The following is a 922,746-nucleotide window of genomic DNA, read 5'->3' as shown; positions in this document are numbered from 1 at the left end:
ACAAGGTAACATTGGAGCGGGAAGGTATGAGCTTTGAGGAAATCAAAGAAACAGCACAATTTAACCTGCGTGCCTTATCCTACAATATTAAAGAAGACCAGGTGGCGGGAAACCGTTTTTATTTTATTAATTCTAATGATGGATATGATGCAAGCAAGATCCTGAATGAGGCGCTTTTAGAAAAACTAGAGAGAGACGCAGAAGGGGATTTGGCTGTAGCAGTCCCTCACCAGGACGTTCTGATTGTGGCTGACATTCTAAATGAACAAGGATATGACGTTCTTGGACAGATGGCCTTTAAGTTTTTTGGAGAAGGCCGTGTACCTATTACAGCACTTCCTTTTCTTTATGAGAAAGGTCGGTTGGAGCCAATCTTCATCCTTGCCCGCAAGAAGCCTAAGGAGTAGGAAATAAGCTGTAAGTATGTGTTACAATATACCTTGGCTTAATAACTGAATATACGGCATAAAAAGGAGTTTTTGAAGATGAATATTTTTTACAATGGCACAGGAATAGGAGACGTGCTCCTTGTTTCACTAAAAGAAATCCCTAAGGAAGAACGTTTAGTTGAGCGTAAGGGAGATGTAGCACGTTTATTTGACAAAAGAAACGGTCAAACAGTGGGCTTTAATATATTTAACATTTCTAACATCAAATCCATTAATGGCACGGGAATGCTTCCTCTAACCGATGAATTGCTTGAAGCGATAAATAAAGCACTGGAACACAACGATTTTGAGGAAACAATAGAAGCTCCAAAGGAATCTAACTTTGTAGTAGGTTATGTGAAGGAAAAAAGTAAACACCCTGACGCTGATAAGTTAAGTGTCTGCCAGGTAGACGTTGGAGAAGAAACGCTTCAGATTGTGTGCGGAGCACCGAACATTGAAGAAGGCCAAAAGGTCCCTGTTGCAATGGTTGGAGCCTCTATGCCAACGGGGATGAACATTAAAGCTGCAAAGTTAAGAGGTGTGGAATCAACAGGAATGATCTGTTCTGCCAAAGAATTGGTCCTTCCGGATGCACCACGCGAGAAGGGGATTTTGGTACTGGATGATCGCTTTAAGGTCGGAGAGGATTTCCTAGAGCAGTATCACGGTTAAATGAAGGTACGACTTATGTATGAGTTTTCAAAAAAACCATTGGCAGGGGCTAGTGGTTTTTTTTGTCCTTCGTTAAAATAAGAGTACCTCTGTCACTGCTGGTGAGGGAAAAGGAATAAGTTAAAAAAGAATATGAATAACAATAACTATAGAAAAAAGAAACGGGTGATGAAAGACGTGCCTTTTAGCTTTCAAGAAATGATGAAAAAAATGCAGAAGTTTTTTTTCGGAGAAGAGGATAGTACATTTCCCTCTTCAAAGCAGGAACAAAAGCCCGAACGATCCTATGGAAGGGTTCATTCTGAAGGTGAAGTAGGAGCAAAAATGCTTCACCAGTATCCTGAAAAAGGGAATTTTCGTTTTCCATTGAACGTTGATGATACCCATCCGCCCCGGAATCGAAAGCCGGTTGCTCAAAAGACGAATAACGGTCCTTCCCCTATGAAGGACAGGAAAGTTTCAAATATTAAGGGAGCGGATGCCAACTCTACCAATACATTTCGCAGCCCTGCAGAAAAAGAGGTTTTTCAGAAAAGAAATATCAAAATGAAGAATGATGAAATTGGTGAAACGAAAAAAACGGAACAGGGACAAGGAAAAGAAGAAAATGACAGTGCCCAGCATAAATCGCTGTTTTCTGGAACAAACTTTGAGCCGCAAAGCATACCTTCACCGGTTTTTGGCTATGAAAAGGTTCCGCTCCATCAAGATTACTTAAAAAAGAGAACGGGGAAAATCTCCTATCAAACCTCTGAAAGAAGTATACCCTCCCCTTCCATTTTAAGTGAAAAAGAAGAAGGGTCTTTTTCTGAGAATAAAAAAGAGGAGACAGGAAGGGTATATAATTCTTCAGCTACTTCAATAGAAGAGGTCGCAGCCATCTCCGAATTGCTCAACAGAGCTCAAAGAAAGAAGCCAGAGCCTAGAAAGGTAGAAAGCTTTTATGTAGGGAACCTTGAGGAAGGAAGAATTGTCCGCCCCTCTGAAAGGGATTTTGAGGAGGGTCCAGAAGAAAGCTTTCACAAAGAGAGTTTCCAAGAACCAGAGAAGGAGAATGTAAGTCAAATACGTGCAAAAAAGGCAGAGGGGTTCAACGATTCTGCTTGGCAAGCGACCGAAGACCAAACAGGTCAAGAAGTTAACGAGGAGGAGATCCTGCAAGAGAGCGTGGAAAGCTCTTATTTTGATGAAGAAAATTCCATCTCTAAGGTAGAAGGAGAGGTTTCCAAACAAGAAGAGGAAAGAGAAAAAACACACACCGCTTTTGATCAAGCTTCCAGCTTACCTGAAGTGGAAACACCCTCTCTTCATAAAAGCGAACCGGTGATTGCCAAGAATGATACTTCCAATGAAGCTATGGAAAACGGACTGAGTAATTCAGGGAAAGAAACGGCTCCTCAAGCCGCCAGGAAAGAAGCAACAGAAGTTCGTTCTTTACAAAAGGGAGAAAAAACGAACCCGTCGAAAAGGAAGAATGAGACTGGGCAATCATCCGTTCCTTTCAACGTCCTTATGTATCCAAAAGACCGTATGAAATCAGAGAAAAAAAAGAACCTTCACTCCGGGGGAGGCAATAATAACTATACAAAGCCAAGTATACAATTGTTAAATATCCCGCCCAGAAAAGAGACGTCGGGTGAAAATGCTTTAGCTGAGCAGCGAGAACTTCTGGAAAGAACGCTTCATAACTTTAATGTTGATGCAAGAGTGGTAGATGTAACACAAGGACCTTCTGTAACGAGGTTTGAAGTACAGCCAGCTCCAGGAGTAAAGGTTAACAAAGTAACAAACCTGACAGACGACATAAAAATGGCAATGGCTGCAAAGGATCTCAGAATGGAGGCTCCAATACCAGGGAAGAATGCAATCGGTATAGAAGTGCCTAACCCGGAAAGCACCCCGGTGTTTCTCCGTGAAATATTAAGGCATGAATCTTTTATAAGAAATGAGTCTCCTTTAGCCGTTGCCTTGGGGCTGGATATTTCCGGGGCTCCGATCGTAGCTGATTTACAGAAGATGCCCCACGGGTTAATAGCTGGAGCAACTGGTTCTGGAAAGAGTGTGTGCATAAATTCCATATTATTAAGCCTTCTGTTCAAGGCTTCACCGGAAGAAGTAAAGCTTATGCTTATTGATCCAAAAATGGTTGAACTTGCTTCATATAGGGAAATCCCTCATTTAGTCACTCCTGTCATTAATGACGCGAAAGAAGCAACAGCAGGATTGAAATGGGCTGTTCAGGAAATGGACACTCGTTATGAGAAACTGGCTCACGAAGGTGTTAGAGATATAAAGAAATATAACGAAAAAGTTACGAAAAAAGGACGCCCTGAAGATAAAATGCCTTATATGGTCATTATCATCGATGAGCTTGCAGACTTAATGATGGTCTCGCCTCAGGATGTAGAGGATGCAGTTTGCCGAATTGCCCAAAAGGCAAGGGCGTGTGGCATGCACCTGCTTTTAGCTACTCAAAGACCTTCTGTGGATGTCATTACAGGCTTAATTAAGGCCAATATTCCAACCAGGGTTGCTTTCTCAGTTTCATCCCAGGTCGATTCAAGGACGATTCTGGATATGAGCGGGGCTGAAAGATTAATAGGAAAGGGGGATATGCTTTTCCACGCAAATGGAGCCTCCAAGCCGTTACGCGTCCAGGGAACCTTTGTATCAGATGAAGAAATTGACCTGGTAACAGAGCATGTACGCCGCCAGCAAAAACCGGCGTATTTCCTTAAAAGAGAAGAGCTTGTCAAAAAACATCAACGCCAGGAAGTAGAGGACGATTTATTTATAGATGCCTGTGAGTTTGTAACAGAGCAGGGCAGTGCCTCTTCCTCACTTCTGCAAAGGCAGTTTTCCATTGGATTTAACCGGGCGGCAAGGTTAATTGATATGATGGAAGCAAAAGGAATTATATCGGAAGCAATGGGTACAAAACCAAGGAGAGTGCTGCTTTCTATGGAGGATATCGAAGAGAAGGTTCTTCAGGAGGAAGCATAAAAAGGAAGAGAACTTGTCTTCTTCTCAAAGGTTCTATATGATAGATATTAACACAAAATAATCCTACTAACTGTTGCAGCATCTAATCAGTAATGTTCACGAACTGCTCTTTTGTGTAGATAGAAATGAACACCATTTGACGATACTTCCTAAAGGGGGCAATGTCATGGAGCAGATTCAGTTGAACGACCTTTTAGAATTCTTCTCCCCAGAATGGATATCCCTTCTGAGTGTTGAAGAGCGAGATGTACCAATAGTGTTACAAGATGGATTAGGGAATTTAGAAAAGAAGGACTTACTTGAAATTGTAGAAGCTGTCATTATGCAGCAAGGTGAGCGCACGGTACAAAATTAGCTTACAAGATTTTCTTTAAAGCCCGTGACATTATGTTGTTCACGGGCTTTTACCAATGAAATATGCAGACAAGGCTAAGGAGTAGGAACTTATGAAAGAAATTGGATTGAAGCTAGAGGGAAAAATCAAGCGTTTAACGAATAAAACGTTTAAATTTGATGAAAGAGTAGGAGAAGGCTGGTTTTCTGCTGTTTATTTTCTTAAAACACGTGAAATAGCGGAAAAATATAAGCCTGACAGTCAGGTTACAATGCAGTTCTTTCAAAAGCAGCATGCTGTATTGTGCGGTACCGATGAGGTAATAGCTTTAATAAAGACTTTTGCCAAAGACCCGGAAGATCTTGAAATTCGCTCACTTGAAGATGGAGACAAGATTAAGCCTTATGAGACAGTCCTGACGATTACAGGTGCTTATCAGAATTTTGGCTTTTTAGAAGGTATTATTGATGGAATTTTTGCCCGCCGGACCTCTGTTGCTACAAATGTTTATAATGTCGTGAAATCAGGGCGTAAATCCGGTATTCAGAAACCTATTATTTTCATGGGAGACAGAGATGATCATTTTACCCAGCAATCAGGTGACGGATACGCAGCTTATATTGGCGGATCAAAAGCACAAGCAACCCATGCGATGAATGAATGGTGGGGGAAGAAAGGCATGGGTACAATGCCACACGCATTAATTCAACTATTTAACGGAGACCTTGTTGAAGCTGCAAGAGCATATAAAGAAACGTATCCTGACGACGATTTAATTGCGCTGGTTGATTATAACAATGATGTGGTTACCGATTCCTTAAAAGTGGCCAGGGAATTTGGCTCGGAGTTAAAAGGAGTAAGAGTCGATACTTCTAATAATATGGTAGACCAGTATTTTTGCCGAAATCCCGAAGTAATGGGCTCCTTTGATCCTAGAGGAGTTAACCAGGAATTAATTTTTGCCCTCCGCCGTGCTTTGGACAATGAGGGTTATGATCATGTGAAGATTATGGCGAGCGGCGGCTTTACAGCTGAAAGGATTGCTTCCTATGAAGCGGCAGAAGTTCCAATTGATATTTACGGGGTAGGGAGCAGCCTGCTGAAGATAAATATAGGCTTCACTGGTGATAATGTAATACTAAATGGAAAACATGAGGCTAAAGCAGGAAGAGAACTGAGAGAAAACCCTAGACTGGAACTCATTGATTATTAAAGATGTTATTGGTGTGAAGGAGGTCTCGGAATATATGCAGCAGGATGTTTCAAATTTCAAAGCGTACCGGGACCAAAAACAAACAGAAGCTGATCAGGCCTTACATGAATTATATGAAAGCTATTTTTCCTGGCTCGAGAAAAATACGAATCTGCGAGAAAAAGTTCGTGCCAAACACATTTTTAAAGAAAAGACTGACATGCACCCTGATAAATTGAATGAGACGTCCTGGCTTCTTCAATTTGAACATTGGTTCGCATTTGATTATGTTACAGTCATAGGTTCCAGAATGTTCGATTTATTCGTCCGAAAAAACCAAGGATATATGACCAAAAAGATGTTGGAGCTATCCGGCCTTATTATGACTTCGGCGATCCAGCCTTTTCAAACGACTGTTCAAGAAAGAGAAAGAGGATTTGTAAAGGGAATAGACCCAGTAACAGGGGTCAAATTAACAGTCTATTCCTTGGACTACTGGCTTCCATTAGGCGATTTACAGGAGGGAGAGTACAGTCTTCTCAGGTATATTCGTTGTGGTTTCCGGGACACATTAATTGCTCCTCCTGTTCCTATTAAAAAAGACAAACAAGCTTTTGTGATTCAACAGATGAAAGAGCAGCACGGGTTACATGAGAGTCTCCAATGGCTTCGTTTCTTGAAAGAAGGTGGAGTTTCTTACCTCGCTTACATGAAAGGGTAATCCAATTCAAAGCAGAAAGTTGTGATTATCAATTTTGACCCGGCTTTTCATTCTTTGAAAGACCTCTCGGGCAGAGAGCCCTGAGGTCTTTTTATGCAAAAAATCACGTAGCGTAATTAAATGAATATAATTAGAAATATAAGGGTAAAGGAAGAGCAGTTTTGCATTAACTATGACTAAAGACAGGGGATATCCCTCATTTGTTAAGAGCTCAGTTTTTGCTATAATAGTAAAGGTTCACTTACATACAGGAGATATTTACTCAACAGCAGTGTACTTTCCTGTACTTTTAAAGAGCAGGATTGAAGATGGAGGTCCAGTATTATGACTAATTATCACTTTATAGGGATTAAAGGCTCCGGGATGAGCGCTTTAGCTCAAATCCTTTACGATATGAAAGAAAACGTACAGGGATCAGATGTGCCTAAACGCTTTTTTACGCAGGTTCCATTAGAAAACAAAGGGATACCAATTTATGAATTCAGCAGTGACAACATCAAGGAAGGCCAGACGTTAATTGCCTCTCCTGCTTATGGAAGTGATCATGAAGAGGTACAGAAAGCAGAGGAGTTAAACATTCCGGTACATCTTTATCCTACTTTTTTAGGTCAATTCATCAAGAATTTCACTTCTGTAGCTGTGACCGGATCTCACGGGAAAACGTCTACAACAGGTTTGCTTGCTCATGTATTAGAAGAGTATAAGCCAACATCCTATCTTATTGGTGATGGAACAGGCAAAGGTGAAGAGAACAGTAACTTTTTTGTATTTGAAGCATGTGAATATAGAAGGCACTTTCTTAATTATGAGCCGGATTACGCTATCATGACCAATATAGATTTTGATCACCCTGATTATTTTGAAGATGTGGATGACGTGGTAAGCGCTTTTCAGGAAATGGCACGCCAAGTGAACAAAGCGATTATCGCCTGTGGAGATGATGATCACCTGCAGGCTTTAAATGCAAATGTACCTATTGTGTTTTATGGTATTGAAGGAAAGCACGATTTTAATGCAGAGAACATCCGAACAGGTGAAGAAGGGACCACTTTTGATGTTCTTATCCGCGGAGACAGATTTGGCACCTTCACGATCCCTGGATTTGGCAATCATAATGTCTTAAACGCCTTGGCTGTTATTGCCTTGTGTCACTATGAAGAAGTCCCGGCCCAAGTACTCAAAGAAAGGCTTGCAACCTTTCCAGGAGTAAAACGGCGTTTTACAGAGAAGGAAGTAGGACATCAAATCTTAATAGATGATTATGCCCATCATCCGACAGAAATTAAAGCTACACTGGAAGCAGGCCAGCAAAAGTATCCAGAGAGAGAAGTAGTTGCAGTGTTCCAACCTCATACTTATACCAGGACCAGCAGGTTTTTGGATGAGTTTGCTGAAAGCTTAAAGGTTGCAGATTCTGTGTATTTGTGTGATATTTTCAGTTCTGCTCGGGAACAAAATGGGAAGCTCACCATTGAAGATTTGCAGGAAAAGATTCCTAACTCCAAGCTAATTACTGAAGAAACAATTGATCAGCTGAAACAGCATGAAGATGGAGTGGTCTTGTTTATGGGAGCTGGAGACATCCAAAAGTTTCAAAAGGCTTATGAAGAAGTTTTATAACGTCAAAGAAGGCAGGCTCAAAAATAATAGCCGGCCTTCTTTTTTGTTTGTTTTATGAACGATTAGATGGCCGTCAATAGAAGGCAGGATGCCATCAGCTTTATTCGCTCTTTCAAAGAGCAAGGTGAACGCGCGAGGAAATGCTTACAGATGAACTCTATTTCTTTTACAAAAGCTTTTCATTTCCCTTATTACCGGAAAAAAAGCTATCTTTTTAAGTTTTCTGGGTTTAGCTGCTCCAGTTCCGGAAGGACAAACCGTCCGTCTTTGCGAATGAGTTTGTCGTCGAAATAGATTTCCCCTCCTCCATAATCGCTTCGTTGAATGGCAACAATATCCCAGTGAATAGCCGAGTCGTTGCCATTTGGAGCTTCGTCGTAACATTGGCCAGGTGTAAAATGAAAGCTTCCATCAATCTTTTCGTCAAATAATATATCTTTCATCGGATGCTGGATATAGGGGTTAACTCCTATAGCAAACTCCCCGATATAGCGGGCCCCATCATCTGTGTTAAGGATTTCATTCAGGCGTGCAGTATCATTAGCACTGGCTTCTGTGATCTTTCCTTCCTTAAACGTAAAGCTGATATTTTCAAATGTTTTGCCTTGATAAGGAGAAGGAGTATTATAGGTGATGACACCGTTCACGGAATGTTTGACTGGTGCTGTAAAGACTTCTCCATCAGGAATATTAAATTCTCCAGCACATTTAATAGCAGGAATATCCTTAATAGAAAATGACAGGTTGGTTCCTGGGCCGGTAATTCTTACAGTGTCTGTTTTATTCATTAACGAGACAAGTGCATCCATTGCCTGGTCCATCTTCTGATAGTCAAGGTTACAGACATCAAAGTAGAAATCTTCAAATCCTTCTGTGCTCATGTTCGCAAGCTGCGCCATAGATGAAGTAGGGTAGCGAAGAACACACCATTTAGTTTGTGGCACTCGAATATGTCTATGTACTTTGGTTTGAATCGTTCTTCCCTGCAGAGACATCTTATCGGCCGGGATATCTGACAATTCGGCAATATTATCTCCAGCTCTAAGACCAATATAGGCATCCATCTTTTCCATCACTGCTGCTTCAAAATCGGCCATCAATTCATACTGCGCCTCTGTTCCTTCCATGAGCAGAGCGCGGTCTATTGTATAGTCCTTAAGCGTTACAAAAGGCTGCCCGCCAACCGAGTATGCTTCTTTTACAAGAGCTTTAACGAGGGGAGGCTGAAGACCGAAATTTTCAATGAGCAGCTTTTCTCCCTTTTGCAGACGAACGGAATGCTGAATAAGATTTTTAGCTAATTGCTGAATACGTGGGTCGTGCATAATTTTATCCCCCCTGAAATGGATCTTTCGTTACTAAGCAGACAAGATTATTTTACCAAATAACAAGAAAGTCGATACCTTTTAATACTGTAAAAAATAATTGTGACTTTTAACAGGATTTAGAATGTTATTGTAGAATTGATTTTTAACCTTCCTTTTGAGAAGCTGTATTTCTAGACAACTTGGGTTTTGAAAAGTAATAATTGTGGTAAATGTTTGAGTAGGAGGTGCTATCAGTCATGGAACTAGTTTACATAAGTGCTCTTATTGTTGCACTTGCCTTTGCAGCGCTTGTTGTGTATGTTATTAAAACACTTAAAGCAGCGAATAGTACCATTGATCGTGTAGCTAATACACTAGACAATTTTGAAAAACAGATCAAGGGGATTACAACTGAAACAGAACATCTGATGGAAAAAACAAATAAAATAGCTGATGATGTGCAGTATAAATCTGACTCATTAAATAGTTTATTTGTTTCTTTGAAGGATGTTGGAGATTCCTTGCAGACCATGAACCGTTCCTTCAAGGATGTTTCCAATACCGTTTCACAACAATCCCAGCAGCGTTCTGAGGAAGTAGCCAAGGTTGTACAATGGGGAAATGCAGCAATCGATTTATATGCAAAATGGAAGGATAAAAAAAGGCAGAAAGACTTAGAAAAACAGCTGAAAGAAACAAAACCAAGGGGGTAACTTATCATGGCAGAAATTAATACTAAGGATTTTCTTATTGGAACATTAATAGGTGGAATTGTAGGAGCTTCCGCGGCTTTGTTGACAGCTCCAAAGGCAGGCAAGGAATTGCGTACAGATCTAACAGATGGAGCGCAGTCTGCTAAAGAAAGAACAAGTAACTATGCAAATAACGCTTACCAAAAAGGAAATGAGTGGGCAAGCTATGCCAAAGAAAAATCAAACAATATTGCCCAAACAGTTACCGACCAGTCTAACCAGATTTACGGAAGAGTAAAAGAGGCTGCCGGAACGTTGAAAAAAGAAGCTGAAGATACACAAAAAACAGCTGAAGAACTTGCTCAAGATCTTGCAAACGACATGAAAGAATCCGGAGAAGAAATTGACCAAACAGTCCAAAGCGAAGTAAAAGATATTCAACAATCCATTGAAGAAGAAGCTGAGCAAAGCTTAAAGGGTACAGAAGAAAACAAAGAAGAACCTAACCGTTACTAACAGACAGGGAGAGACAAGCATGAGCTTAGTCAAGCTGAATGAGGTCGAAGAATTTGATAACGCCTTATCGAATGAGGAGAAGGTGCTTATCTTTAAGAATAGCGTTACGTGTTCTATAAGTGAGGCAGCATTTAAGGAATTAGAAGCGTTCACAAAAGACCATCCTGAGAGCCGTTTTTTTTATCTCAATGTTCAAGATGCACGCCCTTTATCTGACTATATAGCTGAAACCTTTGATGTGAAGCATGAATCTCCACAGGCCTTGATCATTCGAAGAAACAATGTAGTATGGCATGATTCTCATTGGAGAGTGACATCTCAAATGTTAGATCAAAAATGGGAAGAGGCATAAGAGTCATAAAAAAGCATTCCTTACTGAGTGACTACCTGTTCAGTGATGGAATGCTTTTTTTGATGCACCTAAGATAAGAATAAACGGTTCACTCTGGCTGATCATTGTATAGTGTTTTTTGTCGTTTGAGGAGCTACGTAATGGGATAAAATGCTTTATCGCTTAAAAGCGTTTAATTAATAAAGAAAAAAAGGATGACATGGTCCGCTTCATCGTTTATAATAATCCCTAACACCAAAAAGGCATACCGCAGAAAAAAAGGGAGTGGAGTAGAGAATGAGTAACGAACGATTGGACAATTTAAGGGAACAACTAGATGACGTTAACTTAAAATTACTTGATTTAATTAATGAAAGAGCAAAACTAGCACAAGAAATAGGGGAAGTGAAAAGCAGATCTGGACAGAAACGTTTTGACCCGGTTCGGGAAAGAAAGATGTTGGATCTTATTGCTGAAAATAATGAAGGACCTTTTGAGACTTCAACTCTTCAACATCTATTTAAACAAATATTTAAAGCAAGCCTTGAGCTTCAAGAAGATGACAACCAAAAAGCTCTGCTTGTTTCCAGGAAAAAGCATCCTGAAAATACAATTATAGACCTAAAAGGTGAAACATTAGGAAACGGGCAGCAGCGTTTAATCATGGGACCTTGTTCGGTTGAGAGCTATGATCAAGTATATGCTGTAGCAAAAGCAATGAAAGAGCAAGGGTTAACATTGCTGCGTGGGGGCGCGTTTAAACCTCGTACTTCTCCTTACGATTTCCAGGGGCTTGGAGAAGAAGGATACCAGATCCTGCGTCAGGTAGCAGATGAGCTTGATATGGTTGTTATTAGTGAGGTAGTCAGCCCAGCACACGTAGAAATGGCTGTAAAGTACGTAGATGTTATCCAAATTGGCGCAAGAAACATGCACAGCTTCGAGCTTTTAAAAGAAGTGGGTAATGTAAATAAACCGGTTCTCTTAAAAAGAGGTCTTTCTGCAACAATTGATGAATTCATTAAAGCAGCAGAATATATCATTGCCAATGGAAATGAACAAATTATCCTTTGTGAAAGAGGAATCCGCACATACGAAAAAGCAACAAGAAATACGTTAGATATTTCTGCAGTACCAATTCTTAAACAGGAAACTCACTTGCCTGTTGTGGTCGATGTAACTCACTCCACCGGACGCCGCGATTTGTTGCTTCCAACAGCAAAAGCAGCTCTGGCCATTGGGGCAGATGCGGTTATGGCTGAGGTTCATCCTGACCCTGCGGTTGCTCTTTCCGACTCCGCTCAGCAAATGGATATTCCAACCTTTGATAAGTTTGTCAAAGACCTTCGTGAACAAGGATTATATAAAGGATAAAGGTATGAAGGGCGTCCCAAAAGTCTGGCTTTTGGGGACGCCCTTTTTTTGATAAGGAACAGGTGACAGCAAGGGAAAGGGACAAGCATTCCTCTGCGTTAAGGAGGGAGCCTGACGTTTTCAGCTCACTTCATCACACTCCGTTACCTTCGTTTGAGGCAAACACCTCAAGACCTCAGAGAAAATGATAATATAACGAATGTCTCAAAAGAGAGACAGATTAAAACAGCAGAAAGTGATTTTTTGAAAAAAACTCTGTAAAAATAATAAAACTTACCGATATAACGGGGGAAGGAATTGCGGAACCTCCTTAAGTTATAATATGATAACACTACGTGAGTAAGTGCTTTTAAGGAAAAAAGAGGAGGATTTCTAGTGAATACAACCATTTATGATGTAGCACACGAAGCAGGAGTATCCATGGCCACGGTATCTAGAGTCGTAAATGGCAATCCCAATGTTAAACCTGCAACGAGAAAGAAAGTGTTAGATGCCATTGAGCGGCTTGGCTACCGGCCCAACGCGGTGGCACGTGGGCTTGCCAGTAAAAAAACAACAACAGTTGGCGTGATTATCCCAGACATCTCCAGTATCTTTTTTGCAGAACTGGCTAGAGGGATAGAAGATATCGCCACGATGTATAAGTATAATATTATTCTTTGTAACTCCGACCAAAATAAAGATAAAGAAATTCATCTCATTAATACTCTTCTGGAAAAACAAGTGGATGGTATCTTATTTATGGGTGGAGAAATTACTGATGAGCATGCGGAACAATTCAAACTGTCTCCTGTTCCAGTTGTTTTAGCTGCAACTCTTGATGAAAAAGGAGAAATCCCTTCTGTAAATATTGATTATCAGCAAGCGGCCTTTGATGCGGTAACTGCTTTAATTGAAAAGGGTCATCAAAGAGTCGGCATGGTGTCAGGATCTTTAGAAGATCCAGTCAACGGTTACCAGAAATTCAGCGGATACAGAAAAGCTCATGAAAACGCAGAAATTGAATTTGATGAAACATTAGTAGCTATCGGAGATTATTCTTATCACGCAGGAATGGATGCAGCAAAATCATTAAACAAGCAGGAAAACCCTCCTACCGCTGTATTTGCAGCAACGGATGAAATGGCATTAGGCGTTATCCACGGTTTTCAGGATGAGGGGATAAAAGTTCCTGAAGATGTAGAAGTAGTGGGCTTTGATAACACACGTTTAGCAACAATGGTTAGGCCAACGTTAACAACTGTAGTGCAGCCTATGTATGATATCGGTGCTGTTTCTATGAGACTCCTGACTAAATTCATGAATAAAGAAGAAGTAGACGACCAGATTGTGGTTCTTCCCCATCGTATCGAATATCGACAGTCTACAAAATAAGCATTCATGGAACACTTGTTGTAATTTACCCTTTAATCATTGTGTTCCAGACAGGGAGAAGTTTATGAAAAAACTTGATCTTTTAACCCCGATAGGGATACTTTTGGGGATTACAACAATTTTATTTGCCATATTTACAAATGCGGGAATCGGATCTGTAGTTTTTTTTATACAGTTAGCTGCTTTCCTGATTGTGATTGGTGGATTGTTCGCGGCTTTACTCATTAATTTTTCGATACAGGATATCAAGGCGCTGCCAAGAGTGATGAGAGAGGTATTCCGTCATGATCCTCAAAATCTTAGAGAATTAATAAATACATTTACACACCTGTCAACAGTTGCAAGAAGAGAGGGTCTCCTTGCTTTGGAAGCAAGCTCTGAAGACGTGGAGGACCCTTTTATCCGAAAGGGAGTTATGCTGTCTGTTGATGGACTTGAGCCCGAAGTAATAAAAGATATTATGACCGCCGAAATTATTGCTATGGAAGAGCGCCATAGAAAGGGAAGGCTTATATTTCTTAAAGCAGGGGAGTATGCCCCTGCCTGGGGTATGATCGGTACGCTGGTCGGTTTGGTGCTTATGCTTCAGCAGCTGGAAGACCCGGCAAGCCTGGGGCCAAATATGGCTCTTGCACTCATTACTACTTTATATGGAACAATCCTTGCTAATCTGGTTTTTTTGCCTATGGCAAGCAAGCTCGCCCAGAAATCAGAGGATGAAATTTTTGCCAAACAGATCGTTATTGAAGGAATCATCGGCATTCAATCAGGCCAAAATCCCAAAATACTTGAGGAAAAGCTTAGTGCCTTCGTTCACTATGATAAGAAAAAGGAAGAAACTGTGAATGAAGGGGAGGAACTTGTAAATGAGGCGTAGGAGACAAGAAGAAGAGGAAAAAGGGTCTCCCAGGTGGATGACTACTTTCTCGGATATGATTTTGCTAGTTCTTGTTTTCTTCGTGATGCTGTTCTCTATGTCGGTAGTAGATGCACAAAAATTCAGAAGCCTGGCGGAATCCTTCCAGCAAAATGATATACTCGATCATCAGTCATCTATCATTGATTTAAATGACCAGCTTGACGAGTCCTCAGCAACTGAAAGTGAAGAAAAAATCGAAGGCGTTGAAGACGAAGAAGCTGAAGGGTATAATTTGGAGTCTTTGTTAGAAGAGGTTGAACAATACTTAGGAGACAATGATTTAGATGAAGTGATTACCGCAAGGCAAGAGGAAAGAGGAGTGGTTCTTACTTTACAGGAAAGATTGTTGTTTGAAACAGGAGAAGCTGACATCATTGAAGATGCTGCACCTTTCCTAAAAAAAGTAGGTACGTTACTAACCTCTCTTCCTAACGAAGTGACTGTGGAAGGACATACGGACAACCGTCCGATTTCAACCTATCGTTACCCTTCAAATTGGGAATTATCCGGGGCGAGAGCAAGCAGCGTTATTCGTCATATTCTTCAAGAGAATGAATTGGATGATGAACGTTTTTTAGCGATCGGGTATGGAGACACAAGGCCGGTAGCACCAAACGATACGCCTGAGAATTTACAGGAAAACAGGCGGGTGGTTATCATTATCTCAGATCCCTCATATGAAGAGTAAAAGTCCTGGGAAAACTCCAGGATTTTTTTGTTAGGCTTTGTTACATGTTGTTGTAGAATTTCTTTAACAGACGCTCCCTTACATCAAAGGCACTCGGGTATGCCCTTAGCTTCCTCGGGAAAACAACCCTGTGTGATTTTAGGCATATAATGTTTTCGAAGTTGTCTCGCGCTTGATTACAATCAAATGACTTATAATCATCATTCTTGACCTTTAACAGAGCCTTTTATTCAAATAATTTTTGTTTATAATATGTAACATCACGTAATAAAGAGCAGGAGAGTGAAAAAATGAACTGGGGCATTATCGGAGCTATGGATGAAGAAGTAGCCGAGCTTAAAAAAGAAATGAATATAGAGGTAACCCGACAAATTGCTCATGTAATGTTTTACAAAGGAACCCTTAACGGAAGAGATATCGTATTATGCAAATCAGGTGTCGGAAAGGTGAATGGGGCGCTAACCGCTCAATTACTCATCGACCATTTCCAAGTAAACGTAATTGTCTTTACTGGAGTAGCTGGTGCTTTAGATCCAAAATTAAATATAGAGGATATAGTAATCTCATCATCCTGCCAGCAGCATGACCTGGATGCTACCGCCTTAGGATTCAGCCGGGGAGAAGTTCCAATGTTTTCAAGGGAATCGGTATTTAAAGCTGATGAAATGCTGATTAATCAAGCATTAGCTGCTGGAAAACATTTGTCAGACGTGGAGGTGTATACCGGCAAAATACTGAGCGGGGACCAGTTTATTGCGGACAAGAAGGAAGTTGAGGATCTATTTTTGACTTTTGACGGGAAATGCGTAGAAATGGAGGGAGCTGCAGTAGCTCATGCGGCTGTTGTAAATGAGGTGCCTTTCTTAATTATCAGATCCATGAGTGATAAAGCAGACGGAGAAGCTACGATGAATTTTGCTGAATTTACAAAGAGAGCGTCAGCTCGTGCAGTCAGCATTATTAAAGGGATGCTGTCTGAAAGGCAAGAGACGTAGCCCCCGAATGTTTTCAGGGCTACGTCCTGTATTCCTACTTTTTTTCATTTCGAATATGATAAAGAGCCTTCTCCAGGTTTTTATGGTTTTTTTCTGTGATTTCACTTTTTCGCGGGATAGGTGCGTACATATTCATAGGGTCTTCCCACTTGACCGGGAGGGGGACTGGAGACTTTTCCTTCCATTTTTGAATCCAGCTTTCAGGAAGAGATCCTTCAGCTGTATGAAGGGAATTAATCATTTCAAGCCAAATCATAGACCAGGCTCTGGGAACAACACGCCAAATATCGTAGCCACCGCCTCCAACAGCAATCCATCGTCCTTCACAGTATTCATGGGCCAGCTTATGAGCGATCCTTGGTATTTCCTTGAAAATACGAATAGTTGATGACAAGTGTGTCAAAGGGTCAAGGTAATGAGCATCTGCTCCGTTTTGGGTGAGAATGACATCAGGCTTAAAGAATTCAATGACTTCTCGAAAAGAGGTTTCATATACTTCAAGAAAGGATTCATCTTCTGTAAACGCATCCACGGGAACATTAATGGAAAATCCAAACCCTTGTCCTTGCCCTTTTTCGTTCACACTTCCCGTACCAGGAAAAAGGTATCTTCCTGTTTCATGGATGGAAAGAGTACATACATCTGATTCCTCATAAAACGCCCACTGAACTCCATCTCCGTGATGAGCATCTGTATCTACATAAAGAACTCTTGCCCCATATTTTTTACGCATATATTCAATTGCTATAGAGCTGTCATTATAAATACAAAATCCCGATGCTTTTCCCCTGAATCCGTGGTGGAGGCCTCCGCCGAGATTTAACGCATGTAAAGACTTACCTTCCATAACTAAGTCAACGGCAGTTAATGTGCCTCCCACAAGTAAAGCTGCTGCTTCATGCATATTTTTAAATATAGGGGTGTCGTCTGTTCCAATTCCGTAATTATTAGCTATTCCGAGACTGAGCTCACCTTTCCCTGCTGCTTTGACAGCATCCATGTAGCCTTTATCATGGATAAGACCAATTTCTTCATCTGTGGCCATTCTAGGGGGGACAATTTCGCTTTTCTGAATGGCACCAAGCTCTTTTAATAAATCAAATGTTAAATTTAAACGAACATGGTTAAAGGGATGGTCTTCGCTGAATTTATAAGTGAGCTGATCTTCTGAGTATACAAACAAAGCTTCGTGCATCATAAGCCAGGCTCCGGTTGGATAGGCCAGTATATTTCAAATCCTTTGGACTTAATAGCCTTGATAACCCCCCTTGGATCCATTGTCTGTACGCGTACAGTAATAATCTTATAGCTTACATCCTTGTGTGGGTATACAAGGACACTGGTGACATTTACGTTGTTTTCTCTTAAAATATTAGCAATTTCTGCAAGTTGGCCAGATATATTTGGAACCTTAACCTCTATTTGAGAGCTTGGCTGGTGAGCCCCTGTTAATTCAACCAAAGTATGCAGAATGTCAGTACCAGTAATAAGCCCTAAAAATTTATCGTCTTCTGCAATCGGGAGGCAATTGATCTGGTGTTCGTACAAAACCGATGCTACTTCTTCCACAAAATCAAGAGGATGAGCAGTAATAACCGGGTATTTCATAATAGTTGAGACTGGCTTCTGATAGTCTTCTAAATGTTCATTCGTATGGAATATAGAAGGACTGGCATCCCGAACATCTCGATCCGAAACAATCCCTGCAATCGTATTATCTTCTTCTAAAATTGGAATGTGGCGTATTCTATGCTTCTCAAGAAGAAGCATAGCCTCTTCAATTGTTGCATCTTTACCAAGAGTAACAGCATCTTTCTTCATAATTTCTTCTACCAACATAGTCATCACCTCTTTAAAGCGCTTTCAGATCCATAATAGGTTGAATAATTAATACATAAACCTGTTTGTAAACCGTACAGCATCAAACTCTTGAATGTCTTCGGTTTTAACTCTGCTCCCGATTCTGACCATCAGGCAGTTTGCAGGATGGGAGCTGATTTCCGGGTCATCGGTAGCCATCCATTCAAGTCCCCCGGCATTCATCATTTTTTCCATTACTTTTCGGTATTCCCAAACTGAGAGCCCACTGCCTTTTAAGTCCCAGTGCCAATAATATTCAGTTGTAATAACAATATAATCTTCCATTGCATCATCAAGCATGGACAGTTCAAGCAGGCCTGTGCCCAGCTTCGCTCCTCTGTAGCCATCAGCCACTTCTATGGCGCCTAATTCTAACAAATTATCCATTTTCGCATTCGACCAGCGTTCCATAGGATCTGGATAAACGAACGTCACATATCCTATGACTGTGTTTCCATCTACAGCTACATTAATCCGGCCTTCAGGAAGGTCAGCAATTCCAATCAGTGCTTTCTTTTGTTCTTCAGGCTTTCGAAAGGCTATTAACCCTTCGTGAAATTCGTATTCATTAAGTTTTTTTCCAGAAATCGGTCCTTCAAGTAAAATGGTTCGATCTTGGAAATTCACCTCATTTGAATAGTATCTTTTCTTATGGATCATGGAAGTACCACCTTTTATGATTGGTAAGATGTGAACTATCACAATTATACATGACTAGATTTTCTATGGTTACATTTTACCGAAATTCGGTTACAAGATACACAATTTTGACAAAATTCCACTTATCTTTGAATTTAAAATTGAAGAAAAATTCATAATATATTATACTACTTATGAAGAGAGAACTTCAAAAGAGAGGAAGATGGTATATGAACGTGCAAACGCTTCCACCAAAGGATGGAAAATTCAATCTTAAAAGTTACGAAGAAGCGGCTAAGAACTTTGATTGGTCAGAAGCAGAGAAAAATTTCTCCTGGAGCGATACAGGAAAGGTTAACTTGGCCCATGAAGCCATCGATCGCTATGCTGACTCTCCTGATAAAAAAGATCAGGTCGCTTTATACTATAGCGATGCTAATAGAGATGAAAAGTATACTTTCTCCGAAATGAAAGAAATGACAAATAAGGCTGCAAACATTTTTAAGGAAGCAGGTATCACAAAAGGTGATCGCTTGTTCATCTTTATGCCTCGTTCTCCGGAACTTTACTTTGCGGTCCTAGGTGCTATAAAGCTAGGGGCAATTGTCGGCCCATTGTTCGAAGCATTTATGGAAGGTGCTGTCCGGGACAGACTAGAAGACAGTGACGCCAAAGCGCTGGTTACTACTCCAGATTTGCTTGAACGTGTTCCAGTTGATGATCTTCCAAATTTAAATACAGTATTTATCCAAGGGGATAATGTAAAAGAAGAAGGTCCTTACTTAGATTATAGTGCTCGTCTTGACAAGGCAAGCGGCGAATTTGAAGTTGAATGGGTTGATCGTGAGGATGGACTAATCCTTCACTATACTTCCGGATCTACCGGTAAACCAAAAGGTGTACTTCATGTACACAATGCAATGCTTCAACATTACCAGACAGCTAAATGGGTTCTTGATCTTAAAGAAGACGACGTGTACTGGTGCACAGCGGATCCTGGCTGGGTAACAGGAACATCCTACGGTATTTTTGGACCTTGGCTCGTAGGTGCTACTAACGTCGTAAGAGGAGGCCGCTTTAGCCCGCAGGATTGGTATTCCACGTTAGAAAAATACAAGGTGACAGTCTGGTATAGTGCTCCTACAGCATTCCGTATGCTTATGAGTGCAGGTGATGAACTGATGAAAGAGTATGACTTATCTTCTCTTCGTCACATCTTAAGTGTAGGGGAGCCATTAAATCCGGAAGTAGTTCGCTGGGGTGAAAAAGTCTTTAACCTTCGGATTCATGATACATGGTGGATGACTGAAACTGGGGCTCAAATGATTTGCAACTATCCTAGCATGACAATTAAGCCTGGATCCATGGGCAAGCCTATTCCAGGTGTGAAGGCTGCAATCATTGATGACCAGGGGAATGAGTTGCCGCCAAACCGGATGGGGAACCTTGCAATTGAAAAAGGATGGCCATCCATGATGAGAACGATCTGGAATAATGAAGAGAAGTATAATAGTTACTTTGAGATTGATGGATGGTATGTCTCCGGGGATTCTGCTTACATGGATGAAGACGGATACTTTTGGTTCCAGGGTCGTATTGACGACGTCATAATGACAGCTGGAGAGCGAGTTGGTCCGTTTGAAGTAGAAAGTAAACTTGTGGAACATCCAGCAGTTGCTGAAGCAGGTGTTATTGGCAAGCCTGATCCTGTCCGGGGAGAAATTATTAAAGCATTTGTAGCATTAAGAGACGGCTATGAAGTTACAGAAGATTTAAAAGAAGAAATCCGTACCTTTGTGAAAAAAGGGTTAGCTGCTCATGCTGCGCCTAGGGAGATTGAATTCCGAGATAAGCTTCCTAAAACACGCAGTGGGAAGATCATGCGCCGCGTATTGAAAGCTTGGGAACTTGATTTACCAACAGGTGATTTATCTACAATGGAAGATTAATGGGAAAGCGGCTGGGAACAAAACTCAGCTAAATAGAAGGGCCTTCACCGTCGGTGAGGGCCCTTACTTATATTATAATTCTGTTGGTTGATTGTTAAAAATACACTCGCTTGCACCTATAGGTACAAGTGTGACATCCGTTCAGCTTCATTTCATTCGCATTCACGGTGTCTCGCGGGCAAGGATTTGGCTAACCACAGGCGAGATATACGGGAAGCGTAAGATAGACGTGGAGCTGAGCCGGTCTCCAAATTTCTGAAGGATAATTTGCATGTCCCCAGGAAGTCAATGAGAGGCAAGGAAAAAGTGAAAAACGACATAGGGGTGCTCCCTGATACCGTTGAACTTGAGAAAGTACACCCTCCAGTCGGGTAATCAAACAGTTTTGAATCCATAAATAAAGCTCCAATTATCAAAAGACGATAATGGAGCCTTATTCCCTTAGGTGAGACATGTTTGTCCTAGTCTCTTTTCTACAATATAGTTAGTTGTCTTCATCATCCGATTCTGAACCTTCTTCACTATTTTCCTGATCTTCAGCATTGGTATCCGCTTGATTTTCATCATTGTCAGTGTCTTCGTCATCTGACTCTTCTGCACCGTTATCAGCGGAATTGGAAGAAGCCTCTTCTCCATTCGTATCGGAGGATGAGGCTTCTTCTTCATTGTTGTTCGAGCTGGAGTCACTTGACTCTTCTGCACCGTTATCAGCGGAATTGGAAGAAGCCTCTTCTTCTCCATTCGTATCGGAGGATGAGGCTTCTTCTTCATTGTTGTTCGAGCTGGAGTCACTTGACTCTTCTGCACTGTTATCAGAGGAATCGGAAGAAGCCTCTTCTTCTCCATTCGTATCGGAGGATGAGGCTTCTTCTTCATTGTTGTTCGAGCTGGTGTCATCTGACTCTTCTGCACCGTTATCAGAGGAATCGGAAGAAGCCTCTTCTTCTTCATTCGTTTCGGATGGTGAGGGCTCTTCTTCATTGTTGTTCGAACTGGAGTCACTTGACTCTTCCGTACCGTTGCTATTTGTATCGGAGTCCTGATTCTCCTCGCTTGGTTCTGATGAGGAGCTTTCTTCATCACTGCTGTCAGAGCTGGTGTCACTGGCTTCACTTGTAGGATTTTCCGATGAGTTATCCTCCTGGCCGCTGTCAGCAGCGGCGGAGGAATCTTCTTCATTATTTGAAGAGTTGCTTGTGTCTTCTTCTCCTTCGTTTGTATTTGATTCTTCTTCATTGTTTTCCTCAGACTCTGAGGAGTCGCCTGTTTCGTCTGCTTCTTCGGTATTATTATCGTTTTCTTCTTCTGAAGAGTTATTCTCTTCATCATCATTATTGCCATTAGAGCCGTTATCTTCAGCGTCGTCCTCCTCTGAAGAGCCGCTGCTTCCTGATCCTTCTCCAACTGTAGTAGAAGAGGAAGAGGACTCTCTTCCCGCAGAATCTACAGCGGTGACATAATAAGCACTAGTACCAGAGCCTAAATTGTACGAGGTGTTTGTATTTCCTTTAGAAACCCCGACTGGTGAAAAAGATCCGCTATCTGAAGAGGCCTGATAGATGCGGTAGCCTACAATGTCGTTATCAGAATGCTGGGACCAGGTGAGCTCTCCGCCGTTGATAGAAATATTTGATACAGAGGAAGGAGTCCGTCCATTATCAGGCGCTTCCACGTCTGGAATGACGTTATCCCAGTTGTCAGGTAAATAATCACTAATATCCTCATCTTCATCAATATCAAAATATTCTTCTTTAACAGCAATGCCGTTGTCAGTAAACTCAGATGGCGTATCATCAAGGGCACGGTATGGAGTGCCATCAATCGTTACGTACTCTACTTCACTTAAACTGTCATCTTCTTCAGTCGGGAGAAATTCTTCATTAAATAAATCTTCTGTTACCAGGTCTGCTTCCTCACACAGATCGGAAGGCAGCATGCCTGATATCCCGCAAATCTCCTGACTTACCACACCATCTGGCTGTTCAAAAGTATCTTCTATTCCCAATGCTTCTGGATCACCTTCATAGGCAGCGTTCATGAAGTCTGCCCATATCCGTTGGGTTCTCCAGCTATAGCCTCTGCCGTTATGTCTTTCAGCAAGGGATTGGGGAATATCATAGCCCAGCCACACACCAAAGGTCACATTAGGGTTAAAGCCAACAAACCAGGCATCATGGATTTCATTTGTCGTTCCTGTTTTTCCAGCCCAGTCACCTTCAAAGTCTAACATGTCCGGAAGGGAAGTGGCTGTTCCTTCCTCTGTGCCCAGCACGTCTCGTAAAATGTCCAGCATAAGATAAGCAGTTTGGGCAGAAAACACTTCTCTAGGTTCCGGTTCATGCTCATATATAACTTCGCCGTCATGGGTTTCAATTCGGTCGATAATATACGAATCGTTATATTGTCCGTCGTTAGCAAATAAGCTGTAAGCAGCCGTGTTCTGCTCCACGGTCGCACCGTTGGTTAAACCACCGATAGCGCCTGACTCGTACGGATCATTCTCGTCTAGATTTGTAAATCCCATATTGATCAAGTCTTCCCGGGCATCTTCATGCTCTACACGTTGCAATGCTTTTACAGCAGGGATATTTTGAGAACGAACCAGTGATTCACGAACAGGGATAAATCCTTCGTATTCATCGCTGTTGAAGTTTGTGATCTCATCACCAGTACTATAGGTGCTGGGTACGTCAGGCACAATGGTTCCAGGCTGAAGTTCTCCCCGGTCCATAGCTGGTCCATATGCTAAAAGGGGCTTCATGGTGGAACCGTTTTGTCTAAACCCTTGGGTGGCATGATTCATGCTTTCTCTTGAGTGATCGCGCCCTCCGACAAAACTGATAATAGCGCCTGTACGATTATCGATCATTACAGCTCCGACTTCCTCTGGTTCCACTTCACCATCTTCTCCTTGCCTGTCCGGGCCAAACCATTCAACATTATCCACAGCTTCCTGCATGTTGTCATAAATATCCTTGTTTACAGTGGTATGCACTTGGTACCCGCCGTTAGCAAGTTTCACTCGAGCATCCTCATGGTAGGATAATATTGTTTCCTGTCGTTCTTCTTCGTCCATTCCTTCTAAATCCACGCCGTCTTCTTCAATCAATTGTTCTCTTATAATTTGGATAGCACGGCGCTGTGCTTCATTAGTTAAGTAAGGATATTCATCGAATGTTCTCGGGCGAGGGTCAGCCAGGCTTTCTTCAATGTCATATGCCTGTGCTTCCTCGTATTCCTCTTCTGTAATATAGCCGCTGGCTTTCATTCTGTTTAAGACTGTCTGCATGCGGTTAAGACCGGCATCAAAGCTGTCTTTCACTTCACCTGTTGATGTAAACGGGGTATATCCAAAAGGGTTTTGGGGCAGACCTGCTATAAAGGCTGCTTGTGGAATATTTAGTTCAGCAGCGTCTACACCGAAAATTCCTTCTGCAGCTGCTTGTACGCCCGCAATATTTTGTCCGTTAGAGTTTCGGCCGAAAGGCACGATGTTTAAGTATGCTTCAAGAATGTCTTCCTTTTCAAAGAATTCTTCCATTCTCATCGCCAGCATTATTTCTCTCGCCTTGCGGTCAAAGGAAACTTCATTGCTAAGCATTTGGTTTTTTACGATTTGCTGTGTTAACGTACTTCCTCCTGTTTGATTGGCTGCTCCTGTGATTTCCTGGAAAGTCGCTCGCATGATTGCTTTCGGTACGATACCATCATGTTCGAAAAAATATTCATCTTCTGTGGCGATTATAGCATTCACCAGATTATCAGATACTTCGTCAACTTCTATATCTCGCCTTTCCAAATCAGAACTAATTTCTCCTAAGTAAACCTCGTCGGCGAAATAAATTTCACTCGTTTCTTCATAGTCATAGAGCTCTTCTTCCATTTCGTCAAAGGAGCGAGCTGGCTCGTCTTCAACCAGGGAAACAAAATACCCGGCACCTGCTCCCCCAATAAAAAACGTTCCCATAAGTAAAAGGACAAAAAGAATTAAAATAAGATTCCAAACAACATAAGATGTTATATTCAGTCCTCTGACGATAGGAAGGTCTTTCCATTCATCGGTTTTTGCATTTAACCTCTCAAAAAAACTTTTCATTCTTGTATTCCCCCCAAAAAACATCAATCGTATTATAGCATAGACCATACATTCCTACATGAAGTGAAAGTAGGCTTTACAACCAGTTTGACAATCATTTAGAGATTTGGTACAAAAGGATTATCTACATAAAAATATTGAAGTGATGACAGATTGAAGTAGCATAGATTTCCCTGTTACAGAGAGCCGGCGACTGGTGAAAGCTGGTACATAAATCTTTTTGCGAAATACGTTCTTGAGCTTCCTCGCCCTTATTGACAGGGGAGAGGACGGGATTGTTCCCGATATCTAAACGAAGTGGAAAGCAGGAACTTTCAGCTTTCAAAAAGGGTGGTACCGCGGCCAACTCGTCCCTTGTCTTGGGACGAGTTTTTTGTATTATTCTTGGCTCTCTTAAAGGTGATGGCACTAACAGCACGCTGTCCGTCTTTCGAATAAGGCGTTTCTTAGGAAAGTAATCAGCAGCCTTATCCTCATAAACGGGAGTTTGTGCAGAAGTATCATATAAGGCTAACTGTGCATATGAAGAAGATATATGTACTACTTTGTAACTAAGTATCCTTCTATACTTATACCCGATAATATACCCGATAATCTTACTTTTTAAAGGAGAGAAGATGATGAACATTTTAGAGGAACTAGAATTCAGAGGTCTTGTAAACCAGGTAACGGACAGGGAGGGGCTTGAGTCTCTGCTTAAGAAAGAGCAAGTAACGCTCTACTGTGGGTTTGACCCGACAGGAGACAGTCTGCATATTGGACACTTGCTGACAATTATTACCCTGCGCCGCTTTCAGCTGGCAGGTCATAAACCGCTGGCTCTTGTTGGCGGGGCAACGGGCCTGATCGGAGATCCAAGTGGGAAAAACGCTGAAAGAACCCTAAATGAAGAGGAGATAGTTAAATCCTACAGCGACAGAATTAAAGGGCAGCTGGAAAAGTATTTAAGCTTTGATGGCGGAGATAAAGCAGAGCTTGTGAATAACTATGACTGGATCGGTGAAATGAACGTAGTTCAGTTCCTGCGTGATGTCGGTAAGCATTTTGGGCTTAATTATATGCTTGCAAAAGAATCAGTAGAGTCAAGAATTAAGACAGGTATTTCTTTTACGGAGTTCAGCTATCAAATACTACAATCATATGACTTCTACAGACTCTATGAGGAAAAAGGCTGTAAACTTCAGCTCGGAGGAAGTGATCAGTGGGGCAATATCACTGCAGGGCTTGAGTTGATCAGAAAGATGAAAGGCCAGGAAGAAGAGGAAAGAGCCGAAGCTTTCGGATTTACCATTCCCCTTGTAACCAAAGCTGATGGTACGAAATTCGGCAAGACTGAAGGGGGCGCCATCTGGCTTGATCCTGAAAAAACATCGCCTTACGAGTTTTATCAATTCTTAATTAACACTGATGATCGAGATGTATTGAAGTTCCTAAATTATTTTACGTTTCTTTCTGAGGAAGAATTGTCTGCTTTAGAAAAAGAAGCAGCAGAACGTCCTGAGGAGCGCGCTGCCCAAATTAGGCTAGCCGAAGAAGTCACACGCTTTGTCCACGGAGAGGAAGCATTACAGCAGGCTCAAAACATCAGTCAAGCATTATTTGGCGGAGGGGATTTAAAAACCTTAACAGCTAATGAAATCAAGCAAGGTTTTAAAGATGTTCCTACCTTTGTGGCAGAAGAAGAAGGGTACGGACTAATTGATCTTCTTGTGGAAGCAGGAATTTCTTCCTCGAAAAGACAAGCTAGAGAGGATATTAAAAACGGAGCCGTCTACATTAATGGTGACCGCTGCCAGGATATGCAAAAGACCATCAGTCAGGAAGACAAAATCGATGGAGCGTTTACAATTATTAGAAGAGGGAAGAAGAAATACTTCTTAATACAATATGCTTAAAAAAGAGGAGGCCGTTTCACCAGCTCCTTCATAAAGAAAAAAAGAGCCAGTAATCCTGAAGATACTGGCTTTTTCTATTTTTTTATTGAATTGAAAAGAAAAAACCTGCCGTAATGGCAGGTTTTTGATATTAACGAGAGTAGAACTCAACGATAAGAGCTTCAGTGATTTCAGCTGGAAGCTCAGAGCGCTCAGGGTAGCGGGAAAAGCTGCCTTCAAGCTTCTCTTCGTCAAAAGTAACAAAGTCAGGAACGAAGTTGTTAGCTTCTACTGCTTCTTTAATAGCAGAGTTGTTGCGAGATTTTTCACGAACACCGATAACTTGTCCTGGAGCAACACGGTAAGATGGGATATCTACACGTCCACCATCAACAGTGATATGACCATGGTTAACAAGCTGGCGCGCTGCACGACGAGTGCGGGCAAGTCCTAAACGGTACACAAGGTTGTCCAGACGGGACTCAAGAAGGATCATGAAGTTTTCACCATGAACACCTTTCATTTTGCCTGCAATATCAAATGTGCGACGGAATTGACGCTCATTTAAGCCGTACATAAAACGAAGCTTCTGCTTTTCTTGAAGCTGCTGGCCGTACTCAGAAAGTTTTTTCCGTTGAGTAGGTCCGTGCTCACCTGGTGCATATGGGCGTTTTTCTAATTCTTTTCCTGTGCCGCTTAAAGAAATTCCAAGACGGCGGGATTTTTTCCAAGATGGTCCTGTATAGCGTGCCATACAAAGACTCCCCCTTTATATTTTAAAGTTATGGAAAAAAGAACAACAATGATAATCTCCTGACATGCTCATTTTGTTTTCATGCACCTTCGCCTCGACAGCTAGAGGTTACCTGATACACCTCAACCCGTTTTCAGCCGCTGGGTTAAGAGGAACAAAATGATGAGGGTTAACACATCAAGTTTATCCAGGCTGTCTTTTTTTACACAAGGGAGATTATATAATGAATAAGAAGGAAAGTCAATCACCCTGGAAAACTATCTTTATAGAAGGCTGGAAGGTCGTTGTCTTCATTCTGACTACAGGTGACGGACCAGGACGTCCACAAACTCCTCTAGATAGAGTGTCTCTTCTTCTGTAAAACGGTTTTTTTCCGGGCTGTCGATATCTAAGACTCCAAGTAATTCTCCTTCTTTGAGCAGTGGAACAACAACTTCAGAACGTGAAGCAGCATCACAGGCGATATGCCCTGGAAAAGCATGCACGTCATCTACTCTAATAGTCTTTCGTTCAGCGGCAGCAGTTCCGCACACACCTTTTCCAAGTGGAATTCTTACACAGGCAGGAAGACCATGAAATGGGCCGAGTACAAGTTCTCCTTCTTTATAAAGGTAAAAGCCTGCCCAGTTCACCCGGTCCAGAAATTGATTTAATAAAGCGGAAGCATTTGCTAAATTAGCAGTCATGTCCCTTTCTCCGCTCAGGAGAGCATCAAGTTGTTTGTTTAAGGTGGTGTAGCTGTCTTTAAGAGAATCATTATATTGTACTGGTTTAAACATTTTTTTCACCTGCTTAATAGTTTTTTAATACCTTTCATTGAGAAATCTGACTAAAAGAAGGCAGAACTGTCGAGAAGTTTCAAAAGGAAATAAAAGTAAGAAACAGAATATATACTCTATGAAACTGAGCTGGAAAGGGAGGACCTTCCATGAGTAAAAAAGAAGGAATGACGAAAAGAAAAGTGATGGATGCAGCTACCTTTCTCTTTAACACCAAAGGATTTCACGGCACTTCTGTGAGGGCAATTGCTGAGAAAGCAAACATTAATGTTTCCTTAATTTCTTACTACTTTGGAGGAAAACAAGGTCTCCTTGAAAATTTAATGACCGATTACCTTGAAGGGTATTTGCACACCCTTGAAAAAGAAGCGGAAAGGCTTACTGAGCTAGGGGCCAGGCGAACATTGCTAAATATTATGGAAAGCTCTCTTGAATACATGCAGAAAAACCATCACCGTTCCCGCTTTGTTCTTCGGGAAATGACATTGGATTCCGTGCTGGTCAGAGAACTTATGAGCACCTATTTTATGAAAGAAAAGCACATGTACTCACTAGTGATTCAACATGGCATTAAGCAAGGGATCTTTGCCAGGGCTCCTTTAGACTGGACAGTAATGTATGTCAGGGGAATGGTGACAATGCCCTTTCTCCATCCCCAGTATATTAGAGAAGTATTTCATTTGCAGCCCCAGGAATCTTATTTCCTGAAAGTGTATATGAAAGAATTGTCTCACTGGGTCGATCATCATTTAATCCATGATATCGAAACTTCAGCAGCTTCCTTATAGAGCCCCTGATCAGAGCAGCTGGCTGCTGCCCTGCATCATTTCTTTTGCCTGGTGAGCATCCGATCCATAGATCAAGGGAATGTTTCGCTTCATTGCTTCATCAGCAACCCAGGAAGGGGGGTAAGGCTCCCTGCATAAAGGCTTTGCTGTCCCAGCCCCATTATAATCCAATTCATACCCCTGATCCTGGATCGCATTCAATATAGCAAGGATAGGTTCTTTAGGAGCTGTGTTGCCAGTAAACTTTTTCTGGAATTTGCGTACTAAAGTCATGTGTCCGATTCGGCCAGGCTTGTAAGCGCCAAGATCGCTGTATATCGACTTTAGTACGGTTTCGTAGTATTTATCAGCTACACCTTCTACGCTCTCAAATATAGTAGTTAATTCCTTAAAGGAATCAGGGCTGTAGTCAAGACATATGTATTCGTTTTTCTGTTTTTTTTTCAAAAAGTGCACGGAAAGAATAGCATCATCCAAACGAGGGCCGAATTCATTTAAAAAAGCCTTGACTTCACTCTCAAAACCCTCAATATAATCAACTTCCAGTCCTGTCTTGATAAGGATGTCAGATGTATATTTCATTTTTACTCTTTCGATCTCTTGGAAATAGGAATCCAGCTGACGGAATTCCATTGCACTGTCTTTCTCGGGAACAGGGTCTTCAAAGTTTAGAGGAAGGGGGGCATGCTCGGCAAAAGTGATGGTTTTCAGACCAGCTTTTATCGCTTCTTCTACATATTTCTCCAAGGGATCGAGTGTTCCATGGGGACAAAATGGTGTGTGAACATGGCCGTCACGATCAACAATCATAGCGTTTACCTCCCATTTTATTTCCCTATACAGGCGAAGGGAATTTTTTCGTTTGTTTACATGGAAATGACTTCAAAAATAATCTTATCATGTTATCATTATAATAAGTGTATTCTTCTATGATCTTTTATAAAGAACGTTTCTGTTCTGCACAAGTTTTTTATAGAAGAAGAAGGAATTTGACGTTTTATGTAGAAAAAAATCAACTTAATGAGTTTTGATAGGTAAAACTGCTTTACAGCAGCTCGGAATATAATAAGTGTTAAAAGTCAGTCAATCAAGAGATTGTACCTACCTTATTGGTGTGGGGAAACTGGAGTGAGGTCATATGATATATGTGGTTATCAGCATTGCTGTTATCTTTGCGGTAGTGATTATCAGCGGTTCGGTTTTACGGAAAAATATTTATAAAGAAGTAGACCGAATAGAACGCTGGAAATCAGACGTTACAAATCGTCCCGTTGCTGAAGAAATATCCAGGGTTAAGGGGTTAACGATTTCAGGAGAAACAGAAGAAAAGTTTGAATCCTGGCGAAAGGATTGGGATGATATCATTGATGTCCATCTTCCGGACATAGAGGAAGCTCTCTTTGATATTGAAGAATGGGCAAATAAGTATCGTTTCAAAAAATCAAAAGAGCTGATAAAGGCTGTAGAGGTGCAGCTTGAGGAAATTGAAAACCAGATTGATAATATAATGACAGATGTAAATGAACTAGTACATAGTGAAGAGAAGAACCGCTCAGACATAGGCGAGGTTAAGGAAAAATACCAGGATGTCAAAAAGTACATTTCTCTTCATTGGCGTTCGTTTGGCAAGGCAGGTAATCACTTTGAAAAGAAGTTAAAGGAAGTAGAAGAAGGCTTCTCCCAATTTGAAGAAGAGACATTGGATGGGAATTACCTTCAGGCCAGGACAGTCCTTACCACTGTGAAAGAAGAGCTTTCTTTAATGAAAGAACAATCGGAAGAAATTCCTTCGCTTTTAATCGAGATTGAATCGGATTTTCCAGCCGAGCTGAAGGATATTGAAGCTGGCATGGAGGATATGAGAGAAAAAGGATACCAGCTTGATAACTTTTCTTTTGAAAAGGACATCCAGGCATATCGCGAAGAACTTCCAAAGCTGGTCAAAGATGTAGAGAACTTAGAGCTTCAGAAAGTGAGAGACCGGCTGGAGGAGCTTCATCGCAATCTTGAGGGAATCTACACGTCCCTGGAGGAAGAAGTAGATGCAAGAGAGTATGTTGAATCCACGATCCTAAGCATTAAAAATGACGTGGAAAGACTTCAATACCAGCTGCAGGAGCTGGGCCATGAACGAGGAAAGGTAGAACTAAGCTACCGCATCCCTGAAGATGAGGTTAATCGTCAGCAAAAAGTAAAAAAAGAGTTTGAACAAGCTGATAAATCATGGCGTGTCTTTAAGGATTTATTCGAGAACAAAAAGCAGTCCTTTACATCCTTAAAGAATATGCTTAAAGACTTAAGCAGTGACCTCAGCCAAATTGATAAAATGATACGTGCGTCAAAAGAGACGCTATATACATTAAGAAAAGATGAGCTAAAAGCTCTTGATAATTTGAAGGAGCTTCGTAAACAAATGGTTCAGGAAAAGCTGGCTCTTCAAAAGAGCAGGCTTCCATACGTTCCAGGGTCTCTTGTCGATGAAATGGAAAAGGCAGATGAGATGTTGTCTCTTGCTTCTAAGCGTCTCCAGGATCTTCCGTTAGAAATGAATAAAGTATATGAGGAAGTAGAAAAAGCAAGCTTGCAGCTTCAAAAGACTTCAACTTATTTAAGAGAAACCATTGAGAAAGCAGAGCTCTCAGAGTCACTGATTCAATACGGTAATCGCTTCAGACGACAATCACCTGAAGTAGATGAAGCTTTAATGCATGCTGAACAGAAGTTTCGTCAAGGTGCTTATGAAGAAGCTGTAAACCTGGCATTGCCTGCGATAGAGAACAAAGAGCCGCAAGTGCTGGAAAAAGTTAAGGAACGAGCAAAGGAGAGGGCATAAAGCCTTCTCTTTTTTTTGTATTTCTTTCACGAAAAATAATAAGGGAAGAATACATACAGTGTTATTCGTAGTTTCTTGCGGTATACTAAATGTAACAATGGGGCTGCTTATGAAATATCTCCCTAAAGGATGCATGATGATTTGGCTCCTGATGGTGCAGCGCTTCTATAGGTGAAATGCTTACCTGGATAGAAGAACGGGAGTAACAGAAAAATGCTCTTCAGTTTGGAGAGGTCCGCTTTACCTGAAGTGAATCCAGGTTGATATAAAAATTATTTTCTATTTATGAAGTCAAATCATGTGAAGTATTATACTTATTTGAGCTGAAACAGGGGTAGTGCAATAAATCCCTGCTGAAAGAAACCTTGTAGAACGGTCCCTGTAGAGCGCAGAAGCGCTTTTTTTCTTTAAGACGGGAAAAAGACTTACCATCTCGAATATAAAGATGAATTATGCTATTATATATTGTTGCAAACTAGACCATGCATAACCTAAAAGGGGTTTTTACAATGATATATTTGGATAATAGTGCCACCACACCACCTTATCCAGAAGCAGTAAATACATTCACCCAAGTATCTCAGCAATTTTTTGGAAACCCTTCTTCTCTTCATTCGGTAGGGCTGGACACAGAGATGCTATTAACAAAGGCAAGAAGCTCGATCGCCAGGCTTCTTCATATTGCCCCTTCAGAATTAATCTTCACCTCAGGAGGAACTGAGGGGAACAATCTTGCTATTAAAGGAGCTGCATTGGAGCACCAAGGCAGAGGAAAACATGTAATTACTACAGAAATAGAACATCCCTCTGTGAAAGAAGCTTTTTTTCATTTGGAGAAGATTGGATTTGAAGTAACCTGGCTTCCGGTGAATAATGAGGGGCGGTTGGAGGTCGAAACTCTGGCTGAATCACTAAGAGAGGATACTATTCTTGTGTCTGTCATCCATGTGAATAATGAATTGGGGACAATTCAGCCAATTGAAGAAATCGGCACAGTTTTAAAGGATTGGCCCAAAGCGGTTTTTCATGTGGATCATGTACAGGGAATGACCAAAGTGCCTTTATCGTTTAAAGAGGCCCATATAGATTTATGTACTTTTTCAGCTCATAAGTTCCATGGGTTAAAAGGAACAGGAGCAATCTATATTCGAAGTGGCGTGAAACTGTCACCTCTTTTTCATGGGGGCAGTCAGGAGCTTGCTCATCGTCCGGGAACAGAAAATGTAGCTGGCATTGCTGCTATGGCGAAAGCATTAAGGCTCTCTCTGGAAAAAAAGGAAAAAGAGAGAGACAAAATGGAGCGGCTGAAAGAAAACTTGATAAATGCATTGGATAAAGTAGAAGGAGTATATGTTAATACTCCACGGAAAGGGAGTGCCCCTCATATTGTTAATTTTTCCATACCAGGGGTGAAGCCTGAGGTGCTTATCCAGGCACTGACCAAAAAAGACATACATGTTTCAACAAGGTCAGCTTGTTCTTCGCGATTACATGAACCGAGTGAGGTACTTCTTGCAGCAGGTAAGAGCAGAGCACGGGCAGAGAGTGCCATTAGAGTGAGCTTTTCTCTGGAAACGACAGAAGCGGAAATTGAAGCTTTGCTAGGGGAATTACATTCTCAAATACCAGAATTATTGAAAGTTATGGGAGCGAATAAAAAATGATTTATGATCACATTTTAGTGAGATATGGTGAACTGGCGTTAAAAGGAAAAAACAGAACTGCTTTTGAAAAGCAGCTGCAAAGAAATATTAAGCATGCTCTGACGGCTCATCCGACGAGCAAGATCAAACGTACTTTTGGCCGAATGTTAATAGAAATTCATGATGAAGATCCAAAGGAAATGCTCGAAAAGCTGAAGCATGTGTTCGGAATTTCTTCCTTCTCTTTAGCCATAAAAACTGAAAATGAGGAAGAAAAAATAAAAGAGGGGGCCCTTCAGGCCTTTTTAAACCACAGTCCCAAGGCTGCTACATTTAAAGTCAGTGCACGTCGTACGTATAAGCCTTTTCCGATCCCTTCCCAGCAGTTAAATCCTGTGGTAGGAGCTCATATTCTAAGAAATACAGAAGGGGTAACAGTGGATGTACACAACCCGGATGTTGAAATTACAGTTGAAGTAAGAGAACAAGGCACGTATATAAGCTGTGGAAGAATAGAAGGAGCGGGAGGACTTCCTGTTGGGACAAGCGGAAAGGTTATGCTAATGCTTTCCGGCGGGATAGACAGTCCGGTGGCCGGGTACATGGCCCTTAAACGAGGAGTGGACCTGGAAGCCGTTCATTTTCATAGTCCTCCTTACACAAATGAACGAGCCCGCAAGAAGGTGGAGGACCTTACACAGATCCTGACGAAATTTGGGGGGAAGATTAAGCTTCACATTGTCCCTTTCACAGACACGCAAAAAGCGATCCATCAACATATTCCTTCAAGCTATGCAATGACTGTGATGAGAAGGATGATGCTGAGAATTACTGCTCATATTGCTGAAAATAGAGGAGCAAAAGCGATCGTTAATGGAGAAAGCCTAGGACAGGTTGCCTCCCAGACTCTTGACAGCATGTATTCTATCAATGAAGTGACAAACCTTCCCATTCTACGTCCTCTTGTCACCATGGATAAGCAAGAAGTCATTCAAATTGCCCATCATATTGACACGTACGAGACATCGATACTGCCATACGAGGATTGCTGTACAATCTTTTTGCCTTCTGATTCTAAAACGAAGCCAAGCAGGGAAAAATCAAATCGTTTTGAAAACCGATTTGATTTTCAGCCTTTTATCGAAGAGGCTGTGCAGAAGGTAGAAACGGTTGAATTGGGCCCTGCTTCTGGCAAAAAAGAAAATATGATCGATGATTTATTATAAAACTCTCTAGTAAGAAAAAAGGGGACAAAAACGAGATACCCCTTTTGGTAATCTGAATGGTGTTACATTTCTCGTAATGATGGGATTCGTTCTCATCGTTGTCTGAAAAATCCTTTTCATTCATGAATTACCTATATTTTTACTACATGAACAAGGGGGTCCAGGTAAAGGCTAGTTGATGAGGAGGTGAGAAAGATGGCTAACAATAACTCATCAAATCGCTTGGTTGTACCTGGAGTCCAACAAGCTCTTGACGAAATGAAATATGAGATTGCTCAAGAATTCGGAGTGAACTTAGGAGCTGACACGACTTCCAGAGGCAACGGTTCTGTTGGCGGAGAAATTACAAAGCGTTTAGTTCAAATGTCCGAACAGCAATTTAGCAATGGGCAGCAGCAACAATAAAAATTGAATAATATGGCTATACGAGGAGAAGGCTTGGCCTTCTCCTTTTGTGAGTTTATGTATTTTCTAAGAAGAACAGCAACGCAGTATCCTTTTGAGTTGAAAAGCCTGCTTACTTTTGGGAAGATGAAGACTAGAAAACGAAGATACGGGGTGAGAAGAGCGGTGGGCACACTTTGGTATAACGGCAAGATTTATACAATGAATGATGAGAGTGAATCAGTAGAAGCCGTTGTTACACATAATGGACGAATTAAGGCTGTTGGTACTAAAAAGGAAATGAAAAATAAATGGAACGAAACGATCACCACATACGTAGATCTTAAAGGAGGCGTTGTATTCCCCGGGTTTGTCGACAGTCATTTACATATGATTGGTTATGGTGAGAGTATGCTTCGCCTGGATTTATCACAGTTGAAGTCTGCTGACGATATGAAAAAAGCTCTGCTTGAAAAAGCAAGGGAGTTAAAACGGGGGCAGTGGCTTTTAGGAGAGGGGTGGAATGAAAACAATTTTCCGGACAGAAAAATTTTTCACCGTCAAGAACTGGATGAAATTGCTCCTGACAATCCAGTAGTTCTTACAAGAGTATGCCGTCACGCAATCCTGGCGAATTCTAAGGCCCTTGAACTCGGCCAGGTTACTGCAGAGACAGAAAATCCTTCTGGAGGGGTTATTGTAAGAGATAATGACGGAGAGGCGACAGGTTATTTATTGGATGCAGCTCAGGAACTAGTAAGAGAAGCAGTACCAGAAGTAACCGATGAGTATTTAGAGGAAGCTTTAACGGCAGCATTGGATGATATGGTGAAAAAAGGACTTGTGGGCGGCCATACAGAGGATTTGAATTATTACGGAGGGTTTGCTCAAACATTTGATACCTTTACTAAGGTGATCGATGGCAAGAAAAGAAAATTCAGAGCCCATTTACTCGTGCATCATGAAGTGGTCGAAGATATGAAAAACAAAGGGTTTACATATGGAGAAGTAAATGAATATCTTTCCTTTGGCGGGATGAAAATCTTTGCCGATGGAGCTCTTGGCGGCAGAACTGCCTTGTTACGACAACCCTACAATGATGCCCCTGAAACTTCTGGTGTAGCCATGCATACGAGGGATGAATTAAAAGAGCTTGTTAAAAAAGCCCGATCTTTTGAAATGCCAGTTGCCATCCATACGATTGGGGATTTGGCATTGGAATATGCGATAGAAGCAGTGGAGGAGTATCCGGCTCCCCCACGTACAATGGACCGCTTTATTCACCTGCAGATTGCTCCATCAGACCTTAGGGAACGACTCAAAAGCCTTCCGGTTGCATTAGATATTCAGCCGAGGTTTGTCGCTTCTGATTTTCCTTGGGTCGAAGAGCGCCTTGGTACATGGAGGCTGCCATATTCTTTTGCATGGAAAACTCTTCTTAAGGAGGGATTAAACTGTGCTGGAGGATCGGATGCTCCCATTGAACCAGTGGATCCCCTGTTAGGAATACATGCAGCAGTCACCAGAAAAAGCCCGGGGGAAGACCATGAAGGTTATATGCCGGAGCAGAAACTGACTCCCTTCGAAGCAGTCAGCTTGTTTACAACAGGAAGCGCCAAAGCCATTGGAAAAGAAGAAACCTACGGAAAAATACTACCAGGTTATGCAGCGGATTTCACGGTATTAGATAAAGATATTCTTACTGCTCAACCTGATGAGATTTTGACTGCCAGTGTGCTTCAGACTGTTATAGATGAGACAATAGTATATCAAAAAGAGGAAGAGGAGGATTAAATATGAATGGGAAACGTTGGATAGCTTTGGGGATTGCCGCATTATTGTTACTAGTCTCTGTGTCCTTTCAATTTGTTTCAACAATAGCAACAGGTAACTTTGAAGGGATGTTTGAGGCAGGAGATGAGCCATGGGAAGAGCATATTGTAGAAGATGGCAGTGAGCTGGGAAGAATAGCTGTGATCGACCTTGAAGGCGTTATTCAAGATACAGGTACAGACCAAGGGTTGTTTTCTGGAGGGTATAACCATAGAGAATTTCTTTATATGCTTGAACGTGCCGGAGAAAACAATGATATTGAAGGGATAATAATTAATGTGAATACGCCTGGCGGAGGGGTCGTTGAAAGTGCAGAAATTCATGATCGCATCGTAGAAATCCAGGAAGAACAGGGGAAACCCGTGTATGTGACGATGGGCAACCAGGCTGCTTCTGGCGGCTATTACGTGGCTGCCCCGGCTGATCGAATCATAGCTCATCCTGCAACCATTACTGGTTCCATCGGGGTGATTATGCAAAATATAAATATAACAGAACTAGCTGATGATCTAGGAGTAGACTTTACAACGATCCAAAGCGGACCATACAAAGACATTATGTCAGCGACCAGGGAAATGACTGATGACGAAGAAGAAATTTTGCAAAGCATCATTGATGAATTTTACGATGATTTCGTTACAGTTATTGATAACGGCCGAGATAATCTGACAGAACAAGAGGTGCGAGAGTTAGGAGATGGCCGCATCTATTCCGGCACCCAGGCTCACGATGTAGGCTTAGTTGATGACTTAGGAACACTTGCGAATGCCATTGACATCATGAAAGAGGAATATGGTTTAGAAGGAAGCCAGGTTGTCCGTTTTGAGCCGACTTTTCGTTTTAACCAGTTTTTAGGAGTAACAGCCAGAAATTTAGTTGTCAGTGATATGGAGCTGCTTGGGATAAATAAACTTCTCACCGAACCTAATGCTCCTAGAGCCATGTATTTGTACACGGAATAGGAGGGGGAAGTGACTATGGATACTACGTATAACGGAGAGGAAACAAGAACTCCTGAACGAGAAGAAAGTCTAAGACAGGAGGCAGTCTTAGAGGAAAGCCAAAGATATGCAGGGTTTTGGATGAGATTTTGGGCTTACATTACAGATCTCATTATTGTATTTAGTATCAACGGACTTCTGCTTATACCATTTGCCTTTATTGAAGGAACTAACATGAACCTGTTTGGTTTTTTAACAGCCCAAGGAATTATTTCGAGTTTGTCAGCATATATATATTTTCTTTTGATGACAAAATACTTAGGGCAGACTCTTGGAAAGATGCTTTTTGGTTTGAGGGTTATAAAAAAAGACAATGGCGTTTTAAAATGGTCTGATGTCCTGTTTAGGGAAGTGGTCGGACGGTTTATTCACAGAAGCCTTGTTATTACTAATATTCTTTATATCGTGGTGGGCTTCACAAATGAAAAACAAGGAATTCATGATATGTTCTCCGATACACGGGTCATTCATGAAAGAAAGTAAGAGAGCGGCACAGCCGCTCTCTTTTTTACGTTCAATGAAAAAGTTACGCTGCCTGGTTAAGCAGTGGGGCAGCCATGTTATATGTCAACAAAGCATCTTTTGATGGAAATATAAAGTAAATGAAATAAAAGCTATTCGTTTTACAAAACCAAAGACAAATTGGCAAACAAGTTTAAAGAAAAAATTGGTTGTCAATAATGAAGAAAAAAAGGTGGATATTATGATATGGATGTGGTGGGCGTTAGGCATAATAATAGCACTGCTAATCTTGCTATTAATCACCCCAATTCGTCTTGATGTTACATATTGGCATAATGGGGACGATGACCAGCTCACGATAAAAATAACAGTGTGGAAGGTCATTTCCAAAACCATTGAAGTCCCTGTTATTGCCATAGACAAAGAATCCCCCTCCTTGGTTTTTAAAGAAGAGGTAAAAGGAGCGGGCGGGGACAAAGAATATATACGAAAAGAAACGCCAAATGAATTAGTGGAGCAAGTACGTGAGCTTAACCGATGGCTGCAGCAGATTGTCGGTCTGCATCGAATTGCCCGACGCTTTTTAAAACATGTAAAAGTTAAACGATTTAACTGGAGCAGCAGCCTTGGGGCTGGGGATGCCAGCACGACCGGATGGCTTTCCGGACTGATTTGGTCCATAAAAGGGTCAATGGCGGGTCTGTTGTCTTCATATCTTACGTTAAAATGTATTCCGGAGCTTAAAGTAGACCCCATTTTTCAGGGATGGGCTTCAAAAACTCATTTAGAGTGCATGGTAACTCTTCAATTAGGGCATGCTATTTTTGCGGGAATATTAGTTGTGCGTCACACAAAAGGAGAATTCAGTTCGCTTTTTGTAAAGCACAGGCGTTCGGAATCACATAAAAAGGAGGCATAACAGTGTCTGAACATCCAATTCAAGGTCTTATGAAAACAGCGATGGAAAATTTAAAAGGGATGGTAGACGTTAACACCATTGTTGGTGATCCCGTTGAAAGTCCTGACGGAAGTGTCATTGTCCCTGTTTCAAAAGTAGGTTTTGGTTTTGCTGCCGGAGGAAGCCAGTTTATTATGTCTGAGAAGAATGAAGAAGTAGAAATCCCTTTTGGAGGTGGTAGCGGGGGCGGAGTTTCCATTACTCCTATTGCTTTTCTCGTTGTTAACTCTACAGGGATAAAAATGATTCACCTGGATAATAGTACCCACCTTTATGAGAAGCTAATGGAGTTCGCTCCACAGGTGGTAGAAAAAATTCAGCAAATGGTAAACAGCGGTCAAAATCAAAGCGGCGGAATGACCCCGCCAACACAGTCTCAAAATAATCAAACCCCGCCTTTATAAGAAAAATGGCCTGTCCTTCATACAGGCCGTTTTTTTTATCTACGGCTTTCTTTGTTATATCTTGTGGTTGACTAAAGATGTTCGGTTACATCTTTAATAAAGATTTATCTAAAATGTGAAACGACCCTAAAATGGTAAATGCTTGAAAGAGGGGCGGCTGTCATTCTAAGATGGACAGGAAGATATTTCAGGGAGGAGATCATATGGCAAAAGTAACTTTTAAAGGCAACCCGATGACATTACTAGGAGAAGAAGTAAAAGAAGGGGACACCGCTCCGGACTTTACAGTATTAGCAAACGATCTGAGCAAGGTTTCGCTCATGGACACAAAAGGAAAGGTAAGACTGATTAGTGTTATCCCCTCTATTGATACAGGAGTATGTGCAGAACAGACTCGCCGATTTAACGAAGAAGCAGCCAATCTGGATAATGTAGAGGTACTCACTATCAGCTGTGACCTTCCTTTTGCACAGAGACGCTGGACGGCAGATAAGGATATCGAAAATGTCCAGACACTGTCCGATCATAAGGATCTTTCATTCGGAAAGGCTTATGGGGTTGTTATGGAAGAGTTAAGGTTGTTGGCTCGATCTATTTTTGTAATCGACAGCAACGATAAAGTAACCTATACGGAGTACGTTTCAGAAGGAACAGACCACCCTGATTATGAAGCTGTGTTAAATCATTTAAAAGAGCATACAAACGGGTAGGTACCCATAAGTTGTGCATAGGTGTTTCCTTTTTCAGGAAACACCTTGTTACTTTACTCAGGAGCTTATGGCGTCAATATCGCTTAGTGATGTTCCTCAGCCATGGCTATGGCCTTTGTTTCATGCACGGTTCCAAAAGGGTGCTCTGGAGGTGCATAGATAGTGTAAAGCTTTAGAGGTTGGTTCCCGGTATTGGTTAGATTGTGCCACATTCCAGCAGGTACCATGATAGCGTAGTCTGCAAAAGCTTCTTCTTCAAAATCCAATTGATCTTCGGTTTCTCCCATTTGAACGAGTCCTTGCCCCTCTTCTATGCGTAAAAATTGATCAACATCAGGGTGCACTTCCAATCCAATATCTTCACCAACATCGATGCTCATAAGAGTTACCTGCAAGTGCTCCCCTGTCCATATGGCTGTTCGAAAGTTATTGTTTTCTTCCACAGCTTCTTCAATATCAACGACGAACGGTTCCTTTCCATAGTCACTTATCCGCGTATCTGCCTGGTCTCTTAAAAAGCCAAGTTGAGCCGTTTGTGCTTGATTCTCGTATAAAACCCGGGCAAGAGTATTTTGAATAAATGGGTGAAGAGTAAGTAAACAACTCTTTTGATATGCATCTTCCCCCTTGACTTCTTTTTCATAAGCTTTTTGCAGTCCTTCTTGATAGTTGTTAAAAGAAGCCTTTTCAATTTGGTACGCAGGCTTCTTGCCAGTGATAGCGGTGTAAAGAGAGGTGAGTTCCCTTACGTGTCGTCTTTTGTTTTCTGCAGCTTGAAAAAGGTCATTCCTATTTTTTTGGTTTGGCGCTATCTGAGCTAAACGGCTGTAAAGATCAGTAGTAGAAGCTTCTCCTTTTATCCCAGCAAGCAAGGCTTCCAGTACTTGACGATTTGTTCCTTGGGGCTCTTGCCATTTAGAGCGTAAGGTATGTCTTGCATTTTCAACATAATAAGGGCTCTGATATACCATAGGCACATAATACATATTGGATCATCCTTTCACCGTTTATGAAAGTATCATATGCCTAATTCATAAGAACGTACTTCAATAAAACATGTCTGATGTAAAAACCTGCATGTTTCGTGTTTCCCTCTGCTGTAAGGGTCTCACGTCTCACTTCTAAAAGGTTTCTTTTCAAAGGAGGTTTTGCTATACTGTCGAAATGGATAAGTATCGGAGATTAGAGGAAAGGAAAGATGAAAATGGAACCGACTACGAAAGTTGAAAAGCTCTATGCTTTAATAGATGATATGGCGGTAACAATACAGGAGCACACTGATCGAACGTACTTGGAGTCGCTGGCGGAAGCAGGCGAAAATTTATTCCAGGGGAAAGTGGTACAAGAGATTCCAGAGAACCATAAAGATAAACTGGAAAAACAGCTTCAAGAAGAAACTCCCGAAGAAATCAAAAGAGAAGAAATCAGAAAAGCATTTCAGCTTGCAGTGATTAAAGGAATGAAAGAGGCAGTGCAGCCCCACCATGCCATGACGCCGGATGCTGTTGCGTTATTTATGGGATATCTTGTCCAAAAGTTGGTAAAGAAAAAGGAACATGTGACCCTTCTGGACCCGGCGCTTGGAACCGCCAACTTAACAACAGCAGTATTAAACCAGTTGAGCAAGGAAGCAGTAACGTATGGAGTGGAGGCAGATGAAACGCTGTTAAAACTGGCTTTTGTTATTTCCAACCTCCAGGAATATGAGGTGGAGCTATTTCATCAAGACAGCATCGAGCAGCTTTCGGTCCCTCCTGTAGATGTAATTGTTTCAGATCTTCCAGTAGGGTATTATCCTAAAGAGCATGTAGCTGAAAACTTTGAGCTTAAAGCAAAAAAGGGGCAATCCTATGTTCATCATTTAATGATTGAAAAAGCAGTGCAATCATTAAAAGAAAGCGGTTATATGGTCCTTCTTATTCCAAACTTTATGTTTGAAAGCGAAGAAGCTTCCGCGTTAAATGAATATATAAAGAAACATGCTATCACTTTGGGGCTGCTGCAGCTTCCAAGTTCCATGTTTAAATCAGAACAATTTGGAAAAAGTATCTGGATTTTACAAAAGAAAGGGAAAGAGGCTGTGCAGCCTCGCCAGGCCCTGCTTGCAGAGCTTCCGTCTTTTACGCGCCAGGATGCTTTACTGGATATGGTGCGCCAAATTGATAAGTGGTTCAGCGATGAATTAAACATTGACTAATAACTATGGGTCTTTCTTTATGAAGAAAGGCCTTTTATTTTTGTTCGCGCTTACTTGTCTGAATATCAAGAAAGGTATGAATATGGTTGATATAACAGGGGTTTTCTTGCATTTTATTTCGACAGGTGTTTACAATGATGAAAGGAAATTCTGGATAAAAGATTAGATAGTTGATATCTGGAGAAATTATTTCTATAAACTTTATCTTATTTAAAACATGCAGGGTGAAAAAAGGAGCGTCAATCTATGTCAAAAATCATGGCAATTAATGCAGGAAGTTCTTCCCTTAAATTTCAGCTTTTAAATATGCCTGAAGAAGAAGTACTAACAAAAGGCCTGGTAGAGAGAATAGGGCTGGACAATCCACAGCTGACAATCGAAGTGGAAGGGGAAAAGAAAAAAGAGACATTTTCTATTCCTGATCATGAAGCTGCTGTAAAGAAGCTGCTCGACAGCCTTACTGCTAATGGAATTATTCAATCTCTAGATGAGATTGATGGAATCGGCCACCGTGTCGTTCATGGGGGCGAAAAGTTTTCTGATTCTGTTCTAATTAATGAGGAAGTTCTTGCAGGCATTGAGGAAGTTTCCGAATTGGCTCCTCTTCATAATCCAGCTAATATTGTAGGCATTCGTGCTTTTAAAGAAGTCCTTCCGGAGGTCCCGGCAGTGGCAGTGTTTGATACAGCCTTCCATCAAACCATGGAAAAAGAAAAATACCTATACAGCATTCCTTATGATTATTATGAAAAATACGGAATCCGTAAATACGGATTCCACGGTACCTCACATAAATATGTAAGCGAAAGAGCAGCAGAGCTACTTGACAAGCCTGCTGAAGACTTGAAGCTTATTTCTTGCCATATCGGCAATGGAGCCAGCATTACAGCAATCGATGGAGGGAAGTCTGTGGATACATCCATGGGATTTACACCGTTAGCTGGTGTGACCATGGGGACGCGTTCCGGGAACATTGATCCAGCTTTAATTCCTTATCTTATGGAAAAGACAGGAAAAGAAGCAGGAGAGATCGTTAACATCTTAAACAAGGAAAGTGGGATGCTTGGTTTAAGTGGTTTTTCAAGTGACCTTCGTGATATTGAAGAAAAAGCAGGTAATGGTGATGAACAAGCACAGACAGCCTTAAACATTTTTACTACCCGCATTCATAAGTATATAGGCACCTACGCAGCGAGTATGAATGGCGTGGATGCAGTGATCTTTACAGCCGGCGTTGGAGAAAATAGTGATAAGGTCAGAGAAAAGGTACTAAAAGGATTTGAGTTTCTTGGCCTTTATTTTGATGAATCAAAGAACAATGTACGCGGCCAAGAGGCTTTCTTAACGACAGAGGAATCCCCGGTAAAAGCCCTTATTATTCCTACAAATGAAGAGGTTATGCTGGCGCGTGATACAGTTCGGCTGAGCAGCTGATTAAACAAAAGATCCTTGTGATACCACAAGGGTCTTTTCACGTATAATAAAGGTAGAGGGAAAGTGTATGTATGGTAAAGTTGAAGGGCTATGCTTTTTAAACTATACACATTGTGATATGAATAATATAGTGTGATCAGACAAAGGAGGGTAACCAGTGACCTTAACCAATTTAGAAGAAAAGCGCCTCTATGAAATAGAACGGTGGGAGGATGAATTCTTTTCACACGTGCCTACTGATTTTGAAGTTACATATCAAAGGCTTTACAGAGAAGGCTTTAAAAAGCTGCCAGAAAAGAGAAAACAAAAGTTACTTGATACCGTAGATAAATTTTTATTTTATGCTCAGTCTTTAACCTTGAATTCTCGTTTTCACCAAGAAGCAACAGAGCGAATTATTACTCAAGCAAGGATATTTAATGAAGAAGTTAAGGAAATTCAAGATATGAAGAGCTTAAAGCTTCATCAGCTGCATTTTATCCATTCGCAGCAGGCGGCGAAGCAGCGTCTCATTTCTTTAGGGCAAGGGGGACTGTCGGGGGCCGGAGGAGTACTGCTTATCGGTGCTGACCTTCCTGCTATGCTTATTATTAATTTACGGGCCGTGCAGCTTACCGCGTTAACTTTTGGCTACGACTTACGAAAACCTTATGAAATGATGCTTGCGATCAAAGTATTCCATGTAGCATCTTTGCCAAAAGGCATGCAAAAGAAAGCTTGGGAAGAGGTGTTACAGGAGTGGGAAGAAGAAGATCCAGATTATCCTTTCTTCTATGGTGGAAAAGAAGAAGTCATTAATCCTTCCTGGTTCCAGCAGCCGTTAAGGCAAGTCGGAAAAGCTGCTGTCATTACCTTAGCGAGGAAGAAGCTGATTCAAGGCATACCTGTTGCCGGTATGTTGATCGGTGCAACGGTAAATTATAATTTCTCGTGCCAGGTAACTGAAGTTGCAAAAAACTTCTACGAAAAACGCTATTTATATGAAAAAAGCCGTCTGTAGGCAAGAAGCTGCTTTTCTTTAGAAGGCAGAGGCTGAAGATAGAGGCTAGGACAAAATCCAGCTAATAAGAAAGGCTCTCACCATCGGGGTGAGAGCCTTTCTTATCTAAGAATTCTAATAAGTGCTTGTTCAAAAAAGAAAAGTGAAAAGCCTACAAGCGAGCTAGCGAGCTTTAATTTAACGTTATGTGCTGAGTTGTTCGATACCATATCCAAAGATCATTTATCAGTGAAGCCAATTCCGCGATTTCCAGATTCAGCCTGCAAGAGGTTTCAAAGTCTTCTTCCTTATCAAGCATTGCTTGTTTCTTATTAATGGTGTTCTCAATTTCTTGTATACGCTCAGGAATTTTCCCTCGTATTTCCTCCCACTTTTCCAGGATCACGTCCTGACAGGCTGGAGAATAATTCTCCCACTCAGTTTCTAATTGAGGAAGAGAAATGCCGAGTCTTTGATCATGAATAAATCGGTATTGCAACGGGAACCCTCCTAACTGTACACGTTTTTGCTATTTTATCATAAACAACCAAAAGCTTGGATAGAGCAAGGAACAACTTCAATAAAAAGAAATGAAATTCTCTGTAGACTTTTTTACCTGCCTGATTATATGATAAAGAAGGCTTGTGACATTGCAGCTGGCAAGGGCAGGGAGCAAGTTGAATTAACGGGATTTATATTTTTTAAATTTTTTTCTCGATACCTATTGCAAAAATATAAGTATGTGGTAAAGTATTGAATAAACATAAGTTGAATTGAAAAAACATGCATTAAAAACAAAGAGGAGCTTCCTCTTATTTCTTTGAAAATGAATGTATAAAAATAATTACTAAGGTATTTATATTCACGATATACACGGAGGGATTATTAATGAGTAAAAAGAAAGTAGTACTTGCATATTCCGGAGGATTAGATACATCAGTAGCGATCCGGTGGCTTACTGACCAAGGATGGGACGTAGTAGCGGTAGGACTTGACGTCGGTGAAGGAAAAGATTTGGATTTCGTAAAAGAAAAAGCGTTGAAGGTAGGCGCTATTCAGTCTTATACAATTGATGCAAAGAAAGAATACGCGGAAGACTTTGTTCTTCCTGCACTTCAAGCCCATGCATTATATGAGCAGAAGTATCCGCTTGTATCTGCTTTGTCCAGACCTCTCATTTCTAAAAAGCTTGTAGAAATTGCTGAACAGACAGGAGCCGATGCTGTGGCTCATGGATGTACTGGAAAAGGGAACGACCAGGTAAGGTTTGAAGTATCTATCCAGGCACTAAATCCAGACCTTGAAGTCCTTGCACCTGTAAGAGACTGGGGCTGGTCAAGAGATGAAGAAATCGAATACGCCAAACAAAACAATGTGCCTGTACCTGTGAATTTAGACAACCCATACTCTGTCGACCAGAACCTTTGGGGAAGAAGTAATGAGTGTGGAATTCTTGAAGACCCATGGGCAACGCCTCCAGAAGGAGCTTATGAGCTGACCAAGCCTCTAGAAGAGACTCCTGACGAAGCGGAAGTCATTGAAATTGAATTCCAGCAAGGGAAGCCTGTAGCCATTGATGGTAAAGCTTATCAGCTTGATGACCTTATCCTTTACTTGAATGATATAGCCGGCAAGCACGGCGTTGGCAGAATCGACCATGTAGAAAACAGAATGGTAGGGATTAAATCAAGAGAAGTATATGAGTGCCCGGGTGCTATGACGTTAATTAAAGCACACAAAGAACTAGAGGACCTTACTCTTGCTAAAGAAGTAGCACATTTTAAGCCGATGATTGAACAAAAGCTTACAGAGGTTATTTATAACGGCCTATGGTTCTCTCAGCTTACTCCAGCCCTTCAAGCATTCCTTGCTGAGACGCAAAAAAACGTCACTGGCGTAGTCAGAGTGAAATTGTTTAAAGGGCATGCAGTAGTAGAGGGCAGAAAGTCAGAATTCTCCCTGTACAACGAGAAGCTTGCAACCTATACCCCAGATGACGAGTTTGACCATAGTGCGGCAGTAGGGTTTATTTCCCTATGGGGTCTGCCTACCAAGGTTCAAAGCATGGTAAATAAAAAGGGTGTAAACGTATGACCAAGCTTTGGGGAGGACGTTTCACAAAGAGTGCAGAAGAGTGGGTGGATGCCTTTGGGGCATCCATCCCTTTTGATCAAAAGTTAGTGGAAGAAGACATCCAGGGAAGTCTTGCTCATGTAAAAATGCTGACAAAGTGTGAAATCCTTTCTGAAGAAGAAGGAGAAAAGATTCAACAAGGATTACATACGCTTTTAAAAAAAGCAAAAAATAATGAGCTTGAATATTCTGTGCAAAATGAGGATATACATTTAAACCTGGAAAAGCTGCTGATTGATGAAATAGGTTCCGTAGGAGGCAAGCTTCATACGGGAAGAAGCAGAAACGATCAGGTAGCTACAGATATTCACTTATATTTACGAAACCATACAAAAGAAATTATGGAACTTATAAAGCAGTTTCAAAAAGCCATTCTCGGCCAGGCTGAGGAGCACGTTGAGACGTTAATTCCAGGGTACACACATTTACAGCGTGCACAGCCTGTTTCTTTTGCTCATCATTTAATGGCATATTTCTGGATGCTGGAGCGTGATTATTCACGCCTTGAGGATGGCCTGAAAAGAATAAATGTGTCTCCTCTGGGGGCAGGTGCCCTTGCAGGTACCACTTTCCCCATTGACCGTGAATTTTCTGCGGAGATATTAGAGTTTGACGGCATTTATGAAAACAGCCTGGATGCTGTAAGTGATAGGGATTTTATTATTGAGTTTCTCGGTACGGGTTCAACGATTATGATGCATCTTTCCCGTTTGGCAGAAGAGTTTATTCTCTGGTCAACCCAGGAATTTCAGTTTATAGAGCTGGATGACACGTTTGCGACAGGAAGCAGTATTATGCCTCAAAAGAAAAACCCGGATATGGCTGAATTGATTCGAGGAAAAACCGGTCGGGTATATGGAAGCCTGTTTTCTTTATTAACTACGTTAAAAGGGCTGCCTTTAGCGTATAATAAAGACATGCAAGAGGATAAGGAAGGCGTATTTGATGCCGTTACTACACTTACTGGTTCACTGAAAATCTTTACTGGCATGGTTGAAACGATGACTGTCAATAAAGAGAAAATGATAAACGCCACTCATTCTGATTTTTCCAATGCAACTGAGCTGGCTGATTATCTTGCCGAAAAAGGAATGCCGTTTAGAGAAGCACATGAGGTTGTAGGGAAGCTTGTCCTTCAATGTATTCAACAAAACAAATATCTTCTGGATCTTTCCTTTGATGAATATAAGGATGCAAGTACGTTGTTTGAAGAAGACATTTACAACGTTCTTCAGCCCAAGACTGTTGTGGAGAGAAGAAACAGTGCTGGTGGAACGGGCTTTGAACAAGTCAAAAAAGCGATTGAATCAGGCAAAGAAAAAGTTAATCAAAAAGAACAATAAAAAACGGGTGTCCAAAAAGGACATCCGCTTTTTTACATCATGTACTTTATGAGTCTTTGCGTACAATAAGAACATCGCATTTTGCGTGGCGTGCGATCGCTTCTGATACACTGCCGATTAACATGCGCTCCACCGCATTTAATCCAGTTGCTCCAGTGATAATAAGATCTGCCTCCACTTTCTTTGCTACGTCTTTTGGGATTTTCACTTTAGGTGAACCAAAATCGATGATAGTGCTTACGGTTCCCACACCGGCAGCCTCAGCTTCTGTTTTATACTGATCCAACAGGTCTTTTCCATACATTTCTGCCCTGCTGACAACTGTGCGGTCGTATTGTTCAATGGTAGCAAAGGTACGTGTATCAATAATATGAGCGATCACTAATTCTGCCTTGTTTTCTTTTGCAAACAAATAAGAACGCTGTAAAGCCCTTTTGGCTTCTTTTGAACCATCCACGGCGACTAAAATTTTTTTGTATTGAGACATGTTACCTTCACCCCCTTTGTCATATACCCATTCTATTAATCTATTATAACATGTAAGGGGTTACATTTTGAACTGTCATAAAAAAACTGATAGTAGTTCATCTTATAAAACGAGGGAACCATCCTCAGAAGGGAGAGATGAAGAGTGGATAAACAACAAAAGCAGCAATTTCACTATGAGCATGAAGGGGAAGAACATGTCCATAATCAACTTTTGGACTATTACCATGTTGGCTCGGACACTTCTCAGCGTCTTGAGACCAATGAAGAAGGCCACTCTGCAAACATGAAAGCATAGAGTGGAAAAGCCCTCTGTCTTCAGAGGGCTTTCTTACTAGGGAAGAGTGAATATTTGAATTTAAAATTTAACTCATAGTATGATTTAAGAAAGAGAGAACAAGGAACGCTGGGTCGAAGGAGGAGCTTCCATGCGTCATGCAATTATCACTGCAGGCTCAAAAGGCTTGGGGAGAAAAGTCACGGAGACGTTTTTAAATAAAGGGTACGCTGTGACCGTGAGTTACCGAAGCGACATAAGGGCAGTGCAGGCCTTAAAAGAGCAATACCACGATAAGCTTGATCAAATACATATCGTTCAGGGCGATGTAACACAAAAAGAGGATTTAGCACGGATTGTAAGTGAAGGAGTAAACCGGTTTGGACGAATTGATGTGTTAGTGAATAATGCTGGACCTTATGTATTTGAACGGAAAAAGTTAATGGATTATAAGCCGGAAGAGTGGCATGAAATGGTAGACGGGAACCTGACTTCCATGTTTTATCTATTTCAGCATGTTGTTCCCCACATGCGCGAGCAGAAGTATGGAAGGATCATTACATATGGGTTTCAGGGGGCCGGCGACGCACCTGGATGGCTGTACCGTTCTGCTTATGCTGCGTCCAAAGTAGGTCTTGTTTCTCTAATGAAGTCAGTGGCGCTGGAAGAAGCCGAAAATGGCATCACCGTGAACATGGTTTGTCCAGGGGTAATTACTGAAGAGAATAAAGAGGCAAGTATTCAGGAGGCGAAAGGGAAAACCGATAACATAACGCCGGTAGGAAGGCCAGGAACCGGCGGAGACATTGCAAGGACGATAGCGTTCTTATGCGAGGAGGATTCGGATATGATCACAGGATCAGTAATAGAAGTAACAGGGGGGGTAGACGTTCTGCATAAATACAGGGGAAAAGCAGAGGAATAAGTATAAAATAAAAAAATATCGGCAAATTATGGATGAGGTGATTTCATGAGAAGCTTGCCGGTATTTTTTACAATGGCATTTCTGCTTTGTGGTATTTTTGCTCCATCAGTAGTCTATGCTGATGAATTAATGGAAAATTTCTCTTTTCGGGTAACTCTTGAGTCCGATGGAGACGTTTATCATTGGGAATTTGACAGCCCAGGAACATATGAATGGCATCATGGTGACAAAGTCCTTCATGGTGAGAAGGCGAAACCAAATGTAGAAAAAGTTTTTGCTTTGCTTGATTTATCAGAAGAAGCAGAGGCTGAAGAGTTAGCAGCCCGCCTTAAAAACGGTCCTTTTCCGGATTTAGAGCGTTTTGATATTCGGTGGAGAAACGGAGAAAGCCAGTTATACAGCTGGGTTTGGGAAAAGAATTAAAAAGAAAAGAGCCTTTATACCTGATATGATGTAAATAAATGAAAATACCTCTTTCCTCTAATGTTTGCAGTGAGGGAAGAGGTATTTTTTATTACTGTTGCAGGCTTTGATTTCTAAAAATTCATTGAAAAACAAATTTTTTGTCATATAATAATGTAAGATAAAACGCCAACGGCATAGTGGATGCAGCCGAGGGATTGGAGCACTGCTTATTTAGTAGTGAAACGCCTTCGTGTCAGCAGAAACGGGAGAAATTGTCCTGTTTAAAGGAGGCAAAGTGATGAGAATCGTTACATATTTAGATAAGCACCTGGAGGAACTGCTACTTGTCATATTTACAGGTATTATGGTAGGTGTTATTGCTCTCCAGGTGTTTATGCGTTATTTTTTAGGCAGTTCATTAGCATGGTCTGAAGAGCTGGCAAGGTACTGCTTTATCTGGCTAGTTTATATCGGGATAAGTTATGGAGTGAAAAAACAGAGACATATTAAAGTTGATGTCTTGCTTTTACTTTTAAAAGAAAGAGGCAAAATTTTATTACATATGGCAGCTAATCTATGTTTCTTATCATTTGCCGTGTTTGTAGTAATATATGGCTATAGAATAACGGAAAGCTTATTATTGTTTGGGCAAACATCACCTTCCTTGAACCTGCCTATGGGAGTGGTATACGCGGCTGCGCCAATTGGGATGAGCTTAACAGCTGTCAGGATCATTCAGCAAATGTATTTGCAGCTAAAGGCCCTTTTAGGAAAAGAAGAGTTTTACGTAAAAACAGAACTTGATGACGCTTTAGAAAGAGGAGATGTAGAACAACCCCTGCCTGAGAAATTTAAAGGAAGCAGAGGCTAAGAATGACCTCAAAGGAAGGGAGGAAATATATTGACTACTTTAGTTTTATTTGGAAGCTTTGCTTTCTTTTTGCTCCTTAGCGTTCCTATTGGGATCGCTTTAGGTCTTGCTTCGTTAATAGCGATTGTTTATTCAGGAACATTGCCAGTTGAGTTTTTAGTCCAAGGACTAATTACTTCGATAGATTCATTTCCGTTAATGGCTGTGCCTTTTTTTATACTAGCTGGCGAAATTATGGGGAAAGGAGGGGTGTCTGAAAGGTTATTTAATGTAGCCAATTCTCTTGTAGGAAACAAAACAGGAGGATTTGCTATTGCCACAATTATTACTTGTATGTTTTTTGCAGCAATTTCGGGTTCTGGACCCGCTACAGTAGCAGCTATAGGGGGAATTATGATTCCGGCTATGGTAAGGCAGGGATATGATAGAAAGTTCGCAACGGCTACCGTAGCTGCAGCTGGCTCACTTGGAGTCATTATTCCCCCGAGTATACCTATGGTTATATACGGGGTAACAGGAAGTACTTCAATCGGCAATTTATTTATTGCGGGGATTATCCCCGGTTTACTTGTAGGAGGAGCTCTTATTCTTTATGCTTACTTATATTCCAAAAAGATGGGATACAGGGGTCTTGAGAAAAAAACTTCAATAAAAGGAATAGGAAAAGCTATATGGGATGCTAAATGGGCTTTGTTAATTCCTGTTATTATTTTAGGAGGAATTTACGGGGGAGTTTTCACTCCTACTGAAGCAGCTGTTGTCGCTGTTATTTACGGGTTGTTTGCCGGGATCGTGCTTTACCGGGAACTTAAGCTTACAATGCTTCCTAAGGTATTTGCTGATGCGGCTTTAACTACGGCTACAGTCCTTATTATAGTCGGGACTGCGACTGCCTTTGGACGCCTGCTAACAGTGGAACAAATTCCTAATCAAGTAGCTGAAGGCATGATGTCAGTATCTCAAAACCCACTTATTATCATACTTATGATAACAGTACTCCTTCTTGTTGTAGGGTGCTTTATGGATACGCTCGCTGCTATTATCATACTTACCCCTATTTTACTTCCAATTGCCGTTAATTTAGGGTACGATCCTGTTCATTTCGGGATTATTATGATTGTTAACTTAGCAGTAGGATTTATTACTCCTCCCCTTGGGGTTAATTTATTTGTAGGGGCGGGGATATCCGGCCTTTCAATTGAATCACTGTCCAAGGCTGTAGTCCCTTACTTTGTCGCTATGATTTTAACTTTACTAATTATTATCTTTATTCCGGAACTTTCCACCTACTTGCCGCAATTTAGAAACTAGAATACAAGACAAGCTGAACTGCACCCAATTGTTATATGTAACGAACAATTGGGTGCATTGTTTTGCAAAACTAGTGACCGGGTTTGACAAAAGGAGAGGTTTAACCTTTGAAACGAAAAGGAACCTTTGAAATAGAGGGAAAATTATGTTAAGTAAGGAATAGGGATTTTTTCCACTATACTATGAAAGTAAGGGAGTGTTTCGAATGAAAGTTACTTATCATGGACATTCTGTTGTAGCTATTGAAACGAACGGAAAGAAAATCATAATTGATCCTTTTATTACAGGGAACGGCATGTGTGATTTAGAAGCGGAAAACGTAGAAGCAGATGTGATCCTGCTTACTCATGGACATAATGATCATGTAGGAGATACGGTAGAGTTAGCAAAAAAGAATGACGCACTCGTAGTAGCTCCTTTTGAATTGGCTACTTATTTAGGATGGCAAGGGGTAAACACTCATCCAATGCACATTGGCGGGGGCCACGATTTTGATTTCGGTCATGTTAAGCTTACACAAGCCTTCCATGGATCTGCTTACACAGAAGAAGAAAACCAGCGCATTGTATATACGGGCATGCCGGCAGGAATCCTATTTACAGCAGAAGGGAAAACAATCTACCATATGGGGGATACAGGGCTTTTCTCTGACATAAAATTAATTGCAGAACGCACAAATGTAGATTTGCTGTTTGTGCCTATTGGTGACAACTTCACCATGGGGCCGGAAGATGCCAAGACAGCTGTAGAATGGATCAGCCCTGAATACACCGTTCCTATGCACTATAACACTATGCCTGTGATTAAACAGGACCCCAAGAAATTCGTAGATTCTCTTGGAGACACGAAAGGGAAAGCATTAGAAGCTGGAGAATCTATCGAACTGTAGACTTTTCCCAAACAATACCCCTCTGCTTTTAAAGCAGAGGGGTATCTTTTTTTTGTATTTTTAAAGACACTTAATCAACCTGATATAAAACAACTTAAGGTTGGTTCTTCCGTGTCTTGATTTACAAGCCCCCCAACTTTATAATAAAAAGTAGTACAGTGACCGCATTTTAGTGAAACAGATCAGATAACTAACAAGGGGGGCTTCCAGTGGCAACCAAGCACGAACAAATTTTACAGCATATTACTGAACTTGGCGTGGGAGAGAAAATTTCAGTGCGCCAAATTGCAAAGTTTCTTAATGTAAGTGAAGGAACAGCTTACAGGGCGATTAAGGATGCAGAAAACCAAGGCCTGGTAACAACCATTGAGCGAGTGGGGACAATTAGGATAGAAAAGAAGCAGAAGGACAATATTGAAAAACTGACCTATGCTGAAGTTGTTAACATAGTGGACGGGCATGTACTTGGAGGAAGGAATGGACTGCACAAAACGTTAAATCGGTTTGTCATCGGCGCGATGAAGCTTGAGGCAATGATGAGGTACGTAGAAGCAGGAAACCTTTTAATTGTAGGGAATCGTTATCAAGTACATAAGCTTGCTCTAGAGGCAGGATCGGCTGTTCTCATTACAGGAGGGTTTGATACAAACGAAGATGTGATTGAACTGGCGGATGAGCTTGAACTGCCTGTCATTACAACGAGCTATGATACTTTTACTGTCGCTGCAATGATTAACCGGGCGATATATGACCAGTTGATTAAAAAGGAAATTGCAGTCGTTGATGACATTTTAATTCCTCTTCAAGATACCTACTTTATGACCACAGAGAATACAGTAGAAAAGTGGCATGAACTAAACGAGCGGACAGGCCACAGCCGCTATCCTGTCATAGATGAAGACATGAAAGTAAAGGGAATGGTTGCAGCCAAGGATGTACTGGGAGCTCAGTATCACATTCCTATCGAAAAAGTAATGACTAAATCGCCAATTACAGTAAATGAAAGAACATCAATTGCTTCTGTAGCTCATGTGATGGTTTGGGAAGGAATTGAACTGCTACCTGTTATTGATCATCACAGTAAGCTTCTTGGTGTCATCAGCAGACAAGACGTGTTAAAAGCTCTGCAGATGATTCAACGCCAGCCCCATGTTGGTGAAACGATTGAAGATACAATTACAAGCAGGTTTCATGATACAACTGCAGGCTCTGAATATGACTTCCAATGTGAAGTTTCTCCTCAAATGACCAATCACCTTGGCATGCTTTCATATGGTGTTATTACCACTCTCGTTACAGAAACAGGCAGCAGAGTTCTCCGGCAATACAAAAGAGGAGACCTGGTTGTAGAAAATATAACACTGTATTTCATTAAGCCTGTCCAGATAGAAAGTACCATTGAAACAAAAGGAAGAGTGCTTGAAGTAGGGAGAAAATACGGGAAAATGGACGTAGAGTTGTACCATGAAGGAAAGATTGTAGGGAAAGCTTTGTTAATGGCACAGCTTTTAGAAAGATAGAATAAAAAAAAAGCATGAGCCGGCGTCTTAGCTGCTGCTCATGCTTTAAAAACGTATCCTTATGCTTTCATTCGGGCTTCTTCTGCTTCTTGTTCGACAAAAGGAAGGTAGTGCTTATAGCCTTTGTATCCTAGTAAAACATTTGCTCCTCCAAGCAGGATGAATACGAGACCAATAATCAATTCGAGAGTGCTTCTTGGCGTTAAGGCAAGGTTTAAACCAAAAGCTGTGACAAACGTTCCTAAAGCCATCGTGGCTTTCATTTGCTGCCACCTTTTCTCGGCGGGAGCTTTCGTGCGGATAACTTTTGCTTTATAAAATATATACATAGCAACAGCTAGGACAATTATCACGACAAGTATTTGTGTCATAGGACCCCTCCTGGATGTTTTCTGCCTTTAATTTTACCTTCCCTGAATCAAAATGCCAAATGCTTTTTAAGAAAAGCCGACTTGGCAGCATGAAATTTGTGTGACAAGATATAGTAAGTAATCAGGGCGGTCATTGTTTGTAACGAATGAAAGTGAGGGGTATTGATGAAAAAAGAGATAATAGAAATGATCAACATGTATAACAAGATCATTATTCACCGCCACGAAAGCCCGGATCCTGATGCCCTTGGGTCACAGGGGGGGCTTGCCCGGCTGCTAAAAGACACCTTTCCAGAAAAAGAGGTTTATGTGACTGGAGAAGAAGAGCCTTCCTTAACCTTTCTCCTGAAGATGGATACTGTGGAAGAAAAAACATATCAGGGCTCCCTTGTCATTGTATGTGATACAGCAAATCAGGAAAGGATCAGTGATAAGCGATATAATCTGGGTGATAAAATCATTAAAATTGATCACCATCCGAATGATGAGCCATATGGCGACATCGTATGGGTGGATACTTCTGCAAGCTCAACCAGTGAAATGATTACCGAACTGTTCATGGAGGTTCAGGATGAATGGAACCTGACCGAGGAGTCAGCCCGTCTTCTTTATGCAGGGATTGTGGGAGACACGGGTCGTTTTCGCTTTCCTAACACGACAGCAAAGACCCTCCAGTATACAGCGGAGCTTATAAAAATTGATTTTGACAGAACTGAGCTATATACAAAGATGTATGAAAAGCCGGAAAATCTGGTTCGTTTTCAAGGAAGAGTGCTGCAGGATTTTGAAATGCGGAAAAGCGGATTAGGGATATCTTATTTACCTCAAAGTCTCCTGAAAGAATGTAAGGTGTCTTTAAATGAATCTTCGGCAGTGGTGAATTCATTTAGTGAAGTAGAAGGAATCAAGGCCTGGGTCTTTTTTGTAGAAAACGAAGATGGAAGTTATCGTGTGCGGCTTCGTTCAAAAGGGCCGGTCATCAATAAGGTCGCCGCCCAATTTGATGGGGGAGGGCATCCTATGGCTGCAGGGGCAAAGGCAAAGAATACAGCCGAAACAAAGGAAATTATCTCTCTTCTTGAAAAAGAGTGCCTGCAATACTCCTTTAAGTAGGAACCTCTGCTTCTCATCGCTGGTACTGTCAGTTTTTTGGGGGTGTTGTTAAGTGAGAGGACTCTTACAAAGGGTAAATATTTGGTCTTAAAGGCCCGAAAATGAAAGAATCCCGGCAGATAAGCCGGGATTGTATTATTCTTTTTTATTGCTCGGTATAAACCAGGACCCTAAATCTGTAATATCCTCGTACACATCAATTCCTTGTTTTTGAAGTTCTTTTCGTATCATGGCTGTAACTTCCTTCGATTCCGCAAAAGCAGAGTATCCTGCTTTAATCTTATCTACTTTCTGAAGCGCGAGTTCTTTTCGGTTCATGACCATTTCCTTACCAGTCATATCCAAACCAACACACCTCCTCTAAGTGAATGGTAGGTTCAAGGGAAGGCAACATTTGAAAAACAAGGGTGCCTCTTCTACATTATACTCTTTCCTCTATTATAACTAAAATATCAAGTTTTGTAGCCTGTTTTTATTATTTTTTAAAAGGATTGTGCTTAGCGGTTTTTGGGGAGGATTTTTAGATGAAGTTCTAATGTAGTGTACATATATATTTGCTCCACTTTTACATGGTACAAATGCTCACCTACTAAGAATTCTTTGTTTTCAATTGTCTTTATCATTAGTTCTTTATTTGTAACCACACTTTCTATGTCACTATTTTTTATGCCTTTCAGCTCATTTTCTATTTGCTGTCTTAGTTCATGGAGAGTGAGCTCGCTTAAACGGATTTTTTCTTCGTTTGTGAAATATACCAGGATTTCTTGAATGGTTAATTTCTTTTCGTTTTCTTCGTTCAATTTTTTTTCTTCACTTCTAAGCATTTCAATCGTTTCCTGTTGAGCTTCAATAGTAAGCTGCTGTTTTTTTAAATCTATAATCAATTTTTCATGAATTGCACCAAATTCATATAAAAAAAACCCCCATCCAAAGAGAGCGCCTATTACGAAACCGGCAAATAGACGCTGCCACCCAGGGTGTTTGTAATAGGGAGGAATTCTCATGGGCTTAAATGCTCCTGTGTAATCCACTGAATAAGAACTGTGCCAGTGTTAGCTCCTCCTAAGGCTGCAAGAATCATAAGAATTGTCCGGTACATATCATCATGTGTGCCGTAAAAGAGTCCTCTTTCTAATGAGGTAATGGCATCAAATGTACCGCCGATAGCCGCTACCAGAGCCCAGATTTTCAAGCTTGCGGCCAAGTCATGAATAGTTGATAAAGGAGGCTTTCCGATAAGGAACGCGCCAATCCCTCCAATAATAGCACCGCCTATAATGACGCCAAAGGCGACGAAGAAATCAATCACCAGAGTAGCAATAAAGTCACGGTTCAGCATTGCTATTGCTCCTTTCTGCTCCTCACAATTTATGGGGAAGGGGACAAGGGTCCTTTTACTAAATATAGTTGCCTGTTTAGAGGAATATGCTTGTTTTCAAAGAGGAAGCTCTTCATACTTATAGTAATAACCGAGAAAGAAAGGGCGGATTGATTTGGCTTTCGTCCATTTACATATTCATACAGAATACAGTTTATTAAAAAGTACGGCCAGGATAGATGAACTTGTACAAAGAGCCAAGAAACTGAATATGGGCGCTTTAGCGATCACAGATAAAAACGTCCTCCATGGAATTGTCCCTTTTTATAAAGCTTGTAAAAAGGAGGGAATTAAGCCTTTAGCAGGCATTGAACTGGACATTCAAATAGGCCGGGAAAATGCCTATCCACTGGTTTTTCTAGCAGAAAACAGAAGTGGATATCAAAACCTTTTGCAGCTGGCTACAACAGCTAATAAGCAAGGAACAGAACCATTTCTTACATTCGAAGAACTTCAAGGAAACCTGGAAGGAGTTATATGCCTGATTCCCTGGGGCGAAAGTGAACTGTTTTTTTCCATTCAGCAGAGGGAAAAAGAAAGGATTCTTTCCCTTGTAGACAAACTTAAAATCTTATTTTCTGAAGGTTACCTGTATATGGAATGGTCTCCTCAGGGAACAGAGAGAGAAAAACGAACCTGGGAAAAAGCAGCGGAAAGGTTTGAAATTCCACTGGCAGCTGGCGCTAACGTTCATGTCATTGACGAAGGTGAAAATGAAACCAGATCTGCTTTGGAAGCAATTAAAGAAGGAAAGAGTCTAAAAGAAGTTAAAGAGAATGAAGACCCTTCTCGAGGAAAGTTTTGTTCAGAAGAGGGAATCAGAAAAAGAGGAGCGCCGGAAAAAGCCCTGCAAAACACAGAAAACATTGCAAACCGATGCAGCTGGGAGCTTCCTCTTGGTGAGCTGAACATGCCAAGATTTCCTCTTCCACAAGGAAAAAGCCCAGAAGAAGAGCTGAAAAGGCTGTGTGAAGAGGGGGCTGTGAAGAGATACGGCAGCCTGAATGAAGAAATAAGAAAACGGCTTCAAAAGGAACTGGAAACGATTAACGAGATGGGGTTTGCCGATTACTTCCTCATTGTATGGGACTTTATCTCCTTTGCAAAAAAAAGGGGGATTCTTGTGGGCCCTGGGAGAGGATCGGCAGCAGGCTCTCTAGTAGCTTATGTATTATTCATCACAGAAATAGATCCATTGACATATAACCTGATCTTTGAACGTTTTTTAAATCCGGAGAGAATCTCACTTCCTGATATCGATATAGATTTTCCTGATTATCGCCGGGAAGAAGTTATTTCTTACGTGATTGAAAAATATGGAAAAAACCATGTGGCACAGATTGTGACGTTTGGGACATTTGGGGCTCGTGCTGCGATAAGAGATGTTGGTAAGGTTCTGGAGATTCCTCAAGGCTTAATAGATCGATTAGCCTCTATGATCCCGTCTGAAAGTACAAGCTTACCAAAAGCGGCTGAGGAAAGCCCTGAGCTGCTCGAGATATTGCGAAAGGATAAAGAGGCCGAGGCTGTTTTTGCTTTAGCTTCAAAAGTTGAGGGCCTGCCAAGGCATACATCTATTCATGCTGCTGGAATAGTGATGAGTCAGACACCGCTTTATGAGATTACAGCACTTTCAGAGGGGAAAAATGATACGTTAGTTACCCAATTTCCGATGAATGATCTCGAAGAGCTGGGACTTTTGAAGATGGATTTTCTCGGATTAAAAAACCTTACGCTTATAGAGAAAATCATTCTCTCTGTGAAACGAAGAACAGGCAATACAATCACCATAACTGAGATCCCATTAAACGATTCACTCACCTTTGAGCATTTAGCAAAGGGGGATACTACAGGAGTCTTTCAACTGGAGTCAGAAGGAATGAGGCAAGTGCTGAAAAACCTTCATCCAACTTCCATTGAGGATATAGTCGCTGTTAATGCACTTTACAGGCCTGGTCCGATGGAGAACATTCCTGTTTATATTGACGGCAAACACAGCAAAAGACCAATAACATACCCTCATGAAAAGCTGCGCTCTATTCTGGAACCAACATACGGAGTAATCATTTATCAGGAACAAATCATGAAAATAGCAGAAGAACTTGCAGGGTATACCTTAGCGGAAGCCGATCTTTTACGCAGGGCGGTGAGTAAGAAGGATAGAGAAATACTGGAAAAAGAACGTCTTCATTTCGTAGAGAGAGCAGCCAAACAAGGTGTTAGCAATGAGGCTGCTGAAAGAGTTTACAGCTTAATTGTTCGTTTTGCCGATTATGGCTTCAACCGGAGCCATGCAGTTGCATACAGTTTCATTGCATATCAGTTGGCTTATCTTAAAGCTCACTATCCGGCAGACTTTTATGCAGCACTCATTACTACGAATATAAATAACTCTCAAAAGGTAGGACTGTACCTAAGAGAAGCTAAGCACCATGGGCTGCAAATTACGCCTCCTTCAATCAACAAAAGCCAAGCGGGATTTTCGGCTGCTGGGGAAGAAATAGTGTTTGGCCTAATAGGAATTAAACATCTAGGGAAAAATGGAGTCAAAGCAATCCTTCAAGCAAGGACGAAGGGGAATTTTAAGAGCTTTATCGATTTTTTTATGAAGGTGGAAGCTGGCAGTATTGAACGCAGGGGGATAGAATCCTTGATTAAGGCTGGTGCATTCGATGAGCTGGGTAAGGATAGAGCTGTTTTACTGGCTTCTTTGGATGCAGCTATTGAATTTGCGGAATTTCAGCGGGATATTGGCAGTTTATTTGAACAGGGAGAAGCCGATTTTCGCTATATAGATCAGGAGCCCTTTACAGACATTGAAAAATATGAAGGGGAAAAAGAAGTGACAGGGTTTTACCTTAGTGGCCATCCCCTTTCCCAGTATCAGAAAGTAATTGCCCCGTTTCAGCCAGTGCCCCTTGCAGAGAACCTTGGTGGCGACAGGGGAACAAAAGCTTTGGCTGGGATTATCGAACAACTATCAACAATCCGCACTAAAACTGGGCAGAAAATGGCTTTTTTGAGTATGACTGATGGTGAAGGAGCCTGTGACGTTGTAGTCTTCCCAGACCTTTACCGCAAAGCAGGTTCATTGCTTACCCTTCAGTCCCCCATACTGGTGGTTGGGGTTCCTGACAAAAAAAGCCAGGGAAATAAACTTCTTGCAAACAGCATCTTTCACCTTGATGACCTTTTAAAAGATGCAAGCAAGAATTTATATTTAAAAATCAGTCCCGAGCAGGACAACCATCAAATCCTTCAGCAGGTAAAGAAGGTGATAAATTCTTACCCGGGACCTGTGCCTGTTCAACTGTTTTATGAAAAAGAAAAAAAAATGATCCAGCTGTCCGATGAAAACCGCGTGAATGCTACAGAGAGGTGCATTTCACAGCTACAGTTTATTTTATCTTCTGAACACGTTGTTTTAAAAGCAGAGTAAAAGGGTGAACAACTCCTTTAGTTTTGTTATAATAAGGACAGTTTTTCAAGTGGTCTGACCAATATGGATCAGAATGGGACGGATTGTCCCTTTTATACTTATGAATTGCTTAAACACATAAAAGGAGAGTGGAGAGTGTGTCTACGTTAAGAGAAGAAGCTTTACATCTTCATCGAGTAAATCAAGGAAAATTGGAATCGAAAGCCAAGGTGCCTGTACAAAATGCACGTGATTTAAGTTTGGCGTATTCCCCGGGAGTTGCTGAGCCATGCAAAGCAATCTTTGATGACCAGCAGAAAGTATTTGATTATACAATGAAAGGCAATATGGTTGCTGTAGTTTCTGATGGTACAGCTGTACTGGGTCTTGGAAATATTGGTGCTGAAGCATCCCTGCCTGTAATGGAAGGAAAAGCTGTTCTCTTTAAGTCCTTTGCAGGAGTGGACGCTTTCCCTATCTGCCTTGGTACCTCTGATGTCGATAAAATTGTAGAGACAGTAAAACTCCTTGAGCCGACATTTGGCGGTGTGAATTTAGAGGATATTGCAGCTCCAAATTGCTTTATTATTGAAGAAAGATTGAAAAAAGAGGCAAATATTCCTGTGTTCCACGATGACCAGCATGGAACAGCAATTGTGACTGCCGCTGGCTTAATTAACGCTTTGAAGGTAACTGGAAAATCATTATCAGAAATTCGTGTCGTTATCAATGGAGCTGGTTCAGCAGGTATTGCTATTATCAAGCTGCTGCAGCGTCTCGGAGTTCGTGATGTCATTTTATGTGACTCAAAGGGAGCCATTTTTGAAGGCCGCTCATACGGGATGAATGATGTGAAGTCTGAAATTGCTAAAGTTACAAATAAAGATAATGCAGAAGGATCACTAGAGGACGTTGTGAAAAACACTGATGTATTTATTGGTGTATCCGTAGCTGGGGCGTTAACCCAAGAAATGGTTAAATCCATGAACCAGGATCCGATCATCTTTGCCATGGCTAATCCGGACCCTGAAATTCTTCCGGACACTGCAAAAGAAGCAGGAGCAAGTGTTGTGGGTACTGGACGCTCCGACTTTCCTAACCAAGTGAACAATGTTCTTGCATTCCCAGGGATCTTCCGCGGAGCCTTGGATGTAAATGCAACCCACATCAACGAAGAAATGAAAAAAGCAGCTGTTTATGCCATTGCAGAACTTATTGATGAAAGAGACGTGACTCCTGATTACGTTATCCCTGCGCCATTTGATGGCAGAGTTGCCCCTGCAGTGGCTGCCGCTGTAGCAAAAGCAGCTATGGAAACAGGAGTGGCCAGAAAGAACGTGGATCCTGAAAAAGTAGCTGAGAAAACAAGAGAGCTTTCAATTATTGACAAAGAGCAATAAAACGAATTGATAATAAAGATGTTTTCCAGGTTGAAAAATTGAAATATGGCGGTGATGATGATTATGTCATCACAAGAAAAGGTATACATTGAAGTTATTAAGGAAATAAATCGAATGATTCATACGAATGGTTTAAAGAGCGGAGACAAACTTCCCTCTGAACGAGAAATGAGTGATCGGCTTCATGTCGGTCGCTCTTCTGTTCGTGAAGCCTTCCGATCACTCGAACTTCTCGACCTGATCGAAACTAGACGTGGAGAAGGGACGTTTATGAAAGAGGCCGGAGGAAAGCGCCTTGTAGAAATAATTGCTTCTTTTATTCTTAAGGATGAAAAAGCCCGCCGCGATCTTGCAGAAACAAGAAAAGTAGTAGAAGTCGAAGCGCTTCGTCTCGCCTGCTGCAGAGCAAGACAAGAGGAAATCGAAGAGCTTGAGGATTTGCTTGCTTCGTATGAGGGAAAAGTCAAGTGTGGCACTCTTCCTCTTGAGGAAGATTATCTTTTCCATAAAAAGATTGTTAAACTTTCAGGAAATCATTTAATGCACCAAATATGGATTCCCTTAGTAGAGTACACAAAAGCTGCGTTAAAAGAATCTTTATCCAGGCCTGGAAGACCCTTATACTCCTATGAAGAACATGTCCAGATTTACAAAGCGCTTAAATCCAGAGATGAGGATAAAGCGATTAAAGCACTAAGTGATCATTTAGAAAATAGTGCATTTTAGGCTCCAAGAATTTTTTATGGGTAAAACAACTCCTTTTTCTACCATTTCCCCTAAGCTGAGTACATAAAAACGGGCTGGGTGTGAACAGGGCGAAAAAAGGGAAGATCTGTCCCCTTTAGGGGAAAGAGTTGTTTTTTTTAAGCGATATGATAATCTATCTAATAACCTTTTTAATTGCTAAATAGAATGATGAGGAGTCATTACGTATAGATAAGGAGGTGTCTGTGTGCTAAAAGATTTTTTCTCTAAAAAAAGAAAGTATGCCACGGTTCCATCTGAACGAGAACAACCGAGGAAGATGAATGAAGGAGTTATGACAAAGTGCCCTGAATGCAAAACGATCGTGTATTCAAAAGAGTTAAAGAAAAATGACATGGTCTGTCAAAGTTGTGCACATCATTTTTCTATGACTGCTTACGAACGAATCGAGTGTATATGTGATGAAGGCACCTTTGTAGAATTAAACGGGTATTTGTCATCTGCCAATCCACTTTCTTTTCCTGACTATGAAGAGAAGCTTGAAAAAGATAAACAAAAAACAGAATTAAATGAAGCGGTCGTTACGGGAGAAGGGTTAATTCAGGGGTATCGCTGCATTATTAGTGTAATGGATTCAAGGTTTCGAATGGGAAGTATGGGCTCTGTGGTCGGTGAGAAAATTACACGTGCAATAGAACAGGCCATTGATAAGCGGCTTCCATTTATTATGTTTTCTGCTTCAGGAGGAGCTCGGATGCAGGAAGGTGTACTAAGCTTGATGCAAATGGCAAAAACGAGCTCTGCATTGAGAAGACTGTCAGAAGAAGGCCTTTTATATATTTCTGTATTTACTCACCCGACAACAGGCGGTGTTTCTGCCAGCTTTGCCTCCTTAGGAGATTATAACCTTTCAGAACCAAAGGCTTTAATTGGGTTTGCCGGAAGAAGAATTATCGAGCAGACCATTAGAGAGGAGCTTCCGCAAGACTTTCAAACTGCAGAGTTTTTATTAAAACACGGACAGCTCGATAAAGTGGTACCCAGGGGGGAAATGCGGGAAACTCTGGCAAAAATACTAGACCTGCATACGCCGGATACAGAGTAAGGAGGTGGAAGCATTGAATGGCAACTTGCCTTTTGAAAAACCAGTGGTTGAATTAAGAGAGAAAATCAAAGAGCTTAAATCCTTTACCGAAGAAAAAGATATCGATTTAAGCGGTGAAATTGAAACATTGGAAGCACGGCTTGTTCAGCTGGAAAAAGATGTCTATGGAAACCTGAAGCCGTGGGAACGGGTGCAAATTGCCCGTCACGGGGAAAGGCCTACAACTATGGAATACATAGAAGAGTTGTTCACGGACTTTCTTGAACTCCATGGAGACCGTCTTTATGGAGACGATGAAGCTATCGTTGGCGGAATTGCGAAGTACAAGGGCCGTCCTGTTACGGTAGTGGGTCATCAACGGGGAAAGGATACTAAAGAAAATATCCGCAGAAACTTTGGTATGCCCCACCCTGAAGGTTATCGAAAAGCGATACGGCTTATGAAGCAAGCAGAAAAATTTAACAGACCTATTATTTGTTTTATTGATACGAAAGGAGCCTTTCCCGGCAAAGCAGCAGAAGAGAGAGGCCAAAGTGAAGCAATTGCGCGCAATCTGTTTGAAATGGCTGGATTGACTGTTCCTGTCGTCTGTATTGTTATTGGAGAAGGGGGAAGTGGCGGAGCCCTTGCCCTAGGTGTAGGCAACCATATTCATATGCTGGAAAACTCCACATACTCTGTCATCTCACCGGAAGGTGCAGCTTCTATTTTGTGGAAAGACTCCTCCTACGCCCAAAAAGCAGCAGAAACAATGAGGATTACAGCACCGGATTTAAAAGAGTTAGGTATCCTGGAGGAAGTGATTTCTGAGATACAAGGTGGAGCGCACCAGGATTTAAAGAAACAGGCTGCCTTGATTGATGAGACTCTGTCTCGATCATTAGAAGAACTTTCATCTCTGAAACCTGAAGAACTTGTTTCTCAGCGCTATGAGAAATACAAAGCAATTGGACAGTTAGCTGATGACAACGTCATAATAGACAGTTAAATTTGGAAAGTGCTTACTCGTAGCAAGAGAAGCACTTTTTTCTTTGCATGAAAGGCTTTACAAATGATTAAATGTTATAGGGATGGATGAAAGTTGTTTTCATTTCCCTGATAAATGGGGAAAAATGGATAGGGTCAGCTTTTTTTTGTACAATAAAGAAAAGATAACCGAGGAGGTTAATAATGAAGCGTATTGGAGTACTTACCAGCGGTGGAGACTCTCCTGGAATGAATGCAGCGGTCAGAGCTGTTGTTCGTAAAGCAATCTTTAATAATGTAGAGGTATACGGAATTTATTATGGATATGCCGGTTTAATTTCAGGAGACATAAAAAAATTGGAAATTGGTGACGTAGGTGATATTATTCACCGAGGCGGCACTATGCTTTATACAGCTCGCTGTGAGGAGTTTAAAACAGAAGAGGGCAGAGAGAAAGCCGTCGCGCAATTGAAAGAATTAGGTATTGAAGGTTTGGTTGTGATTGGAGGAGACGGTTCTTTCAGAGGAGCTGAAAAATTATCTGAACTAGGGTTTCCTACCATAGGTGTGCCGGGAACTATTGATAATGACATCCCTGGTACTGATTTTACCATTGGCTTTGACACAGCTCTCAACACAGTAATCGATGCAATTGACAAAATCAGGGATACGGCAACTTCTCATGAGAGAACGTATGTAGTGGAAGTGATGGGTAGAGATGCGGGCGATCTTGCTTTATGGGCAGGGCTGGCCGATGGAGCGGAATCTATTATCATTCCTGAAGAGCCCTTTAATATGGACAAGATTGTTGAGCGCCTAAAAAGAGGACATGAACGCGGGAAAAAGCACAGTATTATAATCGTAGCAGAAGGCGTGGGCAGCGGGCCTGAATTTGGTAAAAAAATTCAGGACGCCACGAGCTTTGAGACCAGAGTTACGGTACTAGGCCATATACAGCGGGGCGGATCGCCTACCGGCTTTGACCGAGTACTGGCAAGCCGACTTGGCGGAAAGGCAGTTGAAATTCTATTAGAGGGTGCAGCAGGCCAGATGGTCGGTATTAAAAATAACAAGGAATATTACCAGTCTATCTCTGCAGCCTTATCGGAGAAGCGTGAACTAGACCTTGAACTGTACCGGCTTTCTCAGGAACTTTCAATTTAAGGATCACAGCAGGTAAGCGAATAAGTAATCGGGTATAGATAAAAGGAGGATAACATGAGAAAAACGAAAATTGTATGTACTATCGGTCCAGCCAGTGAACAGGTTGATACGCTGGTAAAGCTGATTGAAGCAGGCATGAATGTTGCACGCTTGAACTTTTCCCACGGCGATTTTGAGGAACACGGCGCGCGTATCAAAAATATTCGTGAAGCTTCAAAAAGAACAGGGAAAACCGTTGCTATTCTATTGGACACAAAAGGACCGGAAATCCGCACTCATACCATGGAAAACGGAGCTATTCATCTAGAAAAAGGGCAGGACCTTCTTGTTTCAACAGATGAGGTTATTGGAACACCTGAAAAGATTTCTGTTACTTATAAAGGGATTACAAATGATTTGGAAAAAGGAAAGAAAATTCTCCTTGATGATGGTTTAATTGAACTTGAGGTTCTGGAAGTCAGAGACACAGAAGTCCTTACAAGGGTGCTAAACAATGGGGAACTTAAAAATAAGAAAGGAGTTAATCTTCCTAATGTGAAGCTTAACTTGCCTGGAATAACAGAAAAGGATGCTGAGGATATCGTTTTTGGCATTGAACAAAAAGTAGACTTCATTGCAGCGTCTTTTGTCCGGAGAGCCGAAGACGTCCTTGAAATCCGTGAGCTTCTTGAACAAAGGAATGGAGAAGACATTCACATCATCCCAAAGATTGAAAACCAGGAAGGCATTGATAATATTAATGAAATTCTGGAGGTTTCTGACGGCCTGATGGTTGCCCGTGGAGACATGGGTGTAGAGATTCCGCCTGAAGAGGTTCCTCTTGTTCAAAAAAGCTTAATCAAGAAGTGTAATACGATTGCAAAACCGGTGATAACAGCCACACAAATGCTTGATTCTATGCAAAGAAACCCGCGGCCCACACGAGCAGAAGCAAGTGACGTAGCTAATGCTATTTTTGATGGCACGGATGCTATTATGCTGTCCGGGGAAACGGCGGCGGGAGATTACCCGGTGGAAGCCGTGCAGACGATGAGTGATATTGCTACACGAGCCGAATCTGCACTTGATTACAAAACAATTCTAGACAAGCGCACGAAAGAAAGCCGCACGTCTATTACGAACTCAATCAGTCAGTCTGTCTCTCATACAGCACTAAACCTAAATGCCTCCGCAATCCTTTCAGCTACAGAAAGCGGGCACACGGCAAGAATGGTTTCCAAGTATCGTCCTAAGTCCCGGATCATCGCTGTCACAAGCAATGAGCACGTGATGAGACGTCTTTCCCTTGTATGGGGAGTGATTCCAGTAATGGGGACTGAAGCAGCCAGCACTGATGAAATGCTTGATATTACCGTACAGGAAGCATTGAAATCTGGAAATGTGGATCACGGGGACCTTGTAGTGATTACGGCTGGAGTCCCTGTTGGTGAATCAGGTACAACAAATATTATGAAAGTACACGTTATTGGTGAAATTGCAGCTAAAGGACAAGGCATTGGAAGAAAAACAGCTGCAGGGAAAGTGATTGTGGCAAGAACTGCAGTAGAAGCGAACCAAAAAGCGACACCAGGCTGCATTCTTGTGACCTACAGCACTGATAAAGAGTTAATGCCTGCTTTTGAAAAAGCTGCAGCTGTGATTACAGAAGAAGGCGGCCTCACTTCTCATGCAGCAGTGGTGGGAATTAATCTGGGGATTCCGGTTGTAGTTGGAGTGGAAAATGCTCTTCAGCTTTTCGAGGATGGAGAAGAAGTAACGATAGATAGTGCACATGGAGATATTTATAGAGGGCACGCCAGTGTGCTCTAATACATGGGAGAAGGCAGATGCCTTCTCCTTTTTCCTGAGCTCTGTGAAAGGCGAATGGTTTATTTTTATAAGTCCTTTGATTGTAGATAAACGCTCGAGGCGCCTTGAAGAATACTATGAGTCGAAGATCACGCAGGCAGTTTTCCCTAGGAAGGCAATGCTCCGGGAATAGAAGACAACTGAATGCCGCATTTACTTCAGGTGTAAGGGAAGCGTTCTTTCGCAAAAGCCACCAACAATATGTAACAAAGCTAAAGAGAAACCCGGGTAAAACTTAGGAATAAGAAATGATAAAAGGTATACTTGGGTATAGGTAAGATCACTCTTCAAAGGGAAGAACAAGAAAGCGGGGAACAAACATGGGGAAAATATTAGTCTTGTTATTGATTATAGTGCCGGCCTTGGAAATCGGCGTACTGCTTCTTTCAGGAAATTACCTTGGCGTATGGCCTACAGTTCTTCTTGTTATTTTAACAGGCGTGCTTGGCGCATGGCTTGCCAAAAGAGAAGGCCTGCAAACCATTCGCACAGCACAGCTGCAAATGCAGCAGGGTGAGGTACCGAGCAATCTGATTTTGGACGGCCTCTGCATTCTTGTGGGCGGGGTGGTACTTCTTACGCCTGGGTTTATAACCGACGCCATCGGCTTTTTACTATTAATTCCTTTCACAAGAGGGTATTTTAAGGGTGTGTTCCAGAGAGTATTCTCAAAGCTTACCCAATCAGGAAACATCGTGTTCATACGCAGGAAATGAAGCGGTTCTTCCTGGCGCTACAAAAGTGAAGTGATTTATAAAGTGTGGTACGATAAATGAGAAAGTCTATGGGGAAGGATGTTACAACAACTTGATATCACAGGCAACAATATTCATGCTTATCCTGCTGGCCATAGGAGTAATCGGAAAGAACCAATCCCTTGTTGTGGCAATCCTGGTATTACTGGCACTGAAATGGACTGGTGCAGGAGACAAGGTGTTTCCTTTTATGCAGGCAAAAGGGATTAATATAGCAGTCACCATTTTAACAATAGCTGTCCTTGTTCCTATCGTAACCGGTGAAATCGGCTTTAAGCAGTTAGGTGATGCAATGAAGTCAGTTTATGCCTGGGTAGCCCTGGGAGCAGGAATTACAGTCGCTCTTATTGCAAAGGGAGGAGTAGATCTTCTTCAGAACGACCCTCATATTACTGCTGCGCTTGTGATTGGGACGATACTGGCAGTTGCTCTTTTCAACGGTGTAGCTGTAGGCCCTTTAATTGGTGCAGGAATAGCTTATTATGCAATGAAAGCGGTGGAGATTTTTTCAGGCGGAGGCGGCTGAAAAAAGGCAGAAGCAGGAGCGGGCAGAAACCAAAGTACTGGTATTCTCCCGCAATCGAAATTTATCTGAATAATTTAATTAGTTAAACTTTTTCGAGAGTTGAAGTTAATTCTCATGAATAAGTTCACAAAAGTTTAAAAAATGTTTATAATTGATACTGGGTGTAATGTTCTTCCTACATAGCCTATTGATTAAGCACGTTCAATTAGGCGGGGTGCATGAAGGAACGGCTTAGGGTCGAATTCTTCCTGAAACAGACTAAGCAGTCTAAACTCTTCGGTTACGTAGGTATGATAGGGTTTCCCCTTGCTGAACGTGAAAATGTAAGCATTTACGATTTTCAAACCTTTTGGAAATCGCAAACTTTTTCGGTGAAGGAGAGGTTGAAATGAGCACAACTCGTGGTCTTGAAGGCGTTGTTGCAACAACTTCCAGTGTTAGTTCAATTATCGATGATGTATTAACTTATCAAGGGTATGACATTGATGATTTAACTGATAATGCTAGCTTTGAGGAGGTTATTTACCTCCTTTGGAACGGTCGTCTGCCAAAGAAAGATGAATTGGAAGAGTTGACGAAAAATTTAGCAAGTGACATGGAAGTCCCTAAAGAAGTGTTTGACTATATGAAGTCTTACCCTATCGATAAGGTACACCCTATGGCAGCTCTTCGCACAGCTGTTTCACAGCTTGCTTTATACGACGAAGAAGCTGATGAAATGACTGAAGAGGCTAACCGTCGCAAAGCAATTCGCCTGCAAGCAAGAATTCCTGCAATCGTTACAGGCTTTGCCCGTATCAGAAATGGCAAGGAGCCTGTTTTGCCTAAAAAGGAACTCAGCTTTGCAGCAAACTTCTTATACATGCTTAATGGAGAAGAACCAGATGAAATTTCAGAAACTGCTTTTAACAAGGCGTTAGTCCTTCACGCTGATCATGAGCTTAATGCTTCTACTTTTACAGCTCGTGTGTGTGTAGCTACATTGTCAGATGTATACTCCGGTATTACTTCTGCCATCGGAGCCTTAAAAGGCCCGCTTCATGGGGGAGCAAATGAACGCGTCATGTCAACACTTATGGATATTGGAGAAGTTGACAATGTGGAACCATATATCCGTAAAGCTCTTGATAATAAAGAGAAGATTATGGGATTTGGACACCGGGTATACAAGAATGGGGACCCTAGAGCAAAGCATTTGCGCGACATGTCCAAAAAGCTCACAAGTATCACTGGAGAGTCAAAATGGTATGATATGTCTGTAAAGGTAGAAGAAATGGTAGTGGGTGAAAAAGGCTTACTTCCTAACGTTGATTTCTATTCTGCTTCCGTATATCACAGCCTGGGAATCGATCATGATTTGTTTACCCCTATCTTTGCAACGAGCCGTGTTTCTGGCTGGCTTGCCCATATTCTTGAGCAGTACAGCGATAATCGTTTAATTCGCCCAAGAGCTGAGTATGTCGGGCCTGACAAACAAGCGTACGTCCCTTTAAACGAACGCTAGTGTTTAAGAGAGAGTATTCTCTCTCTTACTACATATAGTAAGTAAGAATTTAAGACAGCTGGCTGCTAAACAAGTGATCAATCAGCTGAGCTCTTTTGTATCACCAAGAAATTAACAAGTTAACTATTAGCTAGGAGGAATGTAACAATGTCTAATGGAGAGAAGATTACCACAAATAATGGAGTTTTAAATGTACCTAATAACCCTGTGATCCCTTTTATTGAAGGTGATGGAATCGGCCCGGATATTTGGGCAGCTGCACAGAAAGTATTAGATGCGGCCGTTGAGAAAGCATATAATGGCGAGAAAAAAATTGAGTGGAAAGAAATCCTTGTAGGGGAAAAAGCCTACAACAACACAGGTGAGTGGCTTCCAGAGGAATCCCTGGACGCAATCCGTGAGTATCTGATTGCTATTAAAGGACCTTTAACAACTCCTATCGGAGGCGGGATTCGTTCTTTAAACGTAGCTCTTCGTCAAAAGCTTGACCTTTATACTTGCTTGCGCCCTGTACGCCACTTTACTAACGTTCCTTCTCCTGTTAAACGTCCAGAAGAGGTGGACATGGTAATTTTCCGTGAGAATACTGAGGATATTTATGCGGGGATTGAGTTTAAAGAAGGCACGGATGATGTGAAAAAAGTAGTTGATTTTCTAATTAACGAAATGGGCTCTAACAATATTCGTTTCCCAGAAACTTCTGGTATCGGAATTAAGCCTGTATCAAAAGAGGGTACAGAGCGAATCGTTCGTTCTGCTATTAACTATGCCCTTCAAGAAGGCCGCAAAAGCGTAACACTTGTTCATAAAGGAAACATCATGAAGTTTACAGAAGGCGCATTTAAGAACTGGGGCTACGAGCTTGCTGAGCGCGAGTTTGGGGATAAAGTATTCACATGGGCTCAGTACGATGAAATTGTAGAAAGAGAGGGAAAAGAAGCAGCTAATAACGCACAAGACGAAGCTGAAAAAGCTGGAAAGATTATCATTAAAGACTCTATTGCTGATATCTTCTTACAGCAAATCCTAACTCGTCCAAAGGACCATGATGTAGTGGCTACAATGAACTTAAACGGAGACTATATTTCTGATGCTTTGGCAGCACAGGTTGGCGGCATCGGTATCGCTCCTGGAGCAAACATTAACTACGATACCGGCCATGCGATTTTTGAAGCCACTCATGGAACTGCACCTAAATACGCCGGCCTTAACAAAGTAAATCCTTCTTCTGTTATTTTGTCTGGAGAATTATTGCTCCGTCATCTTGGTTGGACAGAAGCTGCTGAATTAATCTTAAGTGCAATGGATAAGACAATTGAAAGCAAAGTAGTTACCTATGACTTTGCACGCCTAATGGATGGTGCAAAAGAAGTTAAGACTTCTGAGTTCGGTGAAGAGCTAATTAAAAATATGTAATTCTTGGGGAGGTACTGCACATGGCAATTAAACGCAGAAAAGTATCTGTGATCGGCGGAGGTTTTACTGGTGCAACGACAGCCCTAATGGTTGCTCAGAAGGAATTAGGAGACGTAGTGCTTGTGGACATTCCTGATATGGAAGGACCAACAAAGGGGAAGGCACTTGATATGCTCGAATCTACTCCAGTTCAAGGAGTTGATTCCAACGTAGTCGGGACATCAAAATATGAAGACACTGCTGGATCTGATGTAGTTGTTATTACTGCAGGTATTGCAAGAAAACCTGGCATGAGCCGTGATGACCTTGTAAATACAAATGCAAAAATCATGAAGTCAGTGACAAAAGAAGTAGTAAAGTATTCCCCTGATTGTTATATCATAGTACTTACTAATCCTGCTGACGCTATGACGTATACTGTGTTTAAAGAGTCAGGTTTCCCTAAAAACCGCGTAATGGGACAATCCGGTGTACTGGATACTGCACGTTTCCGTACCTTTGTCGCTCAAGAACTGAATCTTTCTGTCGAAGATATCCAGGGATTTGTTCTAGGGGGCCATGGAGACGACATGGTACCATTAATTCGCTATTCAAGTGCAGGGGGAGTTCCTTTAACTAAGCTTCTCCCTCAAGATCGTATTGATGCGATTGTAGAACGCACTCGAAAAGGCGGCGGGGAAATCGTTCAGCTTTTAGGCAACGGAAGTGCCTATTATGCGCCAGCTGCCTCCTTGACTCAAATGGTTGAGGCCATTTTGAAAGACAAGAAACGTGTTCTTCCATCAATAGCTTACCTTGAAGGGGAGTATGGATATGAAGACTTGTATGTCGGAGTTCCTACCATTCTAGGTGGCGATGGTGTAGAAAAAATTATTGAGCTGGACCTTACTGAGGAAGAAGCAACAGAGCTTTCTAAGTCAGTAGAATCTGTAAAAAGCGTGATGACTGCATTACCAAAAGATTAATAAGCAAAGCTTGTCCGGGAAGTTTTCCGGGCAAGCTTTTTTTTCGTATTCAGTCAACTGTGTAAATGTCCTTAGCACATAGAAGGGAAGATAGGAGAGTATTGTTTATCTATAATAAGGATAGTAAGATAAAGAAAGAAAAGGGGATTATATTTCTTGCCGTTAAGATCATGTTCTGGTGACAGGGGTGCCAGAAACAGATGGAGGAGAATTACATATTATGGCTCAGCGGTTACTTGTAGTAGATGATGAAGAGTCGATTGTTACCTTGATTAAATTTAACCTTGAACAAGCAGGATACAAGGTAGACACAGCTATGGACGGTTCAGAGGCTTTTAGTAAGGCACAGAATCAAGAGTTTGACCTTATCGTACTTGATTTAATGATACCTGAAATGGACGGACTTGAAGTGTGCAGGCAAATTAGACAAGAGAAGATTAATACTCCCATCTTAATGGTGACAGCAAAAGATGAGGAATTCGATAAAGTACTAGGCCTGGAGCTTGGTGCTGATGATTACATGACCAAGCCGTTCAGTCCCCGGGAACTCGTAGCAAGGGTCAGAGCAATATTAAGAAGAGTTGAAAACAGAAGCAATAATAGTTCCTATGGAAACCAAGGATCCAAGGAAGAGATCAAAATTGGTCATTTGCTAATATACCCTGAAAATTATCAAGCCTTGGTTAATAAAGAGCCATTAGAATTAACACCTAAAGAATTTGAGCTGCTTCTTTATTTAGCTGTGAATAAAGAAAGGGTACTTACCCGGGATCAGCTGTTAAACGCTGTCTGGAACTATGAATTTGTTGGAGATACGAGAATTGTGGATGTGCATATCAGTCATCTTAGAGAAAAAATTGAACCTAATACAAAAAAGCCTGTGTATATTAAAACCGTGAGAGGTCTTGGATATAAATTAGAGGAGCCTTCTTCCTTATGAAAAAACTTAGAACAAGATTAATGATAGGCTTTCTCTCTGTCATTTTTCTTGTCCTTGTTATTCTAGGTTTCTTAGTGGGCGAAGTCGTAAAAAGCTCCTACCTGGACCAGCTTACAGATAGACTTGAGAGAGAAGCCGAGCTGGCAGCTCTAACGATTTCTGAACGAGGTGGTGATGAGTGGCAGTCCCTTGCTGTAGACATTAGCGAGAGCCTTGGGACTAGAGTCACCATATTGAACTCAGAAGGCACAGTCATTGGCGAATCAGAGAGAACACCGGTGGGAATGGAAAATCATTCAGGTCGCCCTGAAATCATGAATGCGGGAGAAAGCGGTACTCACCATGTTCGTTATAGTACGACTGTTGGGGCAGAACTTCTTTATTTTGCACTTCCTCTTGAATTAAATGGAGAGGTGGAGGGATATTTAAGACTTGGGCTGCCCGTAGAGCATGTAAATGAAATGAATCGTCAGATCTGGATTTTTATTGGACTTACATTTACTGTCGCTTTTTTCGTTATTCTATCCCTTAATTACCGGATTGCTAGCCAGCTTACGAAGCCTATCGGCCAAGTAACAAAGGTTGCAAATGAGTTAGCAAAAGGAAACTTTAACGCCAGAACGTATTCTGGGTCAAAGGATGAAGTCGGACAGCTTACGAGATCAATTAATGTTCTTGCTTATAACCTGGGTCAGATTACAAAAAGGTATCAGACGCAGCAGGAGCGTTTAGAGGCTTTAATTGATAATATGGGCAGCGGATTAATATTTATTAATGATCGTGGTGATATTACACTCATAAATCAGGCTTGTAAGGACATTTTTAATGAAAATACAGATGAATGGCAGGATGTTTTGTATTATGAAGTGATTCATGAAAAAGAGCTAATAAAATTCATTCAAAGTGTTCTCTTAACTGAGCAAAAAGACAGGCAGCAGGTAACCATTTCTGCTCCTTTGGAGATGAAATATTATGACGTTTACGGAGCACCGGTCATTGGTGCACGTAATAAACTGCGAGGGATTGTTCTGGTTCTTCATGACATCTCCGAGCTGAAAAAATTAGAACAAGTACGAAAAGATTTTGTTGCTAATGTTTCTCATGAATTAAGAACCCCTGTTACCTCTGTAAAGGGATTCGCTGAAACTCTCCTTGATGGTGCCATGGAAAACCCTGAGCTTAGGAAACAATTTCTTGATATTATTTGGAAAGAAAGTGACCGGCTGCAGGACTTGATAAGTGAGCTGCTGGAGCTGTCAAAGATTGAGCAGGAGCACTTCCAGCTGCATATACAGCAGGTAAATATTGCAGCCCTTACAAAGGAAGTGACAGATCTTCTTCTCCCTAAGGCCAAAGAGAAAGATATCACTGTAACTAGTAAGGGAGATGGAAAAGCTCTCATGAATGGAGACCCTGCTCGCTTAAAACAAATTTTAATAAATATTATTAATAATTCCATTGTTTACACCCCTGTTAAAGGCAACATTCTTGTGGAAGTAACGAGTGAAGACAAACAGATCAAGGTCTCAGTTACTGATACTGGCATAGGGATTAGTCAAGAACATATAAAACGAATTTTTGAACGCTTTTACAGAATAGAAAAAGCAAGAAGCCGAAATTCAGGAGGGACAGGACTGGGATTAGCCATTGTTAAACACCTGGTAGAGGCTCATCAAGGGAAAATTGAAGTAGATAGCACATTAGGTAAGGGGACCACATTTACTCTAACCTTTCCAAAAGAATTGATATAAAGTAAACTTTACCTACTCTTTACTTTCTCTTCATATCTCCTTAACAAATTAACGGTAGGATAATAATAGAACGGCTCATAATTCCCTTTATTGGACGAAAGCCCCCCTTGGCTTTCGTCCTAATTTGTGTCTGAATAGTACTTCATGTGTAAAAAAATCCACATTCAGTAAAAGGTTTTCATAATTTAGGAGAAAATTTGATAGAATCATAGGACCCTACTCTTCTTTGTTCTATAATAGAAAGGTATATCTTATTTATTAAAAAAAGAGATGAAATACATAAATAGGATACATAAGGTTGTAAGGAAAGACAGGGGGGAATGAAGTGGTAACCATTAAGCAGTTAATCCTAGGTTTTTTTGCACTGATTGGGGTTGTTATCTTAGCTTTATTTTTAATTACAGGCTGGTATACGGTTGATGAATCAGAACAAGCAGCATTAATTACCTTTGGAGCAGTGGAAGAAACAGTCTCCGAGCCAGGTCTGAACTTTAAGCTGCCTTGGCCGGTGCAAAGAGTAGAAATACTTCCTATTTCTACGAACAGCCTAAGGGTTGGGTATGTGGAAGAGGATGGAGAAGTGACCGAATACACAGATGAGGCAAAAATGATCACCGGGGATGAAAATATCCTATTTGCCGATTTAGTCGTGCAATGGAGAATAACGGATGTGGAGAGGTATTTATTTAACGTCGATGATCCTGAACGAATCTTACATAACGCTACCTCTGCATCTTTACGTGGGGTCATTGGAAGCTCACTAATCGATGATGTATTAACAGATCAACGGCCGGAAGTAGAAGGAAAAGTCTTTGATAATTTAACTGGACTTATTGATCGCTATGACATTGGGATCACCGTCCTCGATGTAAAGCTTCAGGACGTAGAGCTTCCAACTGAAGAGGTAAGACGTGCCTTTACTGAAGTGACAGATGCGAGAGAAGAACGGTTAACAAAGATTAATCAGGCTAATAGATACCGTAACCAGGAAATAAATGAAGCTGAAGGGGAACAGGATGCGATAATTTCCCGTGCTGAGGGACAGCGAGCAGAAAGAATAGAAAGAGCCAGAGGGGATGCTTCACGTTTTAACGCTCTCTACGAAGAATATCAAAATAACCCTGAAGTTACGAGGCAGAGACTTGTTTTAGAAACACTCGAAGATGTGCTTCCTGGCACAGATATTTTTATTCTGGACAGCAATCAGGACACAGTAAACTACTTGCCTCTTCGTCCTATGGAGCAACGTGAAGAGGAAGCTGTACTGGCTGATCAAGGAAGAAGCAACGATTCGGAGGAAGTGGAAGAGCCTGAGGAACCTGCAGAAGAACCTGCCGAAGAACCTGATGAGGAAGAAATACAGGAAAACGTAGAGGAAGAAGAAGCAGATTCAGTGGAAGATGACGAACAGGAGGAAGGAGGGAACAGCTGATGGCAGACAATAATATAGTGAACTTTAACGAAAAAAGAGGGCCTGAAAATTTAGGGACATGGATTAAGAAGGCTATTGTCCTTGTTGTTTTGCTTGCCCTTCTAATCATAGGAATTTCTAACCTGTTTATCGTGGAACAAGGGGAGTACAAAGTAGTCCGGCAGTTTGGAGAGGTTGTGAGAATTGAAGAGGAGCCGGGACTTAATGTGAAAATCCCATTTATCCAGACTGTTTCTTCTCTTCCAAAATATCAAATGAGCTACGATGTCAATCCTGCTGAAATAAACACAAGGGATAAAAAGAGAATGCTGGTTGATAATTATGCTGTATGGCGTGTAGAGGACCCACGGGCTATGATTGGAAACGCCAGAACCATAGAAAACGCAGAATCCATTATGTCTAATTTTATTTTTTCAGTCATAAGGGCAGAATTAGGGCAGATGGATTATGATGAAATAATAAATGAGGAAGAGTCGGGCCGGGGTGATTTTAACGAACGGGTGACAGAAAGAGTAAATGAGCTTCTAGCCCGTGATAATTATGGCATTATTATTACAGATGTAAGGATGAAGAGAACGGACCTTCCTGAAGACAACGAGCTGGCTATTCATCGGCGGATGATCTCTGAACGGGAGTCTACAGCACAGGAGTACCTTTCACAAGGGGATGCAGAGGCCAACCGTATACGTGCAAATACGGACCGGGAAGTCCAGGAGATAATCTCAACGGCAGAAGCGGATGCAAGTGAGATTATTGGTGAAGGTGAAGCAGAAGCAGCCAGAGTTTATAATGCGGCTTTTGGAAGGGACACGGAATTTTATGAACTATACCGTACTCTTGAAAGCTACCGTACGACAATTGAAGATGAAACGGTCATTACTTTGCCAGCTGATTCACCATATGCCCGAATACTGATGGGTTATATAGACTAAGTTAAAAAGCTCTCTTCCTATAACAGGCAGAGAGCTTTTTAAAACGACTGGCAAACGAAAAACAGAATGAGTTCCTGAGTCTGACCTGAGGGAACGGATATGATAAAATAACTCTACATGAGAAGTGGAACATTGTAACTTATACAGAGAGAGGAGCTTTCTCCATGAGTAAGCTTATTTTAATTGACGGCAACAGTATTGCCTACCGGGCTTTTTTTGCACTGCCCCTTTTAAATAATGAAAAAGGGGTATACACCAACGCGGTTTACGGGTTTACTACGATGCTGCTGAAAGTAATTGAAGAAGAAAAGCCGTCTCATATGCTTGTAGCATTTGACGCAGGCAAGACAACCTTTCGTCATAAGACTTATGAAAAATACAAATCAGGGCGCCAAAAAACTCCACCGGAGCTTTCTGAGCAGCTTCCTCTTATTAGGGAGGTACTGGATGCGTTCAACATATCAAGGTTTGAAATTGAGAACTATGAAGCTGACGACATTATCGGTACTCTGTCGAAGGAAGCAGAAGCACAAAATTGGGAAGTGAAAGTTTATTCAGGAGATAAAGATCTGCTTCAGCTCGTTAGTGAAAAGACGAAGGTCGCTTTAACCAGAAAAGGGATTACCAACGTAGAAACGTACGACATGAATGCCATAGAAGAGAAATATGGCTTCCATCCCGAGCAGATTATCGATATGAAGGGTCTTATGGGGGATAGTTCTGATAACATCCCTGGTGTTCCCGGGATAGGAGAAAAGACAGCCATTAAATTACTTAAACAATTCGGCACGATTGAAAAAGTACTTGACTCGATCAATGAAATTTCTGGGAAAAAAATGAAGGAGCGCCTTGAGGAAAATAAAGACCAGGCAATGATGAGCAAAGAGCTGGCTACCATTAATCGTGACTCACCTGTTGATGTGGACCTTTCCACAGTCACATTTGGCGAGTATGATTCAAAGAAGATCACAAGGATCTTTAAAGAACTTGAATTTTCAAGTCTCCTTGAAAGGTTTGATGCCGGAGAAACGGAAGTTCAAGAGGATTTAAAGGATGTTACCTACAGAAGCGTGGAGGAAGTAACAAAGGACATCCTGGTTTCTCCTTCAGCGTTAGTTGTTGAAGTGCCTCAGGAAAACTACCATCAGGCTGATATATGGGGCATAGCCCTGGTAAATGAAAAAGGACGGTATTTCATTCCTGCAAAGGTAGCCATGGAATCTGAAGTTTTCAGAGAGTGGGCAGCTGATGAGACCGCAGAGAAACTAATGTTTGATACGAAACGGGCAGTCGTAGCTCTTGGCTGGAAAGGTATTATTCTTGCCGGTGTCAATTTTGACATGTTAATTGCTTCCTATTTAATTGATCCTTCAACTTCCTCACATGAGCTTGCGGATATCGCTTCTAGATACAAGAAAAAAATTGTCGACCAGGATGATGCTGTTTACGGAAAAGGGGCAAAGCGGGCAGAACCAGAAGAAAATATTCTGGCAGAGCACCTAGTCCGTAAGGGTGAAACGATATTTACCTTAAAAGAAGAACTTGAGAAAGATCTGAAAGAAAACGAGCAGCATGAGCTTTTTTCAAATCTTGAATTACCTTTGTCGCTCATTCTTGGGAACATGGAAACGACAGGTGTACAAGTTGATGCAGAGCAGCTTGAAAAAATGGGGGCGGAATTAGATAAAACATTAAAAGAGCTTGAAAAAGAAATTCATGCTCTGGCGGGAACCGAGTTTAATATTAATTCACCGAAACAGCTCGGACCTATCCTTTTTGAAAAATTGAATCTTCCTCCTATCAAGAAAACAAAAACGGGGTATTCTACGTCAGCTGATGTTTTAGAGAAGCTTCAAGACAGTCATGAGATTATCCCTAAGCTTCTTCATTACCGTCAGGTTTCTAAATTGAAATCAACGTACGTAGATGGATTGTTAAAGGTTATTCATCCTGAGACAAACAAAATCCATACGACCTTTAATCAGGCAATTACCCAAACCGGACGACTAAGCTCAACAGAACCCAACCTGCAAAATATTCCAATTCGTTTAGAAGAAGGCAGAAAGATTCGCAGAGCTTTTGTCTCATCGGAAGACAATTGGGTCATACTTGCAGCTGACTATTCACAGATTGAACTGAGAGTTTTAGCTCATATGGCAGGTGATAAAGGGTTACTGGAAGCTTTTCAAAACAACATGGATGTGCATACAAAGACAGCGATGGATGTCTTTCACGTGGAAGAAGACGGGGTTACTGCTGACATGAGAAGAAGTGCCAAAGCGGTTAATTTTGGAATCGTCTATGGTATCAGCGATTATGGTTTATCTCAAAGCCTTGGTATAACTCGTAAAGAGGCTCAGGAATTCATAGATCGTTATTTAGAAAGCTATCCCAAAGTGAAGGAATACATGGAAAACAGTAAAGAAGAAGCAAGAGAAAAGGGTTTCGTCACTACTCTTATGCACCGCCGCCGCTATCTCCCTGATATTACAAGCCGCAATTTCAACCGCAGAAGCTTTGCCGAGCGGACGGCTATGAATACACCAATACAGGGAACGGCTGCTGATATTATTAAGAAAGCAATGGTGGACGTAAGTGAGCGAATGGAGCAGGAAAAGGTGAAAAGCCGCCTGCTTTTACAGGTGCACGATGAACTGATTTTTGAAGTGCCGCCTGAAGAACTTGAGGTCATGAAAGAGCTTGTTGCAGAAGAAATGGAACAAACTATTTCACTTGATGTGCCATTAAAGGCAGACGTTTCATACGGAGATACCTGGTATGATGCAAAATAAGGAGAGAGATACATGCCTGAACTTCCTGAGGTAGAAACAGTAAAAGAAACGCTCACCCAGCTTATCAAAGGGAAAGAAATCAAAGAGGTTACAATAACCTGGCCAAAAATTATAAAAAGACCCGATGATCAGGAAGCTTTTCGGACTCTTATTCATGGGCAAACAATTCATGAAATTACAAGACGAGGTAAGTTCTTAAAATTTCATCTGGACGATCTCGTTCTTGTTTCCCACCTTCGAATGGAAGGCCGCTACGAAATGTCTGATGGACAAGAAGCAGATAAACATACACATGTGCGCTTTTTATTTACCGATGGAACTGAGCTCAGATACAGGGATGTACGTAAATTCGGAACCATGCATCTTTTCGAAAAAGGGACGGAAGAGACCGCTCTTCCCCTTGCGCAGCTCGGTCCTGAACCTCTAACGCCGGAATTTACGCCTGAGGTATTGAAAAGAGCATTTGAAAAAACGACTCGAAATGTTAAAGCGGTCCTTCTTGATCAAAAAGCAGTAGCCGGACTTGGAAATATTTATGTGGATGAAGCCTTATTTAAAGCCGGAATCAGACCTAATGCCAAAGCAAGCACCTTACATCATGAGGAGTTAGTAAGACTTCATCAAACCATTGTGGAAACACTTCAGGAAGCTGTCGATAAGGGTGGAAGCTCCGTTCGCTCATATGTAAACAGCAAAGGTGACATGGGCATGTTTCAGCTTCATCTTTATGTATATGGGAGGCAAGGGGAAGAGTGCAGAAACTGTATGACTCCAATCGAAAAGCTGGTTGTAGCTGGCAGAGGCACTCATTTTTGCCCTGGATGCCAGCCAGAAAAATAAATGTTGAAAATAGGAAGGGACTTTTGTCTGCCGATGAACATCGGATAGGCTCCTGCCATATACTTATCGTAAAGTATGCGATGGAGAGAGGAGCTTATCTGTATGGCAGAAGTCCTTTCATTGTTGGTGCTTGCCTTCGCCGTAAGTTTAGACAGCTTTGGAGTAGGGTTAACCTATGGGTTGAGAAAAATGAAGCTTCCATTAAAGGCTCTCATTTTTATCGCCGGATGTTCAGCAGTATCAGTGCTTATAGCCTCAGGATTTGGCAGTATCATTCAGCGCTATGTATCATCAGGCTTTGCTGAATCTGTCGGAGGCATAATATTGATCTTGATTGGCCTCTGGGCAATTTATCAAGTACTTAAACCATCAGAAGGGAAAGAAGAGCAACAGAAGACAGGAAAAGACAAAGATGGGTTTTTCATAAATTTTGAAATTAAGTGGCTGGGACTTGTAATCAGCATACTTAAAAAGCCTACAGCTGCAGATGTGGATGGATCAGGGACTATCAGCCTCCGTGAAGCATTTTTATTAGGAATCGCTTTATCACTGGATGCGTTTGGAGCAGGGATTGGAGCCTCTTTAATTGGAATCAGCCCTATTTTTCTTGCTGGAACTGTAGCTTTTATGTGTGCCTTTTTTGTAACACTTGGTATGAAAGGCGGTTACAGGCTGTCCGGAGTAAACTGGGTGAAAAGCATGTCTTTTCTTCCCGGAGTGCTGTTGATTGTGCTTGGTGTATTAAACTTGTAACAGGACTTTCTTTCCATTGCGGCTAGAGAGTCTCCTTTACATAAATTGTACTAACCGTTCACAAAGAAAGGGGGGAGTTCATGTGATTATAGGATTAACAGGCGGAATTGCAAGCGGTAAAAGCTTTGTTGCTGGTTTGATGGAAGAATGGGGACTTCCGGTTGTCGATGCTGATAAAATAGCAAGGGAAGTAGCCGAGCCGGGAGAGCAGGCTTATGAACAAATTATAGAAGCCTTTGGCTCTAATATTTTAAACGTTGACGGAACTATCAATCGCAAATCCCTTGGTAAATTAATTTTTGAAGATGATAAACGCCGGGAGATTTTAAATCAAATTATGCATCCGGCCATCCGTTCTAAAATGATTGAAGAGAAAGAGAAACTCCAGGATAAAGGACATGAGCATATTGTATTTGACCTTCCGCTTCTAATTGAAAACCAGCTTCAATTCATGGTGGATAAAGTGCTCCTTGTATATGTGGAAGATGATATTCAGCTTGCACGTTTAATGGAGAGAGATCAATCAAGTGAAGAAGATGCGCTTAATCGAATACGGTCGCAAATGCCTTTAATTAAAAAAAGAGAATTTGCCGATAAAGTGATTGATAATGGCGGTTCAAGAGAAGATACTAAAAAACAGTTGAAGAATGTATTATGGAATTGGAAACTCCCTATAGCTGACTAGAAAAAAGCTTTAAATTCTAAGGTTATCCCTTGGTTTTTAAAGCTTTTTTTGTTTCTCGTACATCCTATAGAAAGAAAAGACTAAAAGAGGAGTTTCTTTACATATCTCGCTTCAGAAAAAATGGTCATCTTTATTGTACCGTTTTCATAAAAACTATAGTACGATGAAACCTCTTTGTGTTATACTAATTTTAACAAAAGGTTATTTAGTATATCACAAATAACAGAGGAGGCTTCCTTTATGACGGTTAAGGTAGCAGTAAATGGGTTTGGAAGAATTGGAAGAATGGTTTTTAGAAAAGCAATCCTTGATGACAAATTAGATATGGTGGCCATTAACGCAAGTTATCCTGCGGAAACATTAGCCCACCTTTTAAAATATGATACGATTCACGGCGTTTTTAATGCGGAGGTAATTGCGAAAGACGATAAATTATTTATAAACGGAAAAGAAATTGTACTTCTTCAAAAGCGTGATCCAAAAGAGCTTCCTTGGAAGGAGCTTGGTGTGGATATCGTTATTGAAGCAACCGGGAAGTTCAAGTCAAAAGAAACAGCTGGGCTTCATATTGAAGCAGGAGCAAAAAAAGTCATTATTACAGCCCCTGGAAAAAATGAAGATGTAACGATCGTAATGGGTGTAAACGAAGAAGACTATAACCCTGAAAAACATGATGTTGTGTCCAATGCATCCTGCACGACTAACTGCCTGGCACCTGTCGTAAAAGTACTGGAAAAACAATTTGGAATTGAAACAGGAATGATGACTACCGTACATTCTTATACAAATGACCAAAAGAACATTGATAATCCTCACAAGGATTTAAGAAGAGCAAGAGCCTGCGGCCAGTCAATCATCCCTACTTCTACAGGGGCTGCTAAAGCACTTTCTAAAGTCCTTCCTGAACTTGAAGGGAAAATGAATGGCATGGCTTTAAGAGTCCCGACTCCTAACGTCTCTCTTGTTGACTTAGTTGTCGACTTGAAAAAGAATGTAACAGTCGAAGAGGTAAACAAGGCATTTGAAACAGCTGCAAACGGTGAATTGAAAGGAATACTCGCTTTCAACAATGATCCTCTTGTTTCTGTTGATTATAATGGAAATGAAAACTCCTCCATTATCGATGGCCTGTCTACAATGGTAATGAATGACAAACAAGTAAAGGTGCTTGCATGGTATGACAATGAGTGGGGATATTCCTGCCGGGTTGTTGATCTAGTGAATCATGTAGCGAACGGAATTAATAAAACATCACCGGTTGGGGCATAAATATACAAAGAGCATCAGGAAGCCTGGTGCTCTTTTGCTGATTTTCTGCATAATCATCCATTATAAGAAAATGAAGTAAAACGTAAGAATAAGGAGAAATTTAAAGATAATATAAAAATATCATTACGTTATTGCAAAAATTGAGTAAAGGAAGTATACTAAATTTCGTGAACTTCGACTAAGCTGTATAAGGAACTGTTGTTACTGAAAGGGTTAGGGCCTCTGAGAACTAACTTTCCCCCGTAGTAACGATTTCCTCCATGCTTGAGTATGCATGAAGTATTTTTAAATGAGGGGGATGCCGCTTATGGATACAATGGGAAGACATGTCATTGCGGAACTTTGGGGTTGCAGTATTGAGAAATTAAACGACTTAAATTATATTGAACAGGTCTTTGTAGATGCAGCTTTACGGGCAGGTGCAGAAGTAAGAGAAGTGGCTTTTCATAAATTTGCTCCACACGGTGTGAGCGGGGTGGTAATTATTTCTGAATCCCATCTTACAATACACAGCTTTCCAGAACATGGGTATGCAAGCATTGATGTATACACATGTGGAGATCGCATCGATCCAAATGTGGCTTCCAATTATATTTCTGAAGCGCTCGGTGCAGAGACTCAAGAAGTAGTAGAAGTCCCAAGAGGAATGGGACCTGTACAAGTAAAGAAGCCAATCGCAAAAGTATTATAAATTAAAAGGGGTGCCTTCGTGGCACCCTTTTTCATATTTTTCCTTACATATGAAAAAGTTGTCTAACTGCAATAGAAAATGGTTGTGTTTGCTTCCTTTCCAAACCTCTTGTATGAATGATATGATAGTATGAAGAGAAATGGAGAAGAAGGTCACCTGGGTAGCACCCAGGGTCAAACTGGAGATGATGTTATGCTTTGTCCAGCATGCCATTCAAACGCAACCAGAGTGTTGGACTCAAGGCCAAGCAATGAAGGCCGTTCAATTCGCCGCCGAAGAGAATGTGAATCCTGCCACTACCGTTTTACGACTTTTGAAGTGGTTGAAGAACTTCCCTTGATCGTAGTCAAAAAAGGCGGGGAAAGAGAAGAGTTCAGCAGGGAAAAGATTCTTCGCGGGTTGATAAGAGCCTGTGAGAAGCGTCCGGTTGCGCTTGAAACATTGGAAGAAATAGTAAATGACGTAGAGAAACAATTACGAGGAGACGGAAAATCAGAAGTGATGAGTGAAGAAATTGGAGAGCTGGTTATGGAAAGACTGGCTTCAGTGGACGATGTCGCTTATGTAAGGTTTGCTTCTGTGTACCGTCAATTTAAAGATATTAATGTATTTATTAATGAACTTAAGGAATTAATTAACAAGGATGAAAAAAAAGAGTAAGACGACGGAGCTTAGGGCGCACCGCTTTAGCTCCTTTTTTTGTATGTCATACTTTTTCATAGATGCAATAATAAATTTATATAACAAGCTTTCAGTGAAAGGAATAAATAAGGGGGAGGAACATGAGCTGGCATTGGAAAGAGCTACTTCCTATCGACCGCTATTGTGTCCGAACAGATGAAAAGCCATGCGAAGGAGATCAAAAAGTATTAAGTCTTTTATATCAGCCTTTAATCGGTTCCATGGCAGTAAGTCTGTACATGACACTTGCGAGCAAACTGGAGAAAGATTCCTACTGGAGCGATGAGTCAAACCATCAAGAGCTGATGCTGGTAATGGGAGCCGCGTTAAACCAGATATTTGAGGAAAGGCGAAAACTGGAAGGGATAGGTTTGCTCCGAACCTATAAGCAAGCTGAAGAAGGTTCATCACTGTTTATCTATGAGCTGCAGGCTCCAATGTCTCCCAAGCAATTTTTTCAAAATGACGTGCTTAGTGTTTTCCTTTACAATAGATTAGGAAAAGAGAAGTACCGAAAGACGAGAGACCGTTTTATGTTAGATACGATAGATGAATCCTCGTGCACGGAAATTACGTCTTCTTTTAACGAAGTATTTGCATCCTTGCATCATTCAGAAATGGTATTGCAAAATCAGGAAGCACAAGAAATGATCATGGCAGAAGAAAAGGGAAAAGGCTTTGCTCAGCGCCCGTCAGGAAAGGATCCATTTCTGGATCAAAGCAGCTTTGACTTTGAGCTTCTTAAAGCAGACTTGCCGGCATTTATCAAGACAGAAGACATACTCAGTGAAGAAGCCAAAGATGCGATTGCCCGTCTGGCTTTTGTATATCGGCTTGGTCCCTTAGAGATGAGCAAGCTGATTCAACAGTCTCTTGTTGGCGGGGAAACGTTGGAAATTAGTGAACTAAGGAAGAAGGTTCAGGACTGGTATCGTTTTGAGTATGGTCCTGAGCCGCCTGCTTTAGCATATCGAACCCATCCTGCCAAACATCGAATAATGGAAGAAAAAGAGCCTGTAACAGAGGAAGAAAAGATGATTCACTTTTATGAATCGACTTCTCCGGTGATGCTCCTTGAAAGCATATCAGACGGGGCAAAGGTGCCCCTTGCTGATATTAAAATTGTAGAATCATTAATCCTGGAGTACCGCCTGCAGCCTGGTGTGGTAAATGTCCTTATTGATTATGTAATGAAAACAAACAATATGAAGCTTAACAAAACCTTAATCCAAAAGATAGCAGGTCACTGGTCGCGTAAGCAATTAAACACGGTGAAAGAGGCCATGAACCTGGCTAAGGAAGAAAACAAATCGAAAAAAGCGTTAGCTGAAAAAGCAAACACAAAGCAAGGTGCTGCCTCAGGAAACAGTCGTCCTTATCGTCCGCAAGTTCGTAAAGACAAACTGCCTAAATGGCTGACGGAGGAGCAAGAATCCAAGGAAAAGGTTTCGACAGATTCTGGTCGAAAAGAAATGGAAATCGAAAAGCAGCGTTTTGAAGAGATGATGAGAAAAAGGCATGAGAACCGTAAGAATAGAGGTGAATCATAATGAATTCCATCCGGTCAGCTCTTGAAAATATGATGAAGGATCAAAAATGGGAAAACCGGTATGATCGTCTTAAGCAGGATGTTTACCAATATTCCCGAGTCCAGGAGTTCTTACGAAAGAATGAGGAGATCCCGGAAAAAGAGCTTGAGAACAATATCGGAAAATTATATGAGTTTAAAAAAGAGTGGGAAAACTGTGATGCATGTCCTGGTCTTGACCATTGCCCAAACCTTCTAACTGGGTATCAGCCGGCACTTTTTACGGAAAGAGGGAAGCTGGAAATCAGATATAACTCTTGCCAGCTGAAGCAGCGGGAGGATGAACGTAAACGACTGCAAAAATTGATCAAAAGCCTGTATGTACCAAGAGACATTTTAGATGCTACCTTTGAACAAGTAGAACAGGATCATGACACCAGATTGACTGCTAGTAATGCAGCCCTGGCCTTTGCATTAAATGCTCAGCCTGGAGAAAACGGCAGAGGGTTATATTTATACGGAAAGTTTGGAGTAGGCAAAACCTATTTAATGGGAGCAGTAATGAATGAACTGGCTCAGCGGCATATTGCAAGCATGATTGTGTATGTGCCCGATTTCTTCAGGGAGATGAAGCAATCAGTTTCTGATGGGACAGTTCAGGAAAAGCTCGATGAAGTGAAAAGAGCTCCTGTTCTAATATTGGATGACATTGGCGCGGAAACCATGTCCGGCTGGGTGAGGGATGATATTTTAGGTGTGATATTACATTATCGAATGATGGAAAAGCTTCCAACCTTATTCACATCTAATTATGATTACGAAGAGCTTGAAGAGCATTTAGCCTATTCCCAAAAGGGCGGAATTGAACAGTTAAAGGCAAAGAGAATCATGGAAAGAATTAAACCGTTAACCACTCCAGTTTTTATTGAAGGAAAGAATCGAAGAGAATATAGCTGACATCCCACATTAATTTGAGCTTTCCAGAGGAAAATGGGAAGGAGCTGTTAAGATTTTTTTCTTAACAGCTCTTTTACATAGGCAGCGATGGGAAGACTAGCTGAAAACAGCCGTTGTTCCGGATAATGTTTTTATTTTCGAGACAGATTTGCTGTTTTCACCAGGGGAGCGGCAAGCATAGATGCTACCTTTGCTGAATTTAACTTACTGTTTATTGCTTTTTCAAATAAACGAGTGCCGGCAATTTTTGTTAGACGGTCGTATCCTTTGTTATCCAATTGTTCCCAGGCTCTTCTAAGAACTAAGGAACGATAGTAACTTTTTCGCAAAGGCTTTGTTAATTCCTCGTATTTCCCTTCGCCAATAATATCCTGGGCAGCATAGATCCCTGTCAGAATAGAAGAAAATTGTCCAAAACCGAGAAATGGCATAACGCTTCCAAAGCAATTTCCAGTAAGGAAGGTGTTTCCTATTCTGGGGTATTGGCATATCCCAAGCTTGTAATGATTCACCTCAAATCTGTCCTTCATCACTAGATCCTGTTTCAGATCCTTGGCTGCTTTATCGTGAAACCTTGATAGTAAAGCATGTGAATCATATGTGGTTGTTGATTTATATTCAGGGTACCCAAGTGCCATATGGGCTTCATCCCTGGAAAATGGAATAATATAGGCGTAGGAAAGTGGTGAAATGTTGTTATCCAGCCATATCATAGGAGTACCAGGATCAAAGTTTCCCGATATCATTCCACCAGTAAGGGTGACATTTATGTCATTTTGAAATTCAGAGATATCCATTGCATAATCAGCATCCCCTGTTGCTAAAATGACATGGGTATAACCTTGTACTAAATCTTTATAGGAGCAGGTTGAGTGAAAACGTACAGGGGTTTTTACTTGTTCTTCCAACTGCTTTTCTAAAGAGTAAGAAGTCCTTCCTCTTTTAATGGTGTGTCCAAAATGCCCGTGGATTTCAGCTTGCTTCTCCGGAGAAGTAATAATAATTTTATTAATATGTGATTCGGGTTTTATGTAAATATTATGACTTTCCGCTAAGTAAGTAATGCAATCGTTAACAGGAGTTAATAAATTTAAAAATATCTCACCGTTTACAAAACGATCTCCTGCTTCTCCTCTTTTTTCATAAATATCAAAAGGAATCCCATTTCTTTCGAGAATAATAGCACTGGTTAGTCCCGAGACTCCCGCCCCCATAATTGCGACTTTCATTAATGGCCTCCTTGTACTCTTGCTCTTTATTGCCCCCTTAGGCTTAACGATTTTCTTCTAGCTTATTCTTTATTATTTTCGTAAATTTGAATAACTACTTATACCTGATTAAAAGCAGGAAGTATTTCTATAAAACGGATTTAGTTTGTACATTAAGGGCTTATAGTTGAGTCTTCTCCTATTTATCTTAAAAGAGACAGAAAGGACGTTTATATGAAAATGTCTTGTTTTCTCTGTTAGGTAATCTTCACGTTTTTGTGATACGATTAACGTAATGTTCACATAACCATTACTACTATTGATCAGATTTCCATAGAAGGCTCCATACCCAGCCTTTTCCTTGCCGGGCTGGAGATACAATCAATGTAAGCAGTTGGGGGAATGAAAGATGAGTATAGATGCAATTTTAGAAAAAGCTGTAAACGGAGAGCGTTTGACTCAAGAAGATGCGGTTCGTTTATATGAGAGTGATGAAATTGAAAAAATGGGAGCAGCAGCTAATGAAGTGACGAAAAAGTGGCATCCCGAACCTATCACAACGTTTGTGATTGGGAGGAATGTCAATTACACCAATTTCTGTGATACGTACTGCCGTTTTTGCGCTTTTTATAGAGCACCCGGTTCCTCTGAAGGATACGTATTAAGCGATGAAGAAATTTTCCAAAAAATCCAGGAAACCCAGGACGTTAATGGAACTGAAATTTTAATGCAAGGCGGCACAAACCCGGACCTTCCATTTAGTTATTACACTGACCTTCTTCGTAATATTAAGAAACGTTTCCCAGGAATAACTATGCATTCTTTTTCTCCTGCGGAGATTTTTAAAATGGTTGAAGTTTCTGGTCTGACTCTTGAAGAGGTTTTAAGAGATCTTCATGAAGCAGGCCTGGATTCAGTCCCTGGCGGAGGCGCAGAGATTCTTACCGAAGAAACTCGCAAAAAGGTCAGCAGACTGAAGTGTACCCACGATCAGTGGCTTGAATGCATGAAAACCGTAAAGAAAGTTGGTATGCATGGGACAGCGACAATGGTAATAGGATTAGGGGAATCTAATGAAGAAAGAGCTCTTCATTTGCAAAGAATCCGTGATGCACAGGACGAAGCCGATTGTTTCCTGGCTTTCATTTCCTGGACATTCCAGCCAGATAATACAAATATGAAGGGTGAGAAAATCACTCCTGAAGGTTATTTAAAGAATGTAGCTATCTCTCGCCTGTTCCTTGATAATATTGCTAATTTCCAGTCCTCTTGGGTTACAATGGGGCCAGAAGTCGGAAAGAGATCTCTTGAATTCGGCTGTAATGATTTTGGAAGTACAATGATGGAGGAAAACGTTGTTTCAGCAGCTGGAACAACTCACAAAGTAAATACTAATGAAATCCTTCAGCTTATCAGAGAAGCAGGGAAAATCCCGGCTCAGCGTGATACAAAGTATAATACTCTTAAAGTCTTTGAAGGAGACCAGTCTGCTGAGAAAGATTTCATTATGCAAAACTAACGAAAAGAGGCTGGGACAAAACTGAGCTAAATAGAAGGGCCTTCACCGCGGGTGAGGGCCCTTACTTAGTTCTGTTGATTGTTCAAAAGTACACTCGCTTGCACCTAAAGGTACAAGTGCGACATCCGTTCAATCCTCATTTCATTCGCTTTCACGGTGTCTTCTATGCCGCAGGCAAGGCTTCAGCTAGCCGGGGTGAAACCCCCGGCGGATCTTCAACTCTTGCTTTTCCCGCAGGCGTCTCGTGATGTTTGAACAATCAACGTATATGTACACAAAAAAACGCCTATTCAGGCGCTAAGACTGTCGAGGGAGGAACCCACGCTTTTCTAAAGCGTGGGTTCCTAATGTTTTGGAGAGTCTTCCAGCCATTTTATTTGCTCTAAAAATACAAAAACACCCCTTAGCTGGCTGTGAGGTGGTTGGCGATCTTCTTTATATTCTGCGCTGTGGCTGTCATCAGCACCCGTTCCGATGCCCTTTCAAGCTGCGCAACCGGCAGTAGCGAAGCCCGTGGAGCTGTTTAGCGTCCGCGAAGCTTCGCTCAATCGTTCTTTTCTCTTTTTATAAATCGTCTTTCCTTCTTTGGAAAGTCTGTGTTCCCTGACTTTCTCTTTACTTTCTTCCCAAACATGCCGGGTAAGAACTTTTTTGTGATTCTGAGCGTTAGTACATTTAGTAAGTAAAGGACAGTTTACACATATTTTTGGATCAGAGTGATATTGACGATAGCCTTCACGGTTCCTGGTCGAATAAGTCAGGGTAATCCCATTTGGACATGTATAGGTATTGGATTCTTTATTGTATGTATATTTCCATTTTGGCATATATCTCTTCTTAGGCTTAAAGCGACGGTGAGCGATAACACCCATGGTGTTCCGTTCTTCTATTCCTTTGCATAACGGCATTGTCAATGGGCGGACGACCGTTGTCTTCACTGTAGTAGGGCTTGACTTTGTCATATATAAGGGACAGGGCTGTGAAAAAGCCTTTCTAAAACGAAGGGAGATTGAGTTCAAAAAAAACGGCATGTTCCTCAGCATGTCCCCATATGTATATAACAGGAACCAAGACTGTACATACGAGAGGATGACTGGAGCCTATGGGGGCAAGGAGGTATTAACATGTTTTCAATCATGTTTAATTGTAGAGAAGAGAGCAGTCACGTATACAATCTATTCGAAAAAGCAGTATCTGAGTTTGAGGAAAGAGGATTAAATATAGGAAGTGTAACAAAAAAGGAAAGCACTCTGTTTTGGTCCTATAATGGAACAAAAGAAGAATGGGAACATGGGATTCTTCCATATATTTCAGCTGTACTCACTAAGCATGTTGTAGATACAAAGGAGTCTGAATGGCTTCTTACAAACATTCAGGACGTCTTTTTATACAACGATGTGGAAGTAGCTGCCGAAATTTTGGAGATGGCTTTTTCCGTTCTGGACGGAAAAAAAGCCGAAATGCCGGTTTATTCCCATTTTTACCATAGAGAATGTTTTATTTATCAGCCTCTGCTGGAGGATTTGAGAAAAAATAAACAGCTGCAGTGGGAACCTTTCCTGACGTTTAGAATCGGGAAGTACTTTTCCTGTCTTCTACACGCCCTTGAATGTGCAATTGATGAGTATAAATGGGAACAAGAATATCAGACAATGGTTGAAAGTTTTCGGGATTTCGTTAATAGAACGGTCCCGGCCGTACCGGTGGTTCACCTGGTGTACGGTGAAAAGGTGAGATTTTTTGATGAAAACTATAATGAAATTACTACACAAATGAGGATGCGCTGTCTCGTTAAAGACTTGGTATTTGAGAAAGAACTTCTCCCGGAAGAAATGGTTATCAGTCCTCTTGTCAGCATGGCGCCGGAACTGCTGCATATTTATAGTAACTCGGACGAACACGGAGTCATTAAAACATTGCAGGCTGTATTTCAGGAAAGGGTAAAAGTATACCCTCTTCATTTCATGAGCAGTCTGAATTTAAAGCAAATTCAGTAAGGGACATGAATTTCACTTCAGAATTGTGCTTGATTTTATTTTTTAATCTCTCTATAATTACTACCATAATGAATGACGGGAAATGTAAGGAAGAGGACAAGAGAGGTAATGTACGGATGACAGAGAGGGAAGCCTGTGGCTGGAAGCTTCCTATCGCGGAATTGCTTCTTACCACCTCTGAACATCAGCAGGGAACAGACTGTCTTAGTAACTGCTGACGCCTGCCAGGCGTTATCTGGTCTTAAGCTGCTTATTTAATTAGAAAGCGGAAAAAAGGGTGGAACCACGGGCCACACTCGTCCCTTATGAGGGAGGAGTGTTTTTTTGTGTCTGAAAATCTTTCTTTTCCCTTTCAATTGTTGAGCAAATACCTAATTTCCCAGTCCGCGTATGTGAACGATTTAAGAGGAGTGAAGAGAATGTCTGAACAAGTGAAAATTACCTTTCCAGACGGTACTGTAAAAGAATTTGAACAGGGAGTAACAACAGAGGAAATTGCCTCTTCCATCAGCCCAGGTCTGAAAAAGCAGGCTGTAGCTGGTAAATTAAGCGGCCAGGAGATTGATTTACGTACCCCTATAAAAGAGGACGGGGAAATTGAAATCATTACTCTGAAGAACAAGGAAGGAATAGAAATTCTTCGTCACAGTACAGCTCACCTTATGGCTCAGGCTCTAAAGCGTTTATATAAAGATGTGAAGCTTGGTGTAGGACCAGTCATAGAAAATGGCTTTTACTATGATATTGATATGCCTGAAACCATTCACCCAGAGGATCTTCCCAAAATAGAAAAAGAGATGCAAAAAATCATTGATGAAAATCATGAAATTATACGTAAGGAAGTGTCCAGGGAAGAAGCAAAGGAAATGTACCGGGAACTCGGTGATGACCTGAAGCTTGAGCTGATTGATGCAATTCCTCAAGGAGAGACTGTGACGATTTATGAACAGGGTGAATTCTTTGATTTGTGCCGGGGTGTCCATGTGCCAAGTACCGGGAAACTAAAGAAATTTAAGCTGATGAATATATCTGGTGCCTATTGGCGCGGAGACAGCAACAATAAGATGCTGCAGCGTGTATATGGGACTGCTTTTCCAAAGCAGAATGAGCTTGATGAGTATTTGAAAATGATTGAAGAAGCAAAAGAAAGAGATCACCGTAAGCTTGGGAAAGAACTTGATATCTTTGCCGTCAGTCAAAAAGTAGGACAAGGTCTCCCTCTTTGGCTTCCAAAAGGAGCTACGGTCCGCAGAGTAATTGAACGCTACATCGTTGACTTGGAAGAGCGATTAGGCTACGAACATGTGTATACGCCTGTACTGGGAAGCGTAGAGCTTTACAAAACCTCAGGCCACTGGGATCACTATCAAGATGACATGTTTCCTACTATGGAGATGGATAACGAAGACTTAGTCCTGCGCCCAATGAATTGTCCTCACCATATGATGATTTATAAGAACCAGCTTCACAGTTACCGTAACCTTCCAGTCCGAATCGCCGAGCTTGGTACGATGCATCGCCATGAGATGTCAGGTGCTCTTGCCGGACTCCAGAGAGTCAGGGCCATGACATTGAATGATGCTCATATCTTCTGCCGGCCGGACCAGTTGAAAGATGAATTTGTACGGGTAGTTGAACTTGTCCAAAACGTATATAAAGACTTTGGTATTGAGGATTACTATTTCCGTCTTTCCTATCGCGATCCGGAAGATAAAGAAAAGTATGTGGATAATGATGAAATGTGGACAAAGTCCCAGGCTCTTCTTAAGGAAGCAATGGATGATATGAACGTGGAATACGTGGAAGCAGAAGGAGAAGCGGCATTTTATGGACCCAAGCTTGATGTGCAAGTGAAAACGGCTTTAGGGAAAGATGAAACGCTCTCTACCGTACAGTTAGATTTCCATCTGCCGAATCGTTTTGACTTAACATATATTGGTGAAGATGGCCAGGAACATCGTCCTGTTGTTATCCATCGCGGGGTAGTATCAACCATGGAACGTTTTGTTGCTTTCTTAATTGAAGAGTACAAAGGCGCATTTCCAACGTGGCTTGCTCCAGTGCAAGCAAAGGTGATTCCAGTATCTGCCCAGGTTCATATGGAATATGCCAAACAGGTAGAGGATAAGCTGCGTCAAGCCGGAGTGCGGGTAGAAGTGGATACAAGAGATGAAAAAATCGGTTATAAAATCCGTGAAGCTCAAATGAAGAAAGTGCCTTATATGCTTGTCCTCGGAGATAAAGAGATTGAGGCTGAAGGTGTTAATGTACGCAAATATGGTGAGCAAAAATCTGAGTCAGTTTCATTAAAACAGTTTATAGAAAAAATCACTACTGAGATTTCCGATCGTTCAAAAAAACAATAAAAATATACTTGATTTATGTGACAGATTAAGATAATATATTTTCTTGGGACATCATTCCCTATTGAACCCATTGAAATTAGAAATGAATTGACACCTTCAGTTCATTATGATAATGTTAGATGGTAATGAATAAATAAGGAACCAAAGCAAGCAGAAGCGCCCGCTTCTCACCTGATTGACGCACAAGGCTGTTGACAGGTATGGTGGTATTAATACTGCGTATTATACAGACATCATGTGGGCGCCCTATGTGCGCCTGCATTTTTTTTGCCTAAAGGGCTGATGTTCTGTAGAGAAAAGAAGGGTCATCCTTCTGACACAGCCAGCCATAAAAAAGAACGGTAAACCTGCTGATTGATAAGTGACGTCTAGACTGACATTCGCAATTTGGCGTTTGTGCTTATGAATGCTTTGATTCACAAATTCTTTGGAGGTGGCTCATTATTCGTAAAGATATGAAACTCAATGACGGAATTCGCGCTCGCGAAGTACGCCTCATTGATGCAAGTGGCGAACAACTTGGGGTAAAGTCCAAAAGTGAAGCTTTAGAAATGGCTCAAAATGCAAACCTTGACCTAGTTATGGTGGCTCCAAATGCTAAGCCTCCGGTATGCCGGATTATGGATTACGGCAAGTACCGCTATGAGCAGCAAAAGAAAGAAAAAGAGGCTCGGAAGAAGCAAACTGTTATTAACGTTAAGGAAGTGCGTTTAAGTCCTAACATTGAAAAGCATGACTTTGACACAAAGCTTCGAAATGCACGGAAGTTTTTGACCAAAGGAGATAAGGTGAAAGCAGCGATTCGTTTTCGCGGCAGAATGATCACCCACTCGGAGATCGGAAAAGAAGTTCTCGAGCGCTTGGCAAAAGAGTGTGAAGATGTGGCCACAGTAGAAACAAAGCCTAAGATGGAAGGCCGGAGCATGTTCTTGATTCTTGCTCCAAAGAATGAAAAGGATAAGAAAGATAACGAGTAATATAGAGCTGGTTTAACGTCTGCTACAGACATAAGCAGCAAGTGATTACATTTATTATCCAGGGCTCAACACAAAGATTTAAGGAGGATATTACGATGCCTAAAATGAAAACGCACAGCGGCGCAGCGAAGCGCTTTAGAAAAACAGGAAATGGAAAGTTAAAGCGCAGCCATGCTTTCACAAGCCATATGTTCCGTAATAAATCTGAAAAGCAAAAGCGTAACCTAAGCAAAACTGGTTATGTTGATGAAAGTGACCAAAAGCGTATCAAAGACTTAATGCCTTACAAGTAAAACTATAATAAATTGATTTAATAAAGGAGGGGTTTACGATGCCAAGAGTTAAAGGCGGATATGTCGCTCGTCGTCGTCGTAAGAAAGTATTAAAACTCGCAAAAGGATATCATGGTTCTAAACACCGTTTATTTAAGACTGCACAAGGACAAGTAATGAAGTCTTTGGAGTATGCTTACCGTGACCGTCGCCAAAAGAAACGTGACTTCCGTAAGCTTTGGATTACACGTATCAATGCGGCAGCTCGTACAAACGGTCTATCCTACAGCCGCTTAATGCATGGCCTTAAGCAAGCTGATATCAATATTAACCGTAAAATGCTTGCTGATATTGCTGTAAATGATGAGAAAGCTTTTGCAGAATTAGCTGATAAAGCAAAATCAAGCTTGAAGTAGTCTATCTTTCATAGCTTATTTTAAAAAGGCGCCCCGGTTTGGCGCCTTTTTGCTTTGGAAAAAAAGGTACTGCTTATCGGTATCTGCTTTCATAAGCAGAGAATGATTTTCTGAAAAAATTTCACAACTGTGAAAAATAACCATTCATTAGAAAGAATGAAGAGTATAATGGAATATATAGCAGGAAGTTATATCTTTATCATGAACGTAATTGCAGGATCGCTTTTTATAATAGATAAGCAAAGAGCTCGTAAAAAAGGAAGAAGGATTCCAGAGAAAACCTTGTTTCTGTGTGCTTTTTTAGGCGGGAGCCCGAGTATTTTATTGCTCATGCACGTTATTCGCCATAAAACCAGAAAGAAGAAGTTTTCAACAGGCATACCTGTTCTCCTGGTATTTCAGGTGTTAATAATAACAGCTGCAGTAGTTACCACAGTAGTTTAAGCATAGAATGTATAAAGGAGGGCAGCCAATGGAGAGCAACATAGAATCTATACTTTATTACATCGAAGTGAGCGGCTGGTTAGCTCCTGTTCTTTTTATTGTTTTTCATGTTATTAGACAGTTCTTTTTTATTCCGGTAGCAGTAGTATGCATCATTGGCGGAATGCTTTTCGGTACAATCTATGGAACGATTTATTCTGTTGTGGGACTCCTTGCTGTAAGTATCGCTTTTTATGGAGTAGTGTCCTTTTTTCCATTTATTAGGGAGAAGATAAGGTATTGGAAAGAAAAATGGCTCGGAGGGAAAGAGGAAATTACGATTCCGGAAATTATGCTGCTCAGAATGATGCCTTTCATTCATTTTCATTTACTTAATGCCTATGTTATGGAAATGACAGGAAGTTTCCGCGGGTATGTGAAGTTAGCGTTTTTTGCCAGCATCCCACCTGCTCTGGTTTATACTTCTTTTGGCCATGTGATGAGAGAAATGCCATGGTATGCAAGTCTTTTTATGACAGCTGTTCTTATTTCTTTATTTTTTATTTCACGAAACAAGCATTTATTTTATAAGGTGAAAGAGTTCCTGCCGAACCGTTCAGCCTCATAAAAAAACTTGCTGCTTCTCCTAAGCAGCAAGTTTTATTTTTCAGTTTTTCGAAGAAATTCTTTTACCGGACTTTTCCACTCCACAGAGGCATGGGGATATTCTGAAAGTATTTCTCGTTCAATAAACTCAAAGTCTTTACGATCCAGGCCTTTGAGCCTGTCGATATTTTTAGGCCACATGGAGACAGAAATGACTTCAAAAGCCTCTTCAGTGGTTCCTAGGAATTTTTCTCCCTCAAACATAACGCCTTTATAAGTGAGAGAAAAGTTTTTGCGGACATTTTGTTTGTCATCCAGAAAGTAAAAATCTCTTTTTTCATGGGCGAGTTCAAGCTTTCGCTTAGGATTGAAAATATATTTTATTAAAGCATAGATAAGAATGATAATCGCAATGATAATAATGGCACGAAAGAGCAAAGCCATATTGGTTTTCTCCTTCCTATAACATAATGAAGACTCAAGACAAAGCAGGCACAGTCCGTAAATTGGACAGGCAGCATGCCGAGCATTGTTTGTCCTTTTCCTTATTGTATACGAAAATAAAGTAAGATAGTTTCACTTTTGATTAAATTTGAAATTTCTTCACTGCTCATTTAAATCTTTGTGATAAAGGAGTGTACATAATGAATATTACCCGACTTTTTACTTTGCAAAAACAATTGGATGATCGAATACTTGAAGAGCATCGTTTGAAGAGAGAGGATCTTTTTTCTTCAAAAATTCTTGCTCTGGAAGTGGAGATTGGTGAATTGGCTAATGAAACAAGATGTTTTAAGTACTGGAGTCAAAAGCCGCCTTCTTCAAATAGTGTTATTTTAGAAGAATATGTCGATGGTCTTCATTTTATTTTATCCCTTGGTATTGATGGAGGATGGCAAAGAGATACTATAGAAGCAGGAGAGCCGGCTTCCACCTTGACAGAGAATTTTCATAAGGTGTTTGAAGCAATTTTTTCCTTAAGACAAGAACCGAAGAAAGAGTCCTTTGTGACCTTGCTGGTTGTATATCTCGGTTTAGGTAAGGCCCTTGGTTTTTCTCCAGAAGAAGTGAAAGAAGCCTATTTAGAAAAAAACCAAAAGAATCACGAAAGACAAGATGAAGGGTATTAATCGCAGATGGTAAATCTACGTAATACAGGAAAAATATTTGAGTCACTCACAAAATATCGTTATACTGAATGCAGGGTTTTCTAAGCGTGGACTTAGTAATGATCCGGCTGCTTTTTGCAGTTGAGATACATAAGGAGGTTTCTATATGACAAAGCTTGATGAAACTCTTGAAATGTTAAAAGAACTTACGGATGCAAACGGTATTCCTGGAAACGAGCGTGAGCCTAGGGAAGCAATGAAGAAATTCATTGAGCCGTACGCTGATGAAATAACAACTGATAATTTAGGAAGCTTGATTGCCAAAAAAGTTGGAAAAGCAGGCGGTCCGAAGATTATGGTAGCCGGCCACCTTGACGAAATTGGATTTATGGTAACGAGCATTGATGATAATGGTTTTGTGAAGTTTCAAACCGTCGGTGGCTGGTGGGAACAGGTGATGCTTGCTCAACGTGTTACCATCATGACTTCTAAAGGGAATATCTCTGGTGTCATAGGTTCAAAGCCTCCACACATCCTTCCGGCAGATCAGAGAAAGAAACCGGTTGATAAGAAGGACATGTTTATTGATATAGGAGCGACAAGCAAGGAAGAAGCTGAGGAATTTGGAGTGAAACCGGGAGACTCTGTTGTTCCGGTTTGCGATTTTACAGTGTTAAAAAATGAAAAAATGCTTATGGCTAAAGCATGGGATAATAGAATAGGGTGTGCAATTGCGATAGAAGTATTAAAGCAGCTGGAAGGCGAGTCTCATCCAAATGAAGTATATGGAGTAGGGACCGTTCAAGAAGAGGTAGGTCTTCGAGGAGCGCGGACCTCCGCTCATGCTATTAAACCAGACATTGGCTTTGGGGTTGATGTAGGCATTGCTGGCGATACACCAGGGGTAACAGAAAAAGATGCCCTTGCTAAAATGGGGAAGGGCCCCCAGGTGCTCGTTTATGATGCCTCTATGGTATCTCATAAAGGGGTTCGCGACTTTGTCACGGAAACGGCAGACGAACTAGGTATTCCTTATCAATTTGATGTCGTTGCAGCCGGAGGCACAGACTCGGGGGCGATTCATTTAACTGGAGACGGTGTCCCTTCTTTATCGATCACTGTGCCTACTCGATACATCCATACTCATGCCGGCATTTTGCATAGAGATGATTTTGAAAATGCTGTAAAACTCATCGTAGCCGTCATTAAAAAGCTGGATGCAGATAAAGTTAAAGAAATTACTTTTGGCTAAAAAGAAAGAGAACGCACCTGGATATTGAAGGGGGCGTTCTCTTTCTTTTGTGAAACAGTATGAAAAGCTTTACAGCACCATTGAGAAAGCTCCAAGTACTTCCTTACTGCTGCAGACCTTCACTGATCTGCTGAATGACTTGTTCTTTGTCATCCTCGCTTGCCTGGCGCCAATACACTTCAAAGAGCACTCCTAGACCTGGGAGCATTTTTTCTTCCCCGTTTTGAAGTGCATCAGAAATTGTAGCCTCAACTTCCTGTTCGCTGCTTCCAGAAACATTAGCTAAAATTGCTTGACGTAAATTAAAGGACATGTAAGCTTCCTCCCTTTTTTGATAATATTAGATATGTTACTTATTAAAGATAGCCATAGTATTCCTAAATAAAGGGTAAATATGTAATAGAAGAAAAAATTCACATAAGGAGCGGCTTGTTATGAAAAGGATTGAGTCAGCAAAAAATCCAAAGATTAAACACATAAAAAGACTTCATAAACGAAAACAGCGTGAAAAAGATAATCAATTTTTTATAGAGGGTCCCCACTTAGTGGAAGAAGCATTACATTATGAGGCCGCGGTTCAGGAAGTTTTTTTAGAGGAGGAATTTAGTGTTCCTTCCTCCTGGGATTTTAAAGATATACCAGTCACTTTTGTCCCGGAAGCTGTAATGAAAGAGATGAGTGCCACTGAAACGCCTCAAGGCGTAGCTGCGGTTTGCAATATGACGGCGGTCTCCAACTTAACGCTGGAGCAGGGGCGTTACCTTTTTATTGACGGCATTCAGGATCCTGGGAATCTAGGGACAATTATTCGCACAGCAGATGCAGCCGGGTTGACCGCTGTCATTTTGGGAGAGGGGACAGTAGATCTCTATAATGATAAAGTTCTTCGATCTACCCAGGGCTCCGTATTCCACCTTCCAATCGTAAGAGGAGACTTGGAAGACTGGGTAGAGAAATGCAAGAAAAAGAATATTCCGGTGTTTGGAACGGGAATTGAAATGGGGACTACTCACACAGCTATTGAACCTCAGGAAACTTTTGCCCTGCTTATTGGTAATGAAGGAAGCGGAGTTAGTGAATTCCTGCTGGCCAAATCCGATCAGAATTTATATATACCGATTCACGGAAAAGCCGAGTCTTTAAACGCTGCTGTAGCAGCGGGGATTTTACTGTATCACCTGAGGGGGTAGTATTGGCTTTCATTGAGGGGAGAATTATATTTTCAGTGGATTTTTAACATTTTTTGATTTTCGATAAAGGACGCACACTTCCCCCTATAGGGACATGTGCACATCCATTCAAGCTTCCCTACTTTCTTATTCAAGGTGTTTCCCTATGTCCTGGTCACTGTCTCACCTTCCTCGGGAAGAGGAAATCTTCGGCTCATGCTCTTCCCAAAGAATCAAATAAATCAACATTTGCCTGTTTTTTAGTATGGAGGAGAAAGAGAGAGGAGGTAAAATTTCCTATCTTTTGGGAAGGATTGGTTTTTAGTTTTAACTCCTTTTCACTCTGGGAAAGGCATTATTGAAACCATTCCAGAGGAGGCATGTAATCATGAATGTAAGAGAAGTTATGAGTGCCAATGTTGATGTATGCCAAGTGAATGATAATGTAGCTGATGTTGCAAAGAAAATGAAGGAACTGAATGTAGGTTCTATTCCGGTAGTGGACAATAATAAACTTGTAGGGACCATTACCGACCGGGATATCGTTATCCGTTATGTGGCAGAAGATGCACCTTCTTCTCAGGCTGGAGATATCATGAGTTCTGATCTGGTGACGGCTTCACCAGAAATGGATGTTAAAGAAGTAGCACAGCTAATGGAAGAACACAAGATCCGTCGCCTTCCTGTGAAAGAAAATGATGATATCGTGGGTATCATCACATTAGGTGACATAGCTGTTGATGAACAAACGAAAGAACAGGCAAAAGCAGCGCTTGATGATATTATGCAAGGGTCAAAGCGTGATCAATAATTAGATACGGAGTACCAGTGAATGCTGGTGCTCTTTTTTAATGGAATGATTGACCCCGTGGCGGCTGATCATTGAGCTGAGAGAAGTCCTGGATAATTGAATGAAAAGGAAAGCTTGCAATGAAGGCTAAACTTTTCTATAATTGAATCACAATTTAACACCCTAAAGACTGCGATGGAGAGTAGTAGGCAGGAATTTGTTCATACAGGGAGGAAATGTTATAAACTGGAAGCATTTCTATGAACAAGCTGTTGAATTCACTCCAGAGTCGGCGCCGGATGATGAGTTCCTTGAGCTTATTAAGGCAGCATCGGTTTTATACAAACCGTTATCAAAATGAAGCGAACCGTTTACATAAAATAAGCTGAAGCAAACGGTTAAAAAGGGTGGTACCGCGACCGAAACCTTCGTCCCTTTCCAGGGAGGGGGGTTTTTTTGTGGGAAATTATAGTATACGAAATGAGATAAAGGAGGCAAGCAGCCTTGATTGAGCGATTAGAAGAATTAGAAGAAGAAGCATTGCAACAGGTAGAAGAAGCTGCGAGTGTAAAAGAGCTAGAAGCCGTGCGAGTGAAGTATCTTGGGAAAAAAGGTCCTATTACAGAAGTGCTGCGGGGAATGGGAAAGCTCTCAGCAGAGGAACGTCCAAAGGTCGGCCAAAAGGCAAATGAAGTTCGAGAAGCTATACAGGCAAGACTGGAGGAGAGAACAAAAGGACTCGAAGAGAAAGCATTAGAGGAAAAGCTTTCATCAGAGAGCATAGATGTTACTCTTCCTGGGCGCCCGATAAAAAAAGGAGCTCGTCATCCTTTAACAGCAGTGGTTGAAGAGGTTGAGGACATTTTTATTGGCATGGGATTTAAAGTGACAGAGGGTCCGGAAGTAGAAACTGATTATTATAACTTTGAAAAGTTAAATCTCCCGAAAGATCACCCGGCTCGTGACATGCAGGACTCATTTTATATTACACCGGATTTGCTGCTGCGAACCCAAACTTCTCCGGTACAGGCAAGAACAATGGAAAAGCATGAGGGCAAAGGTCCTGTTAAGATCGTTTGCCCGGGTAAGGTCTACCGCCGAGATGATGATGATGCCACTCATTCTCACCAGTTTATGCAAATCGAAGGATTGTACGTCGATAAAGATGTAAAGATGAGTGACCTTAAAGGGGTATTAGAGACATTTGTAAAGAAGTATTTCGGTCCAGACCGCAGTATCAGGCTTCGCCCTAGTTTCTTTCCATTCACAGAACCATCTGTAGAAGTAGACGTCTCTTGCGGTTTGTGCCAGGGACAAGGATGCCGGGTTTGTAAGCATTCAGGATGGATTGAAGTGTTAGGAGCCGGAATGGTTCATCCACGAGTGTTAGAAATGAGTGGGTTTGATCCAGAGGAGTACAGTGGCTTTGCATTTGGAATGGGTGTAGAACGATTTGCTCTTCTTCGCTATGGAATTGATGACATCAGACATTTTTATACAAACGATTTACGGTTTTTAGAACAGTTCAAACGCTCATAAGGAGGAAATAGGCATGTTAGTCTCATATCGCTGGTTACAGGATTATATAGATCTATCTGATATGACTCCGTCTGAAGTCGCTGAAAAGCTGACAAGAGGCGGGGTAGAAGTAGATATTCTTCATGAATTAAACCAAGGAGTTGAAAACGTAGTTATAGGTAGTGTGACTTCTTGTGAACAACATCCAAATGCTGATAAACTAAATCTTTGTCAGGTTAAAATTGGGGAAGAAGTTTCTCAAATTGTGTGCGGGGCTCCTAACGTGGCTGCAGGACAAAAGGTGGCCGTTGCAAAACCAGGCGCTAAACTGCCTGGAGGAGTAAAAATAAAACGAACAAAGCTTAGAGGCGAATCATCAGAAGGAATGATCTGTTCCTTGCAGGAGCTTGGTGTAGAACCAAAATTAGTGGCAAAAGAGTTTGCTGACGGTATTTTTGTTTTTCCTCAGGAGGTCGAAGAGGGTGCTGATGCTCTTGAGGCATTGAGCCTGAATGATACTGTGCTGGAGCTTGATTTAACACCTAACCGTGCTGATTGTCTAAGCATGATCGGTGTAGCTTATGAGATGGCTGCCCTGTTAGACCGTCAAGTGAAATTGCCGGATACCACCCATCATGAAGATGAAGAGAAGACTTCAAACTTCGTGTCAGTTGAAGTGGAAAATGGTGAGGATAATCCATACTATGGTGCTAAAGTGATTAAGGATGTAACCATTTCCCCTTCTCCCCTTTGGCTTCAAAACCGTCTGGTTGCTGCTGGAATCAGACCGATTAATAATGTAGTGGACATTACTAACTTTGTGCTATTAGAATATGGTCAGCCCCTACACGCTTTTGATTATGACCGTTTTGGTTCTTCTGAGATTGTTGTACGCCGGGCCAAAGAAGGAGAGAAAATAACCACTCTTGATGAGGAAGAAAGAACATTATCGCCGGATCATTTAGTTATTACAAATGGCAAGGAAGCCACGGCTTTAGCTGGGGTGATGGGAGGAGCTTTTTCAGAGGTGACAAGTGAGACAAAGACTGTCCTTCTGGAAGCCGCGTACTTTAACCCATCTTTAGTTCGAAAAGCTTCAAGGGATCATAGTCTTCGGAGTGAATCGAGCAGCAGATTTGAAAAAGGAATTGACCTATTCCGGGTAGAGCAGGCAGCAGAAAGAGCAGCAAAGCTTATGGAAGACCTTGCAGGCGGCAAAGTCCTTGAAGGGACAGTAGAGAAAGATAGCCGTGACAAATCAAAGCCTGTGATTACTACTACAGTTACTCGTATAAACAGTCTTTTAGGAATGGAACTGTCTCAAAGTGATATGATTGATATTTTCAGACGCCTTCGCCTTGATGTTACCGAACAAGAGCATTCTCTTGAAGTCAGCATTCCATCAAGACGGCCTGATTTGAGAATTGAAGAGGATCTAGTGGAGGAAGTCGCACGTTTGTATGGTTATGACTATATCCCAACAACATTGCCGGCAGGAGCCACGACACCCGGTTCCCTTACCGACTATCAGGCAAAAAGAAGACAGATCCGCAGATATTTGGAAAGCAGCGGACTTCATGAAACGATTAATTATTCATTAACAAGTCCTGAAAAAGTGAACAGGTTTGCGACTGAAAAAACAGAGCATACTGTAAACGTTTCAATGCCTATGAGTGAAGAACGAAGTGTAATGAGAACAAGCCTCCTCCCTCATATAATAGATGCTATTCAGTATAATCATAATCGGCAGCTTCATAACGCTGCTATCTTTGAGGTAGGTTCTATTTTCCTGACTGATCAGAAACAGCTGGCAGAACAGCCTGAAGAAAAGGAGATGCTCGCTGGTGCAATTACTGGTCTGTGGGAAACTCATATGTGGCAGGGAGAGAAGAAGGAAGTTGACTTTTATGTTCTTAAAGGCATACTGGAAGGTATGTTCGAAGAACTGGGCCTGGAAAATGAAATATCATTCAAGCCGCTGAAACTGGAAGATATGCATCCAGGAAGAACAGCAGAAATACTGCTTGGTGGAGAGCATGCAGGTTTCATAGGGCAAGTTCATCCTTCACTCAAAAAACTGTACGATATAAAAGAAACGTACGTTTTCCAGGTAAATCTCCAATTTATTCTTTCTTTTAAAGGCGAAAACCTTCGTTATCAAACGCTTCCTCGCTATCCTTCGATAGGAAGAGATATCGCCCTGGTCCTTAATGAGGATATACCTGCTGGTGAAGTGAAAGCAGTTATTAGAAAAGCTGGAGGTTCTCTCCTGCGAAAGGTAAATCTTTTTGATTTGTATCAAGGCGAGCATATGGAAGAAGGAAAGAAATCTCTTGCCTTTTCACTGCTCTACCTTGATCCTGAACGGACATTGACTGATGAAGAAGTAACAAAGGTACATGAACATGTCCTTGAAGAATTAAAAAGTAACGTAGGCGCTGTGTTAAGAGCATAAGAATCATAAGTGAAAAAGCTTCCTCCTTTGATTGGAGGAAGCTTTTTTTATTGTTTCTGCAGTCATACTTGACGAAAGAAAGGATTTAAGAGATGGATGTCGAAAAAGAGTAAAAATGGAGTAATTTTGTCTTAGTGAACTTTTACCCTATGGTAAAATAATAGATAAGTGAAGATGATAATGATTTAACATGTACTAAGCAGGGAAATACATCTCTTAGCACGTGACGGAAAGGAGAATAATTTTCATCCTTTCTTTTATTCTGTTATGATAAAAGCTAGGGATTTTGGAGAGAATAGGGGGCTTATCGGTGTCTGAAGGAAATAAAAAACAAAGAACAACAGTTAGTATATATGGCCAGCAATATACCATTGTCGGCAAAGAATCATCAAGCCACGTAGTACGTGTTGCAGAATACGTGGATCATAAGATGAGAGAAATAAAGAACAGCAATCCCTACTTAGATACGACAAAGCTTGCGGTACTCACTTCCATAAATTTAGTTGATGAGCATTTAAAGCTCTTAGAGAAACTAAAAGAGTATGAAAATGAAGAGAATGAAAAGGATCGATAATTATGCTTAGTTTGTTAATTATATTATTTTTGTTTATGAGCTTTTTGATAGGTCTCCGGCGTGGATTCGTGCTGCAGCTGGTTCACCTTGTCAGTATATTTATTTCTTTCTTTGTTGCTTATATTTTTTATAGAGATGTTGCTGAATTCCTAAGACTGTGGCTTCCTTATCCGCACTTCTCTACTGATAACGGTACTGTAGCCATGTTGATCTCATCTTTTGACTTTGAATCAGTCTATTATGCAGGGATCTCTTTCGTTTTGCTTTTTTTTATCACCAAGATTCTTTTACAAATCATAGGCTCCATGCTTGATTTTGTCTCTCACATCCCTATTCTTCGCACCTTTAATCGCTGGCTTGGGGGCATTCTTGGTCTGTTGGAAACATACTTGATTATTTTTATTCTTTTAATTGCCGCAGCACTGCTGCCTGTTGATTTTATTCAGGAAAGTATCGCTAATTCTTCCATGGCCAGATTAATGGTTGAAAATACACCTGTACTGTCTGATTGGCTGCAAAATTTATGGTCTCAGGGTATATAGATAACAATGCTTCTCTCGCAGGTGAGAAGCTTTTTCATGTATTAAGATAGCAAGATGATGCATGATAGATCAAGATTATGAGAAGAGAAAAGGGGATCAGGATGAATAAAAAGGAAATGATTCAGCTTTTGGAAAAAATAGCTGTTTATATGGAAATCAAGGGTGAAAATCCATTTAAAGTATCCGCTTACCGGAAAGCTGCCGGAGCTCTTGAAAAAGATGAACGGACACTTGATGAAATTCACGATCCTTCTGAACTGTCCGGCATCGGCAAAGGGACGGCTTCTGTTATTGAAGAATTAAGAGAAACAGGCACCTCGGAGCTTTTAGAAGAGCTGAAAAAAGATATACCAGAAGGACTTCTTGCTTTGTTAAAGCTTCCAGGTCTTGGTGGGAAAAAGATTGGACGGCTTTATCAAGAACTTGGTGTGGTAGATGTGCAGACATTAAAAGCAGCGTGTGAGGAAGAAAAGGTGCAAAAGCTTTCCGGGTTTGGTGCGAAATCTGAGGAAAAAATACTGGCTACGATTGAAGAAATCGGCTCTAGACCGGAGAGGCTTCCTCTGGCATATATGATGGAAATCGCGGACTGGGTGGACGCAAGGCTGGAAGACCTAAAAGGCATAATTAGATATGAAAGAGCAGGGAGTCTTCGGCGTATAGAAGAAACTGTCAAGGATCTTGATTACATTATTGCAGTAGAAGATGCAGAAGAGGTAAGAAGACAGCTTGTAGCAATGGAGAGCGTAACCAATATTATTGCTGATGGGACCTCAAAGGTTTCTTTGGAAGTTTCATTTGATTTTACCGTAGGAATTGACTTTCGCTTAGTAAAGGATGAAGAATTTGCCACCACCCTTCATCATTTTACAGGATCAAAAGAACACAACGTTCTTATGAGGCAGCTCGCGAAAGCACAGGGAGAGAAAGTGAGTGAGTATGGAGTTGAATCTCTGGATTCGGGCAAAGTGAAAACCTTTGCTTCAGAAAAAGAATTTTATAAGCATTTTAACCTGCATTATATCCCTCCCGAAGCGAGAAGCGGCCTTCATGAAACAGAAATTTTTAAAGAACCAAAGGAATTACTTCAAATAAATGACATACGCGCTGACCTTCATATGCATACAACGTGGAGCGACGGTGGTTATTCTGTAAAGGAAATGGCTGAGGCAGCCCGTGAAAGAGGTTATGAATATATTGCGATTACCGATCACTCTAAATTTCTTCAGGTTGCTAATGGCCTGAATGAAGATCGATTGAAAAGGCAGCAAGAAGAAATTCAACGTGTTAACGAAGCGATGGATGATATCACGATTTTTTCTGGAATTGAAATGGATATTCGACCCGATGGTACTTTGGACTTTGAGGACGAGACATTAATGGAGCTTGATTTTGTCATTGCTTCCATTCATTCCTCTTTTTCTCAAAAAAGAGAAACGATTATGAAAAGGCTGGAAACTGCTTTAACAAATCCTTACGTAAATCTGATTGCTCATCCTACGGGAAGGTTGATCGGACGCCGTGAAGGTTATGATGTAGATGTAGAACAGTTAATTGAAAAAGCTGCCAAGACAGGAACAGCCTTAGAATTGAATGCGAATCCTCACAGGCTGGACTTGTCTGCTAAGTGGCTGAAATTGGCGGCTGAAAAGGGAGCTGTCATTTCTATCAATACGGATTCCCACCAAACCAGCACCTTTAAATTTATGGAGGTTGGAACAGGGTTTGCACGTAAGGCCATGCTGACAAAAGATCAAGTTCTGAACACCTGGTCAAAAGATGACTTTCTATCGTTTGTAAATAAAAAGCAAAACAACTCAGGAGAGAAGTAAAAGAATGACAAGTAAAGAAAACAAATGTGTGAAATGCTGGAAAAGGAGGAGGCTTTTTTGTTAGAAAGAGTGCTGCGTGTATTAGAATATGACAAAATGAAACAACAGCTTAAAGCCCATATTGCTTCTTCCCTTGGAAGAAAAAAAGCAGAGGAACTACAGCCTTTAACGGATCTTGAAACCGTGAAGAAAGAACAAAAGCGAACGTATGAAGGTACAAAAGTTCTTCGTTTAAAGGGACAGGCTCCTCTTGGAGGGATCCATGATATCCAGCCACAAATTAAGCGTGCAAGCATTGGTGGTATGCTCAACGCTGAAGAGTTACGGGATGTAGCAGATACTATCTATGGCGGCAGACGCTTGCGCACATTCATTCAAAACATGGTTGAAGAGGAAGTGTCTTTACCTTTATTAGATGAGTTAACAAGCGCCATCATTCCATTAACAGAGGTTGAAAAAAGCATTAAACAGTGTATTGATGAGCATTCTGAGGTTCTTGATTCTGCAAGTGATTCTTTGAGAAATATAAGACAAAATATCAGAAGTCATGAATCTTCGGTGCGATCAAAGCTGGATCAAATTATCCGGTCTTCCAGCAATCAAAAGAAACTATCTGACACGATAGTGACGATAAGAAATGACCGGTATGTGATTCCAGTAAAGCAAGAATACAGAGGGGCTTTTGGAGGAATCGTTCACGACCAGTCAGCATCTGGAGCTACATTATTTATCGAGCCTCAATCTGTGGTTTCAATCAATAATCTGCTAAGAGAAGCACGAGTGAAAGAAAGACAGGAAATTGAACGGATACTCATGGAGTTATCAGGATTAATAAATGAGCAGGGAGAGGAGCTGCTCAGCAATATTGAAGTGCTTGCTGAGCTTGATTTTCTTTTTGCGAAAGCATACTATGCAAAAGAAATTAAGGGCACGCAGCCTTCTTTAAATGAGGATGGACGCCTTGAATTTCTGAAAGCCCGTCATCCTCTTCTTTCCGAAGAGGAGGTCGTGCCTATTGATGTAGAGCTTGGAGGCTCATTTTCTTCCTTGATTATAACCGGTCCGAATACCGGAGGAAAGACAGTCACTTTGAAAACAGTAGGCCTGCTCTCTTTAATGGCTCAATCCGGCCTTTTCCTTCCGGTAGAAGAAGGGTCCGAAGCTTCGGTTTTTTCTCAGGTTTTTGCTGATATTGGAGATGAACAGTCCATTGAACAAAATTTAAGCACATTTTCTTCACATATGACTAATATCGTAAACATTTTAAAACATGTCGATCATAAAAGCCTGGTTCTATTTGATGAGATAGGGGCAGGAACTGATCCGACGGAAGGAGCTGCCCTGGCTGTTTCAATTCTGGACTATGTGTACAGTACTGGTGCTAAATTAGTAGCGACTACTCACTACAGTGAACTCAAGGGATATGCTTACAATCGAAAAGGCGTAATGAATGCAAGTGTGGAATTTAATGTTGAAACTTTAAGCCCAACGTATCGTCTCCTTATCGGTGTGCCGGGCCGAAGCAACGCTTTTGCGATTTCCCGGCGCCTCGGGCTGGATGAATCGATCATTGCAGCTGCAGAGAACGAAGTAACAGCTGATTCACGTCAAGTGGAGCAGATGATCACCTCACTTGATGAAAGACGAAAAGCTGCTGAAATGGAAAGAGAGGAAGCCGAGACTCATCGCAGGGAAGCAGAAAAGCTTCATGAAGAGCTTGAGCATAAGCTGGCAGAAGTGGAAGAGAAAAGGTCAGGCATTTTAAAGGAAGCTGAAGATAAAGCTGAAAAAGAAGTGAAAAAGGCACGAAAAGAAGCGGAAAGCATTATCAGTGATCTGCGGCGTTTACAAAAAGAAGGGCTGTCTGTTAAAGAACATGAACTTATCAGTGCAAAAAAACGAATGGATAAAGCAGCACCCGAACTTACCCCCAAAACAAAACAAATAAAAAAGCAAGCTATGAAAAAAGAAGCCCTTCACCCTGGAGATGAGGTAAAAGTATTGAGCTTCGGTCAAAAGGGGCAGATTATTAAGCAGGTAAACGAGACGGAGTTTCAGGTACAATTAGGAATTATGAAAATGAACGTAAAAAAAGAAGATATGGAGAAGGTTAAAGGAGAAACGGCTAAATCTCAGCCTAAGCCGATAGCTTCCGTGTCTTCTGCAGGACAAGCAGTAAAACCAGAACTTGATCTGCGTGGAGAACGCTTCGATGAAGCGATGAGAAAAGTAGAGAAGTATTTAGATGAAGCTGTTCTTGCCGGGTACAACCAGGTTCATATCATTCACGGAAAAGGAACGGGGGCTTTGCGTAAAGGCGTAAAGGACTTGTTAAAGAAACACCCGAGTGTGAGCGGAACTCGTGACGGAGGTATGAATGAGGGCGGGCTTGGTAATACAGTGGTAGATTTAAAATAATAGCCTTTACACTTATAGAGGGCTGGTGGCAGACGTGGAGGAGCTATTTGAAAATCCATTTATACAAACAGCAGGCCAATACAGTGTAGCGGTATTGGCATTGATCGTGTGCCTGACTATTTTCGAATTTTTAACTCCCTATAAAAATTGGGAAGAAATCAAAGCGGGAAACATGGCCGTAGCTCTCGCTACAGGAGGGAAGATATTTGGAGTAGCAAATATCTTCCACTTTTCTATCTTGCATAACGATTCTATATTGCTCATGTCAGTATGGGGAGCATTTGGGTTTGCTTTGCTTATGTTAGGATACTTGATATTTGAATTTTTAACTCCAATGTTTAAAGTGGATGAGGAAATAGAAAATGGAAATAAGGCAGTAGGATTTATCGCCTTTGTTTTGTCAACTGGGCTTTCTTTTGTTATCGGGGGAGGAATTAATTCGATGTAACGAAAGAGAGCTTGATTTAGGATGAGGAGGATCAGTTGTGGAAACACTATGGAAAGTCTTAATTGTTTGTTGTATCGGATTTATGTTGGCAGGGGTTATTTACTTAACATTTTTCGTATAATTTCGGAAAAACAGGGAGGAGAGTCCTCCTTTCATCTTATTATTTCGAATATTCATTATAATTTGTCAAAAAATTTAAAATAACCAGTTTAAAATTGTAAACGCTTCCATTAGAATGTAAGTATAAGGGAGGAGTTTTAAAAAGAAGGAGGACTTTAAAATAAAAGGAGATGGGGAAATGGTAAAGGAAAAATTATGGCTGGAAAGTTACCCGCAGGAGATACCTTCAACTCTAGAGTATGAAAATCGTTCTTTGCAATCATTTTTACAAGAAGCAGCACGTGAGAATCCTGAAAAACAAGCTTTTCATTTTATGGGTAAGGATATGACCTATAAAGAGGTCTACGGAGATGCTCTGAGATTTGCGAATCAACTGCGAAGCCTTGGAGTGAATAAGGGAGATCGTGTTGCCATTATGCTTGCCAACACTCCTCAGTCGGTTATTTGTTATTACGGAGCTTTATTAGCAGGGGCCGTGGTAGTACAAACAAATCCATTATACGTCGAACGGGAGATTGAGCACCAAATGATTGATTCTGGTGCAAAGGTTATGGTATGTCTTGATATTCTTTACCCCAGAGTAGAAAAGGTATGGAGAAAAACTTCTTTAGAATATGTTGTGGTAACTAGTATTAAGGATTACCTGCCTTTCCCTAAAAATGTAATTTATCCTTTCGTGCAGAAAAAGAACACCGGTATCAAGGTTAATATTTCGTATAACAGCAAAACACTCCATTTTCCGTCTCTTCTTTCAGCGGGGGAGGAGAAGGAACTTGATATACCGATTGACCCAAAAGAAGATCTTGCCTTATTACAATACACCGGCGGGACCACAGGACCGGCAAAAGGTGTGATGCTTACTCATTACAACCTGGTAGCAAATACGCTTCAATGCAGGGCATGGATGTACAAAATGAAAAAAGGAGAAGAACGGGTTCTGGCTGCATTACCATTTTTTCATGTGTACGGTATGACCGTTGTAATGAATTTATCTATCATGTATTTGACGAAAATGATTATCCTTCCTAAATTTGACCCGAAGCAAGTGTTAAAGGCGATTCAAAAACATAAGGTAAGTCTGTTCCCTGGAGCTCCTACTATGTATGTCGGTCTTATTAATGAACCTGACATCGAGAAGTATGACCTCTCTTCTATTGAAGCATGTCTCAGCGGTTCGGCGCCTCTTCCAGTGGAGGTTCAACAGCAGTTTGAGAAGCTGACTGGCGGAAAACTGGTCGAGGGATATGGATTAACAGAAACATCCCCTGTAGCTGTTTCCACCCCGATTTGGGGGAAAAGGAAAGCTGGAAGCATAGGGGTGCCATGGCCTGATACTGAGGTGGCCGTTCTTTCGGCAGAAACAGGTGAATCAGCTGAGCCAGGTGAAATAGGTGAACTTATGATCAGGGGACCGCAGGTAATGAAAGGTTATTACAACAAGCCTGAGGATACAGCTGCCTCTTTTAAGGAAGACTGGTTTTTAACAGGCGATATGGGTTACATGGATGAAGAAGGATACTTTTATATCGTAGATCGGAAAAAAGATATGATTATTGCTGGTGGTTTTAACATTTATCCAAGAGAGATAGAGGAAGTGCTGTACGAACATGAAGCCGTTCAGGAAGCAGCCGTAATCGGTGTGCCTGACACGTATAGAGGAGAAACCGTGAAAGCATTTATCGTACTAAAAAAAGGGAAAAACGTAACAGAAGAAGAACTTGAAAAGTTCTGCCGGGAAAATTTAGCTGCATTTAAAGTGCCTCGTTTATATGAATTTAAAGAAGAGCTTCCAAAGACAATGGTTGGAAAAATCCTTCGTCGGGCGCTTGTGGAAGAGGAAGAAAAAAAGCGTAAAGAAAATGAGGATTCATTAAAAAAAGGAAGCTAATGATATAAGCCGCCGTCCCATCGGCGGTTTATTTATTACAGATGGATAAGGTGCCAGGCACCAATCCGAGTCTGTAACAAGTTCAAGTGGGCATCTTGTGTCATTGGAAAGTAATATGACAATGAGAGCTGGTGCCAGGCATCATTATAAAAAAGTTGTAAAAAAGGATTTAAAAATGAACGACTATTCAGTACAATGAGGATAGAGGAGAAATACCTTTAGAGAGGAGAGGGTGAGGGAGGATCTTGAATGGTAAAAGAACTGCAGAGACAATGGGAAGCTAAATATCCGCCTGAAATTTCAACAAATATTGAATATCCAAAAAGAACTCTTCAATCCTTTTTAAAACAAACGGCAGAAGAGTATCCAAATCATAAAGCCCTGTATTTTTATGGGAAAGAGTGGACATATTTGGAGCTGTATGAAGAGTCTGTTACATTTGCCGGTCAACTTCAAGACCTGGGGGTAAAGAAAGGTGATCGGGTAGCCATCATGCTTCCTAACACTCCCCAGTCTGTCATTAGTTATTATGGAACATTGTTAGCAGGAGCAGTGGTAGTGCAGACTAATCCCCTTTACATGGAGCGGGAGCTCTTACATCAGATGACTGATTCAGGAGCTAAGGTTATGATCTGTCTGGATTTACTTTACCCCCGTGTGATGAAAGTTAAGGAAGAGACACAGCTTGAACATATTGTCGTAACAAAAATAAAAGACTGCCTGCCTTTCCCAAAAAATGTGGTATACCCACTAACGCAAAGAAAAAGTGCAAAGGTTAAAGTAGATATTTCCTACAATCATTTTATCCACTCTTTTTCATCCTTGCTGAAAAAAGGATCCTTTAAGGAAATCGAGGATGAGGTGGATCCAGTTGAAGATCTAGCCCTTCTACAATATACCGGAGGGACTACTGGTCTTGCGAAAGGTGTTATGCTATCGCACTATAACTTAGTAGCTAACACTACTCAATGTTTAAGCTGGATGTATCAAATGGAAAAAGGAAAGGAAAAAACATTAGCTGTTCTCCCTTTTTTCCATGTTTACGGTATGACAGTTTCCATGAACCTTTCGGTTATGAATGGATCACAAATGGTGATTCTCCCTAAGTTTGATCCAAAAGAGGTTCTACAAATGGTTCAGAAACATAAGATTACCACCTTCCCAGGTGCGCCAACGATGTATATCTCACTTTTAAATCACCCTGACCTGGAGAAATACGACTTATCGTCTATTAAGGCATGTATCAGCGGTTCTTCCCCGCTTCCCGTGGAAGTACAGCACCAATTTGAATCTGTCACGGGCGGCAAACTTGTAGAGGGATTTGGCTTAACTGAAAGTTCCCCGGTAACGCACTGTAATTTAATCTGGGGAGAGAGAAAAGAAGGAAGTATTGGCCTTCCGTGGCCCAATACGGACGCTGCGATCCTTTCACAGGAAAGTGAAGACTTCGGCGAGCCTGGAGAAATTGGGGAGTTAATTATAAGAGGACCGCAAGTAATGAAGGGATACTGGAACCGTCCAGAAGAAACAGCTGCCACTTTCTTTGACGAATGGCTGAAAACGGGAGACATGGGTTACATGGATGAAGAGGGCTTTTTCTACATTGTTGACCGGAAGAAGGATATGATTATTGCCAGTGGATTTAATATCTATCCTCGTGAGATTGAAGAGGTACTGTATGAGCATCATGCAGTGCAAGAAGCTGTAGTCATTGGAGTGCCTGACCCGTACCGCGGGGAAACGGTGAAAGCCTTTATCGTAACAAAGGAAGGAATGACTCTCACGGAAGGCGAACTTAACAAGTATTGCAGAGAGAATCTTGCTTCCTACAAAGTTCCAAAGATATATGAATTTCGAAGTGAGCTTCCTAAGACCATGGTGGGAAAGGTTCTACGCCGGGTACTAGTGGAAGAGGAAAAAGAGAAACGAGCACAGTCTAAAGAAAAGAGTCATCAGAAAACTTCCTGAAATCCTGGAATTAAGATTGACAGTTTATAAATGTTTTCATAAAATAAAAGAAAGATGAATGAACGGTCATTCATTACATCGTGAATTACATCGCAAAGAATGAATGGGAGAAAGGAAGACTAAGATGAGTAAACGAAAAGGACCGAAATACGAACAAATTATAGAAGCGGCCGTTCGTGTTATTGCAAAAAATGGCTACCACCACGCACAAGTATCAAAAATCGCCAAAGAGGCAGGTGTGGCAGACGGCACCATTTATCTCTACTTTAAAAATAAAGAAGACATCCTCATTTCACTTTTTGACGAAAAGATGGGTACGTTCGTCAGTAAAATCAGAGAGGAATTGTCAACAGTGGAGTCAGCTGCAGAAAAGCTGTCGGTCCTAATCAAGCTTCATTTTAAACAATTGGCCGCTGACAAGCATTTAGCTGTGGTTACCCAATTAGAATTAAGGCAGTCTCACAGCGATTTGCGTCAGCAGATTAATGAAATATTGAAGGATTACTTATCTTTAATGGAAGAAGTAATCATAGAAGGCAAGGAATCTGGAAGCTTTTCTTCTTCATTGAACGAAAAGCTATCAAGACAAATGGTCTTTGGAACATTAGATGAAGTGGTAACAAACTGGGTTATGAAAGAATGTAAATATGATCTGGAAGAATTAGCTGAACCTGTTTATTCTATGCTTTTAAATGGTTTTAAAACCAATGCTGAAAGCACAGTAGAAATGTAACAGCTAAAGAAACGAGGAGGGGGACAGCCTTTATTATGTCATATTTGTCTATAAAAAAGGAACATAAGATTGGGTATATTACCATAAATCGGCCCCCGGCTAATGCTCTAGCCAAAGCATTGCTGGAAGACTTTGAGAAAGCAATAGAAGAGCTTGAACAAGATTCAGAAGTAAAGGTTATTATTTTACACGGAGAAGGTAAATTCTTTGCAGCGGGAGCTGATATTAAAGAATTTACACAGGTGAATAATGAAGAAGAGTTCGCCCGGTTATCAAAAAACGGGCAGCTTTTATTCGAACGATTGGAAGCCCTTACAAAACCGGTGATCGCGGCGATCCATGGAGCTGCTCTGGGAGGGGGATTGGAGCTTGCCATGGCTTGCCACATAAGGATCGCAACCGAAGAAGCAAAGCTCGGGCTGCCAGAGCTTAACCTTGGAATCATTCCTGGCTTTGCCGGCACCCAGAGGCTGACCCATATAGCAGGCAGTGCAAAAGCAGCTGAAATGATGCTGAGCGGCGAGCCCATAACAGGGAGAGAAGCAAAAGCCGTAGGACTGGTAAATCAAGTATGTGCAGAAGGCGAGCATTTGGAAACGGCTGTAAAGCTTGCAGAAAAGATAGCTTCCAAGAGTGCCGTGAACATTCGCATGATTATGGAGCTTCTCTCTTACAGCAAAGGAGAGGACTTTAGAAAAGGAGTAGAAAGAGAAGCAGAGCTTTTTGGAGAATCGCATGGAACTCATGATAGTAAAGAAGGAATCACTGCTTTTCTTGAAAAAAGGAAACCTCAATTTAAAGACCACTAAGCAAATTTATTTTACTAGGGAGGGATAGTAATGAATATTTTTGTCATTATGAAGCGCACATTTGACACGGAAGAGAAAATTGTTATTAACAACGGGGTAATTGATGAAGAGGGAGCAGAGTTTATCATTAATCCCTATGACGAGTACGCTATAGAGGAAGCCATTGTTTTACGAGAAGCTCATGGCGGGGAAGTGACGGTCATAACTGTAGGGGATGAGGAAGCAGAAAAGGAGCTCCGTACCGCTCTGGCAATGGGAGCAGACAAAGCCGTTTTACTGGACATTGAGGATATTGATGGTGAAATTGATCATTTTAGTGTCTCAACTATGCTCACGGCATACTTAAAAGACCAGGAGTATGACATTATCCTGGGGGGAAATGTTGCCGTTGATGATGGAGCTGGACAGGTAGCACCTCGTGTGGCCGAAGGTCTTGGAATTAATCAAGTAACAACGATTACAAAGCTTACAGTCGATGGAGATAAAGCAACAATTGAAAGGGATGTAGAAGGGGACATCGAAATTGTAGAAACTGCTCTTCCTCTTCTGGTGACTTGCCAGCAAGGGTTGAATGAACCAAGGTATCCATCACTTCCAGGGATTATGAAAGCAAAGAAAAAGCCATTAGAGACCCTTGACCTGGATGATTTAGATCTTGAGGAAGAGGACGTAGAAGCAAAGACTAAAACGACTGATCGCTTTCTCCCTCCGGAAAAAGGAGAAGGGAAAATTCTTGAAGGCGATGTGAACGATCAGGTGAAGGAATTAATTGACCTATTGAAAAATGAAGCAAAAGTTGTCTAAGGAGGGATTTAGAATGGCTAAAAAAGTAATTGTTCTGGGAGAAACCCGTGATGGGGAAATTAGAAATGTAACCTTTGAAGCAATCGCAGCAGCTAAAAAGGTTGCTGATGGAGGAGAAGTAGTCGGTGTTCTCTTTGGAGAGAACGCGAGTGGCTTTGCGAATGAAATGATTCATTACGGGGCGGACCGTGTGCTGACTTCAGAGCATTCCGACTTAAAGCAGTACACCACTGACGCTTATCAGCAGGCAATTTTACAAGTGTGTGATCAAGAAAGCCCGGAGGGGATTATCTTTGGTCATACTTCTTCAGGGAAGGATCTTGCTCCCCGACTGGCAGCTAAACTTGGGTCAGGACTTGTATCCGATGCTGTGGACATAGAGATAGAGGGAGGCACAGCGGTTTTTACCCGTCCTATTTATTCAGGTAAGGCTTTTGAAAAGAAATCTATTGAGGATGGGCTCGTATTTGCTACCATTCGCCCCAACAATATCGCTTCTTTAGAGAAAGATGAGGCAAGAAGCGGAGAGGTGCAGTCTATTGACGTAGATATCAAGGACTTACGAACCATCATTAAAGAAGTAGTGAAGAAAACAGCCGGCGGTGTAGACTTATCTGAAGCGAAGGTTATTGTTGCCGGCGGCCGTGGAGTAAAAAGTGATGAAGGGTTTAAGCCGCTTTATGAACTTGCTGAAGTGTTAGGCGGGGCTGTAGGGGCATCCCGGGGTGCCTGCGATGCCGAGTATTGTGACTACGCTTTGCAAATTGGGCAGACAGGTAAAGTGGTAACCCCTGACCTTTACATTGCGGCAGGTCTTTCCGGGGCCATTCAGCATTTGGCGGGAATGTCCAATTCCAAGGTCATCGTTGCGATTAACAAAGATCCTGAAGCGCCTATATTTGAAGTAGCAGACTATGGAATAGTAGGCGACCTGTTTGAAGTAATTCCGCTTCTTACTGAAGAGTTTAAGAAAGTTACAGCGTAAGACAAAGAAGGGTGTCCCAAAAGCCTGCTTTTGGTGCTACCCTTCTTTTTGTTTCCTGTTCGGGGCACATAAAATGTCCAGTTTTATATTTTTATTTTCGGGTATTCTAACTAGTGCAAGTTATTCGCTTCTATCATTTGGCAATGCTATAATGCATATGTGTAACTAAAGTGTTGACCAAAGGAGGATTATAATGGCAATTGTAAACGTAACTGATCAAAACTTTGCGGAAGAAACATCTGCGGGTGTAGTTCTTGCAGATTTTTGGGCTCCGTGGTGCGGGCCTTGTAAAATGATTGCGCCTGTTTTAGAGGAACTTGATTCTGAAATGGGAGACAAAGTGAAGATTGCTAAGCTTGATGTAGACGAAAACCAGGAAACTGCTGGGAAATACGGGGTAATGAGTATCCCCACTCTCCTTGTATTCAAAGAGGGAGAAGTAGTCGAGCAAGTGGTTGGATTCCAGCCAAAAGAGCAATTGGAAGAACTGCTTAATAAACATCTGTAAGAAAAAACGAACTGGTGGCAGAAGACGTTTGCCGCCAGTTTTTTATGTAAATTAGTATGTTTATATTGCACTCTTCTCTTTTTAAAAGGCTTTGTTTAAGGATGATGCGGATTTTATAAGGCTTTTGATTGTAGATATAAACGCATAAACCGAAGATACAATTGACTGAATAGTATTACTTGCTGTTCCTCCTTTATAAGACAGCTTACATGCAGTATGATTAAGCCAGGAATAATAAATAGCCTCTCAAGAAAATACAAAGAGGTGGAAGCTATGAGTCAACTTAAAGAGAAGCTGGCAGTCTTGCCTGATCAGCCAGGCTGCTATTTAATGAAAAATAAAAACAACACTGTCATCTATGTAGGAAAAGCAAAGGTACTGAAGAATAGAGTTCGCTCCTATTTTACTGGTTCTCACGATGGAAAAACTCAAAGACTGGTTAGCGAAATCAGAGACTTCGAATATATTATCACTTCTTCAAACCTGGAAGCTCTCATACTAGAGATGAACTTAATAAAGAAATATGAACCAAAGTACAACGTCTTGTTAAAAGATGATAAATCGTATCCTTATTTAAAAATTACTAACGACACTCATCCTCGTTTACTTACAACAAGAAAAGTAAAAAAGGACGGCGGGAAATATTTTGGTCCCTATCCAAATGCTTTTGCAGCAAACGAAACAAAGAAGTTACTGGACCGTCTGTATCCCTTAAGAAAATGCAGGACGCTGCCAGACAGGGTGTGCCTCTATTATCACATAGGCCAGTGTCTTGCCCCATGTGAATTTCCGGTCAGTAAAGAGCAAAACAAGGAAATGGTTCAGGAAATTGTACGCTTTTTAAATAATGGCCATCAGGACGTAAAGGCTGAATTGCAGGAAAAAATGAATGTTGCTGCAGAGGAGCTGAACTTCGAACGCGCCAAAGAACTAAGAGACATGGTGCAGCACATCGATTCGGTTATGGAAAAACAAAAAATGATGATTAAAGACCAGACTGACAGAGATATCTTTGCTTATTCTTTTGACAAAGGCTGGATTTGTGTTCAGGTTTTCTTTGTGCGTCAGGGGAAATTGATTGAAAGGGATGTTTCGGTATTTCCTTATTATCAAGATGCAGAGGATGCATTTTTAACTTTTCTCGGACAATTCTATTTAAAGGCAGAGCACATTAAACCAAAGGAAATTTTTATTCCTGCCCATTTAGATCGAGAAATGGTTGAAAAGCTGCTTGAAGTGAAGGTATATCAGCCTAAGCGGGGAGAAAAGCTGGAATTGGTAAAGCTTGCCGAAAAGAATGCAGAAGCCGCTTTAAAAGAACGTTTTGCCCTTATAGAACGGGATGAAGAGAGAACAATTAAAGCGGTGGATAAGCTGGGGGAAGCTTTAGGAATAGATACTCCTCATCACATCGAAGCGTTTGATAACTCGAATATTCAAGGAGCCGATCCGGTTGCTGCCATGGTGACGTTTATAGATGGAAAGCCGAGTAAGAAAGATTACCGGAAATATAAAGTGCGAAGTGTAAAAGGTCCTGATGATTATGCCTCTATGAAAGAAGTAGTTCGAAGGAGATATCTGCGACTGTTGAAAGAGCAGTCTCCTCTGCCTGATCTCATTGTTATTGATGGAGGAAAAGGCCAGCTTTCAGCAGCTCAAAGTGTTTTAAAGGATGAACTTGACCTATTGACCCCTGTTGTTGGTCTGGCAAAAGATGAAAAGCATAAAACGGCCCAGCTGGTTATGGGAGACCCTCCTGAGTTTGTCACCCTTAAACGGGACAGCCCGGAGTTTTACCTCTTGCAGCGGGTGCAAGATGAGGTCCATCGCTTTGCTATAACCTTTCACAGACAGAAACGAGGCAAAACAATGTTTACCTCTGTTCTGGATGATGTTCCAGGGGTAGGGGAAAAGAGAAAACGAAGCTTGTTAAAGCATTTTGGTTCTGTAAAGAAAATGAAAGAGGCCTCTTTGGAGGATTTTCGCCATGCTTCTATCCCAGACAAAGTTGCAAAAGATATTATGCAGCGATTAAATGAAGAATAAGAGCAGCGGCCCCTTTTCAGGATCCGCTGCTCTTTTTTCTTGTTTTTCTTGTTTCTCTTCCGAAGTGATCCTTAGGATCCCAATGAACTTCAAAGAGTACTTTGGTTTTTTTATCAGTAATAAATGTTTCGGCAGGGCAGCTGGTTAACCGCTCTAACTGCTCAGCCAGAAAGCCCGCTTCCAGGTGGCGGTCAAACGAAGCTTTTTTTCCTCCAGCCAGGTGTGGAAGTTCTAGTTCTATAAGAATTTCGCTTTTCTTTTCTTTTAATATATGAACTTCTCCCCATCCGGCTTTTACGAAAAACTCTTTAATTTCATCAATGGATTCCAATGGGAAATTCCTTGCCAGGGCTTTCCCGCCCCAATATAGTATCTCGCTATGTTCTTTTCCTAAAAGCTCAGGAAGAAGAGTGTCGCGGATAAGCTCATATCCAAAGTTTGTATATGACTGATTCTCTTTTTCCATAAAAGGCCCCCACTTTCTCTATCTATATTATAGCGGGTTTTAGCTATTTTCTCTATAGAATCTCGGTAGGATAAATGGTATACTTAGGCCCGAAACTTGTCGGAGGTTGAACATAATGAAAACCGGTCTAGCAAAGTTCATGTCACCATTTCGCTTTATTATAATTGCATATATTATTACTATGTTTTTAATCAGCCTCCTTCTATGGATGCCGATTTCTCAGCAGCCAGGTGTTAACCTGACTTATTTTGAAGCGCTGTTCACCTCCATATCGGCTGTAAGTGTAACTGGATTGACAGTGGTAGATGTGTCTCAAACTTATAGCTACGTAGGTGTCTTTTTTTTGGCTGTGGCCATTCAGCTGGGCGGAATCGGCATTATGACCCTGGGGACCTTTGTCTGGCTGTTGTTTGGACAAAAGATTAATCTTTCAAGAAGATTATTAATTATGGTGGATCAGAACCAGTATCAATTTTCAGGCATGGTAAAGCTTATGCGTGGAATCTTGCTGACCGCCCTAGCCATCGAATTAATAGGGGCCTTAATCCTGGGTACGTATTACATCCAATATTTTGATTCTGTGGGACAGGCATATTATCAGGGGGCCTTTGCTGCATTGTCAGCGTTTACGAATGCTGGCTTTGATGTGACAGGGCAATCATTAATTCCATTTGCTGACGATTATTATGTTCAATTTATAGTCATATTGCTTATCTTTTCCGGAGCTATCGGATTTCCTGTTTTAATGGAGTTAAAAGAATACTTTTCCTCAAAAGACCGGCAATTTAAATTCAGCCTGTTTACAAAAGTGACTGTTACTACTTATTTTCTTGTCTTCATTATTGGCGTATTTGGTCTTTGGGCTTTTGAACGAAATTATTATTATGTAGGTATGGAGTGGCACCAGCAGCTGTTCTTTAACCTGTTTAATTCAGCAACAGCAAGAAGTGCAGGACTGGCCACAATGGATATATCTGAGTATACTCTCCCGACGCTTCTTTTTCTCTCCGCTTTGATGATTATAGGGGCGAGCCCTTCAAGTGTGGGCGGAGGTATCCGAACGACCACACTGGCCGTTATGTTTTTAACCATTCGAAGCTTTGCACTTGGAAAAAGTGATGTAAAAGTATTTGGCAGAGAGGTTCACCCAGAAGACAAGCAGAAAGCGTTTATTGTGTTATCCTTCTTTTTCGTTGGACTTGTATCGGCAGTAACCATGATCACAGCCCTGGAGAGAGAAAATCAAAATGTCGAGCTTATTGATGTTATTTTTGAAACCAGTTCTGCTTTTGGAACATGCGGACTGTCCACTGGGATAACAGCAGACTTGAGCATGCCGAGTCAAATTATCCTCCTGTTCCTTATGTTTGTCGGTAGAGTGGGGATTCTAGTATTTTTATTTTCTGTAAAGAAAAAAGATACAAAGACTCATTATAAATATCCAACTGAACGAATGATTATCGGATAAAAAGAGGAAATGGAAGGTAAACAGAGGGCTGTCACCCTCTGTTTTTCTATTAGTGGATAATCCATGCATAAGAGGAAGAAAAATAGGTATACGCTTTCTTGACGAGCATGGAAAGTGGGAGTACAATAAATTTGTCAGATTTATGGCGAAATTAGAGACATATATGCAAGTGAACAGGTCTCTAAAGTGGTTTTTAACTGTAGCTTTTTGTGCGTTAAAGTAGAAAAGAGAATCAGGTGAGCATCCGCTCATTCTATGATCCTCACAAAGGCTGAGAGTCTTTGGATGTAATTATTGATGTGGAAGGCAATTTGTCAGGAGAGCATACATAACCGCTTAATTGCAGTAACTGATTTGCATCGGCAAACTAACTGCTTTTTCTTTAGCTCCCCAGTTCGTTCTTCCATACTCAAACAGGGAGGTTGTTTCATAGAGAAAAGTATAGAGAGAATAGTAGGAGAAACGACAACAAAGGTTAAAAAAACATTTTGTGGGGGGACACAGGCATGGCAGGGAATCGTGAATTTTTCAATCGTCGACTGCATTCATTGCTAGGAGTTATTCCAGTTGGGATCTTTTTAATTCAACACTTAATTGTTAACCACTTTGCGGTGTATGGAGCAAGCTCATTTAACCAGGCTGCTCACTTTATGGAAGGGCTTCCCTTTAGATATGCACTTGAACTGTTAATCATCTTTATTCCACTTTTATATCATGCAATTTATGGACTGTACATAGCATTCCAGGGCAAGAGTAATACAAGGCGCTATGGGTATTTTCGTAACTGGATGTTTTTACTTCAAAGAATCACTGGAGTATTCCTTCTTATTTTCATTGCGTGGCACGTATGGGAAACGAGAATACAAGCCGCTCTGGGCGTGGAAGTGAATTATGATATGATGGCGGACATTTTAAGCAGCCCGTTTATGCTTGTATTCTATATAGCCGGTGTGGTAGCTGCAACGTTCCACTTTTCTAATGGGCTTTGGTCTTTCTTGGTATCATGGGGAATTACAATCACCCCTCGTTCCCAAAAAATTGCAACCTACGCAACAATCGGTGTTTTTGTCATTTTAACGTTCATCGGCGTGCGTGCAATCTTTGCATTTATCAACCCTGAATTAGCGAATATTTAAGGAGTGAGTGGACATGAGCAATGGAAAAATTATCGTAGTGGGTGGCGGTCTTGCTGGTCTTATGGCGACCATCAAAGCTGCAGAAGCAGGTGTCCAGGTAGACCTTTTATCCTTGGTTCCTGTTAAACGTTCTCACTCTGTATGTGCACAAGGCGGAATTAATGGTGCAGTAAATACAAAAGGGGAAGGGGATTCTCCTTGGGAACACTTTGATGATTCTGTTTACGGAGGAGACTTTCTTGCAAACCAGCCTCCGGTAAAAGCAATGACAGAAGCGGCACCTGGCATTATCCATCTTATGGATCGCATGGGTGTAATGTTTAACCGTACTCCGGAAGGTCTTCTGGATTTCCGCCGTTTCGGTGGAACACAGCATCACAGAACGGCATTTGCAGGGGCGACTACAGGTCAGCAGCTTCTTTATGCATTGGACGAGCAGGTCCGTCGTTATGAAGTAGCTGGCCTTGTGACAAAGTATGAGGGCTGGGAATTTCTTTCAGCCGTAATGGATGATGAAGGTGTTTGCCGAGGCGTTACTGGTCAGAACCTTCAAAGCATGGAAATTCAAAGCTTCCGCGGTGACGCTGTTATTATGGCAACGGGCGGACCAGGAATCATCTTTGGAAAATCAACGAACTCAATCATAAACACAGGGTATGCGGCTGCTGCTCTTTATAAGCAGGGCGTATACTATGCTAATGGAGAATTTATTCAAATTCATCCGACTGCTATACCGGGAGACGATAAGCTTCGTCTAATGAGTGAATCAGCACGTGGGGAAGGCGGACGAGTCTGGACCTATAAAGACGGTAAACCTTGGTACTTCCTGGAAGAGAAATATCCTGCATATGGTAACTTGGTACCTCGTGATATTGCCACTCGTGAAATTTTTAATGTCTGTGTAGAGCAAAAGCTTGGCATTAACGGGGAAAACATGGTTTATCTTGACCTCTCCCATAAAGATCCTAAAGAGCTTGATATCAAACTCGGTGGAATTATGGAAATTTATGAAAAGTTCATGGGAGATGATCCTCGTAAGGTTCCTATGAAAATATTCCCTGCGGTTCACTATTCAATGGGCGGCATGTGGATTGATTATGACCAAATGACAAATATCCCAGGATTGTTTGCTGCGGGTGAGTGTGATTATTCCCAGCATGGTGCGAACCGCTTAGGGGCTAATTCATTATTATCAGCGATTTATGGCGGAATGGTAGCCGGACCGAAAGCTGTGGAGTACATGAAAGGCCTTGAGAAATCAGCTGAAGATATGTCTTCTTCCATTTACGAGTCACAAGTGAAGAAAGAAGAAGAACTTCATGATAAAATAATGAATATGGATGGCGAAGAAAATGCCTACGTCCTTCATAAAGAACTTGGCGAATGGATGACTGACAATGTGACAGTGGTGCGTGAGAATGAAAATCTCCTAAAAACTGATGAAAAGATTCAGGAACTGCTTGAGCGTTGGGAAAACATTAATATGAGTGACACAGCAAAATGGAGTAACCAGGCTGCTACATTTACACGCCAGCTTCATGGGATGCTTCATCTTGCCAGAGTGATTACCCTTGGTGCTTATAACCGTAATGAATCACGTGGAGCTCACTATAAGCCTGAGTTCCCAGATCGGAACGATGAAGAATGGTTGAAAACAACTAAGGCTAAATATAACCCAGCGAAGGACGCTCCTGATTTCGAATATGAAGACGTCGATGTATCTCTTATTACACCGCGGAAGCGTGATTATTCAAAAGCAAAAGCGGGCAACAAACAAGGAGCTGGTAAATCATGAGTGAAGATAAAAAAATTCGCTTGATCGTCACCCGCCAAGAAGGACCGGATAAGGAACCATTTGAGGAAGAATTTGAAGTCACCCATCGCCCAAACATGAATGTGATTTCTGCATTGATGGAGATTCGCAGAAATCCTGTGAATAAAAACGGCAAAGCGACCAATCCAATAATCTGGGACATGAACTGCCTTGAAGAAGTATGCGGGGCATGTTCTATGGTGATAAATGGTAAGCCGCGTCAATCATGTACGGCCCTAGTGGATCAGCTTGAACAGCCAATTCGCTTGGAGCCTATGAAAACCTTCCCTGTAATCCGTGACTTAATGGTAGACAGAAGCCGGATGTTTGATTCTTTGAAAAAGGTGAAGGCATGGATTCCTATTGATGGAACATACGATTTAGGACCTGGGCCTCGAATGGCAGAAAACAAGCGCCAATGGGCTTATGAGCTTTCAAAATGTATGACGTGCGGAGTTTGTTTAGAAGCATGTCCGAATGTAAATGAGCGCTCTAACTTCATCGGACCAGCCCCACTTTCCCAAGTTCGTTTGTTTAATGCTCACCCAACAGGTGAGATGAATAGTGCTGAACGTTTAGAAACAATTATGGGAGATGGAGGACTAGGAAACTGCAGTAATTCTCAAAACTGTGTACAATCTTGTCCAAAGGGTATTCCTTTAACAACTTCCATTGCGGCTCTAAACCGTTCTTCAACAGTTCAGTCTTTCAAAAACTTCTTTGGCAGTGACAAGCAGTAATTCAGTAATTGTATAAATTATAAGAAGGCCTCTTTCATAGAGGCCTTGCTTAATTTATAGATTCATATACTTAAAGAGAAAGGGTTAACGAGATGGCCAAAACAATACCGTATATAAAAAATTTTAATGAGTGGGTGAATGATTTCTCATTCAGTACAGAAGTGAAAGTCCGTTTTTCGGAAACTGATGCTTTTGGGCACTTAAATAATACAAACGCATTTGTGTATTTTGAAGAAGCCAGAATTGATTTTTTTAAGCATTTAGGTTTAATGGATGAGTGGTTGAAAGAAGAAAGTTCCACTATTGTGGTTACTGCCGACCTCCAGTGCAATTACTTGAGACAGGTTTTCTTTGATGAGAAATTATCCGTGTATGTAAAAGTCAATTATATCGGAAACACATCACTTGATATACACTATCTTGCTGTGAACAACGAGGGCTCCTACTGTTTAACGGGACGAGGAGCGATAGTTCAAATTTCAAAATTCAGCGGTAAGCCGGTACCCTGGAATGAAGAAATGCTATCAGATCTAAATGAGAAGCAGGCAAGCCTCCAATAAGAAAAGGTTATATGTACCAGTTTATTTTTTATAATAAATGGTGGCTATGTTTGAGAACAGGTAACGGTTAAACAATTGATAACATAGGATATGGGTGACTAAGTTCTTTCTTCAATGATATGCACCTCTAAGAAACCAGGTTAGAGGAGACTGCAGTCTATGCCAGAAAGGGTGACATCATTGAAAGAAATGGAACGCGGCCCGCGCTCTCTTCTTACCAAGCGGGAGCGAGAAGTATTTGAACTTCTTGTTCAAGATAAAACAACAAAGGAAATCGCCGGCCAATTATATATTAGTGAGAAAACGGTCAGAAATCACATCTCAAATACGATGCAAAAACTGGGGGTAAAGGGGCGCTCCCAGGCCGTAATTGAATTAATCAGGCTTGGCGAGATTCAAATTTAATAAGTGCCGGCTGCTCTCTTTGAGGGGCCGGTGTTTTTTATTGGATAAAAAGCGGCCAATGGCCTTTTTCTGGTCAAAATATGTAATTTTACCTAAAGAGTGTTTAATACTTGTTTGGGTAAATGCACAATGCTATAATAACTTTGAAATAAGGGTTACTGCCTAAACTGAAAACGCAAACATGATTTACGTGTTACTGATACGATCAGGCATGAGTAAATAAGTGATTGACCATATAAAGAATCATTTTCACTTCTTTATAAGGTTGATTCATTTTACTCATGCCTTTTTTTATGCTTTCAGCTCATCTTTTAGGTTGAAAACCGCATGTTTGTGGTAACGTAAGTAAAGGACATTATAAATAACAGGAAGGCTTCCTTATTCCTTACTCACTAAAATAAAACAAATAGTAAAGGGGTTATTATCATGCAAGAGCAAACGTTTACAATTACTGATGAAACTGGAATTCATGCACGGCCGGCAACACAGCTTGTCAACAAAGCAGGTCAGTACTCTTCTGACATTACCTTGGAATACAACGGTAAATCTGTGAACTTAAAATCAATCATGGGCGTCATGTCTCTTGGAGTTGGCAAAGGAGCAGAAGTCACAGTGAAAGCAGAGGGCTCTGATGAAGAAGAAGCGCTTAACGGTGTGGCAGAAGTAATTAAAGAGGGGTTAGGAGAATAATGTCTTTAAACCTTACTGGTATTGCCGCCTCTAAAGGCATTGCAATTGCCAAAGCATTCTTATTGGAAACACCGGAGATGGATCTTTCAAAGAAGGAAGTAACAGATACGGATCAAGAGATTAAGCGTTTTAACAACTCCCTTGATAAAGCCAAAGAAGAACTCCAGCTCATTAAAGAGAAGACGTTAAAAGAAATGGGAGAAGACAAGGCTGAGATTTTTTCAGCTCATCTTCTTGTCTTGTCAGATCCGGAAATTATCGATGGAGTCACGAACAAAATTAAAGGCGACAACGTGAACGCTGAATTTGCGATGAAAGAAGTTTCTGACACGTTTGTTTCCTTGTTTGAAAACATGGATAACGAATATATGAAAGAACGGGCTGCCGATATCCGTGATGTATCTAAACGGGTTCTTCTTCACCTTTTAGGTGTAGAGAACACAAGTTTAGCTACAATTGATGAAGAAACAGTAGTTATCGCTGAAGATTTAACGCCTTCAGATACTGCCCAATTAAACTTAACATACATTCGCGGGTTTGCTACGGACATTGGCGGGCGTACGTCCCATTCTGCTATCATGGCTCGTTCCATGGAAATCCCTGCCGTGGTAGGAACAAAAAATGCTACAGAGACAGTGAAGAACGGAGATCTTGTTATTGTAGACGGCTTGGAAGGTGATGTGCTCATCAACCCGGAAGAAGAGGTAGTCAAACAATACCGGGAAAAGCTTGAAAAATTCAACGCTCAACGAAAAGAATGGGAAAAGCTTATCAATGAACCATCAGAAACAAAGGACGGCCATGAAGTAGAGCTGGCAGCCAACATTGGAACTCCAAATGACATGGAGGGTGTGCTAAGCAATGGAGCTCAAGGAATTGGATTGTACCGTACGGAGTTTTTGTATATGGGAAGAGACCAGCTTCCTACAGAAGAAGAGCAGTTTGAAGCGTATAAAACAGTAGTCGAAAAGATGGAAGGCAAACCGGTAGTCATCCGTACCCTTGATATTGGAGGAGACAAAGAGCTCCCATATCTTGACCTTCCAGAAGAAATGAACCCATTTTTAGGATTTAGAGCGATTCGACTATGTTTGGAACGGACAGATATTTTCCGTACACAGCTTCGTGCTCTTTTACGGGCAAGTTCTTATGGAAACTTGAAAATCATGTTTCCCATGGTAGCCACTCTAGAAGAAGTTAGGCAGGCTAAAATGATTTTAGCAGAAGAAAGAGAACAGCTGATTGAAGAAGCCATCGATGTTTCCGAGGATATTGAAGTAGGAATCATGGTAGAGATACCTTCCACAGCTGTGGCAGCAGAACTGTTTGCAAAAGAAGTTGACTTTTTCAGCATCGGCACTAATGATTTAATTCAGTATACACTTGCTGCTGACCGTATGAGTGAAAAAGTATCACATTTATATCAGCCTTACCATCCTGCCATTTTACGACTGGTGAAAAGTGTAATTGAAGCAGCTCACAAGGAAGGAAAATGGGCAGGAATGTGTGGAGAAATGGCTGGGGAAGAAACAGCCGTTCCCCTTTTATTAGGTCTAGGACTGGATGAATTTAGTATGAGTGCCACTTCTGTGCTTCCAGCCAGGTCACAAATAAGAAGCTTAACTAAAAAAGATGCAGAAAAGCTAGTAGAGGAAGCTTTAACGTTATCTACAGCTGATGAAGTGGCAGAGTTAGTAAAAGAAAAAGGGTTTATCTAGTTCAACCTTTCCTGTTTTAGGACATCCTGCCAGAGTACCATGCCGCCTGAAGTAAGCAGGCGGCATTTTTTATGGGTGAAATGACTTTTTTTTCGCCGCTGCATATAGTGAAAGTAAGACTCGGAGTTCACGTAATGTTCCTCTTAAAGGCTTGCAATTTCAAAAGAAAACAGAGAAAATAAAACCAGATTGTAAATCTCGGGAGGCTGTAGAATGGCGGACAAAACCCAAGTTGCAGATATAGAAAAATCCTTGCGAAGAGTATCGTATATTGTAAAGCAGCGCGGCAGGGAAATATTAGACCAGTTTCCTATTACTCCCCCTCAATTTGTAGCCTTACAATGGCTCCATGAAAGTGGGGATATGACCATAGGAGATTTATCTAACAAAATGTACCTTGCCTGCAGCACCACAACGGATTTGGTTGATCGAATGGAGAAGAATGAACTTGTTGAAAGAGTCAAAGATACAAAAGACCGTCGTGTTGTCAGGATTCATCTTCTTGAAAAAGGGGAAAGTATTATCCGGGAAGTCATACGAAAACGACAGGAGTATTTAGCAGATGTACTCATCCATTTCTCCGAAGAAGAAGTGAATTCACTAGAGAAGAACCTTTCGTCCCTTCACCAGGTGATGATAGATAATGACCAGCGAGGATGAAAAATTTTCCTTCTCGTAAGTGGTAAAATCATATAGAAATTGAGGGAATGTAAGTGGACCAACCAATTGGTGTAATTGATTCAGGGCTTGGTGGCTTAACTGTTGCAAAAGAGATAGCAAGACAGCTGCCTAAAGAAAAGATGATATATATCGGGGATACTGCTCGCTGTCCATACGGGCCTCGTCCTACTGAAGAAGTGCGTACATATACGTGGCAAATGATAGACCGGTTGATGGACAAGGATATAAAAATGCTTGTGATTGCCTGTAATACAGCCACAGCTGTGGTTCTTGAGGAAGTAAGACAGGAACTTCCTATTCCTGTGGTCGGCGTTGTTCAGCCTGGTGCCATTGCAGCACTAAAGCTGACTCAGACAGACCACGTGGCAGTGATAGGAACAAACGGTACGATAACGAGCCGGGCATATGAACGGGCACTTAAGACAATAAACGCACAAATAAAAATAGAAAGCTTGGCGTGCCCTCCGTTTGTTCCTCTTGTTGAGCAAGGAATGTGTGAAGGGGAAGAAGCTTTAACTATTGTAAAGCAAACATTGGCTCCGTTAAAAGGGAAATCATTTGATACTTTAATTCTGGGGTGCACCCATTATCCACTTCTTTACGATGTCATTCAACAAGCCGTCGGGGATGATATTATACTCATTTCTTCTGGAGATGAAACGGCCAGGGAAGTAAGTACTTTGCTTTATCACAATGGTCTTCAGTTTACAAGTGACCGTGAGCCTGAACATATTTTTTATACGACAGGGTCTTCTGAACAGTTTCGCACGATCGCGAACCGCTGGCTGGATGTAAAAATAGATAAGGTGAATCCCATTACTTTGGAAGCCATATCATAATACTAATAAGGGTTAAGAGGGTTTCCCAACAGTTTATCTTGTTGGCGAAACCCTCTTTTTACATATTACCAGTTCTTGGAATATGTTAAGAAAGTTCAAGCTTTTAGGGCGTAACATGTTCTCAGTCCCGCCTTTTTCATTCCCATCATCGTTTCTTTTGCTCACAGGCAGCAAAGCAGTTCGTTAGCCGGCATCTCTCTCCCCTTTTTGTGACAATACCTTTCAAGCTCTAGATGAAGGTTTTTTGCTATCAATACGGCCCCTGTATAAAATGCTTGGTCTATTTCAACCTGGTACTCGTATACATAAAAGTACAAACAGGTATGGGAGGGAATAGATCATGAAGAGAGCAATCATCAAAGGGGTGTCTGGAGCAGCTGTCCTTGGTCTGTTGTTAAGCGGGTGCGGCTTTGGGAATAATGAAGCTGGTCAAGAAATGGACTCCCCTCAAATTGATTATATAGATGAGGGGACTGATTTAGAAATGGAGGCAGGAAACGAGGTCGACGGCACCTCTGAAGAAGAGGGAGCAGAATCAGAAGAGGGATCAGCAGAAATAAGTGAGGAAACTGTTGATAGAGAAATATATTTGTTAGACGAAGATGGGATGGTTGTTCCCCAAACCTTGTCGCTGCCAAAAGAGGAGGGGGCGCTTAGACAGGCGTTAGAATACCTGGTTATTGATGGCCCTGTTACTCAAATGATTCCAAATGGCTTTCAAGCCGTACTGCCTCCCGGGACAGAGATAGATGTTCATTTAACAGAGGACGGAACAGCAGTGGCGGACTTTTCTCCAGAATTCGAAGAATACCCGGCAGATAAAGAATTATCAATCCTTCAATCCATTACATGGACATTGACACAATTTGAAAACGTAGAGGAAGTTCAAATTAGGATTAATGGCTACGATCAAGAAGTAATGCCTGTAAATGAAACGCCTATTGGAGATGGGTTAAGCCGGTCGAATGGGATCAATCTTGAAACAGGAAACGCAAGCGATCTCACCCAGAGTGAAAGTGTTTCAGTGTATTTCCTCTCTCAAAAGGGAGAGGAAGTATACTATGTCCCAGTCACTCGCAGGGTAGACCGGGAAAAAGACCAAATGGAGAGTGTTGTTGAAGAATTGTTGGAGGGACCAGAGCACGAGAGTTCTTTGTTATCGGACTTTAGAAATGGAGTAGAGTTAACAGAGGAACCGACTGTTGAAGGTGGCGTTGTCTCTCTTACTTTTAATGACCAGATTTTAAGCGAACTTGAAGGTACTGCGATTTCAAATCATGTGTTGAACACTCTGGCACTTTCCTTTACTGAACTGGAGGGTATCGAGGAAGTAGCAGTCAGTGTAGAGGGGACAGATGAAGTTCTGACTACTTCTGGTGAGGTTTTGGCCGAGCCTGTTTCCAGACCTGCCCAGGTCAATACAGGAGAATTTTAGAACTTCTAATCAAAGTCTGCTATAATCAATTAGGAATCAGGGAAGGTGGCTCTGCTTAAGCTGCCTTCTTTCATTTTCCTAAGCGGAAATTTCCTGTTTTTTCTTGCTGGAGATAGTGTAATACATATACATAAGGCGGTCAAAAGAAAGAGATACTTGAAGACGAGGAGGCAAACAAGATGACAAGGATAGACGGCAGAGAAACAAACCAGTTACGACCTGTAACAATAGATAATGACTTTTTAAAACACCCGGAAGGTTCCGTGCTTATAACGATTGGAGATACGAAAGTTATCTGTACAGCCAGTATTGAGGAACGGGTGCCTCCATTTATGAGAGGAGAAGGGAAAGGCTGGGTAACCGCTGAGTATTCCATGCTTCCAAGGGCTACGGAACAAAGAAACATACGAGAAGCAGCAAAAGGCAAGCTTACAGGAAGAACAATGGAAATCCAAAGGTTAATTGGGCGGGCTCTTCGTTCTGTAGTGGAACTTAGCAAGCTTGGAGAAAGAACGGTCTGGGTAGACTGTGATGTAATTCAGGCAGATGGCGGTACAAGAACGGCATCAATCACCGGAGCATTTGTTGCAATGGTCCTTGCACTGAAAGGTCACGTGGATAATGGCAAACTGAAAGAGCTTCCTGTAAAGGAATATTTAGCTGCTGTTTCTGTAGGAGTTGACCCTGAAAGAGGCGAGTTGCTAGACTTATGCTATGAAGAGGATTCCGCTGCGGACGTGGATATGAATATCGTAATGACCGGTAATGGTGAATTTGTAGAGCTTCAAGGTACAGGAGAGGAAGCTACATTCTCCAGAGCGCAGCTTAATCACCTGCTGGAGCTTGGTGAAAAAGGGATAAAGGAATTATTTCTTATCCAAAGAGAAGCAATTGGAGATGCTTCTGCGTTAATTAACACGAAAACAAAGAATGAGGAATCAACGGATGAAAAAGATCATTCTAGCTTCAAAAAATAAGGGAAAGATTAAAGAACTGGAAGAAATGCTTGAAGGGGAAAATATAAAAGTGACTTCATTGTTAGACGTGGAATTTGAAGATATACCCGAAACAGGAGAAACCTTTGCTGAAAATGCTAAGATCAAAGCAGAGGCTGCAGCACAAGCTTTTAATTCCCCTGCAGTGGCAGATGATTCCGGATTGGAAATAGATGCATTACAGGGCAGGCCTGGTGTCTATTCTGCAAGGTATGCAGGTGAAGAGAAAAGTGACGAAAAAAACATGGAAAAGGTTCTGCAGGAATTGAAATACGTTCCGGTTAATCAAAGAAGTGCCCGCTTTGTTAGTACCATTGCTGTAGCGGTGCCTGGCAAGGAGACTCTGGTTGTAGAAGGTATAGTTAACGGTGTAATCACTGAAAAAAAGCAAGGGGACAAAGGATTTGGATACGATCCAATCTTTTACGTGCCAGAGCTGGGCAAGACGATGGCAGAGCTGCCTCCTGAAGAGAAAAACAGAATCAGTCACCGGAAACGAGCGTTAGAAAAATTGCAAAAAAGATGGAAAGATATTCTTTAAAAAGTGAGGGTTATGTGTGAAGCTGCTAGTAATGAGTGACAGCCATGGGGTCAAAAAAGAAGTAACAGAGGTAAAGATGCGCCATCAGGAAGTGGAGCATGTGATTCATTGCGGTGATTCTGAATTGTCGACGGACGCTCCTGAACTTAAAGGAGTGCTGGCTGTAAAGGGGAATTGTGACATAGGGGATTTTCCTGAGGAACGAGTTGAACAATTAGGGGATCTGACGGTTCTTGTAGCTCACGGCCATTTATATAACATCAAAATGAGTCTTGCTTCTTTGACTTACCGGGCCGAAGAAGCAGGAGCAAACGTTGCTTTTTTTGGCCATTCGCATCAAGCAGGTGTACTTGAGGAGAATGGAGTCGTTTATGTAAATCCAGGCAGCCTGCTTTTGCCTCGCGGCTATCCTGTCCCTTCATATGCTATCGTAGAAGCTGAGAATAATAAGGTTTTATCGGTTTCTTTCTATGAGCAGGGAAGCGGAAAAGAAATAACGGAATTATCCAGAAAATTTTAGTTCAAAGGGAAAAGGAGATTTTTTTATTTTCTCCTTTATTTCCCCCTTGACTGTTAGCGGCTGATGAGTTATATTAATATATGTCGCCGATGAGTTCTTGCTTATTTTCATGTCCCAGTAGCTCAGCAGGATAGAGCAACGGCCTTCTAAGCCGTCGGTCGGGAGTTCGAATCTCTCCTGGGACGCCACTTATATTGCTTACATAATATTCTAGCCTTCCTTACACAACAAGGAAGGCTTTTTTAGTTTTGGCTCTAATAAAGGTGATTGTTAATTTTTAAAAGTCATTTGATTATAAATAAAAGCCCGCGACGCCTTCGGAAATAGCATTAGCGGAAGAAGAGGCTGGAAGCTGAAACAATGCCCGTGGCATAGAAGATACCGTGAATGCGAATGTCGTGAATTGTTAATGCTTTTGTATTTATACCTTTCGTGAAAGGGAAAACCAACAATAAAAGGTAACAAAGCCTTTATTTTTCATTTCATGCTTTACGTGCGACTTAGTAAGCATTTACCCCAGAGTCTGTATGGTCTCGTTTCATAAAACTATATTGATATTATATCCCTTCCCCTCCCTCTATGTTTTTCATGACCTTACAACCAGGAAAGTCTTTTTTCTTTTTACACAACATTCAATTAATGAATATAAAAAAATGAAGACATTGAACCCTTTAACAATAATACTGAAAGCGTTATCATAAGAAATTATATAATTTGAATCGTCGGATAATTTTTAAAAAGTGGTTGACCACTTCCCCTAATGGGCGTATTATAAACGTCAAACACATTTTGTAGTCAAGAGAAGAACAATTGCCCTCTGCAGGAGAACAAAAGGGCAATAATGATATAATTTGTGAACCTATTATTAGCTAGATTTTTTCGAATATTTAAGCAGACATCAGGGGTGATTAGAGTGGGTGAACAATGGATCTATTTAAACGGAGAGTTTGTAAAAAAGGAAGATGCTAAGATCTCTGTTTATGATCACGGCTTTCTTTATGGAGATGGAGTGTTTGAAGGGATACGCGTATATCATGGGAATGTCTACAAACTAGAAGAGCATTTAGAGCGTCTCTTCAATTCAGCTAAATCAATTATGCTGAATATTCCATACACAATGGATGAATTAACAGACATTATTGTTCAAACCCTCAAAAAAAATGCATTGCGGGATGCATATATACGCCTGGTGGTCTCTCGTGGAGTAGGAAACCTGGGGTTAGATCCAACTACCTGTGCAAAGCCGCAGCTGATTGTAATAGCTGAAGAGCTTGCCATATATCCTAAAGAATTATATGAAAGAGGGCTTGAAATCGTCACAGTGGCTACTCGGAGGAACCGACCGGATGTATTGAGCCCAAAAGTGAAATCTCTAAACTATTTAAATAATATATTAGTTAAGATAGAAGCCAGTCTGGCAGGAGTAAGTGAAGCATTAATGCTGAACAATGAAGGGTATGTAGCAGAAGGTTCCGCAGACAATGTCTTTATTTTGAGAAAAGGCGTATTGTTAACTCCTCCAGGATACATCGGGGCACTAGAAGGAATTACAAGAAACGCAATTGTGGACCTTGCTCTAGATATGGGCTACGAAGTAAAAGAAGAGCCATTTACCAGACATGATGTCTACACAGCCGATGAAGTATTTTTAACAGGGACAGCTGCTGAAGTCATTGCGGTTGTAAAAGTCGACGGCCGTGAAATTGGAGAGGGAAAACCTGGTCCAGAGACACAGCGTTTACTGAAAGCTTTCCGTCAAAAAGTCGTAGAAGACGGAGTCAAAGTTTACTCTAAAGAATCAGAAGTAGAAGTAGGATAGCAGAGAGAGATGCAGTGGGAGAGATAAAGATGCGAAGCGACATGATAAAAAAAGGGATTGACCGCGCTCCTCACCGGAGCCTGCTTAGAGCTACAGGGGTAACAGAAGAGGATATGGATAAGCCGTTTATCGGTGTTTGTAATTCTTATATAGATATCATTCCAGGACATATGCACTTAAATAAATTTGCTGAAGTGGCGAAGGAAGCAATCCGTGAAGCGGGAGCTATCCCATTTGAATTCAATACCATTGGAGTGGATGATGGAATAGCAATGGGGCACATAGGGATGAGATATTCTCTACCCAGCAGAGAGATTATCTGTGATGCAGCAGAAACAGTGATTAATGCCCATTGGTTTGACGGAGTGTTCTTTATTCCTAACTGTGACAAAATCACGCCGGGAATGCTTATGGCTTCAGTAAGAACCAATGTCCCTTCCGTTTTTGTCTCTGGTGGGCCAATGGAGGCCGGAAGAACAAAAGAAGGAAAATCCCTTTCTCTTGTTTCTGTCTTTGAAGGAGTTGGAGCTGTAGGGTCAGGCAAAATGACAAGGGAAGAGCTTCTCGAAATTGAGCAGTCTGCCTGTCCTACTTGCGGTTCTTGCTCAGGAATGTTCACAGCTAACTCTATGAACTCGTTAATGGAGATGCTAGGCTTGGCACTTCCTGGAAACGGAACACTGGTAGCCACATCTGAAGAAAGGCATCAGTTGATCAAGGATGCAGCTAAGCATTTGGTAGAGTTGATTAAAAAGGATATTCGTCCAAGAGATATCGTTACAAAAGAAACGATTGATGATGCGTTTGCTCTTGATATGGCAATGGGCGGGTCAACTAATACAGTACTTCATACTCTGGCCATCGCAAATGAAGCAGAAATCGACTATGATCTCCGACGAATTAACGAGGTCGCAGAGAGAGTCCCTTATTTAAGTAAAATTAGTCCTGCTTCTGATTATTCCATGGATGATGTCCATAAAGCAGGGGGAGTATCAGCGATTATTAAAGAGCTGGCACAAATTGATGGAGCTATACATCCTGACAGGATCACAATCACAGGAAAAAGCATTTACGAAAACGTAAAAGATGCAGAAATTCTGAATGATGACGTGATAAGGCGCAAAGGCAATGAATACAGCCCTGTGGGCGGTCTTTCCATCTTATACGGAAACCTTGCTCCTGATGGGGCAGTAATAAAGGTTGGAGCTGTTGATCCTTCTATTAAAAGGTTTGAAGGGGAAGCCATTGTTTTCGAATCCCAGGACGAAGCAATTGAAGGCATTAACAACGGGACCGTTAAAGAAGGGCACGTAGTGGTCATTCGCTATGAAGGACCTAAAGGCGGGCCGGGAATGCCAGAAATGCTTACACCGACTTCCTCTATAAGCGGACGGGGGCTAGGAACAAAGGTTGCTTTGTTAACCGATGGACGCTTTTCAGGAGCATCGCGGGGCATATCAATTGGTCATATTTCGCCGGAAGCTGCTGAAGGAGGACCCATTGCATTTATCGAAAGTGGGGACAAAATAACAATCGACCTTCCTAATCGAGGATTACATGTAGATCTATCAGACGAAGAACTTGCTGAGAGAATGGAAGGATGGTCGGAGCCGGAACCAAAAGTGAAAAAAGGGTATCTTGCCCGTTATTCTAAATTAGTTACTTCTGCTAACACTGGCGGAGTAATGAAGTACTAATTTCATAAAAAACACGCAGAAGAGGAAAAGTAGCTATTGAAAAAGGAACCAACAGAGAGCCGTGGATGCTGAGATACGGTGCTTCCTTCAATAGTGAACTCACCTCTGAGTGTCGGTATGAAAGGCGACAAGTAATACCGGCCGAGTAAGTGACATAAGTTCTCTTACTCGTTATCAAAAAGAGACGACGATGATTTCGTCGCCGCTGAGGCAGTGCAATATCTGTGTGCTGTGAAGAAGGGTGGTACCGTGGAAAGGAGACCTTTTCACCCCTTTAGTCGATTGTTTCGGCTTTTATAGGGGAGAGAAGGTTTTTTTCATGCCTTGATAAGCGCAGTTAGAAGTGAAAAATGCAGATAAATAGTCATACTTCCTGGAGTAGAATGTCAGAAAACCACATATAAGGAGGAGGCAATCATGAGTACGAAAGCAGAGGAGAAAAAAGAAATGCGAATGGAAGAAGAAAACCAAGAAATCACAGGGTCAAGTATGCTTATCCGTGCACTGGCTAAGGAAAATGTTGATGTAATTTTTGGGTATCCGGGAGGAGCAATTCTCCCAACATATGATGAAATTTACCGCACAGGCATTCGCCATATTTTGGCACGGCATGAGCAGGGCGCCATTCATGCAGCTGAAGGTTATGCCAGAGTGTCTGGGAAGCCTGGTGTATGTGTTGTTACCTCTGGGCCCGGGGCAACGAACGTAGTAACTGGCATCGCAGATGCAATGATTGATTCACTGCCTCTTGTTGTCATTACAGGACAGGTTGCAACTTCTGTTATCGGTACGGATGCTTTCCAAGAAGCTGATATGATCGGTGTTACCATGCCGATTACAAAGCACAACTACCAAGTGCGCAGTATTAAGGAACTGCCTCGTGTGATTAAGGAAGCCTTTCACATTGCGACTACGGGTAGACCTGGACCAGTCCTCATTGACTTGCCTAAGGATGTATCTGTAGATAGTGGTTTGTTTGACTATGATCAAAAGCTTGAGCTTCCAGGCTACCAGCCGACTGTGGTGCCGAATAAGATTCAAATCAAAAAGCTGACAGATGCTGTGACGGAAGCTAAGCGACCGGTTATTTTAACAGGAGCAGGCATCCTCCATGCCCATGCTTCTTCAGAGCTTTTCTCCTATGTTGACCAGCAGCAGATTCCAGTGGTCAGTACTCTGTTGGGATTGGGAGCCTTTCCTGGAGATCATGAACTCTTTCTAGGAATGGCGGGTATGCACGGAATGTATGCCGCAAACATGGCTCTTCATAAATGTGACCTTTTGATTAATGTGGGAGCTCGATTTGACGATCGTCTAACAGGCAGCCTGGCTCATTTTGCTCCAGAAGCGAAAGTGGCGCACATCGATATTGATCCCGCTGAAATCGGAAAAAATATCGATACCCAGATCCCTGTTGTTGGAGATGCGAAAAAGGCACTGGAAATGATGATTCAAGCTAATGGCAAGCCTTCTCAATGCGATGAGTGGAAGAAAGAGGTGAAATCCTGGTGTCAGGAATATCCTCTCTGGTACGAAAAAGAAGAGGGGATTATTAAGCCTCAGGAATTAATGGAATTGGTATATGAGGTTACTGAGGGAGAAGCCATTGTTACGACTGATGTGGGCCAGCATCAAATGTGGGCTGCGCAGTATTATAAATTCAATAAGCCAAACCGTTGGGTGACTTCCGGAGGTTTAGGCACTATGGGATTTGGCTTCCCATCAGCCATCGGCGCACAATTTGCTGAACCGGAGACTCCAGTGGTATCCGTGCTGGGGGATGCGGGCTTCCAGATGACAGCCCAGGAACTTTCTATCCTTCAGGAGCTTAACCTCCCTGTGAAGATAATCCTGGTTAACAATGCATCTCTTGGAATGGTCAGACAATGGCAGCAGCTCTTCTATGAAGAACGCTACTCAAATTCTCTGTTTCCAATCCAGCCTGACTTTGTCAAACTAGCAGAGGCTTACAGCATTAAAGCTCAGAAGGTTGATGATCCAAGTGAGGTAAAAGAGGTGCTTCGTGAAGCAATGGCATACGATGGTCCGATGCTGTTGGACTTCCGAGTGAAGAAGGATGAAAATGTCTATCCTATGATCGCCCCAGGAAAAGGGCATCACGAAATGGAGGGGATCAAACCATGAAAAGAACAATCATAGCTACTGTTAACAACACATCTGGTGTGTTAAACCGAATTACCGGGCTTTTTGCCAGAAGGCATTTTAACATAGAGAGTATCACTGTAGGAATCACTGAGAATCCATCTATTTCAAGGATGACATTTGTGGTAAATGTTGATGATCACCGGTCTCTTGACCAAGTGATCAAACAGCTTAATAAGCAGGTGGACGTACTAAAAGTCCGTGACATTTCCGACGAAGCAATTGTTGCAAGAGAGCTGGCATTAATTAAGGTGGTTGCTTCTCCCCAGCACCGGGGGGAACTAGCATCCCTTGCTGCTCCATTTAGAGCTTCAATTATTGATGTTGGCAGAGAAAGTGTCACGATTCAGGTGACAGGAGACCACCAAAAGGTGGAAGCTCTTATTGATTTGTTAAAGCCTTATGGAATTAAAGAGCTAGCAAGAACTGGGATTACCGCCTTCAAACGAGGCACTAAGAAAAGTGTTTTTGAGGGTTCAAGGTATTCTATCATCAATTAACTAAATTATATAAAAAAAGGGAGAGATTTATTATGGCAAAGGTATTTTACAATGGAGATATTAACGAGGCAGTATTACAAGACAAGACAGTTGCAGTAGTAGGATATGGTTCTCAGGGCCATGCTCATTCCCAAAACCTTCGCGAAAGTGGAGTAAACGTAGTCATCGGTCTTCGTCCAGGAAAATCATGGGATAAAGCAGAAGAAGATGGGTTTGAAGTACTTACCGTGCGTGAAGCTGCAGCCAAAGCTGATGTAATTATGGTGCTTCTTCCAGACGAATATCAGCCAACCACATACAAAAATGAAATCGAGCCAGAATTAACTGAAGGTAAGTCTCTTGTATTTGCACACGGATTCAATATTCACTTTAACCAGGTTGTTCCTCCGGAAAATGTTGACGTGTTTATGGTCGCTCCAAAAGGTCCGGGGCACATTGTAAGACGTACATTTGAAGATGGAGCTGGCGTGCCGGCACTTATTGCTGTATACCAGGATGCAACAGGAAATGCAAAAGACTTGGCTCTTGCTTATGCAAAGCAAATCGGCGGCGGAAGAGCTGGAATCCTTGAAACTACTTTCCAAGAGGAAACAGAAACAGATTTGTTTGGTGAGCAGGCAGTACTTTGCGGTGGTACTTCCGCATTAGTGAAAGCTGGTTTTGAAACTTTAGTAGAAGCAGGATATCAGCCTGAGGTTGCTTACTTTGAGTGCTTACATGAATTAAAACTAATTGTTGATCTTATGTACGAAGGCGGCCTTGAAGGAATGCGTTATTCCATTTCTGATACAGCACAATGGGGTGATTTCCAGGCAGGTCCACGTGTTGTTACAGAGGATACAAAAGATGCTATGCGCGGGATTCTTTCTGACATTCAAACCGGAAAATTTGCTAAAGGCTGGATCCTTGAAAACCAGGCTAACCGCCCAGAGTTTAATGCAACAAATGATAGAGAAAACAAGCACCTTATCGAAGAAGTGGGTCGTGAGCTGCGTGAAATGATGCCATTTGTTAAAGGACGATCTAAAGGAGTGGTAGGAAGTGCAAAAAATTAACGTCTTTGATACGACACTTCGCGATGGAGAACAGTCTCCGGGAGTTAATTTAAACTTTGAAGAAAAAATGGAAATTGCCAAGCAGTTAGAGCGGCTCGGTGTTGATATTATTGAGGCAGGATTTCCTGCCTCCTCCCAAGGAGATTTCAGGTCAGTAAAAGCGATAGCTGATCAGGTAAAAGGAAGCTCTGTAACGGGTTTATCTCGTTCTTTGAAAAAAGATATCGATGTGTCGTGGGAAGCGTTAAAAGGAGGGGCTGAACCAAGACTGCATGTATTTATAGCCACTTCGCCCATTCATATGACTCATAAACTGCAAATGACTCCTGACCAAGTCATCGAGCAGGCAGTAGAAGCTGTTACGTACGCTAAAAAGAGGTTTCCTCATGTACAGTGGTCAGCGGAAGATGCTTGCCGATCTGATTTAGACTTCCTTGTCAGAATTATAGAAAAAGTCATTGACGCAGGAGCGGAGGTTATTAATCTTCCTGATACTGTAGGATACATCACTCCAGAAGAAATAAAGAACATGTTCAGCTATATTAAGACTAATGTTCCTAATAGTGACAAAGCTAAGCTGTCAGCGCACTGTCATGATGATCTTGGAATGGCTGTTGCGAATTCACTTGCTGCGATTGAAGGCGGGGCTGAGCAAGTAGAGTGCACCATTAATGGGATAGGTGAACGTGCGGGCAATGCTTCCCTGGAAGAAATTGCAGTAGCATTGAAAATCAGAAATGATTTCTATCAGGCTACCACGGGGTTAACGCTACATGAAATCAAGAAAACCAGCAGCCTGGTAAGTAAATTAACTGGCATGGTAGTCCCTAATAATAAGGCTGTTGTGGGAGACAATGCGTTTGCTCACGAATCTGGCATTCATCAAGACGGCGTGTTGAAAGAGAAGACAACTTATGAAATTATCACTCCTGAGCTTGTCGGTGTAAACGCAAACCGAATGGTTCTTGGAAAGCTTTCCGGACGTCATGCCTTTAAAGAAAAAGTCAGGGACCTAGGCTACACAGCTTCTGATGAAGAGATAAACAAAGTCTTTAAATCCTTTAAAGAGCTGGCAGATAAGAAAAAGGAAGTCACTGATGAGGATATCTTCGCTCTTATGACTGATGAAAAGGTTGGAGCGGCTGTTAAGTATTTTGAGGTGGAAACCCTTCAGGTTAATTACGGGACGAACAATATACCAACGGCTACGATAACCATGAGAAATCCTAACCACGAAGTGATCCAGGAGGCTGCAACAGGTTCTGGTAGTGTAGAAGCTGTTTACAACACTCTAGAGCGGATTATCGGGCAAGAGGTTACCTTAACAGACTACCGGATTCAATCGATCAGCGGGGGCCGAGATGCGTTAGCTGAAGTGTTTGTAAAGGTTGAATTTCAAGGGATTGAGTCTACGGGAAGAGGCACAGCCCATGATGTGTTAGAAGCGTCAGCTAAAGCGTATATCAATGCGGTAAACCGGATTTTAAACCGTAAGAGCGGAGAAGAACAAAAAGCTGAAAAAGTTCAAATTTAACAGAGCCAAACCAATAAGGGGAGAATGTACATGAATAAACGTATTACTGTCCTTCCCGGGGATGGAATAGGCCCGGAAGTAGTAGAGGGAGCTATTAAAGTGCTTGATGAAGTGGCGGCTTTATATGGCCACAAATTTGATTATAATTACGAAAAAATTGGGGGAGTTGCTATAGATCAAGAAAATACTCCTCTCCCTGAACAGACAGTCAATGCATGTAAGGAAAGTGACGGAGTACTTTTGGGCGCTGTAGGGGGGCCGAAGTGGGATACTCTTCCAGGTGATATGCGTCCTGAAACAGGATTATTAGGCTTGAGAAAGGCCTTGAATCTTTTTGCAAACCTTCGTCCTGTTACTGGTCATGAAAGTCTAACTGATTCTTCTACGCTTCGTAAAGAAGTGGTAGATGGAGTAGATCTAATGATCGTGCGTGAACTTACAGGAGGACTTTATTTTGGAGATCCAAAAGAACGTCGTCAGGAAGACGGCGAGGAAGCAGCAGTAGATACTCTTTCTTATAAGCGTTCAGAGATTGAAAGAATTGTACGTCGTGCTTTTGACTTAGCCAAAGTAAGAAGAAAGAAAGTGACTTCTGTTGACAAAGCAAATGTCCTGGAAACGAGCAGGCTGTGGAGAGAAGTAGCTGAGGAAGTCAGCAAGGATTATCCGGAGATTGAAATTGAGCATATGCTTGTGGATAACGCAGCCATGCAGCTTATCAGAGATCCGAAGCAATTTGATGTTGTAGTAACAGAAAATATGTTCGGTGACATTTTAAGTGATGAAGCATCCATGCTGACCGGTTCTTTAGGAATGCTTCCATCGGCAAGCATTGGAAGCGGAGGTCCTGGCCTCTATGAACCAGTACATGGCTCAGCTCCTGATATCGCGGGAGAGAAAAAAGCTAATCCGTTAGCAACCATTGCTTCAACAGCAATGATGTTAAAGTATTCTTTTAATATGGTAGAAGAAGCAGAAGCTCTTGACGCTGCTCTAGCTGAAGTGCTGACTCAGGGACATCGTACCGGAGACATCGCAAAGCCGGAAGATAAAGTATTAAACACAGAAGAAATGACTGAAAAAGTAATTGATCTTCTGCGCAAGCAGGTCAAAGCAGCGCCAAGTTCATAATCAATGATAATTGGAAGGAAAGAGAGGGGAACATAATGGCACCAAAAACTATTATAGAAAAGATCTGGGACCGTCATACTGTCAAAGCGGAAGAGGGAAAGCCGGATCTTTTGTATATAGACTTACACTTGGTTCATGAGGTAACATCTCCCCAGGCTTTTGAAGGACTTCGTCTGGCTGAGAGAAAGGTTCGCCGTCCGGATTTAACATTTGCAACGATGGATCATAACGTTCCTACCACGGACCGGTTAAATATCACAGATGCGATTGCCAAAAAACAAATGGAAACTCTGTCAGCAAACTGTGAAGAATTCGGCATTGAAATTGCTGATTTAAATAGCCCGAATAATGGAATCGTTCACGTGATCGGGCCCGAACTGGGCCTGACGCATCCTGGTAAAACAATCGTTTGTGGTGATAGTCATACATCTACTCATGGAGCGTTTGGAGCTTTGGCATTTGGCATAGGCACAAGTGAAGTGGAGCACGTCCTGGCTACTCAAACGTTATGGCAGTCTAAACCAAAAACGATGGAAGTCCGGGTCAATGGCCGACTTGAAGATGGGGTTACTGCTAAAGATATTATTCTTGCCGTCATTGCTAAATTCGGTGTCGATTTCGGCACAGGACATGTCGTAGAGTATACCGGCGAAGCGATCAAAGGATTAACGATGGAAGAACGAATGACCATCTGTAACATGTCAATTGAAGCGGGTGCAAAAGCAGGATTAATCAGTCCGGACCAGGTAACTTTTGATTACTTGGAAGGCAGAGAGAAAGTGCCAAGTGGAGAAGAGTTTGAGAAGAAAGTAGCGGAATGGAAAGACCTTGCCACTGATGAAGGAGCTGCGTATGACGCAGTATTAGAAATCAACAGTGAGGAAATCGAGCCTATGGTTACATGGGGAACTAATCCTTCCCAGGGCATCGGAGTTAACGGACAAGTGCCGGATCCTGAGCAAGCCGAGGGTGTTGAAAAGAAAGCAATTCAGCAGTCTTTGGAATACATGGATTTAAAACCAGGCACTAAGGTAACGGATATCGAAATTCAGCATGTGTTCATTGGTTCCTGTACAAACTCTCGTCTCAGTGATTTAAGAGCAGCTGCAAAAGTAGCGAAGGGACGCAAGGTTGCAGATGGAGTCAGAGCTATCGTTGTACCGGGCTCCCAGAATGTTAAGAAAGCAGCTGAAGCTGAGGGCTTGGATCAAATTTTTACAGAAGCCGGGTTTGAATGGCGCGAGTCAGGATGCAGTATGTGTCTAAGCATGAACCCTGATTTTGTTCCTGAAGGAGAACGTTGTGCTTCTACCTCTAACAGAAATTTTGAGGGGCGCCAAGGAAAAGGAGCACGTACCCACTTAGTCAGCCCTGCAATGGCTGCCGGAGCAGCTGTTACTGGAAAGTTTGTTGATGTAAGAACGTTGGAAAATACACCAGTTTAATATATACAAAGAAGGTGGAAGCATGGAACCGATTATTGTTCATACTGGAAAACCGGCAGTACTAAACAGAGTAAATGTGGATACAGACCAGATTATCCCCAAGCAATTTTTAAAAAGAGTAGAGCGTACCGGTTTTGGTCAATACCTGTTTTTTGACTGGCGCTTTAATGCTGACGGCACAGACAATGAAGATTTTGAACTGAATAAGCCAGAAGCAAAAGGAGCAAGTATCCTGATTGCTGATCATAATTTTGGCTGCGGCTCCTCAAGAGAGCATGCACCATGGGCGCTGCAGGACTATGGATTTAAGGTTATTATTTCACCTAGTTTTGCAGACATTTTTTACAATAATTGCTTTAAAAATGGTATCCTTCCCATTCGTTTGCCTGAAGAGACAGTATATACTCTCATGGAAAACAGTAAGGCTGAGCAAAATGAAATAACTGTAGACCTGAAAAATCAAACGGTTAAAGATCAAAGCGGGTATGAAACTAGTTTTGAAGTTGACTCTTACTGGAAAGAAATGCTGTTAAAAGGCTGGGACGAAATCAGTCTAACTCTCCAATATGGTGAAGATATTTCAGCATATGAAGAAAAAGTTCAAGCATAACACTAAGAAAGAGGCATCCATAGCGGCTGCCTCTTTTCTCTGGTAACACACTTGTGCTTTTCACATACTGAACCATAATATAAAGACAAGTTATAGAAAAAAATCTAAATGTACACTATTGGTTTGTTTTTATATACATAAGTTGCTACACTAGCGATACAATGAGGAAATGCTGGCAGGAGGCCTATAGTATGGGACAGGAAAATGAAAAGGGAAAGATCATTCAATTTCCGGGGGCTGCTAACACGTTAGTTGAACGTGGGCTGGATCATTTAAAAAAGGGCAACCCAAAAGAAGGGGTTGAAATGTTTCAAGAAGCTTTGGCCCATGACCCCGATAATGAGCAAGCTTCGTATGGCCTTCTTTTAGCATACGCAGATGCTGGAGACTTAAAAGAAGGAAAACGTTTAGCAGAGACAATGCTCCAGGAGGCAAAGGGAGAATATTTTGAGGTGCTTCAAGTTTATATATCCATTTTAGCGCAACTGGGAGAATACAAAAAGGTAGTCAGCACTCTTGAAGCCGTCCAAAGTGAAACGAGATTTCCCGCTCATTTAGCTGAGCCGTTTTTTGAAATGATGGCTTTATCCAAATCTATGATAGAGGCTGATGAACAAAGTCAGACACTTGTAGAAGATGAAGAAGAACTGCAAATGAGCAGTGAGGCTGCAGATACAGCTTTACATTTATTAACAAGTGGCTCATTTGAGCAGCAGTGGCAAGCATTGTCTCTTTTAAAAGGAGAAAAGTCCTCCATAGAATTGAGAGACTTTGAGCAAGTAATGAAATCTGAGAAGACATTCCCTGTCATTAAGAGCTTCATATTACTTCTCTTAAAAGACCGGGGAGTATCAAAAGAAGTGACGGTAGTGAAAAAAGAAGTGGGAATAACTGTCGTTCCTGAAGAGCTGCCTTCCTTTGAGGAACTCGAACCCGTTCCTTCAATTTTTTCACTTTTAGATGAACACCTGGGTCAAAGTGATCCTTCATTATTTAATACAGCTCATCACCTTTTAAAGCAAATTTCCCTGCATTATTATCCTTTTTCACTAGAACCAAGGGAAGCAGGAGGCTGGGCGGCGGCTATTCACCATGAAGCTGCAACACATTTTGGGCAGGAGCCAGACGTTCAGGAGATCGCACGTTTATATGAAACGAATGAGAGTCGCTGTCAAAAGTTAAAAGAGGAGCTGCAACAGTTAAATACGGAAGAGTTTCTTACTTAGTAGTATTTCAATGAACCACAAACATATGAATATTTTACCTGTCCTTGCCACAGACCCATTTATCATTGAAATGAAAGGTTATTATGTTATAATGTAGTGGTTGTAAAAGAAGCGTATAGTTGAGAATCAACCTATGAAACTTGGAGGGAAAGTATAAATGAGTTCAAATTGGGAAAAGTTAGAAGGAAACCAGGGGATACTAACCGTTGATGTAGATGCGGCAAAAGTCGATGAAGCCCTGGACCAAGCGTTTAAAAAAGTACGTAAGCAAGTTAACGTACCTGGATTCCGTAAAGGAAAGGTTCCACGCGGGATCTTCGAACAAAGATTCGGTGTTGAATCTTTGTATCAGGATGCGTTGGATATTCTTCTTCCGCAAGCCTATTCAGAGGCTGTCGAAGAAACAGGAATTGAGCCTGTGGATCGCCCTGAAATTGATATCGATGAAATGGAAAAAGGAAAAAACCTTACATTCAAAGCAACGGTTACGGTAAAACCGGAAGTTGAATTGGGTGAATACAAAGGTCTTGAAGTCGAAGAATTTGATATTTCTGTGGCTGACGAAGATCTTGAAAATGAACTGAAACAGCTTCAGGAAAAGCATGCTGAACTTGTTGTTGTGGAAGATGGCGAGATTCAAGAAGGCGACACAGCTGTCTTTGATTTTGAAGGCTTTGTGGATGGTGAAGCGTTCGAAGGCGGACAAGCTGAAAACTATTCCCTGGAAATTGGTTCTGGTCAATTCATTCCTGGTTTTGAGGAGCAGCTTGTCGGACTTAAAGCAGGCGAAGAAAAAGATGTTGAGGTAAACTTCCCTGAAGAGTACCATTCTGAAGATCTTGCAGGCAAAGCAGCTACCTTTAAAGTGAAAATTCATGACATCAAGCGTAAAGAGCTGCCAGAACTTGATGATGAGTTTGCCAAAGACGTAAATGAAGAAGTTGAAAGTCTTGAAGAATTAAAACAAGATATTGAAAAACGTCTGAAGCATGATAAAGAGCATGCCAAAGAGCATCACGAACGTGATACGGTTGTAGAAAAAGCAGCAGAAAATGCGACAATTGATATTCCGGATGCAATGATCGACACGGAAACAGACCGTATGATGCAGGAGTTCAGCCAGCGTCTCCAGGCACAGGGAATGTCAATGGATATGTACTATCAGTTCTCTGGAACAGACGAAGAAGGCATGAAAGAGCAATTTAAGGAAGAAGCAGAAAAGCGTGTGAAAATGAACCTTACTCTTGAAGCAATCGCTGAAGCAGAGAACATTGAAGTATCTGATGAAGATGTGGATAAAGAGCTTGAAAAAATGGCTGAAACGTACCAGCGCTCAAAAGATGAGATTAAAAATCTTCTTGCTATGCAAGGCGGAGATGACGCGTTAAAAGGTGATCTTAAAGTGCAAAAAGCCATTGACCTCCTTGTAGAAAACAGCAAGGTTGTAGAAAAGAAAGAAGAAGCTGAGAGTGAAGAGGCGTAATTTAATAGATAAAAGCATTAACAAGGCACGGACTAACGTGCCTTGTTTCTTCTTCTAAAAAAACAGAGGCTGATAGTATAAATTCATAACATTTATACTTTTTGCACATAATATTTCTTTTTTTCCTGTATAAAAAGAGGAAATTGGCGGTTCTTATTGAATGTAAAGAAATATGAAGTTTATCTTACATGATAAAGGTATAATACATAGAAATGAGGCTAACACTTTCAATGGTTGGCTTAAAGCATGCAGGTTTACATATGAGTTCCCTTTTGGTTTAAAAAGGTTGAAAAGCAGGAAAAAGAGGAAAAAAGAACCCTTTAGGTATAATGTTTCTAATCAGCTTGTATGTGTGATACAATTCAGGAACATCATCTTCCAGCGTGCGGTCTTTCAGCCTACATGAAGTCTGTGAAGGGAAGATAACGAAATGAAGAATCTTTTTGACTTCGTAGCGTAAGGCTATAAAGAGAATAGATTGTCCCGCTTAGATAGAGAAAGGACTCTTTCTTCTTCTTAAATACTTGCACAGACCAAAGAATTTTCAATGCTTTTTCCTTGTACTAGAGATAGGATTCTCGTGTACAATATATAAGTAAGGGGTGACAAGAATGTTTAAATTCAATGAAGAAAAAGGACAGCTGAAATGTTCTTTTTGCGGAAAAACACAAGATCAGGTTCGGAAGCTAGTAGCAGGTCCTGGTGTATATATATGCGATGAGTGTATCGAGCTTTGCACGGAAATTGTAGAAGAAGAATTAGGCACTGAAGAGGAAGTGGAGTTTGAAGAAATTCCAAAACCATACGAAATAAACGAGATCCTGGATGATTACGTAATCGGGCAAGAAAGAGCTAAGAAATCTTTGTCTGTTGCGGTTTATAATCACTATAAGCGGGTAAATTCCGGGGCCAAAACATCGGAAGACGTTGAGCTTGCTAAGAGTAATATTTGTATGATTGGGCCTACCGGAAGCGGGAAAACCTTGCTAGCTCAAACGTTGGCAAGAATTTTAAATGTACCGTTTGCCATTGCTGACGCCACTTCTTTAACCGAAGCCGGTTATGTAGGGGAGGATGTTGAAAACATTCTTCTTAAGCTAATCCAGGCAGCTGACTATGACGTGGAAAAAGCGGAAAAAGGCATTATCTACATTGACGAAATAGACAAAGTAGCCAGAAAATCAGAAAATCCCTCTATTACTAGAGATGTTTCCGGTGAGGGTGTACAGCAGGCACTATTAAAGATTCTTGAAGGCACAACAGCAAGTGTTCCGCCTCAAGGGGGAAGAAAGCACCCTCATCAGGAATTTATTCAAATTGACACGAGTAATGTTCTCTTTATTTGTGGTGGAGCCTTTGACGGAATAGATCAGATCATTAAACAACGTCTTGGCAAGCAAGTGATTGGATTTGGATCAGAGTCTGAAAAAGCAGACCTTGAAAAAGACGAGTATTTGAGCAGAATACTTCCGGAAGACTTGCTTCGTTACGGTTTAATCCCAGAGTTCATCGGAAGGCTTCCAGTTATTTCAAGTCTTGAACAGCTTGATGAGGAAGCACTCGTTGAAATTCTTACCAAGCCAAAAAATGCGTTAGTTAAACAATATCAAAAGCTCCTTGAGCTTGATGAAGTAGAACTTGAATTCTCAGAGGAAGCTCTTAGAGAAATTGCACGTAAAGCAATTGAAAGGAAAACTGGAGCGCGTGGTCTACGATCTATTATTGAAGGCATCATGCTTGATGTCATGTATGATCTTCCTTCAAAAGAGGAAATTGCTACATGCACGATCACAGCGGAATGTGTCACGGGCGAAGGAACTCCAATCCTGAAAACAAAAGAAGGCGAAGAAGTAACGTTAAAGTCACCAAAGGAAAGTGCGTAATCACATAGGAATACCCCGGGCTTCCGGGGTGTTTTGTTTTTTTATTATCAATGTCCTTTTCTTAATACATACAGCAGATCCATTCCTTTTTATCATCTCTGGTATCCCTTTGAATGAATTGCAGGACCTCAAGCAATACTAACAGGGACTGAGACTAGATCATGAAGGAGGATCTGCCATGAATTTTACGGCTGTGGCTTTGTTGATCCAACTCGTTTTTGGAATCATCATCGGCCTGTATTTTTGGAACCTGCTAAAAAATCAAAGAACACAACGAGTCTCTATTGACAGAGAGTCTCGGAAAGAAATGGATCAACTACGTAAGCTAAGATCGGTAAAGCTAAGCGAACCTTTATCTGAAAAAGTCAGGCCAGGAAACTTTGATGAAATTATCGGACAGGAAGAAGGGGTTAGAGCTTTAAAAGCAGCCCTGTGCGGCCCTAACCCTCAGCATGTTATTGTGTATGGACCGCCAGGCGTGGGGAAAACAGCTGCAGCCAGAGTGGTGCTTGAAGAAGCAAAAAAAAATACGCACTCTCCTTTTTCAAAAGAAGCAGTGTTTGTAGAGGTGGACGGTACTACTGCACGCTTTGATGAAAGAGGTATTGCTGACCCGTTAATTGGTTCAGTACATGATCCTATTTACCAAGGAGCGGGAGCGATGGGACAGGCGGGAATTCCTCAGCCCAAGCAGGGAGCCGTGACGAAAGCCCATGGAGGAATGCTTTTTATTGATGAAATTGGCGAATTGCATTCCATCCAATTGAATAAACTGTTAAAAGTACTGGAAGATAGAAAGGTTTTTCTTGAAAGTGCTTATTATAATGAAGAAAATCAACAAATCCCCCGCCACATACATGATATTTTTCAAAATGGCCTTCCGGCTGACTTTCGCCTTGTGGGGGCAACGACGAGAAACCCGGAAGAAATCCCGCCGGCCATTCGCTCACGCTGTTTAGAAATCTTTTTTCGAGCTCTTCAGCCAGATGAAATGCAGGTCATTGCCAAAAAGGCTTCAGAGAAAATGGGAATTGACATTGAAGAGAAAGCCCTAGAACTTGTTGCTAAATATGCACAAAACGGCCGGGAAGCAGTCAATACAATCCAAATTGCCTCTGGCCTTGCTTCCGGAGATAACCGAAAGATTATAACAGCAAGTGACATAGAATGGGTTGTCCATTCCAGCAGACTAACCCCGAGACCTGAACGGAAAATTCATGAGCACCCTGCTGTGGGGTATGTAAATGGACTTGCGGTGTATGGTTCGGGTATGGGAATGCTGCTAGAGATTGAAGCAACGGCCAGAAAAGTAGAAGGTAAAGGAGATATTACTGTTACAGGGATTGCGGAGGAAGAGAATTCCGGGACACAAATCCGTTCCATCCGCAGAAAAAGCATGGCCAAAAGTTCTGTTGAAAATGTATTAACCGTATTGCGGTCGCTTCATGTTCCTGTGCAGGATTACGATATTCATATTAATTTTCCAGGAGGGACACCCGTTGATGGTCCGTCAGCAGGTGTGGCAATGGCAATTGCCATTTATTCTGCGATAAAAGGGTTAAAAGTGAAAAATACAATTGCAATGACTGGTGAAATCGGGATTATGGGATCCGTGAAGCCTGTTGGCGGCGTTGTGCCTAAGGTAGAAGCTGCCCTTAAAGCTGGTGCTGATACTGTGATTATTCCGAAAGAGAATGATCAAACTGTCCTGCACCGCCATGATAACCTCAATGTGATACCTGTCGCTAGCCTTAACGAAGTCATGAAGCTTGCACTAGTAGAAGAAGTGAGAGAGAAAAATGAAGAGGAAGCCGTAGTGCCGGCAACGGGATCTTTTTCTCCCATCGGCATATAGGACAGCTTTAAGGACAGGGCTCTAGATAGACAAAGGCAGATTCAGTAAGATAAAATTAATAAAGACCTTGTAAGCGGTAAATTAAAAATGCCCGCAATGCTGTTCTTTTTCATGGTAAGCGGGCTTTTTATACATAGGTACATGCCTATATTTCAGAAACTTTTAGCTGCCGGTTTTCAATATAATCAGGCATAACAATAAGAAAATAGAGAAATACGAGGCGAAGAAGAAAGCTTTTTCTCCTGTTGAAGAGCTTTTATCTCTTATAGCAGAACCTATTCTTTTTTTAACCCCAGACTAAATAAAGAGGGTATTTTCTGCTTACAAATTGTTAGGATATTTGGGGGTGCAGAAATTGAGTGAACAAAATAAAAGAATCATACCACTGCTTCCGCTTCGCGGCCTGCTTGTTTTTCCGACCATGGTCATGCATTTAGATGTAGGACGAGATAAGTCCGTTCAAGCGTTGGAGCAGGCAATGGTGGACGACAACGAAATCTTATTAACGACACAAACCGATCTTTCCATCGATGAACCGGATATAAAAGATATATACCATGTAGGGACTCTTGCGAAAGTCAAACAAATGCTAAAGCTTCCTAATGGAACAATCAGAGTGCTGGTGGAAGGTTTGCAGAGAGCGCAAATCGAGAGATTCCTTGATAATGAAGAATACTTTGAAGTTGAAATGAAAGTCCTCAATGTAACAGAAGAGGAGGATACAGAAGAGAAAGCTTTAATGCGGACGGTTCTTCAACAATTTGAGCAATACGTAAAGATGTCAAAGAAAGTCTCCAGTGAAACATTGGCTTCCGTACAGGATATCGGTGAGCCGGGACGGATGGCGGATATAGTGGCCTCCCATCTGCCTTTAAAGGTCTCGGAAAAGCAAGAGCTCCTTGAGACTGTGCCTGTATCTGATCGTCTGATGAAAATCATTGATATTTTAAACAGTGAAAAAGAAGTGCTGGGACTTGAAAAGAAAATCGGGCAAAGAGTTAAAAAGTCCATGGAAAAGACTCAAAAGGAATACTATTTAAGAGAACAAATGAAAGCCATCCAAAAAGAATTGGGTGATAAAGAAGGAAAAGGCGGGGAAGTAGAAGAGTTAAGGGAAAAGATCGAGGCTGCCGACATGCCTGAAAATGTAGAGGAAAAGGCACTGAGAGAGTTAGACAGATATGAGAAGATGCCTGGAACGTCAGCAGAAAGCTCTGTCATTCGTAACTACATCGACTGGCTACTTAATCTTCCATGGAAAAGTGAAACAACTGACAGACTTGATGTTAATCACGCCCAAAACATTCTTGATACTGACCACTATGGACTTGATAAAGTAAAAGAAAGAGTCCTTGAGTATCTGGCGGTCCAGCAACTGACAAAAGAACTGAAAGGTCCGATTCTTTGTCTTGCAGGTCCTCCAGGGGTTGGTAAGACCTCTCTTGCCAGGTCTATTGCACGTTCTTTAGAAAGAGAATTTGTCCGGATTTCACTTGGCGGGGTAAGGGATGAGGCAGAAATTCGCGGTCATCGTCGCACGTACGTGGGGGCTATGCCTGGGCGTATTATACAAGGAATGAAAAAAGCCGGAACGGTTAACCCTGTTTTTTTACTCGATGAGATTGATAAAATGGCCAATGATTTTCGGGGAGACCCTGCTTCTGCCATGCTTGAAGTGTTAGACCCGGAGCAAAATAATTCTTTTGCTGATCACTTTATTGAAGAGCCTTTTGACTTATCTAAAGTGATGTTTATTACCACCGCAAACAATGTGGGAACAATCCCTGAACCTCTGCTTGACCGGATGGAAATCATCACGATTGCGGGGTATACAGAGGTTGAAAAGCAAATGATTGCAAAAGAATACCTTCTGCCTAAACAAGTAAAGGAACATGGTTTGACCAAGGGCACGATTCAGGTTAAGGATGAAGCGTTATTAAAGGTTATTCGTTATTATACTCGTGAGGCTGGTGTCCGAAGCCTGGAAAGACAGCTTGCTACAGTATGCAGGAAAGCAGCTAAGATCATCGTGTCGGGAGAAAAGAAGAAAGTGGTTGTCACTGAGAATACAGTAGAAGAGATGCTTGGGAAGCCCCAATACCGATATGGAAAAGCGGAAGAGGAAGACCAGGTGGGTGCTGCCACAGGGCTGGCGTATACCTCTGCAGGAGGAAATACGTTATCGATTGAAGTGTCCCTTGCCAAAGGAAAAGGTGAATTGACGTTAACAGGGAAACTTGGGGATGTGATGAAGGAATCTGCCCAGGCTGCTTTCAGCTACATTCGCTCCAAATCCGATGAACTTCAGATTGACCCAGGTTTCCATGAAAATCTTGATATTCACATCCATGTTCCGGAAGGAGCAACTCCTAAAGATGGTCCGTCTGCAGGGATTACAATGGCTACCGCTTTAATTTCTGCCCTAACCGGCAAAAAGGTAAGAAAAGAAGTGGGCATGACCGGGGAAATTACATTACGCGGCAGAGTGCTTCCTATCGGGGGGTTAAAAGAAAAGGCGATGAGTGCACATCGGGCAGGCCTGAAGACAATTCTTTTACCAAAGGATAATGAAAAAGATTTGGAAGACATTCCAAAGAGTGTACGAGACGGTTTGGAATTTATATCGGTTTCACATCTAGACGAGGTATTAAAGTATGCGTTAGTGGGAGAGGGAAATGAGAGTAAAAGTAACAAAAGCTGAAATTATAACTAGTGCCGTCAAGCCTGAACAATACCCAAATACAGGGCTGCCGGAAATTGCTTTAGCAGGCCGATCAAATGTGGGTAAGTCATCTTTTATTAATAAAGTACTAAATAGAAAAAATCTTGCCAGGACATCTTCTACCCCAGGGAAAACAAGAACTCTTAATTTCTTTAATATAAATGACAGATTACTGTTCGTTGACGTTCCTGGTTATGGCTTTGCCAAAGTAGGGAAGGGTGAACGGGCTGCCTGGGGTAAGATGATTGAACTGTATATGCAGACCAGGGAAGAACTTAGAGGAGTAGTACTCCTTGTGGACATTCGTCATAAACCTACAGGCGATGATCAGCAAATGTATGACTATTTAAAGCATTTTGAAATACCGGTGCTTGTTGTGGCTACAAAGGCTGACAAAGTGCCAAAATCAAAAATCCAAAAACATGTTAAGCAAGTAAAAGAAACATTGGAAGTTGAACCAGAGGATAAAGTGATTTTGTTTTCTGCAGAAACTGCACAGGGAAAAGAAGAAGTATGGAAAGAGCTTTACAGGTTAATCGAAAAGTAAAAAGACAAGAAGCCAGATGGCTTCTTGTCTTTTGCATAGAGAAAGGGTTTGGAATACCTACTCTGCATTCGTAAAAGCAGGACCCCTCCCCACTCTGTTCTCGGAAGAAAGAAAAGGCAGCAAGACGCTATATCTTTAACAGTAACTCCGCTTTTAACGGGAATTTTATCTGCTTTTTGCTTTTTTATTATGGAAAAATATAAAGTACATGCCAAGTATCAGAAGGAGAAACGGCCAAAATGTTTGAAAGGCTCCTGCGAGCTCAGTACCTGCCAAACGAAAAAGCTCGTCAGCGAAAAAAGCGCCAGCACCAAGTAGAATAAAGACTGTACCAGCTGCCAGCCCTTCTTTTCTTGTTTTCATATATGTAAAAACAAAGGCCACACCAATTAATAGAGGGTACATTCCCCAATAGTCCGGCCACGCATCAATAAATGATAAAGCATGAAAATGAAGAGCAAGAAGAATGAGAACACTTCCTGGAAATATATTGTTGTCATTTGAAACCAGGCCTTGACATAAAAAAGCCAGCCCAATAATCAATAAAACGGTAGGCCATTGCATAAGCTGATTTGAAAAAGGCAATTGAAACTCATCCAGAATAAACAATAGTGCAGTTCCTATTAAAAGGACTCCAGGAAAGGTTCCTTTTTTGCTCATAAATGTCTCCTCCTGTCGTATTGTAATATTGAAGAGAGTAAGAAGAGTGTAGTAGTAGTAGATGAAAAATATAGCTCTTTGTATGTATGAATGAATAAAAACGTGCCTGCAGTACCTATGAAAATAAGGATGAAAAAGCAGAGCCGCACAGTTCATCTTCCTGTTTCTCATAGTAACATAAGCATTCAGCTTCTGTTCACAATTTATTTTTTTGTGTTCTGACTAGGACATGTTATAATTGTCGAAGAGTAAAAGAGCTGCTTAATTTGTTGGTAAATTGAATGTGGAGTTCTGTTCAGGCAGAACCTATATAAAGGGTAAGTTATAATGATGTGGATCAAAGGTATTTCACATCGTGCTATATTTTGTGGGGGTGGAACAACCAATGCATATCCTCGTTGCTGGATTAGATTACAAAACAACCCCTGTAGAGATACGTGAACAATTTTCTTTTCAGGAAAATGAGCTGCCGGAGGCTCTTCAAGCATTACGAGACATGAAGAGTGTGCTGGAGTGTACGATTGTTTCTACATGTAACCGAACTGAAATTTATACAGTAGTAGATCAGCTGCATACTGGACGTCATTTTACTAAGAAATTTATGTCTCAGTGGTTTGATCTTCCTGTGGAAGAGTTCGGTCCTTATGTAAACATTCGGGAAAACGATGCGGCTATTCAACATTTGTTCCGTGTAGTTACAGGATTGGACTCAATGATTCTTGGAGAAACCCAGATTCTCGGACAAGTGAAAGACAGCTTTTCAATGGCTCAGGAACAGCAGGCGACAGGCACGGTCTTTAATGAACTGTTTAAACAAGCAGTTACGTTTGCAAAAAGGGCGCACCGCGAAACAGAGATTAACGACAATCCGGTTTCTGTTAGTTATGCAGCTGTTGAGCTTGGAAAGAAAATTTTTGGTGATTTTCAAGGAAAGCAGGTTTTGATATTAGGTGCAGGGAAAATGAGTGAGCTGACAGCAAAGCATTTGCATGCAAATGGTGCTGAACAGGTTACCGTAGTGAACCGCACGTATGCAAAGGCTGCAGAATTAGCTGAAAAGTTTTTAGGACAAGCTGAAAGCATGGATAATCTGAAATCCTGTCTGGCGACAGCAGACATCTTAATTTCCTCTACTGGTGCAGAAGAATATGTAATTACTAAGCCCCTTCTTCAAAGCATCCAGAAGCAGAGAAAAGGGCGTCCGCTGTTTATGGTAGACATAGCTGTCCCCCGGGACCTTGATCCGGCCTTATCTCAGATTGACAGTGTCTTTCTTTATGATATTGATGACTTGCAGGACATTGTTCAGGCCAATCTTGCTGAACGAAAGAAGGAAGCCGCTAAGATTGAAGAAATGATTGAGGATGAAATAGGAATTTTCAAAGAATGGGTTCAAACCCTTGGAGTTGTTCCTATCATTTCAGCGCTTCGTACAAAAGCTCTAAGCATTCAGGCTGAAACAATGGAAAGCATTGAACGAAAGCTGCCTGAATTGTCTGAGCGGGATAAGAAGGTCCTTCGCAAACATACAAAGAGTATTATCAATCAAATGCTTCGTGATCCTATTACCAGAGTAAAAGAGCTGGCTGGCGAACCGGACGCTGAAGAATCTTTGGCCCTTTTTACAGAGATTTTTGCTCTTGAAAATGAAGTGGAAACGGCACGAGAAGCCGAGAAGGGTCAAGCCAAAGTTGAAGAGGCAGAAAAGAAATGGACAAAGAAAAAGAAACTGCTTCCATATACTTACGCGAAAGATGTAATCGTCCGCTCTTAGGAGAGGGGTTTTCTGCTAGTGGTTGCTACAGCAAATGTGATTTATGTTGTAACCATCGTATTATATAGTTTAAGTGTTCTCGGGTATTTTCTTGATTTTCTACAGAGCAACCGGAAGGTGAATAAAATCGCCTTCTGGTTGCTTTCTATCGTATGGATATTGCAAACACTGTTTTTTATTATTAGAGCTGTCCAATATGATCGTCTGCCTGTTATTACCCCTTTTGAGGGGCTGTTTTTTTATGCGTGGCTTCTTGTCACCCTGTCACTCATTATTAACTGGTCTTTTCGGGTGGATTTTCTAGTGTTTTTTACAAATGTAGTTGGTTTTATTATTATGTCCTTTAGTTTGTTTGCCCCAAGCGGGGACGTGCCAGACCAGTTAACAGACTTGTTAATATCTGAGCTTTTGGTTATTCATGTGTCCTTTATCCTTCTTTCCTATGCCGCTTTTACGCTGGCTTTTGTATTCTCGGTTTTGTATATGTTTCAGCATCAGCTTCTTAAGCAAAAACAGTGGGGAAAAAGGTTATTGAGAATGGAAAACCTGCCGAAAATGGAAAGACTCACATTTGTGATGACGACTTTTGGTTTTCCCTTTCTCCTTATTGGGTTAATTCTTGGTTTCGTTTGGGCATCCACGCAACTAAACACATTGCCTATTCTAGATGCCAAGGTATTAGGTTCTATCGCTATCTTAATCCTGTATGGGATCTATTTATACTTATGGGTGGTAAAGCACCAGAGAGGCTATTCAATGGCTTATCTTAATGTGGCAGGTTTTCTGGTTGTGTTAATCAATTATTTCTTGTTTGGGCAGTTAACAGAGTTTCACCTATGGGATGAATAGTACAGCACTCATCATTTTTCCAGTTATAAAAGCACCTTTCTATGTCCATCCTCTAGAAAAAGGGAAAGCAGGCCAGGTCATACTGCAGGCATAAAAGGTGTTTTTCTGTATGCCTGTTTAAAAAAATATTCTTATACTTTTTGATTGTATCTTGTCTATTCGTGTAGAATAGAAATCGAAACTTAGGAAAGCGGAGGCGTAGTATGCGAAAAATCGTTATTGGTTCTAGAAAAAGTAATCTTGCCTTAAAACAAACTGAATGGGTTATTAATGAATTAAAAAAATATAATCTTCCTTATGAATTTGAAATAAAAAAGATTGTTACCAAAGGAGATAAGATTTTAGATGTAACCTTATCTAAAGTTGGAGGGAAGGGTCTGTTTGTAAAAGAAATTGAACAGGCCATGAGAGACAAGGAAATAGATCTGGCCGTTCACAGTCTAAAAGATATGCCTGGGGAATTACAAGAAGAATTTACTATTGGAGCAATTACAAACCGCGTAGACCCTCGCGATGTACTTATATCAAACGACCACGTTCGTTTTGATGACTTAGAGCCTGGATCTATTGTCGGAACAAGCAGCCTGCGGAGATCAGCTCAAATTTTGGCAAGGCGCCCGGATTTAAAGGTGCAATGGATCCGTGGAAACATTGAAACACGTCTTCGAAAGCTGAGGGAAGAGAACTTCGATGCTATTATTCTAGCGGCAGCCGGTCTTGAGAGAATGGGCTGGGAAAATGAAATGATTACCGAATTTTTAGAGCCAGACGTTTGTCTTCCGGCTGTTGGCCAAGGTGCCTTAGGCATTGAATGCCGCAAAGATGATCAGGAGGTTATTGACCTTCTTCAACATATTCATGAGGAAGGTGTGGCTAAACGAGTACTGGCTGAACGAGCCTTCCTTCAAAGCGTTGAGGGCGGCTGTCAAGTGCCGATTGCGGGGTATGCTACCTTACATGAAAACGGGGAGATTTTGTTATCAGCCCTAGTTGGCGAGCCTGATGGTTCAGTTATTTTACAAGAAACAGAGACGGGAACCGATCCTGAAAAGCTAGGAAAAGCCGTAGCAGAAAAATTAAAGAAAAGAGGGGCAACTGACATTCTGGACCGTGTTAAAGCGGAGCTGGATCAGTCATGAAGCCAGGCTTCCTGGCCGGTAAAAAAGTACTGGTTACCAGGCAGCAGAGCCAAGCGGCAGTGTTTGTCAGAAGAATTGAGGAGCAAGGTGGAAAAGCCGAAGTCCTTCCTTTGATTCGGCTGGAAAGAGCAGAACGGTGGCAGGAATTGATTCAAGAGTTTCATGATCTGACCAAGTACAGCTGGATTATTCTTACGAGTGCAAACGCTGTTCATTTCTTTTTTGAAGCAGTTTCAGAAGCAGAAGCTGTACTTCCGGCACAGTGCCGTTTTGCAGTCGTAGGGGAAAAAACAAAGCAGGCACTTCGCAAGCATGGAAGTGAAGCCTCTTTTGTACCCTCAAAATTTATTGGAGAGGTATTGGCTGAAGAGTTGTCATCTTTTCTTGACGAGGATGACCGGGTACTGATTCCAAAAAGCAATAAAGCTAGAACAGTGGTTGCTGATACACTTAAGAAACAGGGAGTCTTTGTTCAAGAAGTTCCTCTTTATAGAAATGTTGCAGAAAGAGCTTCAGCTCCAGCTTTAAAAGAACTAATACAGGGTGGAGAGATTGACATTTTAACATTTGCCAGTCCAAGCGCGGTGCAGGCGTTCACAAATCTTTTAGAGGATGATGACTGGAAGCGGTGGGTGAAAGAGGTTCCAGTTGTTTGTATTGGCCCGGTGACAAAAGCTGAAGCAGAAAGAAAGGGTTTTTCATCCATCTATTCAGCTCAGCATTATACGGTTGATGGCATGATGGAGGCAATGAGAAAAATCAAGGGGGTAAAATAATGGAAACAAATTTTCATAGACACAGAAGATTAAGAAAAACAGCTGGACTACGGGCCATGGTTCGAGAAACTTTTTTACGCAAGGAAGATTTAATTTATCCAATCTTCGTTGTAGAAGGGGAAAAGGTAAAGAATGAGGTTCCTTCAATGCCTGGAGTGTACCAGCTTTCTCTTGATCTGTTAAATGTGGAAATGAATCAAGTGGAGGACCTTGATATTCCAGCTGTTATCGTATTTGGCGTTCCAGGAGAAAAGGATGACTGCGGTTCCGAGGCTTATGCAGAAAACGGCATCGTACAGCGGGCAGTGCGTCAAATTAAGGACAACAATCCCTCACTTACAGTGATTGCTGATACATGCTTATGTCAATTTACCGATCATGGTCACTGTGGTGTCATTGAAAACGGAGAGGTATTGAATGATCCTTCACTTGCCCTTCTGACGAAGACGGCAGTCTCACAGGCAAAAGCCGGCGCGGATATTATTGCCCCTTCAAATATGATGGATGGCTTTGTTGCTGCTATTAGAAAAGGTCTTGATGAAGCCGGATACATTGATGTTCCAATCATGTCCTACGCTGTTAAGTTTTCCTCAGCATTTTACGGTCCTTTCAGGGATGCAGCTCATAGTTCTCCCCAGTTTGGCGATCGTAATTCCTACCAGATGGACCCTCCTAACAGGCTTGAGGCTCTGAGAGAAGCGAATTCTGATGTAGAAGAGGGAGCAGATTTTTTAATCGTGAAACCGGCACTCTCTTATTTGGATATTATGCGTGAAGTAAAGGATTCAACTGGATACCCTGTAGTGGCTTATAATGTATCTGGGGAATATTCTATGATTAAAGGAGCAGCAATGAATGGCTGGATTAATGAAAGGGAAATTGTCCTTGAAAAGTTGACCAGTATGAAAAGAGCTGGTGCGGATTTAATCATAACTTATTTTGCAAAAGACGCTGCCAGATGGATAGACGAAGAAAAATAAAAAGAGAAGGTGGAAATAATCCGCCTTCTCTCTTTCTAATAAGACAAGGTAAGGAAATTTTGATACCCTATAAAGGAATGCTTAATGTAATCGAGAGATTGGAAATTATGAAATGAGGTGCTTGCATGAAATCTTTTGAAAAATCCAAGGCAGCATTTAACAAAGCCGAGCCTCTGATGCCAGGTGGAGTAAACAGCCCTGTTAGAGCATATAAAGGGGTAAAACATGACCCAGTTTACATGGAAAGAGGAGAAGGAGCCCGAATTTTTGATTTGGATGGTAATGAATACATTGACTATGTGTTATCATGGGGACCTCTCATTCTTGGACATGCTGACTCACATGTAGTAGAACAGCTGAAGGCGGTTACAGAAAAAGGAACGAGCTTTGGAGCAAGTCATGAAATGGAGATTAAACTTGCAGAGCTTGTAATTGAGCGAGTTCCTTCTATTGAAGTGGTTAGAATGGTAAACTCAGGCACAGAAGCAACAATGAGTGCATTACGTTTGGCGAGAGGGTACACAGGGAGAAATAAAATTGTGAAAATGGAAGGCTGTTACCACGGTCACGGGGATTCTCTATTGATCAAAGCAGGTTCAGGCGTTGCCACTCTAGGGCTGCCGGACAGTCCAGGTGTCCCTAGAGGAGTAGCAGAAAATACGTTGACCGTTCCATACAATGATATTGAAAGCCTAAAGCTGGCCTTTGAGAAGTTTGGTGACGACATTGCTGGAGTCATTCTAGAGCCGGTAGCAGGGAATATGGGAGTCGTTCCTCCTAAGCCGGGATTTTTGGAAGAGGTCAGGCAGCTGACAGAAGAAAAGGGAAGCCTTCTTATCTTTGATGAAGTGATGACAGGATTTAGAACCGGCTATCACTGTGCTCAAGGAGAGTTTGGAGTCACACCTGACCTTACCTGCTTAGGAAAAGTTATTGGAGGAGGGCTTCCGGTAGGTGCCTTTGGAGGAAAAAGAGAAATCATGGAACAAATTGCCCCAAGCGGTCCCATTTATCAGGCAGGGACCTTGTCAGGTAATCCCCTTGCTATGACTGCGGGATTTGAAACACTGAACCAGCTTACTGAGGAGAATTATGAAACATTTAATAAACTGGGCAAGCGTTTGGCAGAAGGATTATCTGAAGCCGCAGAGCGCCATGGAATCCCACATACTACAAATCATGCAGGTTCTATGGTAGGCTTCTTCTTCACAAACGAAGAAGTTGTGGACTTTGAGAGTGCCCGCACTTCAGATTTAGACTTGTTTGCAAAATATTTCAAAGAAATGATGCAGCAAGGGATCTCTCTTCCGCCATCTCAGTTTGAAGGGATGTTTTTATCTACAAAGCACACAGAAGAAGATATCGAAGCGACAATTAACGCAGCAGAAAAAGCCTTTGAGAAAATCAAATAAGAAAAAAACCCTCTGGCCAAGCCAGGGGGTTTTTTTAAGGCATCTGAGTACTTGTCCCAGAATAAGCACTTTACTTTCTTCTTGAAAAGGAGTGTTCACCTGGAAATAACTACCGACCTGATAAAACAAGAGAGAGGAATAGGGAAGAAACAAGGAGATTATTCATAAAAACTTCTCTGAGGTCATAGAGTGTAATTGTACACCCAGCCCTGAAACGGACAGCTAGAACTTAATAGAAGACTGTGTTGATTATGTGAAATAAAGGAGGACGTTATTGTGACTCATGAGCATGCCTCAACCCTTTCCTTTAATATTGAGGAGTCTGTTTGGCTGAATAAAGGCCAAAAAATCCAGGAAATTATCTCTCTGGGACTAGAACCAGACATTAGAATTGAGGAACATGAAGAAGAGGTAGTGATTAAGGGTGGCCTCCATTTAAAGGGAGAATACTATATTCAAGACAAAGAGGAAGATTCTTTACAAGAAGACCATCGGGCTAATTTACAAGTAGTAGAAGAAGCGACAGTAAATAAAAATGGAGAAGCAGAGATTGAACATTTCTTTCCCATTGACGTCACCATTCCTTTACATCGTATACAGAACTTAGATGATATTTTCGTACAGGTTGAAGGATTTGATTATGACCTTCCTGATCCTGGGTGTATTCAGCTAACAGCCGACATAACTATTTCTGGCATGAAAGAAGAGCATAAAAGCGGAAAACAGAAATCAAGCCGTCCCTACACTGAAAATTGGCCTGAGTCATTTCCTTCCTTTTTCACCGAAGCAAAAAAGGAAGCCGATCAGGCGAGGTATGAACAACAGGAAGATATAGAAGTAAAAGAAAGGGATAATATCTTCCCGTCAATGAAGGAAGGTAATGAAGAAACCCAAGAGAGGAATACGGAGCTTCCAGAAGCTGAAGAAAGTGAAAGTCAGGTAAGTGTCTATTATAAAAAGGATCCAGAAGAGATGGCAGCCTATAAAGAGGCTGGTGAACGGACTAGCAGCCTAGAAGAGAATCAAAGCCTGAAAGCAGTAGAGCCAGAAGAAAAAGCTGAGCAAACAGAGGAAACAGAAGAAGTAATAGAGAATGAAGAAACAATAGAAACAGAGGAAAATCCTGATGATCAGGTGCGGCATCAAGAGATAAAAGAGGAGGAGATGACTGAGCCTGTAGAGGAAAAAACCGTTCCTTTGAACAGGGAAGAAGAACAAACCGTGGTTTCTTTTGAGCCGAGATCAGAAGAACAGGAAAAAAGTGAGGAAGCTGAAGAACAAGAGACTGTGCCGGCTGTATCCTCTTCCTCTAAGGATGAAAACTCTTTATATTTAACAAAGGTACTCACGAAGGGAGAAGAGGAATTTTCCCGATTGAAAATGTGCATCATTCAGGAAAATGAATCGCTGGATACCATTGCGAAAAGATATGATCTTACAACTTCTCACCTCCTTAGAGTAAACAGGCTGGATAGTGAACATATAGAAGAAGGAGAAATTCTGTATATTCCTGTAACAGCCTCCCGAAAAAATGAATCCTGAAATTAAGCAGACCCTGCAGAGTTACGGGTTAAAGCCAAACAAGTGGGAAAGGATTGGAAACGTCTTTAAGGTTGAATGCTATCAGGGAACCTTTGCTTTGAAACAATCACAGTTTCCAGCTGATTCCCTGGATCGTTTTTTACAAACCATGCGTTACTTTGAGAGAGAGCAAATATACTCTGTTGTTCCTTTATATCCAAACCGCTACGGAGAATTTGCAGTACAAGGAAGTAAGGCCACGTATTACCTTATGCCCTGGGTGCTTGAAGATACGAGACACGCTGCCGGGAAAGAAGAACGTATACTTGAAACGCTGGGACTGATGCATCGATTTAGCGAAAGAATGGAAGAAAGTGCAGATGAGTACGTCACTTCCTTTGGGGAACAAGTGCAGCGAAAAAAGGAAAGGGAATTGTTAGAACTGGAGCGATATGCTGATGAAATAGAACGCAAACATTACTTCTCTCCTTTTGAGCTTGCGATCCTGACTCATTTTCCTTTTATCCATCAGCTTTACCAGGAATCACAAAAGCACTTTAACACCTGGCTTGAGATCAGCAGAGAAAAACAGCAAGTTCGGACTGTGAGGTGCCATGGATGTCCGTCAGTAGAACATGCAGTCATAGACAGCCAGGGAAACACGTATTTAATTAACTTTGAAAAAACAAGAGACGACAGTCCGGCATGGGATCTTGCATATTTTTTCAGGGACAGCTTTGAAAAGGGGTTATGGGACAACATAGATGCTTATCGTTGGATGACCATATATGAAAAACAGTTTCCTTTAGCTGAAGCGGACCGTTCCTTATTTTTAAGCCACCTGCTTTCTCCCTATTCATTGGTTTCTCCTATAAAAGAGTATCAAACAAAGAGGTCAAGGGCCTTAGAAAAAGAGTATGTCAGATTGGTGGAGCTTCACGTCCGGCTGTATAAACGCTTATATGGCTTTTCCTCTCATTTATACGAGCAGCATTATAAACAATCCCCTTCCTGAGCGGAAGGGGATTGTTTTCTAATAGGATGTGACCAACCGTGTATGATTAAGGTGTAAAAAGGAAATACAAGTAAAGAATAAGGAGAAATATCAAAAGGAAAACGTCTACTGTAGTGGGGAGAAATAACGTTCTGAGTAACTGAAAGCAAACCAAAGGCAAAAGGAGCTGTGCAAAAGCCTGCCGCAGCCGCTTCATCCATAAAGGCCAGCGAAACCGGCGCTTTTTTTTCTTGTGCGGGGGCTTATATGGAGGGGGACCGTAATAACCTGGATAATGTCCCATAAAATCAAGACTCCTTCAAAGTATTATTGTATAGTTTATGCACGTACGTTTGAATTGTTGCGGAGAAGTGAGCTGATAGAAACAAGTAACAAAAACACACGAATCATTGACGAAAAAAACAGTTTAAGAGTAAAATATAATATAATACTGTAGTGTTATACATACATTTATAATCATGCTATGAGAGGAAGAAGTACATTCCTATCCACCTTCAGAGAGAGGAACTCCAGGCTGTAAAGTTCCTTAGGCAGGAAGAATGGAAAGTCATCCTTGAGCAGCTTCTTTGAACAGAACAGTAGGAGAAGCCGGGAACATCCGTTATCTGTCCAGAGTGTACAGCATTGCTTTATACATATGTTGCTGTGAACAAAGGTGGCACCGCGAATGGCTCTCTTCGTCCTTTGATGAGGAGAGTCTTTTTTTATGATATTTTATAGTGATGGTACTCAAATTGATGTCATAACAGCAATCAGGAAGATGGATGACAAACGTCTCAACTGATGTTAATTAAGGAGTGAGAATGAATATGTCGAATAAAGAAGTTTCAATGCCTACAAAATATAATCCTCAGGAAACTGAAGCAAAATGGTATCCGTACTGGCTTGAAGGGAAGTTCTTTGAAGCAGAAAGAGATGAAAAGAAAGAACCTTACACGATAGTTATCCCTCCCCCAAACGTTACGGGCCGTTTACATTTAGGACACGCCTGGGATGCAACGCTGCAGGATATTATTGCCCGGTCAAAAAGGATGCAGGGCTACGATATGCTTTGGCTTCCAGGCATGGATCACGCCGGGATTGCAACACAGGCAAAGGTGGAAGGCAAGCTCAAAGAAGAAGGTAAAAGCCGTTATGATCTTGGAAGAGAAAAGTTCCTTGAAACTTCTTGGGAATGGAAAAAAGAATATGCAGACTTTATCCGTCAACAGTGGTCTAAAGTTGGTTTGTCGCTGGACTACTCACGTGAACGTTTTACCTTGGACGAAGGACTTTCCCAGGCAGTAAAAGAAGTATTTGTCCGACTCTATAACAAAGGATTAATTTACCGGGGAGAATATATTATTAACTGGGACCCATCGACCCAGACGGCTTTATCAGATATTGAAGTGGAGTATAAGGACCTGCAGGGTCACTTTTATCATATGAAGTATCCTTTGGCTGATGGTTCCGGCCGCCACATTGAAGTCGCGACAACTCGACCTGAAACGATGCTTGGAGATACTGCGGTGGCTGTTCATCCAGAGGATGAACGATATAAAGAGCTGATCGGAAAGAAAGTGACTCTCCCTATTGTAGGGAGAGAAATAGAAATTGTGGCTGATGATTATGTAGATATGGAATTTGGATCCGGAGCTGTGAAGATCACTCCTGCCCATGATCCTAATGATTTTGAAATTGGAAACCGCCATAACCTTGAGCGAGTGCTTGTGATGGATGAAGGCGGAAAAATGAATGATAATGCAGGGAAATACCAGGGAATGGATCGATTTGAATGTCGAAAGCAAATTGTAAAAGATCTTCAGGATGAAGGGATTCTGTTTGAAATTGAAGATCATGTACACTCCGTCGGACATTCAGAAAGAAGCGGGGCGGTAGTCGAGCCATATTTATCTACCCAGTGGTTTGTAAAAATGGAGCCTTTGGCAGACGCAGCACTTGACCTGCAGAAGAAAGAGGAAGAAAAAGTTCACTTTGTACCTGACCGTTTTGAAAAAACCTATCTAAGATGGATGGAAAATATCCGTGACTGGTGTATCTCCCGTCAGCTGTGGTGGGGACACAGAATTCCTGCCTGGTATCACAAGGAAACAGGTGAGTTACATGTAAGTACAGAGCCACCTGCTGACAGTGAGAATTGGGAGCAGGATGAAGACGTGCTTGATACATGGTTCAGTTCTGCACTATGGCCTTTTTCCACTATGGGATGGCCGGATGAAGAAGCAGAAGATTACAAACGCTACTATCCTACAGACGTCCTTGTTACTGGTTATGATATTATCTTCTTCTGGGTTTCACGGATGATCTTTCAAGGCCTTGAGTTTACTGGCAAGCGTCCGTTTAAGGACGTACTGATCCATGGCCTGGTGCGTGATGCGGAAGGCAGGAAAATGAGCAAATCTCTTGGTAACGGGGTAGACCCGATGGATGTCATTGATAAATACGGAGCAGATGCCCTGCGTTTCTTCCTGGCGACAAGCACCAGTCCAGGAAATGACCTTCGTTTTCACTGGGAGAAAGTAGAGTCTACTTGGAACTTTGGGAACAAGATATGGAATGCCTCTCGCTTTGCTCTCATGAACATGGAAGGGTTAAGCTATGAAAACATTGATATAAGCGGAGAAAAAGCAATCGCTGACCGCTGGATTCTCACTCGTCTGCAGGAAACCATCGATGATGTAACGCGCTTGATGGATACCTATGAATTTGGCGAAGTAGGACGTCTTCTTTACAACTTTATTTGGGACGATCTGTGCGACTGGTACATTGAAATGGCGAAGCTCCCGCTTTATGGGGAAGATGAAGAAGCGAAGAAAACCACACGATCTGTGCTGGCTTACGTCCTTGATCAGACCATGCGTCTTCTCCATCCGTTTATGCCGTTTATTACAGAGGAAATTTGGCAGCATCTTCCCCACCAAGGAAAGTCGATTACTGTGGCTTCCTGGCCGACATCTGAGCAAAATCTAAAGGATACAAGCGCAGTAAAGGATATGGAGCTGTTAAAAGAGATCATCCGTTCCGTACGTAACACGAGAGCAGAAATGAACGTTCCTCCAAGCAAAGAAATTGAAATTCAAATCCAGGCAGCTAATGAAGAGAGACTAAATCAGCTGGAAAGAGGCAAAGCCTATCTTGAAAAATTCTGTAACCCTGAAACGCTGACGATAGGAACAAACCTTACTCCACCTGACAAATCTCTTTCTCAGGTGTTGACTGGAGCAGAGTTATTTCTTCCGCTGGCAGGGCTTATCGATTTGGAAGAGGAAATTGCCCGTTTGGAAAAAGAAAAAGAAAAACTTAATAAAGAAGTAGAGCGGGTGCAAAAGAAGCTTTCGAATGAAGGATTTGTCAAAAAAGCTCCTCAGAAAGTCGTTGATGAAGAAAAAGCAAAAGAACAGGATTATTTGGAAAAACGAGAAAAGGTGATTGCAAGAATTGAGGAGCTGAAAGCGTAGGAGTTTGTATGACAGGGATGCCACCGCATATATTCCGCGGTGGCTCTTTGTTCATTTAAGAAAGGAGAAACAACAATGAATACATATGAGGAAGCGAAAGAATGGTTACATAGCCTTGTGCCTTTAGGAATCAAGCCAGGATTAGAAAGAGTAAACTATATGCTGGATGCCCTTGGAAATCCTGAGCGGAGTATTAAGTCTATTCAAGTGGGCGGGACAAATGGAAAAGGATCGACGGTTACTTTTTTAAGGTACATGATGAACGAAGCCGGCCTTGAAGTCGGGACTTTTACCTCTCCTTATATAACCCATTTCCGCGAAAGAATTTCAGTTAACGGACATTCAATATCCAAAGAAGATTTCCTTGAATATGCAGCGGCTGTGAAACCTTTGACAGAGCAGCTTGCTACTACACCTCTTGGAGCACCAACAGAGTTTGAAGTCCTGACAGTGATTGCTGCTCTTTACTTTGCAAAAAAGGCTTACCCAGATGTTGTGATTTGGGAAGTAGGCTTAGGAGGGAGATTCGACTCTACCACTGCTATGCACCCAATGGTTAGTGTGATCACAAATGTAGGTCACGATCACCAACATATTTTAGGAGAGACCATTCCGGAGATTGCAAAAGAAAAAGCAGGGATTGTGAAATCCGGCGTGCCTCTAGTTACGTGCGAAGAGAAGCCGGAAGCTCTTGCCATATTTAAAGAGACCGTGGAGCAAAATCGCACGAAAATGTATACATTAGGAAAAGAATTTTTTATAAACAATAATAATGAGGCTGAAACTGGCTCGAGCTTTTCTTTTTCTTCTATGTTCAAACATTACCCTGAGCTCCGTGTTGAAATGGAAGGGGAGCATCAAGTGAAAAACGCTGCTGCTGCTCTGATGGCGATTGGCTATTTAAAAATGTTTTATGCACTTCCCGTGGATGACGATCACATCAGTAACGGTCTGAAAAAGGCGAACTGGCCGGGAAGGTTTGAAATTATTCAGGAAAAGCCTTCAATCATCCTTGATGGAGCTCATAACAAAGAGGGAATGGAAAGTTTGGCCAAAGCGCTGAACAGACGTTACCCTGATAAAACTGTGCATATTATCTTTGCTATGACAAAAGAAAAGAACGCCTATGAACTCCTTTTGCCATTGTCATCTCTTCGGATAGGGTCTGCTTTTGCAGCACCGTTTGATTTTCCAAGGGCTGCTTCTCCAGCCGAAATAAAAAAGAAGTCTCCTTTTGAGATGCGGGAAGTGCCAAATTGGCAGACGGCTATGGAGGAAGCAAAGAAATCTGCATCCATGAATGATGTCATTGTCATTTGTGGGTCCTTATACTTCATTTCTGAAATAAAACAGTAAATAAGAAGCCGGATGTTTTAAAAAAACATCTGGCTTTTTTAATAAAAGTTCCTCAAGAATAAGTTATACACGTTAAAAAAGGTTTTTATGGTACAATAAATTGAACAACTTGGAAAAAACTTGATAAAATAATCCACTATATTGAAAGGTAGGTGTTGTGGTGGCCTGGATCTTAGGAGTCTATTTTTTTATGGCAGGTCTTACAATGGGTTCGTTTTTCAATGTTGCTGGTTTGCGAGTTCCCATTGGTACTTCGGTAGTTTCCCCTCGTTCTCATTGCCCTTCTTGTCACACCCCATTAACGTTCGTTGACTTAATTCCTTTCTTTTCCTACTTCTTTCTAAAAGGCAAGTGTCGCACATGCCGTAATTCCATTTCCCTCTTTTACCCGCTTATAGAGCTTTCCACCGGATTCTTGTTTTTATCTTCCTGGCTTGTATTTGGCTTTACATGGGAGCTTGCACTTTCGCTTGTTTTTCTTTCCATGTGCATGATTATCACTGTAAGTGACCTGGCATACATGATTATTCCTGATAAGGTACTCCTTACTGCTGGGGGCGTTCTTCTATTTTTCAGAATGAGCGTCGCTCCATTAGATCCATGGTGGGGTCCGTTTGCAGGAGCTTTCACAGGCTTTGTTCTCCTTTATGTTATCGCCCTGGTAAGCAATGGGGGAATCGGAGGTGGAGATATAAAGCTGTTTGCTGTTCTTGGCCTTATGTTTGGCTGGAAAGAAGTACTTCTCGTCTTTTTCTTATCCATATGTATAGGCAGTATGATAGGTGGGTTAGGAATGATAACAGGCCGGGTAGCAAAGGGGAAGCCTCTCCCTTTTGGCCCCTTTATCGTCTTAGGAGCTTTGATTTGTCTTTTCAGTGGTGAAAAGGTCATAAAGTGGTATACAGGCTTATACTTATAAATATGTGGTTAAGGTAAGGTAAATAAATTGTTGAAGATGTCAGAAAGAACAGACTAAAAAGTCCTGAACAAGGCGACAAATGTCTTGTTCTTTTTTGCAAGGCGTATGATAAGGTGAAATCAGTACAGAGGACAGGCTAATGAACAGACAGGCTACGTGGGAAGGGGTTTATGTTCATGAGTAAAGATAATAATAACCGTCTCTCCTTTAAGTTGTATGGTAAGGATGAAGAGAAAGAAAGAGAGTCCAAGCCACTTTCTTTTACGGAAAAAGAGGCTGGAAAGGAGAAGGAAGATGACGATTCGTCCCCGCAGCTGAAAGTCATTGACTTTGGAAAAAAGAAAAAGCAATGGAAAGAAAAGACAGCCCCCTTTTGGGATGATGGCAAGAGAGATTTGAGTCCAGGCCTCCCCTTTAATCGTAAAAAAAAGAAAAATGAACGACGTTTTCAGGATACTTTCAAAGGTTTGCCGTTAAAGATATCTATGATTATTGGCGGAGCAATGGTTATGGGATTATTGTTTGGCTTTATTGTCCTTCATTTATTAACTGGCAGCCCGGGAGGCGAAGCAAGCACATCTTCCTCCGCACTTCCTGCCTCAGCTGAACAGTCTTCTGCAGTTGCTGCTTCCTATAACAATGAGTTGAATCTTAACTTAGTACAAGCTGGAGCTTTTTCGACCCTTGAAAAAGGAGAAGAGATGAAAGCAGGGTTAGAACAGAAAGGGTTCCCAACATTATTAACCGACGACGGTGATTTATATTATTTGCTGGTAGGGATGATGCCTTCCCGGGAAAATGCTTCTGTAATGCAGTCTTATTATAATGAGCAGGGAAGTGAAGTATTCCTGAAAACCAGAAACATACCCGCTCCTGTTCTGGATTCATGGAGTGATGACGGTAAGCTTTGGTTTGAAAAGAGCCGCTCTTCACTGGAGAGCTTACTTGAACAATCAGGAAGCGCTATAAGCAGTTCCGCAAGTGTGGAGCTGTCGCAAGATGCAGCCGAAGCAGAGCAGTTATACGAGAAAGTGAAAGGAGAAATTCCCGAAGAAGGACAGGCTTTCTTTGAAAACTTAAAGATAGCTTTTGAAAAAGCTGAAAATGGCTCCTCTGCACAAGAGAGTCATCAGGAAGCAATGAAAACAGTACTTTCTTATGAGAAATTTATTGAAGGTGTAGAATAGAACAAACGTTTCTCGAAGGTTTCAGAATATTATTGAAAATATATGGGGCATTTGGTAAACTAGACCTGCACCTTGTACAATAGATACATTACGTATCTTATTGAAAAGGTGGTTGCCCCTTATGAATTCTCTTATTTTAGCCTCAGGATCCCCCCGGCGCAAAGAACTTCTTTCCACACTAGGTTTTTCCTTCACAGTCGTAAAAAGCAACATCCCCGAGGAAATAATTCCTGGTAATTCTCCTGCAAGTACGGTAGAACGCTTAGCTGTTCATAAAGCAAAGCATGTAGCAAAAGACTTCCCAGAGAGTGTAGTTATTGGTGCAGATACAGTTGTAGTATTCAATAATACGATTTTGGGCAAGCCAAAGAGTGAAAAAGAGGCCAGAACAATGTTAGCGGATTTATCTGATGCTACGCACCACGTTTATACCGGCGTATCGATAATTTCTCCTGAACAAACATTTTCCTTTCACCAGAAAACAGATGTGACTTTTTATCCTTTACATTCTGAAGAAATAGAAAGTTACGTGAAGACAAAAGATCCTTTTGATAAAGCAGGAAGTTATGGAATTCAAGGCATAGGCTCCTTTTTAGTGAAAGAAATACATGGTGATTACTTTAATGTTGTCGGGCTTCCTGTTGCTCGTTTAGTGAGAGAACTAAGAAAATATGACGTTTATCCCTATTTTAATAACTGAGGAATCGGTCTCTTCTCCCTGCAGAAGAGGGGAAGGGATCGGCCCTTACCATATTAAAGGAGGAAACAATTTGACAGATTCTTCATTTCTTATTAAGGATGTGCCATTACGTGAAAGACCAAGGGAAAAGATGGTAAAAGAAGGTCCAGACCGGCTCTCTACAAATGAATTGTTAGCCATCCTGCTCCGTACCGGTACCAAAAACGCATCGGTGATGCACGTTGCTCAGGAACTGCTTTATCAATTCGACAGTCTTCACCTTTTAAAGGAAGCCACCATAGAAGAGCTCACTAAAGTAAAAGGGATAGGTATTTCAAAGGCGGTGGAAATCAGAGCTGCTCTTGAGCTTGGCAAAAGAATCTATACATATCAGGCAGATGAACGCTACGTCATTCGGAGTCCGGAAGATGTGTCCAGATATGTAATGGAAGAAATGCGGTTTTTAACACAGGAACATTTCGTCGTTCTTTGTCTGAATACAAAAAATCAAGTTCTTCATCGACAAACTCTTTTTATAGGAAGTTTAAATTCAAGCATTGTCCATCCAAGAGAATTGTTTAAAGAAGCGTTAAAACGTTCAGCCGCTTCGGTAATATGCCTTCATAATCACCCCTCAGGAGACCCCACACCAAGTAAAGAGGATATTGAAGTGACCAAACGCTTAATTGAATGTGGACGAATCATAGGAATAGAAGTCCTTGATCATGTCATTATTGGGGACAGGCAATTTATCAGCTTGAAGGAAAAAGGCTGTATATAGTAAAGTACTCTACCCCTATCAGGAATAACCTCTCTAATTCCCACTTTTCTAGGTCTCAGTCCCTCCATTGATTTTCTATTACTCATACAAAATAATTAAATTTTCAAAACCAAACGTTTAGGCTATTTTTTTTTAATAAGATTAAGTATAATAAAGACTAGTTGTGAAATTCGGCTTATGTGAAGAGCATTTTCCCTTATATTTCACATCTTTTACTGAAGGCAGAGGCATTCAGAGGAGGATGGACCAAAGCAGCAGGGTCTTCGCTTACCAAAGCGAATGATAAGGAGATGCTCTCATTTTTGTGCCAAAAGATGGAAAGTTCCTGTATAAGATGAACACATGTTTTCTAAAAAGGGACAAACAAAAACTGTAACTAAAATGAATAAATAGAAAGTGAACAATGAAGGGAGATACATAGATGTTGGGTGGTTTTTCAAGAGATCTTGGTATAGATTTAGGTACCGCAAATACACTTGTGTACGTTAAGGGTAAAGGAGTCGTTGTCAGAGAGCCTTCGGTGGTTGCCATGCGTACCGATACTGGTACGATTGAAGCGGTGGGGAATGATGCTAAAAACATGATTGGCCGTACACCTGGAAATATAGTAGCGGTCCGGCCAATGAAAGACGGTGTGATTGCTGATTTTGATACAACTGCTACAATGATGAATTATTTTATTAATCAAGCTCAAAAAAACCGTTCCATGTTTACCCGTAAGCCCAATGTAATGGTCTGTGTGCCTTCAGGAATCACCGCTGTGGAAAAGAGAGCGGTTGAGGATGCGACGAAACAAGCCGGTGCCCGTGAGGCATTTACGATAGAAGAACCGTTTGCCGCTGCGATTGGTGCCGATTTACCTGTGTGGGAGCCAACCGGAAGCATGGTTGTCGACATTGGCGGCGGGACAACAGAAGTAGCTATTATCTCTTTGGGCGGTATCGTTACGAGCCAATCAATCAGAGTAGCTGGTGATGAGATGGATGATTCAATTATCAATCATGTGAAAAAAACGTACAACCTGATGATTGGAGAAAGAACGTCTGAAGCTCTTAAAATGGAAGTTGGGTCAGCAGGCTCACCTGAGGGAGTAGAGGATATGGAAATCAGGGGAAGAGATTTAGTGTCCGGTCTCCCTAAAACGATTTCCATTACAGCTGAAGAAATTTCAGGGGCACTCCAGGATACCGTGAGCACAATTGTGGAAAATGTAAAAAGTACGCTGGAACAGACTCCGCCGGAACTAGCAGCAGACATTATGGACCGGGGGATCGTTTTGACTGGCGGTGGGGCGCTGCTTCGGAATATGGATAAGGTGTTGAGTGAAGAAACAAACATGCCTGTCCATGTAGCAGAAAATCCTTTGGATTGTGTGGCAATTGGTACAGGAAAAGCACTTGAAAACTTGCATCTGTTTCATTCAAAAGCAGGCATTACTTCGCGATCTAACCGTAAGTTACAATAAAGTAGGTGTCCGTTTATGCCTCATTTCTTTTCAAATAAGCGCCTGATTATATTAATGGTTTCCATTATCATCCTGGTGGCATTGATCGGTTTTTCCCTCAGAGAAAGGGAAACAGTAACATGGCCTGAGCAGTTTGCCCGAGATTCCGTAGGCGTTGTACAATCAGTATTCAGCAGGCCCGCTCATTATGTAGCGGGCGTCTTTGAAAACGTGCAAGACTTACGTAATGTGTATGAAGAAAATCAATTGCTGAAATCCCGTCTTGATGAGTATGCAGCCACCTCAGCCGAGCTTCAAACTTTGAAGCAGGAAAATGAAACTTTAAAAAGCATGATAGATGCCGAAGAAAGTCTCTCTGATTACGTCATGCGTTCTGCCATGGTGATACATCGCTCACCTGACCAATGGACAGAGGTTATTGGAATTAACCGGGGTTCCCAGCATGGAATAGAAAGGAATATGGCTGTCATCACGCCTGAGGGGCTTGTTGGTAAGGTACAGAATGTCTCACAATTTACTTCAACAGTTCAACTATTATCTGATGATAGCCGAACAAACCGAGTTTCTGCTATGATTCACACAGATGAAGACCCGGTCTTTGCTTTTGTGGAAGGCTGGGATGAAGACAGGGAAGGTCTTCTACTCAGAAAGATTGAATCGGAAGCTGAAATAGAGCCGGGACAACTAGTCAGTACGTCGGGACTGGGAGGTATTTTTCCTCGCGGACTTGTTATTGGTGAGATTGTTGAAGTGGAACCGGATGAATATGGTCTTACTATGAACGCGGTTGTAGAGCCTGCAGCTAATTATCATAATATTGATTACGTAAGTGTCATAGAGCGAACAACCGATAATTTGGAAGATTCCATGCTGCAAGAATATTTAGAGGATGAAGCAGATGAATCGGAAGAAGCGATCGAAGAGCAAATGACAGAGGAGGGGGGAGAGTAATGAATCGGTATATTCTTCCTGCTCTCCTGGTTTTTTTATTTTTAATTGAAAGTACCTGGTTCCAAATTTTTTTTCCTCCTTCTTTAACTGAGGAGGCCATATTTGTTCCCAGGTTTGTATTAATAGTCATTGTGTTAATCTCGATTTTCCGCGGTCCTCTGATAGGTGTTTTATATGGCGTGGGAGCTGGAGTTTTTTATGATTTTGTATTTACAGATTTAATTGGAATATATATGTTTGGTTTGGGGCTTGTAGCCTATATATGTGCGTTTTCTTATACGTCGGTCAAGAGGAGCCTGCCTTTGCTTACTGGCGTTTTGTTGTTAGCAGTTATTATTTTTGAGATACTTACGTATGGACTGCATTCTGTAATTGGCCTGACAGCGATGGAGTGGGCTGTTTTTCTAAATACAAGACTGCTTCCATCTCTTTTATTAAATGGTGTGATCGGCATTCTTATGCTGTTTCCACTGCAGGCTTTTTTTGAAAAAATGGAAAAACAAGAGGAACTCAGGCAAAGATAGAAAAAAGTCGAAACATACGAGAAACACAGACTGCTATGCAGGAATATCACTTTTCTATGTGGAATGTATTACTGTTAACTGAAAAAACAACACAATGTATAGGTTTTGCCGCAATAAACTTGAGGGGATTGGGATTTTTCCCATAAGGTAAGTAAACTAATTATTCACTTTAGCTGAAAAGGAACTTATTGGGACCACCCCTGCTATACTAATGTGGAACACGTAACTTAGGTATAAATTAGAAATGGGCCTCTAAATAGGATAACAACTGTTCAAAAGATAAAGAGCAGCATTGTAAATGAAAACTCTCAAAGCAACTTGGATGTGCCCGTAGAGGTGAGGCAGATGAAAACAGGTTCAAAACGAAATTTAGTGACGATTAAAGGTACCAAGGATGGGCTGACAATCCTTTTAGATGACCAGTGCTCTTTTGAGGCACTCATGGAAGAACTTACAGAAAAAGTAGCAGATAAGCAGGCGTTTGGCAATGGACCTGAAGTTGAAGTGAAAGTAGACACAGGGTATCGCTATTTGCAGGAGGATCATCGAAACAAAATCCAGCAGATCATTGAAGGCACAGGAGTCATTAAGATCCAGGACATCATTTCCCAGGTGATTTCCACTGAAGAAGCTGAAAAAATGAAAGAAGAATCCTCGATAACATCCATTGCCCGGATCATTAGATCAGGACAGGTTCTTCGCATTCAAGGAGATGCTCTTTTGTTAGGGGATATTAACCCTGGGGGTACAGTCGAGGCTACAGGGAATGTGTTTGTTATGGGAACCTTAAAAGGAACAGTCCGTGCCGGAGTAGATGGGAATGAGGATACTGTTATATGTGCTTCAGTGATGGAACCTAATCAATTATCAATAGGTAACACCATTTATTATGCTCCTGACCGGTATGAGGATGAAAAAGATAATGAATATACAAATGAAGAACCGGTCTATGCATACATACATCGGGAAACAAAAGAAGTAGCTTTTGAAAAAACTCGACAGCTGGGTCAACTATACCCTCATGTGGCAAACGGAACATTCGAAGGGTTGTAGAACGTGAGATCGTATGAAGGTATAAATGTAAATTGTCATCTTACTTATCGAGGCAAAGACAGAAGAAACATTGATGAGAGAAGACAGCTGCTGTTACGTCAGTAAGGAGGAATTGCTGTGGGAGAGGCTATTGTTATTACATCGGGAAAAGGCGGAGTCGGTAAAACGACCACATCAGCGAACATTGGAACAGCCTTAGCATTGCAGGGGAAACATGTATGTTTAGTAGATACAGATATCGGCCTTAGAAATTTGGATGTCATTATGGGGTTGGAGAATCGAATTATATATGATTTGGTAGATGTGGCAGAAGGCCGTTGTAAAGTCCCGCAAGCTCTTATTAAAGATAAGAGGTTTGACTGCCTGCATTTACTGCCGGCTGCGCAGACAAGTGACAAATCAGCAGTGGATGCTGATCAAATGAAAAAAATAGTTGAAGAGCTTAAGCCGGATTATGATTATGTATTAATTGACTGTCCTGCTGGTATTGAACAAGGATACAAAAATGCGGTTGCCGGAGCGGATCGAGCGATTGTGGTGACAACACCGGATGTAGCTGCAGTAAGAGATGCAGACCGGATTATTGGTCTTTTAGAACAGGAAAAATCAATTGAGCCTCCTAAATTAGTTGTAAATCGTGTGAAGACTCACATGATGAAAGAGGAAGATCTTCTTGACGTCGATGATGTGGTTTCTATTCTTGCGATTGATCTATTAGGAATGGTAGTTGATGATGAAGAGGTGTTAAGAGCTGCTCAAAAAGGTGAGCCTATTGCTACCAATCCCAATACAAAAGCGGCTATGTGTTATAGAAATATAGCCCGGCGCATTTTAGGTGAATCTGTTCCTTTACTATCTATTGATGAGAAAAAGGGATTCATGGCAAAAGTGAAAAGTTTTTTTGGAATGAGAGCCTAGTGAACTTCCCGTCTGAAACTCTGTGTTTTGAGGATACAGTTTGTTCAGACGGGTTTATTGACAATAATTAATCAAAAATATTTGATTAATTATTGTCAATAAATTCAGGTTGTTGTATAGTATATATAGATCAAGAATATTTGATGAGGTGAAAATATGGAAAAAGCGGCTGCTTTTATGACGTCGGAGGAAACGTTTTCCCTTTATGAAAAAAAATTCAAAGCTCTTGCGGATCAAAAGCGTCTAATGATCATGCATGAATTAACCAGAAGTGGAGAAACGTGTGTGTGTGACTTGATGGACATTTTTGATATGTCTCAATCGAAGCTGTCATATCACTTGAAAGTATTAAAAGAAGCAGGGCTTATTCTGCAAGAAACAAAAGGAACGTGGAGCTATTACCGGCTCAACCAGCAGGAAGTAAATAAGCTATTATCTGAAGAGTTATGCTGTCTGTTTCGTTGATATTGAGAGTAAAAAGTGACGCCATGTCATTTTTTTACTCTATACATCAAAAAAAATTGATTTAACAGGAGGGCAAAAATGAACGTTCACATCGGTTTACATGTTACTAACCTGAAGAAATCCATTGATTTTTACACAGATCTTTTTGAAGAAAATCCTGTTAAGGTAAAAGAAAATTACGCTAAGTTTATGCCTGAAAATTTAGCTCTTAACTTCACTTTGAACCTTGTTAATGAAGTACATGGAAACCAAGTGGGTCACTTTGGAATTCAAGTGAAAAGCGGAGAAGTGCTCCTGAAACATAAAGAGCGTCTAGTTAAAGCAGGATCTCAGATTACAGAAGAAATGAACACAAACTGTTGTTATGCCCTGCAGGATAAATTTTGGATCAATGACCCGGATGGTAATGAGTGGGAGTTTTTTTATACAAAGAACAAGGATAGTCAAGCAGTCCAGGATGATGTTGATGGCTGCTGTGTATCTTAATAGAAAAATGATGCAGGAATGGGCTGTCACATTAGCTTTTTCAACTGAAATAATTTTTGAAGCAGAAACAAAGGTTATTAAAATTTTCTGAGAGTCCATATATTTTACCTGGCTTTTCTGAATGTGGTATATTTTTAGTAAGAACCTCATTATTCTCCCTCTATTACCTTACCTAAATATCTTTGATTTCCTTATTTTAAAGGCTCCGTTAAAGGCTAATGTTGATTTTTTGTAAGTCATATAAAAGCGCGAGAGACCTTCGGGGATAGCAGATGCAGATGAAGCCAGCGAACGTTATCCAAAAGAAGCTGAAGGGATGTCGCACTTGTTCCTTAGGTGCAAGTAAGCGTCTTTTACCAACAATTAACAACAAATTGTAACAAAGCCATTAAAAAAAGAGTATTGAACATGTTTTTCGGGAAAAGTATGAAATGGCGATAACTGGTCATACTGGATAAGAGATTTGTTAGGAAGTGCACTCTGAAGGGAGGGCCTGATATGATTAGTAAACATGAGTATTTAACACCTGAAGATATAGAAAAGCTTGAAAATCTCCAGGCTAAAGTTAAAGAGGTTAATGAAGTTGAAGATCTTAAACGTTATACGACGCAAATGACAATCATCTACGAAAAAGCACGTTTGCGAAACAGTCTGCCAAAAGACGCTCAAGAGAATTAAGTTATCACTCTGATTTCAGGGGTGATTTTTTTTATGCAAATTTCTATTAAACTATTGCAATTGATATGTTCTTTGACAGTGTTAATACATAATTGTCCTTCGTACAATTAAATGGGAAAGACTTCTCTTGCCGTTTCCATCTCTCCTCACTACTGGAATAAATCAAAAGGACAAGTCATAAACATGAAGCAAGAGAATCCCGCCAGGGGAGGGGCCGATAATGTCTAAGAAGCTTTCCAAGGTTAAAAGAGAAGCAGATGCAAAGCGAAGAGGAATAGAAGGAAGGATGAGAGACAGGGAAAGAGAAAAAGACAAAGACAAAGACGTAACTCCCACCAATTTTGGCTATTACCCCAGTCATGATGAAATGCCGCAGCATGAGCCGGAATTTTACTCATGGAGAGAGACTGAACAAAAGACAGAAGCACAGACCAAAAGCAGATATCTGTTTGTGATGCAGGGCCTTGCTGCATTATGCTTATTCCTGCTTATCGGTATATTATTCAAAACAAGTCATCCAGCATTTGAAGGTGCCAGAGAATATATAGAAGCTTCCTATCAAAATGAATTTCAATTTGCTGCTGTTTCAAGTTGGTATGAAGAAAGATTTGGGGAGCCTTTGGCACTTATGCCTAAGCCAGAGGACGAGCAACCAGCAGCAGAACCAGCAGATGCCTACCAGGCAGAATATGCTGTGCCTGCATCAGGAAAAGTAACAGAATCATTTACTGAAAATGGTAAAGGGATCATGCTTGAAACCATTGGTGCTGCTGATGTGGAAGCTGTGCGGGGAGGAATTGTCATTCATGCAGGCCCTCATGAAGAATGGGACTTAGCGGTAGCTGTGCAGCACTATGATGGTGGGGAATCATGGTATGGAATGCTGGAGGAAGTTGAAGTAAAGCTTTATGATCACATTCAAGCTGGTGAAAACATCGGGCAAGTGAATACTCAAGAAGGAAGTGAATCCGGAATATTTTACTTCGCGTTAAAAGAAGAGGATCAATACATTGATCCGAGCGAAGTGATTTCTTTTGATTAGCATTTTGCAAAAAATTCGAATCCATCCTCTATTTTGGGTAGTAATAGCAACCGGAATTGTGACAGGATACTTTTATGAAATTCTTATGTTATTTTTCATCGTTTTCGTTCATGAGCTGGGCCACGCGTTTATGGCCCATAAGTATAAGTGGCGTATTAAAAAAATAGAGCTTCTTCCCTTCGGGGGAGTTGCCGAAATAAATGAATATGGAAACAGGCCGCTGAAAGAGGAAATAGCCGTGACCATCGCCGGGCCAATTCAGCATGTGCTGCTGGCTGGCCTTTCCTTTATTATGCTGCTTACTCCATATTGGAATGCGGCAGACCATCAAACCTTTTTGTTTCATAATGGGGTTATTTTCTTCTTTAACCTTCTTCCTGTCTGGCCCCTTGATGGAGGTAAGCTCCTTTTTTTTGCCAGCACTGCTTTTATGCCTTATCGTAAAGCGCAAAAATATTTTCTTGTACTCTCCTTTTCTATTTTGGTATTTTTAACAATAGGTACAATTCTTTCATTCCCCTATCATTTACAATCATGGGTCATTTTGTTATTTCTATATATTTCTCATTATTTAGAACGGAAGCAGCAGCCGTATGGTTTTTTCAGGTTTTTATTAGAAAGAAACAGAATGTTTGTAAAGGGTGTTCTTCCATCAAGAACAGAAAAAGTTTCTCAACACACAAGACTGATTGATGCTGCTAAGATGATTCGAAAAAATGCACATACGATATTCCTGATCGAAGAAAACGGGGAAAAGGTATCGGAAGAAGAGCTTCTTTATGGTATTACCAGAGAAAATGTTGGCATGAAGTCTTTCAGTACCTTCCTTACCTCAGACAAAAGGTAATGGAAGGTTTTTGTTATGGGAAGGATATGTTGAGGAGCAGATCGTTTATAATAGAGAGGAAAGCCAGGGAATAAGCCGGCAGAAGAGTCGGCTTTTTATTGCATTTTATCATGTTTATCCGGGAAAAAAGAAAGGCAATGGAACAAACAGAGGTCTTATAATAAAGAAAAATCGGAATAGAGAGTCTCTTCGATTGGGGGCGCATACATTGAGAGAGGTTATTTTAAATACCATCACTTTAGAAAAAAGAGCTGCAATTAAAGAAAATGGACAAGTAGCAGAAATTCTAATTGAAAGACAACAAGAAGAGCGTTTAGTAGGAAATGTCTACAAAGGCAGGGTAGTGAATGTACTCCCTGGCATGCAGGCGGCCTTTGTGGATATAGGCCGCAGTAAAAACGGATTTCTATATCGTGATGAGGTCCTTGCATATCAGCAGCTTAATGAAGAAGAGGATACAAAGAGAAAGAGAAACATCTCCGAATTTGTCCATGAGGGACAAGAAATCATTGTCCAGGTAACGAAAGAGGAGTTTGGCACCAAAGGAGCCCGTTTGACAGGAGTGGTCTCACTTCCGGGGAAATACATTGTGTATATGCCCTCCGGCAACTATGTAGGGGTTTCTAAGAAGATGTCTGCTGAAGAAATAAGGGAAGAGTGGAGAAGACATGGACACGATATGAAAGAAGCAGAGGAAGGAATGATTATTCGTACAATCTGTGAAGGGTTAGCTATTGATGACGTGAAAGAAGACCTGGCGTATTTACGAAAAGACTGGGAAGAAATCTGTAATAGGGGCAGAGATGTTAAGCCCCCGGCTGTGCTTCATCAAGAAGGAGGCATAGTAGAAAGAATTATCAGAGACTTTCCCATTACCACTATCAGCCGTATTCTGGTTGACAATCCGGTGGACAGCCAGCACATCAAACATCTTCTTCGGCACGACCCAAAAGATACACACAAGGTAGAATTGTATAAAGGGACAGAGAATATATTTTCTGTGCACGGAGTAGAAAAGGAACTTGAAAGAGCTCTCCGGAGGCAGGTATGGTTAAAAAACGGCTCCTATCTCATGATTGACCAGACAGAGGCCTTGACCGTTATTGATGTCAATACAGGAAGGTTTACTGGAAGTGACAATCTGCAGGAAACCATTAAGAAAACAAACATTGAAGCGATTAAGGAAATAACAAAGCAGCTCCGTCTAAGAGATGTATCCGGGATTGTCATTATAGATTTTATTGATATGAAAAATGAGACAGACCAAGAGGAAGTTCTTCAGGCCTTTAAACATGCATTAAGAAAAGACCGAACGAAAACAAACGTAGCCGGGATGACCAAGCTTGGGCTCGTTGAGATGACGAGGAAAAAAGTTAGACAGAATTTAAATGATACTCTTTCAGATCCCTGCAGTGTGTGTGTTGGGAAAGGCACAGAACCTTCTGCTGAAGCACTGGCTGCAAGAACTGATCGTCTGATTCATGAATATCGTTTCATGGAAGAGGAAGCTATGCTGTTAGAAGTGCCGGCTAAGGTTCTTTCTTTTTTAAATGATAAAAACAGCCACTACTATGTCCATGAACTGGAGAAACGGTATGGTTTTAAAATTTACCTTTCAGAAGCTCTCCCTCATATTCATGAGGAAATTCATGTGAGGCTGCTGGCAAGCGAGGAGACGGTCAAGGAGCGGGCAAAAAAATTAAAACGCAGCAAGTAAGGCGTATGATGTGATATTGACATTGGAATCTTATTTGTGATATGATCTTTTTTGTTAGTCGTTTGGTAAGCACCCAAACTACAACCGCACAAATGAAGGTTTTTAAGCCCGTCCAGGCACCTGCATTGGCGAGTCTGAGTATAATAGGAGGTGCAGAAATGTACGCAATCATTGAAACTGGTGGTAAACAGATCAAAGTCGAAGAAGGCCAGGAAGTTTACATCGAAAAACTGGATGCTTCTGCAGGCGAAGAAGTAACTTTTGACAAAGTATTGGTTGTTGGCGGAGATGACATGAAAGTCGGCGCTCCATTTGTAGATGGTGCCAGTGTAACTGGAAAAGTTGACAAGCATGGCCGTCAAAAGAAAGTGATCGTATGGAAGTTCAAGAAAAGAAAGAACTACCGTCGTAAGATCGGTCACCGTCAGCCATATACTAAAGTTGTAATCAACAAAATTAATGCATAAGGGACAATCACATGATTGAAATAGTGGTTGAGCGGAATAGCAATCATACAATTCATTCGTTTTCCATGTCGGGACATGCGGAGTCAGGTCCTTATGGACAAGATATTGTCTGTGCAGGCGCTTCTGCAGTCTCCCTTGGAGCGGTGAATGGAATTTCCGCCTTATGCAATATTGAATTAGATGTGGATATGAGTGACAATGGGGGATATCTCCGCTGCACGGTTCCGTCTCATGTAAGCGGGCGTGTATTTGAGGATGTCCAGCTTCTATTAGAAGGAATGCTGGTGTCTCTTCACTCCATTGCCGAAGAATACGGCGATTACATGACTATTGCTGAAAATCAAGGAGGTGAATGACATGTTGAAAATGAATCTTCAGTTCTTCGCTCAGAAAAAAGGGGTAGGTAGTACAAAGAACGGTCGTGACTCTATCTCTAAGCGTCTTGGAACCAAGCGTGGAGACGGCCAATTTGTAACTGGCGGCTCTATCCTAGTTCGCCAAAGAGGAACGCGTATCTACCCAGGTACAAACGTTGGCATCGGCGGTGACGACACGTTGTTCTCAAAAGTAGACGGCGTTGTGAAGTTTGAGCGTCTTGGTAAAAAGCGCAAACAAGTAAGCGTATATCCAAAAGAAGCATAAGCAGAAAGAAACTCTCGGTCTAGTAATAGACCGGGAGTTTTTTTATAGAACTTTTTTGTTAAAGCGAGGGGAGAGAACAGTGCAAAGCAGAAGGCAGCGTGTTGAGACAAAAAGCAGCTGAAAAAGGTACAATGGAATCAGGGAGATTATGAAAAGAATAACTGGGAGGTAAGCAATGAAAATTACGGTTATTGGGTACTGGCATGGCTATCCGGGGGCCGGAGAAGCAACCTCTGGATATTTATTTGAAGAAGAAGGATACAAAATGCTGGTAGACTGTGGAAGTGGCGTTGTTTCATCTTTGCAACAGTATATTGACTTAAAAGACCTGGATAGTGTAGTTCTTTCTCATTACCATAATGACCATATCGCAGACATTGGAGTCCTGCATTATCACAGAGTTCTATCTTATTATGGAGAAGGGTTTGAGAAACCATTAACCATATATGGGCACCAGGAAGATTCACAAGGATTTTCTGCTCTCTCCTATAAAAATCTGGCTGCCGCTTTTCCATACACAGATCAGGCACCTTTAATGGCAGGCCCTTTTACAATTACTTTTGTGAAAACTTCTCATCCCGTAGCTTGTTACGGCATGCGCATTTCCACAGAAAAGGGTTCTGTATTTTACACAGCGGATACAGGATATATGCCCGCTCTTGCTTCCCATGCACAGCACTGTGACCTTATGATAGCTGAATGCAGCCTGTTTGCCGGACAAGACGGAACAGCAGCTGGCCACATGAACAGTCATGAAGCAGGAAAACTGGCAGATGCTGCGAAAGCAAAAGAACTTTTACTTACTCATCTTCCCCACTTTGGAAACCATAAGCAGCTGGTAAGTGAAGCGAAGGAATATTTTCAAGGCAATGTTGAAACTGCGCATGCTGGCTGGAAAAAAACAATCGAACAATAAACAAGGCAAGAAGCTTCCTGAATATACAGGGAGCTTTTTTTAGTGCACTGCTGAAGAGGAGGACTATTACGGGGATAATTTCTAACTATTAAACTGACAATGAGATAAATATAAAAAGTTTGAATTGTAAATTTCTTTTTAATAAATTAATAGATTTCTTTGCGCAATCTTTACAATTTCACAATATCTCCTTTACGAAGCTTCCCTATAATTGCAATTGTGAGCGATAGATACATAAATCGTGAGACAAAGAACATACCTATTGGGAGAAAAGGGAGGAAATTGACAGATGAACACTAAGAAATGGTTATCAGTTCTTTTACTAGCAGCAGCTATACCGGCTGTAGCAGCTTGTGGAGAAGGAGAAGAAGGGGGAACTTCTGAGGAGGCTGCCACGAGTGGGGCGGAAGAAACAGATGGTAATAACACAGAAGAAAATAATAACGAAGCTGGTGAAGAACTTAGCGGTACCGTTGCAATTGATGGATCTGGCACCGTATACCCCTTAATGGCTCGGATTGCTGAAGAGTTTATGATAAATGAACAGGAAGGTGTAAGTGTGGAAGTCAGCCGCGCAGGAACAAGCGCGGGCATGCAAAGGTTTGTGAACGGTGAAACCGACTTATCAAATGCTTCCCGTGAAATTAGAGAGGAAGAAATTGAGGAACTAGAAGCAAACGGTATTGAATCGAGAGAATACAAGGTAGCGTTAGATGGATTAACGATTGTTATCCATCCAGATAATGACTGGGCAAATGAAATGACAGAAGAAGAAATTAAAGAAATTTTTGTTACAGGAAATATCACTGAGAGTGATGAGATCATGTGGTCTGACATTCGCTCTGACTGGCCTGATGAACAGGTAAATTTCTATGGCCCGAATGAGAACCATGGAACCAACGAATTTTTTGTAGAAGAGATTATTGATGAGCAGGATCTTGTCCAGACAATCAACCTTCAACAAGAGTATTCTACCCTTGTCACTTTAATTTCCGAGGATGAGAACGCCATTGGCTTCTTCGGCTATGGGTATTATGCGAATAATACAGATGAGCTTGAAGCAGTTGCAATTGACTTTGGAGACGGCCCGGTAGAGCCTTCTTTGGATACAATCGAAGAAGATGGGGAGTACGGACCATTTACCCGGCCTGTTTTTACAAATCTAAGTATTAACTCTGCACAAGAAAAGCCAGAAGTAAAAGCATTCGCTGAATATGTATTTGAAGTAGCCGATGATTTGGCTGGTGACACTGGATTTGCTCCTCTTCCAGAGGAAGAGCTCAATGAACAGCTTGAAGATGTACAATCTATTCAATAAGGTTTCCTAAGGAAAAGCAGATGAGAAGCAGCTTTGCTTTTCATCTGTTTATAAATATTCTCAAAAGGTGACGGTTCGTTGTGAAAGGAGGCAGCTGCTTGTGCTAAAGACATCAAACGTGCAAGATATCATTAAAAATAAAAAACAGTCCAAAAATGCGTTAAGAATCGTTGAAAAAACGATTCCAGTATTATTATTTGCAGCTGCATTTGTATCGGTAATCACTACTGTAGGAATTGTTTTTACTCTTATAGGGGAAACAATCATGTTTTTTAGAGAGGTATCATTTTTCGAATTTTATTCAGGAACGGTATTGAGGCCCCTTAGCCCGGTTGATCCCCAATTTAGTATACTCCCTTTAATCATGGGGACGTTGATGACTACTCTAATAGCTGTCCTGGTGGCTGTGCCGATTGGCCTGACTACGGCTATTTATTTAAGCGAATATGCTTCGAAGAGAGCAAGAAAAGTGTTGAAGCCAATGATTGAAGTTTTAGCAGGAATACCAACAATTGTTTATGGTTTCTTTGCCTTTACATTCGTGACTCCAGTCTTAAGAGATGTCATTCCAGGACTATCAGCTACCAATGCGTTAAGCCCGGGCATCGTCATGGGAATAATGATCATCCCACTTGTGGCTTCTCTTTCTGAAGATGCTATGAATTCTGTGCCGAATTCCATGAGAGAAGGGGCAATGGCGTTAGGTGCCACCCAATTAGAAGTGACGTTTCGTGTTGTTATTCCTGCTGCAATTTCAGGCATTATTGCCTCCTTTGTCTTGGGCATTTCCAGAGCGATTGGCGAGACAATGATTGTTACGATTGCAAGCGGGAGTTCTAAAAATTTTACCTTTGATATCACCCAATCCATGCAGACAATGACGGCTTATATTGTAGAAGTTACCAGTGGAGATGCGGCAGCGGGTACTCCTATCTACTACAGTATTTATGCAGTGGCCATGACGTTATTCGTTTTTACTTTGACCATGAATATGCTTGCAAGATACATCAGCAAGAGATTCAGGGAGGTGTATTAAGCAATTGAGCATGAAGCAGCCAGAAATGAAACAAGAGGAATATATTGATCTTGACCTTGTAAACCGGAAAATGAACAAGCGTCTCATGTTGAATAAAGCAGTAAAGTACTTGTTCCTGGTTTCTACATTTATAGGGCTGGTCGTCCTGGCTATTCTGTTATATCGCGTAGCTATGGACAGCGCAGGCTGGATTGATTGGCAGTTTTTAACTGACAGACTTTCATCAAATCCGGAGATTGCCGGGATCAGAGGGGCTATTACAGGGACTTTATGGCTGATGCTTATAGTGGGACCTGTAACTATGATACTTGGCATAAGTACTGCCATTTATTTAGAAGAGTACGCCAAAAGGGGTCGTCTTCATTCTTTTATCCAAACCAACATTGCTAATTTAGCAGGTGTCCCCTCTATTGTTTTTGGTATTTTAGGACTTACTGTATTTGTAAGAATGTTTGGCTTTGGGGCTAGCGTCATAGCTGGTGCTTTAACGATGTCTCTCCTTGTTCTGCCAATTGTCGTAGTGTCCGCTCAGGAAGCCATTCGCTCTGTGCCAGGCTTTCTGCGTGAAGCGTCTTACGGGATGGGGGCAACAAAGTGGCAGACGATAAAGAATGTAGTACTTCCTGCTTCCATACCTGGGATTGCAACAGGAGTAATCCTTGCACTTTCCCGAGCTATAGGGGAGACAGCACCACTTGTCGTCCTGGGTATTCCTGCCTTGTTAATTCCTGTACCATCGGGACCAATGGACAACTTTACAGCTCTGCCAATGCAAATATATTACTGGACGATTGATGCTGTGCTGGTTCATGAATACGCGAACTTAGCTGCAGCTACGATCGTTGTCCTGCTTCTCGTTTTGTTTATATTAAATTCTCTGGCAATCCTCATTCGGGCAAAGTTTCAAAAGCGATATTAATTTTTAAGGAGACTGATTGATCATGGCTACAACCTTACGGAAAAACCGTGAAATTAAAATTGAGAATAAGCTAAATGAAGAGCCGGTGTCGAAGGATAACAAAGTGATATATGATACAAGAGGACTAAATTTATGGTACGGGGAGACTCAGGCATTAAAAAACATTGACCTGCCGATTCAGGAAAATCATGTAACAGCGATTATCGGTCCATCAGGATGCGGAAAATCTACGTATATTAAAACATTAAACAGAATGGTTGAACTTGTCCCTAGTGTGAGAACCACAGGTGAAATCCTTTACAGGGGCAAGAATATTTTTGAGCGCTCTTACCGGGTAGAAGAGCTTCGCACCCGTGTAGGAATGGTGTTTCAAAAGCCAAATCCATTCCCAAAATCTATTTTTGAAAACGTGGCTTACGGGCCGAAGGTGCATGGAATTAGAGATAAAAAAATTCTTAAGGATATTGTGGAGAAAAGCTTAAAAGGAGCGGCAATTTGGGAAGAAGTGAAGGATCGATTAAACGAAAATGCTTATGGATTATCAGGCGGCCAGCAGCAGAGGTTATGTATTGCAAGGTGCCTGGCTATTGAACCGGATGTTATTTTAATGGACGAACCAACATCAGCGTTGGATCCAAAATCTACTCTTAAAGTAGAAGAGCTTGTACAGGAGCTAAAGAAAAATTACTCCATTGTTATAGTCACCCATAATATGCAGCAGGCGGCTCGTATTTCTGATAAAACAGCCTTTTTCCTAAATGGAGAAGTGGTAGAGTTTGACCAGACAGACAGAGTGTTTTCCACTCCTCAAGATTTACGTACTGAAGATTATATTACAGGCCGTTTTGGATAAAAGAAAGTGAGGGGCAGAAATGGGTGTGAGAGAGCATTATATAAAAGAGCTGGAGAATTTACGGTCTACCATTTTAGAAATGGGTGAACTCGCAACTGACGCTTTTGAGCAAGTGATTTACGCCTTGCGTAATAATGACCAGATTATGACTGAATATGTGATATCCAGTGACTACATTATTAATAAAAAGGAAACATCGATTAATGAAACAGTTACTCTTATGATTGCAAAACAGCAGCCTGTAGCAAGCGACTTGCGATCGGTGATTGTCGCACTGAAAATTTCCAGTGACCTTGAACGAGTAGGGGACTTGGCAGTAGATATGGCCAAAGGAGGAAAGCGCCTAAAAAAAGGAGCTTTAACAGACGAAAGAATAGAGTTATGTGTCCTTGCAGAACAAGCGTGCGACATGCTTAAGAAAGCCTTGCGTGCATACAATGAAGGAAATGTTCTTGCAGCCCAAAGAATAGCACAGGAAGATGACTTAATTGATACGAAGTATGCTTTATTTATTCGAAATCTATTTCAGCTTGTCCCTAACACAGGAATAGTTGAGGAAGTCACACAGTTAGCATTTATTGGCCGGTACATTGAGAGAATTGCTGACTATGCAACAAATATTGCTGAGTGGATTGTTTATGAGGCAAACGGAAAGTATTTCGACCTTAATTAAAAAGAGACAGAAAAAAGTGGAAATCTTATAGTGTCTTTTGTGTCTCCTCTTTTATCTCTCTATTGTATGACGGTTTTGCAAACAAATGATAAAATTCGTCGTTAATAGTTTGTCTTCCTTCTAACTTGTATTATAATGAAGCAGGGTAATTACTTACACTTACATACATTACAGGAGGAAGAAACATGCTGGACATAATGCTCAATATCCACCGCTCGGTTTGGCTTTTACTTGTTATCGTTTTTGTGATTGCTTACATAAACCTAACAAAAGGCAAAGAAAAAGGGTATAAGATTCCTCATCATATCGCTCGTTTGTTTTATGTACTTATGATCGTTTCAGGTGTTTATTTATTAATTTCTTATGGCTTTCCGATTAACTATACTGTTAAATCGATCTTGGCTCTTTGGCTTATTTATTTAATGGAAGTAATCCTTGGCCGTACAAAAAGAGGAGAGCTTACCGGGAGTCAGCGTACGTACTACTGGGTGCAGTTTGCGATTGCTCTTATTCTCATAATCATGATAGGCTACAATGTCATTTTATAAAAACACAGCGGGATAGCCGCTGTGTTTTTTTGTTCTTATGAAATATTCTGTGCTACCTGAAATTTACTATTAGTATATATAAGGAAGTAAGTCAGCTAAATTTTAGAGGCGAGGAGAGCAGGAAGTGCAATTTCATTTCCTTGGTTTTACGGTAAATTTCCAGACCAGAGTGTACACAAAGAAAGAACAAGAAAAAGCGTTTCGCATGTCTGCTTTAGATAAGCGTTTCTATGAAGGGAGAGAGTTGGCTTATTTAAAGTATCTTAGAAACAAGGGAAGTGCCATTTAAGTGAAGCTGATACTCAAGAATCATCGGTGAGAGCTCTTTTTTGTTTTCAGTATTCTATTGTTTGTTTGTTCAAAGATACACTGGCATGCACCTAAAAGCACAAGTACACAACCGTTCAAGCTTCATTTCATTCGCATTCACGGTGTCTTCTATCCCGGAGACAAGGCTTCAACTAACCAGGAAAGATCAACCCGCTGGATCTCGGGGAGTGATTTCGTGATTTTTGAACAATCAACGACAACTCTACAGCAATTTTGGATCTAAAAATAAGGCTCCAATTATCGTCTTTTGATAATTGGAGCCTTATTTATTTTGATGAGACAGTTTTGTCCCAGACTCTTACTTATTAGCTCTAGGAATTAGGGTCAATAATTTGTGAACGGAATTGACCTTTAAGCTTTTCTTCGTAATATTGCTCTCTATCATCAACGGTCTGTGAGGATAGAGCAACATAAATGTGACTGGGAATATCGTGAAAGATATGGGTGACGTTGTTGTCAAACTTAACATATAAGGTATACGTTTTTTCATCATAGCTGACTGAGGTGATAGCGGCTCCTGCTACATGATCACTTCTATTTGTCATCTGTCAGCCTCCTCTTTAGTAGAATTTATCTTACCCTTTCCCTTTAGTCTCCGGGAAAAAACTTTATATTCCGGGCCATGAAAATATCGTATGTAAAAGGAAAGAGTGAAAAGAATTGTAATTTAGTCGATATGAAGAATAAGGAAAAATGATGAGCAGGTAAGTCTTCCTTTAATAATGGGTCGGTTCTATGCAAGGGAAATGTTGATTTTTTATAAGTAATTGATTGTAGATAAAAGCGCGAGACGCCTTATACCACGATCCAAAGATCCCGCATGATGGTTTTTCTAAGGAAGACGAAACTATGCCCGAGGCGTAAAAGACACCGGGAATGCAAATCTCTCACTTGTAACTTTGGGTGCAAGGAAGCATCTTTTACCGAAAAATCAACAACAAAATGTAACACTATGGTTTGGCAACAGATTCTACATAGCGAGCTTTTCCTCTTTTCTTTGAGGAAAAGACGTACTTTAGCTAATTGAGGTGGATCCTATGAATAACAATGAATACTTAGATGTATTTATAGAAGAAAGTCAGGAACATATTCAAGCGATCAATGATAACGTGCTTCGTTTGGAAAGTGATCCTGCTGACTTGTCAGTAGTTGGAGAAGTGTTCCGTTCAGCTCATACGTTAAAAGGTATGTCTGCCACGATGGGATATCAGGATTTAGCTCTGCTTACCCATTCAATGGAAAACGTTCTCGATCTTGTAAGAAACAATGAACTGGGTGTTACCTCTCAAGTTATTGATATCATTTTTGAGGCTGTAGATGCCTTGGAGGAAATGGTCATTGATATTTCCCAAGGAGGAGAGGGAAAGAAAGATATTCAGGATATTGCAGCGAATCTTGAACGTATCCAGCAGGGGAATCAGGCTCAAAACAGCAGTCCCTTACAGGAAATAGCAGCAGTCAAAGATCAGGAAATTCTTAAACAAACTGAACACTTCTATGATCAATTCGAAAGCACGGTACTAGTACAGTCATTAGAACAAAATTATAATGTCTTTGAAATCAAAGTAATGCTTGATAATCAAACCATGCTGAAGGCTGCCCGCGTTTTTATGGTTTTTGAGGTATTTGAAGGTGTTGGAGAAGTAGTGAAATCCAGCCCACCCGTTGAAAAATTAGAGAATGAAGATTTTGAAAACGAGTTTATTGTCACACTTCTTTCTCAGGAAGAGGGCGAAAAGATAAAAGCCCAGTTAGAAAGTATCTCAGAAGTAGAGGAAGTACATATTCACTCAGTAACAAAAGAAGAGATCACTAGGCAAAAGGACACCACAGTAAAAAGTAATGAAGAAAACAACAAGGAAAAAACTTCTCCATTTACGAATGAGGGGGAGAATAAAAAAATAGAGAAATCTGGCGGTGAGGTAAACAAAACAATCAGAGTGAACATTGAACGTTTGGATGTCCTCATGAATTTATTTGAGGAGCTGGTGATTGACCGTGGACGTTTGGAGCAGATTTCTTCTGAACTAAACAATCATGAGCTCAATGAGACGGTAGAACATATGTCAAGAATTTCAGGGGATTTGCAAGAAATCATTCTGACGATGAGAATGATGCCGGTTGAACAGGTATTTAACCGTTTCCCTCGAATGGTCCGCAGCTTGTCTAAAGAACTAGGGAAGCAATTAAAGCTTGAAGTCATCGGCGCAGAAACGGAGCTTGACCGGACGATCATTGATGAAATCGGTGATCCACTGGTTCATTTAATTCGAAATTCCATTGATCATGGCATTGAAAGCCCGGAAGTAAGAAGAGAAGCTGGAAAGCCGGAAGAAGGAAAAGTCATCTTAAAGGCTTACCACAGTGGAAATAATGTCTTTATTGAAATAGAGGATGATGGAGCAGGAATAAATAAGCAGAAAGTGCTTCAAAAAGCGTTGGAAAATGAAGTGGTTACGGAAGAAGAAGCAGGAAAGATGAGTGACCAGCAAGTCTACAATCTTTTATTTGCTTCAGGTTTTAGTACAGCGGATGAAGTAACGGACGTCTCCGGGCGTGGAGTTGGGTTAGATGTAGTGAGGAATACGTTTGAAACGTTAGGAGGGTCTGTAACTGTTGATTCTATAGAAGGAAAAGGATCCATTTTTTCCATTCAGCTTCCATTAACTCTTTCTATAATAGATGTCCTATTAGTAGAGGTCGGAGAGGAGAAATATGGTTTGCCCTTATCAGCTATAGTAGAAACGGCGATTATCAATAAAGAGGACATTTACAATTATCATGGCCAGAAGGTAATTGATTTTAGAGGGAAAATAGTTCCTTTGGTTTTTCTCTCGAGTATTTTTGATGTATCAAAAGAGAAGCTGGAGAACCAGATTCATTCCCTGGTAATTGTAAAAAAAGGGGAAAAACTGGCTGGCCTCATTGTTGACTCACTGGTCGGACAGCATGATGTGGTGCTAAAATCATTAGGAAATTACCTTTCAAATGTTTTTGCTATTTCTGGTGCGACAATTTTGGGAGACGGCCAAGTAGCACTGATTGTAGATACGAACGCACTCGTTAAATAAATTCCGTATAGGTAAGGATAATGTTAGTCTCTTCACTATGATGAATACCGATATGGCCTTCCCTGACGAGATTCTTGTAGGCTGGAATAATCCTGGGGAAGGCTTTCATCCTGCTGTTTTTCATAGACTTAAGCTGTATTCCTTCTCTTCCAGCCAGGGAAAGCCTATATTATAAACAATAACAGCCAGTAAGAGACCTAATTTAGGAAAGGCGGTACCATGTATGACTACGGAAACTGATAATGACCAATTAAAGATGATTATTTTTCAATTGGGTCAAGAAGAATACGCCATAAACGTTACTTACGTACAGTCCATCGAACGAATGCAAAATGTAACAAGAATTCCTGGGGTCCAGTCTTTTATTATAGGAGTCATGAATTTAAGAGGGGTGATTACACCTGTGATTGACCTTAGAAAACGGTTTGGGCTTGAAGAGAAACATGCTGATGAATCTACACGGATTTTAATGATTACCCTTGAGGAAATAGAAGCAGGATTAGTTGTAGACGGAGCGAATGATGTACTGGATATACCAGTCGATAGAATTGAGTCTCCGCCTGAAATTATAGGTGGAGTGAAAGAAGACTATCTAGAGGGGATTGTTAACTTGGATGGACGTTTCTTAACCCTCTTACATCTTGAAAAAGTATTAAGTGAATAATAGAATCAGCAATAAGAAGCAAGCTTTCATTAATGATTGCTTGCTTTTTTAGAGTTAACATAAGTATAAAATGCTCTGTTTGCTGTTTTATCTAATAACCGAACGATTATGAAACAACGTAAAGGAAGGGTAGAATGAAATATTATTTTATGGTTACTGCTTTACTTCTAATCTCTGGTTGTCAAACGACAGAACCACCATCAGATATAACTCAGGACAACCTTTTAGCTGTACACTATATTGATGTTGGCCAAGGAGATGCGACTTTATTCGAGGCACCTGAAGGGACAATATTAATTGATACCGGACGCCATGACAGAGAAGAAGTAGTACCATACTTACAGAAAGCAGGGATTGAAGAAATCGATCTTGTCATTGGTACTCATCCCCACGCTGATCATATCGGACAAATGGAAGAGGTGCTGGCGTCCTTTCCGGTGGATGAGGTCTGGATGTCAGGAGGGGAACATACAACAGCAACCTTTGAACGAACTTTGGACGCTATCATAGAGTCAGAGGCTAATTACCATGAACAAAGGAGAGGAGAAGAATATGTTATCGGAGATTTATCAGTGGATGTTCTTCACCCAGATGAACTGACAGGAGATTTAAACGAGGATTCAGTAAGCGTGCGTATTTCCTATGACAGCATTTCATTTATTGTCACAGGAGATGCTGAGGAGGAAGGAGAAGCAGCTATGGTTAAAGAAAGCAGGGAACAGCTGCATGCGGATATATTAAAGCTTGGCCACCATGGTTCAAGCACCTCTACGAATCCAGACTTTCTCTCGGCTGTTGCTCCAGAAGTAGCTCTGTATTCCGCAGGAAGAGCAAACGAATACGGTCATCCACATGATGAAGTTATTGAGAGAGTAGAGGAGGCAGGCATTCCTGTATTTGGAACACCAGAGCATGGAACAATCTTAGTTGTTACTGATGGTGAGGAATACTGGCTGGAAGCAGAACATGAAAATGAAGAGCTTCAAGAAGCACTGGAAGCCTCCTGAAAAACTCGCAATGAGTGTTTTCGGTTCTGTTAGTATAGTTGAATACGATAGGCAGGTTTAGGGTGCATCACTGCCTTCCAGCAGTTTCAGTACTTGAAGGAAGGGTATGAGACTCAGGAGAAATAATTATATAAATCCAATAACCCTGAGGCCCATAGTTTTGATTCTTACCTATGACCATGATTCTATTTATGTATAATATCCTCTCAGAAACATCTGTCACAGTTAAACTTGCAGAAAAAGAAATATCCTTTGCAACTAGTGCAAAGGATAAAAGGGGGACGCCTTGAAAGAGAGTACTTTCATGGACGCACCTTCATAATACCAAGGAAACGTTAAGCCATTATAAAGCGATAGTGGTGAAGATGTTAATATTACACCTCAATACACACGCAACTTATTACATTTCATAAAATCAAAGGAGCTAAAGGAAGCCCTTACAAAAGTCGAGCTTGATTATTTACTTTGTAATCTTTTATGTGCAGGCATTTTTTGTTCACCCTTGAATAGGTATTAATAAGGTCAACAAGAAAACTTACTATTCAGCAAATGATTGTTATTGGAGCATTTTTATTCCCTTATTGAGAAAGGTAGTGTATGATTTTTCTAAGCTGATAATCAATGAAACTATTCAATTGATTGAAGAACGATAAGGAGAGAAATAGATGCAAGCCATTGTTGCTGAAAAGGGGAACCAGGCTCAAAAGCTTGCAGCCCCGTTTAAACATAAAAAAAGAGGTCATTATATAGAAATTTCTCCTTGTGATACGTTTCCGCAAGGAGCCTTTTTGACTTGGTGTTCTGGTCATTTATTTGAAATGGTCGGACCTGACGAATTAAATCCTCAGTACAAAAAATGGAAGCTTGATACACTGCCCATTATTCCTGAAACATTTAAATACAAAGTGATAAAGGAAAAAGCAAAAAGGTACCAGGCTGTCAAAGAAGTTCTTCTCAACCCTAAGGTAAAAGAAATCATTGCTGCAGGCGACCCTGGGAGAGAAGGAGAACTTATCGTCGAGCTTGTGATCCGGCAAAGCGGAGTGAAAAAGCCGGTAAAGAGAGTATGGGCTCAGTCGCTGGAAAAAAAGGCAGTAAAAAGAGCGTTTGAGAACTTATTTGATATTGAAGAAACGCGTCCTCTTTATTTTGAAGCCCTGGCAAGAAGCCATGCAGACTGGCTTGTCGGGATGAATATGAGCAGAGCCTATACATTATTAATTCAACAAAATGGCGGAGGTCGTTCTGTCTATTCAGCCGGAAGGGTGCAGACACCGACGCTGGCCATGATTGTCAACCGAGAAAAAGAAATCCTGTCTTTTGAATCGAAGCCCTTTTATGAAGTGATTGGACAATTTCGTTTTGAAAATAAAGTTTTTGAAGGAAAATATCAGACAGAAGACAATGAGAGCAGACTGTTTCAAAAGGAGATCGCGGAAAAGATAAAAGAGGAGACGAGCGGGAAAGAAGCACGAATTGAAAAGGTAAAAAAGGAAACGAAAAAAGAGCCGCCTCCCCAGTTTTTTAAACTTTCTACACTTCAAGAAACAGCAAACAAGATATTTAAGTTTTCTGCGAAAAGAACTCTTGATCTGGCTCAATCATTATATGAAAAGTCCTTAATCTCTTACCCGAGGACGAACAGTGAATTTATTTCAGAAGAGGAAGCACGGTCCTTTCCTCAATTTCTTCAGCAAGTGAAACAGCTGGAACCATACAGAGACATAGCTTCAAACATCCAAAGGGATGTAATGAAGGACAGAAGATATGTAAACGCCAAAAAAGTCACCGATCATTATGCGATCATCCCTACTGAAAATGTTCCTTCTTTACATGAGCTGTCCGCAGACGAACGAAAGATATATGATTTAATCGTTAAGCGGGTAATTGCAGCTCATTATTATCCTGCAGAATTTTATCATACGCTTATTGTGACCCGAGTAGAAACTCACCTCTTTTACACGAAGGGCAAGCAGATGATAAAGGAAGGATGGAGAAGTACCCTTCAAAAAAGCCAGAAGAAGGATGAAAGAGATGTCTATCTGCCCGTTTTGCAGGAGAACGAAACCGGTCTTTGTGCAAGATCAGAAGTGAAAGAGGGCAAAACCACGCCTCCTAAACGGTACACGGAGGGAGAACTCATTTCATCCATGGCTAATGCCGGACGTAAAATTGAAGATCAGCAATTAAAGGCTGTATTAAAAGAAACAAGAGGGCTTGGAGAGGAAGCAACGAGAGCTGGTATTATTGAACGACTGAAGGCTCTTTCCTATATCAGACAAGAAAAACATAGAATTATCCCTACAGAAAAAGCTTTCATTCTTGTGGAAGCAGTGAATGGTACTGTGCTTGCTTCGGCAGAGCTCACAGCAAGGTGGGAACAGCGTTTAAGTGAAATAGGGCAGGGAAAGGCTGATGCGAAGGCTTTTATCGATAATGCCAAAAAACTATCTGATAAATTAGTGAAGGATGCAATTAATAACTCTTCTTCCTGGGATATTTCTGAATCCACAGAAGCCTTGGACAACAGGGAAAACAGTGTATCTCTTGGGCAGTGTCCTAAGTGCGGAGCTGGGGTCGTGGATAAAACAAAACTGTATGGCTGCAGTGCTTATAACAAAAATGGCTGTGACTTTATTGTAAGTAAAAGGCTCCTTGGAAAGAAAATCAGTGAAACAAATATTAAAAAATTATTAAGCAGCGGAAAAACAAATCTAATTAAAGGGTTTAAAGGGAAAAGCGAGTTTAACGCTTATCTCACTTGGAAGGAAAAATCTCAGGGGACGATCACTTTTCAGTTTGAGAAACAAAAAAGAAAACAGCATGTCAATTAAACATGGGATATAAAACAGTTGTTAAAAAGCCCTTTACCTCCCCTCAGGTAAAGGGCTTTTTTTCGACTTTTTCATTAACCCATATTTATCACGGTGCTTTTTTTAAAGAGGGCTTAGGAATCATCTCAAAAATTTGACCGGACTCAAAAACCTCTGCTATTTCTGCAAGCCAATCATAGTATTCAATTGCATATTCCACTTTTTTCAGGAGATGATCAGCTTCTTTTCTTATTTCCTCTTCCGGGCTTTCTTCCCGCAATGTAAGAAGTTCCTCTTTTGATTCATTTAATTCTTCAATGTTCATGTCGGATACATGCTTCCAGCGTTCTGCAAACATATCAGCAAAGCTTTGATACCAGTCATCCTTAAACTGGTACAAATCTTTGCGTTCGCCTTTTTTCAATACTTTTTTCACTGCTCTCATATCAAGCAGGTATCTTACTCCCGTAGACATGCTTGTTTTACTCATTTGCAGATCTTCTTTTAATTCATCTAAAGTTAAGGGCCTATTTGAAAAGTACAGCGAGCCGTAGATCCGGCCTGTTGACAAAGGAATACCGTTATAATTCATGCTTCTTGCTATCGATTCCACTGACCGTTCCTTGGACTGTAAAAGAAACTCTTCATTTAATTCTTTTGATTCCGGCATGTAGGACAACCCTTTCATTAATGGTAAGGCTTTAATCTAAATACGTTTTATGACTTTCTTTAATAGTAAGTACATTAACACTAAAAGTAAATTAAAGCTATTTCCAGCAATACTTAGGTATTTACATGTAAATGATAGAAAATATATGGGTGTATTGCGTACAGTATGTACTGTACAAAATTTACGCAAAAAAACTCACTATATGGAATTTGTTTCGTAATTTTGCAAAGAGTATAATTAGCTAGGTGTTCTATATTAGGAAAAAAGAACTAGACGATGTCGAAACGAGGTGTCAAGTTTGTCTAAGCCCAAAATCAAGGTAAATCAGTTGACAAAGATTTTTGGGAAGTCCCCTAAACAAGCAATGGAGCTGCTGAAACAGGGAAAAACCAAAGAGGAGATATTAAAGGAAACTGGAATGGGAGTAGGGGTTAACCAGGCTACATTTGAAGTCAAGAATGGTGAAATATTTGTCATCATGGGCTTGTCTGGAAGCGGAAAATCAACTTTGGTCAGAATGTTAAATCGATTAATAGATCCATCTTTTGGAGAAATCTACATTGACGATGATGAAATCGTGAAACTGAAGCCAGATAAGCTTAGAGAAGTACGACGGAAAAAAATGAGCATGGTGTTTCAAAACTTTGCATTATTTCCTCATAGAACTGTGCTCGATAACACAGAGTATGGGCTTGAGGTTCAAGGCGTCCCTAAAAGTGAACGAGAGAAAAAGGCTACAACATCACTGGAGCTAGTCGGGTTAAAAGGGTACGAACAAAGCTATCCATCTGAATTAAGTGGTGGAATGCAGCAAAGAGTAGGACTTGCCAGGGCCTTGGCTAATGATCCGGATATTTTGTTAATGGATGAAGCTTTTAGTGCTCTCGATCCCTTGATCCGAAAGGACATGCAAGATGAGCTTCTTGAATTACAGGAGTCAATGGAGAAAACAATCGTCTTTATTACTCATGATCTTGATGAAGCGTTAAGAATTGGAGATCGTATTGCGCTCATGAAAGATGGAGCAATTGTACAGATAGGGACTCCAGAAGAAATCATGATGAATCCGGCAAATGACTATGTTGAAAGATTTGTTGAAGACGTAGACCTTTCAAAGGTGCTGACGGCTTCACATGTCATGAAACGGCCCGAAACTATTCCAAAAGACCGTGGAGTCCGTGTTGCTTTGCAGATGATGAAGGACGCTGGCGTCTCAAGCTTGTATGTTACTGATAAAAAGAAACGATACGCCGGGGCCGTAACAGTGGATGATGCTGCAAATGCAGTGAAAAATAATCAATCTCTTGAAGACATTTTACTTACGGATCTTCCGGAAGTGGCGCCTGATACATTACTAAATGACATGTTTGACAAAATGGCCTCGTCTCCCCTGCCGGTTCCGGTAATTAATGAAGAAGGCAAGATTCTCGGAATTATTGTCAGGTCTAAAGTAATAGGAGCACTGTCAGGAAGTGATGAACATTTAAACGAAGTGAGGGGAGTTAAATGACCATACTAATGTACCAAATTCCCCTGGGAGCTTGGGTAGATCGATTCGTTGATTTTTTAACAGCTAACTTTGCTTTTATTTTTGATGGAGCAGCTATCCTTATAAACTGGATTGTAAGCGGTATTGCTTCCATACTTGCATTTGCTCCGGCTTTACTTCTGATTGCAATATTCACTGCGCTGGCGTGGTGGACAAGCAGGTGGCCGATAGGAATATTTACCGGACTTGGTCTTCTCTTGATTTACAACCTTGGATACTGGGACGGCACGATTCTAACGCTCTCCCTTGTGTTAACAGCAGTATTTATTTCAATTGTCATAGGTGTTCCTATCGGGATATGGAGTTCTCAAAATAATACTGTAAAAAACGTTTTAACTCCTATCCTGGATTTCATGCAGACGATGCCTGCTTTTGTATATTTAATTCCAGCTATCCTTTTCTTTGGTATTGGAATGGTTCCTGGAATTATAGCTTCTGTCGTTTTTGCGATGCCGCCAACAATCCGGCTCACAAACTTAGGAATCCGCCAGGTTCCTGATGAACTGGTGGAAGCTTCAAACGCATTTGGCTCAACCAGGTGGCAAAAGCTGAAAAAAGTCCAGCTTCCGCTTGCTACTCCGACGATAATGGCTGGTATTAATCAAAGTATTATGCTTGCTTTGTCCATGGTTGTCATCGCTTCATTGGTAGGTGCTCCTGGACTTGGGACTGATGTATACAGAGCGGTAACGCAAATTCAGGTGGGTACCGGGTTTGAGGCAGGATTGTCGATTGTCATTCTTGCAATCATGCTGGACAGAATATCTCAAAATCTTGGACGAAGAAATAGTAAAGAATAAACTCTTACCTGTATTTTATGAAACAGGTAATTGTAAATAAATCATTGACTAAGAAGAGGGGTTTTTACTTATGAAGAACAAACGCTTTTTAGCACTTGGAGGAGCTGTTAGTTTTGCTTTGGTTCTTGGTGCATGCGGAGATGGCGATGTCGTTGATGAGCTTGAAGAGGGTGCTCCAGAGGAAGAGACAGACGAAGCTGCTGAAGGTGGCGAAGAGAGAGGAACTCTTAACATTGGTTTAAATAACTGGGCAGAAAACGTGGCAGTATCTAATATGTGGAAAGTCATCCTTGAAGAACAAGGATATGATGTAGAGCTGACAATGCTTGAAAAAGCACCGGTATGGCAGGGGGTTGCTCAGGGCGACCTTGATATTGCTCCTGAAGTATGGCTTCCTATTACCGATGAGCCTCTTTATGAAGAATATGAGGATCAAATTGAACTTCGAGAAATATGGTATGAAGGAACAGGCCTTGGGCTAGTAGTACCTGAATATGTAGACATAGACAGCATTGAAGAACTAAATGACCACGCAGATGAAATGGATGGACGCATCATCGGTATTGACCCGGGAGCCAGCCTTATGCGTTTGTCCAATGAAGCTGTGGAAGAATATGATCTTGATTACGACCTGGTTGACAGTTCAGAACCAGCAATGATGACTGAATTAGACAGTGCCTACCAAAACGAAGAACCCATTGTGGTCACTCTTTGGAATCCTCATTGGGCCTTTGCGGATTATGATTTAAAGTATCTGGATGATCCAGAGAATGTTTATGGTGATCCAGATGATATCTATTATATGACAAGAACCGGGTTTGAGGATGACCATGCAGAGGTTGTAGAATGGTTTGATGCCTGGCATATGGATGATGACTCTTTAGGCGAACTTATGTCGGTAATTAACGATGCTGACGATGAGGAAGAAGGGGCAAGAGAGTGGATTGAAGACAATCGTGAACTGGTTGATGAATGGTTGGGAGAAGAATAAACAAAAATTGAAGTGAAAAGTCCTGCAGATCTTTTATCTGCAGGACTTTTTGAATTCCCGTTATATTAAGCTTTTTCTCAACTTTTCCTCAAACTTAATATTTACATATGCTTTCACAAAACGCTCTCTTTTCATTGTATCTTCCACACGAAGAAAAAGAGCTCTTTTTTGTCGTTCGCTTAGAGGAAGCGTATTCCAGCGAGTTAACGCTTCCGTTTCAAGATCTTCCTCAATTTGCCGTCGAAGGAGGAGGTCATGAATTCTCTCTTCTCTTTCTTCCTCTTTTGATTTAGCTTCTGGAAGTGCTTTTAACAATTCATCATAAGCTGATTGCAGTCTCTCCATTCTAGCTCTGGAAATCTTATCAGCCGTATTATGTATTTCCCGTAGCAGTTCTTGTTTAAGTGAGTGCAAGTCAATAGTCTGAGGAGAAGCAGGCTCGGCATCCGGTGGGAAAGGCCGGAGTTCAAAATGGTTGGGAAGTTCGTTAAAGATGCCTTCGAGAGACCATTTTTTGTCGCGTTGTTTTTTTATAAACACCCCTATTCTGACATCTAATTCCTCATAAATTTTTTCATTATCAGTTCTGTTAATGTAATGAATATTTCTTTCTTCGAGTTTTTTAAACCAGCCATCTACAGTGTTAACATGCTTGCCGATTTCCTTGGCAAAATCACTGATTTTCCAGTACTGATTCATCGCTTAATCACCTCTTTGTGGACAATATGTGGTACTAAAATCATACCCCGATAAAGAGGATAAGGCAAAGCTAATTTCAGGGAAGTAAATCTGAAATTCTTATGACCAATATATGGAATGCCCAGTGGGGCGAAACAATAACCTGCCCTTTTAGGACAAGGGTTTCATGTTTTCTGCCAATTTCACCATAAGCTGTTTCTGGACTTGTCTTTCACCATTTTTAGTTTGAAAGATGAAGTGAGGGGTATAGCCAAAGTAAGAATCGAAAAGCAGTAAGGAGGAAGATGAAATGCCAACTCAACCTGTAGGAGAAAAAAGAGACGACAATCAAACAACTGAATATGGCAGAAGAGATCCTAATCCAAAACCAAAATCAAAATCACAAGAAACCCAAAGCAAATCTGAGAACACAATGGGAAAAAAGGTAGCGAATAAATTAAAAAGTAAGGAATTTATTCAGGGTGCAGTTGTAGGAGGAATTGTTGGTACGGCTACTACAATGCTGACCTCTCCTAAGAGCGGTAAAGAAGTGCGCCAAGGCATCACTGATAATTATGAAAAGACAGCACAAAAAGGAAAAGAGGCGTATGAGCGTACAACTCAAAAAGGAAAAGATAAAGTGCAGGGTTTGAAAGATCAATCCACCCAGGGAGTGGAAAAGCTTAAAGGGAAAGTAGGCCAGGTACAGCAGGATGTTCAAAACTGGACTTCTCAAAAACAGGAAGCTATTGCTGATAATCTAAAAGACAAAGCATCCAGATTCTCTAAAAATGGTGCTTCTCAAGAAGAGGAGGAGCCAAACAACGAAGCTAGTGAAGAAGATACTTCCTATATGGATGAAGATACAGAAAATGAGAATCAAGAAGTTTACCATGAAGAAGGCGAAGAGATGGAAGAAGATTCTGGTGAAGAAAATGAGGAATCAGAAGAAGAGGAATCAGAAGAGGAATATGAGGAAGACGAGTACGAGGATGAAGATGAATACGATGAAGATGAGCTTGAAGACGATGACGATGACGATGAGGAAGATGAACAGCGATAAAGAGTTGTATATTCCCGGTGGAAGAAAGACATCAGTGAACTTACTTACGTGGGAATAACCATCCTTTATTATCGATTCATCTCTGTAATATCGGCACTGATAAGAAGGATGACTCCATCTGCCTTCTACACATGTACCGATAGGGCAAGAAAGGTGGTATTGACTCTTTTATGGCTGAAAATTCCAATCAAAATAAAAATAACAGTAATGGAAAACGTGCTGCCCTTGTAGCTGGAGGCATAGGGCTTGCTGGCGCCTCCTTATCACTTGTTAATAAAAAAGTGCGTAAAAAAGCGAAAAAAGCAAAAGAACACACCAAAGAAGAAATAAAGGATCAGGCCAAAGATACGGTTGACGACATGCCTAAGACAAAGAATGCAGCTGCAGCGACAGCTGTCGGCAAAAAGTTCTACAACCTTTTTGAAAAAGTAAGAAAGACCAAAGAGGAAGTCAAGGATGAGCTTCAGGATAAAGGCGAAGAAGCCAAAGAAAACCTTGAAGATGCGAAGGGGCAGCTGAAAGAAAAAGGTGAAGAGGCCAAAGAAAATCTCCAAGGAGCTAAAGATGAGATGCAGGGCAAAGGAAATGACTCACAAAATAAAGCAGGAGGCATCAAGGGTAAGTTAAAGGAACAAGGCGAAAACATGAAAGAAGAGCTGAAGGATAATGCCTTAACCAATCCTGATGACTCCAATGATGATGAGGGAATTAAAAAGCCCAGTGATATTAAAGGCCCGATGGATGTAAAAGGAGCCAACGATATTAAAGGGGCAACGGATATTAAAAAAGTAGATTAAGGAGTGAAAAATAATGGCTATTCAGAAAAGCACAGATACTTCAAGTCTAGCAGAAGTCATTGACAGAATTCTTGATAAGGGAGTTGTCATTGATCTTTATGCTCGTATTTCTCTAGTGGGTATTGAACTTATTACCATTGAAGCTCGCGTTGTTATTGCAAGTGTGGATACTTGGTTGCGCTATGCAGAAGCAGTTGGGCTATTAAGAGATGAAGTACAGGGAGAAATTGATGAAGAAGTCGGAGACGATGGGCGAGGAGCCAACCAGCTTAACTTTGCGTAGGAATAAATAACAATTCTGGCATATACGAATTTCGTATATGCCGGTTCTCTTTATAATTTAACAAGCTTTTCATAAGAAGCTTAGTCTCCAAAACAGAGGTGTAGATGAATGGCTAGTAAACTTGAAGAAGTAATTAATACTGTTAAAAGTTTTTTTCGTGAGAATGTTTACCCGGTTTATCGTATAACATCCATAGTCACTGAAGAGAAACATTGGGAAGTAGAACTGGAAGTCATAGAAGAAAAAGAATATATGAAAAAATACGGCAGGGATCAATTGATTGGAGTTTATCAAGCGCGTGTTAACGAGGACATGGAAATCGTAGCTTTTGAAAGGAAAAGCTTAAGACAGAGAACGGCAACACTAGAAGCGGAAGAGAGGGGGTAAAAGGGATGGCAGCAGAAAAAATAGACACCAAGGAAGAAAAAAACGAACAAGCTGAAGATAAAAGAAGCTCACAGCCGCAAAAGAAGAAAAAGGGGCAAGAAGAATTAACCTCCTCTTCAAAAGAGAAAGCATCTAGTAGTACGAAGAAAGAGAAATCGGATTCCGGCAAAAAAAATACAAGCAGCCGGAAAAAACCTACAGTGAGTGAAAGAAGAAAGATTGGTTCTCCTAAAGTAAACAAGCCGAAAACAGGAGAACGTAAAACCTATCCATCTGCAGAGGAACAAAAGAGAAAGCAAACAAAAAGCAAGAAGAAGACTGAGCAGAAAGACCAGCAGCAAGAGAAAGCAAGGGAGAATACCCAGCAAAAGAAAGAAGATAGCAAGAACATCAAACAAAACAATCAATCACAGGATAGTAATACTTCCAAACAAAGAGAGCATCACCGAAATGTAGACATGGCGAACTTTGTAGAAACTTCTAAAATCAAGGAAATTTCTAATCGGTCAAAGATGTATCTGGAAGCAGGATATCCTGTCCATTTTATCGGTCCAGCCGGTGTAGGGAAAACGTCTCTGGCACTTCATATTGCTCGTCAATACGACCAGCCTATCATGCTCTTGCAGGGAAATCATGAAATGTCCAACTCAGATCTCTTAGGAGGCATGACAGGATATACGAGCAGCAAAGTCATTGATAACTATGTCAGGGCTGTGTATAAAAAACAGGAAGAAGTTAATGAAAAATGGAGCAAAGGACGCTTGGTGGAAGCTGTCAAAAATGGTTACACCTTAGTCTATGATGAATTTACTCGTTCTCGTCCTGAAACAAATAATTTATTTTTATCTGTTTTGGAAGAAGGAATATTGCCGTTATATGGAACAAAGCAAAATGAAAGCTTTGTCCGTGTCCATCCGAATTTCAAAGTTATTTTTACGAGCAATCCAGAAGAGTATGCTGGAGTATATGAATCTCAGGATGCATTATTAGACCGTTTGATAACAATGGAGTTGGATGCTGGTCATAACAGCAATACAGAGCTTGACATTGTTAAAGAAAGAACAGATATATCGGATGATGAAGCAGAGCTGATTGTCAATCTAGTGAAGAAGATAAGGCAGCGTTGTGCTGAGGAAGATGAACAAGGACCAAGCTATAGAGCTTCAATTATGATCAGTGAAATAGCAGCGAAAAATGATATTTCCATTCGTTCATCGGATGAGGATTTCGTACGGCTATGTAAAGATGTACTGGGGGCTGTCGTATCCAAATGTTTCGAAGGCGACAGCATTGAAGAAGCAGAAGATATGGTAGAAGAGGAATTGAGAAAGGGCTAGGGGGAAGCAAAATGAGTACAGAGTCAGGAAAATATCTGTTTTGTATAATTCAGACAAACGAAGAGAAAACATTCGGAAAAGCAAAATTAGCTGGCGAACATCGAAAAGTCTATACCATTTCTCATAAGGGTGTATCCATGGTAGTTGCCGATGCCCCAGTAGAAATCTATGAACCATCACGTCAGAATGTGAAGGCACATCAGGAAATGGTAGCTTCTGTGATGGAGCAATTTACCGTGATCCCTATGAGCTTTGGAAATGTGTTAAAAGGTGAAGAAGATGTAAAGATTCTTTTAGAAAAACTTCTTCCTCAATGTGATGAGATTTTTCCACGTATAGACAATAAAATTGAAGTCGGACTTAAGTTAATCGGAAAGAAAGAGTGGATAGAAAAACAGGCTAAGGAACAGCCGGCTTTAAAGCATCTGGAGTCCAATGTGGCTCAGCGAAATAAGGATGCAGGCTATTATGAAAAAATTCGCCTAGGAGAAGCAGCACGTAATTTCATGGTAGCTTTGCAGGTGGAATTTGAAGAAGAAATATTTAATCCTCTTGCTAAAATTGCTGATGCCGCAAAGAGTAATGAAGCGATTAGTGAGCGAATGCTATTGAATGGAGCATTTCTTGTGGATAAAGAAAAAGAGGAAGAATTTGATAAAAAGGTAAATGAATTGTATGAGAAATGGAAAGAACAAATCGACTTTAAATATACTGGTCCTTGGCCTGCTTATAACTTTATTGATATTAAATTAAAAGCAGCGGAGGGTGTGTAATGATTCGTAAATTGTTCACTTGGCCTCTAGACACAGTTGTATGGGTTGGTGAAAAGGTGAAAGAAGAAGTGGACAAAGAATTATACGACGTAGAACACATCCAAAAAAAACTCGCTCACCTTCAAATGATGCTTGAGATGGAAGAAATTTCAGAAGAAGCCTATCAGGAGCAGGAAGAGGTTTTGCTGGCACGATACCGTATTGCCAAGAAAGCTGAACAGGAGAGACTAAGAGAAAGCCTGGAAGAATAGGGGGAGCATCATGCAAGTTGAAGCGGGCACTAGTAAGCTTATCTATTTATATGCATTTATCCCAACGGAGGAATATGAAGAAAATCCTTTACCCCATTTGAAAGGAATTGACCCACAGCATTCAATGGAGTGCATCGTGTTTGACCAGATTACTGCCATTACATGCCTGGTCAAACATGAAGATTTTTCTGAAGAAGTGTTGCAGAAAAAAGTAGAAAACATGGGGTGGCTGCAGGATAAAGCATTTCATCACCATGAAAAGATGAATGCTTTACATAACAGATATACTGTCATTCCTTTGAAGTTCGGGACGCTTTATGAAAATGAAGATCGAGTAAAAGAGGTTATGGACACTAACAAAGAAGGCATTATGGCTCAGTTTATTAAACTGAAAAATCAACAGGAATGGAACGTTAAAATCTACACAGACAAAAAAAAATTTATTGAGGAGGTTGAGGTTAGCAGTCCAGAAATAGAAAAAAAGAAACAAGAAATCAAAGATCTTCCCAGAGGAAAACAGTATTTTGAAAAAAAGAAAATGAGTCAATTTGTTGAAAATGAAGCTGACAAGGAGATTGACAGGTTTTGTGAGTGTTTTCATGAACAAATGACTTCATATAGCAAAGAAGAAGAGGTGAAAAAAAACTGGGAAAGAAACCTCACTGGACGAAAAGATGATATGTGCTGGAATGGAGCTTATTTAATACCCAAAGAAAAAGTAGAACAGACGCTTGCATTCATTAAAAAAATAAAAGATGACCATGAGAATTTCACTTTTGAAATCACCGGACCATGGCCCGCGTATCATTTTTCTAACTTTACGGAACGAGGTGAAACAAATGGCGGGTGAATCCTTACAGACAAAAGACGTTTCTCTTCTAGATGTATTAGATGCAGTTCTTGAAAAAGGAGTGGTGTTACGAGGTGATATAACCATCTCAATAGCAGGGGTAGACCTGGTCTATCTGGATTTAAGGATATTGCTTTCTTCAGTAGAAACTTTGATTCAGGCACGTGAGGAAGAGTTGAAAAGGACAATCAATGAAGAAAGAATAAATTTTACAGGTGAGTAAGGAGTGATTTATCATGGCAGACCAAGAGCTAGTTGAAAAACATAATCCGTCTGGACGAATTTCTCTGGATCCGGAAAAGGCAGAAGAAGGGTTGTCCCAGCTTGTTATGACCGTCATTGAACTCCTGCGCCAAGTAGTCGAACGTCAGGCAATGAGGCGCGTGGAAAATGGCAGCTTAACGGATGAAGAAATAGAAAAAGTAGGGGAAGCTCTAATGAATTTAGAGGAGAAGATGGAAGAATTAAAGGAAATCTTCAACTTAGATGATGATGATTTGAATATTGATCTTGGACCACTAGGCAATTTGATGTAATAAGCAAAATCTAATCATATGATGAAAAGGAGAGTGATCCCATGGATGAGATCAAACATCCAGCTCACCAATCAAGCAACCTCGTAGATGTGTTGGAAACGGTCCTGGACAAAGGGGTAGTCATTGCAGGGGACATTAAATTGAACTTAGCGGAGGTAGAGCTGATTACGATTAAAATTCGTCTTCTTGTAGCCTCTGTAGATAAAGCGAAAGAAATGGGTATTGACTGGTGGGAAAGTGATCCGCATTATTCCTCGAAAGCAATACGGATAGAGGAGGAGAATCAGCAGCTTCAAGAAAGAATTAAACAGCTGGAAGAACGTGTCGAAGGACAGCTGGAAGAACAGGAAAACAAAGGAGGCTGATTGATGAAAAAGAAGGATTTTTTTAAAGACCTGAAGCAGATAATCAGGGATTTAGAAAATCAGGATCAATCTATCGTGGGGAGGACAGAGGAAAAAAAGCTTGGACGGGGAAAGCGAGGCCCCACTTTGAGGTCTGAGTACGTGCTGAGAGCCAAAGTGGGGATCCAGGATGAGCAAAATAAAAGACAAGAAAGAGAGTGAGTTTGATTGACATCCTGCCCAGTTTTCCTTTTGTCATTCTTTTATCGTGCTATTGTTCCTTTTGGTGATAGGTCCATTTCCTCCATAATGCTTCCATTGGTCCCTGGCTTCTTTTTGAGAGCCATAGAGTGCTGAACACGACTTGTAAAAGATAAATTCCTATGGCTATTAAGATGCTTTCCACTATGTTCACAGAACCAAACAGACCAAAACCAAAGCCGTAAAAGATAAAAACAAGAATAACAGACTGCATAAGATAGTTTGTCAATGCCATACGCCCAACAGCAGCCAAGGGCACGAGCGCTTTGAGGCTCTTTATTCGTTGAATAAGAAGAACAAAGAAAGAGACGTAACAGAGCATAAGCAAAGGTCCGGCGATAATGTTTAGGCCGTCAGCCAAGCTTATGGCTAAGGAATATGGGATAGGAAAGAGATCAAACAATAAGAAGGTATAAATAGATGTAAGCAATACCCCGCTCCAGAAAGAATGAATGAAAAGGTTTCTCCATTTCTTTTGAAACTCCTCTGCTTTAGTAAACCACTCTTGTTTTCCGAAATATAAACCGATAAGAAAAATACCTAACACATTCGGAACGGTTAAGAATAGGTTAAGAAGAACGTAAAATACTTCTTCCTGAATACGAAAAGCGAGAATTTCCCCGTACGTGCCTTCAGAAAACACCTGGTAAGCAGCTGCAATGTTATTTTGTATGTCAGCCCCCATGGCGTTTCCTTTCATTGTCAGAGCAATGGACGACAGGATAAAAAGCAGGCTTAATACTATCCACGAAACCCCTAATAGTGCTATGCCCCATGTAAGAATTACCTTTGGAGTTTTATCAATAAACAGAAGGAGAAAAAAACCTGCCACAGCATAAGTATGTAAGATATCACCAGACCATATGAAGATCAGGTGAATGAGTCCAAGAATCAGCAAAAAAGTCATTCTTCGCTTAAAAAAGGAATTTCCGTCTAAACCCCTTTGAACAATTCTGGAATAAAAGAAATAAAAGCCTAAGCCAAATAAAAGAGAAAACATAGGATAAAATTTTCCATTTACAAAAAATTCAATAACAAAATGGCCTGTCTGCTCAAGAAAAGGTGCTTCACCTAAGGGCTCAGGTACAATAACACCCTGCTTTTGAAATAGAGGGGACTTGAAAAACAAAATATTTGCAAGCAATATGCCAAGAAGGGCAAAACCTCTGATGACGTCAATGGATACTACTCTTTCTTTGCTTCTGGAAGCCTCCAGGTTCATCATTTTCACTCCCTTGTTTAGAAATTCTTACCTTGTCATCGTACATGATTCTACCCAGTAAAGGAACTAAAAAAGAAGACTCCCTTGCCCCTTCCGTCTGAAAAGGATTTGTTAAAAGAGGTTAGCGCTATAAACAGAGATTGTTTGATTTGATCTGTGTAAGTGTTCCAACTCATTTTCATATCAGCAGAGAGGTCTTTTGTTATGGAACAAATAACTGTTCAGTATTGATAACTATGAAAGAAGTATAAAAGAATGCATCTACCTCAAACTAAGCAAAACGGAGGTGGTGCAATGATTAGGAAGATATGTGAACGATTAGCTGTTTTCCTTGTGTGTTTATTGTTTTCTTTAGGATTCGTCTCCTCATTGGCAGCTGCCCCACAGCCTGAGGATCCGGAGGACATTCCACAATTAGAGGGGGGGCCTGAATATGCAGAAAGAGATCCATCACCGGTGGACATTGGTATTTTACACCAGCAGTACCCTGAAACGGTGATTTACAGAGGGTCTCACGATGTAAGCCAGGTTGCTTTGACTTTTGATGACGGTCCGGACCCAAGATTTACACCAGAAATTCTTGATATCTTGCAAGAGTTTGACGTCCCAGCTACTTTTTTTGTCCTGGGTGCTAGAGCTGAACGTTACCCGGAAACGATTTTACGAATGGAAAATGAAGGTCATGTTATTGGCAACCATACCTTCTGGCATCCTAACCTTGTAGTGGAAGGAATAGGACGATTAGATTGGGAACTTCCCCAGGCAGAACAAGTCATAGAGGAAACTGTCGGTTATCGCCCTCTGTTATTTCGTGCACCTTATGGTAATCTTAACGAGGACATTGTGGAAAGACTTGCCGACTTTGGAAACGTTGCAGTCGGATGGACAGTCGATTCCCAAGATTGGCGTCAACTTTCCGGAGATGAAATAGCAGCAAACGTTTTGACCAATACACAGCCCGGGGACGTTATTTTAATGCATGACGGCGGGAATTGGGATCAGGATCTTACAGGAACGGTTGAATCCTTACGGACGATTATTCCAGAGCTTCAAGCACAAGGAATTGAATTTGTTACGATCCCTGAGATGTTTAATATACCAAGGGCAAAGTAAATCATTTCACCTTGTCTGTCTGATTAAGGACCGTTCTCAGACAGACATTTTTTGTGAATGAAACAGCTGTTATGGACCACGGTAAACCTCTTTTGATCAATAAATGAATAAAAATTGTGAACGACACTCGAGGAAGGTTGTATCTGCATATGCGTTTCGGATATGATAGGCTATGATAACCTAGTCATAGGAGGGAAATAAAATGAAAGCTTTACATACAGCACTGCCAGCCTTGATAGCATTTGGAGTATTGTCAGCATGTGGTCAAGGTCAAGAAGAGGCACAGGAGCAATCAGAACAGCCTGCAAGCGGCGAGGAACAAGTGGAAGCAATTGAAGTTGAAATTTTAACCGAGAAATCTCAAAAGCCAGGAGAAGAATTTGAGCTAAAAGCGCTTGTTACTCAGGGGGACGATAAAGTAAACGACGCAAATGAGGTTGTGTTTGAAGTTTGGAAAGAAGGCGAAAAAGAAGAAAGTGATATGGTGGAAGCTACTGACGTAAATGAGGGTATATATACTGCTCCTTACACCATTGAAGAAGTTGGTGAGTTTGTTATACAGCCGCATGTGACAGCCAGAGGGATGCATAGGATGCCGACTCAAACCATTTCGACAGGAGACGCTGAAGAGGAGCACTCCGCCCACGGGGATCACGAAGACGGAGATGACCACGACCATGACCACCATCATGAGCACGATTCTGATATCCTATCCGTTGATTTTGCTGCAAAAGAAGGGGAAGAAGACGGGGAATCCTTATCTTTAATCGCAGACATTGAAAAGGAAAATGAAACATTAACAGAAGCTGAAGTACAGTTTGAAATTTGGCAGCATGGAGACGAGGCTCATAGCTGGGTGAAAGCAGATGAAATAGATCCGGGCAGCTATCATGCAGATCATTTATTTGAAGAAGAAGGAGAGTATCATATCGTCATTCATATTGAGAATGAGGAGCTTCATGAGCACATATCAGAAAGTGTTGAAGTTAAATAATTTTTCACGGTGAAAAAGTCTGCCCATTCGGCGGGCTTTTTTTGGTAGAACCCCCCAAAACTTAAGGACAGACGAAATGAATTTAGAGAGTTATATAAAAAATTGATAAATTTTTATTTTAAAAGTTAATGTGAGCGGGAAGGGAGAGAATAAGCAACTTAGAAAGGGGAACATATTTATGAAAAAAACAGCTTTGCGTATGTTTGGAACCTTAAGCATGGGGTCTGTGTTAATCTTTGCGACGGCATGTAATGAGGGAGCAGGTTCGGATTTGGAGAACGAAGCAGAAGGAGAAGAAACCAGCGGAGAAGATGTTGAGGAAATAAACGGTGAAGAAGAAAGTGAAGATATTAATAACGATCAAGACATTGATAATGAAGAAGATGATGACAGCCAAGAAGAGGAAAACGGAGATATTGAATCGGATGGTAATAATGAAGAAGGAGACCGTTCAGAAATAGCTGAAGAGCCAGAGGAATTGAATGAGCAAGCTTCCGAGAATGTAATGACGGATAGTACAAAAAATGTAACCCGCCTTAATGAAGAAGACCCTGTCTCTTTTTCAATCATGGCATCTCAAACACTTTGGCCTGCTACACATTCTGAAAACCAGCCAGGAACAGTCATTCTTGCTCCAGAGGGGGAGTGGCAGGCAGCTTTGGCAAGCTTACACCTGGTGCATCACCCAAATAACGGGCCGATCTTACTTACAGAAAATGGTGAGCTGTCAGATGATGTTCTTGACGAAATAGAACGTCTTAACCCTCAGGGGAATGAAAATGGAACAGAAGTGCTTATTGTTGGTCAAGAAAGTGAAAACATTGAGGAGGAGTTAAACGATTATGAAGTAGACTCAATTAATGAAGAAAACAACCACGCAGCCTTTGCCAAGCAGGTTGATGATTATTTTGCCGAAATCACTGGTGAATACAGTGAGACTGTTTTGATCGGTTCTATGGAGGAAGAACATAAAGAACTGACCATTACAACCGGAAATTGGATTTCGCATATGGATGAGCCGCTCCTCTATGTAGAGGAAGGAGAGATTCCTTCAGAAACCGCTGAAGCGATAGAAGGAAGAGAAGATGTGAAAATGTACGTCCTTGGCTCGGAAGATGTGATTTCAGAGGAGATTGTGGAGGATTTAGAGGCAGCCGGTGAAGTGGAACGCATTGAGGGACAAGATCCGACAGAGCTTTCCATTGCTTTTGCTCAATACAGGGATGATGATAATGACTTTGGATGGGGAGCTGATGAGCCAGGTAAAAGTGTTTCCTTTGTATCAACGGAAACACCAAGCATAGCGATTGCAGCCGCTCCTTTTGGCCATCTAGGTAAACATGCTCCAATGGTTTGGCTTGAAGAGGGTGAACTGAACGAAGAGGTATATGAATATTTAGCTGAATTGAAACCATTGTATGAAGAAAATCCAATGGAAGGTCCTTATAGTCATGCGTACGTAATGGGAGACACTGAGACCATTTCTTTCGAACAGCAAGGCATCATTGATGAAAAGCTGGAGATAGCCCCAGAGAATGAAGAAGATGCTCATGGCGCTCACGGAACAGAGGATGAAGACGAACAAGGAGAAATCTCAGAAGATGAGGACACTGATTTAGATGAAAGTGAAAACGACAATGAAATTGGTGATGAAGAAGACAACAATGAAAACGAAATAGACAACGAAGAGAATGATGAGTAGGGACACCCTCTTTATCATGAATGACCAGTAAAATCCTTCTTTCCTTTGTTTTACTTGCATTGATTCACGTGGTTTAAGACATGTTAAGTATCGAAAGGGGGATTTCATCATGGCAGTGGATGTGCTTTGTGAAGTAAGCAACTGTACGTATTGGGATGAAGGTAATAAGTGTGCGGCAGACCGAATTTATGTAGTGAGCCACACGGGAAAGGAAGCTGGAGACCAACACGAAACAGATTGTAAAACCTTTCAACCTGAACAACATTAATAAAAAAGGGATGCTTTTTCAGCATCCCTTTTTGTAATTATATAGTCATAATTGAGGGAGGATACAGACTTCTTACCTCTATACGTAAAGGAGAAAATGGTGTATTATTTTTATCAGACTTTAGAAGAATTAAGGTGATGGCCTGGTGGCTGGATTAAATACAGAAACAAATGAAAAACAGTATGATATCAATATGCTTTTTGTTCTTTTCTTATTTGCAGTGGTCAGCTGCTTATATATTTTTTATGCTCAGCAGATGCCACAGTATAGTGACAATTTTGCTGTTCGGCAGCTGATTTTTTATTTTGTAGCTTTTGGTTTGGCAATTGCCGTGCTGCATTTTGACTTTGAATACTATGCGAACATCTCCTGGGTGCTGTACGGGATCGGCTTACTAATGCTGCTTGTATTAGAACTTGCTCCTCAATCGATTGCACCAACCATTGCGGGGGCTGTAAGGTGGTTCAGGGTTCCTGTTATAGGATCTTTCCAACCCTCAGAACTAGTGAAGATTTTTCTCATCATTACATTAAGCACTGTGATTTACAAACATAACCTCAATAAAACGGAAAATAGCCTGAAAGCTGATTTTTGGCTGTTGGCCAAAATGATCCTCATTATTATTCCTCCGGTGTTTTTACTTCAGCGCCAGCCTGACATGGGGATGGTAATGATGACGGCTGCTATCTTTGTTTCCTTAATTCTTGTTTCAGGAATTTCATATAAATTGGTGTCAGTCATCATTGGCGGGCCGATATTAATGATCATCGGCTTTATCGGTGCATTTTTTCGTTTTCCTCACTTAGTTGAACAGTACTTTTTTAGTAATATCTCTGACTATCAGGTGAGAAGGTTTTATGGATGGTTAAACCCTGCCGAGTTTTCAGATGAAGGATACCATACGATGCAGGCTATGACAGCCATAGGATCAGGAAGGCTGTACGGCAATCCCGAAGCAGATGTTTACATTCCCGAAGCTCACACGGATTTTATATTTGCAGTTATCGGAGGAGAACATGGCTTTCTTGGGGCAGCATTCGTTATTACGCTGTATTTTGTCCTATTGTACCAGATTATGATGACAGCTCTTCGCTGTCATAATAGCTTTGGGACCTATCTATGCGCTGGAATTATAGGAATGCTCGCTTTTCAAGTGTTCCAAAATGTAGGCATGAATCTCGGCCTTCTTCCTGTTACAGGCTTCACCCTGCCTTTATTAAGTTACGGAGGAAGCTCTCTTATGGCTACCATGTTCGCCATAGGAATTGTTTTAAGTGTAAGGTATCATTCAAAGACGTATTTCTTTGATAGTAACAAGCAATAGAAAAGCCCTGATTGGCGCTGGTGAGTTTAATTTAACCGGCTGCCAAAAAGGGCTTTTTTTAACCTGTTTTTTTTGAACTCTCCTGTGGTTCAATTGTCGACTGAGAGTGTAAGGATAGCTTACTGGTCATATTTTCAACAGCTTTGATTAAGGTGTCAAGTTTCTTTTCCATCCGGTACAGCAGATAAAAAGAAATGACCACGGCAAAGCTGTAATCACCTATTGCTGTAAACCAAGTCTCCATTTTCTGTGCCTTCCTTTCCCTGCAGAGTAAAAAATCAACCCCAAAACAATATTGTTTTGGGGCATAGAAAACCATGCAATTAGCTTGCAAAAATTGTGTCTACCGAACGACTCACAATGCGAGCGTCTCGTTTTGCCACGAGATTACCTCCACTTGATATGAATCCATTCCCTGCAATGACAGCATCCATGGCAGCACTGACTGTTTCTTCAGTCAAATTATCTAGGGGGTTATCGAGAGCGATCGTCACGATGTTTCCCAGCTCGTTTTCGAAACGTAATTCCAAGCGTTTTGTCATTTTGTTCTCCTCCTTCTTGTGTTAAAGGTTATTGGGCCAGATCATATTGATTTACACGGTAAGAACTGATAACCGTATATCCCTGCAGTGGTGCGAGGGTCTCTACAATACTGATAAGAACTTCGTTGGAAACGTCTGTTTTAATGTTATTAAAATGTTTGCTCATATACGTGGGCTTCCCTTCAAGGTCAGTGCCTGTTTCAAAAACGATGGTTAGACGTGAATCAAGAGTCAATTCGTTCATTTTCTCACCCCCTTTCACTATCTAAATAGCATCTATGACTGAAGAAGGAGGAAAAGAAATGTAAAAGATAAGTGTATGGTTTGGCAAAGTGAAAAGGAGGGAAATATCACTTGATATAAAAAGGAGTGTGGAGTAATGAGAGTTCTTATTGTTGGAGCAAATGGAAAAGTGGCCAGACATAGTCTCCGTCACTTTAAGGATTCCGATAAACACGAAGCTGTCGCGATGATTCGGAAGGAAGAACAGGCTTCAGAGCTCAAAGAGCTTGGCGCCGCAGAAACAGTGATAGCAGATTTGGAAGGAGATATTTCACATGCATTTAATGGGATAGATGCAGTGATATTTGCAGCCGGTTCCGGTCCTCATACAGGTGCAGATAAGACGGTGCTCATTGATTTATGGGGGGCAATTAAAACAATTGATGAAGCGAAGAAGCAAGGAGTCAATCGTTTTGTAATGATAAGTGCAATTAATGTAGATGATCCGGAGGAAGCCCCGGAAAAAATGCGTCACTACGTGGTAGCAAAAAAATTAGCAGATGATCACTTAAAAGCTAGCGGTTTGGACTATACGATTGTAAGACCTGGTCCTCTTACCAATGATGACCCGACAGGGCAGCTTTTAATAGAGGAGAAAATCGGACATCGAAACGGGGAAATCACTCGTGGGGACGTAGGTCATGTCGTTTTTGAAACGGTAGATAAGGAAAATACCCACCACAAAGTGTTTGAGATTCTAAATGGTGAAGCACTGCTGGAAGAAGCTATTCAGCATGTATAAGGTTTAATGAGATGGAGTCCCGGTCGTAATGATCGGGACTTTTTTTCGTGCATAAGAAAATGGTATTCTTCATGTATTCTTCATATTTAAAAAATACAATAATGATGGTAAGCAAAAAATAACCCAATTCTATGTTTTTTCTTTAAAATAGAGAAGAAAGGGGGAGAGACAGTTGCAAAAACAAGAATTCAACATTAAGGGGATGACTTGTGCCTCCTGTGTGAATAGAGTAGAGAAAGTTGTTTCGAGAATAGAAGGAGTTTCATCTGTACATGTTAATTTGGCAACCTCTAAAGCTATGGTAACAGCAGAGGAAGAAATAAATCAGGACGCTGTACAAAAAGCTGTGGAGAAAGCAGGCTTTGAAGCGGAACCAGCAGATAACATAGACAAACAGACAGAAAATCTTCAATTTAAGATAGAAGGAATGAGCTGTGCCTCCTGTGTGAACCGAATAGAAAAGATGATATCCAAAAAAGACGGAGTTCAGGCCGTCAGTGTAAACCTGGCTGCCGGGCAGGCACAAGTGGAAACATACAAAGGAGCAGTCCCGGCCGGTGAGATAGAAAAAAGCATAGAAAAAGCCGGGTTTTCTGCATCACTGGTCAATACAAAAGTACAAGAGAAAGAAGCGAAAAATGATCCTCAGGAAGAAGAGGCATCTCACCTTAAAAAGAGCTTTTTATGGAGTGCCGTTGTGACCACCATTGTACTAATTGGAAGTATTCCCCATATGATGCATGAGTGGGGAAACTGGGTCCCAGCCTGGCTCTCTTCCCCATTTTTATTGCTGATTTTAACAACATATGTGCAGCTGGGTCCTGGATGGCGTTTTTACCACAACAGCTATAAAGTGTTAAAGCATGGGTCAGCGGATATGAATGTATTGGTAGCGATGGGAACTACTTCTGCCTGGCTGTACAGCGGGGCAATGACCCTATTCCCGGATACACTGACCGCTGCAGGATTTCCGTATCAACTTTATTACGATGTAACAACAGTTATCACCACGTTAATTCTTTTAGGTCGTTATTTTGAGGCGAAAGCCAAGGGGAAAACATCTACAGCCATCAGGAAGCTTATGAATATGCAAGCCAAGACTGCGAGAATTGTAAGAGGAAATGAAGAAATGGAGGTGCCGGTGGAGGAGGTTCAGGTTGGTGATCTGATAAGTGTTCAGCCTGGTGAAAGAGTCCCTGTTGACGGATTTGTGACTCGGGGTGCTTCTTCAATAGATGAATCCATGTTAACTGGTGAATCCCTTCCTGTAGAGAAAAGAGAAGGGGATGAAGTTATTGGGGCTACAATTAATCAAACGGGCCACTTTACTTTTAAGGCGACGAAAATAGGAAAGGAAACAGCTCTTTCACAAATCATAAAGATGGTAAATGAGGCACAGGGATCAAAGGCTCCGATACAGAGGGTTGTTGACGTTGTATCTGCCTATTTTGTACCTGCGGTTGTACTCATTGCATTTCTCACGTTTGTCATATGGTTTTTTGCCGGGCCTGAGCCGACGTTTATTTTTGCTTTGACAACTTTTATTGCTGTCTTGATTATTGCTTGTCCTTGTGCCTTAGGGCTTGCAACTCCTACAGCCATTATGGTGGGCACTGAAAAAGGGGCTGACAATGGAATTTTGATTAAAGATGCGGAAAGCCTTGAACGTGTCCATAAGGTAGATGTTGTGGTGCTGGATAAGACAGGGACCATTACAGAAGGAAAGCCTAAGCTGACAGATGTTCTCCCGGCCAAAGGATTTGATGGAGATACATTATTAACACAGGCTGCCTCTGTTGAGAAAGGGTCAGAGCATCCGCTGGGAAAAGCGATTGTTGAAGGAGCAAAGGAAAAAAAACTTTCCCTGCAGGACCCTGATCATTTTCAGGCACTTGTTGGGCGCGGACTTGAAGCAAATTTAAATTCAAACAAGGTATTAGTTGGAAATGAGAAGCTGATGAAGGAACGAACCATAGATATTTCAGACTATAGCGAACAAGCTGCTGAGTTAGCTGAACAAGGGAAAACCCCTATGTACGTTGCAGTTAACGGGACGTTTGCAGGTCTGGTGGCTGTTGCTGATACTTTGAAAGAAAATGCAGCAAGCGCTGTCCGTTCTCTTCACCAAATGAATTTAGAAGTGGTCATGCTTACTGGCGATAATGAAAAAACGGCTAAAGCCATTGCCAAAGAGGCTGGGATTACACGTTTTATTGGGGAGGTTCTTCCAGAAGATAAAGCAGCTGAGATAAAGAAACTTCAAGGGGAAGGAAAAAAAGTGGCAATGGTTGGAGACGGCATTAATGATGCTCCAGCTTTGGCACAAGCCGATGTCGGCATAGCTATTGGCACAGGTACAGACGTGGCCATGGAAACTGCGAGTATCACGTTGATGCAGGGAAATATTGAAAAAGTGGCTACTTCTATTAAGCTGTCAAAAGCTACGATGAGAATGATCTGGCAAAACCTTGGGTGGGCTTTTGGGTATAATATTCTTTTGATTCCGGTAGCTGCGGGTTTATTGTACCCTCCTGCAGGAATTCTGTTAAATCCGATGCTTGCTGGTGCAGCCATGGCTTTCAGCTCTGTATCTGTGCTGTTAAATACTTTGAGGCTTCGAAGATTCAAAGCAGTGCCTTCCAGGTAAGATGAAGAAGGGCTTTAAGGCATGCCTCGCTTTCTATTGAGGCATGTTTCTATACAACTGAAACGTGACATTTATCTGAAGACAGTGTGTATGTATTGAAGTGCCTGTCCTATTCATGAGAAAATAGGAACCATCAACTTGGAATAGAAAAATTGGGGGATGAGTATGTCAAAGAAGCGTAGATTTATTATGCGCTCTTCTGTCCTTGGGGTATTGGCCATAACACTTGCCTACGTATTTTATACAAACTTTATACAAGAAGAACAAACTCTTGTTCAAGAAGGAGATGCTGCCCCGAATTTCTCCCTTTACAATATGGAAGGGGAACAGGTAGAGCTTGCAGATTATGAAGGACAGGGTGTGTTCTTAAACTTTTGGGGAACATTTTGTCCTCCTTGTGAAGACGAAATGCCATACATGGAAAACCAATATGAGGTGTATGAAGATCAAGGAGTTGAAATTTTAGCAGTAAATGTTGGAGAGTCTGACTTGGTGGTTGATCGTTTCGTCAGCCGGCATGCCTTAACATTTCCTATACTACTAGATGAAGATCAGGCTGTTCTTGACCATTATGGTGTAGGCCCCTTGCCTTCTACTTTTTTAATTGACGCAGAAGGGGAAGTAGTGGATATTATCACTGGTGGAATGACAGAAGAGCATGTAGCAGAATACATGGAAAGAATAGCTCCTTCCACATAAGACATCACAACTAGCTGTGCCACCCGGTTTTTAATGAAGCCGGGTGGCATTTTCAAAAGGGAGTGATCTTAGATAGGCAGGGACGAAAATATGGAAAGAGATATTACTTTTAAAGCAGTGTGGGCAGGTTTTTTTATCTTTATTTTCATTGGCTTTATGATCCTTATTTTTGGTATGGGAGATGAAAGATGGTTTTATCTCCTGTCTCTTTTTGGCGTGGAGAATATTTTTTTTGAGCTTATCGCAGGGATAGCCGGCGGAGGAATTTTTGCGGGCCTTACCTGGCTTGTCTATAAGTTCAGCCGGGCTTCCTTTCCAAAAAATGAACAAACAACCTTGATTCTGCAATTAATGAATAAAAGGTTCGGCATAGCTACCATCGCCTGGGGGGCAGGGGTTTCTGAGGAGTTTTTATTTCGAGGAGTTCTTCTTGGCTTACTTTGGATTCACTTTAATGAAATATGGGCACTTTTGATATCTTCTCTTGTTTTTATGGCTTTGCATATTCCCCAATACAAAGGTAGTTTGGTTATGCATACCATTGTTCTGATGATGGGATTATTTCTTGGCTGGCTTTTTATTCAGACAGGAACGTTATGGGCTCCGATTATGGCTCATGCTGTATATAACGGAGTAATCTCTTATGCAATTAAATATAGAATTCTACCTATAGAAAGTGAAAGATAGGGAAGGGGGAAGTGATTTGCAAGAGATCACATCGGCAGAAGAACTTGAGAACGTCCTTGATGATAACATGCAAAGAGCCTTTTTACTTTTAATCAAGGCGCCGCGGTGTACGGTCTGTGAAGCAGTTGAGCAGCAGCTGACCAGTTTCATGAACGCGTATTCCTCGGTAATAGTTAACAAAATTTCCTTGGAAAAGGTGCCTTCTGTATCCGGGAAATTTCTGGTTTTTGCAGCTCCTACTATTCTGATCTTTAAAGGTGGAAAAGAAGTATGGCGTGGCTCTAGGTTTATTTCTTATGATGAGATGGAAAGGGTTTTTCGTAACATGTAAAGAGGCTGGGATAAAAAACATTTGTTAATTCAGAAAAACGCTGTTATTTCCAAGGAAATAACAGCGTTTTTCATAGCAAACAGATATGTGTAGTTTGGTTTGACATCGGTGGGGAGACTGTTAAAGAAATTGAGTAATATCAAGAAGACTTCCGTTTTTTAGAGAAGGATCGTTTAAGAGGTTTTCCAGCGCTTCAGCTGCTTTCTCCGGAGGAAGCAGCTGGCCTTTTTCCTTGTAGGCGCGAAACTGTTCTACTTCCTTAAATTCTTCTTTTGTTCTTGACCGAATCGCTTCCTGCATGGAAGTGTCCACGATCCCTGGAGCGAAGGAATAGATTTGCACAGGGTTATTTCCTTGCTCTTCCTGTTCGAGGGCGGCTGTCTGCGTGTAAAGGTCTAAACCAGCCTTAGCGCTGCAATACGCTGTCCATCCATATATAGGCTGCTTTCCAGCGCCGGATGAAATATTTACAACTTTCTTGTTCGCTTCAAACTCCTTACTGTGCTTAATAAATTGTGATGTGAGTATCATTGGTGCTGTTAGATTTACTTGAATGTTTTTTGCTATGTCTGCTGGTTTTGTATCTTCAGCCGGAGAGACCGGATCAATCATGCCGGCGTTATTTATTAAAATAATTTCATTTGACTCCTCGGGGGAAATAACTTGAAAGACAGCTTCCATTACTTGCTCAGTCTGGGTAGTATCAGAAAGGTCAGCAGAAAAGAAGTCAACCGCTGCTCCTGTTCCTTTGGCTTCTTCTACAATAGCCGTACTCTTTGTTCTCGATATCAAAAATAAGTGATGACCAGGCTTTAGAAAACGGGAAGCGACAGCTTGTCCAATCCCTTTTGAAGCTCCTGTAATAATAATATGCTTCATTTTCGATTCCTCCTTTGAGGTAGTAGAGTGGTTTGTTGCCATGGTAGCAGATTTTGGCATCCTTTTTCCAAAAAAAGAAAGCTGTTCGTTTGACAGCTTTCTTTTATTCCTGCTCCTGGTGTTCTTTAAATGCTGCAATAGCCCTTCTTCTTTCTTCCTCTGGAATGTCATAGTAATAGATTCCATTTTCTGTTGTACTTTCACCACTTAGCTCAAATGTTTCCATATTACTTTCTGCCCCTTGGTATTGCTGATAAATACTTTGTATCTCATCAAAGGTCATATTTGTTTCGATATTATCTCCGAGGATATCCAACAGCTGATTCGCCTGGACAATAGATTGAAAAGAAGAAGCCCGTTCAGCTAATGCTTCGATAACCTGACGCTGTCTTTCGTTTCTCCCCAGGTCTCCTCTCGGATCTTCTCTCCTCATGCGCACATAGTGGAGTGCTCGTTCCCCATCTAGTTCAATAGTTCCTTCAGGATAATGGTAAGTATTCTCTCCTATTTCATCACCTTGATCGAATTCAAAGGGATTATCTACTTCAATCCCTCCCAAGGCGTCTACAAGTTCTCGAAATCCATTCATATTCGATTGGATCACGTAATCAAACTCATGTTCTAGAAACTCTTCGGTTGTTTCAACGACCAGAGGAGTTCCTTCGTAGGCATATGTGTGGTTAATTTTATCCGGCTGATTCCTCCCAGGAATGTCCACTCGTGTGTCTCTTGGAATATTGAACATAACAACTGATTCATCAGCCTGATTCACAGAAACAGGCATAATCACATCAGCTCTTCCTGGATCATCCGGTCTGTCTCCAATACCAATTAAAAGGAAGCTTACACTGTCAGCTTGTGTAAGGTCATTATCCACGTCTTCCTGTTCACTGGAAAAAGATTCACTTTCTTCGGGAGTACTCTGTTGTTCTGTTTCTGCGCTAAAGTTCTCATTCATCTGTTCCATGCTTTGTTCTGCTTGCTGATAAAGGTAGAAAGCATAACCTGCGGCTGCACCAAATATCAGTGTAATTGATAAAAGAAATATAAGAGTGATTTTTTTCCACATGTAATCTACCTTTCAAGAAAACCGTATGTTAAGTATTTGTGTGATAACTGTCACATGCCAAGAGTCCTTTTCTAAGTATGATAGAAGCAGGATCAATGGTACTCTTATCCCCTTTTTTACTTTTGATAAATCCTTAATTAGAGGGATAGAAGAAAACAAGACTTATCTTTTCGCAAGAAGCTCTTTTTGCAGGGCGGTTAATCTGCGCATCACTATAAGTAAACAAATACCTGATAGAACGAAAAGAACCTCTGAAACAATAAAGTTTTGGGTGTCGTTCAGAAGGAATTCAATCGTTTCTCCTTCTGTCCAGAAATTTACCGGATTTGATGCTAAGTAAGAAGATATGAACGTGATCCACCAGACAAAAATAATCAAAGTGTGTCCTTTATTTGGTTGATTATTGTTTTTTTGCTTCAGGTGGCTGGTATAAAGGTGGAACATAGATATGAGGGGGAGAACCAGGTTTACGAGTGGAATGAAATAAAAAGCAACTCCCCACCCAGGTGTATAAACTACTCCCTCAAGATCCATGATGCGGGCATTTTCATGCATCCGGTAAAGCCAGAATAAGTAAAAGACGATTGAAACCATAAATATGAGGGTGTTAGGCAGATGAATAAATAAACTGATCATCCCGAGTGTTTCCATGTCGCTGCTGCTAATCTGATCAAACGTTGTGCCAGGATCGTACGCATTAAAAATACCAGCTTCAATTAGACTTGCTGCAATAGATATGATGGAAAATACAATTGTCAAAACAATAAAAATAACAGAAACCTTTGCTCTTCGGCCAGGATCTTTTGAATGTTTGTTATGTAGGGCTTCTTGTTTCATATTGTCCTCCTTGCACTTTTTTCATAGCAGGAAAAATTCCTGCCATAGACCATACTACAATATTTTGGGTCGTTAGGTTAGAGAAAAAATATAATTGGCAGGGAGTGGAGGGGAGTGCGGGGAAGTAAGAAGAGTATAATAATGGAAAGTTGAGGAGGTACACGTGCAAAATATTAAAAACACAGTAATGGAAGTAGTGTTAGCTGTTCTTCCTATTACTTTTGTTGTCATTATCCTTCAGTTTTCACTTTTATGGATGCCTGCTGAAATATTTTTTCAATTTTTGGCAGGGGTTGTGATGGTAAGTGTTGGTCTTATTTTATTTCTTCTGGGAGTTCACGTAGGACTGCTTCCTGTAGGAGAAATGATAGGGGCCGCACTGCCTAAGACAAAAAAGATCAGTTTAATTATCTTTTTCGGTTTTTTATTAGGCTTTGTGGTTACCTTGGCAGAGCCTGATGTTAGGGTGCTGGCCTTACAAGTCGATTTGGTTTCCGGCGGAGAGGTCTCTCGAAGCCTTCTTATTTATTCTGTTGCAGCCGGAGTAGGGGTTTTTGTCGCTTTGGCAATGGCCAGAATTATATTAAATATAAAAATTACTTACCTCCTTGCAGCAGGATATGGCCTTGTCTTTTTACTGGCTGCTTTCACGCCTGCTCATTTTGTTCCGATTTCTTTTGACGCTGGGGGAGTTACCACCGGCCCAATGACTGTGCCGTTTATTTTAGCTTTAGGAATAGGGGTTGCTTCGGTTCTCCGGGGAAAATCGGCTTCCAGCGATGGTTTTGGACTTGTTGCCCTTGCATCTATCGGGCCGATTATTGCTGTTTTGCTATTAGGGGTGTTTGGTGGATGATTGAGAATTTATTTTATGGATTTTCCCATGTGTTAGTTGAGGTCTTTTTTGCATTAATCCCCCTTGTCGTATTTTTTGCTTTATTTCAGCTTATTTATCTGAAACTTCCTTTGAAAAGGCTTCTTAATATCGGTGTAGGTATTATTTTAACGTTCTTTGGGCTTGCTTTTTTCCTTCAGGGTGTTCATATAGGGTTTTTGCCGGCTGGGGAAGCCATGGGGGCAATTCTCGGCGAGCTGCCAAACAGGTGGATATTGATTCCAGTCGGGTTTGTACTGGGTTTTGTGGCTACCTTTGCTGAGCCTGCCGTACGAATTCTAAACCACGAAGTAGAAAAGGTATCAGGCGGGTACATTTCCCAAAGAGTGTTATTGTTTACTTTGTCAATTGGAGTAGGTATATCAATTGCCCTGTCCATGGTTAGAATTCTGGTTGGAATACCCTTGTGGTATTTTATTATTCCTGGCTACCTGGCTGCTCTGGTTATGATGAGGTTTTCCTCAAGAACTTTTACATCTGTCGCATTTGATTCTGGCGGGGTGGCCACTGGTCCAATGACAGTAACATTTATTCTCGCGATGGCCGTAGGAATCGCCGGGACAGTGGAAGGGAGAGATCCTTTGCTGGATGGATTTGGTATGATTGCGATGGTAGCCCTTGCTCCAATTTTAGCTGTTTTAACATTAGGCCTACTTTATGGACGTGAGGAGAAGAAAAATGAAGATGACATTAAATCTGAGGCATAAATTAGTCGTTTCGATTCTGAAAAAAGGTTATGCAAGAAAAGTAGTAAAGGCTGCCAAGGAAGCGGGAGCTGAGGGTGCGACCATATTATTTGCAAGAGGAACCGGTATCCATGAAAAGAATAATATTCTGGGCATTACTAATGAACCTGAGAAAGAGGTCGTCCTTATACTGATAGAAGACGAGAAGGAAGAAGAAACATTAAACAGGATTGTGCCTGCAGGAAAACTGGATCGCCCTGGATATGGAATTAGCTTTGTTCTTCCAACAAAGGGCATAGGCGGTATTGTCCATTTGATGGATAAGCTTCAGGATGGACAAAAGAATCCGGAAAGGGAGGGAGAGAGGATAGTGAATGAAGATACTGGAAAAGAGTATTTAGAAAGCTCTATTCATTACGATCTGATTGTCAGTATTGTTAATAAGGGGCAATCAGAAAAAGTAGTAGATGCTTCCTGGGAGGCAGGCGCAGAAGGCGGGACCATCTTAAACGGCAGGGGAACAGGTATTCATGAAAAAGCAAAGCTCTTTTCAATCCCAATCGAACCAGAAAAAGAAGTCATCTTAACACTGATCGACCGGAACAAGACTGAGCAGGTTCTTACGGCAATTACAGAAAAAGCAGAACTTGATAAACCGGGAAAGGGAATTGCCTTTGTCCTGGGAGTGGACAAGACCGTAGGTATTAATCACATTCTGAATAAGATGGTTAATGAAAAATTTAAATCAGATAAGAAGATGAAAGCAAAGAAAAACACTAAATAATACATCCTAAATAATCCCATCCTCTGACAAAGGTCGAAATAAGGTTTAAGGTTTTCTCTTCACAGGAAGAAGAAAAAGAGCAAGCCTTTTGGCAGACATGTTTTCAGGGGGAAGCAGCCATGGCTATTGATGCGATTATTACAGGACTGGTGTTTATCACGATTCACCTTTTAGCAAATAATATATTGCCTGTTGCCAGGGTCAGGCAGTTAAAGTGGCTTTCGTTTTCCGGAGGTGTTGCTTGCGCCTATGTATTTGTTTATATTCTGCCTGCTTTGCACGAGGAACAGCAGGATTTTGGCGCCCAGACCACTGAAGAATTTGTCATGGAGTCGGAGCTCTATTTCTTTGGTTTATTGGGCCTTTTAATGTTTTACGGCATGCAAAAAGCTGTGGATGCCCGTAATGAGAAGCAGGGTGAAAAAGGGAAGTCAGGTTCCTTTTTCTGGGTACAGGTCATATTCTTTTCTATCTATAATTTTATGATTGCCTATATCGTTATTGCCACTGAGGTGGAAGGCATTCAAGCTGTCTTCTATTCTACAGCGATTGGTCTTCATTTTATGGCCATCGCACATGATTTATGGCGAGAAGATAAGGAGCGTTATAATCGGACAGGGCGTTTTGTTCTGGCTGGAGGCATTATAGCAGGATGGATCATGGGTATGATGGTAACTCTTTCTTCTTTTGTTCTTTCTATCATCTTTGCTTTTGTATCTGGGGCAATTATATTAAACGTCCTGAAGAATGAGCTTCCATCGGAAAGAAACGCTCATTTTCCAACGTTTGCCCTTGGGGCTATGTCGTACACACTGTTTGTTATGGGAATTAAATTTTTCTTTGAATGGTAGATGTCACTGTTTTATTGGAGGGAGCTTCTCGTAATGAGAAGCTTCTTTATAATGTTTGTCTGGACGTGTTGAAGGTTAGTTAAGAAAGAGAACACTTGAAAAGGAGGCAGCGTAAGGTGGGTAAAAAGTCAGATGGGAATTTAACAGGCATGGTCTTCATTGTTTCTGCTGCAGTTGTGACCCTTATCACCTTGTGGGGATTTATTTGGCCTGAGCATATGGAGATGAACATGGCTTCCGCTTTGGAAGTAGTGATAGATACATTTGGATGGTTTTACGTAATGGCAACCGCTGTACTCGTTTTTTTCTGTTTTTATCTAGGGCTCGGCCCCTATCGTTATGTTAAGCTTGGAAAAAAAGACGATGAGCCTGAGTATTCTTACTATACATGGATCGGAATGTTATTTGCAGCTGGTATGGGTGTGGGTCTTGTGTTTTGGGGTGTGGCTGAACCAATGTCTCATTTTGTAAATCCTCCTGAAGGAGTGGAGCCGGGGACACAGCATGCTGCCGAGACGGGTCTTCTTTATGGGGTGTTTCATTGGGGGATTCACCCTTGGTCTATTTACGCAACAGTGGCACTGGCACTGGCTATTGCCAAGTTTAGAAAAAACCTCCCTGGCTTAATTAGTTCAGCCTTCTATCCTATTCTAGGGGAGAAAGTAAAAGGACCTATCGGAAAATGGATAGATATTATTGCGGTAGTAAGTACAGTAATAGGGATTGCTACCTCTCTTGGTCTGAGTACAATGCAGGTGGGAGGAGGCCTGTCTCAGGTTATAGGGCTGGAGAATGACAACTTTCTGCAAATGAGTATCATTGCCATCATTACCCTTGTGTTTTTAACATCTGTACTTACCGGCATCAATAAAGGAATGAAATACCTGAGTATAGGAAATCTCACCCTTGCCGGCATTTTAATGGTGACCGTAATTATTGTAGGTCCCACTCTATTTATTATGGAACATTTTACAATGACAGTCGGTTCGTATATAAGTAACTTTGTTTCTTTGTCCTTTTTTACCACCCCTTACACAGACAATGAGTGGGTAGGCGAATGGACTTTTTTCTATTGGGCTTGGCTTATTTCCTGGAGTCCTTTTGTTGGTACGTTTATAGCTAGAGTGTCAAAAGGAAGGACAGTTCAGGAATTCATATTCGGGGTATTATTAGTACCTACAGCAGTCTCTGCTCTGTGGTTTGTAGCTTTTGGAGGAACAGGACTTCACCTTGACATTACCATGGGTGCGGGTTTATCTCAGCTTATCAGTGAGGAGCCGGAAGCAGGACTGTTTATTGTCCTGGAAACATTGCCTCTAGGTTTTCTGTTAAGTGTTGCTGCATTGATATTAATTACAATCTTTTTTATTACCTCTGCAAATTCAGCAACCTATGTACTTGGTGTATTTTCTTCACGTGGAAATCTGGAACCGGCAAACACAATTCTTGTCGTGTGGGGATTATTGATTTCAGCGATCGCTGCAGCCTTACTGCTAAGTGGAGGCATTGAAGGGTTACAAGCAATTGCAATTACCATCGCTCTTCCCTTTACTGTGATTTTGTTAGTAATGGTTTTCGCTATCCATCGATCTTTGAAAGAGGGTTATCAACAAGAGCCTATTGGTGTGAAAAAGGAAGAAGAATAAGAACTTCTCTGTTTGTTCCCCGTTTTCTTTTCCTGGTCCTGGGGAAATAACACTACAGATTGCTTTCCTTGGAGGGACTAAAAGTGGAAAAAATGTACATTAATGGTAACTTTGTAGAAAGTGAAACCCATGAATATATTGATGTAGAAAATCCGGCCACTGAAGAAATTTTGGGAAGGGTTCCTAACGGAAACGAATATGATGTGGAAGAAGCTGTTAAGGCGGCGTCTCGGGCACAAAGAGAGTGGGGAAAACGCCCGGCAATAGAAAGGGGGAAGTACTTACTTTTTATTGCTGACAGGCTTGAAGAAAGAAAAGAGGAGTTTGCTCAGCTCCTCACTAAGGAACAAGGAAAAACACTGCCACTTGCCCGCGGTGAAATGGATATTACAATTGAATACTTCCGGTACATGGCCGGATGGGCTAGACGATACGAAGGTGATGTCATTAATAGTGACCGCCAAAATGAAAATATTATTTTGTTAAAGAAACCAATTGGAGTGGTTGCAGGAGTCGTACCGTGGAATTTCCCGATGTTTGTGTTGGCAAGAAAGGTTGCTCCTGCCTTGATAACCGGGTGTTCCATTATCATTAAGCCGAGTCAGCAAACCCCGTTAACCGCTGTTAAATTTTCAGAGGTTATTCATGAATCAGAGCTGCCTCCAGGGATCTTTCAATTAGTTACTGGAACCGGTTCCTCTGTTGGCACTCCTCTGGCTTCACACAAGAAAGTAAGCATGATTTCTTTAACAGGCAGTACTCCAGCTGGTTCAAAAGTAATGGAGGCTGCCGCGCGGAACGTAACAAAAGTTAATCTCGAGCTTGGGGGAAAAGCTCCAGCTATCGTCAGTAAGTATGCTGACCTGGATCTTGCTGCAGAAAAAATAATTGAATCACGCATTATTAACTCCGGACAAGTGTGCACGAATGCTGAGCGAGTTTATGTGCAGGAAGAAGTAGCAGATGAATTTATTGATAAAATTGTAACAAAAGCAAAGGAAATACGTTACGGGAATCCCCTGGTTAAGGAAGACATCGAAATGGGGCCGCTTGTAAGCAAGAATCAGCTGGATTCTGTTTCGGAAGCTGTGGAAAAAGCAAAAGCAGCCGGTGCTAAAGTGCTGGCAGGCGGACAGAGAGCAGACACAGAAAAGGGTTATTTCTTTGAACCAACGATATTAACCAATGTAGGCCAAGAAATGGATATCATGCAGGAAGAAATTTTTGGTCCGGTTCTTCCTATTACGACGTATCATTCTTTTTCAGAAGCTATCGTCATGGCAAATGATTCAGAATACGGCCTTTCATCTTCTATCTTTACAGAAAATTATCATGAAGTGATGCAGGGTGTTAATGAATTGGAATTTGGTGAAGTCTTTGTGAATCGGGAGAATTTTGAGGCGTTGCAAGGATTTCATGCTGGCTGGAGAAAATCAGGAATAGGCGGAGCTGATGGAAAACGTGGATTAGAAGAATTTCTTATTACTACCGTAGCGTATATGGAATACGAACGATAAGTAAATGATCAAGAAAAAGACATCTAGCGAAAGAGAATCTTTGCAAATTGCAGAAAATGCATTGACAGGTTTCTGAAATCAGCGTATATTCATGTTTGTGTTGGAAAAACGTAATATTTCTCGTTAGGTGAGGCTCCTGTACGGAGAGACGCTGCTGCCCAAAAATGTCCAAAGACGCCAATGGGTCAACAGGAACCATCGATATAAGGTGGTTTTTAATGCAGCTGGCATAGCCCTATGCCGTACAGTGCTAAAGCTCTACGAATGGGTAGCATGTTCTGTTTTGAGCATCTTTGTGCTGATTTAATAAGCGCTCTCCATTTGTGGAGGGCGCTTTTTTTACTCAGCAAAGAAGACGTTTCAGAAAAATTTTTAGGAGGTGAGGGAATTTTATGGACAGCAGTCCGGATTCCAGTTTTAGGTGCAGTGTAGTATATAAGGCTTTTAAGTCAGTGCGAGGATCGATTCCCTCATTTTGGATACTTTTAAAAACAAAGTAAATTAATGAATCAGGGACTCTATCCTCTTTTAAGAAGGAGGGAGAGCAATGGTTAAGTTAAATGATCATACTAGAGAAGAGTATATGAATAATATACTCGATATTTTGGAAAACAAAGCCATTGAGCAATTTAGAAATGCTTTTTTAGAGCTTCATCCAGCTGATCAGGTGGATCTTTTCAGCCGCCTGGATCAAGAAAAAAGAGCTCGTGTCTATGAATACCTAAGCCCCGAAGAATTTGCAGCTATCTTTGAAGGGCTGGAAGTAAATGATCAAAAAGAGATCGCTCTGGAGCTGGATAAAGAATATGCTGCAGAGATGTTTAATAACATGTACGCAGATGATGTAGCAGATTTTCTAGGTGAACTGCAGGAGGATAAAGTATCTGCTATATTAAAAGCAATGGATAAAGAGGATGCCCAGGATGTTAAAGAGCTTATGGCTTATGAGGAAGGTACAGCCGGGGCCATTATGACCAAAGAGTTTATCTCTATTAAGGCTACTGATACAGTGGCAGATGTGATCGAATTACTACGAAGAGAAGGACCCGATGCAGAAACGGTTTACTACTTATATGTAACTGACGAGTATAATAAATTGGCAGGTGTTGTTTCTCTTCGTGATCTGATTATTGCAGCAACGGATGAACCGATTATAAATATCATCAGTACGCGAGTGGTCTCAGTGCATGAGAACACTGATCAGGAAGAGGTGGCCAACCTTATCCAGAAATATGACTTCCTGGCAGCACCAGTGGTAACAAGTACAAATGAACTTGTGGGGATTGTAACTGTTGATGATGTTATTGATGTTATTGAAGAAGAAGCAACCGAAGATCTTGGGGAATTCTCTGCTTCAAGAGGGGCAACAGACGTAAATGTTACAGCTTTCGAAGCAGCTAAAAAGAGGTCACCCTGGATTATTCTGCTGATGTTTTTTGGTATGATAACTGCTGGAGTGATTGGCCAGTTTGAGGAAACATTAGAAGCAATTGTAATACTATCGGCTTTTATCCCGTTAATTATGGATTCAGCTGGTAATACGGGAACTCAATCACTAGCCGTTGTGGTCCGTGGTCTTGCGACAGGTTCTTTAGAGAAGAAGGGTCTTTTTAAAATCCTTCGAAGAGAGCTTGGCACTGGGATGATGATTGGTTTAGCATGTGCGATCGTACTCATGGGCTTGATCCCTATTTTATATGATGGCAACATCTTATTAGCCTTTATAGTCGGAACTTCTATTTTCCTTTCTTTAACCATATCTACAGTTATAGGGGCAACGGTTCCATTGATTATTAATAAATTAAAGCTTGATCCTGCTATCGCTTCTGGTCCTTTCATTACAACAGTAAATGATATACTTGGACTGCTGATTTACTTCAGCATAGCAACTTCTCTTCTTCAGTATTTATAAAAATATGGCTACGAATTGTGAAAAGCGTGAGCCGGAAATTCTTACGAGAATCTCCGGTTTTTTTCATTCCAAACATGCAAAAAAACTTAGATACTGGATAGATTTATTGGTTTTTGTGTAAAAATGGCTAATAGTTCAAAATCTTTATTTACAAAGGGTTTTTTTGTCAAGTAGAATGAGAGTAAGAGTAAAGGGGGCGATTCTTTTGTTCGTAAGGAATCAATTTTCAAACGAAGGCATGGAAAGTTGGAAAATTGCTGTTCAGGAAGCTGTCAATAACGTTGTGGCTGAGTCATTGCTTCTTGCTCCTGACCAACGCACGGAGATCCAGCTGTTAGACATCATGAAAAAGCATTGGAGAGATAAGGTTTCTCCTCTGTGGTTTACTAGTGATACCCTTTACTATTTATGGCTCATCCATGCTGCGAACCACCTCCTTCCTCGCATTGAAAATGAAGATGGTTACCTGGCCGGATATGTACAATATAAAGAGTTTCCGAGAGCTCTTTCTACGAAACATTTGACAGTGCCTCTTGTACGAGAGCAGCGGCTGCTGAAAGGGTATTTGTTTGAAAAAGAGGCCAAGGTTAAAATTCAGATTGCAGAGGCAGTTTCGGAAATGATGATACACAGCGAGTCTTCTTCTCCTAGTCATATTGCTATTTTTAGTATAGAAGCGGGAAAGTGGTCAATTTATAGAATGAATAAAAGAAAAGTATATTAAAAGCCTGCTCATTCGTTTAGAGAGCAGGCTTTTTATAGTTGCTTAGCAGACAATATAGAGTTAACCAGGTGGCGAGGAGAAAAATCTCCTGTCGTAAGAACGGATTTTGTCTTGCCTTTATGAAAAAGCAGGCGGGTAATCTCCTTGGAGGATAAACCTTGATAGTGGTAATAAAGTGTTTCTTCCTGCAGCCACTCCAAGAACTCTTTTTTCTTTTCCAATGCTTCTCTTCCTTTAGGTACAATGCCAGCGTGCCCGCAGAATACGTTGCCTACCTTTAATGCGAGGACTTTTTCAAGGGACGCAATCATATCAGGAACTGATTCTTCCTTCATTCCATATTTTAAATGAGTTCCCAGAAATAAATCACCGGTATAGAGATGAGTGGTGTCAGGATCATATAAAACATAATGGTCAAACGAATGTCCTGGTGTATAAATGACTTCAAATGTTTTTGAATCAATCTGTAAGTGTTTATCAGCTGCTTCTCCATCGAAGAAGCTGTGAGGATTTCCCCACATTGCTTTACGGTAAAAGGGAAGGTCAAAGCCCTTTTTCAACTCAGCTTTTGTCTGCTCACCCATGTAAACAGAAGCTCCAGTTGCTTCTGCCAGACTCTTTATATTGCCGGAATGGTCTTCATGATGATGGGTTAGGAAGATGCCGGAGGGCCTGACAGCCTGAGCAAGCTGAAAGGCTGCCTCAGACGCGCAGGGAGGCCCTGAATCCACCATTAAGCCGGGGGGAGCGTACAGGTAAAAGTGAAAAACTTGCCCGAACAACTCCACTCTGCCTTGTATATAGTAAATGTCTTTATATTTTTTTAAAGAGGTGGATACTTTTCTAAACATTCTAAAAGACCTTCTTCCAATAATAACTTTTCTTTAAGCTCTATAAATACAAGCGGTGGCAGGAAACATGACGCTCTCCAAAAAGATATGGGGCAACACACTTGGCAGTCAAAGCAGATTGTTGGAATGCAAAAGAACCTTTAAAAGGCAGTTAACATAAATAAAGATGATAGATAACCAGCTAAAAATAAAATAATGCTCCCGCCTATAGAGAAAAGTACATAGAAAGCTGCCTGCTTTTTCTTCTTCTTGTATAGAAGGGTTACTGTTTCGGTACTAAAGGTGGAAAAAGTGGTGAAAGCACCAAAAAAGCCCAACCCCAGGAAAAGGTACAATGAATCATCATAAGCTTCAAGGGGAATCGCCTGAAAATATAAACCAAAGAAAAAGCCGAGTCCCAGAGAACCCACAAGATTCACGATGAGCATAGCTACAGGGAAGGGAGGCTCGGGAAAACGACTCATAAGCCATACGCCCGCCAGATACCTTGCAACGGCTCCTAATCCACCGCCTGTTAACACCCAGAGAATATTCATCGTATGGTCACCTCACGGCTTTTTTGCTTCTTTCCTATTTTCAGACCAAGGAAGAAACCTGTAAATGCAAATGTCAAACCGCCGATAAGAGAAATAGATAGATAGACCAATGGCTGGACTACAGGGTGAATCCCCGCTAGAAAAAAGGTATCAGCAGCCAAAGTTGACATGGTAGTAAATCCGCCGCAAAACCCTGCTCCAAACCCTGCCTTTACCCATTCTTTGAGGGAGATATATGTAATAAGGCCGGCAAACAAACCAAGAAGAAAGCTTCCTAAAATATTTTCTATAATGGTTCCAATTGGGTATCCTAAGAAAAGTGTTTGAAAGTTAATGATATAACGAAAATACGTCCCTGCTGCCCCGCCAATAAATACAGCAGCAATGATTATCCATTTCATGGTTTTCCCCCTGCAGACACAAAATGTGGGTGACAATACCCTCATAAGAATATATATTACCATGGAAGCAGGCAGCATACAAAAGTGAGCGGTAGTGTGTGATGGGCTCAGATATACCAGGTACAGGATAAAAGCAATAAAAAAATAGTCTATTCTCAACAATAGACTATTTCAGCGTTTTCAAGAGAAGGCTCAGCTCCTCAGGATTTGTAAGCATATCCGCCAGGGTATATTTATCAAGAACACTTAAATAGGCGTGAAGGGCTTCCTTAAGTACTCCTTTAAGGCGGCATCTACCTGATAAAATGCAAGTATTCTTTTCAGCGTTAAAGCATTCAACTAAGTCCAGGTTATCTTCTGTTTGCCTGACAACCCATCCTAAGTTAATGTCCTCAGGATCTTTGGCAAGACGTATACCTCCATTTCTTCCTTTTATGGTAGTGATAAGACCAGTTTTAGCTAGTTCGTGGGCCACCTTTGTTAAATGGTGGTAGGAAATATTATAGCTATCAGAAATTTCCCGAATACTTGTTAATGAGGGACGGGGAACAGTAGCTAAATAAAGAAGAACTCTTAGCGAATAATCGGTATAGATTGTAAGTTGCATAACATCCCTTCCTTTGCGAAGAAAGCGGGATAAGGAAAGTGTATAATAACTCCTGTATCCTATAAAATCAGTGTAATACAGTGAAAATTTATTTACCAATACTAAGTATAATTATCTTACATAGTTTTTAACTGGAAAAACGTTCTTTTTCAGTTCTCTTTGCTCGGGTTTAGGGAAAGATAGAGAAGGGGAAAAGAAGTTTTAGTGAAAAAATAAATAATAGCCAGGTGTTGTAAAGGAGGGAACAGGACCGCCAGGACGGCCTTACATGTATGACGAAATTACTGAAAAAGCTTTTTTGGCTCATTCCTTTAGCAGTCATGGTGTACGGTATTTATAAGCCGCTGCCCAAAGGTCTTTCTTACCGGGGAAAGATTCATAATGATAGTGCTATCCGTTTTCATTATAATCTGCGTTATGATACTGAACAGCAAAGCCATTGGGAAACACCATTATATGACAAAGTATGTTCAATGATAGAAGAGGCTGAGGAATTTATCGTTTGTGATTTGTTTTTATTTAATGATTACTACAAAGAAAAATTAAAGTTCCCTCCTCTGGCTGATCAATTAACAGAGGAACTTATCCGAAAGAAACAAGATAAACCTCAGATGAGAATTTTATTTATCACTGATCCCGTAAACACTGTGTACGGATTTCATGAGTCTCCTCATATTGAAAGGTTAAAAGAGCATGGGGTAGAGGTAGTGATAACAAAGCTTGAACTTCTCCGGGATTCCAATCCGTTGTTTTCAGGATTTTGGAGAAGCTATATACGATGGCTTGGAGTGAGAGGTCAGGGATGGCTCCCCCATCCAGTGAGCTCAGTGCACCCTCAGCTGACGCTTCGCGCTTATTTGTATATGTTTAATATAAAAGCCAATCATCGAAAAGTAATCCTTACTGAAAAAGAGGGACTAATAACCTCTGCTAATCCTCATGATGCAAGTGCCTACCATGCAAATATTGGCTATTCTTTCAGAGGGAGAATGATTCAAGACATATTGGAATCTGAAAAAGCAGTCGTTGATTATTGCGGAGTTCATGAGCTTCCGGTATGGAAGCCAGGATCTTCTTCACCTGTAAAAGAAAGGGAATCCTCCGTCCAGGTCTTAACCGAGGGGCAAATATGGAAGGATACCTTGAAGATAATAGAGGATGCTCAGCCTGGTGATGAGCTTCTGATTGCAACTCTCTATTTATCAGAGAGAAAAATGATTAGACAGCTGGTTAATGCAGCAAGGCGCGGGGTAAAAATAAAGATAATCTTTGACCAGAACATGGAAGCTTTCGGTCAGTCTAAAATAGGACTCCCTAATGTGCCAGTAGCTGAAGAGCTTAAGAACAGAACTGCTGACAAAATCAAGATACGATGGTATGAAACAAAGGGAGAGCAGTTTCATCCTAAGATGCTTATTTTAAAACGGGGTGAACAAGCGATCATTATTGCAGGATCAGCAAACTTCACTCGAAGGAACCTGAAAAATTTAAATCTGGAGTCAAATGTTAAGATCCAAGGCAATGTCAGCAATGAGGCAATCAAGGATTCCATAGCGTTTTTTAATCGTCTCTGGGACAACGAAGATGGCTTGCACACCGCTGCTTATGAAACATACAAAAGCTCTTCCCGATTTTTAAAATTCATTTACCGTATCCAAAAGCTCCTGAAATTATCGACCTACTAATAAAGAGGCTGGCACAAAATCCAGCTAATAAGAAGGCCTTCGCCGTCGGTGAGGGCTTTTGCTATAGCCATCAACCCATTTCTGATCAACAAAAAGGTGCCAGCTATCGAAAACCGATAACTGACACCTTTTATTCCTTTTTAGAGACAGTTTTGTCCCAGCCCCTTTTCTTATTACTTTTCTTTATCTTCTGGATTGTTCTTTCTGTTTATTAATTTTTTTCCAGGTTTTTTCTTTTGCTCTGCTGGTGAAGACGATGTATCACGGTTGAAGTCCTCTATTTCTTCCTCAAGCTCCGTAAGAATTTCTTCTTTCAATCGTCTTCGTTCACGTTCTCGAGCCTGGTTCTTTTCTTTCTTTAGGTCCTGGATAAACATTTTCATCATAGAGACAACCATAACAAGCATGATTAATGAAAATGGCAGGGCAGCCACAATAGATGCGGTTTGGAGTCCCTCAAGGCCGCCGGAAAGAAGCAGGACCGCTGCTGTCCCGGCAATTAAGAAGCCCCATGCCAGCTTTACATACAAGGTAGGATTTAAGCTTCCCTGTGACGTCATGGCTCCCAGCGTATAGGAGGCTGAATCGGCAGATGTGATAAAGAAAATAACAATGAGGATAACCGCCAGCGCACTCATAATGCCGCCAAGGGGAAATTCAGCCAGAGTGGCAAAGAGAGCAAGCTCTACAGTATCCATGACAATCGCGGCAATGCCTGCATCATGAAAGATCTCCTGATATAGAGCCGAGCCGCCAAAGGCTGTAAACCAAACGACAGCCAGAAGAGATGGAACAATTAAGACGCCAGCTACAAATTCTCTGATTGTTCGTCCTCTTGAAATACGGGCGATGAACAGCCCCATGAATGGTGCCCAGGCAATATGCCAGGCCCAATAGAAAATTGTAAAGGATCCCAGCCACACACTGTCAGTAAAAGGTGTCAGCGTTAAACTCATAGGGACAAGGTTAGCAATATAGCCGCCAAGAGTAGTGGTAATATTTTCAAAAATATAAACGGTTGGCCCTACGGCAATCATAAACAGGAGCAGGATCGCTCCGATTGTCAGGTTGATAACGCTTAAGTAACGAATGCCCTTGTTTACGCCGGTTGCTGCTGAGAACATAAACAAAAAAGCTACGATCCCAATAATAATCATTTGGGTGATAACGTTGTTTGGGATGTTTGTTAAATAGGAGAGCCCTCCGCTGATTTGCATGGCACTAAGACCGAACGTGGTAGCAACTCCTGTAGAGGTTGCAAGAACAGCAAAGATATCGATGCCTTTTCCAAAGGCTCCGTAAGCTCTGTTTCCTACTAATGGGTAAAAGGCTGAACTGATAAGGGCCGGCTGGTCTTTTCGAAACTGCACGTAGCCTAAAGCTAGAGCAACAAGAGAGAAAATGGCCCATGGATGAAACGCCCAGTGGTAGACTCCGTATCGAAGCCCCAGTTGGGCTGCCTGTGCTTCGGTTTCTACGTCCTGGCCAAGAGGAGTATCTACATAATAAAGTACTGGTTCAGCAACCCCCCAAAAGATAAACCCCACGCCAATACCTGCTGAAAACAGCATTCCAAGCCACGTATAGAATTTATACTCGGGCCTGTCTTCTGGTTTACCGAGCCGCAGCTTTCCAAAAGGACTGACGGCTAAGAAAATAACAAAGGCCACAAAAAAAGCAGCAACAATCATATAAAACCAGCCAAAGGTTTCGATTGTAAAGTTAAGGGCGGCCGTGGCTGTTGCTTCTAAATGGGAAGGACTGATAAACCCCCAGGCAACAAATGCCGCCACTAAAATAGCCGACACTGTAAAGACGATGTCCGGCTTTTTTGTTTCATAAGTATACTTTTCTTCACTCATAATCTCCCTCCAATAATTAAGATGTAGGTAACAGGGCATTATTATTCAATGTACCCAGAGAGCTGAATGGGAAAAGGACAGATTGTTTGAAAAAGGGAAAGAAAAAGGGAATAGTACAGCCTCGTTTGATAAGTGTTACCACCGTTCACTTACTCTTTTATTATGGCTGTAGTATTCCCTATCTTAATTAAGTACAAACGGAACTTACGTAACTGCTTCAAAACGTTTTAAATCATTTTTGTGCCCAATTACAATTAAAATATCATCTTTATAGATTTTGTCATGAGCAAGCGGGGAAATATTAATATCTTTTCCTCTTCTAATTGCTAAAACAGTAACGCCATATTTGGCTCGGATATCTAAATCAATAAGCGAGCGGTTGTGTATAGAATTAGAAACGCCTATCTCCACAATGGCATATTCTTCAGATAGTTCGATAGAATCAATAACCTTATCAGAAATAAGGTGCTGGGCTATGCGGTTTCCCATGTCATGTTCGGGATGGATGATCTTATCAGCGCCTATTTTTTCTAATACTTTGTGGTGATTGTAGTTCTGGGCTTTGACCCACACTTGCTTTATATCCATATCCTTTAAGAGCAGGGTGCATAAAATGCTGGCTTGAAGGTTATCGCCGATGGCTACGATCACATGGTCAAAATTTCCCACACCTAAGCTTCGAAGTGATTTCTCATCAGTTCCATCTGCTACTGCGCTGTGGGTAGAATAATTAACCATCTCACTGACTTTGTCTTCAACCACATCGATTGCCAGTACATCATGCCCGAGCTTATATAATTCTCTGCAGACACTTACGCCAAAACGTCCTAATCCTATGACGGCAAATTGCTTTTTCACCATGTTCCCCTCTTTCTTAAAACATCCTCGCAGCACAGGTCCGGGACGGTGCGGCCCAGTCACATGCTTCTAGCTCTTACAGTCAAATAAATACTGCCACTAGATACGATAAGTGGAAAACAATGGTTTGTCAATTTAAGACTGGAGGGGATCCTTTTTCAGTAATGCTGTCATTCCTCAGGAAAGGTCAGCTATGAAGGACAGACTCTTGCTCTAATGGGGATTTTCCTTTGAAATAAGCATCCATCGAATGGCGTGCCTGCCTTTTTAAATTGGCGTTTAAGTAGCTGATTGATCCTTCGTAGCCACGGCAAGTGTACGTATAACGGGAAAACATTCCATCATTCTCTACAAAAAAAGCTTTCATTTTCCGCTGGTGCATAAATGATTTCACTTTTCGTGCATCCTCATGAAGGGAGCGAAGAGATTCATTAATCAAGAGATAATAAGGATCCTTCAGCTTAAAGGGACCTTTTTCAATTAATTGCAGATCCCTCTCAAGCACTTTTTTTACAAGAGGCAGGAGAATGCTATAGTGAAGCATAATATGTTCTTCCTCTTTCACGTGCATGACTCTCACTCCTTTTCCCATTATACGAACGTATGTTTGTTTATTATTATAGCGATGTGAAGATTTTTATACAAGAAAAAATTTAAGAGGGGAAAATATTGGAGGAAGAAAGGATAAGTAAGTAGGTCAAAAACCAGGTAAAAAAAGGCCCTCACTCTGTTTAGGTGAGAGCCATGTCATATACGAGATGATTTTGTTCCAATGCATCGTTTATCCAGGAAAGACAAAGTGAAACACAACAGAAAGCAAGGCTACAAAGAAGACAGAAATAAGGGAAAAGAGAAGAGTAGGCTTAAATACTTCCGCGTCTTTTCCTTTGAGCCCTGCTGTGCTCGTCCCCAGGATAACGTTTGCCGGTGAAATAGAGTTACCGATAGCCCCGCCGGCAGACTGAGCTGCAATGAGATGAGAAAGCCTGAGCTCATCCATTGTTTGGGAAACTGAGCCGTGAAGCGGTGAAAACAAGATATTGGACGAAGTATTGGAGGATGTCATAAACGATCCTATAACCCCAATTAAACTTGCTAAAGCAACATAAACAGCAGGAGGGGAGACTTCAGCAATACCTAAGGCGAGAACTGTTGTCTGCCCGGAGTTTTCAAGAACCTGAGTCATCGTTAAAAAGGCAGAAATGGCAAGTGATGCGCCGACAGCATTGTCCTTAAACCCGGTGAGAATATCTTTGCCTGCCTTGTTGTTATATTTTCCTGATTTTTTATACCAGAAGTAACCAAAAATGACGGAAATGAATAAGTACATTCCTGGATGAGTCAGAGGAGCGATCGGCGAATAGGCTTCTTCAGCTTCCTGTTCAAATCCATACCCTGTTTCAACAGCTGGGAAAGGAGGGCCGAATTCAAACTGATCAAGAAAATCATGGATAAACGGGATGCCAAGCATAAGAATGGAAAGCCCTGTTAAGACGTAGTAGGGCATAAAGGCTTTGTGCAGTCCCATGTCAGCTTTTGGCTCGTCGTCATCGGAATCACTTTCTTCGAGAATGTCAGATTCATCTTCGAGATCTGTTTTTTCCTTGTACTTGTCTCTTCTAGCCATTAGAAATAACACACCCAGGGCTACGGCAGCTGGAACAAAGTTGCTTAAAGTCGGGTTAATCTGAGTCAAGGCAACCTGGCCGCCGCCATGGATGGCAGAAATGATAATAACGACCCAGAAGCCTTCTTTTACACCTTTCCATTTCGCAAACAGCCAGCAGATCATAAAGCCGGCAATAATATTAGGAATCCATAATAGTATACCTGTGTATAAGAGTGTAAGACTTTGTTCCTGAAGCTCAATAACGTTAATGGTTGCAATCCACCCTACGGCTAACGTGCCAAACATATTGGCCCAGGCATGACCGATAAGTGGAATAACAACGGCTGTGACAGGTTTCACGCCTAAACCGATCAGAAGAGGCGCAACAACAGCAATCGGAGCTCCAAAGCCTGCTATTCCCTGAAGAAAAGAGGCAAACACCCAGCCAAAAGCGAGGATGAGAAACAAATAATTACGGCTATGTTCCTGGATTCCTTCTCGTATGGCAGTAAAGGCTCCTGCTTCTTTTGTCGTTTGATAAAGAAGAAGGGCAGGCCAGACGACAAGAAGAATAAAGAAAGCATCCCACAGCCCCTGACCGACACCTACAGCCACGTTATCGAGCGGGGCCTCGTATAATAGAAAGGCTGAAGCGGCAGCAACAGCCAGAGCAACCCCGCCGGCTAACTGTCCGGACCACTTCAGCACAACAAGCATGATTAAGAGAAGCACCAGGGGCAGTACAGCTACGCCCCAGTGCAGAAAATCTACCGGTAGTTCTTCCATGATGCAAACCTCCAATGTAAGATTAGAATATTACCAGGATAAAGCAATCCCGTCTCCTCTAGGATCAGCCCCGGCACTATAGACTCCGGTTTTCTCATCGATCACAATGCCTTGAGCATGTCCCATTTGCTGAGAAAAGCTCTCAGCTTTTTCAATTTCGTGGCCGCGGTTTGCAAGTTCCCCCGCTATCGAATCTGGTATTCTGCTTTCTAGCTTTAAAGAGGAGCTGTCCTCACCCCATGTGCGGCCGTAAAGCCACCGAGGTGCTTCGATAGCCTGTTGGATGTCATAACCAAACTCCACTACGCGGGTGAACAAAGCGGCCTGGGTCTGTGGCTGTCCTTCTCCTCCCATGGTTCCAAACAGCATAAAGGGCTTGCCTTCTTTAGTAGCCATCGCTGGTATAATAGTATGAAAGGTTCTTTTTTCAGGCTCTAATGCATTTGGATGCTCAGCATCAAGCTCAAAGAAGGAACCGCGGTTTTGTAAAAGAATCCCTGTATCTTCAGGAACGAATCCTGAACCAAACTCATGGTAAATACTTTGAATCAATGAGCAGGCATTTCCTTCGCTGTCAACAGCTGCCATGAATGTTGTATCCTTGCTTGTACTCACCTTTGGCATTTCCGGAAGCTTGTCTAATGGGTAAGCTTTTCTCCAATCAAGTTTTTCAAAGATTTTATCGGTATGCTCTTCAGAAAGCAGCTTTTTAACAGGAATTGACAAGAATTCAGGATCTGTTACCCATTCGTCTCGATAATGAAAAGACAGCTTGGCGGCTTCTGCCATGAGGTGATAATAGTCCGGAGTGTGATCCCCAATGGAGGGAAGGTCAAATTTCTTTAACACGTTTAACATCATTAATGTAGCCAGACCTTGAGTATTAGGGTGAAGCTCATGGATTTCATAAGAACCATACGACGTCGAGGCTGGTTTTTCCCAGGTAGACTCGTGATTGGAGAAATCCTCAAGTGTAAGGACTCCGCCTTCTTCTTGAAGACTTTGAACAATCTTTTCCGCGAGATCTCCCTGGTAGAAAACTTCTGCTCCTTTTTCCGCAATCAAAGCAAGCGATTGTGCAAGATCAGGCTGTTTGAAAACCGCTCCTTCAGCGACAGGCTTCCCGTCAGGAAGAAAGATGTCAGCTGTTTTGGGATGCTGACTCAGCACCTCCTGTTTATCAAAGATAAACTGAGCTACCTTAGAAGAGAGAGGAAACCCATTTTGGGCATAATGAATGGCATCAGTAAACAAATCCTTCCATTTTATTCGTCCATATTGCTGGTGAAGGTCTTCCCACGCCTTTACAGTACCAGGGACCGTATTAGAGGACAGAGGGCCTCGGTCGGGGATTTCGTCATAACCTTTTTCTTTGTAAAAACCAATAGCAGCCTTCCGGCCTGATCTGCCGCTGCCATTGATAGCTTGAATATTTGATTCTTTCCTGTCTGAAATGATGGAAAATAAATCTCCGCCTAGACCTGCCATATGAGGGAGGACTACACATAAGACTGCATTCATACTGATCGCAGCATCTACCGCATGTCCTCCTTGCTGAAGAATTGATTTTCCTGCCTGAGTGGCAAGATAATGGGGAGAGGTCACAGCTCCCTGTGTTCCTCGGACGGCAGGACGTCCCGTCTGGGTAAACTCGTGACGGCCTCCTTTTTTTACGTGGCTTTCCATAGTAAAAACCTCCTTCTGGCATAAATAATTGCTAAATATAGGAAATTGCTCCTATAGTGCTTTCTGCAGAGTGTATTTCCTTCCTATAAGAATTAAAAACATTGAAACGAAAAAAACTAGAAATTAAGAAAGGGAGAAATAAAATGAAAATAAAAGTTTTATGTTCAGGGTTTGAGCCTTTTGGAGGCTTGGAAGTCAATCCAACAGTGCAGCTGGTTAAAGAGCTGGAAGAACAGCAGCCGTGGGCCAATATAGAGTTTAAAAGCATACAGCTGCCTGTCATATATGAAACGTGCGCCCAATCACTGCTTGAGGCAATAGAGAAAGAAAAACCTGATATTATCATTTCCTGCGGGCTCGCTTATGGCAGAAGTGCTATCAGTCTTGAGAGGATAGGGATCAATATTCAAGACACAAAGGGAGAAGGTGAAAAAGGGGACAACACGGGAGAAAAGCCAGTGGACAAACCTATTCAAATGAACGGTCCGGACGGTTTATTTTCAACTCTCCCCCTTCGGAAGATGTTGGAGGCTCTTCAGCAAAACGGAATACCGGCTGAGATTTCAAATACAGCAGGTACATATATTTGTAATACCACTTTATACCAGGTTCTTTATTTTCTTAGAGAAAAAGAAATAACGGCCAAAGCAGGGTTTATCCACTTCCCTGCCACCCCGGAGATGACCTTGGCCCGCCCTCATCTTCCTTCCATGACATTTACTTATCAAAAAAAAGCATTAATGATAGCCGTACAAGCAGCCGCAGAAGGCTATTACAGGTAAACAAGCATCAGGTATATAGATACAAGTCGTTTTGAAACGAAAGGAGAAGGGTAGACACAAAACAAGTTCATAATTCCAGAATATATTCAGGGTAAGGAGAGGAAAAATTCAGCTGGAAAGAGAAGTAATTACGTACTTCAGGAATGGCAACACCCGTTATGCATGTAATTTTTTAGAAAAAAGTAAAGAGAACAGGTATAAGTAAGGCCCATTGGAAATAATTTTATAAACAACAACAATTTTACATCTATGAAAAAACAGCCCAGAGGCTTAAGTAATTATTCCTGAAGACCAAATGAAAGAGTTTAAGGCAAGCGTCAGGCGGGTATCTTTTAATTAACAATTAAAAAAACATCCGAGCCTCTACATCCGCGCGTCACCCGCCAATTCATAGGGAAACGAAACTATATTTCGGTTCAGATAGGGGGTTCGACGAACATGCTACATCCAACACATGAACAGCACTTTATGAAAAAAGTAAAGTCCATGAAGCATGGCAGACGTCCGACTAGACAGGTCCTTCAATCACTGTACGCAAAAATGATGATGGAATACGCCGTCTTTAACTTTAATAAAGAGCGGTTGCAGCGCATGATTGATGAGGCATTGGATGAAAGAGATGAATCTAGATTTTTAGTACTGACTGAAAGCTATTACGACCTCATGGAAAATTACAAACACGGAAAAGTAATATCTGAGCAGGGCTATGAATTAGAGCTAGATTTTGATACTAATTAGAAGCGCCGCCCCTAACACGGGGCAGCGTTTTTTTTGAGCTGAGGCTTTGTTCTTCTTCTTGGAAAGGATAGCAATAAAATATATACTTGTAACAAAGACTATGATTATTGGGTTGTGGATCAGTGACACGGTTTGTTTGTATAGCCAAAATATACATCACAATAAAGCAAATCGGTAATAGAGAACATGGTGAGGTGACACAAAGATGATCTTATCAGATCAAACGATACGAGAAATGATGGAGGAAGGCAGCTTAGCCATTACTCCAATGACAGAGCATCAAATTCAGCCCGCTTCTGTAGATATCCGCTTGGGAACACATTTCTTAAAAATAGATGAAAATTCTATTGAATCCATTGCCTTAGACAAACCAGCAAAGTATGTAGAATTTGAAAGTGAAGAAGTAGTCATCCCTCCAAATTCTTTTTTACTGGCAACTACTACGGAGTACATAAAGCTCCCTGATCACTTAACAGCATTTGTTGAGGGGAGAAGTTCTATAGGAAGGATGGGGCTGTTTATTCAAAATGCAGGCTGGGTTGATCCTGGATTTGAAGGAGAAATTACATTAGAGCTCTACAATGCAAATCGCCTTCCTATCCGTTTGACCTCAGGCCGAAGAATAGCCCAGCTGGTGTTTGCGTTAATGGATAAAAAAGCAGGCCATCCATACAGTGGAAAGTACCAGGGGCAGCGAAACGCAGTTGGAAGCCAGGTATATTTAGATAAAGAAGCAAATGAATAGGGAAACTTGAAAAAGAGGCGGAGGCCTCTTTTTTTGTTAGAAAAGCGGTACATATGGGGAGAAATTGATAGGAACACTAGGCGTGAGAATGCTATAATGGACGATGGTGTTTTTTTACGTTATGATGTAAAAATATTTAAGAATGCTGACTAAGAGAGAATTGTGATCTCTTCATTGTAAGGCTCTGCTTAAAAACCACTGTGGTTTTGCTGTAAGCTTCACCTGGCTGCTTTTCAATCTTGCCGGATATTGAGGCTGCCTGTTTTCAGGAAACCTCTTACGGATGCAGAAATGCTCCACAGAGAGGGAGGGCTGAAAGCTTAAGACTGCACGACCATTGATTTTTAGCGGGGCCCATTATAAATTTCAGGCAGCTTGTTTTGAATAAGACTGCGTTAGGTATAAGTGCATGACTTGTAGAGAGAAAGGAAGGAAGCGCGATGAGTTTCCAGGAGGATAAAGCTGTAGTAGTCTTTAGCGGCGGCCAAGACAGCACTACATGCCTTTTTTGGGCTTTAGAGCGGTTTAAAGAGGTAAGTGCTGTTACGTTTCAATATGGACAGCGTCACAGCAATGAAATTGATGTTGCAAAGGATATTGCCAAAGAGCTTGGAGTTGAACACCATGTGCTGGATATGGAATTACTGAACCAGCTGTCACCAAGCGCTCTTACTCGGGCGGATATCGAGATGGAAGAAGGAAAAGACGGCCAGCCGCCCAATACATTTGTAGAGGGAAGAAATCTGCTATTCTTGTCCTTTGCCGCCATTTTTGCAAAGCAGCAGGGCGCAAAACATGTAATTACAGGAGTATGTGAAACAGATTATAGCGGTTATCCGGACTGCCGGGATATATTTATCAAGTCTTTAAACGTTTCATTAAACTTATCAATGGACAATGAATTTGTTCTCCATACGCCTCTCATGTGGCTTGATAAAGCAGAGACATGGAAGCTTGCTGATAAAATGGGAAGACTTGATTATGTAAAGAATAAGACACTCACATGCTACGAGGGAATTCGTGGTGATGGCTGCGGCGAGTGTCCCGCATGTGTGCTTCGTCAAAGAGGCTATCAACAATATATAGAGGCAAAGGGGAGTGAGTAATTATGCTTTACCAATCCTATCCCCAAGTAAACCATCAATTTCGATATGAACTTAATAAGGACATGCATATGGCTGCCGCTCACTTTATTCCTAATGAGCAGGCAGGCAAGTGTCAGGATATTCATGGTCACACGTATGTCATCAACGTTACGATAGCGGGAGACAGCCTTGATGAATCAGGATTTTTAGTTAATTTTCAATTATTGAAAGAAATTGTTCATAAACGGTATGATCATACATTATTGAATGACCATGATGAATATGCTTCTCAAGAAGATCCTAATCAATTTCCTACGACTGAAGTAGTGGCTCGTGTGATCTGGGAAAGAATCCAAAAGGAACTTGACCAGCGTTTGAATAAGCCGCGCTGCCTCCAGGTCTTTGTTCGGGAAACGCCGACAAGTTACGTGGTATACAGGCCGAAGGAGGAGGATTTCTCTGAATGAAGAAAGTTCCTGTATTAGAAATATTCGGGCCAACCATTCAAGGAGAAGGAATGGTCATTGGCCAAAAAACAATGTTTGTGAGAACATCTGGCTGTGATTACCGGTGCAGCTGGTGTGATTCAGCTTTTACATGGGATGGAAGCCAAAAACCTGACATGATGAAAACAGACGAAATTGTGGACCGGTTAAACGACCTGGCACCTGGACGTTACAGTCATGTAACGATTTCGGGAGGAAATCCGGCTCTCCATGAAGGGATCGGCCACCTTGTGCAGACTCTTAAACAACAGGGAATCAAGACGGCTGTGGAAACACAGGGAAGCACGTGGCAGGAATGGATGCTCGACATTGATGAAGTAACGTTGTCGCCCAAGCCTCCAAGTTCTAACATGAAAACAAACTGGCAACAGCTTGACTTTTATGTTGAAAGGTTAAAAGAAGAAGGCAAAGGACAAGCTAGCTTTAAAATTGTTATTTTTGATATAGAGGATTTAAAGTATGCACTCGCTGTTCACCAAAGATATCCCCACGTTCCTTTCTTTTTACAAGCAGGGAATGAAGATGTAAAAGAAGCAGATGATCAAAGTGTGAGGGACCGGCTGTTAACTAAATATGAATGGCTGGTAGACACAGTGACCAAATCTGAGGATTTCAATAATGTGAAGGTGCTGCCTCAACTTCACGCTTTGTTATGGGGAAATAAGCAGGGAGTGTAAGACGAAAGGAGACTTATGATGTCAGGGAGAAAAGAAACTGACTTAACTGAGGTTACACATCTGGGGAGCCAAAATACAACATATCAGTTTGATTATGATCCTTCTGTGTTAGAAACCTTTGATAATCATCATCCGAAAAGAGATTATTTTGTAAAATTTAATTGCCCTGAGTTTACCACTCTATGTCCTAAAACTGGTCAGCCTGATTTTGCTACTGTGTATATCAGCTATATCCCGGATATTAAGATGGTGGAAAGCAAGTCGTTAAAACTGTATTTATTCAGTTTTAGAAATCACGGAGATTTCCATGAAGATGCAATGAATATTATTTTAAACGACCTTGTGGATTTGATGGATCCACGGTATATCGAAGTATGGGGGAAATTCACCCCAAGAGGGGGTATTTCAATAGATCCTTATGTGAACTATGGTAAGCCTGGCACGAAGTATGAAGAAATGGCAGAGTACAGACTCATGAACCATGATATGAATCCAGAAACGGTTGATAATCGCTGATAACGAGCATTATGCAGGGAATTCTTCAGAGCGTGACCTTGCAGAAATAAATAGCACAACAAGTAAAAGGTGTCTCGAAAGGTCACATGATTAATGATCTGGATGAGACACCTTTTTGTGGTTGAATATTTATGTTAAGCATTTGTTTTGAAGCAATGGATCAGTACGACAAATATAGGGTGGTAAGAAAAGATTCTTACCACCCTGAAGACCTCAAAAGAGGATTGCCTTTATTTTATTCCTTATTTTCCGGCTCATGTTCCTCGTCTTTACGCAAAGATAATCTTGCTTCTTTTTTTAGGACTGACATATCTTCATGAATCTTTCCATATACCTCACTGCCTCTTACCAGCAGCTGGCTTTTTTGCTCTTCAATTCTGGATTTTAATCTAGATGGGATATTTTTGACTTTCCCTGCTGTATCAGTAGCTTTCATTCTGGAAGTCTTGCCGTCTGCAGGGGCAAAGAGCAGGGTAAGCCCTGCTCCAATAAGAGCACCTAAACCTGCGCCGGCACTGAGAGAAAATAAACGGCTGGGCTGTTTAGGGATATGGCTTTCCTTCATCATGGATTGCCTGCTCCTTGTTGTTGGAATTCATCCTTTAACGTTTTTCTTTTCTGTGCAAGGAAATAAGTGAGAGCCAGTGCTCCGTACAACCCGCCCATGTTTTTCTCTTTTACCTTAGAAGAGCCCTCAGTGGAGTCTTTCTTAAAGGAGTTAGTGATGTCTACCAACGAAGAAGAAAGTCTTTGTGACGCTTCCCCGGTATCTCTTACGATATGAAAAATTGGATTTAAATCATCCATTTTCTGGTTTAAGTCTAGAATCGTCTCATTGCTGTTATGGAGGATAACTTCAGTCTGCTTTGAAATTTCATCCATTTGATCAGGAAGCTTACCGACGGTCTCCTCAACTCCCCCGAGTACTTTTGTAAGGGAGTTCAAAGCTTTAATTAGGAAGATGACTAAAATTAAAAACGCGATTGCAAAAACTAATACTCCAATGCCTAATAGATCCATAAAAATTCCTCCTGCTCACATTAATTAAAATATGGTATATATAACTTATTCGCCAGGTTCTCCATTTTCCCTTTGTTCATCGATAAAATCCAACATATCAGCTATATATTCGCCGACAAGAGGAGCGGAAACGAATAAGTTAAGGATGAATATAAGTAAAGCCAAAAAGATTGCTGTCCCTAACGTAAGCCCCACGCCGCGGGCAATCCCGGCAATCAGGTTTGTTTTTATTACTTCTTTGGGACTTGTGAAGTGATAAGCCATATCCTTAAAGCGCCCTTTTGTCGTCACTTCATCAAGACGATCAGCAATCTTTTCCAGACGTGTTACTTCCTCATGCTCCGGGCGTCGTCTTGTTTTCTCCAGACGTTTTTCCTCTTTAGGTGGATTGTCGTTAGATTGATGATTTTGGTCTTCTGCCACTATGTTCTCCTCCTTATTGAAACCAAAAAGACGTGTATAAGGCTTCCTTACCCTGTACATTCCTGTTTCAAACAGAAAGAAGAGGACAAGCAGGAGAACAAAAAATTAAAGAGGGCACCCCATTTAAGGGAGACCCTCGCCATTACGTCAAGTGCACGTATGCGTTCCTCATCATTGGCTCTTTCAGGACGTAAGCATCAAATACCATTTTTAAGGCTTCATCCTCATCACCAATGCTTCTCTTTATCTCTTCAAACGTGTGATGGAGAAATCGGTCGGTCTCCAAAAGTTTTTTCATTCTGCTCTCTTGATAGCTCATCTTTATCACCTCAATTGGTCGGAGCTTGTTGTACTACTACTATATGCAAAAAATCAATTTGCGTCTCCGTACCTTGTTTATTTTATGCATGAACTGTGGAAATTAATCGATTATATTCAAAAGCTGAGCGGATATCTTTTTCGGTGATTCCTCCAGCGTCCACCGTGGTCAATCGGACAGTGATCTCTGTATGGTTTATAGTAAGGTGTGGATGGTGGTTTACTGTTTCGGCGTGTTCAGCAATTTTGTTGACAAAATGAATACCATTAAGAAAATCCGAGAATGTATACACTCGCTCTATGGTTTTTTCATCCGCCCGTTTCCATCCGTTAAGACTTTTTACTTTCTCTTCAACAATTTCATTGTCTAATATCATCGGTCTCCCTTCTTATAGTATCCAAATTTATCCTTTGATGCTTCCGCTTTCTCTTCATATCTTCATTATACCACCAAGAAAAGAATTTCAAACGAAAGAGCTCTTACTCCGCCTCAAAAAATTAAAAAATTTTGAAAAATACAAGGGGAACTCACCTTGTATTTCTTTTCCTATATTTCCTGCCTGTAATAATGAGAATAAAAAGAGTGTGAAAAGGTACGAAGGGAGGAATAATAAAATAACCAAGGAGGGGTAAACAGTGAAGGTTGCGAGTATGCCGCAGGTAAAAACAGATTTTGATACATTAAAAGAGGTCATTGTATGTTCTCCTAGAGCGATGGAAATTCAGGAAATCATCAACGATACACAGGAAGAATATGCAGGGTCAAATATTGATAAGAAAGAAGCTGTTAAACAGCATAATAACATGATCGAGGTGTTTGCAAGAGAACAGGTAAAGGTTCATACACTGGCTGTAGACGAGGCTCTGCCTGAACAAGTCTACACGAGGGATTTAGGAGTAGTGATTGACAATATCCTGGTTGTAGGAAAAATGAAGCAAAACATTCGGAAGAAAGAGACAGAAGTATTCAAAGGCTGGTTGAAGGAACATGGAATAAAATATTATGAGATTACAAAAGGAGCCTTAGAAGGCGGAGATGTGGTAATAAGCAAGAATAATATCTACGTTGGACAAAGCGGGAGAACGGAAGCTTCTGCTATTGAAGAGCTTGCTGTTTTATTTCCTGGGAGAAGTGTGGAGAAAGTACCAATCGAAGACAAGTATCTGCATTTAGACTGTGTGTTTAATCCTTTTTCCGAAGAATATGCGCTGTTGTATCCCGATGCAATGTCTGAAGAGTGGGCCGATACATTACGTTCAAGGTATAAATGCATAGAAGTCACAGAGGAAGAGCAGTTTAACCTTGGTGTCAATATCTTTTCAATCGGTCAGAAAACAGTAATCAGCCAGGACAAGTGTAAAAGAATTAATAAAGAGTTACGTAATGCAGGCTTTACGGTGTACGAAGTGTCCTTTTCTGAAATTATTAAGTCAGGTGGATGTTTTCGTTGTGTTACCTTTCCTATCTCCAGACAGTAAGTCTCATTGGAATTTCCGGTGAGGCTTTTTCATTTTTAAAGTGTACGGGTAAGGAGATACGTAAAATTAGAAAAAACTTGAGCAAAAAACGAGGAAAGAATACAATGGAGAAAGAAACTACAACTTTTTTTCATATAAGAGAAAAATTCCTGAAAGAGAAATTGACAAAGTGAAAAATTTTACCTAGAATTTAATTACAGACTGACCAGTCGGTCTAAACCTGACCGGATGTAAGCGTTTAAAAAAATGATAGAAATGGCAAAGAGGGTGAAGGAATGTTTACGAAAGTGTTAATAGCCAATCGAGGGGAAATTGCAGTTAGAATTATCAGAGCTTGCAGAGAGCTGGGCATTGAAACAGTAGCCGTTCACTCTGAAGCGGATAAAGAAGCCCTGCATGTCCTCATGGCAGATGAAGCTTACTGCATTGGTCCTCATTCATCAGCTGAAAGCTACTTAAAGAAAACGAACCTTGTAGCCACGGCACTGAAGACAGGGGCAGAAGCGATCCACCCAGGCTATGGTTTCCTGGCTGAAAATGCTGAGTTTGCCGAAATGTGTGCTGACCATGATATTACATTTATCGGCCCATCGCCTGAAGCGATAAATAAAATGGGAGCAAAGGCCGTGGCACGTGAAACAATGGCAGAGGCCGGAGTGCCGATAGTTCCAGGGACAGACGGAATTATTGAAGAAGAATCAGAAGCTCTCAAAACCGCTGAAGAAATTGGATACCCGGTGATTGTCAAGGCTACAGCAGGCGGTGGAGGAAAAGGAATGCGGGTAGCCTATGAAGCAGGTGAGCTGAAAAAAGCCATTTCTATGGCCCAGCAGGAAGCTGCCACCGCATTTGGAAACCCGGGTGTGTATTTAGAGAAATTTGTGGAAGAACCTCGCCACGTCGAAATTCAGGTTATGGCTGACTCCCACGGAAATGTTGTTCATTTTGGAGAGCGGGATTGTTCCATTCAAAGGCGTCATCAAAAGCTGGTTGAAGAAGCACCCTCTCCAGCTTTAGACGAAGACATCAGAGAAGCGATGGGAACTGCTGCAGTAAAAGCAGCCCAGGCGGTTAATTACTGTGGTGCGGGGACTGTAGAGTTTTTATTAGATAAACACAAAAATTTCTATTTTATGGAAATGAATACGAGAATACAAGTAGAACATCCAGTAACCGAAGAAGTCACAGGCATAGACCTTATAAAAGAACAAATTAAAGCAGCGGCTGGAGAAAAGCTTTCTGTAAGTCAAGAAGAAATTGTGATTGATGGCTGGGCTATCGAATGCCGTATCAATGCAGAAAATCCGGAAAAAGGATTTATGCCTTCACCAGGGAAGCTTGATATGTACCTTCCTCCTGGCGGCTTTGGTGTCCGCATTGACAGTGCAATGTATCCTGGCTTCACGATTACACCTTTCTATGATTCCATGGTGGCCAAGCTTATTGTCAGAGGCAAAACAAGGGAAGAAGCCATTTCACGAATGAAAAGAGCGTTGATGGAATTTGTCGTTGAAGGAGTAGACACGACCATCCCTTTCCATTTAAAACTAATGGAAAACGAAGACTTTATAAACGGCACCTTTGATACTAGCTTTCTCGATAAGACAAAGCTTTTATAAGGGAGGTAATTTGGGAAAGAGCAGGTGATGAACATGGCCGAGAAACCAACCAAGGAGCGCATCACAGAAGCTGCTTTAAAACTTTTTGAAGAATATGGTTTTCATGCTGTGACAGTGGACAAAATTGTGAGAGAAAGCCGGACGTCAAAGGGCGGCTTTTACCATAATTTTAAATCAAAAGACGAGCTTCTATATACCATCCATGATTCATTTATTACATATGTGCTTGATAAAGCTGTAGAAGCTCATTCGAGGTACGGAACTCCAACAGAGAAGCTGTACGCAACTGTAAGGTCATTTGTTAAAATGTTTGAAATGTACAGAGCTCATGTAACAGTTTTCTACCAGGAGAGTCTATATCTTGCTCCGGAGTATTTTACCGAAATAAAAAAGAAAAGAAACAAGTATAAAGAGCTGATGTTTTCAGTGGTGAGAGAAGGAATTACCGAAGGGGAGTTTAGAAAGGAAATTCCTGTTCCGATCATGTCCATGGCGATTTTCGGAATGATAAACTGGACCTATAAATGGTATAAAGATACAGGAGAATATTCAGTTAATGATATTGCTGACATCTATGCAGATTTAATTTTGCATTCTGTGCTCACTAAAACAGCTTTGGAAAATCCGGCCTATCAAAGGTTATTTTTACGTCCTACAAATTTCAGCAGCCTTTAAAAGGAGTGAATGAACATGTTTAAAGTAAATGAAATAAAAGAATTGATCAGAGCCATCGACAACTCATCCATTGGCGAGGTTGAGATCCGCGGAGAAAATAAAGAAAAAATCACCATCCGCAAAGAAGGTGTCCAACAGACAGTGAGTGTACCGCAAGCGGCAGTGCAGACAGCACCAGCGCCAGTACCTGCCCCGCAGCCGGAACAGCCGAAAGCAGAAGAGCCAAAGCAAGACCAAGGCAGTGAAAAGCCAAAAAATGAAGCGGCAAGCAAACATAATGATGATTCATTAAAGAAAATTACCTCTCCAATGGTAGGAACGTTTTATGAAGCGCCGAATCCAGAGTCTGATCCTTACGTAAAAGAAGGAGACAAAGTCTCTCCGGATACAGTAGTTTGTATTGTAGAGGCAATGAAGCTAATGAATGAACTAGAAGCAGAAGTAAGCGGGGAAATTGTTGAGGTTCTTGTGGAAAATGGAGAACTTGTTGAATATGGACAGCCCCTTTTTCTTGTTAAGCCGAACTAGTACACCTTTAAAGGGCCTGTTATGAAAGCAGGCCCTTTTTTATACCCAGCCGTGCTTTATGGGGAAGAAGAAGGAATGAGACGGCTTTTCAAATCCGCTTTTTAGCACTGTTTCAAATACTTACACAATTACAGTTTTTAAGGAGGATGCAGCATGGATGATATGTTTTCAAAAATAGAAGAAATGGAACTTCGGCGGGAAAAGGTTAAGTTAGGCGGAGGGGTCAAGAGAATTGATGCCCAGCATGACAGGGGAAAGCTTACTGCCAGAGAAAGAATTGACGTGTTAGTAGACGAGGGAAGTTTCGTAGAATTGAATCCTTTTATTGAAAACAGAGGGATGGATTTTGGGGGTGCCGAATCACCTGGAGAAGGAGTCGTGACAGGGTACGCGAAAATAAATGGAAAAACGATATTTCTATTTGCCCAGGATTTCACGGTCTTTGGAGGCGCACTTGGAGAAATGCACGCTCTAAAAATTGCGAAAATTATGGATTTGGCAGCGGAGAACGGAGCACCGATTATCGGGTTGAATGATTCAGGAGGCGCCCGCATTCAAGAAGGTGTGTTGTCTTTGGATGGCTATGGACAAGTCTTTTATCGCAATTCTATATACTCCGGAGTCGTCCCGCAAATTTCAGTCATAATGGGCCCGTGTGCCGGGGGTGCTGTATATTCTCCAGCCATTACAGATTTTGTGTTCATGGTTGAAAAAACAAGCCAGATGTTTATTACGGGTCCAAAAGTGATCGAAAGCGTCACCGGTGCCAACATTAACAGTGAAGATCTGGGCGGAGCTGCCGTTCATTCTACCAAAAGCGGAAATGCCCATTTTACAGCAGCTTCAGAAGAAAAGGTACTCGGAGAAGTGAGACGCCTCATCAGTTATCTTCCTTCAAATTTTGAAGAAAAGCCGCCAAAGGCAGAAAAAAACAATGCCAGGGATACTGAGGACCGGGTGGATGAATTACTGGATATCGTCCCTGTAGACAGCATGAAAGTGTACGACGTACGAAAGGTTATTGCCAAGATTGTGGATAATGAAGATTTCATGGAAGTTCAAGCGGGGTTTGCAAAAAATATAGTGGTAGGCTTTGGAAGAATTAACGGGGAAACAGTAGGAGTGGTGGCTAACAATCCTAAAATGATGGCCGGGGGGTTAGACATTGATTCTTCAGATAAATGCTCTCGTTTTATCAGGTTTTGTGACTGCTTCAACATTCCTCTTATTACATTTGAAGATGTAAGCGGTTTTATACCTGGGGTGCAGCAGGAACACGGGGGAATTATACGTCACGGGGCCAAAATTCTCTATGCCTATTCGGAAGCTACAGTGCCAAAGCTGACAGTCATTTTGAGAAAGGCTTTTGGAGGAGCTTATGTTGCGTTAAATAGTAAGGCCATAGGCGCGGATTTAGTATATGCATGGCCAAACGCTGAAATAGCCGTGATGGGGCCTGGAGGGGCAGCCAATATTATTTTTGCTAAAGAAATTAAGGAAAGCAGCGATCCTGAAAGAACCCGTAAGGAAAAAATAGAAGAATACAGAGAACGATTTGCCAACCCTTATATTGCTGCGAGAAATGGGATGGTGGATGATGTCATTGATCCAAGAGACACGAGAAAGGTACTGGCAAGTGCCCTTGAAATGCTGAAAAATAAAAAGAAAGAAAATCCAAAGAAAAAGCATGGCAATATTCCACTCTAGGAAAGAAGGTGAAAAACATGAATCAAGAGGATGTTAAAAAAACAATGGAACAAATTTGCGACTTTCCTATTCCGGCTACAGTCTCCTGGAAGGAAACAGCAGAGAAATCGTTAAAAGGAGCATCCTATGAACGCAAGCTTCTTACCCAGACTTACGAAGGGATTACGATCCATCCCCTTTACAGAAAAGAGGATATTGCCGGCTTGCCTTTTATAAATGTAATGCCAGGACAATTTCCCTATACTCGGGGTACTTCAACTTCGCTTCCTGTGAAAACACCCTGGGAGATTTCACAGGAAATAAGAGAGAGTACGCCGGAGAGATTCCACTGTGCATTAAAGCATGATATTCAACGGGGACAAAATTCTTTGGTCATTATGCTGGACCAAAATGCAAAGCTTGGAATCGATCCATTCGATGGAAAAGAAGCAGCGGGTAAAGAAGGACTCTCCATTTGTAATGCAGAGGATGTAAAAACGGCTTTACAAAGCATAGAAGCGGCAGACGTTCCTTTTCATGTTGAAACCGGGGAGCATCCTCTTCCTGTTTTTTCCCTTTTTTTAGCTGCTTTAGATGGAAGCGTTAAAGAACTGAAAGGAAGTATAGCGGCTGATCCTTTTGGTGCCTGGGTAATAAAAGGAGAGTTAACTTATAAACTTGAAAAGATTTTTAATGGGATGGCTGAAATCGTTCGGTGGTGTCAGGAACAAGAGTGCCCGGTGAAAACGATACTTGTTTCCACTTCTCCCTATCATAATGGAGGGGCAAGCGCAGTTGAAGAGTTAGCTTATGCACTGGCTACAGCAGTAACTTATATAGAAGAATTAAAGGAACGGAGAATTCCTCCTGAGGAGGCTGCGAAAAAGATCCGTTTTCAATTTTCTATCGGGTCAGATTATTTTTTAGAAATAGCAAAGCTGAGAGCAGCTCGTTCTTTGTGGGCAAACGTTATGGCAGCCTATACAGAGGACGAAAAGGCAAGGAAGATGAATATCCATGCAAGAACCTCTTCTTGGACAAAGACTCTGTATGATCCATATGTCAATATACTAAGAGCTTCATCGGAAGCCTTCTCAGCAGCAATTGGTCAGGCAGACAGTATACAGGTGAGCCCATTTGATGAAAGCTTCCAAAAACCTACCTCTTTTTCCCGCCGAATAGCAAGAAATACCCAGGTGATTTTGCAGGAAGAAGCACATATAGGGAAAACGGCAGACGCGGCAGGGGGTTCGTATTATATTGAAACCATGACAAATGAACTGGCAGAGAAAGCGTGGAAATTGTTTCAGGAAATAGAACGGAAAGGGGGAATGACAAAAGCGATAGAAAACGGTGCAGTACAAAAAAGGGTAGAAGACATTTCCTCAAGAAAAGAAATTGATATAAATCACCGCAAAAAGGTATTTGTTGGCACGAATCAATACCCCGACATAGAGGAAAATCCAGTAAGCGTCATTCCGGAAGATGACAGTCAAGAGATTGAAGAATTTGTGCAGAAGACGACCTCAAAAAAGAGAACGGAAGATATTGAGGAAAGAGAAACTAGAGCTTCAATCGTTTACGAGGGAATTGAGCGAGCGAAAAAAGGGTGGACCCTTGGCCAGATCGCAACGTGGTGTGGAAAGCAGGTGCCAGGAAATGAGATTACATCTATTGAACAAAAAAGAGGAGCAGAACGATTTGAGACTCTCCGCAAAAATGCACTGGCCTTTGAAGAAAAGTCGGGAGAACCATTGAAAACGTTCCTGGTTAACTTAGGAGAACTTCGCGATTATAAGCCTCGAGCTGATTTTGTTACTGGATTTTTTCAGACAGGCGGGTTTAAAGTAATCTCTGAAAACGGTTCACTGCACGCTCAAGAGGCAGTTGAAAAAGCAATGAAAGCCAAAGCTCCTTTTGTTGTTTTGTGTGGAAAAGAAGAGGATTACTCAACCATGGCTCCTGAAATTATTGAAGGAATCAAAAAGACAGATCCTACCGTTACTGTGATGATTGCAGGTAAAACACCTGACTCCCTGCACACCATTCTTACGGAAAAAGGGCTGGATGGCACAGTTTCTCTAGGGTCGAACGCCTATGAACTTCTGAAAACACTTCAACAAAAGAAAGGAGCTGAAGCATATGAGCAGGCCTGATTTCACGAAAATAAGCTATCGGCCCCAAGAGAATCCCGCCAAACCGGAATTAGAAAGCTTTTCTGCTTCTGAGGGCAGCTTTGAAACTGTTGAAAAAATTCCAGTAAAAAAGGTATACAGTCAAGAGGATATAAAAGACTTTAAGCATGTAGACTATGTATCTGGCATTCCTCCATTTTTAAGAGGTCCATACCCTGCTATGTATAAAACACGCCCTTGGACGGTACGCCAGTATGCTGGTTACTCGACTGCTGAAGAATCCAATGCATTTTACCGGAGAAATCTGGAAGCAGGACAAAAAGGACTGTCAATTGCCTTTGATCTCGCAACGCACAGAGGATATGATTCAGATCATCCCCGTGTGGTAGGAGATGTTGGAAAAGCAGGGGTAGCTGTGGATTCTATACTGGATATGAAGATTCTTTTTGATGGCATTCCTTTAAATGAAATGTCAGTGTCTATGACGATGAACGGGGCTGTTCTCCCTGTAATGGCTTTTTATATTGTCGCCGCAGAAGAACAAGGAGTGAGTCAGGAACAACTGACCGGTACAATTCAAAATGATATATTAAAAGAATATATGGTGAGAAATACGTATATTTATCCTCCTGATATGTCTATGAGAATTATTGCAGATATTTTTAAATACACGTCAGAACGTATGCCGAAATTTAACAGCATTTCTATCTCAGGCTATCATATGCAGGAAGCCGGAGCTACAGCAGATCTGGAACTGGGCTATACTCTTGCGGACGGTCTGGAGTATGTTCGAACAGGATTGAAAGCAGGAATTGACATTGATTCATTTGCACCCCGGCTATCTTTTTTCTGGGCTATAGGGATGAATTATTACATGGAGATTGCAAAAATGAGAGCAGCCAGGCTTCTTTGGGCAAAATTAATGAAGTCTTTCCAGCCCAAAAACGAAAAGTCAATGGCTCTTAGAACCCACTCTCAAACTTCAGGCTGGAGCTTAACAGAGCAGGATCCATATAACAATGTGGTTCGGACAAACATCGAAGCAATGGCGGCAGCTTTAGGGCATACTCAGTCCCTTCATACCAATGCTTTGGATGAAGCGATTGCCCTGCCTACAGACTTTTCTGCCAGAATCGCCCGTAATACTCAGCTTTACTTACAAGAAGAAACCGGGATTACCAATGTGGTTGATCCTTGGGGTGGGTCGTATTATGTGGAAACTCTTACGGCCCAGCTTGCTAAAAAAGCCTGGGATCATATTCAGGAAGTGGATGATTTAGGGGGCATGTCAAAAGCCATAGAAACTGGCCTTCCTAAAATGAGAATTGAAGAAGCGGCTGCCAGAAGGCAGGCTCATATTGACTCTGGCAAGGAAACTGTCGTTGGGATTAATAAGTACCGTCTTGAACAGGAAGAGCCTCTTGATATATTAGACATCGATAACAGTGCAGTAAGAGCTGCCCAAATAAAAAGGCTGGAAAAGCTTCGGGAAGAGAGAAGTGAAGCAAGGGTGAAAGAGGCCCTTCAGGCTTTAGGAGATGCCGCTGAGTCGGGTAAAGGAAATCTACTAGAGCTTGCGGTTGAGGCAGCGAGGGCAAGAGCAAGCCTTGGAGAGATTTCTGATGCTATTGAAGAAAAGGCCGGCCGCCACCAGGCAGTGACTCGCTCAATCAGCGGGGTTTACATTGCAGAATATGGAGAGGAGGAGCTTATGAAGGAGGTGCGTGAGCTTACGGATGAATTTGCCCAGAGAGAAGGAAGACGTCCTCGTATTATGGTAGCTAAAATGGGACAGGACGGCCATGACAGGGGAGCAAAAGTAATTTCCACAGCATTTGCCGACTTAGGATTTGATGTAGACATCGGTCCGTTGTTTCAAACCCCTCAAGAAGCAGCTGTCCAGGCTGTAGAGAATGATGTCCATATCCTTGGAATGAGCTCATTGGCAGCAGGTCACAAAACTCTCCTGCCAGAAGTCATAGCTGAATTAAGAAAGCTTGGGCGAGAAGATATAGTGGTGGTTATAGGTGGTGTGATTCCGGCACAGGACTATGAATTCTTAAAGAAACAAGGTGCAGCTGCGATCTTTGGACCAGGTACTGTAATTCCAGCAGCAGCTAAACAAGTCCTAGAGGAAGTGAATCAAAGAATAGAAGAGGAAATATAATGAAGCGGCAAAGTCCCCTGTATGTTTCGAAAAGGGATGGAGGATAAGAGAGTCCATGCAGCGAAAGGGGCAAGTGTACATGGAAAATAAATACCAGGAAAACCGAAATCACCCGAAAAGAAGGAGAACGCTGTCAGTAGAGCAGTATGTAGAAGGTGTATTAAACGGTGACAGGGCCACTATCGCCAGGGCCATAACCTTGGTTGAAAGCAATTCACCCAAGTATTTTCATAAATCACAGGAAGTGTTAAGGCTTTTAATGCCCTATACAGGAAATTCGATTCGTTTAGGAATTACCGGCGTGCCAGGAGCCGGTAAAAGCACGCTGATTGAATCACTTGGCACAAAGCTTTGTGACAGGGGCCATCATGTAGCAGTTCTAGCGGTAGATCCTTCTTCAAGTGTAAGTAAAGGCAGTATTCTTGGTGATAAGACGAGAATGGAGAAGCTTTCCAAAAACCAGCAAGCCTTTGTAAGGCCTTCTCCTTCTGGGGGGACACTTGGGGGGGTATCCAGAAAAAGCCGGGAAACGATGTTAATTTGTGAAGCGGCAGGCTATGACGTTATTATTGTAGAAACAGTTGGCGTCGGCCAAAGTGAAATAACTGTCCGTTCCATGGTAGATTTCTTCTTAGTTCTGATGCTGACTGGAGCAGGAGATGAACTGCAGGGAATGAAAAAAGGCGTCATGGAAATAGCTGATGCTCTTTTCATTAATAAAGCAGACGGCCCAAATAAACAGACAGCTGAAAATGCGAAGGCTGAATATAATCGCCTTCTTCATTTTCTTCAGCCGGCTACGCAAGGGTGGGAAACTAAAGCCTATACAATTTCCGCTTTAACTGGAAACGGAATTGATGACATGTGGAATATAATTAACAAATATAAAGAAAAGACCTTGAAGTCAGGTGTTTTTCAGAAACGAAGGCAAAATCAGCTTTCAGAATGGATGGACTCTTTGATTGAAGAACAGTTAAAAAGGGACTTCTATGAAAACCCTTATATTAAAGAGATCTTAACAGATACGAAGAAGAAAGTAACAGAGGGGACCCTCCCCCCTGCCCAGGCAGCTGAAAAATTGCTTAGTGAATATAATAAAAATAAGTAGATTTCTCTAATAGAGAGGTCTGCTTTTTTGTTTCAGCTTCAGTAAATAATGGTAAAATAGTTCTAAGAAAAAAGGGTTACTGCTTACCTTAAGGAGGGTATTCTTAATGGCTGACTATAGCTGCACGAGCTGTACCTTAATACCATCTTTTAATGAACAAGGGGATCTATTATTTTTTTCTGATGAAATCACTATAATTGACTGTTTGAAAACTCGTTTTACCGTAACGTTTGATGAAAGAACGAAAGAGGTAAGTTTATCTTATCGTTCAAAGGAAGAAGCCAAGGAAATAGTAACCCAAATTGAAGAGGTGTTATTTACAGGAACCGATCGTCCTTCACTCTTTGGGGCATGGAGAGATCGGGAAGAGAATCAAGTCTCTTCCTGGGTGCTTTTTCCAAAGTTTAAGAAAAGAATACAAGAACATATCTACTTGGAAATCATTACTGACGGTTTATTTACACATCATCTTCAACCGATTTTTTCTTTACATACAGACCGGGTATTCGGCTATGAATTTTTGCTTCGGCCACTGGAAGGAGTCCTGCACTTTCATCCGGGAAAGTTATTTGGCATGTCTCAAGAGACTGGACTGCAGTCGCTACTTGACAGCCAGGCCAGGCGATCTTCTATTAGGGCGGGGGCTGATAGATTAGCCAGAGGAGAAAAGAGATTTATCAACTTCCTGCCATCTTCTATTTATGATCCTCATCATTGCTTGGAAACCACATTTCGGGAAGTTGAACGTAGCGGTGTAGATCCTGAGGACCTGGTTTTTGAAGTGGTGGAAACAGAGGACATAAAAGATACCGACCATTTAAAAGAGATATTTAACGTGTATCGTAATCATGGAATTCAGGTTGCTTTGGATGACATTGGTTCCGGATATTCCACATTAGAAAGGATGGAGGAGCTCTGTCCTGATTATGGAAAAGTAGACAGGGGCCTCATTCACAATTGCTTTGCTGATGAAGAAAAGAAAAAGAAACTAGAGGCAATTAGAGAAAAAGGAGAGCAGCTGGGAATAGAGCTTTTGGCAGAAGGGATTGAAAAGAAAGAAGAAGCAGACTTTGTAAAAAGCCTGGGCTTTCATTATGTACAAGGGTATTATTTGGGAAAGCCCAATTATTACCCTCTTCCTAACAAAACAACCAAGTCGTTTTGATAGAAATTATGTAGCACGTAAAGACTGTTTGGTGCACTGGGAACAGTCTTTACACTATTTCTTACATAGAAGACCCCATTACCATAGCGGTTACACCTACTACACCTAGTACGATAGGAAGGTTTTTGGCCATATACTGACGGTTGGGCATCCTGCTGATGATCCAAAAGCTTCGGTCAGCTACAAAGAATAACATAGCTGCAATCATAGCCATAATTGTAATGTCAATATTGTAAGTGAATAAATAGGCAAGTGATCCTCCGATCAGGTGAAGGATAAAAGAAATCGTATTGAAATGTTTTTCAGCCTGACGAGCAAGAAAGTCAGCGATAAAGGATACGATAGAGCCAAAGAATACAATGGGTATTAAGGAGAAAAATCCATAGATGGTATAGCTTTGCAGAATCATCCCAAATTGGTTTGCACCTGAAGTTGTCTGGATGGGAAACAGCATTCCCATAATAAACATAAACAGTGTCCAAACAGCAAGTCCTGTTAGTAGTTTATTCATGATGATCTTCGCCTCCGTTACCAGCTATAAAATTTTATCTGTGTCATTCGTTCGTTATATATCCTTCTTTTTAGACTTATAAACGGCCAAATCTATCATACATACGTAAATGGGTAAAATAACGAGAAAAAGGGAAAGAAAGTGAATGACAGTAGGCTAATGATAAAAATTGACTGGCAAACAGGAAAGCCAGCTGACTGGAAGGTATTTGCGGTAAGAATTCAGATCATGAACCAGGTAGATAAAATAGAAAGGACTGAGAGAGGATGGGAAAGCAATTAATATTATTTATGCATCCTGACAAAGATAGTTTTAACGGAGCCATTTTACAAAAAGTGAAAGAAACGTTTCAAAGCAGCGGGGAAGAAGTAATGGTAAGAGATATTCACCAGCTGGCCTTATCTCCTGTGTTATCAAGAAAAGAATATAAAGATTCTCTTCAAGGCATATATCCTCGAGAAGTAAAAGAAGAACATAGATATATGGAGTGGGCAGACAAGATAACGATTATTTTTCCACTTTGGTGGGGAACATTTCCAGCCGCGGGAAAAGGGTATCTTGACCGTATTCTTTCATATGGGTTTGCTTATGAATTGGACGGAGAGGATCCGATCGGAAAAATGAAAGGAAAGGAAGTTGGTGTTATTTATACAACCGGCTCTCCTAAAGAAGAGTATGAGGGAAGCGGGATGGCCGATAGTGTAAATAAAATAATGGAGGAAGCCATCTTTTCCTTTTGCGGCTTTACTCCCCTCCCACCTCTTCATTTTGGCAATGTAGTGTTAGCAAGTGAAGAAGAACATGAGGAGATGCTTTCTCAGGCAAAAGAGTACATCAAGAAATATTATTTAAACTAATCTTGCTCCTTTTTCCAGTCTGATTACAATAACGTGTCTATTTTCTTCTACATACCTAACTTTCCCTACAGCTTTTTTCTTCCCCTTTTTCACAGGAGGGAAGGAAAAAGCTTCTGTATAGAGCCAAAAGTAGAATGTTGCCAGGCCGTAAAATAAAAGCAGGTTTACAGTTAGGGAATCAGCTTCATTAAATATGTAAAGAAGGTCATAATTCCCCTCCCTGAGGATTTTACGACCTTCTTTGGACAAATGGATATGAAGAAGGTCCTCTCTTTTCATAATGAAGTACTAGGTGAACGTTTTACGCTTCTACAATCTTTGCAGAGGACAGGGGCAAATGAAAGACTTGTTTTTCTTTCGTTTGCGTATGGTAATACACAATCAAGTATTCTGGCTCCTTCAAGAACGTACCAGTTTGTAAATAATGGCTTAATGAGAAATCAAGAAGCTCAGTTACCGAATGCTTATGAAGTTCTTTTTCCGATGCCTGAAGACTTTCAAAGGAAGGCCCTGCCAGCGACGGAGCATGTGCCAGACTTTTGAGGAGAGAGGAATGCTCTTTTTTCGATAAGGTATGCTCCCACCATACCTTTCTAGGTTTGTGCTTTTGATGAAGGAAATAATCATACTTCATTAAGCCTTCAATGACAGATAAATGTTCTGTATCTATATCTAATAAAAATTCATGAAGGCGAAGGAAAAGGTCTTCCAGCTGATGCCCTATTCTGCTCCAGCCCTGCTTTTCCCAGTAGTCACCGAAATCCTGAAAGAAGTCAAAAGGAGTTGAAAAGGTGTGTTCTACCAGGTATTCAATTGTATGATCCATCCGATGATCATTCCAGTACTTTTCTAACACGTCTTCCACTCGCTTAATTCGGGAAATATCACTAAAGCTTAGTATATTGTTTTTGAGCATTTCATATGGCGCGTGATCCATATATACGTAACCGTGGTCTTCGGCTCGAAGACGCAGGCCAGTTCCCCGGAGCATTTTTAAAAAGCCGAGCTGCAGCTCTTCAGGCCGCATCTCAAATACGTCGTTAAATGTCTGTTTAAAGCGCGTATAATCTTCTTCCGGCAAACCAGCGATTAAATCGAGATGCTGGTCGATTTTGCCCCCCTCTTTTACCATCGTTACTGTCCGCTGAAGCTTTTTGAAGTTTTGTCTTCGTTTTACAAGCTCATTGGTAGCATCATTTGTTGATTGAACACCAATTTCAAAGCGAAACAGGCCCTTGGGGGCATTTTTATTAAGGAAGTCCAAGACTTCCGGGCGCATGATATCTGCTGTAATTTCAAACTGGAATTGACACCCTTTATGGTTTTTAATAAGGAAATCAAAGATTTCAAGGGCATAGTCTCTCTTAATATTGAAGGTGCGGTCGACAAACTTAATCATTTTAGCCCCGTTATCAATTAAGTACAAGAGGTCCTCTTTGATTTTTTCCATATCAAAATATCTGACTCCGGTTTCAATGGAGGATAAGCAAAATTGACAGCTGAAAGGGCACCCTCGAGAGGTTTCAAAATACGTGATTCGTTTTCCTAGCTCACTAAGATCTTCTGCAAAGCGATATGGCGAATTCATTTCGTTTAAGTTAAATTTGGGACGAGGAGGTGAAATAACAACTTCTCCGTCCTTTCGGTAGGCTGTTCCAAAAAGGAAATGATATTTTTGCTCTCCCTCTATTTCCTGTAAAAGGTGCTTAAATGATTCTTCCCCTTCACCCATGACAATGAAATCAACCTCAGGAACCCTTTCCATCCAGTACTTTGTGTCGTAGGAAACTTCGGGTCCGCCCAAAACAATCGTGAGCTCTGGCCGGATTTTTTTAAGCATGCTTACGACCTGAATAGTTTCTTCTATGTTCCAAATATAACAGGAAAAACCAATGACATCCGGTTCTTTTTCAAATAGGCTGGTTACGATATTCATTGCCGGGTCTTTAATGGTATATTCAGCCATTTCTAATTGATAATCAGGTTCAGCATAGGCTTTTAAGCAGCGCAGAGCCAAACATGTATGAATATATTTTGCATTTAACGTACTAATTACGACTTTCATAAGATCCCTCTTTCTATGTGACGCGACCTTTTTAAAGAGGTGGGTATGTTTTTAAAAGAAGATCGTTCGCCATTTATGCTAGGAGTATGATACCATATTTCTGTTGTCTTTACAGGCTGGCATTGTTTAACTGTATGATAAAACAGAGGTTTTTCATAGAAGAAGGCGAAAAAGGAAAAGGATATGATACATATGATGACATTTACCCCGTGGCTTTTTTATTTACTTCTCTCAGTAACCATTATCATTCTCGTGTCAGGTTTAGGCTGGCTCATGCAAAAAGGCATAAAAAATTTGAAGAAGGAAGGCAGTAAACGGTGGGAACGAGGCGGAGCGGTTCTCCTCGCTATTCTGATGATTGGGTTTTACTTTTGGATAGCTGAAGGGTTTACAGACAGGGCTTCCTATGGGGAAACCATTGTTACTCCGCAAGGATTCGAACAGGTAGAAGAGGGTCAGAAGGTATTGATTCCTTTTTCTTCTTATTTAGTAATCGAAAGATTATATGAATTTGGCTTTGCCGCGCAGGAAGAAGTGAAGGGAGAAGTGATAAATATCCGTTTGTTTATTGAAGATCCTCCTTCTTTATTACAAGAATTTCCGGAATGTATTGAAGGGGATGGAGTGTTTACTAACCATGCTCGTTTTGATTTTAGAGGATGCTACGAAGGACATTGGCAGTCAGCAATTGTAGAAGAGCTTCAGCAAGAAGATTCTTTAGAACAAGCCTCAAGAGATATTGAAGGCATGTTCCCGTATTTTTCAGTAGGGCTCGGATCTGAATAAGGAAAAGCGCTAAAAAGGCAGGATTCTTTCCATAATGGAGAGAATCCTTTTTTGTACTGCTAATTTATTACTATATGAAAACAGGAAGGTGTGCGACAGAACATGAGGTTTGTGACAGCAAGAATCGGAGAATATGAAACAGCAGGTGTGGTATCAGAACAGGAGCAGATCATTGATTTAAAGCAGGCTCAGTTTGCGATGAAAAATGAAGTCTCCATTCCTGAAACGGTCTCAGGGATTATTGAACAGGGCGCAGAAGTGATGGTGGAAATTAAGAAAGTAGTAGAGTGGGCTTCTCACCAGAAAGAAAGTAAAACGAATGGAATTTATTCATTATCAGATAGAGACGTGCGTCTTATGGCACCTATCCCTCAGCCGCCAAAGAACGTCCTTTGTATTGGCAAAAATTATGCAGATCATGCGGCAGAAATGGGCGCCGAAAATCTTCCTTCTCACCCAATTGTCTTCACGAAAGCCCCCACGACGATTATTGGTCAGGAAGAGGAAATTGATCCCCATAAAGAGGTAACAAGTGAATTGGATTATGAAGGTGAAATTGGAGTAGTTATAGGCAGAAGGGGAAGAGGGATCTCGAAAGAGGAAGCAATGGATTATATTTTCGGGTATACGCTCATCAATGATGTTACAGCAAGAGACCTTCAACAAAATCATAAACAATTCTTTCTAGGGAAGAGTTTAGATACAAGCTGTCCTATGGGACCTTATATCGTTCATAAAGATGCTGTTTCTCATCCTGATAAGTTGGAGCTGATAACAAAAGTGAATGGGGAGGTACGCCAGAAAGGGAATACTTCTCAGCTTATTTTTGATATTCCAACCCTTATACATATCCTGTCTAAAGGAATGACACTTGAACCGGGTGATGTAATTGCTACAGGGACCCCTGCAGGAGTAGGAAAAGGATTTACACCTCCGAAATTTCTGCAGCCAGGAGATGAGATTGAAATTACTGTTAATGAAATTGGTACATTGATAAATCGGATAAAAAAATAAAAACAAACGTCCCGTTCATTGATTGAGCGGGACGTTGTTTTGTGTTTAAGTTTCTAAGCCAGCGCGCAAGCTTACGCTTTACTTACTGTGTTGTTACTTTCTTTTTCTTGAGGGCTTTTCGGCCTTGAGGCATATCAGGCATTTCATTTACTGAAACGACTTCTTCCACCTTTTTCTTAGGCTTCGTCCAGTATTGTTCGTTTCCTGGCAGATCATCAAACCAAGCTGCATTTTCAGGATAGTCGAGAACCATAAACTTACCATATTCCTCATCTCGGGATTGATGATATTTAAGATATGCTTTTCCGTCTTCAATGCCAAGAATTTCAATTTTTCCTGAAGTATGACTCATGGACAAACGAATTCTTTTTCCTAGTCCGCTTGTTTTCGCTTTAGCAGCTTCTACAGCGTCATACGCCTCTTTTAAGGTAAGTACAAAATCATTGTTACCGGCAACAGGGCGGTTAATAAAGAAGTAATAAGGAGTTACTCCTGCCCAGGAAAGCTTATCAAGCAATTCTGCCAGATCATCCGGATTATCATTAATCCCTTTTAATACTGGCGTTTGATTTACGACAATGGCCCCAGCTTTATGCAATGCATCAAAGCCTTTTTTAGCTTCCGCCGTGATTTCACGAGGATGGTTTACGTGAGCCATAATATAAATTCTATTGTCTGGCGTAGAGTACTCACTGATTAATTGTAACAATTCTTCATCCTCATAAATACGCATTGGATTAAATACAGGAAGCTTTGAACCGATGCGAATAATTTTTACATGAGGAATCTCACGGAGCTTTTCAATGATATAGCGCAGCTTTTTCGTTGCAAGAATAAGAGGGTCTCCCCCAGTAAGCAGCACGTTATTGATTTCAGGAGTATTTCGGATGTATTCAATTCCTGGATCAACGTCTGACATGGCTTCTTTTACATCATTTCTGAATAAACGTTTGCGGAAACAGTAACGACAATAGGCTCCGCAAACCTCCGAACAGATCAAAAGAGCAGTCGTTTTATACTTATGCTGGCATCCTGGTGCTGCATAGTTTGTATCTTCATCTGATGCATCCCAGCGTCCATACTCTTCAAGTTCTCCTTCGTTAGGAATAACAAGGTTTTTTATCGGATCGTTAGGATCCTCCCAGTTAATTAAACTTAAATAGTACTCATTTACCCGGAAAACAAATTTGTCAGTAATTTTTTTCAGTTTTGCCCGCTCTTCTTCTGGGATTTCTTTAATCTTATCGATATCCATAATGTACTTCGGCTGTGCCATAGGATCACCTTCCCTTGTGGTAATAACCGCCTTAGTAAGACGGTTGTTTTCATAGAATAAGAGAGTTATAAGGCTTTAAAAAATATGTAAATGACTCAGTAAGGAGTCAATTTACAGCTATATAGATTAAAACATATGAGTTCAAAAACGTCAAAAAAGAAAGAAAACTTTAATAAAAAGGGAAAAATGAAGGGGAAATTTCGGTATATTGGACATACAATGTGCATATGAAGTTTGACTTTCTTTTTTGTTTGTACAATGAAACTAATATTTCATTTAAGTTCTCTTTTTTTTTTTTTTTTTGAAATTATAATTTCATTTATTGAGAAATTATGAATAATTGCCTTCACATTTGGGTAGTGTTATCATAGAATGAAATTAACAATTCATGCATTTCATCAAAAGAAAAATTAATTTCAAAAGTGAGGGAATGAAAGAAAATGGCTATTGAGAAGAGGCAGCATCCAGTCATGGAGCTGGCAGAACGAACGAAAGGCTCTTATGAATTTATGGAAGAGGCAAAAAAAGTAATGCCTGGCGGTGTGACAGCTAACATTAAGCACTTTGCTCCGTATCCTATTGTCATGAAGCACGGGAGAGGGGCCTATCTTACAGACGTAGATAATAATCAGTATATTGATTATTTAATGAGCTACGGAGCCCTTATGACTGGCCATGGGGATGAAGAAGTAAAAAAGGCAGTGATCAAGCAGGTGGAAGAGGACGGAACATGGCTGTTTGGTACTCCTCATGAGCTGGAAATCAAGATGGGGAAAAAGCTCCAAGAGTATTATCCAAGCATGGAGCTTCTTCGTTACACTAATTCAGGGACAGAAGCCACACTTCTTGCTATACGCCTTGCTGCAGCTTTTACTGGTAAACAAAAAGTGGCCAAGTTTGAGGGACATTACCACGGAGGTTATGACCAAATGCTTGTTAGTGTAAATCCGTCTGTCGACGACGCAGGAGAAGAAGACGAACCAAAAGGTATAGCAGAATCAAAAGGCATGTGTCCATCAACAGTTAGAAATACGGTGGTCCTTCCCTTTAATAATTTAAAAGCTTGTAAAAAGATTTTAAAAGCGAGAAAAGATGAAATTGGTTGTGTGATGATTGAACCTGTACAGGCTGGTTTTATCCCCGCTGAAAGGGAATTTATCCATGGCCTGCGTAAAATTACTGAAGAGCTCGGTATGGTATTAATCTTTGATGAAGTGAAAACAGGCTTTCGGGTAGCCCTTGGAGGCGCACAGTCAATTTATGATGTGAAGCCCGATATTACTACGTTAGGGAAAGCAGTAGGAGGCGGCTACCCTGTTGGAATGGTTGGAGGTAAAAAAGAAATTATGATGATGAGTGCGCCGGCAAAAGGAGCTGATGTTTTTGACAGCAGTCAAAGTAAAGCCTCTACTGCTAATGAAGTTTTATTTCACAGCGGCACGTACAATGGGCACCCTTCCATTCTGGCTGCGGGGTTAGCTACCATAGAAATACTTGAGAAGAAAAGTGATGAAGTATTCTCCTTAACCACCTATTTAAAACAGCGGTTGGAATTAACATTTAAGCGCTATAAAATTCCAATGAAGGCAGTTGGCGTGGGCTCAATTTTTAGTGTAGTATTAACTGATAAGAAGAAAATTTTACACTACCGGGACCTTCAAAACACAGACCTGCAAACAAGAAAAAAGATAGATATTGAGCTGTTAAAAGAGGGGATTTATACAAAGCCTTTAAATCGTTACAGTCTATCAACCGCTCATACAAAAAAAGAAGTGGATGAGACCATTAAAGCCTATGAACGGGTGCTGTCCAAGATAAGCAGCCACCCTGCCTATAAATCTTAATATGCAGAAAGTGTGAGCAAAAATAGATTCCCTCCTTTTATACCAGTTCAGAAGGTTTTGGCAACAAAGGGATGAGAGACCATGCTGGAAAGTGAAGTGTATCAGCGCATCATTGATCTTCAGGATGAGATGAGCAAATCTCAAAAGAAAATCGCAAATTATTTAATAAACAATCCAGAAACGGCTCCCTTTTTGACAGCTTCTAAGCTCGCTAAAAACGTGGAGGTTGGTGAGGCTACAGTAGTTCGATTCGCTGTCTTCTTAGATTACAAGGGGTACCCAGATTTGCAGCGTCACTTGCAGGAAGCACTGCAAAGAAAATGGACTTCAGCAGAGGTCTTTGCAAGAACAACTGATAAAGAAGATCAGCCTGAAAATGCTGTAACAGAGATACTAGCAGATGATATTCAAAACTTGAATACAACTCTTCAACAAATGGACTCCAAGGTTTTTCATGAAGCAGTGAACGATATCATTCAGGCCAAGCGAATTTATATCATTGCTTATCGAAGTGCGGCCAGTTTAGGTCTTTTCTTAGAATTTTATTTAGACCTGGTCTTGCAGAATACAGAAATGGTGACACAGGCTGATGGAGTTTCAGAGCATTTGCTTGATATCACTGATGAAGACCTTGTGATAGGCTTTGGGTTTTCCAGATATACAAAAAGAACAGTAGAAGTGTTAAAGTATGTCAAGCAGCAAGGTGCTAAAACATTGGTCATTACAGACCACTTAATGTCGCCCCTTGTACCATACGGAGACCGAAAGCTCCTGGCGTCAACGGAGATTAATTCATTTATAGACTCGTTTAGCGCCCCTTTGAGCATAGTGAGTGCTTTAATTACTGCGGTCACCCGCTCAGAGCATGAGAAAGTAGAGGGTCGTTTAAAAGAATTAGAGGAATTATGGGGGACATTTGATGTCTTTCATGATTAATAGAAAAAACTGTGCGGAGTGAAACCGCACAGTTTTTTTGATGTTATGCTGTTTGCTGTTTGCTTCCACGGTTGCGGAAATGGTGGATAATACCGATAACAACCAGAATTGCTATACCTGGTAGAGAAATCATTAAGTTTCCAGGGTAGATAGCCATAAGGCCTCCGGCTAATAACAAAATCCGTTCAATGATATTTGGCTTAGCAAAGTAGTAACCCATTAATGAGGCACTTACACCAGCCATACCAATCAAAGCAGTCAATACTGCTGGAATAAGCGTCATAGCCGTAGCATCCTCAAGCACCAGCACTGGATTGTACACAAAGGCGTACGGGATGATGAAGGCTGCAATGGCAAGCTTTAAGGCATTTACCCCGGCTGCCATTGGATTGGCCCTGGCTATCCCGGCCCCTGCATAAGCGGCCAAACAAACAGGGGGTGTAATATCTGCCACAATACCAAAATAGAAAACAAAGAAGTGAGCTGCAATATCTGGGACACCAAACTGAATCAATGCTGGAGCAGCGATAGAGGCAGTCACAACATAGTTGGCTGTTGTTGGCAGACCCATACCAAGCAAAATACAAGCAATCATTGTATAGAACAATAGTAAGAAGAAATTCCCTGCTGCCAACTCCAGGATAGCGCCTGCAAGTTTCCCGCCCAGTCCTGAGAAGGTAACGACGCCCACGATGATCCCGGCTGTGGCACACGCAGCAATGACAGGGAGGGCTATTCGAGCACCCTTTTCAAACGCCCATAACAGATCGCGGAGGGACATTCTTGTATCTTTCCGGAACAAGCTGACCACAAAGGCTGTAACGATACCTGACATGGCAGCAAAGGTAGCTGTGTAGCCCATCAATAGCAGTGCTACGATAGCAACCAGAGGAGCGATCAAGTCCATTCTTTTTAAAATACCCTTAAAGGACGGAAGCTCCGATTTAGGGAGTCCGTAGATTCCTTGTTTTTTGGCCTGGAAATGCGTTCCCATAAATACACCAGAAAAGTAAAGCATGGCAGGGACGATAGCAACTAAAATGATTTCACTGTACGGCACACCTGTGTATTCTGCCATGATAAAAGCTGCAGCCCCCATAATAGGCGGCATAATCTGTCCACCGGTAGATGCAGAGGCTTCTGCAGCAGCAGAAAATTCAGGCTTGAATCCTGCGCGTTTCATCATGGGAATTGTAAAGGAACCCGAACTTACCGTATTGGCAACAGAACTTCCTGTTACCATCCCTTGAAGGGCACTGGCTGATACGGCAGCTTTTGCCGTTCCACCTGTAAATCGGCCCGTAGCTCCAAAGGCCAGGTCGTTAAAGAATTTTCCAATACCACTTTGGACGAGCATCACTCCAAAGAATAAGAAGAGGTAAATGAAAGTGGATGAAATTTGTATCGGGGTGCTAAAAATCCCTTCGGTAGTAAAGAAAAGACGTGTTGTCAATCTTTCCCATGTAAACCCGCCGTGAGAGAAAGCGCCCAGTCCGGCCCAGTCGCCATAAACCCCATACAAAATCGCGCCCAGCGCGATGATAACAATGGGAAGCCCGACAGCACGTCGAGTAGCCTCAAGCAGTAAGACGACTGCCGTGACAGCAACTAGCGTATCAAAATCTGTATACCCAGCGACAATTGAACTGCTGACTAACGTTTCATAATTCCAAATGATATGGAAATTACAATATAAAGCTATGGCAGCAAGGAGTACATCGTACCAGGGGACACCCGGCTTTTTTGTCATGGAGCGCTTGATCGGATATAAGATAAAAATCAGCGCCAACCCTGTACCAAGATGGATAGCTCCCTGTACAATCGAAACATAGGGACCATTAACTGCTGTATATAAGTGGAAAATAGTGAGGGAGATCCCCACAATAGCAACGACCCATCCCCATTTCATCAAGTTCTGACGATAGGCAGACTCTTTATCATATTTAGATATGATTTCCTGCTCTTTCAACTGGTTCTCCTGGGCATCCACTTGTTCGGTTATGGAGGCACCGCTGCCTGATTTATTTTCCTTCTTTTTATCTTTGTCAGTCATTCACTCACCACCTTTTGTAGTATAAAAGTACCTTTAATGTATGTAGGCTGCAGAGTAGAAGTTTCAGTAAGCATGGAGGAGAAAGGAATCACAATCATCATAACAAAAATGAATCGCTATGTCTCTTCATTTTAATAGGCGGAAATACCTTAATTCCCATAATATTCTCATTATTTAAAGGGGGAAAGTAAAAAACGGACCAGATCGGCCCGTTTCTACTGATATTAGTCTAGAAGACCTTCTTCTTCAAAGTAGCGCTCTGCTCCTGGGTGAAGAGGGAGATCATCAGATCCATTCATAACATTTTCTTTTGTAGTATGCTGACCTTGAGTATGGCTGATTTCATCTGCGTTTTCATAAAGGGCACGAGTGATTTCGTAGCCTAGCTCTTCACTTACCTGATCAGTAGATCCTACAAGAACTGCGTATGCCGTTACAGTCATAGCTGACTCTTCCATAAAGTCGTAGCTGTCAGCTTCGATTTCCATTCTTTCATAGCCGCTGTTCGCTTCTACTTCATCAAGAATATCGTCAGAGATTGAAATAATTCTTAAATCACGCTGATTGCTTAACTCATCAATTGTGCTGTCTGGAAGACCTAACAATCCAAAGGAAGCATCGATATTACCGTCTTGAATCTGGCCGGCAGCATCGCCAAATCCTTCTTCATAAGCATTGTAGTCTCCGTCTTCAAGACCAGCAGCTTCAAGGATTAAGCGGGCAGCTTCCTGTGTTCCCGACCCTGGAGGCCCGATTGCTACATTAGCTCCTTCAAGATCTTCAACGCTTTCAATACCAGACCCTTCCGTAGTTACAATTTGCATAACCTCCGGGTAAATGTGTCCCATAAATCCAACGTTTTCTACAGCATGGCCCTCAAACTCACCTTCGCCATTTACAGCATCCTGTGCAGGAAGGTGAACAGTCATACCAAGCTGCATTTCTCCTCTTGAGATTTGAGCAAGGTTGTCCACAGAAGCACCAGAAGAGACAGAACTTACATCAAAGTCCTCATATTCAACGTGGTTATTCATAACATTAGCCATTTCCTGGCCTAGCGGGTAGTATGTACCCCCTGTGCTCCCAGTTCCTAATTGAAGTCTTGTCATTTCATCCCCGGCAGCTTCTCCATCATCTTCTGCTGCGTCATCTTCTGTTTCTTCAGTGTCTGGAGCGTCTTCAGCACCCTCATCTGCACCGTCTTCAGCTTCCCCGCAAGCTGCTAGAAACAGGCCGAAAGTAAGCAGCATGACAAGCAAAAATGAAAACTTAGATTTCATCTTGTTTCCCCCTTTATATTTTGTCTGAAGTGAACATAGGTTCACGCTTTAATTAAAGCAAAATTGCCTATAAAAGTAAAGGATTACTACCAAAGGACCTAGTCCATTTGGATATTTTTTACACTAAATACATTGTTTTTGACAGATATTTGTGAATGTTACAAAAGTAAACTGCCTGGAAGCAATAGTGAACATATTTGCCCGGTATTTGCCCAAGTAATAACAATGATCGAGAGTTGGTGAGGTAAGCAGAGGAGGTTATCATATATGATATAATAGTTATATTTTTATCATATAATTTCAGTAGGTGATCAGATGCCAAAGGGAAAATTTTTCACAATAGGATACGGGATTATAGTTGTTTTTATTATTATATATTTAGGAACGCTGATTGATTTTATTTTTACACCGATTGTTGTCCTGATTCAAACCTTGTTTGCCCCAATTATTCTGGCCGGAGTGCTGTATTACCTGGGAAGGCCAGTTGTAAAGGTCTTAAGCAGGAGGATGCCAAGGGTCGCAGCTATTCTTCTTTTGTATTTAGGCGGGGCTGGTCTCATTTCTTTTTTAATTTACCTGGTAGGTCCCGAATTACAGCGTCAGTTTTATAGTTTTGTAAATAATGTACCGTTTTTTATCAATGAAATACGGTATATGATTATTGAGCTTCAGAATAATGAATGGATTAATAATGTTATTGAACAGAATGAAGAACTGAGTATTGAAGAAATTACCCGCCAGGCAGCAGAGTATTTAAATGACTTTGCAGGACAATTAGGCAGCAATTTAGCAAGTCTTTTTGGGGCAATTGCCAATTTCCTTATAATAATTATAATCATTCCTTTCATTCTTTTTTATATGTTAAAAGAAGGAGAGAAGGCTCCTAATATGGTGTTGAAGCTTCTGCCGCTTAAGCATCAGCAGGAGGGCAGGAAAGTGTTATCAGATATGGATAACGCATTAAGTTCTTACATACAAGGACAGATTATTGTGAGCTTTTGTGTTGGCGTGCTAGTCTATATTGGCTATCTAATCATTGGACTAGATTACTCCCTCGTTCTGGCACTGGTGGCCATGTTTACAAACGTGATTCCGTTTATCGGCCCATGGATTGGAACGTTTCCAGGCGTTATTGTCGGTCTGTTGCATTCGCCATTAATGGCCTTATTAGTTATAATTATAGTAGTGGTCGTCCAGCAAATAGAGAGCAATGTAATTGCCCCTCAGGTGATGGGAAGAAAGCTTTCCATTCACCCATTAACAATTATTCTCCTGCTCCTGGTGGCAGGCCGTTTTGCAGGGTTGATAGGACTTCTTCTTGCTGTGCCGACTTATGCCGTAGGAAAGGTCATTGTCAGTCATACTTACCGATTGTTGAAATTAAGAAAGCCCCCTGAGGAGGACGGCAAATTGTAATAGGAAAGAGGGTGAAAAAATGAGCTATGACCTAGATGGTGTCGAACAACTCGATTATGCAGAATTAAAGGAGATCTTTGACCAAAAGAAGTCTTCACCGATTCTTATTGACGTGAGGGAGCCTGAGGAATATATTGAGCGGCATATTCCCAACGTCCCGTTAATCCCAATGCAAAGCATCCCAGAGAGAATAGAAGAATTTCACAAGGATGCGGAATACATCTTTATATGCAGGAGCGGGACAAGGAGTCATCATGTCGCCTTATACTTTAAAGACAACGGAATTGAAAATGTAAAAAACTTTGCCGGTGGAATGCTTGCCTGGGAAAGTGAAACAGAATCCGGCTGGGAAGGGCAAGTAAGAGACATAGAGGGACTATACTCCAAGCAGACATGATATAAGAACCTGACGATAAGCTTAGCTTATCGTCAGGTTCTTTTTTTAGGTAAGAGAGCTCTTCAGTATCGTGAGTTTAGTGGAGAAGAAAAGAGGAAATGAGAAAGGTAAGGAATAATTGGAGCAGCTGTGAGAATAAAGGTGATCTGCTGCTATGATGGCTGAGAAGCAAAGGAGAGGGTTAACATGTTATGGACGATTATTGGAGTGCTCATCGCATTATGGCTGTTAGGATTCTTATTTGAAATTGCCGGAGGATTAATCCACATTTTACTTGTTATAGCCTTAGTTGTTTTAATCTTTAGGATGATAACTGGAAGAAGGCCTTGATAAAAGCAAGGAAAACATTTCAAAAAAATGGATAACGTTTTATAATGAAAAGAGGGCCTGTCCCTCTTTTTTTTATGTATGGAGGACAAAAGCCTCAAATTAAATAGAGCAAGAAAGTGAGGGGGGGATTGAAGTGAATGTAATAATATCTGGTATCTTTTCTGCTTTCCTGTTTTCAGGCCAGTTATCAGCTCCTTTTAGTTGGGAAGGCAGCACTCAGGCAAAAGAAGCAGATCGAGAGGGCATAGCGGACCAAAAACAAATTGAAGAAATAAATGAGAGAGAAGCACAGTCATTTCATGAATCTTCTTTAGAAGGACCTGAATTATACATAGACGGGCAGCGCCAAATATACACCCCTTTTTTTAAGGAAGGAGAGTTATTCCTGCCATTACCGGCAGCGATCCAGGCTCTTTCTAAATATGAAGAGTATGGAAGCGGGGAGGGAGAATTTGCTGAGCCGTTTGACTATATTAAAGAACGTTCAATGGTTGAAGAAGTGGAAGGTCAAGAAGCAGTCAGCATTGAAGCACTGCAGGATCTGGGTATGAAGGCCTCATGGTATGATAATCCAGATCATCTTCATTTGGAAACTGGAAACCTTCTTGGAATTGAGGGAGCAAGTGTAGGGGATTCAGTTCAGGCAGTAGATAGGAATTTCGATATTCATTGGAACACAGGGTTTGGCCAGGCAGCTGACTATGTAGGATTTTATGGAGGAAACAATGAGTTTATGTATACAGATAGGTATGGGATAAAAAGAACAGGCCAAGTGCCGGATGTTCAATTTGAAGTAATGGACGGTTATATTACATATATTATGATGGCGTCTGCTGATCATTCTACATCCAAAGGCGTGTCTCCTGGGGACCCTCTATTTGAAGTACAAAGAGTCTATGGCCGGGATCATGAAACTGAATTAATAGACGGAAACAGAGTCTATATCTATGAAGTAGACCATGGCAGCCTTTGGTTTATAGGCGATGAAAAAGAGGAAAGCATTCAAAGAATTGTGTTATGGGATAAATAGTTCACAGCGTCTAAGCCAGAGTATTTTTTCCCTGTCAGGAAAAAGTGTTTATATTTAAACAAGTAGGGTAAGTAAATAATAAATATTCTGATAGGGGGAAATAGAGTAATGGCAAAAAGATTAGTAATGTTATCAAGTATTGCAACAGCAGTTGCTGGAATTGTAGCTTACGTAATGAAGAATGAAGAAAGAAAAGAAAAGGTTATGCATGCATCACAGCGGTTAGTAGCTAAAGCTAAAGGACAAGCAAAAGAGGATGAAGATGAAGAATTAAATGAAAAGGTAGGACATTCTGATCCTTATGATATTGATGATAACAACATGGTAGCTGAAGGGGCTCAAACCTCAGTGTTCCATTATAATAAAGCTCAAGATCGCGAGGATGAAGATCCGGCTAAATCCCCGGCAGGTGCTAAGGTAAGTGACGTGTGATAAAATTTTTACACCATGACCGTGTGGATAGAAGACAAGGGAGTTACTTCCCTTGTCTTCTTCATATTCAGCCAAAAGGCTGCCTGAACCAGGCAGCCCTTTTCCTTGTGGACAAAGACAATACATAGAAAAAGAAAAAAAACCCATTCTAATGAAAAAGGGATGTGCTAGAATGATTGCTGTACAAGATATTAAACTTCGCGGAATCCCTTCCCTTATCGTATCAGACGAAAAAAGAAAGTCGCTGTCTTTACCAACCGTTATTTTTTGGCATGGTTTTACAAGTGCAAAAGAGCATAACCTTCATTATGCTTTTTTATTGGCTAAAGAAGGTCTTCGTGTTATACTCCCTGCTGCGCTATATCACGGGGACAGAGGAGAAGGGATTTCTCAGAAAAAACTAAGCCTGTCATTTTGGGATATTGTTCTTCAGGGGATCCGGGATACAAGTGCCGTTCGGGATGCCTTAGAAGAGCGGAAGTTAATAGCAGACGGGCGTTTATTTATGGCAGGCACTTCTATGGGTGGCATTCTGACAAGCGGTGCGCTTGCCGCATTTAATTGGGTTAAAGGAGGAGCTGTGTTAATGGGAAACCCGTCCTGGGAAACATTTGCCCGTCAACAAATCAGCCGACTTACTCAAGAAGGTGTTTTAAATCTAAGTGTTGAGGAAACGGAAAAGCAGGTAGCTGCGCTGCGCCCTTACGATATATCAACGCAGGTTGAGAAAATAAAGGACAGGCCTCTCTTTTTTTGGCACGGTAAACTTGATGATGTGGTGCCTTATCATAGTGCCTATGCATTTTATCAGGCTTTACATGAAGCCGTAGACGTTCAGGAAGACAATGCGGTATTTCACCTTGAACCAGCTTCAGGTCATAAGGTTACAAGAGAAGGCATGTTAGCTATGGTTAAATGGGTGGCTAGAAAGATTTGAACGAAGAAACTTAGTGTGAAGTCGTCCTCTTCTTTCACCAATGTACAGAAGCAGCAGACGAATTATTTATATTGCCGAGGTGTCAGTTTATGATTACGAAGAGTTCAACATTAATGCAGGAAGTACAAAAGGTAGGAGTTATTGTAGTCTCGGCTGTCATTATGGCAATAGGGCTGAATATGTTTTTAATTCCTGCTCAAGTTTTTGCAAGCGGGTTAACGGGTGTCGCTCAGCTCCTTGCACAATTCCTGCCACTATCAACGGGTATTCTTCTATTTATTCTCAATGTGCCGGTTGCTATATTGGGCTGGTTAAAAGTTGGGAAGCTTTTTACATTTTACAGTTTTATGCATGTAGCTTTAACTACATTTTTCCTTGAGACGTTACCGATCATACAATTGTCACCTGATATTTTGTTAAACGGGGTGTTTGGCGGCGTTATTACCGCAGTAGGGGCAGCCTTTGCCTTGAAATGGGGGGCTTCAGCGGGCGGTCTTGATATCATAGCTCTTATTCTTGCAAAATTAAGTGACCGCCCCGTTGGTACGTATTTCTTTTTGCTCAATGCTTTGATTGTATTAGGAGCAGGCTTTCTGATTGACTGGGAAAGCGCCTTATATACTCTGGTGGCCCTTTATGTAAGTTCTAGGGTTATTGACGCTATTCATACTAGACATGTAAAAGTAACAGCAATGATCGTTACGAAGAAACCAGATGAGCTGAGAGCGGCCATTCATAAACACATTACAAGAGGGATAACAAGAATTCCTGCCAAGGGCGGATTTGACTCTTCGGATAAGGAAGTTATGATGATTGTTATAACCAGATATGAATTATATGCCCTGCAACAGGTTTTGCAGGAGGTGGACCCTGATGCGTTCACAAATATCCTTACTACAACTAGTATTCTTGGAGTGTTTCGCAAAGATAACTAATGGAAATTGCGATCTTAATGAGCCCAATGGGTATTATTCTTCTATCTAGGGGGAAGGCATTGTTCTGTTTTTACACATGATATGATAGAGAAACAGGAGAGGATAGAGGGGGAGCGTCATGAAGCAGTTGGGCTTGTTGTTAGTACTATTTCTTGCAGCAGCATGCGGTTCAACACAAATGAATGAAGATGATTCTTCAAAGGAAGGAGAAACAGCGATGGGCAACGGCTGGGAGCTTTCTGCAGAGATCGACGAAAGGGAAGATACAGTAGATTGGTCATTAACTCTTCAAAATACTGGAGAAGAACCTCTTCGTTTATTTTTTCGCACTAGCCAGCAAGTGGAAGTGGTTGTAACAGCGGAAGATGGTGAAGAACTCTATCGCTATTCAGAGGGAATGATGTTTACCCAGGTGTTAACAGAGAAAGTGATTCAGGGAAAAGAAGGTCATACCTGGGAAGGGAATATTGAAAAACGGAAGCTGCCTCCCGGGGAGAATAAAGTACGCTTATCAGTAACCGCATTTGAAGTGAATGATGAAGCTGTTCAAGAAGAAGAAATGACCATCCACAAGACAGTCGCAATAGAATAAGGTGAAAATTAAGTAATGCGCATGCGAGAAGCGTCAGCGATAACGAATGCTAGTCTTTGTCAGTGATTTAGATGTAGAAAGGGGCCGTGCTCAAAACATTTTGAGACAGCCCCTTTTTTTTCATTGGGTTAAGTTACAACATTTTTAATCTCGATTGATGGCTGGAAACTATTTATATATGCTTTGCAATTTTTTCTATGCAGGAGCTCCAAAGCTTATTTATATCTTCTGGCTGGGGAATGTTTCCATTGTTTTTATCATCAGAGTGGGGTGACGGAATAGGTTTTGTGCCGTACCAATAAGTTTTCCAGGGCTCTTTTGTTATATTATTCATTCGCCTGCCTCCTCACTTATTCCAATTGAAACCATCTTGCTAGTTCATCTTCTGTTGATTTGTCAAACAGCGGAAGATCATTAGCAAGTACTTCATCATTTAGTGTTTTTTTGTCCTTGATCAGCCGATCAATTTTATCTTCAATGGTACCTTTTACAACGAGAGTGTGGACGGTAACGTCTGAAGTTTGGCCAAGGCGATATGCTCTGTCTGTTGCTTGTTGTTCAACAGCAGGATTCCACCAGCGGTCATAATGAATAACATGAGTAGCTTCTGTCAAATTAAGCCCCACGCCACCGGCTTTTAAGGAAAGAATGAATACTGCACACCCCTCGTGTTCTTTGAACATCTTAATTTGGTTTTCTCTTGCATGCCTGGACAAAGAACCATACAAGTAGAATACAGGTATATCCATGTGATGATTGAGTTCTTTTTCTATTAAGGAGCCCATTTCTGTATATTGTGTAAAGACAAGGACTTTTTCATCCAGGTTTTTAATGTTATCAAGGAGATAAAGAAAATAATCCCATTTCTTGGAACGGTGAGATTCTAATCTTTCTTGTTTTAAATATTGTGCTGGATGATTACATATTTGCTTAAGATGTGTAAAGGCTGCAAAAACAGCTCCTCTTCGTGCTGTCTCATTTTTTCCCTGTACTCCCCGGAGTAAGTTATTAACAACGGCTTGATATAAAGCCGCCTGCTCTTCTGTTAAGCCAAGTAAATGAGTTTGTTCCTTTTTCATTGGAAGCTGAAGGTGTAAGGATTCATCGCTCTTTTTTCTTCGTAATAGGCAGGGGGCAATAAGAGTTTGCAGTTTTTGTAATGCCTGCTGCTTTTTTTCTTCATTATCATCTTGCAAGGGTTGGATAATGTCTTTTTCAAATTGAGCTTTTGAACCAAGGTATCCTCTGTTTAACAGGTCAAGAATCGACCACAGCTCATGGAGGCGGTTTTCAACTGGCGTACCGGTTAACGCGACTTTATGGACAGCCTTCAGCTTTGCAGCACTCTTTCTTTGTTTTGACTGCAGATTTTTAAGATATTGGGCCTCATCAAAAATAAGACCGTTCCAGATAATTGTTTTCAGGATGTTCTCGTCTCGAGCTGCCAGCCCATAGGAAGTAATGATCACATCAGCGTTCTGGCTGAGAAGTTCCTCGCTTGTCACAGCCCTGTCTTTTCCATAGTGAAGAAGAACGTTTGTAAAAGGAGCAAATTGTTGAAATTCTTCCTTCCAATTTTCAATTAAAGAAGTAGGTGCAAGTAATAGAAAAGGGGAGGAAGAGAGACGGCTATTTTGGGAAAGAACAGTAACCATATATGCTATCGTCTGTACTGTTTTTCCAAGCCCCATGTCATCAGCAAGACAGCACCCAAGACCGAGCTGCCTTTGCTGGATAAGCCAGGAGTATCCGGCAAGCTGATAAGGTCGAAGTTTTCCCTTAAATGATGCTGGAGGAGATAGTAGCACAGGATCCTGCCGGTAAGCTCTTTCCAACAACGTTGATATATCTCCTTCCCAGGCAGAGTACCACTCCTCTTTAGAAACAGAGGAAGAGCTTTCCATGTCTCGTACTGCCATTTTCATGACTTGCTGCATAGGTTGCTGCTGAATCTTCTTGTACCATGCTTCCATGAGGCCTGGATCCCATACAACCCATTGATCATTCCAGGTAAGAATTCGTTCCTGCTGCTCAATAAGAAGAAGAAATTCTTCTTTTGTCAGCCGGAAATCCCCAATTTGAATGTCATATTGTAAAGACTCTGGATCATCCCAGTTGATCAGGGGGTCTACTGTCGAATGGTAAGGCTGACCTTTCATGATTATGTTATCGGGCTGGTTTTTAACCGTGACAGATTTAGGGACCAGGACAGCAATATCCTGCTTCTTCAATGCACCCGCTTCTTGAAATAAAAAGATGCCAACCTCAGCCCTTGATAAGCGTATCTTTCCTTTATGGAGAGAAAATTCACGAAGGGAAGGAGCAATCTCTTTAAGATCCTTCAGCGCCCGGATAAAGTAAGGAACAGGGTTTTCTTTCCAAGGGTGAAGCCCACGAGAAATGTCTTCTATATTTACTGTAACATCAGGGGAAGTTTTATCCTGTAAAAAGATTTCCATCTCCCACTCTTTAGCCATGTTTACGGGTTCAGTAATAGAAACAGCAAGTTGGAATGGATACGTTTGAAACCAAGAAAATAGCGGCTTTTGCTCAGGCTCACACGGGGTGTTTTTTGAAAAGCCAGGGTCAAGGTGCCGTTGGGCATCCATGTGCTCCATATCGTTTATAAGCGATGACCGCAGTGTATCGTTTTTACCTAACGTATTTCTTATAATGAAGTCCGCCGTCCGATGAGTAAGCTGTGTAAAAGAGCTACCAGAGAGAAATGGAGGAAAACGCTTTTCTTGAGAGTCAGATATTTCGGCCGCTGCCGCAGCAGGAGGCATAGCTTCAAACCACTTTTGGGTGTTTATGCCTTTCAGGTACCAATGTCCGTCTTGTCCCGGAAAAAACGACTTGTCTTTTAAAAGTGAAATAATTTCCTGGAAGAAGTCAAGCCAGTACTGAGCGTCCTTTCCTAACAGAATGTTTCCTTGTGCCGCCTGGCTTCTAAGAGCAGATGTTCGTTTTAAAAACAGGTCATTATATTCTATTGCAACGCCTTCTATCAAAAAAGAAGACAGGCTTTCTACACTATGATTGCTTGTGGGATTGAAGGAAAGAAGGGCTTGAAAGACCCCTGATTCACTTTCCCCCTCGCCATTTTTAACCGGTACTGTTACTTTTGTTTCCACAGATGAGATCATTGTCCCAAAATAACTTTCTGTTTCTTCATAAAAAACTAAGGGAGCCCATTCTTGTATAGGAAAAAGAAAGGGAAACCTGCCGTAGGCAGTGGCGGGAGACATGGACCCTTTCTCGCACCAGGCCACCCATTTGCCCGGCTGGCTGTATGTTATATGAAGGATAGGGAGACTCATATTATTTAGCTGGCTCAATGGCTTTCAACTCCCTGATAAGGGCTTGATACGTACTGTATCTTTGTTTGATTTGTTTTAAAAAAATCTGGAAAGCTTCCGGTCGTTCGAGAGAAATATAGATTCGCTTCATTTTCTTTAATAGGACGATGGCTTCTTGGTATGCAGTAATATTTTTCTTTTTTATGCATTGTAAAAAGTATTGGTGATATAAGGCCAGCGTTTGTTCCGGAAAATCTTGTTCAGCAGCTGCCAGCAGCTGCCTTTCTTCATCAGTCATGTTTCCTGGCGACTTTTGAAGGCTCAATAAATGTCTTAATCCTCTAGAGTATAACTTTTCCTGGGAGATAAGCCGGACATACAGCTTTTTGGTTTCGACTTCTTGAAGGCTGGCTTCTAACCTTGGAAGAATATACTCAAGGATTCGTTCTTTGGAAAGTGCAGAGTTTTTTTGCTGTTTGTTAAACTTCAGCACTCCCGGCCGGGCGACCCACTTATCCCATAGGTCAAGCTCTTCTGGAGGAAGATTGTACTTTTGTAAAAATAACTCCCTCTTATAAAAAAGAAGCTGGGTCTTACGATAAATTGCTTGATCAGTAAAAAGCTTATGTAAAAAGGCTTCTAAGAAGCTCCAATCACTTGAAGCATACATGGATTGTAAGTGAAATAAGACTACATCCGGCTCCAGCCTGCCTTTCCAGGGAACGAGGTATTTCAGGCTTTTTTCTTTTTCGCCTTTGTGCATGGCCATTGCCGAGGCAGCCAGGGCAGGAGATAAATCAAACGGAAATTCTTTAGAAATAGCTGCTGTCCGCTCCTGGATCTTATGTAGCTGAGTTTGTTGTTGACGCGAGACAGCCCATAAAAGCAGTAACGCCTGGTAAGGAGTATAGGAAAAAGGGAAAGAAAGAGCGTATTGATCAAATAAATAGTTCGTCAGCCATTCATGAAATTCGTCTGGTTCATCCTCTGTTTGGAAAAACAAAATCTCACATTCAAGGAAGAAAGACGACAATAATTCCTTCAGGTGTTTGTCTTGTGTATCTCTTCCATTGTCAGGGAAAGAGTGGAATAAAGAGAAGATAGATTCTATGAAAGTAAGACAGCTTATAATTTTCTTGCTGGGTTCACTTTGCCCATTGTAAATAAACCGCCAGTCTGCAGCCAGATCTTTGTTTTTTTCACCGTTATGTGCTTGTGCTTGAAAACCTTGGAAAATATTAGCGGTCCTTTTTTCTTGTCTTGCTGCCTCGTGGAGCATGAAAGAATGATAAGGTGCATATTTTTCTTCGTCGCCTAAATGTGTGCTGGATAACACAAGAGCCCACAGGTGTGAGCATGGGAACGGGGCACTGCACGTGCATGTGGAGTTCGTAAACTCCTTACGGTCAAAGACAGGGATATGATGTTCACAGTCTTGTAAGACGTGTCCCGAAAAGACAGATGAAGAAGTATGGACCATGAAAAGCAATTGTTTATGTAAGAGTTTTTCCCCTGATTGTTTAATCTGATCTGTAAATAACTGACTGATTGATGGGGAGATACGATCGTCTTGTAGGGAAGAGAAAACCATTCTTGTTCACCTGCCTATTTGTTCAGTAGTTATATTTTAGTCATCTGGGAGGAAATACTCAACCGCTTATTCATGTCTGTTTGGCTGAAAAAGAAAGTAGACTGCCTTTTTCAGCGGCAGGAAAGACGGGTTTCGGCGAGATCTCGTCTCTCTTTCTCTCTTTCTCTCTTTTTTTATTCTTATAAACTTTGTTACATATGGTTGGTGATTTTCCTAAAAAGATGTTCGCTTGCAACTTAGGGTACAAGTACGGGCACGTGCATGTCTTCAGCTTAAAAACACCCCGGGGGATCTTCTGTTCATGCTATTCCCGAAGGAGTTTCATGCTTTTATTTTATCAACATTAGTCATTTACTGAACCTATTTACATAGGGGACAGTGGTTCTATCAAAAAAAAGGCGTAAGAAGCGTAAGAATTAAAATTGACCCTAAGACCACGATGATAAGGTTCCCGCCCAAAAAAGCCAGAGTGAATGCAGCAGCTGCTCCAAGAACGCCAAACCAGGGGGATTCGTGTATAAAGAGTATCCCAGGGAAAATAAGAGCCCCCAGTGCTGCAAAGGGGACGTTTTTTAAAATACCCTCAAGTCTTGGGGGTATGGCTTTAGCGTTTAAAAAGACGAGAGGGACCATTCTGGGAATATAGGTTACTACTGCCATTCCTAGAATGATAAGCAAAAGAGAAGATGACATGTTTATGAGCCCCTTTCTTTAATAGTATCTGATCTTTGCTGAGACGTTTTCTTAGGTTCAAGCCATTCAATAGCAATAGAGGCAAGAAGTGTTGCTAAAATAATGGACCATCCTTCGGCTAAAAACAAACTGAACGTCCCGTTTAATACAGCTGCAAAGACCGCAAGAGCCAGGACCTTCCTGTGTTTTTTGAGCGAAGGAGCGAGAAGGGCAATAAACAAAGCATATAGGGCAAAGGTTAAGCTTTGCTGGAGCGTTTCAGGTAAAAGTGACCCTACGGTGTGGCCCACTCCTGTATTAATCACCCAGCTTAAGTAGGAAACGATAAATACACCAAATATATATGAAGAGGTTACATTCCCTTCTTTTGTGGAGGTAACAGCAAATACTTCATCGGTTAATCCAAACGAATAGGCCGCCTTCTTCCAAGGATGGTCAGGCACTGCTTTCTCATTCAAAGAAGCACTCATTAAAAAGTGGCGGATATTGACGATAAACGTAGTGAAAATGATTTCCAAGGCGCCGGTCCCAATGGCAAGGAGACTAAGAGCCATATACTGTGCTGCGCCAGCAAATACAAAAATACTCATCGCTAGGGCTTCCCCCATCGATAAGCCTGTGGTTTCAGCCAAGAACCCAAATGTTACGGCTGCGGGTAGGTAACCTAACGCAATAGGCAGCCCATCTCTTATTCCCGACGCAAGCGTATTTTCGGGAAAGGCAAGAGCAGTTCTCATGACAAGGCTCCTCTCAAGTCGTTTTGTTGTTCTATATGTAGAGAAAAGTATGTTACAATATACCATATTATTGTATGTTATAGCATACATTTTCACAAGGTGATAGAAGTGGAAAAAAATCAACTAAATACATTGATCGGACGAAAGGTAAAAGAAGTACGCAAGAGAAAAGGGTTAACGTTGGAACAAGCTTCAGGAATGACAGGGGTAAGCAAACCAATGCTCGGTCAAATTGAAAGGGGAATCTCCAATCCCACAGTTAGTACTCTCTGGAAGATTGCGTCCGGCCTTGATGAAGCGTTTAGTACATTCATTGAAGAGCCTAAGCCTGACATTATACATATTAGAGCAGAGGAGCTGCAAGAGCTGGACGGAGGCCATGGTGGTTTTGTCGTTCAGCCAGTATTTCCAAAGGAACGTGATCGGTCCTTTGAAGTCTTTTATATTAAACTAAAAAGGGGCGGGCACTATCACTCTCATGCTCATCAGGATGGTGTAGAAGAAAGCTTATTCATTAGTGAGGGAGAAGTAGAGGTAATGATTCAAGAAAGGGTATATACGCTTAAGAAAGGGGACGCTTTCAGGTTCCAGGCAAACGTTGACCATTCTTACAAAAATGGGGGGGAAGAACAGGCAGTTATGACTTTGATTATTCACTATCAAAAAGAGAGATTTCTATAAAGAGGAGTTGTTAAAGATCCCATAACAATCCTAAAAAAGGCAGCCATTGTAAAAGGCCGCCTCATTAAAACCGGAATCCATACCGCTTGGAAACAACATCGTAGAAGCCAAGTGAATTATACAGGGCTTTAGTAGCCGCATTGTTAACTCCTGTTTCGAGCTCTATTCCTTTAATATCATTGTTTTCAGCCCAATAAATTATTTTTAGGAGAAGACGCTTTGCAATTCCTTGATTTCGATGCTCTTTATGGACATACAGATCATTAAGCCAAAGATAATATCCACCTTTGTTTAATCCTACTCCAATATTTAAAAAAGCAACCCCAAGCACATTTCCATTACTTTCAGCTACGAAAATATGAGCTTGTGATCCTTCTTCCAAAGCTAAATTGATTGCATTCAGGAGAAGGTCGTAGGCATTCTCTTCTCCTAGGGCATCCATCTGCCCCATAAGTAATCGGGCGATTTCCTCGCGTAATGGCTGTTCTGCATCCTTGGGCACTTCGTAAATTTTCATTCCTGCTCCCTCTCTTCATAAAGAAAATCGATCAAAAGGCATTCTAGGCAATATATAGGAGAAAAATAGTAGTATAAGCAAACATTATTATCTTATCACAGGTTGAAGGAAAGGGTCAGGATTGTTTTATCACTTCTTTAATTTTAGCTGCAGAAGGAAAATCAAATTGGCTTTTCCCCACATAACGGTATGTTATGAAACCGCCGTTTGATATAAGGAACAAGCTGTGCTTTGCAATGTTAGCCCCGTCTATGCCGATGCTTTGGTAGACATCAAATTTTTTAATAACGGACCTGTCTTCATCAATCAGCATAGGAAAAGGGACTTTATGTTTTTGAGCATACTCTTGTACTGGATCCGGCTTTTGCCCAAAAACAGTCCAAAGTTGAACATTTTCCTTGCGTATTTCATTATAAATCTCAGAGAGCTTCCCGAGCTCTTTTCGGCTGTTCGGTCACCATGTTCCTCGCATAAAATAAAGAAGAACAGCCTCTTCGCGAAAACCTTCAATATTATGTTTCTCCCCGTGTATGTCCGGGAGACTAAAAGGCGGGCATGGATCTCCTTGCTTCAGTCCTTTAGTTTTACCAAACATTCCATATTCTCCCCTCTCTTATCCTTCTCTTCCTATAGTACAAGTCTCATTATTAAAAATGAAGCGTGACTTTTTATTTTAAGTGAATGATATAGGCTGGGAACAAAGAAAGTCCCTTCTCTCTCATCTTTTAGAAGGGGATGGCAGGCTTAAACGATCTTCAAGAAAAAGAGCAATCCCATCTTCCTCGTTTGTGAGGGTCACTTCATTGGCGATGTTTTTTAAGTCAGATATTGCATTACCCATCGCCACTCCTATTCCTGCTTCCTCTATCATCTCCAAGTCGTTATCCTCATCTCCAAAAGCGATAACGTTTTCCATTGAAACGTTGCAGTATTCGGTGACCAATTCCAAGCCTGCGGCCTTGTTGTTTCCTGTTTTGATAATTTCAAGCATGTGAAAAGGAGCTCCCCAGGATCTTTGATGAACACCTTTTGCATGCTTGTTGCCCAGAAGGCTTTGTAAATGTTCAGCGTCTTCTTTTTCTTTTGGATAAACGAGAAGAGAAGTAGGGTCTTTATCAAGGATATGTTTTAGATTCCCATAGGCTGCCGGGCTTGTTCCCATGGAAAAAAGGTCAACAAACTGCTCATCGTAGTCATGAACGTATACGTCATCGACTACTTCGGCCATAATGTTTTGGACGTTAAATGCCTGGCACGTATCAATAATGGTCTGAGCGACATTTAAATCCAGCGGGGAATGTCTCCCTTTGAAAGAGTAATCGGCTGGGTGATGTACAAAAGCACCATTAAAGTTGACGATAGGAGTATCGAGAGCAAGCTCCTGGTAATACATCTGGCTTGCTCGAAAAGGCCTTCCAGTTGCAATGGCCACAGCATGTCCGGCTTTTCTGGCTTCTCGTAATGCATGAAGGGAGCGTTTTGAAATTGTCTTATTGTCAGTAAGCAGAGTTCCGTCCAGGTCAAGGACAATTAAATGTCTATCCATAATTATACCCTCCGTTGTTGTTTATTGATTTAGCATAGAATTTGCTGATAATAAGCTGGCCCCATCTTGTTCAATGGATTGTAAAAAAACGAGAAAGAAATAGGGCAGAATCCTATCAGAAGTAATTAAAAAATGTGCTATAGTAGTACATGGAGTTAGCCTTGTCTAACCTGTAACCTTCCATACCATACATTAAGGAGGCGAAAAAAGGGATGGGAGAATTCTTTTCTACTTTTTCAATCCGAGCCCTTTGGACTCCGGAACTTTTCATCATATTGCTGGGGCTTATTGTTTTATATTATTTACTTATCGAAAAATGGAGCGTTCACTTTATCAATTCAAAGCCTGTACCGATGAAACAAAAAGTATATTTCGGCCTGGCTCTTACGGCGCTTTATTTAGGATGGGGAAGCCCGTTGTATGTAGCCGGACACATGATATTGTCTCTCCATATGGCTCAAATGCTATTTGCTTACTTTGTAGCTGTGCCATTGTTCATTGCTTCGATGCCTAAGTGGTTTTTGCAGACCGTGATGCATCGCTGGAAAAAGCGGTCACCGGTAAGCTACAAAATTATTATGAGCCCGATCGTAGGGCTGATTACCTTTAATGCTCTCTTTTCTTTTTACCACTTTCCGTTTGTTTTTGATACTCTTATGCTTTCTCCAGGTTGGCACAGTGTTTATGAAATAGCACTTTTTGCCGGTGCATGGCTTATGTGGTGGCACATGATTGCCCCGCTGCCTGACAAAGACCAGCTTCCGGAGCTTCGCAGGATAGCATATATTTTTGGAAACTCTGTGTTAATCACTCCTGCGTGTGCTCTTATTATTTTTGCCGGGGAGCCTTTGTATGCTACCTATACAGATTCTGCTTTCTGGGCAAACGTGATGGCCTATTGTTTACCGGCTGGTGCCACTGTTCCGGCTGGAATGTTTAACTGGTCAGATGGATTTCAATATCTTGATACATTGAACGACCAGCAGCTGGCAGGTGTCACAATGAAGATTGTCCAGGAAATCACCTATGGAGTAATGATGGGAGTGATTTTTAAACAATGGCTTACAAAAGAAAAGACACAAGACGGTGAACTGACGATTAGTGATTTACCTACCGCCAATTTGAATCAGCTAAAGGGTCAATAAACCGTATACTACAAAAGCAACAACGGCTGCCCTGGCTTCAGAGGTAGATGGGCAGTCATTGCAGATACAGGGGGAGACTTATGCGCAACACGCAACTATTGATATTTATGGGAATGATTTTTCTCCTAAGTGGATGCGGATGGCTTTACGCCAGCCCGGCTGCAGAAAGTGAATATGACATTTCAGAAGCAGACATGCAGGTTGAGGATTTTGAGTATACAAACCAGCATGGAGAATCTTTTGGGCTTTCTGAACTTGAAGGTGACTACTGGCTTGCGAGTATGATCTTTACCCGCTGTCCGAGCGTATGTCCTTTAATGACACCTAATAAGCTTAATTTGCAGGGAGAGTTGGAAGAAGAGGGCGTACCTGTACAGATTGTTTCTTTTACAGTGGACCCTGAATTTGATACGCCGGAACGACTTTTAAATTACGGTGAAAATTACAATGTAGACTTTAGTAACTGGAATTTCCTCACAGGGTACTCAGATGAGGAAATAGAAGAATTTGCTCAGTCCTCTTTTAGAAGTGTAGTCCAAAAGGTGCCTGAAGAAGAGGACATTGTCCATGCTACTAGTTTCTTTTTGGTTGATGGGGAAGGACAAGTCATCAGAAAATATGATGGACTTGATAATGATACTTCTCCAATTGTTGAGGATTTGAAATACCTTACAGGTTCATAGGGAAGCATTTTAATTGGATTGACATTGAATAACTGATACACTGTCTTGGGACCTGAAAAAAGCAGTAATCGGTTCGAGCTGATGTATATGTTAAAGGAGAGACCCCTATGAAAAAAGTTTATCCTAGGCTCCTCTTAGCTGGGCTGCTGGCCCTTGCAGTTATGATGCTTGCTGCCTGCGGAGAAGAGGAAGAGGAACTGGCTCTTCATGATGAAAATTATGAAGAAATCAGTCTTGTGAATAAAGAGCAGCCAACCGTGCTGTTTCATTTTACTGGCGTTGGCTGAGGACTCTGCCAACAGCAGCTCGTGCAGCTGCAGCAAGAACTTGATCGTTTTGAGGATGTGGATGCGGATATCTATGGCATAAGCGTTGACTCACCAGGCCACCATGAAGAATTTAAGGAAGCTGCAGGCATTACTTATTCTTTTCTGTCAGACCCAAATCAGGAAGTAATAGAAATTGTTGAGATGTCTGACGGGGATATTTCTTATAGAGGTTTTTCAATCCTTGATGAAAATGGAGAAAAGATTTATTCTCATGTTAATGATTTGTTTGGTGAGCAAATAGATGACACAGAAGAACGGATCCGCGAGGCTTTGAACGAATAAATTATGAAAGAACCTGCTTGTAAAGAGCAGGTTCTTTTTTTGCTTTTTTACGAGGAATGCCTGGAGGAAGTGAAGAGGCAGCAGCCAATTTATTCCCTTCGCGCAGGGCAGGTACACAGGTGGATAGATGTAAGAGAATCAGCAAATCAGAAAAAAAATAAAAAAATAGTAAAAATACAGTTGAATTAATTTTTATTCAAATTTATAATAAGACACAACGAAAAACGCATAAAGATAAAAAGAGGTGCAATTTTATGAGAGTTGCGATTATAGGAGCGACAGGTTATGGAGGAGCAGAACTTATTCGTTTGCTTCATGGCCATCCCCACATTACGGAGATTACGTTTCATTCTTCAAGCCAGGAAGGCAAAGCAATGGAGGAAAGCTATCCGCATTTGAGCGATTTATATACATCACAGCTTCAGGAGATTGACCCAGAAACGATCGGAAAGGAAGCTGACATTGTATTTTTATCAACTCCTCCTGGAGTGTCTGCTGAATACAGCGGAAAGCTTATTGAAAACGGAGCTAAAGTCATAGACCTTTCCGGTGACCTGAGGTTGAAGGAGAAAGATGTCTATGAATCATGGTATGAGAGAGACTCAGCAGATACGGAACTGTTGAATGAAGCGGTATACGGGTTAACAGAATGGAATCGTGAAGGAATTAAAGCCAGTTCATTATTATCCAACCCGGGGTGCTATCCGACAGCAACGCTGCTTGGTTTAGGGCCGCTCGTCAGCGAAAAACTTATCGACCTAGACACGCTTATTATTGACGCAAAGTCCGGGACGACCGGGGCAGGGAGGTCGCCTTCAGCCATTACGCATTTCAGCGAAATGAATGATAATTTCAAAGTTTATAAGGTTAATGAACACAAACACATCCCTGAAATTGAACAGACTCTAAAAGGCTGGAGCGAATCAGACGTAACTGTCACCTTTACTCCGCACCTTGTGCCGATGACAAGGGGTATTATGGCCACAATGTATGGAAAAGCGACGATGTCTGTTACAGAAAATCAGCTTAGAGAATTGTATGAAGAGATGTATAAAGATGCACCTTTTATACGAATCAGAGAAGACGGAAAATACCCGTCCACAAAAGAAGTCTATGGCACGAATTACTGTGATATTGGTCTAACCTACGATGAACGAACCGGCAGAATTACAATCGTGTCAGTCATAGATAATTTAGTAAAAGGGGCTTCAGGGCAAGCCATACAAAACATGAATCTTATGCTAGGTTTTGAAGAAAACGAGGGATTGAACCAAGTACCGGTTTACCCTTAATTAATTAGCTTTGGAGGGAAGTATAGTGAGCATCGCAGAAGAAACGAAGTCAATTGTTGAAGTGGAAAAGGGCAGCATTATCAGTCCTGCCGGATTTACAGCAGGAGGAGTCCATACAAAGGTAAAAAGAAAACGAAATGACTTAGGTGCGATCTTCTGTGACGTGCCTGCATCAAGTGCAGCGGTCTATACGTTAAATCCAATCCAAGCAGCACCCCTTGCTGTAACAAAGGAAAGCATTGCGGCGGAAGGAAAGCTGCAAGCGATTGTGGTAAACAGCGGCAATGCTAATTCGTGTACGGGAGAACAAGGTTTGAAGGATGCTTATGAAATGCGCAAAAAAAGCTCTGAGGCTTTTAACGTGCCAGAACACTATGTAGCTGTAACATCAACAGGCGTTATTGGCGAAATGCTTCAAATGGATAAAATCCTTTCTGGGGTAGAAGCCATTGAAACAAAAGGAAGCTTTAAAGATGCTGATTCATTTAACGAAGCCATTATGACCACTGATACGATGAAGAAGCATGCCTGCTACCAAATGAACGTTGATGGGAAGAAAGTGACCATTGGAGGAGTAGCAAAAGGCTCAGGAATGATTCATCCGAACATGGCAACTATGCTTAGCTTTATTACAACTGATGCAAATATTGAACCCTCTTATTTACAGCAGGCATTGTCAGAGGTAACCAATACTACCTTTAACAGAATAACTGTAGACGGTGATACATCAACAAATGATATGGTGGTTGTTATGGCAAGCGGTAAGTCTGAAAATGAGCCCCTACACCCTGATCATCCTGACTGGAGCCTTTTTGTTAAAGGGTTGTCACTAACATGTGAAAGTCTGGCAAAAAAGATCGCAAGAGATGGTGAAGGAGCTACCAAGCTTATTGAAGTGGAAGTAAAGGGAGCAGCATCTGATGAAGAAGCAGGCAAGGTAGCAAAGCAAATTGTCGGTTCTGACTTAGTGAAGACAGCTGTTTACGGAACTGATGCGAATTGGGGAAGAATTATTGTTGCGATAGGGTCGACTGACGCGAAAATAGATCCTGATAATATTGATATATCCATCGGGAGCATTCCTACCTTAAAAAACAGTCAGCCGGTCTGGTTTTCCGAAGAGCAGGCAACAGAATATCTGAAAAATGAAGAAGTAACGATTCACGTTGATTTGAACGTTGGAGAGGGAACCGGCAAAGCCTGGGGCTGTGATTTGACATATGACTATGTAAGGATTAACGCGGGGTACCGGACGTAAATGTCCAAAAATGAAAAGGGGGGAGATTGATGATGGAGATCGTCGTAATTAAATGTGGGGGCTCTACAGTTGATGAATTAAACGAAGAATTCTTCAAAGGGATCGTGGCTATGCAAACGGCTGGAAAATATCCAATAATTGTCCATGGCGGCGGACCAGCGATTAACTCAATGCTTGAAAAGCTTGAAGTGGAGATACAATTTATTGATGGACTTCGGAAAACGACGCCTGCCGTGTTAGAGGTTGCCGAGATGGTATTGAGCGGAAAGGTGAATAAGCAAATCGTTCAAGGACTTCAAAGAGCTGGAGGTAAAGGCCTTGGCATTTCAGGCTGTGATGGCTCTCTGTTGCAGGCGGTTCCCGTAGATCTTGCTTCCCTGGGTCTTGTTGGCCAAATAAACAACGTGAATGTTTCATTGCTTCATAGTTTATTGAACGAAGGGACCATCCCAGTTCTTTCTCCGATTGCATGTACTGAAGAAGGGGATCACCTTAATGTAAATGCTGATGCTGCAGCTTCATCTGTTGCCAACTATATGAAGGCCCAAGAACTTGTCTTTGTGACAGATGTTGACGGGGTGTTAAAAGATGGGCAGCTTCTTGAAGTCTTATCTGCTGCACAGGTGCAGGAGCTCATAGATGATGGAACGGTGTACGGAGGAATGATACCGAAAGTAAAAGCTGCTGTTGACAGCCTGCAGGGGGAGATTGAAAAGGTTGTGATTGCAGGCGGTAAGGCAGGCTCCAGAAAAGAAGATGGAACAATAAAAGGAACAGCAATTGTGAAGGAAGCAACAGCGACCCTCTAAGCAAAGAAAGGTGAAGCTCGATGGAAATGATACAAGAGACAAAAACAAGTTTGTTTCCTACGTATAAACGCTGGGAGATAGCATTTGAAAAAGCAGAAGGATGTCACATTACCGCAGGTAACGGAAAAGTATACCTTGATTTTATGGCTGGAATCGGCGTTGTTAATGTAGGTCATGGGAATCCCAATGTTATCGCAGCGGTAGAAAAGCAGCTATCTAAAGGCTGGCACGGCTCAAACCTGTTTCACTTTGAAATCCAGGAGAAAGTGGCTTCCTTATTAACAAAGCATTCGGCAGGAGATCTTGTCTTCTTTTGCAATAGCGGGGCAGAAGCTAACGAAGCTGCCATTAAACTCGCTCGGAAGCATACGCAGCGTACGAAGATTCTGAGCTTTAAGCAATCTTTTCATGGAAGAACCTACGGAACAATGGCTGCTACCGGCCAGGATAAGATTCATGAAGGTTTTGGTCCTATGCTGGACGGTTTTACGTACCTTCCTTACAATGATCTTGCAGCGGTGGAAAGAGAAATGGATAAAGAAACAGCAGCTGTAATTCTTGAAATAGTCCAGGGAGAAGGCGGAGTTGTTCCTGGAGAAGATGCTTTTTTACATGGAGTACAAAAGCTTGCACAAGAACACGGTGCACTGCTTATCGTGGACGAGGTGCAGACAGGGATTGGTCGGACAGGAAAGCTATTTGCTTATGAGCATGCAAATCTCAGTCCGGACATTGTAACGGCAGCAAAAGGTCTAGGGAATGGCTTTCCCGTAGGAGCAATCATCGGCAAAGAAAAGCTGAAGGACGCCTTTGGGCCAGGAAGTCATGGATCAACCTTTGGCGGAAACCCTCTGGCTATGGCTGCAGCTGAAGCGACATTATTAGAGGTACTGAACGACGGATTTTTACAAGAGACTGAAGAAAAGGGAGAATATCTTTTCAGTCTTCTCAAGGAGGAAGTTGGCCGTATTCCCGGCGTTAAAGCTATCAGAGGCAGGGGACTTATGGCAGGAATTGAGTGTGAAAAAGAAGCTGCTCCCTATATTTTAAAGCTTCAAGAAAAAGGAGTACTTTGCATTCCGGCCGGAACACATGTCATTAGGCTGCTTCCGCCATTAACCATGACAAAAGATCAGCTTCTCCAAGGTGTAGAAGCCATCAAAAACGTAATAAGCGAATAAAAAAGAAAACCATTTGACATCCAGATGGATAGGAGGGAAAGGCATGAAAGGCTTTCTAAAGTTGGAGAATGGAGAAATATTTGAAGGAGAGTTAAGCGGCAATACGGACAAAGAAGTGTATGGAGAAGCCGTGTTCTTTACAGGAATGACAGGTTACCAGGAAGTGATGACTGACCCTTCCTTTAACGGCCAAGTAGTGGTTTTTACCTATCCCCTAATCGGAAATTACGGTATTAATCTTACCGATAATGAAAGTAAAAAGCCGCAGCCGGCAGCTCTGGTGATGAGCGAGTGCCACAAAACAGGACACCATTACGCTTGTGATAAAACGGTTGAAAAAGAAGCGGCAGAGGCAGGAATTCCTATATTGACGGGTCTGGATACGCGAGCTCTCGTAAAACGAATTCGCGAGCATGGAGACATGGGGGCAGTGATCACCACAAATCCTGACAAAATCGATGTTGCCAGCTTTACTCCTATTGGTGAAAGGCAGCTTGTGGCTGATGCAGCTGTGAAAAAGGTAGAAATCTTTGGGGAAGGTAGCCATCACGTTGTACTTGTAGATTTCGGCTATAAAGAATCTATGGTGACTTCATTAGTCGAGCAGGGATGCAAGGTTACCGTCGTACCGTACGATATGGCTGAAGAAGAAATCCATCAGCTGAATCCGGATGGACTTCTTTTCTCAAATGGTCCAGGAAATCCAAAACAGCTGAATTCATTTTTGCCAGCATACAAACGTTTAGCGGAGACATACCCGACACTTGGCATCTGCCTTGGTCATCAACTCCTGGCTTTAGCGTTTGGCGGAGACACTGAAAAACTAAGGTTTGGCCACCGGGGAGCAAATCAGCCTGTACAGGACCTGGAAACGAAGAAAGTGTATATAACTTCCCAAAACCACAGCTATGTTGTGAAAGAAAATACTCTTAACGAAAGTGATTTTTCTATCCTTTTTAAGAACATCAATGATGGTTCAATTGAAGGCCTGGTTCATAATACACTTCCGATCATCACTGTTCAATTTCATCCGGAAGCACACCCGGGACCAGCTGACAGCGAAGAGATCTTTCACAAATTTATGGAACAACTGAGAAGCAAAGGGAGAGAGACAGCGTATGCCTAAAAATAAAGAAATAAAAAAAGTTCTGGTTATTGGCTCAGGGCCCATTGTTATCGGGCAGGCTGCTGAGTTTGACTATTCTGGAACACAGGCGTGCCTTGCCTTGAGAGAAGAAGGAGTAGAAGTCATATTAATAAATAATAACCCGGCTACTGTTATGACTGATGAGTCTTGTGCAGATAAGGTCTATTTTGAACCGTTAACTGTAGAATCAGTAGAGAACATTATTGCAAAGGAACAGCCTGATGGACTGCTGGCAACCCTCGGGGGACAGACAGGATTAAATCTAGCCCTTTCTTTGCACAAGCAGGATATATTAAGCAAGTATAATGTAGAGCTTCTTGGAACGCCTATTGAATCCATTATCAAAGGGGAAGATCGGGAAGCCTTTCGGGATTTAATGAAGGAATTGGATGAGCCTGTTCCTGAAAGTGAAATCGTTGAAACCAAAGAGCAGGCTTTGCAATTTGCAGACTCTGTCGGCTATCCGATTATTGTGCGCCCGGCTTATACTCTTGGAGGGGGCGGAGGAGGCATCGCCCAGGATGAAGAGGAGCTTTTATACATTATTGAAGGCGGATTGGAAGCAAGTCCGATTCATCAGTGCCTCGTAGAGAAAAGTATTGCGGGCTTTAAAGAAGTTGAATATGAAGTGATGCGTGATGACAATGACACATGCATTACCGTATGTAATATGGAAAATATTGATCCGGTTGGGGTTCACACGGGAGATTCCATCGTAGTGGCTCCTTCCCAGACACTCACCGATGTCGAATATCAGATGCTTAGAGCCTCATCGTTAAAAGTAATCAGAGCATTGGGGATTGTGGGCGGCTGTAATATTCAGTTTGCTCTGGACCCTTACAGCAAACAATATTATTTAATCGAAGTAAATCCCCGGGTAAGCCGTTCTTCTGCCCTTGCTTCAAAAGCCACTGGATATCCGATTGCAAGGATGGCTGCTAAAATCAGCCTGGGTTATCATCTTCATGAACTGCTGAACCCGGTAACAGGCCATACTTATGCCAGCTTTGAACCAGCCTTGGACTATGTTGTTCTTAAGTTTCCTCGCTGGCCTTTTGATAAATTCAAGCAGGCTGACAGAAAGCTTGGGACACAGATGAAAGCAACTGGTGAAGTAATGGCCATTGAACGAAATTTAGAATCGGCTCTTCAAAAGGCTGTCCGCTCCTTGGAACTTAAGGTCAACGGTCTCAGTCTCCCAAGTCTGCAGGACACTTCGGTAAGTGACCTTTGGACGGCATTAAAAGGACAGGATGATCAGCGGTTCTTTATTATTATGGAGCTGATCAGAAGAGATGTTTCAATTGAAGAGATTCATAAGGAAACGCAAATTAATCTCTTTTTCTTATCCAATTGGGAGTATCTTGTGTCCTTAGAAAAGAAAGTCCAGAACATAGGTTGGAGTTCGGTCGATCCTTCTCTTCTTTTGGAGCTCAAAAAAGCTGGTTTCACTGACCAATGGCTCGCCGAGCAGTGGGATACAAAAAGCAGCGAAATTTATGAAAAAAGGAAACAATTGGATCTTCTTCCTTCTTATCATATGGTTGATACATGTGCAGCTGAATTTACAGCTTCTACTGCTTATTACTATTCAAGCTGGTATAAAGAAAGCGATGTAGAGGTGAACACCGGAAAGAAAAAAATATTAATAGTAGGTTCCGGCCCAATCAGAATAGGGCAAGGAATTGAATTTGATTATTGTTCAGTTCACGGAGCAAAAGCGGTGCAAAAAGCTGGATATGAAGCAATAATCATGAACAACAACCCTGAGACCGTCAGTACAGATTATGAAATGGCAGACCGCCTGTATTTTGACCCGCTGACACCTGAAGACGTTCTTCATGTCGCAGAGCTTGAAGGTGTGGAAGGAATCGTCGTACAGCTTGGCGGCCAGACAGGGATTTCACTAACTGAGGCACTTGAAGAAGCGGGACAGCATGTCTTTGGAACAACTTCGGATATTATTGACCAGCTTGAAGACCGGGGAAGATTTTATGAGTTTATGAGCGACGTGAACGTGCGTCACATTCCTGGTGTAACAGGCTATCACAAAGAAGATGTCATTCAGAAAGCTTCAGAAGTAGGGTTTCCTGTTCTTCTGCGTCCTTCCTATGTCATTGGCGGCCAGGGGATGACTATTCATTCAGATGAAAAGGAATTAGCTGAATATCTCTCTCACAAGGGAAATGACATTGAATTTCCTATTCTTATAGATGCTTATATGCCTGGAACAGAGCTGGAGATTGATGTTTTAACAGATGGAACAGATATTTATATCCCGGGAATGTTTGAGCATGTAGAGCCTGCCGGCGTGCATTCCGGTGATTCCATGGCGGTAACTCCTCCTTTTACCTTGAGTGAAGATGTAAAAGAGAAGGTTGCTCAAATCGCAAGCAGCATTGCAAAAGGCATGGATTTTAAAGGTATTTTTAATATTCAATTTGTACTTGATAACAATGAGCTGTTTGTCATTGAAATAAATCCACGTGCTTCAAGGACAGTACCTATTCTTTCAAAGGTTACTGGATTTAACATGATAGAGGCAACCATCGGTCTTCTTCTTGGCAAGTCTGTTACGGAGGTAACCGGCGGTCATACAGGGCTTGGAAAAGAAACACCATACTTCACAGTAAAGGCTCCAGTGTTTTCTAATAACAAGCTTGCTGGATTAGACCCGATTCTGGAAGCAGAAATGAAGTCAACCGGAGAACTTATCAGCATTGCAGAGACAACAGAACAAGCGTTTAATAAAGCTTTTGCCTGGTCTGAAAGTGAAATACCCCTTTTGTATAAAAAGAAGGGAATCATCTATTGCGACATTGCATCCGAGTGGAAAGATGCATGCGAGGAGACGCTACAGACTCTTGTGAAACAAGGATATACACTAGCGGGCCAAAAAGCAGCAGAAGGTGTAACACAAATGGATTTCCAGGATTGGATTCAAAGGGAAGAGAGTGTCGCCTTAGTGAGCATTCCTCCAAGAGGACATCAAACAGGAAAAGAATACAGGCAGGCTTCTCTTAAATTCAGAAAAACGATTGTGACGAACCCGTCTACGTTAAAAGTGATGGTTGATGCCATGAACGGGGAGAAAAGTAAAGAAACTTCCATTCAAGAATGGTTATCTGCGGTCTCTACCACAGTTTAAAAAGGAAGTGAAGATATGCAACAGCAAGTACAAGACAAAAACGCTGCTTCTCTGCAAGGAAGAGATGTATTAACACTCCTGGACTTTTCACCAGAGGAGATTTATGCTCTGCTTCAGTCAGCAGAAGAGTTGAAAGCCCAGCAGAAAGAGGGAAAGTGCCCTCAGCTGCTGGCAGGGAAATCTCTGGGAATGATTTTTGAAAATTCTTCTACGAGAACCCGTGTGTCTTTTGAAGTTGGAATGACACAATTAGGAGGGCATGCCCTGTTTTTAAGCCCTCGTGATCTACAAATTGGAAGAGGAGAACCAATCAAAGACACGGCGAAAGTGCTCTCTAGATATGTTGATGCGATAATGGTCCGGACGAATTCTCATGAGAAAGTGGCTGAACTCGCTGAGCATGCCGATGTACCTGTTATTAATGCCTTAACTGATTGGTACCACCCGTGCCAGGCTCTGGCGGATCTGTTGACAGTCAAAGAGCAAAAGGAAACTCTAAAAGGCTTAAAGACAGCATTTGTAGGTGATGGTAACAATGTTGCTCATTCCTGGATGATTGCCTGCGCAAAAATGGGCATGGACGTGTATGTGGCAACGCCATCTGGATATGAGCCAAATGAAGAGGTTGTAAAAGAAGTGGAAGAAATTGCAACCTCGACAAATAGTAAGGTTGTGCTGACCCAGGATCCCGTTGAAGCGGTAAAAGATGCAGATGTGATCTACACCGATGTGTGGGCAAGCATGGGATATGAAGAGGAACAAACAAGGCGTGAAGAATCCTTTAAAGGATTTCAGGTAAACAGTGATCTCGTAAACAATGCTAAGGATGATTACATCTTCCTGCACTGTCTGCCTGCACATAGAGGTGAAGAAGTAAGTGCAGAGGTAATCGATGGGCCACAATCTGTGGTATACGATGAAGCGGAAAATCGTCTGCACGTCCAAAAAGCAATCCTTGCAGCAACAATAAAGTAAAAGATAAGAAAAGCTGTGGTGAACCGTTGGTTTTACCGCAGTTTTTTTGTATTTCATGAATGTACCGATCAAGCAATAACCTCATAAACCCGTTTTTCTTTGTCTCATAACCCTCACCTGAATTGCCTATAGATTTAGATCTGAGGCAAAGTAGTTCTCGATCAACACCATTCATCAATTTGCATTGTATTTTGCTGTGACTGGAAAAGTCATGGCTATTTCTGTTGTTAATCTAGTTGGCAGTCCAACCTCTTTTTGGATTTTTACATAGAGTATAGCAACCCATGCAATAAAGGAGGTTTATGCGATGTATGCCGGCTATGGATTTCCACTTCTAGTGGTGCTGTTTATCCTGCTGATCATTATCGGTGCAGCTTATTGTTAAAAAGCATCTATGCCTGTGAAAGGAGGGGGAGACAGTTGGAAAGCTATCAAAAACTTATGGAAGTTCTAGTGAAGAAAACAATGGAGAAATATAATATCGAACCCGAGAAAATAAATCTTTCTAATGAAGAAAAAAACGAGCTTAGAAATGTAGTTACTGGTTTACAAAAAGAGGTGGATGAATTCCTTAAAAAGCAAGTAGTTGTTAGTGAGAAAGAGGAAGAAAAAGGCGACAAAAAGCCTCTAAACCTTAAAAAAAGAAAAAAATAAACGAATAACCTAAGGTCTTTGTCCAAACTTTCAGTAAAAAGCCTCATAAGATGAAAATGAAGATAAACAAGGAGGTGTTTTCGTTGAGTTGCAAATGCAGAGCATGCAGAATAAAAGATACAAAAAGGACTGAATGGAGAGCATTAGATGATGTTAAGCATCCGCTAGCGAAAGATGATGCGACCCAAAGCGGTCAATTTGATAATAAAACAATTCAGCTTTCTGATGAGTGTATCCTGGTAAAGGATTCAGCTGATGTAACAATCCGTACTACAGATACAAAAGCAGCAGTCAGCCTGCAAGCAGGTATCCAGGCTGCGATTATCTTGATCATTTCAATTGCAATAGGTGACGATGCAGAGGTGCCAGAATTCACGCAGGAGCTTATCCAAAAAGTAAAAACAAAACAGTTAAATTATCAAAAAACTATTGTTGAAAATTCAAGAGGTGTAGATATTAGAACGACTGACACACAAGTAGCGGTAAATATCCAGTTAATGCTTCAACTGTTATTGGCCATTGCCGTAATTGTTGACATTCTTTAAAAGATAAGTAGGTTGTTCCCCCTGTACCAAAGTGCACACTCGGGGGGAACAGCTTTTTATTTGCATGAGTTGAGAAACTATCGAAATGGAGGAGTGTTACAGAACAATCTCGGAGGCGGGGATAAATATTCATTCTGATGCGTATGATGAAAAGAGGAGGCGATCATATGTCTTTTGAAGAATACAAAGCTTTAAAAGAACAATCAGAAAGTAACCTGACTCTGCATGGGGTAAAAAGGCTTGAAGAGTTAGCCCAGCACTACGAGGAGTCTGGGGCAAACTTTTTTCCTTATTTCCCAGAAAAAGAAGAAAGCTGATAATTTATACTTTCTTACGTGTTCTCTCGTGATAGTATGAAATAAAACAAAGATACTGGAGTTGACGTAGGAGGGTTGGACGTGGCAATAAGACACTTGCTTCTTGGCACTTTCATTTTTTGTGCCGTTGCTTTGTTTTCATTTTTACTGCTTTTTCAAGGACTCGGCTTAAACGAAACAATTTCTGTGCTGGCAGCCTTGCTCCTCGCTTTTGCAGCTGAATGGGTCTACAGAAAAAACACTCAATGAAAAAACGAAATTAATTTGTGTACATAGCCCTAATGATTTAATGAACTCTCTTGACGATTAAGGGAGATAATGCTTGAATAAAGTTTGAGGCAACCATTTCAGTAAATGAGGTGACATCATGGATCAAGAACTTAATATGAAATTTATGCAAATCGCAATGGCTCACGTGCAAGAAGGAAGAGGTCTTCTTGAAAGTAAGGGAATTGAGCTGGATATGCATGATCTCCAGCCAGCACTTGAATTGTTAATGAGTGTTATGGGAGAAGCATATGAATTAGGATATGAAGATGGAAAGAAAGAAAGAGAATAAAAACTGCTCCCTTTGGTTCTGACGCCAGAGGGTTTTTAAATTTCGCAATAGTTTTTGTATCGATTATTTCCTTCAGCCTTATAATCTGCGTTCAGCAAAGGAATGAGGACGGTACAACAAATTCTTCGTCCTAATGTTATCTCTGTTAGCAAGACACTGGAATGCAAGTGAAATGAGAGGGAGCACAGAGATTCTTGCATGTACATTTGAAAAATCTTTTTTCCTTCTCTCGAAAATCTGCACAATAAACGTATGAATACACGAAAGCGTATTGTTTTATTAGTTGGTTTCCTATCACAGAAGAAGGGCATATGGCATAGAATACGTTGTGACAATGCGAGAGGGAGGAAGTTTCATGTATCAATATGTTCCTTATCGAAGCAGCAGTGAGTCTCAGCGATACTTTCCGGTTCTGCCATTTTTAGCAGGCTTAGCAGTCAGTCCGTTAATCTTTGGAGGTTATGGTGGGGGGTACGGAGGCTACGGCCCATCCTATGGACCAATTTATGGTCCTCACTACGGTCCTTCATTCGGCCCATCCTATGGACCGCAGTTTGGCCCGGTATATGGTAGCTACGGGTCAAGTCCATTTTATTAATAAGGGAAGATCAAGAAGCTGTTGAAGCAAGTATCACAGCTTCTTTTTTTATGTACATATCTCTTTTGTCTCAATCCCTTTATCACACCAAGCTTTGCTTGCTAGACAAGAAATGAGAAATCCTCTAAAATTAAAACCAGGTCATAATAATTAGTGATAATAATAGCAGCTGTAAAATAATAAAAAATAAGGAACAAAACCAGCAAGCTGTAGGAAAGAATTAGGGGGGATAGATATGAGGCAAGCCGGAATCTTAGGTATAGGAAGCTTTACTGAGGGACGAGAAATAACTAATAAAGAGTTTGAGAAAGTTCTAGATACAAACGATGAATGGATTAAAACGAGAACTGGGATCGAAAGAAGAGTATTTGCCCACGATGATATAGATACATCTGACATGTGTTACCACGCAGCCGTAGAAGCTTTGGAGGATGCAGATCTTCCGGCAGAAAAACTTGATTTGATCCTTGTAGCAACCGTAACACCTGATTACCCGTTTCCGTCTGTTTCTGCGTTGATTCAAGAAAGGCTCGGAGCAAAGAATGCATCAGCGATGGATGTAAGTGCTGCGTGTGCAGGCTTCATATACGGAATGGCAACCGGGCAGCAGTTTATACAAACAGGTGCTTATGAGAATGTGCTTGTTATTGGTGCTGAAAAGCTTTCTAAGGTTGTTGACATGCAGGATAGAAACACAGCTGTCTTATTTGGTGACGGGGCAGGTGCAGCCATCCTGGGACCAGTATCAGAAGGACGGGGAATCCTTTCATTTGACCTTGGTGCTGATGGGGCTGGTGCCATGCACATTTACCAGGATCCGTACCTTACTATGAATGGAAGAGAAGTATTTAAATTTGCCGTAAGACAGATGGGTGAGTCATCTATGAAGGTCGTTGAAAAAGCCGGTCTTACAAAGGATGATGTGGACTTTCTTATTCCTCATCAGGCAAACATAAGAATAATGGAAGCTGCCCGCCAGCGACTGGACCTGCCGGAAGAAAAAATGTCCGTAACCGTTAAAAAATACGGGAATACATCTTCATCTTCTATTCCAATTGCTCTGGTTGAAGAAGTGAAAAATGGTAAAATAAAAGAAGATGATCTGGTTGTGATGGTAGGTTTTGGTTCCGGGCTTGTCTGGGGAGCCATGGCCATCCGCTGGGGAAAATAATAAAGTTTAGAAGAATACTCGGTAACGCGGTCTGACTTTTTGGTTTCTCCATGTAAAGGAGGGACAAAAGTCTGGGGTTACAAGGCAGCGGGAGTGTTTGAAAACCGTGTTTACTGCAACTATGATTACATGAAAAGTAACCAGATATTTTTGAAGCAATTTACTTTTAATTTGCCACTACGTAAAGGAGAGAGAAAAGAATGAGCGATACCCCTCGTGTAGTGATTACTGGAATGGGAACTGTTAATCCAATGGGTAATGATTTAGAAACAACATGGGAAAACATTACAGCTGGTAAATCAGGTGTCGGAGAATTAACTCGTTTGGACAAAAATGATTTTCCAATGAAAATAGCAGCCGAAGTAAAAGACTTTGATCCAAGTGATTTCATGGATAAGAAAGAAGCGAGAAAGATGGACCGATTCACTCAGTTTGCTGTTGCTTCTTCTCTGATGGCTCTAAAAGATGCCAACCTTGAAATTACAGAGGAAATTGCAGAAAGAACAGGCGTATGGATTGGCTCAGGGATTGGCGGCATGGAAACATATGAACAGCAGTTCAGGCTTTTTCAAAAAAAGGGATACCGCAGAGTCAGCCCGTTTTTTGTGCCAATGATGATACCAGATATGGCTTCTGGACAAGTATCCATTGTGACAGGGGCCAAAGGAATTAATTCTTGTACAGTAACTGCGTGCGCTTCTGGGACGAACTCCATTGGAGATGCATTTAAGGTTATTCAGCGTGGTGATGCTGATATTATGATCACAGGCGGTGCAGAAGCGCCAATTACAAGCATGGCTGTTGCTGGGTTTAGTACAGCGAAAGCCATAACCACAAGCGAGGATGCAGAAACTGCCTCCCGTCCGTTTGATAAGGACCGCAGTGGATTTGTCATGGGAGAAGGAGCAGGCATAGTCATCCTGGAGTCGTTAGAGTCCGCCCAAAAGCGGGGAGCACAAATTTATGCAGAAATCATCGGCTATGGGGCCACGGGAGATGCATACCATATTACGGCTCCTGCTCCGGAAGGAGAGGGCGGTGCCCGGGCAATGACTCAGGCAATTAAAGATTCAGGCTTAAAACCAGAGCAATTCCAATATATGAATGCTCATGGAACCAGTACTCCTTATAATGATAAATTTGAAACTATGGCCCTTAAACAAGTGTTTGGCGACCACGCCTATAACCTTGCAGTCAGCTCTACCAAGTCAATGACCGGGCATCTTTTAGGAGCAGCCGGCGGCATAGAAGCTATTTTTACGATTAAAGCAATTAAAGACGGAATTATCCCTCCAACAATTAATTATGACACACCAGATCCTGATTGTGATTTGGATTATGTGCCTAATGAAAGCCGTAAGCAGGACATAGAGGCTGCACTTAGTAACTCTTTAGGCTTTGGCGGCCACAATGCTACAATTGCATTTAAACGCTTTGAAGAGTAGCTTGACTAAAGCCTTAAGAAAAAGCCGGGACAATACCCAGCTGAATAGAAGGGCCTTCACCGTCGGTGAGGGCCCTTACTTATATTATAATTCTGTTGGTTGATTGTTAAAAATACACTCGCTTGAATCTTAAGGATAAGGACGACAACCGTTTAAACTTCCTTTCATTCGCACCGGCTGTCCGTCCTATCATCCAAAAATGATGATGAAGCTGATCCTTTGGCTTAAACACAATCCACTCTTTCTCGAAGAAAGGGGAGGGCAAGCAGCTTGTTGCATGATTGATGATGAGAAAATCTTCATTGGGCACGAAGGTCCACGCCACAGGCTGTCTATGGGAAGCGTAAGATCGACGGGGATCCAGTCTTAGGATTCCTGTAGGCTAATCTGCGCACCGCCCAGCCGGATAACCAAACAGGTTTGAATTCAAAAATAAGGCTCTAATTATCAAAAAAGATAATCGGAGCCTTATTTACTTAGGTAAGCCAGTTCTGTCCCACCATCCTTAGTCTTCTTTAAAAAAATCTTCGATAGCTCGTTCATTTGTTGTTTGATCCCACGTAATGACATCTCCTGCATGACTATATGTTTCATACTGGTAGGTATTCTCAAGGGGAAACACTCCTGTTTCAAGTTCCGTGTAAGGAGTATGAACTAAATTATTTACCCAGCTGAACATAGAAGAAGTGGACATGTTTGTTTCGCTGCGGTTACGCAGTAAATTTACCAAAGTTGAAATCTCTTCTTTGTTCGGTAATGTAAGTGTTACTTGAAACAATGTCCTTTCTATTTCCTCTCGTATCTTATTACGGCTATAGCTGTTCTCTTTCCCTTGAAGAGTATGAAGAAGCGTAACTGTCTGACTGCCATCCAAGGTATCAGGCAGATCTTGTCCAACATCTAGGTAAGGCAGAGGATCATCCAGCAATCTGATATTAGAGGTGATGCGTGATTCCATTTCTTTTGTATTAAAACCTTGTGGCACAAGAAAATCGATCAAGTCTGCCATTCCTTTTGGCGGAAATAAAGCATAATAAGTAATGTTTACTCCAAAATGGTCTTCTATGGTTTCTATTAAAAGTTCAATACCGCCATATGAATATGCCAATTTCAATTTATGGTCAGGACCTCCGGGGATGGAAACATAACTGTCTTCTAATAGTAGTGCATGCCGTAATTTTTCTTCCTTCTGTGAGTAATTGGCTAGAGATATCGTCTGAGGGGTTACATGATCATCATCCTCTTTGCCAAGCCCAACAAATAGAACAATTTCCTCGTTCCCGGAAGGAGGGTCTGCAAGAGCCGTACTATTTGCTTGATTTGCAAAGCCTTTATGGTCCATTTGTTCGTTTTGAGTAAAGCTTTGGAAATAAAAGGTAAAAATAATTGCAAGAATCAAGAGGCTGACTGAGCTAAGGAAGAAGACCGGTTTAAATATGAATAGTTTCTTCTTGTCTTCGCTTTCCAAAATATTAACCTCCCTTACATCCACACTAGATTATAGCAGATTACAACTATTTATGTAGAGGAGATTTTAATTTTATTCTTTTAAGAATGTTGTCTTTTCCAATGTTTATCGACTAAAGGAAAAGCCCTGATGAGGAACCACCAGGGCTGGATGACATTCCCTATTTATCTTTGGATTTACTTCCGGCGGGAAAGTTCTTTAGCGTAGGAAAGAGCTTCTGATTTGTTTGTAATGAAGCCATCAAAATAGGCTTTCTCAGCTTGGAATAAGAGATCTCGAAAAAGAGGCCCAGGTTGAAGACCTAATCCTTTTAAATCATTTCCGTCCAGAAGCTTTGGAAGAGAGGATCTTTTGATTATATATTCCTTTATCAATTCTGAGGATATTTTTTTCTCTTTTACGGTAAAGAAGGAATAGGCAAAAAATAAGGCATCGTTTGTAAAAGAAAAAAATTCATCATGAATTTCTCCAAGTGAATAAGGTGAAAAACGAGTTTCTTTTTCAAGCAGAGTAACCGCTTCTTCAAGGATTTGATTATAGTGGCGGTTAGCTGCATAGGTTTGTGCACGAAGCAAATTTTCTTTGTCAGCTGAAAACAGGGCCATAAGACACATAAACCATTTATTTTGTGCAGAAAGGAGTTTCTTATACTCTTTAAAACAGAATTCAATTGTATGAAGCAATGCTTTGGTTTCTTCTGTGCAGTCTGCACCCGGAAGAAAGTGTTTCAGTACATCAAGCTCTTTCAACCTTGGAACAGCTTGTACAGGGTTTACTTGCCTGAGCAGAATTTTAATTTCATTTGCAATTCTGTCCTTGGAGAGGGAGGAGACCGCTGACACCGAATGTCGTGCAAATTTTTCTGTCTCTACGTCAAATCGAAACCCAAAACGGATCTCAAAGCGAATTCCCCGTAAAATCCGGGTTGGGTCTTCAATGAAGCTTAAGTTGTGAAGGACTTTAAGTCGTTTGTTTTTAATATCCTCTAGACCGTTATAAAAGTCGATCAACTGCCCGAAGTTTCCTTCGTTAAGCTCAATGGCCATGGCGTTAATGGTAAAATCCCTGCGGTACAAATCTTCTTTCAGGTTGGATAACTGTACTTCCGGAAGAGCTCCGGGAAAATTATAGTATTCGGTTCTGGAGCTTGTAATATCAATTTTGAACCCTTTTGGCAACGTAATTACAGCCGTACCAAAAGATTCATGTTTTTTAAGTTCCCCTTTTACTTGTGAAGAGAGCTTCTCTGCAAAGGAAATTCCGTTTCCTTCTACTACGATATCTACATCATAATTAGGACGTCCCATGATCAGATCTCTTACAATTCCACCGATCATATATACTTTAAGTTCCAAGGCATCTGCGAGATGGCTGACTTCTTCGAGGAAATCAAAGATCTCTTCTGGCAGATGATCATTCATTTCTTTGGCTAAATTGCGCTCTTCTTCTAATGCATGTTGAAGCTCCTTGCTGTGTAGAACTTCGATGACATTTGTACGAGAAACAATTCCTACAACCTTTTCATCGTCTACTACGGGGAGTCTCCCTACATTATGGCGGATCATGATCTCCTGGATTTCTTCGAGAGTCGTTTTGGGTCCAATGGATAGTGGGTTTGTGCTCATATATCCTTTCACTGGAGCATGTCCAAGACCATGATGAGTGGCTTTATCTATGTCTCTTCTTGAAATGATGCCGATAAGCTTATCATTTTCACCCATAACAGGAAAGCCAGTATGGCCAAAACGAAACATCATTTGTTTCACTTCTTCTACTTTCATGTCAGGAGGAATAGATTTCACAGGACTTGACATCATCACGTCTGCCGTTATGGCAGGCTTAACCGTTATGTTCAAATTAGAGACAAGGTCATCTCTAAGGCTTTTAAGCTCAGGGTTCTTCACAGAAGCTGAAGCCGCCTTTTCGTGGCCGCCACCGCCAAATCGATTGATGAGAGGCAGAACGTCAATTCGGCTGGTTGAAGAGCGGGCCACAATAAACGCTTTGTTTCCCATCTTAGAAACAGCAAATACAGCATCAGTCCCCGTTGTTTGCAAAAGCTTGGTTACAACCGTTGATAAGCCTCCCACAAAGTTTTCCTGTTCGTGCCACGTCACCATCATCGTTAAACCTTGGAAGTGATACTCTTTTCCGTTGGAGAGAAGCTCATGCAGCAATTCCTGCTGGTCATATGAAAGACCTTGCTCTGAAAAACGATTGACCAGCTCGAGGTTTAACCCTTGTTCCATCAAATAAACGGCTGTTTTCATGTCCCGAATGGTGGTAGTAGAATAAGACAATGATCCTGTATCAGTATAAAGGCCAAGTCCAAACAAAGTAGCTTCAAAATCCGTGATAGAAACCTCTTGCCTTTGAATTTCCTCCAGAAGGAGAGTGACAGCTGCTCCAGTCTGTTCAAGAACTGATGTATCGCCTTTTATGTCGCCTTCTTTAGAAGGATGATGATCAAAAACAGTAATATAGGGCTCATTACATTCTTTTAAAAAGGAACCTATTCTGTTAGGTGAAGCTGTGTCAACAATAATGAGGTGAGTAACGTCCTCCCAGGAAATATCTTTTGCTTTATAAAAATCAAACATATCACGGTATATGGCCAGAAAGCCTTCAACCGGAGGGATTTGTTTATCGTTCAAGACAAGCATGGCATCGGGATACAGTTTTTTTGCAGCTATCATGCTCGCAAGGGCGTCAAAATCTAAATTAGTATGTGATACAATAACTTCCATTTTTTCCTCCTCTGACACTGTCAATGGCAATTCTACTTGTTCTGCGTATGTAGATGTAGAATGTATATTTCCCTTATTCCTGTTTTTTTAACGTCGTGATGAAAGCGTGAAATTCTTTTAATGAAAGAGAAAGAATAGCTTCTACGTTATTTTGTTCGGGAGGAACTTCCACTTGATCAAAATACTTCATGATTTCTTCAATTTGGTCTTTTTGTTCCTTATACAGTCGCAGAGAAGTGAAACTAGTTTCAATTCCTAAGTGAGAAGCTCTGGCGTTTAAGTCAGTAATCAGGGCATCGAATTCTTTTACTTTGTTATAGTATTGCTGAAGCTGGCGTTCGCGATTTGTGGACATCCTTAATTCTCCTAACTCCCTTAAGTTAGTTACATTTTAGTTGAACCATAGAACAGCTGTAAACGAAAAAGAGAGCCCTTTGCTGTGTGTTATAGATGAATAATGGGTGTACTTCAAAATGTTGGGATTTTTTGAAGGGGAATAATACGAACGTGGCGAAAGGTTAAGAAAATATGATAGAAGCAAATTTGCTTTAGAGGAATGATTCCATAAGTAAAGGAGAGGAGAATGCTTGTAAGATTCTTTGTTTTACTAGTAGGTTTTGGATTATCAGTGGCGGGCGGGATCAGTCTTCTGGCGTATATGAATTACATGGCAGCAGGATATACCTTTTATTCGTATGTGGAATTCATCGTGCACCGAATTGAATTCTATATTTTTGTTCTCGGCCTTCTTTTTATCGCTGTCAGCATTTATTTTCCACAAAGAATGCGAGGGAACAAAGAATAAAAGAAAAGTTCAGACATAGCAAGGTTATGGAATAAATTGGGTTGCCTCTGACTATACTGTGGGTACAAAGCGCTTAGAGTTAGGAGGCTGAAGGTATGGTCCAGGTAAGAGATGTTTGGATTAATTGGTTTGAAGGAGAAGAAAACGGGTACAATGTCTGTCCTTTTCATGAATGGCGAAGCGAAGATCGTGTGGAAGTGCTTGATCAGGCTGTGGTGGTCAAGGTAACAGAACGGTTGTTTAATTACATTGAAAATCGACTCGAAGACTTGCCTGATACTCTGTTGAAGGACGTGTACCAAAAAAGTTCTTTAAGAAAGAATATGTCCCGGGTCACTCTGGATTACTGTTTTATCGCTTGCGATGGGACAAGAATTATAGCCGTGGATACATTAGGATATAACACACCAATACGCAAAAGCCGACTCACCCCAAGACAGGAACAAATCATTTATGATCTACTGGCTGAAGAAAATGAAAAAGAATACGATATTACCGAGGAAATGCCGGAAAAGGAATATCACATATTATCTCCACACCCACAGTATATGGAAGGATTAACGAGAAAAGAACGTCAATTGAAACAACTTTTGTTTATGGCTGTTGACCAGCTTTATACAACCGGCAACGAAGCTGAAATTCGTTACTGGTACACGGAATGGAAACCAACGAGCTATCCGGTGATTCAAACGATGGATAAGGACGAAGTTTGGCATGCATTGTATGAAGAAATCCAAACAGGCTGGACAAGCCGCCACTACGAACTTTGTGAAGCGATGATTAAAGGTCAGCCCTTTTTTGAAAAGCTGTGGGATATGCAGCATGAAGAGAGCATTAAGAAAAATTAAACGGACAGACCCCCTGTCATCACCCTTATGCTTTGAATCTAATATGTGAACGTTTAGGATTCACATTTACAGGTGTTAGATTCTTTTTTATAATAGAAGTTGGAATGAATAGATTTGATGGCAGGGAGGTTTTGAGATGGACGGGTTAGCTTATTTGGTTATGCAGATCTTAACCGTCGTATATGCAGTAGGGACCATCGCACTTGCATTATTAGTTGGTAAAGTTTGGAAAAAGAGAAACGGCTATTAATACTTATTGATACTTATTTTTTGAAGAATAAGAGGAAAAAAGAGAACTCTGTTCCGTCAACAGAGTTCTCTTTTTTCATTTCCGGTCCGGTTGTTTGTGCTATCTTCTTTTTCGGCCAAGTCCCATTGCTCGCTCTGCTTTGGCTAACGTCTTAAAGGCTTTTCTATTGGCTCTTTCTGCCCCTTCGTCAAGTATGTTATCAAGTTCCTGGGAATCAATGAGCTCATTATATCTTTCTTGGATAGGACGCAGGATTTCAATAACAACTTCCCCAACCTCCTGCTTGAAATCACCATACCCTTTGCCAGCATATCTGCTTTCAATCTCCTCCAGACTTTCCCCGGTTCCTAAAGACAAAATCGACATCAGATTAGATACTCCAGGTTTTTCTTCACGGTTAAAGCGGATCTCGTTTTCAGAATCAGTTACGGCACTTTTAATTTTTTTCATAATTGTTTTTTCATCATCGAGCATAGATATAAATGCTTTTTGGTTTTCGTCTGATTTACTCATTTTCTTCACAGGATTCTGTAAAGACATGATTCTTGCGCCTACCTTAGGAATTTGTACTTCTGGAATTGAAAAAATATCATTATATTTCCGGTTAAATCTTTCAGCAAGGTTCCGGGTAAGTTCCAAGTGCTGCTTTTGGTCCTCGCCAACTGGTACAATATCTGTCTGATACAGAAGAATGTCTGCTGCCATCAAAGGAGGATACGTTAATAACGCAGAGGAGACAGCTTCTTTTCCTTCCGACTTATCTTTAAATTGCGTCATCCTTTCAAGTTCACCAATGTAAGAGACACATTGCATAATCCAGGCAAGCTGCGCGTGAGCAGGAACCTCAGATTGAATAAATAATGTAGATTTTTGTGGATCAATGCCTACGGCTAAGTATAGAGCAGCGAGGCTTTTTATATTTTTACGGAGGGTTATTTTATCCTGAGGCACGGTAATCGCATGCTGGTCAACGATACAAAAAAAGCACTCATTATCCTCCTGCATATCTACAAAGTGCTTCATGGCACCCAGATAATTGCCGAGAGTCAATGTTCCGCTCGGCTGTATGCCAGAAAATACTGTTTTCATGGTTTGTCATCCCTTCTCCTAAATTACACTTGGTCGTTTTTTACAGGGAGAAACTAAGAAACCCTGTTTTACAACTTCAGTCTTTTCAAATACTTAGTTTGCTTTGTGATTGATCTCTTACCATATTACCCGAAACTCTTTCCTCTCGTAAACCGGACATCTAAAGTTTACATGCCGCTCCCCTTTTGCGCATAGCATGTTAGAAAGAAGGGGACAAAGGGGGGCACCGGTGTGAATGTCTTGCTTTTTTCAATGTCCGGATGTAACGGTTCTGATCGTGCTGCGCTCGCTGTCAAAGAGGAAGGAAAAGCGTATGGAATGAAAGTCAAGGTTGTTGACCCTTTAAAAGAATACGTTCCAGGGGCCCACCAATATTTAAAGAAGATAACACTGCTTAAAGAAAGCAGTTCAAAGATCGCTGGGTATATAGAGAAGTATTTGGAGGCTTGGGCTAGATATCTTTTTAAGAAAATGTATTCATGGCTTGATAAGGTTTCTAGAAAGGCTGATTTGTTTGTAAGTATTCACCCGCTTTATACGTATCTCCTGGCATTATACAAAAGCGAGCGCAAAAGCAGCATACCTTTATACGGCGTGAATGCAAATTTCACCCTGGAGAGGATGCACGATGTAAAAGGTGTGAATGCCATTATCACTCCCTTTCCGTTTGCAGAGGCAGGAAGTAATACAAGCGCACCTGTAGTCCCACTGGGTATGCCTGTCATGTCAGCTGACAGCATAAAGAATACAAAAGAAGGAGCAAGGACGGAATTCTCTCTTTCATCTGGAAAAAAAATAATAACAATCGTAGAAGGGGAGGAAGGGATTTCATATTCGAGACTGTGGAAACAGCTTTCAAAGGTGCCGGTGCCATGTACCTTCCTCTTACTAACTGCAAGGAGTTCAAAGGCAGCTTCCTTCTACTTTAAAACTAGTCATTCCGGCCATGACATGCGCATTGTACCTCATACAAAGAAATATTATGAGTATCTTCTGACAAGCGATATTGTCATAGGAAGAGGCGAGGCTGTAACCAGCAGTGAAGCCCTCTCCTTAAAAATCCCTTTTATCTGTTTGCCGTCGCGAAAAGATGGGGATAAAGAAAACCCTTTGCTGTTACAAGAAAGAAATGCTGCGCTTGTAACTGAAAATTATAAAGAAGTGAAGGAAAGAGCATCAGACTTACTTTTAAATCCTTTTTTGTATCAAAGAATGCAAAAGTCTGGGTATGAATTTATTAAAGATTCGGCTGCTCCATCAATTGTCAGGTATTTATTCAGGGAAGGTGTCAGGAGTCAAAGGAGAAAGCTTCCCCCGTACTTAACTCTCATTTGACGTTTGATCCTTTTTCCTTTTCTCCCACAGTAACCCTCCATAGAAAAGACAGGCCAAAAGAAGGGGAATGATGAGCATCCATCCAGGATCTCTGTTTCCCTTGTATGTAAACAGGACTACACCTCCAATGATAATAGAAAGAACAGTTAAGATGACCCGGTACCACCAGATTCTCAAGAGCAGGGCTCCTTTCAAAAATAATAGAGGGACATGGAATGGAGTCCCGGACCCGGAGAGGAGGGCATGATGAAAACAGGTAAAGGCAGACTCATATTTGTTTTGTTTTGCGGGCTGTTTTTTTTACTGGGGTTAATGTATCAAAATTGGGAAGCTCCGGTCAAAGAAGTTGTTCAGCCCATTGAAAAAGAAGGAATAGAAGCCGGGATGAAAGCACCTGACTTCTCCCTGCCTTCTCTTGCAGGAGGAGAGGTTACGTTATCTGATTATTACGGGGAAACCATTATTCTTACCTTTTTTACTACGTGGTGCAGTGTTTGCCAGGAAGAGCTTCCTGCCTTGTCTCAACTGTACCAGGAGGAAAAAGGAACAGGAATAAAAATGTTTGTGGTTAATGTTGCGGCACAAGAAGTACAGGGAAAGGACCTTGAGAACTTCTCCCGTCATTTTCAATTATCAATGCCTGTTTTAATCGATAAAACCGGAACGTCTTCTCAAAAGTACCAGGTAACCGGAGTGCCAATGACTTATATCATTGATGCAGAGGGGAAAGTAGAAAAAAGATACTTCGGGCCTGTGCCTCAAGAGGAACTAAAGAAACACTTTAGAAAAAATTGACAATAGGCTCCTGCTGCCATACGATGAAACACAGATATGTTACTTAAGACGGCAGCAGGAGGGCTAATCATGGGATTTATCCTGGCTTTGTTAACAGGGCTTTGTTTTGCGATCAGCAACATCTTAGTAAGAAAAGGGATGGCCCATTCACAAAAAGATAATGGAGTACTCACAACGTTGTTGGTGAATCTTATCGTATTGGGAGGCGCCGCTTTACTTTTCAGACTCCTTACAGAAGGACAGCCAATAACTTGGCAGGGGTTAGGGTGGTTTGCCCTGGCAGGTGTATTTACAACATTTCTTGGGAGAACCACTTTATTTATGAGTTTTCGGCATATTGGACCAACGAGGGGAACAGCTGTTAAGAACAGTGCGCCTATGTTCACCGTACTTTTTGCTGTGCTTTTTTTGGGAGAAGCAGTGGCAGGTCTTCCCTTGGTTGGTATCATTCTTGTATTATGCGGCCTTTTCATCCAGGGTTATTATATGGTTCAGCAAGGCCCGGATTTATCTGTCGATAAAGGAAGAGAGAGAAAGGGTTACTTCATAGCGCTGACTTCTGCCGTTGTGTTTGGGATCGGTCAGGCTTTTCGGAAGCCAGGAATGGAGATTATGTCGGACCCGTTTTTAGGAGCGTTTATTTCGGCTTCAGTAGCTTCGATACTTTTTTTATCCGTGGAAGCAAGGGAAACGCGTATCTTTACTCAAATAAAGCGACAGATAAAAGCAAAAAATATATATTATATAGGAGCTGGAGTCTTTACAAGCTTTGCTATGATCTGTTTTTTTTCTGCAATTATGTTTATACCAGTTTCTTATGTAGCTGTGGTAGCTGCATTAGAGCCCATGCTGACTATTATTTTAAGTAAATTGTTTCTTAGGCAGGAAGAGAAAATTTATGGGTATACATTGGCGGCCGCTTTCACAATTGTAGGCGGAGTAGCTATGATCATCCTTTTTACATAAGGAAACCTAAAAAGAACGAGCTGACAATAACCAGATAAAAAAATGCCCCTCACCTGCTGGTGAGAGGCATTTTTTATTTTTCTTGTTTTACATGAACCTCGCTTGCACTTAAATGAGGTGCGCGATCCGTTCAAGTTCAATTACACTCGCTTTTCACGATGACTTCATTATTTAAGCAATGAATATTAAATAGGAGGAGACAAAATAGAAAACAATCAATACAGCTGAAGGCAGGGGATAAAATGAAATATGATCTTTGCGTCCTCGAAAGATAGACAAGAGGACGATAGCTGACAGAATTGTTACAGCAACTGCCGTAATCATATGAACATCACTTACAGCCTGAAGAATTGGGGCAGGCTGATAAGCCAAATCTGTGACAAACAACAAAATGATGTTAAAGAGATTACTTCCAAGAATGGAGCCTAAAGCCAGGTTGTGGTTCTTCAATTGAAGAGCCACTAGCACTGAGACAGCCTCTGGCAAGGATGTGGAAGCTGCGATAAGGAAGCTTCCTACAAAGCTTGAGCCCAGGCCCGTAATGACGGCAATCTGATCTCCTGTAATTGTAAGAACAGAACCGGCAAGCAGTATGATCACCGCTGCAATAAGAAACCCTATCTTTGCTCGCTTTAATGAAATGGCGTGTGTATGGTAGTCAGATTCCTCTTCATTCCCCTGGACCGGAGCTTCTCCTTTTACTCTGCTGATCAAAACCATCCCGCCTATATACACGGCAAGAATAAGAAAAGAATCAAGTCCAATGCCAAGAATGGAAATATCAGTTCTCACAAAGAGAGCAAAGATGACCATTAAGCCTAAAAACAGTCCTAAACTTGATGTATAAGCATGGGATTTAGAAGTTTGACCAAAGAGCTTTTCCTTACGGTAAAACAAATCAAATACTGCAATGATCAGCAGGTTAAACATATTGCTTCCTAATACATTTCCAACAGCAATGTCAGGATTATCAAGCACTACGGCTGTTAAACTGGTTGTCACTTCAGGAAGGGAGGTTGCCCCTGCTAAAAGAAGCGTTCCTACCAGCAATCCTCCAAGCTTTGACTTCTCACTTAAGACATCGGCATAAGTGGAAAGTTTGATTGCGGCCAGCACGGTGAAAATGGCGGCAATAGTAAATAAAAAGAACGCCATAGTGTTTGTCTCCTTTTCCCTCCGTAATAGTAAGGACATTTTCAGGTCTTTTCATTAAGAAAAATCAGGGAGCTTTTTCCACAAAAAAAGACCTTTTTATAAAAGCCTTCTGGTTTTCTGCCCAAAAAGCTTTCATAAAAAGGTCTTGCGTACCTTGAGCCACCTGGACTTCAAAGCTCAACGGACCGAGTGAGAAACTCACTGTCATGACGACCCGCCAACCATTTGGACGCTACTCCCCTTTAAATGAACCTTGTTTACAAACTAAACATACCACCGCTTTCGTACTCAGTCAATGGAAAATTTTGAATAATTGGCCGTTTTTACTCACGGGAAAAGCCATGAAACAATAAAACCTAACACCAGAAAACAAAATACTTTATCTATATAGAAAACAAGTTTAAAATAAATAGGTGAAAGTAACATTTTGAAAATTTATACTATTGTCCAGCCTTTGCTGGAATTTGGGAGGAGAGGTAAGATGAAGTATTTTGCAGCATTTTTACCAATGAAAGATAAGGAGCTTAGTGACAAATACAGACAAGCTCATTTAGATTTTTTAAACAAACTAAAAGACGAAGGAACGATTCCTGCTTATGGACGCTTTGTTGATGGCGCAGGAGGATTGGTCATCTATAAAGGAGAATCCCAGGAGGAAGTTGAAGAACTGGTAAAGCAGGATCCATTTGTGGCCGAAGGGGCAAGAGATTTTGAAGTCCATGAATGGGCATTGGTGTCTGATCACTGGAAATAAAGAGCCGGAGAGGAGGAAGATCAATGACAAAATTAGCATACATAGGGCTTGGGAATATGGGACTTCCCATGGCTGTAAATCTTGTGAAAGCTGGCTATGAAGTCTACGGCAAAAACCGTTCTCAAGGAAAAGAAGAGACGTTTGCCGGACAAGGCGGAAAAGTAGGGAAATCTGTTGCCCAATTGGCAAAAGAAGCTGATGTTGTCATGACATGCCTGCCTATGCCGGATGATGTGGAAAACATGATTATGGGGAAAGACGGCCTTCTGGAACATGCGAAAGAAGGATTGACGATCATTGATTTTAGTACGGTTTCCCCAGAATTGAACGTTAAAATTTATGAACAGGCTAATGAGAAAGGGGTGCACTTTTTAGATGCACCGATTAGCGGAGGCACAACAGGGGCAGAAGCAGCAACTTTAGCCATTATGGTTGGCGGGGACGAGAAGGTGTTTCAGGAAGTCACCCCAATTCTTGAAACAGTCGGCGAGAATATTACATATGCCGGCCCATCCGGGAGCGGGACGAAGGTGAAGCTGATCAACCAGTATTTTGTCGGTATGCATACCATGGCTGTAAGTGAAGCGATGCATTTGGCGGCTGAAGCTGGTATTGACCGGGACCTTCTTTATGGTGTTCTTAGTAAAAGTTTTGCTCAGAGCAGAATTTATGACAGGCATTATCCTGATTTTATTGCCAAGGAGCAGTACACACCAGGCTTTGCCCTTGAACTCCTTCATAAAGATCTTAGATTGATGAGTGCAATGGCTGAGGAAGCAAATGTTTCATTAGAATTTGGTCAAAGTATAACGAAGGCTTTTGCAAAAGCAGAAGAGATGGAATTAGGTAAAGAAGACATGAGCGCTTTATACAAATATGTAAAAAGCAAATAACAAAAAAGCCATCAAGCCTTTTTTAAAGGGGGTTGATGGCTTTTTTTATTTACTTTGCTGATCACCCGATAGTAGGTAAAGCTACACCGATTCTTTAAGCTTTCTTTCATAAAGGGCTTTCTCAATCATTCCATCCAGCTGTTTCAGCTTTTCATAAGCCTTTTCTTCGGAAATGCGGCGGTAATGGTGTCGTCCGTTTGGTTCCTCGTCCATTTCATCTGCAAGTGCGACGACTCGCTGAAGATTACTTCGGTTTAAATCGGCTTCAGGCAGATAAGAATCTGTATGAAGCAGAATTGCTAATGCAATCTCTTTTGCAAAACGTCGGTCTTCACCAAGCCTCACTAATAATTTATGAGCCCGTTCAGCTCCCTTGATGGCGTGAATGTCATTCTCTTTATATAAATTAAAGTCCCATTCTCCATTTTTATACCACGTATAATGCCCCATATCATGAAGGAAGGCTGCTTTTGCAGCAAGGTCGGGATTCACTCCGAATTCGTGAGAAAGACGAAATGCATGATAGGAGGCAGAAATGGCATGGGCCAGACCAGCGCGCTTTACATATTTTTGGGCGATCGGGTGATTAAATATTTGTAATAGCGTTACTTGTCTCACCAAAATCCCTCCTATACTTATAGTCTCTTCTAAATATATTTTTACTATTATAACGATTTCCAAACATACTTGCAAGTGAAATTTAAACGTTTTAGTTTACCGCTGCCTATATTATCTTAGTCACAATATATACAAGGTATTCGTCATAATTTTAATTGCATGTTACTGGTTTTTTTCAATATAGACAGGGTAAACAAACCTTGCGAGAAGTAATAAAAAATTGCGAGAGAAGGGAGATAATGACATATCGCGGGAGGAGTAACAAAGAAAGTTGTAAAAGAAATGAAATTTTTCCCTAAATCTATTGGTATGCAATCTTGAGCGTAGTATAATTTTGGAAGAAAGTATATTGAAAATGATATGTATTCCAAATATTTGTCTGGAAATCGGGAATCAGAATGTGAACTATACATAAAAGGGGCAGTGGGAAAATGAAAAAATATGCTATTGGAGCAGGGACAGCATTGTTGGCTACCGTGTTGTTTATCTCTCCTGAATCTGCAAAAGCTGAAGAAACGTCTGACGTTGGACAGCACAGTCATAAAGTATCAGAAGCAAAAGAAAGAGAATTGCCAGAAAGAATGCTGCGTTTTCGCTATGAATCCGGTTACACCTTTGAATATCCGGACGCAGTTCGTGGGACATTTGTAACCGGCCACTCAGCAGGTGGCTCCAAGTTTAATGAACTTATTGAATTAACAAACGAAACGGAGCTAAACGCGATGGTTATTGATGTCAAGGATGATCATGGCCACCTGACATTCAGGCCAAACGAAGATTCTCCGTACATGGATATCAGCCAGGAATGGATTAATGACCCTGAGGAAATGATGGCTACCCTCGAAGAACATGAAATATATCCGATAGCCCGTGTGGTGGTTTTTAAAGATACTGTATTAGCAGAAGAAAGACCGGAATGGTCTTTCACTCAAGATGGGGAAGTATGGAAAAATAACAGAGGAGAAGCCTTTGTGAACCCGTTTGTTGAAGAAGTTTGGGATTATAACATTGACATTGCTGAAAAAGCAGCCCAGCTGGGTTTCCAGGAAATTCAGTTTGACTATGTGCGTTTTCCGGAAGGGTTTGAAAACAGGTACGATGTGTTAGATTATGACCATGGAAATTACGCTGACAGTGATGATGATGTGGAAGCGAGAGTGGATGCTGTATCCGACTTTGTGGCACATGCCAGGGAGAGGCTTGGAGGCGCCTATGATGTAGATGTTTCGGTTGATGTTTTTGGTTATGCATTTACAGTGGAAAACGCTCCTGGCATTGGACAGAATATCGTGAAAATTTCAGAAAATGTAGATGTTATTTCTTCCATGATTTATCCGAGTCATTGGACTCCTCATTTTGGATTAGACAAGCCGGACTTATACCCCTACGAACTGACCGATGCCTATGCTCAAGTAGAAAATGAAGTGCTGGGACAGCTTGATGATCCACCGGTATCAAGACCATGGATTCAGGACTTCACAGCGAGCTACCTTGGTGCCGGTAACTATATCCCTTATGGAGTAGAAGAGGTGGAAGCTCAAATCAGGGCCTTAAATGAAAATGGCATTGATGAATTCCTGCTGTGGAATGCAAGTAATAATTATACCGAAGGGGTAGATTACACCCCATTAGATTAAAGCAAAGAGGATGTAGAGGATGTCTTATTCCAGTCCCATACTCGTGACAGGAATGAGGCATCTTTTTTATTGGGATCATTAGGTGGATAAAAGGTGAAAGGGTGCGGAAACTAAAGGCAGGTGGTTCCAAAATAATCAGAATTCTCGTATAATGTAGTGGAGAAGACAAATGGAGGTTATAGTAACCATATGAATTGGTACGAAAAGCTGAACCAGTATTTCCCTATAGAAGAAATGAAGTCGAAGGAGCATATGGAGCTGCTTTTAAAAGAAAAAGGTGACATTTACCGTAAAGATGAAGGCCCTCATCATGTCATTATGTATGTGGAAACAGAAGACTTTGTCTTCATTGACTATCTATTTGTTTCGAAGAAAAGCCGGGGACAAGGCTTGGGCCATAAGCTTATAGATAAGTTGAAGAAAAAAGGAAAACCAATTATACTTGAAGTAGAGCCACTAGACTACGAAGACACAGATAGTGAAAAAAGACTTCGTTTTTATCAGCGGGAAGGGTTTAAACATGCAAAGTCGATAGGCTATAGCCGCCGTTCCTTAGCAACTAAAGAAGTGAACACGTTAGAGATTTTATATTGGTCTCCAGGAAATGAATCAGAGGAAACCATTTATGAGAAGATGAAGCACACTTATGAAAACATTCATACGTACAAGGACCAGCAGTTATATGGAGAATCCTATCAGGATGTTGATGAAGTTCTGACTTACACTGAAAAGGCATCAGAACGGAAGAAAGAAGAAGTTTAGAACTGCTCATCCTCTATGGTTTCAAGGTACCATCCTCTTTTTGTCAGAGCATGTTCTAATTTTGGATTGTCAATCAAACAAAGTTTACTCGAACATCTCTTTCACAAGGAGGGAGAAATAATGAAAAACAAACAAAAGCTGAAACGCAAAAATAAAAGAGAGGTCCTTCGTGATATGCTGAGGAAGAATTTAAAGGATCTTAATAGACTGCCTCAGCCTGAAAGAGGTCCTGCTCAGCCAACAAAGACATCTGCCTGAACCAAAAAAAGAAAGCCGCTATCACTGCGGTTTTCTTTTTTTATAGCTCTGTTATAGTCCAATGGTGACTTCTATAAGGGATTTGATTGTAGATAAAAGTAAGGCGGCTTCATTTTTCTGTTGAAGCTGTGACATGTTGCATCGTTTACTGAACATCAACAACAAAATGTGACAAGCAAAGCCCTTATGATAAAAAATGAAAAAAAGGTTTATAGAGAATTTAGAAAAGGTATATAAAGATTGTGCGTATCTGTAAGCTGTGAATTATGTAACTATGTCAAAAAAAACGAATATCTTGAAAAAATGTACCCAAATTAGAATAATTATTGTATAATTATATTTGTAAAGATGAAGAACTACCGTGGAAAACTATTTAATATAATATATCGTTTCTTTGAAGGGAGAGGTTTCAACCAATGGTAACCTTGCTCACATCTCCAAGCTGCACATCATGCCGGAAGGCAAGAGCGTGGCTGGAAGAACATAATATTCCATATGAAGAGAGAAATGTATTTGCATCTCCTCTTACCGTGGATGAAGTTAAAGAAGTCGTTCGAATGACAGAAGATGGAACCGACGAAATTGTATCCAAAAGATCCAAGGTGTTCCAAGAGCTAGAAGTTGAGCTTGAATCCATGCCTTTGCAGCAATTATTCGAGTTAATCAGTGAACATCCAGGGTTACTGAGACGGCCGATTATTTTTGATGAAAAACGTTTGCAGGTTGGATACAATGAAGCGGAAATTCGCCGTTTTCTACCGAGAAAAGTTCGTACTTTTAACTTATTAGAAGCACAGAAAATGGTGAATTAATGTATAAAAAGAAAAAGCTTCTACTTATCAATTGTAGAAGCTTTTTCTCATTTACATACTATTTACATAAATAGAACAAAGTTTGGCAATCCTTCAAACAACGAAGCATATAGGAGAAGAAAAGTGTGGTTTTCTATACCGAAACGAGCTGAAGAAATGTTATAATATATGTAGGAAGGGAATAATTGTTGTTGTAATTATAATTTTCAAAATAATTCTTGACAATGCACGCGCTTTCCTTGAAAATAATGATTTAATAAAAGGTTTACACGACCCATTCTCTTGATTCGCTCCGCTCCCATCATAAACGAAAAACAGTAAGGGATGAGCACCAGCCTTAACAACAATCGTCTTATCGTATAAAATAATTAATATAATAAACGATAAGATTATAGATGCTTTGCACTGGGTATAGCCGTACTAAAGATATCTTGGAGAAAAGCATTCGACCTTACCTAGTAGGAGGGAGAGAATCATGGAAATCGAAAGAATTAATGACTCCACAATTAAGTTTTATATCACGTATCGTGACATTGAAGATAGAGGTTTTGACAGAGATGAGATCTGGTATAACAGAGAACGTGGAGAAGAGCTCTTTTTTGAAATGATGAATGAAGCAACGGATCATCAAGATTCATTTGAAATAGAAGGTCCCCTTTGGATCCAGATCCAGGCTCTAGAGAAAGGACTTGAAGTAGTAGTAACTAGAGGCCAGATTTCTGATGGTAATGTAAAACTGGAAATTCCTGTAACTCAGGATAAAGGTGAAGACATGCCTGTGGATGATAACATTGTTGATATGCTGGATGAACAGTTCCGTTCTTCCCAAAAGAGTCGTCAATATAGTCAAAACCAGGATGAAGAACTTGAACTTGTTATTGAATTTAAGGATTTAGAGGATTTGATATCACTAAGTCAATCCTTTGATGCATCGTACGTGAAAAACGAAGTATACCACTTCCAAGGCTCCTATTACTTGTATCTTCTCTTTGATAATCACTACACAGAAGATGAACAGGATGATATGTTAAGCCGGGTGCTCGAATATGGAGAAGAGTCTGATGTGTCGATTTACCGTATTAGAGAGTATGGTAAGACTATTGTAGAAGAAAACGGTTTGCAGGTTATAAAAGATAACTTTTCATAATCAAGAGAAATCGTGCCTTTTTAAAGCCGGTTCCATTAAGGAACCGGCTTTTTTTGCTCGTTCCTGAAAAGAGAGCAAGAGAGACTTTGCTTTTGAACAGTATATAAATAGGGAATGAGGAAGAAAAGGAAGTGGAAAGGAAGTATTTATCTCATACATAAAATAACAGCTTATGAATTGGAGAAATGACCATGAAAAACCGTTTTAATATTGTCGTCTTTTTATTACTATTGGTTACTGTTTTTTATATAAGCCGGGACTTATGGGATGGCTGGATTGTAGGAGCTATCACCCTTCTTTTTACTTTTTCAGTCATTTTTATAGCGATTGTTATTTTTCTGGAGAACAGAAATCCAACAAAGACATTGACCTGGCTGATCGTCTTAGGTGTGTTCCCTGTTGTCGGGTTTATTTTTTATTTACTGTTTGGACAAAATCATCGCAAAAACAAAAACTTAACGAAACAAGCAGCCCTTCAAGAGCAGGCATTTGAAAAAATAGAACAAAGCCGCTATTTAGATGAAGGGGAGCTCAGAAAAATGGGAAGGCAGGAACAATTATTCCGTCTAGCTCATCGAATAGGAAATAATCCAATAAATTTCAATACAAATACGAAAGTGCTGACAGACGGAAAAGAAACCTTCACCCACATTACCCAAACATTAAAAATGGCTAAAGATCACATTCATTTAGTGTATTATATTGTAAGAGATGACAAGCTGGGCCAGGAGATCAAGGAGATACTTATCCAGAAAGCCGAAGAAGGGGTAAAGGTTCGTTTTTTGTTTGATGCAGTTGGCTGCTGGAAGCTGTCAAAAAAGTATATTAAAGAGTTAAAAAATGCAGGAGTGGAAATGGTTCCTTTTGCTCCTGTCAGACTCCCTCTGATCACACATCAAGTAAATTACCGTAACCACCGGAAAATTATCGTCATTGACGGTCAGCTTGCATATGTCGGCGGGCTCAATATTGGGGATGAATATATGGGAAGGAATAAGTACTTTGGGATCTGGCGGGATACCCATTTAATGGTGCAAGGAGAAGCGGTCAGAACTCTTCAATTAATATTTCTGCGGGATTGGTACTATTCGACAGGCAAAGCCCTTTTAGAACCTCAGTACTTGTCGCCGGCTCTTCCGGAGGGAAAACAAGATGGGGGCGTGCAAATGATCGCAAGCGGGCCGGATACAAAGTGGGAAGTCATTAAAAAACTGTTTTTTTCTATGATTACTTCTGCAAAAAAATCAATTTGGATTGCTTCCCCTTACTTTATCCCTGATGATGATATCTTGTCTGCATTAAAGATTGCTGCTTTGAGCGGTATTGATGTCAGGTTGTTAATGCCTGCAAAACCAGATAAAAGGATTGTATTTTATGCATCGCGTTCCTATTTTCCTGAACTCATGGACGCAGGGGTGAAAATTTATGAATACGACCGTGGCTTTATGCACAGTAAAATTATGATTGTCGATCATGAGATTGCCTCTTTAGGCACAGCAAATATGGACATGAGAAGTTTTCATTTAAATTTTGAAGTTAATGCCTTCCTTTACCGGACAAAAAGTGTAACCACTCTGGTGGGAGATTATATTTATGACTTGGAGCATTCCACCCGGATAATGCTGCCAGAGTTTCAAAAGAGGCCATTTGTAACAAGAGTCGTAGAATCAACGTCCAGGCTTCTATCTCCATTATTATAGGACTCTGTTATAGGCGAATAGTCTTTTTATAAGGCTTTTGTTTGTAAATAAAAGAGCGAGAGCCTTCGGCAGTAGGAGGAGCCGAAGGTCCCGCAGGGTGTTTTTCGAGGAAGATGAGGTTATGCCTAAAGCATAGAAGATATCGTGATTGGGATGTAGAATTCATGAATGGATATGGCACTTGTACGTTAGGTGCATGTGAGCGTCTTTTAAGGAAAATCAACTACAAGCTAAAAAGAGCGTGCTTACGTGAAATACTCTATGTTTGCTTCCGGGAAATACTCAGAGAGGTGTTTGGAAAAGAATTCTTTTATTTTTTCTTGTTCATCTGTCTGATACACATATTTACCTATCCCGTATCGTCCCCATTTATACTTTCTTTTTTCTTCTTCTAATTCCAGCTTGGTCATCGGATAATTTTGTTCAATGACTCGCTTTGCCGGCTTTGTGAACCGGTGCTGTATTAATTCAAAGGTTAAATCATCCGTGGCAGAAGAAGGTAATGTTTCGCTTAGGTGTTGAAGCATTCCAAGGTATCCATCTTCCCATCCTTCGTGGATGTAAATGGGTGCTATGATGAAGCCAAGAGGGAAGCCAGCCTTTGCTACCTTTGCGGCCGCTTCAATTCGTAAGTCTAATGGTGAGGTGCCTGGTTCAAAGTTTTTAATGACAAAAGGAGCATTAATGCTGAATCGAAACCTTGTCCGGCCGTTATGATTGGCATCAAGAAGATGATCGACATGATGGAATTTGGTCACAAATCGAAGCAGGGCATGTTCTGATTGCCCAATATGCTCTATCGTCTTTTTAAGCGTGTGTGTTAGGTGGTCGATTCCAACGATATCAGATGTACAGGAAGCCTCAAACCTGGTTATTTCCGGGGCTCTTTCTTCTACATACTTATCTGCTGCTTCAAAAATTTCTTCTAGGTTAACATAGGTACGAATATAAGGTTTACTTCCCATTGTTGTTTGAAGATAACAATAATGGCAATGTCCCATACAGCCAGTGGCTAAAGGAATAGCATACTCAGCAGAAGGCTTGGATGAATCAAAGGACAGAGTTTTTCGGACACCTACAACCAAGGTTGATTTGGCTTTGCGGTATTTTTGTAAGTGAGTATCTCCTGGCAGGTTTCTAACTTGATTATGAGAGGTTGTTTGCCGAATTTCTACTCCTTCCTTTTCAAATTTGGCTTTTAATTCCCTGCCAAGTGGGTATTCTAGGGCTCTTGGCTCAATATATACAAGCTGGGGATAAAAAGGTTTCATCATCCATCTCCTTTTTACATTTCACTTTGTTCGTTGTCTTCGAAATAATAATTGTACATCTTTACTGCTTCTTCATACGTTGTATATATCGCATAATCATCCTGAAGAGGATAGTGGGTATCCATTAGAAATAATGACAGCTCTTCATTGTTTTCCGGGCTTTCAGTAATGATTGCTTCCTGAATGGTTGCTACATTTTGAGTGTGAGGGTTGCGGTAAATAACATAAGCTTTGTCCCCGTTTTTAAATTGATTCACCTAGATTCTCCTTTCATAAACCATACCAACTTATTCTACAGAGCAGGAATTCGTCTTCCTTCTGGTGAATTGAATATTCATTGGAGGTGTTTTATGTTCGTAGCTAAAAAAAGTAATGGTTCTATCATTTCCTTGTTACATTCTTATCAAAGAGAAGAAGCCCAAAATGCCAGCTTGCTGTTTTGTCCTGCTTGCAGCAGTGAGGTTATTTTAAAAAAAGGGGCCAAACGCCAGTGGCATTTTGCTCATAAAATTTCTTCGTTATGCTCTTCTCAAAATGAACCTGAAACAGAAGAGCATCTTGCAGGAAAACAACGCCTATATTATTGGCTGAAAAAGCAAGGTTTACCCGTATTTCTGGAACATACTCTCCCCGTTACAAAAAGACGAGCTGATCTTTATCTTCCCCTTGCCCCGCGTCCCGTAGCAATTGAATTCCAATCCGCTTCTATGACAGATGAGGAATGCTTAAACCGTACAAGGGATTATCTTAAAGAGGGAGTGTGGCCTGTTTGGATATTTTCCCTGCAGCGATTCAGGTCCCGGCACCCAATGAGCCTCGAAGGAATAACCTCTCTCTACTCTTTTGAATGGATCCCCTTAAGAGAAAGCGTCTCACTTTCTCATCGTTTTCTTATTTACTATTCCCCTGCTCAGCAACGCTTTCATTTTTTGTTCCCTCTTACTAGCCTTTCCTCACGCCGTACCTTTTATCAGCAGACCTTACTTCATGAAACAGAACTTTCATTTTCCCATTTGTTTAATCCGCCCGTTCCAACAAAGCCCCCGACCGTGTTATTTCCTGCCTGGATGAAAGTGAAAAAACAATGGAGATATGGTCGTAAGAATAATCGCGAAGGAATAGTCTATAACGAAGTGAATAAATTATTTGCTTCTCATTATAGAGACAGCAGCTTGTTTTCTGCGGAAGCGGGCTGGCCAATAGTAAACAAGGAGGAATTAATAACCAAACCTTTGTGGTGGCAGAGCTGGCTCCTTTTTTTTCTAAGTACATGTGTAAAAGAAGGGAGGACGATAAAGGAAAAGACTCTTTGGCAGGAGTTCAATGGACGAATGGAGGAGAATGGATTTCAAAAACGAGTTCTGCCTTTATTAACCGGACATGATGAATACTTATTTATCTACATTAGGTTTATAGAAAAAGCAGGGCTGGTAGAGGAGGTGGAAAAAGGGGTTTGGAAGCAGAAACGTTCTTTGTACCTTCCATCATCTCTGGATGAAGGATATTTTTTAGACGTAAAGATATCGAAAGCATTTTTTTCATTTTTCTCTTCTTTTGACGCCTGGCAGAAAAAGAATACATGAAGAAGCTCCAGTAATTAGGAAGGATCCGAAATGATGATTAAGTCATTTATCTTCATCTTTAACATAGCTTTCTTTTTTAAAGGGAAGGATTATAAGGAATAGCCATTTTTGCTGGAGAAACTTTTCATCATTCGTTAAAATTGGAAACAGAATATATATTACGTGGGAGGATGCTAAATGAGTGAAGAGAAGAAGAACAATAGCTTACCGAAACGGGAAGATCTTCCAATTGAAACAACATGGAATTTAGAAGATATTTTTTCCACGGATGAAGAGTGGGAAAAAGAATTTAATCATATAAAAGAGTTGCTGCCTGATTTGCAAGAGTACAAAGGAAAAACGGGAGAATCTGCAGAACAGTTATACGGATTGTTAGTCCTTCAGGATAAAATTGCTGAAAAGCTGGGACGTTTATATACATACGCTCATATGCGTAGCGATGAAGATACAGGGAATTCCTATTATCAAGGCCTAAACGAAAGAGCATCAAGCCTTGCCTCCCAAGCAGGGCAGGCTATGGCTTTTATTGTCCCTGAAATTCTTAACGTACCCGAGGATAAAATCAATGATTTTCTTGAAGAGAAAAAGGAATTGCAGGTATACGCTCACGCACTGGATGAGATCAATAAAAACCGTCCTCACGTATTAAATGAGTCAGAAGAGTCTATTTTGGCTCAAGCGTCAGAAGTAACTTCCGCACCAGGGAACACCTTTGGCATGTTAAACAATGCTGATTTGAAATTCCCTTCCATTGAGGATGAAAACGGGGAAGAAACCCAGGTCACACATGGGCGGCTTCTGACGTTTTATGAAAGTGAGAACCGCCGTGTAAGAAAAGACGCGTTTAAAGCTGTTTATGAGACGTATGGAAAGTATAAAAATACATTTGCCAGCACGTTAAGCGGACAAGTAAAAAGAAATTTATTTTACGCTAACGTCCGTAATTATGAGTCTGCACGCCAGGCAGCGTTAAGTAATAATAACATTCCAGAGGTCGTATATGACCAGCTGGTTGAAACAGTAAACGAACATCTCCATCTCCTTCACAGGTACGTAAGCCTTCGGAAGAAAGTGTTACAGCTTGATGAGATACACAATTATGACTTATACACCCCGCTTGTAAAGGGAGTAGATATGAAAATCAGCTATGAAGAGGCAAAGGAGCATGTTGTAAACGGAGTTCAGCCTCTAGGGGAAGAGTATGTGAGCAAGATAAAAGAAGGCTTTGAAAACCGCTGGATTGATGTGTATGAAAACGAAGGGAAAAGAAGCGGAGCATATTCTTCCGGAGCGTATGGAACGATGCCTTATATTTTGATGAACTGGCAGGATAACGTAAATAACATGTTTACTCTTGCACATGAATTAGGACACTCTTTGCACAGCTATTACAGCAGGGAAAACCAGCCGTTCATTTACTCTGATTACACCATTTTTGTGGCCGAGGTCGCTTCTACATTAAATGAAGCCCTGCTTAATGATTACCTTCTGAAGACAATTGATGACAAGGATAAAAAGCTTTACTTGTTAAACCATTTCCTTGAAGGGTTCAGAGGCACAGTCTTTCGCCAGACTATGTTTGCTGAGTTTGAACAAATCATTCATGAGAAAGGGAAAAATGGTGAACCTCTTACCCCGGATTTGCTGAATGAGACTTATTATAAGTTAAACGAAAAGTATTTTGGAGAAGATATAACTTTGGATGAGGAAATAGGACTCGAATGGGCCAGAATCCCTCATTTCTATATGAATTTTTACGTGTATCAATATGCAACTGGCTATAGTGCAGCGACAGCTTTATCTAAACAAATTTTAGAAGAAGGAGAGCCAGCAGTAGAAAGGTATCTGGAATTTTTAAAATCGGGCAGCTCAGATTATCCTATTGAAGTATTGAAAAAAGCGGGAGTCGATATGACATCCTCTGAACCTATCAAAGAAGCGATGAGTGTGTTTGAGGACACATTGAATGAAATGGAAAAGCTTTTAGAGATGAAGGAAAAATAAGCCATGAAAAAAGGCACAGCCCGAGCTGTGCCTTTTTATGATATCCCCTTAAATTTATTGCGCTCATTTAAACAGTGAACGGTAAAAAGAATAGAAAAAAATAAAGCAAGGCTGCCTGCAGCAACAGGGATAAAATGCATTACCCCCAGTATAAATAAGAAAAAGCTCAATATAATTAGAATGATTCCTACACCAAATGCCAGCACTTTGTCCTCCCCTTTGCCATGAAATTCATTCTTGAATATATGTCCATGACTGAAAGGCTATTCCTTTTTGAAAAGTGAAAAACGTTAGATTGCAAGATAAGGCATGTTGGTTTAATTGTTAATAAATTTTTCAGGTGGAACTTCTGTAGATTTCAGTGAAAAGCCACAGCTCAAGGTCATGCAGCAATGGGCTTTACATAAGGAAGCTGAAGCGCTGCCCGCGGAATAAAAGATACCGTAAATGGCAATATGAAGTAACATGCTGTAAGCAAATGTTGTACTTTGCCTCAGAGCTTAAGAGGATAAATATTTCCAAAAGGTACCGTACTTTACTGGCACCCGCTCCACTTTTCGCTTCAACATCAATTTCTTCAAACAGGATTCAGCCTCTTTGAGAGAAAGATCATAAACTACAGCAACTTCTTTGCTTGCGACGAATTGAAACTTTTCTAAGAAATCCTCCAGAGGAAGTTTGTCTGCCCTTTTGGGCGTAAAGCCCAGCATTTCAGTGAGAATATCAACATATACTTCGTATGGATAGGAGCCAGGTACCTTCAGGCCGGCTTCTTCAATTTTTTCATTAAAGAATACAAAGGTGGGAGCACGGTCTACTTCCATTTCTCTTGTCGTTTTAATATCGCACTGAAGCGCCTTGATGGCACAGGTTGAATGAAAGTCAGATTGAAAGCTGTTTTCGTCCAGTCCTGTTGCTCTGGCGATCTCATAAAGAACCTTTTCGTCAGCCACATTTTGTTTTTCGAGAAAAAGTTTTTCCCTCAGTTTACGACTAAAAGTGGCAGCTTTTGCTCTTCCTTGCATCTCGGCAGCTTTAATGGCAAGTGAAGGGACATAAGAAGAGACAAGAGGGTTTTCCAGCCAGACATCCCCATCACAGGACATCCCTGTTCTTGCTGCCGTTTCTTCAAACCTTAACGCTAAATTCTTAGGGTTTTTCTTATGTTTGGAATCATAAGAATCCCGCGACTCGAGCTGACTTGCAATGAAAAAACGAATAGAAAAATAACTGCCGAATTCAATGATGAATTTCTTTAGAGTGGGTTCAAAGGCCCAACATTCTGGACAAAGAGGGTCTGTAAAGACATATAATTCTATTTTCTTTTTTGGAGTTCTCAGTGCTTCAGCTTCTTCGGCAGAAATTCCGCATATGCCAAGCCAGTCATCACATTGAACCTTTTTCTCCTCTTTTTTCAATGGTCCACACTCCTTTCTGTCTATTCTTCAGGTGTATTGACCATATGGTGTGCAGTAAAAGTTAATCGATCAAAAATGTGTTCACGCAACGGGCCTTCCAAACCAACTTCATCCATAGCCAATTTCATGCAGGAAAGCCATGCCGAGGCACGAGAGGGTGTGATAGGAAATGGCATGTGCCTTGCCCGCAGCCTTGGATGTCCATGCTCTTCGGTGTATAAAGGCGGCCCGCCAAGAAACTGGGTTAAAAATTGTTTTTGTTTTCTGGCTGTTTCTGTTAAGTCCTCAGGAAAGATAGGTGACAGCTCAGGGTGATTCTTCACATGTATATAAAAAGTATCAACAAGGCGGCTTAATGTTTCTTGGCCGCCGATTCCTTCAAATGGGCTTTGTTCTTCTTTCATAGGTTTTCTCCTTTTACGGTTTCCATACTTGTTGTTCTTCCACAATCGTTCTCACTTAAGATAGCGGGAAGGAATATAGATTGCAAGAAAAAAGCTCTGTAAAAATAAACGATTAGATTGAAAGGAATATGAAAAATGACAAATCATTTACAATTTTATTGTAGCAATGCATCTTTATATCAGCAAATATAACGAACTTGTGCTGTACGGTTAAAATGACGGTCTGAACGAGAGGGAAGAAAAGGAGGAAGACAAAAAAGCAGATCCAGTTACAAGCTGGACCTGCTTACATATCATTTTTATTAAGCTAACGAGTGAAAGGTGTTCATAACTTTAGGCACGTATGCCTGCGTTTCTTTAAAAGGAGGAATGCCATTATAGCGGTCTACATTCCCCGGACCTGCATTATAAGCTGCAAGTGCCAGCCGGGTATTGCCATTATAGCGGTTTAGCATATCTTTTAAATACCTTGCACCCCCGTCAATATTTTGTTTAGGGTCATATGGATCATTTACTTTCAGCCACTTTGCTGTGCCCGGCATTAACTGCATTAAACCCTGTGCTCCTGCATGACTTTTGGCGTTAGGATTGAAGTTTGATTCATGCTTTATAACTGAATAAATTAGGCGGGGATCCAGATTATAACGTTCGGCAGCCTCTTCAATTAATTGATTATAGTTTGAAGAAGCAGAGAGTGATTTCTTCTCTGAAGATGACGAGCCCTGAGAAATCTCTGCAGGTGGTGAAGTTTTACTTTTTGATGCAAGCTTCATTGCAGCTTCATGAAAACGCTCAGCTGCGGCAGGTGTTAAAAACAGCGAACGGTCAGCTAACCCTTCCTTTACAGAGCTGGCTTCTGAAAACGAAGAAGGTATTGCTTCTGTCAGGTTTTGTAAGTGGGCGTCAAATGATGAATGAAAAGCTGGGTCTTTTATTGACTTCTGACGGCCGGCTGATCCATCAAAAAACAAGGAACCTGATATAAATGAAATATTCATTACTTTCACCTCGTTAAAGTATACATAAGAGCAAATGGATGGTAAGGAACTTCGAAAAGGATTAGGAGAAATGAACCTAAATGAAAAGCTACTCCGTTTTCTTTGTTAATTCGCTTTTTCTATTAAAAAACCTTTGTATTTTGTTTGGTGTTTCCCTTTTAGGGATGTCATATTTATCTAAGATGGACATCAGTACCTTGTCGACATGGTCTCTACTCTTTCCTTCAAATTCCAGTTCATAATCTTCCTTATCCAAATAAGTGCTGTGGTCAAATACAAGCTCTCCCTTTTGATAAGGAAGCTCTAGACGGTATGTAGTCAGTGTACCTAGGTTGTTTACTTTTTTTATATCGGTTAAGGAAAGAGAAATTTTTAATTGTTTTTCAACTTCTCCCTTAGGGATATGTCCCGTTTGTATTGCTCTTTCTGCTTCTTTTTCGGTTAACAGCTGATTTGTTTCCAGAAGCTCATCTTTGTGGGGTTCTTTCAGAGTCAACATCCATTGATTGTTCTTCTCCCTGATGCGAAGAGCCGCTTTTTTCCCTTTTATTTGAAAATCTTCTGTGTCAAAATAGGTGTTGCGTTGACGTGTGAATTGATCATAAGAAAGGTTCCATTCCTTCATGATGCGTTCAAACTCATCTTTGGTAACCAGATTCTTTCCTTCAATTTCAATATCTTGACCCATAGTTTCTCTCCTTTTATTTATGGTAAAAAATCATTTATTGAATATAAGATAACATGTCTTCAGTATGGGGCAAAAAAGAGGGAGGCTCAATAGAAGCTGTTCTTTAAAGCGCTGCCTCCGACTGAATCTTGTTGAATGATACTGGCTTGTGACAGCCTTCTGTTAGAGTTGAAAAGGCGTGGTGTGGTAAAATAGAAAGGGAATACAGGATTGTTCAGGCTTAGCCCTGCACTATTGATAGAAATATAATGAGGTGAAACCATGCAGCAGCACGTACTTACCATTACGCAAGTGAAAATTAAAGAAAATGAACTATTACTTACTCCTATAGAAGATTGGCCAAAGGATGAGTGGTTGAAACTGAAAGACGGAGAAAGAATGCTTGCAGACTCTGATGCCTTGGCTTTGGTATATATATTGGAGCTTGACGGTCAGTTTGTCCAGCTTCGTTTTCCAAAGCATACGTGGCCCCAATTACATGAAGGCTATCAAAAAGAACTTCCAGCTGTTTTAGATGGACCAGAAAATATAACACTGGGAAAGTTCAAAGAAGAATTGGAATATCTTCTTGATAACATCGAAGGTAACGGGAACTACGGAGAGGATATGGTGGCGGCCTTTGAAAACGCCTTTCAATTAAATAAGTAAGAAGAAGCAGGTGGTCATATGAGCAACTGGGAAGTCTTTTTGTCTCCTTATAAGCAGGCTGTGGAAGAGCTTAAAGTAAAGCTAAAAGGTTTGAGAGAACAGTATCAAAGGTCTTCTCAGCACACGCCTATAGAATTTGTTACTGCGCGGGTGAAGCCAATCACCAGTATCCTTGATAAAGCAAAAAGAAAAAATATGTCTCTGGATCGCCTGGAAGAAATGCAGGATATCGCCGGTGTAAGAATTGTCTGCCAGTTCGTTACCGATATTGATACGATTGTGGCGCTTGTTCATGCACGAAAGGATTTTAAAGTAATTGAAGAAAGAGATTATATTAAAGAAAAGAAAGAAAGCGGGTATCGCTCGTATCACATGGTGGTAAACTACTCTGTCCATACCATTGAAGGACAAAAGGATGTTATGGTGGAAATTCAAGTGAGAACGATGGCTATGAATTTCTGGGCCACCATAGAGCATTCCTTAAATTACAAATACAGCGGGGAGATCCCTGAAGACATTAAGAGACGTCTTCAGCGAGCGGCCGAAGCAGCTTTCCAGCTCGATGAAGAGATGTCCAAAATTCAGGGGGAAGTCCGGGAAGCTCAGCAAATATTATCTCAACAGCGCGGGTCTACATAATTTAAATTCACCATACAAATATCAGCACAGGATATAAAGGACTAATAGAAACCAAAGATAAAACACCAGGATCCAGTTTCTGGTTTATTAATGAAGGACAGGGGACGGGTAACATGAGATACACGGTAACCTCCAGGGGGGATGAAACATCAAACGCCCTCCAGCAAAGAGTAAAAAGTTATTTGAATGATTTTGGCCTTGAATACGATGAAGAGAATCCGGAAATTGTTATTTCTGTTGGGGGTGATGGAACCCTTCTTCATGCTTTTCATCACTATAAAGATAAGCTGGATGACATGTGTTTTGTGGGAGTCCATACCGGCCATTTAGGATTTTACGCTGACTGGAAGCCGGAGGAAGTGGAAAAGCTTGTCATCCATATTGCAAAGACTCCGTTTCAGATTGTGGAATACCCTTTGCTTGAGGTTGTTGTGAGACATTATAATCAACCCCAATCTGACCGCTATCTTGCGATTAATGAATGTACAGTCCAAACCATGGAAGGGTCTTTAGTATGCGACGTGGATATTAAAGGGGAAAATTTTGAAACCTTTCGCGGAGATGGCCTTTGTATTTCAACTCCATCCGGAAGCACAGCCTATAATAAAGCACTAGGAGGAGCGATCTTGCATCCTTCTCTTGCTTCGATGCAAGTAGCAGAGATGGCGTCGATCAATAACCGGGTATACCGGACAGTAGGCTCTCCCCTGGTACTGCCGCAGCACCATACCTGCTTGTTACGACCATTAAACGATGTAGATTTGCAGCTGACAATTGATCATACAACCTTAGTAGACAATAAAGTCAAATCCATTCAATGCCGGGTAGCTGAAGAGAAAGTTCGCTTTGCTCGTTTCAGGCCATTTCCTTTCTGGAAAAGAGTAAAGGAATCATTCATTGGCGACTAACGTAAAAGTGGTGATGTAAATGAATTCGCCTAAAGCTATATGGAGAGTGCCTTCTACCTTTGAAGAAGGCACTCTCCGTTCCTTTTTAAGACATGAAATCGGCATGTCAGGGCGTACGTTGAAAGCGATAAAAAAAGAAGGGAATCTGCTGGTTAACGGAAGAGAGGAAACAGTGCGGGCTTTATTGAAGCCGGAAGATACTGTTACAGTGTGCTTCCCTATGGAGGAACCTTCCGAAGAACTTGAACCATTTTTCTGTCCACTATCTATTTTGTACGAGGACGAACATCTTCTCATTGTTGACAAGCCTGCGGGGATGGCAACGATACCGGGAAGAGGAGAGAGGGGCTGCTCTCTTGCTGAAGCTGTCATCCATTATTACAAAGAACAAAAGATTCCAGCGGCCTTTCATGCTGTAAATCGTTTAGACAGAGATACAAGCGGAATTGTAACGGTAGCAAAGCATCAATATATTCATGAGAGGCTTTCTTTTTTTCAAAAGGAAGGAAGGTCAGTGAGAAGGTATACTGCCGTGGCTGAAGGCAGTGTTGTTCCGAAAAAGGGGCAGATCATTGCACCTATTGGACGCAGGGAAGGAAGCATGGTTGAAAGAATAGTGATCAGCACTGGTGATTATGCAGAAAGCTCGTATAAGGTCATAAAGGAAAAAGACAGTGCCAGTATGATTGAGCTTACATTAGAGACAGGTCGAACCCACCAAATTAGGGTGCATATGTCTCATATCGGGCACCCTCTTGCAGGGGATGACCTGTATGGAGGTTCTCAACGGTATATCCGGCGCCAGGCACTTCACTCGGGTTATTATTCAACGATTCATCCCATATCCTTTCAAAAAATAAACGTTCATTCGTCACTTCCTCCTGACATGGCTCAGGCATGGGAAGCTATTGACTAACAACAGGCTGCAAGGAAGACTTTTCTACAGCCTGTTTTTAAATACCAAAATTTAGAGGGAGGAAAGTCCAGATCAAAATACTCGTGAATCTTGTTCTCGAGAATTCCGGACTTTCTTCCGTGGTAAGAACAGGAGACTTCAAAACTTTAGAGTTCATTTTCTTCGAATTCTCGGAACTTCTCCTGTACAAATGGCATGGTTGAAGGGACAGAGATAAGTTCTTTCTCTGGGTACTTAAAGGCTGTTAAGGCCCCTCCAAATACGCAGCCTGTGTCTATATTGATCGTCCTGTTCAACATTCGGGGTTTTGTAACCGGAGTGTGGCCGTAAACAATCCAGGATTCTCCATTATATTTTTTTGCCCAATCTCTTCTTACAGGAGATCCATTCGGTTCTTTTTCCCCGGTAATATCACCGTATAAGACGAAGGTTTTTACCTTCTTATCATGGCGCCCAATATAATCTTCACGGATTCCAGCGTGGGCGGCTACAATGTTTCCCTCGTCCAGTTCATGATAAAGAGGAGAGCCTTCAAAAAGCTTCATAAAGCGGGCACGAACCTTTTTGTACGTTCTGCGGTCAAGGTTCTCTAATTCTTCAACCGTTGTTTCCAGGCCATGGCTGATCACTATATTCCTTCCTAAAAAGTACCGATACAGCTTATCACAGTGATTGCCAGGGACATAGTAAGCGATATTATTTTCAGTAAGAGAAGAAACAAGCTCTATAACACCAACTGAATCAGGCCCCCTGTCTGTCAGGTCACCGATAAATACGAGTTTCCTGTTATCAGGGTGAGTCCACTTCCCATCGATGTACTTATAGTTCAACGTCGAAAGCATTTCTTTTAATTCATGAAGACACCCATGGATATCGCCTATAAAATCCAATTTCATATCGTTTTTCCTCCTCCAGAATAATTTAAGCGTTTTCCTCTTACAATGGTATAAAAAGACTTTTTATATCAGGTTTTTTGCATTGACGGCAAGAAAGCAATAATGTGATAATGATATCTTTGCAGAGGTAGTCGTCAGCCATACATAGTAGAAGGCGGGCGCTGCCGGTGTAATGAGATTGACCCATTCCCTATTTAAACAGAACAAAAACATGATGGGATAAGCGGGAAAATAAAATGTTTTATAAAGGAGATGGAACATGTATACAGCTATTGGCGATCCGGTTTTAATTTTCGCTTTAGCTATGGTGACGTTTTTGCTTGCCCCAATGCTGATGCACAAATTAAGAACTCCCGGCCTGATTGGCCTTATACTTGCCGGTGTAATCATCGGCCCTAATGGTCTCGGCCTTCTTGAAAGAGACAATACAATTGTTTTACTCGGTACAGTTGGACTATTATATATCATTTTTATTGCGGGGCTGGAGATTGACCTGGAAGGATTTCAGAAATACCGGAGGGACAGTGTCATTTACGGGTCATTTTCCTTTGCTATTCCTTTTTTCCTAGGCTTAGTCCTGGCACTGGTATTGGGTTATTCACTAACAGCTTCTGTATTGCTTGGTTCGATCCTTGGCTCTCATACATTGCTTGCCTATCCGATAGCAAGCCGGCTGGGAATAACAAAAAATAGAGCAATAACCACCACGGTGGGCGGAGTGGTTATAACAGACACAGGAGCCATGCTTGTTCTTGCTATTATTGCAGCAATGACACAAGGACAGATTAATGCTGCTTTTTGGATGGTTCTGCTCGTATCAATTATTCTCTATGTCACTCTTGTTTTTCTTATTTTTCCCTTTTTATCTAAAATATTTTTTAGAAAAACAAGTCATGAAGGATCAAGAGAATACATTTTTGTGATGACAATGTTGTTTGCCAGCGCAGCAGGAGCGACTTTTGCCGGGCTGGAACCCATTATTGGGGCGTTCCTGGCAGGCCTGGCTTTAAACAGGTACATCTTAGAGCATGGTCCGTTAATGAATCGAATCAAATTTGTGGGAAATGCGCTGTTTATTCCATTTTTCCTGTTAAGTGTGGGGATGTTGATGGATGTCCGCCTATTTATAGAGTCGCCAGAGTCCTGGGCTCTTGCGGGCGGGATGATTTTACTCCTTCCCATAGGGAAATGGCTCGCTGTCTATTTTTCCTCTAAATTATTTCATTTTAATAAAACCGAGGAAAAAGTTATGTTTGGGCTTTCCGTGCCGCAGGCAGCGGCCACTCTTGCGGCTACTCTTGTCGGGTACGATCTGGGCCTGTTTGACCAGACGACCGTAAACGGTGTAATCTTTATGATTCTTATTACTTGTATGATTGGCCCATATGTAGTGGAAAAATACGGAAGGCAAATGGCTTTAAACGAGGAAGTAAGCTTTTCGCGTACGAAGCAGGATGCCGGAAGAGTGCTCATTCCACTTTCCCAAACCACCACAACAACCACAGATGCACTGCTCGATCTTGCCTTTTTATTAAGGACACAGCATTCCACAGAGCATGTATATGCGTTACATGTGGTTCAGGATCAGGGGAAACCGGATGCAAAACGGCTCGCTGAAGCAGAGAAAATGCTCGGTCACGCCATCGTTTACGGAGCTGCAGCTGAGGTGCCTGTTCAAATTTTGACCCCAGTTGATGCCAATGTAGCCGCCGGTATTGAACGGGCTTCACAAGAGAAAAGTATAGATACGATTCTTCTTGAGTGGAAGGCTGAAACTTCTACGGAATCAAAAATGTTTGGCCGAAAACTTGACCAGATTCTAGACCTTACTCAGCAGCACCTGATTGTTTCCAAGTTTGCCCATCCAATTAATACAGTAAATAAGCTGGTACTCCTCCTTCCACCTGGAAGTGACCATCAAAGCGGCTTTATGGAATCAGTAATTACTATTAAGAGATTGGCAGCTCAACTAAGTGCTCAGATAGAAGTACTTGTCGTAAAAGATAAGAAAAAACGGTTCGAGGGAATTATCAGTGGAGCTGAACCGCAAGTTACCTTTGACATGAAAGAAGCTGATTCATGGGAAGAGGTTCTGGAGGGGCCCCTTCAGGAAACAAAGAAAGATACCCTTGTTATTTTAATCAGCGGAAGAAGAGGAACAAGTGCGTGGAGTCCTGTATTGGAGGATCTACCCCAGCAACTGGCTACTCTTCCGCCCGAAAGCTTTATGGTGATGTTCCCGCCGATAGATCAAGAGGTGGACGAAAGAGGGGCAAGAGGGACAGAAATACCAAAAACAGTGATGAGAAGAAGCGATTACGAAGATTAAAGGGCTTGGAACAGCCCTCAGACTGTCGAGGAACCCACGCTTTTTTAAAGCGTGGGTTCCTAATGTTTTGGAGAAATGTCGTCTCCCAGCCATTTTATTTGCTCTAAAAATGCAAAAACACCCCTTAGCTGGCTGTGAGGCAGCTGAAGCGTTGCCCGGGGAAAGCGTCTGTTTGGAGCGTATCTGAGGAGTCTCATTAATCATTATATAAAAAGCTATGGGAAGAAAAGTCTCTCTACAGCCCTTTATCTTTTTGTGTCAGGTCAATTTTTGATTGGTAGGATAAAGAAAAAAAACATGTTATACTTTCTTATGACCAGGTGATAAGAACAAGGGAAAATAATAAAGATAGAAAGGGGTTAGAAAATGAATTTATCGTTAGAAGGACGTACATATGTTGTGATGGGCGTAGCAAATAAAAGAAGCATTGCATGGGGGATTGCCCAAAGCTTATCCAAAGCAGGAGCCCGCCTCGTATTCACTTATGCAGGAGAGCGCCTGGAGAGAAACGTTCGCCAGCTTGCAGACAGCCTTGAGAAGGATGACTCTGTGGTCCTGCCATGTGACATTAGTGATGATGAAGCAATTGAATCAGCCTTTCAAACGATCAAAGAGGAAGTAGGAGTGATCCACGGCCTCGCACACTGTATTGCTTTTGCCAACAAAGAAGAGCTTGAAGGAGACTATTTAAATACTACGAGAGATGGATTTTTGCTAGCTCATAATATCAGCGCTTATTCCTTGACTGGAGTAATGAAAGCTGTGAAAAACCTTGACTTGATGAGCGAAGGCGGATCAGTTGTAACTATGACGTATCTTGGCGGAGAGCAGGTAGTGAAAAATTATAACGTAATGGGAGTAGCGAAAGCTTCTTTGGATGCAAGCGTGAAATATCTGGCTAACGACCTTGGAAAAGATGGAATTCGTGTAAATTCTATCTCTGCAGGTCCTATCCGTACCCTGGCTGCCAAAGGAATTGCTGGATTTAACGATGTGATTAAGGAAATGGAAGAACGGGCACCACTGCGCAGAGCGGTCACCCAGGAAGAAGTAGGCGATACAGCCTTATTTCTTATGAGCGATTTATCCCGTGGCATCACAGGAGAAATGCTCCACGTTGATGGAGGATATAACATCATTGGGATGTAAACAATAAGAGAAACAAGTGCTTAAAACGCTTCGCCGGTGTTTATAAGCACTTGTTTTTTTTTGTTGACACCTTTGGGTCACAGCTATAAGATCAAAGAGATAAACACGGGTAAATGAGGGTTTAAGATGAAAGTATTAAAAGTTCTGAATAACAATGTCGTCATTGCAGAGCACGAAGAATTTGAAGAAGTCATATTGACAGGCAAGGGAATTGGTTTTGGAAAGAAAACAGGTGACTCAGTAGGAGAGGAAAAAGCAGAAAAGTTTTTTATTTTGCATGGAAAAGAAGAGCAAGAGCAATATAAGCAGCTTTTAAACGAGGTAAGTGAAGACTTTATTGCCTGCATGAATGAAGCGATGTCATTTGTTAAAGAACAATATAAGTTTGAGCTAAATGAACATATCCACATTGGTTTGACTGACCATTTATTTTTTGCCGTGCGCCGTTTGCAGCAGGGGATGGAGATCAAGAATCCTTTCCTTCATGAAACTGAACTTGCTTATCCTAAGGAATACGCAGCCGCTGAAGAAATTATTGAGTATATGAATAGATGTGTGGGGGTTTCACTTCCTAAAGGGGAAATTGGATTTGTTACGTTGCATCTGCATAGTGCAGTTTCTAATCGCTCATTATCAGATGTTAATAAACACACACAGCTGGTGTCTAATCTCACAGAGGTGATTGAAAAAAGTCTAAATATTGAGCTGGATCCTAAGGATATGAACCACCAACGACTTTTCAGACATTTACACCAAGCTATTCAGCGCATACAAAATAATACTTACAATGAGGAAGAGCCCCATTCTTTAAAAAAGGTGTTGATGGAAGAATATCCTGTGTGCTACAATTTGTCCTGGAAGTTGATAAAAATTATGCAGCATTCCTTACAGACAACAATACCCGACAGTGAAGCGGTTTATTTAACGCTTCATATGCAAAGGCTTTCAAGAACTAAATAATAAACGTGGATGAACTTATTCCGTGTTACTGGTAAAGCAGGCATGAGAGAAAAAGTTAGATGTCCAGATGCTGATGGCAGGGAGCAGTGTGTGCTCTTTTGACCATTGCTTATCTGGCCTCTATTTTCTCTCATGCCTTTTTTATATTTATTTATACTTATTAGGAGGATAAAAGATGAAAAACGCGTTTGGTATATTACAGCGTATTGGGCGTGCATTGATGCTCCCTGTAGCCATCCTGCCTGCAGCAGGGATTTTACTGGCGTTTGGGAACGCCATGCAAAATCCTGACATGATCGCTATCATGCCTTTCTTGGAGGCTGGACCCGTCGAGCTTATAGCTCAGCTGATGGAAGACGCAGGAGGGATTGTATTTGACAACCTGCCGTTAATTTTTGCCATCGGGGTAGCTTTGGGACTTGCCAATGGTGATGGTGTTGCCGGGTTAGCTGCAGTGATTGGATTTTTAATTATTAACGTAACGATGGGAGTAATAGGCGGGGTTGAATCTGACATGGTTGATGGAAGCCCGGCCTATGCGGAAGTATTAGGGATTCCGACGTTGCAGACGGGTGTTTTCGGCGGAATTATTGCAGGGATACTTGGCGCATACATGTATAACAAATATTATAATATTGAATTGCCTTCATACCTTGGCTTTTTTGCTGGAAAACGGTTTGTTCCGATTGCTACCGCCTTTGGCGGGTTGTTCATCGGGATCGCCTTGAATTTTATCTGGCCAACTGTACAGGATGGCCTGAACACATTTTCATATTTTATGACCGAATCTAACCGTACATTGGCTGCTTTTATTTTTGGAGTCATTGAAAGAGCATTGATTCCGTTTGGCCTTCATCATATATTCTATTCCCCGTTTTGGTTTGAATTTGGTTCGTATGTAAATGCTGCCGGGGAAACGATTCGCGGGGACCAGCGGATTTTCTTTGAACAAATTCGGGAAGGAGCTGACCTGACAGCAGGAACATTCATGACCGGTAAATATCCGTTCATGATGTTTGGGCTACCGGCCGCTGCGTTAGCTATTTACCATTGTGCAAGAGAAGACCAAAAAGTATATGTGGCTGGTATCATGGGCTCTGCAGCTCTTACTTCATTTTTAACTGGTATTACTGAGCCTATTGAATTTAGTTTCTTATTTGTTGCTCCTTTGTTGTTTGCCATTCATGCAGTTTTTGCTGGTTTATCTTTTATGGTAATGCACATTCTAGGGGTTCAAATTGGCATGACCTTCTCAGGGGGAGTCATTGATTTCTTCTTGTTTGGGATACTGCCTAACCGAACAGAATGGTGGCTGGTGATACCGGTTGGTCTTGCTTTTGCCCTAATTTATTACTTTGGTTTCCGTTTTGCGATTAAGAAGTTTAACCTGATGACCCCTGGACGTGAGAAGCCAAAAGAAAAGCAGCAAGGCGATACGGGAGAAACCAAAGAACTTCCTTATGAAGTCTTAAAGGCATTTGGTGGACAGGAAAATTTAAATCAGCTTGATGCATGTATTACACGTCTTCGTATCAGCGTCAATGATAAAAGCAAAGTAAATAAAGACCGCCTAAAAGAGCTTGGAGCATCGGGTGTGATGGAAGTAGGAAATAATGTCCAAGCGATCTTTGGCCCTCAATCAGATGCTCTTAAATCCCAGATGCAGGATATTATTGCAGGAAAAGTACCAACCGAGCCTGCAACAAATGAACCCTCATTTGATCCCAAGAAAGAAGCTCAGCCTGCAGTGCCGGCAGCTGTAAATGAGAAAGAACTATTTAGTCCTGCGAGTGGAGAAATACTTGATATTTCAGAAGTGCCTGATGAGGTGTTTGCTGGAAAGATGATGGGTGATGGGTTTGCGATCAATCCTTCAGAAAACATTTTTGTCTCGCCAGTTGATGGGACAATTATTAATGTGTTTCCAACAAAACATGCGATAGGAATTAAGTCAGAGAATGGGCTGGAAATTCTTCTTCATATTGGGATTGACACGGTAAATATGAAAGGAGAAGGCTTTGAAGTATTTGTGGAAGAAGGAGAGAAGGTAAAAGCCGGGCAGCCTTTGGTGAAAGCTGATTTAGACTTGATTGAAAGAAAAGCGAAGTCAGCGATCACACCTCTAGTGTTTACCAATTTAACTGATGGTGAATATATACAAGTAACAAAGAACGGTCAAGTGCTGAAAGAGGAAAAAGTCGCTTTTGTAAAAAAGGATGCCGGCGCCTCATAACTCAAACAAAAAGCGGAGGGGGTATTCCCCCCTTCGCTTTTTTATCTTCATGTAAGAAAGGGTAAGAGCAAAAGTTATCCTTTAAAAAAACTGGCCCCATAGCCAAGGAAAAAGCCCGGTACCTGGCTGGCCTGGAGCACCCGGTCCTGGAGTGGTTCCCCATGGAGGTCTCGGACGGGGAGGCCTTGGACGGGGACGAGGACGAGGACGAGGAGGAATTGGACCATAGTATGGAGCAATGCCGATTAAGTCAGAATAATGAACTTGAATATATTGAGGTGTGACCCGGCCTTCTCGATACATAAATAAAGATACCATTCCTGTGCGCGGATTATACTCTAGGACATAAGCCACTACTTCGCCGTACCCTGGAATCGAGGTAGTAATCCATTGATTTACGTACCGGCTGATCACCTGCGGAGGGATCATTTGGACAGTGGGCTGCTGCCGAACATCCTGATAGTCTTCAAACCACATATTTTTTCTCTCCTTATTTTCTATCTAAGTCACTTTCTTTTCCCTATACCATATGTAGAAGGAATATCTAGTGTGCGAATGCCTGAAAAATGGCTGATAAGTGAAACGAAGATAGGCACCAGCCCTAATTGCGTAAGAAAACACACCATCAAAAAACATTTGCATATAGCTATGGTGAGAGAGATTTCTCAAGAACCAATTTAAAGGAGGAATTTTAATGTCTGGATATGGAGCAGGATACGGCGGATTTACTTTAATTGTTGTGTTGTTTATTTTGCTTGTAATTGTTGGAGCAGCTTACGTGTGTTAATTATTAACGCCGGTATACCCGGCGTTTTTTTTTATTTTCTGTTTCTTTTTTATCTTTTAGACCATAAAGAAGAAAGAAAACAACGTCTACCTCTGTATTTTACACATACATATAAAGAAAAGATTAAAAAAGGAGGGGAAACTTTTGTCCACTTACAATCAAAAAAAACCGGTGCAGCAACCCCTTTATTATATTGACCAGCCTCAATTTAAAAGTTCAGACGCCCCCCAGCAGATGTTTGCTGTAAAGAGGAAGCTTTCTGATAAGAAAGCAAGAGAAGAAAGAAAGCCAAAGCAGCGGAAGGAAAAAGGGGCAAAAAACGAACAAAAGAACATGAATGAAAAAGAAAAGGATATTTTAAGGCTTGAACAAGGACAGGGTATAGAGGAAACGATAAAAAAAGAAAACAGAGAGAATGAAGAACTGATACTAAATAAACAGCCTGATTTTAACGTGCCAAAAGAAGTAAAAGAAACCATTGCCTATTTAAAAACCGTGCCTCATTTTATTCATCCGGTTATTACATGTGAGACTGATGAACAGTATTATGAGGGATATTTTAAATCCTACCAGAATCAAACCATAACTCTTGAAACTAGAGACACCTTTACCACAGTCTCAGTCCATGAAAAAGATATTAAACATTTAGCTATTACAAGCTTATAAGATAATGAAGAAAACCCTCCTCGTATGTGAGGAGGGTTGTTCTTTATTTGCTGCAATGATGACGGCGGTCATCGATCGGTCCGACTAATGCCGGATCCAGGCATTGAATGGCACAGAAGCATTTTAAGTCAACTTCAATACAGAACCTTGTTCTTTCAAGAGCAGTCACATCGCAAAGGAACGTTGGATCAATGCAGCTGCCATGGAAGTCCACTGTTGCATCCGGGCGCAGCAAAGACAATGTAGCGCAGCATTTAGCTTCATCCAGCTCTTCTACTCTGAAAAAGACGGTTGCAAAGCAGTCATCTCCTCCAATATCTCCAAAAGCATGGAACATATCGCCTTTTTTATCTTTTAGGATAAACGGGATGGTATCCATGGTAGTAGGTCTGCCTTTTGGACTTAATAAATTAGTAAAACAGCTGTTTACGCAGTCATCTGCTGGTCTGACTCTATCTTGTGCATCTTTAATGGCAGCAACTGCATCACATACACAGTGGCCAGTATCATGCTTTTTTCCACAACCCATGTTTTTCACTCCTTCTTAATCTTTTCCATACCATCATATAAAGATAGGTGGAAATTGGTGAGTGAAATCTGGGAAATTTGACTATTTAGGCGTGCCAAAAAAAAGTAAAAGCCACCCTTTTCTTTATGGGTGGCCGGCTTTTATTGTTTTATGGGTAGATGGAAGATGCTTTTGTCCCCGGAGTTCCTTTATAAAACGGGAAGCTCTGGCCTTGCTTTCCCGGCGGTACTGGGGCACAGAGATGGCAACCTTTTTCTTCGCCCGGGTCAAGGCAACGTACATTAACCGCCGCTCTTCTTCAAGGTAACTGCTTTTCCCTTCTCTGAGCATTTCAAGGGAATGGTCGTGGGGGAGTCCGCCTTCTACTGCCCCTAATATATAGACATTCTCAAATTCCAATCCTTTAGATTGATGAATGGTCATAATTTTCACGGCTTGAGCTGGCTCGCCTTCTTTTTTCATCAGCTCACATTGCGCCGTCATATGATCGGCATGTTCTAGAAAACTGGATACTGTATCATGTCTGCGTGCTGCCGTTTCAAGATCTTTGATATCGTCAGAGCCTCTTTCCAGTTTATTTCCTTCTTTCCCGTTCTTTTTTACATATTCTTTTAATCCAAGGTCCTGCTGCAGAACTTTCAGGGCTTCTATAGGTTCCTTCCTTTTCAAAGAAGGAATCTTAGGGATAATTTTTTTAAGCTTTGTCCGTTGGAATTCCTGGAGGCCTGAAAGCAAAGGCAGTGCTTCAAGGAGCGTGATATCTTCATTAATAGAAAGCACGCGGGCATCATTATATGCTGACTGCTTAATAAACAATGCAGACATGAGTTCGCGGACGGCGTTTCCATCGTCAGGATTAATGGATAATCGAAGATAAGCAAGCGCTTTGCGAATATGCTTTTTTAAATAAAATGCTTCCTGGTTTCCGTAAGACGTAAATGGAACGTTAGATTCCAGCAGCCGTTCAAATAATGCTCTCCCTGCCGAATGAGTACGGTATAATACAGCAAAATCGTTAGGAGAAGAACCCTGTTCAAGCTGTTGCTTGATGTCTGTAACGGTTGCTGTAGCTTCCTCTTCTTCATTCAATGGATAATACAGAAGAGGGGAATGGCCTGCAGGCTCTATCGACTTCATTTCTTTTTCATGTCTTGCCTGGTTGTTAGTAATGACCTGGTTAGCCAATGTAATAATCGGAGACGTAGAGCGGTAGTTGTCTTCTAAGGTAACTGTTTTGGCTTCCGGAAAATTATCAGTGAATCTGAGTATAAAAGAAGGATCGCTTCCCCTGAATCCATAGATAGACTGGTCATCATCACCAACCACACATAGGTTACGATAGCGTGCCGTCAGCAGCTGTACAATTTCATATTGAATAGGGTTTATATCCTGATATTCATCAATCAGAAGATATTTAAAACGTTCCTGATATCGTTCTAACAGTTCCGGGTTCGCTTGGAGCATTTTTAAACAGCCAGTCTGCATATCGTCAAAATCAAAAAGGCCTTTTTGCTCCTTGACCTCTTCGTAATAAGAAAACAAAGAAAGTGTTTGTTCTTCAAAGGGATCAGCGGATTCTATCTCTTGAGGAGACTTTCCTTGGTTTTTCCACTGGCTGATTTGCAGCAGGGCTTGATCATAAGCAAAAGAGCGGTCATCGAGTCCGAGCTCTTTCCCTTTTTCTTTTAAGATTCCTTCTTGCTTCCAATTTTCCTTTAAAAGGCGGTGCTGCTGCCATTTCTCCTTTTCATGGTGAATCAGCATTTTATAAAAGATGCTGTGAAACGTTCCGGCTAAAAGACCTGATAGATTAATATGGCCCAGACCGGGAAGGGTTTGGAGACGTCTTTTCATTTCTTTGGCTGCTTTTACTGTGAAAGTGATAAGCGCCAATCTATTAGGAGGAATCTCTTCTGTCGTCAGCATATACGCTGTCCGGGCTGTTAACACTCTGGTTTTACCGCTGCCTGCTCCGGCTAAGATAAGGAGCGGACCATCAGTAGTATGGACGGCTTCCCACTGAGGCTGGGTTAACGAAAGGCTGTGCCTGTCGAGAAATTGTTTATAAAGGTCACCTGTTGGTTCCTTTCGCTGGGAGAGACTGCATTCTGTGGGAACTGTTACCCACAGAGGACTGCGCCATAAATGTGTAGTATTTTCTTCAGTTGTTCCTTCGGATATTGATCTGCTTTTTGGTAATTCAAATCCGTTGTTTTCTATAGGAGACGTGTCCTTCGTTTGAATATGCTTGGCAAGCTTTTCAGCCTCTGAGAGGCAAAAAGAATCATCCCCTGGGTGATGAAAAGACAGGGGATGGTGGATACCGACTTTCGCATGGATCGGAGCACGGCACACAGGGCATAACACTTGTCCTTTGCTTGCACTGCTGACCACACGCTGCCAATGGTACCTGTCTACTTTCTCTGTATGAATCAGCTGCTCTTGAAACAAGGCTACTTTCATTCAAAATCTCCACCCTATATGCTTAATATCGTGTTTGGTAAGCTACCTTATTATCCTATCAAAAGGTGGGCAAAGGGAAAAGGTAAGTCTTGGTTAAAAGTATATTTTTTTAAGAATGAGGGTATAGTACTATAAACCATTTATGAGAGGGGCTGTTACATATGGGATATGTACCGCCGCATCATAACATTACAGCGCTTCAATACGGGAGCCGAATGCCTGAAGAAAAGCCTTTTGTTAAGAGAGTAACACCGGTTCAGCCGATCCTTTTTCAGCGTGTGCCCGGCGGGAAAACGAAAGAATATGACCGGTATGAAAGAAACGCAGAGCTTACAAGAAAACGCAGAGACATCGAGAAGGAGCTCTACGGACACGGGCGTTTATTTGATGGAAAAGCGTAATGGCTGAGAGGGACCATCTGATAAGGTCCTTTTTTTGCGTACAAGTATAAAAGCTTTAAAAGAAAGGGGAATCTCTGTGATTTCTTTTGTTATATTAGGAGTACTCATTTTGTTGTTTTCAGGAGGTCTTTTTTTTCTTTATTGGATTCAGCAAGGTATATTTCATATTGGATCTTTTTTTGGACTGCTGATAGGAATTGTATTCCTTATTATCTCCTGGCAGCAAATTAAGCTGAGGAAAAGAGAAAAAGAAGGAGAGAAGGGAAGCCATGAACCTAAAAAAGATTAAAGAAGGGTGTTCCTGCTTTGCAAGCCCGGTCAACATAGGATATGTACAAAAAAATGAGACAGGGCTTCTTATTGACGCGGGCATCGATGCTTCCGTATCTAAAAAAGCGGTAAAACAGTTAAAAGAAAAGGGGCTGCCGTTAACTGATGTGCTGATAACTCATGCTCATACGGATCATTTTGGAGGAGCCGGGTGGATAGCAGAGAATGAGCAGGTACGTGTGTGGGCTGAGTCTTTTGAAAGACAAGTGCTGGAACAGCCAAAGCTTGAGCCTGTATATCTATTTCAGGGAAACGAACCTCCAAAGGAAATGAGAAATAAATTTCTTGAAGGCCCCGCTGTCTCCGTTACCCATTCTGTGGAGGAAGGAACAGTGGAAATTGGCAGCATCAGCGGGGAAGTGATTTCTCTGCCAGGGCACAGCCACGGCCAGATCGGCTTCCGTGTTGACGGCATTCTATACGCTGGTGATAGTTACTTTGCTCCTCTCTATCTTGAAAAACATAAAATTCCTTTTATGGTCGATAAACAGGCTGCAGTCTCCTCATTGAAGAAATTGTTGACGTTAGACGTTCAAGGAGCTGTCCCAGGGCATGGCCACTATGAAGAAAACTTTAAGATAACTGTAAGCAAGAACATTGATTTTCATCAACGGGTAGAAGATGACCTGCTTTTTTTACTGAGGACAGTAAAACAAATCTCTTTAGATGAGTTGATTGGAAAATTTTGCGAGAACAAAGGAATCATATTTTCCCAGCTTGGATCATGGGCGTTGTACCGGACGGCTGTAACGGCTTATGTAATGAGTCTTGTTAACGAAGAACACGCCAGACTTACATTTGAAAGAAATCAGCTTATGATAACGGCAGGTTAATGGAAAGAAAAAGGCTTAGGTCACGCTAAGCCTTTTTCTATTTTATAGAAATCAGTCTTATAGTAACCGGCAAAATGATAGAATGAAAGGACAAATGATAGAAAAGGAGCCGGTTTGCTGTGAAGATGAGTGAAGAGCTTTCCTTTGATATATTACATACAGTTCTCGACAGTGCTTATGAAGGCATCGTCATCGTCGACAAACAAGCAAGAATCATTCATTTTAACAATGCTTACAGCAGAATAACAGGGATAAAAAAAGAGCAAGCGTTAGGACAGCCAGTGACTGACATAATCGACAATACCCAGCTGCATATGACACTACAAACCGGACAAGCAGAACGAGGAAAGATTCAAGTAATCAGCGGCCAGGAAATGGTCGTGCACCGGATTCCAATCTGGAGAGGAGAGGAAGTGGTCGCAGCAGTCGGTATGTTGATCTTTGAAGGGGTTTCAGAGCTTCATAAAATATTGGAAATGCACCAGGAAAAAGAAAGAAAGGCTGACAAGGCCCTGGCAGACAGCCAGAAAAAAAATAAAAAGCAAATGGTGACTCTTGATCAAATTATTGGCAAGAGCAAGGAAATGAGTGAAACAAAACGAATCGCAAGGAGAGCGGCAAAGACACTGGCGACGGTGTTAATTACAGGTGAAAGCGGAACCGGCAAGGAAATGTTTGCGCAAAGCATTCATCAATTAAGTCCTTTTGCTGACGGACCTTTTGTAAGTGTCAACTGCGCGGCAATTCCTGAACACCTCTTGGAAGCAGAATTATTTGGATATGAAGAAGGAGCCTTTACGGGTGCCAGAAAAGGCGGGAAACCGGGAAAGTTTGAGCTTGCTGATCAGGGGACTCTTTTTTTAGATGAAATAGGGGATATGCCAATGATTATGCAGTCCAAAATACTTCGTGTGCTTCAGGAAAAAGAAGGGATGCGTGTCGGTGGCTTAAAGCCTTACCGGACAAATGTCAGAATAGTTGCGGCGACAAACAAAGAGCTGGAGCAAATGGTGAGTGAAGGGGGATTTAGAGAAGATCTTTACTACAGGTTGAACATTATCAGGCTTCATATCCCACCGCTGCGTGAAAGAAAAGAAGATATCCCTCTGCTTCTCAGCTATTATGTAAAGGAGATTTGTGAAAGGTACTTGGCGTCTCCCAAGCATTTTACAGAAGAAGCAGTGAAGCTTCTGACAGCTTATAACTGGCCGGGAAATATAAGGGAAGTAGTTAATATAGTAGAGAGAATCGTCAGTTTAGCAGAAGGAGAAGAAATATCTGCAACTGATCTTCCCAGCATGGTCCTTAGGCACCAAGACAGTCATGCTCCCGTGTCCTTCTCTGGCGGGGAGACCACTGAAGTGCTTGATACTGTCAGAAAAGAAAGTATGGAGCAGGAACGAGAAGTCATTATAAATGTCTTAAAAGAAACAAAAGGAAACAAATCACAGGCGGCAAAAAAATTAGGAATTCACCGCTCAACTTTATATGAAAAGCTGAAAAAGCTTCAGATAAAATAGAAGTTGTCGTGCCACCCCGACAATAACCAGACAGAAACACTACATTTTCATCATTTTTGTTTGATTTTTCCGACACTTTGCACAAAGTGTCTTTTTTTAATTAGTGAAAAAAAAAGAGAAAAAAACCCGTTTCTATAAGGTTTTTCACAAAAATGAAGAATGGTGACAAAAGTTGGCACAATCTTTGCAATTATAATAAGCAAATGAAACAAGGAGGGGATATTTTGGGAGCGTTTTCAACATTGCGGATGCCTTCTGCCATATTCTATGGACAAGGCTCATTTCAAAAGGTTGGAGAAGAAGCGGGCCTGCGTGGAAACAGAGCCTTGATTATCACCGATAAGATTATGGACAGCTTAGGCTATGTAGAACAATGCAGGGAAAATCTTTCAGAGCATGCCATTCAATCTTCTGTTTATTTAGATATAGATTCTGAGCCAACTGATACCTACGTGGAAGAATCGTTACAGATTTTTTCCAATGATCAATGCGATCTCATTATTTCATTAGGCGGTGGAAGCTGCATCGACACAGCAAAAGCTGTATCCATTTTAGCTTCAAACGGAGGGTATATCGGCGATTATATGGGAGGGAAAAAAAATGTGACCCAAGACCCGATTCCTCATATTGCTATTCCTACAACAGCAGGCACAGGTTCAGAGGCAACAGATGTAACAGTCATTACGAACACGAGCACGGAAGTGAAGATGATGATAAAGCAGCCTGCTTTTATGCCGGAAGCAGCAATCGTAGACCCTTTGTTAACTCGTTCATCTCCTAAGTCAGTAACAGCAGCTACGGGAGTGGATGCATTAAGCCATGCACTCGAAGCTTATATTTCACGCAAAGCACACCCGATGACTGATGTTCTGGCGTTGTCCGCTATGGAGCTTATCATTAAAAACATTCGCCAGGCTTATTTTCACGGCGATGATCTTGAGGCAAGGGAAGCGATGTCTTTGGGGGCTTTGCAGGCTGGTATTGCTTTTTCCAATTCTTCTGTCTGCCTTGTTCACGGGATGTCCCGTCCGATAGGAGCTTTGTTTCATGTGCCCCACGGCTTGTCTAATGCCATGCTTCTTCCTGCGGTACTGGAATTCAGTCAGGAAAACTGCCAGGAACAGTTGACAAAAATAGGAGAAATAGTAGGGAAAGACGATACAGCGGAAACGAACCCTGCCATTCGCACTGTAGAGACAGTGAAAAAGCTCTGTCTTGATTTAGACATTCCTAATTTAAAAGAATGGGGAATTGAGGAAGAAAAATTTAAACAGGTTACTGATAAAATGGCTGAGGATGCGTTAGCAAGCGGCAGTCCAGGTAATAACCCGAGGGTTCCTACCAAAGAAGAAGTGAAAGAGCTTTATCAAGCTTGTTATGATTATAGGTTTACTAAAAATACAACAGTGATTTAAAAAGGAGAAGATAAGATGATTACAAAAACAGAAAAGACGCTAAAGAATTATATTAATGGTGAATGGGTGGCTTCAGCTTCCGACAAAGCCGAGACTGTTCCTAATCCAGCAACAGGGGAAATACTCGCTGAAGTGCCTCTTTCTTCAAGAGAAGACGTAGACAAGGCAATTAAAGCTGCCGAGAAAGCCTTTGCTTCCTGGAGCACCACAGCAGTACCAAAAAGAGCGCGCATCCTTTTTAAGTATCAGCAGCTGTTAGTTGAAAACTGGGATGAGCTCGCACGTCTTGTCACAATGGAAAACGGCAAAAGCTACAACGAAGCTTACGGTGAAGTGCAGAGAGGGATTGAATGCGTGGAGTTTGCAGCCGGGGCACCGACGCTTATGATGGGAAAACAGCTTCCAGACATTGCTGGTGGCATTGAATCCGGAATGTACCGCTATCCTGTCGGAGTCATTGGTGGAATTACCCCCTTTAACTTCCCTATGATGGTGCCTTGCTGGATGTTCCCGTTAGCGATTGCATGTGGAAACACCTTTGTTTTGAAACCATCTGAACGTACCCCTCTGTTGGCCAATCGCCTGGCCGAGCTATTTACAGAAGCAGGTCTGCCTGAAGGTGTCCTGAACGTGGTACACGGGGCCCATGATGTCGTGAACGAGCTTCTTGAAAACCCTGGAGTAAAAGGAATTTCTTTTGTTGGCTCTCAGCCGGTAGCCGAGTATGTGTACAAAAAAGGCGCCCAGCATGGTAAGCGAGTACAGGCTCTTGCAGGAGCGAAAAACCATTCGATCGTCATGCCAGATGCCGACATTGATAATGCGGTTTCCCAAGTGGCCAGCGCTGCTTACGGGTCAGCTGGTGAACGCTGCATGGCGGCAGCTGTGGTCGTAACGGTAGGCGATGTGGCAGACAAATTTGTAGATAAATTGAAAGAGGAAGTTGATAACATCACAATTGGAAATGGCTTAGAGGAAGGTGTCTTTCTCGGACCGGTCATCCGTCAGTCTCATAAAGAAAAAACAGAAAACTATATTCAAAAAGGACAGGAAGAAGGAGCAACTCTTGCTTATGACGGCCGGGAAAAGACCGTTCATATGGAAGAGGGATATTTCATTGGTCCCGTTATTTTCGATAACGTCACAACAGACATGACAATCTGGAAAGAAGAGATTTTTGCTCCTGTTCTCTCTATTGTAAGAGCAGAAACGTTGGAGGAAGCCATCTCTCTAACAAACGAATCCGAATTTGCCAATGGCGCCTGCATTTATACTGACAGCGGTAGTGCTGTGCGTCAATTCCGCCAGACCATAGACGCGGGAATGCTTGGCGTGAACCTTGGTGTACCGGCTCCCATGGCCTTCTTCCCATTTTCCGGCTGGAAGAATTCCTTCTACGGAGATTTGCATGCCAACGGTACAGACGGTGTGGAGTTTTACACTCGGAAAAAGATGGTCACTGCTCGCTGGTAATAACAAAGGAAAGAAAGAGAGGGAGAAATCCCTCTCTGGTTACTAGAGACTGAAAATTCAGATTTATTTTTCTAGGGAGTGTACCGATGAATCTATTAGTCTTATCCTTATTAGCGTTTACTCCTATACTGGCTGTTATTCTATTTCTTGTAATATTAAATTGGCCCGCGAAATATGCTATGCCAATTTCCTACATTGTTGCCGTTGTCGTAGCGTTTGTTGTCTGGCAGGTGCCGGCGAGTTTTATCGCAGCATCCACTGTTCAGGGGTTTGTTATCGCTTTGACATTGCTCTACATTGTGTTTGGGGCACTGCTTTTACTTCAGACGTTAAAAGAAAGCGGTGCCATTGCCACAATCAGGCAGGCTTTTACTGATATTACACCTGACCGCAGAGCACAAGCTGTGATCATAGGATTTTTATTTGGAAGCTTTCTGGAAGGAGCCGCAGGCTTTGGATCTCCGGCAGCAGTTATAGGCCCGTTGCTATTCGCACTAGGCTTCCCAGCCCTTGCAGCTGTCTTAGTCGGCTTAATTATTCAAAGTACCCCAGTTACCTTTGGTGCAGTCGGAACGCCAGTGATCGTCGGTTTGCAAACTGGTATCGATGCGCCTAACGTGAATGCAGCCGTTGAGGCCATGGGGATTTCCTATACTGATTATGTGATGCAGATTGGAATGCAGGCAGCCTTCATTCATGGAACGATAGGGCTGTTGATTCCTTTATTTCTCTCCTGTATCATTACAAAGTTTTTTGGGAAAAATCGTTCTTTCAGAGAAGGTTTGGGCATTTGGAAGTTTGCTCTTTTTGCGTCTATCATGTTTACGCTTCCATATGTTTTCGTTGCCATGTATATTGGTCCTGAGCTTCCATCAGTAATCGGTGGTCTGGTGGCATTGGCTATTGTCATGTTCACTGCAAAAAAAGGATTTCTATTACCTGAGGAAAAGTGGGATTTTCCTCCAAAGAAGGAATGGAACGAGGAATGGACAGGCTCAGTCACTGCGGATGCAGACAAACTTCGTCCAGGTATGAGCATGATAAAAGCATGGATTCCTTATGTACTTGTGGCGGCAATATTAGCCATGACTCGACTGGTAGAATCCGTCACTCAATTTTTAACTGCTCAGGAAATCACTTTTGCCAATATGTTTGGCACAGACGTATCAGAAACGGTAGAGGTATTATACTCCCCTGGTTCAGTCTTTATCGCGGTCTCGCTGCTTGTTATTTTTCTTCATAGAATGAAAATGGAAGAGGTCAAAAGAGCGTGGACAGAAGCCGGAAAAACGATGATCAAAGCCGCAGGAGCCCTTATATTTGCTGTTCCTATGGTAAGGGTGCTTATTAATTCAGAAACAAATGAAAGCGGTTTAGAGAGTATTCCTCTTGTACTGGCTGAAGGAGTTTCCTCCATTGCAGGAACAGCATGGCCGCTCATTGCCCCATGGATCGGAGCATTGGGGGCGTTTGTAGCAGGAAGCAATACAATTAGTAATATGATGTTTGCCCTGTTTCAATGGGGGGTTGCCGATAATATAGGTGTTTCTCAAGGATTAATTGTAGCCATGCAGGCTGTAGGAGGAGCTGCAGGCAATATGGTTACAGTTCACAATGTAGTGGCTGCAGCTGCCACGGTTGGTTTGATAGGCAAAGAAGGCCTCATTATTCGCAAAACAATCATTCCGCTCACTTATTATTTACTCATGGCAGGACTGATGGCTACAGCGATTATTGCTTTCAGCTTTTTGAACGTCATGACCGTTTATGCATCAGCTGTGATCCTCTGTGTAGTATTAATGGTTTCGATCAGATCAAAGTCTTCTAAAGCCAGCATGAAAAAAGGCCGGCGGCAAGAAGAGAAGAAAATAGAAGCCTAAGGTCAAAACTCCCTCCCTCGTTGAAAGAGGAGAGGGAGTTTTGGGTTATCATAGCTGTATTCCCGCAGCTTCATCCTGCTTCATCATGTTCCCGGGCAATCCGTAAAGCCGTCATGAACATTTTAGAAAGCAGTGCTTATATGAAAGAAAAATCAGTGTCCTGCTCTGCTGCTAAAAGAAATGCTAGTAGAAGGTCCTTGGTGGCATAAAGGTCTTGAACATCTATCACTTCAACTGGAGAATGGGCATACCGTGATGGGATCGAAAGGACTCCAGTTGGGATTCCTTTGTTTGCAAGAGCCATGGCTCCTCCGTCAGTTCCTATGCCGGGAAATATTTCTCCTTGATAGATGATTTTGTTTTTTTCAGCAAGCTCTATTAAGCTTTCTCTTACCGCAGGATGAGAGATTAAGCTAAAGTCCAGTATCTTAATGCCTGTACCTTCTCCTAGTATAAGACTGTTATCCATAGTTTCTTCAGGTGTATCACTTACGGCTGTCGTATCGAGGGCGATTGCTGCATCAGCTTCTACCTGTTCTGCAGCCACCTTTGCTCCACGGAGGCCTACCTCTTCCTGTACGGTAAAAATAGCAATGACTGTCCCGGCAAAAGAGGAGGCTTGCAGCTCTTCTAAAGTGTGTAATAAGACAGCGCAGCCGGCTCGATCATCAAACCCCTTCCCAACAATTTTTCCAGTTGTCTCATTTCCTAAAGGTTCCATGTCAGATTTCCAGGTAACAGGATCACCCATCCTAATTCCTAAATCTTCTGCTTCTTTCTTTGAAGAGGCCCCAACATCAATATATAGATGTTGATGGTTTCTTACCTTCTTAGGATCGTCAAACTTCACGAAATGGGCTGACATGGTGCCGATCACCCCTGTTAGTAAGCCTGTTTTCGTTCTGATTTGTACCTTTTGCGCTAGCAGGATGCGGTCATCGTGTCCGCCCAGCTTTTCAAAGCGGAGCAAACCGTTTTCTTCTATTTTTTTAATGATAAAGCCTATCTCATCCATGTGGGCTGTAATGATTGTAGAAGGGCCTGGAGAGGTTCCGTGTTTTTCAGCTATGATGTTTCCCAAGGAGTCAACCTTTACATCGTCTGCCAGGTTCTGTACGTATTCTAGTATCCACCGGGCTGCAGGCTGTTCGTGTCCGCACGGCCCGTGTAACCGGGTCAATTGTTGTAATAACTCATACATTTTCTATGCCTCATTTCCTAAGTAATCAGCAAAAACCTTGCAGTTACTGCAACTGCAAGGTTTTTTTCATTTCGACGTGGGGGATGCCGGCATCCATGAACTCCCCGGACGTAACATGATACCCCAGCTTTTCGTAAAATCCTTTAGCGCGGGTTTGGGCGTTTAACTTAAGGTTTACCCTTTGCTCTTTTGCGAAAGCTTCAATTGCTTCCATAAGTAATCGTCCTGCTCCGGTATGACGGTAGTCTGCAAGAACACAAATTCGTTCTACTTTCCCCACACCTTCTACCTCACGGAACCTGCCGGCTCCAATCGGTTTGTCTTGGTCATAAGCGACAAAATGAACAGCTTCTTCTTCGAATTCATCAATTTCTTCTTCCTCTGGTACCTTTTGTTCCTCTACAAATACGTTAAAGCGTACGTTATAAGCATCACTCATTTGTTCCTGTGTTGTTACTTTGATAACCTCTGGCACTTTTTCGTCTTCCTTTCTGTATGTGTTCTTTCGTGAGTATTAATCAAGGGTGAACATAAAACGAAGTGCTTCAGGCAAATCCTTTTCCCAGTCTTTCCAGAAATGCCCTCCATTAAATTCGTGATAATAATAACGTGCCTTTCCTCCAGCGAGCAATTTGTTTAACTCACGATTCGGCGTTAAAAAGTCCATTCGCGAACCATCTGTTGTTTTTACGTTTGTTTCTTCTGATCCTATCGTGTGGTAAATCTCAAAGCGATTCCAGCTTGGATTTTCTCTCACGGCATTAAGCACGGTTTCGTTAACAAACGGACTGTGCATCATCACCCGGGAAAAAGTGTTGGGGTATTCCAGAGCAGCCATAAGGGAAACGGTAGCAGCCAATGAATCTCCCATTAAGGTTCTGCCGTGGGGGAGGCTCCACGTCTGGTACTGGTCATCGAGGAAAGGAAGAAGCTCTTTTACCAGGAATTGTATATATTTTTTATGGTCCTCACTGTCCGGGTGATACCATACTCGTCTCATCTTTACAGAAGGATAGGGAACACCGATGACAATTGTTTCCCTGGCGCCTTCTTCCATGACTGTCTCTACCTTCCGGCCGATTTTTCCGAGCTGAAAGTAGTCTCTTCCATCCTGAGCGATGACGAGGTGATATGTATACAGGGGATTATAATTAGGCGGTAAATATACATGCAAGTCAAATGTGGTCTCTAAAATCTCACTCGTGAAAGTAAGAGCTTTCATTTGGCCTTTCATAGTTATCATAGATCCTTTCTTTAAGCAGAGCGTTGTTTTATTTGATTTTCATAGGGGAATACGCACAGACATATAGTAATAATATAAAAATATTGTAACATACGGATTCTGCTCCTATAAAAGATATTCAGCTGATCTGGCCAGATGACAAGGAGACATTCCATAGATTGCTATATACATCTTATAAATATGGTAGAATAGAATTAGAGGAGGCGGTCTGTCATGAAAAAACCAGTACCTTGCGATGTGGTAGAAAAAGCAGCACGTGATATTTTAAAAGAGCGTGGTGTAGAAATAAGCGATATAGCTCAAATCGTATACGATATGCAGGCAAAATATGTTCCTAACCTCTCAATGGAAGACTGCTATGAAAGTTCCGACGCAGTACTTAGCAAGCGTGAAATCCAGCATGCTATTCTGGTTGGAGTGGAGCTTGATAAATTAGCAGAAAAAAATATGTTATCCGAACCATTACAGTCTCTCGTAGATACGGATGAAGGGTTGTTTGGAGTCGATGAAACCATCGCTCTTGGCTCTGTGTTTGGATTTGGAAGTATCGCGGTTACTACATTTGGATTTTTAGATAAAGAGAAAGTGGGTATTATTAAGACGCTGGACGATAAAGGAAAGGAAGACGAGTGTCATACCTTTCTAGATGATCTTGTTGCCAGTATAGCTTCGAGTGCTTCAGCCCGCTTGGCTCACCGTTTAAGAGACCGGGAAGAAAATAAAAGAAAAGAAGACATTGATGCCAGGGAAGATGAAGAATTAATTGGATAAGAAATCTAAGTTAAAGAGTACCTTTTTACTAAGGTGCTCTTTTTATATGAGACACTGGGGAAAACAGGGGCTCATGACTTATGGTTTCTGTGGATGAATGTCCCTGTATAGGTTTTCTTTTGGGCAGCAGCTTTTTCAATGGCAGGCCTGGAAAATGGATTCATATAAAAGGATCGCTTGGAAATAATAACTATGGGATATGTACCGTGGCACAGTATTCGGAAGCTGCATACATCCTATAGTAACTGAATAAGTAAAGAAAGAAGAGTAGTGATTTTTCTTTGCAATTAGACTACAATAGATAGCATAATTATTGAAAATATATGGAAGGAGAAAGGATGGGAAAAGGTCATGAAACCCCGTTGGATATACTGGAAGCAGACTTTTTGCTCCAAATTCCAGGCGGGCTGTCTAAAAGCCAAGCTGGAAGAGAACTGGCACAATGGTTACGAGATAGGTCCGTGTGTGGAGATTAAGAAGCTTAAAACCGATAAATACGTCGTTCGTTATACATTTGATGAAATTGGTTAGATTGACATAGATATGCGAAGGAGCCTGGAAAATGTCTGGCGAAATCAGTAAACTGGTCAAAAAGCTGCAAATAAAACCAGGATACAAGGTAGCATGAATCAACGCCCCCTCTCATATTTCAGGCCTTCTGCACCCTCTTCCTGAGGATGTTGAGATTTCTGCCGCTTTGACGGAAGAATATGATATTATACATCTTTTTGCAGGCTGGAAACAAGAAGTAGACGAACTGCTTCCATTATGTAAAGACCATCTGAAAGGCAAGCGGATTGTCTGGGTGTCCTATCCAAAAAAGGCTTCAAAAGTAGATACTGACCTTACAAGGGATAAGGGATGGGAGACTGCCGAGAAAGAGCGTATGAAAGGAGTCTCTCAAGTGTCTGTGGATGATGTATGGTCAGCAGTTCGCTTTACGTACACATCCGAGGAACAATAACAGGAGAAAGATCTTGTAAGTAAAGGGGGGTCTGTACTTGAAAGAAATTTCAATAAGGACCATGGAAGAAAAAGATCTTATTTCTGTTCAGAGAGTCGCTTGTATTACTTGGCATGAAGCTTATCACTTTCTTCTTTCAAAAGAAGAACGAGATGAATATTTACAAAGAGCATACAGCGAAGAAAGGCTGGGAAACTACCTTAAGGAAGGCCTTCATTTTGTTGCTGAGCAAAATGAAATGGTCATAGGATTTGCAGGCTTTTTCCGGCAGGATATGATTAACAGCTGGCTTGTTGCAATGTTTGTTCTTCCTGAATACCAAAATCTAGGAGCAGGGAAAGCTTTGTTTCAAGCAGGGAAATCCGCTCTTATTGGTATGGAAGCTCTGCTTGTAGAAGTGGAGCAGGAAAATAAACCAGCTCTTTCTTTTTATGAGCATATAGGCTTTGAAAAGGTAAAAGAAGATTCCATTACGTTTCCCTCCCGCAAGGAAGTGAAGACTCATATTCTTAAATATTCTCTTTTATCATAGACAAACAGGCTGTTGAGAAGATGTTCTCAACAGCCTGTTTTGTGATAATTGGACGGTGACTCAGCAGGCCGCTTCTCTTTACAGCGTGGAAAGAGAGGAAAAAAGCTGGACGATAATGAGCACGAAAAGCCAACAGTAAAGAGAGGTTTCCGTCTTTTTAAGCCGCTGTAGTCCCCCTCAAAAAGCAAGAACCCCCACTTTTTTAAAAGCGAAGGTTCTGTTACGGTCTCCACATTTCTTATTCCTGAGGAGAAACCATTTTTTCCGGATTCACGTACTCTTCAAATTGTTCTTCAGTCAGAAGGCCGCTGTCAAGCACAGCTTCTTTTAAAGTTGTCCCTTCCTGGTGAGCTTTTTTTGCAATTTTTGCTGCATTCTCATAGCCAATATGAGGGTTAAGTGCTGTAACAAGCATCAAGGAATTGTTTAAATGCTCTTTGATCTTGTCGCGATCAGGCTCAATACCTACGGCACATTTATCGTTAAAGGAAATCATGCCTTCTGCAAGCAAGTAAGAGGATTGAAGGAAATTGTAAATAATTACAGGCTTAAATACATTCAGTTCAAAGTTCCCCTGACTTGCCGCAAAGCCGATGGTGGCATCATTGCCCATGACCTGGGAAGCTACCATTGTAAGAGCTTCGCTTTGAGTAGGGTTTACCTTACCAGGCATGATGGAGCTTCCAGGTTCATTAGCAGGAATTGTAATTTCACCCAATCCGGAACGAGGACCACTTGCGAGCCAGCGCACATCGTTTGCAATTTTCATTAAGTCGGCAGCCAGAGCTTTTAGCGCCCCGTGAGCATAGGTTATCTCATCATGGCTTGTTAACGAATGGAATTTGTTAGGAGCTGAACGGAAGGTTTTTTCTGTGATGCTGCTGATTTCTTCAGCTACATAAGCGCCAAACTTAGGGTGGGCGTTAATTCCCGTACCTACTGCTGTGCCGCCAATCGCCAGATCCCGTACATGGTCGATGCTTTCTTTAATCATTTCACTGCTTTTTTCCAGCATGCGGTGCCATCCGCTGATTTCCTGCCCTAAAGTAAGAGGCGTTGCGTCCTGAAGATGGGTGCGGCCTATTTTAATCACATCATCAAATTCCTTCTTTTTTTCAGCCAGTGTATTCTTAAGTATATCAAGCGCAGGGAGAACATCGCTCTCCACTTTTTCAACAGCAGCTATGTGCATCGCTGTCGGGAAGGTGTCGTTTGAGCTTTGGGAACGATTGACGTCATCATTTGGATGAACGATAAGATCTTTTCCTTCTTTTTCCAGTAGAGCTGTAGCGCGGCGTGCCAGGACTTCATTCATGTTCATATTGGATTGTGTACCGCTTCCAGTCTGCCAAACGACAAGAGGGAAGTTATCATCTAACTGGCCGCTTAGCACTTCATCCGCCGCTTTGGCGATCGCGTCTGCTTTTTCCGGTTCCAGCTTGCCGAGTCTTTTATTCGCAAGGGCGGCTGATCTTTTTAAAATGGCGAAAGCATGGACAACTTCAATGGGCATCTTTTCTTTTCCGATTTTGAAGTTTTCCAGGCTTCGCTGGGTTTGAGCTCCCCAGTTTTTATCAGCTGGGACTTTCATTTCACCTAGGGTATCTTTTTCAATTCTATATTCCATCTTGAACGTTCCCCCTAAAAAAGATTTTTACCTTATTATATACCCTGAAGTTTTACCATCAAATCATAGATTTTTGAAAAGTATGATAAAAAGAAAAAAGAAGAAATAAAGGTGGGAAAGAAATGATAGAAAAGGATATTTTTCATACACAGTGAAATATGAGCTAATATTCGAGAATCCCGAACAACAAGCCCATTGCTAAAAAATCTACTTAACTTCTATAAATAATTGTGTTTAAAATAGATTTTAGAGGGGAACTCCAATGATTGACACCAAAATTTCCGAACAATAATTTTAATAAAAGGAGTGATTGTGCGATGAAAGATTTATATCCATCTCGCATCGGACAAGAAACTAAAATTGTAGAACGGAAAGACCCAGTGATTCATTCAGATTCTTCTCAAAGTAATGGTCCGTTGAATAAAAAAGAGCTAGATTTTTATGAAGAAAATGGATACTTACTCTTTGAAAAAATGTTCAGCGATGAAGAAGTCGAAATCATGAAAAGAGAGCTTGACGGTACAATGGAAGCAAATGAAAGCCGTGAAGCTGACGATGTGATCAAAGAGCCTGGAAGCAATGAAATCCGCTCTGTATTTGAAACTCATAAGGATGGCAGCTTCTTTGAAGCTCTTTCCAAAAATGAGCGTCTTGTGAAAATCGCAGAGCAGCTTTTAGGAGACCAGGTGTACATTAACCAATCCCGTATTAACTTCAAGCCCGGTTTCAAAGGAAAAGAGTTCTACTGGCACTCTGACTTTGAAACATGGCACGTAGAGGACGGCATGCCGAACATGCGTGCAGTCAGCTGCTCGATTGTACTTACGGACAACTATGAATACAATGGCCCGCTTATGCTGATCCCAGGATCCCACAAATGGTTTGTTTCCTGCCCTGGTGAAACTCCGGATGCAAACTATAAGAGCTCTCTTCAAAAGCAGGAGCTTGGGGTGCCGGATAATGAAAGCATGAAGTGGCTGGTGGATCAGGCAGGAGGACGCATTGACCGTGCAACCGGTCCGGCAGGATCTGTGTTGTTCTTTGAGTGCAACACGATGCACGGATCTGCAGGGAACATCTCTCCTTATCCGCGAAGCAATGTTTTCTTTGTCTATAACTCGATTACCAATAAGCTTCAGGAGCCGTTTTCCGGCAAAGAGCCGCGACCTGAGTTCCTGGCTAACCGTGAAAACGTACAGCCGATCACTCCGGTCAGCGGAGATATTACGAAACAAAAGACAGAGTAAAATGAATACTGAACAGCTTGTCCGAGCGGGGCAAGCTGTTTTTACTATATGAAAACAAGAAGAGGCGGTGAAAAGTAAATGTCATTTAAAGACCAAGAAAGAGTGGCGAGGGCAAAAGACAAGGCTGAGGAGAGAACAATTACCCTTCCTGATGGCACGTCTGTTCCTTCCATTGGCCAGGGAACTTGGTATATGGGAGAAGATCCTAGGAATAAGGACCAGGAAGTTAAGGCTCTCCAGCTTGGAGTTGAAGCCGGCATGAAGTTAATTGATACGGCAGAGATGTATGCTGACGGTGGAGCTGAGGAAGTAACAGGGGAAGCGATAAAAGGAAAAAGAGAAGATGTGTTTCTCGTTTCAAAAGCGTATCCCCATCACGGTGGAAAGGATACCTTACCGAAGGCGTGCGAGCAAAGCTTAAGACGCCTTAAGACAGACTATATAGATTTATATTTGCTTCACTGGAGAGGAAGCATTCCGTTAGAGGAAACGATAGAAGGAATGGAACAGTTGAAAAGAGAGGGAAAGATCAAAAGGTGGGGAGTTTCGAACTTTGATACAAAGGACATGGAAGAATTACTTGGGAAAGAACAAGGGTCCAACTGCGCAGTAAACCAGGTGTTGTACCATTTAGGTTCACGGGGGATTGATTATGATCTTCTTCCCTGGCAACGTAAGCACAACATGCCGATTATGGCGTACAGTCCTCTGGCAAGAGGTGATGATCACTCCCGAGTCAGCCTTGTTACCCATCCAACTGTAAGGGAGATCGCAGAGCAGCACCAGGTGAAGCCCCTGCAGATTGCTTTGGCCTGGACCATTAGAAATCACGATACCATTGCCATCCCTAAAGCCGTTCAGGAGAATCACGTGATCGAAAATGCTGAAGCTGCTTCTATTATTCTCAGCAAACAAGAGATGGCACAGCTTGACGAAGCCTTTCCTGAGCCCGACAAAAAAGTCCCACTCGACATCATTTAGAGTCCCATTCAGGGTGCCTGGCACCCCAGTAGGATGTTACACTCCTGTAACAAAAAATGGCTGTAAACCCCGGTGTACCGGGAAAAAGGGCAATAGCCTCATAAAAGGTGCCAGGCACCTTTTATGAGGCACCCTTTATGGTTTGGTGGCGATGTACACGCCTCCAAGGACGAGAGCTCCTCCTACAAGCTGGACGAGACCAAAGCTTTCGCCGAGAAAAAGCACGGCAGCGACTGTGGTAAAGAGGGGAACAAGATTGAAGAAAATACTCGCTTGAGAAGGACCGACTTCAGCAACCCCCCGATTCCAGAGAAGGATGGCAAGCGCAGAAGGAAAGATTCCAATGTACAGCAGCCCAGAGATATGAGAGACAGTCCATTGAATGGGGAACCCATCTCTCCACTCAAAGGCTGCAGCAGGAAGCAAAAAAACAGCCCCGAACACCATCGTCATAATAATACCTCCGTAGAAAGGAAAACGGTGGCCGTACTGCTTAATAAAAATGGAATACACAGCCCAGCTTACCACTCCTAAAAGCATAAGGAGGTCTCCTGGGTTGATCGAAAGAGAGAGAAGAGTTCCGAGAGAGCCCCGAGATACAATCCAGACAACGCCGGCAAAGGAAATGATAATCCCGGCGACCTGTTTTGACAGCAGTCTTTCTTTTAAAAATAAGAACCCCAGCATTGCGGCTACAGCCGGAGTGAGCGCATCTACTATGGAAGCATTAATGGTAGTAGTATAATGAACTGATGTATATAGCATGACGTTAAATAAGCCGAGTGTTAAAGCAAGCCCGGCTAACGGCCGCCACTCCTGGCGCCACAGCGCCTTGTTGTTCATAATCTCCTGCCAGCCCAATGGAAGCAGGATGACAGCGGCCATGGCAAATCTCATAAAGGATAGCGTTAATGGCGGGATAGTATCGCTAAAAGCTTTTCCGACAATAAAGTTCCCTGAAAACATAAGCATGGCTAACAGCAATAATACATATGGGTGAGCCATAGGATATCACCCTCTTTGTTTAATAGTTGCCCCGGTTATTTTATCACAGGAATGTTGTGAGCATTATACATTTTTAGAAAGGAGCGAGGAGAATGAGAGAATGGGTCATCCCTTTTTCATTTCAAAAAGAAGAAGAAGTATCTTTTCAGCTGTATGAAGCGGGATTTCACCACTTTTACATAGAAGAGCCAATCATGCAGATCAAAACGGAGGACGGCTACGGGGTACAGAAGTTGGAGGAGGGAACAGCCCAGCTTCATTTGTTTCCTGAGGACGACTGGAGTACTGAAGAAATAGCAGCGATTGTCGGTGTCACAGTAGAGGATATAAAAGAAAAGGAATGGAAAGAGGAGCAGGCAGCTTATGAAAATATTACGCTTCCCTCTGGCTGGAAAGTAATCTATCCTCCTTTTCCCGCAAAGAAAGGAGAAAAGGAGCTGCTTCTTGATCCCCAGGGGGCCTTTGGAACCGGCGTCCACGGTACAACCCAGGATAGTCTTGATATCCTGATGGAACTTCCCCTTGAAAATGGCAGAAAAGCCGCTGATATAGGAACAGGGTCGGGAATTCTTGCAGTTGGTGCTGCGGTAAAAGGAGTTCAAGTAGACGCTTTTGATATACAGCCGGTACAAAGGGAAGTCACTCACCAGGCCGAGCTTAACCATGTGCAGGAGCGTATTATCGTAAAGGAACAGGACGTTCTTTCAGAAGATCTTGAAACCTATCATTATGACCTCATTATCATTAATATTGGCGCTTCCGTGACAAAGGAGTGGCTTCAGAGCAAAAGAGTATTTGAAAAATCCACCTGCTCTCTCTATTTAGTATCGGGCATTGTTGACTGGTCCAAAGACGGGATCATTGCATTATTTCATGACGCTGGTTTCAAGCTTTGTAACAGCAGACAGTCAGAAGAGTGGCACACCCTGTTGTTTACTGACGGGCAAGGAGAAGATGTAACATGAAAATTGTAGTGACAGCTGATACACATATTCCTAAAAGTGCAAAGCAGCTTCCTTCTCGTCTGCTTCAGGAGCTGGAAACAGCAGACAGGATCATCCATGCCGGAGACTGGCAGACAATAGAGGTGTATGAAGAGCTACAGAAATATGCCCCGGTTGATGGAGTATGTGGCAATGTGGACGGGGAGGATATCAGGCAAGTGATGCCCGAAAAGAAGATTATAGAGGCTGGCGGCTTTACCATTGGAATTATACACGGCCATGGCGAGAAAAAAACGACGGAAAAGCGAGCCCTCGAAGGATTTGAAGAGCCTCTTGACTGCATTATATTTGGTCACTCCCATATCCCATACGTCAGGTTCGCCAGCAAAACACTACTGTTTAATCCCGGTTCTGCTACGAGCAAACGAAAGATGCCTTATTATTCATTTGGAGTTCTCACTGTTGGGGAAGAACTGAAAACAGAGCACATTTTTTATGAAAACAAGGAATAAGAAAAAGCCTGAAGGTCTCCCCCTTCAGGCTTTAAATTTACGTAAGCCTTGCAATAAACATGGTCGCCATCCCAAAATAAATGAGCAAGGATAATATATCGTTAATCGTTGTAATTAAGGGGCCGGATGCTACGGCAGGGTCCACTTTAAATTTGTAAAGAATCAATGGGATAATGGTGCCGGCTAACGTCCCGATGATTAAGGTGGCTAGCAGGGAGCTTCCCACAACCAGGCCAAGAATTATGTTTCCCATCCAAACATAGGCAATCAAAGCAATGAGAATACCGCAGACGATTCCGATAATAATACCGACTAGGAGTTCACGAAATATCAATTTGAGAGATTGTTTAAAATTTAATTCCTGTGATACTAATCCCCGAACAACTACGGCCAGGGACTGTGTCCCGGTATTGCCTGTCATTCCGGCAATCAATGGCATAAAAAAGGCCAAAGCGACAACCTGCTCAAGCGTTCCTTCAAACCCGCTGATGATTCCCCCTGAAACCAGTCCGATAAACAATAGGAGAATAAGCCATGGAAGCCGCCGGTAAGCGGCAATGGTTGGCTTTGTGTTAAAATCGATGGCTTTTCCTGAGGCGGAAAGCTTTTCGATATCTTCATTTGCTTCCTGAATGACGACATCAATTACGTCATCTACTGTGATAATACCGACAAGCTTGCCGTCTTCTTCCACAACAGGCATGGAAATAAAATCATAGCGATTGATTAGCTTTGCTACTTCTTCCTGGTCTGTATACACGTCAACCTTAACGATGCGGCTGAACATGATATCTTCTATTTTATCAGTAGGTTTTCCAAGGAGTAAATCCTTGTATGATGCGACTCCTACAAGCTTTTTCTCCGAATCAATTACATAAATGTAATTTAAATATTCAGCAAGCTCATAGAAGTGCTTCAGTTTTTCTACGGCTTCATGAACCGTGTAATGCTTTGGAATCCAGACATACCGGTCCGTCATGATTCTCCCTGCTGTTTCCGGAGGGTAATTCATTAAATACTGAACGGCCTCAGACTCTTCCTGTTTCATTTCTGAGAGCAGTTCATTAACTTTTTCAGGGTCTACGTCCGTTAACAAGGAAGCAATTTCATCGTTTTCCATTAAATCAAGGACTTTTGAGGATTTTTCGGTTCCCAGTTTATGTAGCACCTCGAGCTGATCATCCTGATCTAATTCAACGATGAGATAAGTCAGCTGTTCAATTGATAAATAAAGCAGAAACTTATTGCGATGTTTTGCAGGGAGATATTGATATTGCTGAGCCAGGTCATACGGCTGCAGTTCATTAATGATCTCTTGAAAGACTGTCTTTTTTCCTTCCTTTAAGGTCTTGATCAAAGCGAGTGTCATTTCATTTTCAGTCATGCTGCGTGCCACATTAGCACCTCATTTCCTGGAGCGTTTTCTCTTTTGTGATGTTCTAATTTTTTTATAAGCAGAAGGCAGTTACACAGCCTCTTTAGGTTTCATTATATTACTCTTTCCTCCATGAGTGCTTGTCACTCTTTCCTTTTATGTAACACGATATCTTTCAGAAAAGTAATTTTTTCTTATCCTTTATCCTGACGCCCTGCTTTTTTCAGAATCTGAGGCTCTTTTCATAATTACCCTCTCCAACCCTATTTCAATCTCTCTCCAGCCTCGGGGTTTCTTTGAGGAGTGAATTCCTGGGTTTGATTTGAAAAAAGAATTCGGATTGGTTATTTTGAAAGTGTTGCTTTTTTCGACATAATTATTATATAGACAAAGAGGAAGACAAAGAATTGAAATAGAAGTATGGTAAAGAGAGAAAGGTATAAATGAGAGAGGGTGACCCCATGAAACCGTATGTATACGTAGCACGAAAAATGCCGGAATCAATCATACAAATGCTTGAAGAACAATGTGATGTTTCCATGTGGGAGAAAGAAGACGAGCCCGTGCCAAGGGAAGTACTGGAAAAAGAAATAAAAAAAGCAGACGGCTTGTTTTGTACAATTACAGAAGAGATTGATCAGGATCTTATTGATAAAGCTGAGAACCTTAAAATCATAGCCACCATGGCGGTCGGCTACAATAATATCAATGTTCAGGCCGCAGCGAGAAGAGAAATCATGGTTGCTAATACTCCGGGTATTTTATCTGACACGACGGCTGACCTTACCTTCGGCCTGCTCATGGCCACAGCCCGGCGCATTCCAGAAGGGGTAGATAGCATAAGGAACGGAGAGTGGAAGACATGGGCTCCGTTTCACCTGATTGGACAGGATATACACGGGGCAACCCTTGGAATCATTGGTATGGGGAGAATTGGTGAAGCCCTTGCGAGAAGAGCGAAAGGGTTTGACATGAAGGTTCTTTACCATAACCGTAACCGCAAGCATGAGACTGAGATCAATCTTGGTGTAAGGTATGCAGAATTAGAGCAGCTGCTCGCCGAGTCGGACTTTGTTTGTTTAATGACTCCGTATACGCAGGAAACGTTTCATTTGATCGGAAAAGAAGAGCTGAAAAAAATGAAAAACTCAGCTGTGTTTATTAATACCTCCCGAGGCGGCACGGTAGACGAGGAAGCCTTATATGAAGCTCTAAAAGAAAAGGAAATATGGGCAGCAGGTCTTGATGTCTTTGAAGATGAACCGATAGGGCCAGATCATCCGCTGTTATCCTTGCCAAACGTGGTGGCTCTTCCTCACATTGGGAGCGCCAGTGAAAGAACAAGAATGAGAATGGCTGAAATGACAGCCCGTCATATCCTGCAATCTTTATCTGGAGAACGTCCGGATCATTTAGTGGGAGGATGAACCTATAAGGGGATAGGACAATAGGTCTCTTTTTGAAATTTTATTGAACTTTTTTCGTTTTAAAAGAAAAAACAGGTTTAGACACAGAGTAGAAAAAGGAAAGATAGGATTAAAGAGAACTGGCTGCCGGCTATAAGTGAAAAAGTATGCAGGAACTCCTGGTAATGGTTTACTTTATCTTTGCGGTTTCTGCATACTTTTTCTATCTATTCCCCCTGTAGTAAGTTATTCATCCCATCGGCCGGTATGCTATGTTCTTCTTTACCATCCATCATCCCCTTTTAAGCGATCCGTAATGGATCGTTTTTTTTTTGGCTGCAGAAGGGTGTATGTAAATGTTTAAGTGAAAAAAACAAAAAGGCAGCCAAAGTGCTTGGAGTTCTTCTTATGATTCATTCATCAGAGTCCCTGTTAATATAAACGATACTGTCAAAGGGCAGGTAAAAGGTGTCTTCATCTTTCCTGGTCACAATATGAAACTTTCTTTCCTGCTGGTTAAGGTGGTGAATCCTTCCAGAAACTTTGTGTATAAAACCATTCATCCAATAGATAAAAAGCAGGGGATGATGGTCCGCCATCGCTTCACACACCTTTTCTTCGATCTCCTGCCAAGCCTGCTCATCAAGTTCCGGCTTTTTGACTTTCTGCTGCTCGTGTTCCAATTGCTTTAAGAGCTCTACGTGCTCAGGCAGCATCATTGCTGTCCACTTGATTGTTCCACGATCTTTAATATCCATTCGAATCCCTCCTTGTTCTTATTATACACGAACAAACGTTCTTTTAAACCTTGAATAAGAACATTTGTTCTGACATAATAATATATAGAGAAACTGTTCGTGCTACCAAGAAGGAGGGTACAACAATGAATCCAGAAAAAATAATCAAAAAAGCCATGATGACAAACACAGCCATAACGTTTATCTATGAGGCAAAGACAGGGGAATTGACCCAAAGAACGGTAGAAGTGAAAAAGATTCTGGCAGGCCGCTTTGTCGGATACTGTTACTTAAGGAAAGGCGAAAGAATATTTAAGATGGATAATGTTCTTTCGATTCAGTTGAAGAAAAGAGCAGAGACGGGGGCGTAGGTGAGGTTCCAGGAGGTCATGCGGAGCGTGGTCGTTTTGTAGAGGATTTTGTAGAGGAATGGGCAAAGCTAAACGGGCGCTGCCTATGGAGCCTTTTCTTCTACATGAGTGTAAGGAACAGCTTTAGTCCTGATTATGTAGAATATTCTCTGAAAGGCTACCCGCCAGACTTCTAGGGGAAAACAGAAAAGTCGAGGGTCAAGCACTGTTTTTGAGAACGGCTGATCGTCTGTGAAAGTATAGAATAAAGTGAGGGGAACCGTACCATAAATGAAAACATAGGAAACTATCTATATAAAAGTTTTATGGGAAGCTCTTGAAGGCATAAATTAACATGAAAAAAATTAAGGCTAAGTTTTCTCTTAACCTCATAAGAAAAACCTCCATTGTTACAGTTAACCGGTTTACAGGGGGGCAAACTTGTAAACAAAGCAGTGTAATTCGTAAATGAATTACACTGCTATTTTTGTTGTTATATTAATGTGTGCGCTATTTTTGTTGTTATATTAATGTGTGCGCTATTTTTAGAGAGAAATTAAGCAAAGCTTTGAAATTGTGGATAAATTTATTGATTTGTATAATCCGGCCGCTAAAAAGGTTGTTATTAGGTATATGAACGTAATAAATACTCGTAAACGTGATAAATTAACAATAAAAAGAGGCGCGAATTAGGCATGCTAATTGCACCTCCAATTGCTAAATTATTTCATGTTTTCACCTTCTCAACCGAACCTATTACTGTAAAAATGATGAAGTTTTTTATCCTTAAAATATTAGTTTAAAGACCAGCCTTTTTTCGTAACGGTGATAATGTAGGTTTGGCCTTCGGCTTCAACTTCAACAGTGTTTGTATAGCTATTTCCATTATTTAGTACGACATTACTGAAGCTTTGAGCAAATTGATTTTCACCTTCACTCATAGTAAAGTAGATATCTCCAGCCGCTCTGTAGTTTACACCCTGTCGTTGTTGTGTAACCTCATAATTCTCAACTTTAACTCCAGTAATGTAAGCTGCTTCTTGATCTTTTACTACAATTTCATCACTCTTTTCATTCCCAGAAAATGTAACATGGCTCTTGCCTGCTGCCATATCAATTGAATACTTAAGAGTGTATGTGCCTGCTTCTTGTGCTTCAAACTTAGCAGTTGAAACATAAGAGTTAACTCCTTCTACTTCTATAAGCAAAGTTTCGAAGTCCTCCTCCTTTTCTAAAGCAACTTCTTTCCCATTTTCATTAATTACAACCCATCCATCTTTATAAGAAGATCCATGTTTAGGAGTAACAGCCTGAAGTTTTACTTCATCTCCCACATAAATAACTTCAAACTCTTGTTCAGAAGTTACAGATAATGCTACCTCAACAGGTTTCTCTTTTGGTGCAGGACCTTTCGCCAATACCCCAGTCCCCATAGATAATACTAGTGCTCCAGCTAATATTGCTGCACCCAACTTTTTAAATTTCTTCATTTTTTCACTTCTCCTCTTAACTTAATTATTATTTACAAAAGTAATATCAATCATGAAGAGGGCCGGTTACACCACTAGCTCCATATACCTCAAGGGGGTATACTTCATTGCTTCAGCTTCCCCAAACTTGATATATAGGACTTTGCACCTTCTTTTCTGTGGCCACTTGAAATAGTAGTGCATTCCTATATTTCGAATTATATATTCGTTTTATAGAATATGGAAGAATTTTGTTTCGGCAAATATACACATTATTTCCTAGATTGTTTAATAATTTTAATCAATTACCTTAAAATAATTTCCTCATTAGCGACACCACTTTAGTCATAACACTCATATACAAAGGGAATCAATGAAAGCAGATCTATCTTAACAATTTAGTAAATCGTATTTTTTGAGAATAAATTGTCAGATTTTTTAGGAGCAAAATTGTGTAGATTTAACTATAGTCAAACTTATAATGATAATGAAACTACTTAAAGGGAAATTTTAGGAAGGGGGGGGTTATTAATAATATTTCCACAAATAAAAAAAGACGCATAGAAAAAAGGATGGCTATAACTAAAAGTTACGAGTAGCCAAACCTTATTTAAGTGAGCTTGAACGTAGCCATAAGCCGAATCTGTCTATTTAGCTTCGGTTAAAAGTTTCAATGGTACTTTAGGTAACCCTTGATAAGTTAAACTTTCTAGCAATTGACCCCGCAGAAAACCCTTCTTTTTTTAGCTGAAACATAAACATTACTATCCGATTTTTAAGTACAAGCGAGCATTTTTTAACAAGATTAAATCATAAAGTCTCATTAAAAAGAAAATTGTGGAAAGGCCCCCAATTTTCCTGTCTAGCAAACTGAGGATAAGCGGACATAAACGTAATAATAATAGGAGAGTGATCTAGTTGAGGATATGTGTCAAATAAAAACCGATCGCCGTAGCGAATAGCTGTCAAGGCAAGAGGCAATTCACGTCTAAAGATTTCATTGCGTATTGCTGCTTCATTTTGATTATATTCTCCTTGATCCACATGCAAATAAACACGGTAAACTAAGGAACTACCCTTTGTTTTCCATTCTCCTAAGACTTCATCTCTCATAGGATTGACTTTATCCCACGCATAATCCATTCCAATTGTTAAAAAAAGCTCTCCTGTCTCATCCGAGTGAGTTAATGTATAACGTCTTGGGAAAACAGGTTTCATCGTAGTAACACCATTCAAGTATTCCACAAATAGTTTTTCTGGATTGAAATGACTCAAGCAATCAACTCCAAACTTTTTTATACCATCATTATGTTCATTTACCATCACTAATTCTAATAATTACGATGAGAGTTTTAGTTTCACCCTGCACTCAAATACGCCGGATGCTCTTTATTTGTACTAAATACGTGCTTTAGTGAGCTAAATCTAAATGAAGTTTCGTAAGACTATGGATCTGTTGTTTAAAGGGTTTTTCTAAGCCACAACCCTCCATATAAAATAAAAACCGGATCCCTCTGTGAGGAATCCGGTTTCTGTTATCAAGCGTCGTGATAAGGCGATGCTTTTTTCTGGGCTTTCTCTTCTCTCATTTTCTTCAGGAAGTAGGTGGTTTCTGCCACAACCACACCGGAGAGACCGAGTAAGCCGATTAAGTTTGGAGCTGCCATAAGTCCATTTAATACGTCGGCAATTCCCCACACAAGGCCGAGGTCCATGATGGCCCCAAAGAATACGGCGATCACAAACATGATCCTGTAAATTGGAACGGATCCTGGCTTCTTAAAGAGATACAAAAAGCAGCGTTCCCCGTAATACGACCAGCCAAGGATCGTAGAATAGGCAAAGAACACAAGGCCGACTGCGACTATAATTCCGCCGATTGGGCCAAGGAAGAACTCAAATGTAGCGGATGTAAGAGCCGCACCTTCAAGCCCCTCTTCCATATACATACCACCCATCACAAGAGCAATCCCCGTGATGGAACAAATCACAATCGTATCAATAAATACCTGTGTCATGGAAACGAGCGCCTGGCGGCCCGGGTAATCTGTACGGGCGGCAGCAGCTGCAATTGGAGCAGAACCTAACCCGGCTTCGTTCGAGAACACACCACGGGCAACCCCGTATTGAATCACGACCCCGATTGCACCACCGGCTACAGCCTGGCCGGTAAAGGCATCTGTGAAGATAAGGCCTACTGCTGCGGGAACAAGTCCTGCGTTCATAATCATCATCACAAGTCCGGCAACAACATAAAAGAGTGCCATGACAGGAACGATAAAAGCAACAACGCGGCCGATACTTTTAATCCCGCCAAGAATAACAAGGCCGGTAAATACAGTAAGGAGAATTCCAGTAAGCCAAGGTGCTACGTTCCAATTTGATTCCAAAACATCTGCGACAGAGTTAGATTGAACCGTATTCCCAATACCAAACGCAGCCACAGCTGCAAAGAGGGCAAAGATAATGCCAAGCCAGCGAAGGCCGAGACCTTTTTCAATATAATACATTGGCCCCCCGGACATTTTGCCCTCTGGGTCTTTGACACGGTATTTTACCGCAAGAATGGCCTCCGCGTATTTTGTTGCCATCCCGAAGAGAGCCGAGAGCCACATCCAAAATACGGCACCAGGTCCCCCGAGCACGACAGCTGTAGCGACACCGGCAATGTTACCTGTTCCCACAGTAGCTGCAAGAGCTGTCATGAGAGACTGGAAGTGGGAGATATCCCCTTCTGATGTCTTGTCCTGTTTACGGCTGAAGGCAAGCTTCAATGCATAGGGCAGGGCGGAAAATTGAAGAAATGATAGCCGGATCGTAAGAAATATCCCTGTCCCGACAAGCAGGATTAAAAGAGGCGGCCCCCAGACTAACCCGCTCAGCATGTCGATAAATTCACTGAATGTCAATGTTTGTTCCCCCTATTCTTTGTTTGTAGATAAAAAGCCCCTCACTTTTGCTTATGTATACTAAACTAGCAGAAGTGAAGGCTAAAGGAATAATATAATAGTATCATTTTTTTGAAAAAATAAACAATTATAAATTATTTTGTCACCACAAGAATTTCTTCAGATAAATAGCTCTGCCAGTAATAGACTCTTGCTTTCCACGTAAAGAGTCCATAAGATAAAATAGAGTACACTTTAAGTGGAGGGCATCAATGATTAAGAAAGCAGGAATCGCGTTACTATATATTGTTATTGGCTTTCTTATTTATTTATATGGAGAGCCGTTAATTGTATGGATAAATGAAGAAGGCCATAACTATGTTACCATAACAACCATTGCAGCAACCATGTTTTCATTGTTTCCTATTATTCCATACCCTGTCATTGGAGGAATTATCGGGGCGGCTTACGGACCGTTATTAGGAACAATTGTCATATGGATTGGATCATCAGCAGCTTCCATTATTATGTTTTTGTTTGTTCGTTACGGCTATCAAGACTGGGGATACAAGGTACTGAGAAAGTATAAGGCGCTGGAGAAGGTAACGATTTTATTTGAAAAAAATGCTTTTCTCGCAATCTTTTTGACAAGGCTGGTTCCTGTAGTCCCATCGATTGCAGTTAACATATACTCAGGGCTGAGCAGAGTCAGATTTATGCCGTATGCGGTGGCTTCTTCGGCAGGAAAGGTTCCCGCCATGGTATTATTTGCTACCATTGGAACGGTAGCGGTAACGAACCCATGGGATCTTTTCTATGTTATTGCGGTTTACAGCATTTTCCTTGTCCTGTGTTATATTGTATATAAAATTTTTAAAAGCAAAGCTCGAGCTGAGATAAAGCCGGTAAGACAAGTACGATAATGCAAAAAGAGATGCCCAGAGAGGCATCTCTTTTTAAATCTATCATGTTTATGTTGCCTGCTTTTCACGGGCACGAAGCTCCACACGGCGGATTTTTCCGGAAGTGGTCTTTGGAAGCTCATGAAGAAATTCAATCTTACGGGGGTACTTGTAAGGAGCTGTAAGGTTTTTCGTATGCTCCTGAAGTTCTTTTACCAATTCTTCCCGGTTAGATACTTTTTCTTCATCTTTAAGCACAATAAAGGCTTTGACGACATTTCCCCTGACTTCATCCGGACTGGCAACCACTGCGCACTCCTTGACTGCATCATGCTTTGTTAGTGCATCCTCGACTTCAAAAGGCCCGATTGTATAGCCGGAGCTGATGATGATGTCATCGCTGCGTCCTTCAAACCAGAAGTAGCCGTCTTCATCTTTTGACGCCTGATCACCGGTTAAATACCAGTCACCAAGAAAGGCAGCGGAAGTTCTTTCTGGATCTTTGTAGTATTTCTTAAATAAAGCCGGGCAGTCTTTATGAACGGCAATGTCACCAACTTCACCGACCGCAACAGGTTCACCCTGCTCATTGATGATTTCTACATGATTGCCTGGGGTCGGTTTTCCCATGGAGCCTGGTTTAATCTCCATTCCAAGAAGGGTGCCGACAAGAAGAGTATTTTCCGTTTGGCCGTAGCCATCGCGGACATCAACTCCAAAAGCATTCTTAAACGCTTCGATCACCGGGCGGTTTAAAGGTTCGCCGGCGGAAACGGTACTACGAAGATGAGGGAGCTTATAGGAAGCAAGTGTATCTACCTTAGACATGAGCCTGTATTCAGTAGGTGTGCAGCAAAGAACTTGAATGTTTTCTTTTTCTAATAGCTGCAAGTAAATATAAGGATCGAATTTCCCGTTATACACAAAGGCCGTAGCACCTAATGTAATCGTGGATAAGAAAGGACTCCAAATCCATTTTTGCCAGCCGGGAGCAGCAGTCGCCCAAACGATGTCATTCTCTCTGACGTCCAGCCATTTCTTTGCTGCGGTGCGGACATGAGCATACGCCCACCCATGACTGTGGACAACCCCCTTGGGATTTCCTGTTGTGCCGGAGGTATAAGACAAGAATGCCATGTCATCTTTAGAGGTTTGAGCGCCAGAGAAGGCAGCCGGCTGCAAATCCGCTAAAGACTCCAGATTTTCCCATCCGCTATGCGAGCCGCCGATTGTCAGTTTGTACTGAAGGGACGGAGTCGGATCAGAGATGTTTTCAACTTCACCGACAGCGGTGTGAAAAGATATAACTGCGGTGGCGCTGGAATGATTAATTCGGTATGATAAATCCTTCGCTCTAAGCATTTCCGAACATGGAATGGCTACAATGCCTGCTTTTAAGCAAGCTAAATAGGTAATATAAGCTTCAGGTGAGCGGGGAAGAATGATCATTACCCGGTCTCCTTGTTCAATGCCTACCGTTTTCAGAGCGTTGGCATATTGATTCATTTTTTCAATAAGTAAGGAATAAGAGACTTCCCGGCGTTCTCCTGACTCATCGAGCCATCGGATAGCCGTGCGGGTCGAATCATTTGAAAACGCTTCCAATTCATTCGTTACATTATACTTAGCAGGTGCAATTAGTGATTCAGTACTCAAAGGATCCCCTCCTGAAAATCTATTATCATCCTATTATACTAAATTGAAGTTGAATTTTGAATATTTTTATTATTGCAGGAGAAGATTTTTTTATAAAGCAGGACATTTGTGTGAAAAAAGATAATAGATATGAAGATAAGGAAGGAGAGGATGGAATGGAGAAAATAAATATTTTCGAAAAAGCAGGAGAAATACTTAATGAGGGTATGAAAAAGCAGCTTGTATACGGCGAGCCGGTCAGACATGGGGATAAAACAGTGATCCCGGTTTCAAAAAAAATCTTGTCCTTTGGAGGCGGAGGGGGATCAGGTACTGAAAAAGAATCCTCTCAAGAGGGAGAAGGGGGAGGAGGAGGCGGAGCGGTCAGGGAAAAGCCAATTGGCGTCTACGAGGTAACTGATGAAGAGACGATCTTTATCCCTGCTTTTGACCTTAACCGCTTCCTCTTAACGGGTATCGGCTGCCTGGCCGGAGCATTAGTCATAAGCCAGCTGTCTGGAAAAACTGGTTTATTCAGTTGTAAAAGTAAAGAAGAGAACTAACCTGTGCCTTCTGGCGCAGGTTTTTTCTTTTCAGAAGTAAGAAGAACTAAAGGGAGGAGGAGATCAAGTGAGCTTTTCCTCTTGTTAAAAGGGAGTGTGCTATACTTCTGGTAGAAATATTACAGTGGTAAGGGAAAAGTTGGTGACGCCGATGGACGTTTTGTTGTTAATTATTTCAGAAATTATTGCACCTGTGTTTGTTCTTATCTTTGTTGGAGTCCTCCTGCAACGAAAATTCCAAATGGATTTGTCTACATTATCAAAAGTAAACTTTTATTATTTGATTCCGGCGGTTATTTTTCTGCGGATCTATGAAAGCAGTCTCTCTTTTGAATTGATAGGAAATGTGCTTCTTTTTCTTTTCATTCAGGCAGCAGGGTTATGGCTGGCAAGCTATGCCGGCAGCAAAATTTTCGGATACCAGCGGGATTACAGGGTAACCTTGCAAAATAGTATACTTTTAAATAATCAAGGCAATTTCGGTCTTCCTGTGAATGCGCTCGTGTTTCGGAATGATCCATTTGCGGCTTCGATTCAAATTATCATAATGACGTTTCAAAATATTTTAACCTTTACATATGGCGTGTTTTCTATGGGAGCCTCGCAGCAGGGAGCGAAGAAAGCAGCAGCCAGCTTTGTGAAAATGCCGGTTCTTCATGCGCTTCTGTTAGGACTGTTGTTCAGCTGGGCCGGCATTACCCTCCCTGCAGCCATTGCTATTCCTTTAGATTCAGCAGCAGCTGGTTTTCTGGCAGTGGCTTTAATGTCTTTGGGCGCTCAGGTAGCATACTTAAAGCTTAATAAGAACCTTGGAATTGTAGCCTTTAGCAGTTTTTTACGACTGCTTTTTTCCCCAATGCTTGCCCTTGCTGTGATATGGTTATTGGATCTTTCGGGAATGATGGCCCAGGCACTTTTGATTTCAAGTGCTTTTCCTACGTCAAGAAACAGCGCGGCCATTGCCCTTGAATATGACAACAATCCTGACCTTGCGGCTCAAATGGTACTGGTTTCTACTATTTTAAGCAGCATAACTGTAACGGCAGTCGTGTATATTGCCTTTATACTTTTTTAATAGAAGAAAGGGAGAACTTACATGGCAAGAATGACGAGAACAAAGAAATTAGAGGAAAAGAAAAAGGTAGATACAAAAGAGCGAATTGCACAATTAAGTGTATATTCTTTTTTTCTCATGATTGCTCTTTTAATCAGTCTTATTCTATCTTTTTTCTTTCACTTTGAAAGAATAGAAGCTGCCCTGGTTTATTTATTTCTTTTAAACTTGGTGCTTACTTTCGGGTTAACTACGGCTTCGGCAGTGCTGAAACGATACATAAGCCGCCTTCAATTATGGATTTTGATTACTTCCGCTGGCCTGTTAGCTATTTGTTCCTATGTTATCTACATTTTCCGCTTTGCCTAGGACTTGTTTAATACATACTTTGGGTGGGAATAGAAATGTTTGAATAGGAAGTTATCATACACCAGCTTCTAATATGGAGGTTTTTCTATATGAAAAAGAAATTTGTTTACTCAGCAGCTTCGGCTCTCGTAGCAGCTGGGATTCTAACAGGCTGCGGGGAGGAAGATGAAGCTCCCGAGGAGCCGATTGATGAAGAGCCGGTTGAGGATTATGAAGAAGAGGATCCACCTGCTGATAGTGAAGAAATTATAGATGAAGAAGAACAGGAAGAGAGAGAAGAAGGGGATCAGGATCCAGCAATTGAGGATGAAGAGCTGGAGGAGTCTGAGGAAGAAAGAGATGAAGTAGAAGAGACTCAAGAAGATGATGAAGAATAATCTCTTCTTCCCAGTTTTATCTTTTCTTCCCCGGGGAATGGCGTTATTAAAAGAGTAAGAGCTTTAATGAAGGAGGACGTCAAAATGAAAATTGATCAAGTATTTAATGAGCATAATGACGAGCTTCATATAACTTCAGGAGAGTTAATCGTTGAAGATGAAACTTCCGGATCATGGGAAGCAAAGCTTTATGGCGTGGAGAACCAGCGCTTTTTTACAGATGCAATGAAGGATGACACCAAGGAAAGACTCACATTTGAAACAGACCGGGGAACGTTAAATGGAATCATTTCTGTGGAGGCTCTTGATTCCACTGTGGAAGAAAGTGTGATTACGCTAAAAGGTGTAGGTCATTTAAACGGTTTACGCAATTAGAAAAGTAGGGAAGAGCTGTTGAGTAAAATCTCAACAGCTTTTTTCTATGGGAGCAGAAGTAGAGATAAGCGGAAGGGAGGAAGCGGGTGAGAGTGCGAGGAGTGTTGAAATTTGTCGTTTGACCTAATTAGTGTTGGTTTTGACCCAATTAATTGAAAATAGACCCAATTAACCTGCAAAACAACCCAATTATTGCGTAAAACGACCCAATTAATCCGCAAAGCAACCGGATTAATACTCAAAGCGTACAATATCCTCTGATTACATAAAGTCATCCCAGAAAGCACAGAAGAAAAGTAACATTCTAGCAGCATTTCGTTGCAAAACGTCAATAGTTTGTTCCCTCAAAAGAAGATACGGTAAAATAGAAAGAGATCACCTTTGAGCCATTTAAGAAAGGGGCAGCGGTATATGAAGAAAAATAACATTTTATTTATTGGAGCAGGAAGAATGGCGGAAGCGATTTACGCCGGCTTGCTTCGCCAAAGCCACCCTGATATCGGAAGAATTATCGTTTCAAATAAATCCGATGAGGAACGATTACATAATCAAGCGAAGCAGTACGGGGTAAAGCAAACAACCAAGTGGAAGGAGGAAACAGACCAGGTTGAAGTGATCGTACTGGCAGCTCCTCCTGGAGTTCATGATGAGTTACTAAAGGAGCTGGCAGAAGTTGTAGATGGGCAGCTCGTTATTACAGTTGCAGCAGGCATCGATCCAGATTATATGGAGAAGCGTCTTCCAGAAGGCACCCCTGTGGCATGGATTATGCCTAATACAGCTGCGCAAGTTCAACAGTCGATGTCCACCTATGTATGCGGGCAGTATGTGAACAGTGAGCATAGACATGTATTAGAAGTGATATTGCACGCGATCGGGGAGTATGAAGAATTAAGTGCCCAGCAGGTTCATGATTTAACGGCAGTGACAGGAAGCGCTCCTGCTTTCATGTATTTATTTTGCGAAGCTTTGGAAACGGCAGCAATGGAATACGGAGTGACAAGAGAGCAGGCCAGGAAGCTGGTCGTTCAGATGGCAGCCGGGTCAGCCGCCATGCTTCAGGAAGGCCATAATCCCGCTGATCTTAGAGGACAGGTGACGTCACCGGGAGGAGCGACAGCTGCCGGGATAGAAACATTAAAAGAAGCCGGGTTTGAAGAATTGATTAAGAACGCCGTGCAAGCGACAAACCAACGGGCCAAAGACCAGGCTGAAGACTGAAAAAAAGATCTTTTTAGAGCCGTTCCTTCATAGAGGGAGCGGCTTTTTCAGTTATTCATAGATAAACGGAATGAAATCCGCTGAAGGTCGGTTTCCTTGAATGGTTCAAAGAATAACAAAATACAAGAATACTAGTATAAAAAAGAATATAAGAGAACTTTAGCGTTTTAAAATAGTGATTAAGTTATTTGCAGAATAAAGAAAAAATATGTGGTAATTCAGGAAAATACTAATTATACTAATCTTGATCACAATTGATTCTTTGATCCTACAACTACATATGGCAGGAGGAGTAAACCGTGAGTCGTTTACTGATGAAATGTTTGGCTGTTGTTGTGCTGCTGGCGTTGGTCCCGGTACATACATATGCTGCACCCGAGCAGGAGGAGCTTGATTTGTACTTGCAGGAGATTGACTGGACTCAGAAAGAGTTAGAGGAGTACCTGGAGACTGAATATGGGACAGAGCTCTCTGATTTTGAGGATGCAGAGGAGTTAAGAATATTTTTAGGAGACTTACTAACAGACGAATCGTTACATGAGCTGTTAACAGATTACGAGATGTCAATAGAGGAGCTTGAGCAGCTGCTTAAAGCAGACGACAAGACATTAGCAGATTTCAAGTTTACTGATGATTTAGATTTTTTCCTGTTTGACCACATGCTTGCTGAGCTTGATTTTGAAGAAGCTGAAATGCTCTATGATGATTATTTTGCAGAATTTGGTCTGGATGAAGATGAATTCTGGGTACTGTATGAACACTTTTATCAAGTATTGTTTACTGAAAACGGAGACTTGAATGAAGGAGTCCTGGAAAGATTAGAAGCACTGCTTGAAAGGCTGGAAAGCTTCCCCTACTTTGAAAGCGCTGATGATTTAACGGCAGAAAATATTGCCGAACTCTTATCCATCTGCCAGGAGCTGTTAAGCATTTTCCAGCTTGAAGCCGACTTTTATCTGACCAAGGAAGAAGAAAAGCTTTCTCTTACGCTTGGTGATCTCCTTTCTCTTGAAACGACGAATGGATATGATCTGTTAATAGAGTTATACAACGCAGAAGGAGACTTTCTTGCCGACATCATTTTATCAGCTGAATTATTTGCTTACGACTCTATTGATCAAGTGACTGGAGAGTTTAATGAAATAAAGACTATCGTTGAGGTTTCGGCTGATGCAGGGGGAGATAGAGAAAGTGTAAGCGGACCGGCTGAGCGGACGGAAACAGGAGGGCGACTTCCTGAAACAGCTTCCTCTTATCCATTACAGGTTCTCATTGGATTAGCTGCGGCAGTGCTTGGAGGATTGTTCTACGTAAGAGTAAGAAAGACAGCAGCATGAAACAAAATGTAAATAAGAAGGAGATGAGGAGCAGAACGCCCCTCATCTTTCTTTTTCTGTACCGTCAGACACAGTACAAGTGAGGTTTAAATAAAATAAAAAAAGGTTAAAACAAGTGAAGAAGGTTCTACATTCATGGAAAATAGAGCCCGTACTCATAGATGTGGGGAGGGATAAAATGTCTGAGGAAAAACAAGAAATGATTGACCGGGTGTATGGGGAGCTGGAAAATGTTGAAGACCCTGAGCTTGGAGTAGACATTGTGAATCTTGGATTGATTTATGGCGTGGATATTGATGACAGCAAGAACGTCAAAGTGGAAATGACACTGACATCCATGGGCTGTCCTCTTGCTGGAACGATTGTCAATGATATTCAAAATGCCTTATCGGATTTAAAAGAATTTGGAGAAATAAATGAAGTAGATGTAAATATTGTATGGGATCCACCATGGGATAAAAGTAAAATGTCAAGGTACGCCAAGATCGCATTAGGCGTACACGAAGGTCCTGAAGATCGAGCATAGAGCGAAGGGTCATCATTTGTTATGATGGCCTTTTTCGTTTCTGCCAAAAGGAGGAAACCATGGACATTCCGCAAGCTTTAATTGATACGTGTAAAAAAAGAATGGAGCCTTATCCTGCTGAGGGCTTTCTCATCGGCGGAGGGAATCCTTATGCTGATGTCCTGTTTGTTGGAGAAGCGCCTGGAGAGCATGAGCTAATATCTAAGCAGCCATTTACCGGCAGGGCGGGAAAGGAACTGGATAAATTTCTTGAAAGTGCAGGGATATCACGGGAGGATGTATACATTACAAGTGCTGTAAGAAGCCGCCCGTATAAAATAGTCAGAAAACAAAAAGGAGAAGAAGTGGTTATCAAAAGGCCGAACCGAAAACCGACAAAAAAAGAAATCATTGCCCACGCGCCTATTCTTGATTACCAGATTGAGAAAATAGATCCGACGATCATTGTTACATTGGGAGGTGTGGCCTATGAAAGACTGACAGGAAAAAAGGACAAAATGACAGAGATTCATGGGGAGGCGCAAAAGACAAAAATACTCAAGCTGAAAAATACAAAAGACAATACCCTGGTTTATGGAATGAAAGAATATATTCTTTTTCCTTTTTTTCATCCGGCCTCTGTTTTTTATAACAGGAAGCTTGAAGAAATGATCTACGAAGATGCAAAAGCACTTGCAGCCTTAATTCAACATGAGACCTCTTAAAAAACACTCATCTGAGAGTACAGATGAGTGTTTTGTCGTTGCTTATAATTGGGTTTGGTAATATGTTTCTTCCTCAGGTTGATCAACATTATCGTCATCAAGAGAATCTGCAAAGAAAACAGGGACAGACACTACTAAAGTAAGAAAGGAAAATAATATCGTTGCAGCAAGCTTTTTCATATGTACCACCTTGTCATTTAATCTCGTGAAAATTTTAACAAATATGCCTTTTATTTTGAAGACGTATATACAAATTTACCTACATAAATTATGAGTCATTAGTAGTGAAGGGCTTTTGTTACAGACCTTATTATGGATAAAAGTTTGAATGTAAATCAAAGTGAGGAAAAGCTGTCAGCTTCTTTCTATCCTGGGCAGGGTAAGGGAGAGAAAAAGGTGGAAAAAAGTTTAATGAAAATGATTATCGGATAAACACTAGTATTGCCTATTTCTGTTTAGGCAAATTTAAAAAAGAAGAAGGAGTGTTAATCAATGAGTGAAGGCTATAACCTTTTTAAAGGCCGGCAGTCTGAGGGAACTCCTCCACAGGAACAGGACAAACAGCCTGGCTATGAATACAAAATGAATCCAGAACCAATATATGACGATCCAGCTTATAAGGGCAGCGGCAAGCTGAAAGATAAAGTTGCTTTGATTACTGGAGGCGACAGCGGGATTGGCAGATCAGTTGCCATCTATTATGCAAAAGAAGGAGCCAATGTCAGCGTTGTTTACTTAGATGAACACGAAGATGCTGAGAAAACGAAAGAATTAGTGGAAGAAAAGGGAGGAAAATGCCTTCTTATCCCAGGGGATGTAGGGGAGGAAGCATTTTGCAAAGAAGCTGTTGAGAAGACAATAGAGGAATTCGGTCAATTAGATATTCTGGTTAATAATGCAGCCGAGCAACATTACCAGGAAGATATTAGAGATATTTCTTCAGAGCAGCTTCACCGGACTTTTCAAACCAATATTTATGGTTCGTTTTACTTCATCCAGGCCGCTTTGCCACACTTAAAAGAAGGCAGCTCAATTATTAATACGGTATCTATCGTGGCCTATCAAGGAATGCCGGTGTTAATGGACTACTCTGCAACGAAGGGCGCCCTTGTGGCCCTGACACGATCTTTATCACAAAACCTGGTTGACAAAGGAATCAGGGTAAATGGGGTGGCGCCAGGCCCAATCTGGACACCTCTCATTCCAAGTTCCTTTCCAGAAGATGTGGTAAAAGACTTTGGGATTGACGATCCGGCACCTACACCGATGCAGCGGCCAGGACAGCCAGCAGAGCTTGCTCCAAGTTATGTATATTTAGCCTCAGATGATTCAACCTATGTGACAGGACAGACGATTCATGTGAATGGAGGAGCTGTAGTCAACGGATAAGAGAGTATGAAAAAGCATCTGCCCACTGGCAGGTGCTTTTTTTATTAGCTGTGGAAAAGTCTGGAGCCAGAAAAATTGAGGAATTATGTAAAATGATAAATTAAAGCGTAAATACGATTAATTTGTCCAAAACGAGGAAAAAGAAATAATGCTGTATTATAGGTAAGGGTAAGGAGGATCGGACAAATGTTTACACTGGAAGACATGTGGGTTTTCTTTCTCTCGCTCCTGGTTATATTGCCGTTTATCACAATGGTTCATCAACTGGGTCACGCATTTTTTATATGGGTTTTTGGGGGGAAATCTACTTTTACAATAGGAACAGGAAAAAAATTATTTAATATTGGTCCGATGGAATTTAGAAGAATATATTTCTGGCACTCTTTTTGCCAGATCGAGAAGCTGAAGTGGGATACAAAAACAGCTCACGTTCTTATCCTTTTAGGAGGAACGATATTTAATATACTGTCTGTTTTCGTGGTCAATAGTATGATTGTGGCAGGTATACTGCCTGAACACATCATTTTCTATAACTTTGTGTACTTTACGATTTATTTTGTGTTCTTTTCTTTGTTCCCTGCTCGTTTTTCAGAAGATCACCCAAGTGATTTGATGGCTATCTATGATTTATTTAAATATGGCAAAGGAAAAGATCCGATAGATTAAACAGAAAAAGGATGACCGCTCCGGGCATCCTTTTTTATATCTGCTATTCTTCTACAGCCTCTACTACACCACAGGCTAAGCGGTCACCAGCATCACCGGTTGCAAGAGTATCTTCATCAGGACCCGGTTCATCTGCATCTTCAGACTGGTAACGGTCAGGGATGTGAGCAAAGTTGTCTGGATCTTCATGAAGCATAACTGCTATTTCGTCTTCAGCTGCCTGCTCAGAAGTAAACGTATCAACTTTTGTCAGCAAGTACCCAGTTCCATCTTCATTAATATAAACGGGAGGAAGATCACCTGCGTGGGAGCCATGATCCTCATCATCAGGATTCCAGTGACCGCCGGCAGATGTAAATGGCTCTCCATCATCGTCTACTTCACAAACGCCTTCTTCATGAAGATGAAACCCGTGATAGCCTGGCTCTACTTCCAGATCAACAAAGTTGGCTTCCACAAGGACGTTGTCCTCAGCTGTCGTGTAAAATTGTACAGTGCCAACCTCTTCGTTCGGTGTATTCATGACAGCCTGGGCTTCCACTTCATCACCTGTTTCATCATAATAACCAATAATAGAAGCCTGTGCCTCACCGTTTTGTTCTTCAGTGTCTGGTTCAGCTTCTGGTTCAGCTTCTGGTTCTGCTTCCCCGCCAGGAATTTCAGCCTCATCCATTTCGTCTACGTCTTCATCATAATCAGACGGCTGCTGCATATCTTCAGTACCTGGACTGTCCTGAGTCTGGCAGCCAGCTGCGACTATGGCAGCTAACGCAATAGGAAGTGATTTAAGCAAGTATGGTTTCATGAAAATTCTCCTTTCTATGTTTTCTAGAAGAGTTCTGTCACTCTTTTTTATGGTCAGTACCATATTTCCCTAACAATTATTCTAGTAAACAAGTTATATGAGTTGAAATACGAAAACCAACAGGATAGTCCCTGTTGGCATCAAGAATTAAGTAAATAGAGTGTTATTCTAGATCCATATCTTCTTCAGTTATTTCTTCTTCCTCTTTTGCTTCTTCCAGCATTTTATTAATGTTTTCAATATACTCGTGTAAACTCATGTTTTTTCCTCCTTGAATATCTTTTGTATTTTGTCAGTTTTTAATTTATTATTTTGTGTTTGTTACTAGAAATATTGCCAGGTTTATAGATTTCAAAACATTATCTCAAGAAAATAAGACCAAAGTATCATTGCAATTCCAGGGGATAAAATTACTAGTTTAAAATAGAATTTTAAAAATAGTGTCTGCCTTCACTATGCCGTTATAAATATGGCACTCAGCATTTAGATAGAAACAAATAATGATCTGTTTTAAAAGGATCTTTCAGCTAAAAAACATCTCATTCTACCCTGAAGTCCCAGGTGCAACACTTCTCTCTTTCATGGTCTATGGTGCAGGAAGCTCTTACGTTTTGAAGGGTGACCACTGAGGGATCTTCAGTTCCTCTTACTTTTGGGTCCACATCAATAAAATAAGCTGCTTCATAATAGAAGCAGCTTTTATCCAGCGATGTTCTCCTCGCAGTGAGCAAGGTAATTAATCTTCCTTCTCGCACCACTCAATTATAGAGTGGAAGAAAATCTCTGCAATTTCAAAAATGTTATCTAATTCAATGCATTCATTTGGAAAGTGAGCCATTTTTGTTGTTCCAGGTCCAAAAACGATGGCAGGGGTATCAGCGTACTGGGTAAGCATTCCACCATCAGTACCCCAGTTAGAAGCCTGGATCACAGGTTCTTCATGTTGGGAAGATTCATATTGGTCCTGCAGGATACCAAGAAGAGGATGAGAAAGATCGACAGAGCCAGGTATCCAGTTTGCGCCGAACCATTCGACATCTACCGGATGCTGTTTAAAAAAGTCATCGTACTGCTGGAGACGGTGAAGAGACTGCTCGAGCTCCGCTTTTGCTTCTTCAATTGTCTCATCAGGACCGATGCCATACCTTCCTTCCATTACTACCTTAGATGGAACTGAAGAAGGCCAGCTTCCGCCTTGAATGGTACCAACATTAATAGGAATAGGAATAGTCATGTTCTTAAATAGAGGATCCTGGAGCCGGATATTCCGCTGGTTTTCTAGAGCCATCAATGTGTCATACACTTTCCAGGATTTCTCAAGAGCACTGATCCCCTCAAATCGTGTTCCCGCATGGGCAGAGATCCCACGTACAGTTACCCGGAACCACATGGATCCTTGTTGCTTTGGAATGATTTTCATTTGGGTGGGTTCAGGAATAAGGGCTGCGTCTGCTTTGTACCCTCTTTTTATCGCTGCAAGGGTGCCGGCTCCGCCACTTTCTTCTTCTATCACACTTTGAAAGATAAGATCTCCTTTTAATGTAATGTCCATTTCTACTATGGCTTCCAAAGCAATGAGAAGAGCGAGGTTTCCGCCTTTCATATCAGTCGTTCCCCGTCCAAACATTTTTCCGTCCTTAACGGCACCGGAAAATGGGTCATCCTCCCATTGTTCCAGGTCTCCTTCAGGTACGACATCGATATGGCCATTTAAAATGAGAGAGTGTCCTCCGCCGCTTCCCTTTAAGGTTCCTACCACATTTGGGCTGTCTTTAAAGTCTTTGCGGGGACTTGTGAAAGCCGGGTGATCTTCAAGTTCTCTTCTGTCCGGCTCCCAAAAGTCTACGTCCAGACCAGAATTTTCAAGGCGCTCAGCGATCTTTTTTTGTAAATCATACTCCTGGCCTGATCTTGTCGGGTGCTGAACCCACTCACGCAGAAGATCAATGTAATGATCCCGGTTGTTGGAAATATATTGTTTAATCTTTTCCTCCGTGCTCATATACAACCTCCTTCAAAAAAAGTGAATTAGTCATGGAGAGTTAATATTTCGCGTTACTTACCAATTTCCTTAATAATGGTATTCAAAACATACGCTTTATAAGGAACAAAGGGGAAAAAAATAGATTTAAAAAGAGAAGAAGAGGATATATAAAGAGAGTCAGTGAAGATAGTTTTAACAGGGAGGGAAAACATGTTTTCATGGGAAGATACATGGGTCCTTGTTATTTCCCTGTTTGTCCTGCTGCCTTTGATCACCATCATTCACCAATTGGGGCATGCTTTTTTTGTGTGGATTTTTGGAGGAAAGACAAGGCTAGTCATTGGAACCGGGAAACCACTCTTTTCTATAGGACCTGTTGAAATAAGAAGGATATATTTTTGGCATGCATTTAACCAGTTTGAAAAAATAGAGCATGACACAACTGCTGCAAGGGTTTTAATATACCTGGGCGGCCCGCTTTTTAATTTGCTCTCTATCTTTGTAGTTAACGGCTTAATTATGTCGGGTGTGATGGATGAGCATATGTTTTGGTATTATTTTGCTTATTTTTCTGTATACTACATGTTTTTTGCTTTGTTTCCGGCACGCTATTCGAAAGATCAGCCAAGTGACTCTATGGCCATATATGACTTGTTAAAGTACGGTAAATCCAAAGACCCTCTGGAATAAAGAAGCCTTTCACTTGGAAAAAAGTGTCCATGGAATAGACACAATTTGGCAGTTTTAAGTGTGAGATAAACAGGAATGAAGAAAAATATAAGTGAGAATATCTCACAAAAAAAGTTTATAAAAACCTTGGAGGTATAAAAATGAGTGAAGAAGAAAAACCGAATGTAACGGAAAACATGGAAAAAGGCCTTATGCAGTCTCATGGATTGACCCATGAACAATACAAAAAAGATGTAGATAACATCATGGATGTTGAGAAAAAAAGAGAAGCTGACCATAAAAAGAACAAAGATGTGGAAAAAGAAATTAACAGCCAGCTATTTAGATAGATAAAAAAGAGAGCGGGAAGGTACCGCCCCGAAAGTTAGAGTAGACATTCTAACTTTTAGGGGTAACAACCGAACGCTCTCTTTTTAGATTATCAGCAAACAGAATATTGATGTAATCTCTGGATTTATAAATGATCAAACATAAAATGGAGTTGTTCTTGTAAAGCCTATCCCCCGATTGCCCTAAGTTTCAGATCACAGCTTGCATAGAAAAGAATTACTACTCAAAAAAGGCTGTTGAATAGGGTTATCAACAGCCTGAGATGAGCGGTACATACTAAAGCTTACAGGTCCACAGAGTGAGGAGGTTCACCTTTGTCATTCATTACGCGGATCGCAGTCGGATTAATTTCCAGAACAATTAAGTTAGGATCATTTTTACCGTCAAACCATCTTTCAAGCTCTTCATTCCATATTTTTTCCTTAATTTCATTTGAATCTCTAATGTCCGCTGTTCCTTCAATTTCCACGAATTCATCCCCGATGCCTTCGCCATTATAGCCGAGTAAAACGTGAACATTCGGATTTTGTTCCAGTTCTTCAGCCTTATGAGTTTCTTTGCTGGTAGGCGTATAAAGAGTTAAATCTTCATTGTAAAAAGTCATATAGCGAGAATGTGGCTTATCATGTACTACGGTTGCCAATGTACCAATTTTATTGTTGTCAATAATATCAATGGCCTTTTGCCTGATTTCCTGTTTGTTCACCCTTCGTCACTCCTTTATGAATGTCTATCTTCATTGTTCCTTCAGAACGTATGGCTCAAACATCTATCTTTACATTAAGTCTGCTTTATACACCTGAACATTTTTTTGTTATGCTGTTTTAAAAGAGGATTTTGTTATAAGGGGAGAAAAAATGGGGAAAACAAAAGGAATATTTATGCTGATCTTTGCAGCTGCCCTAGCTGTCCTGTTTTTTTCAATTGAGGGAGCACGGCAGTATCCGTATGCACTGGCCGTTATTATCATATTTGCAGTAAGTCTGGCTGGATTTTTTACATTTATGCGTTTTCTAACTACTGCCTGGTACCAAAGCGGCTTTGCGGCCAATGTACTGATTATTGTTCTTATACCAGTAGTTGAGGAGACAGGTTTTTGGGTTCTCAGCGCAATCTTGCTTGGTGTCTTATCGAGTACTCAGATCGCCTGGTATTTACTTCACAGTCAATCTGATAAATAGGCACATTGGAATAGGGTGATCGTAAGCCGAATCGAAATCACCTGGCAGGAGCTTAAAGCACCAGATGAAACAGCTGCATTAGAATCATGCATAATCATTGTTAATAGAGTCTAAGGAGTAGTGTGTGTAAGACAAAAGTTGTGAAGTGAAATGAGAAGGTTTATACGATCCTTAGATCGGGCAAATCTTCTATGAATCACATTTCCCAAGGAGGTTTTAAACTATGGCTACTCTTTACAAGACAGGTGAAAAGGCACCAGAAACAGGCACGTATGTGTTTGACAGCTATGTAAACACGGAGTCAGGAAACCCGCCGATGGAAAATATGGAAGAGATCGAGTTAGAAAAAGAAGATAGATTTCCTCCAATGCCAACAGAAAATGATGCTGTCTATTGGAGAAAGAAATAAGGATTTTTCCAAGCTTGGATGTGTAATCATCCAAGCTTTTTTAACGGTTATGAGAACGAGTGAATAGTCCAGATCGTTTCCTTCTTCGGCAGTCAGCTGTGATACATATAGATTCATTTAAATTATGGAATTATTTTGATACAGCAATTATCATAATGATTTCTCAAGGATCGTTAGTTCTATCGGCCTTTGAAACTTTCCCTTGCTTTATTCGTAGAAACCTTTATAATTGTAATAATAAGTTTAAGGGGATGTTTTTATGTATGGTAGAGATGATGCTCCAGAAACCTTATTTGAAAAAGAAGAAATTGTGATTTATGAAGGCGAACAGGCAAAAGTTATCGCTGAATATCAACGGACGATTTGTATTGAATTGTTAGAATATCCAATTGAGGATAAAGAGGAAGAATTCCCTTTTCACAGATTGGTGATAAAGAAAGATGAATGCGAAAGAACAGCAAGCTAAACCAAAAACAGAAGCTAGGCTTAAGTGGAAACACTTTTAGCCAGCTTCTGTTTTTTTTAGTTTCCATGGAGGGAAAAAAAGGGAAGGTATGTCATAAAGATGGAAGGGAGGAATAGGCAGTGAGCAACAAGGTAGATAACAAGCTAAACAAAAGATTTGTCCCCTTGACCACCGTCAGAAGCGGGAAAGGAGAAGAAGTGCGTAAGGATATTTACGTTTATCCTGTTCAAATTGCCAATGTTATTTTTGTCGGCTATCCTGGGCAGACAAACGAATGGTTTATTGTAGATGCAGGTATGCCACGGTCAGGCAAAGATATCATTTCTGAAGCGAAGGAACGATTTGGTGAAACAAACCCGCCGAAAGCGGTGGTAGTTACCCATGGTCATTTTGACCATGTGGGTGCATTGTTTGATATCGTGGAAGAATGGGATGTTCCCGTTTATGCTCATGAAAAGGAGCTCCCTTTTTTAAGAGGAGAAGAGACTTATCGAGAGCCTGATTCCTCGGTTGAAGGGGGCATGGTTCCTAAGCTGGCGCCAATGCTTCCTACAAATTCTATTGATTTGGGAGAGAAGGTGCAGCCTCTTCCTGAGGAAGGGAGCATTCCGGGAATGCCTGAGTGGGAATGGTTATCCACTCCAGGCCACACAGAAGGGCATATTTCTTTATACAGACAAGACGACAAAGTATTACTTGCAGGAGACGCGTTTGTTACGGTGAAACAAGAATCGTTGTATAAGGCGATGAAGCAAGAAAAAGAAATATGTGGTCCTCCCAAGTATTTAACGCCTGATTGGGAAGCAGCCAAGCATTCAGTTAGCAAGTTAAATAGTCTTCCTTTAGACCTTGCAGTTACAGGGCATGGGTATCCAATGGAAGGGGAAGAGCTTCGTGAGGGGCTGCAGGATCTTGCTGATAACTTTGACAGCCTTGCTGTGCCTGAAAAAGGAGACGGCGCTAAAGAAGACCAAAGCTAATAAAAAAGAGGCAGCTCTGGATATCCCAGGGCTGTCTTTCTTCATGGTATGCAGCAAGGAGTATGGAAACGCCTGAATAGCAGGCACGGTTAATGAGTGTCTGAAACTTTTTGTTCAGATTTCGACTTTTCCTTTTCCAATTCTGTAAGCAAAAGACCCAGCCGCTTGACTTCATCAGCTGTTAATTCTTCATAGTTTGAAAGTTGGTCAACAATATGGGTAACAGTTGGGTTTTCCTTGTTTTTATCTGAAAGAAAGTACGTGGCAACAGATCCAGTAACCATTCCGATCACGCCTATTCCGCTTAGCATCAATAGTAATGCGATCATGCGTCCACCACCGGTTTCTGGAGAAATATCTCCGTACCCAACAGTGGTTGAGGTGACAATTGACCACCACACTGCATCACCGTAAGATTCAATAGAAGGCTCTATGTAAGGCATTGGTATGGCTGTAAACATTATGAGCATGATCGTGACTGTTAACACTTTATGTAAGTTATTTGTCATCAAAACGGCAGTAAGTCCTCTGGCGTAGTAATTAATGATAGCTACCGCCCGAAGCGCACGGATTAGCCTGGCAATCCTTGCCATTTGAAATAATGAATCAAAGGGAACAATAGCCAGGATATCAAAGGGGTTCTTTTTTACATACTCCCATTTTGAACCTGCTTTGAAAAAGCGGACGGAAACATCAATTGTAAAAATGAGCCAAACCATTAAATCGATTTGGGGAACGTACACATTGTCGATCCAAATCATCGATACAGATAAAATAGCTAATGCGACCATGAATATTTCATACAGTATGACGTAGACAGGTTTAGACGATCGTTTCATTTTTCTCTCCTTTCTCTCTTATACAATATCTCAAAAACCTTTTTTTAGTAAATAGAGTAAGAGAAAGCTTGGACTGCCGGCCCTTTTATATGTACATGGGGTATGGCCGAGTCGTATCCAGTGAGTTTACCGTAAGCTGAAAGGTAACCCGCCAATAAGCCACACTCATGTTGGCTGGTACTAGACAAATTCTCACAAGGAACAAACAGAAATAAAAGGAGAGGAAGATGGCTCATGAGTGTACGGGTATTTATTGATCCTGGGCACGGTGGCAGTGATACGGGGGCAGTTGGAAATGGTCTGGTGGAAAAAGACTTGGCATTGGACACAGCTCTTCACATAAGAGATATTCTCCAAAACGAATATAGTGGGGCAGAGATAAATATGAGCCGTACGACGGATGTCGATGTCAGCCTGGAAAATCGGGTTCAGCAGGCAAACAGTTGGGGAGCTGACATATTCATCTCGGTTCATTACAATGCAGCAGCCTCCGGGGTATCAGGGTTTGAGACATATCGGTACCAGGGCGCTCCGCAACGTACAGAAGAACTTCACGAAGTAATTCATAGGGAGTTATATAATTTCGCCTGGAGCGGAAGAATGCCAGACCGTGGCAGTATGACTGCAGGATTTTATGTTATTAGACACACCACAATGCCTTCTATTTTAACTGAAGGAGGTTTCGTTACTAACAGTAATGATGCCAGCTATTTACAAGATCCAAGTTTTATTGAGCAAGCTGCACGAGCTCATGCTGCAGCACTGGCCGCAGCTTTTGATGATATTACTGAAAATGGAGGAAATGGTGGAGGAGATGAAGATACACCTGATACGCCAGATGAAGAGAATTGGAGCGGACAGATCCTGCAAGAGGGTTTCCGTGGTCCGTTGGTTCGAGATTTGCAGCAGCGACTCCTGGACTTAGGATACGATTTAGGGACGTACGGAGCAGATGGAATATACGGGCCGGTGACACGAGAAGCAGTAAGGAGCTTTCAACAGGATGCAGGAATCACGGTAGACGGTATAGCCGGACCCAAAACGTATCGGGCAATGGAAGAAGTGTCCGGGGGCTGGAGCGGACAGATCCTGCAAGAGGGTTCCCGTGGTCCGTTGGTTCGAGATTTGCAGCAGCGACTTCTGGACTTAGGATATGATTTAGGCTCGTACGGAGCAGATGGAATATACGGGCCGGTGACACGAGAAGCAGTAAGGAGCTTTCAACAGGATGCAGGAATCACGGTAGACGGTATAGCCGGACCTGCAACGCACCGGGCTCTTGAAGAAGCAGAAAGGCAGGGGTAAAAGAAGGGAAAAACATTGGGCGTTGAGCCCTTTTTTTGTGCTGCTAAACAAGGCCTCCAGCTTCTAAATATAGGCCAACATACAATAAAGGGAAACCCCCGTAAAGTATATTACGAGGGTTTGGAGATGAATCATTAGTTGTTATTGTTGTTATCATTGTTGTTGCGATTGTTGCGGTTATTACGGTTGTTGCGGTTGTTGCGGTCTAAATCTTGTAGATCGTTATCGTTTGCGAACTCAGTGTTCACATTGTCAAGATTTAGTTCGTTGTTGTTATTGTTGTTATTGTTGTTGTTGCGGTTGTTACGGTTGTTGCGATTGTTGCGGTTGTCGTTGTTGTTATTGTTATTCATCGTTATCACCTCCCAAAAATAGCATTGCCTTTTTTAACATTCTTATACTAAGTTTCTTTGGAAGAAAAAGGATGGGAATAATCAAAATTTTGAGATCAGAAAGGTGCCTGTCAGTGGTGCCTGGCACCCACAAACAGGAAAAGGAGACAAAGAGTTAAACCCAAGGTTCCGCACTTATCAGTATTACAGAATCATTACAAAAAAGAAGGGTGCCAGGCACCCTTTCAATTAACAGTTATTATTGTTACGCTCGCGGTTATCTCTGTTTTTTAAATCCTGCAGATTTACTTCACAAGCAAATTCTGTATTTAAATCGTCAACATTTAATTCATTCTCCAAATTGTTATTCTCGTTGTTATTGTTATTATTGTTATTTCTATTGTTGTTATTTCTCAATGTTTTCACCCCCCTGTGGATTACTTTTTCCCTTACGTGATGATTTATACTGGGGTTATTTCAGAAAAAACAGGCAGGTTTCTTTCAATAGGAAAGCAGTATCTATAGAATAAAAAAAAGAGCAAACGAACAGGCGGGGTATAGATGAAGACACCTTTTGAAAGGTGGGATGGCTGCCAGGACGCATACGATTCAATGACAGAGCTTCTTTCTGATCCTTATTGGACTCCGGGCAGAGACTATTCCTTTACAATAAAAGAAAACGACAGTGAGACCGTGGTTTCTTCACTTCACGGCGGGGGAATTGAGCCTGGAACCACGGAGGTTGCCTGCCTTGTTTCAGAAAAGGGAGGTTTTACTTATTTTGATTTTAATGGAAGGCTTAGGAAAAGTAACACCATCCTTCATGTAACCTCAAATCATTATGATGAAAAGAATATTTTACGGATATCTCAGGAGAAGAAACACCACCTTGCCTTTCATGGGTGCATGGGAAAAGAGAGTGTCACATATATTGGAGGTCTTGATTATTCATTGCGGAACGCTATTTGGTCAAGTCTTGAAGCATACGGGTTCCAGGTTGAACTGGCACCTTTTCATATTGGAGGAAATAACCCAGTCAACGTTTGCAACCGCACAAAAATTGGGAAAGGCGTTCAATTTGAATTAAGTGAAGGACTAAGGAGGTCATTTTTTTCTGAAGGAAAGTGGAATCGTCCAAGACGAAGAGAATGTGTAAATTGGACGAATACATTGTTTCACTATGCAGAAGCAGTGATTAAAGGGTATGAAGGTTATATCAAATAACTTGTAGAATTATGGGTAACGTACCGAAGAATGAAGCAAGTCAAAAGACTGTTTCTTTTGTCCAAACAGTAAAATTGATTAATACTTTTTATTTATATATTAAAGGAAACTCTCCTGATTTTGTCGAATATATAGAAAGTAGAGATCGATGGATGAAAGAGGGTGGAAGAGAAATGCCAGACAGCAGGCAAAAAACGGAAGAATTTTTACAAACCCTGCCTAAAGATCAACGTGCAGTTTACGTTTATATGCGTGATGAGTACGAGCGTTTAGCAGCAGCAGGGAAACAAACAGATGTGGAAGAATATGACGCTTATGTAGAAAAGAAAGCCAGTGAAAAATTCGGGATCACAAGACAGGATGCTATGAATACGTACGCCTTAACTGAATCTCAATTGAGGATCTTCCATAATTATAGAGCATCCGATATATGATACAATAAAGAAGGGGAGACGTCCCCTTCTTTATTTATAGGTTTTCTTAAGAAGCTTTAACGTTTTCTTTGTTGTTTTTCTAACCGACTGTGGGTTTTGACCAGTGACCAGTCGTCCATCTTGTTTTACAAAAGAGGTAAAGGGAAGCAATGATTGTTTATAATTTGCTCCTCGTTTCTCCAGCTTTGATTGAAGGACAAAAGGGATTTGTTTATGAAGCATGAGCAGACGCTCTTCTTTATAAGAAAAAGAGGTTAACGTCTTGTCCTCGATTAAATACTTCCCGTTCGAAAGCTTTACATTGATTAAGGCACTTGGACCGTGGCAGATCGCTGAGACAACTCCTTTGTTTTCGTAAATTTCTCTTGTGATTCGCTGCAGATATGTCGAATCAGGAAAGTCCCACATGGTTCCATGGCCTCCTGCAAAATAAATAGCATGGTATTCATCACTTTTAATTTCTTCAGGAGATAATGAATGTTGAAGCTTATTCCTGAAGGCCGGATCCTTTAAATACTTTCTCGTTTTCTTTCGGAGAAGGGCAGTAAGCTTGCTCCTTGGGTCTAAAGGAACTTCACCCCCTGTAGGACTCACAATGTCTACTTCATATTTTTTAATTGCCTTATCATAAAATTCGGTCAGCTCACTTAACCATAATCCTGTTCTTTTCTTCGGATTTTCCAATGTCTCATGATTCGTGGCTGCAATCAGTATTCTCTTAATAGAAACTCTCCCCTTTCGTATTGTAGGTTTGTCATTCCTATTCCTTTTATTTATCTCAAATATTCAGAATAACAAGGAAGAATATTGGTTTCCTCATATAAAGCAACATACTTTGTTTAATTTTCAGAATATACAATTAATTTATAGCTTTAAAGAGGAAAACCAGAACATGCAATGAATTATAATTACACGGATTAAAATTACAAATTAGGGCATCCTGGTTTAATACGAATACGGTAGTAAAGGAGGAGCTAATGAAAAGCAGCAGATTGAACAGACGTGTACTTGCTCTTGTTGTTTTTTTGTTTTTTATCAGTGGACTTGGTGTTTTATCCTCATTTCAGCCAAATGATACGATAGAACTTTACAACGCAGCTGATACTGGGTAAGTTATTAATCGAAGTTCATATGTTCTTCTTTTTTCCAACCATGTTGTAGACATGTTCCTATGTTCAACATTGCCATTATTTCTTATCTTCCATTAAAACTATTAATTTATTAATAATAGATTTACTAAAAATCTTCCTACTATTTACAGACTTGTCCGCATATAAATAAAAAAACACTACTCACAGGATTCACCGAGACCCAGGCATGTGCTATTAGGGAAAAGGAGGAATTCACAATGGAATATTATCCTGAAGAAAAAGTTACTTGCTCCTTAACAAATAGAGACGGAATTGTGAAAAGTAATGTTCAGGGAATTTATTTAGTGAGGTTTTCAAAAAATGATTGGAGAGTCTGCCGGAAAGAGAATTTGGTAAGTAAACACAAAATAAATGATGAAGAGCTGATAGACAGCATATTGATTGATATCCATTTAAAGTACCGGCAAGAGAATGTGCTGAGAGGTTTTATAAAAGAAGGAGCATAGGCTTAGGACTGTCCTGATAACGGACAGTTTTTTATTTGTTTGAAGGAAAAGATTGAAGTTACTGTATTGATAAAGAAGGGAATAAAGCATTAGGAAAATGTATAACCGAAAGGGAGGGGAATTATGGAAACCTATAAGGTGAGATTTTATTTCGACCGAGATAATTACAAAACTGTCGGAATAAAAGGTGAATCAAAGAAAGAGATTCTCGATCAGATTACTAAAAGCAAGGATAAATGGCTGGTTCATGAGGAAAATACAGCCATTAACATGAATCTGGTAACAAGAGTTACCTTTGTGAAGCCAAAGAAATCAAAAAAGAAAAGCTAACAGGGAAACATCAGAAGGCTGGGGACGATTCCCAGCCTTCTTTTAGATACCTCTAAGTATCTGTTTTAACGGGGGACAGTTCAGGTGGTGGGGGCATAAAAGAAAAAACCCCTATAAGGAAAATGGAAGATATAGACATGCTTATCCTTCTTCGTGTCATATAGATGTATTATATGACAAGCAAAGGGGGAGAAACATGCGCTCGATCATAATTAAGAAAAAATGGCTTCCTGTCATTATTTGTTCACCTGTTTTTTTCTTTTTAATTTTTGCCTGGTGGTACAATGAGGAAGTTCAATCATATGAGACAGCCGGTCAGGCAGAGGAATTTGAGATTCAAATGGTAACAACTGAATTTAAGACGACTACTGAGGATGGTAAAGAAATTGAAGCCTATCGCTGGGATCCAGGAACCATTGTCATTCCAAAAAATAAACAGGTGAAATTAAAGATATACGGTGTGAATGGAAAAGAGCACCCTTTTATGATCGAAGGTACTGATATTAAAGGAACTGTGAAAAAAGGAGAAGAGACAGAAATAGATCTTCACTTTACAGAGAGTGGAATCTATCGTCTGATTTGTCTCACGCATTCCCATCATGATGATAATGGCCCTATGGTTGGATATATTGTTGTCAATTAGGAACAAGGCAAGCCTTCCATGCTGGAAGGCTTGCCTTATAATATTTCCCGTTCATATAGAGTGACTTCCGTCAATCACAAAGAAAAAAACTTGAAAATGCAGCCCAAGCTTTTTCTCGCTGGTGGCCATTTTATATTAAAGATACAAAAGAAGTTTGGTTCACTCCCTTGTTCATTGTAGAATAAAAGTATAGTATTAATGCAGAATGTTAAATAATGGAGACAAGGACTACAAGATGGAAAGAGATACAGGGGAGAATGGAAATGAATATATCAATAGAGAGTTATATCAGCATTTTTATACACCAGACAGACTTAACGCTAACGAACTACGTAAAGGGAAAGTTATCTCCTTATAATATAGCGCCAGAGCAAAATTTAATTATGATGGTTCTGTGGGAAAGAGATGGCCTTACTCAAAATGAAATCGGCCAGCGTTTAAACAAGGATAAGACTAATATCGCACGGATGGCATACAGCCTGGAGAGAAAGGGATTTGTCCGCAGAGCAGGCTGTCCGGAAGACCGCCGGTCTCAAAGAGTATATCTCACAGAAGAAGGAGAGCTTTTAAAAGAAAAAGTCCTTCCCGTAGCTGAAGAATTTAACCAGCTAGTATGCAGAGGGATTACAGAGGAAGAATTAAATACGACTCGAAAAGTGCTTTCAAAAATGAGAGACAATGTGTACTAGATCAGGCAGGAAAATTTTTATCAAAAATTGAGTGTAAATAGTTGCTGTAACAACTTAGTTATATTATAGTGGGGATTGTAGAAAATTTTTTAGGGTTTTGGTTGCTATAGCAACCTCTTATCTTGAAGATACATTCATTTATTCTGACTCTCATGTCTGCATGACACATGAAGAGTTAGGAAACCATAACAAAAACACGGAAAAAAAGGAGAAGATACAAGTGGCAAAAGTATTGTACATTACTGCAAATCCTAAAACACCAGAAGAATCTATCAGTTTGGCAGTTGGGGAAGAATTCTTAAAAGCATACAAAGAAGAAAACCCAAATGATGAAGTGGTGCATATCGACCTTTATAAAAAAGACCTTCCTTATATTGATACCGATGTATTCCAAGGCTGGGGCAAGCTTCAGCAAGGAAAAGGCTATGAAGAGCTAAGTGATGATGAAAAAGATAAAGTGTCACGTATCAATGAATTGACTGACCAGTTTATTGAAGCTGACAAGTATGTCTTTGTTACTCCACTATGGAACTTCAGCTTTCCTCCAAGAGTAAAGGCTTATATTGATAACATTGCTATTGCAGGCAAGACATTCAAATATACAGCAGAAGGCCCTGTGGGACTTCTTGAAGATAAGAAGGCGATCCACATTCAAGCGAGGGGCGGCATCTACTCTGAAGGCCCTGCAAAGGAAATGGAAATGGGCGACCGCTACATTAAGCAGGTATTAGCCTTTATGGGTGTAACAGATGTTGAATCAGTCATTGCCGAAGGAATGGCTCAAAATCCTGAAAAATCAGAGGAGATCAAGGCAGAGGCAATCGAAAATGCAAAAGAAACAGCAAAACGTTTCGCTAAAGATGCAGTCAAAGCACAATAAAGAAAAAACCTCGTGATGAGAATCTCATCACGAGGTTTTTCTATTTCGGGATGTTTTCCAAGGGAATTGGCTTTCTGTAATCATAAGAGAAACGTTCTTGCTCTGAAGTCGGAGTGGCTGCTTCCTGTGAATCAGCAGATTGATTTTCGTTAGGCACGTTCTCCAGGGGAATGTCTTTGCCATAAGTGAACATCATGAGTACCCTCCTCTTTTTACTTACTATGTGCATAAGTAATAAAATTATCAGAATGAATGAATAGGTCCATATATCTATTTTATACCATCTATTGTAAAAATTATATGATAAATCTAATGATTTTTGAAAAAGTCTGATAATTTATACAGATAAACACCTATGTACTTTTCTAAAAAGAATAATTGGTTTGTTGATTTTTCCTTTCATAACAGCCGATTCAGGTTATGTGAGTTGACAAACAAATTGGAATTTTCCTCATTTGCGGCACATAGAATTTACCGAGGTAAAGAAGAAAAAATAAAACTAGTTAAAATGGACTAAATTTGAAATTTGAAACCAGTAAAGGATTATTGTATAATTTGAAGAAATTACCTTTTAGAAAACTTTCAGAGGAGTGGATGGTTTTAATGAGCACAACTGTTACAGATCGTATCGAGGGAATTATGTATGCTACAGGAAATAAGGAAAATGAAGCTGACATGCTGTGGGAAGTAGGACTTCAGCAAATGGGAGTAGAGGAACGGAGAATATACACATATTACCTTGAAGTGCAGTTATACGATCCAATGAACAATCCATTAGAAATGACAGCAAAAAAGTTTCACAAAAGCGAAAGGGAAATTAAAGAAACTACATTACAGTGCGCCACATACTTACACAAATTTGTGGAAGCAAGAAGGTAAATAAATAGAAAAGCAAGCCTTGGCGCTTAAATAAAATGATCGACAAAATGCGATAATAAATGTCAGAATATTTTGTTTATTTGTCTGTTTTTCTCGATCTCTGTAGAATTTTAGGTGGATGACTGACTAGCAGATGACAGGGGAGAGCTTTAGAGAAAAGGAAAGCAAAAAAGACAAGGGGAGATCCTTGTCTTTTTTTATGTCGAAAATGGGGGAGTTATCCCTCCATTTTCAACTCTTTGTTTTGTTGCTCTTGATTGTTTTGAGTGAGGAGAAAAAAGGCCAGCAAACCAATAAAGGAAGTGATGAATAATATGGCTCCCATTGGTACTGCTGTGGTTTCGTTAATCCCAACGAGAGGCGAAACAGCAGCACCTAATAATAAAGGAAACATCCCTAACAAAGCACTAGCGCTGCCTGCCCGGTGACCCTGTTTTTCCATAGCCAGTGTGAAGGAGCTAGTTAAAATCATCCCCATAGATGTCATATAAATAAAAATAGGAATGACAATGGATGCTAACGGTCCCTCAATAATAGTCATCACTAAAAGAATAGAAGTTGCACTTACGGCTGTAAGTACTGCTGCTTTAAGAAGACTTCTTTCCTGGATGATTCCAGCAAAATGGCCGATAAGCCAGCTTCCCATAATAATGCCAAGCCCATTGATGCCAAATAATATACTAAATACTTGAGGCGAGACCTCATAGATCCCCTGATAAACAAAGGGGGTACCTGAAACATAAGCGAAGCTTCCACCGTGAACAAACCCGACAACCAAAGCGTACCCGATAAAGGAACGGTCCTTCACCAGACTGCCCATGGTCCGGATAGAATTTCCAATGGAGCTGGGAATTCTGTTCTCAGGTGGTAACGTCTCCTTTAAACGGAATGCCACAGTAATTACGATAAAGAGACCAAGCAGAGTTAAAAAATAGAAAATTGTATGCCAGCTTGCAAATGGGAGAAGTAGAATGGCTCCGCCGCCCATAGGAGCAACCATAGGAGCTACTGCATTAATAACCATTAAAAGGGCAAAAAATTTCGTAAGCTCTTTCCCACTGAAAACATCACGGACTACAGCGCGAGAAAGGACTATTCCAGCTGATGCGGTGAAGCCTTGCAGAAAACGTCCAATAAGAAGCGTAGTAATATTAGGCGCAAGAGCGCAAAGAAGGGACGAAAGAGCGAACAAAAAAATGGAAATTAATAATGGTTTCCTTCTGCCCTGGGCATCACTGATCGGCCCCACAACGAGCTGGCCGAGTGCAAGTCCGATTAAGCATGCTGTTAAGCTAAGTTGTACTAAGGAGGCACTTGCCTCTAAATCATGAGCAATTTCAGGGAAGCTCGGCAGATACATATCAATATTAAAAGGGCCGAGGACTGCCAGCAAACCTAGAAGGAAAGCCAACCCCAGACGTTCTTTACCTGTAGGATTATGAAGCATACATATCAAAAACCTCTCTACATATCTATAATAAGCTTTGCCCTTTTGTCTTTTTCGGACACAGAACACAAAAGAAGCCCAAAGTATATGGGCTTCCAAAAATGTACACTAAAAAAATGTTTAATAAAAAATTCATAGAAAAGGGACAGGTGAAGCTTCAACTGCTTTTTTATTATACAAAAAAAGCGATTGGAATGAAAAGAATCTTTCTTGCCAGTTTACTCCAAAAGAATAGTGATTAATGTTCTTACAGAGGGCACATAGAGGGGTGCCGTGTCTCTAGTATGTTTTCATCCCCAAAAACCTGAATCATAACGTCTGCTAATACACTAAATGAAGAAACGTCTGATACACTATAAATGACAGCAGAATATACAGGGAAACAAATAGAACAAAAATGTTGGGGGAATGAACATGGATATGAGCCTGTTTTGGCTGGCTATAGGAATTGCAGCAGCAGGGTATTTTATTGGTGATGGATTGAAAAATTTTAAGAACCCGAATGCTAAAGATATCATAGATTACTTAGACGAGGACGAACATGAACTAATTAAGGAAAATGAAGTCCATCACTTTATCGGAATCACTAAAGAAGATGCAAGACATTTAATTCAAGAGCATTCAGATATCCCACATATCATAATTAATGGAACTACATACTATCCTAAGACAAAATTACGCAACTGGCTTTTAAATGCAGGAAATTAAACAAACTCAGCATATGGTTCCTCTTATTCTAGGGGGAGCCTTTTTTGTCAATCAGTTAGTATAAGGATTGCTGCATCTTAGGACGCTTTTTCTGCAGGTTGTTCACTTTTTACATTCAAAAAAGGATCAGGTTGATATAGTAAATAATGAGGGAGGGGGACGATGAATGATAAAAGTTAATATAGATATTGATAATAACCATAATGAAATGCATGTTACCATCCACGCAAAAGAGTGGTCACCGGATATAGAAGAGTTGATAAAGAAGATTAATCATCAAACGCCAAAGAGGATCGTCGGGACAGAGGAGGATAAATCTATATTATTAGAGCCCGGGGAAATAGACTTTATCTATGCAGAGAAGCGAAAAGTATTTGCTTCTATAAATAACCACACCATTGAATTGAACATGAAATTATATGAAGCGGAAGAAATGCTTTTACCTTATGACTTTACCCGTTTTTCAAAATCCGTTATCGGAAACGTAAACAACATTAAGCGATTTGAGGTTGCGTTTAATGGGAATCTGTGTGTGTTTTTCAAATCAGGAAGCAAAGAGTATGTGTCGAGAAAATATGTCCTCAATTTGAAAAATAAATTAATCATGGGAATGAGGGAAAGAAAATGATTGAAGTCATACGAAGAGGATTTGCTGGCTTGGGTTTTGCTGGAATCTTCACATTTGCAGCGCTCACGATTATGATGGTTCAAGGAATTGAGGCATCTGTGTCAACGATATGGCTGAATATGCTGGGCAGCATCTTAATGGGAGTGTACTTTGGCTGTGCTTCTTTTATTTATGAAATCGAAAGTTGGAGCCCGTTAAAACAAACAACTGTTCACTTTATGGTTTCAGTTGGACTTTGGCTTCCTTTAGCCATCTTTATTGGCTGGCTTCCATTTAGTGTGATGCCTGTACTCATTGGCCTGCTACTTTTCATTGTTGTCTATGCGATTTTCTGGCAGGGAACAAAGCTGTATTTACAAAGGCTGGCTAACGAAATGAATGATACCGTATGAACAGAGTGATGAGCTGAAAGAGATTCAATGGACCGTTGACTTTTGACCGGAGAAGTTGGCACTTGACCTATATGGTTTGGTTGGCAGAATTATCATCTGATTTGACCCAATTATGTCTTAGTTTGACCCAATTAAGCTCTAAATTGACCCAATTATGGTCCAGTTTGACCCAATTATCGTCTAGTTTGACCCAATTAATAAAAACTCCCCCTCGCGTAAGTCTCTCTCCCTATATAAAACAGTCATATTTGTCTTCACCCTAAGCATCAATGAAAATTCCAGAAGAAATAATATGAAAAAGGACTTTTAAACTTGAGGAAAATAAGGAATTCGTCTAGTAAAACACAGGTTAAATTAAATGAACCTCACATTTTACAGAATATTAAAGTAAAGGAGAGAGGGAAATGATATTAAGATTGAAATTTAAAGACGGATTAAATGTAAATATGGAAAACGACAAGAGCTTTGAAAAACTAAAGATGGAAGAGGGGTTTCTTGAGAGCTTGCAGGAAATCAAAAGAACAGATTCAGAGATTACCGTAAAAAATGAGGAGGGCGAGACAATAACCAAGACGGGAAAGGAATTGGCTGCAGTCGAAGTGGTGCTGGATTAATATGCTGCACAAAGCTGGGGAACTCCCCAGCTTTGTAACTTTCTATTTCGTTATATTTCTACTAGATGAAATACCAGCTTCTTCAAAGGGGCTGGTATTTTTTTAATTGGACGAACTTCTTCCTTGAAACACCCTGCCTTCCTTCTTTTTCTTGCATACACTAGCTTTTGAAACCTAGGGAAGGAGGGATAAATCGTTGTGCGTTTAAAAGGCAGAAATAAATATAAGATGCACGCTGCAATGAGAAAAAATAATAATCTTAAGCCGTATCTGCCACGTACCGTGAGATGGAGCAAAGCTAACTTTTATAAGATGCTTAAGCGATATAAATCGATTGTGGTGAAACCCAACAATGGAAAGAAAGGACGAAGCATTTATTTTATCAAGGTTAATTCCGGAAACTATGTTATGTACATTAACAGAAGACGAAGGGTATTCAAAAGTAAAAACAGTCTCTATCAATATATGAGGAAGAAGACGAGAAAAAGAAGATTTAATATTCAGCCAGAAATCAAACTTGCAAAAATAAAAGGCAGACCGGTTGATTTCAGGGTTATCGTTCAGAGAAAAAGCGTAAGCTCGCCGTGGAAAGTGACGGGAATGATCGCGAGAAAGGCTGGAAAAGGGTACAAAGTTACAAACAGACACAGAAATGGTAGAGTCATGCCTTTACGGAGATCTCTGAAGAGAATAAATAAAAAAGCTAAAACGCGACAAGCAATTGAGAATGACTTTAAACGAATATCTTTAAAGGCAGCGAACACGTTAGGTGCCTATTTTCCTCGTCAGCGAATATTCGCAGTAGATATTGGAATGGACAGGAAAGGCTCTTTGTATATCTTTGAGCTGAATCGTTGGCCTGGTTTAGTCGGCTTTAAGAGACTAAAGAACAAATCACAGCTCAGAAGAATAAGATACTATTTAAGAAAGAAAAGAAAGGCTTCGTAAGAGGCACCCGAATCAAAGAAGATTTGGGTGCCTCTTTTGCTTACCCTGCATACGTAGTCCAGTTAATTTAGACGTTGAAAAATAACCCATCCCGTCCCACCTATAATACAGGACACTCCCATTTATCTATAACACATGAATTGTTGGAATCAATAGAAAAATTCATCAATATATTATATGGACTCTGAAGAAAAAATAAAAACAGGGGGTACAGAATGTCTAAATTAATTAGCTGTAAAACATGCCAGCATCAGATCGCAAAGGGTGTAAAGAAATGCCCAAGTTGTGGTAAGGATCAAAGAAATTTCTTTATGAAGCATAAAATTTTATCACTCTTTGGTGTAATATTTTTCATTGGTATTATTGGGATAGCTACTGACGGAGAGGAGGGAGGAACAATACTCGTAGAAACTAAAGAAGCCGGCACGCAGGAAAATAATAATGAATCTGAGGAGGTAGTATATAACATAGCCGATCCTATTAACTTGGGTGAAACAGAGGTAACTTTAGTAAGTTTTGAAGAAAGAGAAGAAGTGGGAGCAGAATTTACTAGGAAAGCTGCTTCTGATGGAGGTACCCTGGTTGCTATTCAGTACACAATTAAAAATATCTCCGAGGAACCAATAGGTTCATTTTCTATGCCAACAGCTAAGCTAGTCGATAAAAATGGAACTGAGTACAGTTCAGATATAGACGCTTCATTTAATTATTCTGTTGAAACGGGTGTAGATGATTCCAAGGTCCTTAGCGATTTAAATCCTGATATTTCGGTTACTAGTGTAGCTGTATTTGAAGTTTCAAAGGAAAAGTTTAGTGAGGGAGAATGGTTCATTGAAATAGACGGTCAGAAAATCTTTATTAAGTAATATTCAACATATAAGGAAGCGCCCTTAATCATAGGGCGTCTTTTTTAGCGTTCAAAAATCAAGTATTAGTAGTTTTATGCAGCGTATTAGTTATTAATGAGCTCTAACTATATGTATTTAAACCTGTTTTAGTAATAACTGAAACATAGCAGATAGTGCAATACTAGAAGCCTATAGAAGTCAGTTAAAATTATTAAGTCACTTATACAATATTTATCATGATAATAATTGACATCAAATATAAATTGTCTTACAATTAAACAAACAAGATAAGATTAACTAACGATGAAAGACCAATCTTTTTATTAAAGAGAGGTGGTATTCTATTAATGAAAGGAGTTGGTTAATATGAAGGAAGTTGAAATTAAATCTATAGATAGAAAAACACTATCTAAACAAGTTATAGATGAAATTATTGGCCTTTTGACAAGCGGACAATTAAAGCCAGGAGACCGCTTACCTTCTGAAATGGATTTAATGAACAGGTTCAATGTAAGCAGGCCTGTTATGAGAGAAGCACTCACTTCTTTAGAAGCAATTGGTGTTGTAAAAAGAGAAACCCGTAACGGGACCTTTTTTTCACAAAAGATAGGAAGTAAACCTTTTACTATGATGCTTGCACTTTCTGCAGGTAATTTAAAATCGTTAATGGAAACCAGGATTTCTCTTGAATTAGGTTTAGTAACTTTAGCGGCAGAAAATATAACAGACGATTCTTTAAAAAAATTAGAGCATACAATATCACTCATGACCAATTGTCCTGAAGATTACAGGGCATATGACAGGGAATTTCACGCAATCATTGCTCACAGTGCCAGCAATCCGCTACTAGAAGCAATTGTCGAATCTTTGTTAAATCTTTTCGATAAAACGTGGGATCAAATTTCCAATGAACACCGAGATCCTTCAGGCACTCTTCAACAGCATATAGATATTTTTGAGGCTTTACAAAAAAGAGATCCCTTTGAGGCTTATAAATGTATGTATAAACATTTAGATCATGTACGTAAGAGAGCATATGCAACAGAAGAGTCAAGCTCAGAAGAAGAGTAACATTTACCCGCTTCTCTTAAATAGAGAAAGCGGGGTGAATTTTTATTAAATAATTCAGTATCTTTTAAATTTTATAAAGGTGGTGCTATTTTTATGAATGGACAAACTCCAACAGTAATAGAAATGGAAGTCATCCCAGTTGCCGGGTATGACAGCATGCTTCTAAATTTAAGCGGAGCACACGCGCCGTATTTTACTCGAAACCTGATTATTTTAACGGATAGTTCCGGCCAAACCGGTGTCGGGGAAGTACCAGGCGGTGAAAAAATCAAACAAACTCTGGAAGAATCAAGGGACCTTGTTATTGGCAAATCAATAGGTGAGTATAACAATATACTAAATAAGGTCAGAAATGAATTCATAGAAAGAGATGCAGGGGGAAGAGGAAAACAGACATTTGACTTACGAGTAACTGTCCACACGATTACAGCTTTAGAAGCTGCATTACTAGATTTGTTAGGGAAATATTTAAACGTCCCGGTGGCAGCTCTTTTGGGAGATGGACAACAAAGAAATGAAGTAGAAATGCTAGGTTATCTCTTTTATATTGGCGATAAAAATAAAACCAATTTACCGTACTTAAGCGGAGAAAATGAAAGTAACGATTGGTTAAGATTGCGTCATGAGGAAGCGCTTACTCCAGAAGCAATTGTACGTTTAGCTGAAGCAGCTTATAAACGCTATGGTTTTAAAGATTTCAAGCTTAAAGGCGGCGTTTTAAAAGGGGAAGAAGAAATAGAAGCAGTGACAGCACTGGCAGAACGATTTCCTGATGCCAGGATTACACTAGATCCTAATGGAGGCTGGAAACTTAAAGACGCTATTAGATTATGCAAAGATAAACATCATGTATTAGCTTACGCTGAGGACCCATGCGGAGCAGAAAATGGCTTTTCAGCCAGAGAAGTCATGGCCGAATTCCGGCAGGCAACAGGGTTAAAAACAGCAACAAATATGATTGCAACTGATTGGCGAGAGATGGGGCATGCTGTAAAACTGCAATCGGTTGACATTCCACTAGCAGATCCGCACTTTTGGACCATGCGTGGTTCGGTAAGAGTAGCACAAATGTGCCATGAATGGGGATTGACATGGGGCTCGCACTCTAATAATCATTTTGATATCTCGCTAGCTATGTTTACGCATGTGGCAGCGGCAGCTCCGGGAGAGATTACAGCCATTGATACTCACTGGATATGGCAGGATGGGCAACATTTGACTAGTAACCCCCTACAAATTGTTGATGGAAAAGTCGAAGTACCTACTGCACCAGGATTAGGAGTAGAGATCAATCGTGAGGAAATTGAAAAAGCAAATCGGTTGTATAATGAGAAGGGATTAGGAGTAAGAGATGATTCTAAAGCTATGCAATATCTCATTCCAGGATGGGAGTTCAATAGCAAACAGCCTTGTTTAGTACGTTAGCACCAACTTGTTTGAAAGGTTATAATCTTCTAAAAATTCGATTGACTTATGTTTTAAATTGTCTTACAATAAAAATTAATAACAAATAAACAATCATACTAATGATGTTTTGTTTATAATAATAGTGTTACTTCAAATAAAGAGGTGGATGAAATGGCAGAAAAAAATAGTAAGTTTCCAAAAGGGATTTTAGGATTTCCAGTAGCGCCGTTCAATGATAATGGGGAGGTCGATTACTCTGCGTTAGAACGGAATATTGAATTTTTGATCGAGGAAAAGTTAGCGGCTATCTTTGTCGCGTGTGGAGCTGGAGAGTTTCAATCGTTAACGGATGAAGAATACCATAACATGGTTAAGACAGCAGTAGAGATTACTGGTGGAAAGGTTCCAGTCTACACAGGAGTAGGTGGAAATATACAGACTGCTCTCCATCAAGCAAAAGTTTCAGAAGAATTGGGAGCCGACGGATACTTAATCCTTCCTCCATACTTAATTCATGGCGAGCAGGAAGGCATTTATCAATATTATGAAACTATTATCAAGAGTACAAGCCTCAATGCGATCATGTACCAAAGAGATAACGCAGTAGCAAATTTGGATACGGTTACAAAGCTAGCGGAACTTCCACAGCTCGTGGGCCTGAAGGATGGACTTGGCAATATGGAATTAAATGTTCAGTTGACTCAGCACTTAGGGGAGCGTCTTGAATGGATGAATGGTATGCCGCTCGCAGAAGTGACGATGCCGGCTTACTATCCTTTAGGGTTTGATACCTATTCATCTGCAATTTCGAACTACATCCCGCACATCTCGCGCTTGTACTTTGATTCCTTAGTAAAGGGAGATACAGAACAGGTTAACGCCTTGTACAAAGAAGTCATTCTCCCAATTAATGAGATTCGAAAGCAAAAGAAAGGATATGCCGTATCCTTGATCAAAGCAGGGATGGAGATTGTTGGCCTGCCAGTAGGACAAAGTGTCAGACCACCAGTGATTCCTGTAGAAAAAGAACATTACCAGCAATTAGAGAAAATTATTAACAAAGCACTAGAGAAGTACCCGGCAAGCGAGTATCAAAGCAATTAATAACTAGGAGGCTAATTCATGAGCACAGCAACCCAAAATCAAACTTATTTGAACTTTATTAATGGTGAATGGCAAGCATCATCCTCTGAAAAAAGTCAAGGAAGCATTAACCCTACCAACCCTGACGAAGTAGTAGGAAATTACCAGCTCTCCACTAAAGAAGACTTAAATCAAGCCATTGAAGCCGCTGATCATGCCAAAACAGCCTGGAGAAAACTAGCAGCCCCTGAAAGAGGAAACTACCTGTTTAAAATTGCAGATATTCTAGAGACAAGAGTTGATGAAATCGCAGAAACAATGACACGGGAAATGGGAAAGACGTTTCCTGAAGCAAAAGGGGAAACCATGCGGGGAGTAGCTATCCTCAGGTATTATGCCGGAGAAGGAATGAGAAAAACAGGAGATGTCATTCCTTCCACTGACAAAGATGCGTTAATGTTTACAAAGCGATCCCCATTGGGCGTAGTGGGCGTCATTACACCATGGAACTTTCCAGTAGCGATCCCTATTTGGAAAATGGCACCTGCCTTGGTTTATGGAAATACTGTTGTATTTAAACCTGCACAAGAGGCAGCGATTACGGCCGCAAAAGTTATGGAATGCATGGCTGAAGCTAATTTGCCTCAAGGGGTAGTGAACTTCATTACCGGCTCAGGTTCAACGATTGGCCAAGGATTAGTTGACCACCCAAAAGTGGATGGAATTACTTTTACAGGCTCCGAAAATGTAGGACGGAGAATTGGTCAAGGAGCATTGGCAAGAGGAGCAAAGTATCAGCTGGAAATGGGCGGGAAAAACCCAGTTATTGTCGCAGCAGATGCGGACCTTGACTTGGCTGTCGATGCTACGATCAGTGGAGGATTGAAATCAACCGGACAAAAATGTACGGCAACCAGCAGGGTTATTGTCCAGAGCAGTATTTACGATGAGTTTAAAGAAAAGCTCCTGGAAAAAGTAAAACAAATTAAGGTAGGCGACGGGCTAAAAGAAGACAGCTGGATGGGGCCTTGTGCCAGCGAAAGTCAATTCAACACCGTATCTAGTTATATAGATAAAGGAAAAGAAGAAGGTGCCGTCTTGTTATACGGCGGAGAGCCTGTGAAAGAAGAAAAAGGGTACTTTATTACGCCAGCAGTCTTTGAAAATGTTACGTCAGAGATGGCGATTGCCCAAGAGGAAATCTTTGGGCCGGTCCTCGCCCTGATGAAAGTAGAAACCATTGAAGAAGCCATTGAAGTGGCAAACGATGTAGAATTTGGACTTAGTGCTTCCATTTTCACTACCAATATTCAAAACTTTTTATCCTTTATTGATGACATGGAAGCAGGATTGGTAAGGGTTAATGCTGAGAGTGCCGGCGTTGAACTCCAAGCTCCTTTTGGTGGGATGAAGCGTTCAAGCTCTCATTCAAGAGAACAAGGTGAAGCTGCCATTGAATTCTTTACTTCAATAAAAACGGTGTTTGTAAAGTAAATGAGTGTGGCTCTGTTCCGAAAGCAAGGTGAGGTTCTTTAAGAACCTCACCCTATCAAATAAATTACTCCCTTTTATATAGCTTTCGGAACAGTTTTTCACAAACAAATGGTAAGCGTTTACAATTGAAGTTATATTTAAATAGTGAAAATTTGCAGGTTTACATGTATGCTTTTTGTAACCGAGATGACACAGAGGGGAGAGAGGCATGAGTAATTTAAGTAATTTAATAAAGACAAAAGATTTTATCGCTGCAGTTGTATTGTTGGCTTTCTCCATTGTTATGTATTCTGCGACATTCAACTTAGGTCGTCTCACTGTTTCACAAATTGGAGCTGAATTTGCACCCAGGCTTGTTGCCATAGGAATTTTTATTTTAAGTATCATTCTCTTAATCCAAACGATAAAAGATTGGAGAATAGCATTAAAAGAAGATGAACAGGCAGTAAGTGAGGAAGGCAAGCTGGCTGAAGAAGAGGCACAAGAAGACATTGCAGAGGACATAACGGAGAGCCCGGTCTCTAATGCTGAAAGGTATAAAAATTTAGGCATGACTGTTGGGCTGATTGCTTTGTACTTCTGGCTTATGCCCATTATTGGGTTCTTGATTACTACAGCTGTCTATTTATTTGTCCAATTTGGGCTCCTGGCTCAAAGAAAATACTGGAACATTCCATTGTTCATTATATTATCTATTGTTGTTTCTACAAGTATCTATTATACATTTCGTTTAGGGTTTGAAGTAATGCTGCCGCGAGGCATCCTGGGATAGGAGGTGACAGAAATGCTGGGTGATTTGGCTGCAGGCTTTTCTGCGATGTTTGTTCCATACAACATGATACTGATTATTATAGGGGTAGCACTTGGCTTAGTGTTTGGGTCCATCCCGGGACTGACCGCGACAATGGCTGTTGCAATATGTTTACCAATAACGTTTACAATGGATCCGGGATCTGGTATGGCTCTGCTCATGGGTCTTTATATTGGCGGGGTTTCAGGTGGTTTAATTCCAGCTATATTATTAAAACTGCCGGGTACGCCCTCTTCTATTTCAAGTACATTTGATGGGTACCCCATGGCCCAAAACGGACAAGCGGGGAAGGCCTTTGGGCTTGCTATTACGTTCTCATTTTTAGGCGGAATATTAAGTATTGCAGTATTGATACTCATATCTCCTCCTTTAGCAGATTTTGCTTTACGATTTGGTCCGATTGAATACTTTGCCATTACGATGTTTGCTTTAACTCTTATTTCGAGTTTGTCGGAAGGGTCAATTGTTAAAGGGATGCTGGCCGGGTTATTGGGTATCAGTTTAGCCATGGTAGGTTCAGCGCCAATTGATGCGTTTCCTAGATTTACATTTGGGATGGATGACTTGAATGCAGGATTCAATCTGCTTCCAGCGTTAATCGGCTTGTTTGCAGTCGGGGAAATTCTTAGAATCTCTGAGAAAAAGATTAACCCTATGGGGCAGAAAAAACTGACTCATAAAATTAAAGGGTTTGGTTTTTCAGTAGCCGAGTTTTTCAAACAAGGGTGGAACTTCTTACGTTCTGCAGTGATAGGGGTAGCGGTAGGTATTCTTCCTGGTATCGGCGGAGGAACAGCTAATATCATTGCCTATGCGACGGCAAAGAATCAATCAAAAACACCGGAGAAGTTTGGGAAAGGATTCTCTGATGGTGTAGTAGCGTCTGAATCTTCTAATAACGCTGCAGTTGGAGGAGCTTTAGTTCCTTTAATGGCGCTTGGAATCCCAGGAGATACGGTAACCGCAATGCTGCTGGGTGGCCTTATTATACACGGCCTGCAGCCTGGTCCGATCTTCTTTGCTCAAAACACTGACATTGTTTATGGAATCTTTGCAGCTCTGATTATCGCCAATATCGCTATGATGCTGTTCCTTTTCCTAGGAATGAAGTTTTTTGTCAGAATTCTGAGTATTCATAAACATATTCTGTTGCCAATTATAGTGGTTCTATGTGCGGTAGGGGCTTTCGCTGAAAATAACCGTTTATTTGATGTAGGCGCATTATTGTTTTTCGGAATCTTAGGTTATTTATTCATTAAATTTAAGTTTCCGATTGCACCCGTCATCTTAGGGTTTATTCTCGGACCAATAGCGGAGACGAACCTTCGCAGAGGTCTTCAGCATACCGATGAAAATTTCCTGCCTTTCTTTACGGAACCTATTGCGATGGTGTTTTGGGTAATCGCCATTGGATCTGTAGGGTTTAAGGCATGGAAAAACTATAAAAATAAAAGAATAGCAGGAGGGGTTTAAATGAAACTAGTCTCTTTTAAAACATTGTTACTAGTCCTGGTGTTTTCACTTGTTACATTTTTGGCAGCTTGTGGTAACGGCGCTGACGAGACTGGCGGCGAAGAGCAAGAAAACGGCGGCGAGGATACAAACTCTGAGGATGCAGCTAATGCCAGTGGGTATCCTGAAAGTTCCATTGAAGTCGTGGTTCCTGCTGGAGCAGGTGGCGACACGGACCGCAACACAAGAACATTAGCGAGACACCTTGAAGATGAGCTTGGAGTAAATCTCGTTGTTCAGAACGTTGAAGGTTCTGGGGGAAGTGTGGGTACAAGAGAAGTGATGCAGGCTAATGCAGATGGGTATAAGGTACTTGCATTTCATGACAGTATGCTGATTAACAGTATTTTAGGGCTTACCGAATATTCTCATCAGGAATTTGAACTTGCTGGGATCAGTGTGCAGGATCAAGGGAATGCATTCGTGGTTAGTGCCGATTCACAATTTGAAGACTTGGATGATTTAGTAGAGTATGCAAGAGAAAACCCAGGTGAGGTTTCCGTTGCTACAGAAACAGGCGCATTTACTCATTTGCAATTACTAGCTCTAGAAGAGCAAGAAGACATTGAATTTAGAATAATAGATGCAGGCGGTGCCTCAGATAAAATTACGGCTCTTCTTGGCGGACAGGTTGACGTGGTACCTACTCAGTTAGGTCTAGTAGATGAATATTTAGAAGCTGATGAAATGAGAAGTGTAGGTGTTTTGGCTGAAGAACGACTAGAACAATTCCCTGAGGAAGAAACGTTCGCAGAGCAAGGTTACGATATTGTCTTTAATAAAAACTTCATGTGGGCCTTCCCGCCTGAAACCCCAGAAGATGTAGTGAACACGTTCGCAGATGCCATGGAAACAGTGATAGAAGAGAATGAAGATTATAGAAGTGAAGCCGAAGGACATGGGGTTACTCCAAACTTTATGGGTCCTGAAGAAGCGGAACAGCATTTAAACGATGAAAAAGATTATTATGAAAGCCTCTACGAAGCTACAGAGGAATAAGGAAAGAAACTATAACTGATGGAAAGACAGGGTGCGGGTGAGCACCTTGTCTTTTCTTCTTGGCCGGTTTCCTTATACTTTCATGTAAAAGAGGGACGATTTATGATACCAATGGTAAAAAGAAGTTCTATTATCATCATGTGCCTTTTATATTTTATCGCATCCTTTTCCCAATCAACTTTCATTTATTCTGTTTTATCTATTGTCATACTTCTTACGTTTTTCTTATCAATCGTTCATGCAAACAAAAAAACAATGATAATGGGCAGTGTTCTTTTTGTTGCTGGAACGGTAATCAACTTAACTGTGAATCAAGGGACGGTTATGGCTACTATTGAAGGAATGCAGCAAAACCTTCCTTTGGTGGTGCTTATGACTCTTGCCCCTTTATTAGCTATTCCAATTACGAACAGCAGCCTCATGGGTTCAATTCAGCAGATTCTAAAACAAATGATGGATTCGCCAAACAAGTTGTTTGCCGGCCTGGCATCTTTTTTAGCTGCGATCACACCTGTCTTAAGTGTAGGGTCAGTCAAGCTGTTACATGACATCGTAAGAGAAAATAAGTTTTCCTCTGCATTTTTGGCAAGAGCCTATTTTGTTGGCTTTTCTACAGCAATGGTGTGGTCTCCTTATTTTGGTTCTGTTGCTTTGACACTGTACTATCTTAATATACCCTTTGGTGACTATATTCTTATTGGTTTGGTGTTAGCGTTTTTACAACTGGGTGTAGGCATGCTTCTTTTCCTTTCAAGTAAGGACAAGGAGACACAGAAACTTTCCTCTCCCTCGGCAAAAATGTCAGTTTTTCCTTTGGTTAGTAAAGTGATCATTCTTCTAGGTTCACTAATAGGCATGCTCGTGGTACTGGAATCAATAACGGGTCTTCCCATGCTGCTGCTTGTTAGCTTAACCTCGATAATCATCCCTATCTTATGGTCTCTTGGGACGAATAGTTGGAGAGTCTTCTTTTACGAAGGTAAAGCCTTTTTTAATAAGCTTGATTACGGAGTTAACACAGAAATAGTTCTTTTTCTAAGCGCTGGCCTTTTTGGAAGTGCTCTGGCTGCTTCACCGTTTTCTGTTTATATCAGTAATGCCTTTCAGGCTCTTTCTTCCATATCATTCTTATTGGTTGGAGTAATTGTCGTGTTATTTGTGAGTCTTATGGCTTTTGTAGGCATTCATCAAATTATTACCGTCCCTCTTTTAGCTATGCAGGTAAGCCCTGAAGCTTTAGGAGCCGATCCGATTTCATTAGCTGTTGTATTCCTCCTTGCCTGGTTCCTTTCTTCTATCTTAAGCCCTTTTAATGCTATCACCATCTTTATCTCCCAGGCTGTACACAAAGATACCATTACAGTCGGCTTTAAATGGAACGGGTCTTATGTGGCTGTTATGTTTGTTGTAGGGATGGTTTTTGTAGCCTTGCTTCATTATGGGTGATCCTTTTTTACCAATCGACTGCAGGAATGTGAGGTGGAAAATAAAGAAAAAAAGCGGTGGGGGAAGAAATGAAGGTATGAACACCGCTTACATAAACAATGTTTTCGTTTTCATTGCTTTTCACGGTTTTTGCTTAATGGAAATAATAGGAGGATAATAAAGATATTCCATTAAGAAAGAAGGGTAATAAGATGAAAAGATTATTATCTCATATCATTGATATTATTAATGAAACGGTTGAGCTGAAAAGAGAAGCTGATCAATTGGTTGAGAAAAGCAAAAACCTTTAATGTGAAGAGAAAAGGTTAGTTTATTATATAAGGACACCATACTGTTACTGAAAAAACCTCAAATGAAGACTCTTGGTGAGTCCTTTTGAGGTTTTTTGCTTATAGAAGAGCAGAGCTAGGATGGGCAAATAAAAGAATTGTAAATTTTAGAAGATGTATTAATATGATTTTTTTACTTCAATGTTATATTTGTTTAGTTTTCGATATAAGGTGCTTCGATCAATCTGTAATAGCTTAGCGGCCTGAGATATATTGGAGTTGCACCTGGTTAAGGCTTCAACAATCCTGTCCTTTTCCGACTCAATGTCAGTGAGGCTTGATACGTCATTGTTTACTAGGTCAAATTCGTTTCCCTCTAAATATTTTCCAATTTCATAGTCGGTGATGGATTTTTCTTTCGCTATCACTGTAAGTCTTTCAATAAAATGGCCCAGCTCCCTGACATTTCCCGGCCACTGATATTCTTTGAGCTTTTCGAGACCTGATGGAGTGATAGTAACTTCTTTATTGTGTTGTTTCGAATAGAACGATAAGAAATGCTGGCAAAGATCATTCACGTCAGTTTTTCTTTTCCGTAAAGAAGGTATATTTACAGTTAACACTTTCAATCTATATAACAGGTCCTCTCTAAATTCCCCTTCGTTAATGAGCTTTCGTAAATTTTTATTAGTAGCTGCAATAATTCGTACATCAATAGGTAAGTACTTATCATCCCCCAGGCGCATGACCTGCTTTTCTTGAAGAACGCGAAGCAATCGACTTTGCCCGTACTGATCCATTTCAGAGATTTCATCAAGAAAGATTGTTCCCTGGTGAGCCATTTCAAACAAACCAGGCTTCCCTTTTTTGGAAGCTCCGGTAAAAGCCCCTTCTACATAACCAAACAGTTCACTTTCTAGCAAGTTTGGAGGCAGAGCAGCACAGTTTATGGCGACAAAAGGACCGTTCTTTCGTGAGCTGCTATTATGAATACTTTGTGCAAATAACTCTTTTCCGGTCCCCGTTTCCCCTGAAATTAATACAGTAGTATCCACTGCAGCTATTTCTTTGGCAATTCTCTTTGTTTCTTTTATTTCCTTTGAACTTCCTATGAGATCGGAAAAAACATACTTTGCATCAAGCTTCCTTTTTGTCACTTGATTTCTAATCTTTGCTTCCAGTTCTTGAATTTGCGTGATGTCCTGAAAGGTAATCATTGCCCCAACAATATGGTTATCTACAATAATCGGTGCCATATTGCATGTTAGCCAGACATTTCTAAACTGGATTACCTGACCGATGGATTCGGTCCCTTTCGATAAACACTCATCAACATCTAGAAAGTTAAGGGAGCTATCAAATTCTTTTCCAAGGACGTTTTCTGAGGAAATATGTAGTAGGCGCTCAGCAGTAGGGTTAAATACGTTGACGATTTTCTTGCGATCGACACTGATAATTCCTTGTACTGAATAATCAATTAAAGCTTTAAACTTTTGGGAGCGTTCTTTTTCTATTTTTCTGGCCAGCAATATTTTTTCAGCTTCCAACAAAGCTGATTGAATGGAATAGTCGCCGGAAGTAATACGAATGGTCTTGAACCCTTGTTTTTCTGCCAAAATAGTAGATTTAATACCTCCCACGACGATATCAACATTGTTAGCAGGAATATTTTTAATCTTTAAGGGGATATCCTCTGGTTTTTCTATTGGATAGATAGACAATTTTATATCTAAAATGTCGGAGAGAATTTCAATGTCATAAATCATATTTTGAAAGGCTAATATCGCCACTTTGGGTGTAAAGCTATTAGATAGTTGTTTTGCTTCATGAAAAACCTGGGCTAAATCTTGCCCTGTTATGGGCACTTCTACGATAGGTACATTGATGTTCAATTCTTTTAGTAAGCTTGCGGTTCCTCCTCTGCAAACAATTACGTCTGTTTCTTCGTGTTGAAGTTTCCTGGCAAGTCGGACTGCTCTGTTTAGTCTGGCTAAGTATATAGTAGTCTTTTTTTCGATCCCAAGTTCACGGATAATTTTCTTCCCTTGAATATATAGATGCTTATCCGGTGCAATAAAAGCGATTTTCCCCACCCGAATGGCTCCCTTCCTAAAGTTAGAATTATGCAACAATTGTAGCACAAATTCCTACAATCGGTGTGGTGAAGTGGTGGAGTCTCATGTAAAGGTGCTGAAATATCAAAGTTTCACAGAGTTGAAACTTGGCATGGTATTTGCATTATATCTAACTACACAATTTGAGCAGGGTTGTGAATGAATAAATCTTAATAAGAGGTGCTGCTGGTATGGAAGAAAGAAACAATAAGTCTCCGAAAGGAATTTTAGGGTTTCCTGTAACCCCTTTCAGAGAACGTCGATATGTGGATTTTCCTGCCTTGGAAAGGCTGTTTTCGTGGCCTGCGGCGCTGGTGAATTTCAGTCCATAACAGAAGAAGAGTACTGTAACATGGTGGAATTGGCAGTGAAGACAGCCAAAGGAAGAGTGCCTGTGTACACAGGGGTAGGGGGGAACATCGAATTAGCATTAGATCATGCTAAGGTTTCAGAAGAATTAGGAGCGGATGGATATTTAATTCTTCCCCCATATTTAATTGAGGGAGAACAGGAAGGCATGTACCAATACTATGAAACCATTATCAGTAGTACAAGCCTAAATGCCATCATGTACCAAAGAAATAACGCAGTCGCGAATTTGGATACGGTTACAAAGCTAGCTGAACTTCCACAGCTCGTTGGCTTGAAAGATGGGGTTGGCAATATGGAATTGAATTTTGAACTGACCCAGCACTTAGGGAACCGCCTCGAATGGATGAATGGCATGCCGCTCGCAGAAGTGACGATGCCGGCGTATTACCCCTTAGGATTTGACTCGTATTCATCTGCGATATCCAATTACATCCCGCACATTTCACGGTTGTACTTTGATTCCTTGGTAAAAGGTGATACGGAACAGGTTAATGCCTTGTACAAAGAAGTCATTCTTCCAATCAATGAGATCAGAAATCAAAAGAAAGGATATGCTGTTTCCTTAATCAAAGCAGGGATGGAGATTGTTGGTTTGCCAGTAGGACAAAGTGTCAGGCCGCCAGTGATTCCTGTAGAAAAAGAACATTACCAGCAATTAAAGAAGATTATTAACAAAACCCTAGAGAAATATCCTAAAGAAGAACACCAAGGGCTCGTTTAAGAGTTACTATCATTAGTACTGTTTCTTTCATCTTGTAGTAAAAAGCAACAAAAAAAGCTAAAAAGGAGACGATATTTATGTCTAAAAATATACACTCAACAGAAGCCCCTTTATATATAAAAGTAAACGATAAAGATAACGTGGCAATTATAGTGAATTCAGGCGGCTTGCGTGAAGGGGCATCTTTTTCCTGTGGTCTTGTATTAAAAGAATATGTGCCCGAAGGTCACAAAGTAGCCTTATCGGACTTAAATGAAGGGGAACCTATCATTCGGTACGGGGAAGTGATTGGCTATGCTGGGCAAATGATTGAAAAGGGAAGCTGGATCCAGGAATCACTCGTGGTGATGGCAACGCCACCCAAGCTCGATGAGCTGCCTATATCCAACAATGTGCCAGACCCTATGGAGAAGCTTGAAGGATATACTTTTGAAGGGTATCGAAACGAAGATGGATCAGTGGGGATAAAAAATGTGCTAGGAATTACGACCAGTGTCCAATGTGTAACTGGAGTGTTAAATTATGCTGTAAAGCGAGTGAAGGAAGAGATTCTTCCGAAATACTCCAACGTCCATGATGTCGTCCCTTTAAACCATAACTATGGCTGCGGGGTTGCTATCAATGCACCTGAAGCAGACATTCCCATTCGAACGGTTCAAAACATTGCCATACACCCTAATTTTGGAGGAGAAGTTTTAGTTGTAGGTTTAGGATGCGAAAAACTTGCCCCAAACAGAATAACTCCAAATAGCAGTACTGATGATATCGTTTCTTTGCAGGATCAAGCAGGATTTACCAATATGGTACAGACCATAATGGAAATGGCAGAAGAACGTTTAGAGAAGTTAAATCAACGTAAACGGGTCACTTGCCCAGTATCAGATTTAGTAATTGGAATGCAATGCGGCGGAAGCGATGCGTTTTCAGGTGTCACAGCAAATCCGGCTCTTGGATATGCTTCCGATTTGTTAGTCCGGGCGGGAGCTACTGTTTTATTTTCAGAAGTGACCGAAGTGCGCGATGCTGTTCACTTATTAACGCCTCGGGCGGCCAATAAAGAAGTAGGAGAAGCAATGATAAAAGAAATGAAATGGTATGACGACTACTTGCAAAGAGGAGAATCAGATCGCAGTGCTAATCCATCACCCGGTAATAAGTTAGGTGGGCTTACCAACGTAGTGGAAAAATCACTTGGTTCGATCGCAAAATCAGGAAGCAGTCCTATCGTTGATGTGTTGTCCCCAGGTGAAAAAGCTACAAAAAAGGGATTGAATTTTGCTGCTACACCAGCGAGCGACTTTGTGTGTGGAACGCTCCAATTAGCTTCAGGTATGCATTTGCAGGTCTTTACAACAGGACGGGGAACGCCTTACGGTTTATCCATGGCACCTGTAATAAAAGTATCTACTCGAAATTCCTTAAAGGAGCAATGGAACGATTTAATGGATGTGAATGCAGGGACAATTGCTACGGGAGAGGCGACAATTGAAGAAGTAGGATGGGAAATTTTTAATCTCATCATCGATATTGCCAGCGGCCGCAAAGAAACATGGGCTGACCACTGGGGGATACACAATGATTTAGCATTGTTTAATCCAGCACCCGTTACTTGACTCATGTATTACTAAATTAAAACATTCATATAAGATAAAGAGAAAGGGGGGCTAAATTAGTACCCCTGTTTCTTCTGGTATAGGGATTATAAGTAGTAATTTTCCTCGTGGCTTTTTACTGATGAAGTGAAACATATGTTGAAGGGGAAGGTAGTCTATGAAGAGCGTTCTACTGATGCAGAAACCGAATGGGCTTAAGTTGGTCATCTGTCCGGTGCAAAAAGTTGACATAAGATCGATTTTTGGAGCATATACTGTAGGTTTAGGATGGAAACTTTCATGGTTAAGCAGAATTGTACAAAGTCGTTCGATATAATAAATGTTTATTTAGTTCAGTTCTCGGTCACAAAGAACCAATCGCTCGTAGAAAACTTTTTTTGATAATGATTTTCATTTTCACTACCGTTCTCGTTCTCTTTTCTGCTATGATAAAACAGATAAAGGGGAGGAGATAAAAATGTTAAAAAGGTTTATCCGTTACTATAAGCCTTATAGAAAACTATTTACGGTGACCTTTATCTGTGCCATTTTAGTAGCTTTGCTTGAGCTGGCCTTTCCGCTAATTGTAAATTATGTTGTTGACACTCTGCTTCCTGGTGGTAATTTGTCAGTGATTTTGTGGGCCAGTGCAGCATTGTTTTTTATCTACATATTAAACTCGGGTGCTCATTATCTTGTCACCTATTGGGGACATCGCCTTGGTATTAATATTGAAACTGATATGCGTGCAGAATTGTTCGAGCATGTGCAGAAGTTATCGTTTACTTACCATGATAACAATAAAACCGGCCATCTTCTCTCAAACTTGACCAATGATCTCTTTGAGATTGGAGAGGTAGCTCATCATGGGCCTGAAGATATTTTCATTGCTCTAATGACATTTATTGGCTCTTTTTCTGTCATGCTTTATATCAATATAGAGCTTGCACTGCTGACATTTCTAGTCGTGCCATTTCTCTTTTTCATCGTTGTGTATTGCAACCGGAAAATGTCTCGGGCAATGAAATCTATGTTTGTCCGTATGGCAGACTTTAACGCCCGGGTAGAAGATACGATCGGAGGGATCCGTCTTGTTCAAGCTTTTGCCAATGAAAGGCATGAGCAAAAGCTGTTTGAAAAAGATAACTTGAAATTTAAGGAAGCCAAAGTCTTGTCCTACCGTATTATGGGAATTAACAACTCACTCAGCTATATGATGATGCGGATCATGACTCTGTTCGTTCTGTTGTGCGGCGCCTATTTTATTGTACAAGGAACTCTTTCGATTGGAGATTTCATGGCGTTTATACTACTGACGAACGTTTTTTTCCGTCCGATTGAAAAAATTAATGCCATTATTGAAAGTTATCCGAAAGGTTATTCCGGGTTCAAGCGGTTTCTCTCATTAATGGACACTGAGCCGGATATACAAAACCATCCACACGCAAAGACGATGGAACAGGCTCATGGTGATATTACGTATGAAAACGTCGGCTTCGGTTATGATGAAAATCGTCCTATTTTGAGCGACATTGACCTTTCGATTCAAGCAGGAGAGACCGTTGCCTTTGTCGGTCCTTCTGGAGCGGGGAAAACAACGCTCTGCAGCCTGCTTCCGCGTTTCTATGAAATTCAGGAAGGCAGTATCCGGGTAGATGGAGTGGATATTCGTGATATCGAAATGTCTTCCCTTCGCCGGCAGATCGGAATTGTCCAGCAGGATGTATTTATGTTTTCCGGAACCCTCCGTGAAAACATCCGGTATGGGAAACTTGATGCCGAAGACTGGGAAGTATGGGAGGCTGCCCGGCGGGCGGAGCTTGAAAGCTTCATTCAGGGTCTGCCGGATGGGCTTGATACTGTTGTCGGCGAACGAGGGGTAAAGCTGTCTGGGGGACAAAAACAGCGATTATCGATCGCACGGATGTTTTTAAAAAACCCGCCAATTTTAATTCTTGATGAAGCCACATCCGCACTCGATACAGAAACAGAAGCTTCGATCCAGCGTTCTCTATACGAACTGGCCGAAGGACGGACCACACTTGTTATTGCACACCGTCTTGCTACCATACGCCATGCAGACCGTATTATTGTCGTAACTGAGAAAGGAATCGAAGAACAGGGAACGCATGACGAGCTGCTCCTTTTAAACGGCCATTATGCTGGCCTGCATAAGGCACAGCATGTCTTTGTGTAAAGGGAGGCTTATCAGGCAGAAAAAGTCACATGTCTGGTGTAGTAAGAGAGTCTTACCGAACTGAGGAAAGTCATTTTTCAAGATGCTATCTATTCTATCATTTCATAGACCTTTCGCTGAAAAGAATGATAATACTAAAACAACCATGGCTTCTTACGGGCCATGGTTGTTGTGTTTTATAGTAATGACATTAAAACTTAGCTTGGTATTTGCTGATCTCCCAATCATGCACTGTAGTCCGGAAATCATTCCATTCATCACGTTTTAACTGTAAATACTCGTTGAACACATGCTCACCTAATGTATTTTTGCCGATTTCTCCTTCTTCTAGGGCAAGAAGGGCAGATTCAAGGTTTGTTGGCAAGTTGTCAATCCCTCGCTCTGAAAGTTCCTGTTCAGTCATGCTGAAAATATCGTCAACGGTTTCTTCTCCTGGGCTGAGCTCTTGCTCGACTCCGTCTAAACCAGCAGAGGCTACCACTGCAAAAGCAAGGTACGGGTTTGCTGAAGGGTCCGGGCAACGGATTTCTACCCGTGTTCCAGCTCCGCGGGTTGCAGGGATGCGTACAAGGGCAGATCGATTGGAAGCAGACCAGGCGATATAGCAAGGCGCTTCATAACCAGGAACAAGTCGCTTATAAGAGTTTACAAGAGGGTTGGTGATCGCCGCGAAATTTTTTACATTATGGATTAATCCGCCAATGAATTGATAAGCCGTTTCAGAGAGCCCCTGCTCAGCTTGATCATCATAAAATGCATTTTCGCTCTTTTCTAAATCAAAGAGGGAGAGGTTGATATGCATACCGTTTCCGTTTGCCCCGCCAATTGGCTTTGGCATAAAGGATGCATGATAACCAAACTGCTTAGCAACTGTTTTTACTACCCATTTGTATGTAGTTGCTGCATCTGCTGAGCCAAGAGCATCTGCATATTTAAAGTTGATTTCGTGCTGTCCTTCAGCTACTTCATGGTGAGAAGCTTCAATTGTAAAATCCATTTGTTTTAGTGTACGATAAATTTGAAGACGTACTTTTTCTCCCTCATCGAAAGGGGAAGGCTCAAAATAGCCGCCAACGTCCTGGGTCTGCATTGTTGGAAGTCCTCTTTCGTCAGTTTCAAACAAGAAGAACTCCAATTCCGGCCCGACACTGATCGAGTAACCACTATCAGCAGCTCGTTCTACTGTTTTTTTTAATACATTTCTTGGGTCTCCCTCAAAATCAGATCCGTCCGGATTCGTAATGCTGCACAAAAAGCGTGCTTCTGAATATCCTTCCTGTTCCGACCACGGTAACACTGCAAAGGTATTTAAGTCAGGCTGCAAATAAAGGTCAGATTTATTTATCGTAGAAAAACCGGTGATTGATGAGCCATCAAACATTGTTTTTCCTTCTACTACGTCGTCAATTTTTTCCGCAGTTACTGTTACGTTTTTTAAAGACCCTTCGATATCCACAAATTGCAAGTGCAAAAGATCTACATTTTTCTTTTCAATTGTCTCTTTAATTGCTGCTACTGTTGGTTCTTGTGTTAAAACAATACTCATTTTATAACACTATCCTTTCACATATAATGTAAACTTAATTAACATCGGCTGTTATATGTAATCTTAAAGACTATAAAAAATGTTTGCAACGACATTGTGAGATAATCTAACATAGGTTTTTCATTTGAGAAGGATAACAGTACCAAATGAAAGTGGCACAGTGATGTTCAGTATGGGGGATTCTCCCCTCGTCCATTTCGTCAACAGGGATATTACAAATAACTGTTCCTGGCTCCTGGCTTTCAAGAGGATATAGTATAAAAACTGATTGTTTGGGAAGAGCTGTAGGCAGGAGGTGGCGTATATGTTCCAAGTCATTAATGGTGATGTATATTTACATGGCGGGGCCTTAAAAAAAGGATCAGAGAGGCCTGATGTCACAGAAAAGCAGATCATCCCTGTCTTTTGTCTGGAGGCAGGAAAGCATGAATATATAGAAGTGATTGACTTACCAGACAACATTGGTTTTGAGTGGATTTATCCTGCCGACAGCCTTACTATACAAAAAGCAGATTCTTTATACTTTTATAAACAGGCGAGAAGTTTATACGTGGTGTATGAAGAAACTTTCCGCAAAAAGGGTTGGGATGGACCGATTAATATTTCACAGACTGTTCAGGAAGTATCAGAGCAGGTGCAGCAATCGGGTGAATTCCAAATGCTTATGCTGGATATCGATGAAGAAGATGATGAGACGTTATTAATCTTTCACACCATTCTTGTAGGAGAAGGGAACCTTATGAGAATTCGGGAAATGATAGAGAAAAGGATACAAAAAATGTTCTTTAAAGCGGAACGGAAAATAGCCATGGAGGTTATTGAAAAAGAAGAGAATACAGGATGAAGAGACAGGGGAAACCTGTCTTTTTTCATTAAGTTAACGATCGATTGTTTGATGGACCATGAGGGTTGCGAGGAAGTCCTAGTAACTCAGCTTAGTTTTAAAAATAAAAACACCCCATGGAATCCAAGGGGTTGAGTAGTTTATGTATGGTGTCCCGTACTGGTCTCGAACCAGTGACCTCCACCCTGTCAAGGTGGCGCTCTCCCAACTGAGCTAACGGAACGTGTTAGGAATATCTGCGACTATTATAATTTACAATGTTCCTTAATTGTTGTCAATATGTAATAACTTTTTCATAAGAAAAAAGAAGAGGTGTGTATAATATCTATTTAGGAGAACGAAACACATTCCGAAAAGAAAGGCGTGGTTTGGTGAAAACGGCGTATACCAATGCTGTCATTATAAATGGTGAAGGAACAGTGGATGGAAAAGATACACTAATTGTTAACGGGGAAATGGTCCAGGGTATAATTTCATCAGCAGAAATTCCTGCTGACTATGAAAGAGTTGATCTGAACGGACGTTACATAACGCCAGGCTTAATAGATGTCCATACACACCTGGGAGTGCATGAAGAAGGAGTAGGAAAGCCGGGAGCGGACTTTAATGAAACAAGCGATCCCGTGACACCGGCTGTGCGTGCTATCGATGGGATTAATCCGTTAGAAGAAGGATTTGAGCAGGCAAGACAAAGCGGTGTGACCACTGTGCAGGTGATGCCAGGAAGTGCCAATGTCATTGGCGGTGAGATGTGTACGTTAAAGACGGCAGGAACGATTGTAGATAAAATGGTCATCCAAAGTCCTTCCGGAATGAAAGCTGCGTTTGGGGAAAACCCAAAAACTGTCTATGGTTCCCATGGAAAAAAGCCTGTAACACGAATGGGAATCGCTGCAGCCTTCAGGGAAGCATTTATTCAGGCGGATAATTATATTCGCAAACAGGATAATAGTGAAGTAAGGGAGCGCAGCCTTGGGATGGAGCAGCTGGCAAAAGTCCTTAAGAAAGAAATCCCTCTTCGGATTCATGCTCATAGGGCAGATGATATTGTCACAGTACTCCGTTTAGCAAAGGAATTTGATATTAGCCTTACACTTGAGCACTGTACTGATGGCCACAAGATTGCTGAATATATTGCTGAGCATGAAGTAATGGTATCTGTCGGACCAACAATGTCTTCAAAATCGAAAGTAGAACTTGCAGATAAAGGCTGGCATACGTTATCTGAGCTTGATAAACATGGGATCTGCTATTCTATTACAACGGACCATCCAGTTGTAAACATCGAATATTTAATTACTTCAGCGGCCAAAGCAGCAGGAACAGGCCTTTCAGAAGAAAAAGTGTTTCAAAGCATCACAACGAATGCGGCAAGACACCTTGGAATTGAAGATCGGGTAGGTTCACTGGAAGCTGGAAAGGATGCAGACTTTGTTATTTGGAGCAATCATCCTTTTCATTACATGAGCCAGGTGGAAGCGACCTTCATTAATGGAGAGAAAGTGTATGAGCGAACCTAGAAAAGGATACTTCCTTATTTTAAATTCAAAAAATATATGATGTTCCGCATAACAAAAACAGCGATCCTCTTCTGGATTCGCTGTTTTTTATTACATATTGCTAGTTATATGTAGTCACATTGGATTATAGAAAAATTGAAGTAGGTATCAGTCTGAGGTAACAATCTGAAACCACTGCTCCTGGCCAGAGATTACTTGCAATAAATACCGGGAAAAGAAGAAGGGGCTCATGATATATCAGAAATAGTAAAATTGTGGGTTAGCAAAGCTTAAATAAGCATGATACGATATACTATGCTTACAGGAATCACTGAATGGAAATAGGAGGCACACCAGTGAATGTATGGAATGATATACAATCGTTTTTTATAAATCTCCCATGGGTAGATATTGGGATTGCTGTGTTAATCTTTGTTCTTATCTATTTATTTAGGGATTTATTTACTAAATACTTATTTCGTTTGATTATCAAGCTCTTCAGCAAAACGCCGACGCCGTTATTTACAAATTTACTATTATCCTATGAAAAACCGCTGCGCTTTTTCTTTTCTGTGCTAGGGATATATGTGGCTTTGATATATCTTCCTCTATCACCAGGCTTAATGGAAACCGTAACTACCATCTACCGTTGTTTAGTGATCATCACGATCGGATGGGGACTGTATAATTATTTTTCAACCAAGTCGTATTTGTTTACGAATATGGCAAAGAAAATTGATGTGGGCGAAGACAGTATGATGGTGCCCTTCCTGTCCAAGCTCTTTCGTTTTATCATTATTGCCTTGACACTTACTGTCGTGGCCTTTGAGCTGGATTACGATATTAACGGCTTTATTGCCGGTCTTGGTCTTGGAGGGCTTGCCTTTGCTCTTGCTGCTCAGGATACCATTGGAAACTTTTTTGGCGGTATCATTATTATTACCGAGCGTCCATTTAAAAAGGGTGATTGGATTCAAACACCAACCGTCGAAGGTTTTATCGAGGATATATCGTTTCGAAGTACCAAGGTACGAACCTTTGAAGATTCTCTTGTTACTGTTCCGAACTCCACTCTTGCCCATGAACCCATTACCAACTGGAACGAGATGGAGGTTCGGCGTATTGATTTCACAATTGGAGTAAAGTATTCTACTCCAAAAGGAAGACTGCAAAATTGTGTGGCAAGAATTGACAATTACCTTCAGTCTCACCCACAGATAGATAAAGAACTAATTCTGGTCCGCTTTAGTGACTTCGGACAGTCTTCTTTAAATATCTTTATCTATTTCTATACCATTCCTACCGGATGGGTAGACTGGTATAATATTAAAGAAGAAGTCAACTATAAGATTATGGATATACTAAAAGAAGAAGGAGTAGAAATTGCACTGCCCAGCCAAAATCTTTATATTAGCAGTGAGGAAGAAGAGAAACTCCTTTTACACAATAAAAATAACACTGAAATTTACACATCAGATAGGTAAAAACCCGGTGACAGCACCGGGTTTTTTCTGCGATCATCATTTACGGATAGGAGTCGAACGTTTCCCATGGCTTTACTTTCAATTATCATGCTGGCGATAGCTGTCTCTTTGGACAACCTTACCGTTGGCACAGCTTATGGCATAAGGAAACTGCATATCCCGCCGTATTTTCTCGGGGCCATCGGCCTTATGGCTTTTGGAGCCTGTTTGATAGCTGGCATATTTGGTGAAGGGCTTCGTATGCTGCTTCCCGATAGAGGAGTTTCCATGCTGAGCGGCCTTTTATTTATAGTGATTGGTCTATTTAGCCTTCGTGACATATACAGGAGTCATGCTACGGAGCATACAAAAGGTGAAAGTGAAGCACCAGAACACCAATTATCTGATTGGAAGGAAGGACTGTTTCTGGCCTTTGCATTATCTCTTGATGCATTGGGGGCAGGAATTACGGCGGCTATTTTCGAGTATTCATTGCTGCTGACTTCAGCAGTTGTGGCGGTATGCAGTGTATTGTTTTTTGTACTAGGTGAAAAAGCTGGTTTTTTCCTCATTCGAATCAAATGGATGAAGCGGCTGAGCTTTTTGCCAGGAATACTTCTAATCGGTCTCGGAGTGTACCAATTTGTCTCATAGGAAGTTCGGCCTTCCTAGATAGAAACCGAGGGCTCGGTAACGGTTAGAGTGTTATTTATGGTATTAAGATTTACTGTGGCTCCAACTGGTATGGCCGCTTTATACGTACCATGAGCTGTAGCGAGGTTGGTCATTAATGGTTTTCCGTACGGAGCGATGATGCTGGTAATTAAATCATTGTACGTCTCTCCATAGGAAACCGGGCAGTTTGTGCATTCTCCCATTACGATTCCTAAACAGTCGTTAAATTTACCTGCCATCGCAAGTTGAATGAGGTGCCGAAAAACGATAGTGGTAGGAGAATTTATTTCTTCCAGAAATAAAATTTTGTTGCTGGTATCAATTTCATAAGGAGTACCAAGAGTGTTGACAATCGAGGTTAAATTTCCACCAACCATTGGTCCTGTGACATTCCCGGATATAAGGCTGATCAGCGGCATGCCCGGAGGATTTAGGATGGGTCTAGGAGCTGTAAGAGTAGAAACGGCCTCAAAAAATTGATCATAATTATAGGCTGGAGTGCCGGGGCGAAAATCAATAAGGAGCAGGCTATGGAAGGTAACGAGATTGCTGAATTGATACAAGGCATTCAGCAACACCGTTATATCACTATAGCCGCTTATAATTTTAGGGTTATTTGCTATAAAGTTATAGTCGAGAAAAGGAAGAATTGTCTGTACGCCAGTCGTCCCTCTTGTAGGGAGGATCATATCCACTTCTGGGTTAGCAAACATGTTCATGAGGTCTTCGGCTCGTGCTTCAGCAGGAGCAGCGGTGATCCCTTCAAAGCTATAGACATATTGTCCAAAGAGAACGTTAAATCCCATATCTGTGAGAAACTGTGCCCTTTCATTCGTTAAAGCAGCATCCTGAGGGCTGCCTAGGGTGACAAGGCCGATTGTGTCACCCGCTTGTAGAAGGGGAGGTCTGATTGCCATTTGAATACTCCTTCCCATGACCCGTGATGAAACGTACCCTTTTCATCCTATTTTGTAAATATAGAAATCATTCATCAAAAGCTTCTTCAGCTATAGTAAAGAACTATAATAATTATTGGTCAATTCGTAATAATTAGAATGTTTTTCTTCTGTGAACATTCCTTACGAAAGGGTAGAATTACCCAGAATTTAGGCTTATAATGGGTATGGATTTCATGGAAGGGAGAATGATCTCAATGGAGCGGCAGGAAAGTTTGTCGTTATTTAGAGGCTTGAGCGTTCATAAGGTAGTTGAATTTGTACATTTAAATGAGCAGTATGACAGTGATTTGTTTTTTGAAAAGAAGGAAAAGATGGCTAACGGAAAAAGTATTCTAGGGATGATGTCTCTTTTAACCACTGTGCGTGTAGGAGAGATTGTGAACGTAAAAGCAAAGGGCGATGATGCTGACCAATTGGTGAATGCCATCGTTACGTTTGTAGAGCAGGCCGACCTTGGTGAGGAGCTTCTCGATTACTATGAAGAAGAAGGCGTGGAAACCGTTGAAAAAGCGATGACGTCTTCGTTGACATGCTGGTCTCCTGACGTGAGAAATCTTGCGAAATCATATTTAAAAACGACAAGACATTAATTATAGAGCGTAACGGCGTCCTGGAAAGGACGTCTTTTTCTTTACAGGCATAAAATAATAAAGAGAAGAGGATATTTATGACAGAGAGGGTAGTGCTTATTACCGGTAGTGGGAGAGGGATTGGAATGGAAACGGCCCTGCTGTTTGCGAGCAAGGGGTGGAAAGTCATTGCCGGCATAAGAAATGAGAAAGCAAATTCACCACTGTATGTTCGGGCAAAGGACTTGAAGATGCTTGAATACATACATTTTAAAAAACTTGATGTTACAAGCACTGACATTCAAGAAGAAGTCAAGGCTGTGATTAAGGAAGCAGGAAGGATCGATGTCCTTGTTAATAATGCAGGGTATGCTGCAGCAGGTTATTTGGAGAATTTTCCAGTAGAGGAGTTAAGACAGCAATTTGAAACCAACGTATTTGGCGTGGCAGCAGTTACGCAGGGTGTTCTTCCTTCTATGCGAGAAAGTGAAGGAGGACGGATCATCAACATAAGCAGCGTAAGCGGTATCATTCCTTTTCCTGTAATTGGCCCTTATGCGGCCTCTAAGCATGCATTAGAGGCCATGACAGAGTCGTTAAGCTACGAGCTGGAAGGTACTGGTATTGAAGCCTTTTTACTTGAGCCCGGCTCCTTTCAAACCGATATTTGGGAAAAAGGATCAGTACAATGGTCTAAGAGAAAAGAAAAGAGCAGGCAGAACAGAAAGGAAGAGGCCCTGGTTTCAGATATCCTGGCAAGAAAAAATTCCTTTCAAGACCCTCACATGGTGGCAGAGGCAGTCTATAAAGCAGCAACAAGAAAGAAAGTTCCTTTCCGGGTACAGGTTGGTAAAGGGATTCAAGGCATGATTCTTCTTCGAAGGTTTCTTCCTTTTTCTCTTTGGAAAAAGCTTGTCCTCAGGCAGCTGAGACAGCGAACGGGCGTAAAAAACTGACAACAAATGTTTCCATGGATAAGGAGGAAAGAAAGACAAATACTACCTAGGAGATATTATGAGCAAGAGAGGGGTAAGAGTGATGAAACATGAACTGACAACCAAAGAGCTTGCATTTATTGAAGATGAAATTCGCGCAGAGGAGATTATTGCAAAGACAATGAACTGGTGTGCTGCTCAATGCAGCGATCATGATCTTCGCTCCATGCTCGAAGACCTTGCTGAAGTGCATCAGTTCAATATTGCCGATTTGTCTCAGTATTTTAATAAATCCAGAATGGTTCAATAAAGGAGGCGTTCGTTATGCCTAATAATATTGAGGGCCGCGGGCTTACGGATCGTGAATTAGTGCAGCTTTGTTTAGAACTTGAAAAAGGCCGGTGCCGAAGCATCAGCAATACCCTATTAGAGACAAGCCACGGGGAGCTTCGGGAAATTTACCATCAATGGTTTGATACGTGCAGCGTGAATCAGTATAAATTGTTTGAGCAAATGGAAGGAAAAGGATGGTACAAGACAGCGGCGGCTACCCCTGCACAGATAGAAGAAGTGCAGGAATTTATGCAGAACAACCTCCATCCTGATGATCATTTTGATGCATAAGCTGCCAGGGGGCTGCCAATGAGCAGTCTCTTTTTTGTTCGTTAAGGAAACACGAAAAAACAGTTTTCCTTGCTGGAAGGGGAGGAAAAAAGCTGCTTGCTGTGAATTCTTTTCTACACTTTGATATGATTAAAATAAAGAAACATACATATTTGGTAATTTCCCAGCTAAGGAAGAATTTAATTAAAAGGTGAGTAGATATGGAAAACATTTATTTAGATTATAATGCCAGCACTCCTCTTGACCCCGGAGTCAAAGAAGCGATGCTGCCCTTGATGGACGCTCATTTCGGAAATCCGTCCGCTTCCCATTATGCAGCCATGGGAGCAAAAAAGGCAGTTGAAACAGCAAGAAAGCAAGTGGCAGGGCTGATCAACAGTACAGCAGGCGAAATTATTTTTACAAGCGGCGGGACGGAATCTAATAACCATGTATTAAAAGGGGTTCTCCAGTCTAGTAAAGATAAAGGCAATCATATTGTTACAACAAACATTGAACACCCGGCTATCGGAAATACGTGCAAGTTTCTTGAGGGTGAAGGGGCGGATGTAACCTATGTTCCTGTGGATGAAACGGGCAGAGTAGACCCGCTTGCCATTGAGGAAGCAATAACGGAGAATACGATACTTGTGACAGTGATGCACGCTAATAATGAAACTGGCATGATTCAGCCTATCAAAGAAATCAGTGAGATCTGCAAACGCAGTCAAGTGTATTTTCATACTGACGCAGCTCAGTCGGCAGGCAAGGTCCCTATCGATGTCCAGGATGCTCAAGTGGATTTCCTCAGTCTGGCAGGTCATAAACTGTATGCTCCAAAAGGTATTGGAGCGTTATATATCAGGGAAGGCATTGAGATTGAGTCTTTGGTTCATGGAGCGGGCCATGAAATGGGCAAACGAGCTGGCACGGAGAATGTAATTCTTGCTGCTGGACTTGGTAAGGCATGTGAACTGGCCAAACGCAGTGAGGGAGAACAGGAGCGTATCAAGAAGCTTCGGGATTACTTTTGGGTAGAATTAAAAACCTCGTTTGGAGAAGACATATCGTTAAATGGAAAGCTCAATCACCTTCTTCCCAATACATTGAATGTAAACTTTCACCATCGTGCAGGCCAGGATGTTCTTCAGGCTGTGCCTGAAATTGCAGCTTCCACAGGTTCAGCATGCCACGCTGGAAGTGTCGACCTTTCCCCTGTACTCCGGGCCATGGGAGTAGAAGAAGAAAGGGGGATGGGAGCGGTGCGCTTCAGCCTGGGAAGGTTTACAACAAAAGAAGAGATTGATCAGGCCCTATCCTTATTGAAAACACGAATTCAGTAATATCCTTAGTTCAAACAAAAGAAGCAACGTAATGTAAGGAAGCATATACTATAAGAACATGTTGAAAACAAGGAGACAGGAAGATGGTTACCTTAAAGTCAGAAAGAGAAATTAAGCAAATGGAAGAGGCAGGTAAGCTGTTAGCCTCCTGCCACAGAGAGCTTGCAAAGCTCATCAAACCGGGGATTACTACACATGAGATTGACAAGTTTGTAGAAAAGTATTTAAAAAAGCACGGGGCCACTCCAGAACAAAAAGGGTACCAGGGATATAAGTATGCTACGTGTGCCTCCATTAATGATGAAATCTGCCATGGGTTTCCCCGGAAGAAGCCTCTTCAAAATGGGGATATTGTGACAATAGACATGGTTGTGAACCTGAATGGGGGACTGGCTGATTCAGCGTGGACATATGAAGTGGGTGAGGTTTCTGAAGAAGTGAAGCACCTATTAGAAGTGACAAAAACTTCTTTATACAAAGGGATTGAAAAGGCTGTATCAGGTAATCGGATTGGTGATATTGGGCATGCCATTCAATCATACGTAGAGGAACAGGGGTTTTCTGTTGTGAGGGATTTTACCGGCCATGGTATAGGGCCTACCATCCATGAAGGACCACAAATTCCCCATTTTGGTTCTCCGGGCAAAGGTCAGAGATTGAAGGAAGGCATGGTTATAACGATTGAACCGATGGTTAATATGGGAAAGTGGATGAGCAAGCTCGATAAAAACGGCTGGACGGCAAGAACGACTGATGGGTCTCTTTCAGCCCAGTATGAGCACACTCTTGCCATCACGGCGAATGGTCCTCGAATACTGACGGAGCAATGAATAGGTGCCTTCTTTTTTTTATGAAGAAAGAAGGCACCTTTACTTGGATTGCATAGTAGGAGCTTGAGGTAAGTTTTAAAATGTCTATTTAAGAGAACCAACAGCCAGATATAATTCAGTCTAAAATAAAAAATAGTTTAAATTAATTATTTATAACTTTTGGAATATTGTGTAAAATATAAATATAGAAGTGGTTTAGGACCCTGGTGAAAAAAATGGCATAAGAGGGGATGGAGAAAAGTGCGGAAATTGCAGGAAGCAGAGTTAGACTTGCAGCAGGGCGACGGTCATATTTTGTACGTGTTTCAAGATACTGAGAAGTATATTAACAATGCTCTTGCATTTATTAAGAAATGAGAGAATTACTGTGAAGCTGAATGAGAGGTTGAAAGCCTGTTTGTCTCCTGAGGACTGGAAAGATGTAAGTTTTGTCAGCAACTTTGAGTTTTACTATATAAGTGAGGATTTCCACGTGCCCTCTATTATCTCTACATTTGCCAGGAAGTTGTCTCCTCATTTGGACCAAAATCGGACAGTGCGAACCTGGGCTCATGTGGAATGGGGCGCAAGAGATGACATTGCTTCTAAGATCACTTCCTTTGAACATTTGGCAGATGAAGGGGTTAGGGAGATGAAAGTAGTCTCTGTCTGTGCTTATAATGAACGTGACATTTGTGAAAGACTCGAGGAAAAATTATGTACAAGCCATCAGTTTAAAATGACAGATGATGAAATGAAACGTTCCCCGATTTACCTAAGAAAATAATCATGAATGCCAGATCAATAGATACCACCTAATCATTAATTTTGTATAACTCTGTGAAAGGCAGGTGTTGGTGTAAGACGGTTAGGCCCTCATTTTATTCCTCCCTTTTCAGATGGAAAGGGAGGAGTGAAGCAAGGGAAAGCCGCCAGCAGATCAACTGCAGCCTTTTACAGAGTTTTTTTAAGCAAAACGATAATAAATGAGCAGAATGGTCGCCAGCACAAAGATGAAGTTTAAGAAAACAAAGATCATTTGTTCAATAACGGTTTTGTGAATCTTAACAGGCGGCCGGTAAAAAGAGGTCCCTTCAATAATAAAGAGAACGAGGATAATGTGGATCATCGCATGTCCAACTAATTCAAGAGCGCCAAACAGCATCGTTGTGGACATGAAAATTCCAGTAAGGACTATGGCAAGAAGCCTGTTTAAGATCCCGACTACAAGAAGATACCCCACAATAAATTCTATAAACGCAGCCATGACAATGAAGATTTCCGGCGGAAACCCAAAGGTCGGTACATTATGGTTAACAATAATATCAATCGTCATAGATGGGTATACAAGCTTTTCCACAGCTACCCAGCATAGAGACAATCCTGTGGCTAAATAAAGAAACGGAAAACTCCACTTTTCGTAATTTGTGCCTGCAATAAGAAATATAATGAATATAGGCAGGTAGAAAGCATAGTCCAGCATGTGGAAGATTCCAAAGTCATATACTACGATACTGAACATTCCTAAAAGGATCACAGCGGCTGTTTTTGTTGCCAGGAAGTTTGGGACAAATAGGAGGATAATTGCAATCCAGGCAAGGACCGGGAACCAATTCGGCTGTTGATGCAATTCAGGAGCAAACAATGACCCTGAAAGGACTTGAATAATTAGAACAATCGCTGTTCCGTACCGCAAAATACTCATGTTGTACTTTCTGTAATCATCCATCTTATTATCTATCTTCTGAACAATATCCCATTTCATCATTTTTGGGACGATTTGGGGGAGAATAGCAAGGACAAAGGCAGTAAAAATCGTCATAAACATAAAAAATGGAGTAATGATGTTTTCTATCGATTCTTTTACTGGTTCTTCATTTGTGAACCATTTCACATGTGCGTCAGCAAAAAACGGTGTAAAAAAAAGACCTAACAGCACGATTGCTGTGATCCAGTATTTATTGATCATAATTCACCTCAATGAAATTGTTTTATTATTGAACTGCTTTTCCAGCATAACATACGAATCCATGTTTGTGATCTTCTTCACAAATAGTTCAAAAATCTATATTTTTCATGATTACATCCTCTGTCATCGTGAAATAGAAGTACTATTAATATTTTAAAAGAGGTGAGAGCCGTGAACCAGAAACTCGAATGGAGTACTGAAAATATTCTTGCCTATGAAATTGACAGTAAGGTTACAGAAGATGAGTATAAAGAGCTTGTAGACGAGGTTGAAAGGAAAATGGATGAATATGAGAGTATCAGGATATTTGTCAGAGTGCCTGATTTGGAAGGGGCAGACGTTTCAACCTTAAATGACCGCGTTAAGTTTTTGAAAGATAATGATTTAAAACAAATTGAAAAATATGCTCTTGTCGGAGATCAGAAGACACTAAAGGCAGCGGCAAAAGGTATGGATAAGCTCACAGGAGCCAATGTCCGTTCCTTTGATTTGGAAGAGGAACAAGAAGCAAAGAACTGGGTTGTTTCCTAGGAGAAAAAAGTAATATAAGCGTGGTACGAGGAATCGTTCCACGCTTATTTAAATTTAATAAAAGAGAAGTGACAGATAAATGGCAACGACCATTTCAAACTTGAACCTTAAGATTGTAAATGGCATCCAGGCGAAAAGCATCCGTTTTTTCTAATTTAATTTGAAAGAAAGCAAAAGAAAGAAGTGATTGCACGAAACTGAGCCAGTAACGAGAGAAACTACTGGCCCCGATCACCGTTAAGGGTTTAAGCAAACGAGGATCGGGTAATTCCATTATTGTAGTTAAACTTAGGAGGTGGAAATGTGGCAAAGTCATCCTATGCTAAACATGAAATTTTGGAAGTGCATGAAATATTAACTGTTAAGTCTGCTTGTGCAGCGAAGTCTTCCCTGATGCAAGGGCTTGCTTCTGATAAAAAGCTTAAACAACTATTAGAAGAAGATGCAAAAATCTCCCAGGATGCAATTAGTGAGTTAAAAGGTATTTTAGAAGAGGCAAAGTAAGGAGGGTGTTAAAATGGCAAGTATTTTAGATAAATTGAATAATAAAGAGTTAATGACAGATGAGGTGATTGCTACTGACATGCTTGTTTCTGCTAAGGCTGCAGTGAGAAGCTATTCTGTTGCAATCACAGAAACCGCCAGTCCTGAAATCCATAAAGTATTAAAAAAACAATTAAATGACGCAATTGACCTTCACCATAAAATAGCCACTTATATGATCGAGAATGATATGTACCATGCGTATGATATTAAAGAGCAAGTAGAGCATGATCTCAAAAAAGCTGATGTAGCGTTGGACATGCCAACGAAATAAAAGATGGTAGCATCTAAGTTTCCAAGCAGACTGTTGTCCTTTTTATATTCAACGGTCTGCTTGTTTTTTTACGTAAAAGGATGCCTTCCAGCTTTTTTCGATTCTATTACATAAAGACTTTGGTAGTGTGAATCATGATGGCATTGCCCAATATTAATATAATAATTTAGAGTTTAAAGGCTTACAGCAGGCGTCTACAGATTGGCGGTGGAGGAGAAAGAAATCCTTCTTTAGGAGCAGCTTTCCACAAAGCCGTTTCTACCCTGTGGCCTCCACAAAAGGGTATGGATCCGGACTGATTCGACAATAACGCAGCAGCAACTGAATGAGAATTTATAATATCGGCAAGACCGTTGTACACTTGCAAGAAGGCGCCTATATTATCTCTTGGATCACGATACTTCTGATTGATCTCTACCTGAACAGCAGGAGTCGCCAACTGTGCCCAGGAAAAGTGGGTAATTGTATCAGGGTTTTCTGCAGGGAAAGTGTCATTTTCTCTGACATCAGTAATGCCATGCCTTGAAAAAAGATTCATAAACTCCTCTACTCTCCCGGAATGAAGAGATTTTCCATACACCGTTCCAAGATCAATATCAAAATCATGATCCCGTCCTGCTCCGTGGAGGTCTATTACCAACTGGATATCATATTGGGAAATGATGCGTGTCATTGCTTCTTTAAATAAGCCGCCTTCAGCATAATTAGCATCCTCAGCCCTTTTTGTAGAGTACAAGTAATGAACATCTGTTTTCTCATGAAGAAGAAAGCCTAAGGCCCCTGTATAAATTTCAGCTGCTTTTTCCTCCCCTTCACGGAGGTGAACAACTGAATGGGGAGCTGTGATAAGTATTGGAGTGGAGCCTGGCCGGTATTCAAAAGGCAGAGAGTGATCCACGTTTCCATTGTAGTCGTTATCGGCAAACGGTTCTTCAAGGGTAAGTATATCTTCTAACGTAATATCCTGATCTTGAGCAGTGCTGGCATGGGCCTGTTCAGGGATAAGGAGAAGGTGTAATGCAATAAATAGTACTACATATAAAGATTTCACTTCTGTCCTCCGTACGTATGAGTATTTTCATTTATTGTAAACTGAAGAAAACCTTGCGTGCAAGGTCATAAAATAGAAGTAGAACAAGTAGAGGATTCAAGAGCTTATCCGGATTTCCAGTCCTGTGCGAGCAGGAAATTAAGAGATTACAGCGTAATTGTAAAGGGAGGGAACAAGGAAAGGAAGGGGATATGGAAGATGGTACAGGTCGGTGATGTTATTACGTTTAAAAAATTTTTTACAACGGAAGATGTACGTTTATTTACGGAAATTTCAGGTGATGAAGGAAGCCACCATATTCATCCCGATGAAGAGGGACGCTTAATTGTCCAGGGTTTGTTAACTGCTACACTGCCAACAAAAGTAGGAGGAGAACATAACGTGCTGGCCCGGAATATGAACTTTGAATTTATCAGGCCGGTTTACACAAATGATGTCATCGAATGTAAAGTGAAAATAGAACAATTATCAGAGGAAGAGAAGAAGTATGTTATTTCTTCCACGTTTTCATGCAGGAATCAGAGAAATGAAGTAGTCTTGAAAGGTGGATTTTCAGGAATTATCAGGAAATAAGCATCATCTGTTCACCTGCTTTTTAACATAATAAAGAGAATATTCATTGTTAAAAAACAGTTTTAATGTTGTAATAAAAATAAAGGTTTAAATATGCATTTCAAATACATATTTAAATGGAGGGGGATTCTATGACTGCAAAAAACAAATTAAGTGAGGAAACCATAGCAATTATTAAAAGCACAGTTCCTGTACTGGCAGAACATGGGGAGGCTATAACGAAACAGTTCTATCATCTTCTTTTTACCAATCATCCTGAACTGTTACATATGTTTAATCACGTGAACCAATCAGAAGGCAAGCAGCAGAGAGCGCTGGCCCAATCGATTTATGCGGCGGCTGCCCATATAGACAAATTAGATGAAATTCTTCCAGTTGTGAAACAAATCGCCCATAAGCACCGAAGCCTGCAAGTAAAAGCAGAACATTACCCGATTGTGGGGAAGTATTTACTTATTGCAATGAAAGATGTGCTGCAAGAGGCAGCTACCGACGAAATTCTTGATGCCTGGGGAGAGGCGTACAGTGTGATTGCTGACGTTTTTATAGCAGTCGAGAAAGAAATGTATGAAGAGGCTGAAAATCAGGCAGGGGGCTGGGAAGGCTTTAGAAGTTTTCTGGTTATCGATAAGGTTAAAGAGAGCGAAGTCATTACCTCTTTCTATCTTCAGCCGGCCGATGGAGAACGTCTTGCTTCCTACAGGCCTGGCCAATATGTTTCCGTTAAGGCAATAATAGAGGAAGAAGAATATAATCATATTCGTCAGTACAGTTTATCTGAGGTGCCTGGCAGGCATTATTATCGTATCAGCGTGAAAAGAGAGGATGGAAGGGAAACACCTGCTGGCATTGTTTCCAATTACCTGCACCATTCGATTGAGCCTGGTGATAAGGTAGAGCTTACCGCCCCGGCTGGAGACTTTTTTTTCGACAAAGCAAGCAGTCGGCCAGCTGTTTTCTTAAGTGGTGGTGTAGGGCAGACGCCATTAGTAAGCATGTTCAAGACTGCAGCAGAAGATTCACCAACAAAAGACATTACCTACATCCATGCTGCTCTAAACAGCAGCGTGCATGCTTTTGATCAGGAGATCAGAGACACAGCAGATAGAAACGAGAAGATTTCATATTACCTCTGCTATGAATTACCAAATGAATCTGACAAACAGAAGAAGGTATACGATAAAGAAGGCTTTATTGACGAAGAGTGGTTGAATTCTCTTGCAGTAAGCAGAGACGCAGAATTCTATTTTTGCGGACCTTTGCCTTTTATGAAAGCCATGTATTCTATACTGAAAGAATGGGGAGTACCGGAAGAAAGAACTCACTTTGAATTTTTCGGACCTTCAGACAACTTGGAACGGGAAGATAACAAACACTAGGTAGAATACAGACTATTAAAGCAGAAAACCACTGAATGCTTCATCCCGCATGTCTTCCACTAGATCGATAGCGGCAAAAGCAACATCATTCTCTTGAAGTTTACAGGCTGGACCACCGGCAAAACGACTTGATTCTGGTAATAGATTTGTCTTTGCTTGTACAAAAATCACGAGACGCCTGGGGAAAGGAAGAGCTGAGAATCGACCGGGATGATCATCACCGGTTAGCTGAAGCCTTTAGGTGCGTGCAAGTGTACCTTTGAACAACCACCCATTAGAATACTGAAACCAAAAAGGGCTCTCACTTAGGTGAGGGCTCTTCTCTTTAGACTGTGTTGCTGTCTCTTTTTTCAATGATTTACATGCTGATTGACCAAGAACGATAAAAAAGCTTTATTTGCTTTAGAAAGGTATGTCCCTTTCCTGTGTGAGAGTGCAAGGGTAAGAGAAAAAGGGGTTTCAAACGGAATTCCAACAAGGTCGCTGTCTTCACTAATAACCATTTTTAAAAAAATCGTTATTCCTAACCCTTTACGGGTTAATGATTTAGCCATTGAAATTTGATTGGTTTCAAAAGCGATATGAGGGGATCTGCCTGTTGCCTGCTCAATTTTATGGATGATGTTTCGCTGATAATACCCTTCTTTAAACAAAACAAGGGGCTCTGTAAGCAGTTGATCATATGAAATGGAAGATAACGAAGCAAAGGGATGAGAATCAGGTACGACAACCATCATTTCCTCTCTTAGAAAGGGGTGTGTGATTAAATCTTCGGTCGCATCATCCATAACAATTGTCCCCAAATCGATATTTCCTTCTCTGATATCATCACGGATGCGAGTAGTTCCAGCCTCATAAATCGACAATTCTAATTGAGGATATTTTTTCTTAAAGGCAACAAATTGTTCAGGAAAATAAAAAGAACCCACCATGGAAGGAAGGCCAATCCTCACTCTTCCAGTTTTAAGCCCCTTCAATTCTTCCATTTCCAATACAGCCTGTTCCATTTGATTCAGAATGGAAGTAGCATGGGCAAATAATCTCTTCCCTTCTTCGGTCAGCTGAATCGTTCGTTCCTCTCTCGCAAAAAGGGGAATCCCAATTTCATCTTCCAGGTTTTTTACAGATTTACTCACTGCTGGCTGGGCAATATGTAATTGCTTAGCAGCTTTCGTAAAGCTTTTTTGCACAGCGACTTCGACAAAATGACGCAGCTGCCTTGATTCCATGTTATCCCTCTTTCTTTTCATTCTTAAAAGTTATAGAAACTATAAATATTATATATTTTATTTATGGAAAATACCATGCTAGCATAAGAAGAGAGATATGAAGGAAGGGAATCAAATGATTGAATTAAAAACAAAAGCATTTTGGCAGGCAACACTTGCTTTAGGTCTGTCTTCTATTCTGATATTTGCTAATATCTATTATCCTCAGCCTCTTCTCCCATTGTTTTCCGAGGAGTTTCAAGTAACACCTGTTGTCTCAAGTTTAGCCATCTCCCTGGCGCTACTTGGTCTTGGAGTAAGTTTTTTTCTATACAGTGCGTTATCGGATGCGTACGGGAGAAAAATCATTATTATGGCTGCCATGACGCTTGGCACGCTTGCTACCTTTGCTATAGCTATTGCTCCAAGCTTTGAAGTGCTCCTTTTCATAAGAGTTATCCAGGCGATAGCATTGGCCGGGATACCTACAGCATGTATGGCGTATATAAGTGAAGAGTATTCCACAAAGGGTGTAGCAGTTGCAATTGGTATATTTATAAGCGCAAACAGCATTGGGGGAATGGGAGGAAGGCTTCTCAGTGGTGTAGTAACAGATTTCACCGATTGGCGCACAGCCTTTGCCGTAATGGGTGTACTCAGCGTCCTCATCCTATCCATTGTTGCTGTAACCTTGCCCTCCTCCAGGAACTTTCAGTCGAAGCCGTTAGAGCTGAAAGGACTCTTTCTAAACAATTGGGAGCATCTGAAAAATAAGCCGATGCGATATGCATATATTATTGGCGGGTTACATTTCTTTGTTTTTATGGGGATCTTTAACTTTGTGACCTACTTATTAAGCGGACCGCCTTTTTACGTATCAACATCTGTTTTGGGCATTTTATATTTAACCTATATTGCCGGGACGGTCAGTTCAACACTAGCAGGAAAAGCAGCAGAGCGGCTGGAGCAGACAACCATTATGCTCATTGGCATTTCCTTGATGGTAATAAGCTTACTTGTTACTTTAGTACCGAGCTTTCCAATGATTGTAGTTGCACTCTTAATCTTAAGCTTCGGGTTTTTCTTTGTTCATTCAACCTCCAGTTCCTGGGTGACAAAGCATGCGGACTTCGCTAAAGCCAGTGCATCGGGATTATATCTTACCTCTTATTATTTAGGAGGAGGAATTGGCAGTTTTTATTATGGATGGTTATGGAGCCAGTTTGCATGGAACGGTGTCATAGCAGGGTCACTCGTGATTTTGTGCATTACAAGCTTTTACACAAGAAGGTTAAAGCAAATTGAAAAAAAGGAAAGGTCCATTGATTCTGCTGAACACGCAGTGAATCATGGGTAAATAACAGAAGAGGGGTCGCAAAATTTTAACTTTTGGCGACACCCTCTTTTTTTGGCTTTTTTTATAGTGTGAGGATAATCACTGTATTAAAACAGAAGGTATTATAAAATGGTTGTATGATATGGAAATGTCTTGTAAATGCCTTTAAATAAGGGGTCAAAAAAACAGAAAATTTAAACTTTTAGTAAATCGCTAAAAATTAGAAAATAAAGGTTGCCAAATTTTATGGTCTGTTATAACATAAAGACATCAAATAATAACTGTATTAAAACAGATTGACACACAGGATTTACCAGCTTTTCAGCTTTGTTATTTGTGTTAAGACAGGGATTGGTCATCACTGCAAAGATCATTCTCTTTCTATAAAATCTTACTAATTAAGGGAGATGAGAGTTATGGGGAACTTAAAAGAGCAAGCACAGCAGCTGCAGCAACAGTGGGAGAATGAAGAGAGATGGAAAGGGATTGAGCGTCCTTATTCTGCTGAAGAAGTAGTCAAATTAAGAGGTTCATTGCAAATTGAACATACATTAGCAAAAAAAGGTTCTGAAAAGCTTTGGGATCTTATGCATAATGAGCCATATGTAAACGCTTTAGGAGCTCTTACTGGCGGGCAGGCAGTTCAGCAGGTAAAAGCAGGCTTAAAAGCAATCTACTTAAGCGGATGGCAAGTAGCAGCGGATGCTAACCTTGCAGGACAAATGTACCCGGATCAAAGCTTATACCCTGCAAACAGTGTGCCAAACGTAGTGAAGAGAATTAACCAATCCCTTCAGCGTGCAGACCAAATCCAGCACATGGAAGGCGAAGGTGACATCGATTACTTCGCTCCGATCGTGGCAGATGCAGAAGCAGGATTCGGCGGACAGCTTAACGTATTTGAACTAATGAAAGGCATGATTGAGGCTGGGGCATCTGGTGTACACTTTGAAGATCAGCTTGCATCTGAGAAGAAATGCGGCCACTTAGGCGGTAAGGTTCTTCTTCCTACTCAAAATGCTGTGAGAAACCTAATCTCTGCTCGTCTTGCTGCAGATGTAAGCGGTGTACCAACTGTACTAATCGCCCGTACAGATGCGGATGCAGCCGACCTTATTACAAGTGATATCGACCCTGCAGACAAAGAATTCATTACTGGAGAACGTACTCCAGAAGGATTCTACCGCACGAATGCAGGAATTGACCAAGCGATCGCTCGTGGTCTAGCTTATGCCCCGTATGCTGACTTAATCTGGTGCGAAACATCCAAGCCAAGTCTTGAAGAAGCTCAAAAGTTCGCGGATGCGATCCATGAGAAATTCCCTGGAAAAATGCTTGCATATAACTGCTCTCCATCATTCAACTGGGAAGCCAACCTTGATAAAGAAACAATCGAGAAGTATCAGGTTGAACTTGGTAAAATGGGATACAAATTCCAATTTGTTACTCTTGCCGGCTTCCATGCTCTTAACCACAGCATGTTCGAACTTGCTAGAGGCTACAAAGAGCGCGGTATGGGTGCTTACTCAGAGCTTCAGCAAGCAGAGTTTGCGAGCGAAGAGAAAGGATACACTGCTACTCGCCATCAGCGTGAAGTAGGTACAGGTTACTTTGATGAAGTTTCTCAAGTAATCTCAGGCGGTACTTCTTCTACAACTGCTTTAAAAGGTTCAACTGAAGAAGCACAATTCCAAAAGAACTAATTATATGCTTAGAAGAGGCTCCTTTCCTGGAAAGGAGCCTCAATTTTTAAGGAGTCCCGTGTTGAAAAACAAGGGATTTTCTTATTTCTTTTGTAATCACAAATTTACATAAAAGGTCAGTAACTTTTGCCCGTTGTGATAAAAGTGGTTTGTGATTTCCATATACGTTTTTACGAAAAGTCATGTTCTCATACTTGTTCGTTTGCCTGTATATGCTGAATATTGCCCCTACATCTGCGTGAATTATTGTCTATGAAAATTTTCCAACTGCCTTAAGGGAAAAGTGGCAGTTAGATGAAAGAAAGTAAAGCAGCGTAAAAGATCAGACCAACGGCAAATGCCCAGAAGTTGCTTTCTTTTTCCTCTGGCAGCTCTTCTTTTAACACATTTAAAATGATGCCCCCAGCTAAAAATGAAAAGAGCAATGTCACAATGTTTTCACCCATTGAAAAAATAAATCCCACCGTCCATCCAATGAGAACAGCAGCAGCTAACAGCCAGCGGCCATAATGATCATACATCCTTTGGTGGTCCTGTCTTAATCCTTGATCATTAGATAAAAAATGAAGAGAAAGGGCGAAAAAGTACAGGGTCAACTCAGTAACATTATTGGATTCCTCTTGAATTAACAAATAACCTATTAAAAAGTTATAAGTGAAAAAAGAAAACATATGAATCCAAAATAGCCATGGGAAAGGGTGCTTCTTAGCTTTTGAAGGTGTATTTCTAACGACTTTTCCCATTTTTTCTAATCCGTAAAAAACAGCAAGCCCAATCATTGCGACAAAATAAACAGGGTTGTCCATAAAAAGCCCGGAAGTGTCCCCGGAATTGAGTTCATATTGGTAGGCATTCAGCTCTGGAAGGATATGAATAAAGATGTATGCAACTGAAACGCCGCCCATTCCGGATAAAAGCTTACTCCTAGGAATGACATGTAAAAAGGTTAGATACTTAGAAGCTATGTGAACGGCCACAAAACCAAGGGCGCAAAGAAAGCTTAGTAGTACAATCATCATTTCCACCTCAATTACAACTTCCCTACCCAAAAGGAAGTGAATTTAAAAGCAAAACAAGAAGGAAAAAATAGGCGGCATATGGAAAATAATTAGAAAGAAGGCTCTTCCAAAGCTAATTTTTATGAATAATTGCTTGTACAAAAACGAGCAAGAAGCCTTCGGAAAAAGCTTCACATAATGGTTTTCACAAAAAAGAAACTGTGGTATTGCCCTTGGCATAGAACAAACTGTGAGTGCGGGTGTAGCGAAATATGAATGACTGTCACACTTGTGCCATTTGATGCAGTGAGCTCTTTTAACAAAAAACATAAAATGTGAGAAAGTCCTTAAAGAAAAAAGAGCAGGGCGACAGCCCGAGCGAAGAGATAACGTGCTAATATACTGTTTTTATTTGTAATATTGGCACAACAATGATAGGTTATCTAATAAGAAGGAGGGGTTACTATCAAAAAATTAACGGTTGGCTCCTTGAAGAAAGATGCTTCCGCAAGAAAAGACAGCTTCCCGTCAGCCCCTATTGAAAAGAAAAAGCCTCAAAAAAGGCCGATGAAGTCTGTCAGGCCTGATGTTAAAAATCAAAGAATAGTTTTATCCCAAAAAGGGAATAAATACTATGTTCAACCCGAAAAAGGGAAAGTTCTTCTCGACGCTGCCCTTAAGCAAAGCCAGGATGTTGATTACAAATGCCGAAAGGGAACTTGCGGTAAGTGTGCTGTTACGGTAGAAAGCGGAAAGGATTGGCTTATGCCGCCTTCTGAAAGAGAGCAGTCCAGGCTTAAAGAACAAGTGAACAAAGGCGTTCGCCTTGCGTGTCAGGCAGTAACCAGATGATAACTTTTACTTCAAACTTTATTTTAGGTAATCTGCAAAGGAGGATGTTATGACTACATATTTTCCACAGCTTTTAGAGATGTTTAAGCGAACAAAAGCCGCTTTGACTGATTTTATGGGCATTTTAGAGCCGGTTATTGAGAACGCGAAAGATGATCACGAGCGCCTTTACTATCATCATATTTATGAAGAGGAAGAGCATAGGTTCGACCGATTAGAATATTTAATGCCAAAACTTGAGCACTACATTGAAAATCCAGAAGCATATGTTCCAAATAACAATGATGCTATCCACCTTCTTCAGGATATAAGCCTGGAGAAATTTGGTCTTCATAACTTTTTAGAGCATCTGGATCTGGCTTTGTTTTCATTTAAAGGAACAGAGTATGAAGAAAAGCTTCAGGAAATGAGAAACGTAACGGCCAGTGATTATCAAACAATCAAAGAACTGATGACTGAGTTGAATGAACAGGCCGGGGGAAGTCCGAGCCTTGCAGCATCTGTCCCCACAGATGAAAAAGAAAATGGAAAAGATAACCTGAAAATTGAGATGTACACACAGCAGCCTTCAGACAATGGAGGAAGTGGAGAGAAGGGTAGCGTAGAGGTGGAAAGCTCTCCTGAGGAGACTCAAGAAAAAACAAGCTACAAAAAAAGACTTACTGTTGGAAGCCTAAAGAAATAAGGAGTGGATGTGGATGAATAAACTTAATAAATTTTCTGATTCCCCATTGGCAGGGAAAGATTGGGAAAACTTGGACGATACAGTTATAGAAAGTGCTAAACGTCAATTGATCGGACGCCGATTTATTGATATATACGGCCCGCTTGGTGAAGGGATTCAAACCGTTACAAATGATGTGTACGGCGATCCTGGACTAGGGACGCTCGGTTATCATGGGGAAAGCCTCCAAATGTCCGAACCGACAAAACGAGTTAATTTAACAATTCCTCTTCTTTACAAAGATTTTATGCTCTATTGGAGAGACTTGCAGCAGGCAAAGTCTTTGGATGTTCCTGTTGATTTTTCTGCGGCAGCAAATGCAGCAGCGCAGTGTGCTCTCCTTGAAGACGATATGATTTTTAACGGAGCAGAACAGTTTGAGCTGGAAGGTCTTTTGAACGTAAAAGGAAGAGTTACACACATTAGAGAGGATTGGAAGAAATCAGGGAATGCCTTTTCTGATGTCGTGGAAGCGCGAAATAAGCTTTTGAGAATGGGACACAGTGGCCCTTATTCACTTATTTTATCTCCGGAACTCTATGCTCTCGCACACAGGGTGCATGAAGGAACAAATGTATTGGAAATTGACCATATTAGAGAATTGGTAACTGATGGCATCTATCAATCTCCAGTTATTAAAGGAGAAACAGGAGTTCTTGTTGCAACGGGAAGAGAGAATCTTGATTTAGTTATTGCAGAGGATATTGATACAGCATATATGGATACAGAAAATATGAATTACCTTTTCAGGGTATATGAAAGCACAGTACTCCGAATCAAAAGGCCAAGCGCAATTTGCACTCTGGAATCTATGGAGTAGACAAACAAGGGATTATCGTACATCCTTTTATCAAAAAAATGAGCCAGGATTTTAATCCTGGCTCATTTTTTTGGCATCAGTTCATTGAAGTGGCCCAAAAAGGCAGATAAGAAATTTTATTAGGAGTTGCTGGGTAATTGTGCTGTACACGCGTCCCACCATTCAAATTGATTGTAATGGTTAGCGGCATGCAATGCTTGTACAAGAAGTAGAGGTAAGCAGCAATCAACACTGCCTTCCGAGACTTATACCAAGTCTGCCTAGAAAGAATAGAAGAGGTGAGACCAACAAAAAAGCTGTTGAAACATTCAACAGCTTAGGATTATGCGATTTGAATTACATTATTTTCTGTATAGTCAATATGGGCAGCAATTGGTGTGGAACGCAAAGCCTCTTTCCCAATATCTTTAATAAGAGCTGCCGCTTCTTCCCGGAAAATCTTTGTATAGGACCCTTCATTAATTTCACAAAGCTTTTTTAAATAACGAATACGCTGTTCTGTTTTAATTGGTTTATAATAAGTATTTTTCATTTCATGGACTCTGCAATGAGTTAAAGATTGCATCATGCTGATATCCTGAACATTTACTACATAGCTTTCTCCTTGGTCTGTAACAAAGGAGACTGAATAAAAAGTCGATCCAGAGAAATCAATGTTTGTAATAACAGGGTTGGTAAATTCTTCTCCGGTTCTTAAGCGGATTCGCTTTGCTTCAATTGCCCCTCCCACTTTTCTTTCATTAGAAAGAATTGTATGAATGTCTGCGAACCCATCTACACTGTACCCCATAAAAAAACCCTCCTGTCAGGCAATATCTCTGAAATTGAAAGTCATTATCAATGTTATTAAGTTCAGTTTACCTGAGAACCATTATCAAGTCAATAAGAATTCGAAAGATTTTGGAATTATTTTGAATATTGTAAAAGTGTCCTTGCACACTTGTTATCACTATGAGTAATGTATTGCCCTAACAGTGGTCAATATCTAAAAAGGTTGAAAAACGGATCACACCCATTCAGAATGAAAGAAACATGAGGAAAGCTTTTAGGAGATACTAGCAAGGGAAGGAGGAATGACATGATAAACGAGAACGGAAAAAACAGTACCCAGTCAACGGGATACGCTGTGTTTGGTATGGGGTGATTTTGGGGAACTGATGCCCGGTTCGGGCATATACCTGGAGTGCGCAGCACAACGGTCGGATATGCAGGGGGCACAACCAAAGATCCGACTTACAGGAGAATGGGGGACCATACAGAAACCCTTCGTATTGAATATGATCCTGAACAAGTTTCTTATCAGCATTTAGTTCGTTTATTCTGGGCCCATCATAATACTTCTCTAGTTTATGGGAGTTCAAGGCAATATATGTCGTTGCTCCTTTATTACAATGAAGAGCAGTATCAGACTGCCAATGCTGTAAAACAAGAAATAGAAAATGCGGAAGGGATATCGATACGGACAGAAATCGCATCTTTTCAAGGATTTACAAAAGCGGAGGATTACCATCAGAAATATTATTTGAAAAGGTTCCCGCATGCGATCGCTCATCTGTCAAGTCTCTTTACTGACCATCAGGAAATGGTCAACTCTACACTTGCTGCGAGATTAAATGGATTGGTTAAAGGATATGGAACCATGGAAGAGATAAAAAGGGACCTTACGAATTGGGGGCTGCCAGTAGAAGAAGAAAATAAGGTTATTGAATGTATAAATACGATACGCTGGTAATAAATAATGAGAGGCTGTTTGCTCGGTACGACAAGTAAACAGCCTCTTTGCGGCGTTTATTTTAATTTTTCCTTTGCCAGGACAATTCCGTCTTCATCTGCATAAACCCATTCACCGGGCTTCCATTCTACTCCTGCAAATTCTACAGGTACATCGGTTTCTCCTTTTCCTTCTTTAATGGATTTAAATGGGTTGGTGCCAAGGGAGAAAATACCTATGTTCATTTCATTGATCTCTTGGGAGTCACGGATCATTCCGTGGATAATAATTCCTGCAAGGTTTCTATTTACAGCAATTTCTGCAAGCATGTCTCCCATTAAAGCACAGCGCATGGAACCACCGCCGTCTACCACCAGGACAGAGCCTTCCGGTATGGTTTCAAGAGCTTTCTTAACGAGGACATTGTCTTCAAAAACTTTTACGGTTTTAATTGGACCGGCAAACGTTCGTTTTAGTCCGAACTGTCGAAAGATAGGTTTGGCCAGTGTTAGTTGGTCTCTAAATTCATCACATAAATCAGTCGTTGGTATCATATGTATTCCTCCTTTTTTTAAGTCTCTTTTTGTATTCTTTTTTTAGAAGAGAAATCCTCTTCCTTCTCATAAATTGTTTGTTTTTTATACTCTTTACAGCTTTCTTGTCGAGGAAGATAGAAAAACATGATAAAATGATTAAGTATGCCAATAATAGAACAGCAGGGAACCATTTCCCTTTTGATATAGTAAATCCTATGATAACCTATTGGCGTAAAAGACTTTTAAGGAGGAAACGTGACATGAAACAAATGGATGCAAACGAAATTATTAAGTTTATATCAGAAAGTGAAAAATCAACCCCGGTTAAAGTACATATTAAAGGCCAGCTGGACGGTATTGATTTTGGTGAAGAAACCAAATCATTTATCACCGGTGATACAGGAGTTCTTTTTGGAGAGTGGAAACAAATTGAGAAGGCTCTAAAAGAAAATGAAGAGAAAGTAGAAGATTATGTTGTGGAAAATGATCGCAGAAATTCTGCTATCCCTCTTCTTGATCTTAAAGGCATTCAAGCGCGAATTGAGCCAGGAGCTATTATCCGCGACCAAGTTGAAATCGGTAAAAATGCTGTCATTATGATGGGAGCGTCCATCAACATTGGCTCTGTAGTCGGTGAAGGAACAATGATCGACATGAACGTTGTCATGGGCGGCCGGGCAACGGTCGGAAACAACTGCCATATTGGAGCGGGTGCTGTTCTTGCGGGAGTAATTGAGCCTCCATCTGCTAAGCCGGTTGTTGTAGAAGACGGCGTAGTTGTTGGAGCCAATGCTGTAATACTTGAAGGTGTTACTGTTGGAGAAGGGGCAGTAGTAGCAGCAGGAGCCATTGTAACGGAAGATGTCCCTCCAAACACTGTAGTTGCCGGAACTCCAGCACGAGTAATTAAAGAAATCGACGAGCAGACAAAAGGAAAAACAGAAATTAAACAAGAGCTTCGTCAGTTAAAAGAAGACTAATAAATAGAAGGTACCATGTTAAGACTCCCGTGCTCTCTTGCGGGAGTCTTAAAAGCATAAAGGGGGAACAGAAGGTGGCAAACTGGCAGGAGCTAGACGAGAAATATTTAATGAATACCTATCAACGGCTGCCTATCGTGATAGAAAGAGGCGAAGGAAATTACTTATATGATAACGAGGGAAAGGAATATATGGATTTATTTACAGGGCTGGCTGTAAATGTTCTCGGTCATTCTCACCCTACTATCATTCAGGCTTTAAAGGATCAAAGTGAGAAGTATCTGCATATTTCTAACGTGTTCTTAAACCAACAGGCAATTAAGCTTGGGAAGAGACTAATTGAGCTTTCTATCCCTGGAAAAGTGTTTTTTGTTAATTCTGGAGCCGAGGCAACAGAAGCAGCAGTAAAGCTGATCCATAAGTGGAGAACAAGACAGGAGGAAGACCGTTCTGGCGTGGTAGTGCTTGAAAAGAGTTTCCATGGAAGGACGTTAGGAGCGATAAAATTAACAAGGCAGCCTGGCATTTATCAGGATTTTCCTGCAGCAGATTATCCCGTATATGAAGCTGAACCTGAAAATCTTAAGGATCTTGAAGACGTACTGAAAACGAAAAAGCCGGCAGCTCTATTAATGGAGCCGGTCCTTGGTTCAGGAGGAATTCTTCCATTAAGCAAGGAGTTTATGGAAGGGGCGGCATCGTTATGTGAAAAATACAATGTCCTTTTTTGTATAGATGAAATTCAAACAGGTGTTGGAAGAACCGGCGAGTTTTTTGCATACCAGCACTCAAACGTAACCCCTGACCTTGTTTTATTTGCCAAAGGTATTGGAGGAGGTCTTCCTTTAGGCGGTATCATTGCGGGAGAAAAACTGGAGTCATTGTTTGAGCCTGGAGATCATGGCACCACCTTTGCCCCGTCACCTTTGAGTTCAGCGTTAGGGAACGCTGTAATAGATGTTCTTTACGAGGAAAAAGGCCTTGAATATGGAAAAGAAAATGCAGCCTACTTATGGCAGCGTCTTGAAGGACTTCAAGGGAAATATCCTGAACATGTGGAAGGGATTCGAGGGATCGGTATGATGCTTGGGGTAGTCATGAAAGAGAATGCTTCTACAATAAAAGCTCTACAAAAAAACTTGCTTTCCAAAGGCTTTATGGTAAATGTCACACAAGGAAATATTGTTCGTCTGCTGCCGCCGTTGACCTTGCGAAAAGAAGATACTGATCGTTTTGTTACTGCCTTCGAAGATGAAATTGCCGTGATTAGAAAGGGCGTCTCCTCATGAGTCTAATGAATAGGTATCAGACCATAAGAAAAGACCTTCATAGAATACCGGAGCTTGGATTTCAGGAGTACAAAACTCAGCAATATTTACTTGACCGTATCAGCGAATTTCCACAAAACCATTTAACCATTGAAACATGGAAGACTGGAATTTTTGTATTTGTTACGGGTAGCAGTCCGGAGAAAACCTTTGGTTACCGAACGGATATAGATGGCCTTCCAATGAATGAGCAAACGACTTATGACTTTAAGTCAGAGCATGAAGGATGTATGCATGCTTGCGGTCACGACCTTCATATGACAATTGCCCTGGGAATCCTCAGTTATTTTTCTGAAAATCAGCCCAAGCATAATCTCCTTTTCATTTTCCAGCCTGCAGAAGAAGGTCCTGGTGGAGCAGAACCGATGATGAACACAGAGACTTTCAAAAAGTGGAAGCCAGATGAAATGGCTGCCCTGCATATTGCTCCAGAATACCCGGTCGGCACCATTGCCACCCGTGAAGGGCTTCTGTTTGCCAACACTTCTGAGCTTTTTATTGATTTAAAAGGAAGAGGAGGACATGCAGCACGACCTCATTTAGCCAATGACATGGTTGTGGCAGGCAGTCACTTGGTGACACAGCTTCAAAGCATAGTAGCAAGAAATGTAGATCCTTTGGATTCAGCGGTGGTGACGATTGGGAAAATAACAGGAGGGACAAAGCAAAATATTATTGCTGAGACCTCCAGGCTGGAAGGAACAATCCGAACGTTATCGATTGAAAGCATGCACAAAGTAAAAGACAGGATTCAAGCATTGGTCAGTGGGATTGAAGCTAGCTTTGAATGTGAAGGGTCTATCGATTGGGGTGCAAATTACAGGCAGGTATATAATGAATCAGAAACGACCAAGCGATTCATGGATTTTACCCGCTTAAAAGAAGATATCCATCTTGTCGAGTGCAGTGAAGCTATGACAGGAGAGGATTTTGGCTATTTTCTTGATGATATCCCCGGGTTTATGTTCTGGCTGGGAGTGGATACACCATACGGGCTTCATGATGCCAGAATCGAACCTCAAATAGAGGCTGTCGAAGTGGCTGTGAAGCACATGATTGATTACTATAATAGTTTTTCATAAAGCCACCGTCACTTGGTGTTTTTTTGACGTAGGCAAAAGCTTGGCTTGCCCTGTAAATGGGAAGCCAAGTTTTTTCTGTTTCTTTTGCATGAATCACCTATTCAACGTACATATTAACAGAGAAAACACGTGAAGGAGGTAGTAAAATGGCTCGAATTGGTGTAGAAGAATCATTAACAGATGTGCAACAGCAGCTTCAGGAATTTGGACATGAAGTGGTTACTTTGAGACAACAGCAGGACGCTGAGGGCTGTGATTGCTGTGTCATTACCGGTCAGGATGAGAATATGATGAACATTCAGCAGACTGCAATGGAAGGGTCTGTGATTAATGCTCATGGCTTTAGTTCAAACGAAGTGTGCAGTCAGGTTGAGGAAAAGCTTAATCAAAAATAGTCTCGTCATACACATATACATGAAATAGTGACCTTTCTGAGGTCTCTTCGGCCGTTGAGATGATTATTGTTCTCAACGGCTTGTTGTTTTGGGCGAGGGAAATAAGCCAGGCTAATAAAGGTTGGTATATCATCCCCCTTAAACTACTATGGCAGGTGTTAGGTGCTTCTTTTTTATCCACATCAAGATCTGTAATAAAAAGACCGGCTGTCTCTTTACAGGCAGCCGGTTTTTAAGGTCATTACATTTTTTGGATATTAACTTGGTGAGGGAACGGAATTTCAATTCCATTAGCGTCTAGTGCTTCTTTGCAGGCTTTTCTAAGTTTGCGCTCAATCCCCCATTGTTCCATGTTTTCCGTTTGTCCAATAATACGAATAATTACATCAGAATCTCCGAAGCTTGCTACACCTAAGACGTGAGGGCCGTCTTTAATCACTTCTTCTTCAGCTGCTACTTGGTCACAAGCATCCTGAAGAACTTTCATGGCGCGGTCAATGTCGTCATCATAGGAAATGCTTATATCAATCATTGCCTGCATGTTTCCTTTTGAATGATTGCTGACGGAGCTGATTTCCCGGTTAGGAATATAGTGGAGTGTGCCGTCAAAGGCGCGGATTTGAGTGGTTCGCAGTCCGACTTCTTCTACTACGCCATCCAGCCCGGCAATTGTCACATAATCATCCACATCAATCTGCTTTTCTAAAAGAAGGAAAAAACCGGTGACTACATCACTTACAAGACCCTGGGCACCAAAACCGACAGCAAGCCCTATAATCCCGGCTCCAGCTATAATTGGAGCGATATTTAAATCAAAAATACCCACAATAATTGTGATCAAAACGAAAATTAGAGCATAGGCAAACACGTTAAGAGAAAGGTTCTTTAAGGTTTTCACTCTTCCCGGATGCATGTTTCGCTGTTCAGCCATTCTTTCAAAACTTCGGCTGATAATTTTTTTTCCTATGCTGCGTGCAATAAGGTAGCCGATAATCACGAGGATAATCTGCAGGAGGATCATAACCGCCCCGCCTACTAACACGCCTAAAAACGTATCATTTAAAAGCTCTTCCATCAATAAGGCTCCTTTCTGATGTATCTACTCAATAAAAGGATACCCGGCCTTTAAAGGCAAAGGGTACGTGTCGAAGTATAACACATTATGACAACCTGTAAAAAAATTATCCTTTCCCGATGGACTCTCTAGATAACAGGAAGCCGACTGAATAAAAAACAGAAACTAAGCAAAAATATAAAAGGATGTTTTATGAGCATTTTATTTTACAAGCTTCCACTTGTTGGGTAGAGTAAATGTGAGACAGGCTTTTACATTTCTTTTTCATTGCATTCTCAATTTCATCATCTTTTCTCATTGTCATTGATAAAATTGTGTTTGTTTTTTCTTCGATAGGGAATGTTACATAAGGGATAAATGGCGTTTTAGCAATCAATTTAAATTAATTACAATTTAATATTGACTTTAAATAACAAGCCATTTATAATATATTTTGTAATCAGAGATCATTTCAATTCATTTAGGAGGTAATTATTAATGACTGATAAGCGTATGGTAGCCAAGCAAGCACCACGATTTGAAATGGATGCGGTAATGCCGAACAAAGAGTTTGGTAAAGTAAGCCTTGAGCAAAACATGAAAGAAGATAAGTGGACTGTACTTTTCTGGTATCCAATGGACTTTACGTTCGTATGTCCTACTGAGATCACAGCTCTTAGCGATCGTTACGACGAGTTTGAAGACCTTGATGCAGAAGTAATCGGTGTATCTACTGATACAATCCACACTCATAAAGCATGGATTAATACACACCGTGATGATAACGGTCTTGGTGACTTGAACTATCCATTAGCTGCTGATACAAACCATGAAGTATCTCGCGAGTACGGCGTACTCATTGAAGAAGAAGGGGTTGCTCTTCGCGGTCTATTCATCATCAGCCCTGAAGGTGAACTGATGTACTCTGTTGTTAACCATAACAACATTGGCCGTGATGTAGATGAAACACTACGTGTGCTTCAAGCTCTTCAAACTGGCGGTCTTTGCCCAGCTAACTGGAAGCCAGGCCAAGCTACTTTGTAATTCACTAACAACTATAGTGGAAAAGGTCTAGCAGCAATGTTAGGCCTTTTTCTTACTCATATAAAAAGGAGGAAATAAATATGGCACTTAAACTACGCTCGGAGATGCCTGAAATTGAAGGAGCTACGACTTGGTATAATGGAGAGGTCACAAAGGAAGATCTAATTGGAGACAAGCCGACATTAATCCATTTTTGGTCAGTCAGCTGCGGACTTTGTAAAGAAGCTATGCCAAACGTGAATGAGTTCCGTGATAATTATAAGGATGATTTAAATGTGATTGCTGTTCACATGCCACGTTCTGAAAAAGATCTGGACCTGGATCAAATTAAAGAAGTAGCGGATGAGCATGACATCACGCAGCCTATCTTTGTCGATAATGAGCATAAGCTTACTGATGCCTTTGAAAATGAATATGTTCCTTCTTATTACGTATTTGATAAAGATGGAACGCTTCGTCACTTTCAAGCTGGCGGAGGCGGAATGAAGATGCTTACTAAGCGTGTTAACCGCGTACTGGGCATTAAAGATAAATAAATATAAAAAGGTGTCTCAGAAGGTTGCATTAACAGTAACCGGTGGAGACACCTTTTTTATCGCATGTTACCGCACGAGATTGATTGGTTTTATTTTATCTACATAGAATGAAGAGATTGTAAAAGACCTGACTGGACTCTGAGCAAAATGAATGAATCCTTTTTTAGCAGGATGGCATACGGCAGGATTCTTTATTTCCTCCTTTTTTTGACTGAAAAGCTATGTCAAAGAAGGAGGTGTTTTTTTATGAAGATACACATTATTGATAAGCGAAGGCAATTGCCACGGCATCACAATAAAAAATACAGAAGAAGATCAAGGGAAGACATCACGCAAATTGTCATACACCATAGCGGCACCAAGGAAGGCTCACCTGAGAGCTTTGCAAGGTATCATGTGAATCACCATGGCTGGCCGGGCATAGGGTACCATTATGTGATTGACAAAAAGGGGAGGGTATTTCATTGTCAGTCTCAGGAAGAGATCACGTATCATACAGCCAACCATAATCAACAATCCATTGGGGTCTGTCTGATTGGCGACTTCACAAAAGAGTCTCTCACAGATTTTCAGAAAAAAGCTGCCCTTGCTTTCATTCGCTTTCTTGCAAAAGAAAGAGAAATCCCAATTGCAAATGTCCGGGGACATAACGAATATAAAGGGCACGGATCGTCCTTATGCCCAGGTATATCTATGGAAGGATTTCGTGGACAATTAAGGGAGAAACATCTCCTTCCCTTATTAAAAAGAGGGGCAAGTGGGGAGGAAGTGAAGTTTCTTCAGCAAGCATTAATTAAAAAGGGATTTGATCCAAAAGGTATAGACGGAATGTTTGGTCCTCTTACAGAAAAAGCAGTTGTAGATTTTCAAAGGGCAAACAACCTGTTTATTGATGGGATTGTCGGTCCATATACTTGGTTCTCTTTGGGACTGTAATAATATTTTGCCAAGCAATTTAGCATAAGTTAAAATAAACTAGCAAAGGTCTATTGCCCAATTAATTATTTGGATTGTATTTGGAGGAAGAACGAGTGAAAAAACAATTTGCTGTAATCGGCCTCGGACGTTTTGGGGGAAGTATTTGTAAAGCGTTGTCTGCTGAAGGGATGGACGTATTAGCCATTGATATGGATGAACATAAAGTAAACGAGCTTGCTCCCATTGTCACTCAGGCGGTAATTGCTGATGGAACAGATGAAAAAGCGTTGAAAAGTCTTGGGATACGTAATTTCGATCAAGTGGTGGTTGCAATAGGAGATGACATTCAAGCAAGCATTTTAACTACCTTAATATTGGATGATATGGGGGTCAAAAATATCATCGCTAAAGCACAAAATGATTACCACGCAAAAGTGCTTGCCAAGATCGGAGCTGATGAAATTGTGCATCCTGAACGAGACATAGGCGTCCGAATCGCACATAACGTCGTATCGGAGAACGTATTGGATTACTTGGAGCTTTCTGATGAATACAGCATCGTTGAGCTTGTAGCGGGACCCACCATCAATAATAAGAGCATTGTCGACCTGGATTTGCGAACACGGTACGGTTGTAACATTCTTGCAATCAAAAGGGGAGAGGAGATCAAAGTGTCTCCGTATCCTGAAGAAAAGATCCTTACACAGGACGTGTTGATTGTTATTGGGGCTGACAAAGACATTAATCGTCTGGAAAACAGATGGATTGATGAAGAAGGAAACGCTTAAGAAGACACGCCTCCGTAGAAACGGAGAGAGACAAAGCTAGAGAGAAGCCTGGTGTGATCAGTTCCTATACTATTTCTTTCTTCATTTAATCCTGATTCTGCTTTGAAAACGATGTGCCTATAATAAAAAAGCTGCCAGCAGGCAGCTTTTTTATTATACTTCCATAATTATTGGAAGGATCATTGGCTTTCTTTTTGTTTTTTCATAAAGGTACGGGGACAATAAGTCAATGATTTCATTTTTTATTTCAGACCACTGGGTCGTTTTCTTATTCATCACTTCTTGTAAATGTTTTGCGAGCATACTTTGAGCGTCATTAATCAAATCACTGGATTCACGCATGTAAACAAAACCGCGGGAAATTATATCTGGTCCAGCGGAAACCTTAAAGTTTTTCATATCAAGGCTGACAACCACAACAACTAATCCCTCTTCGGATAGGATACGTCGGTCGCGCAGGACAATATTTCCAATATCCCCGATCCCATGCCCATCTACGTAAACGGCTCCAGATGGTACTTTACCGACAACGGAAGCTTCATCTCTTGTTAAAGCTAAAACTTCTCCATTATCCATGACAAAAGAATTCTCTTTTTCGATGCCGCAGTCACTGGCAAGAACTGTGTGCATCTTCAGCATGCGGTATTCTCCATGAATAGGCATGAAAAATTTCGGTTTCATCAACCTGAGCATTAGCTTTTGTTCTTCCTGGCCGCCGTGGCCGGATGTATGAATGTCATTTAATGAACCATGGATGACATTTGCACCTGCGCGGTAAAGCTGGTTAATGATCTTATTTACAGATAGCGTATTCCCTGGAATTGGAGAACTTGAGAAAACGACTGTATCTCCAGGAATCACTTGAATTTGGCGATGTGTACCAAAAGCAATTCTGGAAAGAGCAGCCATAGGTTCTCCTTGGCTTCCCGTACATATAATAGCCACTTGATTATCAGGAATGCGATTTAACTGTGAATGATCAATAAATGTTCCTTTTGGCGCCTGAATATATCCTAGTTCTTGGCCGATGGTCATCGCATTTTCCATGCTGCGCCCAAAAATCGCAATCTTTCTTCCGTGCTTAACCGCTGCATTTACAGCTTGCTGAAGACGATAAATATTAGAAGCAAAAGTTGCAAAAATAATTCGGCCATCTACTTGGGTAAAAATATTCTCGATGCTTTTGCCGACTTTTTTTTCAGACATCGTAAATCCTGGGATTTCGGCATTTGTGCTGTCAGAAAGAAGACAAAGCACTCCTTCTTCACCAATTTGAGCCATTCTAGTTAAATTGGCGGGGGCACCTACTGGTGTAAAATCAAACTTGAAATCACCGGTATGAACAATATTTCCTTCAGGGGTGTGTACGACAATCCCCAAGGAATCTGGAATACTGTGTGTAGTACGGAAAAAAGAAACCTGTGTATGGGCAAATTTAATCACATGGTCTTCTTCAATAGGAATCATCTTGGCCCGGCGCAAAAGCCCATGCTCTTCAAGTTTTCCTTTGATTAGGCCCAATGCTAATTTTCCGCCATAAATAGGAACGTTGACCTCCCGCAAAAGGTAAGGAATTCCTCCAATATGATCCTCATGTCCGTGTGTAACGAAAAGACCTTTAATCTTTTCCTTGTTTCTAATAATATACGTATAGTCAGGTATGACGTAGTCGATACCTAGAAGCTCGTCTTCAGGAAACATAATTCCGGCATCAATAAGAATAATTTCATCTTTGTATTCAATGGCATACGTGTTTTTGCCGATTTCCCCAAGGCCTCCAAGGGCGAAAACGGCAACTTGATTCTCTTTAATTTGTTTCATTTCTCTAGATGTTCTCCACTTTGAAATCTTCTCTTTGTTTTTCGTATTCCAAGAAATCTCCTGAAACTTCCTGGACTAATTCAATATTGTAGTTTCTGTCTGCCAGTTTATGCCGTACTTCTCTTTCACTTTCTGCTTCAACGAAAAGTGAATGAGTATTTTCCCGGACAGGAGCTTCTTCAATATTCTCCTGATAAAATACTTTAAAAATCATCTTCGACCTCTCCTTGTTCTGTTAAATAATGCTTATCCTATTATAAAACATTGGACTGTGTTTTTCATGCTTTTGGTATGCATGAAAGGTAAAGCCTTTCATTCCGTACATGCCAGTCTAGAAATTGTAAGGTATTTTTCATTATTTTTCAATAGAGAAAGAGGCCGAATGTTAAATTCAGGCATTCAATAAGCGTTGTTTTGGTAAAAGATTCCGGCATCCCTTCAGTAATCTTTTTCTCCATTTCCGCATCATTGACTATCCCTCCTTGTAATTGGTTTGCCCTTATTATGTGCGGCCTGCCGGAATTCTTGCCCTGAAAAACTTGGAAGAAAAGAAGCTGTCTTTTTCTTTTCATTCTTATCTGTTTGCTTCATAATGGTAGGAAATCAGGCAACAGTGGAATTTTCCTTATAGAAGCAGATACTTTACATAGAAGTAAGCTGTGGTAAGAGAAAAAAGGAGTGGAGAAATTGAAGAAGCCAGGCATTGTATTTTTTGATATTGACGGTACGCTTTATACAAAGGAAATGATTGTACCCCCTTCGACTAAGGAGGCAATTGCTGAGCTGAAAAATAAAGGAGTCTATGTGGCTATTGCTACAGGACGCGCCCCTTTCATGTTTGAAGAGCTTAGAGAAGAATTAGGTATCGAAACGTTTGTCAGCTTTAACGGTTCATACGTAGTGGCAGAAGGAGAAGTTATTGAAAAGAAGCCTTTGAATTTTAACTATCTAACTCGTCTGAAGGAGCATGCAGAATCGCAGAATCATCCCATGGTTTTTGTCGATCATGAAGATTTTCGTTCTACGGTAAGCAACCACCCTCATATTGTTGAAAGTGTAGGCGGGCTCAAATTACCGTATCCTTCTGAGGATCCAGACTATTTTAAGGAAAGAGAAATTTATCAGGCTTTGCTTTTTTGCAGCGGACACGAGGAACATGTATATTTACACTCCCATCCGAAGTTTGATTTTGTTCGCTGGCATAATCTTGCTGTGGATGTGCTTCCTCAGGGAGGGTCGAAGGCAGAAGGTATCAAAACAGTTGCTCGTCATCTCGGATTTACCATTGATGAAGCTGCTGCCTTTGGAGATGCGTTAAATGACATTCAAATGCTGGAAATGGTAGGTACTGGAGTGGCGATGGGAAATGCATTAGACAAGACAAAAGCTGCAGCTGATTTTGTAACGGCGTCCGTTGATGAAGGGGGCATACGGGCAGGCCTGGAGACACTCGGTCTCCTTGAAGGTAATAAAGTATAATGAAAAAAGGCTCCGTTTCCGGAGCCTTTTGCAAGTAAATAATTTACAGGTCGGGCAGTGACCTTTTCATTTTGTCATCATAATCTTCGATTCGGTCATAAAACATTATGCCGTCTAGATGATCAATTTCATGCTGGAACACGATAGCAGCAAGACCGCGGAGTCGAAGCTGAACCTCTTCTCCGTCTTCTGTGGCAGCCTTAACAGTAATCCGGGAATACCTGGGTACAAGCCCAGGTACATCTCTGTCAACGGATAAACATCCTTCACCGTTATCAAGGTGCGTTGTTTCAACCGAATGACTTACGATACGTGGGTTAAATAGTCCATAGCTGTATTCCCTTTCCTTTTCATCTATAAGGTGCACAGCAAAGAATCGTTTGCTGATTCCAAGTTGAGGGGCTGCGATACCTACACCGGAGCGAAGGCCGTATTTCTCAGCGATCTCTGGATCCTGGCTGTTTTTTAAGAATTCAAGCATTTTTTGCACTGTTGCTTTATCTTCTTCCGAGGGAGGAAGAGGAACTTCTTTCGCTACCTGTCGCAGTACTGGATCTCCTTCTCTAACAATATCATTCATTGTAATCATTGAATTCACTCCTTTCTTACTCGTGGTAGTTCATATTAATTCATATAACAATCCCGGTAAATTCAATACTAAGGTCCAAAATATATTATAAGCAAAAAACTACAGTATGTAAAAGTAAAAGCCCCTGCCGGAATTGGCACGGAGCCTTTACAAAACCAATTATTTGCTTGGTGTGTGATGATGGAAACGAGAAGCCCCAACAATGATTAACAAAATGAAAAGAACTACAATCAAAGCAAAGCCTCTTCCTGGTCCGTGTCCTACACCAGCTACTTGAGTAGGATATCCATATCCGCAAGGATCATAACATCCACCGTGACCCCACATTATTCATCCCTCCTTCAAAAATCCGCTCTCTTGAGCGTTTCTATATCACTGTATGTAAAAGAAACCATAACGGATGGTCAAATGCCCAGTAATTATCAGCTTTTTATTCCAGGATTAATATGGAAGATTAATTGATTTAAAAGAAATATTGCTATATCATTGGGGAAGTGAATAACATTTTTTGGTTATTTGTGGTTTTGTGTAGAAATAAACCTTTTTATGATTGAATCTGGGGGACGAGACATATGAAAAAAATAATACTTAGCAGCATAGCTGCATCCAGCCTTTTAGTCATTTCAGCCTGTGGGGAAAGTAGTTCCGAAGCAATTTATAATCATTTGGAAGAAGCAGTTGAGCTTGAAGAGGGATTTCAGCAGCAACAGGAGCCATTAATGGAGGCTGAACAACAGGAATATGAGATTTATGAAGAAATTTTATCCCTGGGTCTGACTGAATTAGAGGAAATACAGGCTCTTTCAAATGAAGCCCTTGAGCTGGTAGATGAAAGAGAAGAGCGGTTGGAAATGGAAAGAGAAAGTATTGAAGCCAGCTATGAAGAGTACCAGCAAGCAGAAGAGGAAATGGAGAACCTTGAGGAAGAAGAGGAAATTGCTGCTGCCGAGAATATTAGAGACACAATGAACGAGAGGTATGCCTCATATGAGGAGCTCTATACAAATTATTCGGAAGCCATTGAGTTAGATCGTGAACTTTACCATATGTTTCAGGATGAAGAACTTGAAATCGATGAACTTCAGGATCATATTGATACGATAAATGAAAGGTACCGCTCTGTGGTAGACAGTAAAGAGCGATTTAATGAATATACAGACAGATACAATGAAGCTAAATCTTCTTTTTATCAAGCTGCAGGGCTGAATGTAGAAGAAACAGAAGCCCCTGAAGCAGAAGGTCCAGATGAAGATAATGAAGAGGAAGACAATGGTGAAGAAGAGGAAGAACCAGAAGCAGAAGAACCTGGCGATGTGGTCGATAACGGGTAAAAGTTGAATTTCCCAAGGGGACATTGCGTCTTATAGATAAAGAAGGTACCGATTATCAGATTGATAATTGTTACCTTTTTTTGTTGTGTATAAAACGGAATAAATGTTTTTAGGGAGTGACACATCTAACTAGGTAATGGCTCAACCACCTGTATACCAACCTTAAAAGGCGGGACTGTTTTCTCAAAGACATCCGATATGTTAGTGGTTTATCTTTTGATCTTTTTGATTTGGCCATTCTTTTTTTATGTTATATAAAGTGTTACATTTTTCCTTAGCCAGTTAGAAGGGTTTGATGTAAAGCTGTTTAGTGTAAACTTTAAAATGATATATAACAGTTTAGTGGATTTTCTCTATGTGCAAATTTTTAACAAAGCAGTGAAATAGTAATTACAAAAGGATTGACGAACCTTTTTCAATTAGTATAGACTAAGTGTTGGATAAAGGTTGTATTACTTTTTTAAGAAAAATCGTGATACAGAAAGAAATATGAAAAAAATGGGTGGACAGTGATTATAGAGGATTAGAAAAGGGAATAAGGATTTTTAGGCTTATTCTTAATGAGTTTGATCACTTATGGTTACCCTACGTTTAGGTGTTTTTATCCAGCTAGATAGTAAGAGGCGAGGGCACTCCTCTTCTCTTATATATAGTTTGTCACCCTTTACAATGGAAACAATGATTTCTTATTTAGAGGAAAGGAAGAGGTGAACATAGTGGCTACTAATACAATTGAGCAAGTCGAAGGTCACTTTGAAACATTTCAGATTTTAAATGAAGATGGAGAAGTAGTGAACAAAGACGCTATGCCTGATCTTTCAGATGAGGAGCTCCAGGAATTAATGAAGCGTATGGTCTATACAAGAATTTGGGACCAGCGTGCCATTTCTTTAAATCGTCAAGGTCGTCTTGGCTTTTATGCACCAGTAGCTGGGCAGGAGGCTTCTGCTTTAGGTTCGCAATTTGCACTAGATAAGGAGGACTGGATTCTTCCTGGTTACCGTGATATTCCACAGATTGTTTGGCACGGTCTACCTTTGTATCAGGCCTTCCTATGGTCCCGAGGACACTTTCATGGCGGTCAGTACCCTGAGGATTTAAATGTAATCATGCCGCAGATCATTATTGGTGCTCAAATCGTTCAAACAGCAGGGGTTGCCCTTGGTTTAAAACGAAAAGGAAAAGAAAACGTTGCAATTACTTACACGGGAGATGGCGGTGCTTCCCAAGGTGACTTCTACGAGGGCATGAACTTTGCCGGAGCTTATGATGCACCAGCTATCTTTATTGTCCAAAACAACCGATTTGCGATCTCTGTTCCGGTTGAAAAGCAGTCTGCTGCAAGCACGATTGCCCAAAAAGCAGTAGCGGCAGGAATTCATGGTGTACAAGTTGATGGCATGGATGTACTAGCGGTCTACGCAGCGACAAAAACAGCCCGCGAAAACGCGTTAAAAGGTGAGCCTACCCTTATTGAAACGCTAACCTACCGTTATGGTCCTCATACGATGGCAGGGGATGACCCAACGCGCTATCGTACATCTGACCTTGATAACGAATGGGAAAAAAAGGACCCTCTTATTCGCTTCCGGAAGTATCTTGAAAGCAAAGATCTATGGACTGAGGAAAGAGAAAATGAAATTGTAGAACAAGCAAAAGAAGACATTAAAGCTGCGATTAAACAAGCAGATGAAACACCAAAGCAGAAGGTCACTGACCTTATCGGATTTATGTTCGAAACATTGCCAGCTAACCTTCAAGAGCAATTGGAAGAATATAGAGCGAAGGAGTCGAAGTAAGCTATGGCGCAAATGACCATGATTCAAGCAATTACAGATGCCATGCGTACTGAGCTGAACAACGACGAGAACGTGCTCGTTTTCGGTGAAGACGTAGGACAAAATGGCGGAGTATTCCGTGCAACAGAAGGGCTTCAAAAAGAATTTGGCGAAGAGCGTGTGTTTGATACACCCCTTGCCGAATCAGGTATCGGTGGACTTGCCATCGGACTTGGTGTGACAGGATTCCGTCCTGTTATGGAAATTCAGTTCTTTGGATTTGTATTTGAGGTAATGGACTCCATTGCAGGTCAAATGACACGTATGCGTTACCGTTCCGGCGGGCACTACCACTCTCCAATCACTGTTCGTTCTCCTTTTGGAGGAGGGGTTAAGACACCTGAAATGCATGCGGACAGCCTGGAAGGCCTTATGGCTCAGACTCCAGGATTGAAAGTGGTTATTCCATCTACACCGTACGATGCGAAAGGCCTTTTAATTTCTTCTATTAGAGATAACGACCCAGTTGTTTATCTTGAGCATATGAAGCTCTACCGTTCTTTCCGTGAAGAAGTACCTGAGGAAGAGTACACCATTGAGCTTGGAAAAGCAGATGTAAAGCGTGAAGGAAAAGACATCACGGTAGTTACTTATGGAGCAATGGTCCATACATGCTTGAAAGCTGCCGAAGAGCTTGCAGAGGAAGGGATTGAACTGGAGGTTGTTGATCTTCGGACAGTCAGCCCAATCGACTTGGATACAATCCTTGCGTCTGTAGAAAAAACAAACCGCGTGATTGTCGTTCAAGAAGCGCAAAAACAAGCTGGTATCGCAGCACAGGTAATGGCTGACATTACTGAGCGTGCCATCCTGCATCTTGAGGCTCCTGTTATGCGAGTAACGGCTCCTGATACTACGTACCCGTTTGCAGTAGCTGAAGATATCTGGCTTCCGCATTACAATGATGTAGTGGAAAAAGCAAAAGAAGTAATGAACTTTTAATTGAAGCTCATAGATTCCTGACTGGAAAAGGAGTCAGGGTAATCCTGATTACCTTTTTCAGTCTCTTTTTTTACCAATGCATGCACCCAGCTTGTTTAGGGAAAGTAAAGAAAAATAGAGACTTCTCCTGTCCGTAAAAGGTGAAAGTACAAGGGATTTTTCTATCATTTTTAGTTAGTTAAAAAGGAGGCACTATCTGTGGCATTTGAATTTAAACTACCGGATATCGGTGAAGGTATTCATGAAGGTGAAATTGTTAAGTGGTTTGTAAAAGAAGGCGATACAATTAAGGAAGACGACGTTCTTTGTGAAGTGCAGAATGACAAAGCCGTTGTAGAGATTCCTTCTCCTGTTGATGGCACCGTTAAAGAAGTAAAAGTGGACGAAGGGGTTACCACAACTGTGGGGACGACAGTATTAATTATTGATGACGGAAGTGAAGATGCTCCTTCCGGGGACGACAGCAGCGAAAAAGAAGCGGAAACAGAAGCACCAAAGGAAGAAAAGAAAGAAGAAGCTTCTGAAGCGTCTGCTCCAGCAGCTGAAACAGATACGGATGTTGATGACGACCGTCGTGTCATCGCTATGCCATCTGTACGAAAATTTGCCAGAGACAAAGGTGTCGATATCCGTAAAGTCAGCGGCAGCGGAAAAAATGGCCGGGTGCTGAAAGAAGACGTTGAGTCCTTCCTTGATGGCGGACAGGAAACAGCCGGCACTGATGAAAAAGTTGCAGCCAGCGAACAAGAACAGCAAGAACAAAAGCAAGAGAAACCTGCTGCTGCATCCGCACAAGCTACAGAGCAGCTTGAAGAGCGCGTACCACTAAAAGGGATCCGCAAAGCGATCGCAAATGCTATGGTTAATTCCAAGCAGACAGCTCCTCATGTTACGCACATGGATGAAGTAGACGTAACAAATCTCGTTGCAAACCGTAAGAAGTTCAAGCCGGTTGCTGCCGAAAAAGATATTAAGCTTACGTATCTGCCGTATGTAGTGAAAGCTTTAACTTCTGCCGTGCGTGAATTCCCGGCACTAAATGCTTCTATTGATGATGAGAACCAGGAAATCGTTTATAAAAACTACTTTAATATTGGTATCGCAGCTGATACAAAACAAGGGCTGGTCGTTCCAGTAGTCAAAGACGCAGACCGCAAATCCATCTTTATGCTTGCTAAAGAAATCAATGAGCTTGCATTGAAGGCCCGTGACGGAAAACTTTCAGCTGAAGAAATGAAAGGCGGCACTGTAACCATTTCAAACGTGGGTTCTGCTCAGGGACAATGGTTTACTCCAGTTATCAACCATCCAGAAGTAGCAATCCTTGGAATTGGACGCATTGAAGAAAAAGCAGTAGTTCGTGATGGAGAAGTTGTCATCGCACCTGTACTTGCTTTATCATTAAGTTATGACCACCGTCTCATCGATGGCGTCACAGCGCAAAACGCATTAAACCACGTGAAGCGCTTACTTAATGATCCTGAACTAATCGTAATGGAGGGGTAAAACATGGTTGTAGGTGATTTCGCAGAAGAAGTAGACACGCTGATAATAGGTTCCGGACCAGGAGGCTATGTAGCAGCAATCCGAGCAGCTCAGCTTGGACAAAAGGTAACAGTAGTTGAAAAGGGAAGCACAGGCGGTGTGTGCTTAAACGTTGGATGTATTCCATCAAAAGCACTAATCGAAGCCGGCCACCGCTACCATAATGCAAAAGGCAGCGATGACATGGGTATCACTGCTGAAAATGTAAGCTTAGACTTTTCCAAAGTACAAGAATGGAAAAGCGGGATTGTTAATAAGCTTACAGGCGGAGTGGAAGGCCTTTTAAAAGGGAACAAAGTTAACCTTGTAAAAGGAGAGGCATATTTCTCTGATAGTGACCAAGTAAAAGTTTCTTCAGAGGATGGCTATGGCTCACAGACCTATAAGTTTAAGAATTGTATTATTGCTACGGGTTCCCGCCCAATTGAAATTCCTAATTTTAAATTCAGCGACCGTATTATTAACTCTACAGGCGCTATTAATTTAAATGAAGTTCCTGATAAGCTGGTCGTTATCGGCGGAGGCTATATCGGAATTGAGCTTGCTGGTGCTTATGCTAATCTAGGAAGCGAAGTAACGGTTCTTGAAGGTGAAAAGCGCATCTTAGGCGGGTTTGAAAAGCAAATGGCACAGCTTGTACAGCGTAACCTTAAGAAAAAAGGCGTTACGTTTGAAACACAAGCTTTTGCTAAGTCTGCCGAGGAAACAAAAGATGGCGTGAAAGTAACAGCTGAAGTAAAAGGTGAGGAAAAGACGTTTGATGCAGACTATGTTCTTGTAGCGGTAGGACGCCGTCCAAATTCTGATGAGCTTGGATTAGAGCAAATCGGAGTCGAGCTGGACGAAAAAGGCTTGATTAAAGTAGATAAGCAGTGCCGTACCAGCTCTTCTAACATCTATGCAATCGGTGACGTTATTGCCGGTCCTCCACTTGCTCATAAAGCATCTTACGAAGGGAAAATCGCTGCTGAAGCCATTTCAGGTGAAGCATCTGAAATCGATTATCTTGGAATTCCGATGGTTGTGTTCGCAGAGCCAGAGCTTGCAAGTGTTGGTTATACAGAAGCGGAGGCAAAAGAAGCTGGTTACGATGCAGTAGCTTCTAAATTCCCATTCCAGGCAAATGGTCGTGCCCTCTCACTTAATGAAACAGATGGTTTCTTAAAGCTGGTTACTCGTAAGGAAGACGGGCTGGTCATTGGAGCACAAATTGCAGGTCAAAATGCATCCGATATGATTGCTGAAGCTGGCCTTGCCATTGAAGCAGGTATGACAGCTGAAGACCTGGCTATGACCATTCATGCTCACCCGACTCTTGGTGAGATTACTATGGAAACAGCTGAAGTTGCTCTTGGAACACCAATTCACATTAAGTAATAGTACGCAAAGACTGGGACAAAACCCAGCTAATAAGAAGGGCCCTCACCATCCGGTGAGAGCCTTTTTTGTTTCCAGTTTTAATAGTTGCCTGTTAAAAATAAACTTGCTTGCACCTAAACGCACAAGTACGACATCGGTTCAGCTTCAGACAATATTTGGAACCTTGTTTACTTAGGTGAGTATCCAGCTTATTCTAGAATCTTTCATTAGAAGGTAAAATGACTTCCTGAAGGAAGGCTTCAATCTGTTCATAATTTTGAAATCCAGAAAGGCTTCCTTTTACTTCTTCACCTTTTATTATTAACAGAGTAGGGAACTCTTGAATATCAAAAGAGTTAACTAGCTTTTCTTCAGAGGAATTTATAATAATGACTTTCTGGTCATCAAAGTTATTTTGCAAGGTAAGTAAGGCATCGTAGTAGGGAGATTCTTTTTCAAGGTTGTTCTCGTCGGAAAAGAAAAGTGTGATTTTCTCATTTTCATTTAATGAATAGGGGGGAGAGGTTTCAGCTTCAGAAAAAGACACGCATGCGGATAATCCTAACAATATAACAATAATGAAAAAACGGCATAAGACCCTCAATCTCTCCACCCCCATTAGTAACAGGCTGTATTTCTACTATTGTATTACCAGAAGCTGGTGGATTAAAACGTTAAACCATAACTTGTAATCAAAAAGAAATATTAAGGTCTCTCATGTTACATGTTACGAGGCTTTTCTCACGTATAGAATTAGAATGTCAAAAGCCCCCATCACTTTCGGTGATAGGGGCTTTTCTTATTTATCTTTGTCTCTTTCTCTTTCTCTTTTAAAAGCGTTTCGTTCTTTTTTAAATTCTTCTCTTTCTTTTCTCATTTCTACTCTTTCTTTTTTCATTTCCTCAATATCACGGAGCAGGCGTTCTTTTTCTTCCCTGAACTTTTTGCGCTCTTCTTTAAGCCTTGGCGTCCGATCTCCTTCAGCTGCTTGTTGTTGAAGAGCGGCTTTTTCAGCTTTCAAAGCTTTCAGCATCGATATAACCATAAAGATCATAATGATGGTGAAGGGCAGGGCCGCGATAATTAGTGCAGTCTCCAGGCCTGCCAATCCGCCTGATAAAAGCAGCACTGCAGCAGCAGAGGATTGAATAATACCCCATACAGCTTTAACAGATATAGGCGGATTCATGCTGCCGTTTGTTGTCTGCATGCCGAGCACAAATGTCGCAGAGTCTGCAGATGTGATAAAGAACGACATAATCAGCAGCACAGCAAGTACAGACATAGCCGTCCCTAACGGGAATTGCTCCAATACAGAGAACAAGGCGACTTCCATTCCTTGCTCGCCCATAATGTCATAAACAAGTCCATTTTGGTTAATGTCCAGATCAATAGCCGTTCCTCCAAAAACAGAGAACCATAAGCCGCCAAATAACGTAGGAACTGCAAGTACCCCTACAACAAACTCACGGATGGTCCTTCCTCTGGAGACACGGGCAATAAATGTACCTACAAAAGGTGACCATGCAATCCACCATGCCCAATAGAAAACTGTCCAATCTTCTACCCAGGCCGAATCACCAGTGAATGTGTTTAAGCTAAAGCTCATACTTGGCAAGTTTTGAATGTAGCTTCCAAGCGTTTGTGTAAATACATTCATGATAAATACAGTCGGTCCTACAATGAGGAGGAAGAGCATTAAACCTATCGCAAGAATAATATTTGTTTTACTTAGGATTCGAATCCCTTTGTTGATGCCTGTCATGGAAGAAGCCATGTAAAGCACTGTAACACCTAAGATCACCATTAATTGAGTAAACGTGTCATTAACAATAGGCTCGAATAAGTGGGCAAGTCCAGCTGTCATCTGAGCGGCACCAAACCCAAGGGAAGTAGCAACACCAAAGATCGTGGCAAATACCACAATAACATTGATTGTTGTACCGATACCGCCGTTAATGCGATCTCCTAATAAAGGTTTAAACGCTGCGCTCAATACCCCAGGAGCATCGTGACGGAACTTAAAGTATGCAAGGGCCAATGCTACGACAGTATAAATTGCCCACGGGTGAAGCCCCCAGTGGAAAAATGAATAGCGTAATGCGGCAGCGGCTGCTTCATTTGATTCCGGCTCTTGAGTTGGGGGTCCATAAAAGTGGTAAAGAGGCTCTGCCACTCCCCAGAATACAAGTCCGATTCCCATACCCGCTGTAAATAAAAAAGAAAACCAAGTTAAGTAATTGTACTCTGGTTCCTCATCAGGCTTACCTAGTTTAATTTTACCGTAAGGACTGACGATAAGAAACAGGGCAAAAAGCAAAAAGCCTGAGGCCGCCAGTAAGTAAAACCAGCCTAACTGTGTAGAAATAAATCCTTGGATTTCCCCAGTGATCATTTCTACGTTATCTGGTGCAATGACTCCCCAAAGGATAAATGCGAGAGCAATCACCAGGGAAATAAGAAACACGGGTGTCAGCTTCTTCATAAAAAAGAAAAACCACCTTTCAAGTCAAATTTAGAGGGATACATCTAGTGTTAAAAATGGAAATAATTTCTATTACTCAAGACCTAGAAAGCATCCTTTTTTCCATGGAACATGATAAGTGAAATTGAATTGGAAATCTTTAAAAAAACCTTACCGCACATAAGCGCCGGTACACATTATAACATGAACAAAACCGTATGCAACAGTAATATGGCTCCTACTTTTTGACTATCTGAGCCATACCCTTCCATTGCTGGAAATAAACATTTCCTTTAGTCTTTGTTATATTAATGAATTTCATGTCATAAAAAGAAGGTTTCTCTTTCCACAATTTCCACAAATTTTGGTAAACTTAGGACATAGCATAAATCGGATCTGGAGGGGAATTATTTGAAAAAATACATAGGAATATTTGCTTTAGCGTTAACAGTTACGGCATGTACGGAGACTGAAACCGATGTGGAGGAAGTTGAGGAAGAAATGCCGGAAGAAAACAATATCGAGGAAACGGATGATGAGACGGCTGATATTGAGGAGACGGAAGAAGGCGGGGGCGTGGATGAAGATCCGGGAAGTGAGGCTCTGAACGAAGAAGAGGATCAGGGGGATGCAGAGGCTGCTGAGCATGAAGGAAGCTATACAGTAAACCAAAATGACTGGTCTCTTGAACCTGTGAATGATGCCGATGAACAAGTCGTACTACTAACAATAGACGATGCTCCTGATAATCATGGGGTGGAAATGGCTGAGATCCTTTATGAACTTGATGCTCCTGCTATCTTTTTTGTAAATGGCCACTTTCTTCAAAGCGAAGAAGGAGAGGAGCAGTTGGAAGCTATCTACGATATGGGCTTTGCCATTGGCAATCATACAATGAATCATCAAAAGCTTGACGATGTGAGTGAAGAAGAACAGACAGAGGAAATCGTGGAATTAAACGATCTCATTGAAGATATCATTGGAGAACGGCCAGAGTACTTCCGTGCTCCTCATGGTGTGAATACAGACCATGCCAGAGAAGTTGTGGAAGAAGAGAACATGATTCTTATGAACTGGACGTATGGTTATGATTGGGAAGCTGATTATACAGAACCAGAACCTTTAGCAGAAATAATGGTAGAAACCGAACTGTTAAGAGACGGTGCAAACCTGTTGATGCATGACAGAGAGTGGACTATGGAAGCGTTAGAGGATATTGTTCTTGGCCTTGAAGAAAAAGGCTATGGTTTTGTCCATCCTGACCAAATTGAAGAGTAATGAAAATAAAATGTGCGTGACAATGCAGAAGTGATTATAGCAAAAATGGATAACGCGCCGGTAGTTTTATTCCTTCCGTGCAGAATGAAACATATAAAGGAAAAAGGATTGCCTTCTAAAAAATGAAGTAAGGAGGCAGTTCTTTTTTTGCGAAAAGGTATATAGCTGATAGAAAAATACATCAAAGAACGTCGAATAAAAAGAACTTTTTTATAGTATTGACGAAAGTGAAAATTTCCCTCCTCAAGGGTTTTCTTTTGTGCTATTCTATCGGTAGAAATCAAGGAGAAGCATAGATATAAGCTAACGTAAGCGGGGGAGGGGAATGATGAACAAGCCTGAAATATTAGATGAGTTAAGGATGGAAATCGGTCTTTCCTTTGATTATGCTGAATCCCTGGATGATTTTTTCAGCCGTATTGTCTACAACTTTGACAGCTTGCCTGAGGATTTCTGCTGTGCAATATATGAGAATCATTGGAATGAGTTTGTGAAGAATTGCAGCGGTAAAGCGTGGCATATGCCAGCTTCTGTGCCTTTTGGCCACAAACCATTAAGTCTTTGTGCTATCAGGGGATCCATTACCGTTTATTATGAGATAGATAAGCATTACTTATTATCACCCTTTTATAAAGGCTGCCAGCTTCTTGGTATCTTTATCGTTGGAGTTCCCCACGGAAAATACAGGATAGAAGAAGAAGACTTACTGTTCATGGAAGAAGTCAGCAGATTTTTATCATCCAGGGTACCTCGTTTTCAAGGACGAAACGCTTCCTGAGCGCTACAAAAACAGAGCAGGTCTGCTCTGTTTTATTTTATTTATGAAGAAAATAAACAAAAGGTGGTATATAAAGTGACAAACTTGTAGTTGCTGTTCCTGTCTCCTTTTATAATGAAGAAAAATTATACATTCAAAGGAGGGGCTTACATGAATTTTCCAAAATATTTGTATGAGGAACAAGAACAAGCTAATGTCACTTATGTGGGGATGGCCACCTCAGAAGGACGTTATGACTTTGGAGTTATCTACACAAATATGTTTTTTGGAAAGCCTCTCGTCGTTTGTATGCAAACGGGGCGTTCCACATTGCTCGGTGATGAAGATCTTTTGAGCTCATGCAATATACAGCTCGCTTTTCAACTATCAAGCAGGAAGGCAGGAGAAGAAGTGGCTGCGTATTTAAAGGAATCTCTGCCATCCACTAGACTTCAGGCCAAGTAATTCAGACATGGCAGCCAAAGAGGTCATCTTACGGTCGTATGAGGAGTGAAAAGAGCTGAGGGGCTTTTCTAATAACATGATAACGAGTCTAGTGGTAATTATATAAGTAAACCGGTGTGTATGTAAGTGACCTAAAGATATCAAGAATTTAATACCAGAAAAGAGGGACTTCCAAAAGGAGTCCCTCTTTTTTAAACCTATTGATAATAATAAATTTATTAATTAGGTATTTTACTATAAATGTGTTATACAATTTATTGTTGACATTTTTAATGTGACATAATAATATAATAGTAACAAAACATTAAACGCTTTCAAAAAGGAGATGGGTTCAATGGGAATCATCGTTTGCCAAACTTGTAATCGTACAATTGAGCACTTTGATGGAGAAAAGGTGGCCACTCTCTACGCGGTGAGCAGTGACTGTGAGAAATGTGAAACAAAGAAAGTCACAAAAAAATAACACATATATAAAAAGAAGGCTTTTACATAGCCTTCTTTTTTTAATTTATATGATTGGTTTGTGCTCTTTAATAACTTTAATTTTTTGCAGGCTTGGATCCTCGGGTCCTTGGACAGGGAGGCCTGCTTTCATGTTTTTTTCAATGTAGATTAGGTTTTCTTCTGTAATAATTTCGCCGGGCAGAAGAATTGGAATCCCAGGCGGATAAACCATAATAAACTCAGCAATAATTCTTCCTGCGGTTTCATAAAAAGGGATCAATTCTGTATCTGTGTAAAAAGCATCCCTAGGAAGCATGGACAGCGTTGGGATATCAGGGAGAGAAAGAGAAGTTACTTCTGTTTCTTTATGGACTGCTTCCTTTTCAAGGGACATACGCTGTATTGCTTTAACGAGCAAAGATGTCTCTTTCTCGCTGTCACCAAAAGACACAATACATAAAATGTTATACAGATCCGAAAGTTCAACCTCGATATTATAATGAGTACGCAGCCATAATTCTGCTTCGTATCCGGTTATTCCTAGATCATAAACAGAGATTAACAGCTTTGTTGGATCAAATGAATGGACAGCTTTGCTATTGTTATTGGAAAAATCAGTACAGGAAATCCCTTTAATCTCATTTAACGAGCTGCGGGTTTGATTCGCCAGTCTCATCGTCTTTTCAAGCAGATCTCTTCCTTGAGTGGCTAAATGCTTTCTTGCTGCATCAAGAGAAGCAAGGAGAAGATAAGATGTTGAGGTAGTTGTCAGCATGCTCATAATGGATTGCACTCTTTGAGGAGAGACAAGGCCTTTTCTCACGTTAAGGACGGAGCTTTGGGTCATGGAACCTCCCAGTTTATGCACACTCGTTGCCGCCATATCAGCTCCTGCCTGCATGGCGGATAAAGGGAGGGATTCATGGAAGTGGATATGAACACCGTGAGCTTCATCTACGAGAACAGGAACGTCGTAGGAATGGGCAATCTCAACAATAGATGCCAAATCTGCTGCTACCCCAAAATAAGTGGGATTAATGACTAAGAGCCCTTTCGCATCGGGATGATGGCTCAGAGCCTTTTCCACTGCCTCGGTTGTAATTCCATGAGAAATACCTAGCTGATCGTCAAGCTCTGGATGGATAAAAATTGGCACGGCTCCGGAAAAAATGATTGCAGACATAATTGATTTATGAACATTTCGAGGAATGATGATTTTATCGCCTGGAGTACACACGGACAAGATCATAGTCATAATGGCGCCGCTTGTCCCTTGTATAGAAAAAAAAGTGTAATCGGCATCAAAGGCTTCAGCAGCAAGCTGCTGTGCATCATCAATGATCCCATGGGGATGGTGCAGATCATCAAGCGGCTCAATATTAATTAAATCTAAAGATAAAGCATTTTTCCCTATATAAGAACTGAACTCTTCGTCCATTCCTTTCCCTTTTTTGTGACCCGGGATGTGAAATTGAACGGGTTCTTTTTCGGCATGGTCTTTCAGTGCAGTAAATAAAGGTGTTTTCCATTGCGAACTCATCGTTAACCCCCTGAAAATAGTAGAAACATGACTTAAAACAATGAGATTATATCAAAAAACGTCAGGTATTGAAAATTAAAAAAGGATATAAGAAGGTATGAATCGAAAAAAGACATATTGTATGCTCTAGACTCAACAAAAACAACGGAACTTGAGGGAGAAAGGAGTAAGATAAAATGGAATGGAAAACAAGAGTGTCTGAACTTCTTAATATTAAGTATCCTATTGTACAAGGAGGACTGGCTTACTTAGCTTATTCTGATCTAGCGGCAGCAGTGTCAAATGCGGGAGGACTGGGACAAATTACGGCAATGTCTCTTTCATCTCCCAAGGAACTTCGAGAGGAGATCAAGAAAGTACGAGAAAAAACGGACGGTTCTTTTGGTGTCAACTTTGCCATTGGCCAGCATGGCCGCCCATTTGAACATATGCTTGAAGCCGCCGTTGAGGAGGGAGTAGAGACTATTACAATGACAGGGGGAAACCCGGCTCCTATTTTTTCTTTCCTGGAAGGTGTGAAGGTAAACAAACTGGTGCTTGTGGCAGCCAGAAGACAGGCGGAAAAAGCAGAAGAACTTGGTGCAGATGCCGTTATGGTTGTAGGGCAGGAAGGAGGGGGCCACTTAGGAAAGCACGATACAGGAACGATGGTACTTATTCCTCAAGTCGTTGACAGTGTGTCCATTCCAGTTATTGCTTCAGGTGGCATTGGCGATGGCAGGGGATTAATGGCCTCTTTAGCGCTTGGAGCGGAAGGCATTGAAATGGGGACCAGGTTTATAGCTACGAAAGAATGTGTTCATGCCCACCCAGCCTATAAACAAGCCTTGATGACCGGAACGGAAAGTGATACCGTGGTGATTAAGCGCTCAATAGGTGCGCCAGCCCGGGCATTAAAAAGCGTATGGACGGATAAAATACTAGAAACCGAAAAGGTATCGCCTTCCTATGAAGCCTTAAAAGATCTTATAAGCGGAGAAGCAAATAAGCATTTTATTTATGAGGGTAAGGAAAAAGAAGGCTTTGGCTGGGCAGGCCAGGTTATGGGAAGAATAAATGACTGTCCCAGTGTAAAGGAGCTCTTTGACCGCATCATAAATGAAGCATCCGATATAAGGCTGAAATGGGGGAAGGACTAAGGAGGTTTTTTGGATATGGAAACAAACATCCCCATGCCGGTCTCAATGGACTGGTCAAAGGAAGAGGTAGCTGATGTAGTTAATTTTTTTCATATTATTGAAAAAGCTCACTTCAATGCCGTTTACAGAGAAGATATTTTAGCGTTATACAATCGATTTAAAGAGATTGTGCCTTCTAAAAGTGAGGAAAAACAGCTTTTTCGTCAATTTGACCAGGAGGCAGGAGTTTCCTGCTGGAAAGCGGTTCAGACTGCGAGAAAGACTGAGCCAGGTACGAAAGTGAAAGTGAGGTAAGAAAAAGGCAAGGGATCGTACTTCTCCCTTGCCTTAGGTTTGTCAGATATTTGCATGTACTTCCTTAGCGGTTCTGTAAAGAGGCAGAACGGTTTCGAATGTCTCCTCGATCACTTGTGTGAGTTTTTCCCCGTCCTGCACTCTTTCATCATCCCGATTTAAATGAATACCACACAAAAGCTCAGATTTTTTTACACTTTTCAGCCTGTCAATCATGGTTAGCCTGTCTTGGGCGGAAAGATTTTTTTGAAGTTCCGCGTCTGGTTTTGTATGATCCATTGACCACACATAATGGTCTGGAATATTATGTAGTATCTCTTCCTTTTGAAACAACTGGTCTGCCAAAGCACCTTTAATTGGAGATTCATAAATTACAGAGAACCACACAAAAAGATGACTTTCAAATAACCCTATTTGAAAATGAGGAAGCTTTTTATAGCCTCTTTTATTATCAGCAAAAGCAACCCATGTGTCATCAGGAGGATTAACTTTTCTTCTGGCGTGCTTTGCCACATGGTAGAACATTTCGTCGCCAGTCATTGAAGAAATAGCCGGAGCAAAATATTCTCCTGCAGCTTCAAGTTTAGGGCGCACCGTGCTTTTGATTGCTTCCATTCTTTCATCCAGCCCGTCAATGGTAAAAACATCGAAGTCTTTTTTTGTAAAGCCTTGAATAGTCATCATTCAAAACCTCCTTACAAGTATTCTATTCTTTTTTATAATAGCTTTTTAGCAGCAGCTAAAGCAAATAAATAGGGACAGGAGTCGAAATGAAGGAGCTGGAGTCCGCTTCTAAAAGGAAAGAGAGAAAATATTTATTGAGAGATTCGTTTGAATTTTTCGAAAAGTATGATACAATGATAACAATAAATATTTCAGAATATTTAGTTAAATGAATCAGTAATATAATTTTTTCAGTTTTCTAGAGATTATATTACGAAAAAAGGGGTGTGGATGACCATGGAACAAGTGATTCAAACATTCAAAAGAACTGATGCTGAAGAACGTATTCCTGTTCTGCGTCTAGAAATTGATTATGAACTCGCAACTTTACATGATGCCATGCTCGAAGAAGATCTTGACGCGATGAAAGAGTGCAAGAACCGGCTTGAGATTCTTCGCAAAGAACTAATCAGACTAGAAGTGTGAAAATAGAATTAAAGGATACAAAGCGGGCAGAGAGCCTGCTTTTTTTTGGTTTAAAGGTTTCTGACAGGACAAAAAAGCCTTTCTCTATTACGTTACATAAATTTATGGCATAATAAGGAACAATACATACTAGAAAGAGAATAGAGGGGAGACCATGAAATCTATGGAGTGGAATAAGGTAAAAATAGAAGCTGAAATGTGGATTAAAGAAAGCGGAGACATATTAAGGAGCTCTTTAAACAACCCTCTTGATGTACAGGCTAAATCCAACCCCAATGATTTAGTCACACAGATGGACCATGAAATTGAACAGTTTTTGACTGATAAAATAAAAAATCATTACCCTGCTCACCTTGTTCTTGGGGAAGAGGGAAGAGGTGATGAGCTAACGTCCACGGAAGGAATAATATGGATTATTGATCCGATTGACGGAACAACAAATTTTGTCCACCAAAAGTATAATTTTTCAATTTCCCTGGGGATTTTTGAAAATGGACAGGAACGTGTTGGCATTATTTATAATGTGATGGATGATGAATGCTTCACTGCTGTAAACGGTGAGGGAGCTTATCTGAATGATTCCCCTCTTCAATCGTTAACAAAAGGCAACATAAATGAATCGATTGTGGGCTTAAACGCAAGGTGGCTGTTAAAGGAAACGAGCGTTGAAGATGGATCCCTTCACAGGTTGGTAAAAGATGTACGGGGAATTCGTTCGTACGGATCTGCGGCGATAGAACTCGCTTATGTGGCAGCCGGCAGGCTTGATGCCTATGTCAGTTTCCGTTTATCTCCTTGGGATTATGCAGGGGGAGCAGTCATATTAAAAGAAGTGGGAGCGCTGCTTACTTCCTTCGACGGAGAAGAGCTTCCTCTTTTAGGTACAAGTTCACTCATTGCTGCGCGCCCTGGTATACATGAAGACCTGATTTCCTATGTGTCGGCACAATAATATAAAAAGTGGAGAGCCTCACGGCTACTCCACTTTTTTTGCAGCTTCTTCTTCCATAGAGTTATCGTCTTCCAAGCTGTTTCTGACCACACGAGCGTATTTAAAAGAAAAATAAAGACCGACAAAGGAAACAAGAGCAATAAGAAAACTTCTTTCTGCAACTGCTACTCCAAAACCCATAATGGCTATAGTAGCAAGAACAGCTAAGGATAAGAAAATCCATTTTGACTTTGTCATTTTTTCACCTGCTTGAATTTTTTTATTCATTAATTCAAAGGTCTGGTAAAAAAGGTGCCCGGCCAATGGGGAGTAAAATATGTACCCGGGTTGCATAACAGTCAGACCATAGAAGAATGTTTATGTGTTTAGTGTAACGTGTTTTGAAAGAAAATAAAAGCGGTGTGAAGAAATAAGAGGTCATGCATGTACCGGGGAGAGGGAGGTCCTGTGCCGGCTTTTTGGGTGAATCTTATTAAAGGCCCGGCAGCAGATAAGGAAAAACATTCATCATTTGCTGAATACATTTCCACCGTGTGCTATAATGATACAGTTGAGGAATTTTGTACGAATGAGGAGCGATTAATAACTAATGGATGTACGAACAGATTTACGCAATATAGCGATTATTGCCCATGTAGACCATGGGAAAACTACACTTGTTGATGAATTGTTGAAACAGTCCGGCACGTTCAGAGAAAATGAGCAGGTAGACGAACGGGCCATGGACAACAATGATATAGAAAGAGAACGGGGTATTACAATTCTGGCAAAAAATACAGCAGTCCGGTACCAGGATACAAGAATCAATATTATGGATACACCTGGACACGCTGATTTTGGCGGGGAAGTAGAACGCATATTAAAAATGGTTGATGGCGTTCTCCTTGTTGTTGATGCTTATGAGGGCTGTATGCCTCAGACACGTTTTGTATTGAAAAAAGCTCTGGAGCAAAAGCTGACTCCACTGGTAGTTCTAAACAAAATCGACAGAGATGCAGCTCGACCAGAAGAAGTAGTAGATGAAGTACTGGACTTATTTATTGAGCTTGGTGCGGATGAAGAGCAGCTTGATTTTCCAGTAGTATATGCCTCTGCGATAAACGGAACAGCGAGTGCTGACCCGGCAAAGCAGGATGATGATATGACGGTTTTGTTTGAGACCATTGTCGAAAACGTTCCTGCTCCAGAAGATAACAGCAGTGAGCCGTTTCAGTTCCAGGTCACGATGCTTGATTATAATGACTACCTTGGAAGAATCGGGGTAGGAAGGGTTTTTCGCGGAACAATCAAAACAGGAGATCAGGCAACACTTATTAAGCGTGACGGCAGCACGAAAAATTTCCGTGTCACCAAGCTGTTTGGCTTTATGGGTCTAAAGCGTATGGAAATTGATGAAGCAAAAGCTGGAGACTTAATTGCAATTGCAGGTGTGGAAGATATTAATGTTGGTGAAACAATTACACCTGTAGAGCACCAGGAACCATTAGAGCCGGTGAGAATTGACGAGCCGACCCTGCAAATGACCTTCCTTGTAAACAACAGCCCATTTGCCGGGCGTGAGGGTAGCTATGTAACAAGCCGAAAGCTTGAGGAGAGATTAAAAACTCAGCTTGAAACTGATGTCAGCCTTCGTGTGGAAAATACAGAATCACCTGAAGTCTGGAAAGTTTCCGGGAGAGGTGAGCTGCACTTATCCATCCTTATTGAAAATATGAGACGGGAAGGCTATGAGCTGCAAGTATCAAAGCCTGAAGTAATTATCAAAGAAGTGGATGGAGTACTTTGTGAACCTGTAGAAAGAGCTCAAGTTGATGTTCCTGAAGATTATACCGGAGCAGTCATGGAGTCATTAGGTGAGCGTAAAGGTGAAATGATTGATATGGTCAACAAAGGTGATGGACAAGTACGCATGGACTTTATTATTCCATCTCGTGGATTGATTGGCTACACTACTGAGTTTATGGCACAGACAAAAGGATATGGAATACTAAATCATGCCTTCGATGGTTATCAGCCGGTTGCCCAGGGGCAAGTCGGAGGACGGCGCCAGGGCGTTCTTGTTTCTATGGAAACAGGAAAAGCTACTCCGTATGGCATGCTCCAAGTAGAAGACCGTGGAACTCTGTTTTTAGAGCCCGGAACAGAAATCTACGAAGGCATGATTGTAGGGGAGCATAACCGGGATAATGATTTAACGGTAAACATTACGAAATTAAAGCAGCAGACCAACATTCGTTCTGCTACTAAAGAAAGCACCGTTACAATGAAGCGCCCAAGAATTCTGACATTAGAAGAAGCTCTTGAATATTTAAATGAAGATGAGTATTGTGAGGTTACACCAGAATCCATCCGTCTTCGTAAAAAAATATTAGATAAAAGCATGAGAGAACGTGAAGAAAAAAGAAAAAAGCTTGCAAAGAAAAATTCTTAACCTAAGAATGTTTGCAGCCGTATTGTGTCGCTGTGAGGTGAATGGAAGATGAATGAAGAGGTTAATGTGACCAGAGATGACCTCTCTTGGTTTGCCGGGTTATTACAAGTGCACGAAAATCCTGTGTTTGGTTTCTGGGCCTTATATGCAGCAGTAGTGATTACTTGTATCCTTGTGTTTAATTTGGGATTTGCACGCAAACTTCCTATCCTGAAAAATGTGATTGTTTATGCTGCTTTATTAGCAGGTGCCTTACCTTTAACGATCTTTGCAATTGGTATGCCGATTGTAGAGTCACTCTTAATTGCAGCAGCTGTTTTGGGAACATATAAGATCAGGCTTCGAGCCCACAAGAAAGAACAAGAAACTGAAGGATAAGACTAGAGAAACTGTCTTCTTGTAACGTATACGTTGCAGAAGACAGTTTTTTGTTTTTCTGCAGCCAGCTTCCACCGGCCAGAACAAATGATGGGGGAGTAAATGCAATAAATTTAGCGATGGCGTAGGTTTTCTGGTGGGCGGACCCTTGACTGAGTTTTGAAGCATTTTCAATGAAGTCTTTTTTAATTTAAGAAGAAAACAGGTTTGTCAACTCATAAGATGGGAATGGAATTTTAGTGTCAACTTATCGACCAGAAAAAAGGTAAAACAAGGCATAATGATGTAAGGAATAGTTTAGCAGAAAAAAGGGTAATTAATAAGTACGTTGGTTAAAGAGTGCGAGGTGTTTTCCGATGCATAATCAAATAAAGCCCATGCTTGCGGAAATTAAGACGTTTTCCGAGCTCAAAGAAAATGGATTCAGCTGTTTAACCCATTTTGATAAAGAGGACAATAAAGCTCACGAAGGATCTTGCTGCTGGATATGGACTAACGGTTCACTGCGCATTATTGTTGAAGATAAAAAGGATGGCAGATGTGAAATTGTCGGAGAGTTTACCGAAAATACCTTACAGAGAATGATTAAGTCACAGTGGGTGGAAGCAGATAGACACAGAAAAACAGATGAGAAGGAAATTACCGAAGAAAACAAGGGTTGTGAAAAAAAAGAAGTAACCTTTTTCCTGGGAGGCTCTTATAACCTTAGTGTCGAAGTAGAGGTTACCCCTTTTGATGATGAAAAGGTGGCAATAGATTTAGCAAAAGTAATGCTCGCTTCAGATCTCGGTATTTCTATAGATCTTATTTGTGAAGCTTTAAATATTAGCTCTTATGATCAAAAATGGGTAAAGGTCAAAACGATAGCGTAAGCACGGCCGACAGAAAGCAAAAAAGGGACGGCGTAACAGCCGCCCTTTTCATTATGCAGTAAAGGTGTGTGGAGTATGGCGGCAGATGTAGAGTTTAAGTTTGTGAAGGTGAACGGAATTACTCTCCATGTAGCTTTGGCGGGTCCGGCAGATGGCCCTCTCGTTATCCTTCTCCATGGTTTTCCGGAATTTTGGTATGGGTGGAGAAATCAGATTGAGCCTTTGGCCAAGCAAGGCTACCGGGTAGTAGTACCTGATCAGCGTGGTTATAATTTAAGCGACAAGCCACCTGAAGTAGAGGATTATTCTATAGATCTATTAAGAGATGATATTATTGGTCTCATAAACTATTTCGAAAAAACAAAAGCGGTCATAATTGGTCATGATTGGGGAGGAGCTGTAGGGTGGTACCTTGCTGCAACGAAACCAGAATACGTGGAAAAATTTATACCTATTAACATCCCTCACCCAAGTGTTATGCCAGCTGTGATGGCCTGCCACCCATCCCAACTGGCAAAAAGCAGTTACATGCTGTTTTTTCAGCTTCCTTCATGGCCGGAAAAATTACTTCAGGCAAACGATTATAAAACACTGGAGAAAACAATGTATTCCTCAAGTAAACCTGGAACGTTTTCCTCTGGGGATATGGACTACTACAAAGATGCATGGTCGCCTCCAGGAGCGATTTCTTCCATGCTGAACTGGTATCGGGCAATATTTAGTAAGGGGATGACTATCACATCTCCGGATGTTACAGTCCCTACGAGAATGATTTGGGGCATCGAAGATCACTTTTTGACTGTGAAATCAGCAAAGAAAAGCATGAATTACTGCTTGGATGGTGAGTTAATTCTAGTGGGAGATTCTACTCACTGGATCCTTCATGAACAGCCGGAGCTTATTAATAAACTGATAACAGAGTTTTAATAGTGGAAAACAATTACCTTTGGCATGGAGGCAGAAAGGCTGTTGAGAAAGACTTCTCAACAGCCTTTTTATTAGGTTATAACATGAAGAAGTAGAGAGTTTTGCTGTTTAATAACAAGAGCAAGCAAGCTAATGAAAATTTTAATAGTTAGAAAATTTAAATAATATATTGATTTTTTTACAACCAGACATTATATTTAAAGAGAACCTAATTGTTAAAATTTGAAAACTTAATTTCATAGGTTTTTTTTTATGGCTTAAACATACTGACCGGTTAGTATGAAGGGAGGAAGAAAATGAACTTTACCTATAGCGAAAAAGTAGAATATCTTCAAAAAGAAATCCAGGATTTTATGGAACGTTATGTTTATCCAAATGAACAAACCTACAAAGAACAGTTAAATAATCAAGGAGGCCGTTTTTCTTCGATACCTCCAATTATGGAAGAATTAAAGAAAAAAGCAAGAGAAAAAGGGCTTTGGAATTTATTTTTACCTGAAAGTGACCTTGGGTCTGGGCTCACAAACCTTGAATACGCTCCTTTATGTGAAATCATGGGAAGATCAGCTATCGCTCCTGAAGTCTTTAATTGCAATGCGCCGGATACCGGTAATATGGAAGTGCTGGTCAGGTATGGGAGTGAAGAACACAAAAAAAGGTGGCTGAAGCCGCTACTGGAGGGGGAAATCAGATCTGCATTTTGCATGACAGAACCTGATATCGCTTCATCAGACGCTACCAATATCCAAGCTGATATCCGGGAAGACGGAAATGAATATATTATAAACGGGAGAAAATGGTGGTCTTCCGGAGCGGGAGATCCACGTTGCGAGATCCTCATATTTATGGGGAAAACCAATCCGGATGCACCGAAGCATGAACAGCAATCCATAATTCTGGTGCCTATGAATACACCAGGAATTCAAGTAGAACGAATGCTCCCGGTATTTGGGTATGATGATGCTCCTCATGGTCATGCAGAAATCACCTTTGAAAATGTCCGGGTACCTAAAGAAAACATTCTGCTTGGGGAAGGGAAAGGGTTTGCCATAGCTCAAGGCAGACTGGGTCCTGGCAGGATTCACCATTGCATGAGAACAATCGGGGCTGCAGAAAGAGCATTAGAAATACTTTGCGAGAGAGTGGACAGCAGAGTTACCTTTGGAAAGACACTTGCTGAGCAAGGGGTCATTCAAGAATGGATTGCAGATTCCAGGATAGAAATTGAACAGGCAAGGCTTCTTGTGCTGAAAGCCGCTGACATGATGGACAAAGTTGGAAATAAAGTAGCCAAAAAAGAAATCGCCATGATCAAGGTTGTAGCTCCAAACATTGCTTTGAAGGTTCTTGACCGGGCAATTCAAGCATTAGGCGCAGCAGGGGTCAGCGAAGATTTTCCATTAGCTAATTCTTTTGCAGGCATTAGAACATTACGGTTGGCTGATGGCCCCGATGAGGTCCATAGAAGGTCAATCGCCAGGCTGGAGTTAAAAGAACAACGCACGAAACGAAAGCAGGAGGTTTTGTGAAGGAAAATGTAACCGTTTACTTTTAAAAATTTCATCCTAAGGGTGGTTGATTATGGATAGCAGAATAGAAAGCTTATTTGGATTACAGGGCCAGACAGCCATTGTCACCGGGGGAGGACGAGGTCTTGGCAGACAAATGGCGCTTGCCTTTGCGGATGCCGGAGCTAATATTGTCGTTTGTTCCAGAAAGGTAGACGCGTGCGAAGAAGTGGCTGAACTTTGCAAAGAGAAAGGGGTGAAAACTCTTGCATTAGCTTGTGATGTCACAAATGAAGAGCAAGTCAACCATGTGGTGGAAGAAACGATGAAGGAATTTGGCTCGATTGATATTCTGGTGAATAATAGTGGCGCAACCTGGGGAGCTCCTTTCCTTGAGATGCCACTCGAAGCCTTTCAAAAAGTAATGAATGTAAATGTCACAGGTGCATTCCTTATGTCAAAGGCTGCAGCTGGACATATGATTGAACGCAAAAGAGGGAAAATCATTAATATTGCTTCTGTGGCAGGGTTAAACGGATCTGATCCCAGGTTTATGGACACGATCGGCTACAATGCAAGCAAAGGTGCAGTGATTACTTTCACGAAAGACCTGGCTGCCAAGTTAGGTCCGGATAATATTAATGTGAATGCCATTGCTCCTGGTTTTTTTCCAACAAAAATGTCAAAAGGTCTTCTTGAACAAGGGGAAGAGATGATTATTGAACGAACACCTCTGAAACGGTTAGGAGGAGACGAGGACTTAATGGGAGCAGCATTGTTTTTGGCTTCCAGAGCCTCAGATTACGTGACAGGGGAAACGATAGCTGTAGACGGGGGAATGAATGCCCTTTAATCAAATCACGGGAAAGGCGCCTTTAAACCAGACAGTGGTTAGAATCTCATGGAGGTGGTTGATATGCCAAACGTATGGCTGAAGCATTATGCTGAAGATATCCCGCATGAAGTTGATATACCTGAGATTTCAATTCCAGACATGCTGCAGGACACTGTAAGAAAATATGGGGAAAAGGAAGCGTTGTCGTTTTATGGACAGACAATGACTTATAAAGAGCTTCAGTACAGAACCTCTGCCTTTGCTTCCGCCCTTCAGGAAAAAGGAATAAAAAAAGGGGACCGAGTGGCGATTATGCTTCCTAACTGCCCTCAATATGTTATCAGCTATTATGGCATCCTTACCGCCGGTGCTGTGGTCACGCAGGTTAATCCGATGCTGGTAGGCCGGGAGCTGACCCACATTTTAAATGATTCTGGTGCAAGAGTACTTGTCATATATAAGGATCTTCTTCCTGTACTTGAAAAGGTTCAAGACAGTCTATCATTAGAGAAGGTTGTAACTGTGGACCTGAAGGGGAAGGAAGGATCAGAAGAAGAGGATTATATTCCATTTTCCCACTTTCTGGCTTCTGGAACAGATAAGGTTGAGCCGCCAAAGATCAACCCTGAAGAAGATACAGCAGTTTTACAATATACTGGAGGCACAACAGGGCGCTCAAAAGGAGCGACGCTTACTCACAGGAATCTTATCGCGAATCTGACACAAACCTATGAGTTCTTTAAGCATGATCTAAAGAAGGGAGAAGAAAGGTATTTAACTGTAATTCCTTTGTTTCACGTATTCGGAATGACGGCATGCATGAATCTATCAGTCTATTCCGGTTCACTCAGCGTTATGCTCCCTCGTTTTGAACTGGAAGAAGTCCTTGAGACGATTAAACGAGAGCAGCCCACTTCATTTCCGGGAGTTCCAACGATGTACGTAGCCCTTAACAGTCATCCTGAGGCAGAGAGCTATGGAATCGACAGCATTAAAGTATGCAACAGCGGGAGCGCTCCGATGCCTTTAGAATTGATGAGGTCCTTTGAAAATAAAACAAGCTCCACCATACTTGAAGGGTATGGTCTGTCAGAAACCTCTCCCACAACCCATGTTAATCCGTCCTTTGGCGAAAGAAAACCAGGAAGTGTAGGAATTCCTCTTCCTTCTACTGAATGTAAAATTGTAGATTTAGGAGAAGGGACAAAGGAATTGAAGGCTGGTGAGACAGGGGAAGTCATCATTAAGGGTCCCCAGGTGATGAAAGGGTACTGGAACATGCCTGAAGAAACCACCATAGCTCTTCGGAACGGCTGGCTGTATACGGGAGATATTGGGAAGATGGATGAAGATGGTTATCTTTATATTGTTGATCGGAAAAAGGATTTAATTATCGCAAGCGGATACAATATCTACCCGAGAGACATCGAAGAAGTCCTGTATGAGCATGAAGCGGTACAGGAGGCTGTGGCCGTTGGGATTCCGGACAAATATAAGGGAGAAGCCGTGAAAGCCGTGGTTGTTTTTAAAGATGGCAAAAGCGCCACAGAAGAAGAACTGATCTCATTTTGCAGACAGAATATGGCGGCCTATAAGGTGCCAAGCTACATTGAGAGCAGACAGCAGCTGCCAAAAACCAATGTAGGAAAGATACTGCGCCGAGCGATTAAAGAAGAAGCGAGAAAACAAGCAGCAGAAAAACAAAGCCCCCTGTAGTGCCTGATGAGTGTGCTATACTACGTGTAAAAAAGAATAAGAGGCAGGGGTTCTTTATGAAGCAGAAAATCTATGAAACAAGCATTGCTCTCTTTGAAAAAGCTGGCTTTTCCAATACGTCGATTCAGGATATTGTAAACTGTCTCGGAGTGACAAAAGGGACATTTTATTATTATTTCCAAAGCAAAGAACAGCTCCTCATGAACATTCATTTGGATTACATGGAAAGGCTCTTAACCCAGCAGCATGAAATCCTTCGCAATGAGACACTGGATAACCGGGCCAAGGTCTATGAGCTTGTATATATGCTTTTACGAAACATAGAAACGCAAGGAACGAACGCTAGAGTCTTTTTTCGGGAAATGCGTCATTTGAACAAAGAAAACCTAGAATTCATTAAAGGAAAACGTGACCAAATCAGAACAGGAATGACCGATGTTATTAAAGCCGGTATTAAAGAAGGTGAGTTCCGTAAAGACCTCAATCCCGAAATAGTCGCTCTTGGTATATTGGGAGCGTGCAATTGGAGCTATAACTGGTTTAATCCTGAAGGGGAGTTTTCAGATCAAGAAGTAGCACGTATCTACATTGATATGATTCTTCATGGAATCGAAACGTAAAGGACATTAGTCCTTTTCTGCCACAAACATACTAACTGGTCAGTATACGAAGGGAAGGTGTGAATGAAATGAAAGCAGAGGATGTAAAGAACATTGCTGTACTGGGTGCTGGGTCAATGGGGCATCAAATTTCCATGTTGATTGCCTTAGCGGGGTACAAAACTCACTTGCAGGATGTAAAAGAAGAAGCTCTTGTCAAAGCTGAAGCTGAATTACAGCGCATTATGGCTAAGTGGGTGACGAAAGGAAAGATAACCGAAGAAGGGAAGAACCGGGCGTTTTCGAATCTTCATTTTACTACCAGTCTGGAAACAGCAGCCGGACAAGCTGACGTGGTAATAGAAGCAGTGGTTGAGAAGCTGGATGTTAAGCGTGAGGTGTTTGCGGACGTGGATCGGATTGCCCCTTCCCATGCCATCCTTGCGACAAATAGTTCAACAATCGTTAATTCCAAGGTGGCTGTGGTAACTGCAAGGCCTGACAAGGTCTGCAATATGCATTTTTTCTTTCCTCCTCTTGTGATGGACTGTGTGGAAGTGGTCAAAAGTGAACAAACATCCGAGGAAACAGCGGCGCTTGCAATGGAGCTTTGCGAGAAAATCGGACGGACAGGAGTTTTGCTTCACAAAGAGATTTATGGATTTATTGCAAACCGCCTGTTATTTGCTTTATCTAAGGAAGCCATAACTCTGTATGAGGAAGGCTACGCTGATTACAAGGATATTGATCTTATTTGTAAGAAGGCGTTAAGTCATCCATTAGGGCCCTTTGAGATTGCAGATCTGTCAGGAATAGACGTAGGTTACTACGCAAACTTGCAGCTTTTCGAAGAAACGGGAGACCCAAAAGATAAACCGGCAAAAACAGTTGAGGAAAAAGTAAAAGCTGGAGAGCTGGGAAGAAAGACTGGAAAAGGCTGGTATGATTATTCAAAAACCGAGGTGAATCAATAAATGGGTGAAACTGTAAGTCTTAGAAAAGAACAAGGAATAGGCATTGTCACAATTGACAACCCTCCATTAAATGTTATGAATCAGCAGGTCACCAAAGAGCTTGGGGAAGTATTTACTGATGTGGAACGTGACAAGGAGATCATTGCTGTGATTCTTACAGGCGCAGGACAGAAAGCCTTTATGGCAGGAGCTGATATTAAGGAGTTTCCTGAATCCATCGGTAAACAAGGCATGAAGGAAGACGTAATGAAAACCCACCAAATGCTGAACCAGATCGATTTCCTTCCTAAGCCTACCATAGCCGTTTTAAACGGCCTGACTTTTGGAGGTGGCTGCGAATTAGCTTTGACCTGCGATATAAGAATTGCAGAGTCTCATGCGCAAATCGGCCTTCCTGAAGTGAAGCTTGGGCTGTTTCCAGGAGGTGGAGGCACCCAGCGCCTTCCAAGACTGATTGGAGAAGCTAAAGCAAAGGAACTCATGTTCACAGGGGAGCCGGTAACAGCTGAGGAAGGGGTAAAGCTTGGACTCGTAAACCATGTGGTACCAGAAGGAGAGGGAATAAAGAAAGCAACAGAAATGGCTTCAAAGATCGCCGGCTATTCCCTTGAATCGCTTTCACGGATTAAAGAAGCGGTGGACAGAGGAGTGGAAACAGGGTTATACAATGGATTAGAAAAGGAAGCAGAACTGTTTGAAGAAGTGTTCCAGACAGAAGACATTAAAGAAGGAGTACAGGCCTTTATTGAAAAAAGAAAGCCGCTATTTGAGCATCGATAATAGAAAACAAAAGGAGGCTCTCGAAGATGGTCCACAGACTTCCTGTGAAAATCAGGGTCAGTGAAACAGATGCTCTTGGTCATGTAAGTAATATTAGCTATTTCATTTATTTAGAAGAAGCCAGGGTGGAGCTTTTTCGAAATCTAGGAATAATGGAGGAAATAGGCCGCTGGCCGTTTATTTTAGCCTCTACCACCTGTGATTACATCCAGCAGTCGTATTTTGGGCAGCATCTTGAGGTGGAATCCTCAGTCAGCCGCATCGGAAATTCAAGCTTTCACATCGATCATGAAATATATGGTGAGCAGGGACTGACAGCTAAAGGAAAAGCAGTCGTTGTTCACTTTGATTTTGACGAACAAAAAACAAAGCCGCTGACACCGGATATGATTGAAACCTTAAAAAGCTACAGAGGTGGATCAGCTGTAACTCCCCAGGAGTAAGGAGTGATGTACATGAGTTCTTTTACTTTTCAAGATACCATCCCTGTCAGGGAAGGGGAAGAGGTAAACATAGAGCGTCTAGAGGAATTTCTGCGCAAGACAATTGATGATTTTCCTGACGAGCCCCTGCAAATGAATCAGTTTCCCTCAGGTCATTCGAATTTAACCTATGAGGTAAAAGCCGGGGACTGGGAGGGGGTGCTGAGGAGGCCGCCTTTAGGACCTGTCGCACCTAAAGCTCATGATATGGAAAGAGAGTATCAGGTTTTGAAAGCGCTTCATCCTTCTTTCCCACTTGCTCCTCGTCCCTATGTGTTCTCTGATGATCATGGAATTATTGGAAGCCCCTTTTTCGTCATGGAAAGGCGAAGAGGAGTGGTGATAGATACAGACCTTCCAGAAAGCCTGAAGTCTACTCCGGAAGCAGGAAAAATGCTGTCTTCGGTCATGGTTAAGACGCTGGCAGAACTTCACAGCCTGGACTACAAAGATACCCCCCTTATGCAAATGACAAAGCCAGATGGGTTTATGCAGAGGCAAGTTCAGGGCTGGATTAAACGGTATGAGCGTGCGAAGACTCATGAGGTACCAGGCGAAAATGAACTGAAAAAGCAACTGGTTGAAAAAATACCGGAAACAAAGGAAGCTTCCGTTATACATTACGATTTTAAATTCAACAACGCGATGTTTGATGCTGCTGATCCTTCTAAGATCATTGGATTATTTGATTGGGAAATGGCCACGGTTGGGGATCCTTTAGCTGATTTGGGTGTGACCCTTAGCTATTGGATTGAAAGCGGTGACCCTGAGCTTTTGCAAAAGGGCTTTGGGAAGCCTCCTGTCACTGTTCAGCCTGGGTTTTATACAAGGCGTGATGTGGTTGAACAGTATGCTAAAGAGACGGGCAGAGATGTAGAAAATATTGATTTTTATCTAACCTTTGCTTATTTCAAACTGGCTGTTATCGCCCAGCAGATTTATTACCGGTTTAAAAAAGGGCAGACAAACGATCAGCGCTTTTCAAAGTTTCACCAGACGACAGCAGCCTTAATTCAGCACGCAGACTACATTTCACGTAAAGGGATAATGTAAATGAGTAACAAAGAGCAAAAGAAAGTACACCTTCTTTTTAAAAAAGAAGACATTGATGAAAGAAAGCTGGAAGGAAAAACGGTAGTGGTGTTTGACATCCTGCTTGCCACCTCAACGATAACGTCAGTATTGGAGTGCGGCGCAGCAGAAGTCATTCCTGTGTTAACGGGAGAGGAAGCCCTTACTCGAAAAAAAGCCTTCGAAGAAAATGCGTGCTCAGTGGCCGGGGAAAATAATGGCATTACAATAGAAGGTTTTCATCTGCCGGCCCCTCTTTCTCTTAAAAACAAGGTACGAGGAAAATCGGTTATTCTTTGTACGACCAACGGGACAGTGGCGATCAGGAAGTCAAGTTCAGCCAGGAGGGTGTTCGCCTCCTCTCTATTAAACAACCAGGCTGTGGCTGATGAGACAGTAAAAGAGATGGGTTCGGGCATCGTTATTATTTGTGCCGGTTCAGCCGGGGAGTTTTGTATAGAGGATTTCTACGGTGCCGGGCATTACCTGCACTGCCTGTTACAGGCAGATCCTAAGCTGACATTGACAGATGCTGCCCGCTCTGCTCACCTTTTTTACGAAGGTCACAAGGATGAAGCTCTCCCTATTCTCGGAGGCTCCTCTGTCGGCATCATGCTTGAAAGCTTTGGTCTTCAGGAGGATCTGGAGTTTATCGCTAACAAAAATACAATGAATATCGTCCCTTGTATGCAGGCAGACGGGTCGATTATTGATGAAGGAGGACAATCACGTGAAGGAAGTGAGCACACAGACCAAGGGAGGCTCTTACCTCGTCCATCAACAAGGCCATGAAGAAATATTTACCCCGGAGGATTTCACCGAAGAACAGAAAATGATTGCGAAAACTGCCCGGCAGTTTGTTGAAAAAGAAGTGGAGCCTCACAGAGAGGAAATAGAAAATCAAGATTTTGATTTGACCGTCCGCCTATTAAAAGAAGCTGGAAACCTGGGTTTACTAGCTCACAGTGTCTCAGAATCTTACGGGGGACTGGGGCTTGATAAAATCAGCAAAGCACTGGTTGGAGAGACGATTGGAGGAACAGGCAGCTACGGGGTTGCTCATTCCAATCATACGTGCATTGCAACGCTTCCCATTACTTACTACGGAACAGCACATCAAAAAGAAAAGTATCTTCCAAAGCTTGCAAGTGGTGAATATCTCGGAGCTTACTGCTTAACAGAACCCTCTGCCGGCTCGGATGCCATGTCTGGTAAAACAACAGCAGTCCTTAATGACGAGAAAACTCATTATTTATTAAACGGAACAAAGATTTATATCACGAATGCGGTTTTTTCCGATACTTTTATTGTTTACGCCAAAATTGATGGTCAGTTTTCTGCCTTTATTGTAGAGAAAGATTTTCCTGGCTTAAGCCTTGGACCCGAGGAGAAAAAAATGGGAATCAGCGGTTCATCAACGAGGTCAGTAATCATGGAAAATTGCGAGGTTCCTATGGAAAATCTTCTCGGGGAAACAGGGAAAGGTCATCTCATCGCGTTTAACGTTTTAAACCTAGGACGTTTTAATTTGGGAGCAGCCTGTACTGGTGCAGCCAAACAGGCATTTGAGCTTGCATTAACTCATACTGGGGAAAGGAAGCAATTCAGAAGAAAGCTCGCTGATTTTGGAGCGACGAAAGAAAAAATAGCTTTGATGGCTTCAAGACTATATGCTTCTGAATCTCTTCAATACCGGACAGCTTTTTTACTTGAAGAAGCTTTAGGTGAGCTATATGAAGAAAAGGACTCATCTGTCGTTACAAAGAAATTAGCTGAATTCTCTCTTGAATGCGCGATCTGTAAAGTATATGGATCTGAAACGCTCGATCAGGTCACGGACGAGGCTGTGCAGCTTCATGGAGGAGCAGGTTTTATAAAAGAATACAGAATCGAACAAATGTACAGGGATTCGAGAATTAATCGGATCTTTGAAGGAACGAATGAAATTAATCGTCTGCTTGTATCTGGGCAGTTTATGAAAAAATCGCTAAAAGGGGAACTGCCATTTCAGGCAGCTCACAGTGAAGCCAAAGAAATATTATCACAAAAAGGTCAAAGCTGGGAGGATTTTCTCAAGACTGTGAGAGCTTCCTTTCTCATTCTCACTGCCAAGGCTCAGGAGGTATATGGGGAGAAGTTAGAAGATAAACAAGAGGTCGTGATGAAGCTTTCAGAGATAGCCATTCTTCTATATGCTGCAGAATCAGCTGTCCTTCGTACTAAAAAGGCTGCAGCTGCCAATTCTGAACAACAAGAAAAGATCAAGCATCTCCTTACAGAAACGATTTTAGAGGACACGGCTTGCTCTATTATTTCCCTTATCCGCCAGCTGGAGCCTTCCTTGCTGCTGAAAGAAAGCTCAGGGCAGGTAAGAGAAGCCATATACAATCGACTCTTATCCTTTCATTTCCCTGGTAGTTTACAAGGGAAAAGAGAAATCGCTGATTGGATGTACAGTCAATCTTCTTATTCTGTCTAGCAGGGAGGAAAGCAATGGGAAAATTTAATGATTATATTGTACTTGTTACCGGAGGAGGAAGCGGCATTGGAGCTTCCACGGCAAAGAAATTTGCCAGAGAGGGAGGGGAAGTCATCCTCACTGGACGTACGAAAGAAAAGCTGAAGAAGGTACAGAGTGAAATACAAGAGGAAGGGGGCAAAGCTGACATCTTTCAAGCAGATGTTACTGTGGAAAGGGATGTGCATGAACTGGCCGGCTTTATTGAAGACAAGTACGTCCATCTGGATATTCTCATCAATAATGCAGGTGGATCAGGAATGAAGGGCAGCTTATTCTCTCTTTCCCTGGATGAATGGGAAAGTGTCCAGCGTTTAAATCTAAACAGTGTCTTTCTTGTCGCTAAAGAAGTGCTCCCTTTATTAAAGAAAGATACTGACAGACCGCCTCACGTAAGACCGTCCATCGTGAATGTATCATCTTTATCCGGCCATAAGCCAGGAAATAATATTCCTCACTATAGTGCTGCGAAAGCAGGAGTTCTAAATCTTACAAAAACAATGGCTGGTGAATGTGCTCCTTTTGGAATCCGGGTTAATTCTGTGTCTCCTGGTTTTATAGATACACCGCTCACAGAAAAAAGTCTGGAAAATGAAAAATTTCAAAAGGCCGTCAGGCGCCACACGCTTCTTGAACGAACAGGAAGGGCTGAAGAGATAGCCAATGTGATTGCCTTTGCTGCCTCAGAGGAAGCGTCTTATATGACTGGAAGCGATCTTCTCGCAGATGGGGGATGGCTGGCAAAATAATAGGCTTTAAAGATCGATCAAGGTGACTTCTTTCTTGCAAACGCAAGACGGGATCTAAAAAAGGAGGAGAAACGATGAGTAATCACTTATTGGTTGAAGAGAGACAAGGAGTTATGTATGTAACCTTAAACAGGCCTGAACGTCTAAATGCTTTCAGTCCCGATATGATGGAAGGATTACTTCAAGCCTTGTCCGAGGCAGAAGAAAAGAGTGAAGTGAAAGCGATTGTCCTTTCCGGTGCCGGTCGTTCCTTTAGTGCCGGAGGAGACGTGAAAAGCATGGGAGAGGCCACACCGGCAAAGGTGTATAGCCATATTGAACGCTTAAATGAAGTTATTAAAAAAATTAAAAGGGTTGAAAAGCCTATCATTGCTGCGGTTCACGGTTTTGCCGCCGGAGCGGGCTTCAATTTGGCGTTAGCGTGTGACCTGATCGTGTCATCCAAAGACAGTAAGTTTGCGATGAGTTTTGGACAAGTGGGATTAATTTCTGATGGAGGCGGCTCATACTTCCTTCCCAAACTAGTGGGAATTCACCGTGCGAAAGAAATTATGTTTAGCGGAGAAGCGATTGAAGCTGAGAGGGCCTATGAGATAGGCATAGTAAATCAGCTGTTTGATCCTGATGAAATGAAAGAAAAGACAGAGTCCTACGCCGCCCGGATAGCCAGAGGACCAATAGGAGCTTACGGCATGATGAAAAAGGTAATGGATCATTCATTGAATGCTTCCCTTGAAGAAATACTTCAGGAGGAGCGAATTTCACAAACATTAATGGTGGCAAGTGAAGATCATAAAGAAGGCGTACAAGCCTTTGTGGAAAAGAGAGCACCATCCTTTTCAGGAAGCTAAAACTATTCGTATACAAGGAGGAAATTAGGATGAAAGCAGTACAGTTAGAGAAATTTGGCAGTCCTGACGTACTACGTCTTGTAGATTTAGAAAGACCGAGCCCTAAGGAAAATGAAGTACTCATCGAAATTAAGGCAATAGGGGTGAATTATGCAGATACGGCAAGAAGAGAAGGACAGTATGTTGTTGACACTCCTCTGCCGTATGTCCCTGGTTCTGAGGTAGCCGGGATTATTGTTGAAACAGGGACAGGTGTGAAAAGATTTAAAGCTGGAGACAGGGTTGTGACCTTATTGGGGGGCAGACGAGCGACAGGCTATGCGGAGTACACAGTAGCTGACGAAAGAGCACTTATCCCCCTTCCAGAAAATCTTGATGAACAGACGGCAGCTTCCATCCCACTGCAAGGGTTAAGTGCTTACCATGTTTTAAAAACAATGGGAAGAATGGAGAAGGGGGAAACCGTTCTGGTCCATGCGGCTGCCGGGGGAGTTGGAATATTTGCGGTTCAGCTTGCCAGAATTTTTGGAGCTGGAAAGATTATCGGCACAGCCAGTACGGAAGAAAAGAGACAATTTGCCAAAGAGCTTGGAGCCGATCACACCATAGATTATACAAACGAGCTATGGGAAGAAGAGATCATGGAAATAACAAAAGGAAAAGGCGTGGATGTGGCTTTGGAAATGGCTGGCGGAAGAGTCTTTAACCAGACTCTGAATTGTTTAGCTCCCTTTGGGAGGCTGGTCATTTATGGAGTAGCAAGCGGGGAACAAAGCAGATTTTACCCTTCTTCATTAATGGAAAAAAATCAAAGTGTCATCGGTTTTTTCCTTCCCCAGATCATGAGTAAGCCTCACTTGCTGGAAAGCAGCTTAAAAGATATCTTTACCTACATTCAAAAAGAAGAGATTAAGCTCAAAATCGGCGGGGTCTTCCCCCTGGAAGAAGCAGCTGATGTTCACCGAAAGCTTCAAGGAAGAGAAACGTCAGGGAAACTTATTCTTGTCCCATAACTAAGCAGCCACTTTAATATCAGAATTTTCTGCAAAAAATTCTGTAAGGAGGAATACAATGGAATTTCTCTTTCAGCAAGTATTTAACGGTGTTACGATTGGAAGCGTTTACAGTCTGGTTGCTTTAGGGTTAACTCTTATATTTGGGATTTTGCATGTTCCTAATTTTGCCCATGGAGCAATGTACATGATTGGAGCTTATCTTACTTTGACTGTCATGACAGCAATGGGGGTACATTACTGGCTTGCTGTAGGTATATCAATTTTAATGGTAGCCTTGCTTGCGATAATAACTGAACGTCTGGTGTTCAGCCGTCTTGATCAAAATAACCCTCTTCCCATGATGATTGCAGCCATTGGTATTCTCTTTTTTCTGGAAGCATTTGCTCACTTGGTCTGGGGAAGTCAGTACCAACGCATGGTTACTCCGTATGGAGAATCCATTAATTTCCTTGGGATGACCGTTACTTTGCAGCGATTGATTATCATTGGAGCGGCCTTGTTTTTGATGCTTATCCTTCATCTTTTTTTAACAAGAACGATGACAGGTTCTTCTATAGTCGCGATGGCTCAAAACAGAGAAGGAGCCTTTCTGGTTGGGATCAATGCAAACAAAGTGGCTATGCTGACCTTTGCTATTGCCGGCGGACTGGCTGCTGCTGCTGCTTCACTGGCAGCTCCCATCAACCTGGTATATCCGAGTATGGGAAATCTCGTAATAATGAAAGCTTTTGTCATTATCATTCTGGGGGGGATGGGAAGTATACCCGGGGCAATTGTAGGAGGCTATATCCTGGGAATTTCAGAGAGCCTGGGAGCAACTTATATTTCAGCCGAGTACAGTGATTTAATTGCTTTTGTTCTGCTTGTTCTTATTTTGACCGTTAAACCTACGGGGCTGTTTGTCAGGGGGGTGCAAGGATGACCTTTTTTAAAAAAAATGGATGGCTCATTACTTTGGCTATCATTGCTTTATTGTTTCCCCTCATCCTGCCGAACCAGTATTTTATCCAAATTGGTATATTGATAGGGATTTGGTCAATTGCGGTGTACGGTCTTAATTTGATCACCGGCTATATTGGCCAGCTCTCACTGGCCCACGCAGGATTCTTCGCAATTGGTGCCTACTCGCTGGGCCTGCTTACGTTAAATGCAGGGATTCCTTTTTGGGCAGCTTTTTTTCTATCACTTGCTATAACGGCTGTGTTTGGCCTTTTGATTGGGCTTGTCGCTTTGCGGACTAAATCCCATTTCTTTGCGATTTACACCATGTCTGTAGGGTTCTTAATTTATCTTGTCATTTATAAATGGGATGAATTGACGGGAGGTGTCAGGGGATTGATAGGAATTTCCGCACCCGATGGCATCGGTCCCGTGACGTTTCAGTCAATCACCAGCCAGTATTATTTTGTGATCTTTTTTCTTCTTGTAACGATTTTTCTTATGAGAAGGATCGTTCATTCACTTCTGGGAAGAACCTTTACCGCTATTCGAAACAGTGAGGACCTTGCAAAAACAATCGGGATTTCAGTGATGAAAAACAAACTCCTTGCTTTTGTGCTCTCTTCCATATTTGCTGGTCTTGCCGGGATTCTTTACGCCTCGTATATAAGATTTCTGGGACCTGAAATCGCTTATATTGAAGTTGCGTTTGAAATTTTGTTGTACTTGCTGGTAGGTGGAATCGGGACGTTGGCAGGACCTCTTGTGGGCACGATTATTGTTGTGACCCTTACCCAGTCCCTTCAATTTTTAGAGGAATATCGCATGCTCATTTTCGGACCTATCGTAGTCCTGTTAATTCTTTTCTATCCTCAAGGAATTGTTGGGCAGTATTATATGTGGAAAATGAAAAGGAATTTTAAGAAAAAGCCGTCTATTCATGCAGGGAAAGAGAACAGCGTAAAGGAGGCCCGGTCCTGATGCTTACGATTAATGGCTTAACAAAATCCTTCGGTGGACTTACGGCAGTAAATGAAGTGGATGCTGTAATTGAAAAAGGGACCATTACAGCTGTCATCGGACCGAATGGTGCCGGCAAATCCACGTTCTTTCATTTAATAAGCGGTTTTCATCAGCCCACAAAAGGGTCCATTCAATATAACGGCAGTGATATTACCAAAACACCGCCACATAAGACAGCTGCCCTGGGAATCAGCCGTACCTTTCAAACAACTCATTTATTTGAGCAGTCCACAGTTATTGATAACGTGTTAATCGGCCATCGGGTTCGTACGAAAGCAACTATCATTGATGCTATTTTTCGGACGAAACGTGAAAAAAATGAAGAAAAAAAGTGTTATGAAAAAGCGAGAGAGATGCTCGATTTTGTAGGCTTGTCGCATTTGGAAAATAACCCTGTTCACTCCATTACTCAGGAGGAACAAAAAAGAACTGCGATTGCACTTGCTCTTGCAACCGACCCTGAGCTGCTCCTTCTGGATGAACCGGCAGCTGGTATTAATCCTGATGAAACAATAGAACTTGCCTCCTTAATCAAAAAAATAGTTAGAAATGGAGTCACTGTCTGTTTAATTGAGCACAAAATGCCGATGATTATGTCGTTAGCTGACCATATCATCGTCTTAAATCACGGAAGCAAGATAGCAGAAGGGACACCCGAGGAAATAAAAAATAACCCTGAAGTGATCAAAGCGTATCTTGGAGGTGAGGAAAATGTTGAAACTGGATAATGTCTCTGTTTCCTATGGAAGTTTTAAAGCGTTGGAAAATGTATCTTTATACGCTGAGCAAGGAGAGTTAGTCGTTCTTCTAGGCTCCAATGGAGCCGGCAAGTCAACTTTATTTAAGGCAGTCAGCGGTCTGGTCAAGGTTCAGGAAGGCAGCATGGAGGCCGCAGGGACTTCTATCCTTGGGAAACCCCCCAGCTTTATGGTGAAAAAAGGGATTGTCCAGTGTGCAGAAGGAAGGATGCTCTTTCCTGCCATGACAGTCCTTGAAAATCTGAAAATGGGAAGCTATGTTCACCGGAGAGATAAGAAAGTCCAAGAGGAACAGCTTCGAAATGTTTATGATTTGTTTCCTATTTTACAAGAAAAAAGGAAGGATCCTGCCGGGTCTTTAAGCGGTGGGCAGCAGCAAATGGTTGCCATTGGACGGGCTCTCATGGCAAAGCCCTCTTTGTTACTCCTCGATGAGCCTTCTTTAGGGCTTGCTCCTCTTATTGTTGAGCAGATGTTTGAGACAATAAGTGAGATTAACAAGACTGGGGTCACTGTGTTGTTAGCTGAGCAAAATGCACATGCTGCATTGAAAATTTCAAACAGAGGTTATGTACTTGAAAACGGCAGTGTGGTCATGGAGGGCACACAGAAAGAACTGATGAACAATGAAGATATTCGCAAGGCGTACATTGGAGCATAGCTTTCTTTATTTATAAAAAGGGGGATAACTATGAAAAATTCGGCTTGGTGGTTCATTGGTTTAGGTGGAATGCTTATGGTTTCAGCTGGGTGCGCGGAGGAAACAGGAACGGATGCAGACGGGCAAAACGGCGGGGAGGCAGAAGTAGAAACAGAAGTGGATGTGGAAGGAGATGAAGAGGTAGTTAATATCGGATATACTGGCCCGTTAAGCGGCCCGGCTGCTTACTACGGTGAAAATACATTAAATGGCATGAGAATGGCAGCAGAGGAAATTAATGAAGAAGGATTTGAAATAGATGGTGTGACTTATAAAGTAAACGTTATTGCCTATGATGATATGTATCTTCCTAATGAAGCAGGTACAAACGCAAGACGCCTCGTTCAGGAAAATGATACATCCGTCGTTTTTGTTCCTCACAGCGGAGGAGTGTTTGCCACGCAAGTATTTAATGAAGAGGAAGAGTTTTTAATTGCAGCATATACAAGTGAACCGGATGTGTTAGAGCAGGGGAATGAGCTAACACTTAGAATCCCGCCGGCTTACACCATGTACCCTGATTTCTTTATTGATTACCAGATGGAGAACTTTGGAGAGCGCCTTGCCTTGCTTCCAACAGCCACGCAATACGGGAAGGACTGGACGGAAACCATTGTACCAGAGTGGGAGGGAGCTGGCGGAGAAATAGTGTTTGATGGCGAAATTGATTTTAGTCAGGACACTGATTTTTATAACATTGTATCCAATGCCTTAAATTCTGACCCTGATGTTTTATTTGTCGGCGGTGCCTCAGAACCTACAGCGTTAGTTATTGATCAAGCAAAAGAGCTTGGCTTTGAGGGAGGATTTATGGTAATGGACCAAGCGAAGCTTGAAGAAATGGAAGCGGTTCTCGGAGGCTATGAAAGATTAGAAGGAGCCGTGGGTGTATTGCCTCAGCTTAAAAGTGATGCTGCCGGCGCAGAAGCATTTAACACTGGTTACCAGGAACAGTATGACAGAATCCCAACCTCTGAAAGTGCTTTTAACTACCAGGCGATGTATGTGCTCGTAGAGGCGATGAAAGCATCTGGTTCAGTAGATGATGCCCAGGCTATTATGGCGGCCATGGACGAAGGGGTAAAAGCACTGGATGAAGAGGACATCGTGTGGTATTTAGAAGGAGTAGAAGATCAGGGCTTTGATTGGCTGGGAGGAGCAGCAGCTGTAGAAAACGGTGAAATTGTTATTTTAGAAGAATAAAACCTTTTAGTAGTTTCTTTACAGTAACAATGTAGAGGAGGATCTGGATGAAAGAGTGGTTAAAATACTGGCCCAAAAGGCTTCCATCATCGTTAAGCGTTCCTAAAACCACCATTGTTGATAATCTGGAAGTATCTGCAAAGCGTTACCCGGATAAGGTTGCTGTATATTATTACGGTTCAGCTTTTACCTATGAAACTATATTTAAGGAAGTAAACAGGCTTGCAGCGTTTTTGCAAAAGGAATGGCATATGAAAAAAGGCGACCGTGTTATTTTATACATGCAAAACTCTCCTTCCTTTCTTATTTCATATTACGGAATCTTACAAGCAGGTGGCGTAGTGGTCCCGGTAAATCCTATGAACAAGGAACAGGAAGTCGCGTTTTATATTGAAGACAGTGAAGCTGAAATCGCGATCGCAGGGCAGGAGCTCCTTGGAAACATCCAAGGGCACCTGGGCCAAACAACATTGAAAAATATATTAGCTGCATCTTATGGCGATTTTGTATCAAGTCCAAAGTATCGGAAGGATCTCCCGGATGAAGCAATGCTTCCGTCTGGGGATAGTCAATCAAATGAAGGAATTCATACTTGGGAGGACATGAGGGAGAGCAAGTATGAATTATCTCCTGTCTTTGTTAATAGTGAAGATCTTGCCTGTCTGCCCTATACATCAGGGACAACCGGAAGGCCGAAAGGGTGCATGCATACTCATTATTCCATACAGGCCAATCTTGCAGCAGCTAAGGACTGGATGAGCATGACCCCAAATAGTGTCTCCCTTGCTTCTTTGCCCTGGTTCCATGTGACCGGAATGCAGCACAGTATGAATGCACCTCTTTTTGCAGGAGGGGCCATCGTGATTATGACGCGCTGGAACCGAGAAACAGCTGTGAGATTGATTGAGGATTATGGGTGCACAAATTGGATCAATATCAGCACCATGGTAGTAGATTTTCTTTCACACCCAGAGATCGAAAAGAAGAATTTATCGTCATTACAAGTCATAGGCGGCGGAGGTGCTCCTTTGCCAGAAGCGGTAGGGAAAAAGCTGCAGCTGCTTACAGAGATCACTTACTGTGAAGGGTACGGGCTAAGTGAAACGATGTCACAAACTCATTTCAATCCACCAGATCGTCCTAAGCTTCAATGTTTAGGGATTCCTTCATTTGATGTAGATGTTATCATGCTCGATCCATCAGCTGGTGAAGAGATTCCCCTTGGCCAGCAGGGAGAGATTGCCGTATCAGGTCCCCAGGTTTTTAAAGGATACTGGCGCCGGCCTGAAGAAACTGCTGAATCGTTTATTCAAAAGGACGGAACTGCTTATTTTCGTACCGGAGATATAGGATATATGGATCCTGAAGGCTACTTTTTTATGGTCGATCGAAAAAAACGCATGATTAACACAGCAGGTTTTAAAGTATGGCCTTCAGAAATAGAATCGGTTCTTTATCAGCATGAGGCTGTCCAGCAGGCATGTGTGGTAGGGGCTCCTGATCCAAGGACAGGGGAAGTGGTTAAAGCCTATGTGGTCCTTCAAAAGGGATACGAACCCAGTGAAGAACTGGCACAAAATGTAATAGATTGGAGCCGGAACCAAATGGCTGTTTATAAAACGCCAAAGGAAATCCATTTTCTCGAAGAGCTTCCCAAGACTGCAAGCGGTAAAATACTTTGGCGTACTCTTCAGGACAGGGAATGGAACCGGGCGCGAGAGGAGGAGAAGGCTTGAATCAACGTGTAGAAACAGTGACAGGTCCGGTTGATGCAAGTAAGCTTGGAAAAACGCTCGTCCATGAACATTTCTTTTTTGGCTATCCAGGGTTTCACGGAGACTTTACAAGAGGAAGGTTTGACTGGAATGAAAAACGTAACCAAGGTATTGAAGTAGCAGAGCGGATAATGCAGCATGGAGTTGAAACAGTAATTGATCCAACTCCAAATGATTGTGGCAGGAATCCCTTATTGCTGCGAGAAATTTCTGAAGCCACAGGCCTTCAGATTATATGCTCGACTGGTTACTATTACGAAGGGGAGGGAGCCACACCTTACTTTACATTTCGTCAAAGCCTTGGAACGGCAGAAGATGAAATACACGAATTATTTCTCACAGAGGTGACGGAAGGAATTGAGGGAACAGGTATTAAACCAGGCATAATTAAGCTAGCATCCAGCAAAGGTGAAATCACTCCATATGAGAAGATGTTTTTTCGGGCTGGAGCGAAAGTTCAGGCGCAGACAGGAATTCCCATTCTCACTCATACACAGGAAGGTACTATGGGACTCGAACAAGTGAAGCTCTTACTTGAGCATGGAGCTGATCCATCAAAATTAGTGATTGGGCATATGTGCGGTACAACAGATATTCATCAACATTTTGAAGTATTAAAGCAGGGAGTGTACGTAGCGTTTGATCGTTTTGGCCTGCAAGGAATAGTGGGGGCTCCTGCTGATGAAGAAAGGATGGCCGTTTTTTTAGGGCTGGCTGCTCTGGGATATGAAAAACAGCTTCTCTTATCTCACGACACGGTTAATATCTGGCTTGGAAAAGAGCCGATTCTTCCTGAATCAATCGCCCATTTGTTGAGGAATTGGACTCCTGTTCACTTATTTGAAAGAATAATTCCGATGATGAAGGAAAAAGGCTGTCCGGAAGAAAAGCTGAATAAGATTTTAAACGAGAATCCGATGCACATCTTTACAGGCAGAAAGGAGGAAGCAGAAAAAAACAATCAGGCGGGAAAAGCAGGCTTATCATAAATTGGTCAAAAAATAAAAAAAGAGTGTCTAGGTGAGCATAGACCACAAAGACACTCTTACTTATTTCCAGTTATCCTCTTTTGTTTTGCTTTGATACATAGTAAAATTCCCGCTAGCCCAACGTTCATTAGTTTTTTCACTTATACGTTCATGACAGGGATCACACATATAGGTATGGATCGGCCTGTTTCTAAGTCGTTTGGCTAAAGGGGAATCATCTTTTAAGTCGTTGATTGTATCACAAATGACACATTTCACTTTCATGATTCCACCTCAGTTCATCTCAATCATTAATTGTACTGCCTTTTCTCAGTATAACATGGGAAAGAACAGCCGACTACTTGCCAATGACGTAGAAAAGCGTGTGATTTGCCTTTTATTATAAAGAAGAGAAATAATACAGAGTACAAGGATTTTACAGGTGTTGCGTCGTATAACTTATATAAGGTAGTTTTAGGGTAGTGTGATCAAGGTAAAGATAAAGTAGATGCATACAAGGATGTAGAAAGCTTTTAAGTAAGGGCGACTATTGATTGGAGGTTTGTTCTAATGGCAAACAAAGTTGAACAACAATTGACTGAGGATTTATTACCACTCTTACAAAAAGAAAGATATGTAACGATAGCTACGGTAGATTACGAAACGAACGTACCTAACGTAAACGCTATTTCCTGGGTGTTTGCCCCGGACAGCAAACGTGTTTGTTTCGCTATTGATAACCGCTCCCGAATTGTGGAAAATATTAAAAAGAACCATGGTATGACAATGACTGTCATTGGCAGCGGCTCTACGTATTCAATTTCCGGAAAGGCAAGCATTAAAGCAGAGAAACTGGAAGGTGTCCCTCTTAAGCTTGCTTTAATTGAATTGTCCATTGATGAAATTCGAGATGTGATGTTTTATGGCGCACGTATTTCTACAGAACCAAGCTATGAAAAAACATATGATGCAGAAGCAGCAGCTAAGCTTGACAAACAAGTAATGGATGCGATTAAAAAGGCTTAAGCCGGGAGGTCTCCTGGTTTGGCTTTTTTTGTTCTTTTAATGGGAAGAAGAAGCAGGGTCATTTGTTAAAGAATACATGATGGAAAGTTTTATGGACAAATCCTCAAACGCCGTCAATATTATCCCCATTCATGCATAGTAAGTAATAAGAATCTTTTTTAACCACTCACTCCTAGAGTTAGATGATAACAGAAAGGTTTAGGTATGAGACTCGTTAGTCGGGAGGAAGCCTATTGAAAAAAATCTATGTATTAGACACAAATGTCCTGTTGCAGGACCCACGTGCTATTTTTCAATTTGAAGAGCATGAAGTAGTGATTCCAGCTGTCGTGTTAGAAGAAGTGGATTCAAAAAAACGGTATATGGATGAGATTGGCCGTAATGCTCGTCATGTTTCGAAAATATTAGATGGTTTGCGAGGCAAAGGGAAACTACATGAAGGAGTAGGAACGCAAGGCGGAGGCAGAGTCAGGGTAGAACTTAATCACCGCTCTTTTAAATGCTTGAAAGAAACGTTCGCAGAAATGACGAATGATAATCGCATTTTAGCTGTAGCTAAAAATCTGCAAAACGAAGTACAAGGGCAAAAAACTGTAGTGATTGTAAGCAAAGATGCGTTAGTAAGAGTGAAAGCTGATGCACTGGGTATTATAGCTGAGGATTTTCTAAGTGACAGGGTTGTAGAATACGATAATATTTACAGCGGTCATTTACGCACGAAAGTACCCGCTGAAGTCCTGAATAAGTATTATAAAGATCAATCTTTGGCGGTTTCAGAAATAGGAAAAGATATACTGCGTCCTCATGAATTTGTTGTACTGAAGGATATTCTCGGCGGTTCTGCTTCAGCTGTCGGAAAAGCAGATGAAACCGGAAAAGTGATCAGGCCTTTTTTAACAGAGCTTGATCAAGTCTGGGGAATTAAACCAAGAAATGTTGAACAAAAAATGGCTTTAGAGCTTTTGTTAAGACAAGATATACCACTTGTCACTTTAACGGGAAAAGCAGGAACAGGAAAGACACTATTATCTCTTGCGGCAGGCTTGCTGCAGACGGAAGATCTAGGCCGCTATAACAAGCTGTTAGTGGCTAGACCGGTTGTACCGGTAGGAAAAGACATCGGCTTTCTTCCTGGAGAAAAAGAGGAAAAACTCAGGCCTTGGATGCAGCCCGTTTACGATAATCTGGAATTTTTGTTTAACACAAAAAAGCCCGGGGAAATTGACCAGATTCTAGCCGGTATGGGTTCAATACAGGTTGAGGCGTTGACGTACATCAGGGGTCGAAGCATTCCTGATCAATTTATCATCATAGATGAAGCTCAAAATTTGACCAAGCACGAAGTGAAAACCATTCTTACGAGGGTTGGAGAAGGAAGTAAAATTGTACTAATGGGCGATCCCGCCCAAATTGACCACCCGTACCTTGATGAATTGAACAATGGTCTTGCCTACGTTGTGGAAACCTTTAAGTCACAAAGGGAAAGCGGACATGTGAAGCTTGAAAAAGGGGAGCGTTCCGGGCTCGCCCAGCTGGCAGCTGACTTGTTATAAATCACTGAGCTAAAAGAAGGGAGAAAGAGGCAGCTCTATCTCCCTTTTCTTATTTGACAATAAACTTTACAACATGTTTGATGGGGTTGTCTTTGTTGCTGCCGTTTTTCTCATAAACGTGGATTGGCCCGGTTTCTTTTAAAGGCTTTCCTTCATGAGAAAAACCGATAATAAAGTTTTTTCCTTCTTGAAGGGAGTATGGAAACTGCTCACCGGATTTTGTTTCCACAACAACCTGGGAAGCATCAGCTGCCGGCTCTGCGTTCTCTAAAAATGGAGCGAAAGGGATACCAAATGTTCCATTAATGAGAGCTTCTTTTTTTGTGCGGATCGTATTTGTAGAAGATCTCTTTGGAACCTGGGCTCCTTCAGAAATTTCTTTGTCCCATTGTTTTGACACGGCCTTCTTATAATCTTCAAGGTGATCGTTTTCATCATGAAGCTCATCGAAGTACGTAGTAAGGTCAACCTTTCTATCATCAAAAATCCAAACTGTAGGATCGATGGTGATCGTATGTTTTATTCGTCCTTCAATCATTACTATAAAGTCCATACATATCCTTCCTTTCGAATCTAAAAACTGCAATAATTCTATCCTATCATAGATTGTTCATTTCTGAAGCAGGGTAAAGGAATGAATACATTATTTTATACAAAACATAAGGAAAAGGAAAACGGAGGAGGAGAGTATGGCCACATCCATTTGCAGCAAGGAAGATTTAGAAAGAATGATTGACGATGTCAGACTATATACTAAGGATGGAAAGGTTGCAGATTATATCCCTGCCCTGGGAAAAGCAGATCCTGGAGCAGTCGCATGTTCTCTGTTTTTTGAAGACGGCAATGTGCTGACAGCAGGGGATAAAGAACAAAGATTTACGCTGCAGAGTGTATCCAAAATTATAACCTTGGCTCTTGCGTTAATGGACAGAGGAGAGGAGGAAGTTTTTTCAAGAGTAGGGATGGAGCCGACAGGAGATCCTTTTAACTCTATAAGTAAGCTCGAAACAATGATTCCTTCAAAACCCTTGAATCCAATGATTAACGCTGGAGCACTGGCGGTAACCAATATGCTTCATGGAAATACGAGTCAAGAAAAATTAGGCAGGCTTTTGGCATTTGTACATGACTTAACAGATAACACAGACATCACTTACTCAGAAGAAGTAGCAAAATCAGAGTACGAAACAGCAGATCTTAATCGGTCTCTATGTTATTTTATGAAACAGCACGGCGTTATTAAAGGAGATGTTGAGGAGCTGCTGGATTTATACACAAAGCAGTGCGCCATTGAGGTAAACTGCCTTGATTTGGCGAAAATTGGCTACGTTATTGGGAATCAGGGAAAGGACCCATGTACCGGAAGACAAATTGTCCCCCTTCATATTGCAAGGATAGTCAAAACCTTTATGGTCACATGCGGAATGTATAATGCCTCTGGAGAGTTTGCAATTAGAGTAGGGATACCAGCTAAAAGCGGGGTTTCCGGTGCTGTGCTTGGAGCGGTCCCTTTTGGAGTAGGGATAGGAATATATAGTCCTTCCCTTGATGAAAAAGGAAATAGTATGGCAGGGATGAAGCTTCTTGAAACAATTTCCAAGCGATTTGATTTAAGTATTTTTTAACCATGGAGGGTGTCCAGGAAAGTGAGGCACTGATCTCTGCAGGCAAGATTATCTCCTTGCAGGGTGGTTTTGGGTCATATTACGAAAGGAAAGAAATTGGGACAATTAGCTGCGGCATCTTGCTTTTTTTGTCTTTACCTTATATGATAGCACTACAACGAGTTCATAGTAGGAGGGATCACCCTTGAGCATAAAGGCAATGACTGAACATAGCGAGAAAGCTTATGCCCTTCTGAAAGCCGATGCAGAAAAAATCCGCAAACTCATTGAAGTTCAAATGGACAATTTAACAATGCCCCAATGTCCTCTTTATGAAGAGGTCCTAGATACTCAGATGTTTGGCCTTTCTCGGGAAATTGATTTTGCTATCCGTTTAAGCCTGATTGATGAAGAAACGGGAAAACATATTCTTGCAGAGCTGGAAAGAAAATTAGCGGCTCTTCATGAAGCTACCGTAGGCAAATAAAAATCCAAGCTATCCACAGATGATAGCTTGGATTTTTTTATGTGCAAAGAGACGCAGAGCTAAGAAAAATATAGTAAAAAAGAAAATAAAAACACATAGTAATGTTAGGTTTTTTTTGACAGATCATTTTGAGATGGTATGATAAGTTGATAAGTATATTTAGAATAATCAGACACCTAAGCGAACTATAAAAAGAAAAAGGTTTGCAGGCAAGGCAGATGGAGAGAAAACATAACAAGGAGGATGTTCATGAGCAGGTTACAAAACATCAAAAAGGTATTGGTAGCAAACAGGGGCGAAATTGCAATACGTATATTCCGTGCTTGCACAGAATTACATATTCGCACAGTAGCGGTCTATTCTAAAGAAGACACAGGGGCATATCACCGCTACAAAGCTGATGAAGCATACTTAGTAGGAGAAGGAAAGAAACCCATCGATGCTTATTTAGACATTGAAGGGATTATTGAAATTGCCAAGGCAAACGGCGTCGATGCCATTCATCCAGGCTACGGGTTTTTGTCTGAAAACCTGGAGTTTGCTAAACGATGCAAGGAAGAAGGGCTTATTTTTATAGGGCCGGAAACGGAACATCTGGAAATGTTTGGAGATAAAGTGAAAGCAAGAGAAACTGCTATAAAGGCAGAGATTCCTGTTATTCCAGGCAGTGACGGCCCTCTGGAAAGCTTTGAGGAAGTAAAGAAATTTTCTGATGAGCACGGATTTCCTTTTATTATCAAAGCTTCCCTTGGCGGAGGCGGACGGGGCATGCGTATTGTCCGCAGTCCTGAGGCCCTTAAAGACGCTTTTGAAAGAGCAAAATCTGAAGCGAAATCCTCCTTTGGAAATGATGAGGTATACGTAGAAAAGTTTATTGAAAACCCTAAACATATAGAAGTTCAGATTTTAGGAGACAAAGACGGCAATATCGTTCATTTGTATGAACGAGACTGTTCTGTTCAAAGGCGGCATCAAAAGGTAGTGGAAGTGGCGCCAAGTGTTTCTTTGTCTGAAAATGTACGTGAAAAAATTTGTGAAGCTGCTGTTAAACTGTCCAAAGACATTAACTATGTCAATGCAGGGACTGTAGAATTCCTGGTTAATCCAGATGGTGAGTTCTTCTTTATTGAAGTGAACCCAAGAATCCAGGTGGAGCATACGATTACAGAAATGATCACCGGAATTGATATCGTCCAGAGCCAGCTCCACATTGCGGATGGGAAATCTCTTCATGGAAAAGAGCTGGGAATCCCTAAGCAGGAGGATATATATACCCATGGTTATGCCATTCAATCTCGGGTAACAACTGAAGACCCAAGCAATAACTTCTTCCCTGATACAGGGAAGATTATGGCGTACCGTTCGGGTGGAGGCTTTGGAGTCCGTCTGGATGCCGGGAACGGTTTTCAAGGGTCGATCATTACGCCACACTATGATTCCCTGCTGGTTAAAGTCTCTACATGGGCTCTTTCCTTTGACGGGGCAGCAGTGAAGATGCTCCGGAATCTAAGAGAATTTCGAATTCGGGGCATAAAGACCAACATTGAATTTCTTGAAAATGTTGTCCAGCATGAAGCTTTTTTAACTGGAGAGTATGATACTTCCTTTATTGATACTACTCCGGAACTATTTGTCTTTCCGAAAAGAAAAGACCGGGGAACGAAAATGCTTACCTTTATTGGCGAAACCATTGTAAATGGCTATCCAGGGCTGGAAAAAGAAAAGAAGCCAATCTTTGATAAGCCCCAGGTTCCTAAGGTGAAGTACAGTGAACCTGTTCCACCGGGAACAAAGCAGATTCTGGATGAGCGCGGGCCGGAGGGGCTGGCGGACTGGGTCAAAGAGCAAAAAGAAGTTCTGTTAACAGATACAACGTTTAGAGACGCTCACCAGTCGTTGCTTGCCACAAGAATCAGGACCCAGGATTTAAAACAAATTGCAGAGCCTACAGCACGTATGCTTCCGAATCTTTTTTCCTCAGAAATGTGGGGGGGAGCTACTTTTGATGTGGCCATGCGTTTTCTTCACGAAGATCCATGGGAAAGACTCATTATGCTGCGGGAGAAAATGCCTAATGTACTGATGCAAATGCTCCTGCGAGCATCCAATGCTGTCGGTTACAAGAACTATCCCGATAACGTCATTAAAGAATTTGTTGATAAATCAGCAAGTGCCGGAATAGATGTCTTCCGGATATTTGATTCCTTAAACTGGATTGAAGGAATGCAGCTGACCATAGATGCTGTACGGGAAAGCAACAAAATCGCAGAAGCTTCAATTTGTTATACAGGGGATATTCTTGATTCTTCAAGAACAAAATACGATCTTGGTTATTACAAAAACCTTGCTGGAGAGCTTGAAAAATCAGGTGCTCATATCCTTGGCATTAAAGATATGGCTGGCCTTCTTAAACCGGAAGCAGCCTATCAGCTTATCAGCGAGCTTAAGGAAACCATTGATATCCCTATTCACCTTCATACACATGATACGAGTGGAAACGGTATTTTTACGTACTCCAAAGCGATTGAAGCCGGAGTCGATATTGTAGATGTAGCGGTAAGCTCCATGGCAGGACTGACGTCACAGCCAAGTGGAAACAGCTTGTACTATGCGTTAGCAGGAAATGAACGACAACCGAACATTGACGTAAAAGCCGTAGAAGAATTGAGTGAGTTCTGGGATTATACTCGGAAATATTATCAAGGCTTTGAAAGTGGAATGAATTCACCTCACACGGAAGTATACGAACATGAAATGCCTGGGGGACAGTACAGCAACCTTCAGCAGCAGGCAAAGGCCGTAGGGTTAAAGAACCGCTGGAATGAAGTGAAAAAGATGTATCGCCAAGTAAATGATATGTTTGGGGACGTTGTGAAGGTGACCCCTTCATCCAAAGTAGTAGGTGATATGGCTCTTTATATGGTCCAAAACGATTTGACCGTAGATGATATATATGAAAAAGGTGAATCACTGGACTTTCCTGACTCGGTGATTGAATTTTTCCAGGGATTTTTGGGACAGCCTTATCAGGGTTTTCCAAAAGAACTGCAAAATATTATCCTTAAAGGCAGAACAGCTATTATCAACCGTCCAGGTGAAAACATGGACCCGGTCAGCTTCCATGAAATGAAGGAAGAGCTGTACCATAAACTAGAAAGACAGGTAACAAGCCATGACATGCTGTCTTATGCTTTATATCCGAAAGTGTTTATGGATTTTGAGCGGTTCCGCCAGCAATTTGGCGATGTAACAGTCCTTGATACTCCTACTTTCTTTTACGGTCTTCGTCTTGGTGAAGAGATAGAAGTGGAAATTGAACAAGGAAAAACATTAATTGTAAAACTTGTCTCCATCTCAAAACCCCAGGACAATGGAAACCGGATCGTTTATTTTGAATTAAATGGTCAGCCGCGAGAAGTGGTGATAAAAGACCAAAATGTAAAAACGGCGGCTTCAGTACGCCCAAAAGCAGATAAGAGCAGTGAAAATCAAATCGGAGCTTCCATGCCTGGCACTGTGATTAAGGCTCTCGTAGCAAAGGGAGAAAAGGTCAAAAAAGGCGACCATTTAATGATTACAGAAGCAATGAAAATGGAAACAACAATCCAGGCTCCGTTTGATGGTGAAGTAAAGGAAATCTATGTTGAAAATGGAGATGCCATAGAATCTGGAGACCTGTTAATTGAGTTAAAAAATTAAACACTGTGAGAAAGGCAGCAGATGATTGCTGCCTTTTTGCTTACAGTGAACGAGAAGATTCAGGAGTGTGACTGAGTGTGGAAATACGAAAAATGAAAACAAGTGAAATAGATCAAGTAATGGAGCTTGGCCAATTTGCCTTTCAATTAGAAATGAACAGTGAAGAGCTGGAAGAACGCAAAAAATTTATTAACCCAGAAAACGTGTGGGTGGCAGCAGGAGAAGATGAAATCTACAGTAAACTAACCATTCTTCCTATGGAAGTATATATCGGGCCACATAAACTTTCTGCCGGTGGAGTCTCCGGGGTGGCGACCTGGCCTGAAAAAAGAAGAAACGGGCTTGTCAGTCAGCTTCTTGCAGCTTCATTAAAAGACATGAAGGACAGAGGGCATATTTTGTCTTTTTTGTACCCTTTTTCTATTCCTTTCTATAGAAAGTATGGCTGGGAGCTCTCTGCTGATACAAAAAAATGGACAATTCCCAAAGAAAAACTGCCAATTCCTGATGGGAAATCAACAGGTACAATAAAGAGATTAGCAAAAGAAGACTGGAAGGAGCTGAACACCATCTACCAATCTTTTGCCCAACACTATGCAGGGGCTATTGAGAGGACAGAAGATTGGTGGAAACAATTTGTGTTCAAAAGAAAAAAAGGACAGATAGCAGTCTTTACAAACTCAGAGGGGAAAGATGAAGGGTATCTTATCTATCAGGTTAAAGAAAGAACCCTTACCGTACATGAGTTTGTGCATACTACGAATGAGTCCAGGGAAGGATTATGGAATTTTCTTGCAAACCATGATTCCATGATTGATGAAATGGTAATGAAGGCTGCCATAGATGATCCGTCCCGTCTTCTTCTTGTAAACCCTCACATAAAGGAGGAGCGGGAATCCTATTTTATGGGAAGAATTGTGGATGTGTTTTCGTTGCTTCAAACGTACCCGTTTATAAAGAAAGGGGCAGCTGTTATCCATGTAACGGATAACTTCTGCTCTTGGAATGACGGTTCTTTTAAGGTTGAGGTGCATGATCCGGGAGAAAACCTCGTAAGGAGAGTGGAACAAGGCAAGGGGGTAGCATGCACGATTAATACCCTCTCTTCCGTTCTGATGGGCTATACATCTGTGGAAGATGCAGTAAATGCCGGTTTACTAACAGGAGACGAAGCAGAAATCAGAGGATTCAAAGCCATGCTTCCTCCTCTTACACCTTTTTTATATGATTTCTTTTAAATAATGAAGTATTTGGAAATAATGTCACTAGGCATGGTATTCTTACAAAAAACCCCCTCAAGGAGGGGGTTCAACTTATTTAGGAGACATTTAAGTCATATACTCGGCTTTCTGGTTGAAATCATAACCATATAGCTTAGTACTGTAAATAAAAGTGAAATGATCATAGCGTGGAAAAGAGCGGGTGTCAAATAACTGTCTGCAAATAAAATGGAAACACCTGCGGTTATTTGCCCGATCACCAGAATAAATGCCAGAATACTTGACCATAAAATAGCTTTTGAGCCGCTGTAATGCTTGATGGCAAGAATCATTAATATAAGCAGGAAGACAAATAGAAGCATCCCAAAAATTCTATGAGCAAAATGAATGCCGATCTCATACCCGATCGAACCGCTCATATCCGGTATGACCTGGCCATTACACAGCGGAAACCCCTGACAAGCATATGTAGCTTCGGAATGCTTAACGTAGGCTCCGGTGTAAATGGCTGCATAACAATACGCCAATACGAAAATTAAATAATTACGGAATCCTTTTGTGACCTGGGGAGCAGGTGAACGGCGTCCGTCTTCAAAGGCAAGTACGGTTAACAAGACAACAGTAGCAAAGGAAATGGCAGAAATTCCGAAATGAAGGGCCAGAACGATGTCAGAATGTCCCCATACTACGGCAGCAGCGCCCATAAGACCCTGGAAAATAATAAATAAAACAGCCATAATTGCCATGAATTTTGTTTCCCTAATGTGCGGGATTTTTTTCCATGCCCAGAAGGCTAATATAATAACCATGATTCCTAAAAGGCCCGATACAAGCCGGTGGCTGTATTCTATGATGGTTTCAACAGCAGGAGAGGTCGGCACAACTTCCCCAAAGCAAAGGGGCCAGGTTGACCCGCACCCATCGCCTGATTCTGTTTTTGTCACCAGGGCACCTTGTAAAAGGACAATTAACATCCCGATTGATGTAATGACCCCGTAAATTTTTAACCCTTTATTCAAGGTATTCACCCCTAAATCTGTATTTATAACAACACGAAAACTACCATTCTAATGGTATGAATATTGCAGGGAAAAGTCAATTTCCTAAAAATGAACTTTGATTGGAATTTAAGAAATGTGAAGAAACTGTGAAACTTAGGAAAGTAATGAAACAAAAAAGATTTTAAGCTATAATGTCTGTAGTGCACAGTCAATGTGCCTTTTTATGCAAGGCAGCTGTTGTTCACAATAATGCTGGTTTCCTTAGGTGAAATAAAATTTTCATTTTCCTGCACCTTAGTTACTGATAAACTAGGTAAGGGCTTACTTCCTGCTTCATTTAGTTAACTACAACTGCAGGTTATAAGGAACTGATCGTAATTTTTAAGGGGGGTGAACGGATTTGAGTAAGACAAACACGGTACTTGAGTCAACAAAGGTGCTGGAGCACCCGAAGGAGATAGTGACTGAAGACGCATCAGTGAAATCGTGGAAAAGTTATGTTACCCTTGCCAAAATGGGAATTGTCTCTTCTAATTTAATAACTGCTTTCGCAGGTATTTTCCTAGCTTCAGTGTATACAGGGTTCAGTTTGACTCAGAATCTACATATTCTGATACTTACGTTACTAGGGGCAGGACTTGTTATGGCAGGAGGTTGTACTCTTAATAACTATATTGACAGAGATATTGACCATTTAATGGAACGTACCAAAGATCGTCCAACTGTGAACGGTATGCCCGCAAGGAATGTTCTATGGGCCGGTATTACCCAGTCGAGTCTTGGTATATTATTTCTGTTATTGGTAGAACCTGTAGCTGCCATTATTGGTATGATTGGTCTTTTTGTTTATGTTGTCCTTTATACAATGTGGACAAAGCGAACTCATTCTATTAACACGATTGTAGGTAGTGTCTCAGGAGCTGTGCCTCCTTTAATTGGGTGGGCCGCTGTAGATCCAAGCCTTCATCATTACGCGTGGGTTCTCTTTGCCATTATGTTTATCTGGCAGCCGCCTCACTTCTTAGCATTGGCTATGAAGAGGGTGGAAGAATACAGAAATGCAGGTATTCCTATGCTTCCAGTGGTAGCCGGGTTTAAAGTAACAAAAAGACAAATGGTAGTTTATGTAGCAGCCCTCATTCCAATCTCTTTGCTTCTTTATCCTTTTGGCTGGGTGTATACTACCGTTGCTGCTATACTAAGCATTGGGTGGTTCGCGTTAGGCATTTATGGGTTTAAGATGAAAGATGACATTAAATGGGCACGTCTGATGTTTGTATATTCTTTAAACTATCTAACAATTTTGTTTGTGCTTATGGTCATTGTTCATATCTAAGGATGATGACCATAATACAAAGATAAATGTATGAAAACTAAAAAAGAAAGCGAGGTCTGATGATTCCATGATGTGGAAATACTTATCAAGGTTTCTGCCTTTAACGGCACTGCTTTTGTTCCTGGCAGGCTGTGGTGAGCAGAGAATGACTGCCTTGGATCCAATGGGACCCCAGTCTCAATGGATTTTTGACAACATGATTTTGAGCTTGTATGTAATGGCTCTTGTTATTATTGTTGTATTTGCCTTGTTCTTCATAGCTGTAGTGAAATTCAGAAAAAAACCTGGAGATAATGAAATACCTGAGCAGGTAGAAGGAAGCCATAAACTGGAGATTACTTGGACAGTTATCCCTATTTTATTACTAGTTGTTTTGGCTATTCCTACATTAACAGGTACGTTTCTTTTGGCAGATACTGAGCCGGAAGAAGGAGATGAAGATGCGGTAGTCATTGATGTGACTGGTCATCAGTACTGGTGGCAGTTTGACTATGAGGAAGGCTTTACTGCTTCTAATGATGTGTACATACCAGTTGGTGAAAAAGTAACGTTTAATCTTCATGCCAGTGATGTAATTCACTCATTCTGGGTGCCGGCACTCGGCGGTAAGGTGGACAACCTTCCAGGAGTAGAGAACGCCTTATGGCTTGAAGCAGATGAACCAGGAGTATACATGGGGAAATGTGCTGAGCTTTGTGGTCCTTCTCATGCTCTGATGGACTTTAAACTTATTGCTCTTGAAAGAGATGATTATGATGCTTGGGTAGAGAGCATGCAGGAAGATCCTGAAGAGGAACTTGAAGAAACAGTTGCTAACCAGGGAAGAGAAGTTTTTGAAGACCAAGGATGTATTGGATGTCACGCGATCGGCGGTTCCGGTTCTGCAGCAGGTCCGACATTAACGAACTTTGGCGACCGTGAAACGATTGCCAACTACCTTGAAATGAATGAGGAAAACCTTGAGGCATGGATTCGTGAACCTCAAGCGTTAAAACAAGGCAACAATATGCCTGAATATCCAGATATGCCACAGGAAGAAATGGATGCGCTTGTAGATTACCTTATGGAACTAAGCGTAATGGATGAAGAAGAATAAAATAATTTATAAAGGAGGTAAACCCAGTGGCTAGTACAACTGCTGACACTCAGTCCAAAAGCGTTCTTTGGGACTGGCTGACCACGGTTGACCATAAGAAATTGGGTGTTTTATACCTGATTGCCGGTACATTGTTTTTTGTACAAGCTGGTGTCATGGCGCTATTTATGCGTATTCAGCTTATGTATCCGGAAATGCAGTTTATTAGTGGTCAAACCTTTAACGAATTTATAACGATGCATGGTACCATCATGCTGTTTTTAGCAGCAACACCATTACTATTTGCGTTTATGAACTTTGTCATTCCGCTGCAAATTGGTGCTCGGGATGTGGCATTTCCATTTGTAAATGCCCTCGGTTTCTGGATCTTCTTCTTTGGTGGCTTGCTTTTAAGCTTGTCATGGTTCTTTGGAGGAGCTCCTGATGCAGGATGGACTGCATATGTTCCCCTGTCGACAAATGAATACGGCCATTTAGGTCTTGATTTCTACGTACTCGGACTGCAAGTAAGTGGTATCGGTACATTAGTATCCGGTATTAACTTTGTAGTTACAATCATTAATATGAGAGCACCTGGTATGACAATGATGAGAATGCCATTGTTCTGCTGGACGTCTCTTATTACATCTATCTTAATTGTATTTGCATTTACACCGCTTGCAGCTGGATTGGCCATGCTGATGCTTGAACGCTTGTTTGGCGGCCAGTTCTTTGCACCTGACATGGGTGGTAACGTACTGATCTGGCAGCATATCTTCTGGATTTTCGGTCATCCGGAAGTATATATTCTTGTTTTGCCGGCTTTCGGTATCATTTCAGAAGTTATTCCAGCATTTTCTGGGAAACGACTGTTTGGTTACACAGCAATGGTATTTGCAACATTAATCATTGCGTTCTACGGTTTCATGGTTTGGGCTCACCACATGTTTACCGTTGGTCTTGGACCAATTGCAAACTCTATTTTCGCGATTGCAACAATGGCGATTGCCGTACCTACAGGTATCAAAATCTTTAACTGGCTCTTTACGATGTGGGGCGGGAAGATTCGTTTTACAACAGCCATGCTTTGTGCGGCTTCCTTTGTACCGACATTTGTTCTTGGCGGTGTAACAGGAATTATGCTTGCCATGGCGCCTGTTGACCATTTGTATCATGATACTTACTTTGTTGTAGCTCACTTTCACTACATTGTTGTAGGTGGTATCGTTCTTGGTATATTTGCTGGTTTGTTCTACTGGTATCCAAAAATGTTTGGACATATGCTGAATGAAACGTTAGGAAAGCTCTTTTTCTGGGTATTCTATGTTGGTTTCCATTTAACATTCTTTGTTCAGCACATTCTCGGTCTTATTGGTATGCCGCGTCGTGTTTATACATTCTTAGAAGGACAAGGAATGGATTTTTATAACCTGATCTCTTCCATTGGAGCTTTCATGATGGGTGCCGGTGTAATTATCCTTGTTATTAATGTGATTTACTCAGCATTTAAATCTGAGCGTGTTACTGTGGCAGATCCATGGGATGCCAGGTCTCTTGAGTGGGCAACTAACACTCCGGTACCTGAGTATAACTTTGCACAAACTCCGCAAGTGCGTTCTTTAGATCCGTTGTTTTATGAGAAAATCCATGGTGATGGAAAGATGAAACCAGCAGAACCTCTGCAGGATATTCATATGCCAAACGGCTCAATCCTTCCATTTATCATAAGTTTAGGTCTCTTTATCATGGGATTCGGCTTTATCATGTTTAATATGGACGTTCCAGATGTAGCAGCCATCGCTGTTACTGTAGCTGGTGGTGTAGTCACCTTTGGTGCTATGTTTGTCCGTTCCATCAAAGAGGATCATGGTTATCATATCCCAGTCGAGCGCGTGAAAGAGATAGAAAAGGAGGTAAGCTAATATGGCAGATGCAATTGATGTGTCAAAAGGTCTACCCTCCAACCCTGAGAAAGCGACTCTCGAGGGAAAGAATAAGTTTCTAGGCTTCTGGGTATTCCTGGGCGGAGAAACAGCAATGTTTGCAACATTTTTTGGTGCTTATCTCGGACTTCGGGGCGGCGTAGGTGACGGGCCAGCTTCTGCAGACCTGTTTCATCTTCCCCTGGTCTTTATTATGACCATGCTCCTTTTAACAAGTTCTTTAACGAGTGTGCTTGCTATGTTTGCAATGAAGAAGAATAACTTCAAAGCCATGATGATTTGGCTATGGATAACTGTTCTTCTTGGTCTAGGGTTCATTGGTTTAGAAATCTACGAATTTGTGGAATATTATCATTACGGACTTGGTTTCTCAACGAGTGCCTTCGCTTCTGCTTTCTACTCATTGGTAGGTTTGCACGGAGCTCACGTTGCCTTCGGTCTCCTCTGGATTATTACGTTGTTGATCCGCTACCGCAAGGCTGGCATTACATTGACAAATGCACCTAAGTTTTACTTGTTTAGTTTATACTGGCACTTTATTGATGTAGTGTGGGTATTTATCTTTACAGTAGTTTATCTTATGGGAATAGGAGGTTAATGCGATGGCAGAACACTTATCTCAGTCTTTTGAAAAAAGTGCAATGACAAAACAGGAAAGAAAAAAGATTGATCGCGAAAGAAACATTCAAATTACAGCTTTTGCTTTCATGATTTTTATCACATTGCTTGCGTTTCTTGCAGTAGGAAGTGATGTATTCCCTCAGAACTTTGTTATTCCTTTTATTCTGTTGCTGGCTGCAGTTCAGTTTTTCTTGCAGCTATTCTACTTCATGCATTTGAAGGATAAAAACCATGCATGGCCAAATGCCTTTATGGTGGCAGGGATTTTTGTAGCTACTCCTACATTAATTGCCTTATCCCTATTGCTTGGTGTCGTGAAATATTAAGTTAAGATGGAGAAACCCTCTTCTGCTTCAGCAGAAGGGGGTTTTTTCTACCATAGGGATCTGTTAAAGGAGTAAGTTAATGGATAAGTCATTTGATGGTAGATAATGGCCCTAGACTATTGGGGAATAGCAGGTGATGAAGACCGCGCACCGAGAAAGCGGCTGCCATGACCCAGGCATAGAAGATATCGTGTATGCGAAGGAAAGGAAGCATGAATGAATGTTGACGTGTAGCTTTACGTGCAAGTGAGCGTTTTTTTACATAAACCAACAATAAACGTGCTAAAGTCATGTCAAAAAGGATTAGGCACAAAGGCAGCAGCAGAGTAATGTCTTTGTTTTGATGTTCACTTATTTGTTATAGAATACCCTAGGTGGAGGTTTCCTTCTTAGTGTATAATAGGATGTGGAAATATGAAAAAGTGAGGGATAGTCGATGAATCAGTTTGAAAATAAAGGAGCAGAAGGTGCCCTTGCTAAAGAACGCAATTATACTCCTCTTATTGTGTTTTTAACAGTCGCCATTAATGGTTTGGTTGCTGTGTTGTTTTTTATGGAAGGGTATAGCGGTGATGTTGGTTTCGATATTACGATTTTACCAATGATGAATGCCATCTTTAATAGCTTTACCACTGTCTTTTTATTTACTGCTCTCTATTTTATTTTGAAAAAGAATATTACAATGCATAAAAGATTTATCTATGCTGCATTTGGTTCTACTTCCTTGTTTTTAGTAACCTATGTAACCTATCATTTTCTGGCTGAGTCAACTGCTTTTGGGGGCAGTGGATTGTATGCGGGCTTTTATTATTTTATCCTTATCTCCCATATTATTTTAGCAATTATCATTGTACCTATGGCTTTGCTTTCTTTTTTCAGAGGGATCAGCAACAAAGTAGATAAGCACAGGAAGATTGCCCGCTGGACAATGCCTTTATGGCTGTATGTAAGTATTACAGGTGTATTGGTTTATTTAATGATTTCACCTTACTACTAAATGATTAATATAACGCCATTCCCAATGAGAGGCGCATAGTGTCGAGAAGCCTCCGCTTATGAAAAGGCGGGGGTTTTTTTGCTGATCATTATTAAATAAAGAAGTGTTTCCTCTGCCAGACGATTGAAGTGAAGATTGAACAGGGTGTCACATTTATTAATGAGAGGAGAATGATTACATCATTAGTTGAGGAGAAGAGCTGCTGCCATTGAAAAAATTCAGGTAATCCTAAAAACAGGCTGTTGAGAAATGTATACTCAACAGCCTGTTTCTTTTTTTCAGAAAAAACGTGATCCTTCTATTGGATTTAAATGATTGTATTCTTACCTAATACTTCCTTTAGATTCTATCACCCAACGTTCAGTAAAAGAATAGAAACACCCCTGGAGAAGCAGCGGAGAAGCTTAAATTTTAAAATTTAGTTTAATAAGCCCTGCCTCTCTTGCAGAAGTAAAGGCAATCACAATGAGAGGACCAACAATAAAGCCAATGACCCCAAACAGCATAAGGCCAATATACAATGAAATGAGCGTGGCAAGAGGGGAGAGTCCGATGTGGTGCCCCATCACCTTAGGTTCTACAGTCCTCCTGATAATTAAAAGGACGGCAGCAAGGATTAATAACTGTGAACCAAGGCCGATATTTCCGGCGATCAAGTGAAAGAGTGCCCATGGTCCCAAGATAGCAATGGAACCAATGATTGGAACAAAATCGATCAGCCATATGATTAATGACATAACTAAAGCAACGTCAGGCGCGATAATCAACAGACCAATAAATGTCACAACGAAAATAATAATACTAACCAAAAACTGCGCTTTAAAAAATCCAATTACCACATAAGAAAGGCGGGAAGTCATAAATTTAACCTTTTCTTCTGTCTTGTCGCTCATAAAGGAATATACCTGTTTGCTTAAACGAGGAAGCTCAAGCATAAATAAGAACAAAGCGATAAGATAAACAATAAATGTGACAAGATACCCTGGTATGGATGCAACAATGGATGTAAGGTCAGTAATAATGTTACGGTCAGTAAATTCGAGACGAAGATTGTTCAATGTTTGTGTTACCTGGCTGTTAATTTCATAAACAAACTCTGGAGGCAGATCTTCATATGTGTTTTCTAAATTGGCTTGGAAATTTAGCCATGCCCGGTTTAAATCATTGATGTAAGCTGGAAGATTCTCTACAAAATCAACGATTTGCGTGACAGCCTGTGTAACGAGGATGTACCCTCCGATACCAATAGAACAGACAAAAATTGTAAAGACAAGCATGACTGCGAGGTTGCGCCTGACTCTCAACCGGTCGGTCATAAAGCGGACTACCGGTGAAAGTGCAAGAGCAGTTAATAAAGCTAAAATAATAGGAAGGGAGACAGGCAGCACAAAGTATGCTGCAACCCCCACAATAATTATTGTTAATATGGTAAGCAGTATTTTTTTATTAAGCAGCGCAGACAATGGTAGTCCCCTTTCTTGACACATATAGATCATTGTCTCAGTGTTGTGTGACAAAAACTGAGGACAAAAAAGAAAGGAAAATATTTCAAAAAAACCGGGTGAAAAATGCTTCATCCGGTTTTACTTTCCTGAAGTTTTGGCTTACATTATGTAGCATGACTATTCAAAAATTAGTCTTCCTTAAGTTCTTTTTCGATTGCTGCAAGCTTTTGTTTGCATTTGTTTACGATTTTCTCCGGGAATTCCTCATCATATTCTACACCGTGGGGGTAGTAGTGACGGCCCAAATAAGGAGTCATCAGTTTCACTCTTGTATCTTCTTTTCCAATTTCTCCACTTACACTGTAGGCTGGTATACGAAGATAGTACGTAGCATCTTCAGCTTTGTCTAAAAATCTGTAATCAAACGTCACTCTTTCATAATCCCATTGTTCAGAATGAACGAAACCATTTTCTTCAATAACCATGTGTAGCTTTCCAAAGGAGACTTCTTGCTCCTGAATATCAAATCCTTCGATCTTCATTTTCTGTCCCTCCTATGTCTAAATAACCTGTTATCCTTCTTTATCATAGTATGTTTACCGAGAAGATGCAACGCATTAGTATGGAAACTTTATGACACCTGTACTGTCTGCCGTTTGAAGTTAACCTTCACTATAGGTGTATGATTTTTTACTTTCGAGGGATTATAAGTGTCGTATCATTTTTATCGATAAAGGAGGAAAGAAATTTGGATACTTTAAAAGATATCATGACCACTGGGGTAGAAACTTGTAAACCGGAGGACACGGTATACGACGCTGCTGTTAAAATGAAAAACACTCATGTGGGAGCTATACCTATTGTTCAAGATCAAAATCTAATGGGAATGATAACGGACAGAGACATTGTTGTCCGTTGTATTGCTGAAAAACAAGCGAACTCCGCCCCAGTTTCAGACATAATGAGTGAGAATTTAATCACAGCTGAACCGTCAATGTCAGTAGATGAAGCTGCGAGGATGATGGCAGAGAAACAAATAAGACGACTTCCTGTGGTGGAGAATCAAAAGCTTGTAGGGATTGTAGCACTGGGTGATTTGGCAGTTGGAAGGACTACTGCGGATGAAGCTTCCTTTGCATTAAGCGAGATTTCAGAAAGACCGGAAGTGCATCATTAAAACTTAGTATTATTACCAGGAGAGCCGCCTATATATTTATGGGCGGTTTTTTGGTATGTATAACGGGTGGCGCAGACACCGATAAAAATGTTTTAATAGAGAATAGAAAAGGAATTAAGCGGGGAAGCTGTTCTCCTTAGTAGTGCAGTGGAAGAGAGGAGTCAAAGGATGTTCAGACAACTTGGATTTATCTTTATTGTATTTGGAATCACGTTTGGGGTGCTTGTTTGGCAGCTAGGCTGGCCGGAATGGGTTATGCCTGCCGAGGAAGGCCAAGAGGACACTTCAACAGAAATACCTGAGGAATCAATGACGATGGAAGATTCCCTTCAAGATTTATTAAGTAACCTGGGTGAAACCAGAGATAATATAAACTTAGATGAGATTGATCTGGAGTCCATAGATTTAGAAGGGCTTACTATAGATGAACTTAATTTGCAGGAAATACTGCCTGTGCTGGAGGAAGAAACTCAAACCGAACAAACAGAGGAAGAAGAAGCTTCTGAAGAAGAAGCTTCCAATGAAGAAGAAATTTCCGAAGAAGAAACCGGGAACGAGGAGCAACAGTCTGAGTCTGAACACCTTGAAGAAGAAGAAACAATTGCTGAAGACAGTTTGCAAAGTCTTATAGGTGAAAGTGAAGAGGCAGTGCAAAACTTACTTGGCGAAGCTCAAAGGGTGGATCCTTCTCTTTATGGCTATAACGTTCATGTTTATTTGAATCAGGAGCATCAAGAATATATTCTTGTCGGGATTATGGATAACGTCGTTCAAACTGTTCTTGCTCTTGGTGAAGAAGCTTCAGTTGCTCCCCTTCAGGCAGGCATGAGCCGAAGTGAAGTTGAAAATCATCTTCAGGTGGAAGAAGAGCCGACTGTAGAAACGGATGACGGTTCTTTTACCTTTCATCCAGATGAACAAGAGGCAGCAGACAGGCCGCTTGTAGAGCTCGAAGATGGGATATGGGCACAGCTATATTTTGATACGATAGATGACGGACTTGTTGGTGTTAGATATTTAAATAGTGAAACAATCGTTAACCATAGGCCTTATTCTATTACGTACCGGGGCTCTTTAGAAGAAAGACCTAATTGGGGTCGAGAAGAGTGGAGGCCGGTGGAAGAGGCAGCAGAGCAGCAAGTTCTTGAAGCTACAAATGTTATCAGGCAATCCTTCGGAAAAGACCCTCTGGAGTGGGATGAGGAGGTTGCACAAGTCGCCTATTTGCATAGTGAGGATATGGCTCAAAATAATTACTTTGCCCACGACTCTCCAACTTCTGGAGCGCTTCAGGACCGTATGACAGCAGGAGATGTTTCTTTTATGAGAGCCGGAGAAAACATAGCTGCACAGTATGTTGATGCAACCTCAGCCGTAATAGGCTGGTTAAATAGTGAAGGCCACAGAGTAAATTTATTAAGCGAAGATTTCTCCCATCTTGGTGTAGGAGTGTACGAAAGACATTATACCCAGAATTTCCTTACTCCTTGGTAAAAAAGGAGGGTGCCAGGAAGCTTTCATAGCATACTTGGCACCCTTTTTGTTATTTTGCAGGCAACACATAAAAAGTCCCTGTTGCCAAAGCGATCACTTTATTTTCGTCATTAAAAACTTTCGCCTCTGTCACGCACACTTTGTTCCCCCGAGAAATGATTTCCCCTTGGCAGCGGAGTTTGTTACCTGTGCCACCCTTTATGTAGTTTACTTTCATGTCCAGTGTCACGGCAACTTGTCCCTTAGGAAGGCTTAGATTTACCATGCTTCCCATTGTTGTATCCAAAAGAGTCGCGGTTACTCCCCCATGCACGATATTTAACGCGTTCATAATGGATGGCTTTATAGGGATCGATACCTCGTACGTGCCGTCATCGAGAAACCTTCTTTCAGTTTCAAGCCAGCTTCCGATATAAGACACGTAATTACCCTTTTGTTTTTCCCTAAGGCCTCTTAAAAAGCTGGAAAGAACCTCCTGGTCTTCTTTGCTGCTTTGCGCTAAAAAGTCTTCAAATTCATTACGTAAAACGTGAGAAAGATTATTTTCCATTCGACTTTTCCTTTCTATGCTTTTACCGATTATCGATATTGTAGCATGTAATTTCAAAGCAAAACAAAAATTGGGCGCACTTCTTAAAACAGGAGGGCGTAAATTATAGAAGAGAAGAAGTCAAAGAGCATGAGATATGTTTTACGGGAGGTGGAATTGTTATGGAAAAAGAGTCACTTCATCCATCGGTAGAGGAGTTCAAAAAATTTGTTCAAAGCCATCCATTGCTGATAAAAGAAGTAAGAGAAGGAAGAAAAACGTGGAACCATTTATACCAGGACTGGGTTGTATTAGGATCTGATGCTGCAGAGTGGTCGCCTTACAAAAAAGAAAGCGACCCGCAAGAAAGTACTTCTGGCGGTCAGTCTGATATGATTAGTGGGCTGTTTAAAAGCTTAAATGGGATCAATATGCATGATTTACAGCAAAATCTTTCCCAGTTTAGCGGTGTAATGGGGAATGTACAGAAATTATTTCAGCAGTTCCAGCGGCAGCCGCCACAGCCCCCTCAAAGAGGCCCGGAAGATCCCTTTTCATTTAGATGGTTTTAAAAGAGGTGGAAAAACTTGCGTCAAGACGTATATTCCTACGTGAGCTCACGGCCTGACTTAAAAGCTTTCATCCGTTTTCATCCTCATTGGTATAGAAGGTTAAATAGAAATCCTCAAAGGATCATGGAATTTGAAAAAGAAGCCAACATTTATCACGGAAAGACTTTCCCCCAAAGAGTGGAAAAAATGAATCATGGATTAAATATGGTCATGATGCTTCTAAATATGCTAAGGGCACAATAAATGTGGATAAGTAAGCCTTCTTTGTCACAACATACAGGCAAAGGGGGTTTACGAATTGTCAAAAATAAAAACGGCATTCCTGCTTGCGTTGGTTTGCACTATTTTTTATGCTTCGGCAGCCTATAGCCAGGAAATGATAGAAATTGAACCATTACAAATAGTTCCCGTGAATAAAGTGACCAGTGAAGTCACAAAAGAATCCATGCAAGAAGATGGATGGAGCCTGCAATATAAAGTGAAAGAAGCCAACATTTATGTTGAATGTATTCTTCCAGACTTCTCTCTGTCCATGAACGAGCAGAAAGGAGACGGTTACTTACTATTAAAGCTTGACGGCTCAGAGATCGGAAGGATGGACCAAGCCGCTTTTGTGATAAAAGGATTGCCGGCAGGTGATCATGAAATCACCATACAGCCAGTTGATCATGAAGGAAAAGCTCATGCTAAAGAAATGAGTTTTGAGATCACCATTGCCTAGGCTGGAAGGGGAAACAAAAAAAACGGTGCCTTTTCAGGAGGCATCGTTTTTTAGTGAGATATCGCTTCTATTATATAATCTTCTGCTCGGATACCTTTCTCCTGAAATCCTTGATTCCCAAATAAAACATTAAATTCTAAAAAGTAGTATTGATTGTTAGCAAACACAAGGTCGAATCCCGCATGATTGATTCCTAAATGCAAGGCAGTTTCCAGTGCTAAATCCAACGCTTCCTGAGGTATATTATCAAAGGAGATAGTGCCGCCCTGGGCGATGTTATTATAAAAACTGCTCTCATCATTAATCCGCCAATAAGCATTTACCACTTTATTTCCAATGACACAAACGCGTAAATCTTTGTTGATTGGAAGATATTCTTGAACATACAGGGTGCTGTTACTTTGTGCGTAATCTTTAAAGTCATCCTGGTTGTTAATGAGAAACACACCTTTTCCCATAGAGTTACGACTTTCTTTGCCTACAAAAGGAAAGGGAAACGTAAGAAGGATATTTTCAAGGCTTTCCTTTGAACGCCCATGTATTTCAGTGTAGGGAACATGTGAAGGGCAGACACTAAGCAATGCCCTTGTCATTTCGATTTTGTCATAGCCAAGATGAATCGTTTCTATAGAAGGGAAGATTTTCTTTTTCATTCCATATACAAGGGCATTTACCTGCCATTTTTCAGGAAAAAGACATATATCAGCTTGTAAGATCTTATCTTTTTCGATAGGATGAAACATTTTTTCAGGCTTAATATATTGAATATTTGGAATTCCAATGGTTCGGAAAGGATTAAACGTTACTATTTTCATGAATGTTCCTCCTGAGATAGTATGCTTGCGTAACCTTACATTACGAAGAATATTATACGAAGCTAATGAACTTCCGGTCAATCTTCTTCTATGATTTTACAAAACTAAATAATAGAGCAGCCTTTCAATAGAAGCTACCTTTCACCAACAACCTGGTACGTGTTATACTATCTCTATTCGGAGGTGGATCTATGACTACAATGGTTTCAACGCCGGCTGATGTCCTTGCTGCTTCGGCAGCTCTTGGAGATTTAGTCATTCGATCAGAAGTGTTTCAAGCTTATCTTACTTGCAAAGAACGAATGGATGAGGATACTGAAGCTCAGGAGCTCATTTATCGTTTTACAAATATAAAAGAACAATATGAGGAAGTTCAGCGCTTTGGTAAGTATCATCCAGATTATAAGACTGTTTCTTCCAACGTTCGACAGTTAAAGCGCAAGCTTGATGTAAATGACTCGATCAGCGCCTTTAAAAAAGCTGAAAAGGAGCTCGAGTCATTATTAAATGAAATCAGCGCTGAAATTGGCTATGCAGTGTCACCAAATATAAAGGTGCCAACGGGAAACCCTTATTTCGATAACCTTTCTTGTGGAGGGGGCTGTGGCTCCGGGGGAAGCTGTGGCTGCGGGTAAGCTGGCTGGTTGTAAGAGCTATGGCGAAAGCCAGGCAGATTGAGGAAATTTGGACAAAACAGTCTTAAGGAAAAAGAAAAAGGTTCCAATTATCATCATACATGGTAATTGGAACCTTTTTTATTATACACATTTTATCAAACTCGATAAATTTTTTATCGCAAGAAAGGTACGGGTGTAAACACATAGGGAAGAATCCCCTTGGTTTTCTAACAAGGAAAAGGTACTTCCTTTATGGGGTTATTATGCAAGTGGAAAGAGGTAAAGAAGTAAGATGTTAAAAAGGAGGTGGGAAAGGATGCACAAGCGGATATCCTGAAATCGCAAGTATAGACATCCCCATAACAATCCTCCGGCGATGGCTGCGGTGACCAACAAAAAAGAGCCGCTTGTTATGTGAGCAGAGGCGTATAACAAAGTGGCAACGGCAACCTTCAACGGAGGGGATAAAGGTAAATTTTCCTGTACATAGCCGCGCCAGAATAATTCTTCAACAGGAATAATTAAAAGGACAAGAAAAAGATGATGCCACCAATGGACAGGCATAATTGTTTTGTAAAGACTTGTAATTTCAACATTGAGATCCGGCAGAAACCGGTTAATTATTATGCTTGCAAGGTAGACAGCTAGATAAAAAATGACAGCCGTTATAAGGCCGAAGGCAGCTATAACAGTCAGCCGGCTTTTTTGTTTCATATGGGTTCCTAGAAAGGCAGTAACCCCTAAAACAGCGATAGCAGGCGGAAAGCAATACCAAAAAAGATGGGAGGGGAGCGCAAAAACTCCCCACAATAAAATGTGGGCAAGAAGGAGTCCTGCCCACAATGGAATGTTCTTGTACCTATGCTTGCTTTTCATAAACAGTAATTTCCTCTGGCTCATATGGAGTAATGGGTTTGAAAATATACGTTTTTGTTGCGTCCATCCTTGGGTGAAACTGCTTAAATGATTGTATCGGATGAACTTGTCTCATTTTTAAGGTGTATAAGGTTTCTCGATCAACATCTATGCTATACAAGTACCATTCGTTATCATGACCTGTAACTGGATCAGGTTCGATCGTATAGCCAGACAGGACGATACGATCACAATTTGGCAGCAAGGAGAAGATATAGGAAGATAAATATAAAGCTGCTCCTCCAACCATCTTTGCATAATGGTTTCGTTGTTGTTTCTTAGACTTCCTTTCAATTTTTAGTTTGCCGGATTTTAAGATCGAAGCCTTCGACACTGGAACAACTTGAAGAGGAGGAAGCTTTACATCGACATAGACGGTTTTAGGGCCGAGTACTTGAAAGTCAATGTCTGTATCTATCGGGAAGTCTAGCTTTTCAAGCATCATCGTGAGCCATTCATCCATGGCCTCAAGGCTCCCTGCCATCATGCGGTGAAGTAAATCTATGCGATATGTTCTTTCTTGTTTGGCAAGTTCTATAAGCTCATCATAGGAAGCTTGTTCATTATTAAAGGTTTCAATGGTTTGTTGTTTAACGCGCTCGTTAAACTCGTCTTTTTGCTTGGGAGAAAGGAAACGAAGTACCTTTAAAAAAGAAGACGTTTCATTTTCAAGCTTTGCTTTTTCCCGCAGGTAGATCTCTTCTCGCTGTGGAGGAGAAGCAGTCACTGTAGTTTCTTCCCTAATTTCATTTTCAATTTCACTTACTGTCTTTGGAGGTGAAAGCTCATGATGAATTTCCAGCAGTTTTGTTGTCTGTTCATTGATTTCCCGTTCTTTTTCTTTATACAATTCTTTTAATTTAGAGGCATTTTGTTTTTTTAATTCCCGCAAATGATTAGCAGGCAGTTCATCACCCATCCTGTCCACAAAGGTAAATGAATGAGAAGAATCATCGTAGACAAGGTTTGCATCATAGGGAAGCTTCTCAGTAGATTCATAGTGCCTTTGCCCGGCAGCCCCTTTATCCAGCCGTGATCGGTATGACAATCCGCTTCCAGGGATACCAATGTTCCCATAGAGACCTTTTTTTCCAAGGGAGACAGATGCCCCCTGACGGCCCACAGTTGTGCTGATTCCCCGTTTACTGAAGTTTAACCTTACACCAGGTGCTACGCTGACACGTTTTTGAAAACGAAAACTCATATGACTATCGCTCCTTTCGACCTGTTAATGTTTATTGTACAAGAAAAAGAAGGAATATAAAAAACAAAAGGGGGGGAAGGGCATGTTTTCAGGAGAATTCACTTATGAAACTACGATACATGATAAGAAAGAAAACGTTTGGGAATTTTTCTTATACACAAGGAACCTCGAAAAGCTAAGTGGTTTTCCAAAGGTGAAAGTAGTTGATGGTGAAAGAACGGAGGAAGGGGAAACGATCCAGCTTCAGATAAAGGGAGGGCTTGTTTCTCCAGTCTGGGAAGTCCGTATTACGGAGGTAAACGAAGGGAATTATTTTATCGATAAAGGAGAAAAGCTTCCCTTTCCTTTTATTACCTGGCAGCACATTCACAGATTTATAGAAGAGGATAATATGACAATTATGAAAGATGAGGTCGCTTATACTTCATGGCTTCCTCCCGCAGTTGTGAAAACAGGACTTAAACGAATGTTTAAGGACAGAGAAAAAAAAATAAAAACTATATTTTCGTGAAAAATGGTAAAAAGACACCGTGAAAGCGAATGAGATGAAGCCTGAATGGATGTCGTACTTGTACCTTAGGTGCAAGCGAGTGTATTTTTGAACAATCAACCAACAGAATTATAATATAAGTAAGGGCCCTCACCAACGGTGAAGGCCCTTACTTAGCTGAGTTTTGACCCAGCCCCTGGCAGCAGGGAAGGTCTTACTTTCGAAGGTACCGGTTAATCAGAGCCAGAATAGACCTTCTCGTTAAAATACCAATAAAAGATCCCATGTCATCTTCAATACAGACAAATGGGTGATTGATAGAGAGAGTCAAGGCTTTTCCAAAGGTTTCATCCTTGTTCATTCTTGGTATCTTCTCGGACATGACATCCTTAACTTTTATTTCGTGTAGACGTTCCATTTCAATTCGCTCGATACCCAATATTGAATCCAGAATTTGTGCTTTACTAATTTGTCCGCATACCTTGTAATCTTTATCCAGTACAGGAATAGCGGTATAGCCAGATTTAATGAGAACAAGCAGGGCGTGGTCCAGAGGGTTGTTTAATTGGACGTGAGCTACTTTCTCTTCTGGTATCATTAGTTCTTTTATTTCGTTATCCATAATCTGGCTGTTTTTTAAAGTTTGCATCATTTTTATCACTTTCTTTCTTTGTGTAGTTAGGAAGGGTAAAAGAAAGTGGGTTCCATCGATCCCAATTCTATCATAGGAAGAATGGTTTCTAATGTCAATAAGTACATGTAAGCGTATTCTTGTCTTAATCCCACTCTATTCACCGATCTGAGCAGAGATATTGCAAATGGAGGGTACAATATATTCAGGTACAAAAGTATTTGTTTTGCAGGCTCTTATCCACATATGAAGATACCCGCTTTGAAGATGGATTAAACCAATAAAATAACCTTTTTCTGGAAAATGTGGCTGGTATGAATATCAGAGTGCTGATTCGTAATAGAACTAAACTGTAACGAAAAAGCGGTTGCCTGCAAAAAGCCCTTCTTCTTTTGAAGGGCGCTGTTAATATTCCCAGAAAGAAAAAGGGTTACGTGATAGGTTTGAAAGAGTCAGCCTGGAAGCGGGAACGATTTCTGTTCCTGTTGATTTCAAAAAAGAAAGACCCTCTTTGATTCCTGTTACCGTTTCCTCGCCTTTAATGCCAACATGACCGATTGCGATTGTCTTAGCATCCGACTCTGTCCTTTGTGCCATGTGTTTCATTTGTTGTCTAACCTCTGCAGCTGAAGACAAAGTATCATCTAAGAACACATCTCTCACTTCGTAAGGGATACCCATACTTTCACAAAGCTCAGGGATCAGTGAACGAGGATTCGTACCACTGTCGATAACGTAAAGCTGATTTTCCTTTGCTGCTTCAAGAACACCGGAAATGGCTTCAGAAGTTTCTACTACTTTGGAGCCCATATGGTTGTTAAGTCCTTTCACATGAGGAAGGCTGTCTATAGCTTTTTGAGTGGCCTGTTTTGCTTCTTCTTTTGTCATCTCTGCGCGGATAGCACCAGGTCCGAGCCAGGATGCTTTTCCTTTGAGAGGTTCCATCGGCAAATGAAGCATTACTTCGTGACCTTTTTCCGCAGCCAGGACTGCCTGCTTATGGCTGTCTTCCATAAAAGGCATAATCGCAATCGTGAGAGGAAGATCTAAATCAAGCATTTCTTCTACGCCCTTCACTTTGCCGCCAAAGTCATCAATAATAAGTGATACTTGAGGAGGGGGGGAAGCAGCATTTACTGAAGTGACATAATAGGAGAAAAAAAGCGGGAGAAGACAAAGTGCCATCCAGTATTTCACGTGAGTCATCCTTTCTTTTCTTAATTATCTTAAAATAGGATTCCCTTTCATACATTCTCTATCCATTAACAAAGAAAGAAGCTTCTATGTACAGAAGCTTCTTTCATTATTTTCTCATGTTAAAGGCTGCGTTAATTTGTCCTCGAAGCATCCGTTCACGAAGCTGTTTGTTCTTTAGTTCACGTTGCTCCATCTTACGTATTTCAAAAGTTTGCATTCCGTCTTCCATTTTATTGGCAATATCAACAAGCCTTTCAACATCCTGAAATGAGTATTTTCTTGTTCCACCCTTTGACCTTTCCGGGGCTAACAGCTTTCTTTCTTCGTAGTAACGAATTTTTCTTTCTGATAGGCCTGTCAACTCACTTACAACCCCAATAGTTATCACTTTCTTATCCTTGTAAGAAGCCACCCGGATTCCACTCCTTTTACTCACAATTGCTTTTCTTTTAATAAAATGTTAACACAGATATGGATTACCGGCTCCCCTTATGTAAGAAAATCTAACATTAAAAAGTGAGAGTATTTAAAAATGTAAAAAAATCGAAACAATTATGCAATTATGTAGTTTTCCCTTCCCATTAATGTTAACCTTTAATTATAATTGGTTAACATTAATGGGAGGGGTTTAACTTGACATTAAAAAATGGATGGAACGAGTGGGGGATTTTAGCAGAAAAGGGGATTAGAAAAGAAACCTTATCAAAAGATGATGCGCTGGCTGTCTTACGAGCTGATGAAGACGAAGTACTTTCCATTCTGGATGCTGCGTTTAAGGTCAGGAAGCATTTTTATGGAAAAAAGGTGAAACTTAATATGATAGTGAACGCCAAAAGCGGACTTTGTCCAGAGGACTGCGGATACTGTTCTCAGTCCTCCCAAGCACAAAATGAAATAGACAGATATCCACTTCTGGAGAAAGAGGCCCTTGTCAAGGGTGCGGAGGAAGCGATGCGTCGGAAAGCAGGAACGTACTGTATCGTTGCGAGCGGAAGAGGACCTACCGACAAAGAAGTAGAACACGTGGCTTCTGCTGTAGAAGAAATTACTGCTGCTTATCCACTTAAAATCTGTGCATGTCTCGGAATCTTAAAGGAGCATCAGGCTGTCAGGCTTAAAGAAGCAGGGGTTCATCGATATAACCATAACTTAAATACTCATAAAGATCACCATGGAGAAATAACAACTACTCATACGTACGAGGACAGGGTTGGGACAGTCAACCATGCAAAGGAAGCAGGTCTTTCTCCTTGTTCAGGGTTAATTGCCGGAATGGGAGAAACGGACGAGCAGTTAATTGAAGCCTTATTTGCTCTACGAGAGCTAGATGCAGATTCCATCCCCATTAATCTTTTGCATCCTATCCCAGGGACCAAACTTGAAAACCAAAATGGGGTAGGACCAATGCGCTCTTTAAAAATCCTGGCTTTAAGTCGTTTTATACTTCCACATAAAGAAATCAGAGTTTCCGGAGGAAGAGAAGTGAACCTCCGATCCCTTCAACCGTTAGCTTTGTATGCTGCAAACTCCATTTTTGTAGGAGATTATCTTACAACGGGCGGACAAATTGCTGAATCAGACCATCAAATGATTAAAGATCTTGGTTTTGATATTGAAGAAAATGCTTTAGAAGATGCCATTCTGCCATAGAAAGAGCTGCAGGAAAGTTTGAACTTTTTACAACTGAGGAATGTACATAACCAAAGATTGTTTAAGGAGGAAGGGTTATGTTATTTCCAGCAAAAGATCTTGTCCGCTTTTCTATAGAAGCAACCGACGGTGATATTGGAAAAGTGGACGATTTATTCTTTGAAGAAGATAATTGGACGGTAAGGTATATGGTCGTTAACACAAACCCGTGGCTTCCCGGAGGTAAGGTTCTTATTTCCCCAATTTCTATTGAGAGCGTTGACTTATCAGAAGGAGTAGTGAGGGTTGATCTAACCAAAGACCAGATTAAAGATGCACCTGATATTGACTCAAGTGAAGCAATATCCCGACAAAAAGAAGAAGAGTATCATCAATATTATGGTTTTTCGTATTACTGGCCCTTTGCAGGCTACTGGGGGCATCATGCTTACGCAAGAGATTTAGCAAGCCTTGGAAGTGATGATCTTGCTAATGAAGTTAAAGAGCAGGATACTGAAGAAAATGAGCAGGAAGGACCGAAGCTTAGAAGCGCAAAGGAATTAACAGGAGACTGGACCGGGTATAATATTGTTGCTTATGAAGAAGCTGCAGGCAATGTTTCCAACCTTCTGATTGAAGATAAAACCTGGAAGGTAAGGTATATGGTCGTCAGCTCATCTAAAATGTTTTCCTCTAAAGAAGTTCTCTTATCTACAGATTGGGTAAACGAAGTAGACTGGGTAAACGGTGATATTCACATGAATGTGAACAAGGAAGAAATAGAGCAGGCTCCTGATTATGAAACTGGGAATCCTGTAGAAAGATCCTTTGAAGAAGATCTTTATAGTCACTTCAAAAAAGAAAATTATTGGGATCGGGAGTTGTAATTGCTTTGTATGAATGAATCAGGCTGTTGAGAAAATGTTCTCAACAGCCATTTTTTTTTTTGGTAGTAACTAAAAATAGAGTCTCGTCCATAACAAGTGAGGAAAAATAGGCATTTTGATTATTTAGTGAAGATAAAACTTCTTTTTACTCATGCGAGCCGGCAGCGTGTATAATAAACTTGGTTTCTGTTTACATAGGATTGAAAATCTTTGAAAGCATATTTAGAAAAAAGAAAGAGAAAAGAAAGGATTTAAATTAATGAAAATCGTTGTATCTACAATGGCTGCCTTACTTGGCATCCTGATTATTCTAGGATTCTTTGTCTCTACAAGCCTGTATGCACCCGAGGGTGTAAGGGTGATTATTGATCACACCAACCAGACATATGTATCGCCTCCATGTTTTGAGGAAGCTGAGCTCACGAATAATCTTCAGGAGGTGGCTTTAGAGCATGCTGTTACGCTGGGTTATGAAGCAGAAGCAGAATGCACGTCGGACAGCCTGGTTGAAGAGGATGTCTCATTAAATCTAGCTTTACTTAAAGAAATGGGAATTGTTCCTACAAAATGGGCTGAGTGGCCCGATCATATGGCGAACTAAACACCTTCCTTAATTGGAAGGTGTTTTCATTCATATTTTTTACATACCCCATAGCCTAAGCTCCATTTCTATGGTAAAAATATAATATTAGAGTTTTTTTGATGATAGCTCAAAAAGAAGTATCTTAGAGAAAAAAGAAGCTTAAAAGAGTTATATACAGGGTAATACGGATAAAGGGATACTGGCTTTTGCAGCAAAGCACAACGAAAAAGATAAAACATCACCTCATCAAGAAGTAAGTTTATTGAATATTTGCTAAATGAAGGAAGAATGAGTGTGATTGACACTATCTGCTATCGATTGAATGAGATTGACCAGTCAATGAATCTCACACTCCTATTTCCGGATAATTACGATATAATGCCAGCAAACACCTTTTGAGTGTGACTATTCATTGTGATAGCCTTATCTTTGGAGAATATTTAGAAAATGAAGAGAAAAAAACAGTATGGGAGTTGTAAATAGGAGATGAAAGTAGCCAAATTTGGTGGTACATCCTTAGCTAGTGCAGAACAAATTAAGAAAGTCGCAGATATTATCACTTCTGATAATGACCGAAGACTAGTGGTTGTCTCAGCACCAGGAAAAAGAACGGATGAAGATACGAAAGTCACTGATTTACTTATTCGCTTAGGGGAAACATACTTAGAGAAAAAAGAAGCGGAGAAGGAACTTCAGGATGTAGTTGAGCGTTTTAGCGATATCGCAGCTGGCTTGAATTTAGATGAAGATATAGTAAAAACAATTGAAGATGACCTTAGAAGCCGTCTTTCATATGATACCGCAAACCCTGAGCAGTTTATGGACCAGATCAAAGCAGCAGGGGAAGATAACAATGCTAAAGTGGTAGCTCGTTATCTTCAAAGCATTGGTGTGGTTGCTGAGTATGTAAACCCTCAAGAAGCAGGTTTATATGTAAGTGATGAGCCAGGAAATGCTCAAGTACTTCCTGAAGCGTACGATCACCTTTATAAATTGCGTGAAAAAAATGGGGTATTAGTCTTCCCTGGATTTTTCGGTTATTCCAAAGAAGGCCGGTTAGTTACGTTTTCACGTGGAGGGTCTGATATTACCGGCTCTATCGTTGCGGCAGGGGTACAGGCAGAACTTTATGAAAACTTTACTGATGTAGATTCAGTATTTGCTGCAAACCCTAAGGTAGTAGAAGAGCCTGTAGCGATTAAAAGAATGACATACAGAGAAATGAGGGAGCTTTCTTACGCGGGGTTTGCGGTCTTTCATGATGAGGCATTAATCCCTGCGTTTAGAAAATCCATCCCTGTGTGCATCAAAAATACGAATAATCCTCAAGGCAGCGGCACAATGATTATCGCAGAAAGAGAATATGCATTAAATCCAATTATAGGAATTGCAGCAGATAAAGGCTTTAGCACTATTTATGTGCGTAAGTATTTAATGAACCGTGAAGTTGGTTTTGGACGTCGTTTATTAGAAATCATTGAGGACGAGGAGATTTCTTACGAGCATATTCCATCAGGTATTGATGATACTTCTGTCATTCTCGAAGACAGCCAGATGACCCCAGAAAAAGAAGAGCGCATTATACGCAGAATTATGGATGAATTAGGTGCAGATGATGCGTATATTGAAAGAGGATTTGCTATGATCATGCTTGTTGGAGAAGGCATGCATGAAACAGTAGGCATTGCTGCTAGAGCGAGCAAAGCTTTATCTGATAATGGAGTAAACATTGAAATGATCAACCAGGGTTCCTCCGAGGTCTCACTGGCCTTCGGTATTAAGGAGGAAAATGTTGATAAAGCCATCAGTGGGCTTTACGAAGAATTTTTCAGTGCAAAAACAGTGCTTCAATAATTCATAAAAAAAGCAGCCTATAAAAGGCTGCTTTTTTTATGAATTTCCTAGTTTTTTATATTTTTATTCTGCTCGATCAAAAGTTCTTTAAGCTCTGCAACTTCCTTTCGCAGCTCTTTTATATCTGTTTCTTGTTCCTCATGTCCTTTTGCCAGTTCTTTATGATCTTCCTTTAGGTCAGCTTTCACATCCGGAAGCTCCATTTCATTGGCTTTTTCCACATTATTTACAATAACCCCGATAAAGAGGTTAAAGACAACGAACGTTCCAACAAGGACAAACGCTACAAAGTATATCCAGGACCATGGATCTTCCGCAAAAATCGGGCGCATAACGCCGCTTGCCCATGATTCCAAGGTAACAACCTGGAAGAGAGTCAGTAAGGAAAGTTCAAGATTCCCAAAGTATTCAGGTGCTATATCAGCGTACAGCATCGTACCGATCACAGCAAAAATGTAAAAAATGATACTCATCAGAATAAGAATATTTCCTAAAGCTGGTATTGTCATGAGCAGTGCATCTACTAATCTACGCAAAGAGGGAATGACAGAAATCATCCGAAGAACACGAAGGACACGTAGTACCCTTAGCACTGTGACAAAATGCGCTCCAACAAAAACATGGCTCGCTGCAACAATTAAAAAGTCAAACCAGTTCCACGCACCTTTAAAGAAAGATGTGAAAGGTTTAGCCGCGTACATACGAAGGGCAATTTCTATAGTGAAAATCCAGATGAGAATACGGTCGGCTAAAAAGAAAGTATCTCTGTTGGCTTCGTAAACACCTGGATAAGTTTCAATACCGACAATAATGGCATTAATGATAATAATAGTGAGGACGGTGTAAGTGAACGCAGGATGGTTCACCAATACAGCGGCTTTTTCGCGCATCGTCCTGGGCTTTTTTTCTGTTGACATACAAGGTTTGCCTCCACTTTCCTATTTAAATAAATAAAGAGCTGCAACTTAGGCTGAAATCACGACAAAACCCAGTCGTTATGATTCTACTAAACTTTATCTCTAGAGGGAAGAGTTTAAGATTCAACTATTTTGTGAAGCTTCTCTGAAGAGACTAGTCCCGTAAAAAAAGGCTTTGGATGTCCCAAAGCCTTTCATGAAGGAAGTCAAGAGGAGGTCGGTGTTTTGCTGGAGACCCCAAGTTCCTCTGAACGCTTGACTGCGCGTTCAATTGCCTTTTGTAAACCATGCTGGACGCCATGACTTTCAAGGACCTCAAAGGCAGCTTCAGTAGTGCCCCCCGGGCTCATGACCTCTTTATATAATTCTCTGGAGGACTTGTCTGTGTTCTGCAGTCTTTTGGAAGCTCCGTAAAGGGTCTGGATAATTAGTTCTTTGGCTTCTTGCTCTTCAAGTCCTGTTTCCCTTGCTGCTTGTTCCATGGCTTCGACGATATAATAAACATAGGCAGGACCACTTCCTGATAAACCAGTGACAGCATCTAACTTGCCTTCTTCCAGGGTAGTTACAGTGCCAATGGCCTGAAACAAGCTCTGGCTGACAGCAAGGTCCTGCTTGGAAGCAAAACTGCCTGGAGTCATAGCCGTTGCTGATGCTCCCACCTTTGCTGAAGTATTTGGCATGGTGCGGATAATAGGGATTTCTTTTTGACAAAGCTTTTGAATGTATGCTGTGGAAATGCCGGCCAAGACAGATATGAGAAGCTGATTTTCACCTAAAACGCTTTGGATATCAGATATGGCTTCCTCTACATGCTTTGGTTTTACGGCTAATACTACAATATTTGCTTTTCCGACAGCTGCTTCTTTATCTGAAGTTGTATTAATCCCGTACTGGTCTGAAAGATACGTTAACCGTTCTTTTTCTGAGTTATTCGTTGCAGTGATTTGTTCAGGAGCCAAAAGCTCTTTACTGAGCAGGCCGCCAATAATGGATTCTGCCATAGACCCTGCACCCACAAACGTCACATGATAATTACGCAGCATTTTTATTCCTCCTAGCCTTTGATTTGGCCATTGCCTTTAATAAGATATTTCGTGGAAGTTAATGCTTTCAGGCCCATTGGCCCTCTTGCATGAAGCTTTTGTGTGCTGATACCGATTTCTGCTCCAAAGCCAAATTCGAATCCATCAGTAAAGCGGGTCGATGCGTTATGATATAAGGCTGCAGCATCCACATTGGAAAAAAAGCTCTCTACATTCTCTCTGGTTTCACTGATGATCGCTTCTGAGTGGCTGGTGCCATGCTTTTTTATGTGCGCAATCGCTTCCTCGGCACTGTCCACGATTTTCATAGACACTGTCAAATCTAAATACTCTGTATCCCAGTCTTTTTCAGTAGCTTCTGCAACAGCTGAATCATACTTACGTACGTTAGCATCGCCGCGGATAGTGACATCTTTATCTTGTAAAGCATGAAGAAGTCGAGATAAATGGTCTTCAGCCCATTTATCATGCACAAGTATGGTTTCGGCTGCATTGCAGACAGAAGGACGCTGGGTTTTGGCATTAATTGCAATGGATAATGCCATGTCTTCTTCAGCAGTTTCATCAATGTATATATGGCAGTTTCCTACTCCCGTTTCAAGCACTGGAACAGATGCCTGTTTGACCACTGTTTGGATCAGGTTTGCTCCTCCACGGGGGATCAATACATCCAAATACTCATTCATTGTAAACATGGTAGATGCAGCTTCCCTGGAAGTGTCTTGAACGAGCTGAACAGCTTCCTTTGGCAGCCCGCTTTTCTCCAAAGCAGAGTGGAGGGAGGACACAATTGCTTGATTGGACGCAAAAGCAGAGGAACTGCCTCTAAGAAGAACAGCATTTCCGGTTTTCAGTGATAAAGCAGAGGCATCAACTGTAACATTTGGCCTTGCTTCATAGATCATGCCAATGACACCGATTGGCACACGGACATTTTGAATATCCAGTCCATTTGGCTGTGTCCAGGATTCAATCTCTTCACCCACCGGGTCAGGCAGCTCGACAATTTGTCTCATGCCTTCAGCCATATCCTTTATTCGTTCTTCTGATAAGCGAAGTCGATCTAAAAGAGTGGAAGAGAAGCCTTTCTTTTCTCCTTCTTCCAGGTCTTTTTTATTGGCAGACAGGATCTTATCACTATCTAATTCAAGCTGTTCTGCCATCTTTTGAATGGCTTCATTTTTTATTGATGTAGAAAGAGGAGCCAACACAGCAGCAGCTTCTTTCGCCAGTTTTCCTTGTTGATAAATCGCATCCATGTATGAAACATCCTTTCCTTTTTAGCTGTGCACCCAGTCATCTCTGTGGATGACTTCGGCACGCGCGGTTTTTGTGTAATAAAGGGCTTCCTGTGACGGTTTCCCTTTTATTTGTTTAAGCTCAGTAGAAGAGACATTGATCTGCCCTTTACCTAGAACATTTCCTTTTTCATCAATAACTTCTACCACAGCTCCTTTAGAAAAGGAGCCGTAAAAATCTACCACTCCTGCCGGAAGCAGGCTTTTCCCTTTATAAAGGATAGCATCCCTTGCTCCATCATCAATAATAACCTGGCCTGAGACTTGTGAGTGGAGAGAGATCCATTGCTTTTTGTTTTTTAAAATAAATGCACCGGGAAAACCAATATACGTACCGTCCCCTTTGCCAGATAAGATATCCATCAGCGCTCCCTCGTTTTCACCAGAGCCGATAAAGCAGCTTACTCCTAAAGAAAGAGCGGTTTTTGCAGCTTCCAGCTTAGAACGCATGCCCCCTGTTCCCACCTTGCTCCCAGAGGAGCCTGCCTGGGAAAGGAGTTCCCCGGTAATTTCCGGTAAGAAATGGTAACGTTTGGCTGAAGGGGTGTCATTAGGGTTAGCATCATAAATCCCATTAATATCTGTCAGGATAATTAATGTCTGGGCATGAACCAGTCCGCTGACAAGAGCAGATAGCAGGTCATTATCACCGAATGTTAACTCATCGACTGCGATGGAATCATTTTCGTTTATAATAGGAAGGACTTTTCGGTGAAGGAGTTCAGTTAAAGTTGTATAGGCATTTTTGTGCTGGGACCTGCTTGAAAAGTTATCGCGTGTCAAGAGGATTTGACCAGCCGAGATGTTATGTTTTTTTAATTCTTCGGTATAAGCCTGCATTAATATCCCTTGGCCTACTGCAGCTGCTGCTTGTTTTCCGCCAATGGTTACAGGTCTTGAAGGATAACCGATTTCTGTAAATCCGGCTGCCACTGCTCCTGAGGAGATGAGGATGACCTCATGCCCTGCATGTTTTAGGTCAGCGATTTCTTTCACATACCTTTGAAGCTTTTCGCGGCTTAATCCACCCTTTGCATTTGTGAGAGAACTGCTTCCGATTTTAATGACAATTCTTTCCTTGGCCACATTTATCACCTGGTTCTTTTTATTTCACAGCTCGTAAAGAGACATCTTCTGAAATGCTTTTCAATAAAAAAAGCCCTTCTGTCCAGTAAAGGACGGAAGGGCTTCTTTCCGCGGTACCACCTTTTGTTGACGCAATCTAAACGTCCACTCGCTTACCCTTATCGCGGGAAACGGTCGGGTTTATCCCCGACGGCTCCAGGGCAGGTTCGAAAACTTCACAGCGATGAAACCTTTCAGCCTATGGGTTCCATTCTCTGACGCTTGAATGATAATCTACTATTCCCTTTCAACACCTGATCGATCATTTTATATTACATTATGTGTTGTAAACAGAAGAAATGTCAAGATCTCCCCTAAAAAAATTGAAACTCAACTTTACTAACATGGGGCTCAGGGTATGTAAATGATAGAATAAAAAAATAAATGGCAAAGAAAATGATCTATAGCAAAGAGAGGAATCGTAATGAAAAATAAAGTCATTGTAATTACAGGCGCGTCAAGCGGACTAGGAGCGTGGATCGCACGTGCGGCTGCCAGAAAGGGAGCAAAGGAGCTAGTCCTTATCGCAAGGTCAGAAGATAAATTGCTTGCTTTAAAGGAGGAAATCATAAAGCTTGGTGGCAATGCGATGGTGCTTCCTGGAGATATTACAGAAACGGAGCAGGTGATTAAAGGGATAGAAAAGATCCTGAGGGAAAAAGGGCATATCGATGTTCTTATCAATAATGCAGGTTATGGGTTGTTTGAAAAAGTTATCGATACGCCAATTGAAGATATACAAGGGATGTTTGCTGTTAATGCAGTCGGTCTTATTCAAATGACTCGGGCTGTACTTCCTTCTATGACAGCCAGAAAACAAGGTCACATTATAAACATTTCTTCTCAGGCCGGCAAAATTGCGACCCCAAAATCAGCAGTATATTCTGCAACGAAGCATGCTGTTCTTGGCTTTACAAACAGTCTTCGCATGGAAGTGGAGGACGATGGAATCATTGTAAGCGCCGTTAATCCCGGCCCGATAAAAACCCCATTTTTTGAGAAAGCAGATAAACAAGGCACCTATGAAAAAAATGTTGAGAAATTTATGTTGTCTCCTGATAAGGTGGCAAGAAAAACCCTAAAGCTTATTAAGAAGCCAAAGAGAGAAATGAATCTCCCTTTGTGGATGAACGCAGGGGCAAAGATTTATGGAGTAGCACCGAGGTTATTGGAAAGAGCTGCCGGAAAGCAGTTTAAACAAAAATAAAATCAGTCAGGATTTGCCGCCGACTCTCCGGTAAACAACATCATAGGCAAATTCATGGAGGCTTAGGTCAAGGACCAGCTGCTGCTCTTTAATAACAGAGGCCATATGCTTTAGTTCTTCATTGGTAAAAGGAAGGAAGTCATCGCCGGATCCTTGGGTATAGGATGTTTTTTAATTTTTTATGGGGAAGATATCATTCATTTTTCACCCTTCTTTGTTAGAACTACACATTATTTTAACAAAAAGAGGACATTACGAGGGAAAAGAATGCATAGGTGCAGGTGTGTTTGTTAAAATAAAGAGCGAGGAAACGTAGGAGGTGCCGAAAATTCAACCAAGGAAATTATTTACATGGGTAGGAATTGGCTTAGCCATTTTATGGTGCGTGGCGATTATGCTTCAATTTACACAATATGCTATTGGGGATGCAGTGATAGGTTCCTTATTCATCGTTGTTTGTGTGGCAGTGTTTCTTACCTTATATTATCTTCATGAAAAAGGAAATAAGCATCTAAAAATTATTAATGGTGTATTGTTTCTCATTGGAACAGGCTCATTAGTCACGGCTGTTGTCCTGGCCTTTTAAGAGTAGCTGTTTTTCTGCCTGGTGGCAGGAAAGCAGCTGTTTCATGTTTAAGGGCCGTTTTGAAAACGAACACAGTCTACACACCCTTTTCCACAGCAAAATCTTTTCTGCATTGGAACCTGAAAGCGAAGGGAATAGACATATTCGTTTGAAGGCTCATCCATGCGTACGAAAGTTAAAAAAGTAGTCAGCAGCTTTCCTTTGGCTGCATACGCAGCTGCTTTTCTTAGGCTTTCCTCAACTAGACTTTGCCGGTGTATAGCTTCAACATAAAGGAAATTGGTGCCAGCTATCTTTTTTCGTTGAATATGTATAGAAGGATGGTTTTCATGAAGATAGATAAAAAAACGTTTCCATGCTTCTTCCATTACCTTTTGCTCCTTTCCTTGGATAGGTAAAGAGATCTAATACACATAGTAGAAGACGTACTTCAATAATAAAAGAAAGAACAACTATGGAAATTACTGTATGATATTGCCGTTTTGTAAAAGTCATGCTAGACTAGGAGCAAACATACGTACAAAGGAGCGGGCATGCCATGATCACAGAACGTCAAGGGTTGGCCGTCTGGCTGCGTTCATTGAAACATGTCCGGCAGCTGCGAAAATTTGGCAACGTTCATTATGTTTCGAAAAAGATGAAATACGCAATCGTCTATTGTAATAAAGAAGATACAGATGAAACAGCGAAGAAAATAGAATCACTTCACTATGTTAAAAAAGTAGAACCATCGATGCGTCCTTATGTGAGTACTGAATATCAAAGCAAAGTACCAGATAAGGTTAAATCCTATGACTATAACATGGGATTGTAGCCCCCGGAATTGTTCCGGGGGTTTTTTAATGCGTGGGAGGCGGGTCGTCATGGGGTGGTGAGTGAGAAAAGAGCTTACTATTTTCTATGTTCCTCTTTTGCACAACATGGACCTGTATGCAATCAGTTTTGACTGCTAAGAAAGAGGAGTAAGATACTTATTCATTCGTAAGATGCCTATTAAATATTGATAATATAACTCTTTTTCTGGAAACATACTGGATGGTTTGACCGATAAAGGAATAATGTTCTTGTTAAGGGAGCTGGCTGCTTTATAGACCATGTCAAAACGCTGGGTGGATTTATGTTCAGGATTTAAAAGACCTTCCCTGCATATATATACCGGCTGAAAGTGGCTCTCCCCTGAAGGAGTGAACACAGCGGCAATGGAAGACACATTTCGGTTGTTAATTTCCGTATCTAATCTTAATATGTATTTTACACGATGGCTATTCGCTTCAACGAGCGAAAGCCATTCATAAATATCCGCGTAGCCTTCTCCAAGCTCGATAAATCGCTGTATCATATCCTTGTCTCTCCTTTTTATTTGCTTTTCTAGTTCTACATAACTAAGCATACCACTGCTTTCTCACTTCAGAAAGAAAGGGATTACATGGATGGGTCCGCAGCCATAAAAAAACCCCCTGCGCCGAAGCGTGGGGGGCGCCTGCCATATTAAGCAAGCAATGGGAGAGGAGAAACCGGAGGAAGAACTTATGGGGAAACGTAAGTCTTCTCCGCGGTTGTCAGCAACATGGGGTCATGCTGCTATCCACATTATAAACCGGGGCGGAATTTTTTATACACGATTTAAAGAAAACAAGAAAATTTGACGGTAACAGGTCCTTAGTTGAATGAATTAAGGTTTTTCCCTTTTTATGTTAGGATTATATAGGATAATAATGACAGCAGATAAAGGCGGGCATGCTATGAGAGTAATATCAGGAACACGAAAAGGACAGCCCTTAAAAGCTGTACCAGGCACAAATACACGCCCAACGACTGATAAGGTTAAAGAATCTATTTTTAACAGGATCGGTCCATATTTTGCAAGCGGGCGAGGTCTGGACCTGTATGCAGGAAGCGGCGGCCTTGGAATTGAAGCGATCAGCAGAGGGCTGGAGCATATGATTTTTATAGATTCATCCAGACAGGCTCTGCAAACACTCCGTTCAAACCTAAAGGCCTGCAGGTTTGAGGATCAATCCGAAGTATATAAAAATGATTCGCACAGAGCCCTAAAAGCCTTAGCAAAGAGGCACGCAGCATTTGACGTCATATTTTTAGATCCTCCTTATGCGAGTCAAAAGCTGGCACAGGAAATAGAGCTGTTTTTAGAATATGAATTATTAAACCCCGGCTGCCTTATTGTCTGTGAGCATGATGCAAACGTACAATTGCCAGCTAAAATAAAAAACGTAGTAATGGAGCATGAAGATAAATACGGAGATACAAAGGTAAGTATTTTCTCTTATCTTGGATTACAGCAAAATAACGAAGAGGAATAGAGGTGGCACAATGGCAAGTATTGCGGTGTATCCAGGGAGTTTTGATCCTGTGACCAATGGCCATTTAGACATTATAGAAAGAAGTGGAAAAGTTTTTGACCACGTGGTCGTAGCTGTGCTTCACAATCGAAGCAAAACACCCTTTTTTTCTGTAGATGAACGAGTGGCAATGCTTGAAGAAGCTACAAATACAATGGGGAATGTAGAAATCGATTCCTTTCATGGCTTGCTCGTTGATTATATGAAAGAAAAAGAGGCAAGGACAATTGTAAGGGGGTTGCGAGCAGTCTCTGATTTTGAATACGAGATGCAGGCTGCTTCCATTAATAGAAAGCTTAACCCCGATATAGAGACTTTCTTCATGATGACAAACAACCAATACTCTTACTTAAGCTCAAGTATTGTAAAAGAAGTGGCTAAATACGAAGCGAACGTTTCCGGATTGGTTCCTACCGTGGTGGAAAAGGAGCTGCTTAAGAAATTTGCTAATGAGAACAGGTGAAAAGGCACTCTGCAAGGAGTGCCGTTTTTATACTCAGCGAGCGTACAGAAAAAGCTTCCTGGCCCGAAGAAAAACATAGACTACCAGCATGATAAAAGTAAATAAGCCTCCCCACGCCAGGAAAGTTTCCCAGTATGAGTATAAGGCAGTGGAATCTGCAGGTGAAAAGACAGGAATGAACTGCTCAACAGCAGCTTCCTTGCTCTCATAAAGAGGCTCCCATAATAAAAGAGCCAAAGCTGCAGCGAAGAATCCGTGAAATATTCTGGCAATAAAAAAAGGTTTAAAACGAATATCAGTTTCAGCTAAGAGACTGGCCACTTGCGCCTGTACGGAAAACCCACTGAAAGCAAGGATAAAGCTTGTAACGACAGCCTGCTCTTTCAGACTGGCGCCTGTTGTTTCACTTGCCAGCCGACCCCCTAAAGTGATTTCAAATAATCCTGATATAAAAGGGAGGCTTAAGTCAGGGGGAAGCTTTAAAATGAGAAAGAAAGCAGCCAATGCAGAAGCAAGAAGTGATGCAATATTTACGAGGTGCAAAAGCTCATTGAATACAGAAAATAAAATAATAAACCCGCCGATCATTAATAACGTATCGATGGATGAGCGGACAGCATCCCCAAGCTTTTTCCCAAAAGGTCTCGTATCCTTCATTCTTTCTTTATGCAGAAGGTCTGCAGCATAACTAAGGGAAATTTTTGTGCTTGGTGGGGTAGAAGATGATCCTGACGTCTCACTACTTCCGTGGAAACGCATGACAAGTCCTACGCAAAGATTGCCCAGGTAATGGGCAGCGGCTAACACTAACCCTAATTGGGGGTCATGGAAAAAACCGACAGCTATTGCCCCCATAATGAATAATGGATTTGAAGAGTTAGTAAAGGATACAAGGCGTTCAGCCTCTGTTTTTGAAATTATATTTTCCTGCCGCAGCCTTACTGTCAGCTTCGCTCCGGCCGGGTACCCTGACGCTAGGCCCATGGCCCAGACAAACCCACCCGTTCCAGGCACTCTGAACAAAGGTCTCATTAATGGCTCAAGCATAGCTCCAAGGAAGCTGACTACTCCAAAGGCGATCAACAGTTCAGAAAGGATAAAAAATGGAAGCAGGGAAGGGAACACCACTTCCCACCACATTGTAAGGCCTCTAAGGGAAGCTTCAAAAGATTGTTTTGGAAACACCATCAAAGAAACCGCGACAGAGACGGCCCCTGCTGCGAGTAAAAGTGACTGAGCTTTTGCTCTTTGCAAATGCTTGCCTCCTTCGCTGGAAAATAAGTAAGATTAAAAATCCCAGCTTATTTCAACCAAAAATTGGACATGTTTTGTAATCAATATACGCGGACTGGCGTAAAGTAGAACCATATCCTTTTTGTAAAAGGAGTGCTGGCCTTTTGGAAAAACAACAACCTTTGATCGGACTTGCTCTAGGTTCAGGAGGAGTGAGGGGTTTCGCCCATATTGGTGTCATAAAAACTCTTCTTAAACATGAGATTCCTATTCATTTTGTGGCCGGAAGCAGTATGGGAGCTTTGGTCGGAGCGATGTACGGAGCAGGTCACAGCATTGAAAATATGGAAAAGATGGCAGTGATGTTTAGAAGGAAGTTTTATATTGATTTCACTGTTCCTAAAATGGGATTGATTACTGGTAAACGGTTAAAAGAACTTATTTATATGCTTTCTAAGCAGAAAAATATTGAAGATTTAAAAGTGCCAGTCCATATTGTAGCGACCGACCTAAAAAGCGGGGAGCGTGTCGTGTTTAAGAAAGGACCAGTGGCTGATGCAGTCAGGGCAAGCATCTCTATCCCCGGTATATTCATTCCTGAGAAAATAGATGGAAGGCTTCTCGTAGACGGAGGGGTGATAGACAGGGTTCCTGCCAGCGTTGTAAAAGAAATGGGAGCGGATCTAACGATAGCAGTTGATGTTTCTTTTTATGAGAGGGAAACTGAAATTTCTTCTATTTATGACGTTATTATGCAAAGCATGGAAATTATGGGCAGACAACTGCTACAATACAGAGAAATAGAAGCAGATATCATGATTCGTCCCATTACCAAGTATTATAATTCGATTGTCTTTGAAGAAGTTAATGAATTAATCGCCCTTGGCGAAAAAGCAGCTGAAGGGCAGATTCACCACATCAAAGAAATGCTGACGAAGTGGAGGGAGAAAAACAATGGAATCTAAGAAAAAAAGGGGGATTTCCAGAAGCTGGATTGCTGTTATTCTAATTATTGCTTTGCTGGCTGTCTATCAAATTCCTCTGCCTTATTATTATTCACAGCCGGGAGAAGCTGTTGCATTAGCTGACATGATAGAAGTGACAGAAGGGTATGGAGAAGAAGGTCAGTTTTATTTAACAACCGTCAGGCAGAGAAGGGCCAATCTTCCCTTGTATATGTGGGCACAAATGAGTGACTACCGGGAGCTGCTCCATGAAGAGCTTTTTCTGCGGAGCGGGGAAACAGATGAGGAATACTTTCATAGGCAGACGATGCTGATGACAGACTCTCAGGAAGCTGCAAAAATAGTCGCCTACCGGGAAGCTGGTCATGAAGTCAACATTGATTATCAAGGGGTTAGAGTCACCGAAGTGATCGATGAAATGGATGCTGCCAATCATTTAGAGGGAGGCGACCTGATTCAGCAAATTAACGGCCAGCGTATAAACACACTAGACGACCTTCATGGGAACCTGGATGGAAAAGAAGCGGGAGATGAAGTGGAGCTTCTTGTTGTCCGGGAAAATGAGGAAATAGAGGTTACTGTAAAAATGGATACTTTTCCATCTGACATGGATGATACAGAGCGAGCAGGCCTTGGGATTATGTATCCAGTAACCGAAAGAGAAGTCACCTTCGAGCCGGAGACAAATATTGAAGCCGGTGCTATTGGAGGGCCTTCAGCAGGACTGATGTTTTCTTTAGAAATTTATAATCAATTGACTGAGGGAGACATAACCAAGGGCTTGAACATAGCAGGCTCAGGAAGCATTGATGAAGATGGGAACATAGGAAGGATTGGCGGTATCAAGCAAAAGGTAGTGGCTGCTGAGAATTCCGGTATAGATGTTTTCTTTGCCCCTGACGATGATTTAGGAGAAATCTCTAATTATGAGGAAGCAATGGAAGCTGCCGAGGATATCAATGCAGAAATGGAAGTGGTAGCGGTTGAGACTTTTGACGATGCCATCACCTTTTTAGAAAGCTACGAGCCCTAGGTTGATCAGCCTTTTATAAAGGAAAGAGGATGGGATAATATATAAGGCTCCAATTATCGTCTTTGATAATTGGAGCCTTATTTTTACCTTCAACATAGTTCGTTATCCGGCTGAACCCAGGAAGTCACTGAATGTTTCATCCGGCATGGATTTCACGAGATCGTTGACAGCAAAAGCAACGGCACGCTCCTGAATTTTGCAGGGTAAGGTCATTCTTATTAGCTTGGTTTGTCCCAGACTCTTTTTTCAATTACTTAAAAAGCGGTCTTCCTTTGAAGCAAATCGGACAGGAGGCAGGGAGTACTCTTCTTTATAACGCTGTATTCGCTTGGAAGGGGGTAGGGGAAGAAAATAAGCAAGAGCTGCTTTTTCATCGAGTACCGCCTGAGGCCCTTTTTTTCGGTTCATCTTTGTAGCAAGAGGAATCTCCATTTCTTTTCTTGCGAGACTCAGGTATTTTTGCCCATTTTCATTCATGCCAAGCAGGCGAATAGATTCCAGCTTATGTGCTTGCAGCACTTTCAGCATCAATTCTTTGTCACTGTCAGTCAAGATATGGGTTGCTAAGCGCTGCAGCCTTGTCCATGTGTACCGCTTTGTTTTCACAGCTTCTATAAAGGCAGTGAAAGAAGAGTGCTGTTTTGCCTGGGATATAAAACGATTTTCAAGACCTTCTTCCGCTTCATATATGCCCCGGAGGCGGGAAGGAGAAGCTGTGAGTAAATTTGCCTGTAAAAAGGGATAATAAAGATTCCAATGAAAGAAATCAGGCTGGTGGTCCTGATCCTCTTTTAATTGGTCAAAGGAAGAAGAAGGCATCGTATCGGCAACAGCTTCCAAATGATTTTGCTTCTCAATCAGCTCATGGCGTATCCCTGTAGCGCTGGCAATCGATTGAGAATTCTTCTCTTTTTCATGATAACCTGCACCTATTCTCTTTATCGTGGCAGGCTTAATCTTTGCTTTCAGCTCTCGTATTGCTTTTACGTAGTTATACCCTAAAATGTTGTTTGGCTGCGAAATGTCAGGAAGGTCATGACCGGGATTCAGCTGAGAAAAGGCTGCAGAAGATGCTCGTGGATAGCTCATGCCCTGCTTGACAAAAGATTGTATATGACTTTCATATTGAGCCTGGTGGTCCATAAGAAAAGAATCCAGCTCAAGGAAAGGAGTAATCTTCCCATGTTCGCTTCCGAAAACCACAGTATCTGCTCCCATAGCTTCCAGCACAGCTACGGCCCCGCGGGAAAACAAAGATGCATGCTGCACGGAATAAGCATAAGGAAGTTCTACAACAATGTCAGCACCTCCGGCAAGAGCCATTTTCGTCCGTGTGCGCCTTGAAACAAGGGCTGGCTCTCCTCTTTGCAAAAAGTAGCCGCTCATGACGCAGATAATGATGTCTGCATTTGTGCTTGACCTTGATTCTTGCAAATGATATAAATGACCATTATGAAAAGGATTATATTCAACAATTAACCCTGTAACTTTCAAATAGAGATGCCTCCTTTAAGATGTGCTGTAAAAAAGGTGTTTTATCAGCTTTATTTAGGTTATTAGAAAAAGTAAGTATCAGTAGCTGTTTCTTTGTAAGATTGTTGTCTCATGTTATGATAAATAAGCATGTTTTCTCTACATTATAATGTAAAGAAAAAATGTTGACAAACAATCTATGGACAGCTATAATTACCCTTGTTGCCTTGAGGTGATATCCAATGAAATGGAGTATACAAGAATTATTAGCGAAAAGGCATTCAGGCCTTGAGATTCAAGAAGAGCAGGTAGATGTGAGTGAATTAGTGGATAGAGATAAGGAAATCCGCCGCATTACTCCTGTCAATGTCACTGGCCGTGGAGAGTTTACTGGACAAACAGTTAACTTTACTCTTCGCATACAAGGATCTATGGTTCTTCCTTGTTCACGTACTCTGGCTGACGTAGAGCTCCCATTTGATGTGGAAGCTCAGGAACGGTTTATTCTTACAGATAGTGCTCTGGAGGAAAAAGACGAAGATACCCATGAACCAGTGAATGGGTTTGTCGATCTTCTCCCGTACGTCAAAGAGCATATTCTTTTGCAAATCCCTATTCAAATCTTTGCTGAAAATGGAGAGGAACCCCAGGCTCCTCAAGAAGGCCAGGATTGGGAAGTAGTAACAGAGGATGAACTTAAGGAAGCCAGGGAAGAAGAAAAGGAAAAGAAAGTAGATCCAAGACTGGCTGATTTAGCCAAGTATTTTGACAAATAAGAGATAAAGAAACCTCGTTTCTTTATGAAACACTTTACGCACCTTAAAGGAGGTGGGAATGATGGCAGTACCTTTTAGACGTACATCAAAAACTCGTAAGAACAAGCGTCGTACTCATTTCAAACTAGAGGTTCCAGGTATGGTTGAATGCTCGGACTGTGGAGAAATGAAGCGATCTCACCGCGTATGTAAGAATTGCGGATCTTACAAAGGACAAAATGTTATTAACAAATAATAGGTGTCCCCAATCCCTTGCCGATATGGCAGGGGATTTTTTGGTGAGGAATCCCATCACACTTACCCGTTCTTTTTATTTGAACATACTTTCAATGAAGGTCTCTTCCAAAGTTTTTTAAAAGGTGAAAAAAGAGGGAAAGTGAAGGACCGCTGTCGAATGAAAGGTAAGAAGATAAAAGGGGGAGCAGAATGTGAAAGAAAAAGTACATATAAAACGTTTAGAGAATGTAGCATACATTACAATAAACAGACCAGAAAAGCGTAATGCAATGGATATGGAAAGCATGGATTTACTAGAGAAAAAGCTGGACGAAATAGAAAACAACCAGGCTGATAAAGTAGTGGCCATCACTGGGGCAGGAAATGAAGCGTTTTGTTCAGGGGGAGATTTATCCGTTTTTCATCACTTAAGGACAAAAGAAGAAGCCCATGCCATGCTTCAGAAAATGTCTCAGGTTCTCTTTCGTTTGTTTTTATTCCCTAAGCCAACGGTTGCTCTTTTAAATGGAACAGCGGTTGGAGGCGGCTGTGAAATAGCGTCGGCTTGTGACATCAGAGTGTCAGCTCCTCATGCGAAGTTTGGCTTTGTGCAAGGGAAGCTTGCGATAACGACAGGATGGGGTGGTACTTCCATGCTCCTCGAAAGGATCGAGCCTGCTAAAGCCTTGGAGATAGTAATGACAGCCAGAATGTATAGTGCAAAGGAAGGGAAGAACCTGGGTTTCATTTCCTCTTTGATTGAAGGAGACTTTAAAAAAGAGAGTGAACGTTATCTATCTTCCTATGTGAATCTGAACTCGGATGTTCTTGCTGCCTACAAGGCCCGTTTCACCGATAGAATAGATAGAGAGAAGCTTCAGCAAAGAATAGAACGAGAAATAGATGATTGCTCAACTCTGTGGGCAAAAGATGCTCATCATGATGCTGTGGACAAATTTATCCGTAAATAGTGCTTTCTCCCATCTTTTTTTCCATTGGAATAATAACAGAAGAATAAGGAGATAATCTTTGGTAGACATTATTCTATCTGTAAGCCTCTTTTCATAGCTATGAAAAGAAAAGCTAGTAAATGGAGGGATGATTATGGAGGCTGCAAGGCAGGATGCTTGGAATGAAGATGAAGATTTAATCTTGGCCGAAGTGGTTTTAAGGCATATAAGAGAAGGAAGTACCCAGCTTGCTGCTTTTGAAGAAGTGGGAGAGAAATTAAAACGAACCGCTGCAGCATGCGGCTTTAGGTGGAATGCTGCTATTCGGAAAAAATATGAAAGTGCGATCGCGCTGGCAAAGAAACATAGACAAGAACCTGCTTCCGAGATACAGGACAAGAGCTATATACCTGCTGAATTGGAGATGGCAACAGAAAGCCATGTGGCTTTTGAGGAAAGGAATAGTATAACCAATCAAGGGTTCGGCGAAAAAAGTATGGAAGAGACCGAAAAGAAGGCTCTTGATATGCCTCAGATTATTGAATTCTTGCATTCTCTTCATCAGGAGGAGCAAAGCAATGAGAGTTGGAAAGAAAAATATTCAGCAATAGAAGAGAAGGCAGTAGAACTAGAGAGAGAAAAGAAGGCATATCAACGACAATTGCTTTCTTTGCAGGAAAAATATGATAAGTTAAGAAGTGATTATGAGATTTTTATGGATATCATGGACCGGGCGAAAGAACTGACAAGTGTTCATGCCGTCAAAAACTTTCCTTATGCAGAACGTGAAGGGTAAGAACCATAGCAGGGTGTTACGATATTTATTCTTAGGGCTCTTTTTTGGTGCTAATTGTTCAAGAGTTGTGTCTGCTGGGATCTACCCTGATTTTTTCTTCCCCAGGAGCGAAAGGGAAAGTTTCCTGGGTGAAAGCATACGCCTCTATCCGGTGTCGTACTGCAGTAAAGATTTATGTGAAAAAGGGGCCGGGCTCAAAGGTTAACTTTTGAGCCCGGCCCCTTGCCGTTATACATTATTCTACAGACTGGACATCCGCTGAGGGAGTATTCTCCGGCTGCTGCTCTTTTACTCCTTTTGGGTACCACACGTAAGGATTTTGCCCCCGGTCACGTCCTTCCTGATAGGTAACCGGCTCGAAGCCCATTTTTTCCCAAAAGCCATGAGACTGCTGTCGAGCATTTGTTTTCACAGGGAGTCCCATGTTTTTGGCATAAGCGACCAGGGCCTCACCAAAACCTCTATTCCTGTAAGGTTCTAAAACTTCAAGCTTCCACAATTCTAAATAATCCTGAGGAGGCTCAAAATACAAATCGAACCTTTTTTCAATTTTATACAAACACATTCTAGCTACAAGCTTATCGCCAAAATAAATACCATAAAAAGGAGATTCACTGTCATTTTCAATGATGTTTTCTTCTAATTCTTCTTTCATTGACAGTTCTTGCACGCCAACTTCTTTGAAATTTTGGAATTCTTCAAGTGTTTTGAAGTTAACAAGTAAGCGCTTAACTTCTGCTGTACTCATAAGTTCATCCTCCTTTGCAGCTAATAAGTTCATTTTACTATAGTTTTTCACATTTGTCGGCTTTAGACATGAAAATTATAAATATGCATAATTATCAAAAAATTTATCGCAAGAAAGCAATAGGAAGTTGTTTTCCTTTGTGCTAAAATTTAAATGCTATATTCAACTGGTAATAAAGAAGAAAGTTGGAATGAAGATGAAAGCGAAGGTTGCCATTGTGGGAGGAGGTTCAGTCGGTCTGCTCCTCGCTGGATATACAGCCAGGATAGCTGAAACAGTTCTTGTTTGCAGGCGTCACTCCCAAAAAGAAATGATAGAGAGACACGGAATTCATGTTCAAGGACAGTTTACTGCAGAAGCTGAGGCAGTTACATGGGGAGAAAAGAAAAAGGCAGTAGAACATGCTGATCTCATAATAATTGCCGTAAAGTCATACGATCTTGAGAAAATCTGGAAAAGCCTGCCTGAAATAAAGCCGGGAGCAGGAGTCTTGTTTCTGCAGAATGGTATGGCTCATACTCCCTTGCTAGAACAGAGTCAAAAACAGAATGTCTATCACACATTTGCGGGCATAGTCGAGCATGGAGCTCTAAAAGTGAATGATAATACAGTAAAACATACAGGACAAGGGATTCTGCACATAGGGGCAGTGACAAAAGAGAGCCCCCTTTTACAGCAAATGTTACATATTTTTGATGAAGCAGGGTTAGCGGCTAAGAAAATCGCACATTGGAAGGAAAAGATGGAAGAGAAGCTTTTATTTAACAGTGTCATCAACCCTTTAACGGCTCTCTTTCAAGTGAAAAACGGTGAATTAATCGATAATCCTTATTTTAAAAAAGTGATGAATCAGTTATTCATGGAAGCCTCCTCAGTTCTTTCTTTGCCGCATAGTCCAAATCTTTGGCACGATCTTTGCAGTCTTTGTGAAAACACCGCTGAAAATCAATCCTCTATGTTAAGAGATGTCTTGCATCATCGCCCTACAGAACTTGACGCCATCACTGGTTACTTGGTTAAAAAAGGGGAAAGCCAGAGAATCCCTATGCCCTGCCATAACTTTGTGTATCAAAGTATTAAAGGACTGGAGAAAAGGAGGGGAGGAAAATGGGGGATGTATTAGCCTGGATTTTGGCGACAGTCATCACACTGCCCCTGTTAGGCTTTTACTTGGTTTACATTTTCACGGTGAAAATCACAAAGAAAAAGGGACGGGCGGTAAGGCTGGCAGCTGATGTTTCCACGCTGTTCTTTATGGCTGCCGTTTACTTTCTTGCAATTGAAATCTGGGGAAGATCATTTCTTTGGTTAATGATCATCATAGTGCTGAGCATTGCTTGTTTTTTTACCTTCATTCATTGGAAAGCACGGGCGGACATTGAAATTCCACGGCTTGCAAGAGGGATTTGGCGGTTTAGTTTTATGTTATTTTTTATTGCATATTTCGGCTTATCCCTTTACGGGTTGTCTTTTCGAATTACTACCGCTATCTTATAAGCCAGAAAGATAGCGGTTTTTTCTCTGGATTTGATACACTGTAATTGAAATCAAGATAAATCACCACTAGGAAGAAAGGTTTGACCTTTATGAAAATTGAAGAACAAAACCTTCCTTCTTCATCTTTGTTCGTCCAAAAATACAGAAACAGAGATCCCTTTGTTTCCTCTCTTTTTGATTATCATTATAAAGATGAAGACATGAAGCAGCGTTTTATGGAATTAACAAAAAGGTCCTTTGACCGAAAGGCACTACATACACACCTGGTCAATTACCAGCAGACGTTTACACATAATGAGCTTGCTCTGGAACAAATTGATAAACTTAAGGACCATCGCTCAGTCTTTGTGGTCGGAGGACAGCAGGCTGGGATTCTCACCGGTCCTTTTTATACTATTTCAAAAGCAGTCACCCTTGTGCTTGAAGCAAGAGAACAGGAAGAAAAGCTGGGGATTCCGGTGATCCCGCTTTTTTGGATTGCCGGTGAGGATCACGATTGGCATGAAGTGAACCATATTTTCCTTCCTGGAATGAAAGGTCCCCGCAAGCATACCTATAAGGGGTCATACAATCCCGGGCAACCTGTTTCAGAGCAGCGCCTGAATGATGAGGCTTTTGTTACATGGATGGAGGAAGCGGTGAAATCCTACCGGGAAACTCCCTTTACAAGAAAAATTACCGGGACGATAACAAAACTGGCATCCCGCTCCTCCTCAATGACTCATTTTTTTGGTGAGCTGATGCAGTGGCTCTTTAAGGAAGAGGGACTGGTATTACTGGATGCCAACCACATAGAAATGAGAAAGCTGGAACGAGAAATTTTTAAAAAAATAGTTGAAGAGAACGCGGAGCTTTCCAGTCGGCTTATGAAAAGAATTTCTCTTTATAATACCAGGGGCTATGATTCACCTGTGAAGGCCCAATCTGATTCAGCTCACTTTTTTTATCATACGAAATTTGGCCGTGAGCTTTTGTTTAGAAAGGGTAGTGGTCTTTTTGAAGGGAAAAAGGGACAAGTACAGTTCACAAAAGAGGATATTATCCAAAAGATCCACCACTCTCCTGGAAAACTGAGCAGTAATGTAGCTACGAGGCCATTAGTGCAGGAAGCAGTTCTTCCAGTGCTGTCTTTTGTTGCTGGTCCCGGAGAAATTAAGTATTGGGGCTTGCTGCAGCCGTTGTTTCACCACCTTGGGTATCACATGCCACCCGTATTGCCCAGGATGCATTTTTCCGTGGTTGACAGAAAGGGAGCCAGAATTCTAAAGGAAGAAAACCTTGATCCGTGGAAGGTTATTCAGCATGGAACAGGCAAAAAGAGAGAAGAGGTCAAAAAAAATGCAATCGAGGTTGATGGTATTTCCATGGCCGAAGAGGCCGTCATGAAAATAAAGGAGATCCATGCTCCCTTACAGGAGGCTCTTTCCAAGGTGAACCCTTCTCATACCTCTTATGGAGAAAAGAACTATCATATCATAGTAAATGAAGTAAAAAAGCTTGGGGAGAAGATTACTGATCTCCAAGAGAAAAAGGTACAAACGTCACTGCATCGCCTTGATTTTATTGAACAAACACTGTTCCCGGCCGCGAATCCCCAGGAGCGGGTATGGAGCATATACCCGGTGCTGAATGAGTACGGAGAAAGCTTCATTCGTGACATTTGTCAAAGTGGTATTACAAGAAATAAGAACCATAAACTGATTTATTTGTAAAAAACAAGATATTTTCAGAGCCTTTTGGCTGTTTACTAAAAGATCTCCCGAATACGGGAGATCTTTTTTGTCGCAAAAAAAATAAAAGAAATCGTGGTACGTAGTGGGGGAATGTGGTACCTTAAAGGTAGAAAGTGGAGAGGATGGTACAGCGATGTTTATGGGGGAACATCACCACAACATTGATGACAAAGGAAGAATGATTGTCCCTTCAAAGTTTAGAGAGGGACTAGGAAGCTCCTTTGTCATTACAAGAGGAATGGATCGCTGTTTATTTGTTTATCCCCCGGATGAATGGAAAAGATTAGAAGAAAAGTTAAAAACTCTCCCTTTCACTAAAAAAGATGCTCGTGCATTTACTCGTTTCTTTTTTTCAGGCGCTGCCGAATGTGATGTGGACAAGCAGGGCAGAATAAACATTCCATCGACACTGCGGGAATACGCTCAGCTAACAAAGGAATGTGTCATTATCGGAGTATCGAGCAGGGTAGAGATCTGGAGTAAAAGTGAATGGGAAGCTTATTTTGAAGATTCCCAGGAATCCTTTAGTGAAATCGCAGAAAACATTATAGATTTTGACATGTAAAGTGAAGGCAGGTGAACAAACAAGTTGGCAGCAGAATTTCAGCATGAAACAGTGTTACTAGAAGAAGCAATAGAAGGACTAAATGTTAAAGAAAATGGTGTCTATGTAGACTGTACTCTTGGCGGAGGGGGACACAGCGAAGCAATATTACACAGGCTTCAAGGCGACGGCCATTTGTTTGCTTTCGAGCAGGATGAAAGAGCCAGGTCTTTTGCAAATGAACGCCTTGCCGCATATCAAGAGCAATTGACCATCATCCCTGCCAACTTTCGGTATCTGAAAGAGGAGCTTGGACATAGGGGGATTTCCAATGTGGACGGTATTCTTTTTGACTTAGGAGTATCTTCTCCACAGCTTGATGAAGGAGAGAGAGGATTCAGCTACCAGCATGACGCTCCTCTTGATATGAGAATGGATCAGTCAATGGAAGTTACAGCAAAAGATATTGTTAATCAATGGCCTTATGAAGAGCTGGTAAAGGTAATCTTTCGATACGGTGAAGAACGGTTTGCAAAGCAGATTGCAAGAGCTATTGAATCTCGCAGAAAAACAAAAGAGATTCAGACCACTGACGAATTAACAGAAATTATTAAAGAAGCGATTCCGGCTCCTGCACGGAGAAAAGGCGGGCATCCGTCTAAACGGACATTTCAGGCGATCCGTATAGCAGTGAATGATGAGCTGGCTGCCTTTGAAGAAGCGGTGAAGGATGCGATTAATCTTCTTTCCCCAAGCGGCCGCCTGTGTGTTATCACCTTCCATTCGCTGGAGGACCGCATTTGTAAACAAGTAATGAGAGAGGCTGGCAAGCGTCCAGAGCTTCCAAGGGGACTTCCTATTGTACCGTCAGAAGCTGAACCAATCCTTGAGTTGATTACAAGAAAGCCCATAACAGCGTCTACAGAAGAATTGGACAACAACCGCCGGGCAAGATCTGCCAAATTAAGAATCGCTGAAAAAAAGGGGGATGTGAATCGTGAATAATCTGGCTCAGCAAGTTCAAAGACAAAAAGAACAGCAGCAGGTTGTACATACAAAAGTTAAGCACCGCCTGCGAGGGAAGGTAACGAAAGGTGAAAAGGTCATCATGAGCGGAATGATTGCCGGGGTCATCGCTGTTTCTTCTTTGATTGTCACTAATTATGCTAATATATATTCCCAGGAAAGAGAGATTTCCGCCCTGCAAAACACTGTGAGTCAGCAGCAAGAGATAAATGATGGCTTGCATTTGCAAGTGGCAGAGCTAAGCTCACCGGACCGGATTATGTATTATGCGAAAGAAGAGCTGGGAATGCAGTTAAAAGAGGAAAAGGTAAGAGTAGTACAAAACTAGTTCTTTCAATAAGAGCTAGTTTTTTCCATGTGAATCGTGATGAAACAGGAGTGTGGTACTCCTGATGCCATAAAGGACAGGTGATGGCGGAAAGTGGAAGGAAATAAGAGAAATAAAATTATGTATCGGACAATTTGGCTTCTTGGAATTATTCTTGTGTGCTTTATTGTTTTTACCGGTCGTATGCTCTATGTTCAGGCAGTAAAAGAGGTGGACGGTCAAAATTTAGAAGAATTAGCTCAGTCCAGGTGGACGACAAGTCACGAGTTGCAAGGAGAAAGAGGAACCATCTTCGACAGGCAGGGAAATCCCCTTGCTGAAGAAGTGCAATCCTACTCGGTTTATGCTGTTCTTGATGCCACTCATGAAGAGCATGTGGAAGACCCGGAAATGACAGCCGAAACGCTGGCTCCTTATATAGACATGGACGAGGAAAGGCTTAAAGAGCTGTTAAGCCTGGGAGAGACCGAAGGAAGGTATCAAGTAGAACTTGGGTCAGGTGCCAGGCACTTAAGCCACAGCACAAGGGCTGAAATTGAAGAGCTTGAGCTTCCGGGTATCCGTTTTCGAACAGAGTCTAGAAGGTTTTATCCAAATCAAGTGTTCGCTTCCCATGTCTTAGGGTATACAGAACGGGATATGAGTGAAGCAAGGATGGGCCTTGAGTCAGGATTGAATGAATACCTTACACCTGAAGACGGCTTTCTTTCCTACCAGCGGGATCAAAGAGGCGTTCCTTTGCTCGATAGCAATGAAAGCTTTGAAGAACCCCAAAACGGAGATGACGTCACCCTGACTATTGATTCTAATATTCAAACAACTATGGAACAAGCAATGAATCAGGTGGAGGAAGAGTATGACCCTGAAAAAATAACAGCTGTCGCAGCCAACGCCAAAACGGGGCAAATCCTGGCAATGAGCAACCGCCCGAGCTTTAATCCAAACGAGTATGAAGAGATTACAAACTTTACAAACTTTGCAGTGGCAGACAGATTTGAGCCTGGCTCGACGATGAAAATCTTTACATTGGCAGCGGCCATTGAAGAAGGGGTTTATGACGGAGAGGAAGAATTTGAATCTGGCAGTTATGAGGTAGGTTCTCACCGACTCCATGATCACAATAACGGACAAGGATGGGGAAAAATCACCTTTAATGAGGGATTTTACCGTTCCTCTAACGTGGCCTTCGCAAAGCTTGCAATGGAAAAGCTGCGTCCTGAGCGGCTGTATGATTACATTACTGATTTTGGATTTCGGGAAACCACAGGGGTGGATTTGCCTGGGGAAGCAAGTAGCCTGATAGCAGAGCAGTATGAAATTGATGCTGCTACCACTGCCATCGGGCAAGGGACCGCGGTTACTCCCATTCAAATTATCCAAGCTGCAACTGCAATAGCGAATGAGGGCAAAATGATGAAGCCATATATTGTTGACAGCATCAGTAACTCTGCGACTGAAGAAGTGGTCTATGAAGGCAAGCCAGAAGTGAAGGGTGAACCTATTAGCCCGGAAACCTCAGAAGAAGTACTTGGCTTAATGGAGCAGGTCGTGGTTTCATCAAGCGGAACAGGACGCCCCTATTTTATTGAAGGGTTTAATGTAGTAGGGAAGACAGGAACAGCGCAAATACCTAATCCTGATGGAGGAGGATATTTAAGCGGAAATAACCAGAATATTTTCTCCTTTATTGGTATGGCGCCAAAGGATGACCCAAGTATCATTGTGTATGTGGCAGTTGACAGACCAAACCTTGCTGGTGACGAATCAGGTTCGGCGCCTGTGTCCATGATTTTCAACTCAGTTATGAAGCAAAGTCTCCAATACCTTAATATAGAGCCTGCCGTTTCCGAGGAAGCCGTATACGAAGAAGACGGAATAGAAATCCCTGAGCTTGAAGGTGAAAGCGTGGAAGAGGCTGAAAGCATTCTTCATTCACTAGGCCTTCAGCCTGTATTTCTTGGAGATGGGGAAACCGTAGAGGAAATGAGCCCCGGTTCGGAAAGTCACGTCATTTTTGGGGAGAGAGTGCTGATCAGGACCGAGGAAGCTTCAGTGATGCCTGATATTACAGGATGGTCCATGAGAGATGCCACAAAGCTGAGTGATCTAGCGGGGATGGAACTTCACCATATAGGCTCGGGCTATGTGACAGACCAAAGCATCCCCGCCGGTACAGGACTTGAAGGAAAAGGCTATCTAACGGTAGAAATGATGAGTCCTCAAGAAATCAGGGATTTAAGAGAGGAAGAGGCAGCGGCACAGGAAGAAGCAGAAGCTGAGGAATCTTCCGGAGAAGAAGATTCTGAAGATGAAGAGGAAAGAATCAGAAGAGAATAATCTTCCTTCCCCGATCTGCTGGTCGTTCTACTAAGAGGGATACAAGCATAGGCATAAGCAAAGGTGCAATGGCCTTTTAGTAGAACAGACGGTGGTGGAAGAATGCGAGTCTCGTATGTTACCGTTAGGAAACGTTTGATTTGGGTGTTTATCGCAGGTTTATGTGTGTCAGTTATTCTTGCAATGAGACTTGGATATGTACAGTTTGCTTTAGGAGGATGGCTGACCGAAGAAGCAGAAGATTCCTGGAGTCGAAATGTGCCCTTTGAAGGAGAGCGAGGGGAAATACTTGACCGCAATGGTGAAATTCTTGCAACTAACGTGAGCGCACCCTCTATTCTTGTAGTTCCCAGGCAGGTGAAGGAGCCGGCGGATACAGCCAGGCAGCTGGCGGCTGCATTAAATATGGATGAAAAAAAAGCCTATGAATTAATCACAAAACAAGAGTCCATTGTAAGAATTAATCCAGAAGGACGTAAGGTTAATAAGGAAAAAGCAGCTGAAGTGAGGAAATTGCAGCTGCCAGGGATCTACATCGCAGAGGACAACAAACGCCATTATCCTCAGGGCCGATATCTCTCCCACGTTTTGGGGTTTGCCGGGATCGATAATCAGGGATTGACGGGGCTTGAGCTTTATTACGAAGAAGAGCTGAAAGGAAAAAGTGGACATGTATCGTTTTTTTCTGATGCAAAGGGGAAGAGAATGCCTGATATGGCAGATAGATATCAGGAGCCGGAAGATGGATTGGATGTTAAGCTTACGATTGACTCCAGGGTGCAGACAATTGTCGAGCGGGAACTGGACATTGCTGAAGCCACCTACAATCCGGATGGTGCTATTGCCATAGCAATGAATCCTAATACAGGTGAGGTGCTTGCTATGTCAAGCCGGCCGGATTTTCATCCTGAAGAATTCCAGGATGTTCCCCCTGAAATATTTAACCAGAATAAACCGGTCTGGTCCCAGTACGAACCTGGTTCTACCTTTAAAATCATCACTCTTGCGGCAGCTCTTGAAGAAAATGAAGTGGATTTGCACAAAGATAATTTTCATGATCCAGGCTATATCGAAGTGTCTGGAAGAAAGCTGCGATGCTGGAAAAAAGGCGGGCATGGACAACAGACATTTTTAGAAGTGGTGCAAAATTCCTGCAACCCCGGGTTTGTTGTACTGGGGGAAAGACTGGGAAAAGACAGGCTTTTTGATTACATTGAAGCGTTTGGGTTTGGGGAGAAAACAGGGATTGACCTTCAAGGAGAAGGGAAAGGAATACTCTTTAACCGAGAAAGGGTAGGACCTTTAGAACAAGCTACGACTGCTTTTGGGCAGGGAGTATCTGTCACCCCTCTTCAGCAGGTCACTGCCGTGTCAGCAGCAGTAAATGGCGGTTATTTATACCAGCCGTTTCTGGCTAAGGAATGGCTTGATCCTAAAACGGGAGAAGTCGTGAAAACAAATACCCCTGTAATGAAAAGGCAGATTATTTCAGAAGAGACATCAAAGGAAGTAAGAGAGGCTCTTGAGCACGTCGTTGCCCAGGGAACAGGGAAGGGAGCATTCGTGGATGGGTACAGGGTTGGTGGGAAAACAGGGACGGCACAAAAGGCTAAAGACGGGCGGTACCTGGAAAATAACCATATCGTATCCTTTATTGGCCTGGCCCCCGCAGATGACCCTGAAATTGTTGTTTATGTGGCGATTGATAATCCTAAAGATACACTTCAGTTTGGAGGCATCGTAGCGGCTCCGATCGTTGGTAATATTATGGAAGACAGCCTGCGTGCACTCGGGGTGGAGAAAAGAAAGGATCAAGTGGAAAAAGAACTTGCCTGGAATGATACGCCATTAATAGAAGTTCCGGACCTGGTGGACCTGACACTGCGGGAGGTAAACGAAGCCTACTATCCTTTGGGAATAGAGAAAAGCGGAAGCGGAGATAGAATTGTTGCCCAGTCTCCCGGACCGGGGGAAAAAGTAGAAGAAGGGTCTACGATCCGTATTTATCTTGATGACAAATCGTCCTCTTCCGATTAAAATGAAAGTTGTGTCATTCAGCCAAGGGAGTCGACCTTGGCTGCTTCTGTTATGGAGAGAATTATAAAATGGTAATCAGTGACAGTAACGATAAAAGAGGAAAGGACAGTGAATATGTTATTAAATGATCTTTGCAGCTCTTTGATCAGTTATACAAAAACAGCCCGGGAAAACCCTGACATTACATCCATGGAAATGGATTCCCGCAAGGTAACGCCCGGGAGTTTATTCGTGTGCATCAAAGGGTACACGGTAGATGGCCACGAGTATGCAGGCGAGGCAGTAAAGAAAGGAGCAGCTGCCCTGCTGGCCGAACGAGAGCTCGATGTTAACGTTCCGGTCATCGTAGTACGCGATGTAAAACGGGCGATGGCTGTTTTGTCCAGTGTTTTTTACAATCATCCTACAAGAAAAATGCGATTAATAGGGATTACAGGGACAAATGGAAAAACCACAACCACTCATCTGATTGATCATGTGTTAAAAGACAGCGGCCAACACACAGGAATGGTAGGAACTCTCTACACAAAAATAGGTGAAGAAACCATTGAGAACAAAAACACAACACCAGAATCCTTAGTGCTTCAACAAACGTTTGGCAAGATGGTTTCTCAAAACATAGAAACATGCACCATGGAAGTCTCTTCCCACGCCCTTGATTTGGGGAGAGTGCGGGGATGTGATTTTGATATTGCTGTATTCACAAACCTGACAAAAGACCACTTAGATTATCATGAAACAATGGAAGCATATAAGCAGGCAAAAGGATTACTGTTTGCACAGCTTGGAAATCATTATGAAGGAAGAGGGAAAACAGCTGTCTTAAATGCCGATGATCCAGCTTCAAGCTTATATGAAAGAATGACTTCAGCGCAGGTTCTTACATACGGAATTAAAAACGAAAGTGACATTAAAGCAGAAAACATTGCCATAAGGCCATGGGGCACATCGTTTGAAGCAGTGACCCCTTGGGGGAAAGAAACATTTTCCTTGAAGTTAATTGGTATGTTCAGTGTGTATAATGCCTTAGCAGCAATTACAGCCTCTCTTCTTTCAAATATCTCACTCGCGGATATTAAGAGAAGTCTTGAAGCTATTGAAGGAGTAGACGGACGTTTTGAAACAGTAGATGCCGGACAGGATTTCACTGTCGTTGTTGACTACGCTCATACCCCGGATTCATTAGAAAATGTCTTAAAGACAGTCAAAGAGATGGCAGAAAAAAACATTTATGTGATCGTAGGATGCGGAGGGGACAGAGATAAGACCAAACGGCCGGAGATGGCAGCTATTGCCTCTGAGTTTGCCGATACTGCCATCTTTACTTCTGATAACCCTAGAAGCGAAGATCCCAAAGCGATCCTTGAGGATATGGTGAAGGGCGTCGAGAAGTCAAATTACACTGTGATTGAAAGCAGAAAGGAAGCCATTGAACATGCTGTGCATTCAGCTGCCGCCAAAGATATCATTGTCATTGCCGGAAAAGGACACGAAACCTACCAGATCATAGGCAGTGAAGTGCTTACGTTTGATGACCGGGAAGAAGCAAGAAAAGCAATTAAAAAGATAAAAGCTGATAGATAGATTATGGATGTTTTTAGTCATGGAAGGAGAGAGCAACCGTGGTTGCACAGTCAATACTTATTACGTTAATAGCAGGGTTTCTTATAGCGGTCTTATTATCCCCTATCATGATTCCTATGCTGAGAAGGTTAAAATTTGGCCAGGCGATTAGAGATGAAGGGCCTAAATCTCACCAGAAAAAGAGCGGGACTCCTACTATGGGAGGAGTCATGATCCTCCTGTCAGTCCTTATTACTACTCTATTGATGACTTCTATATTTCTGGAAGTCACCGTTGAAGTCTGGCTTCTTCTCCTTGTAACGATTGGTTTTGGAGTACTTGGGTTTCTCGATGATTTTATAAAAGTAGTGATGAAACGGAATCTAGGGTTAACATCAAAGCAAAAGCTCGCTGGACAGCTGGTTATTTCAGTTATCTTCTATGTAGTTCTTGCCCAATCAGGATTTTCTACAGAAGTTACAATTCCAGGCACAGGCATGGGAATCGACTTTGGAATTGCGTATTTGATTCTTGTGATTCTTATGCTCGTGGGAGCTTCTAACGCGGTGAACCTTACTGATGGGTTAGATGGTCTCCTTGCTGGTACCGGGGCTATTGCCTTTGGAGCCTTCGCTGTCCTTGCTTGGAATGCTGGCATGGGAGAAGTGGCTGTATTTAGTGCAGCGGTCGTCGGAGCCGTTCTAGGGTTTTTAGTTTTCAATGCTCACCCGGCAAAGGTGTTTATGGGAGATACAGGATCCCTTGCATTAGGAGGAGCTATTGCAGCTATAGCGATCATTACAAAGATGGAAATTCTCCTTATTATCATCGGAGGAGTATTTGTGATAGAAACTCTTTCTGTCATTATTCAAGTCCTCTCTTTTAAGCTTAGGGGAAAAAGAATTTTTAAAATGAGCCCACTTCATCACCATTACGAGTTAAGCGGCTGGTCCGAGTGGAGAGTTGTCATGACCTTTTGGCTGGCGGGACTCATTTTTGCAGTGTTAGGCATTTATATTGAGGTGTGGATAACATGAAACAAATAAAAGATTTTGAAAATAAGGCGGTTCTTGTCCTTGGCCTGGCAAAAAGCGGAATGGCTGCAGCCCGGCTCTTAAAAAAATTGGGGGCCAACGTAACCGTAAACGATGCAAAGGATCTGGCGGGAACCGAAGAAGAAAAGGCTCTCCGCAAGGAGGGAATTACACTCGTGTCAGGAGGGCATCCTGCTTCTCTGCTTGACGAAGCAGATTATGTGGTTAAAAATCCGGGTATCCCTTATCACAACCCTCTAGTCAGTGAAGCTGTAAACAGGAACCTGCCTGTAGTCACTGAAATTGAATTGGCTTCCCTTGTTTGTGAAGGAGACATAGTGTCTATCTCGGGATCCAATGGAAAAACAACTACAACTACACTTTTATATGAGATGTTAAAAGGAAACGAGAATAAAAAGCCTTGGATTGCAGGTAACATTGGAACGGTAGCCTGTGAAGTTGCCCAGGAGGTAAAAGCACAGGATATCATGGTCACGGAAGTATCAAGCTTTCAGCTAAAAGGAACAAAGGATTTTCACCCTCACGTAGCTGTTTTACTTAATATTTTTGATGCTCATCTTGATTATCACGGAGACCGCCTGGATTATGAACAGTCAAAGGGGAAAATGTTTAGTAACATGACCTCCGAGGATGTCATTATTTACAATAGTGATGACCCAGTGGTTGAAACATTGGCGAAACATTCAAAAGCGCAGCTCGTTCCTTTCTCTGCTTCCTCCAAGCAGTCTGAAGGTGCTTATGTGGAAAATGGATGGATTACCTTTAAAGAAGAGTCCATCCTTTCTCTTAAAGAAGCGTCGCTTCCTGGAGCTCATAATGTAGAAAACATGCTTGCTGCCGTAGCTGCGGCTAAAATTCTCGGGGGCTCTACCACCCAAATTATAGATGTTCTGAAAACGTTCAACGGTGTAAAACATCGTCTGCAATTTGTCGGGAACCTCAATGGAAGAAAAATATATAATGATTCTAAAGCGACTAATATTCTTGCTACTCAAAAAGCACTCTCTTCTTTTACACAGCCTGTTGTCCTTTTGGCCGGAGGGCTGGACAGAGGGAATTCATTTGATGATTTAATTCCGTATCTGGCCAAAGTTAAAGGAGTCGTCACATACGGGGAGACCAAAGGGAAGATTGCAGAAGCTGCCTATGAGGCAGATGTAAGCAATATTGAGAAGCAAAATACACTGGAAGAAGCAGTGAAAACAGCATATAAATTGACTGAAGAGGGTGATGTGCTTCTTCTCTCTCCAGCCTGCGCTTCCTGGGATCAATTTAAAACTTTTGAGGAGCGGGGAGAGACGTTTATTAAAGCTGTACAGCATCTCCAGTAAAGTAACTTATTTACCCGGCTATCTAAGAGCATGTTCGGGCATGTCTTGCATACATTTTAGAGAGGCAGACCTTGTCTTCCTACTCTACTTTGCAAGAGGTGACGGCCTTGTCAAAAACTACTCGGATGCCCGACTTTCTTTTACTTGGCGCAACACTGCTTTTACTGATTATAGGAATATTAATGGTGTACAGTGCCAGCTCAGCATGGGGTGTATATAAATTTGATGATCCTTTCTATTTCGCAAAGCGCCAGCTTTTATTTGCCGGAGCTGGACTGGCGGCCATGTACGTTACAGCAAAGGTAGATTATTGGACGTGGCAGAGCTGGTCGAAGCTGCTTTTAATTATATGCTTTATTCTCCTGCTGATTGTACTGATCCCTGGTGTGGGGCTTATGCGGGGAGGAGCAAGAAGCTGGCTGGGGATTGGTGCTTTTTCTATTCAGCCCTCTGAATTTATGAAACTGGCCATGATTATTTTCCTGGCCAGGTACTTATCCAGGCACCAAAAGAAAATTACAAAATTCAAAGAAGGTCTCCTACCTACTTTACTGCTGATCTTTACAGCCTTTGGACTCATAATGCTCCAGCCTGATTTAGGAACCGGAGCTGTCATGGTCGCTACTTGTGTGGTTATGATCTTTGTATCAGGAGCTAGAATCAGCCATTTTGTCTGGTTAGGAGTAGTTGGAGCCGCCGGTTTTGTAGCTTTGATTGCGTCAGCTCCTTATCGTATTAAGAGAATTACCTCTTTTTTAGACCCATGGTCAGATCCTTTAGGGAGCGGATTTCAAATCATTCAATCCTTGTATGCTATCGGCCCCGGCGGGTTGTTTGGGATGGGCTTTGGGGAAAGCAGGCAGAAATACTTTTACCTGCCGGAGCCTCAGACAGATTTTATTTTTGCTATTATTGCAGAAGAAGGCGGTTATATAGCCGGAGTAGTTATTATTCTTTTATTCACCATCGTCATGTGGAGGGGGATACGCATCTCACTCGGAGCTCCAGACATGTACGGTGCCCTTCTTGCAGTTGGGATAGTAGGGATGCTGCTCATACAGGTTATGATTAACGTAGGAGTGGTGACAGGTTTATTTCCGGTCACAGGCATCACCTTGCCTTTTCTCAGCTATGGAGGATCTTCTTTAACATTAATGCTGCTTGCCATAGGGATTTTGCTTAATATAAGCATACAGGCAAAGCACTAGCATCATTAGAAGCCTAGTTAAGGAGAGTTTACACATGAAAATTGTTGTAACCGGGGGAGGAACAGGGGGCCATATTTACCCTGCTCTTGCCTTGATTAAAGAAATAAAAGAAATCGATCCAGCAAGTGAATTTTTGTATATTGGTACGAAAAAGGGATTAGAAAGCGACATTGTGCCTCGTGAGGGCATTCCTTTTGAAACAGTGGAAATTACTGGTTTTAAAAGGAAGCTGTCTTTGGAAAATGTGAAAACAGTAATGAGATTCGTCAAAGGAACCAGACGTGCAAAAAAGCTGATTAAGGACTTTAAAGCTGACGCTGTGATAGGAACCGGAGGGTATGTAGCGGGACCGGTTGTCTTTGCAGCAGCAAAGCTTGGGATTCCAACTCTTGTACATGAACAAAACAGTGTTCCAGGTTTAACAAATAAGTTTTTAAGCAGATATGTAGATAAGGTAGCCATTTCTTTTAAGGAGTCTTCCTCTTTTTTTCCAAAGGAGAAAGTAGTATTTACCGGAAATCCCCGCGCTTCGGAAGCAGTTCGGGCAGCAGGCTCTAATCCTCTTCCGGAAATGGGTCTTGATCCACATAAAAAGGTCGTGCTAGTGGTTGGAGGAAGCCGGGGAGCCCGGCCGATCAATGAGGCGTTTTTAGAAGCGCTGCCCGAAGCGGGAAAACAAAAATGGCAGTTTTTGTATGTTACTGGTGCTGTCCACTATGATAAAGTGATGGAAGAAGTGGATAAGGCGGGAAACCCAAGTAATGTAGTCATTAAACCATTCATTCACAATATGCCTGCGGTGTTGTCAAACGTTGATGTGATTGTAACAAGAGCAGGAGCGACCACACTAGCGGAAATCACAGCTTTAGGGCTGCCTTCCATTTTAATTCCAAGCCCTTATGTAACCAATAACCATCAGGAAAAAAATGCCCGCAGCCTCAGCGATAATGGTGCAGCGGTTATTCGTCTGGAAAAAGAAATGAACGGTAATATGCTTTTAAAAGATGTGGAAGATATTTTAGGGACGGAAGCGACCTGGGAGAGAATGAATAGGTCGGCAAAAGAGCTGGCTATGCCGGATTCAGCAAAACAAATTTACAATCTTATCCAAAGCCTTGTGAAGCCGGTCGGCAAATAGTTACTCAGAGGGCAGAGAATGAAAAAAGAGAGGTGCCTTTTATATGAAAGAGATTATTGAGGAACTTCAAGATGCGCAAATTGGGAAAGTAAAAGAAAGTGAGCCTTTATCGAAACATACAACCTGGAAAATAGGCGGACCTGCTGATGTGTTAGTAGAGCCTGCCGGTATAGAGGAAATGAAAAAGACCATGGAAATCATTCAAAAGCATAATGTTCCTTGGCGGGCAATCGGCAGAGGGTCAAATTTATTAGTAGATGACAAAGGAATTGAAGGAGTTGTGATCAAGCTCGGAGAAAATATAAGTCATCTGGAAATTGGAGACGGGGAGATCAGAGTAGGCGGTGGATATTCCATTATTAAGCTGGCTACGATTATCAGTAAAAAAGGTCTCTCTGGTCTTGAGTTTGCCGGAGGCATTCCTGGAACGGTAGGCGGAGCAGTATTTATGAACGCGGGGGCTCACGGCTCTGACATGAATAAAATATTGATCAAAGCTCATGTGTTATACCCCGACGGGACAATGAAATGGATTGCAAAAGAAGACATGGGATTTTCTTACCGGACATCCAGGCTGCAAAAGGAAAAAGGCATCTGCCTGGAAGCTGTTCTTGAAATTAAAGAGGGAAACAAGGATGAGATTGTATCAGAAATGCAGAAAAATAAAGATTACCGAAGAAACACTCAGCCATGGAAGGACCCGTGTGCTGGCAGTGTGTTTCGCAACCCTCTTCCAGATCATGCAGGAAAGCTCATTGAAGAAGCTGGCTTAAAGGGCTACCGTATTGGCGGAGCTCAAATCTCTGAAATGCATGGAAATTTCATTGTCAATATCGATAATGCCCAGGCAGCAGATGTGTTAGCACTCATTGATCACGTGAAGACAACCATCAAGGAAAAAAATAACGTTGAGATGCACACTGAAGTAGAAATTGTCAAAAGGTAAAGAGTAACAAAGAGGGACAGACAAGATTATTTTTGAAATGGTGCTCTGTCCTTCCTTACAAACCATATGAGCATTTCCCCAAAATATGCCTCTGTACAGGAGGAAACGAGCGGGAAGGATTGGGGGAGAAAAAAAGATGTCAGACAAAAAAGTCGTTACCTTGGATAATGCGAACACAGCCTTGCACGAACAGCGAAAGAAGAGAGCCAACCGCCGCCTTATTACATACCTGTCCATCTTTTTTTTCCTTATACTATTGGTTGTGTATTTCCAATCCCCGTTAAGTCACGTAAGGAATATCCAAGTAGCAGGCGAGCAATATGTTCAGGCAGAAGAAATAGAAAAAGCCAGCAATGTAAAAAAAGGGACAAGCATATGGAATGTCGACATGACGCAGGCAGAGGAAAGAGTAAGAGAGTTTTCTGAAATAGAGAATGTGAACATTCAGCGGTCACTTCCCGCAACGATAGCCATTGAAGTAGAAGAATATCCCCGTATTGCCTATGTTAAGAATGGTGATGAATACCTGCCTGTATTAAGAAACGGAAAGACTTTACAGAATGCTGCCAGAGCTTCGGTTCCAGGTGACGCGCCGGTGCTCTCAGGATTTTCTTCCATAGAAATTTTAGAGGAGTTTTCTGCAGAACTTGGAGAAGTAGGGGAGGGAATCTTAAACCGCATCTCCGAAATCCATCATGTGCCCGATGACGAAGATCCTCTCCGGCTGCTAATGTATATGAATGATGGTTTGCAGGTAGAGTCTACGATAAGAAACTTCTCAGACCATATGACTCCTTATCCCGTAGTAGCTAAAGAAATTGACCCTGAAGCTGCAGGAGTTCTCCATATGAAAATGACTCCTTATTTTGAAGCATTTGAGGAAGAAGCTGAAATGTCAGATGAAGGACTAGAGGAAACAGTAGAAGAGGGGGCTGGTGAAGTAGAGGAAGGAAATGCAGAGGAAGAGTAGTCCAGAGGTGGGGCAAATTTCCACAAAGTGAATGTAAAAGCAAAGGAGAGAGGTTCTTAATCTGAATACAAAGATAGAACCTTTCTCCTGTTTTTTGGAATAAGAAACTTTATATAGTGCTATGACTTTTCCGAGAAACCTGAATTTAGCCCTCTGTTTTTCCTATTTTCTTCATTTTTCTGCGGTAGCCTGCAACTTTGCCTTTTCTAGGTCTTCAACTTGGTGTAGACTTATAAGTAGCGGCAATTTTTTGCTTTTGGATATTTCTTTTTTTTTATTATTAAAAAACAAATCCCTTTGACTATGAAAAGAAAACATTCTGTTCTTTTTACTGTGTGCTACATATAGTTTGCATGAAATTTTATTTTTACCAATAAAAAAGGGTATTGCAAGAAGTTGTGGAAATGTTAGTGGTAAACAAACAATTTCCCTTATTCTTTTTATGATTTTTTCACAAAAGCAAAGGTTGATCATGCTATTATAGATGAAAGATGGGAACGAATGCAGGTGGAAAAGCAGTAATAGATGCAGATGCCAACGGGAGGTGCCAGTACATGAACAACCAGGACATTTATGTCAGCTTAGATATCGGTACATCCGGTGTCCGGGTCATCATCGGAGAAATGTCAGATGGCTCCCTTAAAGTAATGGGAGTAGGTAATGCCTCCTCTGAAGGAATTAAAAGGGGGGCTATCGTTGATATTGATGAAACGGTGAAATCAATCCGTCGCGCAGTCGAACAAGCGGAAAGAATGGTCGGCCTGACGGTTGAACAAGTCATCGTCGGCGTAAATGGCAATCACATACAATTACAGCCATGCAGTGATGTCGTAGCTGTATCCAGCCCTGATCGCGAAATAGGCGATGAAGATATAGAGCGAGTAATCGATGCTGCCCAGGTTGTAGCCATTCCGCCGGACCGGGAGATTATCGATGTCATACCGAATCAGTTTATTGTAGACGGACAAGAAGGAATCAATGACCCACGCAGTATGCTTGGAGTCAGGCTGGAAATGGAAGGATATATTATTACAGGATCCAAGACAGCTTTACATAACCTGCTGCGGTGTGTAGAACGAGCAGGGCTTGAAGTGGCCGACATCTGCCTTCAGCCCCTGGCTGCAGGGGCCGTAGCTATCTCCAAAGATGAAAAATCCTTAGGAGTAGCGCTGGTGGATATCGGTGGCGGCTCCACCACCGTTTCTGTTTTCCAGCATGGCAGTCTCCAGGCAACCTCAGTTCTTCCAGTTGGAGGAGAACATATCACCCATGATATCTCTGTAGGATTGAGGACAACTGCTGAAGAAGCAGAACGGGTGAAGGTTGAGCATGGACATGCCTATATCGATGGAGCTTCCGATGAAGTGACCTTCCAAATGAAGACCATTGGAAGTGATGTTGAGGAAGAGTATTCTCAATTCGATATAGCTCATGTCATTGAGCCGCGTATGGAAGAAATTTATGAACTGGTCGAAGACGAAGTACGCAAACTGGGCTTTTCAGATCTTCCGGGAGGCTACGTACTCACAGGAGGAAGTGTAATGATTCCTGGAGCTCTAGAACTTGCACGTGAAGTGCTCAAGCATAATGTCCGTATAGCCGTTCCAGATTATATTGGTGTACGAGAGCCACGTTTTACAACAGGAATCGGACTTATTGAATTTGCTTATCGAAATGTTAAAATTCAGGGTAAAGAAGTTGCAGCATCAGTTACAGTAAAAGAAGAACATGAATTACAAGAACGTTCGGCGAGAAGAAAGAAGGCACCAAAACAGCAGGAAGAAGAAACGGACAAGCCTGGTGTAAAACAAAAAGTGAGAAACTTTTTTAAAGTGTTTTTTGAGTAAATATATGCAAACTCATGTAAACTCGCCAGATTTGACGGATTAGGGGGACCTGAGATGTTAGAATTTGAAATGGATATGGATCAGCTGGCGCAGATTAAAGTAATTGGTGTCGGCGGCGGCGGTTCAAACGCTGTAAATCGAATGATCGAAAACGGCCTGCAAGGTGTTGAGTTTATTGCTGTTAATACAGATGCTCAGGCATTGCAGTTGTCAAAAGCTGAAACGAAGCTTCAGTTAGGCGGGAAGCTTACCCGTGGTCTGGGAGCTGGAGCAAATCCAGAGATCGGAAAAAAAGCTGCTGAAGAAAGCAAGGAACAATTAGAAGAAGCCTTAACCGGTGCCGATATGGTCTTTATCACTGCAGGCATGGGAGGAGGAACGGGTACAGGTGCTGCTCCAGTCATTGCTGAGGTTGCTAAAGAAATTGGTGCCTTGACAGTTGGCGTGGTAACCCGTCCATTTACTTTTGAAGGCCGAAAACGTTCAGGCCAGGCTGCCGGAGGAATCGGTGCCTTAAAAGAAAAAGTAGATACATTGATTGTCATTCCAAATGATAGACTTCTGGAAATTGTTGATAAAAATACTCCGATGCTTGAAGCTTTCCGGGAAGCGGATAACGTGCTCCGTCAAGGTGTACAAGGTATCTCAGATTTAATTGCTGTACCTGGTCTTATCAACCTGGATTTTGCAGACGTAAAAACCATTATGAATGAACGAGGCTCAGCTTTAATGGGTATCGGAATCGCCACCGGCGAAAACCGGGCAGCAGAAGCTGCGAAAAAAGCGATTTCCAGCCCTCTTCTTGAGACATCTGTAGATGGAGCTCAAGGTGTGCTGATGAATATCACAGGCGGAACAAATTTAAGCTTGTTTGAAGTTCATGAAGCGGCTGAGATTGTCTCGGATGCCTCAGATCCGGAAGTTAACATGATTTTTGGATCTGTCATTAATGAGAACCTAAAAGATGAGATCGTGGTTACTGTGATTGCGACAGGATTTGAAGAAGCTGATGAAAGCCAGCCTTCTAAGTCCCCATCTCGAGGCACAGGGTTAAATAACAGACCACAGCAATCAGCAAGCTACTCTCCGGCAAATAACAGCAGACCTGCACCACAGCAGCAGCGTCCGCAAGAAGAGACTCCTGAACCTCAACAGAGACAGCAGCCTCAACAGGAAGAGTCTGATGCACTCGACATACCAACCTTCCTGCGAAACCGTCGGAAGAGAAGATAAAGAACTAAAAAGGTCAATCTTATAATAGAGGACCCCCGTTTTAGAGGGGTCCTCTATTTTTTATTCTAAAAAGCACTAAGCACTCTTATCATTTAGTTCAATTCTTTTCCATCTACTAAGCTTGATTGCTCACTACATGTAAAAGCTTTTCCCCACACTCAAGCGGTAGGAGGGATCAGACGAGACCCCGCTGGCATAAGCCTGATAGGCTTGCCGATTCCCTCCGCGGAAAGGGGGAGTGTCCCCTGGTACAGAATCACATAGCTTTTCATTGCGAAATTTATTGTAAAAAGGAGTGAAAAGGCTGACAAAATCAAGCAAAAGAAGTGAAGCCAAGCTGTCATAAATTGACAGACTTTTATATAGAATGGGAATATACTTACCTTACTTAGACTACGAAGAAGGATGATAGGGGTGATTCTATATTTAGATTTAATCTGGATAGGCAACTTTGTTATTAACATAATATTATTATTGTTAACAGCCAGATTTTTAAAAAGAAAAATCAGTTTGAAACGCCTGCTGATCGTCGCTGCCGTCAGCTCTTCAACTGTTTTTCTCATTCTCACTCCGTTAGAAGGATTTTTCCTGCACCCACTAGGAAAATTTCTTTTATCAGTAGGTGTGGTCATTGGTACTTTTGGATTTTATAATTTTTCTTTTCTTTTCCAAGGTTTATTTATGTTTTATATGGTCAGTTTTGTAGCCGGCGGAGGAGTGCTTGCTTTTCATAATTTTTTCCATACTTCTCCTGTATTGAAGACATGGGCTGAACAGGCTTCTTTTGCCTCTTATGCCTCCTTGCATTGGCTTACAATTATCCTTTCACTGCCTCTAATATGGCTGATAACTGTCAAAGCTATTCAGTACCATAGAACGAGGGGAAAACAAGAAGCAAAATGTGTTGATGTTGAAATTAAAATTGACAGCCTGGTGATTGAAGGAAGAGGATTAGTGGACACCGGCAACCAGTTAAAAGACCCGATCACTAAGACCCCAGTAATGATTGTGCAGACAGATTTATTTAAGGAACGGATGAGCGAGAGCCAGTTTGAGAAATTCTCTCGCTTACTATCACTTACTGAAAATATGAATGAAGAAACAATATCGGTGTTCTGGCAGGAACGTATCCGAATCATTCCTTTCAGGGCAGTAGGCAAACAGCAGGATTGGCTCATTGCTCTTAAGCCGGATGAGGTGAAAATAAATATTGGCGAGAAGGAGCATATCCTGCCCCGTATTTTTATTGGCCTTGAAGAAGGTGCTTTATCAGCGACCAGTGATTTTCAAATGATTGTCCCATCTGAGCAAGTGGAGGAGTTTTCAGGGGAATCTGCATCATAGGGAAGAAGGGGGAGAACAACTGGTATGATAAAATTAAAGATAAAAATTATGTGGTATAAGGTCCTTCGTTTTTTAGGTGTCAAACCAGACGAAATATATTATATAGGGGGAAGCGAAGCCCTTCCGCCGCCTTTATCAAAAGAGGAAGAAGCTCACTTAATCAGCAAGCTTTCTACAGGAGATAAAGTAGTCAGGTCCATGCTGATTGAAAGAAACCTCCGGCTTGTTGTTTACATTGCGAGAAAATTTGAAAACACCGGGATCAACATAGAGGACTTAATAAGCATCGGTACGATTGGGTTAATTAAAGCAGTGAATACTTTTAATCCTGAGAAGAAAATTAAGTTAGCTACTTATGCTTCCAGGTGTATAGAAAACGAAATACTCATGCATCTTAGAAGGACCAACAAAACCAGGTCTGAGGTTTCTTTTGATGAGCCTCTTAATGTGGACTGGGACGGCAACGAACTTTTATTATCTGACATCCTAGGCACAGATGAGGATATCATCACTAGAGGGATCGAAGAAAAAGTTGATAAAAAGCTGTTGAGGAAAGCTCTTGAGACGTTAAATGACAGAGAAAAACAGATTATGGAACTGAGGTTTGGCCTTGCCGGGGAGAAAGAGAAGACGCAAAAAGATGTTGCAGACTTTCTTGGAATTTCCCAGTCTTATATTTCCCGGCTTGAGAAAAGAATTATAAAAAGACTGCAAAAAGAATTTAATAAAATGGTGTAATGTTCTTCACTCCGTAAAGGAGTTTTTTTTTGCCTTGTTTCATAATAAGCCTTGTTTATACGAGGAGTAATCAATTTCCGCTTCTCAATTTTTACTTTTAAGCAAAAACCCAATAGGTAAGAATGTGCATATTTTTCCTGACCAGGGACATACTGAACTCATACAAAGCTGCAAGATTCCAAAAAACAAACTTTCTTATCCAGGAAAGTTGTTTTTTGCACATCATCGCTGTATGGGAGGGAACGCCGTGTCACGAAACAAAGTGGAGATTTGCGGTGTAGACACATCAAAACTGCCCGTATTAAAGAACAAGGAAATGAGAAAATTGTTCGCAGAAATGCAAAGTGGAGATGAAAATGCAAGAGAAACCCTTGTAAATGGAAATTTGCGGTTAGTGTTAAGTGTTATTCAACGGTTTAATAACCGGGGAGAGTATGTGGATGATTTGTTCCAAGTTGGATGTATCGGTTTAATGAAGTCCATTGATAACTTTGACCTGGGTCAGAATGTTAAATTTTCGACATATGCTGTGCCAATGATTATTGGTGAGATCAGAAGATACTTACGAGACAACAATCCGATAAGGGTGTCTCGCTCACTGAGGGATATTGCCTATAAGGCACTGCAGGTAAAAGATCAGCTTATGGCTGATAAAACGAGGGAAAGAGAACCAACCGTACAGGAAATATCCAAGGTGCTTGACGTTCCTAAAGAAGAAGTTGTTTTTGCATTAGATGCAATCCAGGACCCGGTATCTTTGTTTGAACCGATATACAATGACGGCGGGGATCCCATTTATGTCATGGACCAAATTAGTGACGACAAAGAAAAAGACAGTCAATGGCTGGAGCATCTTGCGTTGAAAGAGGCAATGATTAAGCTGAACGAAAGAGAAAAAATGATCTTGAACATGCGTTTTTTTGAAGGGAAAACACAAATGGAAGTAGCAGATGAGATTGGGATTTCCCAGGCTCAAGTTTCTCGGCTTGAAAAAGCAGCCATTCAACAAATGAATAAACACTCTAAAAGCTAAAGCAGCCAAAGTGGCTGCTTTTTTTATGCACTTCTTCGTTTAACGCATGCTGTTCTATCTTCGTACATACATTTGTATAAGTCAGTAATGAGAAAAAATATGTGGAGTCAGATCTCGAAACAATGCCTGCTTTACATCATACCCTGATGGTGGAAGTGACAACACCCGAAAGAAGAGAGGATAAAGTCTATGATGAGAATATCTGATTTACAGGCGAAAGACATAGTGAACATGCAAACAGGAAAGCGTCTGGGAAATGTTGGCGATATAGATATTAACATTGAGACTGGTCAGGTTGAAGCAATCATCGTTGGTGGGTCAGCAAAAATGATGGGTTTTTTTAACAAAGAAGATGACTATATCATCCCGTGGCCTAATATTGTTAAAATTGGATCCGATGTCATACTGGTCAACCTTTATGATCAGGAAGGATAAAGGGCATTCCTCCTTTTTCCTTCTTTTTCTTCCTTCTCTATGGGACAAGTGCAAAATGTGTTACAATAAAGCGAATCACTATGTCCAATTCTTAGCAAAAAGGATGATAGTCAAATGAAGCATGAACCGTTTCAACCCATGACTTCTCAAATACTCACAATAGAACCGTGGAAAGAAAAGTTCACTCATATAGAGGCCGGGTTTACCTCCAGAGCAGGCGGGTCAGGATCCGGGCCGTACGATAGTCTTAATTTAGCTCTTCACGTAGGAGAAGATCCAGAAAAGGTAGCTGTCAATCGTAAGATCATTGGTGATATAACAGGTTTTCCTGTAAACAGCTGGGTTGCATCTAACCAGGTCCATGGCAGTGACATTAAGAAAGTCAGCCATAAGGATGCAGGGAAAGGATCTGTATCTCTTGAAGATTCGGCAGGGGATGCTGACGGGTTATATACAACGGAGCAGAATCTCTTTTTAGTAAGCTTTTATGCGGATTGTGTACCTTTGTACTTTACGGCTCCAAAGCAGGGAGTCATCGGTTTGGCTCATGCAGGCTGGCGCGGCACAGCCGCTAACATCGCTGCAGAAATGGTTACCCTGTGGAGCAAAGAAGAACAAGTAAAGGCAGAGGACATTTATGTGGCGATCGGACCTTCTATTGGTCCCAGAGCTTATGAGGTTGATGACCATGTGGTCAATGAATTAAAGAAAGTGCTTTCTCCAGATAGACAATCGGGCTGGCAGGAAACCACACAAGGCAAGTACCAGCTGGATTTAAAAGAAGTTAATAAACAACTCCTCCTGGAAGCAGGAGTAGATGAGGACCATATAGTCATCTCAAACTACTGTACATACAAGGAGGACACACTGTTTTTTTCCCATCGCCGTGACCAGGGAACCACTGGGAGAATGATGAGCTTTATAGTAAAAACACAATAATTTGAAACTTTCATAATGAAAGAAAGGAGCAGAGGCACTTGGATATTAAACAAAATTTAACACACATTGAATCCGAAATTAAACTTGCCTGCCAGCGTGGTAGCCGCAGCGAGGACGACATAGCTATTATCGCAGTCACAAAATACGTCAGTGTTGAGACCGCCTCTAAAGCTCTGGATGCTGGAATCAGACATATCGGTGAAAATAGGGCAGAGGAGGGAACCGCCAAAATAGAAAAACTGGACAAGCCTGCTACCTGGCACTTTATTGGTTCTCTTCAATCCAAAAAAGTAAAGCACATGATTGACAAGTTTGACTACATCCATTCACTAGACAGAATATCACTCGCCAAAGAGATTCAAAAACGCATGCCTGAAGGCAGGAAAATGAAGTGCTTTGTCCAGGTTAACGTTTCAGGAGAAGAATCAAAATCAGGGCTTTCTCCAGAGGATACTTTGTCGTTTATAAAGTCTTTAGAAGAATTCCCGGCTATTGAAGTGGTTGGACTAATGACGATGGCCCCGTATACGGAAAATCCAGAAGAGACACGTCCGGTATTTAGAAATCTTAGATTGTTAAGAGATTCAATTAAGGATTTAAATTTGAGTCACGCACCCTGCCTTCATTTATCGATGGGAATGTCTAATGATTATGTCATTGCGGTTGAAGAAGGAGCCACGTTTGTTCGCATTGGAAGCAGTCTCGTAGGAAAAGAATGAAGATTTAGGTGAAGGAGTGGAAAGCTCATGGGGTTCAAATCTAAATTTAAACGTTTTTTTGAATTGGATGATGAGGTAGTCGAAGAGGAAATAGAACATTTTCCAGAGCAAGAAAACGAATTTACAGCTGCAAAGAAAAAGGGAAATACCCAAAATGTAGTCAGTCTTCAAAGCATTCAGCAGTCGTCAAAAATGATACTAGTAGAGCCCCGGGCTTATGAAGAGGCTCAAGAGGTGGCAGATCATTTAAAAAGCAGGAAGGCCGTAATTATTAATTTGCAGTTAATCTCACAGGATCAGGCAAAAAGGATTGTCGATTTTTTAAGCGGTACCGTGTATGCTATAGGAGGGGATATTCAGAAGGTGGGGCAGAATATTTTCCTATGTACTCCTGATAACGTGGATGTTTCAGGTGCAATATCAGAATTGATGTATGAAAAATACAATAAGTAAGACAAGTAAGAGGTTGGGGTGATGAGAAAGATATGCAGACAATAGGTACGCTGCTTCTTGTAGGAATGCAGATATATTCATTTATGGTAATCATCTATATTTTTATGTCCTGGTTTCCAAACGCTCGGGAGTCGTCATTTGGCCAGACTATAGGATCTTTAGTAGAGCCTTATTTGGAACCTTTCCGAAAGATAATCCCTCCGCTGGGTATGATAGATATTTCTCCAATTGTGGCCCTTGTTGCTCTTCACTTTGCTCGCTTTGGAGTACAGGCTCTCTTCTTTTAAGGAGGTTCTTTATGGCACTATACGAACATTTTCGAAAAGAAGAGCGGCCGTTTGTGGAACAGGCCAGTGAATGGAAAGAACAAGTGGAAACGCGTTATGAATCGAAGCTGACTGATTTTTTAGATCCAAGAGAACAGGATATTTTGAGATCTATAATTGGCAATGATGAAGTAGTCAAACTTGAGTTTTTCGGGGGGCCCCAAGGTTCTGAAAGGAAAAGAGCCTTGCTGTTTCCCTTTTATGAAGCCCCGGAACAGGATCAATTTCACATTAGAATTTATGAGCTGGATTATCCTGTTAAATTTGTTTCTGTCGGCCATAGAGATGTCCTGGGTTCCATGCTAGGCCTGGGGGTAAAGCGGGAAAAATTTGGGGACATCATTTTACAGGCACAAAGAATTCAGATAGCAGTTGCAGAAGAAATTGCTTCTTTTGTAGAAATGAATTTTACAAAAGTTGCATCTGCATCCATTCAACTCCACTCTGTTTCGTTAGAAGAAGCAATTCCTGTCAGAGAGGAATGGGAAGAAGTATCCACTACGGTCTCTTCTTTGCGTCTTGATGTCCTTTTAGCGGAAATGTTCCGCTTATCTCGAAGTAAAGTCGTACCCTACATTGATGGAAAAAGAGTCAAGGTCAACTGGAGAATTGCAGATCAGCCTTCATTTCTAGTAAATGAAGGAGATTATCTATCAGTAAGAGGACTTGGCCGCAGGAAACTGCTTACAGTGGAAGGGAAGTCAAAAAAAGATAAATGGCGAGTTAGCTATGGAAAAAAACAGGATCCTTCATAGAAAAGAAGGGTTTTTACATGTAATTGTCGAAAAAAGTAACATCAGTTAATCAATTAAGTCACGGAGGTGCTTCTTTTGCCGTTAACTCCCTTAGATATTCACAATAAAGAGTTTACAAGAGGTTTTCGCGGATATGATGAAGACGAGGTAAATGAATTTCTGGATCAAGTTATTAAAGATTATGAAACTGTTATTCGGGAGAAAAATGAACTGTTTGAAAAGGTGGATGAACTGGAAGAACGACTAGAACATTTTTCTAACATTGAAGAAACGTTAAATAAATCCATTCTTGTAGCACAGGAATCAGCTGAAGAAGTACGTAGAAATTCTAAAAAAGAAGCTCAGCTGATTGTGAAAGAAGCGGAGAAAAATGCAGACCGAATTATTAATGATGCTCTCTCCAAATCAAGAAAGATTTCATTGGAAATTGAAGAACTGAAAAAGCAGGCATCAGTATACCGCATGAGATTTAAGATGCTTATTGAAGCCCAGCTTGAAATGTTACATAATGACGATTGGGATGAATTAGCGAGATCAATGGAAGAAGAGCTTGAGTCTTCTTCTCCGGGGGAAGACTAAAGAATACCCCACTTGACTTCTCGATTATGATTGTTCTATAATTTGACAAAACCATGAGAATGATAAATGAATATCCCTCTATCATGCTTATGTTCTGTAAAGCAGAGACTAAGTATCATAGCAGGTAACAAGACGTTGAAAGGGACGTGCCGTTCTGTCTTCCTTCGATAGCGAGCCGGGGATGGTGGAAGCCTGGTGACAGGAGCAGCTGCGGACATCACCCTGGAGTTCTGGTGCCGAAACTTTGGTTAGGTTCCAGCGGTGAAAGCCGATATTACAATGAAGTGACTGCATATAGCAGATCATTAGGGTGGTACCGCGAGACCTTCTCGTCCCTATACCCGGGACGAAGGAGGTCTTTTTTTTATGGATAAAAGATCACTCAACTATAATTATTTTTAGAACAGCTTTCGCAAAGAATTTGTTTCCTGGGTATTTGCTTTCATCTCTTAATGATCGCTTGTTTATTTTAAATGAGGAGGAAAAAGTAATGAGTTATAAAGATACATTACGAATGCCAAAAACTGAATTTCCGATGAGGGGAAACCTTCCAAATCGGGAACCAGAACGACAACTAAAATGGGAAGAGCAGAACATATACGAAAAGGTGCAGGAACGCACGAAAGGCCGTCCTCTTTTTGTTCTGCATGATGGCCCGCCTTATGCCAATGGTGACATTCATATGGGTCATGCATTAAATAAAGTATTAAAAGACATTATTGTCCGCTATAAGTCTGTAAGCGGGTTTCATGCACCGTATGTACCTGGCTGGGACACTCACGGTCTTCCTATTGAAACAGCTTTAACGAAAAACAAAAAGGTCAACAGAAAAAAAATGTCTGTCGCTGAATTTCGTAAAGCTTGCGCTGACTATGCGATGGAACAGATCGATCGTCAACGGGAACAATTTAAGCGGCTTGGAGTAAGAGGAGACTGGGAAAATCCTTATGTCACTCTCACAAAGGAATACGAAGCCCAGCAAATCAAAGTATTTGGTGATATGGCCAAAAAAGGGTACATCTACAAGGGGAAAAAACCAGTCTACTGGTCACCTTCCTCGGAGTCTGCACTGGCAGAAGCGGAGATTGAATACCATGATAAACGTTCACCATCCATTTATGTGTCCTTTGCAGTAACAGATGGAAAAGGAGTCCTTGAAGGTGATGAAAAGTTCGTTATTTGGACCACTACTCCGTGGACCATTCCTGCGAATCTAGCCATTACAGTTCATCCTGAACTTGAATACAGTGTTGTCAAAGTAGGAGAAGAAAAATACGTCGTAGCTTCTGGGCTTCTAGAGACCATTGAGAAAGAAATTGGCTGGGAAGATACTGAAGTGGTAAAGACAGTCCAAGGAAGAGAATTGGAACATGTGATGACAACACACCCTATTTACGGCAGAAATTCACTTGTAATCCTTGGAGAACATGTAACCCTTGATGCTGGAACAGGATGCGTCCACACTGCCCCTGGTCACGGGGAAGATGACTACATTGTAGGCCAGCAGTATGGGCTGGAGACGCTTTGTCCTGTGGATGATAAAGGGGTTTTCACTGAGGAAGCTCCTGGGTTTGAAGGTCTTTTTTATGATGAAGCGAACAAACCGATTACCCAAAAACTTGAAGAGCTTGGGGCTTTATTAAAGCTGACCTTTATCACTCACTCTTATCCACATGACTGGCGCACAAAGAAACCTGTTATTTTCAGAGCCACGGCTCAATGGTTTGCCTCCATTAAAGATTTCCGAGAAGACTTGATTTCGGCAGTGAAAAAGGTGAAATGGGTTCCAGAATGGGGAGAAACAAGGCTTCATAACATGGTCAGGGACCGGGGCGACTGGTGTATTTCCCGCCAGAGAGCGTGGGGAGTTCCAATTCCAATTTTTTATGAGGAAAATGGAGAAGAAATTGTAACTGATGAGACAATCAATCATGTATCCCAGCTTTTCCGGGAACATGGCTCTAACATTTGGTTTGAGTGGGAAACAAAAGATCTCCTGCCAGAAGGCTTCACCTCTTCTAAAAGTCCAAATGGAAACTTTACTCGTGAGATGGATATTATGGACGTCTGGTTTGACAGTGGTTCATCCCACCAGGCTGTTTTGGTGGAAAACGAAGAACTTCAGCGTCCGGCAGATCTTTATTTAGAGGGTTCTGACCAATACAGAGGGTGGTTTAACTCCTCCTTGTCCACAAGTGTGGCAGTGTCTGGAGAAGCGCCTTATAAAGGTGTTCTCAGCCACGGCTTTGCGTTGGATGGGGACGGTAAAAAAATGAGTAAGTCACTCGGTAACGTTGTAATTCCAAACAAAGTAATGAACCAGCTTGGAGCAGATATTCTTCGGCTGTGGGTAGCTTCAGTAGATTATCAGGCAGATGTTCGGATATCAGATAAGATTTTAAAGCAGGTTGCTGAAACCTACCGTAAAATCCGCAATACATTCCGATTTTTGCTTGGAAACCTTCACGATTTTGATCCAGCGACAGATCGGGTCTCTTATGAGAAGCTTCCTGAAATGGACCGCTATATTCTTGTGAAATTAAACGATCTTATCGGCCAGGTGAAAAAAGGGTATGATGAGTACCAGTTTTCTACGGTATACCATGCCCTGCATAACTTCTGCACCATTGATTTAAGCTCCTTTTACATGGATATTGCAAAAGATACGTTATATATTGAAGCAGAAGATGCTTTATCCAGAAGAGCGATTCAGACGGTAATGTATGATGTGCTCGTGAGTCTTGTAAAACTCTCTTCCCCAATCCTCGCTCATACAGCAGATGAAGTATGGGAGTTCATTCCAGGGGTAGAAGAGGAAAGTGTCCAGCTTACTGATCTTCCAGACGCAGAGGACTTACCTGAAAGTGATCAGCTAAAGGAAAAATGGGGCACAATCATGAGCATCCGCGATCAAGTGTTAAAGGCTCTTGAAAATGCCAGAAACCAAAAAGTAATCGGAAAGTCTTTAACTGCTTCCATTTCTCTTTACCCTACTGAAGACGCGAAAACGGTGCTTGAAGGTGCTGGGGAACTGACTCGTTTGTTTATCGTTTCAGAAGCTGTCATTGACGGAACGAAAGATGAAGCACCAGAGGATGCAGAAATACATGAGCATTTGGCAATCGCAGTCAGACCAGCTGACGGAGAGACTTGTGAACGCTGCTGGACTGTTACTAAAACGGTAGGTGCTCAGGAAAAATATCCTGAGCTCTGTGATTCCTGCGCTACGATTGTTAAAGAAAATTATGCAGAAACTGAATAACCCATGAAAGGCATCAAAGGATAACTTGCCTTCGTTTTACCTGCCAGTGAAAGCCCCTGTTTCTCATAAGAACAGGGGCTTTTCTTATAAAAGAAATTCAAAAAAAGTGAGGAGGGAGGGAAAAATTACGCTGTGTAAAATACGGTGTTCAGCTTACCTTAAAAAAAGAGAGCGAAGAGAAAGGTGAAGCAAATGAACACTGAATGGTATTCTCTGATGCTTGAAGCAAGAAGAAAAGAACTGGAACGGCAGGGCGCTGGCGAAGGAAACGGAACAGTCAGCGGAGAAGAAGCAAAAATTAGCACAATGAGGGAATTTGAAAAGCATAAAGCATCCCTTTTGCAGGTAGGGCGCCAGCAAGAATGGGAAAAAGTTACAAGTGTAATTGAAAAGCTAAACCAGTTACAGTAAAAAACTAAAACGACTTTTTCGCACAAGATTTCATTCTTTTCTCGTACAAGAGCAAAATAAAATAAGGTTACATTTACCGTTTCATTTCTTTTATGCTAAAATGCTTAAAGTAGGCTGTTTTGAGCATGTACCACAAGGTCGGGATTGTCTCGGCCTTTCCCATACATACATAGACCGGGAAATGAGGAGAAGCAGACAATGATACTCTTTTATTATGTCCTGGCGCTGGTAATTATCGGCCTTGACCAATGGACAAAGTACTTAGTGGACGTACATATGGAAATAGGGGAAAGCATTCCGTTAATTGAAGGGTTAGCATATTTAACTTCCCACCGGAATCAAGGAGCTGCTTTTGGTATACTTCAAGGGCAAATGTGGTTATTCTTTATTATAACTGTCGGGGTCGTCATCGCTATCTTTTATTACATGCAAAAGTATGGAAAAGAAAGCATATGGATCGGACTACCATTAGGTTTAGTGCTAGGCGGTGCGATCGGGAATTTCATCGATCGTCTCTTCAGAGGAGAAGTTATTGATTTTATGGATGTTTATATCTTTGCTTATAACTTCCCGATTTTTAATGTAGCGGATTCGGCTCTCGTCGTAGGTGTAATCGCTTTGATTATTAAAATGATGGCAGATGAACGAAAAGAGAAAAAGGAGCAAGCATAAATGATGGAAGAAACAAAATGGGTGATTTCTGAAGAGCACAATAAGGAGCGATTAGATAAGGCAATTGTTAAGCTGCACGGAGAATGGTCACGTACGATTATCCAGGAGTGGGCTAAAGAAGGACGCATTGAAGTAAATGGCAAAGCGGCCAAAAGTAACCATAAAGTACAGTCAGGTGATGAAGTCGTCGTGTATCCTAAGGAACCAGAAGAAATAGATATCGTTCCTGAAAACATCCCTCTTGGTATCCTGTATGAAGATGATGATGTGATTGTTGTCAATAAGCCTCGGGGGATGGTTGTCCACCCAGCACCTGGGCATCCCGGGGGGACGCTGGTGAACGCGTTAATGTACCACTGTAAAGATCTCTCAGGCATTAATGGGGAAATCAGGCCTGGTATTGTCCACCGCATCGATAAGGACACATCGGGAGTGTTGGTGGCCGCAAAAAACGACAAAGCCCATGAACACCTTAGTCGTCAACTGAAAGATAAAAAAACAGAAAGAATTTACAAAACAATTGTTCATGGCAATATTCCTCATGAGCATGGAACGATTGACGCTCCTATTGGAAGAGATCCAATGGACAGACAGAAAATGACGGTCACTGATAAAAATGCAAAGGATGCAGTGACTCACTTTAACGTAATAGAACGTTTTGGGAACTATACGTTTCTTGAATGCAGGCTCGAAACAGGGCGGACACACCAGATTAGAGTTCATTTGCAATACATTGGGCATGCTGTTGCAGGGGATCCTAAGTATGGGCATCGTAATACGCTGCCGATAAACGGTCAGGCTCTACATGCAGCCCGCCTTGGCTTTGTACATCCCTCAAAAGAGGAATACATGGAGTGGGAAGCTCCTATGCCTGAAGACATGGATGGCCTGCTGGACGATCTGAGAAAAAAATCTTGACTTTCTTGTATACTTTTGTCATACTAACGAAAGAATCAAATACGAACCACCTTTAATTACAGTCCCGTGAGGCTGAGAAGGAAATGGTGCATGTATTCCCTGCCTGTAATGACCAGGGGGAACGTCCCGGAACTACCAGGGATCAATGCGATGTTATTAACCATCCTCTCGTCCAATCGGACGGGAGGATTTTTTAATGGCCATTCCTTGCAGAAACTAGACAGTGGGAGGCAAATCAAATGGTTAAAGATGAAACAGTTTTATTAGATGAGCAGGCGATACGACGAGCACTTACCCGTATATCACATGAAATTATTGAAAGAAACAAAGGAATCGATGACTGCGTTCTCGTAGGAATCAAAACAAGAGGGATATATATTGCTGATCGATTAGCCGAAAGTATCGAACGAATCGAGGGAACAAAAATTCCAGTAGGGGAAATAGATATTACCATGTATCGGGATGATCTTTCTCTAAAGAACACTTCTGAGGAACCTGAATTAAAGGGGACCGATATTCCTTATGACATTAACGACAAAAAAGTCATTCTAGTTGACGATGTGTTATATACAGGACGAACCGTAAGAGCTGCCATGGACGCCACAATGGATCAGGGCAGGCCGGCCCAGATTCAGCTTGCAGTACTTGTGGACAGAGGTCACCGGGAATTGCCGATCCGCCCTGATTATATTGGTAAAAATATTCCTACCTCTAAAGCGGAAGTCATCACTGCTAAGATGAAAGAAACCGACCAGATAGACCAAGTAAGTATTACAAGTCATGAAAGATAAATAAAGATCCTCTTTAAATACAGTCCAGAGAGTCTGAAAAGAGGCATGATGCAGCCATCCCTGTTGTGGTGATGGCCCCCTGTGCCCTCTTTGCTCTCTGCAAAGAGTTTTTTTATGGAAACAGTTCTCCAGAATATCTAATCGTCCAAAATACCATCGTATAAGAAAGAGATCAAATCAGGAGTGGAGGAGACTTACATGGGAAACAAAAGAGAGATAGGCATCAGAGAAATCCCAAAATGGAATTACTGGATCATTTTAAGCATGCAGCACTTATTTGCAATGTTCGGAGCCACCATTCTCGTGCCGATATTAACTGGTCTTAGTCCGGCCGTCGCATTAGTATCCAGCGGTCTGGGTACCCTTGCTTATCTTGTGGTCACGAAAGGTCAGGTACCTGCTTACCTGGGGTCTTCCTTTGCCTTTATCATGCCTATCATCTCAGCGATGGCTATCGGAGGGCCGGAAGGTGTGATGATAGGAACGTTTATGGCAGGTATTGTTTACGGACTGACTGCCCTCTTAATTAAAGCGACTGGTGTCAACTGGCTCATCAAACTTCTTCCGCCGATTGTGGTGGGGCCCGTTATTATGGTCATAGGACTTGGGCTTGCAGGCACGGCGATTGAAATGGCGATGAACTATGACAGTGAGGCTGGACAGTTTGTAGAGCCAATGACTCACTTCAGTGTAGCTCTCATAACCCTCGCCATAACGATCGTAGCTGCAGTTTTCTTTAAAGGATTTTTTAACCTGATCCCAATTTTGTTCGGTATTGTCGGCGGGTATGTGGTAGCAGTATTTATGGGACTGGTTAACTTTACACCAGTTATGGAAGCACCGTGGATCAGAACTCCCGATTTTGTCGTACCCTTTGTCACCTTTACACCAGACTGGTCCTGGACGATTATCTTCCTTATGGTTCCGATTGCCCTTGTAACCCTTTCTGAACACATAGGAGACCAAATGGTTCTGAGCAAAGTGGTTTCAAAGAACCTGGTGAAAAAACCCGGCCTTCACCGCTCTATTATGGGGGATGGAGTTGCAACGTTGATTGCTTCCTTTGTTGGGGGGCCTCCTAATACGACGTACGGAGAGAACATCGGAGTTCTCGCGATCACTCGAGTGTTCAGCGTTTTTGTGGTCGGTGGGGCAGCAGTATTTGCACTGATTTTCGGCTTTATAGGAAAAATTGAAGCGCTGATTGCAAGCATCCCGACAGCGGTAATGGGAGGAATTTCAATCCTGTTGTTTGGGATCATCGCTTCCTCAGGACTTAGAATGCTGATTGATAACCAGATTGATTTTGGAATCAAAAGAAACTTAATTATTTCTTCTGTGATCCTGGTTATCGGTATCGGAGGCGCCTTTATACAGGTTTCCGATGATGTGCAGATCGCCGGAATGGCTCTCGCGACAATAATCGGCATCTTGTTGAACTTGATTCTTCCAGGAAAAGAACATGGTCTGGGAAATAACTCAATGTTTGCCTCCCTGGATGAAAAACTAAAAGATGATGACAATGCTGCTTAACATCCTTTAATCGAGTACAGAGAGACTCATAAGGGTGAAACAGGCACCAGGAACGAGACCGTGGTTGCCCACGGTCTGCCTGGATAAAGTTATGCGAGGCAAGCTGCCTCTCTTCTTTCGCCTGCTTCTGTTCACCCTGAAGATGATCTCTTCAGGGTTTTTTTATAGAAAAAAAGCGAGTTCAAAAATAAGGAGGAATGAAAGATGATGCTTGAAACTGAATTGCAAAAAGAGATGGGGAAAGTAACAGAACCTGCCACGGAAAATATTTTGACAATGACAGACCTTCCGTTAGGGACAATCGATAAAATTCTTACAAACGCTCAAGAGTTTGCACATACTCCTTATTGGTTCGAGAAAAAAAACGTTTTCGCCGCTAATCTATTCTTTGAACCAAGCACAAGAACAAAATTAAGCTTTGAAGCAGCAGAGAAAAAACTGGGGCTTGAAGTATTAAATTTTGAAGCAGATACGTCCAGTGTAAAAAAAGGCGAGACTCTTTATGACACGGTTAAAACCATTGAAAGTCTTGGAGCAGATGTAGTAGTGATACGACATGAGACCGATCGTTACTTTGATGAGCTGGCCGGCAAAATAAATATTCCAATGATTAACGGAGGAGACGGCTGCGGTCATCATCCTACCCAATCTTTGCTAGATCTGCTTACGATTAAGCAAGAGTTTCAGAGTTTTATAGATTTAAACATAGTAGTTGCTGGCGATGTACGTCACAGCCGTGTGGCCCGTTCGAACATAGAAGCCTTGGAAAGACTGGGAGCCAACGTTTTTGTCAGCGGTCCGGAAGAGTGGATGGAAGGTGAGTTGCGCAGCAGATATATCCCAATGGATGAAGCGGCAGAAATGGCTGATGTAATGATGATGCTGAGAATCCAGCATGAAAGGCACGCGGTCCAAATGGTAGCAGGGGTGGAGGAATTTCATCAGAAATATGGCCTGACTGTTAAAAGAGAGAGGCTGATGAAACCAGGCAGCATAATCATGCACCCTGCGCCGGTCAACAGAAATGTAGAGATAGCAGACGAATTGGTAGAATGCAAAAGGTCACGCATCTTTAAACAGATGAAAAATGGAGTAGCAGTGCGAATGGCTGTACTCGATCATGTACTTCAATTAACCAAAGGGGGATATAAAAAATGAGTATCTTAATTAATAATGTGAAATTCATAGGGGAAGATGGAAACATAAAACAAGGGGATATAAAAGTAACAGAAGGTAAAATTGCAGAAATCGGCTCTGTGTCTCCGGGTGCTGAAAAAGTGATTGAAGGGAACGGAAGACTCCTTACTCCTGGACTGGTCGATGTTCATGTGCATTTGAGAGAGCCTGGTGGAGAACACAAAGAAACCATTGAAACAGGAACGAAAGCAGCTGCGCGCGGCGGGTTTACGACGATCTGCCCAATGCCAAATACAAGGCCGGTACCTGATTCAGAAGGTAATCTTCAGCTGATTCAAGACAAAATTAAAGAAAAGGCTCTCGTAAAGGTACTCCCTTATGCGTCTATTACTACCAGACAGCTGGGAAAAGAACTAGTTGATTTTGCCAGGCTTAAAGAAATGGGTGCTTTTGCGTTTACGGATGATGGAGTCGGTATACAGGATGCTTCTATGATGCTTGCCGCCATGAAAGCTGCAGCAAGGGCAGAGGTGGCCATTGTTGCCCACTGTGAAGAAAACACATTGATCAATAAGGGGTCAGTACATGAGGGGACGTTTTCAGAGAAGCACGGATTAAATGGTATTCCGTCAGTATGTGAATCGGTACATATTGCCCGGGATGTTCTGCTCGCTGAAGCAGCTGGCGCTCATTATCATGTGTGTCATGTGAGTACTAAGGAATCTGTACGTGTCATTCGAGATGCCAAACGCGCGGGAATTCACGTGACAGCAGAAGTAAGCCCTCATCATCTGCTATTATGCGATGAAGATATCCCAGGTCTTGACCCTAATTTTAAAATGAATCCCCCACTTAGAGCAAAAGAAGATAGAGACGCTCTCCTGGAAGGACTTCAGGACGGTACAATAGACTTTATCGCAACAGATCACGCCCCCCACACAAAAGAGGAAAAAGAGGCGGGAATTGAGAAAGCACCGTTTGGAATTGTAGGTCTAGAAACAGCCTTTCCTCTGCTTTATACCCACCTTGTTAAAGAAGGCCATCTTTCATTAGCCGATCTTGTCTCCTCTTTAACAAAGAAGCCGGCTGAAGTATTTGGCCTTACGCAAGGGACGCTTCAAATCGGGGCATCAGCAGACCTTATATTAATAGACCTTGAAAAAGAAGAAAAGATAGATGTCTCAGCATTTGAATCCAAAGGAAAGAATACACCATTTGAACAATGGGTGTGCCAAGGATGGCCTGTTTTAACCTTGGTGGACGGTGTAGTCGTGTATGAGAAAGAGGAGGTTGTCCAATGAAAAGACAATTGATATTAGAAGACGGCGAAGTTTTTATCGGAAAAGGGTTTGGCAGTGAAAAAGAAATGACAGGGGAAGTGGTGTTTAACACTGGAATGACGGGATATCAGGAGATTCTTTCAGACCCCTCTTACTGTCAGCAGCTTGTCGTCCTTACGTATCCTTTAATTGGAAACTACGGCATTAACCGGGATGATTTTGAATCGATTGCTCCATCAGTAGGAGCCCTTATTGTTAAAGAAGCTTCCTCTTTTCCAAATAACTGGAGAAATGAAAAATCGATTGATCAAATGTTAAAGGAAAAAGAAATTCCTGGGCTCGAAGGCATTGATACGAGAAAATTGACCCGTTTAATTAGAGAGCATGGGACATTAAGAGGAAGACTCTGCTCCATGGATGCTGATGTAACCCAGGTAGCGGAGGAATTGAGAAATACAGCTTTAGTGAAAAACCAGGTTCAGCAAGTATCCACTAAAGATCCTTATCACGCACCCGGTTTCGGCCACCGTGTCGTATTGATTGATTTTGGTGCCAAGCACGGAATTGTAAGAAATCTTATCCAAAGGCGCTGCGATGTATTTGTAGTTCCCTATAACACACCTGTTGAAGAAATTATGCAGCTTCAACCAGACGGCATTATGCTTAGCAACGGTCCTGGGGATCCAGAAGATGTAAAGGAAGGCATTGAAACCATTCAAGGTCTTCTTGGAAAAGTACCGATCTTTGGAATTTGCCTTGGTCATCAGCTTCTATGTCTGGCTGCTGGGGCCACGTCTTCAAAAATGAAATTTGGCCACCGCGGCTCCAACCATCCAGTAAAGGATATTGAAACAGGGAAAGTAGATATTACTTCCCAGAATCACGGCTATACGGTGGAGCGTGAGTCATTGAATGAAACGGATCTTGTGCTCACCCACGTTAATGTAAATGATGGTTCAGTAGAAGGAGTCTCTCACTCCAAATATCCGGCTTTCAGCGTTCAGTATCACCCGGAAGCTTGTCCAGGGCCAGCAGATGCCAATCATTTATTTGACCGGTTTGTAACATTAATAGAAGAGAGTAAAAAAGAAAGCGTAAAGACTGTCAACGCATAAAGCTGCTTAGTTTTCATTAATGGATAAGAAAAGGGGAGAGACAACATGGGAAAACGTGAGGATATTAAAAAAATACTAGTGATTGGTTCAGGACCTATTGTGATTGGCCAGGCGGCTGAATTTGATTATGCTGGCACGCAGGCATGCCAGGCATTGAAAGAAGAAGGGTATGAAGTTATTTTAATCAACTCCAATCCAGCTACAATAATGACTGACTCCAACATGGCAGATAAGGTATACATTGAACCCATTACCTTTGAATTTGTGAGTCGTATTATTCGTCAGGAGCGACCGGACGGACTGCTGCCTACATTAGGGGGGCAGACTGGACTGAATATGGCGATGGAATTATATGATAATGGCATCCTCGAAGAATACAATGTGACCCTTCTGGGAACCGAGCTTGAGTCCATTCGACGAGCCGAAGACAGAGATGCTTTCCGTTCTTTAATGAATGAACTTAATGAACCGGTGCCTGAAAGCGAAATTGTCCACACGCTTGAAGAAGCGTATCAATTTGTTGAAAAAATAGGATACCCCATCATTGTACGTCCAGCCTATACTCTGGGAGGGACAGGCGGCGGACTTGTCTATAATGAAGACGATTTGAAAGAAATTGTGGCCTCTGGATTAAAGTACAGCCCGGTAACCCAATGTCTCCTTGAGAAAAGCATAGCAGGCTATAAAGAAATTGAGTATGAAGTAATGAGAGACAGCAATGATCAAGCTATCGTAGTGTGTAATATGGAAAACATTGATCCTGTAGGAATTCATACGGGAGACTCTATTGTAGTGGCACCGAGTCAGACGCTGGCTGACAGAGAATATCATATGCTGAGAAATTCTTCCTTAAAAATTATTAGAGCACTGGAAATTGAGGGGGGCTGTAACGTTCAGATTGCCCTTGATCCATACAGCTATGATTACTATATTATCGAAGTAAACCCGCGGGTGAGCCGTTCGTCGGCACTTGCTTCCAAAGCTACTGGATATCCTATCGCGAAAATCGCAGCGAAAATAGCTGTCGGCTATACATTGGATGAAATTATTAACCCTATTACCCAGACAACTTATGCAAGCTTTGAACCAGCTCTTGATTATGTAGTCACAAAGATTCCACGCTGGCCTTTTGATAAGTTTGATTCAGCAAAACGGACACTTGGCACCCAGATGAAGGCGACAGGTGAAATCATGGCTATTGGAAGAAACTTTGAAGAATCCCTTCTCAAAGGAATTCGTTCTCTGGAGACAAACGTTTACCATCTGAAGCTGGAAAAAACAAAAGATGTGTCCAATGACGAATTAACGAAAAAGCTTGCAAAAGCAGATGACGAAAGACTGTTTTACATTGGGGAAGCATTTCGCAGAGGATGGACGAGAGATCAGATTCATGATATTACAGCTATTGATCTATTCTTCCTGTATAAAATGGAAGGATTAGTATCCTATGAAGAAAAATTGAAAGCACATCCTTTTGACAAAGAGCTTTTGCAGGAAGTAAAAGAATACGGCTTTGCTGATGTAATGATTTCAGAATTATGGAATTGCACAGAGAAAGAAATTAGTGATTTCCGCAAAAAGCATGGAATCATCCCCGTCTATAAAATGGTCGATACATGTGCAGCTGAATTCGCTTCGGCTACCCCATACTATTACGGCACGTACGAAGAGGAAAATGAAGCAGAGAACACTGACAAGCCATCTATTCTTGTGCTGGGCTCCGGGCCGATTAGAATAGGGCAGGGAATTGAATTTGATTATGCGACTGTTCACACGGTATGGGCAATCAAAGAAGCGGGCTATGAAGCTATCATTATTAACAACAATCCTGAAACAGTTTCCACAGACTTCAGCACATCCGACAAACTCTACTTCGAACCATTAACTGTAGAAGATGTCATGCATGTCATTGACCAAGAGAAGCCGGAAGGTGTAGTTGTACAGTTTGGGGGCCAGACTGCAATTAATCTGGCGGAAGACCTGGCTGCTCATGGAGTAAACATTCTTGGCACCAGCCTTGAAGATATGGATCGTGCGGAAAACCGTGACAAATTTGAACAAACGTTAAACCAGTTAAATATTCCTCAGCCTCTAGGGAAAACGGCTACTTCTGTAGACGAGGCTGTAAAGATTGCCACTTCTATCGGGTATCCTGTGCTTGTGCGTCCTTCATACGTACTAGGCGGACGTGCGATGGAAATCGTAGATAATGAGACCGAACTTCTCCGGTACATGGAACAAGCAGCGAAAGTAAATCCAAAGCACCCTGTATTGGTGGATCGGTACTTGATCGGAAAAGAGATTGAAGTCGACGCGATTTCAGATGGAAACACGGTATTTGTTCCCGGGATTATGGAACACATTGAACGGGCAGGAGTGCATTCAGGAGACTCTATCGCAGTGTATCCTCCGCAGACGCTGTCTGACGAAGTAAAACAAAAAGTAATAGATAGGACTATTGCCCTTGGAAGAGGACTAAACATTGTCGGCCTTCTTAACATTCAGTTTGTCCTTCATGACAATGAGGTTTATGTCCTTGAAGTGAATCCAAGATCAAGCCGTACGGTTCCATTTCTAAGCAAAATCACTGGTGTGCCGATGGCTAAGCTTGCCACCCGCGCCATCCTTGGAGAGTCACTCGCTGACCTTGGCTACAAAACGGGCTATCATCCTGAAAAAGATGAAGTCTCTGTGAAGGTTCCTGTGTTTTCCTTTGCAAAGCTCCGCCGGGTCGATATTACACTTGGGCCTGAAATGAAATCAACCGGAGAAGTAATGGGAAGAGACTATACGTTGGAAAAAGCACTCTATAAAGGGCTAATTGCTTCTGGAATGAAAATTCCTCAGCATGGCTCAGTGCTGTTTACGATTGCTGACAAAAACAAAGAAGAAGCCATGGCTCTTGTCCGTCGCTTTCACCGGATTGGCTATAATATTATGGCAACGGAAGGCACGGCTAAGCTGATTCGGGATGAACAAATACCTGTCACAGTAGTTAATAAAATTGGTGATGCAAAACCGAATCTTTTAGATGTGATTCGGGAAGGAGAAGCTCAATTTGTCATCAATACATTAACCAAAGGAAAGCAGCCAGTAAGAGACGGGTTCCGTATTCGCAGGGAGTCCGTGGAAAACGGTGTCGTTTGCTTAACTTCCATGGATACTGCGGGCGCCCTGCTTGGAGTACTTGAGATGATCACGTTTGCTTCTGAACCGATGCCTGCCATGGCTGAAGAGAAGACTGCTGTAAAAGAAGAGGTGCAAATATGAAAAAAGAATGGTTGACGGTGATAGAATGCACGCCTCTTGCCAAAGGAATTTATAAAATGGTTCTTCAAGGCACGATGACAGAGGAAATGGAAAGCCCGGGTCAGTTTGTTCACATAAAGACCAGCGCAGGGACTGACCCCCTGCTTCGCCGTCCGATCAGCATTTGTGATATTGACCATACAAACAATTGCTTTACCATTCTTTTTAGAGCAGAAGGCAAAGGGACAACAGAGCTTGCAGCCAAGAAGAAAGGGGAACAAGTTGATGTACTTGGTCCCCTTGGCAACGGCTTTCCTATTGAGGAAGCAGAAGCTGGAGAGTCTGTTGTTCTGGTAGGAGGCGGAATAGGTGTCCCTCCTCTTTACTACCTGGGAAAAAAGTTAAAAGAAAAAGGGCTTCATATCACGTCGGTTCTTGGGTTTCAAGACAAGGAGACTGTTTTTTATGAAGAGGAATTCAAGGAAATTGGAGACGTAGTAGTTGCTACGGCTGATGGCAGTTATGGAATTTCAGGTTTTGTGACTGATGCCATTCAAGAAAAGGGCCTTTCCTTTGACTGGATGTACAGCTGTGGACCTACCCCTATGCTTAAAGCGTTAGAAGCTTCTTATCCAGAAGCCAGGGGATATGTATCACTTGAAGAAAGAATGGGCTGCGGAATTGGCGCATGCTTTGCCTGTGTCTGTCATTTGCAGGACGATCCTGAAGGGACTTCTTACAAGAAAATTTGCAGCGATGGACCAGTATTTCCGCTAAGAAAGGTGGTACTTTCATGAACTTATCCGTAAACCTTCCGGGGCTGCCTATGAAAAACCCTGTCATGCCGGCTTCTGGCTGTTTTGGGTTTGGAAAAGAATTTGCTAAATTTTATGATTTAAGTCAATTAGGAGCCATAGCCATTAAAGCAACAACCGTAGAAGCAAGATTCGGGAATCCAACCCCTCGTGTTGCTGAAACCACAGCTGGCATGCTAAATGCGATCGGACTGCAGAATCCAGGACTGGATAAGGTAAAGGAAGAAGAGCTTCCATGGCTTGAGCAATTTGATGTCCCTATTTTGGCAAATGTAGCTGGATCCACAATGGAAGATTATGAAACGGCAGCCAAAGAGCTTTCGGCTTCCCCGAATGTTGGTGCGTTGGAGCTGAATGTTTCCTGCCCAAATGTAAAAGTAGGGGGAATTGCTTTTGGCACGGATCCGGAGCTTGCAGCAGAGTTAACTGCACGTGTGAAAAAAGCAGCGACAGTACCCGTTTATGTAAAGCTTTCTCCAAACGTCGCTGATATTACAGCAATCGCTAAAGCTGTAGAAAAAGCAGGGGCCGACGGCTTAACAATGATTAACACCCTTTTGGGAATGAGAATTGACCTGAAAACCAAAAAGCCGATACTTGCTAATACAATGGGTGGATTGTCAGGGCCTGCAGTAAAGCCAGTAGCAATCCGAATGGTGTATCAAGTCCGGCAGGTGACGGATCTTCCTATTATTGGTATGGGCGGCATTCAATCTGCAGAAGACGTGATTGAATTTCTTATCGCAGGAGCGGATGCAGTAGCTGTCGGCACGGCTAACTTTACCGATCCATTTGTATGCCCGTCCATTATCGAAGAACTGCCTCAAAAGCTTGAAGAGCATGAGATACATTCGTTAGCTGAACTGCAAAGAAGGGCGGTGGCCCGGTAATGGATCACCCCTTGATTATTGCACTGGACTTTCCGGAAAAAGAAAAAGCATTGGATTTTTTATCTCTCTTTAGCAAGGAATCCTTGTATGTAAAGGTTGGAATGGAGCTTTTCTACAGTGAAGGGCCTCGTTTTGTGGAAGAAATAAAAAGCAGGGGCCACGGAGTATTTCTTGATTTAAAACTCCATGATATCCCGAATACTGTGAAATCAGCCATGGAGAGGCTTGCCCGATTAAATGTAGACATAGTCAATGTCCATGCGGCCGGTGGAAAACAGATGATGGAAGCAGCAATAGAGGGGCTTGATAAGGGTACGATTTCAGGGAATAAGCGTCCCGCATGCATCGCAGTGACTCAGCTGACAAGCACCACTGAAAAGATGCTCACAGATGACCTCTTAATCAGTGAACACATGGAAGCTGTAGTTTCTCATTATGCGAGAAATACTAAGGCTTCAGGGTTGGATGGTGTGGTGTGCTCTGCCTTAGAAGTTCCGGTGATTTCTAGAGAATGCGGCGGGGATTTTTTGAAAGTCACGCCAGGTATTCGGATGGTTTCAGAGGATAAAGGAGATCAGCACCGTGTCGCCACTCCTGAAAGAGCACGAGAGCTTGGAAGCACAGCAATCGTGGTAGGGCGAAGCATCACACAAGCACAAGATCCGTTGGCAGCATACTACGATATGAACAAATTATGGAGGGGTCAAATATGAAAAGAGAGATAGCTCAGTCTTTATTAACCATCGATGCGGTCAGCCTGCAGCCCAATGAACCATTTACATGGTCTTCAGGAATAAAGTCACCGATTTATTGTGACAACCGCCTTACCCTTTCGTTTCCGGAAGTCCGAAAACAGGTGGCTGATGGGTTGACCCAGCTTGTAAAAGACCATTACCCGGAAGCAGAAGTGATTGCTGGCACAGCTACTGCCGGGATTCCCCATGCCGCTCTGGTCGCTGAAAGAATGGGTCTTCCAATGATATATGTGAGAGGGAAATCAAAATCCCACGGAAAAGGAAATCAAATTGAAGGTGTAGTAAAAAAAGGCCAGAAAGCAGTTATTATTGAGGATCTTATTTCTACCGGCGGCAGCATGATCCAGGTTGCAGAAGCACTCCGAGAAGACGGGGTGGAAGTAACAGGGGCAGCGGCCATATTTACATATGAGCTTGAAAAGGGCTTCAGGCAGCTGGAAGAAGCTGACCTGCCTTTTGTCACGCTCACTGATTATGATACGTTAATTGAAATAGCCGCTGAACAAGAGTTAATTAAGCCGGAAGATAGAAGTAAGCTTCGTATTTGGAAAAAAGATCCTGCTGATACTTCCTGGATGCACTCCTGAAAAGAAGAAGGAGTCCGCACATGCCATTCTACAATACAACCTATCAAGGGCGGCCAATGAGCCGTCCTTTTTTTAAGCTCTATGAAGTATGGGTATTTAGAACATGATCTGCCAGCAGCTTTGCTTTGTGAGCAGGACAGTTTGGCAGCAGTGGACGTACGAGGAAAAAAGCCAACAGCGAAGGCGCAGTAATTAGCTTTTTGACCAGGGCAATGAATAAAAAATATCAACTTTATCCTGGGTTATGGATATGCTATACTCAAAACAAAAAAATGGGAGATGACTAGGGTTGCGTAAAATGACCGGCGAGGAGTTTAATGAACGAGTTACTTTTTTTGATCACATGGCACAGACTGAATGGCTTGGTTCCATCCATCAGCAGCTAAAAGATATAGCAGGGTCATGGCAAGGTAAACATATTTTGGATGTAGGATGCGGTACAGGCCGTTTATTGCTAAAGGGAAAAAATGAAGCAAATAAATTATCAGGCATTGATCTTTCAGTAGGCATGATTAAATTTGCTCGTTCGTTGTTTGAAACTTCTACCGGGAAAGCTGATTCTCAATTTCTAGTAGGGGACGCATACCATTTGCCCTTCCCGGAACGTTCGTTTGATTACAGCTTTGCGACGTTAGTTATCTTTTTACTGCCGGAACCAGAAACAGCGTTAAAGGAATTAAAAAGAGTAACCTTACCTGAAGGAGCCACTGTTATGTTAAACCCAGGCCCGGATATGAATGAGGAAAGGGCACGTGCCTACGCTGAAAAACATGGGATGGAAGGTTTTGAAAAAGAATCCTTGTTAACTTGGGCTAACGTGAGTACAAGGCGCCATCGTTGGCAAGAAGAAGATTTTTCTGAGATTCTTTCTTCATTAGGTGCGCGTCATACACAGCATACTCCTGTGTTAGATGGGCTGGGCTTGATCACTAGAGTGGAATGGAAAGCATAACGGCATATAGACACAGGGGACTTCTTATAAGACCCTGAGGCTGAAAGAAAAAAGAGCCAGGAATAGGATGTCCTGGCTCTTTTTCATGCGAAGTTTCTGCCTGACCCAGGCATTCTTGCATTTGCCATATGAAATGCTAAAGGCTCATAAGGGTGACAGGCGAGGACGACTATGTCGCAACCCTGTCAAGGCTTCTCTAGGTCGGAGGTTAATCTGATTCGTATTTTACAAAAAATAAACCTCGACACCCTTGAAGGTCTCGAGGCTCTGAACATTTGCTCACAAGAAGTTGTCTTTATTAACCACATAAGGTCTTGCCTTTTATTTTTGTTGAAGAGAGTGAATTAAATCTTCATCCGGCGTGACAAAAATGGTTGTCTGCTCATCATAGATAACGTACCCAGGCTTTGCACCATTTGGCTTTTTTACATGCTTAATCAAGGTATAGTCTACCGGAACAGAGCTTGAATCCTTTGCTTTTGAAAAGTAAGCGGCGATGTTTGCTGCTTCTTTTAATGTTTCCTCACCAAAGTCTGTACTTCGAATCACTACATGTGACCCGGGGATATCCTTAGTGTGGAGCCATGTTTCTCGCTGTTGCGCCAGTTTATTAGTAAGGTACTCATTTTGTTTATTATTTTTTCCTACAAGAATGGGGATTCCTTCACTTGAACGAAAAGAGGCCAATTCAGGCTTTTGATTTTTCTTTTTCTTATTTTTCTTCGATTTTTTTCTTTTTACATAGCCTTCCTCTTCTAACTCTTCTCTTATTTCTTCTACATCTTTTGGCGCAGCAGACTGGAGCTGCTGAATCAGCTGCTCGAGGTAGTCCATTTCTTCCGTTGCTTTTGTAATTTGTTCTTTGACAATTTCGACTGAATTTTTGGCTTTATTGTATTTTCGGAAATAAATTTGTGTATTTTCCGATGGTGACTTCTCAGGCTGAAGGGGAATCGTAATGGTTCCTCCATTTTCGTCATAGTAATCAAGAACTTCTATTTCTTTTTCTCCGCCTTTTAGCAGATGGAGGTTTGCTGTAAGCAGTTCCCCGAACTTTTGAAAACGTTGTGCTTTTTCTGCATCTGTCAGTGTTTTTTCCAGCTTTTTGATTTTTTTCTTGTTTTTTTGCCATTCGTTGCGGAGAAAACGGTCCAGGTCATGAGCCTGTTGTTTTACTCTGTCTCTTTCAGCTTTGCCAAAATAAAATCTATCCAGCATTTCACTGACATTGGTGAAGGTTATCTTTTTTCCTTTTACTCCGGTCAGTTCTATAACAGAAAAATATTCCTTTTTATCTGTAAACGTAATTTCGGGTGTATAAAGATGGTTTTTTACCTCGGTCATTAGATCGGTAAAAACCTCAGCAATCTTTCTGTAATTTCCTATTCCCGCCCGGTAGGTTATTTCTTTTGAGACCTGAGGAGAAAGGCCGCTGAACTGCTGTACGAGTTGCTGGTCAATTTTTCCCTGGTTAAAGTCTAATTTCGTGAGAACTTCCTCTTCATTTACCGAAAGAGGGGATATTTTATCCTGTGCCGGGGGTTCTATATATTCTCTTCCAGGCAAAATTGTACGGTAGCTGTTTACGGATGGAGGGAGGTGTTTCATGCTGTCGAGAATCATATTTGTTTTTTCGTCTATAAGCATGACATTACTATGTCTTCCCATTATTTCAATAACGAGCTTTTTGATCGAAGTATCGCCAAGCTCATCCTTGCTTTCTATTGTAATGATGACGACCCGTTCCATTCCTTTTTGCTCAATTGCCTGGATAAAGCCGCCTTCTATATGCTTGCGAAGAAGCATACAAAACATCGGCGGCTCAGTAGGATTTTCATATTTTTCTTTTGTTATATGCATTCTTGCAAAACTGGGGTTTGCAGAGAGTAATAACTGGTGATTCTTCCGGTTTGCTCTGACTGTTATGAGAAGATCTGTTTGATAAGGCTGGTGAACCTTTGCAATTCTGCCTGTCACCAGCTCTTTTGCTAGTTCATTTGTTATTGCTCGTGTCATAAGGCCATCGAACGACATTACTTATCACCCTTTCATTTCACAAACAGTATAGCATGTTTTGCGGCTTGTCTGAATAAGATGTGACGATAAGTCCTAGTGGGGTAAGGGGTGGAAAAATGAAATGGTATAAACTTAGTCCTTCAGAAGTGGAAAAAGGATTGTCCACCTCTATTCATGGGGGACTTGGGGACAAGGAAGTAAAGAAGAGACTTGAAAAAGTCGGATATAACAAGCTTTCAGATAAGAAAAAGCGGCCTTGGTGGATTTTATTTATTCAGCAGTTCAAGGATTTTATGGTTCTCGTATTGTTAGCTGCTACCATTATTTCCGGGCTCCTTGGTGAATTTGTTGACGCTATTACGATCATGATCATAGTCATGATTAATGGAGTCCTGGGCTTTATTCAAGAAATAAAAGCAGAGAAGTCATTGGATGCTTTAAAAGATCTGGCCGCCCCGCAAATGACAGTAAAAAGGAATGGTGAGTGGAAATCAATTCCTTCGGTACAAGCTGTCCCCGGTGATATTGTTAAAATCCAAAGCGGGGACCGGATCAGTGCAGATATCAGATTAATTGAAGCAAATGGACTTTATATTGAAGAGTCAGCCTTAACAGGGGAATCAGTTCCTTCTGAAAAACAAGCGGATATGTTAAAAGGGGAAGACATAGAGCTTGCCGATCAATCCAACATGGCTTTCACTGGAACAATGGTCACTCGTGGAAGCGGCATAGGAGTCATTATCTCCACCGGCATGAAAACCGAAATGGGGAAAATCGCACATTTGCTCCAGGAAACGATCACTCTTGCTACCCCTCTTCAAAGGAAACTAGAGCAATTAGGAAAAGTATTAATTGCTGCGGCTCTTTTGCTTACAGCTCTTGTAGTGATTCTAGGTGTGATGCAGGGACAGCCTCCTTATATTATGTTTTTGTCTGGTGTCTCACTTGCTGTAGCTGCGATACCAGAAGGGCTGCCAGCAATTGTAACTGTCGTTCTTGCTCTTGGTGTTCAAAGAATGATCAAGCGAAAGGCGATCGTAAGAAAGCTCCCGGCGGTAGAGACTCTGGGCTGTGCTTCTGTCATTTGTTCAGATAAGACAGGTACACTGACACAAAATCAGATGACAGTTACTGCGTTATGGAGCTGGGGAAATCACTGGAGTGTTCAGGAGAACGGGATTTATAAACAGAACCAAAAGGTAAAGGTCTCACAGTCTCTTCCTCTTACAAAGCTTTTAAGTTACGGAGTGCTTTGTAACCATGCGGAAATTGAAATAAAAGGAGGACGACAAGGGAACAAGCAGAAAGTAACCGGGGATCCTACGGAAGCTGCCATGGTAAAGGCTGCCATACAAGGGGATATCCATCCGGCAAATGTCCGGGAACATTTTAAAATCTTAAAAGAGTTTCCTTTTGATTCAGAGAGAAAGAGAATGTCAGTCATCGTGGAAAGCAAGGAAGGAAGAAAGCTTCTAGTAACAAAAGGAGCACCGGATGTGCTTTTAGATAGAGCAAACAGCTGCGAATATAACGGGAAAGTAGAGGCGCTCACTTCCTTTAGGAAGCAGGAGATTGAAAAAGCACTGGGAGCTATGGCAAATTCAGCGCTCAGGACCATAGCCATAGGATATAAAGAACTAAAAGGGCCAGTCCTTCCTCATGATGCCGAGGAGGCTGAAAAGAATTTAGTTCTGGTAGGCATTCAAGGAATGATTGATCCTCCCCGCCCCGAAGCAAAGAAAGCTATAGAAGAATGCCGGGAGGCAGGCATTAAAACTATTATGATAACTGGAGATCATGCCGCAACAGCAACAGCAATCGCAAAAGACCTCCGCCTGCTGCCAAGCCACGGAAAAGTAATGGAAGGAAAAACACTCTCAAAAATGGATGACGGACAGCTTGAAAAAGAAGTAAACCGGGTGTATGTATACGCCCGGGTAACCCCTGAGCATAAGCTGAGAATTGTTAAGGCTTTGCAAAATCAAGGGCATATCGTGGCAATGACAGGTGACGGGGTAAATGATGCTCCTGCTTTGAAAGCATCTGATATAGGTGTGGCTATGGGAAAGACAGGCACTGATGTAGCGAAAGAAGCCTCTTCTCTGATATTAGCTGATGATAACTTTGCCACCATTAAAGCAGCGATAAAAGAAGGGCGAAACATCTACGATAACATCAGAAAGTTTATCCGTTACATGCTTGCCTCTAACGTAGGGGAAATCTTAGTTATGCTTTTTGCGATGATGCTTGGCCTTCCTCTTCCTCTTGTAGCCATCCAGATTCTCTGGATAAATCTGGTCACAGATGGGCTTCCTGCCATGGCTCTTGGCCTTGATAAAGCAGAAGGTGATGTGATGAAGCGCAGCCCAAGGCATCCTGGAGAAGGTATATTTGCCAGAGGACTGGGCTGGAAGATTGTCAGCAGAGGAATATTGATTGGGCTTGTGACGCTGGCCGCTTTTATGACAAGCCTGCATTTCGCTCCCGATGACCTGACAAAAGCGCAGACTATCGCATTTGCCACGTTAGTGATGGCCCAGCTGATCCATGTGTTTGACTGTCGGAGCGAACATTCTGTGTTTCATCGCAATCCTTTTGAAAATGTGTACCTTGTTTTCGCGGTTCTTTCATCTATCATTCTTATGGCTGTTGTCATTTACGCCCCTGTTCTTCAGCCGGTCTTCCATACAACGGACCTGAACGTTAGAGAGTGGGCATTGGTGTTAGGGCTTGCTGCTATTCCAACTGTGGCTTTAGCGGGAAACCACGTCTTCCAGAGAAGTCACGCAAGAAGAAGCAAACGGAAAAAATAACGAGTAACCTGTCAGTTTCTTAACTGATGGGTTACTTTATTCAATTTTTCACCTCTTTATAGCCGTTCTTTCTTTTCTTCTCCTCCCATGTAATGTTAGAATTAATTAGAAAAGTAGAGCGGGTGTGATGACATTGGTAATGAGTATGACTGGTTTTGGTCGCTTTGCTTTAAACGTGGACAGCGGGAAAGTTCAAGTAGAAATGAAGTCTGTTAACCATAGGTATAATGAAATCAGTGTACGTCTTCCAAAGAATTTCTCGTATATGGAAGAGCGCATTCATAAAATTGTCAAACGCTTTGTTCAGCGCGGGAAAGTTGATGTGTTTGTATCAGTTGATGGGCAAGGTGCATTGGGACGCCATGTAAAGGTAGACTGGGAACTGCTGCAGGGATTTATGAAAAGTGCCGAAGATATGAAAAAACAAACATGGTTTAAGGATACTTCTTTGTCCCTTGAGTCCTTTCTTCTGCATCCGGATATTACGACTGTGGAGGAAGAAGGAGACATTCCAGAGGAATGGGAGGGGGCACTTGTACAATGTGTCGAGGAAAGTGCAGCTATGTTATATAGAATGAGACAAACTGAAGGCGCGGCCCTTGAAAAGGATATAAGTAAAAGAATTGATTCCATTTCAAGAATGACGGATATCATTCACGCAAGAACAGGCCAGGTGGTTGAAAATTACCGGGAAAAGCTGATAAAGCGAATGAAGGACTTCCTCGGGGGAGACTATCAGCTTGAAGAAGGCAGGATTTTGACTGAAGTTGCTCTGTTTGCAGATAAAGCCAATATAGATGAAGAAATTACCCGTTTGACCTCCCACGTTAAACAGTTTCTTAGCATTATAGAGGAAAAAGGTTCCATAGGCAGAAAACTTGATTTTCTTGTCCAGGAAATGAACCGGGAAATCAATACGATAGGGTCAAAAGGAAATGACATCGAAATTAGCCGCCAGGTCGTCAATTTGAAAAGTGAGCTGGAGAAGGTAAAAGAGCAAGTGCAGAATATTGAGTAGCCAGCGAACGATATTTCGTATATATTAGTACATAAGCGGTAAAAATAGAGAGTATTCGAGACTCTCAGCACAAAAAGCGGGGGATAATGATGAATATCAAACTAATAAATATCGGCTTTGGAAATATTGTTTCCGCAAACAGGATTATATCTATTGTAAGTCCGGAGTCTGCGCCGATCAAGCGTATTATCCAGGAAGCAAGAGACCGCAATATGTTAATAGATGCTACATACGGGCGGAGAACTCGTGCTGTTATTATTGCGGACAGCGATCACGTCATTTTGTCTGCTGTACAGCCGGAAACAGTCGCTCAACGGTTAAATACGAAAGACGACATAGATGAATAAGTGAAATTTCTTTGAAAGGCGTTGTATGTTTTATGAAAAAAGAGAAAGGCTTATTGATTGTTCTTTCCGGCCCGGCTGGTGTAGGGAAAGGAACAGTTTGCGGAGCTCTTCGAACAAAGGATACAGACATCTCTTACTCTGTTTCAGCCACCACCCGCGCACCGCGGACAGGAGAAGTGGATGGGGTGAATTACTTCTTTAAGAAAAAAGAAGAGTTTGAGGAAATGATCGAAAAAGACGAGTTCCTGGAATGGGCAAAATATGTGGATAATTATTATGGCACACCACTGGAAAATGTTAAGAAAACACTGAATGAGGGCCAGGACATCATCCTTGAAATCGAGGTTCAAGGAGCCAGAAAAGTGAAGGAACGCTACCCTGAAGGGGTTTTTATTTTCCTTATGCCTCCAAGCCTTGCTGAATTAAGAAAGCGCATTGAAGGACGGGGAACAGAGAACGCAGAGCTCATTAACAAAAGAATGACTGTTGCAAGAGAAGAATTGGATATGATGAAAAATTATGACTATGTTGTGGAAAATGATGAAGTCGAAAAAGCAGTTGAACGTATCCAGGCTATTGTGACAGCAGAGCATTGTAAACAAGAACGTTTGATTGAAAAATATAAACAACTTGTGGAGGTTGAATAGCTTTATGTTGTATCCTTCGATAGATTCCTTGTTAAAGCAGATTGATTCTAAGTATACGCTTGTAACATTATCAGCCAGAAGGGCAAGAGATTTGCTTGAAATGGACGAAATGACCCCGTTAGTAGAAGATTATGAATCTTCAAAATACGTGGGTATTGCTTTGGAAGAAATTAAGCATGGAGAACTTGGCTTAAAAAAAGAATGATTAAAACTTAGACTAATAACAACCTATCCACTCATAGGTTGTTATTTTTTTCAGCCAGGAAGTATACGAGAAAAGAGGAGGAGACCATGATCAAAGGAAAGAATATAGTTTTGGCTGTGACAGGGGGAATCGCAGCTTTTAAAGCGGCAGCGCTTGCCAGCAAGCTGTCTCAGGCTGGTGCAGACGTACGAGTAATGATGACAGAAGGGGCAAAGGAATTTATTAAGCCTCTTACATTTCAAGCCTTAACTCGTCATAGAGTCTATGATGATACCTTTGCGGAGGAAGAACCGGAAAAAGTAGCCCATATAGATATAGCAGACTGGGCGGATATTTTTCTGATTGCTCCGGCGACTGCTAATGTCATCGGCAAAATTGCAAATGGCATTGCCGATGACATGGTTACCACCTCAGCGCTTGCGACGAAAGCGAAAGTATTTATTGCTCCGGCAATGAACGTTAATATGTACGAGCATCCTGCTGTCCAGCGAAACATGGAAAGGCTGCACAATGATGGATGTACTTTTATCGAGCCGGGAGAAGGCTATTTGGCGTGCGGCTGGATAGGCAAAGGAAGAATGGCGGAGCCGGAGGGGATCGTCTCTTTCCTGGAAGAGGCTGGTTCTCAAAAGGCGAACAAAAAAATCCTTCAGGGAAAACATGTGTTAATCACAGCGGGGCCAACCCATGAATCCATTGACCCTGTCAGAGTGTTTACAAACCACTCCACTGGAAAAATGGGGTATGCCCTCGCAGAGGAAGCAGTGGAAATGGGGGGTGAAGTTACACTTATTTCCGGTCCGGTTCAGTTGAAAACTCCCCGGGGAGCGGCACGAATTGATGTCACTACCGCTGAAGAGATGTATGATGCAGTGATGGAACACTTTGATAAGGCTGATGTAGTTGTGAAAACTGCAGCCGTGGCTGACTACACCCCGGTAGAAACGTCAGACCAAAAGGTTAAAAAGCAGCCAGGTAATTTAATAATTGAAATGAAAAGAACCAAGGATATATTGGCGGAGCTTGGAAAACAAAAGACAAATCAGTTCTTAGTAGGTTTTGCAGCGGAATCAGAGCATGTCGAGGATTATGGAAGAATGAAGCTGGAAAATAAAAACCTTGATATGGTGGTCGCTAATAATATTACCTCAGACAATGCCGGCTTTGGACATGATACAAATATCGTTTCTCTTATCAGTAAGCATGAGGACCAAATAAAAAGACTGCCTCTTCTTTCAAAACGAGAAGTAGCCTCGGAAATCCTTAAGACAGCTGTGCGGTGCATGGGAGGGGAAAGGCAGTGATGTTTGCTCAAATTGTGGTTGATGTACCAGCCGGCCAAACAGACAGGCTGTTTGACTACAAAGTGCCTGAGAGTCTCCAAGGTGCTGTGTCCCCGGGTATGAGAGTTGTGGTGCCTTTTGGTCCACGAAAACTTCAAGGGTTTATTATTCGATTAACAGAGAACACAACTGTCAAAAAAGTAAGGAACATTGATGAACTGCTTGATGTCACTCCTGTTTTGACTCCTGAATTACTGGACCTTGGATCATGGCTTTCGGAGGAGACGATCTGCTACCAGATCACAGCCTATCAGTCGATGATTCCGGCAGCAATGAGGGCAAAAGCGAAAAAAGTCCTGTATCTTCAAGAAGAGATTGTTCACTTCCCTGTTTTCATTCAAACTCTTTTTGGCAAACGAAGTTCAATTGAATGGAACAAAGTTCCTATGGATAAAGACCTTCTTTCCCTAATTAGAAAGGAAGTCCGGGATGGGAGAATACTTCTTGAATATGAGGTGAAAGATCAAGCAAGGAAGCAGTCTTATAAAACGATTCAAGTAACTCCCAAAAAAAGCCGTGAAGAGCTTGAAGGTATGGCGGGGAATCGTGCTAAAAAACAACTGGAAGCCCTCCGCTGGCTTTTAGAACATTATCCTGAAACCCCTGTCCCTCTCAAACAAGTGGAAGCTGAAGGAGGATTTACACGTGCTGTCCTGCAAGCTCTTGTTGAAAAGGGGTGTGTTGTGGAAAAAACGATTGAACAATACAGAGATCCTTTCAAAGATAAAGAGTTTCAAAAAACCGTTCCTTTATCATTAACGAATGACCAGGCTGAGGTTTTGCATCCTGTCAGAGAGGCAGTGGGGACGCAAACGCATGAAACATTTCTTCTTCGGGGGGTGACAGGCAGCGGAAAAACAGAAGTGTACCTCCAGGCAATTCAAAAAGTTATCGAAGAGGGTAAAGAAGCGATTGTCCTTGTGCCCGAAATTTCTCTTACCCCCCAAATGGTTAATCGCTTTAAAAGTCGATTTGGCAGCCAGGTAGCCGTCCTTCATAGCGCGTTATCCATAGGGGAAAAATATGATGAGTGGAGAAAAATTCAACGCAAGGAAGTAAAAGTGGCAGTAGGAGCACGTTCAGCTGTATTTGCCCCTTTTGAGAAACTTGGGTTAATCATAATAGATGAAGAGCATGAAGGAAGCTATAAGCAGGAAGATCATCCCCGCTATCACGCAAAAGATGTGGCGATTTGGAGAGGGAGATACCACAAATGCCCCGTTTTGCTTGGAAGTGCTACGCCCTCGTTAGAATCTTTTGCCAGGGCTCAAAAAGGGGTCTACCGTCTTCTTGAATTAAATAATAGAGTAAATAACTTTCCAATGCCTGAAGTAGAATTGGTCGATATGCGGGAAGAACTAAAGAACGGAAACCGCTCTGTCTTTTCTAACATTCTGCTGGAAAAGTTAGAGGATCGTTTGCAAAAAGGAGAACAAGTCGTCCTTTTTTTAAACCGAAGAGGGTATTCGACCTTTGTGATGTGCAGAAGCTGCGGATTTGTTACAGAATGTCCTCACTGTGAAATATCCCTTACGTATCATCATGTAAATAAGCAGCTGAAATGTCATTACTGCGGTCATGAAGAGTCTATGGTTAATAAGTGTCCTTCCTGTGACAGCGAGCATATACGCTTTTTTGGAACAGGCACGCAAAAGGTAGAGGAAGAATTAACCCGCTTGCTGCCAACCGCCAGAGTGATCCGCATGGACGTGGATACAACCTCGAGAAAAGGCGCCCATGAAAAGCTGCTCACCAAGTTTGGCAGCGGGCAGGCAGATATTCTTCTTGGCACGCAAATGATCGCAAAAGGACTGGACTTCCCTAATATCACTCTCGCAGGTGTACTGGCAGCTGATACACTCCTAAACCTGCCTGATTTCCGTGCGCCAGAACGGACGTTTCAGCTTTTAACACAAGTAAGCGGTAGAGCAGGCAGAGATAAATTAAAGGGTGAAGTGGTCATCCAGACATATAATCCCGAACATTACAGCATTGTTCATGCCAAGGAACATGATTTCCTTTCTTTCAGCCGGCAGGAAATGACGCAGAGGAAAGTAGGGGGATACCCTCCGTATTTCTTTTTAGCTCTTATAACGGTTTCTCACGAAGATTTATCCCAGGTCATCACCACTTCAGAAAAAATTGCCTCCCATTTAAGGGAACGGTTGTCGATCCAGACAAAAGTACTCGGCCCGACTGTCTCACCCATTGCACGCCTGAAAGATAGATATCGTTACCAATGCATGATAAAATATAGAAATGAGCCAGACCTAACCAAAACATTAAGAGAAATAGCTGATCATTTTCAAAGTGAAATGGCCAAGGATAAGCTGTTTATCTCAATAGATATGAACCCGCATATGTTTATGTAGCCAGGGTAAAGGGATAATCCTTCGCTAGCGCCTACACCTTTGAAGAAGCAGCAAGGTCATGGGGAAATCCCAGTTTCGTCAAACCATCAATCGCCTGCAGAGACTTGGCTTTTAGCCAAGTTTTCTCATGTAATTACACGACTAGTTTCAGGAGGAAAGACAAACAATGAAAATTTTGTTCATGGGCACACCGGACTTCTCCGTTCCTGTTCTGCAGAGAATTCTGAAGGAGGGGCACGAAGTTGTCGGTGTAGTGACTCAGCCAGACAGACCGAAGGGGAGAAAAAAAACGCTCACACCTCCCCCTGTAAAAGTAGAAGCAGAAAAACACGATCTCCCTGTTTTTCAACCAGAGAAAATAAGGGAAAAAGACCAGCTTTCGCCGATCCTGGAAACAAACCCAGAGATCGTGGTAACTGCTGCCTACGGACAGCTCCTTCCTAATGAGCTTCTGGATGCTCCTTTGTATGGATGCATTAATGTACATGCTTCACTATTGCCAAAATACCGGGGGGGAGCCCCGATTCATCAAGCCATTATAGATGGGGAAAAAGAATCAGGCATTTCCATTATGTATATGGTTGAAAAGCTAGACGCCGGAGATGTCCTTTCTCAGGTACGGGTGCCCATAGACGAGAAAGATACGGTAGGCACTCTCCATGATAAGCTTAGTGAAGCTGGAGCTGACCTGTTGTCTGATACGTTAATAAAAATTAAAGAGGGCACAATACAGGCTGAACCTCAAAATGAAAATAAAGTGACCTTTGCTTCGAATATACAGCGGGGTCAGGAACTCCTGGATTGGAACAAAACGGGAGAGGAGCTTTACAATCAAATTAGAGGGATGAACCCTTGGCCGGTTGCTTATACGGTTTATAATGAGAAACCAGTTAAAATATGGTGGGCTGAAAAGACAGCTTCTCCAAAAAAGGGAAAACCTGGAGAAGTATTATCAATAGAAGAGAATGGAATCATAGTAGGTACAGGGGATGACACAGCGATAAAGATTAAAGAGCTGCAGCCATCCGGTAAAAAAAGGTTAAAGGCTTCCGATTATTTGCGTGGAGCCGGTACCGCTTTAAAAGAAGGAGATCGATTCGGAGATGACCAAGGCTGACAAAAACGTAAGAGAGGTAGCTCTTGATCTGCTGATGCGTATTGAAAAAGAAGGGGCGTATAGTAATCTTGCCTTAAACCAAGCATTAAAAGAGAAAAGTGTTCCGGGAAAAGACACTGCTTTGTTAACTGAATTAGTATATGGAACGTTAAAACGCAGAGCAACTCTTGATTTTTATTTATCTCCTTTCATAAAAAAAGGAACCAATTCACTTGATCCATGGGTGCTGAGTCTTTTAAGGCTGTCTCTATACCAAATGGTTTATTTAGAAAGAATCCCCGAGAGAGCTATTATTCATGAAGCAGTTAATATAGCAAAAAAAAGAGGACACAGGGGAATTGCCGGAATGGTAAACGGCGTGCTTCGCAGTATTCAGCGAAAAGGACTGCCAGACCCTTCCTCTATCGGTAATCCAAGGGAAAGAATTAGCATAGAAACAAGTCATCCTGAATGGCTGTTATCCTTGTGGGAGAAGGCATATGGCAGAGAAGAAGCTGAGGCCATGGCAAGAAAGAATCTTGAGCCTGCCCCAGTGACTGTCAGGGTAAATGTGCTTAAAACGAACAAAATGGAGCTCATGGAGAGGCTTGAAGAAGAAGGGTGTCAGGTCCAAGAGGGAAGATTATCGGAAGATGCGGTAGAAATTATTTCGGGAAAGGTAATGATGACAGAGGCTTTTCAGGAGGGCTGGTGTACAATACAGGATGAAAGCTCCATGCTGGTAGCTAGAGCACTAGCTCCTGAAAAAGGAATGAAAGTGCTGGATGCATGTGCCGCTCCCGGAGGAAAGACAACCCATGCAGCAGAAAGAATGGGGGACAGCGGCAGTATTACGGCTCTGGATCTTCATGAGAAAAAAATAAATTTAATCAATCAGCAGGTCCAAAGACTTGGAATTACTTCTGTACAAAGTGAAGCGCTGGATGCCAGAAAGTTAACTGAAAAGTTTCCTGAAGACAGTTTTGACAGAGTTCTTGTTGATGCTCCTTGCAGCGGACTGGGAGTGATTCGAAGAAAGCCTGAGCTAAAATGGGAGAAATCACCGGAAGATATTCAGCGTCTCCCGGAGATTCAAAAAGCGATTCTTCAAGAGGCTGGGAAAGTACTCAAGCCGGGAGGACGTCTGGTATACAGCACCTGTACCGTAGAAGCAAATGAAAACGAACAGGTGATAAAAGAGTTTTTGGAAGCCAATCCGGCTTTTAAGTTTGACGAAACGCTAATTGAGCGCCTCCCGGAACGTATGAAAAACAACACGGCAGCAACTGGAGGGCAGATTACTATTCTGCCTCACCACTACGAGACCGATGGGTTTTATATATGCAGTCTTACGAAAAAAAAATGAAGAAGGAAGTGAAAGAGTGGAACAATTAAAGAAAGAGGTCGGAGTAGAGACAAAAGCGAAACCTTCGATCTTCTCTATGGAGTTTCATCAATTGCAGTCATGGCTGAAGGAAGAGGGGGAGCCTGCTTTCCGGGCAACGCAGATCTTTGAATGGCTGTATCAAAAAAGAGTTACCTCTTTTTCAGAAATGACAAACCTCTCCAAAGGAATACGAGAAAAGCTGGAAGGCGCTTTTTCCTTAACAACGCTTAAAGAAATTATGAAACAGGAATCTTCTGACGGAACGGTTAAGCTTCTCTTTGAACTTCATGACGGTTATTCTATCGAAACAGTGGTCATGAGGCATGATTATGGAAACAGTGTCTGTGTGACGACACAGGTCGGCTGCCGGTTAGGGTGTACCTTCTGTGCCTCCACCCTTGGAGGGCTTAAGCGCAACCTGGAAGCTGGAGAGATTGTTGCTCAAGTTCTTGATGCTCAAAGAGCAATGGATGAAAAAGGGGAGAGAGTAAGTTCAGTTGTTGTAATGGGAATTGGTGAACCATTTGATAACTACAAAGAACTAATCTCTTTCTTGAAGACAATTAACCATGATAAAGGACTGAATATCGGGGCTCGCCATATTACCGTTTCTACAAGCGGAATGGTACCTCGAATCTATGATTTTGCAGACGAGCAAATGCAAATTAATTTTGCTATTTCTCTTCATGCTCCAAACACTGAAATCAGAAGCCGTTTAATGCCGGTAAACCGGGCTTGGCCTTTAGAAAAGCTGATGGAATCCATTCAATATTACATTAAAAAGACAAACCGCCGCGTTACATTTGAATATGGGTTGTTTGGCGGCGTAAACGATCAGGTGGAACATGCGGAAGAGTTAGCGGAGTTAATAAAAGATGTAAAGTGCCATGTTAATTTAATTCCGGTCAATTACGTTCCTGAGAGGGACTATGTAAGAACCAGCCGGGAGGACATCTTTGCTTTTGAGAAAACCCTTAAAGAAAGAGGAGTAAACGTTACAATAAGAAGAGAGCAAGGGCATGATATTGATGCAGCTTGCGGTCAGCTTCGAGCAAAGGAGCGGGAGAAAGAAACGAGGTGAGGAGAAATGGACTGGTTGTTTAAAACTGACGTAGGACGAGTCCGCGACCATAATGAAGACAACGGGGGAGTATATGTAAACAGTCATTCTGATTCTGTGCTGGGAGTGGTTGCAGATGGAATGGGCGGCCATAAGTCAGGGGATGTGGCAAGTGCCATTGCTTGTAAGGTGCTCGAAGACGAGTGGCTTGCAGCCTCTTCTTCCTTTACAGAAAGGGAGGCTGTTACATGGCTGAGCAGTACCATTACTCGAGTAAATGAAGAAATATTTAAGAAATCAAAAGAGGATATGAGCTGTTACGGCATGGGCACTACCGTGGTGGCGGCTATATGTACAGAGGAATATGTCGCTGTAGGCCATGTGGGAGACAGCCGTGCCTATTTAATAACGGATGACTCCATCCATTTGAAGACAGATGATCACTCTCTTGTTAACGAGTTGGTAAAAAACGGCCAGATTAGTGAAGAAGAGGCAGAGAATCACCCGAGAAAAAATGTATTGCTCCGCGCTTTAGGTACAGAAGCAGGGATTACCGTGGAGGTCTCTTCTTTTTCATGGAGACAGGGAGAATTGGTCTTCCTGTGCTCTGACGGCTTAAGTAACAAAGTGTCTGACGCCGATTTGCTGCGCATGATGACCAAAGAAGGGTCTCTTTCTGATAAAGGAGAGAGACTTGTACATATGGCAAATGAGCGCGGCGGAGAGGACAACATTACGATTGCAGCCATTACTCATCCTTCCTCTCCAAGGGGGAGCTGAGCATGGCCGGGTTAATTGGAAAAAGAATAAACGAGCGCTATCAAATACATGCCCTTATTGGCGGCGGCGGCATGGCTCATGTTTACAAAGCAACGGACATGATTCTTGAGCGGGAAGTAGCAGTTAAAGTACTTCAGCCTCAATTTGTAAATGACGAGGAGTTCATCCGGCGCTTTCACCGTGAGGCACAGGCAGCTACGAGTCTTTTTCATCCGAATATTGTAGATATATACGATGTAGGCGAAGAAGAAGACTTATATTATATTGTGATGGAGTATATAGACGGCTCCACACTCAAAGAATATATCCAGCAGCAAGGCCCCCTGCCTGTTAACAAAGTGATCAATATTATGTCGTCTGTGTTATCAGCGATAGTACATGCCCATGCCAATCAGATTATCCACCGTGACATAAAGCCACATAACATACTTATTGATAAGCATGGAGATGCAAAAGTAACTGACTTTGGCATTGCACGGGCTGCTTCGGCAGCAACAATCACACATACAAATTCTGTCTTAGGCTCTGTTCACTATTTGTCTCCTGAACAAGCAAGAGGAGGAACAGTGACAGCCAAGTCTGACATCTATTCACTGGGTATCGTTCTGTTTGAGATGGTTACAGGAGAGGTTCCTTTTAATGGTGAATCAGCTGTTTCCATTGCCATTAAACAGCTGCAGGAGCCGCTGCCATTTGCAAAAGAACTGCGTCCTGATCTGCCCCAGAGTATTGAAAATGTGATCATTCAGGCAACAGCGAAGGATCCCTTTCACCGTTATGGGTCAGTCCAGGACATGAACGAAGATCTTTCAACTGCCCTGTGGCCTGAGCGCCAAAGTGAATCCCGTTATATAGCTCCTGCTGACGATGAAGAAGCAACAAAGGCAGTACCGGTGATAAAAGATACAACTGAAAATATGGGAGAAACAAAAGTAGCAGGGACAGAAAAAGGGCCTGCCCCTTCCGCTTCAGCGTCCAACCCTCCACCTGCACCAGCGAAAGGGAAGAAAAAGAAAAAATGGGTGCTTCCCATTGTTTTATTTTTCGTCATCCTTGCAGGTTCCTTTGCGACTGCGTTCACAGTGATCCCCGGCTGGCTTATGGTCCAGGATGTCGATGTCCCAAACCTTGAGGGGCTTACTCTTGAAGAAGCAGAAGAAGAACTCCAGGAAGCTGGGCTTACCGGAAATGTGGAGAGAGTGTATGATGAAGAGGTGGAAGAAGGCTTTGTCATTAGACAGCGACCCCAGGCAGGATCTACCGTGAAGGTGGAAAGCCAGGTAAATGTTTTTGTCAGTCAAGGAAGAGAAATGATTGAGATGCCTGATGTTACAGGTCTTGCTCGGGAGGAAGCAGAAACTCTTCTCGAAGATTTTGAAAATGTGGAATTTTCTTCTGTGGAAACAACAGATACCCCGCTTAACGTTATTGTAGAGCAGGACCCTGTTGCAGGAGAGGAATTAATAGCCGATGAAACGAATGTTCAACTTACCTACAGTGTGCCGGCAGAAGTCTCCATTCCTAACCTAAGAGGGGAAACAATGGAGACAATCAACAATTATTTAGAGTCAGAAGGACTTGCTGGCCGTTTTGAAGAGGAGCATTCTGACTTATATGACGAGGGCCGTGTGATTGACCACGATCCAGGTCCCTATGAAAGAATACAAGTCGGTGATGAAATCCTTTTTATTATGTCTCTTGGGCCTGAAGAAGAAGAACAAGAAGACGCAATTGATGAAGAGGAACAGGAAGAATTACGCGAAGAAGAGGCAGTGGACGAAGAAGATTCAGAAGATAGTGAGGAAAATGAGGTAACCGAAGAAGTAGAAGCAGTCATCCCTATTGAAATGTCAGAGGAAGAGATGGAAGAAGGGGTGACCTTTGATGTAAGGCTTACGTATGAAGATGCCACCACAAGTGAGCCCGCTGTCTTTGTAGAAGAAACAATTTCAGAAAGCAGAACCTATCAAATACCTTTAATAGTTACACCTGAAGAAGAGGGAAGCTATACGTTATATATAGACGATGAAGAAATTCAATCAAACTCATTTACTTATGGTGATTAATAAAGGAGGAGTTATGGCGGAAGGCAGGATTATAAAAGCACTCAGCGGGTTTTACTATGTGAGCGGCCCGGAAGGTACAGTCCAATGTAAAGGCCGTGGGGTCTTTAGAAATAAAAAAATAAAGCCCCTTGTAGGAGACCAGGTTGTCTACAAAGCTGATAACTACAAAGAGGGCACGGTTACCGAGGTTAAGAAGAGGAAAAATGAATTAATCAGGCCTCCTATAGCAAATGTAGATCAGGCACTTTTGGTTTTTTCAGCGGTTGAGCCTGCTTTTTCCCCTCTGCTGCTCGACAGGTTTTTAGTACATGTGGAAGAAAGTGATATTGATCCTTTAATTGTTGTGACCAAAGAAGATTTGGCCAGTGAGGAAGTGATGAAAGAGGTCGCCCGTTATAAAGCAATTTATCAAAAACTCGGTTATCCCTTTTACGTTGTTTCCAATACGTCAAACAAGGGTCTAGAGGAAGCGGCTTTGCATTTCAAAGATAGAATCACTGTAATAGCAGGCCAATCGGGGGTAGGTAAATCCTCCTTCCTTAATGCATTGGTCCCAGAGCTTAACCTTGAAACAGGAGCCATTTCCACCCATCTTGGGAGGGGGAAGCATACAACCCGCCATGTGGAACTGATCTCCCTTTATGAGGGGCTGGTCGCAGATACACCGGGATTTAGCTCCCTCGATTTTCAGGAAATGGATGAAAGCGAGCTGAGCCTTTATTTTCCCGAAATGAGAGAACGCCTTCCAGATTGTAAATTTCGTGGATGTACTCATCGCAAGGAACCTGGCTGTGCTGTAAAAGAAGCATTGGAGCAAGGGGAAATCAGTGAATCAAGATATAACCATTACTTGCAGTTTTATCAAGAATTAAGCGAACAACAACGGAGGTACTAACCAATGACGAAAATTTCTCCATCCATTTTATCAGCAGATTTTGCTTCTTTAAAAGAAGACATTATTGAGGTGGATAAAGGGGGGGCAGACTACATTCATATTGATGTAATGGATGGTCATTTTGTTCCAAACATTACGATAGGTCCAATGATTGTGGAAGCTGTCCGCCCGCACACTGATCTTCCTTTAGACGTCCATCTTATGATTGCCGACCCTGATAAATATGTAGATGACTTTGTAAAAGCAGGAGCAGATATTTTATCTGTCCATGCGGAAGCGTGCACGCACCTTCACAGGACCATTCATGCGATAAAAGAAAAAGGAGTGAAGGCAGGAGTGGTCCTGAACCCTGCCACACCAGTAGAAGTCATTAAACATGTGGTAGAGGACGTAGATCTCGTTCTCTTAATGACAGTGAACCCAGGGTTTGGAGGCCAGTCTTTTATTCACAGTGTCCTCCCGAAAATCAGAGAGGTTAGAAAAATGACAGAGCAGGTAGATCATTCTGTTGAGATTGAAGTAGACGGCGGGGTAAATAAAGAGACTGCCAGGCTTTGCCGAGAAGCAGGAGCGAACGTATTAGTAGCCGGTTCTGCGATTTATAAGGAGGAAGATCGTAAGGCTGCCATCGCAGCTATTCGAGGATAGAGACAAAAAAAGAAGCAGGAAAGTGATGAAAGAGGGTGTATCAAGAGCGAGACTTTTGGTACGCCCTCTTATTATTTGTCTCCTGTAAATCACTCCAATAAAGAGGCTGAGTTCACGGTATTATTTGCAAATCAAAAGCTTTCGCTGCCTGTAAAAGGCTTATCCTTTGCAAGGGAAATAGGGATTAAAAAGTATTGGGGCCAAGGGTTTGAAGAGCTTATGCCTTCTCGTCTGTCGGAAAAAAAGATGTACTTTTTCAAGGGGGCTGAATATACATATAAAAGAATCTCTCTTGAGGACTTATTCTCATCTTTATGATGACGGCCATTCAGGTTCAGAGGAGGAGTGACTAATAATGAAGTTTTACACAATTAAATTGCCAAAGTTTTTGGGCGGAGTAGTGAAGGCCGTACTCAATTCATTAAAAAAGGGGTAAAGGAGTAAGAGAGAAAAGAAGCATTCACTCTTTTAAATCCATGTAAAAAAGCACCTGCGTAAATGAGGTGCTTTTTTACATGAGAGCAGAACGCTCTCCTTCATTCATGTTTCATCCATTGCGTTTATCCTGTAAACGAGAAAGCTTGCAAAACAAGCTTGTTTTCATTAAACGCGAGTTACTTTGCCGGATTTCAAAGCGCGAGCAGAAACGTAAACACGCTTAGGTTTACCATCAACCAAAATGCGTACTTTTTGAACGTTAGCTCCCCAACGACGCTTTGTGGCATTGTTTGCATGAGAACGGTTGTGACCAGATTTTGGTCCCTTGCCCGTCACGTAGCATTTACGAGCCATGACGTGCACCTCCTTGTACTTACCACTGTCTAACAATCATACTTGATTATCTTAGCACATGCATGACTTCTATGCAATAAGGAAGATTTCTTTTTTCAAGGAAATATACTTGACAGCCATTTATTTGGAAAACCCCTTGGCAGCAGGAATTTTCTTTTAAAAAATGGTGGAGTATAGTAAAATAGCCGTAGCTGAAAAACTGAGACTGCTTTAGGAGGATGGATATGACTATTGAAATGAATTCACAGCTAGGTTCTATAGACGTTTCCAAAGAGGTAGTGGCAACAATTGCAGGAGGTGCTGCTATTGATTGTTACGGTATCGTTGGTATGGCATCTCAAAAACAGTTAAAAGATGGGTTCTCAGACCTCATCAAGAAGGAGAATTTTTCCCGTGGGGTAGTGATTCGAGAGGATGAAGAGGATATCCATATAGACATGTATATTATTGTCAGCTATGGAACGAAAATTTCTGAGGTAGCCTATAATGTACAAACAAAAGTGAAGTACCAGCTTGAACAAATGCTTGGATTAACTGTTGACTCTGTAAATGTTTACGTTCAAGGAGTCCGGGTAACTAATCCATAGCAGGAGAACGTAAGGAGGAACTGTTGTGACAGCAAGATCAATAGACGGAAAGAAGCTTGGAGAGATGTTTATCCACGGTGCTTCTTTATTAGGACAAAACGTTAAAGAAGTTGACGCACTTAACGTTTTTCCTGTTCCAGATGGAGACACTGGCACCAATATGAATTTAACGATTACTTCCGGCGTAAAGGAGGTAAAGCAATCTCCCGGGGAAGCTGCCAGTGAAGTTGCAAAGGCATTTTCCAAAGGCTTGTTAATGGGAGCAAGAGGAAACTCAGGGGTCATACTATCCCAGCTTTTCCGTGGCTTTGCTAAAGGTTTGGAGGGCCAGCAGGAAGTAGATGGCCCTGTGCTGGCAAAGGCGTTTGAAACCGGTGTTGAAACAGCATATAAAGCTGTAATGAAGCCTGTAGAAGGAACTATTCTTACTGTGGCAAAAGATGCAGCAAAATCTGCAAAGAAGTCTGCAAAGAAAAAACAATCTGTCCATGATGTGCTTGTAGATGTGATTAAGGAAGCCAATGCTTCTTTACAGCGGACCCCTGAACTTCTTCCTGTGTTAAAGGAAGTAGGGGTGGTTGATTCAGGTGGACAGGGATTAGTCTATATTTATGAAGGAATGCTCGCCAATCTGGAAGGGAAATCAGTTCCAGCCGAAAGAGTGAACCAACCTGCTATGGACGAGCTCGTTAAAGTGGAACATCATCAGAGTGCTCAATCTCATATGAACACGGAAGATATAGAGTTTGGGTATTGTACAGAAGTTATGGTGAGGTTTGAAGAAGAGAAATTAGAGCAGCATCCGTTTGATGAGACAGATTTCCGGGAAGAGTTAAGCCGTCACGGTGATTCTCTGCTTGTAGTAAGCGACGAGGATTTAGTAAAAGTACATATTCATGCAGAACACCCTGGAGAAGTGCTTTCTTTAGCTCAGAAACATGGTTCATTGGTAAACATTAAGATTGAAAACATGAGAGAGCAGCATACGTCCCTTCTTCATGAACAGGAAGAACCTCACGTGGCTGCGGAAGAAGGAAAGAAAGCGGAGCCGTCTCAAGAGACAGAAACTGCGGAATATGGGGTTGTCACGGTTTCAATGGGCGAGGGAATTGCAAACCTTTTCAAAGGATTGGGAGCAGATGTAGTGATTCCTGGGGGGCAGACGATGAATCCCAGTACAGAAGATATCGTAAAAGCCATTGAGCAAACAAATGCGGAAAACATTTTCGTCCTTCCCAATAACGGAAATATTGTCATGGCTGCAGAGCAGGCTGCTGAAGTCAGCGAAAAAAATGTCATTTGCATACCGACAAAATCAGTACCTCAGGGATTAAGTTCCTTGTTTGTATTTAACAGCGAGCTTTCACCGGAAGAAAATAAGGAAGCAATGACTGAGGCGCTTGGTGAAGTAACTACAGGGCAGGTTACGTATGCAGTAAGGGATACGACAATTGATGGGAAAGAAATCAGCGAAGGAGATTTTATGGGAATCGCTGAAAAGAAAATCGTTTCATCTGGCTCTTCTATTGCCGAGGTAACGAAGTCACTGTTAAAGGAAATTATTGATGAGGACGCAGAGATTGTGACATTGATTCAAGGTGAAGGTGCCAATGAGGAAATTACGGAACAACTCACGACGTTCATCGAAGCAAATTATGATGAAGTGGAAGTAGAAGTCCATAATGGGGAGCAGCCGCTTTATTCTTATATCATTGCAGTAGAATAAGCCCCATCAAAACAGGTACAGAAAGGGGTCCTTTATGTCACAAATACAAATTGTAACCGATAGTACTGCAGATATACCCGAGCACCTTACGAAAGAGCTTGGTATTACCGTCATTCCTTTAAAAGTTACGTTTGACCAAAAAGAAACCTATCGTGACGGAGAAAATTTATCTCCAGAACAGTTTTATGAGAAGCTGCCGCAGTATGAATCTGTGCCCACCACTTCTCAGCCGACACCTTATGAGTTTGAAACCGTATTTGAACGTCTAAGAGAAAGAAATGGAGAGGAAACACAGGTCTTTTCTATCCACCTTTCTTCCCAGATGAGCGGAACTTATCAGGCAGCGACAATTGCAGCAGGTGAAGTTGCCGAGAAGATAGAAGTGGAAGTAGTAGATTCGAAAAAAGCTTCTTATTCCCTCGGGATCATTGTAGTCATGCTGGCTCAGTATGCCAGGGAAGGTCACAGTTTCGAGGAGTGTAAAAAGAAGCTGGACGAGCTTCTTGAAGATACGAACGTATACTTCATGGTGGATACTCTTCAATATCTTCAAAAAAACGGACGTATTGGAAAAGCTTCTGCCTTAATCGGCTCATTGCTTAAAATGAAGCCGATCTTGAGTGTGAATGAAGAAGGGCAAGTATACCCATATGATAAAGCCAGAGGAAAAAAGAAAGCTGTAGCGAAGATCCTTTCTGCCATAGAAGAAGGGTATAAGAATACGCCTGTTCATATTGGAATTTCTCATGCTGTAGCTGAAGAAACAGCAAAAGAAATAGCTGTGCAAATTCAGGAAAAATTCGATGTGAAAAGTGAAGTCATTACAAAAATTGGAGCCGTCATTGGTTCTCACGTCGGGCCGGGCACTGTATCTATAGCTGTAACAAAGGCTGAGTAATATGTATATTCCTACCTGAATCTCAGGTAGGAATATTTTTTATCCCGCTTAGGCCAGAAGGAAGAACAACGGGTGTAATGGAATTAGTAAATTGCTGAATGCAGGGAAAAGAAAAGGGGGGCATAAAGTGAAGTATAGAAGCGTCTTTGATATTATTGGACCTGTAATGATTGGTCCGTCGAGTTCTCACACAGCCGGAGCTGCAAGAATTGGCAGAATGGCTAGAACCCTGTTTGGCAGCACGCCTGAACAAGCAGATATATTTTTTTATGGATCGTTTGCCAGAACCTATAAAGGCCACGGGACGGATGTGGCTGTCGTAGGCGGCGTGCTTGACTTTGATACCTTTGATGAAAGGCTTCCCCAATCATTGACTCTGGCAAAAGAGCAAGGAGTTACTGTTCGTTTTTTTGTGGAAGAAACCATCACAGATCATCCCAATACTGTAAGAATTCGTTTAGCTGCGAAGGAGAAAGAAATTGAACTCGTGGGCATTTCCATAGGAGGCGGCAAAGTGGAAATTACAGAATTAAATGGCTTTGAGCTTCGCCTTTCTGGTACACAGCCAGCCATTCTTGTCATTCATAAGGACCATTTTGGAGTGATTGCAAACGTTTCGGAAAAGCTGGCAAAAGAAAAGATCAATATTGGGCATATGGAAGTCTCCCGTAAAGAAAAAGGCGAACAAGCACTTATGGTGCTGGAGGTAGATCAGGATATTACACCGTCTTTACTAAGTAAAATAGAAAAGATCACGTATGTCACACAAGTATCCAAAATACATGACTAAAAGGGGTGAGAGGATGTTTAGAAATGCAGCTGAGCTTGTTGAAGCAGCAGAGTCAAAAAAAATACCAATATCACAAGTGATGCTTGAACAAGAGTGTGAGGTTAAAAAAGTGACCAAGGAGCAAGTTTTTAAAGACATGGAAAGAAACGTAGAGGTTATGGAAAAGGCTGTCGAGCGGGGAATTAAGGAGTCTGTTACCTCTGTATCTGGTTTGACCGGTGGAGATGCGGTTAAGCTTCAGACCTATATGGCTGATCATGAGACACTCTCAGGCCCCCTTTTACTTGATGCTGTAAGTAAAGCGATGGCAACAAATGAAGTAAACGCCGCAATGGGAACCATTTGTGCAACACCGACAGCAGGTTCGGCTGGAGTGGTTCCTGGGACAATGTTTGCTCTTAGCGGGAAATATAATGCTTCAAAAGAGGATAAAGTGAGATTTTTGTTAACGGCAGGCGCTTTTGGAATGGTGGTAGCAAATAATGCTTCCATATCAGGAGCTGAAGGAGGGTGTCAGGCTGAGGTAGGATCGGCAGCAGGCATGGCAGCGGCCGCGGCCGTGGAGCTTGCCGGGGGTTCTCCCTCCCAATGTGCAGAAGCGATGGCGATGACGTTAAAAAATTTATTAGGTCTGGTATGTGATCCGGTCGCTGGTCTTGTAGAGGTTCCTTGCGTAAAAAGAAATGCTGCGGGGACAGCGGTTGCATTAATGGCTGCCGATATGGCTTTAGCGGGAATAGAGAGCCGTATTCCTTGCGATGAAGTGATTGAGGCAATGTATAAAATCGGACAGGTCATGCCTTCAGCACTTCGTGAAACCGCACAGGGCGGACTGGCGGCAACACCGACAGGGCGAGAGTGGGAAACAAAAATATTCGGTATCGCCCTTGATAAGAAATGACCGGCTTACCAAGTCTTCCCGTTTCTAAGGTGAAAGGAATCGGAGAAGAAAAAGAAAAAGAATTAAACGCTCTCCATATTCACTCTGTCAACGATCTTTTGGAATATTACCCGTATCGATACGAAGATTATGTAGTAAAAGATGTCACAGAGCTTGAGCATGATGAAAGAGGCACAATTCAAGGAGTAGTGCAAAGCGAACCTTCTGTTCAGTATTTTGGGAGGAAAAAGTCCCGGGTCACTGTGAGGGTGCTGACCAATGGTGTGTTAGTGAAAGCGGTATTTTTCAATCGTCCTTTTGTGAAACAGCAAATAAAAAATGGAGATGAGCTCACGATCACAGGTAAGATTGACAAAAACCGCCTGCAAATGACTGTGCAGGACTATAAAAAGGGCTCTCAGGCATCTGATGCATCCCTTGAGCCTGTATATTCTGTTGGAGGTAAAGTTACAGTAAAGCAGCTTCGCGGATTTATTCGCACAGCCTATCGCCAGTTTGGAGATCTGATCGAAGATAATCTGCCGCCATTATTTCTTGATCGCTATAAACTGCCTTCCAAAAAAAATACACTTTTTCATATTCACCATCCTAAAGATAGAGAAGCGTTAAAGCATGCAAGAAGAAGAATTATTTATGAAGAATTTCTCCTCTTTCAACTGAAAATGCAAATGTTCAAGAGAATACAGCGAATGGCCAGGGAAGGGATTGTCCATACCTTTGAACAAAAGGAAGTAGACGAGTTTATTAATAAGCTTCCCTTTCCGTTAACAGGCGCTCAAAACCGAGTGACAGCAGAGATACTTGAGGATCTCCAATCTCCGTATTCAATGAATCGCCTTCTTCAAGGAGACGTGGGGTCCGGAAAAACGGTGGTGGCTGCTATAGCCATGTTTACCGCCTTTTTGTCTGGTTACCAGTCTGCATTAATGGTTCCGACTGAAATATTGGCCGAACAGCATTATCGCTCCTTGCAGGAGCTGTTGGAGCCTGCTGGGCTGTCTATAGCACTTTTAACAGGGTCAACGAAAACTAAATCAAGAAGAGAAATCAATGAGGCTTTAAAAAGCAAGGAAATCCAAATCGTAATAGGAACTCATGCCTTAATACAAGAAGGTGTTGAATTTAGCAGTCTGGGGCTTGTCATAACAGACGAACAGCATAGATTTGGCGTCATGCAGCGCCGGGCATTAAAGGAAAAAGGCAAGACACCAGATGTCCTTTTTATGACCGCTACCCCTATCCCGAGAACTCTGGCTATTTCTGTATACGGGGATATGGACGTCTCTGTCATTGATGAAATGCCTGCAGGGAGAAAGCCGATTGAAACGTACTGGGCTAAGCCTCATATGCTTGAGCGCGTTCTCGGGTTTGTTCAGAAAGAAGTAGATCAAGGAAGGCAGGCGTACGTTATCTGTCCTCTTATTGAAGAATCAGATAAGCTGGATGTGCAAAATGTCATTGAAGTCCACGGAATGCTTAAAGACTTTTACCAGGGATATGAGGTTGGGCTCCTTCATGGAAGGCTTTCCAATGAAGAAAAAGAAGAAGTAATGGCTGGATTTGATAGAAATGAGATTCAAATCCTTGTTTCTACTACCGTTGTGGAGGTAGGAGTGAATGTTCCTAATGCGACGATGATGGTTATCTATGATGCCGAAAGGTTTGGCCTGGCCCAGCTTCATCAGCTGCGTGGCCGTGTCGGCCGAGGGGAGCATCAGTCCTATTGTATTCTAATTGCTGACCCGAAATCTGAGACAGGCAAAGAAAGAATGAGGATTATGACTGAAACTAATGATGGCTTTGTTCTCTCGGAAGAAGATTTAAAGCTTCGGGGTCCTGGCGATTTCTTTGGCCAGAAACAAAGCGGCATGCCCGAATTTAAGATGGCTGATGTGGTTCATGATTACAGGGCATTGGAAGTGGCCAGAAATGATGCGGCCAAACTGGTCAATAGCAATGAATTTTGGAAAGAAGAACAGTTTTCTCCTCTGCGTTTATTTCTGGAACAAGAAGGAGTGCTGGATGGCGAAAAGCTTGACTAGATAGAATTGTTTGCAATTAAAACGTAAGGGTTATATACTGCTCTTAGTACCTAGTCATAGAAGTGGATGGTGTAAAGACCATGAAATTATCCAAGAAAGAGCGGCAGGAGCTTGTCATTCAAACGATTAAAGACGATCCATTTATTACAGACGAGTCATTAGCAAAGAAGTTTCATGTAAGTGTACAAACGATCCGCTTAGATAGATTAGAGCTTTCTATACCAGAGCATAGAGAAAGAATAAAACACGTCGCAAGAAAGCAGCTTGACGATGTACGCGCCCTTCAATTAGAGGAAGTAATAGGCGAAATAGTAGATTTGCAGCTTGATGAGTATGCTATTTCTATTTTAGATATAAAAAAAGACCATGTTTTTGAACGTACAGGCATTGCAAGGGGGCACCACCTTTTTGCCCAGGCCAATTCCCTGGCGGTAGCGATTATTAATGATGAATTAGCCTTAACAGCCAAAGCAAATGTAAAATTTACACGGCAGGTTTCAGCAGGAGAAAGAGTAGTTGCTAAAGCCCAGGTGAAGAAAAATGACCAGGTACGGACAATTGTGGAAGTAAATAGTAACGTGAACCAGGAATTGGTATTCTCTGGAGAATTTATTATGTTTCGTTCATCAGGAAAGGAAACCTCAGGAGAAGGAGAGAAGGTATAAATGAAAATTGCTATAGACGTCATGGGCGGCGATCATGCTCCTAAGGCTCAAGTCGCAGGTGCACTTGCTGCTGTCACCTCGTACCATGATTTAGAAGTTATCTTAGTTGGCAATGAAGCAGAAATACTTGATCACTTAAAGCCTCATAAAAAAATTTCGATTATACATACTGTGGAAAAGATTGAAGATGAGGACTCCCCGACAAGGGCAGTACGTCGGAAAAAAGATTCCTCCATGGTCCTTGCTGTTAAGGAAGTAAAGGAAGGACGGGCTGACGCATGTATTTCTTCAGGAAATACAGGAGCCTTAATGACTGCAGGGTTGCTTCATGTAGGAAGGATCCCGGGCATTGAACGTCCTGCTTTAGCTCCTATGCTTCCCACCTTAGATGGAAACGGCTTTTTACTTCTTGACGTAGGGGCGAATGTGGATGCCAAGGCGGACCATTTGTACCAAAACGCCCTTATGGGCAGCACATACATGGAAATGGTCAAAAAAGTTAAACTCCCAAGGGTTGGTTTATTAAATATCGGGACTGAATCTGGAAAAGGAAATGAATTGACGAAACAGTCGTATGCACTGCTTCAACATGCTCCAATTAACTTCATCGGAAATGTAGAAGCTCGCGACGTCATGGACGGTGTGTGTGATGTGGTCGTTTGTGATGGATTTTCAGGTAACCTGGTTTTGAAAACGATAGAAGGAACTGCGGGAGCCTTGTTTTCCTTGCTGAAAAAAGAGCTTACTTCCTCCTTAAAAAATAAAATGGCGGCAGGAGTCTTAAAACCTGGTTTAAAGAATGTCAAAGAACAGCTGAGTTATTCACAGTACGGAGGAGCCGGGTTATTTGGTTTGAAAGCTCCTGTCATAAAAGCCCATGGATCTTCTGACCATACTGCAATATTTCATGCGATCCGTCAGGCAAAACAAATGGTTGAAGAAGACGTGGCAAGCGTTATCCAAAAGGAAATTAAAGACACAAATTCAGTGAGGGTGAATGAATAATGTCTAAGATTGCATTTATTTTTCCAGGTCAGGGCTCACAGGAAGTAGGAATGGCTCAAAATGTGTTTGAACAGCATGAAAAAGCAAGCTCTGTTATTAAAAAAGCTGACGAGAGGCTGGAGTATTCCCTATCAGGATATATGTTTAACGGTCCTAAAGAAGTCCTGAAGAAAACAGAGCATGCCCAGCCTGCCCTTCTTACTGCAAGTGCAGCACTGTTAGAAACAGTGAAGGAAAAGGACCTGTCTCCGGATTTTGTAGCGGGTCACAGCCTTGGGGAATATTCAGCGCTTGTGGCTGCAGGAGTATTGTCATTTGATGATGCAGTTTATGCAGTTAGACAAAGAGGATTATTTATGGAGGAAGCTGTTCCCGACGGTGTAGGGGCAATGGCTGCCATAATGGGCCTGGAGCGGCCGGAACTTGAAAGGGTTTGTGCAGAAGCTTCTGCAGAAGGCGAAACTGCAGAGCTTGCCAACTTAAATGCTCCAGGTCAAATCGTGATCTCAGGCTCGAGAAAAGGAGTTGAGACGGCATCTGATCTTGCGAAGGAGGCTGGTGCGAAACGAGCGATTCCTTTGGAAGTAAGCGGACCTTTCCATTCCACACTGATGGAGCCTGCCAAGGACAAGCTTCGAGAGGTGCTGAGTGACATTTCTTTTCAAGATGCCGGCGTCCCTGTAATGACGAATGTAACGGCTCTGCCCGAAACAAACGGGGAGACTCTTCGGGATCTCCTCGTGGATCAGGTGACTTCTCCTGTGCTTTGGGAAGACACCATAAAAAATTTAATAGAACGTGATGTGACTACATTCATCGAAATAGGTTCTGGTAATGTATTGTCAGGACTTGTCCGCAGAATTCAGCGCCGTGGGCTTGAGGTGCATGCAGTCAATGATTTGGAATCCCTGGAAAAAACGTTAAAAAAGCTGAAGGAGGAATAAAGAATGGCTGAAGAAAGATCTGCTCTTATTACTGGGGCATCAAGAGGGATTGGCCGGGCAATTGCGTTAGAATTGGCCAAAAACGGAATCAATGTCGGTGTGAACTATGCCGGCAGTAAGGAAAAAGCAGAGGCTGTCGTGAAAGAATGTGAAGAATATGGAGTACGCTCATTTGCCATTCAAGCAGACGTATCCAATGAACAAGATGTCAAAGCAATGATTAAAGAAACCGTTGATCAATTTGGGCGCTTGGACATCCTGGTTAACAATGCAGGAATCACAAGGGACAATCTCGTCATGCGTTTGAAAGAAGATGACTGGGATGCAGTAATGGATACAAACTTAAAAGGTGTTTTCCAATGCTCCAAAGCGGTGGCGAGACAAATGATGAAGCAGCGTGCAGGAAAAATCATTAATATTTCTTCTGTTGTAGGTGTCCTTGGCAACGCAGGACAGGCTAACTACGTAGCGGCGAAAGCCGGGGTGATCGGTTTGACTAAAACACTGGCAAGGGAATTTGCCAGCCGCAATATTCAAGTGAACGCCGTCGCCCCTGGTTTTATTGAAACGGAAATGACTGAAGAGCTTGGCGAAGAGGTGAAGAACGATTTGCTAAACCAAATTCCTCTTGGTAAGCTTGGTAAGCCTGAAGAAGTTGCAGCCGTCGTTCGCTTTTTATCTTCTTCAGATGCAGATTACCTTACAGGGCAAACCATTCATGTTGATGGCGGGATGGTTATGCCGTAAGGGGAACCCAAATCATCCTAGCTTTTTAAGGAAGTATATCCTATAATTGCATGAGGTAAAGCTCTTTTCCTTCTTGATCCTTGTCAAACAGGACGGGATGGAAGCTGACGCTTTAAAGGAGGTGAAAACAGATGGCTCAAAATGAAACACTTGACCGTGTCCGCGGTATTGTGGTTGATCGTCTTGGAGTGGAAGAATCCGAGGTAACGCTTGAAGCTACCTTTAAAGATGATCTAGGAGCAGACTCCCTTGATGTAGTGGAGCTTGTCATGGAATTGGAAGATGAATTTGATCTTGAAATTTCCGACGAAGAAGCTGAAAAAATTTCCACAGTTGCTGATGTCGTAAACTACATAGAAAATCAGCAATAGGATAATTGAAAAAGGATAGTCCCATGGACCCTCTATGGGACTTCCTTTACATTTTATTTTGGTTCCTTTAAGTAACGTAAAGGCCAGCTTAGTGAAAGAAGACATGATGATGGTGTGGAGGTAAAAGGATGTCAAAGTCAAATCATCAGCAAAGGCGCCCACAGAGAAAAGGCAAGAAAAAGCTTACTTTATCACCTGCCCATAAAGCTAAGTTTACAGATATGCTTCAACAATTAGACCTCTCTTTTCAAGATGAAAAACTTTTAATACAAGCGTTTACACATTCCTCCTATGTAAATGAGCATCGGATCCGCTCAGTGAATGATAATGAACGGCTGGAGTTTCTTGGTGACGCGGTGTTGGAATTAGCGGTCTCTCAGCATCTATTTAAAGGGTTTCCAACGATGAGTGAGGGGGAGATGACCAAGCTGCGAGCAGCGATTGTTTGTGAAGCCTCATTGGCAAATTTGGCAGAAGGCTTGCAATTTGGTGATTTGGTACTCCTCGGCAAGGGGGAAGAAATGACAGGGGGCCGCAGAAGGCCTGCCTTGCTGGCAGATGTATTTGAAGCTTTTATCGGCGCTCTTTATTTAGACAGCGGCATGGATAAGGTGTACACTTTTCTAAGCAAAACAGTCTACCCTAAGATTAATCAGGGTGCATTTTCTCATATGATGGATTTTAAAAGCCAGCTTCAAGAGCATGTCCAGCGAGACAGCCTGGGGACACTTCATTATGAAATTGTTGAAGAGAAAGGACCGGCACACAGCAGGGAATTTGTTTCTCAGGTTTATTTAAATGAAGGAGTTCTTGGCAAAGGGCAAGGGCGCTCTAAGAAAGAAGCAGAGCAGCATGCTGCTCAGCAAGCCATAATGAAACTGGCTGAAGAAAACGAGAGGTAAGAAGGAGGGTGTCCCCAACGTCTAATTTTGGGGACACCCTTCTTTTGTTTAGTACCTATGTCTGGTTTCAGCATACAAAATGGAGACATTCAGTTGAAAGGATAAGGGCAACCTAGTTCTTTTTTAAATTTCCAAGCTCGGAAACTATGGCATCCATTTCACTTACACTAATGTTATCCTTGGCAGTTACCATTTCGTACAGGTCTTTAATGTCGTTATACTGCTCAATGTCAAAGCTTTCAGGCTGAAAAGCTCCAGTGTTTACCACTTGGAGTTTATTGCTGATTTCATTAATCATGAAAGCAAGGTTTTCTTTATTTTTCGTTTCTAAATTCATAAAAACACCCTTTCTTTTTAGGATTTGTGGAGGGGCAGTGTAATCGGCCCACTCCTGCTTGTTTACGTACCTTATCTGCTATGCTTATTATGAACCGGCATGTCTTTAATTGTAATTGCTGCATAGGAATTACGCAAAACATTCTAGATTCTTGCCATTTCTTCTGAAAATAGCTTCGATATGGTAAAATATATAGGTTGTCAAAGAAACAGACACCATGTAATACACCAATGAATATTGCTAAGACAAAGAAAAAGGAGGAAATTTCATGTTCCTCAAACGGTTAGAAGTAAGTGGATTTAAATCCTTTGCAGAAAAAATGAACATTGAATTTGTTTCAGGGGTTACTGCAGTAGTAGGACCAAATGGAAGTGGAAAAAGCAACATTTCAGATGGAATCCGCTGGGTGCTGGGTGAACAGTCTGCCCGGTCTCTTCGTGGTTCAAAAATGGAAGATATCATATTTGCCGGGAGTGATACGAGAAAGCCTTTAAACATGGCGGAAGTAACTCTGGTTTTAAATAATGAAGACGAGTTTTTAGATGTAGACTACAGTGAGGTGAGCATTACCCGACGCCTCTTCAGATCTGGGGACAGTGAGTATCTTATTAATAACCAGCCATGCCGCCTAAAGGATATTACTACTTTGTTTATGGATTCAGGACTTGGGAAAGAGGCATTTTCTATTATAGGACAAGGAAAAGTAGAAGAAGTTCTTTCAAGTAAACCTGAAGAAAGGCGTTCAATCTTTGAAGAGGCAGCTGGAGTATTAAAATACAAACAAAGAAAAACAAAGGCTAAGAAGAAACTGACTGAAACGGAAGAAAATTTAAATAGAGTAGAAGATATTCTTCATGAGCTTGAATATCAAAGAGAGCCTATGGAAATTCAGGCTTCCATCGCCAAGGATTATCTTGCAAAAAAAGAAGAGCTCGAGAAAGTTGAAGTAGCTTTAACGGTAGAAGAAATTAAAGAGCTTCATAGAGAGTGGGAGCAGGCTAAACAGGAAGCTTCCAAATTAGAAGATAAAGAAGAGAAGGCTGCATCTCTTGCTGCTAATAGAGAATTAAAAGTTAAGTCGGCTCGTGAAACCATTCAGTTGCTTGATGGAAAACTTTCTGATCTGCAGGAAGAACTATTAACAGTAAGCAAAGCCTTAGAAAAAGAAGAAGGAAGAAGAGAGCTTTTAAAAGAAAAAGGAAAAAACATAACGGATAGAAAAAAAGAATTAGAGGAACGGTTTCAGTCACAGCAAGAGAAAGCAGAAACATTACGGACTCGAATCGTGGAAGAGGAAACAGAGCTTGAAAAAAGGCAGAGATCCACGCAGAAAATTTCCGCTGACCTGAAGGAAACAGAAACACAGCTTCAGCTCAATGAGCGAGATATAGAAAAAGAACTTGAAGAGTCAAAAGCAGAGTATATAGAGCTCCTCAATGAACAAGCTGCTTTACGTAATGAAAAACGCTATGTAGCTGAACAAAAAGAACTTCTGAAAAGCAGATTAACTCGCTTGAGCAAAGAAAACGAAGACTTTTTGCAAGAAAGAGATTCCTTTAACAAGGTAAAGGTAGAAGCGCAGCTTGAAGAAGAAAAGGCACTAAAAGTGGTACAATCGTTAACGGAAACGTTTCGGGAACTGACTGAGGAACAGGCCATACTTGAAGAAAAAGCTGAGGAAAAAGAAGGACAATTGTTTAAGGCCTACCGCTATATTCAGGAGACAAGGTCGAGAAAAAAAGTCCTTGAGGAAATGGAAACAGATTTTTCCGGCTTTTACCAAGGGGTAAAATCTGTGTTAAAAGAGCGTGGAAGGAAACTTTCAGGAATTGAAGGAGCCGTCGCCGAACTCATTCAAGTTCCTAAACCATATGAAACGGCTGTCGAGATTGCGCTGGGAGCGTCTCTTCAGCATATCGTAGTGAAAGAAGAGAGCCATGCCAGACAAGCGATCGAGTTTCTGAAGTCCTCTCGTCAAGGCCGGGCTACATTTCTTCCCCTTTCTGCTATCCAAGGGAGATATTTATCCAGTGAACTATTGGGGAAAGTTTCACAGAATGCAGGTTTTATTGGCATAGGAGCCGATTTGATCGACACAAATTCAGAATATAAAAAGGTAATTCAGTCGCTACTTGGCCAGGTTGTGATTGCTGAAACACTTGAGGATGCCAACCAAATGGCTAAGAAAACCGGCTACCGTGTCCGAATCGTCACTCTTGATGGAGATATAGTCAATCCTGGAGGTTCTATGACAGGCGGAAGCGTGAACAAGAACAGCGCCAGGCTGCTAGGAAGGCAGCGAGAATTAGAAGAGCTCCGCTCCAAGCTTTCTGATATGGAGAAAAAAACGGAAAAGGCTGAGCAGACTGTCAAGGAAATAAAGAAAAAACTTAAAGAGAAAAACGAAAAGCTGATTAATACTCAAAAGGAAATGGAAGAAAAACGAACGATTCTTCAAGAGGCAAGAGACAAAAGAGCTAGAATAGAGGGAGAAGCTCACCGATTTGATTCTAGACTGTCTCTTTATGATCGGGAGTCGAAGTCAGTTAAAGAGGAAAAAAGAACTCTTGAAACACGAGAAGGTACTTTGCAAACTAAAGAAATAGAGGTAGCTGATCTTTTGGCACGTCTCGAAAAAGATATTGCTGAAAAAGAACATAAGCAAAAAGAAAAAGAATCGTCTGCGGATCTTTTAAAAGAACGATTGACAGAGCTGAAAGTTAATCTGGCTTCTCATAGGGAAAAGATTACTTACCAAAAGCAGAAGATAAAAGAACTGAGGGAGGAAGAAGAAGAAACAAATACCTCCGTACAAAAGGTACAAGAAGAGCTGGCTTTTATTAATGAAAGGCTTCAAGCCATGAGCAGCGGCTCCGGTGATATTAATCAGGATATTGATGAGACTAAAATGCGAAAAAAAGAGATAACGAATCATGTTTCCGCACTTCAGGCCGAGAGAAAAGAGAGTTACGAACAAGTTCAGGAACTGGAGGAATCTTTGCGGGTCAACCAGCGTGAGGTAAAGCGCCTTTCTGGGGTGAGACATGAAAAGCAAGTAGAGATGAATCGTTTGGATGTTCAGCTTGATCATCGTCTTACCCGGCTGCAGCAAGAATATGAAATCAGCTTCGAGAAAGCAAGCCGTGATTATGAACTGAAACTTTCAATGGAGAAAGCCAGGGAACAAGTGAATTTAATTAAGCTTGGAATTGAGGAACTGGGAAACGTAAACCTTGGTGCGATTGAAGAGTTCGAACGAATCAGTGAACGATTTGAATTCTTGACTGAGCAGCGTGAGGACTTAATGTCAGCCAAGGATACGCTGAGCAGTGTGATCCAAGAAATGGACGAGGAGATGAGAAGGAGATTCCAGGAGACATTTCAGGCGATCCAGAAAAATTTTAAGGAAACCTTTTGTGAATTGTTTGGCGGAGGCGAAGCAGACCTTGTGCTTACACAGCCAGAGGATTTGTTAGAGACTGGGATAGATATCATCGCCAGACCTCCGGGAAAGAAGCTCCAGCACCTGACACTGCTGTCAGGTGGGGAGAAGGCGCTGACAGCGATTGCCCTTCTCTTTTCGATTCTTAAAGTGAAGCCTGTGCCTTTTTGTGTGCTTGACGAAGTAGAAGCAGCCCTTGACGAGGCAAACGTGGCAAGGTTTTCTCAGTATCTTAAAACATTCAGTGAGGGAACTCAGTTTATTGTTGTTACCCACCGGAAAGCTACCATGGAAGAAGCTGATGTACTTTATGGAATTACCATGGAAGAATCAGGTGTTTCCAAGATGGTATCTGTGAAACTGGAGCAGGCTGACCAGCTGATCGAGCCAGTACACAGCTGATTCCTCTTAATAAAAACAAACCAACAAAATCAGATAATTAGCTAAAAAAAGGAGGGAAAAAGCCCGCTTTAGGCGGGTTTAAACGTATGAGTTTTTTCAAGAAGCTAAAGGATAAATTTACAAACCAATCAGACACTGTGACAGAAAAGTTCAAGGATGGCATGAGCAAAACGAGAGAATCCTTTCTAGGTAAAATGAATGAACTATTTGCACGCTATCGAACTGTTGATGAAGATTTCTTTGAAGAGCTTGAAGAGTTGCTGATTGGTGCAGATGTTGGTGTGGAAACTGTACTTGAATTGATTGACGAGCTCAAAGATGAGGTGCGTCTTCGAAATATCAAAGATACAAGCGGTTTAGCACCGGTTATTAGTGAAAAGCTTGCAGAGAAACTTGATAAAACTGGTGAAGACTCTGCTCTCAATATGCAGGAAAATGATATGACAGTCATCTTGTTTGTCGGGGTTAATGGGGTAGGAAAAACGACGACCATTGGAAAAATGGCTCATATGTTCAAGGAAGAAGGAAAGTCAGTCATGATGGCAGCAGGGGATACGTTCCGGGCAGGAGCGATTGAGCAGCTTGAGGTCTGGGGAGAACGTGTAGGCGTTGATGTGGTCAAGCAGCAGGCAGGTTCAGATCCGGCTGCTGTGATGTATGATGCCGTTCAGTCTGCAAAATCAAAAAACGTTGACGTGCTTCTTTGTGATACGGCTGGCCGCCTGCAAAACAAAGTCAATCTTATGAAAGAGCTTGAAAAAGTAAAGAAAGTCATTTCCCGCGAAATCCCCGATGCTCCCCATGAAGTGCTCTTGGTGCTTGATGCAACAACGGGACAAAATGCGATGAGTCAGGCCAAGACCTTTGGACAGGCAACTGATGTGTCAGGTATTATATTAACGAAACTCGACGGGACTGCTAAAGGGGGTATTGTTCTTGCGATTCGCAATGAACTGGATATTCCTGTAAAGTATGTAGGGCTTGGCGAGAAAATGGATGACCTTCAGCCGTTTGATTCAGAGCAGTTCGTATATGGCCTCTTTAAAGAGCTCGTGGAAGAGACATCTGAAGAAACGGAAGAGGATTAAGGAAGAGTTTTTCATAAAAATGATGGAGGATAACCCACAGAGAAGGCGGTCTGATCGCGCAGGAAACGCCAATTCTTAAGAGGCAAAGTCTGGCGGCAGGTGCAGCCTGTTTGGTTAGAGTAGTGAGCAATCTCTCGTGCCGTTTCGTTATAAAAAACAATAGGAAAAGGCCGTTAAGATTTTTTCTTGACAACAGTCTTTTATTCCTGTAATATGCCCTTTGTAAAGGAATTTCACTTAACACAAGGGGTGGACAAGTTGTTAGAGAAAACTGTTCGAATGAATGCTTTATTTGACTTTTATCAACCCTTGTTAACAAGTAAGCAACAGAAATATATGGAATTATATTTTTTGGATGATTACTCTCTTGGTGAGATTGCCGAGGAGTTTGATGTGAGCAGGCAGGCTGTTTATGATAATATCAAACGAACGGAGGCAATGCTTGAAGAGTACGAGCAGAAATTAAGCCTTTACTCAAAATATAAAGAACGAACAAGTAAGTATAAGCAGTTGAAAGCTCTATTGGTAGCGGGGGGCTGTTTATCTGAAGAGATCGGAACGATTATTGCTTCTCTTGAAAAAATTGAAGAGGAGGGGATGAACTGATGGCATTTGAAGGACTGGCTGAACGTCTGCAAGGTACCCTCGATCGTATTAAGGGACGTGGAAAAGTATCTGAAGCAGATGTGAAAGAAATGATGCGGGAAGTGCGCCTGGCTCTTTTAGAAGCCGATGTGAACTTTAAAGTCGTAAAGCAGTTTATCAATCGGGTGAAAGAAAGAGCGGTCGGCCAGGAAGTAATGAAAAGCCTTACGCCGGGCCAGCAGGTAATCAAGGTAGTTAATGAGGAACTTCAGGAGCTTATGGGAGGAGAGCAAAGCAAAATTGCCCATGCTCAGAAGCCTCCGACGGTAGTGATGATGGTAGGCCTGCAAGGGGCCGGTAAGACAACGAGCACAGCAAAGCTTGCCAACCACCTCCGGAAAAAGCATAACAGGCAGCCGTTAATGGCCGCAGCCGACATTTACCGTCCTGCTGCTATTAAACAGCTTGAAACTCTTGGCGAACAGCTGAATATGCCTGTATTTTCCTTAGGAGACCAGGTGAGCCCTGTTGATATTGCTTCACAGGCTGTTGACAAGGCCAAAGAAGAGCATAATGATTATGTTCTGATTGATACGGCAGGACGCCTTCATGTTGATGAAGATCTCATGGATGAACTTTTACAGATCAAAGAAAAAGTAAATCCCGATGAAATTCTATTGGTTGTGGATGCAATGACCGGACAAGATGCGGTCAATGTTGCGGAAAGCTTTAATGAACAGCTCGGGCTTACTGGAGTCATTCTTACCAAGCTTGATGGTGACACCCGGGGCGGTGCTGCTTTATCTGTTAAAGCTGTCACCGATACACCGATTAAATTTGCGGGTATGGGTGAAAAGATTGACCAGCTTGAGCCGTTTCATCCGGAACGGATGGCTTCGCGCATCCTCGGAATGGGAGATGTGCTGTCCCTCATTGAAAAAGCCCAGACCAACGTGGATGAAGAAAGAGCAAAAGAACTAGAAAAGAAAATGAGAAATGCAGATCTTACCTTCGATGACTTTTTGGAACAATTAGAGCAAGTTCGCAGCATGGGGCCGCTCGATGAGCTGTTAAACATGATGCCGGGGATGAACAAAATGAAAGGGCTGAAAAATGCCCAGGTCGATGAAAGTCAAATTGGCCGTGTCGAAGCCATTGTCCGCTCTATGACTAAGGATGAGAAGCAGAATCCGTCTCTCATGAATGCAAGCCGAAAACGGAGGATTGCAAAAGGGAGCGGTACAACCATCCAGGATGTCAACCGTCTCTTAAAGCAATTTGAAGATATGAAGAAAATGATGAAACAAATGTCTTCGATGCAAAAAGGAAAGAAAAAGGGTAAAGGCGGCTTTAATTTCCCTTTTATGTAGTGAAAAGGAAAAAGCCTTTACAGCGAGTCAATAACCTATTATAATGTGCTATTGTGAAATAAATTTGGAGGTGACCATAAATGGCAGTTAAAATTCGTCTTAAACGTATGGGAAGTAAAAAGAAACCTTTCTACCGTGTGGTTGTAGCAGATTCACGTGCTCCACGTGATGGTAGATTTATCGAGGAAATTGGAACTTACAATCCTCTTGAAGATCCAGCAGTGGTAAATCTTAACGAAGACAAAGCTGTAAACTGGATGCTAGAAGGCGCTAAGCCATCTGACACTGTGCGCAACCTTTTCTCAAGAGAAGGAATCATGGAAAAGCTACACAACGCAAAGAATCAAAAATAACGCTGGATGGCGGATAAGCGAGGGATCGGTTCATGAAACAGCTTGTTGAAAACATGGCCCGTGCCCTCGTGGATCATCCTGATGCGGTACGTGTTCAGGAAAAGGAGCAAGATAACACCCTCGTCCTCACACTATCGGTCCACGAGGAAGATATGGGAAAAGTGATCGGAAAGCAAGGGAAAATAGCCAATGCGATCCGTACCGTGCTTTATGCAGCCGGTTCCCATCATAATAAACGTGTTCGGCTTGACATTGTTGAATAAGAGAACAAAAAGGGTGAGGAGGCTTCCTCTCCCTTTTTTTACCCTATAAAAGAATGTAAAATGGGGATAGAATGCAAGTGTTATCCAGTTACAACTAAGGGAACCTCCCAGCGTTATTCATTGCCGGAATATTTCTTTTGTATATGCCAGCAAATAAGAGGTGGGTTATGAGGATTATAAAGAAAGCCCAAATAAAGCAAATATTAACTCCTCAGAGAAAGCAGTATTTACTCTCTGAATTAAATAGACAAGTTGAACGATATGAAAGAGAAATCGAACAACTCCGTTTTCAGATGCAAAAACAGCTGAAGGCTGTGCAGGATTCCAGGAGAATCAAAACAAAAGAACGCTTTGAAAAGGAAATCCATAAGCGTTTAGAAAAGATCAGGGCAGCTGACTTTCAGAAGTCCCAGCTTGAACAAATCCCCCTCGAAACTGAAATGCCAGACGGGACAGTGGACACCCTTTGTCTTGTTGAAGAAGGGGACGATTGGGAAAACATCATGCAAGAGGATGAAATCATCATTAAAAACGGGAAAGTACATGAGATCAGAAAGGGAAGGTCAGAAGATGACAACGAACTGGTTTAATGTAGGTAAGATTGTTAATACTCATGGAGTAAAAGGGGAAGTAAGAGTCATTTCTGTAACCGACTTTGAAGAGGAAAGGTTTCAGGAAGGAGCTTTGCTTTACTTTTCCTATCCGGGTCAAGAAGAAGTGATCCCTTTAACGGTAAGAACACATCGTCTCCATAAGCAGTTTCACCTTTTGCAGTTTGAAGGATATCATTCGTTAAATGAAGTAGAACCTTTAAAGGGCGGGGAACTAAAAGTGGCAGAGGACCAGCTTGGTGCTCTTGAAGAAAATGAATACTACCATCATGACATTATCGGCTGCGAAGTTGTCACTGATGAAGGGGAGATTCTTGGAACGGTTAAGGAAATTCTCTCTCCTGGTGCCAATGATGTCTGGGTCGTGAAACAGAAAGGAAAAGGAAAGGACATTCTCATTCCCTATATAGAGGAAGTAGTGACTGATGTAGACATAGAAAAAGAGAAAATTACTGTCCGTCTTATGGAAGGGCTGCTGCCAGAATGAGAATGGATTTTTTAACTCTTTTTCCAGAGATGTTTCATGGAGTTTTAAACACCTCCATTTTGAAGCAGGCACAGGATAAAAAGGCGGTAGAATACCAGGTGACTGACTTTCGCTCTTATTCTGAAAACAAGCATCAGAAAGTAGATGACTATCCGTATGGCGGCGGAGCCGGCATGGTGCTCACTCCCCAGCCTCTGTTTGATGCTGTCGAAGATGCATCGGCAGCAAGCCATGCAAAACCAAGAGTGATACTTCTCTGCCCTCAGGGAAGGCGCTTTACCCAGGAGACAGCTGAAGAACTGGCAGAAGAAAAGCATCTTATCTTTATTTGCGGTCACTATGAAGGATATGATGAACGTATTCGGGAGCAGCTGGTTACGGATGAAATTTCTATTGGTGACTTTGTTCTTACGGGAGGCGAGCTTGGTTCAATGGTTATTGCCGACAGTGTGACCAGGCTGCTTCCGGAAGTACTTGGCAACAAAGACTCTGCGGTTACGGACTCCTTTTCCACAGGATATTTAGAGCATCCTCATTATACGAGGCCTGCAGACTTCCGAGGCATGAAGGTACCCGACGTTCTCCTCTCTGGGCATCATAAGCGCATTGAAGAATGGCGGAGAAAGGAAGCACTCAAACGAACCTATGAGCGGAGACCTGATCTTCTGGATATTGAAAGATTACATGCAGAAGAGAAAAAGTGGCTTGATGAAATAAAAAACAGCAGAGACAGTTGATATCACTTACGTCATATGGTATGATACTCTTTGTGGCGAAAGCCCCGTGAATACGATGTTCCGCTGCGGAAGCAGTACCGCAAGAGCATTCGAGAGAAGGAGGGGAAATTAAGATGGAACAGCTTATTCGTGAAATTACTCAAGAACAGTTAAAAACTGACCTTCCTGCATTTCGCGCCGGTGACACAGTACGTGTACACGTGAAAGTTGTCGAGGGAACTCGTGAACGTATCCAGGTATTCGAAGGCGTAGTAATCAAGCGCCGCGGAGGCGGAATCAGTGAAACGTTTACTGTACGAAAAGTATCCTACGGTGTAGGAATTGAAAGAACGTTCCCAGTACATTCTCCGCGTATCGACAAGGTCGAGTTGAAACGCCGCGGAAAAGTACGTCAAGCTAGATTGTACTACCTTCGCAGTCTGCAAGGTAAAGCAGCTAGAATTAAAGAACTCAGATAGGATTAGGTGTAAAAGGAGCTTGGCAATCAAGCTCCTTTTTTGTACTTGCAGGATAAGGTAAAATAAAGATACATAATCATAGGTGAGTAAGTGCTTTCTTAATCAGAGATGTTAGGAATTGAGGGGCGAGGAGAAAGAGAAATGATGAAAAGACATGAAGTAGAAATCAGAGAAGGACTGCTGCTTATGACTTTTGCGGTTATTATTGTAGCGGTGACAAGAGGGTTGTTAGTCGTGCCAATCGTAGTGGAAGGCCAGTCAATGATGCCCGCTCTTTCCCATGAAGACAGAGTAGTTGTTAACAAAGCCGGCTACTGGTTTTCTGAACCATCTACTTTTGATGTTGTCGTTTTCCATGCCACTCCTGAAAAAGATTACATAAAAAGGATAATCGCCACCCCAGGGGACAAATTAAACTATGCCCATAACGAATTGTATTTAAATGAGAAAAAAATCGAAGAACCTTTCTTGAGAGAGCACCTTGACGAGATAAAAGAACACACGCTGACTCCTGATTTTACTCTTGAAGGGGTGACTGGGGAGGTAACTGTCCCTGAAGGCTATGTATTTGTCCTTGGAGATAACCGGAACCACAGCCTGGATTCAAGAGCTTTTGGCCTGGTTTCCATTGATGATATTATAGGGAAGGCAAGCTTTACGTTTTGGCCTGTCTCACGGCTTGGCTTTGTCCCCTAAGAACTAGAATGAAAAGAGCAGGTGATAGCATGACAATCCAATGGTTTCCCGGCCATATGGCCAAAGCAAGACGAGAAGTAACGGAACAGCTCAAAAGAGTAGATATGGTGGTTGAGCTTACAGATGCCCGAATCCCTCTTTCCTCCAGAAATCCAATGCTAGATGACGTGATAGGGGAGAAAAAAAGACTTGTCATCTTAACGAAAAGCGATCTGGCAGATGAAAAACTGACAAAAGAGTGGATCAATTGGTTTAAAAACGACGGAGCAGCTGCGATGGCAATAAATGCCCACACGGATGCCGGCATAAAAGAAATGATTCAAAAGTCAAAAGAGATCACCTCCCCTATCTTTGATAAGATGAGAAAGAAGGGGATCCGTCCACGCCCCATACGGGCCATGATTGTTGGCATTCCTAATGTGGGGAAATCAACGTTAATCAACCGCCTTCATGGAAAAAAGACAGCGAAAACCGGAGACAGACCAGGTGTGACAAAAGCACAGCAGTGGCTGAAAGTGGGTAAAGAAATGGAGCTGCTGGACACCCCAGGTATTTTATGGCCTAAATTTGAAGACCAGCAGATTGGATACCGATTGGCTGCCACTGGGGCAATTAAGGATGAATTGCTTGATTTTCAGGATATTGCTTTATTTGCTTTAAATACCTTCAAATCAAGGTATCCTGAAAGGTTAAAAGAAAGATATCAATTAGAAGAGCCTCTTCCTGAAGATGGAGTGGAGCTTTTTGAAGAAATTGGAAAGAAGCGGGGCTGCCTCATGAGCGGGGGATTTATTGACTATGATAAAGCAGCTGAAATTGTTCTTCGTGATCTGCGGGGAGGAAAATTAGGTTCCTTCACATTAGAAACGCCAGAAGAATGGAAGGAAAAGGGTACAGAAAGTTAACTGTACTCTTTTTCGTTCTTTACATAAGGAAAATACTGACCGATACAAGAAATATAGACTGATGAAATGTGGTTAGGAAAGTAGGTTTAGCAATGAAACGGTTATCTATAGCCCAAATCAAAGAGGAATTATTTCAGGAGAGAGCTCCGTCTGCTGAATTCCTGGAGCAGCTTGCCGAGGATGAAAGAAAAGGGGTTCAGCAAGTAGTAAAAAGGTATGAGCAAAAGCGCAAAAAGGAACAGCAAATGCTGGAAGAATACGAGCGAATGAGTAAATATGAAGAAAAGCTGATAAAAGAGGGGTACCAGGCTGTTGCAGGGATCGATGAAGTGGGAAGAGGACCGCTGGCAGGACCAGTGACAGCTGCTGCGGTCATTCTGGGACATCAGGAAGAGAAACTCCTAGGATTAACAGATTCAAAAATCCTTTCAGAAGCTAAGCGGGAATACTATTATGAAAAGATTATGGATCAAGCAGAAGCCGTTGGTGTGGTTCATATTCCTGCTGAGAAGATTGATAAAGTAAATATATACCAGGCAACTAAAATTGCTATGGTCGAGGCAGTACAGAAGCTTTCCATAAAAGCTGATCATTTATTAATTGATGCTATGAATCTTCCATTACCTGTACCGCAAACCTCCATTGTAAAAGGTGATGCCAACAGCCTGTCTATTGCGGCTGCTTCGGTAATAGCAAAAGTGACACGAGACCGCCTGATGCAAGACATACACCAAGAATATCCACAGTACGGGTTTAGCAGGAATGCTGGATACGGGACAAGAGAGCATATCGAGGCAATGCGTACATATGGGATCACTCGTTACCACCGAAAAAGCTTTTCTCCTGTTCCATCGTTTGCAAAGGATGAATAAAAGGAAGAGGTAATTGTAATGTCTCCTATCCATTTCAAGTCCCTCCTGTCCACTGCGACTGCTCAAAAAGGCTCCCACTCCCTAAGGCTGGCAGCCGGCCAGGTGGTTAAAGGGCAGGTCTTAAAGTTGTTCCCAAATCATCTGGCTGCTTTACGTATTGGACATACCACTGTGACCGCTAAGTTAGAAGCTTCTTTAGCGGCGGGTGAGAGCTATTTTTTTAAAGTAGTGCCCAGTGAAGGCATTCCCAGGCTGCGTCTGCTCCATCCTTCTATTGACTACTCACACAGCGAGCAAAGGTCTAAGCTCCTTATAGAACTTGGTATGCGGCAAACCAGGGGAAACCAGTGGCTCCTGAATTATTTTTTGAAGAACAACCTCCCCTTTCAAGAAGAACAATTGGCAAAAGGGGGAGACCTTCTTCAGCGCTCAGGGGCTTTCCATGAAAAAGGGGGAGAGATTGTAAGGGAGATGATGGAACGACGTCTTCCTTTTACACAAGAAGTGTTTTCAGCGATCAGCGCTTTAAAAGAGGGCTCGTCTGTATCCTCACAAATACAGGAGCTGATACGAACAGGAGAAGCTTTCAGAGAGAAAGGAAACCTCACAAAGTCAGCAGCTGATTTTTTAGCACATCTTCAAAGACTGCAGGCATCCATGCAGGTATCAGAGACAGCTTATAAAGAAAAAGAACCGCTTCTTTCTTTGCTGACACTCGCTGTCAAAGAGGGAAGCAAAGAGAAAGCAGGAGCCCTTCAACTGTTAGAAAGGCTGAACCTTGTGCCCCAGGGTGCCCACAAAAACCTTCAGTATTTTTACGAGGCCCAAGCTCAATTTTTTAAAAGATTATCTCGTCAACCTGTTCAGGAGATGGCCCGGAAAATAACAACACTGCCATTACCCGTGCTTGAAAAAATGCAACCCCAGCAGCTTTTTCCTCTACTTATGGAATCAGCTTTACTTCAAGAAAAAGGGGTTCATTCAAAGGGAATGAAAGCGCTATTACAGCTTTTTCACTCCTTTGCAAACAACCAGCCTGAGGCCAGGCCTTTTTACACGTTAGTTACTCTTTATGAGCAAGGGGAGCTGACAAAGGATGAAAGAGAGGCACTGCTTTCGCTTATAAGCAGCAACACAGCTTCTCCACTGCTTCCAAACCATGTGAAGAGTCTCCTTTACTCGTTAGGTATGCAGCACGAAAACATGCTTCAAAGCTCGTTTATAACGGGTAGCAAAAGAAATGAAAATATAAAAGCGCTTCTCTTACACTATTCTCCTCTTCTTGCTTCTCCTTTGAAAGAGAGAGCAGAGCTTCTTCTTCAGAGAATAACCGGCCAGCAGCTCCTTGCACTAGAAAGCCAGCATCCTTTTTTAAACGGGGCTATACAGCTTCCCTTGTTTATCGACAAGCATAATTCGGACATTACTATTCAGTGGGAAGGACAGCGAAGAGCAGATGGATCGTTGAACGAAGACCATTGTCGCCTGCTTATTTTTCTTGAACTTGAAATGTTAAAAGAAACACTGGCAGATGTACAAATTCAAAATCGTGTCATTTCCATAACGTTGTATAGTGAAAATCGGCCCCCTGCAGCTGTGCTGAAAGGGCTGCAGCCTTATTTGAAACAGAAATTAGAAGAAAACGACTATATCCTTTCCTCACTGCAATGGAAAGATGGCCATTCTCTTTTACATACGGTCTCTTCCTATACACAGGAAAATAATCCGGTTCATATTGGAAGGATGGATATTCGGATATGAAAGATTTATACTCAATCAAGAACGCCGTCGCTTTAAGTTATGATGACTCAAAGGACCGGGCACCGGTGGTAAAGGCGAAAGGAAAAGGAATGGAGGCAGCAGAAATTATTGCTAAGGCAAAAGAGCATCACATTCCTATTCAGGAAGATCCTTCATTGGTCGAGCTTCTTTCCAATCTTAACATGAATGAAACCATTCCGGATGATTTGTATGAAGTCGTTGCTGAGGTGTTCGCTTTTTTGTACAGGGTGGATAAAGCAATGAAATAAGAAGAAACGGTAAGGGTCATACTACACGTAAAAAGTGAAAGAGGTGGCCCCGATGACAAAAAATAAGCTCGATGTAGAAGGCGCAGAACAATGTGTAAAAAGTTTCAGTGAAGAATTTGCTCAGGAATTTGGAGTTTTTTCTTCAGTACAGGAAATGGATGCAAAAGCAAAAGACATGAAAGAAACCATGAAGTGCAGCAAAGAAAAGGAACAAAAGAAAGAAAAATAAAGGGGCGTCTCCTAAAGGAGGTGCTTACAGCAGAGATCATGGTTTCCCCTTAAGGAATAAGGACAGCATTCATTCAAGGCCTTTCATTTTGCTTGATGGCATCTTCTATTCGCAGGAAAAGCTTCAGCTTCCTCTTGGGCAGAGACAGCTCAATGAAGGACATCTCAGCTGGAGCTTATTTCGCCTTGAGTTTTTCTGAGAGAGTCTACGAGTATTGCAGTTGTTTAAAGTGTAATTGATTTTGTACAGCTGGATATAGAAATCGGTCATAAAAAATGGTAAATTAATATATTTTTTCCAATTATGGCACTAGATATGTCAGCGTTTACAAATTATATTCATAAATTTGTGACGAATTGTTGAAAAATCCTGAGTTTTTTAATACGATTAAAGATGTGTGAGAAACATTGGCTGACTCACCGCCAATTGTTCCACCCGATCCTTGGATGAGGACAAGCAGTTCGATGAATTCGTACTGAATCGTTAGGAGGATGGAGAGAACATGAATATCCATGAGTATCAAGGAAAAGAACTCCTCAGAAAGTACGGCGTAGCCGTGCCGAATGGAAAAGTTGCTTTCTCTGTTGATGAAGCAGTAGAGGCTGCAAAAGAGCTTGGTTCAGAAGTAAATGTAGTAAAAGCACAAATTCACGCGGGTGGCCGCGGGAAAGCAGGCGGCGTTAAGGTGGCAAAGAACCTTGATGAGGTGCGTACATATGCCGATGAAATTCTTGGCAAAACCTTAGTCACCCACCAGACAGGCCCGGAAGGTAAAGAAGTTAAACGCTTACTTATCGAAGAAGGATGCGACATCCAAAAAGAATACTATGTAGGTCTTGTTGTAGACCGGGAAACTGACCGTGTCGTTATGATGGCTTCGGAAGAAGGCGGTACGGAAATCGAGGAAGTGGCTGAAGCTACTCCTGAAAAAATCTTTAAAGAGTACATTGATCCTGCGGTAGGCCTTCAAGGCTATCAGGCGCGTCGTCTGGCGTTTAATATTAATATTCCTAAGAAACTAGTAGGGCAGGCTGTTAAGTTCATGATGGGTCTTTATAAGGTCTTTAGTGAGAAGGACTGCTCTATTGCAGAAATTAATCCTTTGGTTACAACTGGTGACGGGAGCGTTATGGCTCTTGATGCAAAATTGAATTTCGATTCCAACGCCTTATACCGTCAAAAGGATATTACAGAATTCCGCGACCTTGATGAAGAGGATCCAAAAGAAATCGAAGCTTCTAAATTTGACCTAAGCTATATTGCACTTGATGGAAATATCGGCTGCATGGTAAATGGTGCAGGGCTTGCGATGGCAACAATGGATATCATTAAGCACTTTAGCGGCGAACCGGCCAACTTCCTTGATGTTGGAGGCGGCGCTACAGCAGAAAAGGTAACAGAAGCTTTCAAAATCATCCTGTCTGATGAACAGGTAAAAGGCATCTACGTAAATATTTTTGGCGGAATCATGAAATGTGACGTCATTGCTGAAGGTGTAGTTGAGGCAACGAAACAAGTAGGCCTTGAGATCCCTCTCGTCGTGCGCCTTGAAGGTACAAATGTAGATCGCGGTAAGAAAATCCTTGAAGAGTCTGGGCTTAACATCACAGCAGCAGATTCAATGTCAGACGGAGCACAAAAAATCGTATCTCTAGTGAAATAGAAAGGCGGGACTGAGAGCAATGAGCATCTTTATTAATAAAGATACAAAGGTCATCGTACAAGGTATTACTGGTTCTACTGGTTTGTTTCACACTCAGCAGGCCGTAGAATATGGTACACAGATTGTTGGTGGTGTTACTCCTGGAAAAGGCGGCACTGAAATAGAAGGAATTCCGGTATTTGATACAGTGGAAGAAGCTGTGGAAAAAACCGGGGCAAACGCAACTGTTATTTATGTACCCCCAGCGTTTGCAGCGGATGCAATTATGGAAGCAGTAGATGCAGAACTTGATCTTGCTATCTGCATTACAGAAGGTATCCCTGTTATTGACATGATTAAGGTAAAACGATTCATGGAAGGGAAAAAGACTCGTCTAGTCGGCCCGAACTGCCCAGGTGTTATCACTCCGGAAGAATGCAAAATCGGTATCATGCCTGGATATATCCATAAAAAAGGACATGTGGGCGTTGTATCTCGTTCCGGAACCCTTACGTATGAAGCTGTACACCAGCTTTCCACAAATGGGATCGGCCAGTCTACAGCTGTAGGTATCGGCGGTGACCCCGTAAACGGAACGGATTTTATAGATGTACTAAAAGCTTTTAATGATGACGAAGATACGTATGCTGTCATCATGATTGGTGAAATTGGCGGTACCGCTGAAGAAGAAGCGGCAGAATGGATCAAGGAAAATATGAATAAGCCTGTCGTAGGATTTATCGGCGGCCGTACAGCACCTCCAGGGAAGCGGATGGGTCATGCCGGCGCGATCATCTCTGGCGGCAAAGGGACCGCAGACGAAAAGATCTCAACATTGGAAAATTGCGGAGTCAGCGTTTCTCCAACTCCTTCTGAAATCGGCGAGACACTTATTTCTTCACTTAAAGAAAACAATATTTATGAAAAGTGTCTTACACATAAAGCAGAATAACACCAAGAAAAGCCTCCTTTATAAGGGGGCTTTTCTCTTCCTTTATCTCCTTAAATTAATCCTCAAATTATGCACATCAACCATAATTTCATTATGTAAACAACATCCTGTTATTTTCAATCTATGAAACTTCTTGACTCGTATAATCTCAATAAGGGAGGCTTAATATGACAGACCGCAAAAACCGGCTGCTTCTTTTGCATGAAGCCACAGGAGCAGGGTGGAATACACTTAAAAAAATTTATACAATTGACCCCTCATTTTCTCTTCCTTTCGTCTTATCCCCCGCTTCTTTGTCAAAAGAATTGGCAATTCCACTTAAAAAAGCTTCTTCCTTAATTCATTTCCTTCAAAAAGAAAAAGGAAAAAGAACAGTTCAGTATTATTTGGATCGAAATATTATGATTATGACACCTTTTGATTCCATGTATCCCCGACGTTTATTTCATATGCATGATCCCCCCTGGGTGCTTTACATCAAAGGACAGACAGATATTTTAAAGAAATCCTCTTTCTTAGCGGTTGTCGGGACAAGACAGCCTACCTCGTACGGTCTGCAGGCTATGGAAATGCTCCTCCCTCCGATTATTAAGAGACGAACTGTTATCATTTCCGGTCTTGCCAAAGGTGTGGATACAAGAGCCCACCAACTTGCTATGTCTAATCAAGGGTATACGATTGCTGTCTGTGGAAGTGGATTTAATTATATGTATCCTCGTGAAAATCTTGCCTTCTCCCGAATCATCTCCCAATCCCATTTACTTGTAAGCGAATATCCACCTCATACTCCTCCAGCCAAATGGCAGTTCCCAATGAGAAACCGAATAATTAGTTCATTGTCTGACGCTGTTTTTGTTATTGAAGCAGGGGCCAAAAGCGGCTCCTTAATCACTGCATCTCAGGCCCTTGAGCAAGGCAGGGATGTTTACGCCCTGCCAGGACCAATCGACTCCAAAGTTTCCGCAGGCACAAATAAATTAATTCAAGACGGTGCTCGGCCGATACTGCATCCGGATGATCTTTTGTAAGAGCTCTGGTAAAAAGTGATGATTGATGTTCTAAAACCTTATAATGCTGGATAAAAGGGGCGAGACGCCTTCGGGAATAGTATGAGCCAAAGGTTCCGCAAGATTTTCCTGAGTAAGTTGAAGGTCTGCTGAGGCAAAGAGGACACCTTGAATGAGAAAGAGTGAAATATGAATGGATGTCGCACTGGTGGAAGCGAGCGTCTATTAACGAAAACCATCAAAAAGGTGTAATAACACTTTTTATAAAAAGAAAAAAGAGCAAATTAAAAGGAAAAAAATAGAATAGTAAGGAATAAAATTGGCAATGAAAGGAATGAAAAATATGCTTTAAGAAATTTTTGGGTAGACATAAACCATAAACTGTGAAAAAATGATTGTGATTTATCACTCTTTGCGCCTGGCTGACAGGGACCAGTATAGTGGCACTCAGATTTTATTATAAGTATCGGATAAACAGAACACATGAAATAAGAATTTGACAAAGACAAATGCGGTGATTGATACTAATGAAGATTTATAACTCCAAAGGGGGAGAACACAAAAGAAATGGCAGATTATTTAGTAATCGTTGAATCTCCCGCTAAAGCAAAAACGATAGGTAAATATCTTGGGAAAAAATATATCGTGAAAGCATCAATGGGTCACGTCCGGGATCTACCAAAAAGTCAAATGGGAGTAGACACAACTAATCAGTACGAACCAAAATACATTACCATAAGGGGAAAAGGCCCGGTCTTAAAAGAATTAAAGACCGCTGCTAAAAAAGTTAAAAAGATTTATTTAGCAGCTGACCCCGACAGAGAAGGGGAAGCCATAGCCTGGCACCTCGCTCACAGCCTGGATATCGACGAAGATTCCGATTGCCGAGTAGTATTTAACGAAATTACCAAGGCTGCAATTAAGGATGCATTTAAGCATCCACGCCCGATTAACATGGATTTGGTTGACGCTCAGCAGGCACGAAGGATTCTTGACCGGCTTGTCGGCTATAACATCAGCCCTCTTTTATGGAAGAAAGTAAAGAAGGGGTTAAGTGCCGGAAGAGTTCAGTCCATTGCAGTCAAGATGATTATTGAGCGTGAAAAAGAAATAAAAGAATTTGTCCCGGAAGAATATTGGAGTATTAAAGGCTCTTTTCTTTATGGAAAAGAATCATTTGAAGCTAAATTCTACGGCCAGGATGGAAAAAAACTCGAACTGAACTCAGAAGAAGATGTACAGAATGTGTTAAAGAAGCTAAAGGGAGAGGAGTTTCTTATTGATTCTGTAAAAAAGCGAGAGCGCCGAAGAAATCCTGTGTTGCCTTTTACAACCTCTTCCCTTCAGCAGGAAGCTGCCAGAAAACTGAATTTCAGGGCAAAGAAAACAATGATGATTGCTCAGCAGCTTTATGAAGGAATCGATATTGGCAAAGAAGGGACAATAGGGTTAATTACCTATATGAGAACAGACTCTACCCGGATTTCTGATACAGCGAAAGAGGAAACAAAACAATACATTCAAGATACGTATGGCAAAGAGTACATCGGTGGAGGTAAAAAATCACAAAAGAAAGACAGTAAGTCACAGGACGCTCACGAAGCTGTACGTCCCACCTCTGTACTGAAAGATCCCAAAACAATCAAACAGTATTTGAGCCGTGATCAGTTCCGCCTCTACAAGTTAATCTGGGAAAGGCTCGTTGCAAGCGAAATGGCTCCCGCTGTAATGGATACGATGACAGTAGACCTTACAAATGAGGGTGTGATTTTTCGGGCCACTGGATCAAAGGTTAAATTTCCAGGCTTCATGAAAGTTTATGTTGAAGGTAATGATGATGGAAAGAAGGAAGAAGATAAGTTCCTCCCTGATTTAAAAGAAGGAGAAACGGTGAAGAAAGAGGAGCTTGAACCGAATCAGCACTTTACTCAGCCGCCTCCGCGCTATACGGAAGCAAGACTGGTACGTACAATGGAGGAGCTTGGAATCGGGCGTCCGTCCACCTATGCTCCAACCCTTGACACGATCCAGAGAAGAGGATATGTGGCTCTTGAGGATAAAAGATTTGTTCCGACAGAGCTTGGCGAGATCGTTCTTGAATTAATTGTTGAATTTTTCCCGGAAATTCTAGATGTTGAATTTACAGCAAAAATGGAAAACGACTTAGACTTCATTGAAGAAGGACGAGAAGACTGGATCAGGATTATTGATACCTTCTATCAGGACTTTGAAAAGCGGCTTACCGTTGCAGAAGAAGAAATGAAGGAAGTTGAAATCAAAGATGAACCGGCTGGAGAAGACTGTGAGAAGTGCGGACACGAAATGGTCTATAAGATGGGGCGTTACGGAAAATTTATGGCATGCTCTAATTTTCCTGACTGTCGAAATACGAAAGCGATCGTAAAGGATATTGGCGTCAAATGCCCAAGCTGTAAAGAAGGTAATATCGTTGAAAGAAAAAGCAAAAAACGCCGGACGTTTTATGGTTGTGACCGCTATCCAGAATGCGAGTTTGTCTCCTGGGATAAACCAATATCCCGTCCTTGCCCGAAATGTGAAGGGCTCCTTGTGGAAAAGAAAACGAAAAAGGGCGTTCATGTTCAATGCGCTGAATGTGATTACAAGGAAGAGCCGAACTAATCTCTTGTGAAACAAAAATGAAATCGGTATAGTAAGTAGGAGAAACCCCTTTTCTAAAAAAGGGGCTTTCCTATGTTCTTTTAGAATAGCTTGTAAAGTTGAAAATGATGCCACAGCATAATAAATAAGAAACAAGTATATAGAATGGAGTTTTAGAATGATGAACACGACAGTTAATGTGATAGGAGCCGGTCTGGCAGGAAGTGAAGCTGCATGGCAGCTTGCCAAAAGAGGGATCCAAGTAAAATTGTATGAAATGAGGCCTGTAAAACAGACCCCGGCTCACCACACGGATAAGTTCGCCGAGCTTGTCTGCAGCAACTCCCTGAGAGCAAACGGTCTGACAAACGCAGTAGGCGTGTTAAAAGAAGAAATGAGAGAAATGGATTCTGTAATCATTCGTTCTGCAGATGATTGTTCTGTACCTGCCGGCGGAGCCTTAGCTGTTGACCGCCATGAATTTGCAGGGCTTGTCACTTCTCGGGTGAAGGAACATCCAAATGTGGAAGTCATTCACGAAGAAATTACCAGCCTTCCTGAAGGACCGACGATTATAGCAACGGGTCCATTGACTACAGAAGGCCTGTCTCAGACGATAAAGGATTTAACAGGTGAAGAATACCTTTATTTCTATGATGCTGCAGCACCCATTATTGAAACGGACAGCATAGATATGAATAAAGCTTATCTCAAATCAAGATATGATAAAGGAGAAGCTGCTTATATTAACTGTCCAATGACAGAAGAAGAATTTGATGAGTTTTATGAGGCGTTAACTTCAGCTGAAACAGTTCCATTGAAAGAATTTGAAAAAGAAATCTTCTTTGAGGGCTGCATGCCGATCGAGATCATGGCTAAAAGAGGAAAAAAGACCATGCTTTTTGGTCCGATGAAGCCCGTCGGCCTTGAACATCCTGAAACAGGAAAGCGGCCATACGCTGTTGTGCAGTTACGGCAGGATAATCAGTCAGGCACTCTTTACAATATAGTTGGCTTTCAAACTCACTTAAAGTGGGGACCCCAGAAAGAAGTAATCAGAAAAATCCCGGGATTGGAAAATGCCGAAGTGGTCAGATATGGCGTGATGCATCGCAATACCTTTATTAACTCACCAAACGTATTAAAGCCGACCTACCAGTTCAAAGATCGGGAGGATTTGTTTTTTGCAGGACAAATTACTGGAGTAGAGGGTTACGTGGAATCAGCTGCTGCAGGATTGATCGCCGGAATCAATGCAGCCCGATTCGTCCAGGGAGAAGAGCTTGCTGTACTTCCACAAGAAACCATTTTAGGAGCCATGGCCAATTACATTACAACAGCCAACCCGGATAATTTTCAGCCAATGAATGCAAATTTTGGGCTTCTTCCGCCGCTTGAGAATAGAATAAAAAATAAAAAAGAAAGAAATGAACAATTGGCTCAGCGAGCATTGGGAGCAATTCAGAATTTTGTGAAAAGATAAACATCTTCCTTGCTCTCCAAAAACAGGTATGGTAAAATTTAATAGCTTTTGTGAGGTGGTGTAATGAAAGAGGCGCCCTTTCAAGCTCTGGGAGAGAATTTTTTTAAATTTATGCAGGTCGAAAAAAATGCTTCTCCTATGACGTTGGAAGCATATTCCCTTGATCTGTCTGATTTTGAAAAGTTTTTGGATGCAGAGGCGGTATCAAGCCCAAAAGAGGCCGATGACCGCCTTGTTCGTTTGTATTTTACCCATTTATACGATAAAGGGTACAAACGCACCTCGCTTTCCCGAAAAATATCGGCCTTGCGGACGTTTTATAAATATCTAATGAGGGAAGGGCTGATAACTGAGAATCCCTTTGCTTTAACCACGCTTCCAAAAAAGGAGCTGAGGCTCCCTCATTTTTTATATGCCAAGGAGTTAGAAGCACTCTTTCAATCATTTGATGCTTCTAAAGCCCTCGACCAGCGGGACCTTGCATTGTTTGAGATCCTATATGCCACAGGAATAAGAGTCAGCGAATGCTGCAATGTAAAGCTTTCTCATATTGATTTTTCTTTAGGAACCATTTTTGTGAAAGGGAAAGGCAATAAGGAGCGATATACCCCGATTGGATCGTTTGCTCTTGATGCCATTGACCGGTATACAAAGAATGGAAGGTTGCATTTACTTAAGAAATCAAGTCATAAAGACTCAGAATACCTATTTTTGAATCATCTCGGCACTCCGATAACAGACAGAGGAATTCGCCATGTGGTTACGAAACGAATGAAAAAGGTTTCGTTAACTCTTCATGCCTCTCCCCATTCTCTCAGGCATACGTTTGCTACACATTTACTGGATAATGGTGCGGATATCAGAGCCGTACAGGATCTTCTGGGACACGAAAATCTATCAACAACCCAGCTGTATACCCATGTAACGAAAGAACGGTTAAAAAATGTCTACCAACAGGCACATCCGCGTGCCTAAACAAAGGGGGAGTCATTCATGGAACAATCCTTTCATGCGACCACCATATTTGCAGTCCACCATAATGGAAAAGGGGCGATGGCAGGAGATGGCCAGGTAACCTTTGGACAGTCGGTGGTGATGAAACATACAGCAAAAAAAGTAAGAAAGATCTACAATGGCAAAGTACTTGCCGGGTTTGCCGGTTCGGTAGCAGACGCGTTCACTCTGTTTGAGAAGTTTGAGGTGAAGCTTCAGGAGTTTAGCGGTGATTTAAAAAGAGCCGCTGTAGAGCTTGCTAAGGAATGGCGCAGTGATAAGGTATTAAGGCGTTTGGAGGCCATGTTGATTGTGATGGATAAAGAGATCATTCTCTTAGTTTCAGGCACGGGTGAGGTGATTGAGCCAGACGATGGGATATTAGCTATCGGCTCAGGAGGAAATTTTGCTTTGGCGGCTGGAAGAGCACTAAAGAGAAATGCGACTCATATGAGTGCAAAGGAAATGGCTGAAGAATCCTTGAAAACCGCTGGCGATATCTGCGTGTTTACAAATGATCAGCTTGTTGTTGAGGAAATATAAGGCCTTGGCTCCGGATGCTTCATGTTCAACAAATTTTGATGAAAGGGGAGAACCCGTTTGGAAACCCCATTAAGCCCAAGACAGATTGTTGAAAAGCTGGATCAATACATTGTTGGTCAAAAAGACGCAAAACGTTCAGTAGCTGTTGCTTTACGAAACAGGTACCGTCGCAGTAAGCTAGAAGAGAGTCTAAAAGATGATATCACACCTAAGAATATTTTAATGATTGGTCCGACAGGAGTAGGAAAGACAGAAATTGCAAGACGTCTGGCAAAACTTGTAGGAGCTCCTTTCATTAAAGTCGAAGCGACCAAATTTACTGAAGTTGGCTATGTAGGACGTGATGTCGAATCAATGGTAAGGGACTTGGTGGAATCAGCTGCTCGTCTTGTGAAAGAGGAGAAGATGTCGGAGGTAAGAAAACAGGCTGAAGAGCTGGCCAACAAAAAGCTTGTCAAACTTTTGGCTCCTGCCGCCAAAAAACAAAATCAGCAATTTTCCAATCCTTTTGAAATGATTTTTCAGCAACAGGAGAAGCAGTCAGAAGAAACAGAAGAGGAAGACCAAACCGTTTCACAAAAGAGAAGGCAGCTTGCTCACCAGCTGGCGATGGGTGAGCTTGAGGATCACCTTGTCACAGTAGAGGTAGAGGAGCAGACACAATCCTTTATGGATATGTTTCAAGGCGCTGGCATGGAGCAGATGGGCATGAATATGCAAGAAATGCTTGGAAATATGATGCCAAAGAAAAAGAAAAAGCGCCGACTTGCAGTAAGGGAAGCCAGGAAGCTTCTCATTGAAGACGAAGCTCAAAAGCTCATTGATATGGATGAGGTTTCCCAAGAGGCTGTTTCAAAGGCTGAACAGCTGGGTATCATTTTCATAGATGAAATTGATAAAGTGGCAGCGAAGCAGCAAGGAGGAAATGCGGATGTGTCCCGAGAAGGGGTGCAAAGAGACATTCTTCCTGTTGTTGAAGGTTCTACGGTAAGCACAAAATTTGGCCCGGTAAAAACAGACCATATGTTATTTGTGGCAGCTGGCGCTTTTCACATTGCAAAGCCGTCTGATTTAATCCCTGAGCTGCAGGGGAGGTTTCCAATCAGGGTAGAGCTGTCCAGCTTAACAATTGAAGATTTCGTGCGCATTCTAACCGAACCGACAAATGCCCTTCTGAAACAATATCAAGCTTTATTAGGCACAGAAGGTATAAATGTGGAATTTTCTGACGATGCTGTACGTAAAATCGCTGAAATGGCACAAAGTGTGAATCAAAACACGGAGAATATCGGGGCGCGTCGGCTCCATACGCTGCTGGAACGTTTGCTGGAGGATTTATCATTTGAAGCCCCTGATATCACCTTAGAAAAAATCACTATCACACCAGAGTATGTAGAGGAAAAGCTGTCTTCCATCACAAAAGATCGAGATATGAGTCAATATATTTTATAGGATGTCAGGAGGAAAATGGTATGGATCTATTAAATAGATCAAGAAAGATTAATGATATGCTGCAAAAAACAGCTGGAGACCATGTGAATTTTAAAGATATGGCTGAAACAATGAGTGAGGTCATTGATGCCAATATCTTTGTAGTCAGCCGTCGAGGAAAGTTATTGGGTTATTCGTTGAAGCAGGAAATAGAGAACGATCGCATGCAACAGATGCTTGAAGAACGGAAGTTTCCAGAAGAGTATACAACCGGACTTTTTAAGATTGAGGAAACATCTCCTAACCTGGATGTAAATAGTGATTATACAGCATTCCCTATTGAGAACCGTGACCTTTTCAGCTCAGGTTTAACCACCATTGTGCCGATCATTGGGGGAGGACAGCGATTAGGAACTTTAGTGCTTGCCCGTCTTAATGATTCATTTGACGATGACGATCTTATTCTTGCCGAGTACGGTGCAACTGTAGTTGGTATGGAAATCCTCCATGAAAAAACACAGGAGATTGAAGAGGAAGCACGAAGCAAGGCTGTCGTACAAATGGCTATCAGCTCTCTGTCTTATAGTGAACTGGAAGCTGTTGAACATATTTTTGAAGAGCTCGATGGAAAAGAAGGACTCCTGGTAGCGAGTAAAATAGCAGACCGTGTAGGGATTACCCGCTCGGTAATTGTTAATGCACTACGTAAGCTGGAAAGTGCAGGAGTTATTGAGTCCCGCTCACTAGGGATGAAAGGAACGTATATAAAGATCTTAAACGATAAATTTTTAGTGGAGTTGGAGAAGTTAAAAACAAGCTGACTAAATAGAATCTTGAAAAACCAGGGAGCATTGTGCTCCCTGGTTTTTTTTAGATCAGAAAGGAAAGCGTTTTCATCTCTTCGTAAGGTCAATTGTCCAAAAAGAAGGACATTGCTCCTCATCTATTAAGAAAAAAACAGAGGATAACCAAAAATATGGAACATTATTAGGTCAAAGGTACTGAATCTTATAGATCAATGAGGTTGGGTCTTTGCTAGTGATATAGAAAATATTAAGAAGAAAGTTAGACATATCTCACATATTTTAATACAATTTAGCCTATGGTCCTGCGTTTTGCCTGTTATTTTTACAAATATCGCCAAAAATCATCTCTGGTAGGAAAAATGTCATACATAATTCGGAGGGGAAGTAATGGATATTTTTAATAACTCCACCTTTCAGCTTTTAGGCCAAGGGCTTCATGGAGCATCAAAGCAGCAAAAGAACATTGCTGACAATATAGCTAATATTGACACTCCTCGTTACAAAGCAAAAAAGACACACTTTAAACATACCCTTAATGAATCACTTCAAAACCTAAATTTGCAATCTCACAAAACAGATGATCGCCATCTTGATTTTGGAGGGTCTCAGAAAGGGGTCTATACGACCGTGAACCAGAATACTACGTTCAATCACAACCTTAATAACGTGGATATAGATTATGAAATGGCTGAATTATCCAAAAATCAGATTTATTATAACGGATTAATAGAACGAATGAACGGAAAATTGAATAGTCTTCAAACCGCTATACGAGGAGGGAGATAATATGTCTCTGTTTCAAGGAATAAACTCTTCTGCATCGGCTCTTACGTCCCAGCGTCTGCGAATGGATGTAGCTTCTGCAAATATGGCTAATGCTGAGACGACCCGGGGCGCTTTTGTAGATGGGGAATGGGAACCATACCGCAGAAAAAATGTGGCTTTCGCACCTAATAGCAGTAATTTTGCTTCCCAATTTCAACAAGCTCTTAAAAGCAATCAACAGGCTGGCGGCGGGGTGAAAGTAACTGAGATTGTGGAAGATGAATCTCCTTTTCGACAGGTGTATCAACCTGAACACCCGGATGCTGACGAAGAAGGATACGTTGCCATGCCAAATGTGGATCCGTTAAAAGAGATGGTAAATATAATGGGAGCTACTCGCTCCTATGAAGCAAATGTCACAGTAATGAACAGTTCAAAAAATATGATGCTGAAAGCTCTTGAAATAGGAAGAGGCTGATAACAAGGAGGAACGGAGATGGAACTGTATTCAATCGGCGACAGCAGAACTCTTGATAACATGCAAACGAAAAAAACGCCCGCTGAAGCTCATCAGTCATTTAAGGAATCCTTTACCCATGCATTAAGTCAGGTCAATGAGACCATGAAGGAATCTGACAAAATGACTGAAAAGCTGGCTGCAGGAAAAGCAGAAAACTTACATGACGTGATGATAGCTGCTCAGAAATCAAGCATTTCCTTACAGGCCACTGTTGAGGTTAGAAACAAAGTAATTGAAGCCTATCAGGAAGTCATGAGAATGCAAGTGTAATAGAATAATTTATTTATTGAAGGTGCGGGAGCTGGAGGCGGCATGAACGAGAAATTTCTCACTTATAAAAATAAAACAATTGAATATTGGCAGCAAAGAACTAAACAACAAAAATTAGCGTTCATTGGGATTCTCTCTTTTTTAATTATCCTCATGGTTCTGGCCATTCTCTTTAGCACCCGGTCTACATACACACCTCTTTACTCAAACCTAACAGTACAGGAAACAGGGCAGATTAAAGAAACTCTCGATGCCCGAGGCATTTCTTCTCAAGTGTCAGATGACGGGACAACGATAAAAGTGCCAGAGGAGTTAGTCGATACACTGAAAGTAGAACTGGCAGCTGAAGGAATTCCTCAAAGCGGCTCCATCGATTACTCATTTGTCGAGGACCGAATGGGTTTTGGAATGACAGACAGCGAGTTTTCAGTGATGGAAAGAGCGGCCATGCAGACAGAACTTGCAAATTTAATTCGGGGAATTGACGGGGTGAATCAGGCGAATGTAATGATCACTCTTCCTGAAGAATCAACATGGGTATCGGATCAGCCTGGGGAAGCCTCGGCTTCGATCGTTCTTCATACTGCTGGGGGATATCAGCCCGACCAGCAGCAAGTTCGGTCATTGTACCACCTGGTTTCAAAAAGTGTCCCAAGCCTTCCTGTGGATAATATCGTCATCATGAACCAGATGTTTGAACATTTTTATTATGAAGACCATCAAACAGACAGTACTTTATCTGCATTTGACCAGCAGCGTTCCATTCAGCGTGAAATTGAACAAGATATTCAAAGAGAGCTGCAGCAAATGCTCGGTACGATGATGGGCCAGGATAAAGTTCTCGTTTCTGTGACAACGGATATAGATTTTACTCAAGAGAATCGAGAAGAGTCTCTGGTTGAGCCAGTTGATGAAGAAAATATGGAAGGTATTGCAGTAAGTGTAGAACGGATAACAGAAACCTATGAAGGAAACGGTGCTCCAGATGGCGGTATTGTTGGTGCAGATGAAGAGGATATCCCTGCTTTTCCAGCAGAAGCTGGAGCAGGGGAGGGTGAATACGAAAGAATAGAAGATCGAATCAATAATGAAGTGAACCGTATCCATCGGGAAATAGTAGAAAGCCCTTATAAAGTCAGGGATATCGGTGTCCAGGTTATGGTTGAGCCTCCCGATCCTGAAGATCCGGCTACTCTTCCGGCAGATCGTATAAACGACATACAGGAAATATTGGGAACCATTGTGAGAACAAGCATAGACCAGGAATATACAGCTGATCTTACTGAAGCGGATATCGAGGATAAGATCTTTGTTTCCTCGCATCCATTTATTGGAAAAGTTGAAATGGAGCCTGAGCAAGGTGCAGGCATTCCTGTGTGGCTTTATATTGCAGGCGGCGTGTTAATAGCAGTCATCATTTTGCTTATTATTCTTCTCCTCCGATCCAGAAGACAAGTAATTGAGGAAGAAGAATTGATGGAAACTACAATTTCCAGTGAATATGAAGACTTGCCAGAGCCGGAAGAAACAGAAGAAGAGGCAAAAAGAAAGCAGCTTGAAAGAATGGCTAAAGAGCGGCCGGAAGAGTTTTCTAAATTACTGCGCACTTGGCTTTCAGATGATTAGGAGGGTGGAAAATGATTAAGAAAAAAAGCGGGTTAACGGGAAAACAAAAAGCTGCTATCCTTCTCATTTCATTGGGTCCTGATGTGTCGGCTCAGGTGTATAAGCAATTAACAGAAGAAGAGATTGAAAAGGTAACGTTAGAAATAGCAAACGTGCGAAAAGTGGAAAGTGAAATAAAGGCCACCGTCCTTGAGGAATTTCATCAAATTGTAATGGCACAGGATTATATTTCCCAAGGAGGCATTGGTTACGCGAAAAGCGTTTTGGAGAAAGCTCTTGGAGAAAATGAGGCGATGGAGGTTATTGAGCGTCTTACCTCCACCCTGCAAGTCAGGCCATTTGATTTTGCCCGCAAGGCTGACCCGTCCCAGATTTTAAATTTTATCCAGAACGAACATCCGCAGACCATTGCTTTAATTCTTTCTTACTTGGAATCTGTTCAAGCGGGCCAGATCTTATCGGAGCTTCCCGAGGAACTTCAAGCTGATGTTGCAAAAAGGATTGCTCTGATGGATAGCACTTCACCGGAAATTGTGAATGAAGTGGAATCCATACTTGAAAAGAAACTCTCTGCAACAGTGGTGCAGGATTATACGGAAGCCGGAGGGGTGGAATCTGTCGTAGAAGTGTTAAATAGCGTAGACCGGAGCACAGAACGCACCATACTGGAATCCCTGGAAATTCAAGATCCGGAATTAGCAGACGAGATCAAGAAAAGAATGTTTGTATTTGAAGATATTGTTACACTCGATAACCGCTCAATTCAGCGAGTGATCAGGGAAGTGGAAAATGATGATCTTCAACTCGCTCTTAAGGTGGCAAGTGATGAAGTGAAGGACATCATCTTTAATAATATGTCACAACGAATGTCTGAAACGTTTAAAGAAGAAATGGAGTTTATGGGACCTGTGAGACTTCGTGACGTTGAAGAAGCTCAAAGTAGAATTGTAGGTTCAGTAAGGACCTTAGAAGAAGCCGGCGAGATTGTCATTGCGCGAGGGGGTGGAGATGACATTGTCGTTTAGGGTGATCAAAGGGAAAGCAGATTTTTCTCATGGCAGTCACACACCTTTGCCAAGGCAAATATCGATTAAGAAGCTTTCTTCTTCTCAAGGGGAGAGGAAGGAAGAATTCGGGCCGGCACAATCAGAATATTCCCCAGAAGATGAGATAGCCGCAGCAGCGAAAGAAAAAGAAAAGATAATCAGTGAAGCGTTAAAAGAGAGAGAACGAATGATCAGGCAGGCTTACGATGAAGCTGACAGAATACAAATGGCGGTAAGCCAGGAAGAAGAAAGTTCTAAGCAGCGTATTCAGCTTGCGTATGAAGAAGCAAGAGAAAAAGGTTTTTTAGAAGGGTATGAAGCTGGAAAACAGGAAGGGAAAGAAGAGTATGTAACTGCGGTCGATGATGCTAAACATTTAATTCAACAGGCAAAGCAAGAATATATCCGTTATCTTGAAGAAGCAGAGCCTGTTATTTTAAATATCGCTCTTGCAGTGGCAGACCGCATCTTGTACCAGGCACTCGAAGATGAGCCTGAAAGGTGGACAGATATTGTAAAGAAAGCTGTCCAGGAAGTGAAAGAGCAAGAAGAAGTTACTATATTTGTTCCCCCATCCCAATTTGAGCAAATACAACAACAGACTGAGGAAATCAAAGAGCTTCTTAGCTATTCACAAATGCTCAGAATATACCCTGACAGTCAGTTAGATTCCGGAGGATGTGTGATTGAAACCTCTTATGGAAGACTGGATGCCTCATTGGATAGTCAGTTAAAGGAACTAAAAGAGCAGCTGATTGAAGTGCTGAAGGAGGAGGCTCATGAAAGCAGCCGAGCTCATTGAGGAAATTAAAGAATTAAGCCCTTATAAAAAACTTGGAAAAGTGACAAAAGTGGTAGGGCTGACTATTGAATCAAGAGGACCTCATACCTCAGTAGGAGATTTATGCAAAATCCATGTTTCAAAGGCAAAAGAACCAGTTCTGGCTGAAGTTGTTGGGTTTAAAGAAAAAAGCGTACTTTTAATGCCCCTGACAACTACGAAAAACATTTCTCCCGGATGCCTGGTAGAATCAACCCGCAAGCCCTTGGAAATAAAAGCCGGACGGGGTCTGATAGGGGAAGTGCTTGATGGCTGCGGACAGTTACTAAGTGGCAGAGAATTGCCTAAAGGGCTTTCCTCGATCCCTACAGAACAAGACCCGCCAAACCCTTTGCAAAGACCAAGGATAACAGAGCCTTTATCTCTAGGAGTAAAAGCGATAGACGGTCTCCTTACTGTAGGAAAGGGCCAGCGTGTCGGGGTATTTGCAGGGAGTGGAGTCGGCAAAAGCACATTGCTTGCTATGATTACAAAAAACTCTGAAGCTGATGTGAATGTAATTGCTTTAATTGGTGAAAGAGGAAGAGAAGTAAAGGATTTTATTGAACGTGATTTGGGAGAAGAAGGATTAAAAAAGTCTGTGATTGTAGCTGCCACCTCCGATCAGCCTGCTTTAATGAGAATTAAAGGAGCAATGACCGCGACAGCGATTGCGGAATATTTTCGGAGCCAGGGCCTTCATGTCAATTTACTTATGGATTCTGTCACCCGTTTTGCAATGGCTCAAAGAGAAGTTGGTTTGGCGATTGGTGAGCCTCCTACGACCAAAGGATATACTCCATCGGTTTTTGCTATGCTTCCCAGGCTTTTAGAGAGAGCTGGCACAGATGAGAGAGGGTCAATCACTGCTTTTTATACGGTCTTAGTAGATGGAGACGATATGAATGAACCGATTGCAGATGCTGTGAGAGGGATTTTAGACGGACATATGGTGCTTGACAGAGAGTTGGCGAATAAAGGCCATTATCCAGCCATCCACGTTTTAAAAAGCATAAGCCGGGTGATGGGAGATATCACTCATTCAACGCATCAGGAGTCAGCTGAAAACTTACGGTATTTATTGTCAACGTATTACGATTCCGAAGACCTCATCAATATCGGCGCCTATAAAAAAGGTTCTTCCTCTCACATAGATGAAGCGATCGATGCGTACCCGGATATATTGACCTTTCTTCAACAAAGAACAGATGAAAAATATACATATGAAGAAATCATTAAGGCTCTACAAAAGCGATTTGAAGGGGGAGGAGTTCAGGCATGAGCTTTCAATTTTCATTGAAAAAATTACTTGAAATGAAAGAAAACGCCCGAGTGTCAGCTGAAGAGGAATACAGCCGTTCTGTTACTAAATTTGAGGAAAAAGCTACACATCTGTATCACCTCCTAAAAAGAAAAGAAGAGGCTGAAGCCTTTTACGGAGAAAAAATGAAGCACGGCATGCCAATCCATGAACTTCAAACGGCAGAATCTTCTCTCATGCTTCTACACCAGGACGTCATGAAAGCAAAGGTGTCAGCCGATCATGCCAGAGTGTTGATGAATTCCAAAAAAAATGAAATGCAGTACGCGTTTATAGAGTATAAGAAATATGAGAGGATTCGTGAGCAAAAAAGACGAGAGTATGAGTATGGCTTGAAAAAAGAAGAAGAGAAAATAATGGACGAAATTTCTATTCAGAAATATGCAGCACGGTGAGGGAAAAAAGAATGGGTAAAAATAGTGGAAATAATAAAGAAAGGGAAGGAGCAAGCAAGCTTCAATGGATTTTGCTTATTATTATCATCCCAGGATTTTTTGCCATGGTTGTGGGCCTTGTGATTCTCTCTTTTCTAGGCTTTAGCATTGCAGAACCAGCCAAGAATATCGCATCTAACATCCCGGTTATTTCATCACTTGTAGATTCAAGAGAGGGAGCTGAAGCAGAAGAACATGAAAGAGAGGATATGATTGCTACCATTGAAGAGCAAGAACAGAGAATCTATCAACTAGAACAGGAACTTGAAGCAAGTGAAGGTGCCCTTCAAGAGCTGGAGGAAAGTATAGAAGCAGAGGAAAATGAGGAACAAGAAGACGCAGAAATTGAGGGGGGACAGGCTGAAATCAAAGAGCTTGCCAGGGTTTATGAATCGATGTCTCCTAAAAGAGCTGCAGCCATTTTAGGAGAGATGAGTACTGCTGACATCATCATTCATATGAGTGAGATGAGAACGGAGAGCAGAGGCCAGATTTTAGCTAAGATGGAGCCGGAGCAGGCTGCTGAAGTGATGGCAGCTTTATCTTATCAATGATCTATATGGTGAAAGGAGGTGAACTTTATGAATGATGTAATGATGGGTCAGTTGTTTTCTAAAGAAGTTATGCCCCAGCAGCTTGCAGAGGAAAAAGTCAATCCCTTGTCTGAACACAATGAAGGCTTTTCTGTTTTGCTGACAGCTTTGCTCTCTTCTCCTTTCCAAGATAACGAAAATTCCTTGTCACTAGACGACTCTTCGTACCAGCACGAGGAGATTCATGCAGAATGGGAGATATTCATTCAAGCCATAGAAGGGCTGGCTGAAAAGCTTGAAAAAAAGTGGGAGAGAAAACTAGAACCCTCTATGGGAACCTCCTTGCCTGAGTGGGAGCATCAGTTTGATCAATTGCCGCTTCTTGTACAAGAAGCAATTACGAAAATGATGAAGGAAGAGACAAGCCTGCTCGATGTTGTTTCGGAAGTTTCCCAAATGAAGCGGGGAGGAAACAAAACCTCTATTGTGGACCTTCCATTACCCACTCAAGACAAAGAGACCTACTCTGACAGCATCAATCCTACTACCGAAGGCAAAGAGATTCTCTCTGACAACATCTATTCAATTACTGAAGGCAAAGAAATAGACTCTGACGGTTTCCTTGGAAAAACAGGCGAAAATATGACGCCAACCCCATTACCCCTGAAGCTGCTTTCCCTGTCGTCTATAGAGGAGTCCATGATAGAGAACAAACCGTTTGAAGAAGAGGAAAGCGTAAAGGAAGCCGTCAAGGTATTGGCTGCAGCGGGACTTTTTGTCTTACAGGAGGAGGGTGTTCCCATTGAGGACCTAGTTCGAGAATTGCCCCTTTCTCAACAGCAGGGCTTTCTTGTTTCAATGGGTGGTTTGTTCCCGGAAAGCAGGACTATTTCAGAGGCTTTACGTCAGATTTCACCGAATCCAGGTGAGAATACCAATAATAGCGAAAGAGGAAATCAGCTTCACCGGTATATCAACGATCCTCCCCCTTTTTTCAAAACTGTGGATAAAAAGAATGGTAGAGAAACACAAAGAGGGGAAATCATACCTGCAGCAAAGGAATTATTTTCTAAAAGTCACAGTCAGTCGCCTGCGCAGCTTCCTTTGTCCGTTAGTACCTCTGAAGGAATGACAACAGGCAGTAAAGCTGAACAGCTGTATATTTATCTTGGGGAAAACAAGACCACATACAGGCGGAAGCAGGAGTTTATAAGACAGTTTCAGGAAATCATGGGCCGCTCCAACCTCCAACAGCTTTCAAATGGCCAGCAGCAGCTGTCAATAAAGCTGTTCCCTGAAAACTTAGGCCGACTGGATATTCAGTTCACCCATGTAGATGGTAAGTTAGCAGCCAGGATGATTGTGTCTTCTTCTGGTGCAAGAGAGTTAATTGAATCACAAATCTCCCAGCTTCGTCTTCTCTTTCAGCAGCAAAATCTTTCTGTAGAAAAAATTGAAATAGCCCAGCACCCTTCCTGGGACGACGATAAAGAAGAAAAGGAATCTTCTTCTCAAAAGGATAGAAGAGATACTGATCAAGAGGAAAAGCAAGAAGAAGAAAATGATCCTAGAAGACAAGAATTTGCTGACTTTCTAGAAAAGGAAAGGATAAATACTGAGATCTAAGGGGGAGCCATGACAAATACGATACATTCATCCTTTGGTATTGCTGAGCAGCACAATGTACCTGTTAAAGAAGCTCAAGGCAATATTATGGGAAAAGATGATTTTCTCAAAATTCTTATTACCCAGCTTCAAAATCAGGATCCATTAAATCCAATGGAAGATAAAGAGTTTATTGCACAGATGGCCAATTTTTCTTCATTAGAGCAGATGACCAATATGAACAAAACTCTTGAACGTTTTATCACATCACAACAAAGCAGCGCGCTTGTTCAAAATAGTGAACTTATAGGAAGAAAAGTCACCTGGGAACGTGAAGTAGAGGTGGATGAACATAGGACCCAAACAGTTACAGAACAACATGGAGTTCTTTCCGTAAAACAAGAAAAAGACGGAACCATCCGGGTCCTGCTTGATAACAACCGTTGGGTTACAAATAAACAAATTATTGAAATTCACGGGCAATAGCAAGTGAAAGGCGGAAAAAATGAGTATTCCTATTCAATCTTATGGATTGCATCAATTGCCTCATCCTCAAAAACATATTCCCGAAAATAATAAGATTGAAACATCTTATTTTCAGAAATTGTTTACAGAAGAACTCGCCGGGCCTACTAGTTTAAAAATCAGCAAACATGCTGATAAACGGCTTGCTGCAAGAGAGGTAACAATTTCCCCTGAGCAATGGAAAAAGATTGACGAACAAATAAAAAGTGCAAAGAAAAAGGGAGTAAATGAGTCGCTGGTTCTCACTGATAAGGCTGCATTAATTGTAAGCGCCAAAAATGAGACAGTTATTACAGCAATGAATAGACAGGAAGCAAACGGTCAAATATTTACAAACATAAATGGGACAATTGTTTTATAGAAGGCCCGACCTGCCAAGGAAGCCTTTAGCTGTAGATCGACTGATACAGTGAGTTTCAAAACAGAGGGAGGAAAAACATATGCTTCGTTCAATGTATTCTGGAATATCAGGAATGAACAATTTTCAAACGAAATTAGATGTCATAGGAAATAACATTGCTAATGTAAATACTTTTGGTTTTAAAAAAGGAAGAACGACGTTTAAGGATATGGTGAGCCAACAGATGGCGGGTGCCACTGGACCGCAGGCAGGGCAAGGAGGAACAAATCCAATTCAGGTAGGTCTGGGATCTCAGATTGGCTCTATTGATACGATCATGACCCAGGGGAGCCTGCAAAATACGAACCGGGAGCTTGATTTAGGAATCTCTGGAGACGGCTTTTTTACTGTAACAGATGGAGATGCTGACTATTATACGAGAGCGGGGAATTTCTACTTAGATGAAGACGGTTCTATTGTAAACAGTGAAGGCATGTACCTGGTAGGTGCTGGCGGAGCCTCTCCTATTACAGTACCTGCTACATCTCAAAGCTTTAGTATCGGCCAGGATGGAACAGTTAATATCATTAACGAAAATGGAGACCTTGTGGCAGGCGATCAGGTTGGTCTTGCTATTTTTGATAATCCGGAAGGCCTTTCCAAAATAGGCGGGAATCTTTATCAGGAAACAGCCAACTCAGGACCGGCAGTACTTGGAGCTCCTGCCGCAGGGGGGGCAGGAAGCCTGGTTGCTGGAACATTGGAAATGTCCAACGTTGATTTATCAGAGGAATTTACAGAAATGATAGTCTCTCAAAGAGGTTTCCAGGCTAATACGAGAATCATTACAACCTCAGATGAAATTCTGCAAGAATTAGTCAATTTAAAACGGTAATTTATAACAAAGGGAGGGCAGAGCTGCGAACTCCTTGGCTCTGATGACGAATATGATTGAACTAACAAGGTTAAATGGGCAGACTTTTTATCTTCACGCCCTGTTAATAGAACAGATTCAAGCCTTTCCTGATACTACCATTCTTCTCACGAACGGAAAATCTATTATCGTCAAAGAATCGATGACAGGAGTAAAGGAAAAAATGCAGGCTTTTTATTCCTCTATCGGCTTAGTCGGTACAACGGCCATGAAAGGAGGAGATAAGGAATGAAAAAAAATAAACTTCTCAGTATTATGGCCGTTATGCTTGTATCCATTACGTTATTAGGCGTGCTGGCGATCGTCCTTTTTAATTACCTTTCTGACGACCAGGAAGTAACCGCTGAACCAAGTATTGAGGAAGTGATTGAAAACTCCTGGGAGACAGAGGAAATTACAACCAATCTATCCTCTAACCATTTTATTCGAGCCCAATTCAGGATTCATCTGGATTCCAAGCATACCAGAGAGGAAATTAAGCAAAGAGATTTTCAAGTTAACAATTTGATTATCCGAGAACTGGCCAACCTTAAAGCGAGCGACCTTCAAAGTAAAGAAGGAATTGAAGAGTTAGAAGCTTCGCTTGTTGAGCAATTAAATGAAATGGTAGAAGACGGCAAAGTAGTGAACGTGTATACAACTCAGCGGATGATCCAATAAAAGAATTCTATTGGAATAGGGAAAAGAGGTGAGCGATTTGGCTGATGTGTTATCACAAAATGAAATTGATGCATTACTTTCAGCGATCTCTACTGGAGAGATGGATGCAGAGGAACTGCGAAAGGAAGAAGAAAAACAAAAAATTCACACCTATGACTTTAAAAGAGCGGTGCGATTTTCAAAAGATCAGATCAGGAGCTTATCAAGAATACATGAAAATTTTTCCCGCTTGCTCACCACTACCTTTTCAGCACAGCTTCGAACGTTTGTACAGATATCTGTAGCCTCTGTAGACCAATTGCCTTACGAAGAATTTATTTCCTCTATTCCTCAAATGACGTTGTTAAATGTTTTTGAGCCATACCCGTTAGAAGGCAGGTTTCTAGTCGAAGTAAATCCTAATATTGGCTATGTCATGCTGGATCGGATGCTTGGCGGAAAAGGGGCCAGCTTTAATAAAATTGATACGTTAACAGAAATTGAAACTAGAATACTAAAGCAGCTTTTTCAAAGAATGCTTGAAACGTTTCAAGAAGCCTGGGAATCTGTGATCAGTATTGAGGCTGAAATGCATGCATTAGAGGTTAACCCTCAGTTTCTGCAAATGGTATCTCCAAATGAAACAGTGGTGGTAATTTCCTTGTCTACGACAATTAATGAAGCTTCCGGGATGATAAATATTTGTCTTCCTCATGTAGTACTTGAAGAAATTCTGCCAAAGCTCTCTGTGCATTACTGGATGCAGACCAAAAAGCAAAAAAGAGACAGCAATCATGAAAAAGCTTTGCAGGCAACCGTTCAAAAAGCTCCGCTTACTGTTCAAGCTTTGCTTGGGCATTCGCAAATTTCTATTGAAGACTTTCTTCAGTTGAGTCCTGGCGATGTTATTCAATTAAATCAGGGTATTCATGAACCCTTAGAAATACATGTTGAGGGAGAGAAAAAGTATTATGGGCAGCCTGGCAAGATGAAAAACAAAATGGCCGTCCAAGTAACCAGGGAGTATGAGGAGGGGGAAGAAAATTGAATGATGATATGCTCTCTCAAGAGGAGATTAATGAGTTGTTAAAAGGTGTAAACGGTGATAGTGATGAGACAGAAGCAACAGATTCTACGGCCTTAAATAATGAGAGAAATATAGAATCCTATTTAACGCCCATTGAACAAGATGCATTGGGAGAAATAGGGAATATTTCCTTTGGCAGCGCAGCAACCGCTTTGTCTCAATTGCTCAACCAAAAAGTGGAAATTACGACCCCTGTAGTTTCAGCAGTGGCTATGCATGAGCTGCAGACTGAATTTCCGGAGCCGTGTCTTTCCGTGAATGTAGAGTACACAGAAGGGTTTCAAGGAACAAATCTTTTAGTTATTAAAAGCAGTGATGCTTCTATTATTGCTGATCTAATGATGGGCGGAAGCGGTTCAGTTGAAGATAAAGAGCTTGGTGAAATGGAAATTAGTGCCGTGCAAGAGGCTATGAACCAAATGATGGGGTCAGCTTCAACGTCGATGTCTGCCATCTTTGGGAAACGAGTGGATATAACTCCCCCGGGAATTGAAATATTAGACGCTGAAACAAAAGAATCACCTGCTGATAACGAAGAAATGATAGTGAAAATATCTTTTCGTTTAAAGGTCGGAGAATTGATTGATTCCTCTATTATGCAAGTAGTCACCATTCCTTTTGCTAAAAAAATGATAAGTGAACTGATGGAGACTGAAGAACCTGATGGCGAGAGTAAGCCGTCTTCTGACACCAAGGGGCAAGAAGTAACCACACGTGAGACCTTAGCCAATAAGGAAGATTTTACTCAACATACAAAGAAAGCTGAGGATTTCATCAGCAGAGATGCTCTTCAAGAAACAGCTGCGGCCAGGTCTGACAGTTACAATGGCGGACCGGAAAACTTTCATTCCGAGCCGGACAGTGAAGTCCAAACTGCAGTATTCTCTAACTTTGAAGAGAGGGAAGGGAAAGCTGCGGAGCCAAAGAACCTGGATATGCTGTTGGACATACCACTTGACGTTACCGTAGAGCTCGGCAGGACAAAACGATCAATCAAAGACATTCTCGCCCTCTCTCATGGATCAATCATTGAACTCGATAAATTAGCCGGAGAGCCTATTGATATTTTAGTAAATCAAAAGCTGATAGCCAAAGGAGAGGTAGTGGTGATTGAAGAGAACTTTGGTGTCAGAGTGACAGATATTATCAGTCAAAAAGATAGAATAAAAAATTTAAATTAGCAGAGATATGAAAGGGGATATTAGCATGGGACAATCTGTATTAATAGTTGATGATGCATCTTTTATGAGGATGATGATTAAAGACATTCTGGTTAAAAACGGTTTTGAGATTGCCGGTGAGGCTCAAAATGGCGAGGAAGCTGTGGAGAGGTATAAAGAGCTATCCCCTGACCTGGTTACAATGGATATTACTATGCCTGAAAAAGATGGGGTAGCGGCATTAAAAGAAATTAAAGCTTTTGATGGCAATGCCAAAGTCATCATGTGTTCAGCTATGGGCCAGCAATCAATGGTAATAGATGCTATTCAAGCAGGTGCAAAGGACTTTATCGTGAAGCCTTTTCAGGCAGACCGTGTGATTGAAGCGATTAAAAAAACGTTAGGATAAAGTGTCGCCTCTTATGAAAAATTTTTTCGGTTTATTAATAATGATATGTTTTCTACTTATTTATTTCATGCCGCCCGGCTCCGTTTTTGCTGAAAGTAGTGAAAATGGAACGGTAAATGACTGGCTTCAAAATCAAGAGGAAGAGGGTTCGTTGTCTGATGCAAGTTCAGACAATGAACCTGTCTTAGCGGAAAGAAATCCTTTTCTCATGTTTGCTCAAATGATAGGCGCTCTCTTGTTTGTTATCGGCTTAATGTACATGCTTTTAAAGTTTATTAGTAAAAAAACAAAATCTTATCACTCTGCCCGCACGCTTCAAAACATAGGAGGGGTGCCTCTTGGAAATCACAAATCTGTCCAGCTGGTGAAGGTAGGAAATCGCCTTCTTGTCGTCGGGGTGGGTGACTCTATTCATCTATTAAAAGAAATAAAAAATGAAGAAGAAATACAAGAAATTTTGAACAATGAAGACGGGCAAAACGATGAAGCCATGGAAAAAGCCACAGACTGGCTTCAAACCAAAATTCTGCGTAAGAAGCAGGATGACGATAACGTTAAACCTTTTCAATCTCTTTTAAACAGCCGTCTGGGTGAGTTAAAGGAAGCAAGAGAACAGGCGGGCCGCCGGGAAAAGGAGAGGGAACAATGATTATCTTTCTTCCAGCAGTAGATATTGGCAACCTGTTAAGCGATGATCCAGAAGACCTGGCAACCACCATACAGCTGATAATTATGTTAACGATCCTTTCACTGGCCCCTGCTATTTTAATTTTAATGACTTGCTTTACAAGAATCGTGGTGGTGCTCTCTTTTGTGAGAATGGGGATTGCTACTCAGCAGATGCCTCCCAATCAGGTGTTGATTAGTTTAGCCTTATTTTTAACCTTTTTTATTATGGCCCCTGTGTTTTCTCAAATAAATGATGAAGCGTTAACCCCTTTATTTGAGGGTGAAATTACACAAGAAGAAGCATTCCAGGAAGCAGCGTCACCAATAAAGGAATTTATGGCCCAGCACACCAGGGAAAAGGATTTGGCCCTGTTCATGGGGTACGCGGGTCTTGAGAGACCTGAATCACTCGATGATGTCCCTTTAACAGCTCTTATCCCTGCGTTTGCTATAAGTGAACTTAAAACGGCTTTTCAGATCGGCTTTTTAATTTTTGTCCCTTTTTTAGTCATTGACATGATAGTGGCCAGTGTTCTTATGTCGATGGGAATGATGATGCTTCCCCCGGTGATGATTTCACTTCCATTTAAAATTTTGTTATTTGTTTTGGTTGATGGATGGTATTTAATTGTTGAATCTTTGCTTTTAAGTTATTAAAGGTGGTATATGATGAGTCCGGAAATGGTTATAAGCTTGGCGGAAAACGGAGTATGGACAGTATTTCTGGTAGCAGGACCTTTGTTAGTCGTTGCGCTGGTCCTTGGTCTTGGGGTTGCAGTCTTTCAAGCAACCACTCAAATTCAAGAGCAGACGTTGGCCTTTATCCCGAAAATATTAGGAGTGCTTGCTTCTTTAATTATTTTTGGTCCGTGGATGCTGTCTCATGTGGTTCAATTTGCTCATCAAATTCTAAGCAATCTTCACCATTATGTAGGATAAGATGGACACAATGGAATGGATCAATCAATTTCCAGCCTTTTTATTAATCTTTGTACGAGTGCTGGCTTTTTTTACGACAATGCCGATTTTTGCATATAGAAACGTACCTAATACTTTTAAAATAGGCCTGGCTGTATTTATGGCGTTTACGATGATGTTTACTGTGGATGTACCGGAACTTGCCATCAATGCTGAATTTTTTTTGCTTGTCATTAAGGAAGCGTTAGTCGGACTGCTGGTAGGGCTTGTCGCAAGTATGCTGATTTACGCAGTACAAGTAGCCGGAATGTTTATTGATATTCTTATGGGATTTTTAGTGGCAAACGTTATTGATCCCCAGACAGGGGCTCAAAGTCCGCTTACCGGAGGATTCCTCTATGCATTTACCATGCTTTTTTTACTTGCGGTAGATGGACATCACCTACTTCTTGATGGCGTTTATTACAGCTATGAATTTGTTCCTCTGGAACAATTGTTTCTTCCTTTTGGAAATGGCTCGATCGCATACTTTGCCCTAACCACCTTTACGACGATGTTTATCATCGCTTTCCAAATGGCTTTCCCGATTATCGGGTGTTTGTTTTTAGTAGATGTAGCATTAGGGATGATGTCACGGGCTGTCCCTCAAATGAACGTTTTTGTAGTGGGCCTGCCTTTAAAAATCTTCCTTGGGCTCCCTCTTTTGGCCATTATGCTGCCTGGTTTCTTTTCTCTTGTATCTTATACATTTGAGGAAGCAGGCACAGCCATGAGGACATTGCTGGAATTGTTTGGAGGGGCATAAGAATGAAACTTCGCATGGAACTTCAGTTTTTTTCCCAGGAAAAAACAGAAAAGGCCACGCCCAAAAAAAGACAGGATTCCAGAAAAAAAGGACAAGTGGCAAAGAGTAATGACGTTAATACCGCACTCATTCTTCTGGCTGTCTTTTTATTTCTTTTTTTATATGCCGGAATCCTTGGCGACCACATTTTAAATATGATGGGGCATATATTTAGTGAATATTTACGCTGGGAAATCACTTCGTTTACGCTTACGGTGATATTAGAGGAGCTTGTGATGGAAACAGCAATTGTTCTGCTTCCGATCATGCTTGTAGCTATGGTGGCAGGTACAGCAGCTTCCATGATGCAGGTTGGTATCTTATTTGCCCCGGAAGCAATTAAATTTAAAGCTTCCAAGATCAACCCTATCCAGGGGTTTAAACGAATTTTTTCTGCGCGTGCTCTCGTTGAGCTTTTGAAGTCTCTTTTGAAAATCTCATTAGTGGGGATTCTTGTATTTTCCGTCATTTGGTTTAACCTTGACTCTCTATTGCTCCTTTCTCATAAAAACATAGAAGCGGGTTTTTTTGAAATAGCACAGCTTACAGGCCTTATTGGATCGGGGGTTGCCGTTCTTTTACTCTTTCTGTCAATTCCCGATTATATATATCAAAAATATGATCATGAAAAACAAATACGAATGTCAAAGCAGGACGTAAAAGATGAACATAAAAAGATGGAGGGAGATCCGCGAATTAAATCAAAGCGCCGCCAGAAACAAATGGATATGGCTATGCAAAGAATGATGCAGGAAGTTCCTAAAGCTGATGTGGTCATTACTAACCCCACTCATTACGCGATTGCATTAAAGTACGAGGAAGACAAGATGGAAGCCCCGGTGATTGTTGCAAAAGGGGTGGATTTTATGGCTATGAGAATTCGGATGGCTGCTGAAAAGAATGAGGTCGCCATGGTAGAAAATAAGCCCCTGGCAAGATCACTGTACAGTCACGGAAATATAGGAGACCACGTTCCGGAAGATTTATTTAAAGCGGTGGCGGAAGTGCTGGCTTATGTGTACCAGTTGAAAAATAAGCTGCCCTAAAAGGGAACAAATATGAGTTTACTGCAGAGATAAAAACAAGAGCACACCGAACCGGCTGAAGAAAGAGGAGATTTGTTATGAGAGCAAGAGATTTAATAGTACTGGTAGGGGTTATTTTGATTGTTATCATGTTAATTATTCCCTTGCCGACCCCCATCCTTGATATTTTGATTATTACCAATATCTCTCTTGCTCTGGTCATTATTCTTGTGGCCATGAATACAAAGGAACCTCTTGAGTTTTCCATTTTTCCAACTCTATTATTATTGGTTACTTTATTTAGGCTCGGTTTAAATGTTTCCACGACCCGTTCTATACTCGGAAATGCCGAAGCTGGAAATGTCATAGATACCTTTGGGCAGTTTGTTGTTGGAGGAAACCCTCTCGTAGGATTTGTAGTGTTTCTAATCTTGGTAATTATACAATTTGTAGTCATTGTAAAGGGCTCAGAAAGAGTTTCAGAGGTAGGGGCCAGATTTACTTTGGATGCTATGCCCGGGAAACAAATGAGCATAGATGCTGACTTGAATGCAGGGATGATTTCAGACCAGGAAGCTAAGAAAAGACGAGAAAAGATAGAAAAAGAAGCTGACTTTTACGGATCCATGGACGGGGCAAGTAAATTTGTAAAAGGGGATGCGATAGCCGGTATAGTGATTGTTATTATTAATATCATTTTTGGCCTTGTCATTGGTATGATGCAGCTGGGAATGGACCTGGGCACAGCAGCGGGAACGTTCACTCTCCTTACTGTAGGAGATGGACTAGTCAGCCAGATTCCAGCTCTTCTTATTTCAACAGCTACAGGAATTGTGGTTACCAGGGCAGCCTCAGAAGGGAACCTGAGTCATGATGTTACAAAGCAGCTTTCCTCTCACCCGAAAATGTTGTATGTAGCAGGGGCAACCGTATTTTTTCTCGGAGTGTTTACACCGATTAACTTTCTTCTTACTTCAGCAATGGCTGGTGTGTTGGCAGCAGGCGGTTTCTTATTAAGAAACACAGATACCGGCAGTCTCTCCGAAGATGAGAAAGAGGAAGAGGATAACGGTGAAAGTGAGGATATGAAATCCCCGGAAAATGTCGTAAGTCTTCTGACCATTGACCCTATTGAATTTGAATTTGGTTATGGCCTGATTCCCCTTGCTGATGCTAATCAAGGAGGAGACCTGCTGGACAGGGTCGTCATGATCCGGCGCCAGCTGGCATTAGAACTTGGCATGGTGGTGCCAGTGATTAGAATCAGAGACAATATCCAACTGCAGCCAAACGAATATGTCATTAAGATTAAAAGTTATGAAATAGCCAGGGGTGAACTTCTTCTGGATCATTATATGGCTATGAGTCCTGGAGTTGAAGATGAAGCAGTGTCAGGAATTGAAACGGTCGAGCCTGCTTTTGGTCTTCCTGCTTTGTGGATAGGAGAAGAAATGAAAGAGCAGGCAGAGCTTTCAGGCTACACAGTGGTAGATCCTCCCTCTGTGGTATCCACTCATTTGACCGAGGTCATTAAAGCACATGCACATGAACTTCTTGGACGTGAAGAAACAAAGCAGCTGGTTGACCATTTAAAGGAAACCTATCCGACTCTTGTAGAGGAAGTCACGCCCAACCCATTATCTTTGGGAGAGATTCAAAAAGTGTTAACAAACCTTCTAAAAGAAAAAATGTCAATCAGAAACCTTCCTGTCATTTTTGAAACAATGTCTGAGTACGGACAGATGACAAAAGATATGGATTTAGTAACAGAATATGTCCGCCAGGCACTGGCAAGGCAAATCACTAAACAATTTGCGGTGGAAGGGGAACCATTGTGTGTCATTACCTTGAGCGGAGGCGTGGAAAAAGCAATTGTGGACAACATCAAGCAGACTGAGCATGGGAACTTCCTATCGATGAATCCACAGGACTCTCAGCCGATTATTGAAGCGGCAGCTTCTGAAGCTGACCGTTTGGCACAAATGGGCCATACTCCAATACTGCTTTGTTCTCCGGCTGTTCGCATGCATGTACGTCAATTAATTGAAAGGTATTTTCCTCAGGTATTTGTCCTTTCTTATAATGAGCTCGAGCCTCACGTTGAGGTGCAAAGCATAGGAGTGGTGAAAACATAATGAAAGTGCAAAGGTTTATTGCTAAGGACATGCCGGAAGCAATGAAAAAAATTAAGGGAGAGCTTGGCGAACAGGCTGTCATTCTTCGCTCGAAATCGATTCAAAGCCCGGGGATTTTTGGCCTGTTCTCAAAAAAAACATTAGAGGTAATTGCTGCGGTTGATGAAGAGATGGTGTTTAAAAGAAAAGATACGGTGAAGCCCTCTCAAACTAGACAGGAAAAGGAGCCTCACAAACAGTCTCACTTCAATTATTCTTCCACTGAAATTCAAGAAGAGATGAAGGAAATTAAGGAAATGGTTAAGGAATTAACCGCTGATGCTGAACTGGAAAAAACCTCTGTTCTGCATCCTGCCTTACGACTCATTCAAACACAATTGACAGAACAGGAAGTAGAGGCCGGACTTCAAAAAGAGATTCTGGCTTCACTTGTAAAAAGGGTGAAAGAATCGGGTGACACCGAGAAAATAGAAGAAGAAAAAGTCAAGGATTGGGCGAAGGCTTCCTTAGAAAAATCACTTAGCACCCTTTCTTCAGGAAAAGAACCATCCGGCAGAGAAGTCATTACCTTTGTCGGTCCGACAGGGGTAGGGAAAACCACGACGATAGCCAAAATTGCTGCCCGCCAACATATTTATGAAAAGAAAAAAGTAGCTCTCCTGACTGCTGATACGTACCGAATCGGGGCGGTTGAACAGCTGAAAACATACGCCAGCATACTACAAATCCCCATCGAAGTCGTGTACAGCAAGGAAGATTACCACAAGGCACTGGAAAGTTTCGAACAATATGACACCGTGCTTGTTGATACGGCCGGAAGAAACTATTACAACAAACTGAATATAGAGGAACTGAAAACGATCATCTCTTTAAATGAAGAAACAAAAACCTGCCTGGTATTGTCATTAACCTCTAAATACACAGACATGAAAAACATTTTTCAACAGTTTTCCTCGCTGTCCATCGATCAATTTATATTTACAAAGACTGACGAAACCTCCATTTGCGGACCAATGATAAACCTGATGAAAACAACCGGCATTGGAGCTTCTTTTCTCACAAAGGGGCAAAACGTACCGGAAGATCTGGACGTGGCTGATACCAGACTGGTAGCCGAATTACTATTTGAGGAAAACGATCATGAATGACCAGGCAGAAAGTCTGCGTAAGTTGATGAACAGCAGAGCAGAAAGAAGAGAAACTCACATTATTTCGGTAGTCAGCGGCAAAGGGGGAGTCGGGAAAACGAACGTGTCTGTCAACTTCTCAATCGCCCTGGCGCAAAAAGGGAAAAAAGTGGTTCTTTTCGATATGGATATCGGAATGGCCAATGTAGATATCTTGCTCGGTACACATGCTGCTTTTAACGTAAGAGATATGATCGAAAGAGAACTGTCAGTGTGGGATATTATCAACGAGGGTCCTTCAGGTGTTTATTTTGCTGCCGGGGGGTCAGGTCTGTCAGATATTTTTTCTCTAACAGAGGGAAAGAAAAAGAGATTCCTACATCAGATAGAAATGCTTAATGGCCACTTTGATTATATTATTTTTGACCTTGGAGCAGGTGTATCGAAGAACAGCATGCAATTTGTCCTTGCCTCCCATGAAGTTTTTTTAGTTACTACACCAGAGCCAACGTCAATTACAGATGCCTACTCAATGATAAAGCATATAACTGCTTGTGATCAAAATCTGCCGCTTTTTTTGATTGTAAACCGGGCCTTCTATCTAAGTGAGGGGAAAAAGGCCGGAGAAAATCTTCAAAAGGTCAGCAAAAGGTTTTTACATAAAGAACTGGCTGTTCTGGGCTTACTTCCTGATGATGATGCCGTTCGGAAAGCAGTTTATAAACAGATCCCTTATTCTTTAGCTTTTCCACGAGCAAAAGTAACCGGAGCGATAAGAAATGCTTGCAATAAATACCTTGATGAGTCAGAAAGAGAGCCGAGAAAACCTTTTTACTCTTTTATATCCAAATTAAAAGGTTTTATGTCTTCACCGTCATAGAAAGGGGCCTGAAAGCATGATCCGCGTACTTGTCGTAGATGATTCAGCTTTTATGCGAAAGGTTATCTCCGACGCTATAAACAGGAATGAAGATATGACTGTAGCAGCTACTGCCAGAAATGGAGCAGAGACGATAGAAAAGCTGAGGTATGTAAAGGTAAACGTGATTACACTAGATGTGGAAATGCCCCAAAAAAATGGGCTTGACACCTTAAAGGAAATTATGGAAGAGTTTCCTCATCCTGTGGTTATGGTCAGCAGCGCAACTCAGGAAGGAGCACTGCAAACGATTGCTGCCATGGAGTTAGGAGCAGTTGATTTTGTAGCCAAGCCCTCGGGGCCAATTTCCCTTGACTTCGACCTTGTCAGGAAAGAGTTGATAGAGAAAATTAAAATCGCTTCCGAGGCTTTTCATCAATCAATACTTACCAAGGAAAAGAAAGTTGAAATCACGAGAAGTCCTCCTCCTCTTCATCCATCTAACCTAATGCTAAAGAAAAAAGTCATTGCTATTGGAACCTCTACAGGGGGGCCGCGGGCTCTTCAGCAGCTTTTTTCTGATCTGCCTGGAACGCTGGCAGCACCTTTACTTATTGTGCAGCACATGCCGGCGGGTTTCACACAGTCATTAGCAAAAAGGCTGAACGACATGTCAGAGCTTACCGTAAAAGAGGCGGAAGATGGGGAAGTAGCCAGAAATGGAGTAGCGTACATTGCTCCTGGAGGAAAACATGTAACCGTAAAAAACTCGGGAGAAGCCCTAGTGTTAAATCTGCTGGACACTCCCCCTCAAAATAACCATAAACCATCAGTTGATACATTGTTTACATCTCTGGCTGACATTGCAGGATACTCTGTCGTAGCTGTGATCATGACCGGGATGGGAGCTGATGGGGCGGTCGGGATCCAAAAGCTTAAGGAAAAGAAGAGCAATATAGCCCTCGCGGAATCAGAAGGCACCTCCACAGTATTTGGAATGCCTAAAGCGGCGGCACAAACAGGTCAGATAGATGAAGTGGTCCCCCTTTTTAATATGAGTAAGAGCATTCGCCGCTACATCGAAAAAGATTTTTCATAAGGGAAGGAAAACGCATATGGACCTTATTCAAAGCTATCATTTGGATATTTTAAAAGAGGCAGCAAACATTGGGGCAGGAAATGCTGCTACGTCGCTATCAAAGCTTACAAAAGAAGAGATCGAGATGAATGTTCCTGAGGCAGTGGTTATGCCTTTTCGGGACATTCCGAACCACATAGGCGGGGCGGAAAAAGTGATGGCCTCCGTATTTTTCAGACTTACAGGAGAAGCAAAGGGAAACATGTTTTTTATGCTCCCGGAACAGGAGGCAAGAGCCTTCATCTTTGATCTTACAGGAACTTATTTTGAACGTATCACAGATATACAACATGACCCGCTGGCTGTCTCTTCTTTACAGGAGGTCGGGAATATTCTGGCAGGCTCTTATCTTACAAATTTATCAGAGTTTTTGCACGTCAGGATACAGCATTCCGTCCCTTCCCTGGCCATTGATATGGCAGGGGCAATATTGGAACATGGCTTACTAGAATGGTCTGAGGTTGGAGAATATGCCCTGGTTATGAGTACGGTCTTAAAAAAGAAAGATAGCAGCCACCAAAGTACTGGAGGCCATTTCTTCTTACTACCTGATCCAGAGACGTTTGTCCGCCTTTTTCAATCTTTAGGAGTCAAAGACCAATGAGTTCCCGTATCGGACAGGTAAATATTGTAAAAGTATGGATGGCAGACCTTAATATTGCCATTGCTCCTCAACTCATTCAAACCTCAGGGCTTGGATCTTGTGTGAGTGTAGTCTTGTACGACGAAGAAGCAAAAGCAGCTGGTATGGCCCACATTATGCTTCCTTCCTCCCGTCTGCATGCTTCGGGAGAATGTAATCGAGCGAAGTATGCAGATTCAGCTATAGAAGACCTGTACTCACTGCTCATTTATCATGGAGCCAGAAGGAATAAGGTGAAGGCAAAGATTGCAGGAGGGGCTCAAATGTTTGAGGCAGCAAGCTCTGCTCTTAGAATAGGTCCGAGGAACGTGGAAGCGGTCAAGGAGACCTTAAAAAAGATGCACATTTTTCTGGCTGCAGAAGATACAGGGGGGAATAGCGGCCGGACCGTACTGTTTGATCCAGCTACTTCTCATTTAAGCATTCGAACAGTGAATGCAGAAGAGAAAATCATATAGTCCTTGAAAAGAGACCAGGATTTACGAGCATAAAAAGGGGGAGCTTCAATGACAAATGTAACAGCTGGCAATTACAAAGATTTGTGGGAAAAGTGGGGAAACGATAAAAACACAGAAGCGGCAGATCAATTAGTTGAGGCATATCTCCCCCTTGTGAGATATCACGTGGGCCGTATTTCCGCCGGACTGCCGCGCAATGTTAATCGAGAAGAAGTCATGAGCCACGGTCTAATGGGACTCTTTGATGCTATCAATAAATTTGATTACTCCAGAGAATTAAAATTTGACACCTATGCTTCTTTTCGGATAAGAGGGGCTATTATTGATGGACTTCGCCAGGAGGACTGGCTTCCAAGGACTATGCGGGAAAAAGCCAAAAAAATTGAAGAGTCGGTGGAACGCCTGGAACAACAATACGGCCGCTTTGTTACGGAAGAAGAGATAAGCGAGGAGCTTGGCATGGACAAGCATGAGGTTCAAAGAATTGTATCCGAAACCTTTTTTGCCAATATCCTGTCTATTGATGAGGAATCCCAGGAGTATGAAAAAGAAGAAACATATCGTGCAAACTTGATTGATACCACTGCGATCACTCCTGAGGAGGAGACAGTAAAGAAAGATACGTTTAAAGAGCTGGCTACTATGATCGATCAGTTAAATGAAAGGGAAAAAGTGGTCGTCAGCCTCTTTTACTACGAAGAACTTACTCTCACTGAAATCGGGCAAGTACTTAACTTATCAACTTCAAGAATTTCACAAATTCATTCTAAAGCGATTTTGCGATTGAAACAGATTCTTCAAAAAAAAGAGAAGTGATGGACAAGGTCTGGTAGAATAGCTGAGATGAAAGAAGCATGTGCAGTCCCCATCCGAAGTAGGAATTTTTATACTAAAGGTCGATGCGTAAAATCGAAACTAAAAAACAAGGTGAAATAATGATATATTTCTTAATTTGTATAAGCTTGTCCCTTCATTTACTTTCCTTCTATATTATCCTTATTTTTTATAGAAGGTGGCAAAAGGAAGCAGGAATTTTAAAGGATTCTCACAGGCTTACTTCTGAGATAGAAGATTTACTGGTAGCTTACACAGCTGAAATGAAAGAAGACAATGAGCGATTATTAAAAGAACTAGAACAAAAGACCCCACGAAGTGATGCGACTCATCATGATCCTGGAAACAGGAAAGCTGGAAACAACGAAAAGGACAGTAAAAGAATTGAAAGCTCTCGACCTGACCATGATTCATTTCATAAGGAAATGGGAATGCCTTACATTCCTAATCAAAAGGATAAAGTGGTTCAATCTCCCGCAGCCAAAGCACTTTCGCTGTTTTCAAAAGGGCTGGACAGAGACGAAATAGCTAAAGAACTGGATATGGGGAAAGGAGAAGTAGAACTTCTCTTAAAATTTTATAAGTAATTCCTGCTTCCCTCCCTTGCCATTCTGAAGCAGGATGTGGTATATTATACAACGGTGTTAATCACACACGTTTGTGGATTTGAACAAGGGTGCTGTTATTTACAGTTTTGTTTTAAGATGAGGCAAACGGAGGAATTAAAAACCTTAAGGAGGATTTATATCATGGGAGTTATTTCAATGAAACAGTTGCTTGAGGCTGGTGTGCATTTTGGACATCAAACTCGCCGCTGGAACCCGAAGATGAGCCGTTACATTTTCACTGAGCGTAACGGGATTTATATCATCGATTTGCAAAAGACAGTGAAAAAAGTTGAGGAAGCTTACAACTACGTACGTGACGTAGCAGCAGACGGAGGGAAAGTCCTTTTCGTCGGCACAAAGAAGCAAGCTCAAGATTCAGTACGTGAAGAAGCTCTTCGCTGTGGAATGTACTACATTAACCAACGCTGGTTAGGTGGAACATTGACAAACTTTGCTACCATCCGTAAGCGTATTGCACGCTTGAAGGATATTGAAAAAATGCAGGAAGACGGTACGTTTGATGTACTTCCTAAAAAAGAAGTTATGCTTTTGAAAAAAGAATTAGACCGTCTTGAGAAATTTCTTGGCGGAATTAAAGAAATGAATCAGCTTCCTGACGCTATTTTCATTATCGATCCTAGAAAAGAGCGCATTGCTATTGCAGAAGCTCATAAGTTAAATATCCCTATCATCTCCATTGTTGATACAAACTGTGACCCTGACGAAATTGATTACGTGATTCCTGGTAATGATGACGCGATCCGTGCGGTTCGTCTTCTTACTTCCAAAATGGCTGATGCAGTTGTGGAAGCAACACAAAACAACCAAGAGCCTGAGCAGGAGCAAGCTCCTCAAGAAGAGGAAGAGGAAACGGTTTCAAGTAATCAATAAGCAAGGCCAGTCTTGGAGAAACTACATGAATGAACGGATCAAGGGTGGTAAAGGGTAAAGCCCTTTATCACCTTTTTTATCCTGATTAAATGGTTTTTTTTGCCTTGAGTAAGTGGTAATTCCTTGAATTGCTGACTGTATCAGGGAGTAATAGAAGATATTAAATTTGTTTAGGAGGAATTGACATATGGCAATTACAGCTAGCATGGTTAAAGAACTTCGTGAAAAAACTGGTGCAGGTATGATGGACTGCAAAAAAGCATTGACTGAAACGGACGGTGACATGGAGAAAGCAGTAGATTACCTTCGTGAAAAAGGAATCGCGAAAGCTCAGAAAAAAGCTGACCGCGTAGCTGCAGAGGGACTTACTTCTGTCGAGGTTGACGGGAACAAAGCAGTGATTCTGGAGATCAATGCAGAAACAGACTTTGTCGCTAAAAACGAAAACTTTAAAAACTTAGTAAGTAAAGTAGCAACTCATTTGCTTGCAAAGGAACCTGCAAATGTTGAAGAAGCATTAGGCCAGGAAATTGAGCAAGGTTCTACTCTAGAGTCTTACATCAATGACCAAATCGCAAAGATTGGTGAAAAGATTTCTTTGCGCCGCTTTACTGTTCTTACAAAAGATGACGACGCTGCTTTCGGTGCTTACCTTCACATGGGCGGACGTATTGGTGTTCTTTCCCTTCTTGAAGGTACAACAGACGAGCAGGCAGCCAAGGATGTAGCTATGCACGTAGCAGCTATTAACCCAACCTACGTTTCCCGTGACGAAGTACCTGCAGAAGAAACTGAGCGTGAGCGTGAAGTTCTTAAGCAGCAAGCGCTAAACGAAGGAAAACCTGAAAACATTGTTGAAAAAATGGTTGAAGGACGCCTTGGGAAGTTCTTTGAACAAGTATGTCTTTTAGAACAGCCATTCGTTAAAGATGGCGACCAGAAAGTGAAAAAATACGTTGAAAGCAAAGGCGCTTCTGTGAAGACCTTTATCCGTTACGAAGTTGGAGAAGGACTTGAAAAGCGTGAAGATAACTTTGCTGAAGAAGTAATGTCTCAAGTGAAAAAATAATTTTTAAGGGGAACACCTTTGTGTTCCCTATTTTTGCAGCCCAAGCTGTTATCGATTAGCGATTCGCAGTTGAATTTTAAAAGGAAAGCACGTCACCAAGGCTGATACTGGGGGTTTAACATGAGTAAGTATAACCGAGTGGTTTTAAAATTGAGCGGTGAAGCTCTTGCAGGAGATTTAGGGTATGGAATTGACCCAACGGTCATTCAATCTATTGCTTCACAGATAAAAGAAATTGTAGAATTAGGTACAGAGGTAGTTGTTGTCGTCGGCGGTGGGAATATTTGGAGAGGAATGGCTGGAAGCTCCAAAGGAATGGACAGGGCAACTGCCGATTATATGGGTATGCTTGCTACTGTGATGAATTCTCTTGCTCTTCAGGACGGCCTGGAAGACATTGAAGTAGAAACAAGAGTTCAGACGTCCATTGAAATGCGCCAGGTTGCAGAGCCATACATACGCCGGAAAGCAATACGGCACCTGGAGAAAAAGCGTGTAGTTATTTTTGCTGCGGGTACAGGAAACCCTTACTTCTCAACTGACACGACAGCTGCCCTCAGAGCTGCTGAAATTGAAGCAGAAGTTATTTTAATGGCTAAGAACAAAGTTGACGGTGTGTATGATTCTGATCCATCAGTAAACGAAGACGCCAAGAAATATCAGGAGCTTACATACCTTGACCTTTTAAATGGCGGTCTTGGTGTGATGGATTCTACTGCTTCTACCCTTTGCATGGATAACGATATCCCGTTGCTTGTTTTTTCGATCATGGAAGAAGGAAATATTAAAAAAGCTGTCCTTGGTGAAAAAATCGGGACAGTCATTAGGGGGAACAAATAATGGCTAATGATGTTACAAAAAATTTAGATGCACGTATGGAAAAAACGGTTGAAGCTTACCACCGGGAGCTTGCGACACTAAGAGCTGGACGTGCCAACCCATCTATGCTTGATAAAGTAATGGTTGACTATTATGGCGCTCCAACTCCATTAAACCAGCTGGCGACAATCACAGTACCAGAAGCTCGCCTGTTGCTTATTACCCCATTTGATAAATCTGCCATCGGTGATCTTGAAAAAGGAATTCAAAAAGCTGATTTAGGACTTTCTCCTAACAATGACGGAAATGTAATCAGAATTACCGTTCCGCCGCTGACAGAAGAGCGTCGCAGAGATTTAGTCAAGCTTGTAAAAAAATATGCCGAAGAGGCGCGTGTAGGGGTCCGTAATATTCGCCGTGATGCCAATGATGAATTGAAAAAACAGCAAAAAGACGGAGAAATCACTGAGGATGATCTTCGCCGCAGTCAGGATGAGGTTCAGAAGGTAACTGACAAACAAATCAAAGCGATTGATCAGGCAGCAGAGGTTAAAGAGCAAGAAATTATGGAAGTTTAAGTGTATTCAAGTTACAATAGGATCATGCTAATAAACCCTCTTCTTACCGGGAGGGTTTTTTTGTAGGCGAATTTGAAAGAATGTAAGGTAATCGAAATAGAATATATTATAATAAGTAAGGGCTAAGATAGAAGTTCAATTTTAGATAACATAAAGGCTGGTGTCCTTATGCTTGAAAGGTTTATAAAAAAAGAGGAGACAGCTGCCAAACATGAAGAAGCTTTTGTCGGCGAGAAAGAAAACCTTCCTGCTCATATTGCTATCATAATGGATGGAAATGGCCGCTGGGCAAAACAAAAGGGGCTACCGCGCATAGCTGGGCACAGAGAAGGTATGAAGGTTATTAACAAGGTTGTCAGGGAAGCGAACCATATAGGAATCAAGTATTTAACACTGTATGCATTTTCTACTGAAAACTGGAAACGTCCAAAAGCGGAAGTGGACTTTCTTATGCGCTTGCCTGAAAAGTTTCTTCATAAAGAGCTGCCGTCACTGAAAGAAAACAATGTAAGAGTAACGATCATGGGAACATTAGATGGGCTTCCTTCCTATACGATTGACGCGGTAAAAAAAGCAGTGGAAGAAACAAAGGAAAACAATGGACTGGTTTTAAATCTAGCCTTGAACTATGGTAGCAGGCATGAAATGATACGGATGGTGAAAGAAGCGTGCAGGGAAGTACAGGAAGGAAAACAAAGCATAGAAGATATTGATGAAAACTACCTTTCCCAATTTCTTCTTAGCAGCAAATTGCCAGACCCGGATCTCCTCATTCGAACCAGTGGAGAAATCAGGTTAAGTAATTTCATGTTATGGCAGGTTGCTTATAGCGAATTTTGGTTTACAAATGTTCTTTGGCCTGACTTTTCAGAAGAAGATTTAGTGGAAGCCATCAGAGTATACCAAAAAAGGAAACGGCGCTACGGCGGTGTTTAAAGGGAGGATATCCCAATGAAACAAAGGGTTGTAACAGGATTTTTAGGAGCAATCGTATTTTTAACCGCAGTAATTATTGGAGGAACGACTTTTACTTTATTTATAGCACTTGTAGCCTCGGTAGCTATGATAGAGCTGTTAAAGATGAGAAGAATACGGCCGTTATCAGTAAAAGGTTTGGGAAGCCTTGCCCTTATGTGGGTGCTTCTTGTCCCCCCGGGGTGGCTTGATGTCGCTTTTTTGGATCATGTAAGCAAAACCGAGATTTTTATCTTTATGATCCTTCTTCTGCTTGCCTTGACAGTTGTCACGAAGAACTCGTTTACGTTTGATGAAGTCGGGTTTGCGATCTTATCGTCAGTTTACGTGGGCTACGGCTTTCATTACTTGATTACTTCAAGAGAGATTCCGGAAGTGGGGCTGCAAGTTGTCTTTTTAATACTGTTTGCTATCTGGTCTACTGATTCAGGGGCTTACTTTGTTGGTCGGAAATGGGGAAGAAAAAAGCTCTCTCCTCATATCAGCCCAAAGAAAACAGTGGAAGGGTCTGTTGGAGGAATCGTCGCAGCCTTTGTTGTAGGCTTTATCTTTCACTCTTTCTTTCCGATCTTTGATTCAGTTCTCCACCTGACTGGGCTCCTTGTTGTCACCTCTATTTTTGGACAGCTTGGAGACTTAGTAGAGTCAGCTTTAAAAAGGCACTATGCTGTGAAGGATTCTGGGAATGTCCTGCCGGGTCACGGAGGGATATTAGACCGCTTTGACAGCTTGATATTTGTTATGCCAATATTACACCTTTTGCAATTTTTAGGGTGAGGAGGAAGTTGTACATAACGAAGCAGCAATGATTTTAAAACTTTGGTGATAGGAAGAGAAAGGTGAACGTAAAATGAAACATATTGCACTGCTCGGTTCCACAGGATCCATCGGTACCCAGACTTTAGACATTATTCGGACACACCCTGATAAATTTTCATTGATATCTATGTCAGCCGGTCGTAATACGAAGCTTGCCATTACACAAATCAATGAGTTTAAACCAGAGACCGTGTCAGTGGCAGAGGAAAAGGATGCGGAAAAAATTAGGGCTGAGGTGCCTGCAGGAACAAATGTGGTTTATGGAGGTGAAGGATTAAAAGAAGTCGCAGTTCATCCTAAAGCTGATTTCTTAATGAATGCGGTGCTTGGAAGCGTGGGGCTTGAACCCACACTGGCGGCTATTGAGGCAGGGAAAGTTATTGGGATAGCCAACAAAGAGACCTTGGTTACAGCAGGACACATTGTTATGGAAAAAGCCAAAGAAAATAATGTACAAGTTCTGCCTGTGGATAGTGAACACTCGGCCATCTTTCAGTGCCTGGAAGGAAGTCATACAGATGAAGTCAGCCGCTTAATCCTTACTGCCTCTGGAGGAAGCTTTCGTGATTTGAGCAGGAAGGAGCTCAATGGGGTGACAGTGGAAGATGCGTTAAACCATCCAAATTGGTCAATGGGGGCAAAGATCACCATAGACTCAGCCACAATGATGAATAAGGGGCTGGAAGTGATTGAAGCCCATTGGCTCTTTGGAATTCCCTATGAGCAGATTGAAGTCCTCCTTCATCGTGAAAGCATTATTCACTCCCTGGTTGAATACCAGGATGGAAGCGTACTGGCACAGCTGGGGACCCCTGATATGAGAGTGCCTATTCAATATGCTTTGTCTTACCCGAAAAGACTTGAACTAAAAGATACAAAAAGGTTAAACTTATGGGAAGCTGGGACATTGGATTTTAAACAGCCTGATTTCAAGCGTTATAAATGTCTTCAATATGCATTTGACGCCGGGAAAGAAGGCGGCACGATGCCTGTGGTATTGAATGCGGCAAATGAGGTAGCAGTGGAGGCATTCCTTCAAAAAAGCATTTCCTTTCTTGGAATTGAAGATGTGATTGAAGAAGCAATGAATCGTCACAGTGCCCTGAAGAATCCTTCATTAGATACTATTTTGCAGGTAGATCAAGAGACAAGAGAGTACGTGCGCACACGATTAAATTGAAGGTGGGAAATAAGTGAATACTTTAATAGCCATAATTATAATATTTGGTGTTCTCGTTGCCGTGCATGAATGGGGTCATTTATATTTTGCAAAACGTGCTGGGATATTGTGCAGGGAGTTCGCCATTGGGTTTGGGCCAAAGCTGTTCTCTTTTAAGAAAAACGAGACAGTTTACACTATACGGCTGCTTCCGTTAGGCGGATTTGTGCGAATGGCGGGAGAAGATCCTGAGCTTGTCCAGCTTAAGCCTGGCTATGAAGTAGGGCTTGTGTTTAACCAAGTAGGTGAAGTCAGCCGAATCATTGTTAACAATAAATCGAAGCATCCGGAAGCAAAGGTCGTTTCTGTAGAAAGAGCAGACCTTGAACATGATCTTATTATTCAAGCTTATACCGGAGAGGAAGAAGAACTGCAAACCTTTAAGGTAAATGACAAAGCAGAGCTTGTTGTCGATGAACAAGCCTCTCAAATAGCTCCTTGGGACCGGCAGTTTGGTTCTAAGAAGCCAAGCCAAAAAGCACTGGCAATTTTTGCTGGACCAGCAATGAATTTTGTGCTTGCCTTTTTCCTTCTCGTCTTATTTGGCCTCATTAACGGGGTCCCTCAGTATGACCAGGCAGAACTGGGAGAGCTCACTGGTGACGGACCTGCCAATGAATACGGGCTGGAGGCAGGAGACCAGGTATTAGCTATTGGGGGAGAAGAAGTGAATACATGGGAGGAAATGACTGCCCAGATTCAGGAACACCCAAACGAAGAAGTAGTGTTTCAGGTTGAAAGAAATGGCGAAATTCTTTCCATTCCAGTCGTGACCACTTCCCATTATAATGAAATGACAGAACGGCAAGAAGGATTTATTGGAGTAAATGCTCCAGCGGAACACTCCCCAATCGAAGCGATCCAATTTGGAGCCGTTCAAGTGTATGAAGTCACAATATTAATCTTTGATGTTTTAGGCATGATAGTCACTGGTAATTTTTCTTTAGATTATCTCGCTGGCCCAGTCGGTATTTACAATTACACTGGCGAGGCTGCAGCGATGGGTACAATTCTCCTAATCCAATGGGCGGCCCTCTTAAGTGTGAACCTTGGCATTGTTAATTTACTGCCTCTTCCAGCTTTAGACGGAGGCCGGCTTTTATTTATTGGATTTGAAGCGGTACGGGGCAAACCTGTGGATCCTCAAAAAGAGGGGCTTGTTCATTTTGTAGGTTTTGCTTTATTGTTTCTACTCATGCTTGTTGTTACCTGGAATGATATAAATAAATTTTTCCTATAGAAATTAAGGTGTTAGAAAGAGAGGCACTAATGTATGAAACAGCAGTCGTTATTTAGTCCAACCATGCGGGACATCCCTGCTGGAGCAGATATAGCCAGTCATCAGCTTATGCTCCGGGCTGGCTTAATCCGCCAAAATGCCGCTGGAATTTATTCCTATCTCCCTTTGGGAAAAAGGGTGCTCCGCAAGGTGGAAGAGATCATTCGTGAAGAAATGGATGAAGCAGGCGGGCAGGAGCTTTTAATGCCTGCGATCCAGCCTGCAGAGCTGTGGGAGGAATCTGGCAGATTAGATGATTACGGTCCAGAGCTTATGCGCCTCAAAGATCGCCACACGCGAGATTTTGTACTGGGGGCTACCCATGAAGAAGTGATTACGAGTCTAGTAAGGGATGAGTTGAACTCTTACAAAAAACTCCCTGTAAACCTTTATCAAATCCAGACCAAATATAGAGACGAACGGCGCCCGCGCTTTGGAGTGCTTCGTTCTCGAGAATTTATCATGAAAGACGCTTATTCTTTTGATGCCTCAAAAGAAGGCCTTGATCAAAGCTATCAAGCAATGTATGAGGCTTATGAAAAAATATTCAGCAGGTGCGGCCTTGATTTCAGGGCAGTAGAAGCTGATGCAGGCGCCATTGGAGGAAAAGGCGGCACTCATGAATTTATGGTGTTGTCAGACGTTGGAGAGGATACGATCGCTTATTCTGACTCTTCCTCCTATGCCGCAAACATTGAGATTGCCGAAGTACCGAAACCAAACGTGGAAAGAAGAGGGGAAGAGAAGCCTCTTGAAAAAATAGACACACCGAACATGAGAACGATTGAGGAGTTGTCTGCCGGCCTTGGAATCGAGGCAAAAGACATTTTAAAATCGGTCCTGTTTTTTGTGGATGACGAGCCAGTGCTGGTACTCTGCCGGGGAGATCGGGAAGTAAACGATGTAAAAGTCGGCCGTTATTTTGATACTGTACAGGTGGAATCGGCCAGTCCGGAACAGGTACTGCAGCATACGGGCTGCCGTCCAGGCTCCATTGGTCCAATTGATCTGAAAGAGGGAATTCAAATTATTGCGGACCACGAGGTGGCCGGAATGATGAACAGCCTTTGCGGAGGCAATGAAGAAGACAAGCACTATACCAATGCCAATATCGAACGTGATTTTCGTGTCGATGGTTTTGGAGATCTGCGTTTCATACAAGAAGGAGATCCCTCAGCTGATGGCCAGGGAACAATTAAGTTTGCTAAGGGAATTGAAGTGGGTCATGTCTTTAAGCTTGGGACTAAATACAGTGAAGCATTAAAGGCAGAGTATTTAGATGAAAATGGAAAGACCCAGCCGCTAATCATGGGCTGTTACGGTATTGGAGTAAGCAGAACGGTGGCTGCAATCCTTGAACAGCACCACGATGAAAATGGCATTGTATGGCCAAAAGCAGTGGCGCCATTTGATCTCCACCTTCTCACACTAAATGCGAAAAAAGCAGAACAGAGTGAATTGGGCACCGAGTTATATGCCAGTCTCCGCAAGGCTGGATTTGATGTATTATATGATGACCGCAAGGAACGGGCGGGCGTAAAATTTAAAGACTCTGATTTATTCGGACTTCCTGTACGAATTGCGTGCGGGAAAAAAGCAGATGAAGGAATTGTGGAAGTGAAGGTGCGTCGAACAGGTGAAATGGAAGAGGTCCACAAGGATGAATTACCTTCTTATCTTGAGTCACTCTTCCACACAATTCAATAAGAAAAGAGAGAATGGTACCCTTTATGTAAGGGTACCATTGCCATTCTAATGGCCAGGTAAGCAAGGAGGGAAGAAGGTTGACTGGGGAAGACCAACAAATACGCAAGGAACGCTTTCAGTTGCTCCTTGAACAGATCATGATGCCTCAGGACGTTGTTAAGGACTATTTTCAAGAGGGGAAAATTGAAAAGCTGTCAATTTTTAAAGATGAAAAGCGGTGGCATTTCTATTTTCTATTGGATAAACCTCTAACCCATACAGTTTTTCTCCTGCTGCATGAGAGAATTCAGCAAGCATTTCAGCATATTGCTTCCGTGCAGTTTTCTATACGATATGAAGAAGGAGCTTTGCCGTCTGAAAAACTGCAAGAATTTTGGCCGGCAATCGTAGATAAGATGGAAGGAGTTGCTCCTCACCTCCGTCAAAGGCTTCAAAACAGTCCGCCAGAAGTGAAGGGAAATCACCTTGTTGTTACATGCAAAAATGAAGCAGAAGGAACAATGATTGAAAGAAGGGTTCAAGACCCTTTACATGATGCCTTGCTTTCTTTAGGGTTTAACAAATATCAGCTTCAGTCTCAAGTGCATTCATCCAAAGAAGAGCAAGAGCAGTTCGAAGAAAAGAAAAAGCAGGAAGACCAGACGAAAGTGATCGAAGCTTTGATGGAAAAGAAAAAGCAGGAGCAGCAGGCTGCGGAAGGACGGAAACAAGAACGCCTGCAAATCGGCTATCCCATAAAGGATGATCCGGTGGCCCTTGAAACCATTAAAGATGAAGAGCGTCGTATTACGGTACAAGGCTATGTATTTGAATCGGAAACCAGGGAACTGCGAAGTGGCCGAACATTACTAACCTTTAAGATTACGGATTATACAGATTCTATTCTCGTAAAGATGTTTTCTCGTGATAAAGAAGATGTCCCAAACCTGCAGGCAGTCAAAAAAGGCATGTGGCTTAAGGTAAGAGGAGGCATTCAAAACGACACCTTCGTGAGGGATCTGGTTATGATTGCAAATGATGTGATCCAGATAGATCCTCATGAGAGAATGGATGAGGCCCCGGAAGATGAGAAGAGAGTAGAGCTGCATCTGCACACGGCGATGAGCCAAATGGACGGAATCCATACAGCGGGCAGCTACGTGACTCAGGCAGCAAAGTGGGGACACAAAGCAGTAGCGATAACAGATCATGGAGTTGTCCAGGCTTTTCCCGAAGCCTATGGAGCAGCACAGAAGCATGGAATTAAGGTGCTCTACGGCCTTGAGGCCAATTTAGTAGATGACGGGGTCCCTATTGCATACAATGAAGCCCGCCGACTTCTAATGGATGAGACATACGTCGTTTTTGACGTGGAAACGACAGGGCTGTCTGTTGTATATGACACAATCATAGAGTTGGCAGCGGTCAAAATTAAAGATGGGGAAATTATTGACCGGTTTGAATCGTTTGCAAACCCTCACGAAAAATTGTCAAATACGATCATTGATTTGACGGGGATCACAGATGATATGGTTGCAGATGCGCCAGAAGTCGGCGATGTGTTAAAGGATTTTCATGACTTTATCGGTGATGATATCTTAGTTGCCCATAATGCAAGCTTTGATATGGGCTTTCTGAATGCAGGTTTTAAAAAAATTGGATTAGGCGCTGCTCCAAATCCTGTAGTAGATACGTTAGAGCTCGGGAGGTTTCTCTACCCGCAGCTGAAAAATCACCGATTAAATACATTATGTAAAAAGTTCGATATTGAGCTGGTCAGTCATCACAGAGCAATTTACGATGCGGAAGCAACAGGTTATCTGCTGTGGAAAATGGTGAAAGATGCTGTGGAGAACCATATTGAATATCACGATCAGTTAAATAACAACATGGGCCAAGGGGATTTCCACCGTCTTCGTCCGTCACACTGTATTTTGCTCGCGCAAAACCAGGAAGGCTTGAAAAATCTTTATAAGCTGGTTTCCATGTCTCATTTAAATTACTTTTTTAGAACTCCTCGCATTCCTCGTTCTCAGCTCCAACAGCATCGAGAGGGCCTTCTCGTCGGCTCTGGATGTGATAAAGGAGAGGTTTTTGAAACAATGATGCAGAAATCTCCGGAGGAAGCAGAGGAAGCTGCTAAATTTTATGATTATTTAGAAGTGCAGCCGCCTGCCAATTATCACCACTTAGTGGAAAAAGAGCTTGTAAGAAATGAAGAAGCGATTTATGAAATCATTAACAAAATTATAGACTTAGGGAAAAAGCTCAACAAAAAAGTAGTGGCCGCAGGAAATGCCCATTACCTTGACCCCCAAGAGCATATCTATCGAAAGATTCTTATCGCTTCCCAGGGCGGGGCAAATCCTTTAAACAAACAGACCCAGCCTCAGGTGCATTTTCGAACCACCCAGGAAATGCTTGAATGCTTTTCGTTTCTAGGTGATGAAAAGGCGAAAGAGATTGTTATAGAAAACACTCAGGCTATCGCTGATTCTATCGAGGAGATACATCCTATTCCGGATGATCTTTACACGCCAAACATTGAAGGCGCTGATGAGGAAATGCGGGAAATGAGTTACAACAGAGCCAAAAGTATATATGGTGATCCTCTTCCCGAGATTGTAGAAGCCCGCCTGGAGAAAGAGTTAAAGAGTATTATCGGTCATGGCTTTGCCGTTATTTATTTAATTTCTCAAAAACTTGTAAAAAAATCCTTGGATGACGGGTATCTTGTTGGTTCACGTGGTTCTGTCGGTTCCTCCTTTGTAGCGACCATGACTGAAATCACAGAGGTTAACCCGCTTCCGCCTCATTATGTATGTCCATCCTGCCAGCATTCATATTTCTTTAATGACGGTTCTGTCGGTTCAGGCTTTGACCTTCCTGAAAAAGACTGTGAAAAATGCGGAACACCGTATGTAAAAGATGGCCATGACATTCCCTTTGAAACCTTCCTTGGCTTTAAAGGGGATAAGGTTCCTGATATTGATTTGAACTTCTCGGGAGCATATCAGCCGAGAGCCCATAACTACACAAAAGAACTGTTTGGAGAGAAGAATGTGTATCGGGCAGGAACAATCGGCACGGTTGCCGATAAGACAGCCTACGGTTTTGTAAAAGGTTATCAGGGGGATCATGATCTCCATTACAGGGGAGCAGAAATAGACCGTCTCGTGTCGGGATGTACAGGTGTTAAACGAACAACAGGCCAGCACCCAGGCGGCATCATCGTTGTGCCTGAAGAGTACGATATTCATGACTTCTGTCCGGTTCAGTTTCCGGCAGATGATAAGACCTCGGAATGGCGGACGACACATTTTGATTTCCATTCCATTCATGACAATCTTTTAAAGCTTGATATTCTTGGCCACGATGACCCCACTGTTATCAGAATGCTTCAGGATTTAAGCGGAATCGACCCTAAAACGATTCCTGTGGATGATCCTGAGGTAATGAAAATTTTCAGCGGGCCTGATGTCCTGGGAGTGACCGAAGAGCAGATCCTTTGCAAAACAGGTACGTACGGTATTCCCGAATTTGGAACCCGTTTTGTCCGTCAGATGCTTGAAGAAACAAGCCCAAGCACATTTTCTGAACTGGTGCAGATTTCTGGGCTTTCACACGGAGCAGATGTGTGGCTTGGTAACGCTCAGGAGCTGATTCAAAGTGGAACGTGCGAGCTGAAGGACGTGATTGGCTGCCGGGATGATATTATGGTTTATTTAATCTACAAAGGAGTCGAGCATTCCCTGGCTTTTAAGATCATGGAATTTGTTCGGAAAGGGAAAGGCCTGCAAGATGACTGGGTCGAAGAGATGAAGAAAAACGATGTACCTGACTGGTACATTGAGTCTTGCCTCAAGATTAAATATATGTTCCCGAAAGCTCACGCCGCGGCTTATGTATTAATGGCTGTACGGATTGCCTATTTTAAAGTTCATTACCCGATCCTTTTTTATGCTTCTTACTTTACTGTAAGAGCCGGGGATTTTGACATTGATACGATGGTGAAGGGAGGAGGCCCGATCAAAGCAAGGATCCAGGAAATCCAAGCGAAAGGCTTTGATGCTTCACCTAAAGAAAAGAACCTGGTGACTGTGCTGGAGCTTGCCCTGGAAATGTGTGAACGGGGATTCTCTTTCCAGAAAGTAGATCTTTACCGTTCAAAAGCTACTGAGTTTGTCGTGGACGGGGAAACGTTAATTCCTCCTTTTAATTCGTTAGACGGTGTAGGAACAAATGCTGCCCTTAGCATTGAAAGAGCCAGAGAAGATGGAGAGTTCCTTTCAAAGGAGGACTTGCAGCAGCGAAGCAGAGCAACAAAGACTGTAATCGAGCATTTAGATGCTCATGGCTGCTTAGAAGGCCTCCCAGACTCAAACCAGCTTTCCCTCTTTTAAGAAAAACGGGAAGAGGGTGGCCTGTCTTGCAATATTAAGCAGAATATGGTACCTTTTCTATGGTGATACTTTGGATAACGAATGGGGAAAGAGTGGGGAAACCCACTCTTTCGTTTGCATTAAGGACTAATTTATCATATTAACAAATGAAAAGAACTGTATAAAAGGAGGTTTGGCATGAGCGATCGAGTGACTGAAATTACTTCTCGCTTGGTTGACCCTATTGTGGAGGAAATGAACCTTGAGCTTGTCGATGTGGAGTTCAAGAAGGAAGGGGAAAACTGGTTTTTACGTGTGTTCATTGATGGTGAAGATGGCGTTGATATTGAAGAATGCGGAAAGGTCAGTGAACAATTAAGTGAAAAGCTTGATCAGGAAGATCCCATTAAGCAGGCGTACTATCTTGAGGTTTCTTCTCCCGGTGCAGAACGTCCATTGAAAACAGAAAAGGATATGTACAAAGCGATTGGAAAGAACGTTTATGTGACAACTTATGAGCCGGTGGAAGGTGAAAAAGCATTTGAGGGAGCATTGATTGACTTTGACGGTTCTTTGTTGCAAATCGAAGTGAAAGTAAAGCAAAAGAAAAAAACGTATGAGGTACCATATGATAAAGTAGCAAAGGCCCGCCTGGCTGTTCTTATTTAAAGCTTATGGGACTAGGAATGGCCGAGAGACGGTCTTTGAAAGGGGGATATAACATCCATGAATAGTGACTTTATGGATGCGTTGTCAACGCTGGAAACAGATAAAGGAATTGAAAAAGAGGTCATTGTGGAAGCCATTGAAGCGGCTCTGATCTCGGCATACAAAAGGAATTTCAATCAGGCTCAAAACGTGCGGGTTGACGTGAACCGGGATACAGGAACCATCAGAGTATTTGCACGCAAAGAAGTTGTGGAAGAGGTGTTTGATCCGCGCCTGGAAATTTCCATTGAAGCAGCTAAGGAAATCAACCCGGCCTATGAGCTTGATGATGTCGTGGAAATAGAAGTTACGCCGAAAAACTTCGGCCGCATTGCAGCTCAGACCGCTAAACAAGTGGTGACCCAGCGTGTACGTGAAGCTGAGAGAAGCATTATTTATTCTGATTTTATAGACCGTGAAGAAGACATAATGACCGGGATAGTACAGCGCCAGGATCACCGGTTTATTTATGTTGATCTAGGAAAGGTAGAGGCCCTGCTTCCTCAAAGTGAGCAGATGAGCAACGAACATTATAAACATAACGACAGAATTAAGGCTTATATTACGAAAGTTGAAAAGACGACAAAAGGGCCGCAAATCATGATTTCTCGTACTCACCCGGGTCTGTTGAAGCGTCTTTTTGAGCTTGAAGTTCCGGAGATCTATGATGGCACTGTAGAAATTGTCTCGGTCGCTCGTGAAGCTGGTGACCGCTCCAAGATTTCTGTGTATGCTGAAGACAAAGATGTCGATCCTGTAGGCTCGTGTGTAGGTCCAAGAGGACAGCGGGTTCAGACCATTGTGGATGAACTGAAAGGCGAAAAAATTGATATTGTCCGCTGGTCTGAGAACCCGGTAGACTACGTTGCTAATGCACTCAGTCCTTCAAAAGTCCTGGATGTACAGGTGAACGAAGAAGAAAAAAGTACGCTTGTCGTGGTACCTGATTACCAGCTTTCACTTGCTATCGGGAAAAGAGGACAAAATGCACGTCTGGCAGCAAAATTAACAGGCTGGAAAATTGACATCAAAAATGAAACAGAAGCGAAAGAACTTGGGCTCTATGATCCTGAAACAGCAAATGTTCCTGGTGCGGAACCGAAGGAAGAGCCAGATGAGGAAAGCCACGTTGAAGGTGAAGAAGACTGGCTTGAGCCAGGTAATCCTGATGACCCGGAGATGGACTGGGACGAAAGTGAAAAAGACTAAAAGGGGAGAGGACAGTGAAAAAAAGAAAAGTGCCGCTGCGAAAATGCATAGCAACGGGTGAGATGAAGGCAAAGAAAGAACTTATCCGAGTGGTGCGCTCTCCAGAAGGGGAAGTTTCCGTTGACCCAGGCGGGAAAATGAACGGAAGAGGCGCTTATCTTACTAACAGCGAAGAATCTTTTTTGCTGGCCAAGCAAAAGGATTTGCTGTCCAGGCATTTAAAAGTCAAGCTGTCTGCAGAAGAATATGACAGGCTTGAACAGGAAAGACAAAAGGCGGGCAGGAAATGAACAATTCTTTTTATTCATTTCTTGGTCTTGCGGTCAGAGCAGGAAAGGTACTCTCCGGAGAAGAAATTGTCCTTAAGGAATTGAGGAAAAAGACCGTTTATCTTGTTCTTGTCTCAGATGATGCTTCCCCTAACACAAGAAAGAAAGTTCAGGATAAATGCACGTTTTATCAAATCCCGTGGCGTACTGCCGGGAGCCGGGATCAGCTTGGGCAGGCTATGGGGAAGGAACAGCGAGTAATCGCAGGCATTGGTGATAAGGGCTTTGCAGAAAAAATGATTTCACTTCTTGATGATTGATAATAAAAAGAGTTATGCTTTATATGATTAAGAGTTTTTTAGAGGGCAGGTGTTTTCTACACCTGTAAAGATTCTGAATCATTGACCTTGAAGACAAAAGGGCAGGATAAGCTTTCTTGTTTGCAAAGAGGCAAAGAAAAGAAGCATTCACCTTTTGATTATAAAAGGATCACTTGAAAGAAAAGGGACATCAGATCCCAATAGGAAGGCCGTGGTAATAGCATGAGTAATAATGATAAGAAAACCCAGAATAGACAAGGACAAGGAAACAGAAATCCTAACGCAAGAAAAGGAAAGCAGCAAAGACGAGGCGGAGGAGCAAGGAAAAGACCACAGCAGCCACGTCAAACAGTACCTACCCCGGAAAAAATCACTTATCCAGGCACTCTTACAGTAGGAGAATTAGCTGCAAAGCTTCATAAAGATTCTTCTGAAATTATTAAAAAATTAATGTTTCTTGGTGTAATGGCAACCAAAAATGAACAGCTCAGCAAAGAAACAATCGAACTCCTTGGGGAAGAATTCGGTGTGGAAGTAGAAGAAGAAGTCTATGTAGATGAGCTGGATATTGAACATTACGTGGAAGAAGATGATGATAAAGAAGAACATTTACAAGAGCGGCCACCTGTCGTGACAATCATGGGGCACGTTGACCACGGGAAAACGACGCTGCTTGACTCTATCCGCCATACAAAGGTAACGGAAGGGGAAGCAGGAGGTATCACCCAGCATATTGGTGCCTATCAGGTTGAGGAAAACGGCAAGAAAATTACGTTTCTTGATACGCCAGGCCACGCGGCTTTTACAACCATGCGTGCACGCGGTGCTCAAGTTACCGATATCACGATTCTTGTGGTAGCGGCAGATGATGGAGTTATGCCACAAACGGTTGAAGCAATCAACCATGCGAAAGCAGCTGAAGTTCCAATTATTGTGGCAGTTAACAAAATGGATAAAGAAAATGCAAATCCTGATCGCGTTATGCAGGAGCTTTCTGAACATAACCTTCTCCCTGAAGCATGGGGCGGAGATACGATTTTTGTAAATGTTTCAGCTGTTAAGAATGAAGGTATAGATGAACTCCTGGAAATGATTCTTCTTGTAGCTGAAGTGGAAGAGTTAAAAGCGAACCCTGATAAACGCGGACGGGGTACGGTCGTTGAAGCTGAACTTGATAAAGGAAGAGGGCCGGTTGCCACGCTTCTCGTACAATCAGGAACGATGAAAGTGGGAGACCCTATTGTAGTGGGTAACACATTTGGCCGTATTCGGGCCATGGTTAATGATGTAGGCCGTCGTGTAAAAACAGCAGGACCTTCTACTCCCGTTGAGATTACAGGATTAAATGATGTTCCACAAGCTGGAGATCAATTTGTGATTTTTGAAGATGAGAAAAAAGCAAGGCAAATAGGGGAAGCTAGAGGCGTACGGGCGAGAGACGAAGAACGCTCTCAAACGAACAAAGTCAGTCTTGATGATTTATTCGATCAAATTCAGCAAGGTGAAATGAAAGAGATCAATATTATCGTCAAGGCAGACGTTCAAGGCTCTGCTGAAGCATTACGAGGATCCCTTGAGAAAATTGAGGTAGAAGGCGCTAAGATCAACATCATTCATACTGGCGTCGGGGCGATTGCAGAATCAGATATTATTTTAGCAGCTGCATCAAATGCCATTGTCATAGGGTTTAATGTCCGCCCTGATGTAAATGCTAAGCGTACAGCGGAAGTTGAAAACGTGGATGTCCGCCTGCATCGTGTTATTTATGATGCCATTGAAGAAATTGAAGCAGCACTAAAAGGGATGCTTGATCCTGAATACCGTGAAAAGGTCATTGGACAGGTTGAAGTGCGTCAGACGTTCAATGTTTCCAAAATCGGCACTATTGCCGGAAGCTATGTCCTTGAAGGGAAAATCACCCGTGATTCTGATGTCCGTCTGATTAGAGACGGGGTTGTCATCTATGAAGGTGGGTTGAATGCTCTGAAACGCTTTAAAGATGATGTTAAAGAAGTGCAAAACGGGTATGAGTGTGGTGTAACCCTTAATAATTTCAACGACATTAAAGAAGGGGACATCATTGAAGCCTACGTAATGGAAGAAATTAAACAGGCATGATTGGTGTAGTTCATTGCGAATGCTTCATCTATGAAGCGGGCAGCTTAAAAGAAAAGCGGTCTGTTTTACAAAGCCTGGTCACACGTTTAAGGCAAAGGCTTAACGTTTCAGTAGCTGAAGTGGACCATCAAAATGTCTGGCAGCGTACAGCTCTTTCAATCGTTTGCGTAGGCTCTGAAAAAGAGCCCGTGGAAAGAGAACTGCAGCGGGCTCTTTCCTTGATTGACGGAGTTTATGATTTAGAACGAACAGTCACAACGTATGAGTGGCTGTAAAAAGGAGGACCTAGATCATGGGCAATGTAAGAGCTCACCGTGTAGGAGAGCAAATGAAAAAAGAACTGGCAGATATTTTCACCAGAGAAATTAAAGATCCCCGGGTTCAGTTTGTGACTGTGACAGGTGTAGACGTTACAGGCGATCTGCAGCAGGCAAAGGTCTTTATCACTGTTCTTGGTGATGAAGAAGAAAAAGCCAAAACAGTCAAAGCTCTCCAGGATGCGAAAGGGTTTATCCGCAGTGAAGTGGGGCAGCGGATACAGCTTCGCAAGACTCCGGATATTTCTTTTGAGATTGATGAGTCCATTGAATATGGGAATCGGATTGAACAGCTGTTAAAAGAAGTGAAAACAGACAATCGAGAACAGTAAAGGAGAAAGGATAGGCAAATTTATTGTCTATCCTTTTCTTCCCTTTAAAAATTTAAAGAGTATCTTGAAAAATGAAATAAATTATGCAGCAGGGAGTTTATAATATGGATGGTATTTTGCCTTTATATAAACCAAAAGGCTTGACCTCGCATGATTGTGTGATGAAGATCAGAAAAATATTTCAAACGAAAAAAGTTGGACATACAGGTACCCTCGACCCGGAAGTCGATGGGGTGCTTCCTATTTGTATTGGAAGAGCCACGAAAATATCTGAGTACTTAACAGCAAAGCCAAAAACATACAAGGGAACCGTAACCCTTGGCGCGGCAACCGACACAGAAGATGCAACTGGGAACATCATTGAACAGATAAGCGTCTCAAAAGCCCCGGCGATAGCTGATATTGAGACCGTTATAAAGCAGTTTACCGGGACGATCACACAGGTCCCCCCAATGTACTCAGCCGTTAAAGTAAAGGGGAAAAAGCTTTACGAGTATGCAAGAGAAGGGGTAGAAATTGAACGGCCCAAAAGAGAAGTAACCATCTATGATTTGTCTTTTCATCATCAGTCGGTCCGTTCCGAAGAAAAAACAGTAAGCTTTGATTTTACGGTGACATGCAGCAAAGGAACCTACGTACGCACATTGGCTGTGGATATGGGGCGTGCTCTTGGTTACCCTGCCCATATGTCTGCGCTTACCCGTACTGCTTCAGGTAATTTTACGATAGAAGAGTGCGTAACCTTTGAAGAGCTTGAACAGGCAAAAAAAGATGGTTCTCAGGAGGAGCACCTTCTTCCCATTTCCACAGGACTGAAAGATTATGAAAAAGTGGAAGTTGATCGGGAAATCGCAGAGAAAGTGTTAAATGGCGGGGTATTTGAAAGGTTTTCAACCGTCTCTTCTTCTTCATTCTTAATCTCGTATCAAGGAGAAATTCTTGCCATTTATACAGATCATCCGAAAAAGCGAGGCATGGTTAAGCCTGAAACCATGCTGGGGAAGCGAGGATAATAGAAGTTTAGTTGCTTCTCTTTTGGCTGTATGAAAGAATATAAAGTAGGGTTGCAAGAAAGGCAGTGAGGCACGGAGACCCGCTTTGTTAAAAGAGGGCGGCCTCAACTAAAAAACGGAAAGAAAATAAGGGAATTAGTTTGGCAGGTGATAGCTGTGGAAACCATATATCTTTACCATCCTCACTCATATACAAAAAACGACCTTCCAGAAACCGTTATAGCCTTAGGTTATTTTGACGGCGTTCATCGGGGGCATCAAAAAGTGATCAAAGCTGCAAAGGCGGAGGCTGAAAAGAGGAGAGCTGATTGTGCGGTGATGACTTTTCACCCTCATCCTAAATCTGTCTTATCTTCCAAGGTTAATGAAGAAGACATGAAATATATTACCCCGATGCCAGATAAAGAAAGTGAAATGAAGCGCTTGGGAGTAGATCGCCTCTATATTGTTAACTTTGATCTTACGTTTGCAGCCTTGACCCCTCAAGAGTTTGTGGATCAGTACTTAATCGGCCTCCATGCAGTACATATCGTGGCGGGCTTTGATTATTCTTATGGAAGAATGGGAAAAGGAACGATGGAAACCCTTCCTTTTCATTCAAGAGGTCAATTCGGTCAATCGACTGTAGGAAAGCTTGAAGAAAAGGATGAGAAAATCAGTTCCACGTTGATCCGCACTAAACTAAGTGATGGTGAGATTGAGGAGGCAAATACCCTTCTTGGCCGCAGGTATAAGGTAACAGGAAAAGTCGTGCATGGGGAAAAAAGAGGACGGACAATCGGTTTTCCTACAGCTAATGTATCCTTTTCCTTTCCTTATGTATATCCAGCGCTGGGAGTTTACGCTGTGTCGCTAAAGGTTGGCCAAAATGTGTATGACGGGGTCTGCAATGTTGGCTATAAGCCTACCTTTCATAAAGAAAGAAAAGGAGAACCCAATATAGAAGTCCACCTTTTTTCCTTTGAAAAAGATATTTATGATGAAGATGTAGAGGTCATCTGGCACAAAAGAATTCGTCAGGAAAAAAAGTTTTCTTCCGTGGACGACCTTGTAAAACAAATTGAAAAAGATAAACAGGAAGCAGAACACTTTTTCAAAGAAGAGAAAAGCCGGGCTCCTTCAAAATAGGTTAGTGAAGGAAAATAACTGTGATCTCTTGCAATTTGCACGAAAAAAAGGTATTCTAATCAATGTATTAAAAGTGACCACTTCTTGGCTGTATCGATTCTCCGACGAACTGCTAGGAACTGGTTGAAAAAAATTCAAGGAGGTGCCTTTCATGGCATTGACACAAGAACGTAAGCAAGAACTAGTTGAAGAGTTTAAAACTCACGAAAACGATACAGGATCCCCTGAAGTACAAGTGGCGATCTTAACAGAGCAGATTAACACCCTTAATGAGCACTTACGTACTCATAAGAAAGATCATCATTCACGCCGCGGCCTTTTGAAGATGGTTGGTAAGCGACGTAACCTGCTTACTTACTTGAGAAACAAAGACATTACTCGTTACCGTGAATTAATTCAAAAGCTCGGTCTTCGTCGATAAGCAATAACAAAAGCGGGATATTTTCCCGCTTTTTTGTTAGGTTCAGCAACTGGATATTTTTTCAAACCAGTGTAGGATTTACAAATCCTCAAGTGCTCTTCTCCTATGAAATAAACTGTATTTGCTTAAGTATTGAAGCAGTTGGCAAAGATAAGTATATAAAATAAAAATGAATTTAAACACAGGAGGAATACTCATTGGTAATGGAACATGAAAAACAGACCTTTACGTTAGATTGGGCAGGACGGAAGCTCACAGTGGAAACAGGGCAGCTTGCGAAGCAGGCAAACGGTTCCGTGCTTATCCGCTATGGGGACACTGTGGTTCTTTCTACTGCAACAGCTTCCAAAGAACCAAAAGACCTTCCTTTTTTTCCATTGACCGTCAATTATGAGGAGCGGTTGTATGCTGCCGGGAAAATCCCAGGAGGATTTATTAAAAGGGAAGGCCGTCCAAGTGAAAAGGCTGTCCTGGCAAGCCGCCTGATTGACCGGCCGATCCGTCCTTTATTTCCTGATGGCTTCCGTAACGAAGTACAAGTGATCAGCATTGTAATGAGTGTGGACCAAAACTCGCCTACAGAAATGGCAGCTATGCTTGGTTCATCGCTGGCTCTGTCTTTGTCTGATATTCCTTTTTCAGGTCCGATTGCTGGAGTGGTTGTGGGACGTGTGGATGGAGAGTTTATCATTAACCCGACAACAGAGCAATTGGAACAAAGTGATATTGAACTAACGGTTGCAGGAACAAAAGAAGCAATTAATATGGTGGAAGCCGGAGCGGAGCAGGTTTCTGAAGAAACGATGCTCGAAGCCATAATGTTTGGCCATGAAGAAATTAAAAGACTTGTGGCTTTTCAGGAAGAAATTGCTGAGAAGCTTGCACCTGAAAAAATGGACGTTGTTTTAAAACAACTTGATCCTGACCTGGAAACGAGAGTGCGGGACCATGCTGAAGCTACCTTAAAGAGTGCAGTGACAGTGAAAGAAAAGCATGCCCGTCAGGATGCTATTGATCAAGTTATAGAAGAAATTAAGGAACAATTTGAAGAAGAAGAGCGAGAAGAAGTGAAAGAAATTCTTCAAAAACTTGTTAAAGAAGAATTCAGGCGCCTGATCACAAAAGAAGACCTCCGTCCGGATGGTCGTTCATCCAGTGAAATTCGTGACCTTTCTTCGATTGTTAAGCTTTTGCCTAGAACCCATGGTTCCGGCCTGTTTACAAGAGGACAAACCCAGGCGTTAAGTGTTTGTACTCTAGGGGCATTAGGAGATGTTCAAATTCTTGATGGGTTAGGTATGGAAGAATCCAAGCGATTTATGCATCATTATAATTTTCCTTCTTTCAGTGTAGGAGAAACAGGGCCAATCCGTGCACCTGGAAGAAGAGAAATCGGGCACGGGGCATTGGGAGAACGTGCACTTGAGCCAATTATCCCAGATGAAAAAGCGTTCCCTTATACGATTCGTTTAGTTTCAGAAGTGCTTGAATCCAACGGTTCTACTTCTCAGGCGAGTATTTGCGCCAGCACCCTCGCCATGATGGATGCAGGTGTACCTATTAAAGCTCCGGTTGCCGGGATTGCGATGGGTCTTGTCAAAGAAGATGAGGATGTTTCCATTTTAACCGATATTCAGGGAATGGAAGACGCTTTAGGGGACATGGACTTTAAAGTGGCAGGCACGGAAAAAGGCGTAACAGCCCTGCAAATGGATATTAAAATTTCCGGAATTGACCGTGACATCCTGGAATATGCATTAGAGCAGGCGAGAAAGGCCCGTCTTCGTATTTTAGAAAACATGCTTGCGGCTATCGGAGAATATCGTACAGAGCTTTCAGAGTACGCTCCAAAAATTCTTACAATGAACATTAAGGCAGAAAAGATTCGTGATGTAATTGGTCCAAGCGGAAAGACTATTAACCAAATCATTGAAGATACGGGCGTGAAAATCGACATTGAACAAGACGGCACCATTTATATTTCTTCTACGGACCAGGAAGCAAACTTAAAAGCAAAAGAAACCATTGAAGATATTGTCCGTGAAGTTGAGGTTGGTGAAGTCTATAAAGGAAAAGTGAAACGGATTGAAAAATTTGGAGCCTTTGTGGAACTTTTTAAAGGCAAGGATGGTCTTGTTCACATTTCCCAGCTGGCAGAAGAGCGGGTGAACAAAGTCGAGGACATTGTTAAAATCGGTGATGAAATTGAAGTAAAAGTCACAGAAATTGACAATCAAGGCCGTGTCAATCTTTCCAGAAAAGTCCTTTTGAAAGAGAAGAAGAAACAAGAAGAATCTCAGGAACAAAACCAGGAGCAAAATCAAAACTAGGGGCGATCAGGACCCTTGTCTGATACAGTAAAGATGCTTGGCTTGGCGAAAGCCAAGTTCTTTTTGTACTGTGAGAATATGGTTTGTTTTTCAATTTTGTAAAGACAAAAAGATCCCCCTTCTGCTTCGTTCTATTATTTTCATGTATCACATAATAATGGGACGAGGAGGGAATCATGATGAGAAAACGATTTATTCTTATACAACTATTCGTTTTTGCAATAATTGGAGTGATTAGCTACAGTGCAGTTTACAACCCCTTTAGCACTGAGTACATACAGGAAGTAAAGCAGGAAGCTAGAATGGCTTCAACTACCATGCAGCAGCCGTTATATGAACAAATTCAAGAAGCTGCTGAACAGTACAATGAACCGGCTGTTGATGCGGTAGTGGATAAGGTGTGGAAAGCGGTACCAGGATATAACGGGAGAGTTGTTGATATTGAAGCTTCCTACAAGAAAATGAACCAAAAGGGGCAATTTGATAAGGGTCTGCTTGTCTTTAAAGAAGAAAGCCCAAAGGTTCATTTATCCGACCTTCCCCCAACCCCAATATATAAAGGGAATTCCCAAAAGCCTATGGTCGCCTTTCTCGTCAATGTAGCATGGGGAAATGAATACCTGCCTGACATGTTGAAAACTTTTCAAAAACATAATGTAAAAGCCACGTTTTTTCTCGATGGCTCATGGGTGAAAAATAACCCTAAGTTAGCTAAAATGATTCTCGAAGAAGGCCATGAAATTGGCAACCATGCTTATTCACATCCTGATTTAAAGCAAATGTCAAACGAAAGAATTCATGAAGAAATTTTAAAGACCAATGAAACCATTCAAGCTGCTCTCGATGTGAAACCGCGCTGGTTTGCTCCTCCATCAGGAAGCTACCGCCAGGATGTGGTTGATATCGCCCATGAACATGGAATGGGGACCATCATGTGGACACTGGACACCATTGATTGGAAAAGCCCTGAACCTTCATCTATGGCAGCAAGAATCGTAAAAGATAGCCACCCTGGAGCAATGATATTGATGCACCCGACAGGGGCCTCAAGAGACGGCTTAGAGAGCATGATTACAGGAATGAAAGAAAAAGGACTTAAAATTGGCACCGTTTCCCGTTTAGTAGATGAGGGAAGAGTCCAATAGGCAGTAGTAAGGCAGTAGATTTCAAGGAGGCATTACGTTGGTAAATAAAATAACGTTAGATAATGGTGTGCGTATCGTCTCAGAGCAAATAGAGTCGCTGCGCTCAGTTTCTATCGGTATATGGGTAGGAACAGGTTCAAGAAATGAAGAAAAAGAAGAGAATGGTATTTCCCATTTTCTTGAGCACATGTTTTTTAAAGGGACGGAAAAGCGGAACCCTCAGGAAATTGCAGAAAGCTTTGATCAAATCGGGGGACAAGTTAACGCATTTACCTCAAAGGAATATACCTGCTTTTACGCAAAAGTACTTGATGAGCATGCCCCAAAGGCCCTTGATGTCCTGTCGGATATGTTCTTTCACTCTACCTTTGATACAGAGGAATTGGTGAAAGAAAAAAATGTGGTCCTTGAGGAAATTAAAATGGTTGATGATACACCAGATGATATTGTCCATGACATTTTGGGAGAGGCAAGCTACGGGAACCACCCCCTTGGTCTTCCTATTTTGGGTACGGCGGATACGTTGAATGCATTCAGCCGTGAAACTCTGCAAGGCTACCTGGAGCGTTATTACACAGGAGAAAATGTTGTTATTTCCATAGCCGGGAACATTAAAGAAGACATGATTGACCAGATTTCCAGTATTTTTTCTGAATTGAAGCCCAAAGGTGCAGATAAAAATATAGAAAAGCCTGCATTTTTAACAAATAAGATGGCAAGAGAAAAGGAGACTGAGCAGGCTCACCTCTGTTTAGGTTACCCGGGAGTACCAGCAGGGGATGAAAGCATTTATGCATTGGCACTGCTTAACAATGTGCTGGGAGGAAGCATGAGCAGCCGCTTGTTTCAAGAGATCAGAGAAAAAAGAGGATTGGCTTATTCTGTCTTTTCCTACCACTCTTCTTTTCAGGATAACGGAATGCTCACAATTTATGGAGGGACAGCGCCTGACCATTTAGATGAGTTGTTTGATGCGACAGTGAATTGTATTAAGGATTTAAGAAAAAAAGGATTAACAAAGAAAGAATTAACAAATGGAAAAGAGCAGTTAAAAGGAAACTTAATGCTAAGCCTGGAAAGTTCAAACAGCCGGATGAGCAGAAATGGGAAAAATGAGCTTCTGCTCGGATATCACCGCAGCCTTGATGAGGTGATCCAGCAGATAAACAAGGTTACCGAAGAAGATGTGCGAAAGGTGGCCTCCGAGGTGTTTACTGATGACTTTTCCTTGTCTCTAATCAGTCCTACAGGCAGGTTTCCCTCATCTTTATCTAAATAAAGTACTTTTTTAACCAGTTCGCTAGAACTGGTTAATTTTTTTGTCTTGTACACATACACATAAAAAGAAAAGGAGGGGGCATACATGCGCCTTAGTGAGCTCCATGGTAAAGAAGTGATTGATTATAAAAAAGGAGAAAGGCTTGGAGTCCTGGGTGCTGCTGACGTGTTAGTGGATGAAGCAACCGGAAAAGTAGAAGCCTTTCTGTTACCGACACAAAGCTGGATGCCTTTTAGAAAAAAACAAAACGAAATGACTGTTTATTGGCACCACATTAAAACGATAGGCGATGACTTTTTAATCATTGATATGTAAAGAGCCATGATATGGCTCTTTTTGCATACAAAGATTATCCCCATCAAGTGCAACTGTACATTTTAATCGGTTATCTTCGACAAGCTCTATTTCTTCTGCACGCTCATCAGGCAGCCTGCATAACCTGAGAGTCGGGGAAGAGATGGGAGTAATGCAAACAGTCCATGCATTCTTTACATAAAATAATAGGTGTTTGTCCGTCTCACGAAAGTTCTCCATACTCATACCGTAGTAGAGAGAAAAGGAAAAACCAAGATATTTGCATGGAAGGTTGAAGGAGAGGGAGAGGAAGCCCCATGCTGACAGGAAAGAAAATAGCTGTTATAGGTGGAGATGCAAGACAAATTGAGGTGATAGATCGTTTAATTCAACGTGATGCCACCTTGTTTCTAGTAGGATTTGAAAAGTTACAAAGGCAGTTCATTGGTGCCAAGCATGTAACGATGGAAGAAATTTTAGGAGAAGATCTGCACGCTGTATTACTCCCGGTTAGCGGGATGCAGGAAAATGGTGAGGTAGAAACGACGTTCTCAAGCAAACCGGCTGTCGTTACGCAGGAATGGTTAAATCGTACCCCAAAAGATTGCTCGATTTATACGGGAATTTCAAATAAAACACTTGACGAGATGGCAAAGAAAGCGGAATGCTCCTTAATTAAATTATTAGAGCGGGATGACGTCGCGATCTATAATGCGATCCCGACTGCAGAAGGTACGCTGCTTCTTGTCATTCAGGATACAGATATTACGGTACACGGGTCTGAAACAATAATTTTAGGGTTAGGCCGGGTTGGAATGACCGTAGCCAGAACCTTTTCTGCCTTAGGAGCATATGTAAAAGTAGGGACCGATAATTCTGCCGAAAGAGCTCGGGCAGAGGAAATGAAAATGAAAGCTTTCCCACTAAAAGAATTACCTGAAAAAGTCCAAAGCGCAGATATTTGTATAAACACAATCCCAGCTCCAGTTTTAACAGGCCATGTGCTGGCTCATATGGCTCCCCGCTGTATTATTGTAGACTTGGCCTCCAAACCCGGAGGTACGGACTTTACCTATGCAAAGAAAAGAGGGATCCGCGCCAAGCTTGCACCGGGTCTTCCAGGTTTAGTCGCTCCAAAAACAGCCGGGAGGATTTTGGCTGATGTAGCTGTCAGATTGTTAGAAGAGCAGTGAATGTGAAAGGAGGCCCACTGATGACGCTTAAAGGTAAGCGTATAGGGTTTGGGGTAACCGGCTCTCATTGTACGTTGGAAGAAATCATGCCGGAAATGAAAAGACTGCGCGAAATGGGGGCAGAGGTTATCCCTTTTGTCAGTCACACCGTTTTATCCACAGATACAAAATTTGGTTCTTCAGACCACTGGAAAAAAGAAATTCTAAAAGCCAGCGGGCAGGATGATATCATTGATTCAATTGTAAAGGCAGAACCCTTTGGTCCTAAAACCCCTTTGGATGCTATGCTGATCGCTCCCCTTACCGGGACTTCTATCAGCAAGTTTGCTAACGCTATGACCGATTCTCCGGTATTGATGGGAGCAAAAGCAACGTTAAGGAATTCAAAGCCTGTCGTCCTTGCCATTTCAACAAATGATGCTTTAGGACTTAATGGAGTAAATGTTATGAAGCTGATGGCAACAAAAAATATTTATTTTGTTCCTTTTGGCCAGGACGCTCCTGATCAGAAACCAAACTCACTAGTTGCCAGAATGGAAGCAATTCCGGCTACAATTGAAGCAGCTATACATGGTCGCCAATATCAGCCAGTAATAATTGAAAAGTTCAGAGATTGAGCCGTAACTATAGTTGATAATTTTTCTCCCATCTTTTATGTTAGTTAAAGAGCCTTTTTTTTCGATTGATTTATTTTCAAAACGGGAATAAAGGTAATTATGCAAAAACGGTGACATAAAGAAGGGAGAATCACACATAATGGCAAATGAAGCAGGTTATAACGTAGCAGTTGTAGGAGCAACTGGTGCAGTTGGTGAACAAATGTTAAAAACGTTAGAGGATAAAGATTTTCCTATTAAGTCTATAAAATTGTTATCATCCAAACGTTCAGCAGGAAAGAAGCTTTCCTTTAAAGGGGAAGAAGTTACTGTAGAAGAGGCAACTCCAGAAGCATTTGAGGGTATTCAGCTCGCCCTGTTTTCTGCAGGAGGATCAGTTTCCAAAAAGCTTGCTCCTGAAGCTGTGAAGCGTGGAGCAGTAGTAGTAGATAATACAAGTGCTTACCGCATGGATGAGGATGTTCCTCTTGTCGTGCCGGAAGTAAATGAAGAAGATGTAAAAAATCATAAGGGCATTATTGCAAACCCTAACTGTTCTACTATTCAGATGGTTGTAGCCTTAGAACCAGTACGTCAAAAGTATGGCCTTAAAAAAGTCATTGTCTCCACGTACCAGGCGGTATCAGGAGCGGGACTTGAAGCCATCACAGAAATGAAAGAGCAATCAAGAGATATTTTAGATGGAAAAGAAGTAACACCAGAAATTTTACCTGTAGGCGGAGACAAAAAGCATTATCAAATTGCCTATAATGCGGTTCCTCAAATTGACCTTTTTCAAGAAAATGGGTACACCTTTGAAGAAATGAAGATGATTAATGAAACGAAAAAAATTATGCATATGAACTCTCTGGAGGTAGCTGCTACATGCGTCCGTCTGCCTGTGGAAACAGGACATTCTGAATCAGTTTATGTAGAAGTGGAAAACGGCGGAGCATCAGCAGAAGAGTTTAAAAACACCATTGCTGAAGGAGAAGGAATCACTTTAAAAGATGACCCCTCCCAGCAGGAGTATCCCCTTGCCATTGACTGTGTAGGTCTTCCTGATGTATTTGTTGGACGAATCCGCAGAGACCTTGACCGTGACAATGGTTATCATATGTGGGTTGTTTCTGATAATCTAGTAAAGGGTGCAGCATACAATTCCGTTCAAATTGCCGAAAGTCTTGATAAATTAGGACTCTTGAAGTAAAGAAGAGGGTGGCTTATGAAGGTTGTTGTTCAAAAGTTTGGGGGAACCTCGGTTAGGAATGAAGAAGTAAGAAGGCAGGCAGCACATCATGTCAAGGAAGCCGTTGAAAATGGCTATAAAGTGATAGTGGTTGTGTCAGCTATGGGTCGAAAAGGTGATCCCTACGCAACAGATACACTTCTTAGTCTTGTGAATGGCAATGATTCCTTTGCAGATGTGCGGGAGAAGGACTTACTTGTATCATGCGGAGAAGTTATCTCCTCTGTTGTTTTTACTGACTTGCTTCAATCTTTGAATGTAAAAGCTTCTGCTGTAACGGGAGCTCAGGCTGGTTTTCGCACAAATGAAGAATTCTCAAATGCAAAAATTATTGATATGCAATGCGATGGCTTAAAAGAGCGTCTGCACCACTTTGATGTTGTAGTAGTAGCAGGCTTTCAAGGCAGCTCGGCTACTGGGGAAATTACTACCCTGGGCCGGGGTGGGAGTGATACGTCAGCCACTGCCTTAGGCGCTGCCTTGCAAGCTGAATACGTCGATATATTTACCGATGTAGAAGGGGTGATGACTGCTGATCCAAGAATGGTGGATACAGCTCGACCTTTAAAGGCAGTAACATACAATGAAATTTGCAATATGGCATACCAGGGTGCCAAGGTAATTCACCCTCGTGCGGTCGAAATTGCCATGCAGGCTAAGATACCGATTCGCATCCGCTCTACACAATCTGACGGAGCGGGAACTTTAATTACGACAACTCATGGGGGCAGCGCCGGCAGTGATCTGGAAGAACGCCCGGTGACAGGGATTGCTCATTTATCTGAAATTTCCCAGATTACTGTGAAAGAAAAGGAAGGCCAGTATAACTTGCAGGCGGATGTTTTTAAAACGATGGCTCAGGCTAATATTAGTGTCGATTTTATTAATATTCACCCCACAGGAGTAGTGTATACGGTTCCCGATCATCTCGCAGCCAAAGCAGAGCAGCTGCTTCTCGATAAAGGGTATGAATCACAGGTTGTGAGAAACTGTTCCAAGGTTTCTGCAGTAGGAGCTGGGATGACTGGTGTTCCTGGTGTAGCGTCCAAAATCGTGGCTGCGTTAACCGAACAAAACATCCAAATCCTTCAATCTGCTGATTCCCACACTACAATCTGGGTATTAGTGCATGGGGAAGATACGAAAAAAGCAGTGAATGCCCTTCATCATATGTTTGAACTTGAAAATTAATAGGTAACGTAAGAGAAATCAGGCGGGGAGAAATCCCCGCCTGACCTATAATGTCAACTTGTGACAACCCTTTCATAGGTGAAAAGGAGATGAAAGAAGTGGACCACGGGCGCTTACTCACAGCAATGGTGACTCCCTTCAATTCGGATGGTGCAATTGAATGGGCTGCGGTTGATGATCTAGTTGAATATTTAATTGCCCACAATACGGAAGGCTTAGTTGTAGCGGGAACGACCGGAGAGTCTCCCACGCTTTCCACTGAAGAGAAGCTTGCTCTTTTTAAACGAGTTAAGGAAGCAGCCGGAGGGCGGGTTCCAGTCATCGCAGGGACCGGAACCAATGATACAGCTTATTCAGCGGAGCTGACCCAAAAAGCCTCTTCGCTGGGTGTAGATGGTATTATGGCTGTGACTCCTTACTACAATAAACCAACTCAAGAAGGGATGTATCATCATTTTAAAGCAATAGCAGATTCAACCTCATTACCGGTTATGATTTATAACATCCCTGGTCGATGTATCGTTGACCTGCACAGTACGACTCTATTAAAGCTGGCTCACATTCCTAATATCACTTCCGTCAAAGAAGCCAATGGAAACTTAGAGCAAATGGCATATGTGATTGAAAATGCCCCGAAAGACTTTAAGCTTTATAGTGGAGATGATTCCTTGACGCTCCCTGTTTTATCAATAGGAGGCCATGGGGTGGTGTCTGTTGCCGCCCATTTGATTGGCAGGGAAATGAGTGAGATGATCGGATGTTATTTGACAGGGGATATTACAAAAGCTGCTGTTATTCACAGGGGCCTGCTACCCAAAATGAAAGCATGTTTCATTACTCCAAACCCTGCGCCTATCAAAGGGGTTTTGGAGCAAAAAGGGATCCTTTCGAGAACAACAAGATCCCCCATTCTACCGTTAACTGATCCGGAAATGAATTGGGTTCGAGATATATTTCTCCCGGCATAACAGCCGGGTTTTCTTTTTCCTGCAAGCAGAAAGGAGAGGGTGAACAAACCAGAGAAGGTCTCTTGGTCTTGTATTCTCTTTCCAAATTAAGTTATACTACAACCAAGTGATTCGTCCGGGTGCAATGGTGAAAAAGAGAGGATGAGTAACGACTTTTCCTTCCTAGAACAGGAGAGGAAGAAACAATGTAACTGAATATATAGGAGGAACGTAAATTGTCAAAGCAAAATTCAGAAACTGTACGTGTTTTTGCCTTGGGCGGCGTTGGAGAAATAGGCAAAAACATGTATGTTGTTGAAGTAGAAGAAGATATTATTGTAATTGATTCGGGATTAATGTTTCCAGAGGATGATATGCTTGGGGTCGATATTGTCATTCCCGACATCTCGTATCTTATACAAAATAAAGAAAGAGTAAAAGGCATCATCCTCACACACGGTCATGAGGACCACATTGGAGGCCTTCCTTATGTCCTTCAAAAAATAAAAGTACCAGTTTACGGAACAAAGCTTACGATCGGTTTAGTGGAAGAGCGTCTAAAAGAAAAAGGATTAATCAAAAAAGCCGATTTGAGACTGATTGATTCACATTCGAAAATTAAAGTTGGAAATGTTCCTGTCAGCTTTTTTCGGACTAATCACAGCATACCTGATTCGGTTGGTGTTGGAATTGAAACGTCCCAGGGCATGGTTGTCCATACCGGGGACTTTAAATTTGACCAGACCCCCGTTGATGGGAAGTTTGCTGAAGTAGGCAAGATGTCTGATATGGGGAAAAAAGGGGTGCTTTGCCTCATGTCTGATAGTACAAACGCTGAACGCCCCGGAACGACCGCTTCAGAAACATCTACCGGAGCAGGGATTAACCAGGTGATACAAGAGGCAGAAGGAAGAGTAATTGTTACCACTTTTGCTTCCAACATTCACAGAATTCAGCAGGTGGTTAGAGCCGCCGCCAATGATAATCGAAAAATTGGTGTTGTGGGGACAAGCATGCTGAAAGTAATAGAAATCGCAAAGCGTCTAGGATATTTGCGAGTGCCCAAAAGTATTTTTATTGAGCTTGATCAAATAAATAACTATAACGATGATCAAATTGTCATCCTTTGCACAGGCAGCCAAGGCGAACCTATGTCAGCGCTGACAAGAATGGCTAAAGGAGCTCATCGCCAAGTATCCATGAAAGCGGAGGACACAGTCGTCATCTCGGCTACACCCATTCCTGGAAATGAAAAATCAGTTTCAAGAATTATTGATTTCATTTCGCGCATTGGAGCAGATGTGGTTTACGGGGATAAACAAGTTCACGCATCAGGCCACGGCAGCCAGGAAGAATTGAAATTTATGCTCAACCTCATGCGCCCACGGTTTTTTATACCGGTTCATGGGGAATACAGGATGCAGTTTGCACACAGGCAGCTAGCTCAGTCTGTCGGTATTAAACAGGACAGAACTTTTCTAATAGACAAGGGAGAAGTCATCGAATTTACCAAGGGACAAGGAAAAAGAACCGGCAAAGTTCCTTCAGGGAATGTCTTAATTGACGGGCTTGGAGTCGGGGATGTTGGTAATATCGTCCTAAGAGACAGACGCCTTCTTTCAGAAGACGGGATTCTCGTGGTTGTCGTAACGCTAAATAAAAAAAGCAGTTCAATTATCTCCGGTCCTGACATTATTTCCAGAGGATTTGTGTACGTCCGTGAATCAGAAAAGCTTCTTGAGGAAGCAAACAAAAAAGTTTCCGATACACTTGAAAAGTGTATGAGTGAAAACGTTAATGAATGGTCTTCTTTAAAAAGTAATATCCGTGATGTGTTAAGCAGGTTCCTTTATGAAAAAACAAAACGCAGGCCGATGATTCTGCCAATTATAATGGAGGTATAAGACCGGGGATTCCCCGGTTTTTTTCGTAAAAAAGGAAGCTTCCCCTGAAAATCACGAGCGTGTCAAATGGCTCCCTTTGTATAAATAAGCACGGGCTCGTTATACTAATCCTATTAATCATAATAGGAGGGTCATTTATGTTTCAAAACCAAGATCCAAATACCCCGCAGACTTCCCCTCAAGCACCTCCGCAGTCACCGCCGCAGCAGCCTGGAGGGCAGCCAGGCGGAGCAGAAAAAGGCTCAGGAATTTTAAATAAAATCCAAGAGCTTGGGCAGACAAATGTTCCTGAAATGGAACAGACAAATATCCACTGTATTACAATTATTGGTCAGATTGAAGGTCATATGCAGCTGCCTCCTCAAAATAAGACGACCAAGTATGAACACATTATTCCTCAGCTTGTAGCTGCTGAACAAAATGCTAAGATTGAAGGTATGCTGATTGTGTTGAATACAGTAGGGGGAGATGTGGAAGCAGGGCTGGCTATTTCTGAAATGGTGGCCAGCATGTCAAAGCCTACGGTAACACTTGTACTTGGAGGAGGCCACTCCATTGGAGTCCCCATAGCCGTAGCTGCTGATTATTCTTTTATCGCAGAAACAGCTACCATGACCATTCACCCCATACGCTTGACTGGTCTGGTTATTGGGGTTCCGCAAACCTTTGAGTACCTGGATAAAATGCAGGAGCGTGTGATCTCCTTTGTCACCAAACAATCGAATATTGCCGAAGAGAAATTTAAAGAGCTTATGTTTGAAAAAGGAAATTTAACAAGAGATATAGGCACGAATGTGGTGGGGCCTGACGCCGTTGACTATGGAATTATAAATGAAGTAGGCGGTGTAGGGCAGGCGCTTCAAAAGCTGAATCAATTAATTAGTGAACAGAAGGGACAGAAAGAAGGAATGATGCAATGATTCTTTATACGCCTGTTCCAATGGAAGCCGTGTACAAAGAGGAACATGAAACAACTGCCTCCCAGCGGAGCGTACCTTGTGAACATGGAGTGGTCCTCCTTGAAGAACAGGAACCAAACAAATGGGTCATTACCAGGCTCATGAGCACGGACCCCCAAGCGTACTTGCAAGATTGCTACCAGCCCGGAAAAGTATGGACAGACAGCCTCTAAACAATATAAAGGATTAGAAAATTATGCTATAATTAAGAACGAGCCGCCTCCGGCGGCTCTCTTTATGAATAGAAAAGCTGGTTACATATGGAATAAACTTGTCGGGGTGAGGTTATGGCAAAAAAGAAAAAAAAGAAAAGCCAAAAGCAGAATCAGTGGGCTAAGCAAATGAAGTACGAGCTTGCAGGCCTGCTTTTCTTTACCTTGGCAATCATTGCACTTTTCAGATTTGGTTTCGTTGGGGAAATAGTTGTTCAGCTTTTTCGCTTTTTTCTAGGGGAATGGCATGTCCTGTTAACTCTTTTTGTCCTGTTTGTTTCTGTCTACATTATCGTAAAGCGCAAGTTTCCGCCACTGGCAGGGAGACGTTTAAGCGGTTTGTATATTGCCATATCGACCTTTCTCCTGTTAAGTCATTTAATGTTGTTTGAAAATCTTGGAGCTCAGAGTCCTTTTCAGAGCGGTTCTGCCCTTCTGCAAACATGGGAGCTTTACTGGCTCGATGTGAGCGGAAACAGCGCGTATGAAGATATCGGCGGAGGGATGATCGGGGCTCTTCTGTTTACTGTAAGCATGTTTCTTTTTGATGGAGGAGGAACAAGGGTAGTCTCAGTATTTTTGTTTGTCATTTCATTTATTTTATTAACTGGCATTTCCATGCAAGGTATTTTTCTTACCGTAGTAAATAAAATGAAAGAGAGCACTCTTGCAGCCGGCAAAGCTGTACAAGCAAAAGGAGCTGAATTTAAACAGGCCAGGGAGCAAAAGAAAGAAGAAGGGAAAAGCAAAAAGGAAAAAAGGCAGGCGCAAAGTCAGGCCTATAAAGAAGAGAAGGAGGCAAAAGAAGCAAAGCCTGAAGAAAGACCGGATCCGGTCATTTATAATTTTGCGGATCAAGCATATTCGTCAGAGAACCGGAACACTTCTGATAAAGAGTCCCAGGTTTCTCAGCGGGAAAAGAAGGATAAAGAGACTGAAGAAGCCGTGAAAGAACCTCTTATGGTGGCGGCTGAAACGACAAATGAGGATTACCAGGTCCCTCCTATTGAGTTATTGTCAAGCCCTAAACAGAACAGTCAAAAGCATGAAAAGGGCCAGATTTCTTCCAATGCGAGAAAGCTGGAGCAGACCTTATTAAGCTTTGGTGTGAAAGCAAAGGTAAATGAAGTGCACTTAGGCCCGGCAGTAACAAAGTATGAAGTGCAGCCTGATATAGGGGTGAAAGTGAGTAAAATCGTAAATTTAGCCGACGATCTTGCTTTGGCACTAGCTGCAAAAGATATCCGGATCGAAGCACCAATCCCAGGAAAATCCGCTATCGGCATTGAAGTTCCGAATCAGGAAGTTGCCATGGTAGGGCTGCGGGAAGTCCTTGAAGCAGGAAAGAAAAAGGATGAGCATATACTTTCTGTTGCTTTGGGAAGAGATATATCAGGTGAACCTGTACTGGCATCCTTAAACAAAATGCCTCATCTTCTGGTAGCTGGAGCAACTGGAAGCGGGAAAAGTGTATGTATTAATGGAATTATTACCAGTATTTTGATGAAAGCAAAACCCCATGAAGTCAAGCTCATGATGATTGATCCTAAGATGGTTGAACTCAACGTGTATAATGGGATTCCTCATTTACTGACACCAGTTGTGACAGAGCCTAAGAAAGCGTCTCAGGCCCTTAAGAAGGCTGTGGCAGAGATGGAACGCCGCTATGATCTGTTCTCTCACAGCGGAACTCGTAATATTGAGGGGTATAATGATCTGATTAGGAAGCAAAATGAGAAAAACAATGAAAAACAGCCAACATTACCGTATATCATTGTCATTGTTGACGAGCTTGCCGACTTGATGATGGTAGCGTCAAGTGATGTGGAGGATGCCATTACCAGGCTTGCTCAAATGGCAAGGGCTGCTGGTATCCATATGATTATTGCAACACAGCGTCCATCTGTCGATGTTATTACCGGAGTCATAAAAGCAAACATCCCATCAAGAATTGCTTTTGGTGTGTCCAGCCAGACCGATTCCAGAACTATTCTGGACTCAGGAGGGGCTGAAAAGCTCCTTGGCCGGGGGGATATGCTGTTTATTCCAGTAGGAGCAAACAAAAGCACTCGTATTCAGGGCGCTTTTGTATCAGATGAAGAAGTAGAGGCCGTTGTCAATGCCGTCATAGCTCAGCAGAAAGCGAGCTACCAGGAAGAAATGATGCCTGAGGAAGTTCCTGAGGTTGAGTCTGAAGTTCAGGATGATTTGTATGATGATGCTGTATCTCTTGTCATGCAAATGAACAGCGCGTCCGTATCCATGCTTCAAAGAAGGTTTCGAATCGGCTATACTCGGGCAGCACGGCTGATTGATGAAATGGAAGTCAGGGGAATTGTAGGGCCATATGAAGGCAGCAAGCCTCGTGAAGTATTAGTAGATCGACGTGAGGAGCAATCGTCAGAGCAAGCCTGATACGCATTCATTACAGCTATAGTTGGAGAAAGGGTGTTTAACGATGATCCAAGAAGAAACGTATTCTGTTAAGGGATTACATGTCCATGTTGTTCCCACTGATAAGTTCAAAACCAATACTGTTGTTCTTCAAGTAAAAGCCCCGTTAAAAAAAGAGACGGTGACGCAAAGGTCTCTGTTGGCCAATGTGTTAAAAAGCGCTACGAAAAACCATCCTACGAGAAAGGATATCCGCTTATATTTGGATGAACTTTACGGAGCTTCATTTGGGATCGATGTGACCAAAAAAGGTGAAGCCCACCTGATCTCTTTTCGAATTGAAGTGGCAAATGAAAAATATTTACAGGATCCAAGCCCTCTCTTAACAAAGAGCCTGGAATTTCTCCGGGATGTCCTCTTTGATCCTATCATGGAGAATGGAGGGTTTTCTGAAAGTATCATTACTGAAGAAAAGCGCACATTGAAGCAGCGCCTGGAGTCTATTTTTGATGATAAAATGCGCTACGCAAATGTTCGTTTAATTGAAGAGATGTGCAAAGACGAACCATACGGGATTCATCCTTATGGGAGTGAAGAGGAAATTGAGAAGATAGGCAAAGATGACTTGAAAGAAACGTACGATAGCATGATCAACGAGGATGACTTTGATTTGTATGTCGTAGGTGATGTGAAAGAAAATGAATTAAAAAAGGATATACAAGAGCTGTTTCGTCTTCCCGAAAGAGAAGGAAGCCTTGAGGCCTCTTCGGCATCAATTACAAAGCCTGAAGATGTACGGGAGGTAAGCGAAGAACAGGACGTACAGCAAGGAAAATTGAACATCGGATACCGAACGTCTATTATTTTTAAAGATGAAAATTATCCGGCGATGCAGGTGATGAATGGACTATTTGGCGGTTTTCCTCATTCAAAGCTCTTCATTAATGTCAGGGAAAAAGAGAGCCTGGCGTACTATGCGGCATCCAGGTATGAAAGCAGTAAAGGCCTTCTGCTTGTGATGTCAGGGGTGGACCAGAAAAACTACGATAAAGCTTTAACCATTATTAAAGAGCAGATGAAGGCAATGAAAGACGGCGACTTTTCTGACAAGGAAATTGAACAGACGAAACAAATGCTTAAAAACCAATTACTTGAAATGGCAGATGTACCCAGGGGATTGATCGAAATGTTTTACCAGGGTGTTGTTTCAGGGAAAAAAAGGCCTCTTGATGACTGGCTTGAAGCGATTGATAAAGTGACCAAAGAAGATGTAATTGAATGCGCGAAAACGGTTGAAATGGATACGATCTATTTCTTACGAGGAAAGGAGGCTAAATAATGGCTGAAAAACAAACATTTGACCAGTTGAAGGAAACGTTGTACCAGGAAAAACTTGACAATGGACTTTCTGTATATGTTCTTCCTAAAAAAGGTTTTAACAAAACCTATGCTACTTTTACGACAAATTATGGTGCAGTGGACAATCATTTTGTCCCTCTGGGGGAAAACGAAAAAGTGAAAGTTCCTGACGGTATCGCTCATTTTTTAGAGCACAAAATGTTTGAAGATGAAAAAGGAGACGTTTTCCAGGTTTTTGGAGAACAGGGCGCTTCGGCTAATGCATTTACCAGCTTTACTCGGACAGCTTACCTTTTTTCCAGCACCCAGGAAGTAAAGAAGAATCTAACAACATTATTAAATTTTGTCCAGCATCCTTATTTTACTGAACAGAGTGTAGAGAAGGAGAAAGGAATCATTGGGCAGGAAATAAAGATGTATGAAGATAACTCTGATTGGCGTGTGTTTTTTAACCTCCTGGACAACATGTACCATAATCATCCTGTGAAAATTGACATCGCAGGTACTATTGATTCCATTGACAAGATTACAAAAGATGATTTGTACACCTGCTACAACACCTTTTACCATCCATCAAATATGGCATTATTTATCGTCGGCCCCGTTGAGCCAGAGGAGATTCTGCAGCTGGTTAGGGACAACCAGGGAGAAAAAGAATTTAAAGAGCCGGAAGAGATCGAAAGGTTTCTTGCCGAGGAGCCGGAAAACGTTCGCAGGGAAAAAGAAGTCCTTCCAATGAGTGTAAACACACCAAAATGCCTGGTTGGCTACAAAGAACCCGATCCAAAAAAACAAGGGAAAGAACTGCTTCGCTATGAGCTCTCTTTGCAGATTATCCTTGAACTCATGTTTGGTCAGGGCTCAGAAACATATCAACAGTTGTACAAAGAGGGACTGATTGACGATTCCTTTTCCTTTGATTACACAGGGGAGAAAACATTTGCATTCAGTGTGATTGGTGGAGACACTAAAGATCCTGATGCTTTGGCACAGAAGATTCAGGAAGCTGTTCGCAGCATGAAGCAAGAGGGAATAAATGAGGAAGAGGTAGAGCGGATCAGAAAGAAAAAGATCGGATCCTTTTTAAAGCAATTGAATTCCCCGGAATTTATCGCAAATCAATTTACTCGCTATCTCTTTAATGAGATGCATTTATATGATGTGATTCCTGTATTGGAAGAATTGACTTCAAAAGATTTAGAAGCTGCGCTTACGGAGCATTTTGGGGAAGACCAATGCACTATTTCCCAGGTGGTGGGCAAGAAAGCAGAGGAATCTGCATAAATGTCTGAGCACGTTTTAATTACTGGTTCGAGCGGAGCAATAGGAAAGGAAATAGCTTTAAAAATGGCGGCTTCCGGCCGCCCTTTATTTTTACATTATAATGCTTCTAAAGAAAAAGCAGAATCTCTAAAGAGAGAATGTGAAGGACTTGGCGTGGAAGTAAACCTTGTACAAAGCGATTTATCTAAGCCTGAAGGAGTTTCTGAGCTATTAAAAGGTATTCATTCACCCGTGGGAGCCGTGATTCATAACAGTGGAAAAAGCTCCTACGGACTATTTACAGACCTTGACTCCAAAGACATACAAGACAACATTCAACTTCACTTAACAAGCCCTTTAGAGCTTACGAAAAGCTTGCTGCCCGGAATGATTCAAAGGCGCCATGGGCACATACTTGTTATTTCCTCTATATGGGGATTAACCGGAGCTGCCTGCGAAGTGATGTATTCTACGGTTAAAGGAGGATTAAACACATTTGTGAAGTCCTTAGCCAAAGAAGCAGCCCCATCGGGGGTGTATGTCAACGGCATAGCACCAGGAGCTATTGAATCACCAATGATGTCTGCTTTTTCTCCTGAGGAAAAAGAGGCCCTGCGTGATGAAATCCCAATGAGCAGACTAGGTTCTCCTCGTGAAGTAGCTGATGCTGCAGAGTTTCTCCTCTCCTCTAAATCGAGCTATATATCAGGACAAATTCTTTCAGTAAATGGAGCCTGGTACTGTTAACAAAGGAATTTTAACAGGAGGGGAATAATTTTTCTTTACTAATGAAAAACTACGAAAGAAACCATTAGTAAGGAGGGAAGCTTCATGTCTGTATTAGACAACTGGGAGCAGTGGAAAGATTTTCTAGGCGACCGTTTACATCAAGGGCAAGGCGAAGGAATGAATAATGAAACAATTTCTGAGGTAGCTTATGAAGTTGGAGAATATTTAGCCAACCAAGTAGAACCAAAAAATGAGCAAGAACGCGTTTTAGCTCAAATGTGGAAAGTAGCCAATGAACAAGAGCAGCATGCCATTGCCAACATGATGGTTAAGCTTGTTCAAAACGAAGGAACGCATTAAGTTAAGATATAAAAGAATGAAGGGTGCTGCGCGATGCGGTGCCCTTCTTTTATGCACTTGTATTTTTACACCAAGGAAGGAAGACCCTTTAAAGGAAGTAAAGTTGGCTGTATAATATATTTACTGTGACAAACTTTAAGCTTTATGAGGACAGGCCATTCAAAGACCAAAAGGAAGCCTGGGTAAATATTCGCTCCGGTGCAAGAGGAAAAGGGAGTTAATACTTTGCACTCAAGTGTATTCGAATCATTTATCGGGAAAATCCTGTTCAAATAATAAGAAATAGCGTAAAATTACAAGTAATCTTTAACGGAAGAATGAGGCAGAGGATGCAATGCTTGCCGTTCTGCAGAGAATTAGACAGGTGTTTCTTATATAAAAAAGCCTAACCAGTGCCAAAGTAACCTCTAATGAAGAAAGGTGCTCAAATATGGAAGCAAAAGAATGGTATTTAGAGTACGAAATCCACAAAAACAGACCCGGATTATTAGGTGACATTTCATCCCTTCTAGGTATGCTTTCCATTAATATTGTGACGATTAATGGTGTGGAAGACCGCAGACGGGGAATGCTTATACGCAGCAAAAGCGACGACCAGCTTGAACGGTTTAAAGCGATCTTGGATACTGTGGAAAATATCACAGTCCGTAAATTCAGGGAACCAAGGCTTAGAGACAGACTTGCTGTTATGCATGGCCGGTACATAGAAAGAGATGCAGACGATAAAAAGACGTTTCGATTTGTGCGAAAAGAGCTCGGGCTTCTTGTTGATTTCATGGCTGAACTTTTTAAAAAGGACCGCCATTTTTTAATAGGCATTCGCGGGATGCCCAGAGTGGGGAAGACAGAGTCACTCGTTGCAGCAAGTGTGTGTGCAAATAAAAGGTGGTCGTTTATTTCTTCAACACTTTTGCGGCAGACTGTACGAAGCCAGCTTGCTGATGATGAATTAGATGGCGAGCATGTATATATTATTGATGGGATTGTAACGATGATGCGAGCTTCCGAGAAACACCGCATGCTTGTCGATGAGGTGATGAGGCTTCCTGCTGTCAAGGTGGTTGAACATCCTGACATTTTTGTTAGAGAGTCAGGATATTCTTTAAAAGATTTTGATTGTATCATTGAATTGAGAAATGAAGAAAATGAAGAAATTTCCTATGATATTGTTGATACTGGATTTTCTTCTTTTGATATTAGTTAGTTGGTAGGTGTTAGGTGTGTCACAATTAGGAGAGTTTCTAAAAGAGAAACGAGAAGAACAAGGAATATCTCTTGAAAAAATGCAGGAGATGACAAAGATTCAAAAAAGGTACCTAAAAGCAATTGAAGATGGAGATCATTCTGCTCTTCCAGGGTCATTTTATGCACGTGCTTTTGTAAAAAGCTACGCGGAAGCACTACGGCTCGATCCAGACGAAGTTTTCGAGGAATACGGCAGTGAACTTCCTAAGCCTAAGCAAGAACCAGCTGAAATACCTCCCAGGATGGAAAGAAGAAAGCCCCCTGTAAACCGGAAGAAGAGCAATAAGCTATCCTTTTTGCCTGCTGTCATGGTTTTTGTGTTTGCTACAGTGATCGCCGTAGGGATTTGGGTTGTTGTTCAAGGCTTCGGAGGCGATGATACGACCGAAGGAGAACCGCCGACAGGCGACCCCGGCTTTGAAGTAGATTCCAATGAGGAGGCTATCGGGCCTGCTGAAGAAGAGGAAAACGGTAATGACGAAGAGGAAAACAGTGAAGAGGAAGCCGCTGAGGAAGAAGCGGAGAACGGTAATGAGGAAGCTGTAAATGATGAGGAAGAAGAGGAAAACGGTAATGATGAAGAGGAAAATGGTGAAGAAACTGGTGAAATAGAGCATGTAGATACAGAAAGTTACCGTTCTACTTATACTTTAACAGGAACCGATGAATTACTTGTTGAGATGGAGTTCAGCGGAAACTCATATGTTGACATTAGAGATGAAGATGGCGATATTACTGAAACGATTCACAGCTCCAGCGACGGAGATTCTGAATCCTACGACTTTAGCGGTCAATCTGCTGTTACGGTAAATGTTGGAAATACCTCAGCGGTAACACTCTCTATCAACGGTGAAGAGATTGATTACCCTATCAATGAGGCAAGACAGCATATTATCGTTGAAGTTGAAGAAGAGAACGATGACGAAGAAGAGTAAAAAGTGAGCCTCCAGGGGCTTGCTTTTTTTGTCACCTCATTTACTTTTTGGCGTAGAGATCTTATTGAAATGAGAGAAAGCATTAATTTGTGGACCTTTTGCTTTTCTTGTATAAAACAAGCATAATCTCCCTCTTATACGGGAAGTTATGATACAATAAGTCCAAATGCTTCCTTCGTGTTTCGTACGGTGACAACGTTTCTTCCTCCTTTCCTTTACTTATATAAATTACTGCCAGATAAATAAATCTTTATGAGACAGCAGGGAGGATAATAGTGAATTTACCTAACAAAATTACAATCGGAAGAATTTTTTTAATTCCGCTCTTCATGGTCGTTCTGCTTGTTCCCATGGATTGGGGAGAGGTTTCTATTGCAGGAAGCACTCTTCCTTTCACTCATCTTATCGGAGCGGTCATTTTTGTGGTGGCTGCCGGAACAGACTGGCTCGATGGATACTTTGCGAGAAAATATGAATTAGTTACTAATTTTGGGAAATTTTTAGATCCACTGGCAGATAAACTGTTAGTGACAGCAGCTTTGATCTCACTGGTTGAGCTTCAAATGCTTCCAGCCTGGATGGCTATTGTTATCCTAAGCCGGGAATTTGCTGTGACGGGTGTCAGGTTAGTAGCAGCGGCCGAAGGAGAAGTGATCGCGGCTAGTTCCCTGGGTAAGTGGAAAACGGTATTTCAAATGGTAGCGATCACCGCTCTGCTCATTCATAATGTTCCTTTCGCGGCAGCAGGCATTCCTTTTGCAATGATTACCATGTGGATTGCCGTCATTTTAACTCTTATTTCCGGATGGGACTATCTAGTGAAAAATAAGCATGTAGTATTAAAGTCCATGTAAAACGGACGGATGGTGAAAAAAGAGGTGGAACAATGAATGCAGAAATCATTGCAGTAGGATCAGAACTATTATTAGGGCAGATTGCAAATACAAATGGCCAGTATATATCGAAGGAGCTGGCTTTGTTAGGGATTGATGTCTACCGTCATACGGTGGTGGGCGATAACGCAAGCCGCTTGAGAGAAGCGCTTGCAGAAGCAGAGGAAAGAGCAGATATCGTTATACTCACCGGTGGTTTGGGCCCGACAGATGATGATTTAACAAGAGAAACAGTGGCAGCGCATCTCGGGAAAAAAATTGCAGTTCACAGCCCTTCTTTGGAAAACATTGAAACGTTTTTTGCAAAGTCCAAACGGGCCGTAACGGCTTCTAACCGGAAGCAGGCTCATCATATTGTTGGAAGCAATGTGTTTTTGAACCAAGCAGGCCTGGCTTGCGGGATGGCCTGCTCTAATGAAAGGACTCACTTTTTGCTGCTTCCTGGACCTCCCCGTGAGATGAAAGCGATGTTTCAAGCTTCAGTGAAGCCGTATATTAAGAACCTATACCCAAAAGCAAAGGCTGTACGGTCTCGCGTGCTTCGTTTTTTTGGGATCGGTGAATCTTCACTTGAGGATCAGCTGAAAGATCTTATTGAGACTCAAACAAATCCTACACTTGCCCCTTTAGCTGAAGAAGGAGAAGTAACTCTTCGATTAACCATCAAAGAACAAGACAGAGACCTTGCAATAAAAAGCTTAGATGATTTAGAGTGTAAAGTGAGGCAAAGAGTAGGGGATTATCTATATGGATACGGTGAAGATACATTAATGGGCAAGGCGCTAGAACTTCTTAAGGAGAAGGAGTGGACTGTGGCTGCTGCTGAAAGTTTAACGGGCGGCTTATTCAGCCAGGAGCTTACTTCTTTGCCAGGAGCTTCATCGGTCTTTGCCGGAGGAGTAATAACGTACACGAATGAAGTGAAAGAAAATGTGCTCGGCATTGATTCACTCCTCCTTGAAAGAGATGGTGCAGTAAGTGAGAATTGTGCCAAGAAAATGGCCGAGCAGGTAAAAGAGAAATTTAAAAGCAGTATCGGCATAAGCTTTACCGGAGTGGCTGGTCCTGGTGCTCATGAAGGAAAACTGCCTGGGGATGTGTGGGTAGGCGTAGCTACTCCTGAAGGTTCTTTTGCAAAAAACCTTACATTGAGCGGCTCCAGGAGCACGATCAGGATCCAAACGGTAAAACACGGTGCTCATTTACTATTGAAAGTGTAGAAAAGGTGATGTGAGAATGTCTTATTTTGAAGATTTTACGATTAAAGAGGAAATTAAAAAGGCAATAAAGGATATGGGCTTTGAAGAGCCATCACCCATACAAGAAAAAGCAATCCCGGCCATACTAAAAGGCGATGATGTAATCGGCCAGGCGCAGACAGGTACAGGAAAAACAGCAGCTTTTGGAATTCCGCTATTAGATTCTATTACCAATGAACCACATGTGCAGGCGATGATTCTTACACCTACACGGGAGCTTGCTATTCAAGTTTCAGGAGAGCTTCAGAAGCTATCCAGACATTTAAATGTTAGAACTCTTCCGATTTACGGTGGCCAGTCCATTGGACATCAAATCAAAGCGTTAAAGCAAGGCGTACAAATCGTAATTGGAACGCCCGGCAGACTTCAAGACCATCTGCGACGCAGAACGCTTAAGCTTGATCGTGTTCAAATGGTCGTCCTGGATGAAGCAGATGAAATGCTTGACATGGGATTTGTGGAAGATATTGAAGCAATTTTAAAACAAATTAACGTGGATAGGCAGACACTTCTTTTTTCAGCGACAATGCCAGGACCGATTAAAAAACTATCCAAACGCTACATGGTGGATCCAGTGACTGTATCAATCAATAGAGGAGAAGTTACAGCGCCTTCTATTGACCAGGCTTATTTCAAGGTACTGGAACGAAATAAGCTGGAGTCTTTATGCCGCATTTTAGACAGTCAGGACCCGGAATTGGGCATTATTTTTTCTCGTACAAAAAAAGGTGTGGCTGAGCTCACAGAATCCCTCCAGGCAAGAGGGTACTTGGCAGACGGACTTCATGGCGATTTAACTCAGTCACAGCGGGATGCGGTGATGAAAAAGTTCCGGGATTCTTCCATTGAGTTTCTTGTAGCTACCGATGTAGCCGCCCGGGGGATTGATGTGGAGAACGTCAGCCACGTCATTAACTATGATATTCCTCAGGACCCGGAAAGCTATGTGCACCGAATTGGCCGTACAGGGCGAGCCGGCCGTACAGGACAAGCTTTAACGCTTGTGACGCCAAGAGAGATGAAGCATCTTCGTGCGATTGAAGCAGAAATTAAATCCCAGATTCCCACAAAGGATGTTCCATCTATTGAAGAAGTGGTGGAAAAGCAGCAGGATTCTTGGAAAAAGCAGATAACGGCACAGATGGAAAATCCGGAAGGCATGAGCTTGTTTGATGACTTAGCTGAAGAGCTTATGCACAACTATGAGGCGAAGGACGTTGTCCGAGCCTTAATGAAAATGAACTTTTCTTCTGTTACTGATGAAAGCGACGACGGCTACAACTTTGGTGAAACCGGCGGAGCCAAGGGAATGGTACGTTTCTTTATTAATGTGGGACGCAATGCCAAAATGAGTCCGAAAGTGCTCATTGAAGAGATTTCCGATATTGTCGGTATCCCTGGAAAAGCCGTAGGACGCATTGATATATTTGAAAAATTCACGTTTGTAGAAGTTCCTGAAGAGGTTGCTCCATTTGTATATGAAGCTCTTCGCTATTCAAGAATTAATGGTGCGCGGGTGAATCTGGAACCAGCGAAACCTCGCCCTCCTCGCGAAAAACGTGCTCCTAGAAAACAATAAACGAAAGCGTAGGTGCCCCTTTGAATCCAGTTCTTCAAAAGGGCATCTTTCTTTTTTGAAAAAGAGACTTTCAAAATAAGGATCGGTCTTTTGAGCAATATGCTCACTAACCGTCACTATCTTTTTTTCGAAAAAGCGAATAAATGTTCGTAAAAAGTATTGGCATACATCTCAAAACAATGTATGATGAAGTAGATGAAACAAGTCAAGTATCTATCAGGCTGATAAGCAATGAAAACAAGAAGGCGGACGGGTATTTTTTGCTTTCTTTATTTCTTGTGAGGCCTTTAACTTATAAAGGAGAGATGGCACATGGGCGAACGTAAAGCAGCTCTTGATCAAGCTCTACGTAACATTGAAAAACAATTTGGTAAAGGGTCTATTATGAAACTCGGTGAACAGGCTGAGAGAAGAGTATCAACAATCTCAAGCGGTGCATTGGCTCTTGATATAGCACTTGGGGTGGGAGGATATCCTCGTGGCCGGGTGATTGAAGTATACGGTCCTGAATCCTCTGGTAAAACGACGGTAGCCCTCCATGCTATTGCAGAAGTACAGCGAAAAGGAGGACAAGCGGCTTTTATTGATGCAGAACACGCATTAGATCCGGTATATGCCCAAAAGCTGGGTGTAAACATTGATGATCTTCTATTGTCTCAGCCAGACACAGGAGAGCAGGCGTTAGAAATTGCTGAAGCTCTTGTACGAAGCGGAGCAGTCGATATTCTGGTTGTTGACTCTGTTGCTGCCCTTGTGCCAAAAGCTGAAATTGAAGGTGAAATGGGTGACAGTCATGTAGGCCTGCAAGCAAGACTCATGTCTCAAGCTCTTCGTAAGCTGTCCGGGGCTATCAGCAAATCGAATTCTATTGCTGTATTTATTAACCAAATCCGTGAAAAAGTTGGAGTAATGTTTGGGAGCCCTGAAACAACACCAGGCGGCCGTGCCCTTAAGTTCTACTCTTCTGTACGTTTGGAAGTACGCCGGGCAGAAACATTAAAGCAAGGAAATGACATGGTTGGTAACAAAACAAGAATTAAAGTAGTTAAGAACAAAGTTGCTCCTCCATTTAAGCAGGCAGAAGTTGATATTATGTACGGAGAAGGGATTTCCAGAGAGGGATCTATTCTTGATATCGGTTCTGAGCTTGATATCGTTCAAAAGAGCGGAGCCTGGTATTCTTTTGACGGGGATCGTCTTGGTCAAGGGAGAGAGAATGCAAAGCAGTTTCTGAAAGAAAACCAGGAAATTGCCGGCATTATTGAGGAACGCATCCGAAGCCACTATGAATTAGACGCTAAGCAGGCTGAAGGCGAAGCCGAAAATGAAGATGGTTTGCCATTAGATGTTGAGGAGTAAGAGAAAAGCACTCTTTTAAGAGTGCTTTTTTTTTGAAGAAGAATCGAGCCAAATAAAACAAATAAATCTATATACATAAAAGTAAGCAAAGAAAGTCAAAGATCTAAAAGATCCGACAATTTTTTGAGATTTGGTTCTTCCCCTGTGCTTTACAGGCAGATCTTTGAAAATTATGGACCCGGCAAACGTGAATGCTCTCTTTTCCTTACTGCTTCAGCCTTAGGGAGTCTTGACATGTATATTATTCAAGGATACAATTAACAGGAATGATGTCTACAAGCATCATATTTTACTGAATGTTCGCAGGAATGAGCAAGAAAGTGAGTAATCAGCGTTTAGCAGTGGAACATTCATTGTAAGATTATATCGTTTCATTTTTCACACCAAATAATTATTTAATGATCTGCCGACAATTTTTTGAAAAAGTCGGCCGGCTGAAAGGCCAACAAAGACAAATTGATAGCAAGAGGAGGTGAAAAGACATGGATTTAATCTTTATCATCTCCATTTTGCTAATAGTCGTTGCAGCTTTGAGCGGATTTATCGGTTATTTTATTCGTAGATCCATAGCGGAAGCGAAGATTTCAAGTGCGGAGCAAGCTGCTAAGCAGATCACAGAGGAAGCTGAACGAAATGCCGAGGCAAGCAGAAAAGAAGCTATCCTTGAAGCGAAAGATGAAGCTCATAAGATTCGTGCGGAAGCTGAGCAAGATCTTCGCGAACGAAGAAATGAAATTCAGAAACAAGAAAACCGATTGATGCAAAAAGAAGAAATTCTTGACCGTAAAAGTGAAACATTGGACAAGAAAGAAGAATCGTTGGAAAAGAGAGAAGAAACTCTCGCCGACAAACAACGACAAGTTGAAGAAAAACATAGCAAAGTGGAGGAAATCCTTTCTAAGCAGCAAGCAGAATTAGAACGAGTGTCAGGGTTGTCTCGTGAAGAAGCTCAAGCGATGATTCTTCGGGATGTGAAACAGGAACTTCAGCATGAGACGGCATTAATGATTAAGGATCATACCGAGCGAGCCAAAGAAGAGGCTGATAAGAAAGCAAAAGAAATTCTTTCGCTTGCGATTCAGCGTTGTGCCGCTGATCATATTGCTGAAACCACAGTGTCTGTAGTAAACCTTCCGAATGATGAAATGAAAGGCCGCATTATAGGACGGGAAGGCCGTAATATTCGAGCTTTAGAGACGCTTACTGGAATCGATTTAATTATTGATGATACACCGGAGGCCGTAATTCTATCAGGGTTTGATCCGATTCGACGGGAAATTGCCAGAACTTCTTTAGAAAAGCTGGTACAAGATGGTCGTATCCATCCGGCTCGAATAGAAGAAACGGTTGATAAATCGCGTCGAGAAGTAGATGAACTTATCCGGGAATATGGGGAACAAACTACTTTCGAGATGGGAATCCATGGGCTGCATCCAGATTTAATTAAGATACTTGGACGTTTGAAATATCGTACAAGTTATGGCCAAAATGTACTAAAGCATTCAATGGAGGTAGCTCACCTTACTTCACTAATGGCAGCTGAACTTGGAGAAGATGAACAATTAGCTAAACGTGCAGGTCTTCTTCACGATATCGGGAAAGCCATCGATCATGAAGTAGAAGGAAGCCATGTGGAGATTGGTGTCGAATTGGCCACGAAATACAAGGAGCATCCTGTTGTGATAAACAGTATAGCTTCTCACCATGGGGACACTGAACCAACTTCCGTAATTTCAACGTTAGTGGCTGCGGCTGATGCATTATCAGCTGCTCGTCCAGGAGCAAGAAGAGAAACATTAGAAACGTATATTAAGCGTTTAGAGAAACTCGAAGAAATTGCAGAATCATTTGATGGTGTTGAAAAAACGTATGCGATTCAAGCTGGCCGTGAGGTGCGCATTATGGTTAAACCTGACTTGGTAGACGATGCGGTCGCACATCACTTGGCTAGAGAAATAACTAAGCGAATTGAAGATGAACTCGACTACCCGGGACACATTCGAATCACCGTGATTCGAGAAACGAGGGCCGTTGAATATGCGAAATAAAGTGGCAGCTACTGCCACTTTATTTCTTTTTCTAAAAGATTCGCTTTTTCACGTTTACATAGGGTAAACCATTTGATTAGTATTCTTTAAAGATGGGAATCGTTTTAGTAATAGGAAAATCAGTATACTACTGTTCAGCGATAAAAGGAAAGGAAGTAGAAAACGATGAGATTAATGTTTATAGGAGATGTTGTTGGATCTCCGGGAAGGCAGATGGTAAAAGAATATTTGCCTAAACTAAAAACCAAATATAAGCCCACCCTGACAATAATTAATGGAGAAAATGCAGCAGGAGGGCGGGGAATTACCGAGAAAATATATAAAAGTTTTCTTGACTCGGGAGCCCAGGCAGTCACGATGGGAAACCATACATGGGACAATAAAGAAATTTTTGAGTTTATCGAAGACGCTCCTCATTTGGTTAGGCCGGCTAACTACCCTGAGGGAACACCAGGAAAAGGGTATACTTATGTAAGAATTAATGAGATTGAATTTGCTATTATCAATTTAATGGGGCGAACGTTTTTGCCGCCGAATGATTGCCCATTTCGCAAAGCAGATGAATTGATTGAAGAAGTGAGCAAAAGAACTCCATTTATCTTTGTGGATTTTCACGCAGAAGCGACAAGTGAAAAGCAAGCGATGGGATGGTATCTTGACGGTCGCGTTACAGCAGTTGCCGGCACCCATACTCATATTCAGACCGCAGATGAACGCATCCTTCCAAATCAGACAGCCTACATTACCGATGCTGGGATGACTGGCCCGTATGATGGGGTGCTTGGGATGGATCGGGAAGCAGTGTTGAAAAAATTTCTTACAAATCTTCCTGTAAGGTTTGAAGTCACCAATGGCAGGGAACAGTTAAATGGAATTCTTGTGGATGTACATCCAAAAACAGGAAGAGCTAACAAAATACAAAGAATTCAAATTAGTGAAGATAAGCCGTTTTTTGAGTGAAGTTCCTTTTTTGAGACAAGAGGTCTCAGGGCCGCTACTCTTTCATTTTACATTCGTACCAGAAAATTTTGAAAACATTTACCTTTGAAAGAAGGAATATAGGCTCTTATCAGGAATATAGTATGGGAGTGGCATTATCCCACAAAAGGAGGTACTAAAGATGGAAGTATTAAAAGTATCAGCTAAATCTACCCCTAATTCTGTAGCCGGTGCCCTGGCAGGTGTCATCCGGGAAAGAGGAGCAGCAGAAATACAAGCAATTGGCGCTGGAGCCCTCAATCAATCTATTAAAGCTGTGGCCATCGCTCGAGGATTTGTAGCACCAAGCGGCATTGATCTCGTATGTATCCCTGCATTTACTGATATTACAATTGAGGGTGAAGAGCGAACGGCAATAAAATTAATTGTGGAGCCAAGGTAACAGATCGTTCATCCTAGGCGGGAAAGGAAAAGCATCACCACTAGCAGGTGATGCTTTTCCTTTTTCTATTTATTTTACTTCGACAATTAAATCTGTTTCTACAGCAGCAAGACCAGGGAGTGAACTAACACCAACTGCACAACGAGCATGTTGACCCCTTTCCCCAAATAATTCAATTAATAAATCAGAAGCTCCATTAATTACAAGAGGAACGTCTTGATAATCATCTCTGCAATTTACATATCCTACTAGTTTTATGACGCTCTTAATTTGTTCTAAGCTGCCAACCATCGATTTAATGACTGCTAAATGGTTCAATGTACACAGTCTGGCAGCGTAGTATGCATCCTCAGTAGATACATCCTCCCCCACTTTTCCTTTATATTCAATCTGACCGTTAGTTTTACACGTTATTCCGCTTAAATATATACACTTACCATGTTGTTTGGCAGGTAAATAATTTCCTGATCTTTTAGGAAACGGGGGTAGTGTCAAGCCCATGCTTTTTAGATCATTTTCAATCGTGTCCGTTTCTTTCATAGGATATCCTCCTTTATTGTTTGGAGCAGCGTTCCAGTAATGAGAAAGATGTAGAAATATCAATCTAATTTTTATAATAAGAAAAGCACCTGAGCTTTTTCAATTGAAAAAGTGGTGCTTTATCTTATTTAAACTATAAATTAGTATCGTCATGATTAAGAGGGAATTGTTATTTCATTTGTAGTATTTTTTACTAACCGTGCACTTTCAGAATCTGGACCAGCGATTTCTCCTAATTCTTCATGTGCATCTTCGATTTTCTCGTAGGCTTCAAAGAATTTAAGAGGAATATGGTTTGTATAGGTTTTACCATCTTTTTCCTCTCGTAAGGTTACTTTGATATCATCTTTAATTACTTTCGCAATAGAGTAGGTCGCCTTTAACTGTTTAAAAAAATAATATTCATAGGTTTCCACAATTTCTAAGCCCTCATTTTGCACATCTGTTTGATAGTCCGCTTTATTCGTTAAGATAATATAACTCATGTTTTCTCCTCCTTAAGTAAAGTAGAGTGTTCCTTTACGCCGACGACAAAATTGGTAAAGTTCACCCCCCTGATCATGGGATATTGTATACCATAAATAGTAAAGGAAACAAGCAAATAAAACAAGAGAAAAAAATAAAAAAATATAATTATTAAAAATTTTCACACAATATGTTGATTTAACAACCAAACTACCTTTATAATGTTGTTTATATTCCAAATATTGAGGGGTGTATAGTATGCCAACAGTAAAATTGCATCAAAACAATGAAGTTTACGAGCAAGAAGTAGAAAAAAATAGTAATTTAGTAGTTTTGGCAGGTATTAAACAGTTTCCAGCCTTAAAATATGGCTGTGGAATGGGGAAATGTACGAAATGCACATCTAAAATTATAAGTGGACAGGAAAACTTGGCCCCGCCAAACTGGAAGGAAAAAAAGATGCTAGGGGATAAGCTCGATGAAGGGTATCGTTTAACATGTCAATTGACGATCCAGGGAGACATAGAATTAGCCCAATAGCGTCTGGAATTTTGGTATACAATATTCAAAAAAGAGGTAAAAATTACCACCTATAGAAAAAGAATCGTATATTATCTGTCAAACCTATCATCAAAACCACTCGTTTCATTTATAGTTAATGGTATACCAAATACTTTATAGGGAGGAGGGAAAGACATGAAGAAATATAATTTAACCGAGATGACATGGGAAGAAGTCGATGAGGCACTGCCTGCAACAAAGATTGCTATTATTCCAGTAGGAGCTCATGAACAGCATGGACCCCACATGGCAGAAAGCTGTGATGCCGTTCTGGCAACGGAAATGGCCGATTTATTAGCACAGAGACTGTCTCCAATGGCCCTGGTAACCCCAACAATAAATATGGGGGTTTCTCCTCATCACTTACATTTTCCAGGGACGATCTCTCTTCAGCCTGATACTCTTATTGCAATGATTAGAGACATAATTGAGTCATTGCGCGGGCATGGCATTAGAAATTTCCTTTTGCTTAATGCCCATGGGGGAAACCAGTCAACTCTCAGTGTGGCAAGCATGAAGCTTTCAAAAGAGTTGGACGTTGCGGTTTATTTTGCAAAAACTACGAGCTCAGCCAAAACAGCGATGGATACGAATATAGAATCTGTTCTGTTTGGCCACAGTTGTGAAAGGGAAGTGTCTGAAGCTCTTTATCTTGCTCCTCATATAGTACGCCGTGAGCGTCTCGAAAAAGGAGACATTCATTCTGGGAATTGGGAATTGCTGCGGCCTGGCAAACCTGTGCAAGGGTTTTACTACTATGAAGAGATGACGAAAAATGGCTGTATAGGTGATGCTCGCAAAGCAAGCGAGGAAATAGGAAGAGAAATTGTAGAAGAAGCATTAGAAAACCTGTCTGCATCCATCTCAAAGCTGCTTGAAACCTCTGACAATGTTCATGAAGTGTAAATGTGCAAAAGTGCCTGGCTGAGTTAAAAAAGTGGGGGAGATAAGATGAATACTGCCCTATTAACGGAGGGGAAATAATGGAAAGTGTGACACTGACAAGCTCCCATTGGATTTACTTAACGGTGATTTTCACAATATTCGCTTTTATGATCTTCAGGCGTGATGTGGTCCTGCCCTCAATCATTGGACTTTTTGTCTTAGGATGGATGTTTAACTCTGAAGCAGGATTCATTGACGGAGCAATCGGTTCTGGACAAATCGTCTTTCAGGCATTTTTAAATGCCGGGGTAGAACTATTTGATATTATGCTTGTTATCGCACTGATGGTTGCAATGTTAAAATCATTGCAGTCTCAAGGGGCTGATGTACTCATGATCGCTCCTATGAAAAAGTTAATGGTGAACACGACAACAGCATTTTTTGTCTTAGGAATTACGATGTACCTGGCGGCTACTTTTTTCTGGCCTACACCTGCTGTAGCTCTTGTAGGTACAGTTCTTATTCCAGTTGCTATGAAAATGGGCCTTCCAGCTATGGGAGCTGCAGTATCCATTAACTTGTTTGGACATGGGATGGCTCTTTCAGGTGATGTGGTTATTCAAGGGGCCACAAGGTTAACCTCTGCATCAGCAGGAATTGATTCAGCGATTCTCCTGCCTTATACGTTTATGTTTTCTTTGATAGTCGGATTTGTAGCCATCGGAATTTCTTATTATACGATTAGAAGAGATATGAAAAAAGGAAAACTGAAGGCTGAAAAGCCTCCAATCGACATTGGGAATGAAAAAAAGAAAGCGCTTCCAGATGATAAAGCATCTAAAGAAATTGCTGCAACGGTTGAAACTGGATCGCCACAGGGCAAGTATTCAAGATTTTTAGCTGTATTAGTTCCTGCTTCATTGATTGCTATCGTTGCATTAATGGTTTACCGGAGTGTTTTTGACCCGGATAATGCCATACAAGGCGGAGATGCAACATCGTTATTAGGAGGTACAGCTGTTGTATTGTTAATCATATCAACGTTGTGCAGCCAGGGAACAAAAGCGATTGAAGGGATTGTCAGTTATATAAGAGAAGGTTTCTTCTTTGCCATTAAGATCTTTGCTCCGGTTATCCCTATTGCTGCTTTTTTCTTGATTGGACACCCGGATCACGCAGAAACAGTGTTAGGTGAAGGAGCTCCCGGATATTTATTTGACTTAGGGAATTCCATGGCGCAATACATTGATGGAAACACGATCACCTTAACATTCGGTATTGTAATCATTGCCATATTAACAGGGATGGATGGTTCCGGTTTTTCAGGGCTGCCCCTTGTTGGCGCACTTTCTTCGGGACTTGGAAGCGGGGCTGGTGTGGATATCGCTGTATTAGCAGGCCTTGGACAAGTAGCTGCTATTTTTGCCGGCGGCGGTACGTTAGCTGCATGGGCGTTTGGAGTAGCAGCAGATGCCGGTATTGCCGGGGTAAAACCGATTGATTTAGTACGCAGAAACTTTATTCCTGTGATGACAGGCTTGTTTGTTGCCTGTATTGTGGCAATTATGTTCTTCTTATAACTGAAGAAAAAAAATATTTAGAAAATTTCTTCAAAGTTATTGACAGAAGACATGGTTGTCCATTACGATAAAACTATCATTTGGTATACCAAATACAAAATACTAACATCGTTTGGTCGTACCTTTTTAGAAAAATCAATTTCTTTTACTTTTAAAGGAGGCTATTAAAATGGCAGAACTATTATCAAGAGAAGAATTTCGTAAAGAGTTAGAGGAAGCAATTAAAGGAAATCATAGTGAGGCTGCTCCATTTACAATTGCATGGGCTAATGGAGATCTTAAAAGAGAACATTTCGCACGCTGGGCTGAGAACCACTACCATTATGTGGGACCATTCGCTGACTATCTAGCATATATGTATCACAACACACCAGAACAATACTCTGATGCGAAAGACTTTATTCTCCAAAACATGTATGAAGAAGAAATTGCTGGTGACAGACATACAGATTTGCTTATCCGTTTTGCTGAAACATGTGGAACCACTCGTGAAAGAGTAGAAGATCCTAAAAATATGGTTGCTACTACTCTAGGTCTTCAAAGCTGGTGCTACACAGTAGCTCAACGTGAAAACTTTGTCGTAGCTACAGCTGCACTTGTTGTAGGATTGGAATCACAGGTGCCTGCTATTTATCGTAAACAAACTCCAGTATTACGTGAAAAATACGGATTTACAGATGAAGAAATTGAATTCTTTGATCTGCACATTGTCTCTGATGAAATTCACGGAGAAAGAGGGTACAAGATCGTTCTAGAATATGCAGATACTCCTGAGCTGCAGCAACGATGCCTTGAAATTGTCCGCACAGGGGCCAAAATGAGAAGAATGTACATGGATGGTTTATGGGATGCCTACTTAAAAGAAGACTTGGGTGAAGCAGTTAAGTCCTAATTCCGAACATTTTGTCCATTTAAACAAAATCGGCAGTTTCCAACTGGAAACTGCCGTCCTTATTCATAAACTGACAGCAGAGGGTGGTATACGTGTTAAAAACAAGTGTGAATACGTTCCAGAATTATATAAACGGAGAATGGGTGGAAAGCACAAGTAAAGAAACGTTTACAAGCATTAATCCGGCTGACACAAATGATATTCTCGGTGAATTCCAGTCTTCTGCGCCTGAAGATGTGGAAAAGGCAATTGAAGCTGCAGAAAAAGCTTTTAAAACCTGGTCCAAGACATCTCCTTCCAAGCGTGCTGCCATTTTAAATAAGGCTGCCGAAATATTAGAAAGCCGCGTAGATGAGTACGGAGAAGAATTGACGCGCGAAGAAGGGAAAATCATTTCTGCAGCCAAAGGGGAAGTGAAAAGAACAGCACAAACGCTTCGGTTTTATGCGGTAGAGGGGCAGACCTTTACAGGAGAAACGTTCCCAAATGATGACCCGAATATGGATGTCTTTACGCAAAGAGAGCCATTGGGGGTGGTATCAGTTATCACTCCATGGAACTTCCCGATTTCGATCCCTGCAAGAAAGATTACGCCAGCCTTAATTACAGGAAATACTGTTATTTTCAAGCCTTCATCTGACACGCCGTTAATTGCGCTTCGGCTTGTCCAGGCTCTACATGAAGCAGGGCTTCCAGAAGGCGTATTAAATTTTGTGACTGGATCCTCTTCAAAAATAGGTGACTCCATTGTTTCCCATCCGGCTATTAAAGCCATAACTTTTACAGGCTCAACTTCAGCAGGTGAACAAATACACCGAAGCACATCTCTTACGACACGCACTCAAATGGAGCTCGGAGGAAAGAACCCGGTTATTGTAATGGAAGATACAGATTTGGACCAGGCTGCTCAAATTGTGATTAACGGTGGCTTTTCCTTAACAGGACAGGCATGTACGGGTACCAGCCGAGTGATAATTATGGAATCGGTGGTGGAAGAATTTACACAGAAATTGGTAGAGAAAACAAAAGAATTACGGATAGACCATGGACTTGATGAGAACGCAAAAATTGGCCCTCTTGCTAATAAAAAACAGCTGACCAACGTATTACATTACATTGATATTGGGAAAGAAGAGGGAGCCGTTCTTCAATATGGCGGGGAGCAGGTGAAAGGTGAAAAATTTGAAAACGGTTATTTTGTCACCCCTGCTATTTTTACCAGTGTTACTCCTGAGATGCGCATAGCACAGGAAGAAATTTTCGGACCTGTCATCTCTATCATAACGGCTGGCAGCTATGAAGAAGCGATTAAGATTGCTAACAATGTAGAGTATGGCTTGTCTGCTTCCATTCTTACAAACAATATTAAGCTGGCAAAACAATTTACGAAAGATATTGAGGCAGGAACTGTTAAAGTCAATCGGACAACGACCGGTAATTTAATAAATGCTCCATTTGGAGGGCTGAAAAAATCGAGCACTTCAACGTTTCGAGAGTCTGGAAGAGTCGGTTTAGAATTTTTTACCCAAATCAAAACGGTTTATGTAGGTTATTAAAATAAGGGAGGAGATCTATTAATGAAACAAGCGCTCAAACTCACTTTAGAAGAAGCTCATATTATGATAGAAGCAGCAAAACAAAAAGCTGAAGAAATCAATGTCTTGGAAACCATTGCGATAGTAGATGAAGGGGGATATTTAATTGCTCTTGATCGAATGAACAATTCCAGGATTACAGGTCCTGAAATCGCAATGGCAAAAGGCTTTACTGCAGCCGGACACAAAAGATCCACTCATTTATTTAACAAGGAGCCTAATGGCCCGGTGCTTCCTGGAAACGAAGCTTTCGGCATCCAGCATATGATTCCTGGGAAATTTGCCGTATTTGTTGGCGGTTTTCCAATCGTTGTCAATGGTGAAGTTGTCGGCGGAGTAGGAGTCAGCGGCGGAAACGGTGAACAGGATACAGCAGTAGGTACAGCTGCGCTAAAAGCACTAGAAGAGCATGTAAAAGACCAGGATCTAAGCGTTGTTACTGATGCAGACATAAAACTATAAAGAAGGAGAAGTCGTCATAGCATTCAAAGCTTGGGAATGCTATGACGATTGTTTTCTCCGGGAGGAAAAAGAGAGGGAGCAGGAGAGATGAGTGCTTACTTACAAATTATCACAGGTTTTGCAAGGTCAGGGGTATTGGGGTTCGGAGGCGGCCCTACAGTTATTCCATTAATAGAACATGAAGCCGTAAAAAAATATAAATGGATGGACTCAGATGAATTTGGGGATACGTTAGCCTTGGCCAATACCCTGCCAGGTCCGATAGCAACAAAGATGGCAGCATATATCGGCTATAAGGTAAAAGGGTCAAGCGGGGCGGCGGTAGCCATTTTAGCCCACATCATGCCGTCTATTATCGCGATGATCGGACTTCTTGGATTTTTATATACGTACCGTAATTCCGGGATTGTAAGTGGAATGGTTCAAGCTATTACCCCCGTTATTGCTGTGATGCTTGCTGTTATGGCATTTGGTTTTTTCAAAAAAGCGTCAAGCGGTCTTGGCAAAAAAGGAATGATTGTGACCTCAGGACTTTGTTTGTTGTTTTTAGAAGTCTTTTTTATCCATCCAGGGATTATTATTGCTTTTATACTAACCCTTGCCTTTTCATATGGTACCTATCTCAGCCGTCGTCAGAAGCTGGCTGCTGAAGAAGGGAATGAGCTAAGAAAGGATGCCAGCTTATGATTTATGTGGAAATTTTTATAGCTTTTTTTATTGCTAATTTACTAGGATACGGTGGCGGCCCTGCGACCATTCCTCTAATTCAGCATGAAGTGGTTACAAAATATGAATGGATGACAATGGAGGAATTTGGTGATCTTCTGGCTATTGCGAATGCTCTTCCAGGGCCGATTGCCACAAAAATGGGAGGTTTTATTGGCTATGAGATTGGCGGGGTACTGGGAGCAAGTGCTGCTCTGATGGCAACAGTGGCTCCTTCAGCAGTAGCTGTCATTATCTTGTTTAAGTTTGTGAACTTATTTAAAAATGCGCTGCAAGTAAAGTTTATGACTCGGTCCGTACAGCCAGTCATAGCTATTCTGCTGGCTGTACTGGCTTATCAGTTTTTCTTAAACAGCTTTGAACAAAGCGGGATTTTTCAACTTCTCTTTTTGACGGCGGTAAGCTTTCTTGCTTTAGAAAAGTGGAAGGTTCACCCAGCTTTAGTTATTTTAGGAGCATTATGCTACGGTGCTGTTTTTCTCTCTGGCATGGTTATTTAAACTATGCCATTTTTCTTTGGTATTTTTTCAATAAAAAGACACCTCAACTGTTATCCCTGTCGTTACTTTGATAAGGACCAGGAAATACTTTGAGGTGCCGGGAAACTATATTCCCATTACTAATGGTCTTGTATACCCATGTAAGACTTTAGCAATGCTCATCGCAACGATGTAGCCTGTTTTTGGATTATGGGGGGAGGGAGTATTTTGCACTTCTATTTTCGTTGACCCGAAAAGCCCTTCTATATAAATTTCATGAATGTTCTGGTCTATGGAGGGGTCTACATAAACATCAACTTCTGTTTTTTCAAAACCAATCCCAGCCAGGCTTAAGGCCGCTGACACATTTACATTTTCAGGGAACTTAACAGCGGACTCCCGCGCGAATCCAGAAAATACAAGTAAGGGTTCTGTAATGGAAGGTAAATCATATTCTTGTTCAATTACTGTACCGTACCAGGCTTTAGGAGGCTTCTTCGTAATTAGTTTCACTTGTGTAATCTCTCCCATTGCCCCGGCTGCAACTCTATCCAAACCACCGATTGCTGCGGAGGGAACAATGATTTGTTTGTTATTGGCCGCTGCTTTGTCTTGTAGATGATTTAGAAATTCAGGGTCGGCAAGCGAGCCTACTGAAACAATGATAACATTGCTGTTTTTAACAATTCGGCTGCTGTATGTTTTCACAGCTTCATGGCCGGCAGCTTCCACTACATAATCAAAATTATTGGAAAAGAATTGGTCAGGATCATCAGTGAACGGCAAGGAGATATCGCTATTCATCTCGGCTTTTTCTTTGTCCCTTACGAGAATACCCCCTACATTTACTTCTTCCTTTGAAAGTAAAGAAATCAATTGCTTTGTGATTGTGCCAAACCCTATGATACCTATTTGAATCATATTTTCACCGCCATTATTGTATATTGTATACCTAAATAAGAAAAACAAATTTTCATGAAAACAAAACCGAAAGGGAAATAAGTAAAAAATGATGAATTGAAAAGGTCCAATTATACCTTGATTTTGCCTTACTTCTATCTTTATGTCAAATAAAATGGAGGATTATTCTGAATAATAATATTTGCGAGAAAAATAAATAAAATATATTGTCAGAAAATTAAGTTTGTGATATTGTATTTGGTATACAATATTTTATTTTGAGGGGGAAGCCTATTGGAAAAGAAAGTGAATGGGGACTCGCTGTTAGCAAAGGCTGCTTCTAATAAAGTATCTGTTCAGGGGGAAAAGAAAAAAAGAAAGTGCAGTGATTGTACATGTACCTGTAAGAAGTAACAGGAATTGTGATTCTCTACATTCATTATGACTTTAAAGGAGGATTTATTTATATGGCTATTATAAAAATTAAAAACACGGATAGACAATTAGAGGTAGAAGATAATTCTAACATCCTGAGAAACTCATTACGATACGATGGTGATGTACCAAACCGCTGCGGTGGAGGTTATTGTGGGACATGCCTCGTAAAAATTGAAGATGGAAGTGAAAACCTGGATAACATTAAACCAGCTGAAAAGAAGAAAGTAGGAGAAGATCTATTGGAAGAAGGATATCGACTTGCTTGCCAGACATTTGTTGTAAAAGATGAGATTACTCTTTCTTGGGATAAAGAAATGACTAAAAAAGTACAAAGACAGAAAGTAAAAAAAGTAAGCACCTAAGTTTGGATTTAATTTAGTAGAATGATATGTTCCTTTGGGAATGTATCATCAGTTTTTTCTATCAATTTGGTATACAATATACCTTATGGCAAGAACGTAGGAACTCAAGAGTACGGAGCTAAAGGAGACAGTATTCATGACTATTAAAGAAGATATACATGATATTACGATTATTGGGGGCGGCCCCGTTGGCTTATTTACTGCTTTCTATGCAGGGATGCGTCAGTTATCTGTAAAAATTGTAGAAAGCCTGCCCCATTTAGGAGGACAGCTTTCAGCCCTTTACCCGGAAAAATATATTTATGATGTTGCAGGTTTTCCAAAAGTGAAAGCACAGGATCTAGTTGACAGGCTGTGGGAACAAGCTAACTACTTTAACCCTGATATTTGCCTCGGAGAGATGGTTGAAAATATTGAGGTTCAAGAAGACAAAACAATAAAGCTGACCACTAATAAGCAGGTTCATTTTACGAAAACAGTTATATTAACGGCAGGCAACGGTGCTTTTAGTCCAAGGAAAATTGAATTGGATAATGCAGTCCAGTATGAAGGGAAAAATCTCCATTATTTTATAAATGACTTGAACAAATTTAAAGGAAAAAATGTACTGGTGTTTGGAGGCGGGGACTCAGCAGTGGATTGGGCTTTAATGCTTGAACCATTAGCAAAAAAGGTAACGCTCGTTCATCGCCGGGAAAAGTTTCGTGCCCATGAATTCAGCGTGGAGCAGTTATTTAACAGCTCTGTTGATATTAAAACACCTTATATACCTGACTGTTTCCAGGGAGATCACCACACTATTAAAGAAACAATTCTAAGACACAGCAAAAAAGAGACTGACAGACAAACGGTGGAAGTTGATGATGTTATTGTTAATTTTGGATTTCTCTCTTCACTTGGGCCGATGAAAGACTGGGGGCTGACGATTGAGAAAAACTCTATTGTAGTAAATTCAAAAATGGAAACTAACATTCCCGGGGTATATGCGGCAGGAGATATTTGTACGTATGAAGGAAAAGTTAAGCTGATTGCAACTGGCTTTGGTGAAGCGCCGACAGCAGTAAATAACGCTAAATCCTTTATTGATCCAAAGGCGAAGGTGCAACCGCTTCATAGTACAAGTATATTTTCTTAATAATAGAAGGGCGGGTCGATGATGGCAAAATATACAATGGTGGATAAAGAGACTTGTATTGCGTGCGGGGCGTGCGGCGCTGCTGCACCTGAGATATTTGACTATGATGATGAAGGACTGGCAGAAAGTATACTAGATGGTAATAAAGGGGTAGAGCAAGTGGACGAGGAGCTTGAAGAAGACTTGCTGGATGCAGAAGAAGGCTGTCCGACAGAATCAATTAAAGTCTCAACGGAACCCTTTTATTCAACGGTATAAACATTTTCTCTTCCACTTTGGTTTCTTTTTTTTATACGATAAAATAGTTAACGCTTCCCATAATGGCTCTTCTCTGTGGGAAGCTTACCTAATATATGACAAAGGAGATATTATTTAAGTGTTTTCCCATCGTTATAATGAGTCTACATTAGAAAGAATATTATAAATTATTGAACTTTTACGATTTAGGTTTTATCTTTGCTTCATTTGGTATACAATAAACCAAAGAGAGTATAATAAAAAAAGAAAGAAGTGGAGAGAATGTTTATGAAGATTCTACCTAAACAAATAAATTGGTGGGAGAATATGTTTGAAGAAAGGGTCGTTCAGGTCAAAGAGAACCAGACAGTCTCTTGCGAATTATACGGACAGATTTGCAAATCACACTGTGAACAATGTCCCTGGTTAACAAGTGAAACAACCGAAGATAATGAAATTGCATGCCGTCCTCCTGTTATATAAGGATGCCACGTGATAGATAATAATTAAAAAAACTGCCCCTCCTCAAAAATAATGGAGGCGCAGTTTTTTTATCATTGAAAGGAGTGAGCTTTAATCATCAGAACAGATGAACAATAAGCAGCCGTTTCTCCTCATTCGATCTGTTTTTCTTGTTCTTCCTTATCAAGGTCCGACAGAACCTCTAAAGTAATGTTCCGTTTTGCCGCTCATGAATATTGAATGATTCTGCAGAGAATCAAATGTCTTACCTCAAAAAAGGAGACCTTTTGGTTTTTAGGCAGTATAGAACTGAATAGACGCTTCATGCTCCTCAATGAGTTATTATCAGGACAACATATTGATTTCAGGAGGGCCTTTTTTTATGTTTCAAAATAAAGTAGTACGTTTAGTTGCACTATTTTTACATTAAATACTTTTTATTTCCTCTGGAATTAAATAGATCAGAATTAACATGATTTAATAATATAGGTTTGTCCACAGTAGTTACAGCGTTTTTTGCACTTCTAGAATATCAGAGAAATTAGTATCAGTTTTTCCTTTGCTTCATATAATTGTAGATCTGAGTATTATAATCCTTATTATGGTTGTTTGCATTATCCATCACAAGGCTGCCATACATCATTTTCTCAACACCTCTTACAAAAATCTTTTCCTTTATAGTACAATGACACAAAAAGAAAGGGTTTTTCTATGATTATGATACCGGACGCAACCGAGGTAAAAGAAAAAATGAACAGCAATACTAAAGAAACTTACGAAAGAGAAATAAAAGAGATTGTTCGAAGAATCGAAAACGCTATGGAAGAACGGAAAACTGAGGTTTCTCTTGGTGATATGTATATCAACGACGAAATAAGAAACAAATTCAAAGAAAAAGGATACTCTTTTGACAAAGGAATTCATCCAGTAACAGGATTTAGAACATTAGAAATTATCAATCTGTCTTTATCGGGTAGTAATTAACACTACCCGACTCCATTGCTTGCAATAGTCGTGTAATGAAAGTTCCTTCCCTTAGATAAAAAACCTCTGCGCCTTCGGTCTAACTAATAATCACTTCTAGTTCATCATTTTACTTCTAGAAAGAGAGTGCGAAATTTCTTTAGGTATTGATATTATTCCCTTGATTACTGTTGCAGGTGCCTATATCCTGACTTGATTTTATATTTCACCAGATCCTTTGCTCTGCCCTCACTTTTAACAGTTGTGAACCTGAAAAAACTTTCACCCATTTTCCATATAGAAGGCGTTACTTTTTTCAACAGCTACTTCAACCCTGTTATTCACATATTCTGCCAAATAAAATCAGCTTTTTTGTTTCTTTTTTTGACATTTCTTCTGTGTTTCAAATTGAAACCCTAACCGTTCTCCCGTAGAAATAGCTACTGCATGCCTATAACATAAGAACTGTAACCAAGAGAATAACGGAGGAATAAGAGATAAAAAACAGTCTAACCATTGGAGTCTTGGTTTTGGCCACATCATTAGTGGCTTGTGGAGGAAAAGTATCAGAAGAGGTAGAACCTGAAAACGTGGCCGAAGGTGAAGAAGTTAACGGAGAAGAAACAGAACAAATAGAAGATGTCTTAAGTCAAGGATTTATTACGTCCTAGGCTTTTATAGTCATTAAGCTTCATATTCATTCCACCGCTTCCATATGTTTTTCCATATCTCTCAATATTAGTATAGATGGTTGTGGTTTGGATCGAGTATACCCCAGTGTACATTAAAGAAATTTGAATTATTCTCCAGCCAGTGTTTGATTATCTTTTGTTCATAACCCAAGCCATCCTGAAGTTATTATAGCCTTTGGGGTATAACTTCTTATTTGAGAGGAAGTCACTATCAATCCCTCTCTTTTTTAGGAATGCCCCTTTAGACATATCAGTCATTTTTGAATTAATAGTCATTATGTAAACATTGCCATCCCTCCAATTATGTTTCATAACTACCAGGGTTAAAAAGGACCCGACAAAAAAGACGTGAGCACGGCACTATGCTGAACTCACGCCCGGGAATCTGTTAGACAGCTCCTATAAAAAAGATTAAAAGATAAGTTGTAGAACTGAGATAAAAATCAATAATAATAAGAGGTACATAAAGGTGAAACCGGCATTCCATCGTGATATCTTATAAGGATCTTCGTCTATGATATTGGACATAAGCCCTAGGGTTGCATTATATGGACCCATTAAAAATGCCGGCACCGCTCCTCCCAACATAGCTAACGTGAAGACAACCGGCGAGATGCCAAGGATAGAAAAGTCGATTGCTTCAACGAGAAGTGCTAAAGCAACAGCCGGATGCAGGCCAATAAAGGCTAAAGCAAGGGGTAACAGCGGCACAATAAATAAAAAAGCATGCTCTCCTATAACAGTTATCAGTCCCCCAATCCATTTATTAATGGTTTGTTCTGTACCCGAAATACCGATGGCTGAAATGAAAAAGCCAGCAGATAAAAAGATAAAAAACTGGTCTTTCATTTTCAACAGGTGAGTATCAAAGTGCTCTTTTAATCCAGTCAAAAACCCCTTGCCTTTCTGGATAAGAAGCGCCCAAGTAAAAGAAAATGGGATGACTAAAATTGTAACTAAAAACAAGAAACTTACGTCTAAGTATAGGTCTGCAAAAGTAATAATGACGTTTAATAAGAGAACAGCACCAATTAAATGAAACAGCTTAGAAGTTTTTTCACCTTGAGAAGAATGATCTATCGCAGCTGCCATTTCTTTGTAAGCTTGAGGGCGTCCTAATGGGCTTGGAGAATGATATTTTTTTGATAAGTAAACTCCAGTGGCCCAATCCAGCAGAAGGCCTAAAATACTTAAAGGAATCAGAATAGGAAGCATGGCTCCCCAGGAGACACCAGTCATTTCGATTACAATCCCCACGATCGGCGTGACAGGTGTCCATAGTAAAGGCATAGCAAAGCCGTGAGTAATAGACCTGCTCATAAAACGAGGTTTATTCGTAATAGAAAACAGTCTGATCGATGGCTGAATCGCATAATACGTCATTGGGAGGGCAGCTAGATTCATAAAGGAGCTTAAGAAGTAAGATATCCCGGAAGACAGCATGTATAGCTGGCCAGAGTTTTTTACTTTTTCCTGTATAATATTTTGCACAGCTTCAGCATAGTTCCCTAATTTAATGGGCAAAGCTAGAATGGGGACCAATGCAAATAAACTTAGTAAATTGAGCATGCTGCCAAATGAAAATAAATAATGGGCTGGGCTCGTCCCACTCGTGTAAAGCATGAATATCCCCAAACCCAGGAAAGCAAGACCGAATTTTAATACCATTTTATTAACTAAAGTGATGGTTAGTAAAATACTTAACAGAGAAAGAAGTGAAACAAGGAATTCAACGACAGAAGAAGGGAATAAAACAGATAAAAGATACACAATTATTAGTACGGTAAACAAATACTTCAGCATCCGTATCCACCTACTATTTTGTTTTTTATTGCAGATAATTCAAAAAATACTAACTTATTAAATAATTATTTGTATACAATATACCACAAAGTGCTATATAATAAAAAGAAAACGATGTGAATTTTTACGTTATGGGTTTTCTTCTCTACTGCAAAAAACTACGGAAGTTGATTTCATTGGTTTAATGCAGTAAATACGGTATAATTTTAGGAATAAGGTAGAAAACAAGGGGGGATTTCATTGAAAGGCTGGTTTGAAGAGGAAATTATATCCATCAGGGAGCGGGCATATATATATTTGAAAAATATGATTCTAGAGGGCGAGTATAAAGCTGGTGATCGTTTGGTTGAACGAGAACTGGCGGAAAAAATGAACATTAGCCGAACGCCAATCAGGGAAGCACTATTTCGATTGGAGTCTCAAGGCTTTGTTAAAACGGTTCCCCGAAAAGGAGTGCTTGTTTCCCAAATTTCCACGGAAGAAGTTATCGAAGTGTTTACGATTTTATCTTCACTAGAAGTGTTGGCAGCGAAGTTGGCTGCACAGAAAATTTCAGAGACTGAAAAAGAGAAGTTTGATCAATATATACAAAAGATCACGACAGCTCTGGAGAAAAAGGATTCAGCTGAAATTTCTCAACTTCATATTGAAATAAGCCACGCTTTATATAGAGCGGCAAGAAGCCCTAAGCTTTATGAGATGCTGACAGATTTAATGGACTATATCCGTGCTTTTGCATCTACCGGCCATAAGCTTAAAGGGCGGATGGAGGAGTCCATGAGAGAGCATTTAGCTGTCTTAAAGGCTGTGAGAGACCATGAGGTTGAGATGGCCGAATACCTTACAAAGATTCACATCGAAAACTCCAAAAGAGCCTACATTGAAGCGATTAACAGTAAAAACCAGCAAGTTTCTGAAGGGTAGTGATAAATTTCTTGTCATCGCCCTTTTTTTATTGCTGAAACTGTTGTCTGAAAATTCTTATTATGGTATATTGTATACCATAATAAGAATTTTTCTTTAGGAAAGGTGGAGGAAGAAAAATGATCTTAGTTTGCAGCGACCATGTTAAGGATGGAATTGAATTGCTCCACGCACCCCATATTAAAAAAAATGACATGAAAAGCCCATGCCGGTTTTGTCACAACGAGGCCAGTTTTGAAATTTATTATTTTAAAGTTTTGGAGGAGGTAAACTAATAGTGAAAAACCGGGAGGTCAAGCGCCTCTGATTACCGGTATTCAGTGACATTTTTAAGGTTTTGCGTTCTTGCTTTTTACTACGCTTCATTCTAAGATTAATAAAGGAATTTAGGCTGCAATTCTGGCCTGAATAGGAATCTATATCGTTTTTTCGTATACCTTATTTCTATAAATGGACAAGAAGGAGTTGGATGATATGATTGATCAACTTTCCTGGAAAGTTGGCGGTCAGCAAGGTGAAGGGATTGAGAGTACGGGAGAGATCTTCGCTATTGCTTTAAATCGTTTAGGATATTATTTATATGGATACAGGCATTTCTCTTCACGAATCAAGGGCGGACATACCAATAACAAGATCCGTGTAAGTACGAAACCGTTAAATTCTGTCTCGGATGATCTTGATATATTAGTAGCGTTTGACCAGGAAACGATAGATGTGAATGTTCATGAATTAAAGGAAGGCGGCATTGTGATTGCCGATGCAAAGTTTTCTCCAACCCTGCCTGAGGAAGGAAAGGCAGAACTTTATCCTGTCCCTTTTTCAGAGATTGCTAAGGAACTAGGAACTTCCCTGATGAAAAATATGGTAGCTGTCGGAGCTTCCGCTGCTGTATTGGGCCTTGCTCCTGAATTGTACCGAAACGTCGTGCAAGAGATATTCGGAAAAAAAGGAGAAGCGGTAGTTGAGAAAAATATGGAAGCTTTGCAGCAGGGTGCAGCATTTTTCAAAGAACAGGCTGGTGAAGTAGAGAGATACCATTTAATAGAAGCTGATGGGAAAAAGAGAATGTTTATGATCGGCAACGACGCGATTGGACTGGGTGCTGTCGCTGGCGGCGCAAGGTTTATGCCAGCATATCCGATAACCCCAGCCTCTGAAATTATGGAATATCTCATTAAGAAGTTTCCAGAGTTTGGAGGGACTGTTATCCAAACTGAGGATGAAATTGCGGCAGCAGTCATGGCCATTGGGGCTAATTATGCAGGGGTAAGAGCATTAACAGCGTCTGCCGGACCCGGGCTCTCTCTTATGACAGAAGCGATCGGCCTGTCAGGGATGACAGAAACTCCACTGGTAATTGTAGATACACAGCGGGGCGGCCCGAGTACCGGACTGCCGACAAAGCAGGAACAATCGGATTTAATGGCGATGATTTACGGCACGCATGGAGAAATCCCTAAGATTGTGATGGCTCCAAGTACAGTAGAAGAAGCCTTTTATGATACGATAGAAGCTTTTAACCTGGCTGATGAGTACCAGTGCCCTGTCATTATGGTTACAGATCTGGCACTTTCACTCGGGAAACAGACAGTAGAGCCTCTCGATTATGAAAAAATTAACATTAACCGTGGAAAATTGGACCTTCATCCAAACCTTCCAGAACAGGACCCGGCAGAATACTTTAAGCGTTTTGCCGTAACAGATGATGGCGTTTCCCCTCGTGTGGTCCCAGGTACAAAAAATGGAATTTTTCATGTGACTGGAGTAGAGCATGATGAAACAGGAAAGCCTTCTGAACACCCGGTAAATCGTAAAGACCAAATGGACAAGCGAATGAGGAAGCTTTCCGCTGTTTCAGACCGATTTGATACACCGGTGGCTTATACAGATACCCATGACCATGCTGATCTTTTGGTTATTGGCGTTAATTCAACAAGGGGGACGATCAGTGAAGCGATTCCTCGTCTGGAAGCAGACGGTGTCAAGGTAAACCATGCACAAATCAGGCTTCTTCACCCTTTCCCAAGCGATGAACTTAAGCCGCTTATGGACCGAGCTGATAAAGTAGTCGTTGTTGAAAATAATGCTACCGGACAGCTTGCCAATATTATTCGCTTAAATACAGGGGCTGCTCATATCGAAAATATTTTGAAATATGACGGTAACCCATTTCTTCCATCAGAAATTCATAATAAATGCAAGGAGGCTGCACATCGTGGCAACATTGAAAGAGTTTCGCAATAAGGTTAAGCCTAATTGGTGCCCGGGGTGTGGAGATTTTTCCGTCCAGGCAGCGATTCAAAGAGCAGCTGCCAATTCAGGCCTGGAGCCTCATGAACTAGCTTTGATCACAGGAATTGGCTGTTCAGGACGCCTTTCCGGCTATATTAATTCATATGGATTTCATGGCGTGCATGGAAGGGTTTTACCTTTAGCACAAGGCGTGAAAATGGCCAATCGTGATCTTACAGTGGTTGCTTCCGGAGGAGACGGGGATGGTTTTGCTATCGGAATGGGCCATACGATCCATTCGATCAGAAGAAACATCGATATTACCTATATCGTCATGGACAACCAAATTTATGGTCTGACCAAAGGACAGACTTCCCCGCGCAGTGAAATGGGGTTCAAAACCAAAAGCACGCCTGGAGGATCGATTGAATCGTCACTTCATGTTATGGAAACAGCGTTGACAGCTGGCGCCACATTTGTTGCTCAAAGCTTTTCAAGTGACTTAAAAGAATTAACATCCTTAATTGAGCAAGGAATGGCTCACAAAGGATTCTCGTTGATTAACGTCTTTAGTCCATGTATTACGTTTAATAAGGTCAATACTTATGATTGGTTTAAAGAGAATCTAACGAAATTAAGTTCAGTTGAAGGATATGATCCATCCAGCCGCATGCAGGCAATGCAGACGCTCATGGAAAACAATGGCCTTGTAACCGGATTAATCTATCAAGATACTGAGAAGCCATCCTATCAGGAATTAGTGGAAGGCTACAAAGAAACTCCTCTCGCCCACGAGGATCTCGACTTGGATGAAGAAAAGTTTAATGAATTGTTAAATGAGTTTATGTAATCGAAGGGAAGGATCTTCTTAGGTCCTTTCCTTCTTTTTATTCCCTTTGGTAAGCTAGGGGAGGAAAATGTAAGCAGGAGGGTACATGTCATGAAAGAATTAAAACAATTGTTGCATCGAATTGATCATAAAGGATACAAAGCGTACAAAGATTGTAAAGGCACTTATCAGTTTCCTCGTTTTATTTTACACATTGATCATGTGCAGGCAGATCCCTATGCAAGCCCTTCGAAAATAAGAATTGAAATCAAGCAGAAATCGTTTCCGATGAACAAAGAGTGGTTCTCTTCTCGTGCCAGAAAGATTGCTGTGGAAGATTATTTTGCAAGAAATGCAGCCGAGAGGATAAAGAAAAATCATTTTCGCTCTTTAACCATAGACGCACCCGGTCAGGAGGTCCTAGAGCGCAGTGCTTGCGCTGCAAATGACAATGGTCTGGAGCTTCGTCTGTCCCTTCACTTGCCGGCAAGGGGACGGACGATATTAGGAAAGCAGGCTGCAGTTGTTCTTACTGAAGAGCTTCCTGTTTTAATCAATGAGGCAGTCTTTGATTTTGCGGAAAGAAGGCTTACAGAACAATTAATCCTTATGGATCAGCAAGAAGCCATTCGTACCTATTTACATAAAAATAACCTTGTTTCGTTTGTAGCCAATGGCTCACTTCTTCCCAGAGAAAGCGGAATCAGCAATAAACCATTGCAATCTTCAAGGACAGTAAGCTTTCAATCCCCGCCTTCCATGGAAATTGAGATACCAGTTCCCCACGGTTCTCCCATCAAAGGCATGGGACTGACCAAAGGAGTGAACTTAGTCGTTGGCGGCGGATACCACGGGAAAAGCACTCTCCTTGAAGCCATTGAGCGAGGAGTATATAACCACAGACGAGGTGATGGCCGTGAATACGTGATTACCGAAGAAAGTGCATGTAAAATCCGGGCTGAAGATGGACGTAGTGTGAAGGGAGTGGATATTTCACCTTTCATTTCGAATCTTCCCATTCAAAAGGATACACAACACTTTTCCACTGATAATGCCAGCGGCAGCACGTCACAGGCAGCAAATATTATGGAAAGCATTGAAGCCGGTGCTGAAACATTGCTTATTGATGAGGATACAAGCGCCACTAATTTTATGATTCGAGACAGCCGAATGCAGGCGCTTGTTGCTAAAGAGAAAGAGCCGATTACTCCGTTTATAGATAAGGTTACAAGTCTGTACCAAGAGCACGGCATCTCAACCATCCTTGTCGTAGGGGGATCAGGAGATTATTTTGAAGTTGCGGATAAAGTGGTCATGATGGATGAATACACCCCTGTGGATGTTACGGAGAAGGCCAAAGAAATTGCAAAGGGCGGCAAACAAAGAAGTGATTTATTTGATGAATCGTTTGGAGATTTCAAAAAAAGATTGGTGAAAAAAGAAAGCTTTAATGCCAGAAAAGGCAAGAAGGAAAAAGTGGACGCCAAAGGAAGAACCACCATTTTTTATGGCCGGGAAACGATCGATCTTTCTTTTGTCGAACAATTGGTTGATCCCAGTCAGACAAAGGCTGTAGCTGCCGTTATAAAATATTGTGCTGACAAGCTTTTTGATGATCAAACATCTCTTGCTGAAGTTCTTGATAGAGTTGAAAAGGAAATGGAGGAAAAGGGAATTGACATGGTTTCTTCTTTTCCTGGCAAGCATCCGGGGGAGCTTGCCAAGCCAAGAAGATTGGAAGTAGCCGCAGCCATCAATCGTCTTCGCTCCCTTCAAGTGGCAAAGCCCCGTTAAATATAAGGAATTATTGTGTTTGCAGTCATTTGGAGTTATAATTTACTATTGTATCTTTGTCTTACAACAGTTCATTTTGTTTATATAAATAGAAGAGTACCACCTGTAAGAAAGGAGTTAACACAATGAATGAAGAACAGCGCAGGCAGCAGCAAGGGTTAGAACCTGAAGCTGAGACAGAGTCAGTGGAAAAGAAACAGACTCCAAAGGAATACAGTAAATACTTCGACTTTTCAAAAGCAAGCATTGAATCTTCAGAAGACGGCAAACAATATATGAAAATAGGCGGCCGCAGTATTTTAATTAATGACCAGCCTGATTATAAAAAGGGAAAGCGAAGAGGAAAAGAGGAAGTGGAGGTTCATTATGATTTCTCCATACCTGAAGAAATGAAAGAGATAGGCAAAGGGAAAAAGTACCTCATTCGCACATATGGCTGTCAAATGAATTACCATGACACGGAAAATATGGCTGGCATACTAGAAGGCATGGGCTTTGAAGCAACAGAAGAAACAAACGAAGCTGATTTTATTTTGCTTAATACCTGTGCAATCCGGGAAAATGCGGAAAACAAGGTGTTTGGGGAAGTAGGACACTTAAAGCCTCTCAAACAGGAAAAGCCTGAACTTATGTTGGCGGTATGTGGCTGTATGTCTCAGGAAGAAGCCGTTGTGAACCGAATTATGCAAAAGCATCAGCACATTGACTTAATCTTTGGAACACACAATATTCACCGCTTGCCTCAGCTCGTCCAGGAGGCACTTTATGGGAAAGAAATGGTGATTGAAGTCTGGTCCAAGGAAGGTGACGTTGTTGAAAATATGCCGCGAAAGCGGGAAGGCAAAACGCAGGCATGGGTGAACATTATGTACGGATGTGATAAGTTCTGTACGTACTGTATTGTGCCCTATACAAGAGGAAAAGAACGCAGCCGAGTACCAGAGGATATCATCGCTGAAGTAAGGGATCTTGCCAGACAGGGATATAAAGAAATTACTCTCCTTGGCCAAAATGTTAATGCATACGGCAAGGATTTAGATCAAGAGTACGGCTTAGGAGATTTGATGGATGAAATCCGTAAAATAGACATTCCCCGTGTTCGCTTTACGACGAGTCATCCGCGTGACTTTGATGATCATTTAATTGAAGTTCTTGCAAAAGGCGGCAATCTGGTTGAGCATATCCACCTGCCAGTTCAGTCAGGCAACAGTGAAGTGCTGAAGCTTATGGCCAGAAAGTATACAAGAGAACACTATGTGAAGTTAGCTGAAAAGATTAAAAAAGCTATTCCTAATGCTTCCTTTACTACTGACATTATCGTCGGTTTTCCTAACGAAACAGAAGAACAATTTGAGGATACCCTTTCGCTGATGAAAGAAATGGAATATGATAGTGCATATACGTATATTTATTCTCCTAGAGAAGGAACGCCAGCAGCTAAAATGAAAGACAATGTTCCGTTGGAAGTGAAAAAAGACCGCCTGGCCAGATTAAACAAAGTGGTCAATGATATTGCAGCTAAGAAGAACCTGGCCCTTCAGGATCAAGTGGTTGAGGTGCTTGTGGAAGGTGAAAGCAAAAAGAATCCAGAAATCTTGTCAGGAAGAACACGTACCAATAAACTCGTAAACTTCGCTGGTCCAAAGTCTGTAATAGGTGAAATAGTATATGTAAAAGTAACAGAGGCTAAAACGTGGTCGCTCGATGGCCAACTTGTTGAACATGCAGAGGTGAATAAGTAGATGTCAGAACAATATGTAACAAAAAAAGAAGTCCTTTCCCAGGCAAAGGAACTAGGAAAGTTAATTGCAGGAACAGAAGAGGTTGATTTTTTTAAGCGAGCCGAAAAACAAATCAACCAGAACTTAAAGGTTCAGGAATTAATTGGTAAAATTAAGAAAAAGCAAAAAGAAGCTGTCAATCTTCAACATTATCAAAAAGGCGAAGCTTTGAAAAATGTTGAAAAAGAAATTGATGAATTGAATGCACAGCTTGATGAGATTCCAATTGTCAATGAGTTTAAAAGCAGCCAGACAGAAGTGAATGAACTTCTTCAGCTTGTTTCCGGAACCATCTCTAATAAAGTGACAGATGAAATTATTACGTCAATGGGCGGAGATGTGCTTCAAGGCACGACAAATAAGAATCCGTTCTTAAACATTAATAACAAATAAGAAGCAAAGAGGGCACCTCCAAAAGGCTGACTTTTGGAGGTGCCTTCTTTTTTTCGGGCTAGATAGGGAGCCACGGAAAAGATTCCAATCGATTTCAGGAGCAAGGCAGCAGCCTTCCTGATCCTCCTTATTCCTATTTACCCGACAGATCTTTCATCCTGGAGAGCCTGAGGAGATTTCGCGATACACTTTCGGTAAACAAGAAGTGTAAGTCCCTTGCAGCACATTTTAGCTTGAAAGCTTGAAGCAATCTGGCTCCTGTCCCTAAAAAGGGTGCAGAAGGGCAACGTCTGCATAAGTAAATTAATTTTTTCCTTACGCTGAAGAAAGGGCATTTTTCTTCATTTGCTGAGGAGTCGGACAATATTTTGTTCATGTTTTTAGAGCCTGTGCATAGGTATTAGGGGTGAGGACTACTTTTCTTATTTAACATCATGAGATAAAGGATAGGCAAATTCACCATTTGTTCTGCATAGGTATAGGTAAAAGCCTGATTGTACGTGCTGCGTCCAACAGGGGGCTATTCAAGAAGGAGGGAAGGGAAATGTCTCACGGTGAAGAAATAAAATATCGAGAGATTATCACGAAAGCAGTTTGCGGGAAAGGGAAAAAGTATTCAAAAGAGCATCATGTCGTTAAAACACCGCACAAACCTTCAAGTATTTTAGGGTGCTGGATCATTAATCATAAGTATGAAGCTGACCGCAAAGGAGATAGTGTTGAAATAGCCGGGTTCTATGATATTAACATTTGGTATTCCTATGAGGATAATACTAAAACTGAGGTTACCACGGAGAATGTCCAATATAAAGAGTATGTCCCTTTAACCATGAGAGATAAAGAAGTCATGTCTGATGATTTTGATGTGATTGCAAGAACCATTAAACAGCCAAATACATTGGAAGCATCCATTGGGGACAAAGACAGAGAGGTAAGGGTAGAAGTGGAGCGCGAGTTTGCAGCTGAAATTGTCGGAGAAACAAAGGTATGCATCCAAATTCATCCTGATGCTGAAGACCATGATTATGAGGACATTAAGTGGGATGAGCAAGTATCTGATGAAGAATTAAAAGAAATTGATACAGATTTTCTAGGAGGCAAACACGATTATAAAGAATAAAACACCTGTAACCCAGGTGTTTTTCTTTTGTCTTTGTTTTTTCCATTTTTGTTCTTTATTCTTCTGGTACTGCCCCTCTGATGAATAGAAAGAGAGTATGATATAATATGTGACAGCAAAATTGTACGAGTAGAAAGATAGACTTGGAGGAATTGTTGTGGCGAAAGAAACACCTATGATGAAACAATATAAACAAATAAAGGCCGAGCATCAGGATGCCTTTCTTTTTTTTAGACTTGGAGATTTTTATGAGCTCTTTTTAGAGGATGCGGTAAAGGCCGCCCAAGAGCTTGAAATCACGTTAACAAAAAGAGGACAAGGTGAAGACAGCATTCCGATGTGCGGTGTTCCTTACCATTCAGCCGAGCATTATATTACACAACTGATAGCTAAAGGATATAAAATAGCCATCTGTGAACAGGTGGAAGACCCTCGGACAGCCAAAGGAGTAGTGAAGAGGGAAGTCGTTCAATTAATTACCCCAGGCACTGTAATGGATGGAAAAATGATTGATGAGAAGGAAAACAATTTTATAGGAGCTGTACATGACTTTGAGGACGGTACGGTAGCGTTAGCAAGAATTGACTTGACTACAGGGGAGTCTGTGGCCTCTCTTCTTACTGATGATCCAAAAGATTGGACAAGAGAACTTGCCGGAACTTCTGTGAAAGAGGTAGTTGTCTGCAGGGAAGCACCAGAACGGATTCTTGAAGAAATCAAGAAGCTGGGGATCACGGTTTCCTATGAAGACAATACGGGTGTTGACCAGGCATTTCACTCTTTGTGCCGCCATGTGCAGCAGGATAAGATCATACAAACGTATGCAAGGCTGACCAACTATTTGTCAAGCACCCAGAGAAGGTCGCTAGATCATCTGCAGGCCGTGGAAATCTTTAACCCTAACAACCATATGCAAATCGATGTTTTCTCTAAACGCAATCTGGAACTCACTGAAACGATCCGGGAAAAAACAAAAAAAGGCTCCTTGTTATGGCTCCTTGATAAAACAGTGACTGCGATGGGAGGACGGTTACTGAAAAGATGGATAGAGCAGCCTCTATTAGAAAAAGACAGTATTAAGGAACGCCATTCACTTGTGTCCTCCTGGCTTGAAAATTTCTTTGCAAGAGAGGATGTCAGAGACAAACTAAAAGAAGTCTATGATCTTGAGCGTTTATGTGGGAAGGTAGCATACGGAAATGTCAATGCGAGAGAGCTTGTGCAATTAAAACGATCTCTTTTACAAGTTCCGGGAATCATTGAAATCATCTCTTCTTTAAATAATGAGTACGCGAGCAAACAAATAGAAAGCGTGGATATGTGCAGCCCATTAGTAGACTTATTGGAAAAAAGTCTGGTAGACGAGCCACCCATATCTATTAAAGAAGGCGGCATGATTAAAGACGGCTACCATGAGCAGCTGGATGAATACAAGCATGCCAGCCGAAACGGCAAGGAATGGATTTCTTCTCTTGAGAAAAAAGAAAAAGAACGAACTGGCATCAAATCTTTAAAAATTGGCTACAACAAAGTGTTTGGCTACTACATAGAAGTCACCAAGGCAAATATTCCTTACCTTGAGGAAGGCTTATATGAAAGAAAGCAAACGCTCACGAATGCCGAACGCTTTATTACTCCGGAGCTTAAAGAGAAAGAAGCATTAATACTGGAGGCGACCGAGAATATAGAACAATTGGAGTATGATCTGTTTCTTGACATACGTGAACGTGTGAAAGACTACTTGGCTCCTTTGCAGCAATTGGCAAAAATCATTAGTGAAATAGACGTTCTTCAGGGTTTTGCAGTGTTAAGTGAAGAACAAAACTATGTTATGCCTGCGTTTTCTGAGAACAGAAAGGTTGTAATCAGAGAAGGAAGACACCCTGTCGTAGAGCAAATGATTGAGCGGGGAGAATACGTGGCCAATGATGTCACCATGGACAAAGAATGTGAAATGCTGCTTATCACGGGTCCAAATATGGCGGGGAAAAGCACGTACATGAGACAGCTTGCCTTACTGTCAATTATGGCGCAAGTAGGGTGCTACGTACCAGCTGCAAAGGCAGAGCTTCCTTTATTCGATCAGGTCTTTACAAGGATTGGAGCTGCAGATGACCTGGCAGCCGGGCAAAGCACCTTTATGGTAGAAATGCTTGAAACCCATCATGCGTTATCCAAGGCTACAGAAAACAGCTTAATCTTATTAGATGAAATTGGACGAGGAACCTCTACCTATGATGGCATGGCCCTGGCACAAGCGATTATTGAACACATTCATAATAACATTGGAGCCAAAACGCTGTTTTCCACCCATTATCACGAGTTGACAGCCTTGGATCAGAATCTTCCTCGTATGAAAAATGTCCACGTATCCGCGATGGAAGAAGACGGAGAAGTTGTTTTTTTGCATAAAGTCATTCCAGGGCAGGCAGACCGAAGCTACGGAATTTATGTAGCGAAGCTTGCGAGCCTCCCTGATTCTGTCATAGAGAGAGCTGAGGTGATCTTAAAAGAGCTTGAAGGTGGACAGTCTTTTGTGAAAACAAGATCTCTTGAAGATAATGAGAAAGAGGCATCTCCTCAGCAGCTTTCACTGTTTCAGGAAGAGCCAGCTGCTTTAAAGCACACAAAAGCTTCTGAAGAAAAAGCTTCCTCCCAGGCAAAGGGCGTGCTTTCAGAGTTAAAGAAAGCTGATGTGTTGAACATGAGCCCTATTCAGGCACTGCAGACCTTATATGACTTGCAGCAAAAAATAAAAGACTGATAGACGCAGTATGGAGGTGAGGGCATGGGAAAGATTATTAAGCTTAATGATGAGCTTTCAAATAAGATTGCCGCAGGCGAAGTTGTAGAGAGACCAGCTTCTGTGGTAAAAGAGCTGGTTGAAAATTCAATTGACGCCAATAGCTCAAGGATTGAAATTGATGTGGAAGAAGGCGGGCTTTCAAAAATCCGCATCTTAGATGACGGAGAAGGAATGACGAGAGAAGACGCAGAAAATGCGTTTTTCCGCCATGCGACAAGCAAAATAAAAGATGAGCAGGATCTTTTCAAGATTTCCACACTTGGGTTTAGAGGAGAAGCTCTGCCAAGTATTGCCTCTGTGTCCCGGCTGACCATTGAAACCGGAAATGGAGAGGGACCTGGCACGATGATTCGTTATCAAGGCGGCAAGCGAATCGCCTCCTCTTCTTCAAGAAGCAGGAAGGGAACCGAAATTACGGTGTTGGATTTGTTTTTTAATACGCCAGCCCGCTTAAAGTATATGAAAACCATTCATACAGAGCTCGGTAATATCACGGACGTGGTTAACCGTCAGGCCCTTGCCCATCCGGATATTTCTTTTCGGTTGACCCATAATGGACGCCAGCTGTTATTTACTAATGGAAGTGACGATCTGCTCCCGGTGATTGCAGCCATATATGGAAGGCAGACGGCAAGGAAGTTTTTGCCTTTATCAGTGAAGACTCTTGATTACGAGGTAAAAGGATTCATTGCAAGGCCAGAAGTGACCAGAGCCACCCGCCAGTACATTTCTATTTTTATTAATGGACGATATATCAAGCATTTCCCCCTTCACAAAGCCATTGAGAAGGGATACCACACCTTGCTTCCCATTGGCAGGCATCCTCTTGTGGTGCTTCATATTACAATGGATCCGGTTCTTCTTGATGTCAATGTCCACCCTTCTAAATTGGAAGTCCGTTTAAGCAAGGAAGAGGAACTGTTAAAAGCCTGTGAAGAAGGAATACGAAATGCTTTTCGAGGGGAACAGCTGATACCCCAGGGGGAACTTCCAAAAGCAGCAAAACCAAAATCAGAACAAATAAGTCTCTCTTTGAATCGTTTCTCATCTTCTTCTGAAACGAGGACACACGCTCCTGAGGATCAGCCTCCTTCTCCCATGGAAAGAAAAATGGTTCCTCCGATTGAAGAAAGGAAAGAAGAGGATGATGAACATCCGGTGATGGAATCGATGGTTAAAGAATCCTTTCCACTTTCAGAGCTATCATCTGATGTTCAAAAAGGTACTAAAGAAAAAGAGCTGGAAAAGACCGAAATACAGGAGGATTGGACGTCAGCTGAAGAGACACAGGCCGCTCGCGTGCCGCCTATGTATCCTATCGGCCAGCTTCACGGGACATATATCTTAGCTCAAAATGAACAAGGATTGTACATTATAGATCAGCATGCAGCTCAAGAACGAATTAAGTATGAATATTTCAAAGAAAAAATTGGAGAAGTAGAACCATACTTGCAAGAGTTGCTGGTTCCTATTACTCTGGAGGTTTCACAGCCTGAAGCAGCCATTCTCGAATCCCACTCAGAAGCATTACAGGACCTCGGGATTTTTCTGGAGTCTTTTGGTCCTTTAACCTATAGAGTGACGTCTCACCCTGTTTGGTTTCCTAAAGGAGAAGAGGAGGAAACCATCAGAGAAATTCTTGATCAGCTTTTTGAGGAAAGAAAGATCGATCTTCATCAGCTGCGTGAAGAAGCAGCTATTCTTATGTCGTGTAAAGCGGCAATCAAAGCGAACAGGCATCTAAAAGAGGAAGAGATCTTTTCCTTACTGGAGACGCTTAGAAAAAGCACAGACCCGTTTACTTGTCCTCACGGACGCCCTATCATTGTTCATTATTCCACCTATGATATGGAAAAAATGTTTAAGAGAATTATGTAGGGTAAAGCAGCAGGACAGTGATTGTTTTAAGGAGGGAGCTTTGTGGAAAGATATAAGCTTGAAAGTGTCTGGATTGATGGGGAAAAGGTACATTTTCATACAGGTCTGATAAAGGTCCCGAACTCTGGAGAAAATCACTCGTGGACGATTACGATCGAAACGGCCTATAGTGATTTCCTAAGTGATCTGCAGCAGCAAGGGAAGTTGGCCACGATAGAAATGAATGATGAAATTGGCAGAAGTCTGAAAGGCCGGGGATTTGTTTCCAGCTCCTCGTATACAAAGGAGTATCAGCGTTTTTTATTAACTGGAACGGCCCGGCTGACCGTCTCATAATGTTCACTTTCTCCTCGTTAATCAATCGGGAAATGTGGTATAATAAGTCAAAAAGACGTAAGGGGAGCGTGAAAACATGACAGGCTTGGATCTAATCGCGATCTTAGGAATCTCCGCTTTTGTAATTGGAGTAGGTATTATCATGGGGATTTACTTTCTTAAGCAGTCTGAATCAGATAAGTCTTAATTGGACAAGCAAAAAGCACCGGATGCCGGTGCTTTTTTTGGTGCCTCTTTTTGTGGTGCCTGGCACCCTTATCTTATGTAATGTTACTGTAACACAATAGATACCAAAACCCTTGGTGGATAGGGTTTCTATTATTTTTTAACTTTGGGTGCCAGGCACTGGCATAAAAAGAAACAGCTGACATAGAAATAAAGAAAAGCTTTCCTATTAAAAAAGGGAGGAAGATACAATGTCAGCTGGTGAACTGCTTCTTATTATCAGCTTATCTACATTTATGCTTGGCATCGGCTTAATGGTTGCTTTTTCATTTTTATACCAGGCAAGAAAAAAAGACAGGTAAAAGGAATGATAATCGCAGGCATGCGGTTTTTTTTTTTTTGCTTATTAAGAGCTAGGAAGCTTTTTATGGTCAAGTTGCCTCTTCCAGGGGTGAAAAATGGTATACTTGGAAAAGATAAAAAGCAGGTGATACCTTGATCATTACGACAAGTAAACAGGCAAAAGGCAATAAAGTACAACGAGCTCAATACCTTGCCGACAAGTGGGAGGTGCCGTTTGTCATTCGCAAAAAGGCATCGATGAAAGCATTATTAAGAGAATGGAATCAGCCGGTCTATGTAGTGGAAAACGATACGGAAAAAATCTATCATCCCGATGAAGAGCATCCGTTTTATTTTCATCCAAGCATGGCCTGGTTGAGAGCAAAACGCCTTCTTAATAATGAAAGGGACACTTTCGTGGAAGCTGCTGGCCTTCAGGAAGGTATGTCGGTATTGGACTGTACAATGGGACTGGCTTCAGACAGCATCATAGCGAGCTTCTCTGCTGGAGAAAAGGGAAAGGTGACCGCTTTAGAAGGAAATCGGTATATGGCTGAAGCGGTGACCTGGGGACTTAAGGAGTGGAAAAGCGGGAATGAGTCTTTTGATGAAGCTTGTCAGCGAATAAACGTGGTGGTCTCTGACCACGTTACGTTTCTTCAAAAGCAGCAGTCAGATAGCTTTGATATCGTTTATTTTGACCCTATGTTTCATGAAACGATTGATGCATCGACTCATCTGCATCCCCTCAAAAAACTTGCATGGTATAATGATTTGACAGCGGAAGCAGTAGAAGAAGGAAAGAGAGTGGCCAAGGAGAGAGTTGTGTTAAAAGATGAGGTCCATAGTCCCCGTTTTCATCTGCATGGCTTTACACCAAGAAAAAGAAAGAGCTCAAAGATTGCTTTTGGAACCATTGAAAAGAAAGAAGGAAACACATGAAGGAAAAATTGATCGCTGTGGTAGGACCGACTGCCGTAGGAAAAACAAAAGCAGGAGTGGAAATCGCCAGACATTTTAATAGTGAAGTCATCAGCGGCGATTCCATGCAAGTTTATAAAGGCCTTGATATCGGAACAGCTAAAGTGACTCCTGAAGAAATGGGGGAGGTCCCCCATCATATGATCAACATTAAAAAGCCAGGTGAATCTTTTACTGCTGCCGAATTTCAGGAGAAAGCCCGCCGTCTGGTTACAGATATAAACCAAAAGGGAAGTATACCCGTTGTGGTAGGAGGGACCGGATTATACATACGAGCACTGACAAGAAACTTTTCATTTAACGAAGCAGAGAAGGATGAAGGTTTCAGAAAGAGTCTGGAGGAGAAAGCAGAGAAATTTGGGAAAGAGGCAGTACACCAAAAGCTTTGGGAAACAGATCCAAAGAGCGCCAAAGAGATTCCGCCTCAAAACCTTAGAAGAGTAATACGTGCTCTTGAAATCTATCATCTGACGGGCAAAACAATGGATCGATTTTATGAACAAGAAGAGGATGAAACGCCCTATAATCTCCAATTGATCGGGTTATCGATGGAGCGGGAGAAATTATATCAAAGAATTAATGAACGAGTGGATCAAATGATGAAGGAAGGTCTTCTTGAAGAAGTTCAGTGGCTCTATGATAGAGGACTTCAAGGCAGCCAATCAGCTAGAGGTATTGGCTATAAGGAACTTCTTATGCATCTCGAAGGGAAGGCGTCATTGTCAGAAGCCGTAGAGCTGCTGAAAAGAAATTCACGAAGATATGCCAAGCGGCAGTTAACATGGTTTCGTAATAAGGAAAACGTGGAATGGTTTGATATGTCTCAAGATAATCATAATGAAAAAATAAAAGAAATGATAAGCTTTTTAGAAGGAAAGTATGAAAAGGGCGTCGAATGAAAAGAAGTAGAGAAAAGAGAAGGGGATGGAAGCACATGAAGCAATCTGTCAATATTCAGGATCAATTTCTGAACACATTACGCAAGGATAATATCCCTGTGACTGTTTTTTTACTTAATGGTTTTCAGCTGCGGGGGACCGTAAAGGCATTTGATAATTTTACAGTTGTACTAGAAAGTGATGGAAAGCAGCAGCTAGTATACAAGCATGCCATTTCTACGTTTTCTCCCCAGCGAAATGTATCATTGCAAATTGACCCGGAGAACGCGAACAACTAAAAGAACATGCTCCTATGGAAACATAGGAGTTGTTTTCTTGCCAGTTATAAAATTTCACGTACCGTATTTAGTGTAATAATGGTAAATATGTCCGTCTAAGGGGCAGTTCTAACTACCTCCTGTCTAAACAGCCTGACACCTTACGAGTAGGGTGTCAGGCTGTTGTTTTTACTGGAAGCCGCTTGTTCCACATACTGAATATATTTGGTCAACGTTAAAATAGTACGTAAACCAAGTTTTTCTTTGACGGCTTCAGGAGGGACACCCTTTGTAAGTTCATTTACTATATACGTATTTCTAAAATGTTGGGCTGAAAGGCCTTTTCTAACCCCGGCTCTCTCAAGTTCCTGCCTGATCATCTTTTGAATAGCGACCTCAGTAAGCATTTTCGGAGAGTCATTTTCATAAGACCACCGGTATGTTTGTCGTTGAAAATCAAAAGCCACGAAGAGGGGATCATTGTCACGCTTAGGACGGACAGCATCAGGAACGGCCCTTAAATATTGAAATATCAATGCCTGATCCTTCCTGGAGAGGAGTACTTTTCGGCCGTTTCCCGAATCCTTAGGAACCAGGATAACTTTTTGAGAAAGATTGACATCTTTCATTCGCAGATAAGCCACTTCCTGCAACCTGAGACCATATTTTATAAACAGACGGAGCAACACGATATTACGAGGTGCGAGCAGCGGCCTGGAGGCCTGTTGTTTCACAGACAACCCGGCATCTGAGGAAATAGAATCGAGAAGTTGTTTTTCCTCTGAGGGACTGATTAAGTCTTCTTTTTCCAATTCATTATGGACCGCTTCCTCAATATGAAATCCTTCCATTGGGTTGGAAGAAAGGCGTCCACTGGATTTCAAGTAAGCTCCGTATTGAGCTAGAACAGTTTGAATCCTTTTCAGAGTTCTCAGCTTATATCTTCTTTCCGTCTGCAGAAAGTGAAAATACTCTTCTATATTTTTTAATGTCAATTCATTTGTTTCGTGCTCGTGATCAGTGACCTCGACGAATCGATTAAAATCTGCAAGGTCATATTTGTAACGCTTAATGGTGCTGTCTCGTTTATCTCTGCTTTTTAAAAAGCGGAGGAACTCCTCGGCAGATGCTGGCAAAGTAGACATGCTGCTTGTACCTCCTTTTCTTTTTTCCTTATTATAGCAAAGGTCTTCAGCTCTTCGTCACCAATTTTTTCATTTTGCGTATGATATGGGTAAACACCCAACCTGCATAACAGGCTAGTGAAAAGGAAAGCGGGGTGTCAGTCTATGCAGGCTTTTACAAATCGCAGGGAAAATGGGCAAATCCAAGTTCTTTTAAACAGAAGCACTCCTGATCAATCGTTGAAAAATAAAAATGAAACACAGGATGTAAGTGGTATAGAAGAACATTACCCTTTGCAGAAAACAGAACAGCGTCTGGATCAGTTAATTGGGTTAACGAACGTAAAAGAATATATACGAGAATTATATGCCTGGATTTATGTCAATCAATGCAGAAAAGATGCAGGACTGAAAACAGAAAAGCAGAACCTTCATATGATCTTTAAAGGAAACCCTGGGACTGGAAAGACAACAGTGGCCCGCATGATGGGTGAAATGTTAAAAGATATGAATGTCCTGTCCAAGGGGCATTTTATTGAAGCTGAACGAGCGGATCTAGTAGGAGAATATATTGGGCAAACAGCTCAGAAAACAAGGGAGATCATAAAAAAGGCTGTCGGTGGTGTGTTGTTTATCGATGAGGCTTATTCTCTGTCTCGCGGTGGGGAAAAGGATTTTGGCAAAGAAGCGATCGATACGTTAGTTAACACTATCGCACGGCTTTTGACTAAAACCGTAATCGCATAGGAAGGGGCGCCGGGAAAAAAGACAAGGGAGAAGGAATCAGGTATACTGAAGTTATACATAAGGATTCAAAAAGTGAGTTGGAGAATAGAGGAGTAAAGAGTGAGAGAACAACAAACGGCAGGTGTTATCGCTGCGATATCAGCATATTTGCTATGGGGATTTTTACCCTTATATTGGAAATTTTTAAGTGAGGTTCCTTCAAGTGAAGTGTTAGCCCAGAGAATTATCTGGTCTCTCTTGTTTATGATGGCAGCTTTATTTCTTATGGGCAGGTTAAAAGATGTCCTGCAGGAAGTAAAAGGGGTTTTTGCATCAAAACAAAAGACTTGGGCTGTGATTTTAGCTTCGCTTTTTATTTCTACAAACTGGTTTATCTTCATATTTGCTGTAAACAGTGACAGGGTAATTGAGGCAAGTTTAGGGTACTATATTAATCCATTGATCAATGTTTTATTGGCAGCCGTTTTTCTAAAGGAACGACTGACTATGGGAGAAAAATCGGCATTTATATTGGCAGCAGCAGGGGTTTTTCTTCTAACAACACAGTACGAAGGCTTTCCATGGGCAGCATTAGCTCTTGCTCTAAGCTTCGGTTGCTATGGGTTGATAAAAAAAGTAGTGAACCTTGGCGCATGGGCTGGGCTTACCATTGAAACGTTAATGGTCACGCCATTTGCTTTATTATTTATATTTTTCTTTGTCGACGGAGAAGGATTCATCAGGCATTACGGGATTGAACAATCCTTGCTGTTAATAGGAGCAGGAGCGGTTACGGCAATCCCTTTATTGCTGTTTGCTGCTGGGGCAAGGCGGATTTCTTTTTCTTTAGTTGGTTTTTTACAGTATTTGGCTCCTACAATTATGCTGGGGCTAGGGGTATTTCTTTTTCATGAACCATTTTCTGGTCTTCAGCTGACTTCATTCATCATTATTTGGACAGGATTGTTTATTTTTACAATCTCACGCTCAGCAGTTTTTCGAAAGGAGAAAAGGAAGAAGCGTGACATACAAAGGGAAACAAAAATGTCCGGCTGACTGCTAATGATAATTAATTTAATTTGATAATAATTATAAATAGTGATATAATGTAATAGAAAATAAGAAAACTTGAGGGGGATATCTCATGTCAAATGAACTAATTAATGGACTAAACACTCAATTAGCAAACTGGAATGTTTTGTACGCAAAGCTTCATAATTATCACTGGAACGTAACGGGCAGTGACTTTTTTACACTCCATGCAAAGTTTGAAGAATTTTACAATGAGGCAGGCACATATATAGACGAAATAGCTGAAAGAATATTAACAATCAATGGAAGACCGATTGCTACACTGAAGGAATACCTTGAGCATTCCACAATAGAGGAAGCATCTGGAACAGAAGATTCAAAGGAAATGGTAAAGGCTGTAGTTAATGATTTTACTCACTTGATAACAGAGGCAAACGATGTGATTGAGAATGCTGAAGGCAATAATGACGAGTCTACAGCAGATATGTTTATTCAGATAAAAACATCCTTAGAGCAGCATACATGGATGTTGAATGCCTTCCTGGGAAAGTAAATGTCTAACGGACTTTTGCGTTACGCAAAAGTCTTTTTTTGTGGGTTTTTCTCTTCGGGGATAGTTTGAACAATGATCGCGAGGGAACATAAATGTATTATTATAGGCATGTGCCTTTTTTCCATTCATACAATGAAGTATGAATGGGGGTGGGTGTGTGGAAAAGGTACTCTTATTTGCAGATCCGGGTATAGATGATTCCGTGGCGATCATATATGCACTGCTTCATCCTAGTATTGACGTCATTGGAATTGTAGCAGGTTACGGGAATGTGGAGAGAGACCAGGCTGTTCAAAATGCAGCGTATCTCATATCTTTAGCAGGGAGAAGTGAGATTCCTCTCTTTGCAGGAAGCGAATACCCTTTAACAGGAGAGGTTGCCCCTTATTATCCTGAAATTCATGGAGAAGAAGGACTCGGTCCCATTGTCCCTCCAGAAGGCATTCCTGCAGAATTGCTTCCTTTTACCGAGCTGTTTCCTTTGATAGAAAAGCATAAAGAAGAGTTAACGATTATTGATATAGGAAGGTCTACTTCCTTGGCACTGGCATTTGTATTGCAAAATGAGTTAATGAGTGCAGTGAAACGGTTTATCATTATGGGAGGAGCCTTTCTAGTTCCTGGCAATGTCACTCCACTTGCTGAAGCAAACTTCTTCATTGATCCTGTTGCCACTCAGGTGATCTTAACGAGAGCTCGTCCTCTTACCATTATATCCTTAAACGTGACCAGCTACGCATTAGTCACAGATGACATGATTGAAGAAGTTACCGAAACTAATTATAATCCTTTTACGTTTTTAATGAGGCCCGTTTTCGATTATTATGCTTCTGCCTATCAGGAGCTTGCACCAGGGATTAAAGGTGCACCTTTTCATGACGTGGCAGCTGTTATGGCTTCACAGTATAATGGAATATTTGATTTTATTAAAAAGGATGTCAGCATTTCGTTAGAGGGAGAAACGAGAGGGTTAAGTATAGCTGACTTCAGGCCGGGGGCCGAGGCAGGAGATATTAGCATTGCTGTCACTATGGATTACCCGAGTTTTAGAAACTCCTTTGTCGATGTATTAAAAAGAAGGTTGTAAGAGTTTACTTATAGAAAAGACGCTCTTTTAAGAGCGTCTTTGTACTATGTATTTTGTTTTTGCTTAGTAAGGCGTTCAGCGATCGATGAGGAAGAAGTATCTAAATCATAACGGATACCTATTTCCACTAAAGCCTGCTGTAAGGTAGCAAATGTTTTAACATTGGAGAAGTTAACCCCTAACGAGACAACTGTTTGGGCAATAGCAGGGCTTAGTCCGGTTAAGATAGCTTCTACCCCAAGAAGTCGAAGGGCGTTGATGACCTGGAAGATGTGATGGGAAACCATAGTATCTACCATTGGGACGCCGGAGACATCAATAATTAAATACTTTAGTTTTAATTCTCTGCTTTGCTCTAGTGATTTTTCCATGACCATTTTTGCGCGGTGAGTATCGATTTCACCTGTTATCGGCAAAACGGCAATATTCCCTGCAATAGGTACCACTGGAACTGACAACTCCTGAATCGACTCCTGGGCGGCCTCCATTAGCCGTTCGTTTTGTTGTACGTAATGCTGGCTGTAAATCTTCATTATCTCTTCCAAAATAACGTCAACATTCTTTGTAGCTTGTAGTACAGTGGAGGCAGAAATATCGCTTTCCTTAATTTGTGTTTCAAAAAAGTCCCATAAGAGACTTCTGTACTTTGGCAGATTATTCATTGCTTCATCTACAGACAAACCAAACGAAACAGTGTTCTCAGCAATTGACTTCATCCAGGGGCGTACTTCTTTTAACACAGTATCTTCATCTTTAGTAAAAATGTCCCCAAAAAATTGAAATAATTCAATTCTCCACTTTTTTATTTTCTCATCATCTAAGTAGGAACGGCCGCTAGTTATTTTTTCCGTAATGCTCTCTGCAAATACTTCTTTCTCGTTTATGATCTTCTCTCCAAGTAATTTGAGATCATTTGACATGTTATCCCTCCTTTCTATTCTATAGCCATTTTAAAGAAAACATAACAGAATTACAAAAGAGAAGGATGACTCGATGTGAGTTTCTACTTGAGATAAATGTCACGTAAGAAGTGAAAAAGGGCTCAGCGTCCGTTTTTATTGCTTGTAAGGAACGCTGAACCTTAAGTATGAAAAATGGCTCCACCAGCAGGACTCGAACCTGCGACATATCGGTTAACAGCCGACCACTCTACCAGCTGAGTTATGGTGGAACGTTGTTAACTTTGAGCTGCCTTAGTATCTTATCCACCTTATAATTTTTTATACAAGAAAACAATAAGCAAGGGTTACTATAGTCCTGAAATAATTTTTCTCTTTTCTCAAATGATTAGAAATAACATGTCCCGGGTACACGCAGTAATGTAGACACACCAAACACTTACACATTAAAAGGAGGATTACGTCATGGATAAGAAGATTATTGGTGGAGTATTTAGAAATGAACAAGATGCGGTAAATGCTATTGAAGGATTAGAAAAAAACGGGTATAACAAAGATGATATTTCAATTTTTGTAAAAAATGATGAAGATGCGGATGCAATTGAGGATAAAACAGATGCCAATGTAACGGATAATGCTGATGACAATAACCGTGGCAAAGGTGCAGGGAAAGGACTTGGAATTGGTGCAGGAAGCGGTGCTGTATTAGGCGGCATAGCAGGTCTTGGCGTTCTGGCGATCCCTGGTATTGGACCAATTGCTGCAGTAGGTCCGATTGCAGCTGCAATCGAAGGTGGTGCAATTGGTGCAGCAGGCGGCGGTATTGTTGGTGCCCTTACTGGAGCTGGCATTCCGGAAGAAGAAGCGAAAGAATATGATAAGTATCTTGAAGAGGGAAATATTCTTGTACTAGTTGAAGCAGACGAAAAGCAAGAATCATCTGTTTATGATACCTTTACCACTCATAATACAGTAAATACAGATATGTATCCTGATTATGCTGGCAGAGACAAAAATAACTTTTAATCGGCCATTGAAATAATAACTGAATCAAAAGAAGAAAGAGGCTGGGACATAACCCAGCTAATAAGAAGGGCCCTCACCATCCGGTGAGAGCCTTTTCTTGTCTCCAGCATTTTAGTAGTTGCTTGTTCAAAAATACTCTCTTGCACCTAAAGGCAGAAGTGCGATATTCATTCAGCTTCATTTCATTCGTTTTCTTCCCGCCGGATAGCCAAACAGTTTTGAATCAAAAAAACCATTATTAAAAGATGATAATTGGCGCCTTATTTATTTAGGTGATACAGTTTTGTTCCCAATTCTTTTTTCCTTCCTACAGGTTTTACTATAGGAAGGGGTGAGGCAAAGAAAAAATTTATTCGCCTTTTCTCACCAGCAACACATCACATGAGGCCCGTCTTGCGATATTTTCAGATACACTTCCTATCAAGAATCGCTCTGCAGCATTCAATCCTGTAGCTCCAACGACAATAAGATCAGCATGATAAAGAGGGGCAATGCTTTTTGTGATTTTAATTTTAGGAGAACCAAAATCCAAGGCAGTAGAAACATTTTCTATTCCTGCTGCTTCTGCTTCCAGCTTGTATTGCTCCAATAATTCTTTCCCGTATTCCTCAGCTTTTGATACAACTGTTCGGTCATATTGTTCAATGGTGGCAAATACTCTGGTGTCAATAATATGAGTAATGATAAGATTTGCTTCACTTTCTTTTGCTATAGAAATAGCTTTCTTTAAAGCGAGCTTAGCTTCCTCGGAACCATCTACAGCTGTCACGATATTTTTATAATTTGACATCATTGAAATCACTCCTTATTTGTTATCCTTTGCTTTATCCTACACAACAATCAAGCCTTCTATAGTGAGAAAGATCACATGACTTTGCTTTTTTCTAGTGAACGTTTATAACCTGCAAATTTCTAACGGGCATGTTGATGGGCAGCCGCAAATTTTCTTAAGTTCACATAGGTTCTTTATAATAATGACTCCATTATCCATAGAGAGTATTCCTTCATTTTTCCAGGAGTTAAGTGTTCGATTGACACTTTCTCTCGTTAAACCAATAAATTCTCCTATTTCAGTATTAGTTAATTTGATTTTTAACCTGATACCATCTGTGTCAACTATTCCATACGTATTACTCATGCGTATTAACGTAGAAGCCAAAGCGCCGCTTTTTCCATATAAGAGGAGGTCCCTGATCTTTGTTTCATTTTGTCTATTTGTCATACTAAGCCAGTTCATGTATTCCACAGCAAACATGCCAATATTTTGTAAAAGAGCTTCAACCTCTTTTTTATGAATGAACGCTACTTTGCAGTCTTCAATAATTTCACTGCTGGCATTGTGAACCTCTTCGGAGAACCCAAACTCTCCTAGAAGGTCCCCTTTTTGCTTTAAAGCCATGGTAATTTCCTTTCCATCTTCCATCGTTCTTTTCAGTTTTACTTTTCCTGAATAAATATAATACAGTTGATCAGCGTGATCACCTTCCATATATAGAAAGCTTCCTTTTTTAAACGTTCTTGGCGAGGAAAATTTATTTTTAAGGTGTTGAAAATTGGTATCGGACAGGTAGTGATGAATCGTTCCGGTTCCTTGTATTTTTTGACTCTCCTGAAAACGATTTATCTCTTGAACAGTTATAGCCATTTTCGCCATCTCCCTTACGTGGTTCTTGTTAACTTAATCATGCCAAAATGTATAAGAAAATGTTATCAGGGAACCTCCCTATTTCTCTGCATATTTTTCCTGATTTTAATATGAGGTACATCACTTTACTAAGGAAAATAAAGATTAAAAAGCCACTTATAGCCCGCACATAAAAAGCAAGGTGAGAAGTATGGAGTAAGGGATTTCCCTGACGGGAAAGCAGGAACAGTACAGAAAATATGCAGGAAATGCCTTAGCACAGAAGGTAATTTTGGTACAATAACAATATAGAATGTAAGATTTTGAGAGTAAAAGGGGAATGGGTATGATTAACGTCTTAGTAGTAGATGATCATATGGTAGTAAGGTCCGGCCTTAAAACATTATTAGATGGAAAACATGAGATAAGAGTTATCGGTGAGGCCGCGGATGGAGAAGAAGCAATAGAAAAGGTAAAAGAATTAGCTCCAGATGTTGTGCTGATGGACTTAAGCATGCCTCATGGGATGGGCGGCCTTGAAGCAACAACTGAATTAAAAAAAACCGCCCCCTCTGTTTCAGTTCTGATTTTAACGATGCATGATGATGAAGAATACTTATTTCAAGCCATCCATGCTGGGGCATCAGGGTACCTGTTAAAGAGCGCTCCCCACGAGGACCTTGTTTCAGCCATTACCTCTGTTTCAGCTGGTGAAGCCTATTTATCTCCAGAAGCAACCAAAAAACTCATGAATCAGTACAATGAGGGGAAAAGCAGTTCTTCCTTTGAAGTGTTATCTGAACGGGAAAGGGAAGTGTTGGAATTTATTGCAAAAGGCTACTCCAACAAAGAAATTGGGGAACAGCTTGTGATCAGTGTAAAAACAGTGGAATCACACAAAAGTAATTTAATGGAAAAGCTAGGGTTGAAGACGAAGCCTGATTTAGTGAAATACGCTTCAAAGAAGGGGCTGATTAAATTTGATTAAAAGAGAGCCGGAAACCCTTCTTTCAAATATCAAAAAAATAGAAGACCCCCAGTTTCGTAAGGCACTGCAGCATACCTTAAAAGAGCTGACAGATTTAAAATTTGCATTGGATGAATCAACCATTGTAGCCATCACAGACCATAAAGGAAAAATCATATACGTAAATGATAAGTTTTGTGAGATCTCTAAATACAAGAGAGAGGAAGTACTGGGAAAGGATCACCGCATTATTAATTCAGGGTATCACAGCAAGGAGTTTATGAAAGGGCTCTGGCAGACGATTCTTTCTGGAAATGTGTGGAAGGGAGAAATTAAAAATAAAGCAAAAGATCATACTTATTACTGGGTTAACACGACCATCGTGCCTTTTTTAGACGAAAATAATAAGCCGTATCAATTTCTTGCGATCCGGAATGAAGTGACGAAATTAAAAAAAACAGAAGAAGAATTAAAGCAAATGATGAAAAAGGTTATAGGAATTCAGGAAGAAGAAAGAAAACGCTTCTCCAGAGAACTACATGACGGTATTGGCCAAAGCTTATATTCACTGCTTATTCAAATGGATCAATTGATTAGTGAAGGAGAACAGGAAAGAGTCACTGCCCTGCGAGAACAAGTAACGTATATTATTGAAGAGGTACGGAATATGGCTTGGGAGCTGAGGCCTGCTGTTTTAGATGACTTGGGTATAGTACCTGCAGTTCGTAAATATGTAACTAATTTTTCAAATCATTATGGGATCATGGTTGACACAGAATTTGATGTGAAAACAAGGCTTGAAATAGAAAAAGAAACCGCTATTTACCGAATCATCCAGGAGTCATTAACCAATATAGCAAAGTATGCTGATGTCTCCAGAGCATACGTGTCGATAATAGAAAAACAAAAGGAGATAGAAATCTTCATTATTGACAAGGGCAAAGGGTTCGTTCGCAACCGCCACCATAAAGGAGTAGGGTTGTTTAGTATGGAGGAAAGAGCGAACGCTATTGATGCTCATTTCTCCCTGAAAACGGAAAAAAACAAGGGGACAAGTATTTCCTTGCAGGTTCCTAAGGAGTCACCATAAAAGAACAGGAAACAGAAAACCGGGTTAGCTCCCGGTTTTTTTTGTTGACTTGTTTAAAAGTATTAGTGTACTATTTAACTAGTACACTAATACAAAAGGAGTGAACAAAGCATGAAGAAATGGCTGAAACTTGTTCAAAAAGAATTTAAAACGACTCAAGTACTTTTTTATTTTGGCCTTGTTTTAATTGGGGCTGTCCTTGTATTTGCTTATTTTTTAGCTCGGGGAAATCCAGGGACAGACGCGCCGACTTTAATGCTCATTTTTTTAACGGGCGGTCTTTTTATGCATGTCTTTTATGCACCTGCTTACCTTTTCATTAACATGCAGCAAGAACTGAAGACACTTCATCTCTGGCTTCACACGCCAAGGCCGGGTTGGCAGCTGTTAGCTGCGAAAATAACAGCTGCCCTCACAGCATTGACAATAAATTTGTTTATTAATGGCCTGCTGTTTTTAATATTTACAGCCTATCTATTAGATGCTGATATGATTCCAAGTGCCGCTGAAGTTATCCAGCTGATTACGTTAAGCTTTTTGGTTATTTTAGGGGTTTCCACATTGATTGCTATGTGGGTTTTATTTTACTATTCCGTATATTTTGCTTTACGGAGAACGATCGGCCGCCTAGGGTGGATAGCAGTCATCCTAGTTGTTATGACTATTTCCTGGGTGTATGTGAGATATTTGGATTCAGCGATGTACGCAGCATTAACGAGCTGGGGTGAAATTGAACTTAGTTTCGAAACAGGTTTGTTTCAGCAAACTCAATATTTTATCGAGAGCGGAAATGCAGAAGTCACCGTAGGAAGCGGTATAGGTGTTATCACTTTAGGATTGTTTGTTTACCATGCTGTTGAATTTCTTCTGTTATTCTTATTCACATCCTGGCTCATCGACAAGAAGGCGGAGGTGTAAAAAATGACTCAGCCTTTTGATACATCTAAGCCTATATACCGGCAGCTTGCTGACAGGTTGTACTGGAAAATACTCCGTAATGAATTATCAGCCGGTGACAAGCTCCCTTCAGTACGTGATACAGCAGTAGAATTCGGTTTAAATCCAAACACAGTTTCAAGAACTTATAGTGAAATGGAGCGGGATGGTGTGGTGGAGACTAAAAGAGGACAAGGAACATTTGTCACACAAAGTGAGGAAGCACTTACAGAGTTAAGAGAGAGGTTGAAAGATACGCACATCAGGCAGTTTGTTAAAGAAATGGAAGCGATGGGCTTTGAGGCCGAAGATATGATTAATGGAATTCAAAAATATATCGCTGAGGAGAGAGACTCATGATTGAATTTCAAAATGTAACGAAAAATTATGGGAGAAAACGAGCTGTTCGTGATACTTCTTTTTCGGTTTTGAAAAACGGTGTTACCGGCCTCGTAGGAGCCAATGGAAGCGGTAAGTCTACTTTGTTAAAAATGGCAGCCGGACTCATTCGTCCTTCTAGTGGAAAAGTTACTGTAAATGGAAAGCCAGTGACACGGCAGATAGCAGATGACATTTCATACTTATCTGAATTGGATGAATACTATCGTTATCAAACAGTAAGCCAGCTTCTTGATTTACAGGAATCTTTATTTAATGATTTTAATAAAGAAAAAGCAAGGGACATATTGAATTTCATGGAAGTGGAGAAAGAAGCTAAGCTTAAAAATTTATCTAAAGGAAACAGAGGAAGAGTGAAAATTGCGATCACCCTTGCAAGAGAAACGCCAGTCGTCCTGATGGATGAGCCTCTTTCTGGTCTGGACCCGATGGTGCGCCAGTCGATCGTGAAAGGGTTAATTTCTTTTATCGACTTAGAATATCAGGCGTTGATTCTGACTACTCATGAAATTAGTGAGATTGAAACGTTACTTGACAGAGTAATTGTAATAAAAGAAGGAAAAATTATCGGAGATCAGGAAACGGAGACCATCAGAATGCAGCATCAGCAAGGCATAGTAGATTGGATGACGGAACTGTATAAAGCGGAAGAAAAATAAGGAAAGTTTAACGTTCAACTATTTATGTTTATGCCTGGGAAGTTCTTATTATATGTAATTATAAGGCTGGCTGTGTCATCAGGCTCCGATTCCTCTTTTTATGTTTTAGATGATATCCATTTAACCTGCCGGTTGCATTTACAAGGAGTGTACCTGGCAGGTTATTTACTTAGTGAAGGTTTTTGCTGATTTGATCGTCCTCATTGTTCGTTGTGCCTAAGCCTTTTTCGGCAGCAAGGCTTATAAACTCATGATATAAGTAATGCAGCAAAATTGAATACCTTTCTTTACAGGAGGCTTGGTTGAATATAGTTTTTAAATCTTTATCACTCAGTTCTGAAAGCACTCCCTCAATAATTATAAAAGCATCTTCTTCATCCCCTGTAATGTGATCCTTATACATATCATACAACTCTTCCACCAGTTTCATGTCATCCCTCCCTTTCCTGATTGTATACCCTTACTATGGGCGAGTCCTGTGCCCTTTATTCCGAAAAAGGGGTGAAAGTATGTACAAGTTGCCAAAAAGAATTCAAGAATAAAACCATAGGCAATTACCACAATAAAGGAGAAAGGTGGTGAGATGGTGGTACAAAAACTTGGTGTTCATGAAGCGGCAGAACTTCACGAGTTAGTCATGTTCAAAAACCTCTGTTTAACGAAGTCTTCAATGATGCAAGGACTAGTCAATGATAACGAACTGCAAACTTTAATGCAGCAGGATATACAAAGCTCTACACAGGCAATTCAACAGTTGCAGGGGTTACTGCAAAAATAAGGAGGGAAGAAAATGAACAATATGGTACAAAGTATGGCTGGAATGGGAGCCATGACAGACCAGGTGATTGCAACAGACTTACTGATTTCTGCAAAATCAGGAGTAAGAAATTGTGCGATTGCTTTAACAGAAGCGGCTACTCCGGAAGTAAGGAATGTCCTTCAACAGCAATTGACACAGGCAGTGCAATTTCACGGGCAAGTATCCCAGTATATGATGGAAAAAGGATATTATCATCCATATCATCCTCAGGAGCAATACAATATAGATTTTGCTGCCTCGCAGGCTGCACTAAATACGTCACAAGATCAGCTGCAATAAAAAAGAAAAGAGAAGAGGATAAGCGTTCTTCCCGCTATTTTTTCCTTTTCTCTTTTTTTATAATTATATAAGCGTGTCAAAGAGTAGTGAGCTATAATAAGGAAAGAAACTATGTTAAAGGAGCAGTAGGATGTACATTTCAGAAGTAGGTATTCAGCTTTCCAATGCTGATACAGATATGATGGGTGTGATATACCATGGTAATTACGTTAAGTGGCTTGAGCTTGGCAGAACCCAATTAATTGAGGATGCCGGTTACAGTTACTTAGAAATGGAGAAAGCGGGCTACTATGCGCCGGTTCACCATCTTGACATTACATATAAACACTCTGTTCGCCTTGGGGATCAGATTACTGTACAAACGTGGGTGGAAGAAAATCATCGAGCGAAAACCATTTATGGGTTTTCTATTGTCAATCAGGAGGAAAAGGTTTGTGCACAAGGAAGTACCACACATATTGTAGTTAAGAAAGAGAATTTCAAGCCCACCTCTTTTAAAAAGGCGTTTCCAGAATGGTTTCAAAAATATGAGGAAATAAAAAAGCCTACAACCTAACAAAAATTTAATGCAAATACGTTGTTCGTTTAAAAAGGAGAGAAAAAAGTGAAAAATCAAGAAGCTTTATATTCCTTTTTACTGGAGAATTCCAGAACATTAACGGAAGAGTGGTATGAGTCATTAACGGAAACGGATCCTTCCTCCGTTTATGCTTCCACGAATCCAGAGGTCATTCGTACCCTGAAAAATCAAAACCATGAATTTCATCTTCATTTTATTGAGATTTTTGCAGAAGAAGAAAAAGCATGGTTTGAGAAGTCTTTGCCATGGATAAATGAAATAGCCCGGGACAGTGAACATTTAAGAACGCCCCATCACCATGTTATTCGAGAGTTTATGAGAGTGCGGGCCCAGTATTTAAACTACATTCAGCAGTTTGTTGATCGTGCTGAAAGACCTGTTTCTCTTGAGGAGATCTCTTCCTGGAACGAAAAAGTGATCTTTGGGATTGATAAAACAATACTCACGTTTGTTGAAGAAGCACAAAAAAACGCGAAAAAGCTCTTAAGTGAAAAGCAGGATATGATTAATGAGCTAAGTGTACCAATAATCAAGCTTAATCATAATACAGCATTATTGCCTATTATAGGGGCAATTGACAGTGACCGCGCTGCTATTATATTGGAGCACACGCTTCATCAATGTTCCGTGGAAAGTATTACCCATTTATTTATCGATTTATCAGGGGTAGCTGAAATCGATACAATGGTCGCCCACCAGATTTCACACTTATTGAAAGCATTGAGCCTCCTTGGAATAGAGTCAACCCTGTCTGGCATTCGTCCGGAGATTGCCCAAACAGCCGTTCAGTTAAATATTTCCTTTGACAAGGTTGAGATCAAATCGTCTCTTTCTCATGCTTTATCACTAAAAAAGTAAGGACTTCTCATTATTACTGGTACCTTTTGATATCATCAGAAGAAGGGAATACATGAGAGGAATAAAGGGAATACCATTTACAAGACAACAATAAGGAGGTCTTGTATGAGCCCCCCTTTACGGATTAAAAGCCAGCTAAAAAAGCAGCTTGGTGATAAACTTGATGAAGAAATAATCTCACTCATGTCAGAAGCCATAGAGCAGGAGATTCATAAATTTCAAGTGGAAAGAACTTGGGCCGGTTATATTAGGGCCTATTATAATTCCCATACTACCAGAGTAAGGGTTAAGGTCGGCCCAAGAGACTTAGAGTTTACCAGGAGCGGAGAACTCATGTCTTCAGGGGTCTTTGTTATCTCAGGACAGCTGCGTGTATAATCTCACAACAGAAAGAGCCAGTATGCCACTATGGCTGCTGGCTCTTTTCGTGCCAGGTTGTAAATGAACCGTTTCCTTCACACCCTGAACATTTCTCTGGAGGAGCATAATGGTACTCATTAATATGAAGAGAATATCCTTTTCCTCTGCAGTCGGGACAAAGGCCTTTGGACTCCATTTTAGCAATTCTTCTTTGATATAACGCATCCTGCCAATCTGTTAAGGTTTGAAGCAATCCCATCTCAAATCTCACCTCTTTTTGTCTTATCAGTTTGTGTAGGGAACTAAATCTTTATACAACATAAAGACAATTGTAAGTTATTTGTTTTCTTTACTTGCTTTTTTGAGGTTTTCCCAGTCAGTGAATAAACCGCTGCCGTTACACCCTGAGCAATCGTATAAAGCAGAGTACATCGCTTCCATTGCAGAAATTTGGTATCCCGTTCCTCTGCATTCAGGGCATTTCCCTTGCTTTTCCATTTTTTCTATTCTTTTCTTATATCTCTTTTTATGCCATTCTTTGAGCTTCTGCCAAAGACTCATTTCTTTCACCTCAAATCTGTTTAACTGGTTGTGCTATCAGTATATGTGAAAATAAAGAGAAGGTACGAAATGGTTGAAAGCAAGGCTGCTGTACCTTGAAGCAGGTTCTTTTTGGAGCATAGCGGGTATAGAGTGCTGTAAGAAGGTTTGTTGAAACGAACAGGAGAGATATATATGAATGCGTTCTATTTGCTGGCAGGCTTTGTGGCTGTGGCGACTGCTTTTACGCATGCAGCCTGGGGGGAGAGAGTGATTGTTCCTGAGTTGAAGAAGTCCAAAATGAATGAATTAGCAAGAGCTGGTTTTCACATTGCATGGCATCAAGTGACAGCTCTTTTGTTTGCCGGAGGAATAGCGCTAATCCTGGTATCCATGTTTGCTGGGGTTATTGGCGATATGGCAGCCGTTCTTTTGGTTGCTTTTATCTTATTTAACAATATTATTGTATTCCTTACAGTAAGCCGGTTAAAATATCCTAAGGTTACCTCCCGGACTCTTCCACCTATAACTAACTCGATTGTTATGATTCTCCTTATTATAGGAGGATGGTTTTATTAACCTGCTTCACATTACAAGCTCTTAATACTAAGGAAGTGATACAAATTTAAAAAGCCTGGAAAATCCAGGCTTTTGTTTATCTATGAAAGTATTTAAACAATGTTAAAAACCTCTCACATGCACTTAAAGCAACAAGTAGACATCATGCCTTTTGTGCTTCAGGAATTGCCGTAGTTTCCCCGGGAAGTCAACCTGCGAGATCTTCGACTTATGCTTTTTCGAAGTATCGCGCTTTTCTCTACAATCAAATGACTTTCAAAAATTAAAAATTGGGCCTTTACCTTAGTGTATAAAGTGGTTAATTCGCTCCTGAACATATGATACATAATGATGTTTCTTTTCTATGGCAAATATAAATTTAGAATTTTCAAGATGCTGTAAGCCTTTTTCTTTATATTGAAGCTCAAAGTAAGCATTTCCTGATTGGTAAAAAAATTCCCCTAAGAGATACAACGATTCATTTTCCAGGCAAAGCTGAATGCCTTCCTCACAATATGATATACAAGGCTTGAACTCCTCTAAAGCAGTAAGGGAATTGGTCAGTCCGAAATATATTCTTGCCTTCACTAGGTGGGTTTGTGGCAAAGATAATTTAGTAAGATGCTGCAAGGCTTCTTTAAAGATGTCAACAGACCGTTTAGAGTTTCCGGTTTCATAATGAATAATTCCAATACTATTTAAAATTTCTATTTCTGTCATGGTGTAAAGTGTCCGGTCTTCTCGTGAATGAACCACTAAGGCCTCATGTAACAGTTCCAAAGCCGTTGCTCCGTCCTGATACAAATGAAAATGTACGATTCCTTGATGCCAAAGTAAAAACTGCTTATTCTCGCCTTCCTGAAATAACGGGTTATTATCTTCTGCTTTCACAATTTCTTCTACGGTATGATAATCACGTTCACGAATTGCTTTTCGGACTACTGATTTCACATCTTTAATATAATCGCTTCGGGGGCTGCTTCCTTCTTCAAAAAAATAATTGATATCCACCCCTAATTTTCGTGCTATTTCATACAGTGTTGTTGAAAGAGGGACGACTTCTCCTTTTTCAATTTTACTAATTTGCGCTTGTGTACAAATGTTTTCTGAAAGTTTTTTTTGAGTAATTTTATTTTTCTTGCGTAAGTAATAAATTGATTTTCCTATCAAACTGGAATCCATATGTATCTCCTTATAACATACAAGTGTATAGGACTAGTATAAGATAAAACGGGAGGAGTAAGAAACAAATGAAATGAAATAACAGGGAAAAAATACCTAAAAAAAAGGGTGTAGAACCTTCATGTAGAATATGAGAAGTAGGTAAATCTTTTCTTATTAATATTGAAGGAAGTTGATCATATGTTAAAACCTCAGGAGATTGATTCCCACTCTATATTAAACGGTGTGGGAGAAAGCATATTTATTACTGACAGAAAATTTATCATAAAATGGGCAAATCGTTATACCAACACGGTACTGCAGGACATTCCATTTACTATTAAGAGAAAAGAAGATTTGTACGGGTTAAACGTATTGGAACTCTTTGAAGAGGGGACTGAAAGATGGAATGAAATGAATAGCGACGTTTATCCGAAAGAGATAAAGGTCTCCTTATCTCTCTTCAAAACGGTCCATTTATACATAGAAAAATGGCAAAAAGATGAGTTTATTATCACCTTTAAACTCATGGATCACAACATTCCAACGGCCTGGCAAAGGGTGATTGACAATTACGTTGGGATGTTATCTATTGACAGGACAGGAAGAGTCCTATTTGGGAATAACAAGAGCTGTAAATTATTGTTGTATTCAAGTGAGGAACAGTTGAACCAGGTATTTACAGAGCTGTATTTTGATCCTTATTTACAAAACACCTATAGCGAATTTTTTCAAGCTTTTACCCAGGGAAATCAGTGGGACGGTGCTCTTCAAGCAAAAAGAAAAGACGGCAGTTACATATGGATAGATGCTATTTTGATTCCGATAAAAGAAAACGGAAGTAACACACAATATGTATTACTTTTTAAAGAAGCTTCTTCGGACAAGCTGAAGGATGCCAAACTAAAAAAAGCGCTGAAGGAACTCTCAGCCATTAAGTATGCTTTAGACCAATCCTCAATGATAGCTATTTATGATGAAAACCAAGTCATCACTTACGTCAATGAAGCGTTTTCAAACCTTGTGAAATACAGTAAGGAGGAGCTCCTTGGAAAGCACTACAGTTATATGATGTCAAAGGAAGACTATAACAAAGTATTTCATAATGAACTGATGGAACCTTTAGACAAAGGGAAGGTTTGGAAGGGGGAAGTGAGGAAAATAGCCAAAGATGGCAGGGAGCTCTGGTTTGATACAACAGTTGTTCCTTTTTTAAATAAGCAAAATAAGCCTTATCAGTATGTATCCATTCAAATGGACATTACGTATAAAAAAAAGACCGAGGAATTGCTTCAGCGTGCTGAAAAGTTGTCTGTTATTGGAGAGTTGGCTGCAGGAGTCGCCCATGAGATACGTAACCCCCTTACTTCCATAAAAGGATTTGCTCAATTGCTCGAAGGCAATGACTTTTACAAGCAGATCATTTTAGACGAAATAGACCGGATCAGCAGTATTGTCAGTGAATTTATGGTATTGGCAAAGCCTCATGCAGTAAACTATTCCAGTAAAGATATAGGTGCTTTGCTTAGGCAAGTGATTACATTTTTAGAATCGGAAGCAAATTTGAATAATGTCTCTATTCATTATCACCAAGAAGTAGAAGGTCAATTAAAAATGCAATGTGAAGAAAATCAGCTGAAACAGGTTTTTCTAAATCTAATTAAAAATAGTATAGAAGCCATGCCAAATGGCGGACCTATTCATATCATTCTCAGCGGAGATGGTAATAAAGCAAAGATTTCTATTTCTGATTACGGAGTAGGAATGACAGGTGATAAGCTGGAAAAGCTGGGGGAACCTTTTTTTTCAACAAAGGAAGAGGGGAACGGTCTTGGATTAATGGTTAGTTATAAAATTATTCATAATCATGGCGGGGATATTTCAGTGCGCAGTAAAATAAACCAAGGAACTACGTTTACCATTACTTTACCGTTGTTAAAAGGGTAGAACTTTAGCAAGGGGCCACAAAGCTGACTTTCGCTGCTTTTGCCTGTTACAATGAACATGCACCCATGACAGTATCTTGAAAGGAGATTTTAACATGAACTATAAAATGCTCGGCAAAAGCGGCGTGGCAGTATCTGAATTATGCCTTGGCACCATGACCTTTGGAAAAGCTGCTCCTGAAAAGGAAGCAATTTCAATAGTTCATCAATTTTTAGATGATGGAGGTAACTTTATTGATACAGCTGATACATATGTAGACGGCGAGTCTGAACGTATCGTAGGAAAAGCAATAAAAGATAGACGTTCTGAAGTTATCCTTGCATCGAAAGTAAGGATGAAGGTAGGCCCGCATATAAATGATGTGGGATACTCGAGGAAACGAATTATGGATGGAATTGATCAAAGTTTAACTCGTCTTAATACCGACTATCTGGATTTGTATCAATTACACGTCTGGGACCATCTTACACCTATTGAAGAAACCTTACGTACACTGGATGATTTGGTTACAGCAGGAAAGGTGCGTTACATAGGATGCTCGAACTTTTTAGCATGGCAGATAATGAAGTCTCTCTCAATTAGCGAGCGGGAAGGCTATGCAAAATTTATTACAGTCCAGCCTCAGTATAGTCTGTTGCATAGGGAGATGGACAGAGAAGTGATGTCTTTGTGCAAAGAAGAGGGAATCGGTGTTCTGCCATGGGCCCCACTTGGAGGAGGATTTTTAACAGGTAAATATACAACCCCTGAAAAGCCTGATAGGGACTGGAGGCTTGCTCAGGCAGGCCCTGGGGAGTATAACTGGGAGACAAAAGCTGTAGATCGGAACTTCGAGATCCTTACTAAAGTGGAAGAAATTGCAGAAAAAGAAGAGAAGACTCCTGCTCAAGTAGCTCTAAACTGGCTTATGATGAAAGAGGGAATTACATCGCCGATTTTCGGGGCCAGAAATATGGCTCAATATGAAGAAAACATTGGCGCTGTAGGGTGGAGGCTTCAGGATCAGCATGTGGATGAACTGGAAGCATTTACTGCTCTGCCTCCAGAGTATCCTCAGCGTTTTATCGATAAATTCAAGCGTCCTTTGTAAAATCCAAACAGCCTGACACACAAATTAGGTAAATGAATGTCACTCACCGTTTGAGCTGCCCCCTGTAAGTAGAAAAAAATGATTGTTACGGTCTTGGTCCTATATTGAATGGGGCTGAGGCCGTTTATATTTTCTCGTAATCGATCGTGGTTACGGAAATGGATCATGTCAATAAATAACCCTTCGAACCAAATGATAATGCACAGAATTATTTCACTACTAAGACTGTTTTGTTCCCCCGTTTTTCTTTCCTTATACAAATATAATGCCTACATTAGTAAATGAGGAATGAGACAACTTTTCACTCTCATAGCCATGGATAAGGCGAGGTGAGAAGAATGAAGAAAACACCCTTGAAGGCAAAGGATATAACTACAAAAGTTAACGTGCTTGCTGACAAGGAAACGAATGAAGAAGTTTGGAGAGAAATTATTCGTATAGTCTTTGATAATGAGAGTGTGTCAGAAAAAAATGACATAAATAATCTTCCTTTAAAAGAACAGAACAGGAGGCATGACCATGGATGAAGGAAAACTAATCATCTATGGGAGGGTGTCAACTGAAGAGCAAAAAGAAAAAGGGTACAGCTTGGAATCACAAATTGAACGGTGTTTACTCAAGGCAAAGAGCATGGGATACAAAGAAAATACGATTCACGTGATAAGAGATCAAGCTTCAGGTGCAACGTTAGAGCGCCAGGGGCTGAAACTGATGCGACAATATGTAAAACAGCAAACAATAGATATAATAATCATTTATGATCCTGACAGGCTGTCTAGGAACCTGACTCATCAATTGCTGCTTACAGATGAATTTGTCAAACAAGGAGTCAGACTGGAATTTGTGAACTTTGAATGGAAAAACACACCTGAAGGAATGATGTATTATCAATTGAGAGGAATCTTTGCTCAGTATGAAAGAGAAAAAATAAGAGAACGAACGATCAGAGGACGGATAGAAAAGATTAAAAAGCATGGGAAGCTAAGCTTTGATCCAAGGCTCTTTGGCTATACCTTCAATACAGAAACGGATCAATTAATGATAAATAAAAAAGAAGGAGCGGTAGTCAAGCTTATTTTTCAATGGGCAAGCGAGGGACAGAGCGGAGAAAAAATTGCAGAAAAGCTTGCCAGACGAGGGATACCTGCACCTAGAGGCGAAACGTGGTATGGTTCCACTGTAACTCGAATTTTAAAAAACCAAAGTTATTTAGGAACGTATTACGCGTATAAATCCGACTATCACCAGGGATTTAAAAGAGAGAGACCACTGAGTGAACAATTTCCTCTTCCAATTGAAGCATTAGTTGACCAGAGGACATTTGAAAAAGTTCAGAAAGTGATTGCTTCTCACCGATCTCATGCGGGGAGGCCGGCGGTTTATCCTTATCTTATAGAGGGTACAGGAGTTTGTTATTGCGGCCGTTCTATGGGGACAACCGTGAAATCCGGCAGGCGTTCCTATACGTATTATGCATGCACAGGAAAACATAAAAAAAGCTATTGTTCTCATCGGAGAGAATCACAAACAGCGTGCAAAAGCCCCTATTGGAACTCTGCTATTGTAGATCAGGTTTTGTGGGACACGATTGTGGAATATATAAAACAACCTCCAAAGGGGAATGAAAGATATAACAATGAAAAAAATAGCCATGCACGTACTCAAGAAGCATATGTCTTAAAAAAAGAAAAAGAAGAATTGCTTGAGAAAAAACAAAGGATTCTTGATCTATATCTAGATGGCAAAGTAGATAAAGTGCTCCTCGAGAAGAAAATGACGGAAATTAATGATAAACTCGTACTAGTATCTGCTAATGAAAAGGAATCCTCTGAAAACAAAGTGGAGAAACAGGATATAGAAAAGAAGACAGGTAAGGCTGCCTGGGAGGATGAATACAGACATAAGCTTAACAACCTGTCTTACACTCAAAAAAAGCGAATCACAAAATTGCTTGTCCGGCGGATTATCTTTAAGCCCGACAGAGAACTAGTTGTGGACCTGAATATCTCTGGGGGAAATGAAAATATTATTGTCTAAAGTCCTTCCATAGTGAAAGCTATGGAAGATCAGCAGCATGAGTTTGTTTTAATTCTCGCTGGATATCCAAGGGAAATGGATCATTTTCTTTCGTTAAACCCCGGATTGCCGTCTCGCTTTCCAACGTCTTTAACTTTTAAGGATTTTTCTCAACATGAGTTGTTAACGCTCCTTGAAATGATGGTGAAAGAAAGAGAATATGAGTGCAGCCGGGAAGCATTATATAAAATGAAACTGCATTTTGAAAAAACAGGGCGGCAGGGGGTTCGTCATTTCAGCAACGGCCGATATGTACGAAACTGTGTTGAAAAAGCAATCAGGATGCATGCCGTTCGGGTTATGAAGCAGAGAAAAGATAAAGACAGGGCTTCTCTTCTCAGGTTAGAAGCCGAAGATTTTAATGTAGATGAGATAGAATCTGGTTTATAGTCTGTAAACAGAAGGTTGGGATAGCAATGGAAGAAAAAATAATCATAGTTGGATGCCGGCTGCAAGATGAAGATGAAGAAAGGTTTCAATCTTCGCTTGATGAACTAGCTTCCCTGGTCAAAACAGCAGATGGAATTGTAGCCGCTTCCCTGACCCAGACTCGCCACAAGCTGGAGTCCTCCACCTATATTGGTAAAGGGAAGGTGGAGGAACTTTCCCAGCTGGTGGAAGAGATAGAAGCTGACATTGTCGTTTTTAATGATGAATTGACTGGAAGCCAAATCCGAAATTTGTCTAGGATGGTTGAGGCTTTTGTTATAGACCGAACTCAGTTAATCCTTGATATCTTTGCAAAACGAGCTCAAACAAAAGAAGGAAAGATACAAGTGGAGCTGGCACAGCTTAGCTATCTCCTGCCGAGATTAACAGGACAGGGGGCTGCCCTCTCCAGGCTTGGAGGAGGGATAGGAACAAGAGGTCCCGGGGAGACAAAATTAGAAACTGATCGTCGCCATATTCAAAAAAGAATGGATGATCTTAAAAAACAGCTTGCTCAAATTAGTTCCCAGAGAACAAGCTACCGTAAGCAGCGAAAAAGAAACAGCGTTATTCAATTTGCATTGGTTGGTTACACGAATGCAGGAAAGTCCACATTATTAAATAAGCTGACAAACTCTCAGGCTTTTGAAGAAGATTTGCTGTTTGCCACTCTTGATCCTTTAACAAGACAAATGAAACTTCCTTCGGGGTATAACGTTCTGTTAAGTGATACAGTTGGCTTTATTCAGGATCTTCCGACCACATTGGTAGCTGCATTTCGTTCTACACTGGAAGAAGTGAAAGAGGCAGACGTCCTGCTTCATGTAGTCGATTCGTCAGACGCATCAGCTTCTTCACAAATGGAAACAGTAGACAAGCTACTTCAGGAACTTGAAGTAAGCCACCTTCCTGTCCTTACAGTATTTAATAAAAAAGACCAGCGTAATAAAGAAATACCTTTGCCTCCAGCAGACAGCTCTTCCATTTTAATTTCTGCATTCGAGGATTTAGATATAGAAAAATTAAAAGGGAAAATGGAAGAAGTTCTAAAAGAAGCCATGGTGTTTTACCATGTCAAGGTGCCCCTTAAGAATGGTAAGCTTGTGTCTTCCCTTAAAAAAGACACGTTAGTGAGCGAAGAAACTCTATCTGAGGAAGAAGAAATGTTCTATGTAAAAGGCTATGTAAAAGAAGACCACCCAATTCACGGGGAAATTTCAAAATATATGATGTGAACAGGGATAAACAAGGAAAACATGAGGGTCTACGATGAGTGTTCACCCTCGTTAACGAGTGAAAATTACGATTTAAGCTTAACAATCAGAAAGTAGGAACCACAGATGACCAGTCATTATAGTGACAAGATAAAAAAACTAGCTGAACTCGCGGAAGAAAAAATAGGGAAACAGCATAAAGAAGTAGAAAAAATAGAAGAATATAATCAAGGGCGTTTGCTAACGATCTATAAGGAAGAGGGAGTTTCGGCTTTTCACTTTAATCCTTCGACAGGATATGGATATGACGACGCTGGCAGGGAAACGTTGGACAAGGTTTATGCCAGAGCCTTCGGAACAGAAGACGCATTAGTCAGGCATCAATTTATCTCCGGGACTCACGCGATAGCCACTGCACTGTTTGGCAGCCTCCGGCCTGGGGAAGAGCTGGTATACATAACAGGGACTCCTTACGACACCCTGCAGCAGGTCATTGGATTAACGGAAAATGAACCAGGCTCTTTAAAGGATTATGGTATTGCGTGTTCCATAGTCCCTTTAACAAAAGAGGGGAATGTAGATTACCCGGCAGTAAGCAAAGCCATAACGAAAAAAACAAAGGTAGTCGCTATTCAAAGGTCACGAGGGTATGACACACGTCCTTCTTTTGCAATAGAAGAAATAAAAAACATGACTCACTTTGTTAAGGAAGTTAATCCTGAAGTTATTGTATTCGTTGATAACTGTTACGGTGAATTTGTGGAAGAAACAGAGCCAGGTCATGTCGGTGTTGATTTAATGGCAGGTTCCTTAATTAAAAATCCAGGTGGAGGCCTTGCAAAAACAGGGGGCTATATTGCTGGAAGGAAAAGGCTGGTAGATCAGGCGGCCGGAAGACTTTCAGCACCAGGGATCGGAAGAGAAGGCGGGGCAACGTTATCCATGCTCCTAGAAATGTACCAGGGGTTTTTTATGGCTCCCCATACTGTTGCCCAGTCTTTAAAAGGAGCCTTTTTCACAGCTGCTTTACTTGAAGAAGCTGGTCTAACTACAACCCCTTCCTCTCAGGAGAAAAGAACAGATTTGATCCAGGCGATACAGTTTGAGGACAAAGAAAGAATGATTTCATTTTGCCAGGCAATCCAAGAAGCCTCTCCTGTAGATGCTAAGGTTGTACCTATGCCTAGTCCGATGCCTGGTTATGAGGATGAAGTGATTATGGCAGCGGGCACTTTTATTCAAGGAGCAAGCATTGAGCTGTCGGCAGACGGACCCATCCGTCCTCCGTATACTGCATTTGTGCAAGGCGGGCTGACGTATATTCATGTCAAAACAGCAGTCATGCGGGCCCTTGATGAATTGATAAAAAAGAATATGGTATAGTCTATTTGGCAAGGGATAATCTGTCTGAAAAATCTGATGTAAAAAAAGGTGACATGTGTTGACGGCAAAGCTGACATGATGTATGATATAGTTAAATCAAGGGAAAGGGGGACGGAAATATGAATGATCACGTTCGCCGCAATATGCCTCTGTTCCCGATTAGCATAGTGAAGCAGCTCACTGAATTATCCGCCAGGCAAATCAGGTATTATGAAGAACATTCACTTATTCACCCAGCCAGGACAAGCGGTAATCAGAGGTTGTTTTCGTTTAATGATGTGGATCGTCTCTTGGAAATAAAGAGCTTGATTGAAAGAGGCATTAACATTTCAGGTATTAAAGAAATTTTTGAACTTAGAGCACAAGAGCAAAGCAGTAAAGAAAATCCGGCTCTTGCACCGAAAACAGAGATTTCTCAGAAAGAATTACGACGCCATTTGAAAAATGAAGTGATGATGGCTGGAAAGCATGGGAAGCCATCAATGATCCAGGGCCAGTTGTCCCGCTTTTTCAATTAATAAGGGGAAGACCTTTTGTTCTCCTTACATAATGGAGCTGCAAAAGTTTTATTAGATAACATACTTAGAGAGGAGCCAGTTAACATGGGCAGCAAGTACACAAAAGAGGATATTTTGAGAATTGCAGAAGAAGAAAATATCAAATTCATCCGTTTACAATTTACTGATTTGCAAGGAGTTATCAAAAACGTAGAAATTCCTTATGATCAGCTTACAAAAGCATTGGATAATCAAATGATGTTTGACGGGTCTTCTATTGAAGGGTTCGTCCGCATTGAAGAATCAGATATGTACTTATATCCAGAGCTTGATACGTGGGTCGTATTCCCTTGGACTCCAGAAAAAGGGAAAGTTGCTCGTTTGATTTGCGACATTTATGAGCCGGGAGCACCTGGAGAAGAGCCGACACCATTTGAAGGGGATCCTCGCGGGATCTTAAAGCGTGTCTTGCAGGAAGCAAAAGACATGGGGTACACAGCCTTTAACATTGGTCCTGAGCCTGAATTTTTCCTTTTCAAAAATGATGAAAAAGGCGAGCCGACTATGGAACTAAACGATAAAGGCGGATATTTCGACCTTGCTCCAACAGATCTTGGTGAAAATGCCCGTCGTGACATCGTGCTTGAACTTGAAGACATGGGCTTTGACATCGAAGCTTCCCACCATGAGGTAGCTCCTGGCCAGCACGAAATCGACTTTAAATATGCTGATGCTGTAACTGCTTGTGACAATATCCAGACCTTTAAGCTTGTTGTAAAGACTATTGCCAGAAAGCACGGCTTACACGCAACATTTATGCCAAAACCATTGTTTGGCGTAAACGGTTCCGGAATGCATTGTAACATGTCTTTGTTTAACGAAGACGGGAATGTATTCTATGAGCCAAATAATGAAACTCAATTGAGCGAAACTGCCATGCAGTTCCTATCTGGTATCCTGGATCATGCTCAAGCGTTTACTGCAGTAACGAACCCAATTGTTAACTCTTATAAGCGCCTTGTACCTGGATACGAAGCTCCGGTATACGTAGCTTGGTCAATGAGAAACCGCAGTCCGCTTGTTCGTATTCCATCTTCTCGCGGAATGAGCACTCGTATTGAAGTCCGCAGTCCAGACCCGGCTGCTAACCCATATTTGGCTATGGCTGCACTTCTTGCTTCCGGTCTTGACGGAATCAAAAAGAAAGGCCAATCTCCAGAGCCAACAGACCGCAATATCTATGTAATGGATAAAGAAGAGCGTGTGGAAGAAGGAATTAAAGATCTTCCAGCTAACTTGAAAGAAGCTATTGATAATCTTAAAAAAGACGAAGTGCTTGTAAAGGCATTAGGCGAGCATGCAGTTGAGCACTTTGTTGAAGCAAAAGAAATCGAATGGGATATGTTCCGTACGCAAGTGCACCCATGGGAGCGCGAGCAGTATATCCAAACTTATTAATACCTATCAGACCCTTGATGCCTCAGGCATCAAGGGTCTTTTATTGATGAGGAAAGAAAAAGGCTACTGGAGGGCGAAGATTATGTAGATTGATATATAGACTTTTTCGTTTGATATATATATATAAAGCAGATTAATACACCGACAGGCAAGATGTTTGTTTAATTAATGGCAGTTCTCTCTATGACTTTTGTTCATCGTGCTGGCATTGAAAGCGATAAGCTCTGCTATTTGTGCAACATTGTAGTCGTTGCATACCCCTTACTATAGGTATGCTTTTCACTATAAAAAATGAATAGAATAACAAAAATGCCCCTGTCTGTTTCTAAGACGGGGGCATTTTTGCAAAAAAAGATTTATCTTTGCTTGTTATTATTAATAGATTACTAGAAAAGATAGCTTAATGAATAGTCCTGAATACACCAATCACTTTTCCTAATACGATGCAACTGTCAAGGATGATAGGATCCATTGCACTGTTTTCCGGCTGCAACCGAATATAGTCTTTTTCCTTAAAGAACCTTTTCACCGTAGCTTCGTGCTCTTCTTCTGTCATAGCTACAATAATATCTCCGTTATCTGCTGTTTGCTGCTGCCTGACAATGACCAGGTCTCCATCAAAGATCCCCGCTTCTATCATACTGTCTCCCTGGATAGTCAGAATGAATACTTTCTCTTCTGAAACCATACGTTCAGGTAAAGGGATATACTCTTCTACATTTTCAATGGCTGTAATAGGCTGTCCTGCTGTAACTTTCCCGATCACCGGCACATATACCGCGTTGCTTTCTGAGATGATAGGCTGTTCAGGCTCAAGTTCAATAACTTCAATTGCTCTCGGCTTGGTAGGGTCTCTGCGGATGAGTCCTTTTTTCTCTAATCGGGAGAGGTGTCCGTGCACGGTTGAGCTTGATGCCAGGCCGACTGCTTCACCAATTTCCCGAACAGAAGGAGGGTACCCTTTTTGGCGGACTTCGTCTTTAATATAGTCTAATATTTGCTGCTGCCTAGTAGACAACTTACTCATAATTCCGCACCTCTTTTTATTCTTTGAATTTAAGCAAATTATACCATGGAAAACATATGTACGCAAACATTCGTTCTAATTTGTTGACGGGAACAATAGTTCTCGTTATAATCATTATCAAATAAGAACATACATTCTGGTGAAAAGGTGATTCATATGATAAGAAAGTTTCAGCAAATTTCAGGACAAGAATGGCTTATCCTTTTATTATTTATTCTTTCTATTATCATTCTTGTTTCTACTGTCCAATACCAAAGCTCAGTAGATGACCCATGGAACCTTCCAGCGGCGGCTGTTGAAGAAGAACTCAGTGACACTTCACTTCTATCTTTCCTGCCGGAAAGAAAGGCAGTTTTGGTCGATGATTGAACACACACAGTGTTATAATAGAACGTGATCCAGCAGGTGTATGATAAGGCGGTTATTCAATGAAGAAGTGTATTATTTATTGCCGGGTAAGCACGGTTAAAGAAAGCCAGCAATCCTCCTTGAGCAGACAGGAGGAAGAGCTGAAGAAACTGGTAGAGGAAAAGGGCGACCGAGTCTATAAAACTATTAAAGAAGAAGCAAGCGGCTATACAGTTGAGCGTGAAGGCTTGCTTGAAGCTCTGGATGATCTGTCAGAAGGAAGAGCCGATGCGCTCTGTGTCCAAGACGACACGAGAATAGGAAGAGGAAATGCTAAGATTGCTATTTTGCACCAGCTTCATAAACAAGGTGCTGAGGTGTATTCCGTTCGTGATGGAGGAAAGCTTCAGCTTTCAGAAACGGATTCTATGCTGATGGACATCATTTCTGTGGTGGAAGAGTATCAACGGAAAATACATAACCTTAAAATCCAGAGGGGGATGAAGCGGGCTGTTGAAAAGGGCTACAGACCTGAAAAAAATTTAAAAAACATGGATCAGGGAGGGCGTGACCGAAAAGAAGTGCCTATCGAAGAAATTGTAAATTTAAGAAAGCGCGATTTAACTTTTCATGAAATTGCTGCCACGTTAAGAGGTCTTGGATTTGAAGTCTCAAAAGCAACAGTTCACCGCAGGTATGTGGAATATATAAAAACAGAAAACCAGGATTTGGAAAGTGGAGAGAAATAAACAATGTCCTTCTATTTCAAAGCATCAGCTTTGTCAGGTCATGTAACAACACGCCTGGACATTTGCATTTACCTTGACTCATACGTTACCATGTACATATATTTCGGTAAAAATAGGGAGGTCTTACATCTGTCATGTTATCCCAAGATAAGATTGCTCGAATTAATGAACTAGCGAAACGAGCTAAGACGACAGGACTAACGGAAACAGAAGAGGCTGAACAACAAAAGCTAAGAAATGAATATTTAGCTAAGTTTCGTTCTTCTTTTAAAAGTCAGCTTCAATCAGTGAAAGTAGTTGATGAAAAAGGCAACGATGTTACGCCAGCAAAACTTGAAGAAGCCAAGAAAAGCGGAAGGTAACTTATCACATATAGAGAGCCTTAGACAAATGTCTAGGGTTTTTTATTTTTAATAAGTAGTAATATATGGATTCTTTTTTGGCACGGTGGAAGATTAAGGTCTCTCTAGCCTTGTTAAAAACAAGCAGAAAGGATATCATAAAACAGGAATACATATACAGAGGAAGAAAGGATGAATTTCAGGAATGTCAACTAATGTTGAGCAGCTAGCGATAAACACCATTCGTACACTATCTATTGACAGTATTGAGAAAGCAAATTCAGGTCATCCTGGTCTGCCTATGGGGGCGGCTCCCATGGCTTTTGCCTTGTGGACAAAAGTAATGAAGCACAATCCGTCTAACCCCGAATGGTTTGACCGGGACCGTTTTGTATTATCTGCTGGACACGGGTCTATGCTTTTATACAGCCTGCTTCACCTTACAGGTTATGACCTGTCTCTTGATGAGTTAAAAAACTTCAGGCAATGGGAGAGTAAGACCCCAGGCCACCCTGAATACGGACACACTCCTGGTGTGGAAGCAACAACAGGCCCATTAGGTCAGGGAGTCGCAATGGCAGTGGGGATGGCCATGGCTGAAAGGCATTTAGCTGCGACTTATAACAAAGAGGGCCATGAAATTGTTGATCATTACACCTATGCTCTATGCGGTGACGGCGACTTAATGGAAGGTGTATCCGGTGAGTCAGCCTCATTAGCAGGGCATTTGAAGCTTGGGCGTCTTGTGGTTTTATATGATTCAAATGATATTTCCTTGGATGGGGATCTTAATAAATCGTTCTCCGAGGACGTAAGAAAGCGTTATGAAGCATATGGCTGGCATACGATTCTAGTAGAAGATGGCAACGACATAGATGCTATTACGAAAGCCATTGAAGAAGGAAAACAAGATGAGCGTCCGACACTCATTGAAGTAAAGACCACCATTGGTTTTGGTTCTCCGAAAAAAGGAGGAACAAACGCAGCTCATGGTGCTCCTCTTGGCTCAGAAGAAGTGCTTGCCACTAAAGGAATGTACAAATGGGAATTTGAAAACGACTTCCACATCCCGCCTGAAGTAGCAGAATTATACGCAAACGTGAAAGCTGAGGGAGCAGGGAAAGAAGTTGAATGGAATAAATCGTTTGAAAAGTATCAGGAGGCATTCCCGGAACTTGCTGAGCAATTTACTCAAGCGGTAAAAGGCGAGCTCCCAAATGGATGGGATAGTAATCTTCCTGTTTATAAGGCTGGCGAGGATAAGCTTGCAACACGTGCTTCTTCTGGAGAAGCGATTCAGGCACTATCTTCTGCAGTTCCTTCCCTTTTCGGCGGATCAGCTGACCTTGCATCCTCTAACAAAACTCTCGTCAAAGAAGAAGAGGATTTCACACAACTCAATTACAAAGGTAGAAATGTCTGGTTTGGAGTGCGTGAGTTTGCGATGGCGGCAGCAGTCAACGGGTTGCTTCTTCATGGCGGAGTAAAACCTTACTCTGCAACGTTCCTGGTCTTTTCGGATTACCTCCGTCCGGCCCTTCGCTTAAGTGCACTTATGGAGATTCCGGCTACCTATGTATTCACTCACGACAGCATTGCAGTGGGTGAAGATGGTCCAACCCATGAGCCGATTGAACAAATTGCTGCATTAAGAGCAATTCCTAATCATTCTGTCATCAGGCCTGCAGATGGAAATGAGACAGTGGCAGCCTGGCGTGCGGCTCTTGAAAGCCAAAACAAGCCAACCTCTCTTATCTTGACTAGACAAGGACTGCCAACATTAGAGGGAACAGCAGAGAAAGCCTATGAAGGAGTGAAAAAAGGAGCATATGTGATTTCTGAAACAGAAGGAACTCCTGATGCTCTTTTATTAGCTACTGGGTCTGAAGTGTCATTGGCTGTCGAAGCTAAAAGTGCCCTTGAAAAAGACGGTATTAAAGTCAATGTAATAAGCATGCCAAGCTTTGATCGCTTTGACGAGCAAAATAAGGATTATAAAGAAGAAATTCTTCCTAGTGACGTAGAAATTCGTCTTGGTATCGAAATGGCTGCTTCTCAAGGCTGGCATAAATATGTAGGCCTAAAAGGAGACACCTTAACCATTGACCGCTTTGGAGCTTCTGCGCCTGGGGACAAGGTTATTGAAGAATACGGATTTACAGTGGAGAATGTTGTAGCAAAAGTAAAGGCATTACTGCAAAGATAATGATATATGATAGAAGGAGCTCTCTTAAGGAGAGCTTCTTCTATCTTTTTTCTGAATATTAATGAAATAATTTTACATTCGACAAAAAGAATGGTAGATTAAAACCATAAAATGACACTCCTTGCTTTTTTTATCCTGTATGATGATAAAAAGATTCCAGGAGGGATACGGCAATGAATCGTTATGTACTATACTTAATGGAAAAGGAAGTGGCGGTTCAATACTACCAATCTGAGGATAAACTATATCGCCTGTTCCAGGACTATGAAAGAGCGTATAAGTGGGCAAAGCCATTACTTGAAAAGCAAATAAAATACGTCACTACCCCGATTCCAATTGAAGATTGGCTATTGGGCATGGAGGGTATGTTTCAGGACCAGGGTTTTAGAAAAGCGGTAAAAGAGGATCAAAGCTTAATGTTTAAAAATACCGACGAATCTGCTTCCCTTACGGTTACTCCAACGTATATGATCCTTGAAACTGACGGGGATTACCAAAAAGAGTGGATAGTATTTGATATCATCAAGCAGCTAAGCGACTATATCTTTGCAATTAATTACAAAAAGCAAACCTTCGGGTGGCTGAAACCGTTAAAAGTTTACACGGTTTTATAAAGATTTTCATCCCTCCTCTTTCATTAGGACTTTGGATACGTTATAATATACAAGGTTATACTTGCATTCATGACATTATTTCCGTTAATGGTCTTAGAAGGAGGAACATAAGGAATGGATTGGCTTTGGTTTGTGCTTGTGGGGCTTGCTTGCCTTTTAGCTGGTTTAGCATTAGGTTTTTTCATTGCCCGCAAGACCATGATGAATTACATGAAGAAAAACCCGCCTATTAATGAACAAATGCTGCGGGTAATGATGATGCAAATGGGTCAGAACCCTTCACAGAAAAAAATTAATCAAATGATGAAAGCGATGCAGCGGCAGCAAGATAAGAAATAACACAAGCACCTCAAATATGAGGTGTTTTTATTTTGCGATTAGAATTTGAATGGGAGAGCAGGTGGTTTTATGAAAGTATTTTTAGATTTATGGTGGTATTTCAAAAAAGAGAGGAAGCAGTATGGAACAGGAATTTTTCTTCTCGTACTAGTCTCCTTCTTATCCCTGCTTCCTCCCTATGTGGTTGGTGTCTTTGTTGATCATATCTTAGAAGAAACATTAACACAGGAAATAATATGGTATTGGACAGGAATTTTATTCATACTTGCTGTCTTAATATATATTCTCCGCTTTCTTTGGCGCTTGCTGATTTTTGGCTCTGCCATCCGACTGGCACGCTTACTTAGGAATAGACTTTATGAGCATTTTACAAAAATGTCGTCAAGCTTTTACAACAAAAGACGAACAGGTGACTTAATGGCTCATTCCACAAACGACATAAGAGCTATAGAACAGACAGCGGGAGTAGGGGTGTTAACTCTTGTTGATTCTCTGACCATGGGCGGTTTTGTCATTCTTACAATGGCCATTACGATTAGCTGGGAACTGACACTGATCAGTTTAATCCCTATGCCATTTATGGCATTGATGACAAGTTATTATGGAACGTTACTTCATAAAAGGTTTGGAAAGGCACAGGAAGCTTTTTCTTCATTAAACGATAAAGTTCAAGAGAGCGTTTCAGGAGTCAGAATAACGAAAACATTTGGCCATGAGAATCTGGAAATAGAGTCTTTCAGGGACAAGTCAGAGGACGTGGTAAAGAAAAATATATCGGTGGCCAAGGTTGATGCCTTATTCGATCCTACGATCTCTTTTATTGTAGGTATCTCTTATTTTCTATCTATTTATTTTGGGGCTCAATATGTAGTGGCCGGAACAATTACAATCGGGGAACTTACAAGCTTTACGATCTACCTAGGATTATTAATATGGCCCATGCTTGCTTTTGGCTGGCTATTTAACATAGTGGAAAGAGGACGTGCTTCCTACGGCAGAGTCGAGAAGCTTCTTAAAGAACCACAAGCAATTACAGATAAAGACGGAGCGGTATCTATCCCGCCTGAAGGTGATGTGAAAGCTCATATTCAATCAGTATATTATGACAACAGCCAGGATCCTGCTCTTCAAAATATCTTATTTTCCTTAAAAAAAGGGCAGACGTTAGGAGTAGTCGGGAAAACAGGGAGCGGAAAGACGACGTTAGTTAAACTTTTCTTAAGAGAAGTTGAGATTAATAGAGGGGAAATTTTGTTTGGAAAGCATTCTCTTAGCGAATATACTTTGGATGCATTAAGGAAATCTATTGCTTACGTGCCTCAGGATCATTTTTTATTTTCTGCGACGATTGCTGATAACATTGCATTTGGAGATCCAGATGCTTCGTTTAGCAGCCTGATCAAAGCAAGTAGGCTTGCGAGCGTTCATGAGGATATCATTCAGCTTCATAAAGGATATGAAACGGTAGTAGGAGAAAGGGGAGTGACCTTATCCGGAGGACAAAAGCAGAGAATTTCTATCGCAAGAGCTCTTTTGCTTGATCCGGAAATGCTTATATTAGATGACTCTTTATCTGCTGTCGATGCTCAAACAGAGGAAAATATTTTGTATGCGTTAAGAAAAGAAAGAAGAAACAAAACAACAATTATTACGGCTCATCGTTTAAGTGCAATCAAGCATTCAGATCTTATCCTTGTACTTGATGAAGGAAAAATACTGGAAAAAGGGAGCCATGAGGATTTAATGAAGCAAAAAAACGGCTGGTATAAGAGGATGTATGAGCAGCAGCAGCTTGAATCACTCGTTAACAGAGGAGGGAGGCAGGATGAAGCACCAAGATGATTTTTTGGAGCACAAGGAACAAAGAAAAGTATTTCTCAGGCTTATGGCTTATTTGAAAGGGCATAAAGGGCTCGTTATTCTTTCATTTATCTTCCTGTTACTTGGAACAGGAGCCGAACTTGTTGGTCCAATTTTAATTCAAATTTTTATAGACGATTATCTTACGCCACAAAACTTCCCTTTTGAACCGCTTTTATGGTTAGGTTCTGCTTATGTTATCCTGCATGTAACTTCGGTTATTTTTAACTACTTTCAGCGTTTTTGGTTTCAAAAGATTGCGTTACGGATTATTCAGCAGCTTCGAATAGATGTTTTTTCAAAGACGCAGAAATTTGGCCTTTCCTTTTTTGACCGTACTCCGGCAGGCGGGATTATTTCAAGGGTGACCAATGACACCGAGGCAGTTAAAGAGATGTTTGTTGACGTATTATCGACATTCGTTCAAAATATTGTATTTCTTATTGGTATTTTCATAGCAATGTTTTATTTAAATGCACGCCTTGCGATTCTATGCTTATTTCTCCTTCCTGTTATTTTGGGTCTTATGTATGTATACCGTCGTTTAAGTGCCAGGTTTTACGGAGCAATGAGCGGTAAGCTAAGTCAGTTAAACGGAAAAATCAATGAATCGATTCAGGGAATGACAATTATTCAAGCTTTCAGGCAGCAAAAAAGAATGAGAAAAGAATTCGAAAAAGTAAACGAAGAACATCATCGCGCCTGGTTGAAGGGCATGAAACTTGATGGGCTCCTGCTGCGGCCTGCTGTAGATTTTATATCGATTCTTGCTTTTATTTTAGTTTTACAATATTTTGGTTTTGCATCGTTTCAAGGGCCAGTTGAGATTGGAGTGTTATACGCATTTGTAAATTACCTGGATCGTTTCTTTGAGCCTGTTAATCAAATGATGCAGCGTCTTTCATTGTTTCAGCAGGCCATTGTATCAGCCGGTCGTGTTTTTCGTTTAATTGACCACAATGAGGCTGCCCCTTTTAAGATTGGCAAAGACCGTCCAACTATCCGGGAGGGAGAAGTCCGTTTTGAAAATGTTTCTTTTTCATATGATGGAAAAACAGACGTTTTAAAAAATATTTCCTTTACGGTTCGCAAAGGCGAAACTCTCGCTTTAGTGGGGCATACTGGGAGTGGGAAAAGTTCAATTATAAATCTTTTGATGAGGTTTTACCCGGTAGAACGAGGACGTATTATGATTGATGGAGCAGATCTTTCCTCCTACGAAAACAGTGAGCTTAGAGAACATCTGGGTCTGGTTCTGCAGGATAATTTCTTATTTACCGGAGATGTGAAAACAAATATCAGGTTATATGATAAATCATTGACTGATCAGGACATCGAAAAAGCTGCACGCTTTGTGAATGCTGACAAATTTATCAGTCGGCTTCCGAATGGGTATAACCACCCCGTTGGAGAACGAGGCGCTACTTTTTCCAGCGGAGAAAGACAGTTGATCTCCTTTGCAAGAACTATGGCGCGTTCACCAAAGATATTAATATTAGATGAAGCAACGGCCAATGTTGATACAGAAACGGAAGAAGCGATTCAAACAGCATTACAAAGAATGAAAAAAGGCAGGACAACGCTTGCTATTGCTCACCGGCTGTCCACAATCAAGGAAGCTGACCATATCCTCGTTCTTCACCAGGGAGAAATAGCCGAGGAAGGAACCCATGACCAACTCCTGACAAGGAAGGGACTTTATTACAATATGTACCTGCTTCAACAAGGGATTAATAAGGAAATGCCTGGATGACAATTCGGCTGTACACTGCCCGGTAATATCTATGGTCATTAAAAGAGGGTCCAATTATCAAGTAACGATAATTGGACCCTTCTTTCTTTAAAGAGACTGTTTTTCTAAGTCTCAGTAATTATTTCTCTACCTGAGAAATCCATTGCTCTTCGTCTCAATAAGGGTGTGCGGTCAGTGCTTTTTCATTTTGATACAAATTAAGCAGTTCATCCAGTTCCTGGCTTGCTTGCAAAACTTTTCCAGAGGTTAATCCATAGTGGCGGCCAGCATTCATCATTTGGTTTCGTTTGGCTTCTATTTTGATTATGAGCTCTTGTGCATGCATGATCATCTTCACCTCAAAAAGTATCATTGAAAAATTATACAAAATTTAAACATCTCTGGCAAGCCGGATGAAGAAGAATGAGTAGAGTAGTTGCTAATCAAGAGTGTCTTTTGTCATAATAATATAGAAGAATTGATAAACTTACCAAATGGGGTGAAGAAATGGCGACGGAAGTGATACATGTAGAAGGAATGACATGCGGTCATTGCAAAGCTTCTGTAGAAAAAGCATTAACAAGTTTACAAGGCGTAGAAAAGGCTGAGGTAAGTCTTGATCATAACAACGTAACAGTTTCTTATGATAACGATAAAGTGACACCTGCTAGGATGAAAGAAGAAATAGAAGATATTGGATATGATGTAGAAAAATAAGTAAAAGCCGCCTGAAAATAAGGCGGTTTTTTCCTTCTTTCACACTACAGGAAAAAAGGAGGCGGCAGCTGTGAAATGGCAAAAAATATCTTCTGCTTTTCTTTTCGTACTCTTTATCATTTTCTTTATCTGGTTAGGTTCCGCCCAGCCAGAGGACTCCCAGGAATCAGCATTGCCTTTGGAAGGTTTTCAGGCACCGCCTTTATCCTTATACAAAAATGGTTCGATGTATGATCCGATAACAGAAGATGAGAAACGCCCCCTTGTCATAAACTTCTGGGCTTCCTGGTGTCCTCCTTGTCACGAAGAGATGGAGGATTTAATAGCATCCTCTCATTTGTTTGAAGAAGAAGAGGTGAAGTTTGTGGGAGTAAACATGCTTACCCAGGATACCATGGAAGATGCCAAGAGCTTTATAGAGGAATATAAAGTTCCTTATATAAATCTTTTTGATGAAGAAGGGACTGTAAGCAGAGAGTATCAGGTGAGATCAATACCGACTACCTTTATAATAGATGCAGAAGGATACATAAGGTGGAGGAAAACAGGTGCTCTAACAAAGAATGAATTAATACAGGCCATACATATAGTAAGAGAAGAAGGGGGCAGAAGTGATGATGAAGAGGCATGATTTGATCACCATGGGACCTTTTCAATTTCCAGGCTGGCTGATTGCTTTGGCCGCTGCCTTTGCTCTCTCCTATGCGTTACTAAGCATTATCTTAAAAAGAAAGTGGGGAAACAAAGCAAAGGAAGAGATCACTTCATCAGTAACAGGTGTAATTGTGGCAGGGGTTATCCTATATCATATGTGGCCCTTATTTGGAAATTGGAGTATGATACTTAACCCATCCCAGTTACTGTTTACTTCTGGAGGTCCTTTCGCAAAAGAGGCTGCTGTCTTATTAGGTGCTATTGTGCTTGGTTTAATGTGGAAGAAAAAGAAATGGTCTCTTCATACGGCCGATGACATTTCATTGTCTATTTTCCTTGGTTATTCGCTCTATTCCTTGTTATTAATCCAGCCAGGCCTATCGACCGGGGGTTCATGGGGACTAATGTATGAAGGGAATTTCCATCATCCCCTTCATGTGTACGAAGGGACGCTGGGGCTTGTTTTTTTATGGTTTGGAGTAAATTGGGTTATAAGCAAACAGCCATTTATCTTTACTCTTTACCTGGCTTTTAGCGTCGTTGCTATCGATTTACTGTTAAAGCCTGTTTCCCCTTAAAACGACATTGCATCTTTCAGGCTGCTCGGTGTATGATTAATAATAGGAACTTACGGAGTTTTTATAGTATCCGTAAAACGGAAAAGGGAGGAGGCATACACCTTGACAACATCGGTGATGCTTGGAACCTTGGGCGCTGCCATGATGGCTGCCTTAGCGATCATCATACGCTTAAAAGCAATTAAGAAGCCGGCCACACTCAAAAAGATCGTTCTTCCCCCGATTTTTATGTCGACGGGATTTCTCATGTTTTTATATGAACCTGCCCGGTTATCTCCTCTTCAAATTATGGAAGCACTGGCAGTTGGCTTGATTTTCTCTATTTTCTTAATTAAGACGTCCAAGTTTGAAATAAAAAATAATCAAATTTATTTGCGCCGTTCAAAGGCATTTGTGTTTATTTTAATATTTTTGTTACTCGCTCGCATTACCTTTAAAATCATTATTGGCGATGCGATTCACGTGGCAGAACTGGCTGGGATGTTTTTTATTTTAGCTTACGGGATGATTCTTCCTTGGAGAGTAGCGATGCTCCTAGGATATAAAAAGGCAGAGAAAGAGTTGTTGGTGAAGGATCCGATTGAAAAGCCTTCGCCGGCTCCAGCTACAAGGTAAAAATTGACTATCTTACCTAAATGAAAATAAGGCTCCCATTATCGTCTTTTGATAAAGGGAGCCTTATTTTTGGATTCAAAACTACTTGGTTATCCTGCTGGGCGGTGTCCTTCAGGGACGGCAAAAGCAAGAGCTATCCACCGGGGGTCTTCCCCGGTTAGCAGAAGTCTTGATCGAGCATAGAAGACAACGTGAAAGCGAATGAAAAGAAGCTTGAGAGGATGTCCCACTGGTGCCTTTAGGTGGGTGCAAGTGGCCCTTTGAACAATTAACCAATAGCATACTGGAAACAAAAAAGAGCTCTCACCGATGGTGAGGACTCTTCTCTTTAGCTTCGTTGTGTCCCAGCATCTTTTTCAGAAACTAGAACAGGTGACTGTAGGGCTGTAGATCCACTTTCTTTTCTTTAAGCTTTGCACGGAGAAATTTATGGTCTCGTTTAGGAGTGGCTATAATGTAGCCGCGAATAATTAAATCTTCATCAATGGTGTCAACTTGTTCTTTAAGTGCAAGCTCACCGATTTTCCCGGCAATTTTTTCCCTGGCTACATCTCTAAACAATTCAGGGACGGGAGAGACCAGTTCTTCTAATAGCATTTTTTTATCTTCCGGCCACAGATGGCGGGTTTGCTCAATATAATAATCCTGCCAGTCCAAGATTGATTTTCCATCTTCTTTAGGGAAACGTTTCAGAAACTTTCTGAACATAAAGTATCCCCCGATAAACATCATTACCGTCAAGAATATAGACCACAATACGATGAACCACATGAATAGATCCGTAGGCATTTTCTTCACCTCTGTCTTAATTGGTCCTTCATTATTTTATCACAGAAAAATAAAAAGATGGAATTATATTTATGAGGATTTTTTGATCTGTTATAGTGGTAAAGGAAGTGAGGTGGAAAAGTCTATGTTGTTGTATTTAACAAGCTATATTTTGCATTGGGTGATTTCAATTTTCTTCTTCTTGCTCATACCATTGCCTTTTTTGTATAAGGGAGTAGATGGATCCTACAGACTACCCCTTTTTAAAATTTACCGGGGTATCATCCATGGGGCTCATGTCGGAATCATCATTGCTTTCATTACCGGAATCATTCTTACAGATAACTGGTTGTCTGTATGGACGGTGTTGGTATTGGTAACCTGGGTCGCTATCAGTGCCTTTCTGGGACTGACTTCTAAACAAATCAGGTTATTACTGTCAGCAGAAAAGGAAAACAAAGAAAATAAAGAAGCAGGAGATAAGCTGTTTCAATTCAGTTTGCTGTTATCCATCCTTATTATTTTCCTGTTTTTTATTAAGTTTTCAAATCTCCTTGGTGCATAAAAGGAAAGGTGGTATCAACGTGCCTTATTATTTTGCGTATGGCTCCTGTATGAATGTAAATGATATTAAAAGAACGGTAGATGGGAAACGTCTTGGACCCGCGCTTCTACATGATTATACATTCGGCTTTCGCGCTTTTTCCCATAAACGGGAAGGGGGAGTGGCAGATATTATATTTGAAGAAGGAAAAACCGTAGAAGGCGCACTTTTTGAAGTGCCCGGGTTTGAAGAGCTTGATATTAGAGAAGGATACCCCCTCGTATACGATCGTATACCTGTGCATGTAAAAAGGCTCGAATCAAATGAATGGGTAAAAGCTGAAACCTATACGATAAAAGATAAAGCTGTAACAGATATACCTCCGTCGAAATATTACGCTGGGCTAATTGAAGAAGGGGCTGAGATATTATCCCTTGAATATCAGGATCAACTTAGAAAAATGATCAGGGAACTGTGGCGAAAAGGGAAATAGCACCAGGATAAAAGGGAGTGAATATTCATTGAGTTCACGGGATGTAAATGATTATATCCAGGAAGGTATTCATGGGAGCAGAAGAGTAAATCCGGACGAACAACGGAGATTTTTAGGGACATTCCGGGAAAGAGTACTTATTGCTTTAACAAAAGAACAGGTAATGAAAAAAGGAACGTATCCAGAAGTTGAAGAAATGATAAAGAAATACCCGGACGCCCATTTACTCGTCAATGGCTTGATTGGGCACCAGGCTGTGAGTGAATATACAAGGCTTGCCAGTGAGAATGGAATTCACGCACAAAGAGTCACAGACCATGATTCCAACACTGATATCGGGCTTCTTTTGGCGAGTGACAAAGCTGTTGATAATGAAGAAATCTTCATTGAAGATGAAAAGTCCGAAGAACAAGAAACTGAGAAAAAGCCTTCTTTTTTCCAACGCTTATTTGGCCAGTGATTTAACGATAGATCCTTACAATGTAAGGGTCTTTTTATTTTAATTCAAAACCTTCTTGGAAGGATTTATCCCCTCCGGAAATCATTAAAAGTCGTAAAATGCCGTAACTGAGACATGATAAGAAACGACAGTCACTTTCCTCGCGCAAGTGAATCAATAAAAAGCTTGCCTTAAAAGGAAAAAATTTATCTCAAAGGGAGGTGAAAACCATGGAAAGAAAAAAGCTTCAGCAGATTTATTATGAATTGAAAGAAGAAGAAAAAGAGCTAAAGGCGAGATTAAATAAGTACCACTTTGGCAATGAATTGGAGCTTGTCCATGAATCAATGGATGAACTATCTAGTTATGATAATCATCCAGGAGATTTAGGAACAGAATTATATGAAAGAGAGAAAGATATTGCATTAAATGAACATGCTGAACAAGAATTAAAGGATGTTCAAAAGACCATAAAAGCATTAGAAGAAGATACATTTGGACGGTGTGAAGTGTGCGGAGGGCCTATTTCTGATGAACGATTGGAAGCTCTTCCTACCACAACTACATGTATCAAGCATGCTCCTCATGAAATATATACAAATAATGAACGTCCTGTAGAAGAAGATATAATAAAGCCTGCATTCGGGCAATTTGAATACGATGAAAACGAAAGTGAAACCTTTTTTGATGCTGAAGATGCATGGCAAGAAGTAGAACGATATGGTTCTTCTGAATCACCATCTGATTTTTATGAAACGGCAAAGAGTTATAACGAAATGTATGTGGAGTCTGATGAAAACGTAGGGTACGTGGAAGAGGTAGAAGGTTTTTTGCAGGCAGGCCTTGACGGACGTTTTACTGGAGTCGGCACTGCCCATGAAAAATATGAAAGGTATCTTGACACAAACGAGACCGACTCAGTGCTTGGGTATGATGAAGAATAAGGGCCGCCTCAGCGGCCTTTTTAAGTGGGTTTAATAATAGGAGTGAAAGAGTCATCGCGTGTATCAATATACACCATGCCAGAAGAATCAACTTGAGCCACAAACACATCTCTCATGTTTTTGATCCCATGCTCTTTTAACATAATATCGGCCCACTCTTTATCTTTTCCCAATGCTTCTAAGCTGTAAGGGAGAAGCTTGCCATCCAAAATAAAGGTCTGGGGCATTCCCTTTGATAATTTGGTTACTTTCATGTCTTCCCGGTTCACGAAGTGGTATTGAGGCTTTTTCAGGACACTAATTGTGCCATCAGTTTCCATCATCGCCCCCTCGATTTCATGTAAATAAAAATCTCCTTTTTTACGTAAGTTCGCTAATAAGTCATCTACCGTAAGCCTTACTTTCTTTAATCCTTCCTCATAAATTTTACCATTTTTAATCAAGATTGTAGGCTCACTATTCAATACCTTACGCATACGAAAGCTCTTAATGGCAAGGATGTCAGAGGTAAGAGCCAACAGAGAAAAAAGGACAACCCCAACAATACCGATTAGTATTGGAATCTCTTGCGTAAAAGTGACGGTAGCAACCATGGACCCGATCGTGATAGCGGCCACAAAGTCAAAGAAGGTCATTTGGGCGATGAACTTCTTATTAAGGATACGTGCGATGACATATAAAATAATAAAAAGGACAATGGATTTTATTACGACGTCTTCCAGAAGCATAGCAGGAAATCACCTCTTTTACATAGAAGTAGTATTCCGAAGAGTTACGAACTTGAACGTTTTTTAGCATACCCAATAAAGACCCTTACATTCTTACTCAAAATAGTAAGATTGAGTTTGTGGAATAGTGTGAAATTTTTTCAAGGTCTTTGTAAAGATATCGCATTGTGATATAATATTTAAATTCATGTTTACTGAATGGCTTGCCGGTGTAAACTCTTACTAAAAGGATAAAAGAAATAATGCTTTTATCAAAAAGTGAGATGGAGTGAACCGGCGTGTCGCAGGAAAACAAAATTGCAAGTTACGTAGGAAGATTAATCCGTGATCATTTTGGTAAAGGTCCAAAGGCAATTTATGTGACTTTTTCCCATCCTTATTTCACTATATATGTGGAGGATTTTTTAGGACCTATGGAAAAAGTATTGCTTGGTGAAAACGATGAAATGTCTGTTCAACACCTGAGAGAACGGGTACTGGCCACATTAATTCCAGAAATTAAAACCTATGTTTACGCAGTCACAGACTTGGAAATAAAAGAATTTTACTACGATTGGAATTTGGCCAATAAGACCGGAATCTTTATGGGAATTATTTCCGAAAAAGACGAATATGAACATCTTGTAGACGAGTATAAGGAAAAAGAAGCAATTGAACAGGAAATGATTTCTGTAAGCATGGAAGCACAAAAAGCCCCTGAAAAAATTCATTCTAATAAAGTAAATGATCTAACATTTATGATTGTCAGGGAAGGGATACTTGTTCCTATAGAAAAAGAATTAATCAGCTTAGGGAAAGAAGAAAATTTAAAAGTGGCCAAGCGGAAATTAGAAAAGAGACAGCTTCATCAGGGAAGACGTTTCGAGCTGCTTTTAAATACAACTATTAAAGATATTTTTGTCGATTGGGATTTTAACCTCGATAGAAGTATTGTCACCCTTATTTTAGATCCCGTACATTTGAATAAAAGCAGGCGGAAATGAGCTAGACAAAAAGCTAGACGTAAAGCCGAAAAGAAGTCTTCTTCTTTTCGGCTTTTTTATATGGCTGCAAGGTTATGTAAACTAATCAAGATGGAGATGGATGGAAGAGAGGTGTTTAGAATGGCCAACTTTAAAAAAGCACAAAGTTTTTATTGTAACTCATGTTTTAAGGATTTTGAACAGGGGGAACTTGTTTATTTTTATCAAACTAGAAAACATTATTATTGTCACGATTGTGCAGATGACCAAAAAGACAGAAAGCTCGAAACTCATATTTACCAGGATTTAAAGAAGGAAATGTAAAATTTCTTATTTCTTTGCGTTAAAACTTCTCTGTCCCTTTTTCATCAGGGACAGAGCGATCCGTGTATTAAATTTTTCTTTTTTCTTCTTTTGGTTTACCTACAGGAGTAAGAACATCCTTTCGTTTCCCGCAAAGCTCACACTCGTACTTGCCGCTTTCTTTTTGATTGACGACCGTACCAGGGTCGTTGTCTGGTTTTGTCACAAATTCGTTCCATTCTATAAATTCATACTTGTGAAAACCTAAGCGGCAACGCAATGGCTTACTCATTGGTACTCCCTCCTTAATTTACTATTACCCTTTTTGTAAATCTTTTACTCCTCTACATAATTTCTTTTGATAAATTTATAATTTTTCTACAATTTTCTACCTTTTTCAGGTAAAATAGACGAAAAAGGAGGCTGGATATAAAATGTATGGCGAAAGATTGCAGAAACTACGGATTGAACACGGCTTAACAAAAAAAGAGGTTGCTGAAGGATTGGGTCTTACCCCCGAGGAGTATCAGGAAGTAGAACAAAATGTGAGGTCGTTAAGCCTGGATAAGATAGAATTTTTAGCGTCTTATTATGAAACTTCGACTCGGTACATATTAGGAACGTCCCAAAAGAAACAAGTAAGCAAAGTAATAGATCTGGGACTAGTGCTTATGAATAGAGAAGAAAGTGAACATGTGCGGGCAATCAAAAGGCATATGGGTCTTGTTAAATCGTAACCTAATTATAGAAAGAGGGCACTCAACCGTTGATTATACAGAAAATTGGATACAGTAAGCGAGTGGACATACCTGTATGGACAGGTGGTTCGTTTTTAAAAACGCCCTTAAGCGGGCGTTTTTTTGTTTTTTCTATTAAATGTAAGTGTTTTCTCTCGGAAATTACTGAAAAGTAGAAAATTCAAAAAATATTCTTCGAGGTTTACAACGTGGTGCGGGAAGGTAATTGACTAGAAAGTTTACATTTAATAAGGGAGGTCAGGCAATGAAAACGTTTAAAGTAAGGTTTTATTTTGATAATGATAATTATAAGACATTGAAAATAAAAGGAGAGTCTCAACAAGAACTCTTGGATCAAATAACAAACAGGGATGAACAATGGCTCATACATGAAGGAAGTACTTCTGCCATTAACCTTTATCTCGTAACAAAAATAGCTTTCTTAGAAGAAACCTCGGAAGAAAGTTCAGGTTCAGAGGAAAAAGAAGACAATAATAAGAAGTCGAAAAAGAAAAAAAAGGATTCACTAAAAAAGCATAGATATGAAGCTTCAAAGCCTAAGAAGAATGAACTGGTTTCTGAAGACACTTCAGAAAAGGAGAAAACGCAAGAAAATGATTCTGGTGAAGAGACGGAAGAGGAAAGTATTTCTTCAGAGGAAAATGTAGAAGAAGAACCTTCTGGGAAGTCCGAAGGTGACGGGGACACTGGTGACGGTGAAGAGTCCGAAGACACCGGTGACAGTGAAGAGGAAGAAGAGTCAGAGAAGTCCGAAGAAGAGTCAGAGGACACCGACGACAGTGAAGAGGAAGAAGGGTCTGAGAAATCCGAAGAGGATGAGGATACCAGCGACGGTGAAGAGTCCGAAGAAGAGTCTGAGAAATCCGAAGAGGATGAGGATACGGACGACAACGAAGAGTCAGAGGACACCGACGACAGTGAAGAGGAAGAAGGGTCTGAGAAGTCCGAAGAAGATGAGGATACGGAGGACAACGAAGAGTCCGAAGAAGAGTCAGAGGACACCGACGACAGTGAAGAGGAAGAAGGGTCTGAGAAGTCCGAAGAAGATGAGGATACCAGCGACGGTGAAGAGTCCGAAGAAGAGTCAGAGGACACCGATGACAGTGAAGAGGAAGAAGGGTCTGAGAAGTCCGAAGAAGATGAGGATACCAGCGACGGTGAAGAGTCCGAAGAAGAGTCCGAGGACACCGACGACAGTGAAGAGGAAGAAGGGTCTGAGAAGTCCGAAGAAGATGAGGATACGGAGGACAACGAAGAGTCCGAAGAAGAGTCAGAGGACACCGATGACAGTGAAGAGGAAGAAGGGTCTGAGAAGTCCGAAGAAGATGAGGATACCAGCGACGGTGAAGAGTCCGAAGAAGAGTCAGAGGACACCAACGACAGTGAAGAGGAAGAAGGGTCTGAGAAGTCCGAAGAAGATGAGGATACGGACGACAACGAAGAGTCCGAAGAAGAGTCAGAGGACACCGATGACAGTGAAGAGGAAGAAGGGTCTGAGAAGTCCGAAGAAGATGAGGATACGGAGGACAACGAAGAGTCCGAAGAAGAGTCAGAGGACACCGACGACAGTGAAGAGAAAGAAGAACAGTCTGAGGAATCCCGGCAGGAGAAAAACAAAGATAATAAGGAAGAAGAAAAAGGGAAAAAGAGCTCCAAGAAGTCTAAAGGAAAAACAAAAAATGAAAAAGTAGAAGAGATTTTGGAAAATGGGGAGAAACCTAAAGGAAAGAAAGGCAGCAAGAAAAAATCCTCAACATCCTCTTCTAAAGACAAAGAAGATAAATCCCGGAAACCTAAAAAGAAAAACAAGCAAAGTGAAGAATAGAAAATCAATAAACAACCCAGTCAAATGGCTGGGTTGTTTTAATATGATTATGAGAATTGGGTGAGGAAAGCCTGAAGTCTTGATCTGTCGGCTTCTTCTCGAAGTGCCTCATGATGAGCTTCCTCAATAGACAAGGTTGCGTAGGCAGGAATAGGCTGGCTTCTTTCTGTTTTTTCAATGCTGGAAATAGAGTCAGCATGTTCTTCAGCCCATGATTGAAGCTGGCGGAGATTTTCCCACCGTTTTCCCTGGAACTCATCATCCTTAGGAAAATATACTAGTGGTTTGTTTATCCAATTCAGACGAATAGAAGAGGAATGATATAACCCGGTGACCGCTGAAAGCTCAATTTCATAGATGTTTCCTGAATGGAAAACTATGCGGTCTCCTTTGCAAAGAATCGGAATCGGTAGATTCATCAGATCTTTCCCCTTTCATGTAACGGTTTATACTGACGGTCAATTGTTCCGTCCTCTTTTGTTTTATCCTACCATGGGAAATACAGGGGAAAAAGGGCCATTCGACTTCTTTTGCACATGTAGTCAGAAAGAGGACATGATTTTATGTCATCTGATATAATTCTGTGCCTATATACAAAGAAAATGAAATTTCTTAATAAAGACAGCTCTTTACTCGTCTTATCGAAACTAAGTGCTTTCAGTAAACTAGAAAAGAAAGGCGGCTTTTAATAGGGAAGGCAGAAATGAGGGTATAAAGTATGAGAACTTACATAGCAAAAAAGGATCATTCTATAGAAAAAAGTTATTGATTCAAAACTGAGGGTATACATGCTACAAAAAATAATAGTTGAAAGTTTACCTATCACTTAATTACTAACGAGGGAAAAGCCTATGAGAAAAGAAGTAAAGATAACAAGTATTATTCTCTCTGGAGCCATAATGGCAGGAGGTATTTTTTCGGTGCTTCCCATAGAGAATGAACAGTTTCAACGTGAATTTTTACAATCCTCAACTGCCGAAACTTTTGATCGTGAAAAAGAAAAGGAAATCAAGCAGGAGAGAGAAAAAGCAGTATATGGTCATGTTCATATTTATTATCCTGAAAAAGAGGAGGAAATCCTTTCTCTAACAAAGGATGCCTTTGAACAGGCGATGAGAAAAAATGAACAACTTCTAGGAAACTATACTAAAAGACAGGTAGATGCCGTAGTATTAGGTGCTCAAGAAGAACTCACAGAACTGGCTGGTGTAACAGATGCAGATGGGTACTACAAAGACGATGAAAAGTTCATAGGATTCCTGCTGCATGATAAAGAAGCCATCCTTGCAGGAGAAAAAATGATTGTATTTGAACTCCAATCTACTATTATGCATGAATACACTCATTATGCCTTCAGACAAAGAATCAAGGATGCAGGAATAGACCAAAGTGAAATGCCTATATGGTTTGAAGAAGGGGTAAGCGAATATGTGGGAAATGATAGTGAAGTTGAATCGAAAACGAAAATATTACCTTTTAGTCAAATAAAGGATAAAAAAACATGGGATGAAGCGAAAAAAATAGAAAATGGAGATATTTATGGGCAAAGCTTTCTTGCGATTGATTATCTTATCGAGAAATACGGTATAGAAATTATACAAGATATAATAAAGGAAACAAAAAAGGCCGAAAGCTTTAATAAAGGCTTTTATTCAGCTACGGGAATTGAGGTAGAAGAATTACACATTATTTTAATAGAGGAATATGCAAGCTAAGAACTAGCAGGTATTAAAACAAAGCGCTTATAGCATCTTTTCTATTAGAAATCAGTTTTATAGGGCGTACTTTTTTCTATGAATCTTATATAATAGAATGTCATGAAATAATAAGTTTTTTGTATTCCATGACACTTTACTAATAATACGAATTGGAAAAGGAGGCATTTTTATGAAAAAACATAATTTTGTAATCATGCGGTACAGTTTATTAACTAAAGAAGGGGTAGAGTGGCAAATCGGAAGGCAGGAGTTCGATAACTATAAAGAGCAGCTCTTCAATGCAAGTCGTTTAGCCCAACATGAATTTCTGTTTGAAAATGTAACTCTCCCATCATTGGTTAATCAAACAATAGAACCGACAGCAGATAATTTTACTCTCTTAGTTTTGACTTCTGAGCTTTTACCAGAAAAAAGCCTTAAGAAATTAGAAGATTTACTACGTCCATATCCCTGGGCTAAGGTTATTTCCCTTCCTCCGTATGACACTGTTGATAATATTATCCTTGATTGTTTTACAGAAGAACTTAAAAGGTTTAATCATGACCTGACATATAGTACAACCCGTTTAGATGATGATGATGGCTTATCTGTTCATTTCATAGAGCGTTTAAATCAATACGTTGATCCACAGTTTGAAGGATATTGTGTTACATTTCCTAATGGTTTTTCAGCATTGTATGATGATCGACTACAAAAATACATATCCATCCATAAGCATTATGCCCCTAAAATTGCTTTAGGTCTCTCTTATATCAATACATACGATTCTGTTACAAAGAACACAGGCAATGAGATACCAACAATTTATCACAACGGGGTTCACTCCAAAGTTGATTTTGTCAGCCCGACGATCATGGATTCCAAATATCCAACTTTTCTAAGGACCGTTCATTCTGCCAGCGATAGTAACAATGCTAATCAAGTAAAAAAAATTAAGTCCCTGCCAGTGTCGAAAACTGAAGACATAGAAGAAGTGTTTCCACTACACGCAGGGTTGTTTACTTCGTCAGAAACTCTCTCTACCTACCTAAGTACACCGACGAAAGTAAGCAAGAAAGAAAATGAGCTGAAACCCACACAAAGACTGGAAAATGAAATGAAAAACTTGAAAAATGAAATCAGTGTGCTATATAAAGAAAATGAAAATTTAAAAGATGAAGTGAAAGAGTTAGTGAAACAAAAAAAAATGTTTAAGGATAAGTATATGAATATACAAGAAAGCCGGATCTGGCGTTATACAAAACCTATAAGAGAAGCAGGAATAACAGTCAAGCGGCTCATACGTAATAAATAATTATATTCATAAAGGCGTACATAGAAAATGACGCCATCAGATAAGAGATAGAGAATGTCTTGTTTTATGTGTGCAGATAATACAATGGGAAAAAACTTCATTCTGCCTTCTTGGAATAGAAAAAAGTTTTTTCGTAGGAACATATGCTTTTATGTAATACTTTCATTCCTCTTTTGGATCCTTAATAAAGATCTGGTATGCAATTAAAGCTACCATCGTTAATAAAATGACCCCCATGGTTAATAAATCAGTTCCAGTCGCTTTAAAGATAGACCAGTTCATAGCATGCAATAACATCATGTGATCACTCTCCCTAATAAGTTTGGCTTGAATAAACAGACGAAGAAAAAGGTCCAAATCATTTGTTCCTCTACTTGAGATTGTTTCTGTGAATGATAGAGTTCTGCTTATAACTATGAGATAGCAGGAAGAGATATGCTGACAAATAATAGTTTTGAGTTTTGGGGAGACTCATTGTACAACGATTAACAAGCATACTGTTCACCAGGGTGGTATTTGTTTCTTTCAATAAACCGAGAAGGGAGCTTGAAAAAAGATCCCTCGGAAAAATAGAGAAACTAAGCTAGAATAAAAGCGATGGCTTCATATTAGTTCTTTAAACAAAACAGTTAAAAAAAGGAAAGAAACTGCTTTCCGAAAAAATTACTCTTCGTTGATGGGTCAAAGTAATAAAAGAGAAATATAATCATAAACCACTAAACAGAGGATTGATAAATAGTCATAAGCAGTGCAGTGTAGTTTTTAAAGAGCTACTAACAAATGGGGTGAGAATAGTGAATAATGATTTTGCGGTTGAGGCAAAAGGACTTGTAAAAGTATTTGGCAAGCAAAGGGCCGTGGACGGAGTGGATCTGGCTATTCCAAAAGGAATGGTTTATGGATTTTTGGGACCAAACGGAGCAGGGAAGACAACAACCATTCGTATGCTTGCCACGTTAATGCAGCCTGACGGAGGAGAAGCTCACATTTTTGGGCAAAACGTTGTGTCCGATGCAGCAAAGGTACGCGAGCGAATTAGTTTAACTGGACAATATGCCTCCATAGACGAGGACTTGACCGGGGTGGAAAACCTCGTTATCCTTTCTAAGCTTGCGGGTTATTCCAGGAAGGAAGCAAAATCCCGAGCAAAGGAACTTCTAATTGCTTTTGGACTTGAAGACGCTGGGAAAAAGCAGGTAAAAAATTATTCTGGTGGAATGCGACGTCGAATTGATATTGCAGCAAGTCTCATTGTTACCCCGGATCTTTTATTTTTGGATGAGCCGACTACGGGTCTTGATCCGAGAAGTCGTAACCAGGTTTGGGAAATCGTCCGCACCCTGGTAAATGCAGGTACTACTGTTTTATTAACCACTCAGTATTTAGAAGAAGCAGACCAACTGGCAGATCGTATTGCCGTGATCAATCAAGGGAAAATAATTGCAGAAGGCACAAGCAGTGAATTAAAAGCATCCGTTGGAGCCGGAACGCTTCATGTTCAGCTTGAACAATCGGAAGATAAGCAGAAAGCCATCGAAATTCTTCAAGATAAGCTTCAAACTACGATACATTCTTCTCCAGAAGGGGGCAATTTGTCTGCTCAGGTGAGCGATGCATCTCTTGTGGCCGTATCCCTGGGCGAGTTAGTAAATGAAAACATACAGGTAAGTGACTTTTCATTAGGGAAACCAAGTCTCGATGAGGTATTTCTTACGTTAACAGGGGAAAATGCGGAAGTGAAAGAGGAGGAAGAAGATGAACCAGCCAAATGAGATTAGGGAAGCAGAATTACAAAAGGCCATTACTTCGCGAAATCGGCCTGAACGCCCTACAGCACTCTCTTCCTCTTTAACCTTTTCATCAAGGGCCCTGCTAAGAATAAAGCATGTGCCCGAGCAATTGTTTGATGTTACTGTATTTCCTGTGATTTTTCTTCTTATGTTTACATACCTTTTTGGGGGAGCCATTGCTGGATCTACCAGTGAATACCTCCAATTTCTCTTGCCAGGTATTCTCGTTATGACGGTAGCTCAAATTACAATGTACACAGGTATCGATTTAAATAATGATATTCGTAAAGGGATTTTTGACCGTTTCAGGACACTGCCCATTTGGTTGCCATCTGCACTGGTCGGCGCGCTATTGGTAGATATGATCCGGTATTCTGGGGCTTCTGCCATTATGTTAGCCCTTGGCTTTATTCTTGGCTTCCGGCCGGAAGGTGGATTCATCGGAGTTTTAGGAGCGGTTGGCATGATCCTTATTTTCTGCTTCTGTTTATCGTGGGTGTGGACGACACTGGGTATCATCATGCGTTCAGAAAAATCCCTTATGATGGTTAGTTTTATGTTTCTTTTTCCACTGACGTTTGTAAGTAATGTCTTTGTTGATCCGGAAACGTTACCTTCCTGGCTTGAAAGCTTTGTGGATGTGAACCCCATTTCATTACTTGTAGATGCAGTACGAGGGTTTATGCACGGAAATGTGACTGGAGAAGCAATCGCGTGGGTGTTATTGGCCTCGGCTATTTTTCTTGTGGTCTTTGCTCCCCTTACTATGTATTTATACAGAAATAAAAAGTAATAGGGCTAAGGTAAAGAGGATGAGCAAGTGTTGTAACTGAGGACGATTCGATTCACCAGTAAGATGGTAATGGAAATAATTTGGCCAGAAGAGGCTCCTTCTCTGAATGATGCAACCATTAATATGTATCTCCATTCGTAATCGGAATGGAACCCCTCTTGAAAGTTTTCAAGAGGGATTTTTTTATCCATAGGGATTTATTTTTTTATTTGTGAGAAAATTTCATTACTATTAAGTATATATGGTGAGAGAGGAGTATTTTCGATGAACGAAGAAGTGAAAAATAAATTAAAAAAGATCTTACCAACAAATAAACTGCACTTTGAATTATCTGATCGTTACTCTTATAGCTTTGATGCTTCTTTTGGTGAATATCTTCCTGAAGGAGTAGCCCAGCCGTCTAGTGCACAGGAAATCAGCGAAATAGTAAAGCTTGCCAATCAATACGGATTCCCTCTTTATCCAAGAGGATCTGCTACCTCTTTAAGTGGAGGGCCGCTGCCAGTAGAAGGCGGTTTAGTTCTTGATATGTCTCAGATGCGTGACAAACTGATTATTGATAAGGAAAATATGATTGCTATTACATCTCCAGGTGTACTTACTTCTGACATTCATAATGAAGCTGAGAAAGCCGGTCTTTTTTATCCGCCAGACCCAAGCAGTGCTCATGTTTCTACCATAGCGGGAAACATACTTGAAAATTCGAGCGGTCCGAAAGGACTAAAGTACGGAACAACAAAGGAATATGTTATCGGTATGGAAGTGGTCACGCCTACGGGTGAAATTGTCAGAGTGGGAGGAAAAACAGTAAAGAACGTTACAGGGTTTGATCTAACGCGCTTAATTACAGGCTCCGAAGGCCTCCTTGGAATCGTTACAGAAGCAACCCTCCGGCTGATTCCTAAACCAAAAGACAGAAAAACAATGATGGCCACCTTTCACAATCCAGTTGACTGTGGGAGGGCTATTACGAAAATTCTTTCTAAGGGAATTCTGCCGGCAGCAATGGAATTAATGGACAATGCTTGTATCCGCGCTGTGGAACATTTTGAACCGAGCGGACTTCCTGTTAACGCTGGAGCTTTGTTGATACTTGAAGTTGACGGACATCCTCTGGCCCTTCAGGAGGAAATAGAGCAGAGTCGTGAAATCTGTGAAGAAATTGGAGCATTAACAATTAAAGTAGCGGAGAGTGAAAAGGAAAGAAACGATATATGGACAGCGAGAAAAAAAGTATCTCCTGCCATCACTCAACTCGGTCCCACTAAAATATCAGAAGATGCAACAGTCCCTCGAAGCAAAATTCCTGAAATGATGGAGAAGCTTAACGACATTCGCGATCGCTACCAATTAAATCTAGTAGTATTTGGACATGCAGGAGATGGCAACCTTCACCCAAATATTATTACAGACAAAACCAACATAGAAGAGATGAAGCGGGTAGAGGATGCTGTTGGTGATATCTTTCAGGCGGCACTTGAACTGGGGGGAACCTTGTCAGGGGAACATGGAATCGGAACATTAAAAGCTCCTTATTTGGAACGGGAATACGGAAAAGAAGGGGTTGCACTCTTAAAATCTATTAAACATGCATGGGATCCAAATAATATTTTAAATCCTGGTAAAATGTTTGCAAAAGAAGGACAAACCAAGGTGGTGCTTACGTAAATGGCTGCAACACAGGAAGAGACAAAGAAATGGGAAAAAGAACAAAAGGTACACTCACACAAGCTCTATGATTTAGCGTACCGTGCGACCAACCAGTGTATTCAATGCGGTTATTGCCTGCCTTCTTGTCCTACCTACATGTCCATGGGGAAAGAATCAGCATCTCCCCGAGGGAGAATTAACCTGGTAAAAATGGCGGCTGAGGGGAAGATTGATCTATCACAAGATTTATCTGAACCGATTGATTTATGTCTTGGCTGCAGGGCCTGTGAAACAGCTTGCCCTGTAAACGTACCTTATGGTCATATACTTGAGTCAGCCAAAGATACGATTAAGGAGTATGAAGAAGATACAAAGCAAACAACAAAGGCAGAAGGTTTGAAAGGAATTCTACTGCGACAGGTATTTACACGGCCAGGACTTATGCGGGCCGGTGGGAATGCAACGTGGCTTTACCAAAGGACTGGTCTAAGCAATCTTGTAGGGAAGACAAATCTACTTTCAAAAATATCAGAACCAATCGGTGAAATTGAAAAAATATTGCCATCAGTGGAAGGGCCAGGAAAAAGGGTGAAAAGAGGCAAGGTACTAGAACCCTATAAGGAAAAGAAAGCAACAGTTGCTTTTTTTACAGGCTGCGTTTCTGAGGCAGTTTTAAACAGAACGAACCGCTTAACAATTGAATTATTAAGGCACATTGGCTGTGAAGTTCATATTTCAAATAAGCAAAATTGCTGTGGAGCGCTTCACGCTCACCAGGGTTACAGTTCGATTTCTAAAGATCTTGCAAAAGAAAATATTAAGGCGTTTGAAGAAACAGAAGCTGATTATATTATTAATAACGCGGGAGGCTGTGGGGCTATCCTCCGGGAATATGACCATTTATTAAAGGATGATCCTGATTGGAAGAAAAGGGCTTCACGGTTTTCCGCTGCATCAAAAGATGTGTCAGAGATTTTTGTAGAGATTGGCCCACTCCCTTTTAAGAAGAAGTGGAAAGGGAGAATCACCTATCAGCCATCCTGTCATTTAACGAATGTCCAAAAAGTGGCGAGTGCTCCTGAGGAATTATTATCTTCAATTCCTGGAGCAGAATATATTGAGATGGAAAAAAGTAACGAGTGTTGTGCTTCTGGGGGAATTTATAATCTTATACATTACGAAGAGTCCATGAAAATATTGGATAAAAAAATGGGATATGCGAAGGAAACAACAGCCACTACTATTGCCTCTAGTAACCCAGGTTGTTTGCTGCAAATGAGGCTGGGAATCAAAAGGGCAGGTTTAGAAGGGAAAGTTCAAGGAGTTCATTTAGTAGATATTTTAGCTGAATCATGCGGTATTGAATAATCAATAATAGTAAGCTCGGTCTATAGTTGCCGAGCTTTTTATGGATTGAGTGGTTTAAAACACGTGTAATATTAAAAATAATTTGTCCTATAGATTTCTTTTTATTTACTTGAATGTAGGAATTTTAGGAAAAATAGGACGAGGGTTTAAAAAAACCGCAGTGGAATCTCTACATGTGGTTTTTTTTATGCTTTTTTTCACTTCATTATTTTGATTTCTTATTACATTTTTTCGAGTGTCTTCGCAGAATTTTCCATATGGAGCAACACAGAAGGGGAGCTAAGGAATAAAGATTACTGGTTCTTTTACCAGTTATTAATGCAGTTCCTTCAAATCACTATTTTTGTAAGGGGGATAGATTGCTAAGATATGTGTTTGTTAAAGGCAGCACTTGTTATTTTATTTTCACACAATTATAATTACTTTTATATATTCCGTATTGTGGATCTTTTGTTCCGTAAAACGGAATTTAAGAAAACTGAAAAGGAGGGGAAATATATGCAAGCTTCATCAAGTCCAGAAGTAAAGGTGTATCCACTAAATGAAACGGCAGTCACTGTCTCCTTTGGGGATTCTTTTTGTCCAGCCATTCACAAGAAGGTAAGACTATTATCCCTTTCACTTGAAAAACAGCCCCTGCCAGAAATGGTAGAGTACATACCTTCATATACAGGAGTAACTATTTTTTATAACCCTATTCAGGTTGAAACAACACGAGGTAATAAACCTGTATTTGAAGTAGTTAAAGAAAAGGTAGAAAAGCTCCTCTCTGCTATTGATCAAGAGACAGAGTATAAACCACGCACAATTGAAATACCTGTTTATTATGGAGGAGAGACTGGGCCGGATTTAGGAAATGTGGCCACTCATAATGGGCTTACTCCTCAGGAAGTCATAGAGATTCATTCCAGTGAAAATTATTTAGTTTATATGATTGGGTTTGCCCCGGGCTTTCCATATTTAGGTGGGATGTCGGAGAAAATTTCCACACCCCGGTTGGACAATCCGCGGACGTGTGTGCCGAGTGGATCGGTAGGAATTGCAGGAGCACAAACCGGCGTCTATTCCTTATCAACCCCAGGGGGGTGGCAGATTATAGGCCGAACACCCTTATCGTTGTTTGATACAACAGGTGATTCTCGTACTTTATTAGAGTCTGGTGATATTGTCCGTTTTAAGCCTATATCAAAGGCAGAATATCAGGCTTATGAGGAGGTGGGAAAATGAGTATTAACATTCTTCAGCCGGGACTCCTGACAACCGTTCAGGACCTTGGGAGACATGGGTATCAAAGAAAAGGTATTATAGTGAGCGGTGGAATGGATCCATATTCTCTTAGGCTCGCTAATATGCTTGTGGGTAATCGAGAAGATGAAGCAGTATTAGAAATGACGTTGAAGGGACCGGTGTTAGAGTTTCAAAATGACGCGGTGATAGCCATAGTTGGTGGGGATTTCACTCCTTCTATTGAGGGAATACCTCTTCCCCTTGGAAAACCTGTTTTGGTAAAGAAAAATAATGTTGTAAAGATGGGAAGCTGCAGTGAGGGTTGCCGTGCATACGTAGCATGTGCGGGAGGAATCAATGTTCCGGAGGTTATGAATAGTAAAAGTACATATTTACGGGCTGAAATAGGTGGTTTTCATGGACGGCCCTTGCAAGCAGGGGACATTTTGAAGGCGGGGAAAACAAATGAAAAGAACGGCCGCGTCTTTTCTTACCTGTCATCAGGGCAGAGTGATCGCTTTAATACCACTACCTGGAGTATTAATAGAAAGCCTTTTCTACCTTTAAAAGAAAAAGGTCCTATTCGAGTCATAAAGGGTACGCATTTTCACCTTTTTACCAATAATGCTAAAAGAAAGTTCTTTCAAAAAGAATTTAAAATCACCCCTCAATCTGATCGAATGGGTTACAGGCTTAGGGGGCCGCTCTTACAAAAAGATGAAAATAAAGACATACTTTCAGAAGCTGTAGCTCTTGGGACTGTTCAGGTGCCACCAGATGGCAACCCAGTGATCCTGATGGCTGATCGCCAGACGACAGGCGGGTATCCAAGGATCGCACAAGTAATACTGACTGATATTCCAAGACTAGCACAGCTGAAACCGGGGGATTCTCTTCATTTTGAAGAAGTGACTATCCAGGAAGCAGAAGAGCTTCTTTTCAAAAAAGAACAGGATATGAAAGAAGTACAGACTGGAATAACCATTAAGTTTGATCATTCATAACTAAATTGATATGGAGAGATGTGAAATGTTTACTGTTGAAGATTTAAAAACCATGATTAAAGAATTGGAAGAGTCACCAATAGAGAATTTTCAATTTGAAAATAGTGAAGTGAAACTTATCATAAACAAAGGGAATAAGGAACGGGCTTCTGTCAGTGTAAAAGAGTTAAACAATGATAGTGTAAAAAATGAATTAGAACATGGCAGTCAGCCTTCTGAAGATCCGGAAAATACTAAAAATGATAATACTGAAGAAACAGTAAAAGAGAAAACCATCGTGTCCCCTATGGTAGGAAAGTTTTATTCTTCACCGGACCCTGACACGTCTTCCTATGTGAACACTGGAGATCAAGTTACTCCAGAATCGGTTGTTTGTGTTGTAGAAGCGATGAAGCTATTTAATGAAGTAGAAGCGGGGATAGAGGGCGAGATTGAAGAGGTTCTTGTAAGTGATGGGGACATTGTAGAGTACGGCCAGCCTTTATTTAAGGTGAAGTAGGTCCAAGCACTGTAACTAAGAAGCAGAAAAAGGGGGATTATATGTTTAAGAAAATACTAGTTGCTAATCGAGGAGAAATTGCAATTCGCATCATCAGGGCCTGTAAGGAAATGAACATCCAGAGTGTAGCTGTTTATTCTGAAACAGATAAGGATGCACTCCATGTGAAAACAGCAGATGAAGCCTATTGCATTGGACCCGCACAAGCTTCTGAAAGTTATTTGCATATGGAAAATATCATAAGCGCCGCATTATTATCCAATGCCGATGCTATTCACCCGGGATATGGATTTCTGTCAGAACAGCCCAAGTTCGTAGAGCTGTGTGAAGCTGTGAACCTTACCTTTATCGGACCTTCCTCAGAAGCGATACGCAAAATGGGCGAAAAGGCCGAAGCCAGAAAGACAATGAAAAGTGCAGGCGTGCCTACGGTACCAGGAACAGAAGGGGTGATCGATGAGCTTGAAGAGGTCCGAACCATAGCTGAAAAAATCGGCTACCCTGTTATAGCAAAGGCAAGTGCAGGCGGCGGGGGAAAAGGGATGCGAAAAGCAGATAATAAAGAAAGCCTCGAAAAAGCTGTACGGCAAGCACAAAATGAAGCAAAATCTATATTTGGTGATGGAGGGGTCTACGTAGAAAAATTTATTGAAGAACCAAGGCACATTGAGGTACAGCTATTAGCTGACCGGCACGGAAATGTCGTTCACTTGGGTGAGAGAGACTGCTCCATACAAAGACGCCACCAAAAACTTATTGAGGAGGCACCTTCTCCGGCTTTAAACCTTGAACTAAGGGAAAAGATGGGAGAAGCTTCTATTAAGGCTGCTAAAGCAGTGAGTTATTGCGGGGCAGGCACTGTGGAATTTCTGTTAGACAAGCATAATCGATTCTATTTTATGGAAATGAATACAAGAATTCAGGTTGAACATCCTGTAACAGAGATGGTTACAAGGGTAGATATTGTGAAGGAGCAGATTTCTGTAGCCGCTGGTGAACCCCTTTCTTTTACCCAGGAAGAAGTTATTCTAGACGGCCATTCGATTGAATGTAGAATCAATGCTGAAGACCCGGCAAAGAATTTCAGACCTTCCCCTGGAGAGATCACTGAATTTGCTCCTCCGCAAGGATTTGGAATGAGGATAGAAACGGCTGTCTACAAGGGATACGAGATCACGCCTTTTTATGATTCAATGGTTGCTAAGCTGATTGTGTGGGGGAAAACGAGAGAAGAAGCGATCAGCCGGATGAAGCGAGGGCTTACGGATTTGAAAATAGGTAATATCCAAACGACCATTCCTTTACACTTACAGATATTGGAAAATTCTCAGTTTCAAACCGGTGCCTTTGACACAAGCTTCATGGAACATTTCTTAGATCATCAAGGGAGCTCTGTTAAAAAGGAAAAGACTGACAACCAAGGTTTTTAGAAATAGTTTTCCCTGCTTCCTTTGCTTTGTTTATATAAAAAGGGAATTGATCTTTTTGAAAACGGGTTTCAGGCCCAGCTATACTTATCCCACCTACTATTGAATTTTTGTAGTCAAAAATGGGTGCCGCAACTGAAACGGTATCGTTTTCTAATTCAGAGAAGCTGATAGTATAGCCATCGATACGAGAGCGGTGCAATGATTGGAGCAATTTTTCTTTGCTGGTGATCGTTCCTGAGGCAAAAGGAATCAAATTTGCTTTCTCAATATAAGCTTGTTGCTCAGTTTCTTCTGTATAGGCCAGGATGATTCTAGGGCAAGCTCCGGCATACAGAGGAGATCTTCTTCCAATCTTAGTGTAAAGGCGAACAGGGTGACTGGCTTCAAGCTTTTCTACATAGATGGCTTCCAACTGGTCTTTAACGACGAGGTTGATGGCTTCTCCGGTTTCACGATTGACTTTTTGCATAACAGGTAAGGCCGCTTTACGTATATCCAGACGTTCGGACACAAGCTGGCCAAACTCAAGAAAAAGCATGCCGAGAGAGTACCTTCCGTCCTTTTCCTTTTGTAAAAAGCCCATTTCTATCAGGGCTCCGACCATGCGGTGGGCAGAGGTTTTAGGAATACCAGAAAGCTTTACCATCTCCTGCAATGTTAATTCTTCATGTTGCCGAAAGAGAGTAAGCAGTGCCATTGACTTTGTGACAGTTTTGTTTTGATTTTTCATGATAACTCCTCCAAGCTTGAGTATGTATTTAGGTCAGTTCTTTAGCTTGAGGGCGTTTTCTTAAATCTAAGAAAAAGCAAGCTGTTACCTTTAGTATACAAAACAACTCTATTTTCGTCTAAACCACTTAAAAACTTTTTTGGGTGGACACGTTTAATCGATCATAGTAGTAAGGAAGGAGAAATAAAATGGCGAATACTCCGCTTACGGAGAAAGGATTAACTCCAAAAGAAAGAATTAGGGCTTTAACGGGGGCAGCATTTTTGATGGCTACTTCTGCTATTGGACCCGGCTTCTTAACTCAAACAGCTGTGTTTACAGAACAGCTTTTAGCAAGTTTTGCTTTTGTAATCTTAGTGTCTATTATCCTCGATATCGGGGCTCAAATGAATATATGGAGAATTATTGCTGTCACAAAAATGAGAGGGCAGGAAATTGCGAATGCTGTCTTACCTGGATTAGGTTATGTCGTTGCATTTTTTATTGTTTTGGGAGGTCTTGCCTTTAACATTGGAAATGTAGCAGGGGGAGGGCTGGGAGTGAACGCTCTTCTTGGTTTGGATACAAGAGTTGGAGCTATAATGACTGGTGTGATATGTATTGCTATTTTCCTCTTAAAAGAAGCAAACGCGGCAATGGATCAAATTGTACGATATTTAGGTGCACTGATGATACTTTTTACTGCGTATATTATGTTTGGGAGCAACCCGCCATATGGGGAGGCCGCCTTACGGTCGGTGGCCCCTCTGGAGATAGACTTTCTTGCTATTGTTACCATCGTGGGTGGAACAGTAGGAGGATATATAACGTTTGCCGGAGGACATAGGTTATTAGATGCCGGGATCACTGGTAAGGAAAATTTAAAGTACGTGACAAACACGGCGATCTCCGGCATTGTTGTTGCTTCTATCATGAGAACTATTCTATTTTTGGCGGTTCTTGGAGTCGTGTCTGCTGGATTTGCTTTAAATCAGGATAATCCAACAGCTTCTGTTTTCCAAATTGCAGCGGGTGAAATCGGCTTCCGTATATTTGGATTAGTGCTGTTTGCAGCCGGAATTACCTCGGTCATAGGAGCGGCTTATACATCTGTTTCCTTCTTAACGACTTTTCATGAAAGCATTGAAAAATATAAAAATTATTGGACTGTGGGCTTTATTGTATTTTCAACAGGAGTATTTGCCATGATCGGTCAGCCTGTAATGCTCCTTGTTCTGGCAGGGGCGTTCAATGGATTAATCCTTCCCCTTACCTTAGGGTGTATCCTTTTGGCAGCCCACCGTTCAACCATTGTTGGGAGCTATAAGCATCCAGTCTGGATGACCGTTTTTGGAGGTATTATTGTTGTATTAACTGCTTATTTAGGGGTGCGCACTCTCCTGCAAACATTCCCGCAATTATTTTCATAATGAATTTTAAAACCCAATTGTCTGGAATGACAATTGGGTTTATTTTACGTGGAAGAAGATCATTAAGTACGGGGTTCATTATTCTTCGCCTTGAATACTCCTTACATTAATTTCAGATTACAAATTTTATACATATAAAGTTTGGTATAATTCCAATAGTCTAGATTAAGTGGGGCACTTTGCCTCAGGAGGAGATAAGTGGTGGGCGCGAAGGAACTATATGATAAAGTGAGTATCCCTCTTTTTATCACTACTTTAGAGGGAGCCATAAAGTTTGTTAACGAAAAAGGGAAAAACGCTTTTCGTACCGAGGACTTTGGAAGAAATATCTTTTCTTATATACCTAACGAACAAGTCAAAAGGATAAAAATGTTCCTTGATACCCTACATAAGAGGGAGAGTTTTGGGAAACAAATATCTATCGAGGTAGAGGCTTTATTCGCAGATCGAAGTCTAAATGGAGAAGTAAGCCTGTTAGATTCGACTCATTTGTTGTTTCAGTTTCCAAGGTTTAACGATCCAGTCACTTTCCCCCAGGAAACTTATAAAGCAATTATTCATATGATAGCAAAGAATGCACCATTTTCAGACATTCTAACGTCAGTGCGAAGCTCTGTTGGTAGTTATATAGGTTTGGAAGATTCTTCTATATATGTGATAGAACATGGGAGGAGGGCTCTTCTTTCAGTCAGCAACGATATATTTTCTACTATTGAACAAAATGAGCCTCATCGTGAGTCTTCTTTTGTTGTCCCCCTGCATATAAACGGGGATTTGGCTGGTGAATTAATATGTGTTCTTCCTTCATATATTTCCCTTTCAAACGATAAAAAAGACTTTCTAACAACTTGCGCTGACTTGCTTAGTTTGGCTCTGGACAAAAAGAGCAGAGAAAAACAAGTAGAAGCCAGATTTCTTCCTGAACATGCAGGAGATGCTGGATGTGTCCTGGATGCAAAAGGAACAATTCAGTATGCTACACCTTCCAATACTTCCATATTAGGTTATGAAGTCGAGGAAGTGGAAGGCACGAGTACATTTGATTTGCTGCATCGAGATGATGTGTCGTTTGCCAAGCAGGTGTTTGAAGAGGCGGTTCTCACAAAAAAAGAACGGAAGGTAGAACTTAGGTATCGTCGAAAGGACAACCGTTACATTGATCTAGCCTTAACCGTAAAACCTGTAGTTGAGGATCGGAACCAGGTCTACAGAATGGTAGTGACAGGAAGAGACATTACAGAAAAAAAGCAGGCGAGAAGAAGGCTGGAGGAAATTGAGCAACGGTATAAGTCTCTTTTTGAACATAGCCCTTATCATGTCTTTTCTCTTGATTTAAAAGGAAGGGTTGTTTCAATGAACACACCATCGGGCACCTTCCTTGGTTATCGAAAAGAGGAGTTGATCGTCCCTTATTCTGCTTGGATTCATCCTGATTATCTAGCCCACACCAACAAGCATTTTACACTGGCAGCTAATGGTATCCCCCAGGCCTATGAGACAGTGTGTGTAAATACAAAGGGAGATGAAGTGTATTTCAAGGTAACGAATATTCCGGTAAAAGTCGAGGGGAGAGTAGTGTCAGTTTATGGGATGATGGAAGACATCACAGAAAAGAGGAAAGCTCAAAAGAAGATAGAAGACAGGGAGGAAAAACTTTCTTCGTTACTGAATGCTATGCCTGAATTTGTGCTTTTTAAAAACAAAAGAGACAAACTGATCGAAATGAATGACTCGGCAAGAGTGCTGGTTGGAATGAAAAGGGAGTCAAATTTATTAAGCAGAAAACCTATGTACAATTTATCTCTCATTTCATCCCCTAAAGATGAGATTGCCTGGAAGCAAAAAGGAATTCTCCAATATGAACAAAATGTCACTCTTCCTAACGGAGACGTGAGAACTTTTGAAATAGTAAAAGCCCCTCAATTTAGTAGTCTAGGAGAACGAAAGTACTTGGTGACAATTGGACGGGATATTACAAAACGTCAAGAAATGGAAGTGGAACTCCAAGAAACAAAAGAGCAGCTGTGGGCATTATTTACTCATAGTGCCGATGCGATATCCATTCTTACGCTTGAGGGAGACTTGTTAAAAGCGAACCCGGCGTTTTACTGCCTGTACGGATTCTGTGACAAGGATGATATTAATGTTTTTGATGACTTGGCACCACTAGAATTACATCAGGAGACAAAACAGGCATTACAGAAGGTGAAAAATGGAGAAGAAGTCATAGACTACCAAACTCTTAGAAGAAGAAAAGACGGAGAAGTATTTGATGTAAGTATCACATTTTCTCCCATCCAGAATAAAGATGGACAGGTAACAGGGATATCAGCGATTTCTCGAGATATAAATGAAAGAAAGAAAACAGAACAATTACTAAGAAGATCGGAAAAACTGTCTGCGCTTGGTCAGCTAGCTGCAGCCGTGGCCCATGAAGTGAGAAATCCTATAACAACAGTGAAAGGGTTTACACAGTTTTTTCAGGGTAAAGTAGAGTCTGAATATACGGATCTCATGCTTTCAGAACTAGACAGGGTAGAAATCATTATAAATGAATTTCTAACATTAGCTAAACCACAAGCTGTTCATTTTAAAGAAGAAGACGTGGCTGATGTTATTCATAACATTCTTGCTTTGGTCAAAACGCAAGCAGCTATGCACAGCATAGAAATTCAAACCTGTTTTCAACCGGCAGTATTACCGATTTATTGTGATTCAAACCAAATTAAACAAGTATTTCTGAATATACTAAAAAACGCTATTGAAGCAATGCCGCACGGCGGAATGTTGAGAATTCAGGCTAGAGAGTTCTCTTCGTATGTTGAAATTGAAATAGAAGATGATGGGATTGGAATCTCACCGGAACGTATGAGGAAACTCGGTGAACCATTTTACTCTAATAAGGAAAAAGGAACGGGATTGGGTTTAATGGTATGTTACAAAATCATTGAAGAGCATCATGGGGAGATTTACATTGCTAGTGAAGAAGGAGAAGGAACAACTGTAACAATAAGATTGCCTAGAGAAAAATGAAATTCCTATGTTTACAGGCAAGATAACAGTTTTGTTGGTCTTCGGCCAAAATCAAAAAAGGACACGATGAAGAATGAACTCTCTTTATATCTTCATAGTAGTAAAATGAGGAAGCAAAAACAAACACATGTAGGAGTGTAACAATAAATAAAAGAGAAAGAAGTATGAGAGCAGACTCATACTTCTTTCTCACTCTTTTAATTAAAAATTTATATCTGAAAAAGGAAGAATTGATCTCAAAGTAATTTAATATGAATCTTGGTATTTCAGTCCCTACTGTATGAAGGAATAAAAAAACAACCATCAGAATCACCCGATGGCTGCAAAAGGAGGTTCTCCGAACAATAAATAAGAAGTGATACTCAGCATCAGAGCAAATGACTCATTAAGGACTTATCATTTGCTTAAAGAACCTTTTCCTTCTTTATAAAGAGTTAAAACCAAATGATTACAAAACAGGAGGAAACTCCTAAAATCAGAATTATGTAGCATTTTCATTACATATGACTTGTTCCCTGGTGTAAGTAAAATAAAGAAACAGTAATTTGATAGGATACACCCCTACATTAACGTAAAGGAAGTGAAGTCGTGAAACCAAAAGTCATTGTCTATAACCGTATTCCCGAAGATTTGATGGAAAAGCTAAGCTCTTTCTGCGACGCTTATCAATGTTCTCCAGAGAGCGAAGAGTTTTTTCACCACCTGCCTACAGCAAAGGGTATGATTGGTTCAGGGTACACTATTGATGAAAATTTACTAGATAAGGCACCTGAATTAAAAATAGTCTCCAATGTATCTGTTGGATACAATAACTTGAATATCGAGGAATTAACAAAAAGAGGCATCATGGCAACAAATACACCAGATGTATTAACTGAGACCACTGCTGACACAATTTTTGGTTTACTTCTTGCTACCGCTAGAAGAATGCCTGAACTGGATCGTTACGTAAAAGCTGGGAAGTGGGAGGCTTCTATCACAGAAGAATTATTTGGTAATGATGTTCATCATAAAACATTAGGAATGATAGGGATGGGCAGGATTGGCGCTGCAGTAGCAGAACGAGCTCATTTTGGCTTTAAAATGAACATTCTTTATCATAATCGTACAAGAAAGCCAAGCATGGAAAATAGGCTGGATGCCTCCTATGTTTCCCTTGATCATCTGTTACAGAACTCTGATTTCGTTTGTGTAATGGTTCCACTTACTCCTGAAACTGCTAATCTAATCGGGGAAAGAGAATTTAAACTCATGAAAAAAAGTGCAATTTTTATTAATGGCTCTCGAGGAAAAGTAGTTAAGGAAGAGGACCTAATAAAAGCCCTGGAGGATAAGGAAATATTGGCCGCTGGGTTAGATGTATATAGGGAAGAGCCAATTGACCCGGAGAGTCCTTTGTTACGAATGGATCACTGTGTTACATTGCCGCATATTGGGTCAGCGACAGCAGAAACCAGGTACAAAATGGCTGAACTTGCGGTGGAAAATCTAATTCAAGGATTACAAGGGAACAAGCCGCCTAGTTTAATTAATGATGTTATTGTCTAATAAAGTGTTACGGTAGAATTTTCCAATACCGAGTAAATTAATGACAAGCGGTGTTAGGTAATGGGGGCCTAGACTCAAAAAAAATTGGGTTCTCAAGTGTTCCGTATATATATAAATTAGTCTGAACAAGAGAAAACTCATAGCTATGCAACGCACGGAGGATAAAAGCCCGGGAGATTACTGTAAAAGTATCCCCTGGCTTTTTTCATTTTGTGGAATTATTAGAAGGTAATTCATTTGCTTTATTATATAGCTTGATTACTGTATTGACTATAGGAATTGAAGAATTGAAGACTTTATCGCCGCTCTGATTTCAAAACGAGTATCACCACTATTTCAGAAGGCATGTGTACTGTTTTCTTTACAATGACAGATTCATTTATCGCTGTAGCTATAAGATTACTATTCAGGCGTGAAAATGGTCGAATGGAAAATGCTACCTGGCTTTACATTGGGAGTAGGGATTTTTACAGACATTTGCTGCAATCACGTATGTACTCGGTGTTAATATGGGACTGATGTCAATTGTGGCTCATGCGGGAGCACTCTCTCCATTTTCCTTTGTGCTGGATTGCTCATTAAAGAAAGTTTATGTAGAATCCAAAATCGTAACGTTTTCCAGCTTGGGAGGGATAACAATTTTAGTTTTTGACACGTAAGTTTTTCATTCCATAAAACCAATAATTTTCCCTCTAGAGGGATGTGAGTGTTTTTCAAGGCATCAGAAGAAAGGCCTGTATCGGATATTCTTATAAGGAAAGCGTAGTTATTGTTGGTGAAATCCAATACCTTACCAACTGAAAAAAAGTTTAATATCTGTTTACAATCATGGCATAAGTATATATAATAAAGTGCAAATCGTAATGATTACGCTTTTATCTATGTTATACAAAGAGTTGTAACTCTGACACGCCAAAAGAATGAATACAAGTTAGGAATAAGGAGGTATATTGGAAAAGTGCTTGAATACTTATTGTCTTGAAAACAATAGTCTGGACTTTAAATCGTAATTATTACACTTTGAAAAGGAGTCAATTATGAAAAAATCATTAATCAAATGGTCAAGTATTGCAGCAATAAGTGCTTTATTAGTGGCTTGCCAAGAGGCTGAAACCAGTCAGGAGGCTGCTGAAGAAGAGGAAGAACAGGCAGTAGAAAGTGAATTGGAAGAAAACGAAGAGGAAGAAATACATAATAATGAAGACGAAGAACATAACCAAGAAGAAAGCAGTCATGACCACGACCATGTCCATGACCATGCCCATGATGAAGACAGTCAGAGAATATATGATGGATATTTTGAGGACGAGGAGGTTGAAGATCGAGATTTATCCGATTGGGAAGGTGAATGGGAGTCTGTTTACCCATACTTGCAAGATGGAGATTTAGATGAAGTGTTTGAACATAAGGCTGAAGAGAATGAGGAGATGACAGAGGAGGAATATAAGGAATACTATGAGGAAGGTTACGAGACTGATGTTGATCATATCGTGATTGAAGGTAGTATTGTTACTTTCTTTGAGGACGAAGAAGAGTATTCCGGTGAATACACCTATGATGGATATGAGATTCTTACTTATGAAGCTGGTAACCGGGGAGTAAGGTTCATATTTGAACTAACAGAGGAAAATGAAGACATGCCTCAGTTCATTCAGTTTAGCGACCATAACATCTTCCCTACAGACTCTGACCATTTCCATTTATATTGGGGAGATGATCGGGAAGAGCTACTAGACAATGTAACAAACTGGCCTACTTACTATCCTTCTGAGTTAGATAGTGAGGATATTGTTCATGAAATGATCTCTCATTAATAATAAGGAAGGAGAGTACATTGATGTATGTGCACTCCTTCCTTTTATTGTTATCACGTTCAGTCTTCAATCAGCCATTGATCCATTTTCGATCGTTAGTAAAAGATACTGTCAGCCATTTTTTATATTGTAAATCGTTAGTACGCTTATTAATTTCCTCTCGAATTAAATCCTGTTCTGCAACGGTTTTTACTTTGGATTGCTCATTTAGAATAAAATCAACTTCGATGAAAAGTTTACTTCCTACCTTTGACATTCGAAGCACGGAATCTTCTATTTGATAGTGAGCCTGGATGGAATGGATCACAGCTTTACATTTCTTTTCAATCAATTGGTCCGGTGCCATTTCTAGTACTTCTTTTAAAGCTTTTGTGATTTCTACCACTGGCACCTTCAAGAAGTAACCAGCAGAAATGAGTACCATAAGTGGGTCAATATAAGGAGTTAACAACGTAAATTGAGTGTAAGACAGAAGTGCTGCAATGAAAAAACCAATTAGGACAGCTGCACTGAGTAACGTGTCCATTCTCCATTGATTAGCTTCCGCTTGAATAAACCCTGATCCTTGCTTTTGTTTTTTGAGATACACAAAAATACCACAACATGCTATCGTGGATAAAACAGAATAAAGAAGAGCAAACCCCACGTTGGTTTCTCGACCACCTGAAAGCAGGGCATCCACTGCTGTTATTAAAGCAGCTAAACAAAGGAACAACATGACTGCATATTTAATAATAATGACCAGAGGTTCAAGCATCTCTTTCCCGAATGGAAACTTTTTCGTATCTCGCTTCTGAATAAAGTGTGCTGCAAATAATGATATGAGACTCAGCATTACACTAATTAGAGAATATAGTCCGTCGAACATGATCATTTGTGAAGAAATCAGGTACCCTAAAACGATGCCAGTCACAGCAAACATGACCGCACCATAAACTGAAACTTTTAACAACTTCTTTTCCAATGCATAATAGTTATGCATCTTAACACCTCATCTAGGCTTTGTTTGATGATGGACAATCAGTCAATGCACTTCTGATAAACAGTAATACTTGGTTTTTACTTTTTTCCTTGCTCGTTTCACTTTGATTTGTTAAATAAAATGTCTCCGCTGAATTTTCTATTAAATTAATAATCATTTTAGCTAACGCATTTGAGTCCAAATTCGTGTGAATGAAGCCATTTTTGTTTGCTTGATAAAGTCTTTCCTCAAGCCAGCTATAATAAGGCTGGTATATCTCTTCCCAACGTTCAAACGAATGGTAATAAGCAAGTCCCGAGTAACAAAATAAAATGAGTTCACGATACTCCTTCGTTATATCAAATGTAACTTCAACGATCATTTCAAGCGTACGAAAAATGGTTTCTTCTGCTTTATAATTTTGTTTTATTTTGGAGAAAAGAGTTTGTAAAATCGTCTCGGCAATAGCCGGAACCACTGCGCTTTTAGAGTCAAAGTATAAATAAAATGTTCCTTGGGCAACACCTGCTTCTTTAACGATTTGAGATACTGACGCTTTCTCAAACCCTTTTTCTTTCATCACAGTAAGTGCTGCATTTACTAATAATTCATATTTACTATCACGGTTCATTCTCAATCCTCCATAGGGAAGCAGCTAGTAATGACTGACTGTCAGTCATTATTGTATCATGCATGACAGATGTTGGCTACTTTCGTGTGCTTTTGGTTTTCAGATAAGAACGAAAGCCATGTTGCACATACTTCTATAAGGATAAAAATAAATAACGCAGAAAATGGGGTGACACCAAACTGACTATCAGTTTACAAATATATTGTGTTTTTTTCACTTAAATGAATGGAGAGAAAAGTTGAATGGGACGCCGGATGTAGACATGTAGTTTGTAAAGGTAATGGGATTGTTTATTATAAATAAAAGAAATAATCATACTTATAAGAGACAGAGAAGTTATAGTAAAGTAAATATCAGAGTTTAATCATGTAAGAAAGGGGATTTTAATTGGAGTACATATTTAGCCTTGCTCGTTGGATCCACATTTTTTCCGGGTTTGTAGCACTACTGATTTTCTGGCTCCCAATAGTAACAAGAAAAGGTGGAAAATTACATAGGCGAAGCGGGTGGGTTTTTGTTAGTTCAATGGCAACTGTTTCGATAACAGCATTTTATATGGGAATTTACCTGATTTATTTGGATGCTGGCACTGCTTCAGGTGACACACCGTTCTCATGGTTTCTAATTTTTATCTCAATTCTTAGTGGTGCGACCACATGGTATGGTGTCCGTGTCCTTCGGTTTAAAGGGAGAAGAATCTCACACAGCAATACCGTTGATTTGATATTTCCGATTTTGCTGATCACTTCAAGTATAGGAATCATGATATACGGTTGGGTGATTGGTTTTCCATTACTTCAATACTTTCCGATTGTTGGTCTGTTTTTAGGCGGTACACAACTGAAATACTGGATTTCTATACCAAAAACAAGTTCTCACTGGGTTGTTGAACATACCATCGGGATGCTTTCCACCTGTATCGCGGCAATCACGGCATTTACAGTGTTTGGTGCTCCAAGATTGCTGCAAGTCGAATCAGTTAACCTGCTCATGTGGTTTCTTCCGACCCTTGTTTTTATTCCGCTCATTATAGTTTTAACGATATATTATGAAAAAAAGTTTACTGATGTACACAAGAAACATAATCGACTTTAGTAAACTATAGGTAGAGCGTTTACGAATGGCGAACAGGAGGGATGATCTCAAAACCATTTAGTAGTGAGAATGATCAAGTATACCTTTTTTCCACTCATAGGAAAATCGGCGACGCGCCGCGTATAGCGACTGTGTTTTCGATGGGAACACTTATGACAGGAAGGGTAATGTGCTGGTGTCGATAAAACTTTCGTAACAACTTCTATCTCACGAGATTGTTCGGTCCATCACAACACTTGCAGCCTATCATCTAAGTCAACAAAGTTGGTCACAGGTGTTTCGTTCCTTTTTTAGAAGCTATTCCCAAATACTATCAATGGATAAACTCACTAAGTACCAGGTAATCATGAAGTCCATTTAAATCATTCCTTCTTCCCCTAAAGTGCTCAGTTAGTTGACAACCACACTCTTTACTACTACGTTCTTTTACTTCCTGAAAAGCTCCTGAACCCCTGTTCCCGTCTCATTTTATCAGAAGGAAGGTGCCTGATCACAATGCGTATTATCCTACTTAAAATTTATTAGGTTTTTTAACGAAAACATGGTATGCTCTATCTAACCATTTTAATACCTGTTTCATGTTGTTTTTGTAGCTGGCTAAAATGCCTAATCCATTAATTACGAAAATATAGACTTTCTCTTAACATTGGTCTATTTTTAAGTTTTAATTAGGATCGGGCATTAATAGTCAGCTTTTTTGATACATATTCCTTAACTATAGATTCAGCTTGCAGCGAACAGTCACAATAAGAAAACACAAAAAAGGACTCTATAAAAGAGTCCTTTAATAATTATGCCTTGTTTACGTTAGTAGCTTGAGGTCCGCGTTGACCTTGCTCAACGTCAAAAGTAACTGTTTGACCTTCATCTAAAGTTTTAAACCCTTCGCCTTGAATAGCTGAGAAATGTACGAATACATCGTCTCCACCTTCAACCTCGATGAATCCGAATCCCTTATCTGCGTTAAACCATTTTACTGTACCTTGTTGCATGTTTGTTTCCTCCTGTGTGGATCTTTTCCACTATTTAATACTATTATTGCCCAGTTTTCAAAGGAGAAAAGCTTATATACTAATTTTTTTCTTAGCTTATATACTAATTCTTTCCTTAAAGACACGAACAAAAATAATTCTTTTTAATAATAACAATTAAAATTCATAAAATCAATTTTTTTAATCATAGCCTACTCTTGAAGACTTTCAAGGGGAAAACACCTTTTTTATTTTGAGGTATTCACCCAATAGGCCGATTCTTGGCTGGCTGGGATGGAGGGGAGACAAAAAACCTTCTTGAATTCAAGAAGGTTTTTCTTAGAGGGTTTAGATAAAAAATGAAAAGCCTTTGCAGGTCATCGATAAGGGAGAATATAAAATTTCTTCTCTGGATGTTATTGAGGTAGAAATATTAACTGAAGAATCCCAAGACCCAGAAGAAGAATTTGAGCTTGAAGTGCTTGTTACTCAGGGGGACGAAAAAGTAAATGACGCAAATGAGGTTGTGTTTGAAGTTTGGAAAGAAGGAGAAAAAGAAGAAAGCGATATGGTGGAAGCTGATGAGGTAAATGGTGGTGTATATACTGCTCCTTATACAGTGGAAGAAGATGGAGTATATGTTATGCAGCCTCATGTGACAGCCAGAGGAATGCATAGGATGCCGACTCATACCATTTTGGCAGGAGACGTTGAAGAGGAGCACTTCACCCACGTGGATCACGAAGACTAAAATGCTCATGTCCATGACCACCAACATGAGCATGATTCTAATATCCTTTCCGTTTACTTTGCTACACAGGACGGTGAAGAAGCCAGAGAACCGTTGTGAGTTATGCTAGTGAAATTAATGAAAATCTACGGTTACTCCAGGGATTATAGATTACAGTAGGGACACGGTCCTAGCAAAAGATTTATAACTGTTGGAACTTCACCTATTTTCTTCAACCCGCGTGAGCATGAATATAAACATTTTGTACAAATGGAAAATATAAAAGCAACTTAAGCTGGCAATGCCCAGCTTCTTTTTTTGCTTTCTTTGTGCTCACTCTTTGGTCAAAGTTGTATATACCTTCGGTTTACAAATTCTATAAGTCGGCTTAAACCTTCCTTAATAACACGCCATTACACTAATAGATAGAAACATACTCCAAGATGAGTTTGCACCACAAGAAGCAAGGAGGTGCATCTTACATAAGTTCCGCCATGTGTAAAAATTAAGGGAGGTAGGGAAAGTGTTGAAACGTGTGTTGACGATTCCATTAAGCGCAGCATTATTATTAAGTATGGGAGAAGTATCTGCTGGTCCTCCAGATCATGCTGGGAAACCCGGTCATGTAGGACCAAAACAAGAGAACGTTGAAAATGTGATCTATCTGATTCCTGATGGATTTTCCACCGGGTATAATGCAACTTATCGGTATTATAAAGAAGACGGTAGTCCGGTGTGGGACTCCTTTTTAACGGGTATGATGACGACTCATTCAAACGATCATAGAATCACAGATTCGGCTGCAGCTGGTACAGCTATGGCAACGGGTGTCAAAACAAATAACGGAGTGGTAGGTCAGTCACCAGAGGGTGAGGACCTAAAGAGTATCCTAGAAGCTGCAGATGAAGACGGAAAATCTACAGGACTTGTGGCAAATTCAACCATCACTCATGCCACTCCAGCTGTATTTGCCTCAAATGTAGATTCCCGTTCAAACCAGGAAGAAATTGCCCGACAATGCATTGATGACGGAGTAGTGGATGTCATCCTTGGGGGAGGGAAAGATTATTTTCTGCCTGAAGAAGAAGGCGGAAAGCAGCCGGAACGTCATTTGATCGATGAAGCCAAAGAGAAAGAGTATCAGTTTGTGGAAAATCGAGATCAGTTGTTGGATATTGAAGAGGGAAGCATCCTCGGTTTATTTGCAGATAATGCGATGGAGCCGGAACTTCATCGTGAAGGAACCAATGAACCGAGTCTTGCCGAAATGACGAGCAGTGCCATAGACGTGTTAAGCCAAAATGAGGATGGGTTTTTCCTTATGGTAGAGGGCAGTCAGATTGATTGGGCAGGCCACGCAAACGACGCGGCGTGGGCGATGAGTGATACGGAGGCTTTTGAAGAGGCTGTCATGGAAGCCATCGATTTTGCTGATCAAGATGGAGAAACACTGGTTGTCGTGGTAGGAGATCACGATACAGGTGGCATATCTCTAGGTGGAGAGAATACAAAAAGTACCGAGATAGAAATGCTTCGCGACGTGACCGCAACCGGTGAGTATATGGCTAATCAATTAAACGAAGATCGGAGTAATGTAAAAGAAGTTATTCAAGAATACGCAAATATAGACATTACAGGAGAAGAAGCTGAAAACATCCAGGAGTATGCTGATCCAGTGCTGGCTATTAACCACGTAATCAGCAATTATGCGGGTGTCGGCTGGAGCAGCACAGATCATACGGGAGAGGAAGTCCCTCTTTATGCGTACGGTCCAGGATCAGAGTTGTTAACAGGGTTAGTAGACAACACAGATGTGCCGAAAGCAATGGCTGAAGCGATGAATGTAGATCTAACACAGGAATAAATAGAAGAGGTTTTGTTGTTATTAGTCTAATGATAAACCCCTCAGTCACTAGGAGAAAGTGAAATGAGGGGTTTGATTTCTTTATTAGTTACTTTTTTCCGATTTTACTCGTTGATTCTGTCCTCGATAACTGTTTCTGCAATGTTCACGGCGTGGTCTCCAATGCGTTCTAAATTGCTCACCATATCCACAAAAACAATCCCGGCAGAGCCAGAACAACGTCCTTCATTTACACGTAAGATATGTTTTTTACGGAGTTTTCTTTCCATACTATCTATTTCTTCTTCATCCATAATACACTCTTTGGCTAGTTTTACATCATTTTTATCTAAGGCTTGTATGGCCTTATTTAGGGTTTTACTCGTTAGTAAAAACATTTCCTCGAGATCCTTTTGGGCATCTTCAGAAATCTCTACTTTGTTTGTTAGTTGATATTCAACGAGCTCCATAAGGTTTTCCATGTGATCTCCCACTCGTTCAAGATCACGGACGGTATCCATTAAGACAGAGTGTAATTTGGAATTCTCATTGGAAAGAGAGCGTTCTGAAATCAATACAAGATAATCTGTAATCTTATGATCTAAGTTATTAATTGCTTCCTCAAATTGAACAGTAAGCTCTGCATGTCTTCTTTGATTTGTTTTAATATATTGCCATACCTCACTTAATCCTTTTTCTGCAAGTTCAGCCATTCGTAATGTTTCTAGCTTTGCTTGTCCTAAGGCAATCGCCGGGGAGCGATAGACAAAACTGGTATCAAGGTGCTTGGCTTTGTATTCAATTTCTGTTTCCTTTCCAGGAATTAATTTAACTACGATATACGCGAGAAAGCCGACAAACGGGATTTGAATCAATGTATTGGACACATTAAAGATTCCATGAGCAAACGCAATGGTCATAGCAGGATTCAAATTGAGTACTCCCTGTAGGTAACTGACTAGATTTGTATAAGGCACGAGTAAAACTAAAACAAGGGTAGCGCCAATTAAGTTAAAGATGACATGGGTGAGAGCTGCACGTTTCGCTGCAAGTGAAGCGCCGATGGCTGCAAAAACTGCTGTGATCGTCGTACCAATGTTATCACCGAACAATACAGGCAAAGCTGCCGGTAAAGTCATTGCTCCTTGTTCATACAGTTGTTGCAAAAGACCGATAGAAGCAGAGGAACTTTGTACGGCTACCGTGAAAATAACCCCAATTAATACCCCGAGAATGGGATTTTCACTCATGCTGATGGTTAATTGTTCAAAAGCTTGTACATCTCGTAACGGACTGACACCTTCCCCCATAAGCTTTAATCCGTAAAACAAAGCGCCAAACCCCATGATGACTTGGCCATAATGGTTGACTTTTTTGTTTTTGAAAAAGAACAATAAAAAGGTACCCACAAACATAATAGGAAGTGCGTAAGCAGAAACTTTAATCCCGATAATAAAAGCTGTGACCGTGGTTCCAATATTGGCTCCCATGATCACGCCAATAGCTTGTTGTAATGTCATAAAACCAGCATTTACAAGCCCAATCGTTAAAACGGTACTTCCCGAACTGGATTGAATTAAGACGGTAACAATGATTCCAGCAATCACTCCTAAGAAAGGATTGCTTGTAAACTTATCCAAAATGTCTCGCAATCGATCGCCAGCCACTTTTTGTAAGCCTTCACTCATAAATTTAAGTCCAAACAAAAAGATGCCTAGACCACCTAAGAACGTAAAAACTATTGTTTGGATATCCAATGCAGCTTCCCCCTCAATCGCAACTATTTGTTATAGAAAAGATTCATATATATGCAAACATACAAAATTTTAGAGGGGTAATATTAATTATCTATTAACTCAATGTAAAAGTTTTATTAAGTTTTTATACTAACGAGAGAAGGTAGGAAGAAAAGCAACAGCAAAAGAGGTATTGTCTGACACTAGTGGAAATTGACATAGGATAATAGATCCAATCCTGTTGGAAGAAAAACGGATGTTTTTACTATATATAGAATAAGGCTTCCAATATTCAATGCTGAGTTTTTAAAGTTCAGCGTGAACGAGGACGACCTCTCACCATGGAAAAGTATTGAAATTTGTCTCGATAACGTTCGTTTTTGATAACGCACTAACTGCAATAAAAAACTCACTCTGTTTTTTAATTTGTTGGCTGATTTTCAGTTTCAAAAGTCATCTCAAAATCTTAGTATCTATATATACTTTAATTAACCTTTTTGATAACATGAAAGTAAGGAAATCAAAAAGGAGTTACAAAAAATGTTATTTGGGTATGCTCGTGTGAGTACAAAAGATCAAAATTTACATATGCAGTTTGATGTTCTGAAAAAATACGGAGTAGAAGAAAAAAACATCTACTCAGAAAAAGTTACTGGAACCAAAAAAGACCGACCAGCTTTTAACGAAATGCTAAAGTATCTCCGTGAAGGAGATACAGTTGTTGTTTACAAACTCGATCGAATAGGCCGGAGCACAAAACACTTAGTTGATTTGATCAATGATTTCCAAGAAAAAGGAATTAATTTTGTTTCGATAAATGAGAACATTGATACAACAACGGCAATGGGAAAACTCGTCTTTACGATTTTCAGTGGACTAGCTCAATTTGAACGCGACATTATCTCAGAACGAACAAAATCAGGGTTGGATGCAGCAAGAGCTCGAGGACGAAAAGGAGGAAGACCAAAAAAAGACCAATCCAAGTTGGAGTTGGCCTTTCGGATGTATGACAGTGAGGAATATAGTATTCAAGAAATATTGGAGGCTACTGAGATGAGTCGGGCTACTTTTTATCGCTACCTATCAAAGAGAAATGGGAGTTAAGGGGGAAAAACTGACTTTTTTCTGTCTCCTTTGCTTCAATGGTAATAAATAATTTCTTCAATCCCTTAAAAATTTGTGGAACTATTTCTTTTAACTTAATAGGAGGAGCAACCGTTATAGCTTCTCTCTGTTATGAAAGGTGTTTTTCAAGAACGTCCATTGTCTTTTGGATGCTTCTTAACAGTCCAATCATGGTCTCTTTAATTTCAGTTGAAGATGTGTAGTCACCTACACCATATGAAGCACCCTTTTCGTCTAATGTTATTCCTGAACTTATAAGGTATGGAGGATGGTTATGTGCAATATCGTTCCTCATTTTCACACCTTTCTTAAAGTCAGATGATTTCTTTATCTTAAATAAATTATCTGATAAAGACTTGTCAATATTCTTCATTCTATGAAGTGCGTTATTGAAGCTCACTTTGTCTAAAAAGTTAGATTCATCTACTTCAATTTCATAATGTTTATATAATAAGTGTGCAATCGTTTCAAAAACCGTAAAAGCCTTCAAAAAGAATGTGTCAGCAAAGAAAGAGAAGTTGTATTGGTTGCTATAATGTTTTTCCTCAAAATGAGGGAAAAACTGAACCGACTGACCTTTATCGCCAGGAGAAATATACCATTCGTCATCAGGTATGCCTCTGTAGTAATAGAACATTGCATATCCAAAGTTACTTTGAATGGAAAGCAATCTATTATGCAATACCGATTCCCAATGGTTCATATCCCTGTTTCTCATCTTTTGAAAAATGTTCCCTTCTTTATAAAACAACAACCCTACTGATTTATCGGGTATTTGTAGTGGGTTTTCGTTTGCGTAATCATTAATTTTAACTTTTGAAATATCCTCAAAGGGTGTAATGTAAAATGTTTTCATAGTCCCTTCCTTTCATTGTTTTATACAATGTAATTCTACGATATTCCATAATATCAAATGGAAAAAGCTTCTCTGACGGCATATTCTATTTTCTCTTATATTTTTGTTTGTCCCTCCCATTAAAACGTCCCCATAAAAAATTTATAGTAGAGATTTTTTTATAGTCTTTTTAAATGTAACTATTAATAACGCGTTCCTTTACTATTCAACCATAAAAGAGCACCTGTAATTACAGGTGCTCTTTGTTAAAATAATTACAAATTATTTGGTGGTTGCTAGGAAAGGATACAGCATGAATCAAACTAATTTTTAATTTAATTTGATTTGGTGCTGCACCCTTTCAAAAGCTTTGGCTTATTAATACTGGCCACCAGGCTCCCCGCAAAGCGCCAAAGCAACTAACACTACACCAATATTCAACATCGTAAACCACTCCATTTTCGATAAAAGATTTAATACGTGTGCTACTGAAGAAGAAAGAACTCCTCCATATAACACACCAAAAAACCATCCATTAGTACTCATATACGTGGTTAAAATTCCACAGGTCGGGAGATTTTGAATCGAACAAAATCCAGTTAATAACATGTAACAAAATTATTATATCATAAATTAACTCATTTGTAAATATTTAGGAGTCATTATGAGCTCACCGTGAATATAGTTTCGACAACCTTTGGTTATATCACTCACTTATTTATGCATGGCTCTAAAGACAAACTTAAAAAACGAGTAGCTTCAGAATAAGGTCTACTTTCCTTCTTTAAACAGTATATTTTATTATCTGATTGAAAAAAGAAAAAACTAACGTATATAACCTTTTTCAGATTGCCCTTCCTTAAACAAGTCTGTTTGAACATATAAACCCCTTGATATAACTCTATTATAATTTGTTCACATAGGGTGTGCTCTGAGTGAACACGGGTATAAAAAAGAAGAGAATAATAAATGGTCACAAATGTTTAAAGACGCTGACCTACTAAAAGAAAGGTTATAAAATGACGAGTTCCGACGACAAAATGACGAACGGAAAAAAGAGTATGAAGAGTTAAAGAAAAAACTAGAAAGCCTTGAGGAAAAAAATAAAGAATCTAATCAAAAAGTGATTCAGACAGTGGAAGAAACAAACTTTTCCAATAGGGAGGATTTTATGAAACGACTGGAAGACTTGATGGAAAGAAGGGAAAAAGAGAAAAAGAGTTTTTTAAAACGTTTATTTAAAGGTAGTAATTAGGATAAGACACCATGTAAAGAAAAGCCTTTCTTCGGTTGAGGATCAAAAAAAAGAAGCATCCTAGACCGACGTATGGTCCGGGGTGCTTCTTTTTTGCGATTCAGAAGGGTGATCTTTGTTGTACCTTTATTATTAGGTGATAGGCACCTTATTATACATGAACACATGGAACAAAAAGGGGACAATAAACCCTTCTTGGATGAAAGAAGGGTTTATTGTCTTAGGAGGTTCTAGACAAAGATGAAAAAAAGCCTTAGCAGGCGATAAAGAAAGAATATAACGTATTCTCTCTTATAGGATAATACACTTCATTGATAAATGGGAATGGTTCTCATTTATCATTTTACTTTGTAGGTATTTTCATTATAGTCAACTTATTATCCATTCGTTTTTACCTAATTTTATTTGGAAGACTTGTTTAACTTGGGCATTTTACACTTTTATGTATAGCATGACTTCTAGCATTTATCATTTCTCTCCCACTCTAAATTGGAATTACTAATAAGTAATTAATGGTATAATAGTTTAAATGGAAAAATTTAGGTGTGATAGAGGGGGAGAGCTAGATGGATTATGCTGCTATCAATTACGCTTTAAAAAATGATAAGAAAGACGATGTTGCCCGTTTACTTGTGGATTTGTACATTGACAATCCTGAAAAGTTTAAAAAAAGGATGCTATTAAATTTGATTACCGATCCAACAGCTCATAAATTTTCAGAGGATTTAATGAATAAGTTACACCAGGCCTTCCTTATCGCTGGAATCAAGTTAATAGAGAGAGAGATAGATATTGAAAATTACATCAAGGTTTCTAACATTTTTTCAGCGTTGCACATTATAAGTCAAAATCATCAAAGTATCTTAGATAGACTGAAACAGAATAGTTTCTCAACCTATCAGCTTTCTGAACAGTTACAAATGATGTGTATTTATTTTGAGGATCAAAAAAGATTATTTGATAAAAGTAAACAAAATCAAAAGAGCTTCATAACTGGTGTTGAAGATCATATATCTCGATATGAAGTGAATAATGTGGCAGATTTAAAAGTCTCTATGTCTGATAATTTTGAAGCGCTAACTGAAATAATTGATACGTTATTTCAATATCTCTATTTCTGTGGAGGAAAATCTATTGAAAAGCAGGAAAATTATGAGCATGAAAGTATACCTTACGAAAATCCAAGTTTTGAGGAAATAGTATACCTAGCTCACCAGAAAAATATACTTTCGTTAATATGGAATAAATTAAAATATAGAGATTTCGAATATAAAATAATAAAAGACCAAAGAGACAAGACATATATATTCGAACCACCATCCCATGAAGACTTTAAAAAAGAAAGAATTGCACTCAATCGTTATCATTATCGACAATATTCTAACACACAAGAAATAAAATCTACTAATTTAAAAGAATACAGAAGTTCAGTTAAGTTTATGGACAAAATAGGAAACGTAGATTTAACTGACCTTCAAAATATATTTAAAGTAGATAAGCACAATTTCTTTCTTGCTAACTTTTATATAAAAAGCTGGATAAAAGGGCAATTAAAAGCATTAGATAAAGTATATTTTGAGTTACAGAACGATGGTGTTAAGGTTTTAGATTTAATTAAAGGGTTTGAATATATGTTTACCATCGCTACTATTTACCAAAAATCAGTGCTAAATATCTTTGATGAGAATAATACAAATCATTACAAACTTTTATCACCTATTATAGATATAGAACACTTTATTAAGCACTTTTCGTCTTTATATAATTTAGATATACAAGTAGCAGAGAAAATATTAGATATTTTTATTTTTCAAAGGAAATTAAAATTGGATGTCTTTTCACAACCATTGATTTACGTAGGGAAAAATAAAGTAATATTATGTCCCAGTTTAATCTTACAAATGAATATTGTTAGAGTAGTTGAATGGATAAGCTCTAGATGGAATAAAGAAATATCTGTTAAAGGGAAAGTTTTCGAAAAAGATTTAAGATACATTCTTTCATTTAATCCTTTTCTTAAAGTAAACAACAATGAAATTAAATTTATAGCTACTGATGGTAAGGAAGTGCAGTTTGATTTTATAGCAGAATTTGATGATTATTTACTTTTAATAGAATTTAAGCATGTTAAACATGCTTTCTCTGACTATGATAAAAAGGAAATATTAAAGACTATAGATGAAGGAGTAGAACAAGTTAATCGTAGGGTAGATGTTATTAAAAATGATTGGAGAGAAATAAGAGAACGATGTAGTTTTGAATTGCCACAAATACCTCCTAAAGAAGAAAAAATAATAAAGTTGGTTTGTACTAATAATATTGATTTTTCGTCTACTATACGAGACGGAGTACAGATAATAGATTCCTCGTCACTACTTAAATTTTTTATGTCACCTGATGTTAAAGGAATTTCAATTGCCAGTGAAATTAACGAATCGCAGTACAAAAAACTATGGAAAAAAGATTACCCAACAGTTGAAGAATTTAAGGCATTCTTAAATGAACCAGTAGCAATACAACCTTATATTGATTGCTATAAAAAAACTTATATTCCAGTACCCACAATAAATAAAAGTGATAATAAAATTTATATGCTTGACTTACAACTTATAAAAGACCCCTACGCAAAATTTAATACACAAATTGAATCAAGAAAGAGAAAGAAAATTGGCAGAAATGACAGCTGTCCCTGTGAAAGTGGTGTAAAATATAAAAAATGTTGTTTACCTAAAAAAAATGAAGTTGTCTAAAAAGGGTAAGTTGAAATAACTTACTCAAGGTACCCTAACCCCGTACCCCTATTATAGTGGTACGGGGTTAGGCGTTTCAGCTTAAATTTAAAGTGACAATGGGGGCTGTCTAAGATCTTTCACGGATTAATATTTCTCTGGTCAGTATTTTAAAGGTTTCTATAAAGAGAACTTCTTGATACATTTGTTATCTCACAAATTTCACTCACCGTATGGTTTCCTTCTTTATAAAGTTTAATTGCATAATTCATTCCTTTATGGCTATCATGATATTTTTTCACTCTTCCTCTGTATTTTCCTTCTTTTTTCGCAAGTTCAATGCCTTTCCGTTGTTTTTCCTTTAAAATGCTCCGTTCTAATTCACTAAATCCACTCATGACTGTTAGAAAGAATTTACCAGTAGGGGTTATTGTATCAATTCCCATATCCATGATGACAAGGTGAACGTTCTTTTCCTGCAGGTATTCCACTAAGTTCAATAATTGCACTGTACTTCTCCCTAATCGGTCCATTCGTGTGACAACCAAAATGTCTTCTTCTTGAAGGCGGTCAATCAAAGTGTCCAGTTTTTCTTTCTTCTTTGAAACACCTGTGATTTTCTCCGAGACAATTTCATCGACTCCAAAGTCATGTAGTTGTTCTAGTTGCGTATGTAAGTTCTGGTCTTGAGAACTAACTCTGGCATACCCAAAAGTGGTCATTTTTTCATCTCTATTTTGGAATAAGTCAATTGGGACAACTCTACTTCCCATTCTACCGTACTTTCTGACTTATCCCAATAGGGTATACTCTACCGGAACACCACATTAATAATTATGCTCTACTTCCAAATTGGATTATAATGTAAATGTTAGGGGGGATATTTTGGATCAAAAGAAAATTGAACAGATAGGTATTGTAGCAGTAGAAGATTTAATAAGTGAATCTGAATATCTTTACAGCAATTTAGAAAAAAATGATAAAGATATATCTTTTGATGGTAGCATAGATGTTTTCTCCACTGTTAAGCCAACTGTTAAAAGTATCATTGGAAGCGTTCCAGTTCAAGTTAAAGGCACTACACAAAGATTCAAAGGGGATGCTAAGTTTCCTTTAGAGAAAGAACACTATGAGTACTTTTATAAATGTAATGGTGTTTTGTTCTTTGTAGTAAAAATAAATAAGAAAAACCATAAGACTAAACGAAAAGTGTTTTTTAAAATTCTATTAGGAAAAGAACTGCATTCTATACTGCAGTCTTTTAAGGAAGGTCAGAAAACAAAAAGATTAAAATTGAAACCCATTAATAATTATGATCTAACATCAATTTGTAAAAGGTTCATAAGAGAAAGAGAACACCAGACTACTAGAATTATAGAAGATGCGTTAAAAGATCATGAGTATGAACGCTTTGTTTTAAGCAGTCCTACATTTGATAAGGCCCAAAAAAAGTTGAAACTGTTTGACCATGAATTTTATCTTTATGGCATTAAAAAAGGAAGCGATTTAAAATATCCATTGCACCATATAAAAGAAATAGATGAAGTAAGTAAAAAGTTTAATGGAAAGATAATATTAGACGGAAGAAAAGTGCATTCTTTATATCAAGAAATTAGTATAAATAAAGATTCTGAATGGAAAATTATAATAGAAAATACTTTAGAATTAAACTTTTATGGGGATGGTATTTCTTATAAAATTATTGATTCATACTCTGTAGAATCTTTGTCAAAAGTAATTCAATTTTTACTTAACTTTAATGAAAGTGAAAAACTCAAAGTTTTAGATGAAAAAGGCAGAGCTTTATTGGAGGACGTTTTTTATTACAAAGAAGATAAACTACAACGCAAAGAAACATTAAAAGAATTAGAAGTATTTGAACGAGACGTTAATAAAATCAAACAAGCATTGAAAATATTAGAAGTAGATGAACATACACCAATTGGAAATACCGAAAAAAATCCGATATTCAAGTTATTAGCTTTAGCTAATGCCCTTCTTGAAAATGAAATAGATAATATTTCTATGAACAATAAGGACTCTATTCATTTTGGGAAGCTTTCTGTAGGTGATCTGTGTTTTGCGCTCTTCTATGATCCCTCATTACCAAATAAATTGATGCATGCCTTTTCCCCTGAAGCAGAAAAGACGGTGGTCACTTTAGTTGTTCAGGATACTGGAGAAAAATTTGACCACAGTCCATATATACTTTTGTCTAAAAATATTCTTACAGAAGCAAATAATCTTAATTACGAAGTATTAAAAAGATCTTTTGCCAGTATTAAAAATTTAAATAACCCTATCGTTTTTGAAGATTTAAATTCCTTTTGTCTTCGGTGTTTACATGCTTATGACCAAAATCAACAATCGCAACTTTTAGAATTAGTGGAACATATATACAATAAATTTTTAGAGCAGTATAAAAGTCAAGTAAGTGACTGCTATCCCACAGCATCTATAAATTTAATGCAAACTTTATATAGAAAGCAAAATAGACTCACTGACGCCCAAATTGATATGCTCATAGACCTTAGTACAGAGCACTCTAACAACCAAGTGAATTTTTGTGTAAATGTCCTAACCGAAAATAAAAGAGTAGCAACAAGTTATTTTGAAAGATTGGATAAGGAAACACAACATTTTTATAAGACTCTACCTATATTTAATATTTATGAAGCTCTTCAATCATAGAAAAGAGTTTCAAGCGAAAAAGTAGTTTTCCTTTCTGGTAAACATTTATGTTGTTATTTAGTGGAAAACGTGTGGTAGGTCAAGGTGACTTAAAATTAGTAGGATACATTCTCTTTAGGGGCTGCTTTACAAAAGTGTATAGCTAGGAAGTGAAAAGTGTGGGTCTAGATAAAAAATGGACAAATCAAAAATTCGAAAAAGAGCTAAATACTTATCTAATTGGGTGGAAAAGAATTGGTGATGTGGTTAACGGAGCTCATACTGTAGAAGTCCTTTGTAGTAGGGGACACACAAGAAAGTTAGCTCCCTCCAAGATAAAGAAACAAGGACAAGACTGCTTGGAGTGTGTTAGATACCTCGATCGAAAGAACGCTTGTGAAGACTTTATTAAGAACCTAAAAAAAGAGAGTTATATACCAAAATTCACATTCAATAATTACAAAGACAGTAAAACTAATTTATCTGTTATTTGTCCAAACGGTTCCCCATGGAAAATTAATAGATCAGGATTTGTTACAGAGAGAAGAAGGTGTAGGTCCCTGATAATTGGAAGGGAACACATCATGAGATAAATGGAGTATGGGTAGCGTGTGGACATAATGATACCAAAAGACCAAGTAAAGTTATATATAGAAATGTAAGGTGCGGAAAATGTAGAGAAGAAGAGCTTTTAAAAAAGTTTAAGCAATACCAAACAGAACTTGGATTCAAAATCAAAGATGAAGAGCAATTAATAGGTTTTAAAACTAAACAACAGATTTCCATTATTTGTAAATTCAACCATGAGAACACAACTTGGGTAAAAAGTATTTTACGTCATGATATTGAAACTTATCATAAGAATAATGCATTTGTTTGTGTGGATTGTAAAATAGATTACCTAAGCGGCCTGAATAGTCCCTTGTATGTACATGGTAAAAGTTTAGAGAATCTAGAAAGTAGAAATGACGCTCTTTATAAAAGGTGGTATAGACTTGTAAAGAAGACAAGAGTAAACTGCGCTATATGTCAAAACAGACCGATTGAAGTGGCTCATCATTTATATGGTTTTGATGAATACGAGAATGTACGATTCATCCCGGAAAATGGGGTTGCACTTTGTTGTGAATGCCATAACGATTTTCATGGTAGGTACTCATTTGGTAACAACACTTTAGAACAGTTTAAAGAGTATATACAAGGGTTGAATTATGATACCTACGAACTTGAGAAATCATTGGATATTCTGAAACCTATGTTAGAAGAAGAAATAAAAAAGAAAAAAGAGAAAAGAAAAAAACACTATTCTATTGCTAAATTAGCAACAATAATAAACGAGTATCCTGAGATTGTTAGAATATTAATGATGCACGGACAGATAAAAGGAGCTTATACCGACCAAGACGGAATTTGGGTGATACCTCAAGAAGAAGCAGAAGAATTTTTCGAATTACGACCTGAAAAAAGAAAAAAACTAATTAATTGCCTGGTGGGTAAACAATATGGAAATTTAACCATTACCAAAGTGATTGGTAGAAAACTTGAAGGAAAGAAAGGCAGACAAGAGAGACTATATGTTGAAGTCAGGTGTAAATGTGGTGAGGTAAGAGAAAAACCTTACTATAGTATCGAAAGAGGCACAATTAAGTGTTCCTCTTCCTGTAAAGGTGATTTTTATCAGTAATTATAAAATTGAGAAAGAGTGATGCAGTGTTTCTGGTCTGCTACCACTCTTTTGTTTATTTTATAAGCTTCTTTTTATTCACCACGAAGGTTAAACCAGGCATCCTCGTATTTAACTAATGGTTTTTCATCATCTGCATCAACGATAAATGGTACCCAACCTTCTGTATCTCCACCTTCATAAAGATCAGAACGGAACTCAGGATCAAGACCAGACACACTTACAAAATCCTCATAAGAAGAACCACCTTCACTTATTACATCAAATTGTTGAGTGTTTACTTCAAAAGGCTCTTCCTCAACTTCATGAACCTTTACATGGAATTTAGCAAGGATATACTCTTTTCCATCTCCAGCATCTTCGTTAAATTCATTCCCTGCTTTCACCATCTCTGCAGCTTCTTCCCCACTTATCGACTCAAGAAGTGTTAGTTCATAATGTACTTCACCGTGCCAAAAGTCGTTTCCTTGAATTTCTGCAGTTTCTCCATCCGAAACAGGATTGTCACGAGTGCCAAATTCCTCATCAGCATCTTCCTCATTTTCTTCTAAATCCTCTTCTAGATCCTCTTCTAGATCCTCTTCACTATCTCCTTGACTCTCTTCTGAATCATCAACTTCTTCTTCTACTTCTGCCCCTTCAGCTTCCTCGCTTTGATTATCTTCCGAACTGGAAACCTCTGTACCCTCTCCACATGCTACCAAAGTTCCTACCACAGCTACTGTTCCTATACTTAAAGCAAATTTTTTCACTATGATTTCCTCCTAAAGTTATTTATTCTGCAAGTACGATATTTTTAAGCCACATCGCCCTTAATCTGTTGTTTCTTTTCTTTACGCAATATTCCCATCAACCCTGCAGGGATAAGAAATAACGCTGGAACTACTCCGAATAAACTAATAGAAATTAAAATTGCAATACCACTGATCAGCATTAACCATCCACCTAATTTGGCTTTAAACTTTATAATAATAGCTCCTATGATTGCTAAAGAACTAAATAAAAAGGCACTAGTACCTAAACCCATCAAACTACTACTACCATTAAAAGCTTCATCTACACTTCCCATGAATAAGGCTAAAAAAGCACCACAAAATCCTATTAAACCACCTAGAATCCCTAATATCATTTCCGTAATTCTACTCATAACTAACCTCCCTTATAAAACATTTAGGTAAAATTTATCATTTTTTAGGTAAAAAATATATAAAAATTAAGAAAAATTTTCCACAAATATAAATATTATGCATGTCTAGTAGTTTTAAATACTTTATTCTGCCATAGGACCCCCGAAATACTGACTGGTGTTTACAACTTACACTTTGCTATGCAAAATTGTCTTCTCCCTTTTGAACCAGTCTGTTTGAACAAACGAACCCCTTTCCATTACTGAGATGTCAATTGTTAGTACAGGGTGTACTCTGAGTTAACATAGGTATAAAAAAGAAGAGAATAATAAATGGTCACAAATGTTTAAAGACGCTGACCTACTAAAAGAAAGGTTATAAAGAGGTTATATTACCTTTAACTCATGCCTTAAAAACAGATCCGATATAATACCTAAAAAGGACGAGTGGTATGTACGTTAGAAAATCAAAAAAACAATATGAATATTGCACTTAATTTGCACCAGCACTGCAATCTTTTGTACCACTTCTTACGGAGCTTTTTACCACCTTATGCAGAATCGTTTACCAAACCTCCTGTATACTGAATGAACGTGCCCCTTTTTGGCATGACATTTGTTTACAAAGGTTTTTTTATGTTCCCATACCGCTACATGCTTGAATTGCATGGAGAAGAGCAAAGCCAACGCACCATCTCAAAACAAAGGTAGGAGGAGTTTAAGTGACATTGCAACAATTGAGATATGTAATTGAAGTGGCGAAGCAACGATCGATTAGTAAAGCTGCGCATCGATTGTTTATTAGTCAGCCGAGTCTGTCGAATTCGATTAAAGAATTGGAGAATGAACTGGGGATTGCGATTTTTTCTCGTACGAATAAGGGGATTGTTATTACGTCAGAGGGTTCGGAGTTTTTAGGTTACGCCAGGCAGGTGATTGAACAGACAGACTTGCTTGAAAACCGCTATGCCAATGCGACTCAATCCCCGCAGCAGCATTTCTCTGTATCTGCCCAGCACTATGCCTTTGCGGTCAGTGCGTTTGTGAAGCTGTTGAAAAATTATAATCGGGATGAATATGAGTTTACGTTACGAGAGACGAGGACGTATGAAATCATTGATGACGTAAAAAACCTTCGCAGTGAAATTGGGATTTTGTATGTAAATGATTTTAACCAACAGGTCATTCGGAAGTTTCTGAGAGAAGGAAATTTAACGTTTCATGAGCTATTTCAGGCCAAGCCGCATGTGTTCATCAGTTCAACTAATCCACTTGCGTCTCAGAAGTATGTTACCTTAGCTGATTTGGATCCTTATCCGTATTTGTCATTTGAACAAGGGGACTATAATTCGTTTCATTTCTCCGAGGAGATATTAAGCACCATCTCAAGGCGCAAAAATATTCGTGTCAGTGACCGGGCCACGTTGTTTAACCTGCTGATAGGATTGAATGGATACACGATTTCCACAGGGGTAATCAGTTATGACATCAACGACGATGATATTGTGGCGGTGCCGCTTAAGGTGGATGAGAGCATTACAGTCGGGTATATTCAACATAAGAATGTGGCAAACAGCCCGCTGGCAACGATTTATATTAATTTCTTAAAGGAAACGATTGCCGAAGAACTACCTTTGCTATAGGTTAAAGCTATGACAAAGCATAGAATTTACGTGTTATGCTATACCATTATTCAATGCTACACTGACCCTACATTACTAAAGGAGAGGGTTAACAGTGGGGAAAAGAAGTTTAGAACAAAGATTAAACGAAGGCACAGTCGTTGTAGCCGAAGGATATTTATTTGAAATGGAGCGCAGAGGTTATTTACAGGCAGGATCGTTTGTACCAGAAGTAGCGCTGGAGCACCCGGAGGTTTTAAAGCAAGTATATCGAGATTACATGAATGCCGGTTCAGATGTGGTTTTAGCTTTCACCTATAATGCCCACCGTGAAAAAATGAGAATTATAGGTAAAGAACATTTACACGAACCGTTAAACCGGAGTGCGATTCGTTTGGCGAAGGAAGTGGCGAAGGAACATCCTACAGAAGAAGCGTTAGTTGCAGGCAACATTTCGAATACGAATATTTTTGATTCGAAAGATGCTGATTCTGCGGAAGAAGTAAGAAGTATATTTGCAGAAATGACCACGTGGTGTAAAGAAGAAGGCGTCGATTTTATAAATGCGGAAACTTTTTATTACCATGAAGAGGCTGTTATTGCGCTAGAGGAAATTCAAAAACAAGGTCTGCCGGCAGTAGTTACATTAGGACTGATGGGAGAAAATATACTGCGGGATGGTTATACCGTTGAAGAATCCTGTAAAATTCTTTCTGAAAAAGGTGCGTTAGTGGTTGGGATGAACTGTTTCCGCGGACCAAATACGATGCAGCCATACCTGAAGGGAATTAGAAATGAGGTAGAAGGATATGTCGGTGGATTGCCTATTCCATATCGCACGACAGAAGAACACCCGACGTTCTTCAACTTGCCCGATGGAGGATGCAGTTGTTCTTTGCCGACCGAAACCACGTTCCCGACATCCTTAGACCCCCTTTATCACAATCGATACGAATTAGCGGAATGGGCGAAAGAAGCAAAAGATATTGGTATTAATTATATTGGTCTTTGTTGCGGGGCCTCACCTGCGATGATAAGAGCAGTAGCAGAAGCGGTAGGATACGAATCTATTAATTCCAAATATTCACCGGATATGGAGAAACATTTCTTATTCGGGAAAGATAAAACGCTAAAGGATCATAATCTAAACTACAGTAAAAAAGCATAAGTCAAAAGGTGATCATTGAAAGAGGGTAAGCAGGAAAGCGATAATAAATATGGCTTTACTCGAGCGCTTCTTATTTACAAAATGGATGCATTCTTCATTAACTGAAGCTGCATCCATTTTTAAGACTGGTAAGGTCTCCGCAAAAGCTGGTACAAAAGATTGCATACGTGGTAAAAAACGCCGGCCATACTCACAATAGGATATGAAAAATTCTAAAAAGATCATTAAGGCTTTACGAAAAGAGGGTTTTGACGTGGATTATGAAGATTTCTGGGATTGATAAAAATCGATTTTCTGTGAGCTTTATATTCAAACTTTTCGGTAGTTTCAAAGGGATACAAGTCATAAAAAAGAAAAACGCCTCAAAGGCGTTCAGGCTGTTGAGAAAGTCTCAAAAGCATTCCGTTGTTTTTCCTTTAAAATGCTCCGTTCTAATTCACTAAATCCACTCATGACTTTTAGAAAGAATTTACCGGTAGGGGTTCTTGTATCAATTCCCATATCCATGATGACAAGGTGAACGTTCTTTTCCTGCAGGTATTCCACTAAGTTCAATTGCAACTAATAATGAAGGTTATAAATACTGACCACGTTATCGTTTTTTATAAAAGGATCGTAGAGGATAGCAGTGATTATGGATGTTGGAATCAAAGACCGTGCACTTATTGAAAGTGCTTTGAAACGGGCACATGCTACGTTTACTGGACAGGATCTATACCTTATTACAATATATAAATGCACATATTTCACTTCTTTCCTGGCGTCCATGGTGTACGTCTAGGGAACAATCTAGGTACGTTCCTTTTATATTCCCCGTAGTCCTCTCCAAACTGTTTTTGAAGTTTAGGCTCTTCTCCTACAATAAAATAAGTATAATTTACGATCGTGAAAAAGAGAAACCATACAAGTAAAAAAATGGAACCAAAAATAATCACTTCACCGAGTAATATGAATACCACTCCGCTTATCATAGGGTTCCGAGTATATTGATACGGACCGCTTACAACTAGTTTTCTTGGGGGTCCCATGGGGCTAATGTTCCTTTCCCTTTTGTTGCAAACTGAAAAATAGTTAATATGACCAGTAACAGCCCTAAAATCATAATTATTGCCCCTATCAATACAACTAATATAGTGATAGGAGGTTCCACGCCCCAACCGACAGAATTATGAAAGAAAAATAATAATAGTGCAGGGATAATAACTGTAACATTAAGAGGTAAAAGTAATATTGACACGAAATGAGAAAGTACTGAAGATTGTTTGTTCGTTGCCACCATACACACTCCCTAAATAATAATGAACACTGTGTTGAGTAATGTTCTATATCCCATTATAATTAAGCTTTACTTAAATTCAATAAACAGTATGTGGCCTTATGTTGATTAATAAACATAAGGCTAAATACTGTCTATACTAGTTTTGGAGGCGTTGGTGCTGAATAGTAACGACCGGAGAGTTGCCCAAACAAGAACACTCATTCGAAATACATTTGCAGAATTAATTGTGGAAAAAGGTTTGGATCGTGTAACTATTAAAGACCTTACAGAACGAGCTGATATTAACCGAGGAACGTTTTATTTACATTTTCAAGATAAATATGATCTTCTTGAGCAAAGTGAAGAAGAAATTCTTAAGGGAATGAAAAAGATAGCAAATGAACTGGATACGATGTTGGAGATTGGGATAAAACCACTGCTCCTCCTTTAGCAGCAGTAAAATATTTTGCATTCTTAAAAGAAAACGCGATGTTTGTGAAAGCCATTCTAGGTCCTAAAGGGGATCCAGCCTTTCCAAGCAAAATGAAATATTTGATTGCAAACCAAATAAAATCTAGATTTGCTCATGTAGAGCAAAATGTTACACAGTTCCCACCAGATTATTTAGTCGCATACTTGGTTTCTGCTCATTTAGGAGTTGTTCAGCACTGGATTGAAACTGGACATAAAGAATCACCTCAAGAGATGGCACATATTATTTCAAGTATGAATTTTTATGGACCATTAGCAGTTGGAAGGTGGAAGTAATTCGTCGATATTAACTACTTTTACATCCTAGTAAGAAGATAGGACATATTTCAGGATTATCTTATTATGATCGGAAGATAGATCATAGAGTGGTAGACTGGTTCATGGAAAAAAAGCGGTGTTTAAACGGAAGATAACTGCCAAGGATTGGGGAAGGATTATATAAGGACAACCATTTAAGGATATAGAATAACCGTTTTCATTGAAGTAACGGGTTAGCGTTAGTTAAAAAAGAGCAAATACCTCAGTGGTATCATGCTCTTTTTCTTTTTGCGTATTTTAGTGCAAAGTTAATCTTAAAACCCATGAATATTAAATTGACACGATCCTCATGAGAAGGTTTCACATTAAAAAATTAAAAAAAATTTGCAGGTTACGCAACGTCATCCTTTACTGTCTAAATAAGGGAGGGATAAAAAATGCAAAATCACGATTGTTTTTTTGGAACATCACCGTGGAATTGGAAAGTCGTAACAAAATTACTTATATTGGTGCTAGTGCTGGTTCCTATCTTTATAGAATTTTTATTAATGGGGTATCTAACAGAAGTATTGCAAAATGATTTTTATTCAGGAATATTAACAGGTTTTATCATGGCCATCACCTTCATGTTCGGACTTTATTTCTTGGCCATAAAGCCAGAAAATCTTAGCTGGAAGGAAGTCGGTCTGAGAGGATTTACTTCAAGGTATTGGAAACCCATTGTTGCATGGACATTTGCAATTATCTCAATAGCCTTTGTAATGGTTATAGTTATAGAGCTATTCCTAGGGATTGGTTCGGAAAATAGTAAGACAGAAAGCCTGCAGTCGAGAATGACACCTCTTAACTTCTTGATTGGGTTTGTATCAGCAGCTATTATTTCCCCTGTATATGAAGAAATATTTTACCGAGGATTCCTTTATCGTTTCTTACGCAGCAGATACGGAGTACCTGTTAGCATGTTGGCTAGTTCATTTATTTTTATGATCGTACACATTCCAACATACAATACCCTCTTATTAAATTTTGTATCCGGACTTATATTTGCCTGGACGTATGAAAAAACAGGGTCCATTGTTCCAGCAATGATTATACATGGGACAACGAATGGAATTTTCATCATCCTAGTTGCCCTTGGGTGAGGGCATAAGCCTCTTCGAGAAAATCGATGATTTCCTGGTTGATCGGATACAGATTTAGTTCATTTGATAATTCTTGAGAACGGCGTACTCTCCAAAACTTATCCATCAGGTTTTGGTCCCCCTGAAAAGTTTCTTGTGAGAGAATCTCAATATCTTCTATAATAAGCTTAGCATGCTCTGAACCTGGGGAGATATTGTCTTGTATACATAGCTCAATTCGTCTAACAAGATTAATCCACCTTTTAATAGAGGGAGTATCCATCTCTAATTTGGGCAGACTCTCGCGTAGTTTTTCTTGTTCGTCAGCAGAAAAATATGAGCTCCAGGTTCTTTTTTGTTTTGGAGGGGTTACCAGGGAGATGAGATCTTCCCAATTAATCGTCCCCTCCAAAGTAAGAATGTTCAGTAACGAACTTGTATGTGCAATTGATTTTTGTATGTTAGATACTTGCTCTTCCAAATATGATTTATGCACCATTAGAATACTCTCTGTGGATTGATCTGTGATTATCCTATTTATTTCTTCGAGTGGGAGCGCAAGAGATTTAAGCAACAGGACCTTTTGTAGAATTAGGCAGTCTTCCGCTGAATAGAACCGTTTGCCTCCCTCACCTAATTTAGAAGGACATACCAGGCCAATTTGATCATAATATCGAATGGTTCTAATGGATACATTGAAACGCTTTGCCAATTCCCCACTTGTTATATACATATTTCCTCCCTATATAAATATAAAGTGTATGTTGCAGGTAAACGTAATGAAGTAGAATTTCAGGGCATTCGTTCAATAATGAGAGCTAACCTAAATATTTTCCCCCGATAATAATTCCTGGGATATGTTATGAAAAACTCTTCTTTCATGTTTTCTCTACTTTCTTCCAAAGTCCTATTCAAAAATTTAGGGTAGTTATTGTTTATACTTTAAGTTTATCATCGTAGATTTGATAGACGTCACTATTGAGAGATGAGAAAGTATGATTTCCTGACTCTCTTTTTTTTTTAACTACATTCGTCAACTCAACGTAAGACACCATTGAAGTTTAATCCTTTATATCAATTCAATAAGCCAAACATCTTATCAAATTAGTTAGTAAGGAAACGCGGGATACAGGCCAGCGTACTAAAACGGTGAAAGAACTGACAAGTATCGAGATACTGGGAAGGTTGCTTAAAAAGAAAAGCTCTATTGACATATCAAAAATGCAGGGATAAACTTTTGAAAGTAATTTATTTAATGTTTAGGAGGATTATTAAAAATGTTACCTAGAATTTGGTTCCGTGCTCTGAACAGTAATTTCATACGTTCAAAGGCTCTGCTTGTGTTGCAGAGTAAACGGGATCAGTCTGTCCTTTTTAATAACTTTCATTTTGCATAGGGATATGTTATATGTAAAAAAGGCGGACCGTTCTGCCTTTTTTTTATGCTTTTTAAAAGGGAAAGTATATTTTGATGAAGGCAGGCGGCCATATTTATTTCCTTCTAATCCTAAAAAGATAGGTTTATGGGGCCAGGCGATTATGCGACTGTACCACATTTGTAGATGATCTTTCCGTTTACTCTAAATCACAGGCAGCTGGCCTGTGATTTTTATTTGGAAAAACGGGAGGTAACGAATGATGGAATAATTAGGTATAGAATGATTAAAAATTGAGGTATCGTATTTAGATAAGGGGATCGTGGATATTGCTTATTTATCAGTGCATTACTTTGATGAGCCGGAAGACCGGATGTTTGTTGAGCGTGTCTCTGATGTGGTTTACGGTATTGAAGAGCAACAGTTAAAAATAGAAGGCAGAGGTGTTCATAATGAATAAAATAAAAGAAATTACAGAGAGTGCAAAGAGAAACGGAATTATCATTGAAGAAGATTCCGTTAAAATCAACGAGTCCGGCCTGGACTTTCAAGTCGTTCATGCAACTGACCAGAAAGGTGACCGATGGATACTCAGATTACCAAGAAGAGATGATTCAATGGCAAAAACAGAAGTGGAAAAACAAGTGCTGGATCTTGTGAGCCGCACTGTTGCCTTTGAAGTGCCTGTATGGACTGTGTATACGGATGCAATGATTGCATATAAACAATTATCAGGTATCCCAGCAGGGACAGTTGATCCGGAAATACAAAACTATGTGTGGGAATTCGATGAACACAATGTTCCGGAAAACTACATCAACTCACTTGGGAAGGTGTTAGCTGAACTCCACCAGGTTCCAACAGAGTCCATCCACGTCCAGGGGTTGAAGGTACAATCTGTGGATGAAGCGAGGGATGCCATGAAAAAACGAATGATAAATGTGAAAGAAAAATATGGTGTTGGCAAGGATTTATGGAAAAGGTGGCAGGCATGGGTGGACAATGATAAGATTTGGCCCCAGCAAACCGGGCTTCTTCATGGTGATGTACATGCTGGTCATACTTTGATCAATGAGCAAGCAGAAGTGACTGGGTTGATTGATTGGACAGAAGCGGCAATTACAGATGTGTCCAAAGATTTTGTCGGCCCTTACATGACGCACGGAGAACAAGCGTTACAACAAATCATAACGGCTTATGAAAAAGCAGGTGGAATCACATGGCCGCTCATGAAAGACCATATCATTGAGTACGAGGCAGCTTCAGCAATCGATCTGGCTGAGTTTGCCGAATCCTCTGGTTCAAAAGAGTATGAGCAGATGGCTAAAGAAAGTTTAAGTGTAGAAAAGTAGCAACAATTTAAAACAAACTAATTCCTTTTTGCTGTTTTCTATGTTTGACCATTCACGAAAGGAAATTCGGTATGGAGTAAAGGAGTAAATAAAAAGAACTCAATATGCTAAAACGTACTTTTATTCCTAGCCACAAAACAGGAAAGTGTAGAGCATTTATCAGCTCTTCGCTTTCCTGTTTTAATTTGCTGCAAACACCTTCTGGCTTTAAGTATCGAGGGGGGAAGGTTGTTATAGTGGTTAGATTCAACTCATAGTTAACTATAATTCTTCCTACGTTTTACCGAATAAAGCTCTCTTATTAGACGTGAGATTTGACTTGGTAGAAAAGGATCACTTCGAACAAGGATTAGGTAAGTGGTCAATGGAAGGAAGGATTAAAATATCCTAGAAAAAAGTAAAACAGTTTAGCCCTTTAAAATAGAACCATAGTAGCCAAAAAGTGACCAAAAGGAGAGCCGCGAGAACAAAGAGTAGAACGTGTAGAAACATCATTGACGGGAAACGTCTTGCGATCCAGCCCCCAGTGGCACGGTAGTTTTTAATTGTAATCTGTTGGTAATAAGGTAAGTAATAATCTATTAAGAAACCTGGCTTGGGTGTTTCCTTAGCTAGGTTTTTCTTATTGAGAGGGATAATAGGTTGTTTAGCCTCAGCCAAGGAAGTTCCATTCTCAAAATATCAGTACCTTTACGTACCAAGGAAATGGGAAATTACGTGCATGTTTAAAAAAGAAATTTCTTTTTAAAAAAACAATTGACTGATCTCAAATGGATGTGTAGTATTATGGTTAATCACTCAAGTGACTAACTGAATGACTAAGGGTATACTGAATTTGAAAAAGAAGTTGGTGAGGCAATGAAAAAAAAGCTCGATGAAAACCGTCCGATCTTTCAGCAGATTAAAGAATGGGTGGAAGAGGATATTTTGGAGGGGAAGCTTGCTGAAGGAGATGTAATTCCCTCCACAAATGAGCTGGCGAAGTTCTACAGCATAAATCCAGCAACGGCCCGGAAAGGAATTCAGGCGCTAGTGGACGACGGTCTTATATTTAAACAGAGGGGGATTGGCATGTTTGTGGCAGAGGGGGCAAGAAGAAAACTGATGAGCCTGAGAAAAGAGAAATTTTACGATGATTTCGTAAGACCTCTCATTAAAGAAGCGAGACGGATTGGCATGGAGCCTGAGGAAATATCGGAGATGTTGAATAAAGGAGTGGAGAAGGAATGACTAAACCGGTAGTGGAAATCAGAGACCTGTCTTTTTACCATGGCAAGGATAAAAAAGGAATCAAAGATCTCTTTCTCTCACTTGAAAAAGGAAAAGTCTATGGACTGTGGGGGCGTAATGGAGCAGGAAAGACAACACTCATGAAGATCATGACCGGGCTTCTTAAACCGAAAAAAGGTACCGTGCTGGTGTTTGGCGAGGGGCCGTTTGAAAACCGGCGAACACTAGAAAAAATCTGCTTTATTCAGGAAAACCATCCTCTTAATCCGGCGTGGAGAATCCGTGACGTAATGAAAGTGGCTTCTTACTTTTATCCGAAATGGGATGACGAACTTGCTCAGGAAACTCTTGAGGCATTTGCTCTGGATCCAGCGAAAAGGGTAAAGGCTCTATCCAAGGGAATGAGGACGGCAGTTGCTCTCACCATTGGGTTGGCGAGTAAGGCGCCGTTTACGATATTCGATGAACCAACGAATGGTCTGGATGCGGCGGTGCGGGAAATTTTCTACAACCTCCTGATCGAGGAGTTAGAGGAGGGCGAGCGGACTGTGATACTATCAACCCATTTTATTCAGGAATTACAGTCGTATATTGAGGAAATGGTAGTACTTCATGATGGTGAGCTTGTGCTCCATCAACCGATCGAGTTGATCCGAGAGGAGGCGGTGTATGTGACCGGCCAGAAGCAGAAGCTTGAAGAGGTAATTCATCATTCGGACGCTCTTGAAGTCAAGACACTGGGCAGTACCGCTTCAGTCCTGTTGGAAAAGAACAGCGATGCGTGGGCACTGGCACAGAAGCAGGAGATAGTAACTGAAACGCCGAGTCTGCAGGAATACCTGCTCAGAAAAACAGATCGGAAAAATGAGGAGGTTTGGTCATGAAGGAACAGTGGGGTATCTGGCGGATCATCTGGTTTGAAATGAGCAAGTCGTTTGTCTGGTTTTGGAGTATTCTCCTCGGGTTTGTAGGACTCGGTATTACCTTTTCTGTTTGGTACGACCCGGAAGAAGTCATTTTTGTAACAAATGTAGCTATGTATATTTATTTTTTCGTGATTGGGGCCCAATTGTTCAAACTTGGGATTACGTATGGTTCCACCATGGGAAGTACGCGTCACCAGCTTTACACTGGGGTAGTCATTAGCGCAATTATCCTTGCTGCAGTCGGAACGATAATTCACATGGTTGTCTATTATTCCATGGGAATGCTAACGGGATCACTCACCAACGGCATGAAGATTCTGCACATACTTGAGTGGCTGCCTGTGGAAGAAATGATTTTCTCAGTAGTCCTGTTTGATTTTGTTGTTAGTCTTATGGCTCTCGGTGTAAGTTTTGCATTTTCTATTGTGTACTACAGGTACGGAGGTATACCGTTCATGATTTTAAGTGGGATAATCGCGCTCAGTGTTATTTTCCCGGTTGGGCGTGAAATGTTTTGGGGAGAGGTAATTTACTGGGTTATGACCGGTGGGACTTTGGAACTGTTTGGACTGCCGATAGCCATTGCTGTCCTGGCATTTACAGCTCCATATCTGTTTGTGACACGGCTTAATATATATTTGAAAGAGAATGCGTCTGCAAAATAGATCATCACACCGTATCCTCAAGGCTTAAGACGTGCAAAAAAAGTGACGACTGAGACCTTTTTCTCACGGGCCTTCTAATAATCTATGAAGGCGTTTTGACTGAAGAAGAGAATTGGCTGGGTTAGTTTATTTAAACGAGAGATTATTTCAGCCTTGAACGAACAAACAGCCTATTTTAAAATATGTAAACATGGGAGGTGGTGCAGGTTAACATTTCGAGATTATTTTTTGGGAGGGTGGTCTGAAATTGAATAGTAACACTCGAACCACTATTACGCTTATAGGCAGTTTCCTTATTTTTGTAGTTGGGATGTTTAGAATACTTACTGAATCACTTGTTTCAATACCTTTGGTGGTTGCTTATCTGTTTGCCATTACTGGGTTAATTGGAGTGATAGGAAATTTTGTGACTTTAAGAAAGAAAACAACCAAATTAACTTCGGGGAAGAGCTAGTCATTTAATCCATTCACCTCCAGAATAAAATAAACTAACTCAAATTTAATAAGCGTGCAACAATGGGATAAGAAGGTGGGTTTTGGATGTCTACTTGACTATCTTGAATACATATAATACTACTTTCATTTATGAAAAAATACTACAGGTGGGAGCATTTAGGATTAATTTTCTCAGGATCAAATGTCACGAAACAGAACCTGAATATCTTGGCATCTCCAAAGAGAAATTACCTATTGAATGAATTATGAAAGGTATGAAGAAATAAACGTTTCTTCATACCTTTATTTAAGCTAAATTTTTACTTTGGAAAAGACCTTTTTACTACAACTATATAGCACATTACAAATAGACAAGGTACTTAAGATCAGATGGTAGAAAGCCAGATGCCAGACTTTAATAAAGGTAGTGACCAACATGGACATTTTCACCTTGGATGTAACACAGGTATATTTTTTAAATTTGTGGGGGAGAGAGCCGGCAGCTCATGAGCATGAGAAATACGTGGTTACCTCACCCGCTAACAACTTCATTAAAATGGGCACCCGCTGATCACACTTGTCATGTTGGTTATGATGGTGCTTATAATTAATTTAAGCGGCATCTAGTTCTTTTTTTAATTCGTTCCAATCTTCATCCGGCAAAACAGATTCAGCTAAATCACAAGCTTCCTTGTATAATTCTTCTGGTGCAAATTTTTTCATCCCTGTAAGCATTTCAACTCGTTCGAAAATATTTTGACCCGGAATCATATAACGGAAGTAATCCATTAAAATTTCAGGTGGGATAGCAGAACGTATTGCTACAGTGATTTCTTCCAATTCCTCTGTACTTAATTTATGCCAAAGAACATCCATCACATCGACTTCTTCCGTTTGCAAATGATTTAAATAAGCTGCCAGGAATTTATTATAAGCATAAACAAATTCAACACCTAATTCTCGTCTTTTTTTGGTAGGACTTTCGTTTATTTCTTTCACCAAATTCTCTAATTCAATTAAAAGTGCATTTGTTGCTTTGTGTTCTTGATCCATTTTTCTTGCTACTTCTGGAGCATATTTAATGACAGCGGGTTCTACGTGCTCATCCTCATGTTCTGCATGGGAGTGTAAAACAGCAGATAGTGTGAGAAAGTTTTTTGAAAAAGCTGCTAGTCTTTCATTATTCTCGAAGTTTAATTGATTTGCCTGGTTCAATAGATTAGTTAACGCAAAACGAAGTCCTTTATGTACTGGCATAAATAATTCATATTTCATATAATTCCCCCTAATTCAATATTTTACCAATTTGTACCTGTGTGAATTGTACTAGAAATAACTGATAATTACAACATATGTATCCCGATTGAAGTTCCAGTAATTTTGTAACTAAAATTTTTTTGCAGCTGTGTAGTGTTGAACAAATCATTGGCGTTGGCTGTAGAGAAGTGATAGAGAAGCCTTAAGCTGTTCTATCACCTCTTCATTGTCTCCGAGAAATTACCTGTTAGAGCTATGAATTTTCTCTGTTCTGAGTCTCCTCGTGTCTACTCTTCTGTAAATGAAAGATACTACTTCTGAACTATTTATTTACCTTTTCCAATCGCTTCCCCTTTTTAAATTTTCAGTATCATGTTGCATTGTAGCTAGTTGTTCTTGAATCTTGTCGATTTGAGTTTGCATATTATTAAACTTTTCCTCCTGTTCTTTATCGTCCTTTTGTGCTTCAATGTTGCTTTTTATTTCTTCTTCGATGGCTGCTTTTGCTGCGACTATAGATAAAGCATCTCCAAGTGTTGTAATAATGGCAGCAAGCAGACCGAGCCTTGCACTAAAACTCACTTCGAAGGGATTTTTAGACTGATCAGAGGACAGGCCTTCAAACATATTATTTAATGTCTCAACGAGCTTATCAATATCAGCTGAGTTGTTCTTTGTCATGCTCTCACCACTTTTGGTCCCCCTAGAAACATTTTTTATATTCATATGCTCATTTGTGGAGGTGGTTGCTTGGTTAAAGATAATAGGGAAGGTTTCACTTACGAAGCAGCCTTTTACAATCAAAAAAGCTTAGAACTTAGGTATGCAAAAGGGTGTAAGGAAGTTAGGTGATGAATCCTCACATAAACACTTCAAAAATCTTTGAAGCCATACTGTGAAAGCGAATAATAAGGGTATGAAGAAACATTCATACCCTTATTAAACTTGAATGCGCTTTCAGTAAGCAAAGTTAATTCCTGGTAATGACTTTCGGCAGAAGATATCAAAAGCTTAACAATCAGCAGATAAGTGCATGGAAGGCACGACCCTCATCACTCTAAAAGGTTCCTACAACATATCCAGTAAATCTGCATCTGAATATATGGAGATTAACACCACGGCTTTTTCCTCTCCAACATTTTTTACAAAGTGGGGAACACTTGCATTCCAACTGAATGAATCTCCCGCTTCTGCAATGACAGTATCTTCCCCTTGTTCAGCGAGAATTTTTCCTTCTAATACAAAATGGCATTCTTCTCCTTCATGGGCATGAGGTTCTCCTATTGTCGCTTCTGGTGGTAGTTCAACAATCAACATTTTAAGGCCTCCTTTTGAGGATAAATGCTCAACGTTTAATCCATTAAAAGTTGATTTGGTTCTTGAATTTTTGCGAACTACACGCATGTGCTGTTCTTTCTCTAATAGGAGGTAAGGCATAGGCACCCCAAGATAGGTGGCAATCATACTTAATGTACTAATTGAAGGGGAGGTATTATTGTTTTCAACATTACTAATGAATCCTTTTGAAAGGCCGGTTCCATCGCTCATTTGAGCGATGGTCATTTTTTTTCTATTACGGATTGCACGAATTTTAGTTCCAATTTCCAGCTTAATCACCTCTAATGTTTACTTATAAAAAACTTATTTACATAATAACAAACAAATCTATAGACAATCTACTGGTTTGATTGTTATCTTATAAATAACAATTATTCATAATAAGAAACAAATAGTTCTGCGTCTTGCTGTTTATGCATTTTTCTTAAGATTATTTTCTTCGAGAAGAGCTGAGAATAAAGTAAATCACCATTAGTGAGGAGGAATAGAACATGCTACCATCATTATTTGTTGCACACGGAGCGCCTATTTTAGCCATTGAGGATAATGATTACACCCAATTTTTAGAGCAAATAGGAAGAAAATACCCCAAGGCAAAAGCTATAGTGGTGTTTTCAGCACACTGGGAATCACGTACTCAAAAAGTAAGCAAGGTAGATGAATTTGAAACCATTTATGATTTCGGTGGTTTTCCAGAGGAGCTGTATCGGATCAAGTATCCGGCTAGAGGAGATCATTCCATTACAAAGGAAATAGAAAAGTGCTTTTTGTCACGGAATATTCCTTATGAGCTAGATACAAAACGTGGGTTGGATCATGGAGCTTGGGTCATTCTTAAATTAATGTATCCAAATGCCGATATCCCGGTGATTTCAATGTCTGTAGACACAAACCTTACACCTATGGAACAGTATGAAATCGGAAAGTCTCTATTAGATTTAAGGAAACAGGATGTTTTGATCGTTGCAAGTGGGGGATTGGTTCATAATTTAGGAGCAGTAAGAATGGGGAGTGATGATGGAACAATAGATCAATGGGCGTGCGAATTTGATACATGGTTAGAACATCAAATAACGACCTGGGAGGTAGAGACTCTTTTCAACTATCATTCATTAGCTCCAAATGCTGAACTTGCCGTACCGCCTTATGGCAGGGAACACTTTATTCCATTATTTTATGCCATGGGTGCAGCAGACGATGAACAGAGTGCAACATTATTGCATCGAAGCTACCGGTACGGAAACCTTAGCCATAGTGTTTGGCAATTTGGTGATAAAAAGTGAGTTTATTTTACTTGTCTGGAGAGGAGTGGATAGATTTTTATGTTACTATCTTTAATTCGTGATATTTGAATATTACATTTGATCCCAAAGGAGGTGACATAATCAAGTAAAAAAGGAATGGATATACCTCCATCCTATTACAGCTCTAGTAGGATATACAAGAAAAGTAAGATATCCTATGTGTGGGTATTTCGGTGGGTTAATAAAACAGGAAACTTTCATTTTTTAGAAAAGAGGAGTAGTAAATAGTTACTTTTTTAAAGAAACTTACAAAAACAAAGTTAAATATCTTGAAATAAAGATATTTAAAATGATACTATTCGAAATAGAGATATGTAAAAAATATTTAAAAAAAAGGAGAAAAGCAATGTCAAATAAACATGAAATTGGGAGTCTACTGCTACGAGTAACGTTAGGAATTGTTTTTTTAGCCCATGGTCTTGATAAATTTCAAGGTGGGATTGAAAATACAGCTGGTTGGTTTGATAGCATTGGCATTCCAGGATTTTTAGCGTACGTGGTCGCTCTCGTGGAGCTTGTTGGAGGAATTGCTTTAATTCTAGGCTTTGGCACTCGAATCGCGTCTCTTTTATTAGGTCTTATCATGATAGGAGCCATTGTGACCGTTCAACTGCCAGCCGGCTTTTTGGGTGGATATGCTTATGACCTTGTATTACTTATTATTGCGGTTCATCTTTTCTTAAATGGAAGTAAATTATTGTCTTTAAACAAAGTCCTATTTAGAGGGAAAGAGGACGAAAGCTCGGTAGCGAAATCAGCTTAATTATCTTGGAATCAAGATAATTAAAATGCAGATGATGGTCATTCCTTATTAAGATTCCAGAATTCTGAAAGATAAGGAAGGACATGCAAAAGAGAGGGGAGGGTATCCCCCTCTTTGTTTGTGTGCACTTGTATTTTCTCTTTATGAACCGAACGTATTAGCTTAATGGAGGCTCCGTCCTATTTTAACTATTTTTCTTTTCTTCTGTTGATCAATATCATCCCTATCATAACGCCTATCACAGCTATAAAAATATTAGCTATGAATGCAACTTATAAAGGTACAGAGAAAATGTAACGAAACGGGAATGAAAAAACGAGAAAAGCTATTAACACACCTCACCTAATAGGAGTGCCTCTTTGTTTCTTTCTTTCGAAACTCATGCTTTCTCCTCCAATACCCCTTTTTGTTGTGTTCTTATGCTATGGCCAATCCCAGGGGAGAAGTAGTCTGGGGTAATAAGAATTTATTATCAAATCGAACTGTACAACCGACTAGTCGTGTTTTTGCAAACGGACATTCAAGATCTCTTTCTCCCACAACTAATTCTTAGGGGGGAAGAAAAATTAATTCTCAGAAATTTGTGCTAAAATTTAGAGAACCCTAGTGATTGCCTAGGGTTTTCTTTATTACCACTACCTGTAACATAATAATACTTGTCATATCAAATTAGGAGGACTTACTTTGAAGGTGACATACTTAATTGTTTCTTTCATAGCAATTAATGGTCTTTTAATAGGATGCAGTGACCAAAGGTCGGTAGAGTTTGTAGGGGAAGGGAATAACTGGGATGTTAAATACACTGCTCACATTCAGGAAGAAAATCAGGAAGATATTGATTACATAATAAGATGTATTGGTTCTAATGCTCCTCCCGATACTATTAATTACAAAATTGATAGTTTAGAAGTAACTGGTGCTGCCTTAAACGAAAATGCTTATGTAGAGCATACTAATAATAGTTGTAGTGGTTGTACTATTACTAACAAGAATGATGAATTAGAAGTAACCATTAAGTGGGAAGAAGAATCGGAGTCTTTTTATCTAACAAGCAATTAATAAACTCGTTAAAATAAAATTTTTTTATCAATTTAATGTTTAAAGTTAAGAGGTTATACACATGGAAACATCAAATCCAAAGTTATGGAGTAAAGATTTTATCCTCATGTCATTGATCACTTTTTTCATTGCACTCACTTATTTTTTAACGATAACAACTATAGCTGGGTACGCAATGGAGGGTTTTAATGCCACTGAAGGAATAGCTGGACTTGCCGCAAGTGTTTTTGTTATTGGTGTTCTTATTTTTCGTATCCTGACAGGAAAATACATTGATATCATCGGCAGGAAAAAGCTGCTTTTTATCGCATTAATTTTAGCCTTTTTTTGTACACTCCTTTACTTTCTCGCGGGGCACTTAAATCTTTTACTATTCATTCGCTTTCTGCATGGGGCACTCGTTGGCATCGTGCTGACCGTGATGCAAATCGCGGTAATCGATATTATCCCTGTTAAACGCCAAGGGGAGGGAATTAGTTATTATACGTTAAGTTTTATTTTAGCAACAGCTATTGGACCTTTTCTGGGCCTTCTAATGATTCAGTTAGCAAGTATTAACATGATTTTTATCACTTGTACGATTTTGACGGGGATTGGTATTTTGTTAACCTTGTTTACCACATTACCTAAAGTAGTGATCAAAAAAGAACAACTCGAAGAATTAAAAGGGTTTCATTTTAGTCAGTTCTTTGAAAAAAAAGCAATATCTATGTCCTTACTAATGACTGTTTTAGCTTTATGCTTCTCTGGTATTATCACGTTCCTTGCTTCTTATTCAATGGAAATTAATTTAACATATGTTGCGAGCTTCTTTTTTATTATCTATTCTGTCTGCATCTTCATTTCCAGACCAATCACTGGCAGAATACTTGATACAAAAGGAGAAAATATTGTAATGTATCCAGCGTTTATTCTTTTTGCGGCTGGCTTTATTGTTCTCGGTCAAGCAAACATAGGTTTCACTTTAATACTAGCCAGTATATTAGCGGGACTTGGATATGGAAACCTTCAATCTTCTATTCAAGCGATCGCAGTTAAAAAAGCCCCGCCGCATCGAGCGGGCCTTGCAGCTTCCACTTACTTTATCTTTAATGATATAGGAATAGGAATTGGACCGTTTATTCTTGGCTTTTTTATTCCACTTATCGGATACCAAAATTTGTATTTCTCTTTATCCATCATTGTTATTGTTTGTGCATTTGCCTATTATGTTATCCATGGAAAACATGCAGTAAAACTAAAAGACCATCATATCTCTCACCATACTGGAGCATAAATAGATTGTTTGAACCGTTCTTTCCTACCAACTTAAAAAGACACATACATCCTACTCAGTGAGCAGAATGTATGTGTCTTTTTTATATGACTCCTTGAGTAATCATAGCATCAGCAACTTTTTTAAACCCTGCTATGTTTGCTCCAACAACCAGGTTGCCGGCGTCACCATATTTTTCAGAAGCTTCCATTGAAGTACTGTAGATATCTTTCATAATCTCTTTCAATTTAGCGTCTACTTCTTCAAATGTCCAGGAAATACGGCCGCTGTTTTGAGCCATCTCTAATGCAGAAACGGCTACTCCTCCGGCATTAACTGCTTTTGCTGGGCCAAATAATACATTATTATTTAGAAATACATCAACCGCTTCAAGGGTAGACGGCATATTTGCTCCTTCACCGACGGCAATTACCCCGTTACTAACCAGAATTTTAGCAGAGGTATCATCTATTTCATTTTGAGTGGCACATGGCAAAGCAATATCACATGGGATCGTCCAAACACCGTTACAGCCTTCATAAAATTCAGCTTGAGGGTTTTCGTTCAAGTATTCATTGATTCTTTTGCTTTCTTGTTCTTTCAGTCTTTTAACGAGATCAAGGTTTATGCCGTTTTTGTCATAAATATAACCGCTTGAATCACTGCACGCGACTACTTTTGCTCCTAATTCTTGAGCTTTTTCCATTGCATAAATAGAAACATTTCCTGATCCGGATACAACTACGGTTTTGTCTTTTAGAGAAAGTCCTTTATCTTTTAGCATTTCATCTACAAAGTAAACCGTCCCGTACCCTGTTGCCTCTTTTCTAGCTAAGCTTCCTCCGTACTCAAAGCCTTTTCCAGTTAGGACACCTGCCTCGTATGCACCACGAAGCTTCTTATACTGACCAAACATATAGCCGATTTCACGAGCACCTACACCAATATCTCCGGCAGGAACATCGGTATCTGGTCCAATATGCTTTGATAATTCAGTCATGAAGCTTTGAGTAAATCGCATGATTTCTGTATCGGATTTTCCCTTAGGATCAAAATCCGATCCACCTTTTCCTCCTCCAATGGGCTGGCCAGTCAGGGAGTTCTTAAAGATTTGCTCAAACCCCAGAAATTTAATAATACTTGCAGAGACGGAAGGGTGGAAGCGGAGTCCGCCTTTATACGGTCCAAGCGCACTGTTAAACTGGACGCGAAATCCACGATTAACCTTTACGTTACCTTCATCATCCATCCATGGAACACTAAAAGTAATCATTCTTTCGGGTTCAATCATACGCTCGAGTACATTGTTTTTCCGGTAGACAGGATTCTCTGCTAAAAAAGGAACGAGCGAGTCAAAAATTTCCTTCACGGCCTGGTGAAATTCTTGCTCATTTGGATTTCGTCTTCTCATTATTTCAAAAACATCATCTACATACTGCTTTGTGATTTCTAACTCATCTTGTTTTACTGCTTGAAAAGTAGTCAATCGTAACGCCCCTTTGAACACATAAATATTTTAGTGAGATTTTCTGACGTGTAATTATGTCATCCCATATATTAATCGTAAGAAAATTTAACAACCTATTTATAATCTTATGTTTAAAAAGATAAGGGAACAATATTCAAATTAGATTAATTACATGCCGAAAGGGCATGAATGGTGAGCTGGATTAGCAATAAGTCATGCAGTCCCCTCCAAAACATACATTGTTTGCACCTTAGAAACTGTTACCACAGGCATTCTCAACCTATCCTAAAGCTTTTTTTGAATCTCCTCAATGTGCTAAACAAGATCAAATTCAAGCAATAAGAAGGAAATAAAGAAGAGATTAACTTTGATAAAAGTAGGGGGAATGGAGTTATACTCCCTTTTTGTGGTAGTAACGTTAAATGGATCGTCACAGAACTTAAAATAACATTCCGGAAATTATTGCAATTCGTTTTATGGAAGAATTTCTCACATGAACCTTGGAATATTTGTGGTTAGGGGAAAAAAATGCTTTGAGAGAGAGTCTTTTTAACACTGTCTAGCGGAGACTTAACTTATGTAAATTATGCAGAAGAAGATACAAGTTCGGCCATACAGGCGGCTGAAAGTGATGAGATTGATTAGGTCTTAGAATTAAAATTCAATATGTAAGATTAAAGTATGAACACTCTACAACTAAATGAGAGTTGAAGTTGACTCCTAACTGGATTATTTATCCTATTTTACCGCGTCATTTTGAAACATTAGATTGGCAGTGGAATCAAGTTGCCTTCCCGTATTAAGATAATAAAAGAGAGGAAAGCACTAGCTCTCCTCTCTCTTTTGTCTATTTAAGAAACAGAAAATCCTTTCTGCTCTTTCACTCCATCTTTCTCTTTATTAAATTCCTCAAGTATGGCGCGCACTTCATCGGTAGAGTTCGTCTCCATCAACCGATTTCTCAACTCGCTCGCACCTCTGAAACCACGAACATAAATCTTGAAGAAGCGGCGGAGTGGTTTGAAAATCCGTGGTTCGAGTTCTTCGGAATATTTATCATGAAGATCGAGCTGCAGCCTCAAGAGATCGAGTAGTTCTTCACTAGTATGCTCTCTTTTCTCTGTTTCAAAGGCAAATGGGTTGTGGAAGATACCCCGTCCGATCATAACACCATCAACACCGTATTTTTCAACGAGTTCTAATCCCTTTTGTCGGTCAGGGATATCTCCATTGATCGTTAGTAACGTATCCGGAGCTACTTTATCACGAAGCTGCTTGATCTCGGGAATCAACTCCCAATGGGCATCAACATTACTCATTTCCTTTTTCGTGCGGAGGTGGATGGACAGATTGGTAATGTCCTGCTCCAAGATATGCTTCAGCCAGTCGTGCCATTCATCAACTTCCGTATACCCAAGACGGGTCTTTACACTGACGGGGAGTCCGCCTGCTTTTGCAGCTTGGATAATTTCTGCTGCCAGCTCTGGGCGCCGGATCAGTCCACAACCTTTCCCTTTCGTCGCAACATTTTGTGCCGGGCACCCCATATTGATATCTACGCCACGAAAGTTCATTTCAGCCATTCTGATACTCATTTCTCGGAACTTTTCAGGCTTGTCTCCCCAAATGTGAGCAACAATTGGCTGTTCGTCTTCGGTGAACGTCAGACGCCCTCGCACACTGTCAATCCCATCCGGGTGGCAGAAGCTTTCTGTGTTTGTAAACTCCGTAAAAAACACGTCAGGCCTAGCGGCTTCACTGACAACATGACGGAACACGACGTCCGTCACCGCTTCCATCGGCGCTAATACAAAAAATGGACGAGGCAACTCATGCCAAAAATTTTCTTTCATCATCTATCCGAACCCTTTCTCAAAGGAAACTGTGTTCCTGAAAATAAAAGTTGAAAATATTGAGCTTATTCATTACTAATGACAGTCCTTCACTGTATATATACTTTAATAGCATCAATCAAAAAGTTCAAGTGTATAACTCATCCATAACTTTATTAAAGCTATCCCTCTAAGATAGCTGCACAGTACAACGATACTGGCAATTACAATCATTAAGAGACAGGTATGCTTAGAGTAATCGTCATTCTTCAGGAACAGGTGACAAATATTGTCCCAGTGCAGGGGAGTATGGAGGCACTTCCTTTAGCAGATGGTTCTATCGATATCATTATTGCTTCTCTGGTCCTGCATGAAATTCAGCCCCTCTCAGTGCTATTACAGCAAATGAAAAATGTACTGAAAAAAGAAGGCTATCTAATCTGTCTAGAACTTGAACCAAAGATAAGTTCCGGGAAAGTGCCGAGAATTACCTTGGAAGGAATGGAGCGTGAAATGAACGAAGCAGGATTCAAAGTAATTGGGAAATTCTTCCCGGCAGAATCTCTATACATGCTAGTTGCGCAGAAGACGGAGTAAGCAATTATTTTTTCGTCTAATTAAGGATATTAGGTATCTCTAAAGTATGTAATTAATTCTCATATAAAACACAAATGATTTTTTACTGAACAGTACAACAATACTGGTAAGATAAAAAAATCATAGAGATGATCACTTTTATGGGTGGTCTTCTTTTGTATTTGACGGATACTGTGCAACAATAAAGGAAATATAAAAAGAACGTAATGTAGACATGAAACCAAATGGTTTAATTTAATTTATGTTAAATGGGGTAATGAAAATGGAAACACTACACGATATTAAGCAAACAGTAGTATTTGAAGCGCCTATACAAAAAGTTTGGGATATGGTATCAACTTCCGAAGGGATTGAATCATGGTTTATGCCAAATGATTTTGAACCTAAAGTTGGACATGAGTTCCATGTACAATCCCCTTTTGGTCCATCTCCATGTAAAGTTTTAGAAGTGGATGAACCGAACAAAATTTCGTTTTCATGGGACACAGATGGTTGGGTCGTTTCTTTTCTACTTAAAGACTTGGGTGAAAAAACGGAATTTACACTTATACATGCTGGTTGGAAAACTCCAGATACTGTCCTTCCAAAAGCAAACGAGAAAAGTTCTGTTATTCGTGAAAGAATGGATAATGGTTGGGATGGGATTGTTAATGAAGGACTTCGAAAGGTTGTTGAAGGATAAGTGACAGCAGTAAAGCATGATGTCTTTCAAGCTATTGCTGATCCAACTAGAAGAGAGGTTCTCCGCTTGCTTGCCAAGAAGGAATTAGCAATCTCGGAAATAACTTCATATTTGGAATAATAAGATGTCAATCCTTAAACATGTAGTTGAAAATAATAATGAAAATTGTTTTAAAGATACAGAAGCGGACCGTGAATAATGGTAGTTACAATGGCAAGTGGTGTCTCAAATTCGATTTTTACTTTTTAGACATCACTTCTGGATTGGAGCGTAGCAGCTGCCCCGCTTATAGGCGATGACATAAGTGGATTTTTAAAACATAGGCGATCGGAGAGCGAAGCAGTTGCGTATCTCTCTAGGACTTTTTAAGCCCCTAGTGTTATGATTATTAAATTTTATATAGTTTACCATTGACAAACGTGGAATATTAACATTAGAAAAAAGGAGGTAACATATATGAGTAACTATGGCAGTCTCCATGAAAAAGAAGGAAGGCCCGTTTTGGTTTTTGAACGCAAATATTCAGTTAGTCCTGAAAAAGTATTTCGTTTTATAACGAATCCAGAGTACCTCACACAGTGGTATCCATTTGCAACTGGGGATATGGATCTTAGGATTGGTGGAAAGATAAAGTTCGATGACGGTGAAGGTTCAATTTATGAGGGGGTTATTACCGAACTAAATCCTCCATATTCTTTTTGTTTTCGGGAAGTTGATGATTTGTTAGAGATAAGCCTACATGAAGATGATCAAGGGTGCGCCTTGACGTTTAGACATACGTTTGATGATCGAACGATGGCGTTATATATAGCTGCAGGATGGCATAGGTGCTTGGATGTCCTTGGTCAATTAATTCACGGTCGTACAATAATATGGGAAAATAATGCACTTGAATTACGTGAATACTACAAAAAAAGTTTGTATAAAAATTAAGGTTACTTAGTTATCTTACATATATGTTAGTCGAATATTTGCGATATTGTTAGGACAGACTTTTTAAAAAGTGTAGTAGGATTAAGAATAGATATTTCTAAAAATAGTACAAAAAAGTAGCGAACTCCTGGTTTTAAAAGGGAACGGTGCATACATATTTCTGAAGAAAATATAAAAATAAGAAGCGTTTCATGAGCTTTTAAAAACAAATTTACTACATAGTAAATAAGGAAAGGAAATATCTTCTCTTGTCCCTGAATACCTTTAAAGGAATTCATGTACAATGAGGTGATTTGATGAATTCCTTTCCTGTTCCTCCTATAGTGGTCACCGTATCCTGGAAGTTTCCCTTGTCTGTGATTTATTTTCCTCAATTGTTTGGCGTGCCTTCATTCATTACCCAACAAACAATAAACCGAAAGATTACGAGCAAAGTAGCAGAGCTTCTTCATAGCTTCGCTGAACTAGGTTACCTTCATTGGGGAAAAACGTCGGTAAATGGCTACTTTGAAATAAAAAACCTGCAGAGAAATGTTTTGAGTCTTACTCTTGGTAGTGAAGCCATGATGCCTGGTATGGCACATCCTGCAAGTGCATTTTCTTCTCTCAGTTTTGATTTACAGACGGGAGAAGAATACGAACTGAGGGATTTGTTTGTACCAGGGAGTCCGTACACTGAACGGCTATCCTTGTTAGTTAATGAGCAGATAGAAGAGCTTCAAATACCGGTCTTTGAAACTCCTGTTACAGTAAGTAAAAACCAGGACTTTTATATCGCAGATAAATCTCTTGTCATCTTTTTTCAGAGGTATTCGATCAGTCCTGGCTATGCAGGTTATCCAATGTTTCCCATTCCTATTTATAAGCTTGACGATATCATAAATGAAGAAGGTCCTTTAGCAAGGATGAGAGGATAGAAGCAAAAGTATTGATACGAAAGTTTCTGGAAATAATACATTAGTAATACTAGATAATAGTAATAAGTGATGGCTGCTTCCTTTCGCGGGAAGCAGCTATTTACGTTTAGTAGACAAAACGGGTTGCGGGGTGACGCTCTTATACCCGGGTGGAAGAGCGTAAGTAAAAACATTATTTGAATCGTGAGTGATTTGAAAAGTTGTTAGTCATGGTTTTTTGCTCTTTTACTTTTTATATAAAAGTGTAAAATGTTATTTGACATGGTTCTGCAAATTTTTTCACGTGGAAAGAATAATTTTAAAGACAAATCAAGTTACATGTACATCCTATTGGTTTTTGTTTCTTCACAATTTTTTCATACTTTTTATTTAGTATTAGGATGATATGGTTTTGTTTTATTGAGCGTTATAGAAAAAATACTCCCGCCTGTAAAACAATTATCTGTATAGGGTCCATCATATTTACTTTTATCTCAAAACAAAAAAGAGAAGGAGACATCACACGCATGTTAGCAAGAATTCTAGTCGGAATCTTATTTTTAATCACACTATCCACTTCTTTATCATTTCAATCCTTCGCTCAGGAAGAGATTACTCTTCAAAGTGAAGCAGCTCTGTTAATGGATGGTAAAACAGGCCAGGTATTATACGAAGAGCAAGGACATAAACAAATGTATCCTGCTTCTATTACAAAAATAGTCACGGGAATCATGGCACTGGAAATGGCAGACCCTGAAGAAACGGTTACCATTAGTAAGGAATCCACTGAGGTGGAAGGAACAAGTGTTTATCTTCTAGAAGACGAGGAGGTTTCCTTGCAGCGATTGGTTCAAGGGTTAATGATTAATTCAGGCAACGACGCGGGTCATGCAATTGCAGAACATATTGCAGACAGTGAAGAAGAATTCTCAGAGAAAATGAATGAGTTTGTAAGGAAAAAGACAAATGTTGAAAACACTAACTTTACAAATCCCCACGGGCTTTTTAATGAAAACCATTATACGACAGCCTATGATATGGCTGAAATCACAAGGTATGCTTTACGAAATGATGATTTTCGAAATATAGTTTCCACGAAAGAAATGGAATGGAACGGTGAAGGATGGGAAACAGACATTTACAACCACAATCGCATGCTTTGGCGATACGACGGAGCGTTTGGCGTGAAGAATGGTTTTGTCCAAATGTCAGGATTTACACTCGTAACAGCTGCCGAAAGAGACGGACATGAACTGATTGCTGTAGTGTTAAAGAGTGGTACGGCTGAGCAAAGTTATCAGGACACAGAAAAGTTACTAAATTATGGGTATGAGGCATACGATCAAGAAACACTTCCTGAAGGTAAAGAATTTTCTTCAGAAGAAGGGACTATCTTTTATGTACCTCGCGAAATGAAATTTTCTATAGAGAAAGGAGCAGAACCAGAGTTCAATGTAGAGGATGAAGAGAAGGGGCTCCTGAAAATAAAAGATGGTAACGATGAGATTTATGAAGTGTATTTGCCAAAGGAGAATAAAGAGTCTCTAAAAAAAGAAAAAGAGGGACTGGAAACTGAATCGGCTGAGAGAGAACTAAAATACAGTGACTGGACAAAGTGGCCCAGTTCCAGCAAAGCAAGGGTAGGCTTAATGAGACCATAAGGACCTGATAAAAATTAAACCAACTATAGAAACACCTCCTCATAAAAAAATTGAGGAGGTGTTTTTATTACTGTACTTGACTAAAAGGAAAGAAGGTGAGAACAAGTGTTGACAGAAACAAACACCCTATGAAAGAAGCCTAGAGAAAAAGGGATCAAACTCTGTTAAAAATTAGATCCAATTGATGCTAATGGCCAATTTTATTCTTATCTTTATACACACGAAAATGCACTGAATAAACACCTTCTTCATCTTCTACTTTGTTAATATTTAACATCGTCACTCTATCCGTGTTTTCGCTTCTTTTCGTTTCTTCGATAAACTGGTCTATTGCTTTGCCATAATCTTCGTCATTCACTTTGATTACGTTTGTTTGATCTTGAAAACTCATAAACCTCATTTTTCTACCTCCTTTTTGGGAAGCTGTATTTACATAAGTGACCTTTTTTCATATTTTATAATAGATTGGCAGAAAAATACATATTAAGCGCTTACATTATTTTAAAAAGAACTTTTTTCCTACATTATTTGTGAAGAACTAGAATATTGTTACCATTAGGTCATGATCTAAGAAGATATTCATTGGTTCGTTTTAGCTTTTCCAGGACTAACGACAGTGCGTACTTCCAGTTCGCCCATGTCTGCCCTTTTGCTAATGTTCTATGCTACATGATAAAATTAATATATAATAACTGATATATATTGGTTGATATTTATAGTTTTTAAATAGGAGAGATGTACTTCCATGCCACCTAAGACGAAATTTACGAAGGAACAAATTATTAATGCAGCATTTGAAATCGCAAAAAGCGAAGGAATTGACAGTATCACGATACGGAAAGTAGCGGATCGTTTAGGGAGTTCGATTGCTCCAATTTATGTAAATTTTAATGATGTTGATGAACTTAAACAGGCCGTAGCAAATAAAGTTGTTCAACTGAGCCAACACATGATATATGAAGAAAATTCAGGGAACACCTTTCGAGATATAGGGGTTGCCAGTCTTCGTTTTGCTCAGGAATATCCAGTTCTGATCAGAGATTTTGTGATGAAACCAAACGATTACTTTCAGAATCATGAGAAAGAAATGGGTAGTGACCTTGTAGAACATATGAAAAAGGATGCAACGCTTGAAGGTTTTACAGATGACGAACTGATGACGATTTTATTTAAAATGAGGGCCTTTCAAATGGGACTTACGATCATGGTAGCCAACGGGCTGCTCCCAAAGGAATTTGATTTGGACAACATGATCAAAATTTCCGACGATGTTGCTGAAGATGTGATGATTGCTACTCGAGTGCGAAAAGAAAAATAATAATTGGAATTGCTTACCCGAACCAAGCTTGAATATCAAGTTTTCTTGGTTCGTTTTTTTAGGTAATGTTATTACACGTATCAAACATTTGAGATGAAAAGGGCACCCAAAAGTGTATAAATTTTGGGTGCCCTCTTTTTTCAATGTTAATATTCAGTGATTTACGTTATGCAATTTTACGTCTAACTTCCAGTTTTCCCTTCACACATAACCCAATTAAATGAAAATAAAAAAGGAAAAAAATTCATAAAAATGTATTTACAAAAACATGATTCGGCATATAAAATAATACATGATATATAACATATGTTATTTTAAATGAAATGTAAGAAGCGGGAAAGAGGGGACCAACAAAGCTATAGATGTAAAGAAAGGAAGAGGAGAGTAGACAATTGGAAATGATCCAAAGGTTGAAAAAGTCGCCTGTTATTTTTTTTTTTCGTTATCGTCGATGATCTTCCTTGTTGCCCGTTTAAGTGACCCAGAACATATACGGTTTTTAGCATTAAATAATGATGAGCTACCAGAAAGATGGTACACAATCCTTACCCATGGTCTTGTACATGTAGAACCTTATCATTTTTTATTAAATACGGCAGTGTTGTTGTTAGTGGGCCCGTGGGTAGAACAATTACTAGGGAAAAACAGGTATTTTATATTGATTGTTTTATGTATTTTGGCAGGCGGATTGTCTATTGTGTTATGGAGAGAAGCTGGTATTGGGTTTAGTGGGGCAGGATTTGGACTACTATTCTATTATTATTTGGCATTCCCGAAGGATAAAGAGTTGTTTTTTCAACTGCCGAATGTTGTATTGCCTATTATTTTATTTGGAGTTTCTGTTATAGCTATTGTCTTTGGTTTGTTTGGTTCTGTTGGTCATATCCCTCATTTAGCAGGTGGAATCGCAGGGACAATATGCTTGTTCTTATTTAGGAGTAAACATGACGATTTGCCTGCATAAGGAAGAACACAAGTATAGGTATAGTCGAGGAGGAATATCAAAATGAAAAACAAGACGGTGATCATTACCGGGGCAAATTCGGGAATTGGGAAGGAAGCTGCGTTACGATTTGCTAAAGAGGGTTACAAGGTTATTATGGGTTGTCGGAACTTGGAAATTAGTCGAAAAGTGCAAAAAGAAATCATAGAAGCAACTACCAATAATCAAGTGGAACTGATGGAACTCGATACATCCTCCTTCGAATCCATTCGTAAGTTTTGCTCAGCCTTTCAAAGTCGCTATGAACAGCTGGACATTCTTATTCATAACGCTGCTTATTTTAACCACGGAGAACCATACCGAGAGAGTGCTGATGGTATTGAGCTCACATTTGCCACCAATGTTTTTGGTCCGTTTCTTATGACACACTTATTATTAGATCAATTGAGAAAGTCTGAAGATCCGAGAATCCTCCATGCAGGAAGCAATATCATTAAGCATTTCTTTGACACAAAACGGAAGATAGATTATTTGGAGGGGAAGCACGAAGAAATCATTAAGTCATTCAGTGTGTATAAAATGTATGCCGAATCGAAAATGGCACTCACTTTATTAACGTTTAAGATGGCTGAGAAGTTTGAACAAGACGGGATCAAAGTCAATGTCTTACAAATTAATGGGGCGAAAATGTCTAAGGAAACGATTCAAAAATTCAAACCAAAGTACAAAATGATCGCCTGGGTACAAAATTTATTTATCCCACCAGCTTCCTATATGGCTGATAAATATTTCAAGATTTGTACAGAGGAAGACTTTAAACGTACAACCGGGAAATTATTCAACGATAAACTGGAAATCATGCAACCGTCACCGAAAGAATTTCCGGGTTTCATCAAGCAAATGAAACAAATTACTGGTACCAGTGTTTATCCTGCTTATGAAGAGAACACAAATGTTAGCGATAAACTATGGGCACTATGTAAAGACAGTAGCCGCTTAAAAATTGGTTAATACTAGACTCAAGGTGATGGATGTTGCACGTAAGTATTAATATATCTTTTACAAAAGCATTTTGAAAAACTTATGGTATCAATGCATCGGCCATTTAGAAAAACATTCCATTGTCTAGGACTAATGCGAATCTCTTAACATTCAGGAAAAGGGTGATGTCCAAATGGACTACAAGGGTGTAGAAAAGGAATACTTTATTGACGCAGGGAAATGTATCCGTCCATTTGGGCTTCTTCAACAGAAGCCCTGGTAACTTTATAAGCCCGAGCAAGGTACTGTTCAGATGACCGTTATCTAAGGTATGGAATTCCACTAAAGGTGAACCGCAATAACAATTTGTCAGGTAGTTCTAATTCCGTTGATAACAGTGTCTATGGCTTTTTTATAAAGAAGCTCTTTAGATTCTTGAGTGTTGAACACTAATAATGCTGTATCGTATAATCCGGAAATTAGGGCTAATAGAATGACACTTATCTCTTCGACATTTAAGTCCTTATTAAACTCTTTGTTACGAATACCTTCTTTGATTATCTCCGAAACGACCTCAAATTCAGGCTTGAACAGTTCTACGACAAAAGATTTTTCTTTCTTTGTTGAGATTATAAATTCTGAAACTGTTTTGATTAATGAATTGTGAAACTCTAAACTGCATAAACGCGCCCATAAGTATAGTTTATCAGTAGCCCTTTCTTCTTCTACCATGAGTTTTTCCCACTCGGTAATAAATTTGTTTAATGCTTGTTTTATACAAAATAAATAAAGCTCTTCCTTATTTTTAAAATGGTAATAAATTGTTCCTTTGCTTAATTGAGTTTCTGTTTTTATATCCGCCATAGATGTAGCGGCGTAGCCTTTTAATTCAAACAGTTTGGTTGCTTTATCCTCAATTAATTTTTTGGTATCTTCACTATTAATTCCAGATGGTCTACTCATAAATCCTCCTACTTACTTCGTAAATTTATTATAAAAAATGTGTCTGTAAATAACATATAAAAGTAATTTTATACGACTTTGAATTTATATCAAGGACCATTATACAAATTAATTGACCGATCGTCCGAATAAGTGATAGTATATTTTCCATAAGCTTATTAATTGTTTTAACCCCGGGTTATAAAAAAGGAGTGTTTCATGTGAAAGAAAAAGTAATCATCATTGGGGCTGGTGTTGGTGGTCTTGCCACTGCTATTTTTTTAAAAAAGGCTGGAATAGAAAGTAGCGTATTTGAAGGTGCTTCGATTGAAAGAGAAAGCGGGGCAGGATTTGTACTCACACCAAATGGCCTGAATGTTCTGGAAACACTGGGTATAAATAATATTGCAGACCATAGTTTTCCCTTGGAATCTGAGACAACATACACTAGTAACTATAAAGAACTGTCCAGCATGACTTTTGCGGGAAATGATTTTTTTAGTAAAACCTTTATTACCATAAGTAGACATAGCCTAATGAAACTACTTTTAGAAAAAGCTGAGGAATATAATATTCCCGTACATTACAATAAAAAGCTGGTTAATTTCGAACAAAACTCTGATAGTATTACAGCTCTCTTCTCTGATGATTCAAAGGAAAAGGGAGAGATCTTAGTTGGGGCGGATGGCATTCATTCAAGAACAAGAGAAATAATATATCCTCAAATTAAACCTATTTATGCTGGTTACTATGGCATTCACGGGCTGGTATCTTCTTCGAATGTAAAGCAAACAATTGATACTAATGCAAGTGTCTATGGTGATTTTGATAATTATTTAGGTACTTTTGTAAGTAAATGTTCACCCACTTCAGAAGCAGATATATTATGGCAATTTGTGGGGAAAGAAGAAAGAAAAATTCCTGCAACAGAATTAGAGTTGGCAGACAATCAGTTTATAAAGGATTGGTTATCAGAAAAAATTAGTGGGTGGGATAATCCATTTAGTGAACTTCTGAACAATACAGAAAGCATTACCTCGAGAAATATCTTTGAGTTGGAAGAACTGCCTCATTGGTATCATGGGCGAGTCACTTTTGTAGGGGATGCCCTTCATGCCACCAATCCAATGCTTGGAATTGGTGCATCATGGGCTTTAGAGGATGGGATGTATTTAGCAAAAATGTTAAAGGAGCATGGATATAGAGATGCCTTTTATTATTTTGAGAATGACCGTAAACCAATAATTGAACCTGTAAGAGAGGCAGCTACTAAAGTACTTGATAAAATATTTGAACTAAGAAACATGACGAACACCATTTATGATAATCGTATTGATTGGTAAAAAATAAAAGTAAACAGCTGAAAAAGAGTATGTACATTCCGGTACATACTCTTCTGTTGTTTTATAGACATCCTGTCCTTAGACAGAGAGTTTTCTCCGAAGTTTGTAGGACCATCATAATAGTTTTAGAAAAGATATCGTTTCCCCATGGAGGTTGTTTTTAAACTGTACATAGAAACTGTTTAAACAAATTTTTAAACTTATATAGCGCATGAGATATGTTTTCTTTCGGAGGTCTATTGGGTTTCTGCTATATTTTTAACTAGATATTCTGGTATTAAGAGTGTAAGTAGAGGACAGTCCCAGCAAGGATATAGAACATAAAAGAAAGTAAACAAAGTGAGAAAAATAGAAGAATCTAATAGGCAAGTAGCTCCTATTATCTTAGCACTTTACTGAGATCATCTTTAATCTGATAAGTAAGAAACCCGGGGGTATATAGGAGACGGGGATGTCTATATACGGTGCTCTAGTGATTTGGGAATATTTGTACTATTTTTGTAACTTTTTACTCATCTTCGTATAATATATTCCATATCTTATAAGGTAATATGTATATTTTGTCACCCCTTTCATGGTAAAATTATCCTGAAATTATAAATGAAATTGGAGGAGAAAAATGACAAAAGAAAAGGATAAGAAACCATTCTATAAGAAGTGGCGGGTGGGGTTGCTTGGTATCATTATTGTATTCGCTGTAGCTTGTGGAGAAGAAGAACCTGAAGCTGCCACTGAAACACAGGCTGAGGAAACTGAAATTGAAGCTACTGAGGAAACTGAAATTACTGAAACTAGTGACGAAAAAGAGGAAGTAAAGGAAGAAGAACCTGAAGCTGCCACTGAAACACAGGCTGAGGAAACTGAAATTGAAGCTACAGAGGAAATTGAAACTACTGAAACTAGTGACGAAAAAGAGGAAGTAAAGGAAGAAGAACCTGTTAAAGAAGAAGAACCTGCTGAACCTGAAATGACTATGGGACAGAAAAATGCTGAAGGTAAAGCTGAAGCTTATCTTAACACAATGGCATTTTCTAAAGAGGGACTTATCGAACAGCTAGAATATGAAGGATTCAGTAATGACGAAGCTGCATTTGCTGTTGAAAACATTGAAATTGATTGGAAAGAACAAGCAGGCCTGAAAGCACAGTCATACCTTAACACAATGGCATTTTCTAAAGAGGGGCTTATCGAACAGCTAGAATATGAAGGATTCAGTAATGACGAAGCTGCATTTGCTGTTGAAAACATTGAAGTTGATTGGAAAGAACAAGCAGGCCTGAAAGCGCAGTCATACCTTGATACTATGGAGTTTTCAAGAAGTAGTCTTATTGACCAGCTTAAATTTGAAGGGTTCACTGACGAACAAGCCAATTACGGTGCTGATCAAGTAGGGTACTAATTATATATAACTAAGGGCTGGCTGTAATGGCTGCCCTTTTTTAAAACCATAAAAGGCTTATCTATAGTTATAGCTGTAATAGCTTAAAACTGGACTGAAAAAAATTGGTAGAAGGCTAAAGACGAAATAACCATGAAGGTTTTGTGAATAGGTCTGCCTAGGTTATAAGCAAAAACCCTCATGAAACCTTGGCAAAGGTATAGTATGTGTAAATCATAAACCTATGTGTTGGCGGGACTGTGTGGGAATCGAACCCACCGGAGACTGCACGAGCCTCCCTGAAGGTTTTGAAGACCTCGGCGTGCACCAGCATCACAACCAGCCCCGTAAAGACCTTTCGGCCACAGATACTTATTTTATTATGTTGGGCGCAGAAAATCAAGGGGCAAGCTTCATGGGGTGTGAATGCTTTGACACCTTCTAAGGTAGCAGCCTCTATTTCACTAAGAAGATTTGAAGATAAAGCAGCTGCTGAGACGCAAGGGGTACCCTTACATATCATACATAAAGATACTAAAATAGATAAAGGGCGGGGTGTATGTAAGGAGGGATCCAATGAAAGTCATCGTATGTTCTTCCTATGAAATGGTAAGTGTCAAGGCTGCCCAAATCGTACGCAGCCATGTAAGGGAAAAACCAGATTCTGTTTTTGGCCTGGCAACCGGGGGCACTCCTCTTCGTATGTATGACCTTTTGGCTGAAGATCATCGTCTAAATGGAACATCCTATCAAAAAGCTGTCAGCTTTAATCTGGATGAATATGTAGGATTGAATCGGTCCCATCCTAACAGCTATCATTATTATATGCAAAGTCACTTTTTTAGTAAGGTAGATCTCTTACCAGCTAATCGTTTTGTACCTGATGGGTTGGCCAGTGACTTACAAGAGGAATGTGAACAATATGAAAAACAGATAAAGGATGAAGGAGGGATTGACCTCCAAATTTTAGGACTTGGAGAAAATGGGCATATTGGGTTTAATGAGCCAGGAACCTCCTTCAAAAAAGGGACGCATGTCACAACGCTCACCAATGATACAAGAAAAGCGAATGCCCGCTTTTTTAAGAATCAACGAGAAGTTCCTCATTATGCTATCACGATGGGACTTAACACAATTATTCAGGCGAAAAAAATTGTCCTTTTAGCTGCTGGAAGGAAGAAAGCAAAAGCTGTGAAAAGAATGATTACTGGCCCAGTGACCGAATCTTTCCCGGCTTCTATTTTACAGACCCATTCAGATGTAACCATCCTGATAGATAAAGAAGCATCTTTTGAAAATATTAAAGAGGAAAAATGATTTCCACTATGGAATTTGTTATACGAAAGTCAATACATCGTTATAGATGATGTCTTAAACCTTACCTATGAACAGGGGTGTACAAGTAATGACCATGAGATTAAATCCTTACCTCGTCATGGACGGAACGGGTAAAGAAGCAATTGAATTTTATGAACATGCTTTAGGTGCAAAAGTTATCGGAATGCAAACGTTTGGCGAAATGCCAGAAAGCCCGGATTTTCCACTTCCTGAAGAAGCAAAGAACCGGATAGCACACGGCTTGTTAAAAGTAGGAGAGACAGATTTGATGCTGTCTGATACTTTTCCGGGCCAGCCCCACCAGACAGGGAATCAAGTGACAATTTGTATTGTTCTTTCCGATAAGGAAAGGACAAATGAAGTGTTTGAGGCGTTAAGCGCTGATGGAAAAGTGAACATGCCTTTACAGGAAACCTTTTGGAGTCCGGCTTACGGAATTGTCACTGATAAATTTGGAGTTACTTTTCAGATTACGACAGAGTAAAAACATCATTATTCAGGACTGGGCGGAACACTCCTTATAGGAGTGTTTTTGCTTGTTTGAAAAATAACTGATTGCCTAAAAGTGCACCCTTTTATATTGAAAACTAGATAGAGAGAGTCTCGTGCTTACATAATTATTTTTGTTGGCTGCTCAAATATAGTAAGATGTACGTAAGTAAAGACGTTAGTAAAGAGGTGGGGAAACCCGTGAAACATACATACACCATTGGAATGGCAGGTCATATTGACCATGGCAAAACAACACTTACAAAAGCATTAACAGATATAGATACTGACAGACTGCAGGAAGAAAAGGAAAGAAATATTTCGATTGAACCAGGTTTTGCTCCCCTTTCCATACATGAAGAGATGGATATTTCAATCATTGACGTTCCGGGACACGAACGATTTATCCGCCAGATGATTGCCGGGGTGGCGGGAATTGACGGAGTAATCCTAGTAGTTGCGGCAGACGAAGGGGTGATGCCCCAAACGAGGGAACACTTAGAAATCCTCTCGTTTCTTGGAATTACCCATTCATTAATTGCTGTTACCAAAGTAGACCGTGTAGAAGAAGAGCTATTGGAGCTTGTGGAGGAAGATATCAGGGAAGAAGTTCAAGGTACGCCTTTTGAGCATGCTGACCTGGTGTTTGTTGATAGTTTGTCTGGAAAAGGTTTGGATCATCTCAAGAGCAGTATTCAGGAAATGATGAAAGGAGTCCCTGGTCGAGACCCAAAGGGGGCCTTTCGCCTGCCAATTGACCAGGTATTTACCGTTCATGGCCAGGGAACGGTCGTAAGAGGGACCGTATACGAAGGAAGGATTGCTGAAGGAGAAACGGTAAAGCTTCTGCCAGCCCAAAAAACGGTGAGAGCAAGACAGCTTCAAGTACATAAGCAGCCTGTCAGGGAAGGAATAGCGGGTCAAAGACTTGCTATTAACCTTGGAGGGATTGACAAGGAAGAAGTGGAAAGAGGAGATGTCCTTGTATCAGCAGACCATTATGTGTCTGCTGATACGATTGATGTGGAACTTACCACAGTGGATGGGATCAAATTCCCTCTAAAACAACGGGGCTATATTAAGCTTCACTTAGGGACGGCGGAAGTTTACGGGAAAATTGTGTTCTTTGACCGGAATGTTCTTGAAGCAGGGAAAAAGCGGGTTCTTTGTCAGGTAAGGCTTGATGAACCTGTGGTCACAAAGAGAGGAGATCGTTTTATCTTGCGAAGACCTACTCCTGTTGAAACAATAGGCGGGGGAATGGTGATTAATACGGATACCCAAAAGTATAAGTTTGGGCAAGAGACGATAGACAAGCTTGAAAAGGATCTCGAAGGGACGCCTGAAGACCGGATTAAAGATGTCCTCCTTGAGTATAAATGGCTGAGAAAGGATGAAATAGTGAAACATTCAGGCCTTACAGCCGATGAGGCAGAAGAAACGCTTTCTCTCATGCTTGGTGGAGGAACAGTCATAGAAGTGAAGGATCAGATGTTTACGTTACCGGATTTGTTTGACAACTTTATAAATCGCTTAAGGGAGAGCTTAGAAACATTTCATGCTTCCTATCCATTAAGAGCCGGTAAAAATAAAAGTGAAATTCTTCAGGAGAATAAAGGAACTTATCCAAAAGGTTTGTTAGAGCATTTCCTTGATAGCGGGATTCAAAAAGAATTAATTAAAAGGAATAACCAATATATCTCTCTACAGAATTTCACCCCTCATTTCCCAAAAGGCTGGGAGTCTCGAATGGAAAATGTGGTCACCGCTCTGCAACGGGAAGGATTACTTGTTTCGCCTTTTGAAGAGACAGCCAGGGAACAATCTTTGCCAGACGATTTAATGAAAGAACTTCGCCAGTACCTTTTAGAAAATGGAAAAGCAGTTCCTATGGATGACAAGCATATTTGGGACCAAGAGGCTGTGTCAGAAGCTAAAAGGAAGTTACGTGACGGAACAAATGAGGTATTTACTTTGCAAGAGGCAAAAGAAGTTCTTGGCGTGACCAGGAAGTATTTAGTTCCTTTTTTAGAGTGGCTTGATAATGAAAAATGGACAGCAAGAAAGGATAAGGAACGGACATGGCTAAAATGAAGGCAACTAAGGATAAGAAAGAATTAAAGGTTGTCTTTCTTACTCCTTACCTTTATTCAATCAGAGGAAATGCCACGACAGCAAAACGCTTGACCCAGGCTCTTTCCCGGGAAGGAGTAAGCGTAAAAGTGGCTTCTTATGAAGAGGAAAGTAATGAAAAAATCAAGGCATTAATAGCAGAAAGTGACATCGTGCATGCTCTTCATGTGAGAAGGTTTGTAGAATGGCTCAGTGAAACAGCCATCAAGATTACCCAGCCCCTTTTATTAACCTCGGGAGGGACTGATGTGAATGTGGACTTCAACGATCCTGATAAACTGAAAGAAATGAAAGACATTATAAATCAAAGCAGCGGAATTACTGTGTTTACTCAGGACGGAAAAGAGAAAGTTCTTCGATCCTTTCCTGAAAGCAAAGGGAAAGTGCATATCATTCCTCAAGGGATACAACTGGAAGATAACAAGGAGATGGATATGCAGCTTCCTGCTGGCTGTCCAAAGATACTCCTTCCTGCAGGACTCCGTCCGGTAAAGGATGTATTGTTTCTGGGAGAGGCGCTTGTTTCTTTACGAAAGGTATTTCCTGATTTGCAATTTGCCATCATTGGTGCAAACCTAGATGAAAAAACCTTTCGAGAAGTAAAGAAATGGGATCTCCGATATAAATGGTTTCATTACTGGGAACCAGTACCCTTGGATAGGATGTCTACCCTTTATGAGTGGGCGGATATCGTTGTTAATACATCGAGTTCAGAAGGGCAGCCGATGGCTGTCTTAGAGGCTATGGCGTGGGGAACGCCGGTGCTTGCACGAAATATTCCAGGAAACAAAAGCGTCATTTTTCATGGCTCTAATGGTTATTTATTTAATAATCCCGAAGAGTTTATGGAGCAATGTAAAACCTTGATGGCTTCTACTGAGCTGCAAAATAAATTCATTTCTGGTGGAAAGAAAACGATATCAAAGCATCATGACCCGTCTGAAGAGGCAAAAGCTTACCTTTATTTGTACAAAGAAAGCATAAGCAAGAAAGAAGAAAACAAGGGCTGAATCTTGGCAGAAGCCGTGCACTGCCTTTTTAAGAGGGAGCAGCCTATCTCAGTCCTTTGTTTTTGAAAAGAAGATCGCTGAGCCTCTTGTGGGCAGCGATCTTCTTTTACTGTTTTTACATGGGAAGCATTTTTTTCGCCAGCTTTGTAAATGCCTCGCTTTCTTGAAGATTTTCACCGTGCTGAAGGTAAGAGGCATAAAAGGTTCTGCTCGAGGGGAGAAATCCGTAGCGCCCAACGTTTCTTTTCTTTTCATGCTGCAGTGCTAGATCAGAAACGAATCCATATCCAATGCCTGCTTCAACCAGTGAAAGCATGGACTCTGTCGTAGGTGAAATAGCTGCGGTTTCAAGCTCAGCCATCGACCCGCCCCATTCATTTAATCCCCTTTCTGCCGCGATAAACGTACCTGACCCTTCCTTTCGTTTAATAAAAGGAAGATGCTGCAGTTCCTCCATTGAAGTTATCTTTTTTTTATCAGAATTAGAAGGTCCAATAATTGCAAGCCTGTCTTCGATTAGAGGGACCACCATAAGTTCAGGATGAGTATGGAAGGCTCCAGTGAGCGCCATGTCTAAATCTCCTTTCTTCAAGGAAGAAGAGATAGTTTCTGAATCATCAACCTGCAAAGAAAGGCGAATGTCAGGATAGGCTTTTATAAAAACGCTGCACAACTTTGGCAGAAAATAGGTTCCGGGTGTGGTGCTTGCCCCTATCCGGAACGTTTTTTTCCAGCTTTCGCCCCTTTGGGAGCACCTTTCCTTTAAATCCTCCCACTCTGTCAGCCATTCACTCGCTTTTTCATACACCCATTTTCCTTCCTCGGTCAATGTGAAATGATCCCGGTCAATTAAAGAGACACCTAGTTTTTGTTCCAGAGCCTTTAAATGTTTGGTCACAGCAGACTGAGATATATGAAGTGTATCAGCAGCTTTGGAAAAGCTTTCTTGATCAGCAAGAACAACAAAGGTTGAAAGCCATTTTTCGTTCATGTACGTCCACCGCCTTTGGTATGCATATAACTTTACAATTATCTTAAACAATGGTAGCTTAGTAACGCAATCGTATTCCGTTATGGAATGGATATTTGTACGTTTTGGAAATGATAAGAAAATTGTGAAAGGATGAAGGTTCTCCTATGAAAAAGTTTACTATGCTATGTACAGGTATTATTCTTGCAGGCACCCTCGCAGCCTGTGGAGACGAAGATGGACAGGAGGAAGTGGATGAAGGGACAGAGGTAGAAGAAACAGAAGAGGAAGCCGGGGAAGAAGCAGAAGAGCCTGAGGAAGACGAATTGGCCGGTGAGGGCGACGATGATGTATTAGAAGTCGCAGTGATCCCTGCTCAGTCAATCGGTGAAATGCAGACCGGTCTTGATCGTCTGGAAGAAACATTGTCAGAAAGCCTCGACAGAGAAGTAGAGGTAGAGCATTACCCTAACTATAACGCTGTAGTTGAAGCCATTAATTACAGTCATATTGACCTTGCGTACTTAGGGCCTCTTACTTATCTAATTGCTCATGAAGAAAGCGGAGCTCAGGCTATTTTAACTCAGGAAATTGACGGGGCACCGTATTACTATTCGTATATTATTACCCATGAGGAAGCACCGTGGGACGACCTTGATGAGCTCCTTGAAGACAGGGAGGATATTGACTTTGCATTCGGCAGCATTTCCTCAACGTCAGGCTCTTTAATCCCTGGACTTGAGCTGAACCAGCGGGGAGTATTTGAAGATGAAAATAATCATGAGTTTGCCAGCGTTCGGTACACCGGCTCTCATGACATTACTTCACAAGTGGTTCAAAACCAGGAAGTTGATGCCGGGGCCGTAGATAGTGCTATTTATAATGCACTGGTAGAAGAAGGAGCAGTCGACGATGACCAGATTAAAGTTATCTGGGAGTCAGAGCAGCTCTATCAATACCCATGGGTTGTCCCTCACGATATGGAAGAGGACGAAATTGAAGCGATTCAAGAGGCGTTTATTGCCATAGAAGACGAAGAAATTTTAAATATCTTTGGCGGCGCTTCAGCGTTTGTGGAAGCGGATGACAGCCAGTATGAAGACGTCCTTGAGGCGGCAAGAGAGTTTGATATGCTCGATCCTGAGGTTCTGGATTAATCACGCTTTGTTTTAGCCGGTTATCGGTTGACGTATATCAGCCAGACCGGCTTTTTCATAATGAACATATACCTTTCGAAAACTGAGGCTTTCCGACTTTGTCTGTCAGTCTGGTTTTGGAAACACTGGGGAAAGGGTTGAAAACATGATTTGGTTCCACAAAAGATACCTCCTTTATGGAGTTATCTTACTTGCGATCACCTGGTGGAGCATGAGGGAAACGGGCTTTGAGCTTGAAAGGTTTGCTCAGTTTACAGATGCTTTTACTTTCATACAAAACCGTTTTTTGCCACCGGAATGGTCTCTGCTTCCATTGCTGCTCAGGGAATCCCTGGTGACATTGGCAGTGGCTTTCCTTGGTACTTTCTTTGCGCTTATTATTGCTCTGCCACTCAGCTTTGCGTCTGCTTCCAACACGAGCAGAAGCAGAACGGCTTATACGTTCAACCGCTTTTCTTTATCCGGCCTGCGGTCCATCCCTGAGATTGTCTTTGGTCTGATTTTTGTGGTGGTTATCGGTTTAGGCCCATTTGCAGCTGTTCTTGCTATTTTACTTCATAATATTGGAGTCCTTGGAAAGCTGATATCCGAGTTGATCGAAGCTTCTGATCCTGGTCCCCATGAAGCAATGAAGTCAGTAGGAGCCCAAAGGCGGATTGCAAGTCTGTTTGCCATCGTCCCGCAAATTTGGCCGAATATTTTATCTCATTATTTTTATCGGTTCGAAGTCGCTATTAGAACCTCTTTAATCCTTGGATTCATTGGCGGGGGCGGGATTGGCCAGCAGCTCTTTAATCAATTTCAAAGCTTTAATTATACAGCGATGGCAGTGAGCATTTTACTTATTATGCTTCTTGTCATAGTGGTAGATATGTTTGGCTCATATGTAAGGAAACGAGTGATCTAAGGAAGGGGGGGAAGGTTTGATTACATTAGAAAATGTGACGGTAAAATATCCAGGAGCCGCTGATCCGGCTATTGATAACTTGTCTTTATCATTTCAACAAGGAGAATTTATTGGTGTGCTTGGTAGAAGCGGGGCTGGAAAATCAACCTTTATCCGGACCATAAACGCTCTCCAGGAGGTAAGTTCAGGAGAAATTATTGTTGATGACTATTCTGTTCACTCCTTATCAGATGAGGATAAGCGAAGGCTTAGGACAAAAGCCGGCATGATCTTTCAGCATTTCCACCTCATCCCCAGGATGACCGTGCTTCAAAATGTGCTGACCGGACGGTTTGGCCAAAAGAAATGGTATGAGAATCTACTGGGCTTATACTCGGAGGAGGAAAAGAACGAAGGGAAGAGTGTCATTGAACAAGTTGGCCTGGAGAAAATGGCAGGAAGAAGAGTTGAGGCTCTCAGCGGCGGACAAAAACAGCGAGTGGGAATTGCCCGTGCCCTCATGCAGCAACCTGATATTTTTCTCGGAGATGAGCCAGTAGCAAGCCTTGATCCGAGTACAGCTAAGTCGATCTTTGGCATTCTTCGTTCCGTTCATGACGAAAAAAAACTGGTAACGATCATCAATATCCATGATGTTGAGATTGCCAAGAAGTTTTCAACGAGAATCATTGGATTAAAAGAAGGAAAGCTTGCTTTTGATGGACGTCCTGAGGAGCTTGATGAAAAGGCATATAATAGGATTTACGATGAATAACCCCCCTGGATCTTTCCAAGGGGTTTTTTATACGCTATTTTACTTCAATCGGTCGTTCTGTTCTTTCTGTCACACGGCCGATGATGGCTGCTTCATGAATTCCTTTTGTATGAAGGGCCTCGACATATTGATCAGCTTCTTCTTCAGGCAATGCTACAAGGAGACCGCCTGACGTGATGGCATCGCACAATAAAAGCTGCTGAGCTTTACTGAGTCGCTCATCAAAGGAAATGACAGATTCAAGCCAGCTCGCATTGGCCTTTGATCCACCGGGGATTATTCCCTCCTCGGCAAGCTGCAAGGCTCCTTCAAGCACAGGAATCCGGTCATATTCAAATGAAAAGGTGACATCGCTGGAGCCTGCCATTTCATATCCATGACCGAGTAATCCAAAGCCTGTTACATCTGTTACAGCACTTGGATGGAAAGAATCCAGAGCTTCAGCTGCCTTATTGTTAAGTGCAGCCATTGTCCGGGTAACGGCTTCTTCTTGTTCTTTTGTGACAACATCACGTTTGATGCCAGTTGTAAGAACGCCAACCCCGATCGGTTTTGTTAAGACAAGAACATCGCCGGGTTTAGCTCCCTGGTTTCTAAATATCTTGTCAGGGTGGACAATTCCTGTTGCTGCCAGACCGAATTTGGGCTCACTGTCATCAATAGAATGGCCGCCTACAATGGTTGCTCCTGATTCTGCTACTTTATCAGAAGCTCCTTTCATAATCCCTGCTAAAACTTCGTCAGGGAGAGACTTGATTGGAAAACCCACGATATTTAAGACCGTCTTTGGTTTTCCTCCCATCGCGTAAATATCGCTTAATGCATTTGCAGCAGCGATTTGGCCAAACATATATGGATCATCCACAATCGGAGTGAAGTAGTCAACGCTTTGCACAAGAGCAAGGTCATCGGTCAAACGATATACGCCCCCGTCATCAGAGGTGTTCGTACCGACTAACAAATTTGGATCAGCTTCTCGTTCTGGTAAGTGACGCAAAACTTGCGCCAGGTCTTCTGGACCAATTTTACATCCTCAGCCAGCTTTTGAGGAAAGACTAGTTAGCCTGATTTTATCTTCTTTGCTCATATTAGGACACCTCCTGTAAATTCCTTTTTTGCTGCTTACACTAGTATAAGGGTATCATTTGCATAGTGACAAACAATATCCTAAAATAAAGTTCAGAAATCAATTATAAAGGAGAAGATTTTTTTATGAAAGTAACCGTGGAATTTTGCATGCAGTGAAACTTTGCTCCAAAAGCCGTGAGTTTCGCGGACAAACTACTAGATAAATATCGAGGCGCAGTCAGCGCTGTAGAATTAATAACGAGTTCAGGCGGGGCCTTTGAAGTCACTGTTGATGGCGAAAAGGTATACTCAAAGCTTGAACAGGACAGCTTCCCGGATGAAGATCAGCTGATTGAAGAAATTGCAAAATTTAAAGAATAGATAAACAGACGGGCCGGTTATTTCTTGGAAAACGGCCCGTGTTTTTATCTCATGGGAGCTGGGATGAAGAGGCGTCCTCGATAAGAAAGGTGAGAAATAATATGAAAGAAGCTGTAAGAATGCTCCCCCCAATTCATGAGCTTCAGGTTGAGCCTGAATATACAGCTCTGGCCTTTCAGGAGAATGGAGTATCTTCTGAGAAGTTGACAGAGTGGCTCCGTGAGGAAGTAATGAAGCTGCGAGCTGACCTTCTCCAAGGTCAGGCACCGGTTCCCGTGTCTGCTGCTTCCTTTAAGAACCATGTATTGAATGCATTAAAAAAGAGAGTACAAGCCTTTGAATCCTACACACTTACACGTGTTATTAATGCCACCGGGACGATTCTGCACACCAATCTAGGGCGGGCGCGCTTGAGTGACGAAGCGATTAAACAGGTGATTATGACCTCCTCAAATTATTCCAACCTCGAATATAACATTGGGGAGGGCAAACGGGGATCCCGACATGATTTGATCGAAGATTTACTTACCGAGGTAACCGGGGCAGAAGCTGCTATGGTTGTTAATAATAATGCTGCGGCTGTTTTTTTCGTGCTTCATGCTCTTGCAAAAAATAAGGAAGTGATAGTTTCCAGGGGCCAGCTCGTGGAAATCGGCGGATCCTTCCGTGTTTCATCAATAATGGAGGAAAGTGGTGCACACTTAGTCGAGGTAGGCACAACGAACAAGACCCATTTATATGATTATGAAAATGCGCTTAATAATGATACGGGCATGATAATGAAGGTGCACACGAGTAATTTTAAAACGATTGGTTTTACGGCAGAAGTGGGTCTTGAAGAGCTTATTCCATTAAAAGAAAAAAAACAAGACAGTCAGGTTATTATATATGAAGACCTGGGAAGCGGAGCGTTGTATGATTTTTCTTCTCATGGAATTGGTGACGAGCCTACTGTAAGAGAGGTTATTGAAAAAGGAGCCGATCTAGTTACATTTTCAGGAGATAAGCTGCTTGGGGGTCCTCAAGCCGGAATTATAGCCGGTAAGAAGGAAATCATTCAAAAGCTCAAGAAAAATCAACTGGCCCGAGTACTTAGGGTTGATAAAATGACCCTGGCCGCCCTGGAAGCCACGTTGAAAGCATACGCAAAAGGAATTGAGGGGGTCCATACTCTTCCTGTAGGTAAAATGGTCCTTGAGAGCAAGGAGGAAGTAAAGAACCGGGCGGAGGTCTTTTTAAAGGGCTTGGACGCTACTTCCTGGAAGGCATCACTTATTGAAGAAACCTCACAAATAGGCGGAGGAACGATGCCGGATGTTTCATTGCCGACTTTTGCAGTAAAAGTGGAGCTTGAGGGTGAAATAGTTGAAAAAGTAATAAAGTTATTGAGAAACGGTGATGACCCTCCAGTTGTGGCCCGTGCGAAAGGAAACAGTGTTATTTTGGACTTTCGGACTGTTACCTGGGAAGAAACTGAGGTGCTCGTTCATCGTTTTGTCGCCCTTGATCAACATTTTCATTAATCATAGCGGTTGTCGTCAAAGGCTTTTTATAGAAGAAAAACGAGCTGGCATTGAACGCTTTCAGCTCGTTTTTTCTTTTTCTTTTATGAAGAAGTGGACTTATTTATCCTCTGCCTCCATGTGCCTGATTGACGTGATTGCGCTGCTTTACTTTTTTTGAACCTGGCATAGGTTCTTGCATTCCTTCTGAGTCTGTATCTTTAGGTGAATTTCTTCTCTGGTCTTTATACGTGTTTTTTTCTGTCATCCTGCACCCTCCTTTCGTACGTAGGATAAACAGAGGTGAGAAAAACATACAGAAAAAAGAAATCCTACAAAAGGACATATCACAAGAGCCTGAAATAAAAGAACTAGCACGGCTGCTTGTTGCAGTCAACAACCTTTTTCCTCGTACATATTACAGAAAGATGAAAATATTTTCACTAAGCCATTTATATTTTTACAAAGTTTTGCTATTCTTGAATAGGGAAGATTTGCGACTACTAGTATCAAAGCGTTTTCAATAGTTTTGAGCAATATCTTCGACATTTTCCCAAATGTGTTATATGATAGTTTTAAAAAGGAGGGAATACATAATGAGTAAAAACAATGATGTTTTTAACTCCCGCAAGTCCTTTTCTGTCAATGGAAAGACTTACAACTATTATGACATTAAAGCGCTTGAGGAAGCAGGAGTAGGTAAAGTATCGAATCTTCCATACTCCGTGAAAGTATTACTGGAATCTGTACTAAGACAGTACGATGATAAAGTAATCAAGAAAGAGCATATTGAAAGTCTGGCAAAATGGAGCGACAACAATAGTGGTGCCGAGGATGTACCTTTTAAGCCCTCACGTGTTATCTTGCAGGACTTCACAGGGGTGCCAGCGGTTGTAGACTTAGCTTCTCTTCGTAAGGCAATGGCTGACATTGGCGGCGATCCTCAGTCTATTAATCCTGCTATTCCGGTAGATTTAGTCGTAGACCATTCTGTTCAAGTGGATAAGTTTGGACAAAGCGACTCTTTAGAGCAAAATATGAACCTTGAATTTGAAAGAAATGAGGAGCGTTACAAGCTTCTAAGCTGGGCAACAAAAGCATATGATAACTATAGTGCAGTGCCGCCGGCGACTGGTATTGTCCATCAGGTGAACCTTGAGTATCTTGCTTCCGTAGTACATGCTGTAGAAGGTGAAGACGGAAGCTATGAAGCATACCCGGATACACTGGTAGGAACAGATTCCCATACAACAATGATAAACGGTCTTGGTGTTTTAGGCTGGGGTGTGGGCGGAATTGAGGCAGAAGCTGGAATGCTTCAGCAGCCTTCTTATTTCCCGGCTCCGGAAGTTATTGGTGTGCGCTTAAGCGGCTCCATTCCTGAGGGAGCAACAGCTACTGATGTCGCCCTTAAGGTGACACAAGTACTTCGTGAGCAAAACGTTGTTGGTAAATTTGTTGAATTCTTCGGTGAAGGACTAGCAGATCTTCCTCTCGCTGACCGAGCTACAATTTCCAACATGGCTCCTGAATATGGAGCAACTTGCGGGTTTTTCCCAGTAGACCAAGAAGCTTTGAATTACCTTCGCCTTACTGGCCGCAGTGAAGAGCATATTGAAGTGGTTTCTACTTATTGTAAGGAAAACGGCCTTTTCTATACTCCAGGTACAGATGAGCCGACATTTACTAAAGTAGTAGAAATTCCATTAAATGAAATTGAACCAAGTCTTTCCGGACCAAAGCGTCCTCAGGACCTTATCACTCTTAAAGATATGCGTGAGCAGTTTGTGAAAGCATTGTCTGCTCCAGCAGGAAACCAAGGGTTTGGACTTGCTCCGGAGGATATTGATAAGGAAGTAGAAATCAATCATCCAAGTGGAAAGAAATCCACGATGAAAACAGGTGCGGTTACAATCGCAGCGATTACGAGCTGTACAAACACCTCTAACCCTTCTGTTATGCTTGGAGCCGGACTCCTTGCTAAAAAAGCTGTGGAGAAAGGTCTTGAGGTGCCAGGCTATGTGAAGACCTCTCTTGCACCAGGTTCCAAAGTAGTTACAAGATATTTGGAAGATTCAGGTCTGCTTCCATACTTGGACAAGCTTGGATTCAACCTTGTGGGCTACGGCTGTACAACTTGTATCGGAAACAGCGGACCGCTTCCAGTGGAAGTGGAGGAAGCAATTGCTGAGAATGATATGCTTGTAAGCTCTGTGCTTAGCGGAAACAGAAACTTTGAAGGACGCATTCACCCGCTTGTAAAAGCCAACTACCTGGCTTCACCGCCGCTTGTAGTAGCTTACGCTCTTGCTGGTAATGTTAACTTTGATATCCAAAAAGACTCTTTTGGAAAAGACAAAGATGGCAACGATGTATATTTTAAAGATTTATGGCCGTCTGCCGGGGAAGTCAAAGAATTTATCGCTCAAAGTGTTTCCCCTGAAATCTTTAAGTCAGAATATGAGTCTGTATTTGATAACAATGAACGTTGGAACGAGCTTCAATCCGATGAAAATGACGCGTTATATGATTGGGATGAAGAGTCCACGTACATTCAAAACCCGCCGTTCTTTGAAGATCTTTCTGAGAACCCAGAGGATATCAAAGAGCTTAATGAACTGCGCGCGATCGGTAAGTTTGGTGACTCCGTTACCACGGATCACATTTCTCCTGCCGGTTCAATTGCAAAGGACAGCCCAGCAGGTAAATACTTGATGAGCAAAGGCTTAAAGCCTGCGCAGTTTAACTCCTATGGTTCCCGACGTGGTAACCATGAAGTTATGATGCGTGGTACGTTTGCAAATATCCGCATTAAGAACCAGCTGGCACCTGGCACAGAGGGCGGTTACACTACGTACTGGCCAACTGGTGATGTAATGGCTATTTATGATGCAGCCATGAAGTACAAAGAGGATGAGACTGGCCTCTTAGTAATGGCTGGAAAAGACTACGGTATGGGAAGCTCTCGTGACTGGGCAGCTAAAGGTACAAACCTTCTAGGCATTAAGACAGTTATCGCAGAAAGCTTTGAGCGTATCCACCGCAGTAATCTTGTTCTTATGGGTGTGCTTCCTCTTCAATTTAAAGAAGGCGAGAGTGCTGAGAAGTTAGGACTGACTGGTAAGGAAACCTTTGATGTGAAGGTGGATAACACCGTTCAGCCTCGTGATCATGTAACGGTGGTTGCAACAGATGAAGATGGCAAGACTACTGAGTTTGAAGTACTTGTTCGTTTTGATAGTGACATTGAAATCGACTACTATCGTCATGGCGGTATTCTTCAAATGGTTCTTCGCAGCAGATTGGCTGCCGCAAAGAGCAGCTAATAAGGTTAAAAGGCTGACCTGCCGGGTCAGCCTTTTTTATGATCATTAATGACAATTAGTGGCGCTTTTTCAGCAAATCACGGTTATATAGAGAGCAACGCAGGCATAGGTACAAGACGAAGACAATAAAAGGGCGTTTCCCAAAAGAAACAAATAGTCATCGTCCCCTTAAAAATTTCCCAGTAGTTGTCCGAAATATACCGATTATTTGTTCTATAGTCTAAAAGGTATGATCCATACATATAGAGCCACTTATACCTCCTGTATAACGGATGCGTATTAGTGGCTATTAAGCAGCGAACTAAATCTCTATTTTATTGTTTTTATGGATATTTTCCGTTCCTGCGTTCACAGCAGTCTTACTATCCTCTTGTACCAGGGCATGAAATTGCAGGCATTGTGACGGATGTAGGAGACGAAGTGACGAAGTACAAGGTTGGTGACCGGGTAGGGGTCGGGTGTATGGTCGACTCTTGTGGAGAATGTGAGAACTGCCAGAAAGGAGAAGGCAATATTGTCTCAAAGGAAATGTACCTACCTATGCTGGTGTGGACAAATACGGGGAGTCAACTCAAGGTGGCTATTCCACCCACATTGTTGTAACTGAGGATTTTGTACTTCGTATCAGATTCCCACAAGGTAAGCCGTTCCTGGTTATAAATTAATTTACTTGAATAATTCCATTTTAACGGCAGGATAGCAAATCCTGTCGTTTTTTATAGCTTAAGTAAGTTTTGCTTTAGGTGTACATCTGAACGTACGTTATCGTAAAGAACCTGGTAAGATTTATAAGTTTATAAATATTTAAATAAGAACCTCTTTTTGGTGTAATCTACTAGAATAAGCAATAGGAAGGAGGCATTTAGGTGCGTTTTTTTTTTAACATTGACATCACTCAGTACTAACCACTGAAATGGTTGTTACCATACCAGCTTCTTTATGACCAGGAAGCGAACATATAGCTTGATAATTTCCAGGCTCCGTAAAAATAACGGACTGGCTATTAGTGGTCCCGGGAGATGTATGAATATGAGCCCCTGCCTCTTTAATTACAAAGTCATGCTCCTGAGAACCCGAGTTCGTTGACGTAAAAGTAATCTCTTCATTTGATGGTACACGAATATCCTTTGGATGAAAATTATATTCCGTGGCATGAAGCATAATATTGTTGTGTGAAGCATGACCGTGGGTAGAATCATCTATTATGCTGATGTTAGCCGGAAAGGAATAAGTATGAAAACTGATAATGAAAAGGAAAACAACAAAAAAATAAGCCAGTGGTTGAAACAAAACATTTTTTTTCATTTTTACTTTATTTATCTCATGAATTTGCAACAGGTACACAAGAAAGAAAATAGCTACAGTTAAAAGACTCATGACCCGTAGCAACTGAATAAATGTTTCAGGAGCACTCATAACACCGAGCATCGTACCCATCATTCCACCCATTATTCCAGCCATAAGCCCTTCTAAAGAGGCTGCCAGAGAGAAGGGGTAGCCTGATATAACTCCAATGACTAATCCTATAAGCATACTGATAACCGTCATTTCAAAAAAGGCAGTGGGATATAAGATAGATGTTATTGTCCCTGTACTTAAACCAACAATCATTCCTAATGTCATGGCAATTACCATGCCTGCCATATTGCTTATTACGCTTTTAAATAAATAGGAAAAGATTAATAACCAACTTAACAACAAGGTGATAATAATTACAAGGGCGATAAGATGCAGCACATTATTTTCTCCTCTCCATGATTAACTCATTTTCATTTTATTAAGAGAGAAAGATTAATATGTACAAGTATTTCCTTTGGCCTTTAAGAATAGGAGGATTTGTTCTTTAGATGGTAGAGTGTATAGACAGTATGTTGTTTAAGGGGTGAACTTACATACTCCCTCTATGTTTTCTATTCTATGTATTTTCACCAAGCAATGTTAAATAATTATTACCAACAAGAGTATTACGATCAAGGAAAGGACTGAAACTTTTACCCACCGTAGTGTGCTTAGTGGACGCGGTTGTTTATTAGAATTATTGTTTGACTATGGAGCGGCGTGCATGATAACCCAATTTAGCAAAGTCAGACAACAGGTATGCCTAGCTTCCTGGCTTTTATAAATCAAGATCGCAGAGGATTCTATCAAAGAGAACGATCCTTTTGTATTTTAGATACAGTACTGTGTATCGACCCTTAGAATATTATGTTCGGCCATATTGTAAAACACAATGGCATCTATTATTGTGGTTAAAGGATAAAAAGGTATTGAAAATAGAAGGTTATCAGTGAAACATTATAAAAGGAGGTTTCATATGATTAAAAAATGGTGGTTTTGGTTGTTAGTTGTTTTGTTTATTGTGATTAATATATCCATCACTAACATGTCTAACGACAGTGATGCTAAATATCAAAATGATCGTCCTCACCCTTTATATAGCGACATACCAACTCATTAATATAATAAGTCTAAAATGAGCATTAAAAAACCCTATTGATAATCGTCGACAGGGTTTTTTAATGCTCATTTTTATTTTAATCAAACTTTCATCACAATTAATGTTTATCCTTATATATGGCCAACCAATGAAATGGAAATCTCAAAATTAAGTAGAGAAAAGATCAACTCTTTACAATGAAAATTTACTATTTGGAAGTGTACGGAATAAAAAGTGAATTGGCGGTACCTGAGGGAGCCCTTAAATCATAAATATTTATTGGGAGAAGCGAACAGTGGGGGGATACAACACAATAACTCAAGAGGATAAGGTCACTATTTAACACTTAGTATTCATAAAGAAAGAACCTTAAAAAGAAGGAGGTTAATTGTGTGAAGAAAAAGCGAAGACCAGGTCAACAGTCTTAGGGGTGATTGCCTTAGCTCTTGGTTATACATTTTATAGTAATTTTTTTAATGACCAAGAAACTCAAGTTCAAGTGGGAGATGAGGCTCCTAATTTTGTGTTGGAAGATTTAGAAGGAAAGAGAGTTGAATTAGAAGAGTATAAGGGACAAGGGGTGTTCTTAAATTTTTGGGGAACGTTTTGTCCACCTTGTGAGAGAGAGATGCCATATATGGAGAATCAATATCAAATTTATCAGGAGCAGGATGTTGAGATCTTAGCCGTCAACGTTGGGGAAACAGACCTTGCTGTGTCCAGATTTGTGGATCGCCATGAATTGACCTTTCCTATTCCAATGGATAAAGGATCGGATGTAGTGGATCGATATGGGGTCCGACCACTGCCAACTACCTTTCTTATCGACTCAGAAGGCATAGTCACAAAAGTAATCACAGGGGGCATGACGGAAGAACATATCTCAGATTATATGGAAAGCATCACCCCTTAATAGAAAGGAGAAGAATAATGAGTAAGATTACTTGCAGTTGCGGGCAAGTAAATCCCGAGGGAACAGACATATGTCAAGCATGCGGAAAGCCCCTTACAGAAAATGTGAAGAATAAACAGTCTATATTAGATATGAGGTACGAGGGTGTTGCCAGGCGCTCACAAACCTATAATAAATCACTTATAGATAAAATTTGGAACTTCTTTTCTTCTGTTAAAGTAGGGGTTGGAATTATTGTTATTTTATTGGTTTCTTCTTCGTTAGGGACCCTTTTCCCTCAAGAATTATACATCCCAAGAACTGGAGATCCGGGACAGTACTATTACGAAGAATACGGCGTGGCCGGTAAAGTTTTTTATGACTTAGGATTTCACAACCTATACAGCTCTTGGTGGTATATGCTTCTAGTGGCTGCCTTAGGAGTTTCATTACTTATTGCAAGCATAGACCGCGTTGTGCCACTTTATCGCTCTCTCAAAAATCAGAAGGTTACAAGACACTCTTCTTTTTTAAAAAGACAACGCTTTTTTAGCCGAACATATGCAAATACTGCAGAAATAGATAACATCCTGACAAATTCGATGTCTGCGTTACAAAGAAAAAAATATAAGGTTCGACAAGAAAATGGTAACCTCTTTGCTGAAAAAGGACGGTTTTCAAGGTGGGGTCCTTATGTTAATCATGTAGGGCTTATTATATTTTTAATTGGTGTCATGCTTCGATTTTTTCCAGGCATGTATGTCGATGAAGTTCTGTGGCTCCGTGAGGGGGATAAAGCAGTGATCCCTGGAACAAATGGAGAGTATTATTTGGAAAACGAAGAATTTAAAGTAGAACTTTACGATCAAGAAGATGAGCTGTTTGGAGAAGCCATTGCTCGTGCGGGCGGTAGAGTAGTTGAAAACTATCAAACAAACGCAACATTGTATCAGAGTATGGCTGGAGAGGTTGTTGGTCAGAATACACTCGAAGAAAAGTTCAGTGGTGAAATTCGAGTCAATGAACCTATGAAGTTTTCCAATTTTGGTCTTTACCAAGTTGATTACAAATTAAACGAGTTTAGTACCATCACTTTTGCTCTTGAAGATAGTGAAACAGAGGAAGTGCTCGGGGAATTTACTGTCGATCTCTTCGATCCAAAAAATATGTATGAGGTAGGAGACGGGAACCGTGTCGAGTTACGAGAGTATTATCCTAACTATTTCTTAGATGATGATGGTTTACCTAGTACAGAATCAAGTATCCCTGATAATCCGGCCTTTATTTTTGACTTTTTCACACCAGATACACCTGAAGGAGAATCCAGCTTTCTTGGGATAGGAAGGAATGTGGAACCTATGGGTGAGGAGGACAACCAATATCAAATCCGCTTTGCAGATATTGACACTCACAATGTAACGGGTTTAACAGTGAGAAAAGATCAAACACTAGGGCTTATTAGTGTTGGAGGGGTGATCTTTATGATCGGCCTGGTGCAAGGAAGTTATTGGAACCATAGGAGAATTTGGATTCAGAATGTTAACGGAGAGGTGTGGATGTCGGCTCACACAAATAAAAATATATATGGCATTAAAAAAGATCTTGAATCTATCTCAACTACAACCGGTTTAATACCACCAATAGACCAAAAAGAAAAAGAGGGAAAGGAGAGATAGAATGGCTTCCATAAGTAGTGCTCTTTTGCTGGCAGCCTTTTTTATCTATTTAATAGCTACCGTATTTTTTTCATTAGCTGTCACAGGAGAACATAAACAAAAAGAAGCGAAAAAGAACAAGAAATGGGACAACGTTGGTTTTGCTCTTGCTACACTAGGATTGGTTTTGCAACTCGGTTATTTCATAACAAGATGGATAGCTGCTGGCCATGCCCCCATTAGTAATATGTTTGAATATACCGTATTTTTAGGAATGACGATCTCTTTTGGTTTTTTAATTCTTCATTTAATTTATAAAAAGAGTGTGCTTGGTTTATTTACAATGCCTCTTGTTACAATCATTATTGCTTACGCTTCTGTATTCCCAACAGAAATATCGCCCTTGATTCCGGCTTTACAAACCTATTGGCTTCAAATCCATGTTTCGACTACAGCGATCGGTCAAGGGATTTTAGCCATCGGCTTTGTCGCTGGTCTTGTTTACTTAATCCGTGTCGTGGATCAAAGTAAAAGAAGCAAACAAACCTTTTGGCTTGAAGCAATTATGTTTACAATGGTTAGCGCGGTTGGCATAGCGTTTACACTTTTCCTTTTTAGTTTGCTAAATTATGAAGTTACATTTAACTGGGTTAACGAGTTGGAAACGGAATCTCAGATTGATTACCAAATTCCAGCAATTGTAGGTCCTCATGAGGGAGAATTTGCTTCCTCGAGTAATGGGAATTTTGGACCTCTTTTTGAAACTCCTTCCTGGATGAATGGAGTGGAGTCCCCAAGAAAGTTTAATACATTCTTATGGTCCCTTGTCTCAGGAATTATATTATATAGTGGGCTAAGGGTGTCATTACGAAAAAGAATTAGCGGAGCAATCCAACCATTGCTAAGTAAGACCAACCCTCAATTGTTTGATGAAGTGAGTTACCGATCTGTGGTCATAGGATTTCCAATCTTTACATTAGGGGGACTTATTTTTGCTATGATTTGGGCACAAATAGCCTGGACAAGGTTTTGGGGATGGGATCCTAAGGAGGTTTGGGCCTTAATTACTTTCTTATTTTATGCTGCGTACTTACATTTGCGTTTATCACGAGGATGGCATGGAGAAAAGTCTGCCTGGCTTATGGTTATTGGGTTTGCGATCATCATGTTTAACCTTTTATTTATCAATTTAGTCGTAGCCGGTTTGCATTCTTATGCTTAATAGTTAAGGAGGAAAATGATGGGAGATGTCACCATTTTACTAGCCTTTGGGGCGGGCGTGTTATCCTTTGTTTCCCCGTGTAACTTGCCTTTATATCCTGCTTTTATTTCTTATATCACGGGAGTATCGGTGGATGAATTAAAGAGGGAAGACAAAAAATTGCCACCTTCA

At 41.2% G+C, this 922,746-nt stretch carries 915 protein-coding genes, 4 tRNA genes, 11 pseudogenes, 1 riboswitch and 8 other annotated features (2 of these 939 cut by a window edge); of the genes and pseudogenes, 742 read left to right on the top strand and 188 right to left on the bottom strand.

Annotated elements, in window-relative coordinates:
- The 7 genes from ACFPU1_RS08405 to murC form a co-directional block, all read left to right on the top strand.
- Positions 1 to 407, top strand: the 3' portion of a protein-coding gene (locus ACFPU1_RS08405) for a DUF1444 family protein (protein ID WP_385940503.1). The gene continues 394 nt to the left of window position 1, outside the view; 407 of the gene's 801 nt are visible here — the last part of the coding sequence; its start codon lies beyond the left edge, outside the window; its stop codon occupies positions 405 to 407.
- A 78-nt stretch (positions 408 to 485) separates the two neighbouring features.
- Positions 486 to 1,103, top strand: coding sequence for a YtpR family tRNA-binding protein (gene ytpR / locus ACFPU1_RS08400; RefSeq protein ID WP_385940087.1), 618 nt, complete (start codon positions 486 to 488; stop codon positions 1,101 to 1,103).
- A gap of 177 nt (positions 1,104 to 1,280) precedes the next feature.
- Positions 1,281 to 4,106, top strand: coding sequence for a DNA translocase FtsK (locus ACFPU1_RS08395; RefSeq protein WP_385940085.1), 2,826 nt, complete (start codon positions 1,281 to 1,283; stop codon positions 4,104 to 4,106).
- Between the two features lie 166 nt (positions 4,107 to 4,272).
- Positions 4,273 to 4,461 (top strand): hypothetical protein, encoded by a 189-nt coding sequence (locus ACFPU1_RS08390; protein WP_054637661.1) that lies wholly within the window; start codon positions 4,273 to 4,275, stop codon positions 4,459 to 4,461.
- A gap of 91 nt (positions 4,462 to 4,552) precedes the next feature.
- Positions 4,553 to 5,653: a nicotinate phosphoribosyltransferase gene (locus ACFPU1_RS08385; RefSeq protein WP_385940083.1), complete on the top strand. Its 1,101-nt coding sequence runs from the start codon at positions 4,553 to 4,555 to the stop codon at positions 5,651 to 5,653.
- Between the two features lie 34 nt (positions 5,654 to 5,687).
- Positions 5,688 to 6,353 (top strand): hypothetical protein, encoded by a 666-nt coding sequence (locus tag ACFPU1_RS08380; protein ID WP_385940081.1) that lies wholly within the window; start codon positions 5,688 to 5,690, stop codon positions 6,351 to 6,353.
- Between the two features lie 324 nt (positions 6,354 to 6,677).
- Positions 6,678 to 7,973 carry a UDP-N-acetylmuramate--L-alanine ligase gene (gene murC, locus ACFPU1_RS08375; RefSeq protein ID WP_385940079.1) on the top strand — a complete coding sequence of 432 codons (1,296 nt, stop codon included), beginning with the start codon at positions 6,678 to 6,680 and terminating at the stop codon, positions 7,971 to 7,973.
- A gap of 206 nt (positions 7,974 to 8,179) precedes the next feature.
- On the opposite strand, the gene ACFPU1_RS08370 is transcribed toward murC, so the two are convergent.
- Complete coding sequence (locus ACFPU1_RS08370) at positions 8,180 to 9,298, bottom strand: aminopeptidase (RefSeq protein WP_385940077.1); 1,119 nt, start codon at positions 9,296 to 9,298, stop codon at positions 8,180 to 8,182.
- A gap of 239 nt (positions 9,299 to 9,537) precedes the next feature.
- On the opposite strand from ACFPU1_RS08370, the gene ACFPU1_RS08365 reads away from it, so the two are divergent.
- The 8 genes from ACFPU1_RS08365 to ACFPU1_RS08330 all read left to right on the top strand — a co-directional run bounded on the left by ACFPU1_RS08365 (position 9,538) and on the right by ACFPU1_RS08330 (position 16,169).
- A complete protein-coding gene (locus ACFPU1_RS08365) occupies positions 9,538 to 9,993 on the top strand; it encodes a DUF948 domain-containing protein (RefSeq protein ID WP_054637657.1) in 456 nt (151 codons plus the stop codon).
- A gap of 6 nt (positions 9,994 to 9,999) precedes the next feature.
- Positions 10,000 to 10,488: a YtxH domain-containing protein gene (locus ACFPU1_RS08360; protein ID WP_054637656.1), complete on the top strand. Its 489-nt coding sequence runs from the start codon at positions 10,000 to 10,002 to the stop codon at positions 10,486 to 10,488.
- A 19-nt stretch (positions 10,489 to 10,507) separates the two neighbouring features.
- Complete coding sequence (ytxJ, locus tag ACFPU1_RS08355; protein ID WP_385940074.1) at positions 10,508 to 10,840, top strand: bacillithiol system redox-active protein YtxJ; 333 nt, start codon at positions 10,508 to 10,510, stop codon at positions 10,838 to 10,840.
- Between the two features lie 276 nt (positions 10,841 to 11,116).
- Complete coding sequence (locus tag ACFPU1_RS08350) at positions 11,117 to 12,193, top strand: bifunctional 3-deoxy-7-phosphoheptulonate synthase/chorismate mutase (protein ID WP_054637654.1); 1,077 nt, start codon at positions 11,117 to 11,119, stop codon at positions 12,191 to 12,193.
- 375 nt (positions 12,194 to 12,568) lie between these two features.
- The gene (gene ccpA / locus ACFPU1_RS08345) at positions 12,569 to 13,567 is read left to right on the top strand and encodes a catabolite control protein A (protein WP_054637652.1); all 999 of its coding nucleotides are present in this window, start codon (positions 12,569 to 12,571) and stop codon (positions 13,565 to 13,567) included.
- Between the two features lie 64 nt (positions 13,568 to 13,631).
- Positions 13,632 to 14,444: a flagellar motor protein MotP gene (gene motP, locus ACFPU1_RS08340; RefSeq protein WP_385940071.1), complete on the top strand. Its 813-nt coding sequence runs from the start codon at positions 13,632 to 13,634 to the stop codon at positions 14,442 to 14,444.
- Positions 14,434 to 15,174, top strand: coding sequence for a flagellar motor protein MotS (gene motS, locus ACFPU1_RS08335; RefSeq protein ID WP_385940069.1), 741 nt, complete (start codon positions 14,434 to 14,436; stop codon positions 15,172 to 15,174). Before motP ends, motS begins: the two co-directional genes overlap by 11 nt.
- A 290-nt stretch (positions 15,175 to 15,464) precedes the next feature.
- Complete coding sequence (locus tag ACFPU1_RS08330) at positions 15,465 to 16,169, top strand: 5'-methylthioadenosine/adenosylhomocysteine nucleosidase (RefSeq protein ID WP_385940067.1); 705 nt, start codon at positions 15,465 to 15,467, stop codon at positions 16,167 to 16,169.
- A 34-nt stretch (positions 16,170 to 16,203) separates the two neighbouring features.
- Here the strand turns inward: ACFPU1_RS08330 and ACFPU1_RS08325 are convergent, their stop codons facing one another.
- The 3 genes from ACFPU1_RS08325 to ACFPU1_RS08315 are packed head-to-tail and all read right to left on the bottom strand — an operon-like array spanning position 16,204 to position 18,689.
- Positions 16,204 to 17,367 (bottom strand): acetoin utilization protein AcuC, encoded by a 1,164-nt coding sequence (locus tag ACFPU1_RS08325; RefSeq protein WP_054637649.1) that lies wholly within the window; start codon positions 17,365 to 17,367, stop codon positions 16,204 to 16,206.
- Complete coding sequence (locus ACFPU1_RS08320) at positions 17,364 to 18,008, bottom strand: acetoin utilization AcuB family protein (protein WP_054637648.1); 645 nt, start codon at positions 18,006 to 18,008, stop codon at positions 17,364 to 17,366. Before ACFPU1_RS08320 ends, ACFPU1_RS08325 begins: the two co-directional genes overlap by 4 nt.
- A 48-nt stretch (positions 18,009 to 18,056) precedes the next feature.
- The gene (locus ACFPU1_RS08315) at positions 18,057 to 18,689 is read right to left on the bottom strand and encodes a GNAT family N-acetyltransferase (protein ID WP_385940065.1); all 633 of its coding nucleotides are present in this window, start codon (positions 18,687 to 18,689) and stop codon (positions 18,057 to 18,059) included.
- Positions 18,690 to 18,898: 209 nt separating this feature from the next.
- Between ACFPU1_RS08315 and acsA the strand changes: the two genes are divergently transcribed.
- Positions 18,899 to 20,617 (top strand): acetate--CoA ligase, encoded by a 1,719-nt coding sequence (gene acsA, locus ACFPU1_RS08310; RefSeq protein ID WP_385940063.1) that lies wholly within the window; start codon positions 18,899 to 18,901, stop codon positions 20,615 to 20,617.
- A 484-nt stretch (positions 20,618 to 21,101) separates the two neighbouring features.
- Here the strand turns inward: acsA and ACFPU1_RS08305 are convergent, their stop codons facing one another.
- Entirely contained in the window at positions 21,102 to 24,713 is a 3,612-nt protein-coding gene (locus ACFPU1_RS08305) for a transglycosylase domain-containing protein (protein WP_385940061.1), read from the bottom strand.
- Positions 24,714 to 24,849: 136 nt separating this feature from the next.
- Positions 24,850 to 25,071, top strand: a binding site (T-box leader).
- A 262-nt stretch (positions 25,072 to 25,333) separates the two neighbouring features.
- Between ACFPU1_RS08305 and tyrS the strand changes: the two genes are divergently transcribed.
- A complete protein-coding gene (tyrS, locus tag ACFPU1_RS08300) occupies positions 25,334 to 26,608 on the top strand; it encodes a tyrosine--tRNA ligase (RefSeq protein WP_385940059.1) in 1,275 nt (424 codons plus the stop codon).
- Between the two features lie 130 nt (positions 26,609 to 26,738).
- Here tyrS and rpsD read toward each other — a convergent pair whose 3' ends face one another.
- Positions 26,739 to 27,341 (bottom strand): 30S ribosomal protein S4, encoded by a 603-nt coding sequence (rpsD, locus tag ACFPU1_RS08295; RefSeq protein WP_054635136.1) that lies wholly within the window; start codon positions 27,339 to 27,341, stop codon positions 26,739 to 26,741.
- Between the two features lie 299 nt (positions 27,342 to 27,640).
- Entirely contained in the window at positions 27,641 to 28,120 is a 480-nt protein-coding gene (locus ACFPU1_RS08290) for a GAF domain-containing protein (RefSeq protein WP_385940056.1), read from the bottom strand.
- Between the two features lie 149 nt (positions 28,121 to 28,269).
- Here ACFPU1_RS08290 and refZ point away from each other — a divergent pair, with 149 nt between their 5' ends.
- Positions 28,270 to 28,908 (top strand): forespore capture DNA-binding protein RefZ, encoded by a 639-nt coding sequence (refZ, locus tag ACFPU1_RS08285; RefSeq protein WP_054635134.1) that lies wholly within the window; start codon positions 28,270 to 28,272, stop codon positions 28,906 to 28,908.
- Between the two features lie 9 nt (positions 28,909 to 28,917).
- On the opposite strand, the gene hisJ is transcribed toward refZ, so the two are convergent.
- A complete protein-coding gene (gene hisJ, locus ACFPU1_RS08280) occupies positions 28,918 to 29,718 on the bottom strand; it encodes a histidinol-phosphatase HisJ (protein WP_385940054.1) in 801 nt (266 codons plus the stop codon).
- Between the two features lie 328 nt (positions 29,719 to 30,046).
- On the opposite strand from hisJ, the gene ezrA reads away from it, so the two are divergent.
- The 10 genes from ezrA (at position 30,047) to tpx (ending at position 40,362) form a co-directional block, all read left to right on the top strand.
- The gene (gene ezrA / locus ACFPU1_RS08275; protein WP_385940052.1) at positions 30,047 to 31,741 is read left to right on the top strand and encodes a septation ring formation regulator EzrA; all 1,695 of its coding nucleotides are present in this window, start codon (positions 30,047 to 30,049) and stop codon (positions 31,739 to 31,741) included.
- A 509-nt stretch (positions 31,742 to 32,250) separates the two neighbouring features.
- Entirely contained in the window at positions 32,251 to 33,405 is a 1,155-nt protein-coding gene (locus tag ACFPU1_RS08270) for a cysteine desulfurase family protein (RefSeq protein WP_385940050.1), read from the top strand.
- On the top strand, positions 33,402 to 34,610 hold the full coding sequence (gene thiI, locus ACFPU1_RS08265; protein ID WP_385940048.1) for a tRNA uracil 4-sulfurtransferase ThiI: 1,209 nt from the start codon (positions 33,402 to 33,404) through the stop codon (positions 34,608 to 34,610). Before ACFPU1_RS08270 ends, thiI begins: the two co-directional genes overlap by 4 nt.
- Before the next feature lie 195 nt (positions 34,611 to 34,805).
- A complete protein-coding gene (locus ACFPU1_RS08260; protein ID WP_054635130.1) occupies positions 34,806 to 35,015 on the top strand; it encodes an alpha/beta-type small acid-soluble spore protein in 210 nt (69 codons plus the stop codon).
- Positions 35,016 to 35,180: 165 nt separating this feature from the next.
- Positions 35,181 to 36,788 (top strand): amidohydrolase, encoded by a 1,608-nt coding sequence (locus ACFPU1_RS08255; RefSeq protein WP_385940045.1) that lies wholly within the window; start codon positions 35,181 to 35,183, stop codon positions 36,786 to 36,788.
- 2 nt (positions 36,789 to 36,790) lie between these two features.
- Positions 36,791 to 37,789, top strand: coding sequence for a signal peptide peptidase SppA (gene sppA / locus ACFPU1_RS08250; protein WP_385940043.1), 999 nt, complete (start codon positions 36,791 to 36,793; stop codon positions 37,787 to 37,789).
- Between the two features lie 15 nt (positions 37,790 to 37,804).
- Positions 37,805 to 38,311: an RDD family protein gene (locus ACFPU1_RS08245; RefSeq protein WP_385940041.1), complete on the top strand. Its 507-nt coding sequence runs from the start codon at positions 37,805 to 37,807 to the stop codon at positions 38,309 to 38,311.
- 220 nt (positions 38,312 to 38,531) lie between these two features.
- Entirely contained in the window at positions 38,532 to 39,209 is a 678-nt protein-coding gene (locus tag ACFPU1_RS08240; RefSeq protein ID WP_054635129.1) for a DUF2953 domain-containing protein, read from the top strand.
- 2 nt (positions 39,210 to 39,211) lie between these two features.
- On the top strand, positions 39,212 to 39,652 hold the full coding sequence (gene ytfJ / locus ACFPU1_RS08235) for a GerW family sporulation protein (RefSeq protein ID WP_054635128.1): 441 nt from the start codon (positions 39,212 to 39,214) through the stop codon (positions 39,650 to 39,652).
- 203 nt (positions 39,653 to 39,855) lie between these two features.
- Entirely contained in the window at positions 39,856 to 40,362 is a 507-nt protein-coding gene (tpx, locus tag ACFPU1_RS08230; protein WP_385940038.1) for a thiol peroxidase, read from the top strand.
- 83 nt (positions 40,363 to 40,445) lie between these two features.
- On the opposite strand, the gene ACFPU1_RS08225 is transcribed toward tpx, so the two are convergent.
- The gene (locus ACFPU1_RS08225) at positions 40,446 to 41,348 is read right to left on the bottom strand and encodes a cupin domain-containing protein (protein ID WP_385940036.1); all 903 of its coding nucleotides are present in this window, start codon (positions 41,346 to 41,348) and stop codon (positions 40,446 to 40,448) included.
- 218 nt (positions 41,349 to 41,566) lie between these two features.
- Between ACFPU1_RS08225 and ACFPU1_RS08220 the strand changes: the two genes are divergently transcribed.
- From ACFPU1_RS08220 to ACFPU1_RS08210, 3 genes are all read left to right on the top strand, one after another.
- The gene (locus ACFPU1_RS08220) at positions 41,567 to 42,559 is read left to right on the top strand and encodes a class I SAM-dependent methyltransferase (RefSeq protein WP_054635159.1); all 993 of its coding nucleotides are present in this window, start codon (positions 41,567 to 41,569) and stop codon (positions 42,557 to 42,559) included.
- Between the two features lie 246 nt (positions 42,560 to 42,805).
- Positions 42,806 to 43,993 carry an acetate kinase gene (locus ACFPU1_RS08215; protein ID WP_385940034.1) on the top strand — a complete coding sequence of 396 codons (1,188 nt, stop codon included), beginning with the start codon at positions 42,806 to 42,808 and terminating at the stop codon, positions 43,991 to 43,993.
- A gap of 157 nt (positions 43,994 to 44,150) precedes the next feature.
- Positions 44,151 to 44,993 (top strand): EcsC family protein, encoded by an 843-nt coding sequence (locus ACFPU1_RS08210; protein ID WP_385940032.1) that lies wholly within the window; start codon positions 44,151 to 44,153, stop codon positions 44,991 to 44,993.
- A 172-nt stretch (positions 44,994 to 45,165) separates the two neighbouring features.
- On the opposite strand, the gene ACFPU1_RS08205 is transcribed toward ACFPU1_RS08210, so the two are convergent.
- A complete protein-coding gene (locus ACFPU1_RS08205; RefSeq protein WP_385940030.1) occupies positions 45,166 to 45,471 on the bottom strand; it encodes a hypothetical protein in 306 nt (101 codons plus the stop codon).
- A 389-nt stretch (positions 45,472 to 45,860) separates the two neighbouring features.
- Here ACFPU1_RS08205 and ACFPU1_RS08200 point away from each other — a divergent pair, with 389 nt between their 5' ends.
- Together ACFPU1_RS08200 and argH are read left to right on the top strand one after the other, a co-directional pair.
- On the top strand, positions 45,861 to 47,066 hold the full coding sequence (locus tag ACFPU1_RS08200) for an argininosuccinate synthase (protein ID WP_385940028.1): 1,206 nt from the start codon (positions 45,861 to 45,863) through the stop codon (positions 47,064 to 47,066).
- Positions 47,063 to 48,448 (top strand): argininosuccinate lyase, encoded by a 1,386-nt coding sequence (gene argH, locus ACFPU1_RS08195; RefSeq protein ID WP_385940026.1) that lies wholly within the window; start codon positions 47,063 to 47,065, stop codon positions 48,446 to 48,448. Before ACFPU1_RS08200 ends, argH begins: the two co-directional genes overlap by 4 nt.
- A 46-nt stretch (positions 48,449 to 48,494) precedes the next feature.
- Here the strand turns inward: argH and ACFPU1_RS08190 are convergent, their stop codons facing one another.
- The gene (locus tag ACFPU1_RS08190; RefSeq protein ID WP_385940024.1) at positions 48,495 to 48,935 is read right to left on the bottom strand and encodes a universal stress protein; all 441 of its coding nucleotides are present in this window, start codon (positions 48,933 to 48,935) and stop codon (positions 48,495 to 48,497) included.
- A gap of 144 nt (positions 48,936 to 49,079) precedes the next feature.
- Between ACFPU1_RS08190 and ACFPU1_RS08185 the strand changes: the two genes are divergently transcribed.
- The 7 genes from ACFPU1_RS08185 (at position 49,080) to ACFPU1_RS08155 (ending at position 55,132) form a co-directional block, all read left to right on the top strand.
- Complete coding sequence (locus ACFPU1_RS08185; protein WP_157049704.1) at positions 49,080 to 49,232, top strand: hypothetical protein; 153 nt, start codon at positions 49,080 to 49,082, stop codon at positions 49,230 to 49,232.
- A 130-nt stretch (positions 49,233 to 49,362) separates the two neighbouring features.
- On the top strand, positions 49,363 to 50,136 hold the full coding sequence (locus tag ACFPU1_RS08180) for an SDR family oxidoreductase (RefSeq protein ID WP_385940022.1): 774 nt from the start codon (positions 49,363 to 49,365) through the stop codon (positions 50,134 to 50,136).
- A gap of 45 nt (positions 50,137 to 50,181) precedes the next feature.
- The gene (locus ACFPU1_RS08175; protein ID WP_385940020.1) at positions 50,182 to 50,559 is read left to right on the top strand and encodes a hypothetical protein; all 378 of its coding nucleotides are present in this window, start codon (positions 50,182 to 50,184) and stop codon (positions 50,557 to 50,559) included.
- Between the two features lie 280 nt (positions 50,560 to 50,839).
- Positions 50,840 to 51,412, top strand: a complete 573-nt coding sequence (locus ACFPU1_RS08170) for a TRAP transporter small permease (protein ID WP_054635121.1) — start codon at positions 50,840 to 50,842, stop codon at positions 51,410 to 51,412.
- A gap of 30 nt (positions 51,413 to 51,442) precedes the next feature.
- Complete coding sequence (locus ACFPU1_RS08165; protein ID WP_385940017.1) at positions 51,443 to 52,723, top strand: TRAP transporter large permease; 1,281 nt, start codon at positions 51,443 to 51,445, stop codon at positions 52,721 to 52,723.
- 205 nt (positions 52,724 to 52,928) lie between these two features.
- Positions 52,929 to 53,612, top strand: a complete 684-nt coding sequence (locus ACFPU1_RS08160; protein ID WP_385940015.1) for a metal-dependent hydrolase — start codon at positions 52,929 to 52,931, stop codon at positions 53,610 to 53,612.
- 209 nt (positions 53,613 to 53,821) lie between these two features.
- On the top strand, positions 53,822 to 55,132 hold the full coding sequence (locus ACFPU1_RS08155; protein ID WP_385940013.1) for a DRTGG domain-containing protein: 1,311 nt from the start codon (positions 53,822 to 53,824) through the stop codon (positions 55,130 to 55,132).
- A gap of 59 nt (positions 55,133 to 55,191) precedes the next feature.
- Here the strand turns inward: ACFPU1_RS08155 and ACFPU1_RS08150 are convergent, their stop codons facing one another.
- Entirely contained in the window at positions 55,192 to 55,503 is a 312-nt protein-coding gene (locus tag ACFPU1_RS08150; RefSeq protein WP_054635119.1) for a YtpI family protein, read from the bottom strand.
- A gap of 165 nt (positions 55,504 to 55,668) precedes the next feature.
- Between ACFPU1_RS08150 and ACFPU1_RS08145 the strand changes: the two genes are divergently transcribed.
- Positions 55,669 to 56,616, top strand: a complete 948-nt coding sequence (locus ACFPU1_RS08145; RefSeq protein WP_385940011.1) for a DHH family phosphoesterase — start codon at positions 55,669 to 55,671, stop codon at positions 56,614 to 56,616.
- Between the two features lie 135 nt (positions 56,617 to 56,751).
- Here the strand turns inward: ACFPU1_RS08145 and ACFPU1_RS08140 are convergent, their stop codons facing one another.
- The 3 genes from ACFPU1_RS08140 to ytrH form a co-directional block, all read right to left on the bottom strand.
- Positions 56,752 to 56,961: a YtzJ family protein gene (locus tag ACFPU1_RS08140; RefSeq protein WP_198153392.1), complete on the bottom strand. Its 210-nt coding sequence runs from the start codon at positions 56,959 to 56,961 to the stop codon at positions 56,752 to 56,754.
- Positions 56,962 to 57,113: 152 nt separating this feature from the next.
- On the bottom strand, positions 57,114 to 57,620 hold the full coding sequence (gene ytrI / locus ACFPU1_RS08135; protein WP_385940009.1) for a sporulation membrane protein YtrI: 507 nt from the start codon (positions 57,618 to 57,620) through the stop codon (positions 57,114 to 57,116).
- On the bottom strand, positions 57,617 to 57,955 hold the full coding sequence (gene ytrH, locus ACFPU1_RS08130) for a sporulation membrane protein YtrH (RefSeq protein WP_385940007.1): 339 nt from the start codon (positions 57,953 to 57,955) through the stop codon (positions 57,617 to 57,619). Before ytrH ends, ytrI begins: the two co-directional genes overlap by 4 nt.
- Positions 57,956 to 58,109: 154 nt before the next feature.
- Here ytrH and dnaE point away from each other — a divergent pair, with 154 nt between their 5' ends.
- From dnaE to dnaI, 25 genes are all read left to right on the top strand, one after another.
- Positions 58,110 to 61,433, top strand: a complete 3,324-nt coding sequence (dnaE, locus tag ACFPU1_RS08125; protein ID WP_385940005.1) for a DNA polymerase III subunit alpha — start codon at positions 58,110 to 58,112, stop codon at positions 61,431 to 61,433.
- 137 nt (positions 61,434 to 61,570) lie between these two features.
- On the top strand, positions 61,571 to 62,812 hold the full coding sequence (gene ystJ, locus ACFPU1_RS08120) for an NADP-dependent malic enzyme (RefSeq protein ID WP_054635113.1): 1,242 nt from the start codon (positions 61,571 to 61,573) through the stop codon (positions 62,810 to 62,812).
- Between the two features lie 57 nt (positions 62,813 to 62,869).
- Positions 62,870 to 63,538, top strand: a complete 669-nt coding sequence (locus tag ACFPU1_RS08115; protein WP_385940003.1) for a FadR/GntR family transcriptional regulator — start codon at positions 62,870 to 62,872, stop codon at positions 63,536 to 63,538.
- A 226-nt stretch (positions 63,539 to 63,764) separates the two neighbouring features.
- A complete protein-coding gene (accD, locus tag ACFPU1_RS08110; protein WP_385940001.1) occupies positions 63,765 to 64,622 on the top strand; it encodes an acetyl-CoA carboxylase, carboxyltransferase subunit beta in 858 nt (285 codons plus the stop codon).
- 13 nt (positions 64,623 to 64,635) lie between these two features.
- A complete protein-coding gene (accA, locus tag ACFPU1_RS08105; protein ID WP_385939999.1) occupies positions 64,636 to 65,610 on the top strand; it encodes an acetyl-CoA carboxylase carboxyl transferase subunit alpha in 975 nt (324 codons plus the stop codon).
- Positions 65,611 to 65,792: 182 nt separating this feature from the next.
- Positions 65,793 to 66,752 carry a 6-phosphofructokinase gene (pfkA, locus tag ACFPU1_RS08100; RefSeq protein WP_385939997.1) on the top strand — a complete coding sequence of 320 codons (960 nt, stop codon included), beginning with the start codon at positions 65,793 to 65,795 and terminating at the stop codon, positions 66,750 to 66,752.
- A 54-nt stretch (positions 66,753 to 66,806) separates the two neighbouring features.
- Complete coding sequence (gene pyk / locus ACFPU1_RS08095; protein ID WP_385939995.1) at positions 66,807 to 68,561, top strand: pyruvate kinase; 1,755 nt, start codon at positions 66,807 to 66,809, stop codon at positions 68,559 to 68,561.
- Positions 68,562 to 68,920: 359 nt separating this feature from the next.
- Complete coding sequence (locus ACFPU1_RS08090) at positions 68,921 to 69,316, top strand: FxsA family protein (protein WP_385939993.1); 396 nt, start codon at positions 68,921 to 68,923, stop codon at positions 69,314 to 69,316.
- Positions 69,317 to 69,407: 91 nt separating this feature from the next.
- On the top strand, positions 69,408 to 69,881 hold the full coding sequence (locus ACFPU1_RS08085) for a DUF441 domain-containing protein (RefSeq protein WP_232725501.1): 474 nt from the start codon (positions 69,408 to 69,410) through the stop codon (positions 69,879 to 69,881).
- 388 nt (positions 69,882 to 70,269) lie between these two features.
- A complete protein-coding gene (gene citZ, locus ACFPU1_RS08080; protein ID WP_054635110.1) occupies positions 70,270 to 71,385 on the top strand; it encodes a citrate synthase in 1,116 nt (371 codons plus the stop codon).
- Positions 71,386 to 71,532: 147 nt separating this feature from the next.
- Positions 71,533 to 72,801, top strand: coding sequence for an NADP-dependent isocitrate dehydrogenase (gene icd / locus ACFPU1_RS08075; RefSeq protein WP_385939991.1), 1,269 nt, complete (start codon positions 71,533 to 71,535; stop codon positions 72,799 to 72,801).
- Positions 72,802 to 72,821: 20 nt separating this feature from the next.
- Positions 72,822 to 73,766, top strand: coding sequence for a malate dehydrogenase (gene mdh, locus ACFPU1_RS08070; RefSeq protein ID WP_385939989.1), 945 nt, complete (start codon positions 72,822 to 72,824; stop codon positions 73,764 to 73,766).
- A 220-nt stretch (positions 73,767 to 73,986) separates the two neighbouring features.
- Entirely contained in the window at positions 73,987 to 74,706 is a 720-nt protein-coding gene (locus ACFPU1_RS08065) for a response regulator transcription factor (protein ID WP_054635156.1), read from the top strand.
- Positions 74,703 to 76,457: a two-component system histidine kinase PnpS gene (pnpS, locus tag ACFPU1_RS08060; protein WP_385939987.1), complete on the top strand. Its 1,755-nt coding sequence runs from the start codon at positions 74,703 to 74,705 to the stop codon at positions 76,455 to 76,457. The genes ACFPU1_RS08065 and pnpS overlap by 4 nt, the downstream gene beginning before the upstream one ends.
- Before the next feature lie 325 nt (positions 76,458 to 76,782).
- The gene (gene hflK / locus ACFPU1_RS08055) at positions 76,783 to 77,889 is read left to right on the top strand and encodes an FtsH protease activity modulator HflK (RefSeq protein WP_385939985.1); all 1,107 of its coding nucleotides are present in this window, start codon (positions 76,783 to 76,785) and stop codon (positions 77,887 to 77,889) included.
- Positions 77,889 to 78,821: a protease modulator HflC gene (gene hflC, locus ACFPU1_RS08050; protein ID WP_385939983.1), complete on the top strand. Its 933-nt coding sequence runs from the start codon at positions 77,889 to 77,891 to the stop codon at positions 78,819 to 78,821. The genes hflK and hflC overlap by 1 nt, the downstream gene beginning before the upstream one ends.
- A gap of 164 nt (positions 78,822 to 78,985) precedes the next feature.
- Positions 78,986 to 81,613, top strand: coding sequence for a DNA polymerase I (polA, locus tag ACFPU1_RS08045; RefSeq protein ID WP_385939981.1), 2,628 nt, complete (start codon positions 78,986 to 78,988; stop codon positions 81,611 to 81,613).
- 12 nt (positions 81,614 to 81,625) lie between these two features.
- Positions 81,626 to 82,453 (top strand): DNA-formamidopyrimidine glycosylase, encoded by an 828-nt coding sequence (mutM, locus tag ACFPU1_RS08040; protein WP_385939979.1) that lies wholly within the window; start codon positions 81,626 to 81,628, stop codon positions 82,451 to 82,453.
- 102 nt (positions 82,454 to 82,555) lie between these two features.
- Positions 82,556 to 83,206: a sporulation membrane protein YtaF gene (gene ytaF, locus ACFPU1_RS08035; RefSeq protein WP_385939977.1), complete on the top strand. Its 651-nt coding sequence runs from the start codon at positions 82,556 to 82,558 to the stop codon at positions 83,204 to 83,206.
- A gap of 82 nt (positions 83,207 to 83,288) precedes the next feature.
- Positions 83,289 to 83,891, top strand: coding sequence for a dephospho-CoA kinase (gene coaE / locus ACFPU1_RS08030; protein WP_385939975.1), 603 nt, complete (start codon positions 83,289 to 83,291; stop codon positions 83,889 to 83,891).
- A gap of 240 nt (positions 83,892 to 84,131) precedes the next feature.
- Positions 84,132 to 85,160, top strand: coding sequence for a glyceraldehyde-3-phosphate dehydrogenase (locus ACFPU1_RS08025; protein WP_385939973.1), 1,029 nt, complete (start codon positions 84,132 to 84,134; stop codon positions 85,158 to 85,160).
- A 307-nt stretch (positions 85,161 to 85,467) separates the two neighbouring features.
- Positions 85,468 to 85,851 carry an adenosylmethionine decarboxylase gene (gene speD, locus ACFPU1_RS08020; protein ID WP_198508968.1) on the top strand — a complete coding sequence of 128 codons (384 nt, stop codon included), beginning with the start codon at positions 85,468 to 85,470 and terminating at the stop codon, positions 85,849 to 85,851.
- A gap of 192 nt (positions 85,852 to 86,043) precedes the next feature.
- On the top strand, positions 86,044 to 86,511 hold the full coding sequence (gene nrdR / locus ACFPU1_RS08015) for a transcriptional regulator NrdR (protein ID WP_385940501.1): 468 nt from the start codon (positions 86,044 to 86,046) through the stop codon (positions 86,509 to 86,511).
- A gap of 122 nt (positions 86,512 to 86,633) precedes the next feature.
- The gene (locus ACFPU1_RS08010; protein WP_385939970.1) at positions 86,634 to 88,082 is read left to right on the top strand and encodes a replication initiation and membrane attachment family protein; all 1,449 of its coding nucleotides are present in this window, start codon (positions 86,634 to 86,636) and stop codon (positions 88,080 to 88,082) included.
- Positions 88,082 to 89,017, top strand: coding sequence for a primosomal protein DnaI (gene dnaI / locus ACFPU1_RS08005; RefSeq protein ID WP_385939969.1), 936 nt, complete (start codon positions 88,082 to 88,084; stop codon positions 89,015 to 89,017). Before ACFPU1_RS08010 ends, dnaI begins: the two co-directional genes overlap by 1 nt.
- Before the next feature lie 131 nt (positions 89,018 to 89,148).
- Here dnaI and ACFPU1_RS08000 read toward each other — a convergent pair whose 3' ends face one another.
- Positions 89,149 to 90,246, bottom strand: coding sequence for an NAD(P)/FAD-dependent oxidoreductase (locus ACFPU1_RS08000; RefSeq protein WP_385939967.1), 1,098 nt, complete (start codon positions 90,244 to 90,246; stop codon positions 89,149 to 89,151).
- 388 nt (positions 90,247 to 90,634) lie between these two features.
- On the opposite strand from ACFPU1_RS08000, the gene mqnC reads away from it, so the two are divergent.
- Entirely contained in the window at positions 90,635 to 91,744 is a 1,110-nt protein-coding gene (gene mqnC, locus ACFPU1_RS07995; protein ID WP_385939965.1) for a cyclic dehypoxanthinyl futalosine synthase, read from the top strand.
- 403 nt (positions 91,745 to 92,147) lie between these two features.
- Here mqnC and ACFPU1_RS07990 read toward each other — a convergent pair.
- Positions 92,148 to 92,658: pseudogene (locus tag ACFPU1_RS07990) on the bottom strand (transposase); the annotation flags it as partial.
- Between the two features lie 210 nt (positions 92,659 to 92,868).
- Here ACFPU1_RS07990 and ytxC point away from each other — a divergent pair.
- The 7 genes from ytxC to ACFPU1_RS07955 all read left to right on the top strand — a co-directional run bounded on the left by ytxC (position 92,869) and on the right by ACFPU1_RS07955 (position 98,823).
- Positions 92,869 to 93,741, top strand: a complete 873-nt coding sequence (gene ytxC / locus ACFPU1_RS07985) for a sporulation protein YtxC (protein ID WP_385939963.1) — start codon at positions 92,869 to 92,871, stop codon at positions 93,739 to 93,741.
- A gap of 78 nt (positions 93,742 to 93,819) precedes the next feature.
- Positions 93,820 to 94,048, top strand: a binding site (T-box leader).
- Positions 94,049 to 94,160: 112 nt separating this feature from the next.
- Entirely contained in the window at positions 94,161 to 96,107 is a 1,947-nt protein-coding gene (gene thrS / locus ACFPU1_RS07980; RefSeq protein WP_385939961.1) for a threonine--tRNA ligase, read from the top strand.
- A 142-nt stretch (positions 96,108 to 96,249) separates the two neighbouring features.
- Positions 96,250 to 96,381 (top strand) — a sequence feature (ribosomal protein L20 leader region).
- Positions 96,382 to 96,562: 181 nt separating this feature from the next.
- Positions 96,563 to 97,084 (top strand): translation initiation factor IF-3, encoded by a 522-nt coding sequence (gene infC, locus ACFPU1_RS07975; protein WP_054635100.1) that lies wholly within the window; start codon positions 96,563 to 96,565, stop codon positions 97,082 to 97,084.
- A gap of 95 nt (positions 97,085 to 97,179) precedes the next feature.
- Positions 97,180 to 97,377, top strand: a complete 198-nt coding sequence (rpmI, locus tag ACFPU1_RS07970) for a 50S ribosomal protein L35 (RefSeq protein WP_054635099.1) — start codon at positions 97,180 to 97,182, stop codon at positions 97,375 to 97,377.
- A 38-nt stretch (positions 97,378 to 97,415) separates the two neighbouring features.
- Positions 97,416 to 97,772, top strand: a complete 357-nt coding sequence (gene rplT / locus ACFPU1_RS07965; protein ID WP_054635098.1) for a 50S ribosomal protein L20 — start codon at positions 97,416 to 97,418, stop codon at positions 97,770 to 97,772.
- Between the two features lie 201 nt (positions 97,773 to 97,973).
- Positions 97,974 to 98,216: a DUF1294 domain-containing protein gene (locus ACFPU1_RS07960; protein ID WP_385939958.1), complete on the top strand. Its 243-nt coding sequence runs from the start codon at positions 97,974 to 97,976 to the stop codon at positions 98,214 to 98,216.
- Positions 98,217 to 98,244: 28 nt separating this feature from the next.
- Positions 98,245 to 98,823, top strand: coding sequence for a TVP38/TMEM64 family protein (locus ACFPU1_RS07955; RefSeq protein WP_054635097.1), 579 nt, complete (start codon positions 98,245 to 98,247; stop codon positions 98,821 to 98,823).
- A gap of 32 nt (positions 98,824 to 98,855) precedes the next feature.
- Here ACFPU1_RS07955 and ACFPU1_RS07950 read toward each other — a convergent pair whose 3' ends face one another.
- Positions 98,856 to 99,245 (bottom strand): hypothetical protein, encoded by a 390-nt coding sequence (locus tag ACFPU1_RS07950; protein WP_054635096.1) that lies wholly within the window; start codon positions 99,243 to 99,245, stop codon positions 98,856 to 98,858.
- A gap of 200 nt (positions 99,246 to 99,445) precedes the next feature.
- Between ACFPU1_RS07950 and ACFPU1_RS07945 the strand changes: the two genes are divergently transcribed.
- Together ACFPU1_RS07945 and ACFPU1_RS07940 are read left to right on the top strand one after the other, a co-directional pair.
- The gene (locus ACFPU1_RS07945) at positions 99,446 to 99,931 is read left to right on the top strand and encodes a dUTP diphosphatase (RefSeq protein ID WP_385939956.1); all 486 of its coding nucleotides are present in this window, start codon (positions 99,446 to 99,448) and stop codon (positions 99,929 to 99,931) included.
- Between the two features lie 145 nt (positions 99,932 to 100,076).
- On the top strand, positions 100,077 to 101,162 hold the full coding sequence (locus ACFPU1_RS07940; RefSeq protein ID WP_385939954.1) for a M42 family metallopeptidase: 1,086 nt from the start codon (positions 100,077 to 100,079) through the stop codon (positions 101,160 to 101,162).
- Positions 101,163 to 101,265: 103 nt separating this feature from the next.
- Here the strand turns inward: ACFPU1_RS07940 and sspI are convergent, their stop codons facing one another.
- A complete protein-coding gene (gene sspI / locus ACFPU1_RS07935) occupies positions 101,266 to 101,475 on the bottom strand; it encodes a small acid-soluble spore protein SspI (RefSeq protein WP_054635094.1) in 210 nt (69 codons plus the stop codon).
- Positions 101,476 to 101,596: 121 nt separating this feature from the next.
- On the opposite strand from sspI, the gene ACFPU1_RS07930 reads away from it, so the two are divergent.
- From ACFPU1_RS07930 to uvrC, 17 genes are all read left to right on the top strand, one after another.
- The gene (locus tag ACFPU1_RS07930) at positions 101,597 to 102,352 is read left to right on the top strand and encodes a TrmH family RNA methyltransferase (protein ID WP_385939951.1); all 756 of its coding nucleotides are present in this window, start codon (positions 101,597 to 101,599) and stop codon (positions 102,350 to 102,352) included.
- A gap of 367 nt (positions 102,353 to 102,719) precedes the next feature.
- Positions 102,720 to 103,142 (top strand): CBS domain-containing protein, encoded by a 423-nt coding sequence (locus ACFPU1_RS07925; protein ID WP_385939949.1) that lies wholly within the window; start codon positions 102,720 to 102,722, stop codon positions 103,140 to 103,142.
- A 162-nt stretch (positions 103,143 to 103,304) separates the two neighbouring features.
- Positions 103,305 to 103,560 (top strand) — a binding site (T-box leader).
- A 65-nt stretch (positions 103,561 to 103,625) separates the two neighbouring features.
- On the top strand, positions 103,626 to 104,660 hold the full coding sequence (gene pheS, locus ACFPU1_RS07920) for a phenylalanine--tRNA ligase subunit alpha (RefSeq protein ID WP_100399834.1): 1,035 nt from the start codon (positions 103,626 to 103,628) through the stop codon (positions 104,658 to 104,660).
- A gap of 13 nt (positions 104,661 to 104,673) precedes the next feature.
- Entirely contained in the window at positions 104,674 to 107,094 is a 2,421-nt protein-coding gene (pheT, locus tag ACFPU1_RS07915) for a phenylalanine--tRNA ligase subunit beta (protein ID WP_385939947.1), read from the top strand.
- 310 nt (positions 107,095 to 107,404) lie between these two features.
- Positions 107,405 to 107,668 (top strand): cell division protein ZapA, encoded by a 264-nt coding sequence (gene zapA, locus ACFPU1_RS07910; protein ID WP_385939945.1) that lies wholly within the window; start codon positions 107,405 to 107,407, stop codon positions 107,666 to 107,668.
- Positions 107,669 to 107,670: 2 nt separating this feature from the next.
- Positions 107,671 to 108,210 carry a CvpA family protein gene (locus ACFPU1_RS07905; RefSeq protein ID WP_385939943.1) on the top strand — a complete coding sequence of 180 codons (540 nt, stop codon included), beginning with the start codon at positions 107,671 to 107,673 and terminating at the stop codon, positions 108,208 to 108,210.
- A 95-nt stretch (positions 108,211 to 108,305) separates the two neighbouring features.
- Positions 108,306 to 110,042 (top strand): DNA polymerase/3'-5' exonuclease PolX, encoded by a 1,737-nt coding sequence (gene polX / locus ACFPU1_RS07900; protein WP_385940499.1) that lies wholly within the window; start codon positions 108,306 to 108,308, stop codon positions 110,040 to 110,042.
- 57 nt (positions 110,043 to 110,099) lie between these two features.
- Positions 110,100 to 112,460 (top strand): endonuclease MutS2, encoded by a 2,361-nt coding sequence (locus ACFPU1_RS07895; RefSeq protein WP_385939941.1) that lies wholly within the window; start codon positions 110,100 to 110,102, stop codon positions 112,458 to 112,460.
- Between the two features lie 34 nt (positions 112,461 to 112,494).
- Positions 112,495 to 112,908, top strand: a complete 414-nt coding sequence (locus ACFPU1_RS07890; protein WP_385939939.1) for a DUF350 domain-containing protein — start codon at positions 112,495 to 112,497, stop codon at positions 112,906 to 112,908.
- A 298-nt stretch (positions 112,909 to 113,206) separates the two neighbouring features.
- Positions 113,207 to 114,916: a long-chain-fatty-acid--CoA ligase gene (locus ACFPU1_RS07885; RefSeq protein WP_385939937.1), complete on the top strand. Its 1,710-nt coding sequence runs from the start codon at positions 113,207 to 113,209 to the stop codon at positions 114,914 to 114,916.
- A gap of 249 nt (positions 114,917 to 115,165) precedes the next feature.
- Entirely contained in the window at positions 115,166 to 116,884 is a 1,719-nt protein-coding gene (locus ACFPU1_RS07880) for a long-chain-fatty-acid--CoA ligase (RefSeq protein ID WP_385939935.1), read from the top strand.
- Positions 116,885 to 117,008: 124 nt separating this feature from the next.
- Positions 117,009 to 117,617, top strand: coding sequence for a TetR/AcrR family transcriptional regulator (locus tag ACFPU1_RS07875; RefSeq protein WP_054635090.1), 609 nt, complete (start codon positions 117,009 to 117,011; stop codon positions 117,615 to 117,617).
- A 35-nt stretch (positions 117,618 to 117,652) separates the two neighbouring features.
- Positions 117,653 to 118,426 carry an enoyl-CoA hydratase gene (locus ACFPU1_RS07870; RefSeq protein WP_385939933.1) on the top strand — a complete coding sequence of 258 codons (774 nt, stop codon included), beginning with the start codon at positions 117,653 to 117,655 and terminating at the stop codon, positions 118,424 to 118,426.
- A gap of 30 nt (positions 118,427 to 118,456) precedes the next feature.
- The gene (locus ACFPU1_RS07865) at positions 118,457 to 119,230 is read left to right on the top strand and encodes an electron transfer flavoprotein subunit beta/FixA family protein (RefSeq protein ID WP_054635089.1); all 774 of its coding nucleotides are present in this window, start codon (positions 118,457 to 118,459) and stop codon (positions 119,228 to 119,230) included.
- Positions 119,231 to 119,243: 13 nt separating this feature from the next.
- Positions 119,244 to 120,215 carry an electron transfer flavoprotein subunit alpha/FixB family protein gene (locus tag ACFPU1_RS07860; RefSeq protein WP_100399822.1) on the top strand — a complete coding sequence of 324 codons (972 nt, stop codon included), beginning with the start codon at positions 119,244 to 119,246 and terminating at the stop codon, positions 120,213 to 120,215.
- Between the two features lie 193 nt (positions 120,216 to 120,408).
- Positions 120,409 to 120,723, top strand: coding sequence for a thioredoxin (gene trxA, locus ACFPU1_RS07855; protein ID WP_054635088.1), 315 nt, complete (start codon positions 120,409 to 120,411; stop codon positions 120,721 to 120,723).
- Between the two features lie 273 nt (positions 120,724 to 120,996).
- On the top strand, positions 120,997 to 122,769 hold the full coding sequence (gene uvrC, locus ACFPU1_RS07850; protein WP_385939930.1) for an excinuclease ABC subunit UvrC: 1,773 nt from the start codon (positions 120,997 to 120,999) through the stop codon (positions 122,767 to 122,769).
- A gap of 16 nt (positions 122,770 to 122,785) precedes the next feature.
- Here uvrC and ACFPU1_RS07845 read toward each other — a convergent pair whose 3' ends face one another.
- Positions 122,786 to 123,235 (bottom strand): YslB family protein, encoded by a 450-nt coding sequence (locus tag ACFPU1_RS07845; RefSeq protein ID WP_385939928.1) that lies wholly within the window; start codon positions 123,233 to 123,235, stop codon positions 122,786 to 122,788.
- Positions 123,236 to 123,350: 115 nt separating this feature from the next.
- Between ACFPU1_RS07845 and ACFPU1_RS07840 the strand changes: the two genes are divergently transcribed.
- The 30 genes from ACFPU1_RS07840 to yihA all read left to right on the top strand — a co-directional run bounded on the left by ACFPU1_RS07840 (position 123,351) and on the right by yihA (position 158,446).
- Positions 123,351 to 124,703 carry a TrkH family potassium uptake protein gene (locus ACFPU1_RS07840; RefSeq protein ID WP_385939926.1) on the top strand — a complete coding sequence of 451 codons (1,353 nt, stop codon included), beginning with the start codon at positions 123,351 to 123,353 and terminating at the stop codon, positions 124,701 to 124,703.
- 506 nt (positions 124,704 to 125,209) lie between these two features.
- On the top strand, positions 125,210 to 125,839 hold the full coding sequence (locus ACFPU1_RS07835; protein ID WP_100399818.1) for a succinate dehydrogenase cytochrome b558 subunit: 630 nt from the start codon (positions 125,210 to 125,212) through the stop codon (positions 125,837 to 125,839).
- 13 nt (positions 125,840 to 125,852) lie between these two features.
- Positions 125,853 to 127,634, top strand: a complete 1,782-nt coding sequence (sdhA, locus tag ACFPU1_RS07830) for a succinate dehydrogenase flavoprotein subunit (RefSeq protein ID WP_385939924.1) — start codon at positions 125,853 to 125,855, stop codon at positions 127,632 to 127,634.
- Positions 127,631 to 128,392 (top strand): succinate dehydrogenase iron-sulfur subunit, encoded by a 762-nt coding sequence (gene sdhB, locus ACFPU1_RS07825; protein WP_385939922.1) that lies wholly within the window; start codon positions 127,631 to 127,633, stop codon positions 128,390 to 128,392. Before sdhA ends, sdhB begins: the two co-directional genes overlap by 4 nt.
- Before the next feature lie 92 nt (positions 128,393 to 128,484).
- Complete coding sequence (locus ACFPU1_RS07820; protein ID WP_385939920.1) at positions 128,485 to 128,952, top strand: acyl-CoA thioesterase; 468 nt, start codon at positions 128,485 to 128,487, stop codon at positions 128,950 to 128,952.
- Positions 128,953 to 129,141: 189 nt separating this feature from the next.
- Entirely contained in the window at positions 129,142 to 129,357 is a 216-nt protein-coding gene (locus ACFPU1_RS07815) for a helix-turn-helix domain-containing protein (protein ID WP_100400900.1), read from the top strand.
- A 426-nt stretch (positions 129,358 to 129,783) separates the two neighbouring features.
- A complete protein-coding gene (locus ACFPU1_RS07810) occupies positions 129,784 to 130,047 on the top strand; it encodes a phosphocarrier protein HPr (protein ID WP_054635086.1) in 264 nt (87 codons plus the stop codon).
- Positions 130,047 to 131,765: a phosphoenolpyruvate--protein phosphotransferase gene (gene ptsP / locus ACFPU1_RS07805; RefSeq protein WP_385939918.1), complete on the top strand. Its 1,719-nt coding sequence runs from the start codon at positions 130,047 to 130,049 to the stop codon at positions 131,763 to 131,765. The genes ACFPU1_RS07810 and ptsP overlap by 1 nt, the downstream gene beginning before the upstream one ends.
- 213 nt (positions 131,766 to 131,978) lie before the next feature.
- Positions 131,979 to 132,425 carry a MarR family winged helix-turn-helix transcriptional regulator gene (locus tag ACFPU1_RS07800; RefSeq protein WP_054635085.1) on the top strand — a complete coding sequence of 149 codons (447 nt, stop codon included), beginning with the start codon at positions 131,979 to 131,981 and terminating at the stop codon, positions 132,423 to 132,425.
- 53 nt (positions 132,426 to 132,478) lie between these two features.
- Positions 132,479 to 133,285 carry a glutamate racemase gene (gene racE, locus ACFPU1_RS07795; protein WP_100399812.1) on the top strand — a complete coding sequence of 269 codons (807 nt, stop codon included), beginning with the start codon at positions 132,479 to 132,481 and terminating at the stop codon, positions 133,283 to 133,285.
- 340 nt (positions 133,286 to 133,625) lie between these two features.
- The gene (locus tag ACFPU1_RS07790; RefSeq protein WP_385939915.1) at positions 133,626 to 134,720 is read left to right on the top strand and encodes a GerMN domain-containing protein; all 1,095 of its coding nucleotides are present in this window, start codon (positions 133,626 to 133,628) and stop codon (positions 134,718 to 134,720) included.
- 179 nt (positions 134,721 to 134,899) lie between these two features.
- Positions 134,900 to 135,697 carry a ribonuclease PH gene (gene rph, locus ACFPU1_RS07785; RefSeq protein ID WP_054635083.1) on the top strand — a complete coding sequence of 266 codons (798 nt, stop codon included), beginning with the start codon at positions 134,900 to 134,902 and terminating at the stop codon, positions 135,695 to 135,697.
- Positions 135,666 to 136,256, top strand: coding sequence for an XTP/dITP diphosphatase (locus ACFPU1_RS07780; protein WP_385939913.1), 591 nt, complete (start codon positions 135,666 to 135,668; stop codon positions 136,254 to 136,256). Before rph ends, ACFPU1_RS07780 begins: the two co-directional genes overlap by 32 nt.
- A 16-nt stretch (positions 136,257 to 136,272) precedes the next feature.
- Positions 136,273 to 136,776 (top strand): metallophosphoesterase family protein, encoded by a 504-nt coding sequence (locus ACFPU1_RS07775; protein WP_385939911.1) that lies wholly within the window; start codon positions 136,273 to 136,275, stop codon positions 136,774 to 136,776.
- Between the two features lie 111 nt (positions 136,777 to 136,887).
- Positions 136,888 to 136,964 (top strand) — tRNA-Arg (locus ACFPU1_RS07770).
- 725 nt (positions 136,965 to 137,689) lie between these two features.
- Positions 137,690 to 138,595 carry a branched-chain-amino-acid transaminase gene (gene ilvE, locus ACFPU1_RS07765; protein ID WP_385939909.1) on the top strand — a complete coding sequence of 302 codons (906 nt, stop codon included), beginning with the start codon at positions 137,690 to 137,692 and terminating at the stop codon, positions 138,593 to 138,595.
- Between the two features lie 29 nt (positions 138,596 to 138,624).
- On the top strand, positions 138,625 to 140,292 hold the full coding sequence (gene ilvD, locus ACFPU1_RS07760; protein WP_100399807.1) for a dihydroxy-acid dehydratase: 1,668 nt from the start codon (positions 138,625 to 138,627) through the stop codon (positions 140,290 to 140,292).
- A 7-nt stretch (positions 140,293 to 140,299) separates the two neighbouring features.
- Positions 140,300 to 140,569 (top strand) — a binding site (T-box leader).
- Positions 140,570 to 140,709: 140 nt separating this feature from the next.
- Positions 140,710 to 142,437 (top strand): acetolactate synthase large subunit, encoded by a 1,728-nt coding sequence (ilvB, locus tag ACFPU1_RS07755; RefSeq protein ID WP_054635082.1) that lies wholly within the window; start codon positions 140,710 to 140,712, stop codon positions 142,435 to 142,437.
- The gene (gene ilvN, locus ACFPU1_RS07750; protein ID WP_054635081.1) at positions 142,434 to 142,955 is read left to right on the top strand and encodes an acetolactate synthase small subunit; all 522 of its coding nucleotides are present in this window, start codon (positions 142,434 to 142,436) and stop codon (positions 142,953 to 142,955) included. Before ilvB ends, ilvN begins: the two co-directional genes overlap by 4 nt.
- 29 nt (positions 142,956 to 142,984) lie before the next feature.
- On the top strand, positions 142,985 to 144,010 hold the full coding sequence (gene ilvC / locus ACFPU1_RS07745) for a ketol-acid reductoisomerase (protein WP_465309831.1): 1,026 nt from the start codon (positions 142,985 to 142,987) through the stop codon (positions 144,008 to 144,010).
- On the top strand, positions 143,997 to 145,544 hold the full coding sequence (locus ACFPU1_RS07740; RefSeq protein ID WP_385939906.1) for a 2-isopropylmalate synthase: 1,548 nt from the start codon (positions 143,997 to 143,999) through the stop codon (positions 145,542 to 145,544). Before ilvC ends, ACFPU1_RS07740 begins: the two co-directional genes overlap by 14 nt.
- Before the next feature lie 30 nt (positions 145,545 to 145,574).
- Positions 145,575 to 146,675: a 3-isopropylmalate dehydrogenase gene (gene leuB / locus ACFPU1_RS07735; RefSeq protein ID WP_385939904.1), complete on the top strand. Its 1,101-nt coding sequence runs from the start codon at positions 145,575 to 145,577 to the stop codon at positions 146,673 to 146,675.
- A gap of 35 nt (positions 146,676 to 146,710) precedes the next feature.
- Positions 146,711 to 148,120 carry a 3-isopropylmalate dehydratase large subunit gene (gene leuC / locus ACFPU1_RS07730; RefSeq protein WP_385939902.1) on the top strand — a complete coding sequence of 470 codons (1,410 nt, stop codon included), beginning with the start codon at positions 146,711 to 146,713 and terminating at the stop codon, positions 148,118 to 148,120.
- Between the two features lie 22 nt (positions 148,121 to 148,142).
- On the top strand, positions 148,143 to 148,730 hold the full coding sequence (gene leuD, locus ACFPU1_RS07725; protein ID WP_054635079.1) for a 3-isopropylmalate dehydratase small subunit: 588 nt from the start codon (positions 148,143 to 148,145) through the stop codon (positions 148,728 to 148,730).
- 191 nt (positions 148,731 to 148,921) lie between these two features.
- The gene (locus ACFPU1_RS07720; protein ID WP_385939900.1) at positions 148,922 to 149,956 is read left to right on the top strand and encodes a tetratricopeptide repeat protein; all 1,035 of its coding nucleotides are present in this window, start codon (positions 148,922 to 148,924) and stop codon (positions 149,954 to 149,956) included.
- A gap of 157 nt (positions 149,957 to 150,113) precedes the next feature.
- Positions 150,114 to 151,439, top strand: coding sequence for a trigger factor (gene tig, locus ACFPU1_RS07715; RefSeq protein WP_385939898.1), 1,326 nt, complete (start codon positions 150,114 to 150,116; stop codon positions 151,437 to 151,439).
- A gap of 611 nt (positions 151,440 to 152,050) precedes the next feature.
- A complete protein-coding gene (clpX, locus tag ACFPU1_RS07710) occupies positions 152,051 to 153,322 on the top strand; it encodes an ATP-dependent protease ATP-binding subunit ClpX (protein WP_100399797.1) in 1,272 nt (423 codons plus the stop codon).
- A 178-nt stretch (positions 153,323 to 153,500) separates the two neighbouring features.
- Complete coding sequence (gene lonB, locus ACFPU1_RS07705) at positions 153,501 to 155,177, top strand: ATP-dependent protease LonB (protein WP_385939896.1); 1,677 nt, start codon at positions 153,501 to 153,503, stop codon at positions 155,175 to 155,177.
- 355 nt (positions 155,178 to 155,532) lie between these two features.
- Positions 155,533 to 157,878, top strand: a complete 2,346-nt coding sequence (lon, locus tag ACFPU1_RS07700; RefSeq protein WP_385939894.1) for an endopeptidase La — start codon at positions 155,533 to 155,535, stop codon at positions 157,876 to 157,878.
- Positions 157,853 to 158,446 (top strand): ribosome biogenesis GTP-binding protein YihA/YsxC, encoded by a 594-nt coding sequence (gene yihA / locus ACFPU1_RS07695; protein ID WP_385939892.1) that lies wholly within the window; start codon positions 157,853 to 157,855, stop codon positions 158,444 to 158,446. Before lon ends, yihA begins: the two co-directional genes overlap by 26 nt.
- Positions 158,447 to 158,611: 165 nt before the next feature.
- On the opposite strand, the gene ACFPU1_RS07690 is transcribed toward yihA, so the two are convergent.
- Positions 158,612 to 159,106 carry a LiaI-LiaF-like domain-containing protein gene (locus ACFPU1_RS07690; RefSeq protein WP_385939890.1) on the bottom strand — a complete coding sequence of 165 codons (495 nt, stop codon included), beginning with the start codon at positions 159,104 to 159,106 and terminating at the stop codon, positions 158,612 to 158,614.
- Positions 159,107 to 159,491: 385 nt separating this feature from the next.
- Between ACFPU1_RS07690 and hemA the strand changes: the two genes are divergently transcribed.
- The 36 genes from hemA to ACFPU1_RS07510 all read left to right on the top strand — a co-directional run bounded on the left by hemA (position 159,492) and on the right by ACFPU1_RS07510 (position 194,759).
- Positions 159,492 to 160,880 (top strand): glutamyl-tRNA reductase, encoded by a 1,389-nt coding sequence (gene hemA / locus ACFPU1_RS07685; RefSeq protein ID WP_054635072.1) that lies wholly within the window; start codon positions 159,492 to 159,494, stop codon positions 160,878 to 160,880.
- A gap of 18 nt (positions 160,881 to 160,898) precedes the next feature.
- Positions 160,899 to 161,729, top strand: a complete 831-nt coding sequence (locus ACFPU1_RS07680; RefSeq protein WP_385939888.1) for a cytochrome C assembly family protein — start codon at positions 160,899 to 160,901, stop codon at positions 161,727 to 161,729.
- Between the two features lie 203 nt (positions 161,730 to 161,932).
- Positions 161,933 to 162,868, top strand: coding sequence for a hydroxymethylbilane synthase (hemC, locus tag ACFPU1_RS07675; protein WP_054635070.1), 936 nt, complete (start codon positions 161,933 to 161,935; stop codon positions 162,866 to 162,868).
- The gene (locus ACFPU1_RS07670) at positions 162,865 to 163,644 is read left to right on the top strand and encodes a uroporphyrinogen-III synthase (RefSeq protein WP_385939886.1); all 780 of its coding nucleotides are present in this window, start codon (positions 162,865 to 162,867) and stop codon (positions 163,642 to 163,644) included. Before hemC ends, ACFPU1_RS07670 begins: the two co-directional genes overlap by 4 nt.
- Positions 163,644 to 164,624, top strand: a complete 981-nt coding sequence (gene hemB, locus ACFPU1_RS07665; protein ID WP_385939884.1) for a porphobilinogen synthase — start codon at positions 163,644 to 163,646, stop codon at positions 164,622 to 164,624. The genes ACFPU1_RS07670 and hemB overlap by 1 nt, the downstream gene beginning before the upstream one ends.
- Before the next feature lie 125 nt (positions 164,625 to 164,749).
- The gene (gene hemL, locus ACFPU1_RS07660) at positions 164,750 to 166,036 is read left to right on the top strand and encodes a glutamate-1-semialdehyde 2,1-aminomutase (RefSeq protein ID WP_385939882.1); all 1,287 of its coding nucleotides are present in this window, start codon (positions 164,750 to 164,752) and stop codon (positions 166,034 to 166,036) included.
- Positions 166,037 to 166,312: 276 nt separating this feature from the next.
- Positions 166,313 to 167,578: a LysM peptidoglycan-binding domain-containing protein gene (locus ACFPU1_RS07655; RefSeq protein WP_385939880.1), complete on the top strand. Its 1,266-nt coding sequence runs from the start codon at positions 166,313 to 166,315 to the stop codon at positions 167,576 to 167,578.
- A gap of 97 nt (positions 167,579 to 167,675) precedes the next feature.
- On the top strand, positions 167,676 to 168,572 hold the full coding sequence (locus ACFPU1_RS07650) for a hypothetical protein (protein ID WP_385939878.1): 897 nt from the start codon (positions 167,676 to 167,678) through the stop codon (positions 168,570 to 168,572).
- A gap of 454 nt (positions 168,573 to 169,026) precedes the next feature.
- Positions 169,027 to 169,260, top strand: a binding site (T-box leader).
- A gap of 121 nt (positions 169,261 to 169,381) precedes the next feature.
- On the top strand, positions 169,382 to 172,030 hold the full coding sequence (locus tag ACFPU1_RS07645; RefSeq protein ID WP_385940496.1) for a valine--tRNA ligase: 2,649 nt from the start codon (positions 169,382 to 169,384) through the stop codon (positions 172,028 to 172,030).
- Between the two features lie 75 nt (positions 172,031 to 172,105).
- Positions 172,106 to 173,386 carry a bifunctional folylpolyglutamate synthase/dihydrofolate synthase gene (locus tag ACFPU1_RS07640; protein WP_385939876.1) on the top strand — a complete coding sequence of 427 codons (1,281 nt, stop codon included), beginning with the start codon at positions 172,106 to 172,108 and terminating at the stop codon, positions 173,384 to 173,386.
- A gap of 190 nt (positions 173,387 to 173,576) precedes the next feature.
- A complete protein-coding gene (locus ACFPU1_RS07635) occupies positions 173,577 to 174,305 on the top strand; it encodes a prepilin peptidase (RefSeq protein WP_385939874.1) in 729 nt (242 codons plus the stop codon).
- A gap of 176 nt (positions 174,306 to 174,481) precedes the next feature.
- Positions 174,482 to 175,492, top strand: a complete 1,011-nt coding sequence (locus tag ACFPU1_RS07630; protein ID WP_385939872.1) for an SPOR domain-containing protein — start codon at positions 174,482 to 174,484, stop codon at positions 175,490 to 175,492.
- Between the two features lie 121 nt (positions 175,493 to 175,613).
- Positions 175,614 to 176,192 carry a Maf family protein gene (locus ACFPU1_RS07625; RefSeq protein WP_385939870.1) on the top strand — a complete coding sequence of 193 codons (579 nt, stop codon included), beginning with the start codon at positions 175,614 to 175,616 and terminating at the stop codon, positions 176,190 to 176,192.
- Positions 176,193 to 176,262: 70 nt separating this feature from the next.
- Positions 176,263 to 176,952 carry a RadC family protein gene (gene radC, locus ACFPU1_RS07620; protein ID WP_269799453.1) on the top strand — a complete coding sequence of 230 codons (690 nt, stop codon included), beginning with the start codon at positions 176,263 to 176,265 and terminating at the stop codon, positions 176,950 to 176,952.
- A gap of 421 nt (positions 176,953 to 177,373) precedes the next feature.
- A complete protein-coding gene (locus ACFPU1_RS07615; RefSeq protein ID WP_100399778.1) occupies positions 177,374 to 178,417 on the top strand; it encodes a rod shape-determining protein in 1,044 nt (347 codons plus the stop codon).
- Between the two features lie 15 nt (positions 178,418 to 178,432).
- On the top strand, positions 178,433 to 179,368 hold the full coding sequence (gene mreC / locus ACFPU1_RS07610; protein ID WP_100399777.1) for a rod shape-determining protein MreC: 936 nt from the start codon (positions 178,433 to 178,435) through the stop codon (positions 179,366 to 179,368).
- Positions 179,368 to 179,892, top strand: a complete 525-nt coding sequence (gene mreD, locus ACFPU1_RS07605; RefSeq protein WP_054635059.1) for a rod shape-determining protein MreD — start codon at positions 179,368 to 179,370, stop codon at positions 179,890 to 179,892. Before mreC ends, mreD begins: the two co-directional genes overlap by 1 nt.
- Before the next feature lie 345 nt (positions 179,893 to 180,237).
- A complete protein-coding gene (gene minC, locus ACFPU1_RS07600) occupies positions 180,238 to 180,945 on the top strand; it encodes a septum site-determining protein MinC (RefSeq protein WP_100399776.1) in 708 nt (235 codons plus the stop codon).
- A gap of 117 nt (positions 180,946 to 181,062) precedes the next feature.
- A complete protein-coding gene (minD, locus tag ACFPU1_RS07595; protein ID WP_054635056.1) occupies positions 181,063 to 181,863 on the top strand; it encodes a septum site-determining protein MinD in 801 nt (266 codons plus the stop codon).
- Positions 181,864 to 182,040: 177 nt separating this feature from the next.
- Positions 182,041 to 182,328 (top strand): ArsR/SmtB family transcription factor, encoded by a 288-nt coding sequence (locus tag ACFPU1_RS07590; RefSeq protein WP_054635152.1) that lies wholly within the window; start codon positions 182,041 to 182,043, stop codon positions 182,326 to 182,328.
- Between the two features lie 78 nt (positions 182,329 to 182,406).
- Positions 182,407 to 182,814, top strand: coding sequence for an ArsI/CadI family heavy metal resistance metalloenzyme (locus tag ACFPU1_RS07585; protein ID WP_385939866.1), 408 nt, complete (start codon positions 182,407 to 182,409; stop codon positions 182,812 to 182,814).
- A gap of 498 nt (positions 182,815 to 183,312) precedes the next feature.
- Positions 183,313 to 183,492, top strand: coding sequence for a hypothetical protein (locus ACFPU1_RS07580; RefSeq protein ID WP_054635055.1), 180 nt, complete (start codon positions 183,313 to 183,315; stop codon positions 183,490 to 183,492).
- A gap of 220 nt (positions 183,493 to 183,712) precedes the next feature.
- The gene (locus ACFPU1_RS07575; protein WP_385939864.1) at positions 183,713 to 184,534 is read left to right on the top strand and encodes a peptidoglycan DD-metalloendopeptidase family protein; all 822 of its coding nucleotides are present in this window, start codon (positions 183,713 to 183,715) and stop codon (positions 184,532 to 184,534) included.
- Complete coding sequence (locus tag ACFPU1_RS07570; protein WP_385939862.1) at positions 184,527 to 185,381, top strand: M50 family metallopeptidase; 855 nt, start codon at positions 184,527 to 184,529, stop codon at positions 185,379 to 185,381. Before ACFPU1_RS07575 ends, ACFPU1_RS07570 begins: the two co-directional genes overlap by 8 nt.
- Positions 185,382 to 185,589: 208 nt before the next feature.
- On the top strand, positions 185,590 to 187,098 hold the full coding sequence (locus ACFPU1_RS07565; RefSeq protein ID WP_385939860.1) for an Rne/Rng family ribonuclease: 1,509 nt from the start codon (positions 185,590 to 185,592) through the stop codon (positions 187,096 to 187,098).
- A 72-nt stretch (positions 187,099 to 187,170) separates the two neighbouring features.
- Positions 187,171 to 187,244: a sequence feature (ribosomal protein L21 leader region), on the top strand.
- A 12-nt stretch (positions 187,245 to 187,256) separates the two neighbouring features.
- Entirely contained in the window at positions 187,257 to 187,565 is a 309-nt protein-coding gene (rplU, locus tag ACFPU1_RS07560) for a 50S ribosomal protein L21 (RefSeq protein WP_054635051.1), read from the top strand.
- An 11-nt stretch (positions 187,566 to 187,576) separates the two neighbouring features.
- Positions 187,577 to 187,921: a ribosomal-processing cysteine protease Prp gene (locus ACFPU1_RS07555; RefSeq protein WP_385939858.1), complete on the top strand. Its 345-nt coding sequence runs from the start codon at positions 187,577 to 187,579 to the stop codon at positions 187,919 to 187,921.
- Position 187,922: 1 nt separating this feature from the next.
- Positions 187,923 to 188,207: a 50S ribosomal protein L27 gene (gene rpmA, locus ACFPU1_RS07550; RefSeq protein WP_100399767.1), complete on the top strand. Its 285-nt coding sequence runs from the start codon at positions 187,923 to 187,925 to the stop codon at positions 188,205 to 188,207.
- Positions 188,208 to 188,382: 175 nt separating this feature from the next.
- On the top strand, positions 188,383 to 189,123 hold the full coding sequence (locus ACFPU1_RS07545; RefSeq protein ID WP_385939856.1) for an MBL fold metallo-hydrolase: 741 nt from the start codon (positions 188,383 to 188,385) through the stop codon (positions 189,121 to 189,123).
- A 289-nt stretch (positions 189,124 to 189,412) separates the two neighbouring features.
- The gene (locus ACFPU1_RS07540) at positions 189,413 to 190,441 is read left to right on the top strand and encodes a phosphate ABC transporter substrate-binding protein PstS family protein (RefSeq protein ID WP_385939854.1); all 1,029 of its coding nucleotides are present in this window, start codon (positions 189,413 to 189,415) and stop codon (positions 190,439 to 190,441) included.
- A 118-nt stretch (positions 190,442 to 190,559) separates the two neighbouring features.
- Positions 190,560 to 191,477 carry a phosphate ABC transporter permease subunit PstC gene (gene pstC, locus ACFPU1_RS07535; protein WP_385940495.1) on the top strand — a complete coding sequence of 306 codons (918 nt, stop codon included), beginning with the start codon at positions 190,560 to 190,562 and terminating at the stop codon, positions 191,475 to 191,477.
- Between the two features lie 10 nt (positions 191,478 to 191,487).
- Positions 191,488 to 192,396 carry a phosphate ABC transporter permease PstA gene (gene pstA / locus ACFPU1_RS07530; protein ID WP_385940493.1) on the top strand — a complete coding sequence of 303 codons (909 nt, stop codon included), beginning with the start codon at positions 191,488 to 191,490 and terminating at the stop codon, positions 192,394 to 192,396.
- Between the two features lie 22 nt (positions 192,397 to 192,418).
- The gene (pstB, locus tag ACFPU1_RS07525) at positions 192,419 to 193,249 is read left to right on the top strand and encodes a phosphate ABC transporter ATP-binding protein PstB (protein WP_054635047.1); all 831 of its coding nucleotides are present in this window, start codon (positions 192,419 to 192,421) and stop codon (positions 193,247 to 193,249) included.
- 25 nt (positions 193,250 to 193,274) lie between these two features.
- Positions 193,275 to 193,922, top strand: coding sequence for a phosphate signaling complex protein PhoU (gene phoU / locus ACFPU1_RS07520; RefSeq protein WP_374701187.1), 648 nt, complete (start codon positions 193,275 to 193,277; stop codon positions 193,920 to 193,922).
- Positions 193,923 to 194,107: 185 nt separating this feature from the next.
- A complete protein-coding gene (locus tag ACFPU1_RS07515) occupies positions 194,108 to 194,470 on the top strand; it encodes a DUF1516 family protein (protein WP_054635045.1) in 363 nt (120 codons plus the stop codon).
- A 124-nt stretch (positions 194,471 to 194,594) separates the two neighbouring features.
- Positions 194,595 to 194,759: a hypothetical protein gene (locus ACFPU1_RS07510; RefSeq protein ID WP_157049695.1), complete on the top strand. Its 165-nt coding sequence runs from the start codon at positions 194,595 to 194,597 to the stop codon at positions 194,757 to 194,759.
- Between the two features lie 352 nt (positions 194,760 to 195,111).
- On the opposite strand, the gene ACFPU1_RS07505 is transcribed toward ACFPU1_RS07510, so the two are convergent.
- Positions 195,112 to 195,345: a KTSC domain-containing protein gene (locus ACFPU1_RS07505; protein WP_054635044.1), complete on the bottom strand. Its 234-nt coding sequence runs from the start codon at positions 195,343 to 195,345 to the stop codon at positions 195,112 to 195,114.
- Positions 195,346 to 195,837: 492 nt separating this feature from the next.
- Between ACFPU1_RS07505 and ACFPU1_RS07500 the strand changes: the two genes are divergently transcribed.
- The 4 genes from ACFPU1_RS07500 (at position 195,838) to ACFPU1_RS07485 (ending at position 202,376) form a co-directional block, all read left to right on the top strand.
- Positions 195,838 to 197,871 carry a chemotaxis protein CheW gene (locus ACFPU1_RS07500; protein ID WP_385939850.1) on the top strand — a complete coding sequence of 678 codons (2,034 nt, stop codon included), beginning with the start codon at positions 195,838 to 195,840 and terminating at the stop codon, positions 197,869 to 197,871.
- Positions 197,872 to 198,094: 223 nt separating this feature from the next.
- Positions 198,095 to 198,535, top strand: coding sequence for a chemotaxis protein CheW (locus tag ACFPU1_RS07495; RefSeq protein ID WP_054635043.1), 441 nt, complete (start codon positions 198,095 to 198,097; stop codon positions 198,533 to 198,535).
- A 134-nt stretch (positions 198,536 to 198,669) separates the two neighbouring features.
- Positions 198,670 to 199,542: a ComEC/Rec2 family competence protein gene (locus ACFPU1_RS07490; RefSeq protein WP_385939848.1), complete on the top strand. Its 873-nt coding sequence runs from the start codon at positions 198,670 to 198,672 to the stop codon at positions 199,540 to 199,542.
- 665 nt (positions 199,543 to 200,207) lie between these two features.
- Positions 200,208 to 202,376 (top strand): DNA topoisomerase 3, encoded by a 2,169-nt coding sequence (locus ACFPU1_RS07485; protein WP_385939846.1) that lies wholly within the window; start codon positions 200,208 to 200,210, stop codon positions 202,374 to 202,376.
- Between the two features lie 88 nt (positions 202,377 to 202,464).
- On the opposite strand, the gene ACFPU1_RS07480 is transcribed toward ACFPU1_RS07485, so the two are convergent.
- Positions 202,465 to 203,025, bottom strand: a complete 561-nt coding sequence (locus ACFPU1_RS07480) for a GbsR/MarR family transcriptional regulator (RefSeq protein WP_385939844.1) — start codon at positions 203,023 to 203,025, stop codon at positions 202,465 to 202,467.
- 298 nt (positions 203,026 to 203,323) lie between these two features.
- Between ACFPU1_RS07480 and ACFPU1_RS07475 the strand changes: the two genes are divergently transcribed.
- From ACFPU1_RS07475 to ACFPU1_RS07465, 3 genes are all read left to right on the top strand, one after another.
- On the top strand, positions 203,324 to 204,535 hold the full coding sequence (locus ACFPU1_RS07475; RefSeq protein ID WP_157843028.1) for a quaternary amine ABC transporter ATP-binding protein: 1,212 nt from the start codon (positions 203,324 to 203,326) through the stop codon (positions 204,533 to 204,535).
- Positions 204,532 to 205,374 (top strand): ABC transporter permease, encoded by an 843-nt coding sequence (locus tag ACFPU1_RS07470; protein WP_385939842.1) that lies wholly within the window; start codon positions 204,532 to 204,534, stop codon positions 205,372 to 205,374. Before ACFPU1_RS07475 ends, ACFPU1_RS07470 begins: the two co-directional genes overlap by 4 nt.
- A 70-nt stretch (positions 205,375 to 205,444) precedes the next feature.
- Positions 205,445 to 206,365: a glycine betaine ABC transporter substrate-binding protein gene (locus tag ACFPU1_RS07465; RefSeq protein ID WP_385939840.1), complete on the top strand. Its 921-nt coding sequence runs from the start codon at positions 205,445 to 205,447 to the stop codon at positions 206,363 to 206,365.
- Between the two features lie 60 nt (positions 206,366 to 206,425).
- On the opposite strand, the gene ACFPU1_RS07460 is transcribed toward ACFPU1_RS07465, so the two are convergent.
- On the bottom strand, positions 206,426 to 207,064 hold the full coding sequence (locus tag ACFPU1_RS07460; protein WP_385939838.1) for a MerR family transcriptional regulator: 639 nt from the start codon (positions 207,062 to 207,064) through the stop codon (positions 206,426 to 206,428).
- Positions 207,065 to 207,353: 289 nt separating this feature from the next.
- Between ACFPU1_RS07460 and ACFPU1_RS07455 the strand changes: the two genes are divergently transcribed.
- From ACFPU1_RS07455 to ACFPU1_RS07400, 12 genes are all read left to right on the top strand, one after another.
- Positions 207,354 to 208,106: a YtxH domain-containing protein gene (locus tag ACFPU1_RS07455; RefSeq protein ID WP_385939837.1), complete on the top strand. Its 753-nt coding sequence runs from the start codon at positions 207,354 to 207,356 to the stop codon at positions 208,104 to 208,106.
- 170 nt (positions 208,107 to 208,276) lie between these two features.
- Positions 208,277 to 208,903, top strand: a complete 627-nt coding sequence (locus tag ACFPU1_RS07450) for a hypothetical protein (RefSeq protein ID WP_385939835.1) — start codon at positions 208,277 to 208,279, stop codon at positions 208,901 to 208,903.
- A gap of 13 nt (positions 208,904 to 208,916) precedes the next feature.
- A complete protein-coding gene (gene gvpA / locus ACFPU1_RS07445; RefSeq protein ID WP_054635016.1) occupies positions 208,917 to 209,186 on the top strand; it encodes a gas vesicle structural protein GvpA in 270 nt (89 codons plus the stop codon).
- 108 nt (positions 209,187 to 209,294) lie between these two features.
- Positions 209,295 to 209,573, top strand: coding sequence for a hypothetical protein (locus ACFPU1_RS07440; protein WP_054635015.1), 279 nt, complete (start codon positions 209,295 to 209,297; stop codon positions 209,571 to 209,573).
- Between the two features lie 5 nt (positions 209,574 to 209,578).
- Positions 209,579 to 210,910, top strand: a complete 1,332-nt coding sequence (gene gvpN / locus ACFPU1_RS07435; RefSeq protein WP_385939832.1) for a gas vesicle protein GvpN — start codon at positions 209,579 to 209,581, stop codon at positions 210,908 to 210,910.
- An 11-nt stretch (positions 210,911 to 210,921) separates the two neighbouring features.
- Positions 210,922 to 211,683, top strand: coding sequence for a GvpL/GvpF family gas vesicle protein (locus tag ACFPU1_RS07430; RefSeq protein WP_385939830.1), 762 nt, complete (start codon positions 210,922 to 210,924; stop codon positions 211,681 to 211,683).
- Positions 211,683 to 211,934 carry a gas vesicle protein GvpG gene (locus tag ACFPU1_RS07425; RefSeq protein ID WP_100399748.1) on the top strand — a complete coding sequence of 84 codons (252 nt, stop codon included), beginning with the start codon at positions 211,683 to 211,685 and terminating at the stop codon, positions 211,932 to 211,934. Before ACFPU1_RS07430 ends, ACFPU1_RS07425 begins: the two co-directional genes overlap by 1 nt.
- Positions 211,935 to 211,944: 10 nt before the next feature.
- Positions 211,945 to 212,784 (top strand): GvpL/GvpF family gas vesicle protein, encoded by an 840-nt coding sequence (locus tag ACFPU1_RS07420; RefSeq protein ID WP_385939828.1) that lies wholly within the window; start codon positions 211,945 to 211,947, stop codon positions 212,782 to 212,784.
- Complete coding sequence (locus ACFPU1_RS07415; RefSeq protein ID WP_385939826.1) at positions 212,774 to 213,007, top strand: gas vesicle protein; 234 nt, start codon at positions 212,774 to 212,776, stop codon at positions 213,005 to 213,007. Before ACFPU1_RS07420 ends, ACFPU1_RS07415 begins: the two co-directional genes overlap by 11 nt.
- 13 nt (positions 213,008 to 213,020) lie before the next feature.
- Positions 213,021 to 213,320, top strand: a complete 300-nt coding sequence (locus ACFPU1_RS07410) for a gas vesicle protein K (protein WP_054635010.1) — start codon at positions 213,021 to 213,023, stop codon at positions 213,318 to 213,320.
- Positions 213,321 to 213,361: 41 nt separating this feature from the next.
- On the top strand, positions 213,362 to 213,685 hold the full coding sequence (locus tag ACFPU1_RS07405; protein ID WP_054635009.1) for a gas vesicle protein: 324 nt from the start codon (positions 213,362 to 213,364) through the stop codon (positions 213,683 to 213,685).
- Between the two features lie 3 nt (positions 213,686 to 213,688).
- The gene (locus tag ACFPU1_RS07400; protein WP_054635008.1) at positions 213,689 to 213,886 is read left to right on the top strand and encodes a hypothetical protein; all 198 of its coding nucleotides are present in this window, start codon (positions 213,689 to 213,691) and stop codon (positions 213,884 to 213,886) included.
- 49 nt (positions 213,887 to 213,935) lie between these two features.
- Here ACFPU1_RS07400 and ACFPU1_RS07395 read toward each other — a convergent pair whose 3' ends face one another.
- Positions 213,936 to 215,147: a DUF418 domain-containing protein gene (locus ACFPU1_RS07395; protein ID WP_385939823.1), complete on the bottom strand. Its 1,212-nt coding sequence runs from the start codon at positions 215,145 to 215,147 to the stop codon at positions 213,936 to 213,938.
- Positions 215,148 to 215,441: 294 nt separating this feature from the next.
- Here ACFPU1_RS07395 and ACFPU1_RS07390 point away from each other — a divergent pair, with 294 nt between their 5' ends.
- The 5 genes from ACFPU1_RS07390 to ACFPU1_RS07370 all read left to right on the top strand — a co-directional run bounded on the left by ACFPU1_RS07390 (position 215,442) and on the right by ACFPU1_RS07370 (position 220,548).
- Positions 215,442 to 216,260 carry a polysaccharide deacetylase family protein gene (locus ACFPU1_RS07390; RefSeq protein ID WP_385939821.1) on the top strand — a complete coding sequence of 273 codons (819 nt, stop codon included), beginning with the start codon at positions 215,442 to 215,444 and terminating at the stop codon, positions 216,258 to 216,260.
- A gap of 202 nt (positions 216,261 to 216,462) precedes the next feature.
- Entirely contained in the window at positions 216,463 to 217,254 is a 792-nt protein-coding gene (locus ACFPU1_RS07385; protein WP_385939819.1) for a FixH family protein, read from the top strand.
- Between the two features lie 178 nt (positions 217,255 to 217,432).
- Positions 217,433 to 218,956, top strand: coding sequence for a cell wall-binding repeat-containing protein (locus tag ACFPU1_RS07380; protein WP_385939817.1), 1,524 nt, complete (start codon positions 217,433 to 217,435; stop codon positions 218,954 to 218,956).
- 109 nt (positions 218,957 to 219,065) lie between these two features.
- Positions 219,066 to 219,224, top strand: coding sequence for a DUF1540 domain-containing protein (locus ACFPU1_RS07375; RefSeq protein WP_385939815.1), 159 nt, complete (start codon positions 219,066 to 219,068; stop codon positions 219,222 to 219,224).
- A gap of 145 nt (positions 219,225 to 219,369) precedes the next feature.
- On the top strand, positions 219,370 to 220,548 hold the full coding sequence (locus ACFPU1_RS07370) for an FtsW/RodA/SpoVE family cell cycle protein (protein ID WP_385939813.1): 1,179 nt from the start codon (positions 219,370 to 219,372) through the stop codon (positions 220,546 to 220,548).
- A 58-nt stretch (positions 220,549 to 220,606) separates the two neighbouring features.
- Here ACFPU1_RS07370 and ACFPU1_RS07365 read toward each other — a convergent pair whose 3' ends face one another.
- The 3 genes from ACFPU1_RS07365 to ACFPU1_RS07355 form a co-directional block, all read right to left on the bottom strand.
- On the bottom strand, positions 220,607 to 220,792 hold the full coding sequence (locus tag ACFPU1_RS07365) for a YvrJ family protein (protein WP_385939811.1): 186 nt from the start codon (positions 220,790 to 220,792) through the stop codon (positions 220,607 to 220,609).
- Positions 220,793 to 220,871: 79 nt separating this feature from the next.
- A complete protein-coding gene (locus ACFPU1_RS07360; protein WP_054634999.1) occupies positions 220,872 to 221,090 on the bottom strand; it encodes a DUF2922 domain-containing protein in 219 nt (72 codons plus the stop codon).
- Between the two features lie 28 nt (positions 221,091 to 221,118).
- A complete protein-coding gene (locus ACFPU1_RS07355; RefSeq protein ID WP_100399738.1) occupies positions 221,119 to 221,334 on the bottom strand; it encodes a DUF1659 domain-containing protein in 216 nt (71 codons plus the stop codon).
- Positions 221,335 to 221,469: 135 nt separating this feature from the next.
- Between ACFPU1_RS07355 and ACFPU1_RS07350 the strand changes: the two genes are divergently transcribed.
- The 5 genes from ACFPU1_RS07350 (at position 221,470) to ACFPU1_RS07330 (ending at position 226,478) form a co-directional block, all read left to right on the top strand.
- Positions 221,470 to 222,114 carry an SDR family oxidoreductase gene (locus tag ACFPU1_RS07350; protein WP_385939809.1) on the top strand — a complete coding sequence of 215 codons (645 nt, stop codon included), beginning with the start codon at positions 221,470 to 221,472 and terminating at the stop codon, positions 222,112 to 222,114.
- Between the two features lie 172 nt (positions 222,115 to 222,286).
- The gene (locus ACFPU1_RS07345) at positions 222,287 to 224,761 is read left to right on the top strand and encodes a heavy metal translocating P-type ATPase (RefSeq protein WP_385939807.1); all 2,475 of its coding nucleotides are present in this window, start codon (positions 222,287 to 222,289) and stop codon (positions 224,759 to 224,761) included.
- Positions 224,762 to 224,926: 165 nt separating this feature from the next.
- Complete coding sequence (gene resA / locus ACFPU1_RS07340; protein WP_385939805.1) at positions 224,927 to 225,460, top strand: thiol-disulfide oxidoreductase ResA; 534 nt, start codon at positions 224,927 to 224,929, stop codon at positions 225,458 to 225,460.
- A gap of 90 nt (positions 225,461 to 225,550) precedes the next feature.
- Positions 225,551 to 226,147, top strand: a complete 597-nt coding sequence (locus tag ACFPU1_RS07335; protein ID WP_054634997.1) for a CPBP family intramembrane glutamic endopeptidase — start codon at positions 225,551 to 225,553, stop codon at positions 226,145 to 226,147.
- 16 nt (positions 226,148 to 226,163) lie between these two features.
- Entirely contained in the window at positions 226,164 to 226,478 is a 315-nt protein-coding gene (locus ACFPU1_RS07330; protein WP_054634996.1) for a thioredoxin family protein, read from the top strand.
- A gap of 120 nt (positions 226,479 to 226,598) precedes the next feature.
- Here the strand turns inward: ACFPU1_RS07330 and ACFPU1_RS07325 are convergent, their stop codons facing one another.
- The 3 genes from ACFPU1_RS07325 to ACFPU1_RS07315 all read right to left on the bottom strand — a co-directional run bounded on the left by ACFPU1_RS07325 (position 226,599) and on the right by ACFPU1_RS07315 (position 229,263).
- Entirely contained in the window at positions 226,599 to 227,357 is a 759-nt protein-coding gene (locus ACFPU1_RS07325) for a (S)-benzoin forming benzil reductase (RefSeq protein ID WP_385939802.1), read from the bottom strand.
- Between the two features lie 103 nt (positions 227,358 to 227,460).
- Positions 227,461 to 228,426 (bottom strand): LCP family glycopolymer transferase, encoded by a 966-nt coding sequence (locus ACFPU1_RS07320; protein ID WP_385939800.1) that lies wholly within the window; start codon positions 228,424 to 228,426, stop codon positions 227,461 to 227,463.
- Positions 228,427 to 228,588: 162 nt separating this feature from the next.
- The gene (locus ACFPU1_RS07315; RefSeq protein ID WP_054634993.1) at positions 228,589 to 229,263 is read right to left on the bottom strand and encodes a DUF4328 domain-containing protein; all 675 of its coding nucleotides are present in this window, start codon (positions 229,261 to 229,263) and stop codon (positions 228,589 to 228,591) included.
- A 163-nt stretch (positions 229,264 to 229,426) separates the two neighbouring features.
- Here ACFPU1_RS07315 and ACFPU1_RS07310 point away from each other — a divergent pair, with 163 nt between their 5' ends.
- The 8 genes from ACFPU1_RS07310 (at position 229,427) to ACFPU1_RS07275 (ending at position 238,278) form a co-directional block, all read left to right on the top strand.
- Positions 229,427 to 230,119, top strand: coding sequence for a DUF1538 domain-containing protein (locus ACFPU1_RS07310; protein ID WP_100399730.1), 693 nt, complete (start codon positions 229,427 to 229,429; stop codon positions 230,117 to 230,119).
- Positions 230,116 to 230,865, top strand: coding sequence for a DUF1538 domain-containing protein (locus ACFPU1_RS07305; RefSeq protein ID WP_100399729.1), 750 nt, complete (start codon positions 230,116 to 230,118; stop codon positions 230,863 to 230,865). Before ACFPU1_RS07310 ends, ACFPU1_RS07305 begins: the two co-directional genes overlap by 4 nt.
- Entirely contained in the window at positions 230,837 to 231,628 is a 792-nt protein-coding gene (locus ACFPU1_RS07300; RefSeq protein ID WP_054634992.1) for a P-II family nitrogen regulator, read from the top strand. The genes ACFPU1_RS07305 and ACFPU1_RS07300 overlap by 29 nt, the downstream gene beginning before the upstream one ends.
- Positions 231,629 to 231,747: 119 nt before the next feature.
- On the top strand, positions 231,748 to 232,479 hold the full coding sequence (locus ACFPU1_RS07295; protein ID WP_054634991.1) for a hypothetical protein: 732 nt from the start codon (positions 231,748 to 231,750) through the stop codon (positions 232,477 to 232,479).
- A gap of 116 nt (positions 232,480 to 232,595) precedes the next feature.
- Positions 232,596 to 234,125, top strand: coding sequence for a BCCT family transporter (locus ACFPU1_RS07290; RefSeq protein ID WP_306301184.1), 1,530 nt, complete (start codon positions 232,596 to 232,598; stop codon positions 234,123 to 234,125).
- Positions 234,126 to 234,217: 92 nt separating this feature from the next.
- Positions 234,218 to 235,642, top strand: coding sequence for an aldehyde dehydrogenase (gene aldA, locus ACFPU1_RS07285; protein WP_385940490.1), 1,425 nt, complete (start codon positions 234,218 to 234,220; stop codon positions 235,640 to 235,642).
- Between the two features lie 112 nt (positions 235,643 to 235,754).
- A riboswitch (M-box (ykoK) riboswitch) is annotated at positions 235,755 to 235,918 on the top strand.
- Between the two features lie 271 nt (positions 235,919 to 236,189).
- Positions 236,190 to 237,554 carry a magnesium transporter gene (mgtE, locus tag ACFPU1_RS07280; protein ID WP_385939797.1) on the top strand — a complete coding sequence of 455 codons (1,365 nt, stop codon included), beginning with the start codon at positions 236,190 to 236,192 and terminating at the stop codon, positions 237,552 to 237,554.
- Between the two features lie 205 nt (positions 237,555 to 237,759).
- On the top strand, positions 237,760 to 238,278 hold the full coding sequence (locus ACFPU1_RS07275; RefSeq protein ID WP_054634990.1) for a hypothetical protein: 519 nt from the start codon (positions 237,760 to 237,762) through the stop codon (positions 238,276 to 238,278).
- A gap of 32 nt (positions 238,279 to 238,310) precedes the next feature.
- On the opposite strand, the gene ACFPU1_RS07270 is transcribed toward ACFPU1_RS07275, so the two are convergent.
- The 4 genes from ACFPU1_RS07270 to ACFPU1_RS07255 form a co-directional block, all read right to left on the bottom strand.
- Positions 238,311 to 239,129 carry an MBL fold metallo-hydrolase gene (locus ACFPU1_RS07270; protein WP_385939795.1) on the bottom strand — a complete coding sequence of 273 codons (819 nt, stop codon included), beginning with the start codon at positions 239,127 to 239,129 and terminating at the stop codon, positions 238,311 to 238,313.
- Positions 239,130 to 239,269: 140 nt separating this feature from the next.
- Positions 239,270 to 239,665, bottom strand: coding sequence for a fluoride efflux transporter CrcB (gene crcB, locus ACFPU1_RS07265; protein ID WP_385939793.1), 396 nt, complete (start codon positions 239,663 to 239,665; stop codon positions 239,270 to 239,272).
- Positions 239,662 to 240,066 (bottom strand): FluC/FEX family fluoride channel, encoded by a 405-nt coding sequence (locus tag ACFPU1_RS07260; protein ID WP_054634988.1) that lies wholly within the window; start codon positions 240,064 to 240,066, stop codon positions 239,662 to 239,664. The genes crcB and ACFPU1_RS07260 overlap by 4 nt, the downstream gene beginning before the upstream one ends.
- A 166-nt stretch (positions 240,067 to 240,232) precedes the next feature.
- Positions 240,233 to 240,673, bottom strand: a complete 441-nt coding sequence (locus tag ACFPU1_RS07255; protein WP_054634987.1) for an RrF2 family transcriptional regulator — start codon at positions 240,671 to 240,673, stop codon at positions 240,233 to 240,235.
- Between the two features lie 272 nt (positions 240,674 to 240,945).
- On the opposite strand from ACFPU1_RS07255, the gene ACFPU1_RS07250 reads away from it, so the two are divergent.
- Positions 240,946 to 242,358: a phospholipase D family protein gene (locus tag ACFPU1_RS07250; RefSeq protein WP_385939790.1), complete on the top strand. Its 1,413-nt coding sequence runs from the start codon at positions 240,946 to 240,948 to the stop codon at positions 242,356 to 242,358.
- Positions 242,359 to 242,531: 173 nt separating this feature from the next.
- Here ACFPU1_RS07250 and ACFPU1_RS07245 read toward each other — a convergent pair whose 3' ends face one another.
- The 5 genes from ACFPU1_RS07245 to ggt all read right to left on the bottom strand — a co-directional run bounded on the left by ACFPU1_RS07245 (position 242,532) and on the right by ggt (position 249,159).
- On the bottom strand, positions 242,532 to 244,220 hold the full coding sequence (locus ACFPU1_RS07245; RefSeq protein WP_385939788.1) for a BCCT family transporter: 1,689 nt from the start codon (positions 244,218 to 244,220) through the stop codon (positions 242,532 to 242,534).
- 204 nt (positions 244,221 to 244,424) lie between these two features.
- Positions 244,425 to 245,081: a potassium channel family protein gene (locus tag ACFPU1_RS07240; protein WP_385939786.1), complete on the bottom strand. Its 657-nt coding sequence runs from the start codon at positions 245,079 to 245,081 to the stop codon at positions 244,425 to 244,427.
- Positions 245,082 to 245,265: 184 nt separating this feature from the next.
- Positions 245,266 to 245,649, bottom strand: a complete 384-nt coding sequence (locus ACFPU1_RS07235) for a YhjD family protein (protein ID WP_157843025.1) — start codon at positions 245,647 to 245,649, stop codon at positions 245,266 to 245,268.
- Positions 245,650 to 245,859: 210 nt separating this feature from the next.
- Positions 245,860 to 247,473, bottom strand: coding sequence for an L-lactate permease (locus tag ACFPU1_RS07230; protein ID WP_385939784.1), 1,614 nt, complete (start codon positions 247,471 to 247,473; stop codon positions 245,860 to 245,862).
- Positions 247,474 to 247,503: 30 nt separating this feature from the next.
- Positions 247,504 to 249,159, bottom strand: a complete 1,656-nt coding sequence (ggt, locus tag ACFPU1_RS07225) for a gamma-glutamyltransferase (protein WP_385939782.1) — start codon at positions 249,157 to 249,159, stop codon at positions 247,504 to 247,506.
- A 143-nt stretch (positions 249,160 to 249,302) separates the two neighbouring features.
- On the opposite strand from ggt, the gene ACFPU1_RS07220 reads away from it, so the two are divergent.
- The 7 genes from ACFPU1_RS07220 (at position 249,303) to queF (ending at position 254,208) form a co-directional block, all read left to right on the top strand.
- Positions 249,303 to 249,941 (top strand): pyroglutamyl-peptidase I, encoded by a 639-nt coding sequence (locus ACFPU1_RS07220; RefSeq protein WP_385939780.1) that lies wholly within the window; start codon positions 249,303 to 249,305, stop codon positions 249,939 to 249,941.
- A 438-nt stretch (positions 249,942 to 250,379) separates the two neighbouring features.
- Positions 250,380 to 250,679 (top strand): IDEAL domain-containing protein, encoded by a 300-nt coding sequence (locus ACFPU1_RS07215; protein WP_054634981.1) that lies wholly within the window; start codon positions 250,380 to 250,382, stop codon positions 250,677 to 250,679.
- 205 nt (positions 250,680 to 250,884) lie between these two features.
- Entirely contained in the window at positions 250,885 to 251,424 is a 540-nt protein-coding gene (gene dcd / locus ACFPU1_RS07210) for a dCTP deaminase (protein WP_385939778.1), read from the top strand.
- 440 nt (positions 251,425 to 251,864) lie between these two features.
- On the top strand, positions 251,865 to 252,530 hold the full coding sequence (gene queC, locus ACFPU1_RS07205; protein WP_385939776.1) for a 7-cyano-7-deazaguanine synthase QueC: 666 nt from the start codon (positions 251,865 to 251,867) through the stop codon (positions 252,528 to 252,530).
- Positions 252,531 to 252,532: 2 nt separating this feature from the next.
- Positions 252,533 to 252,976: a 6-carboxytetrahydropterin synthase QueD gene (gene queD / locus ACFPU1_RS07200; protein WP_054634979.1), complete on the top strand. Its 444-nt coding sequence runs from the start codon at positions 252,533 to 252,535 to the stop codon at positions 252,974 to 252,976.
- On the top strand, positions 252,973 to 253,692 hold the full coding sequence (gene queE, locus ACFPU1_RS07195) for a 7-carboxy-7-deazaguanine synthase QueE (RefSeq protein WP_385939774.1): 720 nt from the start codon (positions 252,973 to 252,975) through the stop codon (positions 253,690 to 253,692). The genes queD and queE overlap by 4 nt, the downstream gene beginning before the upstream one ends.
- Before the next feature lie 18 nt (positions 253,693 to 253,710).
- Complete coding sequence (gene queF, locus ACFPU1_RS07190) at positions 253,711 to 254,208, top strand: preQ(1) synthase (protein WP_385939772.1); 498 nt, start codon at positions 253,711 to 253,713, stop codon at positions 254,206 to 254,208.
- A gap of 235 nt (positions 254,209 to 254,443) precedes the next feature.
- On the opposite strand, the gene ACFPU1_RS07185 is transcribed toward queF, so the two are convergent.
- The 5 genes from ACFPU1_RS07185 to ACFPU1_RS07165 form a co-directional block, all read right to left on the bottom strand.
- Positions 254,444 to 254,776, bottom strand: coding sequence for a YtxH domain-containing protein (locus tag ACFPU1_RS07185; protein ID WP_054634977.1), 333 nt, complete (start codon positions 254,774 to 254,776; stop codon positions 254,444 to 254,446).
- Positions 254,773 to 255,228, bottom strand: coding sequence for a DUF948 domain-containing protein (locus tag ACFPU1_RS07180; protein ID WP_054634976.1), 456 nt, complete (start codon positions 255,226 to 255,228; stop codon positions 254,773 to 254,775). The genes ACFPU1_RS07185 and ACFPU1_RS07180 overlap by 4 nt, the downstream gene beginning before the upstream one ends.
- Positions 255,229 to 255,273: 45 nt before the next feature.
- Positions 255,274 to 255,651, bottom strand: a complete 378-nt coding sequence (locus tag ACFPU1_RS07175; protein WP_385939769.1) for a DUF5665 domain-containing protein — start codon at positions 255,649 to 255,651, stop codon at positions 255,274 to 255,276.
- A gap of 142 nt (positions 255,652 to 255,793) precedes the next feature.
- Positions 255,794 to 255,970: a hypothetical protein gene (locus ACFPU1_RS07170; RefSeq protein ID WP_157049690.1), complete on the bottom strand. Its 177-nt coding sequence runs from the start codon at positions 255,968 to 255,970 to the stop codon at positions 255,794 to 255,796.
- 82 nt (positions 255,971 to 256,052) lie between these two features.
- Positions 256,053 to 256,346, bottom strand: a complete 294-nt coding sequence (locus tag ACFPU1_RS07165; RefSeq protein ID WP_054634974.1) for a 4a-hydroxytetrahydrobiopterin dehydratase — start codon at positions 256,344 to 256,346, stop codon at positions 256,053 to 256,055.
- A gap of 259 nt (positions 256,347 to 256,605) precedes the next feature.
- Between ACFPU1_RS07165 and ACFPU1_RS07160 the strand changes: the two genes are divergently transcribed.
- The 9 genes from ACFPU1_RS07160 to ACFPU1_RS07120 all read left to right on the top strand — a co-directional run bounded on the left by ACFPU1_RS07160 (position 256,606) and on the right by ACFPU1_RS07120 (position 268,531).
- Entirely contained in the window at positions 256,606 to 257,448 is an 843-nt protein-coding gene (locus ACFPU1_RS07160) for a dimethylarginine dimethylaminohydrolase family protein (protein WP_385939766.1), read from the top strand.
- A gap of 275 nt (positions 257,449 to 257,723) precedes the next feature.
- Complete coding sequence (accC, locus tag ACFPU1_RS07155) at positions 257,724 to 259,067, top strand: acetyl-CoA carboxylase biotin carboxylase subunit (protein ID WP_385939764.1); 1,344 nt, start codon at positions 257,724 to 257,726, stop codon at positions 259,065 to 259,067.
- Positions 259,068 to 259,100: 33 nt separating this feature from the next.
- Entirely contained in the window at positions 259,101 to 259,742 is a 642-nt protein-coding gene (locus ACFPU1_RS07150; RefSeq protein ID WP_054634972.1) for a TetR/AcrR family transcriptional regulator, read from the top strand.
- 15 nt (positions 259,743 to 259,757) lie between these two features.
- Entirely contained in the window at positions 259,758 to 260,270 is a 513-nt protein-coding gene (accB, locus tag ACFPU1_RS07145) for an acetyl-CoA carboxylase biotin carboxyl carrier protein (protein ID WP_385939761.1), read from the top strand.
- Positions 260,271 to 260,423: 153 nt separating this feature from the next.
- Positions 260,424 to 261,977, top strand: a complete 1,554-nt coding sequence (locus tag ACFPU1_RS07140; RefSeq protein ID WP_385939759.1) for an acyl-CoA carboxylase subunit beta — start codon at positions 260,424 to 260,426, stop codon at positions 261,975 to 261,977.
- A 17-nt stretch (positions 261,978 to 261,994) separates the two neighbouring features.
- On the top strand, positions 261,995 to 264,112 hold the full coding sequence (locus tag ACFPU1_RS07135) for a methylmalonyl-CoA mutase family protein (RefSeq protein ID WP_385939757.1): 2,118 nt from the start codon (positions 261,995 to 261,997) through the stop codon (positions 264,110 to 264,112).
- A complete protein-coding gene (scpA, locus tag ACFPU1_RS07130; protein WP_385939755.1) occupies positions 264,099 to 266,258 on the top strand; it encodes a methylmalonyl-CoA mutase in 2,160 nt (719 codons plus the stop codon). The genes ACFPU1_RS07135 and scpA overlap by 14 nt, the downstream gene beginning before the upstream one ends.
- Positions 266,259 to 266,337: 79 nt before the next feature.
- Complete coding sequence (gene meaB, locus ACFPU1_RS07125) at positions 266,338 to 267,366, top strand: methylmalonyl Co-A mutase-associated GTPase MeaB (protein ID WP_385939753.1); 1,029 nt, start codon at positions 266,338 to 266,340, stop codon at positions 267,364 to 267,366.
- A gap of 106 nt (positions 267,367 to 267,472) precedes the next feature.
- Complete coding sequence (locus ACFPU1_RS07120; protein ID WP_385939751.1) at positions 267,473 to 268,531, top strand: EAL domain-containing protein; 1,059 nt, start codon at positions 267,473 to 267,475, stop codon at positions 268,529 to 268,531.
- A 61-nt stretch (positions 268,532 to 268,592) separates the two neighbouring features.
- Here the strand turns inward: ACFPU1_RS07120 and ACFPU1_RS07115 are convergent, their stop codons facing one another.
- Positions 268,593 to 269,042: a hypothetical protein gene (locus ACFPU1_RS07115; protein ID WP_054634969.1), complete on the bottom strand. Its 450-nt coding sequence runs from the start codon at positions 269,040 to 269,042 to the stop codon at positions 268,593 to 268,595.
- A gap of 266 nt (positions 269,043 to 269,308) precedes the next feature.
- On the opposite strand from ACFPU1_RS07115, the gene ACFPU1_RS07110 reads away from it, so the two are divergent.
- A complete protein-coding gene (locus tag ACFPU1_RS07110; RefSeq protein ID WP_385939749.1) occupies positions 269,309 to 269,899 on the top strand; it encodes an NAD(P)H-dependent oxidoreductase in 591 nt (196 codons plus the stop codon).
- Positions 269,900 to 270,200: 301 nt separating this feature from the next.
- On the opposite strand, the gene ACFPU1_RS07105 is transcribed toward ACFPU1_RS07110, so the two are convergent.
- On the bottom strand, positions 270,201 to 271,964 hold the full coding sequence (locus tag ACFPU1_RS07105; RefSeq protein ID WP_385939747.1) for a B12-binding domain-containing radical SAM protein: 1,764 nt from the start codon (positions 271,962 to 271,964) through the stop codon (positions 270,201 to 270,203).
- 192 nt (positions 271,965 to 272,156) lie between these two features.
- Between ACFPU1_RS07105 and ACFPU1_RS07100 the strand changes: the two genes are divergently transcribed.
- Positions 272,157 to 272,750, top strand: a complete 594-nt coding sequence (locus ACFPU1_RS07100; protein WP_385939745.1) for a hypothetical protein — start codon at positions 272,157 to 272,159, stop codon at positions 272,748 to 272,750.
- 102 nt (positions 272,751 to 272,852) lie between these two features.
- Positions 272,853 to 273,764 (top strand): fumarylacetoacetate hydrolase family protein, encoded by a 912-nt coding sequence (locus ACFPU1_RS07095; protein WP_385939744.1) that lies wholly within the window; start codon positions 272,853 to 272,855, stop codon positions 273,762 to 273,764.
- 82 nt (positions 273,765 to 273,846) lie between these two features.
- On the opposite strand, the gene ACFPU1_RS07090 is transcribed toward ACFPU1_RS07095, so the two are convergent.
- The gene (locus ACFPU1_RS07090) at positions 273,847 to 275,040 is read right to left on the bottom strand and encodes a KamA family radical SAM protein (RefSeq protein WP_385939742.1); all 1,194 of its coding nucleotides are present in this window, start codon (positions 275,038 to 275,040) and stop codon (positions 273,847 to 273,849) included.
- Positions 275,041 to 275,480: 440 nt separating this feature from the next.
- On the opposite strand from ACFPU1_RS07090, the gene ACFPU1_RS07085 reads away from it, so the two are divergent.
- Together ACFPU1_RS07085 and ACFPU1_RS07080 are read left to right on the top strand one after the other, a co-directional pair.
- Positions 275,481 to 276,884, top strand: coding sequence for an aspartate aminotransferase family protein (locus ACFPU1_RS07085; protein ID WP_385939740.1), 1,404 nt, complete (start codon positions 275,481 to 275,483; stop codon positions 276,882 to 276,884).
- Positions 276,885 to 276,965: 81 nt separating this feature from the next.
- Positions 276,966 to 277,820, top strand: a complete 855-nt coding sequence (locus tag ACFPU1_RS07080; protein WP_054634964.1) for a MurR/RpiR family transcriptional regulator — start codon at positions 276,966 to 276,968, stop codon at positions 277,818 to 277,820.
- A 43-nt stretch (positions 277,821 to 277,863) separates the two neighbouring features.
- Here ACFPU1_RS07080 and ACFPU1_RS07075 read toward each other — a convergent pair whose 3' ends face one another.
- Positions 277,864 to 279,873 (bottom strand): TRAP transporter permease, encoded by a 2,010-nt coding sequence (locus ACFPU1_RS07075; protein ID WP_385939738.1) that lies wholly within the window; start codon positions 279,871 to 279,873, stop codon positions 277,864 to 277,866.
- A gap of 224 nt (positions 279,874 to 280,097) precedes the next feature.
- Positions 280,098 to 281,153 carry a TAXI family TRAP transporter solute-binding subunit gene (locus tag ACFPU1_RS07070; protein WP_054634963.1) on the bottom strand — a complete coding sequence of 352 codons (1,056 nt, stop codon included), beginning with the start codon at positions 281,151 to 281,153 and terminating at the stop codon, positions 280,098 to 280,100.
- 315 nt (positions 281,154 to 281,468) lie between these two features.
- On the opposite strand from ACFPU1_RS07070, the gene ACFPU1_RS07065 reads away from it, so the two are divergent.
- From ACFPU1_RS07065 to ACFPU1_RS07030, 8 genes are all read left to right on the top strand, one after another.
- Complete coding sequence (locus tag ACFPU1_RS07065; protein ID WP_385939736.1) at positions 281,469 to 282,569, top strand: AI-2E family transporter; 1,101 nt, start codon at positions 281,469 to 281,471, stop codon at positions 282,567 to 282,569.
- Positions 282,570 to 282,588: 19 nt separating this feature from the next.
- Entirely contained in the window at positions 282,589 to 282,966 is a 378-nt protein-coding gene (locus ACFPU1_RS07060; RefSeq protein ID WP_054634962.1) for a rhodanese-like domain-containing protein, read from the top strand.
- Between the two features lie 186 nt (positions 282,967 to 283,152).
- Complete coding sequence (locus ACFPU1_RS07055; RefSeq protein WP_157049686.1) at positions 283,153 to 283,296, top strand: lmo0937 family membrane protein; 144 nt, start codon at positions 283,153 to 283,155, stop codon at positions 283,294 to 283,296.
- A 133-nt stretch (positions 283,297 to 283,429) separates the two neighbouring features.
- The gene (locus ACFPU1_RS07050) at positions 283,430 to 284,326 is read left to right on the top strand and encodes a hypothetical protein (RefSeq protein WP_385939733.1); all 897 of its coding nucleotides are present in this window, start codon (positions 283,430 to 283,432) and stop codon (positions 284,324 to 284,326) included.
- Positions 284,327 to 284,434: 108 nt separating this feature from the next.
- Complete coding sequence (locus ACFPU1_RS07045; protein WP_385939731.1) at positions 284,435 to 284,758, top strand: hypothetical protein; 324 nt, start codon at positions 284,435 to 284,437, stop codon at positions 284,756 to 284,758.
- A 172-nt stretch (positions 284,759 to 284,930) separates the two neighbouring features.
- Entirely contained in the window at positions 284,931 to 285,695 is a 765-nt protein-coding gene (locus ACFPU1_RS07040) for a prolyl oligopeptidase family serine peptidase (protein ID WP_385939729.1), read from the top strand.
- An 89-nt stretch (positions 285,696 to 285,784) separates the two neighbouring features.
- Entirely contained in the window at positions 285,785 to 286,630 is an 846-nt protein-coding gene (locus ACFPU1_RS07035; RefSeq protein WP_385939727.1) for a YitT family protein, read from the top strand.
- A 118-nt stretch (positions 286,631 to 286,748) separates the two neighbouring features.
- The gene (locus tag ACFPU1_RS07030; protein WP_385939725.1) at positions 286,749 to 287,222 is read left to right on the top strand and encodes a BsuPI-related putative proteinase inhibitor; all 474 of its coding nucleotides are present in this window, start codon (positions 286,749 to 286,751) and stop codon (positions 287,220 to 287,222) included.
- 172 nt (positions 287,223 to 287,394) lie between these two features.
- Here the strand turns inward: ACFPU1_RS07030 and ACFPU1_RS07025 are convergent, their stop codons facing one another.
- The 5 genes from ACFPU1_RS07025 to ACFPU1_RS07005 all read right to left on the bottom strand — a co-directional run bounded on the left by ACFPU1_RS07025 (position 287,395) and on the right by ACFPU1_RS07005 (position 293,542).
- Complete coding sequence (locus ACFPU1_RS07025) at positions 287,395 to 287,556, bottom strand: hypothetical protein (RefSeq protein ID WP_385939723.1); 162 nt, start codon at positions 287,554 to 287,556, stop codon at positions 287,395 to 287,397.
- 16 nt (positions 287,557 to 287,572) lie between these two features.
- Positions 287,573 to 290,560 (bottom strand): DEAD/DEAH box helicase, encoded by a 2,988-nt coding sequence (locus ACFPU1_RS07020; protein WP_385939721.1) that lies wholly within the window; start codon positions 290,558 to 290,560, stop codon positions 287,573 to 287,575.
- Positions 290,544 to 292,112, bottom strand: coding sequence for a hypothetical protein (locus tag ACFPU1_RS07015; RefSeq protein ID WP_385939719.1), 1,569 nt, complete (start codon positions 292,110 to 292,112; stop codon positions 290,544 to 290,546). The genes ACFPU1_RS07020 and ACFPU1_RS07015 overlap by 17 nt, the downstream gene beginning before the upstream one ends.
- 387 nt (positions 292,113 to 292,499) lie before the next feature.
- The gene (locus ACFPU1_RS07010; RefSeq protein ID WP_385939717.1) at positions 292,500 to 292,805 is read right to left on the bottom strand and encodes an AzlD domain-containing protein; all 306 of its coding nucleotides are present in this window, start codon (positions 292,803 to 292,805) and stop codon (positions 292,500 to 292,502) included.
- A 2-nt stretch (positions 292,806 to 292,807) separates the two neighbouring features.
- On the bottom strand, positions 292,808 to 293,542 hold the full coding sequence (locus tag ACFPU1_RS07005) for an AzlC family ABC transporter permease (RefSeq protein ID WP_385939715.1): 735 nt from the start codon (positions 293,540 to 293,542) through the stop codon (positions 292,808 to 292,810).
- A 108-nt stretch (positions 293,543 to 293,650) separates the two neighbouring features.
- Between ACFPU1_RS07005 and ACFPU1_RS07000 the strand changes: the two genes are divergently transcribed.
- A complete protein-coding gene (locus ACFPU1_RS07000) occupies positions 293,651 to 294,223 on the top strand; it encodes a helix-turn-helix domain-containing protein (RefSeq protein WP_385939713.1) in 573 nt (190 codons plus the stop codon).
- A gap of 64 nt (positions 294,224 to 294,287) precedes the next feature.
- Here the strand turns inward: ACFPU1_RS07000 and ACFPU1_RS06995 are convergent, their stop codons facing one another.
- The 4 genes and pseudogenes from ACFPU1_RS06995 to ACFPU1_RS06980 all read right to left on the bottom strand — a co-directional run bounded on the left by ACFPU1_RS06995 (position 294,288) and on the right by ACFPU1_RS06980 (position 296,286).
- Positions 294,288 to 294,740 carry a GNAT family N-acetyltransferase gene (locus ACFPU1_RS06995; RefSeq protein WP_385939711.1) on the bottom strand — a complete coding sequence of 151 codons (453 nt, stop codon included), beginning with the start codon at positions 294,738 to 294,740 and terminating at the stop codon, positions 294,288 to 294,290.
- Positions 294,741 to 294,855: 115 nt separating this feature from the next.
- Positions 294,856 to 295,176: pseudogene (locus ACFPU1_RS06990) on the bottom strand (peroxiredoxin family protein); the annotation flags it as partial.
- An 18-nt stretch (positions 295,177 to 295,194) separates the two neighbouring features.
- Positions 295,195 to 295,335 (bottom strand): thioredoxin domain-containing protein, encoded by a 141-nt coding sequence (locus ACFPU1_RS06985; RefSeq protein WP_157049683.1) that lies wholly within the window; start codon positions 295,333 to 295,335, stop codon positions 295,195 to 295,197.
- A 123-nt stretch (positions 295,336 to 295,458) separates the two neighbouring features.
- Positions 295,459 to 296,286: a Cof-type HAD-IIB family hydrolase gene (locus ACFPU1_RS06980; protein WP_385939709.1), complete on the bottom strand. Its 828-nt coding sequence runs from the start codon at positions 296,284 to 296,286 to the stop codon at positions 295,459 to 295,461.
- Positions 296,287 to 296,498: 212 nt separating this feature from the next.
- On the opposite strand from ACFPU1_RS06980, the gene ctaG reads away from it, so the two are divergent.
- The 20 genes and pseudogenes from ctaG to fabF all read left to right on the top strand — a co-directional run bounded on the left by ctaG (position 296,499) and on the right by fabF (position 313,824).
- Entirely contained in the window at positions 296,499 to 297,431 is a 933-nt protein-coding gene (gene ctaG / locus ACFPU1_RS06975; protein WP_385939707.1) for a cytochrome c oxidase assembly factor CtaG, read from the top strand.
- Positions 297,432 to 297,511: 80 nt separating this feature from the next.
- The gene (locus ACFPU1_RS06970) at positions 297,512 to 298,114 is read left to right on the top strand and encodes an SCO family protein (RefSeq protein ID WP_385939705.1); all 603 of its coding nucleotides are present in this window, start codon (positions 297,512 to 297,514) and stop codon (positions 298,112 to 298,114) included.
- A 107-nt stretch (positions 298,115 to 298,221) separates the two neighbouring features.
- Positions 298,222 to 298,401 carry a hypothetical protein gene (locus ACFPU1_RS06965; RefSeq protein ID WP_054634946.1) on the top strand — a complete coding sequence of 60 codons (180 nt, stop codon included), beginning with the start codon at positions 298,222 to 298,224 and terminating at the stop codon, positions 298,399 to 298,401.
- A gap of 18 nt (positions 298,402 to 298,419) precedes the next feature.
- A pseudogene (locus ACFPU1_RS06960) lies at positions 298,420 to 298,725 on the top strand (redoxin domain-containing protein); the annotation flags it as partial.
- A 254-nt stretch (positions 298,726 to 298,979) separates the two neighbouring features.
- The gene (gene argC, locus ACFPU1_RS06955; RefSeq protein WP_385939703.1) at positions 298,980 to 300,017 is read left to right on the top strand and encodes an N-acetyl-gamma-glutamyl-phosphate reductase; all 1,038 of its coding nucleotides are present in this window, start codon (positions 298,980 to 298,982) and stop codon (positions 300,015 to 300,017) included.
- Positions 300,018 to 300,042: 25 nt separating this feature from the next.
- Entirely contained in the window at positions 300,043 to 301,275 is a 1,233-nt protein-coding gene (gene argJ / locus ACFPU1_RS06950) for a bifunctional glutamate N-acetyltransferase/amino-acid acetyltransferase ArgJ (protein WP_385939701.1), read from the top strand.
- A 29-nt stretch (positions 301,276 to 301,304) separates the two neighbouring features.
- Complete coding sequence (gene argB / locus ACFPU1_RS06945; RefSeq protein ID WP_385939699.1) at positions 301,305 to 302,084, top strand: acetylglutamate kinase; 780 nt, start codon at positions 301,305 to 301,307, stop codon at positions 302,082 to 302,084.
- A 20-nt stretch (positions 302,085 to 302,104) separates the two neighbouring features.
- On the top strand, positions 302,105 to 303,265 hold the full coding sequence (locus ACFPU1_RS06940) for an acetylornithine transaminase (protein WP_385939697.1): 1,161 nt from the start codon (positions 302,105 to 302,107) through the stop codon (positions 303,263 to 303,265).
- Between the two features lie 43 nt (positions 303,266 to 303,308).
- Complete coding sequence (locus ACFPU1_RS06935) at positions 303,309 to 304,391, top strand: carbamoyl phosphate synthase small subunit (protein ID WP_385939695.1); 1,083 nt, start codon at positions 303,309 to 303,311, stop codon at positions 304,389 to 304,391.
- The gene (locus ACFPU1_RS06930; protein WP_385939693.1) at positions 304,384 to 307,560 is read left to right on the top strand and encodes a carbamoyl phosphate synthase large subunit; all 3,177 of its coding nucleotides are present in this window, start codon (positions 304,384 to 304,386) and stop codon (positions 307,558 to 307,560) included. Before ACFPU1_RS06935 ends, ACFPU1_RS06930 begins: the two co-directional genes overlap by 8 nt.
- Before the next feature lie 15 nt (positions 307,561 to 307,575).
- Positions 307,576 to 308,535: an ornithine carbamoyltransferase gene (gene argF / locus ACFPU1_RS06925; RefSeq protein ID WP_385939691.1), complete on the top strand. Its 960-nt coding sequence runs from the start codon at positions 307,576 to 307,578 to the stop codon at positions 308,533 to 308,535.
- A gap of 307 nt (positions 308,536 to 308,842) precedes the next feature.
- Positions 308,843 to 308,920, top strand: coding sequence for a YjcZ family sporulation protein (locus tag ACFPU1_RS06920; protein ID WP_083465225.1), 78 nt, complete (start codon positions 308,843 to 308,845; stop codon positions 308,918 to 308,920).
- Positions 308,921 to 308,955: 35 nt separating this feature from the next.
- Complete coding sequence (locus tag ACFPU1_RS06915) at positions 308,956 to 309,189, top strand: hypothetical protein (RefSeq protein ID WP_385939689.1); 234 nt, start codon at positions 308,956 to 308,958, stop codon at positions 309,187 to 309,189.
- 74 nt (positions 309,190 to 309,263) lie between these two features.
- Complete coding sequence (locus ACFPU1_RS06910) at positions 309,264 to 309,734, top strand: spore coat protein (RefSeq protein ID WP_385939687.1); 471 nt, start codon at positions 309,264 to 309,266, stop codon at positions 309,732 to 309,734.
- A gap of 167 nt (positions 309,735 to 309,901) precedes the next feature.
- Complete coding sequence (locus tag ACFPU1_RS06905) at positions 309,902 to 310,051, top strand: hypothetical protein (RefSeq protein ID WP_157049682.1); 150 nt, start codon at positions 309,902 to 309,904, stop codon at positions 310,049 to 310,051.
- 81 nt (positions 310,052 to 310,132) lie between these two features.
- The gene (locus tag ACFPU1_RS06900; RefSeq protein ID WP_385939685.1) at positions 310,133 to 310,300 is read left to right on the top strand and encodes a hypothetical protein; all 168 of its coding nucleotides are present in this window, start codon (positions 310,133 to 310,135) and stop codon (positions 310,298 to 310,300) included.
- A gap of 118 nt (positions 310,301 to 310,418) precedes the next feature.
- A complete protein-coding gene (locus ACFPU1_RS06895) occupies positions 310,419 to 310,610 on the top strand; it encodes a ComZ family protein (protein WP_054634942.1) in 192 nt (63 codons plus the stop codon).
- 355 nt (positions 310,611 to 310,965) lie between these two features.
- Positions 310,966 to 311,208 (top strand): penicillin-binding protein, encoded by a 243-nt coding sequence (locus ACFPU1_RS06890; RefSeq protein ID WP_385939683.1) that lies wholly within the window; start codon positions 310,966 to 310,968, stop codon positions 311,206 to 311,208.
- Positions 311,209 to 311,443: 235 nt separating this feature from the next.
- Positions 311,444 to 312,379: a beta-ketoacyl-ACP synthase III gene (locus ACFPU1_RS06885; protein WP_054634940.1), complete on the top strand. Its 936-nt coding sequence runs from the start codon at positions 311,444 to 311,446 to the stop codon at positions 312,377 to 312,379.
- 200 nt (positions 312,380 to 312,579) lie between these two features.
- Positions 312,580 to 313,824 carry a beta-ketoacyl-ACP synthase II gene (gene fabF, locus ACFPU1_RS06880; RefSeq protein WP_385939681.1) on the top strand — a complete coding sequence of 415 codons (1,245 nt, stop codon included), beginning with the start codon at positions 312,580 to 312,582 and terminating at the stop codon, positions 313,822 to 313,824.
- Positions 313,825 to 314,329: 505 nt separating this feature from the next.
- Here the strand turns inward: fabF and ACFPU1_RS06875 are convergent.
- The 3 genes from ACFPU1_RS06875 to ACFPU1_RS06865 all read right to left on the bottom strand — a co-directional run bounded on the left by ACFPU1_RS06875 (position 314,330) and on the right by ACFPU1_RS06865 (position 318,394).
- Positions 314,330 to 315,292: an LCP family protein gene (locus ACFPU1_RS06875; protein WP_385939679.1), complete on the bottom strand. Its 963-nt coding sequence runs from the start codon at positions 315,290 to 315,292 to the stop codon at positions 314,330 to 314,332.
- Positions 315,293 to 315,468: 176 nt separating this feature from the next.
- The gene (locus tag ACFPU1_RS06870) at positions 315,469 to 318,039 is read right to left on the bottom strand and encodes a CBS domain-containing protein (protein WP_385939677.1); all 2,571 of its coding nucleotides are present in this window, start codon (positions 318,037 to 318,039) and stop codon (positions 315,469 to 315,471) included.
- A 73-nt stretch (positions 318,040 to 318,112) separates the two neighbouring features.
- Positions 318,113 to 318,394: a hypothetical protein gene (locus ACFPU1_RS06865; RefSeq protein ID WP_054634936.1), complete on the bottom strand. Its 282-nt coding sequence runs from the start codon at positions 318,392 to 318,394 to the stop codon at positions 318,113 to 318,115.
- A 228-nt stretch (positions 318,395 to 318,622) separates the two neighbouring features.
- On the opposite strand from ACFPU1_RS06865, the gene ACFPU1_RS06860 reads away from it, so the two are divergent.
- A complete protein-coding gene (locus tag ACFPU1_RS06860; RefSeq protein ID WP_054634935.1) occupies positions 318,623 to 318,844 on the top strand; it encodes a YuzI family membrane protein in 222 nt (73 codons plus the stop codon).
- A gap of 95 nt (positions 318,845 to 318,939) precedes the next feature.
- On the top strand, positions 318,940 to 319,692 hold the full coding sequence (locus ACFPU1_RS06855; protein ID WP_054634934.1) for a YjbA family protein: 753 nt from the start codon (positions 318,940 to 318,942) through the stop codon (positions 319,690 to 319,692).
- Between the two features lie 349 nt (positions 319,693 to 320,041).
- Here ACFPU1_RS06855 and trpS read toward each other — a convergent pair whose 3' ends face one another.
- Positions 320,042 to 321,031: a tryptophan--tRNA ligase gene (gene trpS, locus ACFPU1_RS06850; RefSeq protein ID WP_100399657.1), complete on the bottom strand. Its 990-nt coding sequence runs from the start codon at positions 321,029 to 321,031 to the stop codon at positions 320,042 to 320,044.
- A gap of 231 nt (positions 321,032 to 321,262) precedes the next feature.
- Between trpS and ACFPU1_RS06845 the strand changes: the two genes are divergently transcribed.
- Positions 321,263 to 322,366: a glycosyltransferase gene (locus ACFPU1_RS06845; protein WP_385939674.1), complete on the top strand. Its 1,104-nt coding sequence runs from the start codon at positions 321,263 to 321,265 to the stop codon at positions 322,364 to 322,366.
- Here the strand turns inward: ACFPU1_RS06845 and ACFPU1_RS06840 are convergent.
- Entirely contained in the window at positions 322,352 to 322,543 is a 192-nt protein-coding gene (locus ACFPU1_RS06840) for a hypothetical protein (protein ID WP_385939672.1), read from the bottom strand. The genes ACFPU1_RS06845 and ACFPU1_RS06840 overlap by 15 nt on opposite strands.
- A gap of 69 nt (positions 322,544 to 322,612) precedes the next feature.
- Between ACFPU1_RS06840 and ACFPU1_RS06835 the strand changes: the two genes are divergently transcribed.
- Both ACFPU1_RS06835 and ACFPU1_RS06830 read left to right on the top strand, forming a co-directional pair.
- Positions 322,613 to 323,161: a peroxiredoxin family protein gene (locus ACFPU1_RS06835; protein WP_385939670.1), complete on the top strand. Its 549-nt coding sequence runs from the start codon at positions 322,613 to 322,615 to the stop codon at positions 323,159 to 323,161.
- 69 nt (positions 323,162 to 323,230) lie between these two features.
- Positions 323,231 to 324,127 carry a DMT family transporter gene (locus ACFPU1_RS06830; protein ID WP_385939668.1) on the top strand — a complete coding sequence of 299 codons (897 nt, stop codon included), beginning with the start codon at positions 323,231 to 323,233 and terminating at the stop codon, positions 324,125 to 324,127.
- Positions 324,128 to 324,298: 171 nt separating this feature from the next.
- Here the strand turns inward: ACFPU1_RS06830 and ACFPU1_RS06825 are convergent, their stop codons facing one another.
- Positions 324,299 to 325,282: a sodium:calcium antiporter gene (locus ACFPU1_RS06825; RefSeq protein WP_385939667.1), complete on the bottom strand. Its 984-nt coding sequence runs from the start codon at positions 325,280 to 325,282 to the stop codon at positions 324,299 to 324,301.
- A gap of 481 nt (positions 325,283 to 325,763) precedes the next feature.
- Here ACFPU1_RS06825 and ACFPU1_RS06820 point away from each other — a divergent pair, with 481 nt between their 5' ends.
- Positions 325,764 to 326,036, top strand: coding sequence for a YciI family protein (locus ACFPU1_RS06820; RefSeq protein ID WP_054634928.1), 273 nt, complete (start codon positions 325,764 to 325,766; stop codon positions 326,034 to 326,036).
- Between the two features lie 23 nt (positions 326,037 to 326,059).
- Positions 326,060 to 326,929: an NAD(P)-dependent oxidoreductase gene (locus tag ACFPU1_RS06815; protein WP_385939665.1), complete on the top strand. Its 870-nt coding sequence runs from the start codon at positions 326,060 to 326,062 to the stop codon at positions 326,927 to 326,929.
- 81 nt (positions 326,930 to 327,010) lie between these two features.
- On the opposite strand, the gene ACFPU1_RS06810 is transcribed toward ACFPU1_RS06815, so the two are convergent.
- A complete protein-coding gene (locus ACFPU1_RS06810; RefSeq protein ID WP_385939663.1) occupies positions 327,011 to 327,547 on the bottom strand; it encodes an HD domain-containing protein in 537 nt (178 codons plus the stop codon).
- A gap of 431 nt (positions 327,548 to 327,978) precedes the next feature.
- Between ACFPU1_RS06810 and ACFPU1_RS06805 the strand changes: the two genes are divergently transcribed.
- The 6 genes from ACFPU1_RS06805 to cls all read left to right on the top strand — a co-directional run bounded on the left by ACFPU1_RS06805 (position 327,979) and on the right by cls (position 333,863).
- The gene (locus tag ACFPU1_RS06805) at positions 327,979 to 329,184 is read left to right on the top strand and encodes a putative glycoside hydrolase (protein WP_054634926.1); all 1,206 of its coding nucleotides are present in this window, start codon (positions 327,979 to 327,981) and stop codon (positions 329,182 to 329,184) included.
- Positions 329,185 to 329,373: 189 nt separating this feature from the next.
- Positions 329,374 to 329,946: a GNAT family N-acetyltransferase gene (locus tag ACFPU1_RS06800; RefSeq protein ID WP_054634925.1), complete on the top strand. Its 573-nt coding sequence runs from the start codon at positions 329,374 to 329,376 to the stop codon at positions 329,944 to 329,946.
- A 120-nt stretch (positions 329,947 to 330,066) separates the two neighbouring features.
- Positions 330,067 to 330,204, top strand: coding sequence for a hypothetical protein (locus ACFPU1_RS06795; protein WP_198153376.1), 138 nt, complete (start codon positions 330,067 to 330,069; stop codon positions 330,202 to 330,204).
- 416 nt (positions 330,205 to 330,620) lie between these two features.
- Complete coding sequence (gene spxA / locus ACFPU1_RS06790; RefSeq protein ID WP_100399647.1) at positions 330,621 to 331,016, top strand: transcriptional regulator SpxA; 396 nt, start codon at positions 330,621 to 330,623, stop codon at positions 331,014 to 331,016.
- Between the two features lie 475 nt (positions 331,017 to 331,491).
- Positions 331,492 to 332,163 (top strand): adaptor protein MecA, encoded by a 672-nt coding sequence (gene mecA / locus ACFPU1_RS06785; protein ID WP_385939660.1) that lies wholly within the window; start codon positions 331,492 to 331,494, stop codon positions 332,161 to 332,163.
- A 191-nt stretch (positions 332,164 to 332,354) separates the two neighbouring features.
- Entirely contained in the window at positions 332,355 to 333,863 is a 1,509-nt protein-coding gene (gene cls, locus ACFPU1_RS06780; RefSeq protein ID WP_385939658.1) for a cardiolipin synthase, read from the top strand.
- Between the two features lie 245 nt (positions 333,864 to 334,108).
- Here cls and splB read toward each other — a convergent pair whose 3' ends face one another.
- On the bottom strand, positions 334,109 to 335,137 hold the full coding sequence (splB, locus tag ACFPU1_RS06775; RefSeq protein ID WP_054634924.1) for a spore photoproduct lyase: 1,029 nt from the start codon (positions 335,135 to 335,137) through the stop codon (positions 334,109 to 334,111).
- Between the two features lie 11 nt (positions 335,138 to 335,148).
- Positions 335,149 to 335,391, bottom strand: a complete 243-nt coding sequence (locus ACFPU1_RS06770) for a transcriptional regulator SplA domain-containing protein (RefSeq protein ID WP_374701186.1) — start codon at positions 335,389 to 335,391, stop codon at positions 335,149 to 335,151.
- Positions 335,392 to 335,484: 93 nt separating this feature from the next.
- Between ACFPU1_RS06770 and ACFPU1_RS06765 the strand changes: the two genes are divergently transcribed.
- Entirely contained in the window at positions 335,485 to 336,717 is a 1,233-nt protein-coding gene (locus tag ACFPU1_RS06765) for a competence protein CoiA (RefSeq protein WP_385939655.1), read from the top strand.
- 177 nt (positions 336,718 to 336,894) lie between these two features.
- The gene (gene pepF / locus ACFPU1_RS06760; RefSeq protein WP_385939653.1) at positions 336,895 to 338,721 is read left to right on the top strand and encodes an oligoendopeptidase F; all 1,827 of its coding nucleotides are present in this window, start codon (positions 336,895 to 336,897) and stop codon (positions 338,719 to 338,721) included.
- A 35-nt stretch (positions 338,722 to 338,756) separates the two neighbouring features.
- Here the strand turns inward: pepF and ACFPU1_RS06755 are convergent, their stop codons facing one another.
- From ACFPU1_RS06755 to ACFPU1_RS06735, 5 genes are all read right to left on the bottom strand, one after another.
- Positions 338,757 to 338,927: a hypothetical protein gene (locus ACFPU1_RS06755; RefSeq protein ID WP_198153375.1), complete on the bottom strand. Its 171-nt coding sequence runs from the start codon at positions 338,925 to 338,927 to the stop codon at positions 338,757 to 338,759.
- Positions 338,928 to 339,221: 294 nt separating this feature from the next.
- Positions 339,222 to 340,139 (bottom strand): ClpXP adapter SpxH family protein, encoded by a 918-nt coding sequence (locus ACFPU1_RS06750; RefSeq protein ID WP_385939650.1) that lies wholly within the window; start codon positions 340,137 to 340,139, stop codon positions 339,222 to 339,224.
- A 20-nt stretch (positions 340,140 to 340,159) separates the two neighbouring features.
- Positions 340,160 to 340,543 carry a globin domain-containing protein gene (locus ACFPU1_RS06745; RefSeq protein WP_054634920.1) on the bottom strand — a complete coding sequence of 128 codons (384 nt, stop codon included), beginning with the start codon at positions 340,541 to 340,543 and terminating at the stop codon, positions 340,160 to 340,162.
- A 302-nt stretch (positions 340,544 to 340,845) separates the two neighbouring features.
- Entirely contained in the window at positions 340,846 to 341,541 is a 696-nt protein-coding gene (locus tag ACFPU1_RS06740; protein WP_385939648.1) for a lytic transglycosylase domain-containing protein, read from the bottom strand.
- 88 nt (positions 341,542 to 341,629) lie between these two features.
- Positions 341,630 to 342,229, bottom strand: coding sequence for a CYTH domain-containing protein (locus ACFPU1_RS06735; protein ID WP_385939646.1), 600 nt, complete (start codon positions 342,227 to 342,229; stop codon positions 341,630 to 341,632).
- A 261-nt stretch (positions 342,230 to 342,490) separates the two neighbouring features.
- On the opposite strand from ACFPU1_RS06735, the gene ACFPU1_RS06730 reads away from it, so the two are divergent.
- The 4 genes from ACFPU1_RS06730 to ACFPU1_RS06715 all read left to right on the top strand — a co-directional run bounded on the left by ACFPU1_RS06730 (position 342,491) and on the right by ACFPU1_RS06715 (position 345,340).
- Positions 342,491 to 342,877: a UPF0738 family protein gene (locus tag ACFPU1_RS06730; protein ID WP_054634916.1), complete on the top strand. Its 387-nt coding sequence runs from the start codon at positions 342,491 to 342,493 to the stop codon at positions 342,875 to 342,877.
- Between the two features lie 18 nt (positions 342,878 to 342,895).
- The gene (gene yjbM / locus ACFPU1_RS06725; RefSeq protein ID WP_385939644.1) at positions 342,896 to 343,516 is read left to right on the top strand and encodes a GTP diphosphokinase; all 621 of its coding nucleotides are present in this window, start codon (positions 342,896 to 342,898) and stop codon (positions 343,514 to 343,516) included.
- Between the two features lie 113 nt (positions 343,517 to 343,629).
- Entirely contained in the window at positions 343,630 to 344,424 is a 795-nt protein-coding gene (locus tag ACFPU1_RS06720) for an NAD kinase (protein ID WP_054634915.1), read from the top strand.
- A 19-nt stretch (positions 344,425 to 344,443) separates the two neighbouring features.
- The gene (locus ACFPU1_RS06715; RefSeq protein ID WP_385939642.1) at positions 344,444 to 345,340 is read left to right on the top strand and encodes an RluA family pseudouridine synthase; all 897 of its coding nucleotides are present in this window, start codon (positions 344,444 to 344,446) and stop codon (positions 345,338 to 345,340) included.
- Positions 345,341 to 345,486: 146 nt separating this feature from the next.
- Here the strand turns inward: ACFPU1_RS06715 and prpE are convergent, their stop codons facing one another.
- A complete protein-coding gene (gene prpE, locus ACFPU1_RS06710) occupies positions 345,487 to 346,236 on the bottom strand; it encodes a bis(5'-nucleosyl)-tetraphosphatase PrpE (RefSeq protein WP_385939640.1) in 750 nt (249 codons plus the stop codon).
- Positions 346,237 to 346,495: 259 nt separating this feature from the next.
- Here prpE and ACFPU1_RS06705 point away from each other — a divergent pair, with 259 nt between their 5' ends.
- From ACFPU1_RS06705 to ptsG, 4 genes are all read left to right on the top strand, one after another.
- Complete coding sequence (locus ACFPU1_RS06705; protein WP_385939638.1) at positions 346,496 to 348,565, top strand: cation:proton antiporter; 2,070 nt, start codon at positions 346,496 to 346,498, stop codon at positions 348,563 to 348,565.
- 366 nt (positions 348,566 to 348,931) lie between these two features.
- On the top strand, positions 348,932 to 349,714 hold the full coding sequence (gene fabI, locus ACFPU1_RS06700; protein WP_054634913.1) for an enoyl-ACP reductase FabI: 783 nt from the start codon (positions 348,932 to 348,934) through the stop codon (positions 349,712 to 349,714).
- A gap of 126 nt (positions 349,715 to 349,840) precedes the next feature.
- Positions 349,841 to 350,674, top strand: a complete 834-nt coding sequence (gene glcT, locus ACFPU1_RS06695) for a glucose PTS transporter transcription antiterminator GlcT (RefSeq protein ID WP_385939636.1) — start codon at positions 349,841 to 349,843, stop codon at positions 350,672 to 350,674.
- A 175-nt stretch (positions 350,675 to 350,849) separates the two neighbouring features.
- Positions 350,850 to 352,907, top strand: a complete 2,058-nt coding sequence (gene ptsG / locus ACFPU1_RS06690; protein ID WP_385939634.1) for a glucose-specific PTS transporter subunit IIBC — start codon at positions 350,850 to 350,852, stop codon at positions 352,905 to 352,907.
- Between the two features lie 81 nt (positions 352,908 to 352,988).
- On the opposite strand, the gene ACFPU1_RS06685 is transcribed toward ptsG, so the two are convergent.
- Positions 352,989 to 353,384, bottom strand: a complete 396-nt coding sequence (locus ACFPU1_RS06685) for a hypothetical protein (protein WP_385939632.1) — start codon at positions 353,382 to 353,384, stop codon at positions 352,989 to 352,991.
- Positions 353,385 to 353,601: 217 nt separating this feature from the next.
- Between ACFPU1_RS06685 and ACFPU1_RS06680 the strand changes: the two genes are divergently transcribed.
- Positions 353,602 to 353,694 carry a YjcZ family sporulation protein gene (locus tag ACFPU1_RS06680; protein WP_083465193.1) on the top strand — a complete coding sequence of 31 codons (93 nt, stop codon included), beginning with the start codon at positions 353,602 to 353,604 and terminating at the stop codon, positions 353,692 to 353,694.
- A gap of 144 nt (positions 353,695 to 353,838) precedes the next feature.
- The gene (locus ACFPU1_RS06675; RefSeq protein ID WP_385939629.1) at positions 353,839 to 354,360 is read left to right on the top strand and encodes a CotO family spore coat protein; all 522 of its coding nucleotides are present in this window, start codon (positions 353,839 to 353,841) and stop codon (positions 354,358 to 354,360) included.
- A gap of 43 nt (positions 354,361 to 354,403) precedes the next feature.
- Here ACFPU1_RS06675 and ACFPU1_RS06670 read toward each other — a convergent pair whose 3' ends face one another.
- Positions 354,404 to 354,889, bottom strand: coding sequence for a CotY/CotZ family spore coat protein (locus ACFPU1_RS06670; RefSeq protein WP_054634909.1), 486 nt, complete (start codon positions 354,887 to 354,889; stop codon positions 354,404 to 354,406).
- 123 nt (positions 354,890 to 355,012) lie between these two features.
- Complete coding sequence (locus tag ACFPU1_RS06665; protein WP_385939627.1) at positions 355,013 to 357,352, bottom strand: ATP-dependent helicase; 2,340 nt, start codon at positions 357,350 to 357,352, stop codon at positions 355,013 to 355,015.
- 161 nt (positions 357,353 to 357,513) lie between these two features.
- Between ACFPU1_RS06665 and ACFPU1_RS06660 the strand changes: the two genes are divergently transcribed.
- The 7 genes from ACFPU1_RS06660 to ACFPU1_RS06630 all read left to right on the top strand — a co-directional run bounded on the left by ACFPU1_RS06660 (position 357,514) and on the right by ACFPU1_RS06630 (position 365,204).
- The gene (locus ACFPU1_RS06660; RefSeq protein ID WP_385939625.1) at positions 357,514 to 357,753 is read left to right on the top strand and encodes a hypothetical protein; all 240 of its coding nucleotides are present in this window, start codon (positions 357,514 to 357,516) and stop codon (positions 357,751 to 357,753) included.
- Between the two features lie 76 nt (positions 357,754 to 357,829).
- Positions 357,830 to 358,042 carry a hypothetical protein gene (locus ACFPU1_RS06655; protein WP_054634905.1) on the top strand — a complete coding sequence of 71 codons (213 nt, stop codon included), beginning with the start codon at positions 357,830 to 357,832 and terminating at the stop codon, positions 358,040 to 358,042.
- A complete protein-coding gene (locus tag ACFPU1_RS06650) occupies positions 358,023 to 358,916 on the top strand; it encodes an MBL fold metallo-hydrolase (RefSeq protein ID WP_385939623.1) in 894 nt (297 codons plus the stop codon). Before ACFPU1_RS06655 ends, ACFPU1_RS06650 begins: the two co-directional genes overlap by 20 nt.
- Before the next feature lie 125 nt (positions 358,917 to 359,041).
- A complete protein-coding gene (locus ACFPU1_RS06645) occupies positions 359,042 to 360,436 on the top strand; it encodes a sigma-54 interaction domain-containing protein (protein WP_385940488.1) in 1,395 nt (464 codons plus the stop codon).
- A gap of 248 nt (positions 360,437 to 360,684) precedes the next feature.
- Positions 360,685 to 361,851: an iron-containing alcohol dehydrogenase gene (locus ACFPU1_RS06640; RefSeq protein WP_385940486.1), complete on the top strand. Its 1,167-nt coding sequence runs from the start codon at positions 360,685 to 360,687 to the stop codon at positions 361,849 to 361,851.
- Between the two features lie 15 nt (positions 361,852 to 361,866).
- The gene (locus tag ACFPU1_RS06635; RefSeq protein WP_054634902.1) at positions 361,867 to 363,324 is read left to right on the top strand and encodes a CoA-acylating methylmalonate-semialdehyde dehydrogenase; all 1,458 of its coding nucleotides are present in this window, start codon (positions 361,867 to 361,869) and stop codon (positions 363,322 to 363,324) included.
- An 86-nt stretch (positions 363,325 to 363,410) separates the two neighbouring features.
- Positions 363,411 to 365,204: an L-lactate permease gene (locus ACFPU1_RS06630; protein ID WP_385939621.1), complete on the top strand. Its 1,794-nt coding sequence runs from the start codon at positions 363,411 to 363,413 to the stop codon at positions 365,202 to 365,204.
- A gap of 136 nt (positions 365,205 to 365,340) precedes the next feature.
- Here the strand turns inward: ACFPU1_RS06630 and ACFPU1_RS06625 are convergent, their stop codons facing one another.
- From ACFPU1_RS06625 to ACFPU1_RS06615, 3 genes are all read right to left on the bottom strand, one after another.
- Entirely contained in the window at positions 365,341 to 366,405 is a 1,065-nt protein-coding gene (locus ACFPU1_RS06625; RefSeq protein WP_385939619.1) for a M42 family metallopeptidase, read from the bottom strand.
- A gap of 43 nt (positions 366,406 to 366,448) precedes the next feature.
- The gene (locus tag ACFPU1_RS06620; protein ID WP_385940484.1) at positions 366,449 to 366,844 is read right to left on the bottom strand and encodes a GNAT family N-acetyltransferase; all 396 of its coding nucleotides are present in this window, start codon (positions 366,842 to 366,844) and stop codon (positions 366,449 to 366,451) included.
- A 75-nt stretch (positions 366,845 to 366,919) separates the two neighbouring features.
- A complete protein-coding gene (locus ACFPU1_RS06615) occupies positions 366,920 to 367,648 on the bottom strand; it encodes an alpha/beta hydrolase (protein ID WP_385939617.1) in 729 nt (242 codons plus the stop codon).
- A gap of 213 nt (positions 367,649 to 367,861) precedes the next feature.
- Between ACFPU1_RS06615 and ACFPU1_RS06610 the strand changes: the two genes are divergently transcribed.
- The 4 genes from ACFPU1_RS06610 (at position 367,862) to ACFPU1_RS06595 (ending at position 369,915) form a co-directional block, all read left to right on the top strand.
- Positions 367,862 to 368,419, top strand: coding sequence for a phosphatidylglycerophosphatase A family protein (locus tag ACFPU1_RS06610; RefSeq protein WP_100399614.1), 558 nt, complete (start codon positions 367,862 to 367,864; stop codon positions 368,417 to 368,419).
- A 351-nt stretch (positions 368,420 to 368,770) separates the two neighbouring features.
- A complete protein-coding gene (locus ACFPU1_RS06605; protein ID WP_083465191.1) occupies positions 368,771 to 368,950 on the top strand; it encodes a hypothetical protein in 180 nt (59 codons plus the stop codon).
- Positions 368,951 to 369,116: 166 nt separating this feature from the next.
- On the top strand, positions 369,117 to 369,383 hold the full coding sequence (locus ACFPU1_RS06600; protein WP_385939615.1) for a hypothetical protein: 267 nt from the start codon (positions 369,117 to 369,119) through the stop codon (positions 369,381 to 369,383).
- 37 nt (positions 369,384 to 369,420) lie between these two features.
- The gene (locus ACFPU1_RS06595; protein WP_385939613.1) at positions 369,421 to 369,915 is read left to right on the top strand and encodes a GNAT family N-acetyltransferase; all 495 of its coding nucleotides are present in this window, start codon (positions 369,421 to 369,423) and stop codon (positions 369,913 to 369,915) included.
- A 238-nt stretch (positions 369,916 to 370,153) separates the two neighbouring features.
- Here the strand turns inward: ACFPU1_RS06595 and fumC are convergent, their stop codons facing one another.
- Entirely contained in the window at positions 370,154 to 371,542 is a 1,389-nt protein-coding gene (fumC, locus tag ACFPU1_RS06590) for a class II fumarate hydratase (protein WP_054634897.1), read from the bottom strand.
- A gap of 317 nt (positions 371,543 to 371,859) precedes the next feature.
- On the opposite strand from fumC, the gene thpD reads away from it, so the two are divergent.
- On the top strand, positions 371,860 to 372,789 hold the full coding sequence (gene thpD / locus ACFPU1_RS06585; protein ID WP_385939611.1) for an ectoine hydroxylase: 930 nt from the start codon (positions 371,860 to 371,862) through the stop codon (positions 372,787 to 372,789).
- 78 nt (positions 372,790 to 372,867) lie between these two features.
- On the top strand, positions 372,868 to 373,770 hold the full coding sequence (locus ACFPU1_RS06580; RefSeq protein ID WP_385939609.1) for an aldo/keto reductase: 903 nt from the start codon (positions 372,868 to 372,870) through the stop codon (positions 373,768 to 373,770).
- Positions 373,771 to 373,905: 135 nt separating this feature from the next.
- On the opposite strand, the gene ACFPU1_RS06575 is transcribed toward ACFPU1_RS06580, so the two are convergent.
- Positions 373,906 to 374,775, bottom strand: a complete 870-nt coding sequence (locus tag ACFPU1_RS06575) for a DMT family transporter (RefSeq protein WP_385939607.1) — start codon at positions 374,773 to 374,775, stop codon at positions 373,906 to 373,908.
- Positions 374,776 to 374,867: 92 nt separating this feature from the next.
- Between ACFPU1_RS06575 and ACFPU1_RS06570 the strand changes: the two genes are divergently transcribed.
- On the top strand, positions 374,868 to 375,740 hold the full coding sequence (locus tag ACFPU1_RS06570) for a 50S ribosomal protein L11 methyltransferase (protein WP_385939605.1): 873 nt from the start codon (positions 374,868 to 374,870) through the stop codon (positions 375,738 to 375,740).
- On the top strand, positions 375,737 to 376,231 hold the full coding sequence (locus ACFPU1_RS06565; protein ID WP_385939603.1) for a metallophosphoesterase family protein: 495 nt from the start codon (positions 375,737 to 375,739) through the stop codon (positions 376,229 to 376,231). The genes ACFPU1_RS06570 and ACFPU1_RS06565 overlap by 4 nt, the downstream gene beginning before the upstream one ends.
- Before the next feature lie 37 nt (positions 376,232 to 376,268).
- On the opposite strand, the gene mgtE (ACFPU1_RS06560) is transcribed toward ACFPU1_RS06565, so the two are convergent.
- Entirely contained in the window at positions 376,269 to 377,627 is a 1,359-nt protein-coding gene (mgtE, locus tag ACFPU1_RS06560; RefSeq protein WP_385939601.1) for a magnesium transporter, read from the bottom strand.
- A 440-nt stretch (positions 377,628 to 378,067) separates the two neighbouring features.
- On the opposite strand from mgtE (ACFPU1_RS06560), the gene ACFPU1_RS06555 reads away from it, so the two are divergent.
- Positions 378,068 to 379,033 carry a 2-hydroxyacid dehydrogenase gene (locus ACFPU1_RS06555; RefSeq protein ID WP_385939599.1) on the top strand — a complete coding sequence of 322 codons (966 nt, stop codon included), beginning with the start codon at positions 378,068 to 378,070 and terminating at the stop codon, positions 379,031 to 379,033.
- 392 nt (positions 379,034 to 379,425) lie between these two features.
- Here the strand turns inward: ACFPU1_RS06555 and ACFPU1_RS06550 are convergent, their stop codons facing one another.
- Positions 379,426 to 379,770, bottom strand: a complete 345-nt coding sequence (locus ACFPU1_RS06550; RefSeq protein ID WP_385939597.1) for a YolD-like family protein — start codon at positions 379,768 to 379,770, stop codon at positions 379,426 to 379,428.
- A gap of 125 nt (positions 379,771 to 379,895) precedes the next feature.
- Between ACFPU1_RS06550 and ACFPU1_RS06545 the strand changes: the two genes are divergently transcribed.
- Positions 379,896 to 380,120 carry a WYL domain-containing protein gene (locus tag ACFPU1_RS06545; protein WP_385939595.1) on the top strand — a complete coding sequence of 75 codons (225 nt, stop codon included), beginning with the start codon at positions 379,896 to 379,898 and terminating at the stop codon, positions 380,118 to 380,120.
- Positions 380,121 to 380,893: 773 nt separating this feature from the next.
- Here ACFPU1_RS06545 and ACFPU1_RS06540 read toward each other — a convergent pair.
- From ACFPU1_RS06540 to ACFPU1_RS06530, 3 genes are all read right to left on the bottom strand, one after another.
- Entirely contained in the window at positions 380,894 to 381,589 is a 696-nt protein-coding gene (locus ACFPU1_RS06540; protein ID WP_385939593.1) for a hypothetical protein, read from the bottom strand.
- Between the two features lie 789 nt (positions 381,590 to 382,378).
- Entirely contained in the window at positions 382,379 to 382,843 is a 465-nt protein-coding gene (locus tag ACFPU1_RS06535; protein WP_385939591.1) for a staygreen family protein, read from the bottom strand.
- A gap of 263 nt (positions 382,844 to 383,106) precedes the next feature.
- Positions 383,107 to 384,453, bottom strand: coding sequence for an alanine/glycine:cation symporter family protein (locus ACFPU1_RS06530; RefSeq protein WP_385940482.1), 1,347 nt, complete (start codon positions 384,451 to 384,453; stop codon positions 383,107 to 383,109).
- A 275-nt stretch (positions 384,454 to 384,728) separates the two neighbouring features.
- On the opposite strand from ACFPU1_RS06530, the gene ACFPU1_RS06525 reads away from it, so the two are divergent.
- Entirely contained in the window at positions 384,729 to 385,379 is a 651-nt protein-coding gene (locus ACFPU1_RS06525; RefSeq protein WP_385939589.1) for a TVP38/TMEM64 family protein, read from the top strand.
- Positions 385,380 to 385,427: 48 nt separating this feature from the next.
- Here the strand turns inward: ACFPU1_RS06525 and mbcS are convergent, their stop codons facing one another.
- Positions 385,428 to 387,014 (bottom strand): acyl-CoA synthetase MbcS, encoded by a 1,587-nt coding sequence (gene mbcS, locus ACFPU1_RS06520; RefSeq protein WP_385939587.1) that lies wholly within the window; start codon positions 387,012 to 387,014, stop codon positions 385,428 to 385,430.
- A 110-nt stretch (positions 387,015 to 387,124) separates the two neighbouring features.
- On the opposite strand from mbcS, the gene ACFPU1_RS06515 reads away from it, so the two are divergent.
- The 9 genes from ACFPU1_RS06515 to ACFPU1_RS06475 all read left to right on the top strand — a co-directional run bounded on the left by ACFPU1_RS06515 (position 387,125) and on the right by ACFPU1_RS06475 (position 393,519).
- Positions 387,125 to 387,556 (top strand): spore germination protein GerW family protein, encoded by a 432-nt coding sequence (locus ACFPU1_RS06515; protein WP_157843014.1) that lies wholly within the window; start codon positions 387,125 to 387,127, stop codon positions 387,554 to 387,556.
- 151 nt (positions 387,557 to 387,707) lie between these two features.
- The gene (locus ACFPU1_RS06510) at positions 387,708 to 388,631 is read left to right on the top strand and encodes an AEC family transporter (RefSeq protein WP_385939585.1); all 924 of its coding nucleotides are present in this window, start codon (positions 387,708 to 387,710) and stop codon (positions 388,629 to 388,631) included.
- A gap of 21 nt (positions 388,632 to 388,652) precedes the next feature.
- The gene (locus ACFPU1_RS06505; RefSeq protein WP_385939583.1) at positions 388,653 to 388,979 is read left to right on the top strand and encodes a hypothetical protein; all 327 of its coding nucleotides are present in this window, start codon (positions 388,653 to 388,655) and stop codon (positions 388,977 to 388,979) included.
- Positions 388,980 to 389,068: 89 nt separating this feature from the next.
- Complete coding sequence (locus tag ACFPU1_RS06500; protein ID WP_054634887.1) at positions 389,069 to 389,356, top strand: hypothetical protein; 288 nt, start codon at positions 389,069 to 389,071, stop codon at positions 389,354 to 389,356.
- Positions 389,357 to 389,440: 84 nt separating this feature from the next.
- Positions 389,441 to 389,731, top strand: coding sequence for a hypothetical protein (locus tag ACFPU1_RS06495; RefSeq protein WP_054634886.1), 291 nt, complete (start codon positions 389,441 to 389,443; stop codon positions 389,729 to 389,731).
- 411 nt (positions 389,732 to 390,142) lie between these two features.
- Positions 390,143 to 390,952, top strand: a complete 810-nt coding sequence (gene proC / locus ACFPU1_RS06490) for a pyrroline-5-carboxylate reductase (protein ID WP_385939580.1) — start codon at positions 390,143 to 390,145, stop codon at positions 390,950 to 390,952.
- A gap of 299 nt (positions 390,953 to 391,251) precedes the next feature.
- Complete coding sequence (locus ACFPU1_RS06485; RefSeq protein WP_385939578.1) at positions 391,252 to 392,289, top strand: processed acidic surface protein; 1,038 nt, start codon at positions 391,252 to 391,254, stop codon at positions 392,287 to 392,289.
- Positions 392,290 to 392,467: 178 nt separating this feature from the next.
- A complete protein-coding gene (locus tag ACFPU1_RS06480) occupies positions 392,468 to 392,815 on the top strand; it encodes a metal-sulfur cluster assembly factor (RefSeq protein ID WP_054634882.1) in 348 nt (115 codons plus the stop codon).
- Positions 392,816 to 392,874: 59 nt separating this feature from the next.
- Positions 392,875 to 393,519, top strand: a complete 645-nt coding sequence (locus tag ACFPU1_RS06475) for a uracil-DNA glycosylase (RefSeq protein ID WP_385939576.1) — start codon at positions 392,875 to 392,877, stop codon at positions 393,517 to 393,519.
- A gap of 42 nt (positions 393,520 to 393,561) precedes the next feature.
- Here the strand turns inward: ACFPU1_RS06475 and ACFPU1_RS06470 are convergent, their stop codons facing one another.
- On the bottom strand, positions 393,562 to 393,699 hold the full coding sequence (locus tag ACFPU1_RS06470; RefSeq protein ID WP_157049679.1) for a hypothetical protein: 138 nt from the start codon (positions 393,697 to 393,699) through the stop codon (positions 393,562 to 393,564).
- Between the two features lie 312 nt (positions 393,700 to 394,011).
- Here ACFPU1_RS06470 and ACFPU1_RS06465 point away from each other — a divergent pair, with 312 nt between their 5' ends.
- Entirely contained in the window at positions 394,012 to 394,908 is an 897-nt protein-coding gene (locus ACFPU1_RS06465; RefSeq protein ID WP_385939574.1) for an SDR family oxidoreductase, read from the top strand.
- Between the two features lie 186 nt (positions 394,909 to 395,094).
- Entirely contained in the window at positions 395,095 to 395,574 is a 480-nt protein-coding gene (locus ACFPU1_RS06460; RefSeq protein WP_100399593.1) for a hypothetical protein, read from the top strand.
- A gap of 43 nt (positions 395,575 to 395,617) precedes the next feature.
- On the opposite strand, the gene ACFPU1_RS06455 is transcribed toward ACFPU1_RS06460, so the two are convergent.
- Complete coding sequence (locus ACFPU1_RS06455; protein ID WP_385939572.1) at positions 395,618 to 396,379, bottom strand: superoxide dismutase family protein; 762 nt, start codon at positions 396,377 to 396,379, stop codon at positions 395,618 to 395,620.
- A gap of 736 nt (positions 396,380 to 397,115) precedes the next feature.
- Complete coding sequence (locus ACFPU1_RS06450) at positions 397,116 to 398,381, bottom strand: peptidase (RefSeq protein WP_054634877.1); 1,266 nt, start codon at positions 398,379 to 398,381, stop codon at positions 397,116 to 397,118.
- Positions 398,382 to 398,573: 192 nt separating this feature from the next.
- Here ACFPU1_RS06450 and ACFPU1_RS06445 point away from each other — a divergent pair, with 192 nt between their 5' ends.
- Both ACFPU1_RS06445 and ACFPU1_RS06440 read left to right on the top strand, forming a co-directional pair.
- Positions 398,574 to 399,053 (top strand): zinc metalloprotease, encoded by a 480-nt coding sequence (locus ACFPU1_RS06445; protein WP_385939569.1) that lies wholly within the window; start codon positions 398,574 to 398,576, stop codon positions 399,051 to 399,053.
- Between the two features lie 140 nt (positions 399,054 to 399,193).
- Positions 399,194 to 399,382 carry a YuzK family famiily protein gene (locus ACFPU1_RS06440; protein ID WP_054634875.1) on the top strand — a complete coding sequence of 63 codons (189 nt, stop codon included), beginning with the start codon at positions 399,194 to 399,196 and terminating at the stop codon, positions 399,380 to 399,382.
- A 284-nt stretch (positions 399,383 to 399,666) separates the two neighbouring features.
- Here the strand turns inward: ACFPU1_RS06440 and ACFPU1_RS06435 are convergent, their stop codons facing one another.
- Positions 399,667 to 400,089: a pyridoxamine 5'-phosphate oxidase family protein gene (locus tag ACFPU1_RS06435; RefSeq protein ID WP_054634874.1), complete on the bottom strand. Its 423-nt coding sequence runs from the start codon at positions 400,087 to 400,089 to the stop codon at positions 399,667 to 399,669.
- A gap of 151 nt (positions 400,090 to 400,240) precedes the next feature.
- Here ACFPU1_RS06435 and ACFPU1_RS06430 point away from each other — a divergent pair, with 151 nt between their 5' ends.
- The 4 genes from ACFPU1_RS06430 (at position 400,241) to ACFPU1_RS06415 (ending at position 402,419) form a co-directional block, all read left to right on the top strand.
- Positions 400,241 to 400,564 (top strand): hypothetical protein, encoded by a 324-nt coding sequence (locus ACFPU1_RS06430; RefSeq protein ID WP_385939567.1) that lies wholly within the window; start codon positions 400,241 to 400,243, stop codon positions 400,562 to 400,564.
- Between the two features lie 223 nt (positions 400,565 to 400,787).
- A complete protein-coding gene (locus ACFPU1_RS06425) occupies positions 400,788 to 400,973 on the top strand; it encodes a YjzC family protein (protein ID WP_054634872.1) in 186 nt (61 codons plus the stop codon).
- Between the two features lie 259 nt (positions 400,974 to 401,232).
- On the top strand, positions 401,233 to 401,439 hold the full coding sequence (locus tag ACFPU1_RS06420) for a hypothetical protein (RefSeq protein WP_054634871.1): 207 nt from the start codon (positions 401,233 to 401,235) through the stop codon (positions 401,437 to 401,439).
- Positions 401,440 to 401,558: 119 nt separating this feature from the next.
- Positions 401,559 to 402,419 (top strand): MBL fold metallo-hydrolase, encoded by an 861-nt coding sequence (locus ACFPU1_RS06415; protein ID WP_385939564.1) that lies wholly within the window; start codon positions 401,559 to 401,561, stop codon positions 402,417 to 402,419.
- A gap of 89 nt (positions 402,420 to 402,508) precedes the next feature.
- On the opposite strand, the gene ACFPU1_RS06410 is transcribed toward ACFPU1_RS06415, so the two are convergent.
- A complete protein-coding gene (locus ACFPU1_RS06410; protein ID WP_385939562.1) occupies positions 402,509 to 403,258 on the bottom strand; it encodes a potassium channel family protein in 750 nt (249 codons plus the stop codon).
- Between the two features lie 234 nt (positions 403,259 to 403,492).
- Between ACFPU1_RS06410 and ACFPU1_RS06405 the strand changes: the two genes are divergently transcribed.
- Positions 403,493 to 404,563, top strand: a complete 1,071-nt coding sequence (locus ACFPU1_RS06405; protein WP_385939560.1) for an N-acetylmuramoyl-L-alanine amidase — start codon at positions 403,493 to 403,495, stop codon at positions 404,561 to 404,563.
- A 134-nt stretch (positions 404,564 to 404,697) separates the two neighbouring features.
- Here ACFPU1_RS06405 and ACFPU1_RS06400 read toward each other — a convergent pair whose 3' ends face one another.
- Entirely contained in the window at positions 404,698 to 404,916 is a 219-nt protein-coding gene (locus ACFPU1_RS06400) for a hypothetical protein (RefSeq protein WP_385939558.1), read from the bottom strand.
- A 540-nt stretch (positions 404,917 to 405,456) separates the two neighbouring features.
- On the opposite strand from ACFPU1_RS06400, the gene ACFPU1_RS06395 reads away from it, so the two are divergent.
- Together ACFPU1_RS06395 and ACFPU1_RS06390 are read left to right on the top strand one after the other, a co-directional pair.
- Positions 405,457 to 406,119, top strand: a complete 663-nt coding sequence (locus tag ACFPU1_RS06395; RefSeq protein ID WP_385939556.1) for a poly-gamma-glutamate hydrolase family protein — start codon at positions 405,457 to 405,459, stop codon at positions 406,117 to 406,119.
- 11 nt (positions 406,120 to 406,130) lie between these two features.
- Positions 406,131 to 406,553: a hypothetical protein gene (locus tag ACFPU1_RS06390; protein WP_054634865.1), complete on the top strand. Its 423-nt coding sequence runs from the start codon at positions 406,131 to 406,133 to the stop codon at positions 406,551 to 406,553.
- A gap of 30 nt (positions 406,554 to 406,583) precedes the next feature.
- Here ACFPU1_RS06390 and ACFPU1_RS06385 read toward each other — a convergent pair whose 3' ends face one another.
- A complete protein-coding gene (locus ACFPU1_RS06385) occupies positions 406,584 to 407,237 on the bottom strand; it encodes a type 1 glutamine amidotransferase domain-containing protein (protein ID WP_385939554.1) in 654 nt (217 codons plus the stop codon).
- A gap of 293 nt (positions 407,238 to 407,530) precedes the next feature.
- Here ACFPU1_RS06385 and ACFPU1_RS06380 point away from each other — a divergent pair, with 293 nt between their 5' ends.
- The 6 genes from ACFPU1_RS06380 (at position 407,531) to ACFPU1_RS06355 (ending at position 410,692) form a co-directional block, all read left to right on the top strand.
- Positions 407,531 to 407,665, top strand: a complete 135-nt coding sequence (locus ACFPU1_RS06380) for a hypothetical protein (RefSeq protein WP_269757887.1) — start codon at positions 407,531 to 407,533, stop codon at positions 407,663 to 407,665.
- A 236-nt stretch (positions 407,666 to 407,901) separates the two neighbouring features.
- Entirely contained in the window at positions 407,902 to 408,150 is a 249-nt protein-coding gene (locus tag ACFPU1_RS06375) for a hypothetical protein (RefSeq protein WP_385939552.1), read from the top strand.
- A 123-nt stretch (positions 408,151 to 408,273) separates the two neighbouring features.
- Positions 408,274 to 408,480 carry a hypothetical protein gene (locus ACFPU1_RS06370; RefSeq protein ID WP_054634861.1) on the top strand — a complete coding sequence of 69 codons (207 nt, stop codon included), beginning with the start codon at positions 408,274 to 408,276 and terminating at the stop codon, positions 408,478 to 408,480.
- Positions 408,481 to 408,676: 196 nt separating this feature from the next.
- Positions 408,677 to 409,123 (top strand): cupredoxin domain-containing protein, encoded by a 447-nt coding sequence (locus ACFPU1_RS06365; protein ID WP_385939549.1) that lies wholly within the window; start codon positions 408,677 to 408,679, stop codon positions 409,121 to 409,123.
- Positions 409,124 to 409,386: 263 nt separating this feature from the next.
- The gene (locus ACFPU1_RS06360; RefSeq protein WP_054634859.1) at positions 409,387 to 409,812 is read left to right on the top strand and encodes a MarR family winged helix-turn-helix transcriptional regulator; all 426 of its coding nucleotides are present in this window, start codon (positions 409,387 to 409,389) and stop codon (positions 409,810 to 409,812) included.
- Positions 409,813 to 410,032: 220 nt separating this feature from the next.
- Positions 410,033 to 410,692 carry an FMN-dependent NADH-azoreductase gene (locus ACFPU1_RS06355; protein WP_054635141.1) on the top strand — a complete coding sequence of 220 codons (660 nt, stop codon included), beginning with the start codon at positions 410,033 to 410,035 and terminating at the stop codon, positions 410,690 to 410,692.
- A gap of 40 nt (positions 410,693 to 410,732) precedes the next feature.
- On the opposite strand, the gene ACFPU1_RS06350 is transcribed toward ACFPU1_RS06355, so the two are convergent.
- Complete coding sequence (locus ACFPU1_RS06350) at positions 410,733 to 410,888, bottom strand: hypothetical protein (RefSeq protein WP_157049677.1); 156 nt, start codon at positions 410,886 to 410,888, stop codon at positions 410,733 to 410,735.
- A 407-nt stretch (positions 410,889 to 411,295) separates the two neighbouring features.
- On the opposite strand from ACFPU1_RS06350, the gene ACFPU1_RS06345 reads away from it, so the two are divergent.
- Entirely contained in the window at positions 411,296 to 411,571 is a 276-nt protein-coding gene (locus tag ACFPU1_RS06345) for a hypothetical protein (protein WP_054634858.1), read from the top strand.
- Positions 411,572 to 411,788: 217 nt separating this feature from the next.
- Here the strand turns inward: ACFPU1_RS06345 and ACFPU1_RS06340 are convergent, their stop codons facing one another.
- Positions 411,789 to 413,018, bottom strand: coding sequence for a Bcr/CflA family efflux MFS transporter (locus tag ACFPU1_RS06340; RefSeq protein WP_385939546.1), 1,230 nt, complete (start codon positions 413,016 to 413,018; stop codon positions 411,789 to 411,791).
- Positions 413,019 to 413,432: 414 nt separating this feature from the next.
- On the opposite strand from ACFPU1_RS06340, the gene ACFPU1_RS06335 reads away from it, so the two are divergent.
- The 14 genes from ACFPU1_RS06335 (at position 413,433) to ACFPU1_RS06270 (ending at position 426,979) form a co-directional block, all read left to right on the top strand.
- Positions 413,433 to 413,726, top strand: a complete 294-nt coding sequence (locus tag ACFPU1_RS06335) for a hypothetical protein (protein ID WP_054634856.1) — start codon at positions 413,433 to 413,435, stop codon at positions 413,724 to 413,726.
- Positions 413,727 to 413,892: 166 nt separating this feature from the next.
- Positions 413,893 to 414,354, top strand: a complete 462-nt coding sequence (locus ACFPU1_RS06330; protein ID WP_269757886.1) for a LytTR family DNA-binding domain-containing protein — start codon at positions 413,893 to 413,895, stop codon at positions 414,352 to 414,354.
- Entirely contained in the window at positions 414,351 to 414,746 is a 396-nt protein-coding gene (locus tag ACFPU1_RS06325) for a DUF3021 domain-containing protein (RefSeq protein ID WP_385939544.1), read from the top strand. Before ACFPU1_RS06330 ends, ACFPU1_RS06325 begins: the two co-directional genes overlap by 4 nt.
- Positions 414,747 to 415,150: 404 nt before the next feature.
- Entirely contained in the window at positions 415,151 to 415,360 is a 210-nt protein-coding gene (locus ACFPU1_RS06320) for a hypothetical protein (protein WP_054634854.1), read from the top strand.
- A gap of 198 nt (positions 415,361 to 415,558) precedes the next feature.
- Positions 415,559 to 416,308 carry a YheC/YheD family protein gene (locus tag ACFPU1_RS06315; protein ID WP_385939541.1) on the top strand — a complete coding sequence of 250 codons (750 nt, stop codon included), beginning with the start codon at positions 415,559 to 415,561 and terminating at the stop codon, positions 416,306 to 416,308.
- Between the two features lie 215 nt (positions 416,309 to 416,523).
- Positions 416,524 to 417,174 (top strand): DUF4352 domain-containing protein, encoded by a 651-nt coding sequence (locus ACFPU1_RS06310; RefSeq protein ID WP_385939539.1) that lies wholly within the window; start codon positions 416,524 to 416,526, stop codon positions 417,172 to 417,174.
- Between the two features lie 348 nt (positions 417,175 to 417,522).
- Positions 417,523 to 418,227, top strand: coding sequence for a FadR/GntR family transcriptional regulator (locus tag ACFPU1_RS06305; protein WP_385939537.1), 705 nt, complete (start codon positions 417,523 to 417,525; stop codon positions 418,225 to 418,227).
- A gap of 93 nt (positions 418,228 to 418,320) precedes the next feature.
- Positions 418,321 to 419,652 (top strand): glucarate dehydratase, encoded by a 1,332-nt coding sequence (gene gudD, locus ACFPU1_RS06300; protein WP_385939535.1) that lies wholly within the window; start codon positions 418,321 to 418,323, stop codon positions 419,650 to 419,652.
- A gap of 153 nt (positions 419,653 to 419,805) precedes the next feature.
- Positions 419,806 to 420,738 carry a 5-dehydro-4-deoxyglucarate dehydratase gene (gene kdgD / locus ACFPU1_RS06295; RefSeq protein ID WP_385939533.1) on the top strand — a complete coding sequence of 311 codons (933 nt, stop codon included), beginning with the start codon at positions 419,806 to 419,808 and terminating at the stop codon, positions 420,736 to 420,738.
- An 18-nt stretch (positions 420,739 to 420,756) separates the two neighbouring features.
- Positions 420,757 to 422,211: an alpha-ketoglutaric semialdehyde dehydrogenase GucD gene (gene gucD / locus ACFPU1_RS06290; RefSeq protein ID WP_100399566.1), complete on the top strand. Its 1,455-nt coding sequence runs from the start codon at positions 420,757 to 420,759 to the stop codon at positions 422,209 to 422,211.
- A 208-nt stretch (positions 422,212 to 422,419) separates the two neighbouring features.
- A complete protein-coding gene (locus tag ACFPU1_RS06285) occupies positions 422,420 to 422,983 on the top strand; it encodes a tripartite tricarboxylate transporter TctB family protein (RefSeq protein WP_385939530.1) in 564 nt (187 codons plus the stop codon).
- A 12-nt stretch (positions 422,984 to 422,995) separates the two neighbouring features.
- Positions 422,996 to 424,495 (top strand): tripartite tricarboxylate transporter permease, encoded by a 1,500-nt coding sequence (locus ACFPU1_RS06280; protein WP_385939528.1) that lies wholly within the window; start codon positions 422,996 to 422,998, stop codon positions 424,493 to 424,495.
- The gene (locus tag ACFPU1_RS06275; protein ID WP_385939526.1) at positions 424,496 to 425,533 is read left to right on the top strand and encodes a tripartite tricarboxylate transporter substrate binding protein; all 1,038 of its coding nucleotides are present in this window, start codon (positions 424,496 to 424,498) and stop codon (positions 425,531 to 425,533) included. It begins immediately after the preceding gene.
- 102 nt (positions 425,534 to 425,635) lie between these two features.
- Positions 425,636 to 426,979 (top strand): hypothetical protein, encoded by a 1,344-nt coding sequence (locus ACFPU1_RS06270; protein ID WP_385939524.1) that lies wholly within the window; start codon positions 425,636 to 425,638, stop codon positions 426,977 to 426,979.
- 448 nt (positions 426,980 to 427,427) lie between these two features.
- On the opposite strand, the gene ACFPU1_RS06265 is transcribed toward ACFPU1_RS06270, so the two are convergent.
- Positions 427,428 to 429,341 carry a sigma 54-interacting transcriptional regulator gene (locus tag ACFPU1_RS06265; RefSeq protein ID WP_385939522.1) on the bottom strand — a complete coding sequence of 638 codons (1,914 nt, stop codon included), beginning with the start codon at positions 429,339 to 429,341 and terminating at the stop codon, positions 427,428 to 427,430.
- Positions 429,342 to 429,699: 358 nt separating this feature from the next.
- Between ACFPU1_RS06265 and ACFPU1_RS06260 the strand changes: the two are divergent.
- The 3 genes and pseudogenes from ACFPU1_RS06260 to ACFPU1_RS06250 all read left to right on the top strand — a co-directional run.
- Positions 429,700 to 430,455, top strand: a pseudogene (locus ACFPU1_RS06260) (5-dehydro-4-deoxyglucarate dehydratase); the annotation flags it as partial.
- Between the two features lie 77 nt (positions 430,456 to 430,532).
- On the top strand, positions 430,533 to 432,068 hold the full coding sequence (gene garD / locus ACFPU1_RS06255) for a galactarate dehydratase (RefSeq protein WP_385939520.1): 1,536 nt from the start codon (positions 430,533 to 430,535) through the stop codon (positions 432,066 to 432,068).
- Between the two features lie 457 nt (positions 432,069 to 432,525).
- The gene (locus ACFPU1_RS06250; RefSeq protein WP_385939518.1) at positions 432,526 to 434,244 is read left to right on the top strand and encodes an ABC transporter ATP-binding protein; all 1,719 of its coding nucleotides are present in this window, start codon (positions 432,526 to 432,528) and stop codon (positions 434,242 to 434,244) included.
- A gap of 190 nt (positions 434,245 to 434,434) precedes the next feature.
- Here ACFPU1_RS06250 and glnA (ACFPU1_RS06245) read toward each other — a convergent pair whose 3' ends face one another.
- Positions 434,435 to 435,790: a type I glutamate--ammonia ligase gene (glnA, locus tag ACFPU1_RS06245; RefSeq protein ID WP_385939516.1), complete on the bottom strand. Its 1,356-nt coding sequence runs from the start codon at positions 435,788 to 435,790 to the stop codon at positions 434,435 to 434,437.
- Positions 435,791 to 436,094: 304 nt separating this feature from the next.
- Between glnA (ACFPU1_RS06245) and ACFPU1_RS06240 the strand changes: the two genes are divergently transcribed.
- The gene (locus tag ACFPU1_RS06240; RefSeq protein WP_385939514.1) at positions 436,095 to 436,634 is read left to right on the top strand and encodes a hypothetical protein; all 540 of its coding nucleotides are present in this window, start codon (positions 436,095 to 436,097) and stop codon (positions 436,632 to 436,634) included.
- A gap of 147 nt (positions 436,635 to 436,781) precedes the next feature.
- Here ACFPU1_RS06240 and ACFPU1_RS06235 read toward each other — a convergent pair.
- Positions 436,782 to 436,857 (bottom strand) — tRNA-Val (locus ACFPU1_RS06235).
- A 148-nt stretch (positions 436,858 to 437,005) separates the two neighbouring features.
- Here ACFPU1_RS06235 and ACFPU1_RS06230 point away from each other — a divergent pair.
- The 3 genes from ACFPU1_RS06230 (at position 437,006) to ACFPU1_RS06220 (ending at position 440,250) form a co-directional block, all read left to right on the top strand.
- Complete coding sequence (locus ACFPU1_RS06230) at positions 437,006 to 438,154, top strand: amidohydrolase (RefSeq protein ID WP_385939512.1); 1,149 nt, start codon at positions 437,006 to 437,008, stop codon at positions 438,152 to 438,154.
- Positions 438,155 to 438,489: 335 nt separating this feature from the next.
- Entirely contained in the window at positions 438,490 to 439,617 is a 1,128-nt protein-coding gene (locus ACFPU1_RS06225) for a mechanosensitive ion channel family protein (RefSeq protein ID WP_385939510.1), read from the top strand.
- Positions 439,618 to 439,683: 66 nt separating this feature from the next.
- Entirely contained in the window at positions 439,684 to 440,250 is a 567-nt protein-coding gene (locus ACFPU1_RS06220) for a manganese efflux pump (RefSeq protein ID WP_385939508.1), read from the top strand.
- Between the two features lie 14 nt (positions 440,251 to 440,264).
- Here the strand turns inward: ACFPU1_RS06220 and ACFPU1_RS06215 are convergent, their stop codons facing one another.
- Positions 440,265 to 441,188, bottom strand: a complete 924-nt coding sequence (locus ACFPU1_RS06215; RefSeq protein WP_385939506.1) for a S66 peptidase family protein — start codon at positions 441,186 to 441,188, stop codon at positions 440,265 to 440,267.
- Between the two features lie 236 nt (positions 441,189 to 441,424).
- Here ACFPU1_RS06215 and ACFPU1_RS06210 point away from each other — a divergent pair, with 236 nt between their 5' ends.
- The 7 genes from ACFPU1_RS06210 to ACFPU1_RS06180 all read left to right on the top strand — a co-directional run bounded on the left by ACFPU1_RS06210 (position 441,425) and on the right by ACFPU1_RS06180 (position 446,276).
- On the top strand, positions 441,425 to 441,820 hold the full coding sequence (locus ACFPU1_RS06210) for an HPr family phosphocarrier protein (protein ID WP_385939504.1): 396 nt from the start codon (positions 441,425 to 441,427) through the stop codon (positions 441,818 to 441,820).
- A 77-nt stretch (positions 441,821 to 441,897) separates the two neighbouring features.
- Positions 441,898 to 442,755, top strand: a complete 858-nt coding sequence (locus tag ACFPU1_RS06205; protein WP_385939502.1) for an SDR family NAD(P)-dependent oxidoreductase — start codon at positions 441,898 to 441,900, stop codon at positions 442,753 to 442,755.
- A gap of 58 nt (positions 442,756 to 442,813) precedes the next feature.
- Positions 442,814 to 443,044, top strand: coding sequence for a hypothetical protein (locus tag ACFPU1_RS06200; RefSeq protein WP_232725490.1), 231 nt, complete (start codon positions 442,814 to 442,816; stop codon positions 443,042 to 443,044).
- 14 nt (positions 443,045 to 443,058) lie between these two features.
- On the top strand, positions 443,059 to 443,358 hold the full coding sequence (locus tag ACFPU1_RS06195) for a spore coat protein (RefSeq protein ID WP_385939500.1): 300 nt from the start codon (positions 443,059 to 443,061) through the stop codon (positions 443,356 to 443,358).
- A 200-nt stretch (positions 443,359 to 443,558) separates the two neighbouring features.
- Positions 443,559 to 444,680 carry a cysteine desulfurase family protein gene (locus tag ACFPU1_RS06190; protein ID WP_054635168.1) on the top strand — a complete coding sequence of 374 codons (1,122 nt, stop codon included), beginning with the start codon at positions 443,559 to 443,561 and terminating at the stop codon, positions 444,678 to 444,680.
- An 83-nt stretch (positions 444,681 to 444,763) separates the two neighbouring features.
- On the top strand, positions 444,764 to 445,510 hold the full coding sequence (gene map / locus ACFPU1_RS06185) for a type I methionyl aminopeptidase (protein WP_054635169.1): 747 nt from the start codon (positions 444,764 to 444,766) through the stop codon (positions 445,508 to 445,510).
- Between the two features lie 367 nt (positions 445,511 to 445,877).
- Positions 445,878 to 446,276 (top strand): MEDS domain-containing protein, encoded by a 399-nt coding sequence (locus ACFPU1_RS06180; protein WP_385939497.1) that lies wholly within the window; start codon positions 445,878 to 445,880, stop codon positions 446,274 to 446,276.
- 180 nt (positions 446,277 to 446,456) lie between these two features.
- Here the strand turns inward: ACFPU1_RS06180 and ACFPU1_RS06175 are convergent, their stop codons facing one another.
- Complete coding sequence (locus ACFPU1_RS06175) at positions 446,457 to 447,458, bottom strand: DoxX family membrane protein (protein WP_385939495.1); 1,002 nt, start codon at positions 447,456 to 447,458, stop codon at positions 446,457 to 446,459.
- Positions 447,459 to 447,629: 171 nt separating this feature from the next.
- On the opposite strand from ACFPU1_RS06175, the gene ACFPU1_RS06170 reads away from it, so the two are divergent.
- The 3 genes from ACFPU1_RS06170 (at position 447,630) to ACFPU1_RS06160 (ending at position 448,806) form a co-directional block, all read left to right on the top strand.
- A complete protein-coding gene (locus ACFPU1_RS06170) occupies positions 447,630 to 447,989 on the top strand; it encodes a SpoIIAA family protein (protein WP_385939493.1) in 360 nt (119 codons plus the stop codon).
- 303 nt (positions 447,990 to 448,292) lie between these two features.
- The gene (locus ACFPU1_RS06165; RefSeq protein WP_385939491.1) at positions 448,293 to 448,493 is read left to right on the top strand and encodes a hypothetical protein; all 201 of its coding nucleotides are present in this window, start codon (positions 448,293 to 448,295) and stop codon (positions 448,491 to 448,493) included.
- A gap of 13 nt (positions 448,494 to 448,506) precedes the next feature.
- Positions 448,507 to 448,806: a spore coat protein gene (locus tag ACFPU1_RS06160; RefSeq protein ID WP_385939489.1), complete on the top strand. Its 300-nt coding sequence runs from the start codon at positions 448,507 to 448,509 to the stop codon at positions 448,804 to 448,806.
- A 181-nt stretch (positions 448,807 to 448,987) separates the two neighbouring features.
- Here ACFPU1_RS06160 and ACFPU1_RS06155 read toward each other — a convergent pair whose 3' ends face one another.
- Positions 448,988 to 449,857 (bottom strand): N-formylglutamate amidohydrolase, encoded by an 870-nt coding sequence (locus tag ACFPU1_RS06155; protein WP_385939487.1) that lies wholly within the window; start codon positions 449,855 to 449,857, stop codon positions 448,988 to 448,990.
- Positions 449,858 to 450,055: 198 nt separating this feature from the next.
- On the opposite strand from ACFPU1_RS06155, the gene ACFPU1_RS06150 reads away from it, so the two are divergent.
- Complete coding sequence (locus tag ACFPU1_RS06150; RefSeq protein WP_385940480.1) at positions 450,056 to 450,430, top strand: hotdog family protein; 375 nt, start codon at positions 450,056 to 450,058, stop codon at positions 450,428 to 450,430.
- Between the two features lie 131 nt (positions 450,431 to 450,561).
- Positions 450,562 to 451,809 (top strand): NO-inducible flavohemoprotein, encoded by a 1,248-nt coding sequence (gene hmpA / locus ACFPU1_RS06145; protein WP_385939485.1) that lies wholly within the window; start codon positions 450,562 to 450,564, stop codon positions 451,807 to 451,809.
- Between the two features lie 350 nt (positions 451,810 to 452,159).
- Here hmpA and ACFPU1_RS06140 read toward each other — a convergent pair whose 3' ends face one another.
- Positions 452,160 to 453,038 (bottom strand): LysR family transcriptional regulator, encoded by an 879-nt coding sequence (locus ACFPU1_RS06140; RefSeq protein WP_385939483.1) that lies wholly within the window; start codon positions 453,036 to 453,038, stop codon positions 452,160 to 452,162.
- A 115-nt stretch (positions 453,039 to 453,153) separates the two neighbouring features.
- On the opposite strand from ACFPU1_RS06140, the gene ACFPU1_RS06135 reads away from it, so the two are divergent.
- Both ACFPU1_RS06135 and aceA read left to right on the top strand, forming a co-directional pair.
- Entirely contained in the window at positions 453,154 to 454,374 is a 1,221-nt protein-coding gene (locus ACFPU1_RS06135; RefSeq protein WP_054635405.1) for an MFS transporter, read from the top strand.
- A gap of 395 nt (positions 454,375 to 454,769) precedes the next feature.
- Positions 454,770 to 456,056, top strand: a complete 1,287-nt coding sequence (aceA, locus tag ACFPU1_RS06130) for an isocitrate lyase (RefSeq protein WP_385939481.1) — start codon at positions 454,770 to 454,772, stop codon at positions 456,054 to 456,056.
- Positions 456,057 to 456,346: 290 nt separating this feature from the next.
- Here the strand turns inward: aceA and ACFPU1_RS06125 are convergent, their stop codons facing one another.
- On the bottom strand, positions 456,347 to 457,072 hold the full coding sequence (locus ACFPU1_RS06125) for a hypothetical protein (RefSeq protein ID WP_385939479.1): 726 nt from the start codon (positions 457,070 to 457,072) through the stop codon (positions 456,347 to 456,349).
- A 471-nt stretch (positions 457,073 to 457,543) separates the two neighbouring features.
- Here ACFPU1_RS06125 and ACFPU1_RS06120 point away from each other — a divergent pair, with 471 nt between their 5' ends.
- The 3 genes from ACFPU1_RS06120 to ACFPU1_RS06110 are packed head-to-tail and all read left to right on the top strand — an operon-like array spanning position 457,544 to position 459,450.
- Positions 457,544 to 457,906, top strand: a complete 363-nt coding sequence (locus ACFPU1_RS06120) for a 2Fe-2S iron-sulfur cluster-binding protein (RefSeq protein WP_385939477.1) — start codon at positions 457,544 to 457,546, stop codon at positions 457,904 to 457,906.
- Positions 457,907 to 457,955: 49 nt separating this feature from the next.
- Positions 457,956 to 458,591: an IMEF encapsulin system ferritin-like cargo protein gene (locus ACFPU1_RS06115; RefSeq protein ID WP_385939475.1), complete on the top strand. Its 636-nt coding sequence runs from the start codon at positions 457,956 to 457,958 to the stop codon at positions 458,589 to 458,591.
- A gap of 13 nt (positions 458,592 to 458,604) precedes the next feature.
- Positions 458,605 to 459,450, top strand: coding sequence for a family 1 encapsulin nanocompartment shell protein (locus ACFPU1_RS06110; RefSeq protein ID WP_054635179.1), 846 nt, complete (start codon positions 458,605 to 458,607; stop codon positions 459,448 to 459,450).
- Positions 459,451 to 459,772: 322 nt separating this feature from the next.
- On the opposite strand, the gene ACFPU1_RS06105 is transcribed toward ACFPU1_RS06110, so the two are convergent.
- Positions 459,773 to 460,240: a hypothetical protein gene (locus tag ACFPU1_RS06105; RefSeq protein WP_054635180.1), complete on the bottom strand. Its 468-nt coding sequence runs from the start codon at positions 460,238 to 460,240 to the stop codon at positions 459,773 to 459,775.
- Between the two features lie 366 nt (positions 460,241 to 460,606).
- Between ACFPU1_RS06105 and ACFPU1_RS06100 the strand changes: the two are divergent.
- Positions 460,607 to 461,182 (top strand): annotated as a pseudogene (locus ACFPU1_RS06100) (peptide-methionine (S)-S-oxide reductase MsrA); the annotation flags it as partial.
- A 56-nt stretch (positions 461,183 to 461,238) separates the two neighbouring features.
- Here ACFPU1_RS06100 and rraA read toward each other — a convergent pair.
- Positions 461,239 to 461,715 carry a ribonuclease E activity regulator RraA gene (gene rraA, locus ACFPU1_RS06095; protein ID WP_385939472.1) on the bottom strand — a complete coding sequence of 159 codons (477 nt, stop codon included), beginning with the start codon at positions 461,713 to 461,715 and terminating at the stop codon, positions 461,239 to 461,241.
- Positions 461,716 to 461,957: 242 nt separating this feature from the next.
- Here rraA and dapD point away from each other — a divergent pair, with 242 nt between their 5' ends.
- The 4 genes from dapD to ACFPU1_RS06075 all read left to right on the top strand — a co-directional run bounded on the left by dapD (position 461,958) and on the right by ACFPU1_RS06075 (position 465,482).
- Entirely contained in the window at positions 461,958 to 462,677 is a 720-nt protein-coding gene (gene dapD, locus ACFPU1_RS06090; RefSeq protein ID WP_100399526.1) for a 2,3,4,5-tetrahydropyridine-2,6-dicarboxylate N-acetyltransferase, read from the top strand.
- A 74-nt stretch (positions 462,678 to 462,751) separates the two neighbouring features.
- A complete protein-coding gene (locus tag ACFPU1_RS06085) occupies positions 462,752 to 463,966 on the top strand; it encodes an aspartate aminotransferase family protein (RefSeq protein ID WP_385939470.1) in 1,215 nt (404 codons plus the stop codon).
- Positions 463,963 to 465,087, top strand: a complete 1,125-nt coding sequence (locus ACFPU1_RS06080) for an N-acetyldiaminopimelate deacetylase (protein ID WP_385939468.1) — start codon at positions 463,963 to 463,965, stop codon at positions 465,085 to 465,087. The genes ACFPU1_RS06085 and ACFPU1_RS06080 overlap by 4 nt, the downstream gene beginning before the upstream one ends.
- Positions 465,088 to 465,233: 146 nt before the next feature.
- Complete coding sequence (locus ACFPU1_RS06075; protein ID WP_054635183.1) at positions 465,234 to 465,482, top strand: YkuS family protein; 249 nt, start codon at positions 465,234 to 465,236, stop codon at positions 465,480 to 465,482.
- 241 nt (positions 465,483 to 465,723) lie between these two features.
- Here ACFPU1_RS06075 and ACFPU1_RS06070 read toward each other — a convergent pair whose 3' ends face one another.
- Positions 465,724 to 466,557 (bottom strand): mechanosensitive ion channel family protein, encoded by an 834-nt coding sequence (locus tag ACFPU1_RS06070; protein ID WP_385939465.1) that lies wholly within the window; start codon positions 466,555 to 466,557, stop codon positions 465,724 to 465,726.
- Positions 466,558 to 467,034: 477 nt separating this feature from the next.
- On the opposite strand from ACFPU1_RS06070, the gene ACFPU1_RS06065 reads away from it, so the two are divergent.
- From ACFPU1_RS06065 to ACFPU1_RS06050, 4 genes are all read left to right on the top strand, one after another.
- Entirely contained in the window at positions 467,035 to 467,580 is a 546-nt protein-coding gene (locus tag ACFPU1_RS06065) for a peroxiredoxin (protein WP_100399522.1), read from the top strand.
- A gap of 80 nt (positions 467,581 to 467,660) precedes the next feature.
- Positions 467,661 to 468,116, top strand: coding sequence for a TlpA disulfide reductase family protein (locus tag ACFPU1_RS06060; RefSeq protein WP_385939463.1), 456 nt, complete (start codon positions 467,661 to 467,663; stop codon positions 468,114 to 468,116).
- Positions 468,117 to 468,362: 246 nt separating this feature from the next.
- Positions 468,363 to 469,052, top strand: a complete 690-nt coding sequence (locus ACFPU1_RS06055; RefSeq protein WP_385939461.1) for a peptidoglycan recognition protein family protein — start codon at positions 468,363 to 468,365, stop codon at positions 469,050 to 469,052.
- Positions 469,053 to 469,147: 95 nt separating this feature from the next.
- On the top strand, positions 469,148 to 469,822 hold the full coding sequence (locus tag ACFPU1_RS06050; protein WP_100399519.1) for a potassium channel family protein: 675 nt from the start codon (positions 469,148 to 469,150) through the stop codon (positions 469,820 to 469,822).
- A gap of 153 nt (positions 469,823 to 469,975) precedes the next feature.
- On the opposite strand, the gene rnjA is transcribed toward ACFPU1_RS06050, so the two are convergent.
- Positions 469,976 to 471,643 (bottom strand): ribonuclease J1, encoded by a 1,668-nt coding sequence (gene rnjA / locus ACFPU1_RS06045; protein ID WP_385939459.1) that lies wholly within the window; start codon positions 471,641 to 471,643, stop codon positions 469,976 to 469,978.
- Positions 471,644 to 471,647: 4 nt separating this feature from the next.
- A complete protein-coding gene (locus ACFPU1_RS06040; protein ID WP_054635186.1) occupies positions 471,648 to 471,857 on the bottom strand; it encodes a DNA-dependent RNA polymerase subunit epsilon in 210 nt (69 codons plus the stop codon).
- A 473-nt stretch (positions 471,858 to 472,330) separates the two neighbouring features.
- On the opposite strand from ACFPU1_RS06040, the gene ACFPU1_RS06035 reads away from it, so the two are divergent.
- Positions 472,331 to 473,122, top strand: a complete 792-nt coding sequence (locus tag ACFPU1_RS06035; protein WP_385939456.1) for a Cof-type HAD-IIB family hydrolase — start codon at positions 472,331 to 472,333, stop codon at positions 473,120 to 473,122.
- Positions 473,123 to 473,165: 43 nt separating this feature from the next.
- Here ACFPU1_RS06035 and def read toward each other — a convergent pair whose 3' ends face one another.
- Both def and ACFPU1_RS06025 read right to left on the bottom strand, forming a co-directional pair.
- The gene (def, locus tag ACFPU1_RS06030; RefSeq protein ID WP_385939454.1) at positions 473,166 to 473,711 is read right to left on the bottom strand and encodes a peptide deformylase; all 546 of its coding nucleotides are present in this window, start codon (positions 473,709 to 473,711) and stop codon (positions 473,166 to 473,168) included.
- 159 nt (positions 473,712 to 473,870) lie between these two features.
- Positions 473,871 to 473,963, bottom strand: a pseudogene (locus tag ACFPU1_RS06025) (YjcZ family sporulation protein); the annotation flags it as partial.
- Positions 473,964 to 474,283: 320 nt separating this feature from the next.
- Here ACFPU1_RS06025 and ACFPU1_RS06020 point away from each other — a divergent pair.
- The 5 genes from ACFPU1_RS06020 to lpdA all read left to right on the top strand — a co-directional run bounded on the left by ACFPU1_RS06020 (position 474,284) and on the right by lpdA (position 480,744).
- A complete protein-coding gene (locus ACFPU1_RS06020) occupies positions 474,284 to 475,042 on the top strand; it encodes a YkyA family protein (RefSeq protein ID WP_385939452.1) in 759 nt (252 codons plus the stop codon).
- Between the two features lie 716 nt (positions 475,043 to 475,758).
- Positions 475,759 to 476,841, top strand: a complete 1,083-nt coding sequence (gene pdhA, locus ACFPU1_RS06015) for a pyruvate dehydrogenase (acetyl-transferring) E1 component subunit alpha (RefSeq protein ID WP_054635189.1) — start codon at positions 475,759 to 475,761, stop codon at positions 476,839 to 476,841.
- A gap of 3 nt (positions 476,842 to 476,844) precedes the next feature.
- The gene (locus ACFPU1_RS06010) at positions 476,845 to 477,822 is read left to right on the top strand and encodes an alpha-ketoacid dehydrogenase subunit beta (protein ID WP_385939450.1); all 978 of its coding nucleotides are present in this window, start codon (positions 476,845 to 476,847) and stop codon (positions 477,820 to 477,822) included.
- Between the two features lie 198 nt (positions 477,823 to 478,020).
- Positions 478,021 to 479,328: a dihydrolipoamide acetyltransferase family protein gene (locus ACFPU1_RS06005; RefSeq protein WP_385939448.1), complete on the top strand. Its 1,308-nt coding sequence runs from the start codon at positions 478,021 to 478,023 to the stop codon at positions 479,326 to 479,328.
- 3 nt (positions 479,329 to 479,331) lie between these two features.
- Complete coding sequence (gene lpdA / locus ACFPU1_RS06000; protein ID WP_054635191.1) at positions 479,332 to 480,744, top strand: dihydrolipoyl dehydrogenase; 1,413 nt, start codon at positions 479,332 to 479,334, stop codon at positions 480,742 to 480,744.
- 196 nt (positions 480,745 to 480,940) lie between these two features.
- Here the strand turns inward: lpdA and ACFPU1_RS05995 are convergent, their stop codons facing one another.
- Both ACFPU1_RS05995 and ACFPU1_RS05990 read right to left on the bottom strand, forming a co-directional pair.
- Entirely contained in the window at positions 480,941 to 481,330 is a 390-nt protein-coding gene (locus ACFPU1_RS05995; protein ID WP_385939446.1) for a thioredoxin family protein, read from the bottom strand.
- 195 nt (positions 481,331 to 481,525) lie between these two features.
- Entirely contained in the window at positions 481,526 to 483,211 is a 1,686-nt protein-coding gene (locus ACFPU1_RS05990) for a glycine betaine uptake BCCT transporter (RefSeq protein WP_385939444.1), read from the bottom strand.
- 390 nt (positions 483,212 to 483,601) lie between these two features.
- Here ACFPU1_RS05990 and ACFPU1_RS05985 point away from each other — a divergent pair, with 390 nt between their 5' ends.
- From ACFPU1_RS05985 to ACFPU1_RS05970, 4 genes are all read left to right on the top strand, one after another.
- Positions 483,602 to 484,468, top strand: coding sequence for a polysaccharide deacetylase family protein (locus ACFPU1_RS05985; protein ID WP_385939442.1), 867 nt, complete (start codon positions 483,602 to 483,604; stop codon positions 484,466 to 484,468).
- A 328-nt stretch (positions 484,469 to 484,796) separates the two neighbouring features.
- Positions 484,797 to 485,246, top strand: coding sequence for a hypothetical protein (locus tag ACFPU1_RS05980; protein WP_385939440.1), 450 nt, complete (start codon positions 484,797 to 484,799; stop codon positions 485,244 to 485,246).
- Positions 485,247 to 485,396: 150 nt separating this feature from the next.
- Positions 485,397 to 485,690, top strand: coding sequence for a DUF3055 domain-containing protein (locus ACFPU1_RS05975; protein WP_385939438.1), 294 nt, complete (start codon positions 485,397 to 485,399; stop codon positions 485,688 to 485,690).
- A 334-nt stretch (positions 485,691 to 486,024) separates the two neighbouring features.
- Positions 486,025 to 486,153: a GapA-binding peptide SR1P gene (locus ACFPU1_RS05970; RefSeq protein WP_083465239.1), complete on the top strand. Its 129-nt coding sequence runs from the start codon at positions 486,025 to 486,027 to the stop codon at positions 486,151 to 486,153.
- A gap of 45 nt (positions 486,154 to 486,198) precedes the next feature.
- On the opposite strand, the gene ACFPU1_RS05965 is transcribed toward ACFPU1_RS05970, so the two are convergent.
- A complete protein-coding gene (locus ACFPU1_RS05965) occupies positions 486,199 to 487,674 on the bottom strand; it encodes an aminotransferase class I/II-fold pyridoxal phosphate-dependent enzyme (protein ID WP_385939436.1) in 1,476 nt (491 codons plus the stop codon).
- A gap of 176 nt (positions 487,675 to 487,850) precedes the next feature.
- Here ACFPU1_RS05965 and ACFPU1_RS05960 point away from each other — a divergent pair, with 176 nt between their 5' ends.
- Both ACFPU1_RS05960 and ACFPU1_RS05955 read left to right on the top strand, forming a co-directional pair.
- Positions 487,851 to 488,813 carry an NAD(P)H-dependent flavin oxidoreductase gene (locus ACFPU1_RS05960; protein WP_385939434.1) on the top strand — a complete coding sequence of 321 codons (963 nt, stop codon included), beginning with the start codon at positions 487,851 to 487,853 and terminating at the stop codon, positions 488,811 to 488,813.
- 15 nt (positions 488,814 to 488,828) lie between these two features.
- Positions 488,829 to 489,107: a UPF0223 family protein gene (locus tag ACFPU1_RS05955; RefSeq protein WP_054635196.1), complete on the top strand. Its 279-nt coding sequence runs from the start codon at positions 488,829 to 488,831 to the stop codon at positions 489,105 to 489,107.
- Positions 489,108 to 489,149: 42 nt separating this feature from the next.
- On the opposite strand, the gene ACFPU1_RS05950 is transcribed toward ACFPU1_RS05955, so the two are convergent.
- Positions 489,150 to 489,788 carry a YktB family protein gene (locus tag ACFPU1_RS05950; RefSeq protein WP_385940478.1) on the bottom strand — a complete coding sequence of 213 codons (639 nt, stop codon included), beginning with the start codon at positions 489,786 to 489,788 and terminating at the stop codon, positions 489,150 to 489,152.
- A 279-nt stretch (positions 489,789 to 490,067) separates the two neighbouring features.
- On the opposite strand from ACFPU1_RS05950, the gene ACFPU1_RS05945 reads away from it, so the two are divergent.
- Both ACFPU1_RS05945 and ACFPU1_RS05940 read left to right on the top strand, forming a co-directional pair.
- Positions 490,068 to 490,256 carry a hypothetical protein gene (locus tag ACFPU1_RS05945; protein WP_054635197.1) on the top strand — a complete coding sequence of 63 codons (189 nt, stop codon included), beginning with the start codon at positions 490,068 to 490,070 and terminating at the stop codon, positions 490,254 to 490,256.
- 163 nt (positions 490,257 to 490,419) lie between these two features.
- Entirely contained in the window at positions 490,420 to 491,208 is a 789-nt protein-coding gene (locus ACFPU1_RS05940; protein ID WP_385939432.1) for an inositol monophosphatase family protein, read from the top strand.
- 24 nt (positions 491,209 to 491,232) lie between these two features.
- On the opposite strand, the gene ACFPU1_RS05935 is transcribed toward ACFPU1_RS05940, so the two are convergent.
- Positions 491,233 to 491,445 (bottom strand): DUF5325 family protein, encoded by a 213-nt coding sequence (locus tag ACFPU1_RS05935; protein WP_054635198.1) that lies wholly within the window; start codon positions 491,443 to 491,445, stop codon positions 491,233 to 491,235.
- A gap of 352 nt (positions 491,446 to 491,797) precedes the next feature.
- Here ACFPU1_RS05935 and typA point away from each other — a divergent pair, with 352 nt between their 5' ends.
- The 24 genes from typA to ACFPU1_RS05815 all read left to right on the top strand — a co-directional run bounded on the left by typA (position 491,798) and on the right by ACFPU1_RS05815 (position 516,302).
- Positions 491,798 to 493,639, top strand: a complete 1,842-nt coding sequence (gene typA, locus ACFPU1_RS05930; RefSeq protein ID WP_100399495.1) for a translational GTPase TypA — start codon at positions 491,798 to 491,800, stop codon at positions 493,637 to 493,639.
- Positions 493,640 to 493,687: 48 nt separating this feature from the next.
- Positions 493,688 to 494,017, top strand: coding sequence for a YlaH-like family protein (locus tag ACFPU1_RS05925; protein ID WP_100399494.1), 330 nt, complete (start codon positions 493,688 to 493,690; stop codon positions 494,015 to 494,017).
- A 356-nt stretch (positions 494,018 to 494,373) separates the two neighbouring features.
- Positions 494,374 to 494,889 (top strand): hypothetical protein, encoded by a 516-nt coding sequence (locus tag ACFPU1_RS05920; protein ID WP_385939429.1) that lies wholly within the window; start codon positions 494,374 to 494,376, stop codon positions 494,887 to 494,889.
- 75 nt (positions 494,890 to 494,964) lie between these two features.
- Positions 494,965 to 495,816: an alpha/beta fold hydrolase gene (locus ACFPU1_RS05915; RefSeq protein ID WP_385939427.1), complete on the top strand. Its 852-nt coding sequence runs from the start codon at positions 494,965 to 494,967 to the stop codon at positions 495,814 to 495,816.
- Positions 495,817 to 496,112: 296 nt separating this feature from the next.
- Positions 496,113 to 497,345 (top strand): acyl-CoA dehydrogenase, encoded by a 1,233-nt coding sequence (locus ACFPU1_RS05910; protein WP_385939425.1) that lies wholly within the window; start codon positions 496,113 to 496,115, stop codon positions 497,343 to 497,345.
- A gap of 52 nt (positions 497,346 to 497,397) precedes the next feature.
- Positions 497,398 to 498,177 carry an SDR family oxidoreductase gene (locus ACFPU1_RS05905; protein ID WP_385939423.1) on the top strand — a complete coding sequence of 260 codons (780 nt, stop codon included), beginning with the start codon at positions 497,398 to 497,400 and terminating at the stop codon, positions 498,175 to 498,177.
- Positions 498,178 to 498,240: 63 nt separating this feature from the next.
- Positions 498,241 to 499,875, top strand: coding sequence for a long-chain-fatty-acid--CoA ligase (locus ACFPU1_RS05900; RefSeq protein ID WP_385939421.1), 1,635 nt, complete (start codon positions 498,241 to 498,243; stop codon positions 499,873 to 499,875).
- Between the two features lie 56 nt (positions 499,876 to 499,931).
- A complete protein-coding gene (locus tag ACFPU1_RS05895; protein WP_054635203.1) occupies positions 499,932 to 500,495 on the top strand; it encodes a TetR/AcrR family transcriptional regulator in 564 nt (187 codons plus the stop codon).
- A gap of 68 nt (positions 500,496 to 500,563) precedes the next feature.
- The gene (locus ACFPU1_RS05890; protein ID WP_385939419.1) at positions 500,564 to 501,448 is read left to right on the top strand and encodes a 3-hydroxyacyl-CoA dehydrogenase family protein; all 885 of its coding nucleotides are present in this window, start codon (positions 500,564 to 500,566) and stop codon (positions 501,446 to 501,448) included.
- Positions 501,449 to 502,228 carry an enoyl-CoA hydratase gene (locus ACFPU1_RS05885; protein ID WP_385939417.1) on the top strand — a complete coding sequence of 260 codons (780 nt, stop codon included), beginning with the start codon at positions 501,449 to 501,451 and terminating at the stop codon, positions 502,226 to 502,228.
- Between the two features lie 26 nt (positions 502,229 to 502,254).
- Complete coding sequence (locus ACFPU1_RS05880; RefSeq protein WP_054635205.1) at positions 502,255 to 502,671, top strand: acyl-CoA thioesterase; 417 nt, start codon at positions 502,255 to 502,257, stop codon at positions 502,669 to 502,671.
- A 12-nt stretch (positions 502,672 to 502,683) separates the two neighbouring features.
- Positions 502,684 to 503,763 carry a phosphotransferase family protein gene (locus ACFPU1_RS05875; protein WP_385939415.1) on the top strand — a complete coding sequence of 360 codons (1,080 nt, stop codon included), beginning with the start codon at positions 502,684 to 502,686 and terminating at the stop codon, positions 503,761 to 503,763.
- Complete coding sequence (locus ACFPU1_RS05870) at positions 503,764 to 504,573, top strand: 2-phosphosulfolactate phosphatase (protein WP_385939413.1); 810 nt, start codon at positions 503,764 to 503,766, stop codon at positions 504,571 to 504,573.
- Positions 504,512 to 506,260: an acyl-CoA dehydrogenase family protein gene (locus tag ACFPU1_RS05865; protein ID WP_385939411.1), complete on the top strand. Its 1,749-nt coding sequence runs from the start codon at positions 504,512 to 504,514 to the stop codon at positions 506,258 to 506,260. The genes ACFPU1_RS05870 and ACFPU1_RS05865 overlap by 62 nt, the downstream gene beginning before the upstream one ends.
- Before the next feature lie 14 nt (positions 506,261 to 506,274).
- Positions 506,275 to 507,048: an SDR family NAD(P)-dependent oxidoreductase gene (locus ACFPU1_RS05860; RefSeq protein ID WP_385939409.1), complete on the top strand. Its 774-nt coding sequence runs from the start codon at positions 506,275 to 506,277 to the stop codon at positions 507,046 to 507,048.
- A 74-nt stretch (positions 507,049 to 507,122) separates the two neighbouring features.
- A complete protein-coding gene (locus tag ACFPU1_RS05855) occupies positions 507,123 to 507,899 on the top strand; it encodes an enoyl-CoA hydratase/isomerase family protein (RefSeq protein ID WP_054635206.1) in 777 nt (258 codons plus the stop codon).
- 29 nt (positions 507,900 to 507,928) lie between these two features.
- Positions 507,929 to 508,912 (top strand): quinone oxidoreductase family protein, encoded by a 984-nt coding sequence (locus ACFPU1_RS05850; RefSeq protein WP_385939407.1) that lies wholly within the window; start codon positions 507,929 to 507,931, stop codon positions 508,910 to 508,912.
- Positions 508,913 to 508,970: 58 nt separating this feature from the next.
- A complete protein-coding gene (locus tag ACFPU1_RS05845) occupies positions 508,971 to 509,837 on the top strand; it encodes a branched-chain amino acid ABC transporter permease (RefSeq protein WP_385939405.1) in 867 nt (288 codons plus the stop codon).
- Entirely contained in the window at positions 509,834 to 510,835 is a 1,002-nt protein-coding gene (locus ACFPU1_RS05840) for a branched-chain amino acid ABC transporter permease (RefSeq protein WP_385939404.1), read from the top strand. The genes ACFPU1_RS05845 and ACFPU1_RS05840 overlap by 4 nt, the downstream gene beginning before the upstream one ends.
- Entirely contained in the window at positions 510,832 to 511,605 is a 774-nt protein-coding gene (locus ACFPU1_RS05835) for an ABC transporter ATP-binding protein (RefSeq protein ID WP_385940475.1), read from the top strand. The genes ACFPU1_RS05840 and ACFPU1_RS05835 overlap by 4 nt, the downstream gene beginning before the upstream one ends.
- A complete protein-coding gene (locus tag ACFPU1_RS05830) occupies positions 511,589 to 512,296 on the top strand; it encodes an ABC transporter ATP-binding protein (RefSeq protein WP_054635209.1) in 708 nt (235 codons plus the stop codon). The genes ACFPU1_RS05835 and ACFPU1_RS05830 overlap by 17 nt, the downstream gene beginning before the upstream one ends.
- A gap of 30 nt (positions 512,297 to 512,326) precedes the next feature.
- Complete coding sequence (locus ACFPU1_RS05825; RefSeq protein ID WP_385939402.1) at positions 512,327 to 513,538, top strand: ABC transporter substrate-binding protein; 1,212 nt, start codon at positions 512,327 to 512,329, stop codon at positions 513,536 to 513,538.
- Between the two features lie 47 nt (positions 513,539 to 513,585).
- Positions 513,586 to 515,274, top strand: a complete 1,689-nt coding sequence (locus ACFPU1_RS05820; RefSeq protein WP_385939400.1) for a long-chain-fatty-acid--CoA ligase — start codon at positions 513,586 to 513,588, stop codon at positions 515,272 to 515,274.
- On the top strand, positions 515,271 to 516,302 hold the full coding sequence (locus ACFPU1_RS05815; RefSeq protein WP_385939398.1) for a phosphotriesterase family protein: 1,032 nt from the start codon (positions 515,271 to 515,273) through the stop codon (positions 516,300 to 516,302). Before ACFPU1_RS05820 ends, ACFPU1_RS05815 begins: the two co-directional genes overlap by 4 nt.
- A gap of 60 nt (positions 516,303 to 516,362) precedes the next feature.
- On the opposite strand, the gene ACFPU1_RS05810 is transcribed toward ACFPU1_RS05815, so the two are convergent.
- Entirely contained in the window at positions 516,363 to 516,566 is a 204-nt protein-coding gene (locus tag ACFPU1_RS05810; RefSeq protein WP_054635212.1) for a YlaI family protein, read from the bottom strand.
- 285 nt (positions 516,567 to 516,851) lie between these two features.
- On the opposite strand from ACFPU1_RS05810, the gene ACFPU1_RS05805 reads away from it, so the two are divergent.
- Together ACFPU1_RS05805 and ACFPU1_RS05800 are read left to right on the top strand one after the other, a co-directional pair.
- Positions 516,852 to 517,307 carry a pyridoxamine 5'-phosphate oxidase family protein gene (locus ACFPU1_RS05805; RefSeq protein WP_385939396.1) on the top strand — a complete coding sequence of 152 codons (456 nt, stop codon included), beginning with the start codon at positions 516,852 to 516,854 and terminating at the stop codon, positions 517,305 to 517,307.
- Between the two features lie 233 nt (positions 517,308 to 517,540).
- Complete coding sequence (locus ACFPU1_RS05800; RefSeq protein ID WP_385939394.1) at positions 517,541 to 518,860, top strand: PhoH family protein; 1,320 nt, start codon at positions 517,541 to 517,543, stop codon at positions 518,858 to 518,860.
- A 49-nt stretch (positions 518,861 to 518,909) separates the two neighbouring features.
- On the opposite strand, the gene ACFPU1_RS05795 is transcribed toward ACFPU1_RS05800, so the two are convergent.
- Positions 518,910 to 519,413: a peptidyl-prolyl cis-trans isomerase gene (locus ACFPU1_RS05795; RefSeq protein WP_385939392.1), complete on the bottom strand. Its 504-nt coding sequence runs from the start codon at positions 519,411 to 519,413 to the stop codon at positions 518,910 to 518,912.
- A gap of 136 nt (positions 519,414 to 519,549) precedes the next feature.
- Between ACFPU1_RS05795 and glsA the strand changes: the two genes are divergently transcribed.
- From glsA to ACFPU1_RS05775, 4 genes are all read left to right on the top strand, one after another.
- Positions 519,550 to 520,485, top strand: a complete 936-nt coding sequence (gene glsA / locus ACFPU1_RS05790) for a glutaminase A (protein WP_385939391.1) — start codon at positions 519,550 to 519,552, stop codon at positions 520,483 to 520,485.
- A 199-nt stretch (positions 520,486 to 520,684) separates the two neighbouring features.
- Entirely contained in the window at positions 520,685 to 520,951 is a 267-nt protein-coding gene (locus ACFPU1_RS05785; RefSeq protein ID WP_374701192.1) for an Fpa/YlaN family protein, read from the top strand.
- A gap of 249 nt (positions 520,952 to 521,200) precedes the next feature.
- On the top strand, positions 521,201 to 524,650 hold the full coding sequence (gene pyc, locus ACFPU1_RS05780; protein ID WP_385939389.1) for a pyruvate carboxylase: 3,450 nt from the start codon (positions 521,201 to 521,203) through the stop codon (positions 524,648 to 524,650).
- Between the two features lie 77 nt (positions 524,651 to 524,727).
- Positions 524,728 to 525,888 carry a GNAT family N-acetyltransferase gene (locus ACFPU1_RS05775; protein WP_385939387.1) on the top strand — a complete coding sequence of 387 codons (1,161 nt, stop codon included), beginning with the start codon at positions 524,728 to 524,730 and terminating at the stop codon, positions 525,886 to 525,888.
- A gap of 95 nt (positions 525,889 to 525,983) precedes the next feature.
- Here the strand turns inward: ACFPU1_RS05775 and ACFPU1_RS05770 are convergent, their stop codons facing one another.
- A complete protein-coding gene (locus ACFPU1_RS05770; RefSeq protein WP_385939385.1) occupies positions 525,984 to 526,889 on the bottom strand; it encodes a COX15/CtaA family protein in 906 nt (301 codons plus the stop codon).
- A 418-nt stretch (positions 526,890 to 527,307) separates the two neighbouring features.
- Between ACFPU1_RS05770 and cyoE the strand changes: the two genes are divergently transcribed.
- The 6 genes from cyoE (at position 527,308) to ACFPU1_RS05740 (ending at position 533,169) form a co-directional block, all read left to right on the top strand.
- Positions 527,308 to 528,207, top strand: coding sequence for a heme o synthase (gene cyoE, locus ACFPU1_RS05765; RefSeq protein ID WP_385940473.1), 900 nt, complete (start codon positions 527,308 to 527,310; stop codon positions 528,205 to 528,207).
- Between the two features lie 67 nt (positions 528,208 to 528,274).
- Complete coding sequence (coxB, locus tag ACFPU1_RS05760; RefSeq protein WP_100399465.1) at positions 528,275 to 529,303, top strand: cytochrome c oxidase subunit II; 1,029 nt, start codon at positions 528,275 to 528,277, stop codon at positions 529,301 to 529,303.
- Between the two features lie 26 nt (positions 529,304 to 529,329).
- Positions 529,330 to 531,204, top strand: coding sequence for a cytochrome c oxidase subunit I (gene ctaD, locus ACFPU1_RS05755; RefSeq protein WP_385939383.1), 1,875 nt, complete (start codon positions 529,330 to 529,332; stop codon positions 531,202 to 531,204).
- Position 531,205: 1 nt separating this feature from the next.
- On the top strand, positions 531,206 to 531,823 hold the full coding sequence (locus tag ACFPU1_RS05750) for a cytochrome (ubi)quinol oxidase subunit III (protein WP_054635218.1): 618 nt from the start codon (positions 531,206 to 531,208) through the stop codon (positions 531,821 to 531,823).
- Positions 531,824 to 531,827: 4 nt separating this feature from the next.
- Positions 531,828 to 532,172, top strand: coding sequence for a cytochrome C oxidase subunit IV family protein (locus tag ACFPU1_RS05745; RefSeq protein WP_385939381.1), 345 nt, complete (start codon positions 531,828 to 531,830; stop codon positions 532,170 to 532,172).
- A gap of 436 nt (positions 532,173 to 532,608) precedes the next feature.
- Positions 532,609 to 533,169, top strand: a complete 561-nt coding sequence (locus tag ACFPU1_RS05740; RefSeq protein ID WP_054635219.1) for a DUF420 domain-containing protein — start codon at positions 532,609 to 532,611, stop codon at positions 533,167 to 533,169.
- Positions 533,170 to 533,573: 404 nt separating this feature from the next.
- Here the strand turns inward: ACFPU1_RS05740 and ytvI are convergent, their stop codons facing one another.
- The gene (ytvI, locus tag ACFPU1_RS05735) at positions 533,574 to 534,632 is read right to left on the bottom strand and encodes a sporulation integral membrane protein YtvI (protein WP_385939379.1); all 1,059 of its coding nucleotides are present in this window, start codon (positions 534,630 to 534,632) and stop codon (positions 533,574 to 533,576) included.
- Between the two features lie 170 nt (positions 534,633 to 534,802).
- Positions 534,803 to 535,156 carry a YugN family protein gene (locus tag ACFPU1_RS05730; RefSeq protein ID WP_054635221.1) on the bottom strand — a complete coding sequence of 118 codons (354 nt, stop codon included), beginning with the start codon at positions 535,154 to 535,156 and terminating at the stop codon, positions 534,803 to 534,805.
- Between the two features lie 206 nt (positions 535,157 to 535,362).
- On the opposite strand from ACFPU1_RS05730, the gene ACFPU1_RS05725 reads away from it, so the two are divergent.
- Both ACFPU1_RS05725 and ACFPU1_RS05720 read left to right on the top strand, forming a co-directional pair.
- On the top strand, positions 535,363 to 535,791 hold the full coding sequence (locus ACFPU1_RS05725; RefSeq protein ID WP_054635222.1) for a CBS domain-containing protein: 429 nt from the start codon (positions 535,363 to 535,365) through the stop codon (positions 535,789 to 535,791).
- A 168-nt stretch (positions 535,792 to 535,959) separates the two neighbouring features.
- The gene (locus ACFPU1_RS05720; RefSeq protein ID WP_385939376.1) at positions 535,960 to 537,285 is read left to right on the top strand and encodes a CAP domain-containing protein; all 1,326 of its coding nucleotides are present in this window, start codon (positions 535,960 to 535,962) and stop codon (positions 537,283 to 537,285) included.
- 49 nt (positions 537,286 to 537,334) lie between these two features.
- Here ACFPU1_RS05720 and ACFPU1_RS05715 read toward each other — a convergent pair whose 3' ends face one another.
- Positions 537,335 to 537,835 (bottom strand): PaaI family thioesterase, encoded by a 501-nt coding sequence (locus ACFPU1_RS05715; protein WP_385939374.1) that lies wholly within the window; start codon positions 537,833 to 537,835, stop codon positions 537,335 to 537,337.
- Between the two features lie 161 nt (positions 537,836 to 537,996).
- Between ACFPU1_RS05715 and ylbD the strand changes: the two genes are divergently transcribed.
- The 3 genes from ylbD to ACFPU1_RS05700 are packed head-to-tail and all read left to right on the top strand — an operon-like array spanning position 537,997 to position 539,107.
- Entirely contained in the window at positions 537,997 to 538,386 is a 390-nt protein-coding gene (gene ylbD / locus ACFPU1_RS05710) for a spore coat protein YlbD (protein ID WP_054635225.1), read from the top strand.
- A 15-nt stretch (positions 538,387 to 538,401) separates the two neighbouring features.
- On the top strand, positions 538,402 to 538,629 hold the full coding sequence (locus tag ACFPU1_RS05705; RefSeq protein WP_054635226.1) for a YlbE-like family protein: 228 nt from the start codon (positions 538,402 to 538,404) through the stop codon (positions 538,627 to 538,629).
- 55 nt (positions 538,630 to 538,684) lie between these two features.
- A complete protein-coding gene (locus ACFPU1_RS05700) occupies positions 538,685 to 539,107 on the top strand; it encodes a hypothetical protein (protein WP_385939371.1) in 423 nt (140 codons plus the stop codon).
- Between the two features lie 50 nt (positions 539,108 to 539,157).
- On the opposite strand, the gene ACFPU1_RS05695 is transcribed toward ACFPU1_RS05700, so the two are convergent.
- Entirely contained in the window at positions 539,158 to 539,922 is a 765-nt protein-coding gene (locus ACFPU1_RS05695) for an ATP-grasp domain-containing protein (RefSeq protein ID WP_385939369.1), read from the bottom strand.
- A 191-nt stretch (positions 539,923 to 540,113) separates the two neighbouring features.
- Here ACFPU1_RS05695 and ACFPU1_RS05690 point away from each other — a divergent pair, with 191 nt between their 5' ends.
- Positions 540,114 to 540,557 carry a YlbF/YmcA family competence regulator gene (locus ACFPU1_RS05690; RefSeq protein ID WP_157049717.1) on the top strand — a complete coding sequence of 148 codons (444 nt, stop codon included), beginning with the start codon at positions 540,114 to 540,116 and terminating at the stop codon, positions 540,555 to 540,557.
- Positions 540,558 to 540,800: 243 nt separating this feature from the next.
- Here ACFPU1_RS05690 and ACFPU1_RS05685 read toward each other — a convergent pair whose 3' ends face one another.
- On the bottom strand, positions 540,801 to 541,415 hold the full coding sequence (locus tag ACFPU1_RS05685) for a CPBP family intramembrane glutamic endopeptidase (protein WP_385939367.1): 615 nt from the start codon (positions 541,413 to 541,415) through the stop codon (positions 540,801 to 540,803).
- Positions 541,399 to 542,658, bottom strand: a complete 1,260-nt coding sequence (locus ACFPU1_RS05680; protein WP_385939365.1) for a DUF4236 domain-containing protein — start codon at positions 542,656 to 542,658, stop codon at positions 541,399 to 541,401. Before ACFPU1_RS05680 ends, ACFPU1_RS05685 begins: the two co-directional genes overlap by 17 nt.
- An 82-nt stretch (positions 542,659 to 542,740) precedes the next feature.
- Between ACFPU1_RS05680 and ACFPU1_RS05675 the strand changes: the two genes are divergently transcribed.
- Positions 542,741 to 543,169 carry an SRPBCC family protein gene (locus tag ACFPU1_RS05675; RefSeq protein ID WP_385939363.1) on the top strand — a complete coding sequence of 143 codons (429 nt, stop codon included), beginning with the start codon at positions 542,741 to 542,743 and terminating at the stop codon, positions 543,167 to 543,169.
- 193 nt (positions 543,170 to 543,362) lie between these two features.
- Here ACFPU1_RS05675 and cbpB read toward each other — a convergent pair whose 3' ends face one another.
- From cbpB to ACFPU1_RS05660, 3 genes are all read right to left on the bottom strand, one after another.
- A complete protein-coding gene (gene cbpB, locus ACFPU1_RS05670; protein WP_054635411.1) occupies positions 543,363 to 543,797 on the bottom strand; it encodes a cyclic-di-AMP-binding protein CbpB in 435 nt (144 codons plus the stop codon).
- Positions 543,798 to 544,184: 387 nt separating this feature from the next.
- Positions 544,185 to 544,976, bottom strand: a complete 792-nt coding sequence (locus ACFPU1_RS05665) for a divergent polysaccharide deacetylase family protein (RefSeq protein WP_385939361.1) — start codon at positions 544,974 to 544,976, stop codon at positions 544,185 to 544,187.
- A 106-nt stretch (positions 544,977 to 545,082) separates the two neighbouring features.
- Complete coding sequence (locus ACFPU1_RS05660; RefSeq protein ID WP_054635234.1) at positions 545,083 to 545,388, bottom strand: MerR family transcriptional regulator; 306 nt, start codon at positions 545,386 to 545,388, stop codon at positions 545,083 to 545,085.
- A gap of 221 nt (positions 545,389 to 545,609) precedes the next feature.
- Between ACFPU1_RS05660 and bioB the strand changes: the two genes are divergently transcribed.
- The 4 genes from bioB (at position 545,610) to ACFPU1_RS05640 (ending at position 549,929) form a co-directional block, all read left to right on the top strand.
- A complete protein-coding gene (gene bioB, locus ACFPU1_RS05655) occupies positions 545,610 to 546,626 on the top strand; it encodes a biotin synthase BioB (RefSeq protein ID WP_385939359.1) in 1,017 nt (338 codons plus the stop codon).
- 77 nt (positions 546,627 to 546,703) lie between these two features.
- Entirely contained in the window at positions 546,704 to 547,492 is a 789-nt protein-coding gene (locus ACFPU1_RS05650) for a PRC-barrel domain-containing protein (RefSeq protein WP_100399448.1), read from the top strand.
- 259 nt (positions 547,493 to 547,751) lie between these two features.
- On the top strand, positions 547,752 to 548,093 hold the full coding sequence (locus tag ACFPU1_RS05645) for a hypothetical protein (RefSeq protein WP_385939358.1): 342 nt from the start codon (positions 547,752 to 547,754) through the stop codon (positions 548,091 to 548,093).
- A 468-nt stretch (positions 548,094 to 548,561) separates the two neighbouring features.
- Positions 548,562 to 549,929 (top strand): aspartate kinase, encoded by a 1,368-nt coding sequence (locus tag ACFPU1_RS05640; RefSeq protein WP_385939356.1) that lies wholly within the window; start codon positions 548,562 to 548,564, stop codon positions 549,927 to 549,929.
- A gap of 47 nt (positions 549,930 to 549,976) precedes the next feature.
- Here ACFPU1_RS05640 and ACFPU1_RS05635 read toward each other — a convergent pair whose 3' ends face one another.
- From ACFPU1_RS05635 to proB, 4 genes are all read right to left on the bottom strand, one after another.
- On the bottom strand, positions 549,977 to 550,846 hold the full coding sequence (locus ACFPU1_RS05635; protein WP_385939354.1) for an ion transporter: 870 nt from the start codon (positions 550,844 to 550,846) through the stop codon (positions 549,977 to 549,979).
- Between the two features lie 206 nt (positions 550,847 to 551,052).
- A complete protein-coding gene (gene proC / locus ACFPU1_RS05630; protein ID WP_385939352.1) occupies positions 551,053 to 551,892 on the bottom strand; it encodes a pyrroline-5-carboxylate reductase in 840 nt (279 codons plus the stop codon).
- 11 nt (positions 551,893 to 551,903) lie between these two features.
- Positions 551,904 to 553,151, bottom strand: coding sequence for a glutamate-5-semialdehyde dehydrogenase (locus tag ACFPU1_RS05625; protein ID WP_385939350.1), 1,248 nt, complete (start codon positions 553,149 to 553,151; stop codon positions 551,904 to 551,906).
- Between the two features lie 21 nt (positions 553,152 to 553,172).
- On the bottom strand, positions 553,173 to 554,276 hold the full coding sequence (gene proB / locus ACFPU1_RS05620; RefSeq protein WP_054635237.1) for a glutamate 5-kinase: 1,104 nt from the start codon (positions 554,274 to 554,276) through the stop codon (positions 553,173 to 553,175).
- Between the two features lie 463 nt (positions 554,277 to 554,739).
- Between proB and ACFPU1_RS05615 the strand changes: the two genes are divergently transcribed.
- Both ACFPU1_RS05615 and ACFPU1_RS05610 read left to right on the top strand, forming a co-directional pair.
- Positions 554,740 to 555,522: an SDR family NAD(P)-dependent oxidoreductase gene (locus tag ACFPU1_RS05615; RefSeq protein ID WP_054635238.1), complete on the top strand. Its 783-nt coding sequence runs from the start codon at positions 554,740 to 554,742 to the stop codon at positions 555,520 to 555,522.
- Positions 555,523 to 555,841: 319 nt separating this feature from the next.
- Complete coding sequence (locus ACFPU1_RS05610; RefSeq protein ID WP_054635239.1) at positions 555,842 to 556,108, top strand: hypothetical protein; 267 nt, start codon at positions 555,842 to 555,844, stop codon at positions 556,106 to 556,108.
- Between the two features lie 47 nt (positions 556,109 to 556,155).
- Here the strand turns inward: ACFPU1_RS05610 and ACFPU1_RS05605 are convergent, their stop codons facing one another.
- Complete coding sequence (locus ACFPU1_RS05605) at positions 556,156 to 556,476, bottom strand: hypothetical protein (RefSeq protein WP_054635240.1); 321 nt, start codon at positions 556,474 to 556,476, stop codon at positions 556,156 to 556,158.
- A gap of 170 nt (positions 556,477 to 556,646) precedes the next feature.
- Here ACFPU1_RS05605 and ACFPU1_RS05600 point away from each other — a divergent pair, with 170 nt between their 5' ends.
- On the top strand, positions 556,647 to 556,922 hold the full coding sequence (locus tag ACFPU1_RS05600; protein ID WP_054635241.1) for a YlbG family protein: 276 nt from the start codon (positions 556,647 to 556,649) through the stop codon (positions 556,920 to 556,922).
- A gap of 135 nt (positions 556,923 to 557,057) precedes the next feature.
- Here ACFPU1_RS05600 and ACFPU1_RS05595 read toward each other — a convergent pair whose 3' ends face one another.
- Entirely contained in the window at positions 557,058 to 557,447 is a 390-nt protein-coding gene (locus tag ACFPU1_RS05595; protein WP_385939347.1) for a DUF7147 family protein, read from the bottom strand.
- Between the two features lie 376 nt (positions 557,448 to 557,823).
- On the opposite strand from ACFPU1_RS05595, the gene rsmD reads away from it, so the two are divergent.
- Together rsmD and coaD are read left to right on the top strand one after the other, a co-directional pair.
- Positions 557,824 to 558,429 (top strand): 16S rRNA (guanine(966)-N(2))-methyltransferase RsmD, encoded by a 606-nt coding sequence (rsmD, locus tag ACFPU1_RS05590; RefSeq protein WP_385939345.1) that lies wholly within the window; start codon positions 557,824 to 557,826, stop codon positions 558,427 to 558,429.
- 10 nt (positions 558,430 to 558,439) lie between these two features.
- Positions 558,440 to 558,931 (top strand): pantetheine-phosphate adenylyltransferase, encoded by a 492-nt coding sequence (coaD, locus tag ACFPU1_RS05585; RefSeq protein ID WP_054635242.1) that lies wholly within the window; start codon positions 558,440 to 558,442, stop codon positions 558,929 to 558,931.
- A 33-nt stretch (positions 558,932 to 558,964) separates the two neighbouring features.
- Here the strand turns inward: coaD and ylbJ are convergent, their stop codons facing one another.
- Positions 558,965 to 560,185: a sporulation integral membrane protein YlbJ gene (gene ylbJ / locus ACFPU1_RS05580; protein ID WP_385939343.1), complete on the bottom strand. Its 1,221-nt coding sequence runs from the start codon at positions 560,183 to 560,185 to the stop codon at positions 558,965 to 558,967.
- 143 nt (positions 560,186 to 560,328) lie between these two features.
- Between ylbJ and ACFPU1_RS05575 the strand changes: the two genes are divergently transcribed.
- Entirely contained in the window at positions 560,329 to 561,129 is an 801-nt protein-coding gene (locus ACFPU1_RS05575; RefSeq protein WP_385939342.1) for a patatin-like phospholipase family protein, read from the top strand.
- The gene (locus ACFPU1_RS05570; RefSeq protein ID WP_385939340.1) at positions 561,119 to 562,162 is read left to right on the top strand and encodes a SepM family pheromone-processing serine protease; all 1,044 of its coding nucleotides are present in this window, start codon (positions 561,119 to 561,121) and stop codon (positions 562,160 to 562,162) included. The genes ACFPU1_RS05575 and ACFPU1_RS05570 overlap by 11 nt, the downstream gene beginning before the upstream one ends.
- A gap of 246 nt (positions 562,163 to 562,408) precedes the next feature.
- Here ACFPU1_RS05570 and ACFPU1_RS05565 read toward each other — a convergent pair whose 3' ends face one another.
- Entirely contained in the window at positions 562,409 to 563,656 is a 1,248-nt protein-coding gene (locus tag ACFPU1_RS05565) for a nucleotidyltransferase (RefSeq protein ID WP_054635243.1), read from the bottom strand.
- Positions 563,657 to 563,877: 221 nt separating this feature from the next.
- Here ACFPU1_RS05565 and ACFPU1_RS05560 point away from each other — a divergent pair, with 221 nt between their 5' ends.
- The 4 genes from ACFPU1_RS05560 (at position 563,878) to ACFPU1_RS05545 (ending at position 566,373) form a co-directional block, all read left to right on the top strand.
- Positions 563,878 to 564,411, top strand: coding sequence for a YceD family protein (locus ACFPU1_RS05560; RefSeq protein ID WP_054635244.1), 534 nt, complete (start codon positions 563,878 to 563,880; stop codon positions 564,409 to 564,411).
- 61 nt (positions 564,412 to 564,472) lie between these two features.
- Positions 564,473 to 564,646, top strand: a complete 174-nt coding sequence (gene rpmF / locus ACFPU1_RS05555) for a 50S ribosomal protein L32 (RefSeq protein WP_054635245.1) — start codon at positions 564,473 to 564,475, stop codon at positions 564,644 to 564,646.
- A gap of 193 nt (positions 564,647 to 564,839) precedes the next feature.
- Positions 564,840 to 565,598: an enoyl-CoA hydratase/isomerase family protein gene (locus tag ACFPU1_RS05550; protein ID WP_054635246.1), complete on the top strand. Its 759-nt coding sequence runs from the start codon at positions 564,840 to 564,842 to the stop codon at positions 565,596 to 565,598.
- Positions 565,599 to 565,731: 133 nt separating this feature from the next.
- Positions 565,732 to 566,373 (top strand): RsfA family transcriptional regulator, encoded by a 642-nt coding sequence (locus ACFPU1_RS05545; RefSeq protein WP_385939337.1) that lies wholly within the window; start codon positions 565,732 to 565,734, stop codon positions 566,371 to 566,373.
- A 235-nt stretch (positions 566,374 to 566,608) separates the two neighbouring features.
- On the opposite strand, the gene ACFPU1_RS05540 is transcribed toward ACFPU1_RS05545, so the two are convergent.
- The gene (locus ACFPU1_RS05540) at positions 566,609 to 567,121 is read right to left on the bottom strand and encodes an N-acetyltransferase (RefSeq protein WP_054635249.1); all 513 of its coding nucleotides are present in this window, start codon (positions 567,119 to 567,121) and stop codon (positions 566,609 to 566,611) included.
- 190 nt (positions 567,122 to 567,311) lie between these two features.
- Between ACFPU1_RS05540 and ACFPU1_RS05535 the strand changes: the two genes are divergently transcribed.
- From ACFPU1_RS05535 to ACFPU1_RS05330, 42 genes are all read left to right on the top strand, one after another.
- On the top strand, positions 567,312 to 568,244 hold the full coding sequence (locus ACFPU1_RS05535; protein ID WP_385939335.1) for a 2-dehydropantoate 2-reductase: 933 nt from the start codon (positions 567,312 to 567,314) through the stop codon (positions 568,242 to 568,244).
- Positions 568,229 to 568,618: a DUF3397 domain-containing protein gene (locus ACFPU1_RS05530; RefSeq protein ID WP_385939333.1), complete on the top strand. Its 390-nt coding sequence runs from the start codon at positions 568,229 to 568,231 to the stop codon at positions 568,616 to 568,618. Before ACFPU1_RS05535 ends, ACFPU1_RS05530 begins: the two co-directional genes overlap by 16 nt.
- A gap of 89 nt (positions 568,619 to 568,707) precedes the next feature.
- Positions 568,708 to 570,330 (top strand): bacillithiol biosynthesis cysteine-adding enzyme BshC, encoded by a 1,623-nt coding sequence (gene bshC, locus ACFPU1_RS05525; RefSeq protein ID WP_198153398.1) that lies wholly within the window; start codon positions 568,708 to 568,710, stop codon positions 570,328 to 570,330.
- 154 nt (positions 570,331 to 570,484) lie between these two features.
- Positions 570,485 to 570,916: a division/cell wall cluster transcriptional repressor MraZ gene (mraZ, locus tag ACFPU1_RS05520; protein WP_100399426.1), complete on the top strand. Its 432-nt coding sequence runs from the start codon at positions 570,485 to 570,487 to the stop codon at positions 570,914 to 570,916.
- Positions 570,917 to 570,940: 24 nt separating this feature from the next.
- Entirely contained in the window at positions 570,941 to 571,900 is a 960-nt protein-coding gene (rsmH, locus tag ACFPU1_RS05515; RefSeq protein ID WP_054635253.1) for a 16S rRNA (cytosine(1402)-N(4))-methyltransferase RsmH, read from the top strand.
- The gene (gene ftsL / locus ACFPU1_RS05510; protein WP_054635254.1) at positions 571,893 to 572,249 is read left to right on the top strand and encodes a cell division protein FtsL; all 357 of its coding nucleotides are present in this window, start codon (positions 571,893 to 571,895) and stop codon (positions 572,247 to 572,249) included. The genes rsmH and ftsL overlap by 8 nt, the downstream gene beginning before the upstream one ends.
- A 120-nt stretch (positions 572,250 to 572,369) precedes the next feature.
- Positions 572,370 to 574,586 carry a penicillin-binding protein gene (locus ACFPU1_RS05505; RefSeq protein WP_385939330.1) on the top strand — a complete coding sequence of 739 codons (2,217 nt, stop codon included), beginning with the start codon at positions 572,370 to 572,372 and terminating at the stop codon, positions 574,584 to 574,586.
- A gap of 102 nt (positions 574,587 to 574,688) precedes the next feature.
- Positions 574,689 to 576,623: a stage V sporulation protein D gene (locus tag ACFPU1_RS05500; protein WP_385939328.1), complete on the top strand. Its 1,935-nt coding sequence runs from the start codon at positions 574,689 to 574,691 to the stop codon at positions 576,621 to 576,623.
- Positions 576,624 to 576,737: 114 nt separating this feature from the next.
- On the top strand, positions 576,738 to 578,207 hold the full coding sequence (locus tag ACFPU1_RS05495) for a UDP-N-acetylmuramoyl-L-alanyl-D-glutamate--2,6-diaminopimelate ligase (RefSeq protein WP_385940470.1): 1,470 nt from the start codon (positions 576,738 to 576,740) through the stop codon (positions 578,205 to 578,207).
- 38 nt (positions 578,208 to 578,245) lie between these two features.
- Positions 578,246 to 579,223, top strand: coding sequence for a phospho-N-acetylmuramoyl-pentapeptide-transferase (mraY, locus tag ACFPU1_RS05490; protein WP_385939326.1), 978 nt, complete (start codon positions 578,246 to 578,248; stop codon positions 579,221 to 579,223).
- Positions 579,220 to 580,572 (top strand): UDP-N-acetylmuramoyl-L-alanine--D-glutamate ligase, encoded by a 1,353-nt coding sequence (gene murD, locus ACFPU1_RS05485; RefSeq protein ID WP_385939324.1) that lies wholly within the window; start codon positions 579,220 to 579,222, stop codon positions 580,570 to 580,572. The genes mraY and murD overlap by 4 nt, the downstream gene beginning before the upstream one ends.
- 125 nt (positions 580,573 to 580,697) lie before the next feature.
- Positions 580,698 to 581,780, top strand: a complete 1,083-nt coding sequence (gene spoVE / locus ACFPU1_RS05480) for a stage V sporulation protein E (RefSeq protein ID WP_385940468.1) — start codon at positions 580,698 to 580,700, stop codon at positions 581,778 to 581,780.
- 34 nt (positions 581,781 to 581,814) lie between these two features.
- Positions 581,815 to 582,918 carry an undecaprenyldiphospho-muramoylpentapeptide beta-N-acetylglucosaminyltransferase gene (murG, locus tag ACFPU1_RS05475; RefSeq protein ID WP_385939322.1) on the top strand — a complete coding sequence of 368 codons (1,104 nt, stop codon included), beginning with the start codon at positions 581,815 to 581,817 and terminating at the stop codon, positions 582,916 to 582,918.
- Between the two features lie 43 nt (positions 582,919 to 582,961).
- Positions 582,962 to 583,864: a UDP-N-acetylmuramate dehydrogenase gene (gene murB, locus ACFPU1_RS05470; protein ID WP_385939320.1), complete on the top strand. Its 903-nt coding sequence runs from the start codon at positions 582,962 to 582,964 to the stop codon at positions 583,862 to 583,864.
- Between the two features lie 136 nt (positions 583,865 to 584,000).
- Positions 584,001 to 584,834, top strand: a complete 834-nt coding sequence (locus tag ACFPU1_RS05465; protein WP_385939318.1) for a cell division protein FtsQ/DivIB — start codon at positions 584,001 to 584,003, stop codon at positions 584,832 to 584,834.
- Between the two features lie 554 nt (positions 584,835 to 585,388).
- On the top strand, positions 585,389 to 586,681 hold the full coding sequence (ftsA, locus tag ACFPU1_RS05460) for a cell division protein FtsA (RefSeq protein ID WP_385939316.1): 1,293 nt from the start codon (positions 585,389 to 585,391) through the stop codon (positions 586,679 to 586,681).
- A gap of 54 nt (positions 586,682 to 586,735) precedes the next feature.
- Positions 586,736 to 587,914: a cell division protein FtsZ gene (ftsZ, locus tag ACFPU1_RS05455; protein WP_385939314.1), complete on the top strand. Its 1,179-nt coding sequence runs from the start codon at positions 586,736 to 586,738 to the stop codon at positions 587,912 to 587,914.
- A 414-nt stretch (positions 587,915 to 588,328) separates the two neighbouring features.
- Positions 588,329 to 589,258 carry a sigma-E processing peptidase SpoIIGA gene (gene spoIIGA / locus ACFPU1_RS05450; RefSeq protein ID WP_385939312.1) on the top strand — a complete coding sequence of 310 codons (930 nt, stop codon included), beginning with the start codon at positions 588,329 to 588,331 and terminating at the stop codon, positions 589,256 to 589,258.
- Between the two features lie 24 nt (positions 589,259 to 589,282).
- Positions 589,283 to 589,996, top strand: a complete 714-nt coding sequence (sigE, locus tag ACFPU1_RS05445) for an RNA polymerase sporulation sigma factor SigE (RefSeq protein ID WP_100399414.1) — start codon at positions 589,283 to 589,285, stop codon at positions 589,994 to 589,996.
- A 232-nt stretch (positions 589,997 to 590,228) separates the two neighbouring features.
- Positions 590,229 to 591,029, top strand: coding sequence for an RNA polymerase sporulation sigma factor SigG (gene sigG / locus ACFPU1_RS05440; protein ID WP_100399413.1), 801 nt, complete (start codon positions 590,229 to 590,231; stop codon positions 591,027 to 591,029).
- A gap of 189 nt (positions 591,030 to 591,218) precedes the next feature.
- Positions 591,219 to 591,464 carry a YlmC/YmxH family sporulation protein gene (locus tag ACFPU1_RS05435; protein ID WP_385939309.1) on the top strand — a complete coding sequence of 82 codons (246 nt, stop codon included), beginning with the start codon at positions 591,219 to 591,221 and terminating at the stop codon, positions 591,462 to 591,464.
- Positions 591,465 to 591,578: 114 nt separating this feature from the next.
- Positions 591,579 to 592,403, top strand: a complete 825-nt coding sequence (pgeF, locus tag ACFPU1_RS05430) for a peptidoglycan editing factor PgeF (RefSeq protein ID WP_385939307.1) — start codon at positions 591,579 to 591,581, stop codon at positions 592,401 to 592,403.
- Between the two features lie 38 nt (positions 592,404 to 592,441).
- Positions 592,442 to 593,122, top strand: a complete 681-nt coding sequence (locus ACFPU1_RS05425) for a YggS family pyridoxal phosphate-dependent enzyme (protein ID WP_385939305.1) — start codon at positions 592,442 to 592,444, stop codon at positions 593,120 to 593,122.
- A 27-nt stretch (positions 593,123 to 593,149) separates the two neighbouring features.
- On the top strand, positions 593,150 to 593,575 hold the full coding sequence (locus ACFPU1_RS05420; protein WP_054635261.1) for a cell division protein SepF: 426 nt from the start codon (positions 593,150 to 593,152) through the stop codon (positions 593,573 to 593,575).
- Positions 593,576 to 593,607: 32 nt separating this feature from the next.
- Positions 593,608 to 593,862, top strand: coding sequence for a YggT family protein (locus ACFPU1_RS05415; protein WP_054635262.1), 255 nt, complete (start codon positions 593,608 to 593,610; stop codon positions 593,860 to 593,862).
- An 11-nt stretch (positions 593,863 to 593,873) separates the two neighbouring features.
- Positions 593,874 to 594,656, top strand: coding sequence for a YlmH family RNA-binding protein (locus tag ACFPU1_RS05410; protein ID WP_385939303.1), 783 nt, complete (start codon positions 593,874 to 593,876; stop codon positions 594,654 to 594,656).
- A 75-nt stretch (positions 594,657 to 594,731) separates the two neighbouring features.
- Positions 594,732 to 595,235 (top strand): DivIVA domain-containing protein, encoded by a 504-nt coding sequence (locus ACFPU1_RS05405; RefSeq protein WP_385939301.1) that lies wholly within the window; start codon positions 594,732 to 594,734, stop codon positions 595,233 to 595,235.
- A 126-nt stretch (positions 595,236 to 595,361) separates the two neighbouring features.
- Positions 595,362 to 595,575: a binding site (T-box leader), on the top strand.
- A gap of 150 nt (positions 595,576 to 595,725) precedes the next feature.
- Positions 595,726 to 598,497, top strand: a complete 2,772-nt coding sequence (ileS, locus tag ACFPU1_RS05400) for an isoleucine--tRNA ligase (RefSeq protein ID WP_385939299.1) — start codon at positions 595,726 to 595,728, stop codon at positions 598,495 to 598,497.
- A gap of 192 nt (positions 598,498 to 598,689) precedes the next feature.
- On the top strand, positions 598,690 to 598,908 hold the full coding sequence (locus tag ACFPU1_RS05395) for a hypothetical protein (RefSeq protein ID WP_385939297.1): 219 nt from the start codon (positions 598,690 to 598,692) through the stop codon (positions 598,906 to 598,908).
- Positions 598,909 to 599,106: 198 nt separating this feature from the next.
- Positions 599,107 to 599,580: a signal peptidase II gene (gene lspA / locus ACFPU1_RS05390; RefSeq protein ID WP_054635265.1), complete on the top strand. Its 474-nt coding sequence runs from the start codon at positions 599,107 to 599,109 to the stop codon at positions 599,578 to 599,580.
- A gap of 3 nt (positions 599,581 to 599,583) precedes the next feature.
- Positions 599,584 to 600,498, top strand: a complete 915-nt coding sequence (locus ACFPU1_RS05385; RefSeq protein ID WP_385940466.1) for an RluA family pseudouridine synthase — start codon at positions 599,584 to 599,586, stop codon at positions 600,496 to 600,498.
- A 239-nt stretch (positions 600,499 to 600,737) separates the two neighbouring features.
- Entirely contained in the window at positions 600,738 to 601,289 is a 552-nt protein-coding gene (gene pyrR / locus ACFPU1_RS05380) for a bifunctional pyr operon transcriptional regulator/uracil phosphoribosyltransferase PyrR (RefSeq protein WP_054635266.1), read from the top strand.
- 198 nt (positions 601,290 to 601,487) lie between these two features.
- A complete protein-coding gene (locus ACFPU1_RS05375; protein ID WP_054635267.1) occupies positions 601,488 to 602,822 on the top strand; it encodes a solute carrier family 23 protein in 1,335 nt (444 codons plus the stop codon).
- A 207-nt stretch (positions 602,823 to 603,029) separates the two neighbouring features.
- Positions 603,030 to 603,980 (top strand): aspartate carbamoyltransferase catalytic subunit, encoded by a 951-nt coding sequence (locus tag ACFPU1_RS05370; protein WP_385940464.1) that lies wholly within the window; start codon positions 603,030 to 603,032, stop codon positions 603,978 to 603,980.
- Positions 603,977 to 605,260: a dihydroorotase gene (locus tag ACFPU1_RS05365; RefSeq protein WP_385939294.1), complete on the top strand. Its 1,284-nt coding sequence runs from the start codon at positions 603,977 to 603,979 to the stop codon at positions 605,258 to 605,260. Before ACFPU1_RS05370 ends, ACFPU1_RS05365 begins: the two co-directional genes overlap by 4 nt.
- Positions 605,257 to 606,354 (top strand): carbamoyl phosphate synthase small subunit, encoded by a 1,098-nt coding sequence (locus tag ACFPU1_RS05360; protein WP_385939292.1) that lies wholly within the window; start codon positions 605,257 to 605,259, stop codon positions 606,352 to 606,354. Before ACFPU1_RS05365 ends, ACFPU1_RS05360 begins: the two co-directional genes overlap by 4 nt.
- A 45-nt stretch (positions 606,355 to 606,399) precedes the next feature.
- Positions 606,400 to 609,624 carry a carbamoyl-phosphate synthase large subunit gene (gene carB / locus ACFPU1_RS05355; RefSeq protein WP_385939290.1) on the top strand — a complete coding sequence of 1,075 codons (3,225 nt, stop codon included), beginning with the start codon at positions 606,400 to 606,402 and terminating at the stop codon, positions 609,622 to 609,624.
- Positions 609,621 to 610,400 (top strand): dihydroorotate dehydrogenase electron transfer subunit, encoded by a 780-nt coding sequence (locus ACFPU1_RS05350; protein WP_385939288.1) that lies wholly within the window; start codon positions 609,621 to 609,623, stop codon positions 610,398 to 610,400. Before carB ends, ACFPU1_RS05350 begins: the two co-directional genes overlap by 4 nt.
- The gene (locus tag ACFPU1_RS05345; protein ID WP_385939286.1) at positions 610,397 to 611,308 is read left to right on the top strand and encodes a dihydroorotate dehydrogenase; all 912 of its coding nucleotides are present in this window, start codon (positions 610,397 to 610,399) and stop codon (positions 611,306 to 611,308) included. The genes ACFPU1_RS05350 and ACFPU1_RS05345 overlap by 4 nt, the downstream gene beginning before the upstream one ends.
- Positions 611,308 to 612,021 carry an orotidine-5'-phosphate decarboxylase gene (gene pyrF, locus ACFPU1_RS05340; RefSeq protein WP_385939284.1) on the top strand — a complete coding sequence of 238 codons (714 nt, stop codon included), beginning with the start codon at positions 611,308 to 611,310 and terminating at the stop codon, positions 612,019 to 612,021. The genes ACFPU1_RS05345 and pyrF overlap by 1 nt, the downstream gene beginning before the upstream one ends.
- Positions 612,018 to 612,650, top strand: coding sequence for an orotate phosphoribosyltransferase (pyrE, locus tag ACFPU1_RS05335; RefSeq protein WP_385939282.1), 633 nt, complete (start codon positions 612,018 to 612,020; stop codon positions 612,648 to 612,650). Before pyrF ends, pyrE begins: the two co-directional genes overlap by 4 nt.
- Positions 612,651 to 612,948: 298 nt before the next feature.
- Positions 612,949 to 613,602 (top strand): class I SAM-dependent methyltransferase, encoded by a 654-nt coding sequence (locus ACFPU1_RS05330; RefSeq protein ID WP_269757963.1) that lies wholly within the window; start codon positions 612,949 to 612,951, stop codon positions 613,600 to 613,602.
- 321 nt (positions 613,603 to 613,923) lie between these two features.
- On the opposite strand, the gene ACFPU1_RS05325 is transcribed toward ACFPU1_RS05330, so the two are convergent.
- A complete protein-coding gene (locus tag ACFPU1_RS05325) occupies positions 613,924 to 615,636 on the bottom strand; it encodes an Rqc2 family fibronectin-binding protein (protein WP_385939280.1) in 1,713 nt (570 codons plus the stop codon).
- A 98-nt stretch (positions 615,637 to 615,734) separates the two neighbouring features.
- Between ACFPU1_RS05325 and ACFPU1_RS05320 the strand changes: the two genes are divergently transcribed.
- The 15 genes from ACFPU1_RS05320 (at position 615,735) to spoVM (ending at position 632,731) form a co-directional block, all read left to right on the top strand.
- Positions 615,735 to 618,431, top strand: coding sequence for a cation-translocating P-type ATPase (locus ACFPU1_RS05320; protein WP_385939278.1), 2,697 nt, complete (start codon positions 615,735 to 615,737; stop codon positions 618,429 to 618,431).
- Between the two features lie 127 nt (positions 618,432 to 618,558).
- A complete protein-coding gene (locus ACFPU1_RS05315; protein ID WP_385940462.1) occupies positions 618,559 to 619,449 on the top strand; it encodes a YicC/YloC family endoribonuclease in 891 nt (296 codons plus the stop codon).
- A gap of 89 nt (positions 619,450 to 619,538) precedes the next feature.
- On the top strand, positions 619,539 to 619,796 hold the full coding sequence (gene remA, locus ACFPU1_RS05310; RefSeq protein WP_054635274.1) for an extracellular matrix/biofilm regulator RemA: 258 nt from the start codon (positions 619,539 to 619,541) through the stop codon (positions 619,794 to 619,796).
- A gap of 32 nt (positions 619,797 to 619,828) precedes the next feature.
- Positions 619,829 to 620,443, top strand: a complete 615-nt coding sequence (gene gmk / locus ACFPU1_RS05305; protein ID WP_054635275.1) for a guanylate kinase — start codon at positions 619,829 to 619,831, stop codon at positions 620,441 to 620,443.
- A 4-nt stretch (positions 620,444 to 620,447) separates the two neighbouring features.
- On the top strand, positions 620,448 to 620,648 hold the full coding sequence (gene rpoZ, locus ACFPU1_RS05300) for a DNA-directed RNA polymerase subunit omega (protein ID WP_054635276.1): 201 nt from the start codon (positions 620,448 to 620,450) through the stop codon (positions 620,646 to 620,648).
- A gap of 86 nt (positions 620,649 to 620,734) precedes the next feature.
- Positions 620,735 to 621,952, top strand: coding sequence for a bifunctional phosphopantothenoylcysteine decarboxylase/phosphopantothenate--cysteine ligase CoaBC (coaBC, locus tag ACFPU1_RS05295; protein WP_385939275.1), 1,218 nt, complete (start codon positions 620,735 to 620,737; stop codon positions 621,950 to 621,952).
- Entirely contained in the window at positions 621,949 to 624,363 is a 2,415-nt protein-coding gene (gene priA / locus ACFPU1_RS05290) for a primosomal protein N' (RefSeq protein ID WP_417851953.1), read from the top strand. Before coaBC ends, priA begins: the two co-directional genes overlap by 4 nt.
- A gap of 166 nt (positions 624,364 to 624,529) precedes the next feature.
- Complete coding sequence (gene fmt, locus ACFPU1_RS05285; protein WP_385939273.1) at positions 624,530 to 625,480, top strand: methionyl-tRNA formyltransferase; 951 nt, start codon at positions 624,530 to 624,532, stop codon at positions 625,478 to 625,480.
- Positions 625,467 to 626,825: a 16S rRNA (cytosine(967)-C(5))-methyltransferase RsmB gene (gene rsmB, locus ACFPU1_RS05280; protein WP_385939271.1), complete on the top strand. Its 1,359-nt coding sequence runs from the start codon at positions 625,467 to 625,469 to the stop codon at positions 626,823 to 626,825. Before fmt ends, rsmB begins: the two co-directional genes overlap by 14 nt.
- Positions 626,826 to 626,841: 16 nt before the next feature.
- The gene (gene rlmN / locus ACFPU1_RS05275) at positions 626,842 to 627,927 is read left to right on the top strand and encodes a dual-specificity RNA methyltransferase RlmN (protein ID WP_054635416.1); all 1,086 of its coding nucleotides are present in this window, start codon (positions 626,842 to 626,844) and stop codon (positions 627,925 to 627,927) included.
- A 6-nt stretch (positions 627,928 to 627,933) separates the two neighbouring features.
- Positions 627,934 to 628,686: a Stp1/IreP family PP2C-type Ser/Thr phosphatase gene (locus ACFPU1_RS05270; protein ID WP_054635278.1), complete on the top strand. Its 753-nt coding sequence runs from the start codon at positions 627,934 to 627,936 to the stop codon at positions 628,684 to 628,686.
- A 2-nt stretch (positions 628,687 to 628,688) separates the two neighbouring features.
- Complete coding sequence (gene pknB, locus ACFPU1_RS05265) at positions 628,689 to 630,752, top strand: Stk1 family PASTA domain-containing Ser/Thr kinase (RefSeq protein WP_385939268.1); 2,064 nt, start codon at positions 628,689 to 628,691, stop codon at positions 630,750 to 630,752.
- A gap of 13 nt (positions 630,753 to 630,765) precedes the next feature.
- Entirely contained in the window at positions 630,766 to 631,647 is an 882-nt protein-coding gene (rsgA, locus tag ACFPU1_RS05260; RefSeq protein ID WP_385939267.1) for a ribosome small subunit-dependent GTPase A, read from the top strand.
- Positions 631,648 to 631,650: 3 nt separating this feature from the next.
- The gene (gene rpe / locus ACFPU1_RS05255) at positions 631,651 to 632,295 is read left to right on the top strand and encodes a ribulose-phosphate 3-epimerase (RefSeq protein ID WP_385939265.1); all 645 of its coding nucleotides are present in this window, start codon (positions 631,651 to 631,653) and stop codon (positions 632,293 to 632,295) included.
- 355 nt (positions 632,296 to 632,650) lie between these two features.
- Positions 632,651 to 632,731 carry a stage V sporulation protein SpoVM gene (gene spoVM / locus ACFPU1_RS05250; RefSeq protein ID WP_054635282.1) on the top strand — a complete coding sequence of 27 codons (81 nt, stop codon included), beginning with the start codon at positions 632,651 to 632,653 and terminating at the stop codon, positions 632,729 to 632,731.
- A gap of 167 nt (positions 632,732 to 632,898) precedes the next feature.
- On the opposite strand, the gene rpmB is transcribed toward spoVM, so the two are convergent.
- Entirely contained in the window at positions 632,899 to 633,087 is a 189-nt protein-coding gene (gene rpmB / locus ACFPU1_RS05245; protein ID WP_054635283.1) for a 50S ribosomal protein L28, read from the bottom strand.
- Between the two features lie 224 nt (positions 633,088 to 633,311).
- Between rpmB and ACFPU1_RS05240 the strand changes: the two genes are divergently transcribed.
- From ACFPU1_RS05240 to rnc, 12 genes are all read left to right on the top strand, one after another.
- Positions 633,312 to 633,674, top strand: coding sequence for an Asp23/Gls24 family envelope stress response protein (locus ACFPU1_RS05240; protein WP_054635284.1), 363 nt, complete (start codon positions 633,312 to 633,314; stop codon positions 633,672 to 633,674).
- Positions 633,675 to 633,699: 25 nt separating this feature from the next.
- Positions 633,700 to 635,400 carry a DAK2 domain-containing protein gene (locus ACFPU1_RS05235; RefSeq protein WP_385939262.1) on the top strand — a complete coding sequence of 567 codons (1,701 nt, stop codon included), beginning with the start codon at positions 633,700 to 633,702 and terminating at the stop codon, positions 635,398 to 635,400.
- A 34-nt stretch (positions 635,401 to 635,434) separates the two neighbouring features.
- On the top strand, positions 635,435 to 636,298 hold the full coding sequence (locus ACFPU1_RS05230; protein WP_385939260.1) for a DegV family protein: 864 nt from the start codon (positions 635,435 to 635,437) through the stop codon (positions 636,296 to 636,298).
- Between the two features lie 127 nt (positions 636,299 to 636,425).
- Positions 636,426 to 637,088 carry an L-serine ammonia-lyase, iron-sulfur-dependent subunit beta gene (gene sdaAB, locus ACFPU1_RS05225; RefSeq protein ID WP_054635417.1) on the top strand — a complete coding sequence of 221 codons (663 nt, stop codon included), beginning with the start codon at positions 636,426 to 636,428 and terminating at the stop codon, positions 637,086 to 637,088.
- A gap of 13 nt (positions 637,089 to 637,101) precedes the next feature.
- Positions 637,102 to 637,989: an L-serine ammonia-lyase, iron-sulfur-dependent, subunit alpha gene (sdaAA, locus tag ACFPU1_RS05220; RefSeq protein WP_054635285.1), complete on the top strand. Its 888-nt coding sequence runs from the start codon at positions 637,102 to 637,104 to the stop codon at positions 637,987 to 637,989.
- Positions 637,986 to 640,031: an ATP-dependent DNA helicase RecG gene (gene recG / locus ACFPU1_RS05215; protein WP_385939258.1), complete on the top strand. Its 2,046-nt coding sequence runs from the start codon at positions 637,986 to 637,988 to the stop codon at positions 640,029 to 640,031. The genes sdaAA and recG overlap by 4 nt, the downstream gene beginning before the upstream one ends.
- A gap of 80 nt (positions 640,032 to 640,111) precedes the next feature.
- Complete coding sequence (gene fapR, locus ACFPU1_RS05210; protein WP_054635286.1) at positions 640,112 to 640,696, top strand: transcription factor FapR; 585 nt, start codon at positions 640,112 to 640,114, stop codon at positions 640,694 to 640,696.
- Positions 640,697 to 641,701, top strand: a complete 1,005-nt coding sequence (gene plsX / locus ACFPU1_RS05205) for a phosphate acyltransferase PlsX (protein WP_054635287.1) — start codon at positions 640,697 to 640,699, stop codon at positions 641,699 to 641,701. It begins immediately after the preceding gene.
- Entirely contained in the window at positions 641,701 to 642,645 is a 945-nt protein-coding gene (gene fabD / locus ACFPU1_RS05200) for an ACP S-malonyltransferase (RefSeq protein ID WP_385939255.1), read from the top strand. The genes plsX and fabD overlap by 1 nt, the downstream gene beginning before the upstream one ends.
- A 3-nt stretch (positions 642,646 to 642,648) precedes the next feature.
- The gene (gene fabG / locus ACFPU1_RS05195; RefSeq protein WP_385939253.1) at positions 642,649 to 643,392 is read left to right on the top strand and encodes a 3-oxoacyl-[acyl-carrier-protein] reductase; all 744 of its coding nucleotides are present in this window, start codon (positions 642,649 to 642,651) and stop codon (positions 643,390 to 643,392) included.
- 131 nt (positions 643,393 to 643,523) lie between these two features.
- Positions 643,524 to 643,763, top strand: coding sequence for an acyl carrier protein (gene acpP / locus ACFPU1_RS05190; protein WP_100399375.1), 240 nt, complete (start codon positions 643,524 to 643,526; stop codon positions 643,761 to 643,763).
- 128 nt (positions 643,764 to 643,891) lie between these two features.
- Positions 643,892 to 644,665, top strand: a complete 774-nt coding sequence (rnc, locus tag ACFPU1_RS05185; RefSeq protein ID WP_385939251.1) for a ribonuclease III — start codon at positions 643,892 to 643,894, stop codon at positions 644,663 to 644,665.
- Positions 644,666 to 644,777: 112 nt separating this feature from the next.
- Here rnc and ACFPU1_RS05180 read toward each other — a convergent pair whose 3' ends face one another.
- Entirely contained in the window at positions 644,778 to 645,002 is a 225-nt protein-coding gene (locus tag ACFPU1_RS05180) for a DUF1128 domain-containing protein (protein WP_385939249.1), read from the bottom strand.
- Between the two features lie 268 nt (positions 645,003 to 645,270).
- Here ACFPU1_RS05180 and smc point away from each other — a divergent pair, with 268 nt between their 5' ends.
- The 102 genes from smc (at position 645,271) to ACFPU1_RS04670 (ending at position 747,953) form a co-directional block, all read left to right on the top strand.
- Positions 645,271 to 648,846 (top strand): chromosome segregation protein SMC, encoded by a 3,576-nt coding sequence (gene smc, locus ACFPU1_RS05175; protein WP_385939247.1) that lies wholly within the window; start codon positions 645,271 to 645,273, stop codon positions 648,844 to 648,846.
- An 86-nt stretch (positions 648,847 to 648,932) separates the two neighbouring features.
- On the top strand, positions 648,933 to 649,934 hold the full coding sequence (gene ftsY, locus ACFPU1_RS05170; RefSeq protein WP_385939245.1) for a signal recognition particle-docking protein FtsY: 1,002 nt from the start codon (positions 648,933 to 648,935) through the stop codon (positions 649,932 to 649,934).
- A 258-nt stretch (positions 649,935 to 650,192) separates the two neighbouring features.
- Positions 650,193 to 650,540, top strand: coding sequence for a putative DNA-binding protein (locus ACFPU1_RS05165; protein WP_385939243.1), 348 nt, complete (start codon positions 650,193 to 650,195; stop codon positions 650,538 to 650,540).
- The gene (gene ffh, locus ACFPU1_RS05160; RefSeq protein WP_385939241.1) at positions 650,540 to 651,889 is read left to right on the top strand and encodes a signal recognition particle protein; all 1,350 of its coding nucleotides are present in this window, start codon (positions 650,540 to 650,542) and stop codon (positions 651,887 to 651,889) included. Before ACFPU1_RS05165 ends, ffh begins: the two co-directional genes overlap by 1 nt.
- A gap of 80 nt (positions 651,890 to 651,969) precedes the next feature.
- A complete protein-coding gene (rpsP, locus tag ACFPU1_RS05155) occupies positions 651,970 to 652,242 on the top strand; it encodes a 30S ribosomal protein S16 (RefSeq protein WP_054635291.1) in 273 nt (90 codons plus the stop codon).
- A 32-nt stretch (positions 652,243 to 652,274) separates the two neighbouring features.
- The gene (locus ACFPU1_RS05150) at positions 652,275 to 652,505 is read left to right on the top strand and encodes a KH domain-containing protein (protein WP_054635292.1); all 231 of its coding nucleotides are present in this window, start codon (positions 652,275 to 652,277) and stop codon (positions 652,503 to 652,505) included.
- Positions 652,506 to 652,672: 167 nt separating this feature from the next.
- On the top strand, positions 652,673 to 653,095 hold the full coding sequence (locus ACFPU1_RS05145) for a YlqD family protein (RefSeq protein WP_385939238.1): 423 nt from the start codon (positions 652,673 to 652,675) through the stop codon (positions 653,093 to 653,095).
- Complete coding sequence (rimM, locus tag ACFPU1_RS05140; RefSeq protein ID WP_385939236.1) at positions 653,076 to 653,603, top strand: ribosome maturation factor RimM; 528 nt, start codon at positions 653,076 to 653,078, stop codon at positions 653,601 to 653,603. Before ACFPU1_RS05145 ends, rimM begins: the two co-directional genes overlap by 20 nt.
- Entirely contained in the window at positions 653,600 to 654,340 is a 741-nt protein-coding gene (trmD, locus tag ACFPU1_RS05135) for a tRNA (guanosine(37)-N1)-methyltransferase TrmD (protein ID WP_385939234.1), read from the top strand. Before rimM ends, trmD begins: the two co-directional genes overlap by 4 nt.
- Before the next feature lie 113 nt (positions 654,341 to 654,453).
- Positions 654,454 to 654,798: a 50S ribosomal protein L19 gene (rplS, locus tag ACFPU1_RS05130; RefSeq protein ID WP_054635296.1), complete on the top strand. Its 345-nt coding sequence runs from the start codon at positions 654,454 to 654,456 to the stop codon at positions 654,796 to 654,798.
- Between the two features lie 141 nt (positions 654,799 to 654,939).
- Positions 654,940 to 655,494 carry a signal peptidase I gene (gene lepB, locus ACFPU1_RS05125; RefSeq protein ID WP_157049722.1) on the top strand — a complete coding sequence of 185 codons (555 nt, stop codon included), beginning with the start codon at positions 654,940 to 654,942 and terminating at the stop codon, positions 655,492 to 655,494.
- Positions 655,495 to 655,523: 29 nt separating this feature from the next.
- A complete protein-coding gene (ylqF, locus tag ACFPU1_RS05120; RefSeq protein ID WP_054635298.1) occupies positions 655,524 to 656,399 on the top strand; it encodes a ribosome biogenesis GTPase YlqF in 876 nt (291 codons plus the stop codon).
- A 92-nt stretch (positions 656,400 to 656,491) separates the two neighbouring features.
- Entirely contained in the window at positions 656,492 to 657,271 is a 780-nt protein-coding gene (locus tag ACFPU1_RS05115) for a ribonuclease HII (RefSeq protein WP_385939231.1), read from the top strand.
- A gap of 18 nt (positions 657,272 to 657,289) precedes the next feature.
- The gene (locus tag ACFPU1_RS05110; protein ID WP_385939229.1) at positions 657,290 to 659,032 is read left to right on the top strand and encodes a hypothetical protein; all 1,743 of its coding nucleotides are present in this window, start codon (positions 657,290 to 657,292) and stop codon (positions 659,030 to 659,032) included.
- Entirely contained in the window at positions 659,029 to 659,301 is a 273-nt protein-coding gene (locus tag ACFPU1_RS05105; RefSeq protein ID WP_054635301.1) for an EscU/YscU/HrcU family type III secretion system export apparatus switch protein, read from the top strand. The genes ACFPU1_RS05110 and ACFPU1_RS05105 overlap by 4 nt, the downstream gene beginning before the upstream one ends.
- A 52-nt stretch (positions 659,302 to 659,353) precedes the next feature.
- Positions 659,354 to 659,530, top strand: a complete 177-nt coding sequence (locus ACFPU1_RS05100; protein ID WP_385939227.1) for a hypothetical protein — start codon at positions 659,354 to 659,356, stop codon at positions 659,528 to 659,530.
- 502 nt (positions 659,531 to 660,032) lie between these two features.
- Positions 660,033 to 661,193 (top strand): ADP-forming succinate--CoA ligase subunit beta, encoded by a 1,161-nt coding sequence (gene sucC, locus ACFPU1_RS05095; protein WP_100399360.1) that lies wholly within the window; start codon positions 660,033 to 660,035, stop codon positions 661,191 to 661,193.
- Between the two features lie 19 nt (positions 661,194 to 661,212).
- Complete coding sequence (gene sucD / locus ACFPU1_RS05090; protein ID WP_385939225.1) at positions 661,213 to 662,124, top strand: succinate--CoA ligase subunit alpha; 912 nt, start codon at positions 661,213 to 661,215, stop codon at positions 662,122 to 662,124.
- Between the two features lie 167 nt (positions 662,125 to 662,291).
- Positions 662,292 to 663,152, top strand: coding sequence for a DNA-processing protein DprA (gene dprA / locus ACFPU1_RS05085; RefSeq protein WP_385939224.1), 861 nt, complete (start codon positions 662,292 to 662,294; stop codon positions 663,150 to 663,152).
- Between the two features lie 546 nt (positions 663,153 to 663,698).
- Entirely contained in the window at positions 663,699 to 665,771 is a 2,073-nt protein-coding gene (gene topA, locus ACFPU1_RS05080) for a type I DNA topoisomerase (protein ID WP_385939222.1), read from the top strand.
- Between the two features lie 157 nt (positions 665,772 to 665,928).
- Positions 665,929 to 667,233, top strand: a complete 1,305-nt coding sequence (gene trmFO / locus ACFPU1_RS05075) for an FADH(2)-oxidizing methylenetetrahydrofolate--tRNA-(uracil(54)-C(5))-methyltransferase TrmFO (RefSeq protein ID WP_100399356.1) — start codon at positions 665,929 to 665,931, stop codon at positions 667,231 to 667,233.
- Between the two features lie 63 nt (positions 667,234 to 667,296).
- The gene (xerC, locus tag ACFPU1_RS05070) at positions 667,297 to 668,208 is read left to right on the top strand and encodes a tyrosine recombinase XerC (RefSeq protein WP_385939219.1); all 912 of its coding nucleotides are present in this window, start codon (positions 667,297 to 667,299) and stop codon (positions 668,206 to 668,208) included.
- 18 nt (positions 668,209 to 668,226) lie between these two features.
- Entirely contained in the window at positions 668,227 to 668,769 is a 543-nt protein-coding gene (gene hslV, locus ACFPU1_RS05065; RefSeq protein ID WP_385939217.1) for an ATP-dependent protease subunit HslV, read from the top strand.
- Positions 668,770 to 668,826: 57 nt separating this feature from the next.
- Entirely contained in the window at positions 668,827 to 670,221 is a 1,395-nt protein-coding gene (gene hslU, locus ACFPU1_RS05060) for an HslU--HslV peptidase ATPase subunit (RefSeq protein WP_385939215.1), read from the top strand.
- 20 nt (positions 670,222 to 670,241) lie between these two features.
- The gene (codY, locus tag ACFPU1_RS05055; protein ID WP_100399352.1) at positions 670,242 to 671,021 is read left to right on the top strand and encodes a GTP-sensing pleiotropic transcriptional regulator CodY; all 780 of its coding nucleotides are present in this window, start codon (positions 670,242 to 670,244) and stop codon (positions 671,019 to 671,021) included.
- Positions 671,022 to 671,393: 372 nt separating this feature from the next.
- Entirely contained in the window at positions 671,394 to 671,792 is a 399-nt protein-coding gene (flgB, locus tag ACFPU1_RS05050) for a flagellar basal body rod protein FlgB (protein ID WP_385939212.1), read from the top strand.
- Position 671,793: 1 nt separating this feature from the next.
- Positions 671,794 to 672,249: a flagellar basal body rod protein FlgC gene (gene flgC, locus ACFPU1_RS05045; RefSeq protein ID WP_054635304.1), complete on the top strand. Its 456-nt coding sequence runs from the start codon at positions 671,794 to 671,796 to the stop codon at positions 672,247 to 672,249.
- An 18-nt stretch (positions 672,250 to 672,267) separates the two neighbouring features.
- Complete coding sequence (gene fliE / locus ACFPU1_RS05040; RefSeq protein ID WP_054635305.1) at positions 672,268 to 672,561, top strand: flagellar hook-basal body complex protein FliE; 294 nt, start codon at positions 672,268 to 672,270, stop codon at positions 672,559 to 672,561.
- Between the two features lie 42 nt (positions 672,562 to 672,603).
- Positions 672,604 to 674,187, top strand: a complete 1,584-nt coding sequence (gene fliF, locus ACFPU1_RS05035) for a flagellar basal-body MS-ring/collar protein FliF (RefSeq protein WP_385939209.1) — start codon at positions 672,604 to 672,606, stop codon at positions 674,185 to 674,187.
- Between the two features lie 11 nt (positions 674,188 to 674,198).
- Complete coding sequence (gene fliG, locus ACFPU1_RS05030; RefSeq protein WP_054635306.1) at positions 674,199 to 675,212, top strand: flagellar motor switch protein FliG; 1,014 nt, start codon at positions 674,199 to 674,201, stop codon at positions 675,210 to 675,212.
- Positions 675,196 to 676,035, top strand: a complete 840-nt coding sequence (gene fliH / locus ACFPU1_RS05025) for a flagellar assembly protein FliH (RefSeq protein WP_385939207.1) — start codon at positions 675,196 to 675,198, stop codon at positions 676,033 to 676,035. Before fliG ends, fliH begins: the two co-directional genes overlap by 17 nt.
- Entirely contained in the window at positions 676,013 to 677,335 is a 1,323-nt protein-coding gene (fliI, locus tag ACFPU1_RS05020; RefSeq protein ID WP_054635309.1) for a flagellar protein export ATPase FliI, read from the top strand. The genes fliH and fliI overlap by 23 nt, the downstream gene beginning before the upstream one ends.
- Entirely contained in the window at positions 677,332 to 677,769 is a 438-nt protein-coding gene (gene fliJ / locus ACFPU1_RS05015; protein ID WP_385939205.1) for a flagellar export protein FliJ, read from the top strand. Before fliI ends, fliJ begins: the two co-directional genes overlap by 4 nt.
- Before the next feature lie 11 nt (positions 677,770 to 677,780).
- Positions 677,781 to 678,362: a MotE family protein gene (locus tag ACFPU1_RS05010; RefSeq protein ID WP_054635311.1), complete on the top strand. Its 582-nt coding sequence runs from the start codon at positions 677,781 to 677,783 to the stop codon at positions 678,360 to 678,362.
- A gap of 27 nt (positions 678,363 to 678,389) precedes the next feature.
- The gene (locus tag ACFPU1_RS05005) at positions 678,390 to 679,967 is read left to right on the top strand and encodes a flagellar hook-length control protein FliK (RefSeq protein ID WP_385939202.1); all 1,578 of its coding nucleotides are present in this window, start codon (positions 678,390 to 678,392) and stop codon (positions 679,965 to 679,967) included.
- 9 nt (positions 679,968 to 679,976) lie between these two features.
- Positions 679,977 to 680,432 (top strand): flagellar hook assembly protein FlgD, encoded by a 456-nt coding sequence (flgD, locus tag ACFPU1_RS05000; protein ID WP_385939200.1) that lies wholly within the window; start codon positions 679,977 to 679,979, stop codon positions 680,430 to 680,432.
- Between the two features lie 19 nt (positions 680,433 to 680,451).
- The gene (locus ACFPU1_RS04995) at positions 680,452 to 680,832 is read left to right on the top strand and encodes a TIGR02530 family flagellar biosynthesis protein (protein ID WP_385939198.1); all 381 of its coding nucleotides are present in this window, start codon (positions 680,452 to 680,454) and stop codon (positions 680,830 to 680,832) included.
- Between the two features lie 79 nt (positions 680,833 to 680,911).
- Positions 680,912 to 681,706: a flagellar basal body rod protein FlgG gene (gene flgG, locus ACFPU1_RS04990; RefSeq protein ID WP_385939196.1), complete on the top strand. Its 795-nt coding sequence runs from the start codon at positions 680,912 to 680,914 to the stop codon at positions 681,704 to 681,706.
- 52 nt (positions 681,707 to 681,758) lie between these two features.
- Positions 681,759 to 681,977 carry a flagellar FlbD family protein gene (locus ACFPU1_RS04985; RefSeq protein ID WP_385940458.1) on the top strand — a complete coding sequence of 73 codons (219 nt, stop codon included), beginning with the start codon at positions 681,759 to 681,761 and terminating at the stop codon, positions 681,975 to 681,977.
- On the top strand, positions 681,974 to 682,405 hold the full coding sequence (gene fliL, locus ACFPU1_RS04980; protein WP_385939194.1) for a flagellar basal body-associated protein FliL: 432 nt from the start codon (positions 681,974 to 681,976) through the stop codon (positions 682,403 to 682,405). Before ACFPU1_RS04985 ends, fliL begins: the two co-directional genes overlap by 4 nt.
- Positions 682,406 to 682,442: 37 nt before the next feature.
- Positions 682,443 to 683,432 carry a flagellar motor switch protein FliM gene (gene fliM / locus ACFPU1_RS04975; protein ID WP_385939192.1) on the top strand — a complete coding sequence of 330 codons (990 nt, stop codon included), beginning with the start codon at positions 682,443 to 682,445 and terminating at the stop codon, positions 683,430 to 683,432.
- Positions 683,429 to 684,652: a flagellar motor switch phosphatase FliY gene (gene fliY / locus ACFPU1_RS04970; RefSeq protein WP_385939190.1), complete on the top strand. Its 1,224-nt coding sequence runs from the start codon at positions 683,429 to 683,431 to the stop codon at positions 684,650 to 684,652. Before fliM ends, fliY begins: the two co-directional genes overlap by 4 nt.
- Before the next feature lie 25 nt (positions 684,653 to 684,677).
- On the top strand, positions 684,678 to 685,040 hold the full coding sequence (locus ACFPU1_RS04965) for a response regulator (RefSeq protein WP_054635316.1): 363 nt from the start codon (positions 684,678 to 684,680) through the stop codon (positions 685,038 to 685,040).
- A gap of 13 nt (positions 685,041 to 685,053) precedes the next feature.
- Positions 685,054 to 685,689 carry a flagellar biosynthetic protein FliO gene (gene fliO / locus ACFPU1_RS04960; RefSeq protein ID WP_385939188.1) on the top strand — a complete coding sequence of 212 codons (636 nt, stop codon included), beginning with the start codon at positions 685,054 to 685,056 and terminating at the stop codon, positions 685,687 to 685,689.
- Complete coding sequence (gene fliP, locus ACFPU1_RS04955) at positions 685,686 to 686,366, top strand: flagellar type III secretion system pore protein FliP (protein ID WP_385939186.1); 681 nt, start codon at positions 685,686 to 685,688, stop codon at positions 686,364 to 686,366. The genes fliO and fliP overlap by 4 nt, the downstream gene beginning before the upstream one ends.
- A gap of 12 nt (positions 686,367 to 686,378) precedes the next feature.
- Positions 686,379 to 686,648: a flagellar biosynthesis protein FliQ gene (gene fliQ / locus ACFPU1_RS04950; RefSeq protein ID WP_054635318.1), complete on the top strand. Its 270-nt coding sequence runs from the start codon at positions 686,379 to 686,381 to the stop codon at positions 686,646 to 686,648.
- A 10-nt stretch (positions 686,649 to 686,658) separates the two neighbouring features.
- Positions 686,659 to 687,432, top strand: a complete 774-nt coding sequence (fliR, locus tag ACFPU1_RS04945) for a flagellar biosynthetic protein FliR (protein WP_385939184.1) — start codon at positions 686,659 to 686,661, stop codon at positions 687,430 to 687,432.
- Between the two features lie 2 nt (positions 687,433 to 687,434).
- A complete protein-coding gene (gene flhB / locus ACFPU1_RS04940) occupies positions 687,435 to 688,517 on the top strand; it encodes a flagellar biosynthesis protein FlhB (RefSeq protein WP_385939182.1) in 1,083 nt (360 codons plus the stop codon).
- 77 nt (positions 688,518 to 688,594) lie between these two features.
- The gene (flhA, locus tag ACFPU1_RS04935) at positions 688,595 to 690,631 is read left to right on the top strand and encodes a flagellar biosynthesis protein FlhA (RefSeq protein ID WP_385939180.1); all 2,037 of its coding nucleotides are present in this window, start codon (positions 688,595 to 688,597) and stop codon (positions 690,629 to 690,631) included.
- On the top strand, positions 690,631 to 691,779 hold the full coding sequence (gene flhF, locus ACFPU1_RS04930; protein WP_385939178.1) for a flagellar biosynthesis protein FlhF: 1,149 nt from the start codon (positions 690,631 to 690,633) through the stop codon (positions 691,777 to 691,779). Before flhA ends, flhF begins: the two co-directional genes overlap by 1 nt.
- Positions 691,772 to 692,638, top strand: coding sequence for a MinD/ParA family protein (locus ACFPU1_RS04925; protein ID WP_385939176.1), 867 nt, complete (start codon positions 691,772 to 691,774; stop codon positions 692,636 to 692,638). Before flhF ends, ACFPU1_RS04925 begins: the two co-directional genes overlap by 8 nt.
- Before the next feature lie 16 nt (positions 692,639 to 692,654).
- Positions 692,655 to 693,716 (top strand): protein-glutamate methylesterase/protein-glutamine glutaminase, encoded by a 1,062-nt coding sequence (locus ACFPU1_RS04920; protein WP_385939174.1) that lies wholly within the window; start codon positions 692,655 to 692,657, stop codon positions 693,714 to 693,716.
- 16 nt (positions 693,717 to 693,732) lie between these two features.
- The gene (locus tag ACFPU1_RS04915; RefSeq protein WP_385939173.1) at positions 693,733 to 694,359 is read left to right on the top strand and encodes a chemotaxis protein CheC; all 627 of its coding nucleotides are present in this window, start codon (positions 693,733 to 693,735) and stop codon (positions 694,357 to 694,359) included.
- A complete protein-coding gene (locus tag ACFPU1_RS04910) occupies positions 694,356 to 694,856 on the top strand; it encodes a chemotaxis protein CheD (protein ID WP_385939171.1) in 501 nt (166 codons plus the stop codon). The genes ACFPU1_RS04915 and ACFPU1_RS04910 overlap by 4 nt, the downstream gene beginning before the upstream one ends.
- 48 nt (positions 694,857 to 694,904) lie before the next feature.
- Entirely contained in the window at positions 694,905 to 695,672 is a 768-nt protein-coding gene (locus ACFPU1_RS04905; RefSeq protein WP_385939169.1) for a FliA/WhiG family RNA polymerase sigma factor, read from the top strand.
- Positions 695,673 to 695,791: 119 nt separating this feature from the next.
- On the top strand, positions 695,792 to 696,277 hold the full coding sequence (locus tag ACFPU1_RS04900; RefSeq protein ID WP_385939167.1) for a DUF6115 domain-containing protein: 486 nt from the start codon (positions 695,792 to 695,794) through the stop codon (positions 696,275 to 696,277).
- A gap of 162 nt (positions 696,278 to 696,439) precedes the next feature.
- Complete coding sequence (gene rpsB, locus ACFPU1_RS04895; protein ID WP_100399325.1) at positions 696,440 to 697,189, top strand: 30S ribosomal protein S2; 750 nt, start codon at positions 696,440 to 696,442, stop codon at positions 697,187 to 697,189.
- Positions 697,190 to 697,376: 187 nt separating this feature from the next.
- Positions 697,377 to 698,258 (top strand): translation elongation factor Ts, encoded by an 882-nt coding sequence (gene tsf, locus ACFPU1_RS04890; protein ID WP_054635325.1) that lies wholly within the window; start codon positions 697,377 to 697,379, stop codon positions 698,256 to 698,258.
- Positions 698,259 to 698,378: 120 nt separating this feature from the next.
- Positions 698,379 to 699,098 carry a UMP kinase gene (pyrH, locus tag ACFPU1_RS04885; RefSeq protein ID WP_054635326.1) on the top strand — a complete coding sequence of 240 codons (720 nt, stop codon included), beginning with the start codon at positions 698,379 to 698,381 and terminating at the stop codon, positions 699,096 to 699,098.
- The gene (frr, locus tag ACFPU1_RS04880) at positions 699,098 to 699,655 is read left to right on the top strand and encodes a ribosome recycling factor (protein WP_100399324.1); all 558 of its coding nucleotides are present in this window, start codon (positions 699,098 to 699,100) and stop codon (positions 699,653 to 699,655) included. The genes pyrH and frr overlap by 1 nt, the downstream gene beginning before the upstream one ends.
- A 168-nt stretch (positions 699,656 to 699,823) precedes the next feature.
- A complete protein-coding gene (locus ACFPU1_RS04875) occupies positions 699,824 to 700,591 on the top strand; it encodes an isoprenyl transferase (protein ID WP_054635327.1) in 768 nt (255 codons plus the stop codon).
- A 15-nt stretch (positions 700,592 to 700,606) separates the two neighbouring features.
- Complete coding sequence (locus ACFPU1_RS04870; RefSeq protein WP_054635328.1) at positions 700,607 to 701,407, top strand: phosphatidate cytidylyltransferase; 801 nt, start codon at positions 700,607 to 700,609, stop codon at positions 701,405 to 701,407.
- A 73-nt stretch (positions 701,408 to 701,480) separates the two neighbouring features.
- Entirely contained in the window at positions 701,481 to 702,629 is a 1,149-nt protein-coding gene (locus ACFPU1_RS04865) for a 1-deoxy-D-xylulose-5-phosphate reductoisomerase (protein WP_385939163.1), read from the top strand.
- 13 nt (positions 702,630 to 702,642) lie between these two features.
- Complete coding sequence (rseP, locus tag ACFPU1_RS04860) at positions 702,643 to 703,908, top strand: RIP metalloprotease RseP (protein WP_100399320.1); 1,266 nt, start codon at positions 702,643 to 702,645, stop codon at positions 703,906 to 703,908.
- A gap of 33 nt (positions 703,909 to 703,941) precedes the next feature.
- The gene (locus ACFPU1_RS04855; protein ID WP_385939160.1) at positions 703,942 to 705,654 is read left to right on the top strand and encodes a proline--tRNA ligase; all 1,713 of its coding nucleotides are present in this window, start codon (positions 703,942 to 703,944) and stop codon (positions 705,652 to 705,654) included.
- A 77-nt stretch (positions 705,655 to 705,731) separates the two neighbouring features.
- On the top strand, positions 705,732 to 710,036 hold the full coding sequence (locus ACFPU1_RS04850) for a PolC-type DNA polymerase III (RefSeq protein ID WP_385939158.1): 4,305 nt from the start codon (positions 705,732 to 705,734) through the stop codon (positions 710,034 to 710,036).
- A gap of 177 nt (positions 710,037 to 710,213) precedes the next feature.
- The gene (gene rimP / locus ACFPU1_RS04845; protein ID WP_385939156.1) at positions 710,214 to 710,684 is read left to right on the top strand and encodes a ribosome maturation factor RimP; all 471 of its coding nucleotides are present in this window, start codon (positions 710,214 to 710,216) and stop codon (positions 710,682 to 710,684) included.
- A 57-nt stretch (positions 710,685 to 710,741) separates the two neighbouring features.
- The gene (gene nusA / locus ACFPU1_RS04840) at positions 710,742 to 711,932 is read left to right on the top strand and encodes a transcription termination factor NusA (RefSeq protein ID WP_385939155.1); all 1,191 of its coding nucleotides are present in this window, start codon (positions 710,742 to 710,744) and stop codon (positions 711,930 to 711,932) included.
- A gap of 14 nt (positions 711,933 to 711,946) precedes the next feature.
- Entirely contained in the window at positions 711,947 to 712,222 is a 276-nt protein-coding gene (gene rnpM, locus ACFPU1_RS04835) for an RNase P modulator RnpM (protein WP_385939153.1), read from the top strand.
- On the top strand, positions 712,219 to 712,521 hold the full coding sequence (locus ACFPU1_RS04830) for a YlxQ family RNA-binding protein (RefSeq protein WP_385939151.1): 303 nt from the start codon (positions 712,219 to 712,221) through the stop codon (positions 712,519 to 712,521). The genes rnpM and ACFPU1_RS04830 overlap by 4 nt, the downstream gene beginning before the upstream one ends.
- A 222-nt stretch (positions 712,522 to 712,743) precedes the next feature.
- Positions 712,744 to 714,639 (top strand): translation initiation factor IF-2, encoded by a 1,896-nt coding sequence (gene infB, locus ACFPU1_RS04825; protein ID WP_385939149.1) that lies wholly within the window; start codon positions 712,744 to 712,746, stop codon positions 714,637 to 714,639.
- On the top strand, positions 714,636 to 714,914 hold the full coding sequence (locus ACFPU1_RS04820; protein ID WP_054635331.1) for a DUF503 domain-containing protein: 279 nt from the start codon (positions 714,636 to 714,638) through the stop codon (positions 714,912 to 714,914). The genes infB and ACFPU1_RS04820 overlap by 4 nt, the downstream gene beginning before the upstream one ends.
- Before the next feature lie 17 nt (positions 714,915 to 714,931).
- Positions 714,932 to 715,288 (top strand): 30S ribosome-binding factor RbfA, encoded by a 357-nt coding sequence (rbfA, locus tag ACFPU1_RS04815; RefSeq protein WP_054635332.1) that lies wholly within the window; start codon positions 714,932 to 714,934, stop codon positions 715,286 to 715,288.
- Between the two features lie 104 nt (positions 715,289 to 715,392).
- On the top strand, positions 715,393 to 716,301 hold the full coding sequence (gene truB / locus ACFPU1_RS04810) for a tRNA pseudouridine(55) synthase TruB (RefSeq protein ID WP_385939146.1): 909 nt from the start codon (positions 715,393 to 715,395) through the stop codon (positions 716,299 to 716,301).
- Between the two features lie 156 nt (positions 716,302 to 716,457).
- Positions 716,458 to 717,429, top strand: coding sequence for a bifunctional riboflavin kinase/FAD synthetase (gene ribF / locus ACFPU1_RS04805; RefSeq protein ID WP_385939144.1), 972 nt, complete (start codon positions 716,458 to 716,460; stop codon positions 717,427 to 717,429).
- A gap of 151 nt (positions 717,430 to 717,580) precedes the next feature.
- Entirely contained in the window at positions 717,581 to 717,850 is a 270-nt protein-coding gene (rpsO, locus tag ACFPU1_RS04800) for a 30S ribosomal protein S15 (protein ID WP_054635335.1), read from the top strand.
- A 203-nt stretch (positions 717,851 to 718,053) separates the two neighbouring features.
- Positions 718,054 to 720,180, top strand: coding sequence for a polyribonucleotide nucleotidyltransferase (locus tag ACFPU1_RS04795; RefSeq protein WP_385940456.1), 2,127 nt, complete (start codon positions 718,054 to 718,056; stop codon positions 720,178 to 720,180).
- Between the two features lie 179 nt (positions 720,181 to 720,359).
- Positions 720,360 to 721,325, top strand: coding sequence for a polysaccharide deacetylase family protein (locus ACFPU1_RS04790; RefSeq protein WP_385939142.1), 966 nt, complete (start codon positions 720,360 to 720,362; stop codon positions 721,323 to 721,325).
- Positions 721,326 to 721,362: 37 nt separating this feature from the next.
- Positions 721,363 to 722,604 carry a M16 family metallopeptidase gene (locus ACFPU1_RS04785; protein WP_385939140.1) on the top strand — a complete coding sequence of 414 codons (1,242 nt, stop codon included), beginning with the start codon at positions 721,363 to 721,365 and terminating at the stop codon, positions 722,602 to 722,604.
- 84 nt (positions 722,605 to 722,688) lie between these two features.
- Positions 722,689 to 722,919, top strand: a complete 231-nt coding sequence (locus ACFPU1_RS04780; RefSeq protein ID WP_100399310.1) for a YlmC/YmxH family sporulation protein — start codon at positions 722,689 to 722,691, stop codon at positions 722,917 to 722,919.
- A 296-nt stretch (positions 722,920 to 723,215) separates the two neighbouring features.
- Entirely contained in the window at positions 723,216 to 724,091 is an 876-nt protein-coding gene (dpaA, locus tag ACFPU1_RS04775) for a dipicolinic acid synthetase subunit A (RefSeq protein ID WP_054635338.1), read from the top strand.
- Positions 724,092 to 724,111: 20 nt separating this feature from the next.
- Positions 724,112 to 724,708 carry a dipicolinate synthase subunit B gene (locus tag ACFPU1_RS04770; RefSeq protein WP_385939137.1) on the top strand — a complete coding sequence of 199 codons (597 nt, stop codon included), beginning with the start codon at positions 724,112 to 724,114 and terminating at the stop codon, positions 724,706 to 724,708.
- Positions 724,709 to 724,847: 139 nt separating this feature from the next.
- On the top strand, positions 724,848 to 725,897 hold the full coding sequence (gene asd / locus ACFPU1_RS04765) for an aspartate-semialdehyde dehydrogenase (RefSeq protein WP_054635340.1): 1,050 nt from the start codon (positions 724,848 to 724,850) through the stop codon (positions 725,895 to 725,897).
- A 15-nt stretch (positions 725,898 to 725,912) separates the two neighbouring features.
- Positions 725,913 to 727,127 (top strand): aspartate kinase, encoded by a 1,215-nt coding sequence (gene dapG / locus ACFPU1_RS04760; RefSeq protein ID WP_385939136.1) that lies wholly within the window; start codon positions 725,913 to 725,915, stop codon positions 727,125 to 727,127.
- An 89-nt stretch (positions 727,128 to 727,216) separates the two neighbouring features.
- The gene (gene dapA, locus ACFPU1_RS04755; protein WP_385939134.1) at positions 727,217 to 728,095 is read left to right on the top strand and encodes a 4-hydroxy-tetrahydrodipicolinate synthase; all 879 of its coding nucleotides are present in this window, start codon (positions 727,217 to 727,219) and stop codon (positions 728,093 to 728,095) included.
- Between the two features lie 215 nt (positions 728,096 to 728,310).
- Positions 728,311 to 729,978: a ribonuclease J gene (locus ACFPU1_RS04750; RefSeq protein WP_385939132.1), complete on the top strand. Its 1,668-nt coding sequence runs from the start codon at positions 728,311 to 728,313 to the stop codon at positions 729,976 to 729,978.
- Positions 729,979 to 730,115: 137 nt separating this feature from the next.
- Positions 730,116 to 730,898 (top strand): ClpP family protease, encoded by a 783-nt coding sequence (locus tag ACFPU1_RS04745; RefSeq protein WP_054635342.1) that lies wholly within the window; start codon positions 730,116 to 730,118, stop codon positions 730,896 to 730,898.
- On the top strand, positions 730,895 to 731,110 hold the full coding sequence (locus ACFPU1_RS04740; protein ID WP_054635343.1) for a YlzJ-like family protein: 216 nt from the start codon (positions 730,895 to 730,897) through the stop codon (positions 731,108 to 731,110). Before ACFPU1_RS04745 ends, ACFPU1_RS04740 begins: the two co-directional genes overlap by 4 nt.
- Positions 731,111 to 731,224: 114 nt before the next feature.
- Positions 731,225 to 733,564, top strand: a complete 2,340-nt coding sequence (locus tag ACFPU1_RS04735) for an FtsK/SpoIIIE family DNA translocase (RefSeq protein WP_385939130.1) — start codon at positions 731,225 to 731,227, stop codon at positions 733,562 to 733,564.
- A 43-nt stretch (positions 733,565 to 733,607) separates the two neighbouring features.
- Positions 733,608 to 734,882: an EF-P 5-aminopentanol modification-associated protein YfmF gene (yfmF, locus tag ACFPU1_RS04730; protein WP_385939128.1), complete on the top strand. Its 1,275-nt coding sequence runs from the start codon at positions 733,608 to 733,610 to the stop codon at positions 734,880 to 734,882.
- Positions 734,882 to 736,186 (top strand): EF-P 5-aminopentanol modification-associated protein YfmH, encoded by a 1,305-nt coding sequence (yfmH, locus tag ACFPU1_RS04725; RefSeq protein ID WP_054635345.1) that lies wholly within the window; start codon positions 734,882 to 734,884, stop codon positions 736,184 to 736,186. Before yfmF ends, yfmH begins: the two co-directional genes overlap by 1 nt.
- The gene (gene ymfI / locus ACFPU1_RS04720; RefSeq protein ID WP_385939126.1) at positions 736,187 to 736,912 is read left to right on the top strand and encodes an elongation factor P 5-aminopentanone reductase; all 726 of its coding nucleotides are present in this window, start codon (positions 736,187 to 736,189) and stop codon (positions 736,910 to 736,912) included.
- 84 nt (positions 736,913 to 736,996) lie between these two features.
- A complete protein-coding gene (locus ACFPU1_RS04715) occupies positions 736,997 to 737,254 on the top strand; it encodes a DUF3243 domain-containing protein (RefSeq protein ID WP_100399298.1) in 258 nt (85 codons plus the stop codon).
- Positions 737,255 to 737,684: 430 nt separating this feature from the next.
- Positions 737,685 to 738,458 carry a DUF3388 domain-containing protein gene (locus tag ACFPU1_RS04710; protein WP_100399297.1) on the top strand — a complete coding sequence of 258 codons (774 nt, stop codon included), beginning with the start codon at positions 737,685 to 737,687 and terminating at the stop codon, positions 738,456 to 738,458.
- 16 nt (positions 738,459 to 738,474) lie between these two features.
- Positions 738,475 to 739,434, top strand: a complete 960-nt coding sequence (locus ACFPU1_RS04705) for a helix-turn-helix domain-containing protein (protein WP_385939123.1) — start codon at positions 738,475 to 738,477, stop codon at positions 739,432 to 739,434.
- Between the two features lie 275 nt (positions 739,435 to 739,709).
- A complete protein-coding gene (pgsA, locus tag ACFPU1_RS04700) occupies positions 739,710 to 740,288 on the top strand; it encodes a CDP-diacylglycerol--glycerol-3-phosphate 3-phosphatidyltransferase (RefSeq protein WP_385939121.1) in 579 nt (192 codons plus the stop codon).
- A gap of 32 nt (positions 740,289 to 740,320) precedes the next feature.
- Complete coding sequence (locus tag ACFPU1_RS04695) at positions 740,321 to 741,547, top strand: competence/damage-inducible protein A (RefSeq protein ID WP_385939119.1); 1,227 nt, start codon at positions 740,321 to 740,323, stop codon at positions 741,545 to 741,547.
- Positions 741,548 to 741,563: 16 nt separating this feature from the next.
- Positions 741,564 to 743,165: a DEAD/DEAH box helicase gene (locus ACFPU1_RS04690; protein ID WP_385939117.1), complete on the top strand. Its 1,602-nt coding sequence runs from the start codon at positions 741,564 to 741,566 to the stop codon at positions 743,163 to 743,165.
- 312 nt (positions 743,166 to 743,477) lie between these two features.
- The gene (recA, locus tag ACFPU1_RS04685) at positions 743,478 to 744,524 is read left to right on the top strand and encodes a recombinase RecA (protein WP_054635350.1); all 1,047 of its coding nucleotides are present in this window, start codon (positions 743,478 to 743,480) and stop codon (positions 744,522 to 744,524) included.
- Positions 744,525 to 745,006: 482 nt separating this feature from the next.
- Positions 745,007 to 746,572: a ribonuclease Y gene (rny, locus tag ACFPU1_RS04680; RefSeq protein ID WP_054635351.1), complete on the top strand. Its 1,566-nt coding sequence runs from the start codon at positions 745,007 to 745,009 to the stop codon at positions 746,570 to 746,572.
- A 165-nt stretch (positions 746,573 to 746,737) separates the two neighbouring features.
- Positions 746,738 to 747,532, top strand: a complete 795-nt coding sequence (locus tag ACFPU1_RS04675) for a TIGR00282 family metallophosphoesterase (protein ID WP_385939114.1) — start codon at positions 746,738 to 746,740, stop codon at positions 747,530 to 747,532.
- Between the two features lie 160 nt (positions 747,533 to 747,692).
- Complete coding sequence (locus tag ACFPU1_RS04670) at positions 747,693 to 747,953, top strand: stage V sporulation protein S (RefSeq protein ID WP_100399289.1); 261 nt, start codon at positions 747,693 to 747,695, stop codon at positions 747,951 to 747,953.
- Between the two features lie 69 nt (positions 747,954 to 748,022).
- On the opposite strand, the gene ACFPU1_RS04665 is transcribed toward ACFPU1_RS04670, so the two are convergent.
- Both ACFPU1_RS04665 and ACFPU1_RS04660 read right to left on the bottom strand, forming a co-directional pair.
- Positions 748,023 to 748,493 (bottom strand): RidA family protein, encoded by a 471-nt coding sequence (locus ACFPU1_RS04665; RefSeq protein WP_385939112.1) that lies wholly within the window; start codon positions 748,491 to 748,493, stop codon positions 748,023 to 748,025.
- A gap of 155 nt (positions 748,494 to 748,648) precedes the next feature.
- Positions 748,649 to 748,978 (bottom strand): hypothetical protein, encoded by a 330-nt coding sequence (locus tag ACFPU1_RS04660; RefSeq protein ID WP_054635354.1) that lies wholly within the window; start codon positions 748,976 to 748,978, stop codon positions 748,649 to 748,651.
- A gap of 238 nt (positions 748,979 to 749,216) precedes the next feature.
- Between ACFPU1_RS04660 and ACFPU1_RS04655 the strand changes: the two genes are divergently transcribed.
- The 8 genes from ACFPU1_RS04655 to ACFPU1_RS04620 all read left to right on the top strand — a co-directional run bounded on the left by ACFPU1_RS04655 (position 749,217) and on the right by ACFPU1_RS04620 (position 756,159).
- Positions 749,217 to 749,498 carry a 2Fe-2S iron-sulfur cluster-binding protein gene (locus ACFPU1_RS04655; protein ID WP_054635355.1) on the top strand — a complete coding sequence of 94 codons (282 nt, stop codon included), beginning with the start codon at positions 749,217 to 749,219 and terminating at the stop codon, positions 749,496 to 749,498.
- A gap of 156 nt (positions 749,499 to 749,654) precedes the next feature.
- Positions 749,655 to 750,425 carry a creatininase family protein gene (locus ACFPU1_RS04650; RefSeq protein WP_054635356.1) on the top strand — a complete coding sequence of 257 codons (771 nt, stop codon included), beginning with the start codon at positions 749,655 to 749,657 and terminating at the stop codon, positions 750,423 to 750,425.
- Between the two features lie 77 nt (positions 750,426 to 750,502).
- The gene (locus ACFPU1_RS04645) at positions 750,503 to 751,984 is read left to right on the top strand and encodes a hypothetical protein (protein ID WP_385939109.1); all 1,482 of its coding nucleotides are present in this window, start codon (positions 750,503 to 750,505) and stop codon (positions 751,982 to 751,984) included.
- Between the two features lie 169 nt (positions 751,985 to 752,153).
- Positions 752,154 to 752,876 carry a TenA family transcriptional regulator gene (locus ACFPU1_RS04640; RefSeq protein WP_054635358.1) on the top strand — a complete coding sequence of 241 codons (723 nt, stop codon included), beginning with the start codon at positions 752,154 to 752,156 and terminating at the stop codon, positions 752,874 to 752,876.
- Positions 752,877 to 752,968: 92 nt separating this feature from the next.
- Positions 752,969 to 754,432 carry an aldehyde dehydrogenase family protein gene (locus ACFPU1_RS04635; protein WP_385939107.1) on the top strand — a complete coding sequence of 488 codons (1,464 nt, stop codon included), beginning with the start codon at positions 752,969 to 752,971 and terminating at the stop codon, positions 754,430 to 754,432.
- A gap of 21 nt (positions 754,433 to 754,453) precedes the next feature.
- Positions 754,454 to 754,933 carry a GlcG/HbpS family heme-binding protein gene (locus tag ACFPU1_RS04630; protein WP_054635359.1) on the top strand — a complete coding sequence of 160 codons (480 nt, stop codon included), beginning with the start codon at positions 754,454 to 754,456 and terminating at the stop codon, positions 754,931 to 754,933.
- A gap of 87 nt (positions 754,934 to 755,020) precedes the next feature.
- Positions 755,021 to 755,620, top strand: a complete 600-nt coding sequence (locus tag ACFPU1_RS04625) for a chromate transporter (protein ID WP_385939105.1) — start codon at positions 755,021 to 755,023, stop codon at positions 755,618 to 755,620.
- Complete coding sequence (locus ACFPU1_RS04620) at positions 755,617 to 756,159, top strand: chromate transporter (RefSeq protein ID WP_385939103.1); 543 nt, start codon at positions 755,617 to 755,619, stop codon at positions 756,157 to 756,159. The genes ACFPU1_RS04625 and ACFPU1_RS04620 overlap by 4 nt, the downstream gene beginning before the upstream one ends.
- Positions 756,160 to 756,264: 105 nt before the next feature.
- On the opposite strand, the gene ACFPU1_RS04615 is transcribed toward ACFPU1_RS04620, so the two are convergent.
- Positions 756,265 to 757,059, bottom strand: coding sequence for an aspartate dehydrogenase (locus ACFPU1_RS04615; protein ID WP_385939101.1), 795 nt, complete (start codon positions 757,057 to 757,059; stop codon positions 756,265 to 756,267).
- A gap of 446 nt (positions 757,060 to 757,505) precedes the next feature.
- Here ACFPU1_RS04615 and ACFPU1_RS04610 point away from each other — a divergent pair, with 446 nt between their 5' ends.
- The 6 genes from ACFPU1_RS04610 (at position 757,506) to ACFPU1_RS04585 (ending at position 761,306) form a co-directional block, all read left to right on the top strand.
- Positions 757,506 to 757,838, top strand: a complete 333-nt coding sequence (locus ACFPU1_RS04610) for a 2Fe-2S iron-sulfur cluster-binding protein (RefSeq protein WP_100399281.1) — start codon at positions 757,506 to 757,508, stop codon at positions 757,836 to 757,838.
- A gap of 142 nt (positions 757,839 to 757,980) precedes the next feature.
- Complete coding sequence (locus ACFPU1_RS04605) at positions 757,981 to 758,973, top strand: NAD(P)/FAD-dependent oxidoreductase (RefSeq protein ID WP_385940454.1); 993 nt, start codon at positions 757,981 to 757,983, stop codon at positions 758,971 to 758,973.
- A gap of 21 nt (positions 758,974 to 758,994) precedes the next feature.
- The gene (locus tag ACFPU1_RS04600; RefSeq protein ID WP_385939099.1) at positions 758,995 to 759,231 is read left to right on the top strand and encodes a ferredoxin; all 237 of its coding nucleotides are present in this window, start codon (positions 758,995 to 758,997) and stop codon (positions 759,229 to 759,231) included.
- Between the two features lie 267 nt (positions 759,232 to 759,498).
- Positions 759,499 to 759,693, top strand: a complete 195-nt coding sequence (locus ACFPU1_RS04595; RefSeq protein ID WP_054635364.1) for a hypothetical protein — start codon at positions 759,499 to 759,501, stop codon at positions 759,691 to 759,693.
- 690 nt (positions 759,694 to 760,383) lie between these two features.
- Complete coding sequence (locus tag ACFPU1_RS04590) at positions 760,384 to 760,656, top strand: hypothetical protein (RefSeq protein WP_385939096.1); 273 nt, start codon at positions 760,384 to 760,386, stop codon at positions 760,654 to 760,656.
- 509 nt (positions 760,657 to 761,165) lie between these two features.
- Positions 761,166 to 761,306: a hypothetical protein gene (locus tag ACFPU1_RS04585; RefSeq protein WP_385939094.1), complete on the top strand. Its 141-nt coding sequence runs from the start codon at positions 761,166 to 761,168 to the stop codon at positions 761,304 to 761,306.
- 432 nt (positions 761,307 to 761,738) lie between these two features.
- Here the strand turns inward: ACFPU1_RS04585 and ACFPU1_RS04580 are convergent, their stop codons facing one another.
- Positions 761,739 to 763,130 carry a hypothetical protein gene (locus ACFPU1_RS04580; RefSeq protein WP_385939092.1) on the bottom strand — a complete coding sequence of 464 codons (1,392 nt, stop codon included), beginning with the start codon at positions 763,128 to 763,130 and terminating at the stop codon, positions 761,739 to 761,741.
- 240 nt (positions 763,131 to 763,370) lie between these two features.
- Between ACFPU1_RS04580 and ACFPU1_RS04575 the strand changes: the two genes are divergently transcribed.
- The 13 genes from ACFPU1_RS04575 (at position 763,371) to hfq (ending at position 779,888) form a co-directional block, all read left to right on the top strand.
- On the top strand, positions 763,371 to 764,054 hold the full coding sequence (locus ACFPU1_RS04575; RefSeq protein WP_385939090.1) for a GntR family transcriptional regulator: 684 nt from the start codon (positions 763,371 to 763,373) through the stop codon (positions 764,052 to 764,054).
- A gap of 474 nt (positions 764,055 to 764,528) precedes the next feature.
- On the top strand, positions 764,529 to 766,298 hold the full coding sequence (locus tag ACFPU1_RS04570) for a 2-oxoacid:acceptor oxidoreductase subunit alpha (RefSeq protein ID WP_385939088.1): 1,770 nt from the start codon (positions 764,529 to 764,531) through the stop codon (positions 766,296 to 766,298).
- Complete coding sequence (locus ACFPU1_RS04565) at positions 766,270 to 767,136, top strand: 2-oxoacid:ferredoxin oxidoreductase subunit beta (protein ID WP_385939086.1); 867 nt, start codon at positions 766,270 to 766,272, stop codon at positions 767,134 to 767,136. The genes ACFPU1_RS04570 and ACFPU1_RS04565 overlap by 29 nt, the downstream gene beginning before the upstream one ends.
- A gap of 90 nt (positions 767,137 to 767,226) precedes the next feature.
- Positions 767,227 to 768,909 carry an ABC-ATPase domain-containing protein gene (locus ACFPU1_RS04560; protein WP_385939084.1) on the top strand — a complete coding sequence of 561 codons (1,683 nt, stop codon included), beginning with the start codon at positions 767,227 to 767,229 and terminating at the stop codon, positions 768,907 to 768,909.
- Positions 768,910 to 769,034: 125 nt separating this feature from the next.
- Positions 769,035 to 770,651: a tRNA (N6-isopentenyl adenosine(37)-C2)-methylthiotransferase MiaB gene (gene miaB / locus ACFPU1_RS04555; protein ID WP_385939082.1), complete on the top strand. Its 1,617-nt coding sequence runs from the start codon at positions 769,035 to 769,037 to the stop codon at positions 770,649 to 770,651.
- Positions 770,652 to 771,083, top strand: coding sequence for a YlbF/YmcA family competence regulator (locus ACFPU1_RS04550; RefSeq protein WP_054635367.1), 432 nt, complete (start codon positions 770,652 to 770,654; stop codon positions 771,081 to 771,083). It begins immediately after the preceding gene.
- 544 nt (positions 771,084 to 771,627) lie between these two features.
- Positions 771,628 to 772,203, top strand: a complete 576-nt coding sequence (gene cotE, locus ACFPU1_RS04545) for an outer spore coat protein CotE (RefSeq protein ID WP_385939080.1) — start codon at positions 771,628 to 771,630, stop codon at positions 772,201 to 772,203.
- A 157-nt stretch (positions 772,204 to 772,360) separates the two neighbouring features.
- Positions 772,361 to 774,967 carry a DNA mismatch repair protein MutS gene (gene mutS, locus ACFPU1_RS04540; protein ID WP_385939078.1) on the top strand — a complete coding sequence of 869 codons (2,607 nt, stop codon included), beginning with the start codon at positions 772,361 to 772,363 and terminating at the stop codon, positions 774,965 to 774,967.
- A gap of 24 nt (positions 774,968 to 774,991) precedes the next feature.
- Complete coding sequence (mutL, locus tag ACFPU1_RS04535) at positions 774,992 to 776,887, top strand: DNA mismatch repair endonuclease MutL (protein WP_385939076.1); 1,896 nt, start codon at positions 774,992 to 774,994, stop codon at positions 776,885 to 776,887.
- 42 nt (positions 776,888 to 776,929) lie between these two features.
- A complete protein-coding gene (locus tag ACFPU1_RS04530) occupies positions 776,930 to 777,223 on the top strand; it encodes a hypothetical protein (RefSeq protein WP_385939074.1) in 294 nt (97 codons plus the stop codon).
- Positions 777,224 to 777,883: 660 nt separating this feature from the next.
- Entirely contained in the window at positions 777,884 to 778,672 is a 789-nt protein-coding gene (locus tag ACFPU1_RS04525; RefSeq protein WP_385939073.1) for a class I SAM-dependent methyltransferase, read from the top strand.
- Positions 778,669 to 779,610, top strand: a complete 942-nt coding sequence (gene miaA / locus ACFPU1_RS04520; RefSeq protein WP_385939071.1) for a tRNA (adenosine(37)-N6)-dimethylallyltransferase MiaA — start codon at positions 778,669 to 778,671, stop codon at positions 779,608 to 779,610. The genes ACFPU1_RS04525 and miaA overlap by 4 nt, the downstream gene beginning before the upstream one ends.
- Positions 779,611 to 779,645: 35 nt before the next feature.
- Positions 779,646 to 779,888 (top strand): RNA chaperone Hfq, encoded by a 243-nt coding sequence (gene hfq, locus ACFPU1_RS04515; protein WP_054635421.1) that lies wholly within the window; start codon positions 779,646 to 779,648, stop codon positions 779,886 to 779,888.
- A gap of 140 nt (positions 779,889 to 780,028) precedes the next feature.
- Here the strand turns inward: hfq and ACFPU1_RS04510 are convergent, their stop codons facing one another.
- On the bottom strand, positions 780,029 to 781,012 hold the full coding sequence (locus tag ACFPU1_RS04510) for a tyrosine-type recombinase/integrase (protein ID WP_385939069.1): 984 nt from the start codon (positions 781,010 to 781,012) through the stop codon (positions 780,029 to 780,031).
- Positions 781,013 to 781,156: 144 nt separating this feature from the next.
- Here ACFPU1_RS04510 and ACFPU1_RS04505 point away from each other — a divergent pair, with 144 nt between their 5' ends.
- The 4 genes from ACFPU1_RS04505 (at position 781,157) to ACFPU1_RS04490 (ending at position 784,389) form a co-directional block, all read left to right on the top strand.
- Positions 781,157 to 781,738, top strand: a complete 582-nt coding sequence (locus tag ACFPU1_RS04505; protein ID WP_385939067.1) for an AAA family ATPase — start codon at positions 781,157 to 781,159, stop codon at positions 781,736 to 781,738.
- A 99-nt stretch (positions 781,739 to 781,837) separates the two neighbouring features.
- On the top strand, positions 781,838 to 782,773 hold the full coding sequence (rarD, locus tag ACFPU1_RS04500) for an EamA family transporter RarD (protein WP_385939065.1): 936 nt from the start codon (positions 781,838 to 781,840) through the stop codon (positions 782,771 to 782,773).
- A gap of 88 nt (positions 782,774 to 782,861) precedes the next feature.
- Positions 782,862 to 783,302, top strand: a complete 441-nt coding sequence (locus ACFPU1_RS04495; protein ID WP_385939063.1) for a Dps family protein — start codon at positions 782,862 to 782,864, stop codon at positions 783,300 to 783,302.
- A 157-nt stretch (positions 783,303 to 783,459) separates the two neighbouring features.
- Positions 783,460 to 784,389 carry a nucleoside hydrolase gene (locus ACFPU1_RS04490; protein WP_385939061.1) on the top strand — a complete coding sequence of 310 codons (930 nt, stop codon included), beginning with the start codon at positions 783,460 to 783,462 and terminating at the stop codon, positions 784,387 to 784,389.
- A 44-nt stretch (positions 784,390 to 784,433) separates the two neighbouring features.
- Here ACFPU1_RS04490 and ACFPU1_RS04485 read toward each other — a convergent pair whose 3' ends face one another.
- Positions 784,434 to 785,309, bottom strand: coding sequence for an STAS domain-containing protein (locus ACFPU1_RS04485; protein ID WP_385939059.1), 876 nt, complete (start codon positions 785,307 to 785,309; stop codon positions 784,434 to 784,436).
- Positions 785,310 to 785,484: 175 nt separating this feature from the next.
- Positions 785,485 to 785,560, bottom strand: a tRNA-Asn gene (locus ACFPU1_RS04480).
- A gap of 193 nt (positions 785,561 to 785,753) precedes the next feature.
- Between ACFPU1_RS04480 and ACFPU1_RS04475 the strand changes: the two genes are divergently transcribed.
- Positions 785,754 to 786,314 (top strand): general stress protein, encoded by a 561-nt coding sequence (locus tag ACFPU1_RS04475; RefSeq protein ID WP_385939057.1) that lies wholly within the window; start codon positions 785,754 to 785,756, stop codon positions 786,312 to 786,314.
- 349 nt (positions 786,315 to 786,663) lie between these two features.
- Here the strand turns inward: ACFPU1_RS04475 and ACFPU1_RS04470 are convergent, their stop codons facing one another.
- Together ACFPU1_RS04470 and ACFPU1_RS04465 are read right to left on the bottom strand one after the other, a co-directional pair.
- Entirely contained in the window at positions 786,664 to 787,107 is a 444-nt protein-coding gene (locus tag ACFPU1_RS04470) for a universal stress protein (protein WP_198153404.1), read from the bottom strand.
- Positions 787,108 to 787,209: 102 nt separating this feature from the next.
- Positions 787,210 to 787,959, bottom strand: coding sequence for a Crp/Fnr family transcriptional regulator (locus ACFPU1_RS04465; protein WP_385939054.1), 750 nt, complete (start codon positions 787,957 to 787,959; stop codon positions 787,210 to 787,212).
- A gap of 325 nt (positions 787,960 to 788,284) precedes the next feature.
- Here ACFPU1_RS04465 and ACFPU1_RS04460 point away from each other — a divergent pair, with 325 nt between their 5' ends.
- The 5 genes from ACFPU1_RS04460 (at position 788,285) to ACFPU1_RS04440 (ending at position 791,989) form a co-directional block, all read left to right on the top strand.
- On the top strand, positions 788,285 to 788,926 hold the full coding sequence (locus ACFPU1_RS04460; RefSeq protein ID WP_385939052.1) for a response regulator: 642 nt from the start codon (positions 788,285 to 788,287) through the stop codon (positions 788,924 to 788,926).
- Positions 788,919 to 789,995 (top strand): PAS domain-containing sensor histidine kinase, encoded by a 1,077-nt coding sequence (locus tag ACFPU1_RS04455; RefSeq protein WP_385939050.1) that lies wholly within the window; start codon positions 788,919 to 788,921, stop codon positions 789,993 to 789,995. Before ACFPU1_RS04460 ends, ACFPU1_RS04455 begins: the two co-directional genes overlap by 8 nt.
- A 111-nt stretch (positions 789,996 to 790,106) precedes the next feature.
- Positions 790,107 to 790,913 carry a hypothetical protein gene (locus ACFPU1_RS04450; RefSeq protein ID WP_385939048.1) on the top strand — a complete coding sequence of 269 codons (807 nt, stop codon included), beginning with the start codon at positions 790,107 to 790,109 and terminating at the stop codon, positions 790,911 to 790,913.
- 3 nt (positions 790,914 to 790,916) lie between these two features.
- Positions 790,917 to 791,291, top strand: a complete 375-nt coding sequence (locus ACFPU1_RS04445; protein ID WP_385939046.1) for a GntR family transcriptional regulator — start codon at positions 790,917 to 790,919, stop codon at positions 791,289 to 791,291.
- Positions 791,288 to 791,989, top strand: a complete 702-nt coding sequence (locus ACFPU1_RS04440; protein ID WP_385939044.1) for an ABC transporter ATP-binding protein — start codon at positions 791,288 to 791,290, stop codon at positions 791,987 to 791,989. The genes ACFPU1_RS04445 and ACFPU1_RS04440 overlap by 4 nt, the downstream gene beginning before the upstream one ends.
- A gap of 169 nt (positions 791,990 to 792,158) precedes the next feature.
- On the opposite strand, the gene ACFPU1_RS04435 is transcribed toward ACFPU1_RS04440, so the two are convergent.
- Positions 792,159 to 792,419 carry a DUF6154 family protein gene (locus ACFPU1_RS04435; protein WP_385939042.1) on the bottom strand — a complete coding sequence of 87 codons (261 nt, stop codon included), beginning with the start codon at positions 792,417 to 792,419 and terminating at the stop codon, positions 792,159 to 792,161.
- A 153-nt stretch (positions 792,420 to 792,572) separates the two neighbouring features.
- Between ACFPU1_RS04435 and ACFPU1_RS04430 the strand changes: the two genes are divergently transcribed.
- The 5 genes from ACFPU1_RS04430 to ACFPU1_RS04410 all read left to right on the top strand — a co-directional run bounded on the left by ACFPU1_RS04430 (position 792,573) and on the right by ACFPU1_RS04410 (position 794,904).
- Positions 792,573 to 792,767, top strand: coding sequence for a hypothetical protein (locus ACFPU1_RS04430; RefSeq protein ID WP_385939040.1), 195 nt, complete (start codon positions 792,573 to 792,575; stop codon positions 792,765 to 792,767).
- Between the two features lie 12 nt (positions 792,768 to 792,779).
- Positions 792,780 to 793,088 (top strand): spore coat protein, encoded by a 309-nt coding sequence (locus ACFPU1_RS04425; RefSeq protein ID WP_385939039.1) that lies wholly within the window; start codon positions 792,780 to 792,782, stop codon positions 793,086 to 793,088.
- Between the two features lie 130 nt (positions 793,089 to 793,218).
- Positions 793,219 to 793,644, top strand: coding sequence for an acyl-CoA thioesterase (locus ACFPU1_RS04420; protein WP_385939037.1), 426 nt, complete (start codon positions 793,219 to 793,221; stop codon positions 793,642 to 793,644).
- 48 nt (positions 793,645 to 793,692) lie between these two features.
- Complete coding sequence (locus ACFPU1_RS04415; protein WP_385939035.1) at positions 793,693 to 794,526, top strand: STAS domain-containing protein; 834 nt, start codon at positions 793,693 to 793,695, stop codon at positions 794,524 to 794,526.
- 105 nt (positions 794,527 to 794,631) lie between these two features.
- The gene (locus ACFPU1_RS04410; RefSeq protein ID WP_385939033.1) at positions 794,632 to 794,904 is read left to right on the top strand and encodes a hypothetical protein; all 273 of its coding nucleotides are present in this window, start codon (positions 794,632 to 794,634) and stop codon (positions 794,902 to 794,904) included.
- Between the two features lie 28 nt (positions 794,905 to 794,932).
- Here the strand turns inward: ACFPU1_RS04410 and ACFPU1_RS04405 are convergent, their stop codons facing one another.
- On the bottom strand, positions 794,933 to 795,145 hold the full coding sequence (locus tag ACFPU1_RS04405) for a hypothetical protein (protein WP_054635387.1): 213 nt from the start codon (positions 795,143 to 795,145) through the stop codon (positions 794,933 to 794,935).
- A gap of 77 nt (positions 795,146 to 795,222) precedes the next feature.
- On the bottom strand, positions 795,223 to 795,447 hold the full coding sequence (locus ACFPU1_RS04400; protein WP_385939031.1) for a methionine aminopeptidase: 225 nt from the start codon (positions 795,445 to 795,447) through the stop codon (positions 795,223 to 795,225).
- Between the two features lie 174 nt (positions 795,448 to 795,621).
- On the opposite strand from ACFPU1_RS04400, the gene ACFPU1_RS04395 reads away from it, so the two are divergent.
- Positions 795,622 to 796,005 carry a hypothetical protein gene (locus tag ACFPU1_RS04395; protein WP_385939029.1) on the top strand — a complete coding sequence of 128 codons (384 nt, stop codon included), beginning with the start codon at positions 795,622 to 795,624 and terminating at the stop codon, positions 796,003 to 796,005.
- A 282-nt stretch (positions 796,006 to 796,287) separates the two neighbouring features.
- On the opposite strand, the gene ACFPU1_RS04390 is transcribed toward ACFPU1_RS04395, so the two are convergent.
- Positions 796,288 to 797,166, bottom strand: coding sequence for a helix-turn-helix domain-containing protein (locus ACFPU1_RS04390; RefSeq protein WP_385939027.1), 879 nt, complete (start codon positions 797,164 to 797,166; stop codon positions 796,288 to 796,290).
- A 180-nt stretch (positions 797,167 to 797,346) separates the two neighbouring features.
- Between ACFPU1_RS04390 and ACFPU1_RS04385 the strand changes: the two genes are divergently transcribed.
- From ACFPU1_RS04385 to glnA (ACFPU1_RS04345), 9 genes are all read left to right on the top strand, one after another.
- Positions 797,347 to 799,092, top strand: coding sequence for a PAS domain-containing protein (locus tag ACFPU1_RS04385; RefSeq protein ID WP_385939025.1), 1,746 nt, complete (start codon positions 797,347 to 797,349; stop codon positions 799,090 to 799,092).
- A 94-nt stretch (positions 799,093 to 799,186) separates the two neighbouring features.
- Positions 799,187 to 800,182 carry an aldo/keto reductase gene (locus tag ACFPU1_RS04380; protein ID WP_385939023.1) on the top strand — a complete coding sequence of 332 codons (996 nt, stop codon included), beginning with the start codon at positions 799,187 to 799,189 and terminating at the stop codon, positions 800,180 to 800,182.
- A gap of 338 nt (positions 800,183 to 800,520) precedes the next feature.
- Positions 800,521 to 800,709, top strand: a complete 189-nt coding sequence (locus ACFPU1_RS04375; RefSeq protein WP_385939022.1) for a hypothetical protein — start codon at positions 800,521 to 800,523, stop codon at positions 800,707 to 800,709.
- Positions 800,702 to 802,219, top strand: coding sequence for a recombinase family protein (locus ACFPU1_RS04370; protein WP_385939020.1), 1,518 nt, complete (start codon positions 800,702 to 800,704; stop codon positions 802,217 to 802,219). The genes ACFPU1_RS04375 and ACFPU1_RS04370 overlap by 8 nt, the downstream gene beginning before the upstream one ends.
- 21 nt (positions 802,220 to 802,240) lie before the next feature.
- The gene (locus ACFPU1_RS04365) at positions 802,241 to 802,648 is read left to right on the top strand and encodes a hypothetical protein (RefSeq protein WP_232725569.1); all 408 of its coding nucleotides are present in this window, start codon (positions 802,241 to 802,243) and stop codon (positions 802,646 to 802,648) included.
- A gap of 26 nt (positions 802,649 to 802,674) precedes the next feature.
- The gene (gene hflX, locus ACFPU1_RS04360) at positions 802,675 to 803,922 is read left to right on the top strand and encodes a GTPase HflX (protein ID WP_385939018.1); all 1,248 of its coding nucleotides are present in this window, start codon (positions 802,675 to 802,677) and stop codon (positions 803,920 to 803,922) included.
- Positions 803,923 to 804,027: 105 nt separating this feature from the next.
- Positions 804,028 to 805,284 (top strand): methionine gamma-lyase family protein, encoded by a 1,257-nt coding sequence (locus tag ACFPU1_RS04355; RefSeq protein ID WP_385939017.1) that lies wholly within the window; start codon positions 804,028 to 804,030, stop codon positions 805,282 to 805,284.
- A 119-nt stretch (positions 805,285 to 805,403) separates the two neighbouring features.
- Positions 805,404 to 805,802: a MerR family transcriptional regulator gene (locus ACFPU1_RS04350; protein ID WP_054635398.1), complete on the top strand. Its 399-nt coding sequence runs from the start codon at positions 805,404 to 805,406 to the stop codon at positions 805,800 to 805,802.
- An 84-nt stretch (positions 805,803 to 805,886) separates the two neighbouring features.
- Positions 805,887 to 807,239 carry a type I glutamate--ammonia ligase gene (gene glnA / locus ACFPU1_RS04345; RefSeq protein ID WP_054635423.1) on the top strand — a complete coding sequence of 451 codons (1,353 nt, stop codon included), beginning with the start codon at positions 805,887 to 805,889 and terminating at the stop codon, positions 807,237 to 807,239.
- 400 nt (positions 807,240 to 807,639) lie between these two features.
- Here the strand turns inward: glnA (ACFPU1_RS04345) and lexA are convergent, their stop codons facing one another.
- Positions 807,640 to 808,266, bottom strand: a complete 627-nt coding sequence (gene lexA, locus ACFPU1_RS04340) for a transcriptional repressor LexA (RefSeq protein ID WP_385939016.1) — start codon at positions 808,264 to 808,266, stop codon at positions 807,640 to 807,642.
- Positions 808,267 to 808,422: 156 nt separating this feature from the next.
- Here lexA and ACFPU1_RS04335 point away from each other — a divergent pair, with 156 nt between their 5' ends.
- From ACFPU1_RS04335 to ACFPU1_RS04300, 8 genes are all read left to right on the top strand, one after another.
- Entirely contained in the window at positions 808,423 to 808,635 is a 213-nt protein-coding gene (locus ACFPU1_RS04335; RefSeq protein WP_385939014.1) for a hypothetical protein, read from the top strand.
- Positions 808,636 to 808,694: 59 nt separating this feature from the next.
- A complete protein-coding gene (locus tag ACFPU1_RS04330; protein WP_385939012.1) occupies positions 808,695 to 809,363 on the top strand; it encodes a YneB family resolvase-like protein in 669 nt (222 codons plus the stop codon).
- Positions 809,364 to 809,497: 134 nt separating this feature from the next.
- Positions 809,498 to 809,725: a DUF896 domain-containing protein gene (locus ACFPU1_RS04325; protein WP_054637204.1), complete on the top strand. Its 228-nt coding sequence runs from the start codon at positions 809,498 to 809,500 to the stop codon at positions 809,723 to 809,725.
- Positions 809,726 to 809,909: 184 nt separating this feature from the next.
- Entirely contained in the window at positions 809,910 to 811,910 is a 2,001-nt protein-coding gene (tkt, locus tag ACFPU1_RS04320) for a transketolase (RefSeq protein ID WP_385939010.1), read from the top strand.
- A gap of 173 nt (positions 811,911 to 812,083) precedes the next feature.
- Positions 812,084 to 812,524 (top strand): sporulation inhibitor of replication protein SirA, encoded by a 441-nt coding sequence (gene sirA, locus ACFPU1_RS04315; protein WP_054637206.1) that lies wholly within the window; start codon positions 812,084 to 812,086, stop codon positions 812,522 to 812,524.
- 114 nt (positions 812,525 to 812,638) lie between these two features.
- On the top strand, positions 812,639 to 812,863 hold the full coding sequence (locus ACFPU1_RS04310) for a YneF family protein (protein WP_054637207.1): 225 nt from the start codon (positions 812,639 to 812,641) through the stop codon (positions 812,861 to 812,863).
- A 69-nt stretch (positions 812,864 to 812,932) separates the two neighbouring features.
- A complete protein-coding gene (locus ACFPU1_RS04305; protein WP_385939007.1) occupies positions 812,933 to 814,705 on the top strand; it encodes an ABC transporter transmembrane domain-containing protein in 1,773 nt (590 codons plus the stop codon).
- Positions 814,689 to 816,476, top strand: coding sequence for an ABC transporter ATP-binding protein (locus ACFPU1_RS04300; protein ID WP_385939005.1), 1,788 nt, complete (start codon positions 814,689 to 814,691; stop codon positions 816,474 to 816,476). The genes ACFPU1_RS04305 and ACFPU1_RS04300 overlap by 17 nt, the downstream gene beginning before the upstream one ends.
- Before the next feature lie 154 nt (positions 816,477 to 816,630).
- Here the strand turns inward: ACFPU1_RS04300 and ACFPU1_RS04295 are convergent, their stop codons facing one another.
- Positions 816,631 to 816,801, bottom strand: a complete 171-nt coding sequence (locus ACFPU1_RS04295) for a Spo0E family sporulation regulatory protein-aspartic acid phosphatase (protein WP_385939003.1) — start codon at positions 816,799 to 816,801, stop codon at positions 816,631 to 816,633.
- A 161-nt stretch (positions 816,802 to 816,962) separates the two neighbouring features.
- Between ACFPU1_RS04295 and copZ the strand changes: the two genes are divergently transcribed.
- The 4 genes from copZ (at position 816,963) to ACFPU1_RS04275 (ending at position 819,019) form a co-directional block, all read left to right on the top strand.
- Complete coding sequence (gene copZ, locus ACFPU1_RS04290; protein ID WP_054637210.1) at positions 816,963 to 817,172, top strand: copper chaperone CopZ; 210 nt, start codon at positions 816,963 to 816,965, stop codon at positions 817,170 to 817,172.
- A 70-nt stretch (positions 817,173 to 817,242) separates the two neighbouring features.
- Entirely contained in the window at positions 817,243 to 817,803 is a 561-nt protein-coding gene (locus tag ACFPU1_RS04285; protein WP_385939001.1) for a TlpA family protein disulfide reductase, read from the top strand.
- A complete protein-coding gene (locus tag ACFPU1_RS04280) occupies positions 817,787 to 818,404 on the top strand; it encodes a hypothetical protein (protein ID WP_385938999.1) in 618 nt (205 codons plus the stop codon). The genes ACFPU1_RS04285 and ACFPU1_RS04280 overlap by 17 nt, the downstream gene beginning before the upstream one ends.
- A 117-nt stretch (positions 818,405 to 818,521) precedes the next feature.
- Positions 818,522 to 819,019 (top strand): CcdC family protein, encoded by a 498-nt coding sequence (locus ACFPU1_RS04275; protein ID WP_385940452.1) that lies wholly within the window; start codon positions 818,522 to 818,524, stop codon positions 819,017 to 819,019.
- Positions 819,020 to 819,382: 363 nt separating this feature from the next.
- On the opposite strand, the gene ACFPU1_RS04270 is transcribed toward ACFPU1_RS04275, so the two are convergent.
- Positions 819,383 to 819,808: a DUF2621 domain-containing protein gene (locus ACFPU1_RS04270; RefSeq protein WP_054637214.1), complete on the bottom strand. Its 426-nt coding sequence runs from the start codon at positions 819,806 to 819,808 to the stop codon at positions 819,383 to 819,385.
- 124 nt (positions 819,809 to 819,932) lie between these two features.
- Here ACFPU1_RS04270 and ACFPU1_RS04265 point away from each other — a divergent pair, with 124 nt between their 5' ends.
- From ACFPU1_RS04265 to ACFPU1_RS04250, 4 genes are all read left to right on the top strand, one after another.
- Positions 819,933 to 820,352 carry a hypothetical protein gene (locus ACFPU1_RS04265; protein ID WP_385938997.1) on the top strand — a complete coding sequence of 140 codons (420 nt, stop codon included), beginning with the start codon at positions 819,933 to 819,935 and terminating at the stop codon, positions 820,350 to 820,352.
- Between the two features lie 19 nt (positions 820,353 to 820,371).
- Entirely contained in the window at positions 820,372 to 820,824 is a 453-nt protein-coding gene (locus tag ACFPU1_RS04260) for a gamma-glutamylcyclotransferase family protein (protein ID WP_385938995.1), read from the top strand.
- A 28-nt stretch (positions 820,825 to 820,852) separates the two neighbouring features.
- On the top strand, positions 820,853 to 821,284 hold the full coding sequence (locus ACFPU1_RS04255; protein WP_054637217.1) for a YueI family protein: 432 nt from the start codon (positions 820,853 to 820,855) through the stop codon (positions 821,282 to 821,284).
- Between the two features lie 209 nt (positions 821,285 to 821,493).
- On the top strand, positions 821,494 to 822,207 hold the full coding sequence (locus ACFPU1_RS04250; protein ID WP_385938993.1) for a TraR/DksA C4-type zinc finger protein: 714 nt from the start codon (positions 821,494 to 821,496) through the stop codon (positions 822,205 to 822,207).
- A gap of 20 nt (positions 822,208 to 822,227) precedes the next feature.
- On the opposite strand, the gene ACFPU1_RS04245 is transcribed toward ACFPU1_RS04250, so the two are convergent.
- Positions 822,228 to 822,935: a DUF421 domain-containing protein gene (locus tag ACFPU1_RS04245; RefSeq protein WP_385938991.1), complete on the bottom strand. Its 708-nt coding sequence runs from the start codon at positions 822,933 to 822,935 to the stop codon at positions 822,228 to 822,230.
- A 278-nt stretch (positions 822,936 to 823,213) separates the two neighbouring features.
- On the opposite strand from ACFPU1_RS04245, the gene ACFPU1_RS04240 reads away from it, so the two are divergent.
- Positions 823,214 to 823,918 carry a Na-translocating system protein MpsC family protein gene (locus tag ACFPU1_RS04240; RefSeq protein WP_385938989.1) on the top strand — a complete coding sequence of 235 codons (705 nt, stop codon included), beginning with the start codon at positions 823,214 to 823,216 and terminating at the stop codon, positions 823,916 to 823,918.
- 370 nt (positions 823,919 to 824,288) lie between these two features.
- Here ACFPU1_RS04240 and ACFPU1_RS04235 read toward each other — a convergent pair whose 3' ends face one another.
- A complete protein-coding gene (locus ACFPU1_RS04235) occupies positions 824,289 to 824,492 on the bottom strand; it encodes a hypothetical protein (RefSeq protein ID WP_054637223.1) in 204 nt (67 codons plus the stop codon).
- A gap of 142 nt (positions 824,493 to 824,634) precedes the next feature.
- Here ACFPU1_RS04235 and ACFPU1_RS04230 point away from each other — a divergent pair, with 142 nt between their 5' ends.
- On the top strand, positions 824,635 to 824,937 hold the full coding sequence (locus tag ACFPU1_RS04230) for a helix-turn-helix domain-containing protein (RefSeq protein ID WP_385938987.1): 303 nt from the start codon (positions 824,635 to 824,637) through the stop codon (positions 824,935 to 824,937).
- Positions 824,938 to 825,202: 265 nt separating this feature from the next.
- The gene (locus tag ACFPU1_RS04225) at positions 825,203 to 826,783 is read left to right on the top strand and encodes a hypothetical protein (protein ID WP_385938985.1); all 1,581 of its coding nucleotides are present in this window, start codon (positions 825,203 to 825,205) and stop codon (positions 826,781 to 826,783) included.
- A 47-nt stretch (positions 826,784 to 826,830) separates the two neighbouring features.
- On the opposite strand, the gene ACFPU1_RS04220 is transcribed toward ACFPU1_RS04225, so the two are convergent.
- The gene (locus tag ACFPU1_RS04220; protein WP_054637873.1) at positions 826,831 to 827,202 is read right to left on the bottom strand and encodes a hypothetical protein; all 372 of its coding nucleotides are present in this window, start codon (positions 827,200 to 827,202) and stop codon (positions 826,831 to 826,833) included.
- Between the two features lie 432 nt (positions 827,203 to 827,634).
- Between ACFPU1_RS04220 and ACFPU1_RS04215 the strand changes: the two genes are divergently transcribed.
- Positions 827,635 to 828,498, top strand: coding sequence for a collagenase (locus tag ACFPU1_RS04215; protein ID WP_385938983.1), 864 nt, complete (start codon positions 827,635 to 827,637; stop codon positions 828,496 to 828,498).
- 172 nt (positions 828,499 to 828,670) lie between these two features.
- Positions 828,671 to 829,795 (top strand): glycosyltransferase, encoded by a 1,125-nt coding sequence (locus tag ACFPU1_RS04210; RefSeq protein ID WP_385938981.1) that lies wholly within the window; start codon positions 828,671 to 828,673, stop codon positions 829,793 to 829,795.
- A 162-nt stretch (positions 829,796 to 829,957) separates the two neighbouring features.
- Here ACFPU1_RS04210 and ACFPU1_RS04205 read toward each other — a convergent pair whose 3' ends face one another.
- A complete protein-coding gene (locus tag ACFPU1_RS04205) occupies positions 829,958 to 830,095 on the bottom strand; it encodes a hypothetical protein (RefSeq protein ID WP_385938979.1) in 138 nt (45 codons plus the stop codon).
- A gap of 494 nt (positions 830,096 to 830,589) precedes the next feature.
- Between ACFPU1_RS04205 and ACFPU1_RS04200 the strand changes: the two genes are divergently transcribed.
- The 8 genes from ACFPU1_RS04200 to accC (ACFPU1_RS04165) all read left to right on the top strand — a co-directional run bounded on the left by ACFPU1_RS04200 (position 830,590) and on the right by accC (ACFPU1_RS04165) (position 839,556).
- On the top strand, positions 830,590 to 831,567 hold the full coding sequence (locus tag ACFPU1_RS04200) for an ATP-binding cassette domain-containing protein (protein ID WP_385938977.1): 978 nt from the start codon (positions 830,590 to 830,592) through the stop codon (positions 831,565 to 831,567).
- Positions 831,551 to 832,378 (top strand): ABC transporter permease, encoded by an 828-nt coding sequence (locus ACFPU1_RS04195; protein ID WP_385938975.1) that lies wholly within the window; start codon positions 831,551 to 831,553, stop codon positions 832,376 to 832,378. The genes ACFPU1_RS04200 and ACFPU1_RS04195 overlap by 17 nt, the downstream gene beginning before the upstream one ends.
- 264 nt (positions 832,379 to 832,642) lie before the next feature.
- Positions 832,643 to 834,046: an FAD-binding oxidoreductase gene (locus ACFPU1_RS04190; protein WP_385938973.1), complete on the top strand. Its 1,404-nt coding sequence runs from the start codon at positions 832,643 to 832,645 to the stop codon at positions 834,044 to 834,046.
- On the top strand, positions 834,047 to 835,396 hold the full coding sequence (locus ACFPU1_RS04185) for a (Fe-S)-binding protein (protein WP_385938971.1): 1,350 nt from the start codon (positions 834,047 to 834,049) through the stop codon (positions 835,394 to 835,396).
- A gap of 498 nt (positions 835,397 to 835,894) precedes the next feature.
- The gene (pxpB, locus tag ACFPU1_RS04180; RefSeq protein ID WP_385938969.1) at positions 835,895 to 836,623 is read left to right on the top strand and encodes a 5-oxoprolinase subunit PxpB; all 729 of its coding nucleotides are present in this window, start codon (positions 835,895 to 835,897) and stop codon (positions 836,621 to 836,623) included.
- Positions 836,620 to 837,627 (top strand): 5-oxoprolinase subunit C family protein, encoded by a 1,008-nt coding sequence (locus tag ACFPU1_RS04175; protein WP_385938967.1) that lies wholly within the window; start codon positions 836,620 to 836,622, stop codon positions 837,625 to 837,627. Before pxpB ends, ACFPU1_RS04175 begins: the two co-directional genes overlap by 4 nt.
- 25 nt (positions 837,628 to 837,652) lie before the next feature.
- Positions 837,653 to 838,126 carry an acetyl-CoA carboxylase biotin carboxyl carrier protein gene (accB, locus tag ACFPU1_RS04170; RefSeq protein ID WP_385938966.1) on the top strand — a complete coding sequence of 158 codons (474 nt, stop codon included), beginning with the start codon at positions 837,653 to 837,655 and terminating at the stop codon, positions 838,124 to 838,126.
- A 41-nt stretch (positions 838,127 to 838,167) separates the two neighbouring features.
- Entirely contained in the window at positions 838,168 to 839,556 is a 1,389-nt protein-coding gene (accC, locus tag ACFPU1_RS04165; RefSeq protein ID WP_385938964.1) for an acetyl-CoA carboxylase biotin carboxylase subunit, read from the top strand.
- Here accC (ACFPU1_RS04165) and ACFPU1_RS04160 read toward each other — a convergent pair.
- Positions 839,522 to 840,286: an IclR family transcriptional regulator gene (locus ACFPU1_RS04160; protein WP_385938962.1), complete on the bottom strand. Its 765-nt coding sequence runs from the start codon at positions 840,284 to 840,286 to the stop codon at positions 839,522 to 839,524. The genes accC (ACFPU1_RS04165) and ACFPU1_RS04160 overlap by 35 nt on opposite strands.
- 188 nt (positions 840,287 to 840,474) lie before the next feature.
- Between ACFPU1_RS04160 and ACFPU1_RS04155 the strand changes: the two genes are divergently transcribed.
- From ACFPU1_RS04155 to ACFPU1_RS04140, 4 genes are all read left to right on the top strand, one after another.
- Complete coding sequence (locus ACFPU1_RS04155; RefSeq protein WP_385938960.1) at positions 840,475 to 841,695, top strand: NRAMP family divalent metal transporter; 1,221 nt, start codon at positions 840,475 to 840,477, stop codon at positions 841,693 to 841,695.
- Positions 841,696 to 841,893: 198 nt separating this feature from the next.
- Positions 841,894 to 844,728, top strand: coding sequence for a PAS domain S-box protein (locus ACFPU1_RS04150; RefSeq protein ID WP_385938958.1), 2,835 nt, complete (start codon positions 841,894 to 841,896; stop codon positions 844,726 to 844,728).
- 588 nt (positions 844,729 to 845,316) lie between these two features.
- Positions 845,317 to 846,276, top strand: a complete 960-nt coding sequence (locus ACFPU1_RS04145; protein WP_385938956.1) for a 2-hydroxyacid dehydrogenase — start codon at positions 845,317 to 845,319, stop codon at positions 846,274 to 846,276.
- A gap of 1,037 nt (positions 846,277 to 847,313) precedes the next feature.
- Positions 847,314 to 848,090: a ZinT family metal-binding protein gene (locus ACFPU1_RS04140; protein ID WP_385938954.1), complete on the top strand. Its 777-nt coding sequence runs from the start codon at positions 847,314 to 847,316 to the stop codon at positions 848,088 to 848,090.
- 70 nt (positions 848,091 to 848,160) lie between these two features.
- Here the strand turns inward: ACFPU1_RS04140 and ACFPU1_RS04135 are convergent, their stop codons facing one another.
- Both ACFPU1_RS04135 and ACFPU1_RS04130 read right to left on the bottom strand, forming a co-directional pair.
- Complete coding sequence (locus tag ACFPU1_RS04135) at positions 848,161 to 849,072, bottom strand: cation diffusion facilitator family transporter (protein ID WP_385938952.1); 912 nt, start codon at positions 849,070 to 849,072, stop codon at positions 848,161 to 848,163.
- 13 nt (positions 849,073 to 849,085) lie between these two features.
- A complete protein-coding gene (locus ACFPU1_RS04130) occupies positions 849,086 to 849,682 on the bottom strand; it encodes a TetR/AcrR family transcriptional regulator (protein ID WP_385938950.1) in 597 nt (198 codons plus the stop codon).
- 387 nt (positions 849,683 to 850,069) lie between these two features.
- Between ACFPU1_RS04130 and ACFPU1_RS04125 the strand changes: the two genes are divergently transcribed.
- The gene (locus tag ACFPU1_RS04125; protein WP_385938948.1) at positions 850,070 to 850,777 is read left to right on the top strand and encodes a DUF2306 domain-containing protein; all 708 of its coding nucleotides are present in this window, start codon (positions 850,070 to 850,072) and stop codon (positions 850,775 to 850,777) included.
- Positions 850,778 to 850,824: 47 nt separating this feature from the next.
- Here the strand turns inward: ACFPU1_RS04125 and ACFPU1_RS04120 are convergent, their stop codons facing one another.
- Positions 850,825 to 850,983 (bottom strand): transposase family protein, encoded by a 159-nt coding sequence (locus ACFPU1_RS04120; protein ID WP_385940451.1) that lies wholly within the window; start codon positions 850,981 to 850,983, stop codon positions 850,825 to 850,827.
- Between the two features lie 585 nt (positions 850,984 to 851,568).
- The gene (locus tag ACFPU1_RS04115; RefSeq protein WP_100399194.1) at positions 851,569 to 851,769 is read right to left on the bottom strand and encodes a cold-shock protein; all 201 of its coding nucleotides are present in this window, start codon (positions 851,767 to 851,769) and stop codon (positions 851,569 to 851,571) included.
- A 349-nt stretch (positions 851,770 to 852,118) separates the two neighbouring features.
- On the opposite strand from ACFPU1_RS04115, the gene ACFPU1_RS04110 reads away from it, so the two are divergent.
- Both ACFPU1_RS04110 and ACFPU1_RS04105 read left to right on the top strand, forming a co-directional pair.
- Positions 852,119 to 852,499 carry a FixH family protein gene (locus ACFPU1_RS04110; RefSeq protein WP_385938946.1) on the top strand — a complete coding sequence of 127 codons (381 nt, stop codon included), beginning with the start codon at positions 852,119 to 852,121 and terminating at the stop codon, positions 852,497 to 852,499.
- Between the two features lie 502 nt (positions 852,500 to 853,001).
- Positions 853,002 to 854,342: an alkaline phosphatase gene (locus ACFPU1_RS04105; protein WP_385938944.1), complete on the top strand. Its 1,341-nt coding sequence runs from the start codon at positions 853,002 to 853,004 to the stop codon at positions 854,340 to 854,342.
- A 104-nt stretch (positions 854,343 to 854,446) separates the two neighbouring features.
- Here ACFPU1_RS04105 and ACFPU1_RS04100 read toward each other — a convergent pair whose 3' ends face one another.
- Complete coding sequence (locus ACFPU1_RS04100; protein WP_385938942.1) at positions 854,447 to 856,078, bottom strand: Na/Pi cotransporter family protein; 1,632 nt, start codon at positions 856,076 to 856,078, stop codon at positions 854,447 to 854,449.
- A gap of 519 nt (positions 856,079 to 856,597) precedes the next feature.
- Here ACFPU1_RS04100 and ACFPU1_RS04095 point away from each other — a divergent pair.
- Complete coding sequence (locus ACFPU1_RS04095) at positions 856,598 to 857,161, top strand: recombinase family protein (protein ID WP_385938940.1); 564 nt, start codon at positions 856,598 to 856,600, stop codon at positions 857,159 to 857,161.
- Positions 857,162 to 857,291: 130 nt separating this feature from the next.
- Here the strand turns inward: ACFPU1_RS04095 and ACFPU1_RS04090 are convergent, their stop codons facing one another.
- Together ACFPU1_RS04090 and ACFPU1_RS04085 are read right to left on the bottom strand one after the other, a co-directional pair.
- The gene (locus tag ACFPU1_RS04090) at positions 857,292 to 858,038 is read right to left on the bottom strand and encodes a Cthe_2314 family HEPN domain-containing protein (RefSeq protein ID WP_385938938.1); all 747 of its coding nucleotides are present in this window, start codon (positions 858,036 to 858,038) and stop codon (positions 857,292 to 857,294) included.
- 357 nt (positions 858,039 to 858,395) lie between these two features.
- A complete protein-coding gene (locus ACFPU1_RS04085; RefSeq protein WP_385938936.1) occupies positions 858,396 to 858,563 on the bottom strand; it encodes a hypothetical protein in 168 nt (55 codons plus the stop codon).
- A 1,275-nt stretch (positions 858,564 to 859,838) separates the two neighbouring features.
- Here ACFPU1_RS04085 and ACFPU1_RS04080 point away from each other — a divergent pair.
- The gene (locus tag ACFPU1_RS04080) at positions 859,839 to 862,022 is read left to right on the top strand and encodes a YecA family protein (RefSeq protein ID WP_385938934.1); all 2,184 of its coding nucleotides are present in this window, start codon (positions 859,839 to 859,841) and stop codon (positions 862,020 to 862,022) included.
- Positions 862,023 to 862,171: 149 nt separating this feature from the next.
- Here ACFPU1_RS04080 and ACFPU1_RS04075 read toward each other — a convergent pair whose 3' ends face one another.
- Positions 862,172 to 862,774, bottom strand: a complete 603-nt coding sequence (locus ACFPU1_RS04075; RefSeq protein ID WP_385938932.1) for a recombinase family protein — start codon at positions 862,772 to 862,774, stop codon at positions 862,172 to 862,174.
- 112 nt (positions 862,775 to 862,886) lie between these two features.
- On the opposite strand from ACFPU1_RS04075, the gene ACFPU1_RS04070 reads away from it, so the two are divergent.
- The 3 genes from ACFPU1_RS04070 to ACFPU1_RS04060 all read left to right on the top strand — a co-directional run bounded on the left by ACFPU1_RS04070 (position 862,887) and on the right by ACFPU1_RS04060 (position 866,355).
- Positions 862,887 to 864,692: a DUF4365 domain-containing protein gene (locus ACFPU1_RS04070; protein ID WP_385938930.1), complete on the top strand. Its 1,806-nt coding sequence runs from the start codon at positions 862,887 to 862,889 to the stop codon at positions 864,690 to 864,692.
- A gap of 158 nt (positions 864,693 to 864,850) precedes the next feature.
- Positions 864,851 to 865,264: a hypothetical protein gene (locus tag ACFPU1_RS04065; protein ID WP_385938928.1), complete on the top strand. Its 414-nt coding sequence runs from the start codon at positions 864,851 to 864,853 to the stop codon at positions 865,262 to 865,264.
- Positions 865,265 to 865,719: 455 nt separating this feature from the next.
- The gene (locus tag ACFPU1_RS04060; protein WP_385938926.1) at positions 865,720 to 866,355 is read left to right on the top strand and encodes a hypothetical protein; all 636 of its coding nucleotides are present in this window, start codon (positions 865,720 to 865,722) and stop codon (positions 866,353 to 866,355) included.
- Between the two features lie 74 nt (positions 866,356 to 866,429).
- Here ACFPU1_RS04060 and ACFPU1_RS04055 read toward each other — a convergent pair whose 3' ends face one another.
- Together ACFPU1_RS04055 and ACFPU1_RS04050 are read right to left on the bottom strand one after the other, a co-directional pair.
- The gene (locus ACFPU1_RS04055) at positions 866,430 to 867,107 is read right to left on the bottom strand and encodes a DUF4352 domain-containing protein (protein ID WP_385938924.1); all 678 of its coding nucleotides are present in this window, start codon (positions 867,105 to 867,107) and stop codon (positions 866,430 to 866,432) included.
- Between the two features lie 44 nt (positions 867,108 to 867,151).
- Positions 867,152 to 867,502 carry a hypothetical protein gene (locus tag ACFPU1_RS04050; protein ID WP_385938922.1) on the bottom strand — a complete coding sequence of 117 codons (351 nt, stop codon included), beginning with the start codon at positions 867,500 to 867,502 and terminating at the stop codon, positions 867,152 to 867,154.
- A 701-nt stretch (positions 867,503 to 868,203) separates the two neighbouring features.
- Here ACFPU1_RS04050 and ACFPU1_RS04045 point away from each other — a divergent pair.
- A complete protein-coding gene (locus ACFPU1_RS04045; protein ID WP_385938920.1) occupies positions 868,204 to 869,124 on the top strand; it encodes a LysR family transcriptional regulator in 921 nt (306 codons plus the stop codon).
- 94 nt (positions 869,125 to 869,218) lie between these two features.
- Entirely contained in the window at positions 869,219 to 870,271 is a 1,053-nt protein-coding gene (locus ACFPU1_RS04040; protein ID WP_054637468.1) for a homocysteine S-methyltransferase family protein, read from the top strand.
- A 402-nt stretch (positions 870,272 to 870,673) separates the two neighbouring features.
- Here ACFPU1_RS04040 and ACFPU1_RS04035 read toward each other — a convergent pair.
- The 3 genes and pseudogenes from ACFPU1_RS04035 to ACFPU1_RS04025 form a co-directional block, all read right to left on the bottom strand.
- A pseudogene (locus tag ACFPU1_RS04035) lies at positions 870,674 to 870,826 on the bottom strand (recombinase family protein); the annotation flags it as partial.
- A 191-nt stretch (positions 870,827 to 871,017) separates the two neighbouring features.
- The gene (locus ACFPU1_RS04030; protein ID WP_385938918.1) at positions 871,018 to 871,299 is read right to left on the bottom strand and encodes a methyltransferase family protein; all 282 of its coding nucleotides are present in this window, start codon (positions 871,297 to 871,299) and stop codon (positions 871,018 to 871,020) included.
- Positions 871,278 to 871,547 carry a hypothetical protein gene (locus ACFPU1_RS04025; RefSeq protein ID WP_385938916.1) on the bottom strand — a complete coding sequence of 90 codons (270 nt, stop codon included), beginning with the start codon at positions 871,545 to 871,547 and terminating at the stop codon, positions 871,278 to 871,280. The genes ACFPU1_RS04030 and ACFPU1_RS04025 overlap by 22 nt, the downstream gene beginning before the upstream one ends.
- A 157-nt stretch (positions 871,548 to 871,704) precedes the next feature.
- On the opposite strand from ACFPU1_RS04025, the gene ACFPU1_RS04020 reads away from it, so the two are divergent.
- The 3 genes and pseudogenes from ACFPU1_RS04020 (at position 871,705) to ACFPU1_RS04010 (ending at position 873,421) form a co-directional block, all read left to right on the top strand.
- Positions 871,705 to 871,980: a TetR/AcrR family transcriptional regulator gene (locus ACFPU1_RS04020; protein WP_385938914.1), complete on the top strand. Its 276-nt coding sequence runs from the start codon at positions 871,705 to 871,707 to the stop codon at positions 871,978 to 871,980.
- 17 nt (positions 871,981 to 871,997) lie between these two features.
- Positions 871,998 to 872,297, top strand: a pseudogene (locus tag ACFPU1_RS04015) (TetR-like C-terminal domain-containing protein); the annotation flags it as partial.
- Positions 872,298 to 872,716: 419 nt separating this feature from the next.
- Positions 872,717 to 873,421 (top strand): CPBP family intramembrane glutamic endopeptidase, encoded by a 705-nt coding sequence (locus tag ACFPU1_RS04010; RefSeq protein WP_385938912.1) that lies wholly within the window; start codon positions 872,717 to 872,719, stop codon positions 873,419 to 873,421.
- Here ACFPU1_RS04010 and ACFPU1_RS04005 read toward each other — a convergent pair.
- A complete protein-coding gene (locus tag ACFPU1_RS04005) occupies positions 873,399 to 874,133 on the bottom strand; it encodes a MerR family transcriptional regulator (protein WP_385938910.1) in 735 nt (244 codons plus the stop codon). The two genes, ACFPU1_RS04010 and ACFPU1_RS04005, sit on opposite strands and share 23 nt — an antisense overlap.
- A 965-nt stretch (positions 874,134 to 875,098) precedes the next feature.
- On the opposite strand from ACFPU1_RS04005, the gene ACFPU1_RS04000 reads away from it, so the two are divergent.
- The 6 genes from ACFPU1_RS04000 to ACFPU1_RS03975 all read left to right on the top strand — a co-directional run bounded on the left by ACFPU1_RS04000 (position 875,099) and on the right by ACFPU1_RS03975 (position 879,403).
- Positions 875,099 to 875,236, top strand: a complete 138-nt coding sequence (locus ACFPU1_RS04000) for a hypothetical protein (protein WP_385938908.1) — start codon at positions 875,099 to 875,101, stop codon at positions 875,234 to 875,236.
- Positions 875,229 to 876,128, top strand: coding sequence for a macrolide 2'-phosphotransferase (locus ACFPU1_RS03995; protein ID WP_385938906.1), 900 nt, complete (start codon positions 875,229 to 875,231; stop codon positions 876,126 to 876,128). The genes ACFPU1_RS04000 and ACFPU1_RS03995 overlap by 8 nt, the downstream gene beginning before the upstream one ends.
- Positions 876,129 to 876,986: 858 nt before the next feature.
- Positions 876,987 to 877,358, top strand: a complete 372-nt coding sequence (locus ACFPU1_RS03990; protein ID WP_385938904.1) for a GntR family transcriptional regulator — start codon at positions 876,987 to 876,989, stop codon at positions 877,356 to 877,358.
- Positions 877,355 to 878,242, top strand: a complete 888-nt coding sequence (locus tag ACFPU1_RS03985; protein WP_385938902.1) for an ATP-binding cassette domain-containing protein — start codon at positions 877,355 to 877,357, stop codon at positions 878,240 to 878,242. The genes ACFPU1_RS03990 and ACFPU1_RS03985 overlap by 4 nt, the downstream gene beginning before the upstream one ends.
- Positions 878,239 to 878,949, top strand: a complete 711-nt coding sequence (locus ACFPU1_RS03980; RefSeq protein WP_054637461.1) for a hypothetical protein — start codon at positions 878,239 to 878,241, stop codon at positions 878,947 to 878,949. Before ACFPU1_RS03985 ends, ACFPU1_RS03980 begins: the two co-directional genes overlap by 4 nt.
- Positions 878,950 to 879,196: 247 nt before the next feature.
- The gene (locus ACFPU1_RS03975; RefSeq protein WP_385938900.1) at positions 879,197 to 879,403 is read left to right on the top strand and encodes a hypothetical protein; all 207 of its coding nucleotides are present in this window, start codon (positions 879,197 to 879,199) and stop codon (positions 879,401 to 879,403) included.
- Between the two features lie 593 nt (positions 879,404 to 879,996).
- On the opposite strand, the gene ACFPU1_RS03970 is transcribed toward ACFPU1_RS03975, so the two are convergent.
- From ACFPU1_RS03970 to ACFPU1_RS03960, 3 genes are all read right to left on the bottom strand, one after another.
- Positions 879,997 to 880,659, bottom strand: a complete 663-nt coding sequence (locus tag ACFPU1_RS03970; RefSeq protein ID WP_385938898.1) for a hemerythrin domain-containing protein — start codon at positions 880,657 to 880,659, stop codon at positions 879,997 to 879,999.
- A gap of 312 nt (positions 880,660 to 880,971) precedes the next feature.
- Entirely contained in the window at positions 880,972 to 881,322 is a 351-nt protein-coding gene (locus tag ACFPU1_RS03965; RefSeq protein WP_385938895.1) for a hypothetical protein, read from the bottom strand.
- A gap of 387 nt (positions 881,323 to 881,709) precedes the next feature.
- Positions 881,710 to 882,249 carry a helix-turn-helix domain-containing protein gene (locus ACFPU1_RS03960; protein ID WP_385940449.1) on the bottom strand — a complete coding sequence of 180 codons (540 nt, stop codon included), beginning with the start codon at positions 882,247 to 882,249 and terminating at the stop codon, positions 881,710 to 881,712.
- Positions 882,250 to 882,470: 221 nt separating this feature from the next.
- Between ACFPU1_RS03960 and ACFPU1_RS03955 the strand changes: the two genes are divergently transcribed.
- The 4 genes from ACFPU1_RS03955 to ACFPU1_RS03940 all read left to right on the top strand — a co-directional run bounded on the left by ACFPU1_RS03955 (position 882,471) and on the right by ACFPU1_RS03940 (position 886,381).
- Entirely contained in the window at positions 882,471 to 883,262 is a 792-nt protein-coding gene (locus ACFPU1_RS03955; RefSeq protein WP_385938892.1) for a DODA-type extradiol aromatic ring-opening family dioxygenase, read from the top strand.
- A 367-nt stretch (positions 883,263 to 883,629) separates the two neighbouring features.
- Positions 883,630 to 884,046 carry a DoxX family protein gene (locus ACFPU1_RS03950; protein WP_385938889.1) on the top strand — a complete coding sequence of 139 codons (417 nt, stop codon included), beginning with the start codon at positions 883,630 to 883,632 and terminating at the stop codon, positions 884,044 to 884,046.
- A gap of 684 nt (positions 884,047 to 884,730) precedes the next feature.
- A complete protein-coding gene (locus tag ACFPU1_RS03945) occupies positions 884,731 to 885,105 on the top strand; it encodes a hypothetical protein (protein WP_385938886.1) in 375 nt (124 codons plus the stop codon).
- Between the two features lie 61 nt (positions 885,106 to 885,166).
- Complete coding sequence (locus ACFPU1_RS03940; protein ID WP_385938883.1) at positions 885,167 to 886,381, top strand: MFS transporter; 1,215 nt, start codon at positions 885,167 to 885,169, stop codon at positions 886,379 to 886,381.
- An 82-nt stretch (positions 886,382 to 886,463) separates the two neighbouring features.
- On the opposite strand, the gene gdhA is transcribed toward ACFPU1_RS03940, so the two are convergent.
- Positions 886,464 to 887,846, bottom strand: coding sequence for an NADP-specific glutamate dehydrogenase (gene gdhA / locus ACFPU1_RS03935; protein ID WP_385938880.1), 1,383 nt, complete (start codon positions 887,844 to 887,846; stop codon positions 886,464 to 886,466).
- 833 nt (positions 887,847 to 888,679) lie between these two features.
- Entirely contained in the window at positions 888,680 to 889,681 is a 1,002-nt protein-coding gene (locus ACFPU1_RS03930; protein ID WP_385940447.1) for a tRNA dihydrouridine synthase, read from the bottom strand.
- Positions 889,682 to 889,906: 225 nt separating this feature from the next.
- Between ACFPU1_RS03930 and ACFPU1_RS03925 the strand changes: the two genes are divergently transcribed.
- From ACFPU1_RS03925 to ACFPU1_RS03900, 6 genes and pseudogenes are all read left to right on the top strand, one after another.
- Positions 889,907 to 890,257, top strand: a complete 351-nt coding sequence (locus ACFPU1_RS03925) for a class I SAM-dependent methyltransferase (RefSeq protein ID WP_385938877.1) — start codon at positions 889,907 to 889,909, stop codon at positions 890,255 to 890,257.
- A 256-nt stretch (positions 890,258 to 890,513) separates the two neighbouring features.
- Positions 890,514 to 890,939, top strand: coding sequence for an SRPBCC family protein (locus ACFPU1_RS03920; RefSeq protein ID WP_385938874.1), 426 nt, complete (start codon positions 890,514 to 890,516; stop codon positions 890,937 to 890,939).
- Positions 890,940 to 891,050, top strand: a pseudogene (locus tag ACFPU1_RS03915) (ArsR family transcriptional regulator); the annotation flags it as partial.
- Between the two features lie 345 nt (positions 891,051 to 891,395).
- Positions 891,396 to 891,872 carry an SRPBCC family protein gene (locus tag ACFPU1_RS03910; protein WP_385938871.1) on the top strand — a complete coding sequence of 159 codons (477 nt, stop codon included), beginning with the start codon at positions 891,396 to 891,398 and terminating at the stop codon, positions 891,870 to 891,872.
- A 296-nt stretch (positions 891,873 to 892,168) separates the two neighbouring features.
- Positions 892,169 to 892,789 carry an RsiV family protein gene (locus tag ACFPU1_RS03905; RefSeq protein WP_385938869.1) on the top strand — a complete coding sequence of 207 codons (621 nt, stop codon included), beginning with the start codon at positions 892,169 to 892,171 and terminating at the stop codon, positions 892,787 to 892,789.
- Positions 892,790 to 893,295: 506 nt separating this feature from the next.
- Positions 893,296 to 894,429 carry a D-alanyl-D-alanine carboxypeptidase family protein gene (locus ACFPU1_RS03900; RefSeq protein ID WP_385938866.1) on the top strand — a complete coding sequence of 378 codons (1,134 nt, stop codon included), beginning with the start codon at positions 893,296 to 893,298 and terminating at the stop codon, positions 894,427 to 894,429.
- 187 nt (positions 894,430 to 894,616) lie between these two features.
- On the opposite strand, the gene ACFPU1_RS03895 is transcribed toward ACFPU1_RS03900, so the two are convergent.
- Positions 894,617 to 894,829: a hypothetical protein gene (locus ACFPU1_RS03895; RefSeq protein ID WP_054637443.1), complete on the bottom strand. Its 213-nt coding sequence runs from the start codon at positions 894,827 to 894,829 to the stop codon at positions 894,617 to 894,619.
- Positions 894,830 to 895,174: 345 nt separating this feature from the next.
- Here ACFPU1_RS03895 and ACFPU1_RS03890 point away from each other — a divergent pair, with 345 nt between their 5' ends.
- From ACFPU1_RS03890 to ACFPU1_RS03880, 3 genes are all read left to right on the top strand, one after another.
- On the top strand, positions 895,175 to 895,747 hold the full coding sequence (locus tag ACFPU1_RS03890) for a TetR/AcrR family transcriptional regulator (RefSeq protein ID WP_385938863.1): 573 nt from the start codon (positions 895,175 to 895,177) through the stop codon (positions 895,745 to 895,747).
- 451 nt (positions 895,748 to 896,198) lie between these two features.
- Positions 896,199 to 896,711, top strand: a complete 513-nt coding sequence (locus tag ACFPU1_RS03885; RefSeq protein ID WP_385938860.1) for a rhomboid family intramembrane serine protease — start codon at positions 896,199 to 896,201, stop codon at positions 896,709 to 896,711.
- Between the two features lie 42 nt (positions 896,712 to 896,753).
- Positions 896,754 to 897,701 (top strand): SDR family NAD(P)-dependent oxidoreductase, encoded by a 948-nt coding sequence (locus ACFPU1_RS03880; protein WP_385938857.1) that lies wholly within the window; start codon positions 896,754 to 896,756, stop codon positions 897,699 to 897,701.
- 339 nt (positions 897,702 to 898,040) lie between these two features.
- Here ACFPU1_RS03880 and ACFPU1_RS03875 read toward each other — a convergent pair whose 3' ends face one another.
- Entirely contained in the window at positions 898,041 to 898,634 is a 594-nt protein-coding gene (locus ACFPU1_RS03875; protein ID WP_385938854.1) for a TetR/AcrR family transcriptional regulator, read from the bottom strand.
- A gap of 200 nt (positions 898,635 to 898,834) precedes the next feature.
- On the opposite strand from ACFPU1_RS03875, the gene ACFPU1_RS03870 reads away from it, so the two are divergent.
- Both ACFPU1_RS03870 and ACFPU1_RS03865 read left to right on the top strand, forming a co-directional pair.
- A complete protein-coding gene (locus ACFPU1_RS03870; RefSeq protein WP_385938851.1) occupies positions 898,835 to 899,956 on the top strand; it encodes an FAD-dependent monooxygenase in 1,122 nt (373 codons plus the stop codon).
- Between the two features lie 619 nt (positions 899,957 to 900,575).
- On the top strand, positions 900,576 to 901,355 hold the full coding sequence (locus ACFPU1_RS03865; RefSeq protein ID WP_385938848.1) for an Ltp family lipoprotein: 780 nt from the start codon (positions 900,576 to 900,578) through the stop codon (positions 901,353 to 901,355).
- 229 nt (positions 901,356 to 901,584) lie between these two features.
- On the opposite strand, the gene ACFPU1_RS03860 is transcribed toward ACFPU1_RS03865, so the two are convergent.
- A tRNA-Sec gene (locus ACFPU1_RS03860) sits at positions 901,585 to 901,681 on the bottom strand.
- A gap of 229 nt (positions 901,682 to 901,910) precedes the next feature.
- Here ACFPU1_RS03860 and nagB point away from each other — a divergent pair.
- From nagB to ACFPU1_RS03840, 4 genes are all read left to right on the top strand, one after another.
- On the top strand, positions 901,911 to 902,651 hold the full coding sequence (gene nagB, locus ACFPU1_RS03855) for a glucosamine-6-phosphate deaminase (protein WP_385938845.1): 741 nt from the start codon (positions 901,911 to 901,913) through the stop codon (positions 902,649 to 902,651).
- 88 nt (positions 902,652 to 902,739) lie between these two features.
- Entirely contained in the window at positions 902,740 to 903,156 is a 417-nt protein-coding gene (locus tag ACFPU1_RS03850; protein ID WP_385938842.1) for a VOC family protein, read from the top strand.
- A 206-nt stretch (positions 903,157 to 903,362) separates the two neighbouring features.
- Positions 903,363 to 905,255, top strand: coding sequence for a selenocysteine-specific translation elongation factor (gene selB, locus ACFPU1_RS03845; RefSeq protein WP_385938839.1), 1,893 nt, complete (start codon positions 903,363 to 903,365; stop codon positions 905,253 to 905,255).
- Positions 905,243 to 906,304, top strand: coding sequence for a glycosyltransferase (locus ACFPU1_RS03840; RefSeq protein ID WP_385938836.1), 1,062 nt, complete (start codon positions 905,243 to 905,245; stop codon positions 906,302 to 906,304). The genes selB and ACFPU1_RS03840 overlap by 13 nt, the downstream gene beginning before the upstream one ends.
- Before the next feature lie 115 nt (positions 906,305 to 906,419).
- On the opposite strand, the gene ACFPU1_RS03835 is transcribed toward ACFPU1_RS03840, so the two are convergent.
- Entirely contained in the window at positions 906,420 to 907,295 is an 876-nt protein-coding gene (locus ACFPU1_RS03835) for a selenium metabolism-associated LysR family transcriptional regulator (RefSeq protein ID WP_385938833.1), read from the bottom strand.
- A 146-nt stretch (positions 907,296 to 907,441) separates the two neighbouring features.
- Here ACFPU1_RS03835 and phnD point away from each other — a divergent pair, with 146 nt between their 5' ends.
- The 3 genes from phnD (at position 907,442) to phnC (ending at position 910,092) form a co-directional block, all read left to right on the top strand.
- Entirely contained in the window at positions 907,442 to 908,431 is a 990-nt protein-coding gene (gene phnD / locus ACFPU1_RS03830) for a phosphate/phosphite/phosphonate ABC transporter substrate-binding protein (protein WP_385938830.1), read from the top strand.
- A 145-nt stretch (positions 908,432 to 908,576) separates the two neighbouring features.
- The gene (gene phnE / locus ACFPU1_RS03825; protein ID WP_385938827.1) at positions 908,577 to 909,338 is read left to right on the top strand and encodes a phosphonate ABC transporter, permease protein PhnE; all 762 of its coding nucleotides are present in this window, start codon (positions 908,577 to 908,579) and stop codon (positions 909,336 to 909,338) included.
- Positions 909,339 to 909,354: 16 nt separating this feature from the next.
- Positions 909,355 to 910,092, top strand: a complete 738-nt coding sequence (gene phnC / locus ACFPU1_RS03820; RefSeq protein ID WP_385938824.1) for a phosphonate ABC transporter ATP-binding protein — start codon at positions 909,355 to 909,357, stop codon at positions 910,090 to 910,092.
- A gap of 34 nt (positions 910,093 to 910,126) precedes the next feature.
- On the opposite strand, the gene selD is transcribed toward phnC, so the two are convergent.
- A complete protein-coding gene (selD, locus tag ACFPU1_RS03815) occupies positions 910,127 to 911,179 on the bottom strand; it encodes a selenide, water dikinase SelD (protein WP_385938821.1) in 1,053 nt (350 codons plus the stop codon).
- A gap of 170 nt (positions 911,180 to 911,349) precedes the next feature.
- Here selD and ACFPU1_RS03810 point away from each other — a divergent pair.
- Positions 911,350 to 911,541: pseudogene (locus ACFPU1_RS03810) on the top strand (Rdx family protein); the annotation flags it as partial.
- A gap of 101 nt (positions 911,542 to 911,642) precedes the next feature.
- Entirely contained in the window at positions 911,643 to 913,064 is a 1,422-nt protein-coding gene (gene selA / locus ACFPU1_RS03805) for an L-seryl-tRNA(Sec) selenium transferase (RefSeq protein ID WP_385938818.1), read from the top strand.
- A 103-nt stretch (positions 913,065 to 913,167) separates the two neighbouring features.
- Here selA and ACFPU1_RS03800 read toward each other — a convergent pair whose 3' ends face one another.
- Positions 913,168 to 913,311, bottom strand: coding sequence for a small acid-soluble spore protein P (locus ACFPU1_RS03800; protein ID WP_385938815.1), 144 nt, complete (start codon positions 913,309 to 913,311; stop codon positions 913,168 to 913,170).
- 328 nt (positions 913,312 to 913,639) lie between these two features.
- On the opposite strand from ACFPU1_RS03800, the gene acnA reads away from it, so the two are divergent.
- Both acnA and ACFPU1_RS03790 read left to right on the top strand, forming a co-directional pair.
- Complete coding sequence (gene acnA, locus ACFPU1_RS03795; protein WP_385938812.1) at positions 913,640 to 916,369, top strand: aconitate hydratase AcnA; 2,730 nt, start codon at positions 913,640 to 913,642, stop codon at positions 916,367 to 916,369.
- A 363-nt stretch (positions 916,370 to 916,732) separates the two neighbouring features.
- Positions 916,733 to 916,995: pseudogene (locus ACFPU1_RS03790) on the top strand (alcohol dehydrogenase catalytic domain-containing protein); the annotation flags it as partial.
- Between the two features lie 265 nt (positions 916,996 to 917,260).
- Here the strand turns inward: ACFPU1_RS03790 and ACFPU1_RS03785 are convergent.
- A complete protein-coding gene (locus tag ACFPU1_RS03785) occupies positions 917,261 to 918,106 on the bottom strand; it encodes a cupredoxin domain-containing protein (protein WP_385938809.1) in 846 nt (281 codons plus the stop codon).
- Between the two features lie 577 nt (positions 918,107 to 918,683).
- On the opposite strand from ACFPU1_RS03785, the gene ACFPU1_RS03780 reads away from it, so the two are divergent.
- The 5 genes from ACFPU1_RS03780 to ACFPU1_RS03760 all read left to right on the top strand — a co-directional run.
- The gene (locus ACFPU1_RS03780; protein ID WP_157842988.1) at positions 918,684 to 918,827 is read left to right on the top strand and encodes a hypothetical protein; all 144 of its coding nucleotides are present in this window, start codon (positions 918,684 to 918,686) and stop codon (positions 918,825 to 918,827) included.
- 367 nt (positions 918,828 to 919,194) lie between these two features.
- The gene (resA, locus tag ACFPU1_RS03775) at positions 919,195 to 919,719 is read left to right on the top strand and encodes a thiol-disulfide oxidoreductase ResA (protein WP_385938806.1); all 525 of its coding nucleotides are present in this window, start codon (positions 919,195 to 919,197) and stop codon (positions 919,717 to 919,719) included.
- A 17-nt stretch (positions 919,720 to 919,736) separates the two neighbouring features.
- Entirely contained in the window at positions 919,737 to 921,374 is a 1,638-nt protein-coding gene (gene resB / locus ACFPU1_RS03770; RefSeq protein ID WP_385938803.1) for a cytochrome c biogenesis protein ResB, read from the top strand.
- Position 921,375: 1 nt separating this feature from the next.
- A complete protein-coding gene (ccsA, locus tag ACFPU1_RS03765) occupies positions 921,376 to 922,575 on the top strand; it encodes a cytochrome c biogenesis protein CcsA (protein WP_385938800.1) in 1,200 nt (399 codons plus the stop codon).
- Positions 922,576 to 922,593: 18 nt separating this feature from the next.
- Positions 922,594 to 922,746, top strand: partial view of a cytochrome c biogenesis CcdA family protein gene (locus ACFPU1_RS03760; protein ID WP_054637814.1) — the start only. Its footprint extends 558 nt past the window's final position; only the first 153 of its 711 coding nucleotides appear in the window; it begins with the start codon at positions 922,594 to 922,596; its stop codon lies beyond the right edge, outside the window.

It is taken from the genome of Thalassorhabdus alkalitolerans, from assembly GCF_042656525.1.
Lineage (GTDB): Bacteria > Bacillota > Bacilli > Bacillales > Marinococcaceae > Thalassorhabdus > Thalassorhabdus alkalitolerans.
The sequence above is the reverse complement of the archived record's forward strand: the minus strand, read 5'-3'. Positions and strand labels throughout refer to the sequence as shown.

Coding starts and splice junctions, on each gene's coding strand:
- ACFPU1_RS06250 (WP_385939518.1), top strand. CDS start 432,526: ATGTTAAAAAGGTTTATCCGTTACTATAAGCCTTATAGAAAACTATTT.
- rph (WP_054635083.1), top strand. CDS start 134,900: ATGACAAGGATAGACGGCAGAGAAACAAACCAGTTACGACCTGTAACA.
- ftsZ (WP_385939314.1), top strand. CDS start 586,736: ATGTTAGAATTTGAAATGGATATGGATCAGCTGGCGCAGATTAAAGTA.
- rpsD (WP_054635136.1), bottom strand. CDS start 27,341: ATGGCACGCTATACAGGACCATCTTGGAAAAAATCCCGCCGTCTTGGA.
- ACFPU1_RS05560 (WP_054635244.1), top strand. CDS start 563,878: ATGAAATGGAGTATACAAGAATTATTAGCGAAAAGGCATTCAGGCCTT.
- ACFPU1_RS07865 (WP_054635089.1), top strand. CDS start 118,457: ATGAATATTTTTGTCATTATGAAGCGCACATTTGACACGGAAGAGAAA.
- garD (WP_385939520.1), top strand. CDS start 430,533: ATGTCTAAAAATATACACTCAACAGAAGCCCCTTTATATATAAAAGTA.
- ACFPU1_RS06240 (WP_385939514.1), top strand. CDS start 436,095: ATGTTCCAAGTCATTAATGGTGATGTATATTTACATGGCGGGGCCTTA.
- ACFPU1_RS06565 (WP_385939603.1), top strand. CDS start 375,737: ATGAAAATTGTAGTGACAGCTGATACACATATTCCTAAAAGTGCAAAG.
- fliE (WP_054635305.1), top strand. CDS start 672,268: ATGGAACTGTATTCAATCGGCGACAGCAGAACTCTTGATAACATGCAA.
- ACFPU1_RS06210 (WP_385939504.1), top strand. CDS start 441,425: ATGGAGCGGCAGGAAAGTTTGTCGTTATTTAGAGGCTTGAGCGTTCAT.
- ACFPU1_RS05975 (WP_385939438.1), top strand. CDS start 485,397: ATGAATTTTCCAAAATATTTGTATGAGGAACAAGAACAAGCTAATGTC.
- ACFPU1_RS08365 (WP_054637657.1), top strand. CDS start 9,538: ATGGAACTAGTTTACATAAGTGCTCTTATTGTTGCACTTGCCTTTGCA.
- rpsO (WP_054635335.1), top strand. CDS start 717,581: ATGGCATTGACACAAGAACGTAAGCAAGAACTAGTTGAAGAGTTTAAA.
- ACFPU1_RS07010 (WP_385939717.1), bottom strand. CDS start 292,805: ATGTCATCTTCTCTTTTGCTTATCATTCTAGGAATGGCAGTAGTAACC.
- crcB (WP_385939793.1), bottom strand. CDS start 239,665: ATGAATATTCTCTGGGTGTTAACAGGCGGTGGATTAGGAGCCGTTGCA.
- ACFPU1_RS06730 (WP_054634916.1), top strand. CDS start 342,491: ATGCAGCAGCACGTACTTACCATTACGCAAGTGAAAATTAAAGAAAAT.
- ACFPU1_RS04235 (WP_054637223.1), bottom strand. CDS start 824,492: ATGAGTAAGCCATTGCGTTGCCGCTTAGGTTTTCACAAGTATGAATTT.
- hemL (WP_385939882.1), top strand. CDS start 164,750: ATGAAATCTTTTGAAAAATCCAAGGCAGCATTTAACAAAGCCGAGCCT.
- acsA (WP_385940063.1), top strand. CDS start 18,899: ATGAACGTGCAAACGCTTCCACCAAAGGATGGAAAATTCAATCTTAAA.
- ACFPU1_RS06685 (WP_385939632.1), bottom strand. CDS start 353,384: ATGTGGTTTGAAGACTATCAGGATGTTCGGCAGCAGCCCACTGTCCAA.
- ACFPU1_RS07045 (WP_385939731.1), top strand. CDS start 284,435: ATGGCAAAAAGATTAGTAATGTTATCAAGTATTGCAACAGCAGTTGCT.
- ytrI (WP_385940009.1), bottom strand. CDS start 57,620: ATGAGAATTCCTCCCTATTACAAACACCCTGGGTGGCAGCGTCTATTT.
- flgB (WP_385939212.1), top strand. CDS start 671,394: ATGGATATTTTTAATAACTCCACCTTTCAGCTTTTAGGCCAAGGGCTT.
- ACFPU1_RS08000 (WP_385939967.1), bottom strand. CDS start 90,246: ATGAAAGTCGCAATTATGGGGGCGGGAGTCTCGGGACTAACCAGTGCT.
- ACFPU1_RS05820 (WP_385939400.1), top strand. CDS start 513,586: ATGAAAGAGTGGTTAAAATACTGGCCCAAAAGGCTTCCATCATCGTTA.
- ACFPU1_RS04610 (WP_100399281.1), top strand. CDS start 757,506: ATGGCTATTATAAAAATTAAAAACACGGATAGACAATTAGAGGTAGAA.
- ACFPU1_RS07885 (WP_385939937.1), top strand. CDS start 113,207: ATGGTAAAGGAAAAATTATGGCTGGAAAGTTACCCGCAGGAGATACCT.
- ACFPU1_RS07455 (WP_385939837.1), top strand. CDS start 207,354: ATGCCAACTCAACCTGTAGGAGAAAAAAGAGACGACAATCAAACAACT.
- ACFPU1_RS04400 (WP_385939031.1), bottom strand. CDS start 795,447: ATGAGTCTTTGGCAGAAGCTCAAAGAATGGCATAAAAAGAGATATAAG.
- ACFPU1_RS03875 (WP_385938854.1), bottom strand. CDS start 898,634: ATGAGTAGACCATCTGGAATTAATAGTGAAGATACCAAAAAATTAATT.
- ACFPU1_RS04855 (WP_385939160.1), top strand. CDS start 703,942: ATGAAACAGCAGTCGTTATTTAGTCCAACCATGCGGGACATCCCTGCT.
- ACFPU1_RS07320 (WP_385939800.1), bottom strand. CDS start 228,426: ATGTGGAAAAAAATCACTCTTATATTTCTTTTATCAATTACACTGATA.
- fliI (WP_054635309.1), top strand. CDS start 676,013: ATGAAAGCAGCCGAGCTCATTGAGGAAATTAAAGAATTAAGCCCTTAT.
- ACFPU1_RS05860 (WP_385939409.1), top strand. CDS start 506,275: ATGGGAAAATTTAATGATTATATTGTACTTGTTACCGGAGGAGGAAGC.
- ACFPU1_RS08240 (WP_054635129.1), top strand. CDS start 38,532: ATGATATGGATGTGGTGGGCGTTAGGCATAATAATAGCACTGCTAATC.
- accC (WP_385939764.1), top strand. CDS start 257,724: ATGTTTACGAAAGTGTTAATAGCCAATCGAGGGGAAATTGCAGTTAGA.
- ACFPU1_RS07720 (WP_385939900.1), top strand. CDS start 148,922: ATGGGACAGGAAAATGAAAAGGGAAAGATCATTCAATTTCCGGGGGCT.
- ACFPU1_RS04915 (WP_385939173.1), top strand. CDS start 693,733: ATGGACCTTATTCAAAGCTATCATTTGGATATTTTAAAAGAGGCAGCA.
- fabF (WP_385939681.1), top strand. CDS start 312,580: ATGAGCGATACCCCTCGTGTAGTGATTACTGGAATGGGAACTGTTAAT.
- selA (WP_385938818.1), top strand. CDS start 911,643: ATGAAAGAAGCTGTAAGAATGCTCCCCCCAATTCATGAGCTTCAGGTT.
- ACFPU1_RS06920 (WP_083465225.1), top strand. CDS start 308,843: ATGTATGCCGGCTATGGATTTCCACTTCTAGTGGTGCTGTTTATCCTG.
- ACFPU1_RS06670 (WP_054634909.1), bottom strand. CDS start 354,889: ATGGGTTGTGGAAAAAAGCATGATACTGGCCACTGTGTATGTGATGCA.
- meaB (WP_385939753.1), top strand. CDS start 266,338: ATGGAAAATAAATACCAGGAAAACCGAAATCACCCGAAAAGAAGGAGA.
- speD (WP_198508968.1), top strand. CDS start 85,468: ATGGATACAATGGGAAGACATGTCATTGCGGAACTTTGGGGTTGCAGT.
- ACFPU1_RS07495 (WP_054635043.1), top strand. CDS start 198,095: ATGACTACGGAAACTGATAATGACCAATTAAAGATGATTATTTTTCAA.
- ACFPU1_RS06360 (WP_054634859.1), top strand. CDS start 409,387: ATGAATATATCAATAGAGAGTTATATCAGCATTTTTATACACCAGACA.
- mgtE (WP_385939797.1), top strand. CDS start 236,190: ATGGTTAAGTTAAATGATCATACTAGAGAAGAGTATATGAATAATATA.
- ACFPU1_RS04155 (WP_385938960.1), top strand. CDS start 840,475: ATGGCGAATACTCCGCTTACGGAGAAAGGATTAACTCCAAAAGAAAGA.
- ACFPU1_RS03895 (WP_054637443.1), bottom strand. CDS start 894,829: ATGAGGTTTATGAGTTTTCAAGATCAAACAAACGTAATCAAAGTGAAT.
- ACFPU1_RS04005 (WP_385938910.1), bottom strand. CDS start 874,133: ATGTATATAACAAGTGGGGAATTGGCAAAGCGTTTCAATGTATCCATT.
- ACFPU1_RS07485 (WP_385939846.1), top strand. CDS start 200,208: ATGCAAGCCATTGTTGCTGAAAAGGGGAACCAGGCTCAAAAGCTTGCA.
- spxA (WP_100399647.1), top strand. CDS start 330,621: ATGGTAACCTTGCTCACATCTCCAAGCTGCACATCATGCCGGAAGGCA.
- dapG (WP_385939136.1), top strand. CDS start 725,913: ATGAAGGTTGTTGTTCAAAAGTTTGGGGGAACCTCGGTTAGGAATGAA.
- pnpS (WP_385939987.1), top strand. CDS start 74,703: ATGAAAAAACTTAGAACAAGATTAATGATAGGCTTTCTCTCTGTCATT.
- ACFPU1_RS04735 (WP_385939130.1), top strand. CDS start 731,225: ATGGCAAAAAAGAAAAAAAAGAAAAGCCAAAAGCAGAATCAGTGGGCT.
- ACFPU1_RS04135 (WP_385938952.1), bottom strand. CDS start 849,072: ATGCATAACTATTATGCATTGGAAAAGAAGTTGTTAAAAGTTTCAGTT.
- ACFPU1_RS05885 (WP_385939417.1), top strand. CDS start 501,449: ATGGGTGAAACTGTAAGTCTTAGAAAAGAACAAGGAATAGGCATTGTC.
- ACFPU1_RS04030 (WP_385938918.1), bottom strand. CDS start 871,299: ATGGGACCCCCAAGAAAACTAGTTGTAAGCGGTCCGTATCAATATACT.
- ACFPU1_RS04140 (WP_385938954.1), top strand. CDS start 847,314: ATGAAAAAATCATTAATCAAATGGTCAAGTATTGCAGCAATAAGTGCT.
- ACFPU1_RS04770 (WP_385939137.1), top strand. CDS start 724,112: ATGACGCTTAAAGGTAAGCGTATAGGGTTTGGGGTAACCGGCTCTCAT.
- infB (WP_385939149.1), top strand. CDS start 712,744: ATGAGTAATAATGATAAGAAAACCCAGAATAGACAAGGACAAGGAAAC.
- citZ (WP_054635110.1), top strand. CDS start 70,270: ATGAGCACAACTCGTGGTCTTGAAGGCGTTGTTGCAACAACTTCCAGT.
- ACFPU1_RS06330 (WP_269757886.1), top strand. CDS start 413,893: ATGATAAAAGTTAATATAGATATTGATAATAACCATAATGAAATGCAT.
- frr (WP_100399324.1), top strand. CDS start 699,098: ATGGCTAATGATGTTACAAAAAATTTAGATGCACGTATGGAAAAAACG.
- ACFPU1_RS07945 (WP_385939956.1), top strand. CDS start 99,446: ATGAATATTACCCGACTTTTTACTTTGCAAAAACAATTGGATGATCGA.
- ACFPU1_RS05915 (WP_385939427.1), top strand. CDS start 494,965: ATGGCGGCAGATGTAGAGTTTAAGTTTGTGAAGGTGAACGGAATTACT.
- fumC (WP_054634897.1), bottom strand. CDS start 371,542: ATGGAATATAGAATTGAAAAAGATACCCTAGGTGAAATGAAAGTCCCA.
- ACFPU1_RS05325 (WP_385939280.1), bottom strand. CDS start 615,636: ATGTCGTTCGATGGCCTTATGACACGAGCAATAACAAATGAACTAGCA.
- fliQ (WP_054635318.1), top strand. CDS start 686,379: ATGAGTCCGGAAATGGTTATAAGCTTGGCGGAAAACGGAGTATGGACA.
- ACFPU1_RS04115 (WP_100399194.1), bottom strand. CDS start 851,769: ATGCAACAAGGTACAGTAAAATGGTTTAACGCAGATAAGGGATTCGGA.
- ACFPU1_RS06070 (WP_385939465.1), bottom strand. CDS start 466,557: ATGGAAGAGCTTTTAAATGATACGTTTTTAGGCGTGTTAGTAGGCGGG.
- ACFPU1_RS06615 (WP_385939617.1), bottom strand. CDS start 367,648: ATGATAACTATGAAAGGCCAAATGAAAGCTCTTACTTTCACGAGTGAG.
- ACFPU1_RS05545 (WP_385939337.1), top strand. CDS start 565,732: ATGGAGGCTGCAAGGCAGGATGCTTGGAATGAAGATGAAGATTTAATC.
- asd (WP_054635340.1), top strand. CDS start 724,848: ATGGCAAATGAAGCAGGTTATAACGTAGCAGTTGTAGGAGCAACTGGT.
- ACFPU1_RS08315 (WP_385940065.1), bottom strand. CDS start 18,689: ATGATCCATAAGAAAAGATACTATTCAAATGAGGTGAATTTCCAAGAT.
- ACFPU1_RS04485 (WP_385939059.1), bottom strand. CDS start 785,309: ATGTCAAATGATCTCAAATTACTTGGAGAGAAGATCATAAACGAGAAA.
- ACFPU1_RS05650 (WP_100399448.1), top strand. CDS start 546,704: ATGTTATTTCCAGCAAAAGATCTTGTCCGCTTTTCTATAGAAGCAACC.
- flgC (WP_054635304.1), top strand. CDS start 671,794: ATGTCTCTGTTTCAAGGAATAAACTCTTCTGCATCGGCTCTTACGTCC.
- ACFPU1_RS05890 (WP_385939419.1), top strand. CDS start 500,564: ATGAAAGCAGAGGATGTAAAGAACATTGCTGTACTGGGTGCTGGGTCA.
- ACFPU1_RS06370 (WP_054634861.1), top strand. CDS start 408,274: ATGGAAACCTATAAGGTGAGATTTTATTTCGACCGAGATAATTACAAA.
- ymfI (WP_385939126.1), top strand. CDS start 736,187: ATGTCTGAGCACGTTTTAATTACTGGTTCGAGCGGAGCAATAGGAAAG.
- ACFPU1_RS05720 (WP_385939376.1), top strand. CDS start 535,960: ATGTTCAGACAACTTGGATTTATCTTTATTGTATTTGGAATCACGTTT.
- ACFPU1_RS08200 (WP_385940028.1), top strand. CDS start 45,861: ATGAGTAAAAAGAAAGTAGTACTTGCATATTCCGGAGGATTAGATACA.
- ACFPU1_RS03970 (WP_385938898.1), bottom strand. CDS start 880,659: ATGAAATATGAATTATTTATGCCAGTACATAAAGGACTTCGTTTTGCG.
- ACFPU1_RS04295 (WP_385939003.1), bottom strand. CDS start 816,801: ATGCATGCACAAGAGCTCATAATCAAAATAGAAGCCAAACGAAACCAA.
- ACFPU1_RS06275 (WP_385939526.1), top strand. CDS start 424,496: ATGAAACTAGTCTCTTTTAAAACATTGTTACTAGTCCTGGTGTTTTCA.
- queE (WP_385939774.1), top strand. CDS start 252,973: ATGAAGAAAGTTCCTGTATTAGAAATATTCGGGCCAACCATTCAAGGA.
- flhA (WP_385939180.1), top strand. CDS start 688,595: ATGAGAGCAAGAGATTTAATAGTACTGGTAGGGGTTATTTTGATTGTT.
- ACFPU1_RS06465 (WP_385939574.1), top strand. CDS start 394,012: ATGAGTGAAGGCTATAACCTTTTTAAAGGCCGGCAGTCTGAGGGAACT.
- ACFPU1_RS05695 (WP_385939369.1), bottom strand. CDS start 539,922: ATGAAAATAGTAACGTTTAATCCTTTCCGAACCATTGGAATTCCAAAT.
- fliH (WP_385939207.1), top strand. CDS start 675,196: ATGACATTGTCGTTTAGGGTGATCAAAGGGAAAGCAGATTTTTCTCAT.
- ACFPU1_RS06795 (WP_198153376.1), top strand. CDS start 330,067: ATGAAAAACAAACAAAAGCTGAAACGCAAAAATAAAAGAGAGGTCCTT.
- ACFPU1_RS04645 (WP_385939109.1), top strand. CDS start 750,503: ATGGAAAGTGTGACACTGACAAGCTCCCATTGGATTTACTTAACGGTG.
- phnD (WP_385938830.1), top strand. CDS start 907,442: ATGAAAAAGTTTACTATGCTATGTACAGGTATTATTCTTGCAGGCACC.
- ACFPU1_RS06735 (WP_385939646.1), bottom strand. CDS start 342,229: ATGGGTCAAGATATTGAAATTGAAGGAAAGAATCTGGTTACCAAAGAT.
- ACFPU1_RS05615 (WP_054635238.1), top strand. CDS start 554,740: ATGAAAAATAAAGTCATTGTAATTACAGGCGCGTCAAGCGGACTAGGA.
- ACFPU1_RS05745 (WP_385939381.1), top strand. CDS start 531,828: ATGGCAGAACACTTATCTCAGTCTTTTGAAAAAAGTGCAATGACAAAA.
- ACFPU1_RS06510 (WP_385939585.1), top strand. CDS start 387,708: ATGGACGTTTTGTTGTTAATTATTTCAGAAATTATTGCACCTGTGTTT.
- fliP (WP_385939186.1), top strand. CDS start 685,686: ATGATTATCTTTCTTCCAGCAGTAGATATTGGCAACCTGTTAAGCGAT.
- ACFPU1_RS07300 (WP_054634992.1), top strand. CDS start 230,837: ATGAAGATGACATTAAATCTGAGGCATAAATTAGTCGTTTCGATTCTG.
- ACFPU1_RS05145 (WP_385939238.1), top strand. CDS start 652,673: ATGAGGATTATAAAGAAAGCCCAAATAAAGCAAATATTAACTCCTCAG.
- ACFPU1_RS03985 (WP_385938902.1), top strand. CDS start 877,355: ATGACTAAACCGGTAGTGGAAATCAGAGACCTGTCTTTTTACCATGGC.
- ACFPU1_RS07305 (WP_100399729.1), top strand. CDS start 230,116: ATGATTGAGAATTTATTTTATGGATTTTCCCATGTGTTAGTTGAGGTC.
- ACFPU1_RS05540 (WP_054635249.1), bottom strand. CDS start 567,121: ATGAGTACAGCAGAAGTTAAGCGCTTACTTGTTAACTTCAAAACACTT.
- ACFPU1_RS05410 (WP_385939303.1), top strand. CDS start 593,874: ATGGCACTATACGAACATTTTCGAAAAGAAGAGCGGCCGTTTGTGGAA.
- ptsP (WP_385939918.1), top strand. CDS start 130,047: ATGTCTTTAAACCTTACTGGTATTGCCGCCTCTAAAGGCATTGCAATT.
- ACFPU1_RS04410 (WP_385939033.1), top strand. CDS start 794,632: ATGAGCCCCCCTTTACGGATTAAAAGCCAGCTAAAAAAGCAGCTTGGT.
- ACFPU1_RS06460 (WP_100399593.1), top strand. CDS start 395,095: ATGTTTACACTGGAAGACATGTGGGTTTTCTTTCTCTCGCTCCTGGTT.
- fmt (WP_385939273.1), top strand. CDS start 624,530: ATGAAAATTTTGTTCATGGGCACACCGGACTTCTCCGTTCCTGTTCTG.
- ACFPU1_RS07820 (WP_385939920.1), top strand. CDS start 128,485: ATGGCCAAAACAATACCGTATATAAAAAATTTTAATGAGTGGGTGAAT.
- ACFPU1_RS07095 (WP_385939744.1), top strand. CDS start 272,853: ATGAGGTTTGTGACAGCAAGAATCGGAGAATATGAAACAGCAGGTGTG.
- ACFPU1_RS07165 (WP_054634974.1), bottom strand. CDS start 256,346: ATGATATTAGACAATGAAATTGTTGAAGAGAAAGTAAAAAGTCTTAAC.
- ACFPU1_RS04090 (WP_385938938.1), bottom strand. CDS start 858,038: ATGAAAACATTTTACATTACACCCTTTGAGGATATTTCAAAAGTTAAA.
- ytpR (WP_385940087.1), top strand. CDS start 486: ATGAATATTTTTTACAATGGCACAGGAATAGGAGACGTGCTCCTTGTT.
- sspI (WP_054635094.1), bottom strand. CDS start 101,475: ATGTCCTTTAATTTACGTCAAGCAATTTTAGCTAATGTTTCTGGAAGC.
- ACFPU1_RS06705 (WP_385939638.1), top strand. CDS start 346,496: ATGTATACAGCTATTGGCGATCCGGTTTTAATTTTCGCTTTAGCTATG.
- ACFPU1_RS05435 (WP_385939309.1), top strand. CDS start 591,219: ATGATGAGAATATCTGATTTACAGGCGAAAGACATAGTGAACATGCAA.
- ACFPU1_RS06625 (WP_385939619.1), bottom strand. CDS start 366,405: ATGTATGAGTTATTACAACAATTGACCCGGTTACACGGGCCGTGCGGA.
- gvpA (WP_054635016.1), top strand. CDS start 208,917: ATGGCTATTCAGAAAAGCACAGATACTTCAAGTCTAGCAGAAGTCATT.
- ACFPU1_RS08350 (WP_054637654.1), top strand. CDS start 11,117: ATGAGTAACGAACGATTGGACAATTTAAGGGAACAACTAGATGACGTT.
- ACFPU1_RS07925 (WP_385939949.1), top strand. CDS start 102,720: ATGAATGTAAGAGAAGTTATGAGTGCCAATGTTGATGTATGCCAAGTG.
- mutM (WP_385939979.1), top strand. CDS start 81,626: ATGCCTGAACTTCCTGAGGTAGAAACAGTAAAAGAAACGCTCACCCAG.
- ACFPU1_RS03840 (WP_385938836.1), top strand. CDS start 905,243: ATGGCTAAAATGAAGGCAACTAAGGATAAGAAAGAATTAAAGGTTGTC.
- ACFPU1_RS07670 (WP_385939886.1), top strand. CDS start 162,865: ATGAAGCCAGGCTTCCTGGCCGGTAAAAAAGTACTGGTTACCAGGCAG.
- ACFPU1_RS04270 (WP_054637214.1), bottom strand. CDS start 819,808: ATGCCTACGGATCTATTCATGTGGTTCATCGTATTGTGGTCTATATTC.
- ACFPU1_RS05465 (WP_385939318.1), top strand. CDS start 584,001: ATGTCAGACAAAAAAGTCGTTACCTTGGATAATGCGAACACAGCCTTG.
- ACFPU1_RS05905 (WP_385939423.1), top strand. CDS start 497,398: ATGGATAGCAGAATAGAAAGCTTATTTGGATTACAGGGCCAGACAGCC.
- ACFPU1_RS07555 (WP_385939858.1), top strand. CDS start 187,577: ATGATTGAAATAGTGGTTGAGCGGAATAGCAATCATACAATTCATTCG.
- yfmH (WP_054635345.1), top strand. CDS start 734,882: ATGGCTGAAAAACAAACATTTGACCAGTTGAAGGAAACGTTGTACCAG.
- ACFPU1_RS06500 (WP_054634887.1), top strand. CDS start 389,069: ATGAAAAAGAAATTTGTTTACTCAGCAGCTTCGGCTCTCGTAGCAGCT.
- ACFPU1_RS04230 (WP_385938987.1), top strand. CDS start 824,635: ATGTATGGCGAAAGATTGCAGAAACTACGGATTGAACACGGCTTAACA.
- ACFPU1_RS07835 (WP_100399818.1), top strand. CDS start 125,210: ATGGCAGGGAATCGTGAATTTTTCAATCGTCGACTGCATTCATTGCTA.
- ACFPU1_RS07950 (WP_054635096.1), bottom strand. CDS start 99,245: ATGGCTTTGCTCTTTCGTGCCATTATTATCATTGCGATTATCATTCTT.
- pheT (WP_385939947.1), top strand. CDS start 104,674: ATGTTAGTCTCATATCGCTGGTTACAGGATTATATAGATCTATCTGAT.
- ACFPU1_RS06680 (WP_083465193.1), top strand. CDS start 353,602: ATGTCTGGATATGGAGCAGGATACGGCGGATTTACTTTAATTGTTGTG.
- ACFPU1_RS07395 (WP_385939823.1), bottom strand. CDS start 215,147: ATGAACCTGGAGGCTTCCAGAAGCAAAGAAAGAGTAGTATCCATTGAC.
- ACFPU1_RS04280 (WP_385938999.1), top strand. CDS start 817,787: ATGATGAAGAGGCATGATTTGATCACCATGGGACCTTTTCAATTTCCA.
- ACFPU1_RS06200 (WP_232725490.1), top strand. CDS start 442,814: ATGAGCAAGAGAGGGGTAAGAGTGATGAAACATGAACTGACAACCAAA.
- ACFPU1_RS05795 (WP_385939392.1), bottom strand. CDS start 519,413: ATGGACTTTATAGTAATGATTGAAGGACGAATAAAACATACGATCACC.
- fliR (WP_385939184.1), top strand. CDS start 686,659: ATGGAATGGATCAATCAATTTCCAGCCTTTTTATTAATCTTTGTACGA.
- ACFPU1_RS07500 (WP_385939850.1), top strand. CDS start 195,838: ATGAATAACAATGAATACTTAGATGTATTTATAGAAGAAAGTCAGGAA.
- yfmF (WP_385939128.1), top strand. CDS start 733,608: ATGATCCAAGAAGAAACGTATTCTGTTAAGGGATTACATGTCCATGTT.
- ACFPU1_RS06410 (WP_385939562.1), bottom strand. CDS start 403,258: ATGAAACGATCGTCTAAACCTGTCTACGTCATACTGTATGAAATATTC.
- uvrC (WP_385939930.1), top strand. CDS start 120,997: ATGAGTCAACTTAAAGAGAAGCTGGCAGTCTTGCCTGATCAGCCAGGC.
- ACFPU1_RS06660 (WP_385939625.1), top strand. CDS start 357,514: ATGGGATATGTACCGCCGCATCATAACATTACAGCGCTTCAATACGGG.
- ACFPU1_RS04620 (WP_385939103.1), top strand. CDS start 755,617: ATGATTTATGTGGAAATTTTTATAGCTTTTTTTATTGCTAATTTACTA.
- tyrS (WP_385940059.1), top strand. CDS start 25,334: ATGAACATTTTAGAGGAACTAGAATTCAGAGGTCTTGTAAACCAGGTA.
- mraZ (WP_100399426.1), top strand. CDS start 570,485: ATGTTTATGGGGGAACATCACCACAACATTGATGACAAAGGAAGAATG.
- dprA (WP_385939224.1), top strand. CDS start 662,292: ATGACAGACCGCAAAAACCGGCTGCTTCTTTTGCATGAAGCCACAGGA.
- ACFPU1_RS06885 (WP_054634940.1), top strand. CDS start 311,444: ATGAGGCAAGCCGGAATCTTAGGTATAGGAAGCTTTACTGAGGGACGA.
- ACFPU1_RS05240 (WP_054635284.1), top strand. CDS start 633,312: ATGACTATTGAAATGAATTCACAGCTAGGTTCTATAGACGTTTCCAAA.
- ACFPU1_RS05505 (WP_385939330.1), top strand. CDS start 572,370: ATGTATCGGACAATTTGGCTTCTTGGAATTATTCTTGTGTGCTTTATT.
- ACFPU1_RS03885 (WP_385938860.1), top strand. CDS start 896,199: ATGATCTTCCTTGTTGCCCGTTTAAGTGACCCAGAACATATACGGTTT.
- ACFPU1_RS07180 (WP_054634976.1), bottom strand. CDS start 255,228: ATGGATCTATTAGGCATTGGAGTATTAGTTTTTGCAATCGCGTTTTTA.
- ACFPU1_RS05965 (WP_385939436.1), bottom strand. CDS start 487,674: ATGAGTTCGCAATGGAAAACACCTTTATTTACTGCACTGAAAGACCAT.
- ACFPU1_RS04355 (WP_385939017.1), top strand. CDS start 804,028: ATGACCAGTCATTATAGTGACAAGATAAAAAAACTAGCTGAACTCGCG.
- ACFPU1_RS06480 (WP_054634882.1), top strand. CDS start 392,468: ATGTCTGAGGAAAAACAAGAAATGATTGACCGGGTGTATGGGGAGCTG.
- ACFPU1_RS05345 (WP_385939286.1), top strand. CDS start 610,397: ATGAACTTATCCGTAAACCTTCCGGGGCTGCCTATGAAAAACCCTGTC.
- ACFPU1_RS06010 (WP_385939450.1), top strand. CDS start 476,845: ATGGCGCAAATGACCATGATTCAAGCAATTACAGATGCCATGCGTACT.
- ACFPU1_RS05320 (WP_385939278.1), top strand. CDS start 615,735: ATGAAATGGTATAAACTTAGTCCTTCAGAAGTGGAAAAAGGATTGTCC.
- ACFPU1_RS04710 (WP_100399297.1), top strand. CDS start 737,685: ATGGAAGCAAAAGAATGGTATTTAGAGTACGAAATCCACAAAAACAGA.
- ACFPU1_RS07025 (WP_385939723.1), bottom strand. CDS start 287,556: ATGAATAATATAACAAAAGAGCCCTGGAAAACTTATTGGTACGGCACA.
- hemA (WP_054635072.1), top strand. CDS start 159,492: ATGCATATCCTCGTTGCTGGATTAGATTACAAAACAACCCCTGTAGAG.
- ACFPU1_RS06075 (WP_054635183.1), top strand. CDS start 465,234: ATGGCTCGAATTGGTGTAGAAGAATCATTAACAGATGTGCAACAGCAG.
- pxpB (WP_385938969.1), top strand. CDS start 835,895: ATGCAAGCTTCATCAAGTCCAGAAGTAAAGGTGTATCCACTAAATGAA.
- ACFPU1_RS07100 (WP_385939745.1), top strand. CDS start 272,157: ATGATGACATTTACCCCGTGGCTTTTTTATTTACTTCTCTCAGTAACC.
- accC (WP_385938964.1), top strand. CDS start 838,168: ATGTTTAAGAAAATACTAGTTGCTAATCGAGGAGAAATTGCAATTCGC.
- cls (WP_385939658.1), top strand. CDS start 332,355: ATGAAAAACCGTTTTAATATTGTCGTCTTTTTATTACTATTGGTTACT.
- thpD (WP_385939611.1), top strand. CDS start 371,860: ATGAAAGATTTATATCCATCTCGCATCGGACAAGAAACTAAAATTGTA.
- ACFPU1_RS03920 (WP_385938874.1), top strand. CDS start 890,514: ATGAAAATGGAAACACTACACGATATTAAGCAAACAGTAGTATTTGAA.
- rny (WP_054635351.1), top strand. CDS start 745,007: ATGGATTTAATCTTTATCATCTCCATTTTGCTAATAGTCGTTGCAGCT.
- ACFPU1_RS05230 (WP_385939260.1), top strand. CDS start 635,435: ATGTCACAAATACAAATTGTAACCGATAGTACTGCAGATATACCCGAG.
- proC (WP_385939580.1), top strand. CDS start 390,143: ATGAAGAAAAATAACATTTTATTTATTGGAGCAGGAAGAATGGCGGAA.
- ACFPU1_RS06270 (WP_385939524.1), top strand. CDS start 425,636: ATGATACCAATGGTAAAAAGAAGTTCTATTATCATCATGTGCCTTTTA.
- ffh (WP_385939241.1), top strand. CDS start 650,540: ATGGCATTTGAAGGACTGGCTGAACGTCTGCAAGGTACCCTCGATCGT.
- ACFPU1_RS07270 (WP_385939795.1), bottom strand. CDS start 239,129: ATGTTTAGAAAAGTATCCACCTCTTTAAAAAAATATAAAGACATTTAC.
- ACFPU1_RS04450 (WP_385939048.1), top strand. CDS start 790,107: ATGAAGAAATGGCTGAAACTTGTTCAAAAAGAATTTAAAACGACTCAA.
- ACFPU1_RS07060 (WP_054634962.1), top strand. CDS start 282,589: ATGAGCTATGACCTAGATGGTGTCGAACAACTCGATTATGCAGAATTA.
- ACFPU1_RS04910 (WP_385939171.1), top strand. CDS start 694,356: ATGAGTTCCCGTATCGGACAGGTAAATATTGTAAAAGTATGGATGGCA.
- ACFPU1_RS07815 (WP_100400900.1), top strand. CDS start 129,142: ATGGAACGCGGCCCGCGCTCTCTTCTTACCAAGCGGGAGCGAGAAGTA.
- ACFPU1_RS06855 (WP_054634934.1), top strand. CDS start 318,940: ATGGTCCAGGTAAGAGATGTTTGGATTAATTGGTTTGAAGGAGAAGAA.
- ACFPU1_RS07030 (WP_385939725.1), top strand. CDS start 286,749: ATGAAGCAGTTGGGCTTGTTGTTAGTACTATTTCTTGCAGCAGCATGC.
- ACFPU1_RS06285 (WP_385939530.1), top strand. CDS start 422,420: ATGAGTAATTTAAGTAATTTAATAAAGACAAAAGATTTTATCGCTGCA.
- ACFPU1_RS06815 (WP_385939665.1), top strand. CDS start 326,060: ATGACAAAATTAGCATACATAGGGCTTGGGAATATGGGACTTCCCATG.
- ACFPU1_RS03800 (WP_385938815.1), bottom strand. CDS start 913,311: ATGACAGAAAAAAACACGTATAAAGACCAGAGAAGAAATTCACCTAAA.
- ezrA (WP_385940052.1), top strand. CDS start 30,047: ATGATATATGTGGTTATCAGCATTGCTGTTATCTTTGCGGTAGTGATT.
- ACFPU1_RS04430 (WP_385939040.1), top strand. CDS start 792,573: ATGGTGGTACAAAAACTTGGTGTTCATGAAGCGGCAGAACTTCACGAG.
- argH (WP_385940026.1), top strand. CDS start 47,063: ATGACCAAGCTTTGGGGAGGACGTTTCACAAAGAGTGCAGAAGAGTGG.
- ACFPU1_RS07460 (WP_385939838.1), bottom strand. CDS start 207,064: ATGAATCAGTACTGGAAAATCAGTGATTTTGCCAAGGAAATCGGCAAG.
- ACFPU1_RS06440 (WP_054634875.1), top strand. CDS start 399,194: ATGAGTGAAGAAGAAAAACCGAATGTAACGGAAAACATGGAAAAAGGC.
- rpsB (WP_100399325.1), top strand. CDS start 696,440: ATGGGAGTTATTTCAATGAAACAGTTGCTTGAGGCTGGTGTGCATTTT.
- ACFPU1_RS04795 (WP_385940456.1), top strand. CDS start 718,054: ATGGAACATGAAAAACAGACCTTTACGTTAGATTGGGCAGGACGGAAG.
- ACFPU1_RS04640 (WP_054635358.1), top strand. CDS start 752,154: ATGGCAGAACTATTATCAAGAGAAGAATTTCGTAAAGAGTTAGAGGAA.
- hflC (WP_385939983.1), top strand. CDS start 77,889: ATGGCAGACAATAATATAGTGAACTTTAACGAAAAAAGAGGGCCTGAA.
- ACFPU1_RS04305 (WP_385939007.1), top strand. CDS start 812,933: ATGAAAGTATTTTTAGATTTATGGTGGTATTTCAAAAAAGAGAGGAAG.
- icd (WP_385939991.1), top strand. CDS start 71,533: ATGTCTAATGGAGAGAAGATTACCACAAATAATGGAGTTTTAAATGTA.
- hflX (WP_385939018.1), top strand. CDS start 802,675: ATGGAAGAAAAAATAATCATAGTTGGATGCCGGCTGCAAGATGAAGAT.
- pyrF (WP_385939284.1), top strand. CDS start 611,308: ATGGATCACCCCTTGATTATTGCACTGGACTTTCCGGAAAAAGAAAAA.
- minC (WP_100399776.1), top strand. CDS start 180,238: ATGAAAACAGGTTCAAAACGAAATTTAGTGACGATTAAAGGTACCAAG.
- rnjA (WP_385939459.1), bottom strand. CDS start 471,643: ATGAAACAAATTAAAGAGAATCAAGTTGCCGTTTTCGCCCTTGGAGGC.
- accB (WP_385939761.1), top strand. CDS start 259,758: ATGTTTAAAGTAAATGAAATAAAAGAATTGATCAGAGCCATCGACAAC.
- sirA (WP_054637206.1), top strand. CDS start 812,084: ATGAATCGTTATGTACTATACTTAATGGAAAAGGAAGTGGCGGTTCAA.
- ACFPU1_RS08220 (WP_054635159.1), top strand. CDS start 41,567: ATGGAACCGACTACGAAAGTTGAAAAGCTCTATGCTTTAATAGATGAT.
- ACFPU1_RS07085 (WP_385939740.1), top strand. CDS start 275,481: ATGGCTATTGAGAAGAGGCAGCATCCAGTCATGGAGCTGGCAGAACGA.
- ACFPU1_RS04365 (WP_232725569.1), top strand. CDS start 802,241: ATGGAAGATCAGCAGCATGAGTTTGTTTTAATTCTCGCTGGATATCCA.
- ACFPU1_RS08325 (WP_054637649.1), bottom strand. CDS start 17,367: ATGATGCACGAAGCTTTGTTTGTATACTCAGAAGATCAGCTCACTTAT.
- ACFPU1_RS05900 (WP_385939421.1), top strand. CDS start 498,241: ATGCCAAACGTATGGCTGAAGCATTATGCTGAAGATATCCCGCATGAA.
- ACFPU1_RS04130 (WP_385938950.1), bottom strand. CDS start 849,682: ATGAACCGTGATAGTAAATATGAATTATTAGTAAATGCAGCACTTACT.
- ytxJ (WP_385940074.1), top strand. CDS start 10,508: ATGAGCTTAGTCAAGCTGAATGAGGTCGAAGAATTTGATAACGCCTTA.
- leuB (WP_385939904.1), top strand. CDS start 145,575: ATGAATAAACGTATTACTGTCCTTCCCGGGGATGGAATAGGCCCGGAA.
- ACFPU1_RS07505 (WP_054635044.1), bottom strand. CDS start 195,345: ATGACAAATAGAAGTGATCATGTAGCAGGAGCCGCTATCACCTCAGTC.
- pyrH (WP_054635326.1), top strand. CDS start 698,379: ATGAGTAAGTATAACCGAGTGGTTTTAAAATTGAGCGGTGAAGCTCTT.
- ACFPU1_RS06865 (WP_054634936.1), bottom strand. CDS start 318,394: ATGTCCACAAATCGCGAACGCCAGCTTCAGCAATACTATAACAAAGTA.
- sdaAA (WP_054635285.1), top strand. CDS start 637,102: ATGTTTAGAAATGCAGCTGAGCTTGTTGAAGCAGCAGAGTCAAAAAAA.
- thiI (WP_385940048.1), top strand. CDS start 33,402: ATGATTTATGATCACATTTTAGTGAGATATGGTGAACTGGCGTTAAAA.
- miaA (WP_385939071.1), top strand. CDS start 778,669: ATGAAGGAAAAATTGATCGCTGTGGTAGGACCGACTGCCGTAGGAAAA.
- rbfA (WP_054635332.1), top strand. CDS start 714,932: ATGGGCAATGTAAGAGCTCACCGTGTAGGAGAGCAAATGAAAAAAGAA.
- phnE (WP_385938827.1), top strand. CDS start 908,577: ATGATTTGGTTCCACAAAAGATACCTCCTTTATGGAGTTATCTTACTT.
- ACFPU1_RS05870 (WP_385939413.1), top strand. CDS start 503,764: ATGAGTAACAAAGAGCAAAAGAAAGTACACCTTCTTTTTAAAAAAGAA.
- ACFPU1_RS05715 (WP_385939374.1), bottom strand. CDS start 537,835: ATGGAAAATAATCTTTCTCACGTTTTACGTAATGAATTTGAAGACTTT.
- ACFPU1_RS07880 (WP_385939935.1), top strand. CDS start 115,166: ATGGTAAAAGAACTGCAGAGACAATGGGAAGCTAAATATCCGCCTGAA.
- ACFPU1_RS04780 (WP_100399310.1), top strand. CDS start 722,689: ATGCGCCTTAGTGAGCTCCATGGTAAAGAAGTGATTGATTATAAAAAA.
- ACFPU1_RS07140 (WP_385939759.1), top strand. CDS start 260,424: ATGGATGATATGTTTTCAAAAATAGAAGAAATGGAACTTCGGCGGGAA.
- ACFPU1_RS07150 (WP_054634972.1), top strand. CDS start 259,101: ATGGCCGAGAAACCAACCAAGGAGCGCATCACAGAAGCTGCTTTAAAA.
- ACFPU1_RS05910 (WP_385939425.1), top strand. CDS start 496,113: ATGAACTTTACCTATAGCGAAAAAGTAGAATATCTTCAAAAAGAAATC.
- ACFPU1_RS05010 (WP_054635311.1), top strand. CDS start 677,781: ATGGGTAAAAATAGTGGAAATAATAAAGAAAGGGAAGGAGCAAGCAAG.
- ACFPU1_RS04325 (WP_054637204.1), top strand. CDS start 809,498: ATGTTATCCCAAGATAAGATTGCTCGAATTAATGAACTAGCGAAACGA.
- ACFPU1_RS05950 (WP_385940478.1), bottom strand. CDS start 489,788: ATGACTATTCAAGGCTTTACAAAAAAAGACTTCGATGTTTTTACCATT.
- ACFPU1_RS07905 (WP_385939943.1), top strand. CDS start 107,671: ATGCTTAGTTTGTTAATTATATTATTTTTGTTTATGAGCTTTTTGATA.
- gmk (WP_054635275.1), top strand. CDS start 619,829: ATGAAAAAAGAGAAAGGCTTATTGATTGTTCTTTCCGGCCCGGCTGGT.
- murG (WP_385939322.1), top strand. CDS start 581,815: ATGAAAATTGTTGTAACCGGGGGAGGAACAGGGGGCCATATTTACCCT.
- ACFPU1_RS05960 (WP_385939434.1), top strand. CDS start 487,851: ATGGAATGGAAAACAAGAGTGTCTGAACTTCTTAATATTAAGTATCCT.
- ACFPU1_RS06380 (WP_269757887.1), top strand. CDS start 407,531: ATGAAAAGCAGCAGATTGAACAGACGTGTACTTGCTCTTGTTGTTTTT.
- ACFPU1_RS05375 (WP_054635267.1), top strand. CDS start 601,488: ATGGGAAACAAAAGAGAGATAGGCATCAGAGAAATCCCAAAATGGAAT.
- ACFPU1_RS05535 (WP_385939335.1), top strand. CDS start 567,312: ATGAAGATGAAAGCGAAGGTTGCCATTGTGGGAGGAGGTTCAGTCGGT.
- ACFPU1_RS05840 (WP_385939404.1), top strand. CDS start 509,834: ATGACCTTTTTTAAAAAAAATGGATGGCTCATTACTTTGGCTATCATT.
- ACFPU1_RS07405 (WP_054635009.1), top strand. CDS start 213,362: ATGGATGAGATCAAACATCCAGCTCACCAATCAAGCAACCTCGTAGAT.
- dpaA (WP_054635338.1), top strand. CDS start 723,216: ATGCTGACAGGAAAGAAAATAGCTGTTATAGGTGGAGATGCAAGACAA.
- ACFPU1_RS07575 (WP_385939864.1), top strand. CDS start 183,713: ATGTCTAAGAAGCTTTCCAAGGTTAAAAGAGAAGCAGATGCAAAGCGA.
- plsX (WP_054635287.1), top strand. CDS start 640,697: ATGAAAATTGCTATAGACGTCATGGGCGGCGATCATGCTCCTAAGGCT.
- ACFPU1_RS08010 (WP_385939970.1), top strand. CDS start 86,634: ATGAGCTGGCATTGGAAAGAGCTACTTCCTATCGACCGCTATTGTGTC.
- ACFPU1_RS04995 (WP_385939198.1), top strand. CDS start 680,452: ATGAGTATTCCTATTCAATCTTATGGATTGCATCAATTGCCTCATCCT.
- ACFPU1_RS03940 (WP_385938883.1), top strand. CDS start 885,167: ATGGAAACATCAAATCCAAAGTTATGGAGTAAAGATTTTATCCTCATG.
- ACFPU1_RS06970 (WP_385939705.1), top strand. CDS start 297,512: ATGCGCAACACGCAACTATTGATATTTATGGGAATGATTTTTCTCCTA.
- ACFPU1_RS04095 (WP_385938940.1), top strand. CDS start 856,598: ATGTTATTTGGGTATGCTCGTGTGAGTACAAAAGATCAAAATTTACAT.
- dnaI (WP_385939969.1), top strand. CDS start 88,082: ATGAATTCCATCCGGTCAGCTCTTGAAAATATGATGAAGGATCAAAAA.
- nrdR (WP_385940501.1), top strand. CDS start 86,044: ATGCTTTGTCCAGCATGCCATTCAAACGCAACCAGAGTGTTGGACTCA.
- ACFPU1_RS08190 (WP_385940024.1), bottom strand. CDS start 48,935: ATGTCTCAATACAAAAAAATTTTAGTCGCCGTGGATGGTTCAAAAGAA.
- ACFPU1_RS04580 (WP_385939092.1), bottom strand. CDS start 763,130: ATGCTGAAGTATTTGTTTACCGTACTAATAATTGTGTATCTTTTATCT.
- ACFPU1_RS06215 (WP_385939506.1), bottom strand. CDS start 441,188: ATGGCAATCAGACCTCCCCTTCTACAAGCGGGTGACACAATCGGCCTT.
- ACFPU1_RS06635 (WP_054634902.1), top strand. CDS start 361,867: ATGATTACAAAAACAGAAAAGACGCTAAAGAATTATATTAATGGTGAA.
- ACFPU1_RS04205 (WP_385938979.1), bottom strand. CDS start 830,095: ATGATGTTATTGCATGCTATGAACTGGTCTATCTTTAAAGCGACTGGA.
- ACFPU1_RS05600 (WP_054635241.1), top strand. CDS start 556,647: ATGATCACAGAACGTCAAGGGTTGGCCGTCTGGCTGCGTTCATTGAAA.
- ACFPU1_RS06550 (WP_385939597.1), bottom strand. CDS start 379,770: ATGGATATTAAAGATCGTGGAACAATCAAGTGGACAGCAATGATGCTG.
- ACFPU1_RS05640 (WP_385939356.1), top strand. CDS start 548,562: ATGAAAGTAGCCAAATTTGGTGGTACATCCTTAGCTAGTGCAGAACAA.
- ACFPU1_RS06935 (WP_385939695.1), top strand. CDS start 303,309: ATGAAAGGCTTTCTAAAGTTGGAGAATGGAGAAATATTTGAAGGAGAG.
- ACFPU1_RS06195 (WP_385939500.1), top strand. CDS start 443,059: ATGCCTAATAATATTGAGGGCCGCGGGCTTACGGATCGTGAATTAGTG.
- ACFPU1_RS08305 (WP_385940061.1), bottom strand. CDS start 24,713: ATGAAAAGTTTTTTTGAGAGGTTAAATGCAAAAACCGATGAATGGAAA.
- ACFPU1_RS04420 (WP_385939037.1), top strand. CDS start 793,219: ATGTACATTTCAGAAGTAGGTATTCAGCTTTCCAATGCTGATACAGAT.
- ACFPU1_RS05685 (WP_385939367.1), bottom strand. CDS start 541,415: ATGAAAAGCAAGCATAGGTACAAGAACATTCCATTGTGGGCAGGACTC.
- miaB (WP_385939082.1), top strand. CDS start 769,035: ATGAATGAAGAACAGCGCAGGCAGCAGCAAGGGTTAGAACCTGAAGCT.
- ACFPU1_RS07390 (WP_385939821.1), top strand. CDS start 215,442: ATGATTAGGAAGATATGTGAACGATTAGCTGTTTTCCTTGTGTGTTTA.
- rsmD (WP_385939345.1), top strand. CDS start 557,824: ATGACAGCAGATAAAGGCGGGCATGCTATGAGAGTAATATCAGGAACA.
- ACFPU1_RS07780 (WP_385939913.1), top strand. CDS start 135,666: ATGAAAAAGATCATTCTAGCTTCAAAAAATAAGGGAAAGATTAAAGAA.
- ACFPU1_RS07615 (WP_100399778.1), top strand. CDS start 177,374: ATGTTGGGTGGTTTTTCAAGAGATCTTGGTATAGATTTAGGTACCGCA.
- thrS (WP_385939961.1), top strand. CDS start 94,161: ATGTCTGAACAAGTGAAAATTACCTTTCCAGACGGTACTGTAAAAGAA.
- ACFPU1_RS07450 (WP_385939835.1), top strand. CDS start 208,277: ATGGCTGAAAATTCCAATCAAAATAAAAATAACAGTAATGGAAAACGT.
- ACFPU1_RS06190 (WP_054635168.1), top strand. CDS start 443,559: ATGGAAAACATTTATTTAGATTATAATGCCAGCACTCCTCTTGACCCC.
- ACFPU1_RS05980 (WP_385939440.1), top strand. CDS start 484,797: ATGAACAAGCCTGAAATATTAGATGAGTTAAGGATGGAAATCGGTCTT.
- ACFPU1_RS07545 (WP_385939856.1), top strand. CDS start 188,383: ATGAAAATTACGGTTATTGGGTACTGGCATGGCTATCCGGGGGCCGGA.
- ACFPU1_RS04615 (WP_385939101.1), bottom strand. CDS start 757,059: ATGATTCAAATAGGTATCATAGGGTTTGGCACAATCACAAAGCAATTG.
- fliL (WP_385939194.1), top strand. CDS start 681,974: ATGAAAAAAAATAAACTTCTCAGTATTATGGCCGTTATGCTTGTATCC.
- ACFPU1_RS07215 (WP_054634981.1), top strand. CDS start 250,380: ATGCTACATCCAACACATGAACAGCACTTTATGAAAAAAGTAAAGTCC.
- ACFPU1_RS03890 (WP_385938863.1), top strand. CDS start 895,175: ATGCCACCTAAGACGAAATTTACGAAGGAACAAATTATTAATGCAGCA.
- ACFPU1_RS07385 (WP_385939819.1), top strand. CDS start 216,463: ATGAAAGCTTTACATACAGCACTGCCAGCCTTGATAGCATTTGGAGTA.
- ACFPU1_RS06745 (WP_054634920.1), bottom strand. CDS start 340,543: ATGAAAGAAGAACAAAGCCCATTTGAAGGAATCGGCGGCCAAGAAACA.
- resA (WP_385939805.1), top strand. CDS start 224,927: ATGTCAAAGAAGCGTAGATTTATTATGCGCTCTTCTGTCCTTGGGGTA.
- polA (WP_385939981.1), top strand. CDS start 78,986: ATGAGTAAGCTTATTTTAATTGACGGCAACAGTATTGCCTACCGGGCT.
- ACFPU1_RS07870 (WP_385939933.1), top strand. CDS start 117,653: ATGTCATATTTGTCTATAAAAAAGGAACATAAGATTGGGTATATTACC.
- ACFPU1_RS06325 (WP_385939544.1), top strand. CDS start 414,351: ATGATTGAAGTCATACGAAGAGGATTTGCTGGCTTGGGTTTTGCTGGA.
- ACFPU1_RS07115 (WP_054634969.1), bottom strand. CDS start 269,042: ATGAATAAACTACTAACAGGACTTGCTGTTTGGACACTGTTTATGTTT.
- ACFPU1_RS04875 (WP_054635327.1), top strand. CDS start 699,824: ATGCTTGAAAGGTTTATAAAAAAAGAGGAGACAGCTGCCAAACATGAA.
- ACFPU1_RS06890 (WP_385939683.1), top strand. CDS start 310,966: ATGTATCAATATGTTCCTTATCGAAGCAGCAGTGAGTCTCAGCGATAC.
- ACFPU1_RS07055 (WP_157049686.1), top strand. CDS start 283,153: ATGTTATGGACGATTATTGGAGTGCTCATCGCATTATGGCTGTTAGGA.
- ACFPU1_RS06220 (WP_385939508.1), top strand. CDS start 439,684: ATGGCTTTACTTTCAATTATCATGCTGGCGATAGCTGTCTCTTTGGAC.
- trpS (WP_100399657.1), bottom strand. CDS start 321,031: ATGAAAACAGTATTTTCTGGCATACAGCCGAGCGGAACATTGACTCTC.
- fliF (WP_385939209.1), top strand. CDS start 672,604: ATGAACGAGAAATTTCTCACTTATAAAAATAAAACAATTGAATATTGG.
- ACFPU1_RS07580 (WP_054635055.1), top strand. CDS start 183,313: ATGATTAGTAAACATGAGTATTTAACACCTGAAGATATAGAAAAGCTT.
- ACFPU1_RS05365 (WP_385939294.1), top strand. CDS start 603,977: ATGAGTATCTTAATTAATAATGTGAAATTCATAGGGGAAGATGGAAAC.
- accB (WP_385938966.1), top strand. CDS start 837,653: ATGTTTACTGTTGAAGATTTAAAAACCATGATTAAAGAATTGGAAGAG.
- remA (WP_054635274.1), top strand. CDS start 619,539: ATGAATATCAAACTAATAAATATCGGCTTTGGAAATATTGTTTCCGCA.
- ACFPU1_RS06115 (WP_385939475.1), top strand. CDS start 457,956: ATGACTACATATTTTCCACAGCTTTTAGAGATGTTTAAGCGAACAAAA.
- spoVE (WP_385940468.1), top strand. CDS start 580,698: ATGCCCGACTTTCTTTTACTTGGCGCAACACTGCTTTTACTGATTATA.
- flhB (WP_385939182.1), top strand. CDS start 687,435: ATGAAACTTCGCATGGAACTTCAGTTTTTTTCCCAGGAAAAAACAGAA.
- ACFPU1_RS05830 (WP_054635209.1), top strand. CDS start 511,589: ATGTTGAAACTGGATAATGTCTCTGTTTCCTATGGAAGTTTTAAAGCG.
- ACFPU1_RS06340 (WP_385939546.1), bottom strand. CDS start 413,018: ATGCTTCATAATCCTACAGGTAAAGAACGTCTGGGGTTGGCTTTCCTT.
- flgD (WP_385939200.1), top strand. CDS start 679,977: ATGACAAATACGATACATTCATCCTTTGGTATTGCTGAGCAGCACAAT.
- ACFPU1_RS04625 (WP_385939105.1), top strand. CDS start 755,021: ATGAGTGCTTACTTACAAATTATCACAGGTTTTGCAAGGTCAGGGGTA.
- ACFPU1_RS04665 (WP_385939112.1), bottom strand. CDS start 748,493: ATGAAAGAAACGGACACGATTGAAAATGATCTAAAAAGCATGGGCTTG.
- glnA (WP_054635423.1), top strand. CDS start 805,887: ATGGGCAGCAAGTACACAAAAGAGGATATTTTGAGAATTGCAGAAGAA.
- ACFPU1_RS06805 (WP_054634926.1), top strand. CDS start 327,979: ATGAAAAAATATGCTATTGGAGCAGGGACAGCATTGTTGGCTACCGTG.
- ACFPU1_RS04245 (WP_385938991.1), bottom strand. CDS start 822,935: ATGCTTCTGGAAGACGTCGTAATAAAATCCATTGTCCTTTTTATTATT.
- yihA (WP_385939892.1), top strand. CDS start 157,853: ATGAGAGTAAAAGTAACAAAAGCTGAAATTATAACTAGTGCCGTCAAG.
- ACFPU1_RS06835 (WP_385939670.1), top strand. CDS start 322,613: ATGAAAACAGGTAAAGGCAGACTCATATTTGTTTTGTTTTGCGGGCTG.
- ACFPU1_RS06740 (WP_385939648.1), bottom strand. CDS start 341,541: ATGAATATTTCATTTATATCAGGTTCCTTGTTTTTTGATGGATCAGCC.
- rraA (WP_385939472.1), bottom strand. CDS start 461,715: ATGATACCAACGACTGATTTATGTGATGAATTTAGAGACCAACTAACA.
- ACFPU1_RS07325 (WP_385939802.1), bottom strand. CDS start 227,357: ATGAAGCATATTATTATTACAGGAGCTTCAAAAGGGATTGGACAAGCT.
- acpP (WP_100399375.1), top strand. CDS start 643,524: ATGGCTCAAAATGAAACACTTGACCGTGTCCGCGGTATTGTGGTTGAT.
- ACFPU1_RS06980 (WP_385939709.1), bottom strand. CDS start 296,286: ATGGATAGACATTTAATTGTCCTTGACCTGGACGGAACTCTGCTTACT.
- bshC (WP_198153398.1), top strand. CDS start 568,708: ATGAAAATTGAAGAACAAAACCTTCCTTCTTCATCTTTGTTCGTCCAA.
- truB (WP_385939146.1), top strand. CDS start 715,393: ATGGATGGTATTTTGCCTTTATATAAACCAAAAGGCTTGACCTCGCAT.
- ACFPU1_RS08360 (WP_054637656.1), top strand. CDS start 10,000: ATGGCAGAAATTAATACTAAGGATTTTCTTATTGGAACATTAATAGGT.
- ACFPU1_RS05785 (WP_374701192.1), top strand. CDS start 520,685: ATGACTGAACATAGCGAGAAAGCTTATGCCCTTCTGAAAGCCGATGCA.
- glnA (WP_385939516.1), bottom strand. CDS start 435,790: ATGAGTATTGTTTTAACACAAGAACCAACAGTAGCAGCAATTAAAGAG.
- ACFPU1_RS06365 (WP_385939549.1), top strand. CDS start 408,677: ATGCGCTCGATCATAATTAAGAAAAAATGGCTTCCTGTCATTATTTGT.
- ACFPU1_RS05645 (WP_385939358.1), top strand. CDS start 547,752: ATGAAAATCGTTGTATCTACAATGGCTGCCTTACTTGGCATCCTGATT.
- copZ (WP_054637210.1), top strand. CDS start 816,963: ATGGCGACGGAAGTGATACATGTAGAAGGAATGACATGCGGTCATTGC.
- spoVM (WP_054635282.1), top strand. CDS start 632,651: ATGAAGTTTTACACAATTAAATTGCCAAAGTTTTTGGGCGGAGTAGTG.
- ACFPU1_RS05895 (WP_054635203.1), top strand. CDS start 499,932: ATGAAGCAGAAAATCTATGAAACAAGCATTGCTCTCTTTGAAAAAGCT.
- ACFPU1_RS04195 (WP_385938975.1), top strand. CDS start 831,551: ATGAACCAGCCAAATGAGATTAGGGAAGCAGAATTACAAAAGGCCATT.
- ACFPU1_RS06020 (WP_385939452.1), top strand. CDS start 474,284: ATGAAAAAAATAATACTTAGCAGCATAGCTGCATCCAGCCTTTTAGTC.
- tpx (WP_385940038.1), top strand. CDS start 39,856: ATGGCAAAAGTAACTTTTAAAGGCAACCCGATGACATTACTAGGAGAA.
- ACFPU1_RS05105 (WP_054635301.1), top strand. CDS start 659,029: ATGAAAGATTTATACTCAATCAAGAACGCCGTCGCTTTAAGTTATGAT.
- ACFPU1_RS05970 (WP_083465239.1), top strand. CDS start 486,025: ATGGGAATCATCGTTTGCCAAACTTGTAATCGTACAATTGAGCACTTT.
- ACFPU1_RS04470 (WP_198153404.1), bottom strand. CDS start 787,107: ATGATGTCAAATTATAAAAATATCGTGACAGCTGTAGATGGTTCCGAG.
- ACFPU1_RS05920 (WP_385939429.1), top strand. CDS start 494,374: ATGCATAATCAAATAAAGCCCATGCTTGCGGAAATTAAGACGTTTTCC.
- clpX (WP_100399797.1), top strand. CDS start 152,051: ATGTTTAAATTCAATGAAGAAAAAGGACAGCTGAAATGTTCTTTTTGC.
- dapD (WP_100399526.1), top strand. CDS start 461,958: ATGAAACAAATGGATGCAAACGAAATTATTAAGTTTATATCAGAAAGT.
- ACFPU1_RS06040 (WP_054635186.1), bottom strand. CDS start 471,857: ATGATTTTTAAAGTATTTTATCAGGAGAATATTGAAGAAGCTCCTGTC.
- queD (WP_054634979.1), top strand. CDS start 252,533: ATGCTTTACCAATCCTATCCCCAAGTAAACCATCAATTTCGATATGAA.
- ACFPU1_RS07105 (WP_385939747.1), bottom strand. CDS start 271,964: ATGAAAGTCGTAATTAGTACGTTAAATGCAAAATATATTCATACATGT.
- ACFPU1_RS04460 (WP_385939052.1), top strand. CDS start 788,285: ATGATTAACGTCTTAGTAGTAGATGATCATATGGTAGTAAGGTCCGGC.
- ACFPU1_RS07875 (WP_054635090.1), top strand. CDS start 117,009: ATGAGTAAACGAAAAGGACCGAAATACGAACAAATTATAGAAGCGGCC.
- ACFPU1_RS05635 (WP_385939354.1), bottom strand. CDS start 550,846: ATGTCAACAGAAAAAAAGCCCAGGACGATGCGCGAAAAAGCCGCTGTA.
- codY (WP_100399352.1), top strand. CDS start 670,242: ATGGATCTATTAAATAGATCAAGAAAGATTAATGATATGCTGCAAAAA.
- ACFPU1_RS08150 (WP_054635119.1), bottom strand. CDS start 55,503: ATGACACAAATACTTGTCGTGATAATTGTCCTAGCTGTTGCTATGTAT.
- ytxC (WP_385939963.1), top strand. CDS start 92,869: ATGTTTTCAATCATGTTTAATTGTAGAGAAGAGAGCAGTCACGTATAC.
- ACFPU1_RS07075 (WP_385939738.1), bottom strand. CDS start 279,873: ATGACTGACAAAGATAAAAAGAAGGAAAATAAATCAGGCAGCGGTGCC.
- ACFPU1_RS07220 (WP_385939780.1), top strand. CDS start 249,303: ATGAAAATAAAAGTTTTATGTTCAGGGTTTGAGCCTTTTGGAGGCTTG.
- ACFPU1_RS05750 (WP_054635218.1), top strand. CDS start 531,206: ATGGCAGATGCAATTGATGTGTCAAAAGGTCTACCCTCCAACCCTGAG.
- ACFPU1_RS07015 (WP_385939719.1), bottom strand. CDS start 292,112: ATGGTTTTCTCTTCCCTACAAGACGATCGTATCTCCCCATCAATCAGT.
- ACFPU1_RS07360 (WP_054634999.1), bottom strand. CDS start 221,090: ATGACAAAACGCTTGGAATTACGTTTCGAAAACGAGCTGGGAAACATC.
- smc (WP_385939247.1), top strand. CDS start 645,271: ATGTTCCTCAAACGGTTAGAAGTAAGTGGATTTAAATCCTTTGCAGAA.
- ACFPU1_RS07240 (WP_385939786.1), bottom strand. CDS start 245,081: ATGGTGAAAAAGCAATTTGCCGTCATAGGATTAGGACGTTTTGGCGTA.
- ACFPU1_RS06555 (WP_385939599.1), top strand. CDS start 378,068: ATGAAACCGTATGTATACGTAGCACGAAAAATGCCGGAATCAATCATA.
- nusA (WP_385939155.1), top strand. CDS start 710,742: ATGAATAGTGACTTTATGGATGCGTTGTCAACGCTGGAAACAGATAAA.
- ACFPU1_RS04080 (WP_385938934.1), top strand. CDS start 859,839: ATGGATTATGCTGCTATCAATTACGCTTTAAAAAATGATAAGAAAGAC.
- ytrH (WP_385940007.1), bottom strand. CDS start 57,955: ATGCTGAACCGTGACTTTATTGCTACTCTGGTGATTGATTTCTTCGTC.
- ilvD (WP_100399807.1), top strand. CDS start 138,625: ATGCGAAGCGACATGATAAAAAAAGGGATTGACCGCGCTCCTCACCGG.
- ACFPU1_RS07070 (WP_054634963.1), bottom strand. CDS start 281,153: ATGAAATCTAAGTTTTCATTTTTGCTTGTCATGCTGCTTACTTTCGGC.
- ACFPU1_RS05740 (WP_054635219.1), top strand. CDS start 532,609: ATGAATCAGTTTGAAAATAAAGGAGCAGAAGGTGCCCTTGCTAAAGAA.
- sucD (WP_385939225.1), top strand. CDS start 661,213: ATGAGCATCTTTATTAATAAAGATACAAAGGTCATCGTACAAGGTATT.
- ACFPU1_RS07430 (WP_385939830.1), top strand. CDS start 210,922: ATGAGTACAGAGTCAGGAAAATATCTGTTTTGTATAATTCAGACAAAC.
- gudD (WP_385939535.1), top strand. CDS start 418,321: ATGAATGGACAAACTCCAACAGTAATAGAAATGGAAGTCATCCCAGTT.
- ACFPU1_RS07230 (WP_385939784.1), bottom strand. CDS start 247,473: ATGGAAGAACTACCGGTAGATTTTCTGCACTGGGGCGTAGCTGTACTG.
- ACFPU1_RS06715 (WP_385939642.1), top strand. CDS start 344,444: ATGAATTCGCCTAAAGCTATATGGAGAGTGCCTTCTACCTTTGAAGAA.
- ACFPU1_RS06080 (WP_385939468.1), top strand. CDS start 463,963: ATGAGTCTAATGAATAGGTATCAGACCATAAGAAAAGACCTTCATAGA.
- ACFPU1_RS06455 (WP_385939572.1), bottom strand. CDS start 396,379: ATGAAACCATACTTGCTTAAATCACTTCCTATTGCGTTAGCTGCCATA.
- pgeF (WP_385939307.1), top strand. CDS start 591,579: ATGAAGCATGAACCGTTTCAACCCATGACTTCTCAAATACTCACAATA.
- ACFPU1_RS04210 (WP_385938981.1), top strand. CDS start 828,671: ATGAAAAAACATAATTTTGTAATCATGCGGTACAGTTTATTAACTAAA.
- ACFPU1_RS04830 (WP_385939151.1), top strand. CDS start 712,219: ATGAACAATTCTTTTTATTCATTTCTTGGTCTTGCGGTCAGAGCAGGA.
- rimM (WP_385939236.1), top strand. CDS start 653,076: ATGACAACGAACTGGTTTAATGTAGGTAAGATTGTTAATACTCATGGA.
- ACFPU1_RS04250 (WP_385938993.1), top strand. CDS start 821,494: ATGGAAAGAAAAAAGCTTCAGCAGATTTATTATGAATTGAAAGAAGAA.
- ACFPU1_RS04465 (WP_385939054.1), bottom strand. CDS start 787,959: ATGGCTATAACTGTTCAAGAGATAAATCGTTTTCAGGAGAGTCAAAAA.
- ACFPU1_RS04510 (WP_385939069.1), bottom strand. CDS start 781,012: ATGTCTACTTTGCCAGCATCTGCCGAGGAGTTCCTCCGCTTTTTAAAA.
- ACFPU1_RS06395 (WP_385939556.1), top strand. CDS start 405,457: ATGAAGACACCTTTTGAAAGGTGGGATGGCTGCCAGGACGCATACGAT.
- glcT (WP_385939636.1), top strand. CDS start 349,841: ATGAAAGTATTAAAAGTTCTGAATAACAATGTCGTCATTGCAGAGCAC.
- pyc (WP_385939389.1), top strand. CDS start 521,201: ATGAGCAGGTTACAAAACATCAAAAAGGTATTGGTAGCAAACAGGGGC.
- ACFPU1_RS05360 (WP_385939292.1), top strand. CDS start 605,257: ATGAAAAGACAATTGATATTAGAAGACGGCGAAGTTTTTATCGGAAAA.
- ACFPU1_RS06965 (WP_054634946.1), top strand. CDS start 298,222: ATGAAAAAAGTTTATCCTAGGCTCCTCTTAGCTGGGCTGCTGGCCCTT.
- ACFPU1_RS06825 (WP_385939667.1), bottom strand. CDS start 325,282: ATGGCGTTCTTTTTATTTACTATTGCCGCCATTTTCACCGTGCTGGCC.
- ACFPU1_RS04215 (WP_385938983.1), top strand. CDS start 827,635: ATGAGAAAAGAAGTAAAGATAACAAGTATTATTCTCTCTGGAGCCATA.
- ACFPU1_RS05385 (WP_385940466.1), top strand. CDS start 599,584: ATGGAAGAAACAAAATGGGTGATTTCTGAAGAGCACAATAAGGAGCGA.
- ACFPU1_RS04865 (WP_385939163.1), top strand. CDS start 701,481: ATGAAACATATTGCACTGCTCGGTTCCACAGGATCCATCGGTACCCAG.
- ACFPU1_RS08090 (WP_385939993.1), top strand. CDS start 68,921: ATGGGGAAAATATTAGTCTTGTTATTGATTATAGTGCCGGCCTTGGAA.
- ACFPU1_RS06450 (WP_054634877.1), bottom strand. CDS start 398,381: ATGAGCACGGAGGAAAAGATTAAACAATATATTTCCAACAACCGGGAT.
- ACFPU1_RS07810 (WP_054635086.1), top strand. CDS start 129,784: ATGCAAGAGCAAACGTTTACAATTACTGATGAAACTGGAATTCATGCA.
- ACFPU1_RS04190 (WP_385938973.1), top strand. CDS start 832,643: ATGAACGAAGAAGTGAAAAATAAATTAAAAAAGATCTTACCAACAAAT.
- dapA (WP_385939134.1), top strand. CDS start 727,217: ATGAAAGAAGTGGACCACGGGCGCTTACTCACAGCAATGGTGACTCCC.
- fliO (WP_385939188.1), top strand. CDS start 685,054: ATGAAAAATTTTTTCGGTTTATTAATAATGATATGTTTTCTACTTATT.
- motS (WP_385940069.1), top strand. CDS start 14,434: ATGAGGCGTAGGAGACAAGAAGAAGAGGAAAAAGGGTCTCCCAGGTGG.
- ACFPU1_RS08330 (WP_385940067.1), top strand. CDS start 15,465: ATGAACTGGGGCATTATCGGAGCTATGGATGAAGAAGTAGCCGAGCTT.
- mdh (WP_385939989.1), top strand. CDS start 72,822: ATGGCAATTAAACGCAGAAAAGTATCTGTGATCGGCGGAGGTTTTACT.
- ACFPU1_RS04675 (WP_385939114.1), top strand. CDS start 746,738: ATGAGATTAATGTTTATAGGAGATGTTGTTGGATCTCCGGGAAGGCAG.
- mutL (WP_385939076.1), top strand. CDS start 774,992: ATGGGAAAGATTATTAAGCTTAATGATGAGCTTTCAAATAAGATTGCC.
- mreC (WP_100399777.1), top strand. CDS start 178,433: ATGCCTCATTTCTTTTCAAATAAGCGCCTGATTATATTAATGGTTTCC.
- ACFPU1_RS06940 (WP_385939697.1), top strand. CDS start 302,105: ATGGAAATGATACAAGAGACAAAAACAAGTTTGTTTCCTACGTATAAA.
- ACFPU1_RS06650 (WP_385939623.1), top strand. CDS start 358,023: ATGAACCTAAAAAAGATTAAAGAAGGGTGTTCCTGCTTTGCAAGCCCG.
- coxB (WP_100399465.1), top strand. CDS start 528,275: ATGATGTGGAAATACTTATCAAGGTTTCTGCCTTTAACGGCACTGCTT.
- ACFPU1_RS07940 (WP_385939954.1), top strand. CDS start 100,077: ATGACAAAGCTTGATGAAACTCTTGAAATGTTAAAAGAACTTACGGAT.
- lonB (WP_385939896.1), top strand. CDS start 153,501: ATGAATTTTACGGCTGTGGCTTTGTTGATCCAACTCGTTTTTGGAATC.
- ACFPU1_RS04390 (WP_385939027.1), bottom strand. CDS start 797,166: ATGGATTCCAGTTTGATAGGAAAATCAATTTATTACTTACGCAAGAAA.
- hemB (WP_385939884.1), top strand. CDS start 163,644: ATGGAAACAAATTTTCATAGACACAGAAGATTAAGAAAAACAGCTGGA.
- ACFPU1_RS06060 (WP_385939463.1), top strand. CDS start 467,661: ATGGCACTTAAACTACGCTCGGAGATGCCTGAAATTGAAGGAGCTACG.
- ACFPU1_RS07690 (WP_385939890.1), bottom strand. CDS start 159,106: ATGAGCAAAAAAGGAACCTTTCCTGGAGTCCTTTTAATAGGAACTGCA.
- ACFPU1_RS04225 (WP_385938985.1), top strand. CDS start 825,203: ATGAAAACGTTTAAAGTAAGGTTTTATTTTGATAATGATAATTATAAG.
- ACFPU1_RS06405 (WP_385939560.1), top strand. CDS start 403,493: ATGAGTGTACGGGTATTTATTGATCCTGGGCACGGTGGCAGTGATACG.
- ACFPU1_RS07425 (WP_100399748.1), top strand. CDS start 211,683: ATGATTCGTAAATTGTTCACTTGGCCTCTAGACACAGTTGTATGGGTT.
- ACFPU1_RS07465 (WP_385939840.1), top strand. CDS start 205,445: ATGAAGAACAAACGCTTTTTAGCACTTGGAGGAGCTGTTAGTTTTGCT.
- ACFPU1_RS07260 (WP_054634988.1), bottom strand. CDS start 240,066: ATGAAATGGATAATCATTGCTGCTGTATTTATTGGCGGGGCAGCAGGG.
- ACFPU1_RS08180 (WP_385940022.1), top strand. CDS start 49,363: ATGCGTCATGCAATTATCACTGCAGGCTCAAAAGGCTTGGGGAGAAAA.
- rpmA (WP_100399767.1), top strand. CDS start 187,923: ATGTTGAAAATGAATCTTCAGTTCTTCGCTCAGAAAAAAGGGGTAGGT.
- ACFPU1_RS05370 (WP_385940464.1), top strand. CDS start 603,030: ATGCTTGAAACTGAATTGCAAAAAGAGATGGGGAAAGTAACAGAACCT.
- murC (WP_385940079.1), top strand. CDS start 6,678: ATGACTAATTATCACTTTATAGGGATTAAAGGCTCCGGGATGAGCGCT.
- ACFPU1_RS03995 (WP_385938906.1), top strand. CDS start 875,229: ATGAATAAAATAAAAGAAATTACAGAGAGTGCAAAGAGAAACGGAATT.
- ccsA (WP_385938800.1), top strand. CDS start 921,376: ATGGCTTCCATAAGTAGTGCTCTTTTGCTGGCAGCCTTTTTTATCTAT.
- ACFPU1_RS04905 (WP_385939169.1), top strand. CDS start 694,905: ATGACAAATGTAACAGCTGGCAATTACAAAGATTTGTGGGAAAAGTGG.
- ACFPU1_RS04405 (WP_054635387.1), bottom strand. CDS start 795,145: ATGGGATTGCTTCAAACCTTAACAGATTGGCAGGATGCGTTATATCAA.
- ACFPU1_RS04600 (WP_385939099.1), top strand. CDS start 758,995: ATGGCAAAATATACAATGGTGGATAAAGAGACTTGTATTGCGTGCGGG.
- leuC (WP_385939902.1), top strand. CDS start 146,711: ATGGCACCAAAAACTATTATAGAAAAGATCTGGGACCGTCATACTGTC.
- ACFPU1_RS05530 (WP_385939333.1), top strand. CDS start 568,229: ATGGGGGATGTATTAGCCTGGATTTTGGCGACAGTCATCACACTGCCC.
- rsgA (WP_385939267.1), top strand. CDS start 630,766: ATGGCGGAAGGCAGGATTATAAAAGCACTCAGCGGGTTTTACTATGTG.
- rpsP (WP_054635291.1), top strand. CDS start 651,970: ATGGCAGTTAAAATTCGTCTTAAACGTATGGGAAGTAAAAAGAAACCT.
- sigG (WP_100399413.1), top strand. CDS start 590,229: ATGGGAGGGAACGCCGTGTCACGAAACAAAGTGGAGATTTGCGGTGTA.
- ACFPU1_RS06620 (WP_385940484.1), bottom strand. CDS start 366,844: ATGAGTGATGCTTATAACGTACGCTTTAACGTATTTGTAGAGGAACAA.
- ACFPU1_RS03850 (WP_385938842.1), top strand. CDS start 902,740: ATGACCATGAGATTAAATCCTTACCTCGTCATGGACGGAACGGGTAAA.
- ACFPU1_RS06310 (WP_385939539.1), top strand. CDS start 416,524: ATGTCTAAATTAATTAGCTGTAAAACATGCCAGCATCAGATCGCAAAG.
- queF (WP_385939772.1), top strand. CDS start 253,711: ATGTCAGGGAGAAAAGAAACTGACTTAACTGAGGTTACACATCTGGGG.
- ACFPU1_RS07315 (WP_054634993.1), bottom strand. CDS start 229,263: ATGAAACAAGAAGCCCTACATAACAAACATTCAAAAGATCCTGGCCGA.
- ACFPU1_RS05850 (WP_385939407.1), top strand. CDS start 507,929: ATGAAAGCAGTACAGTTAGAGAAATTTGGCAGTCCTGACGTACTACGT.
- ACFPU1_RS05935 (WP_054635198.1), bottom strand. CDS start 491,445: ATGACAAAGTCAAAATGGATTTTCTTATCCTTAGCTGTTCTTGCTACT.
- cbpB (WP_054635411.1), bottom strand. CDS start 543,797: ATGCAAACTTTAAAAAACAGCCAGATTATGGATAACGAAATAAAAGAA.
- ACFPU1_RS04385 (WP_385939025.1), top strand. CDS start 797,347: ATGTTAAAACCTCAGGAGATTGATTCCCACTCTATATTAAACGGTGTG.
- coaBC (WP_385939275.1), top strand. CDS start 620,735: ATGATCAAAGGAAAGAATATAGTTTTGGCTGTGACAGGGGGAATCGCA.
- splB (WP_054634924.1), bottom strand. CDS start 335,137: ATGATGAAACCTTTTTATCCCCAGCTTGTATATATTGAGCCAAGAGCC.
- ACFPU1_RS06610 (WP_100399614.1), top strand. CDS start 367,862: ATGAAAAAACCAGTACCTTGCGATGTGGTAGAAAAAGCAGCACGTGAT.
- ACFPU1_RS04330 (WP_385939012.1), top strand. CDS start 808,695: ATGAAGAAGTGTATTATTTATTGCCGGGTAAGCACGGTTAAAGAAAGC.
- ACFPU1_RS06860 (WP_054634935.1), top strand. CDS start 318,623: ATGCTTGTAAGATTCTTTGTTTTACTAGTAGGTTTTGGATTATCAGTG.
- ACFPU1_RS07440 (WP_054635015.1), top strand. CDS start 209,295: ATGGCTAGTAAACTTGAAGAAGTAATTAATACTGTTAAAAGTTTTTTT.
- ACFPU1_RS07410 (WP_054635010.1), top strand. CDS start 213,021: ATGGCAGACCAAGAGCTAGTTGAAAAACATAATCCGTCTGGACGAATT.
- ACFPU1_RS04550 (WP_054635367.1), top strand. CDS start 770,652: ATGTCAGAACAATATGTAACAAAAAAAGAAGTCCTTTCCCAGGCAAAG.
- ACFPU1_RS07630 (WP_385939872.1), top strand. CDS start 174,482: ATGAGTAAAGATAATAATAACCGTCTCTCCTTTAAGTTGTATGGTAAG.
- pknB (WP_385939268.1), top strand. CDS start 628,689: ATGGCCGGGTTAATTGGAAAAAGAATAAACGAGCGCTATCAAATACAT.
- hslV (WP_385939217.1), top strand. CDS start 668,227: ATGGAACAATCCTTTCATGCGACCACCATATTTGCAGTCCACCATAAT.
- ACFPU1_RS06630 (WP_385939621.1), top strand. CDS start 363,411: ATGAATCTATTAGTCTTATCCTTATTAGCGTTTACTCCTATACTGGCT.
- murD (WP_385939324.1), top strand. CDS start 579,220: ATGAAACAAATAAAAGATTTTGAAAATAAGGCGGTTCTTGTCCTTGGC.
- ACFPU1_RS05880 (WP_054635205.1), top strand. CDS start 502,255: ATGGTCCACAGACTTCCTGTGAAAATCAGGGTCAGTGAAACAGATGCT.
- lpdA (WP_054635191.1), top strand. CDS start 479,332: ATGGTTGTAGGTGATTTCGCAGAAGAAGTAGACACGCTGATAATAGGT.
- ACFPU1_RS07960 (WP_385939958.1), top strand. CDS start 97,974: ATGAACGTAATTGCAGGATCGCTTTTTATAATAGATAAGCAAAGAGCT.
- ACFPU1_RS04220 (WP_054637873.1), bottom strand. CDS start 827,202: ATGAATCTACCGATTCCGATTCTTTGCAAAGGAGACCGCATAGTTTTC.
- tkt (WP_385939010.1), top strand. CDS start 809,910: ATGTCAACTAATGTTGAGCAGCTAGCGATAAACACCATTCGTACACTA.
- ACFPU1_RS07255 (WP_054634987.1), bottom strand. CDS start 240,673: ATGCAACTTACAATCTATACCGATTATTCGCTAAGAGTTCTTCTTTAT.
- rsmB (WP_385939271.1), top strand. CDS start 625,467: ATGACCAAGGCTGACAAAAACGTAAGAGAGGTAGCTCTTGATCTGCTG.
- flgG (WP_385939196.1), top strand. CDS start 680,912: ATGCTTCGTTCAATGTATTCTGGAATATCAGGAATGAACAATTTTCAA.
- ACFPU1_RS05810 (WP_054635212.1), bottom strand. CDS start 516,566: ATGAAAGTGAAATGTGTCATTTGTGATACAATCAACGACTTAAAAGAT.
- ACFPU1_RS07245 (WP_385939788.1), bottom strand. CDS start 244,220: ATGAGTGAAGAAAAGTATACTTATGAAACAAAAAAGCCGGACATCGTC.
- ACFPU1_RS06335 (WP_054634856.1), top strand. CDS start 413,433: ATGGATATGAGCCTGTTTTGGCTGGCTATAGGAATTGCAGCAGCAGGG.
- aceA (WP_385939481.1), top strand. CDS start 454,770: ATGGGGAACTTAAAAGAGCAAGCACAGCAGCTGCAGCAACAGTGGGAG.
- ACFPU1_RS08025 (WP_385939973.1), top strand. CDS start 84,132: ATGACGGTTAAGGTAGCAGTAAATGGGTTTGGAAGAATTGGAAGAATG.
- ACFPU1_RS08145 (WP_385940011.1), top strand. CDS start 55,669: ATGAAAAAAGAGATAATAGAAATGATCAACATGTATAACAAGATCATT.
- ACFPU1_RS04275 (WP_385940452.1), top strand. CDS start 818,522: ATGCTTGGAACCTTGGGCGCTGCCATGATGGCTGCCTTAGCGATCATC.
- ACFPU1_RS06895 (WP_054634942.1), top strand. CDS start 310,419: ATGGATCAAGAACTTAATATGAAATTTATGCAAATCGCAATGGCTCAC.
- ACFPU1_RS04505 (WP_385939067.1), top strand. CDS start 781,157: ATGCAGGCTTTTACAAATCGCAGGGAAAATGGGCAAATCCAAGTTCTT.
- fabD (WP_385939255.1), top strand. CDS start 641,701: ATGTCTAAGATTGCATTTATTTTTCCAGGTCAGGGCTCACAGGAAGTA.
- pstA (WP_385940493.1), top strand. CDS start 191,488: ATGAAGCAGCCAGAAATGAAACAAGAGGAATATATTGATCTTGACCTT.
- ACFPU1_RS07040 (WP_385939729.1), top strand. CDS start 284,931: ATGATTGCTGTACAAGATATTAAACTTCGCGGAATCCCTTCCCTTATC.
- map (WP_054635169.1), top strand. CDS start 444,764: ATGGTTACCTTAAAGTCAGAAAGAGAAATTAAGCAAATGGAAGAGGCA.
- trxA (WP_054635088.1), top strand. CDS start 120,409: ATGGCAATTGTAAACGTAACTGATCAAAACTTTGCGGAAGAAACATCT.
- ACFPU1_RS06505 (WP_385939583.1), top strand. CDS start 388,653: ATGGCAAGAATGACGAGAACAAAGAAATTAGAGGAAAAGAAAAAGGTA.
- ACFPU1_RS07490 (WP_385939848.1), top strand. CDS start 198,670: ATGAAATATTATTTTATGGTTACTGCTTTACTTCTAATCTCTGGTTGT.
- ACFPU1_RS06345 (WP_054634858.1), top strand. CDS start 411,296: ATGAGCACAACTGTTACAGATCGTATCGAGGGAATTATGTATGCTACA.
- sppA (WP_385940043.1), top strand. CDS start 36,791: ATGAATGGGAAACGTTGGATAGCTTTGGGGATTGCCGCATTATTGTTA.
- cotE (WP_385939080.1), top strand. CDS start 771,628: ATGTCTCACGGTGAAGAAATAAAATATCGAGAGATTATCACGAAAGCA.
- ACFPU1_RS08290 (WP_385940056.1), bottom strand. CDS start 28,120: ATGTTTAAACCAGTACAATATAATGATTCTCTTAAAGACAGCTACACC.
- ACFPU1_RS07400 (WP_054635008.1), top strand. CDS start 213,689: ATGAAAAAGAAGGATTTTTTTAAAGACCTGAAGCAGATAATCAGGGAT.
- ytaF (WP_385939977.1), top strand. CDS start 82,556: ATGGCAGAAGTCCTTTCATTGTTGGTGCTTGCCTTCGCCGTAAGTTTA.
- ACFPU1_RS06800 (WP_054634925.1), top strand. CDS start 329,374: ATGAATTGGTACGAAAAGCTGAACCAGTATTTCCCTATAGAAGAAATG.
- carB (WP_385939290.1), top strand. CDS start 606,400: ATGGGAAAACGTGAGGATATTAAAAAAATACTAGTGATTGGTTCAGGA.
- scpA (WP_385939755.1), top strand. CDS start 264,099: ATGAGCAGGCCTGATTTCACGAAAATAAGCTATCGGCCCCAAGAGAAT.
- ACFPU1_RS08245 (WP_385940041.1), top strand. CDS start 37,805: ATGGATACTACGTATAACGGAGAGGAAACAAGAACTCCTGAACGAGAA.
- ACFPU1_RS07065 (WP_385939736.1), top strand. CDS start 281,469: ATGCCAAAGGGAAAATTTTTCACAATAGGATACGGGATTATAGTTGTT.
- ACFPU1_RS06645 (WP_385940488.1), top strand. CDS start 359,042: ATGAGTGAAGAGCTTTCCTTTGATATATTACATACAGTTCTCGACAGT.
- ftsA (WP_385939316.1), top strand. CDS start 585,389: ATGAACAACCAGGACATTTATGTCAGCTTAGATATCGGTACATCCGGT.
- ACFPU1_RS04745 (WP_054635342.1), top strand. CDS start 730,116: ATGTTTCAAAACCAAGATCCAAATACCCCGCAGACTTCCCCTCAAGCA.
- ACFPU1_RS06350 (WP_157049677.1), bottom strand. CDS start 410,888: ATGATGTTCACTTATGGCAAAGACATTCCCCTGGAGAACGTGCCTAAC.
- ACFPU1_RS07930 (WP_385939951.1), top strand. CDS start 101,597: ATGAAAAGGATTGAGTCAGCAAAAAATCCAAAGATTAAACACATAAAA.
- ACFPU1_RS08270 (WP_385940050.1), top strand. CDS start 32,251: ATGATATATTTGGATAATAGTGCCACCACACCACCTTATCCAGAAGCA.
- ACFPU1_RS07295 (WP_054634991.1), top strand. CDS start 231,748: ATGGCTATTGATGCGATTATTACAGGACTGGTGTTTATCACGATTCAC.
- ACFPU1_RS05270 (WP_054635278.1), top strand. CDS start 627,934: ATGGACTGGTTGTTTAAAACTGACGTAGGACGAGTCCGCGACCATAAT.
- ACFPU1_RS07420 (WP_385939828.1), top strand. CDS start 211,945: ATGCAAGTTGAAGCGGGCACTAGTAAGCTTATCTATTTATATGCATTT.
- lexA (WP_385939016.1), bottom strand. CDS start 808,266: ATGAGTAAGTTGTCTACTAGGCAGCAGCAAATATTAGACTATATTAAA.
- ACFPU1_RS04380 (WP_385939023.1), top strand. CDS start 799,187: ATGAACTATAAAATGCTCGGCAAAAGCGGCGTGGCAGTATCTGAATTA.
- ACFPU1_RS06525 (WP_385939589.1), top strand. CDS start 384,729: ATGATTAAGAAAGCAGGAATCGCGTTACTATATATTGTTATTGGCTTT.
- ACFPU1_RS04160 (WP_385938962.1), bottom strand. CDS start 840,286: ATGAAAAATCAAAACAAAACTGTCACAAAGTCAATGGCACTGCTTACT.
- ACFPU1_RS05875 (WP_385939415.1), top strand. CDS start 502,684: ATGAGTTCTTTTACTTTTCAAGATACCATCCCTGTCAGGGAAGGGGAA.
- ACFPU1_RS07955 (WP_054635097.1), top strand. CDS start 98,245: ATGGAGAGCAACATAGAATCTATACTTTATTACATCGAAGTGAGCGGC.
- ilvB (WP_054635082.1), top strand. CDS start 140,710: ATGAGTACGAAAGCAGAGGAGAAAAAAGAAATGCGAATGGAAGAAGAA.
- ACFPU1_RS04740 (WP_054635343.1), top strand. CDS start 730,895: ATGATTCTTTATACGCCTGTTCCAATGGAAGCCGTGTACAAAGAGGAA.
- rplS (WP_054635296.1), top strand. CDS start 654,454: ATGGAACAGCTTATTCGTGAAATTACTCAAGAACAGTTAAAAACTGAC.
- fliJ (WP_385939205.1), top strand. CDS start 677,332: ATGAGCTTTCAATTTTCATTGAAAAAATTACTTGAAATGAAAGAAAAC.
- prpE (WP_385939640.1), bottom strand. CDS start 346,236: ATGAAATTGGATTTTATAGGCGATATCCATGGGTGTCTTCATGAATTA.
- ACFPU1_RS04495 (WP_385939063.1), top strand. CDS start 782,862: ATGTCAAATGAACTAATTAATGGACTAAACACTCAATTAGCAAACTGG.
- ACFPU1_RS05675 (WP_385939363.1), top strand. CDS start 542,741: ATGTTTTCAGGAGAATTCACTTATGAAACTACGATACATGATAAGAAA.
- ACFPU1_RS04440 (WP_385939044.1), top strand. CDS start 791,288: ATGATTGAATTTCAAAATGTAACGAAAAATTATGGGAGAAAACGAGCT.
- ACFPU1_RS04820 (WP_054635331.1), top strand. CDS start 714,636: ATGATTGGTGTAGTTCATTGCGAATGCTTCATCTATGAAGCGGGCAGC.
- ACFPU1_RS07365 (WP_385939811.1), bottom strand. CDS start 220,792: ATGGAGACTTGGTTTACAGCAATAGGTGATTACAGCTTTGCCGTGGTC.
- ACFPU1_RS05350 (WP_385939288.1), top strand. CDS start 609,621: ATGAAAAAAGAATGGTTGACGGTGATAGAATGCACGCCTCTTGCCAAA.
- ACFPU1_RS03905 (WP_385938869.1), top strand. CDS start 892,169: ATGAATTCCTTTCCTGTTCCTCCTATAGTGGTCACCGTATCCTGGAAG.
- ACFPU1_RS04690 (WP_385939117.1), top strand. CDS start 741,564: ATGTCTTATTTTGAAGATTTTACGATTAAAGAGGAAATTAAAAAGGCA.
- ACFPU1_RS06135 (WP_054635405.1), top strand. CDS start 453,154: ATGATTGAATTAAAAACAAAAGCATTTTGGCAGGCAACACTTGCTTTA.
- fabI (WP_054634913.1), top strand. CDS start 348,932: ATGAATTTATCGTTAGAAGGACGTACATATGTTGTGATGGGCGTAGCA.
- ACFPU1_RS05395 (WP_385939297.1), top strand. CDS start 598,690: ATGAACACTGAATGGTATTCTCTGATGCTTGAAGCAAGAAGAAAAGAA.
- ACFPU1_RS03950 (WP_385938889.1), top strand. CDS start 883,630: ATGTCAAATAAACATGAAATTGGGAGTCTACTGCTACGAGTAACGTTA.
- fabG (WP_385939253.1), top strand. CDS start 642,649: ATGGCTGAAGAAAGATCTGCTCTTATTACTGGGGCATCAAGAGGGATT.
- rpmF (WP_054635245.1), top strand. CDS start 564,473: ATGGCAGTACCTTTTAGACGTACATCAAAAACTCGTAAGAACAAGCGT.
- ACFPU1_RS06495 (WP_054634886.1), top strand. CDS start 389,441: ATGAAAATTGATCAAGTATTTAATGAGCATAATGACGAGCTTCATATA.
- ACFPU1_RS05990 (WP_385939444.1), bottom strand. CDS start 483,211: ATGAAGAAGCTGACACCCGTGTTTCTTATTTCCCTGGTGATTGCTCTC.
- coaD (WP_054635242.1), top strand. CDS start 558,440: ATGGCAAGTATTGCGGTGTATCCAGGGAGTTTTGATCCTGTGACCAAT.
- ACFPU1_RS08380 (WP_385940081.1), top strand. CDS start 5,688: ATGCAGCAGGATGTTTCAAATTTCAAAGCGTACCGGGACCAAAAACAA.
- pyrR (WP_054635266.1), top strand. CDS start 600,738: ATGGTTAAAGATGAAACAGTTTTATTAGATGAGCAGGCGATACGACGA.
- ACFPU1_RS06140 (WP_385939483.1), bottom strand. CDS start 453,038: ATGGAATCAAGGCAGCTGCGTCATTTTGTCGAAGTCGCTGTGCAAAAA.
- ACFPU1_RS05415 (WP_054635262.1), top strand. CDS start 593,608: ATGCAGACAATAGGTACGCTGCTTCTTGTAGGAATGCAGATATATTCA.
- ACFPU1_RS07590 (WP_054635152.1), top strand. CDS start 182,041: ATGACGTCGGAGGAAACGTTTTCCCTTTATGAAAAAAAATTCAAAGCT.
- ACFPU1_RS06430 (WP_385939567.1), top strand. CDS start 400,241: ATGGGGAAAACAAAAGGAATATTTATGCTGATCTTTGCAGCTGCCCTA.
- topA (WP_385939222.1), top strand. CDS start 663,699: ATGGCAGATTATTTAGTAATCGTTGAATCTCCCGCTAAAGCAAAAACG.
- ACFPU1_RS05955 (WP_054635196.1), top strand. CDS start 488,829: ATGGAAACAAACATCCCCATGCCGGTCTCAATGGACTGGTCAAAGGAA.
- motP (WP_385940071.1), top strand. CDS start 13,632: ATGAAAAAACTTGATCTTTTAACCCCGATAGGGATACTTTTGGGGATT.
- ACFPU1_RS07640 (WP_385939876.1), top strand. CDS start 172,106: ATGAATACATATGAGGAAGCGAAAGAATGGTTACATAGCCTTGTGCCT.
- ACFPU1_RS07120 (WP_385939751.1), top strand. CDS start 267,473: ATGGCTGACTATAGCTGCACGAGCTGTACCTTAATACCATCTTTTAAT.
- ACFPU1_RS04695 (WP_385939119.1), top strand. CDS start 740,321: ATGAATGCAGAAATCATTGCAGTAGGATCAGAACTATTATTAGGGCAG.
- trmFO (WP_100399356.1), top strand. CDS start 665,929: ATGATGAACACGACAGTTAATGTGATAGGAGCCGGTCTGGCAGGAAGT.
- ACFPU1_RS04560 (WP_385939084.1), top strand. CDS start 767,227: ATGAAAGAATTAAAACAATTGTTGCATCGAATTGATCATAAAGGATAC.
- sdhB (WP_385939922.1), top strand. CDS start 127,631: ATGAGTGAAGATAAAAAAATTCGCTTGATCGTCACCCGCCAAGAAGGA.
- sucC (WP_100399360.1), top strand. CDS start 660,033: ATGAATATCCATGAGTATCAAGGAAAAGAACTCCTCAGAAAGTACGGC.
- acnA (WP_385938812.1), top strand. CDS start 913,640: ATGAGTAAAAACAATGATGTTTTTAACTCCCGCAAGTCCTTTTCTGTC.
- ACFPU1_RS07470 (WP_385939842.1), top strand. CDS start 204,532: ATGACCATACTAATGTACCAAATTCCCCTGGGAGCTTGGGTAGATCGA.
- ACFPU1_RS06400 (WP_385939558.1), bottom strand. CDS start 404,916: ATGAATAACAATAACAACAACGACAACCGCAACAATCGCAACAACCGT.
- ACFPU1_RS04445 (WP_385939046.1), top strand. CDS start 790,917: ATGACTCAGCCTTTTGATACATCTAAGCCTATATACCGGCAGCTTGCT.
- ACFPU1_RS06390 (WP_054634865.1), top strand. CDS start 406,131: ATGGGTAACGTACCGAAGAATGAAGCAAGTCAAAAGACTGTTTCTTTT.
- ACFPU1_RS04965 (WP_054635316.1), top strand. CDS start 684,678: ATGGGACAATCTGTATTAATAGTTGATGATGCATCTTTTATGAGGATG.
- xerC (WP_385939219.1), top strand. CDS start 667,297: ATGAAAGAGGCGCCCTTTCAAGCTCTGGGAGAGAATTTTTTTAAATTT.
- hemC (WP_054635070.1), top strand. CDS start 161,933: ATGCGAAAAATCGTTATTGGTTCTAGAAAAAGTAATCTTGCCTTAAAA.
- ACFPU1_RS06830 (WP_385939668.1), top strand. CDS start 323,231: ATGGGATTTATCCTGGCTTTGTTAACAGGGCTTTGTTTTGCGATCAGC.
- ACFPU1_RS04395 (WP_385939029.1), top strand. CDS start 795,622: ATGAATGCGTTCTATTTGCTGGCAGGCTTTGTGGCTGTGGCGACTGCT.
- ACFPU1_RS05605 (WP_054635240.1), bottom strand. CDS start 556,476: ATGGAAGAAGCATGGAAACGTTTTTTTATCTATCTTCATGAAAACCAT.
- ACFPU1_RS05495 (WP_385940470.1), top strand. CDS start 576,738: ATGTTATTAAATGATCTTTGCAGCTCTTTGATCAGTTATACAAAAACA.
- ACFPU1_RS05420 (WP_054635261.1), top strand. CDS start 593,150: ATGGGGTTCAAATCTAAATTTAAACGTTTTTTTGAATTGGATGATGAG.
- ACFPU1_RS07790 (WP_385939915.1), top strand. CDS start 133,626: ATGAAGAGAGCAATCATCAAAGGGGTGTCTGGAGCAGCTGTCCTTGGT.
- resB (WP_385938803.1), top strand. CDS start 919,737: ATGAGTAAGATTACTTGCAGTTGCGGGCAAGTAAATCCCGAGGGAACA.
- ilvN (WP_054635081.1), top strand. CDS start 142,434: ATGAAAAGAACAATCATAGCTACTGTTAACAACACATCTGGTGTGTTA.
- ACFPU1_RS08175 (WP_385940020.1), top strand. CDS start 50,182: ATGAGAAGCTTGCCGGTATTTTTTACAATGGCATTTCTGCTTTGTGGT.
- ACFPU1_RS04925 (WP_385939176.1), top strand. CDS start 691,772: ATGAATGACCAGGCAGAAAGTCTGCGTAAGTTGATGAACAGCAGAGCA.
- ACFPU1_RS07585 (WP_385939866.1), top strand. CDS start 182,407: ATGAACGTTCACATCGGTTTACATGTTACTAACCTGAAGAAATCCATT.
- ACFPU1_RS06055 (WP_385939461.1), top strand. CDS start 468,363: ATGAAGATACACATTATTGATAAGCGAAGGCAATTGCCACGGCATCAC.
- ACFPU1_RS08215 (WP_385940034.1), top strand. CDS start 42,806: ATGTCAAAAATCATGGCAATTAATGCAGGAAGTTCTTCCCTTAAATTT.
- ACFPU1_RS03900 (WP_385938866.1), top strand. CDS start 893,296: ATGTTAGCAAGAATTCTAGTCGGAATCTTATTTTTAATCACACTATCC.
- ACFPU1_RS03965 (WP_385938895.1), bottom strand. CDS start 881,322: ATGACAAAGAACAACTCAGCTGATATTGATAAGCTCGTTGAGACATTA.
- ACFPU1_RS08260 (WP_054635130.1), top strand. CDS start 34,806: ATGGCTAACAATAACTCATCAAATCGCTTGGTTGTACCTGGAGTCCAA.
- ACFPU1_RS03925 (WP_385938877.1), top strand. CDS start 889,907: ATGCTTAGAGTAATCGTCATTCTTCAGGAACAGGTGACAAATATTGTC.
- ACFPU1_RS04350 (WP_054635398.1), top strand. CDS start 805,404: ATGAATGATCACGTTCGCCGCAATATGCCTCTGTTCCCGATTAGCATA.
- argC (WP_385939703.1), top strand. CDS start 298,980: ATGAGAGTTGCGATTATAGGAGCGACAGGTTATGGAGGAGCAGAACTT.
- pyrE (WP_385939282.1), top strand. CDS start 612,018: ATGAAAAGAGAGATAGCTCAGTCTTTATTAACCATCGATGCGGTCAGC.
- nagB (WP_385938845.1), top strand. CDS start 901,911: ATGAAAGTCATCGTATGTTCTTCCTATGAAATGGTAAGTGTCAAGGCT.
- ACFPU1_RS03865 (WP_385938848.1), top strand. CDS start 900,576: ATGACAAAAGAAAAGGATAAGAAACCATTCTATAAGAAGTGGCGGGTG.
- rplU (WP_054635051.1), top strand. CDS start 187,257: ATGTACGCAATCATTGAAACTGGTGGTAAACAGATCAAAGTCGAAGAA.
- gvpN (WP_385939832.1), top strand. CDS start 209,579: ATGGCAGCAGAAAAAATAGACACCAAGGAAGAAAAAAACGAACAAGCT.
- ACFPU1_RS06870 (WP_385939677.1), bottom strand. CDS start 318,039: ATGGAAGTTATTGTATCACATACTAATTTAGATTTTGACGCCCTTGCG.
- ACFPU1_RS07480 (WP_385939844.1), bottom strand. CDS start 203,025: ATGCCGGAATCAAAAGAATTAAATGAAGAGTTTCTTTTACAGTCCAAG.
- ACFPU1_RS05690 (WP_157049717.1), top strand. CDS start 540,114: ATGACTACAATGGTTTCAACGCCGGCTGATGTCCTTGCTGCTTCGGCA.
- mecA (WP_385939660.1), top strand. CDS start 331,492: ATGGAAATCGAAAGAATTAATGACTCCACAATTAAGTTTTATATCACG.
- ACFPU1_RS07380 (WP_385939817.1), top strand. CDS start 217,433: ATGAAAAAAACAGCTTTGCGTATGTTTGGAACCTTAAGCATGGGGTCT.
- pstB (WP_054635047.1), top strand. CDS start 192,419: ATGGCTACAACCTTACGGAAAAACCGTGAAATTAAAATTGAGAATAAG.
- ACFPU1_RS04570 (WP_385939088.1), top strand. CDS start 764,529: ATGATTGATCAACTTTCCTGGAAAGTTGGCGGTCAGCAAGGTGAAGGG.
- ACFPU1_RS07005 (WP_385939715.1), bottom strand. CDS start 293,542: ATGAGAACTGCTCTTGCCTTTCCCGAAAATACGCTTGCGTCGGGAATA.
- ACFPU1_RS07080 (WP_054634964.1), top strand. CDS start 276,966: ATGCTGGAAAGTGAAGTGTATCAGCGCATCATTGATCTTCAGGATGAG.
- ACFPU1_RS06105 (WP_054635180.1), bottom strand. CDS start 460,240: ATGGGGTACAGTGTAGATGGGTTCGCAGACATTCATACAATTCTTTCT.
- ACFPU1_RS08170 (WP_054635121.1), top strand. CDS start 50,840: ATGAGAATCGTTACATATTTAGATAAGCACCTGGAGGAACTGCTACTT.
- ACFPU1_RS07540 (WP_385939854.1), top strand. CDS start 189,413: ATGAACACTAAGAAATGGTTATCAGTTCTTTTACTAGCAGCAGCTATA.
- ACFPU1_RS07375 (WP_385939815.1), top strand. CDS start 219,066: ATGGCAGTGGATGTGCTTTGTGAAGTAAGCAACTGTACGTATTGGGAT.
- ACFPU1_RS07415 (WP_385939826.1), top strand. CDS start 212,774: ATGGCGGGTGAATCCTTACAGACAAAAGACGTTTCTCTTCTAGATGTA.
- pfkA (WP_385939997.1), top strand. CDS start 65,793: ATGAAGCGTATTGGAGTACTTACCAGCGGTGGAGACTCTCCTGGAATG.
- ACFPU1_RS04590 (WP_385939096.1), top strand. CDS start 760,384: ATGATTATGATACCGGACGCAACCGAGGTAAAAGAAAAAATGAACAGC.
- ACFPU1_RS05500 (WP_385939328.1), top strand. CDS start 574,689: ATGCGAGTCTCGTATGTTACCGTTAGGAAACGTTTGATTTGGGTGTTT.
- ACFPU1_RS04075 (WP_385938932.1), bottom strand. CDS start 862,774: ATGGGAAGTAGAGTTGTCCCAATTGACTTATTCCAAAATAGAGATGAA.
- ACFPU1_RS04660 (WP_054635354.1), bottom strand. CDS start 748,978: ATGAGTTATATTATCTTAACGAATAAAGCGGACTATCAAACAGATGTG.
- pyk (WP_385939995.1), top strand. CDS start 66,807: ATGAGAAAAACGAAAATTGTATGTACTATCGGTCCAGCCAGTGAACAG.
- ACFPU1_RS07800 (WP_054635085.1), top strand. CDS start 131,979: ATGGCGGACAAAACCCAAGTTGCAGATATAGAAAAATCCTTGCGAAGA.
- ACFPU1_RS04085 (WP_385938936.1), bottom strand. CDS start 858,563: ATGAGTACTAATGGATGGTTTTTTGGTGTGTTATATGGAGGAGTTCTT.
- ACFPU1_RS06530 (WP_385940482.1), bottom strand. CDS start 384,453: ATGCTGAGCGGGTTAGTCTGGGGGCCGCCTCTTTTAATCCTGCTTGTC.
- ACFPU1_RS04435 (WP_385939042.1), bottom strand. CDS start 792,419: ATGAAACTGGTGGAAGAGTTGTATGATATGTATAAGGATCACATTACA.
- ACFPU1_RS06640 (WP_385940486.1), top strand. CDS start 360,685: ATGCCTTCTGCCATATTCTATGGACAAGGCTCATTTCAAAAGGTTGGA.
- ACFPU1_RS07860 (WP_100399822.1), top strand. CDS start 119,244: ATGGCTAAAAAAGTAATTGTTCTGGGAGAAACCCGTGATGGGGAAATT.
- ACFPU1_RS08115 (WP_385940003.1), top strand. CDS start 62,870: ATGATTATGTCATCACAAGAAAAGGTATACATTGAAGTTATTAAGGAA.
- ACFPU1_RS04790 (WP_385939142.1), top strand. CDS start 720,360: ATGAGAAAACGATTTATTCTTATACAACTATTCGTTTTTGCAATAATT.
- murB (WP_385939320.1), top strand. CDS start 582,962: ATGAAAGAGATTATTGAGGAACTTCAAGATGCGCAAATTGGGAAAGTA.
- ACFPU1_RS05180 (WP_385939249.1), bottom strand. CDS start 645,002: ATGAATTTAGAAACGAAAAATAAAGAAAACCTTGCTTTCATGATTAAT.
- ACFPU1_RS06985 (WP_157049683.1), bottom strand. CDS start 295,335: ATGTTTGGTAAAACTAAAGGACTGAAGCAAGGAGATCCATGCCCGCCT.
- ACFPU1_RS06420 (WP_054634871.1), top strand. CDS start 401,233: ATGTATGGTAGAGATGATGCTCCAGAAACCTTATTTGAAAAAGAAGAA.
- lepB (WP_157049722.1), top strand. CDS start 654,940: ATGATGAAAAGACATGAAGTAGAAATCAGAGAAGGACTGCTGCTTATG.
- ACFPU1_RS04425 (WP_385939039.1), top strand. CDS start 792,780: ATGAACAATATGGTACAAAGTATGGCTGGAATGGGAGCCATGACAGAC.
- ACFPU1_RS04010 (WP_385938912.1), top strand. CDS start 872,717: ATGCAAAATCACGATTGTTTTTTTGGAACATCACCGTGGAATTGGAAA.
- ACFPU1_RS07845 (WP_385939928.1), bottom strand. CDS start 123,235: ATGGAAAAAGAGAATCAGTCATATACAAACTTTGGATATGAGCTTATC.
- ACFPU1_RS05005 (WP_385939202.1), top strand. CDS start 678,390: ATGAATGATGTAATGATGGGTCAGTTGTTTTCTAAAGAAGTTATGCCC.
- ileS (WP_385939299.1), top strand. CDS start 595,726: ATGAGTTATAAAGATACATTACGAATGCCAAAAACTGAATTTCCGATG.
- ACFPU1_RS06470 (WP_157049679.1), bottom strand. CDS start 393,699: ATGAAAAAGCTTGCTGCAACGATATTATTTTCCTTTCTTACTTTAGTA.
- ACFPU1_RS05925 (WP_100399494.1), top strand. CDS start 493,688: ATGAATGAAGAGGTTAATGTGACCAGAGATGACCTCTCTTGGTTTGCC.
- def (WP_385939454.1), bottom strand. CDS start 473,711: ATGATTACAATGAATGATATTGTTAGAGAAGGAGATCCAGTACTGCGA.
- ACFPU1_RS06320 (WP_054634854.1), top strand. CDS start 415,151: ATGATATTAAGATTGAAATTTAAAGACGGATTAAATGTAAATATGGAA.
- ACFPU1_RS08390 (WP_054637661.1), top strand. CDS start 4,273: ATGGAGCAGATTCAGTTGAACGACCTTTTAGAATTCTTCTCCCCAGAA.
- ACFPU1_RS06305 (WP_385939537.1), top strand. CDS start 417,523: ATGAAGGAAGTTGAAATTAAATCTATAGATAGAAAAACACTATCTAAA.
- ACFPU1_RS08065 (WP_054635156.1), top strand. CDS start 73,987: ATGGCTCAGCGGTTACTTGTAGTAGATGATGAAGAGTCGATTGTTACC.
- rpoZ (WP_054635276.1), top strand. CDS start 620,448: ATGTTGTATCCTTCGATAGATTCCTTGTTAAAGCAGATTGATTCTAAG.
- ACFPU1_RS05625 (WP_385939350.1), bottom strand. CDS start 553,151: ATGGATGCGATTTATCAACAAGGAAAACTGGCGAAAGAAGCTGCTGCT.
- ACFPU1_RS06425 (WP_054634872.1), top strand. CDS start 400,788: ATGGCTACTCTTTACAAGACAGGTGAAAAGGCACCAGAAACAGGCACG.
- ACFPU1_RS04050 (WP_385938922.1), bottom strand. CDS start 867,502: ATGAGTAGAATTACGGAAATGATATTAGGGATTCTAGGTGGTTTAATA.
- ACFPU1_RS05805 (WP_385939396.1), top strand. CDS start 516,852: ATGGCAAACAAAGTTGAACAACAATTGACTGAGGATTTATTACCACTC.
- ACFPU1_RS06545 (WP_385939595.1), top strand. CDS start 379,896: ATGAATCCAGAAAAAATAATCAAAAAAGCCATGATGACAAACACAGCC.
- ACFPU1_RS06540 (WP_385939593.1), bottom strand. CDS start 381,589: ATGAAGAAATTTAAAAAGTTGGGTGCAGCAATATTAGCTGGAGCACTA.
- ACFPU1_RS05330 (WP_269757963.1), top strand. CDS start 612,949: ATGACCGGCGAGGAGTTTAATGAACGAGTTACTTTTTTTGATCACATG.
- ACFPU1_RS03955 (WP_385938892.1), top strand. CDS start 882,471: ATGCTACCATCATTATTTGTTGCACACGGAGCGCCTATTTTAGCCATT.
- queC (WP_385939776.1), top strand. CDS start 251,865: ATGAGTTTCCAGGAGGATAAAGCTGTAGTAGTCTTTAGCGGCGGCCAA.
- ACFPU1_RS07355 (WP_100399738.1), bottom strand. CDS start 221,334: ATGAACGAATTGACTCTTGATTCACGTCTAACCATCGTTTTTGAAACA.
- ACFPU1_RS07170 (WP_157049690.1), bottom strand. CDS start 255,970: ATGAGCTATCAAGAGAGCAGAATGAAAAAACTTTTGGAGACCGACCGA.
- ACFPU1_RS05940 (WP_385939432.1), top strand. CDS start 490,420: ATGGAGTGGAATAAGGTAAAAATAGAAGCTGAAATGTGGATTAAAGAA.
- ACFPU1_RS05100 (WP_385939227.1), top strand. CDS start 659,354: ATGACAAAAAATAAGCTCGATGTAGAAGGCGCAGAACAATGTGTAAAA.
- rpmI (WP_054635099.1), top strand. CDS start 97,180: ATGCCTAAAATGAAAACGCACAGCGGCGCAGCGAAGCGCTTTAGAAAA.
- fapR (WP_054635286.1), top strand. CDS start 640,112: ATGAAATTATCCAAGAAAGAGCGGCAGGAGCTTGTCATTCAAACGATT.
- ACFPU1_RS07185 (WP_054634977.1), bottom strand. CDS start 254,776: ATGATGAAGGAAAGCCATATCCCTAAACAGCCCAGCCGTTTATTTTCT.
- ACFPU1_RS06720 (WP_054634915.1), top strand. CDS start 343,630: ATGAGATACACGGTAACCTCCAGGGGGGATGAAACATCAAACGCCCTC.
- ACFPU1_RS06930 (WP_385939693.1), top strand. CDS start 304,384: ATGCCTAAAAATAAAGAAATAAAAAAAGTTCTGGTTATTGGCTCAGGG.
- ACFPU1_RS08385 (WP_385940083.1), top strand. CDS start 4,553: ATGAAAGAAATTGGATTGAAGCTAGAGGGAAAAATCAAGCGTTTAACG.
- ACFPU1_RS04375 (WP_385939022.1), top strand. CDS start 800,521: ATGAAGAAAACACCCTTGAAGGCAAAGGATATAACTACAAAAGTTAAC.
- ACFPU1_RS05855 (WP_054635206.1), top strand. CDS start 507,123: ATGAGTAATCACTTATTGGTTGAAGAGAGACAAGGAGTTATGTATGTA.
- ACFPU1_RS05845 (WP_385939405.1), top strand. CDS start 508,971: ATGGAATTTCTCTTTCAGCAAGTATTTAACGGTGTTACGATTGGAAGC.
- ACFPU1_RS06905 (WP_157049682.1), top strand. CDS start 309,902: ATGTCTTTTGAAGAATACAAAGCTTTAAAAGAACAATCAGAAAGTAAC.
- leuD (WP_054635079.1), top strand. CDS start 148,143: ATGGAACCGATTATTGTTCATACTGGAAAACCGGCAGTACTAAACAGA.
- ACFPU1_RS04870 (WP_054635328.1), top strand. CDS start 700,607: ATGAAACAAAGGGTTGTAACAGGATTTTTAGGAGCAATCGTATTTTTA.
- ACFPU1_RS07350 (WP_385939809.1), top strand. CDS start 221,470: ATGAGAGTTCTTATTGTTGGAGCAAATGGAAAAGTGGCCAGACATAGT.
- ACFPU1_RS06160 (WP_385939489.1), top strand. CDS start 448,507: ATGGCAAGTATTTTAGATAAATTGAATAATAAAGAGTTAATGACAGAT.
- ACFPU1_RS04920 (WP_385939174.1), top strand. CDS start 692,655: ATGATCCGCGTACTTGTCGTAGATGATTCAGCTTTTATGCGAAAGGTT.
- gucD (WP_100399566.1), top strand. CDS start 420,757: ATGAGCACAGCAACCCAAAATCAAACTTATTTGAACTTTATTAATGGT.
- pepF (WP_385939653.1), top strand. CDS start 336,895: ATGAGTGAAGAGAAGAAGAACAATAGCTTACCGAAACGGGAAGATCTT.
- ACFPU1_RS04670 (WP_100399289.1), top strand. CDS start 747,693: ATGGAAGTATTAAAAGTATCAGCTAAATCTACCCCTAATTCTGTAGCC.
- ACFPU1_RS05150 (WP_054635292.1), top strand. CDS start 652,275: ATGAAACAGCTTGTTGAAAACATGGCCCGTGCCCTCGTGGATCATCCT.
- ACFPU1_RS05730 (WP_054635221.1), bottom strand. CDS start 535,156: ATGAAGATCGAAGGATTTGATATTCAGGAGCAAGAAGTCTCCTTTGGA.
- recG (WP_385939258.1), top strand. CDS start 637,986: ATGACCGGCTTACCAAGTCTTCCCGTTTCTAAGGTGAAAGGAATCGGA.
- ACFPU1_RS05680 (WP_385939365.1), bottom strand. CDS start 542,658: ATGAGTTTTCGTTTTCAAAAACGTGTCAGCGTAGCACCTGGTGTAAGG.
- ACFPU1_RS06570 (WP_385939605.1), top strand. CDS start 374,868: ATGAGAGAATGGGTCATCCCTTTTTCATTTCAAAAAGAAGAAGAAGTA.
- mqnC (WP_385939965.1), top strand. CDS start 90,635: ATGAGTATAGATGCAATTTTAGAAAAAGCTGTAAACGGAGAGCGTTTG.
- ACFPU1_RS03990 (WP_385938904.1), top strand. CDS start 876,987: ATGAAAAAAAAGCTCGATGAAAACCGTCCGATCTTTCAGCAGATTAAA.
- argB (WP_385939699.1), top strand. CDS start 301,305: ATGATGGAGATCGTCGTAATTAAATGTGGGGGCTCTACAGTTGATGAA.
- flhF (WP_385939178.1), top strand. CDS start 690,631: ATGAAAGTGCAAAGGTTTATTGCTAAGGACATGCCGGAAGCAATGAAA.
- rimP (WP_385939156.1), top strand. CDS start 710,214: ATGAGCGATCGAGTGACTGAAATTACTTCTCGCTTGGTTGACCCTATT.
- ACFPU1_RS07250 (WP_385939790.1), top strand. CDS start 240,946: ATGACGAAATTACTGAAAAAGCTTTTTTGGCTCATTCCTTTAGCAGTC.
- trmD (WP_385939234.1), top strand. CDS start 653,600: ATGAGAATGGATTTTTTAACTCTTTTTCCAGAGATGTTTCATGGAGTT.
- ACFPU1_RS04300 (WP_385939005.1), top strand. CDS start 814,689: ATGAAGCACCAAGATGATTTTTTGGAGCACAAGGAACAAAGAAAAGTA.
- ACFPU1_RS06375 (WP_385939552.1), top strand. CDS start 407,902: ATGGAATATTATCCTGAAGAAAAAGTTACTTGCTCCTTAACAAATAGA.
- mreD (WP_054635059.1), top strand. CDS start 179,368: ATGAATCGGTATATTCTTCCTGCTCTCCTGGTTTTTTTATTTTTAATT.
- yjbM (WP_385939644.1), top strand. CDS start 342,896: ATGAGCAACTGGGAAGTCTTTTTGTCTCCTTATAAGCAGGCTGTGGAA.
- ACFPU1_RS06820 (WP_054634928.1), top strand. CDS start 325,764: ATGAAGTATTTTGCAGCATTTTTACCAATGAAAGATAAGGAGCTTAGT.
- ACFPU1_RS07515 (WP_054635045.1), top strand. CDS start 194,108: ATGCTGGACATAATGCTCAATATCCACCGCTCGGTTTGGCTTTTACTT.
- typA (WP_100399495.1), top strand. CDS start 491,798: ATGGATGTACGAACAGATTTACGCAATATAGCGATTATTGCCCATGTA.
- hfq (WP_054635421.1), top strand. CDS start 779,646: ATGAAGCAATCTGTCAATATTCAGGATCAATTTCTGAACACATTACGC.
- ACFPU1_RS06580 (WP_385939609.1), top strand. CDS start 372,868: ATGTCATTTAAAGACCAAGAAAGAGTGGCGAGGGCAAAAGACAAGGCT.
- ACFPU1_RS04655 (WP_054635355.1), top strand. CDS start 749,217: ATGCCAACAGTAAAATTGCATCAAAACAATGAAGTTTACGAGCAAGAA.
- ggt (WP_385939782.1), bottom strand. CDS start 249,159: ATGGAAAGCCACGTAAAAAAAGGAGGCCGTCACGAGTTTACCCAGACG.
- ACFPU1_RS04650 (WP_054635356.1), top strand. CDS start 749,655: ATGAAGAAATATAATTTAACCGAGATGACATGGGAAGAAGTCGATGAG.
- ACFPU1_RS05595 (WP_385939347.1), bottom strand. CDS start 557,447: ATGATACAGCGATTTATCGAGCTTGGAGAAGGCTACGCGGATATTTAT.
- ACFPU1_RS04475 (WP_385939057.1), top strand. CDS start 785,754: ATGGATAAGAAGATTATTGGTGGAGTATTTAGAAATGAACAAGATGCG.
- fliG (WP_054635306.1), top strand. CDS start 674,199: ATGATTAAGAAAAAAAGCGGGTTAACGGGAAAACAAAAAGCTGCTATC.
- dcd (WP_385939778.1), top strand. CDS start 250,885: ATGATCTTATCAGATCAAACGATACGAGAAATGATGGAGGAAGGCAGC.
- ACFPU1_RS04630 (WP_054635359.1), top strand. CDS start 754,454: ATGAAACAAGCGCTCAAACTCACTTTAGAAGAAGCTCATATTATGATA.
- ACFPU1_RS05110 (WP_385939229.1), top strand. CDS start 657,290: ATGTCTCCTATCCATTTCAAGTCCCTCCTGTCCACTGCGACTGCTCAA.
- ACFPU1_RS06575 (WP_385939607.1), bottom strand. CDS start 374,775: ATGGCTCACCCATATGTATTATTGCTGTTAGCCATGCTTATGTTTTCA.
- ACFPU1_RS06110 (WP_054635179.1), top strand. CDS start 458,605: ATGAATAAACTTAATAAATTTTCTGATTCCCCATTGGCAGGGAAAGAT.
- ACFPU1_RS06205 (WP_385939502.1), top strand. CDS start 441,898: ATGACAGAGAGGGTAGTGCTTATTACCGGTAGTGGGAGAGGGATTGGA.
- ACFPU1_RS08225 (WP_385940036.1), bottom strand. CDS start 41,348: ATGTATTATGTGCCTATGGTATATCAGAGCCCTTATTATGTTGAAAAT.
- ylbD (WP_054635225.1), top strand. CDS start 537,997: ATGGAAAAAGAGTCACTTCATCCATCGGTAGAGGAGTTCAAAAAATTT.
- tsf (WP_054635325.1), top strand. CDS start 697,377: ATGGCAATTACAGCTAGCATGGTTAAAGAACTTCGTGAAAAAACTGGT.
- rplT (WP_054635098.1), top strand. CDS start 97,416: ATGCCAAGAGTTAAAGGCGGATATGTCGCTCGTCGTCGTCGTAAGAAA.
- ACFPU1_RS03980 (WP_054637461.1), top strand. CDS start 878,239: ATGAAGGAACAGTGGGGTATCTGGCGGATCATCTGGTTTGAAATGAGC.
- ACFPU1_RS04265 (WP_385938997.1), top strand. CDS start 819,933: ATGTTGTTGTATTTAACAAGCTATATTTTGCATTGGGTGATTTCAATT.
- ACFPU1_RS07035 (WP_385939727.1), top strand. CDS start 285,785: ATGATTACGAAGAGTTCAACATTAATGCAGGAAGTACAAAAGGTAGGA.
- proC (WP_385939352.1), bottom strand. CDS start 551,892: ATGCTGCGTAATTATCATGTGACGTTTGTGGGTGCAGGGTCTATGGCA.
- hisJ (WP_385940054.1), bottom strand. CDS start 29,718: ATGATTGTTGATCGTGACGGCCATGTTCACACACCATTTTGTCCCCAT.
- rnc (WP_385939251.1), top strand. CDS start 643,892: ATGTCAAAGTCAAATCATCAGCAAAGGCGCCCACAGAGAAAAGGCAAG.
- ptsG (WP_385939634.1), top strand. CDS start 350,850: ATGAAAAACGCGTTTGGTATATTACAGCGTATTGGGCGTGCATTGATG.
- ACFPU1_RS03880 (WP_385938857.1), top strand. CDS start 896,754: ATGAAAAACAAGACGGTGATCATTACCGGGGCAAATTCGGGAATTGGG.
- ACFPU1_RS06280 (WP_385939528.1), top strand. CDS start 422,996: ATGCTGGGTGATTTGGCTGCAGGCTTTTCTGCGATGTTTGTTCCATAC.
- ACFPU1_RS04335 (WP_385939014.1), top strand. CDS start 808,423: ATGATAAGAAAGTTTCAGCAAATTTCAGGACAAGAATGGCTTATCCTT.
- aldA (WP_385940490.1), top strand. CDS start 234,218: ATGTACATTAATGGTAACTTTGTAGAAAGTGAAACCCATGAATATATT.
- ylqF (WP_054635298.1), top strand. CDS start 655,524: ATGACAATCCAATGGTTTCCCGGCCATATGGCCAAAGCAAGACGAGAA.
- ACFPU1_RS06065 (WP_100399522.1), top strand. CDS start 467,035: ATGACTGATAAGCGTATGGTAGCCAAGCAAGCACCACGATTTGAAATG.
- ACFPU1_RS06175 (WP_385939495.1), bottom strand. CDS start 447,458: ATGATCAATAAATACTGGATCACAGCAATCGTGCTGTTAGGTCTTTTT.
- ctaG (WP_385939707.1), top strand. CDS start 296,499: ATGGGAGAATTCTTTTCTACTTTTTCAATCCGAGCCCTTTGGACTCCG.
- ACFPU1_RS04900 (WP_385939167.1), top strand. CDS start 695,792: ATGATATATTTCTTAATTTGTATAAGCTTGTCCCTTCATTTACTTTCC.
- ACFPU1_RS08160 (WP_385940015.1), top strand. CDS start 52,929: ATGAAAGTTACTTATCATGGACATTCTGTTGTAGCTATTGAAACGAAC.
- ACFPU1_RS06765 (WP_385939655.1), top strand. CDS start 335,485: ATGTTCGTAGCTAAAAAAAGTAATGGTTCTATCATTTCCTTGTTACAT.
- ACFPU1_RS07335 (WP_054634997.1), top strand. CDS start 225,551: ATGGAAAGAGATATTACTTTTAAAGCAGTGTGGGCAGGTTTTTTTATC.
- ACFPU1_RS07635 (WP_385939874.1), top strand. CDS start 173,577: ATGGCAGGTCTTACAATGGGTTCGTTTTTCAATGTTGCTGGTTTGCGA.
- ACFPU1_RS03910 (WP_385938871.1), top strand. CDS start 891,396: ATGAGTAACTATGGCAGTCTCCATGAAAAAGAAGGAAGGCCCGTTTTG.
- ACFPU1_RS04370 (WP_385939020.1), top strand. CDS start 800,702: ATGGATGAAGGAAAACTAATCATCTATGGGAGGGTGTCAACTGAAGAG.
- sdhA (WP_385939924.1), top strand. CDS start 125,853: ATGAGCAATGGAAAAATTATCGTAGTGGGTGGCGGTCTTGCTGGTCTT.
- ACFPU1_RS06150 (WP_385940480.1), top strand. CDS start 450,056: ATGGTACAGGTCGGTGATGTTATTACGTTTAAAAAATTTTTTACAACG.
- ACFPU1_RS07235 (WP_157843025.1), bottom strand. CDS start 245,649: ATGCACGTGAAAGAGGAAGAACATATTATGCTTCACTATAGCATTCTC.
- ACFPU1_RS06665 (WP_385939627.1), bottom strand. CDS start 357,352: ATGAAAGTAGCCTTGTTTCAAGAGCAGCTGATTCATACAGAGAAAGTA.
- ACFPU1_RS05945 (WP_054635197.1), top strand. CDS start 490,068: ATGGAACAAGTGATTCAAACATTCAAAAGAACTGATGCTGAAGAACGT.
- glsA (WP_385939391.1), top strand. CDS start 519,550: ATGGCCACATCCATTTGCAGCAAGGAAGATTTAGAAAGAATGATTGAC.
- infC (WP_054635100.1), top strand. CDS start 96,563: ATGAAACTCAATGACGGAATTCGCGCTCGCGAAGTACGCCTCATTGAT.
- ACFPU1_RS04175 (WP_385938967.1), top strand. CDS start 836,620: ATGAGTATTAACATTCTTCAGCCGGGACTCCTGACAACCGTTCAGGAC.
- ACFPU1_RS04985 (WP_385940458.1), top strand. CDS start 681,759: ATGATTGAACTAACAAGGTTAAATGGGCAGACTTTTTATCTTCACGCC.
- recA (WP_054635350.1), top strand. CDS start 743,478: ATGGGCGAACGTAAAGCAGCTCTTGATCAAGCTCTACGTAACATTGAA.
- ACFPU1_RS05825 (WP_385939402.1), top strand. CDS start 512,327: ATGAAAAATTCGGCTTGGTGGTTCATTGGTTTAGGTGGAATGCTTATG.
- rpmB (WP_054635283.1), bottom strand. CDS start 633,087: ATGGCTCGTAAATGCTACGTGACGGGCAAGGGACCAAAATCTGGTCAC.
- ftsY (WP_385939245.1), top strand. CDS start 648,933: ATGAGTTTTTTCAAGAAGCTAAAGGATAAATTTACAAACCAATCAGAC.
- ACFPU1_RS04715 (WP_100399298.1), top strand. CDS start 736,997: ATGTCTGTATTAGACAACTGGGAGCAGTGGAAAGATTTTCTAGGCGAC.
- ACFPU1_RS06125 (WP_385939479.1), bottom strand. CDS start 457,072: ATGATTGTACTACTAAGCTTTCTTTGCGCCCTTGGTTTTGTGGCCGTT.
- ACFPU1_RS07625 (WP_385939870.1), top strand. CDS start 175,614: ATGAATTCTCTTATTTTAGCCTCAGGATCCCCCCGGCGCAAAGAACTT.
- ACFPU1_RS04595 (WP_054635364.1), top strand. CDS start 759,499: ATGAAGATTCTACCTAAACAAATAAATTGGTGGGAGAATATGTTTGAA.
- ACFPU1_RS03780 (WP_157842988.1), top strand. CDS start 918,684: ATGATTAAAAAATGGTGGTTTTGGTTGTTAGTTGTTTTGTTTATTGTG.
- lspA (WP_054635265.1), top strand. CDS start 599,107: ATGATACTCTTTTATTATGTCCTGGCGCTGGTAATTATCGGCCTTGAC.
- ACFPU1_RS07840 (WP_385939926.1), top strand. CDS start 123,351: ATGAAAACCGGTCTAGCAAAGTTCATGTCACCATTTCGCTTTATTATA.
- ACFPU1_RS08320 (WP_054637648.1), bottom strand. CDS start 18,008: ATGTTGGTAGAAGAAATTATGAAGAAAGATGCTGTTACTCTTGGTAAA.
- ACFPU1_RS06995 (WP_385939711.1), bottom strand. CDS start 294,740: ATGAAAATTTACGAAGTGCCCAAGGATGCAGAACAGCCATTACGCGAG.
- ACFPU1_RS06605 (WP_083465191.1), top strand. CDS start 368,771: ATGAAACCCCGTTGGATATACTGGAAGCAGACTTTTTGCTCCAAATTC.
- ACFPU1_RS03930 (WP_385940447.1), bottom strand. CDS start 889,681: ATGAAAGAAAATTTTTGGCATGAGTTGCCTCGTCCATTTTTTGTATTA.
- ACFPU1_RS03835 (WP_385938833.1), bottom strand. CDS start 907,295: ATGAACGAAAAATGGCTTTCAACCTTTGTTGTTCTTGCTGATCAAGAA.
- kdgD (WP_385939533.1), top strand. CDS start 419,806: ATGGCAGAAAAAAATAGTAAGTTTCCAAAAGGGATTTTAGGATTTCCA.
- rpe (WP_385939265.1), top strand. CDS start 631,651: ATGACGAAAATTTCTCCATCCATTTTATCAGCAGATTTTGCTTCTTTA.
- ACFPU1_RS05115 (WP_385939231.1), top strand. CDS start 656,492: ATGAAACGGTTATCTATAGCCCAAATCAAAGAGGAATTATTTCAGGAG.
- ACFPU1_RS06475 (WP_385939576.1), top strand. CDS start 392,875: ATGGACATTCCGCAAGCTTTAATTGATACGTGTAAAAAAAGAATGGAG.
- ACFPU1_RS07090 (WP_385939742.1), bottom strand. CDS start 275,040: ATGGCACAGCCGAAGTACATTATGGATATCGATAAGATTAAAGAAATC.
- ACFPU1_RS07110 (WP_385939749.1), top strand. CDS start 269,309: ATGGGAAAGCAATTAATATTATTTATGCATCCTGACAAAGATAGTTTT.
- ACFPU1_RS07645 (WP_385940496.1), top strand. CDS start 169,382: ATGTCGAATAAAGAAGTTTCAATGCCTACAAAATATAATCCTCAGGAA.
- tig (WP_385939898.1), top strand. CDS start 150,114: ATGAGTTCAAATTGGGAAAAGTTAGAAGGAAACCAGGGGATACTAACC.
- ACFPU1_RS06445 (WP_385939569.1), top strand. CDS start 398,574: ATGTTTTCATGGGAAGATACATGGGTCCTTGTTATTTCCCTGTTTGTC.
- ACFPU1_RS04185 (WP_385938971.1), top strand. CDS start 834,047: ATGGCTGCAACACAGGAAGAGACAAAGAAATGGGAAAAAGAACAAAAG.
- argF (WP_385939691.1), top strand. CDS start 307,576: ATGCAACAGCAAGTACAAGACAAAAACGCTGCTTCTCTGCAAGGAAGA.
- sigE (WP_100399414.1), top strand. CDS start 589,283: ATGATAAAATTAAAGATAAAAATTATGTGGTATAAGGTCCTTCGTTTT.
- ACFPU1_RS07135 (WP_385939757.1), top strand. CDS start 261,995: ATGAATCAAGAGGATGTTAAAAAAACAATGGAACAAATTTGCGACTTT.
- ACFPU1_RS05570 (WP_385939340.1), top strand. CDS start 561,119: ATGGAATCTAAGAAAAAAAGGGGGATTTCCAGAAGCTGGATTGCTGTT.
- hmpA (WP_385939485.1), top strand. CDS start 450,562: ATGACTGCAAAAAACAAATTAAGTGAGGAAACCATAGCAATTATTAAA.
- ACFPU1_RS08370 (WP_385940077.1), bottom strand. CDS start 9,298: ATGCACGACCCACGTATTCAGCAATTAGCTAAAAATCTTATTCAGCAT.
- ACFPU1_RS05315 (WP_385940462.1), top strand. CDS start 618,559: ATGACATTGGTAATGAGTATGACTGGTTTTGGTCGCTTTGCTTTAAAC.
- ACFPU1_RS04310 (WP_054637207.1), top strand. CDS start 812,639: ATGGATTGGCTTTGGTTTGTGCTTGTGGGGCTTGCTTGCCTTTTAGCT.
- refZ (WP_054635134.1), top strand. CDS start 28,270: ATGAGTAAAAAAGAAGGAATGACGAAAAGAAAAGTGATGGATGCAGCT.